The 833,861-nt window shown below is 59.0% G+C and carries 729 protein-coding genes, 8 tRNA genes, 2 pseudogenes and 3 riboswitches; of the genes and pseudogenes, 373 read left to right on the plus strand and 366 right to left on the minus strand.

The window, feature by feature from the left end:
• The 3 genes from EOI86_RS17075 to EOI86_RS17085 all read right to left on the minus strand — a co-directional run.
• Window positions 1–122, minus strand: a 122-nt coding sequence (locus EOI86_RS17075) for a GTP-binding protein (RefSeq protein ID WP_240035757.1), incomplete at its 3' end; no start/stop codon positions are given.
• A gap of 143 nt (window positions 123–265) precedes the next feature.
• Window positions 266–339 (minus strand) — tRNA-Gly (locus EOI86_RS17080).
• Between the two features lie 91 nt (window positions 340–430).
• A tRNA-Tyr gene (locus EOI86_RS17085) sits at window positions 431–515 on the minus strand.
• Between the two features lie 190 nt (window positions 516–705).
• On the opposite strand from EOI86_RS17085, the gene rlmB reads away from it, so the two are divergent.
• Window positions 706–1,644, plus strand: coding sequence for a 23S rRNA (guanosine(2251)-2'-O)-methyltransferase RlmB (gene rlmB, locus EOI86_RS17090; RefSeq protein ID WP_205032246.1), 939 nt, complete (start codon window positions 706–708; stop codon window positions 1,642–1,644).
• Here the strand turns inward: rlmB and EOI86_RS17095 are convergent.
• Entirely contained in the window at window positions 1,627–2,325 is a 699-nt protein-coding gene (locus EOI86_RS17095; protein WP_127766542.1) for a hypothetical protein, read from the minus strand. The genes rlmB and EOI86_RS17095 overlap by 18 nt on opposite strands.
• Window positions 2,326–2,513: 188 nt before the next feature.
• Here EOI86_RS17095 and EOI86_RS17100 point away from each other — a divergent pair.
• A tRNA-Thr gene (locus EOI86_RS17100) sits at window positions 2,514–2,589 on the plus strand.
• Between the two features lie 54 nt (window positions 2,590–2,643).
• The gene (locus EOI86_RS17105) at window positions 2,644–4,242 is read left to right on the plus strand and encodes a bifunctional aminoglycoside phosphotransferase/ATP-binding protein (RefSeq protein WP_127766544.1); all 1,599 of its coding nucleotides are present in this window, start codon (window positions 2,644–2,646) and stop codon (window positions 4,240–4,242) included.
• A 3-nt stretch (window positions 4,243–4,245) separates the two neighbouring features.
• Here EOI86_RS17105 and EOI86_RS17110 read toward each other — a convergent pair whose 3' ends face one another.
• On the minus strand, window positions 4,246–5,040 hold the full coding sequence (locus tag EOI86_RS17110) for a substrate-binding periplasmic protein (protein ID WP_127766546.1): 795 nt from the start codon (window positions 5,038–5,040) through the stop codon (window positions 4,246–4,248).
• Window positions 5,041–5,361: 321 nt separating this feature from the next.
• On the opposite strand from EOI86_RS17110, the gene EOI86_RS17115 reads away from it, so the two are divergent.
• The 3 genes from EOI86_RS17115 to EOI86_RS17125 are packed head-to-tail and all read left to right on the plus strand — an operon-like array spanning window position 5,362 to window position 9,606.
• On the plus strand, window positions 5,362–6,762 hold the full coding sequence (locus EOI86_RS17115; RefSeq protein ID WP_161973878.1) for a sensor histidine kinase: 1,401 nt from the start codon (window positions 5,362–5,364) through the stop codon (window positions 6,760–6,762).
• Window positions 6,763–6,792: 30 nt separating this feature from the next.
• A complete protein-coding gene (locus EOI86_RS17120; protein WP_127766550.1) occupies window positions 6,793–7,950 on the plus strand; it encodes an ABC transporter substrate-binding protein in 1,158 nt (385 codons plus the stop codon).
• Window positions 7,951–7,953: 3 nt separating this feature from the next.
• Entirely contained in the window at window positions 7,954–9,606 is a 1,653-nt protein-coding gene (locus tag EOI86_RS17125; protein ID WP_127766552.1) for a sensor histidine kinase, read from the plus strand.
• Between the two features lie 147 nt (window positions 9,607–9,753).
• Here the strand turns inward: EOI86_RS17125 and EOI86_RS17130 are convergent, their stop codons facing one another.
• The gene (locus EOI86_RS17130) at window positions 9,754–10,224 is read right to left on the minus strand and encodes an anti-virulence regulator CigR family protein (protein WP_127766554.1); all 471 of its coding nucleotides are present in this window, start codon (window positions 10,222–10,224) and stop codon (window positions 9,754–9,756) included.
• 348 nt (window positions 10,225–10,572) lie between these two features.
• Here EOI86_RS17130 and EOI86_RS17135 point away from each other — a divergent pair, with 348 nt between their 5' ends.
• A complete protein-coding gene (locus EOI86_RS17135; RefSeq protein ID WP_127766556.1) occupies window positions 10,573–12,099 on the plus strand; it encodes a sensor histidine kinase in 1,527 nt (508 codons plus the stop codon).
• Window positions 12,100–12,141: 42 nt separating this feature from the next.
• Here EOI86_RS17135 and EOI86_RS17140 read toward each other — a convergent pair whose 3' ends face one another.
• The 4 genes from EOI86_RS17140 to radA all read right to left on the minus strand — a co-directional run bounded on the left by EOI86_RS17140 (window position 12,142) and on the right by radA (window position 16,571).
• Complete coding sequence (locus tag EOI86_RS17140; protein WP_127766558.1) at window positions 12,142–12,900, minus strand: SDR family NAD(P)-dependent oxidoreductase; 759 nt, start codon at window positions 12,898–12,900, stop codon at window positions 12,142–12,144.
• A complete protein-coding gene (gene purF, locus EOI86_RS17145) occupies window positions 12,900–14,363 on the minus strand; it encodes an amidophosphoribosyltransferase (RefSeq protein WP_127766559.1) in 1,464 nt (487 codons plus the stop codon). Before purF ends, EOI86_RS17140 begins: the two co-directional genes overlap by 1 nt.
• 90 nt (window positions 14,364–14,453) lie before the next feature.
• Window positions 14,454–15,131, minus strand: coding sequence for a CvpA family protein (locus EOI86_RS17150; protein WP_161973879.1), 678 nt, complete (start codon window positions 15,129–15,131; stop codon window positions 14,454–14,456).
• Window positions 15,132–15,161: 30 nt separating this feature from the next.
• On the minus strand, window positions 15,162–16,571 hold the full coding sequence (gene radA / locus EOI86_RS17155; RefSeq protein ID WP_127766563.1) for a DNA repair protein RadA: 1,410 nt from the start codon (window positions 16,569–16,571) through the stop codon (window positions 15,162–15,164).
• A gap of 277 nt (window positions 16,572–16,848) precedes the next feature.
• Here radA and EOI86_RS17160 point away from each other — a divergent pair, with 277 nt between their 5' ends.
• Window positions 16,849–17,685, plus strand: a complete 837-nt coding sequence (locus tag EOI86_RS17160) for a pirin family protein (RefSeq protein WP_127766565.1) — start codon at window positions 16,849–16,851, stop codon at window positions 17,683–17,685.
• Window positions 17,686–17,727: 42 nt separating this feature from the next.
• Window positions 17,728–18,213 (plus strand): flavodoxin family protein, encoded by a 486-nt coding sequence (locus EOI86_RS17165; RefSeq protein ID WP_240035714.1) that lies wholly within the window; start codon window positions 17,728–17,730, stop codon window positions 18,211–18,213.
• 36 nt (window positions 18,214–18,249) lie between these two features.
• On the opposite strand, the gene EOI86_RS17170 is transcribed toward EOI86_RS17165, so the two are convergent.
• A complete protein-coding gene (locus tag EOI86_RS17170) occupies window positions 18,250–18,702 on the minus strand; it encodes a tetratricopeptide repeat protein (protein WP_127766567.1) in 453 nt (150 codons plus the stop codon).
• A gap of 227 nt (window positions 18,703–18,929) precedes the next feature.
• Between EOI86_RS17170 and EOI86_RS17175 the strand changes: the two genes are divergently transcribed.
• On the plus strand, window positions 18,930–19,430 hold the full coding sequence (locus EOI86_RS17175; protein WP_127766569.1) for a cupin domain-containing protein: 501 nt from the start codon (window positions 18,930–18,932) through the stop codon (window positions 19,428–19,430).
• A gap of 75 nt (window positions 19,431–19,505) precedes the next feature.
• On the opposite strand, the gene EOI86_RS17180 is transcribed toward EOI86_RS17175, so the two are convergent.
• Window positions 19,506–20,261 carry an SDR family oxidoreductase gene (locus EOI86_RS17180; RefSeq protein ID WP_127766570.1) on the minus strand — a complete coding sequence of 252 codons (756 nt, stop codon included), beginning with the start codon at window positions 20,259–20,261 and terminating at the stop codon, window positions 19,506–19,508.
• Window positions 20,262–20,341: 80 nt separating this feature from the next.
• Complete coding sequence (locus EOI86_RS17185; protein WP_127766572.1) at window positions 20,342–21,421, minus strand: Zn-dependent alcohol dehydrogenase; 1,080 nt, start codon at window positions 21,419–21,421, stop codon at window positions 20,342–20,344.
• Window positions 21,422–21,615: 194 nt separating this feature from the next.
• Between EOI86_RS17185 and EOI86_RS17190 the strand changes: the two genes are divergently transcribed.
• The 3 genes from EOI86_RS17190 (at window position 21,616) to EOI86_RS17200 (ending at window position 24,500) form a co-directional block, all read left to right on the plus strand.
• Window positions 21,616–22,818: a mandelate racemase/muconate lactonizing enzyme family protein gene (locus EOI86_RS17190; protein ID WP_127766574.1), complete on the plus strand. Its 1,203-nt coding sequence runs from the start codon at window positions 21,616–21,618 to the stop codon at window positions 22,816–22,818.
• 77 nt (window positions 22,819–22,895) lie between these two features.
• Entirely contained in the window at window positions 22,896–23,642 is a 747-nt protein-coding gene (locus EOI86_RS17195) for a DUF4197 domain-containing protein (RefSeq protein ID WP_161973880.1), read from the plus strand.
• Between the two features lie 63 nt (window positions 23,643–23,705).
• A complete protein-coding gene (locus EOI86_RS17200; RefSeq protein ID WP_127766578.1) occupies window positions 23,706–24,500 on the plus strand; it encodes a class II aldolase/adducin family protein in 795 nt (264 codons plus the stop codon).
• A 29-nt stretch (window positions 24,501–24,529) separates the two neighbouring features.
• On the opposite strand, the gene EOI86_RS17205 is transcribed toward EOI86_RS17200, so the two are convergent.
• A complete protein-coding gene (locus EOI86_RS17205; RefSeq protein WP_127766580.1) occupies window positions 24,530–26,551 on the minus strand; it encodes a PAS domain-containing sensor histidine kinase in 2,022 nt (673 codons plus the stop codon).
• Window positions 26,552–26,827: 276 nt separating this feature from the next.
• Here EOI86_RS17205 and EOI86_RS17210 point away from each other — a divergent pair, with 276 nt between their 5' ends.
• Window positions 26,828–27,517: an MBL fold metallo-hydrolase gene (locus EOI86_RS17210; protein WP_275668597.1), complete on the plus strand. Its 690-nt coding sequence runs from the start codon at window positions 26,828–26,830 to the stop codon at window positions 27,515–27,517.
• Window positions 27,518–27,585: 68 nt separating this feature from the next.
• On the opposite strand, the gene EOI86_RS17215 is transcribed toward EOI86_RS17210, so the two are convergent.
• The 5 genes from EOI86_RS17215 to mtnA all read right to left on the minus strand — a co-directional run bounded on the left by EOI86_RS17215 (window position 27,586) and on the right by mtnA (window position 34,015).
• A complete protein-coding gene (locus tag EOI86_RS17215) occupies window positions 27,586–27,975 on the minus strand; it encodes a c-type cytochrome (RefSeq protein WP_127766582.1) in 390 nt (129 codons plus the stop codon).
• Between the two features lie 260 nt (window positions 27,976–28,235).
• Entirely contained in the window at window positions 28,236–30,041 is a 1,806-nt protein-coding gene (locus tag EOI86_RS17220) for an adenylate/guanylate cyclase domain-containing protein (protein WP_161973881.1), read from the minus strand.
• A gap of 90 nt (window positions 30,042–30,131) precedes the next feature.
• A complete protein-coding gene (locus tag EOI86_RS17225; protein ID WP_127766586.1) occupies window positions 30,132–31,109 on the minus strand; it encodes a S1C family serine protease in 978 nt (325 codons plus the stop codon).
• Between the two features lie 95 nt (window positions 31,110–31,204).
• Window positions 31,205–32,749, minus strand: coding sequence for a trimethylamine methyltransferase family protein (locus EOI86_RS17230; RefSeq protein WP_127766587.1), 1,545 nt, complete (start codon window positions 32,747–32,749; stop codon window positions 31,205–31,207).
• A gap of 186 nt (window positions 32,750–32,935) precedes the next feature.
• On the minus strand, window positions 32,936–34,015 hold the full coding sequence (gene mtnA, locus EOI86_RS17235) for an S-methyl-5-thioribose-1-phosphate isomerase (protein WP_127767571.1): 1,080 nt from the start codon (window positions 34,013–34,015) through the stop codon (window positions 32,936–32,938).
• A 182-nt stretch (window positions 34,016–34,197) separates the two neighbouring features.
• Here mtnA and EOI86_RS17240 point away from each other — a divergent pair, with 182 nt between their 5' ends.
• The 25 genes and pseudogenes from EOI86_RS17240 to EOI86_RS17355 all read left to right on the plus strand — a co-directional run bounded on the left by EOI86_RS17240 (window position 34,198) and on the right by EOI86_RS17355 (window position 63,300).
• Entirely contained in the window at window positions 34,198–34,665 is a 468-nt protein-coding gene (locus EOI86_RS17240; protein ID WP_127766589.1) for a MarR family winged helix-turn-helix transcriptional regulator, read from the plus strand.
• A gap of 30 nt (window positions 34,666–34,695) precedes the next feature.
• On the plus strand, window positions 34,696–35,976 hold the full coding sequence (locus EOI86_RS17245; protein ID WP_205032247.1) for an MFS transporter: 1,281 nt from the start codon (window positions 34,696–34,698) through the stop codon (window positions 35,974–35,976).
• A 472-nt stretch (window positions 35,977–36,448) separates the two neighbouring features.
• Window positions 36,449–36,502, plus strand: a pseudogene (locus tag EOI86_RS24975) (hypothetical protein); the annotation flags it as partial.
• Between the two features lie 123 nt (window positions 36,503–36,625).
• Complete coding sequence (locus EOI86_RS24800) at window positions 36,626–36,925, plus strand: division/cell wall cluster transcriptional repressor MraZ (RefSeq protein ID WP_240035715.1); 300 nt, start codon at window positions 36,626–36,628, stop codon at window positions 36,923–36,925.
• Window positions 36,922–37,899 (plus strand): 16S rRNA (cytosine(1402)-N(4))-methyltransferase RsmH, encoded by a 978-nt coding sequence (gene rsmH / locus EOI86_RS17255; RefSeq protein ID WP_127766591.1) that lies wholly within the window; start codon window positions 36,922–36,924, stop codon window positions 37,897–37,899. Before EOI86_RS24800 ends, rsmH begins: the two co-directional genes overlap by 4 nt.
• Window positions 37,896–38,318, plus strand: a complete 423-nt coding sequence (gene ftsL / locus EOI86_RS17260) for a cell division protein FtsL (protein ID WP_127766593.1) — start codon at window positions 37,896–37,898, stop codon at window positions 38,316–38,318. Before rsmH ends, ftsL begins: the two co-directional genes overlap by 4 nt.
• Window positions 38,315–40,345, plus strand: a complete 2,031-nt coding sequence (locus tag EOI86_RS17265) for a penicillin-binding transpeptidase domain-containing protein (protein WP_240035716.1) — start codon at window positions 38,315–38,317, stop codon at window positions 40,343–40,345. The genes ftsL and EOI86_RS17265 overlap by 4 nt, the downstream gene beginning before the upstream one ends.
• Window positions 40,346–40,357: 12 nt before the next feature.
• Window positions 40,358–41,821 carry a UDP-N-acetylmuramoyl-L-alanyl-D-glutamate--2,6-diaminopimelate ligase gene (locus tag EOI86_RS17270; RefSeq protein ID WP_127766595.1) on the plus strand — a complete coding sequence of 488 codons (1,464 nt, stop codon included), beginning with the start codon at window positions 40,358–40,360 and terminating at the stop codon, window positions 41,819–41,821.
• A complete protein-coding gene (gene murF / locus EOI86_RS17275) occupies window positions 41,818–43,239 on the plus strand; it encodes a UDP-N-acetylmuramoyl-tripeptide--D-alanyl-D-alanine ligase (protein WP_127766597.1) in 1,422 nt (473 codons plus the stop codon). Before EOI86_RS17270 ends, murF begins: the two co-directional genes overlap by 4 nt.
• 15 nt (window positions 43,240–43,254) lie before the next feature.
• Window positions 43,255–44,340: a phospho-N-acetylmuramoyl-pentapeptide-transferase gene (mraY, locus tag EOI86_RS17280; protein WP_127766599.1), complete on the plus strand. Its 1,086-nt coding sequence runs from the start codon at window positions 43,255–43,257 to the stop codon at window positions 44,338–44,340.
• Between the two features lie 58 nt (window positions 44,341–44,398).
• Complete coding sequence (gene murD, locus EOI86_RS17285; protein WP_240035717.1) at window positions 44,399–45,802, plus strand: UDP-N-acetylmuramoyl-L-alanine--D-glutamate ligase; 1,404 nt, start codon at window positions 44,399–44,401, stop codon at window positions 45,800–45,802.
• A complete protein-coding gene (gene ftsW, locus EOI86_RS17290; RefSeq protein ID WP_127766600.1) occupies window positions 45,799–46,926 on the plus strand; it encodes a putative lipid II flippase FtsW in 1,128 nt (375 codons plus the stop codon). Before murD ends, ftsW begins: the two co-directional genes overlap by 4 nt.
• Window positions 46,914–48,092 (plus strand): undecaprenyldiphospho-muramoylpentapeptide beta-N-acetylglucosaminyltransferase, encoded by a 1,179-nt coding sequence (gene murG, locus EOI86_RS17295; protein ID WP_127766602.1) that lies wholly within the window; start codon window positions 46,914–46,916, stop codon window positions 48,090–48,092. Before ftsW ends, murG begins: the two co-directional genes overlap by 13 nt.
• Window positions 48,089–49,513 (plus strand): UDP-N-acetylmuramate--L-alanine ligase, encoded by a 1,425-nt coding sequence (gene murC / locus EOI86_RS17300; protein ID WP_127766604.1) that lies wholly within the window; start codon window positions 48,089–48,091, stop codon window positions 49,511–49,513. Before murG ends, murC begins: the two co-directional genes overlap by 4 nt.
• Before the next feature lie 2 nt (window positions 49,514–49,515).
• On the plus strand, window positions 49,516–50,457 hold the full coding sequence (gene murB, locus EOI86_RS17305) for a UDP-N-acetylmuramate dehydrogenase (protein ID WP_240035718.1): 942 nt from the start codon (window positions 49,516–49,518) through the stop codon (window positions 50,455–50,457).
• Window positions 50,450–51,385, plus strand: a complete 936-nt coding sequence (locus EOI86_RS17310) for a D-alanine--D-alanine ligase (RefSeq protein ID WP_127766606.1) — start codon at window positions 50,450–50,452, stop codon at window positions 51,383–51,385. The genes murB and EOI86_RS17310 overlap by 8 nt, the downstream gene beginning before the upstream one ends.
• A complete protein-coding gene (locus EOI86_RS17315; protein ID WP_127766608.1) occupies window positions 51,376–52,284 on the plus strand; it encodes a cell division protein FtsQ/DivIB in 909 nt (302 codons plus the stop codon). The genes EOI86_RS17310 and EOI86_RS17315 overlap by 10 nt, the downstream gene beginning before the upstream one ends.
• Before the next feature lie 73 nt (window positions 52,285–52,357).
• Complete coding sequence (gene ftsA, locus EOI86_RS17320; protein WP_127766610.1) at window positions 52,358–53,596, plus strand: cell division protein FtsA; 1,239 nt, start codon at window positions 52,358–52,360, stop codon at window positions 53,594–53,596.
• Window positions 53,583–53,798, plus strand: coding sequence for a hypothetical protein (locus EOI86_RS17325; RefSeq protein ID WP_127766612.1), 216 nt, complete (start codon window positions 53,583–53,585; stop codon window positions 53,796–53,798). Before ftsA ends, EOI86_RS17325 begins: the two co-directional genes overlap by 14 nt.
• Window positions 53,799–53,833: 35 nt before the next feature.
• Window positions 53,834–55,681 (plus strand): cell division protein FtsZ, encoded by a 1,848-nt coding sequence (ftsZ, locus tag EOI86_RS17330; protein WP_127766614.1) that lies wholly within the window; start codon window positions 53,834–53,836, stop codon window positions 55,679–55,681.
• Between the two features lie 368 nt (window positions 55,682–56,049).
• The gene (gene lpxC, locus EOI86_RS17335) at window positions 56,050–57,018 is read left to right on the plus strand and encodes a UDP-3-O-acyl-N-acetylglucosamine deacetylase (protein WP_420810099.1); all 969 of its coding nucleotides are present in this window, start codon (window positions 56,050–56,052) and stop codon (window positions 57,016–57,018) included.
• 134 nt (window positions 57,019–57,152) lie between these two features.
• Window positions 57,153–57,968, plus strand: a complete 816-nt coding sequence (locus EOI86_RS17340) for an outer membrane protein assembly factor BamD (RefSeq protein ID WP_127766616.1) — start codon at window positions 57,153–57,155, stop codon at window positions 57,966–57,968.
• A 16-nt stretch (window positions 57,969–57,984) separates the two neighbouring features.
• Window positions 57,985–59,658 carry a DNA repair protein RecN gene (gene recN / locus EOI86_RS17345; protein ID WP_127766618.1) on the plus strand — a complete coding sequence of 558 codons (1,674 nt, stop codon included), beginning with the start codon at window positions 57,985–57,987 and terminating at the stop codon, window positions 59,656–59,658.
• Window positions 59,655–61,769 carry an NAD-dependent DNA ligase LigA gene (gene ligA, locus EOI86_RS17350; protein WP_127766620.1) on the plus strand — a complete coding sequence of 705 codons (2,115 nt, stop codon included), beginning with the start codon at window positions 59,655–59,657 and terminating at the stop codon, window positions 61,767–61,769. Before recN ends, ligA begins: the two co-directional genes overlap by 4 nt.
• 196 nt (window positions 61,770–61,965) lie before the next feature.
• The gene (locus EOI86_RS17355; protein ID WP_127766622.1) at window positions 61,966–63,300 is read left to right on the plus strand and encodes a S8 family serine peptidase; all 1,335 of its coding nucleotides are present in this window, start codon (window positions 61,966–61,968) and stop codon (window positions 63,298–63,300) included.
• Window positions 63,301–63,321: 21 nt separating this feature from the next.
• On the opposite strand, the gene EOI86_RS17360 is transcribed toward EOI86_RS17355, so the two are convergent.
• Window positions 63,322–65,334, minus strand: coding sequence for an aminopeptidase P family protein (locus tag EOI86_RS17360; RefSeq protein WP_127766624.1), 2,013 nt, complete (start codon window positions 65,332–65,334; stop codon window positions 63,322–63,324).
• A gap of 278 nt (window positions 65,335–65,612) precedes the next feature.
• Between EOI86_RS17360 and EOI86_RS17365 the strand changes: the two genes are divergently transcribed.
• Window positions 65,613–65,819, plus strand: a complete 207-nt coding sequence (locus EOI86_RS17365; protein ID WP_127766626.1) for a DUF1127 domain-containing protein — start codon at window positions 65,613–65,615, stop codon at window positions 65,817–65,819.
• Between the two features lie 133 nt (window positions 65,820–65,952).
• Here the strand turns inward: EOI86_RS17365 and EOI86_RS17370 are convergent, their stop codons facing one another.
• The 4 genes from EOI86_RS17370 to alaS form a co-directional block, all read right to left on the minus strand.
• Window positions 65,953–66,834: a 50S ribosomal protein L11 methyltransferase gene (locus EOI86_RS17370; protein ID WP_127766628.1), complete on the minus strand. Its 882-nt coding sequence runs from the start codon at window positions 66,832–66,834 to the stop codon at window positions 65,953–65,955.
• Window positions 66,831–69,242, minus strand: a complete 2,412-nt coding sequence (locus tag EOI86_RS17375; protein ID WP_127766630.1) for an ATP-dependent helicase — start codon at window positions 69,240–69,242, stop codon at window positions 66,831–66,833. The genes EOI86_RS17370 and EOI86_RS17375 overlap by 4 nt, the downstream gene beginning before the upstream one ends.
• Before the next feature lie 99 nt (window positions 69,243–69,341).
• Window positions 69,342–71,096, minus strand: coding sequence for a chloride channel protein (locus EOI86_RS17380; RefSeq protein WP_127766632.1), 1,755 nt, complete (start codon window positions 71,094–71,096; stop codon window positions 69,342–69,344).
• Window positions 71,097–71,291: 195 nt separating this feature from the next.
• Entirely contained in the window at window positions 71,292–73,946 is a 2,655-nt protein-coding gene (alaS, locus tag EOI86_RS17385) for an alanine--tRNA ligase (protein WP_127766634.1), read from the minus strand.
• A 236-nt stretch (window positions 73,947–74,182) separates the two neighbouring features.
• On the opposite strand from alaS, the gene EOI86_RS17390 reads away from it, so the two are divergent.
• Window positions 74,183–74,716: a PAS domain-containing protein gene (locus tag EOI86_RS17390; protein WP_127766636.1), complete on the plus strand. Its 534-nt coding sequence runs from the start codon at window positions 74,183–74,185 to the stop codon at window positions 74,714–74,716.
• Window positions 74,717–74,821: 105 nt separating this feature from the next.
• On the opposite strand, the gene recA is transcribed toward EOI86_RS17390, so the two are convergent.
• The 8 genes from recA to flgB form a co-directional block, all read right to left on the minus strand.
• Window positions 74,822–75,922 (minus strand): recombinase RecA, encoded by a 1,101-nt coding sequence (gene recA, locus EOI86_RS17395; protein ID WP_127766638.1) that lies wholly within the window; start codon window positions 75,920–75,922, stop codon window positions 74,822–74,824.
• 246 nt (window positions 75,923–76,168) lie between these two features.
• The gene (locus EOI86_RS17400; RefSeq protein ID WP_127766640.1) at window positions 76,169–78,304 is read right to left on the minus strand and encodes a response regulator; all 2,136 of its coding nucleotides are present in this window, start codon (window positions 78,302–78,304) and stop codon (window positions 76,169–76,171) included.
• A gap of 47 nt (window positions 78,305–78,351) precedes the next feature.
• The gene (gene flhB, locus EOI86_RS17405) at window positions 78,352–79,434 is read right to left on the minus strand and encodes a flagellar biosynthesis protein FlhB (protein WP_127766642.1); all 1,083 of its coding nucleotides are present in this window, start codon (window positions 79,432–79,434) and stop codon (window positions 78,352–78,354) included.
• 104 nt (window positions 79,435–79,538) lie between these two features.
• Window positions 79,539–80,306 carry a flagellar biosynthetic protein FliR gene (locus EOI86_RS17410; protein ID WP_127766644.1) on the minus strand — a complete coding sequence of 256 codons (768 nt, stop codon included), beginning with the start codon at window positions 80,304–80,306 and terminating at the stop codon, window positions 79,539–79,541.
• 20 nt (window positions 80,307–80,326) lie between these two features.
• Window positions 80,327–80,593, minus strand: a complete 267-nt coding sequence (fliQ, locus tag EOI86_RS17415; RefSeq protein WP_127766646.1) for a flagellar biosynthesis protein FliQ — start codon at window positions 80,591–80,593, stop codon at window positions 80,327–80,329.
• A gap of 135 nt (window positions 80,594–80,728) precedes the next feature.
• Window positions 80,729–81,043 carry a flagellar hook-basal body complex protein FliE gene (gene fliE, locus EOI86_RS17420; protein ID WP_127766648.1) on the minus strand — a complete coding sequence of 105 codons (315 nt, stop codon included), beginning with the start codon at window positions 81,041–81,043 and terminating at the stop codon, window positions 80,729–80,731.
• A 113-nt stretch (window positions 81,044–81,156) separates the two neighbouring features.
• A complete protein-coding gene (gene flgC / locus EOI86_RS17425; RefSeq protein WP_127766650.1) occupies window positions 81,157–81,570 on the minus strand; it encodes a flagellar basal body rod protein FlgC in 414 nt (137 codons plus the stop codon).
• Between the two features lie 27 nt (window positions 81,571–81,597).
• Window positions 81,598–82,005: a flagellar basal body rod protein FlgB gene (flgB, locus tag EOI86_RS17430; RefSeq protein ID WP_127766652.1), complete on the minus strand. Its 408-nt coding sequence runs from the start codon at window positions 82,003–82,005 to the stop codon at window positions 81,598–81,600.
• 335 nt (window positions 82,006–82,340) lie between these two features.
• Between flgB and EOI86_RS17435 the strand changes: the two genes are divergently transcribed.
• The 4 genes from EOI86_RS17435 to fliP all read left to right on the plus strand — a co-directional run bounded on the left by EOI86_RS17435 (window position 82,341) and on the right by fliP (window position 84,421).
• Window positions 82,341–82,706 (plus strand): EscU/YscU/HrcU family type III secretion system export apparatus switch protein, encoded by a 366-nt coding sequence (locus EOI86_RS17435; RefSeq protein ID WP_127766654.1) that lies wholly within the window; start codon window positions 82,341–82,343, stop codon window positions 82,704–82,706.
• Between the two features lie 15 nt (window positions 82,707–82,721).
• Window positions 82,722–83,036, plus strand: a complete 315-nt coding sequence (locus EOI86_RS17440; RefSeq protein WP_127766656.1) for a hypothetical protein — start codon at window positions 82,722–82,724, stop codon at window positions 83,034–83,036.
• A 144-nt stretch (window positions 83,037–83,180) separates the two neighbouring features.
• Window positions 83,181–83,612 (plus strand): flagellar biosynthetic protein FliO, encoded by a 432-nt coding sequence (locus EOI86_RS17445; protein WP_127766658.1) that lies wholly within the window; start codon window positions 83,181–83,183, stop codon window positions 83,610–83,612.
• Window positions 83,609–84,421, plus strand: a complete 813-nt coding sequence (fliP, locus tag EOI86_RS17450; protein WP_127766660.1) for a flagellar type III secretion system pore protein FliP — start codon at window positions 83,609–83,611, stop codon at window positions 84,419–84,421. Before EOI86_RS17445 ends, fliP begins: the two co-directional genes overlap by 4 nt.
• A gap of 36 nt (window positions 84,422–84,457) precedes the next feature.
• On the opposite strand, the gene EOI86_RS17455 is transcribed toward fliP, so the two are convergent.
• From EOI86_RS17455 to flgF, 6 genes are all read right to left on the minus strand, one after another.
• Window positions 84,458–84,796, minus strand: a complete 339-nt coding sequence (locus EOI86_RS17455) for a hypothetical protein (protein ID WP_127766662.1) — start codon at window positions 84,794–84,796, stop codon at window positions 84,458–84,460.
• Window positions 84,797–84,911: 115 nt separating this feature from the next.
• Window positions 84,912–85,418 carry a PAS domain-containing protein gene (locus EOI86_RS17460; protein ID WP_127766664.1) on the minus strand — a complete coding sequence of 169 codons (507 nt, stop codon included), beginning with the start codon at window positions 85,416–85,418 and terminating at the stop codon, window positions 84,912–84,914.
• 490 nt (window positions 85,419–85,908) lie between these two features.
• Window positions 85,909–86,685, minus strand: coding sequence for a flagellar basal body L-ring protein FlgH (flgH, locus tag EOI86_RS17465; RefSeq protein ID WP_127766666.1), 777 nt, complete (start codon window positions 86,683–86,685; stop codon window positions 85,909–85,911).
• 55 nt (window positions 86,686–86,740) lie between these two features.
• Window positions 86,741–87,790: a flagellar basal body P-ring formation chaperone FlgA gene (gene flgA, locus EOI86_RS17470; protein ID WP_127766668.1), complete on the minus strand. Its 1,050-nt coding sequence runs from the start codon at window positions 87,788–87,790 to the stop codon at window positions 86,741–86,743.
• Between the two features lie 37 nt (window positions 87,791–87,827).
• A complete protein-coding gene (gene flgG / locus EOI86_RS17475) occupies window positions 87,828–88,613 on the minus strand; it encodes a flagellar basal-body rod protein FlgG (protein WP_127766670.1) in 786 nt (261 codons plus the stop codon).
• An 81-nt stretch (window positions 88,614–88,694) separates the two neighbouring features.
• Window positions 88,695–89,417: a flagellar basal-body rod protein FlgF gene (flgF, locus tag EOI86_RS17480; protein WP_127766672.1), complete on the minus strand. Its 723-nt coding sequence runs from the start codon at window positions 89,415–89,417 to the stop codon at window positions 88,695–88,697.
• A 556-nt stretch (window positions 89,418–89,973) separates the two neighbouring features.
• On the opposite strand from flgF, the gene EOI86_RS17485 reads away from it, so the two are divergent.
• The 8 genes from EOI86_RS17485 to EOI86_RS17520 all read left to right on the plus strand — a co-directional run bounded on the left by EOI86_RS17485 (window position 89,974) and on the right by EOI86_RS17520 (window position 99,469).
• Window positions 89,974–90,501 (plus strand): flagellar basal body-associated FliL family protein, encoded by a 528-nt coding sequence (locus EOI86_RS17485; protein WP_127766674.1) that lies wholly within the window; start codon window positions 89,974–89,976, stop codon window positions 90,499–90,501.
• A gap of 132 nt (window positions 90,502–90,633) precedes the next feature.
• Window positions 90,634–91,692 carry a flagellar motor switch protein FliM gene (fliM, locus tag EOI86_RS17490; RefSeq protein WP_420810100.1) on the plus strand — a complete coding sequence of 353 codons (1,059 nt, stop codon included), beginning with the start codon at window positions 90,634–90,636 and terminating at the stop codon, window positions 91,690–91,692.
• Window positions 91,689–92,291: a DUF6468 domain-containing protein gene (locus EOI86_RS17495; RefSeq protein ID WP_127766678.1), complete on the plus strand. Its 603-nt coding sequence runs from the start codon at window positions 91,689–91,691 to the stop codon at window positions 92,289–92,291. The genes fliM and EOI86_RS17495 overlap by 4 nt, the downstream gene beginning before the upstream one ends.
• Window positions 92,292–92,336: 45 nt before the next feature.
• The gene (locus EOI86_RS17500) at window positions 92,337–93,029 is read left to right on the plus strand and encodes a MotE family protein (RefSeq protein ID WP_127766680.1); all 693 of its coding nucleotides are present in this window, start codon (window positions 92,337–92,339) and stop codon (window positions 93,027–93,029) included.
• Window positions 93,030–93,289: 260 nt separating this feature from the next.
• Window positions 93,290–93,676: a chemotaxis response regulator CheY gene (locus tag EOI86_RS17505; protein ID WP_127766682.1), complete on the plus strand. Its 387-nt coding sequence runs from the start codon at window positions 93,290–93,292 to the stop codon at window positions 93,674–93,676.
• Window positions 93,677–94,025: 349 nt separating this feature from the next.
• Window positions 94,026–95,009, plus strand: a complete 984-nt coding sequence (locus tag EOI86_RS17510; protein ID WP_127766685.1) for a hypothetical protein — start codon at window positions 94,026–94,028, stop codon at window positions 95,007–95,009.
• Window positions 95,006–95,722, plus strand: coding sequence for an OmpA/MotB family protein (locus EOI86_RS17515; protein ID WP_127766687.1), 717 nt, complete (start codon window positions 95,006–95,008; stop codon window positions 95,720–95,722). Before EOI86_RS17510 ends, EOI86_RS17515 begins: the two co-directional genes overlap by 4 nt.
• Window positions 95,723–99,469: a tetratricopeptide repeat protein gene (locus tag EOI86_RS17520; protein ID WP_127766689.1), complete on the plus strand. Its 3,747-nt coding sequence runs from the start codon at window positions 95,723–95,725 to the stop codon at window positions 99,467–99,469.
• Here EOI86_RS17520 and EOI86_RS17525 read toward each other — a convergent pair.
• Entirely contained in the window at window positions 99,466–100,746 is a 1,281-nt protein-coding gene (locus EOI86_RS17525; protein ID WP_127766691.1) for an acetylornithine deacetylase/succinyl-diaminopimelate desuccinylase family protein, read from the minus strand. The genes EOI86_RS17520 and EOI86_RS17525 overlap by 4 nt on opposite strands.
• Window positions 100,747–100,813: 67 nt before the next feature.
• On the opposite strand from EOI86_RS17525, the gene EOI86_RS17530 reads away from it, so the two are divergent.
• Together EOI86_RS17530 and EOI86_RS17535 are read left to right on the plus strand one after the other, a co-directional pair.
• Window positions 100,814–101,536, plus strand: coding sequence for a Rossmann-like domain-containing protein (locus EOI86_RS17530; protein ID WP_127766693.1), 723 nt, complete (start codon window positions 100,814–100,816; stop codon window positions 101,534–101,536).
• A 78-nt stretch (window positions 101,537–101,614) separates the two neighbouring features.
• Complete coding sequence (locus EOI86_RS17535) at window positions 101,615–102,847, plus strand: MFS transporter (protein WP_127767578.1); 1,233 nt, start codon at window positions 101,615–101,617, stop codon at window positions 102,845–102,847.
• On the opposite strand, the gene mgtE is transcribed toward EOI86_RS17535, so the two are convergent.
• A complete protein-coding gene (gene mgtE / locus EOI86_RS17540; protein ID WP_127766695.1) occupies window positions 102,844–104,259 on the minus strand; it encodes a magnesium transporter in 1,416 nt (471 codons plus the stop codon). The two genes, EOI86_RS17535 and mgtE, sit on opposite strands and share 4 nt — an antisense overlap.
• Before the next feature lie 55 nt (window positions 104,260–104,314).
• On the minus strand, window positions 104,315–106,591 hold the full coding sequence (locus EOI86_RS17545) for an NADP-dependent malic enzyme (RefSeq protein WP_127766697.1): 2,277 nt from the start codon (window positions 106,589–106,591) through the stop codon (window positions 104,315–104,317).
• Between the two features lie 429 nt (window positions 106,592–107,020).
• Here EOI86_RS17545 and EOI86_RS17550 point away from each other — a divergent pair, with 429 nt between their 5' ends.
• Together EOI86_RS17550 and EOI86_RS17555 are read left to right on the plus strand one after the other, a co-directional pair.
• Complete coding sequence (locus tag EOI86_RS17550; RefSeq protein ID WP_127766699.1) at window positions 107,021–108,874, plus strand: type I secretion system permease/ATPase; 1,854 nt, start codon at window positions 107,021–107,023, stop codon at window positions 108,872–108,874.
• Window positions 108,875–108,879: 5 nt separating this feature from the next.
• Entirely contained in the window at window positions 108,880–110,250 is a 1,371-nt protein-coding gene (locus EOI86_RS17555) for an HlyD family type I secretion periplasmic adaptor subunit (RefSeq protein ID WP_127766701.1), read from the plus strand.
• Window positions 110,251–110,324: 74 nt separating this feature from the next.
• Here EOI86_RS17555 and EOI86_RS17560 read toward each other — a convergent pair whose 3' ends face one another.
• Window positions 110,325–111,704, minus strand: coding sequence for a CoA transferase (locus EOI86_RS17560; protein WP_240035719.1), 1,380 nt, complete (start codon window positions 111,702–111,704; stop codon window positions 110,325–110,327).
• A 134-nt stretch (window positions 111,705–111,838) separates the two neighbouring features.
• A complete protein-coding gene (locus EOI86_RS17565) occupies window positions 111,839–113,866 on the minus strand; it encodes an autotransporter outer membrane beta-barrel domain-containing protein (RefSeq protein ID WP_127766705.1) in 2,028 nt (675 codons plus the stop codon).
• 772 nt (window positions 113,867–114,638) lie between these two features.
• On the opposite strand from EOI86_RS17565, the gene EOI86_RS17570 reads away from it, so the two are divergent.
• The gene (locus EOI86_RS17570) at window positions 114,639–114,965 is read left to right on the plus strand and encodes a hypothetical protein (protein WP_150132805.1); all 327 of its coding nucleotides are present in this window, start codon (window positions 114,639–114,641) and stop codon (window positions 114,963–114,965) included.
• Window positions 114,966–115,255: 290 nt separating this feature from the next.
• On the opposite strand, the gene EOI86_RS17575 is transcribed toward EOI86_RS17570, so the two are convergent.
• A tRNA-Leu gene (locus EOI86_RS17575) sits at window positions 115,256–115,342 on the minus strand.
• Window positions 115,343–115,526: 184 nt separating this feature from the next.
• Here EOI86_RS17575 and lipB point away from each other — a divergent pair.
• Both lipB and EOI86_RS17585 read left to right on the plus strand, forming a co-directional pair.
• Complete coding sequence (gene lipB / locus EOI86_RS17580) at window positions 115,527–116,216, plus strand: lipoyl(octanoyl) transferase LipB (protein WP_127766709.1); 690 nt, start codon at window positions 115,527–115,529, stop codon at window positions 116,214–116,216.
• A 72-nt stretch (window positions 116,217–116,288) separates the two neighbouring features.
• Window positions 116,289–116,939, plus strand: coding sequence for a glutathione S-transferase family protein (locus tag EOI86_RS17585; protein WP_127766711.1), 651 nt, complete (start codon window positions 116,289–116,291; stop codon window positions 116,937–116,939).
• A gap of 71 nt (window positions 116,940–117,010) precedes the next feature.
• Here EOI86_RS17585 and EOI86_RS24635 read toward each other — a convergent pair whose 3' ends face one another.
• The 11 genes from EOI86_RS24635 to crcB form a co-directional block, all read right to left on the minus strand.
• On the minus strand, window positions 117,011–117,289 hold the full coding sequence (locus tag EOI86_RS24635; RefSeq protein WP_127766713.1) for a hypothetical protein: 279 nt from the start codon (window positions 117,287–117,289) through the stop codon (window positions 117,011–117,013).
• Complete coding sequence (locus EOI86_RS17595) at window positions 117,264–117,536, minus strand: acylphosphatase (RefSeq protein WP_127766715.1); 273 nt, start codon at window positions 117,534–117,536, stop codon at window positions 117,264–117,266. Before EOI86_RS17595 ends, EOI86_RS24635 begins: the two co-directional genes overlap by 26 nt.
• On the minus strand, window positions 117,533–118,012 hold the full coding sequence (locus EOI86_RS17600) for a GNAT family N-acetyltransferase (RefSeq protein ID WP_127766717.1): 480 nt from the start codon (window positions 118,010–118,012) through the stop codon (window positions 117,533–117,535). The genes EOI86_RS17595 and EOI86_RS17600 overlap by 4 nt, the downstream gene beginning before the upstream one ends.
• A gap of 10 nt (window positions 118,013–118,022) precedes the next feature.
• On the minus strand, window positions 118,023–119,999 hold the full coding sequence (locus EOI86_RS17605; RefSeq protein WP_127766719.1) for an acetyl-CoA carboxylase biotin carboxylase subunit: 1,977 nt from the start codon (window positions 119,997–119,999) through the stop codon (window positions 118,023–118,025).
• A gap of 142 nt (window positions 120,000–120,141) precedes the next feature.
• A complete protein-coding gene (locus tag EOI86_RS17610; protein WP_127766721.1) occupies window positions 120,142–120,678 on the minus strand; it encodes a class I SAM-dependent methyltransferase in 537 nt (178 codons plus the stop codon).
• Window positions 120,679–120,707: 29 nt separating this feature from the next.
• Window positions 120,708–122,240, minus strand: coding sequence for an acyl-CoA carboxylase subunit beta (locus EOI86_RS17615; protein WP_127766723.1), 1,533 nt, complete (start codon window positions 122,238–122,240; stop codon window positions 120,708–120,710).
• 100 nt (window positions 122,241–122,340) lie between these two features.
• The gene (locus EOI86_RS17620; protein WP_127766725.1) at window positions 122,341–123,048 is read right to left on the minus strand and encodes an ATP12 family chaperone protein; all 708 of its coding nucleotides are present in this window, start codon (window positions 123,046–123,048) and stop codon (window positions 122,341–122,343) included.
• 53 nt (window positions 123,049–123,101) lie between these two features.
• Window positions 123,102–126,644, minus strand: a complete 3,543-nt coding sequence (locus EOI86_RS17625) for an AsmA family protein (RefSeq protein ID WP_127766727.1) — start codon at window positions 126,642–126,644, stop codon at window positions 123,102–123,104.
• Between the two features lie 3 nt (window positions 126,645–126,647).
• On the minus strand, window positions 126,648–127,319 hold the full coding sequence (locus EOI86_RS17630; protein ID WP_193555797.1) for an HAD-IA family hydrolase: 672 nt from the start codon (window positions 127,317–127,319) through the stop codon (window positions 126,648–126,650).
• A gap of 25 nt (window positions 127,320–127,344) precedes the next feature.
• Window positions 127,345–128,607, minus strand: coding sequence for an RluA family pseudouridine synthase (locus tag EOI86_RS17635; RefSeq protein ID WP_127766728.1), 1,263 nt, complete (start codon window positions 128,605–128,607; stop codon window positions 127,345–127,347).
• Entirely contained in the window at window positions 128,604–128,984 is a 381-nt protein-coding gene (crcB, locus tag EOI86_RS17640) for a fluoride efflux transporter CrcB (protein ID WP_127766730.1), read from the minus strand. Before crcB ends, EOI86_RS17635 begins: the two co-directional genes overlap by 4 nt.
• Window positions 128,985–129,144: 160 nt before the next feature.
• Between crcB and EOI86_RS17645 the strand changes: the two genes are divergently transcribed.
• Window positions 129,145–130,134 (plus strand): cyclase family protein, encoded by a 990-nt coding sequence (locus tag EOI86_RS17645; RefSeq protein ID WP_127766732.1) that lies wholly within the window; start codon window positions 129,145–129,147, stop codon window positions 130,132–130,134.
• 74 nt (window positions 130,135–130,208) lie between these two features.
• Here EOI86_RS17645 and EOI86_RS17650 read toward each other — a convergent pair whose 3' ends face one another.
• Together EOI86_RS17650 and EOI86_RS17655 are read right to left on the minus strand one after the other, a co-directional pair.
• Window positions 130,209–131,459: an MFS transporter gene (locus tag EOI86_RS17650; RefSeq protein WP_240035720.1), complete on the minus strand. Its 1,251-nt coding sequence runs from the start codon at window positions 131,457–131,459 to the stop codon at window positions 130,209–130,211.
• A gap of 52 nt (window positions 131,460–131,511) precedes the next feature.
• Complete coding sequence (locus EOI86_RS17655) at window positions 131,512–132,747, minus strand: metal-dependent hydrolase family protein (RefSeq protein ID WP_127766734.1); 1,236 nt, start codon at window positions 132,745–132,747, stop codon at window positions 131,512–131,514.
• A 239-nt stretch (window positions 132,748–132,986) separates the two neighbouring features.
• Between EOI86_RS17655 and EOI86_RS17660 the strand changes: the two genes are divergently transcribed.
• Window positions 132,987–133,451 carry a DUF805 domain-containing protein gene (locus EOI86_RS17660; protein WP_127766736.1) on the plus strand — a complete coding sequence of 155 codons (465 nt, stop codon included), beginning with the start codon at window positions 132,987–132,989 and terminating at the stop codon, window positions 133,449–133,451.
• 107 nt (window positions 133,452–133,558) lie between these two features.
• Here the strand turns inward: EOI86_RS17660 and EOI86_RS17665 are convergent, their stop codons facing one another.
• The 6 genes from EOI86_RS17665 to sdhC form a co-directional block, all read right to left on the minus strand.
• Window positions 133,559–134,194 (minus strand): LysE/ArgO family amino acid transporter, encoded by a 636-nt coding sequence (locus EOI86_RS17665; RefSeq protein WP_127766738.1) that lies wholly within the window; start codon window positions 134,192–134,194, stop codon window positions 133,559–133,561.
• Window positions 134,195–134,197: 3 nt separating this feature from the next.
• The gene (locus EOI86_RS17670) at window positions 134,198–135,115 is read right to left on the minus strand and encodes a fatty acid desaturase family protein (RefSeq protein ID WP_127766740.1); all 918 of its coding nucleotides are present in this window, start codon (window positions 135,113–135,115) and stop codon (window positions 134,198–134,200) included.
• A 297-nt stretch (window positions 135,116–135,412) separates the two neighbouring features.
• The gene (locus tag EOI86_RS17675) at window positions 135,413–136,195 is read right to left on the minus strand and encodes a succinate dehydrogenase iron-sulfur subunit (RefSeq protein ID WP_127766742.1); all 783 of its coding nucleotides are present in this window, start codon (window positions 136,193–136,195) and stop codon (window positions 135,413–135,415) included.
• A gap of 23 nt (window positions 136,196–136,218) precedes the next feature.
• Window positions 136,219–138,012 (minus strand): succinate dehydrogenase flavoprotein subunit, encoded by a 1,794-nt coding sequence (gene sdhA / locus EOI86_RS17680; protein ID WP_127766744.1) that lies wholly within the window; start codon window positions 138,010–138,012, stop codon window positions 136,219–136,221.
• Between the two features lie 6 nt (window positions 138,013–138,018).
• The gene (sdhD, locus tag EOI86_RS17685) at window positions 138,019–138,402 is read right to left on the minus strand and encodes a succinate dehydrogenase, hydrophobic membrane anchor protein (RefSeq protein ID WP_127766746.1); all 384 of its coding nucleotides are present in this window, start codon (window positions 138,400–138,402) and stop codon (window positions 138,019–138,021) included.
• 15 nt (window positions 138,403–138,417) lie between these two features.
• Window positions 138,418–138,804, minus strand: coding sequence for a succinate dehydrogenase, cytochrome b556 subunit (gene sdhC / locus EOI86_RS17690; protein ID WP_127766748.1), 387 nt, complete (start codon window positions 138,802–138,804; stop codon window positions 138,418–138,420).
• A 1,819-nt stretch (window positions 138,805–140,623) separates the two neighbouring features.
• On the opposite strand from sdhC, the gene EOI86_RS17695 reads away from it, so the two are divergent.
• On the plus strand, window positions 140,624–141,376 hold the full coding sequence (locus tag EOI86_RS17695; RefSeq protein ID WP_127766750.1) for a class I SAM-dependent methyltransferase: 753 nt from the start codon (window positions 140,624–140,626) through the stop codon (window positions 141,374–141,376).
• 57 nt (window positions 141,377–141,433) lie between these two features.
• Here EOI86_RS17695 and EOI86_RS17700 read toward each other — a convergent pair whose 3' ends face one another.
• Complete coding sequence (locus EOI86_RS17700) at window positions 141,434–141,772, minus strand: HlyU family transcriptional regulator (protein ID WP_127766752.1); 339 nt, start codon at window positions 141,770–141,772, stop codon at window positions 141,434–141,436.
• Window positions 141,773–141,987: 215 nt separating this feature from the next.
• Between EOI86_RS17700 and EOI86_RS17705 the strand changes: the two genes are divergently transcribed.
• A complete protein-coding gene (locus tag EOI86_RS17705; RefSeq protein WP_205032250.1) occupies window positions 141,988–142,374 on the plus strand; it encodes a cupin domain-containing protein in 387 nt (128 codons plus the stop codon).
• Window positions 142,375–142,381: 7 nt separating this feature from the next.
• On the opposite strand, the gene EOI86_RS17710 is transcribed toward EOI86_RS17705, so the two are convergent.
• The 5 genes from EOI86_RS17710 to EOI86_RS17730 form a co-directional block, all read right to left on the minus strand.
• A complete protein-coding gene (locus EOI86_RS17710; protein ID WP_127766754.1) occupies window positions 142,382–142,915 on the minus strand; it encodes a DinB family protein in 534 nt (177 codons plus the stop codon).
• A gap of 10 nt (window positions 142,916–142,925) precedes the next feature.
• Window positions 142,926–144,155, minus strand: a complete 1,230-nt coding sequence (locus EOI86_RS17715) for an APC family permease (RefSeq protein ID WP_127766756.1) — start codon at window positions 144,153–144,155, stop codon at window positions 142,926–142,928.
• Window positions 144,156–144,295: 140 nt separating this feature from the next.
• Entirely contained in the window at window positions 144,296–145,840 is a 1,545-nt protein-coding gene (locus tag EOI86_RS17720; RefSeq protein ID WP_127766758.1) for an acetolactate synthase large subunit, read from the minus strand.
• A gap of 153 nt (window positions 145,841–145,993) precedes the next feature.
• A complete protein-coding gene (locus EOI86_RS17725) occupies window positions 145,994–146,431 on the minus strand; it encodes a CBS domain-containing protein (protein ID WP_127766760.1) in 438 nt (145 codons plus the stop codon).
• 316 nt (window positions 146,432–146,747) lie between these two features.
• The gene (locus tag EOI86_RS17730) at window positions 146,748–147,290 is read right to left on the minus strand and encodes a DUF924 family protein (RefSeq protein ID WP_127766762.1); all 543 of its coding nucleotides are present in this window, start codon (window positions 147,288–147,290) and stop codon (window positions 146,748–146,750) included.
• Window positions 147,291–147,583: 293 nt separating this feature from the next.
• On the opposite strand from EOI86_RS17730, the gene EOI86_RS17735 reads away from it, so the two are divergent.
• A tRNA-Pro gene (locus tag EOI86_RS17735) sits at window positions 147,584–147,660 on the plus strand.
• A 54-nt stretch (window positions 147,661–147,714) separates the two neighbouring features.
• Here EOI86_RS17735 and EOI86_RS17740 read toward each other — a convergent pair.
• The 3 genes from EOI86_RS17740 to EOI86_RS17750 all read right to left on the minus strand — a co-directional run bounded on the left by EOI86_RS17740 (window position 147,715) and on the right by EOI86_RS17750 (window position 150,962).
• A complete protein-coding gene (locus EOI86_RS17740) occupies window positions 147,715–149,373 on the minus strand; it encodes a diguanylate cyclase domain-containing protein (protein WP_127766764.1) in 1,659 nt (552 codons plus the stop codon).
• A 333-nt stretch (window positions 149,374–149,706) separates the two neighbouring features.
• Entirely contained in the window at window positions 149,707–150,522 is an 816-nt protein-coding gene (locus EOI86_RS17745; RefSeq protein ID WP_127766766.1) for a ribonuclease T2 family protein, read from the minus strand.
• 80 nt (window positions 150,523–150,602) lie between these two features.
• Entirely contained in the window at window positions 150,603–150,962 is a 360-nt protein-coding gene (locus EOI86_RS17750; protein ID WP_127766768.1) for a hypothetical protein, read from the minus strand.
• A 430-nt stretch (window positions 150,963–151,392) separates the two neighbouring features.
• Here EOI86_RS17750 and EOI86_RS17755 point away from each other — a divergent pair, with 430 nt between their 5' ends.
• Window positions 151,393–154,275 carry a pentapeptide repeat-containing protein gene (locus tag EOI86_RS17755; protein ID WP_127766770.1) on the plus strand — a complete coding sequence of 961 codons (2,883 nt, stop codon included), beginning with the start codon at window positions 151,393–151,395 and terminating at the stop codon, window positions 154,273–154,275.
• Window positions 154,276–154,293: 18 nt separating this feature from the next.
• On the opposite strand, the gene EOI86_RS17760 is transcribed toward EOI86_RS17755, so the two are convergent.
• The 9 genes from EOI86_RS17760 to EOI86_RS17800 all read right to left on the minus strand — a co-directional run bounded on the left by EOI86_RS17760 (window position 154,294) and on the right by EOI86_RS17800 (window position 163,899).
• A complete protein-coding gene (locus EOI86_RS17760) occupies window positions 154,294–155,214 on the minus strand; it encodes an SDR family NAD(P)-dependent oxidoreductase (RefSeq protein ID WP_127766772.1) in 921 nt (306 codons plus the stop codon).
• Window positions 155,215–155,245: 31 nt separating this feature from the next.
• Entirely contained in the window at window positions 155,246–156,097 is an 852-nt protein-coding gene (locus EOI86_RS17765; RefSeq protein WP_127766774.1) for a MaoC/PaaZ C-terminal domain-containing protein, read from the minus strand.
• Window positions 156,087–158,219: an acetate--CoA ligase family protein gene (locus EOI86_RS17770; protein ID WP_127766776.1), complete on the minus strand. Its 2,133-nt coding sequence runs from the start codon at window positions 158,217–158,219 to the stop codon at window positions 156,087–156,089. The genes EOI86_RS17765 and EOI86_RS17770 overlap by 11 nt, the downstream gene beginning before the upstream one ends.
• Before the next feature lie 21 nt (window positions 158,220–158,240).
• Complete coding sequence (locus EOI86_RS17775; protein ID WP_127766778.1) at window positions 158,241–159,389, minus strand: thiolase; 1,149 nt, start codon at window positions 159,387–159,389, stop codon at window positions 158,241–158,243.
• The gene (locus tag EOI86_RS17780; RefSeq protein WP_127766780.1) at window positions 159,386–159,772 is read right to left on the minus strand and encodes a Zn-ribbon domain-containing OB-fold protein; all 387 of its coding nucleotides are present in this window, start codon (window positions 159,770–159,772) and stop codon (window positions 159,386–159,388) included. The genes EOI86_RS17775 and EOI86_RS17780 overlap by 4 nt, the downstream gene beginning before the upstream one ends.
• A gap of 123 nt (window positions 159,773–159,895) precedes the next feature.
• Window positions 159,896–160,255, minus strand: coding sequence for a hypothetical protein (locus tag EOI86_RS17785; RefSeq protein WP_127766782.1), 360 nt, complete (start codon window positions 160,253–160,255; stop codon window positions 159,896–159,898).
• Between the two features lie 407 nt (window positions 160,256–160,662).
• Window positions 160,663–161,523 carry a CDP-alcohol phosphatidyltransferase family protein gene (locus EOI86_RS17790; protein WP_240035721.1) on the minus strand — a complete coding sequence of 287 codons (861 nt, stop codon included), beginning with the start codon at window positions 161,521–161,523 and terminating at the stop codon, window positions 160,663–160,665.
• Between the two features lie 181 nt (window positions 161,524–161,704).
• On the minus strand, window positions 161,705–162,412 hold the full coding sequence (locus EOI86_RS17795; protein ID WP_127766784.1) for a phosphatidylserine decarboxylase: 708 nt from the start codon (window positions 162,410–162,412) through the stop codon (window positions 161,705–161,707).
• A 191-nt stretch (window positions 162,413–162,603) separates the two neighbouring features.
• Entirely contained in the window at window positions 162,604–163,899 is a 1,296-nt protein-coding gene (locus EOI86_RS17800; RefSeq protein ID WP_127766786.1) for a LysM peptidoglycan-binding domain-containing protein, read from the minus strand.
• Between the two features lie 360 nt (window positions 163,900–164,259).
• Between EOI86_RS17800 and EOI86_RS17805 the strand changes: the two genes are divergently transcribed.
• Window positions 164,260–164,928 carry a cytochrome b/b6 domain-containing protein gene (locus tag EOI86_RS17805; protein ID WP_161973883.1) on the plus strand — a complete coding sequence of 223 codons (669 nt, stop codon included), beginning with the start codon at window positions 164,260–164,262 and terminating at the stop codon, window positions 164,926–164,928.
• Between the two features lie 92 nt (window positions 164,929–165,020).
• Here EOI86_RS17805 and EOI86_RS17810 read toward each other — a convergent pair whose 3' ends face one another.
• Window positions 165,021–165,497 (minus strand): c-type cytochrome, encoded by a 477-nt coding sequence (locus EOI86_RS17810; RefSeq protein ID WP_127766790.1) that lies wholly within the window; start codon window positions 165,495–165,497, stop codon window positions 165,021–165,023.
• 285 nt (window positions 165,498–165,782) lie between these two features.
• Here EOI86_RS17810 and EOI86_RS17815 point away from each other — a divergent pair, with 285 nt between their 5' ends.
• Together EOI86_RS17815 and EOI86_RS17820 are read left to right on the plus strand one after the other, a co-directional pair.
• The gene (locus EOI86_RS17815; RefSeq protein ID WP_127766792.1) at window positions 165,783–166,367 is read left to right on the plus strand and encodes an LOG family protein; all 585 of its coding nucleotides are present in this window, start codon (window positions 165,783–165,785) and stop codon (window positions 166,365–166,367) included.
• A gap of 186 nt (window positions 166,368–166,553) precedes the next feature.
• The gene (locus EOI86_RS17820) at window positions 166,554–167,132 is read left to right on the plus strand and encodes a hypothetical protein (protein WP_127766794.1); all 579 of its coding nucleotides are present in this window, start codon (window positions 166,554–166,556) and stop codon (window positions 167,130–167,132) included.
• A gap of 36 nt (window positions 167,133–167,168) precedes the next feature.
• Here EOI86_RS17820 and EOI86_RS17825 read toward each other — a convergent pair whose 3' ends face one another.
• The 7 genes from EOI86_RS17825 to EOI86_RS17855 form a co-directional block, all read right to left on the minus strand.
• Window positions 167,169–170,528, minus strand: coding sequence for an efflux RND transporter permease subunit (locus EOI86_RS17825; protein WP_127766796.1), 3,360 nt, complete (start codon window positions 170,526–170,528; stop codon window positions 167,169–167,171).
• Between the two features lie 58 nt (window positions 170,529–170,586).
• Window positions 170,587–171,831, minus strand: coding sequence for an efflux RND transporter periplasmic adaptor subunit (locus EOI86_RS17830; protein ID WP_161973884.1), 1,245 nt, complete (start codon window positions 171,829–171,831; stop codon window positions 170,587–170,589).
• 4 nt (window positions 171,832–171,835) lie between these two features.
• Window positions 171,836–172,387, minus strand: coding sequence for a PadR family transcriptional regulator (locus EOI86_RS17835; protein ID WP_127766800.1), 552 nt, complete (start codon window positions 172,385–172,387; stop codon window positions 171,836–171,838).
• 225 nt (window positions 172,388–172,612) lie between these two features.
• Window positions 172,613–173,164 carry a cold-shock protein gene (locus tag EOI86_RS24900; protein WP_127766801.1) on the minus strand — a complete coding sequence of 184 codons (552 nt, stop codon included), beginning with the start codon at window positions 173,162–173,164 and terminating at the stop codon, window positions 172,613–172,615.
• A 383-nt stretch (window positions 173,165–173,547) separates the two neighbouring features.
• Window positions 173,548–174,249 carry a glutathione S-transferase family protein gene (locus EOI86_RS17845; RefSeq protein WP_193555798.1) on the minus strand — a complete coding sequence of 234 codons (702 nt, stop codon included), beginning with the start codon at window positions 174,247–174,249 and terminating at the stop codon, window positions 173,548–173,550.
• Window positions 174,250–174,615: 366 nt separating this feature from the next.
• Complete coding sequence (locus EOI86_RS17850) at window positions 174,616–175,623, minus strand: Ldh family oxidoreductase (RefSeq protein ID WP_127766805.1); 1,008 nt, start codon at window positions 175,621–175,623, stop codon at window positions 174,616–174,618.
• A 53-nt stretch (window positions 175,624–175,676) separates the two neighbouring features.
• Window positions 175,677–178,103 (minus strand): GcvT family protein, encoded by a 2,427-nt coding sequence (locus tag EOI86_RS17855; RefSeq protein WP_127766807.1) that lies wholly within the window; start codon window positions 178,101–178,103, stop codon window positions 175,677–175,679.
• Window positions 178,104–178,343: 240 nt separating this feature from the next.
• On the opposite strand from EOI86_RS17855, the gene EOI86_RS17860 reads away from it, so the two are divergent.
• The 4 genes from EOI86_RS17860 (at window position 178,344) to gloA (ending at window position 182,222) form a co-directional block, all read left to right on the plus strand.
• Entirely contained in the window at window positions 178,344–179,705 is a 1,362-nt protein-coding gene (locus tag EOI86_RS17860; RefSeq protein ID WP_161973885.1) for a DUF1800 domain-containing protein, read from the plus strand.
• Entirely contained in the window at window positions 179,702–180,922 is a 1,221-nt protein-coding gene (locus EOI86_RS17865) for a DUF1501 domain-containing protein (protein ID WP_127766811.1), read from the plus strand. Before EOI86_RS17860 ends, EOI86_RS17865 begins: the two co-directional genes overlap by 4 nt.
• A 151-nt stretch (window positions 180,923–181,073) precedes the next feature.
• A complete protein-coding gene (locus tag EOI86_RS17870; RefSeq protein WP_127766813.1) occupies window positions 181,074–181,676 on the plus strand; it encodes a TetR/AcrR family transcriptional regulator in 603 nt (200 codons plus the stop codon).
• Between the two features lie 99 nt (window positions 181,677–181,775).
• Window positions 181,776–182,222 (plus strand): lactoylglutathione lyase, encoded by a 447-nt coding sequence (gene gloA / locus EOI86_RS17875; RefSeq protein ID WP_127766815.1) that lies wholly within the window; start codon window positions 181,776–181,778, stop codon window positions 182,220–182,222.
• Between the two features lie 104 nt (window positions 182,223–182,326).
• Here gloA and EOI86_RS17880 read toward each other — a convergent pair whose 3' ends face one another.
• The 7 genes from EOI86_RS17880 to EOI86_RS17910 form a co-directional block, all read right to left on the minus strand.
• Window positions 182,327–183,310: a succinylglutamate desuccinylase/aspartoacylase family protein gene (locus EOI86_RS17880; RefSeq protein ID WP_127766817.1), complete on the minus strand. Its 984-nt coding sequence runs from the start codon at window positions 183,308–183,310 to the stop codon at window positions 182,327–182,329.
• Window positions 183,311–183,386: 76 nt separating this feature from the next.
• Window positions 183,387–184,949, minus strand: coding sequence for a trimethylamine methyltransferase family protein (locus tag EOI86_RS17885; protein ID WP_127766819.1), 1,563 nt, complete (start codon window positions 184,947–184,949; stop codon window positions 183,387–183,389).
• 118 nt (window positions 184,950–185,067) lie between these two features.
• Window positions 185,068–185,910: a DMT family transporter gene (locus tag EOI86_RS17890; protein ID WP_161973886.1), complete on the minus strand. Its 843-nt coding sequence runs from the start codon at window positions 185,908–185,910 to the stop codon at window positions 185,068–185,070.
• 79 nt (window positions 185,911–185,989) lie between these two features.
• The gene (gene chrA, locus EOI86_RS17895) at window positions 185,990–187,201 is read right to left on the minus strand and encodes a chromate efflux transporter (RefSeq protein ID WP_127766823.1); all 1,212 of its coding nucleotides are present in this window, start codon (window positions 187,199–187,201) and stop codon (window positions 185,990–185,992) included.
• Window positions 187,202–187,302: 101 nt separating this feature from the next.
• On the minus strand, window positions 187,303–188,607 hold the full coding sequence (locus EOI86_RS17900) for a TRAP transporter large permease (protein WP_127766825.1): 1,305 nt from the start codon (window positions 188,605–188,607) through the stop codon (window positions 187,303–187,305).
• A 12-nt stretch (window positions 188,608–188,619) separates the two neighbouring features.
• Entirely contained in the window at window positions 188,620–189,168 is a 549-nt protein-coding gene (locus EOI86_RS17905; RefSeq protein ID WP_127766827.1) for a TRAP transporter small permease, read from the minus strand.
• Window positions 189,169–189,263: 95 nt separating this feature from the next.
• Entirely contained in the window at window positions 189,264–190,259 is a 996-nt protein-coding gene (locus EOI86_RS17910) for a TRAP transporter substrate-binding protein (RefSeq protein ID WP_127766829.1), read from the minus strand.
• Window positions 190,260–190,653: 394 nt separating this feature from the next.
• Between EOI86_RS17910 and EOI86_RS17915 the strand changes: the two genes are divergently transcribed.
• From EOI86_RS17915 to EOI86_RS17925, 3 genes are all read left to right on the plus strand, one after another.
• Window positions 190,654–191,913 carry an NAD(P)/FAD-dependent oxidoreductase gene (locus EOI86_RS17915; RefSeq protein ID WP_127766831.1) on the plus strand — a complete coding sequence of 420 codons (1,260 nt, stop codon included), beginning with the start codon at window positions 190,654–190,656 and terminating at the stop codon, window positions 191,911–191,913.
• 181 nt (window positions 191,914–192,094) lie between these two features.
• Complete coding sequence (locus tag EOI86_RS17920) at window positions 192,095–194,659, plus strand: FAD-dependent oxidoreductase (protein WP_127766833.1); 2,565 nt, start codon at window positions 192,095–192,097, stop codon at window positions 194,657–194,659.
• Window positions 194,660–194,840: 181 nt separating this feature from the next.
• A complete protein-coding gene (locus EOI86_RS17925; protein ID WP_127766835.1) occupies window positions 194,841–195,266 on the plus strand; it encodes an acyl-CoA thioesterase in 426 nt (141 codons plus the stop codon).
• Window positions 195,267–195,590: 324 nt separating this feature from the next.
• Here the strand turns inward: EOI86_RS17925 and EOI86_RS17930 are convergent, their stop codons facing one another.
• The 6 genes from EOI86_RS17930 to EOI86_RS17955 all read right to left on the minus strand — a co-directional run bounded on the left by EOI86_RS17930 (window position 195,591) and on the right by EOI86_RS17955 (window position 200,654).
• Window positions 195,591–196,094, minus strand: a complete 504-nt coding sequence (locus tag EOI86_RS17930) for a toxin-activating lysine-acyltransferase (protein ID WP_127766837.1) — start codon at window positions 196,092–196,094, stop codon at window positions 195,591–195,593.
• Between the two features lie 104 nt (window positions 196,095–196,198).
• Window positions 196,199–196,963 (minus strand): TlyA family RNA methyltransferase, encoded by a 765-nt coding sequence (locus EOI86_RS17935; RefSeq protein ID WP_127766839.1) that lies wholly within the window; start codon window positions 196,961–196,963, stop codon window positions 196,199–196,201.
• Window positions 196,964–196,968: 5 nt separating this feature from the next.
• On the minus strand, window positions 196,969–197,424 hold the full coding sequence (locus EOI86_RS17940) for a YbaN family protein (RefSeq protein WP_205032251.1): 456 nt from the start codon (window positions 197,422–197,424) through the stop codon (window positions 196,969–196,971).
• The gene (gene dxs / locus EOI86_RS17945; RefSeq protein ID WP_127766841.1) at window positions 197,417–199,333 is read right to left on the minus strand and encodes a 1-deoxy-D-xylulose-5-phosphate synthase; all 1,917 of its coding nucleotides are present in this window, start codon (window positions 199,331–199,333) and stop codon (window positions 197,417–197,419) included. Before dxs ends, EOI86_RS17940 begins: the two co-directional genes overlap by 8 nt.
• A gap of 104 nt (window positions 199,334–199,437) precedes the next feature.
• The gene (locus tag EOI86_RS17950) at window positions 199,438–200,325 is read right to left on the minus strand and encodes a polyprenyl synthetase family protein (protein ID WP_127766843.1); all 888 of its coding nucleotides are present in this window, start codon (window positions 200,323–200,325) and stop codon (window positions 199,438–199,440) included.
• An 83-nt stretch (window positions 200,326–200,408) separates the two neighbouring features.
• Window positions 200,409–200,654, minus strand: a complete 246-nt coding sequence (locus EOI86_RS17955; protein WP_127766845.1) for an exodeoxyribonuclease VII small subunit — start codon at window positions 200,652–200,654, stop codon at window positions 200,409–200,411.
• A 259-nt stretch (window positions 200,655–200,913) separates the two neighbouring features.
• On the opposite strand from EOI86_RS17955, the gene EOI86_RS17960 reads away from it, so the two are divergent.
• From EOI86_RS17960 to spbR, 5 genes are all read left to right on the plus strand, one after another.
• Window positions 200,914–201,843 (plus strand): histone deacetylase family protein, encoded by a 930-nt coding sequence (locus EOI86_RS17960; protein WP_127766847.1) that lies wholly within the window; start codon window positions 200,914–200,916, stop codon window positions 201,841–201,843.
• Window positions 201,844–202,097: 254 nt separating this feature from the next.
• Window positions 202,098–203,255 carry an efflux RND transporter periplasmic adaptor subunit gene (locus tag EOI86_RS17965; protein WP_127766849.1) on the plus strand — a complete coding sequence of 386 codons (1,158 nt, stop codon included), beginning with the start codon at window positions 202,098–202,100 and terminating at the stop codon, window positions 203,253–203,255.
• A gap of 38 nt (window positions 203,256–203,293) precedes the next feature.
• A complete protein-coding gene (locus tag EOI86_RS17970; RefSeq protein WP_127766851.1) occupies window positions 203,294–206,575 on the plus strand; it encodes an efflux RND transporter permease subunit in 3,282 nt (1,093 codons plus the stop codon).
• A 317-nt stretch (window positions 206,576–206,892) separates the two neighbouring features.
• Complete coding sequence (locus EOI86_RS17975; RefSeq protein ID WP_127766853.1) at window positions 206,893–207,246, plus strand: ArsR/SmtB family transcription factor; 354 nt, start codon at window positions 206,893–206,895, stop codon at window positions 207,244–207,246.
• Between the two features lie 357 nt (window positions 207,247–207,603).
• Window positions 207,604–208,740 (plus strand): SpbR family protein, encoded by a 1,137-nt coding sequence (gene spbR / locus EOI86_RS17980; protein ID WP_127766855.1) that lies wholly within the window; start codon window positions 207,604–207,606, stop codon window positions 208,738–208,740.
• An 83-nt stretch (window positions 208,741–208,823) separates the two neighbouring features.
• Here spbR and EOI86_RS17985 read toward each other — a convergent pair whose 3' ends face one another.
• A complete protein-coding gene (locus EOI86_RS17985; protein ID WP_127766857.1) occupies window positions 208,824–209,519 on the minus strand; it encodes an HAD family hydrolase in 696 nt (231 codons plus the stop codon).
• A complete protein-coding gene (locus EOI86_RS17990) occupies window positions 209,512–210,483 on the minus strand; it encodes a sugar kinase (protein ID WP_240035722.1) in 972 nt (323 codons plus the stop codon). Before EOI86_RS17990 ends, EOI86_RS17985 begins: the two co-directional genes overlap by 8 nt.
• 147 nt (window positions 210,484–210,630) lie before the next feature.
• Here EOI86_RS17990 and EOI86_RS17995 point away from each other — a divergent pair, with 147 nt between their 5' ends.
• Window positions 210,631–211,071 carry a methylglyoxal synthase gene (locus EOI86_RS17995; protein WP_127766859.1) on the plus strand — a complete coding sequence of 147 codons (441 nt, stop codon included), beginning with the start codon at window positions 210,631–210,633 and terminating at the stop codon, window positions 211,069–211,071.
• 57 nt (window positions 211,072–211,128) lie between these two features.
• Window positions 211,129–211,758 carry a bifunctional 4-hydroxy-2-oxoglutarate aldolase/2-dehydro-3-deoxy-phosphogluconate aldolase gene (eda, locus tag EOI86_RS18000; protein ID WP_127766861.1) on the plus strand — a complete coding sequence of 210 codons (630 nt, stop codon included), beginning with the start codon at window positions 211,129–211,131 and terminating at the stop codon, window positions 211,756–211,758.
• A gap of 164 nt (window positions 211,759–211,922) precedes the next feature.
• Here eda and EOI86_RS18005 read toward each other — a convergent pair whose 3' ends face one another.
• The 3 genes from EOI86_RS18005 to ygfZ all read right to left on the minus strand — a co-directional run bounded on the left by EOI86_RS18005 (window position 211,923) and on the right by ygfZ (window position 216,432).
• Entirely contained in the window at window positions 211,923–213,089 is a 1,167-nt protein-coding gene (locus tag EOI86_RS18005; RefSeq protein ID WP_127766863.1) for an acetyl-CoA acetyltransferase, read from the minus strand.
• Between the two features lie 151 nt (window positions 213,090–213,240).
• Entirely contained in the window at window positions 213,241–215,181 is a 1,941-nt protein-coding gene (locus tag EOI86_RS18010) for an adenylate/guanylate cyclase domain-containing protein (RefSeq protein ID WP_127766865.1), read from the minus strand.
• Between the two features lie 363 nt (window positions 215,182–215,544).
• Entirely contained in the window at window positions 215,545–216,432 is an 888-nt protein-coding gene (gene ygfZ, locus EOI86_RS18015; protein WP_127766867.1) for a CAF17-like 4Fe-4S cluster assembly/insertion protein YgfZ, read from the minus strand.
• A gap of 218 nt (window positions 216,433–216,650) precedes the next feature.
• On the opposite strand from ygfZ, the gene EOI86_RS18020 reads away from it, so the two are divergent.
• The gene (locus EOI86_RS18020) at window positions 216,651–217,607 is read left to right on the plus strand and encodes a glycosyltransferase family 9 protein (RefSeq protein ID WP_127766869.1); all 957 of its coding nucleotides are present in this window, start codon (window positions 216,651–216,653) and stop codon (window positions 217,605–217,607) included.
• Here EOI86_RS18020 and EOI86_RS18025 read toward each other — a convergent pair.
• Window positions 217,604–218,464, minus strand: coding sequence for a glycosyltransferase family 2 protein (locus EOI86_RS18025; protein WP_240035723.1), 861 nt, complete (start codon window positions 218,462–218,464; stop codon window positions 217,604–217,606). The genes EOI86_RS18020 and EOI86_RS18025 overlap by 4 nt on opposite strands.
• Window positions 218,465–218,656: 192 nt before the next feature.
• Here EOI86_RS18025 and EOI86_RS18030 point away from each other — a divergent pair, with 192 nt between their 5' ends.
• Together EOI86_RS18030 and asnB (EOI86_RS18035) are read left to right on the plus strand one after the other, a co-directional pair.
• Window positions 218,657–219,694, plus strand: coding sequence for a glycosyltransferase (locus EOI86_RS18030; RefSeq protein ID WP_127766871.1), 1,038 nt, complete (start codon window positions 218,657–218,659; stop codon window positions 219,692–219,694).
• On the plus strand, window positions 219,694–221,457 hold the full coding sequence (gene asnB, locus EOI86_RS18035) for an asparagine synthase (glutamine-hydrolyzing) (protein WP_127766873.1): 1,764 nt from the start codon (window positions 219,694–219,696) through the stop codon (window positions 221,455–221,457). Before EOI86_RS18030 ends, asnB (EOI86_RS18035) begins: the two co-directional genes overlap by 1 nt.
• 18 nt (window positions 221,458–221,475) lie before the next feature.
• On the opposite strand, the gene EOI86_RS18040 is transcribed toward asnB (EOI86_RS18035), so the two are convergent.
• The 4 genes from EOI86_RS18040 to EOI86_RS18055 all read right to left on the minus strand — a co-directional run bounded on the left by EOI86_RS18040 (window position 221,476) and on the right by EOI86_RS18055 (window position 228,235).
• Window positions 221,476–222,444, minus strand: a complete 969-nt coding sequence (locus EOI86_RS18040; RefSeq protein ID WP_127766875.1) for a response regulator transcription factor — start codon at window positions 222,442–222,444, stop codon at window positions 221,476–221,478.
• A 128-nt stretch (window positions 222,445–222,572) separates the two neighbouring features.
• On the minus strand, window positions 222,573–225,245 hold the full coding sequence (gene ppdK / locus EOI86_RS18045) for a pyruvate, phosphate dikinase (protein ID WP_127766877.1): 2,673 nt from the start codon (window positions 225,243–225,245) through the stop codon (window positions 222,573–222,575).
• A gap of 51 nt (window positions 225,246–225,296) precedes the next feature.
• Complete coding sequence (gene glyS / locus EOI86_RS18050; protein ID WP_127766879.1) at window positions 225,297–227,402, minus strand: glycine--tRNA ligase subunit beta; 2,106 nt, start codon at window positions 227,400–227,402, stop codon at window positions 225,297–225,299.
• Window positions 227,402–228,235, minus strand: a complete 834-nt coding sequence (locus EOI86_RS18055) for a glycine--tRNA ligase subunit alpha (RefSeq protein ID WP_127767586.1) — start codon at window positions 228,233–228,235, stop codon at window positions 227,402–227,404. The genes glyS and EOI86_RS18055 overlap by 1 nt, the downstream gene beginning before the upstream one ends.
• A gap of 356 nt (window positions 228,236–228,591) precedes the next feature.
• Between EOI86_RS18055 and hemB the strand changes: the two genes are divergently transcribed.
• Window positions 228,592–229,563, plus strand: a complete 972-nt coding sequence (gene hemB, locus EOI86_RS18060) for a porphobilinogen synthase (protein ID WP_240035724.1) — start codon at window positions 228,592–228,594, stop codon at window positions 229,561–229,563.
• Here hemB and EOI86_RS18065 read toward each other — a convergent pair.
• From EOI86_RS18065 to gcvA (EOI86_RS18080), 4 genes are read right to left on the minus strand one after another with little or no spacing between them, the layout of a single operon-like run.
• The gene (locus tag EOI86_RS18065; RefSeq protein WP_205032252.1) at window positions 229,560–230,165 is read right to left on the minus strand and encodes a dimethylsulfonioproprionate lyase family protein; all 606 of its coding nucleotides are present in this window, start codon (window positions 230,163–230,165) and stop codon (window positions 229,560–229,562) included. The genes hemB and EOI86_RS18065 overlap by 4 nt on opposite strands.
• Before the next feature lie 21 nt (window positions 230,166–230,186).
• Entirely contained in the window at window positions 230,187–230,459 is a 273-nt protein-coding gene (locus EOI86_RS18070) for a hypothetical protein (protein ID WP_127766883.1), read from the minus strand.
• Between the two features lie 52 nt (window positions 230,460–230,511).
• Window positions 230,512–231,468 carry a S49 family peptidase gene (locus EOI86_RS18075; protein WP_127766885.1) on the minus strand — a complete coding sequence of 319 codons (957 nt, stop codon included), beginning with the start codon at window positions 231,466–231,468 and terminating at the stop codon, window positions 230,512–230,514.
• 53 nt (window positions 231,469–231,521) lie between these two features.
• Window positions 231,522–232,421 (minus strand): transcriptional regulator GcvA, encoded by a 900-nt coding sequence (gene gcvA / locus EOI86_RS18080; RefSeq protein WP_127766887.1) that lies wholly within the window; start codon window positions 232,419–232,421, stop codon window positions 231,522–231,524.
• 153 nt (window positions 232,422–232,574) lie between these two features.
• On the opposite strand from gcvA (EOI86_RS18080), the gene EOI86_RS18085 reads away from it, so the two are divergent.
• Window positions 232,575–232,805, plus strand: coding sequence for a hypothetical protein (locus tag EOI86_RS18085; RefSeq protein WP_127766889.1), 231 nt, complete (start codon window positions 232,575–232,577; stop codon window positions 232,803–232,805).
• Window positions 232,806–233,094: 289 nt separating this feature from the next.
• Here EOI86_RS18085 and EOI86_RS18090 read toward each other — a convergent pair whose 3' ends face one another.
• From EOI86_RS18090 to EOI86_RS18100, 3 genes are all read right to left on the minus strand, one after another.
• Complete coding sequence (locus EOI86_RS18090) at window positions 233,095–234,231, minus strand: hypothetical protein (protein ID WP_127766891.1); 1,137 nt, start codon at window positions 234,229–234,231, stop codon at window positions 233,095–233,097.
• A 118-nt stretch (window positions 234,232–234,349) separates the two neighbouring features.
• Window positions 234,350–235,087, minus strand: a complete 738-nt coding sequence (locus tag EOI86_RS18095; protein ID WP_240035725.1) for a tRNA1(Val) (adenine(37)-N6)-methyltransferase — start codon at window positions 235,085–235,087, stop codon at window positions 234,350–234,352.
• Between the two features lie 22 nt (window positions 235,088–235,109).
• Window positions 235,110–235,319: a putative signal transducing protein gene (locus tag EOI86_RS18100; RefSeq protein ID WP_127767588.1), complete on the minus strand. Its 210-nt coding sequence runs from the start codon at window positions 235,317–235,319 to the stop codon at window positions 235,110–235,112.
• A 270-nt stretch (window positions 235,320–235,589) separates the two neighbouring features.
• Between EOI86_RS18100 and EOI86_RS18105 the strand changes: the two genes are divergently transcribed.
• Both EOI86_RS18105 and EOI86_RS18110 read left to right on the plus strand, forming a co-directional pair.
• Window positions 235,590–236,612, plus strand: a complete 1,023-nt coding sequence (locus tag EOI86_RS18105) for a polyprenyl synthetase family protein (RefSeq protein ID WP_127766895.1) — start codon at window positions 235,590–235,592, stop codon at window positions 236,610–236,612.
• Between the two features lie 11 nt (window positions 236,613–236,623).
• Complete coding sequence (locus EOI86_RS18110; protein WP_127766897.1) at window positions 236,624–237,070, plus strand: GNAT family N-acetyltransferase; 447 nt, start codon at window positions 236,624–236,626, stop codon at window positions 237,068–237,070.
• A gap of 27 nt (window positions 237,071–237,097) precedes the next feature.
• Here EOI86_RS18110 and speE read toward each other — a convergent pair whose 3' ends face one another.
• Window positions 237,098–237,967, minus strand: a complete 870-nt coding sequence (gene speE / locus EOI86_RS18115; protein WP_240035726.1) for a polyamine aminopropyltransferase — start codon at window positions 237,965–237,967, stop codon at window positions 237,098–237,100.
• A 2-nt stretch (window positions 237,968–237,969) separates the two neighbouring features.
• Complete coding sequence (locus EOI86_RS18120) at window positions 237,970–239,178, minus strand: type III PLP-dependent enzyme domain-containing protein (protein ID WP_127766899.1); 1,209 nt, start codon at window positions 239,176–239,178, stop codon at window positions 237,970–237,972.
• 273 nt (window positions 239,179–239,451) lie between these two features.
• Between EOI86_RS18120 and EOI86_RS18125 the strand changes: the two genes are divergently transcribed.
• Window positions 239,452–240,102 (plus strand): LysE family translocator, encoded by a 651-nt coding sequence (locus EOI86_RS18125; RefSeq protein WP_161973888.1) that lies wholly within the window; start codon window positions 239,452–239,454, stop codon window positions 240,100–240,102.
• Window positions 240,103–240,410: 308 nt separating this feature from the next.
• Here EOI86_RS18125 and EOI86_RS18130 read toward each other — a convergent pair whose 3' ends face one another.
• The 4 genes from EOI86_RS18130 to EOI86_RS18145 all read right to left on the minus strand — a co-directional run bounded on the left by EOI86_RS18130 (window position 240,411) and on the right by EOI86_RS18145 (window position 244,728).
• Complete coding sequence (locus EOI86_RS18130; protein ID WP_127766903.1) at window positions 240,411–240,989, minus strand: PAS domain-containing protein; 579 nt, start codon at window positions 240,987–240,989, stop codon at window positions 240,411–240,413.
• 106 nt (window positions 240,990–241,095) lie between these two features.
• Window positions 241,096–241,650: a PAS domain-containing protein gene (locus EOI86_RS18135; protein WP_127766905.1), complete on the minus strand. Its 555-nt coding sequence runs from the start codon at window positions 241,648–241,650 to the stop codon at window positions 241,096–241,098.
• A 74-nt stretch (window positions 241,651–241,724) separates the two neighbouring features.
• The gene (locus tag EOI86_RS18140; protein WP_161973889.1) at window positions 241,725–242,231 is read right to left on the minus strand and encodes a PAS domain-containing protein; all 507 of its coding nucleotides are present in this window, start codon (window positions 242,229–242,231) and stop codon (window positions 241,725–241,727) included.
• 106 nt (window positions 242,232–242,337) lie between these two features.
• On the minus strand, window positions 242,338–244,728 hold the full coding sequence (locus tag EOI86_RS18145) for a transketolase (RefSeq protein WP_240035727.1): 2,391 nt from the start codon (window positions 244,726–244,728) through the stop codon (window positions 242,338–242,340).
• A 168-nt stretch (window positions 244,729–244,896) separates the two neighbouring features.
• Between EOI86_RS18145 and EOI86_RS18150 the strand changes: the two genes are divergently transcribed.
• From EOI86_RS18150 to EOI86_RS18190, 9 genes are all read left to right on the plus strand, one after another.
• Window positions 244,897–247,038 (plus strand): 4Fe-4S dicluster domain-containing protein, encoded by a 2,142-nt coding sequence (locus EOI86_RS18150; protein WP_127766909.1) that lies wholly within the window; start codon window positions 244,897–244,899, stop codon window positions 247,036–247,038.
• A gap of 1 nt (window position 247,039) precedes the next feature.
• Complete coding sequence (locus EOI86_RS18155; RefSeq protein ID WP_161973890.1) at window positions 247,040–249,694, plus strand: intermembrane phospholipid transport protein YdbH family protein; 2,655 nt, start codon at window positions 247,040–247,042, stop codon at window positions 249,692–249,694.
• Window positions 249,695–249,808: 114 nt separating this feature from the next.
• Window positions 249,809–250,000: a YnbE family lipoprotein gene (locus tag EOI86_RS18160; protein ID WP_127766913.1), complete on the plus strand. Its 192-nt coding sequence runs from the start codon at window positions 249,809–249,811 to the stop codon at window positions 249,998–250,000.
• A 91-nt stretch (window positions 250,001–250,091) separates the two neighbouring features.
• A complete protein-coding gene (locus EOI86_RS18165) occupies window positions 250,092–250,367 on the plus strand; it encodes a YdbL family probable chaperone protein (RefSeq protein WP_161973891.1) in 276 nt (91 codons plus the stop codon).
• Between the two features lie 259 nt (window positions 250,368–250,626).
• Window positions 250,627–251,550: an AAA family ATPase gene (locus tag EOI86_RS18170; protein WP_127766917.1), complete on the plus strand. Its 924-nt coding sequence runs from the start codon at window positions 250,627–250,629 to the stop codon at window positions 251,548–251,550.
• A complete protein-coding gene (locus EOI86_RS18175) occupies window positions 251,547–252,875 on the plus strand; it encodes a vWA domain-containing protein (protein ID WP_127766919.1) in 1,329 nt (442 codons plus the stop codon). Before EOI86_RS18170 ends, EOI86_RS18175 begins: the two co-directional genes overlap by 4 nt.
• Before the next feature lie 40 nt (window positions 252,876–252,915).
• Entirely contained in the window at window positions 252,916–253,260 is a 345-nt protein-coding gene (locus EOI86_RS18180) for an XdhC family protein (RefSeq protein WP_127766921.1), read from the plus strand.
• Between the two features lie 3 nt (window positions 253,261–253,263).
• Window positions 253,264–253,971 (plus strand): XdhC family protein, encoded by a 708-nt coding sequence (locus EOI86_RS18185; RefSeq protein WP_127766923.1) that lies wholly within the window; start codon window positions 253,264–253,266, stop codon window positions 253,969–253,971.
• Window positions 253,972–253,983: 12 nt separating this feature from the next.
• Complete coding sequence (locus EOI86_RS18190; RefSeq protein WP_127766925.1) at window positions 253,984–255,654, plus strand: NTP transferase domain-containing protein; 1,671 nt, start codon at window positions 253,984–253,986, stop codon at window positions 255,652–255,654.
• On the opposite strand, the gene EOI86_RS18195 is transcribed toward EOI86_RS18190, so the two are convergent.
• On the minus strand, window positions 255,641–256,426 hold the full coding sequence (locus EOI86_RS18195; protein WP_127766927.1) for an alpha/beta hydrolase: 786 nt from the start codon (window positions 256,424–256,426) through the stop codon (window positions 255,641–255,643). The two genes, EOI86_RS18190 and EOI86_RS18195, sit on opposite strands and share 14 nt — an antisense overlap.
• A gap of 197 nt (window positions 256,427–256,623) precedes the next feature.
• Here EOI86_RS18195 and EOI86_RS18200 point away from each other — a divergent pair, with 197 nt between their 5' ends.
• Window positions 256,624–257,406: a DUF1194 domain-containing protein gene (locus EOI86_RS18200; RefSeq protein ID WP_161973892.1), complete on the plus strand. Its 783-nt coding sequence runs from the start codon at window positions 256,624–256,626 to the stop codon at window positions 257,404–257,406.
• A 204-nt stretch (window positions 257,407–257,610) separates the two neighbouring features.
• Window positions 257,611–258,039: a hypothetical protein gene (locus tag EOI86_RS18205; RefSeq protein ID WP_127766930.1), complete on the plus strand. Its 429-nt coding sequence runs from the start codon at window positions 257,611–257,613 to the stop codon at window positions 258,037–258,039.
• 40 nt (window positions 258,040–258,079) lie between these two features.
• Here the strand turns inward: EOI86_RS18205 and EOI86_RS18210 are convergent, their stop codons facing one another.
• Window positions 258,080–259,366 (minus strand): SPOR domain-containing protein, encoded by a 1,287-nt coding sequence (locus tag EOI86_RS18210; protein WP_127766932.1) that lies wholly within the window; start codon window positions 259,364–259,366, stop codon window positions 258,080–258,082.
• A 143-nt stretch (window positions 259,367–259,509) separates the two neighbouring features.
• On the opposite strand from EOI86_RS18210, the gene EOI86_RS18215 reads away from it, so the two are divergent.
• Window positions 259,510–261,936: a CHASE2 domain-containing protein gene (locus EOI86_RS18215; protein WP_127766934.1), complete on the plus strand. Its 2,427-nt coding sequence runs from the start codon at window positions 259,510–259,512 to the stop codon at window positions 261,934–261,936.
• A 94-nt stretch (window positions 261,937–262,030) separates the two neighbouring features.
• The gene (locus EOI86_RS18220) at window positions 262,031–262,825 is read left to right on the plus strand and encodes an enoyl-CoA hydratase/isomerase family protein (protein ID WP_127766936.1); all 795 of its coding nucleotides are present in this window, start codon (window positions 262,031–262,033) and stop codon (window positions 262,823–262,825) included.
• Here EOI86_RS18220 and EOI86_RS18225 read toward each other — a convergent pair.
• On the minus strand, window positions 262,812–264,785 hold the full coding sequence (locus tag EOI86_RS18225) for a motility associated factor glycosyltransferase family protein (protein ID WP_127766938.1): 1,974 nt from the start codon (window positions 264,783–264,785) through the stop codon (window positions 262,812–262,814). The two genes, EOI86_RS18220 and EOI86_RS18225, sit on opposite strands and share 14 nt — an antisense overlap.
• Before the next feature lie 15 nt (window positions 264,786–264,800).
• Between EOI86_RS18225 and EOI86_RS18230 the strand changes: the two genes are divergently transcribed.
• Both EOI86_RS18230 and EOI86_RS18235 read left to right on the plus strand, forming a co-directional pair.
• Window positions 264,801–265,574, plus strand: a complete 774-nt coding sequence (locus EOI86_RS18230; protein WP_205032253.1) for a DUF1194 domain-containing protein — start codon at window positions 264,801–264,803, stop codon at window positions 265,572–265,574.
• Window positions 265,575–265,606: 32 nt separating this feature from the next.
• Window positions 265,607–267,022, plus strand: coding sequence for an amidase (locus EOI86_RS18235; RefSeq protein ID WP_127766940.1), 1,416 nt, complete (start codon window positions 265,607–265,609; stop codon window positions 267,020–267,022).
• Between the two features lie 58 nt (window positions 267,023–267,080).
• Here EOI86_RS18235 and EOI86_RS18240 read toward each other — a convergent pair whose 3' ends face one another.
• Both EOI86_RS18240 and EOI86_RS18245 read right to left on the minus strand, forming a co-directional pair.
• Window positions 267,081–268,010: a DMT family transporter gene (locus tag EOI86_RS18240; protein WP_127766942.1), complete on the minus strand. Its 930-nt coding sequence runs from the start codon at window positions 268,008–268,010 to the stop codon at window positions 267,081–267,083.
• A gap of 94 nt (window positions 268,011–268,104) precedes the next feature.
• Complete coding sequence (locus EOI86_RS18245; RefSeq protein ID WP_127766944.1) at window positions 268,105–269,919, minus strand: caspase family protein; 1,815 nt, start codon at window positions 269,917–269,919, stop codon at window positions 268,105–268,107.
• Between the two features lie 164 nt (window positions 269,920–270,083).
• On the opposite strand from EOI86_RS18245, the gene EOI86_RS18250 reads away from it, so the two are divergent.
• Window positions 270,084–271,667 carry a peptide chain release factor 3 gene (locus EOI86_RS18250; RefSeq protein ID WP_127766946.1) on the plus strand — a complete coding sequence of 528 codons (1,584 nt, stop codon included), beginning with the start codon at window positions 270,084–270,086 and terminating at the stop codon, window positions 271,665–271,667.
• A 26-nt stretch (window positions 271,668–271,693) separates the two neighbouring features.
• Here EOI86_RS18250 and EOI86_RS18255 read toward each other — a convergent pair whose 3' ends face one another.
• A complete protein-coding gene (locus tag EOI86_RS18255) occupies window positions 271,694–272,377 on the minus strand; it encodes a GNAT family N-acetyltransferase (RefSeq protein ID WP_161973893.1) in 684 nt (227 codons plus the stop codon).
• 163 nt (window positions 272,378–272,540) lie between these two features.
• Between EOI86_RS18255 and EOI86_RS18260 the strand changes: the two genes are divergently transcribed.
• The gene (locus EOI86_RS18260; RefSeq protein WP_127766950.1) at window positions 272,541–276,188 is read left to right on the plus strand and encodes a PAS domain-containing protein; all 3,648 of its coding nucleotides are present in this window, start codon (window positions 272,541–272,543) and stop codon (window positions 276,186–276,188) included.
• A gap of 187 nt (window positions 276,189–276,375) precedes the next feature.
• On the plus strand, window positions 276,376–277,554 hold the full coding sequence (locus EOI86_RS18265) for a YeeE/YedE family protein (RefSeq protein ID WP_127766952.1): 1,179 nt from the start codon (window positions 276,376–276,378) through the stop codon (window positions 277,552–277,554).
• Here the strand turns inward: EOI86_RS18265 and EOI86_RS18270 are convergent.
• From EOI86_RS18270 to EOI86_RS18295, 6 genes are all read right to left on the minus strand, one after another.
• Window positions 277,551–278,669, minus strand: coding sequence for an NAD(P)/FAD-dependent oxidoreductase (locus tag EOI86_RS18270; protein WP_127766954.1), 1,119 nt, complete (start codon window positions 278,667–278,669; stop codon window positions 277,551–277,553). The two genes, EOI86_RS18265 and EOI86_RS18270, sit on opposite strands and share 4 nt — an antisense overlap.
• 78 nt (window positions 278,670–278,747) lie before the next feature.
• On the minus strand, window positions 278,748–279,680 hold the full coding sequence (kce, locus tag EOI86_RS18275; RefSeq protein WP_127766956.1) for a 3,5-dioxohexanoate:acetyl-CoA acetone transferase: 933 nt from the start codon (window positions 279,678–279,680) through the stop codon (window positions 278,748–278,750).
• A gap of 106 nt (window positions 279,681–279,786) precedes the next feature.
• The gene (locus EOI86_RS18280; protein WP_127766958.1) at window positions 279,787–281,091 is read right to left on the minus strand and encodes a TRAP transporter large permease; all 1,305 of its coding nucleotides are present in this window, start codon (window positions 281,089–281,091) and stop codon (window positions 279,787–279,789) included.
• A complete protein-coding gene (locus tag EOI86_RS18285) occupies window positions 281,078–281,602 on the minus strand; it encodes a TRAP transporter small permease (protein WP_127766960.1) in 525 nt (174 codons plus the stop codon). Before EOI86_RS18285 ends, EOI86_RS18280 begins: the two co-directional genes overlap by 14 nt.
• Window positions 281,603–281,678: 76 nt before the next feature.
• On the minus strand, window positions 281,679–282,662 hold the full coding sequence (locus tag EOI86_RS18290; RefSeq protein ID WP_127766962.1) for a TRAP transporter substrate-binding protein: 984 nt from the start codon (window positions 282,660–282,662) through the stop codon (window positions 281,679–281,681).
• 126 nt (window positions 282,663–282,788) lie between these two features.
• Entirely contained in the window at window positions 282,789–283,715 is a 927-nt protein-coding gene (locus tag EOI86_RS18295; protein WP_127766964.1) for a DMT family transporter, read from the minus strand.
• Window positions 283,716–283,915: 200 nt separating this feature from the next.
• On the opposite strand from EOI86_RS18295, the gene EOI86_RS18300 reads away from it, so the two are divergent.
• Window positions 283,916–285,253, plus strand: coding sequence for an amidase (locus EOI86_RS18300; protein WP_127766966.1), 1,338 nt, complete (start codon window positions 283,916–283,918; stop codon window positions 285,251–285,253).
• A 109-nt stretch (window positions 285,254–285,362) separates the two neighbouring features.
• Window positions 285,363–286,334 carry an aldo/keto reductase gene (locus EOI86_RS18305; RefSeq protein WP_127766968.1) on the plus strand — a complete coding sequence of 324 codons (972 nt, stop codon included), beginning with the start codon at window positions 285,363–285,365 and terminating at the stop codon, window positions 286,332–286,334.
• Window positions 286,335–286,372: 38 nt separating this feature from the next.
• Here EOI86_RS18305 and EOI86_RS18310 read toward each other — a convergent pair whose 3' ends face one another.
• Window positions 286,373–287,608 (minus strand): alpha/beta hydrolase, encoded by a 1,236-nt coding sequence (locus EOI86_RS18310; RefSeq protein ID WP_127766970.1) that lies wholly within the window; start codon window positions 287,606–287,608, stop codon window positions 286,373–286,375.
• Window positions 287,609–287,825: 217 nt separating this feature from the next.
• Between EOI86_RS18310 and EOI86_RS18315 the strand changes: the two genes are divergently transcribed.
• From EOI86_RS18315 to EOI86_RS18325, 3 genes are all read left to right on the plus strand, one after another.
• On the plus strand, window positions 287,826–289,085 hold the full coding sequence (locus EOI86_RS18315) for a Zn-dependent hydrolase (RefSeq protein WP_127766972.1): 1,260 nt from the start codon (window positions 287,826–287,828) through the stop codon (window positions 289,083–289,085).
• 27 nt (window positions 289,086–289,112) lie between these two features.
• Entirely contained in the window at window positions 289,113–289,724 is a 612-nt protein-coding gene (locus EOI86_RS18320) for a pyridoxamine 5'-phosphate oxidase family protein (protein WP_127766974.1), read from the plus strand.
• Between the two features lie 93 nt (window positions 289,725–289,817).
• The gene (locus tag EOI86_RS18325) at window positions 289,818–291,350 is read left to right on the plus strand and encodes a PAS domain-containing sensor histidine kinase (protein ID WP_127766976.1); all 1,533 of its coding nucleotides are present in this window, start codon (window positions 289,818–289,820) and stop codon (window positions 291,348–291,350) included.
• Between the two features lie 96 nt (window positions 291,351–291,446).
• Here EOI86_RS18325 and EOI86_RS24905 read toward each other — a convergent pair whose 3' ends face one another.
• A complete protein-coding gene (locus EOI86_RS24905; RefSeq protein WP_127766978.1) occupies window positions 291,447–292,064 on the minus strand; it encodes a TetR/AcrR family transcriptional regulator in 618 nt (205 codons plus the stop codon).
• Window positions 292,065–292,186: 122 nt separating this feature from the next.
• Between EOI86_RS24905 and EOI86_RS18335 the strand changes: the two genes are divergently transcribed.
• From EOI86_RS18335 to EOI86_RS18355, 5 genes are read left to right on the plus strand one after another with little or no spacing between them, the layout of a single operon-like run.
• On the plus strand, window positions 292,187–293,275 hold the full coding sequence (locus EOI86_RS18335) for an ABC transporter substrate-binding protein (protein ID WP_127766980.1): 1,089 nt from the start codon (window positions 292,187–292,189) through the stop codon (window positions 293,273–293,275).
• A 38-nt stretch (window positions 293,276–293,313) separates the two neighbouring features.
• Entirely contained in the window at window positions 293,314–294,210 is an 897-nt protein-coding gene (locus EOI86_RS18340) for an ABC transporter permease (RefSeq protein ID WP_127766981.1), read from the plus strand.
• A gap of 9 nt (window positions 294,211–294,219) precedes the next feature.
• Complete coding sequence (locus tag EOI86_RS18345; protein ID WP_127766983.1) at window positions 294,220–294,993, plus strand: ABC transporter permease; 774 nt, start codon at window positions 294,220–294,222, stop codon at window positions 294,991–294,993.
• Entirely contained in the window at window positions 294,990–296,063 is a 1,074-nt protein-coding gene (locus tag EOI86_RS18350) for an ABC transporter ATP-binding protein (protein ID WP_127766985.1), read from the plus strand. The genes EOI86_RS18345 and EOI86_RS18350 overlap by 4 nt, the downstream gene beginning before the upstream one ends.
• A gap of 31 nt (window positions 296,064–296,094) precedes the next feature.
• Complete coding sequence (locus tag EOI86_RS18355) at window positions 296,095–296,823, plus strand: MBL fold metallo-hydrolase (protein ID WP_127766987.1); 729 nt, start codon at window positions 296,095–296,097, stop codon at window positions 296,821–296,823.
• Here the strand turns inward: EOI86_RS18355 and EOI86_RS18360 are convergent.
• From EOI86_RS18360 to EOI86_RS18395, 8 genes are all read right to left on the minus strand, one after another.
• Window positions 296,820–297,503: a glutathione S-transferase family protein gene (locus EOI86_RS18360; protein WP_127766989.1), complete on the minus strand. Its 684-nt coding sequence runs from the start codon at window positions 297,501–297,503 to the stop codon at window positions 296,820–296,822. The two genes, EOI86_RS18355 and EOI86_RS18360, sit on opposite strands and share 4 nt — an antisense overlap.
• An 83-nt stretch (window positions 297,504–297,586) precedes the next feature.
• Window positions 297,587–298,216: a hypothetical protein gene (locus tag EOI86_RS18365; protein ID WP_127766991.1), complete on the minus strand. Its 630-nt coding sequence runs from the start codon at window positions 298,214–298,216 to the stop codon at window positions 297,587–297,589.
• 413 nt (window positions 298,217–298,629) lie between these two features.
• On the minus strand, window positions 298,630–299,220 hold the full coding sequence (locus tag EOI86_RS18370; RefSeq protein ID WP_205032255.1) for a T6SS immunity protein Tdi1 domain-containing protein: 591 nt from the start codon (window positions 299,218–299,220) through the stop codon (window positions 298,630–298,632).
• A 14-nt stretch (window positions 299,221–299,234) separates the two neighbouring features.
• The gene (locus EOI86_RS18375) at window positions 299,235–301,583 is read right to left on the minus strand and encodes an HNH endonuclease signature motif containing protein (RefSeq protein ID WP_127766993.1); all 2,349 of its coding nucleotides are present in this window, start codon (window positions 301,581–301,583) and stop codon (window positions 299,235–299,237) included.
• A gap of 563 nt (window positions 301,584–302,146) precedes the next feature.
• Window positions 302,147–303,229, minus strand: a complete 1,083-nt coding sequence (gene tdh, locus EOI86_RS18380) for an L-threonine 3-dehydrogenase (RefSeq protein WP_240035728.1) — start codon at window positions 303,227–303,229, stop codon at window positions 302,147–302,149.
• A 13-nt stretch (window positions 303,230–303,242) separates the two neighbouring features.
• On the minus strand, window positions 303,243–304,460 hold the full coding sequence (locus EOI86_RS18385; protein WP_127766995.1) for a glycine C-acetyltransferase: 1,218 nt from the start codon (window positions 304,458–304,460) through the stop codon (window positions 303,243–303,245).
• Window positions 304,461–304,643: 183 nt separating this feature from the next.
• On the minus strand, window positions 304,644–305,213 hold the full coding sequence (locus tag EOI86_RS18390; protein WP_127766997.1) for a helix-turn-helix domain-containing protein: 570 nt from the start codon (window positions 305,211–305,213) through the stop codon (window positions 304,644–304,646).
• A gap of 31 nt (window positions 305,214–305,244) precedes the next feature.
• The gene (locus EOI86_RS18395) at window positions 305,245–305,613 is read right to left on the minus strand and encodes a nuclear transport factor 2 family protein (RefSeq protein WP_127766999.1); all 369 of its coding nucleotides are present in this window, start codon (window positions 305,611–305,613) and stop codon (window positions 305,245–305,247) included.
• 173 nt (window positions 305,614–305,786) lie between these two features.
• Between EOI86_RS18395 and betC the strand changes: the two genes are divergently transcribed.
• Both betC and EOI86_RS18405 read left to right on the plus strand, forming a co-directional pair.
• Entirely contained in the window at window positions 305,787–307,331 is a 1,545-nt protein-coding gene (gene betC, locus EOI86_RS18400) for a choline-sulfatase (RefSeq protein WP_127767001.1), read from the plus strand.
• A 179-nt stretch (window positions 307,332–307,510) separates the two neighbouring features.
• On the plus strand, window positions 307,511–308,038 hold the full coding sequence (locus tag EOI86_RS18405; protein WP_127767003.1) for a PAS domain-containing protein: 528 nt from the start codon (window positions 307,511–307,513) through the stop codon (window positions 308,036–308,038).
• 51 nt (window positions 308,039–308,089) lie between these two features.
• Here the strand turns inward: EOI86_RS18405 and EOI86_RS18410 are convergent, their stop codons facing one another.
• On the minus strand, window positions 308,090–309,112 hold the full coding sequence (locus EOI86_RS18410; protein WP_127767005.1) for a hypothetical protein: 1,023 nt from the start codon (window positions 309,110–309,112) through the stop codon (window positions 308,090–308,092).
• A 208-nt stretch (window positions 309,113–309,320) separates the two neighbouring features.
• Complete coding sequence (locus tag EOI86_RS18415; protein ID WP_127767007.1) at window positions 309,321–311,039, minus strand: methyl-accepting chemotaxis protein; 1,719 nt, start codon at window positions 311,037–311,039, stop codon at window positions 309,321–309,323.
• 296 nt (window positions 311,040–311,335) lie between these two features.
• Here EOI86_RS18415 and EOI86_RS18420 point away from each other — a divergent pair, with 296 nt between their 5' ends.
• A complete protein-coding gene (locus tag EOI86_RS18420; protein ID WP_127767009.1) occupies window positions 311,336–311,818 on the plus strand; it encodes a type II 3-dehydroquinate dehydratase in 483 nt (160 codons plus the stop codon).
• Between the two features lie 26 nt (window positions 311,819–311,844).
• Here EOI86_RS18420 and EOI86_RS18425 read toward each other — a convergent pair whose 3' ends face one another.
• The 5 genes from EOI86_RS18425 to EOI86_RS18445 form a co-directional block, all read right to left on the minus strand.
• Window positions 311,845–312,990 carry a methyl-accepting chemotaxis protein gene (locus EOI86_RS18425; RefSeq protein ID WP_127767010.1) on the minus strand — a complete coding sequence of 382 codons (1,146 nt, stop codon included), beginning with the start codon at window positions 312,988–312,990 and terminating at the stop codon, window positions 311,845–311,847.
• Window positions 312,991–313,034: 44 nt separating this feature from the next.
• Window positions 313,035–313,571: a PAS domain-containing protein gene (locus EOI86_RS18430; protein ID WP_127767012.1), complete on the minus strand. Its 537-nt coding sequence runs from the start codon at window positions 313,569–313,571 to the stop codon at window positions 313,035–313,037.
• A gap of 194 nt (window positions 313,572–313,765) precedes the next feature.
• Window positions 313,766–314,680 carry a ketopantoate reductase family protein gene (locus EOI86_RS18435; protein ID WP_127767014.1) on the minus strand — a complete coding sequence of 305 codons (915 nt, stop codon included), beginning with the start codon at window positions 314,678–314,680 and terminating at the stop codon, window positions 313,766–313,768.
• A 45-nt stretch (window positions 314,681–314,725) separates the two neighbouring features.
• Window positions 314,726–315,682 (minus strand): PLP-dependent cysteine synthase family protein, encoded by a 957-nt coding sequence (locus tag EOI86_RS18440; RefSeq protein WP_127767016.1) that lies wholly within the window; start codon window positions 315,680–315,682, stop codon window positions 314,726–314,728.
• 43 nt (window positions 315,683–315,725) lie between these two features.
• Complete coding sequence (locus tag EOI86_RS18445; protein ID WP_127767018.1) at window positions 315,726–316,325, minus strand: RBBP9/YdeN family alpha/beta hydrolase; 600 nt, start codon at window positions 316,323–316,325, stop codon at window positions 315,726–315,728.
• Window positions 316,326–316,409: 84 nt separating this feature from the next.
• Here EOI86_RS18445 and EOI86_RS18450 point away from each other — a divergent pair, with 84 nt between their 5' ends.
• Complete coding sequence (locus tag EOI86_RS18450; RefSeq protein ID WP_127767020.1) at window positions 316,410–317,342, plus strand: LysR family transcriptional regulator; 933 nt, start codon at window positions 316,410–316,412, stop codon at window positions 317,340–317,342.
• A 13-nt stretch (window positions 317,343–317,355) separates the two neighbouring features.
• On the opposite strand, the gene EOI86_RS18455 is transcribed toward EOI86_RS18450, so the two are convergent.
• Together EOI86_RS18455 and EOI86_RS18460 are read right to left on the minus strand one after the other, a co-directional pair.
• On the minus strand, window positions 317,356–317,679 hold the full coding sequence (locus EOI86_RS18455; RefSeq protein WP_127767021.1) for an AzlD family protein: 324 nt from the start codon (window positions 317,677–317,679) through the stop codon (window positions 317,356–317,358).
• Entirely contained in the window at window positions 317,672–318,415 is a 744-nt protein-coding gene (locus tag EOI86_RS18460; RefSeq protein ID WP_127767023.1) for an AzlC family ABC transporter permease, read from the minus strand. The genes EOI86_RS18455 and EOI86_RS18460 overlap by 8 nt, the downstream gene beginning before the upstream one ends.
• A gap of 339 nt (window positions 318,416–318,754) precedes the next feature.
• Here EOI86_RS18460 and EOI86_RS18465 point away from each other — a divergent pair, with 339 nt between their 5' ends.
• The 3 genes from EOI86_RS18465 to EOI86_RS18475 all read left to right on the plus strand — a co-directional run bounded on the left by EOI86_RS18465 (window position 318,755) and on the right by EOI86_RS18475 (window position 320,220).
• Window positions 318,755–319,444 (plus strand): PEP-CTERM sorting domain-containing protein, encoded by a 690-nt coding sequence (locus EOI86_RS18465; RefSeq protein WP_161973894.1) that lies wholly within the window; start codon window positions 318,755–318,757, stop codon window positions 319,442–319,444.
• A gap of 171 nt (window positions 319,445–319,615) precedes the next feature.
• Window positions 319,616–319,831 (plus strand): helix-turn-helix transcriptional regulator, encoded by a 216-nt coding sequence (locus EOI86_RS24575; RefSeq protein ID WP_205032256.1) that lies wholly within the window; start codon window positions 319,616–319,618, stop codon window positions 319,829–319,831.
• A 92-nt stretch (window positions 319,832–319,923) separates the two neighbouring features.
• Window positions 319,924–320,220, plus strand: a complete 297-nt coding sequence (locus tag EOI86_RS18475; protein ID WP_127767025.1) for a hypothetical protein — start codon at window positions 319,924–319,926, stop codon at window positions 320,218–320,220.
• Between the two features lie 779 nt (window positions 320,221–320,999).
• Here EOI86_RS18475 and EOI86_RS25010 read toward each other — a convergent pair.
• Window positions 321,000–321,557 (minus strand): antibiotic biosynthesis monooxygenase, encoded by a 558-nt coding sequence (locus EOI86_RS25010; protein WP_127767027.1) that lies wholly within the window; start codon window positions 321,555–321,557, stop codon window positions 321,000–321,002.
• Between the two features lie 26 nt (window positions 321,558–321,583).
• The gene (locus EOI86_RS18485) at window positions 321,584–321,889 is read right to left on the minus strand and encodes a cupin domain-containing protein (RefSeq protein ID WP_127767029.1); all 306 of its coding nucleotides are present in this window, start codon (window positions 321,887–321,889) and stop codon (window positions 321,584–321,586) included.
• Between the two features lie 299 nt (window positions 321,890–322,188).
• On the opposite strand from EOI86_RS18485, the gene EOI86_RS18490 reads away from it, so the two are divergent.
• From EOI86_RS18490 to EOI86_RS18510, 5 genes are all read left to right on the plus strand, one after another.
• Complete coding sequence (locus EOI86_RS18490; RefSeq protein ID WP_127767031.1) at window positions 322,189–324,672, plus strand: GcvT family protein; 2,484 nt, start codon at window positions 322,189–322,191, stop codon at window positions 324,670–324,672.
• A 157-nt stretch (window positions 324,673–324,829) separates the two neighbouring features.
• Complete coding sequence (locus EOI86_RS18495) at window positions 324,830–325,798, plus strand: TAXI family TRAP transporter solute-binding subunit (protein ID WP_240035729.1); 969 nt, start codon at window positions 324,830–324,832, stop codon at window positions 325,796–325,798.
• Between the two features lie 101 nt (window positions 325,799–325,899).
• Window positions 325,900–327,690 carry a TRAP transporter permease gene (locus EOI86_RS18500; protein ID WP_127767033.1) on the plus strand — a complete coding sequence of 597 codons (1,791 nt, stop codon included), beginning with the start codon at window positions 325,900–325,902 and terminating at the stop codon, window positions 327,688–327,690.
• 170 nt (window positions 327,691–327,860) lie between these two features.
• Window positions 327,861–329,555: a methyl-accepting chemotaxis protein gene (locus EOI86_RS18505; protein WP_127767036.1), complete on the plus strand. Its 1,695-nt coding sequence runs from the start codon at window positions 327,861–327,863 to the stop codon at window positions 329,553–329,555.
• A 242-nt stretch (window positions 329,556–329,797) separates the two neighbouring features.
• Window positions 329,798–331,492 (plus strand): methyl-accepting chemotaxis protein, encoded by a 1,695-nt coding sequence (locus EOI86_RS18510; protein ID WP_127767037.1) that lies wholly within the window; start codon window positions 329,798–329,800, stop codon window positions 331,490–331,492.
• A gap of 107 nt (window positions 331,493–331,599) precedes the next feature.
• On the opposite strand, the gene EOI86_RS18515 is transcribed toward EOI86_RS18510, so the two are convergent.
• On the minus strand, window positions 331,600–332,703 hold the full coding sequence (locus EOI86_RS18515) for an aminotransferase class I/II-fold pyridoxal phosphate-dependent enzyme (protein WP_127767039.1): 1,104 nt from the start codon (window positions 332,701–332,703) through the stop codon (window positions 331,600–331,602).
• A gap of 69 nt (window positions 332,704–332,772) precedes the next feature.
• A complete protein-coding gene (locus EOI86_RS18520; protein ID WP_127767041.1) occupies window positions 332,773–333,699 on the minus strand; it encodes a cation diffusion facilitator family transporter in 927 nt (308 codons plus the stop codon).
• A 73-nt stretch (window positions 333,700–333,772) separates the two neighbouring features.
• Between EOI86_RS18520 and EOI86_RS18525 the strand changes: the two genes are divergently transcribed.
• Window positions 333,773–334,393, plus strand: a complete 621-nt coding sequence (locus EOI86_RS18525; RefSeq protein WP_127767042.1) for a hypothetical protein — start codon at window positions 333,773–333,775, stop codon at window positions 334,391–334,393.
• An 8-nt stretch (window positions 334,394–334,401) separates the two neighbouring features.
• A complete protein-coding gene (locus tag EOI86_RS18530) occupies window positions 334,402–335,379 on the plus strand; it encodes a dimethylarginine dimethylaminohydrolase family protein (RefSeq protein WP_127767044.1) in 978 nt (325 codons plus the stop codon).
• Between the two features lie 37 nt (window positions 335,380–335,416).
• Here the strand turns inward: EOI86_RS18530 and EOI86_RS18535 are convergent, their stop codons facing one another.
• Window positions 335,417–336,493 (minus strand): Ldh family oxidoreductase, encoded by a 1,077-nt coding sequence (locus EOI86_RS18535; RefSeq protein WP_127767046.1) that lies wholly within the window; start codon window positions 336,491–336,493, stop codon window positions 335,417–335,419.
• A 135-nt stretch (window positions 336,494–336,628) separates the two neighbouring features.
• On the minus strand, window positions 336,629–337,429 hold the full coding sequence (locus EOI86_RS18540; RefSeq protein ID WP_127767048.1) for a DODA-type extradiol aromatic ring-opening family dioxygenase: 801 nt from the start codon (window positions 337,427–337,429) through the stop codon (window positions 336,629–336,631).
• Window positions 337,430–337,542: 113 nt separating this feature from the next.
• On the opposite strand from EOI86_RS18540, the gene EOI86_RS18545 reads away from it, so the two are divergent.
• Window positions 337,543–338,391 carry a phytanoyl-CoA dioxygenase family protein gene (locus EOI86_RS18545; protein WP_161973895.1) on the plus strand — a complete coding sequence of 283 codons (849 nt, stop codon included), beginning with the start codon at window positions 337,543–337,545 and terminating at the stop codon, window positions 338,389–338,391.
• Between the two features lie 13 nt (window positions 338,392–338,404).
• On the opposite strand, the gene smpB is transcribed toward EOI86_RS18545, so the two are convergent.
• From smpB to EOI86_RS18580, 7 genes are all read right to left on the minus strand, one after another.
• The gene (smpB, locus tag EOI86_RS18550) at window positions 338,405–338,896 is read right to left on the minus strand and encodes an SsrA-binding protein SmpB (RefSeq protein ID WP_127767052.1); all 492 of its coding nucleotides are present in this window, start codon (window positions 338,894–338,896) and stop codon (window positions 338,405–338,407) included.
• Between the two features lie 83 nt (window positions 338,897–338,979).
• Entirely contained in the window at window positions 338,980–339,858 is an 879-nt protein-coding gene (dapA, locus tag EOI86_RS18555; RefSeq protein ID WP_127767597.1) for a 4-hydroxy-tetrahydrodipicolinate synthase, read from the minus strand.
• A 179-nt stretch (window positions 339,859–340,037) separates the two neighbouring features.
• The gene (locus EOI86_RS18560) at window positions 340,038–340,700 is read right to left on the minus strand and encodes a DUF1826 domain-containing protein (protein WP_161973896.1); all 663 of its coding nucleotides are present in this window, start codon (window positions 340,698–340,700) and stop codon (window positions 340,038–340,040) included.
• Complete coding sequence (zigA, locus tag EOI86_RS18565) at window positions 340,700–341,926, minus strand: zinc metallochaperone GTPase ZigA (protein WP_127767598.1); 1,227 nt, start codon at window positions 341,924–341,926, stop codon at window positions 340,700–340,702. The genes EOI86_RS18560 and zigA overlap by 1 nt, the downstream gene beginning before the upstream one ends.
• Before the next feature lie 137 nt (window positions 341,927–342,063).
• Window positions 342,064–342,702 carry a GTP cyclohydrolase I FolE gene (gene folE, locus EOI86_RS18570; protein ID WP_127767056.1) on the minus strand — a complete coding sequence of 213 codons (639 nt, stop codon included), beginning with the start codon at window positions 342,700–342,702 and terminating at the stop codon, window positions 342,064–342,066.
• Window positions 342,703–342,992: 290 nt separating this feature from the next.
• Complete coding sequence (locus EOI86_RS18575; protein ID WP_127767059.1) at window positions 342,993–344,213, minus strand: NADH:flavin oxidoreductase/NADH oxidase family protein; 1,221 nt, start codon at window positions 344,211–344,213, stop codon at window positions 342,993–342,995.
• Complete coding sequence (locus EOI86_RS18580; protein ID WP_127767061.1) at window positions 344,210–344,512, minus strand: ArsR/SmtB family transcription factor; 303 nt, start codon at window positions 344,510–344,512, stop codon at window positions 344,210–344,212. Before EOI86_RS18580 ends, EOI86_RS18575 begins: the two co-directional genes overlap by 4 nt.
• A 136-nt stretch (window positions 344,513–344,648) precedes the next feature.
• Here EOI86_RS18580 and EOI86_RS18585 point away from each other — a divergent pair, with 136 nt between their 5' ends.
• From EOI86_RS18585 to EOI86_RS18615, 7 genes are all read left to right on the plus strand, one after another.
• Window positions 344,649–345,422: an SDR family NAD(P)-dependent oxidoreductase gene (locus EOI86_RS18585; RefSeq protein ID WP_161973897.1), complete on the plus strand. Its 774-nt coding sequence runs from the start codon at window positions 344,649–344,651 to the stop codon at window positions 345,420–345,422.
• Between the two features lie 182 nt (window positions 345,423–345,604).
• Window positions 345,605–346,171, plus strand: coding sequence for an NADPH-dependent FMN reductase (locus EOI86_RS18590; protein WP_127767064.1), 567 nt, complete (start codon window positions 345,605–345,607; stop codon window positions 346,169–346,171).
• A gap of 96 nt (window positions 346,172–346,267) precedes the next feature.
• Complete coding sequence (locus EOI86_RS18595) at window positions 346,268–348,286, plus strand: lytic transglycosylase domain-containing protein (RefSeq protein WP_127767066.1); 2,019 nt, start codon at window positions 346,268–346,270, stop codon at window positions 348,284–348,286.
• Window positions 348,287–348,463: 177 nt separating this feature from the next.
• Complete coding sequence (locus tag EOI86_RS18600) at window positions 348,464–349,228, plus strand: PEP-CTERM sorting domain-containing protein (protein ID WP_127767068.1); 765 nt, start codon at window positions 348,464–348,466, stop codon at window positions 349,226–349,228.
• Window positions 349,229–349,449: 221 nt separating this feature from the next.
• Window positions 349,450–350,133 (plus strand): haloacid dehalogenase type II, encoded by a 684-nt coding sequence (locus EOI86_RS18605; protein ID WP_127767070.1) that lies wholly within the window; start codon window positions 349,450–349,452, stop codon window positions 350,131–350,133.
• A gap of 3 nt (window positions 350,134–350,136) precedes the next feature.
• Window positions 350,137–351,003 carry an alpha/beta fold hydrolase gene (locus tag EOI86_RS18610; RefSeq protein WP_127767072.1) on the plus strand — a complete coding sequence of 289 codons (867 nt, stop codon included), beginning with the start codon at window positions 350,137–350,139 and terminating at the stop codon, window positions 351,001–351,003.
• Window positions 350,972–352,006 carry a threonine ammonia-lyase gene (locus EOI86_RS18615; protein ID WP_127767074.1) on the plus strand — a complete coding sequence of 345 codons (1,035 nt, stop codon included), beginning with the start codon at window positions 350,972–350,974 and terminating at the stop codon, window positions 352,004–352,006. The genes EOI86_RS18610 and EOI86_RS18615 overlap by 32 nt, the downstream gene beginning before the upstream one ends.
• Before the next feature lie 30 nt (window positions 352,007–352,036).
• On the opposite strand, the gene EOI86_RS18620 is transcribed toward EOI86_RS18615, so the two are convergent.
• The gene (locus tag EOI86_RS18620; RefSeq protein ID WP_127767076.1) at window positions 352,037–352,570 is read right to left on the minus strand and encodes a bactofilin family protein; all 534 of its coding nucleotides are present in this window, start codon (window positions 352,568–352,570) and stop codon (window positions 352,037–352,039) included.
• 57 nt (window positions 352,571–352,627) lie between these two features.
• Window positions 352,628–354,631, minus strand: coding sequence for a peptidoglycan DD-metalloendopeptidase family protein (locus EOI86_RS24820; protein ID WP_161973898.1), 2,004 nt, complete (start codon window positions 354,629–354,631; stop codon window positions 352,628–352,630).
• A 366-nt stretch (window positions 354,632–354,997) separates the two neighbouring features.
• On the opposite strand from EOI86_RS24820, the gene EOI86_RS18630 reads away from it, so the two are divergent.
• From EOI86_RS18630 to EOI86_RS18645, 3 genes are read left to right on the plus strand one after another with little or no spacing between them, the layout of a single operon-like run.
• Window positions 354,998–355,336 carry a hypothetical protein gene (locus tag EOI86_RS18630; protein ID WP_127767080.1) on the plus strand — a complete coding sequence of 113 codons (339 nt, stop codon included), beginning with the start codon at window positions 354,998–355,000 and terminating at the stop codon, window positions 355,334–355,336.
• Between the two features lie 45 nt (window positions 355,337–355,381).
• Window positions 355,382–356,407, plus strand: a complete 1,026-nt coding sequence (locus EOI86_RS18640; protein ID WP_153811696.1) for an RHS repeat-associated core domain-containing protein — start codon at window positions 355,382–355,384, stop codon at window positions 356,405–356,407.
• 8 nt (window positions 356,408–356,415) lie between these two features.
• Window positions 356,416–356,739, plus strand: a complete 324-nt coding sequence (locus tag EOI86_RS18645) for a hypothetical protein (RefSeq protein WP_127767085.1) — start codon at window positions 356,416–356,418, stop codon at window positions 356,737–356,739.
• 65 nt (window positions 356,740–356,804) lie between these two features.
• On the opposite strand, the gene EOI86_RS18650 is transcribed toward EOI86_RS18645, so the two are convergent.
• Window positions 356,805–357,065: an integrase core domain-containing protein gene (locus EOI86_RS18650; RefSeq protein WP_161973899.1), complete on the minus strand. Its 261-nt coding sequence runs from the start codon at window positions 357,063–357,065 to the stop codon at window positions 356,805–356,807.
• A 111-nt stretch (window positions 357,066–357,176) separates the two neighbouring features.
• Between EOI86_RS18650 and EOI86_RS18655 the strand changes: the two genes are divergently transcribed.
• Both EOI86_RS18655 and EOI86_RS18660 read left to right on the plus strand, forming a co-directional pair.
• The gene (locus EOI86_RS18655; protein WP_127767089.1) at window positions 357,177–357,779 is read left to right on the plus strand and encodes a DUF416 family protein; all 603 of its coding nucleotides are present in this window, start codon (window positions 357,177–357,179) and stop codon (window positions 357,777–357,779) included.
• Window positions 357,780–357,899: 120 nt separating this feature from the next.
• Window positions 357,900–358,019, plus strand: a pseudogene (locus EOI86_RS18660) (transposase domain-containing protein); the annotation flags it as partial.
• Window positions 358,020–358,291: 272 nt separating this feature from the next.
• Here the strand turns inward: EOI86_RS18660 and EOI86_RS18665 are convergent.
• Window positions 358,292–358,888: a hypothetical protein gene (locus EOI86_RS18665; protein ID WP_127767091.1), complete on the minus strand. Its 597-nt coding sequence runs from the start codon at window positions 358,886–358,888 to the stop codon at window positions 358,292–358,294.
• Window positions 358,889–359,089: 201 nt separating this feature from the next.
• On the opposite strand from EOI86_RS18665, the gene EOI86_RS18670 reads away from it, so the two are divergent.
• The 3 genes from EOI86_RS18670 to EOI86_RS18680 all read left to right on the plus strand — a co-directional run bounded on the left by EOI86_RS18670 (window position 359,090) and on the right by EOI86_RS18680 (window position 361,293).
• Window positions 359,090–359,491, plus strand: coding sequence for a hypothetical protein (locus EOI86_RS18670; RefSeq protein ID WP_127767093.1), 402 nt, complete (start codon window positions 359,090–359,092; stop codon window positions 359,489–359,491).
• Window positions 359,492–359,605: 114 nt separating this feature from the next.
• Entirely contained in the window at window positions 359,606–360,709 is a 1,104-nt protein-coding gene (locus EOI86_RS18675; protein ID WP_127767095.1) for an RHS repeat-associated core domain-containing protein, read from the plus strand.
• 2 nt (window positions 360,710–360,711) lie between these two features.
• Complete coding sequence (locus EOI86_RS18680) at window positions 360,712–361,293, plus strand: SMI1/KNR4 family protein (protein WP_127767097.1); 582 nt, start codon at window positions 360,712–360,714, stop codon at window positions 361,291–361,293.
• Window positions 361,294–361,652: 359 nt separating this feature from the next.
• Here the strand turns inward: EOI86_RS18680 and EOI86_RS18685 are convergent, their stop codons facing one another.
• Window positions 361,653–361,841: a hypothetical protein gene (locus EOI86_RS18685; protein ID WP_127767099.1), complete on the minus strand. Its 189-nt coding sequence runs from the start codon at window positions 361,839–361,841 to the stop codon at window positions 361,653–361,655.
• Between the two features lie 162 nt (window positions 361,842–362,003).
• Here EOI86_RS18685 and EOI86_RS18690 point away from each other — a divergent pair, with 162 nt between their 5' ends.
• From EOI86_RS18690 to EOI86_RS18700, 3 genes are all read left to right on the plus strand, one after another.
• Complete coding sequence (locus EOI86_RS18690; protein WP_127767101.1) at window positions 362,004–363,056, plus strand: RHS repeat-associated core domain-containing protein; 1,053 nt, start codon at window positions 362,004–362,006, stop codon at window positions 363,054–363,056.
• Window positions 363,057–363,069: 13 nt separating this feature from the next.
• Window positions 363,070–363,375: a hypothetical protein gene (locus tag EOI86_RS18695; RefSeq protein WP_127767103.1), complete on the plus strand. Its 306-nt coding sequence runs from the start codon at window positions 363,070–363,072 to the stop codon at window positions 363,373–363,375.
• 950 nt (window positions 363,376–364,325) lie between these two features.
• A complete protein-coding gene (locus EOI86_RS18700) occupies window positions 364,326–364,628 on the plus strand; it encodes a hypothetical protein (protein WP_127767105.1) in 303 nt (100 codons plus the stop codon).
• A gap of 697 nt (window positions 364,629–365,325) precedes the next feature.
• Here EOI86_RS18700 and gcvA (EOI86_RS18705) read toward each other — a convergent pair.
• Entirely contained in the window at window positions 365,326–366,234 is a 909-nt protein-coding gene (gene gcvA / locus EOI86_RS18705) for a transcriptional regulator GcvA (protein ID WP_127767107.1), read from the minus strand.
• A 190-nt stretch (window positions 366,235–366,424) separates the two neighbouring features.
• On the opposite strand from gcvA (EOI86_RS18705), the gene EOI86_RS18710 reads away from it, so the two are divergent.
• Window positions 366,425–368,044, plus strand: coding sequence for a trimethylamine methyltransferase family protein (locus EOI86_RS18710; RefSeq protein ID WP_205032258.1), 1,620 nt, complete (start codon window positions 366,425–366,427; stop codon window positions 368,042–368,044).
• A gap of 44 nt (window positions 368,045–368,088) precedes the next feature.
• A complete protein-coding gene (locus EOI86_RS18715) occupies window positions 368,089–370,515 on the plus strand; it encodes a GcvT family protein (RefSeq protein WP_127767109.1) in 2,427 nt (808 codons plus the stop codon).
• 75 nt (window positions 370,516–370,590) lie between these two features.
• Here EOI86_RS18715 and EOI86_RS18720 read toward each other — a convergent pair whose 3' ends face one another.
• The 3 genes from EOI86_RS18720 to EOI86_RS18730 form a co-directional block, all read right to left on the minus strand.
• A complete protein-coding gene (locus tag EOI86_RS18720) occupies window positions 370,591–373,566 on the minus strand; it encodes a pentapeptide repeat-containing protein (RefSeq protein ID WP_127767111.1) in 2,976 nt (991 codons plus the stop codon).
• A gap of 316 nt (window positions 373,567–373,882) precedes the next feature.
• Entirely contained in the window at window positions 373,883–374,494 is a 612-nt protein-coding gene (locus EOI86_RS18725; protein WP_127767113.1) for a PAS domain-containing protein, read from the minus strand.
• A complete protein-coding gene (locus tag EOI86_RS18730; RefSeq protein WP_205032259.1) occupies window positions 374,484–374,669 on the minus strand; it encodes a hypothetical protein in 186 nt (61 codons plus the stop codon). Before EOI86_RS18730 ends, EOI86_RS18725 begins: the two co-directional genes overlap by 11 nt.
• A 139-nt stretch (window positions 374,670–374,808) precedes the next feature.
• Between EOI86_RS18730 and EOI86_RS18735 the strand changes: the two genes are divergently transcribed.
• Window positions 374,809–375,654, plus strand: coding sequence for a PEP-CTERM sorting domain-containing protein (locus EOI86_RS18735; protein WP_127767115.1), 846 nt, complete (start codon window positions 374,809–374,811; stop codon window positions 375,652–375,654).
• 89 nt (window positions 375,655–375,743) lie between these two features.
• Here EOI86_RS18735 and cuyA read toward each other — a convergent pair whose 3' ends face one another.
• A complete protein-coding gene (cuyA, locus tag EOI86_RS18740) occupies window positions 375,744–376,814 on the minus strand; it encodes a D-cysteate sulfo-lyase (protein WP_127767116.1) in 1,071 nt (356 codons plus the stop codon).
• Between the two features lie 272 nt (window positions 376,815–377,086).
• Between cuyA and EOI86_RS18745 the strand changes: the two genes are divergently transcribed.
• Together EOI86_RS18745 and EOI86_RS18750 are read left to right on the plus strand one after the other, a co-directional pair.
• Window positions 377,087–377,677 carry a hypothetical protein gene (locus tag EOI86_RS18745; protein WP_127767118.1) on the plus strand — a complete coding sequence of 197 codons (591 nt, stop codon included), beginning with the start codon at window positions 377,087–377,089 and terminating at the stop codon, window positions 377,675–377,677.
• Window positions 377,678–377,688: 11 nt separating this feature from the next.
• The gene (locus EOI86_RS18750; RefSeq protein WP_127767120.1) at window positions 377,689–378,195 is read left to right on the plus strand and encodes a PAS domain-containing protein; all 507 of its coding nucleotides are present in this window, start codon (window positions 377,689–377,691) and stop codon (window positions 378,193–378,195) included.
• 17 nt (window positions 378,196–378,212) lie between these two features.
• Here EOI86_RS18750 and EOI86_RS18755 read toward each other — a convergent pair whose 3' ends face one another.
• A complete protein-coding gene (locus EOI86_RS18755) occupies window positions 378,213–379,175 on the minus strand; it encodes an EamA family transporter (RefSeq protein WP_161973900.1) in 963 nt (320 codons plus the stop codon).
• A gap of 118 nt (window positions 379,176–379,293) precedes the next feature.
• Between EOI86_RS18755 and EOI86_RS18760 the strand changes: the two genes are divergently transcribed.
• Window positions 379,294–380,772 carry a VPLPA-CTERM sorting domain-containing protein gene (locus EOI86_RS18760; protein ID WP_127767124.1) on the plus strand — a complete coding sequence of 493 codons (1,479 nt, stop codon included), beginning with the start codon at window positions 379,294–379,296 and terminating at the stop codon, window positions 380,770–380,772.
• A 108-nt stretch (window positions 380,773–380,880) separates the two neighbouring features.
• On the opposite strand, the gene EOI86_RS18765 is transcribed toward EOI86_RS18760, so the two are convergent.
• A complete protein-coding gene (locus EOI86_RS18765) occupies window positions 380,881–381,549 on the minus strand; it encodes a hypothetical protein (RefSeq protein WP_127767126.1) in 669 nt (222 codons plus the stop codon).
• A 205-nt stretch (window positions 381,550–381,754) separates the two neighbouring features.
• Here EOI86_RS18765 and EOI86_RS18770 point away from each other — a divergent pair, with 205 nt between their 5' ends.
• Complete coding sequence (locus EOI86_RS18770; protein ID WP_127767128.1) at window positions 381,755–382,891, plus strand: endonuclease/exonuclease/phosphatase family protein; 1,137 nt, start codon at window positions 381,755–381,757, stop codon at window positions 382,889–382,891.
• A gap of 13 nt (window positions 382,892–382,904) precedes the next feature.
• Here EOI86_RS18770 and EOI86_RS18775 read toward each other — a convergent pair whose 3' ends face one another.
• Window positions 382,905–383,690 (minus strand): SDR family NAD(P)-dependent oxidoreductase, encoded by a 786-nt coding sequence (locus tag EOI86_RS18775; protein ID WP_127767130.1) that lies wholly within the window; start codon window positions 383,688–383,690, stop codon window positions 382,905–382,907.
• A gap of 144 nt (window positions 383,691–383,834) precedes the next feature.
• On the opposite strand from EOI86_RS18775, the gene EOI86_RS18780 reads away from it, so the two are divergent.
• The 4 genes from EOI86_RS18780 (at window position 383,835) to EOI86_RS18795 (ending at window position 387,744) form a co-directional block, all read left to right on the plus strand.
• A complete protein-coding gene (locus tag EOI86_RS18780; protein WP_127767132.1) occupies window positions 383,835–384,515 on the plus strand; it encodes a DUF4286 family protein in 681 nt (226 codons plus the stop codon).
• On the plus strand, window positions 384,512–385,648 hold the full coding sequence (locus tag EOI86_RS18785; RefSeq protein ID WP_127767134.1) for a CaiB/BaiF CoA transferase family protein: 1,137 nt from the start codon (window positions 384,512–384,514) through the stop codon (window positions 385,646–385,648). Before EOI86_RS18780 ends, EOI86_RS18785 begins: the two co-directional genes overlap by 4 nt.
• 58 nt (window positions 385,649–385,706) lie before the next feature.
• Window positions 385,707–386,843, plus strand: a complete 1,137-nt coding sequence (locus EOI86_RS18790) for an NADH:flavin oxidoreductase/NADH oxidase (RefSeq protein ID WP_127767136.1) — start codon at window positions 385,707–385,709, stop codon at window positions 386,841–386,843.
• 67 nt (window positions 386,844–386,910) lie between these two features.
• A complete protein-coding gene (locus EOI86_RS18795) occupies window positions 386,911–387,744 on the plus strand; it encodes a sulfite exporter TauE/SafE family protein (RefSeq protein ID WP_127767138.1) in 834 nt (277 codons plus the stop codon).
• Between the two features lie 9 nt (window positions 387,745–387,753).
• On the opposite strand, the gene EOI86_RS18800 is transcribed toward EOI86_RS18795, so the two are convergent.
• From EOI86_RS18800 to EOI86_RS18825, 6 genes are all read right to left on the minus strand, one after another.
• Window positions 387,754–388,716, minus strand: a complete 963-nt coding sequence (locus EOI86_RS18800; protein WP_127767140.1) for an alpha/beta hydrolase — start codon at window positions 388,714–388,716, stop codon at window positions 387,754–387,756.
• 57 nt (window positions 388,717–388,773) lie between these two features.
• A complete protein-coding gene (locus tag EOI86_RS18805; protein ID WP_127767142.1) occupies window positions 388,774–389,520 on the minus strand; it encodes a creatininase family protein in 747 nt (248 codons plus the stop codon).
• Window positions 389,521–389,564: 44 nt separating this feature from the next.
• A complete protein-coding gene (locus tag EOI86_RS18810) occupies window positions 389,565–391,295 on the minus strand; it encodes an ABC transporter ATP-binding protein (RefSeq protein ID WP_127767144.1) in 1,731 nt (576 codons plus the stop codon).
• Between the two features lie 40 nt (window positions 391,296–391,335).
• Entirely contained in the window at window positions 391,336–392,304 is a 969-nt protein-coding gene (locus tag EOI86_RS18815) for an ABC transporter permease (RefSeq protein ID WP_127767146.1), read from the minus strand.
• Window positions 392,305–392,330: 26 nt separating this feature from the next.
• Window positions 392,331–393,314, minus strand: a complete 984-nt coding sequence (locus EOI86_RS18820; protein WP_127767148.1) for an ABC transporter permease — start codon at window positions 393,312–393,314, stop codon at window positions 392,331–392,333.
• A gap of 244 nt (window positions 393,315–393,558) precedes the next feature.
• Window positions 393,559–395,151, minus strand: coding sequence for an ABC transporter substrate-binding protein (locus EOI86_RS18825; protein WP_127767150.1), 1,593 nt, complete (start codon window positions 395,149–395,151; stop codon window positions 393,559–393,561).
• Between the two features lie 349 nt (window positions 395,152–395,500).
• Between EOI86_RS18825 and EOI86_RS18830 the strand changes: the two genes are divergently transcribed.
• Window positions 395,501–396,268: an SDR family oxidoreductase gene (locus tag EOI86_RS18830; protein ID WP_127767152.1), complete on the plus strand. Its 768-nt coding sequence runs from the start codon at window positions 395,501–395,503 to the stop codon at window positions 396,266–396,268.
• A gap of 45 nt (window positions 396,269–396,313) precedes the next feature.
• Window positions 396,314–396,946, plus strand: a complete 633-nt coding sequence (locus tag EOI86_RS18835; protein WP_127767153.1) for a LysE family translocator — start codon at window positions 396,314–396,316, stop codon at window positions 396,944–396,946.
• Window positions 396,947–397,015: 69 nt separating this feature from the next.
• Here EOI86_RS18835 and EOI86_RS18840 read toward each other — a convergent pair whose 3' ends face one another.
• Both EOI86_RS18840 and EOI86_RS18845 read right to left on the minus strand, forming a co-directional pair.
• Window positions 397,016–398,515, minus strand: a complete 1,500-nt coding sequence (locus tag EOI86_RS18840; RefSeq protein WP_127767155.1) for a CoA-acylating methylmalonate-semialdehyde dehydrogenase — start codon at window positions 398,513–398,515, stop codon at window positions 397,016–397,018.
• A gap of 111 nt (window positions 398,516–398,626) precedes the next feature.
• On the minus strand, window positions 398,627–399,685 hold the full coding sequence (locus EOI86_RS18845; RefSeq protein ID WP_240035731.1) for a GlxA family transcriptional regulator: 1,059 nt from the start codon (window positions 399,683–399,685) through the stop codon (window positions 398,627–398,629).
• A 304-nt stretch (window positions 399,686–399,989) separates the two neighbouring features.
• Between EOI86_RS18845 and EOI86_RS18850 the strand changes: the two genes are divergently transcribed.
• Genes EOI86_RS18850 through EOI86_RS18865 form a run of 4 tightly spaced genes read left to right on the plus strand, consistent with a single transcriptional unit; the run spans window position 399,990 to window position 405,177 of the window.
• The gene (locus EOI86_RS18850; protein ID WP_127767157.1) at window positions 399,990–401,234 is read left to right on the plus strand and encodes a sarcosine oxidase subunit beta family protein; all 1,245 of its coding nucleotides are present in this window, start codon (window positions 399,990–399,992) and stop codon (window positions 401,232–401,234) included.
• 19 nt (window positions 401,235–401,253) lie between these two features.
• Window positions 401,254–401,592 (plus strand): sarcosine oxidase subunit delta, encoded by a 339-nt coding sequence (locus tag EOI86_RS18855; protein WP_127767159.1) that lies wholly within the window; start codon window positions 401,254–401,256, stop codon window positions 401,590–401,592.
• A gap of 2 nt (window positions 401,593–401,594) precedes the next feature.
• Window positions 401,595–404,609, plus strand: a complete 3,015-nt coding sequence (locus EOI86_RS18860; protein WP_127767161.1) for a sarcosine oxidase subunit alpha family protein — start codon at window positions 401,595–401,597, stop codon at window positions 404,607–404,609.
• The gene (locus tag EOI86_RS18865) at window positions 404,602–405,177 is read left to right on the plus strand and encodes a sarcosine oxidase subunit gamma (protein WP_127767162.1); all 576 of its coding nucleotides are present in this window, start codon (window positions 404,602–404,604) and stop codon (window positions 405,175–405,177) included. The genes EOI86_RS18860 and EOI86_RS18865 overlap by 8 nt, the downstream gene beginning before the upstream one ends.
• A 34-nt stretch (window positions 405,178–405,211) precedes the next feature.
• Here EOI86_RS18865 and EOI86_RS18870 read toward each other — a convergent pair whose 3' ends face one another.
• Complete coding sequence (locus tag EOI86_RS18870) at window positions 405,212–405,811, minus strand: hypothetical protein (protein ID WP_127767164.1); 600 nt, start codon at window positions 405,809–405,811, stop codon at window positions 405,212–405,214.
• 319 nt (window positions 405,812–406,130) lie between these two features.
• Between EOI86_RS18870 and EOI86_RS18875 the strand changes: the two genes are divergently transcribed.
• From EOI86_RS18875 to EOI86_RS18885, 3 genes are all read left to right on the plus strand, one after another.
• On the plus strand, window positions 406,131–406,637 hold the full coding sequence (locus EOI86_RS18875; RefSeq protein WP_240035764.1) for a peptidylprolyl isomerase: 507 nt from the start codon (window positions 406,131–406,133) through the stop codon (window positions 406,635–406,637).
• Window positions 406,638–406,978: 341 nt separating this feature from the next.
• A complete protein-coding gene (locus EOI86_RS18880) occupies window positions 406,979–409,087 on the plus strand; it encodes a methyl-accepting chemotaxis protein (RefSeq protein WP_127767166.1) in 2,109 nt (702 codons plus the stop codon).
• 111 nt (window positions 409,088–409,198) lie between these two features.
• On the plus strand, window positions 409,199–409,381 hold the full coding sequence (locus tag EOI86_RS18885) for a hypothetical protein (RefSeq protein WP_127767168.1): 183 nt from the start codon (window positions 409,199–409,201) through the stop codon (window positions 409,379–409,381).
• 286 nt (window positions 409,382–409,667) lie between these two features.
• Here EOI86_RS18885 and EOI86_RS18890 read toward each other — a convergent pair whose 3' ends face one another.
• Window positions 409,668–409,994: a DUF1476 domain-containing protein gene (locus EOI86_RS18890; protein ID WP_127767170.1), complete on the minus strand. Its 327-nt coding sequence runs from the start codon at window positions 409,992–409,994 to the stop codon at window positions 409,668–409,670.
• A gap of 358 nt (window positions 409,995–410,352) precedes the next feature.
• On the opposite strand from EOI86_RS18890, the gene purC reads away from it, so the two are divergent.
• The 13 genes from purC to EOI86_RS18955 all read left to right on the plus strand — a co-directional run bounded on the left by purC (window position 410,353) and on the right by EOI86_RS18955 (window position 425,334).
• Entirely contained in the window at window positions 410,353–411,120 is a 768-nt protein-coding gene (gene purC, locus EOI86_RS18895; RefSeq protein ID WP_127767172.1) for a phosphoribosylaminoimidazolesuccinocarboxamide synthase, read from the plus strand.
• An 83-nt stretch (window positions 411,121–411,203) separates the two neighbouring features.
• The gene (gene purS, locus EOI86_RS18900; RefSeq protein WP_127767174.1) at window positions 411,204–411,446 is read left to right on the plus strand and encodes a phosphoribosylformylglycinamidine synthase subunit PurS; all 243 of its coding nucleotides are present in this window, start codon (window positions 411,204–411,206) and stop codon (window positions 411,444–411,446) included.
• 61 nt (window positions 411,447–411,507) lie between these two features.
• Window positions 411,508–412,197, plus strand: coding sequence for a phosphoribosylformylglycinamidine synthase subunit PurQ (gene purQ, locus EOI86_RS18905; RefSeq protein ID WP_127767176.1), 690 nt, complete (start codon window positions 411,508–411,510; stop codon window positions 412,195–412,197).
• A complete protein-coding gene (gene purL / locus EOI86_RS18910) occupies window positions 412,194–414,404 on the plus strand; it encodes a phosphoribosylformylglycinamidine synthase subunit PurL (protein ID WP_127767178.1) in 2,211 nt (736 codons plus the stop codon). The genes purQ and purL overlap by 4 nt, the downstream gene beginning before the upstream one ends.
• A 31-nt stretch (window positions 414,405–414,435) precedes the next feature.
• The gene (locus EOI86_RS18915) at window positions 414,436–414,675 is read left to right on the plus strand and encodes a BolA family protein (protein WP_127767180.1); all 240 of its coding nucleotides are present in this window, start codon (window positions 414,436–414,438) and stop codon (window positions 414,673–414,675) included.
• A gap of 90 nt (window positions 414,676–414,765) precedes the next feature.
• Window positions 414,766–415,107, plus strand: a complete 342-nt coding sequence (gene grxD, locus EOI86_RS18920; protein WP_127767182.1) for a Grx4 family monothiol glutaredoxin — start codon at window positions 414,766–414,768, stop codon at window positions 415,105–415,107.
• Between the two features lie 311 nt (window positions 415,108–415,418).
• A complete protein-coding gene (locus EOI86_RS18925; protein ID WP_127767184.1) occupies window positions 415,419–417,428 on the plus strand; it encodes a CocE/NonD family hydrolase in 2,010 nt (669 codons plus the stop codon).
• Between the two features lie 198 nt (window positions 417,429–417,626).
• Complete coding sequence (locus EOI86_RS18930) at window positions 417,627–419,225, plus strand: ABC transporter substrate-binding protein (protein WP_205032260.1); 1,599 nt, start codon at window positions 417,627–417,629, stop codon at window positions 419,223–419,225.
• 361 nt (window positions 419,226–419,586) lie between these two features.
• Window positions 419,587–420,525 carry an ABC transporter permease gene (locus EOI86_RS18935; protein WP_240035732.1) on the plus strand — a complete coding sequence of 313 codons (939 nt, stop codon included), beginning with the start codon at window positions 419,587–419,589 and terminating at the stop codon, window positions 420,523–420,525.
• Between the two features lie 18 nt (window positions 420,526–420,543).
• Window positions 420,544–421,371: an ABC transporter permease gene (locus tag EOI86_RS18940; RefSeq protein ID WP_127767187.1), complete on the plus strand. Its 828-nt coding sequence runs from the start codon at window positions 420,544–420,546 to the stop codon at window positions 421,369–421,371.
• A gap of 4 nt (window positions 421,372–421,375) precedes the next feature.
• A complete protein-coding gene (locus tag EOI86_RS18945; RefSeq protein ID WP_127767189.1) occupies window positions 421,376–423,061 on the plus strand; it encodes an ABC transporter ATP-binding protein in 1,686 nt (561 codons plus the stop codon).
• A 107-nt stretch (window positions 423,062–423,168) separates the two neighbouring features.
• Complete coding sequence (locus tag EOI86_RS18950; RefSeq protein ID WP_127767191.1) at window positions 423,169–424,548, plus strand: MFS transporter; 1,380 nt, start codon at window positions 423,169–423,171, stop codon at window positions 424,546–424,548.
• A gap of 114 nt (window positions 424,549–424,662) precedes the next feature.
• Entirely contained in the window at window positions 424,663–425,334 is a 672-nt protein-coding gene (locus EOI86_RS18955) for a c-type cytochrome (protein ID WP_127767193.1), read from the plus strand.
• Between the two features lie 78 nt (window positions 425,335–425,412).
• Here the strand turns inward: EOI86_RS18955 and rpsD are convergent, their stop codons facing one another.
• Both rpsD and EOI86_RS18965 read right to left on the minus strand, forming a co-directional pair.
• Window positions 425,413–426,027 (minus strand): 30S ribosomal protein S4, encoded by a 615-nt coding sequence (rpsD, locus tag EOI86_RS18960; RefSeq protein ID WP_127767194.1) that lies wholly within the window; start codon window positions 426,025–426,027, stop codon window positions 425,413–425,415.
• A 226-nt stretch (window positions 426,028–426,253) separates the two neighbouring features.
• Window positions 426,254–427,024: an RNA methyltransferase gene (locus EOI86_RS18965; protein ID WP_127767196.1), complete on the minus strand. Its 771-nt coding sequence runs from the start codon at window positions 427,022–427,024 to the stop codon at window positions 426,254–426,256.
• 178 nt (window positions 427,025–427,202) lie between these two features.
• Between EOI86_RS18965 and EOI86_RS18970 the strand changes: the two genes are divergently transcribed.
• The 4 genes from EOI86_RS18970 (at window position 427,203) to EOI86_RS18985 (ending at window position 429,939) form a co-directional block, all read left to right on the plus strand.
• The gene (locus tag EOI86_RS18970; protein WP_127767198.1) at window positions 427,203–428,078 is read left to right on the plus strand and encodes an S-methyl-5'-thioadenosine phosphorylase; all 876 of its coding nucleotides are present in this window, start codon (window positions 427,203–427,205) and stop codon (window positions 428,076–428,078) included.
• Between the two features lie 114 nt (window positions 428,079–428,192).
• Complete coding sequence (locus EOI86_RS18975) at window positions 428,193–428,456, plus strand: hypothetical protein (protein WP_127767200.1); 264 nt, start codon at window positions 428,193–428,195, stop codon at window positions 428,454–428,456.
• A 77-nt stretch (window positions 428,457–428,533) separates the two neighbouring features.
• Window positions 428,534–429,157, plus strand: coding sequence for a glutathione S-transferase family protein (locus tag EOI86_RS18980; protein ID WP_127767202.1), 624 nt, complete (start codon window positions 428,534–428,536; stop codon window positions 429,155–429,157).
• Window positions 429,154–429,939, plus strand: a complete 786-nt coding sequence (locus tag EOI86_RS18985; RefSeq protein ID WP_205032261.1) for a polysaccharide lyase family 20 protein — start codon at window positions 429,154–429,156, stop codon at window positions 429,937–429,939. The genes EOI86_RS18980 and EOI86_RS18985 overlap by 4 nt, the downstream gene beginning before the upstream one ends.
• Before the next feature lie 140 nt (window positions 429,940–430,079).
• Here EOI86_RS18985 and EOI86_RS18990 read toward each other — a convergent pair whose 3' ends face one another.
• The gene (locus EOI86_RS18990) at window positions 430,080–430,535 is read right to left on the minus strand and encodes a DUF1330 domain-containing protein (RefSeq protein ID WP_127767204.1); all 456 of its coding nucleotides are present in this window, start codon (window positions 430,533–430,535) and stop codon (window positions 430,080–430,082) included.
• 51 nt (window positions 430,536–430,586) lie between these two features.
• Between EOI86_RS18990 and EOI86_RS18995 the strand changes: the two genes are divergently transcribed.
• Entirely contained in the window at window positions 430,587–431,183 is a 597-nt protein-coding gene (locus EOI86_RS18995; RefSeq protein WP_127767206.1) for a TetR/AcrR family transcriptional regulator, read from the plus strand.
• 75 nt (window positions 431,184–431,258) lie between these two features.
• Here the strand turns inward: EOI86_RS18995 and EOI86_RS19000 are convergent, their stop codons facing one another.
• From EOI86_RS19000 to cysS, 3 genes are read right to left on the minus strand one after another with little or no spacing between them, the layout of a single operon-like run.
• Window positions 431,259–432,353: a DmpA family aminopeptidase gene (locus EOI86_RS19000; RefSeq protein WP_127767208.1), complete on the minus strand. Its 1,095-nt coding sequence runs from the start codon at window positions 432,351–432,353 to the stop codon at window positions 431,259–431,261.
• Window positions 432,354–432,377: 24 nt separating this feature from the next.
• Entirely contained in the window at window positions 432,378–433,970 is a 1,593-nt protein-coding gene (cimA, locus tag EOI86_RS19005; RefSeq protein WP_127767210.1) for a citramalate synthase, read from the minus strand.
• A 14-nt stretch (window positions 433,971–433,984) separates the two neighbouring features.
• On the minus strand, window positions 433,985–435,442 hold the full coding sequence (cysS, locus tag EOI86_RS19010) for a cysteine--tRNA ligase (protein ID WP_127767212.1): 1,458 nt from the start codon (window positions 435,440–435,442) through the stop codon (window positions 433,985–433,987).
• Between the two features lie 468 nt (window positions 435,443–435,910).
• On the opposite strand from cysS, the gene EOI86_RS24705 reads away from it, so the two are divergent.
• Complete coding sequence (locus tag EOI86_RS24705) at window positions 435,911–436,648, plus strand: hypothetical protein (RefSeq protein ID WP_205032262.1); 738 nt, start codon at window positions 435,911–435,913, stop codon at window positions 436,646–436,648.
• A gap of 70 nt (window positions 436,649–436,718) precedes the next feature.
• Here the strand turns inward: EOI86_RS24705 and gltX are convergent, their stop codons facing one another.
• Window positions 436,719–438,065, minus strand: a complete 1,347-nt coding sequence (gene gltX / locus EOI86_RS19020; protein WP_127767214.1) for a glutamate--tRNA ligase — start codon at window positions 438,063–438,065, stop codon at window positions 436,719–436,721.
• A gap of 23 nt (window positions 438,066–438,088) precedes the next feature.
• Window positions 438,089–439,762, minus strand: a complete 1,674-nt coding sequence (locus tag EOI86_RS19025; RefSeq protein ID WP_127767216.1) for an NAD+ synthase — start codon at window positions 439,760–439,762, stop codon at window positions 438,089–438,091.
• Between the two features lie 476 nt (window positions 439,763–440,238).
• On the opposite strand from EOI86_RS19025, the gene EOI86_RS19030 reads away from it, so the two are divergent.
• Window positions 440,239–443,331, plus strand: a complete 3,093-nt coding sequence (locus tag EOI86_RS19030; protein ID WP_127767218.1) for a hybrid sensor histidine kinase/response regulator — start codon at window positions 440,239–440,241, stop codon at window positions 443,329–443,331.
• A gap of 57 nt (window positions 443,332–443,388) precedes the next feature.
• Here the strand turns inward: EOI86_RS19030 and EOI86_RS19035 are convergent, their stop codons facing one another.
• Complete coding sequence (locus EOI86_RS19035) at window positions 443,389–444,552, minus strand: beta/alpha barrel domain-containing protein (protein ID WP_127767220.1); 1,164 nt, start codon at window positions 444,550–444,552, stop codon at window positions 443,389–443,391.
• A gap of 75 nt (window positions 444,553–444,627) precedes the next feature.
• Window positions 444,628–446,010: a class II 3-deoxy-7-phosphoheptulonate synthase gene (locus tag EOI86_RS19040; protein WP_127767222.1), complete on the minus strand. Its 1,383-nt coding sequence runs from the start codon at window positions 446,008–446,010 to the stop codon at window positions 444,628–444,630.
• A 376-nt stretch (window positions 446,011–446,386) separates the two neighbouring features.
• Here EOI86_RS19040 and EOI86_RS19045 point away from each other — a divergent pair, with 376 nt between their 5' ends.
• Window positions 446,387–448,006, plus strand: a complete 1,620-nt coding sequence (locus EOI86_RS19045; RefSeq protein ID WP_127767224.1) for an ABC transporter substrate-binding protein — start codon at window positions 446,387–446,389, stop codon at window positions 448,004–448,006.
• Between the two features lie 89 nt (window positions 448,007–448,095).
• Here EOI86_RS19045 and EOI86_RS19050 read toward each other — a convergent pair whose 3' ends face one another.
• The gene (locus EOI86_RS19050; RefSeq protein ID WP_127767226.1) at window positions 448,096–450,213 is read right to left on the minus strand and encodes an oxidoreductase; all 2,118 of its coding nucleotides are present in this window, start codon (window positions 450,211–450,213) and stop codon (window positions 448,096–448,098) included.
• Window positions 450,214–450,323: 110 nt separating this feature from the next.
• On the opposite strand from EOI86_RS19050, the gene EOI86_RS19055 reads away from it, so the two are divergent.
• The 6 genes from EOI86_RS19055 to EOI86_RS19080 all read left to right on the plus strand — a co-directional run bounded on the left by EOI86_RS19055 (window position 450,324) and on the right by EOI86_RS19080 (window position 455,496).
• Window positions 450,324–450,956 (plus strand): TetR/AcrR family transcriptional regulator, encoded by a 633-nt coding sequence (locus EOI86_RS19055; RefSeq protein ID WP_127767228.1) that lies wholly within the window; start codon window positions 450,324–450,326, stop codon window positions 450,954–450,956.
• Window positions 450,957–451,069: 113 nt separating this feature from the next.
• Window positions 451,070–452,611, plus strand: coding sequence for a trimethylamine methyltransferase family protein (locus EOI86_RS19060; RefSeq protein WP_127767230.1), 1,542 nt, complete (start codon window positions 451,070–451,072; stop codon window positions 452,609–452,611).
• A 192-nt stretch (window positions 452,612–452,803) separates the two neighbouring features.
• Window positions 452,804–453,136: an accessory factor UbiK family protein gene (locus EOI86_RS19065; protein WP_127767232.1), complete on the plus strand. Its 333-nt coding sequence runs from the start codon at window positions 452,804–452,806 to the stop codon at window positions 453,134–453,136.
• A gap of 323 nt (window positions 453,137–453,459) precedes the next feature.
• On the plus strand, window positions 453,460–453,963 hold the full coding sequence (locus EOI86_RS19070) for a type III secretion system chaperone family protein (RefSeq protein WP_127767234.1): 504 nt from the start codon (window positions 453,460–453,462) through the stop codon (window positions 453,961–453,963).
• A gap of 92 nt (window positions 453,964–454,055) precedes the next feature.
• Window positions 454,056–454,877: a pyrroline-5-carboxylate reductase gene (gene proC, locus EOI86_RS19075; protein ID WP_127767236.1), complete on the plus strand. Its 822-nt coding sequence runs from the start codon at window positions 454,056–454,058 to the stop codon at window positions 454,875–454,877.
• Window positions 454,878–454,935: 58 nt separating this feature from the next.
• Entirely contained in the window at window positions 454,936–455,496 is a 561-nt protein-coding gene (locus EOI86_RS19080) for an MltR family transcriptional regulator (RefSeq protein ID WP_127767238.1), read from the plus strand.
• A 3-nt stretch (window positions 455,497–455,499) separates the two neighbouring features.
• Here EOI86_RS19080 and EOI86_RS19085 read toward each other — a convergent pair whose 3' ends face one another.
• On the minus strand, window positions 455,500–456,360 hold the full coding sequence (locus EOI86_RS19085; RefSeq protein ID WP_127767240.1) for a hypothetical protein: 861 nt from the start codon (window positions 456,358–456,360) through the stop codon (window positions 455,500–455,502).
• A 100-nt stretch (window positions 456,361–456,460) separates the two neighbouring features.
• On the opposite strand from EOI86_RS19085, the gene EOI86_RS19090 reads away from it, so the two are divergent.
• The 3 genes from EOI86_RS19090 (at window position 456,461) to EOI86_RS19100 (ending at window position 458,333) form a co-directional block, all read left to right on the plus strand.
• The gene (locus tag EOI86_RS19090) at window positions 456,461–457,075 is read left to right on the plus strand and encodes a TetR family transcriptional regulator (protein WP_161973901.1); all 615 of its coding nucleotides are present in this window, start codon (window positions 456,461–456,463) and stop codon (window positions 457,073–457,075) included.
• A 214-nt stretch (window positions 457,076–457,289) separates the two neighbouring features.
• Window positions 457,290–457,796 (plus strand): phasin family protein, encoded by a 507-nt coding sequence (locus tag EOI86_RS19095; protein ID WP_127767244.1) that lies wholly within the window; start codon window positions 457,290–457,292, stop codon window positions 457,794–457,796.
• 201 nt (window positions 457,797–457,997) lie between these two features.
• The gene (locus EOI86_RS19100) at window positions 457,998–458,333 is read left to right on the plus strand and encodes a tRNA-binding protein (RefSeq protein WP_127767246.1); all 336 of its coding nucleotides are present in this window, start codon (window positions 457,998–458,000) and stop codon (window positions 458,331–458,333) included.
• Here the strand turns inward: EOI86_RS19100 and EOI86_RS19105 are convergent.
• The 3 genes from EOI86_RS19105 to EOI86_RS19115 are packed head-to-tail and all read right to left on the minus strand — an operon-like array spanning window position 458,330 to window position 460,955.
• Complete coding sequence (locus EOI86_RS19105) at window positions 458,330–459,652, minus strand: ATP-binding protein (protein WP_127767248.1); 1,323 nt, start codon at window positions 459,650–459,652, stop codon at window positions 458,330–458,332. The two genes, EOI86_RS19100 and EOI86_RS19105, sit on opposite strands and share 4 nt — an antisense overlap.
• Window positions 459,653–459,658: 6 nt before the next feature.
• Entirely contained in the window at window positions 459,659–460,354 is a 696-nt protein-coding gene (locus EOI86_RS19110; protein WP_127767250.1) for a response regulator, read from the minus strand.
• A gap of 55 nt (window positions 460,355–460,409) precedes the next feature.
• Window positions 460,410–460,955, minus strand: coding sequence for a MarR family winged helix-turn-helix transcriptional regulator (locus EOI86_RS19115; RefSeq protein ID WP_127767252.1), 546 nt, complete (start codon window positions 460,953–460,955; stop codon window positions 460,410–460,412).
• Window positions 460,956–461,189: 234 nt separating this feature from the next.
• Between EOI86_RS19115 and EOI86_RS19120 the strand changes: the two genes are divergently transcribed.
• The 3 genes from EOI86_RS19120 (at window position 461,190) to EOI86_RS19130 (ending at window position 463,868) form a co-directional block, all read left to right on the plus strand.
• Window positions 461,190–462,098 (plus strand): branched-chain amino acid aminotransferase, encoded by a 909-nt coding sequence (locus EOI86_RS19120; protein ID WP_127767254.1) that lies wholly within the window; start codon window positions 461,190–461,192, stop codon window positions 462,096–462,098.
• Window positions 462,099–462,127: 29 nt separating this feature from the next.
• The gene (locus EOI86_RS19125) at window positions 462,128–462,901 is read left to right on the plus strand and encodes an MBL fold metallo-hydrolase (RefSeq protein WP_127767256.1); all 774 of its coding nucleotides are present in this window, start codon (window positions 462,128–462,130) and stop codon (window positions 462,899–462,901) included.
• Window positions 462,902–462,998: 97 nt separating this feature from the next.
• Window positions 462,999–463,868: an NAD(P)-dependent oxidoreductase gene (locus EOI86_RS19130; RefSeq protein WP_127767258.1), complete on the plus strand. Its 870-nt coding sequence runs from the start codon at window positions 462,999–463,001 to the stop codon at window positions 463,866–463,868.
• Window positions 463,869–463,897: 29 nt separating this feature from the next.
• Here EOI86_RS19130 and EOI86_RS19135 read toward each other — a convergent pair whose 3' ends face one another.
• Entirely contained in the window at window positions 463,898–465,658 is a 1,761-nt protein-coding gene (locus tag EOI86_RS19135) for a cobalamin B12-binding domain-containing protein (RefSeq protein WP_127767259.1), read from the minus strand.
• A gap of 110 nt (window positions 465,659–465,768) precedes the next feature.
• Between EOI86_RS19135 and EOI86_RS19140 the strand changes: the two genes are divergently transcribed.
• Both EOI86_RS19140 and bluB read left to right on the plus strand, forming a co-directional pair.
• Entirely contained in the window at window positions 465,769–466,539 is a 771-nt protein-coding gene (locus tag EOI86_RS19140) for a pyrroline-5-carboxylate reductase family protein (RefSeq protein ID WP_127767261.1), read from the plus strand.
• Window positions 466,540–466,569: 30 nt separating this feature from the next.
• A riboswitch (cobalamin riboswitch) is annotated at window positions 466,570–466,786 on the plus strand.
• Between the two features lie 45 nt (window positions 466,787–466,831).
• Complete coding sequence (gene bluB, locus EOI86_RS19145; RefSeq protein ID WP_127767263.1) at window positions 466,832–467,575, plus strand: 5,6-dimethylbenzimidazole synthase; 744 nt, start codon at window positions 466,832–466,834, stop codon at window positions 467,573–467,575.
• On the opposite strand, the gene EOI86_RS19150 is transcribed toward bluB, so the two are convergent.
• The 6 genes from EOI86_RS19150 to gstA form a co-directional block, all read right to left on the minus strand.
• Entirely contained in the window at window positions 467,550–468,686 is a 1,137-nt protein-coding gene (locus EOI86_RS19150) for an ABC transporter permease (RefSeq protein WP_127767265.1), read from the minus strand. The genes bluB and EOI86_RS19150 overlap by 26 nt on opposite strands.
• A complete protein-coding gene (locus tag EOI86_RS19155) occupies window positions 468,683–469,660 on the minus strand; it encodes an ABC transporter ATP-binding protein (protein ID WP_127767267.1) in 978 nt (325 codons plus the stop codon). Before EOI86_RS19155 ends, EOI86_RS19150 begins: the two co-directional genes overlap by 4 nt.
• The gene (locus EOI86_RS19160; RefSeq protein ID WP_127767269.1) at window positions 469,657–470,616 is read right to left on the minus strand and encodes an HlyD family secretion protein; all 960 of its coding nucleotides are present in this window, start codon (window positions 470,614–470,616) and stop codon (window positions 469,657–469,659) included. The genes EOI86_RS19155 and EOI86_RS19160 overlap by 4 nt, the downstream gene beginning before the upstream one ends.
• Complete coding sequence (locus EOI86_RS19165; RefSeq protein ID WP_127767271.1) at window positions 470,613–471,260, minus strand: TetR/AcrR family transcriptional regulator; 648 nt, start codon at window positions 471,258–471,260, stop codon at window positions 470,613–470,615. The genes EOI86_RS19160 and EOI86_RS19165 overlap by 4 nt, the downstream gene beginning before the upstream one ends.
• 86 nt (window positions 471,261–471,346) lie before the next feature.
• Window positions 471,347–471,718 (minus strand): nuclear transport factor 2 family protein, encoded by a 372-nt coding sequence (locus EOI86_RS19170; protein ID WP_127767273.1) that lies wholly within the window; start codon window positions 471,716–471,718, stop codon window positions 471,347–471,349.
• 91 nt (window positions 471,719–471,809) lie between these two features.
• Window positions 471,810–472,421, minus strand: a complete 612-nt coding sequence (gstA, locus tag EOI86_RS19175) for a glutathione transferase GstA (RefSeq protein WP_127767275.1) — start codon at window positions 472,419–472,421, stop codon at window positions 471,810–471,812.
• A 223-nt stretch (window positions 472,422–472,644) separates the two neighbouring features.
• On the opposite strand from gstA, the gene EOI86_RS19180 reads away from it, so the two are divergent.
• The 3 genes from EOI86_RS19180 to EOI86_RS19190 all read left to right on the plus strand — a co-directional run bounded on the left by EOI86_RS19180 (window position 472,645) and on the right by EOI86_RS19190 (window position 474,486).
• Window positions 472,645–472,920, plus strand: coding sequence for a winged helix-turn-helix transcriptional regulator (locus EOI86_RS19180; RefSeq protein ID WP_240035733.1), 276 nt, complete (start codon window positions 472,645–472,647; stop codon window positions 472,918–472,920).
• Between the two features lie 68 nt (window positions 472,921–472,988).
• Window positions 472,989–473,891 carry an L-threonate dehydrogenase gene (ltnD, locus tag EOI86_RS19185; protein WP_127767279.1) on the plus strand — a complete coding sequence of 301 codons (903 nt, stop codon included), beginning with the start codon at window positions 472,989–472,991 and terminating at the stop codon, window positions 473,889–473,891.
• A gap of 4 nt (window positions 473,892–473,895) precedes the next feature.
• Window positions 473,896–474,486 carry a hypothetical protein gene (locus EOI86_RS19190; RefSeq protein ID WP_127767281.1) on the plus strand — a complete coding sequence of 197 codons (591 nt, stop codon included), beginning with the start codon at window positions 473,896–473,898 and terminating at the stop codon, window positions 474,484–474,486.
• Between the two features lie 10 nt (window positions 474,487–474,496).
• Here EOI86_RS19190 and EOI86_RS19195 read toward each other — a convergent pair whose 3' ends face one another.
• From EOI86_RS19195 to pgsA, 6 genes are read right to left on the minus strand one after another with little or no spacing between them, the layout of a single operon-like run.
• Window positions 474,497–475,768, minus strand: coding sequence for a D-alanyl-D-alanine carboxypeptidase (locus EOI86_RS19195; RefSeq protein WP_205032263.1), 1,272 nt, complete (start codon window positions 475,766–475,768; stop codon window positions 474,497–474,499).
• Window positions 475,769–475,773: 5 nt separating this feature from the next.
• Entirely contained in the window at window positions 475,774–476,226 is a 453-nt protein-coding gene (locus EOI86_RS19200) for a molybdenum cofactor biosynthesis protein MoaE (RefSeq protein ID WP_127767284.1), read from the minus strand.
• A gap of 4 nt (window positions 476,227–476,230) precedes the next feature.
• Window positions 476,231–476,482 (minus strand): molybdopterin converting factor subunit 1, encoded by a 252-nt coding sequence (moaD, locus tag EOI86_RS19205; RefSeq protein WP_127767285.1) that lies wholly within the window; start codon window positions 476,480–476,482, stop codon window positions 476,231–476,233.
• A 7-nt stretch (window positions 476,483–476,489) separates the two neighbouring features.
• Window positions 476,490–477,776 (minus strand): molybdopterin molybdotransferase MoeA, encoded by a 1,287-nt coding sequence (locus EOI86_RS19210; RefSeq protein WP_127767286.1) that lies wholly within the window; start codon window positions 477,774–477,776, stop codon window positions 476,490–476,492.
• Between the two features lie 13 nt (window positions 477,777–477,789).
• Window positions 477,790–478,296, minus strand: a complete 507-nt coding sequence (gene mobB / locus EOI86_RS19215; protein ID WP_127767287.1) for a molybdopterin-guanine dinucleotide biosynthesis protein B — start codon at window positions 478,294–478,296, stop codon at window positions 477,790–477,792.
• A gap of 58 nt (window positions 478,297–478,354) precedes the next feature.
• Window positions 478,355–478,924, minus strand: coding sequence for a CDP-diacylglycerol--glycerol-3-phosphate 3-phosphatidyltransferase (pgsA, locus tag EOI86_RS19220; protein ID WP_127767288.1), 570 nt, complete (start codon window positions 478,922–478,924; stop codon window positions 478,355–478,357).
• A gap of 193 nt (window positions 478,925–479,117) precedes the next feature.
• On the opposite strand from pgsA, the gene EOI86_RS19225 reads away from it, so the two are divergent.
• The 3 genes from EOI86_RS19225 (at window position 479,118) to EOI86_RS19235 (ending at window position 481,996) form a co-directional block, all read left to right on the plus strand.
• On the plus strand, window positions 479,118–479,888 hold the full coding sequence (locus EOI86_RS19225; RefSeq protein WP_127767289.1) for a class I SAM-dependent methyltransferase: 771 nt from the start codon (window positions 479,118–479,120) through the stop codon (window positions 479,886–479,888).
• A 29-nt stretch (window positions 479,889–479,917) separates the two neighbouring features.
• A complete protein-coding gene (locus EOI86_RS19230) occupies window positions 479,918–481,072 on the plus strand; it encodes a M24 family metallopeptidase (RefSeq protein ID WP_127767290.1) in 1,155 nt (384 codons plus the stop codon).
• A gap of 132 nt (window positions 481,073–481,204) precedes the next feature.
• Window positions 481,205–481,996 (plus strand): VPLPA-CTERM sorting domain-containing protein, encoded by a 792-nt coding sequence (locus EOI86_RS19235; protein ID WP_127767291.1) that lies wholly within the window; start codon window positions 481,205–481,207, stop codon window positions 481,994–481,996.
• A gap of 118 nt (window positions 481,997–482,114) precedes the next feature.
• Here EOI86_RS19235 and uvrC read toward each other — a convergent pair whose 3' ends face one another.
• From uvrC to EOI86_RS19265, 6 genes are all read right to left on the minus strand, one after another.
• Window positions 482,115–484,058 carry an excinuclease ABC subunit UvrC gene (gene uvrC, locus EOI86_RS19240; RefSeq protein WP_127767292.1) on the minus strand — a complete coding sequence of 648 codons (1,944 nt, stop codon included), beginning with the start codon at window positions 484,056–484,058 and terminating at the stop codon, window positions 482,115–482,117.
• A gap of 552 nt (window positions 484,059–484,610) precedes the next feature.
• The gene (locus EOI86_RS19245) at window positions 484,611–485,027 is read right to left on the minus strand and encodes a dihydroneopterin aldolase (RefSeq protein ID WP_205032264.1); all 417 of its coding nucleotides are present in this window, start codon (window positions 485,025–485,027) and stop codon (window positions 484,611–484,613) included.
• A 78-nt stretch (window positions 485,028–485,105) separates the two neighbouring features.
• Window positions 485,106–485,924, minus strand: a complete 819-nt coding sequence (locus tag EOI86_RS19250; RefSeq protein ID WP_127767294.1) for an SDR family oxidoreductase — start codon at window positions 485,922–485,924, stop codon at window positions 485,106–485,108.
• A gap of 48 nt (window positions 485,925–485,972) precedes the next feature.
• Complete coding sequence (gene uvrB / locus EOI86_RS19255; protein ID WP_240035734.1) at window positions 485,973–488,117, minus strand: excinuclease ABC subunit UvrB; 2,145 nt, start codon at window positions 488,115–488,117, stop codon at window positions 485,973–485,975.
• A gap of 151 nt (window positions 488,118–488,268) precedes the next feature.
• A complete protein-coding gene (locus EOI86_RS19260) occupies window positions 488,269–488,898 on the minus strand; it encodes a sortase domain-containing protein (RefSeq protein ID WP_161973903.1) in 630 nt (209 codons plus the stop codon).
• Entirely contained in the window at window positions 488,895–491,024 is a 2,130-nt protein-coding gene (locus tag EOI86_RS19265; RefSeq protein ID WP_161973904.1) for a marine proteobacterial sortase target protein, read from the minus strand. The genes EOI86_RS19260 and EOI86_RS19265 overlap by 4 nt, the downstream gene beginning before the upstream one ends.
• 338 nt (window positions 491,025–491,362) lie before the next feature.
• Here EOI86_RS19265 and EOI86_RS19270 point away from each other — a divergent pair, with 338 nt between their 5' ends.
• From EOI86_RS19270 to EOI86_RS19295, 6 genes are all read left to right on the plus strand, one after another.
• Complete coding sequence (locus tag EOI86_RS19270) at window positions 491,363–492,565, plus strand: pyridoxal phosphate-dependent aminotransferase (protein WP_127767298.1); 1,203 nt, start codon at window positions 491,363–491,365, stop codon at window positions 492,563–492,565.
• 46 nt (window positions 492,566–492,611) lie between these two features.
• Window positions 492,612–493,385: a 2-keto-4-pentenoate hydratase gene (locus EOI86_RS19275; protein ID WP_127767299.1), complete on the plus strand. Its 774-nt coding sequence runs from the start codon at window positions 492,612–492,614 to the stop codon at window positions 493,383–493,385.
• Between the two features lie 209 nt (window positions 493,386–493,594).
• Window positions 493,595–494,062, plus strand: a complete 468-nt coding sequence (locus tag EOI86_RS19280) for a Dps family protein (RefSeq protein ID WP_127767300.1) — start codon at window positions 493,595–493,597, stop codon at window positions 494,060–494,062.
• A gap of 210 nt (window positions 494,063–494,272) precedes the next feature.
• Window positions 494,273–495,247, plus strand: coding sequence for a protein-methionine-sulfoxide reductase catalytic subunit MsrP (gene msrP, locus EOI86_RS19285; protein WP_127767301.1), 975 nt, complete (start codon window positions 494,273–494,275; stop codon window positions 495,245–495,247).
• Window positions 495,248–495,399: 152 nt separating this feature from the next.
• On the plus strand, window positions 495,400–497,304 hold the full coding sequence (locus EOI86_RS19290) for a cyclic nucleotide-binding domain-containing protein (protein WP_127767302.1): 1,905 nt from the start codon (window positions 495,400–495,402) through the stop codon (window positions 497,302–497,304).
• Window positions 497,305–497,433: 129 nt separating this feature from the next.
• Window positions 497,434–499,278: a cyclic nucleotide-binding domain-containing protein gene (locus EOI86_RS19295; RefSeq protein WP_127767303.1), complete on the plus strand. Its 1,845-nt coding sequence runs from the start codon at window positions 497,434–497,436 to the stop codon at window positions 499,276–499,278.
• 341 nt (window positions 499,279–499,619) lie between these two features.
• On the opposite strand, the gene EOI86_RS19300 is transcribed toward EOI86_RS19295, so the two are convergent.
• Complete coding sequence (locus EOI86_RS19300) at window positions 499,620–500,024, minus strand: tellurite resistance TerB family protein (RefSeq protein WP_127767304.1); 405 nt, start codon at window positions 500,022–500,024, stop codon at window positions 499,620–499,622.
• Window positions 500,025–500,298: 274 nt separating this feature from the next.
• Between EOI86_RS19300 and EOI86_RS19305 the strand changes: the two genes are divergently transcribed.
• Window positions 500,299–501,246 carry an AEC family transporter gene (locus tag EOI86_RS19305; RefSeq protein WP_127767305.1) on the plus strand — a complete coding sequence of 316 codons (948 nt, stop codon included), beginning with the start codon at window positions 500,299–500,301 and terminating at the stop codon, window positions 501,244–501,246.
• Here the strand turns inward: EOI86_RS19305 and EOI86_RS19310 are convergent.
• Window positions 501,220–504,000, minus strand: a complete 2,781-nt coding sequence (locus EOI86_RS19310; RefSeq protein WP_127767306.1) for an ATP-dependent DNA helicase — start codon at window positions 503,998–504,000, stop codon at window positions 501,220–501,222. The two genes, EOI86_RS19305 and EOI86_RS19310, sit on opposite strands and share 27 nt — an antisense overlap.
• Before the next feature lie 94 nt (window positions 504,001–504,094).
• Window positions 504,095–504,649 carry a cupin domain-containing protein gene (locus EOI86_RS19315; protein WP_127767307.1) on the minus strand — a complete coding sequence of 185 codons (555 nt, stop codon included), beginning with the start codon at window positions 504,647–504,649 and terminating at the stop codon, window positions 504,095–504,097.
• A 195-nt stretch (window positions 504,650–504,844) separates the two neighbouring features.
• Between EOI86_RS19315 and EOI86_RS19320 the strand changes: the two genes are divergently transcribed.
• Window positions 504,845–506,431, plus strand: coding sequence for a lysine--tRNA ligase (locus EOI86_RS19320; protein WP_127767308.1), 1,587 nt, complete (start codon window positions 504,845–504,847; stop codon window positions 506,429–506,431).
• Window positions 506,432–506,517: 86 nt separating this feature from the next.
• On the opposite strand, the gene EOI86_RS19325 is transcribed toward EOI86_RS19320, so the two are convergent.
• Window positions 506,518–507,363 (minus strand): branched-chain amino acid aminotransferase, encoded by an 846-nt coding sequence (locus EOI86_RS19325; RefSeq protein ID WP_127767309.1) that lies wholly within the window; start codon window positions 507,361–507,363, stop codon window positions 506,518–506,520.
• 273 nt (window positions 507,364–507,636) lie between these two features.
• Here EOI86_RS19325 and EOI86_RS19330 point away from each other — a divergent pair, with 273 nt between their 5' ends.
• Both EOI86_RS19330 and asnB (EOI86_RS19335) read left to right on the plus strand, forming a co-directional pair.
• On the plus strand, window positions 507,637–509,577 hold the full coding sequence (locus tag EOI86_RS19330) for a motility associated factor glycosyltransferase family protein (protein WP_205032266.1): 1,941 nt from the start codon (window positions 507,637–507,639) through the stop codon (window positions 509,575–509,577).
• 26 nt (window positions 509,578–509,603) lie between these two features.
• Window positions 509,604–511,430 (plus strand): asparagine synthase (glutamine-hydrolyzing), encoded by a 1,827-nt coding sequence (gene asnB / locus EOI86_RS19335; protein WP_127767311.1) that lies wholly within the window; start codon window positions 509,604–509,606, stop codon window positions 511,428–511,430.
• A 1-nt stretch (window position 511,431) separates the two neighbouring features.
• On the opposite strand, the gene EOI86_RS19340 is transcribed toward asnB (EOI86_RS19335), so the two are convergent.
• The gene (locus EOI86_RS19340) at window positions 511,432–511,815 is read right to left on the minus strand and encodes a DUF1491 family protein (RefSeq protein ID WP_127767312.1); all 384 of its coding nucleotides are present in this window, start codon (window positions 511,813–511,815) and stop codon (window positions 511,432–511,434) included.
• Window positions 511,812–512,966, minus strand: coding sequence for a CaiB/BaiF CoA transferase family protein (locus EOI86_RS19345; RefSeq protein WP_127767313.1), 1,155 nt, complete (start codon window positions 512,964–512,966; stop codon window positions 511,812–511,814). The genes EOI86_RS19340 and EOI86_RS19345 overlap by 4 nt, the downstream gene beginning before the upstream one ends.
• A 146-nt stretch (window positions 512,967–513,112) precedes the next feature.
• Between EOI86_RS19345 and EOI86_RS19350 the strand changes: the two genes are divergently transcribed.
• From EOI86_RS19350 to EOI86_RS19360, 3 genes are all read left to right on the plus strand, one after another.
• A complete protein-coding gene (locus tag EOI86_RS19350) occupies window positions 513,113–514,522 on the plus strand; it encodes a malonyl-CoA decarboxylase (RefSeq protein WP_127767314.1) in 1,410 nt (469 codons plus the stop codon).
• Between the two features lie 191 nt (window positions 514,523–514,713).
• On the plus strand, window positions 514,714–516,519 hold the full coding sequence (locus EOI86_RS19355) for a gamma-glutamyltransferase family protein (protein ID WP_127767315.1): 1,806 nt from the start codon (window positions 514,714–514,716) through the stop codon (window positions 516,517–516,519).
• An 18-nt stretch (window positions 516,520–516,537) separates the two neighbouring features.
• The gene (locus tag EOI86_RS19360) at window positions 516,538–517,710 is read left to right on the plus strand and encodes an MFS transporter (RefSeq protein ID WP_127767316.1); all 1,173 of its coding nucleotides are present in this window, start codon (window positions 516,538–516,540) and stop codon (window positions 517,708–517,710) included.
• A 20-nt stretch (window positions 517,711–517,730) separates the two neighbouring features.
• On the opposite strand, the gene EOI86_RS19365 is transcribed toward EOI86_RS19360, so the two are convergent.
• Window positions 517,731–518,618, minus strand: coding sequence for a LysR family transcriptional regulator (locus EOI86_RS19365; RefSeq protein WP_127767317.1), 888 nt, complete (start codon window positions 518,616–518,618; stop codon window positions 517,731–517,733).
• Between the two features lie 132 nt (window positions 518,619–518,750).
• Here EOI86_RS19365 and wrbA point away from each other — a divergent pair, with 132 nt between their 5' ends.
• The 8 genes from wrbA to EOI86_RS19405 all read left to right on the plus strand — a co-directional run bounded on the left by wrbA (window position 518,751) and on the right by EOI86_RS19405 (window position 526,785).
• The gene (wrbA, locus tag EOI86_RS19370; RefSeq protein ID WP_127767318.1) at window positions 518,751–519,350 is read left to right on the plus strand and encodes an NAD(P)H:quinone oxidoreductase; all 600 of its coding nucleotides are present in this window, start codon (window positions 518,751–518,753) and stop codon (window positions 519,348–519,350) included.
• A gap of 79 nt (window positions 519,351–519,429) precedes the next feature.
• Window positions 519,430–520,431: a glutathione S-transferase family protein gene (locus EOI86_RS19375; RefSeq protein WP_127767319.1), complete on the plus strand. Its 1,002-nt coding sequence runs from the start codon at window positions 519,430–519,432 to the stop codon at window positions 520,429–520,431.
• An 85-nt stretch (window positions 520,432–520,516) separates the two neighbouring features.
• Window positions 520,517–521,200, plus strand: coding sequence for a gamma-glutamylcyclotransferase (locus tag EOI86_RS19380; protein WP_127767320.1), 684 nt, complete (start codon window positions 520,517–520,519; stop codon window positions 521,198–521,200).
• A gap of 227 nt (window positions 521,201–521,427) precedes the next feature.
• On the plus strand, window positions 521,428–521,976 hold the full coding sequence (locus tag EOI86_RS19385) for a TetR/AcrR family transcriptional regulator (protein WP_275668599.1): 549 nt from the start codon (window positions 521,428–521,430) through the stop codon (window positions 521,974–521,976).
• A 93-nt stretch (window positions 521,977–522,069) separates the two neighbouring features.
• The gene (gene msrB / locus EOI86_RS19390; protein ID WP_205032267.1) at window positions 522,070–522,519 is read left to right on the plus strand and encodes a peptide-methionine (R)-S-oxide reductase MsrB; all 450 of its coding nucleotides are present in this window, start codon (window positions 522,070–522,072) and stop codon (window positions 522,517–522,519) included.
• Window positions 522,520–522,578: 59 nt separating this feature from the next.
• A complete protein-coding gene (locus tag EOI86_RS19395; RefSeq protein ID WP_127767323.1) occupies window positions 522,579–524,555 on the plus strand; it encodes a tetratricopeptide repeat protein in 1,977 nt (658 codons plus the stop codon).
• 81 nt (window positions 524,556–524,636) lie between these two features.
• Entirely contained in the window at window positions 524,637–525,200 is a 564-nt protein-coding gene (locus tag EOI86_RS19400; protein WP_127767324.1) for an NUDIX hydrolase, read from the plus strand.
• 67 nt (window positions 525,201–525,267) lie between these two features.
• Window positions 525,268–526,785 carry an inorganic phosphate transporter gene (locus EOI86_RS19405; protein ID WP_127767325.1) on the plus strand — a complete coding sequence of 506 codons (1,518 nt, stop codon included), beginning with the start codon at window positions 525,268–525,270 and terminating at the stop codon, window positions 526,783–526,785.
• A gap of 22 nt (window positions 526,786–526,807) precedes the next feature.
• Here EOI86_RS19405 and EOI86_RS19410 read toward each other — a convergent pair whose 3' ends face one another.
• Entirely contained in the window at window positions 526,808–527,176 is a 369-nt protein-coding gene (locus EOI86_RS19410; protein ID WP_240035735.1) for a DOPA 4,5-dioxygenase family protein, read from the minus strand.
• A 143-nt stretch (window positions 527,177–527,319) separates the two neighbouring features.
• On the opposite strand from EOI86_RS19410, the gene EOI86_RS19415 reads away from it, so the two are divergent.
• Window positions 527,320–528,693, plus strand: coding sequence for a pyridoxal-phosphate dependent enzyme (locus tag EOI86_RS19415; protein WP_127767327.1), 1,374 nt, complete (start codon window positions 527,320–527,322; stop codon window positions 528,691–528,693).
• Window positions 528,694–528,763: 70 nt separating this feature from the next.
• Window positions 528,764–529,942: a trans-sulfuration enzyme family protein gene (locus tag EOI86_RS19420; protein WP_127767328.1), complete on the plus strand. Its 1,179-nt coding sequence runs from the start codon at window positions 528,764–528,766 to the stop codon at window positions 529,940–529,942.
• A 63-nt stretch (window positions 529,943–530,005) separates the two neighbouring features.
• Here the strand turns inward: EOI86_RS19420 and EOI86_RS19425 are convergent, their stop codons facing one another.
• From EOI86_RS19425 to EOI86_RS19440, 4 genes are all read right to left on the minus strand, one after another.
• Window positions 530,006–530,539, minus strand: coding sequence for an SRPBCC family protein (locus EOI86_RS19425; RefSeq protein WP_127767329.1), 534 nt, complete (start codon window positions 530,537–530,539; stop codon window positions 530,006–530,008).
• Window positions 530,536–530,901, minus strand: a complete 366-nt coding sequence (locus tag EOI86_RS19430) for an ArsR/SmtB family transcription factor (RefSeq protein WP_127767330.1) — start codon at window positions 530,899–530,901, stop codon at window positions 530,536–530,538. Before EOI86_RS19430 ends, EOI86_RS19425 begins: the two co-directional genes overlap by 4 nt.
• 76 nt (window positions 530,902–530,977) lie before the next feature.
• Window positions 530,978–531,811, minus strand: coding sequence for a hypothetical protein (locus EOI86_RS19435; protein ID WP_127767331.1), 834 nt, complete (start codon window positions 531,809–531,811; stop codon window positions 530,978–530,980).
• Window positions 531,812–531,815: 4 nt separating this feature from the next.
• Window positions 531,816–533,087, minus strand: coding sequence for an MFS transporter (locus EOI86_RS19440; protein ID WP_127767332.1), 1,272 nt, complete (start codon window positions 533,085–533,087; stop codon window positions 531,816–531,818).
• 265 nt (window positions 533,088–533,352) lie between these two features.
• Between EOI86_RS19440 and EOI86_RS19445 the strand changes: the two genes are divergently transcribed.
• Entirely contained in the window at window positions 533,353–534,525 is a 1,173-nt protein-coding gene (locus EOI86_RS19445) for a MalY/PatB family protein (RefSeq protein WP_127767333.1), read from the plus strand.
• A gap of 60 nt (window positions 534,526–534,585) precedes the next feature.
• Here EOI86_RS19445 and EOI86_RS19450 read toward each other — a convergent pair whose 3' ends face one another.
• The 4 genes from EOI86_RS19450 to EOI86_RS19465 all read right to left on the minus strand — a co-directional run bounded on the left by EOI86_RS19450 (window position 534,586) and on the right by EOI86_RS19465 (window position 538,980).
• The gene (locus EOI86_RS19450; RefSeq protein WP_127767334.1) at window positions 534,586–535,860 is read right to left on the minus strand and encodes a metal-dependent hydrolase family protein; all 1,275 of its coding nucleotides are present in this window, start codon (window positions 535,858–535,860) and stop codon (window positions 534,586–534,588) included.
• 265 nt (window positions 535,861–536,125) lie between these two features.
• Window positions 536,126–536,200 (minus strand) — tRNA-Gln (locus EOI86_RS19455).
• Window positions 536,201–536,311: 111 nt separating this feature from the next.
• The gene (locus EOI86_RS19460; protein ID WP_161973907.1) at window positions 536,312–537,187 is read right to left on the minus strand and encodes a 4-(cytidine 5'-diphospho)-2-C-methyl-D-erythritol kinase; all 876 of its coding nucleotides are present in this window, start codon (window positions 537,185–537,187) and stop codon (window positions 536,312–536,314) included.
• Window positions 537,188–537,234: 47 nt separating this feature from the next.
• A complete protein-coding gene (locus EOI86_RS19465; RefSeq protein ID WP_127767336.1) occupies window positions 537,235–538,980 on the minus strand; it encodes a tetratricopeptide repeat protein in 1,746 nt (581 codons plus the stop codon).
• 271 nt (window positions 538,981–539,251) lie between these two features.
• Between EOI86_RS19465 and EOI86_RS19470 the strand changes: the two genes are divergently transcribed.
• Entirely contained in the window at window positions 539,252–539,905 is a 654-nt protein-coding gene (locus EOI86_RS19470; protein ID WP_205032268.1) for a pyridoxamine 5'-phosphate oxidase family protein, read from the plus strand.
• Here EOI86_RS19470 and EOI86_RS19475 read toward each other — a convergent pair.
• From EOI86_RS19475 to EOI86_RS19485, 3 genes are all read right to left on the minus strand, one after another.
• The gene (locus tag EOI86_RS19475) at window positions 539,902–540,390 is read right to left on the minus strand and encodes a cache domain-containing protein (RefSeq protein ID WP_127767337.1); all 489 of its coding nucleotides are present in this window, start codon (window positions 540,388–540,390) and stop codon (window positions 539,902–539,904) included. The two genes, EOI86_RS19470 and EOI86_RS19475, sit on opposite strands and share 4 nt — an antisense overlap.
• A 98-nt stretch (window positions 540,391–540,488) precedes the next feature.
• Window positions 540,489–540,962, minus strand: a complete 474-nt coding sequence (locus EOI86_RS19480; RefSeq protein WP_127767338.1) for a DUF3565 domain-containing protein — start codon at window positions 540,960–540,962, stop codon at window positions 540,489–540,491.
• A 14-nt stretch (window positions 540,963–540,976) separates the two neighbouring features.
• Window positions 540,977–541,417 carry an RrF2 family transcriptional regulator gene (locus tag EOI86_RS19485; RefSeq protein ID WP_127767339.1) on the minus strand — a complete coding sequence of 147 codons (441 nt, stop codon included), beginning with the start codon at window positions 541,415–541,417 and terminating at the stop codon, window positions 540,977–540,979.
• A gap of 107 nt (window positions 541,418–541,524) precedes the next feature.
• Here EOI86_RS19485 and EOI86_RS19490 point away from each other — a divergent pair, with 107 nt between their 5' ends.
• The gene (locus tag EOI86_RS19490) at window positions 541,525–542,001 is read left to right on the plus strand and encodes a group III truncated hemoglobin (RefSeq protein ID WP_127767340.1); all 477 of its coding nucleotides are present in this window, start codon (window positions 541,525–541,527) and stop codon (window positions 541,999–542,001) included.
• Between the two features lie 51 nt (window positions 542,002–542,052).
• Here the strand turns inward: EOI86_RS19490 and EOI86_RS19495 are convergent, their stop codons facing one another.
• A complete protein-coding gene (locus EOI86_RS19495; RefSeq protein WP_127767341.1) occupies window positions 542,053–543,708 on the minus strand; it encodes an electron transfer flavoprotein-ubiquinone oxidoreductase in 1,656 nt (551 codons plus the stop codon).
• Between the two features lie 123 nt (window positions 543,709–543,831).
• Here EOI86_RS19495 and EOI86_RS19500 point away from each other — a divergent pair, with 123 nt between their 5' ends.
• From EOI86_RS19500 to EOI86_RS19540, 9 genes are all read left to right on the plus strand, one after another.
• Window positions 543,832–544,755, plus strand: a complete 924-nt coding sequence (locus EOI86_RS19500) for a uracil-DNA glycosylase (RefSeq protein ID WP_193555799.1) — start codon at window positions 543,832–543,834, stop codon at window positions 544,753–544,755.
• Window positions 544,756–544,951: 196 nt separating this feature from the next.
• The gene (locus tag EOI86_RS19505; RefSeq protein ID WP_127767342.1) at window positions 544,952–546,856 is read left to right on the plus strand and encodes a lytic transglycosylase domain-containing protein; all 1,905 of its coding nucleotides are present in this window, start codon (window positions 544,952–544,954) and stop codon (window positions 546,854–546,856) included.
• A 99-nt stretch (window positions 546,857–546,955) separates the two neighbouring features.
• A complete protein-coding gene (gene moaB, locus EOI86_RS19510; protein ID WP_127767606.1) occupies window positions 546,956–547,495 on the plus strand; it encodes a molybdenum cofactor biosynthesis protein B in 540 nt (179 codons plus the stop codon).
• An 82-nt stretch (window positions 547,496–547,577) separates the two neighbouring features.
• Window positions 547,578–548,498, plus strand: a complete 921-nt coding sequence (locus EOI86_RS19515; RefSeq protein WP_127767343.1) for a hypothetical protein — start codon at window positions 547,578–547,580, stop codon at window positions 548,496–548,498.
• Window positions 548,499–548,518: 20 nt separating this feature from the next.
• Window positions 548,519–549,832, plus strand: coding sequence for an NAD(P)/FAD-dependent oxidoreductase (locus tag EOI86_RS19520; RefSeq protein ID WP_127767344.1), 1,314 nt, complete (start codon window positions 548,519–548,521; stop codon window positions 549,830–549,832).
• A gap of 80 nt (window positions 549,833–549,912) precedes the next feature.
• Window positions 549,913–551,004 (plus strand): PA0069 family radical SAM protein, encoded by a 1,092-nt coding sequence (locus EOI86_RS19525; RefSeq protein WP_127767345.1) that lies wholly within the window; start codon window positions 549,913–549,915, stop codon window positions 551,002–551,004.
• A 141-nt stretch (window positions 551,005–551,145) separates the two neighbouring features.
• Window positions 551,146–552,651, plus strand: coding sequence for a cation:proton antiporter (locus EOI86_RS19530; RefSeq protein ID WP_127767346.1), 1,506 nt, complete (start codon window positions 551,146–551,148; stop codon window positions 552,649–552,651).
• A 3-nt stretch (window positions 552,652–552,654) separates the two neighbouring features.
• On the plus strand, window positions 552,655–553,287 hold the full coding sequence (locus EOI86_RS19535) for a ribonuclease HII (RefSeq protein WP_127767347.1): 633 nt from the start codon (window positions 552,655–552,657) through the stop codon (window positions 553,285–553,287).
• Between the two features lie 193 nt (window positions 553,288–553,480).
• Complete coding sequence (locus EOI86_RS19540) at window positions 553,481–554,575, plus strand: site-specific DNA-methyltransferase (protein WP_127767348.1); 1,095 nt, start codon at window positions 553,481–553,483, stop codon at window positions 554,573–554,575.
• A gap of 21 nt (window positions 554,576–554,596) precedes the next feature.
• Here EOI86_RS19540 and EOI86_RS19545 read toward each other — a convergent pair whose 3' ends face one another.
• Both EOI86_RS19545 and mutY read right to left on the minus strand, forming a co-directional pair.
• Entirely contained in the window at window positions 554,597–555,625 is a 1,029-nt protein-coding gene (locus EOI86_RS19545) for a trans-3-hydroxy-L-proline dehydratase (protein ID WP_127767349.1), read from the minus strand.
• Window positions 555,626–555,641: 16 nt separating this feature from the next.
• A complete protein-coding gene (gene mutY / locus EOI86_RS19550) occupies window positions 555,642–556,712 on the minus strand; it encodes an A/G-specific adenine glycosylase (RefSeq protein WP_127767607.1) in 1,071 nt (356 codons plus the stop codon).
• An 86-nt stretch (window positions 556,713–556,798) separates the two neighbouring features.
• On the opposite strand from mutY, the gene EOI86_RS19555 reads away from it, so the two are divergent.
• From EOI86_RS19555 to tenA, 16 genes are all read left to right on the plus strand, one after another.
• Window positions 556,799–557,335, plus strand: coding sequence for a DUF721 domain-containing protein (locus tag EOI86_RS19555; protein WP_127767350.1), 537 nt, complete (start codon window positions 556,799–556,801; stop codon window positions 557,333–557,335).
• Between the two features lie 153 nt (window positions 557,336–557,488).
• On the plus strand, window positions 557,489–558,109 hold the full coding sequence (locus tag EOI86_RS19560; RefSeq protein ID WP_127767351.1) for a DsbA family protein: 621 nt from the start codon (window positions 557,489–557,491) through the stop codon (window positions 558,107–558,109).
• A gap of 66 nt (window positions 558,110–558,175) precedes the next feature.
• Complete coding sequence (locus EOI86_RS19565) at window positions 558,176–561,844, plus strand: AAA family ATPase (RefSeq protein WP_127767352.1); 3,669 nt, start codon at window positions 558,176–558,178, stop codon at window positions 561,842–561,844.
• A gap of 140 nt (window positions 561,845–561,984) precedes the next feature.
• Entirely contained in the window at window positions 561,985–562,317 is a 333-nt protein-coding gene (locus EOI86_RS19570; RefSeq protein ID WP_205032269.1) for an AtpZ/AtpI family protein, read from the plus strand.
• Window positions 562,318–562,439: 122 nt separating this feature from the next.
• Entirely contained in the window at window positions 562,440–563,165 is a 726-nt protein-coding gene (locus EOI86_RS19575; protein WP_127767354.1) for a F0F1 ATP synthase subunit A, read from the plus strand.
• A gap of 126 nt (window positions 563,166–563,291) precedes the next feature.
• On the plus strand, window positions 563,292–563,516 hold the full coding sequence (locus tag EOI86_RS19580; protein ID WP_127767355.1) for an ATP synthase subunit C family protein: 225 nt from the start codon (window positions 563,292–563,294) through the stop codon (window positions 563,514–563,516).
• Between the two features lie 259 nt (window positions 563,517–563,775).
• Complete coding sequence (locus EOI86_RS19585) at window positions 563,776–564,267, plus strand: F0F1 ATP synthase subunit B family protein (RefSeq protein WP_127767356.1); 492 nt, start codon at window positions 563,776–563,778, stop codon at window positions 564,265–564,267.
• Complete coding sequence (locus EOI86_RS19590; protein WP_127767608.1) at window positions 564,267–564,758, plus strand: F0F1 ATP synthase subunit B family protein; 492 nt, start codon at window positions 564,267–564,269, stop codon at window positions 564,756–564,758. The genes EOI86_RS19585 and EOI86_RS19590 overlap by 1 nt, the downstream gene beginning before the upstream one ends.
• Before the next feature lie 102 nt (window positions 564,759–564,860).
• Complete coding sequence (locus EOI86_RS19595) at window positions 564,861–565,196, plus strand: hypothetical protein (protein ID WP_127767357.1); 336 nt, start codon at window positions 564,861–564,863, stop codon at window positions 565,194–565,196.
• 72 nt (window positions 565,197–565,268) lie between these two features.
• A riboswitch (TPP riboswitch) is annotated at window positions 565,269–565,402 on the plus strand.
• A gap of 70 nt (window positions 565,403–565,472) precedes the next feature.
• Window positions 565,473–566,210 (plus strand): hydroxyethylthiazole kinase, encoded by a 738-nt coding sequence (locus EOI86_RS19600; protein ID WP_127767358.1) that lies wholly within the window; start codon window positions 565,473–565,475, stop codon window positions 566,208–566,210.
• A complete protein-coding gene (thiD, locus tag EOI86_RS19605) occupies window positions 566,207–567,037 on the plus strand; it encodes a bifunctional hydroxymethylpyrimidine kinase/phosphomethylpyrimidine kinase (RefSeq protein WP_127767359.1) in 831 nt (276 codons plus the stop codon). Before EOI86_RS19600 ends, thiD begins: the two co-directional genes overlap by 4 nt.
• Before the next feature lie 5 nt (window positions 567,038–567,042).
• Window positions 567,043–568,134, plus strand: a complete 1,092-nt coding sequence (locus EOI86_RS19610; protein WP_127767360.1) for a TRAP transporter substrate-binding protein — start codon at window positions 567,043–567,045, stop codon at window positions 568,132–568,134.
• A gap of 6 nt (window positions 568,135–568,140) precedes the next feature.
• The gene (locus tag EOI86_RS19615; protein ID WP_127767361.1) at window positions 568,141–568,911 is read left to right on the plus strand and encodes an ABC transporter ATP-binding protein; all 771 of its coding nucleotides are present in this window, start codon (window positions 568,141–568,143) and stop codon (window positions 568,909–568,911) included.
• Window positions 568,908–569,663 carry an ABC transporter permease gene (locus EOI86_RS19620; protein WP_127767362.1) on the plus strand — a complete coding sequence of 252 codons (756 nt, stop codon included), beginning with the start codon at window positions 568,908–568,910 and terminating at the stop codon, window positions 569,661–569,663. Before EOI86_RS19615 ends, EOI86_RS19620 begins: the two co-directional genes overlap by 4 nt.
• Window positions 569,664–569,689: 26 nt before the next feature.
• The gene (locus EOI86_RS19625; RefSeq protein ID WP_127767363.1) at window positions 569,690–570,637 is read left to right on the plus strand and encodes an ABC transporter substrate-binding protein; all 948 of its coding nucleotides are present in this window, start codon (window positions 569,690–569,692) and stop codon (window positions 570,635–570,637) included.
• A gap of 13 nt (window positions 570,638–570,650) precedes the next feature.
• Window positions 570,651–571,307, plus strand: a complete 657-nt coding sequence (tenA, locus tag EOI86_RS19630) for a thiaminase II (protein WP_127767364.1) — start codon at window positions 570,651–570,653, stop codon at window positions 571,305–571,307.
• A 28-nt stretch (window positions 571,308–571,335) separates the two neighbouring features.
• Here tenA and gcvP read toward each other — a convergent pair whose 3' ends face one another.
• From gcvP to EOI86_RS19655, 5 genes are all read right to left on the minus strand, one after another.
• The gene (gene gcvP / locus EOI86_RS19635; protein ID WP_127767365.1) at window positions 571,336–574,212 is read right to left on the minus strand and encodes an aminomethyl-transferring glycine dehydrogenase; all 2,877 of its coding nucleotides are present in this window, start codon (window positions 574,210–574,212) and stop codon (window positions 571,336–571,338) included.
• A 52-nt stretch (window positions 574,213–574,264) separates the two neighbouring features.
• On the minus strand, window positions 574,265–574,642 hold the full coding sequence (gcvH, locus tag EOI86_RS19640; RefSeq protein WP_127767366.1) for a glycine cleavage system protein GcvH: 378 nt from the start codon (window positions 574,640–574,642) through the stop codon (window positions 574,265–574,267).
• A 42-nt stretch (window positions 574,643–574,684) separates the two neighbouring features.
• The gene (gene gcvT / locus EOI86_RS19645) at window positions 574,685–575,824 is read right to left on the minus strand and encodes a glycine cleavage system aminomethyltransferase GcvT (RefSeq protein ID WP_127767367.1); all 1,140 of its coding nucleotides are present in this window, start codon (window positions 575,822–575,824) and stop codon (window positions 574,685–574,687) included.
• Between the two features lie 227 nt (window positions 575,825–576,051).
• Window positions 576,052–576,140: riboswitch (glycine riboswitch) on the minus strand.
• Window positions 576,141–576,272: 132 nt separating this feature from the next.
• Window positions 576,273–576,785 (minus strand): hypothetical protein, encoded by a 513-nt coding sequence (locus tag EOI86_RS19650; protein ID WP_127767368.1) that lies wholly within the window; start codon window positions 576,783–576,785, stop codon window positions 576,273–576,275.
• An 18-nt stretch (window positions 576,786–576,803) separates the two neighbouring features.
• Window positions 576,804–577,043 carry a CDGSH iron-sulfur domain-containing protein gene (locus EOI86_RS19655; RefSeq protein ID WP_127767369.1) on the minus strand — a complete coding sequence of 80 codons (240 nt, stop codon included), beginning with the start codon at window positions 577,041–577,043 and terminating at the stop codon, window positions 576,804–576,806.
• 150 nt (window positions 577,044–577,193) lie between these two features.
• Between EOI86_RS19655 and ispH the strand changes: the two genes are divergently transcribed.
• The 3 genes from ispH to rnhA are packed head-to-tail and all read left to right on the plus strand — an operon-like array spanning window position 577,194 to window position 579,603.
• Complete coding sequence (gene ispH / locus EOI86_RS19660; RefSeq protein WP_127767370.1) at window positions 577,194–578,153, plus strand: 4-hydroxy-3-methylbut-2-enyl diphosphate reductase; 960 nt, start codon at window positions 577,194–577,196, stop codon at window positions 578,151–578,153.
• 21 nt (window positions 578,154–578,174) lie between these two features.
• Window positions 578,175–579,155, plus strand: coding sequence for a homoserine kinase (locus EOI86_RS19665; protein ID WP_127767371.1), 981 nt, complete (start codon window positions 578,175–578,177; stop codon window positions 579,153–579,155).
• The gene (gene rnhA / locus EOI86_RS19670; protein WP_127767372.1) at window positions 579,148–579,603 is read left to right on the plus strand and encodes a ribonuclease HI; all 456 of its coding nucleotides are present in this window, start codon (window positions 579,148–579,150) and stop codon (window positions 579,601–579,603) included. The genes EOI86_RS19665 and rnhA overlap by 8 nt, the downstream gene beginning before the upstream one ends.
• Before the next feature lie 92 nt (window positions 579,604–579,695).
• On the opposite strand, the gene EOI86_RS19675 is transcribed toward rnhA, so the two are convergent.
• Complete coding sequence (locus EOI86_RS19675; protein ID WP_193555800.1) at window positions 579,696–580,175, minus strand: peroxiredoxin; 480 nt, start codon at window positions 580,173–580,175, stop codon at window positions 579,696–579,698.
• Window positions 580,176–580,334: 159 nt separating this feature from the next.
• Window positions 580,335–582,470 carry a protein-disulfide reductase DsbD family protein gene (locus EOI86_RS19680; protein WP_127767373.1) on the minus strand — a complete coding sequence of 712 codons (2,136 nt, stop codon included), beginning with the start codon at window positions 582,468–582,470 and terminating at the stop codon, window positions 580,335–580,337.
• Window positions 582,471–582,747: 277 nt separating this feature from the next.
• Between EOI86_RS19680 and EOI86_RS19685 the strand changes: the two genes are divergently transcribed.
• A complete protein-coding gene (locus tag EOI86_RS19685) occupies window positions 582,748–583,323 on the plus strand; it encodes a YqgE/AlgH family protein (RefSeq protein ID WP_127767374.1) in 576 nt (191 codons plus the stop codon).
• A 34-nt stretch (window positions 583,324–583,357) separates the two neighbouring features.
• Here EOI86_RS19685 and EOI86_RS19690 read toward each other — a convergent pair whose 3' ends face one another.
• The 13 genes from EOI86_RS19690 to EOI86_RS19745 form a co-directional block, all read right to left on the minus strand.
• A complete protein-coding gene (locus EOI86_RS19690; RefSeq protein ID WP_127767375.1) occupies window positions 583,358–583,960 on the minus strand; it encodes a GNAT family N-acetyltransferase in 603 nt (200 codons plus the stop codon).
• A 7-nt stretch (window positions 583,961–583,967) separates the two neighbouring features.
• Window positions 583,968–585,230 carry a M16 family metallopeptidase gene (locus EOI86_RS19695; RefSeq protein WP_127767376.1) on the minus strand — a complete coding sequence of 421 codons (1,263 nt, stop codon included), beginning with the start codon at window positions 585,228–585,230 and terminating at the stop codon, window positions 583,968–583,970.
• Entirely contained in the window at window positions 585,227–586,636 is a 1,410-nt protein-coding gene (gene thrC, locus EOI86_RS19700; protein ID WP_127767377.1) for a threonine synthase, read from the minus strand. The genes EOI86_RS19695 and thrC overlap by 4 nt, the downstream gene beginning before the upstream one ends.
• A 168-nt stretch (window positions 586,637–586,804) precedes the next feature.
• On the minus strand, window positions 586,805–588,298 hold the full coding sequence (locus EOI86_RS19705; protein ID WP_240035737.1) for a carboxypeptidase M32: 1,494 nt from the start codon (window positions 588,296–588,298) through the stop codon (window positions 586,805–586,807).
• Entirely contained in the window at window positions 588,295–589,017 is a 723-nt protein-coding gene (locus tag EOI86_RS19710) for an SURF1 family protein (RefSeq protein WP_127767378.1), read from the minus strand. Before EOI86_RS19710 ends, EOI86_RS19705 begins: the two co-directional genes overlap by 4 nt.
• A gap of 70 nt (window positions 589,018–589,087) precedes the next feature.
• Window positions 589,088–589,396: a DUF983 domain-containing protein gene (locus EOI86_RS19715; RefSeq protein ID WP_161973908.1), complete on the minus strand. Its 309-nt coding sequence runs from the start codon at window positions 589,394–589,396 to the stop codon at window positions 589,088–589,090.
• A gap of 110 nt (window positions 589,397–589,506) precedes the next feature.
• A complete protein-coding gene (locus tag EOI86_RS19720) occupies window positions 589,507–590,349 on the minus strand; it encodes a cytochrome c oxidase subunit 3 (protein ID WP_127767380.1) in 843 nt (280 codons plus the stop codon).
• A 73-nt stretch (window positions 590,350–590,422) separates the two neighbouring features.
• On the minus strand, window positions 590,423–591,001 hold the full coding sequence (locus EOI86_RS19725) for a cytochrome c oxidase assembly protein (protein ID WP_240035738.1): 579 nt from the start codon (window positions 590,999–591,001) through the stop codon (window positions 590,423–590,425).
• Between the two features lie 2 nt (window positions 591,002–591,003).
• Complete coding sequence (locus EOI86_RS24495; protein ID WP_153811697.1) at window positions 591,004–591,168, minus strand: hypothetical protein; 165 nt, start codon at window positions 591,166–591,168, stop codon at window positions 591,004–591,006.
• Between the two features lie 24 nt (window positions 591,169–591,192).
• Window positions 591,193–592,095 carry a heme o synthase gene (gene cyoE, locus EOI86_RS19730; protein ID WP_127767611.1) on the minus strand — a complete coding sequence of 301 codons (903 nt, stop codon included), beginning with the start codon at window positions 592,093–592,095 and terminating at the stop codon, window positions 591,193–591,195.
• Window positions 592,096–592,225: 130 nt separating this feature from the next.
• Window positions 592,226–593,824: a cytochrome c oxidase subunit I gene (gene ctaD, locus EOI86_RS19735; protein WP_127767382.1), complete on the minus strand. Its 1,599-nt coding sequence runs from the start codon at window positions 593,822–593,824 to the stop codon at window positions 592,226–592,228.
• Window positions 593,825–593,850: 26 nt separating this feature from the next.
• Complete coding sequence (coxB, locus tag EOI86_RS19740; RefSeq protein WP_127767383.1) at window positions 593,851–594,717, minus strand: cytochrome c oxidase subunit II; 867 nt, start codon at window positions 594,715–594,717, stop codon at window positions 593,851–593,853.
• Window positions 594,718–594,989: 272 nt separating this feature from the next.
• Window positions 594,990–596,309: a DUF3422 family protein gene (locus tag EOI86_RS19745; RefSeq protein WP_127767384.1), complete on the minus strand. Its 1,320-nt coding sequence runs from the start codon at window positions 596,307–596,309 to the stop codon at window positions 594,990–594,992.
• Between the two features lie 158 nt (window positions 596,310–596,467).
• On the opposite strand from EOI86_RS19745, the gene tldD reads away from it, so the two are divergent.
• The 3 genes from tldD to EOI86_RS19760 are packed head-to-tail and all read left to right on the plus strand — an operon-like array spanning window position 596,468 to window position 599,216.
• Window positions 596,468–597,901 (plus strand): metalloprotease TldD, encoded by a 1,434-nt coding sequence (gene tldD, locus EOI86_RS19750; RefSeq protein ID WP_127767385.1) that lies wholly within the window; start codon window positions 596,468–596,470, stop codon window positions 597,899–597,901.
• Window positions 597,898–598,413, plus strand: a complete 516-nt coding sequence (locus tag EOI86_RS19755) for a hypothetical protein (protein WP_127767386.1) — start codon at window positions 597,898–597,900, stop codon at window positions 598,411–598,413. The genes tldD and EOI86_RS19755 overlap by 4 nt, the downstream gene beginning before the upstream one ends.
• Window positions 598,414–598,457: 44 nt before the next feature.
• Window positions 598,458–599,216 carry an SDR family NAD(P)-dependent oxidoreductase gene (locus EOI86_RS19760; RefSeq protein WP_127767387.1) on the plus strand — a complete coding sequence of 253 codons (759 nt, stop codon included), beginning with the start codon at window positions 598,458–598,460 and terminating at the stop codon, window positions 599,214–599,216.
• 10 nt (window positions 599,217–599,226) lie between these two features.
• Here EOI86_RS19760 and EOI86_RS19765 read toward each other — a convergent pair whose 3' ends face one another.
• The 3 genes from EOI86_RS19765 to EOI86_RS19775 all read right to left on the minus strand — a co-directional run bounded on the left by EOI86_RS19765 (window position 599,227) and on the right by EOI86_RS19775 (window position 602,331).
• Window positions 599,227–599,964: a polyphosphate kinase 2 family protein gene (locus EOI86_RS19765; RefSeq protein WP_240035739.1), complete on the minus strand. Its 738-nt coding sequence runs from the start codon at window positions 599,962–599,964 to the stop codon at window positions 599,227–599,229.
• 89 nt (window positions 599,965–600,053) lie between these two features.
• Window positions 600,054–601,424, minus strand: coding sequence for a glutamate--cysteine ligase (locus EOI86_RS19770; protein ID WP_127767388.1), 1,371 nt, complete (start codon window positions 601,422–601,424; stop codon window positions 600,054–600,056).
• 148 nt (window positions 601,425–601,572) lie between these two features.
• Window positions 601,573–602,331 carry a 16S rRNA (uracil(1498)-N(3))-methyltransferase gene (locus EOI86_RS19775; RefSeq protein WP_127767389.1) on the minus strand — a complete coding sequence of 253 codons (759 nt, stop codon included), beginning with the start codon at window positions 602,329–602,331 and terminating at the stop codon, window positions 601,573–601,575.
• Window positions 602,332–602,466: 135 nt separating this feature from the next.
• Here EOI86_RS19775 and ubiA point away from each other — a divergent pair, with 135 nt between their 5' ends.
• From ubiA to EOI86_RS19795, 4 genes are all read left to right on the plus strand, one after another.
• Entirely contained in the window at window positions 602,467–603,408 is a 942-nt protein-coding gene (gene ubiA, locus EOI86_RS19780; RefSeq protein WP_127767390.1) for a 4-hydroxybenzoate octaprenyltransferase, read from the plus strand.
• A gap of 6 nt (window positions 603,409–603,414) precedes the next feature.
• Window positions 603,415–604,062 carry a class I SAM-dependent methyltransferase gene (locus EOI86_RS19785; protein ID WP_240035740.1) on the plus strand — a complete coding sequence of 216 codons (648 nt, stop codon included), beginning with the start codon at window positions 603,415–603,417 and terminating at the stop codon, window positions 604,060–604,062.
• A 130-nt stretch (window positions 604,063–604,192) separates the two neighbouring features.
• Window positions 604,193–605,365, plus strand: coding sequence for an Acg family FMN-binding oxidoreductase (locus EOI86_RS19790; RefSeq protein WP_127767391.1), 1,173 nt, complete (start codon window positions 604,193–604,195; stop codon window positions 605,363–605,365).
• Between the two features lie 13 nt (window positions 605,366–605,378).
• Window positions 605,379–605,864 carry a MarR family winged helix-turn-helix transcriptional regulator gene (locus EOI86_RS19795; RefSeq protein WP_161973909.1) on the plus strand — a complete coding sequence of 162 codons (486 nt, stop codon included), beginning with the start codon at window positions 605,379–605,381 and terminating at the stop codon, window positions 605,862–605,864.
• Window positions 605,865–605,883: 19 nt separating this feature from the next.
• On the opposite strand, the gene EOI86_RS19800 is transcribed toward EOI86_RS19795, so the two are convergent.
• Both EOI86_RS19800 and EOI86_RS19805 read right to left on the minus strand, forming a co-directional pair.
• Window positions 605,884–606,624, minus strand: a complete 741-nt coding sequence (locus EOI86_RS19800; protein ID WP_127767393.1) for a hypothetical protein — start codon at window positions 606,622–606,624, stop codon at window positions 605,884–605,886.
• Between the two features lie 5 nt (window positions 606,625–606,629).
• Window positions 606,630–607,001: a DUF4170 domain-containing protein gene (locus tag EOI86_RS19805; protein WP_127767394.1), complete on the minus strand. Its 372-nt coding sequence runs from the start codon at window positions 606,999–607,001 to the stop codon at window positions 606,630–606,632.
• 189 nt (window positions 607,002–607,190) lie between these two features.
• Here EOI86_RS19805 and EOI86_RS19810 point away from each other — a divergent pair, with 189 nt between their 5' ends.
• From EOI86_RS19810 to msrA, 3 genes are all read left to right on the plus strand, one after another.
• Window positions 607,191–608,702, plus strand: a complete 1,512-nt coding sequence (locus tag EOI86_RS19810) for a UbiD family decarboxylase (RefSeq protein WP_127767395.1) — start codon at window positions 607,191–607,193, stop codon at window positions 608,700–608,702.
• A 147-nt stretch (window positions 608,703–608,849) separates the two neighbouring features.
• Entirely contained in the window at window positions 608,850–610,052 is a 1,203-nt protein-coding gene (locus tag EOI86_RS19815) for an MFS transporter (protein WP_127767396.1), read from the plus strand.
• Between the two features lie 61 nt (window positions 610,053–610,113).
• Window positions 610,114–610,782 (plus strand): peptide-methionine (S)-S-oxide reductase MsrA, encoded by a 669-nt coding sequence (msrA, locus tag EOI86_RS19820; protein ID WP_127767397.1) that lies wholly within the window; start codon window positions 610,114–610,116, stop codon window positions 610,780–610,782.
• A 57-nt stretch (window positions 610,783–610,839) separates the two neighbouring features.
• On the opposite strand, the gene EOI86_RS19825 is transcribed toward msrA, so the two are convergent.
• Complete coding sequence (locus tag EOI86_RS19825) at window positions 610,840–611,115, minus strand: helix-turn-helix domain-containing protein (RefSeq protein ID WP_127767398.1); 276 nt, start codon at window positions 611,113–611,115, stop codon at window positions 610,840–610,842.
• Window positions 611,116–611,369: 254 nt separating this feature from the next.
• Between EOI86_RS19825 and EOI86_RS19830 the strand changes: the two genes are divergently transcribed.
• Entirely contained in the window at window positions 611,370–611,615 is a 246-nt protein-coding gene (locus EOI86_RS19830) for a hypothetical protein (RefSeq protein WP_127767399.1), read from the plus strand.
• A 491-nt stretch (window positions 611,616–612,106) separates the two neighbouring features.
• Window positions 612,107–613,792, plus strand: coding sequence for a 2-isopropylmalate synthase (gene leuA / locus EOI86_RS19835; RefSeq protein ID WP_127767400.1), 1,686 nt, complete (start codon window positions 612,107–612,109; stop codon window positions 613,790–613,792).
• 88 nt (window positions 613,793–613,880) lie between these two features.
• Here the strand turns inward: leuA and EOI86_RS19840 are convergent, their stop codons facing one another.
• The 11 genes from EOI86_RS19840 to apbC form a co-directional block, all read right to left on the minus strand.
• Window positions 613,881–614,273 carry a c-type cytochrome gene (locus EOI86_RS19840; protein WP_240035742.1) on the minus strand — a complete coding sequence of 131 codons (393 nt, stop codon included), beginning with the start codon at window positions 614,271–614,273 and terminating at the stop codon, window positions 613,881–613,883.
• Window positions 614,274–614,369: 96 nt separating this feature from the next.
• Window positions 614,370–615,269 (minus strand): NAD(P)-dependent oxidoreductase, encoded by a 900-nt coding sequence (locus tag EOI86_RS19845; RefSeq protein ID WP_127767401.1) that lies wholly within the window; start codon window positions 615,267–615,269, stop codon window positions 614,370–614,372.
• 115 nt (window positions 615,270–615,384) lie between these two features.
• A complete protein-coding gene (locus EOI86_RS19850; protein ID WP_127767402.1) occupies window positions 615,385–616,818 on the minus strand; it encodes a dihydrolipoyl dehydrogenase family protein in 1,434 nt (477 codons plus the stop codon).
• A gap of 104 nt (window positions 616,819–616,922) precedes the next feature.
• Window positions 616,923–619,556: an aminopeptidase N gene (gene pepN, locus EOI86_RS19855; protein ID WP_127767403.1), complete on the minus strand. Its 2,634-nt coding sequence runs from the start codon at window positions 619,554–619,556 to the stop codon at window positions 616,923–616,925.
• A gap of 155 nt (window positions 619,557–619,711) precedes the next feature.
• Window positions 619,712–620,518 (minus strand): GGDEF domain-containing protein, encoded by an 807-nt coding sequence (locus tag EOI86_RS19860; protein ID WP_161973911.1) that lies wholly within the window; start codon window positions 620,516–620,518, stop codon window positions 619,712–619,714.
• Between the two features lie 193 nt (window positions 620,519–620,711).
• Window positions 620,712–621,374, minus strand: coding sequence for a glutathione S-transferase family protein (locus EOI86_RS19865; protein WP_127767405.1), 663 nt, complete (start codon window positions 621,372–621,374; stop codon window positions 620,712–620,714).
• A gap of 36 nt (window positions 621,375–621,410) precedes the next feature.
• The gene (locus EOI86_RS19870; RefSeq protein ID WP_127767406.1) at window positions 621,411–622,253 is read right to left on the minus strand and encodes a sugar phosphate isomerase/epimerase family protein; all 843 of its coding nucleotides are present in this window, start codon (window positions 622,251–622,253) and stop codon (window positions 621,411–621,413) included.
• Window positions 622,253–623,260 carry a fatty acid desaturase gene (locus EOI86_RS19875; protein ID WP_127767407.1) on the minus strand — a complete coding sequence of 336 codons (1,008 nt, stop codon included), beginning with the start codon at window positions 623,258–623,260 and terminating at the stop codon, window positions 622,253–622,255. Before EOI86_RS19875 ends, EOI86_RS19870 begins: the two co-directional genes overlap by 1 nt.
• 88 nt (window positions 623,261–623,348) lie before the next feature.
• On the minus strand, window positions 623,349–624,170 hold the full coding sequence (locus tag EOI86_RS19880; protein ID WP_127767408.1) for an HpcH/HpaI aldolase family protein: 822 nt from the start codon (window positions 624,168–624,170) through the stop codon (window positions 623,349–623,351).
• A gap of 120 nt (window positions 624,171–624,290) precedes the next feature.
• Window positions 624,291–625,157, minus strand: coding sequence for a CAP domain-containing protein (locus tag EOI86_RS19885; RefSeq protein ID WP_127767409.1), 867 nt, complete (start codon window positions 625,155–625,157; stop codon window positions 624,291–624,293).
• Between the two features lie 76 nt (window positions 625,158–625,233).
• Complete coding sequence (gene apbC / locus EOI86_RS19890; protein WP_127767410.1) at window positions 625,234–626,364, minus strand: iron-sulfur cluster carrier protein ApbC; 1,131 nt, start codon at window positions 626,362–626,364, stop codon at window positions 625,234–625,236.
• A 269-nt stretch (window positions 626,365–626,633) separates the two neighbouring features.
• Here apbC and hflK point away from each other — a divergent pair, with 269 nt between their 5' ends.
• The 4 genes from hflK to EOI86_RS19910 all read left to right on the plus strand — a co-directional run bounded on the left by hflK (window position 626,634) and on the right by EOI86_RS19910 (window position 630,748).
• Window positions 626,634–627,827 (plus strand): FtsH protease activity modulator HflK, encoded by a 1,194-nt coding sequence (hflK, locus tag EOI86_RS19895; RefSeq protein WP_127767411.1) that lies wholly within the window; start codon window positions 626,634–626,636, stop codon window positions 627,825–627,827.
• 14 nt (window positions 627,828–627,841) lie between these two features.
• Complete coding sequence (gene hflC, locus EOI86_RS19900; protein ID WP_127767412.1) at window positions 627,842–628,729, plus strand: protease modulator HflC; 888 nt, start codon at window positions 627,842–627,844, stop codon at window positions 628,727–628,729.
• Window positions 628,730–628,747: 18 nt separating this feature from the next.
• The gene (locus EOI86_RS19905) at window positions 628,748–628,945 is read left to right on the plus strand and encodes a DUF2065 family protein (protein ID WP_127767413.1); all 198 of its coding nucleotides are present in this window, start codon (window positions 628,748–628,750) and stop codon (window positions 628,943–628,945) included.
• 369 nt (window positions 628,946–629,314) lie between these two features.
• On the plus strand, window positions 629,315–630,748 hold the full coding sequence (locus tag EOI86_RS19910; protein ID WP_127767414.1) for a DegQ family serine endoprotease: 1,434 nt from the start codon (window positions 629,315–629,317) through the stop codon (window positions 630,746–630,748).
• Between the two features lie 88 nt (window positions 630,749–630,836).
• On the opposite strand, the gene pcaD is transcribed toward EOI86_RS19910, so the two are convergent.
• Together pcaD and serB are read right to left on the minus strand one after the other, a co-directional pair.
• Entirely contained in the window at window positions 630,837–631,637 is an 801-nt protein-coding gene (gene pcaD, locus EOI86_RS19915; protein WP_161973917.1) for a 3-oxoadipate enol-lactonase, read from the minus strand.
• 88 nt (window positions 631,638–631,725) lie between these two features.
• A complete protein-coding gene (serB, locus tag EOI86_RS19920) occupies window positions 631,726–632,661 on the minus strand; it encodes a phosphoserine phosphatase SerB (protein WP_240035743.1) in 936 nt (311 codons plus the stop codon).
• 120 nt (window positions 632,662–632,781) lie between these two features.
• Here serB and EOI86_RS19925 point away from each other — a divergent pair, with 120 nt between their 5' ends.
• The 11 genes from EOI86_RS19925 to EOI86_RS19975 all read left to right on the plus strand — a co-directional run bounded on the left by EOI86_RS19925 (window position 632,782) and on the right by EOI86_RS19975 (window position 644,705).
• Window positions 632,782–633,255 (plus strand): YtoQ family protein, encoded by a 474-nt coding sequence (locus tag EOI86_RS19925; RefSeq protein ID WP_127767416.1) that lies wholly within the window; start codon window positions 632,782–632,784, stop codon window positions 633,253–633,255.
• Between the two features lie 29 nt (window positions 633,256–633,284).
• A complete protein-coding gene (gene miaA / locus EOI86_RS19930; RefSeq protein ID WP_127767417.1) occupies window positions 633,285–634,235 on the plus strand; it encodes a tRNA (adenosine(37)-N6)-dimethylallyltransferase MiaA in 951 nt (316 codons plus the stop codon).
• Window positions 634,236–634,380: 145 nt separating this feature from the next.
• Entirely contained in the window at window positions 634,381–636,132 is a 1,752-nt protein-coding gene (locus EOI86_RS19935; RefSeq protein WP_127767418.1) for an acetolactate synthase 3 large subunit, read from the plus strand.
• 86 nt (window positions 636,133–636,218) lie between these two features.
• A complete protein-coding gene (gene ilvN, locus EOI86_RS19940; RefSeq protein WP_127767419.1) occupies window positions 636,219–636,791 on the plus strand; it encodes an acetolactate synthase small subunit in 573 nt (190 codons plus the stop codon).
• A 326-nt stretch (window positions 636,792–637,117) separates the two neighbouring features.
• A complete protein-coding gene (gene ilvC, locus EOI86_RS19945) occupies window positions 637,118–638,137 on the plus strand; it encodes a ketol-acid reductoisomerase (RefSeq protein WP_127767420.1) in 1,020 nt (339 codons plus the stop codon).
• 687 nt (window positions 638,138–638,824) lie between these two features.
• Window positions 638,825–639,865 carry a rod shape-determining protein gene (locus EOI86_RS19950; protein ID WP_127767421.1) on the plus strand — a complete coding sequence of 347 codons (1,041 nt, stop codon included), beginning with the start codon at window positions 638,825–638,827 and terminating at the stop codon, window positions 639,863–639,865.
• Between the two features lie 99 nt (window positions 639,866–639,964).
• On the plus strand, window positions 639,965–640,813 hold the full coding sequence (gene mreC / locus EOI86_RS19955; RefSeq protein WP_240035744.1) for a rod shape-determining protein MreC: 849 nt from the start codon (window positions 639,965–639,967) through the stop codon (window positions 640,811–640,813).
• Between the two features lie 63 nt (window positions 640,814–640,876).
• On the plus strand, window positions 640,877–641,395 hold the full coding sequence (mreD, locus tag EOI86_RS19960) for a rod shape-determining protein MreD (protein WP_127767423.1): 519 nt from the start codon (window positions 640,877–640,879) through the stop codon (window positions 641,393–641,395).
• A 4-nt stretch (window positions 641,396–641,399) separates the two neighbouring features.
• A complete protein-coding gene (gene mrdA, locus EOI86_RS19965) occupies window positions 641,400–643,292 on the plus strand; it encodes a penicillin-binding protein 2 (RefSeq protein ID WP_127767424.1) in 1,893 nt (630 codons plus the stop codon).
• Window positions 643,292–644,446, plus strand: a complete 1,155-nt coding sequence (rodA, locus tag EOI86_RS19970; RefSeq protein ID WP_240035745.1) for a rod shape-determining protein RodA — start codon at window positions 643,292–643,294, stop codon at window positions 644,444–644,446. The genes mrdA and rodA overlap by 1 nt, the downstream gene beginning before the upstream one ends.
• A 183-nt stretch (window positions 644,447–644,629) precedes the next feature.
• Window positions 644,630–644,705: transfer RNA gene (locus EOI86_RS19975), tRNA-Lys, on the plus strand.
• A 276-nt stretch (window positions 644,706–644,981) separates the two neighbouring features.
• On the opposite strand, the gene EOI86_RS19980 is transcribed toward EOI86_RS19975, so the two are convergent.
• The 5 genes from EOI86_RS19980 to EOI86_RS20000 form a co-directional block, all read right to left on the minus strand.
• Window positions 644,982–646,823, minus strand: coding sequence for an HlyD family type I secretion periplasmic adaptor subunit (locus tag EOI86_RS19980; protein WP_127767425.1), 1,842 nt, complete (start codon window positions 646,821–646,823; stop codon window positions 644,982–644,984).
• 5 nt (window positions 646,824–646,828) lie between these two features.
• Entirely contained in the window at window positions 646,829–648,904 is a 2,076-nt protein-coding gene (locus tag EOI86_RS19985; protein ID WP_240035746.1) for a peptidase domain-containing ABC transporter, read from the minus strand.
• Between the two features lie 131 nt (window positions 648,905–649,035).
• On the minus strand, window positions 649,036–649,284 hold the full coding sequence (locus EOI86_RS19990) for a hypothetical protein (RefSeq protein ID WP_127767427.1): 249 nt from the start codon (window positions 649,282–649,284) through the stop codon (window positions 649,036–649,038).
• Window positions 649,285–649,327: 43 nt separating this feature from the next.
• Window positions 649,328–649,690 carry a hypothetical protein gene (locus EOI86_RS19995; RefSeq protein ID WP_127767428.1) on the minus strand — a complete coding sequence of 121 codons (363 nt, stop codon included), beginning with the start codon at window positions 649,688–649,690 and terminating at the stop codon, window positions 649,328–649,330.
• A 29-nt stretch (window positions 649,691–649,719) separates the two neighbouring features.
• Complete coding sequence (locus EOI86_RS20000) at window positions 649,720–654,588, minus strand: calcium-binding protein (RefSeq protein ID WP_127767429.1); 4,869 nt, start codon at window positions 654,586–654,588, stop codon at window positions 649,720–649,722.
• Between the two features lie 365 nt (window positions 654,589–654,953).
• Between EOI86_RS20000 and EOI86_RS20005 the strand changes: the two genes are divergently transcribed.
• Entirely contained in the window at window positions 654,954–656,735 is a 1,782-nt protein-coding gene (locus tag EOI86_RS20005; protein WP_127767430.1) for a helix-turn-helix domain-containing protein, read from the plus strand.
• A gap of 268 nt (window positions 656,736–657,003) precedes the next feature.
• Here the strand turns inward: EOI86_RS20005 and EOI86_RS20010 are convergent, their stop codons facing one another.
• Entirely contained in the window at window positions 657,004–659,214 is a 2,211-nt protein-coding gene (locus EOI86_RS20010) for a malate synthase G (protein WP_127767431.1), read from the minus strand.
• A gap of 157 nt (window positions 659,215–659,371) precedes the next feature.
• Window positions 659,372–660,634 carry an amidohydrolase/deacetylase family metallohydrolase gene (locus EOI86_RS20015; protein WP_127767432.1) on the minus strand — a complete coding sequence of 421 codons (1,263 nt, stop codon included), beginning with the start codon at window positions 660,632–660,634 and terminating at the stop codon, window positions 659,372–659,374.
• A gap of 214 nt (window positions 660,635–660,848) precedes the next feature.
• On the opposite strand from EOI86_RS20015, the gene EOI86_RS20020 reads away from it, so the two are divergent.
• The 5 genes from EOI86_RS20020 (at window position 660,849) to EOI86_RS20040 (ending at window position 667,017) form a co-directional block, all read left to right on the plus strand.
• Entirely contained in the window at window positions 660,849–663,215 is a 2,367-nt protein-coding gene (locus EOI86_RS20020; RefSeq protein WP_127767433.1) for a xanthine dehydrogenase family protein molybdopterin-binding subunit, read from the plus strand.
• The gene (locus EOI86_RS20025; RefSeq protein ID WP_127767434.1) at window positions 663,212–664,021 is read left to right on the plus strand and encodes an FAD binding domain-containing protein; all 810 of its coding nucleotides are present in this window, start codon (window positions 663,212–663,214) and stop codon (window positions 664,019–664,021) included. Before EOI86_RS20020 ends, EOI86_RS20025 begins: the two co-directional genes overlap by 4 nt.
• Before the next feature lie 47 nt (window positions 664,022–664,068).
• Window positions 664,069–665,247 (plus strand): 2Fe-2S iron-sulfur cluster-binding protein, encoded by a 1,179-nt coding sequence (locus tag EOI86_RS20030; RefSeq protein ID WP_161973919.1) that lies wholly within the window; start codon window positions 664,069–664,071, stop codon window positions 665,245–665,247.
• Between the two features lie 47 nt (window positions 665,248–665,294).
• Window positions 665,295–665,789 (plus strand): MarR family winged helix-turn-helix transcriptional regulator, encoded by a 495-nt coding sequence (locus EOI86_RS20035; RefSeq protein WP_127767436.1) that lies wholly within the window; start codon window positions 665,295–665,297, stop codon window positions 665,787–665,789.
• Between the two features lie 67 nt (window positions 665,790–665,856).
• The gene (locus EOI86_RS20040) at window positions 665,857–667,017 is read left to right on the plus strand and encodes an oxamate carbamoyltransferase subunit AllG family protein (protein WP_161973921.1); all 1,161 of its coding nucleotides are present in this window, start codon (window positions 665,857–665,859) and stop codon (window positions 667,015–667,017) included.
• A gap of 38 nt (window positions 667,018–667,055) precedes the next feature.
• Here the strand turns inward: EOI86_RS20040 and EOI86_RS20045 are convergent, their stop codons facing one another.
• Window positions 667,056–667,397, minus strand: coding sequence for a Rieske (2Fe-2S) protein (locus tag EOI86_RS20045; protein ID WP_127767438.1), 342 nt, complete (start codon window positions 667,395–667,397; stop codon window positions 667,056–667,058).
• Window positions 667,398–667,429: 32 nt separating this feature from the next.
• On the opposite strand from EOI86_RS20045, the gene EOI86_RS20050 reads away from it, so the two are divergent.
• Complete coding sequence (locus EOI86_RS20050; RefSeq protein ID WP_127767439.1) at window positions 667,430–668,170, plus strand: phosphoribosyltransferase; 741 nt, start codon at window positions 667,430–667,432, stop codon at window positions 668,168–668,170.
• 19 nt (window positions 668,171–668,189) lie between these two features.
• Here EOI86_RS20050 and EOI86_RS20055 read toward each other — a convergent pair whose 3' ends face one another.
• The 6 genes from EOI86_RS20055 to EOI86_RS20080 form a co-directional block, all read right to left on the minus strand.
• Window positions 668,190–668,906, minus strand: a complete 717-nt coding sequence (locus EOI86_RS20055; RefSeq protein WP_127767440.1) for an ABC transporter ATP-binding protein — start codon at window positions 668,904–668,906, stop codon at window positions 668,190–668,192.
• Window positions 668,907–669,656, minus strand: a complete 750-nt coding sequence (locus EOI86_RS20060) for an ABC transporter ATP-binding protein (protein ID WP_127767441.1) — start codon at window positions 669,654–669,656, stop codon at window positions 668,907–668,909.
• The gene (locus EOI86_RS20065; protein WP_240035747.1) at window positions 669,653–670,645 is read right to left on the minus strand and encodes a branched-chain amino acid ABC transporter permease; all 993 of its coding nucleotides are present in this window, start codon (window positions 670,643–670,645) and stop codon (window positions 669,653–669,655) included. The genes EOI86_RS20060 and EOI86_RS20065 overlap by 4 nt, the downstream gene beginning before the upstream one ends.
• A complete protein-coding gene (locus EOI86_RS20070) occupies window positions 670,645–671,505 on the minus strand; it encodes a branched-chain amino acid ABC transporter permease (RefSeq protein WP_127767442.1) in 861 nt (286 codons plus the stop codon). The genes EOI86_RS20065 and EOI86_RS20070 overlap by 1 nt, the downstream gene beginning before the upstream one ends.
• A gap of 114 nt (window positions 671,506–671,619) precedes the next feature.
• On the minus strand, window positions 671,620–672,837 hold the full coding sequence (locus EOI86_RS20075; protein WP_127767443.1) for an amino acid ABC transporter substrate-binding protein: 1,218 nt from the start codon (window positions 672,835–672,837) through the stop codon (window positions 671,620–671,622).
• Window positions 672,838–673,209: 372 nt separating this feature from the next.
• Window positions 673,210–674,112 (minus strand): LysR family transcriptional regulator, encoded by a 903-nt coding sequence (locus tag EOI86_RS20080; RefSeq protein WP_127767444.1) that lies wholly within the window; start codon window positions 674,110–674,112, stop codon window positions 673,210–673,212.
• 246 nt (window positions 674,113–674,358) lie between these two features.
• On the opposite strand from EOI86_RS20080, the gene atzF reads away from it, so the two are divergent.
• Genes atzF through EOI86_RS20130 form a run of 10 tightly spaced genes read left to right on the plus strand, consistent with a single transcriptional unit; the run spans window position 674,359 to window position 685,760 of the window.
• Complete coding sequence (gene atzF / locus EOI86_RS20085) at window positions 674,359–676,209, plus strand: allophanate hydrolase (protein WP_127767445.1); 1,851 nt, start codon at window positions 674,359–674,361, stop codon at window positions 676,207–676,209.
• On the plus strand, window positions 676,196–677,800 hold the full coding sequence (locus tag EOI86_RS20090) for an ABC transporter substrate-binding protein (protein WP_127767446.1): 1,605 nt from the start codon (window positions 676,196–676,198) through the stop codon (window positions 677,798–677,800). The genes atzF and EOI86_RS20090 overlap by 14 nt, the downstream gene beginning before the upstream one ends.
• 5 nt (window positions 677,801–677,805) lie before the next feature.
• Window positions 677,806–678,825 carry an ABC transporter permease gene (locus EOI86_RS20095; protein WP_127767447.1) on the plus strand — a complete coding sequence of 340 codons (1,020 nt, stop codon included), beginning with the start codon at window positions 677,806–677,808 and terminating at the stop codon, window positions 678,823–678,825.
• A 2-nt stretch (window positions 678,826–678,827) separates the two neighbouring features.
• Complete coding sequence (locus tag EOI86_RS20100) at window positions 678,828–679,709, plus strand: ABC transporter permease (protein WP_127767448.1); 882 nt, start codon at window positions 678,828–678,830, stop codon at window positions 679,707–679,709.
• 3 nt (window positions 679,710–679,712) lie between these two features.
• Window positions 679,713–681,371, plus strand: coding sequence for a dipeptide ABC transporter ATP-binding protein (locus tag EOI86_RS20105; RefSeq protein ID WP_127767449.1), 1,659 nt, complete (start codon window positions 679,713–679,715; stop codon window positions 681,369–681,371).
• Between the two features lie 15 nt (window positions 681,372–681,386).
• Window positions 681,387–681,761 carry an oxalurate catabolism protein HpxZ gene (gene hpxZ / locus EOI86_RS20110; RefSeq protein WP_127767450.1) on the plus strand — a complete coding sequence of 125 codons (375 nt, stop codon included), beginning with the start codon at window positions 681,387–681,389 and terminating at the stop codon, window positions 681,759–681,761.
• 38 nt (window positions 681,762–681,799) lie between these two features.
• Window positions 681,800–682,486 carry a cysteine hydrolase family protein gene (locus EOI86_RS20115; protein ID WP_127767451.1) on the plus strand — a complete coding sequence of 229 codons (687 nt, stop codon included), beginning with the start codon at window positions 681,800–681,802 and terminating at the stop codon, window positions 682,484–682,486.
• 45 nt (window positions 682,487–682,531) lie between these two features.
• Window positions 682,532–684,115 (plus strand): AIR synthase family protein, encoded by a 1,584-nt coding sequence (locus tag EOI86_RS20120; protein ID WP_127767452.1) that lies wholly within the window; start codon window positions 682,532–682,534, stop codon window positions 684,113–684,115.
• Window positions 684,116–684,126: 11 nt separating this feature from the next.
• Window positions 684,127–684,354, plus strand: a complete 228-nt coding sequence (locus EOI86_RS20125; RefSeq protein ID WP_127767453.1) for a DUF4089 domain-containing protein — start codon at window positions 684,127–684,129, stop codon at window positions 684,352–684,354.
• A gap of 8 nt (window positions 684,355–684,362) precedes the next feature.
• Window positions 684,363–685,760 carry an AtzE family amidohydrolase gene (locus EOI86_RS20130; RefSeq protein ID WP_127767454.1) on the plus strand — a complete coding sequence of 466 codons (1,398 nt, stop codon included), beginning with the start codon at window positions 684,363–684,365 and terminating at the stop codon, window positions 685,758–685,760.
• A 386-nt stretch (window positions 685,761–686,146) separates the two neighbouring features.
• On the opposite strand, the gene EOI86_RS20135 is transcribed toward EOI86_RS20130, so the two are convergent.
• Both EOI86_RS20135 and EOI86_RS20140 read right to left on the minus strand, forming a co-directional pair.
• The gene (locus EOI86_RS20135) at window positions 686,147–686,377 is read right to left on the minus strand and encodes a DUF1127 domain-containing protein (protein WP_127767455.1); all 231 of its coding nucleotides are present in this window, start codon (window positions 686,375–686,377) and stop codon (window positions 686,147–686,149) included.
• An 81-nt stretch (window positions 686,378–686,458) separates the two neighbouring features.
• On the minus strand, window positions 686,459–687,670 hold the full coding sequence (locus EOI86_RS20140; protein ID WP_127767456.1) for a cytochrome P450: 1,212 nt from the start codon (window positions 687,668–687,670) through the stop codon (window positions 686,459–686,461).
• 197 nt (window positions 687,671–687,867) lie between these two features.
• Here EOI86_RS20140 and EOI86_RS20145 point away from each other — a divergent pair, with 197 nt between their 5' ends.
• The gene (locus EOI86_RS20145) at window positions 687,868–689,442 is read left to right on the plus strand and encodes a bifunctional AfsR/SARP family transcriptional regulator/alpha/beta hydrolase (RefSeq protein WP_127767457.1); all 1,575 of its coding nucleotides are present in this window, start codon (window positions 687,868–687,870) and stop codon (window positions 689,440–689,442) included.
• A gap of 9 nt (window positions 689,443–689,451) precedes the next feature.
• Here EOI86_RS20145 and EOI86_RS20150 read toward each other — a convergent pair whose 3' ends face one another.
• The 6 genes from EOI86_RS20150 to EOI86_RS20175 all read right to left on the minus strand — a co-directional run bounded on the left by EOI86_RS20150 (window position 689,452) and on the right by EOI86_RS20175 (window position 698,316).
• Entirely contained in the window at window positions 689,452–690,831 is a 1,380-nt protein-coding gene (locus EOI86_RS20150; protein ID WP_127767458.1) for an aldehyde dehydrogenase family protein, read from the minus strand.
• A gap of 44 nt (window positions 690,832–690,875) precedes the next feature.
• Window positions 690,876–693,320: a GcvT family protein gene (locus tag EOI86_RS20155; RefSeq protein ID WP_127767459.1), complete on the minus strand. Its 2,445-nt coding sequence runs from the start codon at window positions 693,318–693,320 to the stop codon at window positions 690,876–690,878.
• On the minus strand, window positions 693,317–694,213 hold the full coding sequence (locus EOI86_RS20160; protein WP_127767460.1) for a choline/ethanolamine kinase family protein: 897 nt from the start codon (window positions 694,211–694,213) through the stop codon (window positions 693,317–693,319). The genes EOI86_RS20155 and EOI86_RS20160 overlap by 4 nt, the downstream gene beginning before the upstream one ends.
• On the minus strand, window positions 694,210–696,213 hold the full coding sequence (locus EOI86_RS20165; protein ID WP_127767461.1) for an ABC transporter permease: 2,004 nt from the start codon (window positions 696,211–696,213) through the stop codon (window positions 694,210–694,212). Before EOI86_RS20165 ends, EOI86_RS20160 begins: the two co-directional genes overlap by 4 nt.
• On the minus strand, window positions 696,213–697,238 hold the full coding sequence (locus EOI86_RS20170) for a quaternary amine ABC transporter ATP-binding protein (protein WP_127767462.1): 1,026 nt from the start codon (window positions 697,236–697,238) through the stop codon (window positions 696,213–696,215). The genes EOI86_RS20165 and EOI86_RS20170 overlap by 1 nt, the downstream gene beginning before the upstream one ends.
• Before the next feature lie 136 nt (window positions 697,239–697,374).
• Window positions 697,375–698,316, minus strand: a complete 942-nt coding sequence (locus EOI86_RS20175) for an ABC transporter substrate-binding protein (RefSeq protein WP_127767463.1) — start codon at window positions 698,314–698,316, stop codon at window positions 697,375–697,377.
• Window positions 698,317–698,569: 253 nt separating this feature from the next.
• Between EOI86_RS20175 and EOI86_RS20180 the strand changes: the two genes are divergently transcribed.
• Window positions 698,570–699,349 (plus strand): DeoR/GlpR family DNA-binding transcription regulator, encoded by a 780-nt coding sequence (locus EOI86_RS20180; RefSeq protein ID WP_127767464.1) that lies wholly within the window; start codon window positions 698,570–698,572, stop codon window positions 699,347–699,349.
• Window positions 699,349–700,125, plus strand: coding sequence for an inositol monophosphatase family protein (locus tag EOI86_RS20185; protein WP_127767465.1), 777 nt, complete (start codon window positions 699,349–699,351; stop codon window positions 700,123–700,125). The genes EOI86_RS20180 and EOI86_RS20185 overlap by 1 nt, the downstream gene beginning before the upstream one ends.
• A gap of 6 nt (window positions 700,126–700,131) precedes the next feature.
• On the opposite strand, the gene EOI86_RS20190 is transcribed toward EOI86_RS20185, so the two are convergent.
• The 3 genes from EOI86_RS20190 to EOI86_RS20200 all read right to left on the minus strand — a co-directional run bounded on the left by EOI86_RS20190 (window position 700,132) and on the right by EOI86_RS20200 (window position 704,203).
• On the minus strand, window positions 700,132–701,061 hold the full coding sequence (locus EOI86_RS20190) for a choline kinase family protein (RefSeq protein ID WP_127767466.1): 930 nt from the start codon (window positions 701,059–701,061) through the stop codon (window positions 700,132–700,134).
• A gap of 18 nt (window positions 701,062–701,079) precedes the next feature.
• Window positions 701,080–703,503, minus strand: a complete 2,424-nt coding sequence (locus EOI86_RS20195) for a GcvT family protein (RefSeq protein WP_127767467.1) — start codon at window positions 703,501–703,503, stop codon at window positions 701,080–701,082.
• 196 nt (window positions 703,504–703,699) lie between these two features.
• Window positions 703,700–704,203, minus strand: coding sequence for a hypothetical protein (locus EOI86_RS20200; protein WP_205032270.1), 504 nt, complete (start codon window positions 704,201–704,203; stop codon window positions 703,700–703,702).
• Between the two features lie 286 nt (window positions 704,204–704,489).
• On the opposite strand from EOI86_RS20200, the gene EOI86_RS20205 reads away from it, so the two are divergent.
• A complete protein-coding gene (locus EOI86_RS20205) occupies window positions 704,490–706,088 on the plus strand; it encodes an MBL fold metallo-hydrolase RNA specificity domain-containing protein (RefSeq protein WP_127767468.1) in 1,599 nt (532 codons plus the stop codon).
• Between the two features lie 3 nt (window positions 706,089–706,091).
• On the opposite strand, the gene EOI86_RS20210 is transcribed toward EOI86_RS20205, so the two are convergent.
• Window positions 706,092–706,862, minus strand: a complete 771-nt coding sequence (locus tag EOI86_RS20210; RefSeq protein ID WP_127767469.1) for an LOG family protein — start codon at window positions 706,860–706,862, stop codon at window positions 706,092–706,094.
• Window positions 706,863–707,044: 182 nt separating this feature from the next.
• Here EOI86_RS20210 and ftsH point away from each other — a divergent pair, with 182 nt between their 5' ends.
• On the plus strand, window positions 707,045–708,895 hold the full coding sequence (gene ftsH, locus EOI86_RS20215) for an ATP-dependent zinc metalloprotease FtsH (RefSeq protein WP_127767470.1): 1,851 nt from the start codon (window positions 707,045–707,047) through the stop codon (window positions 708,893–708,895).
• Between the two features lie 25 nt (window positions 708,896–708,920).
• Here ftsH and EOI86_RS20220 read toward each other — a convergent pair whose 3' ends face one another.
• The 6 genes from EOI86_RS20220 to phnF form a co-directional block, all read right to left on the minus strand.
• Window positions 708,921–710,090, minus strand: a complete 1,170-nt coding sequence (locus EOI86_RS20220; RefSeq protein WP_127767471.1) for a pyridoxal phosphate-dependent aminotransferase — start codon at window positions 710,088–710,090, stop codon at window positions 708,921–708,923.
• 146 nt (window positions 710,091–710,236) lie between these two features.
• On the minus strand, window positions 710,237–711,250 hold the full coding sequence (locus EOI86_RS20225) for a nickel/cobalt transporter (RefSeq protein ID WP_161973923.1): 1,014 nt from the start codon (window positions 711,248–711,250) through the stop codon (window positions 710,237–710,239).
• Window positions 711,243–711,899, minus strand: coding sequence for a DUF1007 family protein (locus EOI86_RS24825; protein WP_240035766.1), 657 nt, complete (start codon window positions 711,897–711,899; stop codon window positions 711,243–711,245). Before EOI86_RS24825 ends, EOI86_RS20225 begins: the two co-directional genes overlap by 8 nt.
• Window positions 711,900–711,902: 3 nt before the next feature.
• A complete protein-coding gene (locus EOI86_RS20235) occupies window positions 711,903–712,298 on the minus strand; it encodes a cupin domain-containing protein (protein WP_127767474.1) in 396 nt (131 codons plus the stop codon).
• A 30-nt stretch (window positions 712,299–712,328) separates the two neighbouring features.
• On the minus strand, window positions 712,329–713,135 hold the full coding sequence (locus EOI86_RS20240; protein WP_127767619.1) for a sulfite exporter TauE/SafE family protein: 807 nt from the start codon (window positions 713,133–713,135) through the stop codon (window positions 712,329–712,331).
• Between the two features lie 134 nt (window positions 713,136–713,269).
• The gene (gene phnF / locus EOI86_RS20245; protein WP_127767475.1) at window positions 713,270–713,986 is read right to left on the minus strand and encodes a phosphonate metabolism transcriptional regulator PhnF; all 717 of its coding nucleotides are present in this window, start codon (window positions 713,984–713,986) and stop codon (window positions 713,270–713,272) included.
• Window positions 713,987–714,194: 208 nt separating this feature from the next.
• Between phnF and phnG the strand changes: the two genes are divergently transcribed.
• From phnG to EOI86_RS20290, 9 genes are all read left to right on the plus strand, one after another.
• Complete coding sequence (gene phnG, locus EOI86_RS20250) at window positions 714,195–714,722, plus strand: phosphonate C-P lyase system protein PhnG (RefSeq protein WP_127767476.1); 528 nt, start codon at window positions 714,195–714,197, stop codon at window positions 714,720–714,722.
• Window positions 714,723–714,725: 3 nt separating this feature from the next.
• The gene (phnH, locus tag EOI86_RS20255) at window positions 714,726–715,367 is read left to right on the plus strand and encodes a phosphonate C-P lyase system protein PhnH (protein WP_127767477.1); all 642 of its coding nucleotides are present in this window, start codon (window positions 714,726–714,728) and stop codon (window positions 715,365–715,367) included.
• Window positions 715,368–715,370: 3 nt separating this feature from the next.
• Window positions 715,371–716,498 carry a carbon-phosphorus lyase complex subunit gene (locus EOI86_RS20260; protein WP_127767478.1) on the plus strand — a complete coding sequence of 376 codons (1,128 nt, stop codon included), beginning with the start codon at window positions 715,371–715,373 and terminating at the stop codon, window positions 716,496–716,498.
• Window positions 716,495–717,400 (plus strand): alpha-D-ribose 1-methylphosphonate 5-phosphate C-P-lyase PhnJ, encoded by a 906-nt coding sequence (locus tag EOI86_RS20265; protein WP_127767479.1) that lies wholly within the window; start codon window positions 716,495–716,497, stop codon window positions 717,398–717,400. Before EOI86_RS20260 ends, EOI86_RS20265 begins: the two co-directional genes overlap by 4 nt.
• Window positions 717,397–718,167, plus strand: a complete 771-nt coding sequence (gene phnK / locus EOI86_RS20270; protein ID WP_127767480.1) for a phosphonate C-P lyase system protein PhnK — start codon at window positions 717,397–717,399, stop codon at window positions 718,165–718,167. The genes EOI86_RS20265 and phnK overlap by 4 nt, the downstream gene beginning before the upstream one ends.
• Before the next feature lie 31 nt (window positions 718,168–718,198).
• Window positions 718,199–718,924, plus strand: coding sequence for a phosphonate C-P lyase system protein PhnL (gene phnL / locus EOI86_RS20275; RefSeq protein WP_240035748.1), 726 nt, complete (start codon window positions 718,199–718,201; stop codon window positions 718,922–718,924).
• 58 nt (window positions 718,925–718,982) lie between these two features.
• Window positions 718,983–720,125, plus strand: coding sequence for an alpha-D-ribose 1-methylphosphonate 5-triphosphate diphosphatase (locus EOI86_RS20280; RefSeq protein ID WP_127767481.1), 1,143 nt, complete (start codon window positions 718,983–718,985; stop codon window positions 720,123–720,125).
• Complete coding sequence (phnN, locus tag EOI86_RS20285; protein WP_127767482.1) at window positions 720,122–720,712, plus strand: phosphonate metabolism protein/1,5-bisphosphokinase (PRPP-forming) PhnN; 591 nt, start codon at window positions 720,122–720,124, stop codon at window positions 720,710–720,712. The genes EOI86_RS20280 and phnN overlap by 4 nt, the downstream gene beginning before the upstream one ends.
• Before the next feature lie 73 nt (window positions 720,713–720,785).
• Window positions 720,786–721,214 carry a DUF2379 family protein gene (locus EOI86_RS20290; protein WP_127767483.1) on the plus strand — a complete coding sequence of 143 codons (429 nt, stop codon included), beginning with the start codon at window positions 720,786–720,788 and terminating at the stop codon, window positions 721,212–721,214.
• Here the strand turns inward: EOI86_RS20290 and EOI86_RS20295 are convergent.
• The 4 genes from EOI86_RS20295 to EOI86_RS20310 form a co-directional block, all read right to left on the minus strand.
• Entirely contained in the window at window positions 721,211–721,903 is a 693-nt protein-coding gene (locus tag EOI86_RS20295) for a DUF1045 domain-containing protein (RefSeq protein ID WP_127767484.1), read from the minus strand. The genes EOI86_RS20290 and EOI86_RS20295 overlap by 4 nt on opposite strands.
• Window positions 721,904–721,912: 9 nt before the next feature.
• Window positions 721,913–722,911: a N(2)-acetyl-L-2,4-diaminobutanoate deacetylase DoeB gene (doeB, locus tag EOI86_RS20300; RefSeq protein ID WP_127767485.1), complete on the minus strand. Its 999-nt coding sequence runs from the start codon at window positions 722,909–722,911 to the stop codon at window positions 721,913–721,915.
• 4 nt (window positions 722,912–722,915) lie between these two features.
• Window positions 722,916–724,097 (minus strand): ectoine hydrolase DoeA, encoded by a 1,182-nt coding sequence (doeA, locus tag EOI86_RS20305; protein WP_127767486.1) that lies wholly within the window; start codon window positions 724,095–724,097, stop codon window positions 722,916–722,918.
• 124 nt (window positions 724,098–724,221) lie between these two features.
• Window positions 724,222–726,717 (minus strand): mechanosensitive ion channel family protein, encoded by a 2,496-nt coding sequence (locus EOI86_RS20310; protein ID WP_127767487.1) that lies wholly within the window; start codon window positions 726,715–726,717, stop codon window positions 724,222–724,224.
• Between the two features lie 316 nt (window positions 726,718–727,033).
• Between EOI86_RS20310 and EOI86_RS20315 the strand changes: the two genes are divergently transcribed.
• A complete protein-coding gene (locus EOI86_RS20315; RefSeq protein WP_127767488.1) occupies window positions 727,034–729,229 on the plus strand; it encodes a putative bifunctional diguanylate cyclase/phosphodiesterase in 2,196 nt (731 codons plus the stop codon).
• Window positions 729,230–729,323: 94 nt separating this feature from the next.
• Here the strand turns inward: EOI86_RS20315 and EOI86_RS20320 are convergent, their stop codons facing one another.
• The 4 genes from EOI86_RS20320 to EOI86_RS20335 all read right to left on the minus strand — a co-directional run bounded on the left by EOI86_RS20320 (window position 729,324) and on the right by EOI86_RS20335 (window position 734,196).
• The gene (locus EOI86_RS20320; protein WP_127767489.1) at window positions 729,324–730,439 is read right to left on the minus strand and encodes a BMP family ABC transporter substrate-binding protein; all 1,116 of its coding nucleotides are present in this window, start codon (window positions 730,437–730,439) and stop codon (window positions 729,324–729,326) included.
• Between the two features lie 199 nt (window positions 730,440–730,638).
• Entirely contained in the window at window positions 730,639–731,559 is a 921-nt protein-coding gene (locus EOI86_RS20325; protein ID WP_127767490.1) for an ABC transporter permease, read from the minus strand.
• 10 nt (window positions 731,560–731,569) lie between these two features.
• Window positions 731,570–732,640, minus strand: a complete 1,071-nt coding sequence (locus EOI86_RS20330; RefSeq protein WP_127767491.1) for an ABC transporter permease — start codon at window positions 732,638–732,640, stop codon at window positions 731,570–731,572.
• Complete coding sequence (locus EOI86_RS20335; RefSeq protein WP_240035749.1) at window positions 732,637–734,196, minus strand: ABC transporter ATP-binding protein; 1,560 nt, start codon at window positions 734,194–734,196, stop codon at window positions 732,637–732,639. The genes EOI86_RS20330 and EOI86_RS20335 overlap by 4 nt, the downstream gene beginning before the upstream one ends.
• 183 nt (window positions 734,197–734,379) lie before the next feature.
• Between EOI86_RS20335 and bioB the strand changes: the two genes are divergently transcribed.
• The gene (bioB, locus tag EOI86_RS20340; protein WP_127767492.1) at window positions 734,380–735,378 is read left to right on the plus strand and encodes a biotin synthase BioB; all 999 of its coding nucleotides are present in this window, start codon (window positions 734,380–734,382) and stop codon (window positions 735,376–735,378) included.
• Here the strand turns inward: bioB and EOI86_RS20345 are convergent.
• The 4 genes from EOI86_RS20345 to EOI86_RS20360 form a co-directional block, all read right to left on the minus strand.
• Window positions 735,375–736,679, minus strand: a complete 1,305-nt coding sequence (locus tag EOI86_RS20345; RefSeq protein WP_127767493.1) for a TRAP transporter large permease — start codon at window positions 736,677–736,679, stop codon at window positions 735,375–735,377. The two genes, bioB and EOI86_RS20345, sit on opposite strands and share 4 nt — an antisense overlap.
• 4 nt (window positions 736,680–736,683) lie before the next feature.
• Complete coding sequence (locus EOI86_RS20350; protein ID WP_127767494.1) at window positions 736,684–737,265, minus strand: TRAP transporter small permease; 582 nt, start codon at window positions 737,263–737,265, stop codon at window positions 736,684–736,686.
• A gap of 92 nt (window positions 737,266–737,357) precedes the next feature.
• A complete protein-coding gene (locus tag EOI86_RS20355; RefSeq protein ID WP_240035750.1) occupies window positions 737,358–738,404 on the minus strand; it encodes a TRAP transporter substrate-binding protein in 1,047 nt (348 codons plus the stop codon).
• Between the two features lie 156 nt (window positions 738,405–738,560).
• The gene (locus tag EOI86_RS20360; protein WP_127767495.1) at window positions 738,561–739,040 is read right to left on the minus strand and encodes a MarR family winged helix-turn-helix transcriptional regulator; all 480 of its coding nucleotides are present in this window, start codon (window positions 739,038–739,040) and stop codon (window positions 738,561–738,563) included.
• 179 nt (window positions 739,041–739,219) lie between these two features.
• Between EOI86_RS20360 and EOI86_RS20365 the strand changes: the two genes are divergently transcribed.
• The 8 genes from EOI86_RS20365 to EOI86_RS20405 all read left to right on the plus strand — a co-directional run bounded on the left by EOI86_RS20365 (window position 739,220) and on the right by EOI86_RS20405 (window position 746,715).
• The gene (locus tag EOI86_RS20365; protein WP_127767496.1) at window positions 739,220–740,182 is read left to right on the plus strand and encodes an MBL fold metallo-hydrolase; all 963 of its coding nucleotides are present in this window, start codon (window positions 739,220–739,222) and stop codon (window positions 740,180–740,182) included.
• A 55-nt stretch (window positions 740,183–740,237) separates the two neighbouring features.
• Window positions 740,238–741,881 (plus strand): FAD-dependent oxidoreductase, encoded by a 1,644-nt coding sequence (locus tag EOI86_RS20370; protein WP_127767497.1) that lies wholly within the window; start codon window positions 740,238–740,240, stop codon window positions 741,879–741,881.
• A gap of 4 nt (window positions 741,882–741,885) precedes the next feature.
• Window positions 741,886–742,098, plus strand: a complete 213-nt coding sequence (locus EOI86_RS20375; protein ID WP_240035751.1) for a DUF2783 domain-containing protein — start codon at window positions 741,886–741,888, stop codon at window positions 742,096–742,098.
• 91 nt (window positions 742,099–742,189) lie between these two features.
• Window positions 742,190–743,092 (plus strand): LysR family transcriptional regulator, encoded by a 903-nt coding sequence (locus tag EOI86_RS20380; RefSeq protein WP_127767498.1) that lies wholly within the window; start codon window positions 742,190–742,192, stop codon window positions 743,090–743,092.
• Between the two features lie 185 nt (window positions 743,093–743,277).
• Entirely contained in the window at window positions 743,278–744,141 is an 864-nt protein-coding gene (locus EOI86_RS20385; protein WP_127767499.1) for a VPLPA-CTERM sorting domain-containing protein, read from the plus strand.
• Between the two features lie 359 nt (window positions 744,142–744,500).
• Complete coding sequence (locus tag EOI86_RS20395) at window positions 744,501–744,974, plus strand: VPLPA-CTERM sorting domain-containing protein (protein ID WP_127767500.1); 474 nt, start codon at window positions 744,501–744,503, stop codon at window positions 744,972–744,974.
• Window positions 744,975–745,062: 88 nt separating this feature from the next.
• The gene (locus tag EOI86_RS20400) at window positions 745,063–746,004 is read left to right on the plus strand and encodes an N-carbamoyl-D-amino-acid hydrolase (RefSeq protein ID WP_127767501.1); all 942 of its coding nucleotides are present in this window, start codon (window positions 745,063–745,065) and stop codon (window positions 746,002–746,004) included.
• A gap of 27 nt (window positions 746,005–746,031) precedes the next feature.
• Window positions 746,032–746,715 carry an aspartate/glutamate racemase family protein gene (locus tag EOI86_RS20405; RefSeq protein WP_127767502.1) on the plus strand — a complete coding sequence of 228 codons (684 nt, stop codon included), beginning with the start codon at window positions 746,032–746,034 and terminating at the stop codon, window positions 746,713–746,715.
• A gap of 4 nt (window positions 746,716–746,719) precedes the next feature.
• On the opposite strand, the gene EOI86_RS20410 is transcribed toward EOI86_RS20405, so the two are convergent.
• Window positions 746,720–748,141 carry an amidase gene (locus tag EOI86_RS20410; protein ID WP_127767503.1) on the minus strand — a complete coding sequence of 474 codons (1,422 nt, stop codon included), beginning with the start codon at window positions 748,139–748,141 and terminating at the stop codon, window positions 746,720–746,722.
• Between the two features lie 107 nt (window positions 748,142–748,248).
• On the opposite strand from EOI86_RS20410, the gene hydA reads away from it, so the two are divergent.
• Window positions 748,249–749,712, plus strand: coding sequence for a dihydropyrimidinase (gene hydA, locus EOI86_RS20415; RefSeq protein ID WP_127767504.1), 1,464 nt, complete (start codon window positions 748,249–748,251; stop codon window positions 749,710–749,712).
• Window positions 749,713–749,755: 43 nt separating this feature from the next.
• Here the strand turns inward: hydA and EOI86_RS20420 are convergent, their stop codons facing one another.
• A complete protein-coding gene (locus EOI86_RS20420) occupies window positions 749,756–750,643 on the minus strand; it encodes a LysR family transcriptional regulator (protein WP_127767505.1) in 888 nt (295 codons plus the stop codon).
• A gap of 123 nt (window positions 750,644–750,766) precedes the next feature.
• On the opposite strand from EOI86_RS20420, the gene EOI86_RS20425 reads away from it, so the two are divergent.
• From EOI86_RS20425 to EOI86_RS20435, 3 genes are all read left to right on the plus strand, one after another.
• On the plus strand, window positions 750,767–751,657 hold the full coding sequence (locus tag EOI86_RS20425) for a DMT family transporter (protein WP_161973925.1): 891 nt from the start codon (window positions 750,767–750,769) through the stop codon (window positions 751,655–751,657).
• A gap of 99 nt (window positions 751,658–751,756) precedes the next feature.
• Entirely contained in the window at window positions 751,757–752,707 is a 951-nt protein-coding gene (locus EOI86_RS20430; protein WP_127767507.1) for a 3-hydroxyacyl-CoA dehydrogenase NAD-binding domain-containing protein, read from the plus strand.
• A 13-nt stretch (window positions 752,708–752,720) separates the two neighbouring features.
• Window positions 752,721–753,473, plus strand: coding sequence for an SDR family oxidoreductase (locus EOI86_RS20435; RefSeq protein WP_127767508.1), 753 nt, complete (start codon window positions 752,721–752,723; stop codon window positions 753,471–753,473).
• Between the two features lie 40 nt (window positions 753,474–753,513).
• On the opposite strand, the gene EOI86_RS20440 is transcribed toward EOI86_RS20435, so the two are convergent.
• Both EOI86_RS20440 and EOI86_RS20445 read right to left on the minus strand, forming a co-directional pair.
• Window positions 753,514–753,936, minus strand: coding sequence for a GNAT family N-acetyltransferase (locus EOI86_RS20440; RefSeq protein WP_205032271.1), 423 nt, complete (start codon window positions 753,934–753,936; stop codon window positions 753,514–753,516).
• A 13-nt stretch (window positions 753,937–753,949) separates the two neighbouring features.
• Entirely contained in the window at window positions 753,950–754,900 is a 951-nt protein-coding gene (locus tag EOI86_RS20445; protein WP_127767509.1) for a 2-hydroxyacid dehydrogenase, read from the minus strand.
• A 375-nt stretch (window positions 754,901–755,275) separates the two neighbouring features.
• On the opposite strand from EOI86_RS20445, the gene EOI86_RS20450 reads away from it, so the two are divergent.
• From EOI86_RS20450 to EOI86_RS20490, 9 genes are all read left to right on the plus strand, one after another.
• Window positions 755,276–755,473 carry a Flp family type IVb pilin gene (locus EOI86_RS20450; protein ID WP_127767510.1) on the plus strand — a complete coding sequence of 66 codons (198 nt, stop codon included), beginning with the start codon at window positions 755,276–755,278 and terminating at the stop codon, window positions 755,471–755,473.
• A 138-nt stretch (window positions 755,474–755,611) separates the two neighbouring features.
• Window positions 755,612–756,103 (plus strand): A24 family peptidase, encoded by a 492-nt coding sequence (locus EOI86_RS20455; protein ID WP_127767511.1) that lies wholly within the window; start codon window positions 755,612–755,614, stop codon window positions 756,101–756,103.
• Window positions 756,104–756,119: 16 nt separating this feature from the next.
• A complete protein-coding gene (cpaB, locus tag EOI86_RS20460; RefSeq protein WP_127767512.1) occupies window positions 756,120–757,001 on the plus strand; it encodes a Flp pilus assembly protein CpaB in 882 nt (293 codons plus the stop codon).
• A complete protein-coding gene (locus EOI86_RS20465; protein ID WP_127767513.1) occupies window positions 757,001–758,533 on the plus strand; it encodes a type II and III secretion system protein family protein in 1,533 nt (510 codons plus the stop codon). Before cpaB ends, EOI86_RS20465 begins: the two co-directional genes overlap by 1 nt.
• Window positions 758,534–758,544: 11 nt before the next feature.
• The gene (locus EOI86_RS20470) at window positions 758,545–759,159 is read left to right on the plus strand and encodes a CpaD family pilus assembly lipoprotein (RefSeq protein WP_127767514.1); all 615 of its coding nucleotides are present in this window, start codon (window positions 758,545–758,547) and stop codon (window positions 759,157–759,159) included.
• Between the two features lie 20 nt (window positions 759,160–759,179).
• Window positions 759,180–760,358: a CpaE/TadZ family protein gene (locus EOI86_RS20475; protein ID WP_127767515.1), complete on the plus strand. Its 1,179-nt coding sequence runs from the start codon at window positions 759,180–759,182 to the stop codon at window positions 760,356–760,358.
• Window positions 760,346–762,130, plus strand: coding sequence for a TadA family conjugal transfer-associated ATPase (locus EOI86_RS20480; protein WP_240035752.1), 1,785 nt, complete (start codon window positions 760,346–760,348; stop codon window positions 762,128–762,130). The genes EOI86_RS20475 and EOI86_RS20480 overlap by 13 nt, the downstream gene beginning before the upstream one ends.
• Complete coding sequence (locus EOI86_RS20485) at window positions 762,127–763,128, plus strand: type II secretion system F family protein (RefSeq protein ID WP_127767516.1); 1,002 nt, start codon at window positions 762,127–762,129, stop codon at window positions 763,126–763,128. Before EOI86_RS20480 ends, EOI86_RS20485 begins: the two co-directional genes overlap by 4 nt.
• 1 nt (window position 763,129) lies before the next feature.
• Window positions 763,130–764,104: a type II secretion system F family protein gene (locus EOI86_RS20490; RefSeq protein ID WP_127767517.1), complete on the plus strand. Its 975-nt coding sequence runs from the start codon at window positions 763,130–763,132 to the stop codon at window positions 764,102–764,104.
• Window positions 764,105–764,168: 64 nt separating this feature from the next.
• Here EOI86_RS20490 and EOI86_RS20495 read toward each other — a convergent pair whose 3' ends face one another.
• A complete protein-coding gene (locus tag EOI86_RS20495; protein ID WP_127767518.1) occupies window positions 764,169–765,020 on the minus strand; it encodes a tetratricopeptide repeat protein in 852 nt (283 codons plus the stop codon).
• A gap of 234 nt (window positions 765,021–765,254) precedes the next feature.
• Here EOI86_RS20495 and EOI86_RS20500 point away from each other — a divergent pair, with 234 nt between their 5' ends.
• Window positions 765,255–765,734 carry a PAS domain-containing protein gene (locus EOI86_RS20500; RefSeq protein ID WP_127767519.1) on the plus strand — a complete coding sequence of 160 codons (480 nt, stop codon included), beginning with the start codon at window positions 765,255–765,257 and terminating at the stop codon, window positions 765,732–765,734.
• A 13-nt stretch (window positions 765,735–765,747) separates the two neighbouring features.
• On the opposite strand, the gene EOI86_RS20505 is transcribed toward EOI86_RS20500, so the two are convergent.
• From EOI86_RS20505 to acdA, 3 genes are all read right to left on the minus strand, one after another.
• Window positions 765,748–766,980, minus strand: coding sequence for a CaiB/BaiF CoA transferase family protein (locus EOI86_RS20505; RefSeq protein WP_127767520.1), 1,233 nt, complete (start codon window positions 766,978–766,980; stop codon window positions 765,748–765,750).
• A gap of 78 nt (window positions 766,981–767,058) precedes the next feature.
• Window positions 767,059–768,690, minus strand: a complete 1,632-nt coding sequence (locus tag EOI86_RS20510) for a thiamine pyrophosphate-binding protein (RefSeq protein WP_127767521.1) — start codon at window positions 768,688–768,690, stop codon at window positions 767,059–767,061.
• 53 nt (window positions 768,691–768,743) lie between these two features.
• Entirely contained in the window at window positions 768,744–769,985 is a 1,242-nt protein-coding gene (gene acdA / locus EOI86_RS20515; protein ID WP_127767522.1) for a 3-sulfinopropanoyl-CoA desulfinase, read from the minus strand.
• Between the two features lie 109 nt (window positions 769,986–770,094).
• Here acdA and EOI86_RS20520 point away from each other — a divergent pair, with 109 nt between their 5' ends.
• From EOI86_RS20520 to EOI86_RS20540, 5 genes are all read left to right on the plus strand, one after another.
• Complete coding sequence (locus tag EOI86_RS20520; protein ID WP_161973927.1) at window positions 770,095–770,976, plus strand: LysR family transcriptional regulator; 882 nt, start codon at window positions 770,095–770,097, stop codon at window positions 770,974–770,976.
• A 125-nt stretch (window positions 770,977–771,101) separates the two neighbouring features.
• A complete protein-coding gene (locus EOI86_RS20525; RefSeq protein WP_127767524.1) occupies window positions 771,102–772,229 on the plus strand; it encodes an alanine racemase in 1,128 nt (375 codons plus the stop codon).
• A 102-nt stretch (window positions 772,230–772,331) separates the two neighbouring features.
• Window positions 772,332–774,494 carry a methylmalonyl-CoA mutase gene (scpA, locus tag EOI86_RS20530; protein WP_127767525.1) on the plus strand — a complete coding sequence of 721 codons (2,163 nt, stop codon included), beginning with the start codon at window positions 772,332–772,334 and terminating at the stop codon, window positions 774,492–774,494.
• Window positions 774,495–774,748: 254 nt separating this feature from the next.
• Window positions 774,749–775,444, plus strand: coding sequence for a hypothetical protein (locus EOI86_RS20535; RefSeq protein WP_127767526.1), 696 nt, complete (start codon window positions 774,749–774,751; stop codon window positions 775,442–775,444).
• Between the two features lie 237 nt (window positions 775,445–775,681).
• On the plus strand, window positions 775,682–776,137 hold the full coding sequence (locus EOI86_RS20540; RefSeq protein ID WP_127767527.1) for a YHS domain-containing (seleno)protein: 456 nt from the start codon (window positions 775,682–775,684) through the stop codon (window positions 776,135–776,137).
• 58 nt (window positions 776,138–776,195) lie between these two features.
• Here EOI86_RS20540 and EOI86_RS20545 read toward each other — a convergent pair whose 3' ends face one another.
• A complete protein-coding gene (locus EOI86_RS20545; protein ID WP_127767528.1) occupies window positions 776,196–776,837 on the minus strand; it encodes a hypothetical protein in 642 nt (213 codons plus the stop codon).
• 219 nt (window positions 776,838–777,056) lie between these two features.
• Between EOI86_RS20545 and EOI86_RS20550 the strand changes: the two genes are divergently transcribed.
• Genes EOI86_RS20550 through queG form a run of 4 tightly spaced genes read left to right on the plus strand, consistent with a single transcriptional unit; the run spans window position 777,057 to window position 780,893 of the window.
• Window positions 777,057–777,629, plus strand: coding sequence for a queuosine precursor transporter (locus EOI86_RS20550; RefSeq protein ID WP_127767529.1), 573 nt, complete (start codon window positions 777,057–777,059; stop codon window positions 777,627–777,629).
• A 13-nt stretch (window positions 777,630–777,642) separates the two neighbouring features.
• Window positions 777,643–778,692, plus strand: coding sequence for a tRNA preQ1(34) S-adenosylmethionine ribosyltransferase-isomerase QueA (gene queA, locus EOI86_RS20555; RefSeq protein WP_127767530.1), 1,050 nt, complete (start codon window positions 777,643–777,645; stop codon window positions 778,690–778,692).
• Complete coding sequence (gene tgt, locus EOI86_RS20560) at window positions 778,689–779,816, plus strand: tRNA guanosine(34) transglycosylase Tgt (protein WP_127767531.1); 1,128 nt, start codon at window positions 778,689–778,691, stop codon at window positions 779,814–779,816. The genes queA and tgt overlap by 4 nt, the downstream gene beginning before the upstream one ends.
• A 24-nt stretch (window positions 779,817–779,840) precedes the next feature.
• Window positions 779,841–780,893, plus strand: coding sequence for a tRNA epoxyqueuosine(34) reductase QueG (gene queG, locus EOI86_RS20565; protein ID WP_127767532.1), 1,053 nt, complete (start codon window positions 779,841–779,843; stop codon window positions 780,891–780,893).
• 948 nt (window positions 780,894–781,841) lie between these two features.
• Here the strand turns inward: queG and EOI86_RS20570 are convergent.
• From EOI86_RS20570 to EOI86_RS20580, 3 genes are read right to left on the minus strand one after another with little or no spacing between them, the layout of a single operon-like run.
• Complete coding sequence (locus tag EOI86_RS20570; protein ID WP_127767533.1) at window positions 781,842–782,354, minus strand: hypothetical protein; 513 nt, start codon at window positions 782,352–782,354, stop codon at window positions 781,842–781,844.
• Window positions 782,348–783,208 (minus strand): hypothetical protein, encoded by an 861-nt coding sequence (locus EOI86_RS20575; RefSeq protein ID WP_127767534.1) that lies wholly within the window; start codon window positions 783,206–783,208, stop codon window positions 782,348–782,350. Before EOI86_RS20575 ends, EOI86_RS20570 begins: the two co-directional genes overlap by 7 nt.
• Before the next feature lie 60 nt (window positions 783,209–783,268).
• Window positions 783,269–783,580: a hypothetical protein gene (locus tag EOI86_RS20580; protein ID WP_127767535.1), complete on the minus strand. Its 312-nt coding sequence runs from the start codon at window positions 783,578–783,580 to the stop codon at window positions 783,269–783,271.
• A gap of 57 nt (window positions 783,581–783,637) precedes the next feature.
• Here EOI86_RS20580 and EOI86_RS20585 point away from each other — a divergent pair, with 57 nt between their 5' ends.
• Window positions 783,638–785,257: an amidohydrolase gene (locus EOI86_RS20585; protein WP_127767536.1), complete on the plus strand. Its 1,620-nt coding sequence runs from the start codon at window positions 783,638–783,640 to the stop codon at window positions 785,255–785,257.
• Between the two features lie 67 nt (window positions 785,258–785,324).
• Here EOI86_RS20585 and EOI86_RS20590 read toward each other — a convergent pair whose 3' ends face one another.
• Entirely contained in the window at window positions 785,325–786,092 is a 768-nt protein-coding gene (locus EOI86_RS20590; protein WP_127767537.1) for a class I SAM-dependent methyltransferase, read from the minus strand.
• Window positions 786,093–786,344: 252 nt separating this feature from the next.
• On the opposite strand from EOI86_RS20590, the gene EOI86_RS20595 reads away from it, so the two are divergent.
• Window positions 786,345–786,674: a DHCW motif cupin fold protein gene (locus EOI86_RS20595; RefSeq protein WP_127767538.1), complete on the plus strand. Its 330-nt coding sequence runs from the start codon at window positions 786,345–786,347 to the stop codon at window positions 786,672–786,674.
• Window positions 786,675–786,722: 48 nt separating this feature from the next.
• On the opposite strand, the gene EOI86_RS20600 is transcribed toward EOI86_RS20595, so the two are convergent.
• The 3 genes from EOI86_RS20600 to rpmB all read right to left on the minus strand — a co-directional run bounded on the left by EOI86_RS20600 (window position 786,723) and on the right by rpmB (window position 788,605).
• On the minus strand, window positions 786,723–787,568 hold the full coding sequence (locus tag EOI86_RS20600) for an SDR family NAD(P)-dependent oxidoreductase (protein ID WP_127767539.1): 846 nt from the start codon (window positions 787,566–787,568) through the stop codon (window positions 786,723–786,725).
• Window positions 787,565–788,101, minus strand: a complete 537-nt coding sequence (locus tag EOI86_RS20605; protein ID WP_127767540.1) for a carboxymuconolactone decarboxylase family protein — start codon at window positions 788,099–788,101, stop codon at window positions 787,565–787,567. Before EOI86_RS20605 ends, EOI86_RS20600 begins: the two co-directional genes overlap by 4 nt.
• Before the next feature lie 210 nt (window positions 788,102–788,311).
• Window positions 788,312–788,605 carry a 50S ribosomal protein L28 gene (rpmB, locus tag EOI86_RS20610; RefSeq protein WP_127767541.1) on the minus strand — a complete coding sequence of 98 codons (294 nt, stop codon included), beginning with the start codon at window positions 788,603–788,605 and terminating at the stop codon, window positions 788,312–788,314.
• A 395-nt stretch (window positions 788,606–789,000) separates the two neighbouring features.
• Here rpmB and EOI86_RS20615 point away from each other — a divergent pair, with 395 nt between their 5' ends.
• The 3 genes from EOI86_RS20615 (at window position 789,001) to EOI86_RS20625 (ending at window position 791,151) form a co-directional block, all read left to right on the plus strand.
• On the plus strand, window positions 789,001–789,513 hold the full coding sequence (locus tag EOI86_RS20615; protein ID WP_127767542.1) for an acyloxyacyl hydrolase: 513 nt from the start codon (window positions 789,001–789,003) through the stop codon (window positions 789,511–789,513).
• A gap of 116 nt (window positions 789,514–789,629) precedes the next feature.
• A complete protein-coding gene (locus tag EOI86_RS20620; RefSeq protein WP_127767543.1) occupies window positions 789,630–790,952 on the plus strand; it encodes a nucleoside recognition domain-containing protein in 1,323 nt (440 codons plus the stop codon).
• Between the two features lie 122 nt (window positions 790,953–791,074).
• Window positions 791,075–791,151 (plus strand) — tRNA-Arg (locus EOI86_RS20625).
• A gap of 109 nt (window positions 791,152–791,260) precedes the next feature.
• Here the strand turns inward: EOI86_RS20625 and rtcA are convergent.
• The 4 genes from rtcA to EOI86_RS20650 form a co-directional block, all read right to left on the minus strand.
• Window positions 791,261–792,280, minus strand: a complete 1,020-nt coding sequence (gene rtcA / locus EOI86_RS20630) for an RNA 3'-terminal phosphate cyclase (protein ID WP_127767544.1) — start codon at window positions 792,278–792,280, stop codon at window positions 791,261–791,263.
• The gene (locus tag EOI86_RS20635; RefSeq protein ID WP_127767545.1) at window positions 792,277–793,071 is read right to left on the minus strand and encodes a nucleotidyltransferase domain-containing protein; all 795 of its coding nucleotides are present in this window, start codon (window positions 793,069–793,071) and stop codon (window positions 792,277–792,279) included. Before EOI86_RS20635 ends, rtcA begins: the two co-directional genes overlap by 4 nt.
• Before the next feature lie 42 nt (window positions 793,072–793,113).
• On the minus strand, window positions 793,114–794,337 hold the full coding sequence (locus tag EOI86_RS20640) for an RtcB family protein (RefSeq protein ID WP_127767546.1): 1,224 nt from the start codon (window positions 794,335–794,337) through the stop codon (window positions 793,114–793,116).
• An 825-nt stretch (window positions 794,338–795,162) separates the two neighbouring features.
• The gene (locus EOI86_RS20650; protein WP_127767547.1) at window positions 795,163–796,722 is read right to left on the minus strand and encodes a vWA domain-containing protein; all 1,560 of its coding nucleotides are present in this window, start codon (window positions 796,720–796,722) and stop codon (window positions 795,163–795,165) included.
• A 255-nt stretch (window positions 796,723–796,977) separates the two neighbouring features.
• Between EOI86_RS20650 and rtcR the strand changes: the two genes are divergently transcribed.
• Both rtcR and EOI86_RS20660 read left to right on the plus strand, forming a co-directional pair.
• Window positions 796,978–798,570, plus strand: a complete 1,593-nt coding sequence (gene rtcR, locus EOI86_RS20655) for an RNA repair transcriptional activator RtcR (protein ID WP_127767548.1) — start codon at window positions 796,978–796,980, stop codon at window positions 798,568–798,570.
• Between the two features lie 1,264 nt (window positions 798,571–799,834).
• The gene (locus EOI86_RS20660; protein WP_127767549.1) at window positions 799,835–802,126 is read left to right on the plus strand and encodes an FAD-dependent oxidoreductase; all 2,292 of its coding nucleotides are present in this window, start codon (window positions 799,835–799,837) and stop codon (window positions 802,124–802,126) included.
• Window positions 802,127–802,536: 410 nt separating this feature from the next.
• Here EOI86_RS20660 and EOI86_RS20665 read toward each other — a convergent pair whose 3' ends face one another.
• From EOI86_RS20665 to EOI86_RS20685, 5 genes are read right to left on the minus strand one after another with little or no spacing between them, the layout of a single operon-like run.
• Window positions 802,537–803,862, minus strand: coding sequence for an NAD(P)/FAD-dependent oxidoreductase (locus EOI86_RS20665; protein ID WP_127767550.1), 1,326 nt, complete (start codon window positions 803,860–803,862; stop codon window positions 802,537–802,539).
• Window positions 803,863–803,889: 27 nt separating this feature from the next.
• Window positions 803,890–805,344, minus strand: coding sequence for an aldehyde dehydrogenase family protein (locus tag EOI86_RS20670; protein ID WP_127767551.1), 1,455 nt, complete (start codon window positions 805,342–805,344; stop codon window positions 803,890–803,892).
• Window positions 805,341–806,630, minus strand: a complete 1,290-nt coding sequence (locus tag EOI86_RS20675) for an NAD(P)/FAD-dependent oxidoreductase (protein ID WP_240035753.1) — start codon at window positions 806,628–806,630, stop codon at window positions 805,341–805,343. The genes EOI86_RS20670 and EOI86_RS20675 overlap by 4 nt, the downstream gene beginning before the upstream one ends.
• Complete coding sequence (locus tag EOI86_RS20680; RefSeq protein ID WP_127767552.1) at window positions 806,620–807,789, minus strand: alanine racemase; 1,170 nt, start codon at window positions 807,787–807,789, stop codon at window positions 806,620–806,622. The genes EOI86_RS20675 and EOI86_RS20680 overlap by 11 nt, the downstream gene beginning before the upstream one ends.
• A gap of 19 nt (window positions 807,790–807,808) precedes the next feature.
• Entirely contained in the window at window positions 807,809–808,675 is an 867-nt protein-coding gene (locus EOI86_RS20685; RefSeq protein WP_127767553.1) for a GNAT family N-acetyltransferase, read from the minus strand.
• Between the two features lie 308 nt (window positions 808,676–808,983).
• On the opposite strand from EOI86_RS20685, the gene EOI86_RS20690 reads away from it, so the two are divergent.
• The gene (locus EOI86_RS20690; protein ID WP_127767554.1) at window positions 808,984–809,931 is read left to right on the plus strand and encodes an ornithine cyclodeaminase family protein; all 948 of its coding nucleotides are present in this window, start codon (window positions 808,984–808,986) and stop codon (window positions 809,929–809,931) included.
• 70 nt (window positions 809,932–810,001) lie between these two features.
• Here the strand turns inward: EOI86_RS20690 and EOI86_RS20695 are convergent, their stop codons facing one another.
• The 5 genes from EOI86_RS20695 to EOI86_RS20715 all read right to left on the minus strand — a co-directional run bounded on the left by EOI86_RS20695 (window position 810,002) and on the right by EOI86_RS20715 (window position 816,205).
• Complete coding sequence (locus EOI86_RS20695) at window positions 810,002–810,670, minus strand: haloacid dehalogenase type II (protein ID WP_127767555.1); 669 nt, start codon at window positions 810,668–810,670, stop codon at window positions 810,002–810,004.
• A gap of 223 nt (window positions 810,671–810,893) precedes the next feature.
• Window positions 810,894–811,772 (minus strand): ABC transporter permease, encoded by an 879-nt coding sequence (locus EOI86_RS20700; protein ID WP_127767556.1) that lies wholly within the window; start codon window positions 811,770–811,772, stop codon window positions 810,894–810,896.
• Between the two features lie 32 nt (window positions 811,773–811,804).
• Window positions 811,805–812,755 (minus strand): ABC transporter permease, encoded by a 951-nt coding sequence (locus EOI86_RS20705; RefSeq protein ID WP_127767557.1) that lies wholly within the window; start codon window positions 812,753–812,755, stop codon window positions 811,805–811,807.
• A gap of 78 nt (window positions 812,756–812,833) precedes the next feature.
• On the minus strand, window positions 812,834–814,501 hold the full coding sequence (locus EOI86_RS20710) for a peptide ABC transporter substrate-binding protein (protein ID WP_127767558.1): 1,668 nt from the start codon (window positions 814,499–814,501) through the stop codon (window positions 812,834–812,836).
• A 36-nt stretch (window positions 814,502–814,537) separates the two neighbouring features.
• Complete coding sequence (locus tag EOI86_RS20715; protein WP_240035754.1) at window positions 814,538–816,205, minus strand: ABC transporter ATP-binding protein; 1,668 nt, start codon at window positions 816,203–816,205, stop codon at window positions 814,538–814,540.
• A 487-nt stretch (window positions 816,206–816,692) separates the two neighbouring features.
• Between EOI86_RS20715 and EOI86_RS20720 the strand changes: the two genes are divergently transcribed.
• The gene (locus EOI86_RS20720) at window positions 816,693–817,172 is read left to right on the plus strand and encodes an Lrp/AsnC family transcriptional regulator (RefSeq protein ID WP_127767559.1); all 480 of its coding nucleotides are present in this window, start codon (window positions 816,693–816,695) and stop codon (window positions 817,170–817,172) included.
• Window positions 817,173–817,208: 36 nt separating this feature from the next.
• Here EOI86_RS20720 and EOI86_RS20725 read toward each other — a convergent pair whose 3' ends face one another.
• Window positions 817,209–818,585: an aspartate aminotransferase family protein gene (locus EOI86_RS20725; protein WP_127767560.1), complete on the minus strand. Its 1,377-nt coding sequence runs from the start codon at window positions 818,583–818,585 to the stop codon at window positions 817,209–817,211.
• 477 nt (window positions 818,586–819,062) lie between these two features.
• Here EOI86_RS20725 and EOI86_RS20730 point away from each other — a divergent pair, with 477 nt between their 5' ends.
• The 4 genes from EOI86_RS20730 (at window position 819,063) to EOI86_RS20745 (ending at window position 823,050) form a co-directional block, all read left to right on the plus strand.
• Window positions 819,063–820,541, plus strand: a complete 1,479-nt coding sequence (locus EOI86_RS20730; RefSeq protein WP_127767561.1) for an NAD-dependent succinate-semialdehyde dehydrogenase — start codon at window positions 819,063–819,065, stop codon at window positions 820,539–820,541.
• Window positions 820,542–820,620: 79 nt separating this feature from the next.
• The gene (locus EOI86_RS20735; protein WP_127767562.1) at window positions 820,621–821,544 is read left to right on the plus strand and encodes a 2-hydroxyacid dehydrogenase; all 924 of its coding nucleotides are present in this window, start codon (window positions 820,621–820,623) and stop codon (window positions 821,542–821,544) included.
• Between the two features lie 12 nt (window positions 821,545–821,556).
• A complete protein-coding gene (locus tag EOI86_RS20740; protein ID WP_127767563.1) occupies window positions 821,557–821,913 on the plus strand; it encodes a cupin domain-containing protein in 357 nt (118 codons plus the stop codon).
• A gap of 54 nt (window positions 821,914–821,967) precedes the next feature.
• Window positions 821,968–823,050 (plus strand): tartrate dehydrogenase, encoded by a 1,083-nt coding sequence (locus EOI86_RS20745; RefSeq protein WP_240035756.1) that lies wholly within the window; start codon window positions 821,968–821,970, stop codon window positions 823,048–823,050.
• An 86-nt stretch (window positions 823,051–823,136) separates the two neighbouring features.
• Here the strand turns inward: EOI86_RS20745 and EOI86_RS20750 are convergent, their stop codons facing one another.
• On the minus strand, window positions 823,137–824,012 hold the full coding sequence (locus tag EOI86_RS20750; protein ID WP_127767564.1) for a GNAT family N-acetyltransferase: 876 nt from the start codon (window positions 824,010–824,012) through the stop codon (window positions 823,137–823,139).
• 221 nt (window positions 824,013–824,233) lie between these two features.
• Here EOI86_RS20750 and argE point away from each other — a divergent pair, with 221 nt between their 5' ends.
• The gene (argE, locus tag EOI86_RS20755; RefSeq protein ID WP_127767565.1) at window positions 824,234–825,358 is read left to right on the plus strand and encodes an acetylornithine deacetylase; all 1,125 of its coding nucleotides are present in this window, start codon (window positions 824,234–824,236) and stop codon (window positions 825,356–825,358) included.
• 841 nt (window positions 825,359–826,199) lie between these two features.
• Here argE and EOI86_RS20760 read toward each other — a convergent pair.
• From EOI86_RS20760 to EOI86_RS24640, 3 genes are all read right to left on the minus strand, one after another.
• Window positions 826,200–827,621 (minus strand): HlyD family type I secretion periplasmic adaptor subunit, encoded by a 1,422-nt coding sequence (locus tag EOI86_RS20760; protein WP_127767566.1) that lies wholly within the window; start codon window positions 827,619–827,621, stop codon window positions 826,200–826,202.
• A complete protein-coding gene (locus EOI86_RS20765; protein ID WP_127767567.1) occupies window positions 827,608–829,803 on the minus strand; it encodes a type I secretion system permease/ATPase in 2,196 nt (731 codons plus the stop codon). The genes EOI86_RS20760 and EOI86_RS20765 overlap by 14 nt, the downstream gene beginning before the upstream one ends.
• A gap of 365 nt (window positions 829,804–830,168) precedes the next feature.
• Complete coding sequence (locus tag EOI86_RS24640) at window positions 830,169–833,666, minus strand: LamG-like jellyroll fold domain-containing protein (protein ID WP_205032272.1); 3,498 nt, start codon at window positions 833,664–833,666, stop codon at window positions 830,169–830,171.
• Window positions 833,667–833,861: the final 195 nt, after the last annotated feature.

The following is an 833,861-nucleotide window of genomic DNA, read 5'->3' on the forward strand; positions in this document are numbered from 1 at the left end:
CCGTACGTGTCCGACATAACCTTCGTAATCGCAGCCGTCAGCGTCGTCTTGCCATGGTCAACGTGACCAATCGTGCCGATGTTGCAGTGCGGCTTATTACGCTCAAACTTCTCTTTCGCCATCTCTACACGTTCCCTGGGTCTACCAGTTAATCTTTCAAGTTCATGCACCGCGCACGGCACACCGCTTCCGACACTTCCAGACCGCGGCCCTTTTACCCGGCTGCGTTGTTGGGCAGCCAAGGCACCGGACAAATCCGGCTGACTGGAGCGGGCAGCGGGAATCGAACCCGCACCAAGAGCTTGGAAGGCTCATGTGATACCATTTCACCATGCCCGCACAAAAATCGACGACAGAACGGCCGATACGGTCTTGTCCCGTACCAGCCCTTGTACCGTCGGCCCCATGCAAACCCGCAGGGCACATCGCATGGTGGAGGGAGTTGGATTCGAACCAACGTAGGCTAAGCCAACGGGTTTACAGCCCGTCCCCTTTAACCACTCGGGCATCCCTCCAGAATGCGTGCCCAAACCGAACCTGGAACTCTTGTCGGCGGCGTGCGGTGTATGACTTGCTACAGGGGATGTCAACTCCATTACCGGCACCAATTGGCCGATGTCGTGCTTGGTTTGCTCTTGCAGCATCGCGCTGCTTGCGGCGCTGCCTTTCCGGACCTACAGCTATCTTCCCGAAGGGAAGGAAGAGATGACGAAACGCAATCCAAGAAAATCAGGCCTCGGCAAGCCCCCCAGCAAATCCCCCGGTAAATCCCAGGGCAAGCCCCAAGGAAAACCCCAGGGTAATTCCCCGAGCAAATCCCCAGGCAATTCCCCAGGCAATTCCCCAGGCAATTCCAAGGGGCGGAACACGGGCCGGGCAAGGTCCGAAACGCGCGGAAAAGCGCCCCGCGACAAGCGTGTCTGGCTGTTTGGCCAGCATCCGGTGACCGCTGCCTTGGGCAACCCCAATCGCTGGGTCCAGCGACTATTGGCAACGCGGCAGGGATTGGAGCGCTTGGCCGAGGCAAAAAACCTGCACGATATCTCGGTGGAAGAAACCGACGGTCGAACCCTGGAAACACTGCTGCCGGAAGGCGCGGTTCATCAAGGCCTTGCCGCCCTCTGTGACCCGCTCGATCCGGTATTCGTCGAGGATATCATTTCCGATGAAAGCGAATCGAAGCCTGTCCTGATCCTCGATCAAGTCACCGACCCCCATAACGTCGGCGCTATCTTGCGGTCCGCCGCGATTTTCGGCGCCGCTGCCGTGATCATACAGGATCGCAACGCCCCGCCGGAAAGCGGTACCCTGGCCAAATCGGCAAGCGGCGCGCTCGAATCGGTCCCTCTGGTCCGCGCCGGCAATCTCAGCCAAACGATCGGAATTTTGCAGACCGCCGGATACTGGGTCGTCGGCCTTGCCGGCGAAGCGGAGGGTATGCTTCAGCAGGCAAAACTGAATCGGAAAACGGCGATCGTGCTGGGTGCCGAAGGGGCGGGCCTGAGACGGCTGACGGCGGAACGATGCGACCAATTGGTGCGTATTCCCATGGCGCCGAACCAGATCGGCAGCTTGAATGTGTCGAATGCCGCCGCCGTCGCCCTTTACGAATTGTGGCGTGCGGCGTCATCCGCGGATGCGTGACAGAGATTGAGGCACCGATTGCGGGAACAGTGAGAACAGAAGGACCGGTTCCTGCAGCAGGTAAAATTCATCGCGCGGCGTCATGTCGGTAATGATGAAGTGAAACTGAACGGCGCCCCCGCTATTCACATGGCCATTCTTGAACCGGACGCGGTCATGCGGCTCAGATATCCGTTCACCCACCAGGAAACGGTCGGAATGGAAGGCACTGCGATCTACGGCGCGGGTCTGATCGAACGAAAGACCGTCCCAATAGTCGCTGGGGCGGCGTAGCTCCTCCTGCAATTCAACATCGAAGCCAACCCAAACGCCTGCTGCGACATTCCGAACACGGCAGACGACCCACAGCCTGAGAATCGGTGCCGCGGCGACCGAACCGGCCAGACGCGCATTGCGGATGGTGATCACGAAGGGCCCAAGCCCGTTCAGGTCTTGATCGATCACGATCGGATCATCGACCGTCCCCGCCCCGGTTACCGATAGAATGTGGAACCCGCCGAGCCTGTCGCTGAATTCAAAGCCACCCGCCCGATGCCATGCGGGTTCGGCCGCGGTTGCGGTAGACGGCATAAAGGCCATGGCGAGCAGAAACACAGCAACAGCGCAGCTAATGCCGAAACTGATTGGCCCCACAGCCTTACGCCATGCCTTTCGGGACCATAGCGTCAAACGTGCCTTCATGATGATTAAGGATACACCATTATCGGCCCGGCAGCTATCGGTGCCCTTTTCACGGTTTCGTTGACGGCAGGTTGACGGCCCATCGCAATAGGCATTACGTCATCGCCGCCTTCCCAGTTGCCTCCAAACGCGCAAAGCGCTAGAGAGTGCCCGTCAAGCCTGGGCTGGCCTAAAACAGGCCATTTGGCGCCCCTATAGCTCAGTTGGTAGAGCATCTGATTTGTAATCAGAGGGTCGGGAGTTCGAGTCTCTCTGGGGGCACCATCTTCCTTCGAGGTGTTCTGGACGACCGTTGGCCCAGGATATGTGAGGCGGAAGATGAGCAGCCCGGTTCGGGAAAATCAGGAAGACGCCTTTGCCTGTTTGTACGCCCTTGCCACGACCGGCGACGCCGAGGCAAAGCGGATCGATACCCACGCCAACGTCATATTCATCGGTCAGGACCGCGTCTACAAAGTAAAGCGGGCCGTCTATTACCCCTTCCTGGACTATTCGACAGTCGCGCTGCGCTACCGGTACTGTGCATCCGAAGTGATGCTGAATCGGCGCACCGCCCCGGACCTGTATCTCGGTATCATCCCCTTGATCCGGACGCCCGACGGGTCGCTTGCCTCGGGCGACATGATCGACGATCCCGACCCGGTCACCCCTCCGCAGATACATCAACAAGCATCCGATTGGGCGGTGGTGATGCGGCGCTTCGACGAGAACGCCTTGTTCGACAAATTGGCCGAACGGGAAGAACTCACCAACGACCATCTGCATGATTTGGGCGAAAGCATCGCGAGTTTCCACGCAAAGACCTCGCCCGTGCGGAACGATTGGGACCGGATAAATCGGGAGGTCCTGACCGACAACCTGGCCGAAATCGCCGACGCGCCGTGGCTGCCTGCTGACGCCGTCGCGGATCACCGCAGGCAATGCGAGGCATTGTTCGAAACGCTTGCGCCCCGACTGGCCCAGAGAGCGGCAGACGGGTTCATCCGGCAATGCCACGGTGATATCCACCTGCGGAACATCGTCCTCATCGATGGGCGCGCAACACTGTTCGACTGCATCGAATTCAGCGACGACTTTTCCCAAATCGATTGCCTCTACGATCTGGCCTTCCTGCTGATGGACCTTGAGCATCGGGCAATGCCGGGGGCCGCGTGCCGGGTTCTGAACCGATATCTCGAAGAAACCGGGGATTATGCAGGCATCGGTCTGTTGCCTTTCTACACAGCCCTGCGCGCCCAGGTTCGGGCGAAAATTGAAATCGCGACCGTCGGTTTCGCGGAAACGCAGGAACAGGCCGACCAACACCGCCGCGAAGCGATGCAATATTTCAACCTAGCCTGCAGGGCGATCAATCGCCCTCCTGCTCGCCTAATCGCGGTCGGCGGCCCATCCGGGTCAGGCAAGTCGACACTCGCCATGGCGGTCGCGGAACGCATGTCACGGCATTATGGCCCGGCGGTCATGGTCCTACGCAGCGATGGGATCCGGAAATCCCTATTCGGTGTTGCCGAAACCACCAAATTACCGCCTGAGGCGTACAAGACCGAGGTCAGCAAGCGTGTTTACCGACATATGCATGAGGCCGCAGCGCTCGCCCTGACGCAAGGTGCTCCGGTCTTGTTGGACGCCACACATACCCACCCGGACTCCCGACAAGCGGCATCAGACCTTGCGGCCTCCCAAAGCGTGCCGTTTCAGGGGCTTTGGGCTACGGCCCCGCGGGACGTTCTGGTCGATCGAGTCTCCGCGCGGACGCAGGATGCTTCCGACGCCGATGCCGCGATTGTTCGGATGCAGTTGAAGCAGGATTGGGGAGTGCTCGACTGGGCGGAAATAGACACTTCCAAAAGGTCCAGTGGCTTGGATGAACAGGCCGCCTCGGAAGCGAAAGCCGCCGAAATTCTCAATCTGGCCTGACGATCAACTGGAACCGCCGATCCAATACGGGGCTGGTTGGCCCGCACCCACTCCTGAGCTCAACCATTCTTCCCAAGTTGTCTCGATCGACCCGTAGACGCCGTTCCCGCGAATCCTCGAAAGCCCGACGTCCAGCGCCTGCGCCAGCCAAACGGACCTGGCGTTGTCTGCTCTCGAAAAAGACACGAAAAGATCGAAATTGGCCAATTCCGCAACGGGCCTAGGCACCGGAGACATCTTTTCTGCATTGTTGCCGATATGGAACTGGGCAACCTTCTCGTAAACCACGGCAAAATTCGCCCGCCCGCGCGATACGAGGGCCAGCGTCTGCAGATCCGTATCGACCTCGATCTTCCGTATACGGGGGTTCCCGTCGAAGACATCTGTATAGGTGTAACCGCGGACCACTGAAAAAGTCGCCGTTTCGAATTGTTGTTTGGTAAAGACTTCCTGAAATGACGGCGGGCCATAAACCAAAACCCGGCCGCGAAACAACGGCATCTTGTGGAAAAGGTACCTCTGCAAATTTTCCTCGGAATCCGTGGTGTTGAAACAGCCGTCTATCCTTCCGGCCTGCACCTCCCGAAGACAGCGGCTATACGGCATCTGAACCAAATCCAACGCACAGCCGACCGCCTCAAACGCAGCCGAGACGATATCCAGCGAGAACCCGCGAAGCTGTTCCTCGTAAACACCAGTATAAGGGAAGAAGCTGTCCTCTGCCGCCAACACGACCTTCTCGTCAGGGCTACAGCGCGGCGAGACAGCGTCCGTCGCGTGCCCCGCGGTCGTCGCCATCACTAGGAATAATGCAATCGCTATTCTAATCAAACCCAAGCCCCGGCACCCAAGACAGTCCCCACAAAAAGCTATTCTACACAAAATCCATCAAAAATAACGACCAAGTTAATATTTAGAATAGGCTGAAGTTACATGCCGACACAAAGATAAGAGATAACTAAATCTTTTTTCATTATTGCGAGGATATACTTTTTGTTGTTTTGATCAGAGAGATTTTGGGATTCATTATTTAGTTCGTACTTTGAAAACGTCGAAACAACTGCAGTGGAAAGAATGCCGTTCCAACCTTCGTCAATCCCATTTCGGCGCCGACTATCGGTGCGGCAAGCCCAGCTTGCCGTCGTGATCGCGCTCGGCATCGGGACGGTATCCGCTTTGGCCCAGATCTTGGCCGATGCGTCCAACGAGCGCGAAAGTTTGGAAACTCATGCCTCATTCGTATTGGATTACGCCAGCCTTCCAGCAGCGCGGGCGTCATATCGTCTAGACGGTGTCGGTGCACAGGAATTGGCGCAAAGCTTGTTGAGCGATCCCGCGTTAATAGAGACGACTATCCTCGATGATTTCGGAGACCTCCTCGCGAAAGCCACGCGGCATGCGTCCATGCAACATGGGGTCGTTACGGATTTCCTCCTCGGTTCCAAACCGATCGGTTTTGAGCGCGACTTGTTCATCAACGCGACCACCTATGTGGGGAAACTAAAGATCGAGATCGACCCCATCGCAGCCGCACCCGGTTTCGAACAACGCACGATAAACTCAATAGTGTCCGAATTGGTTAAGAGCTTGCTGCTGTCGGTCCTGCTGCTGGTCATCTACCAGTTTATGGTCACAAAGCGGGTCACGCGCTTGGCCGAGCAGGTTGCGCTGTCAGGCAATGCTAATGACGGCGAGGTGGACGGGGACGAACTCGACCAACTCGAACAGCGCTTCAGGGATTGGACGATGGCCTTGAAAAACACCGCCCGGAAAGCCGAGCATGCAAACAATGCGAAGACGGTTTTCCTGGCCAGTATGAGCCATGAGATGCGCACCCCGTTAAACGCGATCATCGGATACGCCGAAATGCTGGAAATGGGCATTGGAATCGATGATCCGTCCAAACGAGCACAATACCTAAAAAGTATCGTCTCATCGGGACGCCACCTCAACAAACTGCTCGCCGACATCCTTGACTTCTCGAAGATCGAGGCCGGCGCTTTGGACTTCCACCTAGAAGAACTTTCTCCAGCCGAAGTCATCCAGGAGAATGTCAGCCTCTTTCAAGACATGGTGGGGGAAAACGGTCTAAAATTCGAAACCGACATGACGGCATGCTCAACGACAGTCATCGCCGACCGTTCCAGATTGCGTCAGGTACTCCTCAACCTGGTTTCCAATGCGGTCAAATACAACAAGCCGGGCGGTATCGTTCGGATAGGCTGTATTTGCACGGACCCGCGCCTCATCCGCCTGTATGTAGAAGATACTGGAATCGGCATCCCCGAGGATCAACGCGAGGTCCTTTTTTCCGATTTCGTGAGAGGCCGCCATCACCAGGCGGACATTCCCGGCGCCGGATTGGGTTTGGCGATTTCGAAACTGCTCACCGAAGGCATGGGCGGAATCATGGGCTGTGACAGCAAACTAGGGGATGGATCTTCTTTCTGGATAGAATTACCGGCCAAGACGAGCGCGCCTTCAGGGATCAATACAAAAATCCCGGAAATTCGGACATGACGATTGCTGAACCAGGGAGGGCTCGCAGCAATGAGCTGTAGGGGGGGTGAATTCTCAAACTTTGCGGCTGCCCTGCGACGTGGCTCATTGTATGCCCTTGTTCTGTCCGTGTGCTTGGCGGCCGCATCACCAACACCTGGCTTTACCAGCGAACCGCCGAAGCGCGTGCTATTCGTGAATCCCGGCTTCGCTGACAAAGGCTTCTGGAAAGCCGTCAGCGAAACGATGGAGGCCGCAGCCACAGCGTTGGGCTTCGAGTTGACGATCGTCAGCGGGGACAGAAAATGGCCCCTGATGGTGTCGCGCGGCCTTGCCGCACTAAACGACTTGAAACCGGATTATGCCATTCTGGTGAACGAACATCAGCAGGTTCCTCAGTTAATGGAAGCCGCCGAAGCAGATGGTATCAAGACAATCCTGCTTCTGAACGGGCTAACGGCGGACCAAGAGGCGCGCATGAATGGCCCGCGTCAGACCCTGTCTAACTGGTTGGGAACGATCACACCGGACAATGAGATCGCCGGTTACGAAATGGCCCAATCACTTTTGACAGCTGGCGGCGCGCTAGGACTGGATAAGGACGGCTTGTCGATCCTTACACTCGCTGGGGACTTCAAGACGCCTGCCTCTATCGTCCGGCTCCAAGGGTTAGACCGGGCTTTGCAGGAATTCAGACCGTTGTCCGAGGCCCGACGAATAACCGTGAATTGGTCGGAACGACAAGCATATGAGCGGACAAAAATTTTCCTGAAGACCTCACGTGTCGATGGTATTTGGGCTGCTAACGATCCCATTGCGATTGGCGCGATCAAGGCATCGCGCGAAGCCGGTAAGGAGCCGGGTCGGGATATTGTCGTCACCGGCCTCAATTGGTCGCGCGAAGCCGTCGACCTTGTGCGCGATGGGAAAATGACGCTGACCCATGGCGGTCATTTCCTGGCCGGGGCATGGGTCATCGTTCTGCTTTACGACTATGAAAACGGTAAGGACTTCGCGGAGATTTCATCGCACCTATCCTTCCCCATGAGCTCGATCCACGCCGGGAACGCCGACGCCTATGTCGACGCCTTTGGCGATGGGGACTGGTCCAAGATCAACTTCAAACATTTCAGCCGCGCCGAGAATCCAAGCCTCAAAAAGTACCCGTTCAACTTGACCGCCCTGCTCTCATCCCGACGCGTGGACTGACAAATGGCAACCATGACACACGGCATACGGCAAGACATCACAGGACATCCGAAACGGATTCCTTTCCGCAAGCGGTTGGCCGTCCGCCAAGCTGCATTCGTCGTGACGGTCGCCTGCCTGCTGGGATTGTTGAGCAGCGTTGTCCAGATCTATTTGGATTTCGGCGATCAGGTCCGTAACAGGGACCGCGATATCGACCACTATATTTCGACCGTTTACGAACCAGCCGCCAACGCGCTTTGGGAACTGAACGGCAATATGGCGGATGCAATCGTTGGAGGATTGCTCGGCTACGACCTTTTCGTTGAGGCAACCTTGACCACGGGCAACGGTTTTCCGCTCGCTCAAAAGGAACGGCCGATCATGGACAGCGGCGCCATCAAAATGGCGGAGTGGTTGTTTGGGGGTCGACAAGAATATGCGGTCGACATCAACTACAACGATGACGGCCAGCCTTTCCGCGTTGGAACCCTGACCGTCATCTCACATCCCTACAAAATGGGTAGTCAATTCATACAGCGCGCCGCCGTGACTTTTGTTGGCGGTTTCCTGAAAAGTTTAGTCCTCGCCGGGGTCCTGTTGATTGCTTTCTATCTGACCCTGACCAAGCCACTTGAATCTCTGTCACGTCAGGTCGATGCGCTGGACCCGACCGATGTCGATGGAGAAAAAGTCGTGATCGACACATCGGCAAAGGACGATGAACTCGACCGGATCGTCCAAGCGATCAACAACCAAATCGACCTGACTCATAACCATCTCCGAGAACTCGATGCGGCACATCAGGCCTTGGAACAGGTCAACAAAGACCTCGAGACCGCTGTCGATGTGCGGACGAAGGAATTGACGGACGAGATCGAAGCCAAGGTCAAAGTCGAACGGCAATTGAGGATCGCGGCGGCCCAAGCCGAGGAAAGTGCCTTGGCACGAACGCAGTTCCTGGCAAACATGAGCCACGAATTGCGCACGCCGCTTAACGCCATCATCGGATATAGCGAATTCGCCAAAATCAACTTGGACCACGTCCCACCCGAAAAATTGCACGAATATCTGGGCCATGTGCATGGCGCGGGAACGCACCTGCTGGATCTGGTAAACTCTATCCTGGATCTGTCTCGGATGCATGCTGGCCGTATGCCGGTCGATTATGAAGAAGTGGACCTCAACGAGCTGGTCGCCGATGTTGCGCAAAGCCTTGAATCCGCCTGCACCAAGAACAGAGTTGACCTTACCCTCGATCTCGATCGCGACCAGTGCCGGATCGTTACTGATCGTTTGAAAATAAAACAGGTTCTGTTCAATTTGCTCGGGAATGCGGTGAAATTTACAACCGATGGCTCGGTCAGGGTGGAGAGCCGCTGGGACAGCCCGGAAGAAGACTTGCTCACCATTTCGGTCCATGACACCGGGATCGGCATCGACCCTTTGGCGCTGCCCACAATTTTCGAAAATTTTACCCAAGCGGAAACGCATCTCAGTCGGCGTTTCGACGGTTCAGGCCTCGGTTTGTCAATCGTCCGCGAGACCTGCGAATTATTGGGCTGGACGGTTTCCGTAAAGAGCGAAGTCGGATCGGGTAGCTGTTTCACGCTCGTCCTGCCGCTCGGTTCGGCAACCAGGATCGACCAGAGCGACAGGAGCGGGGAAACAGCATGAAGACCCGTTGCCCGGCCCCACAGAGATAGGTGAGGTAGGGTCTTCGGCCTAGCGCAAAATTCAGAGCGAACGATTGGAAACGCCCTATTGGCGGCCACCACAAGGGTTCTTGGTTTCCGGCAACGGCGCGGGCGATCTTGAATCGGGCTATTGTCTTCGGAGGACATCCCGGAGGATGTCGACGACGATGCGCGTTCCTTCTTCGACGATGGTCACATCATCCCCCACGATGATCCGTTCCAGGCCTTCCCGAAGCTTCGGCAGGCGCCCCTCCAAATCCGTCGGCAATCCCCGTTTTGCGATGCCCGGCGGTAGAGGCTTTCCGCGCGCGAGGTTCTTGGCGATGCCCGGCGGCAGGGACTTCGTCCCGATCCCCTTTTCCCGGACGTAGCGCTCAATGATCGTCCTGTCATTCTCGCCAAAAATCCCGTCCAGAACTTCGTCTATCACCTCGTCTTCGAGCCGATTCTCCTGCTGAGTGCTATTTTTAACCTGGGCATTGCCTTGCCCATGTCCTTTCGCCTTGTCGTTCTTGGCCATACTTTCCGATGGGAAACCAACCGCAAGTACCACCGTGAGAAGTCCCGTTGCTGCAGCGGAAGCGATGGTTTTGAACATTTTACTTACCTCCGTAATGGGGCGTCCCCTACCCGCGATATTGCTGTACCGGCAGAGACGCTTTTACATTAGGTAAGGTGCAAGCACGACTTCCGCAAATGGCATAGTCGATTATTGTAGTTCCCCGGTGGGTCGGAATTGTCACAAACCTGAAAATTCGGTTGTGCGAGCCCTGAGATTTTTGAGTATTAATCCCACCAATCCACTATAGTTCCGCAGGTTTTATACTGGAATCGACCAAATTGGGTATTAACAGGCGTAGGGTTCAGGGAAGCCAAAGTGCGTTTCTTTTCTTTTTCCGACAACTCGTCCTTTCACCCAGCGCGACGGTGGCTCTATTGGCAACCGGTGTTTTTTTGTTTCCTGTTCGTCCTCGTGGCGGCCGGCGCCATCGGCTTTTTTCTGAACGACTTGGCTGAACGCGCAAACCAGGACGCAGCGAAAACCTCGCGCCTGCTGGTGACTACGGCAATCGGCGTTATCGAAAAGGATCTTGTCGGCAGGATGGTCGATTATTCCTGGTGGAACGACATGAACGACCAGGTGACCGGCAACCTCGACCCGGATTGGGCGGACGATAATATCGGTTCATATCTGCAGGAAACGTTCTCATACTCCGGCACCTATGTCCTTTCCGCCGATGGCGAGGTGATTTTTGCAAGCCTTGGGACCGATCCGCTGCCGGACTCCCCTATAGAGCTTCTTGGAGAAGCCAGTGACGTCTTCCTGGCCAGCCTACAGGAAACGCTCATGGACGAGTCGGTCCCGAGATCGACCGCTGCCGTGTACAACGACAAGATCTACCTGCTCGCAGCAGCTGCTGTAACGCCAGAGGATCCAACCGAAGAACAATTGACGTTTCATGTTCGCCCTACTCTTTTTTTCGTGCGAGAGCTTGACGATGCCATGATGTCCGACATCGCTGAAAACTACGGTGTCGGCAATCCGGTCATTGTTCTAGGACAGTCGTCTACCGGCGTCCCCCTGACAAATGCGGCCGGCACGGTCTTGGCCAGCGTCGTCTGGGATCAAGCCAGGCCCGGCGATGCAATCCTGGTGGACCTAATCCCGAAACTGGCGATTGTATCCGCAATGCTGTTGATCGCCGCTTTGACAATTTACTTTTTCTGGATCAGGGCAGCCTTGTCGGCCAGTGAGGCAAAATCACAACTGCTGGCCAAGATGAGCCATGAATTGCGCACCCCGTTGAACCCCATCCTGGGATTCTCGCAAATGATGATCGGTGAGACCGTCGGCCCGATCGCCCCGATCTATAAAGGGTACGCAAAAGACATCCACCGAAGTGCGTCGCATCTGCGGAACATCATCGAAGGGTTGTTGGACTTCTCGAAGATCGAGGCAGGGAAGGTGGTCTTGCGCGAAGACGTGCTGGACCTCGATGGTTTGATCGAAAGCGTCATTCAGATCGTGACACCGGTTGTCCAAACCGATCCGTCGAGTCCAGCCGGAGAGACTCCGGAGATCCGGCACGAAGTGGCAGAAGATGTGCCGAAAATTCGTGGTGATGAACTTCGAATCCGACAGGTTCTAATCAACATGCTCTCGAACGCCATCAAATTTTCAGATGGCAAACCGGTAACGATCCGCGCGTTCAAGCATGGTAACAGCGCCCAAATCACCGTCGAAGATAATGGCATCGGCATATCCAAACTCGATCAGCGCAAGCTGTTCGAGCCATTCGTCCAGGCCAGCCCCAAGAACGGCACGATTGCTACACCTGGAACCGGACTTGGATTGGTGATTTCACGGGAATTGATGCGCCTTCACGGTGGGTCACTCGACCTGAAAAGTGTGCTGGGCGAAGGGACCACGGTCACCTTGACCTTTCCAAACAACAGAACCCTGAACGGCTAACCAATCAGGCCGGATAGTGATCAAGGACCGGCAGACTGCGGGTCACTGGTCGCCGAAGCGGACGATCTCACCATGTTTGGTACAAGAGGGTTCCGACAAGCTGACGAAAAGCTCGGCAACCTGTTCCGGTTGGGTGATTGTTTCCGGTTTCTCACCCGGAAACGCCTGGGCACGCATACCAGTCGCAACCGGCCCCGGGCTTAACAAATTGACCCGAAGATTGGTCTTCCTGGTCTCCTCCGCATAGGTCTTCACCAAGGCATCCAGCGCCGCCTTGGAGGCCCCGTAAGAAGCCCAATAGGGTTTCGTACCTTGCGCTGCGCCGGAGGTAACGAAGACGGCCCTGCCGGCGTCGCTTTGCCGTAACACCGCATCACAGGCACGGATCAGGCGTTGGTTGGCATGAACATTCAGGGCAAAAACGCGCTGCCATTCCTTGGGATCCGCATGCGCCATCGGTGTCAGCTTACCAAGCATGCCAGCATTGCCGATCAGGATATCCAATTTCTTGAAGCGCTGATAGATCGAGGCACATAGAACATCGATCTGGTCCAGTTGCAGCAAGTCGACCGGCGCCAAGGTAATCGTGTTACCGTCCGCTTGAACCAGGTCATCCAACTCTTCCAAGCCGCCGACCGTCCGCGCGGTGGCAATCACATGCGCACCTTCTGCCGCGAAGCGACGCGCAACGGCGAAACCGATTCCTCGGCTGGCACCCGTGACCAGAGCCACCCTGCCGGCCAGACGCCCTTCGCCCGCGCCGGAGGTTTCCGACGCGGTACTCGTCGATATATCGGTCATCAGCTAGCGTCCCGCAGCAGCGACAGTTGCCGTTGCCCCCGGGAAACATCCTCATGGTCCTTCAGACGGATCGGATACTCGCCGGAGAAGCAGGCATCGCAATATTGCGGCATCTCGTTGTTCCGCCCTTCCTTGCCCATCGCGCGGTAAAGACCGTCCATGGTCAAGAAGTCCAAACTGTCGCAACCGATAAGATGACGCATTTCCTCAATCGTGTGCTGCGCAGCCAGCAGTTTCGAGCGTTCCGGCGTATCGACACCATAGAAGCAGGAATGCGTGGTCGGCGGACTGGCGATCCGCATATGGACTTCGGTTGCACCCGCAGCACGAACCATTTCCACAATTTTGCGGGATGTGGTTCCGCGAACGATCGAATCGTCCACCAAGACGACACGCTTGCCTTCCAGCATCGCCCTGTTCGCATTGTGCTTCAATTTCACGCCCAAGTGACGGATCTCGTCGGTAGGCTCAATGAAGGTCCGGCCGACATAGTGATTGCGGATGATCCCGTATTCGAACGGAAAGCCCGATTCCTCGGCATATCCGATGGCGCTGGGCACTCCGGAATCGGGAATCGGGACGACAAGGTCCACCTCAACTGGGTTTTCCCGCGCCAATTCCATGCCGATCCGCTTACGTGCCTCGTACACGGAACTGTCTTCGATGACGCTGTCCGGCCGGGAAAAATAGATGAATTCGAAGATGCAGAGCTTCGAGGGGGCGCTTTCGAAGGGGAAATAAGAATGCAGCCCTTCTTCGTCGATGACGATGACCTCCCCGGGGGAGACATCGCGCACCTTGTCAGCACCGATGATATCAAGGCCGACGGTTTCCGACGCCAGGATGTAGGAAGGGCCAAGCTTACCCAGAACCAACGGCCGCACGCCCATCGGGTCTCGCACGCCGATCAGTTTCTTCCGCGTCAGGCATACCAGCGAATAGGCCCCTTCGACCTCACGCAATGTCGAGATCAGGCGGTCGACGACAGAACCGGACATCGTCGCCATCAGATGAAGAATGACTTCCGTATCCGTCGTAGATTGAAAAATGGAACCTCGGCGAACAAGATCTTCCCGCACGTTGATCGCATTGGTGAGATTGCCATTGTGAGCAACGGCCAGACCACCGAATTCCAGATCACCGAAAAGCGGCTGAACGTTGCGACGCATGGTATCGCCGGTCGTCGAATACCGGTTGTGGCCGATCCCCGAATTGCCGACCAGTTGTTCCATCACGGCCGGGTCGCCGAACACGTCCCCAACATGGCCGTTTTCCCGATGTGCGTGGAACTGATCGTCACGATCGTCATACGTGACGATCCCGGTACCCTCCTGGCCACGGTGCTGCAGGGCGTGCAGCCCCAAGGCTAGATGCGCAGCGGCATCCGGCGTACCGTAGATACCGAATATCGCGCATTCCTCGCGCAGTTTATCGTCATCAAAAGGGTTGGTCGTGGTGCGCATGCGGCGGCACTCCCTATTTCCGCGACGGTTCCGTCCAGGTTCCGTGCTTCGGCAAACTGTATATCACAGAGCCCCCAATATCGGGCCTGTTCATTCCACTGTCTTCATCAAAGAGTCAAACTGTTGACGTTGCTTATCGTCATAGGCCGGTTGCTCGGTTCCGTCCTTTTCACCCTCGCCCTGCGATTTTGTGTCGCTCAGCATCTCGGTCATTTTTTGTGCGTCGTCTATGGCTTTCTGGGCTTTACGGGCTTCGTCGGCCGCCAGATTCGCCTTTTTCCGAATGTCTTCCGGAAGCACCTTCATAACGAAATCCGCGCCGACCCGGGCGAAAAGCAGGGACCGGCTATCCTGGACGAATTCAGGCATGTCCTCTTCCTTCTGCTTCATCCATTGTGTCGCAACCAGATAGACAATACTCAAAATCAACACGCCTCGGAGCAGTCCAAAAAGGAAGCCCAAGGCTCTGTCCACAGATCCGGCATGACTGTCCTGCACCATGCTCGAGGCTTTGCTGGCCAGAACGCTGAGCACGATAAGCGTAACGAAACCAACGCCGACGCCCGCAGTAACGTCCGCGACGGCGGGTTCATCAATGTAGTTCAACAGGTATTTCGACAGGAAGCCATATCCATAGAACCCGGCAAGGACTGCGCCGACCCAGGCGGCAATCGACAGCAATTCGCGGATGAAGCCGCGGAAATAGGCCAGCAAGCCGGACATGACCACAAGCGCGATCACAATCAAGTCGAAAATGCCTATAGGCAATTCTTCCATCCAGGTTAGACCTTTGCCCTACTAAATCTCTGCGACCCGCGGTTGGCTATCCGCACTTCGCCCGAAAAATGTTTCCAGACCATGCAAATCCGAAATCTCCATGACCCGAAGCGCGCCGGAATCCGTACGGCTTCGTCGCTTCGGCGTCAACGCGGCGGCGAAGCCCAGTTTCGCGGCTTCCTTAAGTCGCCCTTCCGACTGACTGACCGCGCGAACCTCGCCGCTCAACCCGATTTCCCCGAAGACAACCATGTCCGCGGGTATCGGCTCCCCCGTCAGGGAGGAAACCAGCGCGGCTGCGACCGCGAGGTCCGCCGCCGGCTCGGATATACGCATCCCGCCCGCAACATTCAAATAGACGTCGTTGCCGCTCAATCGATAACCGGCCCGGCCTTCAAGAACGGCAAGAACCATAGCAAGACGCCCGGAATCCCAGCCAACCACGGCGCGCCGCGGTGTTCCCAAGGGCGACGGGGCGACCAAAGCCTGTATTTCGACCAGCATCGGCCGCGTGCCCTCGATTCCCGCGAAAACCGCCGCACCGGCGACATCCCGCTGTCGGTCGCTGAGGAAAAGCTCAGACGGATTGCCCACTTCCATCAGGCCTTCGCCCGTCATGTCGAAGACGCCGATCTCATCCGTCGGTCCAAACCGGTTCTTCACGCCGCGCAAAATTCTGAAAGGATGCCCGCGCTCACCTTCGAAATAGAGCACCGTGTCGACCATATGCTCCAGGACCCGCGGACCGGCAATCGCGCCTTCCTTGGTGACGTGGCCGACGATAAGAAGCGCTGTGCCGCGCCGTTTGGCGACACGGATCAACTCCTGAGCACAGGCACGAACCTGGCCCACCGTTCCGGGCGCGGAATCCAGCGAGTCGACATACATGGTCTGGATCGAGTCGACGACGATGACGGCGGGGCCATCCGCGGCATCCATGGCCGCCGCGATATCCCTGACATTCGATGCCGCGGCGAGTTCTACCGGTGCTTCCGCCACGCCCAGACGTTCCGCCCGCATGCGGATTTGGTCGACAGCTTCTTCACCGGACACATAGGCGCATTTCGCATGTTTCGACAGCGCCGCGACCGCCTGAAGCAACAAGGTGGATTTTCCGATTCCCGGGTCACCGCCGATCAAGGTCGCGGATCCCTCGACCAAACCGCCGCCCAGAACACGGTCGAATTCACCGATATCCGTGGCAAGACGGGGTGCACGCTCGCTTACCCCGGTCAACGGCACGAAAGCGATGCGGCCAGCGCGATTCTTGGCAGATTCGCCCTTCCCCGAGGCTTTTCCGCCGACCGGTGGCGCGTCGACAATCTCTTCGACAACGGTGTTCCATTCGCCACAGCCGTCGCACTGGCCGGCCCATCTCACATGGACCGTTCCGCAAGACTGACAGACAAAACTGGATTTGGATCGCGCCATGGTCAGATCGGCATTCGCATCGTTCGGACTTGTGGCCTGTCATAGGCGACAATCGCCCGGAGTTCAAACGAGCGTATGCTGCCTTCGAAAAGCATAGCCACGCTCCGCCGATTCCTGCGCCGGTGCAAATCTGCTACCGAAAAAAACGAGCGATACAAACCAGCAGTCTTCTTCCGCTGGACACTTATTGTTTCCATTCGTCACCAAACAGCCTCTGGATAGACCGTAGCCGAGACACAATCTTCTGTGTCGAACGCTTTTTTAAGGAGCTTGAGACATGCATATCGCCAAATTGGTCCCCGGTATGGAGACATCAGACGGGGCAGGCGTGCGGCTGACTCGAATGATCGGGACACCGCAGGTCGATATGGTCGACCCTTTCCTGATGTTGGACCGCTTCGACAATGACGATCCCGGTGCCTATGTCGGCGGCTTTCCCGACCACCCCCACCGTGGATTTGAGACGGTAACGATCATGCTGGACGGCAAGATGCGTCATCGCGACTCGACCGGCGGCGAAGGCGTGATCGGACCGGGTGACGTTCAATGGATGACGGCCGGTCGCGGCATCATACATTCGGAAATGCCGGAACAGATCGAAGGCCGGATGCGCGGGTTTCAGCTTTGGGTAAATCTCCCTGCATCCGAGAAGATGAACCCACCCGCCTATCAGGACATTACGGTCGATACGATCCCCGTGGTGGAAGATGCCGGCGTGCGTGTCCATGTCGTCGCTGGAACCTATGGCGCCGCGGAGGGCCCGGCTAAATCACACACCCCAATTCGTCTCCTTCGTGTGGAGTTGGCACCGGAAACCGCTTGGACGGTCAAGACGGAACCGGGCCGGAACACATTCTTCTGCCTATACGAAGGCAGCGTCACGGGAGCGGACAATCAGGGCAGCGACAAGGAAGCGATTGCCCCTTCCCTAGCCGTCCTGGCGGGAACCGGCGAAACCACGCTGACGGCTGGTTCGAAAGGCGCGGCTCTGTTCCTCGGCGAAGGGGTTCCAATCGGTGAGCCGGTTGCGCGGTACGGGCCTTTCGTCATGAACTCGAAGGATGAACTGATCCAGGCGTTCCAGGATTTCGAGAGCGGACGGCTCGGAACCTGACGGGATAAATACAGGATCGGTATTGCCGCGCCGGACGGCGTCGTGAAGACTGAAGCAATGAGCGGCGAGAAAACACTACTGGCGGTCATACACGCCCCGTCACCCAATACAAAACGGCTGCGGGACGCGGTCGCCAAGGGCGCGAGCCATCCCGATGTTTCCGGAATAGCCGTCACGTGCCTGTCTCCCTTCGAGACGACGCCCGACCATGTCATGGCCGCCGACGCGATCATCTTGGGAACGACGGAAAACCTTGGGTATATGTCTGGCGCGCTGAAGGACTTCTTCGATCGGTGTTACTATCCCGTCTTGGAGGCAAAGCAAGGCACGCCGTACTGCCTGTTCATCCGCGCGGGACACGACGGCACAGGGACCCGCAAGGGCGTCGAGACCATCGTTACCGGATTGCGTTGGAAAGCTGTGATGGACCCATTGATATGCCGCGGCGACTGGGATGAGGGGTTTGTCCCGCAGTGTGAGGAATTGGGCCTGACGATGGCTGCCGGCTTGGAAGCCGGTGTGTTTTAGCCGATCGCCAGGCTCAACATTGCAAAAAAACCGTAATTACGACCCTGCCTTGTCGGCGATAGCTTTCGCCAGCATGTCCCGCTCCTTACAGCCGGACGGGCACAGAGCGTCGAGCTTCGCCAGTTGCTCCTTCGCCAAATCCATCTGACCCTGCTGCAGATACAACTCGCCAAGATACTCGTTGGCGTCGATATGATCGGGGTCCAATGTGAGCGCGCGCTCATACGCGTCCCACGCCAAATCAAACTTCTCTGCGCCCTGCATACGATAACTGAATCCCAACATGTTCCATATGTCCGGGTTTTGCCGATCCAGCTTCAACGCATCCTTCAACTGATACACGGCGTATCGGTAATTCTCTTTCTTGATGGCAGCCGTGGCTCGGCGCATGAAGTCTTCCGGCTTGTCCGGGGCATCGGCCCAGCTTTGACCGGAGCATAGAATTCCGAGGGAAATGGTCGACGCTGCAAGAATTCGAAAAAATGGCATGAGGGATTCTCCTCCATCAAATGTCTCCGGCTCGGTTCCCGAAGCCCAACCAGGACGGTTTATCGATACACCCCCAACACGCGTATCATTATACCAAGGCGAATTGATTGCGATCAAAGATTTTTACCGAGAATGCCTGACAATTAGCGCCTTTCCTGCTGATCCCCCATTGGATAGGGTTTTAGCCAATCGAGGAAACGCTCCCACAACAATTGAAAGACAAAACAATGTCGACGACTTTGGAAAGCTTTGCCGCATCCTGCAAAACAGTGCTGACGGAACAGCCGGGAAAACCCGGTTGGGAAGCCGTGTGCGGACTGGTCCGGGAAGCCTTGGCGGACAAGGAATTCGTTTCGACTTACATCCTTAGCTCTACTGAGAAACGGAAGATCGCCTATGAAGACCCCGATCTAGGTTTCTGCGTCTGTATCCACACCTATGACGGTGCCGCCAAGGGCGCCCCGCATGATCATGGTCCCACCTGGGCGATATACGGACAGGCGGAAGGCGAAACGGAGATGACGGATTGGGAGATGATAACCCCACCGTCGGACGGAAAACCGGGCAAAGTGCGGCAAACCAGGAGCTACGTCATGAAACCGGGTGATGCGCACCTTTATGAACCGGGCGACATACACGCCCCCTTGCGGGAACATCCCACGCGGCTGTTGCGAATCGAAGGGGCCAATACCGACAAGATTGACCGCACGCCGATGGAGCCCGCTTAAAAGCCGCATCTGGCATGAAAAACGCCGCGGCCAGAGCCGCGGCGTTTTTTGTTCCGGATAGCCGGCAATGTTGGCTTAGCCGCGCCCCATGAAGGGCATCAAGTTCGCCATGATCGTCATGGTCTGGATCGACGTATCCAAGGGCAAAGACGCCATTTGAACCACAGCGTCACCGACATGGGCGACATCCATCCGAGGTTCGACTTTCGTTGTGCCGTCAGGCTGCGGAACACCTTCGGTCATGCGTTCGGTCATCGGCGTCGCTGCATTTCCGATATCGATCTGATTGCAGCAGATATTGTACCGACGGCCGTCCAACGCGGTCGTCTTGGTGATGCCGGTCACCCCGTGTTTCGTCGCCGTATAAGCTATTGAGAACGGCCGCGGCACATGCGCGGAAATCGACCCGTTGTTGATAATGCGGCCACCCTGCGGATCCTGGTTCTTCATGATGCCGAAAGCAGCACGCGTGCACAGGAAAACACCGGTTAAATTCACATCGACAACCGCTTTCCACTGATCGACGGAAAGTTCATCCATGTCGATGGCAGGCGCCCCCATGCCTGCGTTGTTGAACGTAACGTCCAACCGGCCAAAGGTCGCGACGGTCTTGTCAAACAGCGCTTGCACCGCATCCGCGTCGGCCACATCGGTCGGCACCACAAGGGCGCGGTCGCCGGCGCCCGACATGCTCGCCGTCTCCTCCAGGACATCTGCCCGCCGCCCGGCAAGTGCCACCGAATACCCATCCTTCAACAGCGCCAGGGCGGCCGCGCGTCCGACCCCCGTTCCCGCGCCCGTAACCACTGCAACCTTGCCATTTCCTGACATACCAAATTCCTCCCTAATTGTATCCGCCACGTGACACCGCGGCGCCCCCCCGGACAGGCCGGGAAACAGTGCCGTTCAGACTAGAATAGAATGACGTTCCTCAGGGCTTCGCCCCGTTTTGTCGAGGCGAGCGCCTCGTTTATGCCATCTAGGGGATACCGGTTCGTGATCAACTCGTCCAGTTTCAAGCGCCCTTGCCGGTAAAGCGAGATGAGGTTCGGAATATCGACGCCGATCCGACTGGTTCCCATTTTCGATCCCAATATACGTTGGTTCGATGCGGCAACGGTTCCGGGATCGACTTCCGCCATAACGCCGCTTGGCGGCATGCCGACCAAGACAATCGCCCCACCGCGCGCCGCCATCGGGAAGGCCTGTTGAAAAGCCGGTTTGGCGCCGACGGTCACGAAGACATAATCCGCGCCGCGCCCGCCGGTCAGGCCGCGCACCTTCTCGATCGCATCATCCCCGGCGGCCTGAACCGCGTGGGTCGCACCGAACCGCAGGGCGGTCTCTAGCTTCACATCGCTGATATCCAGGGCAACGATTGTCCGCGCCCCGGCGATCGCCGCCCCCTGTACGGTGTTCAACCCGACCCCGCCGGCGCCGATCACCACGACTGTGGCCCCCGGCGGCACCTTGGCAGTGTTCGCGACGGCGCCATAACCCGTGATCACGCCGCATGCCAGCAACGAGCCCACATCGAACCCCATATCTGTGGGCATGGCGACAATCTGCGATTCGTGAACGGTGACCGCCTCGGCAAAAGCGCCGGTTTCCATTCCCTGGACCAAACGCTCACCGCTTTTACTCGTAAGGACAGAGGCGCTGTCCAGGGGCACCTCCCCTTCACAAGAAACCGGAACACCCTGCATGCAGGAAATGCAATGACCGCAAGAACGGATCAGCGTCACCACAACCGGCTGCCCCGGCTTTACCGCGGTAACACCCGCACCGACAGAGCGGACGACACCGGCGGCTTCGTGCCCATAGACGGCCGGCAGCGTTCCGCCCCAAGCGCCATCGATAAAGAAGATGTCGCTGTGACATATCGCACAGGCTTTGATGTCGACGGTGACTTCCCCGGGACCTGCGGGCAGAAGATCTATGTCCTCAAGGGAGAGGGGTTTTCCGAACTCGCGGCAAACGGCTGCCTTCATATTTACTCACTCCCCATAGTTGCGCATCCTGCGCAGATCGTCGCTGGCGGTTTCCGAAGTCAGTTTCTAACGCAGGAATTTTGTTGCAGGGGGTGAAGAAGTTTCATCCCCTGCGCGACAGAAATCACGCTAACAAAGCCGCAACCGAGTCCGAGCCCCATAAAGTAAATCTGAAAGTAAATCAGGACGCAAAAATGAAAATCGCAGACGCCAAGACTTTCGTCGTTGGAAATCCGCCACCGCATTTCGGCGGTCGATATTTTCTATTCGTCAAACTCGTCACCGATACGGGCATCATCGGATATGGAGAGATTTATTGCGCCACCTTCGGGCCCCATACGGTCGCCCAGATGGCGCAGGATGTCATCGACCGCCATTTCATTGGAGCCGATCCCTTCAAAATTGAAACCCTGTGGCGTCGCACCTATGGCAGCGGCTATACGCTGCGCCCCGATGCCAGTTTGATGGGTGTATTGAGCGGGATAGAGACCGCCTGCTGGGACATCATCGGCAAGGCGGTGGACAAGCCCGTCTACGATCTGTTGGGCGGGAAGGTGCATGAGCGGATCCGCTCCTACACCTACATTTATCCCAAGGCCGACGATGACGCGCATGTTTACAGCGACCCCGACGCGGCGGCACAGCGCGCGGCGGAATATGTCGCCCAAGGCTTTACTGCGGTCAAATTCGACCCGGCGGGGCCCTACACGGTGTTCGATCCGCGCCAGCCCTCGCTAGAAGCATTGGAGCGCTCAGAACTTTTCGTGAAAAAAATCCGCGAGGCGGTCGGCACGAAAGCTGACATGTTGTTCGGAACCCATGGCCAATTCACCACCGCCGGCGCCATCCGCCTGGCGCGCCGGCTTGAAGCCTACGATCCCTTATGGTTCGAGGAACCAACCCCGCCCGAGGTGCCGGAAGAAATGGCACGCGTCGCCCGGCAGACGACAATCCCCATCGCAACCGGCGAGCGACTGACAACGAAATACGAATTCGCCCGTGTGCTCCAGCTTCAGGCGGCATCCATTCTGCAAATGGCACTCGGCCGCGTCGGCGGCATCCTGGAAGCGAAGAAAATCGCAGGGATGGCGGAAACGCACTACGCGCAGATCGCGCCACATCTGTATTGCGGCCCGATCGAAGGCGCCGCCAATGCCCAATTGGCGACCTGCACACCCAACTTCCTAATTCTGGAAGGTATCCAGACTTGGGGCGGCTTCCATGCCGACATCCTGAAGAAGCCGGTGCAATGGGAGGACGGTTACGTCATTCCGTCGACTGAACCGGGAATCGGCGTGGAGCTAAATGAAGAGGTTGCGGAAGCACACCCCTATACGGATACGCCGCTGCATTTGGAAATGGGCGCCAATCCGGTCAATCCGGGCGAGGACATTTAGGGATTTTGCATGTAAAAGGACGGGACAAGGTGCACAAGCACTATCGCATTTTCGTTTGAGAGATGGAGACCCCTTCCATGCTGCGTTACATCGCCCCCTTGATCATTGGCGCCGGTCTTTTAGCCGCTCCCGCTTCCGCCGCCGGCCTGTTCGACAAAGCCAAGGATCTGCTGCAGTCCGGGACTGGTGGCAGCGATAGCGGCGGCGCAGCCGGCGCGTTGCTTAGTTCCGCCGAAGTATCCGACGGGCTGAAAGAAGCCCTACGCGTCGGCGCGGAACACGTAACGGCCGACCTGGGGGCCACCAACGGCTTCTTCAAGGACCCGGTCGCCTTCATCCCCCTGCCCGACAGCTTGAAGAAGGCACGCGACCTGATGAAACCGTTGGGCCTGTCTTCCCTGGGGGATGAGGTCGAGTTGCGTATGAACCGGGGGGCGGAAGCAGCCATGCCCGCCGCCAAGGAAGTACTGGTCAATGCCATCAGCAACATGACGCTTGATGACGCCAAAGGCATTTTGAACGGACCGGACGACGCCGCGACCCAATACCTGAAACGCGTCGGCGGCGGCGATATCGAAAGCCGGTTACGGCCCATCATCGACAGCACGCTGAGAGACGTCGGCGCTATCCAGGCGATGGACGCCATGCTGAGCAAGTACAAGAACATCCCCTTTGCGCCGGACGTCACGGCCTCCCTCACCGACCATGCGACGGAAGCCGCAATGGGCGGCCTGTTCCACTATATCGCCCAGGAAGAAGCGGCGATCCGTGAGAACCCGGCGAAGCGGACTACGGACCTGCTGCAAAAAGTGTTTGCGCAATAGCGCTGTTGGTGGCGGCAGCGGACCGTCCTACACTTCACAAAAAGCAGATACTGGAGGAAGCCCATGTCCATTCATGCCGTTGAGGACGCCACGCGCCCGTCACAATATTCCGAAGCCGAGTGGGATGCGCGGGTCCAACTGGCCTGCTGTTACCGATTGATCGACCATTTCGGCCTGACCGATCTGGTCTACAATCACATCACGGTTCGCCTGCCGGACGACTCTCACGATTTCGGTAAGGAAATCTTCCTGATCAACGGGTTCGGCCTGCATTATTCGGAAATCACCGCCTCCAATCTGATCCGCGTCGACATGGACGGCGTCGCACAGGATGAATCGGACTACCCGGTGAACGGCCCCGGCTACGTGATTCATTCTGCGATCCACGGCGCCCGGCACGATGTCGCGTGCATCATTCATACCCATAGCCTCGCTGGCTGTGCGGTATCGTCCATGAAGCAGGGTTTGGTTCCCTTGGACCAACAGTCGATGATGTTCCACAACCGGGTCACCTACCACGACCTGGAAGGCATCGCGACGGATCTGGACGAACAGTCGCGCCTGATCGAAGATCTGGGCGAAAAAAACGCCATGATCCTGCGCAATCACGGCCTGCTCACCGTCGGCCGGTCGGTTGGCGAGGCGTTCCGGCGGCTCTACTACCTGGAACGCGCCTGCAAGCTGCAAGTCCAGGCCATGCAGTCAGGCGCGGAACTATTGATCCCATCGGACAAGGTCGCCGAGCATACCGCCCACCAATGGGATCACGGCCTGGCCCAGCAAGGCACGATCAACCCGATCGAATGGCCGGCCCTAATGCGCCTTATGCAGCGCAAGGACCCCAGTTTCATGTCGTGACGGTTTGAGGGGGAGACGCGGTTTTTGGACTAACCGCTGGCGGCGGAGGCTAGCGCGACATTCGGCATGATCGTCCGTTCCGACGGGAAGGATACGCGGACCGTCGTGCCGGCCCCCGGCTTGCTCTTCACAACCACATCGCCGTCATGCAACAAGGTCAGCTTTCGGACGAGGGAAAGACCTAGGCCCGTCCCTTCATATTCCCGCGTCAGTGAATCTTCACCGCGGCTGAACGGTTCGAAGAGGCGCGGCAAAATCTTTTCGTCGATACCGACGCCCGTATCGATGACCTCCAAAATGACGCACTCGCTTTCCAGGCTCCATACTACCGTGATCGAGCCACCCGACGGTGTGAATTTCACCGAATTGGAAAGCAAATTGATCAGGATCTGTTTCACCCGCCGCCCATCGGCATAGAGACGGAGGCCAACAGGGTCGACCTTCGTTTCAATGGTCAAGTTCGCCTTCGTCGCGCGCCCACCGACTAGCTTCAGGCAGGTGGCGTTGATGCCCTTCAGATCCAGTTCGTATTCTTCCAGGTCCATCGACCCGGCTTCGATCCTGGCAACGTCGAGGATATCGTTGATCAGGTCCAAAAGATGTTGGCCCGACGCGCAGATATCTTCGGCATATTCCTGATATCGGGAATCGCTGTGAACGCCATAGACCTCTTGTGAAAGAAGGGAGCCGAAGCCGATAACGGCATTTAGCGGCGTCCGCAATTCGTGGCTCATATTCGCCAGGAATTCCGACTTCGCACGGTTGGCGTACTCGGCCTCTTCCTTTGCGCGCCGCAAGCTCTCCTCGGCCTGTTTCAGCTTGGTCACGTCGACTGTAGACCCTTTGACGCTGATCACATCGCCGGCGGCATTCAATTCCGGCTCTGCGTGTTGATGCAGCCAGCGTCGTCCGCCATCCGGCGTCTGGAACCTGTGCACCAGATCAAAAGCCAGACCGCGGCGGAGGCAATGATCCAGCGCGATTTCAACGCTGAGTCTGTCTTCCTCATGCACGCGCGCCAGGAACTGATCGGTCGTGATTTCCTGACCGTGGAGATCGCCGAACAAGGTACCGGCGGATTCCTGCCATTCCATGATCGCATCACCCGGATAGGCAACCCAACTGCCGACGCCGGCCATGCGGTGCGCTTCCGACAAACGACGTTTACTTTCGCGAAGCTGCACTTCCGCGCGCTTGCGGTCTTCAATCTCAGTCAGGATACCGGCGAAACGCGTCGGTTTTCCGTCGTCACCCACCATGCTTTGGCCGCGGGCATGGAACCAGCGATGGCCATGACGTGCGGTCAACAACCGTAATTCGGCGTTGTAGGGCTGCGCGGGTTCTTCGAAATGCGCTTTCAGTCCGGCCTGATACTCGTCGCGTTGCTCCTCATGCACCAGATGCAGCAGGAATCGGCGTGCTAGTTTGTCGAAATTCGGCCGGTCAAAGCCCAGCATCTCGCTAAAGCGGGGTGAGAAATAGACCGTGTCGTTCACCAGGTCCCAATCCCAAACGCCGGCTTGGCTGACCGCAAGGTCATAGCGACGCTGATTGATCTGAAGCCTCTGTTGCGCCCGCATCCGGACGTATTCTGCGCCGACGCGTTGGCTGACCAGACGGAAAAAGGCTTCATCGTCCGGTGAATCCTCGACAGCCGAGCGGCTTACCGCGAAAACATGACCGACGGGTTTGCCATTTTCATCGTAGAAAACTTGTCCACGGAAACTGCATGCGCTCAACAGGCTGACCGTGTCCGAGTCCGGAAAGGCTTCCGCTAACCCATCCGGCACGAAGCCGTACGACTCCTCCGGCGGCCGCTGAAACAAGTCGGCGCAGGGTGACGAAGCCAGTTTGTAGGATTTGGGAAGTTCGACCCCGTCCGAACTGAACTGGGCCAACAGGACGATGTCCGAACCGTCCTTGCTCAACAGGCCGATGCCCACGAATTCGCAGCCGAACCCGATGCAAACTGCCTCAGCCGCTGTCGAGAAAAAATCGGTTCCCGAATGAGAACCGGCCAATAGGGCCAATGCTTGTTCCCTATTACCCATACCGTATTTCGCCCCAAACAGTCAGAGACTGTCCCCCAATATACCCACAAGCGCCAATTGTAACACTTCTGTGCTTTCTAGATTTTTGACGCTTGCATCGATCATCCGATCCAATTTGGATAGAGATGCCGTTGAAAACACGTTGCAGACCGTTGCCCCCCGGAACACGGAATCCGAACGCACCACACAATACACTAATTTTCGGCCCAAACGATAAGGCCGTACGAGCAAAACACCAAGACAATAATGATCAAGTAACAATCGGAATAGACCGCAATGCCCACGAATATGGACAAGTTACATCCCGAGATACCGCCACTGAACGCTTTGTTGTGTCCAGTAACACCGTTTCAGCAGAACTGTACGTTACTTTGGTGCACCAAGACGAAGCAGGCCGCTTTTGTCGATCCAGGCGGGGAAGTCGATCGTTTATTGGCAGCCGTCGAGGCACAGGGTGTCACACTGGAAAAAATTCTGATCACGCACGGTCATATCGACCATGCCGGCGGGGCCGCGGAACTGTCCGAGCGTGCGGGCATTCCGATTGAAGGGCCGCACAAGGACGACGCCTTCTGGATCGATACGATTGAGAAGGACGGACCGCAATGGGGGTTGCCAGACGCACGGTGCTTCGCGCCGAACCGTTGGCTTGCGGATGGCGATACGGTCACGGTCGGCGACGTGAGCTTCGATGTCTATCACTGTCCGGGCCATACACCCGGTCACGTGATCTTCTACAATGATGCGGTTTCACTCGCGTCCGTTGGCGACGTGCTATTTCAAGGCTCCATCGGGCGAACGGACTTTCCGCGCGGTGACCACGCGACCCTGATCAAGTCTATCACCACGAAGCTCTGGCCTTTGGGTGATGATGTCACCTTCATTCCGGGCCATGGTCCTGCCGGGACCTTTGGACACGAACGGCAAACGAATCCTTTCGTCGGCGACCATGCCCTCGCCCGCTAGAAAAACAGAAAACCGGGCGCCTAAAGCGCCCGGCTCTTCTGATTTCCACGCCTATAACGGCAGAATCGCTATTCGACAGACTTCAGATACGCGATCACGTCCGCGCGCTGTTCGGGCTTACGCAGGCCTGGAAACGCCATCTTCGTCCCTTTGACAAGTCCCTTCGGCTTTTCGAGGAAACTGTTCAACAGGTCCTCATCCCAGGTTTTACCTTCACCAAACGCCTTCATCGCCTTGGAATACTTAGTAAAGCCATCCGCGGTGGCAACTTCACGCCCAACGATGTTGTGCAGCGACGGCCCAACACCGTGCTTGCCGGCTTCCAACTTGTGGCAAGCGCGACACTTCGCGAAGACCTTTTTGCCCGCCGCGGCGTCGCCATCCGCCATCGCGGGCGCGCCCAGGCCAAAAACAAACAGCGCCCCAAGACCTGCAATCACCGTATTCCTTACCTTCATGATCTCTTCCCTATTTTGTCCAACCCGGTTCAGGTACGTTCTTTCGCGAATTTATCGCGCTGATACTCTGATTAACAGTCCTGTACCTGCGACCAAATACCTACCTTAGTGCACGCTGGCGTTTTTTCAGATCGCACACGGCAGTACTCCGCACAGTTCATTCCGCCTAACATAGGTGGTTTGGGAACAGCCCATCATATCGAGTCACAAACATGTCAGCCCACGACCCACGATCGGACCGGATATGCCGCCGCTGAGGACTATTTGTGATCCAGTGTCCAGACACCGTCCCAATCCTCCGGGGGTGAATCGACACGCAAATGCTCCAACCGCTTCAGGAACATCGTGGAAACGGCATCATCCGGCCAAATCGACAGACAATGCCTGAATGCTGTTTCAGCGGCACTGAATTCACGGGCACGATAGGCGGCTAGGCCATCTTCAAAGGCTTTCACGACGGATTGCATCGTCGCGCGTTTTTCCGGCTGCTCATCCAACAATGCAAAGGTCGTCAGCGGCTGGAAGATACGCACCGGCATTTTCCGGCCTTTCACGCGCAGAGAGTCGATTTCACGGAACAGCACACCATCGGTCCGCCGCCAGGTCTCCTCGTCGACGAGGAAATGCAAATCGTAATTCTTGCAGGCCCCTTCAAGCCGGGACGCAAGGTTCACGATGTCGCCCATCACCGTATAGTTCCGGTGCGCCCGCGACCCGACCGTTCCGACAACCGCCGGCCCGGTGGCGATACCGATCCGCATGTCGATATCGAGGTTGTCCAAATGGACGCCCAGGATTTCCGGAACCTTTTCCCGGAATTCATGGATCAGACGGCGTTGCATCAGGCCTGCCTGTACCGCGTTCGTCGCTTGGGCCGTTTCCTCCACAAATGGCTGGCCCCAATAGGCCATGATCGCGTCGCCGATGAACTTGTCGATGACGCCGTCCTCATGCCGGATCGGCTCGGACATGGTCGAGAAGTACTCATTGAGCAACCGAACCAGGACATCTGGCGTCAGCATTTCCGACAGGCTGGTGAAACCGGCCAGATCGGTGAAAAACACAGTCATCGTCCGGCGATCGCCGCCCGGCCGCGTCATCGCCGGATTTCCGATTAAGCCCTGCACGACACGCGCATCGACATATTTACCGAAGGTTTCCGTAATTCGATCCTTTGCCCGCAGGCCCGCAACCATTTCGTTGAAGCCGTTGGCGAGCCAAGCCAACTCATCCTTGGTGCTGGCCTTTGCCTCGATATCGAGATTGCCTGTCTGTACGTCATGCATTCGATCGACAAGGTCATGAACCGGTTGGACGATCCGGCGTGAAATAACCCAGGCAAGCAAAAGACCGAGCGATGCGGCCGCCGCGGTCAGAACACCGATCAGCCAATTCAAAACGTTCTGAAGGCGCAGTACCTTTTGGAGCGACTGGGTCACGTAAGACTGGATTTCAGCGCGTATCAGTTCCAGTGTGTAGTAGATTTCACGCTCTTCACGGGACATGATATCGTTGAAGGCACGTGCCAGTTTCATATCGCCTTGGCGAATGTTTTCGGTCATCTTCTCCATGGCCGAGTGATACGCTTCATGGTTGCGGTCCACCGCTTCCAGACGCGCCGTGATGGTCGCGACGACGACCTTTGAATCACTGTCGAGAACATTCTCCTGATGATCGTTCAGCAAATCCCTGACGTGGAGAATTTCGTCTTCAATCTCGTCATGAAGGGCGACCGTTTCCCGGGCAACCGCCGCGGCCATATCGGGATCAAGACTGTTTTCGATCATGTCGATCCGCAGGCGCTCGACCAAAACCTCCGCCTCAAGCACGGCGGTCTCGATATCCGCGATGTCATCGGCGAGCGGTTGGAAGACAAGCGCCTCGACCTGCAATTCATGCCGGACCTGCCCCACCATGACGATGGAGGCTGCCGAAACCAGGATCATCAAGACGACAAGGACGAGGGACGCCCCGAAAATCTTCAACCCGAGAGACATGCCCGGAACGCGGGTCGGTCGTTCCCAGGTTGCCTCGTCATCCTGCGGAATGCTCTGTATTTCGGCCACGCCGTCCCCCGACCCCATTGATGTCATGAATAGCGGGCCAAGCATCGACCCGATTTCGTTAAATAAACTTAAACGAAATCCACTGCCTGGTCAGTGCAACCGAGGCGACTTTAGAAAGTCATTCCTGTCAGCCGACGGCACTTTCACCGTGACGCGCGCACCATCCCGAACCAGGGTCAAGGGGACGGTCACACCGGCATCGCCCAAGGACCAGATCGTCCGAAACAAATCCGCAAGATCCCCAACCGGCGAACCTGCAATCTCAAGCACGACGTCGCCTGTCTCCACGCCCGCCTTTTCCGCCGGGCCGTTAGGTGCGATTCCCGCGATGATAAGATGGTTTTCCGCTTCCGCCGTGTAGAATCCCAACCATGGTCGCGACTGAATGCTGACACGGCCCTCGTTCGCGATTTCTTCCAACAACGGCTTAGCCAAATCGATCGGTACGATCATATTTCCTTCGGACGGCATGCCATGGCCGCGCGCATCGCCGACATAGAGAGAGCCGATTCCGACCAGTTCACCCTTGTCGTTCAGCATCGCGCCGCCGCCCCAAAACGGGTGCGCCGGCGTCGTGAACATCGCCTCGTCGAGCACGTATTCCCAGTAGCCCGCGAATTCACGCTTTGAAACGACCTGCGCGGCCAAGGCGTGGTCCAGGCCGCCCGCGCTCGCGAACACCACTCTGTCGCCGACATGGACGGCAGACGAGTTCCCCAGTGTCAGGGGCGGGTGAGACAGTTTTCCAAGTGCCTGCACCAGTCCAAACCCGGTGGTGAAGTCATAGGCGATGGGATGGCCTTCGACTGCGGCCCCATCCTGCCCGATGATCCAAAGTTTTTCCGCTTCAGCGACAAGATAGCCAATGGTCAGCAACAACCCTTGGGCATTCACCAGCACAGCTGTCCCGGCACGCTCGGTCCCAAGCGCATGCGCCGTAAAGGCGTCTTCCGGAATTTCCGACCGAAGCGTGAACAGAGATCCCAGAGCCACCGTCAAATCATAGTCCAGATTCTCCGGACGGGGTTGGTTGTCCTCTGCAATCGCCCAATCTTGTTCATCAGCCATTCTGACGTGCCTTTCCCGAAACTCTTCGGTTCCGATTCAAATAACATTCTGGCACGACCGGCGCCCAAAACGCCATGGCGTATCGGTCAAAAGCGTCACTGCATCGGCGCGCCGCCCTCTTCCCTTCGCTTGGAAACGAATGCGCCGAGCTCTTCCGCTACCGCAACATCCATTGACGGCGCCCGGAAATCGGCCAGAACTTTCTTGTAAATCTGGTGTGCTCGCGTTGTCGCATCAAGCGAGCCGGCATCCTGCCATGTTTCATAGTTGCGCCAATCGGACAGGAACGGTGCATAGAACGCCGTCTCGTACCGTTCAAGGGTGTGTTGCGCCGCGAAGAAATGCCCACCTGGGCCGACTTCTCGGATCGCATCGAGGCCCAGTGTCGCGTCGTCGATGACAAGCGGCTCCATGAATTGTGCCATCATCTGCATGATTTCCACGTCGATGATGAACTTTTCAAACGAAGCGCTCAGCCCGCCCTCCAGCCAACCAAGACCATGCATCACGATATTCGTGTGCCCCATCACGACTGACCAGGCGGAATTTACGGATTCATAGGTCGCCTGCGCATCCGGCGCGTTGGAAGCATTCACGTTCGACGCCCGGAAGGGAAAATTGTACCGACGCGCCAACTGTGCGCCCAACAATGTCGCCTTCGCGTATTCGGGCGTACCGAATGCAGGCGACCCTGTCTTCATGTCTACATTCGAGGTGAACCCGCCATAGACGGCCGGCGCCCCCGGATTGACGATCTGAAGGAAGGCGATACCGGCCAGCGCCTCCGCATTCTGCTGCACCACCGCGCCCGGCATCGTCACCGGCGCCATCGCGCCCGCCAGGGTGAATGGTGTCACGCAGACGGGCTGATTGCGCTTCGCCATTTCAATCATTCCCCACAACATCGGTATATCCAATTGCAGGGGCGAGTTCGTATTGACGATGGTCCAGATACTCGGCTCCCGCAGCAATTGTTCCTCGCTGATACCGCGCGCTATGCGCGCCATTTCGATGACGTCGAGGATACGATCCCGCCCAAGCGAATAGCCGAAAACGACCTTGTCGGTCAGTTCCAGCATCATCTGCATTGCTTCAAGATGCCGCATCGGAACCGGCATATCAGTCGGTTCGACCGGATAGCCGCCCAACATATGACAAATGTTGAAGTACTGGCTTAGGCGCAGAAAGTTCCCGAAATCTGTCCTGTTGCCGGGCCGGCGGCCACCGGACATGTCTATGGCGTTCGGCGGGCTGGCGATGCTGGTCACATTGATCGCGTTTCCACCGATTTCCCGGGCCCTTTCCGGATTGCGCGAATGCAGCGTGAAGACGGGCGGGACCGTTGCGATCGCCTGCTCTATCAAACCGCGGTCGAAACGCACACGGTCGCTGTTCGGGTCGACATCCGCGCCGGCCTTTTTGAGGATTTCCTTGGCTTCCGGCAGCAGGAAATTCATCCCGATTTCTTCCAACACCTGCAGCGATGCCAGATGAACCGCTTCCAATTGATCGGCCGACACGACCTCAATCGGCGCATAGGGGTTCCGGTATGTGCTAAATGGCAGTTGTTTCAAACTACCGGCAGGCGATGTCCGCTCTCTCGCTCTAGCCTTGCCTTCCGCCCGTGGCCGCCGTGCCATACGCACTCTCCCTTTGTCGGACTTTTCAGTCGATCATATTCGAATTTCGGGAATACCGGCTTGCGTTGAAGATTGTGTCCCCAACCGTCCGATCGCATCACCGGAACACGCCCCACCCCAATCCGGCAATACGAAAAAAGATGCACCAGAGGCAAATATTGTTTGGTCGGAATGCGACGCAAACTATCAAGCTTGTTCAGGAAACATACTCTTCAGCCCGTCGCGCGTGGCCGGTGCCACACCGCGTTCGGTGATCAGGCCCGTCACCAGCCGCGCCGGTGTTACATCGAAAGCATAATTCGCGGCGCATGTCGTTACAGGCGGTACCGTCACGGTCTGGATCGTGCCATCCGCCGTTAGGCCGCGAACCTGGGTTACTTCCTCGCCCGCGCGTTCCTCAATTGGAATTTCTTTAACCCCGTCATTGACCGTCCAATCGATGGTGGTGGACGGAAGCGCGACATAGAAAGGCACCCCGTTGTCATGCGCCGCCAAGGCTTTCAGATACGTGCCGATTTTGTTGCAAACGTCACCGGACGCCGTCGTCCGGTCCGTTCCAACAATGCACATGTCCACCATGCCGTGCTGCATAAGATGACCGCCGGTATTGTCGGTGATCAAGGAATGCTCGATACCCGAACGGCCGAGTTCCCAGGCCGTCAGCGCAGCGCCCTGATTGCGGGGACGGGTTTCGTCGACCCAGACATGAACGGGAATGTGATCAATTTTCGCAAGATAGATGGGGGCCGTCGCCGTGCCCAGGCCACAGGTGGCAAGCGCACCCGCGTTGCAATGGGTCAGGATGTTAACCGGCGCATTGCCGCCTTTCTTCTGATAGATATCACGGATCAGCTTCAGCCCATGCTCGCCAATGCCGAAGCAGATTGAATTGTCTTCCAACACGACATGGGCGGCCCTGTCATAGGCCGCCGATTCACGGTCAGCCTCCGCACAATTCTTCAACACAGCCTTCATGTCATCCAACGCCCAGCGCAGATTGACCGCTGTCGGCCGTGTTTCCAGCAATCGATCATAGGCGTCCTGCAGGTTTGCGTCGCTCGGGTCCTGTCGCATTGCCAACGCCATGCCGTAGGCCGCCGTCGCACCGATCAAAGGGGCGCCACGCACCAGCATGTCCCGAATCGACACCGCCGCTTCGGCCATCGTGGTCAAGCGAACCGTCTTGAATTCATGCGGAAGCAGCGTTTGATCCAAAATATCGACTGACCACCCGTCCTCGGACAGATGAATCGTCGAAAACCCCATATCCGATTGCGTCGGTGCAGCAGTCATTTTTTCCCCCAAAAAAGGCAGGCCAGCCTGCGTGACCAGCCTCATGAGACTGTGGGTGCGCTGTTTTGTTGCGCCCGCAACAGTCTTGCCTCTTCATCATGTTTCGGCCAAAGCCTATACCTGTATCGGGCCGTATTCTATAGGAGCCGTTCGACTTGCCGAGACCGTCCCAATATCGCGACTTCCGATATGAAGATTTCATACCGGCGAAAGTCCAGTCTCTTTCGGCCGCGATAACGCAGTTGGTCAGTAAGGAGTTGGAAGACGCGCATTCGCTTTCGTTGAACGAATGGCGGATCCTGGCCCATATCGCAGCCGTAGAAGGCGCCACGGCGCAATCGGTCGCGGATACAAGCGGCGTCGACAAAGGTTGGGTCAGCCGATCGCTGAACGCCCTCTTGGAAAGAGGGTTGGTTGTCCGAAGCACGGACCGGAACGACCGTAGGAAACGTCCCCTGGAACTGACGGAGGACGGCGTCGCGACTTTCGAGAAAGCGGCCGGCGATATCCGTTCCCTGCAAAACCGACTGCTCGACGCATTCTCTGCAGAAGACCACGAAGCCTTCGTGCGGTTGATGACACGGCTGCAACGCGCCGCGGAAACCGTGCGCACGGAAGGTTGAGGCGAAACAGTTGGGAGCCTGACAGGCGCAATGGTTTTCCATCTGCCACAACACAAGAGAAAGGTCGCGGTCATTGCCGGCGTTATCGGCAATGTCATGGAGTGGTACGATTTCGCGCTCTACGGATACATGGCGGCAATCCTGGCGCATTTGTTCTTCCCCGGTGACAGCAAGGTCGCCTCTCTCCTGGCCGTTTACGGAACCTTCGCCGCCGGTTTCATCATGCGGCCAATAGGATCGGCGCTGTTCGGATGGCTGGGCGATACGACCGGGCGCAGCGCGACGATGATGATTTCCGTATCGATGATGGTCGTACCCACGGTCGCGCTCGGCCTATTGCCCACTTATGCGACCATCGGAATCGCCGCGCCCATCTTCCTAGTGATCATCAGGCTGGCGCAGGGCCTTTCGGTCGGTGGCGAGTTTTCCAGTTCCGTCACCTATCTGGTGGAGACATCTCCGCCCGGGCAACGAGGCCTATCGGGTAGCTTTGCCAATGTCGGCAGCCTTATGGGTTCCCTGCTTGGGTCAGGCATGGCCGCAGCCGTCACCTGGTTTCTGAATCCGGCCGATCTTCACGAATGGGGATGGCGCCTGCCGTTCCTGTTCGGTGGCGTTCTTGGCGTCAGCGCCATCTACCTGCGTCGTCACCTGCCGAAGTCGGAACATTTCGCCAAGCATGTCGCCGAGCGCGGCAAAACCTCACCCCTGGCGGAAGCATTTTTGAACAATCGTCGACAGATGATGCAAGGGACCCTGTTCGCCGCTTCCTATGGGTCACTCTATTACCTAATCCTTGTGTATCTTCCGACATGGCTATCGCACTACACGCCCCTTGCGCTGAAGGACGCGATGCCTTGGAACACGCTGGCAACCGCGTTGCTGATTCCGATCATCCCATTAGCCGGCTGGATTTCCGACCGGTATTTCCGGCGTACGCATGTCTTGGTGGCGGTCATGCTGACGCTGGCCGGACTGGCTATTCCGATGTTCCACTTCATCAAGACGGGTGATCCGATTGTAGCCGGGGTCGCGCAGATTGTTTTCGCACTGCTCATCGCCTTTCCCTGCGGCATCGGTCCGGCCCTGTTTACGGAGTTATTTCCGACCAGGGACCGCCTCTCGGGTTATTCCGTGTCATTCAATGTCGGCATGGGTCTCGTCGGCGGCGCTACGCCCGCCCTTGTTACTTGGTTGATATCGGTCACCGGGTACGACGCCTTGCCTGGGCTGTTCATGGTCGTCGCCGGGTTGATCGCCGCCGTCAGTCTAATCTGGATGCGTGATCGCAGCCGGGAACCGCTGGAATAGCAGCCGTCCCGGCACGGCGATAGAATGCCCTGCCCCTGGTATAGCCAACTCCGCTCCTCTTCCTGATCGGCATTCCCCGAATTGGGCAAGCGTGCCCATGCTGTAATTGTTTTCTATTTGTTCCGGATAAAATCGGATATTTCGCCGACATCACGCCTAAAATAGAACAAAAAGAGATCAAACAGAAAGCCCTGAAAGCCGCAGAATTCCCAGGCTTTTACACTGCTTTCCATTGACGAGACGTAAATTCCCATGATATCCCATCAATACCCAAATCACACCACTCTGGGGGCAGGTGCGACCGGTTTGGGCACGGCGCGACGGCGCCGGCCGCATTTGCCGAGAGCAAATCGACCTTCGTCGTCAGCCGGCGGACACGGAGTTTTAACGGATCCCGGCCAATGGCCGGCCCCAGAAAAATCCGCCGTTTATCGTTTTTTTGGTTTTCATGCATTCAGGGGTGACGCGGAAAATGCCGCTGTTCACAGGGACATACGAGAACAAGGTCGACAGCAAGGGGAGAGTCTCTTTGCCGGCGCCGTTCCGTGACCGCTTGTCCCAAGCCGCCGGAGGGTCCGGCTCCGAACGGTCCTTTTACATTTTTCCGTCCCCGAACTCTCCGGGCCTGGAGGCCGCAGATGAGAGTTTCATGGACATGGTTGCCGAAAGTATCGAAGCGCAAGCGGAGCTGTTCTCGGAAGAAGAAGAGGCGTTGAGTCAAATCGTGGCCGATGCCCTTCCTGTTTCTTATGACAGCACCGGCCGCTTCATCCTGCCGCCCCGCTTCCAGTCCCACGCCGATATCGGTGGCAAGGCGCTGTTCGTGGGCAAGTCCAAACGCTTTCAAATCTGGGACCCCTCAACGTATGAAAGCTATGCCAATAAGGCGCGCGAACGCGCCAAGGGACTTACCCTGAAATTGCGTTCGGGACCGGGAGGCGGGGCATGACCGAACAGCATATCCCCGTCCTGTTGAACGAAATGATCGATGCGCTCGCCCCGCGCGACGGCGGTATTTACCTGGACGGCACGTTCGGCCGCGGCGGATACAGCCGCGCTATCCTTCGGGCGGCCGACTGCCGTGTGTGGGCCATCGACCGCGACCCGAGTGCGATTGAACAAGCCCAGAAGGTGGATGCGGAGTTTCCAGGCCGCTTCACCATCCTCTGCGGCAAATTCGGCGACATGGAAGACCTGCTGGCCGGTGCCGGCGTCGACAGCCTGGACGGTGTCGTCCTCGACATCGGCGTATCTTCCCCCCAAATCGACACGGCAGAGCGCGGCTTTTCCTTCCGCATGCCGGGCCCTTTGGACATGCGTATGGGCAATGAAGGCCCGACCGCCGCGGATATCGTGAACAGCTGGGGCGAAGACGAACTGGCCCGCTTGATCCGCGATTTCGGCGAGGAACACCGGGCGCGCCAAGTTGCGCGTGCCATCGTCCGGGCCCGCGATATCGAACCGATCGCTACGACGACGCAATTGGCCGACATCGTCCGGTCTGTGGTCCGCAAGGCCAAGGACGGCCTGGACCCGGCAACGCGGACGTTTCAGGCATTGCGTATTCAAGTGAATGACGAGCTGGGGCAGTTGGACCGCGCCTTGGCCGCCGCCGAGCGGCTTTTGCGCCCGGATGGTCGCCTTGTCGTCGTTGCTTTCCACAGTTTGGAAGACAAACGGGTGAAAGCCTTCTTGAGCGCGCGTTCCGGTGCGAAAGGAATCTCACGACATCTTCCCGGTCCCGCCCCGGACGCCCCCAAGCCCACCTTCACGCTGGCCAAGCGCGGCACGATCAAGCCGAGTGAAGCAGAAATGCGCGCCAATCCGCGCTGCCGGTCTTCCCGTTTGCGTGTTGCCGTGCGGACCGATGCGCCCGCCTGGGCCGCCGACCGCCCGAAAAGCGTCAGAGGGAAACGGGCATGAAGATTACCGCCGCACTCGTCTGGATCACACTTTGCGTCGCCAGCGGTTTCGCCCTGTTCAGCATCGCCTTCGCGGTGGAGGACCTGGAGTCCGAACTGGCTGCCATCAACAGCAATATCGAGCGTGAGCGGGAAGCCCAGCACGTGCTGGAGGCAGAATGGACTTACCTCAACCGGCCTGATCGGATCGAGGATTTGGCCCGTCAATTTCTGCCGCACCTGGCCCCGCCGACCATCGAGCAGTTGGTCGCGATGGAGGACATCCCCTTTCCTTCGGAAATCCCGCCATCAGCGGCGCTGGATATCCCCCTGACCGAAACGACCGGCCTGACCACACAGGGCGCAGAAGCGCCCGCTGTCATCGCCCCCCGTCGGAGCGGCTTGCGCACCGGCGCGATGACCTTGGGAGGACAAGAATGATCCTTCGTGCCACAAAAAACGACGGAACCGATGCGGAAGAACGTGTCGCCCGCAGCATCGGAGCACCCGAAACGCGGGTCGAGCCCCGGCTGACCAAGAAGGATCGAACGAGTGACGATGCCTCGCAGGCGCAGCCTCCTCGGAAGAAATTGATCATCGAGCGCCGCGAACCGGAACAGGCCGCTCAGACCGAAGTCCGCAGCGACAAGAGGCCCGAGCGCGCCCGCGCGGAGCGCAAAGGCTTTTCGGTGCGGGCCAAGATTGCGCCGGCACGGTCTAAATCCGCACCCACGGAGCGGAAGACCCCGGTCGCCGCCGACACCCGTCGCCCCTCCTTCGGGAAGGACGGCGCGCAACGCGACGGCGTATTTCGATCGGCTATGGAAACCGGTCGCACCCGTCTTTTGATTACCGGCACCGTCATCACCCTGGCCTTCGCGGTGATCGGGGCGCGTTTGGTGGATGTCACCGCCATGCGCGCTCCGACGGAGCCGGCTTCCAAGGTTGCGGCGACCGTCCCGGCCCCGAAGAGCGAGCGGGCAGGCATCGTCGACCGCAATGGCGTGCTTCTGGCCACGAACCTGTCCACCGTTTCCCTGATCGCGGACCCCAAATACGTCCAGAACCCAAGGGAAACGGCCTATAAGCTGGCCGCAGTCCTCCCCACGCTGGACCCGAAGGCAACCGAAGACAAACTGCGCAAAAAATCCCGCTTTGTGCCGTTGATGCGGACTCTGACACCGCAACAGCAATACGACGTCAATGCCCTAGGCTTGCCTGGGATCGATTTCGACAGAAAACAGACACGGATTTATCCGCATGGCCCGCTTTTTGGCCATATCCTTGGGCAGACGGACACGGACAATAACGGTATCGCCGGGTTGGAACTGCGCTTCGACACGGACCTGCAGGAGGGCACGGAGCCCCTGCAATTGTCGCTCGATGTGCGCGTACAACACATGCTGCGGGAAGAACTGGGCGCGGCGATTTCGAAGTTCAGTGCCGTCGGCGGCGCGGCGATCGTCATGGATGTCCATAACGGGGAAGTTTTAGGCATGGTTTCCTTGCCGGACTTCGACCCGAACGAGCCTATCGCCCTGGATGACGAGTCCTTGTTCAACCGGGCGACCAAAGGGGTCTACGAACTTGGCTCCACCTTCAAGATCTTTAATACGGCGCTCGGCCTCGAGTCCGGCTCCGTCTCTCTCACCAGCAGCTATGACGCGACCAAACCGATCCGCGTCGGCCGGTTCAATATCACCGATTATCATGCCAAGAACCGTTGGCTCTCGGTGCCGGAAATATTCATCTATTCCTCGAATATCGGGTCCGCGAAAATGGCCCTGGATGTCGGCGGACCGGAACAGAAACGCTTCTTCGACAAGATCGGCTTCCTGAAGCCGCTCGACGTGGAAGTTCCGGAAGTCGGATACCCGCAAAGCCCTGCGGTCTGGCGTCCCGTAAACACGATGACGATTTCCTTCGGGCACGGGCTTGCGGTCAGCCCCTTGCATCTGGCGACCGGTGTTTCGGCAATGGTAAACGGTGGGACGCTATATCGTCCGACTGTTCTGAAGGCGACGGAAGCGCCGCATGGCAAGCGTGTCATATCGGAAAAAACCAGCAACGCGATCCGCGCCTTGATGCATTTGAATGGGATCGAAGGGTCGGGCAAGAACGCGCAGGCGGAAGGATATGTCGTTGGCGGCAAGACCGGCACCGCGGAAAAGGCGGTGTCAGGCGGTTATCGCGGCAAGTCGCTGATTTCCAGTTTCGTCGGGGCCTTCCCGATGCATGCGCCACGCTACACCGTCTACGTTGTTCTGGACGAGCCGCACGGCATTAAAGAGACTTATGGTTACGCCACCGGCGGTTGGGTTGCGGCCCCGGTTGTCGGCAATGTCGTGCGCCGCCTTGCGCCGATGATGGGTATCAAGCCGACCGATGCGGACGCGCCTGAGGTTCGCCAACACTTCGCCATTCTGCCGCCACAAATGGGTGCCAGCTTGGCCTCCCTCAGACAATAGAGGGAGCGATAGATGAACGGCGAAGGCATCCTGCCCAATATTCCAATCACCGGCCTGACGGCAGATAGCCGCAAGGTACAGCCCGGCTTTCTGTTCGCGGCCATCCCGGGCCTTGCCCTGGACGGCCGGAACTTTATTTCCGACGCCATTAAGAAAGGTGCCGTGGCCATCCTGACCACACCCGACGTCACGTCGGACAGCCCTCTGCTGGGTGAACAGGGCAAGACCGCCGTGACCTTGGTCCACGACGCCAATCCGCGGCGGCGCCTGGCAAAGATGGCGGCCGCATACTTCTCCCCTCAGCCGGAAATCATGGTCGCGGTCACCGGCACGAACGGTAAAACCTCGGTTGCCAACTTCACCCGTCAACTTTGGCAGGCAATAGGCAGTGAGGCGGGCGCGATCGGAACTTTGGGCGTGAGAGCCAACGGGTTCGATACCGACCACGGACTGACCACACCGGACCCGGTCGATCTGCACAGCCTGCTCGGCGCCATGAAGCAGGCGGGCATCGACCATGTCGCTATGGAAGCGTCCAGCCACGGCCTCGACCAATACCGCCTGGACGGTGCACGTTTCTCCGCAGCCGCCTTCACCAATCTCAGCCGCGATCATCTGGATTATCATCACAACATGGATGCCTATCGCGCGTCCAAGATGCGTCTGTTCGAGGAGTTGCTGGCACCGGGCGGCGTTGCCGTCGTGAACTCAGCCTCGGCAGAGCATGACCGCATCGCGAATATTGCGGCCGAGCGGAAACAACGCCTGTATTCCTATGGGCTTCGAAACGGTCAGATCCGCTGTGTGAAAATGGAGCCGCGGGCCAACGGTTTCGATCTGGAAATCGACATCTTCGGGGAGAGGTTGTCGGTCGATTTCCCCCTTCCCGGTGCGTTTCAGGTCGAGAACGCCCTTGCGGCCTTGGGCTTGGTGCTTGCGACCGGGTCCGACCTGCGCCATGCGGCTCCGAACCTGTCGCGTCTGACGGGCGTTCGCGGGCGAATGGAACGCGCGGCCGTTCTACCGAACGGTGCGGCAGTCTATGTCGATTATTCACACACGCCGGATTCAATTGCGACCGTCCTGAAAGCCCTGCGCAGTCACGTTGGCAATCGCCTTCGTATCGTCTTCGGTTGCGGCGGGGACCGGGATCCCGGAAAGCGGATTCTAATGGGTCAGGCGGCCGCGCAATATGCCGATATGGTCACCGTGACCGACGATAACCCGCGCAGCGAGGATCCTGCCGAAATCCGCATCCAGGCCATGGAAGGATGCCCGGGCGCCGCCAATATCGGCGACCGCCGTGAAGCGATCTTCGCCGCTATGCGGGCACTCGAACCTGGGGACGTACTTTGCGTGGCGGGCAAAGGCCACGAACAAGGTCAGACCATCGCCGGCCGCGTCATCCCCTTCGATGACGCAAGTGTCGTGCGCGAATGCGCTGAAGAACTGGCCGGGGGTGTGGAACCGGCATGACGGCGCTGTGGACAGAAACAACGGTAGAGGAGGCGACGAACGGACGTTCGACGGCGCCCTTTTCCGCGTCCGGCGTTCAGATCGACAGTCGGTTCGTTCAACCAGGCGATCTTTTCATCGCCATTCGCGGCGCCAAGCAGGATGGCCACGCCTTTATCGACAATGCGGCCGAAGCCGGCGCTGCCGCTGCCGTGGTTGCCAAGGATTGGGCAGACAAATATGCCGACCGCGCGACCCTGACGCCGCTTCATGTCGTCGACGACACATTCGACGCTTTGTACGACCTTGCCCGCAGCGCAAGGGCACGCACCCACGCAAAACTCGCGGCCGTGACGGGCAGCATGGGAAAGACCGGCACCAAGGACGGGTTGGCGACGGCATTGGCCGTCGACGGCCCCGTTCATGCAACATCCGGCAACCAGAACAACATGTACGGGCTGCCGCTTACGCTGGCGCGCCTGCCCGAGGATGCTGCATTCGGCGTTTTTGAAATAGGCATGGACCATGCCGGAGAAATCGAACCGTTGAGTGCGTTGCTACGACCGCACCTCGCCATCATTACGACCGTCGCCCCCGTGCATCTGGAATTCTTCGAGTCCGTCGAAGGCATTGCCGATGCAAAGGCGGAAATCTTCGCTGGGCTTTCACCGGACGGCGTCGCGGTACTGCCTCGCGACAACGCACATTTTCCGAGACTCAAAGCCAAAGCCGCCGAACAGGGTATTCGTACCATCATCACCTTCGGCACCCATGCGGAAGCCGACTTCCGACTTATCGACGCCATGACGACCGCTTCCGGCACAGAGATCATGGCATCGATCTTTGGCAAGCGGTTCCTGTATCGCCACGGTATACCCGGCATTCAATGGGCGACGAACAGCTTGGCGATCCTGGCGGCCGTGCACGGGCTGGGCGGCGACTATCGCCGCGCAAGCGATACGTTCATGAGCATGCAAGCCGGCGCCGGCCGGGGAAAGCAAACCGCCATTGCCTTGCCCGCAGGCGGCAACGCAACGCTGATCGACGAAAGCTACAACGCCAACCCCGACGCGGTTCGCGCGGCACTGGCCGTGCTCGACATGGCCGCCGGCAGTGCCGGCGGCAGACGCCTCGCCGTCCTTGGCGACATGCGCGAGTTAGGGCCGAATGCGCCCCAAATGCATGCGGGCCTGGCCGACGCGGTGATCTCCCACAAAGTGGACCGCCTGTTCTGCTGCGGTCCGCATATGGAGCATCTGGCCCAAGCACTAGAAGGCCGGGTCGACACGATGCATGCGGCAAAAAGCACCGGTCTCATCCAAGCCCTGACCGACACTGTCGGCCCCGGCGACGTGGTGATGGTTAAAGGCTCTCTTGGTACCAACATGAAGCCGATCGTCGAGGCGATGCTCGACCTCGACGCTGCGGCTCGAGAATAAAGGGGAGCGCACAGAATGTTATACGCCCTTCTCGCGCCCCTGGCGGACGAGTATCAGGTCTTCAACCTCTTCCGGTATCTGACTTTCCGAACCGGCGGCGCCATGATGACCGCCCTGGTAATCAGCTTTCTGATGGGCCCGACAGTCATCAATTGGCTGCGACAACAGCAGCGCGGCGCCAGCAATATCCGCGAAGACGTGCCTGAACAGCATTTGGCCAAGGCCGGGACACCGACAATGGGCGGCTTCCTGATCCTGATCGCGCTGATCTGCAGCACCCTGCTGTGGATGGATCTTAAGAACGCCTATATCTGGATCGTGCTTCTGGTGACGGCGGGTTTCGGATTGATCGGCTTCGCGGACGATTTTCTGAAGCTGACCAAAAGAAATTCAAAGGGGCTGTCCGGCAAACTGAAACTCGTTGGCCAGATCACCATCAGCTTGGGGGCCGCCTATTGGGTTACAGCCGTCACGCCGGACACGCTGTCCTCCAGCCTCGCCCTTCCCTTCTTGAAGGATGTGTTGCTGAACCTGGGCTGGTTCTTCCTGCCCTTCGCTGTCTTCGTCATCGTCGGTGCGTCCAATGCGGTCAACCTCACGGACGGGTTGGATGGCCTTGCCATTGTCCCGGTGATGATCGCGGCAGGGTGTTTCGGGTTCATTTCTTATCTGGTCGGGAACGCAATCTATTCCGACTATCTTCAGCTCCATTTCGTCGCGGGCTCTGGTGAGTTGGCGGTCTTCTGCGGTGCTATTGTCGGCGCCGCATTGGGTTTCCTGTGGTTCAACGCACCGCCTGCCATGGTTTTCATGGGCGATACCGGCTCGCTGTCGCTTGGCGGCGCGCTGGGGGCGATCAGCATCGTCACGAAACATGAAATCGTGCTGGCAATCATCGGCGGGTTGTTCGTTCTGGAAACCGTTTCGGTGATCGTCCAAGTGACCAGCTTCAAGCTGACGGGCAAGCGCGTCTTCGCGATGGCCCCGTTGCACCATCATTTCGAAAAGAAAGGGTGGGCCGAACCCACCATCGTCATCCGCTTTTGGATCATTGCGATGATCCTGGCGATGATCGGCCTGTCGACGCTGAAGCTTCGGTAAGTCGTTTTTTGTTTTCGCCGGCAATTACATGCGCCGGTCGAATTAAGGGTTTTGAAAAGTGAGTGTCGTGGTGACCATGTACAAGGACAACACCGTCGCGGTTGTCGGGCTCGGGAAATCGGGTCTGTCGGCGGCGCGCGCGCTGAAAGAAGGCGGTGCGGATGTCCTGGTATGGGATGACCGCGCGGATGCACGCGACGATGCACAAAAGGCCGGCTATCAGCTGGCCGCACCGGATACGTATGACTGGTCGGGCGACGCCCCCGCAGCACTGGTCTTGAGCCCCGGCATTCCATTGACCCACCCGCAACCGCATCCCGCGGCAACCGCGGCCGGCATCCATGGTATTCCGGTTCTTGGCGATGTCGAATTGCTATACCGCGCCTGCCCAAGGGCCCGGTATATCGGCATCACCGGAACCAACGGGAAGTCGACCACCACGGCCCTGATCGGCCACATCCTGACATCGACAAATCGCACGGTTGAGGTTGGCGGTAACCTAGGCACGCCGGCACTCGATTTGGCGCCCTTGGATGCCGATGGGATCTATGTGTTGGAAATGTCGTCCTACCAATTGGACCTGACTCATTCGGTCGCCTTCGACAGCGCAATACTCTTGAACGTTACCGCGGACCATCTGGACAGACACGGCGGGATGGACGGCTATATCGCCGCGAAGAAACGGATATTCCGCAACCAGGGCGGTGAGACCGCCGCCATCGTCGGGGTGGACGACAACCATTGCGACGCGGTGGCAACAGCGCTGGAGGATAACGGGCACACGGTGATCCGTCTCTCCGTGACGCAACCGGTTGAGTATGGCGTCTACATTGCCGACGGAAAGCTGATCGATGCGATGACGGACGACCCAATCGCGGTCCTCGACCTGAACGATGCACCCGCCCTGCCCGGTCTGCACAATGCCCAAAACATCGCGGCCGCCTATGCCGCAACACGCCGCGAAGGTCTGTCCCCGGCGGAGATCCGCGACGGCATTCTCACCTTCCCCGGCCTGGCCCATCGGTTGGAGACTGTCGCAGTCGAGGACGGTATCCGTTTCGTCAACGACAGCAAAGCGACGAACGCTGAAGCGACTGCCCGGGCGCTTGCCAGCTTCGAGCGAATCTACTGGATTGCGGGCGGTCGGGAGAAAGAAGGCGGCTACGATGTTCTTCGCCCCTACCTGCCGGCTGTTCGAAAAGCATTTCTTATCGGCGAAGCGGCCGACAACATGGCCGCGGCGCTTTCAAAGTCATTAGAGGTCGAGATTTGCGGCACGCTGCAGCGCGCCGTGGAACAGGCTACAGCCCTGGCAATGGCGGAAGGGGTGCGTGGGTCGGCGGTATTACTGTCGCCTGCCTGCGCCTCCTTCGACCAATTCCCGAATTTTGAGATCAGAGGCACGGCCTTCACCGAGGCGGTGGCTGACACTCTTCGCCACCGGAGGGAGCATCGGTCATGATGCATTTCGCCCGAAACGACACATCCATTCTGGGTAACTGGTGGTGGACCGTGGACAGGTGGCTGCTGGGGGCGGTCGTTCTATTGGGGGCGCTCGGCCTCCTGCTGACGACGACGGCCAGTCCGCCCGTGGCGGAACGCATCAATGTCGACTCCTTCCATTTCGTGAAGAAGCAGGCATTCATGCTGGCGCCGGCCTTGTTCACAATCATCGGGGTTTCCCTACTGAACCTGAAACAGATCCGCCGCCTGGCGTTGGTGGTCTTTGTCGGTGCATTGGTGCTGATGGTCGCGGCCATTTTGTTCGGAACCGAGATCAAGGGCGCCACCCGATGGATTTCCCTCGGTGGATTAACCATCCAACCTTCTGAATTCGCGAAACCCGCTTTCGCCGTTCTGGCGGGATGGATATTAGCCGCTCGGCGGATGGGCGAAGACGTCCCCGGCTATGCGATTTCAGCCGCCCTCTGCGTGTTGGTGGTCGGTCTGCTGGCTTTGCAACCGGATATTGGCCAAGCCTTCGTTGTCTGTTCCATCTGGTTCACCCAGCTGTTCATCGCAGGTCTGTCGATGAGCTTCGTCATCTTCGCGGTGCTCGGCGGCCTCGCCGCACTGGTCGCCGCGTATTACATATTTCCGCATGTCGCGACCCGGATAGACCGATTTCTCGACCCGCAGGCGCATGACAGCTATCAGATCGACAAGGCGATGGAAGCCTTCCAATCCGGCGGCATTATGGGCCGCGGTCCCGGTGAAGGGATCGTGAAACAAAGCCTGCCCGACGGCCATGCGGACTTTATCTTCGCGGTCGCGGGTGAGGAGTTCGGCCTGTTCGCCTGTATGTTCATCGTGGCAATTTTCGTGTTCGTGGTGGTGCGTGGCTTGTCGCGCCTGCTGCAAGACAACGACATGTTCGTCGTCCTGGCAGCGACCGGCCTGATCGTGCAATTCGCACTGCAAGCCCTGGTCAACATGGCCTCGACCTTGAGCCTCATCCCCACAAAGGGAATGACCTTGCCGTTCATTTCCTATGGTGGGTCCAGCCTGCTGGCCCTTGCACTGGGTATGGGCATGCTTTTGGCGCTTACCCGCCGCCGACCGGAGATCGCGTCATGGCGGGATTGAGCGCGACCAACACCGACAACGGCCTGATCGCCCTGGCGACCGGCGGCACGGGCGGGCATGTCTTCCCGGCCGAGGCACTGGCGCGGGAATTGGAATCCCGCGGCTACCGCCTCGCCTTGATCACCGACCGGCGCGGCGACGCCTTCGGCGGCACCTTGGACCGGATCGACCTGCATACGATTTCCGCCGCTGCGGTAAGCGGGCGTGGCATCCTGGGCAAGGTTGGCGCGGCATTCAGCCTCGCGCTCGGCTATATCCAAGCCAGCAACCTATTGAAACAGCTACGGCCCTTGGCGGTTGTCGGGTTTGGCGGATATCCCTCGGTCCCGACCATGCTGGCGGCCAGCCGGAACCGCCGCATCAAATCAGCCATCCATGAACAGAACGCAGTTCTGGGACGAGCCAATCGCCTGTTGGCCCCGCGTATGGATAGAATTGCGACATCCTTTGCCGAAACCAGCGGCTTGCGGCAGTCGGACCGGAATAAAGCTGTCTGGACAGGGAACCCCGTTCGTCCCGACATCATGCAAATGGCGAATACACCTTATGCCCCGCCGCGCCAGGAGGATCCATTTCAGTTGCTCGTCGTTGGCGGCAGCCAAGGCGCACGCGTATTCGGCGACGTTATTCCAGCGGCGATCGCGCTGCTGCGTGACGATCAGCGCAATCGCCTGCGCATCGTGCAGCAGGCACGGGAACCGCAAGTGCAGGATGTCTCACAACACTATCGGCGCATCGGCGTCGACGCAGAAGTCCGCAGCTTCTTCGGCGACATGCCGCTGCAACTGACCAAGGCGCATCTAGTGATCAGCCGCGCCGGCGCATCGACCATCGCGGAACTGACGACGACCGGGCGCCCTTCCGTCCTGGTGCCGTACCGATATGCCATCGACGACCACCAAACCGAAAACGCAGCGCGGATCTGCGATTCAGCCGGCGCTTGGATGATGCCGGAAGCGGATATGGATGCGGCGGTCTTGGCCCAGCGCCTCGGCGATTTGATGGACCAGCCGCATACGCTTGCCAGCGCGGCCGCCGCAGCGCGCCGAATTGGCACGCCTGAGGCAACGCGCAAGCTTGCCGACATTGTCGTCGACTTGGTCGGCGGAACCGTGACCTCGCCCAATACCCAGAAAAACGAAAAAGCCCGGGAGGCCCTCGCCTGATGCAAGTACCCCTTTCCATCGGCCCGTTGCATTTTGTCGGTATCGGCGGGATCGGCATGTCCGGCATCGCCGAGGTGATGAAGAATCTGGGCTATACGGTCGGCGGGTCTGATATTGCGGAAACCGCCAATGTGAAGCGGCTGCGCGAACTGGGAATTCCGGTCACCGTGGGTCATGCGGCTGAAAACATCAAAGACGCCTCGGTTGTCGTTGTCAGTTCCGCGATCCGTCCGGAAAATCCTGAGCTGCTCGCCGCGCGGGAACGCTTGATTCCCGTCGTCCGGCGCGCCGAAATGCTGGCGGAACTGATGCGGTTGAAATGGTCTGTCGCCGTTGGCGGCACCCATGGCAAGACGACCACGACATCCCTGGTCGCCGCGCTGCTGGACGGGGGCGACCTGGACCCAACCGTCATCAATGGCGGCATCATCAACGCCTACGGCACCAATGCCCGCCTCGGCCAGGGTGATTGGATGGTCGTCGAAGCGGATGAATCCGACGGGTCTTTTACCAAGTTACCGGCCACTATCGCCATCGTCACGAACATCGACCCCGAGCATATGGAACATTACGGTTCCTTCGAAAAGCTGCGGGACGCCTTCCGGATATTCGTCCAGAACATCCCCTTCTACGGTTTCGCGGTGATGTGCATCGATCATGCCGAAGTGCAGGCCATGATCGGGAAGATCGAGGACCGGCGTGTCATTACATATGGCTTCAACCCGCAAGCGGAGATCCGAGCCTCGAACGCGGCGGCCTCGCCGGGCGGATACACGTTCGATGTCACCGTCGCGCTTCGCGGCGATGAACCCTGGGCCATTGAAGGCCTGCATCTGCCGATGTATGGCGAGCACAATGTTCAGAATGCCCTCGCTGCGATCTCTGTGGCGTTGGAAATGGGCATCGAGGTTGACGATATCCGCAATGCACTGGCGCGCTTCTCGGGCGTCAAACGGCGTTTCACGAAGACCGGCGAAGCCGGCGGCGTGACCGTCATCGACGATTACGGTCACCACCCGGTTGAAATCACCGCCGTCTTGAAAGCGGCACGCGACGCCACGCGACGGAACGTAATCGCCGTGGTGCAGCCTCACCGTTACACGCGTTTGCGGGACCTTTTCGAAGAGTTCTGCGCCTGCTTCAACGATGCGGACAAGGTCATCATCGCGCCGGTCTATGCGGCCGGTGAAGAACCCATGGAAGGCGTCGACCGTGACGCCCTTGCGCAGGGCTTAAGGACACGGGGCCACCGTGGTGTGGTCACCATTGACGGTCAGGATGACCTGGCCGAAGCGGTTGCTGACGTGGCGCGGGAAGGCGATCTCGTCGTCTGCTTAGGGGCCGGGACGATCACGAATTGGGCGCAAGCCCTGCCGGATGAGCTGAAACTACGCTTTGGCAGGAGCCGCGCCGGAAAATAGACATGATGAGCAACGCCCAGACGACATCCGACACACCTTTCGACCTGCCGCCTGTCCGCGGCCGCGTCACGTTCGACGCCCCCTTGTCGAAGGTCACGTGGTTCCGCGTCGGCGGGCCGGCGGATGTGGTCTTCCGCCCGGAGGACCAGGAAGATCTAAGTGCTTTTCTTGCCTCCCTGCCGGACGATGTCGACGTCATGGTCATCGGCATCGGTTCGAACCTGTTGGTCCGCGACGGTGGCGTGCGCGGCGTGGTTATCAGGCTGCTGGGACCTTTCGCCGGGATCGAAGTCGATGGAGAGATCGTGCGCGCAGGTGCCGGCGCCCTGGATCAAAATGTCGCCAAGGTAGCGGCCCGGCACGGATTGACCGGCCTTGAATTCCTTAGTGGCATCCCCGGATCGATCGGTGGGGCTTTGCGCATGAACGCCGGAGCCTATGGGGCAGAGACGAAGGATGTCCTGATCAGCGCCACGGCTGTCGACCGCCAGGGCAATGCCCACGAAGTGACGGCCGCGGAGATGGGCTTTGGTTACCGCAAATCGTCGGTGCCCGCGGATTGGATTTTCACCGAAGCCGTTTTTCGTGCAGCCCCGGGGAACCGGGAAGAGATCGAGGCAAAGATGGCCGAGATCGCCGAAAAACGGGCCGACAGCCAACCGATCAGAAGCCGCACGGGCGGGTCGACTTTCAAAAATCCGGGCGCCCTGGACCCGGATGGACCGAAGGCTTGGAAGCTAATCGACTCGGTTGGTGGACGAGGATTGACGATTGGCGGCGCCCAAGTAAGCAATCAGCACTGTAATTTCTTAATAAATACTGGCGAAGCAACCGCAGAAGATTTAGAAAGACTAGGGGAAGTGTTACGTGCGAAAGTCAAAGAGAAAACTGGTATAAATCTTGAGTGGGAAATAAAACGCGTAGGCGAGACAAAAGATGAGTAAGGAAAACACACCCCAGCGCAGCAAGAAAAGGGTGGCCGTCCTATTGGGCGGCTGGTCGGCTGAGCGTGAGGTTTCCTTGGTCTCGGGCCGGGATTGCGCCGACGCTCTCGAGAAAGCCGGCTACGACGTTACGCGGATCGATGTGACGCGGGATCTGAAGGCGTTGGTCAATGCCCTGACCCCAGCGCCCGATGCCGTTTTCAATGCGTTGCACGGTCGTGGCGGCGAGGACGGCACCATTCAGGCCGTACTCGACATTCTTGGTATTCCCTACACCCATTCCGGCATGCGCAGCTCGGCCATTGCGATGGACAAGCCAACAGCGATTGCGGCCTTCCGGGCCGCCGGGCTTCCCTGCCCGAAAGGCGTCGTTGTAGCGGAAGAAGATCTGGGCAAAGGCGATCCCCTACCTCGACCCTATGTGGTGAAACCCACCCATGAAGGTTCCAGCGTCGGGGTTTACATCGTTCTGCCGGGCGACAACGGACCGGACTTTTCCGGTTGGCATTTCGGCGATGCCTTGGTTGAGGAATATGTCGCCGGGCGGGAACTGACGGTGACGGTCATGGGCGACAAACCGCTTTGCGTGACCGAACTGCGCCCCAATGACGGCTTTTATGACTACGAAGCCAAATATACCGAAGGCAAAACAGTGCATATCTGCCCGGCGGATATCCCGGAAGACATCGCGGAGCAGTGCAAGGACTACGCTTTGCGTGCGCACAATGCCCTGGGCTGTCGCGGTGTCACACGGTCCGATTTCCGTTGGGACGACAGCGCCCATAACGGATCGCGCCTGTTCCTTCTGGAAGTGAACACCCAACCCGGCATGGCGCCTTTGAGCCTCGCCCCGGAACAGGCCGCGCATGCCGGCCTGTCCTTCCCGGAGCTGGTCAGCTGGATGGTGGAGGAGGCGCAATGCGACTGACCCTCCCCTTCCTGAACAAGGATGCGAAGAAAAAGACCGCCAAGAAGGGCGCAACGAAGAAAAGCCGGATTGCCGCTGAAGGTCGGCGGGCCGCGCGTCGCCGCGCCCGCGCCCGGTGGATGAAACCTGCGCTGAAAATCGGCGCGCCGGTGGCAATCGCCGGCGCCTTGTCGGCTGCCGGGTTCGTGCTGTGGTCGAACGGCACGATCCAGCGCACTTATGACAACGCCGTCGCGGCAACCATGAAAACCTCGGCCGAAATGGGGCTTGCGGTGTATCAGGTTTCCGTCTCGGGCCGCCGCGAAACCAACAAGGACCGCTTGCTGAAAGCGGTTGGTGTCCGGGTCGGCGACCCGATCCTGGCGGTCGACATTCAAGACATTCTAGATCGCGTAAACTCCATTGGTTGGGTGGAATCCGCGGTTGTGGAACGGCGGCTGCCGGACCATCTGCATATCCAGATCGAGGAACGCAAAGCCGCCGCAATCTGGCAGAAAGATCATGAATTTGTTCTGGTCGATATAGACGGCAACGTCATCGGCACCGATGGGCTTGAGCGCTACCGCCATTTGAAAGTGGTGGTGGGCGACGGCGCGCCGGACAGAACCGCCGAACTGGTGTCGCTGCTGGAGCGCGAACCGATGCTGAACAGCCGCATCGTGGCTGCGGTCTGGGTCGCGGGTCGGCGATGGAACCTGCGTTTGGACAATGGCATCGACATCCGCCTGCCGGAAGAAAACCCAGGCGACGCACTACAGCGTTTGGCGCAGCTTGAGCGCGACCACCGGCTTTTGGCCCGGGACATCGCGGCAATCGATCTGCGTCAATCGGACCGTCTTATCGTTCGGATGACGGAAGAAGCCGCCGAACGGAAACGAGCCCACAAGGATGAAACCTAAAGCGCGACGGCAACCAAAGAGAAAAACGGAACGCCCCGACCGCCAACGACCGATAGAATGAACGAAACGAAGAATGTCCAGTCACCGTACCATTGCCGCCCTGGATGTAGGGTCCTTTAAGATCTGCTGCTTCATTGCCGAAGCCCGCGGACCCGGAAAGGTGCGCGTGACAGGCATGAGCCACCAGGCAAGCGCGGGAATCCGCCAAGGCATGGTGGTGGACATGGATGCCGCGCAACAGGCAATTTCCTCGGCCGTTCACAGCGCCGAGCAGATGGCGGGATCGCAGGTTCACGAGGTCGTCGTCAGCCTGACCGGCGGGCAGCCCCGCAGCCAGGTGCTGCGTCGGGAAATGACCATCGGCGGCGGCGCCATCAAGGACATGGATGTCCGCCGCCTGCTGCACGATTGCCGCGGCTCGGCAAGCTTGACTGACAGCATGCTGATCCATGCCGTCCCGGTCGGGTATTCGATCGACGGTTCGCCGTTGACGCCGGATCCGCGCGGTATGCATGGTCAGACACTGGGCGTTCGCATGACGGTCGTCAGCGCAGCGGAAAGCGCGGTTCGAAACCTTTTGACCTGCGTCGCGCGTTGCCATCTGGAGGCCCGGGACCTGGTGGTATCCCCCTATGCGGCCGGCCTGGCGGCCTTGGTTGAGGACGAACGCGACCTTGGCACGACCATCGTGGAAATGGGGGCCGGCACGACGTCCTTGGCCGTCTTCTACGAAGGGGCGGCGATCCATACCGACGTCATCCCGATCGGCGGCCGGCATGTGACCAACGATATCAGCCAAGGCCTGCACACCCGCATCGACCATGCGGAGCGGTTGAAGACGCTGTATGGAAACGCGATCCGTTCTTCCAACGAAGACCGAGAGATGATCGACGTCGTGCAGATCGGTGAAGACCCCGATGCGACGCCGCAGCAGGTTCCGCGCAGCCATCTGAATGGAATTATTGCGCCGCGCGTCGAAGAAACATTGGAACTGGTGCGCCAGCGCTTGGACAAGTCCGGGGTTTCCGGCCTTGCCGGCCAGCGTGTCGTCCTGACCGGCGGCGCGGCGCAATTGCCCGGCCTTAGAGAATTGGCGGGCCAGATCCTGGACAAACAAGTACGCATCGGCCGTCCCCTGCGCATTTCGGGGCTGGCTGAGGCAACCGGTGGACCGGCATTTGCAACCTGTGCCGGCCTGCTCATGTTCGCCGTTGACGATCGGGGGGAGGCAAGGTCCGCCCAAGCCCACAAACCGCCGGCCAACGGTTCACTGTTCGGACGACTAGGAGGGTGGTTTCGTGAAAACTTTTAAAAGTTACTTCGCCACAACCGCCGGCGCGGCAGGTTTTTGCAACCTGCCGGAGACTGGCGGCGAATCCAGTACCAAGGAGCACCACCCTACTCAAAAAGAAGGCAGCACAGCTCATGTTAAAGAGTGGAAGCCGCACCCGAAAAGTACCGCAAAACCCGACTTTTCAAGCTGGCCCGCATTGCGGACCGGCACGTCGGGATAACAGTCTGACCAAAAACGCACGTACGGAGGCGTACCATGACCATTAAATTCACGCCCCCCGGACCGGATCCGGAAATGAAGCCGAGGATAGTTGTCGTCGGCGTCGGCGGAGCCGGGGGAAATGCCGTCAACAATATGATCGCTTCCAATCTGGAAGGGGTCGAATTTGTCGTTGCCAACACCGACGCGCAAGCGCTCACCCAGTCGAGCGCGGAACGCTGCATCCAACTCGGTTCCGGCATCACCAAGGGGTTGGGCGCCGGCGCACAGCCCGAAGTCGGCCGCGCCGCGGCTGAAGAAGCCATGCCTGAATTGATGGAGCATTTGGCTGGCGCCAACATGCTGTTCATCACCGCCGGCATGGGCGGCGGCACCGGTACCGGTGCAGCCCCCGTCATCGCCGAAGCGGCCCGTGAAAAGGGGATGCTGACGGTCGGTGTCATCACCAAGCCCTTCCACTTCGAAGGCCGGCACCGCATGAAACTTGCGGAACAGGGCATCGAGGAGCTGCAAGGCTTGGTCGATACCCTGATTATCATTCCGAACCAGAACCTGTTCCGGGTCGCGAATGAAAAGACGACCTTTGCCGATGCCTTCAAGCTGGCTGATGACGTCCTGTATTCGGGCGTCCGCGGCGTTACGGACCTGATGGTCATGCCGGGCCTGATCAACCTCGACTTCGCCGATATTCGCACGGTGATGAGCGAAATGGGCAAAGCCATGATGGGGACCGGCGAAGCGGAAGGCGAAGACCGCGCCCGCGCGGCAGCCGAAGCCGCCATTTCCAACCCGCTGCTGGAAGATGTGACGATGAAGGGCGCGCTTGGCGTTCTGATCAACATCACCGGTGGACCGGACATGACGCTGTTCGAAGTGGACGAAGCGGCGAACCGCATCCGCGAGGAAGTGGACGAAAACGCCAATATCATCTTCGGTTCCACTTTCGAAGAAGCCCTGGAAGGCAAGATGCGGGTTTCCGTCGTGGCGACCGGCATTGAAGCTGAAGCCCAGACTCAACCGCGCCCGGCATCGACCCGTTCGATCAGCCTGACCCGTCCGAAACGCCCGGCCGCCGCCCCTTCCGAGACGGAAGAATCCGGCGATACCGAAGCGGCGGCCCCCGCGGTTACCGCAACGGTCGGTGAGCCGGCCGCAGAGACACCCGCCACACCGATTGCGGCCGGTTTCGAAGTGCATACCGTGAACGAAGAAAAGCCGGTGGAAAACAACAACGGCCAGCAGGAAAACGGCGAAAGCGATGCTTTGGCTGCTTCCCAACCGGTCGAGCCTTCACCGGCGATGACAGGCGCCGCGGAAACCGACGGAACCGTTCAGAGGGATCAGCAGGAAGCGGTTCAGGAACCGCACCTGTTCGACGAGCTGAACCAACCGACCGCGGAAGAACAGGAAGCACCGGAAGCGCCGGTTGCCCGTCCGGCCCCGGAAGCTGCGGCACCTCAACCCCGCCGACCGGACGTGACGGCACCGCGTGATGCGTTTATCCCGCCGCCGCCGATCACCGTTAAGCCGGCCAAGGATAGCCAATCGGATCTGGGCGGCGACCCCTTTGCCGAGGCCGACCTGGCCAATGGCCGGAGCGATGCGCCGAAGAAACGGTCAAACCTGTTTCGTCGGGTAACGAATGTCCTGGGCACGAAACAGGACCGATCCGAAGAGGACGCCGCGTCGGTTGAACAGCATCCCGCTGCACGGACCGGTACCGGTGAACCATTGCGCCGCACCACCGCACAAACCACGCAAGGCGCGGCGCCGGCGCAAAGCAGCTTGGACACGCAACCGTCCGAAGAGCGGATGGAACCCGCGTCACCGGCCGATTCGGAACTGCTGGAAATTCCGGCATTCCTGCGTCGCCAGGCAAACTAGCGGCCACCTTACTGCGTTTTAAGTCAGACACATTCCTGCCGGCATGATCGCATTTCTAACGAAAGACGATCATGCCGGTTTCTTTTGGCCCTTTTCTTGAGAAATTGATTCTTTGTTAACTTATTGAATATTAGAAACAAAACATCACCGATCCCTGGTTCGAAGGATTGCCGTTCTTGGGGATGCCGAAGTAACAATTCGAAACAATGTTTGATTTGAGGGTGCACAGCCCAGTTGGTACACAGAAGCTGAGAGAACTAAGCGGATTTATTTATTTGACTACGTTCTTGGTAAATTTTCCGGGTTGGCCCGGGTTTAGTTGATTTGTCTTGGAACTACTTTGAGAGATACTTCCAGTGCGGGGCGATATGCTTGACGGTCTTAGTGAAAACGTCGGTACGGTAGGAAAGTCATCCGGGCATTCCAGTATCGGAATATCGTTCCAGCAAACGATAAAATCATCGATTTCCTGCCGCGGTGTCGGCCTTCATTCGGGAGCGCCCGTTTCGATGGTCCTGCACCCCGCACCGGCAGGTCATGGCGTGGTTTTTCGCCGCACCGACTTGGAAGATGGCAGCAATGAGATCCCGGCGCGCTACGACGCGGTCACAAACACCACCCTCTGCAGCACGATCGCGAACGATGCGGGCGCGTCGGTTGCAACGATTGAGCATTTGATGTCCGCCATCGCCGGTTTGGGCGTGGACAACCTGTTGGTCGAACTCGACGGCCCGGAAGTTCCGGTCATGGATGGCAGCGCAGAGCCGTTCGCGTTCCTGCTGGAATGCGCGGGTATCGCCGGGCAGGAAACGCCCCGTAAGGCGGTCCGTATCCTGCGTGACGTGACAGTCACCCATGGCGGCAGCACCGTGACGATATCTCCGGCCGACGAATTCATCGTTGAAATGGTCATCGATTTCGATTCTGCGGCAATCGGGCGTCAAAACCTTGCCGTACAGGTTTCGCCGGAATTGTTCCGCAACGATATCGCCAAGGCGCGCACATTTGGCTTCCTGCACGAAGTCGAAGCGATGCGCAAAGCCGGGCTGGGCCGCGGCGGCAGTCTGGAAAATGCTGTTGTGATCGATGGTGATCGCGTCATGAATGACGAAGGGCTGCGCTTCACGGACGAATTCGTACGTCACAAGATCCTGGATTGCATCGGTGACCTGGCGCTGGCCGGTTATCCGATCATGGGTCATGTGGTCGCCGAAAAGGCCGGACATGCCCTGAACAACAAGCTGTTGCGCGCGGTTTTCGCCGACCCCGCGAATTGGGAAGTCGTTGATGTCGATATCCTGCCGGTTGGCGGTGCCTTTCTGACCGCGGCTGAGTAATCTTCCCCTAAATCCCTCCACTTGGATTTATGCCGAATTCCGCTTATACCGTTCGCGGTATAAGGCGCGCTTGACCGTGAGTGTTGACGGCAGGGGTGTGACCGTATCTATCTTTTCAGATGCAGATGTGCAGCATGAAACTTTCCGGACGCTTTGGGATTGTCGCAGCCACAGGCCTTTTGGTTTTGGGCATTCTTTCCGGCTGTTCCGACGACGAAGCCATCCCCTATGTGGAGCGCCCGCCGGAAGAGCTTTATAATACGGCGCTTGATGCGCTCGCAGCGGAAGACTTTGAAGTCGCGTCGCAGAACTTCGAGGAAGTCGACCGGCAGCATCCCTACTCTATCTGGGCGACGAAGGCGCAGCTAATGGCGGCCTATGTCTATTACCTGGATGACGAGTACGACGAAGCGGTCATTGCGCTGGAACGCTTCATTGACCTGCATCCGGGCAGTCCCGACGCAGCCTACGCATATTATCTGCGCGCCATCAGTTACTACGAGCAAATCGTCGACGTCGGCCGCGATCAAAAGATCACGCGCCTCGCGCTGGATTCGCTGCGGGAAGTCGCCCGGCGCTTCCCAGGAACCGCGTATTCGCGCGACGCCGAGTTGAAGATCGACCTGACGCTGGACCATCTGGCCGGCAAGGAAATGGAAATCGGCCGTTTCTATCAGAACAGGGGTGAACTGCTGGCCGCGATCAACCGCTACAAGGTGGTGATAGACCAATTCCAGACGACAACCCATGTGCCCGAAGCCCTGCACCGGGTCGTCGAATGCTATCTGATGCTCGGCGTTACCGATGAGGCACAAACCGCGGGTGCCGTTCTCGGCTATAACTATCCGGGCAGTGAGTGGTACGCTGATAGCTTCACCCTTCTGGAGGGGCGTTCGCTCGCCCAGTCAGATAAAGGCTGGTTCTCCTCCCTATGGTCATGGGCATTCTGACCGCTCGAAGGCACCCATGCTGACGGACCTCTCCATCCGTGACGTTGTCCTGATTGAACGGTTGGATCTTTCGTTCTCCGCCGGGCTTGCCGTCCTGACCGGGGAAACCGGCGCCGGCAAGTCCATCCTGCTCGATGCTCTGGGCCTTGCCATCGGCGCCAGAGCGGAATCCCGCCTCGTTCGTCACGGAAGCCAGCAGGCCGTCGTCACCGCGGTTTTCGAACCGCGTGATCCCGGCGCGTTCGCGTCAATGTTCGAAGAGCATGGGATCGAGCCAGCGGACCAAATCATTTTGCGCCGGACATTAGGCGCCGATGGGCGCAGCCGTGCCTATCTGAACGACGAACCTATTAGTGTGGGTTTGATGCGGCTTGTCGGCACCGCGTTGGTGGAAATCCAAGGGCAATTCGACCAACAAGGTCTGATGGATGCCGCGACCCATCGAGAGGTTTTGGACGCCTATGCCGGCCTCGGCAGCGGCGAACCCGGCTGCGCCGTTGAATATGCAGCTTGGCGGGAGGCGGAAAAAGCCGTCGTCACCGCCCGGGAAAAGGCAAAAAAAAGCCGGGAAAACGAAGCCTTTCTGCGCTTCTCCCTTGAGGAATTGGAAACACTCGGCCCTGAAAAGGGTGAAGAGGATGCCCTTTCGGACGAGCGCGCCCTGCTGCGGAACGCGGAACAGATCGTGGCTGCAACAAATACCGCGGACGATCTTCTCAATGGTTCCGAGGGTGCCGACCTTCAGTTGCGGCAGGCGGCCAGGACCCTTGAGGCCGTTGCTGAACAGGTCGGCGGAGACCTTGCCGATGCCCTGGCTGCCATCGACCGGGCCGCCATAGAATTACAGGAAGCATCCGGAGCACTTGCTAGGGCCGTCGCCGGTATCGATGCCTCCGAAGGGCGATTGGAGACGGTGGAGGAGCGCTTGTTCACCTTGCGGGAAACCGCGCGCAAACATGGCGGCGATCCGGACGACCTGCCGGAGGTTATCACCGCCCTTAAGGATCAACTCGCAATGATCGACGGCGGCGAGGAACGCCTAGCCGAACTGGAAAAAGCGGCCGAGGCAAAAAAGCAGAAATTCATCGATACCGCCAAGGCCTTGTCCGCGAAACGCCGTAAGGCGGCCGGCAAGCTCGACGGCGGTGTAAACGGGGAACTGCCCCCGTTGAAGCTGGAGAAAGCCACCTTCCAAACCGAAATTGCGGATCTGCCGGAAACGGAATGGGGGCCGCATGGGCTGGACCGCATCCAGTTCCTGGTCGCCACGAACCCCGGCGCCCCCCCCGGGCCAATCGGCAAGATCGCCTCCGGCGGGGAATTGAGCCGCTTCCTGCTCGCGCTGAAAGTAACCCTTGCTGAACGTGGCGGTGCGCCGACCATGATCTTCGACGAAGTCGACAGCGGGGTCGGCGGTGCCACGGCGGCCGCGGTTGGGGAGAGGCTGGGGCAACTCGCGCAATCACGCCAGGTTCTCGTCGTTACCCATTCACCGCAAGTCGCCGCCCTCGGTCGATCCCATTGGCGCGTCGCCAAGGGTGAATCCGCCGGTGCCATGATTACCGCCGTGGATGCCTTGGATGATGCAGACCGTTTGGAGGAAATTGCCCGTATGCTGTCGGGCGCCAATGTGACGGAGGAAGCGCGTGCCGCCGCCCGCCGTCTTTTGCAGGGGAGCGACGCCGCATGAGCGAAACCGGCAGCCCGAACCTTAAGCCCGTTGCGGACTTAAATGAAAACGAAGCCCGTCGCGAACTGGCCCAACTGGCCATGGACATCGCCTATCATGATGCGCGTTATCACAAGGAAGACGCGCCGGAAATCACGGACGCAGAATACGACAGGCTTCGACACCGGAACGAGGAAATCGAGGCACGCTTCCCCGACCTTGTCCGAAAGGACAGTCCGACATTCCGTGTGGGCGGCGGATTGAAGTCCGGCTTTGGCAAGATCAAACACGTGCGCCCGATGCTGTCGCTGGGCAATGCATTTTCCGACGAAGACGTTGCGGAATTCGTTGCCCGCGTGCGCCGTTTCCTGGGATTGGAAGGCTCGGAGGATGTAGAAATTCTGGCGGAACCGAAAATCGACGGTCTGTCCGCATCCCTGCGCTATGAGAATGGCCGACTGGTCTATGCCGCAACGCGGGGTGACGGCACGGAGGGCGAGGACATTACCGCCAACATGAAGACGTTGAAGGACGTACCGCATGTCCTGAAAGGCGCACCGGAAGTCCTCGAGGTTCGTGGCGAGGTTTACATGCGCAAGGACGAATTCCTTGCCCTGAACGAACGTCAGGAAAGCGCCGGCAACAAAGTATTCGCAAATCCGCGAAACGCCGCCGCGGGGTCACTGCGGCAGTTGGACCCAAACATTACCGCTTCCCGCCCGCTGCATTTCTTCGGCTATGCCTGGGGCGATGTCTCCGCGCCGTTGGGCGCGACCCAGGCGGAAGCAAGGGAACGTCTGGCGGAGTTGGGCTTCTCACTCAACCACCCGGCCAAACTCTGCGTCAGCGTTGAGGAAGTAATCGAGTATTACCGCATGGTCGATCACCAGCGCGCGACACTCGAATTCGATATTGACGGTGTTGTCTACAAGGTAAACCGGCTGGATTGGCAAGAACGTTTGGGCCAAGTCAGCCGCGCCCCGCGTTGGGCGATTGCCCATAAATTCGCCGCGGAAAAGGCCGAAACCATCATTGAGGCCATCACCGTCCAAGTCGGCCGGACGGGCAAGCTGACGCCGGTCGCGAATTTGAAGCCTGTGACGGTCGGCGGGGTTACTGTGTCGCGCGCGACGCTGCATAACGAAGACGAAATCGCGCGGCTTGGCGTTAAGGAAGGCGATACGGTTCGAATCCAGCGGGCCGGTGATGTCATCCCCCAGGTATTGGAGGTAGTGACCGATGGTGGCGGCGCGCCTTACGCCTTTCCTTCGGCCTGTCCGGAATGCGGCAGCGACGTGGAGCGGGCGGAAGGCGAGGTCGACTGGCGTTGCACAGGCGGCTTGATTTGTCGCGCCCAAGCAGTGGAACGCTTGAAGCACTTTGTCAGCCGCGATGCTTTCGACATCGAAGGGCTGGGCACAAAAAGCATCGAAGAATTCTGGCATGACGGGTTGATCCGGCATCCGGCCGATATCTTCGCGCTGAAGGCGGAAAACCTGAACGGCAAGGAAGGCTGGAAGGACAAGTCGATCACCAACCTGCTGGATGCCATACGGGACAGGACGGAAATTCCGCTCGACCGATTCATCTACGCGCTCGGAATCCGCCATATTGGGCAAACGACGGCCAAGCTTCTAGCCCGCAGCTATGGCTCCTACACGGCATGGGAAAACGCCATGCATGCCGTTTCGGCGGAACGTAAAGCTAATCCAGACGAACACAAAAAGCCGGAACTGATCGGCACGCACTATGCGGAACTTGTCGGCATCGACACGGTCGGCATGACCGCCGCCGATAGTTTGGCAGCCTTTTTCGGTGAAGAGCATAATATCGATGTGCTGGCGTCGCTGGCTGCCGTCCTCACTGTGACCGACGTCGAGACACCCAGTACCGAAGGCTCTCCTGTGGCCGGAAAAACAGTCGTCTTCACCGGTACGCTTGAAAAAATGAGCCGAGGAGAAGCCAAGGCCCGTGCAGAATCTCTCGGCGCGAAGGTCTCCGGTTCGGTGTCGAAAAAAACCGACTATGTGGTTGTGGGCGCGGATGCCGGGTCAAAGGCAAAGAAGGCGGCTGAGCTAGGTGTTGCCATGTTGAGCGAGGATGACTGGCTCGCCATGATCCAGGCTTCGTGACCCGCTAGGGTACATTTAGGCCTTCCCAAAGAAACAAACCCGGCAAAGCTGGGCACAGAACGGGGATTAACCCGGGATTAACCAAGTTTAGGTGAGAGTCCCCCAGAGGTTCTTCTGACAACCGAAAAACACCCGTGATGCGTGTATGCTATGCGAGTGTATCTGTTGTGATGTCTTGTGGAGGGGATGAATAGCGATGTCGGACTGGGGGCGATACGTGTTTCGCGCGGTCACGGCGGCGGTATTCGTTTTCACTCTGGCATTGTCCTCGTTCGCCTCGTCTGCATGGGCGCAAGACAATCTGGGGGATCCTCCGTCTCCATCCTGGCGAATTCTGAAACGCGACGCTGAGGGCAGGCCCATCATTCTGGATAAGGGGACCGGTCGGGAACTGGAGGTCGAAAAGACCGAAACGCCGGATGCGACGCCCCCCAGCGAAAGCGAAATAAACAAAATCAGTCCCAGCAATCTGATGCGGGGACAATTGCTTCTGGTGAATCCGGCCCGAAACATCCGGGCACAACTTGAAAACGACGGCTTCAGGATCCTGGAAGAAATGCGGCTGCACGCAATGGGCGCTGAAGTATGGCGCGTCAGCATCCCGCCAAGCATGAGCGAAAAAGGCGCCCTCCGAAAACTTAAGAAGGACTTCCCGGACCTACTCGTCGATACGAACCAGACATTCGACCTGTCCGCCGGGCGTTTCGGCCCGGATTTTTCCCGGGGTTTTGTCGGCTGGGGTCCCGTCTCGCCGGGCTGCGGCGCGGGTATGAGGATCGGTATGATCGACGGCGCCGTCGATATCAATACGCCTCCACTTCGCAAACAACGTGTCTCTTACGAAGGTTTCAACGCCAAGGATCGCAAGCCCGCTGGGGAGGCGCATGGAACCGCGGTCGCTTCGATGTTGGTCGGACGGCCAGCCGATGCTGATAAGAATATAGGCGGCTTGTTACCCGGTGCCTCCCTCTACGCAGCCGGTATTTTCGAGATGCGCGGCGGCAAGGAGGTCGGAAACCTCGGCAATATGCTGAAAGCGGCGGATTGGCTGCTCAAGAACCGCATCAGCGTCATCAACATGTCCATCGCCGGTGGCGGCAATGGCGTGATGACCTTCGTATTGAACAAGTTGCTGGAAGAGGGTGTCGTCGTGGTCGCCGCCGCGGGAAACAATGGCCCCCGTGCCGAACCTGCCTGGCCGGCCGCCCACCCGAAGGTGATCGCGGTGACCGCCATCGACAATCAGTTGAACATCTACGAACAGGCGAACCAAGGGGCTTATGTGGACTTTTCCGCGCCGGGCGTGAACCTTGTAACCACGGTACCGGATGGGTTGAAGCTGCAGAGCGGCACATCATTCGCGTCGCCCTTCATCACAGCCATGGTCGCCATTCATCTTGATGCGGGTTTCCCGACCGACCCCGATCAATTGCGCGCCAGCCTTAGACGGTACACAAAGGATCTTGGCCAAAGCGGCAAGGACGATGCTTTCGGATGGGGCTTGGTCCGATTGAAACCGACCTGCCGGTAAGACGGCACCATCGGTTCGGCGTCAGATCGGCCGGGTGGCATTCTCCAACCAAGCCACCGCCTTGGCGTCATCCATCAATTGGGGAGCGACCTTGCGGCGAACCTCCGCATGATAGTCATTCAACCAAGCCCGTTCGCTTTCCGTCATCAACGAGACCTCGACCAAATTCAAATCTATCGGTGCGAATGTGATCGTCTCAAAACCGAGTAACGGTTTTTCTCCCAACCCCTGCCCTTCCAACTCCGTCACCACGACGAGATTCTCGATCCGGATCCCGTATTCCCCGGTCTTATAGAAACCGGGTTCGTTCGACAGGATCATCCCGGGCTGGAGGGATACGCCGCCGACGCCCTTCGATATCCGTTGCGGTCCTTCATGAACATTCAAATAACTGCCGACGCCATGGCCCGTTCCGTGATCAAAATCCAGGCCCACCGACCATAGGAACTGCCGTGCGAAACCATCCAACTGACCGCCATTAACGCCCGCCGGAAAGCGCGCCGTTGCGATGGCGATATGGCCTTTCAGCACACGCGTGAATCGATCCTTCATCTCAGCGGTCGGCTCGCCGATTGCTATTGTGCGCGTGATATCCGTCGTGCCGTCCAGATACTGCCCACCGGAATCAACGAGATAGAGTTCTCCCGGACGCAACGGGCGGTCGGTTTCCTCCGTCACGCGGTAATGCACAATCGCCCCATCCGGTCCGGCACCGGAAATAGTGTCGAAGCTAAGGTCCCTGATCAACGGATCACGAAACCGAAAAGCCTGAAGTTGGTCGGCGGCGGACAACTCCGTGACGCCGCCCGCCTCAACGGCTGCTGGCAGCCAAGACAGGAAGCGGGTGACCGCCGCACCGTCTCGTCCATGCGCCGCCCGCGTACCGGCCAGTTCGACATCGTTCTTGCACGCTTTCGGCAACAGGCAGGGATCACTGTCCTCAACCACCTTGGCGCCACCTTCCAGCAGTTTATCGAAGACAACGGAAGCTGCCGTCGCCGGATCCGCCCGAACCGCGGCGCCGTCCGCCCCCAAACCAGCCAGGGCATTCGCGAAATCATCGAACGGGCGAACCGCAACACCATTGCCGAGATGATCGGTCAGACCTGGAAGCAACTTCCTGTCATCAATGAACCAATCGACGGTGGAATCGTCATGAAGGATGGCAAATGACAAAGGCAGCGGACAGCGGCTGACATCCCCGCCACGAACATTCAGCAACCATGCTATGGAATCACTGGCCGTTATTACGGCCGCTTTCAAGCCATCCTTCTTCAAAACCTCAGACAAGCGTTCGCGTTTACTGGCGGACGCTTCGCCCGCATAGGCCATGTCGTGCGGCCGCACCGGTGTCAGCGGTGCCGCGGGTTGTGTTTTCCAAACCGCATCGATCGGATTGTCGTCCAAAGGCACCAATGTGAAACCGGCCTTTTTCGCGGCGCGCTGCAATCCCAACAAGCCGTTGCGCGTATGAAGCCACGGATCAAAGCCAATTTTTTGATCAGGTCCGAAGACCTGTTCAAGATAGTCGGGAACCGGTTCCGATACCAAATGACGAACCGTGAACCTTTCCGTGTCGACCTGGTCTTCAACCTGAAGCGTGTAGCGCCCGTCCACGAAGATCGCTGCCTTGGTTTGCCCAACGACCGCGGCGCCGGCGGAACCGTTGAATCCGGTCAGCCATTCCAACCGGTCGGCCCTGGCCGGTATATATTCGCCTTGAAACTCGTCGGTGCGGGGTATGACCAAACCGTCCAAACCACGCTCCGCCAGTTCCTTGCGCAATTGATCCAACCGTTCCGCTGGCGCGGGGCCCGGTCCCAGCCCGGTATCAAGCGACTGCTCCAGTTCGGCCCGGCATTGGTCGAGAGCGTCGCGCGCAGCAGGAGAAAGCCCACCGCCCAGCAAGTCCATCCATGCCGTATCCAGCTGTCTGGGCCCGGCCACCACCCCTTTCAGGAAGCTTGTCAGGTCCGCGTCGTGAATATCGACGCCGGATTCACGCAACAAGTTTACGGCTTCGCTGACCGTCATGGCACCCGCTCCAATTACTTCGTGAGGACTATCTATATCTTCCGGAAAGCTATGGAAGTCCCGGCCGGGAGGCAAGCCGGCCGCTGCCAACCAATGGCCGGCGCCACGGGCAGAAGGTGTGATCTATGTCACTTATCGGTGATGCCATACCAAAAACGCATTGCAGCACTGCGATCTAAGCCCTGGTCATTGGCGCTCCGGCCAGCCATATCACCGTCATTGAAACCGCTGGCGCGTTATGCGCTGAAATTTAAACCTTATAAGAATTGAGGTAGATCATGGCTCATGTCATTTCTGCCGGTACCGCGCCGGCGAAAAATTCGAATTTCTTCTCCGCTTTCATCGGAAGAATTGTTGAAGCTTATCAGGATCGTAAAGCGTTTGCCGCGCTTGAATCCCTGGATGACCGCCTGCTGGAAGACGTCGGCCTTAGCCGCGGCGACCTGATCGAATGGCAGTCCTCCGGCAAGGTTCCGGCCCGCTAATCGATCTTTATAAAGGGACAACAACAGTCCCTTTGCGGTGACTTAGTACCACGCCCCGCAGCCCGCCGAATTCCTCCCTCGGCATGGTTGCGGGGCGTTTCCGTTTTCAAGGCAACATTCCCGCCGGGATTTTTCAGGCCTTGCGGCTCAAGAGCAACGTGGACCAACCGTCCAGGCGCTTTCGTCCGCGAAGGTAAAGGCCCTGGCGACGGTATGCGGCCAAAACCGCCGTTTCCTGATCTTCAAGCAATCCGGATAGAATCACATCACCGCCCGGCGCCACGACTCGTGCGATGCCAGGAGCCAGCCTCTGAAGCGGGCCTGCCAGGATATTTGCGATGACCAGATCATAGGCGCCTGGCCGGTTAAGCTCACGCCTGTCCAGGCCATCGCTGACAACCGGCCGGACGCGGGTTTGCAAACGGTTGATGCGGCAATTTTCGATCGACACCGCAACTGCGTCCGGATCGATGTCACTGGCGGTCAACTGCGTCGCCTTGGACGCCAAAGCCGTCGCGATCGCCAAAATTCCCGTGCCGCAACCGAGATCGAGTGCCGTAGCCACCCGCCGACGTTTCAGCACCGCTTCGATCATCAGAAGGCACCCTTTCGTGGTGCCATGCTCACCGGTGCCGAAAGCCATCCCGGCATCCATGCAGATCGACAAGCTACCAGCAGGAACCTTGCCGTCGAAATGGGAGGGATAGACGAAAAAGCGCCCGGCCCGTATCGGTGTGAAGCTCTTCTGGTTTTCTGAAACCCAATCGATCTGCGGTACAGGCCCCGCCACGAATTCCGGTGCGGGTATACCGGCAATCCGCGCGCCATCTGAAATGGCCTTTTCGACCAAATCGTAGGGCGGCAGTTCCGTGCAATAGGCCTCCAAGCGCCAGGTATCGCTGCCCGGTGTTTCGAAGCACGTCACCACAGCGGCGAAGGGTTCCAAGACCAGTTCCATCGGACCGGAGGATTCAGCCGAGGGCAGTAGGAATTCGATCTTGTACAAGTCGGTCACGTGCGTTCCACGAAACCGGCGACCACACGTTTCGTCCCGGCCTTATCGAATTCGATGGTCAAATTGTCCCCGTCGATCTTCATGATCGTACCGGGACCGAATTTTTGGTGGAAGCAGCGTTCACCCTCACCGAAATCATGGCTTTCGACAATCCTGCTTTCAGCCCGCCCTTCAATAACCGGCGGTTTGGTCCCGCCCACGCCGCGTTGGCGCAGCCGTTGCCATCCCGGCCCCCCGCCGGCGCTGCGATAGGCCTGTGGATCGGGGCCATCGGACCGCAAGCTGACATCCGAACCCGCGGACCGGCCCGCACCGTAGCCGCCGGAATAGCCCCCACCATAGATGAAGTCGGCACGGTCTTCCGCACTGCCGCCGCCGATACCGGCATAGACGCCCCGGTCGCTTTCGACCTCGACAAAGTCCTGCGGCAATTCGTCTATGAAACGCGACGGAATGGCGCTGGTCCATTGGCCGTGAATGCGCCGGTTGGCCGCGAAGGAGATAAAGGCGCGTTTCCGTGCCCGGGTAAGACCGACATAGGCCAAGCGTCGCTCTTCTTCCAAGCCCGCCATGCCATTTTCGTCCATCGTCCGTTGACTGGGGAACAAACCTTCTTCCCAGCCGGGCAGGAAAATGACATCGAACTCAAGACCCTTCGCCGCGTGCAGGGTCATCAAGCTGACCTGCTCTTCATCGCTTCTGTCCTCGTTATCCATCACCAAACTGACATGTTCCAGAAATTCGCCCAGCGTCGCGAATTCCTCCATCGCGACGGTCAGTTCCTTCAGGTTTTCAAGCTTGCCCGGTGCCTCCGGCTTCTTCGATTGCTGCCACATCAGCGTATAGCCGGACTCGTCCAGGATCGTTTCGGTGAGTTCGACCTGACCGATTCCGTCAGCCATGGAACGCCAGCGGTCGAAGTCATTCAAAATGCCGGTAAGCGCATTCCGCGCCTGTGGCTTCAATTCGTCGGTCTGGACCAATTGTCGTGCCGCGAAATACATCGGATCTCCGGTACGCCGTTGCAGGTCATGTATCGCCTGCTCGGTCGCCTTGCCGATCTTGCGGGCGGGCTTGTTGATGATGCGTTCCAGCGCAAGGTCGTCCGCCGGTTGAGCGACAACGCGCAGGTAGGCGATCGCATCCCGGATTTCCTCACGTTCATAAAACCGCGCCCCCCCGATCACTTTATAGGGAATACCGAGGGTGATCAGGCGTTCTTCGAATTCGCGGGTCTGGAAACCGGCCCGCACCAGGATGGCCATTTCATCCAAGCTGACGCGTTTACGATGTTGGGTCTCGATCTCGTCGCCGACCTGTCGGGCCTCTTCTTCGCCATCCCAGACGCCCCGCACACGGACAGGCTCGCCATCCTCCTCGTCGGTCCACAGGGTCTTACCCAAACGGCCTTCATTCTTGGCGATCAAGCCCGATGCAGCACCGAGGATATGCGGCGTCGAACGGTAGTTCCGTTCCAACCGAACCACGGCCGCGCCGGGAAAATCCTTTTCGAACCGCAGGATGTTGCCCACTTCCGCGCCGCGCCAGCCATAGATGGACTGATCGTCATCACCGACGCAGCAGATGTTCTTGTTCTTCTGCGCCAACAGGCGGAGCCACAGATACTGGGACACGTTGGTGTCTTGATATTCATCGACCAGACAATACCGGAACATCCGCTGATACTGTTCCAGCACATCGGGATGCTTGGTGAAGATCGTCAAGTTGTGCAGCATGAGGTCACCGAAATCAGCTGCATTCAGCGTGATGAGGCGTTCCTGATACTGGCGATAGATGTCGACGGCCTTGCCGTTGACAAGGTCACCAGCCTCACCGGCGCCAACGCGGTCCGGCGCCAATCCCTTATCCTTCCAACGCTGGATGACATGAATCAGCATCCGGGCCGGCCATCGCTTTTCGTCCACGTGTTCCGCTTGAAGGATCTGCTTCAGCAGACGGATCTGGTCGTCCGTATCCAAAATGGTGAAGCTGGGCTTCAAGCTCACCAATTCGGCGTGCCGGCGTAATATGCGCGCTGCCAGGGCATGGAAGGTGCCAAGCCACATGCCTTCGGTCGTCCCGCCCACCAATTCGGCCACGCGTTCGCGCATTTCGCGCGCGGCCTTGTTGGTGAAGGTGACGCATAGAATTTGATACGGCCTGGCCTTACCCTGATGAATCAAATGGGCCAGACGCGTCGTGAGCACCCGTGTCTTGCCCGTTCCGGCACCGGCCAGCACCAACAGGGGTCCGTCAAGCGTATCGACCGCCTTGCGCTGCGCTTCGTTCAAACGCTCCAGCCAGGGCGGCGGGCCCGCACGCGGATGTGCAGGCGCAGGGCCTTGCGGCGCGCCGGGCACACCCAAATCGTCATAAGCCAAGGGGTCGTCAGAAAAGCTGTCGGACATGTCCGTTTCTATATAGCGAGTCGGACAGGATCCATCCAGCCGAAGCCGTCGAACTTCCCGTCATTCTTCGCAGGAAAAATCTGCAGAAGGGCCGGCCCGTCAGGTTCGGGTTTCCTGAACGGCGCGGTGATAAGCGCTGAGGACATCACGTTCGTGCAAGACGCCCAATAGCTTCTTTGCACCGGCTTCCTGAATCACCGCGACATGTTCTTCACCGCATTTCTCCAATAGATCCATCGCGCGTCCCAAATCGTCACCGATTTTCACATAGGGCGCGCCGCGGCGTGCGACATCGACCGCAGTCATCGCCTCGTCATTGCTGCTGTCGAAAGCGTATTCCTTCATATCACGGAGCATGACGGTACCGACCAAGCCGCCTTCCTTGTCGATAACGAAAAGCTCTCCATAAGGGACCGCGCCCAATTTCTTCCTGACTTCGGCCAAGCTGGCGGTATCCAAAATGGCGTGGTGGTCCTTCCGCATGATGTTCGCAACCCGGTAGGACCGCATGACCAGCGCCTCACGCCCGCCGATTAAACTGACGCCGCGTTGCGCCAATTGCCAGGTGAAGAAGGAATAACCGAAGGTCAGCTGCGTGACTTGTGAGGATATGACCGTCGCGATCATCACACCGATTGTAAGCTCGTAATCCCCGGTCAATTCGAAGACCATCAGGATGGTGCTCATCGGCGCGCCAAGCACGGCCCCCGCTACCGCCCCCATGCCGACCAAGGTATAAGCCCCATGCCCGGATGAAAGTTGCGGAAGAACAATCGTTGCGATCACCCCGAACGCACCACCGACCATCGCTCCGATGAATAGTGAGGGAGAAAACACACCACCGCCCGCACCGCTGCCAATGGTTACCGCGGTAGCCGCCGTTTTCAGAACCGCCAAGGTGATCAGCATCTGAAGAGGCAAAACCTGATTCAAAGCCTCATCCGTCGCCTCATAGCCGACGCCCAGCACCTGCGGAAAAAAGATCGCTATCGCGCCGACAACCAGCCCGCCAACTGCCGGGCGCCCCCATGTCGGTATCGGTGATTTTTCGCCGATCCGGCGGACGACGCCGATTGACCAAGTGAAGCTGGTCGCCGCGACCGCACTGACCAAGCCAAGAAGTGCGAAGGCTGGAAATTCCCAAAACGACACAATTTCGTGCGACGGAATGATGAAGGCTGGAAAGTCACCAAAATAAATGCGGCACACGATGGTACCTGTAACAGACGCGATCACGACCGGGGCAAATGCGGTCAGGGCGTAGTTTCCCATGACCACTTCCAGCGCAAAGAACACCCCTGCAATCGGGGCATTGAAAGACGCCGCCACGCCAGCGGCCACACCACACCCCAAAATGGTCTGTCGCTGCGTTCGGTCCAAATGCAAGATATTGGAAAACAAGGCGCTCAAACACGCCGCCAAATGGACAACGGGCCCTTCCCGCCCCGCGGACCCGCCACTGCCAATCGTAATCGCGCTGACCAAGGCGGCCGTAAAACCGGTCTTATACTGTAACTCACCGCCTTTCAGGGCTTCCGCTTCGATGACATCGGCGACGCCTTGATTCTGACGGTTAGGCTGCAGCCAATAGATGATCAGACCGACCGCAAGGCCACCGCCCGTGGTGACCCCCAGGATGTGCCACCAAGCTATGCCCGCCATATGGCTATGCACCATTTCGGACGAAAAGCCATAAAACAACAATTGGAAGAACGCGATTGCCTCACGGAACACGATAGCCGCACCGCCGCCGATCAAACCGACCGCCACTGCCAAGGCAGACAGCACCAGTTGCTCGTGGCGGCCAACCCGTCCGAGTCTTTCAAGAACCTCTCCCGGGCGCAGTAGCGTCACCGGTCACCTCCGACAGAGCCATACGGCGCGAAGAGACGCGCATGGCTAATTTCCGGCACGGTTTCAAGCGTGCAGAGCCCCGCCTGCACAGGATGCACAAGCATTCCAAGACTACAGCATAGGGACGTTAAGGCCGCAAACTCTCTATTCGATTTCATATAGAAACCAATGGAGTATCCGGTGCACGGGAAGTGCTCAGGCGCCCGCTGCCAAGGCCCCTTCTATCGCCTCAATCGCTTTCGCTGCCGAGGCCCCGTCAGGACCGCCCGCCTGCGCCATATCGGGACGGCCACCACCACCCTTGCCGCCGATTGCCTGTGACCCGACACGGACCAGGTCGACCGCGTTCTGCGTAGCGGTCAGGTCGTCGGTGACGCCAACGACCAGCGAGGCCTTGCCGTCGTTTACAGCCACGATCGCAACGACACCGGACCCTACCTGCTGCTTCAATTGGTCGACCAGCGGTTTCAGTTCCTTGGGCGGCACCCCTTCCAACACGCGGGATGCGAACTTCGTTCCAGCCACGTCCTTTGCTTCCGGCCCGCCCGATGCGCCGCCACCGGCGGCAAGCTTGCGGCGCAGATCGGAGACTTCACGTTCCAGTTTCCGGCGTTCTTCCAACAGGCTGACCACACGCTCCGGCGCATCCGACGGCGCCGTCTTCAATGCCCCGGCGATATCCTGCAATTTGCGATCTCGTGCCCTGGCATAGTCGAGCGCTGCTTCCCCAGTCAGACATTCGACACGGCGGACACCGGCGGCAACTGCCGCCTCGCCGATAATGCGGAACGCGCCGATATCACCGGTTCGATTAACATGCGTACCACCGCAAAGTTCCGTCGAATAAACGCGGTTCTCCGATTCCGGCGCCCCCATGGAAACCACGCGGACCTCTTCGCCATACTTTTCGCCGAACAAGGCCAGTGCACCTGCTTCGACAGCCGCGTCCGGTGTCATTAGCCGGGTGGTAACGGGACTGTTTTCGCGAATCTGCGCATTGACGATCTTCTCGACCGCTTCGATCTCCTCCGCCGTCATAGGCTTGGGATGCGCGAAGTCGAACCGCATCGTATTGGGCGCGACGAGTGACCCTTTCTGCGTGACATGGTCACCCAGAACCCGGCGGAGCGCTTCATGCATAAGATGTGTGACGGAATGGTTTGCGCGCAGTTTCAAACGGCGGGTTCCATCGACTTTCATGTCCAGCGCATCGCCGACCTTGAAATCACCCTTCGTAGAACGGCCGACATGGAGGACCATGTCCTCAACTTTCTTCTGCGCATCGGTGACGGTGAAGGTCTGGCCATCCGGACCGATCAACTCGCCGGTATCACCCATCTGCCCACCGGACTCGCCATAGAACGGCGTTTGGTTGGCGATGATAACACCTTCCTCGCCTTCCTTCAGTTCTTGGACCGCGGCCCCATCTTTTACAATGGCGGTGACAACACCTTCCGCGCGCTCCGTCTCATACCCGAAGAACTCGGTGGCACCGACCTCCTCTTTCAATTCGAACCAGACCGCTTCGGTCGCCGCGTCGCCGGAACCGGCCCATGCCGCGCGCGCCTTGGCGCGTTGTTGTTCCATCGCCGTGTCGAATCCGTCCGTATCGACCGAACGGCCTTGGCCGCGCAGGATGTCCTGGGTCAGGTCGAGCGGGAACCCATAGGTATCGTAAAGCGTGAACGCGACGCCGCCGTTCAAAGCCTCCCCTTCACCCAGCTTCGTCGTCTCATCTTCCAACAAACGCAAGCCACGATCCAAGGTCGCCTTAAAGCGTTCTTCTTCAAGCTTCAGCGTTTCGGTGATAAGGGATTCCGCGCGGGTAAGCTCGGGATAATGTTGCCCCATCATCGACGTCAGCGACGGAACAAGCTTGTAAACCACCGGGTCGGCCGCGCCCAGCATATGGGCATGGCGCATCGCGCGCCGCATGATCCGGCGCAGCACATAGCCGCGCCCTTCATTGGACGGCAGGACACCATCGGCAATCAGGAAAGAACAGGCCCGGACATGGTCGGCGATAACCTTGTGGCTGGCTGTTTGGGGCCCGTCCACATCGGTATTCGTCAAATCCGCCGAGGCTTCCATAATCACCCGCAGCAGGTCGACTTCATAATTGTCGTGTTTGCCCTGAAGGACAGCGGTGATGCGTTCCAAGCCCATGCCCGTATCGATCGACGGCTTCGGCAAAGAGACCCGGTTCCCCGGTTCAATCTGCTCGAACTGCATGAAGACGAGATTCCAGATTTCGATGAACCGGTCACCGTCTTCATCCGGTGAACCCGGCGGGCCACCCGGGATAGACGGGCCGTGATCATAAAAAATTTCGGAACACGGGCCGCAAGGGCCGGTATCGCCCATCTGCCAGAAATTATCTGAGGTCGGTATCCGGATGATCTTTTCGTCGGTCAGTCCGGCGATCTTCTTCCACAGATCGGCAGCTTGTTCATCTTCCGAATAGACCGTGACCAGCAGGCGTTCCTTGTCGATGCCGAATTCCTTCGTGACCAGGTTCCAGGCCAGTTCGATGGCGAGGTCTTTGAAATAATCGCCGAAGGAGAAGTTCCCGAGCATTTCGAAAAACGTATGATGACGTGCCGTATAGCCGACATTCTCCAGATCATTGTGCTTACCGCCGGCTCGCACACATTTCTGGGACGTTGTGGCACGGTTATAGTCGCGCTCTTCCTGACCCGTGAATACGTTCTTGAACTGAACCATCCCTGCATTGGTGAACATCAGGGTCGGGTCGTTCCGGGGGACAAGCGGCGATGACGAAACGACCTGATGGCCGTTCTTCTCAAAATACCGCAAAAATTCTGTGCGAATGTCGTTCGCGCTGATCATGATCCGTACCCTGTCAAATCCCTGTGTCGCCTGCCCCGCCGGTTGGAAGTCCTTTGCGGCCCGGAGCGGGCCGCATTTACTAGCTTGCAGCAGCCACCGTGTCCAGGAAGTCAGGGACTTCCATGGCCCACAGATTAACCAATATGGCGCCTGGAAACCTTTTGTTTAGGATTTCATGATTTAACACCCACATAGGAAGGAACTTTTTAGCCCAGCACTTTTTTTGGAAAATTGATATGAATATGCCACTTGCCTCCCTGAACGAGCAGCCCTTTACGGTTCTCGACGGGTTTTCGAAAATCAAGGATCAGGAACTAACCGATTCCAGCGTTATCGTTAGAACCGGCGCACGGAAGCTTTTCACGTGGTGGTCCGATTATGTCGCCCGGCACGACGCCCTGCCGACACGGAACGCCTTTGATATTCTGACAATGCTACCCCATGCCGCCCATATGTTTCTCGTCGTGCGTACGGCCAGTGGCGCTTGGAGTTATCAGTTGCAGGGCGAAGAGTTCAAACGCCTGTATAACGGCGGTTTCCAAAGCGATGTCGAAGTCCAGCGGTCCTTTGCCGCGTTTTCCATGCCGGTTTCGACGTATTTGGATACTGTTGCCGAAGGACGGGTCTGTCATCACAGTTACGGGACGATCAACGGCAACAACCGCAACAGGAACACCTTTGAGTCGATCGACTGTCCCCTGATCGATCTGACTGGACGCGTGTCCCATATCATCGGGATCGCCGAATTGTTCCGCGGCCCAGAGGCCTGAGCGGACGTTTCACCGGAACCTTCGCCGGAAACAGGATAAGAAAAAAACGGCCCGCCGGGAACATTCCAGGCGGGCCGTCTTGTTGGCGAATGAACGTTCTTGTTACTAGGCCTGCGGATCGTCTTCCGGTGTCAACGCTGCTTCCGCAGCCTCTTTCTCGGCGGGGCCTTCCAACATGGCGCTGTCCAGGACGCCGGCATTCTCGCGGATCTTCCGTTCGATTTCCGACGCCATGTCGGTGTTTTCCGTCAGGAACCGTTTGGCGTTTTCACGGCCTTGGCCGATGCGCTGTCCGGAATAAGAGAACCACGCCCCCGATTTCTCGATGATGCTGGCATTGACGCCAAGGTCGAGCAGTTCACCGGTTTTCGAAATGCCTTCGCCATACATGATGTCGAATTCAACCTGACGGAACGGCGGGGCCACCTTGTTCTTCACCACCTTGACCCGGGTCTGGTTGCCGACAACCTCATCCCGATCCTTGATCTGGCCGATCCGGCGGATATCCAACCGAACACTGGCATAAAATTTCAGCGCGTTGCCGCCGGTGGTCGTCTCAGGACTGCCGAACATCACACCAATCTTCATGCGGATCTGGTTGATGAAGATCACCATGCAATTCGTACGGTTGATCGACCCAGTAAGCTTACGCAGTGCCTGGCTCATCAAACGGGCCTGAAGACCGACATGGCTGTCGCCCATTTCGCCTTCCAGTTCCGCCCGGGGCACCAGCGCGGCGACGGAATCGATGACGAGCACGTCAACCGCACCGGACCGAACCAGCGTATCGGCGATTTCTAGGGCCTGTTCCCCCGCGTCGGGCTGGGAAATCAACAATTCATCGACATTGACCCCCAGTTTTTTCGCGTAGACAGGGTCAAGCGCGTGTTCCGCATCGACGAAGGCGCAGGTGCCGCCGCGCTTCTGAGCTTCGGCCACCACATGCAATGCCAACGTCGTCTTACCCGAACTTTCCGGGCCGTATACTTCGATGACGCGCCCTTTCGGCAGACCGCCAATCCCGAGCGCGATATCCAAACCGATCGATCCAGACGAAATCGCTTCGATATCGAGCGCCTTCTGTTGGCCGAGTTTCATGATCGAGCCTTTACCGTATGCTCGCTCGATTTGCCCCAGGGCCGCTTCCAAAGCCTTGTTTTTGTCCATGTCGTCCTTGCCTACTAGGCGCAATGCCGTCTGACTCATGTGATCGTCCCCGTTTCTGTCATAGGCGCTATCGGCGCGCAACGGGCTCAATGTACATATTTTGTTCTCGTTCTCAAGTTCTTTTTTTGTTCCTTTTTTCCCCGCATTGCAAGACCTTGTTTTATTTATGTTCTCAATAAGACTCTCGACGGTCCAGGGTGTTCTAGTTTGCGGAACATCGGTCGGCGCGAATCGGCCAATTGGATCCTGCCGACTCCCCGGGGCGTCAGACGGCGGGTTTTAGGGTCAACCCTGCCCTTCGGGTTGAAGGGCGGCCTTCACTTTGCCGGCTAGCTGTTTCAGGCTGAACGGCTTCGGCAGGAAATAGACCTTCGGAAGTGCGGTAATTTCCTTGGCAACGGCTTCCTGGGTGTATCCCGAAATACAGACAACCGGCAGGTCCGGCATATCTTTCCGCGCCGTCTTGATCAGCGTTGCCCCGTCAACTTCCGGCATCATCATGTCGGTGACAAGCAAATCGAATTTATTCTCCGCCAGGATTTCCAATGCCGCCGCGCCAGTGCGCGCCTCCGTCACGACATAGCCCTTGCTGCGCAGGGCGCGGGCACTGAAAAGCCGCACCGGGTCTTCGTCCTCTACCAGCAGGATTTCTCCGCCGCCGGTCACATCGCTTTCCGGCCCCGCCGCGCTCAAGTCATCCTGTATTTCCGTCCCGTGCGGCGCTGCTTCCGGAATATAGAGCCGGAAGGTCGTTCCGGTTTCCCCTTCGGTCCTGCTGTCGACCGTAATGAACCCGCCCATTTGCTGGAGGCTTCCATACACCATGGAAAGGCCCAGACCCGTTCCCTCGCCAATGCCTTTGGTCGTGAAGAACGGGTCGAAGATCCGGCTGCGAACTTGGTCTGGAATGCCCGCACCGGTATCGATCACGGCAATCACCAGATACCGACCCGGAGGCGCTGTCTCGCCGCTCAACGGTGTCGGCGCGGTAAATTCGACCATGCTGGTTTCAATGTTCAATTCACCGAAGCCGTCGATCGCGTCACGCGCGTTGACCGCCAGATTGATGACGACCTGTTCCAGCTGACTGTGGTCGGCCTTGATCAAGCCCAGGTCCCGACCATGCGTCATCTTCAAGGTAACCCGTTCCCCAAGCACACGGCGCAGGAGGGACGAAATCTCCGCCAGAATGTCGGTCACATTGGTCAACCGCGGCTGTAACGGTTGCTGGCGGGAAAAAGCCAACAATTGGCGCACAAGACGTGCAGCACGCTTGGCGTTCTGGGTGATCTGCATGACATCGGCGAAAGTCTGCTCACCCTGATGGTGGCGCTGCAGAACGAGGTCGCAGAAACCGATGATGGCGGTCAGCATATTGTTGAAGTCATGCGCCACCCCGCCGGCCAATTGGCCCAGGGCCTGCATTTTCTGCGACTGGGCAAATTGCATTTCCAGACGCTTGCGTTCCGTCGCATCGAGCACATAGACCAACATGCCGCCATTGCCACCGCGGGTTTCAGCGGAACGCGAGACATGAAGCGTCAGCGAAACCTCCTGCCCCGACTCCGGTGAGACATCGAGCGGCCCCGCGGCACGCCGGTTTTCCAATTCGTCCAGCATCGCCGTGATGGCGGGCCTGTCCTCTTCCTTGAAAAGGTCTAAGAAAGACGCGCCATTCAGGGAATCCCGGCCGATTAATTGACGGAAGCTGGCGTTCACTTCGCGGACCAGTCGGTCCCTGTCCAACAAGAGCAAGCCGAAGGGCGCATTTTCGAGCGCCCGCGAGAGAACCGCCAGGCGGTCGCGAGCTTTATCCTCCGACCGCCTCACATCGGTGACGTCGCGCACTCGCCAAACGCGGAGGCCCTCACCGACCGGCACGATCTGAATCTGATAGCGTTTCGCGTCGTTGCGCGGTCCGGGGCCGCTTACCTCAAGACTACGCGCCTCATTAAGGGCCGCCTTGGCCGCTGCTTCGATTCCGCTGGGCACCGATCCGCCATCGGGCATTTCCGATATTCCGGCATCAGAGAACGCTTTGGCGAGCAGCGCGGGAACAGCCTCGGTCGGCTCTTCGCCCGGTTCGAGACCGCATAGCTGCAGGAACAGAGGGTCGAGATATCGCGGTTTGCCCGACAGACCGTCCCCGGACACTTCTTCGACGCCAACAGCTTCGTCCAAGTGTTCCAAGGCCTGGCGCAGAGCCGCCGTATTCGCCGCAGCGCGGGCGGCACCGGCACCGGCCCCAATGGGCCCGCCGCCCAAGCTTCCACCAGTAAACAAAACGAAGAGACCTAGGGCAGTCATCACGGCAAGCGTGACCGCAAGGGCGATTGTATTCGTACCCGCGCCATAAAGAACGCCGCCGACGGCGGCCATCCCCGTAACCCAAAGCGCGATCAGGATTGCGTTGCGCCGCACGTTGCTTGCCGCTCCCTATTTTGGTCCGAAAGATTAAGCCAGACTGGCTATTTCTGGGCGCCGGACATCTTGCCCTTTAGGCGCCAGACGAAGCTTATCACCTCGGCAACAGCCTTGTAATGTTCTTCCGGAATTTGCTGATCCAGGTCGCAGGTGGCGTGAAGTGCACGCGCCAACGGCGGGTTTTCTATTATTGGAATGTCGTGTTCTTCAGCCAGGTCGCGTATCCGCTTCGCCACAAGGTCCTGCCCCTTCGCGACCAAGACGGGGGCTTCCATTTCATCCGGGTTGTACGACAGGGCACAGGCGAAGTGTGTCGGGTTGGTCACCACAACATCCGCGTCCGGCACCGCTTGCATCATGCGCGTCCGCGCCCGTTCCATTCGGATCTGCCGCAGCCGGCTCTTGATCTGCGGGTCCCCTTCCTGATTCTTGAATTCTTCCTTTATTTCCTGCTTCGTCATGCGCAGTTGTTTGCGGTGCTGCATACGCTGGAAGAAGATATCGAAAACCATGATCGCAAACAGGATCGACAAGACGCCGGCGAGAATCCTGAGGATCAGGATCAGAATTTCCTGGAGATGATCTTCCGAGGTCAAACTGGGCAGCAGGTCCAGCCGGTTGAATTCCGGAATCACCAGCACGATGCCGACCGCTGCCACCACCGCGAGCTTCAGGAAGTTTTTCAGGAACTCAACATAGGTCTTGGCCTGGAAATACTTCTTCGCACCGGTAATGGGATTAATCTTACTCAGTTTGGGTTTCATCGGCTCGGTCACGATGACCCAACCGTTTTGAAGCACGTAACCCGACGCCGCCAAAACGGCGAACATGATCAAAGGCCAGGCCATGACGCCGAGGACCTCAAGCAACATATTGGTCATTGACGCGCCAAGTTCCGCAGGCCCGTACAGGAAAGAATGCGGCCGGGCGACGAAGGCCACCAAAATTTCTTTCAGCCGGCTGGCGACGAAAGGCGCCATCAATGCCAACATGATGGCCGTGCCGAAAAGCATGATCCATGTCGGCACTTCGCGGCTGGTCGGCAGTTGCCCTTTCTGCCGGGCATCCGCCAACCGTTTGCCGGTCGGTTCTTCTGTTTTGGAGTCGGCGTCGTCGTTGCTGGCCAACGGCCCGTCCGTCCTCTACACCACCGCCTGCCCGCCGCTCTTCGCGTTTGACCGGGCTTTCTACCTGGGCACCGATTTCGGACGGGGACCCGGCTTGGCGGCTGTCAGTTGAAACTGATGAACCTGGCCAATCCGTCCGAGAATTCGCCCAGGAAAGTCGTCATAATAGCCTGAATAGTGATTAACAGTACGATAAGACCCAATAGAATTTGCAGCGGCATGGCCAGGAAAAAGACTTGCAGCTGCGGCATCAGCCGAGCCAACAGGCCGAGCAGCGCATAGAAGGTCGTTCCGATCACCAGAAACGGTGAGGCGAGCTTCATCGCCAGGATGAAACTGTCGGCCACTGCGCGCGCTACCATTTGAGAAAAATCGCCGATTTCGGGCATCACGCCCGGCTGGAAAACCTGATAACTCTCAACAACGCCCGCCAGCATCACATGGTGCAAATCCGTTTCGAAGATCAGGAACGTGCCAAGCATGGTCAAAAGCACCGATTGCAGCGACCCTTGGTCGTCGAGCCCCGGGTTGAACAACAGCGCGTTGGCGAAGCCCGTGATGACGGAAATGATCATGCCCGCGGTCGACAAGGCGGCGACCATGATCCGAACCATAGCCCCCAGAAACACTCCCACCAGAATTTCCGCTGCGATCAACAGGGCAATCGCCATGATGCCAGCGGTCGGGATCGCCGGCACCTGGTCCTGAACGATTGGGGTGACGATGATGCTGAAAGACATCGCAAGCAGCAGGCGCACCTGCGGCGAAATATAGGCTTCGCCGATTGTCGGCAGAATCATGAATGTCGCGCCGACGCGCACGAATACCATCATCAACGCAAAAACTTGTATCGCGAGAAGGTCGGCCAACATGCGCCGCGAAACCTTTCGGGTCAGCCGAGCGAAATAGCCTTGTCCATGACGTAATTCATCAAGTCGGTCAAAACGCTCAACATGAAGGGAAGTAGCACCAGCAGGGACGCGAAAACGACCAGGATACGGGGGACGAAGGTCAGGGTCGCTTCCTGGATCTGCGTCAAGGCCTGGAACACCGCAATGATCAAGCCTACGACCAGCCCGACAATCATAATCGGCGCCGAAACGAGCAATGTCGCGCGAATGGCTTCAAAAGCGATATCGAGAGCTACTGATTCATCCATGATCGCAACGCGTCTAGGCCACCTGTTCAAACCTGATCGGACCCAACCTACGCCGATTCAGCGCCAGTCGACTATTACCGCCAACAACTGTCTCGAAACCCGCAGATCCGAAATGGTTGAAAGCGGGCTTCCCGGTTAAATCGGCATACGAAGAATTTGTTGATAAGCGCTGATCATGCGATCCCGAACCCGGACAACCGTGCTCAAGGTCGCCTCGGCATGCGAAATGGCGGTCACGACTTCAGTCAGGTCGGCCTTTCCGGCAATCGCATCGATCGACAGTTTTTCCGCCGCACGATTTGCGCTGACAGCGTCGTTGACGCCGGACTTAACCAGATCAAGGAAAGAGCCGCCCGCGGGCGTATCGCCCTTGCCCGCCGGCGAGGGACTCGGAAGCGGGGTGGCGTTGGCGCGGTACGCCGCTGCTGCGTCTGCGGGGTTGATTGCCATTTATCTAAAATCCAATCTATTTCCCAACTTACCCATCGAACCCTTAATCAAGCGTTAACGGGCATTGGCGGGCGACGATCCGCTGAAACAGCGAAGGCGACCAGCCTACGCGATTAGCGCAACAGGTCCAAGGTGGTTGAGACCATCCGCTTCGTGTTCTCAATCACACTGACATTAGCCTGATAGGTGCGCTGGGCCTCTAGCATGTCCATCGTTTCGATCAACCCGGTTACGTTCGGCATTTTATAATAGCCGTTCTCATCCGCGGCCGGATGGTTCGGGTCGAATTGCAGTTTGAAGGCGGACGGATCTTCGGTCACCCGGCGAACCCGGACCGTATCCAGATCGAGCTGGCGGTCCAGGGCATTCTGAAAAGTGACGACTTTCCGGCGATATGGATCACCCCCGGGGGTATCCGCCGTCGATGTCTGGTTCGCGATGTTTTCTGCGATCACGCGGATCCGCGTGCCTTGGGCCCGCATGCCTGAACCTGCTACGAACAAGGCGCCTTTAAGACTGTCGGTCATGAGTTTGTCCTTTCCCTGTCCGTCCGGTTACTGGCCGTTGCTGCCAAGCGCGGTTTTATACAGGTCGGTATATTTCCGGAATATCCTGGTCGCCAGCTGATAGTCGGCCTGTGTCTGGCCCAGCTTCATGACCTGCTCTTCCATGATCACCGCATTGTCGTCCGGCGTCACTTCATAGGGATAGCGATTGTCCTGAACCTTGTACGCGTTAGCGCTGGTCTTGGCCGCAAAGCTGGCGCCCTGGGCCGTTTCCAAAGGCAGGTTCGATTGCGTTTCGCGAAGGGCTTGCCGGAAATCCAAGGCGCGAAGATCCTGCGCCTGGTAACCTGGTGTGTTCGCGTTGGCGATGTTTTGGGCCAGGACGCGCTGACGTTGGGTCAACCAGCGCATCCGATCTCCTGTCATCGTGAACAGGGCCGTATCTTTTAACGGCATGTCTCTCTCCTCTACTCACACGGGCCTCTCCAAACCCGTGAACAACCAAGCAAGCACCGTGCCAGAACAATTTGCCGACCGGGCCACCTCATTCAGGCGGCCAACATCACTTGAATGCTGAAGTTATCGTGGCGTGATTTGAAAAAAATAACAAATAAAGTTCCGTATTCAGCAAACATAGAAACGCATAAACGATCATATTTGCTTTAGGTACCCTTTATTCATATTTGATACCTGACACTTTGAACCTCTCAAAACACAGAAATTGGCCATCTGTCCGGTTCATGCTGTAGTCTTGGCGGTGATCGAATCTCGAGATTGGCGGCTGATCGAAAATGTCCGACGACTTGGAATCAGGCAAAATCATCGACCACAAGACGGGTGCTGCCGGCAACAAGGCTGTCGCCTTGTCCCGTGGCGCGGAACGCGAGGACAAGGGCCCAACCGTCTTGGCGAGTGGAACGGGTTTCCTGGCGGACCGAATCGTTGAAGAAGCATTCAAGGCAGGCGTTGCGGTCCGCACCGACGCCGACCTTGTCGAAATCCTCTCAGCCACGGAAGTGGGCGAGGAAATACCAATTGAAGCCTTTATCGCCGTGGCTGAAATCCTGCGTTACGTGTACGAACGCAACCAGCGGACGTCCCGAGCGGAGAGCGCCGCCAGAGATGAAGACGTAGCAGCCGTCATCGGCCAAGTGTAAATGTGAGGGGGAGCCATGAACAAAGAACAAGTCGAACTCGAACTGAGGCTCCTGATTGATGAAGTAACGAAGGGCCACGAAAAGCTTCTCGCCGGGGAAGACTTCGGATTGCAGGGTATCAATCGTCGGATCGAAGCCGCCTGTCAGGCGGCTTTGGCCCTGCCCAATGAAGAAGTCGTCGAAATGCATCCCTTGATGCAGGAATTGAGGACACAGCTTCAGGACTTTTCCGCAAACCTCAATGAAGCCATGGACCGCGCCGGCATGTCTGACGCCCCTGCTTCCACCGAGGAAACCCCCGACGGTAGCGACGACAAGACGGGCGGCTGACACCATACGAATCGGATACACTGGCGTGTCTTAGGTTGCCGGGCCGCCAAACGGCACGGCGATCTCCACGGTTCGGGCCGAGATATCCCCTATTCTTATCTCCGGACCCGCCCCGCGTTTAGCCTTCAATCGGGGTCTACGCCAATGGGCGACGTTATCGATTTCGCGAGTTATCTGCGGTTCGTCGCAGCCTTGGTCTTTGTTCTCGGCCTCATCCTCGTTGCCGCCCATATTACAAAGAAGGTCATGACCGGCAGGACCTATGCCGGCGCGCGCAGCCAGGGCCGGCGCCTCGGCGTTGTTGAGGTTCTTACACTCGACGCGCGGCATCGTGTGTTCCTCATCCGCCGGGACGGGAAAGAGCATCTGATCATGACCGGACCATCCGGCGATCTTTTGATCGAAGGTGGCATCGAGGAAAGCCAGCGCCTCGTCCAGCAGACCGACGCGCAAGTAACCCCCCTACATGCCGGTACCGAAACCATGGCCGGGGAACTAAGGGCTAAGGGACAGGTATCGGCACAACAAACGGTGATGCAAAAGATGGCCGGTCTTTTCGGGGACCGAACGGCATGAAACGACTCCACTTTGGATCGTCGGGGCATGAAACCTCCACCTTGCCCCTTTTCCGCCCTCATTACCGACGTGCCCTGATATGGGGTTCGTCCATTTCCGCTGCCCTCGCCGTGGGGCTTTGGGCTGTTCCGTCGCTAGCCCAATCGCTCAATATCGATATCGGCGAAGGCGGATCGGTTACCGGCAGGCTGATCCAACTTGTCGTTCTGATGACGGTGATATCGTTGGCGCCTTCGGCGCTGGTCATGGTCACGTCATTTACCCGCCTCGTTATCGTCTTATCCTTGCTGCGGACGGCCATCGGCACCCAGCAAAGTCCACCGAATACGGTGATGATCAGTTTGGCGCTGTTCTTGACCTTCTTCATCATGCAGCCCGCATTCGATCAGGCCTATAGGACGGGGATAGAGCCCCTGATCGCGGAGGAAATTTCCGAGGAAGTCGCCTTTGAACGAACCATGGAACCTTTTCATGCCTTCATGATGCGGCACGTGCGCGAAAAGGATCTGGCCTTGATGATGGATATCGGTCAGATCAGCGCGGTTGAGTCGCCGGAGGAAACGCCGCTGCGCGCATTGGTGCCGGCTTTCATGATTTCCGAGTTGAGACGAGCTTTCGAGATCGGGTTTCTCGTCTTCGTCCCCTTCCTGGTCATCGACATGGTCGTCGCCTCGGTGCTGATGTCGATGGGGATGATGATGCTGCCGCCCGTGATGATCGCCTTGCCGTTCAAGTTGATCTTCTTCGTGTTGGTGGACGGCTGGTATCTTGTTGTCGGCAGTTTGGTTCAAAGCTTCCAGCCGGTATGACGGCAACAAGACGAATCCGTCTTTAGTGGTCGCCCTTTAGTGGTCGCTGGGGGCGACGAACTGCTCTGACAACCCCGTGTCATAGGCCAACCCTTCAGCCGTGATCGTCACCGGCGGACCGCCCCGTGCCAAGCCTTTGCGGGCAAGCGCGGCCCAAACCCCCTTGTTCGAAAACCCACTGATCTCCCTCGCCGAAACGACATAGGGGCCGATATGAACATGGTCGCCATGCGGCGCAGGCAATGACGGCAATATGACGTCGCCTGTTTCAGGGTCGCGCATTCCTTGGCCAGCCTCGTTGATCAACACCTGAACCAAAGCCAGGGTACGGAGTTGAAGCTTGTTGAGTTTTAGGGGATTGATACGCGGCGCCATGTCGAAAGCCGAACCTTATCTGTTGTCTGACCGCAACATCGCTAACGCAGATTGTCCGGTTCGGCAAATACAGCATCGGAATCAGCGTTTTGCGGAGACCGTCGCACGGCAAAATTCATCGCACATTCGTGGCAACACTTCCGGCGGCAGCCGGAATATCGTTGTAGCCGTTTAGGATGAGCAGCGTATCCACCTTCCGCCCGTCCTTCGCCAACGGAAAGTAGACCCTTTCGCTATCGACAAAGCTCTTATCCGGATGCGGCATGGGAAAACGGTCATAGATCGGCTGGCCGGTTTCGACCGCTGTCACCATGTTCGTCCTGATACGGTCGACGAAGTCAGGCATGACCGCGTCCTCAATATACTGGCCGGCTATGAAACGGCCCGCCCTGCGGTTCTGCTCGCCGCCAACAAGGCGGAACTTAAAACGGATTTCGTCGTCATGAAGAACATCAACCAAGTTCACGAACGGCATGTGTTCGGGGAAAACGGTCGGATCCACGTCCTTTTTCGACGCCAAACCTTGCGGGTTAAGCGAGCGCAAGTAGTTCCGCATCCAAAGATACTTCGGATCGAGGCCAGCAAGAACTGTATCGTCTGCAATCGTAGGATAATGCTTCACGGCTCCCGAAACTCCCTGCCAGCGGCTCCCGGTTCTGCCAGACGCCTTTTCGGTTCGGAACAAACGCTTCGACCTTCCTTTTCGGCATTATGTTAGATAAATCTAATTTGTTCTACAAGAAATCAAACCTCCGTCCAGAACCCTTTCAGCTACGGCCCTTGAACGACACGGGTGGTCCTGCGCCAAAAAATGAAGAACGCCCCCCGGAAACCGGGGAGCGCCCTTCAACGGATCTGCGCCAGCGAGAGGAGAGACGAGAGAGAGGAGAGTGCGGACGCAAATCCAAACCGGATTCGTATTTCCAAAATGCGCTGCGGCCCTGTCGGCAACGGCGCAAATACTGCCTTTCGGTCTCTCCTCCGGTTTGGGGTACGCATTTGTCGTGCGCCTCGTCCCTCCTTACCGTTTCTGCCGAAAGGCTGGATTGGTTATATCTTCGTAGCGGCGTTCCTTTCGGTGATCTCCGCGATCCGGTTAAAGCCAAGCCGCATTAGAACGGCAGGATGATATCGACGATTTGCGAGCCGTAGCGCGGCTGCTGCACGTCGGTGATATGTCCACGACCGCCATAGGACAGCCGTGCTTCCGCGATCTGGTCGTAGCTCACGGTGTTGTTGTTGGTAACGTCCTGCGGCCTGATGACACCGGCAATCTGCAACTCGCGCACTTCATAGTTCACGCGGGTTTCTTGCCGGCCATGCACGACCAGATTGCCGTTCGGCAAAATCTGAGTAACCACCGCGGCAATCCGCAATTCGATAATTTCCTCGCGGTCGATCGACCCGGTGCCCTGGTTGCTGGTGCTGCTGTCCGTCGCAAAGATGTCCGGCGGGTTCACCGCCTCCGGCAGGATACTGTCCAAAGCAGCTTCGTATCCAAGCAGCGAGTCGATATCGAGGTTTTCGTTATTCGTGCGCGCCCGCGTCGTTGTATTCTGCAACTCGGCATTGTCGTCGATATCGATCAGGATCGTGACAATGTCGCCAACCTGGTTCGCGCGTAGATCTTTGAAAAAGGCTCGCGATCCGGGGCGCCAAAGAGAATTTGGGCGCGGTGTCGCGACCGTCGGCTGCGGCATCGGCATACTGACCGGCTGATATTCCGGTGTATGCGTCGGGTTCTCGATTTCCGACAAACGCGGCTCATCGCCTACCTGCGCCAGCCGATTCAGTGCGTTGCAGCCGGTCAACATGGTTCCCGCCAACAGCACAGCGCAAAGCCGCATGCCGTATTTCTGTCTTCGTTTCCGCTCGACCTGTTTCATCATGGCCATTCTCCTTGAGGCGTTCTGCCCCGAAACCTTTCTTCCGGTTGTCCGCGCCTTATTGCAGGGCGACCTGGCTGGGCAGCGATACGGACGCTTCGCCAATCCCCGTCACCACCGCTTCGAAAACGCGGTTGCTCTGTAAATTCTGAATACGTATCACGTCGTCCAATCCACCCGATTCCACCGCGCGGCCGCGGGCAGTAAGCACCATGTTCGGCACCTCGAGCTTGACGGAGACGAGCCCGCCTTTCTTGATCAAGACGGGGGGCTGGACGGAATTGGCCCCGACCGCGCGTCCCATTGCAAGCGTCTGCTTGGCGCTTAACCCAATCAGATCAGCCGGATCCACAATCGTGTTGGCCGCAAGCCCGCCGCGCCGCATTTCAACCATTTCCACATCGCGCTCACCAATGATGTCGCCACGCAGAATCCGGCGTGCCGGGACCGGCACCTCAACCAATCGGTGGATCTGGCCCGAAACGGCAATCCGAACAGCATGGGGATTTTCCGCGGGGGCCACGACAAAGGCCGTGAAGCGGTCGGTTCGCGGATCCAACTGCAATTGGGTGATTGCGACCGTAGCCGGCTTGTCCTTCGGCACCTTCAAAGAAAGTACGCGATTGTCCAATTGCAAATCGAGCCGCTCTTCCGCGAGCTCCGCATTTCGGTGAACGATCGCGCTCAGCAATTCCGACCGTATTGCTTCCGACGGGATCACATGGGCCAGACGGGTAACAGTCGCCATATCGTAGCGCGATGTCGGACGCCAATCCAAACCAAAGGCACGGGCCACACGGCCGAGCCAACGGGCTTCAAGCGTCGAGGATTGCCCCGGTGACGGCGCCCGCGCGATCACGCGATCCGCATAAGGGCCGGCATTCTCGAACACGTCGCCAAGCATGACCCCGTCCCCAACAATGCGAATATCAGTGATAAGCCGCGCCGGCTGGGAGATTGTCGTCTCTGTTTCCGCAGCGTCCGCATCCCAGGCAGTGGCCGCGACCGCAATGGAAAATCCCGCCAGACCGAAAACCGCCGCGCGCAAGCTTGCCTGCCAGGCCTGTTTCCACCGGGGCGCATGTTCCGTTCTGATCATCATCGACATCACTGTCACCGTTTCCCTTTGGGTCCGATCAATCCGACTAGCGGATGTTGGACACCGTCTGCATCATCTGGTCGGAGGTCTCGATCACCTTCGAATTCATTTCGTAGGCGCGCTGAGCGGAAATCAGGTTGGTGATTTCCTCCACCACATTGACGTTTGAAGTTTCGAGAAACCCTTGCTGCAGGGTTCCGAAGCCGGTCGAACCGGGCGTCCCGGAAACCGGTGTGCCCGAAGCTGGGGTTTCCAGAAAAAGGTTGTCGCCAACAGCAATCAAGCCGGCCTCGTTCGGGAAGGTTGCCAGTTGGAACTGCCCGATATTCTGCGGCGCTGTCTGTCCGTCCAGGCTAACCAGGACTTCACCGCTGGCATTGATCGAGATATCGATTGCGTTCTGCGGAACAGTCAGCCCGGGATCCACCGAGAACCCATCCACCGTGACGATCTGTCCGTCGGCGTCGAGCTGCATCGATCCTGCCCGTGTATAGGCCGTATCGCCATTCGGCAGATCCACCTGAAAATAGCCGTTGCCGTTGATCGCAACATCGAGCGGGTTTTCCGTCAGCGTCAGGTTGCCCTGCTCGGTGATGCGGTAGACCGCCGCCGTGCGAACACCGAGACCGACTTGCACACCGGCTGGAACGATCGTTCCCGCATCGGAGGAATTCGACCCGACGCGCCGCAGGTTCTGATACAGCAGATCCTGAAATTCCGGCCGCCGCCGCTGGAAGGCGGTCGTGTTCAAGTTGGCGATGTTGTGGGAGATCACTTCGACATTGAGCTGCTGTGCCAGCATCCCAGTCGCACCGATTGATAGAGATCTCATTGTTCCAACTCCTACCTATGTTTTCTTCGCGGCGCCCAGGCCGGCCCGTTTCGGTTCCGTTTCAAGAACCGCGCCGGACCGTTACGCCGTCGCCCGCGTCAATTTGTCGATCATGTCGCGCATTCGGCGGTCTTCCTGATCCAGGAATGTCTTCACCCGCTTATGATCGCGCGAAATCCGCATCATCTTCGTCAGTTCGACGACCGCCTCGACATTCGAGTCTTCGAGGCTGCCTTGAACGAGCTTCGGGTTCCCGACATCGACCGGCTCTTCCTGAGCGGTGAACATCCCGTTGGCGGCGCGCCGCAACTCTCCGGTATTTTCGAAGCGCACGACCCTCAATTGTCCCAATTGACCGTTGGCGCCCGAAATCACGCCGTCCGCGGCGATGCTGATATCCGACTCACCCGGCGGAATTACAATGGGGCCCGCCTCGCCTTGAACCGCTTCGCCTGTCCCTGTGACCAGGGTGCCATCCGCATCCAACTGGAAACGGCCGTGCCGCGTGTAACGGTCGCCAAGTTCGGTATCGACGACGAAGAAACCGTCACCGCTGATAGCCACATCCAAAGGGTTTCCGGTTTGCCGGATCGGCCCTTCGTCCATTACTCGGTACTGCCCAAGATCCTGAACATAGGAAAGGCCGGGCGCCCGTCGTTGCGTATCCACCAGGAATTCCCGGAAGACCAATTTTTCGGCCTTGTAAGAGGGGGTATTCACATTGGCGAGGTTGTTCGCCGTGATATCCATTTCCCGTTCCAAGGCCGCTTGGCGCGACATCGCAATGTAGACGGAGTTCTCCATAACTCTATCCTCTCTACTCAACCCCCATGCCGGGTTACGGCACTCTCATTGGGGGATGTACTCTGCACTTCTCTCTCGCCGGACTAGGGAGCAAGGGGCGTGCCAAAAGCAAAAAGGTCAGGGTTTTTGCGGCTTTCATGAAAAAGCTACCCGCACGGCAACCCTTTGCGGCATTGGATCCGGCAGGCAATCGGCGCTGCGTTTGGATGGAACCGGGCACAAATTGCCCGCACGGCCTGTCAAATATCCCGGCTTGTGGGGGTTTCGGGTCAAGTCAGGTAAATCCAGCCCAGCCGCCTACGGTATTACAGGGTGATCTCTTTACATGGCCTGATAATTATTTGCCTTGATTGTAGATTTGCACGATTTCCTTTAGTCTTACTGGGTAAATCATGGTGGGGTGCAAATTGCCGAGCGGTCGGCATACGACAGGTGGACGGGATGTATTCTTGCCGCGTGTGATTGTGCATCCACTTTTTCCAGCCGCGGTCATGGTTGCGCCCATGACAGGTTCGGCGTTCAGGTTTTGGCGAATATCGGGCGGAAATTTTAGGCCATGAGCGAAGAAGTCGAAGACGGCGAAGGCGAAGAGGGCGGCAAAAAGAAGGTCGGCGGAAAGAAGCTGGTCCTTTTCATCGTACTGCCGATTCTGATCCTGGTGGGCGCCGGCGCCGGACTGTATTTCAGCGGCATGCTGGATTCACTGCTCGGTGGCGAGGAACAGCACGAAGGCGAAGAACACGGCGAGGAGCATGTGGAAGAACCGGCGGTCGCGACACCGGGTTTCTATCTGGAAGTGCCGGAAATGCTGGTATCTCTGCGCTCTTCGGGACGAAAGCAGCAAATCCTGAAACTGCGGATCAGCCTCGAACTGGCCGGCCCTGAAGACCAGGCCGCGATTGAGGCATTCATGCCCAAAATCGTCGACAATTTCCAAGTTTTCCTCCGTGAATTGCGAGTCGAGGAATTGGAAGGCAGCCAAGGCCTATACCGGATAAAGGAAGAGATGCTGGCGCGCGTGAATCAGGCCGCCCATCCTGTTAAGATCAAGGATGTTCTTATCGGCGACATGCTGATTCAATAAGGCCGCAATGCGAGCAACACGCGCCAAAGTCTTGAATTGGCCCGTTTGTTGCGGGGAATCCGGTACACTGGACCGGAATGATTTGAACCGAGTGGTTTGAAGATGAGTGACGAAGAAGATATCGCCCGCGACATGGAAGCCCCAGCCGAGGACGGCGAAGATGGCGAGGATGATGCGCTTGCCGAAGAATGGGCGGCGATGGCCGACGACGATGACGATATGGGCGGCGGCGGCTCAGCGCGTGTTCTAAACCAAGACGAAATCGACAGTCTTCTGGGATTCCAGGAAGGTGACGACGACGGCGCGCAATCCGGTATCGAGGCAATCATCGATAGCGGCATGGTGTCCTACGAACGCCTGCCGATGCTCGAAATCGTGTATGACCGTCTGGTCCGCATGATGTCGACCAGCCTGCGCAACTTCACCTCGGACAACGTAGAAGTCAGCCTGGACAACATCACCTCGATCCGGTTCGGCGACTACCTCAACTCCATTCCGCTTCCGGCCATGTTGACCGTCTTCAAGGCGGAGGAATGGGACAATTATGGCCTGATCACTGTCGATAGCTCGCTGATCTATTCCATCGTCGACGTGCTGCTCGGCGGACGCCGTGGAACGGCGGCAATGCGGATTGAAGGCCGGCCCTACACCACGATCGAACGCAATCTGGTAGAGCGGATGATCAATGTCGTTCTGGCGGATCTCTCCGCCGCGTTCGACCCGCTCTCTTCCGTCACCATGCGGTTCGACCGCCTAGAGACGAACCCCCGTTTCGCGACCATTGCACGGCCCGCGAACGCCGCAATCCTGGCCCGTTTGCGGATCGACATGGAAGACCGTGGCGGCAGGCTTGAATTGATGCTTCCCTATGCGACTCTGGAGCCGGTGCGCGAGTTGCTGCTGCAGATGTTCATGGGCGAAAAGTTCGGCCGTGACTCGATTTGGGAAAACCACTTGGCGACGGAACTTTGGTTCACCGACGTGCCGATTGAGGTTGTTCTCGACGAAATGCAGTCCACTTTGGGCCATGTCCTGGAGTGGGAAAGAGGCACTTTCCTGCCGCTTTCAGCCACGCCGCGGTCGGAAGTGACGCTGCGTTGCGGCGCTATACCGATGTTCACCGGGCATATGGGGCAAAAATCGGGTAACATAGCGGTCAAGATTGAAGGAAAGGCGGAGGCCGATTCATGATCCTACCCGAACTGTCGCTGGTCCTGGACATATTGATTGCGTGTCTGCTGGTGGCGGTAATCGTCTATGCCCTGCGCTTGAACAAAAGCCTGTCCGTGCTTCAGCAAAGCAAAAGCGAGCTGGAGAAGATGCTGAAAAGCTTCGGCGACTCTACCGAGAAGGCCGAACAGGCGATCCAACGGGTCAAAGAGGCATCGACGCAGAACCGCGATTCCCTGAACAAATTGTTGAGCGAAGCGGAAACCTTGCGCGAAGATTTGGCGTATATGATTGAACGCGGCAATAGCCTGGCCGACAAGTTGGAAGGCGGTATTGCGCAGCATCGGCCTGGAACCGAACGGGACGGATCCGCTGTCGGCGAACAGGATGGTGACATCGAAACCGCCATGCGTGCGGCCCGCCAGGCCGCATCCGCACCAGGTAAGGAGTCGCGGAAGGCATTAGCGGTGAAGCCCGAAGACCGGGCGCGCGGCGGCACCGCAAAGTCGACCCTGCCGGCTACAACCGGGGCCGAAGGCGGCACGGAACAAGGCAAGGACAATACCGGCAAGGCAAAGTCAAAATCCGCGTTGTTGCGGGCGTTGCAAGGAATGCGGTAGCGACCCCATATATAGAGGGGATCGCAATGCGCAGAGCATGGGACAATGAGATTAGGTTTTAGAATCCTGCCGGTAACGATTTTCGTGGCGGCAATTATGCTCACGGTGAAGGTCGGGACCATTTGGCAGGCAGTCAGCGAAGGGCGCCCCTTGGCCGGCGCACCGGTCGAGGCGCAGAAAGCGCTTGCCCAAAACGAGAGTGAGACACCGCCGTCGGAAAACGGGACCAGCGGCTTCGATACGTTCAACGACGAACTGCCGGAAGGCTCTGTTGCCGCCGAAACGACGGAAGAAGACGACAAACTGGCCGATCTCACGTCCTTGTCGCCCGGCGAGATACGCCTGCTGTACGATCTGTCCAACCGACGCGACGATATTGCAGTCAAAGAACGCGAGATCTCTGAGCGCGAGGCCCTTCTGAGGGCGGCTGAAGAGCAATTGCTGGTCAAACAGCAGCAATTGGAGCGAATCCGCGAGGAAATCCGTGGCCTGGTCCAAGAATACGATCAGGAGCAGGACGCCGACCAGGAGCGACTGCGCAACATCTACTCGGCCATGAAACCAAAATCAGCCGCTGCGATCTTCAATGAATTGGAGTTGGAGACACTTGTCGGTGTCCTGCGCGGGATGAGCGCACGGAAGGTTGCGCCGATCATCGCGGCCATGACCCCGGACCGCGCCCGAATCCTCACGCGCGAATTGGCGGAAAGAACCGACCTGCCGCAACTACCGAATTGACAATAATAGCTCTCGAATCCGGTTAAAGTGGAAATAGTTAGGCCAAATGGGCCAATCAGGAATTGACCCATCATTTAGAGAGTCTTAACTAAATCCTGCGATAGTCTGGGGAGGAACACGGGGCTGGGCTCGCATTTTGTTCTGAATGGTATAGGGATCCCGGCACAGTAAGCGTAGAAAATGTCCACTTCCGAGACACGGCTGTGGGTTTTCGTCTAAGCTTATGGAACAAACGGGACACGAACGGACGGAGTGATTGCATGGCTGTCGATCTGAACATGCAGGTCTTGATTGTCGATGACTACAAGACGATGCTGAGGATTATTCGAAATCTCCTCAAACAGCTTGGCTTCAACAACGTCGATGAAGCGATGGACGGAAGTGAAGCGCTGCAGAAATTGCGCGCGAAAGACTATGGATTGGTCATTTCCGACTGGAACATGGAGCCGATGACGGGCATCCAGTTGCTGCGTGAAGTCCGGGCGGACAAACGGATGCAAGATCTGCCGTTCATCATGATCACCGCGGAAAGCAAGACGGAAAACGTCATCGCTGCGAAGCAGGCCGGTGTAAGCAACTACATCGTGAAGCCCTTCAACGCCGCGACCTTGAAGCAAAAACTGACCAGCGTGCTCGGTCCGTTCTAATTAACATTGCCACTGTGCAGCGGGCTCGCGGGCATTTCCTACGCCTGTGGTCCGCGCTGATTCATCATCGATACATCCACGATGAGTTTCGGCGGCCACAGCCCGGCAAAGGTTGATGCGGGATTACGCCGGGCAGACACCGAACAGAATCCGGGCAGCTTGGATAGGCTGTGGATTTTGACCCGGAATCAACGCTAGAATCAGTCCGTTAGACGGCGCGTAACCGCCATGCGGCAGGCGCGCCGGAAAATCCGTGCCGGACACAAGCTTTCGAAGAGCTTCCGGCGGCGGACTTTTTGCATTGCCGAACCGGTGTAGTTCGAAACCGGCCCGGAACGAGGCGGAACGCGTGGCACAGCAAGACCAGTACATTGATGAGCAACGGCCGGTACCCGATACCGGACCGATCATGTTTCTGAGCTTGTTTCTTCTGCTTCTGGCCTTCTTCATCCTGCTGACGGCGATATCCACGTTGGAAGAAACCAAGTCGCGGCGCGTGTTGACCTCGGTCGCGGCCACCTTCAAGTCGCGGATCATCCCGGATAACACCGCCCAAATCCTGATTTCAACCATCGGTCCGGTGCCTGAACCCGAAGAGGTCATCGACGATGTCGAGCGCCTTTGGATCACGGCCATCCCGATCGCCCGTGTCGAATCCCTCACCCGTGGCAGAACCCTGCAATTGACCATTCCCGCGACGGAGATATTCGTCGGCGGAGAAGCGACCTTGCGGGCAGATCGCAAGGACCTGCTGCGCGCCACGGGATACGCCTTGGCCGCACGCCTGGAAGGATTTACCGCCCAACTGCGTTTCACCATCCCCGTCGACGGCCTTGAAGCGGTCACCCCGGCAACCGCGGCCGACATTGGTCGCTTGGAGGAGGAACGGGTCGGCGCGGTGATATTGAACCCCGACGATACCTCGGAACCGACGGCGGATCCGACGACGGACGAGACCTCGCCAAACCGAAATATGCTTCCCTTCGCCCGCGCCACTGCCTTTGCACGGGCCCTGGTCGATGCCGGTGCCCCGCCCGACGGGATCGCCGTTGGCGTTGCCGAACGGCGCAGTTCGCGCATCCGTTTGCGCTTCGACATCATTGAAAACGGCCGGGCAAACATTTCCTTCGCCGAAGACGGCAATGCCGCCGAGCCTAGAAGCCAGCTGTTGCCGCCGGCGGACACGGAACTCATTGAGCCGGTCGGCGGCGCCGAGCAGCAGCAACCCGAAGCCGCGGAATCGGGCACAACCGAAACAGACGCGCCACCCGAAGCCGTGTTACGGGATGCCTTGGAAGGCGCACCGGTTCTATTTGAAGGAACCGCCCAATGATCGATCCGGGCTTCAACGCCGAACAGAAAGATACTGTCGAAAAATCACCCGCTTGGCTGGTCAGCATGGGCGACGTCACGGCCCTGATGCTGACCTTCTTTGTCATGCTGTTCTCGATGTCCTATGTGAAATCGGAGCGATGGGATGAAATCATCAGCCTGTTGAACCGGACTACGGAGCCGTCGGAAATCCAGAAACCAATTCCGACAAGTGATCGAGCCATCCCCTCGGTGGAGGTTCTCGCGGGGCTGTCGACAGACTATCTGCATCGTATTCTTCAGGAAAAACTGTCCCGCGACCCGATCTTGGCCAGCGCGCGGATAACGCCCTTGGAAGACCAAGTCGTGATTTCCCTACCCAGCGACGCCTTGTTCGCGTCGGGATCCGACGAACTGGGGGAAGAAGCGAAATTGGCCGTTCGGGAATTGGCGGGCGTGCTGTCACAGGTCGGCAATCAGGCGGAGATCGTCGGTCATACGGACCCATTGCCACCTGCAGAGGGGTCCTATCCGTCGAATTGGGACCTTTCGCTGGCCCGCGCCTTGCGCGTGGCGAACGCGTTGACCGAAGCCGGCTATAAAGGAAACTTCGCGGCGATCGGGATGGGCGATTCCCGGTTCAGGCATTTGGACCCAGGCCTGACAGAAGAACGTCGGTATGAATTGGCACGACGGGTCGATGTCGTGCTTCGTTCGGAAGCCGGGGGGCAATAAGTGAGCAGGCGCTTCCCCTATTACGCCACGTCATCCAATTTCGCTGTGATAAGCCGAAGGTTTTCCAAAAACCTTCTTATGTCCGGTGTGTTTGCGGCCGCTTTGATCGGATCGGCTCTACCTGCCCTTTCCCAAGAGACCATCGGAACGCGGGCAGGCGTCCATCCGAACTTCGGTCGGATCGTATTCGATTGGCCCCGTCAGGTCGGATACGAGACATCCGTGGCAGGCAATGAACTCGTCATCCGGTTCGACACACCGCTGCAGACCGATTTCACGCCCGTTCTGACCAATCTGGGCGATTACGTACAAGGGGCGGTGATTGAACCAGATGGACGAACGGTCCGCCTAACGCTTGCCCGCCCGGTTACCGTAAACGGGTTTCGCAGTGGCACCGCCATTGCCATCGACATGCGCACCACGGCAGATACAGAAACCGCCGCGCAAACGGCGACTGCGCCGGATATCTCAGTCCGTGTCGGCGAACACCCAACCTATACCCGCATCGTTTTCGATTGGACGGAACCTACCGACTATACAGTTTCGAACGAAAACGACTCCATCACGGTCCGCTTCCAACGCCCGGCCACTATTGATACGGCCTCCGTCGCAAGCCGCCTGCCCCAAGGATTCGGCCGTCCACGCAGCGGCACCCGCGGCGGAGAGACTGTGTTCATTCTGCCCATGCCGCAGGGGACTACCGTCCGCGACTTGGTATCGGATTTCAAAGTGGTCATCGACCTGACGCCGGGCGATGGACCGTTGCCCACCGAGGTCGCTCAGCCAAACGACCTGTTGCCGGAACCCGCCAAAGCCGAGGCACCGGAGGATCAACAAGCATCGCAAACAGCGGAATCGGCAGACGAACCTTCCACCGTGGAAAACCCCGGTGCGACCACCGAAGTGCCGGCGGACCAGGAAACGACTGCGGCCGAGGCCCCGGCAAATGCAGAGGTTGCCACAGCGGAACAGCAAACCGGGACATCCCCCGAACCGGTGCCCGATGAAGCACAAGAGGAAACCGCCGAGGCACCGGCGGGACCGGTAAACCTCGCCCCGCCCGCCGATCAAGCGGAGGCAGTGGCGGAAGAAGAAGCCCGCAAGATACTGGAAGCCGAAGACGCGCGGGCCGCCGAGGAAGCAGCAGCGGAAGCCGCCGCTTCAAACGGCCCTCCACCCGATGAGACGCAGCAAGCAGCCACGGAAGAGGCAGCGGAACCGGAACTGCAGACCAGGGTAAAAACCCCCGAACCGGCGCAGCAAGGCCCTGTGACCGCTGAACAATTGGCGACACAGCAGGCGTTGGAAGAAGGAACGATCCAATTCCTGCGTGACGGGTCCGGCCGCCAAGTCACGCCGGACGGACCAGCGCCGGTCAGTTTCTCCTTCGACTGGCCAGATGAAGTGGGTGCTGCGGTTTACCGGCGCGGCGAAAATATTTGGGTGGTGTTCGACCGACATGCGCAATTGGACCTGATCCCTCTGCGTGAACAAGGGGCGCCCTTGCTCGACCGGGTAGAGCAATTGCCGATTTCGGGCGCGACCGTTCTGCGCATGCGCGCCGACCCAAGCGTGAACCCGGTGGTAAAACTGGAAGGGTTCACCTGGGTCGTCGACTTCCGCCTGCAACCCTTCCCCCCCCGCGTTCAGGCTGAAATCCGGGCTGAAGCAGACCCGGATATCGGGCCGAAGCTTTTGTTCCCAACGGCAAATCCCGGAAGCCTCATCACCGTTCCGGACCCCGATGTTGGCGATACGCTTCTGGTCGCCACCTATCGCGACCCCGGCGTCGGCGTGAACGGCACGCGGACATATCCCGAATTCAGGGTGCTTTCCTCCGCGCAGGGTGTGGTGGTCGAACCGCAAGGCGACGATGTGCTGTTCGAGCGCAGTTTCGACGGCTTTACTGTTTCGGGCACCGACGGCCTGCATATTTCCGCCGTTTCCCCGGAAGCGCCTGTCAGCACGGCGCAGAGTTTCTCGGCCCGTCGGTTGTTCAATTTTCAGGACTGGGTGCGCGGCGGCCCCGGCGACTATCTTGCCGGGGAATACGCATTGCTGACCTCGGTAACTGAAGTACCGGAAGAAAAGCGGAACGACGCGCGGCTCGACTTGGTTCGCTTCTACGCGGCGCGGGATCGCGGCGCGGAAGCAACTGGGGTGATGGCTGTCGTCGAGTCGGAAGAGGAGTCCTATTTCAAGAAAGCCGATGCCCGAGCCCTTCGTGGGGCGGTCCGTGCGCTGAACAACGATCTTGAGGAAGCCCGTACGGATTTGAGCGATCCGCGCCTGGACGGGTTTGCCGAGGCCGCCCTTTGGCGAGGCGCCGTCTTAGCAAAACTTGGGGATTGGAAACAGGCAGCGGACCAATTCAAGGTCGCCGATTCCATCCTGCGCGACTATCCCTACCCCTTGAAGGCGAAGCTTGGGCTCCTGCGGGTCGAGACTGCCTTATCGACACGCGATTTGCGCACCGCCAGCAGCTGGCTCGACGAATTGGATGTGGCCGTTGATGAATTGAGCCGCGGCCAATACGCGGAATTGCGGTTCCATCAGGGCCGCGTGGCGCATGCGAATGACGACTTGGACCTTGCGAAAGACTTTTGGAACGAATTGATAGAAGGCGACGATCTGAAATACGCCGCCCGCGCCGAATATCTGATGATCAATGTGGAACAGCGCCAGGGCGACATCACCGACGACGAGGTGATCGATCGGTTGGAACGGCTGCGGTTCAAGTGGCGCGGTGACGGTTTCGAGTTCAACGTGCTGCGCCGCCTGGGTCAGGTCTATATCGACAAGGGCGATTATTTCAACGGGTTGAATACCTGGCGCCTCGCGGTGACCTATTTCGCCGAAGATCCGGCGGCCAAGGAACTGGCCCAGGATATGACCGACCTGTTCCGCCGTCTCTATATCGACGGCGAAGCGGACAAGATGCCGCCACTGCGCGCCTTGGCATTGTATGACGAGTTCAGGGAATTGACGCCTTCCGGCGCCGAAGGCGATCTGTTGATTGAGCTTTTGGCCGCCCGATTGGTCGATGTGGACCTTCTTGAGCGCGCGGCCAATTTGCTGGAGCAGCAGGTCGAATTCCGGCTTCAAGGCGAAGAGCGCGCGCGGGTCGGCGCGAAACTCGCCTTCATCAAAATCCTCGACAACGACCCACTGGGTGCCGTCGAAGCCCTGACCAAGACTGAATTCCCGCAAATCACGCGGGAGCTGGAGGACGACCGCCGCCGGCTGCAAGCAAAAGCCAATTACGAGTTGGACCGCGACGATGAAGCGGTCAAATTGCTCGCTGGCGATACCAGCATGGATGCGGACATTCTGCGCCAGGACATTTACCGCAAGGCAGAAAACTGGACGGAAGCGGCGAAAGTCCTGCAACGCCTGTCTGGTGATCCGCCGGAAGAGGGCGAGGAGATTCCCGAGCGGAACGCTCGCCATGTGGTCAATTGGGCCGTCGCCCTGAAACTGGATAAAGATGAAGCGGGTCTGGCCCAGATCCGGGATCTCTACGGACCGGCCATGAACATTTCGCCGTTCCGGGACGTCTTCAACTATATCGTCGCGCCGAATGATCAGGGCGGCGCCAGTCTGCAGACCAGTCTTCAGCAACTGGCCGGCGGTGACGGTTTCAACGCCTTCATGGAAAACTACCGCGACCGGCTGTTGACCCCGTCCTTGAACGCCGAGGAACAGCCCCCGGTCACAAGCGGCCAGAACAATCTGAACCCTGCCTAGGCATTTTCGTTCAAGAGTTTCAGCGTGGCGGAGGCCATGACTTTCATTGACGTCACCATGGCATCGACCTCGATATACTCATCGGGCTGGTGCGCAAGGTCGAGGATCCCTGGTCCATAGGCGATGCAGTCTTTCAATTGGCCGATCCGGAAAATGTGCTTTTGATCGTAGGTACCGGGCGAGCAGATTGTTTCCGCGGGACGGCCGAATTGACGCTCTATCTCTTCAGCGACGGCGCGGACGACCGGGGCATTCTCATCGGTCAAGGTCGGTTCGAATTCCATGATATCCCGCACGTCATATCTGAAGCCATCACGGGTTTTCGTTAGGCGGTCGAGGATGGCCAAGATCTCACCCTTCACCTGGTCGAGGGGTTCCTCGATCAGAAAACGCCGGTCCAGAATCATCGAACAGAGATCGGGCACAAGCGAGCTGGGCAGCCCATTGAAATTGTCCGGCAGGCCGCCATGCATCGAAGCGATATTCAACGTGGACTGCTTGGCCCCTTCGGGCACGACAGGCATCTCCGTATGGCGGTTCTCCAAAGCCGGATAAAGTTCGGTTTCAAGGGCATTGAGAAACGCGCCCATATGGCGCACGGCACAATCCCCCAGGAAAGGCATCGAGCCATGGGCGATATGCCCATGCGTCTTCACTTCGGCCCACCAGACCCCGCGGTGACCAATGCAAACCCGATCCACATTCAGCGGTTCCGGAATGATGACATGATCGACGCGTGGGCGGCTGAAGAACCCTTTTTCCGCAAGGTAGGCGACGCCGCCATAGCCGCCCGTTTCCTCGTCGACAGTCCCGGAAATCTCTATCGCGCCCGGGAAATCCAACCCTTCCTGCAGGATCGCTTCCACCGCGACCATTGCCGAGGCGATACCGCCTTTCATGTCGCAGGTCCCGCGTCCGTAGATTTTGCCGTCTTCCAATTCGGCACCGTATGGGTCTTTCGTCCAGCCCTCCCCGGGCTCGACCACGTCTATATGGCCATTGAAATGGACACAGGGGCCCGGGCGGCTTCCTTGAATCCGCGCGACGATATTTGTGCGGGGGTGCTTGTCCGAATCGCCGGGCGTGCCGACACCACGTTCATAGACGACATCGAAGCCGGCCTTTCGCAGCCGCTCGCCCATCAATTCCGCGCAGGGCGTATAGGCATCCCCCGGCGGATTGACCGTCGGGATGCGGACCAAGTCCTGCGTCAGCGATACGACATCGTCGCGCAAATCATCTATGCGTTTGAACAGGCTTTCCAAAGCGAACCTCATGCTATTCCTTCAACCATGGTCGCGATAACTGAACGGGCTGACAAGCCTGCCAAAACGGATTTCGATCATGAACCAGCAAGAACTCGTCGCATCGCTCATCCCCAACCGTGCGCCGGAACCGGCAACACGGGTTGTCATCGGCGTTAACTGGACCCTGGTGGACAGTGCCACGGGCACCGGCCTTGTCCACACCCCTGTCAAATCGCAACAAGGATGCGTCCCGATCCCGGAAGCCGGGACACTGACAGGGCGCCCCCTGCGGGAGTTGATGGATCTCACCACCGACCCAAACCCCATCGCGCGTGCCGTCGGGTTCGCCGCCCTGAACGCCTATTGGAACCGTCGCGACATGACTGGCGTATCGGCCAACGGCCTGGACCTTGTCGAAGATCGCGGCCACAAGACGGTCATCATCGGCCGCTTTCCTAGACTGGATCAACGGGTACCGGGCGCTGCGGTGATCGAACGCAATCCCGGTCCGAACGATTTCCCTGAAGAAGCGGCAAAGACGTTGATTCCGGGCGCGGAGTTCCTGGTCATCACCGCATCGACTTTGTCCAATGGGGCGCTCGCCGGTTTGCTGGCCCTGCGGCGAAACGCCTTTACAATACTCGTCGGTCCCGGAACCCCTCTATCCCCAGCCTTGTTCGACAAAGGCATCGACGTCTTGGCAGGCTTGCGCGTTGATGATCCCGAACAAGCGGCGCGCGCCGTCATGGAAGGCGGCGCGGAAAAGGCGATTCGCCCGTCCGGTCAGATGATCAGTCTGACACGCAATCAACGCGCATAGTTCGATGCATGACGAAGCATTCATGGTGCTCAGCCGGCTAGATATGCGGCCTGATCCGGATGGGGGCGCGTGTTTAGAATGAAATATTTCTTCGGTTGGCGGGTTGTCGTTTCCGCCTCAACAGTGGCCATGTTCGGCTGGGGATTCGGACTCTACGGGCCGCCTATCTACCTGCAATCGGTCATTGAGCGAACGGGCTGGCCCGTCGCCCTGGTTTCGGCAGCAGTTACGGTGCATTTCCTCGTCGGCGCCATCACTGTCGCGAGCATGCCGGCACTGTATGGCCGTTTCGGCGCCACGCGGACGACCGCATTTGGCGTGGTCGCATTAGCCGCGGGCGTTCTGGGATGGTCGGTAAGCAGCCATCCTGCATTCCTGTTTCTGTCAGCCTGCGTAACCGGGTGCGGATGGGCGACGATGGGGGCCGTCGCCTTGAATGGCTTCGTGTCGCCCTGGTTCGTCCGACGGCGGCCATTCGCCCTATCGCTTGCTTATAACGGCGCGACCTTGGGCGGTGTGGTGATGACCCCGGCTTGGGTGCTGACGATCAATGCCCTCGATTTCGCTGGCGCGGCGCTCGTCATCGGCAGCATCATGATCGCCGTCGTTTTCACCCTCCTCGCCGTTGTTTTGTCGAAACGCCCGCACGATGTCGGCCAATGTCCGGATGGTGATCCGGCGGAAGTTGCCGCGCCGCGCCAAGACACGGACCGGCCTATGCCGAAGCTGCGCCGCAATCGCGCTTTCCTGACGCTTGCCGCCGGCATGTCGATCGGCCTTTTCGGGCAAGTCGGGCTTTTGGCCCATCTCTATTCCCTGTTGCGTCCGATCCTGGGAGAGATCAATTCCGGCTACCTATTGTCCGGCGCGACCGCTTCGGCGGTTCTTGGCCGCAGCCTGTTTGGCTGGCTGATGCCGCCGGGGGCGGATCGTCGGACCATGGCGGCGCTAAGCTACGGCGTACAAATCATAGGCTGTCTATGTCTGATCGCCGGCCTGAATGGCAGCGATTTACTGGCCATCGCGGGCGTGATGCTGTTCGGTTTCGGAATCGGAAACGCCACCTCCCTGCCGCCCTTGATCGTTCAGGTCGAATTTCCGGAAGTCCAAGTGCAGAAAGTCGTCTCGCTGGTTGTCTCCGCCTCCCAGGGCACGTTCGCCTTTGCTCCGGCGATATTCGGGCTGTTGCGTGAGACAGGAAACTCCCTGTCCTTCGCCGAAGGTCCCGTACTGGCTGCCGACACGGCCGCCATTTTCGCGGTGGCTATCTGCTGTTTCCTGTCAGGACGCGGAAAGCCGTCAGACGGTTAGAGCAATACAGTCGCCGCAAGGCCCAAGAAGGCAAAGAAGCCGACCACATCCGTGACCGTGGTCAAGACGACCGTCGATGCGACGGCCGGATCGATCTTCAACCGGTCGAGTGCCAGGGGAATCATCGTTCCCGCAAACCCCGCAATCAACAGATTGACGACCATGGCCACGGCAATGACGACCCCAATCATTGGATCGCCGAACCAAAGCCAGACGATGACGCCCATGATCAACGCGAATACGATGCCATTGACGCCGCCAACCAGGATTTCCTTCAACACGATCCGCATGGCATTCGCGGTCGTCAGTTCATTCACCGCCAAGGCGCGCACCGCGACCGTCAGTGTCTGGGTTCCCGCATTTCCACCCATGGAAGCCACAATCGGCATCAGCACCGCCAAAGCCACAATCTGCTCGATCGTCGCCTCAAAAGCCGAAATAACAAGGCTGGCAAGGATGGCTGTCACCAAATTTACCAATAGCCAGGAAAAACGCAGCCGTGTTGTTTCGGCCACGTCGGAATAGAAGTCATCCTCGTGCACCCCGCCGAGTTTCAGCATGTCGTCTTCATGCTCTTCATCCAGAACATCGACGATATCGTCGATGGTGATGGAGCCCAAAAGACGGCCGCTGTCGTCGACAACCGGTGCCTCAACCAACCCGTACTGACGGAAGAAGAAGGCGACGTCTTCCTGATCCATGGCGAGTGGGATTAACTTCGGGTCCGGTTCCATGATTTCGCTAAGCGCGACCGGACGGCGCGTGCTGAGAAGCTTGGAAAGCTGAAGTGTGCCGACCGGCTTCCGGCCCGGGTCGATCACGATCAGGTTGTAGAAATCGTCAGGCAGGTCGCTTTCGTCCGACCGCATGTAGTCAATGGTTTGCCCGACGCTCCAGAACTCCGGCACCGTGACCGCTTCGTGCCGCATCAAACGGCCGGCACTGTCTTCCGGGTAGGAAAGCCCCTGTTCGTAAATCAGCCGGTCGTCGGCCGGCAATGCATCGAGCAGTTCCTGCTGATCCGCCGCGTCCAGGTCTTCCAGAAGATCGATCGCGTCGTCGGTCTCCATATCGGTGACCAGACTGGCGAGGTGATCCGTATCCAGATAATCGACGATATCCTCGCGGACCGAATAGTCCATATAGGCGAGGATTTCCGGGTCCATGTCCTTGCCGAGGGAATCGACAATCGTCTCACGCTCACCGCTGGTGAGGCGTTCCATGAGGTCCGCAATATCGGCGGCATGGAGCGGTTCCAGAAGATCCCGGATCCGCCCCTGGTCATTCGCGGACAGGGCCTCATCGACCGCGTCCGCGACTTCTTCGGTCAGGCCGTAGAGGTCGTCGAACGCGTCGTCCGCTTCTGTACCGGGCGATTTCTCATCGACCGGCTTATCCTCCACCTCAGCCATAAATGACCGCCTTCCATCGCTTCAGCTCCGGTAACTATGCCAACCGCCGCGACGGTCAACCAGCTGCTTCGCGTTCCTGCGCATCCACCACAGCCAGCGCCGTCATATTGACGATCCCGCGGGCGGTGACGGAGTTGGTGATAACATGCGCAGGCAGTTCTGCGCCGATCAGCATCGGTCCGACCGTCAGGCCATTCGCCAACTTCTTCAAGAGATTGTAAGCGATATTGGCGGCGTCGATCGACGGCATGATCAGGATATTCGCTTCCCCTTCCAGCTTGCTGCCCGGCAGCAAATAGTCCCGCAATGCAGGATCAAGGGCCGTGTCCCCATGCATTTCACCATCGACCATCAAAGTCGGATGGTCGTTATGCAGGATGGCCACCGCATCGCGGACGCGTTTCGCACTCTCCTGGTCCGAGGAACCGAAGTTCGAATGGGACAACATCGCCACACGCGGTTCGACGCCGAAACGTTCGGCCTCCTCCGATGCCAGGACGGCCATCTCGGCCAATTCCTCTGATGTAGGTTCAGGCGTGACATGGGTGTCGGCCAGGAAATAGACGCCTTTTTCCAAGATCATCATCGTCAATGCCGACAAGTCTTTGATGCCCTTACGCGTGCCGATGATGTCTCTTACATTCTTCACATGTGCACGATGCCGCCCGGTGACGCCGCACAGCATGGCATCGGCTTCCCCGCGTTTCAGCATCAGCGCGCCGATCACGGTTGTATCCGTACGCACGATGGTGCCGGCATTCCCCATGGAAACACCCTTGCGGCCCATTATCTCATGATACATGGCGCGATAGTCATGGAACCGCGGATCATCCTCTGGATCGCATAGTTCGAAGTCACGATCCATTTTCAGGCGCAGCCCCAGTTTCTCGATCCGCCGCAACAGGACTTCTCGGCGTGCGACCAGGATCGGTCGCGCGATGCCGTCGTCGACAACGATTTGAACCGCCCGCAAAACACGGTCGTCTTCGGCTTCGCAATAGACGACACGTTTCGGGTTCTCGATGGCTTGGTCGAAGACCGGCTTCATGACCGTGCCCGACCGGAAGACAAACTCACTCAATTGCTGAATATAGACATCGAAATCTTCGATCGGACGGGTTGCTACGCCGCTGTCCATCGCCGCCTTGGCAATGGCCGGTGCGATTTCCAGCATCAGGCGCGGGTCAAAAGGTTTCGGAATGACGGAGTCGCGGCCGAAACCGCCGGCGCCTTCGCCATAAGCCTTCGCCACGACTTCCGAGACTTCCTTGCGCGCCAATGACGCGATCGCCTTTACGCAGGCAATCTTCATTTCCTCGTTGATCGTGGTCGCGCCGACATCCAGTGCGCCGCGGAAAATGAACGGGAAACAAAGCACGTTGTTGACCTGGTTTGGGAAATCCGAACGCCCCGTGCAAATGATCGCATCCGGGCGCGCTTCCTTGGCCAGGGCCGGGTCGATTTCAGGCGTCGGGTTTGCGAGCGCCAGGATAACCGGCGATTCACCCATTTTCTTAACCATTTCCGGTTTCAGGACGCCAGGACCGGACAGCCCCAGGAAAACATCCGCACCCTCGACCACTTGATCCAGCGTCCGAAGATCGGTCTTCTGCGCGAAGGCGCCCTTGTATTCGTCCATCTCTTCATTGCGGTCGACATGGACCACACCGCTGCGGTCGCAGACGAAGATATTTTCGCGCTGCGCGCCCATGGACAGCATCATGTTCAAACAGGCGAGCGCGGCAGCCCCGGCCCCGCTGCAAACGATCTTGATGTCCTTGAAGTTCTTTCCAACCAATTCCAACGCATTGTAAACCGCTGCGGCCGCGATGATCGCGGTACCGTGCTGGTCGTCATGGAAGACCGGAATATTCATCCGTTCGCGCAGACGGCGTTCGATCTCGAAACATTCCGGCGCCTTGATATCTTCCAGGTTAATGCCGCCAAAGGTCGGTTCCAGCGCCGCCACCACGTCGCAGAACTTTTCTATATCGTATTCGTCCACTTCGATGTCGAAGACGTCGACATTGGCGAACTTCTTGAACAGGACGGCCTTGCCCTCCATCACCGGCTTGGACGCCAGCGGGCCAATATTGCCAAGGCCCAGGACCGCGGTCCCGTTACTGATAACCCCAACCAGGTTGCCGCGCGCAGTGACGCTTGCCGCTTCCTGGGGATCATCCACAATGACCATGCATGCGGCGGCGACGCCCGGCGAATAGGCCAAACTAAGGTCTCGTTGGTTCGCCATCGGTTTTGTCGCAACGATGGCCAGTTTCCCAGCCGGCGCCATGCGATGGTAAATCAAGGCATGTTGATCAAGGTCTTCCATCGTTTTCCCCCTGTGCGACGCGTTGTCGCGATCACAGTTTGACTTTGTTCGTTACGACAATCCGCGCGATCTTGAAGCCAGGATCGCGCACTTGTTGTTCCAACCGATTGGCCAGCAATGGGATTTTGGCCGCAAATCAGAAAAAACAAAAGGGCGGTAGAAGAATATTAACCGTAGAAGAGGCGCCACTATAGAAAATCCTCATAGAATCCGCAGAGAATAAGGGTCCTCGTTGACGGTTGGTTAATTTTATCACTGACGTTTTAGACAACCTTTTAGTAACAATTCTTCCTTATAGTTGGATTTCGTTGCATTACTATGGTGCGACTGAGGTCATTGGGAGATTGACCTTGCGGAGCCGCCGGCGTTTCAGCCGGAAATGTACTCGGTTCCGCGGAACATTCACGGGCAGGACATTTAAGCAGAACCATGACAGAGAAATCGACGAAGAAGGGGCGCGCAGCGAACCTGGCGCGCGCCATGACACGGGTCAAAGGCGCATTCTTGATTATCGCCGTGGTCAGTGCAGGAATTAACCTGTCGATGCTGGCAGCGCCGATCTACATGACGCAGGTTTACGACCGGGTTCTATCCACGCGGAACATGGACACGCTGCTCCTGCTGACATTGATCATCGGCAGCGCCGTCCTGGTCATGGGCATCCTGGAAGCGCTTCGGAAATCGATGCTGTCGCGTGTTGGGTCCTGGCTCGATCGGGAAATCACAGGCGATGCACTGGCCAGCGGCGTAACCTCCGCGCTGCAGGGCAAAGGCGCTACGATTCAACCGCTGCGCGATCTGGCCTCTGTCCGTGGGTATTTGAGCGGCGGTGCCGTGACCCCCCTGTTCGATATTCCGTTCACGCCGGTCTTCATGGTCCTGGTCTTCTTCATCCATCCGATGCTCGGCGTTACCGCCATGATCGGCGGTGCGATCCTGCTTGTGATCGGCATCCTGAACGAAATCGGGACCCGCAAGGTCACCCAGGAAGCCAGTGCGCAGCAGATCAAGACCATGAGCCTCGCCGACGCCGCTGTCCGAAATTCGGATGTCGTTACGGCAATGGGCATGGGGGCCGTGGTCTCAGACCGCTTGCGCAACGATTTTAGCGAAGCGACGCAGTTGAACGAGCGCAGTTCGGACCTCGGCGGCATCTTCTCCGCCGCCGCGAAGTGCATTCGCATGGCATTGCAGATCGCGATGCTCGCCGTGGGCGCCATTCTCGTGCTGAAGCAGGAAATCTCACCCGGCGTCATGATCGCCTCTTCCATTCTGATGTCCCGCGCCCTTGCCCCGATTGAGCAGTCCGTCCAGGGATGGAAAGCGCTGATAAGCGCGCGCGACGCCTATTCCCGGCTGAAGGAATCGCTCGCCAAGGCCGCGCCAGAAATGGCAGGCATGGCGTTGCCCCGCCCGGTCGGCCGACTGGATGTGGAAGGCGTTACCTTCCAGCCTGAAGGCGCGCACGCACCGATCCTGCACGACGTGAACTTTTCCCTGGAGCCCGGCGAGGCCGTAGCCCTGATCGGTCCAACAGGGTCCGGCAAATCGACATTGGCGCGTTTGCTTGTCGGCAGTACTCATGCGAACGAGGGCAGTGTTCGCCTGGACGCCGCCGATGTCGCCGATTGGGACCCGAATGATCGCGGACGCCATTTCGGCTATCTACCGCAAGACATCGAACTGTTCCCCGGTACGGTGAAGGAAAACATCGCCCGAATGCAGGACGCCACCGATGAAGAGATTATCGAAGCCGCCAAATTAGCCGATGTTCATGAGATGGTCCTGCGCTTGCCGAACGGCTATGACACGAAAGTCGGTCCCGGCGGCCTGGCGCTTTCCGGCGGCCAGCGACAGCGCATCGCCCTTGCCCGAGCCGTTTTCCGGAACCCGCGTTTCCTGGTTCTCGACGAACCGAACTCAAACCTTGATCAGAACGGTGATCAGGCCCTCAGCAATGCAATTGCGAAGCTTAAGGATGCAGGGTCCACGGTTGTCCTGATCGCGCACCGGATGAATATACTGTCCCAGATGGACAAGATTCTGGTCCTGAAAGACGGGACGGTTCAGAAATTTGGACCGCGCGCCGACGTGCTGGCCGCCTTGCGCACGCCCGCTGCCAGCCAAGACAACAAGAAACGGGTCATCTCGCAAAGCGGTCGCCCGCAAATCGCCGTGCCGGCCGCCAATGGCGCCGAAGCCCCCAATGACGGACCGAACCGTGTAGTTCGCCGCCCCAACCTACTTGCCAAGCGCCGCGCTAAGCTGGCCGCTGCGGAGTGAATGAAATGAGCAGACAAAGTGTATTGGACCGTCGGATCGAAGGCCCAGGGCAAACGCCCAAACCTTCCCCGGTTGCCGCTCGTCCGCGTAATTCCATGCGGCTCGGCCCCTATATTCTCATGAGCATGCTTGTGGCCGGGGCATTTTTCGGCGGGCTGGTTGCCTGGTCGATCTTGGCCCCCCTGCAAAGTGCGACCATCGCGGCCGGCTCAATCACCGTGGACGGCAACCGCAAGAGCGTGCAGCACCTGGAAGGCGGTATCGTCAAGCGGATCGCGGTCCGCGACGGCAGCCTGGTCAAGGCCGGCGACACGCTGATTGTGCTGGACGATGTCCGGACCCGTGCGGAACGGGACGCGGTGCGCGGTCAATTGGCGGCATTCGTTGCCGAAACCGCCCGGCTGCGGGCCGAGCGCGACCGGGCAGACGCTTTGACAATCCCGGTCGAGCTTTCCAACCTGATCGAAAACAAATCCGAATTGGCTTTTCTGATGGATAGCCAGCGCCGCATCTTCGAAACGCGGATGAACCTGCTGACGACCCAGGAGCAGATTACTGCGGAAAAGACCAACCAGCTGGAAGCGGAGATCAGTGGGCTGCGCGGCGAAATTAGCGCGCAGGACGACCAGTTGAAGCTGATCCATGAGGAAGCCGCAGACGTCCAGGCCCTTCTGGAAAAAGGCTATGCGCGGAAACCGCGGTTGCTCGCCCTGCAGCGTGAGATTGCGAATATCGAAGGCCGCCGCGCCCAAAACCTATCCAAGGTCGCCAGCCTGAAAAAGGCGATCAGCGAAGCGGAATACGGCTTGGTCGATACCCGCACGCGGATGCTGAACGACGTCGTCAGCCGCATTCAGGAAACCGAGAATGAAATCGCCAATCTGCGCGAACGCCTGCGCGAGGCGGAAGATATGTTGGCGCGCGGCGTGGTCCGTGCCCCGGTCGGCGGCGTTGTCGTTAATTTGTCGGTCTTCACCGATGGTGGCGTCATCGCCGCCGGCGATACCTTGATGGATATAGTCCCGGCTGATGAAAAGCTTGTTGTCGACGCCCGCGTTCAGGTCACCGATGTGGAAAACGTCAAACCCGGCATGAAAGCGGAGATCCGCCTTTCCGGTTTCCGCCAGGACGAAGTGCCGATCCTGTTCGGAACGGTGCAGACGGTTTCCGCCGACAGCCAGACGGACGAACGCACCGGCGAGTCCTTCTACACGGCCCGCGTCGCTTTCGGCGAACTGACGGGAATGCCGGCGGACAAACAATTGCAGCCCGGCATGCCCGCGGAAGCGCTGATCCTGACCGGCGAACGCACCGTGCTTTCCTATTTGATGGAACCGCTGACCCGCAGCTTCTCCCGCGCCCTGCGTGAAGGCTGAACACCGGCACCCGCTTGCTTCGAATCCTTGGTCCGGCTCGGTTGAGCCCGGCCAGAATCTAGTCCGGCCAGAGTCTAATCGGGCCAAACGGGGGCATGCGTCCCGATCGGGACAGCGGGCAGGTCCCATCGCGGTGGCGTCTGGGACAACTGACCCGCATGGGTCACATGGGTTAATGCCCCGAACCCGGAATCCGACACGGTGAGAAAAGGCCGGATCTGATCTTCAGACGGTTCCGGACAGGAGAACCCGTCTTCCAACCGGCCCAGTTCCCGCAACCATTGGCCGGTCCGCGCCAGGGAGATTTTCACATGCCAACTACCACCTTCCCGGGCCCGTCGCATCAGCGCCGCCATGGCCCCGAAAGCGACGAAATAGCCTGACGCATGGTCGAGTGCCTGACAGGGCAGCGCCTTCGGTTGGGTTGACCCGACTGCCGTGGCTTCCGCCGCATTGATACCTGTCGCCGTTTGCACCAGGGAATCGAAACCGCGCTTGCCGCCCCACGGTCCGTCCTCCCCATAGGCGGAAAGGGAAACATAGACGATACCGGGTTTCCGTTCCGCCACCTGCGCCGACGCGAACCCGCGGTCGGCGAGACCGCCCGGCCGGTACCCCTGAATGAAAACATCCGCATCGCCCAGCAACCGATCGAGGCCCGCCTTCCCCGCACTGGTATCCAGATCGAGATTGGCGGCCAACTTGCCGCGCCCCGTTTCCATCACCAGAACCGGCACGACCGGCAGGTTGGGCGAGCCGATCCGCATCACCGTCGCGCCATGGGCGGCCAGCGCACGCCCGCCCGTGGGCCCGGCGATGATCCGCGTCAGGTCCAAGACGCGCAATCCCGACAACGGCCTGTCCCCTGAACCGGCCGGCGGTACAGGCGTCGGGCCGGCCTCGCCAATCTTTTCAATGGAGATCACCGACTGGCCCGCCAAAACAGCGGCATGGGGATGGGCCGCCCATTCCTCAGGGCTTCGCATCATGGCAACGACCATGTTCTTGGCGGTCGCCTCAGTCTCGAAACCCTCCGCCGTCCAGGCCTTCAAGGCAGCGGCCACCGCCTCCCGGTCATTGGGACAGTTCAGAATTTTCAGGACGCCATCCCGGTGATGTTCGAAATTGGTGTGGATCCGCACCCAGCGACCATCGCCGCACTGGTAAACACCGGCAATCGGGTCCCAAAGTTCCGGCGCGTCGCCGCCATCGATACGAAGCAGCCGCTCGCTTCGGAATTCCAACGCGGCATGCAGCATGTCGACGGAAACCGTCTGTTCGCGTCCCGATCTAAGCCGGTCGATCTCGCTCGCCGCCAAGCCGGTCAACGCGATCGAGGCCTGCGCCGCGGCGCCGACCCGAAAACTCGACGGCAGAACCGGCTCCCCACCCGTCAGCCGAACCCGCTCCAACGCCCTGGAAGACAGCCCCGCTGCCCTCCATAGGTCATGCATGACATCCAATGTTTCCATAGCTGGGATTTGGCACAGGCATGCCCCGCCGATCAAGCGGGGCATGCTTCGGAAACTGTGTTTTTTAGACGCTGTCACTGCCTGTCGGCGGAACGGGGCTACCATCCCCCAGTGTATTAGAACCGGTAGCTGGCAGTCGCCCTTACGCGTGCTTCCGTCGGGTCCGCCGTCGTGAGACTGTCGGATCGGTCGAGCGCATGCAGCGCATCCAAATCCAAATTCACACTGAGGCGACCCGTGTCATTGAGATAGCCGACACCGATACCCGACTGTGCGTTCTCGCCCGACAACCCAAAAGAAAAACGCGGGGTTACGGCCCCTAGAAGCGCCTCGCTTTCGAAACCCTTCACCAAAAGGCCCCGGATGTTCCATTGTTCGAAATCGTCCCGCCCGATCACGGTTGTCATCTCCAACATTGCGGTCAGGTCGAGATTCTGGGCCTTCCAGGTCGCGCCACCGCCAACTTCCGCCGCAACAGGATCGTCATTGGTCAGGTCCTGAAATTCGAACGTTCCTTCAGCCGTAACATACGGTTTAATGACGTTGTCCTCGTCCAAGCGAATGAAGTAACCGGCTTCGGCACCGCTACGTACCATGCTTGTATTCGATGTCATCGAATCCGTGAAGTTGCCCAGCGTGTCCGTGAAGGAATCGACACGACGGTGTGACCGCACATATCCAAGCGACCCTGCCACAACGAGGTCACCGCTACGATAGGTGCCTTTGGCGGCGATATTCGCGTAGTATGTCGATGCGTCTGGGGTGGACTCGGCAATGGTCGTGCTTCTGTTCTGGGATTGCTCAATCCGGCTTAGCGTGTAGCCGACACTTGCATTCACGGATAGCCAGTCGAGCGGGGTGTATAGAATGTAGGGAGCGACCGTATAGCCGTCTTCGTCATAACGACCGTCATTGAAGTCTGTATCAAGTTTGACGGAGGAATAGGAGAAACTGACGCCGGCAAGCAGTTTCGGTTTGAGCCAATGGTCGATCCCACCGGTCACGTTCAAGATATCGCCGTCAAATCGCTGATCGTCTCCGGGTAGGTTTCGGTCGTTCTTGACGTTCGAATAACCACCATAGAGCCACATATTCGTGTTCGTATCGGCACGTTCCAGCCGCTCCGGCGGACCGGGTTCGGGACGGTCGGTTTGACTGTCTGTCTGGTTCAACCGTTTTCCGGCCCCCAAGAAACCGGTAATCGTATCGCCGCGCGCCGTATCGAAACTGAGTTTCGGCAGTAGGAAACGCGCTGCATCCCGCGAACTGTCGGCTTCGAAACCGTCGCGTTTGGTTTCCGCTTCCCAATTGTCCTCCGATAGCCCGCCGACAAGGTTCACCAACGACGCTGCGTTTACCGGGCCCGACACATTGAAATTGGACGTTAGCTCGGATGACGGTTCAATCGCGCCCCCCGTCTGCGGCCCTTCGGGAACCCCGTCGCCCCCCCCCGTCGGCGCACCCGGATCAATACTACCGGCAACACCGCCACCGGTCAGAAGGTCGACATGGCGCTGTATATTCTGAGTTGAGAACTTCGTTTGAGTCTTCGCCACTGTTGCCACAAGCACAGGCGCAGCAGAGGAAGGTTTCGCATCGGGCTCAACCGCATCGATTTCGGTCAAACTGGCGAAAGCGGCCGTCAAAGTCGCGCTGTCCGTCCCGTTGGCCGATACGGTGAACCGGACCTGATTAAGTGCCCCCGTGTCCGGGTTCCGATTGCCAAGGGTCACTGTTCCGTCGAACGGAAACCCGCCACCACCCGTAAATGCGCGGCAATCGGTCACGGAAGCGCTCGTCCCCGGTATGTCGCAGGTTTCCAGCGCGGTCGTTGATGCCGACGTACCATTGCCGACCATGCCAATCAGTTCGTCCGCATCGGTGGAGAAGGTGATGACGTTCGCGTTCGAAGACGTCGCTGCGGTGGTCTGGCCAGATCCCAACACAGAGACGGTGCAGGACGACGTCGCCGGGTCGAAAACCAAGGCAATGTTGTTTGTGGCATCCGTCGTCGCTGGCAGACCTACACAGTTGATTTGTTGCGCCTTTGCGGGATTGGGGCCACCACAAAGCGCAAGAACAAAGACAAACAGAACCACACCGGCGTACGCCACATGCGCCGCACGACGACCAAAAACCCCCATTTCACCCCCTAAGCCCACGTAAAACTATTCTAAAGTACTACAATTGGGTGTCCGCGTACTCGGCCACCCCTGTCGAAGGATGATCGTATATACCGCAGACGGGGTAAAAAAAATGTTAAATATCAATACGTTCCATGATACCACATAAGTCAATAAGGTAATATTCGCACTCTCTTCGGAAGCCCGGAAAAGTGCGGGTCAGGTGAAATTTCTAATTATTTGGTGTATAATATTTGCATTTGCTTCAGACGACGGAAGCCGTCGCCCGGTCAGGTGAACCGGACGAGATTCAAACGGATTTAACTGAATGCTTGAAGATTGGTGCGGTCGAGACGACCAGATGATTTGTTGTTTTTCAATCCGTTACGGAGGATTTGTTCACAACCAGACCACAAATTTCTGCACAAATTTTCAGCACTTACACACTCTTTGTAATAGTACGTCTCGCAAGAGGATTGAGCAGCAGAGATTGGCCGCCCCCTAAGCACTGTGCTTGTTGCAATTAATCGCTGCTAAACTTGTCGAAATTTCGTATTTTTGCACGAACGAGAATTTTTTCTCTTGTGGGAAAAATGGGCGGGATGGTTCACTTTCACGAGCGCGGAATGAACTGCGATCAAGCAAATCGGCGGGCATGGTGAAAAGGGACGCTCAAGGTTGTCTGGTGAGTTGTCATGTTTCACGGGCGCATGAACAAAGCTTTATGGTCCAGCCATCTTCCATGGAGCCTTCTGCGACATCGTTTGCATGGCTATTCCAGTAGCACGATTGAATGACTGAGTTACGCACATACACGACCCTGCTTACCTTTGAACGAACGAGCTGTGTGTCTGAGATTTTGCCGGACCACGTACAAGGTGCATGCGGGTATGTGGCTGTGGCTGCGGCTGATGAAGACGAAGTCATCGAGATCCTTCAGCGCGGTTTGGAATACGTAGGGCTCAGATTTCTCGAGACCGATCAGATTTCTGAGTACTTCGACGACGATAGCGTTCAGGAACTAGACGAGCATTTGTTTGAGAATCTTAAGGTCTGGGAACCTGGTAAGCGTTGGGTTTGGGGTACCATCTTCTGCTACCTCGCCGACGGCGAAGCGTGACGGCGATAAACTTCAGTTTTCCTCAAATTGGTCGCTAGCTTCGGGAACGAAGCTAAGAAAGTCGAGGATTTAAGAGACATGACGTCAGGGCATATGCTGCAAGGTACTAGAAAGGGACATTGGGCGAGTATGGAGAACTAAGAAGTCCGACCTTTGAGCCGTTCTTCTGCTTACAAAGTGTTAACATACGACTCGAGGAAATGGCCGTAATGCGCAAATTTCGGAAATTTCGGAAATTTCTCTCAGGAAAACCCTGAAAATTCAATCAGCTATCAAATACAACTAAAAGTTGGTGCGGTCGAGAAGACTCGAACTTCCACTCCGGTTAAGGAACAGCGACCTCAACGCTGCGCGTCTACCAATTCCGCCACGACCGCACGGGGCTTCTTGTGTGAGACCCGGCATGTAGCAAAAGCCCCACCACCAATCAAGCCTAGCTTTCACAGCCGAGACAGGAATCTTTCCACGCGGATCAAGGATTTGTGCGGCCCGGACGACCCGGTTGCACCGGCGGGCGTTTGGCGGTTTAAAAACAGGACAGGAACCTGACGGGCCAAAACCATGACGACGTCTGCTGCCGAAACAGAAACTGCGGTCGCCAAAACCGGGAACACGAAACCGGAATGGCGTCAATCCGCCGATTTGGTGCCGTACTTGGAAGCCGTTGCAGACATGGAAGCACGGGCGGCAGCGATCCGCGACGATGGCGCGCCTGAGCTGATCTGGCTGTTGGAGCATCCGCCGCTTTATACCGCGGGCACCAGCGCCAAGGAGGGCGACCTCATAACCCCTTCCCGATTCCCTGTCCATCAGACCGGCCGTGGCGGCCAATATACCTATCACGGGCCCGGACAGCGGATCGGTTATGTCATGCTGGATTTGAAACGGCGCGGGCCTGATGTGCGAAAATTTGTCTGTAACCTGGAAGAATGGGTGATCCGGGCGCTTGCCAGCTTCAACGTAACCGGCGAGCGCCGTGAAGGCCGGGTCGGTATTTGGGTCGACCGCGGGGCGGGCAAAGAAGACAAAATCGCCGCCATCGGCGTGCGGGTCCGCAGATGGGTGACCTTCCATGGCATATCGATCAACGTTGAGCCGGACCTCAGCCATTTCGGCGGCATCGTGCCCTGTGGCATTGGCGATCCTCAATTCGGGGTCACTTCTTTGGTGGATCTCGGGCTGCCGGTGACGATGGAGGACCTGGACGTCGCCTTGATGCACAGCTTCGAAGACGTGTTTGGCGACGCTTAGGTTCAAATTTGTTTTTGGGTATTATTGGGTAGATATTCCACGATTTTTGAGAACCAATAGAGATCGAGAGCGATGCTTACGATTTGGGGGCGTGCCAATTCCTTCAATGTTCAGAAGGTGATGTGGCTGATTGGAGAGTTGGAGCTGCCGCATCTGCATGTTGAGGCCGGCGGCAAACATGGCGGGTTGGATGAACCCGAATTCCTCGCCATGAACCCACATGGAAAGATCCCCCTCATCAAGGATGGCGAGGTGGCTGTGTGGGAATCTCACGCAATCCTTCGATATCTGGCCGCATCCTATGAGCGCCCCTTATTCTGGCCGGCGGCACCGGCGGACCGTGCACGAATCGACGCTTGGATGGACTGGGCGCATACGGCTCTTCAGCCGGATTTCCTGAACGGGGTCTTTTGGGGGTATTTCCGCACACCGGCGCCGAAGCGCGATATGCCGAAGGTGGAAGCGGCCTTGGCCCAGTGCACCCAACACTTCTCACTGCTGGACGGAATGTACGATGACGGAAGGCATTTTCTGCTGGGTGATCACATGTCGCTCGCCGATATCGCGATCGGCACCCACCTCTACCGGTACTTCGAAATGGAAATCGACCGCCCCGAGTTGCCGCACCTGGCAGAATATTATCAGCGGCTTCAAAACCGCCCGGCCTATCGCCACGGAGTTATGATCCCCTTCGATGATCTGTACGGCCGCTTGGACTTTTAATTCCAAGCGGCTACAGGCGTGACAGAAACGATAGGCCCGGGACGGGGACTTGTTTGGTCGTAGCCAGCCGGTCAGCCGGCGGTGCCAAATCCCACGACCGCAACGGCGATAACGGCCAGCGCTAAGGACGCTGCCAAAACATATCGGACGACGCCCGATTTTTCACCCTGACGGGCTTCTTCTGAATTAATTTTCTGCACCATAGCGACAAATCCTTTCTGTTGCTGTGACACAGCCAGCACGTAAGTGCTTAAGACGATTTGTCCAGGGTGGGACGCGCGAAACACCCCATCAACTAACTGAAATAAAACAAATTTTTCTGCCTCAAAGAATAGTGAAACCCTTGTCACGAGGCAGATCCGACGGTGTTTCAGAGATGGCGTCGACATGGGCCAGCGGCGGGCCGGATCGGCACCGTCCGATCATATCGCGCACCGCGGATTCAGGCCCGGAAAACAAAGCCTCGACCGATCCATCGGGCAAATTTCGGACCCAGCCGTCAAGGCCTAGGCCAGCCGCTTCCTTTTCGGTCCAGGCGCGGTACCACACACCCTGCACCCGGCCGGTGATGATGCAATGGACGGCAACGTCGCTCATAGGCCCGCTCCTTCCCGCTCCAGGGTTTTCTCCATAAAGACGCTCAACGGATCGGGATCGTAGTCGCCGAAAGGTGCGATCTCGACGTAACCGGCCCTCCGATAAAGCCCAAGCGCTTCGGGCTGGCGTATACCCGTTTCAAGGCGAAGGATGGTTAGTCCCTTCGCCGCCACTTTTTGCTCAATGGCCTGGAGAAGTTTGTTGCCAAGTTTGAGTCCGCGGGCCGTGTCGGCGACGAACACGCGCTTCATTTCGGCGTAACCGCCCTTTTCAACGAAAGCCCCAGTCCCGACGACCGTTTCGTCGAGTCGCGCCACCAGAAAAGTGACATGCGGCTGAAGCAATTCATCCAGGTCCGAGCCATGATTGCTTTCGGCCGGATAGAGTGACGCCGCATAGGCGTCACCCGCCTTCAGCAAGGCAATGACGGCCGGTTGATTTGGGCTTTCTTCTGCGATGGAAACGGCGCCGGCCATGCCGCCAAGCCTATTCGAATTCGATGATTTTCTGGTCGACCGCCAGGCTGTCGCCGGCGGCGGCATGCAGAACCGTGACGACGCCGTCGCTGACGGCGCGCATGACGTTTTCCATCTTCATCGCCTCGACGACGGCCAGTTCCTCGCCTGCCTTCACGGTCTGCCCTTCCTCCACGGAAACACGGACCAGAAGGCCCGGCATCGGTGACAGCAGGAATTTGGACATATCGGGCGGCGGCTTATAGGGCATCAACCGCTGCAACGCGGCCAAGCGCGCCTCCACCACACGGACAAGTGCCCGGGTCCCGGCATGGGACAAGACATAACCGGAATCCGTCAGATCGATCTGGACGATGGCGACACGGCCACCGACCGTCGCCTCGAACAATGGCATTCCCGCCGTCCAGTTCGACTTGATTTCAAGGGTCTCACCACCATCGAAGGTCACGATGTCGGCGTCTTTTCCGATTTCCACCGTCAGCGACAATTCGGTCGGGTCTTCCTCACCGATGAAAACGCTGTAGTTCATGATGCCGCCACGGGTCGCCTTGTCGCGGTTCACCGAGCAGAATTCGATGATGGCGCCCGCCGCCGCCAGCAGTTTCGGGTCTGTGGGCAGCATGTGCTCCGGTGTCAGACCGTCTGGATACTCCTCCGCAATGAAGTTGGTGGTCATTTGTCCCTCGCGGAAACGGGGATGCGCGACCAGATGCGACAGGAAAGCCAGGTTATGGTTCAAGCCGCGGACGTAATAGTCGTCCAGCGCCTCACGCATCGTGTCGATGGCGGCGTTGCGGTCTTCCCCATAGGTGATCAGCTTGGCGATCATGGGATCGTAGAACATTGAGATCTCGCCCCCTTCCCGTACGCCGGTATCGACGCGAACGCGACCGTCGCGCTCCTTCGGGGGGCTATAGCGGACAAGACGGCCTGTGGAGGGCAGGAAGCCACGCTCCGGGTCTTCTGCGTAGAACCGGGCTTCCAGGGCCCAGCCCGTCAGTTTTACGTCCTTCTGGGTCAGCGGCAGCTTTTCACCATAGGCAACGCGAAGCATCAGTTCCACCAGGTCCAGACCGGTCACCAGTTCCGTCACCGGATGCTCAACCTGCAGACGGGTGTTCATTTCCAGGAAATAGAAGTTGCGGTCCTTGTCGACGATGAATTCGACGGTTCCGGCCGAGCAGTAATCGACTTCCTTCGCAAGGGCGACGGCTTGTTCGCCCATTGCCTTGCGCGTCGCTTCATCCAGGAAGGGCGAAGGCGCTTCTTCCAGAACTTTCTGGTGCCGACGCTGAATGGAACACTCGCGTTCGCCCAAATAAATGACGTTGCCGTGCTTGTCGCCCAGGACCTGAATTTCGATATGGCGCGGTTCCTGGATGAACTTTTCGACAAAGACGCGGTCGTCCCCGAAGGAGGACCTGCCTTCGTTCATCGCGGAAACGAGGCCTTCGCGGGCTTCGTCATCGTTCCAGGCAAGCCGCATACCTTTACCGCCGCCCCCGGCAGAGGCCTTCAGCATCACCGGATAGCCGATACCGTTGGCGATTTTCACCGCTTCTTCCGGGTCGGTGATGGCTTCCAGATGCCCTGGCACCGTGCTGACGCCGGCTTCCTGGGCAAGCTTCTTGGACTCGATCTTGTCGCCCATCGCCTTGATGGCGCCGACCGGCGGGCCGATGAAGGCGATACCCGCGGCGTCCAATGCCGTCGCAAAGGCAGCATTCTCGGACAGGAAGCCGTATCCCGGATGAACCGCTTCCGCACCTGTCTGCTTGCACGCTTCTATGATCTTGTCGATGACCAGATAGCTCTCAGAACTCGCGGCGGGACCGACGGCCACCGCTTCGTCCGCCATTTCCACGTGCAACGCGTCCGCATCCGCTTCGGAATAGACCGCCACGGTCTTGATGCCCATGGCTCTAGCGGACTTGATGACACGGCAAGCGATCTCACCCCGGTTGGCGATCAAGATCTTGGAAAACATCGGCTCTCCCCGTCGGTTTTATGGCACTTCGGTAAGCCATAAGCGCGGTCTTATCAAGCACCAGACGGCCATATTAGGGCCTGGCAGGTTTCAGGTTCCGCGCGCCTGATGATCGTTTCTGGCCGCGGACGAAAGTGACGCTTCAGGACACCTCTTTCACGGCAACGACATTCAAACTGACAGGCACGTCGCCGACGGTCAGGTTACTGGTGTCATCGAATAGATCAAAACTGTCTACGCGCCGGACTTCATCGAACCCGGCATTACCGAGAAAACCGGCCAACAACTCCGCCGTGAACCCTGTTTTGTGATAGTCCCATTCATCGGTCTGCCCACCGAACAGCATGCGCATCAACTGGTACTGAACCTGAACCGTCGCGGCATCGTGGATCATGAGGCGGCATATGCGGTCGAGGTCCGGCACCGACAGCATCAGTGTTCCGCCCGGCACCAGGATGCGGTGACAGCCCTTCAAGGCCGGCAAAACTTCATCGGAATAGGCGAGATGTTCCAACACATGGCTGGCATAGATCTGCGTGACGCTCGCATCCTCGAAAAGCGAGAGGTCCCGCAGGTCGCCGACGATATCCACACCGGGACCGGGTTGCGCGTTGAGGACGGTCCACCCCTGCTTCGCCTCCCTACCGCCGATATGCAGGTGGAACGGCATGTCAGCCATACCCGTCGCCTATCTGCCGGAAGAACAGATCACAGCGGAATATTGCCGTGTTTCTTCCATGGGTTTTCCAGCTTCTTGTTCCGCAGCAGGCGCAGGCTGCCGGAAATCCGCTTGCGTGTATTGTGCGGCATGATCACGTCGTCCAGGAAACCAAGCGAGCCGGCGACGAACGGGTTCGCGAATTTCTCGCGGTATTCCTGTTCTTTTTCGGCAAGTTTGTCGGGATCGTCCTTGTCCGCCCGGAAGATGATCTCCACCGCGCCTTTCGGGCCCATGACCGCGATTTCAGCGGTCGGCCAAGCATAGTTCACGTCACCGCGCAGATGTTTGGATGCCATGACGTCATAGGCGCCGCCATAGGCCTTGCGGGTGATGACCGTAACCTTGGGTACCGTCGCTTCCGCATAGGCATAGAGAAGCTTCGCGCCATGCTTGATAATGCCGCCATATTCCTGCGCCGTTCCGGGCAGGAAGCCCGGGACGTCGACGAACGTAACGATCGGGATGTTGAAAGCATCGCAGAAACGCACGAACCGGCCTGCCTTGATCGCCGAGGCGATATCCAGGCACCCGGCCAGGACCATCGGCTGGTTTGCGACAATGCCGACCGGATGGCCTTCGAACCGCCCGAAACCGGTAATGATATTACCGGCATAGTTCGGTTGGGTTTCAAAGAACTCGCCCTCGTCCACGACCTTCTGAATCAGTTCCTTCATGTCGTAGGGCTTGTTCGGGTTCGGCGGCACAAGGTTATCGAGCGATGGCTCGGCCCGATCCCAAGGATCGTCCGTCGCCTGAACCGGCGGCTGTTCGCGGTTGCTGGACGGCAGGAAGCCCAGGAAACGGCGCAGTTGGCGCATCGCTTCCATATCGTTTTCAAACGCCTTGTCGGCAACGCCCGATTTGGTCGTATGCGTGATGGCGCCGCCCAGTTCCTCGGCCGTCACCACCTCGTTCGTGACTGTCTTCACCACTTCGGGACCGGTCACGAACATGTAGGACGAGTCCTGCACCATGAAGATGAAATCCGTCATAGACGGCGAATAGACCGCGCCGCCCGCGCAAGGCCCCATGATCGTGGAAATTTGCGGGATAACACCGCTTGCCATGACATTGCGTTGAAACACATCCGCATAGCCGGCCAGCGAGGCGACCCCTTCCTGGATCCGCGCGCCCCCGGAATCGTTCAGGCCGATCACCGGTGCCCCGACCTTCATGGCCTGGTCCATGATCTTGCAGATCTTCCGCGCATGGGCGGCGGAGAGGGAACCGCCGAAAACCGTAAAGTCCTGAGAGAAAATGAAAACCGGCCGGCCCTTGACCAAGCCATGCCCCGTAACGACCCCGTCGCCGGGAATCTTCTGATCCTGCATCCCGAAGTCGCTGCAGTCATGTTCGACGAACATATCGTATTCTTCGAACGATCCTTCATCGACAAGGGCTTCGATCCGCTCACGGGCGGAAAGCTTGCCCTTGGCATGTTGCGAGGCGATCCGCTTTTCACCGCCGCCCACGCGGGCATGGGCCCGTTTCTCTTCGAGTTGCCGGATGATATTTTGCATTCAAGCGTTCCCCTCAACGCCCCGGGATGGGACCAATCTCGATCAGTATTTTCTGATTGAATACCGCAGGATTCCGGGCTTTACCAGACCCGACAGACCTTCACGCCGTGCCTAGCAGGGAAATCAACCGCTGGGCCGAACGGACTTCCTCCTTCAGGCGGGCGCGACGGGCTTCGGCTTCCTCATCCCGCCCCCAAAGGTCAGCCTGGTGATCTTCATCGATAAGGGAAAGCTCAAACGCTTCATCGGGCGTCTTGTGCGCGTCGAATACACTGAAACCGAGGATCAACGAGCCCATCGCGGTCGTCATCGTATGCAGGGCGGTCAATTGGAAACTGTCCAGCCGCCCCACCTCGCGCGCCACGAGCATCAGGGTCGTATTCGGTTGCGCGACCGGCATGATGCCATTGGTAACCGTGAAAGATCCGCCAAAACGGTTCTCTGCCCATTGCAGCATCGGCGTCCAGGCCGCTTCCTGCTTCTCGACCAAATCCGGCTGTCGGTCGGCGCGGTAGCACAGCAGGTCAGACGCCGCGAAAGACGCGATTTCCGCCGCCACGGCCTCACGCTGCGGTTCAACCCGATCGACCGCCGTGGAGACATAGGTCATCAACGGCATGGCGGCGGGCTGGATCTTTTCCCCCTGCGCCTCCCACTCATCGGCGACGGCCTCCGCCAACGCTTTTCCGGGAAGGATCAGATCGGCCTTTGCAGGGGATTTGATCGGTCTGCCGTCGAGGACAACCTGATAAAGGCCATCCATCCCAGCAACCGGTTCGGCCGCTGCTTTCTTGTAGAAACGTTTCATCGCGAAGGTTCAAACACCAAAGTTGAAGTGGTCGGCGGCAAATCACCCCAGAATCAGTTGCCGAACAAGCCTTTCAAGCCCTTCTGCAACGCGCCTTTCAGGGCATCTTCGGGCGATGCCGGCTTTTCTTCCACCGGCTGTACCGGCGCCGCGGACGGCGTGGCCGGCTGTGCGCCCGTGCTGCCGGACGCGCCACCCGTCTTGATGTTGGCGCAGGGATGGTCATCCGAGAACCCTTGGGCCAGCAAACCACCCACCGCCGGGGCGACACCACCGGTCAACAGGCCGAGCCCGACGCCGAGCGCTGCCTTACCCGCCTGCAAGCCAAAGGATGGAGACGCGAACGTACCGCCCACATGAACCGGAATCCCGATATTCACGGCACCCGCAATGCTTCCCTGTGGCGTGACGTCCAGATCCAAAGCTTCCTTACCCAGATTGATATCGCCATCAACCGTGACCGTGGAAATCTCGGTTTCCAGAATACCGGTCTTGGTATCCCCTATTCCGCCCTTGAAGGCATAGTCAGCGAATAGGCATTCGACCACGACGTTCTCTTTATTGGCGAAGAGTATCTCAGTCACCAAGGTCGCGCCCTTGCCGAATTCCCGGATCATCGCGCTTTTGTTCATCCTACCGTTGGCGACGACCAATTTCGCATTGCCGCCCAAGGTGCTGGCCAAGGTGCGCGGGGAATCGCCGAGTGCAGCCACGGAAACATCGATGGTCAGCGGGCCATTGATAACGCCGTTGATACCGGCCAATTGCATGATGCCGCCGATATCGAGGTTCGAGCCGTCTAATCGGAAGCCGAGTTCAGGAATCTCCTTGGAGGCATTGTACCGCACTTCGGCATCCACAGCCCCACCGGCGGCATTGGCTTTGAAGGGCGTTATCTGCAGATCCCCGTTCTTCAGGGAAATCGCGACATCCGCATTGGTCATTTCCGTAACCGCAAGGGTCAGTCTTGCGACTTTGACGGAGATATCCGCGTCCACCGACTTCATCGCTGCCAATGGGAACGGATCGTTCGGGATGACGCGACCGTCGCTGGGTTTAGCGGTTTGCGACGCGCCGCCGGACCCGCTTGCGCCGCCGGATGCACCGGTGCCGCCGCCCGAGCCGCCGCTCTTGCCTTGCTGCTGGAAAACCGACAGGTCCAGAAGGTTGGAGGTCAGCGCCACGTTCACATATGGCCGCTCACCTGCCGTCTTGGCTGTCAAACTGCCGGAAATGTCGCTCTTGCCCATCTGAATCGCCAAGCCATTCACGCGAACTTCGTCCGACATGCTGCCTTGGGCACGGCCGCGTACCGTCAGCGGCCCCACATCCGGCAAAGGATTCCCAGGTGTGGAAAGCTTGGCCAGGCTTGGACTATCAACTGAAACGGCGACATCCACGCCCGTCACCGCAACCGCATCGGCAATCGCGCCTTGGACGATCAGCAAAGCGGTTTCCTTGGTTCCGACAGAAACATTGAGATCGTTGACGGCAAATGTCTCGGAAAGACCACCTTTCACGGCGGCACCCAGTTTGAAGGGTCCAAGCGCAGGGACGGATTGACCGGCGAAATCCTGGGCGACTGGACTTAGATTACCCGTCTCAACGCCTTCCGCAGCGATTTTCAAGTCGATCCCAGCCTGATTCAACAAATCCGCTATCCCGCCCTGGACGGCAACCTTCACAACCTGCGGGTCGCCCAGATCGACGTTCACGCCCTGCAAGGCAAGCGTTCCGGATGGGTCGCCTGTTATTTTCGCTGTAACGGAGAGGGGGCCGAGAGCCGGCACTTTTTGACCGGCAAAATCCTGCGCGATCGGCGACAAGGCCCCGATCTGGCGGCTATCCGCATTGATGTCGAGCGTCAAACCCTTTTGCCCGATCACGTCTTCCATGCCACCAACAGCGGTGACGGAAATGAGGTCAGGCGTCCCAAGTGAGAAATCGATGTCATCGACGCGCACGACCTTGTCCAGATCTCCTGCGACCTTCGCCGTCAAGGCAAGCGGGCCGAGGGCCGGCACTTTTTGATCGGCGAATTGCTGCGCGATCGGCGTCAGGGCGCCGATCTGGTTGCTCCTCACGTCGATTGAAATTCCGATGCCCCGTTGTTTCAACAGGCTGGCAATACCGCCAGTCGCCTTGACCGCCAACAGCGATTCCTTGCCCAAGGTCATATCGAGGTCGGAAAGCTGAATATCGCTTTCCAACCCACCGGTGACCACACCCTGCACGATCAATTGCCCAAGCGCCGGCACCGGCTGCCCGGTAAAGGGTTCGACGATCGGGCTCAATTTTCCAACTTCAGGCGCCTGCACTGCGAAACCAAGGCTGATACCGTCAACGGTCATCGCATCGGCGATCGACCCCTGCGCATTGACGACCAACAGGTCGGCACGCCCTAGGGCGAAATTGATGTCGCGCACGCCAAGGCCGGCGGCCTGTCCGCCTTTCACAGCAGCGGTCAGCCGATAGGGTCCAAGGGCCGGCACGTCCTGACCGGCAAATTCGCGCGTAATCGGGGAGAGACTGGCCGTCTCACGGCCCTCAACCAATAACGAAAGATCCACACCCTCTACAGTCGTCAGCGACTGAACGGTGCCCGTCAGTTCGACCCGTACGAAATCGGGCTTGCCGATAAGAACCTTCAGCGCAGGGATGGAAAGGTCGGCATCCGCGTCGCCCTGGACGGTCACCTGTACGTCAAACGCGCCAATCGTGGGCACCGCTATACCAGCGACTTGCGCTGCCTGCGCCAATTCGTCCCCCGCCAGGGCGACGACGATATCGATGCCGCGCCCGGCCGTCGGGTCCTGAATTTGTCCGTCGACCTGCAAGCCGATGCCCGCGACCTCGCCGGCCAGTTGCACCGGCCAAGTTTGGGCCGCATCCAGCATGGCTTGCGGCGACCCCAATTGCCCTTCGATCGCAATAGGCAGAGAGGTGGCTTGCCCGTTGACGCCGACCGTCGCCTCACCAGCAACCTTCACATCCAATGGGCTGGCCTGATCGGAACCACGCACGGAGACTGTATCCAGACGAACCGTGTTCGTTTGCCCGGTGCCCTGATCAATCATCGTCACCAGGACATCGGAAATGTCGACCAGCCTCAAGATCGGCAGAATACCGCCACCTTCACCATCATCGCTGCTGGAGTCGGACGACGCGGAGACCGTCTCGGTTTCGCCTGCCTCACCTTGTGATTCACCGGGTTTCGAGAAATCGGCACTGCTGCGGCCCGACGCGTCGGTTTCCAAGGCGATCTGGGCATCGCTCAATTCAATCTTGGTTACATCCAGGATGCCGGATAGCAGCGGCATCAATTCTATCTGAGCGTCAAACCGGGCGATTTTCGCCAGTTCGGGCGTTTTCGCCCAATCGGCGTTCTGGAAAGTGAGATCGCGCACCGAAACCGATGGCGATGTTGTGATCAGATTCAGATCCAATGACCCGATGGTCAGTTTCCGGCCTGTCGCCTCGAAAGCCTGTTCTTCCACATAACTCTTGTCGATGGAGGAGACGAAGGCGAGGACCCCACCAACCGCCACGACCAGCAGAACGACCAAACCCAGAACGACACGCAGCACCCATTTCATGGCTTAGAGACTCCAAATCCGATGCAAATTACCCGGCAGATCGGCATAGCGGTCTATCACCGTCGCCGCCCCAGCCTTTTTCAACTCATCGACCGGGTGATATCCCCAGGAAACACCGATCGCGTGTGTGCGCGCAGCCCGCGCCATTGAAATATCGAATACCGTATCCCCAATCATAGCGGTCGTGTCGAATTCCGCACCTGCTTCTTTTACAGCATCGCATAATATTGTCGGGTCCGGTTTGCTCGGCCCGTCATCCGCGGTCTTCAGAATCGCAAAACGACCGGTAAGGCCGTGCCGATCAAGCGTGGCATTCAAGCCCCGTCGGCTTTTTCCCGTGGCGATGGCCAGCAAGATCCCGTCTGCCTCCAACCTGTCCAGCACCTCCAAGGTGCCGGGATAGAGCGGTTCCTCGTGCCCGGGCTGCTGCCGGATCTCAAAAAAAGCCTGCTTGTATCGCTCGATCAACCGGTCATGAACCTCACGCGGACTGTCTGGAACCAAGCGCGGAATGGCAAAATCAAGCCGCAAGCCGACTCCTGTCCGGATAAATTCGTCGCTCGGCGGCTCCAGGCCTTCGGCAAGCCAAGCATGCCGCACCGATTCAATGATCGAACGCTGACTATCGACAAGAGTGCCGTCGCAGTCGAAGACCGCCAATCTCACAATAGACATAAATTCCTCGCTACTGACGTCAACTCTAACGGCGCTTGGATCCGCCGTCCTTGCCGCGTGTCCCTTTGGGTTTTCCCCGGGAAGGTTTTGCTTGGGCGCTCTTACCCTTGGCTGCTTTGCCGAGGGAGGAACGGGTCGGGCGCGGCTTTGCAGGTCCCGATTTCCTCGGCCCTGACCTGTTTGAGCCAGCCGCCTCAGCCGGTGACTTCCGCGCACCGGATTTTTTGGCGCCTGAACGCTGGCCACCCGACCGCTGGGTGTTGGTGCCTTGGGAGGATGACTTGCGGGTTGGCGGTTTCGGTGCTGCCCATTCCTCAAACGGGTCTTCGATCAAATCTTCCGTATCCAGGCCGAGCATCTCAAGCGTCTGCAGCATGTGTTCCGGCAACGCCGCCGCAATCCGTGTTCCTGAACCCGGAATATCGATTTCGCGCGCATGCAGGTGTACTTGCGCCGGGAAGTCCCCGCCGGTCAGGAAGGCTTCTTTACCGCCGTACTTGCCGTCACCGACAATCGGGGCTTCCAAAGCCGCCATATGGGCGCGAAGCTGATGCGTACGCCCCGTACGTGGCCAAAGCGCGACAAGGGCGGCGCGGCTACCCGCGGTGTCGATAACCTTGTACCAGGTGATCGCGGATTTCCCTTCCTCGGGATCGGCGACCATCCGTTCCTGCCCGGGACCGCCGGCCTTGCCAAGCGGCATACTGATTTCCCCTTCCCGGGGATCGGGCACGCCGGCGGTGATCGCCCAATAGATTTTGCGGGTTTCCTTGTGCTTGAACGCATCGCCCAAACGGGTCGCGGCGGCCCGTGTCTTGGCCAGCATCATGACACCACTGGTATCGCGGTCCAGCCTGTGCACAAGACGGGGACGCTCCCCCCCTTTGTCAGCCAAGGCGGACAGCATGCCGTCCAGGTGCCGCTCGGTCTTCGTGCCCCCCTGCACAGCAAGACCGGCCGGTTTATTAATGACCAAAACGTCATCATCGCCATAGACGACCAAGGACTTCACGAATTTCGCGTCTTCCGCCGATAGGGAACCGCGCCAATCCTTGTCACCTTTTTCGGCGGGTTCCTGTGCCTCGCCAAGGGGCGGAATTCGAACGACCTGCCCCGCTTCCAGGCGCTGGCTGGTCTTGGCCCGACCACCATCGACCCGTATTTGACCCGTCCGCAACAGCTTTTGCAGCCGGGAGAAGGCCAGATCCGGGAAATGCGTCTTGAACCAGCGGTCCAGGCGCATATCCGCCTCCGCTCTGCCAACCGTCTGGTTTCTTACGTTACTCATGCCATCACCGCCCGGATCAGGTGCAACCCCGCGAACAACCCAATGACGCCGCAGAGCACCGATGCGGTCACATATAAGCCTGCCTTCACCATGTCGCCACGTTCCAATAACAGGACCACATCCAGGGAAAACGTGGAAAAAGTGGTAAATGCCCCCAATACCCCGACTGCGATAAAGGCACGCAACTCAGCGCTGGGCGACCAGAACATGGCGGACGCTTCCACCAACACACCCATCGCGAAGGAACCCAGAACGTTGCAGACGAATATGCCCCAAGGGAATCCGGGCCCGATCAAGGCGTTGACGTGATACGCCAGGAAATGCCGGCCCAGGGCACCCAAAGCCCCGCCGGCCGCGATGGCCAAGATTGTTTTCATGCGGCGCACGCTATGCTTTTGACCATTCCCGTGCAAGCAGGACGAGGGCTGTTTCCCCATCTACCCCTATGAAGAACTCGCCTACTGTTTTACCGTTCCCGATATGCCACTAATATGAGTGTCCATTCGGCACCGATGACAGCTGGGAGAGGAATATACCATGGCTATCCGAAATGCATTTCTGGCGGCAACCGCCGCATTGGCCCTGACGGCTTCCGCCGCGACCGCTCAAGACACGCCGATCGGCGCGAAATGGTGGCCGTCCGTCCATGGGGCCGACGATCAAGCGGGAAGCAGCAACTACGTTACTCCCGACAAGGTCATTGGCGCGGCGTCGCTGATCAAGGAAGGCAAGGCGATCAAGCTTGGCCGCGACTATGAGCCCGCCATGCCGCTTTTCGGCAACCGTGTGTTCGCTTTGCGCATTCCCGGATCACCGACCGGCGGAACGTTTGGCGAGAACAAGGTCGTCTGGAACGACGAGTTTCTGGCAACTGAAATCGGCCAGGTCGGGACGCAGTTCGATGGTCTGGGCCATATCGGCGTCCGCGTCAGCGGCGAGGCCGACGGATCCGGAATTCGCTACTACAATGGCGTGACCGGCGCGGAGATTGCCGGCAGCTATGGACTGAAGAAGCTGGGCGTGGAGCATGTGAAGCCGTTCTTCACCACCGCCCATCTGGTCAATGTGGCCGCGATCAAGGACGCACCGATGGAAGCCGGCCAGGAAATTACGATGGCCGATGTTGAAGCAGCCTTGGCTAAGGACGGCAAAAGCGGTGCGGATATCAAGCAAGGCGACGTCGTGCTGTTCCATACCGGTTGGGGCAGGCATTGGATCAAGGATAATGACACGTTCAACAGCGGCGAGCCGGGCATCGGAATCGAGGTTGCCGAATGGTTGGTTGAGAAGAAAATCGCGCTGGTCGGCGCCGACACTTGGGCGACGGAAGTCGTGCCGAACCCCGACTCGACCTTAGCCTTTCCGGTTCACCAGATTCTGCTGACGAAGAACGGCATCTACAATCATGAAAACCTGGCGACGGAGCGGCTGGTCGAGGCCGGCGTGAATACCTTCGCCTATATCTATGTGCCGATGCCGATCGTCGGTGCGACAGGTTCCGCCGGCTCGCCCATCGCAGCTTGGTAAGCGGCGATTGAATGTAGTGAAAAGCCGCGGCCCCGAAAGGACCGCGGCTTTTTCTTTCCCCGTCGGCCGAACGGCTAGGCCGGTGCCGTTCTAGCGCGTCCGCTGCGCAGCAGTATCAACACCATCACCAGAATATTGACCAGGTTCCAGCCGATGCCGTTTAGGAAGGCCGCGGTATAAGAGCCGGTAACCTCATAGACGGCGCCCGACAGCCAACCGCCCAGCGCCATGCCAAGAACGGTCGACATGATGATCACACCGATGGCGCGGCCGGCGTAGGAAACCGGCAGGTATTCGCGGACAATGACGGCATAGCAGGGCACGATCCCGCCCTGGGCCAAGCCGAACAACAGCGAGACGACATACAGCGACGCCAAGCCGTCGAACGGCAGATACAGGAAGAGCGCCACGCATTGCAGGACCGACCCCAACAGCAAGGTCCTCACACCGCCAATCTTGTCCGCGAGCCAACCGGAACTGAGCCGGCAGATCACACCGGCCGCGAGCATGAGGGAAAGCATCTCCGCGCCGCGGGCCGCTTCATAACCCAAATCGACACAATAGGCGACGATATGCACCTGCGGCATCGACATGGCGACGCAACAGCCCAGCCCGGCGATCACCAGTAGAATCTGCAGCGCGCGCGGGGACAGGCCGATGGCTTGAACGTGTTCCTCATGCGCGACACCGCCATTGGCCGCGCGTTGCTGGGCCTCGTTCGGCGGCGCGGACCGCAGCATCAATGCAAGCGGGGTCATCGCAACGAGGCAGAAAACGCCAATTCCGGCATAGGCAAAGCGCCACCCTTCCGCTTCCACGACATATTGGATAATGGGCGGCCAAATGGCGCCCGCCAGATAATTCCCGCTGGCGACCGCCGCCATGGCAAGGCCACGGCGCTTGCGAAACCATTTCGATATATCCGCGATCAGGGGCCCGAATCCAGCGGCTGTCGAAATTCCGATGAACAGACCTTGATACAGGTTCAGGACATAAAAATTGTCAGTCTGCGAAACCCCAAGATAACCCAGACATAGCCCCACAATGGCGACCAGGGCCGGACGGGACACGCCGTACCGGTCGACCATTCGGCCGACCGCCATATTTCCGAATGCGAAGCCCAGCATCGTCATCGTGTAGGGAAAGGATGCGTCTCCCCGACCGACGGAAAACTCTTCTTCGATCAGCGGAAGAATAACGACATAGGACCACAGCCCCACACTGCCGATTGCCGCCATGGTCAGCGAGACCCCGACGCGAAACCACGCATAGGCCCCATCTAGAGTGGGGTCGTACCGGCATGCCGACATAATCCTGGAGATCATGACTGGTCCTAGGAGATGCTTGTTAATAGACCCGGAAGGTCGGAAAAAGCCGTCAGCCGGCCTGGCGCAGGATCTTCCCGCCTTTCATCACCATTTTCAGGTAGCGGTCCGGCTGCGTCATGATGGAGATATCCTCAACCGGGTCGCCGTCGATCACAATCAGGTCGGCAAGAAAACCTTCTGAGACCTGACCGATCTGATCTTTCATACCGAAAAGGTCCGCGGCATAGATCGTCGCTTGCCGTATCACTTCGATGGGCGGGCAGACTTCGGAGCGTATATTGAACTCGTTGAGCTGATGGCGGTGCATGATCCCCAACAAGTCCGTGCCATAGGCGATCTTCACCCCGCCCCAATAAGCCATTTCCAGGGCTTTGATGCCGGCATCCAGAACCTCATAGGTCTTCTGAACCAGGTCGGCTGCCATACCTGCGGCCTCGCCTTCCTTTACAAGTGCCTGATAGGTGGAAAGCGTCGGCACCAGCCAGGCGTCGTATTCCTTGAAAATCCCGACGGACTCCTCGTCGATCAGGTTCCCATGCTCGATAGAGGTCACACCCAGCTTGATCGCGCGGTTTACGGCCCGCGCCGTATAGGCATGCGCAATGACAGGGATATTGGCTGCGTTGGCTTCTTCAACGATCGCCAGGATTTCCTCATCGGAAAACTGTGTGGAAGTGATCCGGTCGGTCGGTGAGGATACACCGCCCGATGCCATGATCTTAATATGGGTAGCGCCGCGACGGATTTCTTCGCGCGCGGCTTGCCGCACCGCGCTGACACCGTCGCAGACATGCCCCATGCCGGCGCAACAGAAACACTGCTCCAACCCGTTTTGCCCCGGTGAGCGCATGTCGCCATGCCCACCGGTCTGGCTCAAGGCATGGCCGCAATACAGCAAACGGGGGCCTTCGAGGAATTCCTCCTCGACCGCAGAGGCAAGGCCCCAATCCGCACCGCCGGCATCCCGCACGGTCGTGAAGCCCCGGTCCAGCATACCGGACATGACTTCTGAAGCCTGGGCCGTAACGTAAGACGGCGACATGGCCAACAAGGCGGGGAAATTCGCGGTAACGGCAATGACATGGACATGTGCGTCACACAGGCCGGGCATCACCGTCTTGCCGCCCAGATCTATTTCCGTGCATCCCTCGGGAGCCAGGGGCTCATCGGCGATTTCAACGATCTTCCCGTCACGGATGCGAAGATGGCGCCCTGCGTTGCGATCACCCGAAACCACGTCCAGGATCGTCGCATTCGACAGCACTATTCCATTTTCCGACGTCATCGCATCCTCCCATTAACTGAATTGGGGCCGAGATTACGCGCACCACAGGAAAAGGAAAAGCACGCCCGCAACGAGGATAGCAGCGCATATGCGGAGCCGGATACCGAAAGCTTTCCTAAAATCCCGTATAAAAAATTCACCAAAGCGTTGCAGGACTATTCAACCCGCCCCATTTTTCCGTGACTAGGACATGGCGAGGGGACCCACAATTGGGAGCGCCTTGGTCCGGCGGCAGACTGATGTCGAAACCTGTTTTCAGTGACCCATTCGTGTTTCGCGGCGTGCGCCGCAATCGTCAATCTTTCTTACAATCCCTTGCGTTCCAAGCCTTGTGTTGGATTTGCATGGCTATGACCGCATACAGGCTCGTCGACGGTGATTGGTCTTCGATTGGCACCGGCGGAATCGTTTTCGCGGAACTCACCGCAGCCGAGTTGATGCTGGTCGCCTTCATGGCATTCGCCACTGTTCCACTAGTATTGTCTTATCTGGCCGCCGGGACCCAAAGATGCCGGGATTGCGGCATATCGGGTTGGGCAGCGCTTGCCCTGCTCGTCCCGCCGTTGAATGTACCGATGCTCATCGCCCTGGCCCTTTGCAAAGGCCAGGAAGGCGCCAACAAGTATGGCGAAACCCCTCTCAAACGCGTTGAACTCTCCACGCGTTTCGATGCTTTGCTGGATGTGAAACCGATCGAAGAATAGTCGTCTCGAAAGCAGGAGCGGCAATGTTGTTGAGAACGAAAAAAGCCGACCCAAAGGGTCGGCTTTTCCGTGTCATGGTACGGAAGAAAGGAACTACGTTGTCACTTCTAGGCGAAGAAGGAGCCGATTGAGGCGATCGCGATCTCCGCCGTGTCCTTCAGGATCACGCCGGAAAGCGCAATCATCAGAGCGCCGATAACCAGATCCAGGACCCGCCATACCTTGTCGCTGGTCACATAGTACCCGACATAGAACGACAAGGCCGCGATAGCCGAGAACCACATCAGCGAGGCGGTCGCAGCCCCGGCGGAGAAAACCAACCGGTCCGCCAGCAGGTCGTATTGACCCGCGAGCCCGCCGACCAGAACCACCGTGTCGAACAAGACACCAGGATTGGCGATCGAAACCAGAATGGCTGTCGAATAACGGGACTTGCCTGTCTCCATATCGACCGCCGGCACGTGTTTCCGGAACGCTTTCCGAATGTTCATGATGCCGTAGACGAAGAAGAACATCGCGGCCAAAATCGAAAACACCAGACGCAGGTCCGGCGAGTCTCCGATCACGGCACCCACGCCGAGCGCACCGAGAGCAATGAGCGCGACATCGATCGCCACATAGATCGCGGCGATCCGAAGAACGACGCTTTGGCGCAGCAACCCATGCTTGATCAGATATGCATTCTGCGGCCCCAGGGCGACGATCATACTCGCGGTCATGCCTAAACCAGTGAAGAATGGCATGGCTTAACTCCAATCCTGCACGAGAATTCCGGAGGGACCGGCTTGAACAGTCGGCTCCTTGGAATTGACCCGACGATAGGCCGGTTCTTGCATCAGCACCGCATGGCAATCCTCGAAATGTTGTGATGGAACATTCGGGAACATGTGATGAATCAGGTGATAGCAGTCGTTCCGCGGGAAAAGCAGCCAGCGCGCCCAACCCGGCACGATCCAATTGCGTGAGCTTTCCAGCGGGTCTTCGCGGCCAAGGATGCCCGCATGATCGATGCAGTCGGCCCAGTAGTTGAGGCCCGGATAGACCCAAAGTACCGGGACAAGAACCACGACAATCGCCGTGACCGGATCGATGAACGCCAGGGCAAGGGTCGCCAGGATCATCGCTATCTTGAAAAAGGCGTATGCGAGACCGTCCCGGCGGGAAATATCGACACGGAAGTAGTTCGGCAGATGCATGCCCAGGATCGGCGTCAGCACATGGCGCGCGATCGTCCTCGCGGTGAGGTCGCTTTCCAGCTTGAAGGGTTTCAGGGACTTAATGTCCTGATCCTTTTCGTAATCGCCAAGGTAGGCATGATGCGTCATATGCTCCGTCCGATAAGCGGTAAAGGACGACAGTAGAACCGTGGCGGCGATCCGTCCGAACAGTATATTATCACCTTTGTTCTCCGTATAGGAGTAGTGACTACATTCGTGAACGATATTATTCAGGCCACGCATTCGTGTGCCGATGAATAACAGAGCGAACGCGACACCGGCATAGCCTGCTGCGCCACCGCGCTCCAACAAGGCCGCCGCAATCAACCCGGCCAAAACGATTTGCAGGATATAGGACGCTAAGGCCAGTCCGGCCGCGACCCTGCCGCTCCGCTCCAGTCCTTTGAACACTCTATTGTACTTTCGACGTAGCTCCGTACCAGACATTTCACTCACCCTTGGTTGAATAATGCTTCATTGTATCCAGAGATACCGCAGTGACCATAGCTCGCATAGGTATTTTGTTGAGGATTTTCGGTAGAATTAATGAGACTTTAATCATTCAAACACCGTGCCACGTTCATTTTACCCAACTATGCAGACGCCAGACGAAGGGTCTCGCTTGCAGGCAAACGGAGCTCGTGCGCGACGAAATTGGCCGAAAAATTAATTCTATTTGCCCATCTCAAACGAAAACGGCCGCCCCGAAGGGCGGCCGTTTCCAAAATCGCCGAAGCGAATTCCCTAGAACTGGCGCTGTATCATCAGCTTTTTGATTTCCGCGATCGCCCGGGCCGGATTTAGGCCTTTCGGGCAGGTCTTGGAGCAGTTCATGATCGTATGGCAGCGATACAGCCGGAAAGGATCTTCCAGAGCATCAAGCCGGTCGCCGGTATATTCATCACGGCTATCTACAATCCAGCGGTAGGCCTGCAGCAAGACCGCCGGACCAAGATACCGTTCGCCGTTCCACCAATAACTGGGACAGCTGGTGGAGCAGCAGAAGCACAGAATGCACTCATACAAACCGTCCAGCTTGCGTCGGTCTTCAGGCGACTGCAGACGTTCCTTGTCCGGCGGCGGCGGCGATTGCGTCTTCATCCACGGTTCAATCGCCGAAAGTTGCGCATAAACCGTGTTCACGTCCGGCACCAGGTCCTTCACCACGCTCATATGCGGCAGGGGATAGACGTTCACTTCCCCTTTCACTTCATCAATGAACTTGGTGCAAGCCAGTGTGTTGGTGCCATCGATATTCATCGCGCAGGAACCACAAATTCCTTCACGGCAGGATCGACGGAAAGTCAGCGTCTGATCGATCTCGTTCTTGATCTTGATCAGCGCGTCCAGAACCATCGGACCGCACTGGTCCATGTCGACCTCATAGGTATCGACCTGTGGGTTTTTTCCGTCGTCTCCGTTCCAACGATAGATGTTGAAACGTTTGACATTCGTCGCCCCGTCCGCCTTCGGCCAAGTCTTACCTTTGCCGATCTTGGAGTTCGCGGGAAGTGTAAATTCAACCATCGATTATCCCCTTAACCAGCCAATCAGTAGACCCGCGCCTTCGGCGGGAAACTTTGGACCTCGTTGCTCATCGGCTGCAGGTTAACCGGACGTTTGTCCAGTTTCACCGCCCCCGCCTCGTCGATCCAGGCCAGGGTGTGATGCATCCAATTGACGTCGTCCCGGTCCGGATAATCGTCGCGAGCCTGGGCGCCGCGGGATTCCTTCCGGTCCTCCGCACCGACGATGGTAAGCATCGCCTGTTCGACCAGGTTCTCGAATTCCAGTGTTTCCACCAGGTCCGAGTTCCAAACCAGGGTCCGGTCGCTGACGCGGATGTCGTCCTTGCCGGACCAAACATCCTTCATCTTCTTGATGCCTTCCTGCAGGCTGTCTTCCGTCCGGAAGACCGCGCAATGGTTCTGCATGGCGCGCTGCATGTCCGCGCGCAGTGCCGCCGTCGGCGTACCACCGCTGGCATTGCGGGCCTTGTCCAAGCGGGCCAAGGCATAGTCCCCGGCATCCTTCGGCCAGGCCCGGTGCGGTCCTTCGCGGTCGACAACCTCCGCACAACGGAGCGCGGTGGCACGCCCGAAGACAACCAGATCCAGCAGTGAGTTCGAACCCAGACGGTTCGCACCGTGGACCGAGACACAGGCTGCTTCGCCCGCGGCCATCAACCCCGGTACGATCACATTCGGGTCGCCATCCTTCTTGGTCAGCACCTCACCATGATAATTGGTCGGGATGCCGCCCATATTGTAGTGGCAGGTCGGCACCACCGGAATCGGATCCTTGGTCACGTCGACGCCGGCGAAAATCTTCGCGGATTCCGCGATACCGGGCAGGCGCTCGTTGATGATATTCGGATCCAGATGTTCGATATGCAGGAAGATGTGATCCTTCTCCGGACCGACACCTCGGCCTTCAAGGATTTCCATGGTCATCGACCGGCTGACGACATCGCGAGACGCCAGATCTTTCGCCGACGGGGCGTAGCGTTCCATGAACCGCTCGCCTTCGGAGTTCCTAAGGATGCCACCTTCCCCACGCACGCCTTCGGTGATCAAACAGCCTGCGCCATAAATCCCCGTCGGGTGGAACTGCACAAATTCCATGTCCTGAAGCGGCAAGCCCGCGCGCACCACCATACCACCGCCATCGCCGGTGCAGGTATGCGCTGAAGTCGCCGAGAAATAGACACGGCCATACCCACCGGTCGCCAGAATGACCATCTTCGCGCGGAAGCGATGAATGGTGCCGTCGTCCAGATTCCAAGCCATGACGCCGACGCATTCGCCTTCGTCATTCATGATCAGGTCTAGCGCGAAATACTCGATATAGAACTCGGCCTGATGTTTCAGGGATTGTTGATACAACGTGTGCAATATGGCGTGACCGGTGCGATCGGCCGCCGCGCAGGTGCGCTGCGCCGCCGGACCTTCGCCGAATTCCGTGGTCATCCCGCCGAAGGGGCGCTGATAAATCTTGCCCTCTTCCGTCCGGCTGAACGGCACACCGTAATGTTCAAGTTCAATAATCGCGGGAACCGCTTCGCGCACCATGTATTCGATGGCGTCCTGGTCGCCCAGCCAGTCCGACCCTTTTACAGTGTCGTACATGTGCCAGCGCCAATCGTCCGGCCCCATATTGCCCAGCGAGGCGGAAATACCGCCCTGGGCCGCCACGGTGTGACTGCGGGTCGGAAAGACCTTCGTGATGCAGGCCGTCTTCAAGCCCTGTTCGGCCAAACCGAAGGTCGCGCGCAGCCCGGCACCGCCGGCGCCGACCACGACAACATCATAAGTATGGTCGATGACTTCATATGCTTTGGTCATCCGTTTCTAGCCTCCAACAAATGCGACGCGCAGAACGGCGTAGCCTGAGGCCACGGCCAGGATCGCGCAGGCGAATTTCACGAACATCAAGGCGGCGATCTTCGCCCCTTCGCCATGAACGTAGTCTTCCAGCACGACTTGTATACCGAGCTGCACGTGATGAAATGTCGCGGCGATCAGCAACAGCAGCAGGACTGTATTGATCGGCGAACCGACCCAGGCCACGGCTTCGGCGTAATTGCCGCCGGTCATGCCGGCGACACTTACAGCGAACCATATCGTTAACGGGACGAGCGCCACGGCGGTAAGCCGCTGCGCCCACCAATGATGCGTGCCGTCCTTTGCGGAACCGAGGCCACGCACGCGGGCAAGTCTTGTTTCCAAGCTCATATTTCTCTCCCCCATCTACGCGGCCGCGTAGGCGATTGCCCACAAGGCCAGTGTGGCGACGACGGAAAAGGCGACGTTGATATGGCCGGACATGGCCGCCGTATCCAACTCAAAGCCCTTACCCGCATCCCAAAACAGGTGCCGGATGCCGTTCCCCAAGTGGTAGAACAAGGCCCAGGTCCAACCGAACAGCAGTAGCCGTCCGATAATACCGCCCGAAAATTCCGATACCGTGGCAAAGGATTCCGCGCCTCCGGCGAGGGCCAAGAGCCACCAAGCCAGATACAAGGTTCCTACGGCCAGTCCAACGCCGGTCGCCCGGTGCAGGATCGAGTAGGCCATTGTCCATTGCCACCGATAGACCTGGAGATGCGGCGATAGTGGTCGATCTTGCGTGCTCATGATCCCCCTCGCTGTGAGTTATGGTTATCCGCCTTGTGCGAACCCATCGTAATTCCTTTACGTCTGTCCCCGACCGGCCGGACCATTCTGAAGAGATGGCCGGTCCTGCCTTTTCCCGGTTCACCAACAAGCGGCCCGGTACGCCCACATGCCGAAACGGCGCGACGATCGCGCGGCCAAGCATTTGAGTTTCCTAAAGAAGGTCATTGCTTGCAGGCACGCACTGTATTCCGTGCGCCGCCCAATCTAGCAACTCCTAAGCCGGTAAAAAGCCGAAATCGAAACGACACCGTGCGGACGCCGCCGTACGGATCATTCCTTAAATCCGGTGAATCGCAAAACCGTGAAACGCAACACACCGTTCCGCCGGAACGATGTCTGCCGGTAGCTTATGCCGTTTACCGGACGTCTTCGAGCTAAGCCGGCTAAGGCTCCTTCCCTATGTAAATACCCTATCGCGTCACTGGCCGGTGTCAAAACGGTTTTTGCCGCTTTCGCGCAAAACAGTCGCAATTCTGCTAATATTGGTGCCACGCCGTGCCGTCACATCATCTTGTGGGTGCAGCACCACGCCAAACACCGAATCTGGCGGATGTGCGTAACTCTGGGGATAAGATGTGGATGAAATGTGCCTTAAACTGTTGTTAATACACAACAAATTTTGCAACGCCATCACTTTTCAATAGACAGCGGATCGGGATGAGCGGACACTGATTATGCGCGATACATCGTTCTGTCCGATCACGCGATGTTGGTGCCGGCTTGCCGGTGACCGGGTCGAGATGGAGGCGGAGCGGACGCGGCGGACAAAGTGCCAATCGGGGCGACTCGGCTGGTGTTTCGGTCCGGCGCGGGGCGCGGAGCCGGTCCTGCGGCTGACGGCGCAAGCTGTTCATTCCAATAGGCCGGTTTCGTGGGAGTAATGTGTTGAAGCGCAAGCGGTTGGGGGCTTCCCCTTCCGCAGGTGGTTCGCCCGAGGACGGTTATGCGGAAACTCCGCTGATCGGGCCGAGGGGCCGGGCCGGACGGCGGAACGCCGACGGGACTCGTCCCGTGTTGCGTTTCGGACGGCGGTTGCACAGCGGCGGGCTAACACCTGTCACTGTACAGCAGTTGTCCCAGGGTGATGTCTTCGGGCATCGATCCGAACCGGACGGTCGGCATTTGCGAAGCCGTGTCGGCTTATTCGCGGTTCCATGGCTCAAAGGCGCCTGCGTCTGAAAGCTTTGGATTGCGGGGCGCGCGGGCAGCGATTGAGAACCGGCGGTTCAGCCAAAGGCCTTTCTCCGGCGACGTCTTGCGGGGCGTCTTCGGGCGGAAAGTCGGGAACGCATTGGTCCTCGCAGCGTGCGGCCTTTGGCCGGCCTCGGGTTCGCCCGTCGGTTCGGTCTTACGGGCGGCATGTGGGCAAGTTTCGGCATCAAGGTGCTTTGCCAGGGTGACCGAGACACCGGACTTGCCGGATTGCGATCTGTTTCGTGCGGGAGGCCGCGAGGCCTCGGCGGCGTTCCGCGCCGATGCGTTGGTCGGGGAAACCTGGCTTGCCGTTGATGCGGGTTCGCGACCGCCGGGTCGACAGGTCTTTTGAGGCGCCGGGCGCGCCGCCACCGTCTAGCGAACTCCCGCGGACGGATGCGGCCGAGGCTGCGGGCCGGGGATTTTCCCACGGGCTGACCGGGCAACCGGACGGAACGTGTGGAAGGTCAAACCGGATAACCGCGCCGCCCGACGCCTCTTTCCTTTTTCGCCCATTCCTTTCCCGCCCAAATGCCGCGTATTCCCCAAACGGCAGCATTCCGGGCCTAAATCAGTACAAAACATGACAACGCAAAGAAACGAACAGACCGACAGCGCGGATGCAATCTATGACGACCCGGCCCTGATCCCGCTTTATGACATTCTGAACAGTGCAGACCACGACCACGTCTTCTACCGACAGGAAATCCCGGCGGATGCGCGAAAAGTCATCGACCTGGGATGCGGCACCGGCCGGTTTGCGATCGACCTGGCACGCCGCGGCTATGAGGTGACTGCGTTGGACCCAGCCCCGGCGATGATCGACTTCGCCCGCCGGCAGGACGGAGCCGACGCGGTCAACTGGTTCGTCGGCACGGCATCGGATATCCCTGCAGGACTGGCCGCCGACGCCGCGGTGATGATGGGACATGCATTCCAATGCCTGACGACCGATCAGGCCATCGACAGTACACTGCTCGCTATTCGGAATACATTGCGCCCCGGCGGGCGTTTTCTGTTCGAAAGCCGCAATCCCCAGACGGGGCCTTGGCGGCATTGGAACAAGCGGCAAGAGATCTCATCCGACAGCGTTGGTTTTCCGGTAGCGATCGATCGGCAGGTTGTGGAGGTCAACGGGGATCTCGTTTCCTTCGAGGAACATTTTTCCTTCTCTGAAAAGGTCGTCACAAGCCGCAGCACCCTGCGTTTCCTGGGGGAAGCGGAAATCGTGGCGCACCTTCAAAAGACCGGGTTCAAAGACATTACTGTGTTTGGCTTCTGGGATCGCCGCCCCTTCTCGGACGACAGCCCCGAAATGATCTTCGCCGCCGCCTGAGCCCGGACGCGGCAGATACCGCTTACATCAGGCAGCAGGACAAAGTCTGCGCTTTGGTCAGGCGCGCCCGGTCGGCTGGCCGTCCGCAAACAAGCGGTCGCCCTGTTCATCAATGATCTGCTGTCCCTTGCGGATAGCGAAAGTCTCCGCCTCCTCGCGCGACGTGTAGAGGTCCGCGCGAATAAAAGTCCGTTCAAGCGGCGCTTGTCCTTCTTCGCCACTCTCGCCGGCGGACTTTAGAATGACACCGCAAAGCCGCCACTGCTCGCCATCCCGTATCGGGCTCGCGGTAATGGAAAACGCTTTATACGTCACGGCCTCTCCGCGTGCCGGAGCCTTATCGTCGTTCGCCTCGGGCTTTCCGCCGCCGAAGAGTTTGGAAAGAAATGACGCCATGCCGGTGCCCCCATCTGCCATAAGGTGTGCGTTTCTGATTACCTTTATGCCATTCCGGCCACGACACCCCAACCCCCGGATGCCGAATGGGATACCGGCGACAGGAGAGGACCAACATGCCTTAGGACGGCGTAGCATTTCCGCGCCGATAACCATAGGATTTCTATATTACAAAGAAGAAAGTCCCCAAAAAACCGGGGCATACCAGGGGGAACATGATGAGCACGACAACGCCAGATGCAGCGAACCACAAGGGCTTGGCTGAACTTGCGTCCAGATATGTCGACGTGGAAAGCCTGCCTTGGAAGAAGACCCGTTTCGACGGCGTCGAGACGAAGATCTTGATGGAAGACAAGGAGTCCGGTCTGCTGACGGCCTTGTTCAAATGGGCGCCCGGCGCGGAACTGCCCTTTCACGAACATGTGGATATCGAACAGACCTATGTCCTGGAAGGGCGCGTGGTCGACGAAGAGGGGGAAGTGACGGCGGGCAATTTCGTCTGGCGACCCGCAGGCAGCCGGCATGTTGCCCGCGCACCCGAAGGTGCTCTGCTGATCGGGTTTTTCCTGCAACCGAACCTATTTCTGGACCGGCCAAAATAATCACCTGCTATTCGCCGCGTCCGGCGCGGTCCATCGCCAAATAGAATTCGTCCAATTGCGGCGGCGCCACCGGTGTGGCGGAAAGCATGTCGTGGACCTGCCCCCTGTGATGGATTTGATGCTGGAACAGATGAAGCAACAGATCACCGATCGACTCCCGCCAAATCACACCGCCTTCCCGTAGGGTATCGACCTGGCGGGAAAGATCCGTTTCCGAAAGTTCTTCGCAAAACGCAATCAAGTCCGCGTCGGACTGGGCCTGAGCCACGATCAACGCAGCCATATCGGCGAAGGGGTCGGGCGCGCCATCACGGAATTTATCCCGGATTTCAGCGGCTTTCCCAGCCTCCCGCATCGCATCGATATAGTACCAGTCCACAACCAGAATATGGTTCAACGCAGCCAGAATGGTTCCGAAGAAACTCAGCCTTTGTTTGGTCAACTCGCTTTCGGGCAGTTCTCCACAAGATGAGAGGAGCCGATTGTTGGCCCAGCGGTTGTTGCGCGCCTGAAGCACCATTTGGCGAACGGCTATACTCATGAGATCGTCCTTATTGTCCTAAGACCGATACCGCGTTGACGACCACCATCGCCGCACTCGATGCCGCCCCCACGGCCGGAACCCATATCGGAACATGCCAAAGGCCGACAGTGTCGCCGCGGAAACGGATCCAAAGCAAGGCCGTGTTCACCAAGGTGAAAACGGTAAGCGTGATATAGGACGTCGCCGCCGCCAAACCGACCAAAGGAAACAACAACGCCAGCGCCAACACGGCAACCGCTATCACGATGGTTGCGATCACCGGAGTCTGCCGCCCGGGATGCACCAAGCCCAGGAACTTCGGCATCCATCCCTGCCGTGCCAAGCCGAACAGAATGCGTGATCCCATGATCATCTGGATAAGGGCGCCGTTTAGGACCGCAAAGACGGCAACACCGCTCAGGATTTTTCCATCCATCCCGGAAGTCCGTTCGAAAACAAGCGCCAGCGGCGCATCGCTTGCAATCAATTCCGCCTGGGGTATGGCCGTAACGGATATAGCGGATACCAGAAGATAGAGCGTCGTCGTGATGACCAGGGTCGCAACGATTGCTCGAGGAATCGTACGAACGGGGTCGCGAACCTCCTCGGCGACGTTCACCATATCCTCGAAGCCGATGAATGCGAAAAAGGCCAATAGGGCACCGGACATCACACCGGACCAGATCCCGATTTCCAAGGGTGGCAACAGCATTCGACCCGAATCGGGCGACGCCACCATTTCATCCACCCCGAATAGGATCACCAGCAGAAGCCCACCAATTTCCACCAGGGTGATGATGCCAGACAAAAAGACCGACTCGGTAATGCCCCAGATTGCCAATCCGGCAAGCAGGGCAACGATGAAGCAGAGCGTCAGGACCTCTGGCGTCTCGACAAACGCGCTCAGATATCCAACGAAACCCAGGGTAATGACCGCCGCACTGACCAGCCCCGTCAAAGCGACCATAAGGCCGATGATGGTTCCCAGCACCCGGCTGTGGAAGGCTTCGTTCAGGTAAACCGCTTCCCCGGCGCTGACGGGGTACCGGCCGGAAAGCTCGCCATAGGAAAGCGCGGTCAACCCCGCGACGAAGGCGGCGATCAGAAAGGCCACTGGGCCATAGATACCGGCCTCCGCCGAAACCTTTCCTACCAACACATAGATGCCCGCGCCAACCGTCACGCCGACCCCGTACAAGGTCAACAAGACGAAGCCGAGCCCGCGCTTCAGGGCCGGTTCCCCGGCACGTTTCAGCATCAATTCCTCCCAACCGCCTGCGGGCCGGTCTGCGGCCTGCTGGTTTTTAAATATTGATCTCTATTGCATAACTCTATGCCTCAAAGGCGGCATCGCGAATGCGCCAGATCAACACACCGATTGAAAGGAGCATTCGACGTCTAAAGGGATACTTCGACCAAATATGGTCCCGGTTCGGCCAGGCCACGGCCAAACTGGTCGCACAATTCTTCCATTGTCGTGGCACGGGATGCCTGCACCCCATAACTCTTGGCCAAGTGCACCCAATCGATTTTCGGCCGGTCCAAAGACAACATGTCGACAGCGTTCCGGCCCGGATTCTGAACACCGACCTTGCGCATTTCACCCTGCAGGATTGCGTAGGAATGGTTGGCGAAAACCAGGGTGGTGACGTCCAACCCCTCCCGCGCCTGAGTCCAAAGGGCTTGGGCCGAATAGAGGCCCGCCCCGTCGGCCTGCAGCGAGACGACCTTGCGGCCCGGCGCCCCGATCGCCGCCCCGGCGGCAAGCGGCGGACCGATCCCGATAGCGCCGCCGGTAATCTGAAGCCAATCGTGTTCCGCCGCGGCATTGGTCATTGGAAAGAACTGCCGCCCGGTCGTGATCGACTCGTCCGCCACGACGGCATTGTCCGGCAACATGGCCGTCAGCATCACCGCGATCTTGTCCTGATCAATGGCGCCGGTCGGCAATGCCGGACGGTTCAATTCGTTAACAACAGGGGCGGAGCCGCGTGCACCGACCGCATCCACCAAAGCATCCAAGGTACCGACCAGGTCGTAATGCGCCTCCGCCAGCAGATGAACCGCGCAATCGTCCGGAACCAAGCGGCTGGGCGTATTGGGGTAACCGAAAAAAGCGACCGGCTCCTTCGCGCCGACCAGCACCAAGTGCTTGTAGGCGGACAGCATCGCCTGCGCCTGTTCAACCACGTAGGGGACTCGATTGACCGGCACCCGTCCGGCACCGCGCGCCACCCGTTTATTGGACAACGGCGCGAAAAGCACCGCCCCGGTTTTCGCGGCAATTCGTCCAGCGAGGTCTAGACCGTCTTCGCGCAATGCGCGGTCACCGATCATCAGCGCCACCGGCTCATCCGATTTCAGCAGCTCGGCAATCCTGTCGATCGCCTTGCCCGACGCAACAGGCGCATCCGGGATATCCGGCGCGGGTGCAGGGCCATTTGATTCGGTCCAGGCAATGTCAGCGGGCAAGATCAAGGTCGAAATCTGTCCCGGCGCGGTTTGTGCCGCCCGGATTGCATCCGCCGTATCGCGCCCGACCGTGTCTGCCGACGCGAAGGTCCGCACCCAATCGGAAACCGGCCAGGCGATTCCTTCGATATCGGTGGTGAGCGGTGCGTTATAGGCCAGATGCTCGGTCTTGTGTTCACCGACCACGTTGATCATCGGCGTCCGCGCACGGCGCGCATTGTGAATATTGGCAAGCCCGTTGCCCAATCCTGGTCCCAGATGCAGCAGTGTCGCCGCCGGTTTGTCCGCCATGCGGGCATAGCCGTCGGCCGCCCCCGTGACGACGGTTTCATGCAGGCCCAGGATGCAACGCATTTCAGGATGCTGGTCCAGGGCCGCGACAAAATGCATTTCGGATGTGCCCGGATTTGCAAAACAGACATCAACGCCCCCGGCCAGCAGCGTCTTCACCAAACTTTCCGCCCCGTTCATTACCCACTCCGTAAAAAGTTATTGCGGGCTGAACAGGGTAGCGACCCATCCCGGCCCGCCCGTTAAGGCCGGGCGGCGAGAGTGCCATGGGGGCAAGGCAAGTCCCAGTGCTTTGTTGGAAGTTTTGTTTGGACGCGTCGTCCCAAAAGCGCCTTATGCGTGACCGGAAATATAATCGCGCATCGCTTCAGTCTCATGTTCCAACTGACTGATGCGGCGTTTCACGACGTCGCCGATGGATATGACGCCGACCAACTTTTCGCCGTCATCAAGCACGGGCATGTGCCGGAATCGCCCTTCCGTCATCCGCTGCATCAGGCCGTCGGCCGTGTCATGGATTGTGCAGGTTTTCACATTTGCGGTCATAAGACTGTCGACCGTGTGGCCCATCACGTCCGTTCCATGCTCACCCAAGCCGCGAACGATATCGCGTTCGGAGAGGATGCCGACCAGATCACCGCCGGCGTCACAAACCACCACGGCACCAATCTTCATTTTCGCCAATAGGGCGACGGCCGAGGCAATCGTATCACTTGGTGAGGCCGAGACGATGTCCGGGCCTTTGAACTTCAGCATTGCAGCGACTGTCATACTCGTTTCCTTCCTGTGCTAGCAGGTCACGAATTGATACGCCGGCCCCCCGATTTCACGTCCGCATCCCAGATACGCGCTCAATGGTCCAATACTGAAAAACTGCGTCTGGTTCGCTCGTGACCTTCCCTCACCCGTCCCACTTGTTATCGATCCGTTTTCGGATCCTTTCTCCCCCGGGCGGCCGCATCGTGGCGGAGCAATCACCGGTTCGGTATCCACATAGTATCACCCGAAACCCGTTTAGCCGCAATTGCATCCCCACGGCATTCTACTTATTGACGGCACGGGACCGTTTTGTTTCCAAAGATCTGCTCTAAAAGGATGAGCCGGGCGTTTTGAGAAACGCAATCTCCTCCGCTGTCGATTCGCGGCCCATCACGTCATTCCTGTGAGGAAAGCGCCCGAAACGCGCGATTATGTCCCTATGGGCGATGGCATAGCGCAGGTATTCCGGGTTCGACAGCGACTCAAAATAGGGGAGGCTCTCTTCCTGATCGGCCAAATCCTCGCTGTGTTCGAACGGGACATAGAAAAAGACCCGCCGCTCCTCCGAAACCTCTTTGTCTTGTCCCTTTGAAATCGCCTCTCTTGCAAGCGAAAGCGCCTTACCGTCCTGCGCAAAGGCACGCGGGTCGTCCCGGAACAAATTGCGGGAGAATTGGTCCAGCACGAGGATCAGCGCCAGGGCGCCGTTCGCGGACTTCGCCCAGTCGTCGTGACCGCCGTTGGACGCCTCCTGATGGAGATCGCCAAACCGTTCTTCAATGACCCGGTCGAAATCGGCGTTCTTCTCGAACCATTGCTGGGGCGTGCTTTCCTCGAACCAGAACCGCAGAACCGACGCGCAGTCTTCCATAACTTCGTTTCCCCTTTTGTTTTTTGCGGCAATTGGCCTCGGGCCCAAGAAAGTCTCGTTTCCGCGCTCCAGTTCAATCCCGCATTGGCCAGAATTGGCCCGATTCGGCCCAATTTAACCCAAATCGCCATACTGCGCCGCCAATCCCGGGCCCAGGTGACAGAGATGGGGCCGCATGCCGCGGAATTTTTCCCAAGAAGGCGTCTTGCACCGCCCAGTTTGCAGAGCTATATAGCCGCACCGCGCCGCCCTACGGAAACGAACCGTGAGCCGGCCGGACACATGCTTGGTCGCGGAGTGTAGCTCAGCCTGGTAGAGCACTGTCTTCGGGAGGCAGGGGCCGCAAGTTCAAATCTTGCCACTCCGACCAGCAAATTTCCCCAAAAAATTGGACTTCCCGCCAGAAAGAGGTGGGCTGGTTTTCCTATTTTCTGGTCGAATGCGACCCCAGCATGACGACTTTCTCACTCGCCGCGAATACCGCTCGGTTCTTGCCACCCCGCTTGGCGGCATACAGCGCCTTGTCGCTTTTCGCCAAGAGCGTTTCCAACGTGTCGCCGTCATACGGGTAGCGGGCGATCCCAATGCTGCCGGCCATCTGGGCCTGCCCTTCCGACAGCACATACGGCTCGGCCAAACGAGCGAGGACGCGTCTCGCGACTTGGCTCGCGGTTTTTTCCCAATCCGCCGCATCCGCGAAAATCAACATCAAGAACTCGTCTCCGCCCAAGCGAACGGCCAACTCGCCGCCACGGCTGCAGGATTTCAGCCGGGCCGCCACTTCCTTCAGGGCTTCATCCCCCGCGCCATGCCCCATCGTGTCGTTGACAGCCTTGAAGCCGTCGAGATCGATATAAAAGGCAATGATCGAGAGACCTTCCCGCTTGGCGCGCGCGACGGCAACGTCAAAGAAACTCACCATGCCCAACCGGTTTGGAAGGCCGGTCAGCCTGTCTTGACGGGCAACCGCCGACATCCGGTCGAGCGCTTGCTCAGAATGGGTCAATTCAACAACAAGGTTCCGCAAGGCGTGGCTCAAATCCGCGACTTCACGGGGACTGTCATACAAAGGCATGTCCACCTGCTGCCCGGCCCGGATTTCCCGGGCGACATCGGCGATATGCGCCAAACGGTTCGTAACGCCCCCCAAGGCGAACCAGCCCAAAACCGCTATCGAGATCACCAGTCCGGTGCTGACAAGCGCCGTGAGTTGCCAGAACTCCTCGATCGGCGCAAAGGCCATCTCTGCAGGTTCCCGCGTCAAGACAACCCATCCAAGCCCGGGATAGTTCAAATGACCGTCGGCCCGCGCGAAACCGGTCAGATAGGTCTGGCCATCAGGCCATTGCTCCACGGTCCAACCGACTTCCTCTCCGTTCTTGGCACGCTGCATCGCCTTAAGGCGCAAATTGTGCCCCAGCAGGTCGTTCCCGCGGGAAAGCAGGACATCCCCGCCCGCCGAGGCAACATATAGCGAAATGCCGCGATGCGAATACGCTTCACGCAGGATCGAACGCCGAACCTCTTCCGCCCATGTCCAACTTAGATGCGCCGCCAACACCCTAGGCCCCCGGTCGTCCTTTTTCGGCAGTGAAATTGCAATATCGACAAACTTCATCGGCTCGCCGGATGGATTCGGAAGAAGCGAGGCCAGAAGCACCGCATCATGGACATCGCCGATGAAGATTCCTTTTGACCCTTCGATGAAGACGGGCCGATGAGAAATATCTTCGCCCAACAGAATGCCTTCCGACGCCGCAATCACGACCCCTGCCGGATCAAGCAGGCCAATCCAGGAAAAGGCCGGGATGGTGTTGTGCAAGGTATCGACCAGACGCTGAGCTTCAGCCACGTCGTTGCGCTGCAGAGCCTCGAGCGAGGTCAACAATTCAACCTCACCCGTACGGGAGGCCATTTCACGGTCGAGCTTATCGCTCATCTGGTAGGCGGTTTCAGCAAGCTCCGAACCGATGTTGTTTCGAAGCCGGTCGCCGATCGCCGCGGCAACCCAATACCCGATACCAAGCGCAGTCGCAGCAACGAGCAGGGCCGCCGATAAGGCTATGCGCAGACGTAGACTCATGAAGAACAACCCTCTCCGCCGGTGAGGTCACCGCTATAGCTCCTCAAGAGCCAGGCGACCGCTCAGTCTCACCGCACGAAGGATTTTAGTGGAGTTCCTGTCATCCTACTACATGCATCAGACCACATATATGGTATTATTAATGTTTTTCAGGCGGTGTTTTGTTTTTTGTCACCCCTCCGAAGGGGTTCTTTTCCGGACGCAAACTTTGTGAAGGTTTGGGATTTGGAGGCCCAATCTTTGGCATGCATTTCGTGCTTAGAGGTACTTCCTGAGATTTCCTGGCCACCGCGTTATCCATTCTGCGGGCTTCGCCCCGGTAAAATCTGCCCTTTATTGCAAACCGGCGGGGTCCACGATCCCTCTGCGGCAACCAATCGGGACGGGGTCCGCGGCGCGGATCAAGTCACCGACAGGTCGGTCAGGCGCGACCGCACCGCGCAGGCCTATTCTAATCTCCCGGAACAGCGTGCGGAGGCCGTCGGCCTTACAGACGAACGCGACCCGCGCACCGGCATCGTCACCAAAGGCCTCGTCAAACCGCGCGCGGATGTCCCAGGCATCGACACTCTTCCCAATATGACCCGCAAGGAAATCCACCACAGGGGAATTGTTGATCGCATCCGTCAGGGAAAGGGCGTCGTCGAAATAGACATCGGCCGCATCGCTCGGCGCAGCGGTCTCGGCACCGCCCTGGTCGGGCACTTGGTAACAGGTACCATGCTTAACCCATTCATGCCGGTGCAGATGACTTTCAACACCGGGCATCACCACCGCCAATCTTCCCCGCGTGTGCTCATCCACCGGCGGTTCAGGCAAGGATGACCAGCGCCCTTTTTTGTCGTGGTACAGAACCTTCTGCGGAACACCGCAATAATCGTTCCCACGCGGCTGCGGCCATAGGCCGTGCAGGGAAAGGCGCCGCGCAGCCACAGGCAATTGGCCTGCGTTCAGCCGAACACATTCAGGCTTGCCCGCACGGTATTCGCAGAATGCGGGCTGCCAGGTCAGCGCCAGAAGATTGTTTTCGGATTTCTGGGCCTGGGCGGATGCCCCGACAACCGTCACCGCCACGGCGATGAACGCCGACATTGCCGTTACGGCAACCCGCACGGCATTCACGGAGACGTTGATTGGCGACGTGAACATGGCCCTCCCGCTATGACGTACCGAGACGCGCCGGCTATGGCATCATAGTCGACGGAAAAGCAGGATACCGGCAAGGGGCATCAACGCCGGGCGGTTTTTGCGTCACCCGCGGGCTTGTTCGCCGTATTCTGTTTGATCCATTCCCGGGCTTCATGGACGCGCGAGAAAACACGGCGATTTGCCACATCTAACGACTTGCCGACGGTAATCCAATCTTGAACGACGTCCTTGCGTCCGGACTCTTCATCCACTTCCGTGACCGCAGCGATACGGAGGTTCGCGACAATCGTTTCCGGCAAGGGGTTCCCCCGCAACCCTGCGGTCAATGCCGCCGCATCCAGCTTTGTGATATCAGCCGACCGCAGATCCCAAATAATACCGCGCAGCCCATGGTTTTGCGGACTGGCGTTTAACAGGGCAAAACCATCTACTATGACCATCGGCGTCAAAGGTCCCGTAACACGGAACTCAACGACGCCGTTGGCCCAATCAATTTCCATCTTTATCGACACACGCCACCTAAAAAAAATCTGAGTGTTTATGAAAATAGGCATTTAAAAATACAAGCCGCGAAAGGACGCAGTGAACGTCCATCGCCAATGACCGGCACTGTGCCGTGAAACAATTTAAGAAGTTACTAATTTCCGGAAAATAACGCGGCGCGCCGCAGCAAGTCCAGGCACCGATCCAGCCGCCCGAAATTCACAAAATAAGCGTGAAGCGCGAAAGGTCCCGACAACGCGCAGCGTCATTTTCTATCGGATCGACATCGGATTTCGACGCGGCGATGGTTGAACAATAAAGGAATAACCTGTTCGATACTGATGACACAGAATTTCTATCATAGATAAAAGACGGGCCGGGATCATCATGGGACTCGCATATGAAAAGCCTGAGGTACAACAGGACATCCCAGGGGCCGTCAGCAAGGCGGTCCTGCTTGCCTTGGACGCCGCCTCTTCGACCACCCCCATCGGCTATGCGAAATTCGCGGCGGGATCGTTCGGCAAGATCCAGAGCATATTCAAAGACCTGAAAGGCAAGCAAAGCACAAACCCGGAAAACCTAGCCTGGATTTGGCTGTCCATGACCGTTGCCGGCGCCACGGAAGAATTCCTAAATCACCTGCGGCGACATTATCGGTTGGAAGGGGCAAAACGAGGCGCAGCGGTCGCCACCTTTACGAAGGCAGCGCTCAACCTGCCGCCCGATGCGGGGTTCGATGCCGCAGCCATTACGGTGCCCGGCACGCATGCCGCATTCCAACCGGCACGGGGCGCGCTGCAGCAATTGATCCAAGACGTTACCCGCGCGACCCAATTCGACATGCCATATTGGCTGGCTGACTTCGAACGGTGCCTGTCCTGCGCCGCCGTTTATGCGATGGTCCAGGATGCGGAACTCTTCACCCCCCTGGACCGCTATGCGGATGGCGCATGCGTAAAAGCGGCAAGCTGGATCGCGGCCTGGGACCGTCACTCCAAATGGATTCAAGACAGATTTTTGCAGGATCCAGTCTTCTCCCCGGACGGGTCTGTCACGACCCCATTGAGCGATTTGTATCTGCGCCTGCGTTGCTATTGGCATGAAGAACTGCACAGCGAGGATGAGGATACGCGCCTGAAAACACATTTGGGCGATCTTCATGAAACGGTAGAGGCGTGGCTCTATGCGCCAGGCGAGCGGCGCGACACGATCAAAACCATCGCGGGTGGACCCGGCTGCGGCAAGTCTTCCTTCGCCAAGGCCTTGGCGTCGGAAACCACCGCACGACGGCGGTTCAATGTCGTCTTCATTGAGCTTCAAAACTTCCGGTTCACCGGCGATCTCTATGACGACATCGTTACACATCTGTCACGACTCAGCCGGGTTTCTGGTGACGGCGGCTCCCCCGGTTTTCCCGAAGACCCGATAAAGCGCGCGCGGGAAACCTTCAGCCCTTTGCTGTTGATCTTCGACGGGCTGGACGAGTTGACGCATGACTCCGACAAGGCTGCGGACATTACCCGAAAATTCATCGCCAATATCCGGGACCTGTTGAACCAACAGCGGAGCGCACGATCCGATGTTCGCGCCATCGTTCTCGGCCGCAACCTTGCCGTTCAGGAAGCACTCACTGAGGCTGGCCTTCCCCGCAAGAACCTTCTGAACGTGGCCCCGATCCGCTCTTTGGATTGGAATGACTTGAGCCCTCACAATATGTACAATTCGCGGCACGATGATGATCTCGACCTCTCAGACTTCCCTGAAGATCTGATAGGAGACATGCGTCCAGCCTATTGGCAGAAATGGGCGGACTCCCAAAAATTGGAAGACAAGAGCCAACCGGACTCCATCACCCATCGGAGCCTGTCCGACTTGAATGTCGAGCCATTGCTTTTGCATCTTCTTATCCTGTCCGACTATTGCCGGGAACGGTGGCAGGAGGCTGCGGAGAACCGCAATCTTGTCTATGAGGACATTCTGAAGAAGGTTCGCCAACGCAATGAGGGAAAAGGCGCCGGTGTCCCAACACCGAACGAACGTGATTTTTTTGTATTGATGGAGTGCTTGGGCCTCGCCGCCTGGCGCGGCAATGCGCGCAGTGGCGATGAGGACACATATAATTCAATCCGTGCCGCCCATGCCAGGGGCGTGGACCAAGCCACACCCGCCGACATGAAAAGTGTGCTGCTTTTGACGCATACGCGGAAGATCGACGGCGCGAAACGCGGTTTTGAGTTCATCCATAAAAGCTTCGGAGAGTACCTTGCGGCACATGGATTGATCGCGGCAGCACGACGCAGCCACAAACGGATGACAGATAGCGATTATCCTGCGACTCGTGAGGAGATTTCAAAAAACTGGGCCGAAATCGTTGGCGCATCCGAACTTACCTATGAAGTCCTGGATTTCCTGCAGGATGAAGCCCGGCTGCTCGAAGCAAAAGACCGCGATATGGCCATACAGATCAAGGACAGCCTGCAATCCATCCTATCCTGGGTTATCCAAAACGGCATCCCTATGGCACAGGACGGAGAGAATTTCCGGGAGCTGGAGGCCCGCCAGCGCTGCGCTACCGCGGCGTTGCTGGCAACCGGCACGTCCCTTGCCGCCGCCCTTGTCTCAGCGGCCGAAAATGCCAGGCCGGAACAGGAAGATGCCTGGCGGCTGACCCTGGACTGGGGCAACATCCCCGCGATTCGCGTACTCCACACTCTCCATGCCACCACCCGACATCCCATCAGCCGGGCGCTGTATGCCTTGGGTCTCGAGCACCAAGAGCTACATTACGCGAACCTAGAAGGCGCGAACCTATTTGGCGCGAACCTATTTGGCGCGATCCTAATTGGCGCGAACCTATTTGGCGCGAACCTAGAAGGCGCGAACCTATTTGGCGCGATCCTAATTGGCGCGAACCTAGAAGGCGCGAACCTAATTGGCGCGAACCTATTTGGCGCGATCCTAATTGGCGCGAACCTAGAAGGCGCGAACCTAATTGGCGCGAACCTTAAAAAAGCCGATCTGACGGATGGCAAATTTTCGCGCGCATCCGTCAGATCGGCCGATTTTACCGACTGTATCAACCTGACTCAGCAGAAGGTCAATGACATGTTCGGTGTAAAGGCAGGGTATGGGAAAACGATCTTGCCGTCGGGCCTACACTACCCCGATTATTGGCATGAGGCATCTGACGCGGAAGAAGACAATGTGGGACTCATCAACCAATACTTCACAGCCTACCGGATTTGGATCAATCAGTTAGACGACTAAAGCCGCCCTGCCCTTGGTCTAAACCGGATCCCAGGAGAACACATCGCCACTGCGGCCCAACGGTGTCAGGCTGGCCTTGAAGGCCGGCAGGGCGCGCTCGGCGATGGCTTCGGGGGTCCAGCCTTCGGCCTTGTGGACGCTGCGGATCGGCCGTGTCTGGTTGAACAGGAACAGCTCGTTCAGACGGGCGGCGAAGATCTGGCCGGTGACCTCCTTGGCCGCGTCTGACGCCAGGAAGACCGCCAGCGGCGCATTGGTTTCGGGCGTCATCTGTTTCAGGCGTTCGATGCGTTCGGCTTCCTCCGGCGTCTTCGCCTGGATCGAACCGGTCATGCGGCTCCAAGCGAAAGGCGCGATACAATTCGACCGCACGCCGAACCGTTCCATATCCAGCGCGATCGATTTGGACAGGCCGACGATGCCGAGCTTGGCGGCGGAATAGTTCGCTTGCCCGAAATTGCCGATCAGGCCGGATGTGCTGGTCATATGGACGAAGGCGCCGCTCATCTGTTGGCGGAAGGGTTCGGCGGCCGCGCGGCTGACATAGAAACTGCCGTTCAGATGAACGTCGACGACCGCGCGCCAATCGGCCGGGTCCATCTTGTGAAAAATGGTGTCACGCAGGATGCCCGCATTGTTCACCACCACATCGACCTGGCCGAAGGTATCCAGCGCGCATTGCACGATTTTCTGGGCGCTTTCCCAATCGGACACGCTGTCGGTGCTGATCGCGGCCTGCCCGCCGCCGGCTTCGATCATCGCCTTGGTTTCCTCGGCCGGACTGGCGGAGCCGCCCTCACCGCCCAGGGAAACACCGATATCGTTGATCACGACCTTCGCGCCTGCCTTGGCCATTTCAAGCGCGATGCCGCGGCCGATCCCGCCGCCCGCACCGGTGACGATCGCAACCTTGCCTTCCAATCCCAGAATATCGGACATGTTCTTCTCCCTGCCCTTAAATGAAAATGCGTCACGCGTAATCGAGGATACCGTTGTCGATGACGACCTTGTCCCTTTCCAGCACCCGCGTGCGAAAGGAACCGTCGCGCCAGATCTCGGTCCTCAAGGTTTCGCCCGGGAAAACCACCGCGCTGAAGCGCAGGTCGATCCCCCGGAACCGGGACGCGTCGTAGTCGCACAGCGTTGCCAACAGAGCATGGGACGCCATGCCGAAGGTGCACAGCCCGTGCAGGATCGGCCTTTCGAAACCGGCCTTGGCCGCGACCGACGGCGTACGATGTAATGGGTTGTCGTCGCCCTGCCAGCGATAGAGCAGCGCTTGCTCCGGCCTGACGGCGCCATCAAAGGTGAAATCGGGTTCCGTTTCCGGCATCGAGTGAGGCGTTTTCACCGGACCGGCCGAGCCGCCAAAACCACCATCCCCGCGCAGGAAGACCGTGCTGCGGGTCGTCGCCAGCAGCGTCCCGGTATCACCGTCCCGCAGTTCCTTTTCCCAATAGAGCAGCGCGCCGCGCCCTTCCCCCTTGTCGACAAGCCCGGTCACGCGGGTCTTGCCGACAACCGTACCGGAGGCCGGACAGGGGGCGTGGATGGTCATCCCCTGTTCGCCATGAACAAGGCGGACGGCGTCGACGCCGGTCTTGGGATCCGAGAGCCAGAAACCGGGATGGCCGAGTACGACTGGAATAGACGGAAAGGGATCGACGGATTCGAAACCGCCGACATAACGCAATTGCCGCTCGTCCATCGGGTCCTGCCCAAGACCAACGGATAAAGCATAGAGGGCATATTCCTGCGGTCCGACCGGTTGGCGGACTTCCGGCAGGTCGATGTTCAGCAGATAATCGGGATCAATCGCCATGGCTGTCCCCTTCCAGTCCCGTATCGGTTTCAACAACGGCATCCAGCATGAAGGCGCCGCCTGACCCCGGCATGGCCATGACCGGATTGATATCGATCGATTTCAGGCGCGGGCCGGCCGCCGCCGCGAAGGCGGACAGCTTGGACAGCATCGCCGCAAGGGCATCGATATCCACCGGTTCGCGCCCGCGCGCGCCGGTCAGGATCGGACTGCCCTTGATCGATAGAATCATCTTCCGCGCTGTGGCTTCGTCGAAGGGGCATCGGTGTATGACGACGTCGTTCAGGATTTCGACGAAAATACCGCCCAGGCCAAAGGCCGCGACCGGGCCGAAAGCGGGGTCGCGGTTGACGCCCAGGAAGCATTCGGTCCCGCCATCCAACTGTTTGGCAACCAGAACGCCGGTCACCCGCGCCTTGGGCGCATGGGTCTTGGCCGCGTCGAGCAGCGCGTCATAGGCCACCGCCACATCCTCGGCGGATCCGATGTTCAGGCGTACCCCGCCAATCTCGGACTTGTGCAGGATATCCGGCGACAGGACTTTCATGACCACCGGGAAACCGATTTCCTCTGCTGCGGAAACCGCTTCTTCCTTCGTCTTGGCCGCGACTTCCGGCGCGGCGGCAATGCCCGCGGCGGCCAACAAAGCCTTGGACTGAAATTCGTCCGGTGTGTCTTTCGGCAGATCGACCACGGGCAGCGCCTGTTGCGGCGCTTTGCCCGCGGCCGCGGCAGCGAAGTTGTCGCCGACGATACCCATGGCATGGATGGCGCGTACCGCACGACTACCGTCCTCGAAGACCAGAAAGCCCGCCTCTTCATATTGTTTGACGATATCGGGCGGGGCGACGACGCACAGCACCATCAACCGGTCGGGATATTCCTGACGGATCGGCTTCAAGGCCTCGATCACGCTGGGCACCAGGACCGGCGCGCCGCCGACGCTGGTGAAGAACCCGCAGATCGACGTGTATCCCCCCTTGTCCAACGCGGCGCGGGTAAACTTTTCCATCAGGCTCGGTTCATTGATCGCCTGGGCCGTCGCATCCAGCGGGTTGACCGGCGAACTGATCGGCAGCAGCTCCTTCAATTCCTTCTGCGCGTCTTCCGGCATCGGCGGCATGGACAGGCCAAGGGTTTCCGCCTCGTCGCTGGCGACGATCCCGCCGCCGCCGCTGATCGTGATGAAGCCCATAGTGTTGTTGCTGGGATAGATCCGCTGATGGGCGCAATAGGCGAAGTCCAGCATGTCCTCTGTCTGGTCGACACGGATTGCGCCGTATTCCGCAAGCACCGCATCCGCCACGGCGTCGTCGCCGGTCAGGGTCGCGGTGTGCGACTGCGCCGCCGCCGCGCCCAAGGTGCTGCGCCCCACCTTCATGACGAAGACAGGCTTTCGCGCCTCACGCGCAAGTTCCAGCGCTTCCAGCAGTCGGTCCGGTTCGTTGAACCCTTCCAGATAGGCGCAGATGACTTCCACTTCGTCGCTCTGCGCCATCCACCCTATAGCGTCGCCGACGGTAATATCGGCCTCGTTCCCCGTGGCGACCAGGACTGAGGCGCCAAGCCCCCGATTCCGCGCAACCGCGAAAAGATGCGTGCCATAGGCGCCGGACTGACTGGCGATTCCGATATTACCCGGAATCGGATAACCGCTATCCAGAGAAGAGCTGAAAGTCCCATAATACCCATTCAGCGCATTGAAGGCGCCCAATGTGTTCGGCCCCAGCAATCGAATGCCGTAGCGCTTCACGGTTTCGATCAATTTCACTTGAAGGTCTCGACCCTGATCGCCCAGTTCCGCGAAGCCTGCAGAGAACAGGGTAACGCAACCGCATCCCTTCTTGCCGAGCTCTTCGATAACCGGAATGACGTCTACCGCCGGAACGGCGACGATCGCGGAATCCGGATTGCCCGGAAGGTCCGCAACGGACTTGTAGCATGGCAGGCCCTGGATCTCGTCACGGTTCGGATTGACCGGCAGGATCGTTCCCTTGAACCCCGCCTTGAGCATCGACGAAATCGGCCGACCACCGATCCGGATCGGGTTGGCCGATGCACCGACCACAGCCACCGTTTCGGGCGCCAGCAGTTTGCTCAGAGAAGAAAAATCATACGCCACGAAGGTATCCTCACCCTGTTTTTATATTGTATTCCCGGAACCCAGCAATGACGTAACTTGGCTGGATAGCGTTCCCCCATTGCCATGCAGAAGGGCTACGTCGCAATCGGCCACCTGGCGCTCACCCGCGTCGCCGCGTATTTGCGTTACGGCTTCGGCGATCAGGAACATGCCGTACATGCCGGGATGCACGCAGGACAGCCCGCCGCCATTCGTGTTCACCGCCAAACCGCCACCGGGCGCGATACGGCCGTCTTGGACGAAACGGCCGCCTTCCCCTTTCGGGCAAAAGCCGAGATCCTCCAAAAACAGGATCGTATTGATGGTGAAGGCGTCATAGAGCATGGCCAGGTCGATGTCGGAATGGGTCACGCCGGCCATGTCGAAGGCACGCGGCCCGCTGTCCGACGCCGCGGTTACGGTCAGGTCAGGCATGGCGACGATGGACCGGTGCCAATTCGCGCCCGCCCCGCCCAGGAAATAAACAGGCTTTTGTTTCAGGTCCCGCGCCCGGTCCGCGCGTGTCAGGATACACGCGGCCGCGCCATCGGTGACAAGGCAGCAGTCGAGCTTGGATAGGGGATCGCTGATCATCCGGCTGTTAAGAACGTCTTCCCGTGTCAGGGGGCCGCGCGCGAAGGCATCCGGGTTCATATTCGCCCAGGCGCGGGCGGATACCGCGACATCGGCCAACATTTCCCGCGTCGTGCCGAATTCATGCATATGCCGGCTGGCCGCCAGCGCATAAGCGGTGATCGGGTGCCGAGGCTGGTAGGCGACTTCATGCCAATTCGGCTCAGCGGCCGAGACCAGCTTTCCGCTGGCCGTCCGCTGGTTCGACCCGTAACAGATCAAGGCAGTGTCGCAGAGCCCCGCTTCCAGGGCCAATGTCGCCTGCAGCAAATGCATCTCGAAACTGGATCCGCCAACATTGGTGCTGTCGAAGAACTTCGGTTTGATGCCCAGATATTCCACCACATTCATGGAGGCCAAGGCATGTTGGCTCATCGCAGTGAAAACGGAATCGATGTCCGCCAATTTCAGCCCGGCATCCTCGATCGCCGCCAAGGAGGCCTGCGCCATAAGATCAAGGGCGGAGAAGCCCGGAGCCTCGCCCATGCCGGCGGTTCCGAGACCGACGATGGCTGTTTTTCCACGCAGGGAAGTCATTGGGCGCCCTCCTTGTCCTGGGCGGGATCGAACACGACACGGGCTTGTTCACCCGTTCCCTCCACCCGCGCGGCAACCTTAGTCCCAATCGGAAGGTCGATGTCGCCGGCGATGGTCGACATCATGCGCGGACCTTCTTCCAGGTCTATTAGGACGATACTGGTATCGCCCTCGCGCCCGCGCTTCATGGTCGCGGCGTAAACGGTGCCCCGGCCGGTAGCTTCCACCCATTCCAGGTCCTGCGCGCCGGATGGGGCACAGACCCGCGGGTAGAACACATATTCGCCTGTGGATTTGGATCTCTGAATCATGAAGCGTCCCTGTTTCAGGAACGCTTCATAGGCCGCTTGCGGGCCCAATGCGCCATCCGCTTTGTTATTCAATGCTTCCTCCCTTGGACGGCGTAACTTCAACGGAAATTACTGTCGAAAGCCAACCCCAAATCCGGAAAACTACTGTTCCCCTTCGGCATAAACCTTCGACCGTGACCGCACCAGCCCTGACGTCTATCGGGCTTTCCTGAAGACAAGGACAAACAAGGCAAGCACGGCCATTTGACCGAATACGACCGAAGGCCAAATCAGTGCGAATTGCGGATCCAGATATTTCTGCGGCCCATAGGACAACAACGCGAGCAGCCCGGCCAGAACGCTCAAACTTTTGCCGAACATCGTTTCAAGCGGGCCGACGACAATTGCCGCCATGGCTAGGGAGAGTGAAACCGCGATGAAAGGCGCAATGCCGAACAGCGGAATTGCGGCGGGGGGATGCGGCGCCACGCCGGCAAACAGCGCAGTCAGCATCACCAGTTGCAGAACAATCAAGGCGGCAAGCATCGCCACTGCAAGGCGGTTCATCGGGTTCATCTCAGAGCTCCTTTTCCTGAATCAAAACCGTATTAATATGTACGATTATGGTTAACCGTAATTACATGTACGGTTATAAGTCAAGGGTGACTGGAGTCAGAAATGAAGGAAACGGCGCGGACACACCTGAGGCCAACTTGCCCGAGGATCAGCCCCGACAAAGGCGCTTGAGGCTTTGCGGCCGTTATTCCTCAGCCTTTCGATCGGACCCACGCCATTGTCTTGCACCGGGCGACGGGGGATGAGGCGACTAACTTTACGTCACCCTGCTTGTCGGGAATCTTCAGAACCGCCGCGCGGCGGTATTGACGAAAGAACAAATCGTCGCGCGGGCGCGACAGGTGCTGACCCAATTGTACAAATTGCTGGATAAAAAGTGACCGGGCCGCGAATTGCGGACCAAGTATCTAGGTGACGGGGCGCAGCGGGACCGGGCCGGAGCTGTCTTCGGAATCCGGTGTATCGTCCTCGTCGTCATCTTCATCGTCCTGCAACCGATCCGCTTCCTCGCGAAGGCGCTTATAACTCCGATAAGACACGGGGAAGGTCGCCATATAGACCGCGAGCACGACAAACAGGGTCACCCAAGGTTGACCCGCGAGACCGGCGACGGCCAAACCGACGAGCGCCATCACCGGCAAAAGGAAACGGCGCGGCACCTTGATGCGTTTGAAGGAATATGTCGGCAACTCGCTGACCATCAGCAAGCCGCCACCAACCATCCACGCTGCGATCACCGGCGCGGGCAACTGACCCAGTTCCGGAAAGGCCAGAAAGAAAATCAGCGGCAACATGCCCAACCCGGCCCCTGCCGGCGCGGGAACGCCCTGAAAATAGTTATAGGCATAGGACGGCAGGCTATCGATCCGGCTGTTGAAACGGGCCAACCGCAAACCGGCACACACGGCAAAAAACAGCGCCACCACCCAACCAAAGCCACCTAGACCGTTCAACGACCAGAAATACATGATCATGGCGGGCGACACGCCAAAGGCCACGAAGTCGGACAATGAATCCATTTGTGCGCCAAAATCGCTTGTCGCATTCAGCAACCGGGCCATACGGCCGTCCAACGCGTCCAACATAGCGGCGAGCAGGATGGCGCCGACAGCAAATTCCCAGCGTTGCTCCAAGGCGAAGCGGACACCAGTCAGCGCGGCGCATGTGGCGGAAACGGTGATCGCGTTCGGGATCAATCCATGGACGGAAAGCCCTTTTAGCCGCGGCGACCTGCGGGTTCTGCGTTTGTTTCGCTTTTCAGACATCATTTATCCGGCCCGGGTTCGTTCGCTGGGCTCCCGTTCGACGGGCTGGGCCCAACCAAGACTTCGTTCAACAGGGCTGCTTCGCGGTGGACACTACTATTTTGGCCGGCACGCCTCAAGCCGACGGCAGCGGCCCCACTTGCGCGGGCACGTATAGACGGAAATGGCGCTTGGACCACGCGGTTCAGCGGGTCGTGCCCGTCAGCGATTCTTTCGGCCGTTTGCCGAGATCCGCGAGGATCGTTTCACCAGCCACGCATCTTTGGCCTTCGCAGACGAGAATCGGGGTCCGATCGGGCACATAAACGTCTACACGGCTGCCGAACCGGATCATACCGAACCGTTCGCCGGTATGGATATCCTGTCCCGGTTCGAGGTCGCAGAGGATACGGCGGGCAACCAAGCCGGCAATCTGAACGAAGGCGATTTGCTTGCCGTCCGGCGTTTCCATCAGGATCGATTGACGTTCGTTATCTTCACTGGCCTTGTCCAGCGACGCATTCAGGAACGCGCCCGGGCGGTAGTGCAGCTTGGTCACCTGACCGTCGATCGGGATACGATTCACATGCACGTCGAAAACGTTCATGAAAACACTGATACGAAGCATCTGTTTGCCGGCATATTCCAGTTCCGGTGGCGGATCCGCCTTGCGGATCATCTGAACGACACCATCGGCCGGGCTGACCACAAGTCCTTCCTTAATCGGCGTTGTTCGCGCCGGGTCGCGAAAGAAATAAACACACCAAGCAGTTAAGAGCAGACCAATGACAAGAAGCGAGTCACCGACAAGCAGCCACCCGACCAAAGTCGCGATCAGGAAAAGGGTTATGAAAGGATACCCTTCCTTGTTGATCGGGGTAAGCACCGGCTTGATGGTATCAACTAGGGACATGGATGCTGCCTCGCCTTCTGCGTCACCTGAGGAAGACCTAATAATAGGCCAATCATAAGCCCAGGTCTCTCTTCGTAAAAAGAGGCCCTGTTTCTACCGATCCCGCCACAAGGAGCAACGGTCGAATTGCACCCCCGCCGCTTTTCGGCCCCAAAGGCGGCATCAATGCAACAGGTGGGCCCATGGCTGCGTCAATTAACGGCACCTTTCGGGACCTGGAATATCTGTCCGGGATAGATCAAGTCGGGATCGCGGATCTGGTTTCTGTTCGCATCATAAATCACCGTATAGGACATACCTTCACCAAGCGTGCGCCGGGCGATACGCCACAGGCTATTGCCCGGTTGGACGATGATGAGCTGTTCATCCTTCAATGCCGTGATCGGGCCGGATCGGCTGAACGGCAGTTCCAAACGGGAAACAACCGTCTCCTCCACCACCTGATCCACCCGCAAATCGTAAACGCCGGGATCGACGTTTTCGGGCGGCTTCGCCTGCCAGCGACCTTCGTCATCAACCGGCGCTTCACCGACGAAATCGTTGTTCAGGTAAACCCTGACCGATGCATTGGGCTTGCCGCGGCCGGACAGGGCCAAATCGCCCTTGTCGTCATAGTCGACCGAATCCAAGGCCAGATCGCCGGATTCGGTTTCCACCCCACCCGGCACGGATTTCGGCTTCTGAAGAATGGTGGTGGTCCCGTCACCGCCTTCGCTGGGTACGAGCAGAGCCAAAGGCTGGCTGTCTTCTTCCGTCTTACGACCGGCAATGTCCTCGCCCTTCTTCGGCACGACAAGGACGACGACGTGGTCGGAGCTGAATTCATCGCCCTCCGCGCCCTTGGCCCGAAGGGACAATTCATGATTACCCGGCGGCAGCGGTTCTGTGGGCAAAAACACCCATTCACCACGTTCATCCGCGGTCACCGTCCCAATCGCTTTATCACCGGCGAGGATTTCCACGGTCGACCCCGGCTTGGCGCGGCCGGCCATGACCGAGTCGCCCTGCTGGCTGAGCCGGACGACATCGAATGAAGGCTTGTTCGGATCAGTGGCCTTGTCCGCTTGCGCAGAATCACCGGACGGCGGCGCAACGCCCGTTTCCGACGTCGATGCGGATTGGGACTGCGCTGACGGCTGCACGGATTGTTGGCCGTCGCCGCCTGAGGCGACATCGGACGACGCCGATGATCCCGCGGGCACTGTCGAGGGGGATGTCTCTGTCTGGGAAGGCGTCGGCTGCACCCCTTCCCCGGTCCCGGACTGCCCCCCGCTCCCGGCCGCCTTTGTCCCTGCGGATTGCGCTTGCTCTTCGGAATTGGGTGCCGTGGATTCGTCCACGCCTTCCGGCTCAGCAACCACGCGCGGCGTATCGGCCGGTCCGGTCACCGTTTCCAGGGCAGAATCCCTGTTCAACCAGAAATTCAAGCCAAGCGCCGCAACGATAATCGCGACGCCCGCGATGCCGACAAGGACAATTCGATTCACAGCCGCCTCATACTAACACAGCCGAAAGCCGGGCGATGAGCGCACCAAACAGGCTGAGATGACACAATAGACGCCCTGCGGCATCCCCGTCCCGCCAAATGCCCGTTCCGCCGATACACTCAGGGCGAACCGGCCCCAGGCTGACCTTTTCCCAAGTTCTCTGATATCTACCGTCAGAGAACATTTCCAAATACATTGATTCTCATGCACCAGAGATTCGTGTTTAAAATGTAGTACTTTCGCCGTCCCGACGCAATTCGGCGCGGTCCTTGCTGTCAGATTAGCACAATGAGAATCTCAATCGGTGACACGCCAGCAGTATTGCCGGAAAAGGACCTAGAGAAACCAACGGAGGCACGCATGCGAGAAATCAAGATTTGGGATTTGCCGACGCGGTTGTTCCACTGGTGCCTGGTGGCGTTATTCGCTACATCCTGGGCCAGCGCAGAATTCGACTATTTCACGGTCCATTACTACTCCGGCTATGGGATACTCACGCTGGTCCTATTCCGGTTGGTCTGGGGGTTTGCAGGCAGTGACACTTCCAAGCTGATTAGTTATGTGAAGTCGCCCTTTACCGTATTGCGCTACATGAAGTCCCTGCGCGAACGTAAACCCGGCGACGAGATCGGGCACAACCCTATGGGCGGCTATGCAGTATTGGCGCTGCTTGGGTTCCTGACGGCGCAGGTTGGTACCGGGCTATTCGCCCAGGACGTCGACTTCATCAATTCGGGGCCGCTAAGCGATATGGTTTCGTTCGAATTGGGCAACCAGGCATCGGATCTGCACCATATTCTGTTCGACTTCCTTCTGATCATGGTGGGAATACATCTGACCGCAATCGCATTCCATGAAGGGTATAAACGGGAAGGGCTTGTGCGCGCCATGATCACCGGATGGCGTGGTTATGGGGACAAAGGGCCTACGACGCCGCCGACATTGGTCCCGACCAGCCGCGCCCTATTCGTTTTCATTTTGGCCGTCCTTGCCATGGCATTCATCGTTTGGATATTGCCGACGCTTTAGACCTCGCAGGCCTGCGGCCGTGCCGCAAAAAAACGGGCGCCCCAAGGCGCCCGTTTCTTCTTTCGGCTGGTTTCCGCGGATGGTTGCGAAACCTATTTCTTCACGCGATAGACCTTATGGCAGCCACCGCAGCCATTCTTTGCCATCGCGCCAAACTGAGCGCCGATCGCCGCTGGATCGTCCGTAGCGGCCACTTCCTCAAGCTTCGCGGATTCCGCCTCAAGAACGGAAACCGCCTTGGCGAACCCTTCAGGATCTTCCCAAATCTTGGGGAGGGCTTCCGTCTCGACTGTCACGCCGCTCGCACCGGGTGCCGTACTCTCCGGAAAGAGTCCGCCTGCCGACTTGATCGATGCATTGATCTTGGCTGCGCTGGCGGCGACATCTTCCGCCGAGCCGCTGCCGCCGAGATAGCCTTTGATGATTTTCATCTGGGCGCCAATATCCTTCATCGCCTGCTGCCGCTGCTTGATCGTATCATCCTGCGACGAGGCATGCGCCAACATGGCGGTACTGCCAATGATCGCCAAAGCAGCGACGGCGGCGGTAAGGCTATTCCTAAACGTCATCGATTTCTCCCGGAGCAAATTTTAGATGAGGACAGGATAATACTGGCAAATATGGACATTAATATGGCAACGCGTTCACTTGCCCGTGATTACAGTCCCACGACTTCAGTTCCTTCGCCATGCCCACCCCTGTGGTTCGAGACAGGGCCAGCCAAGGGGATTTGAACCTACAGGCATTCTATCGATTGGTTGCGCTGGATGTGAAGGGTCGTTATCTCGTATCCCACATATTGATCGCTCGGCAGGGCCGGGCATTTCATCAAAGTCTATACTCTAGGAAATGCCATGCGAGACATAAAAAGCGTCTGTGTATATTGCGGGTCTTCTTCCCGTGTCCGGCAGTCCTACAAGGACGCGGCCGTGGAACTGGGTTTGATCTTGGCCCGCGAGGGCATCCGTCTGGTCTATGGTGGGGGCCAAGTGGGCATCATGGGTATCATCGCCGATACCGTCCTGCAGAATGGTGGCGAAGTGACAGGCATCATCCCCCATTTCCTGAACGAGTCGGAAATCGGAAAAGCGGACGTAACGGAACTCATTGCCGTGGACTCCATGCATGTCCGGAAGCAGATCATGGCTGAGAAGTCGGACGGTTTCATCGTCCTACCCGGCGGCTTTGGTACCTTGGACGAGTTCTTCGAGATCCTGACCTGGCGTCAGCTAAAACTGCACGACAAACCGATCGTCATTGCTGATATCGATGGCTATTGGGCGCCATTGGTCGGTGCGATCGACCATATCGTGGATGAAGGCTTTGCCCATCAACGCAACAGGGACCTGTTCAAGGTTATTCCTTCCGTCGCGGAAATCCTGCCCACATTGCAGGACGAACCGATGGGCGACACAAGTATTCAAACCGCGCGGACATAACCCGGCACGAGTTTTCCTCATCGCCGATTAAAGCATCCACGGTTTGGGAACAAAGACTGAGCCGCCCGGTAGCACGCGGCCCAGATCGGCTGCCTTGCTTAAAGCAAGGTCGTATTTTTCTTTGAAAATTCTGGATAAGTCTTACAGTTATTGTGATTCGATTGCCATTTTGGCCGGGGAAGGTCGTTGTCAGATCAGTTCAAGTTTAGGCGCACGTTTCGAAAGTTGGTCGAGAATACCACGATCAATTCAGAAACCTTGTTGTCCACGGACTACCTGAACCACTTCAACGAATTGGTCATGATGCTCGACCTCATCCCGGACATGCCGGAAATGCTGGACGAGACCAAGGAGTGGCGCCCCAAGACCTATGCCGAACATTTCCAGGATTCTTCCTTCACGCATAAAGACTTGGCAATCGCCGCCTACGAGCAAGTCTTGGAAGAGGATCGCAAGGCACTTGAAATGACCGTCGGGCGCATGGATCAAACGGTCGAGGAAACATTTACGGCGCTCGACGATGCCGTCGCCGCGGAAGATGCGGACCGCACGCGCTTGATTTGCAATACCGCCAGCAAGGCGCTGCAAAAAATGATCGACCGGTGCAGCGGCATCATCAACGGTGTCGAAGGCGCCGCCGCGACCGCTTTCGCCGCGATGGACGAAAGCATTCCGGTGCTGGATGTTCCAAGCCACAAAGAAGGGGAAGACGAGGAAGAGAAAGTCGTCATGGACCAATCGGCCATCGACGCCCTGTTCGACTAGGGCCGCCTCTGCTTTCCGCTTTCCCCCGTAAATCCCCTACTCCGCCGGCGCCTGGAGAGGCGTCCCACCATCGACATCGGCATGCTCTTGCTTCTCGGCCTTGTCACGGCGCCGCATGATGACCCTGGCGCGCAACATCAGCAGGCTGGGCGTAACGACAAGCGTTAGGACCGTGGCGAAGGCAAGGCCGAAGACAATCGCTGTCGACAGTTGTACCCACCACTGCGTCGATGGCGCACCGGTGGAAACCTGCCGGGTGATGAAGTCGATATTCGTCTGCAACACCATCGGCATCAGGCCCAGGACGGTCGTCACTGTCGTGAGCATCACCGGCCGCAGACGTTGCGCGCCTGTCTTCAAAATTGCCAGTTTCAGGTCCTTTTCGATCGTCGCAAGGTGATCGTAGGTATCGATCAGGACGATGTTGTTGTTCACCACGATTCCGGCAAGCGCGATCACACCGATACCGCTCATCACAATCCCGAACGGCTCTTGAATAACCATCAAGCCGAGCAGCACACCCACTGTGGACATAACGACCGCGGACAGAATGAGTACCCCGGAATAGAAACTGTTGAACTGCGTTACCAGGATGATGCCCATGATGAACAAGGCGACGGTGAAGGCCTTCATCAAAAAGGCCTGGGCCGCAGCCTGCTCCTCATCCTCACCCTTGAAGGTGACGTCGATCTGGTTCGACAACCCAGCCGTTTCCAGCCATTCCCGGATTTCCTTAACCTTGTCGTTGGGCAGCACACCGTCTTCGACATCGGCCCGCACGAAGACAATCCGTTTGGTATCCACACGACGTAGAAGGCCGGTTTTCGGTTCAGGCGAACGATCCACGAAATTCCCGATCGGAATCGATCCCTGCGCCGTCACGATGCGAATTCGGTCAAGCTGTTCAAGCGTCCTGAATTCCTCCGGGAAACGGACCAGGATATCAATCTCGTCATCCGCATCGTCGGGACGGTAGTCGCTGACCTTCAGCCCTTTTGTGACCAGTTGAAGGAAGTTCCCGATCAAAGAGACATCGGCACCGAATTTGGACGCCTGTGCGCGATCGACAGTCAATTCCCATTCGATTCCTGGGATTGGACTGGAGTCTTCCACATCGCGGAGGCCCGGCAAACTGTCCATGAAAGCCCGAACCTTCTTGCCCGCATCGGCGAGCAGGGACGGATCCCGCGAGGACAGTTGGACATGAACCGGTTTGCCTACAGGCGGACCGGCTTCCGGCTGGCGGGCCTCAACGAAGATTCCGGCAAGATGTGCGGTCCGCTCACGAATTTCCGCCTTGATTGTATTGGCGGGGCGCCGCTCTTCCCAATCCACGAATTCAAGCTGAATCTTGCCGATAATATCTTCGGCCTCCTCGTCGCGCGCCTCGAACTGACCGCTGGAGGTATAGATGGTCTTGAACTCACCATGCTCTTCCTGGATGTCGAGCACTTCCTGCTCGACCTCGGCAACAAGGGTATCGCGTTCGAAAACCGACATGTTCCCGCGCCCGTGGATATTTACGATAAGCTGGTCGGGCTCAACCTCGGGAAAGAATTCTACGCCTTTGCCGTAAATGCCATAGCTGACATAGGTCGCCCCCATCGCGCCGACGGCCAGGAACAGGACGACCAAGGGACGGGCCAAAGCGACTTTCAAGATCGATACGTAAAAGCCGGTAAAACCCCCGACATTGTCCAAGTCTTCCGCATCAGCATCGCCGGACAATGTCTTCGCACTGTCGGCGTTTCCGCCCGTGCCTTCCATTGCGTGGCCGATCCAGCCCCCCAGCTTCCATCCCGGGTATAGACCGACAAAGAAACCGATGGCGCCGGGCAGCACGGGCGGCACATCCGGGGCAAAGGTCTGAACGATATTAGCGGCAATGCCGGCCAGGGCAGCCGACATCACCACGGCGAAAAAGGCCTTGGTGACCGCCAAAAGGTTTGCCCCCAGGACCGGCACAAAGATCAACGCCATGGCGAGCGAGGCCGCCAAGGTGGCGATCAGCGTAATGGGCAGGAACTTCATGAATTCACCGACCACCCCCGGCCAGAACAGCAAAGGCATGAAAGCGGCAAGCGTGGTCGCCGTGGATGCGATAATCGGCCAGGCCATCCGTTTCGCGGCGAGGCCATAGGCCTCCCGCTTGTCGAGTCCTTCCGCCAATTTCCGGTCGGCGTATTCAGTGACGACAATAGCGCCGTCAACCAGCATACCGACCGCCAGGATAAGGCTGAACAGCACAACGATGTTCACCGTGAGACCGATCGAGTACAGAACCAGAATACCGGCCAGAAATGAGCCGGGAATCGCGATACCAACCAGCAATCCGCCACGGACGCCGAGCGCGCCGACGATGACGATCATGACCAGCAGGATTGCCGACATGACGTTGTTCTGAAGGTCCGTCAGCATCTGTCGGATATTCTTGGACTGGTCCTGGCTGTATCCGACCACCACACCGTCCGGCCAGCCTTGGCTGGTAGCCGTTACCGCCGCGCGCACTTTCGCAATCGTTTCGATGATGTTTTCGCCGGTTCGCTTGGACACCTCCAGCACCAGGGCGCGCTCGCCGTCGATGCGGGCAAATGTGGCAGGGTCTTTGAAGGTCCGCTTGACGCTGGTGATATCCCGCGCCCTGACGACCGCATCTCCCTGTTGTTTAATCGGCATGTCCAAAATGTCGGTGACATCTTCGAACAACCCGGGAAGTTTGATCCCAAACCGACCCTGTCCGGTATCCAAGGTGCCGGCCGCGATCAACACATTCGAGCGCGAGATCGCCTGCAGCAATTCATCCGCGCGGATTTCGTAACTGTCGAGAAGAACGGGATCGATGACGAGTTCCACCGACTCGTCCCGGTCGCCGACAATCTTGGCTTCCAAGACTTCTGGAATACCTTCGACTTCATCTTTCAAATCACGCGCCAGCCGCAGCAATGTCCGTTCCGACACATCTCCCGACAACGTAACATTCAGGACCGGGAAAAGGCTCAAATTAACTTCGTGGACCTCCGGTTCGTCCGTGTCGCCAGGCAGTTCCGGCTTCGCCAGATCCACACTTTCCCGAACATCCGTAACGGCAGCGTCCGCGTCGAAACCGGCTTCGAATTCCAATATGACGTTGGCGCCGCCCTGATAGGCGGTGGCCCGCAATTCCTTCACGCCTTCTATTGAGCGCAGTTCCTTTTCCATCGGCCGCACAAGCAGGCGTTCGGCATCTTCAGGTGAAATACCTTCATGATGCATAGATACATAGACGATCGGAATATTGATATCCGGGTCCGCTTCCTTCGGAATCGCCTGATAGGCGACGAAGCCCGCCACCAGAATGAAAAGCAGCAGACTCAACACCGTTCGGGAACGGCTCAATGCGGCATCGATCAAAGACATGTGCTTCCTGCTCCCCGCTGCCGGGTCCGTCTAAAGAATATCCAAGCGCGCGGCCCGATCAGGATCGGCCATTCGTCTCCGGCACGAAAACCGTATCGGGAACGGGGCTGACCTTTTCGCCATCGGCGGCATATTCCTGCCCGACGCTTATCAGCGTTGCCCGGCGCGGCAATCCTTGGATCCATACGCCGTCCGGCGTGTCTTCCAAGATTTGGACCGGCACGAACCTGGCAATGTCACCTTCTTCGACCAGTTTCACCCCGACCTGCCCCGCATCATCCAAAGTCAGAAGCGCGGGAGAGATCAGGTGAGCCTCGGACTCAGACAGCGGCAGTAACAGTTCCGCCGTTATACCGGCCTTGTATCGATTGGCCGTATCTGGAACCTCAACCTCTACTCGGAAAGTCCGCGTCGACGTTTCCGCCTGTGGTGAGATGTAACTGACTATCCCTTCCACCGTTTCGCCCGTAATCAGTTTTGCGCGGGCCAAGGCCCCTTCCGTCACGGCCGCGACCTCGCGTTCCGAAACGTTGGCGACGATCAGGAGCGGATCCAAATCCACAACGGTTGCAATAATGTCGCCGACCTTCACCAAATCACCCTGCTCCACGTTCTTTGTCCAAATGACACCGTCGAACGGGATTGATAGCCGGGTCTTGGCCAAATCGATCCGGGCCCGGTCAAGGGCGGCCTTCGCCGCCTCCATCTCAGCAAGGGAGGTCGCTTTGCTTATTTCGGACTGAAAGCCTTTGCTCGCCAGTTTCGCTGCGGCCGAATATTCGATTTCCCGCTGTTTCAACAGCGCCTCGGCTTCACGGACCACCGCGTTCCGTTCGTCTTCCTTGATCGTTCCGATCCGCTGCCCGGCGGCAACCGTATCGCCCTCCTCGACGTTGAGGGTCCGGATTGCGCCCTCCGTCTCCGCCATCAAGCGGCCTTCGCGTGAGGCTTCGGTTCGCCCGGCTATTCGCAATGTCGTGCTACGTGTTTGGGCCACACTCTCATAGACGCGAACGGACTGGACCTTTTTTTCCTTGTGCTGCGGCGCCACGTCGGCCGCCGCCACGGGCGCAGAAGCGCCTTCCGTTCCGGCGGCGCCCTGCCCTTCCAGGGAAGGAAGGCTTCCGGACAGGATCCATCCTGTTGCAACGACCGCCAGCAAAACAGCGATCACAATCGACGGCTTCACTCGACGTCGTTTCGGCGTGGCCTGCTGTTTTGGCCTCGGGTCACTCTCCGTAGCCGGGCCGCTCGGCACCCGTTCGGCGTTCGGCCCATCAATCTTGCTTAAATGTTCGGTCATGCTTTCAATCCGCGGCGTCGGCGGCGGGTCTGTTGTCATCCGCCAGTTTGATGAAGTCTTGGCGATGGTCCTGAAGGTATGACATCGCCGCGCTATACACTGTGACACCAAATCCTCTGACCAAATCCGGTGCGCTGCCTTCGCCGGCGCCACCGCATTCGCTCAAATGATCCAGCTTTGCCTGATAGAATGCGATACGGTCGTCTATGACATTCCGGATGCGGTCAGCAGGTAATTGACCCGCAAAAAACAGAATAAAAAGTAGATCCGATTTGTACTTGTCATCGTCCGGCGCCTTTTCGCAGAGTTTCTCCACGAGGGTCGCGCGGCCCGCATCTGTGATTTGATAGATCTTCTTGTCCGGGCGTTTTTCTTGGGCTTCCACTTCGAAAGTGACCAGCCCTTCCCCGGTCAGTTTGCTAAGCGCAGGGTAAATAGAACCGAACCCGCCTTCAGCAAAATGACTGAACGGACCTTCTTCAAACGCTTTCCGTATTTCGTAGCCACTGGCTGGCCGAAGCGCCAATACGCCGAGGCAACTGGTCTTGATATCCATTGGACCCCCTATATCGGGCTGATATAGGGTTACAAAACTTCGCTTTCAAGAAAATTATATCGATCCGATACAACCCTTTGGCCATGACAGCCCACGCCTGGGTTGCGCCACACGAAACGCTCACAAAAACGTGATAGTGCAAATAGGCACGTCCCGCCGCTCCAATTGACCGTTCAATACAGGTCAATCAGCGCAGCGGAGAAGCGCAAAGAACGCCGCAACCGGTCAGATCAATTCGACGCTTTCCGCCATCGGGCCCTTCTGACCCATGCGGGCAGTCACACGGACACGTTGTTCCGGCTCAACCGACATAAGGCCATTCCGCTCCAGCGTACGGGCGGAAACGAACACGTCGCGGCTTCCGTCGTCCATCACAATGAAGCCATAGCCTTTACCGGAGTCGAAGAACTTTATCGTTCCTTCGATTGGCGGCCCAACAGGCGCATCCCGATCATCCATATCGCTTGGCCCCCGGCCGCGCGGTTCGCTTGGAGCGAAGCCGCCACCGCGGGAAACCGGCGCTTGCGCGGTCGACATGTCCACCGAATGAATTTTAGCGACTTGCTTGCCCCTGGTGGTTTCCATCACGTCAACGACAAGCGTCGCGCCCTCCGGAAGTTCCGAATTTCCAGTCTCAGCAATCACCGAAGCATGAATGAAAATGTCCCGGCCACCGGATTCAGGAATGATAAAACCAAAACCCTTCGTAGCGTTGAACCATTTTACAGTTGCCGTCACGTTCTCATCACTAACGGCAGGAGGAAGTCTACGATCCATCTTATCTTTTAACCTTCAGCCCCCAAACACACCGGCAGCCCTGCACTACACGGTTACATTCACAGCATAGAGCGGAATAGGCTACCGCCGCAACGGTATCTCCCTAGTCTTCGTATTCCGCGCGGCAATAGCGTGATTGTGTAGCATCCTTGCAACGGTGCTAATATGCCTGGGCTAAAAAATTGGGGGATGCCGCCGCTATCGGGACGACAACCGCCGATGGTTGCCCAGCGGAACATGCCATTTCCTTCGGCCGGGCGTCTCAAAGCGCCCTCAATGGTGTAACCGAAAGAAAAAATGGCACTCAAAATTTACGGAATCCCCCCTTTTACCGGTCCTGACCGGATCATTTTGGACCAGTCCCCTGATTATACGGATTAAAATCAGGTGTCATAGCCGGGGGACAATCTGGCGTAACCGTCATACAGATCGAGCATCCGCTCCCGCCACGCATAAATCGGATCTTCTTCTTCCAGCAGTTTCCTTGCGGAAATCGCACGCGCCCAGGCAAAAGGTCCGAAAGCGATGTGATCCGCGAAAGCCGGACTATCTCCACCCAGGAAGTCGAAACGCTCGAAAACGGCCCGCATCGGCGCCAAGGAGGCCCGGAATTCCGGCAAGATCTCATCCGCCGGGGCCACGACGTCCTCGAGCCCCATACCGAACACCTTTTCACGGGAGGTTCGAAAGTAGTCTTTATCTTTTTCATGCAGGTGGTTGTAGATATCGACCAATACCTGTTTCACGACGCCCGGATGCACAATGCGCTCAACCCAGCATTTCAGGAAATATGTCGCCGCCTTTCCGGACTGTTCCGTGAACAAAAGCTTTTCCGGATAGGCTTCATCCAGATACTCGGCGATCGCCCAAGAATCCCATATCGCCTTGCCGCCATTGCCGTCATCCACGATCACCGGAACGCGCCCCTGTTCCGTAAACCCAATCGCTTCCTTCTCGGTAAACCGCCACGGAACTTCTTTTACCGGCAGCGACTTGTGAGCCAGAGCCATCTTGATGCGCCAGCAATACGGACTGAAACGCCGATCATCCTCGGCACCGGCAAGATCGTATAGGGTAATCGTCATCAAAATAACTCCTCAGAACCAACGGCAATTTGTAAAATGAGGCTGGCGCATCGGATCCGACATCGCCAGCCTCCCCCCATCAAGCCTCATAAGCGCAAGTATAATGGAACGTTCATTCCATTATCAACCTAAGCTTATTGAGATCACAACTTGGTGTTTTCGACCTGTGTCATCACGGGGTCATCACGGGGTCATCGACGACCATATTTATTCGAACGATTGGCTGTCACCGTCCAGATATTGGAAGTGCCCGTCTCGCAGCGCGCCGCGGGAAAACAATCATGTGGTCCAGTGGGTGCGTTGAGAATGAAAAGCCCGGCAAAGGCCGGGCTTTTTCGCCTCTTTTTTGCGCCGGTCCTCGTGGCCTCAGGCCTCCAAGCCACAGACGGTGTCGTATAATGACTTAGGCAAGAATATCCCCTCCGACGGTGTCTTCAGGCGATTTTGGTGGCGCCTTTCCCCGGGCAGCCGCAAACCTTCCTGCGCCTTCATCGCGTCGAAAAGTTTTTCCCCATGCGCAAGCCAGCCATCGGGATCGCCGAAACGGTTGGGATCGATCGCGATGATCAACTCCCCGCCCGGAGGCGGCCCGCCGTCCTTGATATCCGCTTCACCCGCTTCGAAGCTTAACTTGTCACCGATCAGCGCGCCGACCAGCAATTCGATCATCATCGAAATCGCCGATCCCTTATATCCGCCGAAAGGCAATTGCGCCCCGGCCAGAATTGCATTCGGATCGGTCGTCGGATTGCCTTCCGCATCGATCCCGGCACCTGGAGGTGCCTGTTTCCCATCGCGCGCCATGATCATGATTTCGCCGCGCGCGGTGGCAGCCGTTGCCATATCGAATGCCATGGAAGATCCGTCTTTTCGCGGCCAGGCGAAGGCCATCGGGTTCGTCCCGAAAAGCGGTTTGGTCCCGCCCGCCGGCGCAACCATCGGCGTGGCTGCGGTCCAAGCAAAGGCAGCAAGGCCAGCTTCGGCAATTGGCTCAACCTCCACCCACAATGCCGCGAAGTGATGCATATCCCTGACCGCGAGCGCGGCGATTCCCTGCTCCCGCGCCAGATCGATCAAGGGCTGCCGTCCGCGTTCAAGGGCCAGGGGCGCAAAACCGCGATCGGCATCGACTTGAAGCGCGCCCGGGGCAATCTGCTTGACCGTCGGCGCCGCCTTGCCGTTGACCTTGCCGCTTCTCAACGAGGCGACATAGCCGGGGATCCGGAATATCCCGTGCGAATGGCAAATATCGCGTTCCGCCGCCATTACGGTGTCGGCGACCGCCCGTGCGTTCGCCTCGTCGCACCCATTTGTGCGCAACACGCGCATTACCAAAGCGTCGGCGTCTTCTAGCGTCAGATTTACGTCGGTCATGATCCCCCTCGTCCGATACGGCAACAAATACGGCGAACCGCTCGGCCCGGCGATCACCCCCGCATACGCTCTCCCTTCGGATCGAAGGGCGGGTCGGGGAGGATGGATGCTGGACGGCGTTCACCCATAACTTCGATTTCAAACCCGCCGCCATTCCCGGCCAGCGCCGTCGGCACATAGCCGAGCGCCACGGATTTATCGACGTGGTGAGCGTAACCGCCGGAAGTCACATAGCCAACTATCGCGCCATCATGCAGGATCGGCTCGTTGCTGATGACATCAGCGTCCTTCACATCGACATCGAAAAGAACCAGGCTTTTCGCCGGTCCGTCCTGCTGTTCCTTCATTGCGGCATCCCGCCCGATGAAGTCGTTTTTCTTCAAATCCACAAACCGGGAAAGATTGGCTTCAAAGGGGCCGTAGATGGGCCGGTATTCCGTCGCCCAGGAACCGAAGGCCTTTTCCAGACTAAGGGATCGCATGGCGCGTGTTCCGAACAGCGTCAGCCCGAATGCCTCGCCTGCCTCCATCAATGTATCGAACAGGCGGGCTTGAAACTCCGGCTTAACCCACAATTCGTAGCCAAGGTCGCCGGTAAAACTGACCCGTCCGGCCAAGACGGGAACCATGCCGACTTCGATCGACCGGAAATCCATGAACTTGAAACCGTCGTTCGACAGGTCCGTATCGGTCAGCTCCGCCAAAACATCCCGGCTTTTCGGACCGGCGAGCGAAAGGCCGCAAAGCCCCAGATCGTGCGAACGGATGTAAACACCGGACTCCGGCAAATGCTGTTCGAACCAGCGCATATGATACTGTTGCGCCAGACCGGAGCCAAAGACGAAGAAACGGTCATCCGCCAGTTTCCCAACGGTGAAATCGCCGATCAATTTGCCCTGATGGTTCAACATCGGCGCCAGTGTCAGACGTCCGGTCTTCGGCATTTTGTTCGCCAGCATATGGCTAAGCCAGCTTTCCGCATCCGGACCGGTCACTTCGTATTTTGCGAAACTCGAGGTTTCCGTCAGGCCGACGCCGTTGCGGACGGACTGACATTCGGCCTTGATCCGCTCAAACGCGTTGGACCGGTAATAGGTCACTTTTTCCACCGGCTCTTCGCCCTCAGCCGCGAACCACAGCGGGACCTCCAGACCGTAAGACGCCCCGAAAACAGCGTTGCGGGCCTTCAATCGATCGTAGATCGGGGTCATCTTCAATTGCCGTGCAGCCGGCAATTCCTCATTCGGGAAGGTGACCTTGAAGCGGCGGGAATAGTTCTCGCGCACCTTGGCGTTCGTATAGGCCATCGTGGTCCAATCGCCGAACCGGGCGATATCCATGCCCCAAACATCGAACCCCGGATCACCGTCCACCATCCAGTTGGAAAGCGCCAATCCGACCCCGCCTCCCTGACTGAACCCCGCCATGACACCGCAGGCGCACCAGTAATTCTTCAATCCGCGGACCGGGCCGATCAGCGGGTTGCCGTCCGGCGCAAAGGTAAAAGGACCGTTGATGATCTGTTTGATGCCCGCGCGCTGAAAGGCCGGGAAATGCGCAAAGCCCACTTCCAAGGACGGCGCGATACGGTCGAGGTCGGGGGCCAGCAATTCATGCCCGAAATCCAATGGTGTGGATTTGGTCGACCACGGAACGCCGGCACGCTCATAGGTTCCCATCAGCATGCCGCCGCGTTCCTGGCGCATATAGATCTCGCCATCCGGATCGATCACATGCAGGACCTCGGCACCGGTCGATTCGTTGATTTCAGCGACTTCCGGCATGTCCTCGGTCAGCAGGTACATATGTTCCATCGCCAGGACGGGCAGCTCGAGTCCGACCATCCGGCCGACCTCCCGCGCCCATAGACCACCGGCATTCACCACGTGATCCGCATGGATCGTGCCGTCCTTGGTGACGACGTCCCAAGTGCCATCCTGCCGCTGCACAAGTTCGGTGACCGGGTTCCGCAAATAGACTTCAGCGCCGTTGATCCGCGCGGCCTTTGCATAGGCATGGGTCGTACCCGACGGATCGAGATGGCCGTGAAGCGGCGTATAGAGAGCGCCAAGAAACTGGTCAGGGTCCATGATCGGCAGGCGGCGTTGTGCCTCCCTCGCGTCCAACAGCTCCGTCTCGATCCCCAGCAATCGTTCTTTCGATTGCATGATCTTCAGCGCCTCCATCCGTTCCGGTGTGCAGGCCATGAACATGCCGCCGGTCAGATGGAAGGACGTGGACTGCCCGCTGATCTCCTCGATCTCCTTGTACAGGTCGATCGTATAGCTTTGCAGTTTGGCCATGTTCGGATCGCCGTTCAGCGTATGAAACCCACCCGCGGCATGCCAGGTGGAGCCCGAGGTCAGTTCCGACCGCTCGATCAGCACGACGTCCCGCCACCCTTTTTTGGTCAGATGGTAAAGTACGCTGGCACCGACGACACCGCCGCCGATGACGGCGACCTGAACATGAGATTTCATGCGGAGGGACCTCCCTGGACCGAGGAAACATTGTACGACCGGTGCAAGGCCCGGCAGATTTCCGATAAGGCCAGTTCATTTCGACCGTGCCTTACCCGGTGGAATCATGTGACTGAACTGTGGGAAGAACAAAGGTCAAAAGGCGACGGTTCGTAGCGTCGGTTCGACGTGCATGCGTCGTATCTGGAACAGTTTGTGCAGCACATGATGTCGAACGACGGTTCGGGATCGGGACAAAAAATGGTTCGGGAATTTCCGGAAGCTTTCGAAGACCATGAAGTAGGTGCAGCCATTGCTGCCACCCGCTTCGGCTATGGCGCCCGTCCGCAGGAATTGCTGCAGATCGGCAACCAACCCCGGGAATGGTTGCTTAGCCAAATGATCTCGGACCCGCTGCCCGAAGCCCTGAAGAGCTTGCCGGACAGCAAGGATTTGTTGAGCGACATGCTCGCCGCCCGCCAAAAGGGGCGCTCCTCCATGCGCGTCTACCGGCAGGAAGCCCGCAAGCGCGCCCTGAACGAAGCAGCGACCCATCTAGCCGTTTCCTTGAACAGTCCAACGCCTTTCATCGAACGCCTGGTCCGTTTCTGGACAAACCATTTCACCGTATCGATGGTCAAACCCGCGGTGATGCCGCTGGTTGCGGCGTTTGAGCGCGAAGCCATCCGCCCCAACATATTCAACAGCTTCTACACCATGCTGCATGCGGTCGTGTCTCATCCCGCAATGCTGATTTATCTGGACAATGTGAACTCGCTCGGACCGAATTCGGTGGCGGGGCGGGGCCGCAAGAATCCGTTGAACGACCGCCTTGCCCGGCAATTGCTGGAGCATTTTACCCTTGGCGAAGGGTCCGGATACACACAATTGGATGTGCGCGCGCTTGCCCACATGCTGACCGGATGGACCGTCGGCGTGAACAACCCGGCGACGCGTGGTGAGTTCGCGTTTCGCGACAGCTGGCATGAAGGCAATTTCAAGGAATTCCTCAGGCGCACATTCCCAAGTGCCGGGGTTCTGGAAGGCGAAGCGGCGCTCGATCATCTGGCTCGGTCCGCGGCAACGGGCAAGAACCTGTCCCATAAGATGGCGCAGGCCTTCGTTGTGGACGAACCCGACCCGGGATTGGCGAGCGGGATTTTTGCCGGTTTCGTCGTTGGTGGCGGACGCGCCGACGGCATGGCGCGCGGTCTTGTCGAGGCGCCGGAATCTTGGGTTTCCGAGCAACGGAAGGTCAAATCGCCGACGGATCTGGTTCTGTCGGTCTTGAGGTCGCTGGATGTCAGGTCACGATCCGGCCGCCGAATCCTGAACGCCATCCGTATGCTGGGCCAGCCGCCATACCAGGCGCCAACCCCGGATGGCTGGCCCTACTCCTCGCTTTCTTGGATTACGCCGGAACTGCTGTTGGAACGCGTTGAATGGTGCGCCGAAATCGCGGGGATCACGCGCCCGCCGGATGGCAAATCCGTCCCGGACCTTGCCTTGGACGTCCTTGGCCCACTGCTGAAGCCGGCGACACATAGGCGCCTTAGAGTCGCCCGGGATGAGGTCGAAGCCTTGGCCCTGCTTTATGCCAGCCCGGAGTTTCAACGCCGATGACCGCACATACGCCCTACATTCCCAACAGGCGGACGGTTCTGGCCGGCGCGGCCGCCGCAACAGTCATCGCAGCGCAAGGTGTGAAATTCAGCGTTGCCGCAACGCCGGGAAACAAGCGGTTGGTCGTCGTTCTTCTGCGCGGCGGGCTGGATGGCCTGGCGTTGTTCCCGCCATTCGGCGACAGCGACTATTCAAAAATGCGGGCGGGCTTGGCCCTTCCGCGCGCGAATACGGATGGCGGTGTACTGGACTTGGATGGGTCCTTTGGGCTGCACCCCGCGGCGGAGGACCTTCTGGCATTTTGGTCGGCAGGCGAACTCGTCATCGCACCGGCGGCGGTGACCGACTATCGCGGCGGGTCGCATTTCGCTGCCCAGGACGCCTTGGAAACCGGGTCGGCCGGCGGCGGATCGAAAACCGGCTGGCTGAACCGTGCCGTCGGCGCCCTTGGCAGCGCAACAGGCAAAGGGGTCACCGTTTCCGATGACGTCCCCTTGATTTTGCGGGGGCCGGGTAATGCCTCAGCCGCAACGCCGCCACCGCGCCCCTATCGCAATCCCGGATTCTTCCGGCAGGTGCAACTTCTCTATGGTGACGACACTCTATTCAGCAGCATGATCGTGCAGGGTGAACGCGACCGCCAGCGCACCACCGACACCGTGACGGCGGAAGACGTTCAGTCAGGCCGTGGGGCGGACAGGGCACAGTTTCTGCCGATCGCCGCCGCCATGGCCGGGAAACTGCTCGCCTCGGACGACGGGCCGCGCGTTGCCGTGCTGGAGGCGGACGGTTGGGACACCCATTGGGATCAAGGGGCGATGGACGGTCGTCTCGCCCGCAGTTTTAGCGGCCTGGCATCCGGCTTGTCCGTGCTGGCAAGCGCATTGGGTCCGGCCTGGAAAGAAACCGTTGTTGTGGTTGCAAGCGAGTTCGGCCGAACCGTCAAACCCAATGCCCATGGCGGCACCGATCATGGCTTCGCCACATCGGCGATGATGCTGGGCGGAGCCGTCGCCGGAGGAAAAATAGTCGGGCAATGGCCCGGGCTTTCGGACGGCAAGCTGGATAAAACCGGCGGGATCGCTTCTGGCTTCGATACCCGCAGCCTGTTTAAGACGGCCTTGTTTCACCACATGGGCATCAACGGCAATACAGTCGCGACGACAGTATTGCCAGGAACCGCGTCGGCGCCCGGCATACCAGGCCTGATACGGTAGGAATACGTCCACAGGCCAGCGGAACGTCCAGAAACGAGACAATCTGTCACTTGGCAGTGACTACGATATGCGTTTACAGTGCCGCGTGTTTGTATTTTAGGGGTATCGATAGAGTCGCCCGGCAAAGAGGCGGCATGTCGAGGGAGGGAAAATGGCATCCCGTGACAAAGAGGCCACAAAGGCCAAACTGATAAAAGCCGCCGGCCAGGTCATGGCGCGTGACGGTTTCGCAAAAATGGGCGTCAACGCCGTCGCCCGCGAAGCGACTGTCGACAAGGTCCTGATCTATCGGTACTTCGGCGGCCTGGAAGGCCTGATCAAGGCCTATGCCGAAGATGGCGATTTTTGGCCGGGGGTCGAGGAATTGATCGCCGAACCGGAAGCCATCTATCGGGCCCGCCCGGCGGCCGAGCAGATGGCCCGCGTCTTCCGCAACCTGATTTCCGCGCTGCGCCGCCGACCGGTAACCTTGGAAATCCTGGCCTGGGAAATGGCGGACGGCAACGAGTTGACGAAGCACCTGGACGAGGTCCGTGAGACTTTGGGACGGGAGTTCACCCGCCGCTTTGGCCATGCCGGTCCGGCGGAAGTCGATTTGATGGCTTTTTCCGCGCTGATGGCGGCATCGGTCAATTACCTGACCGCACGGTCCCGCCACAACAAGAGCTTCAATGGTATGGATATCAGCAAGGAAGATGGCTGGAAGCGGCTCGAAGAAACGATCAGCACCGTTTGCCTGAAGGTTTTGTCATAGGTGATTTTTTCGCACCCACCCTTGGTTTGGGCGCGGGTGAAAGCTATGTCATTGCCCTGACGCATTTAATCACCGGCTAAGAAAAGGAAGAGTTCCAGAATGGGTATGCAGTATATGCACACGATGGTTCGGGTGAAGGACCTGGACGAATCACTCGACTTCTACTGCAACAAGCTGGGCCTTGTTGAAGTGGAACGCATGGATAACGAGAAAGGCCGGTTCACACTGGTCTTCCTGGCGGCGCCGGATGATGTCGACGTTGCAAAGTCCGAACGGACCGCAATGCTCGAATTGACCTACAATTGGGATCCGGAAGACTATGACGGCGGCCGGAATTTCGGCCACCTTGCGTATCGCGTCGACGATATCTACGCGACTTGCCAGCACTTGATGGACAACGGCGTGACGATCAACCGGCCGCCGCGGGACGGCCACATGGCCTTCGTTCGCTCACCCGACGGGATCTCCTTCGAACTGCTGCAGCGCGGCAATTCGCGGGAGCCGGCGGAACCTTGGGCATCAATGGAAAACACCGGCAGCTGGTAATTTATCGGTAGTTGGTAATTACGGGGTCGATCTCCGCCACGTAAAAGAAAAACGCCCCGACCGATCCGGCGGGGCGTTTTGCTTTTCAGACAGCTGAAACAGCGTTAGTCGCAGCCGATGTGGAACAGGCAGTCGCCCCGTTCCGACCGGGCCGGAACGCGCTTGGCGAGAATAATGCCGTGAACATCGAATTCGATCCTGACCGGGTCACGGCCCGGCGATTCCGGATAATGCAGCAAGGCCGCCGGATCACCGGGTTTCACCGCATCGCCCGGCTCAGCCAAGGGTTCGAACAAACCCGGTTCCGGTGCATAGACCAGATTGTCGTTGAGGAAAATCCGGGTTTCGGTCTGGGGCGCTTCAACCACACGGTCGAGCGCGCCGAGGCGCACCAGCGCCCGTTCCAGACCAGTCTTGGCCAGTTGCGCATAGGCCCGATTCACCATGCCCGCGCCCCCCAGTTCAGTCGCAAATGTCACGACGTCCTGCCGAAAGCCCGCCGCAGAGGAATAGCCGGCCTCGTCATCACGACCATACACCGTCGCATAGGGCAGGCCGAAATCGCGAGCAATCTGTTCCTTCAATTCAGCCGCAGGATCATCGCCGTGACGCGGCAGCATCACGGTCGGCACATAGAGCAGCGAACTGCCGCCGGAATGCAGGTCGAACAAAAAGTCGGCATCGGGCAACAGGACCGACTCGATAAAATGCGCGATGACTTGGGTCGGATTCCCTTTCGGGTTGCCGGGGAAGCTGCGGTTCAGGTTGCCCGCATCGATGGGCGATGTCCGCAGCCCAGCCATGGCGGCCGGAAAGTTCGCCATCGGCAGGAAAATCAAGCGCCCACGGATGTCGGAGGGCTCCAACTCCCGGATCAGGGTGGAGAGGATGACTTGCCCCTCGTACTCGTCCCCATGATTGCCGGACATCAGCAGGATCGTCGGCCCGTCGCCATTAGCGATGGTCGCGATGGGATAGGGTAGGAAACCGTATGCCGACCGATGAACCGAATGCGGCAGGCGCAGAAAACCCGTCTGCTTACCGGATGCGGTCAGATCGACTTCACAATGAATAGGGTTGGACACCATTTGCCCCTCTGGGTTTGAAAAGTGAGGACGGGGCCCGCGTATGCGCGCGGCCCCGTATTCTTCACCACAGGGTAGGCTATATGTTGCTGTCCGGGAAAGCTTCCTTTCGCTGCTTCACGAAATCCTTCAGCGCTTCGGCCGTTCCCGCGTCCATATCCGGTTTTTCGTAATTCTTCAGCAAACGATCGACCCGCATCGCGGCGCGTTGCGTCATATCCATCGAGCCTTCCGATTCCCACTGCTCGAACGAATTGTTGTCCGCCAAGGGGGAGCGATAGAAAGCAGTCTCGAAATTCGCCTGGGTATGCGCACAGCCTAGATAATGGCTGCCCGGCCCCACTTCGCGGATCGCGGATAGGCCCTGGCCGTTCTCGCTCATGTCCGGGCCGACCAAAAGGCGCTGGATCATGGCGCATTGGTCCGCGTCCATGACGAATTTCTCGTATCCCATGACCAAGCCGCCTTCCAGCCACCCCGCCGAATGCAGCATGAAGTTGACCCCGGCGAGGGCAGCGTTCTGAAGCGTGTTCGCGGATTCATACGCCGCCTGAGCATCGGAAATCTTAGACCCGCACAAACCACCGCCGGAGCGGAAGGGAACGCCCAACCGCCGTGCCAATTGCGCCGCACCATACAGAACCAGGGTCGGCTCGGGCGTGCCAAAGGTCGGCGCACCGGACTGCATGGATATGGATGAGGCGAAGGTGCCGAAGACGACCGGCGCACCGGGGCGCACCAGTTGCGTCAGGGCAATCCCGCTCATGGCTTCGGCCAAGATTTGCGACAGCGTACCTGCCACTGTCACCGGGCTCATCGCGCCGGCCAGGATGAACGGCGAGATGACCGTCGCCTGATTGTTCCGTGCGTAGACCTTCAACGCGCCCAACATGGTGTCGTCCCACACCATCGGCGAGTTGGCATTTATCAAATTGATGACCACACAGTTCTGATCGACGAAGTCCTCGCCGAACAGAATCTTGCACATCTCGACCGTATCCTCGGCACGTTCCGGCGCAGTGACGGACCCCATGAACGGCTTGTCCGAATAGGTCATATGAGTCAGCACCATATCCAGGTGGCGCTTGTTCACCGGCAGGTCCACAGGCTCGCACAAGGTACCGCCGGCATGATGAATACCGTCGATAGAATAGGCGAGCTTGGCGAAGTTCCGGAAATCCTCGATCGTCGCATATCGACGACCGCCTTCCAGGGACCGCACGAAGGGGGGACCGTAGGCCGGAACCAGGACGGTGTTCTTGCCACCGATCTGGACGGACTTTTCACGATTGCGGGCATATTGCGTAAATTCGGCCGGCGCCGATTTCTGAATAATCTCGCGCAGCATCCCTTTTTCGAAGCGCACGCGTTCGCCATCGACCGACGCACCGGCTTTGCGCCAGATGTCCAGCGTTTCAGGATCGCCGCGGAAATCGAGGCCGATTTCGGCAAGGATGGCATCCGCATTGTCCTCGACGATCGTCAATTGATCGTCGCTGAACGGGTCGAATGTCGGGATCCCCCGCTTGATATAGGGGATACGAACAGCGCCGCCCGCCGCCCGCGCCGCCTGACGACCTGCGCGGCCACCGCCGCCGCGCCTTGACTTTCTGCCTTCCGAACCGCCTTCAGCGTCACTCATGTCCCGATTTCCGTATGCAAGGAGTTGTCCCATAGGGGAATGCTAAAGGACACACTATCCGTGCAGTAACGGCCGCCCGCCCGCGAATTCGCGACGCGGTTTTAGAGTCTGTGCGTCATTACCCCTGACGCCTGGGGATGACGACGAGAAATACTGCTAAAACAACAAGACATAAGGCGGAAAATTCATAAACGCCGGGTTGTTCATCCAGCAAGACCATGCCGGAGAAAACACCCAGGACAGGGATCATCAAAGTGGACACGGTGGACACGACAATGGGGATCTGCCCGGCAATGCGATACCACGCGTAATAACAAAAAACCCCTGCAACCGTGCTGTTGTAGACAAGCGATGCCCACGACGCCCAACCTATATTCACCCAGTCCGTTTCAACGGTCATATAGGCGATAACGATGATCGGTACCACGCCCAACCCTTGGAGCCAGGCCGTCATTGCGGAAGTTGCCAGGGAAAACTGGTAGTGGCGGATAAATACCGTCCCAGCCCCCCAGCTGAAGGCCGCCAGAATACAGCTCGCCGTACCCATCGGGTTCTGCCCGATTAGTTTATAGTCCTGAACCAGCAGCAACAGCATCGCGCACATCCCGGCGGCGAGGCCGAAAATCTGCCGTGCCGTAAGCCGCTCCTTGATCACAATGATGGTGATCAAGGTCGCCCAGATCGGCATCGTGAAACCGAGGATCGCGGCGCGGCCGGACGCCATTTGGCCAATTCCCCACAAAATCAGAGAGTTCCATGCGGTGATGTTCAGAAACGCCGCGGGAATCAATCCGATCCAATCGCGCTTGGTTGGAATCAGATTCCTTTTCTTCACCAGCGCGATGATCAGGAATCCGAGCGCGCTGGCACTGATATTGACGGCACGAAAATCCATGACCTGGATATCCGCCAGGCCGATTTTCATGAACGGCCAGTTGATACCCCAGAAAAAGGTCAGCATGGGAAGAAGGATCAACACTTCTTTGGGAAGGCTAATCCGCGACGCTAAGGACATGAAGAAGGCACTCTCGCAACGATTATCAAATCATTGTCAAAAGTATACCCGCTGCCGCCCCTAAAACCACCACTAGAATGGGATGGACCCGTCCGACCTGAAGCAGCGCCAATCCGGCGGCGGCAAGTGCGAAGTCATGCGGCTGATGGACGATTGATACGAAGATCGGGTCGTACAGTGCTGCGCCCAACAGGCCCACGACTGCCGCGTTTACCCCCGCCACCCCCGACCGTGCCGATTGCGCCGTGCGTATCCGGGCCCACATGGAAAGCCCCGCCGGCACCAGAAAGACACTCGGCAGAAAAATCGCAACCAATGCCAACGCGCCCCCCGCCAGACCATTGGGCGATTGATCCCCCGCGGCGCCCAGATAGGCAGCAAGCGTGAAGAGAGGCCCCGGCACCGCCTGCGCAGCGCCATAGCCGGACAGGAAGGTGTCGCTGTTCATCCAGCCTTTTCCGACAACGGCGTTTTCCAACAAGGGCAGAATCACATGACCGCCGCCGAAAACCAGCGCGCCCGCCCGATAGAAAGCCTCGAACAAAGACAGCGCTTCGCTCGGCCAAAAGGTAAGCGCTAGGGGCAGCCCGAACAGGAATCCCAGGAATAGCACACTTGCGGCACCGCCGACTGCATTGGATACGCAGAAACCGGGATCTGCATCCCCTGCCGCCCTGTCCGCGATCCGATCCTTGCGCAGCAGGACCAAGCCGAGAACCGCGCCCGCCACGATAACCGCGATTTGCGCCAGCGCACCGCCGATCAAGCTCAAGAAGACAAGGGCGGCGAAAGCGATACCGGCCGTCGCCCGGTCCGGGCAGAGAGAACGGGCCATGCCGATCACCGCCTGGGCGACGATCGCGACTGCCACCAGTTTCAAACCATGAACCAAGCCGACGACCAGGGGATCCGCGGATCCACCCAATCCATAGGCGACCGCGATCATCACAGCGGCGGAAGGCAGAGTGAACCCGACCCAAGCCGCCAAGGCCCCAAGATAGCCGCCCCGCATCAGGCCGAGCGCCAAGCCGACCTGGCTGCTGGCCGGCCCCGGCAGGAACTGGCATAGGGCGACCACTTCACCGTAATGGGAATCGGTCAGCCATTTCCGCCGTTCGACGAACTCGGTGCGGAAATACCCCAGATGCGCGACTGGCCCGCCGAAAGAAGTCAGCCCGAGCCGTAGAAAAATCACCAGAATTTCGAAAACGCCGGAGGAAGCCTTCCGTTCAGGCATGTGTGTCCCTTGTATCCTGTCGGCCCACTAAGACGACCTTACTACCGGAACAATGTTACCATCGCGCGTCAAATCCGTCGTGCCGCGAGATGGCGAACGTCTTATCGATCGCTCAATTGTCCCGGAAGCCAGGTGGCGATCTCAGGAAACAACACGATCAGCGCGACCGCGACGATCATGAGCAGGAAGAACGGCAGAGCGGCATAGGCGATCCAAAAAATGTTCCGGCCCGTGAGCCCCTGAATGACGAACAGGTTGAATCCGACAGGCGGCGTGATCTGGCTCATCTCGACAACCAGGACGACATAGATGCCGAACCACAGCAGGTCGATACCGGCGGCTTCCACCATCGGCAACAGGATCGCTGTGGTCAGAACCACCACCGAGATGCCGTCGAGGAAGCAACCGAGAACGGCGAACACCAAGGTCAGAACCGCCAGCAGCGCATAGGGCGGCAGGTTCATTTCTTGGATCAGCTGGGTCAGCGTTCGCGGAATGCCGGTGAAGCCCATCGCGACCGACAGGAAGCTGGCCCCGGCGACAATGAAGATGATCATGCATGAGGTTCGCGTCGCGCCCATGAGACTATCGATGAAACTCTTCCAGCTCAGTGACCCGGTAACCGCGGAGATGATCAGCGCTCCGGCCACTCCGCAGGCAGCGGCTTCGGTCGCCGTCGCCCACCCCTGATAGATCGAAGCGATGACGAAGACGATCAAGGACAGCACCGGGACAAGCCGCCCCGACGCCCGGATTTTTTCAAGCAACGACATTTTAATGTCGAAGGCAGGGGTGCGGCTTGGGTTCAACAATGACCATCCGGCCGTATAAGCCATGAACAGCCCGCACAACATCAGGCCCGGCAGGATGCCGGCGATGAACAGCCGAACGATCGAGACTTCCGCCGACACGCCGTAGACGATCAGGATGATCGAGGGTGGGATCAGCAGCCCAAGCGTGCCGGATCCGGCGAGTGAACCGAGAATCAGCTTCTCGTCATAGCCGCGGCGGGACAGTTCCGGAATCGACATCTTTCCGATGGTCGCCGCCGTCGCCGCCGAACTGCCGCTGACCGCCGCGAAAACCGCACAGCCGAGAATGTTCACATGGATCAGTCGGCCCGGCAGCCGGCCCATCCAGGGTGCGAGGCCTGAGAACATGTCCTCCGACAGCCGCGTGCGAAACAGGATTTCACCCATCCAGACGAAAAGCGGCAGCGCGGCGAGTGTCCAAGTCGCGGTCGACCCCCAGACCGTGGTCGCCATGATGAGGCCCGGCGGCGCGCTGGAACTCAATGTGATACTGACCAGACCGACCGCGGCCAACGCCATCGCCACCCAAAGCCCGCCAGCCAGGAACACGAACAGAATACCGGTGAGGATGAGTGCTTGTGTTAATAGATCCATGACGCCCGAGCCCTAAACCAGATCCGCCGAAGAATCGTCGCGCTTTTCCAACACCACGTCCTGGCTGTCGTCGAAAGACGGTGTGCCGCCGAACAGGATGTTGAAAAACTCCTCCACAAGCGCGACCGCCAGGACAATAAGCCCGGCCAGCATTGCGCCTTGCGGGATGGCAAGCGGAATGGCCAACAGGCCATCCGACACTTCTTGGAACTTCATTGAATCCTGCACCAGCTTCCATGTGTACCAGGCGAAGTAGCCGATCAATGCGGTCGCGACGGCAACACTAAGAAGGTCGGCAATGTGGCGCAGGCGCGGCGGCAGATAATGCAGCACCACCGACACCCGGATATGACTGCCGGCGCGGAAGGAATAGGCCAAGGCCAGGAAGGTCGTGGCGGCAAGCAGGAATGCGGACGCCTCGTTCACGCCGGGGACCAGGACACCGAAAAGCCGGCCGATGATTTGGGCCAGAATCAGGACGCCGATCATCGCCAGCGCGATCGCCGCCAGGACACCACAGAACTTGTAGACGAAATCAAGCGCGACGCGGACTCGGCGCATTGTTCCCGGCCTCCTTTTACTGAAAAAGAGGGATTACTGGGCAAAAGAAACCGCGGCGCGCCATCACAACGAGCGCGCCGCGGCCTCAGTTGGAATTACATCGCGTTGTAGGCGCCGATGATTTCCTGACCCTTTTCGCCGGCCTTTTCCAGCCATTCGCCGGTCATCGTCTTACCAATTTCACCGAATTCGGTCTTGAGCTGATCGCCCGGTGCGCCGACGGTCATGCCATTCTTCGCCAGCGTGGCAGCGGCTTCATCGCCAGCCTTCCGCGCCGTTTCCCAGCCGCGCGTTTCCGCGTTCTTCGCAGCGGTCAGAACGGCGTTCTGCTGTGCTTCGGGCAGGGCATCAAAGGCCGCCTTGTTCACAAACACGGCGTTCTTCGGATGCATGGCGTCGGTTGTGTAGAAATAGTCCAGGAAGTCCCAGGACTGCACATCGACACCGGTCGTCGCCGAGGTAAGCATGGCGCTGACCACGCCCGTCGAGAAGGCTTGCGGGACTTCCGCATACTGGACCGTGGTCGGGGTCGCGCCCATCAGTTCCGCCAATCGCGACGTCGCGGCGTTATACGCGCGGAACTTCACGCCTGACATATCGCTCATCGAGCTTACAGCCGTCTTGCTGTAGAGGCCCTGGCCCGGCCAAGCGACGGTGTAGAGCAGCATCAGCCCCTCTTCCGCGAGCACTTCCTCAAGCACCGGCTTCTGCGCCTGGTAGAGCTTCCAGGCATTGTCGAACCCAGCTGCGAGGAAGGGGATGCCGTCAGCCTCGAAGACCGCGTTCTCGTTGCCATAGGCCGACAACAGAATTTCACCGATCGGGGCTTGGAATGTCCGAACAGCGCGTTTGATCTCCGGCATTTTAAACAGCGACGCACCGCTGTGGACCGTAATGGTCAGGCCGCCGTCGGTCAGGTCGGCAACTTCCTTGGCGAAGGCTTGGACGTTCTGGGTGTGGTAGTTGCCTTCCGGATACGGTGTGGGCATGTCCCAATTTTCGGCGTTTGCCGATGTCGATCCAACGGCCATGGTCAAGGCAGCAAAGGCCAAGGACGCGGACATTACAGAAGCTGTAAGAAGTTTTCTCATAAGTCGATCTCCCAAGTGAAAAGCCCTCGTTCCGCCGCCCCCCAGTTCTGGTGTGTTTCCTTCGCGGATTTTCTTCGACGGAAGTCTGGAAGAAATCCTAGACTGTGATTAGGACGTGGCAACCCGAAAAGCTAAATGAGATGCCGGAGGCGTCTTCGCGAGGCGCCGGACCGGCACTCGTCACAGCATAAATTCCCTGCAGGCAATGACTTCCGACACCCAAAAGGTATCGCGGGGATCGCCGTTAAAATCAAAAATCCCTATCCGCAACCGAAGAACTCCACGGACCGTTCACGCCACAACCCTGGACAATCCGTCCATTCCTTCCTAAGCAGCCGTAAGGGGAGTGCGAGCCCCATGGATTTCCATTATCTAATGTGGGACTGACAAAGTCATGACCGGCGAAGAACAGACAGGCACCGCCATCGTCCTTGGCGCAGGCATGGTTGGTATTTCCTGCGCCATCCACCTGCGCAAACGCGGCTGGGACGTCACCTTGCTGGAGAAGACGAAGCCCGGCGCCGAAACATCCTATGGGAATGCGGGGGTGCTCAGCCGTGGGTCGGTCCTGCCCATGAGCTATCCCGGCATGGTCTTCGACATCCCCAAAATCCTGACCGGTGGAACAGATGCTGTTCGGTTCGACTTCTCCGCACTGACCCGCGTTTTCGGCTGGGCGCCATCCTTCCTGAAGAACGGGACAAAAGCCCGAAACCGCGCTTTGTCCGTAGGATTAAGCGCGCTGGTCGAACACTGCGTTCAGGAACATGAAGCCCTGATGGAAGAGGCAGGCGCCACCAGCCATTTGAGCAAACGTGGGTGGATCAAGGTCTATCGCAGTGAGGCAAGCTTCGAAAAGACTGCCTTCGAGCGCGAGATGCTGGACCACTACGGGGTCCGTTATGCAGTGCTGGACCCCAAAGACTTGGCCGAATTGGAACCGAATTTGGAGCCGATCTATGCCAAGGGTCTTCATATTCTGGATACAGCCAGCGTCGACGACCCGGGCGCGTTGTGCGCCGCCTATGCCGCATTGTTCGAGAAACTTGGCGGCAAAATAGAGATCGGCGCAGCGAAAGCCGTCGGCGAAGCCGGCGACAGCGCAACCGTCCAACTGGATGATGGCAGGGCGCTGGCCGCCGAACATATCGTCGTCGCGTTGGGCCCCTGGTCCGGCGGCTTACTCGAATCCGCCGGCGCCAATTTGCCCGCCTTCGAGGAGCGCGGTTATCACCGGCACTACCGTGCCGAGGGCAATGCCACGCTCAACCGGCCGATCAACGATGTGGATGGGTCTTTCGTGTTGGCGCCAATGGCGGCCGGAATTCGCCTTACCTGCGGTGTCGAGATTGCATCTTTCGATCATCCCAAGACGCCGAAACAGTTGGAAGCCGTGCTGCCGAAAGCGCGGCAAGCCTTCCCCCTGGGCGACACGACGGAAGACGAACCCTGGCTGGGCCGCCGACCGAGCCTGCCCGACAGCCTGCCCGCCATCGGAAAAGCCCCCAAGCACGACCGGGTCTGGACCTGTTTCGGACACCACCATATTGGCCTGACGACAGGCCCGATCAGCGGACGATTGTTGGCGGAGATGATGTCCGGCGAAGAAACGATTATCGACCCCGCCCCCTATAATCCGTCTCGTTTCGCCTAGCAGAAGGTATTTCCCCGCATCCCGCGCAAGGCTGCGACGCGAAATCGCCGTATCCCTGTCGCACAGGCGAAAGCCTAGAAAACACGGAAATCCCACAACGCTTGATAGGTTGCCGTTCCCACGGCGGCGGTTTCATGCCGTGGGGAGGGACAAAAACTCTTCTATGACGGAGACGGTTTTAATGGCGCAGTTCCAAAAGAGCGCGGATGTCGTGATTATCGGCCTGGGCGGTATCGTCGGGGCTTCCGTGGCCCACCACCTGATTGAACGGGGCTGGGAAAACATCATCGGCATCGACAAATCGGGCATCCCGACCGATATCGGCTCGACCGGCCATGCATCGGACTTCTGTTTCAACACGATGCACGATCAGATGACGATCTTCACGACCAAATACTCGATCGACTTTTTCGAGAAACGAGGTCGTTACGCGCGGATCGGCGGCATCGAAGTTGCCCGAAAGGGTGATGATGAACGGATGCTCGAATTGGAGCGTCGCGTGACCTCCGGCCGCGCATTCGGCAGTCGGGTTGAGATGATCACCGCTAAAAAGGCGAAGGAACTGATGCCGCTGGTCGAGGAAGACCAGATCCAGGGCGCTCTTTGGGATCCCGACGCAGGGTTGGTCATCCCCCGGTCCCAAGTCGTCGCCGGCGAAATGATCCGCGACGCCGAGGAAACCGGCAAGCTTCAGATCATGCCCAACACGCCGTGCACCGGTCTGGACATCGCAGACGGCAAGATTAAAGGCGTGCACACCCCGCGCGGTTATATTGAAACGTCCAAAGTGGTCGTTTGCGCCGGGCTTTGGGGCCGCCTTATCGCCGAGATGGCTGGCGAGGATCTGCCGGTCATGCCGGTCGATCACCCGTTGACCTTCTTTGGCCCCTATAACGAGTTCGAAGGCACCGGCAAGGAAATCGGCTTCCCACTGCTGCGCGACCAGGGAAACTCAGCCTATCTGCGCGACACCGGCGACCCGAAAAGCACCGAGGGCGGCCAGATCGAATGGGGTTACTATGAGGAAAAGGAACCCCGCCTGGTCCATCCGCGCGACCTGCTGGAAAAGGAACAAGCCCGGCTTTCCCCGTCACAGCGCGACCTGGATATGGAGCAGATCATAGAGCCGCTGGAACGCGCCATGGAACTGACTCCGGTCCTGGGGGAACTTGGCTACAACGAGAAACACTCCTTCAATGGATTGCTGCAGGTGACCGCCGACGGTGGCCCGTCCATCGGTGAGTCCCCGGATGTTCGCGGCTTGTGGTACGGCGTTTCCGTCTGGGTTAAGGATGGCCCCGGCACCGGCAAGATCATTGCCGATTGGATGACCGACGGACGCACCCATATCGACCATGCCAGCATCGATTACGCGCGTTACTACCCGATCCAGAAGTCGGAGAAATTCATCCAGGACCGCTGTTTCGAATCGGCTTTCAAGATCTACAATCCGCCGGTCCATAACCGTGAACCCTATTCCAAGGGCCGCAACCTGCGCTCTGCCCCCTACTATCTGCGGGAAAAGGAACTGGGCGGGTATTTCATGGAAATCGCCGGATGGGAACGCGCCCACGGCTATGCCAGCAACGAACCGCTGTTGGAGAAATACGCGGACCGTGTTCCGGAACGTCTGCACGAGTGGGACAACCGCCATTTCTGGCGCGTCTCGAACGCGGAACATCTGGAGCTTTCCGAAAATGTGGGCATGGTCAACCTGTCCCATTTCGCGATCTACGACATCACCGGCCGCGATGCGGCGACGCTGATGGAGTATGTCTCCTCCTCCAAGGTCGCCGGCGACACCGCCGTCGGCAAGGGCGTCTACACCAACTTCCTGGACGACCAGGGCGGGGTGATGGCCGACCTGACCCTGCTGCGCCTGGGTGAGAACCGCTTCCAGATGATCGACGGCGGCGACGCGGGTAACCGGGACGCCACCTATCTGCGCCGCATGACGCAAGACAAGGGCTGGGATGTCTTTGTCGAAGATCGCACCGACCACTACGGCTGCATCGGTGTCTGGGGCCCCAACGCCCGCGAGACCCTGAAGAAACTGGCTGATGACCCGGCCGGCCTGGACCCGGAAAACTTCGCTTTCGGCGCCTGCAAGGACTTCACCCTGCGCGGCGTTCCGGTCAAAGGTTTCCGCATCTCCTATGTCGGTGAGCAGGGCTGGGAGCTTCATTTCTCCATGTCCTACGGCCTCGCCTTGTGGGATATGTTCCGAGAGGTCGGCATCACACCGGTGGGCGTCGAGACCTATGCCAACAGCCGCCGGCTGGAGAAAAGCCTGCGGCTGCAGAACGCGGACCTGCTGACCGAGTACAATCTGCTGGAAGCCGGGCTTGCCCGCCCGAAGGTCAAGGCCGCCGATTTCCGCGGCAAGGAGGCGAACCTCAAGCAGCGGGACTTGGCCCATCAGGTGGCCATGCTCTGCACATTGACGGTGACCGACAATGTCGACCAGGACGGCGTTGCCCGCTTCATGATGGGCAATTGCCCGATCGTCGACCCGAAGACCAACGAGGTTCTGATCGACGCTCAAGGTCGGCGTTCCTACACCACCTCGCTCGCCTACGGCCCGTCCATCGGCAAGAATATCGCCTTGGGTTACCTGCCCCAGGATTATTGCGAGGAAGGCCGTGCGTTGGAGATCGAATACTTCAACCAGAAATTCCCGGTTCAGGTGGAGGCCGTCGGCATGAAGGCGCTGTACGACCCGACCAATGCGCGGATGAAGTCCTAACCGCCTGATTGAGACCGTGAATCCCAAACCGCCGGGACCTTCGGGTTCCGGCGGTTTTATTTTGATCGGTTGGCGGGCATAGCGCGATGTTGCGGCCCTGGGGACCACGGTACATTCTGCTGCCAATCGATATTGAGGCCGACAAACGGGCCTTGCACCAGCCGTGGAGGGGCCCGAAAAGATGTCCGAAACCGACGTAAAAAGCGAATATCCGTCCTGGGTCGTCGAAAAACTGCGCTACAACGATACGGACCGACAAGGCCATGTGAACAACGCTGTCTTTGCAACGATGCTTGAGGCCGGCCGCGTCAGTTTTCTCTACAACCCCGATAACCCGATCGTCGAACCCGGCGGCTCCTTCGTCATCGCGCGACTTGAACTGGACTTCAAGGCCGAGATGAACTGGCCGGGCATTGTCGATGTCGGCACGCGTGTGAAAAAGGTCGGATCCAGTTCCTGCGTGCTTGAACAGATTATCGTTCAGAATGGCGTAGTCTGCGGCCACGCCGTCACCATCATGGTCCAAATGGATGACGAAACGCGAAAGTCAAAACCGTTATCGGATACCATGAAGGCACGGTTAGAGGCCCTGAAGCAGCCTGAGTGACCCTAGCGACTTGCGCGCCAAGTCAACCGTTGTTGACATTGCACGGAGGATGCGCGGCCATCCTGCTTTCGGGCTAACGTTGTCAACGCCAGTTCACCATGCCGATAGGTCTGTTGGCGTTCGGCGTTCGGAACCGTGCTACCAAACCGTCACTAGGGGTTGTGCTGGATGGGGTCTCCGGTACGGCCAGCGGCTTGGGGGAAATTCTGGGGCTCCCAAGCCCAACGGGTACAATTTTGTACCGGTGTCGCAGGCAGCGGCCGTCGCCCAAGCGGCGATGGCCGCGCCAGCGGGCCAAACAGGCCAATACCCTATTTTCCGCTGTTACACACTATCTGCTGAAGTTTCCGCAGCGGGCTCGACCGTTTGCACGGTGCGTTTTCCGTCCTTGTCGGTCGCGTGGAATTTAAAGCGCCGCCCCTTGAAAACGTTGTTCCGCATGTCTTCGATCATCGCCGCGGCTTTACCGCGCGGCGCGATCACATCGATGATCCATAGATTTTCGCCGCTGGTCCAATCGGCCGGTGCAAGGCGGGAAGCCCCGGATTCGACACGTTTTTCGACCTCGTCCGATAGTGATGCCCACAACACACATCCGGCGGGTCCGCCTTTTTCGTCGCGGTACATGCGGAACCGCGCCCTGGCGACTGGCGCGAAGATCAGCCATTCCGCATCGGCCATGAAAAAGTGCCGGTGGCTCGCTGTCTGGGTCATCAGCCAAAGGATTTCCGAGGAGGCCTGCCCCAGCGTCAACGACCGCTGCCCGGTCGCATTGCCGGCTGCATCCGGCTCTACCGCAAGGGCATTTTCACTCTCTGACTCGGACATTTTTCTCACCGCCTAAATCGTTACCAAGTGGCCGGAATTGGAATGCTTCAAACCGTACCACAGTTCCCGAACGGGACAAATTTCAACGGGCATGCCCGACACGTCTAACCCGGTTTCCGCGCCCCGATCAGGAATTCGACATTGCCTTGCGGGCCGGTGATGGGGCTTTCGGCGATGCCCTCGACCTGCCAGCCGGCTTCTCCGCTCAACCAAGCCGCGACTTCGTCACAGACCCGCCCGTGCAGGTCAGGATCGCGCACAACGCCGCCCTTGCCGACTTCACCTTTGCCGACCTGAAACTGCGGTTTGATCAACGCGACCAGCCACGCGCCCGGCCGCGCCAAATCGAGCGCCGCCGGCAAGACTTTCTCCAGTCCGATGAAGCTGGCGTCGCAGACCACGATATCGATTGGGTCCGGCACCAGTTCCGGCCTCAGGTGTCTGGCATTCGTTGACTCAAGAACCACCACCCGTTCATCGGTGCGCAATTTCCAATGCAACTGACCACGGCCGACATCGACCGCATAGACGCGCGCCGCACCGTTCTGCAGCAACACATCGGTGAAGCCGCCGGTCGATGCGCCGACATCCAGGGCGACCATCCCCGCCGGGTCGACCGAGAAAGCAGTCAATCCTTTCTCCAGCTTCAGGCCACCCCGGCTGACCCAGGGGTGATCCTGCCCCCGAACCTCCAGCGGTGTTTCCTCGGTTATCTGCTGTCCAGGCTTGTCGATCCTCTTTTCCTCGGAAAAGACGACCCCGGCCATGATCAAGGCCTGGGCCTTGGACCGTGTTTCCACCAACCCGCGATCGACAAGCGCCTGATCCGCCCGGATTTTCCTAACGCGTCCCTTACCGCTGGCAGCCATACCCGTCACCCTCGGTCCGTTGATGGCTTCCGGCCCGGCTTGCTCACCACATAGGCGGCAACGGACAACAAAACCACGCCGGTCACGGCCAGCAGCCATGGCGGCATATCGCGGTAGAGAGCCATATACAGGAAACTCGCCGTCATTGCGGAAACAGCACAGACCTTCCCCCAGACCGGGATGACACGATGGGAGTCCCAGTCGCGCAACAGCGTACCGAAGCGCGGGTGATCGTAGAGCCAGTCGTGAAGCTTTTGGCTGGACCGCGCGAAGCCCCAGGCAGCGACGATCAGGAAAGGCGTCGTCGGCAGAAGCGGCAGAAACACCCCCAGCAACCCCAACCCCAGGGCCACGAGGCCGAGGCACAAAAAGATCACGCGATGCGTGACCTTTGGATGAACTTTCGATTGGGGCCGGATATCGGGCATGGCGGTCGGCACCGTCGCCGCCGCGCTAGGCACGGACCGGCGTCTCCACTTCCGAATCTCCGCCGAGCGCCGCAACGGCCGTGGCGACGATATGCGGCGCGGTCAAACCGGCCTGCTCGTATTGCACCTCAGGCTTATCCTGGTCCAGGAAGGCATCGGGCATGAACATCGGCCGCACCTTCACCTGTTGCGTCAAATCCTCACGCACCAGAAGGTCCAGAACCTGGGTCGCGAAGCCACCGATGGAGCCTTCCTCAATCGTGATCAAGACGTCATGTCCGCGTGCCAATTTCCGCACAAGGTCGGCGTCGATCGGCTTGGCGAAACGGGCGTCAGCGACCGTCGTGGAATAGCCTTTCGCTTGCAGCAGGTCTGCGGCTTGCAGGGATTCCTGCAACCGCGCGCCCAGCGACAGGATGGCGACCGTTTTGCCTTCGCGCACCACCCGGCCCTTGCCGATTTCCAGCACTTCCGGCCGTTCGGGCATGTCGACGCCGACGCCCTCGCCCCGCGGATACCGGAAAGCAGACGGGCGGTCATCGATCGACGCGGCGGTTGCGACCATATGAACAAGTTCCGCTTCGTCCGACGCGGCCATGACAATGAAGTCCGGCAAGCTGGCGAGATAGGCGATGTCGAAGGCGCCGCAATGCGTTTGCCCATCCGCGCCGACATAACCGGCCCGGTCGATCGCAAAGCGGACCGGCAGTTTCTGGATGGCGACGTCGTGCACCACCTGGTCGTAACCGCGCTGCAGGAAGGTGGAATAGATCGCCGCGAACGGCTTATAGCCTTCCGTCGCCAGCCCCGCACAGAAGGTCACGGCATGCTGTTCGGCAATGCCGACATCGAAGCTGCGGTCGGGATGCTTTTCCTGAAAAATATTCACCCCTGTCCCATCCGGCATGGCGGCCGTGACGGCGACGATCTTGTCATCCTCATCCGCCAGTTTCGTCAGGGTCTGACCGAATACCTTGGTGTAGCTGGGCGCATTCGGCTTCGCCTTCACCTGGGTTCCGGTGACAATGTCGAACTTGGAAACGCCGTGATACTTGTCCGCCGACTCTTCCGCCGGGGCATAGCCCTTGCCCTTTTGCGTAACCACGTGGATCAGGACCGGCCCCGCACCCTCGGCATCGCGGACATTCTTCAAGACCGGCAGCAAATGTTCCAGGTTGTGGCCGTCGATCGGGCCGACATAGTAAAAGCCCATCTCCTCGAACAGGGTTCCGCCCGTAACGAAACCGCGGGCGAATTCCTCCGCCCGTTCAGCCGCTTTTTCCAACTGTTTCGGGAACCGCTCAGCAATGTGTTTGCCGAGGCTTCGTAGCGACATATACGACTTCGACGACAGCAGCCGAGACAAATAGGCGCTCATCGCGCCGACCGGCGGGGCGATGGACATGTCGTTGTCGTTCAGGATCACGATCAGCCGGGAATTCATCGAACCGGCATTGTTCAGCGCTTCAAAGGCCATACCGGCGCTCATCGCACCGTCGCCGATCACGGCGATGACCGAATTGTCCTTGTCACCCAGGTCGCGCGCGACCGCCATGCCGAGACCGGCGGAAATGGAGGTCGAGGAATGCGCGGTGCCGAACGGGTCATAGACACTTTCCGACCGCTTCGTGAAGCCGGACAGTCCCGCGCCCTGACGCAGGGTCCGGATGCGGTCGCGGCGTTCGGTCAGAATCTTATGCGGGTAGCACTGATGGCCGACATCCCAGATCAACCGATCCGACGGGGTATCGAAAATATAATGCAAGGCCACGGTCAATTCGATGACCCCAAGCCCCGCGCCCAGATGGCCACCGGTCTGGCTGACGGCGCTGATGGTTTCCGTGCGCAATTCGTCCGCTAGCTGACGCAGCTCGCTTTCGGCCAAGCTGCGCAACGCGGCCGGTGAATTGACCTTGTCCAGCAAGGGGGTCGACGTGTTCACCGTGAAACTCCAGACCTTATTGATTCCAAGAACAAAAATACGCGCACCGGATACCCTGGCCGGTCAAAACGACCCTGTCTGCGTCGGCCGAAATACCTTGACCGTTAGTGCCGACGTTCCACAACGAATTTGGCTGCGGACCTTAGAAGATCGGCTTTATCGTCGAAAATCGCAAGATGTTCAATAGCTTGGTCGGTCAGCAACGCCGCCTGATCGCGCGCTCGTTCAGGTCCCAGGATGGAGACGAAAGTCGCCTTTCCGTGCCCGGCATCCTTGCCAACCGCCTTGCCCGCTTCTTCGGCCGAGCCTTCCACGTCCAGCAAGTCGTCGGCGATTTGGAACGCGAGGCCCAAATCGTGAGCATAACCTCGCAAGGCCTCACGTGCCTTTGAGGGGGCATTCCCCAAAACCGCACCGGCGATGCAGGCGAATTCGATCAATGCCCCGGTCTTCAAGCGCTGCAGACGCGTGATCGACCCGATGTCGAGGTTCGTCCCCGGCGCGCTGAGGTCGATCATCTGGCCACCCACCATGCCGTGCCCGCCGGCGGCTTTCGCCAAGCGCGTGACAAGGTCCGCCCGGATCGCCGGATTGCCGTGTGTTTCCGGATTGGCCAGCACCCCAAATGCCAGGGTCAGAAGGGCATCGCCCGCCAGGATCGCCGTTGCCTCGTCGAACTGCTTGTGTGTGGTCGGTTTACCGCGACGCAGATCATCGTCGTCCATCGCGGGCAGGTCGTCGTGAACCAGGGAATAGCAGTGCACCAATTCGATCGTCGCAGCGGCCCGCAGGGCGGATCGTTCCGACACGCCGAACAGCCGGGACGTCTGCAGGGTCAAAAACGGGCGCAATCGTTTGCCCCCACCCAGTACGCTGTACCGCATCGCGTCGATCAAACGCTGCTCGGGCGCGATATCGGTCGTCAGGATCCGGTCCAATTCCCCTTCAACGCGGTCTGCTGCGCCGCGCAAGGCGAGTTCAAAATCTTCCATCGCATCACATTCCAAGAAAGGCCAAGATCGGGCCGGGAAAGAAGGCCAACAGGCGGAAAGGTCTATTCCGGGGCTGGGTGAGGTTATTCCATATCAGCCGGTTCGGTTGCGACGGATCCGTCGGCCGATACGGTGATCTTGTCGACGCGCGCCTTTGCTTCGTCGAGCTTCTTCTGGCAGTGCCGCTTCAACAAGGCGCCGCGCTCATACGCTTCGATGGCGCCGTCCAGACTGGCGTCGCCTTCCTCCAGCTTCCGCACAAGCTGCTCCAATTCGGCAAGCGCCTGCTCAAATGTGAGATCTTCGATCTTCGGCTTTTGACCCGCCATTCAGTCACTCTCCAGTCGCGTTCGCACAAGCATCGCAGCACGATTCCGTCCATCGGCGCGACGCGTTTTGGATGGGGGTTATAATCCTCCGGCAAGGATCGGCGCAATCATTGTCACCGTATCCGGCATAAGCAACGGGCCGCCCGGACAATCCGAACAGCCCGCGAAACGCCCCAACAAGCGCAATGAACGCAATACCGGTCATATTGGGGATATCCGTTCTTGCCCCCGCCCTCGGTTTAGGTTGAAACTCGGCGCCATGACCACAGCACTCTTCTGGCATCCGTCCTGCCGCGAACACAATATGGGGGCCGGCCATCCCGAGCAGCCGGCGCGGTTGGATTCCGTTCTCGTCGCCCTGGAAGCGGATGCATTCGAGGACCTGGAACGTGTTGAAGCCCCGCGCGCGACGCGCGAGCAGATCCTGCGGTGCCATCCCGCATCCCATCTGGATGACATTCTGGGGTCGGTGCCCGAAAACGGCATTGTGCAATTGGATGCCGACACCTCCCTTTCACCGGGATCTGGCGAAGCCGCGCTGCGCGCTGCCGGCGCCGCTGTTGCGGCGGTCGACGCGGTGATGACCGGCAAATACCAGAATGCCTTTTGCGCCGTGCGCCCACCCGGGCACCATGCCGAACCGCAGCACCCGATGGGTTTTTGCCTGTTCAACAACATCGCTATCGGTGCCGAACATGCTGTCGCCGCCCACAAGGCGGACCGGGTCGCGGTCGTCGATTTCGACGTTCACCATGGCAACGGGACGCAGGCCATGTTCGCCCGCAAACCGAACATGTTCTTCGCGTCATCGCATCAAATGCCGCTCTATCCGGGAACCGGTCAGGAATCGGAACGCGGCGTGGCGGGGAATATCGTCAATGTTGCTTTGCCACCGAATGCGGGCGGCGAGGAATTCCGTATCGCATTCGAGGTCCGCATTCTTCCGGCGCTTCGTGATTTTAAACCGAATTTGCTGATGATCTCCGCCGGTTTCGACGCGCATCGCGACGATCCTTTGGCGAACCTGAACCTTGTGGAAGACGACTATCATTGGGCAACATCGGAACTCGCGGCGCTGGCCGACGAGCTCTGTGAGGGCCGCATCGTTTCCACTTTGGAAGGCGGCTACGACCTGGGCGCGCTGGGTCGTTCAGCGGCAGCGCATGTCCGGGCCTTGATGGAGGCCTGACTCTGCCTGGAACGGTGCTGCCCCCAATGATGCCGCGCGGAATTTCTCCCCTTCCTTTGACCTTGGATTCCTCTACCCTATTTCAGTCTTCCTGGGTAACCGCGTAGGTGGTATTAGCCGGGTAGCGACAGTGGGGCGGGACGGTTGCGGATTTGGCTGGCGTGCGGAAGCCCCCGTTTTGCAGTTTTGCGTAGGTGGCGGCTTTCCAGTGAACGGACGCTTGGGTGGTCGCGAATAGAGTACCGGGAGATCACATGAACTGCGCAGCGAAAACAGTTTTGGGGCTGATTCTGGGCTTTTTTCTTGGCTTTCCGGCCCTTTTTGCATCGGCGGTCCCCGCCCACGCGCAGGGCGGGCCGTCGACGGTATTCGTCGATTTGGTGATCGATGAGCCCCTGACCCAGACCTCGCCGGTCCTTGGACGGTTGGTGGCGCGTCAGCGCGGCGTCGTTGCGGCATTGACCCGCGGCCCTGTCAATGAAGTGACCGTCGATGCCGGCGACAGGGTCGCGGCCGGGGACATCATCTTGCGGATCGCGATGGATCGCATCAGCCAGACCCGCAACCTTGCCGCCGCCCAAGTCCAGCTGGCCCGCGCGCAGGTAACCACCGCCAAAGCGGAACTGGATTTGGCCAACCAGGAACTCGCGCGCCTGGAACGCCTTCGTCAATCATCCGCGTTTTCGCCGGCCCGTTACGACGACCAGGCAAATACGGTCCAGACCAAAATCAGTGAGGTTGGCGAAGCGGAAGCTTCCGTCGCCGCCGCGATCGCCGATTTACGCATTGCCGAGATCGACGTGCGGTTGGCCGAGGTGCGCGCGCCCTATGACGGCGTCATTATAGAACGGCACACGCAGCGCGGAGCGTATTTGAATGTTGGCGATCCTGTCGTGACCATGATCAACGATCAGGATTTGGAAATCGCCGCGGAGGTCCCATCGAATCGGACAGCCGGCTTGCTTCCGGGTCGATCCGTTCAGGTTTCCTTGGGGCCGGGTCACACTGTGGATGCATTCGTTCGCGCGGTGATTCCGGAGGAAAACGCCCTGACCCGCACCAGGGCCGTCCGGTTCACCCCGGCGCTCGACGAATTGCTGAGCAAGGGCGACGTCCCCCTTGCCGCCAATCAGACCGTCACGGTGAACGTACCGGTCAGCACCATCCGGGATGTGATCTCCGTTCACAAGGACGCCGTCATCCCGCGCGGCGACGCCAACATGGTTTTCGTCGTCGAGGACGGCAAGGCGCAGCCCCGTCCCGTCAAACTGGACGGCGCCATCGGCAACCGCTTCATCGTGTTGGAAGGGTTGAAGGTCGGCGATATGACCGTCATTCGCGGCAATGAGCGCCTGCGCCCGGGAGAGGACGTTACCGTCGGCAACGCCCCAGACAACGGAAAAGCGAGCTAAAACCTTGCCGCGACGGCGGCGTAGAATAAGGCACCGCCATGGATCTGATCCGCATCTCCATTGAACGGCCTGTCGCGATTATCGCGGCCGTCCTGATGGCCGTGATGTTCGGCATCGTCGCGGCGAACACGATCCCCATCCAATTGGCGCCAGATGTGCGGAATCCAGTTCTCAGCATCCGCACCTCTTGGTTCGGCGCCGCCCCGGCGGAGATCGAACGGGAAGTCCTGAACGAACAGGAAGAAGTGCTTCAGGGGCTGGAAGGCCTGGACAGGATGACCAGTCAGGTTCAGGACGGACGGGCGGATATCACGCTGGAATTCGCCGTCGGCACGGATATGAGCCGCGCCCTACTTCTGACCGCCAACCAGTTGGACCGCGTCCCGGGATACCCTGAGGAAGTGGACGAACCGGTGTTGAGCACATCGGGCAGCGACGACAATCCTATCGCTTGGTTCCGGGTCATTCCCGCCCCTGGCAACGACAACAATATCCACACCTATGGCGATTTCGTCGAAGACGTCATCAAGGACCGCCTGGAGCGCGTTCCCGGCGTCGCGGACGTGAATTTCTTCGGCGGCGGCCCTCGGGAAATGCACATCATCGTCGACCCGGAATACATGTCCCAATACGGTCTGACGGTATCGGATGTGGTGGCGACCCTGCAGCGCGCGAACGCGTCGGTTTCAGGGGGCGATGTCGAGGAAGGCAAAAGGCGCTACGTCGTTCGAACCGACAATGATTTCTCCACCCCAGAAGATGTCGCGAAAGTCGTTCTGCGCAGTTGGAGCAATGCTGAGACCGGTCGCGTCAGCCGCGTCACCGTCGGCGACATCGCCCAAGTCGAATTCGGATACCGGAAAGCCACGGCCACCATTCGCGCGAACGGCGAGTACGCCATCGCCATGAACGCCACCCGGGAAACCGGCGCAAACGTCATCGAGACGATGAAAGGCATCCAGGCCGCCGTGGCGGATTTGAACAAATTCGCCCTGCCGAACCAGAAGCTGGAGATGTTCCAGGTCTATGACGAGACGGTCTATATCAACTCGGCCATCGACCTCGTGACCCAGAACATCTGGGTTGGCGGTTTGTTGGCCGCGGCGATCCTGATGATCTTCCTGCGCTCGGTCCGCGCGACCCTTGTGATCGCGCTGGCCATTCCCGTTTCAGTCATCGCCTCCTTCGTCGCGATGGCTGCGCTTGGGCGGTCGCTCAACGTGGTCAGCCTGGCCGGGATCGCCTTTGCCGTCGGCATGGTCGTCGACGCGGCGATCGTGGTGTTGGAAAATATCTACCGGCTGCGGCAATCGGGCATGCCGGCCTCGGAAGCAGCCTATAAGGGCGCGCAGCAAGTCTGGGGCGCAATTTTTGTATCCGCCCTGACAACCGTGATGGTCTTTATTCCAATCCTGACGATGGAACAGGAAATCGGACAGCTGTTCCGGGACATCGCCGTTGCGATCTCCGTTTCGGTGATGCTGTCGCTGCTCGTCTCGATAACGGTCATTCCGGCCCTATCCAACAAATTGCTGGGCGGGCAGATGACCGGCAAAGGCAGGAAAGTCGCCGACCTTCCGGGATTCAACGTCATCGCATGGCTTTTCAGTCATACGCTAGGCCCGCTGCTGGATGCATTCGGCAAGGGATTCGCCGCGGCGACAGTCGGGTTGACCAAAGCCGTTGTCACCAGCCGGAAGCTGGCCTTCATCCTGGTCGTCGGGATCACCGCGGGCGCCGGTGCCGTCTCCTGGGCGTTTCTGCCGGACCTGGATTACCTTCCCGATGGGAACCGAAACCTGATGTTCGGGTTCGTCCTGCCGCCACCGGGCTACAATCTGGAAACGATGCGGGGCATCGGACAAGCCGTCGAAGACAGCGTCAGCCCTTTGTTTCCCGGCAAGTCGGGCCCCGGACCGAGTCCCGACGGATTGCCGAAAATCGAGAACTTTTTCTTCGTCGCCACGGAAAGCCGTACATTCGTGGGCGCCAGCACGATCGATCCCACCGAAGTATCCAAACTGAAAGGCGTATTGTCGGAAGCCGTCGACCAGGAACCGGGCACCTTCAGCTTTTTCCGTCAGGCCTCGCTGTTCGGGCGCGGGGTCGGCGGATCCAGGTCGGTCGACATCGATATCTCGGGCCCCGATCTGCCGCAGATCATCGATACCGCGCAGCGAACTTTCGGCTTGATCGTCAAAGCATTTCCGTTCCGTGAAGGGAACCAGGTACGTCCGATACCGGGCCTTACGCTGGGGGCCCCGGAAGTCCGCGTCATTCCCGACCCCGTCGCTCTTTCCGATAACGGCCTGACAGCGACGGAGCTGGGCCTGACGATCGACACCTTTAACGACGGCTTGCGCGTCGACGAAATCACAGTCGGCAGCGATTTGATGGACCTGATGCTGAAGGGACCGGAAATCAACGTAACGGAAACGCAAGGCATCGGGGATCTACCGGTGGTGACGCGATCCGGAACCATCGTACCCGTTTCGTCCCTGGCGACCGTCTCGGTGACCGCCGGCCCGACGCAAATCCGCCATGTGGAAAGCCGACGGACCGTCACCTTGCAGGTCAGCCCCAGGAACGACATCGCACTGGGCGGCGCGCTGGAGACGTTGCAGACCGAAGTCGTCGCCCCCCTCAGAGAACAGGGCTTGCCCGCGGGTGTCTCCATCCGCCTTTCCGGCACTGCCGACAAGCTTTCCGAAGCGGTTGAGATCATGCGATTGGACCTTGTCCTGGCCCTGGTCATTGTCTTCCTGGTGATGGCTGTCCTGTTCGAGAGCTTCCTGTTCCCAATGGTCATCGTCTTTTCGGTGCCATTGGCGACCGCCGGCGGCCTGATAGGCCTGAAGATCCTGAATCTATTTACTTTCCAGGCCCTGGATACACTCACCATGCTGGGCTTCGTCATCCTGATCGGGATCGTGGTCAATAATGCTATCCTGATCGTGCATCAGACGCTCTATCACATTCGGCAAGAAGAGCTGTCACCCCAGAACGCTATCGTCGAAGCGACCCGTAACCGTATCCGGCCGATCTTCATGTCTACGCTGACCAGTGTGTTCGGCATGTTGCCGCTGGTGACATTCCCGGGCGCAGGATCGGAAATATACAAAGGCTTGGGTTCGGTCGTCGTCGGCGGACTTTCCCTATCAGCGGTGGTGACATTGGGTGTCGTTCCGCCCCTTTTGTCCCTGATTTCCGGATTCATGAGCACGCCCACCGAACGGGATATCCCAGGTCAGACAGAGGTCGGTAATCCTGCAATTGCTGATGAAATCTCCACGGGCAAGATTGACCAACCTGCGGAGTGATGATCGGAGCGGTATTCGACTCCCCCAGAGCACTAATATATATTCGTAATATTATAATGTTGTCGGATTTTTAAAGATATGATTTATTTTTCGTAAATTTTTTTGCGCAGTCGCGTATTCCCTAGTACGAATAAAGAGCGGCACCGTTTGACGCTTTCTTATATTCAGCTGCTCACGAATCCGTGATACGGTTGTTTGTAGGTAGACGTAAATCGGGTCTGCCGTTTGGTGATAAGTCGCGCCAAGGTTGTCGCGGCTTAGTTAATTTGCGCTATTTCGATTTACGGCGAGGGGTCGCCTAGGCGCGGGAGGCATACATGTCAGATACAACTTTGTCGGCACATTTGGTCGATATCGTTACCTTGTTGAAAGCTATGGGGAACGAACGCTGGTTCGAAATTCTCCACTACCTCTCTGAAGAGGAAAAGGCCGTCGGAGAGCTGGAGGAACTGGTTGGCTTGAGCCAATCCGCTCTTTCCCAGCATCTGGCTCGTCTTAGAAGAGACGGGATGGTCAAGACGCGGCGAGATGCTCAGAAGATCTATTACTCGCTCTCCGATCCACGTGTTTCACATTTGTTGACCTGTCTCGCTTCGATGCATGGCATCGGAACGGATGGTAAAGATGCGGTCGTCGGCGGAGATTCCGTCACGGTTCTTCGCACCGCATAGACATTTTCCCAATCATGATCCGGGCGCATCGCACCCGGGTCATGGTTGGAAATGGTCTTTTTTGCCGGATCTTGCCCGCCTATCGCGGCCGCGAGGTGACCGGATCATGGTTACAAACATATGCATTTTGTTCTAAATCGCTCCGTTCTCGGTTGCGTGCGGCGACGGTATTCGCCAATCTGTTATCGGGCGGGTCGGTAGGTGGAAGTGTTTGTGCAAGCAACGGCGTAAGCAAATACCGTTGCGGACTTTTCACGGTATCCGCCAAGCCGAGCCACATAACAGATGAGGCCCAGACGCCGGATCTACACCCTCACAACGGTGTTCCAAAGCGGCGAAGCCTCCAAGAGAGTGCGTATGGCAGGAAATCTCAATCACGATGATGTAGCACGCCTCATGTCGGATCCGTCGCCGGAAAACCGGGCGTCGACGGCCGAGAAGGTCGCGCAACAATTCGGGGACGGCACCTTATCGGAATCGGAAGGCAAACTCGCCGAAGAGATCTTCAACATCATGGTCAAGGATGCGGAAGAACGTGTTCGCGTGGCCTTGGCGAAGAATCTGCAATCCGCCCCTAACTTGCCGCATGATCTGGCTTCCAAGCTTGCAAGCGACACCAGTGACAGTGTGGCCTTGCCGATCATCCGTTACTCCGACGTTCTGACGGAAGACGACCTTTTGGAAATCGTCCGGACGCAGCCAGGTGCGCGTCAGGTCGCGGTCGCGGAGCGGCCCGCGGTTTCCGAATCCGTTTCCGAAGCCATTGTCGAACATGGAACCGAAGACGCCGTCGTCAGCTTGGTATCCAATGAAGGTGCGGCGATATCCGACACCGCATTGGAAAGAGTTGTCGAGAAGCATGGCGAGATCGAACGAGTCCAGAAGCCATTGGTCCACCGCGAGCGTCTGCCGGTGTCAGTGGCCGAGAAACTCGTATCCAAGATCTCGGATGAATTGAAAACCTATCTTGTTGCCAATCACGATCTGCCTGAGCAAATGGCCGCGGACCTGATCCTGCAAACCCGGGAACGGGCGACAATCGGTTTGGTTTCCGAAGGCGCGAGCGAAGAGGACCTTGTGGTCCTGGTCAAACAGATGCGCGATAAGGGACGGCTGACGCCGTCGATCATTCTACGCGCCCTATGTGTCGGCGACATGCCGTTTTTCGAGACCGCGATCTCACTTCTGGCCGACGTACCGATCAGTAATGCGCGGGTTTTGATTCATGACGAGGGCGATTTGGGCCTACGCTCGCTCTATGACAAGGCAGGACTGCCGCGTGCGCTTTACGTGGCTTTCCGGTCCGCGGTCGACTTGAATGTCGGGGCCGAGGCGGAGCGTACCGACGATGATCCCGAACAGCTGATGCGCAAGATGCTGGAGCGGGTTCTGACGGTTCCCGATGATGAGGCCGAGGTCTATGCCGATGCGGATGTCGAATATCTGCTGGCCAAATTCAACAAGATCGAAAAGCGGCCCGGCCCGGCCTTCTAACTAGGCTGTCCAACCCATTTTGTTGATCGTCGTCACCGTTCGTACCAGACGGCCGTTAGGGCATCGGTTAGGACGTCTACAACCTATTCGTGGCCGATCTCACGCGCCAAGGGCACGAGGTTCGGAATAATCCGCGTTCCATCCGGAAAAAAATGCGGAATATCCGGCGGGGCAATCCCGACGAAGCCGATTCCTGTCGCAACGGCGGCGTCGTAGTCGGTGATCGCATCCCCGATCATGACGGCCCGGTCCCGGGAAAACGGCCCGTCGGCCAGGAATTCTTCGATCCCCTCTTCCTTCGACATCGGGGACCCACGTAGCCGCCGGAAGTATTTTGAAACACCCCTTCGTTCTGCGATCCGATTCAATTCCGCCTCCGGTGTACCGGAAATGACATAGAAGGGGATGCGGCCGGAAAACCTCTCCAGAAATGCTTCCGCCCCCTCTATCAATGGGCAGGTACAAACCTTTTCCTCGACCAAGGCGGAATAGGCCGCGCAAAGGGCGTCGATCCTGGTTTGGTCCACAGGGCGGCCGATCAATTCCGCTTCGAAATACGCAAATTTCTTCATGCGGGACATGCCGCCGTGGTAACGCGTATACGCTTCAACCGCATTCATCACCTCGGCACCATGGTCACGATACATGTCCCGGAAGGCGTCGACCTTCAGTTCGACCGAGTCCACGACCACCCCGTCAAAATCGAATATCACGACATCTACCGGTCCGGTCAGCACGGCGGGGCGGGACGCGCCGTTCGCCGCTGTCACATCATCCATGCCTGCCTCCGTTCATTTGTGAATCCGCCAACGGCATCGGGGGGACAATCGCCCCACGGTGACCGACAACCCATGCCGCCATCGCCCGCCCGTGCCGGGCGGACGAAACAGGGTCTTCACCCATAAGCCGATGCGCCAGATAGGCGCCGTTGAAACTGTCCCCGGCGGCTGTCGTGTCGACCGGCTTGGCCACGACATTGCCCTCGACGAAGACATCCGGCTGACCGGGCAGGGAAACCAAACAAGGCCCAGCCCCATCCTTGACGACGATTTCCTCCACGCCCCAAGACTTGCACTTCTCGGCCACGGCGGCCGGCGCGGTCCCAAAACCGAGCGCCCGAGCATCTTCCAAGCTCGGTAGACCGATGGTGCAGCATTCGAACGCTTTTGCCATCCAGGTAGCCGCAGAAGCCTTATCCGGCCACAAGGCGGGGCGATGGTTGGTATCGAACGCGGCATGTCCGCCCGCTTCCCGGATCGACGAAGCGATCGACAGCAAAGCTTCGCGCCCGGCATCGTCCAAGATCGCCAAACTGATCCCGGAGAAATACAGCAAATCGGCCTGCATCATGGCACCGGCCCATTCCCCGCCGGACGGATGGTCGAAAACCTCGCGTGCCGGCGCATTGGACCGCCAGTAGAGGAAACTGCGCTCGCCGGCCTGGTCGGTCTTGATGGCATACAGGCCCGGAAGACGTCCCGGGAATCGCAGAACCAGGTCGGTCGCAAGACCTTCCGATTGCCATGCGGCCAGCATTTCATCGGAAAACGGATCGTCCCCGAGACCGGTGGCATAGTGAACCCGGCCATTGCCGCCCAAGGTCCTCGCGGCATAGACCGCCGTGTTCAAGCTGTCTCCACCAAAGGTGCGGGCCATCAACGAGCCGCCGCCGAGGGTCGAAACCTTGTCGCCGGTCTCACTCAATTCAATCATGCATTCGCCGATGCAGATCAGGGTCTTCACGCGCTTCGCCTTCTTTTCCCGTCAAACCTGTGCTGTTCGTCCAGGACTACACCGATTAACATCATGGATAAAGGACGGCGCTTCGATTCCCGGCGCGCAGGCAGCCGTCACACAAAAATCGGCCGGCGGGAGGGAGAAACCCTGACCATGGCGCAAAAACTGACCATAGCCCTTGTCGCACACGACGCCCGAAAGCCGGACCTGGCATCCTGGGTCCGCGGCCATGAATCTTCGCTGGCACCGCACAGCCTTGTCGCGACCGGGACGACCGGGGCCATGATCCAAGCAGCCTGCCCCAGCCTGGACATCCGGTGCCTGAACAGCGGGCCACTGGGCGGGGACCAGCAATTGGGCGCCATGATCGCGGAAGGTCGGCTGGATATCCTGTTCTTCTTTACCGACCCCATGACACCGATGCCACATGACGTCGACGTTAAGGCGCTGACAAGAATGTCGGTGCTGTACGACATCCCCATGGCTTGCAACAGAGCCACGGCGGAATTCCTGATCACAAGCCCGCATTTCAGGGAAGGATATGATCGTCAGCCAACCGACGCCGTTTTATCGACGCAAGTCCCAGCCCGGTGAAGTTCGGACCGTTGAGATCGAACTCGGTTTAGCGACATTCGAAAAGAAGGTGCAGAAATGTTAGACAAAATAGACAGGGTCATCGCGGCGGCGCCGGTCATTCCCGTCGTGACGGTCCGCGGCGCGGAAGACGCAGTCCCCCTCGCCCGGGCCCTGGCCGCCGGCGGCTTGCCCGCGGTGGAGGTGACCCTGCGAACGCCAGGGGCCTTGGCCGCCTTGGAGGCCATCGCCAAAAACGTCCCGGAAGCGATTGCGGGGGCCGGAACGGTTCTGTCCACGGGACAGGCGAAAGCGGCCGCAGATGCCGGAGCGGCCTTTCTTGTCAGTCCGGGGGCAACGGATGATCTGATCGCCGGAATCCGGGCTGTGGACATCCCGTGGCTGCCCGGCGCGGCAACGGCCAGCGAAGTCATGCGACTGCGCGAAGCCGGCTTCTTCCGACAAAAATTCTTTCCGGCGGAACAGGCAGGCGGTGCCGCGATGTTAAAGGGGTGGGGCGCGCCCTTACCCGATATCGTCTTTTGCCCAACGGGCGGCATTACCGCGGCCAATGCCCAAGACTATCTATCGCTGCCGAATGTCGGCTGCGTCGGCGGGTCCTGGGTGGCGCCGGCAAAATTGATCGCGGAAAAGGATTGGGCCGCTATCGAGAAACTGGCAAAGGCCGCTGCAGCCCTGCGTCGGTAGAGAACCGGCGGTAGGTCAAAGGTGGCGGATCAAAACCGGCCCGGGTTGCTTCATCCGACGCAAAAAGGGCCCCGTTTGCGTGTGAACGCCATTTAACGGGACCCTCATGCAAGTCGTTAACGCCCAGGCCCTTAGATGGACCTCGGGCACCGGGATAGTCCGCGTTAGCGGATCGCCTCAAGGATCGAACAGTAATTGGCGACAGCCGCGCCGCCCATGTTGAAGACACCGCCGACCTTGGCGCCGTCAACCTGGATGCCGCCGGCTTCGCCGCGCACCTGCATGGCCGTCAGGACGTGCATGGAAACGCCGGTCGCGCCGATCGGATGCCCCTTTGCCTTGAGACCGCCGGACGCGTTGACCGGCAACTTGCCGTCCTTCTGGGTCCAGCCTTCCAGCGCTGCCTTCGACCCCTCGCCCGGCGCCGTCAGGCCCATGGCTTCGTACTGCATCAATTCGGCGATGGTGAAGCAATCATGCGTTTCGACAAGATCGAGATCGTCCAGGGTCATGCCGGCCTTCTCGAACGCCCCTTCCCAGGCCTTCTGACAGCCTGTCAGATAGGTCATGTCCCGCTTCGACATCGGAAGATAGTCATTGACCTGATTACGGGCCCGGAACACGACCGCCTTTTTCTTGGACATCGCCGTTTCCACATCCGTCAGGACGAGCGCCGCGGCGCCATCGGACACCAGCGAGCAATCGGTCCGTTTCAACGGACCGGCGACAACCGGATTCTTTTCCGAAACATTGCGGCAGAAGTCGTAGCCAAGGTCTTTCTGCATCTGCGCCATCGGGTTTACGGCGCCATTCTTGTGGTTCTTCGCGGCGATGGTAGCCAGCGCATCGGACTGGTCGCCGTATTTCTGGAAATAGGTGCTGGCGATTTGGCCGAACACACCGGCGAACCCGCCTTCGGTTTCCGCTTCCTCCTTCACATAGGAGGCGCTCAAAAGGATCTCGCCCACCCGAGGACCTTTGGTATCGGTCATTTTTTCAACACCGACGACCAACACATTGCGGCCCTGCTTGGCTTCGATGAAGTTGACCCCCTGATGCACGGCCGCGGACCCGGTGGCACACGCGTTCTCAACCCGCGTGGAAGGCTTCCAGCGCAGTCCTTCAATGCCGTTCATGACCAGCGAGGATCCAAAATCCTGCGCCGAGAATCCACCATTGTAGAAACCGAGATAGATGGCATCGATGTCGCGCGGATCCATTTCCGCATCCTTCAGCGCTTTCGCCGCCACATCCACAATCAGGGACTCGACGGAATCGTCTTCCAGCTTGCCGAATTTGGAATGATGCCAACCGATAATGCATGCCGTCATAACACCAATATCCTTCCAATCTTCTGCCGGCACAGGTCATCCGTGCGGCTGTTGTTATATCTGTTGGCGGATTTTTATCAGGCGATAGGCGTCAGACCAAGTCCAAGCCGCCGCAAGATGCCGTGACCGGGAGGAAACATACCCAGATGCTCTAGGCGGCCACACGGGGCCGCGCGCCGGCACCGGGCGCTTTCGCCTCAACCGTTGGCGGGGCGGGCACAAGCGGCACTGTATCGGGCACGGTGTAGGATAGCCGATAGATGACCTGCGCTTCCGGGAACCCCTTCAATTCAAAGGTCCCATGCGGTGTGAAGCTGTAGTCTTTACCTTGGCAAAGGTCCTTAACAATGGAGGATACGCAGATCTGGTTCGGATCGGTCTTTGAGAGAACCCGGGCCGCCAGGTTGACCGGCGTTCCGAAAATGTCGCCGCTTTCATGGATCGGTTCACCCGCGCTGATCCCGACGCGTACTTCGAATTCACGGTCGGGCATCACGCTGGAAAAACGCTTGAACCCCCGTTGCATCAAGACCGCGGCTTCAATCGCGTTCTGGGCGGCCGGGAAAGTGGCCATGATCCCATCGCCGGTATGTTTGATCTCGCGGCCGCTGTGTTTCTTGATACCTTCCCGGACGATTTCATTATGGGCGCGGATCACATCCATCATCCAATGATCGCCGTTCTTTTGCTGTTTGGCCGTGCTGTCCACGATATCGGTAAAAAAGACCGCGACGAATTTCTCCCCTGTTTGGTGCTTCTCGGGCTTGTCAGCCGCATTGGACGGCCCCTTTTCACCCGCATCATCTAACGGCTTTGTCGGTTTCCGCCATTCGACAAGCGCTTCGTCCAAGCCCAGCGGTGCGTTCGGGTCGACGATACGGCGGTAGGCGGCGGACCGGCCCTGGCGATACATGCCGAAATAGCGGTCCTCCAAAAGATATTCTTCAATATTCGCGATGAAGCCACGCGCCAGCTTTTCCGTATTTCCCAACGACATCACGCGCTTCACCATGACGTCCAACGCGGCTTTGCCAATAATCTTGAACTTCCGGGACAACGCTTCCCCGGCCCCGGCCAAGAACAGGGTCAGCCCGAACTTGGTGTAATCGTCCACATCGGGACCGACGACGCGGCGCGCCTCGAGTTCCATTCGCTCCAACTCGTTCGACATCGCTTCCGGGTCGCCGTCTTCGTTTCCGTGCACGGGCGTGATCGCCAACTCGCTGGCGACCTGTGCCTCTTCCGGCGGCAGGTCCGGGTCAGCCTCATAAACAACTGCCGGCGGCTCGGTCTGCAAGGGAGGCGCCGGGATTGCCGCGGCCATATCCTCGAGCGATACGGTCTCGTCCAGCGCGACGGAGGGTTCCAATCCGTCCAGATCGCGGACGGGGACGAATGTGTCGATGAACGTATTCTGGGTGCCGAATGTCACATATTTGCGAAGCATCGGAACGAAAAAGGCGGCGAAAGAAAGAATGAACACAGCAATCAGCGTGAATTGCGCCGCTTTGACGCTGATGCCGATTTCCTGCTCACGCGCCCAGGCGATCGAGTGGAACGACGCGTATGATATCAACAGCGCGGGGATCAAGGATATAAAGCAGACCAGGATGACCTTGAAAATGATCTCGCCGATTGCGGCGCGCTCCATTGGCTCCGGGTCCGGCACACGGGCTTTCTTGGGTGGTGGGGCCTTTTTCTTTTCCCGCGCCGCTGCTTCCGCCTTTTGTTTCTTGTTGAAAGCCTTTTCGCGCTTCTTGGCATCCTTCATCGCGTTGGCGGCAGCCGACCCATCGGGCGGCGCATCCCCGGACCAACCGCGCTTGCCGGCCCCGCTGTTATTGGTGATCTGGCCGACCGGCGGGCGGGATTTCATCGTCGGGGTATGGTAGACGACCGATTCCTCGGACTCGTTTGTCGCCTGGTCGAAAGTTTCGCGGATGACGCAACTGGCTTCAAAACCGCCAGTGTCCAGCCGTTTCGCCTCTTCAGTCGCTTTCTCACGGTCGTTCGGGCCGAAACGCGCATGGATCTGCCAGCGTCCGCCTTGCAGGTAGTAGACCTCGAAAGAGACTAGCTTTTGACCGCTCATAAGCTTCCTTGAAGCATGCTCAATCCGTGGCTGCGACCGTCAAACCGGTCGCTCACCCAAAATGCCGCAAATTTCCGTTTGTTTCCGTCCCTAAACCAAATTTTATCACGGACCGGTCCAACGCGCGGCAATACTTTATACCGCCGTGGAAACTCAACCGGCTTGAAAATCGATCCAAATTCTCTCGATTTTTAGACGAGTCCCCCCAGCGCCAAGTCATCTAAACCGAATTCTATCGTCTATAAGAAAAAAATGCACGGTATTCCAGTAACGAATACGCCATTACCTGCGTATCACTGTGCGGACACTTCAATTCGATTATTTTTGACTTCAGTCGGGAATGGCCGATCTGTCGGGCCGGCCTCAGGAACGCGAAGCGTTGCGGCTGAGGTCGAGCCAGGCGGGGGCGGCAACCTGCACGGCGATGCCACCGGCGGTCATCGGTTGTCCCGCAACCGCCGCCTTCTCAATCGCTTCAAGTCGCAACAACGCCAGGCCGACGCCATCCGTTACACTTCTGATTTCACCCGCATCCCGGTCATCGAACAAAACCTGCGTTCCGGGTTCAGGCAATTCGCCGCCCTCCCCGGGGATGAACCGGACTGGCAGCAAGCGTTTCTTAACCAGACCACGATACTTGGTGCGTGCGGTCAATTCCTGGCCCATGAAACAGCCTTTGTTCCAATCGACACCGCTGAGTTCGTCGAAACCGTTTTCGAGCAGGATCGCTTTGTCGGGCAGCATATCGCGCGACCCGTCCGGCAGCCCCAGCGGTATTCTGACCGCATCGTAATCTGCCCTGGACCGAAGGTCGCAGCCTGTTTCGTCCGCCAAGACCTCTGGGGACTTCGGACTCAAAACACGCCAACCCATTTCCGAGTGCCGCGGGTCCGCGAAGACAACCCCATCATCGACCGCTGGCGCACCACCCAAGGCGGCAAGGACGGACCATCCTTCCGAAATGCCGAGCACCACGTCGCTGCGAAGCTTGTACTTGTGCAGGGTCCGGCCCAGATCCATCAGGCGATCGCCCCCCTCACAATCGATCAGGATCGTATCTCCATCGGCGACCAGGAAGAAATCGTGCCGGAACTTGCCCTGCGGAGTCAGCAATGCCGCCCAAACGGCTAGGCCATCCCTCACCTGTTCAACATCGTTGCTGACCAATCCTTGCAGAAAGTCGACACGATCGGGTCCACCGACCGAAATCACACCACGGTCGGTCAAGGGAATCAGAACATTATCGGTCATATGCCACCGGTACCACGCCACTTATCAATGGTTTCCGCGGTTGTCCCGCCGAGCCGTTCCCGGTGAGCGTTCCGCGCACCCCTAGGAAGTATGTTGTACCCCATGCGTTGGCAAGGCGAGCCCCTGCTTGTATATCGGCACTTCAGCCCGGACGGGCATCATGCTGCCGCGGGCGCGTTCGTCCAACCTTATTCACGCGGCCATCCGGCAAGGACGCCATGCGCATTCTTTTTGTGTCATCCAACCGCATCGGGGACGCTGTTCTGTCATCCGGCGTCTTGGCGGCGCTCTATGACCGCTATCCAGACGCGCGTTTCACCATCGCCGCCGGTGCCGCGAGCGCGCCGCTGTTCGAAGACTTTCCCGGCCTGGAAAAGCTGATCGTTTTCCAAAAACAAAGATCGCGCGGTTTGCACTGGTTTCATCTTTGGAAACAAACGGCATTCACCTGGTGGCCGATCGTCGTCGACATGCGGCGCAGCGCGATCGGGTGGATCGTCCCGCGGCACCGGTTGTACCGGGTGCCTAAGGCGGACGGCCCGATCCATCGTGTCGCTTTGGCAGGCGCCGTAATCGGGCGGGCCTTGGACCCGCCAGCCCCAAAACTTTGGGTGTCTGACGACAGGGAAGCCAAGGCGCGGAAGGTCATCGGCGGAGACGCCCCTGTCATAGCAATCGGCCCGACCGCGAACTGGCAAGGCAAGATCTGGCCCGCCGACCGCTTTGTCCAACTTGTCGGGCGGTTGCTGGACAACCAAGGGCCGCTTCCCGGTGCCCGGATCGCGGTGATCGCCGCCCCGTCGGAACGTGAATTGGCCGATCCCGTGTTGCAATCCATTCCGGCGGACCGGCGCATCGCCCTGATGGATATGGCGCTGCCCGATATTGTCGCCGCCCTGAAGCAATGCCGTGCCTATATCGGCAACGATTCCGGGTTGATGCATATCGCGGCGGCCGTGGGGACGCCGACTCTGGGCCTCTATGGACCGTCGAAGACGGAATTGTATGGTCCTTGGGGACCGCACACGGATTTCGTCAGGACCAGGGAAAGCTATGAGGAACTGATCGGCCGACCCGGATATGACCGCCACACGACAGGCAGCCTAATGACCAGCATCACCGTCGATCAAGTGTATGACGCCTTGGTGGGTTTGCTGAAACGGGTGGAGCGCTAGCGCAGCTTACCAGCCTGAGCGCGGCGGATTTCCTTGCATTTCAGATAGATCTGCAAGGTGTAGGTTCCGGCGCACAAAGCGAGCGCAAGGCCATAGATCCCTTCCTTATATCCGCCGCGATGGACGAACAATTTCCAGGACCGGGAAAAAATGTGCCTGAACGCCTTGAACAGGCTGGGATCGTTATTGTCCGCGACCGCATCCCGCGCTGCCAACGTCGTATAGCGGTTCACCCGCGCAAAGGTCTCCGCCAAGTCGCGGTCGACGAGATGGATTAAACCGTGCTTCAAGCGCCCGGAGGCGCCGGATAGCTCAATACTGGGATGGACCCGCTGCATGCCCCAGCGCTTTTCGCCGGGCGTGAACAAGCGGTTCGCACTGTTGACACCGATATAGGCGCCCCAACCGTGGACAACTTCCTTATCGCCAATGAAGTTCCGGACCGGAATGGCGTAAACCCCGGCTGCGGCAGTCTCGATGTGGGTACGGATTTCAGCGGCAAGGCCATCGGTAACGCGTTCGTCCGCGTCGACCTCCACAATCCAATCGCCCTTACAGGCCTGGATACCGAGATTGCGTCGTTCGCCTTCGATTTCCCAGGCGCCTTCGATCACATTAACACCCGCCCGTTCGGCGATTTCCTTGGATCGGTCCGTGCAGCGGTCAAGCACGACGACGACATCGTCGGCGAAGGCCAGACTGGCAAGACAGTCTTCGAGGTAATCTTCCTCATTATGCGCAACGACCAGCGCCGACAGTTTCTTCGTGCCCATGTTCATGTCGCGGAAACTACTGGTCGTCCCGGCCAGCGGCAAGCCGGACGGTGCCCCTGGTCGACATTCTTTCTCAATCCGCACCACCGGGACACCCCTTGCGGGGGGCTTCCTTGCTTTTCCAAAGAACGCCATGTAAGCCGACCCAAGGCTGACGCGGCTTGCACAGCCCCACACATCATAAGCGACCGGTTGAGGCGATAGGTTGGTTCGACTTGCCAGCAGGAGCGTACGGGTGATGGCTCGTCCGGCCGCCCGTTGAAGATTCTTCAAATAATGGCCGGCGCCAAGATCGGCGGCGCCGAAGGATTCTTCGAACGCTTATGCGTGGCTTTAGCCAATGCCGGAACCGAGCAGCACGCCGCCATACGAACCCATGACAGACGCGCCCGCCTGCTGGCTGAAGCCGGCATCCCCGTTACCGAAATGCGGTTTGGCGGGAAGCTGGACATCCTGACGGGTCGTCGCCTGAACACCTTGGCCCGATCCTTCCAACCCGACGTGGCGCTCGCTTGGATGAGCCGCGGCGCGTCGTTCATGCCCTCAGGCCCCTTCGTGAAAACGGCCCGGCTCGGCGGGTATTACGACCTGAAATATTTCCGCCGCTGCGACCACTTGATCGGCAATACGCCGGATTTGCGCGACTATTTGATCCAACAAGGCTGGCCGACTGAAAAATCGTGGTATCTGCCCAATTTTGTCGACGACCGCGCCCTGCCGGCGCAGGACCGCGCCGCCTTGGACACCCCCGAGGATGCGCCGCTGATCCTTTGCCTGGGCAGGCTGCACCGAAACAAGGGTTTCGACACTGCCTTGCATTCCTTGGCAGACCTGCCCGGCGCCTATCTATGGATCGCCGGTGAAGGACCTGAACGGGACGCGTTGACGCGCCAAGCGGAAGACCTCGGTCTTGCGCCGCGGGTTCGGTTTCTCGGCTGGCGAAACGACGTGCCCGCACTGTTGGCTGCGGCGGATATCTTCCTGTGCTCATCTCGCCACGAACCGTTGGGGAATATGGTGATCGAAGCCTGGGCGCATGGTGTCCCCGTCGCCGCCGCCGCCTCACAGGGGCCATCGCAACTGATTCAGGACGGCATCAACGGATTGCTTGCGCCGATCGACGACGCGGCGGCCTTGGCGAAAGCCGCCGACTCGCTCATCAAGGATGGGGCATTGGCTCAGGAATTGGCCGGCGCCGGGAACGCCGCCTATCGGGGGCAATACACGGAAGGACATGTGGTGCAGCAGTACCAGGACTTCTTCGATCAGATCTCCACAGGCGGGGCGTCCTCCGACAGAAGGGGGAATAGCTGATGTGCGGCATTGCCGGTGTGATGATGCGGCACGGCGCTGCCGTCGCCCCGAAGACCCTCGACGCCCTAGCCTCCGCGCTGCAGCATCGCGGACCCGACGGATCCGGCCGTCATTTGGCCGGCGATGTAGGGCTGGTGCAGACACGATTGGCAATCATCGATCTGCAGACAGGCGACCAACCCCTGTACGAACCGGGCGGCGCCGCCTTGGTTGCGAATGGTGAGATCTACAATTACGTGGAACTCCGCCAGGAAATGACGGACACGCCGTTCCGGACGCATTCCGATTGTGAAGTCCCGCTTTGGCTTTATCGGCGTGACGGGACCGATTTCGCCCGTGACCTGCGGGGTATGTACGCGATCGCCATTCACGACCCGTCGGAAGCACGGCTCGTTCTGGCCCGCGACCCTTTCGGCATAAAGCCGCTTTATTACGTCGAACGCGACGACCTGTTCGCCTTTGCTTCCGAACCACAGGCTTTGATCGCAGCAGGCATGGTCGCGCCGGAGGTCGAAGATCGGCAGCGGGAAGAATTGCTGCAACTGCAATTCACCACGGGCGGCCAAACCATTTTCAGTGGAATCAAGAGAGTCCTTCCCGGCGAAACCGTTGTGATCCGCGGCGGCCGGATTGTCGAGCGGCGGCAACGGCATGCCTTGCCAACGGGCGGCCCCGAGCACATCGGCATGGACGATGCCGTCCAGCGGTTGGATCACGCTCTCACCGATAGTGTTCTGGTTCATCAGCGTTCCGACGTACCCTACGGCCTGTTCCTATCCGGCGGCATCGACAGCACCGCGATCCTTGCCTTGATGGCCAAGCTGAACGATCAGCCTGTCGTCGCCTTCACCGCCGGTTTCAGCGGCGGCAAAACACACGACGAGCGCGACCACGCCCGCATGCTGGCGAAGAAGGTCAATGCGGAACACCACGAAGTCGATTTCGGGCAGGAGGATTTCTGGGCACTGCTGCCCCGTGTCGCCGCCTCAGTCGACGATCCCGCTGCAGATTATGCAATTCTGCCGACGTGGAAACTGGCGCAGACCGCCGCGCAGGGATTGAAGGTTATCCTCTCCGGCGAAGGCGGTGATGAGATATTCGCAGGTTATGGCCGTTACCGCAGTGTGCTTCGCCCGTGGTTTCTGGGCGGACGAACGATACGCCATCGCGGCAACTTCCAAGGATTAGACGTGCTGCGGGAGAACAGCACGGATTGGCGTGACGGCATCGCGACGACGGAGGCGGTTTCGCACGCGCAAGGCCGAAGCAAACTGCAAGCCGCCCAGGCTGTCGACGCCGCGGATTGGTTGTCGAACGACCTTCTGACAAAGCTGGATCGATGCCTCATGGCGCATGGTTTGGAGGGGCGCACCCCCTTCTTGGATCCGGTCGTCGCCGATGCGGCTTTCCGGCTGCCCGATGGCCTTAAAATCAAGAAAGGGCTTGGCAAATACGTTCTGCGGCAATGGCTGCAAAACGTCATGCCCGAGGCTGAGCCTTTTTCCAGAAAGCGGGGCTTTACGGTTCCGGTAGGCGATTGGATAGCATCGCAAAGCGGCCGCCTGGGTAGCTTGATAGAAGAGCAGGAAGCAATTCAGCAAATTTGCAAACCGGGAAGAGCCAAGGATCTGTTCACCGCGGGCGGCAAGCACAAAGGTTTCGCGGCGTGGATACTGCTGTTCTATGCGCTGTGGGCGAAGCAGCATATCGAAGGTGTGGATATAAGGCAGGCAACTGTCTTCGAGGCGCTGGCGCAGCGTTAACGTTGCGAGATCCCTCGATCAATCATGCTTCTTCTGCCGCTTGTCATAGGCGCTGAGCGCGCTGTTGATTTCACCGGCCATGGTTGCCGCGTCGCTGGTGGGATGGAATCCCAGCAGGATAGCGTCGGAAACGGGTTTCAGCAGGCTAACATCCTTGGTGCTGGGCGCCATCAGGTTGTCCAGTAGACGCTCCACCACATCGATCATGTTGTTGCAGAGATTGCTGACATGTTCGTATTCCGTACCCAGCATCCGCTCCGCGGTGTCGCGGCTGGTTGTCAGCACGCTGCGCAGATGTTCTTCCAGCTCCGGGTCGTCCAGCCGGTCTTCCGCCAACGCCGGAAGAATGAGGCCGACCAGGAAGCAGATCTGAAAGGCATTCCGTTTCAAGCGCTGATCATTGATGGTGTTTTGCGCCCGCTTGACCAAAGCGGAAAGCTTGGTCGGATCCATCTTCTCGCCGCTGATCTTCACACTCAACGTGTTCGGCACCTCGATCAGCGGGATATCCGATCCCCGCGATACATCCTTGCGGCGATCCGGACCGATATAATCACTGGTTACGACAAAAGGTTTCCGGTTTTCGGTCAGAACCTTGATCCTGTCGACCAATTGCTGCGGCGAGACCGGTTTCACAAGCAGATCGTCGGTTCCGGAATTGGCGACGTCCTGAACCAGCACCTCCGTCGGTCGCCACATCGTTACGATGAATGGGACGAAAGGGTTTTCCCCGATATGCCCATGCCTGACGTCGTAGATCAGTTCCGATACGCTGCCGCCCTTGGTTTCCGCATCGATGATGATCAGGTCCGGCGCACGGGTCGCCAGCAATTGGCGCACGTGTCCCACATTCTCGACGTCGATGACGTTTTCGAATTTCTCATTGCGCATTGCCAAGCGGATGTTCGAGCGGAGTTGTCGTTCCGGCTCACCGAACAAAATCTCAACATTCTTGCGCGTCTCCGGTCGTCGACCGAGATCAACCATCGCTACCAACTACGTCCCAAATGCTCCCGTGAGTTGGACAATCTCACACTGTCGTCGGGCTGTCCAACTGACGCAACATCGTGCAATTCCGGAGACTTACCGTATCCGAGCGATCCGACGTGACCGAGCTATGACGAGCGGGGATGCTTGATCGCCGCCTGGGCGGCTGCGAGACGCGCGATCGGCACCCGGAAGGGGGAGCAGGAAATATAGTCCAACCCAACTGTCTGGCAGAAGTCGATCGACTTTGGATCCCCACCATGTTCGCCGCAGATTCCAACCTTCAGGTCCGGACGGGTAGCCCGGCCACGCTCCTTGGCAATCGAAATCAACTCACCAACTCCATCCACATCCAGGGTCTGGAAGGGGTCCTGCTCGATGATGCCGCGTTTTTCATAGGCACCAAGGAAGGCGCCCGCGTCGTCCCGGCTGATCCCCAAAGTCGTCTGGGTCAGGTCATTGGTGCCGAAACTGAAGAAAGCAGCGCTTTCCGCGATGACACCGGCCTGCAGGGCTGCCCGCGGCAGCTCGATCATGGTGCCGACGGTATAGACGGGTTCGACGCCCTTCTCCTGGCCAACCTGTTTGGCGACACGGTCGATAACGTCCTTCAGCAGATCCAGTTCCTTGCGGATACCGACAAGCGGAACCATGACTTCGACATGCGTCGGCTCACCCGTCGTTTCGGCAGCCTCGATTGCCGCTTCGAAGATCGCACGAGCCTGCATTTCACAGATCTCGGGATAGGAATTCAGCAGCCGACAGCCCCGATGTCCCAGCATCGGGTTGGATTCGTGCAATTGCGCCGCGCGGCGCCGTACCTTTTCCACGCTGACGCCAATAGCGGCAGCCACTTCGTCGAATTCCACCGTTTCGCGGGGCAAGAATTCGTGCAGCGGCGGATCCAAAAGACGTACTGTGACCGGAAGCCCCTTCATGATGGTGAACAGTTCGACGAAGTCCGCCTTCTGCATCGGCAAGATCTTCTTCAAGGCGGCACGCCGGCCTTCTTCCGTTTCGGCGAGGATCATTTCGCGCACGGCGGTAATCCGGTCCCCGTCGAAAAACATATGTTCGGTCCGCGCAAGCCCGATGCCTTCCGCACCGAAATCACGGGCGGTACGCACATCGTCCGGCGTTTCCGCGTTGGCGCGAACACCAAGATCGCGGATTTCATCCGCCCATTCCATGATACGGCCAAAATCACCGCTCAATTCAGGTTGAACGGTCGGTACACGCCCTTCGATCACCTGGCCTGCGGCACCGTCGATGGTGATCCAGTCGCCTTCCGTGATCGTCACGCCCCCGACGGTGAAAGTGCCCGCCTTGTAATCGATGGCGATATCCCCAGCACCGGCGACGCAGGGACGGCCCATGCCACGCGCGACAACCGCCGCGTGGGAGGTCATACCGCCCCGGGTCGTCAAGATGCCTTCAGCAGCGTGCATGCCGTGAATGTCTTCCGGCGAAGTTTCAATGCGAACCAGCATGACCCGATCGCCGTTCTGCGCGCGCTTTTCCGCTTCGTCCGCGCTGAAGACAACCTGTCCGCTCGCTGCACCGGGACTGGCCGGCAGACCGGTGCCGATGACCTTACGGTCGGCGTCCGGGTCCAGCATGGGATGGAGGATCTGATCCAGCGATTGCGGCTCAATCCGGGAAACAGCGGTCTGCTTGTCGATCAAACCTTCGTCCACCATGTCGCAGGCGATCTTGATCGCTGCCTTCCCGGTGCGTTTGCCCGACCGCGTCTGCAGCATGAACAACTTGTCCTTCTGCACCGTGAACTCGATGTCCTGCATATCGCGATAATGCTTTTCCAGCGTCTCGCGCACCTCGTCGAGCTGCTTGAAAACAACCGGCATGACTTCTTCCATCGCGGGAAGCGTGGAATGCTGCATGTCCTTGCCGACGATCGTCAGGTTCTGTGGCGTGCGGATCCCGGCCACCACATCTTCGCCCTGCGCGTTCACCAGATATTCGCCGTAGAACCGGTTGTCGCCGGTCGACGGGTCACGGGTGAAGGCAACGCCGGTCGCGCAGTCCGAGCCCATATTGCCGAACACCATGGCCTGAACGTTGACGGCTGTTCCCCATTCTTCAGGGATATCGTGCAGTTTCCGGTAAACCACGGCGCGATGCGTTTGCCAGCTGCTGAATACCGCGCCCACGGCGCCCCAGAGCTGATCCTGGACATCCTGCGGGAAGGGTTTGCCCAGCGCGTCCTCAACCGTCTTCTTGTACTCGCCGATCAGTTCCTTCAGGTCGTCAGCCGTCAGTTCCGTGTCCTGAGAAACGCCGCGCAGATCCTTTTTCAACTCCAGAAGATCTTCGAAATCGTGGTGATCGACGCCGAGCACCACGTCGGAATACATCTGGATGAAGCGCCGGTAACTGTCATAAGCGAAACGGGCATCGCCGCTTGCCTTGGCCAGCCCCTCGACCGTTTCATCGTTGAGGCCCAAGTTGAGAACCGTATCCATCATGCCCGGCATAGAGACGCGCGCACCGGACCGGACCGAAACCAGAAGCGGGTTCACGGCGTCGCCCAGCTTGGTTCCGACAATGGCCTCCACGGCCTTCAAGCCCTCGGCAACCTCAGCGGCCAATTCCGGCGGGTAGGTTTCCCCGTTCTGGTAATAGTAGGTGCAGACTTCGGTGGTGATCGTGAAGCCCGGCGGAACCGGAAGCCCGATACTGGACATTTCCGCGAGGTTCGCACCCTTGCCGCCCAACAGGTTGCGCATCTTGGCGCCCCCCTCGGCAATACCTTTACCGAAGCTGTAGACCCACTTGGTCATCGATCAATACCCTTTCCCGATCCACGCCACGCCCGCCGATTTCGGCAGGACCTATTTGTCACCCTCAATTTGTCCAAAATCCGCAACCAGCCCCATCGTAGCCCGGATGCGGGACAAAAGTTTCAACCTGTTGACGCGCAAGGCGTCATTGTCCGCGTTTACCGTCACCTTCTCGAAGAAGGCATCCACGGGACTACGCAAACCGGCAAGCGCCGCCATCGCGCCGGCGAAATCTTCCGCCTCGCGGGCCGCGTTCGCATCTTCCGCCGCATCGCCCAGCGCAGAGGCCAGGGCCTTTTCCTCAGCAAGTTCGAAGATGGCGTCGTCCGGCTCCCCATCAAAGGAGGTTCCGTCTTTCTTCTCTTCGATCCGCAAGATATTCGCGGCACGGCGATAGGCCGTCAGCAGGTTCGATCCATCCTCGGAGTCGAGGAAGGTTTTCAATGCCTCTACCCGGGCAACCAAACGAACCAGATCGTCTTCATCACCAAGCGAGAAGAGCGCCGTGATCAGATCGTGGCCGACCCCTTCCTCACGCAAATGCACTTTCAAGCGGTCGGCAAGGAAGGCCAGCAAATCCAGCGCCGTATCGGTCGCCTTTTCCACCGGGACATCGACCAGCTTCTGTTCCGCGTATAGGCCGAACTGTTCCGCGAAGACATGCCCAAGCGGCAGGCGCAGCCCGTTTTCCAAGATGAGCCGGATCACCCCCAGGGCGGCCCGGCGCAGCGCGAACGGGTCCTTCGATCCTGTCGGTTTTTCGTCGATCAGCCAGAAGCCGGCCAAGGTATCGATCTTTTCCGCCAAGGAGACGGCGACCGAGGTCGGCGCGGTCGGGCAATCGTCCGCCGGGCCGGCCGGCGAATAGTGTTCCGCGATGGCATTCGCCACCAGGTCTTCTTCATCCTGGTCGAGCGCATAATAGCGCCCCATGATACCCTGCAGCTCCGGGAATTCGCCGACCATTTCGGTCACGAGGTCCGCCTTGGCCAGTTGCGCCGCGCGGCGCGCCAAGGTGCTGTCGCCACCGGGAACGTGTTCCGCCAAGGCATCGGCCAAGGCCGCGATCCGGTCGACCCGTTCCGCGACACTGCCGAGTTTGGCGTGGAAAATAATCTTGGCGAGGTCGTCGAGCCGCTCTTCCAACGGTGTCGAACGGTCCTGGTCCCAGAAGAACTTGGCGTCGGACAATCGTGCGCGCAGGACACGCTCGTTCCCATCCACGATGGCCTTGCCACCGTCGCCCGCCACCATGTTCGCGACCACCGCGAAACGCGGCGCCATCAGGCCATCGACGGTTTCCAGCGCAAAATACTTCTGATGGGTCCGCATAGAGGTAGTCAGAACCTCCGGCGGAACTTCCATAAAGGCCTCGTCGATCTTGCCGATCAGGACAACCGGCCATTCGACCAGCCCGGAAACCTCGTCCAACAGGGCCGGATCCGGCTTCAGGACCAGGCCCTCGGCGGCGGCCCGCTCCTCAAGCTGCTTCAGGATGATCGCCTTGCGCTCATCATGTTCCAGGATGACATACCGCTCGCGCAGTTTGGCGCGGTAATCCGCGAAATTCTCAACGGCGAAAACACCCGGACCGAGGAAACGGTGACCATGGGTCTCGTTGCCGAACACGCGCTTGCCCGGATTGAGGTCAATCTCGCCAGCCAGGACCGTCCCGTCGAACAGGGCCAGGATCGAATGCAGCGGACGCACCCATCGGAAGGTCGAATCGGCGAAACGCATGCTTTTCGGCCAGGGAAGCTGACGCACGGCGTCGCGGACGATTTCCGACAGAACTTGCGCCGAGGGACGTCCCTTGCGCTCAATCACCGCAAAATACACCGCACCTTTCGGCGTATCGCGCTGTTCGCATTCGTCGATCGAGGAGAGGCCGACGCTTTTCAGGAAGCCTTCCACAGCCTTGTCCGGCGCACCGACCTTCGGGCCCTTTCGCTCTTCCGACAGGTCCGGCTGGCTTAACGGCAGGCCGTCGACAACAACCGTCAGGCGGCGCGGCGTGGAATAGGAGGCGATCTCGGAAAATTCCAAATTGGCGGCCTTCAAGCCGTCGGCAATCAGCTTTTCCAGGTCTTTCGACGCCCGCACCTGCATGCGCGCCGGGATTTCCTCAGAGAAGATTTCAACAAGCAGTTCGGCCATCAGAGGTGCCCCCTGCTTTTCAGGAACGCTTCCGCGCAAGCTTTGGCCAGCGTTCGGACGCGTCCGATATAGGCCTGCCGTTCGGTCACCGAAATCACCCCGCGGGCATCCAGAAGATTGAACAGATGGCTCGCCTTCAGACATTGGTCATAGGCCGGCAACGCCACACCGCCGTCGATCAAGGCACCGCATTCCTTCTCAGCATCCTCGAAATGGCGCAGGATCATCGACGTGTCCGCCAATTCGAAATTGTGTTTGGAATATTCGACCTCGGATTGATGGTAGACTTCGCCATAGGTCATATCGGCGCTGAATTGCAGATCGTAGACGTTTTCCACGCCCTGGACGTACATCGCCAAACGTTCCAACCCATAGGTCAGTTCAGTGGAGACAGGATTACAGTCAAAGCCGCCGACCTGCTGAAAATAGGTGAACTGGCTGACTTCCATCCCGTCGCACCAGACTTCCCAGCCCAGGCCCCAGGCGCCCAAAGTCGGGCTTTCCCAATCGTCCTCGACGAATCGAATGTCATGATTCGCAGGGTCGATGCCGATTTCGCGCAGACTGCCCAGGTAGAGCTCCTGGCTGTCCTCCGGCGAGGGCTTCAAGATGACCTGATACTGATAATAATGCTGTAGACGGTTCGGATTTTCCCCATAACGCCCATCCGTCGGCCGCCGCGACGGCTGGACATAGGCCGCCTTCCACGGTTCCGGGCCAAGGCTGCGCAAGGTCGTCGCCCAATGAAAGGTCCCGGCCCCGACTTCCATGTCATAGGGCTGCAGGATCACGCATCCCTGCGCCGACCAGTATCGGTGCAGGGCAAGGATCATATCCTGGAAAGTACTCACGACATTGCGCCTGTGTTGACCAAACCCACCCCCGGCCGGTTGATAGGGGCATTGACTGCCCCTTGATTTGACTGCCCCTTGAATTGAAGGCGTTCCAACCGGCTAAGTGCGGCGCAACATAACGGCGGGTGGGGCGGGAATCAACGCGCGCGTGCCCTTGGCGTGCCTTGAGACTTTCGTTGGTGCCGCAAGGGTCCGCTTTCGCCACGCCGATCGCTGTAGCCAGGCACCCTAACCGGGCGCGGCAAGACGGTTTTGCCAGGGCTGACCGAGTAGGTTAAGAAACCACGACCCGGGACCGAGGGCGGGATATGAGCCCCGGAAATGAGGACAAAGCAATGTTTCCGACCAAAAGGTTGCGCCGCCTGCGCCGTACACCGGCCCTCCGCGCGCTGATGAACGAAACCCAAGTGACCCTGGACGACCTGATCTACCCGATCTTCGTCGAGGAGGAGCTGGACGCGCCTGCACCGATTGAGAGCATGCCCGGCGTTTTCCGGATTCCCGAATCCGGTCTGACGGCGGAAGTCCAGCGTATCGCCGATCTCGGCATCCGCGCGATCCTTCTGTTCGGCGTTTCCCGGCACAAGGATGCGACCGGGTCGGATTCGATGAAAGACGAAGGTTTGGTCGGCCGCATGGTCCGAACCGCCAAGGACGCCGCGCCGGATATCCTTGTCATCGCCGATGTCTGCTTCTGCGAGTTTACCGACCACGGCCATTGCGGCGTCATCCACGACGGTGACGTCGACAATGACGCAACGCTGGACAACCTTATCGAACAGACTTTGGTCGCGGCGCGCGCCGGCGTCGATATCATTGCGCCGAGCGGCATGATGGACGGCACCATCGCAACCCTGCGCGACGCATTGGACGGCGAAGGCTTCACCAACACCCCGATCATGGCCTATTCCACGAAATTTGCATCAGCCTTCTATGGACCCTTCCGGGAAGCCGCGGGCACGACGCTGAAAGGCGACCGCAAGACCTATCAGATGCAGCCGGGCAATCGGCGTGAAGGTCTGCTGGAATCTATTGAGGATGAGGCGGAAGGCGCGGATATCCTGATGGTGAAGCCGGGCATGCCCTATCTGGACATATTGGCCGATATTCGCCGTGAAACCCTTTTGCCGCTTTGCGTTTATCAAGTCAGCGGCGAGTATTCGATGATCAAATTTGCCGGCCAGGCCGGGGCGCTGGACGAAGATGCGGTGATGTTGGAAAGTCTGACCGCGTTCAAGCGCGCGGGTGCGGACCTTATCATTACATATTTTGCGCCAAAGTTCGCGGAGCTATCGCAAAAAGCCTAGTCCGCGGCGGGAACGAGCATCCAGACAGCCAGCAGCGGGTCGTCCCCCGACCGCATCGCATGGACGATGCCGGGTGGGTTGTGGAACAAGCCGCCAACACCCGGCGCCCGCCACTGCGTTTCAGCGTTTCGAAAGTCACCCGGCGACAAGACCAGATACAATTCTTCCGGCGGATGGGTGTGGTCCGGGTAACGCACACCCGGCGCCAACAGTGAAACACCAATCCACAATTCCGAACTGACGGCCAAGCCGTCGGGGCCGACGATAATCGCATTGCCGTGGCCGTCGGGAAAATTCGGGCTGCCCGTGCCCGTCGCATCGGGCCTGGTGAACCAGGAAAGGTGCGGCGCCAAGGCCTTCAACCCGTTCGTGACTTCGTTGAGCGTATCGCTGGGCATTTGAGCGTCCAAGGCCGGCTGAAGCCAGGAACAGACGGCAATTTGGCGTCCTTCCGCACTTTCCGCGACCGGCAAATGCTCGCTGGCGGCCCGTGCCTCAACGAAGACGCGTTCGAGTCCCGGCCCGTCCAGTGCCGGTTCAACAGCGGCGAACAGGCTACCCAAGAAACGATGCAATTTTGCGTCGAGGTCGGTCTTCGTCACGCCCTCACCTGGCTTTGTGGATCAATAAGGGCAGTCCTTGCGGCCGCAATCCGAGCCGCCGACCGGAACATAGGCCCCGCAGACGGGGCATTTTTCGGTATCTTCAACAGAAGGGTCGGTGCGGCCCGTCTTTTCGCGCATGGATTTGCGCAGGCGCTCGCCCATCGTGCGCTCGCCCGGGCGGCGGTCGCCGTCCTGAACCCGCTGCGTCCGCGCGTAGAGTTTGAACCCCTGCCAGACGATCACGATGACCGCGACGAGGACCAGAAGTTTTCCGAGCGACAATCCTAACATGATCAATCCCTACGCGGCGGTTCCGGGCAGGTCAATTGCCCGGCACCCTCGCCTACAATCCCAAACGCGACCACCAGAAACGGCGATCGGCGGCGTTCACGAGAGCATCCGGCAGGGCAGAGGCAAGATCGGCACCGATACTGCCGCCGAAACCGGAATCGCCCCGCAGCCCAACCATGCGTTGGACCCAGCCCTTGCGCGGAGTCATTATCGGCAGCTTCACATTCTCGCCGAACTTGCCGCGGCAGATGGTGCGGATTTCGCCCAAACCATCCACCAAGCCAAGCTCCAGCGCCTGCTGACCGGTCCAGAACTCACCACTGAATAGTTTCTTCTCAGGTGCTTTCAAACGGTCGCCCCGGCGCTCCTTGACCCAACCGGTGAACTGTTCGTGGATATTTTTCTGCAGAGCCTTCAGGCGTTTGATGTCATCCTGGTTTTCCGGCTGGAAAGGGTCCAACTGCGCCTTTGCTTCGCCCGCGGTATAAACGCGGCGCTCGATCCCGGCTTTCTCCAAGAGTGCCGGGAACCCGAAGCCCGCCGAAATCACGCCGATGGACCCGACGACGGATGCATCCGCCGCATAGATTTCATCAGCCGCGCAGGCCAGCCAATAGCCGCCGGACGCCGCGGCATCCTCGAGGAACGCGATAACCTTGCGATCTTTTTGCGCCGCCAGCAGGCGTATGCGCTTGGCGATAAGATCGGATTGCACTGGCGATCCGCCAGGCGAATTCACAATGATGGCGACGGCGACTGCCTTGTCGTTTTCGAAGGCCTTGTCGATCGGTTCCGCTAGATCAGCCAGGGTTAGTCCGCTTTGGCGGAAACGCCCGGCATCGCCGACAACGCCCGTCAGGCGTATCACCGGGATGACCGGCCCCGCCTCCATCCGGTCGGCAAGCCGCTGGCCAATGAATGGGATCTTCCGGACGAACGGATACGGTTTTCCGGGTTTTCCCTGCGTCCCGCCGGCCGATTTCCCGCCGGTTTGGTCCTTCTCAGTCATACCGTCCCCATATGTCTTTTCGAAAATTCAGGCTGATAGTCCAACCGACGGTTTTAATCTTCTTCAGGCGGACGGCAAGCCTCCTCCAGAATCCATTCCCGGAATTGCTGGGCCGGCGTGCGCAGAGGAACGTCCTCGCGGGTCACCAAATAGTAGTCCAGCGGCACTTCATCGCCCGGCCCCAAGGGCAGAACGAGACGCCCGGCCTTCAGGTCCGATTCCATCAGCGAAACCACGCCCATGAAAACGCCTTGGCCTTCGACGGCGGCCTGATGGCCGAGATGTTTGATCGTGAAAAAGGAACGGCTGTCCAAATGGACGTCGGGAACGCCCATGATGCGCAGCCATTCGCTCCATTCGTCCGGTCCGCTGTCATCGATCAGATTGTGTTTCAAAAGATCGCTTGGTTTCTCCAAGGGCGGCGCCTTGGCAAGATAGGCGGGCGAACAGACCGGGGCGAGCGTGCCGCCGATTATCCGTTCCGCCACAAGGCCCGGCCATTCGCCCGACCCATAGCGTACGCCCATATCGACATCTTCCCGCGCCAAGTCGACGAGTTCCGTCTCAGGCGAAATGCGCACCGCGACATCGGGATATTCCGCTCGGAACCGGTTCAGGCGCGGCACCATCCAGCGAGAGGCAAATGTCGGTGTCGTCGTCACATTGACCGGCCCCGTATCATTATAGGCCTTCACCTGTTTGGTGGCGTCCAGAATTCCCTCGAAAGCATTCAACAGTCCGGCGGCATACATCGCGCCGCTTTCCGTTAAGGCAATCGATCGCCCAACCCGTTTCATCAGCTTAACCCCGAGCCACTCTTCCAGCGCTCGGATTTGCTGGCTCACGGCCGCATGAGTGACATTCAGCTCGGCCGCAGCCTGGCTGACGCTCAGGTGTCTGGCCGTCGTCTCGAAGGCGCGTATGGCAGTCAACGAAGGTAGTTTGGGATGCATGAGTTTAATGTAAGGTAAACTTACATATTTGCAAGAATTCTTGACTGGAAATTTTTCTTCGCAAGGCGCAACTAATCGTTAACACATTGAGCGTAGAAAGCGTCCCGACGGACACTGGCTCGACAGACACTATAGCGGTTAAGGAGATTTGAAATGAAGACCTTTGCTTTGGACTACATGATGGTTGCAACCCTGGCCGACACCCGTGTCGATGACGAGCGTCAGGCCCAGTATTACCGTGAACTTCGCCGGGAAGCGGAAATGCAGGAGCGGAACCGCCAGGCGTGGAACGCGCGCTGGAAAGCCGTTCGTTCCCTGTTCGCCTCGACTGCGAAGCCGACGGTCCAGACCGGCAACGCCGGCCCGATCGCAGCTGCGTCCTAAGGACAGATTAAGCAGCGTGACGACAGCCTAGCGTATTGTAATGTCAGCTAATCGGTTTGGGTGTTTTGAAATTTTATTACCCTGTCGCCGGTTCTTGAAATTATCTTATTTCAATAAGCTTATGTTACAGTGCACATGACGATTAAACGGCCGGCAGCGGAATGGGATTTCCCATCTGCGCCGGCCGTTTCAATTTGTCGATATTTTGCACCGGGAGAAGCTGCGAAAGCGTCTCGGTAACCGCGTCGAAAGTTTGCAACCCCGAGGCTCAGTTCCGTACGGTTCGGCCTTAGCCCAAGGTGACTTTGATGTCGGTAATCTCGATCGTCGGGTCCAGAAGCTTTACATTCACGACCACGCCATCGACGGGCGGCGAACTGCCGAACGAAACATCCAAGCTGTTGCCGCTGGACTGTTGCAGCAAGTTCGTTCCCGTATTGTCGGTATTGCCGACCTGATTGACCGTTATCTGGATCAGCCCGGCATTGATATCCGACAGGGCGTCCCCATTGATGAACGTTCCGCCCAATTCCACCGAAACCCGCGGGATCGCGACATTTGCTTCGGTATTGGCAATGAATTCATACCGCTCCAACCCGTCGCGGATAAACCGTTCGACGCCTGTGCTGGAGGTGGTGATGGCGGTCGTGACAAGTTCGCCGCGGGTCCCGCTAGCGGTATCCACGCCCACGACGCTTAGATAGTCCAGGTTTTCGAACTCATCAGCCTCGTATTGCAGGCTTTGGAATTCCGCCAAGGTCAATTCATGGACCTGCCCACCGGCCAGTTCAGACCCGTTCAGGAAAAGACGACCGGTCGGATCCACCAAATCGTTGTCCTCACCGGTCCGGACACTGCCGCTAAGCCGGACCAATACTTTGTCGGGTGCTGTCGCAGAGTCGCTGATGACCAGATCGCTGATATTCAAGCTCGCATCGCCGGCAATGGCGACACGACTGCTCAAGAGCTGGGTCAATTTATTGTCCAGCGTTAAACCCGCGGTTTCGGTCGCAAATGTCTCGTTCAATTTAGGCCGGTTGGAAACGCTCTCGAAAGGCGTGCGCGGTCCATCGGAACTGATCCCGAACCGCGCCTGCAAATCCCGCAGGACCTTGTCAGGCGATCGGCGCAGGAACTCGTTTTCAGGGCGATCGCGGAATCTCAGTCGGTTTTGAACCGATCGAGCGTCAACGCGTTCCGGCTCTTCCTTCAGACGGTCAAAGATCCTCTGTTCCAGCAGAATATTTTGCTGGTCGATCACATTGGCAATCGGTTGGAACAGAAAATCGGCCGTCGACGAGGAAAATCCTGGGATAAGGGTCTGCTCGTTCCGACCAATCTGCGAGAATCCGGTCGGACTCCGCAATCGGCTCAGGGACGCGGCGAGGACGACGTTATTTTGGTTACGCGAAACGGATTCAACCATTTCCTTAGCCTTTCTGGCTCTCTATCAGCCATGCCGTTTTCGGCATGCAAAGACCGTTCCACATTCCTTCTGGAGGGTACACGGACTTTGGAAGGGGTCGTATAGCACGAAATGCGGCTTAAGGGAAAGATTCTCCGCGCTGCAGAACCGCGTCAGCCTGCGCGGTATAGGCCTGCCCATTGCCGTGCAAAACCAAGCCCGGCAACAAGGTCGCACCACCCCGCACACCCTTGCGCGCCCGCACGATGACGCGCTTCGCGGCAACCCCGGCGCGCGGCCAGAGGGGAATGATCTCGACATCGCCCGCCTTGCCGTGAAGCGCCGCCAAAATCGCATCCAGCCGGTCCGCCCGGTGAATGACCGTGAAGCCCCCCTTATGACGCAGCAGTGCCAAACCCGCCCCAATCCACTCGGCAATCGTTGCCGCGCTTTCGACATTCGACCGCGCCTTGTCGGCGATGGGGGATTTGTCCGCGGACAGCGCCTCCATATACGGCGGATTGGTGAAAACCTGGTCGAAGGGCGGCATTTCGCCCGGTAAAGCGGCTAAATTCCGAATATCCGCCTCACTGACCGTCATTCGGTCGGCGAAACCGTTCAATTCCGCATTGGTCCGGGCAATCGCGGCAGCATCGACGTCAATCTCAACCCCCAGACCGGATGCGTCGCGTACACGGTGCAGGTAACACAGCAGCGCCGCGCCGGTTCCGGTTCCAAGATCGAGCACCCGGCCGCTCGGCCGGGCGAGTGGGACCGCGGCGGCCAGCAGAACAGAATCGATGGCGACCCTGTATCCGTCGCGCTTCTGACGCAGACGTACCGACCCGTTCAGCAAACTGTCGTCAGTAAGGTCCACTTTCCCGTTTCCCATAGCCGACTCACCAATTTTCCCTCGCTTCGTCGAGTATCCGAACCGCGCGGTCGTAGTCCTCTCCATCGACCATCAGACGTTTGGGGAAAGCGCCGATCGACCCTTCGATCGCGCTGACATAGACATCCATCATCAAGATTTCGATATCGGCGTCGCGCAACAAGGCTGTCAGGAAGGAGAGCCTGACCGGGTCCGTCGTCCGCAACAGTTCGCGCATCCCCACCTGCTATGCTCCCGGGCTTGAAATGGTACGCTTTCGCCGTCCAGCGACGGACGGTCTATTTATCGTGGCAAAGCCTCATCAGGATACCGTGAATCGGCCGAAAAACCGCCTATATTCAATAAACTGACGCCAAGTGCGCCTTGACCAGCCTCGCCCCCTGTCTATGTTGCGGAGTATCGGCTGTAAAGCGGCCGAACGGCAGTTGGGCCCATTGGACGGGACCGCGATTGAATTTGCCGGCCGATACGGTCGGCAGGAGGGGACATGGGGATCGTCGTTGACATCAACAAGGATCGCGAAGGCGGCCAAAAGCCGTCCATCGACGCCTTGCAACGCCTTGTCGGTGAAGATCTGCAAAGGGTCAATCAACATATCCTGACCAACATGCAGAGCCCGGTCGCCCTAATCCCGCAACTTGCGAGTCACCTGATCGCCGCCGGCGGCAAGCGCTTACGCCCGATGCTGACCCTGGCTTCGGCAAACCTTTGCGGTTACACCGGCACGCGCCATATCGGCTTGTCGGCCTGTGTCGAATTCATTCACACCGCGACCCTGTTGCATGACGATGTCGTCGACGAATCCGAGCTGCGCCGCGGCCAAGAAAGCGCCAATGCGGTCTGGGGCAACCAGGCCTCGGTCCTTGTTGGGGATTTCCTGTTTTCCCGCGCCTTCCAGTTGATGGTGGCCGACGGGTCGTTGCAGGTTTTGAAAATTCTGTCCGACGCATCCGCCATCATCGCCGAAGGCGAAGTTCTTCAATTGATGACCGCGAATGATCCACAGGCCTCCGAGGAAGCCTATCTGGAAGTTATCCGGTCCAAGACCGCGACGCTGTTCGCCGCGGCAAGCCGGGTCGGTGCGGTCGTTGCGGACCGGCCGAACATCCAGGAAGAAGCGCTGGAATCCTTCGGGATGAATCTGGGCATCGCTTTCCAGCTGATCGACGACGTCCTGGATTATTCCGCCAAGCAAGCGCAATTGGGCAAGACCGTGGGCGACGACTTCCGCGAAGGGAAGGTCACACTGCCGGTCATCCTGGCCTGGCGCCGCGGCAGCGAGGAAGAACGCGATTTCTGGCGCCGGACGATCGAGCGCCTGGACCAAACCGAAGACGATATCGAAACCGCCATCGGGCTGATGACCAAGCACCGCTCCTTGAACGACACGGTGGAACGCGCCCGCCATTACGCGGCGATCGCCAAGGATTCATTGGGCATCTTCCCGGACGGCGACATGAAGGCCGCCATGCTGGAAGTTGTCGATTTCTGCGTCGAACGCGCCTACTGATTCGACACGCTATGATACGCCGCGCCACCGCGCAGGACGTTCCGACCCTCGCCAACCTTTACGCCCGCTTCTATGCCGAAGACGCGATCGACGTTTCCGTTGACCGCATCCGGAAGAATCTGGGCGCCATGGTGTTGGACGAACGCGCGGCCATCTGGGTGGTGGAACACGACGGCAATATTGTCGGTTTTTCGTCCGCCAGCTTGACGCTCGGCATCGAGTTCGGATGGGCGTCCGAGATCGAGGACCTTTACGTTTTGCCGGAGCATCGTGGCAAAGGTCTGGCGAAACGCCTTTTCCAAACCGCGATCGATTGGTCGGAGACGTGCGGAGCGTCGGAAATTCTGCTGGTCGTGACGCCCGAAGCGGAATCCGACCAGGGGCTTATCGCCTTCTACGAGAAACTGGGATTCAGCAGGTCCGACCGCATCGTAATGTACAAAAGCGGAAATCAATAGCGGGCGCCCCAATGACTGCCGCCGTATTTAGGGGATCAAGTCTTCCATGAAGGGCGGAAGGGCAAAGGCGGCCATATGGACCGACGGGCTGTAATACTTGGTCCGCACCTTTGCATCGGCAAACCGCCGCGAAAGATCTTCTACACCGGCCGCCGCCTCCAAATCCGTCGCCTTGCTAGCCCAGGTCAACGCCATCTGCCCGCCGATATAGGTGGGGGTGACCGTCAAATAAGTGCCGATATTCGGGAACAACCCGCCCAGCAACGTCAGCGTATCGGTAAATTCCTGCGGCTGATAGATCGGGACGCCTGTTTGGAAGACCGCGACTCCGCGGTCCGTCATCGCGTCTTTCAGCCGGCCATAGAATGTCTCGCCGAACAGAATTTCGGCCGGGCCGACGGGATCGGGACGGTCCGCGATGATCAGGTCATAGCGGCCTTTCGCTTCCGGCGCGGCCAGAAAATCAAACGCATCCACCGCATGCACGTTCAGGCGCGGATCGTCGAAGACACCGTTATGCACCTTTGGCAAATGCTGCTTCGACAATTCGATGACGCGCCCGTCGATATCGACGAGGTCGACCGACTTCACACCGGAATGTTTCAGGATTTCTTCCGCCACCGCGCCATCGCCACCACCGACGATCATCGCGTGTTCGATTCCGTCGAGAGCAAAGATCGCCGGCTGCGCAAGCATCTCGGAGTAAGTGAACTCGTCCAACTCGGTCAGTTGGATGATGCCGTCCAACACCAGAACCCGGCCATGCATGACGCTGTCGAAAATCAACAGGTCCTGGAAAGCCGTCTTTTCCTCAGCCACGACGGCGGTCGCACCGAATTGCTGCGCGTATCCATCGTAGAGAGTTTCGGAAACGGTCCTGGTACCAGTCATGGTCATCGTCAAGCAGCCTCGCTCACCTTCTTGGATTTCATCGGAATGACCGTCGCTTCGGCCCAGAACGGATAGCCCGCCACTTCGACATACAAGTCGGAATGGAAGCCGTTGAAATGGGTGCGATAAGCGTTTGAATAGGCGCCCATCTTGCCGATCTCCAGCCAATCGCCGGTCTTCACATCGTTCGGAATATAGAACGGACCGGGGCAGGAATCGACACTGTCACAGGTCGGACCGAAGATCTGGAACCCGGCCTCGTCGCCATCGATGGTTTCCGTTTCACCGAAACCATCCGGACGCAGTGTCTGAATCGGGAAAACCGGTCCAAGATATTTCAGTTCCGACAGGCCGCCGAACACGCCGTCATTCACGAACAGGTCGTGCCGGCGGCGAAGGTCGACACGGACCAGCATCGACTGGCCGACACCGACCAGGCCGCGGCCCGGTTCGCACCGCAGCGCGACCTCGCCTTCGAAGGCCAAATCATCGACCGCGCGCGCAATTTCATCGACATAGGACCGGAAGTTGCCTTCGGAGCCGGTATAGATCGCTGGGAAACCACCGCCGACGTCGAGGACATCCAAGGGCACATTCGCCAACGCCTGAACACGGCGGCAGATCTCCAGAGCCTGCCGGAACGCCAGCGGATTGGTGCAGTATGAACCGACATGGAAAGTCAGCCCGGTCTGGAAACCGCGGCGATGCACTTCGCCCAGAAGTTCCGCGGCTTCTTCGATCGGGGCGCCGAACTTGCCGGTCAGATCCATCGCGGCCTGGCCGCGCGGCATTTCCACGCGCACGACAAGGGTCGTGTCCGCGGTGTTGTTCGCGCCGACTGCGGCAACGATCTTTTCAAGTTCATCGATATGATCGAGCGCGAAAGCCTTCACGCCGTGGACGCGGTATGCGGCTTCGATCGCGTGCACCGGCTTGACCGGGTGCATGAAATGGCATTCCGCATCCGGGAACATACCGCGGATTAGTTCGATCTCGGCAATGGACGCCGTATCGAAATGGCGGACACCACCCGCATACAGGGCGCGCAGGACAAGCGGGTTGTCGTTGCATTTTACCGCATACAGGACATCACCCGGAAAATCCGCGACGGCCGTGCGGGCAGTGTCCGCCAAAACTTCTGGATAGACGACGTGAACAGGCGCTTCCGGAGAAAACGCAGAGACAAAAGAGTATACGTCGCGATGGGTTTCGCGCATTGTTCGACCCTCCCAATTAAGACCGTTGTCGGTCAACCGGGGAATCGAGCCTCTGCGCGCTCAACCGAACTCACCCGCGGCTCTACCCGCAGTCGCAAGCCCACGTTGGCTCTCATCCGTTGCAGCGCCCATATCGGGCCAAACGCCTTACATGTCCAGTGTTAAATTCAGAAATTTTTATGACCCGTCATCAAGGCCGCCATGCAATTATTGCATGGCCTTCAAATCCGGCTCGATTGTGCGAAAACGCAGGGCCTTATGGACGGCAGGAAAATGGCTTTATCGGACATACTGATATCGGTTGCGGCAATCGTTGCGGTGAACTTCGCCGCCTGGATAACGCCCGGGCCGAACATGATTGCCGTGATCAGCGCTGCCGTCTCCGCAGGCCGGCCTGCCGGCCTCGCAACAGGGCTGGGCCTGGCACTGGGAACCGTCATATGGGCGGGCCTAGCACTTGCCGGCGTCACCGTTTTGTTTGACGTATTTCCCGATGTCGCCTTTGCCTTACGCCTGTTGGGCGCGGGCTATCTTTTCTGGCTTGGTATGAAGGCTTTGCGGGCTGCGGCCGAGGACGATTGCAGCCTCTTGCCTGGCAAGAAGACATCGCCAGGTCATACTGTTTTGAAGGGCGCCTTCATTACCGGCCTATCCGTCAGCCTGACCAATCCGAAAGCCGCCTTGTTCTTCGGGTCTATCCTGACCGCTTTCGTTCCACGGGCAGCGACCGATGCCTATCTGATCGGTGTCGTGGCACTATGCGGCCTATTGGCCGTGTGCTTTCACTCGACGACGGCTTTCGTGTTTTCGACGCCTTTTGCGATCCGAAAATTCAATGATGGTCGACGGCGCATCACGGCGGGTTTCGGCGTGGTTTTTTCCGGGATGGCTCTGGCAGTCGCCTATGATGCGTTGAGACGCTAAACGGACTCTTTCCCGCAATTTAAGGCAATCGTAAAACTTCGGACATTGGTGCATGAGCGCGCACGGCACGCCCCACGGCAAAGGCAGACCGGCAAAGAAACGCAAGGCCGCATGAGGACGGATCAGACTAACGACGCGATTGGGGTGGCCGGATTCGGCCGCCCCTCACCGGTTTGTCGTGTGCCATCGGAATTGAGCCGCTCAAAATCCCTAGAGGGCCGACCGTAAAACTCGGCGTCCGCACCGCGCTCTTAAAGTCAGACACCTGCACGGCTCTATAGGCGGTTGGCCAGGCGATTGCCGGCGCCTTATCGTCCGAGTCTCGGATAGTCCTCTTCCAGGCCTTTAGGATAAATCCGCTGAAGGTCCGGAATTGTGTAGAAAGCAACGTGCAGCGGAAGCTCCATGATTATCTCGCTTTCGCGCGCCATTGGAACCACGTCGTAGTAATCGGTCACCCCCATGTTGAATCTTGGGTTTCCCTCTGCATCTGAAAGGGGCAGACACATACGCTCGACAACGCGCCGCGCCGGCGAGTTTGTCGTGTTCCCGTGAAAAATTGCCGGCGTATCCAGAATGTAGGCCCAGCGCTTACTCAGGATCTGGTCGAATTTCGGACCGATAATTTCCCGGGCCGTGAGGCCCTGGATCGATCGGCCATTGGCGGTGTTTATTTCCTCCCCCGCCAAACGGCACCGGAATACGCCGTCATCCGCCCGTTCGTATATCCATATGCATGGCAAAGCCGAGCGAATTTCCATTGGATCAATGTCCGAGCGTGCCGGCATCTGCCGATCGCCGCGGATGTCATTCCAGTGGCGGAACACAGACTTGAATCTGTCACTCAGCAAATGCTCCGGAAATACATCCGTTTCAAATTTCGACATAAATAAAATTACCCACAATCCGTGATTATCTTAGAAGCATACAGATAGGGCCATGTTACCCTCGCTTGCCGGCCGGTGTCCCGCGCCCCGGCGCCACGCTCACGGTCTACGGCGCTTTATCGGAAGCAATGCGCTGGAAGTCCGGCAAACTGAACACCACAACAGTGTCGGCGCGGCCGACAAGTACCGCGTCACGATCAATATACCGGTCCGGATCGAGATATTCCGAAGCCCCGAAGGTGAAGGTCGGCCGGCCGGCCGGATCGCTGAGCGGCAGACTGATCCGCGTTACAGTCCGATCATCCGCCGGAGCGGCCGTACTGGCGAAAAGGACGGCCGGTGTGTCGAGAACGAAATTCATGCGTTGGCGGATCGGATAATCATAGTCAGGTCCGAGGATTTCGCGCGCGGGACGTTTCATAATCGACTGACTGTGCGCGCGGTTGATCAACTCACCCGACAGTCGGCATGAAAACTCATCGTCCGGGCCACGTTCGTAAAGCCAGACATTCGACAATGCTCGCCCCAAGCGATAGGGATCGATGTCATTGCGCGATGGCATCACACGGTCACCGCGCGCCTCGTTCCAATGGCGAAAAACAATACGCAGAATCTCGCTGCCGAAATATGCCTCGAACCGCTCTGTGCCATCTGTTGGCATTATTGCAGTATTCCATATTTGTTGTGTGCCGAAGCACCTAATTACCGCTCACCGCCCACGACCGCGCAAATAGGTCAGGCGGGCACATCTTCGAAAAGCCGCTGAAACGTCGGAATCTCATAAAAGTTCACATCCAAGGATATGAAGTTAAATGAGTTCTGATCAAGTTTAGGCGCTGCTGAGTCGAAATATTGCGACACGCCGAATACGAACCGCGGCGTGCCGTCACTGTCAGCCAAGGGAACGCACAAGCGCTCGATGGTCGGGCCCACCGCGGAGCTTTTGGAAAACCCGTGATAAACTGCGCCCCGGTCCAGGGCATAATCCCAACGAAGCCTCACGACCGCATCGAACTTCGGCCCAATCACATCGCGCGCCAACCGACTTTGTATCGGTCGGCCGTAAGCGCTGTTGATTTCCTCACCTGCCAAACGGCAGCGATAGGTCATGTCGTCCTCGCGCTCATAGAGCCAGGTGCGCGTCAATGTGCGGCGCAATTCCAACGGATCTATTTCACGCCGCTCCGGCATGACGCGGTCACCGCGAACTTCGTTCCAGTGCCGGAACGCTATGCGCAGCATTTCACTTAGTTGTTCCTCTCGGAACTGGTCGTTTACTGTATCTGACATCGGCGCATATGGACATGTTCGCTCTGGGACGTACAGCGCTTTTCAGCCATCATATGGGTCAGTGTTTGGGAACCCTCAATGCGGCGGCCTCGATGCTTTTGGCATCGATGGCAAAATGATCGTACAGGTCTCTCGGCGTGCCGGTTTGGCCGAAATTGTCGACACCCAGCGGCGCCACGGAATGGCCTCGAACCGATCCCATCCAGGCCAGCGACGCCGGATGTCCGTCAATCACGGTACAGAAGCGCGCTTTCTCGGCGAGTGGTTCCAACAGGTCTTCGATATGCGCCATCTCACCGCCATCGGTCCCTTTCAGCCGGGCGCGTTCAACGCGCTGCCAATCGTTGTAAAGGCGGGCGGCGGAAGTGACGGCCAACAGGCCTGCCCCCGGGAATCGGTCCGCCAGGGCTTCGTGCGCGGAAATCGCCTGCGGTGCGACAGCGCCGGTATAGACGATAGCGAGCGATGCATCAGGGTCCGGTTTCTTCAACCAGTATCCGCCAAGCGTTATTTGGCGCTTGGTCTCGTCGTCCAACTCACGCTTTGGCTGATCTATCGGCCGGGTCGAGAGACGAAGGTAGATCGCCCCGCCGTCTTCGTCCTGCATGTAATTGAAGCCGTAGCGCATGATCTCCGCCAGTTCGTCGGCGAAGGAAGGTTCGTATCCCAGCAACCCGGGCTGCCCCATGCCGATCAGCGGCGTTGAAATGGATTGGTGCGCCCCACCTTCCGGCGCCAATGTCACGCCGCTCGGCGTCGCTACAAGCATGAAACGCGCGCCCATGTAGCAGGCGTAATTCAGCGCATCGAGGCCTCGGGAAATGAATGGATCATAGAGCGTGCCGATCGGCAGCAAACGTCCGCCGAACAGGCTTTCCGACAACCCCAGCGCCGCCAGGTTCAAGAACAGATCGTTTTCGGCGATGCCGAGTTCGATATGCTGGCCTTTCGGCGAGCGGGTCCATTTCTGGGCAGACGGCACCTTACGTTCGCGGAAAGTGTCCTCTTTTTCATAGCGTCCGAACAAACCGCGTTGGTTCACCCAAGGCCCGAGATTCGTGGAAACCGTTACATCCGGTGAGGTCGTAACGATCCGGTCCGCCAGCATGCCGCCCGCGCGTGCGATTTCGTTCAGGATGCGGCCGAAGGCTTCCTGGGTCGAGGTACGTTCCTGCCGCGATTGGGTAAGCGCCTCGGGGATCGGAACGCGCTGATCGGCCAGGCGGTACGTCTTGCGCTTTGCATAAGGCGCCTTCGCCATCTGTGAGGCCAATTCCGCTTCCGGCACCTTGATGCCTTCGAACTTGTCCCATTCATGGCCTTCGCGGACATTTTGCGCCTTGCGGAAAGCGTCCATTTGTTCCGGCGTCATCAGGCCGGCATGATTGTCCTTATGGCCCATCAGCGGCAGGCCGTAGCCCTTGATCGTATAGAAAATGAAACAGGTCGGCCGGTCGTCCTTCACCTGGTCGAAGGCGTGCAGCACCGCTTCCATGCTGTGCCCGCCCAGATTGGACATGACCGCGTGCAACTCGTCGTCGGAATAACTGTTCAACAGATCGTGCAGTTCGCCGATATCCGGTTCGTCGGCGCGGGTATCTTCCAGGATCTGCCGGCGCCAGGCCGGACCGCCCTGGAACGCCAGCGCCGAATAGACATCGTTCGGGCATTCGTTGATGAACTTCTTCAACAATCGCCCGCCCGGCTTCTTGAAGGCGTCCATCTGAAGCCGCCCGTATTTGACGGTGATGACATTCCAGCCGACGGACCGGAACATGCGCCCGATGACGCGGAACAGATGTTCGTTCACCACGCCGTCCAGGCTCTGCCGGTTGTAATCGATCACCCACCAGCAGTTCCGGATATCGTGCTTCCAGGTGTCCATCAGGCATTCGTAGACATTGCCTTCGTCCAGTTCGGCATCGCCGACAATGGCAATCATCCGGCCCGGATCATGATCCTGCGGCGTGATCCCCTTCATGCGCAAATAGTCCTGGGTCAGGGCGGCGAAATTGGTCACGGCCGCGCCCAGACCGACTGAGCCGGTAGAAAAATCGACTGTGTCATTGTCTTTGGTGCGGGACGGGTAGGACTGCGCCCCGCCGAAACCGCGGAAGGCTTCCAGCTTCTCCCGGCTTTGATTACCGAGCAGATATTGAATCGCGTGCATCACAGGACTGCCATGCGGTTTCACGGCGATCCGGTCGTGTTCATTCATCACATGGAAATAAAGCGCGGTCAGGATCGTGTTGATCGAGGCACAGGAAGACTGATGCCCGCCGACCTTCACCCCGTCCGGATTGTCCCGCAGATGGTTCGCGTTGTGGATCGTCCATGTGCTCAGCCACCGAACGCGCCGCTCAAGTTCCTCGAGAACCCGTATATCGTCTGCCGAATAGCTGGGTGCCGGGCCAGAGCCCGCGTCAATCATGGAACCGTCAGCCGCCATCGTTTCTTCCCATCGAACCATTCTATTTATCCGAACCGGGCCACCCCGTTCGGTCAGGCCTTAATATAGCCTTCCCGCGGGGTTTTCCCCCTTGGGGATGGAATAACAGTCATGCCCGCACTTCGAAATAGATCAGTTTCCCCGGTACGTGACTAGAGATCGGTGGCGGTGAGCGTTATCCGTGTTCAAAACCCGCCGCTATTGGTCTACCGTTCAGCCATGCGATTTTTCTCACATGCCGACAGGCCGGTGCATTTGGGCCGTTATCCGATGGAACGCCTGCCGCGCCTTGCGGCGGGAAGCGATGCGATTGGCAGGGTCCCGCCGCAAAGTGTCGCCGCGAAAAGCCCCGAGCAGACCCTGCCCCACGTCTTTGCACCCTATATCGATCTGTATCGTCAAAACCGAGACGGTGAGGTCGCGCCCGCCACCGCCCCTATCCCGGAGGATCGCCAGATCCGCACCGACAATCTGAAGGCAGGCTGTTATTTCCTGGATGCAGCCGGGGCCGGCACCTGCGTGATCCCGGCAAAGGCGCGGCAAGCGGGCCTGCCGGCAGAACACGACCACGCCCTTGTCATCCTGGTCGAACATGGACCGATGCCCGACCCGAACGAGGCCGCCTTTCCCTGGTTGGAAGGATCGGCCGACGCGGTGGCGGACCTGCGCGCGGCCGAAATTGCCGTCTGCCTCGCAGGGTATTTGCGCAATATGGGGTATTCGGCGCGGGTGCATTTCTCCTTCCCCGATTGCGCGGAGGTAAATCTGTCCGCGCTGGGCCTCCAATGCGGGCTGACCGAGATGGTAAAAGGGGTGGCGACTCATCCTTATATCGGCAACGGCTTCCGCCTTGCCGCCGTCACCACGGATTTCGCGATTGCCGATGAGGCGCCACTCGCCAAGCGTAGCGCGACCGAGACGTTCCTGGCGAAAGGTCCGGCCTGGTCGCTGGGCTTGGGCGCCGCCGCAACGCCGTTCACCAAGACGGGCAGCCGCGCCTTGCACCTGGGCCCCTATCCGATGGAGACGATCAAACGAGTGGATAGGCCGACGACTCTGGTGCACGAGGCGAAGATCAAGCGGGTCGCCAAACGGGCCGAATTCTTTCAGCGCGCCTTGATGGGCGACCTGGGGGAAAAGGCCCAGCGGGAGCGGAACCGCTTCGCGGTGAAAAATCCCTATGCCTTCGCCATGGTTCCCCTCATTCGCGGCATGGTGCCGTTTCAACACGGGCCCCGGCATAAGGATGCCGCGGCCGCGCTATCGCCCGGAACCGAAGACGCAGAACGGAACGCCCGCGCGGTGAAGGGGCTCGCCTATCATCTGGGCGCGGATATGGTCGGAATTTGCGAGGCCAAGGATTACGCCTGGTACACCCATGACGCGGAAGGAAAGCCGGTTCCTGTCCGCCATAAATATGCCGTTGTCATGCTGATCGACCAGGGATTCGAAACCATGGAGGGATCCAGCGGCGACGACTGGATATCCGGCGCGCAATCCATGCGGTCCTATATGCGCGGCGCACAGATCGCCGGCGTCATGGCGGCCTATCTGCGCCGCTTGGGCCATGATGCACGGTCGCAAACAAATGCGGATTCGGAAGTGCTGCATATCCCCTTGATCCTGTGGGCCGGGTTGGGGGAGATGAGCCGGATCGGCGAACTTGTCCTGAACCCCTTTGTCGGGCCGCGTTTCAAATCGGTGGTGCTGACCACCGACATGCCGCTCGCCATCGACAAGCCAATCGATTTCGGCCTGCTGGACTTCTGCGAAAAATGTACGAAATGCGCCCGGGAATGTCCCTGTTCGGCCATCCCGCTCGGCCCGCGCATCGAATACAACGGATATGAAATCTGGAAGCCCGACGTGGAACGCTGCACCCGCTACCGGGTAACCAACCCCAAGGGCTCGGCCTGCGGTCGCTGTATGAAGACCTGCCCCTACAATACCGAGGGATTGCTGTCGCACCGCGCCGTTCTGTGGGCCGCCATCAACGTTCCCGGAAGCCGCAGGGCAATCGCCAAGTGGGATGACAAGGCCGGCAACGGGTCGATCAACCGAGTAAAGAAATGGTGGTTCGACTTGGAACAGGTGGGCGGCGTAGCAATCACCCCTCGCGCGGGCGCGAACGAACGCCAATTGAACCTGGACGGGAATATCGATCCCGCCGGCCAGAAAATCGCGCTCTATCCGCCGGAAGAACATCCGCCGGGCGACATGCTGGATCCACGCCCGATAGACCGGAAACAGGCCCTGGAGAGAGGGGCCAACACACCCGCCTATCGACCGAATGTCGGAGAGACGCAATAAGATGCGCCGTCTTGGAATCGCCCTGGCCGCTTTCTTCCTGCTTGCCCTCGGGGCGACGGTTCTGGCTTGGGTCAATCGAATCCCTTTAGCGGAATGGGCGATCGACACCTATCAGTCGGAAACGCCGCTCGGCCCCGTTTCCGTTCGGATCAGCGATATCTCGTTGTCTTCGGTGACCATTGCCGAAATCCGGGCCCGGTATCGCGGACCGATCGCGATGCAGGACATCACGGCAGATTTCGAAATCGGCCGGGATTGGAATCTGAACCTGCCGTCGGTTCGGATTGGGTCGTTGAACGCCGCGCTCTCGTTCGCCGATTGGTTTGACCTGCTCGATACAATCGGGTCCGGTGACCCGGGGGCCGGCGAAACAGGCCTACCGACATTTTCGGTTTCCGTGGGCGCGGTTTCAGTAGAGACCATCGACCTCTATGCGGAAACGCCCAAGGGATATGCTCTGCTGAACGGCGATTTAGCGTTCGACGGGCCAATTGATTTCTCGCAACCGACCGCGCTTGCCCAACTGGCAGATGGTTTGGACGGCACGCTGCTGCTGAGTGCGGGCGCAGCGGGCTTTCCGGTTAAGACGGGCGCGATGGGGGGCGGTTCCCTGGTCCTGACCGCGACCTTCGCCGACAATCTTGCCAAGGTCGAAGCCATCGCGCCGCTTAGGCTCAACCTTGAGGTTTCGGAACCCCTGCCGACGCTGCCCAATTTGCCGGTGGGCACCTACCGCGCAGATATCGGGTCGGATGAATTGCCATTTCGGATGTCTGTGGGATACGGGGTCGATCCGGCCCCGGCCTTGCGCACGTTGATCCTGGCGCCCTTTCCCTTCGCGCTCGACACGCCCTTCGGGACAGCCTCTGCCAATGCGACGACCGCCCCCATGCAAGTGGATGAAGCCCAGGCGGACCCGACGGCGTTGCATCTCGGCATGAAAGGCGAACTCAAACTCTCGGGCCTGCCGCTGCCGTCTGGGATGAAGGCGGACATTTCGGGTGGGTTCGAATTCGACAAGGGCAATCGAACAAGCATCGCGCTTGCGAAAGGGTTTAAGGTATCGCTCGATGTGTCGGCCTCCCCCACCCTGGCCGATCTTCCCCAAGCCGCGCAGGACATGCTCGGCGACACCCTGTCCTTGGCGACCCAAAGCAAGGTCGAAGCCGTGCTTGCGGAAAGCGAAGACGCAATCGTCGGCGAAGGGGCCATGACGCTGAGCAGCGGCGCGGTGACCGCAGGCCTGCCATCCGGTTTCGCGCTGGAACTGACGCCAAAGAACGAAATGAAAGCGAGCACGGAAGCCTTCACACTCGCCCTATCCCAAAGCAAGGCGCCCATCGCGGTAACCGCCGATCTCAACACGCTTTCCATGACAGTCGCCGCGGACGGCACCATGCGGGCACAGGCCGGTTATCGGATCGAGACCGATCAAGGCCAGTCGTCTGGGTCCTTTTCCGTGGCAAGAACGGATGACGAAACGACGGTCGACATCACGGACGCCGAAATAGCTTTGCCGGGATCGGACATGACGATCCCCTCCTTCCGCGCCACGGGCCGCATGGCCGGCGATGGTGTCGAGCTGTCCGCAACCGTTGATGAAATTCGTCAGGGAGAATTACGGGCCTTGAAACGCCCCTTGTCCCTGACCGGAAAGATGAAACTTGAGGATCCGGGTTTCGATTTCAACATGTCGGGCGCGGTCGACGAGATCATTTCCGTGTCCGCGAAGGGCACCTATGCCGACGGCGACATTGTCATGACGTTCGGATCGAAGGACATCCCCCTTGGCCCTGACGGCTTGGATCTGAGCGAGTTGACCGACCTGGTCGACCTGGGCCGATCCGACCCCAACGGATCAATCCGCGTCGAAGGTGAATTGACCTATCAACATGACGCGATCAGCGGCTATGCGGACCTGCATATCGCGGAGATCGGCTCCGTCCTCACCGACGGAACGGAAGTGTCCATTCTGGGCACTGTGACCTTCGACCTTTCCCGGTTGCCGGCAACCATGAGCCCGGCAACCCTGACCGGGACGCTTTCCTCCGACATCCTGGGCAATATCCCGTTTGAGGAGACCTTCACACTGCGTGAAACGGGGGAAATGGTCGTTCAGTCGCTGGAGGCGCAATTCCTGGGCGGCACCATCACCCTCAGTGAGGGCCTTGCCAGCGCTTCGGCAGGAACATTGGATGGACTTATCCATGCTTCGGCGATCGACCTTAACGCCCTTGCCGTCATGATGAATATCGAAGGGCTCGGCGGGACAGGCCGCTTGACCGGCGATCTGAAATTCAAGGTGAAAGAAGACGCCGTCATCGTAGAGGGCGGAGAGTTGAGCGCCGAAGAGCCCGGCATGTTGCGCTATAAGGGCGAAGCATTAAGCGCCGCCGCCAACGGCAACGAAAACCTCGCCCTGCTCGTCCAGGCCCTGGAGAATTTCCACTACAAGGTCCTGACCCTGGGCATCGATATCCCGGAATATGGTGAAGGGGTCGTGACCCTCCATCTGGAAGGCAACAACCCGGATGTCCTGGAAGGGTATCCCTTCGACGTCACGATCAACTTGGAAAGCGAATATGGACGGCTGATCAAGACCTTCCTGAACCTGTACAACGAAATGGACGTCATTCTGCAAGGGGCGCTTCGCTAAGCCTTCGAGAAAAATCAACATCGCCATAATTTCGCCGTCTTTGCCTGTTCCTATCGGACGGTTCCGGCTAAGCTACCACCGGTACGGATTGATGGATCAGCCAAGGACGGCAGAATGAAAGCCTATCGGCTAGTGTTATTTGGGATCGTGGCGCCCCTGGTGATGGCGGGGTGCACACCGACCGTTAAGGTCGAGGCACCGTCGGAGCCGATCACCATCAATCTCAACGTCAAGCTGGACGCGGAAGTCCGTGTGAAACTAGAGGAGAAGGCACAGGAAGATGTTGCTAAAAACCCAATCTTCTAGCCCGCGACCGGCTTTTCTTTTGGCGCTGCGTGCCCCGCTATTCCTTTTTGCGATGGTGTGCGCCGTTCTTTTAGCAAGCGGTCAGTCGGCAGTGGCGGACCCCCTCGACGCCCCGCGGGAGGCGGGCCTGGTCGGCGAGCGCTATGACGGATATGCCGAAATTCGCGATTCTGCCGCGCCCGCGGATGTCGCCGCGCTTGTCCGGTCAATCAACCGGCAACGACGGGACTATTACGATCAGTTGGCGAAGAAAGAGAATGTCAGCCCCGCAGAGGTCGGCAAGCTCTACGCCAACAAGATATTTCAGTCGGCGCCGCGCGGCTATTGGTTCAAGGACCAATCCGGCCAATGGAAGCGCAAATTCTAGAACCCTGTTCATAAAGCCCAACGCACCCGGCGCTGGATTTTCATCCGTTGGGCCGGGATGATGTTCCCGGAATGGCCCTTGTTCCATACCGGCTGGGACGTAATATCTTAACCAAACCTTGGCCGTCCTCCCCACGGATCTTACCTGTGGGGTCTGTTTTCCTTTTCGAACCTGGCAATCGTCTCTTCACGCCTGCGAAAACAAGAAACGGGATCGGTCGGGTAAACATGTTCGGATTCAGAAACACGGTGATGAAACAATGACCAATAGCCTGCCCAAGAATGTCGACGACACCATGACCCTTCTGGGCGAAGGCAATTACGTGGCCGACCGCAGTCTGGCGACGGCGCTTTTTCTTTCCTTGGAACTGAAGCGCCCCCTTTTCCTGGAAGGCGAAGCCGGCGTCGGGAAAACGGAAATCGCGAAGGTGTTGAGCAACACGCTCGGCCGGGATCTGATCCGCCTGCAATGCTATGAAGGGCTCGATGTCTCCGCGGCGGTCTATGAATGGAACTATGCCCGGCAAATGCTGGAAATCCGGATGGCCGAGGCTTCCGGCGGCGCCGACCGGCAGACGCTGGAATCGGAACTTTTTTCCGAACGCTTTCTGACGAAACGCCCGATCCTGCGCGCATTGGAACCCCATGCGGGTGGCCCGCCGGTCTTGCTGATCGACGAGTTGGACCGGACCGACGAACCCTTCGAAGCCTTTCTGCTGGAAGTCTTGTCGGACTATCAGGTAACCGTGCCGGAAATGGGCACCGTCAAGGCGGAAACGCCGCCGCTGGTCATCATCACGTCGAACCGTACGCGTGAAATCCATGACGCTATCAAACGCCGCTGCTTCTATTATTGGGTCGATTACCCGAACGCGGAACGCGAATTCGAGATCCTGAAGATCAAGGCGCCCAACGCGTCGGAAGACCTGTCACGACAGATCGTGGCCTTCGTTCAAAAGATCCGCAGTCTGGATCTGTTCAAGCTGCCCGGCGTCGCGGAGACCATCGACTGGGCCCAGGCGCTGACGCAATTGGACCGCCTGACGCTTGACCCGGATACCATCAACGACACGCTGGGCACCTTGCTGAAGTACCAGGACGATATCGCGAAAATTCAGGGGTCCGAGGCGGCCCGCATCCTGGACGAAGTCAAGGCGGAGATGAGCCAGAAGGAAAGCGTATGACGGCGGGGCCTTCCGACGACAAACGGGATGAAAACACGCTCGCCGAAGGTGATGTAAAAACGGACGAGCAGCATGTCGCCCCCAACTTTTTCGTGGGCGAAGCGGATGGCGGCCGTCTGGCCGACAATATCATGCATTTTGCGCGGGTGCTGCGCCGGGCGGGACTGCCTGTCGGCCCCGGAAAAGTGCTAGAGGCGGTGAAGGCCGTCTCGGCCGTCGGCGTTTCATCCCGCAAGGATTTCTATTGGACTTTGCATGCGGTCTTCGTGAACCGTCGCGACCAACGCGAAGTGTTCGATCAAGCTTTTCACTTTTTCTGGCGAAACCCCAACCTGCTGGAAAAAATGATGGGAATGATGCTGCCATCGACCAAGATGGACGAGGCCGCCGCCCCCCCGAAGGACGAAATGTCCAGGCGGGTCGCCGACGCCCTGGCCGGCGACAAGCCCGGCGACGAACAGGACGAGGCCAGCGAGCCCGACGAAGACTTGATCGAGATGGACGCGACGCTCACCTTCTCCCGCGATGAGGTGTTGAGTGAGAAGGACTTCGAAAAGATGTCCTCGGCCGAACTGGCCGAAGCGCGGTCCGCGATTCAGAAACTGACCTTGCCGATCCGACAGGTGCCGAACCGCCGTTTTCAACCCCACCCCCAAGGCCGCCGCGTCGACATGCGCGCCACGCTGCGGGAAGCCGCCCGCTTCGGCGGGGACTTGGCCGCCCTGAAACGGCGAAAGCACACGCGCCGCCCGCCTCCCTTGGTGGTCCTCTGCGACATTTCCGGTTCGATGGACCGTTACGCCCGGATGCTGCTGCATTTCATGCATGCCCTGACCAACGACCGGGACCGGGTTCACACTTTTCTGTTCGGCACACGACTGACGAACATCACGCGCTATCTGCGCTACAAAGACCCCGATGCCGCGGTGGATACGATTTCCGAGGCGGTGGAGGATTGGTCGGGCGGTACCCGCATCGGTCATGCGCTGCACGACTTCAACGTCAATTGGTCGCGCCGCGTCCTGGGCCAGGGCGCCGTCGTCATTCTGATCACCGATGGGTTGGACCGAGAGGGCGCGGAGGGCGTCGCCGAAGAGATGGAGCGTCTTCACAAATCGTGCAGACGTTTGATTTGGCTGAACCCGCTTCTTAGATATGACGCCTATGAGCCGCGGGCCGCAGGTGCCCGCGCGATGATGCCGCATGTGGACGAGTTTCGCGCCGTGCACAATTTGGGCAGCTTGGCTGAATTAGCGGAAGCGCTGGGCAAGGACGCATCCTTGAGCCGCCGGGAAATGGCCCGGTGGCGCGCCGCCGCCGCTTGATCGACCCGGCCCCGTGGCCGGTACAGGAGAGGATCCCTTCATGACGACTGATATCTTGCCCGAAAGCAGCCAAGACGACGTCCTGGCACAGGCGGATGCATGGCTCGACGCCGGCGACAAAGTCGCCCTGGCGACCGTGGTGCGGACCTGGGGGTCTTCGCCCCGCCCGATCGGCAGCCAATTGGCGATCAATGCCGATGGCCGTTTCGCGGGTTCCGTTTCCGGCGGCTGTATCGAAGGCGCGGTGATTACCGAAGCCTTGGAGACGATGGAGGACGGCAAACCACGCAAGCTGGAATTCGGCGTTTCCGATGCGATGGCCTGGGAAGTCGGCCTTGCTTGCGGTGGCGAGATCGAGGTTTTCGTCGAAAAGCTGGATGCCTAGAAAATGAAACGCATCGTTCTGAAGGAATTGCGCCGGGCCCGGGATAGCAGGGTCCCGGCAACCCTGGTGACCGACCTCTCGACCGGCGCGCAAACGCTTATCGTCGGTGAAGCTTTCTATGGCGACCCCCTGCCCGACGCGTCTGAGTTGGAACAAGTGATCGACCAGGTAATGGTCAAGGACAAGGGGCGCACGATCGAAGCGGGCGACAGCCGGATTTTCATCCAGCCCTTCAATCCGCCGCTACGCATGATGATCATTGGCGCGGTGCATATCTCACAGGCCTTGGCACCGATGGCCAAGATTACCGGTTATGACGTGACGGTGATTGATCCCCGCACCGCCTGGGCGACCGAAGAAAGGTTTCCCGGTGTGGTGCTTGATCAGCGCTGGCCGGACGAGGTGATGGAAGAAACACCACCCGACCGCGGCACGGCCGTTGTGACCCTGACCCACGACCCAAAGATCGACGACCCCGCCTTGGAAGTCGCCCTGCGTAGCGATGCCTTTTATATCGGCGCCTTGGGCGGCAGTAAGACAAATGCCAAGCGCGAGGAGCGGCTGAAGGAATCCGGTTTGACCGCGGAACAGATCGCCCGCCTGCACGCGCCCGTTGGGCTCGACCTCGGTTCCGTCTCACCCGCCGAGATCGCCGTGGCGACCCTGGCCCAGGCGACACTCGCCTTGCGCGGGCCACGCCGGAAAGGGTGATCGGAACCAGCCATGCGGTTTGGCGATATTTCCATCGATAAGGCTTTGGGCAGCATCCTGGTCCATTCGACGCGGGCCGGGTCCAAACGCCTAAAGAAGGGGCGCATCCTGGCCCAGTCCGATCTGGATGCCCTGCGGGAAGCGGGTATCGCGTCGGTCATCGTCGTGACCTTGGATGCGGACGACGTTCACGAAGACTTGGCCGCAAAGCGTATCGCCGAGGCAGCCGCGGGTCCTGGCGGTTTCGAAGCAGGTTCAGCGCAATCGATCAGCGCGCCTTTCACAGGGCGGGTCAATTTGATCGCGGAAGCCGCCGGGATCGCTAAAATCGATACCACTGCCGTCGACATGTTGAACCTCGTAGACGAAGCGATCACCATCGCGACCGTGCCGCCCTTCGCCGTCGTTCAGCCCGGTCAGATGGTTGCCACCATCAAAATCATCCCCTTCGCCGCACCGGAAGACCTGGTCGCGCGCTGCGAGGATATTGCACGCCAGGCAAGCCCAATGATTGCCGTCGCCCCATTCGCGGCGAAACGCACCGCCTTCATCCAAACCCGGCTGAAGGACACGAAGGAAAGCGTGCTGGACAAGACAACGGCCGTGATGACGGCCCGGCTGGAAAAGGTCGGTGCGTCCTTGGCAGGGGAAGTTCGGGTTCCACATGAGGTTTCCGTGCTGGCTCAGGCGATCACTGATTTGGCAGCCAAGGAGACCCCTGACCTGATCTTCATCGCCGGGGCCTCGGCGATCACCGATCGCCGGGACGTCATTCCGTCGGCCATAGAACAGGCCGGCGGCACAGTCGATCATTTCGGCATGCCGGTCGACCCAGGCAACCTGTTGCTGTTCGGCAATCTGTCCGGCGTTCCGGTCGTGGGTATGCCGGGCTGTGCGCGGTCTCCCAAGCTGAACGGCTTCGACTGGGTATTGGAGCGGCTGGCGGCGGATATCCCCGTTACCCGGGCCGATATCATGAAAATGGGGGCCGGCGGGCTTTTGAAGGAAATCGAGACCAGACCACAGCCCCGTTCGGCGCCAAGCGCCCCTCAATCGCCCGCGCCGCAGGTTCCGCGCGCGCCCCGCATCGCCGCGATCCTGTTGGCAGCAGGGCGGTCTACCCGGATGGGGGACCGGAACAAGCTTTTGGCCGATGTGGACGGCCGCCCCATGGTGCGCCGCGTCGCCGAAACGCTTGCGGCTTCGAAGGTCATCGGTATCACCGCCGTCCTTGGTCATGAAGCGGACACGGTCCGGGGCGCTTTGGGCGACCTGTCGGTAAACTTCGTCGACAACCCCGATTTTGCCCAGGGGCTGTCGACCTCGGTCAAGGCGGGGGTTTCGATGCTGCCGGAGGACTGCGACGGTTTCATCGTCTGCTTGGGCGACATGCCAACCGTGCGGACGGCGGATATCGACCGGTTGATCGCCGCTTTCAATCCGGTGGAAGGCCGGGCCATCTGCATGCCGGTGCATCACGGCAAACGCGGCAACCCGGTTCTGTTTGCCCGCCGCCTTGCGGCCGAAATGGCGGCGTTGGAGGGCGATACCGGGGCCAAGCGCTTGATCGGTGCCCATGAGGACGAGGTTTGCGAAGTCGAGACGGATAGCGGCGTCCTGTTGGACATAGACACGCCCGACGCTTTATCCCGTTTCACATCGTCCCAATTCAAGGACGCCTAGCGGGCAAATCCGACAGGAAATCCAAAACCAGCTTTCCCATTCCATAGTCATAGAGGTTGGTGTGGTGCGCCTCGTCGATCAGCAGGAACTGCTTCGGCTCCACTGCCGCCGCGAACAGGCGGTCGGCGAAACGGACCGGGATGACGCGGTCCCGCGTGCCGTGAACGATCAACAGCGGCGCCTGGATATCCTTGATTATCGCAGTCGTATCGTAGCGATCCTTCAGAAGATACCGAACCGGCACGTACCAATAAATCGACGCGGCAACATCGGCCACGGATGAATAAGGGGCTTCCAACACAACAGCCCGATATCGTTGCTCCGTCGCCAGTTTCACGACAAGCCCCGTCCCGAGCGACTCGCCATATAGCACAATGCTGTCATCCGACACGCCCTGCGCCTTGAGGAAGGCAAGCGCGGTCCGGCCGTCTTCCGTCAAACCCGCTTCGCTTGGCGTACCGCCTGCCCCGGCATTGTATCGGTAGGTCACCAGCAACACGCCGAAACCAGCATCAAGATAGGGACGCACCTTTTCCGCCCGGTCCCCCAGATGCCCGGCATTGCCGTGCAGATACAACAGAACCGGCGCGTCAGCCGTCGTCGGCGGCCTCCACCAGGCAAGCAATGGAAACCCATCCGGTGTCGGCAGACGTTCCGCCTTCATTTCAGGGACGCCGAAAGATTGCGGTGTCGCGATCGTTTGATTTGGGTGATACATCAAGTTGCGCTGGAAGACGTATAATCCGCCGACCACCGACAAGTATCCCGCCAACAATATTCCCACGAAATAGATCATGCGTTTGATTAACGCGGCTCGGTGTTTTGCGAAAGCGGGTTTCGGCTGACGCGGATGCTTGAATTCGACAATACCGCTGGATTTCTTAGGGTTTCACCGGAATTTTCTGGGAATTTTCTGGGAGTATTCATGGGGTTTTCATGGGCTCTCGATGCGGTTTCCCGCGAGTATTCTTGGGGATTGCTATTGAACCCCCCCTCAATACCGCGTCTAATCCCGTGATGCTCAGCCCGACACGACGGACTTTCCTTGCATCCGCCCTTGCCGGCGCAGGTTCCGCCCTTCTTCCCCGTTCCGCGATGGCGTTGCAGGTTGTGGACCTGCAGCTAATCCTGGCGATCGACTGCTCTTACAGCGTGGATCAACGGGAGTACAACCTTCAGGTCGGCGCGATCGGCGATGCCTTGGGCCAGCCTGAGATACGGCAAGCGATCGGCGAAGGCCCAAGCGGATCGATCGCCCTGTCGCTGGTTCAATGGTCCAGCGAATACAGTCAGATCATGGCCCTGCCATGGACCCTGGTGACAGAAGGCAATGCCGCCGCTGTCGGCCAGCGCATCTCTAAACTGCCCCGTATGACCGCCGACGGCGCGACCTCTATGGCTGCGGCGGTCTATACCTCGATGGATTATTTCAATCAGTCCGCCTATCAGTCGGCCCGCCGGACCATCGATATTTCCGCCGATGGCCGGAACAATAACGGACCCTATATGCCCCAGGCCAGGGACGTTGCCACGGCGAACGGCATCACCATCAACGGCTTGCCCATCCTGTTGGAAGATCCGACCCTGGATTATTACTTCAAACACAATGTCGTCGGAGGACCGGGTTCATTCGTTGAAAAAGCGATCGATTACGAAGACTTTCGACGCGCAATCCGACGCAAGTTGCTGCGTGAAATCCAATTCGTTCCGGTGGCTTTGCTTGACGATCCGAACGGACACTACTTCCGTTAATAGCATGTCAAATAGCTATTCAGCCGGCTTTTACTTGGACCAGGACAGGTAATACTTACGGCGGGCCGCCTCAAATTTTGTTGAAGTCGGTTCGTCTTTTTGCTTTTCTCGCCTATGAGTACGGCTTCCTGCCGTGGGAAAAGGCGGCCAATCCGCAAGTGACGGTCCGGACATACGGGCTGGGCGAAAAGGGTTTTTGAATAGATGTCCGATCTGTCCCGTGAAGAGCTTCGCGCTCATCTGTCGGCCGTGGAAGCGCAAGTTCGCGCTGCCCTTCGGATCATCGCCGCCGAATCCAAATCGGTTCAGCAAGCGCATGGCGCTTTGCGGGCCGACCTTTCAGCCGCCCTGATCCGGCTGCAATCGGAAATGAGTGAGGGGCAGAGCGAGATCCAGACGAAACTGGACCGAAGCTTGGCCGAAATCGACGCCCTGCACCGAAACCGGAAGCTGACGACCGCGATCATGGCGGCGCTTGTCCTGGTCTTCGGCGTTACGGTCGGCGTTCTCGCCGGCGGAAGTTGGTTCTTCCTGCAGCAATCGTCAGGGAACACAACGGCCATGACCGCCCCGAATCAATCATCGGCCGATGCCGGCGACTCTGACCAGGGCTTTATCGTCAATTCCCAATAGGGAAAGCCGGAAATTTGGTTTTAAGCGGCGGTGCCTGGCTTCAAGGCTTGGATGGCATGCAATAGACGCCGCGCTGCTTGAATGCTGCGCATAGTTTTTTCGCGTCTTCCGCATTCGCCACAGGACCGGCATAGAGCCTGTGGAAAATCCCTTTCGTGCCCAAATCGGCACGCATGACCGTCGGCGACAGGCCTGAAAGCAGGTTGGGGAAACGACCTTTCAGGTTCGCCCAGCCGCTATCCGCGTTCTTGGGATTCTTGTATGACGCCAAGTGAACCAGATAGCTGCCCGTTGCGGGCGCGGCGGCGACTTGTTTTGGCGCAGCAGTGGCAGCCTGGGAAGCGGCCGGCGCGGCAGATGTACCCGCCGTTTCCTGCTTTGGCGCCCCTGTGTTTTGCGCCGCCGACAGGTTCGTCGGCGCTGACTGCTGACCCCCTGCTTTCTGGCCATTTTTCAAATCAGCCATGGCGTCGGAAACCTGAACCGGCAGCGGTTGAACACCGGCATAGGGTTCGGCGGGCGGCGGCGGTGTCTCGGGATCTGTTTGTTTGAACCCGGGTTGGTAGTCTTCCCCGCCGGAGGAAACGATGCGCGTGCCGTCCTGCAGGTAGGCCACCCGCTCGAAAGACAACAGGTCCCGCCTGATGATGCCGCTGCCTTTTGTATTCGCAGCATCAAGCCGCACATAATTGCCGACGCGCGGCGCGTAATAGAACGTGACCTCGTCCGGCCGCTGCCGGCCACAGGGAACTTCATAGGTGTTATAGGTTCCCGCCGGCCCAACGACCTGGGTCTCCGATGAAATCTCGCAAACCCATTGGAATTCCCAGGCGTAGGGTGGTTTGTCGGTGCTGACGGTCGATTTGAAGGTCATCCGTTGCCCGACCTGGAGCGGGAACAGCGCGCCATTCACGTCGCTGATCAGGCGGCGGCCGCTCCCACGGCCTTCGCTCGCCCAGGCCAATGCGGGCATTAAAGGGTTATGGCCTGTTGTCTGGGTTTCCCCACTATCGGCGACCCAGTCGACCTCATCGCCGCGCACCGCGACGACACGCCAGGTCACTGCCGGATTGTCATAGCGGAACCAATCGCCGACTTGAAATTTCGGCGCCGTTTGCGCCAGCAACCGTTCTTCCGGCGAGAAGCCAACTTGTTTTTCTGCCTTAGGCTTGCTTTCGAAAAGCCCCCCGTCAGCCCCATTCTGCCCCCCTTGAGAGCAAGCGGCCAACAGCATGACGGCGGCGGAAACCGCCGCGATGCGGACTGGGATCGCATTTCTATTGGCCCTCAGGCCTGGGTTTTCGGCTGCCGGTACGTTTTTAAGCATGGAGTAACCGTAATTGAGTCGCGGTTTTTCGCCAGTCAAATTCGTTAAAATACTACGGTCACACAAGTATCTGGCTACCAGTTCCCCAAAATCGCCAGTAAATTTCGCAAGACGAGCGCGAAAACTGCCGCTACACTGCCGCCATGGTCGACGCTACTCTAGAACGGAGGGATGCTTCGAACGGCACCGGAAGCGGTGGGCTGTTCGCACGCCTACGCGGCGTTTTCAGCCGCGGCTCCGACAAAAAGAAATCGAAAAAATCCCGCGGTCCTTGGTGGAAGCTGACCCGTGTGACGCTGCTCGGTCTTGCCGTGCTTGCCAGCATGGTGACCTTGCGGGTACTGGACCCGGAACCCGTCGAAGCGCTGCGGCTGAAGACTTTCGACGCTTTTAACCGGATTAAACCGCGCGTCCCGGCAGAACAAAGCCCGGTCGTCATTATCGACATTGATGAGCGCACCTTGAACGAATTGGGGCTATGGCCCTGGCCCCGGACGCTTGTCGCGGACCTTATTGCCGCCACGCGTGACTACGGTATGGCCGTGATCGGTTTTGACGCCGTCTTCTCCGAAGTCGACAAGACAAGTCCGTCCGCGCTGGTGAAAACCATGCGGGGCGCGGATCCGGAGCTGCTTTCCCGGATTGAGACCCTACCCAACAACGAAACCATCATGGCCGATACCATGCGCACGATGCGGACCGTTGTGGGGCAGGCCGGCACGCGCAACAAGCCGCTTTCGACACCGCCGCCGGAAGCGCAGCAGACCTCTGTGAAAGCCTTCCTGAAGGACAAGACAGCCCGGCATTTCCAGCCGCAGCTGGATGGCGAGATCATATCCGACGAAGCATTCGCCAGAAGCTTTATGCTGAACTTCTCTGAATTGATCTCAAACGTGCCGGAGCTTGAGGCGGCGGCTTCAGGCCGGGCGTTCTTCTCGGTCGATGAAGAGTTCGACGGCATTGTCCGCCGGGTGCCGGTCATGAAGATCATTCAGGACGTCGTTAAACCCACATTGGCGCTGGAGATGCTGCGCGTCGGGTTCAACGGCAATTCGATTCTCGCCCGGGTAGATCCGGGCGGACTGAAGGATGTCGTGCTGCAGGTGAAGGGCACCCCCGGCTTTGCCATTCCAACCGACGAAAAAGGCCGCGTCTGGGTTTATTTCGCCGAAGAGGATCGGTTCAACACGGAGGACAATGCCGGGCGCCTGTATGTATCCGCGACGGATGTTATCAACAAACGCGTCCCGCCCGAGCGGCTGGCCGGCAGGCTTGCCCTGGTCGGCACCTCCGCCGTCGGCCTTCTCGATATTCGGTCGACCCCGATCAGCCCACGCTTGCCGGGGGTCGAGGTCCACGCGAACCTGATAGAAACGATCATACAGGGCTCGATTTTGAAGCATCCCGTGCAGATGCATATTTTCGAGATCCTGGTCTTCGCGATCGCCGGGTTGATCCTGATCGTCAGCGTGCCGCGCTTGGGGCCGTTCGTATCTCTGGCCTTTGTCGCCGTCGTTTGCGGCGGGTTGGTCTGGACAAGTTGGCATCTGTTTTCCGAGGAACTCACCTTCCTGGATCCCGCCTATCCCAGTGCCGCGACGATCCTGCTCTATGCGGTGCTCGCCTTCTCCAACTACGCCCGTGACGCACAGGAGAAGAAGCAGGTTCGCGGCGCTTTCGCGCAATATCTCTCCCCGGATCTGGTCGAGCAGTTGGCGGAGAACCCGGACCAACTTGTGCTTGGCGGTGAAACGAAGAAGATGACGATGCTGTTCTGCGATGTCCGCGGCTTCACATCGATCTCCGAACTCTACAAGGCCGATCCGCAGGGCCTGACCATCCTGATCAACCGATTGCTGACGCCCCTGACCGACTCGATCCTGAAAAAGGGCGGCACGATCGACAAATATATGGGCGACTGCATCATGGCGTTCTGGAATGCGCCGCTTGATGTACCCCAACAGGAAATCGATTCCTGCGAATCTGCGCTCGACATGTATGACCAGTTGGATGCGCTCAACACGGTTCGCAAAAAGGAAGCCGAAGAAAGCGGTATGAAATACCTGCCGCTGAATATCGGGATTGGAATCAATACCGGCGACGTCGTGGTCGGGAATATGGGTTCGGAACAGCGCTTCGACTATTCGGTCCTGGGCGACGCCGTGAACCTTGCCGCCCGCCTGGAAGGGCAATCGAAGAGTTATGGCGTCAAGACCGTCATCGGCGACACGACGAACGAATACGCGAAAGAACAATTCGCAACGCTGGAATTGGACCTGATCGCGGTGAAGGGTAAATCCGAAGCCGTTCGCATCTTCACCCTGCTGGGCCGGAAAGACATGCTGGACAGCGAAGAATTCAAGACGCTGCGCCATTATCACGTAGACTTCCTGAAAGCCTACCGGTCCCAGGAATGGGAGCACGCCGAGGAAATCGCGGAAACGGCCAAGGGGCATTTGAACGGTTTGATGGACGAGTTCTATTCCATCTACCGCGACCGCATCACCGAATTCCGCGAAAACCCGCCGCCTGCGGATTGGGACGGCGTCTACGTGGCGACCACCAAGTAAACTCTCTCCTGTCCCCACAAAGCGGACACCTTGGCATTTCCCCCCGAGTCTTGAACACTCCACCCCAGTTGAGACTGTTTAACGGGAGCGGACGATGGGTGACGGCGACTACCGAATGATCAAGGTTGAGGCCCCGGCGGAGCATGTGCTGCTGGTGACCCTGAACCGGCCCGAGGTCGCAAACGCCTTCAACACCCGCATGGCCGAAGAACTGCTGGATGTCTGGACAGGCATCGCCGCCGCCCCCGAAACCCGCTGCGCCGTGCTGACCGGTGCGGGCGACCGCGCCTTTTGCGCCGGGGCGGATTTGAAAGAACGCAACGGTATGTCGCCGGCGGACTGGCACAAGCAGCACGACCTTTTCGAACGGATGGCCTATGCCCTGATGGACTGCCCCAATCCCATCATCGCCGCGGTGAACGGGGCGGCCTATGCTGGTGGTTTCGAATTGGTCCTGGGCGCGGATTTTGCTTATGGCGCGCCGTCGTCGCGCTTCGCCCTGACGGAAGTGACGCTGGGCCTAATCCCAGGCGTCGGCGGCACACAGAACTTGCCCCGCGCCATCGGGCTTCGACGCGCGAAGGAACTTCTGCTCTGCGGCCGCCCGTTCAGTTCGGAACAAGCCCTGGATTGGGGTGTCCTCAACCGGATTTGCGACCGCGAGACCTTGTTGGCCGATGCCTTGGCGACCGCCCGGCAGATTGCCGGCAACGCCCCCTTGGCGGTCCGCCAGGCCATGGCCGCAATGGACGAGGGCATCGACCAGCCCCTGCCCCAAGCCCGCCGGACCGAGATCGAGCGCTATACCCCGCTGATCGACACGGAAGACCGGCGCGAAGGCATCGCGGCCTTCAATGAAAAGCGCAAACCGGATTTCAAGGGGCGCTGACCCCACCGCCTTCGGCGTCGCGTATCGCTGCATCGGTAAGCGCGCCCATCCAAGCGATGCTATCCCGCAGCGCCGCACGGCAAAAGCCGTCGAAAGCCTCCCGCTCATCCCCGGCCAGCCTGCGATAATGCGCGAAGGCATAATGCAGCATCAACGATGTGGTTCCGCCGTAACACGCACTTGCGGCCCGGCTGTTACCGGCGTCCGGCCCGTCGCCTTGAAGAACAAGTTCTTGAAACCGCTCGATTGCCACATCAAGGCCGTAACTCTGTTCCAACACGGACAGCGCCTCATGGCGCCACGCGGCAAGGTCCTGCGCATAGGCAGACAAGCCCGATTTCCGGGTCGACGCGGGTAGGACTTTCCCGGTCGCCGGAAGAGCATCGATCAGCGATTCGATCACCGCGCGTGGGTCACCGCCTGCCGGTTCGAGCACCAGTTCCCCCGGTGGGCATGTAATCGTACCGTCGATCCGCGCGCCGTCGCTGCAATTGGAAACCGCAATCCCCGGATGCGCCGCCGCGAAGGTACTGAAGAAGGCTTTGTTGAACAGGAAGGTCTTGTTGGTGAAAACCTTATCCCGGAAATTGCCGGGCACGGCGATGTCGAAGCGATCCATATTCGCGCCGGAACGCCAATAGGCGTCGTCACCGGAACCGGCTTCCCATGCGTAGAACGACGCATCGGAATGATGTTTTTCCTTTTCCGCCGTCCCCATATCCACGCCGAACAGATAGACCCGGCGTGCCCCGGCCCAGGCGGCCGCGCGCATCGCCAGGTTCGTCACCGTCGGGCCGGCATGGTTCCATGGCCCCACATCGCCGCCGAACAGCAAAGTGGGCGTGAGCCCTTCCCGGAAAAAACCCACCACGCGCCGGAAATAGGGCGGGATGCGCGGGTCCACGGTCAACGGACACAGCAGAGGGATATCGCTGATATCATAGCGTTCCGCGACACCGGCGATAACCGTGTGGATATCCTCGACATTCTCGATCTCGCAATGAAGGTCGGGTTTCAACCCATATCCCAACAGGGCGCTCAATGCCGTACCACCGCTGATCAGCAGCGCGCGGTCGCGCAGCCGGCGGATTTCTTCGATGGAGCCATCCAGCGACGGTCCACTGCCGACGACAATGGCCGGAATGGCATGGGGGGCGAAATCCTGCGGCGGCGCGACTTTGATGCTGTCTTGGCGCATTACCCCCACGGCGTTACGCAGCATCAGGCATTCATCCTCGACGAACCCGTGGGAACTGCCCAGGGTCGGCAGCATTTCCGAAAATTGCCGATGCGCGTCGTCCAGCACGGGACTGGCATAGTGGCGAAGCCCATAGGACCCATCCATTGTCAGGGCACAATGGCGCCGCATACCCTCAAAGACACGGGCCGCAAGGACGATCGGGCTGGCATCCAGGTAAAGGTGCAGGCGCCCGCCTGCGGCTTCCAACCCGTCGATCACCGCGGCCCAATCCGTGACCCGCAGGCTGAGCGAGACGAATTCGGGAAATTGTTCAGCCAGAAAGACGTCACGCACCGATATCGATTTCAGCAGCAGCGGAATATGCAATCCCAGGCCGACGCCAAAACTGATTAGCGCCCCCGGACGCACACCGGGGCTCACGCCGGGTTCACCACTTTCCGGGTCAGGTAGCGGGCCGAAGCGCTCGATGAGCGCCTCGTAAAAAGGCTTTTCCCCCTTCACCCAATCGGAGTCGAGAGGCGGCGGGTTGACGAAAAGGCGGCTGGGCTTTGCCAAATATCGGGCGACCTGCCCGGCCGCATAAGCCGCCGCGCCGCCCGCATAAAGCCTTGTATGGCCAAGGTCGATATTGATGTCGCCGCCACCCTCTTCCGCCACAAGGGCTGGAAACGCCACCGGACGGTCTATCTTTTCAACAGTAGCGGGCGGCAGATGCCGCCTCAGCGCGTCGATATTCCTGTGATATAGTTCGACAGACATCAGTGGAGACGGCGAATGATTGGAAGACAGTGCATTGTTTTACCGATTCTAGCGCTCGCGGCCATGCTGACCGTTGGAATGACCCCTCCCGGACCGGCCAATGCCCAAGAAAAAGTGGATCTGGAACTGGTTATAGCGGCCGACGGGTCCGGTTCCATCGATGACGAAGAACTGGCCCTGCAACGGCGCGGCTATGCCAATGCGGTCACCGACCCCACATTGCTCAGCCTGATGACCGGCGGCCTCTATGGCAAGACGGCCATTCTTTACGTGGAATGGGGCGCCGCGGATTCGGTCCATACGATTGTCGACTGGACGATCATCGCAAACAAGGAGGATGCGGAAGGCTTCGCCCAGCGCCTGCAGACCGCCCCCCGGAAAGCATTCGGCTACAACGCCATCAGCGCCGCCATCGACTATGCCGTCCTACAGTTCGAGGTGAATGGCATAGAGGGGTTGCGGCGGATCATCGACGTATCCGGCGACGGGCCGAACATGAACGCCCGCCCGGTGACGATGGCGCGCGACGAAGCCGTCGCGCAAGGAATCACGATCAACGCCCTTGTGGTGAAGACCCGCGGCGGCGGATATAGAGGCCCCGGCGGGATGCCGCTGGACGAACATTACAGGCAACATGTCATCGGCGGTATCGGTGCTTTCGTGAGGATCGCGGACAAGGACACGAGTTTCGCCGAAGCGGTACGGAACAAGATGCTTCTGGAGGTAGCCCGGGGCGTTCCACAGACCGCCGCGGGACCCGCGGACGAGAATCGGACGATCATCGACTGACGGCGTATTCTAGATTGGAAAGGTTGTCCGAAATGACCGGCAAGACAGATCTGGCCCTGGCATCGGCCACCGAGCTCATGGACCTTTATCGCAGCGGCGGCGCCTCCCCGGTTGAGGCGGTACAAGCGGCTGTCGACCGGTACGAACGGTTTGAGGAATCCGTCAACGCCTTCGTCCACTTCGATGCGGAGGGCGCCCTGAGCGCCGCCAAGGCATCGGAGGAACGATGGCGGAAAGGCGAGCCGCTGGGACTGGTCGACGGCGTTCCAGCCACCATCAAGGACCTTGTCCTGATGAAGGGCGTGCCGACACGGCGCGGCTCGCTCACCAGCGACACCGCACCGGCAGTCGAAGATGCCCCGGTCACCGCCCGCCTGCGCGAACACGGTGCGGTCCTTCTGGGCAAGACAACAACGCCGGAATTCGGCTGGAAGCCGCTGACGGACTCGCCCTTGACCGGCATCACCCGCAACCCGTGGAATACCAGCCGAACACCCGGCGGCAGCAGCGGTGGCGCTGCATCGGCCTGTGCACTCGGGATCGGGGCCTTGCATATCGGAACCGACGGCGGCGGATCGATCCGCATCCCAGCGGCTTTCAGCGGCATTTTCGGAATCAAGCAGACCTTCGGTCTGGTCCCGGCATATCCCTTGTCCCCAATGGGAACGGTTGCCCATGTCGGCCCAATGACCCGCACAGTCACGGATTCAGCCTTGATGCTGAACGTCATCACTCAGCCGGATATCCGAGATTGGTATGCGGTTACCGACGGCGCGGAAGATTACACCGAAACATTGGGAGCCGGTGTCGCGCAAATGCGGATCGCCTTCAGCATGGACCTGGGTTACGCGAAGGTCATGCCGGACGTCCAAGCCAAGGTCAGGGCGGCGGTGAAAGTCTTCGAGGATCTGGGCGCCACGGTGGAAGAAGTCGATCCCGGCTTCGCCTGTCCGGATGTCACCTTCAACACGCATTGGTACGCCGGTGCGGCTTCCATCTCCCGCAATTTTACCGACAAGCAGATGGCGATGATCGATCCCGGCCTGCGGGAAGTCATGTATACCGGCCGTACCTATCCGCTGTTTCACTACATGGACGTCACAAAACAGCGGGAGGACCTCGCCTATCATATGGCGAAATTCCACGAGACCTATGACCTGCTTCTTACGCCGATGATGCCGGTGACGGCGGTCTCGGTGGACAACGTCCTGCCGGCCCCGGACATGTCCAACTGGCTGGACTGGACGCCGTTCAGCTATCCGTTCAACCTGACCCAGCAGCCTGCCGCGACGGTTCCCTGCGGCTTCGGTGATGATGGATTGCCTGTCGGTTTGCAAATCGTCGGGCCGAAATTCGCCGACAATCTGGTGCTGACCGCAGCCAAGGCTTTTGAAAACGTCTGCCCGTTCGTAATGCCGGACGCACCGAACGTCACGCATGGGTCCTAGCAATTAACCGCGCCAGGAAGCCCCACTATGCATGACGGCGTTGGGGCGGGGCCTCGCCCTATTTGCCCACGGTCTGGCCGGGAACGACGGGGGCCGTCACACGCCGGCCGACAATTTGTTCGCGGTAGAGCATATACAGGCCGCTCGCCACGATGATCGACGCGCCGATCACCGTCGGCAGATCGGGAATGTCGCCGAAGAAGACAAAGCCGAAAATCGCCGCCCATACCAGGATCGTGTACTGGTAGGGCTGCAGCACCGCGGCGGGCGCTTCCTTCAACGCCATCACGAAAAGCACATGACCGGTGATCGACGTGCAAGCCAAGGCGAACAGCATGAGCCAGCCTTCGAGGTCTGGCCATGTCCAAAAGAACGGACCGACCGTCACACTGAAAGCAAAGCCGACCCAAGCCATATAAAAAAGAGATGTCTCGGAACTGTCGCTTCTGCTGACCAGTCGGGTGAGAACCACGTAGAGCGCGAACATCAACGCGCCAAGCAGCACCAGCATGGCAACCGGCTGAACGGCCGTGATTCCGGGCCGCAGAATAATCAGGACACCGACAAAACCGACCCCGACCGCCGTCCACCGGCGGATCCCGACCACCTCGCCCAACAAGACAACCGATAGAGCGGTGATCATCAAAGGGGCGGAAGAAAACAATGCATGCACGTCCGCCAGAGGCATGTAGTGCACGATCCAGGCAAACAGACCGATCTCAACCGCGATCAAAAGGCAGCGGACGACCTGCAAGACCGGCCGTTTGGTTGCCGCCGCTTTCTTGACCCCGCCCCGTTTGGCGACCCAGGCAGTTACGAATAGGGCAAAGGCCGCGAAACGAACCAGCAGGATCTGCGGCGCCTCGTATTGGCCGATTAGCGTTTTAGTGATCCCGTCCTGACTGGCGAAAATAAACACGGCCAGAAGCATCAAAACGATGCCCCGAACGGAGGACGTATCGGCGTTGGCGGATGCTGTGTTTGTCATCGGACATCGCTATCCCAGTGCCGGATCGGGTGCAATCGCCTACGCGGCACAGCTCCCATGCAGAATATGCAAGGGATCGACAATTCCTCACCGATTACTCTGGGGCCAGCTCAAACGCGCCTCGGCACATGCCAATAGTCAAAGGGTTCCAGAACTTGCCGGTGATCTTTCCGTCCTTAACATAGCCGCTGACAGACCAGGCGCTCAGGTAAAACATCTTCCCGTGAAAGCGTCCCGATGGCTGAACGGTCGCCCGTATTGAGACCGAACCCAGTTCGGGTGAGGTGATTGCTCCGTTCAACGCGCCGCCCGCCACCTGCATTTTAATCGTGTGGGACGCTTCGTTGTTACATAGCAAGGACGGCTGCCCACCAGAATCCAACTGCCAGGTTTTACCAGCCCAGTTCAACGCCCGCGATGCCCCCGCACCAGATGTCGAGGACGACGTGACCGCCGGTGCCGCGGCCACTTGCTGCGGCGGAGATTGGGGTGTCGTCACGGACGGCGCTTGGGTGGGAGCTGGGGCCGGCGCTTGGGCGGAATGCCCGGCTTGCGCGACCTTATTGCTGTCCAAATCGGCCAGCCGTGCCCTGGCGAGCGTGACGAATTGCCCGTTAGGGAATTTCTGCAGATAGGCTAGGTAGTCGCCGCGACGATTGCTGTTTCCGATGGCTTCCCAGAATCGAAGATCAACTTCGATTTGATCCTGGTCGGGGGATTGCCGGGATATCACGGCAGGCGGCTGCGATTGCGCCGTCGCTTGCGCGGAGGCCGCGCCCAACTGGTCCAGCCGTGCCCTAGCCAACCGTGCGTAAAAGCCATCCGGGAATTCAGCAAGGAAAGCCTGGAAAATGGTGGGATCGTCGCTGTTCTTGATCGTCTCCCAAAGCGGGCCCGGGGATTGCCCGCCCAAGGTCTGTTGAGGCTGCGCATTGCCCAAACCGGCGCCGTTGAGAGCAGCGATGCGTTTTTCGGCGATCGAGGCGAAGAGACCGTTCGGAAAGGCGCTGAGGTAGCTTTGAAACAAATCGGGATTGTCGCTGCTGGAAATTGATTTCCAGTATTCAATTTCCACGGCTTGGTCGGTTGACGTCCGGCCTTGGGATTCCGCCGTTGGGATTGCTACCTGACCGCCCTGCCCGTCATCGACAAAATAAAAGTCGCCGGTCAGCGATGAAGACTCCCAGGGAACCTGCCTGTTGTTCGTCCTTTCCATCACCGCGACGCGGACCCGTTTGAAGACGTCTTCGACCTTCGCACCCTGCGTCCGCATGGATTGAGCAAGCGCCTGTGTATAGGGACTGTTCCGGCCGGTGCCGTCCTCAGCCACATTGCCGGGCGAAGTGGAATAGGCGAGCAGCGTGCCGCTGGGCGCGTCCATCCTGGCCAAGCCGCCGCGAACCGCCCGGGTGCCAGACTGGAAAGGATTGTTCCGGCACGCGTCGAGAATGACGATGTTCAGGCTGTTCCCGGCCCGTTCCAAGGCGGACAATACGATCGAAGCGCGAACGCCTTCGATATCCACATCCAATTCGTCGCGGATATGCGCGCCGATGGGGATAAGGTAGTTTTCGCCGTTAACCTGCACGCCATGGCCGGCATAATAGAACAGGCCGACCGCGTCTTTCCCGCCTTGTTCCAACTTTCGGCCGAAATCGACCACCGCGCGCTTCAAGTCCCGCTGCGGGACATCCTGATACAAGGAAACGTCGAACCCCAAGACCCGCAAGGTCGCCGCCATCAGGGACGCGTCCTGGGCCGGATTGCGAAGCGGCGCGAAAGAATAGTTGCTGTTGCCGATCACCAACGCATAACGCCCCGCCGCATGGGCCTTTTCGGAAAGGACTGCGGCGAAGGCAAGGGTGATCGCCAATATGGCGGCCGTCAGGAATTGTTTTTTGTTGACCATGATGCCCACCTGACTACCTGAATATGAACATTAGCAGACTTTATAAGTCTTTGACCATACTGCCTGTGCTTGCCCTCACACCTGGGGACCGGTAGAAACGCGCCGAATTTCCTTGTTTTCCCGCCATCGGGCCGGAACGAACAACCGACCGTCAGGTTCTCAACATGAACGCGCTTACCCCCGCCGCCGCCGCCGCAAACCGGCGCACCTTCGCGATAATCAGCCACCCGGACGCCGGTAAGACGACGTTGACGGAAAAACTGCTGTTGCTGGGTGGCGCCATTCACCTTGCGGGTGAGGTCAAGGCGAAGGGCGAGCGCCGGCGCGCCCGGTCTGACTGGATGAAGATCGAACAGGAACGCGGCATTTCGGTCACAACCTCGGTCATGACCTTCGAACGGCAGGGGATTACCTATAACCTGCTGGACACGCCGGGCCACGAAGACTTCTCGGAAGATACCTATCGGACGCTTACGGCGGTCGACAGTGCGGTGATGGTCATCGATGCCGCACGCGGTATCGAAACCCAGACCCTTAAGCTTTTTGAGGTCTGCCGGCTTCGCGACATCCCAATCACGACCTTCGTCAACAAGATGGACCGTGAAGCCCGCGACCCGTTCGAGATCATGGACGAAGTCGCCGAGACGCTTGCGCTGGATGTCACACCGCTATCCTGGCCGATCGGCATGGGACGCGAATTTCTGGGGTGCTACGACCTAGTCCGCGACCGGTTGATCCTGATGAAGAAGGATGGCGGCGGCGAGATCATCGACGTAACGGGCCTGGACGATCCCGCGCTTGAAAAACATCTGCCCGCGGAACGGGTCGAAGCCCTGCGGGACGAAGCAGGACTGGCCAAGGAAGCCTGCCCGCCCTTCGACATGGAATCCTATCGCGCCGGCCATTTGACGCCCGTTTTCTTCGGCAGCGCGTTGCGCAATTTCGGTGTCGCGGAACTGCTGCAAGGCATCGGCGACAACGCGCCGCCGCCGCGGACGCAGTCAACGGACAAACGCGAAATCGCACCCGGTGAAGACAAGGTCACCGGCTTCGTCTTCAAGGTGCAGGCGAATATGGACCCGAAACACCGCGACCGGATCGCCTTCATGCGGATTTGCTCCGGCCGGTTCAATCGGGGCATGAAGATGAACCATATCCGCTCGGGAAAGCAGATGGCGATCCACAACCCCATCCTTTTCTTCGCCGAAGACCGGGAGTTGGCCGACGAGGCTTGGCCGGGCGATATCATTGGCGTCCCGAACCACGGAACCTTGCGTGTAGGCGATACCTTGAGCGAGTCCGAGGATATCCGCTTCACCGGCATTCCGAACTTCGCGCCGGAAATCCTCCGCCGCGTTCGCCTGGACGATCCGATGAAGTCCAAACATCTCGGTCGGGCTTTGATCAGTCTGGCGGAGGAAGGCGTCACCCAGGTGTTCAAACGCACCATGGGCGGGGACTGGATCGTCGGCGTGGTCGGCCAGCTTCAGTTGGACGTTCTCGTCACCCGGGTCGAGCAGGAATACGGGGTGAAGATCAGCCTTGAGCCGGCCCCCTTCCAAACCGCGCGCTGGGTCTATGCCGACGACAAGGCAACGCTCGACAAACTGATCAAGGCGAACACCACCGCGATGGCGGAAGACGGTGACGGTCAGCCGGTATTCCTGGCCCGGAACAGCTGGGAGCTGAACTATCAGCAGGAACAGAACCCCAAGGTCCAATTCAGCGCCACGAAGGAGCGCGCCTAGGCGCGCCCCTTACGCTTGGCCCGCCCTTACCAGAGCGCGCGGGTCAAGGTGCTGAGCGCGGTCTTCTGCCCGCCCCCCTCGTCGAAATTGCCGTCCTCCAGCCACGTCTGGAAGGCCTCCCGGACCGCCGGCCATTCTTCCGCGGTGATAGAATACCAAGCCGTATCGCGGTTCCGCCCCCTGATGATGTAGTGGTTCAGGAACACCCCTTCGAAACGGAACCCGAACCGCAAGGCGGCCGCGCGCGACGGTGCGTTCATGGCATCGCATTTCCATTCAACGCGGCGATAGCCGAGCTTGTCGAATGCATGGACCATCATCAGAAAGATGGCTTCGGTGGTTCGGACAGATCCGCGCCATGCGGGCCTGAACCAGATATGCCCCAATTCGACGGTCCCGTTCTGGGGAACGATATTCAGGTAGCTGACCATGCCGCCGGCTTCGTCGCCTTCGGGTGTCAGCAACGCATAGAAGGACGGTTCCGCGGAACCCGCACATTGCTTCAGCCAAGCCATGGTCCCAGCCTCGTCGCCTGAGGGCATCAGGGGCATGAAACGCCATGATGTCTCCACCGTCAGCGAATCCACAACCGCTTCCTGCAGCAGGGCGCCGTGCTCTATGGGGTTCAGCGGCGCCAGGACCACATGGTCGCCCCGCAACGCCGTACGACCGGGATGAACGCCCGACGGCAGGGTCGTCAGATCGTCCATTTGCGGTCCCCTGCGGTTCCGGCAGCTGGCTGTGTCTTCCGGGGTCATCGATTTCATCCGCCTATCCTTCCAGGTATCAGGACGCGTCCATGCATCCCATTAGCGTTTTGCGACATAAGTTGGTACATATTCCGAGGGGGACTGATCTGATACAGTGACCAGCATGTCCAAGGTTGAAACATTCCACGGTATCGACGCGTCGCTAAGGTCCATTTTGGCCGGAACGACAGATCCGTCTTGCGTCATCCGGATTGAAACCGATGGCGATGCCGCCGTGGTTTGGTTCAACGATGGTTTCGCATCGCTGCCGCTTGCCATACCGCCGGAGCCAGGTGTCAGCCTGCGGGACCTGATCCCGGACGGGCACACGGAAACGACCGTGCGCCTGTGTATCGAGACGGGACATTCCCACACCTTCAAGCAGCCGCTGCAGACCACCGGCAAGCCCGGTATTTCCCATAGTCTGCATGCCATTCGCCTGAACGACAGCTTTGGGCCGATCGCCTTGCTGACGGCGTCGCCTTCCGAACCGGACAATACGGTCCATGCCCAGGGCAGGGTCTCTGAGCGCAATATCGTTCTGAAACAGGCCATGGACGCGTCGCCGGCGATGATCGCCGTGTTCGACCGACGGCACCGTTTTATCGACGCCAACCGGGCCTACCGGAACCGTTGGCAAATCCCGCATGACCAGGATATCGCGGGAATAAGCCTGGAAACCATCATTGGCCGCGACCGGTATTTCATCGTGAAACCCATGCTGGATTCGGCTCGTTCCGACGGTGCCGTGACTTTCGAGGTAAACTTCGAAGTTGATGGCAAAAGACCGCTGTTGCGTTCCACCGCCATGCCGCTTCGGCTGGGTCAGGACGACGCGGCCGGCATCATCGTCGCGGCCGAGGACATCACGGAAAATACCGCGACAAGCGCCGCGCTGGCGGGCACGGAAGACCTGCTGCGCCTGGTTACCGATTCCACGCCGAACCTGCTGACCTATCTCGACACGGATTTGATCTTCAAGTTCTGCAGCCGGGCCTATGCCGAATTCTTCGGCGGCACGCAGGAAGAACTTGAAGGCAAGCATATTTCCGACGTTATTCCGCGTGAGCGGTATGAAGCCGTCATCCCGGACCTGAAGCGGGCCTTTTCCGGCCAAACCAGGATCAATATCGGCAGGCATGCGCACAAGGATGGCGGGGAGGAATTGGTTGAATGGACATGGACACCCCATCACGATGCGTCCGGCAAGGTCGTCGGTCTGATCGCCTCAGGCCACGTGATTACGTCACGGTTAAAAACTGAAAACGCGCTGCGCGAAAGCGAGGGGCTGCTGCGCACCGTGACTGAGGCGACCCCCACCCTGATCGCCTATATCGACGATCAGCAATCGCTGACCTTTGCCAACCGAGCCTTCCTGGACAGCACCGGAAACCTGTATTCGGGCGTTATCGGTAAGAAGATTGAGGACGTCATCCCCCCTGCGCAGTATGACGTTCTAAAAGCTCGGCTTTTGCGCGCCTTCGTCAGCGGGTCGCTGGAAAGACTTCGGGTCGATTGGACGGATAGCAACGGAACTCTGCGATGCGAGGATTGGTCTATGGCCCCGCATCTCGGGTCGGATGGCAACGTTGCCGGTGTGGTTCTGGTCGGCTTGGACGTAGTCGACAGCGTCAGGAGCGAAGCGGCAGTCCGCGAGAGCGAAGCGACTTTGAGCCTAGTGCTCGATACGGCACCGACCTTGATCGCCAGCATCGATTCCGATCTGCGCTACCGTTTCGTGAACCCCGCATTCACGGAATTCTCAGGCATTTCCCAAGCAGATCTACGGGGCCAGGAAATCTCGGTGACGATGACTCCGGAACGATTCAACATCGTAAAGAAGATCGCGGAACGGGCGCTTGCGGGAGAGACCTTCAACTACACCGTCGGAATCATGAACGATCAAGGTGTGATGAAGGCGGTGGAATGGACGAGCAAGCCACAATTCTATCGAAACGGCACCAAGATCAAATACGTCGACTGGACCTATACGCCGCAGTATGACGAAACAGGCAAGGTCATCGGATATGTGACGTCCGGCGTCGACATTACCGATCGCCTGGAAAAAGAGCAGGCCCTGCGCGAGAGCGAGGAACGGTTCGAGCTCGCCACCGCCGGGTCCGCCGCGGGACTGTGGATATGGAATATCGGGGAGGACATGGTGTTTACCTCCCCCCGGTTCCGGGAAATCCTTGAGATTGAATCCAACAGTTCGGTCCATCCTTCCAACCTTGCCCTGGACAGGCTTTGTCGCGAAGACATGGAACGCCTGGACCGAGCAACCCGTGACCATATCGTCGACAACAAACCGCTGAACCTGGAAGCGCTTGCGCGAATGGAAAATGGGCGGGAGGTTTGGATTCATATCCGGGCATCTGCCGAACGCAAGCCGGACGGCAAGGCAACCAGGCTGGCAGGGTCCATCCACGATATCTCCGACCGCAAGGCAGCGGAGCAGAAGCTGGAAGAATCCATTCGCGACTTGGCCGCTGCCAATATGGAACTGGAACGTCAGGCCGAACAGATGGCCAAACTGGCGGCGGACTATGCGGCGGAACGCGACCGCGCGGAAGCGGCCAACAAGGCCAAGTCCGATTTCCTGGCGAATATGAGTCATGAGATACGCACACCGATGAACGGCGTGATCGGCGGCGCACAACTTCTTGCCACGACGGGTCTGCGCACTGAACAGGCAGGATACCTGGATGCAATTACCACATCGTCGGAAACACTTCTGTCGCTGATCGACGACCTGTTGGACCTGGCCAAGATCGAAGCGGGACATGTCGACATAGAAGAAGTCGATTTCGACCTCGCCGAATTGCTGCAAAGCATGAAAAAGATCTTTGGCCCGCGCGCTGCGGCGAAAGGTCTGGAATTCGCCCAACGACCAATCGAAAACAACCCCGGCATCGTGCATGGCGACCCGACTCGATTGCGCCAGATCATCATCAACCTGCTGGGCAATGCGGTGAAGTTTACGAAGACCGGTTCCGTCACGCTGTCCGCCAAGGTGGTCGAACAGACGGATGGCGGGCTGAGCGTGACGTTCGATGTCGTGGATACCGGTCTGGGTGTTCCGAAAAATCAACAGCACCGCCTGTTCGAGAAATTCTCGCAAGCAGACAGCTCCACGACCCGGCAGTTCGGCGGAACCGGCCTGGGCCTTGCAATTTGCCGCGAACTTGTCGCGCTGATGGATGGGGAAATCGGCTTCAAGAGCGAGTACGGGAAAGGAAGCCGCTTCTGGTTCACCGTTCCCTTGCAACCTGGCAAGGCCGGTCCCGCCGAAAAAGAAAAAGGCGCCGACGCGCCTTACCTGCGCCTTCCCGCCAGAACGCTGCGAGTCCTGATCGCAGAGGATCGGGAAATCAACCAGCACCTGATCAAGGCGTTCCTAGTGAAGGCGGGGCATGAAACCACCTTGGTCGGCAATGGCCGGGATGCTCTGAAGGCGTGTCGTGAAAGCAATTTCGACATCATCCTGATGGATGTTCAAATGCCCGATATCGACGGTTTGACCGCAACCAAACTGATCCGCGAGACCGAGTGGGAATCTGGGCGTCACACCCCCATCATCGGCGTCACGGCGAACGCCATGCGCGGCAGCCGGGAACAATACCTTCAATGCGGGATGGACGACTTCGTATCGAAACCCGTATTGCCGGACCTTCTGTTCGATGCCATCGGCCGCTGCACGGGGTTTCGCGGGCCCAACCAGGACGGCCGCAGCCGCGGCGGCGACAAAAGCCGCCCGACGGCGGCCGAATAACGCATAGCCGGAGCCGCCGGTCATTTCCGAGCCCCCAGGTCGAACTGCGCCGGATCCAGCCGTACTGCGCCACCGTCTCTCGCGAATGTGACATGAATTCAGCCCCTGCCGCATCGACACAACCCGACACATGGTACAGTAGGAGACCGAGGGTCACGATGCTTTGCCCGATCGGAAAGGAATATTGATGGCCGTATCGGCCGAGACCTCCCGCAGTCATGCGAAAAACCGGTTCGCGATCGTATTGGCGGTTCTGATGGCGGCGCTGATCCTTTTGGATGTCGGTCTTGACCAGGGCGCTCGCAAGGCAGCCCTGTTCAGCATCGGCCTGGCAATGGGGATTACCCTCTACGCATCCAGCTTTGGGTTCTCGGGAAGCTGGCGCGCTTTCCTGTCCGAGGGACACGGCGCCGGGCTGCGCGGTCAGATGTTGATGCTGGCCATCGCCTGTCTGCTGTTCTTCCCCGCGATCGAAGCCCGTGAATTGTTCGGACACAGGGTCGGCGGATTCGTCGCCCCCGTGGGCCTGTCGGTCGCCGTTGGCGCCTTTCTGTTCGGCATCGGCATGCAGCTGGGCGGCGCCTGCGCCAGCGGAACCTTGTTCACGGTCGGCGGCGGCAACAGCCGTATGGCGATTACCTTGCTGTTCTTTGTCATAGGTTCAGTCGCGGCAACGCATCATCTGGGCTGGTGGCTGGCGCTGCCTTCCTTCGGTCCGGTTTCCGTCATCCGAATTTTCGGCGCGTGGCCGGCCTTGGTGATGGCCCTGGCCTTGTTCGGCGGTATCGCCGCCTTGTCGGTCTGGATCGAACATCGGAAACACGGGCGGCTCATATCCCACCAACGCGATGGCGATGCGCTACGCCACCCGCTATGGCGCGGCGCCTGGCCTTGGATATGGGGCGCCATTGCGCTCGCCCTGTTGAACTACGCGACCCTGGCGCTCGCCGGGCGGCCCTGGGGCATTACATCCGCCTTCGCCCTATGGGGCGCGCAAGGGGCGGATACATTGGGTATTCCCGTTGGGGATTGGGACTATTGGCAAAGGCGAACGGGAGCCCTCTCGCAAAACCTGCTGGCGGATACGACCTCGCTGATGAATTTCGGCATCATGATCGGCGCATTGGCCGCCGCCGGTATCGCCGGCAAATTTTCCCCCGGATTCAGGATAGGTGTCCGGCCCGCCGCTGCGGCCGTCATCGGCGGCCTGCTGTTGGGTTACGGTGCGCGCCTCGCCTTCGGCTGCAATATCGGCAGTTTCTTCAGCGGCACCGCTTCGGGCAGCCTTCACGGCATCTTGTGGTTGGCATGCGCCGGTGTCGGCAATCTTCTGGCCTTGCGGCTGCGCCCCCTGTTCGGGCTTTAGACTCTGAAACGCGAAGGCGAAACCTCGGCTGCGATCACACCGGCCGCGGCATGACCTTCCGGCAAGGGCTCACCCCTGATCGTCGTCGCGGCGAATTCAGCCATCGCGGGAGCGGATTGAATACCGTATCCCCCCTGACCGACCAGCCAGTAGAAGCCTTCCGCATCCGGGTCGAAGCCGTTTACCAGAACGCCATCGGGCGCAAAGGTCCGCAGGCCTGCCCAGGTATTCTCGACACGGGTCACCTCAAGCTCAGTGAAGGTCTGCATCCGGTCGATGCCGACCGCCACGTCGAAATCCTCGGCGAAGGCGTCGCAGGGATCGGACGGTGTTTCATCTGCCGGCGATACCATCAACCGGCCACCATCCGGACGGATATAGAAACTCATATCCACCGCCGCGCAGAGCGGCCAGTCCCGGACATCGGGGTTGCCCGCTAGCGTCACCATGGCCGCCGATCGGCGTTTCGGTACCAGCCCGACCGGGGCGACCCCCGCCAGTTCTGCAACCACATCGCCCCAAGCACCGGCCGCGTTGACCACGATCCCGGCCTGATAATCGACGCCGCCGGCGCTGACCGTCCACCCCTTGTCCTGCTTGGCAATGCCGGTCACGCGCGCGTCGCAGACAAGCTGTCCGTCCCGCCGCTTGAACAGCCGCAAATAGCCCTGATGCAGCATGTCCACATCGATATCCTGGGCATCCGGGTCATAGGCGGCCCCGTCGATCATATCCGTTTTCAAAGCGGGAATCAGCGCCTTGGCCTGTTCCGGTGACAGCCATTGCATGCCGGGCGCATTGGCGATTTCCTCCTTCAGAAGATCCGCCTGTCCCTTCGCGCCAATCAACATTTCGCCACGCCGTTTCAACAACGGTCCGTCGCAGAAGCCTTCCGGCGGCGTATCCAGAAAAGTCCAGCTCGCCTTGGTCATCGCCCGGACCGGCTGTGGCCCATAATACTGAATCCAGGTCGCCGCCGAACGTCCCGTCGTGTGGTATCCGGGGCGGTCCTCCGCTTCGAGTAGAATTACGGTGGCCTCCTCCGCCAGCAGCCCGGCCGCGGAAGCGCCGGCGATGCCGGCACCGATGACGAGAATATCTGCCGTTTCGGCCATGTACCCACCTCTACATAAAACACAAAAAGAAACGGCGCCCATCCCGAGCCAGCAGGCCCTGGACGGACGCCGTCAGCATCAAAATTTGACGGTGTCGCCGCCCTTCAGGCTTAGGATTTCACGCGCCTCGTCCGGTTCCGCGACTTCCAGCGAAAGGCTCTCGATAATGCTGCGGACCTTTTTCACCTGTTCCGCGTTCGAGACGGCCAGTTTCCCGCGGCTGATCAGAAGACTGTCTTCAAGTCCGACGCGCACATTGCCGCCCATGCCCGCGGCGACCGCCGCCAAGGGCATCTGCATGCGGCCGGCACCCAGGATCGACCAACGGTATTGATCGCCAAACAGCTTGTCCGCCGTCTTTTTCATGAAGACCAGATTTTCCGTATCGGCCCCGATACCGCCCAGGATACCCATGACGAACTGGATGAACACCGGCGCCTTTACCAGGCCACGGTCGAAGAAGTGGCGCAGTGTATAGAGATGACCGACATCGTAGCATTCGAATTCGAAACGCGTTCCCTTGTCGCCCATCCGGGTCAGGATGCTCTCAATATCGCGGAACGTATTCTTGAAGATGAAATCCTTGGTGTTTTCCAAGTATTCCGGTTCCCAATCGTACTTCCATTCGTCGTATTTCTCGAGCATCGGGAAGATCCCGAAATTCATCGACCCCATATTGAGGGAGCAGACCTCAGGCTCGGCAACGAGGGAGGGCGCGAGCCGCTCTTCCACCGACATGCCCAGCCCGCCGCCGGTCGTGATGTTCACCACGGCGTTGGTCGACTGTTTGATGCGCGGCAGGAACTTCATATAGACGTCCGGGTCCTGGGTCGGACGGCCGTCTTCCGGCATGCGGGCATGCAGATGCAGAATCGACGCGCCGGCTTCCGCCGCTTCGATTGCCTGCGTCGCGATTTCGTCCGGTGTGATCGGCAGATGTTCCGACATCGTCGGCGTGTGGATGGACCCTGTGACGGCACAGGTGATGATCACTTTGTTACGGCTGGCCATGGTTTCCCCCTGGGATACTGTTTTTGTCGATACGCGGATTTCGTTGGTGCGCAGAACGTTGGTGCGCAGAATAGGCGGCGGCGCACCCGCTCGGCAAGGGGAGCGCCTAGTTCACGTATTTCGGCATTATCAGGCGGGGAATGGCCATAACGACATCGGGAAAAACAATGATGACTCCAAGAACCAGAAGCATGGGGAATAGAATGACGCACACATCCCTCAACGCATCGATGAGACGGATCTTGCCGATCGCGGCTGAGATCAACAGGCAAATGCCATAGGGCGGCGTCACCAAGCCGAAGGCAAGGCTGATCACCCCGATTATGGCGAAATGAATCGGGTGCATGCCGACATGCTGTGTCACCGGATAGAGCACAGTGCCGAGAATGATGATCGCCGGAATCGCGTCGATGAACATGCCGATCAGCAGGAAGGCAAGGGCGCACATTACCCCTGTCCCGATGATGCCCAGGCCCATCATCTCAATCTGCGCGACAAGGGCAGCCGGGATTTTGAAATAGGCGAGGCACCACCCGAAGGCCGAGGCCGTTCCGATGCAGAAGAGCGAAATCGCCGCGAAGCGTGCACTGTCGTAAAGGATTTTCGGCAACCGCTTCAGTTCGACGGAACGATAGACCATGACCCCCAAGATCAGCGAGTAGATGACGGCGACGACGGATGCTTCCGTCGGCGTGAAGAAGCCGCCAACGATACCGCCGACGATGATCAACGGGGTCATCAGCGCCAATGAAGCGCTGGCCGTCGCCACCATCAATTCCTTGAAAGTGGAGCGATCGTAAACCGGATATCCGCGGCGTTTGGCATAGACATAGACGGTCAGCATCTGCGACCCGGCGATCAAGACGCCCGGCACGACACCGGCCAGGAACAGGCCGCCGATCGAAACCGACATCAACCCACCCCAGACGACCATAAGAATAGACGGCGGAATGATAACGCCCATGACGCTGGAACAGGCCGTGATCGCGACCGCGAACGAAGTGTCATACCCCTGCTTTTTCATTTGCGGGATCAAAAGGGAACCGATACCGGCCGCATCCGCCGTCGAACTGCCGGAAATGCCGGCGAACAACATGCTGACGACAACGTTCACATGCCCCAACCCGCCCGGCAAATGGCCGACAAGGGCGCGGGCGAGGCGGATCAAACGGTCGGTGATGCCCGCGGAATTCATCAGATTGGCCGCCAGCAAAAAGAACGGCACGGCCAGAAGAACGAAAGCATTGTAGCTCTTGAACATTTCCCGCAGCAGAAGAACCGGCGTCAACCGTTCCTCAATGAAGAAGACGGGCACGACCGCCAGGGCCAAAGCGAATGCCACCGGTACGCGAACCAAAACAAGAATACCGAACAAACCGAACAATACAGCGGCGACTTCACCCGGCCCCATGATCTTCCCCTGCGATGTACTGAATAGGGCTCTGTTTGCCGGTCCGGAATTCGACGGTGGCGTCGTAGACCTTCTCTATCAGGAAGATCGTCCAGGTAAAGCCGGCCACGGGCCAGGCAATGTAGATCGTCAACATCGGCAAGCCTGAAATCTCGGACAACTGGCGGGACCCTAAGATCGCGAAGTCACGCCCGTAATAGATAAACGTCATCGCCACGACGAACATGGCGACGTAGCAGAGTATCTTGAACAGGAACTCAACCGCCGGATTGCGACTGTGTGGAAGGACATCAACATCGAAATGCGTTCCATCCCGCACGGCAATCATGGCGCCAATCAGGATGATCCAGACGAAACAGAATCGTGCGATCTCCTCGGTCCAGATGAACCGTGGAATCAGCCCCGTATACCGGCTGAGAATCTGCATGCCGACCGGAACGATCAACACGCCCATCAGTACGGTCAGAATGACTTTAAGCAGCCTATAATATGCGTTTAAAACGCTGCGCATGAACTCGGTCCAAACGATTGGGTAAAAGAAGTCCGGCAGGATGCTTCAACATCCTGCCGGACTTGCGGGACGTTGACTATTTGACCGCTTCGATGGCCTTCAGGACATCGGTTGCGCCAAGTTCCGCCGCGTAGGCTTCCTTGACCGGTCCAGCCAATTCCAGAAGCTTTTCGCGTTCAGTGAAGGCATGGGTGGTCAACCAGCCCTTTTCCTCCATGGCCTTGAGTTTGGCGGAATCCTGACCGGATTCGATATCCCGGCCGAGTTTCCCGCCCATCTTGCCGGCTTTCAGGACACATTCCTGTTCCGCGGGCGTCAGACGCTCGAAGGTCGCGTTCGAGAAGGCGATCGGGCGAACGGTGATCGCATGCGCGGTCAACGCGATATGCGGCCCGACTTCGTAGAACTTCATCTGCTCAATACCGGCGGCTTCGTTTTCCGCGGCATCGATAACGCCGGTCTGGATGGCGTTATAGACCTCGGAATAGGCAATAACGGACGGTTGCGCCTGGATCGCCTCGAAAATCCGGGTTTGGATCGGGGCCCCCATGACACGCATGGGCAATCCTTCCAACTCCGACATGTTGGTGACCGGGCGGTTCACGATGAGCTGCCGCGTTCCGCCACCGGCATAGCCGATCAGCCGCACGTTCGCGGTTTTCAACACATCCGCGGCGAGCGGCGCCAGCGCATCGACTTCCATGACCTTGTTCCAATGATCCAGGTCACGGAACAGGAACGGCATGTCCATCAACGGCGCCTTCTGGGAAAAGGTCGACATATGCGACGGGCTGACGATCGCATAATCGACCGCGATGCCCTGGCTCATGTTTTCGAAATAGTCCTTTTCCAGGCCAAGCTCGGAATTCAGGTGCAGATCGAACTTGAGAGATCCGCCCGAACAGGAAGCGGCTTCTTCCTCGAACTTACGCAATGCCTTGGTAAATGCATGGGTTTCGTCGAACTGCACAGCGCCGACGAGGGTGGTTTCCGCATTGGCCGGTAGGGCCGCGAACACAGTAAGGGCACACCCCAAACCCAGGGTTTTCAGTACGTTCATATTTTCCTCCCGTCTAACCAGCGGCTTTTTGACTTACGGTTATTTAAGGATGCCGCGGTAGCTCAATAGTAACTGTTCGGCAAAAACCGCCGCGAGTCCACAGGAGAAATGTTAGCGAGTTAACACTTATTGATCAGGCTGTTGTGACTTGGGCACAACCAAAGGAACTTTTCGCCGCCAACTGATCAAGAAGATCCCCGCGCCGACCATCACCAGCGCCAGCACAATCGATAGTGACAATTTTTCGTCCAGTATGACCCAGCTTGCCAAGACACCGAACACGGGTGCGAGGAAACTGAAAGACGTCATGTCGGAGGCGGGGTAGATCCGCAAAATCGCGAACCAGCACAAAAACCCGATACTGACGACGACAAGGACCTGAAAGGCGAACAACCCAAGGATCACCGCGGTCGGTTCGCGGATGGGGTTGCCGATATACAAGGCGGCAGCCAGCAATATGGGCGCGGAAACGACTAGTTGATAGGTCAATTGCATCTCGGGTGAGGATTTCGACAGTTTCGTCGTTCGCGCGGTGAGCGCGATTCCCGCCCAGCACATCGCGCCGGCGATACACATCATGTCGCCCAACAAGGCGTTCGGTGTCCAACTCGGCGGTTCGTCCAGCATCGCAACACCGACGCCGAGGACCGCCAGGACAAGGCCCAGCGCCCGTCGCGGTGTCAGATGTTCGCCCGGAATCAGGAAATGGGCGCCGATGGCGACCCAAACCGGCATCGTATACATGAAGATAGAGGCCCTGGAGACCGCAGTGTATTCCAGCGCCGTGAAAAGCAGCATGAATTCTACGGCAAACAGACTTCCGCTGAATAGCCCCGGCAGCAAGGAGCCGTCTCGCACGGAGAGTTTTCTGCGCATGATGAGCGCGAAAAGGACGACCGGAATCAAGGCGCAAGCGGACCGCAAACCGGCCTGAAACACCGGCGAGAAGCCGGCATTCACCAGCTTGATCATCACCTGATTGAGTCCCATCAGCATGGAAAAGCCAAGAAGCACGGCGGCGCCGAACGCATCAATCCGGTCTTTCTTCTCCATCGCTGCAATCCTTTCGGGGATACGGGAAAATCTTGGATCCGTACATGCCAGACGTCACCCAAACATGCACTACCGGCTTATGCAAAAACACCTATGCAGGGAATGGACTTCAAGCCTGCGGTCGTGACCGATACCCTGGCAGCCATGGGTCAAGATGATGCCTTGGGTTTGGCGGGAATTGGATTGAAGGAAAAGGCGAGATGGGGAAGCTCAACGAATTGACTGCGGTCGACGCAGCCGCCGGCATCGCAGCCGGCGATTTCACCGCGGAAGACTTGATGGCCGATTGCCTCGACCGTGTCGCCGCACGGGACAATGAGGTGGAAGCCTGGGCCTATCTCAACCCCAATTATGCGATTCGTCAGGCGCGGGATGCCGATGCGGCCCTGAAAGTCCAAAAGGCGCGGGGCGAGAAACCTGCGCCGCTTCACGGCGTGCCGGTCGGAATCAAGGATGTCATCGACACCGTGGATATGCCGACGGAAAACGGCTCGCCGGCCTATCAGGGCCGACGGCCGCAGGCGGACGCCGCTTGTGTCGCCGCCCTGCGCGCCGCCGGCGCGGTCATCATGGGAAAGACGGTCACGACAGAACTGGCCAATATCGCACCATCGAAAACCCGAAACCCGCATGACCTGGACCGTTCCCCTGGTGGGTCTTCAGCGGGGTCCGGTGCTGGGGTCGCCGACGGCCAAGTGACACTGGCCCTTGGAACGCAAACCGGGGGATCGGTCATCAGGCCAGCTTCCTTCAACGGTATCCACGGCTTCAAGCCGACGCTTGGGATGATCCCGCGTTCGGGTGTTTTGATGCAGTCCCACACGCTGGATACCGTCGGGGTTTACGGGCGGAGCCTGGAAGATCTTGCACTGATCGCCGACGTGCTCTCCTTGCCCGATCCCGGCGATGCCCACAGCTATCGCGGCAGCCGGGCGCCCTTGATGCCGGGCCTGCGGGCCGAGCGGGAAGAACCGCCGCGGCTGGCTTTCATCAAGACGCCGGCATGGCCCCAAGCGGATGACGAGGCACAGAAGGCGATTTCGGCTTTCGTCGCATCCTTGGGCGAAACCTGCGTGGAAACGGAAATGCCCGCCCCCTTCGACGACATCCTGTCCCTGCACGCGACCGTCATGGCCGTTGAAGACCTGGCGCATTACGGACCGCTCCTGGAAAACAGCCCGGAATTGGTCAGCGATATGCTGAAATCCAGAATGGCGGAGGCAGAAAAGATCCGTGGTGACGATTATGTCAAAGCACTGCTGGCACGGGAAAAGCTGCAGCAGGACTTCGCCGCCCTGTTCGAAAACATCGACGCCGTCATCGCTTTATCGGCTGCCGGGACTGCCCCGCGCGGTTTCGAGACGACAGGAAACCCAGCCTTCAACGGACCTTGGACCTATCTGGGTCTGCCCTGCGTGTCCCTGCCGTTATTGACCGTAAGCGACATGCCGCTTGGCGTGCAGGTCATCGGACCCTTCGGGGCGGATGCGGCGACACTCAATACGGCGCGCTGGGTCGAACGGAACGGCACATCCTGACCCATCGGGATGTGCCGGAACCGACATGACGATGAAGACTGCGTGCATGACGGGGCCAATGCGATAACATCGGGAAAACACGCGCATTCAGACGGGGAGGATTGCAGCAATGGACTATAAACTTCTGGGACGGACCGGCCTTAACGTGTCCAAACTCTGCTTCGGCACAATGTCTTTCGGCGGCGACGCCGACGAAGCGCAATCGGCGCGGATGTACACGGCCTGCCGGGATGCCGGGATCAATTTCTTCGACTGCGCCGACGTCTATTCCAAGGGTGCCGCGGAAAAGATCCTAGGCAAGTTCATGGCGGGGCATCGCGACGAGTTGGTGATCACCTCAAAATGCTGGGGCAAGATGGCGGACGACGTTAACGGCGGTGGGTCCAATCGCCGGCACATCGTCCGCGCGGTCGAAGACAGCCTGAAGCGTCTCGGCACGGACCGTTTGGACATTCTTTTTATGCATCGCTGGGATCCGCGCGTGCCGTTGGAAGAAACCCTGCGCGCGCTGGATTCCCTCGTTTCCAGCGGCAAGGTCGTCCATATCGGCGCCAGCAACTATGCGGCCTGGCAGGTTGCCAAGGGGCTCGGCATTTCCGAACGACGCGGCTGGCCCCGGTTCGACGTGATCCAGCCGATGTATTCTCTGGTAAAGCGGCAGGTGGAATCAGAAATCCTGCCACTGGCAATGGAAGAAGGCCTGGGCGTGATCTCGTATTCGCCGATCGGCGGCGGATTGTTAAGCGGCAAATACACCAAGGAAAACCGTCCCGCCGGCGGCCGCCTTGTCACCAACAAGGAATACACCGCCCGCTATGGCGAGGACTGGGTCTTCGAAACGGCGGAGGCGTTTTCAGCCTTCGCGGGAAAGAAGAACATTCATCCCGTATCGCTCGCGGTGGCCTGGGTCGCGGCCAATCCGGCGATCACTTGCCCGATCATCGGTGGGCGCAGCCTGGAACAGCTTGAGCCTTCGTTGAAGTCGGTCGAGGTCGAAATGACGCCGGAACTCTACGCGGAAATGTGCGCGCTTACGCGCACGCCCCCGCCCGCAACCGATCGCCTGGAGGAACGGCGCTGAGCCTTCCTCCGGCGGCCGGATGCTAGCGTCGTTTCACTCTAGCTGTTCTTCGCAAGATCAATGATCGCTGCGGTCAAGGGCACCGCAGGATCTGTCAGTGCCTCGACGATCGAGAAGTGGTGGTGCCCCTCCATCACCGCTTCCGAGACGGGGCAACCATGGGCGCGCATATGGTCGGCGAATAGCGCGCTTTGCCGGTGAAATTCCGGGCTTTCCAAGCTGCCCACGGACAATACGACCGGGATCGCGGTAACCGGCTTCATGTTGATGGGACTCAAACCGGCGATATCGTCCGCCGTGAACCGGAAGACAGGCTGCATTCCGGTCTTCGACAGGGGTTCCAAGTCGAACAGGCCTGAAATCGGCACCGCCCCTTTCAGTAGATCGGCCGGCAGGTCGTCCCGGAAATCCGCCCAATCCGTGCAGGCCAGCGCGCCGGAAAGGTGACCGCCCGCGCTGTGGCCGGAAACCGTCAACCGGTCACGGTCATAGCCGTAATCCGCAGCCACGTCATAGGCACGCGCGACCGCGGCACGACATTGACGCAGGATTTCCGAAAGATCGACATCGGGCATCAGATCGTAGTTCACCATCGCGACAGCGATCCCGGCCTTCAACATCGCGTCCGCCATATGGGCGTGATTGCGTTTGTCGAGCGCCTGCCAATAACCGCCGTGAATGAACAGATGCAGCGGCGGGTTTTCCACCCCGTCCGGGAGGAACAGGTCGAAACTCTGCCCTGGAGTTTCCCCGAACCAAACCTCCGCCACGCGGTTTTTCTGATAGGCCGGGCCCGAGAGTCGCCACAGCTCAAAATATTTATCGTGATCGGGCGCCTGCGCCCGCGGGCTGTATTGGAAATTGATCTCGGCCTGCGTGAAATCCCCATAAACTTTCGCATCCGGGTCGCCAGCCGGCGGCACCACGGCGGAAAGGGCGATTTTCGGACCTGTCAGATCCCTGTCTTCAACCACGGTGATTGCAGGAAAATTCCCCGCCAGCGTTTCACGGAACGCCAGGTCATAATCTATCAGCCGATCCTGCAGGACGCCGATATCCGGCAGCCACAGCACCATCCGGCTTAAATGCGGCGGCATGGCGCCTTGCGCCATCACCGCCCCCGCGGCCCGCGTCAGGGCCAAGCGATACGCCGTTACCGGATCGTCCGGCATGTCAGCGCCGGCATCGAAAACATCCGTCACGACCAACCGGCCGCCCGCGGGAGTATCCTGTTCTTTCAGGTTTGGCGCGTCCGTCGCCTGAGTAAAATGCATTCCTTCCCCCTTGCACCATGCGGAAGGCCAACATGTGCCCACCGAAAACCTCTGTCACCCGTCTTTGCGGGTGGACCGAAACCGGTATAGTGACGCCATCAACGGACGTCAGAGTCCAGCAATTGTTCCGGTAGGGGTATCCGGTTCCGCCGCCGCCTGCATGCAAGACCCGCATGGAATACAAAGGGGCGTGCGACCGGCAATAGGGGATGACAAAATGAGTGCACCGACAGTCAACGGCGATCGTCTTTGGCAAAGCCTTATGGATATGGCGCAACACGGCGCGACGCCGAAGGGCGGCGTCTGCCGCCTGGCCTTGACGGATATCGACAAGGCGGGCCGTGACCTGTTCGTCGAATGGTGCCGTCAGGCCGGCATGACGACCCGGGTCGACAAGGTCGGCAACATCTTCGCCCGCCGTCCCGGACGCGATCCGAAGGCCGATCCTGTGGTCACCGGCAGCCATCTGGACAGCCAGCCGACGGGCGGACGGTTCGACGGCGTCTATGGCGTGCTGGCGGGACTGGAAGTGGTCCGCAGTCTGAACGATCAAGCGATCGAAACCGATGCCCCGATCGAGGTCGCGGTTTGGACCAATGAGGAAGGCAGCCGGTTTTCCCCCGCCATGATGGGGTCGGGTGTCTATGGCGGTGCTTTCACGCTTGAGGAAATCCTGGACAAGCAAGACATCGACGGCAAACGATTCGGCGATGAGCTTGAGCGGATCGGCTATGCCGGCGAAGACGACCCGACGGACCATCCGATGAGAGCCTATTTCGAGGCGCATATTGAACAGGGACCGATTCTGGAGGCTGCCGGACTGCCGGTCGGGGTGGTCACCGGCGCCCAGGGCCAGCGCTGGCATGAAATAACCGTGACCGGGATGGAAGCGCATGCCGGGCCGACCCCGATGGCGATCCGCAAGGACGCGCTTGTGGCCGCGGCAAAGATCATCCAGTGCGTCAACGAAATCGGCCATGAACATCAGCCGGGCGCCTGCGCCACCGTCGGCTTCATCCAGTCCAAACCGAATTCCAGGAATGTCATTCCGGGTGAGGTTTTCCTCACCACCGACTTGCGCCATCCCGACGACGCCCAATTGACCAAGATGGACGCGGCGCTGAAGGAATGCTGCGCGAACGTTGCCGAGGAATCCGGCGTCACGGTGGACGTTGTCGATTTTTGGTATTTCGCGCCCACCCCCTTCGACGAAAAGCTGGTAACGCTGGTGCGCCACGGGGCGGATCTTCACGGTTATCAAACCCAACCGATCGTTTCCGGTGCCGGGCATGACGCGGTCTATGTGGCACGGCGCGCGCCGACGGCTATGATCTTCACGCCATGCGAGGACGGTATCAGTCATAACGAGGTGGAGAACGCAAAGCCGGAGGACCTGGAAGCCGGCTGCAACGTCCTGTATCACGCGATGCTGGAAGCGGCCGGATGGCATCGCGGCGGGCATAACGAAGCGGAATAGCAGTCGTTCTCTGAAGGAGGGCAAGACGTGTCCAAGATCGAAACAATCGAACAGTTGCGTACGCTCTATCCGCCGGCCAAAGGTCTTGCGGTCGACAAGCAATTGACCCGGCTGGACCCGCATTGCCGCCGTTTCATCTCGCTTTCTCCGTTCGCTGTATTGGCGACGAAAGGACAGGATGGCCTGGTCGATATTTCCCCGCGCGGCGGGGATCCGGGCTTCATCCTGATCGAGGACGACGAAACCCTGCTGCTTCCCGATTGGCCGGGCAACAACCGCCTGGACAATTTGGAGAACATTCTGGCCGACCCTGCGATCAGCCTGATATTCCTGATCCCCGGCGTGGACGAGACTTTGCGGGTTCACGGGTTGGCCGAAATCAACACGGACGAGGCTTTGATCCAACAATTCGCGATCGGTCCCAAACTGCCGAAAACGGTTCTTCGTATCTCGGTCAAGGAAGCCTATCTGCACTGCGCCAAAGCGTTGATGCGGTCGCGCCTATGGGATGCTGACGCCCAGATCGAGCGCGGGGATCTTCCATCGATCGCAAAAATGATTCAGGATCAGGCGGGGCTTGGCGGACCGGCAGAATCGCAGCCCGACATGGTGGCCAGATATCGCAAATTGCTATACTGACAGATGGTCGAAATGGCCCCTCGGCAGCAAAGTTGCATTTGGGTCAGCGCGAATACTCTGACAGTGTTTGATTAACCCCTGACCGGATACGGAATGGTGGCGAGCAGCGAAACCTCCGCATCGGTGATCTTTGCCGGCATCGATTCAAGATTGCGCGACATGGTCGAACATGCCGGCGTGGGTCTTTATGCGATCGACATCCAGGGTCGGTATCTTTTCGTGAACCGCCATTTCGCCGAGATGCTGGGCTATGCATCGCCACAGGACTGTCTGCAGGCGGACCTACAGGTTCTGGACATTTTCGAGGATCCGAACGACCGGGAAATCTCGCGGGAGCGCTGCCTGCGCGAACAGCATATCGTCGACTTTCTTTTCAAGGCCAAGCGGCAAGACGGATCCAACCTGTGGGTCAGCGAAAATTGCTCGGTCATTCGCGAGGCAAACGGCGAAGTGTCGGGCTTCGTCGGGTCGATCGCGGACGTGACGTCCTATGTCGAAGCAACGGAGAAGCTGCAGGCTGCCGAGCTGGACTTTCGCCGCTTCGTCGAGCGTGCGCCCGAGGGGATCTATCGGTCTTCTTTGGACGGCAAACAGTTGATGGCGAACCCGGCCCTGGTAAAGCTGAACGGCTATGACTCCGAAGAAGAACAGCTTAAAGCCGTCAAGGATATCAGCCTCGAGTGGTATGTGGACCCGAAGCGGCGCGAACAGTTTATCGAACGGCTTGAGAAAGACGGCTTCGTCGAAAACTTCGAATCGGAAATCTACGCGCATAAAACACGCGAACGGATTTGGATTTCTGAAAACGCCTATATCGTCCGCGACGACGACGGGAAGCCTTTATTTTACGAAGGCACCGTGCGTGACATCACAGAGAAGAAATTGTCGGAACGGCAGTTACGGAAGGCGTTGCATACGGCCGAGGAAGCGGATCGCGCCAAGGCCCGTTTCCTGGCACATATGAGCCACGAGCTCCGCACACCCTTGAATGCCATCCTGGGCTTTTCGGACCTTATCCGAAAACTGGTCACCGATGGCATGCCGCCCGAGAAAATTGTCGAATACTCGACCGATATCCACGAAAGCGGCAAGCACCTGCTGGACCTGATCAACGACGTGCTCGACCTGTCGCGTATCGAGAGCGATGCGATGAAGGTGGAGATCGAGCCCGTAGATACCAAGCGCGCGATGGAAACGGCCATCGAAGTCGTACGGCCCATGGCGCTGCAAAAGTCGATCGACCTGGTGTTGGAAACGCGTGGCGCGGCATTCGTGGTGGCCGACCCCAGGCGTCTTCATCAATGTCTGCTCAATCTGTTGTCCAACGCCATCAAATTTTCTCATGAAGCAGGCAAGGTCACCCTGAAAGCCGAAGCGACGGACATAGATGTCAGTTTGGGCGTGGCGGATGAAGGCATGGGGATTCCGAAGGAATTGCTGCCCACCATCGGCCAGCCCTTCGTCACGCTGGACGATCCGACAGACAAGGCCCAGAAGGGCACCGGCCTTGGCCTGACGATCACGCATTCATTGGCCAAGCTGATGAACGGAAGCATGGTTGTGGAAAGCACGTTTGGCGAGGGGACATGCGTGACGATCACCCTACCCCGCTTCATCCGCGATTGAATCGGGGTCGCGCATCCACATCCCGGCCAGTTTACCGGGCATGTGTACCGGGCCAGTTTTCCGGGCCAGTTTACCGGGTCAGATTACCGTGCGGATTTATGTCGCGGCATAGGGTTTCAGAACGAAATCCATATCCGACCGAACGGCCGCCTGATATTCCGCAAATGTCATCCGCTCGCTTGAGGCCAATTCGATGTAGTGCATAGTCTCGATCCGGAAGAGGATGCCGCCCAATTTTTCCGTATCGCAATCGACGCGCAGCACGCCTTGTTCCTGAAGAACATTCAGCATCCGTATCACGCGGGTGCGCAGCCGGTCATTGAACGTCGCAAAACGGTTTCCCAGGACGGTCTGGCGTTGCACGATGGAAAGGCCGAAGAGGTGCCGCCAATTTTCCTTCCCCAGATGGTTCAGGGAATGGGAGGTCATGGCAAAAAAGACGCCGCAGACCCCGTCGACAAGGTTCGTCGGCGGATTGCCGATCAATTCCTCGATCTCGCGCTCGACGAAACGGTCATGCAGCGTCACCAGCGTCAACAACAGGTCGGACTTGTTCTGGAAATAGTTATAGACGGTTCCGACGGATACCTCAGCCGCGCGCGCGATGATTTCCATCTTGGCTTCTTCATAGCCCACCGTGCGAAACTGTTCAGCAGCCGCTTCGATGATCCGGCGTTCCCTGTCGGCTTTTTTTCGTTCTCTCAATCCAGTCATGACGATCAGTTTGACTCATTTCGGGATCAGAGTCATAAAAAAATGAACTGGTTCATTTTTTAGAATGAAACCATAAAAATAAGGGTGGGCTAAAATCGATTGGTACAACGTGGGAGACCGAGATGAAGAATAGTCGAATTCTGAGAACCCTTTCCACCGCGCTTCGGCGCGCCGCATATGGCCTTCCCCTTGCGATGACGCTAACCGCGACGAGCGGCCAGGCCGCGGACGAATTGAATGCCCTGGTGTGGTGCGATCATACGGACCCGGCCCTGATCCAACCCTTCGAAGAGAAGTTCGGCGTTAAGGTGAACCTGAAGGAATACGAAGGTACCGGCGCGGCGCTTGCCATCATCGAACAGTCGCAGCCAGGCGATTGGGATGTCTTGGTGCTGGACGGCGTTGACGTTCCGCGCGTCGCCGAAACGGGTCTGCTGGCCGAATTGCCGCAGGACCAGATGCCCTTGGACGATGTCTTCGACGCCGTTCAGATGCGCGATATGACGTTCAAGGATGGCAAGATGTACGCCATCATGGAAAAGTTTGGCTACAACGTCATCAGCTACAACAAGGAAAAGGTCGACCCGGCGGATATGCGGGACCTCTCGATGTTGTGGTCGGATAAATACAAGGGACGTATCGCCGTCTACGATTATTACATTCCGCTGATGGATCTTGTCGCCCTTAAGATGGGTGTGAAGCCGTCGGACATTACCGCCGATATTCTTCCGGAGATGAAGAAAGAGCTGTTCAAGCTGAAGGAAAACTCGGTCATGGTCGGCGACGTCGTCGCCTCCTCCACCGCTTTGGCTGTCGGCGAAGCCGATATCTTGGTCGGCGGCGGCGAATGGGCGGTCTCTGTCCTGTCGGCCGAGCAGCCGGAACTTGATTGGGTTCTTCCGGAACAGGGCGGCATGCTGTGGAGCCAGGCGCTGGCCGTGTTCGACTCTTCCGAAAAGAAAGACCTGGCGGTCGAGTTCGTTAAATACATCATGAGCCCGGAAGGACAGGCGCGCCTGGCAACGTCTTCCTGTTTCTGGGGCATGCCGGCCAACGCCAAGGCGCGGGACGCTTTGACGGAACAACAACGCACGGCCCTACGCTGGGACGAACAGGAAGGATTCCTGGCCAATTCCCATCGTTATTTCATTCCCGATGCGGATTTGGACGGCCAGATGCTGGACACCTGGACCGAGTTCCTACAGCACTAAGCCGGTCTGAAGACCGAACAGGCGGCGTGTAGAACACGATGCAACGGCAACTCCCCAGGCACGCCAATTCAAGGCCGGCCCGTTCCCGCTTCGGTGGCGACGGGCTGCGTGCCTGGGGATTTCTGTTGCCGGCACTGTGCTGGACCCTTGCCTTCTTCGTTCTGCCCTTGGCGATCATGGCGGTCTATTCGCTGTGGCAGCGGGTCGGCTACAAGGTGGTCACCGACATTTCGGTGCAGAACTACACGGCCTTTTTTGAGAAATCCTTCCTGTACGAGTCGTTGATCAACTCGCTTGAAGTGACTGTCATGGTCACTTTGATCAGCATCCTGCTTGCCTATCCGTTGGCCTATATTCTGGCGGAAAAGGTGCCCCCGCGCTGGCAGCGAATCGCCTTGATCCTGGCAATCCTGCCGTTCTGGACATCCTATGTAGTGCGGTCCTACAGCTGGATTCTGGTGCTGTCGGAAGGGGGCATCCTGTCCAATTTCCTGCTCGATATCGGATTGACGAGCGAGCCCGTCTCTTTCGCCAACAGCCGGGGCGCGACCGTCATCGGCTTTGTGCATTTCTTCGTCATGCTGCTGACGCTGACCATTTTCGCCAATCTGGTCCAACTGCCGAAGAACTACCGGCGGGCCGCCGCCGATCTGGGTGCCGGGCCGATCCGAACCTTTATTCATATCATCCTGCCCCTGACCCTGCCCGGCATCATGGTCGGCGCTTTCCTGACCTTCGTGCTGTGCATCGGGGACTACATCACACCCGCCATCCTGGGCGGAAAGCGGGAATTACTGCTGCCGCAGACGATCATGCTGCAGATCGAACGGCGGTCCGATTTCCCGACGGCCTCGGCCCTTGCCATGATCCTGATGGCTGTGGTCAGCGTGGTTTATGCCGCCTGCGCGCGTTGGCTGAAATTGGACCGGATGTAGGGGATGGCGATGCGCAATATACCCGCCCTTATCTATAGCTTGGCCATCTACGGCTTCATCTATCTGCCGGTCGCCGTCCTGGTCCTGTTCTCGTTCCAGGAATCGCGCGTACCGATCCCCCCCTTCAACGGGCCCAGCCTGAAATGGTACGCGGCGCTGATGGCCGATACACGGGTGACCGACGCGCTTTTGAACTCCGTCATCGTGGCCTTCGCTTCCTCCGCCGTCTCCGTCGTGCTGGGGTTCCTCGCCGCCTATGCCCTGGCGCGACACAAGGTTCGCTTCGGCGGCGTGTTGCAGGCCTTGCTGACCGCGCCCTTAACCGTCAGCTATCTGATCATCGCCATGGGGTTGCTGATCACCTTCAACAATCTCGGCATTCCCAAATCCCTGTTGACCATCGGCATCGGCCATGTGGTGATCAACATGCCGCTATGCTTCGCCATCATCTTCAGCCAGATGGGCGCGCATCAGGCCAATATGGAACGCGCGGCGCGCGACTTGGGCGCGGCGGAATGGCAGGTCATCCTGATGGTCAGCGTGCCGCTGCTTTGGCCGGCGCTGTTCGCCGCCTTCTTCCTATCCGTCACCTTTTCCTGGGATGAGTTCATCATCGCCTTCCTGGTCAGCCGGTTCGACGTGACCCTGCCGGTGGAAATCTGGAGCATGCTGCGCACCGGGCTGAACCCAAAGACCAACGCGGTCGGCAGCTTCGTCTTCCTGGTTTCCGTCGTGGTCGTGCTGGCGGCCGACCTGATCCTGTTCCGAAAGAAGAAAGCATGAGCGTTCCGGCAGTAGAGTTCCGCGGCATCGGTATGAATTTCGGTGAGAAGCAGGCCGTCAGCGATATCGACCTGACGATCGGCAAGGGCGAATTCGTCGTGTTGCTGGGCCCATCCGGCGGCGGCAAGACCACTCTGCTGAATATCCTGGGCGGCTTTCTGACGCCGACCGCGGGCGCGGTTTTCATCGACGGCGCGGATGTCACAGAGATCCCGCCCGCCAAACGCCCGACCACGACCGTCTTTCAGGACTATGCCCTGTTCCCGCATATGTCCGTCGGCGGCAATGTCGGTTTCGGGCTGAAGATGCGGAAGTTTCCCAAATCCGAACACGCGAAACGGACCGCCGGCGCGTTGGAGATGGTCGGCCTGGCCCATCTTTCCGAACGGCGAATCCACGAACTGTCCGGCGGCCAGCGGCAGCGCATCGCACTGGCCCGGGCCTTGGCGGTCGAGCCCTCCGTATTACTGCTCGACGAGCCGCTCGGTGCGCTGGACATGAAACTGCGCCGCCAGATGCAGGAGGAACTGAAAGCGATCCAACGCCGCGTCGGCACCACCTTCGTGCATGTGACCCATGATCAGGAAGAGGCGATGGCCATCGCGGACCGGATCGTGGTGATGAACGAGGGCAGTATCGAGGACCAGGGCCCGCCGGAGCGGATTTATCTGCGGCCGGCCTCCCGCTTCACCGCCGCCTTCATGGGCGAAAGCAATCTGTTCGACGGGCGCATAGCGGGGTCAGACGGTGACACCGCCACGGTGGAGACGAGCCTGGGCGCTTTTTCGGTTTCCTGCCCCGCTTCCGGCGCACCTAATCCCGGTGACGTAGCCGGCCTGGTTATCCGCCCCGAACATATGCATATCGAAGCGGGCGAGAACCGCCTGCCCCTCGGCGCGGCCACGGTGTCGGAAACCGGCTTCTTCGGCACGCATCATCAATGCCTGGCCAAACTACCGGGGCATGAAGGCCCGCTTCGCATTCGGCTGCCGCAGCGCTTTTCGCCCGAAGCGGGCACGGTACTGCCCCTGTTCGCCGACCCGGCGGATATGGTGCTGGTGACGCGCTAGGCGCCCCGTGAAACAGGAGAAGGATAGAGCGATGGAAACCGCATCCGCCGATCAATGGTACCGGACCCGCACGGTCGGCGAAGGCGTGACCTGGATCGATGAGCCCTTCATTCAAGAATTCTATCGCTGCAACATCTGGCATGTGCGCGGACGCGACCGGGACATGCTGGTGGATAGCGGGATGGGCGTCGTCAGCCTGCGCGAACAGATTCCACTGGTGACCGAAAAGCCCTGCGCAGCCATCGCAAGCCATACCCATTTCGACCATATCGGCTGTCATCATGAATTCGAGGACCGCCGCGTTCATGCCGACGAGGCCGCGATCCTGGCCGAGCCGACGCGCGCCAATACGCTGGCCCATCCCTATGTGGAAGACGGCATCTTCACCAAACTACCGCCCGCCCCCTATGCTTCCACGGAATACGCGGTGCGCGCCGCGCCGGCGACGACCGTGCTGCGGGCGGGTGACGTGATAGACCTGGGCGACCGGGTGTTCGAGGTGATGCACACGCCCGGCCATTCACCCGGCGGCATCATGCTGTTCGAAAAGGCAAGCGGCATCCTGTTTTCCGGCGACACGGTCTATGACGGGCCGTTGATCGACGATGCCTATCATTCCGATCTGGCGGACTATATCGCCTCCATGAAACGGATTCTGGATCTGCCGGTTCGGGTCATCCATGGCGGGCATTTCCCCAGCTTCGACGGGGAGAAATACCGTGATCTGATCCGCGCCTTCCTGGCGGAGAAGGACCGCTAGGCTGCTCCTTGGTTTTTCTCGCGCGGTTCGACCGTGAATTTCGGGGTGTAGTTCTTGAACGGGTCCTGGTCGGGATCGACCGCCTGGCATCGCTTGAACCCGTCGCGCGCCCGTAGCCGTTCCAGATAAGCGGTGACTTGCGGTGAGAAATGCTCGGCCATACCGACGATATCCGCAAGATGAAGCGCATAGCCGACCGCGATATCGGCGATGGTGAAGCGCCCGGCGCAAAGAAAATCGCGGCCGTCGATATGCCGGTCCAGCCAGCGCAGCCGGCCCAGGAACCATTTGGCGTAGTCCTGCACCACTTGCGGCTGGCGCCGTTCCCTCGGCTCCATGGCCGAATAGCGCAGCGCGATCGCGGTCGGGAAGGTCAGCGTCGCGTCGCTTTGAAACAGCCAGTTCAGGTAATCGCCATAGTCGGGATGGTCCGACGCCAGGCCGAAGTCCGGCTTGCCGTGTGCCTCAACCAGATAGAGGCAGATGGCCGTCGACTCCGTCATCGCGACGTCGCCATCGACGAAATAGGGCACGGTTCCCAGCGGGTTCACATCCAGGAAGTCTTTCTGGAAGACGCGCGGCGGAAAGGGGATCGTTTCCACCTCATAGTCGAAGCCCATTTCTTCGAGCGCCCAGAGCACCCGAACCGACCGGCTGTTGTAACAATGCCAAAGTTTCATGGCTCTCCCCGTTAGTCTTTTGCCGACAGGGTAGACTGTTCGTGAGATAGGGGAAGCTTGTTTTCAGGTGACACTGGCCAACGTCACTCAACAAGATCATCCATGTAGTCTTTGAGAATTTCCTTTTCCAAGAACCTCAGGCGGCTATCCAATTGTTCGGCCCATTCAAGCGTGGGCGGCACATTGATGGGATAAAGGCCGACAACGGGCTTCCCTTCTTTCACCGCATCGACCCACTCTTTGGCCAAGCCAATGTAGAGGTTCAGTGCCCAAGCGGCATTCGGCGCGTAGTCCGTCACCAGGTATCCTGGCGGCACGTCGCCGACCACAATCCACAGCCACTCATCGACAAAATCCTCGGTATGGTCGATCCGAAACAGAAAGACGGAAACGATCCGCGGCACGAACATTCCGATACGGGATTCGACAATGTCCGTGCACCATCGATGCCCCATTAGGAAACTTCTTGCGTGTTCCAGCACCTCGTCAAACGCATTCATCTCATCGGCGTCTTCACTAGTCTCAACTACAGCCCGTCGTGCGATCGATACGTCAGGTGCTTTTTCGAATTGCAATCGGGTTGCTCCCAATGCGGCTTCATCCTGATCATCACTGAGACCGTCACTGTGGTTTGGCAAATTTTCTGCCTGCATCACCTCAACGGAAGAATTCCGGCTCCCCAAAAGCGTATTGAAAAGTTTTTTTAACACCATCCGCTGCTTCCCCAGAGGTGACCGCCTAAACGTTCTGCTGAACCATTGACTGTCGGCGACGCATGCGGTTGCCAATCCTTATCGGCCAACGTGCCAAAACCTGGATGCGCGTTCCGGTACCAATTGGAAGAACGCAATTATCCAACCTGCCAACAACCGCACGGAGACGTCTGCCCCCACGCCCTCCCTTTTGGCGAGTATTTTAGTTGATTTAGTGCATGAATGATTGCGCAAATAAAGAACAAAAGAGGACCATGCAGGTTTTTGGCTACTGTGGGCCGCGTATGGCTCTGCATAAGCGCCAAAACTGCGAACTATCGCAAAGCGGGTATCGCTGCCAGTATTCGAGAAACATGTGGTGGGGCTAGGCCATTTCCGTCCGGACATAACAATCAGCGAGCAGCCAGTTCCGCCTAAGACTTCCCTTTGACCTGTTGCAGCACTTGCCCAAGGACGACCCAGTAAACTTCCATGTCGGACAGCTCGAGATTTTCAATGGTGTCTTTTCCACTGAGAAACAGAGGCACTATATACCCAGCACATTTATCATGCGAAATAGGTTCATTCCCAGCGTTGAGCCATTCGTTGTAAAATCCCACTGCTAAACATTCGTCCTTGTGGATTTCGACCTCTGACTCATGAAATTCGACAAAGTTTACCTCAATATCCAACGCGTACCCTGTTCCGGGTTCGAACATCAGCACCGAAGGCTCGCTCGACTTGCCTCGACGGAGATCCAGCGCGAATTGCCGGCCGAGCCAATCGTACCCGAAGCACATGATGCGATTGGAAAACTCCGGGAACGCGATACACACAATGTCGTTCCATTCTTGGATCGCGCCCGCGCTATGGGTCCGATACAGCCCATTGTTGAACGAGCGCCCGGAAAACTCCGCGAAGAATTCGTTCCATCCCGTCGCGTTGATGCCCATCGACACGATAGTCTCTTCATTTTCGGATCGAGTTTCGTCTAATACGAAGTTTTTTCTGAATTCTTCGAACATTGCCTGTTACCCACCTATTCTATCGTGACTTTGTTGATAATAGTGCCTTGAGGCAAATCCTTAATCTGGTGCCATATTTGCGCGCCGAGGCTTCGGTTAACGCTTGCATCAAGGGTTGCCAGGTTGTCGAGCGTGGTTGTCCCGCCTAGCTGCAAATCCTTAATATGATCTACATCATGTCCTTCTGGAACTATGTGGCCAGCATCTTTGTATACCTTCGCACCTGATGACCCAGATCGATCCGACTTTGCGACAAAGGTGTCAAGATCGCATAGGGCCTTGCATTTCGCGTCAGCGGCCATTCGCTGCGTTTGATCCCATTTTTTCATATACTTTAGCTGTAAATTTACTCCATTTTCTTCATTACTTTTTTCCGGCACAGGTTTACCGGCGATTTTCTCTACTTGAGTTTCATTGGCCTCCCATTCCTCTTGGGTCCCCCCCTCACGAAGAGTACTAGTCGGCTTTTTTGCGGCCTTTGTGTTTCGAACCGTCTGTCCTTGACGCGTAGCACGGGCGAAACTCTGTGCCGCACGCCCCGCACCGCCCCGCCCAAAACTCGGTCCGCCGCTGAGCCCGGCGAGTACGATGTGCTTGTAGTCCCCGAGCCGGACTTTCGCGTAATTGTCGAAGGCTTCGATCCCGTCGTGAAACAAGGCCGTGTGGGAGCCGGTGCGTTTCGACGTTTCCAGGGAATGCCAATAGTAGTTTCCGTCCGCCCCCAAAAAAGCCGAGTGACCCCTGTTCAGTCGGTAGTCGGACGGCTTGGCGCCTGGGTTCTCCCTTTGCCAAGCTTCGAACGCTTCCAGTTCCGCACCGGCGATCAGTTGATCGCGTGGGGGATTGAGATAAGCCTCCAACGAGACTTTTTGGTCCATGGCGCGGACCACATCGGCGTTCTCCGGCTTGTACAGCTCACCGAAATACCGTCGGCTGATTTCCAAGGATGCGTCGGGCCTGTCCTCCCGCGCGGCATCCAAGGCTTCATAGATCCGACGCCCCCACTGGTTCCACGTCTCGTCCTCTCGTTTGGCCAGATCCTCACGCGGCAGGGTTTCCGGCGCGAGTTCCGTTTCGGCGGATCGGCGCCTCTCCTTGATCCAAGCGCGCTCATCCTCCTCGTCTGTTTCAGTTGGGTCTGCGTTCGTTCCGGCGACGCCGCGTTGGTCGGCAACCCCATCCGTCTCGGCAGTATCAGGAATTGTCGGCGCAGGCCTGTCGATTTGCCCGTCGGCCAGGTGACTGTCCTTCTGTTCGAAGACCTCGGGACTGGATTTGCGAAAAGCAACGACCTGATCGGGTGACGCGCCCGCGCCCACAAGGGAGAGCGCTTTCTTCAAACCGGGGGCATCAACAGCCTGTCCGACCTGTGTTCGCATCGCATCTGCGATGGCGAGTGCTTCGGTTCTATCGCGGTCGCTGCCCGCTTCCCATTGCGCGGCTATACGATTTTCCAGCATCGGTGGAATTGCGGCGGCGGCACGGGCATATTCAACGATGTCCGGCGTGGATGGCCAACCGGTCAAGACGTGCCGACAGCCCCCGTAGGGGTTGCTAGGTTGCGGCGGCAGATAGGAAGTGGACTTCAGGATACCTGCGGTCTTTGCCCCTCGCTTTTTCAACCACCATTCGAAATGGCAATCGAGCCAGGGATACTCCTCCGCCCAAGGCCGATCGCCCTCCACAATGCCCTGTCCGGTTGCCAGACCGTGTTGGCCGAAACCCCCACCGGCAATAACCTCATCGATCCTGGCCAGCGCCGCGTCACGTTCTCGTTCGAAGGAAAGCCGGCCCTCCAGGTCCCGGTCCAACCGGTCCAAAACCGCAGCGTCGAGCGTTTCGGAAGCCCGAGCGGTGTCCAAAACCTCTCGGGCATCGGCAGGCGTTTCTTCGCCGTCCAGCACATAGGAACGAAGTTTCGCCACGCGCTCGGCCCGGACAGCCCGTTCATCAGATGCCCGGCGGACGCGTTCGACGTCGTCCTGCCGTCGCCGATCCTGCAACCGACCCAGCAAGCGCGCTTGAACAGGCATGCGGCGCGATACCGCTTCCGATTCCGACGAGCCGGAAAAACTCTCATCCAGACCAGTCAGAAAGGCTTCCATTCCCGGGATTCCGGCGCGTTCCCCCGCCGCATCGAAGCCGGCGAGCAGAACCTCGTTCGTTGCGTCCTCTCGTAACCGCTCCACTTCGCGGGAACGGCCTTCCTCGTCCAGGTCGTCTCTGTCGGCCAAGACGCCTTCGAATTGGGAGAGCCCCGCTTCCAGGTCGAAATTCGGTTCGTCGGCAGAGCCGCCGATCGACGAAACATCTTCCCCGCCACGCCCATGGCGGATCGCTGCATCCAAGAGACGGGCGCGCATGCGCTCCGCATTTTCGACTGCTTGAGCGTTTCGATCTTCGCTTGTCGGAAGGGAGAAAGAGTTAGACCCCCGCCTGCGGTGCAATGCGGAGGCTAGCGCCTTGCCGACTAAGTTTTCCGCAAACGGCCGCCGGCGGGGGCCCGCAGCAAAGCCAATAGAAGATGGACCGGGCGTACCGTTTCCACGCATCCCAAGACGCTCCTATGATTTTTCTGATCGAAGGGAGACGGCGGGCGCGGCGCGCTCGGAGGGGGAAACCACTACAGGAAAGGGAGCCTTATATCGCGGCACCCGCCGATGTGGAATTTATATACACTCTTTCTTTGAGTGTCAATGTTTTTCCATTAATTGGAATATTGAATTCCACTCACTGGCTGCTATTAACGTGATTGTGCCGACAGGGATAGACACATGGAAGCGCACTAATGAATGCAAAACGGCCGATGGAAACCCACCGGCCGCAGTAAAAAGAATTTCAGAACAGGATATGTATTTTTTATACCTAATCGCTGTGGAAGCTGATCGCTTTTATCGCACCACGCCGACCGGTGGATGAGCAGGTCCTACCCCCAATCCAAAACCACCTTGCCGCTTTTGCCCGACAGCATCGCCTCGAACCCCTTTTCGAAATCGTCGACCTTGAAGCGGTGGGTGATGATGCGGGTTATGTCCAGGCCGTTTTCCAGCATGGCGATCATCTTGTACCAGGTTTCGAACATCTCCCGCCCATAGACGCCCTTGATGGTGATCGCCTTGAAGACGATGCGGGACCAGTCGACGGCGGACTTGCCGGGGCTGAAGCCCAGCATGGCAATGCGGCCGCCCATGACGAGCGCTTCCACCATTTGGTCCAGGGCGGGTTGCGCGCCGCTCATCTCCAGCCCGATGTCGAAGCCTTCCCGCATGCCGAGCCCGTGCATGACGGATTTCAAATCGGTCTCAGCCACGTTCACCGGCATCACATCGGCGACGTGACCGGCGAGGTCGAGGCGGTCCTGGTTCATATCGGTGATCACCACATGGCGCGCGCCCACATGGCGGGCGACGGCGGCGGCCATGATGCCGATGGGCCCGGCGCCGGTGATCAGCACGTCCTCCCCGATCAAATCGAAGGAGAGCGCGGTGTGGACCGCATTGCCGAGCGGGTCGAGGATGGCGCCGATATCGTCTTCAATCACATCCGGCAAGGGGATGGCGTTGAAGGCGGGCAGGCGCAGATAGTCCGCGAAGGCGCCGGCCACGTTGACGCCGATGCCCTTGGTTTCCGGGTCCAGATGGAAACGCCCGGCGCGGCTCTGCCGGCTGTGGCGGCCGATCAGATGGCCTTCGCCGGAGACACGCTGGCCGATGGTGAAATCGGTGACGTCCCGGCCCATCTCCACAATCTCACCGGCGAATTCATGGCCGGTGATGAGCGGCACGGGCACGGTCTTCTGCGCCCAGTCGTCCCAGTTCCAGATATGCACGTCCGTGCCGCAGATGCCGGTCTTGTGAATCTTGATCAGGACGTCGTCCGGGCCGATGTCCGGCACCGGCTCGCTTTGCATCCACAAGCCCCGTTCCTGTTTGGATTTGACGAGCGCCTTCATCGCCGGCGGGAAATTCGGCTTCAACGGGGCGGTGGCGGCGAGTTCGATATCGGTCATGTCTTGTCCCTGCCTAAATCGCGCCGACGGCTTTGCCGGCGCGTTCGAAAGCGGTGAGGGCGAAGTCCAGGTCCGCGTCGGTCAGCGCGGCGTTCATCTGGGTGCGGATGCGGGCCTGTCCCTTGGGCACGACGGGGAAGAAGAAGCCCGCGACATAGACGCCTTCGTCATAGAGTTTGGCGGCCATGTCCTGCGCCAGGCGCGCATCGCCCAACATCACCGGCACGATCGGGTGTTCGCCCGGCAATAGGTCGAAGCCCAGCGCGTCCAGGCCCGCGCGCCATTTGGCGGTGTTGCGGAACAGTCCCGCGCGCAGATCGTCCCCCTGTTCGACAAGGTCGATGGCGGCCAGCCCCGCGGCGACGATGGCCGGCGGCAGGGAGTTGGAAAACAGATAGGGCCGCGCGCGCTGGCGCAACAGGTCGATGACCGGCTGCGGGCCGGCGATATACCCGCCGATGCTGCCGCCCAGCGCCTTGCCCAAAGTGCCGGTCAGAATGTGGATGCCGTCAGAGACGCCGGCATGGGCGGGCGTGCCGCGCCCTTGCGGCCCCATGAAGCCGGTGGCGTGGCAATCGTCGACCATTACCGTCGCGTCGTATTGCTTTGCCAGGGCGGAGATTTCCGTCAGTTTGGCGAGGTACCCATCCATGGAGAATACGCCGTCACTGGCGATCATGATGAACCGCGCGCCGTCGGCCCTGGCCTGTTTCAACTGGGCTTCCAGGTCATTCATGTCGGAATTGGCATAGCGGTAGCGCTTGGCCTTGCACAGGCGGATGCCGTCGATGATCGACGCATGGTTGAGCGCGTCGGAAATCACCGCGTCTTCCGGCCCCAGCAGGGGTTCGAACAAGCCGCCATTGGCGTCGAAGCAAGCAGCGAAGAGGATTGCGTCATCCTTGCCCAGGAAGCTTGCCAGCCTTTGTTCCAATTCCCGATGCAGGTCCTGCGTCCCGCAGATGAAGCGCACGCTGGCCATGCCGAAGCCGCGCGTGTCGAAGGCCTGCTTGGCGGCTTCAATCAGTTTCGGGTTGTCGGCCAGGCCCAGATAATTGTTGGCGCAGAGATTGACGACACCGTCCCGGCTGGCGCCCCCCGGCTTGCCGTCCAGGTCGACGCCGATCCGCCCGGATTGAGGGGAGGTGATCAAGCGTTCCCGCTTGTACAGGCCTTCCGCCTCGATCCCGTTCAGGGTTTCGGTGATATGATCCAAAAAGCCGGTCGACATGGGTTCCGTCCTTCCCGGGTCCCCCGAAACCCGGGGAAACCGCCGCTGTTCGATAAATCAGACAATAATCCGCTATAACGGATTTATCGATATAGTGGAAGTTTTTCTTTTATAGCGGATTTATTTTTTCGGGCTTGCCGCCGCACGATGCACCACGGCACCCGTACCGTAGCCGGCCGCAGTCTAGCTGTTTTCAACGATCAACAGTACCCGCGCCGCGCCGGTCTTGGCGCGGATGGCGTGCGACCGGTCGGCGGCATAGCGCGCCGTGTCGCCGGCGGCGAGGTCGACGGGCACCCCGTCGGACTCGGCGCAGACCGCGCCGTCGAGCACGGTGAGGTGTTCCCGGCAGCCGGGCCGGTGCGGATCGCTGATCAGCGCGCCACCCTTTTTGAAAGCGATGTCATAGACCTCATGCCGGCCGGCCTGATCGGGCGGGCTGAGGATACGAATGCGGCAGCCGTCGCCCTGGCTGTCGATGGTCGGCGTCCGGTCCGACCGCATCACTTCCGCGATCGGGCTTTCCGACCCGGCGGAACTGTCCAGCAGGCCCGCGAAATCCACCTGCAGCGCGCGGGTCAGGTTCCACAAAGTGGCGACCGTGGGGCTCGATTCCCCGCGCTCGATCTGCGACAGCATCGAGCGTGAAACACCGGAAAGCTTGGCCACCTGGTCCAGGCTGAGCCCCTTGGACTTGCGCGCGTCTTTCAGGCGCGGGGCCAGTTGGCTCATGATGTCGTTCTGTTGGTTCATGGTCCTGGTTCGAGCCCCGGTTCACGCAATTTCAGAGAGCAGGCAAATCGCCGAAGAAACCAACGATCTGACGCAGTCGGCCGTCATCCGCCAGGGTTCCGAAATCCACCCCTTTCAGGACGACCTTTCCGTCGCCCGCAGCCAAATGCCAGGAGAAATATATATGATCATGATGCCGGTTGACGCCGCTGGTATAGGCCAGGCTCGCGCCCGGCATGCGTTCATGTACCGTGCCGATATAATCCGACAGCGCGGCACGCCCCTCGGCTTCCATCTGCGGGTCCTTGTAGACGCCGTCCTCATGCCACGACTGGGCCAGCAATTGGGTCCGCCTTTCGGGTTCAGGCTCGCACCAAGCCTCGATATAGGCGGTCAAAACTTCCTGCAGCACTGCCGCCATCGTCCCATTCCAGTAGTGTTTTCCAAGTCCGACGCTATCCGAATTGCCGGTTTTCGACCAGCCGGAACGTCAGATCCACGTCACGCGTTCGTCGCTCAGATGAAAGACAGGCCGCCCGATCTTTGATAGCCACGAACATCCCGCCTGCAACTCTATTATATGAGGAGTCCCACATGTCTTCCCCCGCCGCATCGAAAACCGGCCGCCCCAATATCCTGCTGATCATGGCCGACCAGCTCGCTGCTCAGTGTCTACCTTGCTACGGGCATCCCCTGGTGCAGGCGCCGGCTTTGTCGAAGCTGGCGGATGAAGGCGTGGTGTTCGACGCGGCCTATACCAATTCACCGCTTTGCGCGCCGAGCCGCTTCGTGATGATGTCAGGCCGGCTGCCGACCAAGATAGCATCCTGGGACAATGCGGTGGAATTTTCGTCGGAAGTGCCGACCTTCGCCCATTACCTGGAAGCCCTGGGCTATCGCACCTGCCTCAGCGGCAAGATGCATTTCGTCGGGCCGGACCAATTGCATGGCTATCGCGACCGGCTGACGACGGATGTCTATCCGTCCGACTTTACATGGCACCCGGAATGGGACCGTCCGACGGCGCGCCTGGACTGGTTCCACAATATGGAAGTGGTGACGAAGGCTGGCCCCTGCATGCGGTCCATGTATCTGGACTATGACGACGAGGCGGTCTTCAAGGCCAAGCGCTATATCTTCGACCGGGCGCGCGATGCGGGCACAGGCGATGCCGAACCCTTCATGCTGACTGTTTCCATGATCCAGCCACACGACCCCTATCTATGCCGACAGGACAAATGGGACCTGTATCCGGCAGAGGATATCGACCTGCCGAAAGTGCCGCTGGGTTCCCACAAGGCACATCCGATGGAGGAACGCCTGCGGCACGGCTACGGCGCGACCGACATTGACCTGGACGAAGCGACCCTGCGCAATGCGCGCCGCGCCTATTACGGCAGCATTTCCGATATCGACGACAAGGTGGCGGACCTGATGCAGACGCTCAAGGAAGCGGGCGTCGCGGACAACACCATCGTCATCTTCACCGGCGACCACGGCGACATGCTGGGCGAGCGCGGCATGTGGTTCAAAATGAGCTATCTGGAAAACTCGGCCCGCGTGCCGATGATCGTCCATGCACCCACAATGTTCTCCCCGGCCCGGGTAAAGGAAGCGGTTTCCCTTGTCGACCTTCTGCCGACCTTCGTGGAAGCCGCGCGCGATGGAAAAGAAGGCGACTATGCCAGCCCGATCGAAGGCCGTTCCCTGTTGCCGCATCTGTCGGGCGGCACCGGTCATGACGAGGTCATCGGGGAATATTTCGGCGAAGGCACGGATACGCCGGTCTTCATGATCCGCCGGGGCGATATGAAACTGATCGATTCAGGCCCGAACGACCCGCTGCAATACTACAACGTCGCCGCCGATCCGACCGAGGTGAACAACCTTGCCGACGACCCCGCGCACCAGGATAACGTCCAGCGCTTGGTCCAGGAAATCGCCGCCAAATACGATCGCCCGGGTCTGACGGAAAAAGTGCTGGAAAGCCAACGCCGCCGGAAGTTCCTGAAAGGCGTGATGCGCAAGCAGAATCTGGATTGGGATCACAACCCGGCCCAGGACGCCGCCCAGGAATACATCCGCAATTCCCTACCGATCTATGAGCTGGAAAAACGCGGGCGGTTTCCGGCGGTGTAATCCCGACAAGGTATCTGCATATGTCTGTTTTTTAACAGAATTTACACCTATACATGCGAATGTATTTACATTCGAAAATGAGCATGCAAAGCCGCGGCACTTGGTGCCGCGGCTCGACCATTAACGTGCACGGTCGCAGAACAAAGCGCCCAAACAGACCTTTATTAGAATGGTATTAAATGAATAGTATTAAACCGAAATCCGAGCGTCTGCGGAGAATCCTGACACTTTGGAATACGCGACGGGGCGACAGAATACTGCCCGAACGCGCCGACTTGCCGCCAACGGATTTCGACCCCAAAGACCTGCCCTATCTGGTTTTACTCGATGTCTCCAACGAAGGGCAGGATTTTGCCTATCGGCTGGTCGGCACGGGCGTCGTCGGATTTGTCGGCCAGGAAATCACGGGCCTTAGCGTGTCCGCTTATCAGCGCAGGCATGAAGAACCTGAGATGGTCGAAGCCTATGCCGTTGCCGCAAAGCAAAATCGGCCTACCCTGTACGACGGTACCCTGAAGCGTTTCGACAAGGAATTCGTGGTCTACGAACGGCTCGCCCTGCCCCTGCAGGGCCGGCATAGGGACGGCGAAACCCACCAAATCCTGGCGGCCTTCGATTTCCAATATGCCAAAGCGCACCTCACCGGCAGCAAGACCAGCGTATGGCCCCATGGGCCGCAAAGGCTGCCAGCCGTCAATTTCACTTAGGCGCTATCCGGGGATCCGTATCGCCAGTGATGGGCGCGGGGCTCGCCCCGCCTATGCCACCACGTTAACCAAGCCGGTGGCGGCGGTGATACCGGCGAGACTGTTCGTCGAGATTTCCGAAAGCTCCCCGTCGATTTCCTTCAAGGCTTTTTCCGCGTCCTCAATCTCTTTGTCGAGGCTTGGATCAGAGTTCTTCTTCGCTTCCAGAGCCTTCTTCGCGGCCTCAATGATGCCTTTCAATGCGGTCTTGATCTGGCGGACTTCGTTGACGAATTCCTGATCGGCCTTGGCTGCGCCAAAGGCTTCCGCACCTTTCTGCAACTGCGCCTGCACCCGTTCACGAATGCTGTTTCCCTGACCGTCCCGGCCGCTCCCGTCGTCCTTGGCAAAAACGGGCTGGCTCTGTTCTTTCTCACTGCCCCCTTTCTGCTCACTAAATGGCGTGCCGTCGGCCTTTTCCCCCGGTTTCTGACCCGCCCCGGCTTTCGATTGGTTCCCCTGCGCCGCAACCGCCTTCGCCTGGGCTTCCGCTTGATTGGCGGATTGCACGACCGTGGCGTCTGCACCTTGGGTGCCTTGGGCAGCCCCTTCGGCCCCGGCCGTAACACCGCCAGCAGCAGCATCGGCACTCGGTTGCGCGGAGGGCGATACGGACGTGCCCCCAGCGCCGCCAATGCTGCCGGCATTCTGACCGCCGGCCGCTGCATAGGCTTTCACCGCGGAGGCAAGTTCTCTGGCCAGCCGGGCGGCAAGGCGGGCAGCGGCTTCGGGATTGGCCGAGGCCAATAGTTGGAGGGCCTTGATCTGCGCCTTGATGCGCGCGATTTTCTCCGCGGCGGCCGCTTTGCGTTGGTCCGAAGCGCTTTTCTTGACGGAGTCGAGATGCGCCTGCGCCTCCTTCGCTTCTTCCAACTTTTCTTTGAGGGTTTCGGCCTTTTCCGGATCCAGCTTATTCAGGATTCCCAAAAGAGAACTGTCTTCTCCGTCGTTCCGCTTTTCCCGCGCATCGGTTTGCGCGGTGATCGATTTCAGCAGTTGCAAGGAACCGTTTTGTCCCGTTATCGAACTCACCATATCCGCCCCACCTTTCGGTTTCTTCGGCCGACCTACTCGTTTTAGCCCCTCATCCATTGGGGGTACTAAACCAAAATAGGTTAACAAAAATTCATCCGAAAGAAGGTATTCAATATCCATGCCTGACGGGCGGAAACAGTGAATTTCCGCACATGGCCTCAACGGGAATGCACCGCCGAACGGTCGGCGTGTCGAACAGACGGGTGTCCTACGCCTCCCGCATTTGCGCGAAGAACGTCGCAACACTGTCGCGCAGTACGCGGGACCGGTCGCTCAATCCGTCGGCCGTGGCGTTGATCTGGGACGACGCCGTGCTGGTTTCCTTCGCCGCGGAAGACACCGTGGTGATGTTGCTCGTCACTTCGGAAGTCGCCTGGGACGCCTGGTCGATGTTTCGTGCGATCTCTCCCGTGGCGGCAGTTTGTTCCTCCACCGCCGCCGCGATGGATTCGCTGATTTCGTTCAGGTTGGAAACCGCATCCCCGATCTGCCGCACAGCATCGACGGCTGATTTGGCGTCATTCTGAACCGCCGCGATTTGGGCGGAAATACGCTCTGTCGCCTGTTGTGTCTGCCCGGCCAATTCCTTGACCTCATGCGCAACCACGGCAAAGCCTTTGCCTGCGTCCCCGGCCCGGGCGGATTCGATCGTCGCATTCAACGCAAGAAGGTTTGTCCGTTCAGCAATCTCCTGGATCAACAGCGCGACCTCACCGATTTCCTGGGTCGATTGGGCCAGTTTCTCGATCTGCGCCGTGCTGATCTGAACTTTCTCGGAGGCGCCCACCGCCGAGCGGTGCGTCTCAGACGCCTGTGACGAAATCTCACCGATCGCAGCGGACAGTTCATCCGCCGCGGCGGAAACGGATTCAATATTTGCGGACAGCTCCTCCGACGCGGCCGCAACGGTATCGGCTTTCATATCGGCGTCCGCGGCAATCTGGGACATGGAGTCCGATGACGTCTTGAGTTGGGCCGCGCCGCTCGACACATTCTCAACGACATCGCTGATGACCGCATCGAACTCGGCAATCGCCTTTTCCCGTTGTTCGGCCCGCCGCGCTTTTTCCTCGGACTCGGCCAAACGTTCCGCCGTCATCTGATCGGCTTCCCGCAAGCCGTCCTGAAAGGTCGAAACCGAGCGCGCCATGGAGCCAATTTCATCCTTGAGGCCGGTCCAGGTAATTTTTTCCTGTCGCGAGCCCTGGCCCATGCGGTCCATGACGCCGGCAAGCCCAATGATAGGCTGGCTGATGCCGCGCCCGATAAAGACTCCCGCGCCGATCCCGGCCGCACTGCCGACAACCGCGATCGCAATCATTAGCCACAGGCCTGTCTGCTCATGATCGATCGCGCGCGTATTCGCATCGTCGGTGAACTTCTCCAATTCGCTCAAGAGACCCGCCAACTCGTGGTCAAGCGCCGCTCCTTTTGCCTCAATTGTCGCGACCATGCTCCTTGCCTGTTCCATGTTGCCGGCTTCGGCGGCCCGAATCAGGTCTGCCGCATAACTATCGAAATCGCTGTGTTGCTTTTGCACATCGGCGAGGACGATGGAGACCTTTTCGAACTCAGCCCGCGCGGCATCGTCCACTGCGCCGCCTCCCGCCAGGACAACGAGGGCTTCGCCTTCCTGAACTTCACGGTCCACTTTGCTCGCAAGCGCCATGAATGCATCCGAGTCGCGGCGGAGGTCTGTTTCCTCCGACAAGCCCGCCGAACGCAGGATCCGCTCCAACAGAATGGCTTGGTGCGCCTGGTCGACCGAGATTGCCATCACCTTTTCAAGCAATGGGATGTTGTTATGCGCGATCGCGCCCATTTCTTTGCCAACCTGGCGCATCGACAAGGCGCCGGTCACGGCGACAGCGCCCGCCGTCAAAACAATCAACGACACAATCGAATATAGACGCACGGAAATAGACATTGCCTGTCCCTCGAAGTCTGCCGCGACGCTGAAATGGGTTGATGCGTCGCCGGAAGCGCCCTGCCGTAGCAGGACACCGCATAGGTGTAGTGGCTACATAACTACCTACCTTATATTACTAAAGAACTTATTAATATTAATGCTAGAATACACACCAATTCACGCATGCCGCGATATGCGCGGCATGAGCCACGGCCTTCGGTCAAAACAGTTCTTCGAAACCGTCGCTTGCGGCCGCGTTCCGCCGGGAGCATCGTTTCCGCCAACAATGGCGACAAGGACTGGGAGGTCCCAAAATGCACAATCGGTTCATGATCTTGAACGGCTCGAACCTGAACCTGCTGGGCGAGCGCGAACCGGAGCACTATGGCTATACGACGCTGGCGGCCATCGAACAGAGTTGTAAGGACTACGGCAAAATTCTGGGCGTCGAGGTCGACTTCCGCCAAACAAATCATGAAGGCGTGCTGGTCGATTCCATCCACGAGGCCCGCAAGACCTGTGACGTCATCGTCATCAACCCGGCCGGCTTTTCCTTCAAGTCGATCCCGGTGCTGGATGCCCTGAAGACCTACGACAATCCGATCTTCGAGGTCCATATCTCGAACATTCACGCGCGGGACAAACATCACCAGCATTCTATCCTGTCGGAAGTGTCGACCGGTGTGATCTGCGGTTTGGGACCCTATGGCTACATGGTCGGCATGCAGGCCGCCGCCCAGAAGCTGGGCATCCTTCCCGACAGTCTGCCGGACCCGATTCGCATCGGCCCGCAATAACGGCGGTCGACCCCGCCCAACAGGGCCTAAGCGACGGCGCGGGCGGCGGCCAGGAATTTTTCCACGGCCGTCCGCAGGTCCGCCGATTGTTCGGATAGTTGATGCGCGGCGTCGAACACACCCGACGCCGTGCGCTCGGTCTGGTCTGAGGAGGACGCGACATCGACGATGCTGCGGCTGACCTCCTTCGTTCCTTCCGAGGCCTGTTCGATGTTTCGCGAAATCTCGTTCGTCGCGGCGCTCTGTTGTTCGACGGCCGCGGATACCGCGGTGTTTGCCTGCGAGATCTCGGACACCTTGGTCGAAATATTGCCGATCCCCTCAACCGTCATGTTCGTGGCCGACTGTATATTGTCGACATAGCTGCCGATCTGGCTTGTCGCGTCGGCGGTCTGCTGCGCCAGGTTCTTCACCTCATTGGCGACGACCGCGAACCCCCTGCCGGCTTCTCCGGCTCGGGCAGCCTCGATCGTGGCGTTCAGCGCCAGAAGGTTGGTCTGGCTGGCGATATCGTTGATCAGTTTCACCACGGTGGTGATCTGATCGGCGGCGTCCTTCAACTGCAACACGCGTTCCGATACATCGGTCGAAATCGTCGATGCTTCATTCGCCACCGTCGAGGCGAGGCTGACCTGTTGACTGATTTCCGTAATCGAAGAGGATAGTTGCTCCGCCGAGGACGCAACCGTCTGCAGATTGACCGAGGCTTCCTCCGCCGCGGCGGAAACCGTGGTCGCGTTCTCGCTGGTGCTGCGCGCCAGTTTACGCAAGGTCTCCGAGGACTGCGAAAGCTCCGACGACGCAGTGCTTACGGTTCCGACCACACTGCCGACGGAATCCTCGAAATTGATCGTCAGCTCGGAAAAATCGTCCACCCGTTTCTGAATATCCGTCAAAGCGGAATTCACGGTACGGCTGGCGCTGAGGAACGCGCCAAGCATGCCTGTCTCTACAATTTTCCGGTAATATTTGTTCTCGCTAACGTGCTGCATGGTCGCGGAAGACTCGCGGACATAGGCATCGCAGCGATCGATCATATCGTTGATGCCGTGCAGCAACTCGCCAAGGTCGCCGCCGATCTCGATATGCGTGATACGCGCCTCGAAGTCGCCTTTGCCGACGCGCTTCATCACTTCCAAAGCAGAGGCGATGGCATCGCTTTTCTTAGACATGGCAGTGCTCCCAGTCCGTTTGTGCCTGCATTAGCATGACGGCCTTACGTTCCCAGTGAAAACATCAATTCGTTGAAACTGACCTTGTGTTCCGCCAGAAGCCTTGCGACCGCATCATTCCCGGCGGCCAGACCGCGGGACGGTGATTCGGCCGATTTCTCGAGCTGCAACAGTGTTTTGTAGAGCGGCACGATATGGTCATCGACGGTCTTGCGGTTTGGGACTCGCCGCGTCGAATGATAGCCAACCGTTTTCCCGGCTGCGTCATAGCTAGGCGTTACATGGGCGAATACCCAGTAATGATCGCCATTCTTTGACCGGTTGATGACATAGGCAAAGACTTCTTCGCCCGCCGACAGGTTCTTCCACAAGAAGTCAAAGACGCAGCGCGGCATATCCGGGTGACGGATAAGGTTGTGCTGAACGCCCAAACATTCGTTTTCGGTATAGCCGGCGATTTTGAAGAAGGTGCGGTTGCCATAGGTCATCTTGCCCACGGTATCGGTCTTCGAGACGATGATATCGTCCCGATCGAAGGTCCGCTCCACGCCGGTTACATGTGTATTGCCGTACAATGCCATTCTCTATGGCCCCCTCCGGTATCGGTTTTCTCTGATTTCCGTGCCGTAGGGCTTCGTTCTTACGACAAGAACGCTAACATATCGTTACTTAAACAAACGAATAATTCAGAAATTTCCCTTTGCAGCCCAGCTTGCTTCACTCGGCCGAAACCGGGGCCGCAAGACAATGAGCAGATGGAATACTGTTGCTGGGGTCAGGCGCTTAATACGTCCACGACACCGGCATTCGCAGGGGCCGGAACACCCAGTTCACGGGCCATCCGGACGACCGCGCCACTCAGCCAATCAAGCTCCAAACGGTTGCCGGCAATCAGGTCATGGGCCATGGAGGCGCGCATCGCATGGGGAAGTCCTTCGGCGAAGGTGACGACTTGCGCGGGCGTTTCGGGCGCCAGACCAATCGCCTTCGCCTGAGACAGGGCGTGAGTTTCCTTAACCAGCGCTTCGAAAAGGGCGCGGTCTTCCGTGTTGCTCAGAACCTCGCCGATCGGCTTGCCTGTCACGGCGGTCGCCCCGCTCAAGGCAACCAGGAAAATGAACTTCCGCCATAACTCCGCCTGGATATCCGTGCTGTGCTTTGTTTCGATCCCTGCTTGGGTAAAAGCCTCGACCAGCGCCGCCGTGCGATCCGGCTGGGCTTGGCCGAGTTCGCCGAAGACGATCCGGGCAAAGCCGCTATGTTTGGCGATGGTGCCGGGCGCGCTGATGGTGGCGGATATCTGCGCCACGCCGCCGAAGACGCGATCCTGCCCATAGCGCGCGGCAAAGGCGGGTTCCGCACCGATTCCGTTCTGCAGGGAAATCACCGTGGTTTCCGGCCCGACCATGGGGCTGATCGCTTCCACCGCCGTTTCCGTATCCCACAGCTTCACAGCGACGAGGACCACGTCGCAGGGGCCTGCTTGGGCCGGATCGTCGGTTGCCGTAACCGGCGCTGAGAACGCGCCTTCCGCTGTTTCGACGCGAAGACCCGCTTCCTGAATCTTCGCCAGATGCGCATTACGGGCGATCATCACCACATCGGCGCCTGACTTGGCCAAGGACGCCCCGAAATATCCGCCGACGCCACCCGCGCCCATGATGCCGAACCGCAATCCTTTTCCCGACATCTCGTTATCCTTCCCTAGAAATATCTCAGGCCAGCTTTGCAAAGCTTACCGGCCATATAAGGCGGTCGAAAGGTACTTCACACCGGAATCGCACATCACGGTAACAACGGTTGCATCCGGTCCCATCTCGCGGCCAACCGCAATGGCCGCCGCCAGGTTTCCACCCGTCGAGGTCCCGGCAAAAATACCTTCCAACCGGGCCAGGTCCCGGGCCATCTGCATCGCCGCCTCGGTGGAAACCACCTCTATACGGTCGATGACGGACGGTTCCCACAACGGCACCACGAAACCGGCGCCGACCCCTTCGATCTTATGGACCCCGCTGGGGCCGCCGGAAAGGACCGCGGATTCGGTCGGCTCCACCGCGACCGTCATGATGCGCGCATCGTGCGATTTCAGCGCCTCTGCATTTCCGCGCGCGGATGCCGCGGTCCCGGTCGATTGCACGAAAGCGTCGATCCTTCCCCCGGTCTGCGCCCAGATCTCCTCCCCCATGCGATGATACGCGATCAATTGATCCGCATTCTTCAGCTGGTCGGTCCAATAGGCCCCGGTTGCCTCGGTTATCTTGTGGGCCTCCTCGATCATGTTGCGGGTCAGCGCCTCATCCATGCCGCCATCCTTGCTTTTCACGATGGTGAGCTTTGCGCCGAACGCGGCCATGTGGCTGCGTTTTTCCTGGCTGAAAGCGTCGGAGGTAACGATGGAGATCGGATAACCCTTCACCGCGCAGATCATGGCGAGAGAGACGCCGGTACTGCCGCCCGTATATTCGACGACCTGCCCGCCTGGCTTCAACCGCCCGTCCGCCTCCGCCGCTTCGATCATCGCCAGGGCCATCCTGTCCTTCATCGAGCCGGTCGGGTTTTCGGATTCGATTTTCATCAGGATCCGGGCGCAGCCCTCGGGCACGATCCGTTTCAGTTCGATTATCGGGGTGTTCCCGATCCGGTCCAGGATGGAGGTGCCGATGACGGAGCCGGGGCTGGGTTCGTTTGTCATAACTGCTCGTCCATTCCAAAATACTTGTTTTTCTGAGAACATATCAAGCTACGGCCGCGATCAGGTCGTCCAGAATAGCGCGGCCCTGGGCCCAGGCACCGATACCGGATTGGCCGTTCAAATGGCCAAGCTTGCCGAGCGGATGATACACCGCCCCCCAAGCCCAGGCGAAAGCGGCCGCGCGGTCCTGGTCGATATACGGATCGTCGGCGGAGGCGACGACAGCGCTCAGGCAGGGTAGCTTCTCCATCGGCATCGGCGCGAAACCGCGCACCACCTCCGGCGTATGGTCGGCGCTGTCCACATCCGCGGGCGCCACAAGCATCATGGCGGCGGGCGGGATCTCGGCGCACAACGCCCAGCGTACGGCGAGCGCGCAACCCAGGCTGTGCGCCACCAGCACGAACCGGTCGCTACCCCGCTGGCCGCCCCGCCGGTCGCCCCGCCGGTCGCCCCGTTGGTCGCCCCGTTGGCCAACCGTGGCGGTCAGTCGCGCCTGCCAGGCGACAGGGTCGGGCCGGTCCCAGTCAAGCTGTTCGACGATCCGGACGGCCGGGTCCCGGTCCGCCCAGATCGCCTGCCAGTGGTCCCGGCCGGAACCGCCCAAACCGGGGAGGAGGAAAATATCCGGCGTTCCCGCCATGCCGCGCTCCATTGTCTTGTTTCATACCGGGTGGGCATTGGATAAGCGGTTTATTTCTTCTCCGGAAGGAGTTATTTTTTCGCCATGCCGGATCGTTTTTCATCCACTGACTTGGTCAACAGGGCCACCTCCACGCTGAATTGGGACGACCTGCGGGTGGTGACCGCCATCCATCAGGCTGGCAGCCTGCGCGGCGCGGCGCGGTCGATGGGCGTGAATCACGCCACGGTGAACCGCCGGCTGACCCATCTGGAAGCGGCGCTCGGCGCGCGGCTGTTCGACCGGCGGCCGGAGGGCTATGTCCTGTCCCAGGCGGGGGAGGATGTTCTGGCGGTCGCGGAAAAGACGGCGGCCGAGCTGCTGGCCGTCGAACGGCGTATCGGCGGACGGGACGATGCACCCTACGGCACGGTGCGGCTGAACATTCCGCCGGCCTTGCTGACGTCGTTCCTGCCCGAAGTGCTGGCCGATTTCGCGCGCGCCCATCCCGAGATCGAACTGGATGTCGATGCGTCCCACAGTTTCACCGACCTGGCGCGGCGGGAAGCCGATGTGACCTTGCGGATGGACGCCGTGATTTCCGACGATGTCGTGGCGCGCAAGGTGATCGACTATGCCAAGGCGGTCTATGCCGCGCCCGAGCTGGCCGAGGAGATCGGCCGGAACGGCATCGACCCCGCACGCCATTTCTGGATCGGTTGGGGAAAGGACATGCCCCATCGCGGTTTTCCCGCCGGTACGCCGTTTCCGGATATTCCCTGCCGCCACGCGCTGTTTTCCAACACATTGCAGATGCAGACCGCGAAGGTCGGGCTGGGCCTTACCCTGCTGCCCTGTTTCCTGGGCGACCCCGATCTGGGCCTCGCCCGCGTGCCCGGCACGGAATTGCAGCCGGGCAAGAGCTTGTGGCTGCTGTTCCACGGCGACCTGCGGCGCACCGCTCGCATCCGCGCTTTGGTCGATTTCCTGGTCCCCGCGATCAAATCACACCGGCGGTTGATCGAGGGCGCAGCCTAGCGATCGACCGGCGTCAGCCGGGCAGGAAATGCGACCAACCGGCGGCCAGCGCGACGCCGGCGATCATCGCCCAGAAGACACTGCGGGTGGTGAGCATCACGGTGGCGGCAAGCGCGACGGCCACGGCCTCCCGCGGCCCCGCCTTGGCCAGTGCGGTCGCAACCATGGCCACGATCACGGAAATGGCCAACCCATCCAGGAACCGCGTCACGCGGGGGGAGAAGGCAGCCTTGGCCATCAGAACCGGGCCCAGCGCGCGGGTCGCGAAAACGATCCCGGCGACGAGAGGCACGATCAGCCAAATGGGCAAAGAGGACGGAAAAGAAGCGTCAGGCATCGCGGCGCATCACCGTGGCGACCCCACCGGCCAAGGCGGCGGCGATGATGTTCCAGCCCGACGGCAGCAGCGGCAGGGTGACGACAGCGACCAGGGCCGCGACCGCGATCGGGACAAAGGCCTTGTATCCCGTCGTCTTGGCCAGTCTTCCGGCTTCGCCGACGACCAGCGCGGTGAAGAAACAGACCATGACCACATCGAACCCATAGGCGGAGACATCGCCGATCACATTCCCGCCCAAAACACCGATCACCGTGCCGACGACCCAAAGCGACCATAGCGCCAGACCCGCGCCCAACAACGTGCCCGCATCCCGCTCGCCCGCGCGCCAGTCGGGCTGACTTTTGGCAAAATTCGGGTCGCTCATCCAGGCCAGCGTCAGGAAGCGTCGGCCGGCCGGCAAGGCGTTCATCCAAGGCGCCAGCACCGCGCCCATCACCACCATCCGCGCGCTGGCCGCCAGAACGACAAAAGCCAGCATGCCCCAGGCCACCGGCGTCTCCCAAAATTCCAGCGCCGCGAATTGAGCAACGCCGGAAAAGGTGAAGACGCTCATCAAGATCGCCTCCAGCGGCGGCACCCCGGCTTCCGTCGCCGCCGTTCCGAAAGCGATGCCGAAGGGAATGGAAAACAACGCCACCGCGAACATATCGCGGCCGCCGCGCCAAACGCCGTTCAGCGTCAGCCGGATCGTATCGTCGCTGGGACTGGTTCTTGGGGTATCGTTTTTGACCATCCCCCATATACGGTCGCGTCGCGGCCGCTGTCACTCAGCAGGCGTCAAAACAGTCTTTTGACCCCCGCCACCAGAATAACGGGATAAAAATCGACGAGGACCGCACGACCGGGAAAGCCCGCTTTTACACGAGACTAAACCTTTCCGACCAACATTCCCCATCAAGTATGACCTGCCGGAATCTTCGATCCTGCCGCGGTTTTGCTCGGGTTTCGCGTTCTGCGTCCGGCGCGCCGCTATTGATATTGTCAACATACGTTCAAAACATCTGTCGCGCCATCTACAGACTTTTCCGGGAAGGTCCGGCATAAACCGCTCAATGATTAATCGATGAGGTTCATGATGTTCAAAGGTATTATCAAAGCAGCGCTTGCTGGCACCCTTCTCCTGGGCTTGGCCGGTACAGCACAATCCGCGACCATTGAATGGTTCAGCACCGGCGTCGACGACAGCAGCAATGCTTTGTCCGGCGGTGCTACCGACACGCACTATACCGTTGCTTTCAATGGCGGGTCCGCGCAGAGCGCCGTTGTCGTCGACCCCGGCCATCCGAACTGGATTGCACCGCCGGCCAACTCCCGTTGGATCGGTGTATCCCCGTCCAACACGACGGACTCGGTCGGTACCTACACGTTCTCGACAAGCTTCGACCTGACCGGCTTTAACCTGTCCACGGCGGAATTCAGCTTCAACTGGTCCTCGGACAACGAATCGGTCGTCAAGCTGAACGGCACCACGATCACCTCGCTCGCCCATTTTGAGAACGGGCTCAATGCCTGGGCTCAGTTGAAGAGCTACGTTTACGACTCCGATCTCGACTTGCTGGTGGATGGTGTGAACACCCTCACCTTCGAAGTTGAAAATGCTGTTTGCGGTGGAAAATGCCTCAACCCGACAGGCCTGCTGGTCTCGGGCCTGGGCGGAACCATCTCGGCTGTTCCCGTTCCCGCGGCGCTTCCGCTGCTGGCCGCGGCCCTCGGCGGTCTCGGCTTCCTGTCGGCACGCCGCCGCCGGGCCTCAGCCGCCTAACAAACACGAACCTTCGTGAACCTGTCTTAGAGCCCCGCTTCGTGCGGGGCTCTTGGTTTTTGGGTCCTCGATTTTGGGGCTCATCGACTCTTGGGGGTGCCGCTTGTTTTCACCTGCGGGATGATGCCGCGCCGAAGGCAATCGACGGCCCCACCCGGCGCGACACCACGGTTGTCATCCCCGAGGCGCTCCTGCCCACACCGCCGGCAGCGCCCCACAGGCCAAACCGTCACGCTCTCGCCCGGCACGGTCGCCCATCACATCAAGTCGATCTACCGCAAGCTCGGCATATCCTCCCGCGCCGAAGCCTCATGGCACGCCGCCCGGCTGGGTCTGACCCCAGGGGAAAAGGGCGGCAAAGCGGGCAAGGAAAACAAGGGCAAGTGAGCCCTCGTCCCCGAGGGCGCCGTCTTCCAACCTCAAAAAAAGGCCTGCCGGTCACCTATGCGGTGCCGGTCTGGGATGCCTAGCGCGGGCGATTGGCCGATAAGATGGTGGCGATGCTGCGGGATGGGGCGCAAATGGCACCCAGCACGCCATTCAGAGGCCTGGCTACGGCAATCGGCAATCGGCAATCGGCAATAGATAGAAGGCAGTTTTCAACAAACAACAAAAAATACGATCAAAGGGAACCCAAACAATCTTTTCAAAGTAATAAGATTTTTCTAGGTAAAAACCTCAAAAAGAAAATGCCCTACCGATCTAATTTCCACATGCGAAAACAGGATTATATGGGATTTTATCAAGAAAAAAATTGGAAGAAAAAAGTCAATTAGTATCAACCGTCCAATTGCGAACCGTCTTCTAACAATCTCGGATATCTTTATTTCTGATCGACGTGTTACCTGTATTCCATCAATTTGGCAGACTTGTAACACAGGCCTAGCATTTTGCCTCCTAAGTACATAATCTTTTCCGCGAAAAGAGATTTTCTTCTCTGTTGGATGGAAAAAAATTCAAATTCGAAAACATGACATGAGGCACAACCGAAAACTCAAAAAATGTCTGCTGCAGCCACACATAAACTTGCCCTATACTCAAATAAAGGAAAACGAAAGAATTCCAGAAAAGTATTACCGTAAGCGCAATCCAAATTGACCTTTCCGAAACCTTAATCCCAAACAAGCCAGCGTTGGTAGTATCAACCTCAAGATAATGCAGCGTAAAAACTACGAATGAAAGCAATATAAGATTTCTCCCATACCTGAGAGAACGGTCGTCTAAGATTGCGTTGCTAGTATCTGCCATTGGATCACTACGTATATGGCATTCCTTGTTGATTGATGCGGCTACTATCAGTCCTTCAAAGCCAATTATCTATTTATGTTTCAGTTTATACGCACAACCGAGGCCCCACACTCTTTTTCCTTGGTGAAGTAAAAACAACGACAAAGAAACGACGTTTGTAGGTGTTGCCGTCAACGACGGCATTTATGACGCCCACCTCCTAGATGCAGGGCGCGCCACTCTGAGTTTCCGCCTCGCTGAACGTGTCCCCGGGTAGGTAGGTCGTTCAGCGCGGTCGAACGGCGGGCCTATGCCGCTAGTGCGGAGGTTACTTAAACAACCAATGTCGGACCAGTTTCGTATAGTTCGGCATGATCAGGGTGACCATCAACACGACGATGACGGCGCTGACGATCAATGTATCCGTGTAGCGGTTTTCCACCATGCCTAACCCGCGCAATGCGGGGAGTATGGCGAGCGGGACGAAAAGCGCCAGCGGGTAAATCGCCGACCAGGTGACGAGGAACTGTTTCCAGCGCACCGGCACCCGGGCCTTGGTCCCGTCGGGGACGAACCAGAAATCAAGGCCGGACTGGATATAAAACTCATCGTCCTTGGCCGGCAGCGGGCGCACCTTTTCGACCAATTTCCGTCTGACAACCGACCCCATCCAGGCTTCCAGATGGTCGCGGGTATCGAAGCGGATGACCACGGTGAAGGTCCCGGTCAGGCCCGCGACCGGCCGGATGATCTGCGAACCCACGAAGCCGGGATAGCGGCTGCAACAGGGGCTGACTTCCTCAAGCCAGGTTTCGTATCCTGCCTGGTGTCCGTCTTCCACCCGGTGGGTGATGACGACAGTGGCGCCGCCTTCACCCCCCGCCAATCGCGACCCTTACGGCGCGGCGACGCTCATTTAAGGAATTCAACTTCCACGAAGGCGCATTCGAAATCGTTGCCGTTGAGGACGTCATGTTCCACGCCGGTCTCGCGGAAATAGGGGACGCCGTTTTTCATTTCCGCCTTGGTGCGGGTGCCGTCGGGCAGGTCGATTTCCAGGAAGCCGTCGAACAGGGGGACCACCACGTAATCGTATTCATGCCGGTGCCAGCCCGTATTGTCGCCCTTCTGCTTGAACCGCCATTCGGTGACACGGGTGCGGGGATTGTCGATGAAAACGGTGGGGATGGCGGTACCGGGTTTGTTGTCGCTGCACATGATGGGAAAACTCCAAAAAAGACACGGAAACTCAGGCGATACTACAGGGCGCGCGCCCGTCCCCGCATATCCAATCCGCGCCCATCCGCCCGGGCCATTTATCGGCCCACTCCCCGCCCCCCGGTCAATCGGCGCGACCGCGGTGTGAGGAAATCTCTTCCCCCTCTCCCGATAGGGACGGGTAGGTTGGTTTGGCCCCTAGGTTGCTCTAGCCGGGGGCTTTGCGGCTGGCTATCCTGCATGCTGTCTTTTCATTCAGGGCCCGCAGCCGCGGGCTCTTTAATCCGGGGGTTGTTTCCATGGCTGCTGCCTTGCCGTCGCAAGCGGATGTCGTCATCGTCGGCGGGGGGATCGCCGGCTGTTCCATCGCCTATCACCTGACCAAGATCGGCATCACCGACGTGGTCCTGCTGGAGCGCAAGCAATTGACCAGCGGCACCACCTGGCACGCCGCCGGACTGATGGGGCAGTTGCGCGCCAACCGGAACATGACCGAACTGGCCCGCTATACGACGGAGCTGATGTTCGACCTCGAAAAGGAAACCGGGCAGTCGACCGGCTTCAAGCAGAACGGCTCCCTGAGCACCGCGCTGACCGAGGCGCGGTTCGAGGAGTTGAAACGCGGCGCCTCCATGGCGATGAGTTTCGGGCTGGACTGCCATGTGCTCACCCCCGACGCCTTGAAGGAAATGCACCCGCTGCTGAATACCGACGGCGTGGTCGGCGGCGTCCACCTGCCGGGAGACGGCCAGACCAACCCGATCGACACGACCCAGGCCTTCGCCAAGGGCGCGCGAATGGGCGGCGCGAAGATTTTCGAGGAAACCAAGGTCGAGCGCATCCTGGTGGAGAACGGCCGGGCGGTCGGCGTCGTTACGGCGAAAGGCGAGATCAGGGCGTCCACCGTCGTCATCGCCGGCGGCATGTGGTCGCGCGATTTGGGCGGCATGGTCGGCGTCAATATCCCCCTCCACGCGGCCGAACATTTCTACATCGTCACCGAACCGCTCGACGGGTTGCCCGGCGATCTGCCGGTGCTGCGGGTGACCGACGAGCATGCCTATTACAAGGAAGACGCGGGCAAGATCCTGCTCGGCTGTTTCGAACCCGTCGCCAAGCCCTGGGGCATGGAGGGGATCGCGGAGGACCACGCTTTCGAAACCCTGCCGGAGGATTTCGACCATTTCGAGCCGATCCTGGAAATGGCGATGAACCGCCTGCCTATCCTGCAGGAAGCGGGGATCGCGCTGTTCTTCAACGGGCCGGAGAGCTTCACGCCGGATGACCGTTATATATTGGGCGAAGCCCCGGAAGTGGCGGACCTTTTCCTGGCCTGCGGGTTCAACTCCATCGGCATCCAGTCGTCCGGCGGCGTCGGCAAGGTGCTGGCGGACTGGATCCGCGACCGGCACCCGCCGATGGACCTGATCGATGTGGATTGCCGGCGTATGATGCCGTTCCAATCCAACAGGAACTATCTGCACGACCGGACGACGGAGACGCTGGGCCTGCTCTATGCCATGCATTGGCCGAATTATCAGCCGGTCACCGCGCGCGGCGCCCGGCGCACGCCCCTGCATGACAAGATGCTGAATGCGGGCGCCGCGATGGGCGAAACGGCGGGCTGGGAAAGGCCGATGTTCTTTGCCGATACCGCCGAGGGCCGAGACTTCGGCTACAGCTACGGCCGGCCGTCCTGGTTCGATGCGGTCGGCCGCGAATGCCGGGCGATGGCCGACGGCGTCGGGCTGTTCGATCAATCCTCCTTCCCGAAATTCCTGGTAGAGGGGCGTGACGCCTGCGCCGTCCTGAACCGGATTTCAGCCAATCAGGTGGATGTGGAACCGGGCCGCACCGTCTATACCCAATGGCTCAACGAGCGCGGCGGTATCGAGGCGGACCTGACCGTCACGCGGTTTTCGGAAACCCAATTCTGGGTCGTCACCGCCGGCGGCGCGCAGACCCGCGACTTCGCCTGGCTGAAGAAACACATCCCCGCAGATGCCCATTGCGTCGCGGTCGATATCACCAGCGGGTTGCCGATGATCGGCTTGATGGGCCCACAAAGCCGGGCCTTGCTGGAAAAGCTGACCGGCGCGGACCTGTCGAACGACTCCTTCCCCTTCGGCGCCTCACGGGAATTGGAAATCGGCTATGCCAAAATTCGCGCCAACCGGCTGACCTATGTCGGCGAGTTGGGATGGGAAATCTACATCCCCGCCGACTTCGCGCAGAACGTCTATGAGGCGATTTTGGAAGCGGGACCCGAATTCGGCCTGACCCATTGCGGCTATTTCGCCATGGGCGCCTGCCGGACCGAAAAAGGCTATCGCCATTGGGGCCACGATATCGGCGATGAGGACAACCCGCTGGAGGCCGGATTGGGCTTCGCGATCGCCTGGGACAAGGCGGATGGATTCATCGGCCGCGATGCGCTTTTGAAGGCGCGCGCCGACCGCGACGCCAAGGGGGCGCTCGACCGCAGACTGGTGCAAATCATGATACGGGAAACCGGCGAATCCGCCCCGATGCTGTATCACGAAGAACCGGTGCTGCGGGACGGCAAGGTGGTCGGGTCGATCACCTCGGGCGCCTGGGGGCACCGCCTGCATGACGGCAAGGGCGCGTCAATCGGGATGGGCTATGTGAGCGATGCCGACGGCGTCACCCTGGACTGGATTTCGACCGGCGATTGGGAAGTCGAGGTGGCCTGGAAACGCTATCCCATCGACCTGCAGTTCAAGCCCTGGTACGACCCGAAATCGGAGCGTGTAAAAGCCTGATCGCCGCGCCGTCCACGTCCATGCATCTTTTCTGAACAAGCCACGTTTTCACAACCGCCCGGCATTGCCACGGGGCGCGTTCTCTATAGAGTCGGCGATCCAATAACCGCGCGAAGCGCACCCAGATCACACGCATCCGAACAAGGGGAGGATGAGAATGCATTTCCGGTTCACGAAAACCATGGGGGCCGCGATCGGTCTCGCCGCCGCCATCGGCATCGCCGCGACGGCATCCGCCGAAACCCGCGTCACCTACAAATCCGCCAAATCGACCTCCTCTTACTATCAAATGGCGGTGCAAATCGCCGAGGCGATGAAGGCCGGCACGAATGGCGAGGTGATCGTCACCGTCGAGGAAAGCCAGGGGTCCGTCCAGAACGTGATGGAAGCCAAGGCGCGTGGCGGCGATTACGTCTTCACGACCCCGCCCGTCCTGGTGAAACTGGCCAAGGCCGGCAAAGCCATGTTCGAGGGCAAGGGCGATCCGAAATTCGACGAAATCCGCGCCCTGTTCCCGATCCCCTCGCTGACCATGCATTTCGTCATGTCCGACGATAGCGGCGTCACCGATTTCGCCGGCATGGAAGGCAAGACCATCCTGCTCGGCAAGGGCTCGTTCGGGGCAAAAGAAGGCGCGAAATATCTGGGCCTCTTCGGCTTGGAAGGAAAAGTGGACTTGGCCGAGATCGAATTGTCCAACGCGGTCCCGGCGCTGAAGAACGGCCAGATCGACGGCTTCGTCACGGCCGGTTCCTGGCCCGCGCCGAATGTCATCGAGGCGGCGGCGACCACCGGCGTCACGGTGCTGTCGCTGACCGACGATCAGATCGCCAAGACCAAGCGCACCAAGCTCACCATCCCGGCCGGCACCTATGCGGGCCAGGACAGCGACATCACCACGACCTCGCTGCCCGTCGTCGCCTATACGACTACCGCGATGGACGATGACACCGCCTATCAGCTGACCAAGACCTATTGGGAACAGAAGTCCAAGATGGGTGCGGCCGCGGCCTGGTGGAACGGCGTCGACGAAGGCCTGATGGCGAATATCATCGGCAAGATCCATCCGGGCGCCGCGAAGTACTACAAGGAAGCCGGCATGGCCCTAACCGAAAGCCAAATGTGACCGTCGCGCAGATGTAATCGACCGGCATATTCACCTTTGGACCCGGGTACAGGCGCGCGCTTGGCCCGGGTTTTCTCTAACATTTCAGCAGTAGCCGCAGGATGCAGGATCAACGCCCCCTCAACGGATTGTCCCGGATTTTCTGGCTGGGCTTTGGTATCTGCCTGGTCGTGTTTCATTTGGGGCTGATTTTCTACGGGCTTGTCCCGAATCTGATCAGCCGGCCGATCCATATGGCCTTCGCCCTGCCCTGGATACTCGTCCTGGCCGCGCGGCCGGGCTGGGAGCGGATCAGCGGCACGATGCTGGCGGCACTCGGCGTCGCAGCCTGTCTATGGATCGCGCTGAACCGCGACATGCTGGGCAACCAATACGGTTTCCTGGAAGGGACGTTTCAGATCGGCATCGCCGCCGTCCTGATCCTGGTCGTGCTGGAAGCCGCCCGCCGCGCCATCGGCTGGCCGTTGCCGACGGTCGCGGCCGCCGCGCTTCTTTACGGATTGTTCGGCCAGCACATCCCGGGCGAGTTCGGGCATTCGGGCACCCCACTCGCCAGTTTCCTGGGCACGCTGACCATCGCGGAAGGCGGGTTGTGGGGCAGCCTGACCAGCGTTTCAGTGAATGTGGTCGCGCTCTTCGTCATCTTCGGGGCGTTTCTAAACGCGGGTGAGGCCGGCCAAGGCTTCATGAACATCGCGGCTGCCGCCGCCGGGCGGCTGAACGGCGGGGCGGCCAAGGTTTCGGTGCTTTCCTCGGCGTTGTTCGGGTCGATTTCCGGCTCGGCATCCGCCAATGTCGCGTCGACCGGCGCGATCACCCTGCCGGCCATGACCAAACTGGGCTATCCCAAGCGGCTAGCCGGGGCGGTTGAAGCGGTCGCTTCTTCCGGCGGGCAGATCATGCCGCCGCTGATGGGGGCCGGCGCTTTCGTCATGGTCGAGCTGACGGGCGTTCCCTATACCAGCGTCATGGCCGCCGCCCTGCCGCCCGCCCTGCTCTATTTCTTCGCGGTCTGGATCGGCATCAACGCCTATGCGCGCCGTTTCGAGCTGGCCCCCATCGCGGCGGAGGACAAGCCGGCCACACGTGATGTCGTGATCACCGCCGCTTTCTTCCTGGTGCCTTTCGCGGTGCTGATGTGGGGCATGTTCGTCTCAAACGTGACCCCGCAATATGCTGCCTGTCTTGCCACCTTGGTGGGCGCGGCGATGCTGATCGTCGACGGCAGGCTTAAGATCGATCTGCGCGTCATGGCGGTGCGCCTGGAGGGTGCCTTCCTAGGCGCCGGCCGTCAGGTCGCGATGATCGCGTCCATCATCCTTTGCGCCTCGCTGATCATCGGCGTGCTGTCGATCACCGGGCTGGGGGTGAAGATAACCTCCCTCATCCTAAGCGGTTCCGGCGGGCTGCTGTGGCCCTCACTGCTGCTGACGGCGGTTGCCTGCCTGGTCCTGGGCATGGAAGTCCCGACCACGGCGGCATATGTGATCTGCATATCCGTCGCCGGGCCGGCCTTGATCGAGCTGGGCTTGCAGCCCCTGCAGGCGCATCTTTTCGTCTTCTGGTTCGCGCTTTTGTCGACCATCACGCCGCCGGTTTGCGGTGCGGTCTTCATCGCCGCCGGGATGGTCGGAGAGAATTGGCTGAAAGTCGCGGTCACCGCCATGGCCTTGGGTGTCGGGCTGTACGTCATTCCGCTCGGTATGATCGCAAACCCCGCCGTCATTGCCTTGGAAGCCAACCCCTTAGCCAGCGTCCTGGCAAGCGTGAAGCTAGCAATCGGATTGGCGCTGCTTTCCTACGGCCTTATCGGCACCAAAAAACTTGTGCCCAGTCTTGCTCTCATCGGGGTCGGTATCGCCGTCGTAATCCTGGATTTCAGCGCTATCTAGAAGCCGGAGAACTTGTATGAAAGTGCTATTTTTAAGCAAATCCCCTAAAAAATACTAAGATTCTTTTTACCCTTTTCCCCTAGCTTGGCGGCAATTCGCAGTGGCAAGAATATGCCAGCCCATCCGCGCCGCCGCATCAGCGACGGTCATCCATTTTCGGGGAAATTTATATGCTTCACTTTTCTAACTGGCCCGTCGGCCGGAAAATGTTTGCAGCCTCCATTATCACGACCATCGGAATAGCCGTTCTTGCCGCCATCAGCCTTCAGGCCATGCGGAGCCAAATGATGGACGACCGTCGTGCCTTGTTGAAAGAACATGTGACCGCAATCGTCAGTGCGGTAGACGCCCTGGCCGACCGCGCCAAGAAAGGCGAACTTACGAAAGATGAAGCGCAAGAGCGCGCCAAATCCCTGATCCGAACTTCCTGGTACGCCAAGGATGGGTACTTCTTTGCCAACAGTGCAGAGGGGATAAGCCTAGTCCATGCCGCCAAGCCGAGCCTGGAGGGCAAGGATCTGAGCGGACTGGTGGACAAAAACGGTGTCGAAATCACCAAGGGTCTTGTCGCTGCGGCGAAAAACGGCGGCGGCTATACTGCTTATGGCTGGCCGCGCAGCGCCGATGAAGCCCCGTCCCCGAAGCTTGCTTATTCGGTTTGGCAAAAGGATTTCAATTGGGCCATTGGAACCGGCATCTATATCGATGATGTCGACGCCATCTTCATGAATCAGGCTTTGGAACTCGGCGGGATCGCCATCGTAATCCTGATCCTGACCTTCGGTTTCTCGATCGTCATTTCCCGGTCCGTCACCGTTCCGCTAAAAGACGTTCAGGGCGCGATCAACAAGATCGCCGAGGGTGACCACACCGTCGAGATTAAATACACGGAACAGACCAACGAGATCGGTGAGATCAGTTCGGCGTTGAACAAGCTGAAGCAGGACGTGAAGGAGCGCGACGATTTGCGTGCCTCCGCCCTGGCGCAGGAAGAAGAGGAAAACCGCCGCCGCCAGGAAGAGCGCGTCCGGCTGGCCAATACTTTCGAACAAAGCGTCGGCGCCGTCGTCTCCGCCCTGACCGGGGCCGCGGGTGACATCCAGCAGAACGCCCAGACGGTGAACACCGCCATTCGGTCCACCAGCACCCAGGCAAGCACCATGGCGGCCAGCGCCGACCAGGCGTCGGGCAATGTGCAGACCGTTTCCGCCGCCGCCGAAGAACTCAGCGCATCGATCCGCGAGATCAGTTCCCAAGTCGCGCAAGGCAGTGCCATCAGCCGTGAAGCGGTCGAACAGGCGGACAGCACGAACAAGGAAGTGCAGCGCCTGAACGAAGCCGCCCAGCGCATCGGGGACGTCGTCTCGCTGATCCAGGACATCGCGGAACAGACCAATCTGCTGGCGCTGAATGCGACCATCGAAGCCGCCCGCGCCGGGGAAGCCGGCAAGGGCTTCGCGGTTGTGGCCAACGAGGTGAAGAGCCTGGCCAGCCAGACCGCCAAGGCGACGGAAGAGATCAGCGAACAGATCGCGGGCATGCAGGCCGCCACCGCAAATTCAGCGAAGGCCATCGCCGGTATCTCCGACACGATCAGCCAGATCGACTCCATATCCGCCGCCATCGCATCGGCGGTCGAGGAACAGGGCGCGGCGACGGAAGAAATCGCCCGCAACATTCAGCAGGCATCCACCGGCACCTCGCAGGTCACGGAGATCGTCGGCAGCGTCGCCAAGTCGGCCGAGGATTCCGGCGCGACGGTGGAAGGCATGGTTTCTTCCGTTCATACGATGGAGACACAGACCAAGAAACTGAACCAGGAAGTGGCACAGTTTCTGGGTACGATCCGGGGAGACGCGGCATAGCCCAAGGATAGAATTCGGTTAGGCGGAAGGCGCGGCGTAGAAATTCGCCGCGCCTTTTTCTTTGCCTAGCGAAATTCATTGCCCACCCCGGACCATGAGCGTTCGGGAAGCATTAGGTATGAATAACCTTTTATTTACCATTGACTAATACCATGCCCGCAAACAGGAGCGGTATCCATGAACCGCCCCGTCCTGGTCGACGCGCCAGCACTGGTCGCGATTTCTTTTCGAGGAACTAGAAAATGTTAATTTTTTCAAACTGGCCTGTCGGCAGGAAAATGATTGCCGCCTCACTCATAACCGCTATCGGCATTCTGATTTTATCGGCGATCAGCCTGCAGTCGGTGCGAGACCAGATGTTGCAGGACCGCCGGACGACCCTGAAGGAACATATCTCGGCCGTCATCAGCGCCATGGATGCCCTGGCCGAGCGCGCGAAGAAAGGCGAGATCACGCAGGAAGAGGCCATCGAGCGCTCAAAACAGGTCGCCCGCGATTCTTGGTTTGCGGCAGATGGATATTTCTTCGCCTATACGGATGACGGCATAAACATGGTCCATGCCGCAAAGCCAAGCCTTGAAGGCAAGGATATGAGCGGTGTGAAGGACAGCAACGGCGTCCTTATCGTCCAAGACTTGATCCAAAAGGCGAAAGCCGGCGGCGGATATATCGAGTACCACTGGCCGCGTGCGAACAGCGATGTCGAAGCCCCCAAACTCAGTTACGCGGAATGGCAGAAGGATTGGGGCTGGATGGTCGGTACCGGCGTGTATATCGATGATGTCGATGCCATCTTCATGGAACAAGCGATAAAACTCGGTGGGATCGCCATCGTAATCCTGATCCTGACCTTCGGTTTCTCGATCGTCATTTCCCGGTCCGTCACCGTTCCGCTAAAAGACGTTCAGGGCGCGATCAACAAGATCGCCGAGGGTGACCACACCGTCGAGATCAAATACACGGAACAGACCAATGAGATTGGTGAGATCAGTTCGGCGTTGAGCAAACTGAAGCAGGACGTGAAAGAGCGCGACGAATTGCGTGCCTCCGCCCTGGCGCAGGAAGAAGAGGAAAGCCGCCGCCGCCAGGAAGAGCGCGTCCGGCTGGCCAATACTTTCGAACAAAGCGTCGGCGCCGTCGTCTCCGCCCTGACAGGGGCCGCGGGTGACATCCAGCAGAACGCCCAGACGGTGAACACCGCCATTCGATCCACCAGCACCCAGGCAAGCACCATGGCGGCCAGCGCCGACCAGGCGTCGGGCAATGTGCAGACCGTTTCCGCCGCGGCCGAGGAACTCAGCGCATCGATCCGCGAGATCAGTTCCCAAGTCGCGCAAGGCAGCGCCATCAGCCGTGAAGCGGTCGAACAGGCGGACAGCACGAACAAGGAAGTTCAGCGCCTGAACGAAGCCGCCCAGCGCATCGGGGACGTCGTCTCGCTGATCCAGGACATCGCGGAACAGACCAATCTGCTGGCGCTGAATGCGACCATCGAAGCCGCCCGCGCCGGGGAAGCCGGCAAGGGCTTCGCGGTTGTGGCCAACGAGGTGAAGAGCCTGGCCAGCCAGACCGCCAAGGCGACGGAAGAGATCAGTGAACAGATCGCCGGCATGCAGGCGGCCACCGCAAATTCAGCGAAGGCCATCGCCGGTATCTCTGACACGATCAGTCAGATCGACTCCATTTCCGCCGCCATCGCATCGGCGGTCGAGGAACAGGGCGCGGCGACGGAAGAAATCGCCCGCAACATTCAGCAGGCATCCACCGGCACCTCGCAGGTCACGGAGATCGTCGGCAGCGTCGCCAAGTCGGCCGAGGATTCCGGCGCGACGGTGGAAGGCATGGTTTCTTCCGTTCATACGATGGAGACACAGACCAAGAAACTGAACCAGGAAGTCGCACAGTTCCTGGATACAATCCGGGGGAACGCCGTTTAAACGGTAGTCGCTCTCGACAATGAACAAGGGCGCCGGAACCGGTTGGTTCGGGCGCCCTTTTTTGTTCCCTTTGGCCCCGTGCAGCCGGGCCGAGAGAAGTCTACGCCTTAAAGTTCGGCGATAACCTTGTCGAATGCCTCGGTAAACAAAGCGCGGTCTTGCTTGGTCCCGACGGTCACCCGGATGCAGCGATCCAACACCGGCACCCCCGGCATGCGGATGAAGACGCCTTCCGCATCCAGCGCTTTCAGGATGGCCCGCGCCTTGTCGCCATTCCCGACATCGACGGCTACAAAATTGGTGGCGGACGGCAGGGCAATGAAGTTGTGCCGGTCGGCAAGGGTATTGATTTCCGCCTTTCCCGCCTCGACCTCGGTCACGACGTGCCGGACAAAGTCGGGATCATGCAGAGAGGCGAGCGCCGCGACCTGTGAAAGGCGGGTGACTTCGAATTGGTTGCGGATCTTGTTCATCCCGGTGATCAGGTCTTTGTGCCCAATCGCGTAACCGATACGCATTCCGGCCATGCCATGGGCCTTGGAGAAGGTCCGCGTGCGAATAACATTCGGGTTGCTCGTATCCAGTGGCGGGGCCGTACCTTCGGGTGCAAATTCGATATAGGCTTCATCCAACACGAGCAGCTTGCCGGGGGTCACCCCGTCGATCATGCGCTGGATCGTATCGGCGTCGTGCCAAGTTCCCATCGGGTTATCGGGATTGGCGATAAAAATCAGCGGCGCGCCTTCGTTCCGGGCGGCGGCCAGCAGAGCCTCAGGATCTTCCATGTCCCGATGATAGGGAACCGTCTTCAGGACGCCGCCATTACCGTTGACCTGATAATTGAACGTCGGATAGGCACCCAGCGAGGTGACCACCGGAACACCGGGCGAAACCACCATGCGCACGACGACGCTGAAAATATTGTCGATGCCCGCGCAGACGCAGATCTCGTCCATGGAAACGCCGTGATGCGCGGCCAGCGCTTCGCGCAATTCATAGTTTTCCGGGTCGCCGTACCAGGAAGCCCTTTCGATTTCGGCCACGATCGCCGCTTTCGCCTTGGGCGACATGCCGAACGCGCTTTCATTCGCGCCGATGCGCGCATCGAATTTGGCGCCTCGGATTCGTTCAAGCGCTTCCGGGCCGACAAACGGGGTCGAAGCAGGCAAAGCGCGGACAACCCCGGTGAAGGGTATATGGGTCTCGGTCATGGCGTCCTCCCACAAGGATCGAAACGGATGGCCCTGCTTTTCTTGCCGTTTGCGCAGGCCGGGCGCCGTTTATAGAGCCCGGCGGTGCGCCTGCCAATTCTGCGCTTCGATGAAAATGCGGGTCACGGCGGGATAGGCCTTCTTGATCTTAGATTCGATCTCGCTCACCGCGCGTTCGACCTCCGCGCTGTCGGCGGAATCCTTGAAGTCCAGACTGACGGTGATCAACACATCGGTCGGGCCGATATGGGTGGTCAAAATCTCGTTGGTCCGTATGACGGAAGGCTGCATGGCGATGATCCGTTCCAGCGCCGAGGTGACTTCCGGATGGGCTGCTTCACCGATCAGCAGACCTTTGGTTTCCACTGCAAGGAAAATGGCGGCCAGTGCCAGTATTCCGCCGATGACGATGGACGCCACGCCGTCATAAATCGGGTTGCCCGTGACTTGGCCCAGCCAAATCCCGACAAGAGCGGCAATCAGGCCCAACATCGCCGCACTGTCTTCCAACAGAACGGTAATGATGGACGGGTCCTTGGCTTCCAACACCGTCTTGAAGATGGGACGGCCCTTGCGGGTCTTATTGAACTCCCGCGCCGCGACGATCCAGGCGCCCGCTTCGAAAAGAATGGCGCCACCCAGAACGAAATAGTTGACCATGACGTTCTCGATCGGGTGCGGATCCATCACCTTGTGGACCCCTTCGTAGAGCGAAAACCCCGACCCTACGGCGAACAGAAGGATCGCCACCACGAAGGACCAGAAGTAAACTTCACGCCCATAGCCGAAGGGAAACTTGGCGTCCGGCGGCCGGTTCGCACGGTGCAGCCCGAACAGAAGAAGGCCTTGGTTGCCCGTGTCGACCAGGGAGTGGATTGCCTCCGAAAACATGGCCGACGACCCGGTATAGGCGGCGGCGGAGAATTTGGTCAGCGCAATCAAGGAGTTCCCAGCCAGCGCGGCATAGATTACAAGTTTTGATCCATGGGCGGCCATTGGCGCGTCTCCGTTTGTATGAACTTTGCAGCGGACCCTAGCAGGGAGGTTCCGACGCGGCTAGGATATCGGTATGAAATCACTCTTTCTTAATTTTACTGCGGCTTGCGCTCTGACGGCTTCCCTATCGGCTTGTTCCCTATGGGAGGATGAACCGCCCGCGCCCTTGCCGCCGCCGCCCGTGGGCGTGACGCCGGGACAGCCCGGGATTACCGGCGTGGTTACCGCACCGGCACCGCAAACGCCAGCGCAGCCCCCCGCGCAAACAGCGCCCCAGCCTTCACTGCAAACGGCCCCGGTCGGGTCGGTGACCACCGGGTCTATCCCGCAATCGACCGATCCCCGCAACTTCGCGCCGCCCTATCCGGTCCGAATGGCTTTCATCTGGTATGACCTGCCGGGACTGAACGGGCAGGATTTCTTCGAGACGCGCGTGCTGCTGCGGGCGTCCGGAAATACAACGCAGATGAGTTTCCCGCTGGCCTATCTGGGCCTGAATTGCGACGGGCTTATCCAATATGACGCCAACAGGGACCCGAATATGATCGGCGGCGATTTTAGAATCGCCTGTTCGGACGGATCCTCCATCGAGGGCGTGATCGTGCCGGTTTCCGGTCAACCGGCGATCAACGGCCAAGGGGTCGACCAATACGGCCGCAGCGTCATCTTCGCCATTCAGATGGATGAGGGCTAGGCGGTCCCGTGGCGGATGATATCTTCGTTGAGTCCGAATGGGCCCCGTTGAAGGAATGCGTCTATGGATCGCCCGACCATTGGGTGCTGCCGGTTTTCCATGCGGACGCGAAACTGCGCGCCCAGGGTGAGTTCGGAAAACTCTGGGAGGAAAACCAAGGCCGCGCGGTGAAGGACGTCGCCCCCGCCCTGTTCGAGGAGTTCAGCAGCCAGATTCAGGGCGCCATCGACCTGTTGCGGTCGCTTGGCATCACCGTTCACGTCGCCGGTGAGATCAGCGCGGCCAACCGCGCCTTTCCCCGGGGCGAGGATCACGGCGTCGAGACGGGCTGGATGCGTGATCCCTTCGTTACCATCGGCAACAACGTCATCGAACTGGCCCCGCGCAGTCTGTTCCACCGCCGCCAGCGCTTCGCCATTCGCGAAATCCTGGCGGGCACGATGGCGCGCGGCGCGCGTTACTTCGCCCAACCGGACTGTGGCGCGGATGATGAGCGGGAGGGGCCCGGCTGGGGCTATCTTGAGGGCGGCGACGTCTTCGTCCTGGGAAAGAAAATCCTGGTCGGCCATTCCGGTGGCTGCAGCAATCCGGAAGGCGCGCGGTGGCTGCAGCACATGCTGGGGCCCGACTATGTGGTCGACATCGTCCCCATCGACCCGATGTTCCCGCATCTGGATTGCGTGCTGATGACGCCGCGCGAGGGGGTCGCCTTCGCCTGCCTGGATGCCCTGCCCCAGGGCTTGCCCGAATTCATGCGGGACTGGGATGTGGTGGACATTCCCAAACCCCTGGCAAAGGCCCATATGGGGTGCAACAATCTGGTCTTGAACGACCGCACGGTCATCGTCCCGTCGGAAGAGCCGCTCGACATCGTGGCGACGGAATTGAAGGACCGGCGGTTCGAGGTAATCCGGATTCCCTATCGTGTGCCCTGCATGGCCGGTGGGTCCTTCCGCTGCGCCCACCAGCCCTTAATCCGCCGATAAATAATCCTCCGTTCAAAAGACCGGGCAGCCTTCCACCTCAAATCGGTTGCGGCATCGCCACGCCCAGCTCTTGGGCGATGGGTTCCAGGCTTGGCAGGATACCGGGGTAGAGCGGCACGCCCTCGGCCAAGGCCGCGCGTTTCCGCGCCAGCGCGCCGTCGCCCGGCAGGCGAACCGGCGGCTTGCCGTCCGGCACACGAGCGTTTCGGCAGGCATTCGCGGTATGGGAGACTTCACGCAGGAATGCCTCCTTGCCGCCGAAGGCGTCGGGATCGGTCACCTGCACGAAGACCGAGGCACCGGTACTGGTCGCGTTGTCGGCCCGGCCGAACCCGCCGATACCGGACGTCATCGCTTCGACCATCAAAGCCAGGCCGAACCCCTTGTGCCCGGCATCCATGCCGCCCAGCGTCAGCAAGGCGCCCGGCGGGTCGTCCTTCAGGACCGCAGGGTCGTTGCTTGGGTTGCCCTTGTTGTCGATGAACCATTCACCGGCCATCGGCTGGCCCAGGCCGATCATCCGATGGGACATGCCCAGCGTGGTGATCGATGCGCTGATATCGACCAGGATCGGATCGCCGCCCGCGTCCTCACCGGTCGGAATGCCATAGGCCATTGGGTTCGGTGTGAAGACCTGTTCCACGGCGCCATAGGGGGCGACGCCGCTGGCCGCAGGATCGGAACTGAGCAGTGAGATGACACAGCCTTCATCGGTCGCCAAGGGCAGGAAGGCCGCGAGGCAGGCGATGTGATGGGACCGCCGGATCGAGATCGCGCCCATGCCGAATTGCTTGGCGCGCGCCGTCGCTTCCTTAACCGCCTTATAGGTCAGCCAAACGCCGGACATGTAGTTGCCGTCCCAGGTCAGGCAGGGGCCCTTGTCCTGCAGAACCTGCGGCTCGCCCAGCGGCGGCATCTCACCGCTCATGGTATGGCGCAGGTAACGGGGGGATTGCGCGAAGCCGTGCGTGTCGTGGCCCATCAGATCCGCTTCCAGCAGATATTTGGAAACGATCGCAGCCCGGTCTTCCGGCATGCCTGCCTTGGAAAACAGATCCGTTCCGAATTCCTTCAAGCCTGCGGCGTCATAGCGCGCGCGATCGTCCGTCCCCATCCCGAATTCTCCCAGTTGTCTGACAATTAGGGAGCCATCGTATTCACTGTGCCGGGAATGCCAATCCGCCGTTTGCCCCCAAGACCAATTTCAAGACCAATTTTAGGGCCAAAAGGGTGATGTGCCCGGCGCGATTTAATCGAAACGATAGGCGTCCATGGCCAGTATGGAATGGGTATAGCTGTGATGCAGCAGCGCGCCCGGCCCGCCCGATCCCGCGCCCATGGCGGCGAAAAGCGGCATGATGTGATCTTCGGTCGGGTGATTGACCGCGGCATCGGGATGCCGGGACCGATAGGCGAGCAGATCGTCCCATTGCCCCTGCGTCACCGCATCGGCCACCCAATCGCGGAAACCCACCACCCAGGGCTGGGGCGCAGCATCGACGGGCTGGCCGCGGAAGGCGCGCAGGTTGTGGGTCACCGCGCCCGATCCGACGATAAGGACGCCTTCCTCCCGCAGCGGGCGCAGCGCTTCGCCCAAACGATGATGATAGGCCGTGTCGCGCCCGGATCCGATGGCGAGTTGGAGGACCGGGATATCGCCGTCCGGATACATCAGTTTCAGCGGCACCCAGGCCCCGTGGTCGATGCCGCGCGCCGGGTCGATGCTGGTTTCGATCCCGGCCCGGACCAGCGCCGCCGCGACCGCATCCGCCAGGGCAGGGTCGCCCGGCACGTCATAGCGCTCAGCATAGAGCGCGGGCGGAAAGCCGTAGAAATCGTGGATCGTCTCAAGCCGTGCCGCGCCGGAAACCGCCGCCGCAGCGTCTTCCCAATGGGCGGAAATGCAGAGCACGGCTTTGGGCCGGCCGATCTCACGCTCGATTTCCCGGCCCAGGCCGGAAAGGAAGTCCCGCGCCGGGCAATCGGTCAGGATCAGCATCGGCGAACCGTGCGAGACGAACAGGGACGGCATGGTTGCAAACTCAGTCATCGGGGGACCCTTCCGGATTACCGTTGTTTCAGGAAACAGATATGCGCAAGGCTTCCCTCTCACAATGTTCGGGATCCGTTGATATACTGTGCGGAAAAACACAGGAGGAAACCATGCCCGACGGATCTTGGCGGGACCGGACAGATACCGGCAAAAGCGGCGCGCGCCTGACACAGGCGGAGATCGAGCAATACAATCGCGACGGCTATGTCATTCCCGATTTCCGCATCCCCGACGATATGCTGACGGAAATGCGCAACGCGCTGGACGCCTTGATGGAGGCGAACCCGACATTGGCCGCCGACAACATGCTGTGTCCGCATCTGTTGAACGCGGGCGTGCAGGGGTTGAAGGGAGACCGGGTTTGGCTCGATTTCGCCGCCTATCCCGAAATTCTGGATATGGTCGAACAGTTGATCGGGCCGGACTTCCTGCTTTGGGGCACGACGGTTTTCGGCAAGCCCGCCTTTTCCGGCAAGGAAGTGCCCTGGCATCAGGACGGGGAATATTGGCCGATCAGGCCGCTGGCGACCTGTTCCGCCTGGGTCGCGCTGGACGACACGACGCCGGAAAACGGCTGCCTGCGCGTCATTCCCGGATCGCACAAGGATAAGCGGCTGCGCAAACACCATACCGACGATGGCGATCATCTGGCCCTGAACCAGGCGCTGGACGAGAGCGAATACCGGGAGGAGGACGCGGTCGACTTCGTGCTGAAAGCCGGCCAGGTTTCCTTCCACGATGTCTATATCGTGCACGGGTCCAAGCCCAACCGCTCACCCAATCGGCGCGCCGGCTATGTCTGCCGCTATATGCCGACGACCAGTCATTTCGATCACGATTACGGCGCCGAATTGCAGCAGAAGTCGGGTATCGTCGATTTCAGCGGACGGCGGGTGATTTTGATGCGCGGCAAGGATGCCTGCGGCAAGAACGATTTTTCCCGCGGCGCGGATACGTGAGGAGGATAAAGGCCTAGCCCGCTTCCCGCAGCAGCTGGCCTTTGCGGCGGTTCCAGTCGCGTTCCTTGATGGTTTCGCGCTTGTCGTGGGCCTTCTTACCCTTCGCAAGGCCCAGCGAAAGCTTGCAGAGGCCCCGGTGGTTGAAGAACAGGCTGACCGGCACAAGGGTCATGCCGTCACGCTTGATCGCCCCGATCAGCTTGTCGCGCTGTTTCTTGTGCACCAGCAGCTTCCGCAGCCGTTTCGGTTCGTGCTGAAAGGCCACCGGCGCGTTCGGGTATTCCGGGATATGGACGTTGAACAGGTAAAGCTCGCCATCCTTGATGCCGGCATAGGCCTCGTTCAGGCTGGCGCCGCTGATGCGCAGCGCTTTCACCTCGGTCCCCGTCAGGACGAGACCCGCCTCGATCGTTTCCAGAATCTCATAGTCGAAGCGCGCACGGCGGTTCATCGCCACCGTGCCGCTTGAGAGAGCCCTGCCTTTGCCTTTGTTTTTACCAGCCATGATGCATCACATATGGGGCAGAAGGGGCGCTGGTGCAAACCCGGCGCCCGCGTCCACGTGCAATTCGTGCCCGAAAAGAAGGGTCAGAGCAGGCCCGCGCCCTGCATCGCGGCCTTGACCCGATCCTTGCTGGACTGGGCGATTTCGACCATCGGCAGGCGCGCGAAGGCATTGGATTTGCCGAGCAGGCTGGCGCCGTATTTCACCGGCCCCGGGCTGCTTTCACAGAACATCGACCCATGCACCGGCATCAACCGGTCGCGGACCTCAGCGAAAGCGGCATAGTCCTTTGCCCGCCAAGCAGCATGCAGCTTGGCGCAGAGCCCCGGCGCGATGTTCGAGGTGACGGAAATGCAGCCATGCCCGCCCTGTCCCAAGAAGGCGCCGATCGTGCCGTCTTCCCCCGAAAGCTGGGAGAAATCGTCGCCGATGGCCAGGCGCGTGAGCACCGGCCGGTTCAAATCGTTGGTCGCGTCCTTCACGCCCACGATGTTCGGGAAATCCTTGGCCAGCTTCGCCATGGTCTCGACCGACATATCGATGATGGAGCGGCCCGGAATGTTGTAGATGATGATCGGGATATCGACCGCCTTGGCGATGGCCGCGTAATGGCCGTAGAGTCCCGCCTGGGTCGGCTTATTATAATACGGCGTGACGACCAGGGCCGCAGAAGCGCCGGCCTGCTTGGCATGCTTGGTCAGGTGGATCGCTTCTTCGGTATTGTTCGAGCCCGAGCCCGCGATGACCGGCGCACGGCCGCCGGCGGCTTCGATGCACAGATCGACGACGCGTTCATGCTCCGCATGGCTCAGCGTCGGCGATTCACCGGTGGTGCCGACCGGGATCAGCCCTTCGGTCCCTTCCGCCAGCTGCCATTCGACGAAGGCCTGGAACGCTTTTTCATCGATGGCGCCTGTATCGGTCATCGGTGTGATCAAGGCCGTCATCGACCCTTGGAACATGGCAGCCATGGTAGATCCCTCCCGCTTATGCGCCCAGTTCGATATTTGGGCGGTTCCCCACCCTATTTCGCGCGGACATTAACCGCAGGATCGGCTGAAAAACAAGATATCTGTGAGGGATAGAGCGTTGACGGGGAGGCCGGGAAAGGGACGCTAACCCGGCCGGGCCACCGGGCGCGTCAGCTGCCCGTCCACGCCTCGGGCGAGATATCCGATGGCGTATTCAGGCATAGAAGCAGACGCGTTTCACCGAGTTTGGAAACGGGTGGCGAGCGGTGAACCACCCCGTATCCGGTCCCAGTTTCGACCCCTTTGCCGTTTGACCCTTTGAAGATTGCGACGTCATGTCGGTCGAGCGTTTCCACCGGCCCGGAATATTCGCGTTGATCGTCAATCGCCGTTTCCGCCCATTCGGGCCGCACCCATTCCGTCCCCGGCCCCCGATAGGTGGTGAGCAGCCGGACGGAAACATTGTCGCGATGGAATTTCCAGCAGGCGTCGTGGCGGATCCGCTCCAACCGGATATCGACCAATTCTTCCTCGGTGATATCGCTGAAGAGACCGGCGATGACGTGGATGTCGTCGATCAGCAGGTCACGCATTTCACCGCTCGGCATGCCGCAGTCGTCCAACAGCTTCGCCAAGGCGGCCGGGACGTCCGCGGGGCGCACGAGAATTCTGAGCGACGGCAACAGCGAGAAAGGAACGCGGTCTATCCAGTCGGTGAAAGCAGCCGGCAAGGAACGTCGCCAAATCGCCAGCCCGGTTTCCGGATCGGCGATCCGTTCCAGCCCGCCCGGCGCATCGCAGTATGCGACCGGAATCACTTGCGCCCCGTCCATCAGGATTCCGCCCGTTTCCAGACAGGGAACGGGTCCTTCAACATCTTCCACGATCCTGGCCGCATCGTCTGGTCGTCCCTGTCCCCGACGAGACAGGCATCCAGCTGCTCGCGGATCGCGGCCTCGTCCATACCGGCGCCGATGAAAACGATTTCCTGCCGCCGGTCGCCATAGACGGGATCCCACAGCCCATCCATATGTTGACGCCAATCCGGATGGTCGGGCCAGCGTTCCTTGGGGATGGCGGACCACCAAATCCCCATCGCTTCATGCCGTGTGATCGCACCGGCCTGGCTCAACTCCCCGACCCAATCCGGGCGCGTCGCCAGCCAAAAATGGCCTTTCGTCCGGATGACCCCCGGCCAGGAGCCGTTGATGAAGTCGTAGAATTTCTCCGGATGGAAGGGCCGGCGTTCCCGGTAGACGAAACTGCCGACGCCGTATTCCTCTGTTTCGGGCGTATGCTCCTCGTGTCCGTAGAGCTCCTTGAACCAAAGCGGGTGCGCCTGCGCCTTTTCGAAGTCGAACAATCCTGTGTCGAGAACGGCTTCAGTCGATACCTTCGACATGCTCGTCTCCAACAGCCGCGCATCCGGGTTCAGCGATCGGATTATCTTCCGCGCCGAGTCGACCTGACTTTCAGAGGCGGCGTCGACTTTGTTGAGAATGACGACATCCGCGAATTCGATCTGATCGACGAGTAGATCGACCAAGGTCCGGTTGTCTTCTTCACCCAGGGACTCGCCCCGGTCTCCGATGAAGTCCGTCGATGCGTAGTCCTTCAGAAGGTTCGCCGCATCCACCACGGTCACCATCGTGTCCAGACGGGCGATATCCGACAGGCTTTCGCCGTCTTCGTCGCGGAAATCGAAGGTCGCGGCCACGGGCAGGGGCTCGGCAATGCCCGTCGATTCGATAAGCAGATAATCGAACCGCCCTTCCCCCGCCAGCCGCCTGACTTCCGTCAACAGGTCGTCCCGCAGCGTGCAGCAAATGCAGCCGTTGGTCATTTCCACGAGGTTTTCCTCGGTACGGCTGAAATCGGCGCCCCCCTCTCTGATCAGGTCAGCGTCGATATTCACCTCGCTCATGTCATTGACGATCACCGCCACACGCTTTCCGTCCCGGTTGTTCAATATGTGGTTCATCAGCGTGGTCTTTCCGGCCCCTAGGAAGCCGGACAGGACGGTAACGGGGAGTTTCGGGCCTTGGGCCGAGTGAGTCATCTGCACAACACGTGATCCCTAATTTGACTGTTGAAAGAGTTGTTCTAAGCCGCCCTTGGATGGGTTTGGCACGCGCTAGGCACGGGCCGGGCGCGCGCAAACGCCACTGCAGCGCGGCATCAGACAGGCTGAAAGGATCAGGCGGAATCGAGCCGCCCTTGCCCCTGTCCAATCATCGCCAGGTAGTCCCGCCGCATCTGCGGATCCTCCCGAAAAGCGCCCAGAAGGCGGCTCGTGACCATACTGACCCCGGGCTTTCTTACGCCGCGTGTCGTCATGCATTGATGCGCCGCCTCGATCACCACCGCGACGCCCTTGGGTTCCAGCACGGTCTGGATCGCATCGGCGATCTGGGCCGTCAGCGATTCCTGGATCTGCATCCGCTTGGCGAAGACCTCGACGACACGGACCAACTTTGAGATCCCGACGACCCGGCCGGAGGGAAGATATCCGACATGCACCTTGCCCAGAATGGGGACGATATGATGCTCGCAATGCGTCTCCAGCCGGATGTCACGCAGGACGATCATCTCGTCGTAGGAATTTTCTTCATAGGTCGTGGCCAGCAGCTCGACCGGATCCTCACGGTAGCCCGCGAAGAACTCCTCATACGCCCGAACAACGCGTGCCGGCGTGCCGACCAAGCCCTCCCGATCGGGATCTTCCCCCGCCCATTCGATCAAGGTCCGAACGGCCTTTTCGGCCCGCTCACGGCTTGCGCCGCTCCGCGAAACGCCCCCCGATTGTTCCGGCGTCAATTGCCCAATCCTTGCCATGATTGCACTCACCTATCGATTTTCTGCGGTTCCATCGCCGGACGGGTGATGCCGGCTCCGTTTGGCGAATAGATAGTCATGTTATATCATAACGTTTCTTTTCAGCAATACACCAAAACGCCTTGCCGGGAAGCAGGGTTTGCCCCTGCTTCGGTCGGCGATGGTCCCGATGTTGAATAACCAAAAGGGAACAAACGAGCGCGTGTTCGGGGTTTTGACCATTGACGCGCTGCGCGGAAAATGTGGCTTACCGTCCCCCACCCCAAGATGAGCATGGCCCCTAATAGGGTCTAAGACCTAGCCGCCAATAACCTTTCCGTCGCGACGTCGATCCGGTTCAGATAGGCCTCGTGCCCTTCCAGAACGGGCAGGGAGAGGTCCGGCTTTCCCGTTTCACCGACAAGGGCCAGTTGGGTGCAGAACCAGTTGAGGACGGCGCCGCGCGGCAGGGTGTCGGCGGGCGGGAAGTCCTGTTCGACGGCGGGGGCCTTGTCGATTTCGCCGGAGAGCAGTTTTGCCGCGAAACGCGGGTCGGCGATGAAGGGCCGCCCCATGCCGATCAGATCGGTCTTTCCCGCCGAGATCGCCGCGTTCATCACGCTTGCCGAGCGGAACCCGCCGGTGACCATCAAAGGAATGGTCAGAGCCGCTTTGATCGCGGCGGCGTAGTCCAGAAAATACGCTTCCCGCGCCACGGTCGATTGGCTTTTGGCACTGTGCTGATAGGCGGTCGGCGCTTCGAAGGTGCCGCCGGAGATCTCGATGAAATCGACGCCTTCCGCTTCAAGCATCACCGCCACCTTCACCGATTCCTCAGGACCGAAACCGCCTTTCTGAAAATCGGATGAATTCAGTTTAACCGCCACGATAAAACCCGGTGAAACGGCAGCGCGCACCGAGCGCACAACGTCCAGTGCCAGCCGCGCACGGTTTTCGAGCGGACCACCCCATCGATCATCCCGCGTGTTGATCCGGGGCGACAGGGCCGAGCTGAGCAGATAGCCATGGGCGGCGTGGATCTCCACGCCGTCGAAACCGGCGGCTTCCGCGCATTGGGCCGACTGCGTAAATTTCGCGATGACATCAGCCAACTGTTCTTCCGTCGCGGCGTCCGGCTTGCCGTAGCCCGGCAGATCCAATCTGATATCGGAAATCGAGACTGGCCGGGGGTTTACCGCTTCCGGCGCTTGCCGCCCCGCATGGGCCAATTGAGCGAGGATTTTCGCGCCGCCGCTTTGGCCCGCCGCGACAAGCGCCGATACCTTTTCCCTGTCTGTCGCCGGGTCGAGCACGAAATTGCCGGCATGTTCCAGATGCATCCGGTCCACCGGCGTGTTGCCGGTGATCAGCAGGCCGGCGCCGCCCGCGCTCCAATTCGCAAACAGGTCGATCTGCGCCTGGGTCGGGTTGTTGTTTTGATCGCCGAGCGCCTCCGACATCGCGGACTTCACGATGCGGTTCTTCAAGGTCACGCCATTAGGCAGGGTCAGGGCCTCACCGATCATGCTCATTGCAGATCCTCCGAAAGCTTCTTGAGGGTCGCGGCGATGGCCTCTTCGTTTCGGCGGTAGAATGTCCATTGTCCGTGCCGGGCCGACAGGACCAGTCCGGCATCTTTCAGCAGGCTCATGTAGGTGGATATGGTGGACTGGGACAGGGCCGCCTTTTCCTGGATATAGGCGACGCAGACGCCGTCCAGATCCGCGTGTTCCGGCAAGGCGGGCGGGAAATTTGAACGATCCTTCAGCCAGATAAGGATCTGCCGGCGGATCGGATTGTTTAGAGCCGATATGGCTTTATCGATATCCATAAATCGAGATATCGCGATATACCGCCCCAATGTCAACCCGCAGGGTGAAATTTTGTGCCGGTTGGCAGGGGCGAAAAAATGGGTTCAGGTCACCGGAATATCGATCACGCATCGAACCAAAGGGAGGAAAGACAAAATGAGCGCGAATTTCGGATTGGAAGGCAGGACCGCCTTGATCATCGGTGGGTCGAGCGGCATCGGCCGCGAAATCGCACTGGGCTATCACGACGCCGGGGCGACGGTGCTGATCGCCGGACGCTCGCAGGAGAAATTGAATGCCGTCGCGGCCGAATTGGGCCAACAGGGCGACAAGACCGTCGCCTATGCGGTCGAGGCCCGCGACATCGAGCAACTTCGCACCCTGCGTGAAAACGTCGGGCAGGACCATGGCGGCGTGGACATTCTGGTGAATTGCCAGGGCACGACCGCGATCAAGCCCGCGCTGGAGCTGACGGAAAGCGAATATGACGACATTCTGGATACCAATCTGAAAAGCCTGTTTTTCGCCTGCACCCTGTTCGGCGAGGATATGATGGCGCGCGGCGGCGATGGCGGCTGCAGCATCATCAACATCGCCTCGCTGGCCTCCCATAACGGCTGGTCCCGCGCTGCCGCTTATAGTGCCAGCAAGTGGGGCGTCGTCGGCATCACCAAAAGCTTCGCCGCCGAATGGGGCATGGCGGGCGTGCGGGTCAACGCCATCGCGCCAGGCTTTTTCATGACCGACCTGAACCGCGCTAAAATGCCGGAGGAACGCAAAGCCGAAGCTCGACGCCGTGCGGCAATGAATCGAATGGGCGAGTTGAAGGAACTGGTCGGCGCAGCTGTCTATCTGGCTTCTTCGGCGTCCGGCTTCGTGACAGGTTCGGTCCTGAACGTCGATGGCGGTTACCTGGCGTCGGGCATTTGATGCCTGACACTGCGCCTTGCAAAAATCGACGCGATGCGGACGGCTTGCCTGCCGCCCGCGGCAACTTATCTGATCGAATACACGCCACACTCGCGATAGTGTAAAGTCGGTCCCGTGACCTGCGCCCTGAACGGCGAATCCACAATATTACCCATCCGCATTATCCATTGAAGGAGACCCGCATGCCTCTCACCCTGAAAATCGTCATCGGCTCGACCCGTCCCGGCCGCAAAGGCCCGGCGGTGGGCGCTTGGGCGACAAAGGCGGCGGCAGCGCATGGTGGGTTCGAGACCGAACTGGTCGATCTGGCTGATTTCGACCTGCCGCTTCTGGACGAGACGGCGCATCCCGCGCAACAGAATTACGAACACGACCATACCAAGCGCTGGAGCGCGGCGATGGCCCCGTCGGACGCCGTCGTTTTCGTGACACCGGAATACGACTATTTTCCGCCCGCCGGGCTGGTCAACGCGGTGCAGTGCCTGCACCGGGAATGGCGCTATAAACCGGCCGGCGTCGTCAGTTACGGCGGGATCACCGGCGGCATGCGGTCTTCGGGCCAGTTAAAGCTGCTGCTGGGCGGATTGGGCATGGCGGCCATCCCGCAAGGCGTTTCACTGCCCTTCTTCGGCGAGCATATCGGCGACGACGGCATCTTCGACCCGCCGGAAGGGGCCGGTAACCAGGCGACCGCGATGCTGGACGAATTGGTGAAATGGGCCGACGCCCTGAAATCCCTGCGGGCTTGAGTGCGGACGATCACTTTCACCCAACATCTCAAAATTAGATCAACTGTGACGGCCATCAGTTGTGGTCAAAGGGCAGAGTCCGCTAATATCCGCGCCATGATCGCACGGATCGCCTTTATTCTTGTGCTCGCCGTGCTCTGGCCCTTGCAGGCCGGCGCGGCCGCGCCGCTTTCGGACAAGGACCGAAAGGAATACGCCGCGGCCTTCCAAGCCGCCCTGAACGGTCAATGGAGCGCCGCCTGGCGCCATGCCGACCGAACCAGCGACCCGTTGCCGCGCAAGGCGTTGGACTGGTTGTCGTTGATGGACAGCAAAACCGGCCGCAGCTTTCAGGAAATCGTGAAATTCGCGACCGCCAATCCGCATTGGCCAAGCCTTTGGCGGCTGGAAGTCCGCGCCGAGGACGAGATGTCCGAAGCGATCCCGGCAACCGACATCCTGGCCTGGTACGAATACCGGGACCCCAGGACCCTGAACGGTATCCGCCAGTTCGCGCGCGCGTTGACCGAAGGGGGTGAGTTCGCACGGTTGGAAGCCATGCTGCGCAAGGCCTGGGTCGAACTGGACTTCAGCGCCCGGGAAGAACACGATTTCCGCAAGGTTTTCCGGAAGTTTCTGACGGTCGAGGACAATGTGGCCCGGCTGGACCGGTTGCTCTGGCAAGGCAAGACCAGCGCCGCGACCCGGCAGGCCCGGCGCCTGCCGGAGGATCTGCGTCACCTGGCCGAGGCACGGATCGCGCTGCGCCAATTGTCCGGCGGCGTCGATCGGGCGATCGCAAAAGTTCCCGCCAATCTGCAGGACCATCCCGGCCTGATATACGAACGCGTCCGCTGGCGCCGGCGCAAAGGCCGTGACGACGAGGCCGCCGACCTGCTGCTGCAGAACAAGATCGACCCGGGTGAATGGTCCAGCACCTGGTGGCGCGAACGCGGCATCCTCGCCCGGAACGCCCTGGAAGAAGGCAAGATCTCCATCGCCTACAGATTGGCGGCGGGACATGGCGCAACGGAAGGCTACCCCTTTGCCGAAGGTGAATGGTTGGCCGGCTGGATCAAGCTGCGCTTCCTGCGGGAGCCGGTCGAGGCTTTCGACCATTTCCGGACGATGTACGGCAATGTCTCCTACCCCGTATCGCTCAGCCGGGCCGCCTATTGGGCCGGGCGGGCCGCCGCAGCGGCGGGCCAGCAAAAGATCGCCGCGCAATGGTATCTGACCGCCGCCCGGCACGGTTCCTCCTTCTATGGCCAGATGGCCGCGGCCCACCTGCCCGCCGACGCCCGGCCGCCGCTGGCGACGGAACCGAAGCCGATCAAGGCTGAGCGCGAGGCGTTCGAAAACCATGATCTGGTGCGGCTGACACGCATTCTGTCGGTGATGAACGTGGACCACCTTGTCCGCCGCTTGATCCGCCATATGGCGCAGGAAATGGACAGCCCGGTAGGCTTTTCCCTTCTGGCAAAGATGGCCCTGGATTTAGGCCGGCCGCAGGACGCCGTCTATGTTTCCCGTCAGGCGATCAAGAAGGGCGTCATACTGACCGAAACGGGATACCCGATGCTGCGCCTGGAAAAGGGGTTGGGCATCGGGCCGGATATCGTCTTCGGGCTGATCCGACAGGAAAGCGGCTTCGAACGGACGGTTGTCAGCTCTGCCGGCGCCCGCGGCTTCATGCAGTTGATGCCCGCTACCGCCAAGGCGGTCGCCGCCCGGCACAATGTGCAATACCGCAAGGAACGGCTGACCGGCGATTATCACTATAACGTCGCGCTGGGCAGTGCTTACCTGAAAGGGCTGATCGACCGGTTCGACGGGTCGTTGATCCTGTCTTTGGCAGGCTATAACGCAGGGCCCTATCGGGCGCGCCAATGGATCAAGGAATACGGCGACCCCAGGAAAGGTGTTGAAGAGGCGCTCGATTGGATCGAGATGATCCCCTTCAACGAAACACGGAATTATGTCCAGCGTGTGTTGGAGAACATCACCGTCTACCGCACCCGCCTGACCGGGAAGCCGACCTTGCTGTCCTTCAACAGCCTTACCGCGCCGGTGGTGGCCAGCAATGTCTTCATCGGCCCGCCCCGCGCGCCCCGCCGCCCAAACCCAGAAGGCTGAAAAACCGGAACTTCCCGGAATATAAGGATCCGCTTAGTTAATGGCGGTTCGCAATGCCAACGGCCCCTGAATTCAACAACGCTCATATTGACATACCCAACGACGACTTGAGTTACGGTGCCAGGGTAGGTGTCCGCTCATTGGGCGCGAACAGTTCGAAACCGGGGAGTTTTGGCGATGCGAATTGGATTGGAAAAATTTCTGGCGCCTTTGCTGGCCGCCGGAATGATGGTTACGGGATCGACGGCATTCGCCGCCAATTGGACGCTGAACGCGACTGACATCGCAACTGGTGTGAATTCGACGAACATCAATATTTCCGGCGGCCCCTCTGTTGAGGTTTCGGTTCAGTCCGGACGCACGATCCAGCCGAAGACCACCCCTGCAAACACGCAGACACGTGGGACCAGCGGTGGCGTTAACGGCGAAATTGACGTATCCCCCGATTTCTTCGATCTGGATTTCAGCGAGGACGTGTTCCTGTCGAAACTGACGGTTGCTTGGCTGTTCCCGGATGGCGAATACAGCGATGTGGGCAACGAAGTCGCGGTCTTCGAGACGTATGATGCCGGCGGCAATCTGATCGCCGATTTCTTCCTGGAAGCACAATCCCCGACTGACGCACAGATCTTTACCGACGCCAGCTTATCCACCTTGGTTGCCGGCGTAACAGTCAACAATATTGAACTCGCCCAGGACTCGAACCCCAAAAGCGGCGGTGTTTGGGAATTGATCGGTGCATCAATCTTCGGCGATTTCGATACGCTGCGGTTGGTCGGTGGCGACAAGGACAAGATTGAAGGCAGCCGCGATTCCGACTTCTCCTTCGTCGGTGCCGAAGGGGCCGTCGTCGTGCCCGTTCCCGCGGCTCTGCCGTTGATGGCCGCCGGCCTGGGTCTTCTAGGATTGGCGCGCAGCCGCCGGAAACGCATCGCGGCCTAACGGATCGGCACCACACCCGATCAATCGAATTTCGAGCGGCCGGTGGCATTGTTCCACCGGCCGTTTCATTTTCGGCACTATCGGCGAGAAGGCCTGCTCGCAATTCTGTGTACGTCAAAATAGCCGTCCCGGAATGGACTTTCCCCCTTGTTCGTGAAGGAATGCCGCAAGCAGCCCCTGCGGTCCAAATGGGGCGGGTCACATCCATTAGGGGGGATTCCATGACTGAAATTACCGGTATCAAAGCCTGTGTCTTCGACGCCTATGGCACGCTTTTCGACGTCAACGCGGCGGCTGCCCACCTGAAGGACGAATTGGGCGGCAAGGACGCCAAGCTGGCGGAAATCTGGCGGTTGAAGCAATTGCAGTATTCCTGGCTGCGCAGCTTGATGGGCGATTGCTATGTGGAATTCTGGCAAGTCACGCAGGATGGTTTGGATTTCGCCATGGAAGCCGTCGGCCTGAAGGACGATGCGCTGCGCAAAAAACTGCTCGACCTGTATTGGAAACTCGACAGCTATCCGGAAGTGCCGGCCATGCTGCAGGCATTGAAGGACGGCGGCCTGGCGACGGCCATCCTGTCCAACGGCTCACCGGCCATGTTGGACGGGGCGGTTCAGTCCTCCGGTATCGGGGACCGGCTGGATGCGGTGCTATCGGTCGACGAGCACGGTTTCTACAAGCCCCGGCCCGAGATTTATGAGATGGTGACCGAGTATTTCGCCATCGCCCCGCAGGAGGTCTGCTTCATGTCTTCAAACGGATGGGATGCCGCCGCCGCCGCCCATTTCGGCTTCCAGGTCTGCTGGGTCAACCGGACCGGTCAGCCGCAGGAACGCCTGCCCGGTGAGCCGAAGAAAGTATTGAACGACCTGAGTGAATTGCCGGCTTTGCTGGGTTTGTGACGCATGGCTGAGGAGACCGGATTCACCGAAAGACGATTTCGCGCGCAAGACGGCTTGTCGCTTTATTACCGTGACTATGGGCCGCGTAACGCGGCGGACCTGCCTATCCTGTGTTTGACCGGGCTTGCCCGGAATTCGAAAGATTTCGCCCCCTTTGCTGCCCGCCTGTCAGCGCAGGGACGGCGCGTTCTGTGCCTGGATTATCGCGGCCGCGGCCGGTCGGCCCATGACCCCGACCCGATGAACTATCAACCGGCCACCTATCTGAACGACATCCGCCACCTGCTGGCGGCGTTGGGCCTGCATAAGGTCATCGTGATGGGGTCCTCGCTCGGCGGTATTTTGGGGATGGGGATGGGGGCCGCGATGCCGACCGCCATTGCCGGGTTGATGTTGAACGATGTCGGCCCGGAAATCGACACGGCCGGTTTCGCGCGGATCCAGGATTATCTGAAAACGGACCGCCCGCACCGGACATGGGACGACGCGATAGCGGATCTGAAGACCATTTTCACCAATAACAGTTTTACCGAGGAAGAATGGCGGGAGGTCGCCGAGGGCACCTTCGCGGAAGGCCCGGACGGCCTGCTTCATTTCGATTGGGACGTGAACCTGTACAAACCGATTGAGAAGTCATCGGACATTCCCGACCTTTGGCCATATTTCAACAGTGTCCGTCACATCCCCCTGCTGGTCTTACGCGGTGAAAAGTCGGATATTCTGCATGCTGAAACGGTGGCGCGGATGGTGGAAAGCCATCCGTCGATCCGGGCCGTCACCGTTCCGGGCGCCGGCCATATTCCGACTTTAAAAGAACCCGAAGCGATAGAGGCCGTCGATGACTTCCTTGGCAGGATCCCAACCCCCTAATCAAGATGCCGACCCGCGGCCGGACGAATTGCCGACCGTGGACGACGTCAAAAAGGCCCGGCAGCGCATTCAAGGCGCGGCGGTGCGAACGCCCCTGCTGGAGTCTATCCTGCTGAACCAGCGCTTGGGCGGGCGCCTGTTGGTCAAACCGGAATGCCTGCAGAAAACCGGCTCGTTTAAATTCCGGGGCGCCTATAACAAGCTGTCCTCGCTGACCGACGCGGAAAAGGCCTGCGGCGTCGTTGCCTATTCATCGGGAAACCATGCCCAGGGTGTCGCAGCCGCCGCGCAGATGCTGGGAATCGACGCGACCATCGTGATGCCGGCAGACGCACCGGCAATCAAACTCGCCAATACCCGCGCCTATGGCGCCAATGTCATCACCTATGACCGCTTCACGGAAAACCGGGAAGAAATCGGCAATGCCGTCGCCGCGGAAAAGGGCGCCGTTCTGGTGGCACCCTATGACGATCCCTATGTGATGGCCGGACAGGGTACAATCGGGTTCGAAATCGCCGAGCAAGTGGCGGAACTGGGGGCGTCGCCGGAAGCCGTACTGGTCAATTGCGGCGGCGGCGGTTTGATCTCCGGGACCGCGTTGGCCTTGTCCGACGCGGCGCCGGGCCTGCCGGTCTATGCGGTCGAACCGGCACTGTTCGACGACACCAAACGCTCGCTGGAAAGCGGCACGCGCGAGGCCGTGCCGGCGGACGCACGATCGATCTGCGATGCGCTTCTGGCGCCGAAACCGGGCCGATTGACCTTTGCGCTGAACAAGCAGTTGTTGGCGGGCGGCTTCGGGGTGAGCGACGATGAGGTGCGCGACGCGATGCGCGTGGCCTTCACCGAATTGAAGCTGGTGGTGGAGCCCGGCGGCGCGGTATCGCTAGCGGCGATCCTTTCCGGAAAGATCGATATCAAGGGCAAAACCCTTGTCGCCGTTGTTTCCGGCGGCAATGTGGACCCCGCGCAATTCGCGCAGATCCTTGCCGACGGCCCTTAGTTCTTCGGCGTTTCCGGGAATTCTTGGGCTTCAGCCTTTTTGCGCGAGCGCGGCGGGTTTAATGACATTGTCGTCCCCGTCCTTCGCGTCGTCAGCCGTGTCGCCTTCCATGGCGGCATTCTCGACACCGACGGGCTTTACGTCGGCGACTTCCTTCTTCGCGTCCTTGCCGGCCTGGGTCTTCGGCGTCAGGTCGACGCGTTTGCACAGGCCCTGGATGAAGGCGCCGGCCTCTATCGCCAAGGCCTCATGAACGATATCGCCCGTCACTTTGGCGGAGTTGTAGAGCTTGACCAGGGAAGCCTGGATGGACCCGTTCACGGTTCCGGAGACCATCACCTCATCCGCATAGATCGCGCCGTTCACGGCCGCATCGGGGCCGATCGTCAGCTTGCTGGTTCTGATATCCCCATCCACATGACCGTCGACTTGAATGTCGCCGTCACTTTCCAGGTCGCCGGTAATCCGAAGGTTCGCGGAAACGATGGACGGGGCGAAAGTCTTTTTCTCGGCCACCGGCGCAGCGCCGGCTTTCTCTGCCTTTGATTTCGAACCACCGAACATTGACCGGATCCTCCACCTGTAGGGCTGCGGCGGCGCAATGCCAAACCGCTTTGGTCCCTAACCTTTATACGCCAACCGTCCCGCTTCGAAGAACGGGGCCGGATCAACCGGCTTGTTGTTGATCACGATTTCATAGTGGACATGCGGGCCCGTACTGCGGCCGGTGCTGCCCATTTTCGCGATCTCGAAGCGGTGCGGCACCATATCGCCCTTCTTCACCAAAATCGTGTGAAGATGCGCATAGCGCGTGGTGACGCCGCAACCGTGATCGATCACGATTGACTTGCCGTATTTGCCGTTTCGGCCGGCATAGATCACCTCGCCCGGTGCCGTTGCGTAAATCGGCGTCTTCGGCCAACCGGCCAAATCCACGCCTTCATGCACGGCCATTTTTCCGTTGATCGGGTCACGCCTTTTGCCGAAACCGCTGGTGAACTGGTAATTGTCCACCGGCGGGATGAGGGGCATGCACGCCATGACTTCCTCATAGGCTTCCCATTGTTCCGCCTTCTCCGAAAGGGTCGCGACGTTGATCTCAAGGTCCTGCGCCGATCCGCCTTCGAAATCGAGCGCGAAGAACGGTCCGCCCTGCCCTTCATTGGTCGGAATGCCCAGCGCCGCCATTTCCACCGGCCCCAGACCGGCAAGGCCAAGGATGCGCTCAGCGCGTTTGATTTGCCGGTCGGTCTTGTCGATCAATGCGACGACGACCTGTTCCTGACTTTCATGCAATTCGCGAATTGTCGCCAACAGCTTGCGCGTCGCTTTCACGGGATCTTCCGTTGCGATCTGCTTTTTCGTATCGACGCCGGCGACCACGCCCAGTTCCGCCACCACGTCATCAAGCGTCCGCTCGGCTTCGGCCTTCGCGTCCCGGGTCTTGGCTATATCGTTCAGCACGGCGCTGACAGCGAGTTCCAACGCCGCGACCTCGTCATGCGATTGCGTCAACTGGTCATCGCCGCGAACCTGACTGTCGGTAACGGCTTCGATTTCGGTTACCAAGGCCACCAGCCTGTTTTCGATTCCTGCTTGGCGATTGCGCGTACCCTCCAGCAACCGGCCGACCTGGGCCAGTTTGCGCGCGGTATCTTCCTTGACCAATTCGCTATTGGTCTTGGCTTCACGGGCTTCGTCCAAACGGCGTTCCAAGGCGGTAAGATTGACCGCCAGCCCATCGCCGCGGTTGCGGGCGTCCAGTAAGGATTTTTCCAGCACCGAAACGCGGGAGATCAGACCAAGGCGCTCCTGTTCGATCGTATCGCGACCGGCCATGACGGTCCGCAATTCCGTGCGCGTCTGCCGCAGATCGCGGGACAGATCACCAACGCGCGTGCGGCTTTCCAGCAACTGCGAATCCAACTCCGCCAAGCGCGCTTCCAGTTTGTTGCGCTCCGCCGCCACGGCGTGTTTCTGCTTTGAAAGCGTATCCACCCGGGACGTCATTTGCTTGACGTTGACCGCCAGGTCGGTTTCGCGTTCGCGCGTCTCGCTCAAGGTCCGCCGCAACAGGTCTATCCGGTCATGCAACACTTGGCGCGAGGCGATGATCCTGGCGCGTTCCGGATCGTCGGCATCGACATCCACATTGATCTGTTCGACCAGACTGCTGAGCTTGATGTTCAGATCGTCGATGGCGCCAAGCTCGTTGCGGAATTCCTGCAGATCATGCGCCGATATCGTGGTGCCGTCGCCATGCTTGCTCGCGCGGGCGGAAAGCGACTTGGTCGCGGTGGCGATCTGCTGCTGATAGGTGGTCATATCGTCGCGCAGATCTTCGATGGCCAATTTTGCTTCGCCGATCTCGCGGTGTTTGTCGTCGATGACCGTCTTCTGCCAATAGGCCGCGCCGCTGACCGCGCCGGCCCAAAGGACCACAGCCAGGCAGGCGCCCGCGACGCCCATCTGCAACCGGCTGGACAGACGCAAATAACTGACCTGACCTTCGGATCGAAGAATCAGTTCCCGTTCCCGAAAAACCCTGCGGAAAAAGGCGCCGACGCGATTGCGCCCCGCCTCATCTTCATTGTCGAATGAAGATTGTCCGAAAGAAGAACCCAAGACTTTGCCCCTCAAAGCCGCCGTTCCGCATCGCCCCATCCGCGCTTCGGAACCGCGTTCCCTCAAAAACTATTTTAACACCTGCAACGATGTCTGCGTGACATCTTTTCAGCATCCGACTCAATAACAATCACCCTGGCCCCGACACATTGTCGCGGCGAGCGATCCCCATTCTGTCGAATCCGGACCTCTTTCTGGACCCGGAATAGGGTGAAACTAACGGAATTTGCGGTGGATGGCTAGTTTTTAGGCAATCCGATTCCCTGGCCCGACCGCCCGCGCCACGCTAACGATTCGTAGGGTTTCTTTGAATTTTTCGCCCCTCTCCCGTCTTGCCCGTCTGACAACCTCTCCCGCCGCGCTTCCGTGACACTCGGCAACGGGACCTCCACCACCTTCGCCTATGAGGCCGATGACGACCTTGCCGCGCTTGACCATATCGACATCGCGGCCCAGCCCTTCTTGGAATACGGCTTCACCTACAACAATGTAGGCCAGCGCGCCTCCATGACCGTCTCCGACACCGCCAATCTCTTCCGGCCGGCCAATGACAGCGCGGCCCTCTACACCGTCAACGCGCTCAACCAATACACCGCGGTCCCATCTGTTCCTGAGGGGGCTTCGGGGCCATCACCTATGACCGAAACGGATCCCTCACCTCGGATGGGTTCAACGCCTATACCTACGATACAGAGAACCGCCTGACTTCCGTCACCATGATCACCAGCGACCAGGTCCTCTTCGCCCCCGTTGCAACTCCGGGATCCCGCCGGCAGGCGCCATGCCAAGGAAATCAACGGCACGTCGGTCATCCAATACCTTTCTGACGGGTCGGAGGAGATCGCCGAATACGGCGACGGCGTGCTGCTGCGCCGCTACGTCTATGGGCCCGGCGTGGACGAGCCCGTCGCCATGGTCGACGCCTCCACAGGCAATCGCCAATACTATCACACCGACGCCCAAGGCTCCGTCGTCGCCATGACGAACGATGCCGGAACAATCGTCGAGCAATACGCCTACGCCCCCTATGGGCAGAGCCCCGCGACGCAGGCCGCGACCGGCAACCCCTATCGCTACACCGGCCGCAGGCTCGATCCCGAAACAGGGCTCTACTACTACCGCGCCAGGTACTATCACCCCACCCTCGGTCGCTTCCTTCAGACCGATCCCATCGGATATGGCGACGGGATGAACCTCTACGCTTACGTCGGGAATGATCCAGTCAACTTCACGGATCCGACGGGGTTGGCGAAAAATGCAGGGGGCGGAAACAACGCGCTGAATGTTTGGAGCACTCAATATTCAAATCAATCCATATGTAAGGGTAGTTGCCACGGATACGATGGAACCCCCGGACGGCCAATGACGTCCGGTGAGGCATTCGCTCTTGACGCAATCACCTTCGCTTTAACACTACCAATTGGTGGCGGTACGGTTTCGACTTTGAAGGCAGCCGGAAAAGGAACAGTGTCGTTATTTCGTGCCGTAGGCGTTCGCGAATTTGACGATATCGCGCGAACAGCGACATTCAATTTGGGGCCGAATGCCATGCCGAAACAGTTCGCAATGAACTTTGAAGAAACTATGAAACTCGCGGACAAGCTCCCAAATACCGTGGCAGTAGTGAAAGCTGAAATTCCGAGAGATGTTTTTCGACTACTAGATCGTACTCCGGTCGACGAGGTAATACTACGTAGTGGTTCTGCAACAGTCCCTAACGAGGTTCTAGATATTTTTAACAAATCCCTCGTTGGTTCAATTAAACATGTATATTAGGTTGAAAAATGATTGCGCTAAGAGCAAACGTGACTTTCTTTACTCAATCACAAGGAGGTCTGGCTCCGCAGTATGTCGAGCCTGTCACCCCATCTATCAACTTAAAGGGAAAACTTACATCAGCAAGAATTTTTCGGGCGGGCAATGAGTCAATTTTTGAACTTGGAAAGGAATATCTGGCATTTATTGAGCTACCTCTAGGAGAATACTATGAGGAAAGCTTAGAAGTTGGTTATGAGTTCAAGCTCCAAGCAGCTTCCCGCGTCATTGGACAAGGGAGAATCCTTGATATAATCCGGAAAAACAACACCACATCAGAGGAATACTATTAGATTTTTCCAGCAATTCCGTTGACATATGAGCTACTCCCCGATCATTGGACAGATTTCGTCGTAAATTAAGCTACTCTCTGCACCTGCTGATCGGGTTGGTTTTGATCGATTGCCTGCCAGTAGATCACGGCAGGCGGCTTGCCGCCAAGGGAGGTGTGTGGGCGCTTCTGATTGTAGAAGTCCATCCACTTGCGGATACCGGCCCGGGCCTGTGATCCGGTCTCCCAGGCATGCAGGTAGACGCACTCGTATTTGAGCGTGCGCCACAGGCGCTCTACGAAGATGTTGTCGAGGAACCGCCACTTGCCGTCCATCGAGATACGCACAACCATCCTCCGCAACCGGTCCGTCCATGCAAAGGACGTGAACTGCGTATGCGCCCGTGAGCAAAATACTCAAGGCGGGCAACTGAGCCGTTAAAGTGATGAGACCCTAGAATGGAAAATGAATTCGATGAAAACGCTCTGTTTAAGCTGCTAAAAGGTCTCATCTATTGGAAGCAGCTGGCATTTCTCTTAGCGGCATGCCAGAGACTGATACCTAGTTTCCAAGCATTTTCGAAAGAAAATGGCGTAGCTGGCGAAGAAACACTACAAGAAATTCTTGCTCAAGCATGGGCAGCTCTCGAAAATAGGGAAACCAATATCGATTTTTCATACAATGCGGAATTGGCCGAGTCTGTCGCTCCAAGTTCCGAAAAGTATGATTCTATTTTCGTTTCTTCCGCAATGGATGCAGCCATTGCAGTGAGCTTGCTCATGCGAGCGTTTGAAAGAAACCAGACAGAAACGATTGTCGAAGCGGTAACACTGGCTAGAGATTCTGTAGATATGTACGTACAAGAACTAGAATCTATTTCGCCTACGGATCCTGAGCTCGAAGAAAAAATTTTGTCGCATGAGTTAATGCAAAACGAACTTTGTCGACAACGCAAAGACCTTTCGTTCTTGTATGCTTTAAGTGATGACATACTTGAAGCTATGCCAGAAGTCCATGAACGTTGGTCCAACAACACTGATAGTTGCCTTGGTTTACGCTGATGCGCAACTGAAGGCTTTAGTAATAGCGTGTTACGGTGACAGTTTACTTATTTTCTATCCGTACACCGCGCCAGAACACAGTGCCTTCAATTGAAATAATTAAGTAAACTGTCACCGTCTTCAGCGAAGCTGAACAGCTTCGATCCGCAGGCCTGGCTGACAGATGTGCTTGGACGCATCGCGGATCACAAGATCACCCGTATCGACGAACTCCTGCCATGGCGTTACGCTCAGACCTGAGCGTATCCGACCCGATCCGGCCGCGGTAGGGCGGGCTCACCGGACGGCTACTGAAAATCTTCAGCTCTTGAATTGTTCAAAAAGATGCCAAAAGGCCATCATTGTCCCACCCACTATGGAAATCATAACAATGTCCGAGAGTGTCAAACTCAATGAATCATAGACCAGGAGCGCCCCAAAATACCCTACAACTGCAATCAGCAGCGCGATCACATTGTCCTTCACGAGGTGAAATAGAACATGGTGCCAATTCCTAGTCAAAAAACTCCACATCATCGACATCCACGTTTTGCACTACACGATGAGGTTGTCCCAGTCGAATCTGGTCCTTTCAAGTCGTACAAAGACCCAGCACTAGAGAGCGCAGATGATGCTGCCGTGCCAAAGGCCGTATACGAAGGGCTAGGTGCATCACCGTAATTAATGCCAATTTGTTTGTTGTTCTTGGCAAAACTCTCCGCGAAGAGTTTCTGAGATGTCGATAGAGAATTGTAGTCTCTACTAGCCACAGCCCTACCCGCTGCTCTAAAGCCCTCACCTGCCGCAGTCGCAACACCACCAGTCAACAATCCGATAAAAGCACCACGGGCGACTTCGTCTTTGGTAACCTGCCCCTGATTTATATACTGTTGAACAACGGCACTTGTACCTCCAATTGCCGAACTTCCGCCGACATTCAAGGCGGAACGGGCGACTATGCCAAGACCTGCGGTGGAAAACCCCAAGCCGCCACCAAGTGCGCCTGCACCTGCGGAAGTTAGAATTCTGAGAGCTGCTTTACCATTGAACCCATTGTCGAATGAACCGTTGCTCACTTCTACAAATGTTTGCACGGCTGCGCCAATCACCCCTCCAACAAACGCTGTCAAACCAAATCATCGATACTACGAAGCTAAACAAATTATGCGCGGTTTGTGACAATCCAAAAACAGGCCATGTGTCTATTCAACCCAAAGATATGTCACAAATGCAGGGCTGGATAAACAGCAGAGGGAGTGGAACTCCCCACCCTCTAACACAAGAACTCACTGATGCTATAGTCGGACAGGTAAAAAAGTAGGTAAACACCAATGGATAAGCTTGTCAGTGCCTTTAAGGCAAAATTGGAACCTGTATTGTATTCCCTCCGAGACCAGTTGTTGGAATGCCATGAAGGACTTACCGCGAGTGTCGGTTTCAGCTCGAACAGCGCGTTTCTTTTGCGTGCATATGTAAGCGTACTCAAGGACACTGACGGCGAAGAAATTGCTATTACCGCCGATGTAAGAACGGTCGGAGACACCATTGTTATTGAATCGGACGTTGTTCATGAAGATGGTCTGATTATTGCCGACGGGCCTTCAACCATTTTGAATAAGGATATTTCCCCTCCCAAGTCACAGGAAAAAATTGACGTGTGGCTTCGAGACTTCGAGAAACTTTTCTCCGACCAAGCAACATTAATAGACAGTGCCATAAGGGATCTGAAGTAAAACGCGGAAACGGGTCCCTCACCTCCGACGGGTTCAACGCCTATACCTACGATACCGAGAACCGCCTGACCTCCGTCACCACCATGACAAGCGACCAGGTCCTCTTCGCCCCCGTTGCAACTCCGGGATCCCGCCGGCAGGCGCCATGCCAAGGAAATCAACGGCACGTCGGGCATCCAATACCTTTCTGACGGGTCGGAGGAGATCGCCGAATACGGCGACGGCGTGCTGCTGCGCCGCTACGTCTATGGGCCCGGCATCGACGAGCCCGTCGCCATGGTCGAGGCCTCAACAGGCGACCGTCAGTACTATCACACCGACGCCCAAGGCTCCGTCGTCGCCATGACGAACGATGCCGGAACCGTCGTCGAGCAATACGCCTACGACCCCTACGGGCAGAGCCCCGCGACGCAGGCCACGACCGGGAACCCCTATCGATATACAGGACGCAGGCTCGATCCCAAGACCGGGCTCTACTACTACCGCGCCAGGTACTACCACCCCACCCTCGGACGGTTCCTTCAGACCGATCCCATCGGATACGGCGATGGCATGAACCTCTATGCCTATGTGGGGAACGATCCGGTTAACTTCTCGGATCCGACAGGGTTGGCGAAGTCCGCTGTAGGTGGCGGGAATCGTGGGTCAAAGGTTCCTGGGTTCGGCGGATCAAATGCACTCGACGTCGTGCAGTCCGGGCTTTCCCTTGCAGGACAGATTCCTGGGCTCGGGATATTCGCCGACCTCACAAATGCTGCAATATCGTTGGGCCGAGGAAACTATGCGGATGCCGCACTAGATCTGGCAGCGGCAGTACCTATAGTAGGAAACGCTGTTGGCGCTGCTCGGTTTGCAAAAACAGGTGTGAAAATAGCGAACACCCCAGTATTTCAGGTGAGTAAATCGACGACACCGGGAATCGCTCGCAACATAGAAAACGCCCTTTCGAAAGGGGCACCATCAACGTTAAATCGAGTAACTTCCAAGAGTCAGATACGACAAAACAGAAGAAATGCCCTGCGTGGCCAAGAAGCGCCAGGACCCAATCGGTCACTAGATGAGTACCCTTTCGCGTCAACAAAGCAAGGCGGTTCAGGGGCTTGCGTTGCCGCAGCATGCGCCCCTGAGCAAAATATTCAAGGTGGGCAACTCAGCCAATTCTATAGTAAAAATAATATCAAAGATGGAGATGCCTTTAGCGTGAGGATTGCAGACTAATTATGCAAAAAAATATCTCTGAACATCTAAACAACATGCTGCTGCATTTACACAACTGGAATTTTCCAGTTTGCAAGTTGCTAAACGATCCAATTGATAAAGACGAAATTTCGAAAATGTTTCAGAAAATAGGGTTATCTCCACCTGAAGAACTGATTGACTTATATCAATGGAGAAATGGTACGGATGTAAAACTGGGAACAGTACTTGATAATATACATATTATACCAGGTTACTATTTTCTTAGCCTTGAAGATGCCATCACTTGCTTTCTCTCTTTCAAAGATGACGATAGGTGGAAGCCGTATTGGTTTCCAATATTCTCCAATGGTGGTGGCGATTTCTATGCCTTGGATTTTTCCAAAGCAAATGGCAGGCACGCGCCTGTAATCGGCTTTCTGTTGGGTGAGCCAAATCAAGATACAGAATATTTGAGCCTAGCTTCTATGTTGCAGACATTCAGTGAATGTTACGACAAGGGGATAGTGTTTATAACCGCCGAAGGTTATCTGGAAATGGACGACGAAGCGCAAGCTGATATCGCACAGCGCTATAATCCAGGCCTCGATTTTTGGACAAGTTAAGGACGGCGACATATGTGGATGGCCCCATTTGGGCAAGGATTGGATGAAGGTTTGGCGGTCATTGAGTGTAGATCTCGGCGACAGTACATTTTTCTTATTGAAGATGTCTCGCGCGCGTCCATGTGTTTTCGATCAGAAGCTCAGATCGAGCAGTATTGCTCCATACAGCCATGTCACCCAAACCCCTAACGCAAGCCCCGGCCCAAATGGCAGTCGCACCCGGGCCCTCATCGCGCTCCAAAGAAGAAAGATTGAACCGGAATTACGGTGACAGGAATTACGGTGACAGTGCACTTTATTGAGTAACACCACTCCCCGCTGTATGCTGGGCCATGCTAATTGCGGTGACAGTGCATTAATTATTTGCGCTTGAGCTTGACCTCGCCGCGCTCGACCATATCGACACCGCGGCCCAGCCCTTCCTGGAATACGGCTTCACCTACAACAATGTGGGCCAGCGGGCCTCCATGACCGTCTCCGACACCGCCAATCTCTTCCGGCCGGCCAATGACAGCGCGGCGCTCTACACCGTCAACGCGCTCAACCAATACACCGCGGTCCCATCTGTTCCTGAGGGGGCTTCGGGGCTATCACATATGACCGCAACGGTTCCCTAACCTCGGACGGGTTCAACGCCTATACCTACGATACCGAGAACCGCCTGCCTTCCGTCACCACGATCACCAGCGATCAGGTTCTCTTCGCCCCCGTTGCAACTCCGGGATCCCGCCGGCAGGCGCCATGCCAAGGAAATCAACGGCACGTCGGTCATCCAATACCTTTCTGACGGGTCGGAGGAGATCGCCGAATACGACGCGACGGGGGCCGGATCCCCTGCCCTCATCCGCCGCTACGTCTATGGGCCCGGCATCGACGAGCCCGTCGCCATGGTCGACGCCTCGACAGGCAATCGCCAATACTATCACACCGACGCCCAAGGCTCCGTCGTCGCCATGACGAACGACACCGGAACCGTCGTCGAGAAATACGCATACGACCCCTACGGCCAGAGCCCGGCGACGCAGGCCGCGACCGGCAACCCCTATCGCTACACAGGACGCAGGCTCGATCCCGAGACCGGGCTCTATTATTACCGCGCACGCTACTATCACCCCACGCTCGGTCGCTTCCTTCAGACCGATCCCATCGGATATGGCGACGGCATGAACCTCTATGCCTATGTGGGGAACGATCCAGTCAACTTCACAGATCCGACGGGGTTGGCGAAGAACGCAGGGAGCAGCAGCAATGCGAACACTGTCATGCGGTCGAGCTCTGTCAAAGCGAGGCAAGAGCAGCGACAAAGAATGCACGATACAGCGCCGCTTCGGGCTCCCCCCCCCGCGACACCAGCACAAAGACGGCTTTTGCTAGACTTGGCGAATGGAATGAAGCGATTGGGGCAGGCCTTCGATTCCGCAGGCGACAAAGCGTTGATCGGAGCGGGCGCTCTTGCTGTAGGAGGCGCCGTTTTAGCCGGGACTGGTATAGGACTTCCTGCTGGAATCTCATTCGAAGCTGCTGCCGGTGGACTAGCAACGACTGGAGTCCTTAGTAAAGGCATTGGATCCACCCTTCGGTTCGCCTCCCATGTATTAGCTGCCGTAGCTACTGACGATCCAGGGTATTTAGGGCCGGCCCTTTTCGACTTCACGGCTGGAGTTGCGCCATTTAAATTAGGGCATATTGCATCCTATTTTCAGGATAAGATTGCCGGGGCTGCCTCTGAAAGCATCGGCTACGGTAGTATTCCGGAAGAATAAAGGAAAATCGGCCATGTCTGCTGTATTTTTGAGCTACGTCCTAATTGCAATACTTTGGGCGATAGTTTTGCTGCGAGACAAAATAATTTTTGTAGTTGGTTTTATTGTTGGGAAGCGAATCTTGCATCAGAAGTCCCGAAAAACAGACATTGGGTTTACAGTTATATTTGGATCTGTAGCCGCCTTACTTGCAGCAGTATTGCTTGTCCCCACATTACCCTACCACTTCACAATGCTCGTCTTCCTTATTGCTCTGCTTTGTGGTGCGATTACGGCTGGAATTGGTGGAACGGAAGAATGGCGGCAAAATCGATCATAATCGAAATTACGGTGATCGGCATTACGCCAATGACGGTGATGGTGGGGTCGAGTGCCGGAGGGGGCAGGATCCTACGCTAAGCTCTTTTCGGCCATCTGTATTCGCCGGTTAGCAGGATATGGCATTTACGGTGACAGTTTACTTATTTTTTTATTTCTTCAAGTCCAACCAGCGAACAGTTCCACACGTCCAATTAATTAAGTAAACTGTCACCGTAACACTGTCACGGTAACACTAAGTCCAACCAGCGAACAGTTCCAACAGTCCAACTAATTAAGTAAACTGTCACAGTAACATCCGGACCCCAAAAATGAAAAGGGGATCGTGATTGAAACTATTCGAACTATCCTTGATGTATTTGGCAATTAGGGAGGTGGTCAGTGAAACTAATTAGGGATGCCTACAACGCTGTAAAAGTCGGCACTATGGCTACAAATGCATGGGAAGCTGTATCTAGGTCAGATCTGGAGAAAGCCAACAACCTAATCAATTATCTGCCTATTCGAGACGAAAGCCTCCCTCCAAATGTTTTGTTAATTAAAGCTTGTATAAAGCATAGAGTGAGAGCTTTTCAGGACGCCAAAACGATTTTCGAATTGTGCTGGCAAAAGATCGAATCGGATAAAAAACTAACAGACTACGACAAGATATATCTCAAATGCTATTTGTGGTTCAGTGCGGAAATGACTTTGAAAGCCCTAAAGTCTCGCAACCCAAATGAAGAGTATGAAAACGTCGTACCAATCGATTTTTCCCTGGCGGACCTTCGAAAAGTCAACCCACGATGGAAGAGAAACTTTCCACTGCGGTCACATAAAGATTGGCAGCTATGCGGAGAAACGTAAGGTGGATTCACAAGGTCTTCACCGAAGCGCGCAGTGCGGAATTACGGTGACAGTTAACTTATTACTCTTTTAGCCGCTGGTGGTTTGGCTGTGGCAGGAGCTGTCTTGGCGGGAACTGGGGTCGGGCTGCCAGCTGGAATTACATTTGAAGCTGCAGCAGGAACTGCCGCTTTTGCCGGTGGTCTAAGCAAGGGGATCGGCGCGGGATTTACCACCGCAGCCCATCTGGCCGCGTCATATGCTACTGGTGACCCTGGTCACATCGGTCCAGCGATATTCAGTGGGGTGGCAGGTCTCGTCCCGACGGTCTTGAGAAAACCACTAAAAGGAATAGCTGCCTATTTCCAAGATAAGATTGCGGGCCATGCTTCGGAAACAGTCGGATATGGCAACATTCCAGAAAAATGAAGGAACTAAAAATGTCTGTCTCAATATTGGGGTATGTAGCTCTACTTTTTCTCTGGCTCATATGGTTAGGTAGATACAAGATAGTTTCGTTGTTTGGTTTTCTTTTTCGGAAAAAACGTACCTATCGGAAATCACTAAAGGCTGACATTGGAATAACAGTTACACTTTCGACTATTGCATCTATACACACGATTGCTGTCTTCGAAGTGCCGGTCTCGGCGGACATAATCGTAGGGATGACTGTAGTTGGCATAATACTTGGCTGTATCATTACCGGCTTAGGTGTACGTGAAGAGTGGGAACTCAATGAGCCTTAAGAAGTAACCTTTACAGTGATGGTGTAGAGTGTCGGTGGCAGTGCATTAAATAGCAACACCTGAGCTCAACCTAGACACGCTCGACCATATCGAAATACGGTGACAGTTAACTTATTACTCTTTCTTCAAGTCCAACCAGCGAACAATTCCAACAGTCCAACTAATTAGTAATTACAGCGACAGTTTACTTATTTTTCTATCCGCACATCGCGCCAGACAACGGTAGCTTCAGTCGAAATAGTTAAGTAAACCGCCACCGGAATACTCACCGGAATACTGCGGAATAATCCACCGGCCCGCGCCACCGCGATGATTCCGGCGGAATCCTTGGATTTTCGATCCCGAGGGACCCCGGCTTCCGGGTCAGAAGCCTTGCCGCGTCACGCGACTTTGGCGGGCGCGGTGCCGGCGGCCTCACGAAGCCAGTTTCGGAAAGCGCGGACGGCGGGGCGGTCCAGGCGTTCGGGACGGCAGACCAGCAGCCAGGAATCGGGGCGTTCGGCGACAATGCCAAAGGGCGCCACCAGCCGGCGTTCCACCTTCAAATCCGGCATGGCGAAGGGGCGCAAGCCCATGGCGACCCCCTGCCCTTCCATCGCCGCCTCATACGCCAGGATATAGCTGTCGACCGTGATCGCTTCGCTTTCCACCGCCGCTTCCACCCCGGCCTTCTTGAACCAGGTCGGCCAGTCCTGCGGCGAGGTATAGATTTTCAGCAGCGGGAAACGGTGCAGATCCTCCGGCCGGCTGATGCCGTTCTTGCCGCCCAGCAGTTTCGGACTGCATAGCGGCGTGACCGCGGCACGGGCGAGCACTTCCCGGTGGACGCTGGGGTCACTTGGGGTTTGCAGGACGATGCCGAGATCGGCATGTTCCGCATCGAAATCCCAGGAAACGCGCGAGGTTTCCAACCGCACCTTGATATCCGGGAAACGTTGCTGGAAATCGTAGAGCCGCGGGATCAGCCAGTTCACCGCCATGGTGATATAGACCTGGACGGTCAGTTCCTTGGGGCTTTCCATCGCCCGGACCAGTTCCGTCCCTTCCGCGATCCGGTCCAGCGCGTCCCGCAGGACGGGGAAATAGAGCCGGCCGGCTTCGGTCAACGAAACCGATTGCGGACCGCGCTTGAACAGCAGAACGCCCAATTGAGCCTCAAGCGATTTCACCTGATGGCTGATGGCCGAATGGGTGACGGAGAGCTCCTCCGCCGCAGCGCGGAAACTCAAAAGCCGGGCGGCCGCCTCGAAGGCTTTCGCAGCGCTGAGCGATGGCAGTTTGCGGGGCATGGGCCGTTAGCTCCCCTCACATTAGATGTCCATGAAACACCCGGAAATGCCTGCAAATGCTGCGACGCAACATTCCACACATTCGGATAAGGTTAGTTGAATTCAAGTCGAAGTGAGAATCAATCGTTTGCTGAAAAATCGCGATCGGGAGGACGTTTCGGGAAATAAAAATATAGGGTGGGATGTTCAAATGGCCGACCTGTTGATGCCTGACGATGCCGATTCTTCCGCTGATTCTTCCGCCGATTCCAGCGCTGGAAAAAGGCCGGCGAGACGGTTGGGCGGCCGCGCCGCCCGCAAGGCGATCCGATCCGCGCCGCTGGCGGCGGATAAACGCGCGATCCGGCCCGGCCTGGAAGGCGGCCGCTATCAACCGTTGACCGGTCATGACATCGAAAAAATTCACCATGCTGCCCTGGACGTCCTTGAACAGATCGGGCTCGCCGATGCGATTCCCAGTTGCCGCGATCTTGTTCTCGCCGCCGGCGGTTCTCTATCCCCACAGGGACGCCTTCTGTTCCCCAGGGCCCTGGTCGAAGACACGATCGCCAGCGCCGCGCGAAATTTCCCGCTTTACGCCCGCGACCCGCGCCACGACATGGAACCGTGGGGCGACAAGGTCTATTTCGGCACGGCGGGCGCGGCGGTTCATATGATCGACGCCAGGACAGGCGCCTATCGGGAATCGACCAGCGCCGATCTCTATGATCTGGCCCGCATGGCCGACGCGTTGGACAACATTCATTTCTTCCAGCGCATGGTCGTCTGCCGCGACCTGCCCGACCCGTTGGAGATGGATTTCAACACCTGTTACGCCGCGGTCAGCGGGACGTCAAAACATGTGGGCGCAAGCTGGGTGCATCCGGACCATCTGGCGGTCAGCATGGAAATGCTGCACGCCATCGCGGGCGGGGAGAAGCAATGGCGCGACCGGCCCTTCGTCAGCATGTCCTGCTGTTTCGTGGTGCCGCCGCTGAAATTCGCGGAAGACGCCTGCAGTACGATGGAACTGGGCGTGCGCGAGGGCATGCCGATCCTGCTGCTGGCGGCGGGCCAGGCGGGCGCGACCAGCCCGGCGGCGCTGGCCGGCGCGGTGGTTCAGGAAGTGGCGGAGGTCCTGGCCGGCCTGGTCTATGTCAATCTGATCAAACCCAGCCATCCCTGCATCTTCGGCACCTGGCCCTTCGTCAGCGACCTGCGGACCGGCGCCATGTCGGGCGGCAGCGGGGAACAGGCGTTGTTGATGTCGGCCTGCGCCCAGATGGCCCGGTTCTATGACCTGACCGGCGGCGTCTGTGCCGGGATGAGCGACGCCAAGATGCCCGACGCCCAGGCGGGATACGAGAAAGGCTACAACCACGCGCTGGTCGGCAATTCCGGCGCCAACCTTGTTTACGAATCCGCCGGGATGCATGCCAGCCTGCTAGGCGCCTGCCTGGAAAGCATGGTGATCGACAATGACAGTATCGGCGGGGCGTTGCGCACGGTGGCGGGAATCCGGGTCGACGATGAGAGCATTTCGGTCGAGGCGATGCGCGATGTCTGCACCACGGGGCCGGGCCATTACCTGGGTCACGCCCAGACCCTGGACCTGATGCAATCGGAATACGCCTATCCGGTGATCGGCTGCCGGGCCAGCCCGAAGGAATGGGTCGAACAGGGATCGCCCACCATCATCGACCGGGCGGAAAAGAAAGTGGCGGAAATTCTCACCACGCATTTCCCCCGGCATATTTCCGATGAGTTGGACGCGGACCTGCGCGACCGCTTCCCGGTCCGCCTTGACCGTGCCAGGATGATGCCGACCTAACACCAATTTTCAGAGTGCGATTGCGTAAGCAGGGGGAGAATTTCATGCGGGATCATGCGCGGGTCGTCATCGTCGGCGGGGGCATCATGGGCTGCGGCCTGCTCTATCACCTGGCGGAGGAAGGCTGGACCGACTCCCTGCTGATCGAGAAGGGCGAACTGACCTCAGGCTCCACCTGGCACGCGGCGGGTCAGTGCCCCAACTTCGTCGCCGATTATTCCATGGCGATGATCCACCATTACAGCAACACGCTTTATCCCACGCTTGAGGAAAAGACCGGGCAATACGTTTCCTGGCACGGCTGCGGCGGCATCCGCTTCGCGACGAACGAGGCCGAACTGGACTGGTTCAAACATGTGGAAGGCGTCAGCAAGATGATCGGCTTCCGCATGCAGATCGTCGGGCCGGACGAGATCAATCGCATCAACCCCTTCGTCGACACGACCGGCGTGCTGGCCGGGGCCTGGACCCTGGATGACGGCCATGTGGACCCGGCCGGCTGCTGCAACGCGCTGGCCAAGGGCGCGCGCGACATGGGCGCGGAAATCATCCGCAACAACCGGGTGCTGGAGATCAACCAGTTGCCGAGCGGCGAATGGCAAGTGGTGACCGAACAGGGCACCGTCACTTGCGAGCATGTGGTGAACGCCGCCGGCTGCTATGCCCGCAAGGTGGCGGAGATGGCGGGCGTGGATGTGCCGATCACCAATATGACGCACCATTACATCGTCACCGACCCGATCCAGGAATTCCTCGACCGCGATGAGGAAATGGTGGTGATGCGCGACCCCTATCCCTCCTCCTATTACCGGCAGGAACAGAAGGCCGGCCTGATCGGGATTTACGAGACTGAAAACGCCAAGGAAGCCTGGGCCGAACGCGGCGGCTTCCCGGAATGGGAGTCGGAAAACGAGCTGTTCACCGAGGAGCTGGACCGCATCATGCCCTGGATCGAGCGCGTCATGGAACGCATGCCGATCTTCGCCAATGCGGGCATCAAGCGCATCGTCAACGGCGCCATCCCGCATACGCCGGACGCCAACCCGCTGCTGGGCCCGGCGGGCGGCTTGAAGAATTACTGGATGTGCAACGGGGCCTCCATCGGCATCGCCCAGGGGGCCGGTTGCGGCAAGTATCTGGCGCAATGGATGGTGCATGGGGAGGCGGATATCAACATGGCCGGCCTCGACCCGCGCCGCTTCGGCCCCTATGCGAACGAGGTCCATGTGCGGGAGCGGTCTTTCGAGGACTACACCCATATGTACGCCCTGCACCTGCCCGGTGAGGAACGGCCCGCCGGGCGCGGCGCGCGCACCTCCAGCCTCTACACCATCCTCAAGCAAAAAGGCGCGCTCTATGCCCCCACCTTCGGCTGGGAACGCCCGAAATATTTCTCCCCCGACGGGCGGGAGGAGGAAATCACCTTCAAGCACAACAACGGTTTCGACGCGGTGGCGGCGGAATGCAAGGGCGTGATGGACGCGGCCGGGGTCTGCGACCTCTCAGGCTTCGCGAAATTCGATGTAACCGGGGCAGGCGCGGAAGCGTTTCTCGACCGGCTCGTCGCCAACAAAATCCCGAAACGCAAAGGCGGGATCGGCCTCTGCCATTTTCTGAACGAGCATGGGCGGATCGAAGGCGAATGCACCATCACGCGACTTGCCGACGACCGGTTCTATCTGCTGTCCGGCGCCGCGGCGGAAATCCGCGATTTCGATTGGCTGACCCAGCATGTCCTCCCCCGTGAGGACGTGACGATCGCCAACATCACCGACGATTGGGGCAACCTCGTCCTCGCCGGGCCGAAGGCGCGCGACATCCTGGCGAGCCTTACCGACGCGGACCTGTCCAACGAAAGCTTCAAATGGCTGACCGGGCAGGAGGTCGTGATAGCGGGCGTCGCCTTGCGCGCGCTGCGCGTCAACTATGTCGGCGAATTGGGGTGGGAGCTTCACGCGCCCATGGCCGACCTGCCGAAACTCTATATGGCGATCGAGGAAGCGGGCCGCCCCTTGGGCCTCGTTGATTTCGGCACCTATGCGGTCAACGCCATGCGGATCGAAAAAGCCTATAAGGGCTACGCGGCGGAAATGACGAACGAGATAACCATGATCGAAGCCGACATGCTCCGCTTCTGCCGTTTCGACAAGGAAGACTTCATCGGCAAAGCCGCCACCCAACAGCGCAAGCAGGATGGTGTGGCCCAACAACTTGTCTATTGCGAATTGGAACCGGGCGACAGCGACGCACGCGGCGGCGAAGCCGTCATGGCGGGCGACCAAAACATCGGCATCACCACCTCAGGCGGTTTCGGCCACCGGACAGGCAAGAGCCTCGTCTTCGCCTATGTGAAACCGGACTTCGTTGCGCCGGGAACGACATTCGATGTGCTGGTGCTGGGGCAGGCGCGCAAGGCGACCGTGTTGGCGGAACCGGTTTATGATAAGGGGAATCAGCGGTTGAAACAGTAGCTTTCGCTATCGACAAGAAAACAACTTTTGCTCCATCTCCGGCTACAAGGGCAAGGGCCAAGACGATAGGTCTTCTTACTCCGCTTTGGGACCCAACCATTCATGATACGCAGCAAAAAAATCATCCCATAGCGCCAAGGCTTTTCTTCCTCTTTCCGCTTCGGTGTGCCAAAAGTCCGGATACTCCAGATGGTCTGGAATCTCCGTTCTCCCTGCACCTTCTTTTACGCCAAACATATGATTCAACTGCTTTTGCGTCATAGATGTGCAACCGGTAAAATCAGTTAGACGTGCAGCCACACCTGCAAAACTAGCACCTTCCAAATTAACATCTCTAAAATCGGAGCGATTTAGATTTGCGTTTTCAAAATTTGCCATCCGTACATCGGCAGAGCTGAAATTGCAGCCAACAAAACTTGATTCTTGAAACTCACCAAAATTGATTGCTGCGCTTGAGAAATCGGATTCGCCCGCCATAGTCTCACGGAAATTGGCTCGCACTAGTATTGCATGAGACAAATTTGCTCCTGACAGCTTTGCATCACCAAAGTTAGAATACGGCATTATCGAATTAACCAAGTTTACGTGTTCAAGTTCCTCCGAACTTATATCAAGTGCAGCCAATGCTCTTTTTGCGGGATGGCCTACTGTTACCCCTATGCGGTGGAACATCACAGCCGCCTCGCCCATACTCCAATCAACTTTCACACGCCGACTTTGGAGGTAATCTTCATTTATATCTCCTTGGTGCAACGTGATCAGGGTTTCCGAGAGTATACTAGTTAGTGCAAAAAGAGACGCCTCTGCGCAGCGCTGTCTTGTTTCAAGGTGTCGAAAAGTTTCACGTGTTTCAGGCACTAGGGAAACACCGTTCGTGTGAATCCAATTCACTAACTTCTCGAGACACTCCTTTAATTTTTCTGCTGCGGCATGGGAATTTTGACAAAGCAATCGAATTTGATCTCTCAAGAAACGAATTAACTCTCTAGACAGTTCAGCGTCATTGATGACTTGAGCCCACATTGACGCCACTCTTTCCTCATCAAACGGGTCCTCGTCTCTCGTCATTCGCGTCGCAGCCAACTCGGCCTGTGTGAGCATGCCTCGCGCCGCCAAATACTCACCAAAGCTCTTGTGAATAAATTCGAAACCCCTCATGGAGCCTTCGATTTGCCGCGTATGAGTTAACAACAAAACACTTTCTAGATCTGTTGCTGCGACCTTTTCCAGAGATTTTGCATGTAGGCGTCGGATCTCGTTGTAAGTTTCTTCGTCTCCTGCCCTGACATTTCCTCTCCAGGCACTTAGTCCCAGGCATTCCATTAGCAGAAAGAAGTCAGACTCCCTCGGAGTAGCGGCCCCCAATGCTTTAAGTTCATTTCGCTGCCGCACCTTTCGTAATATATCCTCATAAACTAGATTTCTGTTGTCCGCGGCTTCCTGCCAACGATCACCGCAATAATCTGAAAGTATTAGAAGATGCAGTAAAAGCGGTTCTACATTCAAATCTGATAGGTCTTCATGCGTGATCGCCTCTGGCTGAACATTTGGGTCCATGCCCTGAGATATCGCCCAACGTCTCCAATAATCCGGCCTTTGATCTTTGGTCAGTTCTTTCGACAAATCGGGATAAATAACCTCAAGATGATGCCAATTGTCGGCCCGCATATGTGGACGCAAGTCATCGTTACTTAAGTCGCGAATTGGCGCTACATTTAGAAGCGTAACTAGTGACAGCCCTGCTTCCTTCATACCTTCTTGCGCGGCAAGATTTCGGCCAAGTATGAGACCTCTGATTTTATCTCCACCTTGATTTTGCATAACGAGCAGCTGTAACGCACTGGCAATAAACTTTCGCGCTAAATCACCTGCCTTCTCTGCATCATGAGTTAACTCGTCGAGACCATCAAAAATTATTAGTGTAGGTTTAGTGTCGTCCTTTAAACGATCAAGTGGATTAGCTGCAAAGCCGGGCGATCCCTCATCACCGGTCAAACGGTTGCTGCGTGACAGGTACGAACCAATATCCAAATGGAGATCGCCTGAAAAGCTGAGGTGCTGAAGCTCTATGAAGAGTACTCTTGCTATGCCACGATCGAGCAACTCGGACGCAAATGCTTTCGCAAATGAGGATTTCCCTGACCCTGGCCCACCAGCTACAATCCGGATGACATCTCTTCCTTTTGTTTTTCGACCAAGCCACTCCTCTACCGTACGGTGCAAATCTCCTAAGTTTGCCTCACATTTTATTACTGTTTTCTTGGATTTTTCATTTGGGAATTCTTGATCTGTTTCATGCCAATAACATCGCAACCTTAAATATATTTCGGATAGGGGCGTTAATACAGATTCGTCGGGAGAGAAAACTGGAGCGGCGCGAAAACGTTGATGTATCCATTCACCATGCCTAGCCCACGCAATTTCCCAAGCTGCAGCCTCTGAAAACGTACTGGTTGCAATTTTGATAAGCGGTTCGAAAATAGAGAAATGGGCTGACAGGACGTAACTCGCAGTATTTGCCAAGCACGTATCAAAAACATGCTGCCAACGTTCCAGATCAATATCTATCCATGGGGTAACATCAACAATGAACTGTGGTATCGCTTGTCGGGCTGGTGAAAAGGCGGCATGGGCACTTGGAAACTGAAGTATCGAAGCGTCAAAGTTTGCATCTGATGGTACAGATAGAGCTTTCTCTAAGAATTTTTTTAGACCGATCTCCCGTTCCGCTACTGTACGACCCGTGCGAATAGGGAGTTGAGAATTAAAATTCGCTTCCCGATTAAGCTGTTTTAGGAATTCTTCGGTAGCTCCAGACACTGTCATTGTAAACCAAACCCAAGCAAGGTTTTCGGGGCTTGAGGTGTCTCTACCTTTAAGGTCCTCAACTATTGACTTGATCTTACCAATAGAACCAGCAGCAAACCGGCCATATGCAATTGGATTCCCAGTTGCGTAGGATAGAATTCCACTCAGAAAAAGAGAAATCGACGTTACGGACGCGTTTAGTACCTCACGATGCCTTGTTGGCTTCTCAAATGCGATCTCCATCACCCCCACCTTTATGATTATGGCGTTGGTTGATACAGTAGATCATAAAGCACTTTTTAGTCGATAATAATGCCGGTGGGAGTTCCTAGTTTTTTTGTGAAAATATGTCAGTCATTCCGGTGACATATGTGGACGGCCCCCTCTTGGGCAAGGGCTTGATGAAGGTATAGCCGTCGTTGCGTGCAGTCATATGTCCGGGTTACAGTGACAGTTTACTAAATAATTCAAAAGTCGATTGTTACGTTCCAAGAGAACATCCCTTGCGGTACAACCTCCGTGGATCCAGCCTAGCTATGGAACGTGGTCGCGTGCATCGTCACGATGCCGCTAAGCGCGACGCGCGGAAGGTGGTGAATTCTTCTAAAAGGTCTTCGTATTCGTCTCGCTGGAAGGATTCCTTTAGTTCGAAACTCCAAAGCCCGATCATCAGATCACTGGCGACGTCCTTGCCGGTTGGGCCGGGTTGCCGGCCGAGAGGCAGAAACATGGTGTAAATTCCGCGCGGCCTACCTTCCATGGAGGCATAGGTGAGCCGCAGAACCTTTGGCTCGATAGTTCTGCCTGTTGACATGAATAGTTCATGGACAAGATCTGTTTTTGTTTTTTGAATGCGCATCGCATCGCTGGACCGGCTGCCGGGCCGCAGCCGAGGCGCAACCGCGTTCAATTCGGAACTGATGAGGTCGTACCGATAGTCCGTGCATCCATCGATCAGCGCGCCAAGGCTGACATGGGGGATCAGCCGCGCGCCGAGTGTTAAAGGATCAACGGCACGTCTTGGCTTGTCCCCAGGCAATGCTACCCAGTAATCAAACAGCTCAACCATCTTCTCAAAATAAAAGGCCGACTCGGCCGGGCCGCTGCTGATCATTTCGTTCATGGTGTGTCTCGCGTTACTGTGCGTCACAGCATCATGACTATTGCCCATACCCCGGCAGATCGAAAATCTCCGGGTAGCCGAAGAGCGCGGCGCTGCCGCCGGTGTGGAGGAAGACGACGTTGTCCATGACGTCGAAAGTGACTTTGCGGGTTTGGTCGATCAGGCCTTGCAGGTCCTTGCCGGAATAGATCGGGTCGAAAAGCAGGCCTTCCAAGCGAAACATTAACAATCGTTTATAAAGTCCACCGCCGTTGTCCTCCAGACCCGCATAAGGGTCTGAAATGATTTGGATTAAACGTCCGCGACCCGCACAATCAATGCATCCTAATATGAATGTTCCATGTGATTTTGGGGAGAATGTTATGCGTTTTGCGGGCAGAGATTTTCTTAAGGGCGCGGTCACCGCATCGGCCTTGATGGTCCTGGGGTCGGGCGCGGCCCAGGCGGCAACGGTGTTCGACCAAGGGTTTGAAACGGATACGGCGGGCTGGTTCGACGAGAATTCCGGCTGGACCGGCAGCGTGACGCGCCAGGCCAGCGGCACCGACGGCATCGCGGCCCATGAAGGGAATTTCTACGCGAACTTCCAGCAAACGGATACGCAGGGGATCGGAGTGTCCGGGGCCTTCACGCGGTTCGACGGATTTCGCGACACCTTCCCCGGCACCTACTCCGCCAGCGCCGCGATCTATCTGGACACGAGCTGGGCCGCCGGCGAAGGGTTCGACTATTCGGTCGCATCCAGCGGGTCCGACGGGGGCCACCAACGCGACTTCATCTTCCATGTGGCGAAAGACACCTCCACCGGCTCGCTTCTGGTGGGCGGCAGCAACAATACCAATTTCGATCCGCGCCAGGACCTGGAAAACCTGAACCATTTCGAGGTCACGGAAACGGGCTGGTATATCTTCGAGCATCTGTTCCGCGAAGACGGCGGCCAACTCGCCGTGGACCTGAACCTTTACAATGCGGCGAGCGTCCTTCTGTTCACGGAGACCCGCACCAACGCGGCGGACACCATTCCCGGCGAAGTCGGCGGCAACCGCTATGGCTGGTTCACCAATATCGACATCGACGGCGGCATCGCGGTGGACGCGACGCAGTTGAACATCTCTGCCGTCCCGGTTCCGGCGGCCCTGCCCCTTCTGTTGAGCGGTCTGGGCCTGTTCGGCATCGTCGGGCGGTTCAGGCGCCGGGCGAAAGTCTAAGCGACGACGTAGCGCTTTGGAGCACCATACGGGCGGCCGGAAACATCCCGGCCGCCCGTTTTCTTTTGATATCGCGGTCCAGCGTACGCCTATGCCCGATACCCCGGCAGATCGAAGATATCCGGGTAGCCGAAGAGCGCAGCGCTGCCGCCGGTGTGGAGGAAGACGACGTTGTCCATGCCGTCGAAATAGCCTTTGCGGGTTTGGTCGATCAGGCCGTCCAGGCCCTTGCCGCTATAGACCGGGTCGAAGAGCAGGCCTTCCAGCCGGGCGAGGGTTTTGAGGGCTTCTTTCATGCCTTCCGTCGGCATGCCGTAGCCGGGGCCGACATAGTCGCAATTGGCGCGGACCGCGGCCCGGTCGATTTCTTCACCCGTCCCGAGATAATCGAGCGTCTTACAGGCCAGGTCATGGACCATGCTCTCCTGTTTTTCCTTCCGCGCGCGCACGCCGATGCCGAGCAGGTGGATGTCGCTTTCCAGCGCCGCCAAGCCGGCGACGAGGCCTGCCTGCGTGCCCGAACTGCCGGTGGCGTGAACGAGCGCGTCGATCTTCAAGTCCATTGCGGCGGCCTGTTCCACCAGTTCCGCCGCGCAATTCACATAGCCCAGCGCGCCGATCCGGTTGGAGCCGCCGCCGGGGATGACGTAGGGCTTTTTGCCTTGAGTTTTCAGATCCTCGGCGAGCGCTTCCATTTCCGCCTGCATGTCTGCCCCGCCGGGGCGTTTGGCGATGGTGCTGCCGTGCAATTGGTCCAACAGCACATTGCCGTTGAGGGTATAGGCCGGGTCGTTGGAGCCGGTCCGATCCTCCAGCAGGATATGGCATTCCAGGCCGAGCTTGGCGCAGGCCGCCGCCGTCTGGCGCGCATGGTTGGATTGGGTGGCGCCCTGGGTGATGACGGTATCGGCACCCCCTTCCAGCGCGTCGGCCATCAGGAATTCCAACTTGCGCGTCTTGTTGCCGCCGGACGAAAGGCCGGTGCAATCGTCCCGCTTCACCCAGATGCGCGGGCCGCCGAGCCACTCGCTCAACCGGTCCATCGGCTCCAGCGGCGTGGGGAAATGCCCCAGCGACAGGCGCGGGAATTTCCCAATGGCCTTTTTAACCAAGGGAAGGGTCGTTTCGGTCTTGCCGCCGGTTATGTCCGTCGCGTTCATCGGGGTCTCTCTCCTTTGCCATCATTCGGCCTAGGCTACCGCGTTACAGCCGGTTTGAATAACGCCAATATCGCCGGGCCGCCGTATTTTTCATATGGCCTGGGAACGGAGACGCAACGTCTCGACACGCAATGATTTCACCGCGCTGGCAAATCGGCACGCCTCCTCCTATGGTATATACGTAAATGCTAATGGTTTTGCTTACGGATCGACCTTGGCTCCAGATCGACTTTTTTGGGGGGCGGTTCGCGGCATAGCGGATGGAGGTTCCGATGAGACGGCGCGGGCCTGTTGCATTGCTTCCCGTTATTCTCAGCCTGTTTGCCCTGACCGGCTGTTTCGAGTCGGAAGACCGCTTCTATACCGAGGCCGACCTTTGGGCGGACATGCCCGAGGCGCTTGCCCAAACCATCGTCACGGCCCCCTATTTCGAGGAAGCCGGCATCACCCTTTCCGCAACCGGCGGCGGATCGTTCACGGCGCGGGCGGAGGGCGCGGATTGTCCCTTCGGGGTGGTCCGGATGGCCGGCGCGGAGCCCGAGGATACGGCCCCGACGGCGGCGATCCCTATCGCGGTCTTCAACCTGGAACCGGGATGCCATTTCGACATGGCGGAGAGCCCTTGGCTGGTCTATGCCGCGCGGCTCTATCCGCCGGGCCATGACAAGCACGCGGCCGGCATCGCCTTCGGCGTTCCGGGGGATAGCGGAAAGATCGTCGCCTTTGCCCAAGCGCGGGAGGTCACCCTGACGCCGTACCGGACCAATGCCGAAGACCGTTACAAGGCAGTGGCGGATACGGCGCGGTTCAAGGCCTTTCTGCCCGCTTACATGCAGTCGGACCTGGTCGCGTATATCGAATAGACACGGCGCGGATGATAACAGAAGCGGACCCTTCCGGCGTGACGAGCCCCATTCTCCGCGCCTTTCGCGACCATTGGCTGGCGCTGAAGGGAAAGCGGGCGATGCCGGCACGCGCCGATATTGACCCGGCGCATATTCCGGCGCTGTTGCCCCATATCATACTGGTCGACGTCATCGGCGCGCCGCCCCGCTTTCGCTACCGCCTGATCGGCACCGCGGTCACCAAGATCGCGAACCGGGACGCCACAGGCCGTGTCCTGGACGAAAGCCTCTATGGCGCGAATACGGACAGGGTGTTGCGGACCTACCGTGAAACGGTCGCGGACAAGAGCCCTAAGGCCGTTCGGGAGATCGTCCAGTTCGTCGCCAAGGATTGGATCAAGACCGAGGTTCTGTTGATGCCGCTGTCGAGCGATGGCGGGACTGTCGACATGATCGTCGGCGCCGTCGACATCGTCGACCAGGACCCCAATCCCCGCGACCTTGACCGACGCGAAAATCTAGATTGGACCAAGTAGGCGGAAAGCGCCGGCCCTTACCCGCGCCCACCGTGCATCTCAGACAAGGTAATCCCCGCCGCGGCGGCGGTGACGCAGGCGACCGCGATGGAGGTGGTGAGCGTGATGCCCTGGCCCAACAGGAGCGCGCCGACCATGACCGCGATGGCGGGCTCCAGCGTCAGGAGGATGCCATAGGCGCGGGCCGACATGCGTTGCAAGGCTTGATATTCAAGCCCCAGCGGCAGGACGGTCGTCAAAAGGCCGACCGCGAAGGCGCTGGCGAGGCCGGATGCGGAGGCCTGGAACAGGCTGCCTTCCATCACCGCGAAGGGCAGTGCCATGAAGGCGGCGGCCCACATGCCGAGCGTCAATCCCTTCAAGCCGCCGAAGACCTTGCCCGCCTTCTGGCTGGCGGGCGCGAAACAGGCCCAGCCGATGGCGGCCAAACCGGCCAACCCCACGCCCCGCATATCGAGCGCGGAGTGGTTCCCGAACAACGCCCCCTCCCCCAAATTCAGGGGCGTCAGCAGGGCGATGCCGATCAACGCAATGCCGATGCACAGGAAATGGATGAGGCGCCGGGACATGATCGTCGCAATGGCCAGCGGGCCGAGGAAGGCGATGGTCGCCGTGATCCCCAGCGGGATGTATTGCATGGCCAGGAAGAAGGGCAGCTCCATAAAGGCCAGCACGAAACCGAAGGCGAGAACGAGGGTGAAGGCGCGCCGGTCCGCGAAAGCATCCGACAGTTTCGGGCGGCTCCACAAGGTGAGCATGACGGCGGCGGAAATGAAGATGCAAAAGACCGTACCGACCGGCCCCAATGCCGAGAACAACATGGTCGCCAAGGCCGCACCGACCTGCACGGAGACAAGGGAGAACAGCATCAGCGCCGTCGGCGGCAATCGCCCGAAACCGGCAGCCGCCGCTCCGACCGCGTGCCCGATACCCCGGCCGTCCGCCGGGCCGGACAATGTTGCCGTTCCGTAAACGGTCATGCGCATCCCCTGCTTTCCGGCGCGCATCAACAGCGGTTAACCCCTGCCCCGGCGCCTGTCACATTCTCGCAACGTTATCTGTCTACACAAGCCCATTACTTGGCTTTTGGGGGTAACCATGAAACGTCTTTTGATGACGACCGCGATTGCGGTTGTCTCGTTTTCCTTTCCGAATTTGGCTCTTGCCGATTGCGACGATCTTTCGCCGGGCGGCGGCGATACGGTGACCTGTACAGCGACCGATGTGTTCGACGGGCCGGACGCCGTGGAAACGCGGTTCCTGGACGACGGCAGCAAGGACGTGATCGTCGACGTGCTGTCCGGCGCGGTGATCGACACGACCGCTTCCGGCGAAGACGCGATCAAGCTGAAAGACGACAACAACAGGGTAAACAACGCCGGCACCATAAACGGCGGTGACGAAGCCATTGTCGGTGGCGACGGCCTGACGGTCGAGAATAACGGCACGATTACGGCGGTGGACCAGGGCATCGTCGGCGAGAACGAAGCAGACGAGGATGCCGACGGCGTGCGGGTCCTGAACAATGGCAGCATCATCACCGAAGACCGCGCCATCAATGTCGGCGGCGGTGCGGGCCTGTTCGTGGAGAACAACGCCGGCGCGCTGATCCAGGCCGGGGATGAAGGCATTCAGGGTGGCGACGGGTTGACCGTTGAAAACGCCGGCACCATTACTGCCGTCAAGAAAACGATCGACGCCAATGGCGAGTTTGTCAGCATCACAAACGAGGCGACGGGCATCATCCGCTCCACGACGAATGAGGGGATCGAGGCCGAGGACAACGCCACGATCATCAATCGCGGCGTGATCGAGGGCTTCGACGATGCGGTCCAGGTCGGCGAAGGCGCGTATATCGAAAACTACGGCACCATCGAGAACACCCAGACCCAGGCGGACCTGGATGCCGACCCGGGGCTTGAGGCGCAGGACTCCATCGATATCGACAGCGGCACGATCTATAACGAAGGGACCATCCGCTCCACCACCAACTCCGCCATCGACTACGATCCGGGCGCAGCGACCTCCACGATCCAGAACCGCGGCCTGATCACCGGCACCATCGCGGTGAATACCGATGACGGCGACATGGCGGGCCAGGAGATCTTCAATGCGGGTACACTGGTCGGCACAGAGGGTTTGGCGCTTTACCTCGGCCAAGGCACGGACAAGCTGGTCAACCTGAAGGGCGGCGAGATCGTCGGGGGCGCCGATTTCGGCACGGCGGCGGATGAACTCGTCTTCGAGGTCGACTACTTCGACGACAATATCGGACTGTTCGCCGGCGGCGCGCTGTTCGATGGCGGGGACGGGCTCGACACTGTCTCCTTCCTGGGGCTGCTGAGCACCGACATCGTCGATGTTTCCCTGAACAACGGCGAATTGCTGTTGAGCGTGCTGGGCAATGGCGGCGAAGCGGTCTTGCGGCTGCTCTCCTGGGAAAGCTTCCGGTTCGCGGACAGGACGCTCGATCTCGACGGGTTGGTCGCGGCGGTACCGCTTCCGGCGGGGATGCTTCTGTTCGGAACGGCGCTTGTGGGGCTCGGCGTCGCTTCGCGGCAACGTAACCAAGCGTAAACGCATCGGCGCTACACCGAAGAGATCTGATGGGACCGGGTGCAGGACTGTCTGCACCCGGCTTTTTCCTTCCCGATATCAGGGCTTTTTTTTATTGGTGCCTCAGCCTCACCACGTCTGCAAAGGACCGGACAGCGGAGCCTGCTTATGGACGGTTTCATAAGACCCCTGACCGGTCTGCGGCACGGTAATCATGTTCGGCGGATCGCCCACTGTCTTGCGTAGCTCATGGGCTGTGCCGCGCTGACATGTGACGTAGACGACTTTCAGCTTCTGCGGCCGCGTATAGGTGCGGTCGGAGCTGAGGAAGACGATATTGTCCTCAGGCGCCAAGCCGTTTCCCGGCAGGGGCGGGCCGAAAAAGGCGGTCAGAATGTCGTTCAGGTCCAGATAGGTCTTAACATAACGGGCAGCCGCGACACGGCCCAAGCCGGAATCCGGACAATAATGCGCGTCGACGATTTCCCGCACGATGGGCAGGACGATACGCTCATCATCGCCTTCTTCCTTGGTGGGGAATTCCTCCCCATCCGCGCGGTGAAGGGTAATCACCCGAACCATTTCGTCGGTTCCCCGCCCGGAGATAAGAGAGGTGCCGACTTTCACAGTTCCAAGTTCGGGCATGGATTCCGGCTGCCAGGTAAAGCGTTGAACCTCCCCCAGCGACAGAAGCGGTTGGCGGGCCGGGTCGTCGGGGCTGGCGCAGCCGGTCAGTTGCACGATCAGGCCCACACTGATGCAGGCGGCCAGAACGGCCGAGGACAGTCTTGAACGCATTCCCCCGGTACTCCCCCAAAACGCTCCGAATGCCGGTATTGCTGCCGAACCGGAAAACTACCGGAACCCACTGAATTTGGCCACTATAAGCTGCAGGCGGGTGCTTGGCGCAAATGCTTGTTCCGAACACTTGCTTAAACGCTTACCCCCAACGCCTGCCCCTAACGCTTGCCTTGCCACGCGCCCGCTTCCACATTGAACTGTCATGACCATTGCCATTGCCCTCTTAACCGTTCTTTTCGCCACCCTCACCCTGCTGCCACTTTGGCGGCATCCGCATTGGTTGGTGCGGGGGTTGGATTTCCCGCGCCTGCAATTGGCCGTCGCCGGCGCATTGCTGCTGTTGGCGCAGGTCTTCCTGTTGCCCATGGGCGCGCTGAAACTTGGGGCCATTGCCGTCACACTGCCCTGTCTGATCTGGCTGCTGTGGTGGCTTTTGCCCTATACAAGGCTTTGGCCGGTGGAGGTCAAACAAGCCGAGGATGACGCGGAAGGGGGCGCTGACGGGGCCGATGATGGAAGCCGGATCAGTATCCTGACCGCCAATGTTCTACAGTCGAACCGGAAGGCCGACGCCCTCATCGCGCTGGTGCGTCAGCATCGGCCGGACGTTCTGGTCGCGCTGGAAACGAACGCTTGGTGGGAAGAACAACTGGACCCGCTGCAGGACGAAATGCCGTTTGCGGTCAAATGCCCGCAGGACAATCTGTACGGCATGCATGTCTATTCCCGGCTGCCGATCACCGCGCATAAGGTTGACTTCATTGTCGAAGACGATGTGCCGTCCATCCATGGACAGATCACACTGCGCAACGGGGCCGCTGTGTGTTTCCATTTTCTGCACCCGGCCCCACCCGGCCCGACAGAAAACCAGGAATCGGCCGAACGGGACGCGGAGCTTGTCGTCGTCGCCCGCAGCATTGCCAAGGGCGACCGTCTTCCTACCATCGTCACCGGTGACCTGAACGACGTCGCCTGGTCGACCACGACACGGCTGTTTCGGAAAATCAGCGGCCTTCTGGATCCGCGCATCGGTCGCGGCATGTTCAACACGTTCCACGCGGACTATCCGCTGATGCGCTGGCCGCTGGACCATCTGTTCCACAGCGATGATTTCACCCTGCGGTCAATCACCCGGCTGCCGCCAATCGGGTCCGATCATCTGCCCCTGTTGACCCGGCTGACCTATGCACCGGGGCGCAGCGCCGAACAGGAAGGGCCGGTGACCGACCGGGACGATCGGGCCCAGGCTGACGACATCGCCGACGCAAAGGGTGCCGATCACACCGACGTCCCGAATCCGGGTGCCTCCAAAACAGGTCCCTCGACGAATAGAAGTTGAGGAAGCTGGCCCCTTACGCGTCAGGAACGGCCGGATAGGTGTTGTAGGTTGTCGCCGTCAGCCAACCGGCATCGATCGGCAGCAAGACGCCGGTGATGGCTTTCGCCGCGTCCGAGCATAGGAAGTGGATACCGTCGGCAATGTCGCCCGGTTGGATGAAATAGTCCAAGGCCTGCATGTCCAGAATGGCCTGGGGGTCGCGCTTTCCGCTGTCGATGCGGGACTGGATCGCCGGCGTCATCGTATAGCCGGGGGCGACGCCGTTGACGCGCACCTTGTGGGGACCGAGTTCCGCGGCCATCACTTCCATCAAACCCTTGATTGCCACCTTGCCGGGGTTGTAGGCGGCCAGCGGCATCGGGCGGTAGGAATTGATCGACCCGATCATGATGATGCTGCCGCCCTTGTTTTCCTTCATCTGCCGGCCCGCCGCGCGGGAACATTGCAGCGTGCCGCGATAGTTCACGGCCCAGATCCGGTCGTTCTGTTCCATATCCATGTTGATGACGGTTTCGGCGTTTTGGACCAGGCCCGCGGAATTCACCAAGACGCTGACGGCCCCGTGGTCCTTGGCGATCCGGGCGAAGACCTCTTCGATCGCGGCGTCGTCCGAAACGTCGAGCGTTTTGGCCAAGGCCTCCCCCCCGGCGGCGGAAATCCGCGCCACAACGTCTTCGGCGGCCTGCCTGTTGACGTCCGCGACAAACACCTTATCCCCGGCAGCGCCCAGTTTCAGGGCGGTTGCCTCCCCTATGCCACTTGCCCCGCCCGTAACGACCGTTATCCTTTTTCCCGACATACCGATGCCTCCCGCAGTTTGATATTAATCCAATTTGTTGATGGGGATTTTGGCGCGGTGCCGGTGTATGGACAACCAGTCCCGACAAAGACAAAGATCTGAACGGTTGGATAAAGTGGGACAAACCGGAAACGGGAGGGGTGAATGCAAGGAATGTTGGCGACCTGGGTCGATTTCGACCAGGCAGGCGAGGCGGACTTCAACGAGTGGTACAATACCGAACACCTATTGGAACGCGCCATGGTGCCGGGCTTCTACAATGCGCGGCGTTATGTGGCCATTCACGGTTCACCGAAATATTTCGCGCTTTACGACACCGAAAGCCCGGAGGTTCTGACCAGCCCGTCCTATAAGCACATTCTGGAAAACCCGACGGAATGGTCGATGCAGATCATGCCGCAGTTCCGGAACTTTGACCGCTGCGTCGCCGAACAGATCTATCAATACGGTCAAGGCTGGGCCCAGATCGCGATTTCGATGCGGATTTCCATTCCGGCCGAGGAAGTGAACAGAGTCGCCGACCGGCTGATCGAAACGGTGCTGCCGGTCGCGTCGGAAGCGGCGGGAACGGTCGGCCTGTTCCTGATGAAACCGCTGGCGCCCACGGGCGGCCCGAAACCGGCGGAGACCAAGGGCCCGCCGATCACCCTGTTCCTCAACGCTGCCTGTTTGGATGAGCAAGCCGCAAACGAAGCGCTGCACGGCGCGCTTGGGCCCCATGCCCTGGAAAGCGCCGACATTCCGCCCCGTTTCGTGAATACCGGCATGTACCGTTTCGTCTGTGGCGTCGACCGGTCGGTCGTGGACCGGAACAAACCGGCATGACCGCGCGCCAGCCCCTTGCCGGTGTGCGGGTACTGGACTTCTCCACCCTGCTGCCCGGGCCCATGGCGGGTTTGATCCTGGCCGATGCAGGGGCGGAGGTCATCAAGGTCGAGCGTCCCGGCAAGGGCGAGGAAATGCGCAGCTATGTGCCCCGCTTCGGGGAAACATCGGCGAATTACGCAATCCTGAACCGGGGCAAGCGCTGCATCGCCGTCGATCTGAAGGCGGATGAGGCGGTGGAAAAGCTGCGCCCCCTGATCAAAAGCGCGCACGTCATCATCGAACAGTTCCGCCCCGGTGTGATGGACAGGCTGGGTCTGGGCTATGACGCGATGGCGAAGATCAACCCGGCGATCGTCTATTGCTCGATCACCGGCTACGGCCAGAACGGCCCATTGCGGGACGAGGCCGGGCACGACCAGAACTATCTGGCAAATGCCGGACTGCTGATGCTGGGGGGCGACGATACGGGCAAACCGGTCCTGGCGCCGGGGCTGATCGCCGACATCGGTGGCGGCACCCTGCCAGCGGTGATCAACATTCTGCTCGCCCTGCGGCAGGCCGAAGCGACCGGCGAAGGCGCCTATCTTGATATCGCCATGACCGACGGGCTTCTCGCCTGGAACTGGTGGGCGCAGGCGATGCTGGGCACGACAGGCAAAGTCGCGCGGCCGGGAGGTGAGCTGCTTTCCGGCGGATCACCGCGCTATCAGATCTATGAGACCGCAGACGCGCGCTATGTCTCAGCCGGGCCGATCGAACAGAAGTTCTGGGAAAATTTCTGCGCCATCATCGACCTGCCTCGGGAATTGTGGGACGACAGCCGCGACCCCGCCGCCGTGATTGAGGCCGTCGCCACGTGCATCCGCGCCAAGGACTCCGACCATTGGCGGCAAGCCTTCACCGGACAGGACGTCTGCGCCACCATCGCACTGACCTTGGACGAGGCGATGGACCACCCGCAATTCAAAAAGCGCGAGTTGTTCACACGGAGCGTGGTGGACGGCGCGGCGGAAATGCCGGCGCTTGCCACTCCGCTTGCCCCAGCCTTTCGCAATGCCGGGCCTAGGGCAGCATCCGCCCCGGCACTAGGCGAAGGCAATCACGAATTCCTGGGCGAAGAGGCGGACTGACGCCCCGCCGGACAGGCCTGATACAAACCCTTAACAACAGTTTTAGGAATAGCCCAAGATGAGCAAATTGTTCAGCCCGATTACCCTTCGCGGGGAAACCTTCAACAATCGCGCCGTCGTCTCCCCCATGTGCCAATATGCCTGCGACGCGGAAGACGGCGTCATGGGCGACTGGCATCTGATGAATATGGGTCAATACGCGATGGGCGCGGCCGGTCTGATTTTCACCGAGGCGACCGGCGTTTCCGCACAGGGACGAATTTCCAAACTCTGCACCGGGTTGTGGAACGACGAACAGGAAGCGTCCATGAAACGCGTCGTCGACTTCTGCCACAAATACGGCGTCGCGAAACTGGGCATTCAGCTTGGTCATGCGGGACGCAAGGCCAGCACGCGTCCGCCCGGCGAAGGCGGCACGCCGCTGACGGCCGAGGAAGGCGCTTGGCAGACCGTCGCGCCATCGGCCCTTCCCTATGCGCCAGACTGGCACGTACCGCAGGAACTGGATCATGCGGGCCTTGCCCAGGTGAAACAGGAATTCGCGGACGCGACCGTTCGCGCCGCCCGCGCCGGTTTCGATGTGGTGGAGATGCATGGCGGCCACGGTTATCTGTTGAGCCAATTCTTCTCCCCCCTCTCGAACCAACGCACGGACGAATACGGCGGCAGCGTCGAAAACCGCATTCGCTTCCCGCTGGAAGTTTTCGACGCGATGCGCGCCGTTTGGCCCGAAGACAAGCCGCTGGGCATCCGCATCAGCGCGGTCGATTGGGTCGAAGGCGGATCGACCGTCGAGGACACGATCGTCTATGCCAAGGCGTTGCAGGACCGGGGCTGCGATTTCATCGACATCACGACAGCCGGTGTCGACCCGCGCCAGAAGATTACCGTCGGCAAGGCCTATCAGGTGCCGATGGCGGCTGCGGTGAAGGCGGCGATCGACATCCCCGTCATGGCGGTCGGCATGCTGAACGATCCGCATCTGGCCGAATCCGTCATCGCCGAAGGCAAGGCCGATTTCGTCATGCTGGCCCGCGGCGTGATGTATGATCCCCGCTGGGCTTGGCACGCCGCTTTCGAATTGGGCGCCGATGCGGACTATCCGCCGCAATTCGCACGCTGCAAGCCGCAAGCCTGGCCGGAAGCCTTTGGCCTGACTCGCGAACCGCGGGTTACAACCGACCAACGGTCATAACGGCCGCCCGGTTCATATGCGGCCCTGTTTATGGATAATCGGGCCGCTTCTGGAGATGTAAGCCCCTATGGAAATCACCGCTTCGCCAGATGAAATCGTATTGCTTGTCGCCGCCCTTTTGGGCGGCGGCGTCGCCACAGGCTTCCTGGCGGGATTGTTCGGGATCGGCGGCGGCGGCATCGCGGTCATCGTCCTGTTCGAGCTTTTCTCCGCGCTCGACGTGCCGGATTCGGTCCGGATGCATGTTTCGGTCGGCACCGCTTTGGTGGTCATGCTGCTGACGGCGCTGCGGTCCTTCTCAGCGCATAAGAAGCGCGGCGCGGTCGACATGGAGGTGATCAAATCCATGGGCATCTATGTCGTCCTGGGCGTGATGGCCGGGTCGACATTGGCCCGGCATGCGGACGGCGACGTGATGAAGGGCGTTTGGGTCTGCATCGCGCCGATCATGGCCTTCCAGATGTTCTTCGGCCACAAGGGCTGGAAACTCGGTGAGGACATTCCGCGCGGATTGTTCCGCCCAATCTATGGCGCTGTGGTCGGCTTCGCCTCCACCTTGATGAGTATCGGCGGCGGCGTCTTCGTGTCCTCCATGATGAAATTGTTCAACCGGCCGATCCATCAGGCCATCGGCACGGCGTCGGGCTTCGGTCCGTTAATCGGTATTCCCGGCGTGGCCGGATTCATCTGGGCCGGGTGGGACGCGGTCGGCACCCCGCCGCTTTCCGTCGGCTATATCAATCTGCCAGGGGCCGCGATCGTTTCCGTCGCCAGCATCCTTGCAGCCCCCTTCGGCGTGAAGGTCGCGCATGCCCTATCGCGCCGCGCGTTGGAAATCGCCTTCGGCTGCCTGTTGATGTTCATGAGCATCCGGTTTCTGGTCAGCATCCTCACCACATAGATAAGCCGACTATGCGGTTCCGAAAGCCTTTCTCAGTGCCTCTGCGGAATCGTCCTGCGCCCGATGCGCATCGTCGACCATATGGGTGAAGGTATAGAAGGCGTGAATCTGGCCTTTGTATTCCTTCACTTCCACCGGCACGCCCGCTTCCCGTAGTTTTTCGGCATAGAGAACACCTTCGTCGTGCAGCACGTCCAATTCCGCGAGTTGGATGATCGCCGGCGGCAGTCCTTCGAAGCTGGAAGCCAGAATGGGTGACACGCGCCAGTCTTCCAGTTGCGCCATATCGGCGAGATAGCCGCGGCGGAAATAGTCGACCGTCTCTTCCTCCAGAATACCGAAGCCCTTGCCGTATTCCTTATAAGAAGGATACCCGCCCCGGTAATCAACGACGGGATAGACCAACAGCTGAAAGATGATCTTCGGGCCGCCTTGGTCCCGCGCCATCAAGGCAACCACGGTAGCAAGATTGCCGCCCGCACTGTCGCCGCCGACCGCGACCCGGTCCGCGTCAATGCCATAGCGTTCCGCCCGGTCGACAAAATATTTGGTCGCGAAGAAACAATCCTCGACCGCACCGGGAAAGCGGTTTTCAGGCCCTTTCCGGTAGTCCACGGATATGGCCAGGCAGTTGGCCTTCTTGGCCAAGGCGCGAACCGCCCGATCATGCGTATCCAAATCCCCGATCACATGCCCCCCGCCATGGAAGTAAAACAGCACGGGCAGCGGTCCGGCATCCTCGAAACCGGGCGGGTGATACATCCGGACCGGAATACGACGGCCCGGCGCATCGATGGCGAAGGTTTCGATCAGGCCCAGTTCGATTTCCGGCTCGACCCGCGCCCGGGCCATGCGGCGATGCTGATGCCTCGCCATTTCCGGGGTCAAGGACTCGACGCGTTGCACGCCGGCGGCCTTCATCGCTTCGAACACCTGAACGATTTGAGGATGCAAACGGGGATCGTAGCTCATGAGGTTATCTCTATTTTTTCAAACTTATTTCAGAACTTCTTCCGGAACAGGGCCGGATCAGGGCTGCGCCACGAAGCCGTTGAAATCCTCGATGATTTCCTTGGCGCATTCCTTCACCAGGCGCTCGCCCACCTCGGGCGAGGCAAGGAAACTGTCCGCGCCGATCCGGCCATCGGGATACAGCGCGCGATAGTCGTCCGCATCTGTGAAATGGCGAACAGGTTTTTCCGCGCGGTCTTCCGGCATGGATTTGATGGCGTCCGGATAGGCATACTGGGTGATCGAGATTTCCGACGGCGTCGCATGCGACCCTTCCCGGTCGCCGAAACATTCCTTGGAGATCCGGCGCGCGGCCGGAAAGGCGAACCAGTCCTTGTGACGGCAGCGCAGGCCCGGCTGGTTCGATCCGCGCTGCATGCTGCGTTCCGCGTAAATTTCATCGAAGGCAGCGTTCAACGTGGCTATATTTCCACCATGGCCGTTCAGGAAATAGAACCTCTCAAACCCGTTTCGTGACAGGGACAGGACATAATCCCTGATCATGGCAATAAGGGTTGTCGGGCGCAGCGTGACACTGCCGGAAAAGCCAAGGTGATGCTGCGCCATGCCGATACTGATGGTCGGACCGACCAGAATGCCGGCCTCCGCCGAGACATGGTCGGCAATCACTTCCGGGCACAGGGCGTCGGTGCCGATCAAACCCATAGGGCCGTGCTGTTCCGTGGACCCGATGGGAATGATGATGCCGTTGCACTCCTTCAGATAGGCATCCACCTCCTGCCATGTCGCCAATTGCAACCGCATCGTTTATCCCTTCCCTAGAGTATCACCGGCTGTATTTCCCGGTCTTATTTGGTCTGCTCGACCTCCAGCCCTTCATGCGACAATACGTCCAGCTTCGGCATCAGATCGAGCAGGTGTTTCGAGTATTCGTGCTGCGGATTTTCGAACAATTCTTCGGTTTCCGCCACCTCGCAAAGCTGCCCGTGCCGCATCACGCCAACGCGGTCGCACATCTGCCGGATTACCGGCAAGTCATGGCTGATGAACATCATGGTCAGGCCCAGCTCTTGCTGCAGATCTTTGAGCAGATTCAGGATTTGGGCCTGGATGGAAACATCCAACGCCGAGGTGGGCTCGTCGCAGATCAGGAAGCGCGGCCGGGTCGCGAGTGCGCGGGCGATGGAGATGCGCTGACGCTGCCCTCCTGAGAATTCATGCGGGTACTTCACTGCCGCCGCGGCACCCAAACCGACATGTTCCAACAAATCGAGCACGATGGTTTCCGTTTCTTTGCGGTCGTCGGCAAGGTTATGGAACCGGATCGGTTCCGCGACGATGTCGAGCACGCGCATGCGCGGGTTCAAGGACGAGTACGGATCCTGGAAGATCATCTGCATCTGCCGCCGATAGCGGTCTTTTTCCCGCTCGGTCCGCAGGGCCGTCAATTCACCCCCGGCAAAGAAGATATTGCCGCCGGTCGGTTTGTAGAGCCCTGCGATCATCCGCGCCACGGTGGACTTGCCGCTGCCGCTTTCGCCGACGAGTCCGAAGACTTCGCCCTGCTTGATATCGAAGGAAACATCTTTCACAGCATCGAGGTAACGCCGGTCCCGCGGCAAGATGGCGTTCCGCGTGACAAACCGCATATGCAGCTTTTCAAGCGTCAGCAGCGGCCCATCCATGGCTTCGAAATCACGGGCCTTCCCAAGCCAATGATTGGCGACATCCAATTCCTTGCGGGCCTCGCCGGCGCTTTCGATATATTCGACCAAGGGGAAGCGTTTAAGCCGCACATCCGGGCGCGGCACGGCACTGATCAAACTTTGCGTATAGGGATGGTCCGGATTGCCGAGGATCTTCTGCGTCGGCCCTTCTTCCACCACCTTGCCGTGATACATCACCGCCACACGGTCAGTGATGTCGGCGATGACGCCCATATCGTGGGTGATGATGATCATCCCCACTTGCCGTTCGCGACACAGTTCGCGCATCAGGTCCAGGATCTGCGCCTGGATCGATACGTCCAGCGCGGTGGTCGGTTCATCCGCGATGATCACTTCCGGATCGGCGCATAGCGCCAGCGCGATGACGACACGCTGCCGCATGCCGCCGGAGAATTGATGCGGATACTGCCCGATGCGAATATCCGCCTCGGGTATGCCGACGCGGTCGAGCAGGTCGACGGCCTTTTGCCGTGCTTCGCCCTCGTTCAAAGGCAGATGGGTGGTGATCGTCTCCACCAACTGCCGTTCGATCGTCTGCAGCGGGTTCAGGGATGTCAGCGGATCCTGAAAAATCATCCCGATGCGTCGACCGCGGATCTTGCGGATCGCCTCATAGGGCAGATTGTCGATCCGTTTCCCGTCCAGATCGATCTCGCCTTCCGACATACGGCCCGGCGGTTCCAGCAGGCCGATCACGGTATTCCCAATGGTCGACTTCCCCGCCCCCGACTCGCCGACGCATCCCAGGATTTCGCCCGGATTCACCGAAAGCGTCACATTTTCCACCGCGGTGAACACGCCGCGACGTGTCGGGAAATCGACCCGGATATTTTTGATGTCCAGCAGGGCCATACTCTAAAACCTTCCGCTCAACAGACGCAGCACGGCTTCGTCACCGAAGCTTCGGATTGAGGGCGTCCCGCAACCAATCCCCAACCATATTAATAGCCAAAACCAAGATGATCAGCGCCACACCCGGCATGATCGTGATCCACCAGACGCCGGAGAACAGGAAATCGTATCCGACGCGAATGAGCGTTCCCAATGACGGCGAGGTCACCGGCACACCGACGCCAAGGAAGCTCAACGTCGCTTCCGTGATGATGGCGAGCGCAAGGTGGATCGTCGCAATCACAAGAACCGGCCCCAGCACATTAGGCAGGATATGCCGCACCAGGATCGTCCCACGGCGGATACCGATGACACGGGCCGCCTGGACGTATTCCTTGTTCTTCTCGACCATGGTGGAACCGCGCACTGTGCGCGCATATTGCACCCAGCCCGATATCCCGATCGCGAAAACCAGGACGTAAAGCGCCATCTCGTCATGCACGGCACGCGGCAACACCCCGCGCGCCACGCCATCGATCAGAAAGGCGATCAGGATCGCCGGAAAGCTAAGCTGCACATCGGCGATCCGCATAATGACGGCATCGACATAACCGCCGTAATAGCCGGAGATCAGCCCCAATGGGATGCCGATTGCCATGGCAAAGACGACGGAAGCGAAACCGACGAGAAGCGAAACCCGAGACCCGTAGAGAATGGTGGAAAAGATATCCCGCCCCTGGTCGTCGGTCCCCAACAGAAACCGGCTGTCGCCATCCGGCAGCCAGACCGGCGGAATTTCCGAATCCAGCAAATCGATCTGCGCCAGATCGAATGGGTTCGTTGGGGCGATCCAATGGGCGAAGATGGCCGAAAAAACGATGAGGATAGAGACTGCCATGGAGATGATCGCAACCGGCGAATGGCGGAAACTGAACCACAAGTCGCTGTCGAAGAACCGTCGAAGCACGTCGGCCAGTCCGGTCCGCTCCTTGGCGGCGACTTCGTAAGTTTGGTTTGACTTTGAATTCATATCGGTCGGCCCCGGCACACCAAGCGTCAATGACCGGAACCCGCGCGGTCGGCGCGCAGGCGGGGATCAACGACGAAATAAAGAATATCAACGATGAAGTTGATGAAGACGAAGACGAAGCCGATCACGACCAAATAGGCCGCCATGACCGGAATATCGACTTCCAGCACCGCTTGGATGAAAAGCAACCCCATGCCCGGCCATTGAAACACCGTCTCCGTGATAATCGCGAAGGCGATGATAGAGCCCAATTGCAAACCGGTAATGGTGATCACCGGCACCAGGGAGTTCTTCAAGGCGTGGCTGAAATGGATGGACCGGGTCAGAATTCCCCGCGCCTTGGCGAATTTAATAAAGTCGGTCCGCAGGACCTCCAGCATCTCCGCGCGCACAAGGCGCATGATCAAGGTCAATTGGAAAAGCGCCAGCGTGACGGAAGGCAGGATCAAGGACTTCAAACCGCTGGCGGTCAGAAAACCGGTGGTCCACCAGCCGAGATCCACCACATCGCCCCGACCGAATGTCGGCAGAACCCGCCAGACCACACCGAAAACCAGAATCAGGATGATACCGATCAGGAAAGTGGGGATTGAAACACCGAGCAGCGAGCCGGACATGATCAGATTGGACAGAATTCCATTGCGATTCAGGGCGGTGTAGACACCGGCCGGCACCCCCACGACAAGTGCCAGCACCGCCCCGATCAAGGACAGTTCCAGGGTCGCCGGCATGCGTTCCACCAACAGTTCGGAAACCGGGCGGCGGTGAAAATAGGATTGTCCGAATTCACCCTGCACCGCATTCAACGCAAAACGGGCATACTGGACATAGAAGGGATCATTCAAGCCAAGGCGTTCCCGCAGCTGCTCGCGCTGTTCGGCGGTCGTGTCCTGGCCAACCATGTTGTTGATCGGGTCGCCGACGAAGCGGAACATCGCGAAGGCGATCAATCCGACGGTCAACATGACGACTATCGATTGGGCGAAACGCCCGGCAATAAAAGAGATCATTGTGTCCACGAACTCTGCTTGCGCGATCGTACCGTATATTACGGCTTCTGTTCGGCCGACCGGTTCATCCACAAGGCTTGAATGCCCGCCAAAGGCTAAGAACGACAATCTCCATCCCTGGTCACGATACTAAGGGGACATATCCGCCTAGGAAAGCGCACTAGTCCCAAAAAGCGTCGCGGAGGCACGGAAGGCGTAGAAAAAAGGCCGCCCCGTTCGACCGGGACGGCCCTTCTCAATGGTCTTACGGCAGGACGACGTTGCGGAAGTCCAGCACGTTGTCGCCACGCTGGGCCAGGTCGACGCCTTCGCGAATACCCCATGACAGCGGCTGCTGATGCAGCGGCAGATGACCGTATTCATCCTTATGGATCTTGAAGGCTTCGTCGATATAGGCCTGACGCTTCGCCTGATCGGTTTCTTTTTCGACCTGCTTGGTCAATTCGTCGACCTTCGCGTTGCAGTAGTTGCCCAGGTTGAAGAGGCCGACCTTAGCGTCGACATTCTGGCAGCTCATGATGTTCGACAGAACATTGTGGCTGTCGATCGAACCCGGCGTCCAGCCCAGCAGATAGAAGGACGTGTCATAGCCGTTCTGCTGCAAGACCTTGCCGAAATACTTCGACTTGGTTTGGGCGAAGACTTCGACCTTCACACCAACCTTGGCCAGCATGCTGGCAACGGCCTGACAGATCCGCTCGTCATTAACATAGCGGTCGTTCGGGCAATCCATGGTGACGGTGAAACCATCCGCATATCCGGCTTCGGCCAGCAGCTTCTTGGACATTTCCGGATCGTATTTGTACGGCTCGTTCAGGGCTTCATTGAAGCCATTGATCTGCGGCGCGACCATCAGGCCCGTCGGGGTCGACGCACCGCGCATCACACGCTTCTTGATGGTTTCCAAATCGATCGCATGGGCAAAGGCCGCGCGGACACGCTTGTCCTTGAACGGGTTCTTGCCCTTGATGTCGGAATACAGCAACTCGTCGCGGAACTGATCCATGCCGAGGAAGATGGTCCGTGCTTCGGGACCGGTCAGCGGTTCAACGCCTTCCGCCTCCTCAAGACGCTTCCAATCCTGCACCGGAACCGGGAAAACCAGGTCCAACTCACCCGACAGCAGCGCCGCGACGCGGGTCGCGTCCTGCGCGATCGGGGTCATGATGGCCTCAGTCACGTTGGACTTAATGTCTTTCCAATACCCGTCGTACCGCTTGAAGACCGTGCGCACGTCCTGTGTGTTCTCGGTTATCATGAACGGGCCGGTGCCGTTGGTGTGCATGTTGGCATAGTTGCCTTCATCGCCACCCTTCACGTTCGTCGCCTCGACACTGCCGTGCTCTTCAGACCATTCCTTGTCCATGATCTTCAGGAAGACCAGATCCTGCGCCATCAACGGGTTCGGCGCCGGGGTCGTGACTTCGATCGTGTGGTCGTCGATCTTCTTGATATCGGCAATCAGGGCATAACGGACCTTCTGATCGGATCCTTCCGTGCCGGAACGCTTCCAGGAAAAGATCACGTCATCAGCCGTAAAATCCTGACCGTCATGGAATTTCACGCCTTTGCGCAGCTTGAAAACCCATTTCGTCGGCTCGACGATTTCCCAGCTTTCCGCCAATGCGGGGATCAACTGCAAGTCGGCGTCATAATCGACCAGACCTTCATAGACATTGCCCAGCGTGCCGAGCAGGAACGTCTCGTTCAGCCCATGCGGATCCAGCGTGCTTAGGCTGCCCTGAAAGGCCCATTTGAACGTCTTGGCCATCGCCGGCGTGGCGAAGGCGATAGCCGCGACGGCAACAGCCGCCAATAGCTTCTTACGGTTTAGCATAAATATAGTCTCCCAAACTTCGCAGCGACTGGCCTGTTCTCCAAACGCTTGCATGCGAACCTTTGACCAAGGGATGCCGGGTCTGTTCAAGACCGCGTTTCGAAGCCCCCCTCGATCAGCCTGTGCGAAGCATCATCACTCCTGCCCGGCAAGGCAAGAGAGAATTGCCTCACGATCATAACAACAGGGGATTTGCCGTCACCGATCCGTGATTTACTTCAACCGGGAACGGTATGGATACCGGATGGGCGAGACTGTTGACGCAAGTGACGGGCTTCACCGTAATGCCGGTCACGGGTCAAAAACAAAGCCGCGCGCCCTGCGCGGCGATTTTTTAAGGGAGAGAACAATGGATTTGGGAATCAAAGGCCGGAAAGCCATCGTCTGTGCGGCAAGCAAGGGCCTCGGCAAGGCATCCGCCATGTCGTTGGCGCGCGACGGGGTCGATCTGGTGATCACCGGACGCACCGCGGAAACGCTGGACGCCACCGCCAAGGAAATCGCCGACGAAACGGGCGTTTCCGTCACGACGGTGATCGGCGACATTAAAACGCCGGAAGGCCGCGCCGCCGCCTTGGCCGCCTGCCCCAACCCAGACATCCTGATCAACAATGCCGGCGGCCCGCCGCGCGGTAATTTCCGCGACTTCACCCCCGAAGATTGGCAGGAAGCGGTGAACGGCAACATGATCACCGCCATCGAGCTGATCAAGGCGACCGTGGACGGTATGATAGAGCGGAAGTTCGGCCGAATCGTGAACATCACCTCGGCCGCCGTGCGCCAGCCGATTCCGGAACTCTGCCTCTCCAACGCGGCGCGGGCTGGTTTGACCGGTTTCGTTGCGGGCTTAAGCCGGGAGACGGTGCAGCACAACGTTACCATCAACAATATTCTGCCCGGCCCCTTCGCCACCGACCGCCTTTTGAGCGGCGCCAAGGATGCCGGCATGGAGGTCGATGTCTACCTGGCCAAGGTCGGTTCCTCGAACCCCGCCAAACGCGTCGGCCAGCCGGACGAATTCGGCGATGCCTGCGCCTTTCTGTGCAGCGCCAAAGCCGGCTTCATTACCGGCCAGAATCTGCTGCTGGACGGCGGCAACTATAAAGGCACGATGTAGGTCGTCCGTCGTCGAGGACAGGAAAAGCCGCGGGAATGAAATGGCATGTTTGACGAAATCCACCTACCCCTTGTTCTCGCGGCCGCCTTTGCCGCCGTGGCCAGCCCGGGCCCGGCCACGCTCGCCCTGGCCGGCACGTCGATGGCACATGGCCGGAAAGCGGGCCTGGCGCTTGCGTCGGGCATCACGACCGGGTCGTTGACTTGGTCGACCGCGGCGGCCTGCGGATTGGGGGCCTTGATGCTGGCGAATGGCTGGGTCACCGAGATCATTCGCTATCTGGGCGCCGCCTATCTTCTATTCCTGGCTTTCAAATCGGCGCGTTCCGCCCTGTCGTCCAAAGTGCTCCAGCCGAAAGCATCGTCCGGGTCTTCACGGAGCCTCTTCGCGAAGGGCCTTGCCTTGCACCTGACCAATCCGAAGGCGATCTTCTTTTTCGGGTCGCTCTACGGCATCGGCCTGCCGGCGACCGCGTCGGTGGAACAATTGGCGACGGTCGTGATGACGGTCGGCGCCCTCAGCGCCACGGTCTTTCACAGCTATGCGCTGCTGTTCTCGCTTCCGCCGGTGGTGCGTTTCTATACGCGGATCCGCCGGTGGTTCGAAGCGGCTTTCGCCGTTGGATTTGGACTGGCGGGCCTGAAAATACTGACGGTACCGCTGCGCCAGGGAAGTTGATCGGATCAATGCTTGAAACGAAAAAGGCCCCCGCCGAGGTGGGGGCCTTTTGCTGTCCAACGGGACGGATCAGTCGTTGGTCGGGAAGGCGAGCTGGGCGCCTTCCTTGATGCCCGACGGCCAGCGCGCGGAGATCGTCTTCATCTTGGTGAAGAAGCGGATCGATTCCGGCCCGTGCATCTGGGTATCGCCGAATTTGGACCGCTTGGCGCCGCCGAAATTGTGGAAGGCCATCGGAACCGGGATCGGAACGTTGACGCCGACCATGCCGATATCGACCGAATTGGCGAAGTGGCGGGCGGTGTCGCCGTCACGGGTGAAGACCGCGACGCCGTTGCCGTATTCGTGGTCGTTGACCATGGTAACCGCGTCTTCATAGGTCGACGGCGTCATGACGCTGAGGACCGGGCCGAAGATTTCGGTCTTGTAGATATCCATGTCGGTGGTGACGTTGTTGAAAAGCGTGCTGCCAACGAAATAACCGTTCTCGTAGCCCTGCATGCGGGCGCCGCGGCCGTCGACCAACAGGTCCGCGCCTTCCTCGACACCCCGGGTGATGAGGTTTTCAACGCGCTGCTGGGCCTGGGCCGTGATCAGCGGGTTGATGTCTGCGCCCGGATCGTCGAACGGGCCGATCTTCAGGGCTTCTACACGCGGTGTCAGCTTTTCGATCAACGCATCCGCCGTGCCCTGCCCGACCGGAACGGCGACCGAAATCGCCATGCAGCGTTCGCCCGCGGACCCGTAACCGGCGCCGATCAGCGCATCGACGGCCTGGTCCATATCCGCATCCGGCATGATGACCATGTGGTTCTTGGCGCCGCAGAAGGCCTGAACCCGTTTATTGTTCGCGCAACCGGTTTGATAGACGTATTCACCGACGCCGGTGGACCCGACGAAGCTGATCGCCGGAACGTCTTCGTGATGCAGCAGTGAATCGACCGCTTCCTTGTCGCCATGCACGACGTTCCAGACGCCGTCCGGCAGGCCCGCTTCTTTCCACAATTCAGCCAGGAACATCGGTGCGGCCGGGTCGCGTTCGGAGCATTTGTTGATATAGGCGTTGCCGCAGGCAATGGCCGGCGCGCCCATCCATAACGGGATCATGACCGGGAAGTTGAACGGCGTGATGCCGCCGACGACGCCGATCGGCTCACGGATCGAGAACAGGTCGATTTCGCCGCCGATATTGGAGTTGAACTCGCCCTTGATCAGATGCGGGATACCGCAGGCGAATTCTGTCACATCGATACCGCGGGAAATTTCACCCTTGGCGTCCGCGATCGTCTTGCCGTGTTCGCGGCCGACCAATTCAGCCAGCTTATCCGTGTTCGCGACCAGCAATTCGCGGAACTTGAACAGGACCGCCGCGCGTTTGGGAACTGCCGTCTTGCCCCAGATCTCGGCCGCTTCCTGCGCGACCTTCACCGCTTCGTCCATATCCGCCTTCGAGGCGTAGGGAAGCTTGCCGATGACCTCGCCCGTCGCCGGGTTGAAGACATCGCCGAACCGGCCGCTGGTGCCTTCGACGCGTTTTCCGCCAATCCAATGGTGTAGCTGTTCCGCCATGATATACGCCGCGCCTTTGGCGCGCCCCTCCTGCAGTTGATGTTTTTTCGACAGTTGACCGCGTTTTAGGGCATCCCCTTAAACGCGGCAAGACAGGGGCGGCGTTTCGACCTAATCCTCGCCGTCCTCTTCACCGAAATCGGCGTCATCGAAGTCTTCTTCGTCCTGCCCCGGTTCGACAATGCCGGCGCCGCGCCGTTCCGCCCGCGGGGTGCGGCCGAACATGTCACGGTAACATTTGGAAAAGTGCGATGCGCTGGTGAACCCACTGGCGAATGCAACCTCGGTCACCGGCATGGTCGTCTGTGTCAGAAGCGTACGGGCGCGGTTTAGGCGCAGTTTCAGGTAATAGCGCGCCGGGCTGGTGTTCAGATAACGCCGGAACAGGCGTTCCAACTGACGCCGGGACAGGCCGACACGATCGGCGATTTCGTCCCGCGACAGCGCCTCCTCCGTATTTTTCTCCATTTCGGAGATCGCCTTGATCAACTTCGGGTGAGAAATCCGAAGGCGCGCCTGCAGCGGCAGGCGTTGATCGTCGTCGCCTTCGCGAATCCGCTCATGCATGAACTGCTCGGAAACGCTGGCCGCCAATTCCGGGCCGGCGACGCGCGTGATCTCGCGCATCATCATGTCCAAGCTGGCGACACCGCCGGCACAGGTAAACCGGTCGCGATCCACTTCGAACAATTCGGCGCGGACGTCGAGATCCGGGAATTCTTCAGCGAAACTGTCCAGGCTGTGCCAATGGATTGTGCAGCGATAGCCGCCCAACAACCCGGCCCGCGCCAAGACATGCGCGCCGGTACAGATCGCACCGACATGGCCGCCTTCGCGCGCCCAGCGGCGCAGCCAGGCAAAGGTCGGGGCATCGTGGTAAAGATGCGCGTCCATGCCGCTGCAAACCATGACATTGGCGGGACGCGTGATGTCGTGCATCGCCGTATCCGCAGTCACGGAAAGACCGTTGGAGGCGACGACCGGCTGCCCGTCGCGGCTGATCGTATACCATTCGAACAGGGTTTCGCCCGACAGCCAATTGGCGAGCCGCATGGGTTCGACGACGCAGGTAAATGCAATCATCGAAAAATTAGGCACCAAAAAAAGACCGATCCGTGCCGGGCCTTTCGAATCCTGGCGCTTGAACATCATCGCGTCGTTCGACTGCATATGAGCCAACTCCACCCCGCCGGTTTACCCTGTTCTTACCCGGCGGATACCGCAATCGGGTTGCATTAATTGATCCATTTCCAAGGCTATAGCGGGGTTGTCAAGCATATTGCCATCAACGCAAATGCGATGTCGCCGCACCGCGCATTCCTGTCGCCATGAAGGAAGGGAGAAACACCCGCTTGCATACATGGTGCGCGCTGCGACGGTTCATCCGCTTGCGCGACGGCATGCGTGCCGCCACCATTCGGTTCCGGCCTGGTCGGTCGGCCCTACTCACCACCATCGCGTCGGGAGCGCGTCGATGTCGAAATACTCCATATTCAGTTTGATCAGGAATGCCGGTTCCTATCACGAGAACTGGCAGCGCGCTTGGCGCAGCCCCGATCCCCAACCGGAATATGAGGTCGTCATTATCGGCGGCGGCGGACATGGTTTGGCGACCGCCTATTATCTGGCCAAGGAATGCGGCATCCGCCGCGTGGCCGTCATCGAAAAAGGGTGGCTCGGCGGCGGCAATACCGGCCGGAACACGACCATCGTGCGGTCCAACTATCTGTTGGACGAATCAGCCGGGATCTACGAGCATTCCGTGAAGCTTTGGGAAGGGTTGAGCCAGGAGCTCAACTTCAACGTCATGTTTTCCCAGCGCGGGCTGCTGCACCTTGCCCATAACGTCCACGACATGCAGGAAATCGGTCGGCGCGGCAACGCGATCTGGCTGAACGGGATCGACAGCGAATTCCTGACCCCTGAACAGGTCAAGGAAATGGTGCCGCTGATGAATATCAACGGCCGCTATCCGGTCCTCGGCGCACTGCTGCAGCGACGCGGCGGCACGGCCCGCCACGACGCCGTCGCCTGGGGTTATGCCCGCGCGGCGGATGCGCTTGGCGTGGATATCATCCAGAATTGCGAAGTAACCGGTTTCGACATCAAGAACGGTGTCGTCCAGGGCGTGCGTACGACCCGCGGGGACATCAAGGCAAAGCGGGTCGGCGTGGTGACCGCCGGGCACTCCACCGTCATGGCGGATATGGCCGGCTTCCGCATGCCGCTGGAAAGCCTGCCGCTTCAGGCGATGGTTTCGGAACCGATCAAGCCCTGCATCGACACGGTCATCATGTCGAACGCGGTGCATGTCTATGTCAGCCAGTCCGACAAGGGCGAACTGGTCGTCGGCGCCGGAACGGACGCTTATATCTCCTACGCACAGCGCGGCGGTTTCGACATGATGGAACATATCATGGGGCCGCTGGTGGAACTGTTCCCCTTCACCTCTCGGCTGCGGATGCTGCGGCAATGGGGCGGGATCGTCGATGTCACCGTCGACCGGTCCCCGATTCTGTCGAAGACGCCCGTCGAAGGACTGTACTTCAACTGCGGCTGGGGGACAGGCGGGTTCAAATGCACGCCCGGGTCCGGCCATGTTTTCGCCCATTCCATCGCGAATGGGGAAATGCACCCTATCGCGGCGCCGTTTTCCATCGACCGGTTCAACACCGGCGCCCTCATCGACGAAGCGGCCGCCGCCGCCGTCGCCCACTGATCAGGTAAGGAAAGAGAGCATGTTGCAGATCACCTGTCCTTGGTGCGGCGAACGCGAAGGCATCGAATTTCATTGTCACGGCGAAGCGCATATCGCCCGGCCCGAGAACTCAGCCGAGATGAGCGACGCGGAATGGGGCGATTACGTCTTCTTCCGCAAGAATCCGAAAGGCGTTCACTACGAGCGCTGGACGCATGACGCCGGTTGTCGACGATGGTTCAACGCCATCCGCCACACGGTCTCGGACGAATTCATCGCCGTCTACAAGCCGGGCGAAGCGATACCCGAACTGCCTGAAAAATACCGCGACCCAGCCTCGAATCGGACCGGCGCACCCCAAAGCAAAGAGACCAAGTGACGATGGCGCAGAAAAACAGATTGCCGGACGGCGGCCGCATCGACCGAACGAAGCCGGTTCGCTTCCAGTTCAACGGCAAACGCTATGATGGGTTCTCGGGCGACACCTTGGCCGCAGCCTTGCTGGCGAACGGTGTTTCGCTGGTCGGGCGCAGCTTCAAATATCACCGGCCGCGCGGCATCATGACCGCCGGTTCCGAAGAGCCGAACGCATTGGTCCAACTGGGCACAGGCGCGCGGACGGAACCGAATATCCGCGCTACCCAAGCCGAACTATTCGACGGGCTTTCCGCCGACAGCCAGAACTGCTGGCCATCCGTCGGTTTCGACATCGGCGCGATCAATTCGGTGATGTCGAAATATCTGCCGGCCGGTTTCTACTACAAGACCTTCATGTGGCCGGCCTCGCTTTGGATGACCTATGAGCATGTCATTCGGAATGCCGCCGGTCTGGGTAAGGGGCCGACGGAATCCGATCCGGATCGGTATGCCCAGCACCACACAGCCTGCGACGTGCTGATCGTCGGCGGGGGCCCGTCCGGCCTGGCCGCCGCGCTGGCAGCCGGCCGCAGCGGCGCCCGAACCATCCTGGTCGACGAACAGAGTGAATTCGGCGGCTGGCTGTTGACCGACGACACGGAAATCGACGGCATGGCGCCGACCGACTGGGTCGCCAACACGGTCAAGGAATTGGCCGGACTGGACAACGTCACCCTGCTGCCGCGCACGACGGTTTCCGCCTATTTCGACCACAATTTCCTGACCGCCGCCCAACGCGTCACGGACCATCTGGGCCCGCAGGAAAACACGAAGACGCCGCGTCAGCGGTTCTGGAAGATCCGCGCCAAGCAGGTTGTGCTGGCCCAGGGGTCGCTGGAACGGCCGATCGTCTTCGCGGATAACGACCGTCCCGGCGTAATGCTGGCCGGGGCGCTGCGCACCTATATCAACCGTTACGGCGTGCTGCCGGGGCGTGAGATCGTAGTCTTCACGAACAATGACAGCGCCTATCGGACAGCGATCGACGCGAAGAACGCCGGTGCCGTGGTCCACCTTGTCGATTTGCGTCCGGACCCGGACAACCCGGTGGTCCATCAGGCACGCCAGGCCGGCATCCAGATTCACGAAGGATCGGCGGTTGTCGGCATCAAGGGCGCGAAAAGCATTCACGGCGTTGAAATCGCCCCGCTTTCCGAGGACGGCAAGTCCCTTGCCGGTCCTACCTTCGTCGTGTCCGCCTCCCTCGTCGCGATGTCGAGCGGCTGGAACCCATCGGTCCATCTGTTCAGCCAGTCGCGCGGGAAGCTACGCTTCGACGACGCGCTGACCACGTTCGTTCCCGACCATACACCACAAAAGACGCGGTCCGCAGGCGCCTGCAACGGCACCTTCACGCTGGCGGGTTGTCTGGCGGAAGGCATGGAAGCCGGGGCCGCCGCGGCGAAGGACGCGGGCTTCGATAGCGCGATTGCAGGGCCGTCCCATGTGGTGAAGGAAGATGCGCCGGGTTCGATGCGCCAAGTCTGGACAGTCCCGACCGTCCACCCGCTGGGCAAGGGCACGCGCAAGCATTTCCTGGATCATCAGAACGATGTCACTGCTGCCGACGTACATTTGGCTGCGCGGGAAGGATATCTCTCAGTCGAGCACCTGAAACGCTACACCACGACCGGCATGGGTACCGACCAGGGCAAGACCTCCAACGTCAACGCACTGGCGATCATGTCGGAAATCCGGTCCGCCTCCATCCCCGAGGTCGGCACAACGACTTTTCGTCCGCCCTATACGCCAACGACCTATGGCGCGATGGCGGGCCAAGGCGTGCAGGAACTGTTCGAACAGTATCGCGGCACGGCCATGCATGATTGGCACGTGAACAACGGCGCGGTGTTCGAGGATGTCGGCGACTGGAAACGCGCGCGATATTACCCCAAACCCGGCGAAGATATGGATGAAGCGGTCCGCCGGGAGTGCAAACAGGCGCGCGAAACGGTCGGCATCATGGACGCTTCCACATTGGGGAAGATCGACATCCAGGGCCCGGACGCGGCTAAGCTGTTGAATATGGTCTACACCAACGCCTGGAGCGCGCTGAAGCCGGGACGCGCCCGCTATGGCTTGATGCTGAACGAACACGGCATGGTTTTCGATGACGGGGTGACCACCTGCATCGGCGAAAACCATTATCACATGACGACCACCACCGGCGGTGCGGCCCGCGTGCTGAACTGGCTGGAAGAATGGCTGCAAACCGAATGGCCTGATATGGAGGTCTATTGCACCTCGGTCACCGAGGAATGGGCGGTCGCGACCCTGTCGGGCCCCAAGGCGCGTGAGGTAATGGAAGCGGTCGCGCCGAAAATGGCGCTCGATCCGCAAACCTTCCCCTTCATGGCGATGCAAGAAGGCGAAGTCGCGGGCCTGCCGGCACGGGTCTTCCGGATCAGCTTCACGGGCGACCTTTCATACGAAATCAACGTGCCGGCCCGTTATGGCATGGCCCTGTGGGAAGCCCTGATGGAAGCAGGCCGCCCGCATGGAATCGTGCCCTACGGCACGGAAACCATGCATGTGCTGCGCGCGGAAAAGGGATTCATCATCGTCGGCCAGGACTCGGACGGCACGGTGACACCCTATGACCTGGACATGGACTGGATCGTTTCCAAGAAGAAGGACGACTTCTTGGGTAAACGGTCCCTGACGCGCACAGATACAGCGCGTCCCGGCCGCAAGCAGTTGGTCGGCCTTCTGACGGAGGACCCGAATTTCGTCCTGCCGGAAGGTGCCCATCTGGTCAAAGAGGTGAAGCCGAAGCCGCCGATGGACACGATCGGCCATGTGACATCGAGCTATTTCAGTCCGAATGCGGGACGGTCGATCGCCTTGGCGCTGGTCAAGGACGGGCTGAACCTGAAAGGCAGTTCCTTCCAAGTGCCCCTGATGTCGGGTCATGTGGAAACGGTGACGATCACCGATACGATATTCTTCGATAAGGAAGGGGAGCGGGCCCGTGGCTAACATCACCGCATTGGCGCGTTCGCCGCTGCATGGGCGCATGCCGTTCCAGGGGTCCCAGACGCAGATCGCCGAACGGCCCTTCATTGGAAAATTGACCCTGCGGGGCAATGCCGAAGATACCGGTTTCGCGGCCGGTGTCGGTTCGATCCTTGGCGTCTCGCTTCCGACCGAACCCAATACGGTGACCGAAACGGGGGTTTGCCAGATATCCTGGGTCGGCCCGGACGAATGGCTGATTTATACCGCGGACGGGGCCCAAAAGCCGTTGCAGGAACGGCTTAAAACGGCCTTGGAAGGTATTCATTCCGCCGTCGTCGATGTCAGCGATTATTACACGATCATCCGGATCAGCGGCACGCGCGCCCGCGACGTGCTGGCCAAGGGATGCCCACTGGACCTGCATCCACGGGTCTTCAGACCCGGCCGATGCGCTGGAAGCCTGTTCCTGAAGGCGGCGATTCGCATCATTCAGATCGATGACACGCCGATCTATGACCTTCAGGTCCGTTGGACCTTCGCGGAATATCTGTTCCAGCACCTCGTCCGTGGCGCGGAGGAATGGAATTAAGCTGAACGGCCCTGGAAAGCGGGTAATTCGGCTTTTATTCCGCGGGCAGCGGCTTCGGCGTGTTGTAACAGGCCGACAATTCCGAGATGTAGTCCTTCATACCCAGAAGGATGAAGCTGTAATAGTGGTTCTGCTTCCGCGTGTCGCGAATGCGGACCAAGGCGACCTTGCCGTTCAGAAAGTCGTGCACCACGGTCAGATAGATGTTCCGGTCCCAGTCCAGATAGTCTGGATTGATCGCGTTCGACCCGGGGGAAAAAGGCGGTGGTTGCGGTCCGAACCGCTCCTCATAGTCGTCGGGATACCGGACGAAGAATGACCCGGTCTTTCCGCTTCCTTTGGCCAAAAACCAGTGGACCTGTTCGTCGCCGTCATCGACCAGATAGGTGACCCTGAACGGTTCAGTCGCCTTGCCGATGACCTCTTTATGCGCGATCAGAATCTGCGGCGCGGCCTTGTCGGAATCGCATAGAAAAAACAGGCGGGCCTTGCCGTCATCGGAGGTCAGCGCGATGCCCTTTAGTTGACTGCCGTCTTCCTTGTCCTTGCCGCCGACCTTGGACCAGCCTGCCGAGGCATCCGCTGCAAAGCCGGCCAGCAATAGAAACAAACCCAAGACGGTGAGAATTCTCATCGGCCTTCGTTCCATCGTTTCGAGTGTTCCCCCCGGAAATCGACAATCAATCTCCGTAAAGCAATGCCGGCCTGTGTTCAATTCCAACCCGTTCGGGTCCCTGGCCTGCCGACATATGCAAGAACCCCGATTGACGCACCGTTCACGGCGTTTATGGTGCCGCCCCACGCCGAGCCCGCACACGGCCGCGGCATCGAAAACCATCGCCCAAAAGGGCAGATGAACGTCAGACCGGAGAACAGACATGACGCACACCCCCCGCTTCCGAACCGTTACCCGTCGCCTGATGGCTTCCGTATGTCTCGGCCTGGGGCTGGTCATGTCCGCGGATGGCGGCACGGCGCAGACGCTCGACCCGGAAAACACCCTCTACATGGACCTTGAATATGGCCGCGTGGTGATCGAATTGCGGCCCGATTTGGCGCCGAACCACGTCGCGCGGATCAAGGAACTGACCCGTGAAGGCTTTTACGATGGCGTCGTCTTCCACCGCGTCATCGAAGGCTTCATGGCGCAGACCGGCGATCCGACCGGCACCGGCGCCGGTGGGTCCGGTCAGAAACTGGACGCGGAGTTCAGCCTGGAACCGCATGTCCGCGGCACGGTTTCCATGGCACGCGCACAAAGCCCGAACAGCGCCGACAGCCAGTTCTTCATTGTCTTCAAGGAATCCGAATGGCTGAACGGCCAGTATACGGTCTGGGGCAATGTCGTCGAAGGCATGGAATATATCGACCAGATCAAAAAGGGCCCGCTGCCGTCGGGCATGGTCGACGAGCCCGACACGCTTATCCGCATGCAGGTTGCCGCCGACGCCAAGGAATAACGGAGCACCGCCAGCCCGTTAACGGGCCGGTTGATCCGCTGATCCAATCTAAAAGGCGCATCCCTGGAAACGGGGATGCGCCTTTTCTATTCCGGCCGGCCCAGGGCAATGCCTGAACGGTCGGCGACACCGGGGCGTGGCAGACCGGGGCGTGGCGTGACCTGGCCCTAGTGCAAGGCGTGAGCAGGGCCGCGCGGGCGCCGCTTAAATATCAGTATATTTTTATATTAGCTCATGGTTTTATTTCATGCACCGTCCGGTTTATCCGGAATTTCGGTTTTGCCCAACAGGTTGCAGGTAGGTCAAATCACTCGCCCGCGCCGTTTAGAAACGAGGGAAAGATGCTGCTACGCCACAAGATAACCCTGCTCGTTGCATCGATCAGTTTGGTTATGATCGTCCTTTCGGTGTTCGAAGCCTATTCCAGCTATCGCCAACTGGAACAACAGGAAGCGTCGCGGAGGGTGAACCTGATCGCCGACCATCTGTTAACCGCGGCAGGGTCCTGGGCTGTCGAACGCGGCACCACGGCCGGCGTCCTAGGCGGCGGCGGCAACCCGACGGCTGCGCAGTTGGAAACGATCCGGACCCGACGCGAAAGCGCGGATACCGCAATGGATGCGGCCCTCAACGGGCTTGAGAGCTGGGATGGGGCGGGAAAACTCGCCGAAAGCATCCATCAATTGGAGGACGCGCACGAAACCCTCAAACAATTGCGGATACGGGTCGACAAGATGTTCGCGGCGCAGTCGGTCGAGAGCGACCCCACCCTGAGGGCCGACTGGTTCCCGGGAATAACGGGTGTGATCATGTCATCGGCCGCCTTGTGGGACCGCGCTGAGATCGGCTTGTTGGGCGGGCTTCCCGCGTCGACGATCCTGGCGGTTGAGATGCGACAGAAAACCTGGCAATGGGCCGAATTTGCCGGCCGCGAACGAGGTCGCATGGCCGGCATCATCTCTTCGGGGAACTGGATGACTGCGGAACAGGTGTCGGCCATCCGCGACCTTGCGCGGACAATGGACGCCGCAATCGTCGAATTGCAGACCCTGTCCATGGAAATGCCGCCAGAGGTCGTCCAACGGGTCGAGGACGCCCAGAAACTCTACGTCACCGAGATCGAACCCCTGCGGGAGAAGGTGATAAAGGCCGGTTTGTCGGGCCAACCCTATCCGGTCTCCGGACAAGAATGGTTCGACACCGCGACCAAAAGCATTTCGGGCGTCCTGGCCGCAAGCAAAGCCTTGCGCGACTACATCACAGGCCAAATTGATAGTGAGATCGAGGATTCATGGACCCGGACAGGCATTGCGCTTGCGGTGGTGATCTTCTCCTTCTTGATTCTGGGTGCCTCCTGGTGGATGGCGAAATACCGCATTTCCCGACCGGTCGAGGAAATGGTCGATGTCATGAAAGAACTCGCGGGCGGCAATCTGGACGTCTTCGTACCCGAAGCCCTGAACAATGACGAAATCGGCCAAATGGCGAAGTCGGTCTATCACTTCAAACAGGAAATGCGCGCCAACGAGCGATACCGCAATGAGCAAGAGGCGTTCCGCAACAAGGTTATGGAAGAACAGACCGCATTGTTATTGCGGGTCGCGGACGGGTTCGAGGCCGCAGTCGTCAGCGTTGCGAACCAGCTCGTCTCCGGCACGTCGGAACTAGCGCAAAACGCAAGCCGCGTGCGAACGACCGCGGAAGATTCCGCCAATCGCGGGGCGACGGTGCGGGACCAGGCCGCCCACGCGGCCAGCGAAACGCTGATCGTGACTTCCGCCGCGCAGGAATTGGACGCAGCCATTCAGGAAGTATCCCGACAGGTCAGTTCCGCCGCGTCCCTGACCCAGGAAGCCAATACCTTGGCGGCGACGGCGGCCGAGCGGGTCCAACAATTGAACGAACGGTCCGCGGCGATCCGGGATGTCGTTTCCCTGATCGCGGACATCGCCGAACAGACCAACCTTCTGGCGCTGAACGCAACGATCGAGGCTGCCCGCGCGGGCGAGCACGGCAAAGGTTTCGCCGTTGTCGCGAACGAGGTGAAAACCCTGGCCAGCCAAACGCAGAAGGCGACCGACGAGATCACCACGCAAATCACCACCATGCTTACCGAAATCGGCACGACCACCGATGCCGTCAGCGCCATTGCCGAAAAATCGACGCTGGTCCAGGAAACCGTCCAGGCGATTGCCGCATCGACAGAGGAGCAAAGCGCGACCACGCGGGAGATCGCCTCCTCCATGCAAACGACTTCCTCAACCGTCGAGCAAGTGCGCAGCGAGACCGAGACGATGGCGAAACTGGCGGCGGAAACCGGCACAGCCGTCAACCAGGTGGCCAGTTCGGCCACTGAGCTATCAGCCTCCGGGGAGACATTGAAGCAGGAATCCTCGAAGTTCCTGCACCGGATCAGGACCCAGGAGGAGGATGAACCGCGGGCGGCCTAAGAACGACTGGAAATTCCGCCGTCCGGGTGCTATATTGGTGGTGTCGTGGGAGAAGCCTGCGAACGCAAGGGTGCGCGCAGCGCCCGGAAAAGAGACAGAAGGTCTTTTGGTATGAGCCTGGAAGGCGTGGCCCTCGCATCGACTATTTTGCAAGGTCGCCAGCAAATCTCCATAGCCGCCGTAAAGCAGACTGCGAAGGCCCAGCAGGCGATCGTGAATATGATCGCCCAGACCGCGGGTACGCAAGCGCCGAACGCGTCCGGCCGCGGTAGCACGGTGAACGTGCTCGCCTAACGGATTTCCGTTTCGGCTGAAGCTGCATCACGCATAATGCTTTCTGCGTGTTCAGGGGCGGAGTATTCTCCCCCCATTATCACCCACCCCAATCACCTACCCCATCGGGTCCACAGAGCGCTGTGCGGCCATGGTTTTTGGCAGCCCATGGGCCTGAAAGCCGCCATGCGATCTGCCAACGAATAGCCGGCGGACATGAAAAAAGGGCGGATCATTGCCGCCCCTTCTCATCACTTCAGCGCCGCCCGCAGGTTAGCCCCGCGGGGCGGCCGAACAGCAGAGTCGCCTATTCCTTCGAGACGACCTGCTCGCGGGCGACGGCCGTCAATTTCAACAATTCCGTCTCAATCAGGTGTTTGGAGATGTCGATGCCTTTTTCGGTGAAGTCGGCCAGCACCTTGCGGACGACATCGTCATGCCCGACTTCCTCGAAATCCGCTTTAACGACTTCCTGCGCATAGGCATCCGCCTCGTCATCCGACAGGCCCAGCTTGCCTGCGGCCCAGAGCCCGAGGAGCTTGTTGCGGCGCGCGTTGATCTTGAAGTCAGTTTCCTGATCGTGGCTGAACTTCGATTCGAAAGCCTTTTCACGGTCGTTGAAACTGTTGCTCATAACCTTCTCCCATCCTCAAGATCGTGCCGGTCCGCCTGTGTTCGGCCGGTCAATGGTCCGTTGACCCGTTAGATAATCCCTGAAGGCTGTTAGCGCAATGCGAAGTCGGCCCCCAGATCGGTTCTATAGTGCCTTTTCCGCCGATTTCAGGGCGGAGAGAGGCTCGTAAATGCGTGTTCCCGCCCCCAACGCTGCCTCCCCCGCTGCGTTCTCCTGTACGTCCAGCCAAAAAAACGGTTCGGATTCCGTTGAAAGTAGCCACAGGCCATGTGACAGCCGGGGTCAGTTGGTATATGAAGCGCCGATTGGTGCCGCCTGCCCAGGCGCGCTTACCCTATTCCATGCCAATGAGGACCCGATGGCCAGAGGCAGAAAGCTTTATGAAGGCAAGGCGAAGGTTTTGTTCGCCGGCCCCGAACCCGGAACAATCATCCAATACTTCAAGGACGACGCGACCGCCTTCAATAATGTGAAGAAGGGGACGATCACGGGTAAGGGTGTCCTGAACAACCGGATTTCCGAATATCTGATGACGAAACTGATGGAGATTGGGATTCCGACCCATTTCCTGAAACGCATCAACATGCGCGAACAGCTGATCCGCGAGGTTGAGATCATTCCGGTCGAGATCATCGTCCGGAACATCGCCGCCGGATCGATGTCCAAGCGTCTTGGTATTCCGGAAGGAACGCAGCTGCCGCGCTCGATCGTGGAGTATTGCTACAAGTCCGATGAGTTGGGCGACCCGCTGATCGCCGAAGAGCACATCACCGCTTTCGGCTGGGCCAGCCCGCAGGATTTGGACGACATCCTGGCCATGTCGCTTCGCGTCAACGATTTCCTAAGCGGCCTGTTCGCGGGAATCGGTATCAAATTGGTCGACTTCAAGCTGGAATACGGGCGGATCTTCGACGAGAACGGGGAAATGCGGATCGTTCTTGCTGATGAGATCAGCCCCGACAACTGCCGTCTTTGGGACACCACGACCAACGAAAAGATGGACAAGGACCGCTTCCGCCGGGACCTGGGCAATGTCGCCGAGGCCTATCAGGAAGTGGCGCGCCGGCTGGGCATCTTGCCCGAGGGCGGCCTTCAGGATCTTCAGGGGTCCGACACCCTGCAGTAATCGCTGGGACAGGCCCGTGATGAACGGGCCCGGACCGCGGATTAGGAACCATCGGCCAGAAACCACACGGAGACGGGCGCAGGATGAAAGCCACGGTAACCATCACCTTGAAAAGCGGTGTCCTGGACCCGCAAGGTAAAGCGATCGAACACGCGCTGGGGGCCCTCGGCTTCCAGGGCGTCAACGACGTCCGGCAGGGCAAGGTCATCGAAATCGACCTGGACGCCGCAGACCCGACCACGGCGGAAGCCTTGGTCAAGGATATGTGCGGCAAGCTGCTGGCGAATCCGGTAATCGAAGACTACAGCATCGAAATTTCCGCCTGACCGGACGACGCCCGGCCAGCTTTCGAAAACTGTTTTCCACTAGTGAGTGAGGACGAGGCCCATGCGCGCCGCCGTTATCGTCTTTCCCGGCACCAACCGCGAAAAGGACATTGCCGAGGCGCTTGAACGCGCCAGCGGTAAAAAGGCCCAATTCGTTTGGCATGGCGATTCCGATTTGCCGGATGTCGACTTGATCGTCGTACCCGGCGGGTTTTCCTATGGTGACTATCTGCGCTGCGGCGCCATGGCGGGCAATTCGCCGGTGATGCGCGCGGTAAAGCAGAAGGCGGATGCGGGCGTCCGGGTCCTGGGCGTCTGTAACGGCTTCCAGATCCTGACCGAGACCGGATTGCTACCCGGCGTCTTGATGCGGAACGCGCAACTCAAGTTCATTTGCAAAAAGGCGACGCTGACGGTGCAGAACAGCGACAGCGACTTTTCCAGCGCATATTCCGAGGGCCAAAGGGTCGTCTTCCCCGTCGCCCATAATGAAGGCAACTATTTTGCGGACGACGCGACGCTGGACCGCCTGGAAGGGGAAGACAGGGTCGTCTTCCGCTATGCGGATGCCGACGGCACGGTCAACAAGGCCGGCAATATCAACGGATCGCAACGGAACATCGCCGGAATCCTGAACGAGAAGCGCAACGTGCTTGGCATGATGCCGCATCCGGAAAACGCGACGGACCCTGCCCAGGGCGGGACGGACGGCCTTGGCCTGTTCAAAAGTCTGGCGGAGGTGCTTCAATGAGCGGGGTAAAGATGACGCCGGAACTGGTCGCCGAACACGGCCTGACCGGGGACGAATACAACACCGTGCTGTCGATCATGGGGCGCGAACCGAACATCACGGAATTGGGTATCTTTTCCGTCATGTGGTCGGAACATTGTTCCTATAAATCCTCCCGCTTCTGGTTGAAGACCCTGCCGACCACCGGCCCGCAGGTCATTCAGGGGCCCGGCGAGAATGCCGGCGTGGTTGATATCGGGGAAGGCCAGGCGGCGGTCTTCAAGATCGAAAGCCACAACCACCCGAGCTATATCGAGCCCTATCAGGGCGCCGCGACGGGCGTTGGCGGCATTCTGCGCGACGTCTTCACCATGGGCGCGCGGCCGATCGCCAACCTGAACGCCCTGCGTTTCGGCGACCCCGGCAACGCGAAGACGCGGCACCTGGTCGACGGCGTGGTCGCCGGTATCGGCGGATACGGCAATTGCATCGGCGTTCCGACCGTCGCGGGTGAGGTCAACTTCCATCCCGCCTATAACGGCAATTGCCTGGTCAATGCCATGACGGTCGGCCTGGCCGACAGTGACAACATTTTCTATTCGAAGGCCTCCGGCATCGGAAACCCTGTCGTCTATGTCGGGTCCAAGACCGGCCGGGACGGCATCCATGGCGCGACCATGGCGTCGGCCGAATTTTCCGACCAGACGGAAGAAAAACGCCCGACCGTTCAAGTCGGCGATCCCTTCACGGAAAAACTGCTGCTGGAAGCCTGCTTGGAGCTGATGTCCACCGACGCGATCGTGTCGATCCAGGATATGGGCGCGGCCGGCCTGACCTCCTCCTCCGTCGAGATGGCGGATAAGGGTGGTGTGGGCATCCGTCTGGACCTGGACAAGGTGCCGATGCGCGAAGAGGGCATGACGCCTTATGAATTGATGTTGTCCGAATCCCAGGAACGGATGCTGATGGTGCTGAAGCCCGGCCGCGAGGACGAGGCACGCGCGATCTTCGAGAAATGGGAACTGGATTTCGCCGTGATCGGCGAAGTGACCACAAGCGGCAACCTGGAACTGTTCTGGTACGGCGAGACTGTTGGCGACATTCCGGTGAAGCCGCTGGTCGAGGCCAGCCCGATGTATGAGCGGCCATGGGAACCGACCCCCGCCCAAGCGGAAATCGACCCTGACTCGCTGCCCGATGCGGGCAAGATGACGAATTGCCTGAAAGATATCCTGTCCTCGCCCGACATGTGCTCACGCCGATGGATCTGGGAACAGTACGACCATCTGATCCGCGGCGAGACGCTTCAGATCCCAGGCGGCGATGCCGCGGTCGTGCGCATCCCGGAAACCAGCAAGGCCCTGGCGACCACGGTCGACTGTACGCCGCGCTATTGCCTGGCGGACCCGGAACAGGGCGGCCGTCAGGCGGTCGCGGAATGTTGGCGAAACATGGTGGCGACCGGCGCGAAGCCGCTGGCACTGACCAACAACATGAATTTCGGCAACCCGGAACGCCCGAAAATCATGGGCCAGTTCGTCGGTGCGATCAAAGGCATGGCCGCGGCGGCCAAAACACTCGATTTCCCGGTCGTTAGCGGCAACGTCTCGCTCTACAACGAGACGGAAGGCAAGGCGATCCTACCGACCCCGGTGATCGGCGGCGTGGGCCTGCTGAAGGACCACACCAAAATGGCGACGCTGGCCTTCAAGGCCGAAGATGAAACCATTCTGCTATTGGGCGAGTCCAAGGGATGGGTCGGCCAATCCATCTTCCTGCGTGAAATCCACGGTCGGGAAGAAGGGGCACCACCGCCTGTGGACCTGGAGGCCGAGGCCCGCAATGGCGCACTCGTCTTGGATTTGATCGACAAAGGCCTTGTCACCGCCTGTCACGACCTGTCGGATGGCGGCCTTGCCGTCGGTCTGGCGGAAATGGCGATGGCCGGCAATATCGGCGCCACTGTGGCCGAGCAGAGCGATGAAACACCGGCACATGCATTTTTCTTCGGTGAGGATCAGGCCCGTTATGTGGTAACCTCGACACAAGCCGATGCGGTGATACATCTTGCCGAACAAGCCGGCGTTCCGGTTCAGGTTATCGGGCGAACCGGTGGCGAAGCGTTGACGCTGACGCCGGAGGATACCATATCCCTGGAACTCCTGCGCCATGCGCACGAGGACTGGCTTCCCGCCTATATGTCGGGCGAGGAAGCGGCGGAGCAATAACAAAGGCAGCAAGCGAAAGGGTTCCCGCACCATGCCGATGAATGCAAACGACATCGAGCGTTTCATCAAGGAAGCACTTCCCGACGCGGAAGTGCAGATCAACGATTTGCGGGGTGACGGCGACCATTACGCGGCATTTGTCCGGTCTTCCGCCTTCAAGGGCAAGAACCGCGTCCAGCAGCACCAAATGGTCTATAATGCGCTACAGGGCCGCATGGGCAACGAACTTCACGCGCTGGCACTGCAGACCGCTGTGCCCGAAGACGCCTGATAACAGCTAGCCAGACTTGAAATAAATCGAGAGATTTTCGCCGCGGTTTTCCAACAAGCCTGCGGCGCACAAAACGAAAGGAATTCCGCGATGAGTGAAAATCCGGCTTTGGAAGCCATCGAAAGCGAAGTCAAAAGCAACGATGTTGTCCTGTTCATGAAGGGCACACCCGTCTTCCCACAATGTGGCTTTTCGGCCGCGGTCGTTCAGGTCCTGAACCATATCGGCGTCAAATTCAAAGGCGTGAACGTTCTGGAAGACGACGGTATCCGCCAGGGCATCAAGGAATATTCCAACTGGCCGACCATCCCGCAGCTCTACGTGAAGGGCGAATTCCTGGGCGGCTGCGACATCATCCGTGAAATGTTCGAAACGGGTGAGTTGATGGAAGAGCTTTCGACCAAGGGGGTCGACGTCCAGATCCAGGCCTAATCGGTCTGCCTTGCGTTTCCTGGCGCCGCGCCGATCCAAACGGGTTGGCGCGGCGCTTTCGTTTCCCAGGACGGCCCCGTTTCGCTGAAAGTCGCATTGCCGGCCGGCGCGGCCGCATTGCCTTCCTCAATGGGGGGGCGACATGCGCGCAAGGAACGATCATTCCAAGGACGGCATTTGAGAGACTTCGCCTTGAAACTTCCTTCTATGGCGCGGATGATCCGGGCGCTTACGGGGCAACCCAATGGCATGAACCAGCGGACAATATCGGGCGGCACCAGCGAAAGCCCGGCTAGGCGGGAGGCAGATTGATGACGGGCCAAGGACGGAACGACATCCTGGAGGAGGCGAACGTCTGGATAACCCTGTCGGACGAAACGCAATTGGCGGCCCGCATCTGGCGCCCGGCGGATTCGGACGGAAACCCGGTCCCGGCAATCCTGGAATACCTGCCTTACCGCAAACGCGACGGCACAGCCGTTCGCGACGAAAAGAATCACCCCTACTTCGCCCGGCATGGCTATGCCTGTATTCGCGTCGACATGCGCGGCAGCGGCGAGTCCGACGGGTTGATGTATGACGAATACGACAAACAGGAACAGGACGACGCGCTGGAAGTGATCGACTGGATCACGGCGCAGCCCTGGTGTAGCGGCGCGGTCGGTATGATCGGCATATCGTGGGGTGGCTTTAACGGCTTGCAGGTCGCTTACCGCCAACCGGAAGCCTTGAAGGCGGTGGTTTCCATCGCTTCGTCCACGGACCGCTATGCCGACGATATTCACTACAAGGGCGGTTGCATCCTGGTCGAGAATTTCGGCTGGTCGCAGCAGATGCTGTCTTACATGTCCCGCCCGCCCGACCCCGACCTTGTCGGTGACAGATGGCGGGAGCTATGGCTGCGCCGGCTGGAAAACATGCCCCATTTCGCCGAAACCTGGATGGGACACCAGCAGCGTGACGACTACTGGAAGCACGGCTCGATCTGCGAGGACTGGAGCGCGGTGAAGGCGCCCGTGCTGATCGTCGGCGGACTGGCCGACGGCTACATCAATGCGGTCATGAACATTCTCGAGAACCTGGAAGCGCCACGGAAAGGAATTTTGGGCCCCTGGGTCCACCTCTATCCGAATTTCGGCGTCCCCGGCCCGCAAATCGGTTTCCTGCAGGAAGCACTGCGCTGGTGGGACCGGTGGCTGAAAGGCATCGATACCGGCGTAGAGAACGACCCCGACTTGCGCGTCTTCCGGCGCGAGGGGCTGACGCCTTCCGCCATGCTATCGATGGCCAAGGGCGATTGGGTCTCCGAACCTGTCTGGCCATCCCCTAATATAGGCACGCATGAACTTTTCCTTGCCGGTCGGCGCCTGGTGCCGGAAGGAACCGCGGACCGCCGGGAATTGGAAATCGATATTCAGTCACCGCAGGATGTCGGCGCCTTCGGCGGCGAGTATTTCGCCTGGATCGGCCCGGACCAGCCTGACGACCAACGCAGCGACGATGCGAAATCCGTCGTCTGGGACACGGTGCCGTTGGACGACACGGTCGATATTCTGGGCCGCCCGGTCGTCAAGCTGCGCCTGAAGGCCGACGCGCCGCAGGCCTCCCTCGCCCTGCGCCTGTGCGACGTCACGCCCGACGGGCCCGTCATGCGCGTGTCCTACACGGTCTTCAACCTGTCCCAGCGGAATGGCGCGGATGCTCCCGAAGCCATGCCCGTCGGCGAATGGGTGGAGGTCGATATTCCGTTGGACAATACCTGTCATCGGTTCCAGCCGGGCCACCGGATCAGATTGTCCGTCTCGACCGCCTATTGGCCCCTGATCTGGCCGTCCCCCACCCCCGTCACGGTGACGGTCGATAACGGCCGGTCCTCCCTGGCCCTGCCAACGCGGCAGGAAGCCGGCCAACCGCCGGTAGACTTCGCCGAGGCCGAAATGGCGGAACCGGTAACGCGGGTGGAACACCGCGCCTCCAGCCTGCAGCGGAACGTCACATACGACCTGAAGGCCGGCACCACGCATATGGAGATCGAATACGACAATGGCGATGTCGAAGACTGTACCCACGGCCTGCGCACAAGTTCCGTTCACCGGGAACGCTATGACATTTCGCCCGCCGATCCCTTGTCGGCGCGGATGGATGTGCATTGGACACAAACCTCCGCCCGCGACTATTGGGACACACGAACGGAAACGGGCGGCGTCTGCGAGGCAACGGCGGAAAGTTTCGAACTATCCGCTTTCGTCGTCGCCTATGAGGGCGACGAGGTCATGTTCGAACGGCGCTGGCATCGCAGTCTTCCCCGGAAGCTCATATAACGCTCGGATGACCCCGGTACGATAGTAATGGCCGCGCAGAGACCTTTGCCTGTGCCGCGCCTTTCTGTTTGAATACCGCAATTACGTCCTAAGGATACAATCGATGCATCCCGCTGATTCCTGTTGGCGGCGAACGACTATCAAGACGTAACTGGGGTCATAGAGCGAAATCCGCTCACCATATTTGGGAGAACATAAGTGACTGATCCACGTAAAAAAACTGAACTGGAAAGCTTGTTTCGAAACGGCAAGATCGGCCGCCGCGCCTTTATGCAAGGCGTCTCGGCGCTGGGCCTTTCGACTGCTTTCGCAAGCTCCGTCATTTCCGACGTTCAGGCCGCGACACCTAAATCGGGCGGCAGCGCGCGTCTTGGCCTCGGCCACGGCGGCACGACCGACTCGCTCGACCCGGCGACCTTTGAAGACGGTTTCATGCTGATGATGGGTTATGCCCTTCGGAACCACCTGACGGAAATCGACGAAAACGGCAAGCTGGTTGGCGAATTGGCTGAAAGCTGGGAAGCCTCCGACGACGCCACTGAATGGTCCTTCAATCTGCGTAAAGGCGTTGAATTTCACAACGGCAAGACGATGGATTCGGAAGACATCATTGCGTCTATCAACCATCACCGTGGCGAAGCCTCCAAATCGGCGGCGAAGCCGATCGTGGCCCCGATCCAGGATATCAAAGCCGACGGCAAGGATCGCGTCATTTTTACCCTGGAAGGCGGCAATGCCGACTTCCCGCTGCTGATGAGCGACTACCACCTGGCCATCATGCCGGCCAAGGACGGCAAAGCCGACTGGCAATCAGGCGTAGGAACCGGCGGTTACACGCTTGAGAATTTCGAGCCGGGCGTGCGGTCTTCCGGCAAGAAGTTCGGCAACTATTGGAAGGAAGGCAAAGCGCATTTCGATGAAGTCACGATCCTGTCGATCAAGGACTTGAACGCGAAACAAAGTGCGCTTGCCACAGGCGACATCCACATGATGGACCGTCCCGACCTGAAGACAGCCGGCCTGCTGAAGCGGAACCCGCAGATGGAGCTGGAACAAACCACAGGTACGCGCCATTACACCTTCCCGATGCGCACGGACACGAAGCCGTTCGACGACAACAATGTCCGCATGGCCCTGAAGCACGGCGTCGACCGTGAGCTTCTGGTGAAAACCATCCTGAAGGGCTACGGCTCGGTCGGGAACGACCATCCGATCGCCCCGTCGAACCCATATTACGACAAAAGCCTTGAGCAGCGCAGTTACGATCCGGACAAGGCGAAATATTACCTTAAGCAGGCCGGGTTGACCTCGCTTTCCGTCGATCTGAGCGCGGCGGACTCGGCGTTTTCCGGCGCTGTCGACGCCGCGGTTCTGTACAAGGAGCAAGCGTCCAAGGCCGGCATCGACATCAATGTCGTGCGTGAGCCAAATGACGGCTACTGGTCAAACGTCTGGATGAAAAAGGCCTGGTGCGCCTGTTATTGGGGCGGCCGGCCGACCGAAGACTGGATGTTCAGCACGGCCTATGCGGCGGGTGCGGAATGGAACGACACCTTCTGGAAGAACGACCGTTTCAACAAGCTGCTGCTTGAAGGCCGTTCCGAGCTCGACACCAAGAAACGTGCCGAGATCTACGCCGAAATGCAGCGCATTGTCCGGGACGAAGGCGGCGTGGTCATTCCGATGTTCGCCTCCTATGTCTGGGTTCGCGACAAGAAGGTGGCCCACGGCGCGAACATTGCGTCGAACTGGGACATGGACGGCGGTAAGCCACTGGAGCGTTGGTGGTTCGCCTAATATTCACGCCAATCACTTGAATCTGAAGAGGTCCCGGAGACATCCGGGACCTTTTTCTTTCAAGCCCAAAAACCGCCACAGGCGCGGAAACCATGCGTTCCGGCCTGTACATCTGCGCGGCATCGTCGCAAACGCAGCAAAAAGTGGCCGTATTGCACTTCCTTTTACGGGTCTTATCCTGTTTCATGTTTGTTAAGGAAAAGCAGTCGGTTGAATACAAGCTGCAAAGAATGTCCGTTGGCTGGCGAATACCAGGGACGGGTCGAACAGGAACTGAGGTTGAGAACGAGGGGGATTTGCCGGTGCACGGGCTTACGTTCGTGGCATTGCGGCTAAGAAAACCATGCATGCGATCTTAACTATGATAATTCAGCGTCTCGGCTTGGGGCTGATTACGCTGATTGCCGTTTCATTCATCATGTCTGTTGCAATCGAGTTTCTGCCGGGCGACTTGGCCCAGGAAGTACTAGGGCAGTCCGCAACCCCCGAAACCGTCGCGGCATTTCGCGCGGAATTGGGATTGGACCGGGCTTTCCACACCAGATACTTCGAATGGCTCGGCAATGTTTTGACTGGAGACCTGGGCACATCCCTGGCCAACCAACGTGAAATTTCGGAGCTTCTCGGCACCCGGCTTTACAACACGTTGTTCCTGGCTTCGATCGCCGCGGCGATTTCCGTCCCAATCGCCATAACACTGGGTGTCCTGGCCGCGCTTTACCGCAACAGCCTGTACGACCGCTTGGTCAATATCTTCACCCTGTCGACCATCTCGACCCCGGAATTCTTCGTCGCCTATATCCTGATCCTGTGGTTCTCCGTGACGGTGCGGATTTTCCCCAGTATCTCCGATATCGGGCCTGACCTGGGCTTCTGGGAGCACGTGTACCGATCGATGCTGCCGGCCTTGACGCTGACACTGGTCGTGATCGCACACATGATGCGCATGACACGGGCGGCCATCATCAACCTGCTGGCAAGCCCCTATATCGAGATGGCCACCCTCAAAGGTGTACCGCGCCGGGACGTGATCATTCGCCACGCCTTGCCGAACGCCTTGGCGCCGATCATCAACGTCGTGGTGCTGAACCTTGCTTATCTCATCGTGGGCGTCGTGGTCGTCGAAGTCGTCTTCGTCTATCCGGGGCTGGGGCAATTGCTCGTCGACAGTGTCTCGAAACGGGACATGCCTGTCGTCCAAGCCTGCTGCCTCGTCTTCGCCATCACCTACATATTGCTCAATCTGACGGCGGACATTTTGTCCATTCTGAGCAATCCGCGGCTGCTGCATCCGCGATAATCCGGTGGGGGAAAGACTATGAACGAATTCATCAAGCTGCTCAAAAAGGCCCCGCCGACCGCAATCTTCGGCATGGTGGTCATTACCATTTATGTCATTGTCGCGATCTTCGCGCCGTTCGTCGCACCATTCAGCGAAACGGAAATTGTCGGCGATCAGTTCGAACTCTGGGGCGATCCATATATCCTGGGGACCGACAATCTGGGCCGCGATATGTTGAGCCGCCTTATCTTCGGTGCCCGAAACACGGTCGGGATCGCACTGATCACGACGGCCTTTGCCTTCCTGGTCGGCTGCTTCTTTGGTTTGCTGGCGGCAACGCTCGGCGGTTGGGTCGATCAGCTGCTGGGCCGCATCGTCGACGTGATGATGGCCATTCCGACACTGGTTTTCGCCCTTCTGCTCCTGACCATCTTCGGCACCTCGGTGACCACTCTGGTTCTTGTAATCGGTATCCTCTATTCCACCTCGGTCTTCCGGTTGGCGCGTGCGGTGTCGATGAACGTCGTGGTCCTGGATTTCGTCGAGGTCGCGAAACTGCGCGGCGAAGGTTTGCTCTATATCATCCGGCACGAAATTCTGCCGAACATCCTGCCGCCGCTTGTGGCGGAATTCGGCCTGCGTTTCTGCTTCGTCTTCCTGTTCATCAGCGCCCTGAGCTTCCTGGGCCTGGGTCTGCAGCCGCCGACGGCGGACTGGGGAAGCATGGTGCGTGAAAACGCGACCCTCATCACCTTTGGGGATATCACGCCCCTGGTCCCAGCGGCCGCAATTGCCCTGTTGACCGTGGCGGTGAACTTCGTCGTCGACTGGTTCCTGCACCTCACCAGCGGATTGAAGGACTAAGCAAATGGCGGATAACACGAACACACAACGTGGCACCAAGGGCGATGTCCTTCTGGAAATGAAGGGCCTGAAGATCGCCGCAATGGTGGAAGAGGAAGAAATCGAGATCGTCCATGGCGTCGATGTCACGCTAAAGCGTGGCGAGGTCCTGGGCCTGATCGGTGAATCCGGGGCGGGCAAGTCGACGATCGGCCTGGCCGCGATGGCCTATACCCGTGGCGGGTGCTGGATCAGCGGCGGGTCCATCAATTTCGATGGTATCGACATGCTGAATGCATCGGCGGAACAGCTTCGCGACCTGCGCGGCAAGCGCATTGCCTATGTGGCGCAAAGCGCGGCGGCGAACTTCAACCCGGCGCACAAACTTATCGATCAGTTCACCGAAGCGCCCGTCCTGCACGGCTATTCCAACCGAAGCGCGGCGGAAGCCGACGCGAAGGAACTGTTCGGCAGATTGCGCCTGCCCAACGCGGACACGATCGGTTTCCGCTATCCGCATCAGGTTTCAGGTGGCCAATTGCAGCGTGCCATGACGGCGATGGCGATGTCCTGCCGGCCGGACCTGATCGTCTTCGACGAGCCAACAACCGCCTTGGACGTGACGACGCAGATCGAGGTTCTGGCCGCGATCCGCGATGTCGTGGAACAGTTCAACACTGCGGCCATCTATGTGACCCACGACCTTGCCGTCGTGGCGCAAATGGCGGATCGAATCATGGTCCTGCGCCACGGCAATCTGGTCGAGGAAGGCAATACGCGCGAGATGTTGGCCGCCCCGAAAGAGGAGTATACCAGTCAGCTGCTTGCGGTCCGGACCTTCAAGAAAGAACACCAACTTGAAGTAACCGAAACCACGCCGCTGCTGCGCGTCAACAATGTCAGTGCGTCCTATGGCACGACGCCGGTTCTGTTCGGGGTGAACTTCGATGTTCATAAAGGACAGACAGTGGCCGTCGTCGGCGAATCCGGAAGCGGCAAGAGTACGACGGCCCGGGTGATCACCGGCCTTCTGCCACCGAGCGAAGGCACGATCGAGTTCAAGGGACAGGCGCTGCCGCCGGATTATCGGAATCGGTCCAAGGATGAGCTGCGGCAAGTCCAAATGATCTATCAGATGGCCGATACCGCCTTGAACCCGCGGCAACGCATTCGTGAAGTGATCGGTCGGCCGCTTACCTTCTACCTGGGCATGACCGGCAAGCAGCGGGAAGACAGAACCCGCGAATTGCTGACCATGATCGAAATGAACCCGGACGAATATATCGACCGGTACCCGACCGAGCTTTCGGGCGGGCAGAAGCAGCGTATCTGTATCGCGCGCGCCCTGGCGGCCGAACCGGAACTGATCATTTGCGATGAGGTTACATCCGCACTCGACCAGTTGGTTGCCGAAGAAATCCTGAAACTGCTCGACCGGCTGCAAAGTGAACTCAACCTGGCCTATATGTTCATTACCCACGATCTGGCGACGGTTCGCGCCATTGCCGACGAGGTCGTCGTGATGCTGCGGGGCGAGGTCAACGATTCCGGGCCAAAGGACGAAATGTTCACGCCGCCGCATACGGACTACACGGACCTGTTGTTGTCCTCCGTCCCGGAAATGGATCCGGATTGGCTGGACAACCTGTTGGAAGAACGCAAACGCTTGGCCGAAGAAGAAGGTCGAGTGTTAAAAGCGGCGGACAACTAAGCGCACCCCTTCGGGGGGAGTTATCTTGCATAAGGCCGCGTCATGCGGCCTTATTTTTAGCTCAGGCAGAGTTTTGTCCATATCGGTAACTGTAAGGGGTGTCGCGGATGGTCTTTCTTAGAAAGCCATCGATATTCATTGTCGGCGCCGTGGTGCTGAGCGCAATTCTGCTGCAGGGCGGCAATGGGATCCTGACGATCCTTGTTCCCTTGCGAATGACCGATAGCGGTCTTCCCGCCACCAGTGTCGGTTTCGTGGGAACAGGATACGCCATCGGCTTCCTGATCGGTTGTATCTTCGCGACAGGACTTGTACGCACGGTCGGCCATATCCGCGCCTATGCCGCCCTGGCGGCGGTAATGGGCACCGGCATTCTTGCCCTGACGATCGACACCAACGTCTTTCTGTATGCCGGCGTGCGGGCGGCGACCGGCTTCTGCATGGCCGGGCTGACAACCGTGATCGAAAGCTGGATCAACGAACGCACCCCATCGGAAAGCCGTGGCAACGTTTTGTCGATCTATATGGTCGTGACCAAGGGCGCGATGGCGATGGGCCCCTTGATGCTGGGATATGGCGACGTCAACGGGCCGGGTTTCCTGATGATCATCTGCGCATTCTGCTCGATGTCGCTCGTCCCCATGGCGCTGACCCGCGGTCCTAGCCCCAATATCCCATCCCTTAAGCGGATGGGGGTAACCACATTGTACAAGATCGCGCCCGCCGCAATCGTCGGCTGTGTCGCCATCGGCCTGGTCAATGGTGCGGTCATCAGCCTGGTGCCGACCTACGCCACCTCTATCGACCTGTCCCCGACCACGATCGCCTTCATCATGGCGGGCATGCAGCTGGGTGGGCTTGCCTTCCAATGGCCGCTGGGCTGGATGTCAGACCGAATGGACCGGCGCTTGGTGATCGCCTTCTGCGCCCTGGCCGTGACCGTTCTATCGCTTACCATCGTCTTGTTGGCGGGCATGCCAGCCATCGTTCAAGTCGCCCTGTTCTGGGCATGGGGCGGTGTTTCTTTTTCGATCTATGCCATCTGTGTTTCGCACGCGGCGGACCGCGCGCCGTTGGATTTGATGGTTGCGATGAGTTCCAGCCTTTTGCTTGCCTGGGCGGCGGGCGCGGTGGTCGGCCCCACCGCCGCCAGTTTCATGATGACCGCCATTGGTCCCGTCGGCCTGTTTTACTACTCAGCCACCGTGATGACGTGCCTGTTGGCCTTCGTACTGATCCGTACACGCCTGCGCCAGGCGGAACCGAGTGCATCGAAAACAGATTTCGTCGGCCTTCCCGCCTCCAGCCCTGTTATTCAACAGATGGATCCGCGAATGCACGACGCGATTCATGCGTCCAGCATCTATGAAGGACAAGCGACGGCACGGTCGCCGGCGGATGATTCCGTTGCGGCGGACTATGATGACGGCGGATACAATGACAGCCCCAGCCTGAACCCGGAAACGGACGATCCTGAAAAGCCCTAACCCTACGGCTTTTGCCGCGGACCAAGTGCCGCACCCGATGAGCCGCGGATTTGCATTTCCAGCAACGGGCAGCATGATGGCAGCATCATGAGAATGCCCTCATAGGGAGCTGCGATGCGTACTGCCAGAGTTTTGGTTTCGGATTCGCGCCACGCGCTTTCTGCGCTGGCCGCCATCGCCGTTCTACTTGCCGCCTTGATCGTTTTCCCGCGGCCGGCCTTCCCGGCTCCTGAAAAGATCCCGAAAGTGGTCGGCATCTATGGATGTATTCAATGCCACAGTCTGGACGGCAAGATCACCATGCCCGGCGTCCCCCGTTTGGCAGGCCAGCGGAGGACTTATCTCTCCCGCCAGTTGAATCATTTCAAGCTGGGCGAAGTGATCTATGACGGCGAGGTGGTGTCGGCCCGGCGGCATGCTGTCATGAACGATTTGGCGAAACGGCTTTCCACGTCACAGTTGCGGACCATCGCGCATTTTTATTCCATCAAATCCTGCCAAACCAATACCGCCGCCGCCCCAGCGCCGCCGGCCGGCGTGGAGCGGTGCGAGGTCTGTCACGGCGGGGTCCGTGCGAATCCTTGGCGCGACACGCCGTCGTTGAACGCCCAGGACGTGACCTATCTGAAGCGCACCATCCACAACCTGTGGCAGGCGCGGCAAGGCTACAAAGCCGGTGCGCGCCGACACCACCGGATGGCGGAGGTGATGTTCATCGACGCGGATGAACCGAACCTGGACGCCTATGCGGAATATTTCGCGGCCCTGCCTTGCGGCGGGAAATAGGACCGCGGCTATCGGCCATAAAAAAGGCCGGGCAGCCCGCGGGCGCCCGGCCTTTAAAACTCTGGCTACCAGTCTGGATTAACGTGAGTAGAACTCGATGACCAGGTTCGGTTCCATCGTCGCCGGATAAGGAACGTCTTCCAGCTTGGGCGTCCGGTTCAACGAGGCCGTCAGCTTGTTGTGGTCGACATCGATGTAATCCGGAATATCGCGTTCCGTGCTGCTGGTTCCTTCCAGAACCAGGTTCATGTTCTTGCTCTTGTCGCGGACGGAAACGACGTCGCCGAGCTTCAGCGCGAAGGACGGAACATTGACGCGCTTGCCGTTCACCTGGACATGGCCATGGTTGATGAACTGGCGTGCGGCGAAGACCGTCGGCACGAGCTTGGCGCGATAGACGACCGCGTCCAGGCGATGCTCCAGCAGGCCGATCAGGTTTTCACCCGTATCGCCTTTGCGGCGGGAGGCTTCTTCGTAATATTTGCGGAATTTCTTCTCGCCGATATTGCCGTAGTAGCCCTTCAGCTTCTGCTTCGCCATCAGCTGGGTGCCGAAGTCGGAGGGCTTGCGGCGGCGCTGGCCGTGTTGGCCGGGACCGTATTCGCGGTTGTTGAAGGGGCTCTTCGGGCGACCCCAAAGGTTGACGCCCAAACGGCGGTCAATCTTGTACTTCGCAGAAATGCGCTTACTCATGGTTCAATTTTCCCGTCTTTAACGTCGGTTGGTCTTAATGTCCCGGTAGTCCGACCCCCGCCCTAAGCCATTGAAACAATTGCTTCAATGGCCGTTGGGCAAGGCGGCGTGCGAAATGCCCTCAATGTCGAGGCAATCCCGCCACATTCCCGGAAAGCGGCCGCACTATAGGGATCGGTGACCCTTTGTCAAACCCCGGGGACGTCTGAAACCGAGGCAAGCCGCCCTATTCCAAGCGCCCAGCCCGCCGCAACGCCTCGGCGATGCCATGCAGGGTCCGTACCTCCTGGCTGGTAAGGCTTGCCCGCTGGAACATGTTTCGGATGTTGCGCACCGTCACCGGGCGCAGATTCGGCGATTTGAAAAAGCCGCCTTTGTCCAATGAAGCTTCCAGCCGGGTCAGGAAATTCAGCAACTCGTCCTTACCGGCAAGATCGGAATCGCCGACCTGGAAGCGCTCTTCCGGTACCTCGATCCGGTTTTGATACCATTCATAAGATATCAGCAGAACCGCCTGGGCCAGGTTGAGCGACCGGAATGACGGGTTCAGCGGTGCTTCGATGATATTGTCCGCCAGGGTCACGTCTTCGTTGTCCAGGCCCGCCCGTTCACCGCCGAACAGAACACCGTACCGATTGCCTGCCTTATGGACCTCCAGAAATTCCCTGCCCGCGGTGCGGGGCGTGAGCACGCGGCCCACCATGTCCCGCGGCCGTGCCGTCGTAGCATAGACCCGTTGCAGGTCCGCGACCGCGTCGGCTGTCGTTTCAAAGACCTGGGCATTGTCGATCACACGGTCCGCACCGGCGGCCGAGGCGACCGCTTCCGGGTTGGGCCAGCCGTCACGCGGCGCCACCAGGCGCAATTCCGCCAAGCCGTTGTTCAGCATCGCGCGGGCAACCATGCCGATGTTCTGACCCAGTTGCGGCTTCACCAGTATGATAACGGGCCCGCCGTCGGGCAGGCCATCCAATTGGGTCGAATCCGTTCCGGCCATGTCCGGTCCCGCAGCTTTCCATGCAAAGTGTTCGAAATCGGGCGATTGTTTGACCCCAAGCCTCGGTCTTGTCAATGAAGCCGGATCGAGGCGGCGGGCACCGGCGAACCGATTCCTGTTTGACGAGGCGCTATACTGCCCGTTACCTGATTGCCGTAGCGGAAAAGGGAGAACTGGAATGGCTGAGAAGGTCTTGGGCGTGGTCGGCGGCAGCGGACTGTATGCGATCGACGGGTTGGAAGACGCCGCCTGGCGCACGGTCGAAGGGCCCTGGGGCAAACCGTCTGACCAGATTCTGGAAGGGCGGATAGGCGACACCAAGGTCTGCTTCCTGCCCCGGCATGGGCGCGGCCATGTGGAATCGCCGACGACCATCAATTACCGCGCCAATATCGACGCGCTGAAACGCTGCGGCGTCACCGACATCATCTCGCTTTCCGCCGTGGGCTCGCTGCGCGAAGACCTGCCGCCCGGCACCTTCGTTATCGTCGACCAGTTCATCGACCGCACCTTCGCGCGGGAGAAAAGCTTTTTCGGTAAAGGCATGGTTGCCCATGTGCCGCTGTCTCACCCGGTCTCAAGCTGGATCGGCAATATCGCCCAGGCCGGTATGGAACAGATCGGCATTCCGCATCACCGGGGCGGCACCTATGTGGTGATGGAAGGCCCGCAATTCTCGACCCTGGCGGAATCGGAACTCTACCGCAGCTGGGGCGCCTCGGTGATCGGCATGACGAACATGCCGGAAGCCAAATTGGCGCGGGAGGCGGAAATCCGTTACGCGACCGTCGCCATGGTCACCGATTTCGACTGCTGGCATCCGGACCACGATACGGTGGATGTCGCGCTGGTGGTGAAGACGCTGCACGACAACGCGGACAAGGCCCGCGCGCTGACCAAGTTCATGGTGGAGAACATCAACAGCTGGGGTACCGAGCCGACTTGCGGCACGGACACGATCCTGGACGCTGCCCTGATCACCCAACCCGACGCCCGCGACCCCGCCATGGTCGCCAAACTGGATGCGGTCGCGGGGCGGGTGCTGGGCGGCTGACAAGTCATGCGCGGAACGCACGGCGCGGTCGGTCGCCATGCGATAATTCCGCTACTCGCATATTCCACGGCAACCCATATGCCGCACGCATTAATCCGAGGGAGGATAACCCCAATGCGTGCGCTTCTCATTGCAACAGTCGCGGCAATCGCGATTTCCGCCTGGCCCGCGTCGGCCCAGGTCGTTCAAAACAAAAAAACATGCTTCCAGGCCGTGGAAGACGCCAAACAGGCGAACCAAGAGTCCGCGATTTCCGAAAAGGCGCATGCCGATGTCGCAGAATTGATCCGTGTTTCGGAGCATCTCTGCACCCAGGCTAATTTCGTCTATGCGGAGAGTTTGCTGGCAATCGCGCGCGGCATGACTGCACAGGAGTAAAGTCACACGCGTTGCGCCTTGCGCCGATTAACGGTTTGAGTGATCCTCCCCCCGCATTCATTTCGCGGGGGGAAGTCATGTACAAATTGTATTGGTGCGCGCAGACGGCGGCTTTCGGACCGCACGCGGTGTTGGAAGAAATCGGCGTCGAGTATGAGATCGTGCCGGTCGATATCTACAAGGACGAACACCTGACGCCCGAATACCTCTCGATGAATCCGGCCGGCAAGGTCCCGGCGTTGAAATTATCGGACGGGCGGGTCATGCATGAAGCCGCCGCGATCATGCTCTATCTGGCGGAGACGCATCAACGCTCCGACCTGGCCCCCGGCCCGGACGACCCGATCTTGGGTGAATTCCTGAGCACCTATTTCTATCTGACTTCGGTGGTGCAGAATGCGCACAAACAGTTCTACTACCCGCATCGTTTCACGACGGACCAGGCGAACACCGACGCGGTGAAGAACCAGGCTCGGCTGAACATCACCGAAGAATGGAAGGTGATTGAGAAACGCTTGAACGCCGGCGGCCCCTTCGTCTTCGGGGACCGTTACACCTTGTGCGACATGTTCGCGGTCATGCTGATCACCTGGAACCCGGACACCGAGCAACTGCTGACTGAGTTTCCGGGCCTGAAACGTTGTTTCGACGCGGCCCTGGAGCACCCCGCCATGGCGAAAGTGATGGAGTTGCATAATTGAGCCTTAGGCATATTGCCGGGCTTCTTGCGGCAATTGTTTTCCTTACCACCCCGGCACTGGCGCAGCAGGCTGTGTCCCCGTCGCTGGAGAGAGGTGATTTTGGACCGTTCGTTCGATCACTGAACGAAAAGCCCTATGGCTATATGCTGGTTCCCGATCCCACGGGGAACGCACCGACGGCCGTGGTCGAGCGATTCGAACTGCGTGACGGCGACTGCGGCGTCAATGGTGCGTGGAGCGATTGCGAGAAAGACAGAGAGCGGTCTGAACTTCGCGAAATGGGCGCGCGCAGCCCTGAAGGGACGGAAGCGTGGTACGGCTGGTCATTCTACTTGCCGCAAGACTGGCCGGACGTCTGGCCGACCAAGACCGTGTTGGGCCAGTTCCACCAAATCCGGTCCCACCCCATATGGATGTTCCTGCTAAAGAACGGCGGTCTGGTCCTGGACGATCAATCGACGGGCCGCACGACCCGAACCGTCGAATTGATCCCGAAAGATGATCTGCGCGACCGCTGGCACAGGGTCGAGATCAATGCGAACTGGCGGAACGACGACCAAGGCTTCTTCCGCGTTTGGATAGACGGTGAGACGAAAATCGCTTGGACCGGCCCAACGATGGATGCCGAGACCGTCTATTTCCGCTACGGGGTCTACAGAAGCTTCGTCTCTCGATTTAAAAACGCGACGGGTGCGGACACGATGCCGACACAAACCGCCTATTTCGCCAATGTCCGCCGTGCTGCGGCACGTGAAGGTCTTGCCGCTCCGGGCGACCGATAGGATCCACTCCCGGCTCTTCGACACCGATGGCATACGGGGCGATACTTCTATCAACTTGCCGCGGGGTCGAGGTTGAAGGCATGGACAGAGGGGGTTCCGTGGCGGGTGCGGCTGCTTGTTTGATCCTTGCGACGCGCGCTTCATCCATCGCATATCGTGACCTGTTGCTTTTCGCAGGCGGCCACGCGGTGGATATAGCAGTCCCGATAGGCCTCGATATCGAACAGGCTCAACAGCGCCTTGGTGTTCGGATAGCGTCCGATGGCCGCGATGTCCCAATCGTCCTGTGCGCCCATGAACCTGCCTTCGACCGGGCCGACGAACAGGAATTCACCGCCCGTGCTTTGCATCGACGGCACGCTGACCGTGGCATACCGGTCGAACGCATCCTTGCCGGACCCGCCGAAATCCATACCCGCCGGGTAGAGGGCCGTTTCCCGAAGTTTGAACAGGTTGATCAAGGTGACCGGCCGTTCCACTTCCCTTTCCAACATGCGCCGCCAATCGGCCGCTGTCGGCGCGGCGCCGTCCAATCCGTTTCCGTACATGCCAAGCAGTCGGTCTATCCTGTCATCCATATTCTGTTTTGCAGTCATCACGACTCTCCGTATAATTTGACATGCGACAAATTAGTGTGAATTTTACGTATGTCAAAAAATAAAAAATCCGATCGGACCAAGGCTGAGATCTTGGACGCCGCCTGGGATTTGATGGCCCAGCGCGGGTCATCCGTTTCCATGGCTGAAATTGCACAGGCAGCGGGTGTGACAAGGCAACTGGTGCATCACTATTTCGGATCGCGCGGCGCATTGCTGACCGCCTTGGTGCGCCGGGCGGACGACCGATTCGAGATATGGGAGGGGTTCGCCACCGGCATGGCGGAAAAGGACCCAAAGGCCAGGCTAGAAGCCTGCCTGGACGCCTGGCTCGCCTTCATCCCCAAGATCCACCCCGTGGCGACGGACCTGATCCGCATGCGCGCGACCGACCCGGATGCGGCGGATGCCTGGAAGGACCGGATGGGCGAATTGCGCACCTTTTTCGTTACCCTGACGAAATCGATACAGCGCGACGGCGCCCTGGCGGATGGATGGACGGCGCGCAAGGCGGCGGAATACATCTGGTCTTCCTGCCATGTCCTTTATTGGGACCTGTTGGTCCGGGAATGCGGATGGCGCCCAGCCGATGCCGACCGTGCGATCCATGACACCATCAAAAGGGCAATTCTTAAACCGCGTTCCTGAGCAGCGGCACGACCACGTCCTGGCTCACCCCTTCGCGAAACAGCAGATAGGCGTCGGCACCGCGGAATGGGATGTTCAGGCAGTCGGATTCAATCGACCGTATTGTTGCATCACCGCTTTCAGCGCATCGGTGTCGATGGCCGCGCAGGTCAGCCCCGGGGGTTTAAAGGTTGGACAGGTCTCCGCCGCGACCAGGGCATTGATGACGGCTTCGTCCACGGCCTGAACGGCGGCCAGATACAGCGGGTCAAGACGGTCGATGTTCAACTCACTCCGCTCGATCAGAAGCGGCGCGGTTTCCGGCTGGTCCTGAACATTCGCCGTCGAGAAGGCGAGGAAGATATCCCCGGAACTGTTCCCGCCCGGCGTGCCGGAACGGCCGATGCCGATGGCGGCGCGTTTCGCCAATTGGCGCAAGCTGGTGCGGCTCAACGGGGCGTCGGTTCCCAGGATAACGATGATCGATCCCATTTCCTGGGCCCGCAGACGGTCGTCTTTCAGGTGTTCGCCGACCGGCACGCCGCAGATCGTCAACCAAGGACGGATACCGTGATTGGCCTGGACCAGCGCACCGACGGTAAAATCATTGCCGCCGCCGTAGGAGACCTTCCGTGAAGCGCTGCCGGTTCCCCCTTTGAACTCGTAGCAGATCATGCCGTTCCCGCCGCCGACATTGCCTTCCGCGACGGGGCCGGATTGCGCAGCATTCAGCGCATCGATGGCGTCCTGATCGGTGACGTATTGCGCGTTGATATCGTTCAACACGCCGTCATAGGTTTCCGCCACGACCGGCATCGCCCAGGAATGTTCTGAGGCGTACCATTCCGGCCACCGCTGCATCATCCACCGTGTGGCGCCATGATGGACCATGCCGATACCGTGCGTGTTGGTAATGCAGACCGGCCCGATGAAATAGCCTGCATCGTCGATCCAATGGGTGCCCGTCATCTCCCCATTCCCATTCAGCGAGTAATGACCGGCCCAGATTGGGCGCGGCTCACCCTCGTCATCGCGGGGTATGATCGCCGTGACGCCGGTGCGCATGTTCTTCGCGTCATCGGTGAGCGTCGTGTAGCCGACCTTCACCCCCGGAACATCCGTAATGGCATTCCACGCACCGGTTTCGCCCGGAAAGGGCAAGCCAAGGTCTCTGGCACGGGGTTTGGTCATGGACACCCTCCTGATTTTACGGCGCTACCTTACACCTTCGCGGAACAGCAGATAGGCATAGGCGTCGCGGAGCGCGATGTAGGATGAGTCGATGACGTTGGGGGAGACGCCGACGGTGGCCCAGCGGTGGCCGTTGTGATCGGCGCTTTCGATGACGGTGCGGGTCACCGCGTCCGTCCCGGTACTGTCGTGGCGGGGCGGCATGATGCGCACCTTATAGTCCACCAACTGCATCTGGCCGAGCTGCGGATAGACCGAGGACAGTGCCTCCCGCAGGGCCGTGTCGAGCGCGTTGACCGGGCCGTTGCCCATGGCGACGCGCATGATCTGTTCGCCTTTCACCTGGACGGTTACCGTGGCTTCGGATTCCGTCACCAATTCGCCCTTGGCGTTGCGGCGGCGATCATCCATGACGCGAAACCGATCGGTGGTGAAATAGCGCGGTACTTCGCCGAGCGCCTGACGGGCGAGCAGTTCGAAACTGGCTTCCGCCCCGTCATAGGCATAGCCCGCATATTCCTTTTCCTTCACCACTTCCAGCAGGCGGCGGATCTTGTCCTCGTCCGTTACCTCGATGCCGATCTCAGACAAGCGCGCCAGAACGTTCGCCCGTCCGGCCTGGTCGGAAACGACGATGGTGCGGTGATTGCCGACAAGCGTCGGGTCGATATGTTCGTAAGTGCGCGGATCCTTGGCGACGGCGGAGACATGCAGCCCGCCCTTATGCGCGAAGGCGGCTTCCCCGACATAAGCTTGATGCCGGTTCGCCGGGCGGTTGAGACGTTCGTCGAGCAAGCGCGACAGCTCCGTCAGCTTCGCCAAGCCCCCTTCGGTCAATCCGGTCTCGTACCCCATCTTCAGGGTCAGCGACGGAATCAGGGAAATGATATTGGCATTACCGCAGCGTTCACCCAACCCGTTGAGCGTGCCCTGGACCTGGCGTGCGCCCGCGCGCACGGCGGCGAGCGAATTGGCAACCGCGTTTTCCGTATCGTTATGGGCGTGGATGCCGATATGGGAACCCGGAACGACCTTCACGACCTCGCCCACGATCTGTTCGATTTCGTGCGGCAAGGTGCCGCCATTGGTGTCGCAAAGCACGACCCAGCGTGCCCCGGCTTCGTACGCCGCGGTCACGCATGCCATCGCGTAATCGGGATTGGCCTTGTAGCCATCGAAGAAATGTTCCGCGTCATACAGCGCCTCGCCCTTCTTTTCTTTGGAAAGGGCGATACTGTCCCGGATCATGGCGACATTTTCCTCACGCGGGATTTCCAGCGCGACATCGACATGAAAGTCCCAGCTTTTGCCGACCAAACAGGCGGCCGCGGCCTTGGAATTCAAGATCGGCGCAAGGCCCGGGTCGTTATCCGCGCTGCGGCCCGGCCGGCGGGTCATGCCGAAAGCGACAAGGGTCGCGTGTTTCAGCACCGGCGGGGTTTCGAAGAAACTGCTGTCGGTCGGGTTCGCGCCCGGCCAGCCGCCCTCGATATAGTCGATGCCGATGTCGTCCAATGCCGCCGCGATCGCGGCTTTGTCCGCCACGGTGAAATCGACGCCCTGTGTCTGTGCGCCATCTCGCAATGTGGTGTCGAACAGATAGACCCTGTCAGCCATCGTCTTTTCCTTCCCTATCCGCGCCGCCATTCAGTGGCACCGCCGGGCTTGTCTTCCAGCACGACGCCCTGCGCCTTCAACCCATCGCGGATTTCGTCCGCGCGGGCGAAGTTCTTTTCTGTCTTCGCCGCGATCCGCTCGGCGATCAATGCTTCGATTTCTTCAGCCGACGGGCCGCCCGCGGCACTCGCCGACCCTTCGCCTTTGAGCCATTGATCGGGGTCCACCGCCAGCAGGCCCAGTGCCTCAGTGCAGTGCAGAAGCCGATCCAGATCGCCGATCGCCGCAATGCGCGCGCTCACCTGTGTGCCCTGCTTGGGCGCGTTTTCTACTTTCATCAGACTCATATTCAACTGCCGCGCGATACCAAATACGACAGCAAGCGCTTCGGCCGTATTGAGATCGTCCTCCAACGCGCCATAGAAGCTTCGAATGGTTTCGTCCGACGGATCGACGCCGGGGAGTTCCTCCATCAGGGGTTCGGCCTTTCTCAGCGTCCCGTACAGACGGTCGAGGGTCGCCTTCGCTTCTCGGCATTTCTCTTTCGAGAAGTCGAGCGGCTGGCGGTAATGGGTCTGCAGCAGGACGAGGCGCAGGGCCTCACCCGGAAACTCCTCCAGTAATTCGGCGACGGTGTAGAAGTTGCCGAGGGATTTCGACATCTTCTCGCCTTCGCTGAGCAGATAGCCGTTATGCATCCAGTAGCGGGCGTAGTCCGAGCCCTTGTGACCGCAGCAGCTTTGCGCAACTTCGTTCTGATGGTGGGGGAATATCAGATCCTGCCCGCCGCCATGAATGTCGAAGGTCTCGCCCAGATACTTGCTACTCATGGCCGAGCATTCGATATGCCAACCCGGCCGGCCATAGCCCCAGGGACTTTCCCAGCCTGGTTCGTCGCCGGAAGACGGTTTCCACAGCACGAAATCGGCCGGGTCTTTCTTGTAGGGGGCGACTTCGACCCGCGCGCCGGCCACCTGCTCGTCCCGGTCGCGGCCTGAAAACTTGCCGTAATCCGGCCAGGACGGCACGTCGAACAGCACATGCCCGTCCTTTTCATAGGCATGGCCGTTTGCCACCAGCTTTTCGATAATATCGATCATCTCGGCGATATGGTCGGTCGCGCGCGGCTCCACATCCGGGGCGACGCATCCCAGCGCAGCGGCGTCCTGGTGGAAGGTCTCTATCGTCGCGTCGGTGAGCTCGCGGATGGTAATCCCGCGCTCGGCAGCGCGATTGTTGATCTTGTCGTCAACGTCCGTGATGTTCCGAACATAGGTGACCTTCCCGTCGAATTCGTGGCGCAACAGCCGGGCGAAGACATCGAACACCACAAGCGGCCGGGCGTTGCCGATATGGATCCGGTCGTAGACCGTCGGTCCGCAGACATACATGCCGACGCCCTTCCCCGCGGGATCGATCGGTGTGAATTCTTCTTTCTGCCGTGTCGCCGTATTATGAATCCGAATGGTCATGACCTGCTGCCTCTGAGCATCCGCGCGGCGGAGCCCTCAAAAATATTCAATTTGGGAAGTTAAGCGGCTTCTTTGTTCCGTCGGCCACCGAAACGCTGTCGAAGGATCAACAGCACCGACAGCCGCAAATAATGCGGCAGGGGGAGATAATGATGATTGCGGTGGGGGACATGCCCTAACGCCTCGCCTCGGATCGAAACCGGGCGCACTATAGGGAAAACGACCCAGTCTTGGCAATCCGCCAAAAGCGGCGGGAATTTGAAGTCTTCCAGGCGGCGCATGCACAAAACTCGACCAATCATCCTCAATGTCAACGGCCATTGAATACATTGGTTCCACCATCCACACAGGGCCCGCCGTAACCTGCTAAGGATTGCGACATAACGGCTAGGGCAATGGCTATCCTGCCTTTCCCGACGATGCCAGTTTACGCGAAGGGGCACAGCCCCGGAATGGATCGAGGTTAAGATGAGTGTTGTTTCAGTCATGGCGCGGACCGGTATCGCAGCCTGCGCAATTTTTCTGGGTGTTTCCGCTGCGAACGCCGCGACGACCAGCTTCGACTTCAGCGGTGGTGCGAATACCGCCTTCGCGAACGGCACGCTTTCCATTCCCTCGGTCGAGGGTGGCGTGACCTTCTACGGTTTCGATTTCGACAAGACCAACAACACCTGGGGAAACTCACCGACACCGGTGGCGCATACCACGGACGGCGTCGGCGTCTGGTCGCGTGAAGAATACGCGAACGACCAGAACCATCCGCTCGCGCCGTATACGGACAGCTACACCTCGCTGGAATATCTGGTGATGAAACTGCCGACGGCCGGGAATTGGACGCCGGTCTCCGCCACGTTCAACTTCCTGAACCAACAGAACTTCTCGATCTTCGGGTATAACGACACGACCGGCGGCGGCTTCCTGGCCACCGGCGCGGCCTTCAGCGGTGTCCTCGCGGACTTGGAACTGATCGGCCAGCAGCCGACGACCTCGGGCGACACGTTCGAATTCGCCGGCGGCCTGAGCCCCTTCGAATACATCGTCTTCACGACCAGCTCGACCAACAATAACGACAACCGTTTCTTCGTCAGCGGTTTCGAAGGTCAGACCGGCGTTGTACCGCTTCCGGCCGCCCTGCCGCTGTTGCTGAGCGGGCTTGGCGGGTTCGGCTTGATCGGCTTCATGCGTCGCCGCCGCGCCGCTGCCTGAAGTCTCAGACACTAGAATACAAAAAGGCCCCGGTTTCCGGGGCCTTTTTTTAAGATGACCGCGCCGAGCCTTACCCTCGCAAGCGCGTTTCCGCCCGCTCTTTTCCGATCAGCGGCAGCAGGTCGCGCAGTTCCGGCCCGTTGTCGCGGCCGGTGAGCGCGCGCCGCAGCGGCAAGAACAGCTGTTTGCCCTTGCGGCCGGTGCTGTCCTTCAAGGCGCCGGTCCAAGTCTTCCAAGTGGTTTCGTCATAGGGCGTGTCCGGCAAGGCTTCGGCGGCCTGGGCCAGGAAATCGCGGTCCTCGTCTTCGATCGCCGGGTCGATCTTCCCGTTACAGACCTCCCACCAATAGGTGGCGTCGGAAATTCTGGCGATATTGCCGTGGATGACGGTCCAGAAGGCCTCGTCCGCCTCCGTCAGTCCCGCTTCGGCAAGGCGGCCCTTCACCGTGTCGAAGGACATGTGATGGATAACCTTGGCGTTCAGCGTATCCAGTTCCGCCGGATCGTATCGCGGGCCCGCGCGCCCGAAACCGGAAATATCGAAATTCCGGGCCAGATCGGCCATGCCTTCGGACCCGTCCGGCGCAATCGCCGTGCCCAAATGGGCGAGATAGGCGGCAAGCGCGACGGCCTCCGTCCCTTCCGCCCGAATTTCAGCCAAGCCGAGACTGCCGATCCGCTTGGAAAGCGCCTTGCCATCGGCACCGACCATCAACGGCATATGCGCAAAAGCCGGCACGTCGTAGCCCAATGCCTGGAACAACTGAACCTGAACGGCCGTGTTCACCACATGGTCCTCGCCGCGCATGACATGGGTGATGAACATCTCCCCGTCGTCGACGACGGAGCTCAAGGTATAGAGCGGCCGGCCGTCCTCGCGGACCAATACCGGGTCGGACAGATGGCCCGGCTCGAAATGCACATGCCCGCGACCCAAATCGTCCCATTCCACCGGCTCATCCAGCAGGCGGAAGCGCCAATGGGGCGTACGGCCCTGTTGCACGAAAGCGGCCTGTTCGTCCGCACTCAGGTCCAAGGCGGCGCGGTCATAGACCGGCGGCTTGCCCTGCCCCAACAAGATCTTCCGCTTCAGGTCGAGTTCTTCCTGCGTCTCGTAACAGGGATAGAGGCGGCCTGACGCCTTCAAGCGCTCCGTCGCAGCGTCATAGCGTTCCTGACGGGTGGATTGGCGGGCAAAGTCATCCCAGTCCAGGCCGAACCATTTCAGGTCCTCGATGATCCCCAGTTCGAATTCCTTTGTCGAGCGTTCCGCATCGGTATCGTCCATGCGCAACAGCATCTCGCCACCGTGGTGACGGGCGTAAAGCCAATTGATTAGCGCGGTGCGCGCATTGCCGACATGCAGGGAGCCTGTCGGGCTGGGCGCGAAACGGACGCGGACGGTCTTGCCGGTCATAAGAACAACTTCCTTGAAAGAGCTTAAAGAATTTTCCGAAACGCGTTGGTAATCGGATAACGGCGGTCCTTGCCGAAGGCGCGCGACGTGACTTTCACACCGGGCGGCGCCTGGCGGCGTTTATACTCCGCCAAGTCCAGCATGCGCCAGACCCGCTGGACCGTTTCCGGATCATGCCCGCGGGCGACAATTTCGTCGACGGACTGTTCACCTTCGATCAGGCCCGCCAGGATATCGTCCAGCACCTCGTAGGGCGGCAGGGAGTCCTGATCGGTCTGGTCCGGTTTCAGTTCGGCGCTGGGCGGCTTGGTGATGATGCGTTCCGGCATCACCGCACCGTCGGGACCCAGCACGCCTGACGGCTTATTTTCATTCCGCCAGCGGCACAGCGCGAAGACATCCATTTTATAGACATCCTTCAGCACGGAGTAGCCGCCGCACATGTCGCCATAGAGCGTTGCATAGCCGACGGACATTTCCGACTTGTTGCCGGTCGTCAGCAGCATGTAACCGAGCTTGTTGGACATGGACATCAGAACCAACCCGCGCGATCGCGCTTGGATATTCTCTTCCGTCGTATCCGCGGCGAGCCCCTCGAACAAAGGCGCCAGCATACCCTCGAAGGCCTTCATGGCGGGCTCGATCCCAACCTCGTCCAGCTTTGCGCCCAACAGGCGCGCGGCTTCCGCGGCATCCTCCAGGCTTTCCCGGCTGGTATAGGGCGACGGCATCATCAGGCAATGCACCTTGTCCGCCCCCAAGGCGTCAACCGCGACCGCCGCGGACAAGGCGGAATCGATCCCGCCCGACATGCCAAGCACGACGCCCGGGAAACCGTTCTTCTCGACATAGTCGCGCAAGCCGAGAACCAGGGCTTTGTACATGCCCGCCAGCCGGTCCGGCGGCGGCACTTTCGTACCCGGTTCGCAGTACCAGCCATCCGGCCCGCGCACCCAATCGGTCATCAGGATCGCTTCCTCGAAAGCCGGCCCCTGGACAGGAAGGCTGCGGTCACCGTTCAGCACGAAGGAGGCCCCGTCAAAGACCAGTTCGTCCTGGCCGCCGACCTGGTTCAAATAGGCCAATGCCAGACCACTTTCGACCACCCGGTTGGTCACCAGTTGAATCCGGAAATCAGGTTTATCGACCTCAAACGGCGATCCGTTCGGGACCAAAAAGAACTCCGCTCCAGATTCTTCCAGGCATTCGATTACGTCCGGCGTCCATATATCTTCGCAAATGGGCACGCCGATGCGAACGCCCTTGAAACTGATCGGCCCCGGCATGTCGCCCGGAATGAAAACACGTTTTTCGTCGAAGACACCGTAATTGGGCAGGTCCACCTTGTGCCGGACGGCGACGATCTCTCCCCCCGCCAGCAACAGAACCGCGTTATGGGCCTTGGCATGGGTCTGCTTTTCGCCGCGCCACGGCGCCGTCACCAGCATTGCCGGGCCGTCATCGGCGGTATCGTGGGCAAGATCGCGCACCGCCGCTTCGATCTTGTCCAGGAAGAAGGGTTTCAGAACCAAATCTTCCGGCGGGTAGCCGCTGATCACCAATTCGGTGAACAGCATCAGGTCCGCATTGGCCGCCGCCGCTTCGGCCCGGGCCGCGCGAACCTTTTCAACATTCGCCGCAATAGCCCCGACGGTCGGGTTCGCCTGGCACAGCGCTATCCGCAATCTATCCGTCATCGAAGATCTCTACTTCCCTCGTCCGGCGAAACACTCGCATCGGGCGTCGTGGGTCCGCAGTTCGGAAACTCCGGTCTGCCCCTCAAACGCCAGCATCGCGACTATGGCCAACGTTACTGGATAATCAAGGCAGTATAATCAAGCTTCACGGTGCTTCTTGCCATGATATCGCCTGTAAAATCGGGCGATAACCCCAACGAATAGCCGCCCGACGGCATGGTCGGCGCCGACTGCCGCAGGTCACCAGCATTAATATATTCTTTACTGCTTCTATGCTGTTCTCCTCATGCCTTTCCGGGCGATCCGTCTGCGCTAACCAAGCAGGAGGATTTGTGGATCGGCAAGGGTGGGCGGAAGCCGGTTACAGTTCACCCAGGCGCTGGGGGGCGGCCTCTCGATCTGCTGCGGTGAAGCGATGGAGCTGGGTATGGCAGGCATTTTTCGTTTAACCAGACCGCACGGATTCGCAAACCCATATGTTATTGTCCGAGGGCATAAAAGCTGAGCTTGGCTGGCGGGACCTAGTGGGTTCCCGCCTGGGTCGGCGCCTTGCGGGCATCATTTTTCTCAGCATCATAGCCATTGAAGGCATTGTGCTCGTTCCATCCTATTTCAACCAGCACGCCATTTATCGCACAGAAGCCATCAGGATCGGTCAAGTTGCGAGTGACGCGCTTGCCAATTTGGCCGCTGTGGATAGCGGTGGATGGACCGTCGTGCAGCCCGGCCAGAAATTCTCTTCGGCCGAGGAAATCGTCGGTGGGGCGATTTGCAAACCCGGAGGCGATTGCACGGTTCAATTCGGTGAAAGTATCGGCGATACCGAAGCGATTCCCGAAAAGGATGGCAACTATGCACAGCCGGAAGCTGACAGGTTGAAAACCGTCCGTACCGTTGAAACAAGCAGCGGCACCTACCGCATCGTCGTTGTCGTTGATACGGCCTGGACGACGGAAGCATTGCTGAAAGATCTTCTACACGTCGCCATCCTTGTTGCTTGTATTGGGATTATTTTCGCTTTGATCGCCGTGGTCTGCGTCGGCAAGATCGTACTCTTTCCGCTAATGCAGTTGAGCAGAAACCTTTCCGCTGCACTGGAACATCCAGACAGGCCGAACGACTTCGTCATTTCCCACGACCGGAATGATGAGATCGGGCGGTTGCTGGATCGTTACAACACTATTCTGCAAGACAATGCCATGCGGGAGGCGAACCGGAGGGAAGCGGAGAGCCACGCGCTTTGGCTGGCACGCTTTCCCGAGGAAGACCCGTCGCCGATCATCCGTCTTTCCGACACGGGGCGGGTCCTCTACGCGAACGAAACCGCGGAAAAACTGGTTCAGGCCCTCGTCGTCGGCGATGCACGCAGGTCGCTATTGGCTTCGATCGAAATGGCGCAGGAAAAACAGGGACCTATAACCCTGACACGTCAAGTCGGCACCACCGTTTACCGGCTCTTGCTCGTGCCGATCAAGGGCGAGAAGTATCTGAACATCTATGCATCCGACATAACCGAAATGGTTCGGGCGCGGGACGACTTGGCAAAATCCAAAACCGCCCTCGAAGATGCCGTCGTCCAACGCACCGCGGAACTGCAGACCATCCAGCAACGTCTCACCGATGCGATCGAATCCATGGATGACGGCTTTGCCTATTTTGGGCCGGATGGCAGGTTGGCCCTGTATAATCAGCGCTACGCACAAGTCTATGAAGGGTCGGAACAGATTATCAAAACCGGATCCACCCTTGAAGAAATTCTGCGATACGGGATGGAGCATGGCTGGTATCCCGGATCCGAGAAAGACCCGGAAGCGTGGCTGCAGAACCGCCTGGCAATTCGCCGCGAGGCCACCGGTCAACCTTGGATAACGCGGGCGAAGTCCGGACGGTATTATCGTATTCGCGATTACCGCACCAAGGATGGCGGAAGCGTTACGGTCCGCGTCGATGTCACCGACCAGATGCGTCAAGCCGAAGAATTTGCGTTGGCGAAGGAAGCCGCCGAAGGAGCATCGCGCGCAAAATCGGAATTCTTGGCCACCATGAGCCACGAGATCCGGACGCCTATGAATGGTGTAATGGGCATGGCCAACTTGCTGCTCGACAGCAATCTAAACCCACAGCAAAAGTCGATGACGCGGACCATCCTGGACTCCGCCAATGGTCTGTTGACCGTCATCAACGACATTCTCGACTTCTCGAAAATCGAATCCGGCAAGATCGAACTGGAAGACGCAGAGTTTCGTCTGGCTGACAGCATTGAGAGCGCCGTCGAGCTGCTCCAATCGCGTGCCCTCGAAAAAAACCTCGTCCTTGGCTCAATCATCGATCCGGCCATGCCTGAACGCCTTATGGGGGATGAGGGTCGGCTTCGCCAAGTGATCATCAACCTTGCCGGTAACGGTGTTAAGTTCACGCAATACGGTTCCGTGACGATCGAGGCACGCGTGGTCGGCCAAGAAAACGATAAGACCCGTATCCGCGTTTCCGTCCACGACACGGGCCCGGGCATTCCGGAAGACATGTTCGATAAGTTGTTCTCGGACTTCTCCCAGCTCGACGCGTCGCGTAGCCGTGCCCATGAAGGGACCGGCCTGGGGCTAGCGATCAGCCGGCGCCTGATCGAGTTCATGGGCGGGGAGATCGGCGTCGACAGCGCCGATGAAGAAGGCAGCACATTCTGGTTCGAGGTCCCTCTGGCCGTACTGGAAGGTCCGAAATATGCCGAGAACGAAGCGATCCCTGCGCTCAATATTCTGATCCATGCCGGTGACGTGCGGACGGGCGAAGTCCTGCAGAGGCAAATCACGGCTTGGGGCGCAACGGCTGAGATCTTGGGCGAAAAACATCGCCTGGATGCCGGACTGCCTCGGGGCTTCGATGCTGTCATCGTCGATGCCGAATACCTGGAAGCGTTCAGAACGGCCCGGGAATTCGCTCTTCTGCAGGCTCATGGCACCGCGGTCATCGTCCTTTCGTCGAACGAATTCTCGTCGCCTGACATCCGCCCCGATGCAACTGTCCTGAAACCGGTCCGTCAATCCGACCTGCTCAATGCAATCATGCATCTGCATGACGATAAGTCCGGCAACCGGCGTGAGGCGAGATCGGAACATCGGCGTGAAGAAGAACAATCCATCCGCGAGAAATCGCAAGGTATCGCGCCGTCCCGCATATTGGTCGCAGAAGACAACCCGGTGAACCAGCAAGTGATCCGCATGATGTTGACGAAGATGGGACACACCATCGATGTCGCCGGAAATGGGGTGGAAGCCGTTTCGCTGGCACGGCAAGCGCCCTACGATTTAATTCTGATGGACGTGCACATGCCGGAACAGGACGGTTTCTCGGCCACGCAGGAAATCAGAAGCTTGGGCGGAAAACTGGAAACGATTCCGATCATTGCCCTGACCGCGAATGTCGAGGCCGGTGTTGAACAGCAATGCTTTGATTCGGGAATGACCGGTTATGTTACGAAACCGGTTCGCGTTCAATCCCTCGCCGATATCCTGCGGGAACAGATCCCGCAGGGGGACAACACGTCACACCGGGAGCGCTTCGTAACCTGATCCATGCAGGTTTCAAAACAGGCCCGCCGCGCCCAACCGACGTCATGACACTACGGGCTATTTCCTAAGAAGGAATTCACGGCCAACCTTGACGCGTGCCTCGCCGTTATAGTCGACAATGTCCGCCGTCGCATAGGTCTCGCGCCAAACATCGGGCAGGTAGCTGCCACTGCCGACAATATCGATGGGCGTGTCGGCCAGGGCCATGACCTTGCATTTTTCAGGACCGAACCCACTCGACCCGACAATCTTCACATTGCCATAACCTTTCCGGTCCAGCGACTCGCGCATATGCCAAATCGCGGCGGCGGAAACGCCCGGCCCGATAAGATGGCGCAATTCGTCTTCGGTCCGATATCCGCGGATGGCCCGTGGCGCGTTGCGGTCAAGCACCGCATAGCTCCCCGCCGGGTCCAACCCTTCGCAAAAGCGCCCGCCGGGCGTGTCCAACCGAACCGCCAACTTGCCGCTTTCCGCCAAATCCGGGAACCGGTCGCAGACAGCCATTGAATCGGTGATCTCATGACCGAAGTAGTCGACCAATACGGTCAGGTTCTGATCAGGAAAAGTCTCGTGATACATTTCAGCCGCGCGCACGGTAGACCCAGCATATCCGATCAAGGCATGCGGCATCGTACCCAGACCTTTTTCCTGACCGAAATAATGGGATGTGGCATCGGTCGCATTGCCAATGAACCCGATTGCGCCGCCTTTGCGCTTCGCCCGCGCCGACCCCACCGATGCGGCATAGGCCATCAGTTCCGCCATTTCGGTCCCGGCGCAATGGCGCGCATCCATCGCCAGGAAGGACACGTTCGGCAATTCCATGCACATGGAAAAGGCATTGTAGGCGGCAACACAGGCCGGGCCGATTTTTTGCAGCAACAACGTTTCCAGATCGACCAGATTGTAGAACGAGCCATGGACATACATCAGCGGCTCACCGGCGCCGACCCAGCGACCTTCGTCGTACATCACATCGATTTTGACTTCGAAACCGCGTTGTTCCGCGACCGACTTCAACCATTCGACCGCCAGACGCGGCGCGGCGACGACCGGTCGGCGCATGAAGATCGCATATGTGACCTTCGTGTCGCCGAACTTGCCGATCGTCTGTTTGGTCCGATTGAAATAAGCGTCGGTCCAGCGGCTCACGCCATCATCGGCCGCCGCCGACCGCTGCTCTTCATCCAACGGAACGCATTTTTGAGCGTCGGACATGCCCCTCTCCCGGGATAGGTCTCGGCCTGATCTGAACGCAGTCTAGGCCGATAAAACGGATCGTTACGACGCCAGTTACGACGCTTGCGCCAATGCCCCGGCCGAACCCGACCGTTCCAGTTTCAGGGCCTCAGCCAGTTGGAACGCCAGTTCCAATGCCTGCGACGCGTTCAACCGCGGATCACAATGCGTATGGTACCGGTGCGACAAGTCTTCGTCTGAAATCGCCTGGGCGCCGCCAAGGCATTCCGTCACGTCCTGCCCGGTCATTTCGAAATGAACGCCGCCGGCATGAGTGCCTTCCGCTGCGTGGACTTCGAAGAAGGCTTTCACCTCAGCCAGGATCCGATCGAAAGGACGGGTCTTGAAACCGCTCGGCGACTTGATCGTGTTGCCGTGCATGGGATCACAAGACCAGACGACCTTGCGGCCTTCCTTCTCCACGGCACGGATCAGCGCGGGCAGATGCTGATGCACCTTGTCGTGTCCCATCCGGGCAATAAGGGTCAGGCGGCCCGGTTCGTTCGCCGGATTCAGCGTATCGATCAGGCGAAGAAGATCGTCCGGCGCAAGCGACGGTCCGCATTTCATCCCGATCGGATTTTTGACGCCGCGCAGGAACTCAACATGCGCGCCGTCCAACTGACGGGTCCGGTCGCCGATCCACACCATATGGGCGGAGCAATCGTACCAGTCGCCGCTCAAGCTGTCCTGACGGGTAAGCGCCTGTTCGTACCACAGCAACAAAGCTTCGTGGCTGGTGTAGAACTCCGTTTCCGCGATCTGCGGAACGAGTTCCGCCGTAAGGCCGCAAGCCGCCATGAAGTCGAGCGTTTCGGAAAGCCGGCCGGCCATTTCCTGATACCGGTCGCCCTGCTTGCTTCCCTTCACGAAGTCCAGGTTCCAACGCTGCACCTGATGTAGATCAGCGAAGCCACCCTGGGCGAAAGCGCGCAACAGATTGAGCGTCGCCGAGGCTTGGTTATAAGCGCTCAACATCCGGTTGGGATCAGGCACACGGGATGCTTCGGTGAAATCGATCCCGTTGATGATATCACCGCGATAGCTGGGCAGTTCCACACCGTCGATGTTTTCCGTCGGCGCGGAACGCGGCTTGGCGAATTGGCCCGCCATGCGGCCGACTTTGACGACCGGAAGCGACGCACCAAATGTCAGCACCACGGCCATCTGCAGCATGACTTTGAAAGTGTCACGGATGTTATTGGCGTGGAATTCCGCAAAACTTTCCGCGCAGTCGCCACCCTGAAGAAGAAAAGCATCGCCATTGGCGACCTTTGCCAAGTCTTCCTTCAAACGACGGGCTTCACCCGCAAAAACCAAGGGAGGATAATTGGCCAGCGTCGCCTCGACGGTATCGAGCGTGCCCGAATTCGGATAATCCGGAACCTGCTGAATTTCTTTGTCGCGCCAAGTATTCGGGCTCCATGCGGCAACCATAGCCCTGTCCTCCAATTTGCAATTATTCCCGCCTTTTAGAGGCTGGGACCGGTTTCTATACGCGGATCAACACAGGTTTTCCACAGTAAAGGTCGGCTTTTGCGCCCTTTGTCGCCGGATTTCCATAACCCAACCGCCATATACTGGATATATCGCGCCGAGCCCGGGCACAAAGTTCATTCACAAAAACTTATACGCCACACCGATCACGACAATAAGGGTAGCAGGCCTAACAGACTGGTCTAATACGCTCTACCTGAAAGCTTTTCCCGTGGATTTCACCAGCCGAGCCGCCTAATGTTTTTCAATAGGGAGACTACAAATCCAAACTGAAAAATCCGACGGCATATTGCTAACACGAACTGGGAGCATCTTTATGGACAAGACAAAACTGAACGAACTGAGCAGGTTGGAACGACAGTTCCGGGCGGCGCAAATCGACCGCCGTTCTTTCATGATGGGGGCATTGGCCCTGGGTCTGACGGTTCCGGCCGCCAGCGCCATGGTGTCGAAGGCGAAAGCGGCGACACCGAAGAAGGGCGGCGTTTGGCGCCAGGGGCTAACAGGCGCCGGCACCGGCGACTCGCTGGATCCCGCACAAATCCTCGATTCCTACATGATCAATGTCAGCTTCGGTCAGTTGCGCAACTGCCTCACCGAAATCGGGCCGGAAAACCAGCTTATTCCGGAACTGGCATCCGGGTGGGAAGCCTCCGACGATGCTTCGCAATGGGTCTTCAAGATCCGCCAAGGCGTTGAATTCCACAATGGCAAGACGCTCGACTCGACAGACGTGGTCGAGTCCTTCCGTCATCACATGGGCGAAAACAGCAAGTCCGCCGCAAAGGGTATCATTGCTGCCATTCAGGACGTGAAAGCAGACGGCAAAGATACGGTGGTCTTCACTCTGTCCGGCGGCAGCGCCGATTTCCCGTATCTTGTGAGTGACTATCACCTTGGCATTTGTCCGGCGAAGCCCGAGGGCGGCATCGATTGGGAATCCGGCGTTGGGACGGGCGGTTATGCTCTGAAGTCCTTCGATCCGGGCGTCCGCACGGTAACCACGCGGAACCCGAACTACTGGAAGGAAGGCGCCGGACATTTCGACGAAATCGTCACACTCTTCATCTCCGATGTCGGCGCCCGTACCAGCGCCCTTCTGACCGGTGAGATTGACGGCATGCAAAACGTCGATCTGAAGACGATGGGCCGGATGAAGAAAATGCCGAACGTGGTTGCCTTCCCAACTACAGGCAATCAGCACATCACCCTGCCGATGCTGTCCAAGTCGGCACCCTTCGACAATGTCGACCTGCAATTGGCGCTTAAATACGCCATCGACCGGGAAGAATGGTTGCAGAAAATTCTGCAGGGATACGGTGAAGTCGGAAACGATTTCCCGATCGGTCCCGTCAATCAGTACCGCGCAACGGAAGAAGAAATTCCGCAACGCGGCTACGATGCGGACAAAGCGAAGTTCCACCTGAAGAAAGCCGGATACGACAGCATCGATCTGAAACTGTCCATGGCCGCGACCGCCTTTGAAGGCGCAGTTGATGCGGGTCAGCTTTATTCCGAAACCGCCAAGAAAGCGGGGATCAATATTTCGATCACGCGCGAAGCGGATGATGGATACTGGTCCAATGTCTGGCTCAAAAAACCCTGGTGCGCCAGTTACTGGGGCGGCCGCCCGACGGAAGACTGGATGTTCAGCCAAGTCTATGCGTCCGGTGCGGAGTGGAACGAAAGCCAATTCGACAACGAGCGCTTCATGAAGCTGTTGATCGAAGGCCGCGCAGAATTGGATCCGGCGAGGCGGCGTGAGATCTATGTGGATATGCAGCGCATCGTCCACGATGAATGCGGTTGCGTCATCCCGATGTTCTCTGCGTTTACCCAGGCGGTTTCCGCCAAGACCGGCCTGCCGGAAAACATCGCCAGTAACTGGGGCTTCGACGGAGAAAAAGCCGGCGAGCGCTGGTGGTACAAAGAATAGGACTTCTCCGCCCCAAAGGCGGCTATCGATATGGAAAAGCCCGGCGGTTGCGCCGGGCTTTTTCTTTGGCCATCAACTGGCCGGGGCACTCAATCCACCATGGCGGCAATCATTGCATTCCCATTGCGTTCCGGCGGCGTATGAAAGGCGCCGTCACGTTTGAAGGTCAGAAATTTGGGGCCGTCCATCGCTTCCGCTGTTGCACGACCGTAAAAAACCGCATGCGCGATCGCGCCGGGCGATAGGGCATCGCCGGTACGCTCCACCGTCCGGATCCCGGCATCCCCCCAGTCCGCCGTGCGTTCCATCAAGGCGTCATGAAGGTCGCTGTTCTGTCGTCGCAGCCCCACGATCACCAGGGACTTGCACGGCAGTTGCGTTTCACGATCGGTCAACATATCGGCAACCGTCGCTGTCGCCCCGTCGAAACCATTGACCCGTTCCAGCGTGCGGATCGGGACACCCAAGTCATGCAGGCGCTGGTGGACAAAAATTTGTTCGTTGGCATTGATCGTCCAGGCGGAAGCCCCGCCCGCCGGGCTGACATAGGTTACAGCCTGGCCGCTCAACGCGATCTTTTCCGCCAAAACACCGCCCATGACATGGAAGTCGCAGTCCAGCACGATCACCGGGCCCTCGGGTTTAGCGCCGGCTGCCAAGTCGCTGGGGGTATAGACGTTAGGGTGGTCCAGTTCCTCACCCGCAATTTCCATTTTTGTGAACAGGGCCGGCGTCCAAGTCGCGCCGGTCGCCAGCACCACACGTTCAAAGCCGAATTCGAGGATTTGTTCCGCATCCAACGCGCTTTCGGAATAGAGTTCCACATTCGGCATGACCTTAAGCTGGCCCAAACGATAGTCGATCACCCGGCGCCAGGCGGATAAGCCCGGCAGCCCAGATTCGAACAGGACCCGCCCGCCCATTTCCGACCCGGCATCGGCGATCGCGACATCATAGCCCCGCCGGCCGAGCGTCAATGCGCATTCCAACCCCGCCGGCCCGCCGCCGACGATCAGAACCCGGTCCGTGGACCCGGCCGGCTTCACTTTTTCCGGATGCCAACCTCGGCGCCACTCTTCGCCGAAGCTGGGATTTTGCGTGCAACGTACAAGGACGCCTTCATGCCAACTGGCGATGCACATATTGCAGCCGATGCACTCCCGGATCTCGTCCTCGCGTCCCTCCCGAATCTTGTTCGGCAGAAAGGGGTCAGCAATGGACGGGCGCGCCGCACCGATGAAGTCCAACACACCGCGGCGAACCTGGGAGACCATGGTGTCCGGCGATGTGAAACGACCCACACCAACGACCGGCTTGTCCGTACAGCTTTTCACAAAACCGGCCATCCGCTCGTGGGATGCTTCCGGCACGAAGCGGGACGGTCCGCAATCGGTCGGACTGGAGTCCATCTTTACATCGAACAGATCCGTATAGGGGCTCAACAGGCTGACTGCTTCATGGGCCTCGGTTTCCATCACCGTGCCGGGCCGTGTCAGCAATTCCTCAAGGCTGATGCGCAAAGCCACGGCAATGCCGTCGCCGACCGCGTCCCGCGTGGCTTCCAACATTTCGCGGATGATACGGACACGGTTTTCCATCGACCCGCCATAGCCGTCCGTGCGCTCGTTATAGTCCGGCAGCATGAATTCGTGCGGCAGATACCCCATGCCGGCATAGACATAGATAATGTCGAAACCGGCTTGCTTCGCGCGCTTCGCGGCCGCGGCCTGCCAGTGGACGAGATCCTTGAGGTCGGCCGCATCCATCGCCCGGGGCCGGCCGGGAGACATGAAAACGGAATGGTTGGAAGACCACCCCTTGCCGGACGGCGTCAGCGCCGGCAGGCGTGTTTGACGGTTCAGGACCCCACCCCCGCCATGGAAAAGTTCGACCCCGGCGAGTGCGCCATGTTCATGCACGGCGTCCGTCATCAAGGCATGGGCACGGATGTCGTCGTCGTCCCACATTGTCGCGAATGGCAACGGTGCGTCGTCACATGACGGATGGATTGAACACGCGCCCGTGCAGATCACCCCCCAGCCGCCCTCTGCCTTGACGGCCCGAAGGCCCGCCCGCACCCTGGGGCTGGCATTTGTCGCGCCGCTTGCGTGGGGAACCTGATAGAACCGGTTTGGCGCCGTCACCGGACCGATCGCAACCGGTTCGAAAAGGGTTTTGAACCGGGCATCGCAATGGTCGATTGTCATGAGGATCACACTCCGGATCAGGAACGGGATTTTTGGCAACTCAGGTTTATTGAACAAATGTACAGTATCACGGGCATATTCGGCCCGCCAACTGAAAACAGGTAAAGAAAATGACCCAGAAAGTGGCCACCGAAACGCAGGCCGGGCGCCGCCTTTCGCCGGAGCGGCGCCGTCACGAGATCATCCAGGGAACGATAAAAGCCCTGGCGGATCACGGCCCACAAAAATGCAGTTTGCGCCAGGTCGCCCGTGACATGGGCATCGCGCCCAGTCTGCTGACCTATTTCTTCAACAGCTGGGCGGAGCTGTTGTTGGAGACCTATCGTTGGCTCGCGGATATGACCGAGAAGGACTATAGCGACTTGGCTGGCCGGCTGGGGCCGGACCCCAAACAGAATTTGCAGGATTATCTCGACCTCTACTTCTCGGACAAATGGACATCTGACGACATTGCGGGCGCCTATATCTCTTTCTGGGCACTCTCCCGCGGCGAAGTGGATCTAAAAACCGAAATGCTCGCGTTCTCCGAAAAAGAACGCGCACGCACACGTCCTTTTCTGGAGGCCTATTTGACCTCGCGCGGCATCACGGAAAACATCGATGCATTGAACGAGGCGTTCTGCGTTATGCTATCCGGTATTTGGTACGAAAACGCCGTGAACCCACTCGCCATGCCCCGTGAAAAGGGGCTGAAAAATGCTTGGACGTTTCTGAACGCAGTTGCGCCCGCCGATACCTGTTAAGCCAAGCCCACTAGCTGAACTTTTCCGCGGGCCCCCACCGCCCTTATCCAATTGCTGAATTCGAGCACTTATTGTACAGTTGTTCAGTAAGGAAGTGCTATGAGGATACGACGGTGAGAAAGAGACAGTCGAACAGGCGGAATAGAAGCGACCGACCGGTCCGCGTCGCCGGGTCGATCACACAAAGCGCATGGTCGCCGGTAACCTACGCCACACCGCCGACAGCCTTCCTCAGCGCGGATGCGGTTGAGGCGATCCACGACACCGCGCTGCATATCCTTGAAGAAATCGGTATGAAAGTGCTGAGCACCGATGCGCGAACCCGATTCAAGGCCGCCGGATTCACGGTGAACGACTCCACTGAAATGGTGCGTTTCGACCGCCAAGGGATCGAACAGGCAATCGCAACCGCCCCGTCATCCTTCCCCCTTCACGCCCGCAACCCGGAACGGAACCTCGAAATCGGCGGCAACAATGCTGTCTTTTCGGCCACCGGCGGCCCGGTCTATTGCATGGATCTGGAAAATGGCCGACGCCGCGGCACCTATGACGAGATGTGCAACTTCATCCGATTGGTGCAAAGCCTGAACATCCTGCATCAAGAGGGCGGCGGCGGGTTCGAGGCATTGGACCTACCCGCGGAAACGCGTCATTTGGACCTGCTCTATGCACAAGCCACCTTGTTGGACAAAAACTGGATGCCCTGGAACATCGGGGCACGGCAGACCATGGATTGCCTGGAAATGGCCGCCATCATGCTGGAGACGGACCTTGAGGGCCTTCGGGAAAAACCGATCTTCACCGGCGTGATCAACACCAATTCCCCCCTGCAATTGGATATTCCGATGGCGGAGGGATTGATCACTTTGGCCGAGTACGGCCAAGCGGCTGTCATCACGCCCTTCACCCTGTCGGGCGCGATGGCGCCCGTCACCCTGGCCGGGGCGCTCGCCCAACAACATGCCGAAGCCATGGCCAGCATCGCCTTGACGCAGATCGTCCGGCCCGGCGCGCCGGTCGTCTATGGTGGGTTCACGTCGAACGTGGATATGAAGACAGGCTCACCGGCTTTCGGGACTCCGGAATATGTTCAGGCCGCGCAGGCCTCCGGCCAATTGGCGCGCCACCTGAATCTGCCGTTCCGGTCCAGTAACGTGACCACCGCGAACACGAGCGATGCGCAGGCTGCCTATGAAAGCATGATGTCGCTTTGGGGCGCGATGAGCGGCGGCGCCAATCTGATCATGCATGCAGCCGGATGGCTCGGTGGCGGTCTGACAGCATCCTTCGAGAAACTGATCCTGGACGCCGAGATGCTGCAAATGATGGCGGCCTATAACAAACCAATGGAAGTTGACCGGGAAGCCCTGGCGATGGACGCGGTGCGCGATGTCGGTCCGGCGGGCCACTATTTCGGCACGGCGCATACTTTGGCCCGCTACGAGTCCGCCTTCTATTCGCCGCTGGTGTCGAACTGGGACAATTTCGATGCTTGGCAGCAGGCCGGCTCGACAACGGCGGAGCAAAGGGCAAATACGATTTGGAAGCAGTTGCTCGCCGAATACGAACAACCCCCTATCGATCCCGGCCTGGATGAAGCATTGCGGGCCTATCGGGACAGGCGGAAGATCGAAATCCCCGGTCGCACGGCCTGACCTAATCTCGGCTTACTTCCGCATTGTCAAAAACAAGGTTGCCCGCGTCCCTCTGTCCCCTGGACCGCGCCCGTCGGTCCCGGCATAGTGCGCCCGCTTGATACGGACCGCCTGGGAAACCATCTTGGGGGAACCATCGTACAGGATGGAAGAACCGTTCAGGTTCCATTGCCCATGTTCCAGGAGGGACCCATGCAGACCACCGGTAGACTTTTCGACGATATCGCGCGCGTCGCCAGCGGGGCGGCCGGTGCGCTTTCGGGCGTCCGGGACGAGGTGGAAGCCTTGGTCAAACACCGAATGGAACGCATTCTGGCCGATATGGACCTTGTTCCGCGGGACGAATTCGAAGCGGTGAAAGAAGTCGCCGCAACGGCGCGGGCGGAACAGGAAAAGCTGGAAAAGCGCGTTACTGCCTTGGAGGCAGCGCTCGCCGGCGAAACCACGCCCCGCAAGCCTGCCAAAAAGGCGACGGCCCGCAAATCGGCGTCCAAGTCCGCCAAGGAAAGCCAGCAGGACGGTTAGACAAAACGGGTCCAGCCTGTGGATAAGATCTGCCGGAACCCTCTGACTCCACAGCGTTTTTTCCGTCCCCAAAAAGGGGCCGCAAATCACTTTGTTAAAATAGCGCCAAGCTCGATTCCCAGCTTTGAGTCTCTAGGAATCGAAAAGGCTTTTATTACACAGGCTTAGCGAAGACGAATTCAGCGCCCTTGCGGCGCTGGAATCGCACATGGCACTCTAACCGTGGTGTCGGGGCCAGCAAGCGATCACAAGATCTGGCGCTTCCACCAACATGTTGGGCAGCTATGCTGCGGCTTTTTTTGCGTCGAGGGGGACGTCCAAATATGGATACAGCGCTTGTTTTTGGCGAAGTCGGTTTCCCCAATCCCTTGGACATCCTGGAAGCGATGTTCACTGAGAATGAGTGGCCCTTCGAACGTCCCGGCGAGGACGAAATCCTTGTCGAAACGACCGGCGGCTGGTGCGACTACCGGCTGTTCTTCGTTTGGCGCGAAGATATGCACGCCCTTTATTTCACCTGCTCGTTCGACATGAAGATCCCGCAGGAAAACCGTGGCCGGATCAACGATTTGCTGGCCATGATCAATCAGCGCATGTGGATGGGTCATTTCGATCTGTGCAGCGAAGACGGCTCACCGACATATCGCCACACGATCCCGACCCGGGGATTGAGCCATGTTTCCGTGGAAACGCTGGAAGATATGATGGACATCGCCCTGGCCGAATGCGAGCGGTTCTTCCCCGCATTTCAGTTCATGATTTGGGGCGGACATTCGCCGGAAGAAGCCGTCAGCGCCGCCCTGTTGGACTGCCAGGGCGAGGCATAAACTTTTATTCCAAACCGTTATATGCTTGCGCGTCAGCCGGCTGGACCTAGAGTCCGACCGCTGGGTAAGTATTGTTGTGTAGGGAGGGGTATATGGCAGAAAAACTGAAGCGCCCGCTGCTGCTTGTCGGCTGTGGGAAAATGGGCGGTGCGATGCTCGAAGGCTGGCTCGCCAGTGGGATTGCAGCCGCCGGAGCCTACGTCGTGGAACCGTTCGGCGCCGATGCTTTCGCGAACCGGCGCGACGTCACCGTCGTCTCCTCTGTTGAAGAATTGCCCGCCGATCTTTCGCCGCAAGTCATAATCCTAGCAGTCAAGCCGCAAGCGATGTCCGCGGTCGTCGGCGCCTATGCGAAGTTCGCGACCCCGGATTGCCTGTTCGTGTCCGTCGCCGCCGGCACGACCATTTCATTTTTCGAAGCGGAACTGGGACCGCAGGCCGCAATCGTTCGCGCCATGCCCAATACGCCCGCTGCCGTCGGGCAAGGCATTACGGTAATCTGCCCCAACGCAAAGGCAACCGCCCAGCAGGTCGCGGATGCCGATATCTTGCTTCAAGCGGTCGGTGAAACGGCCAGGATCGAAGACGAAGCGTTGATGGACGCCGTCACCGGCGTTTCCGGCAGCGGTCCCGCCTATGTGTTTTTCATGATCGAGTGCATGGCGAAAGCCGGTGTGGACGCAGGCCTGCCGGAAGACCTTGCGGCACGCCTGGCATTGCAGACCGTCGCCGGGGCAGGCCACCTGGCCCGGCAGAGCGACGACACACCGGACCAACTGCGCCGCAATGTCACCAGCCCGAACGGTACGACCCAAGCGGCCCTCGACGTTCTGATGGCCGATGATGGGTTGCAGCCCTTGATGACCAAGGCGGTTGCGGCCGCCGCGAACCGAGGACGCGAACTGGCCGGCTGACCGACTGGACGGATCGGATGGGCGGGACCGGCTGGGTGGACCGACTGGAAGCGACACCATGACCTGGCTATTGACCTGCGACGCCCACAGGAAGGCGCTTGCCGAGATAGAGCAAACCAAGTCCGACCGTGCCTCGGCCATTGTCGCCACATCCGTCATCGAAAGAGATTTGGTCAAGGCAATCGCCGCACGGATGGTCGACGACGAGCGCGAGACCAGCATGCTGTTCAAGCATTCCGGCCCGCTGGGACCATTCGAGGCGAAGGTCCACCTCGCTTACTTGATGGGATTGATCGACGGTTCGTTGCGCGACGACCTGACATGCGTCGCCGATATCCGAAACCGGTTCGCGCATCAGGTTGAGCCCCTGCACTTCAATTCGCACACGATCCATGCCTTGTGCGACACGTTCACCATCGTCGACGCGCCGACCTACCCGGAAATTCCCGATCCTACCCTGCCGATAGAATACAGAAGCCCCGCCCGTTTACCCGCGGATGCCACGCCGCGCGCACGGTTCATTCAAACGACAAAACTGTTCCTGATCGCCCTATGGCGTATCAATCACGAGAAGTCGGCCGGAACCTTTGCGGATGGTGCTTGGTCGCCGGCGCCGTAGCCCCTATCCGGCTGCTTTTTCTTCCGGGGCACCGGGTTCATCATCGGAAACACTGTCCGGTGTTCCGGCTTTCGGATCGGGGTTTCCTTCCCCGGTCAAACGGCTCAAATCATCGCGGCCGCGCGCCATCAATAGCAACAGGTCTTCGAAACCGACCTTGCCGGTGGGGCTTCGTTCTTCCGCGATTTTCATGACGTCCTGCTGCGGAATTGTCGCGGCGGAGCCCGTGGCCCCGACCGACGGTGACGGCCCCTGCTGGCTGACGGTCTGCGTGCCATCCGCGACAGCGCCGCCCTGCGCGTCGGTCGTAGTACCCGACGATGCCGCCTTCTTCTCTATCTTCTCGCGGATCTCTTCCTTGATTTCCGCGATGATCTTCTCGCGCTCCTCCGGCGGAAGCGCATCCAACTCTTCTTGCGTCAGACCCCGTTTTTTCAGCAGGAGTTCAAAGAGGCGCTCTTCCGGCGTCATATCCATGATTTTACGGAAAGCGTCTATCGCGGCTTGGCCGGGATCAGCCTCGGCCGACGCCGTTTCCGTGGTATCACCGGCAAGTTTTGCCTGCGCCTCACCCGGAATATTTTCTTGTGCGTTTTCTTGGGCGACCTGCTGGGCAAGAAACGCCGTCCGGGCCAGCCTCAACGCTTGCAGTCGTTCCAACGCCGCCTGCGCCTGGGCGGTCTGGTCGCCGGAAAGATCGCCACCTTCCCCGTAAAGGGTCCGGATACTCTGTTCCTGCGCCTGAACAATCCGGCGGTATTGCTGTTCCGGCAATTCGGCAACCGGCGTATTTGACCGGCGCGATCCCGCCAGGAATAAGGTCGCTGCACCGGCTGCGCCATTCCGCCCATCAATTATCGTCATGGATGCCCCCCGCATCACGAACACAATGATATTGCGAAATCGAGTCGCAAGAAGTGTGCCTATCCCTTGTCATGCGGCCTTTCCGTGCCACATTAGAGGTATGGTCAAAGCAACGAAGAAGTCGCCCAGAGCAAAGAAAAAGAAGCCCGATGCGGTCACAGCCTTCATGGCGTTGGTGGCCGAACGTGGCTGGCGCGGCACCAGCCTGCCGGATGTCGCCGAAGCGGCAGGCATTCCGCTCGACGAGTTCAGCCGGCAGTATTGGACTAAGACGGATTTGCTGATCGCCTTTCAACGCCGCATCGATGAACAGGTTCTTGCCGATACTGGTCCACCGGATGAGGAAGAAAGTCCCCGTGACCGCCTGTTCGATATCTTGATGCGCCGCTTTGACGCGCTGCTTCCCTACAAGGAAGCGCTCGGCAGGTTGGGCAGGGATCTTCCCCGCGACCCGCTCGCTGCCTTGGTTTGGGCCCGTGGCATGAAACAAGCCATGACTTGGATACTGGCCGCCGCAGACACCGGCGGAAACGGCATTTGCAGACATTTCTCCACAAAAGGCTTAATTGTGGTATGGTTATTCGCGGTGCGGGCATGGATGTCGGATGATAGCCCCGACATGTCAAAGACGATGGCCGCGTTGGACAAGGCCCTTGCCCGTGCAGAATCGGTCGCGGAAATTTTTCAACGATCAGAAACAACCGTTGCGGGCTAAGTTCAAGTTGGGAATAACCCCAAAGTAACAAGGGCTTAAATCCAAACACGCCCAAATTCGATGACCGACGCGCGGAAATGCGCTTTATTGCAGTGCACAATTTTTCTTGACGTGACGCGGTATCTACCTATATGAGCCGTATTGTGCGATGCAAAATTAGCATCGCCGATTAGGCAAAATAGAAAACGACATCTCACACGCCCGGAGAATGACGATGACCCAAACCTCTTTTTTTGATTTCAGCAGCAACCCGTTCTTCGACCCGAAGAACAACCCGTTCCTGGACCCGACGAAAAATCCGTTCCTGAACAAGGACCTTGCGGATGTCTTCACGAATATGAAGACGCCCGGCTTTGATGTGCAGGAAATGGTTGCCGCCCAGCGTAAGAACATGGAAGCCATCGCGGCCGCCAACAAAACCGCCGTCGAAGGTGTCCAGGCGATCATCAAGCGCCAGGGTGAAATCCTGAAGGAAATCGTCGACGAGACAAATGCGCTGGCTCAGGAAGCCGGTTCAAATGTCGGGTCCGCTCCGGAAGATCAGGCCGCCCGCAACCTCGATGCGGTCAAGACCTCCATCGAAGAAGCCGTCGGCAACATGAAGGAATTGAGCGAGATGCTCGCAAAGTCCCAAGGCGAAGCGTTCGAAATTCTGAACCATCGCCTGACCGAAAGCCTTGAGGAAGTGAAGTCGACCATCGCCAAAGCGAAGAAGAAGTAAACTTCATTCCGAAAGGCCTCGTGCCGCAGTATTAGGCTAAGCTTTCCGAAACCGCCCCGGTTAACCGACCAGGGCGGTTTTGTTTTGCGCCCTCAAAACCTTCCGCGACGCGCACCTGGATTTTGTATCCCGGTCTTTTCACAGCAAGTTCCGCCTGCTACCCAACCGGACACACAGGACGACATAGTTAGGGACGCATCGATGACCATTTCCTTCGACGACTTTTTGAAGGTCGATATCCGGGTCGGCACCGTTATCAAGGCGGAGCCCTATCCAGAAGCGCGCAAGCCCGCGATCAAAATGTGGATCGATTTCGGACCGGAGGTCGGGGAACGCAAAACCTCTGCCCAGGTCACGGCTCACTACACGCCGGAAACCCTGACGGGCCGCCAAGTGGCCGCCGTCGTCAATTTCCCCGCCAAGCAAATCGGCAAGTTCATGTCGGAATGTCTGGTTCTGGGTTTCGCGGACGAGGCGGGCGAGGTCGTCCTGATCGCGCCGGACCAAAAAGTCCCCAACGGCCAGCGGCTACACTAAAGCGGCAAACGAATTCTGGCGCGCAAACCGCCATGCGGCGAGTCTTCCAGGAAGAGTTCGCCGCCATGGACGCGGGCGATATCGCGTGCGATCGATAATCCCAGCCCCGTGCCGCCGGTTAGCGGATTGCGCGATCGGTCCAACCGGACGAAAGGACGAAACGCGTCTTCGCGTTGATCTTCGGATATGCCCGGACCGTCATCGTCGATCGTCACCTCGATTGCATCGCCGCGCCGGCCGGCCCGAACCCAGATATTGTCCGCATACCGGTTCGCATTGGCGATAAGGTTATCGATGCAGCGTTTAAAGGCATCCGGTTTCACCCAGGTGACGATATGCCCCTCCACATGCGTATCGATCGACGCCCCGTCCCGCTTCCACTGATCCCCGATGTCTGAAACCAATTCGGTCAGATCCGTTTCCAAGGACTGCTCGCCCCCCTCGCCCCGCGCGAAGGTCAGATACCCTTCGATCATCTTCTCCATCTCGGAGACGTTTTCCTTCAATTCGGCGATCTCAGGATCTTTCCCCAGCATGGCCAGCTGAAGCTTCATGCGGGTCAACGGGGTGCGCAAATCGTGACTAACCCCGGACAACATGTCGGTTCGCTGCCGGACCTGCCGGCGGATACGTTCACTCATCAAATTAAAAGCCTGGGTGGCCTGACGAACTTCCAACGCGCCTTCGGGCTTCACATCCGCATCCGCTTCCCGCCCCTTGCCGAAACTGTCCACCGCCGTCGCAAGACGCCGGATCGGCCGTACCTGGTTACGCATGAAAACCGACGCAACCGCAAACAGGACGAGCGAGGTTCCCACCATCCACATGATGAAGATGTAGGTCGTCGAACTGAAAACGCGGTTGCCCGGAACGATGACCCGCAACACGCCTTCGGCCAACTGCACGTCGACAACCACTTCCTGTCGGAAAGACCTGCTATCGATACGAAACGGACGCTTCACCCGCTCGCCCAGCGCCTTGGCCAACAAGCTGTGAATAAGACCGTTGGCATCGTCGGCCGGTTCGTTTGGCAGGATCTCTCCCGGACGCAGGATCAGTTCCAGCCCCATATTCGCCTGCGCGCTTTCAAAAAGATCCTCCGTCTTCTCCGGCGCGTCATACATGCGGTCGAGCACCATGGCGATATCACCGGAAATCCCGCTGACCAGCCGCCAAGTGATGGAATCCCAGTGGCGATCATAGAAAATCCAGGTGGAAACGATCTGAAGCAGAATCAAGGGTGAGATGATGATCAGCAGCGCGCGGCCGTACAGCGTTCGCGGCAGGAAATTTTTCAGATGGAACCGTCCCAACGCCACGCCCCGTCAATCCGGCCGAAGAACATAACCGCGGCCCCGCACCGTGTGCAGATATCTGGGGATGCGGGTGTCTGGTTCTATTTTGCGCCGCAGACGCGTCACCTGAACGTCGATGGTCCGGTCGCCACCGTTGATATCGCACAGGGAGCACAATTCCTCCCGGCTCATGATCCGCCCCGGCTCACGCGCAAGGGCGGTCAGCAATTGCGCTTCGGTAGAGGTGAGGCGCATCGGCTTGTCCGATCGGGTCAGGATTTGGCGCCCGACATCGAACAGAACCTCGCCCATGGTGACCATCATGGGGCCAGCCGGCACCTGCGCCGTGGGTGTCCGCCGCAGGATAGACTGGATACGCAGCACCAATTCGCGCGGTTCGAAGGGTTTCGACAAATAGTCGTCGGCGCCGGCTTCCAAGCCGTCGATGCGGGCCTCCGTCTCGCCCATCGCAGTGAGCATCAGGATCGGTATCTGGTCCGCGGTTCGGACATAGCGGGTAAATTCCAGGCCGCTTTCCCCCGGCAACATCACGTCGACGATCAGCAAGTCGAACTGGAACGATGCCAGCTTTGAACGTGCTTCATCCGTATCCGCGGCAGAGGTGACGCGAAACCCCTCTTCGGTCAGGAACCGCTGCAGCAGGTCGCGCAACCTTGTGTCGTCGTCGACAACCAGGATATGCGCCGCGTCCACCATGTTGTTCATGCCGCACCAACTGCCTTATGCGCCGGCATGCCGGCGCTCCAACCTCAGGCCACCCTCAGGGACGCCGCTTTGTCGCGCCGAACCGGGACCTGTCTTCATCATCGGACATAATGCCGAGCATGACTTTTCGGAACCCTTCCACCGCCTCCGCACCGGCCTGGCGATAGGCCCGCGCCAGTCTTTGGCGCTGGGTTTCCGTTAATTGTTCTTCAAGCGCGCGGCCCTTTTCGGTCAAGGTCAACAACCGCTGGCGCCGATCCGACGCTCCTTGCCGCTGCACAATGTAGCCCTCTTCGACCAACTGGCTCAACACGCGGCTCAGACTCTGCTTGGTAATCTGAAGGATCGACAGCAAGGACGACACGGTCGCTCCGGGATAGCGCCCGACGAAATAGATCACCCTGTGATGGGCCCGCCCCAATCCGCGATCGGCCAAGATGCGATCCGGCTCGGAGATAAAGTCCCGATATCCGAAAAAGAGCATTTCGATGCCCTGACGCAATTCCTCTTCCCGCAGGAAAAGGGGGTTCGCGCCGGGCTTGGCGGAGGACGGCCCCGATGAAGGGAGTGAAGACCGGTTGGGAGAATTTATGTCAGCCATGTTGACTTATATGCATGACGCTGATACACCGCGCAACCACTTCGATTGTTACTTTGTGACTTTCTGAAGCACATCGAAGAAAGGTTCTTATCACAGAATCAGGTTCTTGGGTTAGGTCCTTTCGTTTGAAAACTATCCGTGGATACCACGTTTCGGTATCCCGAACGGGCGGGAAACGGGTCCCCAACCGGCGTAGACAATCACCGGCGGGACAAAAAGATTTTGGAGCACAACATGTCGGCGACATTCGACGATCGCGATGGATACATCTGGTTCAACGGTGAAATGAAGCCGTGGCGCGAGAGCAACGTTCATATTCTGTCCCACGCGATGCATTACGCGTCCGCCGTGTTCGAGGGCGAGCGCGTTTATGGCGGCAACATTTTCAAGCTGACCGAACATTCGCAACGCCTGGCCCGGTCCGGCGAATTGCTGGATTTCCAGATTCCCTACACCGTTGAAGAAATCGACGCCGCCTGCAACGCGGTCGTAAAGGCGAACAATATCGTCGACGGCTATGTCCGCCCGATCGCTTGGCGCGGGTCGGAAATGATGGGCGTGTCGGCGCAGAGCACGCGCATCAATGTCGCCATCGCGGCTTGGGAATGGCCGTCCTATTTCTCACCCGAAGCACGCATGAAGGGCTTGCGGATGCAGATTTCCGATTGGCAGCGCCCGGCCCCGACCACCGCGCCGACCGCCAGCAAGGCAGCGGGTCTGTACATGATCTGCACGCTTTCAAAGCACAAAGCGGAAGCAGCCGGTTATAACGACGCCCTTATGATGGATTACCGCGGCCTGGTTGCGGAAGCCACAGGCGCCAACATCTTCTTCCTGATGGACGGCAAACTGCACACACCGACGCCCGATTGCTTCCTGGACGGCATCACCCGCCGCACGGTCATCGACCTTGCGAAACGCGAGGGGATCGACGTCGTCGAGCGGCATATCCAGCCGGAAGAACTGTCGAACGCGACGGAAGCCTTCCTGACCGGCACAGCCGTCGAGGTTACGCCGATTTCGGAAATCGGGCCCTACAAGTTCACGCCCGGCCAGTTGAGCCAGACATTGATGGGCGCCTATGACCACGAAGTCCGCCGGACCGACGATCGCGCAGCCCTCGTCAGCACAAGCGCCGCTTAAACAATCGCCTTCGGGCAGGGGTTATCGCCATGCCGTTTGAAGTCGCCGACCGCTGGTTCGATTTCAAACGCATGGACGATGGCATCACCCATATTTGGGAACCGTATGTCATACCGCTTATGCGGTGCAATATCTGGCATGTTCGCGGCCGTGACCGGGACATGATCGTGGATACGGGGATGGGCGTCGTATCGCTCCGCGACGCCACCCGTCATCTGCTGGACAAGCCTGTCATGGCGGCGGCGACCCACGCCCATATCGACCATGTCGGCTCACATCACGAATTCGACGAATGCCTGGTCCACCGGCTGGAAGAAAAAGATCTGGCCGAGCCCTATTGGGAAAAAAGCCTTTATCTCGAAAACGAAGACCTTGTCCGTCAGCTTGCGGAGTCCGGCTATCATTGCGACATGGGCCAATGCTATATCGACGCCCTGCCGCATGAAGGCTACGACCCCGGCGCCTATGCCCTGCAGGGCAGCAAGGCGACCCGCGTGGTCGAGGACGGCGATATCGTCGATCTGGGTGATCGCCAATTTCAAGTGATCCACATTCCCGGCCATTCGCCGGGATCGATAGGGTTATGGGAAGAAGCCACCGGCATCTTCTTTTCCGGCGACTGCATTTATGACGGCCCGCTTCTGGACGGATTCTCGGACTCGAACATCACCGATTACATCGCCAGCATGAAACGCCTGCGCGACCTGCCCGTCCGCGTCGTCCATGCGGGGCATGACCCCAGCTTCGGGCGCGAACGCCTGCTGGAATTGATCGACGCGTATTTGGACCTGCGGGACAACTGATCCCGCCCACAGCGGCATTGCCTTGTCTTCCAAAGATCGTTTTTCCAATCTATCGTCAGGCAAAACAGCATATACCTGAAATGGGGGAGGATTTTCCATGGAAGTCGGGATTATCGGCGTCGGCCTGATGGGGCACGGGATCGCCCGAAACGTCATGTTGAAGGGCGAGCACAAGCTGACCTTCCTCAACCATCCGGGTAATCAACCGGTTGACGAATTACTCTCCCTGGGCGCGACGGCGAAAGACAAACCGGCTGATGTGGCCTCGTCGGCGGATATTCTCATCCTCTGCGTCACCGGCTCCCCTCAGGTTGAGGCAATCCTGACCGGAGAGGACAATATTTTACCGGGCTTGCGTCCGAATGCGATTGTGGTGGATTGCTCAACCGCTCTTCCCGAGTCGACGGTGCGGATGGCGGAAATTGTGACGGGGGCCGGTGCGCGTTTCCTTGACGCACCGATGACGCGCCTGCCGCAGCACGCCCATGCGGGTACGCTGAACCTGCTGGTCGGCGGCGACCCCGCCGTGTTGGCGGAAGTCTCGCCCATCCTCGATTGCTTTGCCGAGAATGTGACCCATGTCGGACCGGTGGGAACGGGCCATCGGATGAAGCTGCTTCACAACTATGTCTCAATCGGCTTCATGACCCTGCTGGCGGAAGCGGCGGCACAGTCGAACGATGCCGGCGTCGATCCCAAGACTTTCATCCATGTGCTTGAGACCGGCGGCGGCGGCGGTGCCGCGCTCGACCGCCTGGGCCCCGCCATCCTGGAAGAGGCAAGGGACTCCGTCCCCTTCTTCGTCGGCAACGGTGTGAAGGATATCAGCTACTACCTCTCCATGTCCGAAACCGCCGGTGCCCAAGCGACCGTCGCCGACGGCGTCCTCACCGCCTTAAAGTCCATCGCGGACCAAGGCCACGGTCAGGACTTCATGTCCGACCTCGTCGCGCATTTTCGGAAGTGATGTCCCAGGCTGTTTGGCCCAGTTTCATCCTAGCCTTCGGTCTTTTCCGAAAGACCGGATAAGACCGCGACGACGTCGTCCAACCCGTTGCAGGGGATTGCGCCCAATTCCCTCAACTCCCGCGTCACGTCCACCGGCAGGTCGGAATTGGTTTCTTTGGGAACCTCGTTCAAACGCCCTCCAACAATGACCGGCAATCGAAGGCCACGCGCCGCGACGGATGCCAGAACCTTTTCCGTATAGCTGCGCGCGACGCCGTTATAGGTCGACACTGCGATCAGGTCCGCGCCGCCCGTGACCGCCCGGTCGACAAGGATGTCCGGATCGACCGATACGCCGCCGTCGACGATCTGCACACCCAGGCCCGCCAGGGATTGCTCGACCAGATATTTTCCGTGTTCGTGAACGTCGCTTGTCCCGACGCATGCTGTCAGGCCGCGCGGTGAGATGCGCTTTGCGTCATCGGCATGTATGGCGACCCACTCGGCGGCTTTTTCATCCAGTTCCCGCGCCCATTCGGCCAGGATCATCGGCGCCCTGCGGTCGTCGGTTGTTGGACCAGGACCAAACGCGGCTTCCAACCGTTTCGGGCCCATGCGCCGGATCGCCAAAAGCATTTCGGCCGGATCCTGGATATCGATCCCGATTTCGCCCAACCCAGCAAGAACATTCGCCGCGAAGACACGCCCACCCGCGACCATGCGATCGGCCATTACCTCAATCTGCGACCAATCGATCAGCGCCTCATAGGCAGGTGCATGGTCGGCGAGGCGGTGAGCGAAAGTTTGCGCGTCGATGATTTCCTGAACATCGGGAATGCGCTGGTTCTCGGTCACCGGTACGGGATTGATCGCATGCCCGGACGGCCAACGTCTTTGGGCCGCGATATCAGCGAGGAGGTAGTTGGCGAGGCTAGCGTAGTTCCCAGCCTCCGTCGATTGGTAGGAGACCGTATTGCCGAAAATCATCGTGCCCGGCGTATCCGTCACCTGGACGAGCGCCGCGTGAAAGGCCATTCGCGACAGCGGGTCCGAGAAATGATGCCCATAGCAATGGGACAGACGCGCCCCGATCAGGTCTTCCACGATGTGCTTTTCCACCAGAACCATGCCCAGGCTGCAGCACATATCCAGGAACAAACCTGCGAAGCCGTCATCCAAGTTGGAGTGAACCAGGATGTCCGCATCAAATTCCTCTTTTTGGGCGGCGATCAGGCCCAGCGCCGTGACGGTCGCTTCGGTCGTCGCCACGTCGTCGTCCCAACCGGGCAGGCGGAAGGTGAAGTACTGACCAAGATTGCCGAGCGCGGTCGCGCCCGCTTCCAGCGCCGCCCGCGTATTTTCCAGGGCCCCAGGCAAGCCCAGCATGAAATCGCCGAAATGGGTCGCGGCTGGGACCGCTTCGGTGATGCGCCTGAAATCGCCCGGATCGGTCAGAACGATACCCGTGCCGCGCGGCGCGTCGGCGCGCATGGCTTGCGGGTAACCCATCGACCAATCCAGCGTGATGCCGAAACGGTCCACGGTCACACCCAAATCCCGGCACCGTCCATGAACCTGCGCCATCGCTTCCAACGTCCGGTCCAGGCTTCTGAATCCGATATGGGCGTGCTGCATGATCCGGCCGGTGGTTGCCGTTTTATAGACGACCTCAGACGGAACCTCGGCTTCTCGCAGAAAGCGGCTGGGCTTGAAGGACGTATTGCCCGCAAGCGCTTTCCCGCGCGCCAGCAACTCGGCGCCCGGCGACAATGTTTCGGGGATTAGATCCTTGCGGGTTGGAAAAGTCATCGCATCAGTATTCAGCCGACCGCGCCAAAAGCAACCGACAAGCGTTCGACAAAAATGCGCCCGCGCTCTAGTGTCCCGCACCCCAAACTAACGAAAATTCGGTATCAGCGATGAATGACACCACCCAACGCATCGGCTTCCTCGGGGTCGGCCATTTGGCCCGCTGCCTGATCGCCGGATTCCTGAAATCAGGCCTGCCCGCCGACCGGTTGATGCTGTCGCCGCGGGGACAGGCCCCAGCCATTGCCGCCGAGCAAGGCTTGGTGTTGGCAGAGTCGAACGAAGCCTTGGTGGAGGCTTGCGAAATCGTCATCCTCGCCGTCCGTCCCGCCGATGCAGCCAAGGCGGTTGCAGGGCTTCCCTGGCGAGACGACCAGGTGCTGATCTCCGCCTGCGCGGGCGTTCCCATCGCAGCGCTCGCGGAACAGGCCGCCAGACCCCGGATCGTGCGGATCATGCCCGTGACTGCCGCTGAGATCTGCGCCAGCCCGACCGTCTGTTATCCGGCCTCCCCCGATATCACGGACCTCATCGCCAGGCTGGGCTCGGTCATCCCACTTTCAGGGGAAGCTGATTTCGAAACGGCAACGGTCAGCGCTGCGGTCTACGGATGGGTTCAGAAGCTGATACAAATTTCCGCCGACTGGTCCGCCGAACAGGGGCTGTCCCGCGAGGCGGCACGGCAACTTTCAGCAGGCATCTTCATCGCCGCCGGCCAAACCGTCGCGGCCAGCGAGGAACCCATGGAAGACTTGCTGGCGCATCTGGCCACCCCCGGCGGGATCACGGAACTGGGGTTGAAACATCTGGAAGCCCAAATGGTTGACCAAGCCTGGGCCGGCGCTTGCGACGCTGTGCTGGACCGGTTGACGAAAGACTGACCGAAACGCTTGCGGCGGCGCCCTGTAAATCGTTAGCTTGATCTGTCTGGTGCCCAAGCCGGCAGTACGGAATGCCGGGGCGGGAGAATCGGGAACGCGGTGCAATTCCGCGACGTGCCCAACGCTGTTAGGGGGGAGGCGCGGCAAGGCCACTGGCCAAGGACCCAGACAAGGTCCAAGGGCTGGGAAGGCGCCGTCAGCCGTTGAACCCGAAGTCAGAAGACCGGCCGGACGTCATCATCTTCATCGCGCGGACGGCGATGCGGAAGCTTTGCATCGAAGGGGAAAAAAGATGCAGCCGAAATCCGTGTCCACCGATCAAACCCATCCCTATGTGCTCGATTCCAATTTGGTATCAGCCGGCCCGTTTTCCGAAGATGAGCGGCATGCCGTCTATCGCGCGATCTTTACCCGGCGCGATGTGCGCGGCCAGTTCTTGCCCGACCCAATCGATGAAGCAGTCCTGCATAGAATTTTGCTGGCGGCGCATCACGCGCCTTCAGTCGGCTTCATGCAGCCTTGGAATTTCATTGTCATCCGCGACGGAGACGTGAAGGCGCGGGCCAAATCCGCCTTCGAACGCGCCAACGAGGAAGCCGTCGCCCTGTTCGATGATGACCGCGCCACGCTTTATTCCCGGTTGAAGCTGGAGGGGATCACCGACGCGCCCGTCAACCTGTGCATCACCTGCGACCGCAGCCGAGGCGGCAAGGTGGTGTTGGGACGGACGCATAACCGGGACACGGACCTCTACAGCACCGTCTGCGCGGTTCAGAACCTGATGCTGGCCGCGCGTGCGGAAGGGATCGGTGCCGGTTGGGTCAGCATCTTCAACGAGGCCGACATCCGCGACCTGCTCGCCTTGCCCGATCATGTCGTTCCTGTCGCCTATCTATGCGTGGGCCATGTAAAGGAATTGTACGAGTCCCCCGAATTGGAAGCGCGCGGCTGGCGTAAGCGATTGGACCTGCAGAGCTTGATCTTCGAGGATCGCTGGGGTGAAGCACCGGCTAGTCCAAGGTCTGGCGATACCTGAACAAGGCGACGGCGGTCACCACCGCCATGATGGCGGTGAGTGCGACCATGTCCGGCCACAGATCCGGAAGTGTCGCGCCCTTCAGCATGACTTTTCGGATGATGCGGATGAAATGGGTCGCCGGGATCGCTGTACCAAGCGTCTGCGCCCAACCCGGCATGCCGGCGAAGGGGAATAGAAATCCGGAAAGCAGGATAGACGGCATGATGAAGAAGAAGGACATCTGCATCGCCTGCATCTGGTTCCGCGCCACGGTCGAAAACAGAAAGCCGAGCGCCAGATTGACCACGATGAACAGGTTCAGACCGATGATGAAACCTCCCAACCCGCCGTCGAAAGGAACATTGAACAGCAGGCGTGCGACGATGAAAAAAACAGCTGTTTGAACGAAGCCGACCAGCACATAGGGAAGGATCTTGCCCGCCATGACCTCCGCCGGACGCACCGGCGTCGCGATCAGCGTTTCAAGGGTTCCGCGTTCCCGTTCCCGCACGATGGCGATGGCGGTCACCATGATCATGGTCATCGACAGAATGATGGCGAGCAAACCGGGCACGATATTGTAGGTGGTTATACCAGCCGGGTTGTAATGACGATGAACAATCACGCCGAATGGATCCGGCCCCGCCGCCAAATCCGCAACAGCCCCCGGTAAGGCTTGACCGATCGCAGACGAAACGATCCCGGAAAGCGCCGCCACCGCACCGCCGGTCGCAGTTGGATCCGATGCATCGGCCTCTATCAAGATCTTCGGCCTGTCGCCGCGTATCACGTCGCGTTCGAAATTCGGCGGGATGGTTACCACAAATGTAGCATCACCATGGCGAAACGCTTTTTCGGCCGCCGACGCACCCGCAATCGGTCTTTGGATGTCGAAATAAGTCGAATTGGACAGGGCCGAAACCATGGCCCGCGACACCGGCCCGGTATCGTTCATTTCGATCAGTGTCGGCATATGGCGCGGGTCGGAATTGATCGCGTAACCGAACAACAGAAGTTGAACGATAGGCAAGGCGATCATCATTGCGAAGGTCATCCGGTCCCGCCGCATCTGGAGGAATTCCTTCACCAGCACGGCCACGAAACGGTTGATGGAAAGAAAACCGTTCATGATGGGACTTTTCGAGACGGGTCCGCGGCATAATTGTCCGACGCGCCGGTCATCAAATGGATGAACGCTTCTTCCAAACCCGTTGACCGTTCCGAAACGTGTACACCGTCCTGCCCGTCCAACGCCTTCACGGCGGCCGCCAATTGTGCCTTGTCGGTCCCGGATGCATGCAGAACCGACCCAAAGCGAGCAACCTGTTCGACACCCGGCGCATCTTCCAAGGCTTCTTCCAGCGCGCGCAGATCGGGACCCGATATTTCGAAAGTAGAAAGCCCGACGATGGACGGGATTTCACGCGACGCCCCGTCGATCAGCTTTCGACCGTAGGCGATGTAGGCGATGTGATCGCACTGCACAGCCTCGTCCATGTAATGGGTCGAGACCAACACAGTGACGCCGTTATCCGCCAGCGATCGGATCTCGCGCCAAAAATCCCGCCGCGCCTTCGGGTCGACACCCGCCGTCGGTTCATCCAACAACAGCAGTTCGGGGTCGTGAATCATGCAAGCGGCAAGCGCCAGGCGTTGTTTCCAACCACCGGACAAAGTCCCCGCCAATTGCTTCGCCCGGTCGGCGAGGCCTAGATCCTCCAACGCTAGGGTGACGCGTTGGCGGCGCTTCGGCATGCGGTACATCCGCGCCATGAAATCCAGGTTCTCGCGAATGGAAAGATCTTCATACAGAGAGAAACGCTGCGTCATATAGCCGACACGCGCCTTGATCTCACTCGCCTGGCGGACAATGTCGTATCCCAGGCATTTGCCGGTTCCACCATCCGGTGTCAGCAATCCGCACATCATCCGGATCGTCGTTGTCTTTCCGCTGCCGTTCGGCCCCAGGAAGCCGTATATCGCGCCGCGCGGCACAGACATGTCGAACCCGTCGACAACAAGTTTGTCGCCGAAACGCTTTGTCAGGTTCCTTACGTCGATAACAGGTGGGGCGCCTGCCCCTTCAGGGCCGGCCGATGTCATTGCGGTTCGGCTTCCACCGTAATCGGCTGACCGGGCAGAAGATTTTTCATCTCCCGCTCCAAGGGAATTGCCTTGGTCATATAGACCAACCTATGGCGTTCTTCCCGGCTGTAGATCACCGGCGGGGTAAATTCCGATTCCGAGGCGACGCTGACGATCTTCGCCTCAAACGGCGCGCCACAGCCGTCGCAGTCGACCCGCACGATACGCCCCACATTGAATTCTCCGCGCCGTTCTTCCGGCACGAAGAAGCGTATTTCCAACGATTTCGGCGGCTGTATCGACAGAACCGGCTTCGACGGACCGCTCACCTCCCCAGGGTCGAGATACCGGCGTTCGACCCGGCCTGCCACCGGCGCATCGACGCTGTACTTTTCCAAGGTGATCACCGCCCGTTCCACGGCGGCCTTCGCTGCGGCCAAATCCGCGTTGGCGGCAACGACTTGCTGCGCCCGAGCGGGCAGGCGCGCCACGGCAAGTTCCGCTTCGAGCTGCGAGACATGCGCCTCCGCCGTCTCATACGCCGTCTTGTCGTTTTCCAACGCGGTTTCGGATGCGACCCCTGAAATCGTCAGCCGTGCGGTTCGATCATAGTCGCGCTTCGCCTTGTCGCGGGTTATCCGCGCCTCAGCCACATTCGCTTCGATCACCCGCAGTTCTTCCGGCCTGCTGCCGGTTTGCAGATTTGCGAGTTGGGCCGCCACCGCCCGTTCTTCCGCCTGCGCGGCGGTCAAGGCCGACAAGGCATCCGCCTGATCCAGGTTGAACAGAATATCGCCTTCCTCGACCATGTCCCCTTCTCCTACGGATATGGAAACAATTCGCTGGGTCACCACCGGTGCGACATAGATGACGTTCGCCTCGATATAACCATGCAGGACCGGGTCCATCGGGGGATTAAAGAATGCAGCGACCATCGCGAAGAAACCTGCGAATGCGGCGATAATGTCGCTCATGCCGCGTCCTTTCGCGCCCTCAACCCATTCATCACTATATCGATATGCTGGGCCACGAAATCCGCCTCGCTGACGCCCGGCGGCAGCCCGATGCCGAAGATCCGTCCCATAATGATATTGGCAATGATCGGCCCCATGACGCAGCGCATGGCGACCGCATTGTGGACCGGTCGCAATTGTCCGCAGGCGACCCCTTCCTCGAACAAAGCGGAAAAGGAGCCGACCGCCCGCGCGATGACTTCCTTGCGGTAGAATTCGGCCAGTTCCGGGAAGGACGCAGCCTCCGCGATAACAAGCAGGGGGATCGCTGCCCGTGTCGGGTCCTTCAACCGTGCCGCAATGGCCTGGACAAGGCCAGCGATCACCTTGGCGGGGTCACCCGATCGTGATGCCGCGGCGGTCGCCGCCTCATCCACCAGCGGGCCGACCGCGCGGCGAACCAACGCTTCGAAGATGGTCTGCTTTGTCGGGAAATATTGATAAACCGCCCCTTTGGAGATACCCGCCGCGGCGGCGATATCGTCCACCCGCGTGGCGGCGAAACCGCGTTCCATAAACAACCCGACAGCGGCATCCAGAACCTCGTCGGGGCGGTCGGCGGCCCGACGTCGAAACTTCGGGCCAGATTTGACGTTCGTGCTCATATTGAACAAATAACTGACCGGTCGGTTAGTTACAAGTTCGAAAGCACATCCCGGCGGGTGGCCACATGCCCGAGTGAGAAGGTTCCCTAGACGATGTCGTAGTGAAAGACCTTGGCGATAATCCGCCAGCCATCATCCGTCCGGATCAGGGAAAGAAAGTCCGTGAAGTATCGTTCCCCGATGGCGCAATTGACCCGCGCGACCGCCGTATTCGGCCCGGCAAAGTCGATGGATTGGATCGCGTCCTGCCGCTTTTCACCACGGGCCGCCGGCGGCTCCCGCTTGTCGACGACCGGGAAGTATTCATCCATGCCCAGGTTCACCAGGTCCGGCGCGGTTGCGCAGACATACCGCGCTTGGGGATGAAAGACGCGGCCGAGAATTTCCGTATCGCTGTGATACAGGCCGTCGAAATAGTTATTGAGGGTTTCCGTTACGCCGTCGAAATCCGGGCTCATCTTCTTCTCCTGCACAAGGGGTCCACTATAAGGTAAATTTGAAGGCCGTCTCGGCGAACAATCGGGTACCACCGAAACGGCCCTCTCCGAACTAGCCAGTCAGACCTTCCGCCTGCATCGCCTTCATGACGGCGGGGCGCTGCGAAACGCGCTCGACAAAAGCCGCGACGTTCGGCCATCGGTCCAAACCGATCCCGGTCGGCACTGCCCAGGACGCGACCACGAAGTTATACGCGTCCGCGACCGTGAAATCCTTGCCCATGATGAATTCCCGTCCATCGGCAAGAACCCGTTCCAGATGCGCGAACTTCTTGAACAGTTTCGCAAGGGCAGCTTCCTTGACTTCACCTTCCGGCGGCGTATCCGCGAAGAAGGGTGCGAAACTTTTGTGCAATTCCGACGCGGTGAAGTTCAATTGCTGTTGAAGGCGCACACGGTCAATCGAACCCGCCGCCGGCGCCAAACGGCTTTCCGGCGCTGTGTCGGCCAAGTATTGCAGAATCGCGGGCGCCTCGGTGAAAACATCGCCGTCCACGGACAGGGCCGGCACATAACCATCCGGATTGATACCGGCATAGTCAGCTCCGGTTTCCGTGACCCCTTTTTTGGCATCAACCTTTTCCATATCGAAACGCGCGCCGATTTCGTTCAGCGTAATATGGACGGCGAGAGAACAAGACCCAGGAATGTAGTAAAGCTTCATTGTTTCAGTCTCCATTGATGAGGACGGGACAACCCATCCGGTTGAATACGGCGTGTCGGCCGTTGAAGAACAAAGTACCGTTTCGATTTCTATTGTAAATGAAGTATCCTTTTGATACCCCACTTTGTAGTTTCCAAACGGTAACCAGGCGGTACGCATGGCCCTGAAGGTTCGAAAAAATAAAAGTCCCGACCCGCCCACAGCCTGTCCCTTGACGAGATGCATGGCCGTGATCGGTGGCGCGTGGACAGTGAATGTCATCTGGTATCTACGCGCGGGTCCGCGCCGGTTCAGCGAATTGCGCTTGGATATCCCGCCGATCTCACCAAAAGTGCTGACGACGCGCCTGCGGGAACTTGAAGACCGCGGCGTCGTAAGCCGGGCGGTCAAACCCACCTCACCGCCCTCGGTGGAATACTCGCTAACCGAATTGGGGCAAGAACTGATCCCAGCCATCGACGGTATCGTAAGGGTCGGGCAAAAAATGAAGGCCCCCTGAACGAACATTCGGTAGGCTTGTTGGGTACACACCGTGTTGGATGCACACTAGGGAAAAGGAAACGAAACATGGCGGACAGCATGACAGCGGCGGTAATCGGCCTCGGCTCAATGGGATGGGGCGCGGCGGTATCGCTGCTGCGCGCCGGCATCCCGACGACGGGCGTCGATCTGCGGGAAGACGTGCTGGCGAAGTTCTCGAAAGAAAGCGGCATGATCGCCAAAACCCCATCGGCGGCGGCGGCCGCGGCGGATGTGGTCTTCGTCTTCGTCGTCAATGCGTCTCAGGCCGAAGAGGTTCTGTTTGGGGAAAACGGCGCGGCCGCGACCGCCAGGCCCGGCACCGTCTTCGCGCTATGCGTGACCATGCCGCCCAGCGCCACCATCGATCTGGCCAAGCGCCTGCAGGATGCGGGCATGCTTGTGATCGACGCGCCCGTTTCCGGCGGGTCCGCCAAGGCATTGACCGGAGAGATGAGCATCATGGGGTCCGGCGCCTCGGCGGCATTCGACAAGGCGGCGCCCGCGCTGGATGCAATCGCCGCCAAAATCTTCCGACTAGGCGAGGACATCGGCACCGGCAGCCAAGTGAAAATGATCAACCAATTGCTGGCTGGCGTGCATATCGCCGCCACTGCCGAGGCAATGACCTTGGCCAAAGCCGTTGGGCTGGACCTGCAAACGGTCTTCGAGGTGATTTCCGAAAGCGCCGGAAATTCATGGATGTTCGGCAATCGCGGTCCGCATATCGTCCAGGGCGACTACACGCCGCATTCCGCCGTCGATATTTTTGTGAAGGATCTGGGCGTTGTCTCGTCCGAGGCTGGCGCGACGGCCTGCCCCACGCCACTGACCGAAACCGCTTTGGCGCTGTTCAAGGAAGCCAGCGCAAAGGGTTTGGGCCGGGAAGACGACGCGGCGGTTGCCAAACTGCTGGCCGAACGTGCGGGAATCAAACTTCCGGGAATGTAAGTCTGTGCCAACCCCCATCACCCTTAAACACCTGTTCTCACACCACCCGAAGCGGGAAGGCTTGTACAAGTTCCTGCTGCTGTTGGCCGTGCTGGTCGGCTATTTCGGTTATCTAAGCTGGGAATACGACTTGAAGACGGGCGGCATTGTTGCGGCGCTGACCTGGAGCTTCTTCGTCCTTTGCACGCCGGTTGCCGATGCGGGTTTTCTGCTCGACTTCCCGGTTCGGCTGATTACCGGCATGCGGATGTTCCTGACAGAAATACTGGTCTGGGTCATCGCCATCGGAATCAATCTGATCGGGGTTTTCCTGATGCCCGGATCGTACGACAAGACCTTTCTGACCTCGTTGTTCTACAAAATCCTGACCCATCCCTGGCCCTATTGGAGCATCATTCTGCTCTGTGCTGCGGGGACATTCCTGTCCGTCAAATTCGGTGATGAGATGATGGACGTTGTTGCGCACCGTGACCGGGATATTTTTCACCGGCACGGCTTCCTGCACAAGGTCATGCTGATGATCGCGCTCTTCGTTCTGATCCTCTGGGCCTACTACCATTTGATCGAAAAGCTGGGTGTCGAATTTCCCGCCTGAGGGCACGCCGCTATTCCGCAGACAGCGCGCGATAGATCTTAAGCACCGTCCTGTCGATTTCGGCACGGGCTAGCATGCGCCAGTTTCTTGCAGCGACCTCCACCTCTTCCGGCGGATTCCGCACCACCGCGTCATACGCGGCACGCGCTTCTTCATCGAAGGCATAGACAGCAATCGCGAACATACCCTTGCCCGGCACCAGCATATATCCCGCCAAGCCCGCGCCGTAATGCATCGTTCCTGTCTTGGCCCATACGTTCAGTGCCAGCGGCGGTTCCAACATCCGCCGCTTCAACCCGCCATCCCACCCGGCCGGGGTCAGCATTGCCGGAAACGGAACGCCCGCGACGGCAAGATCCGCATTTGCCGCCAGCAGTCGGGCCATGGCGCGGGGCGTCAGGCGCGCCTCCGCGTCCAAGCCGGAGAAATTGGTTAGGGCAAAACCATCGATGTCAGGATGTCTTGACGCAAGCCAAGCGCCCGGCGCCTCAGCCTGCAATGCCATCCGCCCCAACAGTTCCGCCATGGGATTGCTGGAGGTCCACAGCATTTCCCGCACCAAGTCGAACACCGGTGCGCTTTCATGACGCGCAATTTCAGCGTCGCATCGCGCCTCGCCCGGTTCAGGCGCTGGAAGGTCTACCCCCATTCCCGCCGCATAGGCACGGAACAGGTCGGCCGCCTGGCGCGGCGGATCGGGATGGGCATACCAATCGGTCCCGGTCTCGCTAGGAACCGACGCGCCCGGCGGAACGGTCCAGCCATGGCCGTCCTCGGACCCATGCCCGCGATAGGCCCCTTCCGCGACCATCAAATCGGCAAGACGAGGGTTATAAGCGGCATCCCCCGGCTGCTTAGGTTGGATCGGTCCTGATACCTCAGCCGGCGCATATGTCAGCGCCGTGGCACCGGCCATGGCGTCCTTCGCCGTCAGGGCGAGGCCGAGCAGATCCTCCACATCGAAAGCTGGATCCCCCCCGCCAATCAGCGCTACCGCGTCGCCGTTCCGGCAAACACGCGTGGTGAAGATCAGATCCGGCGGCACGGTATCAAGCACCGCCAAAGCCGTGACGAGCTTGGTAGTGGAAGCGGGCAGCATGGAGCTGGACGACCGTTCGCCAATTTCCTGGCCGGTTTCCGCGTGGACGGCACGCCAGGCGATTGGGATTGCAGACGGTTTAAGGACCGTTGGCGTCTCGGATTCGGACGTTTGCGCACAAGATGACAGCACAAGGGCAGAGAGCAGAAAAACCAAAGCCCGAGCCGAGACGATCGTTTTCAAACGCCTCAATCCTTCCAACGCTCCCGCGCGGCTTGGTCGCTGTCGCGGCTATCGACCCAACGGGTCCCGTCGCCGGTGTCTTCGACCTTCCAGAACGGGGCTTCGGTTTTCAGATAATCCATCATAAATTGGCAGGCGGCGAAGGCGTCGCCGCGATGGCTGCTGGCCGCTGCCGTCAGGACGATGACCTCTTCCGGGTTCATGGTGCCGTAGCGGTGGATGATCAGGCTGGCTTCCAGGTCCCAGCGTTTGTTCGCTTCGGCCTCGATCCGTTCCAGCATCTTTTCGGTCATGCCGGGATAGTGTTCGAGGGTGAGGGTTGAGACCGACGCACCGTCATTCACATCACGGACGAGTCCGGTGAAGGCGCATAATCCCCCAATTTGCGGATTACCCTTGGTCAGCGCCTTCAGTTCAGCGCCCACATCAAACTCGCCCCGTTGGACGCGTACCGCCATCGCCCTATCCGCCCGTGACCGGCGGGAAGAAGGCGACCTCGTCACCCTTCCCAATCGGCGCGTCGTAATCCGCGAATTCCTGGTTGATCGCAACCTTGATGGCGGATGTATCGGCAAAGGCTTTTTCATAGCCCCCGCCCTTCGCCACCAACCAATCGACGAGCGCGCGCGGCGTCGTCACATCGGCGGGCGGGTCAACCGCTTCTTCCCCGATGCCGATGCGCTGGCGTAGCCAAGCGAAGTACAGAACCTTCATGACGTTTCTATCCCATCAACTCACTGAATGGCAGATAGGCAACCGATTGTCCTTTTTCCAGCCGTTCGACATCTTCGCCCAATTCCACGAAACCGTCAGCGCCGACCAGCGATGTCAGAATGGCCGCCCCGCTGCGCCCGAATTTTTCGACAATAGGCATGCCCGCATCATCATAGCCTGAAATCCGCGCCCGCACGAATTCGCGGCGGTCGCGTTTTTTCTTGTAGTCGAAACCGGCGACGGCCCGCATCCGGTGCGGCGCGCGCACAGCCTGACCGGCAAGGCCTTGCAGCAAAGGGCGCCCGACAAGCGCGAAAGTGGTGAAGGCGGCGACCGGATTGCCCGGCAGGCCGACGATGGGCACCGAACGGCCGTCCCCCGCCGACACTTGCCCAAGCCCGACCGGCCGGCCCGGCTTGATCGCAAGGCGCCAGAAATCGACCCGGCCCTGTGCCTCGATCGCAGCCTTAATGTGGTCTTCCTCCCCCATAGACATGCCGCCGGAGGTCACGACCGCATCCGCACCGGCCACAGCGCGCTCAAGCGCATCGGTAATGCCGGCCCGGTCATCTTGTTGGATCCCGAGATCCATGACCTCACCCCCCATCGACGACAATAATGCCCGCAGCATCAAACGGTTTGAATCATAGAGCCTTCCCGGCGGCAGGGGCTGGCCCGGCTCCACAATCTCATCCCCGGTCGACAGCAGCGCGACCCGCAGGCGCGCAAAACATTGAACCGTCAACAACCCCTGGGTCGCCAACAAACCGATATCGGCCGGCGTCAGCCGGTGTCCCGCCTTCAGCAGGATATCCCCGGCGGCCACGTCTTCGCCTGCATCGCGCAAGTTGGCCCCGCATTTGATACCGGGTTGCAGCGTGACGATGCCGGCCCGCTCCACGCAGTCCTCCTGCATCATCACCGTATCGGGGCCGCCATTCTCACCATCGGGGACCGGTGCGCCTGTAAAAATTCGCACCGCCTTGCCGCGCGGCGCTGGCCCGTCCAGCGGATGGCCGGCCGCGACACGGCCGATAACGGGTAAATCCGTCGGCTGATCGGTAGAGAGATCGTCGAAATAGACCGCATAGCCATCGACGGCGGAATTGCGATAAGGCGGCACGTTTTGAGCCGCTGCAATATCCCGGGCCAGGACGCGGCCGACGGCATCGGTCAACGACACTGCCGCCTCCCCGACGACCGGACGCACCCGTTCCGCCAATTGGGCGAGCGCGTCATCCAAGGGCAAAAGCGGCCCGTCAAAGGCGAAGCAATCGTCGCTTAGCTGAGCCATCTGCCCCGCCCTTTTAAGACGCCCCGGCCAAGCCGGACTGCGCGATGATGAAATCACCGATCGACGGAATGTCGGAAAGATCCAAACGCGGCAGGGCAAGCCCCGGAACATCGGCATCGCTGGCGACTGCGACAATCCGCGGGTCATCCTTCCACAGCATCGTTTTGCCTATTGCCGCCCTGTAGACTTCCAGTTTCGTATGCGCTTCGGTCTTGAAGCCTTCGACCAGCAGCAGGTCGACCGGCGTCATGCGCGCGATCAAGTCGTCCAGGCGCGGTTCCGGGTCATCCCGCAATTCATGCATCAACGCCCACCGGTTGGCGGACCCGATCATCACTTCCGTCGCGCCGGCGGCGCGGTGCTCATAAGAATCCTTGCCCGGTTTGTCGACATCGAAACGATGATGGGCGTGCTTGATGGTAGAGACCCGCAAGCCACGTGCCGTGAGGTTGGGGATCAACGCCTTCATCAAGGTCGTCTTGCCGGACCCGCTCCACCCCGTGATACCGAAAACTTTCATCCCCGAACCGCCCAACGCGCAATGATTTCTTTGTTTTCCGACCTTGTACTGCCGGTTCTCACTCAGCCGGACTGTCCTGCACCATATGGCGCAGGCCCGCCCGCAGATAGTCGAAACCGGTGATCAAGGTTAGAATCGCCGCGATCCAAATCAAGACCAGACCGATCAGTTCGGAGGGGATCGATTCCGGGCTCGCCTCGCCGACCACCAGGAAGCCCAGCGCCAGCATCTGGATACTGGTTTTCCATTTCGCCAATCCGCTAACCGGCACACCGACCCGAAGCTCGGCCAGGAACTCGCGCAATCCACTGACTGTGATTTCCCGAATCAGGATGACAAGGCCCGGCAACACGTCGATGCCGGTCAAATCACCCCGTGCAGCCAGCATCAGGATGATGGACGCGATCAGAAGCTTGTCGGCGACCGGATCGAGAAAACGCCCCAGTTTGGAAACCTGACCCATCTGGCGGGCGGCGTAACCGTCGAAGAAGTCGGTGACACAGGCCAGGGCATAGAGACCGAAGGCGGTCCAACGCACGGCATCGCCGTCAAAAAACAGCAAGGCGATGATCGCGGGAATCACCACGATCCGCGACATGGTCAGCACATTTGGAATACTGAAAATCATACGCTTGCCGCCCCAGCCACCCCGGCACCCCGCCAGTTCCGTTCTTAATAGCAGTTAAAGCCGCCATTCCTCAATGGCCGCGAATCCTGAATGGGATGGGCCTGGGAGGACGCATTCAACAAGAAACCGATTGTGCGATTTGCCGGACACATGGTGGTGTGACTGGATCGCTTGAGGAAGGAAGGAGTTTTTTATGGCCGATGTCCATCGCATGGCCGAGCAGGGCTATCAAAATGCCGCAGCGACGTACAGCGCCGGCCGCCCCGATTATCCCGATACGCTGGACCCGATATTGCGCGACGAACTGGGAATTACGCCGGGGAAGACGGTGCTCGATCTGGGTGCCGGAACCGGGAAATTCACCGCGCGCCTGGCGGCGACAGGGGCGGCGGTCATTGCGGTCGAACCGGTTGACGCCATGCGCAACGAACTGGCCGCAGCCCTGCCGATGGTGGATCTGCGCGCGGGTAACGCAACAGCGATACCCGCCGACACCGCCAGTATCGACGCCGTATTTTGTGCCCAAGCCTTTCATTGGTTCGCCACAGCCGAAGCCCTTGCGGAGATCCGGCGCGTTTTAAAGCCGGACGGATTGCTCGGCCTGGTCTGGAATGTGCGGGATGAGACGGTCGATTGGGTCGCCGGCCTGACGGATCTGATCACCCCCTACGAAGACGACACCCCGAGGTACCGCCACATGGTTTGGCGAGCCTTATTTCCGGCCGCCGACTTCTCTGAATTGGAAGAGACGGTCTGCCCCTATGCCCATGAGGGCCCGGCCGAGCAGGTGGTTTTGGACCGTTTCATGTCGATCAGCTTTATCGCCTCTCAGCCGCTGGCGGTGCGAAACAAGATCGAGGCGGATATCCGACGCCTGATCGGCCAAACCCCGGCCCTCTCCGGACCTGCCCCCGCCGCCTTTCCGTATGTCACCCGCCTCTACACCTGTCGAAAAACACAATAACTCACCCTTCGGTGACTTGGAGGTTTGGAATGCCCCTTCATTTTGACCTGGACGAATACGAAACCCGAAAATCCAAGGCGACAAAGGCCCTGAAACAGGCCGGTTTCGACGGATTGCTGATCTTCGCACCGGAGAGCCAGTATTGGATCTGCGGATACGACACGTTCGGCTTCGCGTTGTTCCAATGCCTGGTCCTGACGGCGGACGGTGCATTGCACCTACTCACCCGCGCGCCTGACCTGCGACAAGCACAGCAAACCTCCACATTGTCGGATGACCATATTCATATATGGCGGGACGTCGAAGGTGTCCGGCCCGCGGACCAATTGAAGAACTTGCTGTTTGATCTGGGCCTCGCCGGAAGGCGCCTGGGAATCGAGACCAAAACCGCCGGATTGACCGCTTTCAACGGGCAGATGGTGCGCGACGCGCTGAAAGCCGAAACCCTGGTTGAGGCAAGCGATCTGATTGCCGCGCTTCGCCGTGTCAAAAGCCCGGCCGAACTGGATTGTATTCGCCATGCGGCCAAGCTGTCCGACGACGCACTGGACGCAGCGCTTGGATCAACGCGGGCCGGCGCATCCGAAGGGGACATATTGGCCGACATGCAAGGGGCGGTTTTCCGCGGCGGTGGGGATTATGCCGGCAATGAATTCATCATCGGGTCCGGGGAAGCCGCCTTGTTGTGCCGGTATCAATCGGGTCGCCGCGTTCTTGAGCCGTCGGATCAGTTGACGCTTGAATGGTCTGGGGCCTGGCACCGCTATCATGCCGCCATGATGCGCACCCTTGTCATCGGCAAAGCCAATGATGTCCAACGCCGCATGCACGCCGCTGCGGCCGAAGCACTGGAAGCCTGCGAGCAGGCAATTCGGCCCGGCGCGCCAATGGGTGATGTGTTCGACGCTCATGCCCGCGTTTTCGATGCCCACCGGCTGCGCCACGCGCGACTCAACGCCTGTGGCTATGGGATGGGGATTGCCTATAACCCGATCTGGGTCGAGTTCCCCATGTTCTACGAGGGGAACCCCTTGATCATGGTACCCGGCAACGCCTTCTTTCTGCATATGATTTTGATGGATTCCGAGAGTGGATTGGCCATGTGCTGGGGGCATAGCGCAATTTTGTCACCGACCGGTGTCGAACGGCTTAGCCGACACCCGCTCGATCTGGTCGAGCTATAGTCGAAACCAGGCACTTTGAATAAATAATCCCAACCCGGTGACTTTTTTGTCACCGTGTGACAACGCGCACTTCGCCACCCCTTCCACACTGGTATCTCTCACACAGCCAGAAGGCGCCAATGGAGAGATGAAATGACGTTTGCAGATACTTTCAAGGGAACGATCCTGGCCGCTGCGGTGGCGTTTGGCTTTGCCGGCGCCGCGAATGCGACCTCGATCACCGAATTCGATTTTACCGGGACGCCCGTGTCGCAGTCCGAAGGGACCGCGTTCGGCAGCCCGTTGAGTGCCACATTCTCCGGTGTCACGGAGGGCGTAGAAACGTCCGGCGTGACTGCGTTCGGTTTCAGCGAGCGCTTTTATCAGTCCAGTTCCAAAGGAAAAAAGGGCAAGAAAGGCAAGAACGAGCATACCGCGTACAGCGCCTCTGGCGTTAACTGGAATGCTACCGGGCTTGGCCTGTCTTCCGACCAGGATAACGGCAAATGGTGGCACGGCGGCGCCGTGGAAGACCAAAATGGCCGTGACTACCTCGTCCTGGAATTAGGCTCAGCTGACTGGACCCCCGTCGATTTGAGCTTTGGATATCTTTCCGGCGGGAAGAACTATGAAATCTTCGGCTTCAACGGCGACCTTTCAGTCGGTGACGTGGCCGGGTTCTTTGCCAGTATCAATACCTTCACCCGCCTGGCGGGCGATAATGCTGCCAATGTTGTTTTCGATACGATCGAAAAGTTTCAGTACCTGGTTTTGACGACCAAGAATGATCACAAGAAAGATTATTTCCGGGTTTCGGGTTTCAGCGGTGATCTGGTTGCGGCGGTCCCAGTGCCCGGCGCGCTTCCCCTGCTGCTGACGGGTCTGGGCATTTTCGGTGCCGTACGGCTTGGCCGTAAGAACAAGCCGAGTGACGCTCCGGCCTGATAGCCCTCAACCGGATTTTCGCCCCATCGGGCACCCTGTTCTACAAAATTCTTTCTAGTCTGGCCGGTTCTCTTCCAAGCGCGGTGCGCCGGAGAGAGCCGGCCAATTATTTTGCCTGTCAGCTTTGCTGAAAATGGTCGTAGATCTTCTTGGCGACGGCGGAGGATATCCCTTCAACAGCTTCCAAGTCCTTCAATCCCGCCCGCGACACGGCCCGGGCAGACCCGAACCGCAGCAGAAGCGCCTTTTTACGCTTCGCGCCGATGCCGGGTACCTCGTCCAGCGGCGAGGCGCCAAACCCCTTCGCCCGTTTTTGCCGATGGGTGCCGATAGCGAAGCGATGCGCTTCATCCCGCAGGCGCTGAACGAAATACAGCACTGGGTCACGCGGCGGCAGCAGGAAGGACTGCTTGTCGGGCTGGTGGAAGCGTTCGCGGCCAGCCTCACGCTCAGGTCCCTTCGCCACACCGAGCAGCGCGACATCGTCGATCCCCAGTTCAGCGAAAACATCTTGTGCGCTGCTCAATTGCCCCTTGCCGCCATCGACTATTACAAGGTCGGGCCATTGCCCGCGGTCCCTGTCCGGGTCCTCCTTCATGGCGCGGTTGAAGCGGCGGGTCAGCACTTCCCGCATCATGGCATAGTCGTCACCTGCGCTTGATCCTTCCCCATCCTCGGCGGTTTTCACCGCCGTCTTGATGTTGAATTTGCGATAGGCGTTCTTCATGAAGCCTTCCGGTCCGGCCACGATCATGCCACCGATCGCGTTCGTCCCGCCGGTATGGCTATTGTCATAGACCTCAACCCGTTCCAGCTGGTTCTCCAGACCAAGTTTCTCCGCCAATCCGTCCAACAGACGTCTTTGCGTCGCGCTTTCGGACATGCGCCGACCGAGCGCTTCCCGCGCATTGTCCAGCGCATGGGCGATCAGTTGCCGCTTCCCCCCCCGTTGCGGCATGAGGATCGTCACCTTCCGGTCGGCGCGGATACAAAAGGCTTCCGCCAAAAGATCCGCTTCATCGGGCTCGATGTTGACCAGAATTTCCTTCGGCGGCACGCGGCCGTCATAAAATTGGCCGAGGAAGGCGGCCAGAATAGCGGATGGTTCCTGGTCCTTGTCGTGGCTTGGGAAGTAGGACCTGGTGCCGTTGTTCCGCCCGCCGCGGAAAAAGAACACTTGCACGCAGGTCTGCCCGCCTTCCGTCTGAAGGGCGACGATATCGGCATCGCTGACACCTTCGACATTGATGTCCTGGTGCGTCTGTACCGAGGCCATCGCGCGGATCCGATCGCGCAGCGATGCGGCGCGCTCGAAATCGAGTGCCTCCGCGGCAGTCTCCATTTGGGCGGCAAGGTCCTTCTGCACCGCCTGGCTGTTGCCGGTCAGAAAGCTCTTGGCCTGGTCGACCGAGGCCGCATAGTCCTGTTCCGACACCTTGCCCACGCAGGGCGCGCTGCAGCGCTTGATCTGATACTGCAGACAGGGTCGGGATCTGGTTGAGAAAATATTGTCGGAGCAATTCCGCAGCAAGAAAGCCTTTTGAAGCGCCGTCAGGGTCCGGTTCACCGCCCCCGCCGAGGCATAGGGCCCAAAATATTCGCCCGGTCTGGTGCGCGCCCCCCGGTGCTTTACGATTTGGGGAAAATCGTGATCCCCGCGGATCAGGATGTCCGGAAAACTTTTGTCGTCCCGCAGCAGAATATTGTAGCGGGGGCGGAGTTGCTTGATCAGATTGGATTCAAGAAGCAGCGCCTCCACTTCCGTGTGGGTGGTGACGAACTCCATCGACGCGGTTTCGGAAACCATGCGCTGCAGGCGGATCGGCAAGCGCTGCGGATGGGCATAGGTCTGCACCCGCTTTTTCAGGCTTCGCGCCTTGCCGACATAAAGCACGTCGCCACGCCCATTGAACATCCGGTAAACGCCCGGGCCCAACCCAAGTTGCGGCAAGTAACCGGCAACGATACTTGCACCCGTTCTCAAACTCGGGCGGGCATCGTCGACCGTGACGGCCGCATCGGTTTCGGTGTGGTTGTCGGTATCGTTGTCGGAAGGTATCATCGCGCCGTATCATTCCCCATACCGCCCGCCGCCCGCAATAGACGGGTGGCGCCCAGTACGCTAACTTCCTGAAAAATCACGGCCTTCATGGATCGATTCGTCTATCCACCAAACCTGTGGATAACTTTGTTGGTAAATAGCGGATGCAAGGCCATCGGCCCCAGATTCCATGGGTTTCAACCAGTTTGCCTATTTTTTAGGCATGACCTGTAAGTTATTGAAAACAAACAACCCGAAGCCACTGAAATATGACTTTGATGTGACACAAAGGTGTATTGTCTACAAGCGTTGAAGAAAATCAGTGGCTTACCGGGGCTGTGCAAAAGATATTGCGAGTCAACAGCAAAAAACCGGAAATCGACATATTTCTCGCCCTCGGGTCCTCACCATGATCTGCCAGGAATTCGTCCTTAATCGTGAAGTACCGAGATAGGAAACCGGCAAGCGAAACATTGGAAAAGACCGCGTTCTCTTGCGTCTACTGCCGCACTTGTCCGGCGAGTACTTGGATCGTCGCTTCCATCGACACAACGACGCTCTATCCGCGAGCGGTTACTTCTTCACCCGAACGATTTCATACCCCACCGCTGTACAGTCGAGGTAGACGTCCAGTTTGCTCGTCGCAACCCTAACCCCGATAACTTGGTCTCGATTTAGGCAGGTGTCTGCAATCGCCTCGGCCAAGGTTTCCTGAAGGTTGATATGGCCCTTCTCGACAATCTCCTTGATCTCCGCACGAACGAAATCGTAGTCGAGGACATTGTCGATATGGTCGTCGATCGGCCCGTTGAAAGGGCGTAGATAAAGATCGACGTCGATATTGACGCGCTGCGTCCGCCCGATTTCGTGGTCGAAGATGCCGATATTCGCATCGACCACGAAACCACGCAGGAACAGGCGGCGGCATTCCCCTTCCGTCCGAAGACGGTCGTTCAGAGAACGCGAGAGGAAATCAATATCGTCGGGCACGGCCCATCCTCCACAAAAAACCCGGCAAAACTGCAGCGGGACCATTTATATATAGTACGCGACTATATAAATGGCGTTTTAGTCATCATTCCCCGGGTTTTCCTCACCCGGGCCGTCATCTGCGGGGCGAGCCCGCTCCGGACTGTCTGTGTCCAGGAACATGACATCGCGATCCATCGCGCTAAGGCGCTGGCCGCAATCAACCGGCAGGACAGCCCCCGTCACCGCCGTCGCGCGCACCAGATAGCGCACAGCATCCGCAATGTCATCAATCCTCGTACCACGGCCCATGGGGGTCATGGCATGCACCTGAGCGAACTGTTCTTGCGATTGATCGCCACTTTGCAGCGTTAAACCCGGCGCTACGGCATTGACGCGACACTTCGGCGCGACCGCCTGGGCCAGCATTTCCGTCGCCCCCTTCAGCCCCAGCTTGCTGAGCGTGTAGGTATAGAAATCGGGATTCAGGTTGAACAGTTTCTGGTCCAGCAAGTTGATGACGCAGCCTTGAACCCCGTCCGGCAGATCTTCGATCAAGCGCTGGGCAAGATGCAGCGGCGCACGCAGATTGACCGCCATATGTCGGTCGAAGGTCTCTACCGTCCAATTGTCGGCAAGGTCATAGTCGAAAAGGGACGCGCTGTTGATCAAGCATTGCGCCGGTCCCAGCCGGGTTCGGATATTCGCCATCATGGCTTCGATATCGCCCGCGACCCCCAGATCCGCGCGGAACGGCATGGCCTTGCCGCCCATGGCTTCGACATCGCGAACCGTTTCTTCCGCCTCGGACTTTGAACTGCGGTAGTGAACGGCGATGTCGTACCCGTCTTCGGCCATCGCCAAGGCTAGACCGCGGCCGATCCGTTTCCCCGCGCCGGTTACGATTGCAACAGGCATCTAAAGGCCTCCCCAAAATCCACTGATCGATCCGCTGGCCGCCGACGGTTAGCGTCTGCCGCGCCGCTTTTTCGTGCCGCCCTTCGCGCCCTTTTTGCCTTTCGGCAGCACATCGCGGGAAACGTTCTTGATGCTGGCGGCAATCTCGCTGTTCAGGGGCGCGGCATGCGCCGGCATTTCCAGATCGTAAGCTTCCAGGCGTTTGATTTCATCGCGAACGCGCGCAGCGGTTTCGAATTCCAGATCCGCCGCGGCCGCCCTCATCTGGTTTTCCAATTGTTCGATATAGGCTTGCAGCGAAAGGCCGACGAGGTTGTTGTCGACCCCTTCCCCGGCTTCAACGGTCATGTGATCACGTTCGTAAACACTGTCGAGGATCTTCGAAATATCCTTGCGAATGCTTTCCGGCGTGATTCCATGTTCCACGTTGTAGGCCTGCTGTTTTTCGCGCCGTCGATTGGTTTCATCGATGGCGTATTGCAGGCTGTCAGTCATCTTATCCGCATAGAGCAGCACCCAGCCGTCCACATTCCGGGCCGCGCGGCCGATCGTTTGGACGAGTGAGGTACGGGACCTCAGGAACCCTTCCTTGTCCGCATCTAAAATAGCGACCAGGCCGCATTCAGGGATATCGAGCCCCTCACGCAGCAGGTTGATGCCAACCAGGATGTCGAAAGCGCCCAGGCGCAGGTCCCGGATAATTTCAATCCGTTCCAGCGTATCGATATCGGAATGCAGATAGCGCACCTTCAGGCCCGCTTCCGACATATAGTCCGTCAGATCCTCGGCCATCCTTTTCGTCAGAACCGTCACCAGCACCCGCTGATTCTTTTCCGTGCAGATCCGGCATTCCGCCAAAAGGTCATCCACCTGGGTTTCCGTCGGGCGGATGACGCAGACCGGGTCGATCAGGCCGGTCGGGCGCACCACCTGTTCCACGAAGACGCCCGCGGTACGGTCCAACTCCCACGGTCCCGGCGTTGCCGAGACATAAACCGTCTGCGGCCGCATCGCGTCCCATTCCTCGAAGCGCAGCGGCCGGTTGTCGACGCAGGACGGCAGGCGGAACCCAAATTCCGCCAAGGTCGATTTGCGCGCATAGTCACCCCGGAACATGCCGCCAATCTGCGGCACGGTGACGTGGCTCTCATCGACAAACAAAAGCGCATTGTCGGGAAGATACTCGAACAATGTGGGGGGCGGCTCACCAGGCTTGCGGCCTGTGAGATAACGGGAATAGTTCTCAATCCCGGCACAAGACCCGGTCGCATCCATCATTTCCAAATCGAAGGTCGTTCGCTGCTCAAGCCGCTGCGCTTCCAGCAGCCTGCCATTCCGGTGCATTTCATCCAGCCGTTCCTTCAGCTCTTCCTTGATATGCTTCGCGGCCTGATTCAGCGTCGGGCGCGGCGTCACATAGTGGCTGTTGGCGTAAATGCGCACGCCTTCAAGATTGCCGGACTTCTCACCGGTCAACGGATCGAATTCCTGGATCGCCTCCACCTCGTCCCCGAAGAAGGAAATGCGCCAAGCCCTGTCTTCCTGATGGACGGGAAAGACCTCGAAACTATCGCCCCGTACGCGGAAAGTACCGCGGATGAAATTGTTGTCGTTGCGACGATACTGCAATTCGACGAGACGCCGTTGCAGGTCGCGCACATCCAGCCGCTGCCCTGCCTTCACCTCGGCGACCATCTGGCTATAGCTTTCGACGGAGCCAATACCGTAAATGCACGACACGGACGCAACGATGATCACATCATCGCGTTCCAACAGGGACCGGGTCGCCGCGTGACGCATTCGGTCGATCTGTTCGTTCCGAGATGATTCCTTTTCGATATAGGTATCCGACCGCGGCACGTAGGCTTCCGGTTGATAATAATCATAGTAGGAAACGAAATATTCGACGGCATTGTGGGGGAAGAAGCTTTTCATCTCCCCATACAATTGCGCGGCAAGTGTCTTGTTCGGCGCCAGCACCAAGGCCGGTCGCTGCAGACGCTGGATCGTATGGGCAACCGTGAAGGTCTTGCCTGAACCGGTCACGCCCAGCAGGACCTGGTCCCGTTCGCCCGCCCCCAAACCGTCGACGAGTTCGTTGATCGCCTGGGGCTGGTCACCCGCCGGTTCGAAATCGGACTCGATTTTGAACGCAATGCCACCCTCCGTCAGCGGGCGTTCCGCCCGGCTCATGGAAGAAGGGAGCACCCCCGTCGTCAGGGGATGGCTTGCCATTGAATCCGATAGGCCCATTGTCTCGATCTGCCGCTGTTGAAATGCCGGGCGTGGCCGCCGCGTCCTTGCCTTCGAATATAGGGCTAAAGCACGCGCTTACAAACGCGACTTACCGTGCCAGCGCCAAGCCTGCCGGCCCGCCATGTTCCCGCGCTGCCAGCAGGACGTAACGCAACCGTCCAGTTGGGTCGAGCGCATGGAAGGGATAGCACGTCACCAGCACCAGGGGTGCGTCCCCGCCATTGGACACAATGGCGATATCGTCCTCATCCCGGACTGCAATTTCATGTACCCGGTATGGTACCGGCGGCCCGTTAACGGTTTGCACCAAGAGGCGATCGCCAAGGCGTATCGATTCCAGAAAGGCGAAATGTGTGTCGCGATGTCCATAAATCACATGGACACCGCCCGGATTGGACAACACCGGGCCGAAAGCGAGCGCCCGCCCATTGGCACCGTCCAAGATATACCGGTCCACATGAAGCCGCGGCACCGACAGGCGCAGTACCGGACGCGTATCCGCCCAGGGCCAGGGCGGCGGCGGCATGCCGCCCGCTTCGACGGCACTGGCCCAGGCACGCTTGATCAGGACCGGGGCCAACCAAGCCTTGCCCACTTGTAGGGCTGCACCGCCACCCAGCCAGACAGCCAGGCCCAGGGCAACAGCCCCGCAGACCATGAAAAATCCGCGGAACCGTGACACCTGCAATCGACCCAAGAAGGTCCAGCGGCGTTTCATGCCGGGCTTCCCTGCCGCCGCAACGCCGCCCAGAGGCAGAATGCCGCCGCGAGACCGGCCGCAAGCGCGACCAGCAGATCGCGCAACCATCCGGCCGCCGTCACAGGGCCGCTCAGTTGAACCGAGGCCAGCGTTCGCATCGCTGATTTGGCCGAGGCCTTACGCAACTGTTCCTGCTGGTCTGCACCGGTGCCGTTGCCCTCTCCATCGCCGATAGGTTCAGCGGGCTCCCGCGGCAATTCCTTCTCGACCGCGACAAAGCTTGTGTACTTACCGGCAATGCCATGGGCCAAGGCGATCTCGATCGACTCTGTTCGGATCCGATCCGCATCGGCACCCATCCGGCGTAGGTCATCCAGATCCTCAAGTTTTTCACGCGCCCAAAGCCGCGCCAAACCCGGTGCCTCACGCGCGCCGTCGGCATCAATGGACGTTGCCCAGGTTTCCCCGTTCAGCATCCCACCCAGAGTCAATTCCTCTGCCTCGACGTCGGACCGCAGAACGAAGTAAAGCGGCTCACCGGCATAAAGGTCGGGCAAGTTCCGGGGATAGATTTCGGTCTTCGGCCCACCGGAAAGCGACGCGGCTTGGACGCCGACATCCAGGTCGGTCAATTGGACGGATTGCAGCTTGCGGTACAGCGCGTCGATTTTCTCCCCGGCTTCCTCGACCCGGTCGATATTCAGGAACACCCCGCGGCCGGCTTCGGCCGCCTTACGCATGAACCAGCTATTCGGCGCTGGGCCCAACCCGATGGTAAAAAGCCTTGCATCGCCGATATTCGCCGCGGTCATCCCGAACAGCGCGGTTTCGTTCGACACCGCCCCATCGGTCAGGAAGACGACCTGCCGAAGTGTTTCACCATGCTGACCGCCCGGCCCAGGCAGGGCCGCACGCAGGGCCGGCGCCATGTTGGTGCCCCCGTCGGAAACCAGATTCGCGACATAACCCCGCGCCAAGCGCAGTGTCTTGTCGGATACCGGCACAGCCTCCCCGAACAGGCTGTGCATGTCCGAGTTGAATTGGATGATCTCAAACCGGTCCTCCAAACGAAGGCCATCCAACGCGCTCGCCAGCGCGGCTTTCGCTTGATCAAGCGCGACGCCGTGCATGGAGCCTGACGTATCAACGATGAAACGAACATCGCGTGCCGGTGCCTTGGTTGTTGCGGATTTCGGCGGTGCAAGTACAGCCATGTAGTAATGCTCACCGCTTTTCTCTTCATGAAACAGCATCGCAGCGGGTTCGGCGGTTTCCCGCAGCCGCCAACGTAAGACAAAGTCCTTGTCCGCCGGCACATAGCGGTCCCGTAATGCGATGTCTGCGGCGTCTTCGTCGTCGCGACGGACGGTCAGGTCATGGCTTGGACTTTCGATGGTCGCGATCTCGCCCCCGGCTTTCAGGCGAACCACGAAGGCCGCCGGAAAACCATACGGCGCGTTGGGATTGTTCGTTTCAAGAACAGCGCCGTTATCGGCAAGTTCAGCCATCAGCGTGTCCCACTCCTTGATGTCGGCGGAAACCAAATGTTGCTGCGGCATGAAACGCGGTGTGATGACCTGGGGCAGACGCAGTTCGAAGACCCCGTCCTTGGGCTTCACAGTCATCTGATATTCAAGATCAACCGACACCAATTCTCCGCCGGCGATGTTCGCCAGGTCGGTCGAAAAAATGTTCGGGCGCAGCGACTCGACAAGCCCCGCACGCTTCCCGGCGGCGCGCGCCCGTTCGAAAGTTTGACGGGCTTCGGCTTTCTCTTTCAGCAGCCCTTCGATCCAGCGGTCCCCAAATCGGATATTCAGTTTGTCGACCGCCGCATCATCCGGCAGGGGAAACAAGTAACGCGCGTCGACCTCAGCGGGCGCCTCGTTCACGAAAACCTGCCGTATACGGGCCCGGGCAACGGCGCCGGAAATCTCAACAGCGGCATAACTGGCCAGAAGGCGCGCTTGCCACGCCTGCGCCGCTTCCGACTGATCCATCAGCATCAGGCCGAAGCCCGTCTCTTCCTGTAGTTCCAGGACGCCAGGACTGCGATCCTGGCCCTGGCCTTGGGCAAATGCGGCGCCGATGTCGCAGAATCCGACCGTCGTCAGAATACCGAACAAGGCCAAGCCCATAGACATGTGCGGTTGTCGCGAAGCGCCGTAACGCGGCCGCCTAATGCGGCATTGGATGGCACCCCAAACCGAAATTTTCCCGATACTCATTGTCGTCTCCCTTGTTCCGGCGGGTCAGTCCGCTTGCTGGTAGGGCAAAGAAACAACGGCGATGCGGCGATATCAGGGCCGGAATATGGCCAAGTCGGGGCAATTTGGCGGCGCGGGAGGCCTATTTTGGCCGTTTCGGAACAGCTGTAAGGGGCTAGGATTAGTTTGATCGAAACCGCCCAGGGGGCTACCGTTCTGCGCAAGACAATCGAGGCGCCGGGGGTGGCGCCTAAGATATTTGGGGGAACTCCGCGATGTCCTTTCTCGCCGACCGTCTGGATTTAATAAAACCGTCACCGACCGTGGCCGTGAACACCAAGGCAAATGAGTTGAAGGCCGAGGGCCGCGACGTGATTGGTCTGGGCGCGGGCGAACCGGATTTCGACACGCCCAAGCACATCAAGGAAGGCGCCTATCAGGCTATCCGCGACGGCAAGACGAAGTATGCCCCGCCCGCCGGGATCATCGAGCTGCGCAAGGCCATCTGCGACAAGCTGAAACGGGACAACGGCCTGACCTACACGCCTGACCAGATTCAAGTCGGCTGCGGCGGCAAGCAGACAATCTACAACGCCTTCATGGCGACGGTGAATCCCGGGGACGAAGTCATCATTCCCGCGCCCTACTGGGTCACCTATCCTGACCTCACCCTGCTTTGCGAAGGCAAACCCGTTGTCATCAACTGCACGCAGGACAGCAATTTCAAACTGACACCGGACCAATTGCGCGCCGCGATTACGCCGAAGACGAAATGGCTGGTCCTGAACAGCCCGTCCAACCCGACCGGGTCCGGCTATTCCAAGGACGACCTGCGCGCCCTTGCCGACGTGTTGCTGGAACATGACCATGTCTGGATCATGACCGACGACATGTACGAGTTCCTGGTCTATGACGGTTTCGAGTTCGCGACCATTGCGCAGGTCGAACCGAAACTGTATCCGCGAACCTTGACGCTGAACGGGTTGTCGAAAGCCTATTGCATGACCGGTTGGCGCGTGGGTTACGCGGCGGGCGACAAGGACCTGATCAAGGCGATGAACAAGCTGCAATCGCAGTCGACCACATCGACCTCGACCATCAGCCAATGGGCCAGCGTCACCGCGCTGAACGGCGATCACGGATTTATCGAAAAGCACAACAAGGTCTTTGTCGAGCGACGGGATCTTGTGGTTTCCATGCTGAACCAGGCCGACGGGATCAGTTGTTTGACGCCGCAAGGCGCTTTCTACGTCTATCCGTCGATCGCCGGCTTGATCGGCAAGAAGACACCCGACGGCAAGGTGATTGAGACGGATGAAGACTTCGTCACCTATCTGTTGGAAACCGAGGGCGTAGCGGCGGTACACGGCGAGGCCTTCGGTCTGTCGCCGCATTTCCGCATATCTTACGCCACGGCGACGGATTTGCTGGAAGAGGCATGCATCCGGATTCAGCGTGCCTGTGCGTCCCTGACGTAAAACCGGCCTTTTCAAAGATACCCCAAAATTGAGTGAGACAGTGCACATGAACTGGAGCGCAAGCGCGAAAACCCTGGCCGAAGCGCGGCTGAACGACGTCCGTCTGGACGACCCACCACGACCCGACCCGCAAAACACCGAAGAGGCCTATGCGCTTCAGGATGCAGTCACCCAGGAATTGGGGTTTGAGGTCATCGGCTGGAAGGTCGGCGCCACAAATCCCGCCGCCCAGTCAGCCTTAGGCGCAAACGAACCCTTTATTGGCCCGGTCTTCAAGGAACGGACATTCGAAGGTACGGCGGAACTGAAAACCGCCGCAGATGCCTTGCGCATTCCCGAAGCGGAATTCGCCTTAATGCTGAAGGCGGACCTCCCGCCCCGCAGCGCAGCCTATGGCGCGAGCGAAGTCGCGGCGGCGGTCGGCAGCATCCATCCCGCGATCGAAGTTGTGAACAAACGGCTAGCCGGCAGTTTCGGCGACCATGTGAACCGGGTCATTGCCGATGGCGGTGCGAACCATGCCTTCATCTACGGCAAGGGGACCGAGACCTTCGATCCAATCGAATTGGCGAGCCATGCGATTTCCGTGACCGTGAACGGCATGAACAAAGCGGCCGGCGGCGGCGGCAATGTTATGGGAAGCCCATTGAACGTTCTGGCTTGGCTGGCGAACCATATGAGCAAACGTGGCATCGGCCTGAAGGCCGGCCAATGGGTCAGCACGGGCCTGACGACTGAGGTCTTCCAAGTCCGCCGGGGCGACACAGTTGTCGCGGATTTCGGTACTTTCGGCTCGGTCTCCGTCACTTTTCTGGAATAGCGGGCAACCATTTCAATCATACGGACGTTGATCAGGACGGGGCCTTTTCGGGCCCCGTCTTTTCTTTGTTTTCTGCAGAAAGTTTCCTTGATTTTTCCAATACTTTTACCATATCTACCTCACTGTTTAGAATATTTCTAAATTACAGATCCGGTCGGAAACGATGATCCCGGAAAGCCGCAATTTGACGAAACCAAAGGAGGTCAAAGATGGAAATCAACATCGGAATCAATCAGGCCGACCGCAAGGAAATCGCTGACGGTTTGTCACGTCTGCTCGCCGACAGCTACACGGTGTATCTGAAGACGCATAACTTCCACTGGAATGTTACGGGGCCGATGTTCAATACGCTGCACACGATGTTCGAAGGCCAGTATACGGAGCTCGCAATGGCGGTCGATGAAATCGCCGAACGGATTCGCGCCCTCGGCGAACCGGCGCCGGGCAGCTATGCCCAATTTGCCGAACTGACGGTCATTTCTGAAGAAACCGGCACACCGAAAGCCGAAGAGATGATCCGCCAACTGGTCGAAGGTCAGGAAGCGATTGCGCGCACCGCCCGGTCTGTCTTCCCGGCCGCCGAGAAAGCCGGCGACGAACCGACGGCCGACCTTCTGACCCAACGCATTCAATTGCATGAGAAAAACGCCTGGATGCTCCGCAGTATGCTGGCCTAAGCCGCACTATATCCTTGCTTGCTATGCACCCCGCCGGTCAATTGTAACCGGCGGGGTGATTTTTTAGCATCCCCCCAAACACGAAAGGAATTGATGGGTCTCACGCCTCTGTGACTGGGCCGGAGCGGAATGCCCCTCTAAGTTTTATAATGATAAGCCTGTGCGCCGACGAATAAGGCTGCATTGGCATTGCATTGAGAGGAAAGTGACATGCTGATCAAAAGGAAACGCGGATGGGAACTGCCGGAGCAGGCGGCGACACCGGAAGCGGCCTTCCTGAACCGCCGTCAATTGGCCAAAGGTCTGGCGGCCGGGTCTATCCTATTTGCAGGCGGGGCGCTGTTCTCGTCCCGCGCGAAGGCTGCGGCGGCGTCTGCGGACCCGACAGCGGACCTTTACCCTGTCAAAACCAATGACAGCTACAAGATTGACCGGGCGCTGACGGACAAAAAACACGCACTGACCTATAATAACTATTACGAGTTCGGGACCCATAAGGGCATTTCGCAACTTGCCCAGAAGCTTGAGACTCGTCCCTGGACCGTGTTGCTGGACGGTATGGTCGAAAAAGAACAGATCGTCGATGTCGACACCCTGATCCGTGCCATGCCCTTGGAGGAACGCCTCTATCGGCACCGTTGCGTGGAAGCCTGGTCGATGACCGTCCCTTGGAGCGGCTTCCCCCTAGCCGCGCTTGTGGACTATGCCAAACCGTTGTCCGGCGCGAAGTTCGTCCGCATGGAAACGGTGGTGCAGGAAGAAACCATGCCCGGCTTGCGGTCGAGCTGGTACCCCTGGCCCTATGTGGAAGGGCTGACCATGGCGGAGGCGACGAACGAATTGACCTTTATCGCCACCGGTCTTTACGGCGAACCCATCGCGAAGCAGAACGGCGCGCCGCTGCGCCTGGTGACGCCCTGGAAGTACGGGTTCAAATCCATCAAATCGCTTGTCCGCTTCACCTTCACAGATCAACGGCCTGTCGGCTTCTGGGAGGAAATCCAGGGGTCCGAATACGGGTTCTGGGCGAATGTTAACCCGGAAGTCTCGCACCCGCGATGGAGCCAAGCCTACGAAACCGTCCTGGGTTCGAACGAACGCGTGCCGACCTTACTGTTCAACGGGTATGGCGACTACGTAGCCGATCTCTACAAAGGGATGGAAGGCGAGCAACTCTATTTGTGATCCCGGCCCTGCCGGGTCAGGCAACCATCCAACCGCGCGGGCGTCCGGCCCGCGCGGCACAAAGCGATTGAACCGTCATCTAAGTTCTTTCCCTCTCCCCGCGCATCTTGCTAGAATCCTAATAAATTAGGCGCGACAGGGAGATTCCGCCTTTGTCTTACAGTTACGATGTGCAGACCCGCCATGGGAAAGATTGGCGGGGGGTGCAGAGCTTCCAGAGCCGCACCAGCGCATTGGTGCGCGCGAACGGCTTAATCGACTCCAAGGAATCCAAGGCGGTTCGCGTCGTTCATATCCGCCGGCGTCCCAACGATACAATCAAAGAGAAGACGATCTTCGAGCAGATCGTTCCGGAACAAAAAGAGAAGCCGATTGCGGCGCAATCGGTCGACGAGGCAGCCTATTGCGAAGAAGCGGGCGATGTTTTCCGGCTGGATGCACGCATCACGATCTCCAAAGTGATGAGCAAGTATTTCGAGCGCAAGCTGATCACGGCGTGTGAGCTTGTCACCGATCCCGGCAATCTGATGATGCTGGCCGGCGACAAACCATTGCTGAACCAGGCATTCGCTTTCGTCGGTGTCGTCCAAGCAAAATCCCGCGGCGAGGACCAGCAGGCGCGGATCGCCGAGCTGGGCAACCTGTACAAGGCGGTGCTCAAACTGTCCGAAGCGGTTGCTGAGGGGCTAGAACCTTTCGTCGAGATTCGCGAAGCGAAAGGCCTTGATGCCGCCCTGGAAGCCATCGACGCCTTGGAGGAACCGAAGCGCCGCGGCACCATGCTTGCCCTGATCGGCGACCGGCTGCGGGACGAAGGCGACCCCGCGCTGAAAGTGAAATCGGTGCTGGCTTTCCTGTCCGGCGACAACCCGGCGACGTCGGCGACCGCACTGGAACTGATCGACAACGTCATTGCCGAAATGCTGGGCAGTACGGATACGCTGCGGGTCCTGCTGGGTCGGCGAACCGATTTGGGCGAAGCGCTTTTCACGGCGGCATCGATCGCATCGGGGAAATGGCAGCCGGACAAGAGCGCTTCAGCCGCCCTGATCGAGCTTAGCGACGCATTAGCCAAGCACCGGTTCCAGCTTTCCAAACAAGCGTTGAACCGATGGGTGGCGAAGGGATTGGATTCGACCACCCAGCTTACAAGGGAAGGTCAACCGGCCGACCGGCAAACCTTCACGCGTCTGCTGAACGGCATGCTAGGCAATGCAGGCATCTATGGCGGGATCGAAAGCGCGAAGTGCCTGACGCAGCGGGCGCGCAGCGCCTTGGCCGCCAACCCCGACGACCAGATGCTGGAGCCGGCGATCGAACGCGTTTCTGATATGATCGAGGAACCCTCGGCAAAGATCGGCTATCTACTCGACCTGTCGGCCAGTTCCATTATCAATCAAGGCAATGCGGTCACGGTCCTGCGGAAGCTGGCCAAGGTACTCGGCAGCATGCGCACCCTGGACGACTTCGTACCCAGCGCAACCGACGAAGACGAAGCGGAACAGGTTCGCGGTCTGGTCCTGCGGAAAATCGGCGCATCGACCTTGCCGGCAGAAGTCCTGCAAGGTTTGGAATCGCGCATCTCCTCCTTGAAGCAAAGCGCCGGTGCTCCAGCCGCGGTCGCACAGGATACAACTGCAAAACAGTCGAAGGATACGGAAGAGGCCGTCACCGAGGTTCAAGAAGCAGCGGCGCCCGCCGAACAAAAACCGAAATCCAACCTCCGCGCCTTTTCCACCGGCGATATCATCTACACGCCGAATGATGATGCGAACGAGGCCTATATTATCCGGACCGGCTTGGTGAAAATCGTCCAACCGGGCCCCGCCGGCGAACAACACGAGAGGACACTCGGCCCGTCGGAGGTTTTGGGCGAATTGTGTCTGGCCGGCGTACCGACCAGAAAGGCCACCGCAATTGCCGCGAAGGACACGGAGCTGGTTGCCGTGCCGAAGTCCGCTTTCGCCAAACGTCTGAAAGGCATTGCCGACAATGACCGCATGATGGCCATCCTGTTGAATGCCGTTCTGAAAGAAATGCGTAGAATGGGGGAGTGAACGCACGCCGTCCTGCATCACTTCAACTCGCATTCCCCGACAATTCGGATAAAGTCCCCCTCACGCTGATGGCCGTCTGACGTGGGGGGCCGTGGTCGTTCCGGCTGGAAAAAGGAAAGTTCGGGCCCGATGAGTTCTAGTTTTGAAGTACAGGTACAGTTGGAAGGGCGTTGGCAGACCCGTGAGATCGCCGATGAAAAGGAGTTTGCCCTGGACCGTGGCACCGCCTTGGCGGAGGAAGCGCAATGTGACGCGGTCCGGGTTATAGAATCGGCGCCGAAACCGGACGGAACCATCGTCGAAAAAACGGTTTTCGAGAAAAAAGTCGCACGAAAGAAAGCCACGCCGGTGACAGCGCAGCAGGTCGACTCCGCGCCATTGTGCGAAACCGTGGAGCAGGTGTTCCAGTTGGAAGCACGTCTGACCGCGGGCCGCATCCTGCGCGGATATCTGGACGAGGAAGGCCTGACAGTGTCGGAACTGATGACCGACCCTGGTCTGCTCGGCCTGCTCGCCCGGCATGAGACAATATTGACGCAATCGGTCGGCGTTGCCTCGTCGGTCCAAGCAAAGCTTTACGATCTTCCCCAGCGCCAGCGCGCCGATGTGCTCTATGCGCTTTTCGACGATGTGAAGAACATGGCGGCCGCCTTAGCCGGGACGCTGCCCGCCTTCAAAACCGTTTTGGCCGAGGAAGGTATAGACGGTCTCGTCAGCGGTGTCGCCGCCCTGCCGGAAGAACAACGATACGCCATGTCCATCGCCGCGCTCGCTTCCCTGACACGGGAGGAGGGAGAACCGGCATCGAAAATGGAAAAGCTTCTGGACCTGATTCCGCCGAAGCAACCATTGCCGACGCCCGCGCATAAATTGCTCGACGAAATGCTGTCGGAGATATTGGACAGCGGTGACGGAGTCCGGGCAGTCCTGGGCCACCAATCGGATCTGGCATCGGCGGTGATGGTTGTCTCCGGCTTGGTTTCCGGGAAACTGAACCCTTCGGCGAAGGCGCCCACCGTTCAGGGGCGTTTGCATTCCGTGTTCCGGATACATCCCTTCCCGGCCTGCCGTGGCGCCCTGAATCGCTGGATCAGCCTGGCGCTTAATTCGCTCGCGCCCTTGACCCGTGAAGGGGGGGAGCAGGAGCAATCCGCCCTCGTGGACGTCTTGGCATCGATGTTGATGGATGACGGTCTGACGGGGGGCCCCACGACCAGCGCGGCCATCACCCAGCGGGCACGAAGCGTGCTGATTTCCGACCCGAGCAACCAGCGGGTCGAGGACGCCATCGATGCCCTGTTGCAGCTTATCCCCGCCAAGTCCGCGAAAGTCGGATACCTCGCCGATGTCTCGACAACGGAAGACGTCGGCGCGGTCACCTCATCCGCGATTCTGGAGAAACTGGCGGATATCATGCGGGACATTCGTTCACTGGGGGATCTCGCCCCGCCCGGCGCGACCCGGCGGGAAGCGGAAGACATTCAGCAGCGGCTGATCAGCAAGATCGACGCAGCGCCATTGCCGGACGAAATCAAACAGGGTTTCTCAGCGAAAATAGAAACGTTGCGTCCCGGCGGCGGGCGATCGATCGCCATGTCGCCTTCCACGCCGAAGCCGGGGGACAAGCAGCGCAAGGTCAAGGCAGGCGACGTCATTTTCAAGGAAGGAATGCCCGGCGAAGAAGCCTTCATGATCCGCAAGGGCGCGGTCGATATCACGGTCAGTTTCGAGGGCAAGACAATCACGATCGCAAGCCTGGGGCCTGGTGAAATTTTCGGCGAAATGGCGTTGATCGACAATTTGCCGCGCGCCGCCGGTGCGGTGGCGGCGGTGGATTCGGAATTGCTGGTCGTGCGAAGCCCCCCTTTCCGCCGCCGTTTGGACGCACTCAGCGAAAACGACCCCATCCTACGTCATTTGATCGACATCTATGTCAGTCGACTGCGCACGACGATCCGCAAACTCAATGAGTGATCGGTTTCTTGTGTTCTGCGACGTGATGAGGGAATGCCACGGCAAATAGCCGGCCAAAAAAAAACTGCCGGTAGGACGATGCCCTACCGGCAAGTTGAACAGGGAGGCTTCACGTCTGGGAGACGTAAATTCCGAGGGCTGGTGTATTAACCAGCGTCGGAGTGTTGTTGCAGTGCAACAACTGAAGCAACTGTTATGTATGCCCGTCTGGACTCGATTTCCAGCATCGGAATTACAACGCAGCCATGCGAATTCCGCATAGCTAGACAGCAAAGCTCTACCAAAGTTTCATTTGCTTTTGACCAAGATCTGATTCTTCGGCGCGCGCTGGCCCTAAAGGATCATCCGGCGCGATATCTTGCCCGGGCGCCGCGTTCGATTGCGGCGGCCGTCAGCCGATCGATCTCGAGGTGGTAACGCAGCATTTCCAGAATGCGCAATTCTTCCTGAGCCGCATGCAAATCGGCGGCGGCCACGTCGACGGCCAAGGCATAGGCTGTTTCCCGCAAGGATTCGGGCAGCGCGGCATGCACCTGGTTCAGGACAGACTCAAGTCCGTCTTCCTCCGTCAGCATCTCCGCGCATTGCGCAGAAACAGTCGGCAAGGTCTGAACGTCAAAATCGCGGAAGGCCGGAAGATGGCGCACGACATCCCCGATGGTCTGCAACTCCGCGTCCGTCATCTCCTGATCCGCTGCCGAGGTGATAACCATAGTATAGATCAAGGCGTCGTGCTTGCTGATCATTCGCTTCTTGTCCTTCTCAAGGATGTTTGGATGGGATGAAGGCGGCGGAAAGGAAGCTTGCGCCTTACCCGGATTTCATTCGTCATAAGCCCCTCTGGTATGGTCACGCACCCCGCGAACGTCAAGGTAGGCGCACATATTACGGGTTTCCCAAGTCGGCGGACGGCGATGTTTTCGTTCCTGCCCGGACATATTCCATTGAATTACCATTTCCCTGCTACAACTTGGAAACAATCGGCTCGACTAAGCCTGTGACACCAAGTAAGGCATCTTCATGCTCGCCGTTGCCGATCCCTCCATGCTGGATGTCTCCCTGCCGGTTTTCGCCATCATTGTGATGGGATACCTGTGCGGCCGTTTCCGCTTATTGGGCGAGGGCGCGGCAACCGCGGTGAACGGGTTCACCTATTACGCCGCAATGCCGGCGCTTTTTCTAGGGGCGATCACCTCAGCCGGTTTTTCGCTGACCGACAATCTGGCCTATATCTCCGTACTGGTCGGCGCACAGCTTGCCGTCTTCGGGATATCGATGCTCTGCGCGACGATTTTGTTTCCCGGCAGCTTGGGCGCACATTCCCTGCATTCGCTTTCCGCCACGCTGACGAATAGCGGCTATATCGGCATCCCGATGATGGCGCTTGCCTATGGCGAGCCAGGCGTCTTGCTGGCGATCATCGCGACCCTGGTCAACGGCGTTATTTTCCTCACCATCGGCTCCGTCCTGCTGGAGCTGGACAAGGCCGAACACAACAACGCCGCGGGTATCGCGCTGGTTACGCTAACCGGTGTCCTGAAAAGCCCGTTGGTCCTTGGCGCATTGGCGGGTGTCATCTTGTCGGCGTTTGACCTGGAATTGCCCGGCCCGGCGCGTTCTGTCGTCGACATGCTTGGCGCCACAGCCGGTCCCTGCGCCCTGTTCGCAATCGGTCTGTTCCTGGTCGGACAAAGGATCACCACCGGCGCTGCAGAGGTTTCCTGGGTCACCTTCGTGAAACTGATATTGCTGCCGCTGGTCACTTGGGTGATCGTTCTTTTTCTAATTCCGCTACCGCCGATGGAAACGGCCGCAGCCGTGCTGATGGCCGCGATGCCGACGGGAAGCTTGGTTTTCGTGCTGAGCGAGCGCCACGGCGTTTTCGCCGCCCGGTCGGTCGCCATCGTGCTGGTTACGACGGTATTGTCCTGCCTGACCGTGTCAGGGTTGCTGACCGTCTTCCTTTAAGTCGCCGTCCGCCAGGAATTCGCGGGTAGCCGCAACCGCTTCCGCCAGACCGACCCGTTCGACGGATACGCCTTCGGGAAAAGCGCCAAGCAGCCTTGTCGGTGTCATCGGATCCAGCAGAACGAAAACACCGCGATCGTCCCCACGCCGCACCAACCGCCCGAAGGCCTGTTTCAGGCGCAGCCGCGTGACCGCGTCATCATAGCTTTTCGCGCCGAACATGCCGCGCCGTGCCTTGTGCAAGATGGTTGGGCGCGGCCACGGCACCCGGTCGAAGACAAGCAGGCGCAGGGACCGGCCCGGCACATCGACCCCATCGCGCATCGCATCGGTCCCCAGCAGGCTGGAATCCTCCTCCGACCGGAAAATTTCGGTCAGGCTGCTGAGATTCAGATTGTCGATATGCTGGGCATAGAGGGGCAACCCGCCTTCCTCCAGCGGCTGGACGATCCGGTTATAGACGGCGCGCAACCGGCTGATCGCCGTGAAGAGCCCCAACGCGCCGCCGCCCGACGCACGGAACAATTCGCGATATGCACCCGCCACCTGGTCCAGGCTGTCCTTGCGCACATCGGTAACGATCAGCACTCGGGTTTGTTTCGGATAGTCGAAAGGTGAGGAAACCCGCACCCGCAAAGCCGGATAGTCGAGATGGACCGCACCGGTCCGCGCTTCCGCGCTATGCCAGTCCGCATCCACATCGCCGGACCCATCGGTCAGCGTCGCCGATGTGATCAGCACCCCATGGGCCGGGCGGGCGACGATATCCGAAAAAGGCGTCATCGGGTCCACCCAATGACGGTACATGCCTACATCGACGTCACGCCCATCCATACGGCTGACGGCGAACCAATCGACGAAAGCGTCCGGCGTGCCTTCGCCAAGGGCCGTCAGCATGTCCATCCAGGCCTGCACAGTCGCGAGGCAACGGTGTTCCAAAGACCTCACCGCCGCTTCGATCCGGCTGCGCGAGGCGGTGTCCAATTCCTCGGATTCTTCGTCCATCCGGGCGGCCAGGGCCTTGGTCAGCCGTTTCGCGGGCAGAAGAATCCGGTTCAACGCTTCATGAAGGTCGCCTGCGGCTTCGAGCAGTCCAGGCACGGGTTCGCCCGTCTCGACTTCCAGATCATAAGGGCCGTCCGCGCCACGCGCCCGGGCATAGACCTGCTGACGGATGCGATGAAGCAAGGCTTCGGCGGGGCCGGTCGGCCGCCCTTCCGTCGTGCGTTGCCGCCACCCTTCAGACGGCAGGGATGCCGCGGCCGCCAGAATATCCTCCAGCGCTTCCCGCGATGCGCCTTCGGTCGCCAAATCCTCGATCCGTTTCTTCAGCCCTCGGGCGCGACCCCGGCCCTGGGCTTCCGTCCCGCGCAGCCAGCGCCGCAGTTCCGCAGTTTCCTGGCCCGACAGATGGGCGGAAAAGGCCCCATCGGCAGCATCGAAAACGTGATGCCCTTCGTCAAAGACGTACCGATTGACCCGCCCGGCGGGATCGACACCGCCACGGGCCGCCTGCACCATGACCAGGGCATGGTTCGCCACCACAAGGTCCGCGCGCCGGGCACGACGGATACCGTGTTCGATGAAACATCGTGAGAAATGACTGCAGGCGGAATAGATGCATTCGCCACGGCGGTCGGTCAGACCGAGCGTCGCCCGTGTCCCGAGGATATCGCTAAGCCAGGATGGGAAATCGCCGCCGGTCATGTCGCCGCTGCGCGTCGCCGAAATCCAGCGCGCGATCAGCCCCAGTGGAATAGCACCGGCGCGGTTTACGGCAACGGTCCGGGTCGCCTCCTCAAAGTTCAGCAGACAGATATAGTTTTCCCGCCCTTTGCGGATGACAACGCGTTCCGACTTCAGACGCGGGTCGGGCACAAGGCGCGAGAGTTCCTCGTCGATCTGCTGCTGCAGGTTCCGTGTATACGTGGAAAGCCAGATCGGCGCTTCGTTCTTTTCCGCCCAGATGCTCGCCGGAGCGATATAGCCGAGCGTCTTGCCGACACCGGTTCCCGCCTCCGCCATCACGAAATTTGGGGCGCCTTCGTGGTCCCGCGGCGCGAAGGCATGGCAGACGGCCGACGCATAGTCCGATTGGGCCCGGCGCTCCTCCGCCCCTTCGCCCAGCAATGTCGCGAGGCGGAACCGTGCCTCATCCGGTTGGACCGGTCGGTCGCCGGGCGGCGGTGGCGGCGCCTGTTCCCGCCACTCCGCGAGCCGCTTCCAGGCGTCGAGGCCGGAGGTCGGGGCGCGGAGGCCATCATCCTGTTCCTGCCCCAGCGCAGCCAGCACGGACGGGCCCCACGCCCATCCCGCCCGCGCCATTGCCATCGCAATTCGTGGAACGTCGGCGCCGTGGACACGGTCCTTCAGGTCGGACAGCATGCGAGTCATGCACCGGAACAGAACGGCGGGCGCGTCCTCCACCCCCGCCGGTGTCGGCAGCCCCAGTTCCTGCGCCAATCCGCCCGGTGTCGGAATGCAGAACCGCGCGGGATAGACGAATGCGAACAATTCCAAAAGGTCGAGCGCCGGGAATGGATCGATCCTGATCCGCCGCGCGACCGATGGGCCGTGGCAGAGGATCGGCAATGTCGTTCGGATTTTTTGCGCTAGGTCCTGTGGCGCCCGACGGTCCAGTAAGCGAAACGTTTCCAACTCCCCATCTTCCGACAGCCACACGGCCTCCATCGGCGACGCGGCAAGGACCGGCGCGGTAGGCAGTTTTAGGGATGAAGCGGCAACAGCAGGCATGACGGCGCGATCATAACCGTGGATTCGCGCCCATACACGCCTTCAAAACCGTAAATGCCACTGTAAATTCCCCCGTAAATTCGGCTGGGGAGGGCTATGCGGCTTTATTCCGGTAACGCTCGTTCATTTCCTGGAACTGGCGCAAGCTGGTCTCAAAATCAAACGGCCTTTCAGTCAGTGATTCCGGGTCCCACTCACTGCGCCCGTCATTGAAGAAGTCACCGCCATAAATATGCAATGCCGCGGTCAGTTTGGTGGTCGGGTTGATGACCGAATGGATGATGTCCTTACCCAGGGGCTCGGCATCCTTAACCATCAGGGAGGACGCGCCCGCCGCCTCGATACGGTCGCCGGTACGGCGCCAGAAGATATTGTCCTCCCGCCCGCCATAAACACCGATAACGGCCCAAATGTGGTTGTGATTGTGAGGGCGCAGGACGATTTCAGCCGGCCAGATCACATTGAGGACGGTCAGGTCGTCCCCATGATACAGCTTCTGAATGGACCCTTCGGTCGGTTCGCCCAGTGCTTGCAGCAGCGCTGCCGGGTCCGAAACCGCCCTGGCCGTCACATCGCGGACCGCTTTGTGGCTGTCATCCTCGGCCACGGCAGCGCGGCAATCCTCAATAAAGCGATCGATATCGAACATCTTGCAACTCCCCGGTAAACAACGGCGAAAACAGTATCGCAGTTCTGCAACCACGGCCAGGAAACGCTTCGCTGACCCTGACGCAAACCCGCACGCCAGTTGACCTGAAAGCCGCCCGCGCCTAGTTTCCGCGCCTTATCAAGGCGGCCATAGTCGGCGTGACGGCGGCCGCTGAAACACCTAAGGAATAAGGACATGTCGGAGTTCAGCGAACTTACCCAGAATGCGAAAGCTTGGCCGTTTGAAGAGGCCCGCAAGCTTGTTAAACGCATCGGGGGTAAAGCGCCGAAAAAAGGCTATGTCCTGTTTGAAACGGGCTATGGCCCGTCGGGCCTGCCGCATATCGGAACATTCGGCGAAGTAGCGCGCACCACCATGGTGCGGCACGCCTTCGAAACCATGTGTGACGTGCCGACCCGTCTGTTTGCCTTTTCGGACGACATGGACGGATTGCGCAAAGTGCCGGACAACGTTCCCAACAAGGAAATGCTGGCCAAACACCTTCACAAGCCGCTGACGGAAGTGCCCGACCCGTTCGGCACGCATGACAGTTTCGGCGCCCATAACAACGCGCGCCTGCAAGCGTTCCTGAATCAATTCGGGTTCGAGTTCGAGTTCAAGAGCTCCACCGACTTTTATAAGAGCGGCAAGTTCGACGAAGCGCTGCTGACCGTGTTGCGCCATTACGAACAGGTTCAGGCAATCATGCTGCCCAGCCTGCGCCAGGAACGGCGGGAGACTTACAGTCCCTTCCTGCCCATTTGCCCGGAAACGCGGCATGTGCTGCAGGTACCGGTCGTCGCAACCGACGCAGAGGCGGGCACGATCGTTTACCGGCGCGAAGACGGCAAGGAAGTCGAAACCAAGGTTACCGGCGGCCTGTGCAAGCTGCAATGGAAGCCGGACTGGGCAATGCGCTGGTTCGCGCTGGACGTCGACTATGAGATGGCCGGCAAGGATCTGATCGATTCCGTCAAATTGTCGGGCCGCATCACGCAGGAACTCGGCGGCCGTGCGCCGGACGGTTTCAATTATGAGCTTTTCCTGGATGAGAACGGTGAGAAAATTTCGAAGTCGAAGGGCAACGGCCTGTCGATGGAAGATTGGCTGACCTATGCGCCGGAAGAAAGTCTGGCCTTGTACATGTACAACAAGCCCAAGACCGCGAAGCGCCTGTTCTTTGATGTCATCCCCCGCCATGTGGACGACTACCTGACCTTTGTCGGGAAATATCACACTGAGGAACCCGCGCGTCAGATCGAAAACCCGGCCTGGCACATCCATAGCGGCAACCCGCCGGAACACACCTCGCCCTTGACCTTCGGCCTGCTGCTGAACTTGGCGAGCGTGTGCAACAGCCACGACAAGTCGATCCTGTGGGGATTCATTTCGCGCTACGTGCCCGAAGCGTCGCCGGAGACCGAGCCCTTCCTGGATAAACTTGTCGGGTTCGCGATCCGCTATTACGAGGACTTCGTAAAGCCGAACAAGAACTATCGAGCGCCGAGCGCCCAAGAACGCGCGGCGATTGAAGAATTGTATCAGGGCTTGGGTGAACTGCCGGCGGACAGCAAAGCGGAGGATATCCAGAACCAGGTCTACGCGGTCGGCAAGAACCACGAGTTCGAAAACCTTCGCGACTGGTTCAAGGCGCTCTACGAAGTGCTGTTGGGGCAGGAACAAGGGCCGCGCATGGGATCCTTCATCGCCCTCTACGGCATCGGTGAAACCCGCAAGTTGATCGAAAAGGCACTGGCGGGCGAGGACCTGAGCGCCGCGTAACCGCTTGAAATCACAGCACCAGAACGAGAAAGGCCGGCGCTAAGCCGGCCTTTTTCATGATCCCTGCAAGGGAACGCAAACCCCTGTCAGCGGTGACCGTGTTTATGGGAATATTCCCAATACATTTCACGGGCGCGCTGATACATGGGGCCCGGCTGAAGGTCGCGTCCCTCGAACCGATTGACGTGCATCACCTTGCCCCAATTGCCGGTATTGAAAATCTCGTCCGCCTCGAGAAGGTCATCCGTCGTGACGCGGCCTTCCTGGACCTCGACGCCATTCTCATGGAACAGCTTGATGACACGTTGGCGCGTCACGCCATTCAGGAAGGTCCCGTTCACGGCAGGCGTGCGGACCATGCCGTCCTTGACCATGAAAAGGTTCGCCGTCGCGAATTCCGCGACATTGCCAATCGGGTCGAGCACGACCGCATTGTCGAACCCTTTGCCGCGCGCCTCGGTCAAGGCGCGTCCGGCATTAGGATAGAGGCCAGCTGACTTGGTGTCGGTCGGGGCTGCGTCCGGCATCGGCCGCCGGCGGGTCGAAATACAAGCGGAAAAACCGCCGTCACCCGGCATTGGGTTTTCCGTCACCGTCAGGGCGAAGCGGGTCGTTTCAGGGTCGGGCGCAACCCAGCCTTCCTCAGCCCAGAACATTGGGCGGATATACAGCGCGGTATCGGAAGAGAATTTGCCGACGCCTTCCCACGCCAGTTCCATGATCTCTTCCATGGATTTGGTCGCTTTCAGGCCAAGATTATTGGCCGAGCGAATGGCGCGGGCGCAATGCAGGTCCAAATCGGGCATGACGCCTTCGAAAGCACGCGCCCCGTCGAAAATGAAGGAGGACAACCATACGCCCTGCGAATTGACGCTAATCATCGGGGCCTTGTCGTCTATCCATTCCCCATCGAACCAGGTCAAACCTGCCATGTCGCTCGCGCCTCCTGCGCCGGAAAATTGTAGTCTGTGGAACGCCGCGACGGTCGCGCTTCAAAGGGCATAAGTCAAGCCGCGCGGCCCACCCGAAAACAGCGCTGACACTGCGGCAAAAGCGCCGATGACACCCCCGGAAGACGCGTTCGGCACGCGTGCCCGCGCGGCCTTGATCCTTGTCCCCGAAACCGAACTATGGCCTAACCGAAGGGAACCGGATCGGAAACGGCCTTGGGCGCAATGGCGGCAACGCGGGAAAATTCTTTGTTTTTGGCCAATTTGGATTTGTTGAAATCCATCGGTCTTTCAGGTCCGGCGACCGCCGTTCTGGGGGTCGCCAGTCCAGCATTGACGCGCCGAAGCACAGACGCACCCGGCGGCCCTAATCTGCTGCGGGGCGACGCGCCCCTGTATAGTCCGGACGCAGCACAGGCCGCGGCGGCCCAGGTAGAGAGCTATCTGAAAAGGCCGATGCGGCATCTATCCACCTTCACCGGCGTGCCGGAAAAGACAGACCTTTTGAGCCACAGCGCCATCCGCACCGTGCTGGCGGAATTGCAGGGCCAGGAGCTGAACTCGGCACCCGACCCGGATACCGGCTATCTGATCTGCTTCGGCCTGGGCCTGGGCCTGCATTTGCCGCTTCTGCAAGCGGCCCTGCCCTTCCGAACCTTGGTTATCGTCGAGGACAATCCAGAATTTCTGCTGCACAGTCTCCATGTTGTCGATTGGACCGCGCTCAACGAGACCTGCAAGGCGCGCGGCGGGCGGTTATATGTGATCCTGACGACGGAGGCCCAAAACGTCGCCGACACATTGCTGCGTGAGATGCGCGGACCTGAATTTCCGATGATCGACGGCAGCTATATCTATCAGCACTACAAATCGCCCTTCTTAGACAAGGCGATCGACGCTTTGCGGGACGCCATGCCGATCATCGAGGCCAATGACGGCTTCTTCGAGGACGAGCAGCTCATGCTGGCGCAGGCCTGCCGCACCTTCCTGCGAAACGACTTTCATCTGCTGACCGAAGCGCCCACGCCGCGCCCACTTAAGCCCATGCCGGTCTTCGTCGTTGGATCCGGACCGTCCCTTGACCAGAACATCGACGATATCCGCCGCAACCGGGAAAACGTCATACTGATGTCCTGCGGCACTAGTCTGCGGCCGATGCTGGAAGCGGGAATGGTGCCGGACTTTCACTGCGAGATCGAAAATGTAGAGGATATCGGGACCATCATCGGCATGCTGTCGGAAGAGCATGATTTGAGCGGTATCCCGCTGATCGCCGCCAACACGGTCAAACAATCGGTCTTGGACAAGTTTGACCGGAAAATCCTGTTCTGGCGCGATACGGTGGTGCCGACCCGCTTGCTCGCCCGGCAGGAAGATACGCTGGCCATGACCGGGCCGACCGTCACCAATCTGGCGATCCGCGCCGCGATCTCCCTGGGGTTTTACGAATTCTATCTGTTCGGCATTGATCTGGGTTCACCTGACCCGGACAAGCATCACGCCAAGGGATCGATCTACAACGCCTCGGATGACGAGTATTGGAAGAGCGGGGCTGCGATGGAGCCCTTCGTGATAAAGCAGCCCGGCAATATGGGCGGAACGATCTATACCAACCGCCCCTTCCTGCTGACCAAATTCTTTTTCGAAACTTTGTTCAGCCGGTTCCCCAACCATCACTTTTTCAACTGTTCCAACGGGGTGCGGTTCGAACATGCGACGCCGATCGTTTCATCAACTTTGGAGGCTATGCCGGCCGAAATACCCGGCCCGGAAATCGTCACCCAATGCCTGCGTGAATTGACCGATGTGAAAGCCGGCATCCTGGTACAGGCCGATCGGCTGGTGGAATACCGGGCCGCCCTTGTCGACCGTTTCGGCAAGCTAGCCTTGCTGTGCACGGACGACGCCATCGCCGATTTCGATAACCTGCTGGAGGCGATCCGCCCGCTGGTTGCGCCTGTCTCCTACCGCACCGAATTTTCCGCCAAAAGCGCGGTGGACACATTGATATCGGGTACCATCACGACGATCCTGCATTTCGGTTATTTCATGGTCCGCCGAATACCGAAGGACGACCGCGCCCGATTCATGTCACTCTTTATGAAAGCCTTGGGTGAGAGCGTCGCAGTGATGGAACGCGATGCGCTCGCCCTGACGGATGAGTTGATCGAGGAACGCCGCGCACTGCCGGACTGACGCGTAATGAAAGGCACCGAAACCCAATGTGCGGTATAGCCGGATTCATAGGCAAATCGCCGCCCACGCGCAGCGACGCGGAAGACACGCTGGCGATGATGCGCCAGCGCGGGCCCGACGGTTTGGGCTTGTTTCAGGACGACGTCGGCGCGAACAGGGTAATGCTGCTTCATTCCCGACTTGCCATCATTGATCTGCAGACCCGTTCCAACCAACCCTTTATCGACGACGGCTGCGTCCTGATCTTCAATGGGGAAATCTACAACTACGTCGAAGTGCGTGACGAGTTGAAGGCTTTGGGGCAGACGTTTCGCACCGATTCCGATACCGAGGTAATCCTGCGCGCCTATCGCCAATGGGGCGAAGGGCTTGTCGACCGGCTGCAGGGCATGTGGGCCTTTGCCCTATTGGACAGCCGAGCTGGGAAACTGACCCTGAGCCGCGACCCGTTCGGCGAGAAACCGCTCTATTGCATGGAAACGCCGGACGGTTTGTTTTTCGGGTCCGAGATCAAGTTCATCAAACAATTGAGCGCCCGGACGCCCGCTATCCGCCATGAAAAGGTCCACCGTTTTCTGGCTCACGGTTACCGGGACGTCTTCAAAAAGAAGGACTCGTTTTTCGAAGGCATCAACCCCCTGCCCGCTGCCAGCATCGTCACGTTAACCGGCGGGGACATGCCAGAGCCGCGGATTTATTGGACCCCCCACTTCAACCCGCAGCCGATGAGCGAGGGAGAAGCGATCGAAGGCGTTCGGGACCGCCTGTTCGACGCGGTGAAGATCCGCCTGCGCGCGGATGTGCCCATCGCGCTGACCCTGAGCGGAGGGATCGATTCAAATGTGGTCGCAGGGATCGCCGTTCATCACTTCCAGCAGAACCTGCATACCTTTTCGATGCTGGAAAGTCGGGAAGACTACGATGAGCGACAGTTCATCGCCGCGGCGGTCCGGGGGTTGGGTGCGCCCCACCGGGAACGCCCCGTGCAAAGCCGTGGTTTCCTGGAACGTTTAGGCCGAATGGCGCATCATTATGAGGCACCGGTCCTCAGCGTTGGTATGTTCCTGGAAGGATTCCTGACCGAGACGGTATCCGCCGAAGGCTTCAAACTGGCGATCAACGGCAATGGTTCGGATGAAATCTTCGCCGGTTATTACGATCACTATCTCTATTGGCTGGCCGGTTTACACGGCACGGCCGAATTCGAACCGGAAGTCGCCCGATGGCGGGAATCGATGGGCAAATATGTGCGCAATCCTTTGTTCAAGGACCCGATGCGTTTCGTCGACACGCCGGACGAACGCCGTCATCTGCATCACAACGCGCCGGATATCGACAGCGTCATGCATCTGCCGAGCGCCGATCCGTTCGAGGAAGAGGATTTCTGCGACGATCTGTTGCGAAAACGAATGCTGAACGAATTGACCCGCGAATCCGTCCCGGCAACGCTGTTCTGCGGCGACCTGAATTGGATGTACCATTCGATCGAGAACCGGACCGCCTATCTGGACCGGTCTTTGATTTCGTTTCTGCTAACGGTGCCGAGCAACCTTCTGATCCGCGAAGGGTACAGCAAATACCTTCTGCGCAAGGCGGCCGAAGGCTATGTGCCGGACGAGATATTGTTCTCCCGCCAGAAATTCGGCTTCAATGCGCCAATCACATCCCTTCTAAACCGCGAAGATCCCGACGTGATCGACTTCATGATGATGGACAGTCCGGTCTTCGACCTGGTTCGGCGCGACAAGGTCGAGGCTATGATGCGGCCGGACGCGGACCTTGCGGGATTGGACAACTTCCTGTTCTGCGTCGCCTCGGCAAAAATGTTCTACGCGACGCAAGCAGGCTGGTAGGTCACCTAAACTCCTTGCCTTCGAACGGGTTTTTTCCCTCCCGCGTTTCGATCTCCACCACCCAGATATCGGGGTCGCGGTCTATGCTGCGTGTGACATAGGCGTCAGCCTTTTCGTCCGGGATCGGATCGGCCCCCAAGGGCGGAAGCCAACCGAGATTACCGTCCAAATCGCGGGTTTCGGTCAGAATTCGGCTGGTCCCGTCGAGCAGATTTAGCCGCAGGACGAGCGATCCACTCTCCCGCTCACCCTTGTTGATCACCGCGCCGAAACCGCCCTGGGTATTCACGCTGCGCAGCGTGGCGGATACCCACATGGCACTGGGAAGGCGGTCACGGGGCATGGCGGAAAAAGCCTCTTCCGGAAAGGTATGGACTGCGATCACGCAAACCCGAGTTCCTTCAGAATCGCTTCGCGGCTTTCGTCCAAGTCAGGAACATGGCCGCGCGTGGCGGGGTCCGCATGGGCGGACATCTTGATCGGGTTGCCCGCCATGCGGAAATGGCCTTCCTGCGGATCTTCGATCGAGACGACCATATTGCGCGACAGGATTTGCGGATCGTTCATCACCTGCCCGACATCATTGATCGGGCCACAAGGCACGCCGGCCTTCTCAAGCTCGTGCATCCAATGGTCCGTCGGCTGGGTTTTCAGAACCAGCTCCATCTCGACTTTCAGGTCATCCACATGCTCAGCCCGGTCCTTGTTGGTAAGGAAACGCGGATCGGTCACCCATTCCGGCTTGCCCAAAGCGGACGCCAAGCTTTCGAACAATTTGTTGTTTCCCGCTGCGATGATGATATGGCCATCGCCGGATTCATAGGCCTCGAACGGCGTGATCGATGGATGTCTGGCACCCAACGGGCCGGGCACCTCGCCGGAGGTGACATAACGGGCGACAGCGTTTTCCAGAATCGCCAACTGACAATCCAGCATCGACACGTCAATCATCATGCCTTTGCCGGTGCGATTGCGTTCCACCAATGCGGCATTGATACCGACCGTCGTGAACAAGCCGGCGGTGATGTCGCCGACCGAGGTCCCAACACGGGTGGGCGGGCCGCCCGGGTGGCCCGTAATCGACATGATGCCACCCATCCCCTGGACCACCATGTCATAGGCCGCACGGTTGGCGTAGGGGCCGGTTTGACCAAAGCCGGAAGCCGCGGCGTAGATCAACTGCGGATAATTCTTTTCCAGCATTTCCCAGCCATAGCCCAGTTTTTCCATCGTGCCGGCGCGGTAATTTTCGACCAGGATGTCCGCTTTGCCCAACAAGGCTTCGAAGATTTTGCGATCTTCCGCGTCCTTCAGGTTCAGCGCGATGCTTTCCTTACCCCGGTTCAAAGACATGAAATAGGCCGATTTTCCATGCTTGGCCCAAGGGCCGAAATGGCGCGCGTCGTCCCCGTGACCGGGCGTTTCAACCTTGATGACGCGGGCGCCCAGGTCGTGCAGCAACATTGTGCAATACGGCCCGGCAAGCACGCGCGTCATGTCTATGACGGTGATACCATCCAGCGGTCCCTTGGACATACATCCTCCTTAAACTAACGCTAGCCCCGGAAACATTGTCGCGCCGGAGTCTTTATTCCGTGATGTTGCGCATGCTACGCACGTACACAACATAGTCTGAAGCAGATAATCCAGGACGCAGCGAAAGTCACGGTCAGGTCATCGAAATGAGCGATATTGCAGCCCAACCCCAGGAAACACTCTGGACACGCACGGTAAACAGTGTTCGCCGCGTCTGGCTGGACCTGGGCGCAACATTGGACAGCGACGCCATCCCCGCGAAGCTGGAAGGCAAGGCCGCCGACCAGCTTTTGGAGCGGATGCGGGCCTGCATTGCCTCGGAAGGGGGCGAGGTTTCCGCCCGCGCCCGCGCCGCCCAGTTGGGCCAGTACTATATGGGCCTGGACGCGCCCGGTCGGAAAAGGTTCCTGGAGATACTGGCCAGCAATTTCGGACCGGACAAAGAAAAGGTCGAAACCGCGATCGAGGCCTATCATCACGCCGCGCCGGAAAAGAAGGCCCGGGCCCGGCAGGACCTGCAGGCGGTGCTGACCCCGCCGCGGCAATCGCTGCTGACCCAGTTCAATGCCCTACCCGACGGAGTAAAATTCCTGGTCGATCTGCGCGCGGAACTTTTGCGTTACACCAAGGAGTCCCCGGAACTGGCCGATCTGGACAAGGATCTGGAGCGGTTGCTGGTCAGTTGGTTCGATATCGGCTTCCTGGAATTGCAGCGGATAACCTGGAACAGCCCCGCCGCCTTGCTGGAAAAACTGATCAGCTATGAAGCGGTGCATGAGATCAGGTCCTGGACCGATCTGCGCAACCGGTTGGATTCCGACCGGCGGCTCTTTGCCTTTTTCCATCCCCGTATGCCGATGGAGCCGTTGATCTTTGTAGAAGTGGCGCTGGTCAACGGTATTGCTGGTTCGATTCAGACCCTTTTGGACGAAGACGCACCGATCGTCGATCCGAACGCGGCGGATACGGCCATTTTCTATTCGATTTCGAACACCCAGCGCGGCTTACGCGGTATCAGCTTCGGCAACTTCCTGATCAAGCGCGTGGTCGAGGAATTGAAGGCCGAGTTTCCTAATCTGAAGGCGTTCTCCACCCTGTCGCCGATCCCGATGTTCCGCCAATGGCTGGAAAGTAACATCGCGGAAGGCGACCCGAACCTTTTGACGGCGGAAGACCGTAAGCGCCTGAAGAAAGTTACCGGCAACAAATTTGGCAAGGGCGACCTGTTGCGTTCCGTGACCACGGGCGACTGGGTGAAGGACGCCGAACTCTCGGAAGCCCTACGCCCTGCTTTGCTGCGGTTATGCGCACGTTATCTGGTGCAGGAAAAACGCAAGGAACGCCCGCTCGACCCGGTCGCACGATTCCATTTGAGCAACGGGGCACAAGTCGAAAGAGTCAATTGGCTCGGTGACATATCCGACAAGGGAATGCGTGAATCCGCCGGGATGATGGTGAACTATCTATACCGGCTTAACGACATCGAAAAGAATCACGAACGTTTCGCGAAGAGCGGATTCGTGGCGACCTCCTCTGGCGTCAGGGGCCTTCTGTAGACTTGCGTCGTCCTGACATTGGAAATGGACATCTCAGACAAGAGGCTGTTTCCAACGATTTTCGCATGAATGATTGAACGCCTACCGCATCGGCCTAAACTACGCCCCTGCGGGCTGAGTCATGGACCGGCCGCGCGACGCAAGAGGCTGGCGGCAGACCCGGCCCGCAAATAACGCGAGGAAATTCCCGGATGTTCACCACACGTCCCGAGATTGTCGGAACTTTTGGCGCCGTCGCCTCCACCCATTGGCTTGCCAGCCAATCGGCGATGCGGATCCTGGAACTGGGCGGGAACGCCTTCGATGCGGCCTTCTGTGGCGGCATGGTGCTGCAACTGGTCGAACCCCATCTGAACGGCCCGGGCGGCGACGTCCCGATCATCTTCCACGATGCCTCCAGCGGGTCGACCCATGTGGTCTGCGGCCAAGCCCCCTTCCCGGCAGCGGCGACCATTGGCGCGTACCGGGATTTGGGTATCGATATTGTTCCCGCGACAGGCCTGCTGGCAGCCACCATCCCCGGCGCTTTCGACGGTTGGATGCAAATGCTGCGCGACCAGGGAACCATGAGCTTCGGCGATTTAATGAAAGTGCCTATCCGATACGCGAAGAAGGGCTTTCCAATCGTCAAAGGCGCGACGGACGTCATCGCGTCGGTCGAACCGATGATGCGGGAGCACTGGCATTCGACTGCCGAAATCTATTTACCGGACGGCGAGATCCCCAAACCGGGAACGCTGTTCAGGAACAAACGCCTGGCGAAAACCTGGAAACGGCTCGTAGCCGAGGCGGAGGCTGCCAGTTCGGACCGCGCGGAACAGATCGAGGCGGCGCGGGATGCCTTCTACAAGGGGTTTGTCGCCGAGGAAATCGATCGCTTCTGCCGGGAGGAATCGGCAATGGATGCGACGGGCCGCGAGAACAAGGCCTTTCTGCGTGGCGACGACATGGCGAATTGGACGGCAGGTTACGATACCCCGCTGACCTACGACTATCACGGATACACCGTCTGTAAATGCGGACCATGGAGCCAAGGGCCGACCTTGTTGCAGAACCTTGCCGTGTTGAAGGGCATCGACATCGCCGGCATGGATCCCCTGGGGCCCGAGTTCGTCCACACGGTTACCGAGGTGATCAAACTCGGATTCGCCGACCGGGAGATGTTCTACGGCGACCCGAATTTCGTCGACGTTCCCATGGATACATTGTTGAGCGACGATTACGCGGCCGAGCGGCGCGGCTTGATCGGCGCTGATGCCAGCCGGGATTTCCGGCCCGGCGAGATCGATGGGCATGGTTGGGCGTTTGACTATGCCGCAGCCGTCGCCCGGCAACCGACCCCCGGCAACACATTGGCCGGTTCCGGCGGCGGCGAACCGACGGTCGGCGTGGGCGGTTTCAAGGCGAAGCTGCATGCCGGCGACACCTGTCATATCGACGTGGTCGATAAGCACGGCAATATGGTGTCCGCAACGCCAAGCGGCGGCTGGCTTCAATCCTCGCCGACCATTCCGGCCTTGGGCTTCTGCCTGGGCAGCCGCGCCCAGATGTCATGGCTGGACGAAACCAGCCCATCCGCCCTTGGCCCGAACCGTCGTCCGCGCACGACGTTGACGCCGTCCTTCGTGCTGCGTGACGGCAAACCCTATATGGCCTTTGGGACACCGGGCGGCGACCAGCAGGACCAATGGCAACTGATCATGTTGTTGCGGCACATCCACCACGGCATGAACCTGCAGGAGGCGATCGACGCACCGTCTTTCCATACGGAACACCAGCCGTCTTCCTTCTACCCGCGTCACGCGTCGCCGGGCCGGCTAATGGCCGAGGGCCGGTTTTCCCAAGACACATTTGACGTATTGAAGTCCAAAGGCCACGATCTGATTGTGGGCGAAGACTGGTCGGAAGGCCGGTTATCCGCGGTAACTTGGGAAGATGGCGTTGTGAAAGCGGGTGCCAATCCGCGGGGGATGCAAGGATATGCAGTCGGTCGGTAGCGCACTGCCAAGACGGCAATGACCACTGCAACCGAGGTTGTTCAGAATCGGCGCCTCGGCTTCGGAATTGGCTGTGCGCTGGTGAACAATCTGCTGGTCGGCATGGGGACCGGTATATACCTGCCGCTTTTCCCCCTTCGCCTGGATATGATGGGTGAGAGCCCTTCTTCCATCGGCCTTCACGCCATATCAAGCTCCATCGGCGTTCTGCTCGTCGCACCTTATATGAGCACGTGGCTGTCCCGTATCGGCGCCCCCTTCATTATCGCGATCGGATGCGCCGCCGCCGTCATCGCGGGGTCGATGATGCTGCTGGCGGACGACTACTGGCTTTGGTTCGCCTTGCGTCTGATCATGGGATGCGGGTTAGCAACCCATTGGGTCGGATCGGATGCCTGGCTGAATCAGGCCGCGACGGAAAAAATCCGCGGCCGCATTCTCTCTTTCTACGTGGTTTCCTATATCGGCGGCGTCTCAGCCGGATCAGCGTTACTGAACCAGTTGGACCTCGCAGGCAATGCGCCTTTCATTGCCATGGTCGTGTGTTTTTCCGTTGCCCTGCTGCCGTTGATCCTTGCCTGGCGGTCCGGACCTGTATTCCTACCCTCCTCCCGCGAGGCGTCGTTGCGGATGTTCCGGATCGCCCCGGTCCTAATGACCGTCGGCGTCCTCATCGGTCTCGCAGACGGGGCGGCTTTCGCCCTAATCCCACTTTTCGCCGTTCTGGCCGGCATGACGGAATATCACGCAGTGTGGGTGATGACGTCTTTCCTGCTTGGCGGGTCGTTGATGCAATTTCCGATCGGCTGGCTATCGGATGTGATGGACAGGCGTCATGTCCTGGTCCTGCTATCCGTCTTGGCGGTCGGCATCGCGCCGATCCTGCCTTTCGTGATGAATGGCGGCCCATTGACCTGGATCTTGTCAGGCCTGTTCGGCGCCGCCGTCATTGGGATGTACGCCGTCTCACTCGGCATCATCGGTCGGCGTTTCACCGGCGGGGATATGGCTGCGGCGAACGCCGTCTTCGTTCTATGTTTCGAGTTCGGCGCCCTGACCGGCGCACCCGTTGGCGGAGGGGCGATGGATATTATCGGCGCCCCGGGCCTGCCCATCGTGATGGGCGTGGCATCCGCCCTGGTCCTCGCGGCAGCATTGTTCCGCGGCCAGCGATGGATTTCGAAAGAGTAAGCGAAAGCCGGTACTGGCTTTCAAACGTTGAAGCGTTCCACCAGGAAATCCACAAAGACCCTGACTTTCGTCGACAGGTTCCGCGCATGCGGAAAGACCGCGTGAAGGCCGACAGGCTCGAACCCAAAATCCTGCAACGCCGGTACAAGCCGGCCATCGGCGATGGCTTGGTCACAGATGAAGCTAGGCGATTGAATGACGCCCAGGCCGTCTTCCGCGGCGCGCATCAGGATTTCCCCGTTATTGGCGTTCAGGCTGCCCCCGACGCGGACCGCGATCTCACCGCCCTCGGGCGCGTTCAGATGCCATGTCCGGCCACTGGCGAAATAGGCATAGGTCAGACAATTATGATTGCTCAAATCAGACGGATGTTTCGGCATACCGTGTTTCCGCCAATAGTCGGGCGAGGCGGCAACTACGCGATCATACTCTCGGATACGCCGCGCAATCAGACTCGTATCCGTCAACGCCCCGATGCGAATTGCAACATCGATTCCTTCGTCGACAAGATCGACCTGATGGTCCGTCAGTGAAATATCGACATGAAGGTCGGGATAGCGGCGCATGAAGTCAGGCAATACTGGCGCAACATGGGATATTCCGAAACTCACCGGCGCGGAGACCCGCAAAGTTCCCCGCGGGGTCGCCTGAAGTTGGGATACCGCGACCCGTGCCTCCTCCACTTCCTCCACGACACGGCGGACACGCTCATAAAAGATTACACCGGCTTCGGTCAGGCTCATCCGGCGGGTCGTCCGATTCAGCAACCGCGTTCCAAGGCTGTCTTCGAGGCGCCCGATCTGCTTGCTGACCGCCGATTTGGATTCCCCAAGGCGTTCAGACGCAGCGGTGAAACTGCCCTCTTCCACCACCCGGGCGAAGACCAGGTAGGCGTTGATGTCCTCCATCACGCACATCCTATTGTCGAAAAATAGAAACAATCAGGTTCCATTTACCCCAATTGTTATCTCCAGTCCATTTATTACATGACGTCCAGAGGTTAATCAGGCCCGACCGGGCCGCTGTTAGGAGTAAATTAAATGACCAAGGTTTTGGTGCTTTATTATTCAATGTACGGCCACATAGAGACTATGGCCAAAGCCGTGGCCGAAGGAGCTGAATCCGTCGACGGCGTCGAGGTGACGATCAAGCGCGTGCCTGAATTAATGTCCGACGAACAACTGGCGCAGGCCGGCGGAAAGACAGACCAGACCGCGGAGGTCGCCTCACCCTCCGAACTGGCCGACTACGATGGCATTATTTTCGGGGCGCCGACACGCTTCGGCAACGTACCCGGACAAATGCGCAACTTCATGGACCAGACAGGCGGACTTTGGGCTAATGGCGCATTGGTCGGCAAGGTGGGCAGCGTCTTCACCTCCACCGGTACCGGCGGCGGCAATGAAAGCACCATTCTCTCATTTTGGCCGACCCTGGCGCATCAGGGCATGGTCATCACCGGTGTGCCCTATACGATTGATGAAATGACCCAACTTGGCGACGCACGCGGCGGCTCACCCTACGGCGCCGGCACCATCGCCGGACCCGACGGGTCACGCAGCCCGAGTGAGACAGAACTGACCATCGCCAAACATCAAGGCGCTCATGTCGCAAAGCTTGCGAAGAAGTTGACCGCCTGATCACCGAAGCACGTACGCATGGCGCGCGTACACATGGTACGCGCGCACAAGGACAGTCGAAGGAGATAGGAGCGAGACAATGGGACTATTGGTAGAAGGCAAATGGGTGGACAAATGGTACGATACCGAATCCACCGGCGGCCGCTTCGTCAGGAAGGAATCCGCTTTTCGCAGCTGGGTCACGGCGGATGGATCCGCCGGCCCGACAGGCGATTCCGGTTTTAAGGCGGAACCGGGCCGATACCATCTCTATGTCTCCCTCGCCTGCCCCTGGGCGCATCGAACGCTGATCTTCCGCACGCTGAAAGGGTTGGAGGAGATGATCGATGTGTCGATCGTCAGCCCGTTGATGTTGGAAAACGGCTGGACGTTCCGCGACGAATTTCCAGGGGTTGTGGCCGATCCGATAAATGGTGCGGAATTCGCCCATCAGATCTACACCGCGGCAGATCCGGAATATACCGGCCGGGTTACGGTGCCGATCCTGTGGGATAAAAAGACCGGCACAATCGTCAGCAACGAATCCGCAGAGATCATTCGCATGTTCAACAGCGCCTTCGACGCTGTCGGCGCGAAACCGGGCGACTATTATCCAACAGCTTTGCGACAGGAAATCGACGCCGTGAACGAGCGCGTTTACGACACCGTCAACAACGGTGTCTACAAAGCCGGGTTCGCTACCTCCCAAGACGCCTATGAAGAGGCTGTCACGACCTTGTTCGAGTCCCTGGACTGGCTTGAAGACAAGCTGTCGCGCCAGCGGTATTTGGCCGGCGGTACGATCACCGAAGCCGATTGGCGTTTGTTCACAACGATGGTGCGTTTCGATCCGGTCTATGTCGGGCATTTCAAATGCAATATTCGGAGGATTGCGGACTATCCGAATTTGTTCTCATACGTGCGGGAACTGTTTCAAATCCCGGGGATTGCCGACACGGTGAATTTGGCCCATATCAAAAATCACTATTATCGCAGCCACGCCAATATCAATCCGACGGGTATTGTTCCGGCGGGGCCTGAAATGGACCTAGATGCACCGCACGATCGCCACCGCATTGTAGGTACCGCCATGGCCTCGTAAAGTGCCGGAACAGGTCGCCCTGACAGGGTCAGCCTGACGAGGGGGACGCTTGGTCGGACACCAAATGTGACGAGGAAGCTAAGCATTGGTTCTGAACAGGGATTCCATCAAGAACGGCATTGTCCAAAAGCTGTTACACGAAGGGTCACGAAAGGGCCTGATAGACCCCTGGACCCCCGAACAAAGGCTGGAATCCCGCAAGGCGATGTTGGCGCGACGACCCAGCGACGATATCTGGGTCTTCGGATATGGGTCCCTGATCTGGAACCCGGCCTTTCATTTCGAGAAATCGGCACACGCGCTGCTTTACGGGTATCACCGCGCCTTTTGTCTTTGGACCCCTTTGGGGCGCGGATCACCCGAGAATCCGGGATTGATCCTGGGGCTTGAGCGCGGCGGAAGCTGTCACGGGATGGCCTTCAAGCTGCACAAGGACCAGATTGAGGAAGAGTTGGATGTGGTTTGGGCGCGCGAAATGCCGACCGGTTCCTATGAACCAACTTGGGTGAGACTGCACAGTGGCGGAGACGTGGTCCACGCCATTGCCTTCGTCATCAAAAGGGACCAACCGCGTTACGCCTGCAAGATCCCGATCGAGACGGTCGCCCAAAGCATCGCGACGGCCGAAGGTCCGTTGGGGACCTGTTCCGAATACCTGTTCAATACAGTTGAGGCGTTAGACAAGATGAATGTGCCGGACAGGTATCTGCACGCTGTCCGGAAAAAGGTGGTCGCCCTCCAACACGAGAAAAGTGGAATTGCGCCGTAAAAAACGGACAAATTCTGCAGGAAACTGCGACTTTCTAGCGCTTCCAGATGCTCTGCACCCAAGAAAGTGTTGCGAGTGTTGCAGGCTACCCAATCATTCTTTATGAGCATGATACAAAGGGTATGTGACCAAATGGTCACATTAGCCATATAACGAGTGCGTTTGGGAGTGTAGTGGTTATGCCGCGGCCTCGCAGTTTTGACGAGATGGCCGTTCTTAGGACTGTCATGTTTTTGTTTTGGCAGGGAGGGTTCTGTGCAACCTCCATGGACGAAATAGAGAACAAGACGGGTGTCCTGAAGCCAAGCCTTTATCGTTGTTTCGGGAAGAAGGAGGACCTCTTCCTGAAATCCTATGACCTCTACGAAACCGAATTGCTCGGCCCCCTTTTGGCGCGTTTGGACGAAGGCGACGGGCTGACCGGTCTGAAGAACTTCTACCAGCATTTGGTTGCCCGCCTGAACGACGACGCTTACCCGAAATCGTGCTTTTCAGTGCGGATCGCCAGTGAATCGCCGCCAGTCGAGAGTATTCGTCGGCGCGTTGCCGCAACCGCGGCGGTGGTCGAGGATCAATTGTACAAGACGGTCCGCCGCGGTCAGCTGGACGGCTCGATCACAGATGGGCTTGATCCGCGCGCAACCGCCAGAATGCTGATGAGTGCCCTTTTTGGCATCACGACACTTGATTCCGTCTCCGACGACGGCGGCATGCTGCGGGACGCCAGCATGATGCTAACGGCAATTTTAAGTGCCGGTGAGACGAAGGCGGCGTAAAAGAGAAAAAATACCGGTCTAGGCCCGGGCTTTCGGCCCGGAGAGCAATCGACGGCAGACCGGCGATCCTCACGTCTTGCGATGGAGAGCCACATGTTCAGTAGTTTCAAGAAATCGGCTTCGGAAAACGAAACAAGCGACGGCCGGAAGGACAAGGTCGTCAAAAGCGACGCCGAATGGCGCGAACAGCTTACCCCGGAACAATACAAGGTCACGCGAAAGCACGGGACCGAACGCGCCTTCACGGGCGAGTATTGGGACAACAAGGATGCGGGCACCTATCACTGTATCTGTTGCGGCCAACCGCTTTTCAGCTCTGATACGAAGTTCGAATCCGGGACCGGCTGGCCCAGTTTCTATGCGCCGGTAGACGAAAGTGCCGTGACGGATAAGGACGATTTCAGTTTTCTCATGCGCCGAACCGAAACATTGTGCAGCGGGTGCGACGCTCATTTGGGCCACGTGTTTCCCGATGGGCCGGAGCCGACCGGCTTGCGGTACTGCATGAATTCGGCCGCGCTGGACTTTAAGAAAGACGAATAGGGCGGGCCCTGCGCAGGATTGGCCGGACTTCACCGCCCCGAAAAGACCGAGGGAGTGTCATGGCCCTGAATCGCCAGCAACGGCGTGCGAACGCCAAAGGGAAGCAGCAACACAGCAACCCGCAGATCCAGGCGGTTCTGAACGCGGCCCTCGCCCATCAGCAGAAGGGCGAATACGCGGATTCCGAACGCATGATCCGACGCGTTCTGGAAGCGTCGCCGGGTAATCCCGATGCTTTGCACCTGCGCGGCGCCCTGGCCTATCAGACAGGCAATATTCAACTTGCATTGGACAGCCTGACCGAAGCGGCGGCGCGGGCACCGAAAGCCGGCAACATTCTGGCGACACTGGCGCTTGCGCAGGACGCGGCCGGGCTGAAAGACGTTGCAGAGAGGACCTACCGCAAGGCTCAACGCCTGGAACCACGCAATGCGGAAATCCGCAACAATCTTGGCGCTCTTCTGAAATCGCAGGGAAACGTGAAAGAAGCTGTACGCCAATTCCGTGACGCCCTGAAAATCGACCCCAATTACACTCAGGCGGTGATCAACTTGGGTGGCACACTGTTCCGGCAAGGCGAAGCGGAGGAAGCTGAGGGCCTGTTTCGCCGCGCCCTTGTCCTGGAACCTGAAAACCCGGATGTCGCTACGGATCTTGCCGTCATCCTGCAGCACAACAAAAAAACCGAAGAGGCGGAAGGCCTTTTCACCAGCGCGCTGGCGGCACAGCCGGACAATGTGCCGGCATTGATCAATCTAGCCTCGCTGCATTTTCAGAACGCGAACTATGTCGAGGGCGAGGCCATCGCACGCGAGGCTGTGCGCCTGATGCCCGGCCACCACGCCGCTCACAACAACCTGGGCAACAACCTGCTGGGTCAGCACAAATACGCAGAAGCCGAAGCTGCCTTCCTTAAGGCGCGCAGTCTTTTGCCCAACGGGTCGGAGGCGGCCGGCAATCTGGGACATTTGAAATTACGGACAGGGCAACCGGATGAGGCGGAAGGCCTTTACCGCCAGGCGCTGGACGTCGCCAAGGACAACCCACGCCACAGGTTCGGCCTGTCACTCGCCCTCTTTGCCCAGGCTGCGGCCAAAGGCGGTGATCTGACCGAAGCCTGGGACCATTACGAGGCCGGGTTCGATTGTGGAGAAAGAAACCCCGACCGGCGCAGGTCCGCCAAACCCTGGAACGGGGAGCCCCTGGCCGAAAAGACATTGCTACTGTGGCCGGAACAAGGGATCGGGGATGAAATCCGCTTCTCCGAAAGCCTGCCGGATTTCCTGGACGCCTTGGACGATGGACCATTGGCGGGCGGAAAGGTCTTCATTGAATGCGATCCGCGTCTGGTGCCGGCCTTCTCCCGCTCGTTCGAAGCAAATGATCAGATCAGCGTCGCCCCGGCAATGTCGACGGCGATCAGCGGTATCGATTTCCAGTTATCGCTTGGCCAAGTCGCCGCGAGGATGCGTCCGACTGTTGGGGCATTTCCGAGCCGGCCGGGTTTTCTGGCCGCCAACGATGGTTTGCGGCAGAAATGGCGGCAGCGCCTGGACGCCCTTGGCCGAAAGCCGAAAATCGGCATTTCCTGGCGCAGCGGACTGAAAACCGCCCGCCGGGCCGAGAACGTGTCGGACCTCGAGCAATGGTACGACTTTCTGGACACCATCCCGGCAGATTTCATCGCCCTGCAATACGGCGAGATCGACGCGGAATTGAGGCAGCTTGAACAGGCTACCTACATAAAGCTCCACCGATGGGACGACATGGACCTGCGGGACGACGTTGACGACCTGCTGGCGATGATGTGCGAGTTGGATTTTGTGGTCACGGTGCCAACATCCTTAATGGATATGGCTGGCTCGGTCGGTGCAAGGACCATTACCGCGATGCTTGAAAATGAATGGGTCCTGCTGGGAACCGAACGCCATCCCTGGTATCCATCGGTCCAAGTCGCCACCAGGGCTTTGGAGGAGAATTGGCGGGCACCTCTCGCGCAGGCGAGCGCCTCACTGCGGGACTCGCTTAACAATTAAATGGCTCCAAACACATAGACCTTGAGCTCGATCTGCTTGTTACAGATTTGTGAATTTACGCAAATCTGCTTATGAAGACTCATGATTTCGAGAAATGATCTTGGAAACCTGATCTTTCCGGCGAAGACCGTGAAACAGGTGGCCGTCCTGCCATTTGTGGTTATCGGGGATGAAGCAAAAGTATTGCTTCTGACGTCGCGCCGCCGTGGCCGATGGATATTGCCGAAGGGCTGGCCGGAAAAGAACCTTCCGTTGAACGCGACCGCCATGACCGAAGCGATGGAGGAAGCCGGCCTTGCCGGACAAGTCGCAGACCGCGCCATTGGCACCTACACCTACAAGAAAAGAATGAAGGGCGGTTACGAGGTGACCTCCCATGTGTCCGTTTTCCCCATGCTGGTCAGCCACCATTTCCTGGACTGGCCCGAAAAAGACGAGCGTAAGTTCCAGTGGTGTTCGCTGAAGAAAGCGCAAAAGCGGTTGGACGACCCGGGTGCGGCAAAGCTGATCGGATCACTCCGGACACAATCACTGGATTATCTGTACGCTTTTTTCGAGGATAGCTCGGAAAAACCCGTTGCCTCCAACGCGCCCGCAACATCCCCGTCCTTCGTTCGGACCTTGGCCAATATGGTCGGACTCTAGGGACTGGTCGCAGTGCATTCCCCTATTTTGAAGCCGGTTCTCCGGCACTCCCAACGCAAGAGCAGATATGTCCCGGGAAACTGAGCAAACTTCCAGCGCAGGCAAGGCGGAGTCCGGACCGCGCAAGGGCTCCCTCGACAAGGATCTCGAAAAGCTCACGCATATCGAGGCCGCCTCAAGGACCCTGAGTTCAGGAATGGCCCCGCCCGTTCTGGCCGGACTGTTCCTGGCGCTGTCAGGTACATTGGCGCTTTTCTATACCGGTGCAGGCACGAACAATGTCCTGATCGTGATCGCCGCCGTCATCGGCGGATATATGGCGCTGAATATCGGCGCGAACGATGTCGCGAACAATGTGGGCCCCGCCGTAGGTGCGCGGGCGCTCTCACTGGTGGGGGCGCTCGTCATCGCCGCGGTCTTCGAATCCGCGGGGGCATTGCTTGCGGGCGGCGACGTGGTTTCCACGATATCCAAGGGCATCATCGATCCCGCGCAGGTTCCGGACAGCGAGACTTTCATCTGGGCGATGATGGCCGCCCTTACCGCATCGGCACTTTGGGTAAATCTGGCAACCGTCCTGGGGGCGCCGGTTTCGACGACACATTCGGTCGTGGGCGGTGTCATGGGTGCGGGTATCGCCGCTGTCGGTTTCAGCCTTGTCAATTGGCCGACCATGGGCGCGATTGCCGCAAGCTGGGTGATCTCGCCGCTTCTCGGCGGTGTCATCGCCGCCATCTTCTTGGCATTTATCAAGCTGAACCTGATCTATGTTCCGGACAAGATCGCCGCTGCCCGGCGCTGGATCCCCCTATTGGTTGCGATCATGGCAGGGGCCTTTGCCTGCTACCTGTCGATCAAGGGCTTTAAGCGAATTTGGAAGCCCGACGGCCTGACCATCGGGGCAATCACCGCCACTGCATTTGCCGTAACCTGGTTGATCATGAAGCCCGTGATACACCGCCAGTCTGTGGGCATGGAGAACCGGAACCAATCCCTGCGCCGGCTGTTCCGCATTCCCCTCATCTGCGCCGCGGCCCTGCTTTCGTTCGCTCATGGCGCCAACGATGTCGCCAACGCCATCGGGCCCTTGGCCGCAATCATGCATTCCGCGCAGTTCGGCGACGTCGCGGCCAAGGTCGACATTCCGTTATGGGTCATGCTGATCGGCGCATTCGGTATCAGCCTGGGTCTGTTCCTGTACGGCCCGCGCTTGATCCGTATGGTTGGCGTCCGCATCACCAAGATGAACCCGATGCGGGCCTATTGCGTCGCGCTTTCCGCCGCCCTTACCGTCATCGTAGCCTCCTGGCTCGGCCTGCCGGTGAGTTCAACGCATATCGCTGTCGGCGCGATCTTCGGCATTGGCTTTTTCCGCGAATATTTTACCGGGACAAGCAGCCGCCGAAAGGAATTGGTGCGACGCTCATCGGCGGACGACGAGTTCGTTTCCAACGCGGAGATGACCCGCCGGAAACTGGTCCGGCGTTCGCATTTCATGACAATCGTCGCCGCCTGGGTCGTCACAGTCCCGGCAACGGCCCTGATTTCGGGCCTGATCTTCCTGGCGATTTCATTCGCCTTGTAGGGGGGGCGGCTGTTCGGCAGCACTAGCGCCGGAACATCTCCAGGTTCAAATCCAGCATTTCACCCATCCAGATCGTGTGCGCGGTGTGGTCGATCAAATCGTCACCCGTTTCCGGATGGATGAAAACGGTGAGCCCCGACCGGTTCAGAGCCAACCAGGAAATCACATCCGCGAATTGTTCCGGGGAAAAGCCGATCTGGTAGCTCCACCGAGGGTGAGGACCGACCAGTTTTTCATGCCAACGACCCATGCGGATGTCGAACCTCTCGGAAACTTGATCCCGAACCCGTTGCGCCACCGGCGCGGATTCCCCATCAAAATAGACATGGGCGTGCCAACCTTGGATATCTCCCACGACCGTTACGGCCTTCCTTTCATCATCTGCGGTCAAGTCAGCAATTCCTTTCCATTTCATCGGTGTTCACCCACCTTAAGCAAGGGTACACTCCGCCCCCCGCAAAGGGAAACCGCTTGCCCCAAGGGGCGAAGGCCCGCGACGGCAATGACTTTCAATTCTTCGTACGGATGGTCGCTATGACAGTTTACGGCAATGTTCTGCAAATGATCGGCAACACGCCGATGGTCGAAGTCACCAACATCGACACCGGGCCATGCCGGCTGTTCCTGAAACTGGAGAGTCAAAACCCGGGCGGGTCTATCAAGGACCGCATCGCGCTGTCGATGATCGAAGCGGCGGAACAAGATGGACGGCTGAAACCCGGCGGCACGATCATCGAGGCGACCGCCGGTAATACCGGCCTGGGCCTTGCCCTGGTCGCCGCGCAAAAAGGCTACAAGCTTATCCTGATCATTCCGGACAAGATGAGCCTGGACAAAATCTATCACCTGAAGGCACTGGGTACCCAAATCGTGATGACCCGGTCCGACGTCGGCAAGGGACATCCCGAATACTATCAGGACATGGCCGAAAGAATGGCGGAAGAGATCCCCGGTTCCTTCTGGGTCAATCAATTCGCGAACCCCGCAAACCCGAAGGCCCATATCGAGACCACCGGCCCTGAAATCTGGGAACAGATGGATCATGACGTCGATGCGGTGGTGGCCGGCGTCGGTTCCGGCGGTACGATCAGCGGGTTGGGCCGATACCTGAAATCGGTGCAGCCCGATCTGCGCATGGTGATTGCCGACCCAGTCGGCTCCATCGTCGGACATGCCGTGCAAACCGGTGAGATTTCGACCGATGTCGGGTCCTGGCTGGTTGAAGGTATTGGAGAAGACTTCATTCCACCGAACTGCGACCTGTCGATCATCGACGACGCGGTCTATGCCTCTGACAAGGAGGCCTTCGCGGCGGCGCGGGAATTGCTAGCCAAGGAGGGGATTCTGGGCGGGACCTCAACCGGGACGCTGGTTGCCAGCGCGTTGAAATGGTGCCGTGCCCAGACCGAGCCGAAACGCGTCGTCACCTTGGTTTGCGATACCGGCAACAAGTATCTCGCCAAGGCCTATAACGATGCCTGGCTGATCGACAACGGATTGCTCGACCGCGAGCAGCATCATGACCTGCGCGACATGATCACGCGCCGCGCAGATAAGGGAGACGTCGTTAGCGTCCGCCCGGAAGAAACCTTGAATGTCGCCTATGGACGGATGCGGATGTTCGATGTGTCCCAGTTGCCGATCCTGAACGAAAACGGAAAAATAGAAGGGCTAGTCGACGAATCCGATCTGCTCTTCGCCGTTCAGGAAGACCCGAGCTTGTTCAAGCAACCGGTCAAATCGATCATGACCGTGAACCTGGAAACGGTATCGCCCGACACGCCGATTGAATCGCTGGTGCCGCTGTTCAAGCAGGACAAGGTCGCGCTTGTGGTCGGCGATGGCACCTTCTATGGACTGATCACCAAAATCGACTACATCAATGCCATGCGCCGGCGCGCATCCTAACGCACCCCGCTGGTAGCACGCATTCCGACCCATTACCGATCACGTATTCTACGCATAAGAGGAGCCCGCCATGCAGCGCCCCCTTCCCCGGAACCGTCAGGGTCTGTCGACCCGCGCCATTCATGCCGGGCAGGCGCCGGACCCGACAACCGGTGCCATTATGACGCCGATCTACGCGACATCGACCTATGTTCAGGACAGCCCCGGCGTTCATAAAGGGTATGAATATTCGCGCAGTCAGAACCCGACCCGCATGGCCTTCGAGCGCTGCGTCGCGGATTTGGAGAACGGGTCCAGCGGCTATGCCTTCGCCAGCGGCCTGGCCGGAATGGGAACAATCCTGGAATGCCTGGACAGCGGCGCCCATGTGGTCGCCATGGACGACCTTTACGGCGGCAGCTATCGGCTTTTCGAGAATGTCCGCAAACGGTCTTCGGGCCTGGACTTCACCTTCACCGACCTGAGTGACCCTGCAAAACTGGAAGCCGCGATCACGCCCGAAACCAAGATGGTCTGGGTAGAGTCGCCGACCAACCCGTTGCTGAAACTGGTGGACCTTGCGGCTGTTGCCGAAGTCGCCAAGAAGCACGGATTGATCGCCGTCTGCGACAACACGTTCGCCTCACCCATGGTTCAGAACCCATTGGACCATGGTTTCGATATCGTGCTGCATAGCGCTACCAAATACCTCAACGGTCATTCGGATATGGTCGGCGGTGTCGTTGTTCTGGCCGAGAACCCAGAGTTGGAACAGAAGATGGCCTATCTTCAGAATGCCGTCGGCAGCATTCTAGGCCCATTCGACAGCTTCCTGGCGCTGCGGGGATTGAAGACACTCGGCATCCGAATGGAACGCCATTGCGAAAGCGCGTTGACCGTCGCGAAATTCCTGGAGGCCCACGACAAAGTTGAACGGGTGATCTATCCCGGTCTGGAAAGCCATCCGCAGCACGAACTGGCAAAGCGCCAGATGACCGGTGGTTTCGGCGGCATTGTGACCGCGATCCTGAAGGGCGGGTTGGATGAATCCCGCCGCTTCCTTGAGCATACCGACCTCTTTGCCTTGGCTGAAAGCTTGGGCGGTGTTGAAAGCCTGATTGAGCATCCGGCGATCATGACCCACGCTTCCATCCCGCCGGAAATTCGGGCGGAACTGGGGATTAGCGACAGCTTGGTCCGCATTTCCGTGGGCGTAGAGAATATCGAAGACCTGTTGGCCGAGCTGGAAACGGCCTTGGCCGCGATTTAGGGATTTTCGGCTTGGTCAAAGTGAAAGGGCCTTCCCGGCTGGTTCGGGAAGGCCCTGACTTTTTCAGGCTGAAAAACGCCGCGCATAGTCCCCGCGCAGCCTGGTCCAGCAATCCCAGAACGGTTCCGGCTCAAGCCCCCGCAAGCGACCGGCCAGCAGGTCCAGATGCGCGTGCCATCCCGGTCCGATGGCCAACTGCGCCGTCTTCTCCGCGATGCGGCGGTGTGTCACCGTCAGCAGAATTTCATCGCCCATCGGCTCCATTTCAAATGTGACGTCACCCGTGCCGTTCCAGCTGAACGTCAGTTTTTTCGGTGGATCGACCTCAACGATTCGGCACTCCATGATGTTCTCACCCGTGCTGCCCTCGGGCGGCGTACCTGGCGGGTCGGTCAATTCGCTGTTGCGCCAGGTGAAGGTGAAGGGCGCGTCGGCAACGAGGTCCATTTCACCGGCGGCCAACCATTGCCGCCGCAAATCGCTATCGGTCAGATACGACCAAATCCGGTCGATCGGGCCGGGTAAAAGCCGCCGGATGGTCAATGTCGCGTCTTCCGCAAGTGTGCCGTATAGGTCGATCGTATCGGCGTTGCTCATTTCTTTTCTCCGTCCTTCTTAGGTCGTGCCGCATCGTCCTCTGCGCGCAGAATACGTTCCAACGCGTCAAGACGACCGGTCCAGAAGTGTTCGTAGTGGGTAAGCCATTGCTGCGCGCTGGCGAGTGGGCCCGGTTCCAGCCGGCAAAAATGGGTGCGGCCCTGAACCTCCCGGCTAACAAGACCGGCCTTTTCCAGAACCTTGATGTGCTTGGAGGCCGCCGCGAGCGATATCGCGTATGGCTCCGCAAGTTGGCCCACCGTCTTTTGGCCTTCAGAGAGGTCCTGCAGCATTTCCCGACGCGTTGAATCGCCAAGGGCATGAAAGACTGCATTGAGCCGTGATGTTTTTAATTCAACCATGTGGTTGAATATATCGACGCAAATCAGAACTGTCAACCGATTGGTTGAATATTAAAAAGCGCCGTTTGTGGAAAATTCAGGCCGCCAGGTCGGACCGGTGTTTCGCGGCCGCCCGCACCTTGGCGCGATGACCGAACAGCGCCAGCCCTGCGGAGGTGAACATCGGCGCAATGATCGCAATCGTCCAAGCCTGCATCGATGTTAGATGCTGCGCGCTGATATAGAGCACCGCGCAGAACGTAATGTAGTTGATCATGGTCAGGCGCGCGGACTGAATGGTCGCCGCAGCGAAGGTCGCGCCGAACAGCCGCGTCATCATCCACATCGTGGCGCAAATCGTTGTCGGGAAAGCGAATGCCATCCCAGCAATATAGGGACCCACGATATTGGCCAACGTCGCCGCCAAGGCGACGATCGTCCCACCAACGATGGCGCGAAGGACCATGAAGCGAAAAGGAACCCGGGTGAATTTTGGAACACTGTGGAAGTCAAATTTCCGCGAAAAGATAACCGCGATCGCAGCGCCCCCCGCCGTCAGTACAAAGGCCCAAGGCATTGTCAGGTCAATCTGCGCAATCACCCACGCCCCGACCGACCAAGATGCGATGCCGGCCAGCATCGGCAACACGAAACCGCCCCACCGGCTGGCCACATGAACATAAGCCGGAATAAACATGAAGACCGCCCCCGTCCCGGCCAGGCTGGGCAAGGCGCCCGCCGCCATGAACTGCGGTTCCTCCGTCATCGCCAGGAAGAAATAACCGGGACCGGCATTCATCGGAAAAGCCATGACGATACTGGCCATGAACGGTCCCAATCGCTCCCCGACCTTGGAGACGAGCAGAAGCACGACCGCGGTCACCGACGCTTTCCAGGCGACACCAAATAGGATCGGCCCCAGGTCCTCCATCACGTCAATCCTTCCGGCGTGGCGCAAGGTGGAACCAAAGGTAAGCCACCAGCTGAATAGTCAGGAAAAACCCAAATGCCGCTTGATAGGCCTGCGGCGCGTAACCGCCCAGCTCAGTCACAGGCCATTGATCAATAATCACACCGATACCGTATTGGGTAAGGAAGACGGAAGAAAAGGTCATCAAGTTCAAGGCGGAATTGGCGCGCCCCGCAAGCTCGATCGGAAAATGCCGGGACATATGCGCATAGGCCAGATTACAGACATTGCCGGTTAAGCCGAAAAGCAACCACGGCAGGATCGACTGGGGCATCAATTCCAAAACGACACAAAACTGCGAAACGAACAGGACCGGAACGATCACCGTGAGCACCTGAACGGTGGTTATGCCCCATCGGCGAAGGAAGTCCACGATGGTACCGGTCAGGAAAAAGCCCGCCGTCATCGCCATGGTAAGGCCCAGCAACCCTTCCGCCACCGCACCCCGGTCGAACCCGGCAACATCCCGCAACCAAGGACCGGCCCAGAGACTTTGGATTGCCATGCTGTTCGAAAGGCTGGCGGCTGCGACAGGCGCAATGCGCCAGAAAAGCGGATCACGATAGACCTGCCCCAGTCCGCGCAACTGATCCTTGATCGTCTGAGTCGACACTTCCGTCGCGCGTTCCGGCACGATGACCGCGATTACCCCGGCGGAAAGAACGGTTACCCCGGCAAGCATCAGAAAAATGCCCCGCCAGTCCATGTATTGAAGCAGGGCCTCGGTCGGAACCGTGGCGGCAATTGCGCCTAATCCGCCCATACCCAGGAAACACCCGTTTACCATGGCCCAGCTTTCCCGCGGGAACCACAAGGTAATCGCCTTGAAAGACGACATCAGCCCACCTGCCAGGCCGAATCCGATCAACGCGCGCCCAACCAGAAGAAGTTCTATGGATTGCCCAAAAGAGAACACAACCGCCCCGGCAGCCGCGCTGACCAGCAATACAGACTGTACGCGGCGCGGACCGAAGCGGTCGAGGAGCAAGCCGAGCGGTATTTGGAAGGCCGCAAAGGTCAGAAAAAAGGCGGATGTCAGCAGCCCCAAATCCGCAGCGGTCAGCCCAACCTCGGACACTAATTGTGGCGCGATTACCGCATTGATGGATCGGAATAGATAGGAAAGAAAGAACGCCCCCGCAAACGGGACAAACACCGTCAAAACCGCGCGCAATATCGTAACGTTCCCGGACGGTCCGGCAGTGCCAAACCGTTCAGAAACCGTTTTCTTGGACATTTCTTCCCACCACGCTTTTCGGCGTGCTTACGCCTTATGTCGGCCCCGGGCAATCGATCAGGCAGGAAAGGTTCAGTTCCCAGCAATGGACAATCCATGGGAACCCGCGGAAATCCACACTCATCCGGTTCCGGCGCACGGGAACGTGTCAACTTACCCCTTTTCAACAACACAATGCCTGATAGCTTTCACTCCCCAATGAAATACCGCGCCGGCATCAGATCCTGGGCCAGCCCATCCGCGACCGACACAGAACGAGAAAACCATGCCTTTTGATTTTGACGAACCAATAGACCGCCGAGGAACTCATTCAACGAAATGGGATGCCGTTGGCCGGGTCTTGAGCGACCCCGCCCCCGATACGATCCCCATGTGGGTGGCGGATATGGACTTCCGCGCATCGCCGGCCGTTAACGAGGCGGTCCGCGCCTTGGCCGATCACGGGGTCCACGGATATTTCGGGGATGATAGCGGTTATAAGAAGGCTGTGGCCGCTTGGTTGGAAAAACGTCACGGCTGGGCCCCCGATCCCGACTGGATGGTACAAACCCATGGCATTGTCTCTGCGCTCGGCCTCGCCATTCAGGCTTATTCCGAACCGGGCGACGGCGTCGTCGTGTTCTCCCCCGTGTATCATATGTTCGCGAATATGGTCCTGGCCAACGGCCGCCGCTTGATCGAGAGCCCCTTGAAACAAATCCAGGGCCGATACGAAATGGATCTGGATGGGCTCAAAGGCCTGATCGACAAACAGACGAAACTCGTCCTGCTCTGCTCACCGCACAATCCGGGCGGCCGTGTCTGGACGGCGGACGAACTGATCGGCTTGGCCGATTTTTGTCTGGCGAACGAGCTGACCCTGGTTTCGGATGAAATCCACCAGGATTTGGTCTTCGACAATGCCGAACATCACGTGACAGCCAAGGTCGCACCGCAGATTGCGGACCGACTCGTGACCTGTGTTGCCGGCACGAAAACCTTCAACATCGCCGGCGCCCTGACTGGAACGGCCATTATTCCCAACCCGGAAATGCGCGATGCCTTCAACGCCAGGAAGATGGCCGCGGGGCTTGCTGCGAACAACCGGTTCGGCATGGTCGTTTGCGAAGCGGCTTATGAGAACGGAGAGGCTTGGTTAGACGCTTTGCTTCCGTATTTGCAGGCAAACCGGGACCGGTTCGACGCCGCCGTGGCGGAAAATATGCCGGGCGTCCGGTCCATGCCTTTGGAAGCGACATATCTGGCCTGGCTGGATTTCAGCGGCACAGGCCTGCCACAGGATGAGATCTATGAGCGGATCGAACGCAAGGCGCGGATCGCGATCAACCGGGGCGACCGTTTCGGTACCGGTGGCGAAAACTGGGTGCGGTTCAACTTTGCTTGTCCGCGCGCGCGGTTGGATGACGCCCTGTCACGCCTGATCGCGGCTTTCGCCTAGGGCGGTCACAACGGACGGCGGCCGCCGGCTTTGCACCGGCGGCTGCGCATCTGCTTCCTGTTATTCCGCGGCCTGCCGCCCGAGCGCGGCGCCCAGATTGCGCTTGTGGAAGTCGCCATCTTTCATGATGACCAATAGGCGGTCCTTGTCCTGCAGAATTTTCACATCCTTGGTGGGGTCGCCGTCGACCAACAGCAAGTCGGCCAGATAGCCTTCGCGGACCAGACCCAACTCGTTGCCCATCATCATGATCTGCCCCCCAAGCTTGGTTGCAGTGGCGAGTGCCTCACTAGGAGTGTAATCCAAGTGCTCGACGAAATATTCCAGGTCGCGGGCATTGGTGCCGATCGGATTCCAGGCGAACCCGTAATCGCCGCCCGGCAGGATGCGCACACCGCGCTTTTTCAATTCCTTCATCACCGGTATCGCTCTGTCCCATTCCTGTGGAAGGCCCAGAGACTCCGCGATCTCATAGGTGATCCCCCAATCGCCGGCTTCATGCATCGTGGTCCAGGTAACGCCAAGCGTCGGTGAAACGAAGACCCGGTCTTTCGCATCCTCCAACATGTCCATGGCTTCCTCGTCGCAGAGGGTCGCGTGATAGATGATTTCAACCCCATGCTTCACACACAGCTTCACCGACTCCGCGCTTCGGCAATGGCCGGCAACGCGTTTGTCCCGGGACCGGGCGACCTCACATACAGCCGCGATCTCAGCCTCGTTCATGACCGTTTGATGGGCGCGGGCGAAGGGAACGAACTCGTCACCCGACGGGTTGATCTTCAGCGTGTCCACGCCTTCACGGCACATCTCGCGGGAAACCTGTCGGAATTGGTCCGGTCCATCGCAGACGATGGCGAATGTTTCGCGATGCAGGTGATGCAACCGGACATCGCCCAGGCCGCCGGTGACGGTCATTTCCGGCGAGGCAGCCAGCATGCGCGGCCCCGGAAAAGTGCCGTCGTTTATTGCGTTTCGCACGACGATATCCAGCCGCGGCTTGGCCGCCGCCGCGCTGTTCATGCTGGTGAAACCCGCATCCAGGAACTTTTTGGCGTTCTTCATTGCCAGAAGGGTGTGCTCTTCGGGCGGCACTTCTCCGAGCGCCTCCAGATTGGAGGTATCGAGAAATGTGACATGGGAGTGCGACTCGATCAGCCCCGGCATCAGGGTCCCGCCCCCGCCGTCGATCACTTCAGCACCGGGCGCTGCTATCGATTCACCGTCGCGGGCGATCTGCTCAATTCTATTGCCGCTGACCAGGACTTCACCGCTATAGGACTCCCCGCCTTCGCCATCGAAGACGCGGACATTCTTGAACAATACGTCACCCATCGTTTCCTCCCCGGGTTTATGCCGCCTGCTTTAAGCCAAGCCTTTTTTGGCGATTCACGCTTGCTGTTGACGATATTTTCGCGCGACGCCGATGCTTGAGCATAGCATAATGCACACTAGAGTATGATTTCTATAGTCAGGAGAAATCCTGAATACCGGAACAGCGATCGCGCGGCGGGAAATAGGGGCGCGCAACGGCGGCACATGCCAAAGGCGCGGCGCTGAAGGCCGGACCAATGCCGGCAGATTTTTTTGAAAGGAGAGGTGGCTGGGGCGGCTGGATTCGAACCAGCGCATGCCGATACCAAAAACCGGTGCCTTACCGCTTGGCTACGCCCCAACGACGGGCCGCAATTTAGGGATTTCACCCGACGGCGGCAAGTCTTTTGATCCGTTTTGTAACCCCAGTCCGTTTAGTCTTCGTCGCCCCGTCCAGCGGGGCGTGAAACAATCAGACCCGTTCCGGCATGGCCAGGGCCATCGGCTGCATCCACCAATGGTCCGGTGCTTCGAATTCACTCGCCGCAAGGTCGGCGGCAGCGCGATCGTCGAATATGCCGAAACAGGTTGCCCCACTGCCAGACATTCGCGCCAGCCTGCAGCCTGGCAATTGCTCCAAGGCGTAAAGGGCATCTTCGACCGCCGGGCACAACTTCACCGCGGCATCGGTCAGGTCGTTTGCCCGGTTCTTCAGGAAACTGACCAGCAGCGACACTTTTTCCAGGTTGGCTTCGATATTCGACCCGTCCGGCGTGAACCCGCCTTTGCGCGCCTTGAAGACCGAGGCCGTCGCGAGTTTAACCCCCGGATTGACCAGAATGACCCCTGCTTCCGGCAAGACCGGAGCGGAAATCAGGTCATGCCCGACGCCCGACGCGAAACAGGGCCTGCGGAACAGGCAAGCCGGCACATCCGATCCCAAGCCGCTGCCGATTTCAAACAGATCGACTTTTTCCTTCGTATCGACATCGTACAGACGTGCAACTGCCCACATAGCCGCCGCGGCATCGGCGGATCCCCCGCCAATCCCGGCAGCGATAGGAATATTCTTCGACAGGGTGATCTTTGCGCCACCGACAAACCCTGCCGCATCCCGCAATGCCCTGACGGCATGGATTACAAGGTTTCCTTCCTTGTCCGGCAGATCTGCCGCAAATGGTCCTTCGGTCACGATCTCGAATCGGTCCGCCGGTTCGACGGTGATCGAATCGCCATAGTCGGTGAAGGCAATCAGCGTATCCACCTCGTGGTACCCGTCGCCTTTGCGACCCACCACATGGAGATACAGATTCAACTTCACCGGCGCCTGAATGGTTACTTGTGTCACGGAGGCCCCTCCCGCTGACAGTGCCAACCGGCTGTCATTGTGATTTTCTAATTGGAGATCTCGATAATCTCAGGCTCACCCATACCGTTCTTCAGTTTTTCACGGATCTGCGGGATCACGTCCTCCTCAGGTTCCAGGTTCAAGGCGCGGTCCCACTGGAACCGTGCTTCATTACGACGTCCTACTCGCCAATAGGCGTCACCCAGGTGATCGTTGATGATCGGATCTTGCGGGCGCAACTGCACCGCGCGTTCAAGATAACCGACCGCCTCGTCGAAAGACCCGGTTCGGTAAAGGACCCAACCCAGGCTGTCGACGATGTAACCATCCGTTTGACGCTGTTCCAAGGCCTTGCGGATCATCTGCTTGGCCTGCGGAATATTCACACCCTTCTCAACCCAGGAATACCCGAGGTAATTCAGCACGAAGGGATCGTCGGGTTTCAGTTCCAGCGCCTTCAGGAAGTCAGGTTCCGCCTTGTCCCACTGCTTCGACCGCTCGAATGCAATGCCCCGGTTATAGAAGAGAATCCAATGCCGCCCCTGCGGCTCTCCATCCACCCGCGAGATCGCGCGATTGTAAATATCAACTTCGTCCAGATACCGTTCATCCGCCCGCAGAATATAGCCGATCTTGATCAAAGGATCGGTACTGTCGGGGCGTTCGTCCGCCATCCCTTCCAGAAGCTCGACGGCTTGCTTCTTCTTGCCGAGGTCCACGAAATTATCGGCAATGCTAAGCCGTGCATCCCAATAATAGGGCGAGTCGGGGAGGATATTCTCAAGCGTCGCCACGGCATCGCCGAATCGGTCCCGGTCTTCCAGGATATTGCCGACCAGCAACAAAGGCAGATCGTGCGACGGATCCAGCATTGAGGACAGTCGGCCAAAGACCAACGCGAATTCCTCAGACTGTTGCTGAACACCGGAAGCAAGGTGATAGAACCCGTCCGACACCCCTTCCGCCGGACCGATCTTCTGATCAATCTGCCCGCCGCCCTTAACGGCGGAAATATCCTGTTCGATGACCACGGTTCCCGGGAACCGGTCCAGATATGCGCTCAACAGGTCTTCCGCTTCCTGTTGACGTCCTTGCAGGACATAGACTTTCGCAACCGTCCGCACTTTCCGTAGGGGTGCGGACGTAACGTCTTCCTCTTCATCGACCAGGGAAGCAATGGCATCGTCGAACCGCCCGGCACGGGCGTAGATCATTCCCTCATGCAAAGTGCGTAAGCGCCGAAAACCGGTTTCGTCGCTCAACTCGCGGAGGGCGGCGATGGCCTCATCGGTCTTGTCCAAGCCGGCAAGCGCCCACGCCTTGACCATCGGCTTCGCATAGCGCGCCAAACTATTGTCCGGAACCTGATCCGCGACCGTAATCGCCTCTTCCCAGGCGCCACTACGCAAATGTCCTGCAATGACAGTGAACTGGGCCGTCATCGGTACGTTCAATTCTTCCGTGGAAATGGCCGTGGCCAATTCCAATGCGCGATCGAAGAGCCCTGCGCGCAGGTTCGCATAAAAGGCGCGTACCTTCAGTTCAGGGTCATCGGGGCTGTCTTCCAACAGACGGTCCAACAGATAGGCCGCCGTGGAGAAATCGCTCTGCTGCTCGGCGAACCATCCGGCGAGATAAGCGCCGGCATGCGAATGCGCCACCAGCGGCTTCGACAGAGCGTCGCCTTCCGCTTGCGCTTGCCCTGCACCGGACACGGCACCCGCCCAACCGGCGAATGCCAGGATTCCAGCCGTGGCAACGAGTGATCGGAAAGAAGGAACGATGACAGTCATATATGCTCCGTGCCGATATTTCAGGCCGTCGTTTCGAATAACCTTAGTTATGCAGGCCAGCAGTCAGTGTAAACCAACGATCTCAGCCTTGCTATGTGCGATAATGGTACAGTACGGCAAGAACGCCCCGTCGAATGCTAACATTCCGGCCTCACAAGAGAGTAAAATATCAGTGATACCGCGAATTATTAAACATCTGGACATAATATTCTCAAAAGCCATCGCCATATCCTGCATCCACGTTTCTTAAGCTCACGAATAGGAGGACGGCGTGCCCGGCACAGAAGAAACCGTGCAAAACACGGAAAAACAGGCGCCGATCAGCGACATCGCCTTTACGCCAGCCGTCAAACGGCAGCAGGAATCCCGCGGTTCGCGCCGCGGATACGCCCGGATGGAAAACGAACAGGGTTGGTCGAATCGGATCGACGGCAATGTGAAAGCTTTCGTCGAAAGCCGGACTTCGTTCTACATGGCGACCGCCAATGGCGAAGGGCAGCCCTATATCCAGCATCGCGGCGGACCGGAAGGCTTCCTGCAGGTTTTGGATCCGCGCACGCTTGCCTTCGCGGATTACGCAGGCAATCGCCAGTATATTTCCACCGGAAACCTGACCGAGAACGACAAGGTTTTCCTGTTTCTGATGGATTATCAGAACCGGCAAAGAATAAAGATATGGGGCACCGCCAAGGTGATCGAAGATGATCGGGACCTTCTGGACCGCCTGATGCCGGACGGCTACCGTGCCCGCCCGGAACGAGCCTTCGTCATCCGTGTCGAAGCCTGGGATGCCAATTGCCCGCAGCACATTCCCGTGATGTATCCCGAAGCCCAAGTGGTTGAGGCCATCGGCGTCCTACAGGAGCGTATCAAGGGGCTTGAGGCGGAATTGGCGGCAATCAGAGGCGATGTCCCGGAAGGCTAGACGTTTTCCACATAGACACCGCAGGCAACGAGCAAATTACCAATGCGGCGCGCATAGGTCCGTTTCAGTTTTATTTCCCCGTCCGAAGGACGCGACCAATAGTATTCGACAAGGCCGGTCGCCCCGTCCGAATTAAGCTGGGTCATCAAATCCTGCATATAGGCATAGCCGTCCGGATCCCGTGCGCCCGCCACGTTTACGCCAATAGCGCGGCTGTTTGGATGAAAAACGATGAATCCATCAGTGTTTACGATGAAGACATAGAGGTCTTCTTCCAAGCGCGCCCAGGTTTCCGGCGGCACAGCAGAAAGCGCGCCCGGCCAGCCATTTTCGTCAATCGCGGCGACCGCCCCGTCGACCATGTCCTTGGCGCCGGCAACACCATCCTGCGCTTGGGTGGGGTTGGATAGGAAAATTGCCGCCATCAAAAAGACGGTAACCGCTATGGCCTGAATTTCCTGCAGCCGTGGGAATGCGTATCTCATGGCGCCAGACTAACACGAACAAGCGTTGGGGATACCCATCCTGCCCGCATCGGCGTTCAAAATTCGGCCTATGGCAGGCTCTGGCCCCGCCCTCCTTCTTAATCGTCGATGGCGGGTATTTTGAGGAAATCGACCTGGAAGATCACATTCCGGATCTTCTCAACCCGATGCGGGACTTCCGGCACAATGAAAGCGGTGGAATTGCGGTCCAAGGTGAAGGTCTGAAGTGTCGGTTGCAAAATTTCATAGAGCAGCTTGCCGTCCAGCACCCGGATCTTCCCCCAGACACCGGGTTTCGTCGTATGTTCCCGGCGGAGCGCCTTTGGGATCGTGATATCCGTGAAGATGGGGGTGGACTTATAGCGCACGGCGCCTTCCGGCAGTTCCATCCGGTCGCACAGGGAACAGTCCAACATTTGGCCCAACGCATCTTCCCGCCCGGCATCCGTTTGCGTCCAGCCCCGATCGACAAAGGGCGGTTGGTGCCGCACATGCTGGCGATGCCCACAGGACAGCAAAGCCACCCAATGGTCTTCTGCGTCCCGGTCGAAACCGGTAATCGGACGTTCCATGGACTTTCCTTCACTTAGCGATCCGGCAAAAGGACCGATGCAAGGTCTTGCCGGGAATTCATCAGATCGGCCAGGGTGAAACGGTCGAGAACCGCGAAGAAAGCGGCAAGCGCTTCATCCAGCACTTTGGGAAGCACACAGCAGGAAGCAATTCGGCAGGAATTGGTCACCGGATCGAAGCATTCGACAAGCCGCATATCCTCTTCGCAGCGCCGCACCACGTCGCCGATGCCGATTTCACCAGGCGGGCAGCCAAGCCGGATGCCCCCCTGCCGTCCGCGAACCGTTTCAATCAAACCATTTTGCCCAAGGCGGTGAACAACCTTCATCAAATGGTTTTCAGATATTCCGTACCGATCCGAGATCTCTTTGATTGTCGCCAATTCACCTTGCGTTTTGAGCCCCAGAAACATCAAGACGCGCAAGGCGTAGTCGGTATGACGGGTGAAGCGCATGCTCTCGGTCCATGCCGTTGGATAAAAAGATGTATTTTATATATTGCTTTTTGCGATAGCGGCCAAATATAAAATGCGACCGGCCTACATCATCAAGGTGACGTGCGATGACCGACATATCGAAACCAGAACCCGATCAGTTCGACGATGATCGCGGACCGGCGTCGCGACGGCGGCCCCTGCATCCCGAAATCGACGAGGCCGTCATCGAGAGCCTGGTTCGGGATTTCTATGGAAAGATCCAGCAGGACGAAACACTTAGTCCAATTTTCGGCGCCAGGATTGAGGATTGGGAGCCGCATTTGCGGACCATGATGGATTTCTGGTCCTCGGTGACGCTGATGACCGGCCGCTACAAAGGCCAACCCATGCAAAAGCACCGGCTGATGACCGATGTCGAACCGGCGCATTTCGACCGCTGGCTAGCCCTGTTCCGGGAAAGCGCCAGAGCCGTCGCCGCGCCGGAAGCCGCCGAGGTTTTTATCACCTGCGCGGAACGGATCGCCGGCAGCTTCAAATTGGGCATGTTCGGGGTCCCGGGGTTGGGACCGATCACGTGGGGACCGGCCGCCAAGGCACCTTGAGCCCCTTTGCAAAAGACAACGCCGGGGAAATCCCCGGCGCCGCATTCACATTTACATGTTCGGGTAGTTCGGCCCGCCGCCGCCTTCCGGGGTCACCCAGTTGATATTCTGGGTCGGGTCCTTGATGTCGCAGGTCTTACAATGGACGCAGTTCTGCGCATTGATCTGAAGGCGCGGGTTAGACCCGTCATCTTCCCTGACGATTTCATACACGCCCGCCGGGCAGTAGCGCTGTTCAGGCGCGTCATATTTTTCAAGATTCACCTGAATCGGCACGCTGTCGTCCTTCAGCGTCAAATGCGCCGGCTGATCTTCTTCATGGTTGGTGAAGGAGAAGGAGACATTGGTCAGACGGTCAAAGCTGATTTCCCCATCCGGCTTCGGATAGTCGATCGGTTTGAAGGCTGATTTCGGTTTTAGCGATTCGTGGTCGGACCCGTGATGTTTCAAGGTCCACGGGGCACTGCCCTGCAGCAGAACGGTATCCAAGGCGCTATAGAAGAAACCGCCCCAGAAACCATATTTAAAGGACGGCCGAATGTTGCGAACCTTATAGAGTTCCTTCCAGAGCCAAGTGTCCTTCAAACGATCGGCGTAGTCGGTGATTTCGCGCGGCGCTTCGCCTTCTGCGGTCAACACGTCGAAGACTGCTTCCGCCGCCGTCATGCCCGACTTCATGGCCAAATGCGTGCCTTTGATCTTCGGCACGTTGAGGAAGCCGGCCTCACAACCGACCAGCATGCCGCCTGGGAAGGTCAGTTTCGGGATCGACTGAAAACCACCCTCGTTCAAAGCGCGCGCGCCATAGGATACGCGGCGGCCGCCCTCAAGGGTCGGCTTGATCGACGGATGATGCTTGAAGCGTTGGAATTCCTGATACGGCGACAAGTAGGGATTTTCGTAATCAAGGCCGACGACGAAACCGATTGCGACCTGATTGCCGTTCAGGTGGTACATGAACGACCCGCCATAGGTCTTGCTGTCCAGCGGCCAGCCGGCCGTGTGAACGATCTTGCCCGGCTGGGATTTAGCCGGGTCGATGTCCCAAAGTTCCTTGATGCCGATCCCATAGGTCTGCACATCGCTATTGGCGCGCAGGTCAAACTTCTCCATCAGCATCTTGCCAAGCGACCCGCGGCAGCCTTCCGCGAAAATCGTCTGCGTCGCGCGCAATTCCATGCCGGGCTGATAGTTCGGGCCTTTCTCACCGGCCTTGGTGATGCCCATATCGCCGGTCGCGACCCCTTTGACGGATCCGTCGTCGTGGTACAGCACTTCGGCGGCGGCAAAACCGGGATAGATCTCCACCCCCATGGCTTCGGCCTGCTCGCCCAACCAGCGCGTGAAGTTGCCCAGGCTAATGATGTAATTGCCGTGATTGTTCATCTGCGGCGGAGTCGGAAAGCGAATGTGGTTGGCTTCGGTCAGATAAAGGAAGGAATCATCCTTCGCCGGCGTATCCAGCGGCGCGCCCAGATCAGCCCAATTCGGCAGCAACTCGTTAAGCGCGCGCGGTTCAAGCACGGCGCCGGACAGGATATGCGCACCGACTTCCGATCCTTTTTCAAGGACGCAGACACTCAGCTCTTTCCCTTGTTCAGCAGCCAATTGGCGAATGCGGATTGCCGCACTCAAGCCAGACGGACCGGCCCCCACGACCAGTACGTCATATTCCATGAATTCCCGTTCGACCACTTCGTCTGACATGACCATCCACCTTCCTGCCTGACTTTACTTGACGACTTACGTCCCGCCCGTCCCCAGGCCCGGCTTGTACCGCGCCGCACCTGTGCTAGACATTATTGACTACTCTGACAAGACAGCGGCCCCATGAACACAGACGACCAAAAGCCGGATGGAAGCGACCTGGACGCCGCGGCGGCCCTGGCTGCACTGTCATGGCAGGTCGCCATGGGCGCGGAAGAGTCCATCGCCGATCTGCCGGTAGACCGCTATGCGGCCACCGCCGCGGCGTTAGCATCAGGCACGGCGAAACCTACCGAACAGCAAAAACCGCCGCTTCGGGAAAGACTGCGCGACGCGCCGTCACCGCAAGCATCAATGGCCGGCCCGGTCGCCGGCAACGCCAAGGTCATCGGCGCGGAAGAAGCCGTCGCAGACGCCAAACAACTTGCTGCGGCCTGCAACACGCTTGATGAACTGCGTGCCGCCCTTGAGAAATTCGAAGGCTGCCCGCTGAAAAAGACAGCCACGAACCTCGTCTTCGGGGACGGGAACCCGGACTCGAAGATCATGTTCATCGGCGAGGCGCCGGGCGCAGATGAAGACCGCCAAGGACGCCCCTTCGTCGGCGTAAGCGGACAGATGCTGGACCGGATGCTTTCTTTCATCAATCTCGACCGCAGCCGATTCTACATCACCAACATGCTCTATTGGCGCCCTCCAGGGAACCGGACGCCGACGGATGCGGAAGTTGCGACCTGCCTGCCTTTCCTTGAGCGGCATATCCAGCTGATCGACCCGAAAGTCCTGGTGCTGGTCGGCAACCGGTCGGCGAAAAGCCTTCTGCAAACCACCCAGGGCATCACCAAGTTGCGCGGCAAGTGGGACATGGTTTCAATCGGCACAATCGACCCGCCGATTCCAGCCCTGCCGACGCTTCATCCCGCCTACCTGCTGCGCAATTCCGCGCAAAAGCGCTTCGCCTGGCGAGATGCCTTAATTCTGCGGGAACGACTCAACGAATTGGGCTTTGCAACGAACGCGCTGGAATCGCAGACTGAATCCAAGTAGTTGCCGGCACAACCGATCCGTTTTCAACATCTCGACCAATCGCTTTCGCTGGGTATAATACGGGATTAAGCCCTTGGGCCGCGTCGTATCCGACAATGCGTGGCAACTGGGGAGGGGAGGCCAAGTCAGGGCATACAGTGCACCAGCTTGGCTATTTGAACGAGGGCGGTCTTCCGCCAAATGCGCGAGGGTTTCGATGCGACGTTCCTTTAACGCCGCAATGATTGGCGTTGGACTTGGTCTGGCGCTGGTCACAGGTGGTATGGCGTCCGCTCAGGACGCGGTGAAGGCAGGTGTTGCCCCATCCGCCGCCGGTTCGGCCCTTTCCGACTCGCTTTCCACTGAAACGGCGGCTCTGGCACCAGGTCCTTTCCAGGACAGTCGGGGCACAAAAACGCCTGGCGGCCCTACCACCCCAAGCCCGCTGTCGCAAAAAGATGCGGATATCTATGCCAAGGTCTTTGCGCTTCAGGCACAAGGCGATTGGCGCGCCGCCGACAAACTGATTGCCGATTTGGACGACCGCCTGTTGATGGGCCATGTCCGGTATCAGCGCCTGATGCATCCGACGGCCTATCGCGCGACCTACAAGGAATTGAAGGCCTGGATGGCGCAATATGCCGATCATCCCGACGCCGACAAAATCTACCATCTTGCCCTGCGCCGGCGGCCCAGCAATTGGCGCTATCCGATTCAGCCGCAAAACCCGGTCCCGGACGATTTCACATTGACCGACGAGGGGAAGCGGAAAAGCCCGGCAGGAAAGACCACATTCCGCCCGCGCCGTTCGGCGGAAGTCCGCAAAGTGATGCGTCGAATCCGGTATTGGGTTCAGCGTGGCAGCGTTACAAAGTCGCTTGAATATCTTTCAGAACCGCGGAACCGGCAGATCTTCGATGCGGTCAGCTATGGCGAAAGCCTAGGCGTCATCGCCCGCGGCTATTTCCGGTATCACAAGGATGCAGACGCGATTGACGTGACGCGCGAAGCGATCAAGCGCGCTGGCGACAAGGCCTCAAACGCAGCCTGGTGGGGCGGGCTGGCCGCCTTCCGGGCGGGCGACCACAAGACCGCCGCCAAATTCTTCACGATCCTGGCGGATAGCCCCATGGCGGATGTCGACGATAAGGCGGCGGGTGCCTTTTGGGCCTCGCGGTCATATCTGATCGGCGGCGAACCGGACAAAGTGACGCAGATGCTGATCAAAGCGGCGGAGGAGCCGCGCAGCTTCTACGGGCTGCTGTCGATCCGAGCGCTCGGGTTGGAGCCGAATTTCGACTGGTCCCTGCCGGTTCTGGGACCGGAACATGCAGATATTCTGCGTCGTATCCCAGCCGCGAAACGGGCCATGGCGCTGGTGCAGGTAGGTGAGACGACGCGGGCCGAATCCGAACTGCGCCGCTTCGCCCATGTCCTGCCCACGCAGGTCGCCCAGGTTTTGGTGGCCATGGCGGACCGTGCGGGATTGGCAGACCTGGCCTACCGACTCGGCGCCAGTCTGGAACGGAACCAGGGGATGCGCCTGGACGCGGCCATGTATCCGGTTCCAGGTTTTGCACCGGATGACGGCCTAACCATCGACCGCGCCATGCTGTACGCCTTCATCCGCCGGGAAAGCCGGTTCCGTGCCAATGCGAAAAGTCCGGCCGGGGCGCGGGGTCTGATGCAGGTTATGCCGGCGACCGCCGGTTTCGTTGCGGGCCGCCCCTTCAACGGGAACCTTCGTGACGACCTGTTGGACCCGGGGCTAAACCTGCAGATCGGGCAAAAATACATCAAGATGCTGATGGACGATCCGAAAGCGGGCGAGAACCTTTTCTACACCGTCGCCGCCTATAATGGGGGGCCGGGCAATCTGCAGAAATGGCGCGCCAAGGTGGATTATGCAGACGACCCGCTGCTGTTCATCGAAAGCCTGCCGTCGCGCGAAACACGGAATTATGTAGAGAACGTGCTGGCCGATATGTGGATCTACCGTCATCGCTTCGGACAGACCACGCCGACTTTGGATAGCCTGCTGGCCGGCGATTGGCCGGTTTACGCCGCACTGGACGGGGACGCGAACGCGATCCGCACCGCACAATCAAACAGCGCGCAGTAACCCACCCTATTCGGGGAACCGGCAAACACCCTGGCACGGCCTTGCGGAAGCACCGGCGCGGACATAGGTGTGACTCATATTCCATTCGCAGGTGACGCCATGGCGATCGACGAGAAAATTCCCTTCAAACCGGTTCATATCGCGGTGCTGACAGTTTCCGACACGCGGACAATAGAGGACGACCGTTCCGGTCAGACATTGGTGGACCGATTGCAGGCGGCCGGCCATGTCCTGGCCGACCGCACCATTGTCACCGATGACACCGACAAGATCGCGGCAAAGCTCAATGAATGGGTCGACGACCCCGGGATTGACTGCATCATCACCACTGGGGGAACCGGCGTTACCGGCCGGGATGTGACGCCGGAAGCCTTCGACATGGTTTGCGAAAAAGATATTCCAGGCTTTGGAGAACTGTTCCGGATGCTGAGCTATCAGAAGATCGGCACCTCCACGATCCAAAGCCGTGCCTTGGCGGGTGTTGCGCGCGGCACCTATCTGTTCGGTCTTCCCGGATCGACCGGCGCCTGCAAGGACGGTTGGGATGACATCCTTTCAACACAATTGGATATTCGTTGGCGTCCCTGCAATTTCGTCGAACTGATGCCGCGCCTTCGAGAGCACGAAAAGGCGCTTTGATCGGCGCATTCAAAACCGCGGCCTTCCATCAAAATTATTGCTTTTCGACGGCAATCCATCGCATCCTTTCGCCATGTCGATAATGAGGATCGATCAAGCCAATCTGGGTTTTGTCGTACTGGCCTGCCTGGTCGCGCATGCGGTGCCGGTAGAGGTTCTGCTGTTCAGCTACGCAATATTCGGCCCGGCCCACTACCTGACCGAAATGTCCTGGCTGCACGACCGGCAATATTTCACGAAACGCCAGTACGATTTCGTGCCGCTGGCCGTTCTCGGCTTGGGAACGATCTTCGCTCACAATGTTCTGAATATGGAAATCGGACAGGCCTATATCGGCCTAGTCCTCGCCTTCTTCCTGGCGATAACCATGGCATTCGTCACCGATTGGCGGTATCGCCTGCCAATCGCGATCGGGGCAACGGTTGTAGGCTTGGTTCTGTTTATGTTCACGCCGGCTGTTTGGTTCTTCATCTTGCTGGCGAACATGGTGCATCTGGTGCTGTTCACATCGGTTTTCATCACGTTGGGCGCGCTCCGGAATAACAGTCCCTATGCCTTCGCGACCCTCGGCGCATTGATCGTTTTCAGCGCAACCTTTTTCATTCCGGGTCTTCCCAGCATTCCCGCCAGCGACTTCGCGATGGGATTCGGCTATGATCTGGCACCGGCCTATCAAGGGTTCTTCTCGCTGATTGGTGTCGAGGCGGATAATCCGAATATCGAGAAGCTGCTGGGTTTCGTCGCCTTCTGGCACATCTATCATAACCTCAACTGGTTCAGTAAAACCGGTGTCATCCGGTGGCATGAGATTTCCCGCAAGCGAACCATCTTTCTGATCGCTTCCTATATGTGCTACATCGGCCTCTACGCCTATGACTACAGGCTGGGCTTCCAGGCATTGATTTTCCTCGGCTTCCTTCACGTCGTCCTGGAATTCCCGCTCAACGGGCTCAGCTTCGCCAATACCGGCCGGCTTTTAGTGGGACGATTGCGTAGTGCCTGAGTTTTCCTTCCGTGCCTGATATGACCATAGACATTCAGGGTTTTGACCAATCGCTTTGGAGCGCTACCGCCATTACACCGGTAGAGTTCCCTTCGCTGCAGGGTGAACACCGCACAGATGTCGCCATCGTCGGCGGCGGTTTCACGGGCCTTTCAACCGCTTTGCATTTAGCGGAACGCGGCATCTCCGTCACCGTGCTAGAGGCGAAGACGCCTGGTTTCGGTGCTTCCGGGCGGAACGGCGGGCAGGTGATCGCCGGCTTCAAACACAACGAGGTTCCGACAGGCCCAGGCATCGATGGGGATCTTGCCGCCCGGATGGACCGGTTTGGGGACGGCACCGCCCAATTCACCTTCGATCTGATCGCCAGGCTGGGCATCGATTGCGGCGCAAAGCAAGGCGGATGGGCGCAAGGCGCGCATGGCGATGTTGCGCTGCAGGCGATTGAACGCAAGGCGGCGGTCTTGGGCAAACGAGGGGTATCGCTTGAAATCCTCTCCGCGGCGGAAACGGAACGGCGCCTGGGTACGAACTGGTATCCCGGGTCACTTTGGGATCCGCGCGGCGGCACCCTGCAACCCTTAAGCTATGCGCGCGGTTTGGCCGCCGCAGCAAGCCATGCCGGTGCGTCCATCTTCACCGAAAGCCCCGTCACGGCCGTTGCCCGCGACGGCAAGGGCTGGAAGCTGACCACCGCATCCGGCGCGTCGGTCACGGCCGAAAAAGCGCTTTTCTGCACCAACGGTTATTCCGACCGGTTCAACCCGATCCCGTCGTTGTCAAAGACGGTCATTCCATTCTTCAGCTATCAGATCGCAACTGCCCCCCTGTCCGACAATATTCTGAAGACCTTGCTTGCGGACGGTGTCGGTGTTTCCGAATTCAGGCGGTTGCTGGCTTATTTCCGTGTCGATAGCGAGGGCCGTTTCATTATGGGAGCCCGGGGCGCATCGGACGGATCGATGGAAGATCCGTCCTTCGATTTTGCCCGCGCACGGATCAAACAACTCTTTCCCGCCCTGGCTGATCAGAAGATGGAGTATTTCTGGAACGGGAAGGTCGCGATTACCATGGATTACCTGCCGCGGCTGATTGAACAGGAGTATGGGTTATATGCCGCCGTAGGCTGGAACGGACGCGGCGTTGCGGTCACCACGGCTTCCGGCCCGGTGCTCGCGGATTGGATGACCGGCACCGCCCCGAAGGACTTGCCTTTGCCGGTTACGCCGCCCCGGCCGATCGGCTTCCATGGTTTCAAGCGCAAGGTCTCATCCGTCGTCGCTTTGTGGTACGACCACCTCGACAAAAAGGAACGGACGCCGTCCGCCGCGTGATCGCAGAAGGCGCGCCTGCCAAAACCTCTTCCATTTTTTCCTCTTTTGTTCTATTTAAAGCGAACGAAAGGGAACAAAACATGAATATCAATGCCGTTGAACTGGGGCCCCGAAAAGGCAGGGGCGCCGTTACAAACAAGGTTGGTCGGTTTGAAAGGCAAGACCGGGTCCTTACCGATGATGGCTGGGACATCCATGACCCACGGCGGGACGAACCACCGCCCAAGCTTCGCACAGTCTTAGGTATAGACACAGCCAAGACGGTCATTGCCCGGAACAAATCGCCGGATGTTCCCTTCGACCAGTCGATCAACCCCTATCGGGGTTGCGAGCATGGTTGCGTTTATTGTTTCGCTCGACCGACCCATGCCTATTACGGCCTGTCCTCAGGGCTCGATTTCGAAACGCGACTGTTCCATAAGCCGGACGCCGCGCAAGTTCTACGGCGGGAATTGAGTAACCCGAAATACGTCCCGAAACCGATCGCGCTGGGCACGAATACGGACCCATACCAGCCGATCGAGAAAGCCGAAGAAACAACGCGGCAAGTTCTCCAGGTCCTGGCCGAGTTTAACCACCCTTTCACGATCGTTACGAAAGGCGCGCTCGTCACCCGCGACTTGGACATCATTGGTCCGATGGCGGAAAAGGGAATGGCAGCTGTCTGGCTGTCCGTCACCACACTGGACCGCAAACTGGCCAATGTCATGGAACCGCGCGCTTCAACCCCCACCAAACGACTGGATGCCGTGCGCGCCCTGTCCAAAGCGGGCGTCCCGACCGGCATCCTGATGGCCCCGATCATCCCGGCCATCAACGATTGGGAAATTGAACGCGTCCTTGAGGCGAGCAAAGAAGCCGGCGCGGACCGGGCCGGCTATGTCCTGCTGCGCCTGCCGCATGAGATCAAAGACCTGTTCACCGAATGGTTGGAAGCGCATTTTCCGGACCGAGCAACCCGGGTCCTCTCGCTCGTAAAGCAGACCCGAGGCGGCAAACTTTACGATTCAACTTGGGGAAAGCGGCAACGGGGTGAAGGCCCTGTGGCCGATCTGATCGCCAAGCGTTTCGGCGTTGGGGTCCGCAAATTGAGACTGGATGGCGCCCGCCCCGATCTGGACCTGTCCCGCTTTACTGTGCCGGGCAGAGCTGAGCAATTGTCCCTGCTATAAGGTCCGTGCTGCTTGCGCACCCTGAACGATTTCCAAGTCTTTGTAGGCATGGACTTTTAATCGGGTGCGAATGCCTCATATCCTATATCATGGTTTCCTGCCGAAAGGCCGGCAGGAAAGACTAGGGATGAAGGGGTTCCAATGCATGAAGCCGCAGACCTGACAGGCGTAGCGGTCGTTGTCGTAGCGGCGACCCTGTGCGGCATGCTGTTCGTGCGCCTGCGCCAACCGGCCATCGTCGGTTATATTATCGCCGGCGTGATTTTAGGGCCGTCCGGCCTGGCGCTGGTAGCCAATCGCGAAGCGATTTCTTTCTTCGCGGAACTTGGCGTCATCCTGCTTCTGTACTTCATCGGCATGGAACTGTCGCTGCGCAGTTTCCGGCATATCTGGCGCGTCGCCGTCGTCACCACCGCCTTCCAGATCGGAATCAGTGTCGGCGCAACAGCACTAATTGGCCAATTCTTCGACCTTCCCACCTCCCATATTGTGCTGTTCGGCTTCGCGCTCGCGTTATCCTCGACCGCCGTCGCCGTAAAGATCCTGGACGATATCGGGGAATTGCGGAACAGGTCCGGGCGCGTCGCCATCGGCATTCTGATCGCCCAGGATCTGGCCGTCGCCCCGATGCTGCTATTTGTGACCTCGTTCGCAGGTGACGGTTTCAACCCCATTGTCCTGGTAGAGGTCGCGGCCTCCATCGGCGTGCTGGTCTCCGTGATCCTGTTCATGTCCAGACGCCAACGAGTCAATCTACCCTTCCACCAGATCCTGGAAGCGAAAAAGGAAATCGGCACGATGGGGTCGCTGGCCCTATGTTTCCTTTTCGCGACCCTGGCGGGCCTGTTCGGCATGTCACCTGCCTTCGGTGCGTTCCTGGCCGGACTTATCGTCGGCAACAGCGGCCAGCGGCAGGTGATGCATGAAAATGCCGAACCGGTTCAAGCCGTTTTGTTGATGGTTTTCTTCCTGTCCATCGGCTTGTTGATCAATCTGCAATTCATCTGGGAGAACATCGGACTGGTCCTGGCGATCGGCATATTCGTCATGTTCTTCAAGACAATGATCAATATCATCGCCCTTCGGATTCAGGGAGAGACGATGCAGACCGCCTTCCTGGCCAGCCTGACAATCGGGCAGATGGGTGAATTCACTTTCGTCCTGGGCGGCGCCGCTGCGGGCGCGGATGTGATTGATAACGAGGTTTATCGTCTGCTCGTGGGTGTAACCGTACTATCCCTGATAACCAGCCCGATTTATGTGGACCTGGCGCGGCGGCTATCGCACCGGTCGGTTCGAAACGCGACCTCGCTGCGCAAGGTCTTCCGTCTGGTCTATCGGCAGGAATGGCGCTTCACCAAGGCAACCAGCCTGTGGTTCTGGCATATCGCCAACGACGCTGTCGAAGTCTTTGAGAATATGACGAGCGGCATGCGGACCAAGGCAAAGGCGCGGATCGACGAAATCAAGATGACGAAGGAAGCGGCGGAAAAAGCCAAAGAGCAAACGGCGCCGCAGCCCCCCGTTGAGGCCGATCCCGACGCCACGCGGCAAGAAGGCGAAGACCATCCCGCACCGAAAAGTGAGAAACAGCCGTCACGGTTCAGCCGTTTGAAGAAAACGGATCCGGACCTCACCGACGATTGAGCCATGCCCGACTTTTCCTTTGAGAATGCGGTGCGCGAAAGACTCGGCCTCGGCCTGACCGCCGCCGCGCGAATAGCAGGCGTTGACGAAGTAGGCCGCGGCCCCTGGGCGGGCCCGGTTGTCGCCTGCGCCGCCGTTCTGAACCCGGCGACTTTCCCACCCGACCTTGCCGGCGTGCTTGACGATTCCAAGAAGCTTTCGCCAAAAAAACGTGCCGCCCTTCTGCCCCGGATCATTGCGGAAGCGGAGTTTTCGGTTGCGGAGGCGAGCGTTGAGGAGATCGACCGCCTCAACATCCTGCAGGCAAGCTTGCTTGCCATGCGGCGGGCCGTTGATACCCTGCCCAAACCGCCCGATGCCGCCCTTGTGGACGGAAACCGCGACCCCGGTCTGTCCTGCCCGGTGGAATTAGTCGTGAAAGGGGATAGCCGGTCCCTCTCCATTGCCGCGGCATCGATTATTGCCAAGGAATATCGTGACAAGATGATGGCGGCATTGTCGGCTGATTATCCGGAATACGGTTGGGAGAGGAATGCCGGCTATGGTGTGAAGCGCCATCAAGACGCCCTGGCCCAATACGGCCCAACCCCCCATCACAGGCGCAGTTTTGCGCCGATTTCGCGTCTTTTGGGATAGATTTTGCCAATTTTTGCGGTATTCAGGTGTTTTATCTAGAAACACCACATCTGGCGTCTACCGCCAGTAAATGACTCAATATTTTGAATAATGAGCAAGTAGTTCTTTCTTTTATTGACGTTGAATCCCCCATGAATCATGATTCACCTCAATAAAGCGACAAATAGATCGCTTAGCTTACACAGAGGACACCATGGCAAAACTTCCGCTCGACAGAATTGTCGAGGGTGATTGCATTGACCTAATGCGATCTTGGCCCGAAGAATCGGTCGATTTGGTCTTTGCAGATCCCCCCTACAATCTGCAGCTATCCGGTGAATTGCACCGCCCCAACAACACGCGCGTCAGCGGTGTTGAAGAGGCGTGGGACCGGTTCGATGACTTTTCGGCCTATGACCGTTTTACATTCGATTGGTTGACTGCGGCGCACCGCTTGTTGAAGCCGGATGGGACGCTGTGGGTGATCGGCAGCTATCACAATATTTTCCGGGTCGGGAAGACGCTTCAGGATATCGGTTTCTGGATCCTCAATGACGTGATTTGGGTAAAAACGAACCCGATGCCGAATTTCCGCGGCAAACGGTTTACCAATGCCCATGAAACCATGATTTGGTGTTCCAAGTCGCCGACCAGCAAATACACGTTCAACTACGACAGCATGAAGGCGTTGAACGACGACCTGCAAATGCGGTCCGACTGGACGATGCCGATCTGCAGCGGCGGCGAGCGTATCAAAGGCGCCGATGGCGCCAAGGCGCATCCGACGCAGAAGCCGGAAGGTCTGCTGCACCGCGTGGTCATGGCCTCCAGCAATCCGGGGGATGTGGTCGTGGATCCCTTCGCGGGTACCGGTACGACCGCGGCCGTGTCCAAACGCCTGGGCAGGCGTTTCATCGGCATCGACCGGGAAAAGGATTATCTGGCGGTGGCGCGCGAACGCGTGCGGCAAACGCCGGAAGCCGGGGACGCGGAAGCGATCTCTCCCGCCCCGTCGAAACGCAAGGAACCTCGCGTGCCCTTCGGGTCGCTCGTGGAACGCGGATTGTTGTCGCCAGGCGAAATCCTGGAAAGTCCGTGCCGTCGCTTTACCGCCAAGGTTCGCGCCGACGGCACGATCATCTCAAGCGCCCATCGCGGGTCGATCCATCAGGTCGGCGCGGCGGTCCAGGGCGCGCCGAGCTGCAATGGCTGGACCTATTGGATGCTGAAGACCGATGGTGGAAAGAAAGTCCCGATCGACGTGCTGCGCCAGAAACTGCGGTCGGAAGCGATGCCTGCAACGGCCTGACCGGCCAATGACTGAATCGTATCAGGCACCTGGCCAAGTATCCGCCAGGCGATAGCCTTCCGGCCAAGGGTCGCCGGGATCCAGCATATGCTGATGGGTCCCGGTCACCCAGGCCCTGCCGGTGATCGATGGCACGATGGCTTTTACGTTACCTAGCGTGGTTTCGCCCTCGATCTTTCCAAAGAATTCGGAATCGATGATCGAGACACCGTGCAGGATATCCCCGACCTGCATCTGCCCCTTCGCGTGCAGCAGTGCCATACGGGCGGAGACTCCTGTCCCCGTCGGCGATCGGTCAAGTTTGCCGGGCTCGATCGCAACCGTGTTCCGACCGATCAACCTTCCATCTTTCCCGGCAACCGGACAGGCAAACTGACAGAAAGAGATGTGCGACCAGTCGGGGTTCTCCGGGTGGTGAAACCCTAGCTGTTCATTTGCCGCGCGCGTTATCTTCATGCCCAATTCCGTCAGCGCCGCGGCCTCGCTCGGCTCAACTTTGAAGCCCAGGGCATGGGCATCGACGATGACGAAACTGTCACCGCCATAGGCGGTATCGACCGTCATGGTCCCGTGTCCCGGCACTTCCAACGGCGCGTCCAACTTGTCCGCGAAGGAAGGCACATTCGTGACGGTGATGCGCTCCGCCTTGCCGTCCTTGCAATGGGCGCGGACCTTAACAAGTCCACCCGGTGCTTCCAGGACAATATCCGTGACAGGTTCACTCATCGGCAGAATGCCGCTATCCAGCAAAGCGGTCGACACGCAGATCGAATTCGACCCCGACATCGGCGGCGTATGCATTGGTTCCATGATGATGAAGCCCATATCGGCGCTTGGATCCTTTGGCGGCACCAACAGGTTCACATGCCGGAAAACGCCGCCGCGCGGTTCGTTCAGCATGAAATTCCGCAACGTGTCGTCCTTGGCGATCCAACGGGACTGTTCCCACAGGGTTTCCCCCGGCGGTGGCGCAACACCGCCGACGATGACGTCCCCGACTTCCCCTTCCGCATGGACAGAGACTGTGTGTATCACTTTCGTAGTCCGCATCGCGGTCAGTGCCCTTTCATCCTGCCTTCATGGCATGTCGAACGATCTTCTTCATGACGGTCGGCAAGGCAAGGTCGCCAAACCGGTCCGGCATCACCCAGCGCGCATCCTGAGGCGCCTCGGTGTCCCCCTCGACCCGGCAATGATGAATGGCGAGTTCCAGATGGAAATGCGTGAATGTATGGCGAACTGTCCCTACCAGCGGCGTTTGGTCGATCGTCTCGACAGGCGGTGCTGTTTCCGGTTCAGCATCCGCCACCCAATCGCTCGATGGCGGCTCCATCATACCACCCAACAAACCGCTTTCCGTCCGGCGCCGGAACAGGACCGCGCCGTCGGGTCGGACAATCCAGAAGGCAACCCCGCGCCGGGTCGGTTTCTGGGGTTTCGGCTTTCGGGCAGGTAATGTTTCGGCGATATCCCTGCCTGCGCAGAGATCGACGATCGGACATATCGTGCATTTCGGCCGTTTGGGCGTGCAGATCGTCGCCCCGACATCCATGACGGCCTGGGCGTAGTCGCCCGCACGTGCCGTCGGCGTGCATTTGTCGGCCAACGCGGTCAGCGCAGGCTTGCTGTCCGGCAATGGCTCACCGACACGGAACAGGCGTGCCATGACCCTTTCCACATTCCCATCGACCACCACCGCGCGGCGGCCAAAGGCAATCGCCGCCACTGCGGCGGCGGTGTACCGGCCAATCCCGGGAAGGGTCAGCAGCGCATCCTCAGTATCGGGAAAGACACCGTTATGCGACGACGCGACGGTTCGCGCACATTTGTGAAGGTTCCGGGCCCGCGCGTAATAGCCAAGACCGGCCCAGGCATGCAGGACATCGTCCAACGGCGCCGCGGCCAAGGCTTCGACTGTCGGCCACTTCTCCAAAAAACGCTGAAAATAGGGCCCGACCGTGGCCACGGTGGTTTGCTGCAGCATAATCTCGGAAAGCCAAACATGATATGGATCGGCGCATTCCCCGGGGTCGGACCGCCACGGCAAACGCCGCCGTGACCTGTCGTACCAGGCCAGCAGACGATCGGCCGCCGACCCAGGAGAATCCGGATCGGCAAGCTCTTGGGCTTTTGGCATCGCTTCGTGCGGGGCAGTTGACGGGTCGATTGCGGTCGTGTCCATGACAGTTACTATAGAAAGCCCCTCACAGCGGGAAAGCCCGAATGCCAAACTATAAGCCCAGCAAACCCGATTTGGATGGCACCAGGGATAAACGCCGCGGCAGCATGCGTGTCGCGGGAAGTCTGGTGGGCGCTCTGACCAAGAAAGCTTTGGGCAAGCGTGGTTTCGCCAGTGCCGCCATCATCACCGATTGGGCGACCATCGTCGGGCCGGACCTTGCCAAGCATACGCGACCGCAAAAACTGACCTTTCCAAAGGGCAAGCGCGACAGCGGCACCGTGCATATTCTGACCAGCGGCCCGATGGCACTTCAGCTTCAGCATCTGGCCCCAATGGTCATTGACCGAATCAACAGCTTTTTCGGCTACGGGGCGGTGGCGGAAATCCGTCTGGTTCAGGGCGCTCTGACCCAGAGTGAAATGCCGAAGAAACGCCATCCCACTCGGCCCCTGACGGAAGCCGATGAAAGCCATTTGAGTGCGCTTACCGCAGGTATCGAAGACGATGCGGTCCGGGAAAGAGTCCGCCGATTAGGGATCGCCGTACTGCGCCACAGTTCCGCCACAAAACCCGATTAGGCATTGAGTCAAGATGCTGACCGTTAAACAAAGCTGTGGATAACCTCGGAAACGTGATTGCACCGCCGGGTCGTTTCCGCTTGATTCCGCGCTCTTGATTGCCAGGTCAGAATCGCTCGTATAGTCGAAACAACCTCTGAAGGAGGCGCTTTCATGCGGATTTCCGCCCTTTTCGCCGCTGTTGCCCTGGCACTCGGTGTGTCCTTTACCCCCGTCCTAGGCCCACAGGCCCAGGCCGAACCCTTGTCCACGGAAGATGCCTTGGCAGAACGCGTGATGGGTGACGTCACCGCGCCAGTCGAGATGATCGAATATTCGTCCCTGACCTGCCCCCATTGTGCCGCCTTCCATGCGGAAAAGCTGCCCGAGTTGAAGAAGAAGTATGTCGAAACGGGCAAGCTGCGGATAATCCAGCGCGACTTTCCGTTCGACCGTCTGGGTGCGATGGGCGCGATGATGGCCCGGTGCGCGAACCCGATGCGGTATCACCAATTCATCGACGTGCTGTTCAAGCAGCAGGACCAATGGGCCCATTCGCAGGACCCCGTTGGGGCACTGGTTCAGATCGGTAAACTGGGTGGATTGTCCGAAAAGGACTTCCAAGCCTGCATGAAGAACGAAGATTTGCTGAACGGTATCCTGAAAATGCGTCAGGACGGCGTAGCCGAGTACGACATCTCCTCGACCCCGACCTTCGTCATCAATGGTGAAGTCATTGTCGGGAACCAGTCATTGGAAACCTTCGAAGAAGCCATTGAAAAACATCTGAATTGATCGCGACAGCCGGTCGTCAGCGATTGATGACCGGCCGCCAATCCACCGGGCCGGAGCATAGCCAGAGTGCATTTCTCCAGAATGAAATTGAGCGGCTTCAAGTCCTTCGTCGATCCGGCGGAACTCGTCATCGACGGTGGAATTACGGGTGTGGTGGGCCCGAACGGCTGCGGCAAGTCCAACGTTATTGAAGCGCTGCGCTGGGTTATGGGGGAAACCTCGGCCAAGCGCATGCGCGGCAGTGAGATGGACGATGTGATTTTCGGCGGCTCCTCCCAGCGTCCAGCGCGGAACATCGCCGAAGTCTCGCTTTTTCTCGATAATTCGAACAAGGATGCCCCCGCCCCTTACGACACGTTGGAGGAATTGGAGATTACCCGCCGTATCGAACGCGGCGCAGGGTCCAATTACCGGATCAACGGCAAGGAAGTCCGGGCGCGGGACGTTCAATTGCTGTTCGCCGATATGGCGACGGGTGCAAATTCCACAGCGATCGTCAGCCAAGGCCGGATCGGCGCCATCATCGGCGCGAAACCGACCGAAAGACGTACCCTGCTGGAGGAAGCTGCCGGTATCCGCGGCCTGCATTCCAGGCGGCATGAGGCGGAGCTGCGCCTGAAAGCCGCTGAATCCAACCTGGAGCGGCTGGATGACGTTATCGGCGCGCTGGAAACGCAGCACCAGGGACTGCAGCGCCAAGCCCGCCAAACAAACCGGTACCGCCGGTTGTCCGACCATATACGGCGACATGAGGCGATTCTGCTTCACCTGCGCTGGCAGGATGCCAAGCGGGCTATGGACATCGCCCGCCAACGCCTGAACGAAGCTGAGGCACTCGTCCACGAAAAGGCTCAAAACGCGGCTTTCGCAGCGCGTGAACAGGCCGATGCCGCCGCGTCGCTACCGACATTGCGGCAGGCCGACGCGGAAGCGGCGGCGGGACTGCAACACCTGCAACTCGCCGTGCGTGAGCTAGAGAACGAACAGGAGCGAATCCTGGCGGCGCGGGATGCCCTGGCGCAACGGCTTGCCCAAATTACGTCCGACCGCGAACGCGAAGACTCGCTTTTCGACGATGCCAAACAGGCGGTTGAACGATTGACTGCGGAAGCCGCAACGATCGAGGAAGCCCGCGCAGCCGAAACCGAAACACTGGAACAGGCCCGCACAGAAGCCGAAGCCGCATCGAAAGCGGTCGAAGAAAAAGAAGCGGAACTGTCCGAACTGACGGAACAGGCCGCCGGCGTCGAAGCGCAGCGGAATGCCTTGCAGCGGCAATTGGCGGAAAGCGGACAGCGCCTGACCGTCCTGGAAAACCGCCTGCGCGGTCTGGACGATCAAGAAGCGAAGCTGAAGCAGGAAACGGAAAGCCTTGCTGAGATCGAAACGGCAGAGGCACGTGTCGCCGAATGCGAAGCCGCCGTATCCACCGCGCGGGAAGCCGCCGCAGCCGCTGAGGCTGTCCTGGCCGAATGCCGCGAGAAAGAATCCGCCGCGCGCAGCGCATTGCAGGAATCGGACCGTCTGGCGCGCGAACATCTTGCGGAAGTTCAAGCCGATGCCCGCGAAACCGTGGAAACGGCGGAACGCGCGGCACGTGAGGCTGTCGATGCGCTGGAACAGCGGTTCCGCGCTCTCGATGCCGAAATTCGGGCCCTCGCCGATTTGGTCGAAACCCAAGACGACACACTCGACCCCGCTTTCCGGCCGCTGATCGATTCTCTTTCCGTCCAACAGGGCTACGAAGCGGCCTTGGGTGCTGCATTCGGTGAGGAACTCGACGCGTCGACGGACGGCAAGGCGCAGATCCATTGGACCGAGTTGCCGCCGCTTACCGGCTCGACCGGTTTTCCCGCCGGTGTTGAGCCATTGTCGAAATTCGTCGACGGACCAAAGGCTTTGTCCCGCCGCCTGTCCTATATCGGCGTGGTGCCGGACGGTACCGCCGGCGATGCCCTGCAAAAAGACTTGGCTGCCGGTCAACGCCTGGTTTCACGGGACGGCGGCCTGTGGCGCTGGGACGGCTACAGCATGGCGGCCGGCGCGCCGACGGCTGCGGCGAAGCGCCTGGAACAACGCAACCGCTTGGCTGAAATCCGCGAAGAGTTCGCCAAGGTCGAAAAAGACCTGACGGAAGAACGGCAGGCCGCCGACAAACGGTTGGAAGAAGCCCGTTTGAAGGCGGAAGCCAAGGTCCAGGAAGCCAACCGGTCGACGGAAGCGAATCTGACCGAGTTACGCGCGCAGGCCGAATCCGCGGAAGCCGAGGCAGCCGAAAAGGCTGCCTCCCAGAAAGCCGCCTCACAGGCCTTACAAGAGGCCTTTTCCGCCCTGAACCAGGCGCAGCAGGCGCAATCGGCGCTTGCCGGCAAGGCGGCGGATCTGCGCAGCCGTTTGCAAGGTATCTCTGAAAACCGCGAACGCCTGCAGGCAGACGCGGCGGAAGCGCGCGACCAGACGGAGAGCGCCAAGAAGGCGATGGACGTCCTGGAAGACCCGCTGGCGACGCGCGAACGCATCAACGCCTTGCGCGCGACCGTTGCGGAACTTCGCTCCGCCCTGATTGATAAGCGCGGCGCGGTAGAACGATTCCAGAGAGAATCCCAGGCGCGCGAAGCCCGTTTGGAAGCGATTGCCCAGGAACAAGCCTCTTGGCAACAGCGTATGTCGGGCGCGGATGGGCGGATGAAATCCCTCGCCGACCGGGCCCAGCAAGCGGAAGAGGAAAACGCTGCACTGGAAAGCCGGCCGGCCGAGATTCAGGCCCAGCACCATGCCCTGAACGACAAGATCGTCGTCGCGGAAGCAAAACGGAACACGGCGGCGGATGCCCTTTCGGAAGGGGAAAAGAAGCAGCAGGAAACAGATAAGGCGCTGCGGGATTCCGAAGCGGCAATGGCGTCGGCACGCGAGGACCGCGTTCGGCGCGAATCAGAGGTGGAGCAGGCGGATCAGGCCGCCCAGACAATACGCGAGCGAATTTCGGAATCGTTGGACTGCGCACCGGACGCGGTCTTGCAGGCCGGCGGTGTCGAGCCGGATGAAGAATTGCCGCCACGTGACGATATCGAACGCAAATTGGAACGCCTGACCCGGGAACGCGAGAATATGGGCGCGGTGAATCTGCGCGCCGAGCAGGAAGCGACCGAGCTGGAAGAACAAATCACCTCCATGCATACCGAGCGCGATGACCTGCTGGCGGCGATCAGCCGCCTGCGCCAGGGCATCAATGCGTTGAACCGTGAGGGCCGGGAACGGCTTCTGGCCGCCTTTGAGCAAGTCAACGCGCATTTCAAAGATCTTTTCGTGCGGCTTTTCGGGGGGGGCGAGGCGCATCTGACACTGACAGAGGCAGACGACCCGCTGGAAGCCGGTCTTGAGATCATGGCGAGCCCGCCCGGCAAGCGCATGCAGATCATGTCCCTGCTGTCGGGTGGAGAGCAGGCCCTGACAGCGCTGTCCTTGTTGTTCGGCGTGTTCTTGACCAATCCGGCGCCGATTTGCGTGCTCGATGAGGTCGACGCCCCTCTGGATGACAGTAACGTCGACCGTTTCTGCACTCTGCTGGACGAAATCGCCCATACCGGGAAGACTCGCTTCCTGGTGGTTACCCACCATCGCATGACAATGGCCCGAATGGACCGTCTTTTCGGGGTTACCATGGCGGAACGCGGCATTAGCCAATTGGTGTCGGTGGACCTTCGCGAAGCGGCGCGCCTGCGGGATTCCGCATAGCCTTGAGTTTTCAGGCTCATTTGCGTCCTTTCAGGGCCCGATTCGGCCCGAATCCGGCTTGACGGTCCGAGGCCGTCCCCCTATTTTCCCCGCGACTTCGGCAAGGGTGGTGAATGGACTCCCCAGACTCTGGTTCCTCGATGCAGGATCTTGATCGACGCTTACAAGCGGCGAAAAAGAAGCACGAGCCCAAGAGATCGGCGGATGACTCGCCACGCGATATGTCCGGGGTCGGCGTGGGTCTTCGGATCGCGGTCGATTTGGTTGCCGGCGTGGCCGTCGGTGTCGGGATCGGCTGGGGTTTAGACAACTGGTTGGAAACCAAACCATGGTTTCTATTGTTGTTTACGATCCTGGGGTTTTGCGCGGGCATGCTGAACGTTTATCGGACGGCACGCCAACTGGAAGATAAGAAGTCGCAGGCGGATGCGACCACCGGCCCAGACGGCGACACCGACAATGGTGGCGCGTGATGGGCCTTGAGTATTCGCCAGGGGTTTGAGAGTAAGCCGGTAACCGTGGTAACCATACGGCACCGGTTTGGAAGCCAAACGGCAAATGCCGCGCGGCGACGGATATTTTTGGGGGATTGAACGTGGCAGCTGATCCACTTCACCAGTTCCGGATCAATAAGATCGCGGAAATCGATGTCGCCGGCGTCGATATTTCGTTCACCAACTCCTCCCTGTGGATGGTCATCGCCGTTGTCGTGGCGACCCTGTTCCTGACACTGACCATGCGCCAGCGGGGCACGATCCCCTCGCGCGGTCAAATGATTGCGGAAATGCTGTATGGCGCCGTGGCCAATATGGTCAGGGACAACGTCGGAAGCGGCGGCCAGGCTTATTTCCCCTTCATCTTCACGCTGTTCGTTTTCGTGCTTTTCGGCAATCTGCTGGGTATGGTCCCCGGCAGCTTTACCTTCACCAGCCACATCGCGGTGACCTTCGGCATGGCGGCGATCATCTTCGTCGCGGTGACGCTGATCGGTATTGCCAAGCACGGCTTCAAGTTCTGCTCCCTGTTCTTCCCGCACGGAGCGCCGCTATGGACGGCGGTCATTCTTATTCCGATCGAGCTGGTATCGTATCTGTCACGCCCGATCAGCTTGTCCGTTCGTCTTTTCGCCAACATGACGGTCGGACACGTCATCTTGAAAGTTATCGGCGGCTTCGTCGTGGCGCTTGGCGTCTTCGGCATTGTTCCGCTGGCCGGTCTGGTCGCGATTACGGCTCTCGAGTTCATGATCGCCGTCATTCAGGCCTACGTCTTCGCCATCCTGTCGTGCATCTATCTGCATGACGCGCTGCATCTGCACTAAGAAGAGGCAGATACGGCATCGGGATGCGAAATAGTTTCGGCTATACGGAAATCCTTCCGGCAGTCGAATTGGTATCAACTTTTGTACGCATTGTTTTTGCGAACGTAACAAAGAGGGTGAGAAACCATGGAAGCTGATGCAGCCAAATTGATTGGTGCAGGCCTTGCGGCAATCGGCATGATCGGGGCCGGTATCGGTGTCGGTAACGTCTGGGCGAGCTACATTTCGGCCATTTCCCGGAACCCGGCCTCCAAGGGCGAAATTGGCGCCAACATCTGGATCGGCTTTGCCGTTACCGAGGCGATCGCGCTTTTCGCGCTCATCGTCGCCCTGATGGCGCTGTTCAGCTAAGCCTGAGTTCGGACGGGTTTGGGGTGTGGATGCCGCGACAGCGGTGCCCGCCCCTGATCCAACCGTAGTGCCGGATAGGGCTCGGTCGGTGTAAAGCCGTCACGGGAAACGCGGGATGTACCCGGCAATTTCCGTCCTTCATTCGGTATCCTGCTCCGGACCGCGGGCATGGCTTGTCGGCTGCTGCGCAGTTCGGGTCATGGCTCACGCCGGACTAAGGCTCACAAGGCCTGACAAAAAGGGCCTATGGGGAAGCTAAATGCCTCAATTTGAACAGCTCGATACATTCGCCAGTCAGATCTTCTGGCTGATCGTCACCTTCTCGGTGCTGTACATCATTCTGTCACGGATGGTGCTGCCCCGTATCGGAACGGTGGTGACCACGCGCCAGAAGAAGATCGACGATGATTTGGGCCGTGCGGAAAGCCTGAAGCAAAAAGCCGCCACCGTGCAGGAAGCCTACGAGGAATCCCTCGCCAAGGCTGCCGAAGACGCACGTGCGGTCCATAGGCAGGCGGCCGAGGAAATCGCTGCGAAAAGCGAGAAGGCGCACGCCAAGCTCGGTGCATCGCTGGCCGATGACGCCAAGCAGGCGGATGACCGTATCGCGGAGTCCAAAACGGCAACGCTTGAAGAGCTTCAAGCCGGCGCCGTTGAGGTCGTCCAGGCCGCAACCGAGCGGCTGATCGGCGTTTCGGTTGATGAAAGCGCGGCGCGCGCCGCGCTCGAAACCGCCGGAGGATCGAAGTGATGGAAGAAGCCCTGCATAATCCGGCCTTCTGGGTTGGCGTTTCCTTCTTCATTTTCCTGGCCATTGCCTTCAAGCCTGCCAAGAAAGCCATTCTAGGCGCCTTGGACGGTAAGATCGCGGAAATCAAGGATCAGGTCGAAGAAGCCGCTCGCCTGCGAGACGAAGCCCAAGCACTGCTTGCCGAATACGAACGCAAACAGCAGCAGGCTTCAAAGCACGCCGAGGAAATGGTCGACGCCGCCCGCAAGGAGGCAGAAGAGTCCAAATCGCGCGCCGAAGCAGATCTGAACGCCAGTCTGGACCGTCAACGCAAATTGGCGCTGGAACGGATTTCCATGGCCGAAGAAAAAGCGCTTCGCGAGGTTCGCGCCGCCGCCGCCGAAATGGCCATCGCGGCGACCGAGAAACTGGTCACGGATCGTGTTGCCGGCGAAGACGGCGATAAGCTGATCGATCGCGCTATCAAGGAATTGGGTTCCAAGCTTCATTAAGACGGCTTTTATCCAAATACCTTTTGAATTTAAGGGTCGGGACTTTCCCGGCCCTTTTCTTTTTTGCTAGAGATTCCACAGGATTAAAGGGATCATCGACTCATGCCTTATGTATCGCGTGACGAAAACGGCCGGATCAACGGAATCAGCGAACGTCAGTCCCGGACGGCAGCAGAATTTTTGCCGGCGAACGACGCGGATGTGCAAGCCTTTGTCCGTGGGGCCTCGCCGGATACGATGCGCCAGCGGCTCTCGGGCACGGACACGGAAATGGCCCGCATTACGGAGGATTTGATCGACGTTCTGATCACCCGGAACATCATCAATTTCACGGACTTGCCGATTCAGGCTCAAAAGAAACTGGTGGCTCGGCAAAAGATCCGCCGGAACCTCTCCGCCCTGTCGAATCTTGTCGCCGATTCGGATGATATTTTCTGATATCCAGACCGCCGCACAAAAATTTCTTTCCAGCCTCCCCTTGCCCTCCGCAAATCAGTCACCTAGGTTCGTGTCATCTCAACGGGGTGCTTCCCCGGTGTCGTCAGCGAAAGTTGGCGAAATCGAGCGAAGCTGAGAGGCGCAGGGCCGACCCGTCGAACCTGATCCGGTTAGGACCGGCGTAGGAAATTGAGATGCCAGCGCAGAAGAACCATTCTCGCCGACAGACCGATACTCCCCACGCCACCTGAAGGATCCCGATGCGAACGGGATACCATGGCACGCGACCTACATATTTCGGCGAATGATTGCCTCACCAGCCTGGACCGGCTTCGGACCGAAAGGCCGCGCATTCATTGCATCACCAATGCCGTTGCGGTGAACATCGCCGCGAACACCTTGCTGGCTGTCGGCGCCCATCCATCCGTCACCCATGACCCGCGTGAGGTCGAAGCCTTTACCGAAGGCGCGGCGGCGCTTGCCGTCAATATCGGCACGCTCGACGCGGACCGGCGCGACGCGATCCCAAAAGCCGTCCAAACCGCCACCCGACTGGAAATTCCCTGGGTGCTGGACCCGGTCATGGCGACACGGTCGCCCGCGCGTCGAGAATTCGCGGAATTCCTGCTCGACCAGAAACCAACGGCAATCCGTGGGAATGCTGCTGAGATCGACGGTTTGGATATCCGTGGCAACACCGGAACCGTCGTCGCCTGCACTGGACCGACGGACGCTGTTTCGGACGGGGACGCGATAATCCGAATCCGAAACGGCCACCCCTTGATGGACCGCGTAACGGCGATGGGGTGCGCTGAAACAGCGCTGGTCGGCGCCTTTCTCGCAGTAGCGCCGACCCCATTCGCCGCTGTCGCTCAATCCATCCTGGTTTTCAACATCGCCGGGGAGACCGCCGCGGCGAAATGCGACGGCCCCGGCAGTTTCCAAGCCGCCTTGCTGGACGCGCTCTACACTCTCAGCGCAACGGATATCGAAGAACGGAGTAAGGTCGAATGAGCGGAAAAATTTTCAACGCCCTGACCATCGCGGGATCCGATAGCGGCGGCGGCGCCGGTACCCAGGCCGACCTGAAGGCGTTTTCTGCGCAAGGCGTGTACGGGGCCAGCGTCATTGCCGCGCTTACCGCCCAAAACACGCGTGAAGTTCGCGGGATCCACGACGTGCCGCCGGAATTCGTCCGTCAGCAAATCGATACGGTTTTCGACGATATCGAAATCCACGCGGTCAAAATCGGCATGCTGAGCCGCCCGGACGTCATCGTCCAGGTCGCGGAGGGATTGGCAGAGAAAGCCACCTGCCCAATCGTACTGGACCCGGTGATGGTCGCCAAAAGCGGGCACAAACTGCTGAGCGACGACGCTGTCGAGACGTTGCGGACCCGTTTACTGCCCTTGGCAGACCTGGTCACCCCCAACCTGCCGGAGGCCGGCGTTCTTCTGGACCGCCAGCCGCCGACGAATGAAGCGGAGATGGCGGAGGCGGCCAAGTTGCTGCTGCAGCAGGGCGCGAAGGGGGTGCTGATGAAGGGCGGTCATCTCGATACAGCGAGTTTGAAAGACGGACAGTTGGTGGACCTGTTGGTGACAGCCGACGGCGTCTTCCGCTTCACCTCCAACCATATCACCACCAAAAACACGCATGGGACCGGCTGCACGCTCTCCTCCGCCATCGCAGCAAGACTGGCCAAGGGCGACACGATGGAAAAGGCGGTCGACATGGCACGCCGCTACCTGAACCGCGCCATCGGTGCGGCAGACGAGCTTTCTGTCGGCAGTGGTCATGGGCCGGTTCACCATTTCCATGCCTTGTGGGGAAAGGACTGATCACTATGAACTCCGGAACGAGCAATCGAAGAACTTTCCTGACCACCGGCGCCGGCATCGCAATCGGCACTCTGGCCGCACCTGCCATCGTCAAAGCACAATCCGGCTTGAATTGGCGTCTGGTGACATCCTGGCCGCGCAACTCGCCCGGTCCCGGTTGGACCGCCCAACGCCTTGCCGACAAGATCACACGCATGAGCGGCGGCGAGTTGACGATCACCCTGCATGCAGCCGGCGAAATGGTGCCGCCCTTGGAAGTCTTTGACGCAGTCGGTCTCGGCACGGCGGAAATGGCGCACACCGCCTCCCTCTTCTGGAGCGGCAAAGCCCCCGCAGCCGCGCTTTTCACGGCGGGTCCGTTCGGCCTTACAGCGGTAGAACACCATGCCTGGATTTACCATGGCGGGGGGCAGGCTTTGTGGGACCGGCTTTACGAGCCCTACGGTCTCAAACCACTGATGGCCGGTAATACCGGCATGCAGATGGGCGGTTGGTTCAAAAAAGAGATCAAGAACCTCACCGATTTGGCCGGTTTGAAACAACGCATTCCAGGGCTTGGCGGCGCCATCCTTGAGAAACTGGGTGGTACGCCCGTTACCCTGCCTCCAGGCGACATCTTCGCCGCCTTACAATCGGGTTTGGTGGACGGGGCAGAGTTTCTGGGACCGTGGAGCGACAGCGCCTTCGGTTTTCATAAAGTAGCCCCATACTATTACTGGCCGGGATATCACGAGCCGAACGGCACAGGCGAATGCCTGGTCAATGCCGAACGCTTCGCTGCGCTGCCCGAAAACTTGCAGGAGATCGTCGCCACCGCCTGCGCGGCGGAGAACTCGATCTCCCTCGCCGAATCCGAGTGGCACAATGCCCAGGCATTGAAGTCCCTGGTCGGGGACCGTGGCGTCACCCTACGCGCTTGGCCGGAGGACGTCCTGGTCGCGGCGCGCAAGTCCGCAGGCGAGGTTCTGGACGATCTGGCGGGCACGGATGCATTGAGCGGCGAGATCGTCGCCTCCTTCCGCGCTGCCCGAGACCAGGCGGTGTCCTGGGGTCGGGTCGGCTACGAGTCTTTCTACAAAGCGCGCGGCGCGGCCTAGGACAGCATGCATAGCCCGTTTCCCGACAAACCACAGACCGCGCCGTCGATCGTCTTGACCGGTGGACATTTGCGCTTTGCCGGAAAGGAGGTCTTCCACAACCTGCATTTGACCCTTCCAGCGGCAAAGTGGAGTTGCCTGTTGGGGCCCAGCGGCGTCGGGAAAACCAGCCTGCTGCGCCAGTTGGCCGGTTTGCGCGCGGAAGATGGGGAAATGGAAGGCACGGTTGCCGCCGGCGACGGGGCGCCCTTGCCGGAACGCATTGCCTATATGGCGCAGCAAGACCTGCTGCTGCCCTGGGCAACAGTCTTGGAAAACGTACTGATCGGTCGGAAGCTGCGGGGCGAACCAATCCGCCCGCAGGATCGTGACAAGGCCATGGCGATTCTGGCCGATGTCGACGTCGCACGGGAAGCGGACGCCCTGCCGGCAGCTTTGTCCGGCGGTATGCGGCAAAGGGTTGCCCTTGCCCGCACCCTGTTCGAGGACCGGCCGGTCATTCTGATGGACGAACCCTTTTCCTCATTGGATGCAATAACCCGCCGTCGTTTGCAGGACCTGGCCGTGCGCCTGCTGGCCGGCCGCACGGTCCTGTTGGTGACGCACGACCCCATGGAAGCCCTTCGGGTCGGGGACGACATATTGCTTCTCAAAGGGAGTCCCGCGCGTATTCAAGCCCCGATGAGCCCCACCGGAAGTGCCCCACGGCAGGAAGACAGAGACGGCCTTTGGCCGCTCTATGCCGAGCTCTTGAAGCAATTGGGGGCAGCGGCATGAGAGCGATCCGCCTTTGCATAACTTTCGCGGGCCTGCTCGTCTTGTGGCAATTGATCGTCACCGCGACCGCGGCTCCAACGTATATATTGCCCGCCCCCTTGGATGTTGCCATCGCGATGGCGGAGCGCCCGGGGCTTCTGCTTCAACATGCCTGGGTCACCTTTGCGGAGATTCTGCTGGGCCTTCTCTTCGGCACGATCCTGGGCATCGTCAGCGCCCTTGTCATCGCACTCTTCCGGCCTGCGAAACGCTGGCTGCTTCCTGTGTTGGTTATCAGCCAGGCCCTGCCTGTCTTCGCCCTTGCCCCTTTGCTCGTCCTGTGGCTCGGCTACGGCATGCCGTCCAAGGTCGCGATGGCGGTGTTGATCATCTATTTCCCTGTCACGGCCGCGTTCTATGATGGGCTGCGCCGCACGGAAGGCGGCTGGCTAGACCTTGCCCGCACCATGGGCGCGACGCGGGGCGCCATGCTGCGCCATATCCGCATCCCTGCCGCCCTGCCGGCCTTCGGTAGTGGCCTGCGCGTCGGCGCGGCGATTGCGCCGATCGGCGCCGTCGTCGGTGAATGGGTCGGGTCCAGCGCCGGGCTTGGCTATCTGATGCTGCATGCCAATGCACGGATGCAGGTGGATTTCATGTTTGCCGCACTGGCCCTGTTGGCCAGCTTCGGCCTTGCGCTTTATTTCACTGTCGATTTCGGGCTTCGCCGCCTGACCTATTGGCAGCGCGAACAATCCCCCTTCGACGATTGATCGAATACCCGAGGAGACCCAATGATATGAAAAAACTGATCGCGATACTGGGCCTTGCCGCCGCGCTCGCCGTTCCGGGCACCGCCCTTGCACAGGAGAAGCTGACCCTGTTGCTGGACTGGTTCATCAACCCGGACCATGGACCGATCATCATTGCGCGGGAGAAAGGCTTCTTCGCCGAGCAAGGATTGGACGTGGAGATCGTCGAACCTGCCGACCCCAGCGCCCCACCGAAGCTCGTCGCAGCCGGACAGGCGGACCTCGCCGTATCGTATCAGCCCCAGACCCATGTTCAGGTCGCCGAGGGTCTTCCCCTGATGCGCATCGCGACAATCGTCGCAACGCCGCTCAACACCCTGGTCGTCCTGCAAGACGGCGACATCAAGACGATCTCCGATCTGAAGGGCAAAAAGGTGGGCGTATCCCTTGGGGGGTTCGAAGACATCCTTCTGGGCACCATGCTGCGCAAGCACGGCATGGATCTGTCGGATGTGGAATTGGTCAACGTGAACTTCAGCCTGTCGCCCTCGCTGATCTCCGGCCAGGTCGATGCCGTGATCGGCGCATACCGGAATTTTGAACTGAACCAGATGGATATCGTCGGCCATCCCGGACGCGCCTTCTATGTGGAAGAGGAAGGCGTGCCGCTTTATGACGAATTGATCATCGTCGCCAAAGCCGGAACAGAAGGCAATCCCAACTATCGGAAATTCATTAACGCGCTGGAAAAGGCGACAAGCTATATCATCAATCACCCGGATGAGAGCTGGAAGGCATTCACGTCGACAGATCCCAAACTGGACGACGAGTTGAACAGCCGCGCCTGGCGCGACACCATTCCCCGGTTCGCCCTGCGCCCCGGTGCGCTCGACACCGCGCGCTACACCGCGTTCGCGCGTTTTCTTAAAGACACCGGCTTGATAGATACCGTTCCCGAACTGTCGACCTACGCCGTCGAACTGCCGGCGCAATAAGGAGGCACCCTTCATGTACGACCGATTGAAAGCCGCGTGCCAAAAAGACTGGGACGCCTATACACAGCACGATTTCGTCAAGGGTATCGCCAGGGGAGATCTTCCCAAGGAGTGTTTCCAACACTACTTGAAGCAGGACTATCTGTTCCTGATCCACTTTGCCCGAGCCTACGCCTTAAGCATCTACAAGGCGGATACCATTGAAGATATGCGGTACGGTATGGAAGGCGTGACCGCCATCCTGGATAAGGAGCTGGAACTCCACGTCGCGTATTCCAACGAATGGGGCATTAATCCGAAGGAAATGGAGAACCTGGAAGAATCCAAGGCGACCATGGCCTATACGCGCTACGTACTGGAACGCGGCATGGCAGGCACCATCGTCGACTTGCATGTGGCATTGTCGCCCTGCGTGGTTGGCTATGCGGAGATCGCGCGATGGATTCTGGAGCAGGATTTCACGGTCTTGGAAGGCAATCCCTACCGTAGCTGGATCGACACATATGGCGGGGCCGAATACCAGGACCACGCCGGCGCCGCGATCGAGCGGCTTAGCGCGGCAGCAGCGCGCGGGTCGGCCAGCGATTTCGATCGCTATGCGAAGACTTTCCGCGATGCGACTCGTCTGGAAATTGGATTCTGGCAGATGGGGCTGGACCTTTCCGAGTAATCGGAAAGGCCCAAGCCAAATCTCATACCTATTCCGCCGCTTCCATATAGGCTTCCAACGGCGGGCAGGAACAGCTGAGGTTCCGGTCGCCATAGACGTTGTCGACGCGGTTTACCGGAGACCAATACTTCCTTAGCCGAAGGCCGGGTACCGGATAGACGGCTTGTTCTCTGCTATAGGGATGCGCCCATTCCGCGTCGGTCAAATCGTCGATCGTATGCGGAGAATTGCGCAACACATTGTTCTCCGCATCGGCCTTACCTGCTTCGATCTCAGCGATTTCCTGCCTGATCGAAATCATCGCATCGCAGAACCGATCCAACTCCGCTTTCGACTCGCTCTCCGTCGGCTCGATCATCAAGGTTCCAGCCACCGGCCATGACATGGTCGGCGCGTGGAAGCCGTAGTCGATCAGACGCTTTGCGACGTCCTCGTTCGAAATGCCTGTGGCATCATCGTAGGGACGAATATCGACGATGCATTCATGAGCGACCATGCCGTTCGGCCCGGTATAGAGGATCGGAAAATGATCCTTCAGCCGCGCCGCGATATAGTTGGCGTTCAGAACCGCTGCCTCGGTCGCGTGACGCAAGCCGGCATCGCCCATCATTTCAATATAAGCCCAGCTGATCGGCAGGATCGCGGCACTGCCGAACGGTGCGGCACTGACCGCGCCTATCCGACTGTCTCCATCCTTCAATTCCCTGTGGCCGGGCAGGAAAGGCGCCAAATGCGCGCCGACACCGATCGGCCCCACGCCGGGGCCGCCCCCGCCATGCGGAATGCAGAATGTCTTGTGCAGGTTCAGATGAGATACGTCAGACCCGAACTTGCCCGGATAACAGACACCAACCATCGCGTTCAGGTTTGCACCATCTAGGTAAACCTGGCCGCCATGCTGATGGATGATATCGCAGATCTCGCGGATCGTTTCCTCGAACACGCCATGCGTCGACGGATACGTGACCATCAACGCGCCGAGATTGTCCGAATGTTCCGCGGCCTTGGCTTTCAAGTCCTCAATATCGATATTGCCTTCGTCGTCACAAGCGACGACGACCACCTGCATGCCCGCCATATGGGCGGAAGCCGGGTTCGTACCATGGGCCGAACTGGGGATAAGACAAATCTCCCGATGCGCCTCCCCCCGGGATTCGTGATAGGCGCGGATGACCAAAAGACCCGCATACTCACCTTGAGATCCGGCATTCGGCTGCAGGGAAACAGCCGCATAGCCGGTAATCGTCGCCAGTTTCTGTTCCAGGTCGGAAATCATCTCCCGGTATCCTGTCGCCTGATCCGCCGGCGCAAAGGGGTGAATATTCGCGAATTCCGGCCAAGTGATGGGTATCATCTCCGTCGTCGCATTCAGCTTCATGGTGCAGGAACCCAATGGGATCATCGCCTTGTCGAGCGCGAGGTCCTTGTCCATCAACGACCGCATATAGCGGAGCATTTCGGTTTCCGAGCGATAATTGGCGAAAACCGGATGGGTCAGGTAGTCGCTGCTCCGCACCAGATCAGACGGCAGCCCACTTTCAGCCGCCGCATCCAATGCCTCGACATCCACATTCTCCGCACCGAAAACGGCAAGCAGGCCCGCAACGTCTTCCCGCGTCGTCGTTTCGTCGAGTGAAATGCCCAGGCGTGTATCGTCGATCTTTCGAAGGTTCATCCCCCGTTCAAGCGCCGCGGCATAGATCTTGGCTGTGTCGCCACCGGTGTTCAGGGTCAACGTGTCGAAAAAGGTATCGTTGGCGATCTCAACGCCCTGCGCCTTCAACCCGGACGCCAAGGCGGCCGTCAACCGCGCTACACGTGTCGCGATTGCCTTCAAACCCTCCGGCCCATGATAAACGGCATACATCCCCGCGATCACCGCCAGCAGGACCTGCGCGGTGCAGATATTGCTGGTCGCCTTTTCGCGTCGGATATGTTGTTCGCGTGTTTGCAAAGCCAGGCGATAAGCGGCGCGTTCCCGGCTGTCGACGGAAACGCCAACCAACCGGCCAGGGATCGATCGTTTGTGCTTGTCGGACGTAGCGAAGAAAGCGGCATGCGGACCGCCATAGCCCATCGGCACGCCGAAGCGTTGACTGGATCCGACGACGACATCGGCCCCCAGTTCCCCCGGCGGGGTCAACAGGCACAGCGCTAGCAGGTCGCTCGCGACCGCTACCATCGCCCCACTTCCCTTCATCGTCTCGATCAGCTTACCGATGTCGCGGATCCGGCCGTCGGTTGACGGATACTGGATCAACGCCCCGAAGCATTCGATGCCGTCGAAACCGGTTTCCGGGTCGCCGACGACAATTTCATAGTCCAGAGCCGCCGCCCTGGTCTGAATGACGTCGATGGTTTGCGGATGGCAATCGTCTGCGACGAAAAAGGTCATGCTCTTGGATTTTCCGGCGCGCTTGGCGAATGTCATCGCCTCGGCGGCTGCCGTTCCTTCATCAAGCAAAGAAGCGTTGGCGAATTCCATTCCGGTCAGATCGGCGATCATGGTCTGGAAATTGATCAAAGCTTCCAGTCGCCCCTGGGATACCTCCGGCTGGTAGGGCGTATAAGCCGTGTACCAACCCGGATTTTCCAGAAGGTTGCGGAGAATGACCGTCGGCAGGTGGGTCCCATAATATCCCTGGCCGATATAAGAACGGTGTATCGCGTTCTTCCCCGCCATACCTTTCAGCTTTTCCAGAACCTCAACTTCCGTACAGCCGCCGCCGATCCCAAGCGGCTCGTCCTCGCGGATAGCCTTGGGCACGACTTTGTCGATCAATGCCGACATTGACGACAGCCCCAAGGCCGCCAACATTTCCACCTGTTCGTCAGGCCCCGGCCCAACGTGACGGCGAATAAAGTCGCCTTTCCGCTCAAGATCGCTCAACGGCTCACGGTCCATGGTCGCTTCACCTTTTCTGGATAACACTCAATGCTATTCGACAGTAATAATATCAGCCGTGCTCGTCACAGAACTTCTTGTAAGCAGCGGCATCCATCAGGTCGTCGAGCTCCGCCGTATCGTCCATACGCAGCTTGAAGAACCATCCATCGCCTTCAGGGTCGGTATTGACAAGATCCGGCGCGGATTCGAGGTCTTCGTTCACTTCGACGATCTCACCCGATAGCGGCGTATAGACTTCACTGGCCGCCTTCACGGATTCGACGACGCCGGCATCGCCGCCTTGGCTGACTTGCCCACCCACTTCCGGCAGGTCGACGAAAACCACGTCGCCCAACTGTTCCTGCGCGAAATTGGTAATGCCGATCGTGGCGATATCGCCATCAACCGAGACCCACTCATGCTCTTCACTGAATTTCATGTCGCTCATTTAACGTAATCCCCTGTTTCCAAGTCGTCCTGCGAAGTTCCCTCAACCCCGATAGTAGCGCTGCTCCACAAAGGGCAGCTTTTTCACGGCTGCGGGCAGAAGTTTGCCACGCACCGAAAGCTGAATCGGCGTGCCGGCAGCGGCAAAATCCACTGCGACATAGCCCATGGCGACCGGGCCGCCGACCGTCGGACCGAACCCGCCGCTGGTCACCGTGCCGATCGAAGCTCCATCGGCCGATAGAATTTCCGTTCCCTCCCGGGCCGGGGCCCGTCCTTCCGGCAATATGCCGACGCGTTTTCGGGAAACCCCCTCCCTGATCTGCGCCTGGACGATTTCCGCACCGGGGAAGCCCCCGTCAGCCCGGCGGCGCTTGCCGATGGACCACAGCAACCCGGCTTCAATCGGGGTCGTTCCTTCATCGATGTCGTGCCCATAGAGGCACAAGCCCGCTTCAAGACGAAGGCTGTCGCGCGCGCCGAGACCAATGGCTTCAACTTCAGCGCAACCCAGCAGCGTTTCCGTCAAACCCAACGCATCTGATTCGGGAATCGAAACCTCGTACCCGTCTTCACCGCTATATCCCGACCGGCTCACAAGACAGTCGACGCCGGCCACTGCGACGCGTTTGGCGGTCATGAACGGCATGGTATCGACCCCGTCCGCGAAACGCGCCAGGACCGACGCAGCCGCGGGCCCCTGCAAGGCGACGAGGGCACGGTCTTCAATCCGCTCCAATTTCGCATCTCCGGCGAGCGCCGTTTCCATGCGCGCGAAATCCGCGTCCTTGCAGGCCGCATTCACAACGACGAAAAGCCCGTCATGATCCAAGGGCTTTACAGCACGGGTCACCATCAGATCGTCGAGGATCCCACCTTTGTCGTTCAGGAATTGCGTGTATCGCTGCTGACCTGGAGCGAGGCCCTGCAGGTCGCCCGGCACCATGTTTTCCATCGCCGCGGCCGGGTCAGCCCCGGTCAGCCATGCCTGGCCCATATGCGACACGTCAAACAGACCTGCGGCAGCGCGGGTATGCAGATGTTCCTTCATGATGCCGAGTCCGTATTGGATCGGCATGTCATAGCCGGCAAAGCCGGCCATTTTCGCTCCTAGCCGCTGATGCAGCGCATGGAGAGGGGTTTTCTTGAGATTTTGTGCTTCGTTTTCGGTTTCGGCGCTCACGGGTCTTTTTCCAACAGCTAGAGACAGTACAGCGCCGCTCCCTGCGAAGCGGCAATGACTACCCCCTCTGTCATCAGACCGTGCCGACGGATCCGCGCGGATTCGTCACTTAGTTACGGTCAAACCTGAGAGTGTGACCAGCCGGGTCTTCCGGCCAGCTTACCCCTTCGGTGAGGCACCAAATCCTGCCATTTCCGGCAAGTATCAGTCCCTGCTTTCCAGAGCGCCCTTCATCCGCGGTCCTTTTGCCTGAGAGATTTCGAGGCGATTGCTCCTTCGGCGCCGGCCAGGGACCGGTCTCTCCCACGGGTTTCACGAGGCATTTTTACTCGACGCAAAGGCTAGTGAATTCACCTTCGTTGTCAACAAAAGCAGTAGCCGATTCGCCGGTCTAGAACACTGCGGCCGTTCAACCGGCCGCGCGGCGCGGTTTTCGGCTATCCGTCCGTCAGGACCCTTGGGCCCGGTTGAAGTCAACTTCGTCGCGCGACAAATCGAACCCCATGAAGATCAGGAATTCATTGCCTTCCTGACTCTCGGTCTTCGGAATGTCGACTTTCAGCCGCTCGAAAAAGGTGACGCGGGACCGGTTGCCGGAAAAATCGACGGTGCCCGCAACGCTGCGCCGGCTCAAAATATTCCGCTTTCGATCGGTGACGGCGACGAAAAACGAGAATTTCCCCTGCTGAACATTAGAGGCGGGCCCTTGGCGGGCGGTAATCTTCACCAATGCCGCGACCTGGACCTCGTCATCACTGACGGAACATTCGCCGCGCACTTCCTCGAACTGCGCCTCCATCACCACATCGGTGATGTCGCGTCCGTCGCCCGGGCCGAACCGGGTCAAGTTCCCGGTTTCGGACGGCACACGCACATCCGGACACCGGACAATTTCCTGTGTGGAACCGCAGGCCGAAAGCAGCAGCAAGCCAGCCACGGCAATGAAGAAACGCATTTTCATGTTGTTCAGCAGCCGATCCTAAAGCTTCGCATGGGCGCCGTCACAGAGCGGCTGCCGTGCTGTATGCTTACAACCGCAAAAAAAGACAGTCCGGTCCTTTTCGGCGGTGTATTTGACGGGTGAAAACTCCGTCCCGGCGTGGCTTCCGTCGCAAAACGGCTGTTTGCCGGACTTTCCGCACGCACACCAGTAGTATGATTTCCCTTCCTTCACGTCCGTTGAGAAGGGTTGCTTGGCGGCAATGACAGGTTCACTCATTTCCTTGGTTCCTCTACCTGCCTTCGGACCGGGTTTCGTCCCTTTGTCCTGCACAGGCCCCCGGTTGTAAAGGATTTGAGCGCAGTCTAAAGAATGGCCAGCAGAGGAACAAGAACGGGCTTGCGGGTTACGCCGGTCCGGTTGGACCGAATGGAGAATGCAGTGGCCACGCCACGGGAATTGAGGATATTGCTGGCCGGCCCGCGCGGTTTTTGCGCTGGCGTCGACCGTGCGGTGCTGATCGTCGAAAAGGCGTTGGAGCGGTTCGGCGCCCCCGTTTTCGTGCGCCACGAGATTGTCCACAACCGGTTCGTCGTAGAATCCCTGGAAGCCAAGGGCGCCGTCTTCGTCGATGAACTGGACCAAGCGCCGGACGACCGCCCGATCGTCTTCTCGGCGCATGGTGTTCCCAAATCCGTTCCCAGCGAAGCACAGCGCCGCAACATGATCTATGTGGACGCCACCTGCCCCCTGGTTTCGAAAGTTCATCGGGAAGCTGAGCGCCACCATCGCGAAGGCCGTCACGTGGTGTTGATCGGCCATGAAGGCCACCCGGAAGTCGTGGGCACCATGGGCCAATTGCCGGAAGGCGCGATGACCCTGGTCGAAACCGTATCGGATGTCGCGAAACTGGATTTCGACGATACCACAACACTGGCCCATGCCACGCAGACGACCCTATCGGTCGACGAGACCGCCGGGATTCTGGCGGCTTTGCGCGACCGTTATCCGGACATCCAGGGCCCCAAGAAAGAGGATATCTGCTACGCCACCACCAATCGCCAGGCCGCCGCCAAGAAGGTTGCCCAGCAGGCCGACGCGGTTTTCGTGATCGGGGCGCCGAATTCCTCTAACTCCAAACGTCTCGTCGATGTCGCTCACCAAGCCGGCTGCCCGAAAGCGCAGTTGATTCAGCGTGCCAATGACATCGATTGGAGCTATCTCGACGGGGTTGGAACCTTGGGGATTACGGCGGGCGCATCCGCACCGGAAGTCCTGGTAACCGAAGTCATCGAGGCCTGCGGCAAGCATTTCGACGTTACCGTCGAAGAGGTGGTAACGGCCGTCGAAGACGTGGAGTTCAAGCTCCCCCGCGTCCTGGTCGCATAACCGGGAAAGGCGGCACTCTTTATGGCGGTTTATACGGAAGTCAGCGACGAGGACCTGGTCGAGTTCATTGCCCAGTACGATATTGGCGAAGTCGTGTCCTGCAAGGGCATCGCAGAGGGTGTAGAGAATTCGAATTATCTGCTGCACACCACCAAAAGCGCCTACATTCTGACCCTTTATGAGAAGCGGGTCCGTGAAGAAGACCTGCCTTTCTTCTTGGGCCTGATGGAACACCTTGCCAACAAAGGCATCCCCTGTCCGCAGCCTCTGACGGCCATGGATGGCAAAGCCCTGCGCCAGCTATGCGGCCGCCCGGCGGCCCTGACAACATTTCTGGAAGGCATGTGGCCGCGGAAGATCCAACCATTCCATTGCGAGCAGCTGGGGCGGGCCCTGGCCAACTTTCATCGCGCCGGCAGTGACTACGACCTGTTCCGGGCCAACAGCCTGTCCCTGGACAGCTGGCGGCCGCAATTCGAGCAATGCCGGGCCCGGGCCCATGAAGTGCATCCGCAATTAACCGACACGCTGGCGCGAGAAGTCGATTTTCTGGAAACCAATTGGCCGCGCGACCTGCCTTTCGGCGTCTGTCATGCGGATCTATTCCCGGACAACGTCTTCTTCATCGGCAAAGAGCTTTCCGGCTTGATCGATTTCTACTTCGCCTGCAACGACGCCTTGGCCTATGACCTGATCGTCTGCATGAACGCCTGGTGTTTCGAACGGGACGGCAGCTTCAACGTTACCAAGGCCCGGATGCTTCTATCCGCTTACGCAAAAGAACGGCCCTTGTCGCAGGAAGAGTTGAATGCCCTTCCCATCCTGGCGCGCGGAGCGGCTGTCCGCTTCCTGTTGACGCGCCTGTATGACTGGCTGAACCACCCGGAAGGGGCTTTCGTGAAACCGAAAGACCCGCTGGAGTACCTGACGATTTTAAGTTTCCATCAGTCGGTCGGCGATGTCGGCGCCTATGGTTTGGATAAAGGGGCGCTGCATGGCTGACGAACAAGATAACGGCAGCGGAAATGTCGTTGAAATCTTCACCGACGGTGCGTGCTCGGGCAATCCGGGGCCGGGCGGCTGGGGGGTGGTGATGCGCTGGCGCGGCAAGGAACGGGAATTGTCCGGCGGTGAGAAGGAAACCACCAATAACCGCATGGAACTGATGGCCGCGATCGTGGCGCTGGAAACGCTGAAGCGCCCGATGGATGTGGTGCTGACGACCGACAGCACCTATGTCCGTGACGGAATCACCAAATGGATTCACGGCTGGCGCCGAAACGGATGGAAGACCGCGGCCAAGAAACCCGTGAAGAACGCGGACCTGTGGCAACGCCTGGAACAAGCGATCAAATCGCATACGATCGAATGGAAATGGGTCAAGGGCCATGCCGGGCATGACGAAAACGAGCGGGCGGACGCCTTGGCCCGGGACGGCATCCCCTTCTGACCGGTTTGCGACCGTTGGATCAAACGCGGATTTCACAAACAAAAAAACCCCCGCCGAAGCGGGGGTTTGTTCTTTAGCGGCTAACAAGTCCCTTAAAGGGCCTTGATGATCGCCTCGGCTGAAGAGACTTCGAACGCGCCCGGCTCTTCGATCGCCAGATGCGTGACGACGCCGTCATCCGCGATGATCGCGAACCGCTGGCCACGGGTTCCAAGACCGGCCGCCTCGAGATCCAGAGACAGACCGAGAGCCTTCGTATAAGCCGCACTGCCATCAGCCAGCATGGTCACATTATCGCCGACATTCTGGTCCTTGCCCCAAGCACCCATAACGAAAGCATCGTTGACGGCAAGGCACATCACTTCATCGACGCCCTTCGCCTTGATTTCATCGATCTTGTCGACGAAGCCCGGCAGATGCTTTGCAGAACAGGTCGGGGTGAAAGCACCGGGAACGGAGAAGATCACAACCTTCTTGCCCGCCAGCTTGCTTGCCATATCGACCGCTTCCGGACCATCCGCACCCATCGTCTTGAGACCTTCGGTCGGCAGTTTTTCGCCTACTGCAATCATGATATTTTCCCTCTCCCAGTTTGCTGAAGTCCCCGGCAGCGACGTAAGCCCACCGGAAACCAATGCGCGGATTGACTATCACGGTCCTATGTAAAGCGTTCCGCTAAGGTTTCCAGTGTTTTGTGTCGAAAGAGCCCAACGAGGGGGCCGACACAGGATCTAACGGCGGGCCAGAACCGACCCCTGTGCCGCTGTTTCCACCGCAGCTAGGACGTCAGATTCGCTCAGCAGTTCGGGTAACGGGATTCCCTGCTCGGCACCTGGGCCATAAACCACGTTGAAGGGAATGCCGTACCGCCCGAAACTTGCCAGAAAATCCGCAATTGCGGAGTTGGGACGCGTCCAATCGGCCCGCATCGCCACCATCCCGTCGGCCCCGAGGAGTTCCGAAACCGCACCTGCCTGAAGCACGCGTTTCTTGTTGAACTGACAGGTGATGCACCAGTCAGCGGTGACATCGACGAAGACGACCTTTCCTTCAGACACATGCCGTGCAATCGCCGACGTGTCGAATTGCGCCCAACCGATATCGACCGCGGTTTTCTGCGCCGTCGGTCCACTGTCACGGACCACTGGCGCGATGACGGCCGCAATCCCCAGAAAAACGGAGAGCGGCATGGCCATGCGGCCTAATCGGGAGGTTTCCAGTCGCTTGGTCGCCGGGATAACCGCCGCCAGAACGGCGAGCGCGACGACGACGGCCACGGTTTCGCCGCCGGCAATCGCGCTCATCACGTAGGCAAGCCACACGGCGGTTCCCGCCAGGGCGAAGCCCAGAACCCATTTGAGCTTTATCATCCAGGCACCCGGCCGCGGCAGAGACGTCGCCAAACCAGGAAATGCGGCGACGACCAGATAAGGCCCCGCCAAACCGACACCCAGGGCAGCAAATACCGCCAGAATCTCGAAACTGCCCCGGCTCAGGGCAAATCCGACGGCCGTTCCCAAGAAGGGCGCAGAACAGGGCGTGGCCAGCATTGCAGCGAAAGCGCCGGTTAAGAAATGACCGAGCACGCCCTTGTGCTCCCCGGCCGAATATCCGGCATCGGCAACGAAACGCGGTAGCGAGAATTCGAACAGGCCCCACATATTCGCGGCGAAAAGCGTCAGTATGACGATCATGAAGGCCAGAAAAGCAGGTTGCTGGAACTGAATGCCCCAACCGATCGTCTCGCCCGCAGATTTCAGCGCAATCAAGACCGCCGCCAAAGCCAGGAACATGGTCAGAATGCCGAGGGAGGCCGCGACGAATCCCCGGCGCACATCACGTTTTTCACCCCCGCCATGACTAGCGACAGACAGGAGCTTGATGGACAGAACCGGCAGGACGCAGGGCATAAGGTTCAGGATAAGCCCGCCTAGCAGGGCAAGAAGCAGCACCGGCAGCAAGGCGGAAAAGGAAACCCCGCCCCCCGCAAACAATCCGGTCCCTATAGTGGGCGTGACCGTGACTTCCGCGCTTCGCTGGCCATCGACAACGGTCAAGGTCAGGGCTTGCCGCGACAGCGCGTCGGGCGCCGCCCCGCCGCCTTTCAAGGTCAGGTGGGCCAGTTTACCGCCGTCCGACAAGGAAACTTCAGGCTTGCCGAAGAATACCCCGATCGGTCCTTCCACGAACAGGTCCGGCGAATTCATAGCCTCGGACCCAGCCAGGTCCACCTGAAGCGAAAGGTCGTCCTCAGTCCCCGAAACCGCCGCCCGTTCGATCGTAAGTCCCGCGGCTTCGGGCGCTCCCGGTACCAGGGAGGCATATTTGCCAATGGCGTGCACTTTCGCAGACGGCTTGGCAGGGCCTGCCGGCACGTCGATGGAAACCAGCGCTTCGCCGGGAATGCAGATATCGCTGCAAACGAGATAGTCGACCTTGCCGGACAAACCGATCGGTTCGCCAGGGTTCACTGCGCTGACCTGTAGTGGAAAGATCACTTCCCCAGAATAGCCATAGGTCTGCAGACCGAAAATTTCGAAACGGTGCGGCGCCGGCCACTGCATGTCGACCGAAGCGACGTTCTTGGACCCGGCCCAGTCGGGTTTCGGCGGGAAACCGGCATCGCCGGGCGAACGCCAGTAGATTTTCCAGCCCTCTTTCATCTGGAATTCCAGGCCCAGGGCGACGGTTCCATCGTCACCCGTACCCGTCACGGCGGAGACGAGCCGGACGGAAGAATGATCCGTATCCGACCATGCGCCGGTCATCGCATTCGCATTGCCGCCAATGCCAAGTCCGGTGAGCACCAAAATACAAGCCACAAGGGCGAACATCGTCTGTTTCGACAGAAAAGAAGGCACCGTCATTTAACCTTATCGCCCGCACAAAGCACCGCGCAGGCAGTTGAATCCGTATCTGGCCACCATGGGCCCGCATTCCATGAAACATAGCTATTTTGCGGGATATTAACAGCGGATGCGGCCCTACGTCCCATCAAGGAATGTCACATGTTTGTGGCTGTTGAAGGACGGCGATATGCCTGATAGGCCTTGGCCGACCCCTTCGGGATGGGGAACGCGCTCTGGCTTCTATCGAGAAGTTGCTGATACACTCATCCTATTGGCTTTATTGGACCCGTTGCCCATGCTGCGAGAACGTAATTTTTCAGGATACCTTAGCGGTCAATTGCTGGTCGCCATGCCGTCGATGACCGATCCCCGTTTCGAGCGCAGCGTTATCTATATGTGCATCCACAATGAAGATGGCGCGATGGGGCTGGTTCTGAACAAATTGATGGATTCGCTGACATTCGGCGAATTGCTGGAACAATTGAACATCACAACAAGCCGTGCCGATGACAATCTGCGGATTCATTTCGGTGGACCGGTGGAAACCGGACGCGGTTTCGTCCTCCATTCTTCGGACTATGCCGGCGAGGGAACCGTGACGATGGAAAACGGCGTGGGTCTGACCGCGACGGTGGATATCCTGCGGGACATTGCGGAAGGCCAAGGGCCGCGGGAAAGTATGTTGGCGTTGGGATATGCCGGTTGGGGCCCGGGACAGTTGGATGACGAGATCCACCAGAATGCCTGGCTTAATGTGCCCGCGGACGACGAACTTGTTTTCGACGACCTGCTGGATACCAAGTGGGAACGTTCGATTGCAAAGCTTGGGATCGACCTAAGCCTTCTGTCTGGTGATGCCGGTCACGCCTGATTGGCGGGCAACCTGACCTTCCAGGAACTCTGCTTTACGATTTCGGCCGCGGCAGTATGGGGCGCACGTCCTGCCGCAAAATCGCGAACGTATCGTGATCCTGCCATTTGCCGGCGATACAAAGATACTGGCGAGCCCGCCCTTCGCCCCTGAACCCGCTTTTTTCCAGAAGCCGCTTGCTGGGGATATTATCGACGAGGCAAGCCGCTTCCACCCGATGCAAGTCAAGGTTCCGGAAACAAAAGTCCAAGCAAAGCTGGACCCCCTCGAACATATAGCCGTTCCGTTGATGCGGCTCGCCGATCCAATAGCCGATATTCCCCGCTTGGATGACACCGCGCCTGACATTCGTCACGGTAATCCCGCCAAGCAGGGAATCGTCCCGCCGCGAAAAGATGAAAAAGGCATAGCCGATATTCGCCTGCCAATCCGCATGCGCGCGGCGTATCCGCCTGCGATAAGCGGCGGGCGTCAGTGCGTCCCGCGGCCAGGCTGGTTCATAGGGCTCCAGGAAGCTTCGGCTGACCCGGCGCAGGTCCAACCACGCCCGCTGATCCGACGTCGCGGGCGGCCGGATATAGACCCGTGGTCCCATCAATTTCAAAGAAGGGAATTTCGGCCGGAAAAAATCGAACATGACGCCCTCAGGCAGCGAGCCGCCCGCGAACCCCGTCGTAGGATTCCAGGTATCCGACGGGCCCAATTCCCGCCAAAGTCAACGGTCCGGAGAATATTTTGCGTGCTAAGGCCGCCATGTCGTCCACCGTCAAGTCATCGATCCGGGCGATCTGTTCCTCCACCGGGACCGGGTGGCCGACCAACAGCATTTGGTTCCCCAATTGCTCCGCGCGCGCCGCAGTGCTTTCCAGCGCCATGACCGTACTGGATTTGATCTGCGCCTTGGCCCGTCTCAACTCCTCCTCCGAAATCGTCCCCGGCAGCTTGAGAATTTCCTCGCAGATGACGGGAACCAGTTCCGCCGTTTCCTTTTCCCCCGTGCCGGCATAGATGCCGAACAGGCCAGCGTCGGAGAACACGGAAGAAAAGGAATAGATTGAATAGACCAATCCACGCTTTTCCCTCACTTCCTGGAAAAGCCGTGAGGACATCCCCCCGCCGAACAATGTCGAGAGGACAGATGCCGCATAATGCTCGTCATCGGCGATGCTGACACCGGGAAACCCCATCAAAAGATGGACCTGTTCGGACTGTCGGTTCTCGACGAAGCGGCCGCCGGTATAGTTGGCATTCTTCCTCTTCGCGGGTTCGCCCGCCGGCAGGGAGCCGAAATATTCCCCCGCAAGCTCCATCATTTCCGCATGTGTGATCCGGCCGGCCCCTACAAGGGTCATGTTACCGCCGTAATAACCGCTTTTCATGAAATCGGTCAGTTGATCGCGCGTCATCGCAGTTACGGTGTCCGGCCGCCCCAGTGTGGGATAGCCCATCGACTGATCGCCGAACGCGGTTTCCTGGAAATGGTCGAAAAGGATATCGTCCGGCGTGTCTTGCACCTGCCCTATTTCCTGCAGGATGACAGAGCGTTCCCGCTCCAACTCCTCATCATCGAAGCTGGGATTCTGAAGGATGTCAGAAAGCACATCCACCGCAAGCCGCGCATCCTCTTTCAAAAGCTTCAGATAATAGGCGGTGCTCTCGCGGCTGGTATAGGCATTCATATGCCCGCCCACCGCCTCGACTTCCTCGGCAATCTGAATGGCCGATCGACGCTCGGTACCTTTGAAAGCCATATGCTCCAGGAAATGCGCCACGCCATTGTTGGCCAGGGTTTCGGACCGCGTTCCCGTGCCGACCCAAACACCTATCGAAACCGTCTCAACCGATTGGACCGTATCGGTAACGACCCGCAGGCCGTTGGGCAGGGTTCCAACTGACGGCACCGTCATGCCTTCCCCCCAGCGATACGACTGTTCTCGCGGACATATTGTTCGACGGTCTGCAAGCTCGGGCCAATCTTGTCGAACCGTTCGTCCCGTTCAAACAAATCCGCCATATGCGTGGGTAGCGGCGGGCGCTTCCCGGTCGCTTTCTCCACGGCATCCGGGAATTTCGCAGGATGAGCGGTAGCAAGACAGACAAGCGGCACATCAGCCCGTCGGCGCGCTTCCATGCCCGCCACGATCCCGATTGCCGAATGCGGATCGATCAGTTCGCCGGTCGATTTGTGCAAGGCGCCAATCGCAGCCAATGTTTCGGCGTCGTCCAAACGGCGCGCATCGAAGGATTCGCAGGCCAAGCTCCACCGTTCCGCGCCGACGGCAAGTTCGCCAGTCCTTCGGAATTCCTGCATTACGGCAGACAGCGCGGCCCCGTCGCGGTCATACAGGTCGAACAGGAAACGTTCGAAATTGCTTGAAATCTGGATATCCATGCTGGGCGACATGCTGGGGACAACGTCCCGCGCCGACATCGTACCGGTTTCGAAAAACCGTGTCAGAATATCGTTGCTGTTGGACCCGATGATCAACTGATCGATGGGAAGGCCCATCTTGCGGGCCCCATAGGCGGCAAAAACATTGCCGAAATTACCTGTGGGAACGGAGAACGAGACCGGCCTGTCGGGCGCGCCGAGTGAGAGAGCGCCGTGGAAATAATAGACGATCTGCGCCATGACGCGGGCCCAGTTGATCGAGTTTACCGCACTCAAATGCATCGCATCCCGGAAGGGTTCGTCGGCGAACATCCCTTTCACCAGGTCCTGGCAATCATCGAACGTTCCCTCAACCGCCAGATTGTGCACATTCGACGACAGCACCGTGGTCATCTGGCGTTGCTGCACCGGGCTGACACGGCCTTCGGGAAACATGACGAAAATGTCGATCGCTTCCCGGTCCCGGCACGCCTCAATCGCCGCCGACCCGGTATCCCCGCTGGTTGCCCCGACGATCGTTACACGTTCGCCACGTCGCGTCAGGAAATGATCGAACAACAGACCGACCAGTTGCAGGGCATAGTCCTTGAAGGCGATGGTCGGTCCGTGAAACAGTTCCATCAGCCAAAAATCATGGCTCAACTGCTTCAGCGGGGCGACCGCATCATGGTCGAAGCCGGCATAGGCCCGTGCCACCAAACGCTCGAAATCTTCATCCGAAATGGAATCGCCGACAAAGGGTTTCATCACGCGAACGGCGAGTTCCGGATAACTCAAACCCCGCATCGCACGCAGGTCTTCGGCCGAGAATTTCGGCCAATACGCGGGCACGTAAAGCCCGCCATCCCGCGCCAGGCCGGCAAGCAAGACATCCTCAAAATCGAGAACCGGGGCATTCCCCCGCGTACTGACGTAATCCATGTCTTACCGCCTTCTCCCGCCTAATTCCGTGGCACTCGGGAGGACCTCGGTTGGCCCCCCAATCGACTATAACGATATGCAGTCTTAGAAGCGGTCAAAGGGAAGGGCAAGGGGTGGGGAACGTGTTACCGCCGCCGCCCGCCGAACGTCCGGCCAAATCGAAAGGACCTATTTCGGCAGATAGCGCTGCTTCAAATGGGACTCAAAGGCTTTCGGTTCCAGGCGCCGCCCAGTCGCATGGGCGACGATCTCGTCGCTGCTTACGGAAGAGGCCAGGCCGTGGACGTTCCGTTTCAGCCAATCCCGCAAAATCGAGAAATCGCCCTTGGCCAAACCGGGCAAAATGTCCGGCTCGGCTTCCGTCGCGGCCGCGAACAATTGGGCTGCGGTCATTGCGCCGAGCGTATAGGTGGGAAAATAGCCGAAGGATCCGGCATACCAATGGATATCCTGCAGGCATCCCAGTCTGTCATTGGGGGGCGTGATGCCCAAAAGGCCCTGCATGCCCTCGTTCCAGGCATAAGGCAGGTCCGCGAGCGGCAGATCGCCCGAAAGCAAGGCCTGCTCCAGACGGAACCGCAGGATCACATGGGCCGGATAAGTCACTTCATCGGCCATCACACGAATGAAACCGGGTTCAACCCAATGATAGAGACGCAAAAGGTTTTCATCCCGGAACGCATCCTGTTCACCGAAAGCCTCCCGGAACAAGGGGGCGAGGAAGCTGACGAATTCCGGCGTGCGGCACGCCTGCATCTCGATCAACAGGGATTGGCTTTCATGAATAGCCATCCCCCGTGCTTGTCCGACCGGTTGGCCGCTCCACTCGGTGGGCAGGTTCTGTTCGTACAGGGAGTGCCCGGTTTCGTGCAACGCGGCCATCAGCGCCAGGATCGGATCGTCGGGATTGTAGCTGACCGTTATCCGTCGATCGCCGGCATAGCCTGTAGAGAACGGGTGGGCGCTGACATCCATCCGACCGGCGGAGAAATCGAAACCGACCGTCTCCGCAAGATGCCTTGCGAGCGCTTCCTGCTTGTCGATCGCGAACGGCCCTTCGGGAATCGGTTTTTCTCCCGCGCGTTTTTGTTTCTCCAACACATCGTCCAGAAAACTGGGGAGGAATGCAGCATAGTCTTCGAAAATTTGACCAATGGCCGATGCCGAGGCACCCGGTTCATAGGTGTCTATCAGTGCATCGTATAGCGACATGTCCAGGGTTTCGCCGAGGATTCCGCCTTCTTCCAAGGTCAGATCCAGAACCTTCTGTAGCAACGGCTGGACCCTGGCGAAATCGGCATCTTGCTTGGCGGTGCGCCAAGAATGCTCACAAGCGGATGTCGCCTGGGACAGGGCCTCCACCAATTTCTGCGGCACCGCCGAGGCGCGCAGATAGGATCGGCGTATTTCATGGAGATTGGCGGCCTGCCACGGATCAAGGTCCGCATTTTCCGCCGTGCCGATCAAATCACCGACCTTAGGGTCGGTGAGCAATTCATGACTGATCCCCCGCAGGGTCGCCAATTGATCGCTGCGCGCCAGGGATCCCCCGACAGGCATCATCACGGATGCATCCCAGTGTAGGACGGATAGCGCGTCGCCGAGGGTGTTCAGTTTCTTAAAATGGGTTTCCAGGTCACGGTAGGCATCGATGCTCTTCACGACTTTTCCTCCGCCGCAGCCTTCCGATGGTAGATCACATAGATCACCAATAGCCCCAGAGCCAGGCAGTACCAGGTGATGGCGTATTGTAGATGATCGTTCCGGACATCCAACGACCACTGCCGCCCCTGCGGAAGGTTCCCCCGCGCGCTCTGGTCGGAAGCAAGAATGTAGTATTCCGGCAGGCTCGGTAACCCTGCCTGTCTGGCCATCGCCTCGGGATCGATATTGAACCAGGCATTGTTCTCCGGCTCGTTCTCGGGGACCACCCAGTTCTCGATCATCGATCGGGGTTTTACGAACCGCAACAATCCCGTGACTGTCTGTTCGCCGGACAAAAGGCCTTCGGGACGGAGCTCTTTGTCCCGCATTTCGAAAGGCACCCATCCGCGATTTACCAGGACCGTCTTTCCGTCATCCATCTTTAGCGGCGTGACGACATTGATGCCTGCCTCACCGTTGAGGGAACGGTTCACCAAATGGAATTCATGATCATGATCGTAAACGCCTTTAACCTGCACCGGCGTGAACTCATAATCCTCTTCGTTCACGGGCGCATCGGGAATTGCGCCCGGCGCCTGCGCGGCCCGCTCCTGCAGCTTTTCGATCAGGTCCTGTTTCCATTCCAGCCGCTGTACCTGCCAAGTGCCCAGGAAAAGCATCGCGATGAAAACGGGCAGTGAAAACAGCGTCGGGATGAGTTTCGGACGAAACCCCATTGGCTTACTCCAGAAAATCGGATTTGCAGCGACCGGGCCGGCCCCTGCGCCGGGAAACGGACCGGCTTTTTTATGTGTCGTTGTCGAAAGTATTCCCACCGGTATCGCCGGCCTTGTTCAGATACTGCAATGCGATCAGCAGTCCTTTTACCTTCGGCAGCAGGAATAGGACCACCGCGGCAACGACCGGGAAAGCAACGGCAATAGGCGCCCATACCCCGGTATTGAACGTGAACATGACCCATACACCGATACCGACACCAAGGGTCCCGGCAATGATGATAATGAATGGAACCGCTCCGTCGCCGGCATCTTCCTGGCTTAAATCCAGACCGCAGACGTTGCATTTGTCCGTCACTTTGAGGAAAGCGCTATACAACGCCCCTTCCCCGCAACGGGGGCATTTACCACGAAACCCGGTCTGCCAAGCAGACCGGGTTTGATGAGAATGTGTGGACATGATGCCGACTAACTATCGATGCGCGGCCATCAACTGCCCCACCAATAGACGCAGACGAACAGGAACAGCCAAACGACGTCAACGAAGTGCCAATACCAAGCCGCGGCTTCGAAGCCGAAATGCTGGGACGGAGTGAAGTCACCCTTTGTCGCACGGACAAGGCAAACCGCCAGGAAGATCGTCCCTACCAACACATGGAATCCGTGGAATCCGGTCGCCATGTAAAAGGTCGAACTGTAGATTCCATCGGTAAATCCGAAAGCGGCATGGCTGTATTCATAGGCCTGCAGGCTTGAGAACAGGAAACCCAAAATAACCGTCAGGGCCAAACCGTGGATGACCTGCTGGCGCTTTCCTTCACGCAGGGCATGATGGGCCCAGGTGACCGTGCAGCCTGACAACAACAGGATCAGCGTGTTCATGAACGGCAGATCGAAAGGATCAAACGTCTCGACCCCAGCCGGCGGCCAAACACCCCCTGTATGCTCAACGCGGGCGAACAGTATTTCCTGGTCGGTGAACAAGCTCGCATCGAAATAGGCCCAGAAGAAGGCCACGAAGAACATCACTTCCGAAGCGATGAACAGTGACATGCCATAGCGCAGGCCAAGCTGAACGACCGGCTTATGGTCGCCGTGATGCGCTTCCTTGATGACGTCCTTCCACCACACGAACATGGTGAACAGAACCATCAGGAAACCGGGAATAATCGTCCATGGGCCCAATTCTTCTGCCCCGACGACATCGGGATGCATATAGGCCACAGCCCCGAAAGCCAAAACGAAACCGGACAAGGCGCCAAGCGCCGGCCACGGGCTCGGATCCACCAAATGGTAATCGTGGTTGGGTGCGTGATGTTCAGCCGCGCTCATACCCTTTTCCCCCTTCGTCACGGGTTCCCGTACCCTACGGGAGACCCAAGAATTAACCTACCCAGCCGCCGTCCTACTTCAGGGACGCCAGTGATCCATTATCATTGTCCCGGTCCGCCGTCTCCGCAGGGAAGAACGTATAGGACAGGGTGAGTGTCCGCACCTCATCGAGGTTCGGATCCTCATCAAGTTCCGGGTCGACGTAATACACCACAGGCATATCAACGGTTTCACCGGGTTTCAGCGTCTGCTCCGTGAAACAGAAGCAATCTATCTTCGTGAAATACAGGCCCGCCTTCAGCGGCGTGACGTTAAAGGTCGCCGTGCCTGTTATTGTCTTGTCGGAATTGTTCGTCGCGCGATAGTAGGCGATTGCATCTTCGCCGATGCGAAGGGTGACTTCGCGCTGTTCGGGTTCGAACGTCCAGGGCAGGTTGGGCGATGTCGTCGCGTCGAACCGGACCGCCATTTCACGGTCCAGAATCTTGCCCGCGCCTTGTTCGGCAACCTGTGTCGTTCCGCCGTATCCGGTGACCCGGCAGAAAATCTCGTAAAGGGGCACAGACGCATAAGCCAAGCCGACCATGCCGCAAACGACGCCGGCGATCGCCAGCATCGTTTTTTTATTCCGGCTGTCGACGTTACGACTCACGATCAACCACCACTCATCCGGACGATTGAGACCACATAAACCAAAACACAAAACCCGACGATGGCCAAAGCCAAGGCGATGTTCTTCTTGCGTTGGCGCGTGTGCATGTCGTTTTCGCCCGACACCGCCTTGCCTTCTTTTTGTTTGTCTTCAGCCATAACCGCCATTGTCTTTTCCATTCCCCCGGCGCGCTAGAAACTAACACCGCCGAACAGAGCCAGGCTGTTCGAATCGGCAATCAGCATCGCGAAAAGGGCGAACAAATAGAATATAGAAAACCCGAATAGGCGCCGGGCCGCCTTGTCCGACGCATCGAACCAGACTGCGACCGCGCCGGCCAGGAACAACAATCCGAGGACGACAGCGGTAGCCGCATAAGCCAAGCCCGCGATACCCACCCACCAGGGCGCCACGGCCAGGGGCAACAATAAAACGGTATAGATCAAGATCTGCTTCTTGGTTTCCCGCGCGCCGGAAACCACCGGCAGCATCGGCACTCCGGCCTTCGCGTAATCGCCGCAACGATACAGCGCCAGGGCCCAGAAATGCGGCGGCGTCCAAAAGAAGATCAACGCAAACAGCAGGATCGGCTCGATCGTCACATCGCCGGTAACGGCGGTCCAACCGATCATCGGTGGAAAGGCGCCGGCGGCCCCGCCGATGACAATGTTCTGCGGCGTGCGGCGCTTCAACCACATCGTATAGACGAAAACATAAAACAGCGTCGCGACGGCAAGCAGGGCCGCCGCGGCCCAATTCACCGCAAGCCCCATCAGGGCGACAGCGAATACGGCGAGAACGACGCCAAAGCTCAACGCTTCCGCCGGCGGCATCTTGCCCATGGGAATGGGACGGCCCCGGGTCCGCGTCATCACGGCATCAATATCGCGGTCGTACCACATGTTGATGGCGCCCGACGCGCCCGCGCCGACGGCAATGCAGAACACCGCCACCGCCCCCAACACGGGGTGGATGGAACCCGGCGCGACCAGAAGGCCGGCCAGTCCTGAAAACACAACAAGCGACATCACGCGCGGCTTGAGCAGCGCAATAAAATCGCGGACCTCACCCGACGAGGTGAGGTCGCGTTCCATCGCAGTGTTGGTGTAGCTCAAGTCCGACACAGTATCTCTTTTCCTACAGACCTATCAGTCGTCACTTCTTTCGATCCCCCGGGGCGGACGACCGCAACATGCCGCCAATCCGCCCTTCGGGGACCGCAGATTAGCGAACCTGCGGCAGATCGTTAAAGGTGTGGAACGGCGGCGGTGAACTCACCGTCCATTCCAGGGTCGTGGCCCCTTCGCCCCAATAGTTGTCGCCGACCTTCTGACCCGCACGCAGCGTGTAGATCATCATCACGACAAAGAAGAGCGTGGACGCGAATGAGATATACGCCCCCCAGGAACTGACCGCATTGAAGATTGCGAACCCGTCCGCATAGTCGATGTAACGACGCGGCATACCAGCCAGCCCCAGGAAGTGCTGCGGGAAGAAGGTCAGGTTCACGCCGATGAAAGTGGTCCAGAAGTGCAGCTTCCCTGCCCAGCTTGGGATCTGGCGGCCGGACATCTTGCCCATCCAGTAATAGATCCCGGCGAAGATCGAGAAGACCGCGCCCAAGGACAGAACATAGTGGAAATGCGCAACCACGTAGTACGTATCGTGCAACATCAGATCCATGCCGCCATTGGCCAGGACCACACCGGTCACGCCACCCACGGTGAACAGGAAGATAAAGCCGATTGCCCACAACATCGGAACTTCGAAACGGATGGAACCGCCCCACATCGTTGCGATCCAGCTGAAGATTTTGATGCCTGTCGGAACCGCGATCACCATCGTGGCGGCCGTGAAGTAGGCCCGCGTATCAACGTCCAAACCAACCGTATACATGTGGTGGGCCCAAACGATGAAGCCGACGAAACCGATCGCGACCATCGCGTAGGCCATCCCGAGATAACCGAAGATCGGCTTGCGCGAGAAGGTCGACACGATGTGGCTGATGATACCGAAGCCCGGCAGGATCATGATGTAGACTTCCGGGTGACCGAAGAACCAGAACAGATGCTGGAACAGGATCGGATCCCCGCCGCCTTCCGGCTTGAAGAAGGAGGTGCCGAAGTTGCGGTCGGTCAGCAGCATGGTGATGGCGCCGCCCAGTACCGGCAGCGACAGGACCAGCAGAAAGGCCGTGATCAACATGGCCCAAGCGAACAGCGGCATCTTGTGCAGCGTCATGCCCGGAGCACGCATGTTAAAGATCGTGGTGATGAAGTTGATCGCCCCCAGGATCGAGGACGCCCCGGCAAGATGGAGCGAGAAGATCGCCATATCGACAGCCGCGCCCGGATGCCCCAATACGGAACTCAAGGGCGGGTAGATGGTCCAACCCGTACCGGCGCCGCCGCCGATCAAGGCAGAGAGGATCAACAGCAGGAAGGCCGGCACGATCAGCCAGAACGAAATGTTGTTCATCCGCGGAAAGGCCATGTCCGGCGCGCCGATCATCAGTGGCGCGAACCAGTTGCCGAAACCGCCGATCAAAGCCGGCATGACGACAAAGAAGACCATGATCAGGCCATGCGCCGTCACGATGACGTTCCATTCGTGCCCGTCTTCCATGAACTGCACACCCGGTTGGTGCAGTTCCAATCGCATATAGACGGAGAACGCGCCCCCGATCAGCCCCGCGATAACGGAGAAGATCAGGTACATCGTTCCGATGTCTTTGTGGTTGGTCGAACAGACCCAACGGGTGAAGAAACTGGACGGGGCGCCGTGATCGTCGTGATGCGCGCCAGCAGCCGTTCCACTTGCCATGGTTCGTCTCCTACTCTCTGCGCCCGTTAGCGGGTCAGAACGTTGTCATTATCGGCCGGAGTCGCGCTTTTGGCAGCGACTTTGACCGGGGCACTCACGGGAAGATCAGCAAACTTTTCCTGAGCTTCCGTTACCCATTTCTCAAACTCGGCTTTCGACACGATCTTAACCGCGATCGGCATAAAGGCGTGGTCGATCCCGCAAAGTTCCGAGCAGAACCCGTAAAAGGTTCCTTCCCGGGTAGCCTGCATCCAGGTTTCGTTCAGACGGCCCGGAACGGTATCGAGACGCACGCCAAAATCGGAGATCGACCAGTTATGGAGGACGTCGTTGGAGGTCATGATCAGGCGAATCTTCGTATCGACCGGCAGAACGACCATATTGTCCGTGTCCATCAGACGCGCGACGCCAAGTTCCTTGGCCTCATCCGCCGTCCGCGCCGCAACATAGGCGTCGAAGGTGAAGTTGCCATGGTCTGGATATTCGTAGGACCAATACCATTGGTTACCGATGATCTTCAGCGTCATGTCCGCATCTTCAACCCGGTCCGAAGCATAGAGCAGCTTCATGGAGGGGAAGACGATGGCCACCAAGATCAACACCGGAATGCCGGTCCACAGGACTTCCAGCAACGAGTTGTGCGTGGTGCGCGACGGCGTCGGATTGGCCGACTCCCGAAAGCGGACGCAGACGTAGACCAGCAAAGCAGCCACGAAGATCGTGATGATGGTGATGATCCACAGCAGAATTGTGTGAAAATCGTATGCCAGCTCGGCAACCGGCGATGCCGGATGCGGCAAATTCAACTGCCAAGGCTTCGGCTCGGCGGCAAGCGCCGGCGTAGAGACAAGGGCTAGCCAGCCCGTGGCTAGAGCCACAATACGGTTGAACACCGCTTTTCTCCCGTTCCCAAATTCCCCGCGGCGCCCCACATATCGAAGGTGCGAAACCGCTTCGTCCCAACCGGCCCCGGAAATCCGGAGCCGACATCTTGTTTGCGAAGGTACGACCTACCAACACCATCCCCAGGCGAATGGTGGCCGGACCTCCCACGATTGGCACGCATTCTACCGCGACCACCAACCCAATCAAGCGGCTCGGATGCGCTTTACTGTCGCATGAGTCAAGTAATTTGCAGGAAAAACCAAGACTAAGGTCTTAAAATTCAATCGGAATGTTGCGCTTTATCCAACTTGAGGCGGTAGCGATGCAAGCCGTACCAGACAACCCCCACCACCACCGGTGTCGCCACAGCCGTTACAACGGTAGTGCTGACCTGCACGCCGAGCGACGGCAGGCCTTTGACAAGATACGAGATCAACCCCACGGCATAGTAGCTGATCGCCGCCACGGAGAGCCCCTCGACCGTCTCCTGGAGCCGCAGTTGAAGGCGCGCCCGCCGATTCATGCTGGCAAGAAGGTCTTGATTCTGTGCCTGGATCGTCACATCCACCCTGGTTCGCATCAAATTGGCGGTTCGCGTCGCCCGACGGGATAGATCCGATATCCGCCCAGCCACCGATTCACAGGTTCGCATCGCCGGCGCCAAGCGGCGTTCCAGGAATTCGTCGATCGTCTGGTATCCTTCGACCCTGTCCTCGCGCAATTCCCGCACCCGCGCCTTGACCAATGCGTAATAGGCATCCGCCGCCCCGAACCGAAATGCCGTCATCGTCGAAAGCGCCTCGATATCGGTCGACAGCTTCGTCAAACGCCGCAATAAATCCGCTTCGTGTTCCACGCCCAGGCTCTTGTCGCCATGATCCACAAGTTGGCCCATCCCCAGGGTCAAATGCGCCAAAGATCCGTCGATCGTCTTTAGTCGGCCCGAAACCTCCCGGGCAATCGGCAGGGCAGTCAGGGAAAACAGGTAATAGGTCCCGATCTCGATCAATCGCTGGATCAACCGCCCCGCCTGATGCGCGCTCATGCTCGTATTTTGAACAAGTATTCGGGCGTGCCCGTCCTCATGCAGGCGGAAATCGGTCCATACTTGCCCGGCACCACGGGCAATATGGCTGACCACCAGGCCTTCAGGATAGAAAAGGCGCTCTATGTCACCCTGCCCCCGAGCCGGCGAGTCGCCAGCCTCGTAAGCGATGTTCAATGCAACAACGAGCGTGCCGGAAATCGCCTGTAACCAATCACGGGGCAATTTCGTGCCGGGCGCTTCGGCAAAAGGCTGCTCGAAGCCCCCTCTGGCAAAGAACGTGTAACTGGAAAATTCCGTATGCAGTTCCCATTTCACGCGGAGGTTTCCCAGATCCGCGGTGTGGTGGCTGGCATCACTCGGCGGCGGCGTCGCGCCAAAGCGACGGCACAGATCAGCCGCATGTTCGCGCGCCTTTATTCCGTCGCCGTCCCCGTCGGCATTCTGAAACGCATAATGCGTTACCTGCATCGGACCTTCGCAGGGCTGGAACGGGCGGGCATGTAGCTCGTTTACGAGCTCATAGCGCTTCGCATTGTCGCCGATTGCAAACATCTCTACTCCCTGCCAGATTTCTCAGAATAGCAGAACAAAAAAACAAAACCGGGGAAATACGGGAATCGCCAATACATCCCCCTATATTAGTCGTAAGAGCCTGACGGTGGCCCTGCCGCCGCCATCCTAATTCGATACGAGGAAGCAGATATAATACCATGTCAAAGATTGCCGAAACCGATGAACTTTTCTTCCAACGCGCCGGACTGGATCTTTCTAAGACACAGGCCATTGTTGATGACGGCCTGACCGGCGCCGACGACGGCGAACTGTTCCTCGAATACAGGCAATCCGAGGCGGTCACCTATGACGATGGCCGGATTCGCAACGCGAGCTATGACACGGCGCAAGGCTTCGGACTTCGTTCCGTCGCCGGTGAAGTCAGCGGCTATGCCCATGCGACGGACCTGTCCGAAGCCGCCATTAAACGGGCGGCGGATACCGTCCGCGCCGTCCATTCCGGTCATGGCGGCACATTCGCCGACGCACCGCGCGGCACGAATACGGATCTGTATGGGGACAGCAACCCGCTGGCCTCATTGCCTTTCGAGGACAAGGTCGGCCTGCTGGAAGAAATGAACGCCTACGCCCGCGCCAAGGATAACCGCGTCCGCCAGGTGACGGCCTCCATTGTCGGTGAATGGCAGGCGGTCCAGATCATTCGCCCTGGCGGTGAGCGGGCGGCAGACATCCGCCCCTTGGTCCGGGTCAACGTTGCGGTGGTCGTCGAGCAGGACGGCCGCATGGAAACCGGCAGCCATGGTGCCGGTGGCCGCGCCGATTTTACAGAATTCGTGCAGCCCGCATCCTGGAAGGCGCAAATCGACGAAGCGCTTCGGCAAGCCTTGCTGAATTTGGAAGCCGTAGACGCGCCGGCCGGCGAAATGGCCGTGGTCCTGGGCGCAGGATGGCCCGGAATCCTGCTGCATGAAGCAATCGGTCACGGGTTGGAAGGCGACTTCAACCGCAAGAAGACCTCTGCCTTTGCCGGCCTGATGGGGCAACGCGTCGCGTCCCCCGGCGTGACCGTCGTTGACGATGGAACGATCGGTGGCCGGCGTGGATCGCTGACCATCGATGACGAAGGAACACCGACTTCAAGCACGACGCTGATCGAAGACGGCATCCTCGTCGGCTATATGCAGGACCGGATGAATGCCAGGCTGATGGGCATGGAACCCACCGGAAACGGGCGCCGTCAGAGTTTTGCGCATCACCCGATGCCCAGAATGACGAACACCTATATGCTCGGCGGCGACAAAGACCCGGCGGAAATTCTCGAATCCGTCCAGAATGGTCTTTACGCAGTGAATTTCGGAGGGGGTCAGGTGGATATCACGAATGGCAAGTTCGTCTTCTCCTGCACGGAGGCCTACCGTATCGAGAACGGCAAAGTCGGCGCCCCCGTTAAAGGGGCGACGCTAATCGGCAACGGGCCGGACGCCCTGACGAAGGTCTCCATGATCGGCAACGATATGCAATTGGACCCGGGCATCGGCACCTGCGGTAAGGACGGCCAGGGCGTGCCTGTCGGGGTCGGTCAACCGACCCTGCGCCTAGACGGTCTAACGGTCGGAGGAACGGCCGCTTGACGGGTTTCCGCATATCCAAGGGACTGGTTGCTGCAATAGCAGCCGGTTTCCTTTCCATTGTCGCGCTGGCTGGGTGCGACGATGCCCCGAACGAGCCGGAAAGTACCGCGGCGCAGAAAACGCCTGAACTATCGCCGGGCGCCAGTGCGGAATCCCTCAAGGCAAAGAAACAAGCTCAGCTTGCTCTTGAGATCGAACCACACGGATATCTTTTCATCGAAGGCCGGCACCGCTTCACGCAAACCCGGCATTTCACCGAATCCGCCGGGGTTGGCGTGACACTGACCAGGGGCAAGGTATGCGTCAGTTCCGGTAAGGAATGTGTCGAGGCCGAGGTCACTTATCGTGTCGACGCCGGAAAAAAACTGTCGCTGCAACAACACTATGTCGCGACGGAAGCGCTGCCCGATGACGCCGTGGTCGAATATTGGGGTGTCGACGACAACGGAAATCCGGTTTCGGTGAAGACGGACATCCACCTGGAGATCCCCAAGCAAGACATCCGCGAATAGTCGGACATCAGCAAAACAAAAAATCGTTCTATGGGGAGAAGACTATGAACGCAGCGCCTCCGTTGGCGGGAAAGGTCGCCATTGTCACCGGCGCCGGCAAAAATATTGGCCGGACCATCGCGCTGGCGCTTGCGGAAGATGGCGCGGACGTTGTCGTCAACGGACGATCAGACACCGCTTTGCTGGAAGGCGTCGCAGGGGAAATCGAAGCCCTGGGGCGGCGTGCCTTGCCCGTCCTCGCGGACGTTTCCAATGAAGACCAGGTCAAAGCGTTGGTGGCGAAAGCCGTCGATCATTTCGGTGGTATCGATATCGTCATCAGCAATGCGGGCCTAAGGCGGCAGACGCCGCTTGTCGACATGGATTTTGCTGAGTGGCGCGAGATCATGTCGGTCGCGCTGGATGGCGCCTTTCTACTGGCGCGCCATACGGTGCCGGAGATGATCAAGCGGGGCGGCGGCCGGTTCGTGGGGCTAAGCGGTGTGTCCCATCATGCAGGCGTGCCGAATCGGGTGCATGTCAACGCTTCCAAAGCCGGACTTGAAGGCCTGATCCACGGCATGGCCGGCGAATTGGGCGAATACGGGATCACGGCCAACGCCATCGCCCCCGGCGCCATTGATACGGCCCGCGGCGTATCCGCCGGGGCCATGCCCGCCGCACTTGCCCTTGACGGCATTCCCCTCGGTCGGCTGGGCATGCCGGACGAGATTGCCGCGGCCGTCCGCTATCTGGTGGGACCGGGGGGCGGATACGTCACCGGACAGACAATCCACGTCAACGGCGGGAAAGTGGTCAGCTGACGGTAAAGGCCTATTCCGCTTTATGCTTCGTCAGATAATTGACTGCCTGGACGGGCGGTTCCGGGAAAGCGAGCTTAAAGCCACGCGATAGCCCCTGATAGATCTCCTCCAGCGCCTCCAACCTGGACCGGCGTTTTTCATTGGCGTCGATCCGAATCCATTTGGCGTGCCGCTGGGACGTCTTGTCGATCATATCCGAATAAGCCGCCTCGTAGTCTCGCCACCGATGCCGGTTGCGGATATCGTCTTCCGTCAATTTCCAGCGCTTATAGGGGTGGTTCAGGCGCGATTGCAGGCGCTTCAGCTGGGTCTCGGGCGTGATGTCGAGGAACAGTTTCACGATCCGGAAATCTTCCGCCAGCAACTGTTGCTCAAATTCGTTGATTTCGCGGTAGGCGCGTTTCCACGCGCTCTCATCCGCAAAGCCCTCTACGCGCTCCACCAGGACACGGCCATACCAGGACCTGTCGAATACGGCGATCTCGCCCGCGACCGGCACGCGGTTCCAGAACCGTTGCAGCCAATGTTCCTTCTGTTCGTGTGCATCGGGCGCGCCGATCGGATAGACCCGCACCGTCCTGGGATCCGTCGCCCACGCCAAACGCCGGATAAGGCCGCCTTTGCCGGCGGCGTCCCATCCTTCCAGCACAACGACACCGCGTTGCCCTTGGGTGTTGTAGCTGGTTTGCAGCAGCATCAGGCGATGCTGCATCTCGTCATATTTCTCTTGGTATTCTTTTCGTTTCACGTCGACCTGCGCTTTCTGCGTTCGTCACCTTGGATCGAACGCCCTGCCGCGCCGGTTGACAAGCCCGCCTTGCGAACAGCGAAAACCGTTTAATACCGACAGGCATCGTAGATCGGATCGATCTTGCGGCCCCATTTGGTCTCGTAGTCTTCCAAAAGATCCTGGGCAAAGGTCGTGCCGGAGGCGACGATCGATTCCAGAGGTTCAATGTATTGCTGTTCGTCCAAACCGCTCTTCGGACTTATCCGGCCACGCCGTTTCAAACCGTTGCGGGAAATTTCGACAGCCTTGCGCGCAACATCCATCGCCGTTCCGTTTCGGAAAGGAACGTCTAGCGCATTGCGTGGAACGGAATCGCGCAAAGCTGACATTTCCTCGACCGACCACCCCTCGATCAACGCTTCTGCTTCGTCCAATGCGGTCTCGTCATAGAGCAGTCCGACCCAGAAGGCAGGCAGGGCGCACAGATTGCCCCACGGGCCCGCATCGGCGCCGCGCATTTCGATGTATTTCTTAAGGCGTACTTCCGGGAAAGCCGTCGTCATGTGGTCTTCCCAGTCACCCATGGTCGGCAATTGGCCTTCGAAACCTTCCAATTTGCCCACCATAAAGTCCCGAAAACTCTTACCGGCAACGTTGTGATAGGTGTCGCCCCGGTGCACGAAATACATCGGCACATCCAGGATGTAGTCCACCCAACGTTCAAATCCGAAATCCGAATCGAAGACGAAAGGCAGCATGCCACAGCGGTCCGGATCAGTGTCGGCCCAGCACGCGCTGCGCATACTCAAATACCCGTTCGGCTTACCCTCGGTGAAGGGAGAATTCGCAAACAGGGCCGTCGCGATCGGCTGCAGGGCGACGGACACCCGCATCTTGCGGATCATGTCCTGTTCCGAGCCGAAATCCAGGTTTACCTGCACCGTGCAGGTCCGGATCATCATGTCGATGCCATGGGACCCGCGCGTCGGCATATAGTCGCGCATGATCTTATACCGGCCTTTAGGCATCCAGGTGATGTCTTCGCGCCGCCACTCCGGGTCGAAGCCAAGCCCGACCATGTCGGCATTCATCGGCTCGCAAACCTGCTTCACTTGATGCAAGTGGGTATGCACCTCGCTACAGGTTTCGTGGATCGTGCTAAGCGGCGCGCCTGAAAGTTCAAATTGCCCGCCCGGTTCCAGCGTGACCGATCCGCCCTTTCCGTCCAGCAAGGCGATGATATTTCCGTTTTCATACACCCCTTCCCATCCGAACTGCAGGAGCCCTTCGAGCACCGCCCGGATTCCCGGCGTGCCCTCATAGGGAAGGCGCTGATGCGTCTTCGTATTGTAGGCGAATTTCTCATGCTCGGTTCCGATCCGCCAATTGGCGGCCGGTTTACAAGCGGACTCGATATAGGAAACAAGTTGTTCTTTCGATTCGACCAAGTCGCTCGATGAACCCGAAGGGCTGCTCATTGGCACGCATCCTCACTCACTGGCACTCTCTGATGGCCCGGTGACCCGCGCCGGCTGAAATTTTCGCTACAAGACGTGGTTTCGTTTTTTAATGCAAGCGACGCCCTGGAAAAAGCCGCCCGCGGGTCCGTCAAAAGTTCGCTACCATTCAGTAGCGTTTGGGCGGCGCCTCGGCCCAATCGCCTGCAAGCGCCTGCCAGACGGTCAAAGCCGCCAACCCCGCGGTCTCCGCACGTAGGATACGCGGTCCCAGCCCCGCGAAGCGCACATTTTCGCGGGTTTCCAAAAGGGTCCGTTCTTCAGGCGTGAAACCGCCCTCGGGCCCGATCAACAGGGTCACCGGCGCCCCGGCCGGAAGGGTCGACACAACCTCCACGACCGGTCTGGCATCCCCGAATTCAACGCATGCGACTAATGTCCTATCCGCCGGATGATCCGCCAATGCCTTGTCCAACCGCATCGGATCGCCAATCTCAGGCAGGTCGAGCCGCTCGCATTGCTCGGACGCTTCAATCACATTTGCTGAGAGACGCTCGCCTTTGACCCGTTCGACAATTGTCCGCTGGGTCACCACCGGCTGGATTCGTCCAACGCCCAGTTCCGTGGCTTTTTGAACAAGGAAATCCAACCGTGCGCGTTTAATCGGTGCGAAATAGAGCCAAACATCAGGGCTTGCGGACTGTTCGCGCAATCGCGTCCCAACGGCAAGAGAGGCCCAGCCCTTGCCGATACCGTCAATCCGGGCAGACCACTCCCCATCCCTGCCATTGAACAAGGTTACCCAGCGACCCGGCTCCAGGCGCAAGACCGATCGCAGGAAATGGGCATGGTCGGGTGACAGACCGACAACGGCCCCATCGGCGAGATCGCTTTCGATATACAGACGCGTGGCCGGTTTTTCCGACATGAAGCATGCCCCGATACAGGTGGTTTCGAAGAAGGTCCTACAATGTTATCAGCGTGGATGCTACGCATCCGCAGTTGATGCGAAAACAGATTTCAAAAGGGTCCGGCCCCAAGACCGGACAATGGATTCCCTGTCATGGCCAAGACCAATTCCACTATCGATGCGACGGACATCGTCCAAGACAGTCCGGTACTGCGTGCCTTGCCGGAGCCTCTGCGCCCCTATGCGCGCCTGGCACGGTTGGACCGGGCGATCGGCACCTGGTTGCTGTTGCTGCCCACCTGGTGGGGATTGAGTCTGGCCTGGATCGGTCATCCCGCCCTGCCCCTGCCGTCGCCATGGTATTTTCTGTTGTTTGGGGTCGGCGCGCTGGTGATGCGTGGCGCAGGCTGCACTTGGAACGACATTACCGACCGCGACTATGATGGCAAAGTCGCCCGCACGGCGACGCGCCCGATTCCGGCCGGCGAAGTCTCTGTCAAAATGGCCGTCCTTTTCATGGTTACCCAAGCCCTGATCGGACTCGCGATCCTGCTTCAGTTCAACCGGGAAACCGTGATCGTCGGTGTCGCCTCTCTGCTGCTGGTGGCCGCCTATCCCTTTATGAAACGGATAACATATTGGCCGCAGGCCTGGCTGGGCCTGACCTTCAACTGGGGGGCGCTGGTAGGCTGGTCGTCGATGCAGCCCGGTATCGCCACCCCGGCGCTGGTCCTGTATGCGGCTGGGTTTTTCTGGACCTTGGGTTACGACACGATCTACGCCCATCAGGACAAGGAAGACGATGCCCTGATCGGCGTAAAGTCCACCGCCCTGAAGCTTGGCGACAGCACCAAGCAATGGCTCTGGGGTTTCTATGGCATCGCCATACTACTGATCGGTGTCGCCGGATGGCTTGCATCGGCGGGGTGGGCATTTTGGCCGATATTAGCGGTTGCCGCCGCCCATCTGGTCCGGCAAATCCTGACGGCGAAGTTGGACGATCCGGCGAACTGCCTTGCCCATTTCAAGTCCAATCGAGACTTCGGTTTCATCATTCTCGCCGCGATCCTTGCCGGCGGCATAACCACGGGGTAACGGGCCATGATGGCTTCCGATGTCGATATCATCCTTGAAAACACACGGGTGATGGCACCCCGCCTGGTGCCCGAGATTCAATTGCACCTGGCCGACGAGGACCGCGCCTTGTATCGGGCGGGAGAGGACGAGTTGGATTCGCTCGGTCTCGACACACCCTATTGGGCCTTCGCCTGGGCAGGCGGTCAGGCCTTGGCCCGGTATATCCTGGACAATCCCAAATCCGTCGCCGGCCGCCGCGTTCTCGATTTCGGTGCAGGATCGGGCCTGGTCGCCATCGCGGCCGCCATGTCCAACGCCTTCGACGTGACCGCCGCGGATATCGACCCCGTCGCCGGTCAGGCGATGGACCTGAACATGAAACTGAACGATGTGTGGTTCGACATCGAATTGGAAGATGTTGTCGGGACCGCCGGCGATTGGGAAGTTCTGTTGGTCGGCGACGTTTGCTACGACAAGGCAATGGCCGACCGGATGCTTCCCTGGCTGCACGATCAGCATCGAAAGGGCCGGTCGGTCCTGCTCGGCGATCCGGGGCGCTTTTACCTTCCCAGCATGGGTCTGGAACCACTCGCCTCCTACCACGCGGAAACCACCGGCGTCATGGAAGACAGCGACCTGCGCAATGCACGGGTCTGGCGCTTCGCCGCTTAGGGGATTTTCAGTCACATCTTAGATACCGGCGGCCAGCCAAAAAAATCCGCCACACTGGCACTAGAAATATTCCGCAGAATGTTTATATTAATCCTATAACATTCCTTGGAATATGATTGGGAGCTTGGATATGGTTATATCGCGTCGTGGATTTATCCGGACAATCGGGGGAACAGGTGTGGTGTTCGCGGCTACCGGCATCGGTCTGACGCAGTGCGACCAAATGCCGTCCTCCGCAATCGAAGCCTGGGCCACGCCCGGGGCGGACCGCAGGGACATCCGTGAATGGGCGTTGGCCCATGCACTGCTGGCGCCGAATCCGCACAATATGCAGCCCTGGATAGCCGATCTTCGGGAAGAAGGCGCGATCACCCTGCATGTCGACCCGGATCGCCTTCTGCCGGAGACGGACCCTTATGGGCGGCAGATCCTAATCGGTCATGGCACTTTTCTGGAATTACTGGACCTCGCGGCCCAGCAGGCGGGCTATCGGGCGAGAATAGATCTATTCCCGAACGGAAGTGCGTCGGCGACGAGCGATGCGGCATCTATCGCGCAGTATCCGGTCGCACGCATCGGCCTGATAAAAGACGGATCATTGCAGCCTGACCCGCTGTTCGCAGCCATCCAAGCACGTCGATCCTGCAAAGAGCCGTTTGATGTGGAACGGGACTTGTCCGAGGGACACGCCGCAGACCTGCGCGCGTCAAATATCGACCCTGCCATAGGCCTCACCCTGACCCTTACAGGATCGCTGCCCGCAACACTGCGGGACCTGACACGGGATGCAATGACCCTGGAAATGAAAACGCCGCGGACTTTGCGGGAGAGCATCGATGTGATGCGGATCGGCGCAGACGAGATCGCCGAGAACCCGGACGGGATCGATCTGAACGGTCCGATGTTCTGGTGGCTGAAGAAATTTGGTTTGATGACACGGGAAAAGGCCATGACTCCGGGCACCATGGCCTATCAGGGCGGGATCGATTATGCGCTTGGATGGGCCGACGCGACGCCATCCTTCGGATGGATCACCACAGAGCATAACGACCGGCCGACGCAGGTCGCAGCTGGTCGAGCCTATGTTCGCCTGAACCTGCAGGCGACCGCGTCGGGGGTCGCCATGCATCCGGTCAGCCAGTTGCTGCAGGAATATCCCGAGATGACCGACTTGCAGCGCCGGTTCTATGGGGTGACCGAAACGCCGAGCGGCCATACTGTTCAGATGCTGTTCCGGCTGGGCTATGCGGAAAGCCCGGGTCCGACGCCGCGACGCCCCCTCGACGCCCTGCTGCGAACCTGATCTGATCCCGGCCATGAGTCAGTCTCCACAAAACCATGCCGCCCCCCGGGAAGACGCATTCGATCCCGCCCTGGGCTTCAAAATCGTCACATGGATCGGGATAATCGAGCAGTTGGCCCGGACCAAGGCCAACCGCGAATTGACTGAGACCGGCCTGCCCTGGAACCAATTCGTGCTGTTGAACCATTTCAGCCACAGGCCGGCCGAGGGCAAAACGGTCACGGGAGTTGCCCGCGCCATGCAGCAACAGCAACCGGGCGTCACCAAGACCATGAAATCGATGGTCGATGCCGGATTGTTGCGGATCGAACCGGATGCGAAGGACGGGCGCATAAAGCGGCATTTCATTACCGACATCGGCCAAAAAAGCCATGCGGAAGCCGTGCAGCGTCTGCTTCCCGAGATCAGCCAGATGTTCCAGAACTGGACCGGTGACGAGATGGCGGATCTGTTCGGGCTGTTGGACCGGTTGAAAATCTGGCTGGACGACAATCGGTGACGGCCAACCGTTTTCGGCTTCAGGACAAACGGCGCGCCGAATATCCGAAGGGCACAGCCGTCGGCGCGAGAATTTCCTGAAGCGCCGTCCGCCTTTCCGCATTCGCCACCATCGCGTGGATGAAGTCGTCCGGCCCATGGTCGGCCGCATGCCGTCTTCGGACCACCTCCAATGCCTCGGCTGTACTCATCGACAGGAAACGCCGGCCTTCGCACGGCACGGCGGAAAGCGCGATCGCGCCCCCCTCATCATGCTCAAGATGACCGCGGGTTCCGACATAAGCGAAAGCGGTTGTGTGGACCTCCTCCCCCGACAGACGCAGCTTCACGTCATCCAATGCGGCAAAAAAATAGTTCGCCGCCCGGATTTCGCTGTGATGCATGATCTCCAACTGCCGGTCGTCCAACCAGGTCACGGCCAATTCCACAGACGCCCCTTCCGACACCTGGAGCATGGCTGGGACCGCGCCGTAGGAAGTGATATGGGCGGAATAGACGACATCGAAATTCTGCAACCGCCCACGCTCCACCGGGATCATATGCCCGTCGCGATCCCCGAATTTCTGACGCAGCCGTTCAGGCGACTGGTTCGACCCGAAAGCCAGTACCGGTGTCCGCCCTTGCTTCAAGGACGGGTCGAACGCCTCCTCCCGGCCGTCGCGATACAGGAAGTTCCTACGCGGAAAGGCATAGGGATAGTTTCGGGCGCGCGACAAGACTGCGCCAGGGTCTGGTTCAGAAAGCGGTGGGATCGCCGTCATATCGCTTAGAGATGGTCGATCCGGAAACGGGCATAGGCGTCGTCCACATTGGCGGACGATTTTTGCCACCAGACTTTCCGGGCTTCTTCATAAGTCTGGAACGGACCAATCTTTTCCTCTTCGCCCTTAGCGATGGTCTTGAAATCGGTGCCCGTGTAAATGCCGCCGACGACCCACCATTCGTCATGCTCTTCCTTCTCGATATGGAAGCGGGCATAGGCCTCGTCGACATTTTCCATGCTCTTGGCGCGCCAGACGGCCTTCGCTTCGTCATAGGTGTCGAACGGTCCCAGGCGGGACAGGTTGGATCCCGGGGCAACGGTATTGAACTCGGTGCTCGTGTAAACGCCACCGACGACCCAGTATTGTTCCGACATGATTTGCTCCTGTTTGATCCAAGGGCTTCAAATCGCGGGCACTTGGTATGATGCATGCGGCGTATAACGGCTTGCGTGATTTGCCTCAAGCCCCGCATGGGGGTAGTGCCTAGTCCAAAGCGCGCGAATTTGACGTAGACACATTTAGCACGATTTTCCGACCCGGCCTTTCTGTATGGGAACCTTTCAATGCCTTATGCCTCCCTTCGTGACTTCATGGACCGCCTGGAGCGGGAAGGAAGACTTGTCCGAACACGGGAACCGGTCTCTCCCTATTTGGAGATGACTGAGGTCCAGACACGTCTGTTGGCCGAACGCGGACCGGCGGTTCTGTTCGAGAACCCGGTTCGCGCGGACGGAACGCCTTATGACATGCCGGTCCTGACCAACCTGTTCGGGTCGGTGGAACGCGTGGCCTGGGGCATGGACCGTACACCCGACCAACTTCGCGAGGTGGGCGAGACGCTGGCATTCCTGCGTCAACCGGAGCCACCCGGCGGCTTCCGCGAAGCACTCGACATGCTGCCCTTGGTGAAAACCGTGCTGTCCATGAAACCGCGCACGGTCGGCAAGGCCCTGTGCCAGGAAGTGGTCCTCCAAGGCGACGATATCGACCTGAACCGCCTGCCAATTCAGACGTGTTGGCCGGGGGAACCCGCGCCGCTGATCACCTGGCCGCTTGTCGTCACCCAAGGGCCGAACCCGAAAGGCGATAAGACAGACGTCTTCAATCTGGGCATCTACCGAATGCAGGTCACCGGGCGTGACAGCACGTTGATGCGATGGTTGAAGCACCGCGGCGGGGCGCAGCATTACCGGAAATGGAAACAAGAGCGGCCGGACCCCTTGCCTGCCGCGGCCGTATTGGGCGCCGATCCGGGCACGATCCTGGCTGCCGTTACCCCGGTTCCTGATACCTTGAGCGAGTATCAGTTCGCCGGCCTGCTGCGCGGAAAGAAAGTCGACCTCGTCGATTGCAAGACCATCCCGCTCAAAGTGCCGGCGGAAGCCGAAATCGTCCTGGAAGGGCATGTCATGCTGGACGAATTCGGAGACGAAGGCCCCTATGGGGACCATACCGGCTATTACAATTCGGTTGAGCAATTCCCGGTTTTCAAGATTTCCGCGATCACGATGCGGAAGAAACCGATTTACCTATCGACCTTTACTGGGCGCCCGCCGGACGAACCGTCAATTCTGGGCGAAGGGTTGAACGAAGTATTCATTCCACTGCTGCAACAGCAATTTCCCGAAATCGTCGATTTCTGGCTGCCGCCGGAAGGGTGCAGCTATCGTATCGCCGTGATTTCCATGAAAAAGGCTTATCCGGGCCACGCCAAACGGGTGATGCTCGGCGCATGGTCCTATCTGCGTCAGTTCATGTATACGAAATGGGTAATCGTGGTTGATGACGATATCGACGCCCGGGACTGGAAGGATGTGATGTGGGCGCTTTCGACCCGCATGGATCCCGCCCGAGACATCACGATGATCGAGAATACGCCCATCGACTATCTGGACTTTGCCTCGCCCGTCAGTGGGCTGGGGTCCAAGGTCGGCCTGGACGCAACCAATAAATGGCCGCCGGAGACCAGCCGCGAATGGGGCGAGCAGATCCGCATGGACCAGGACGTCATCGACAAGATCGACCGGCTGTGGCCGGACTTGGGTCTTCCCGGCGCGGGTAAGAGCATTTGGTAGACTTGGCGACGCATACAGACAATTCCGCATAGTGGTTTAAGATATTGAAAGCCCCCTATACGTTTTTGTCGGTGTAATTGCGAATTCTTCGCATGTTAGGGTGAAGACATAATAAAAAACCCCTTAGACCCCTGTTCGACTGAAAATATGACCGCAATCACAACGGATACCGATGCCGGTTCAAACCGGCTGCCATACTGGTTCAGCGCCGGCCATCTCTGCATCGATTGGCCCTTCGGCGCCATGTACTTGCTGGTGCCGGCCGCTGGCGTTTACTTCGGCTGGTCGCCAGCCCAGGTCGGCCTGATCCTGACGCTTCAGAGTGTCGGCGCGGCCTTCGCCTATTTGCCGGCGGGCTTGATGATGGATCGGTTGTCGGAACGCGGCCGATGGCTGGCGGCGACCTTCTTCTGGGTCGTGCTCGGCTATTTGCTGGCAAGCTATGCCGGCAGTTTCTGGCCGTTGGCAATGCTGATGGCTTTCGCGTCCCTCGGCGATGCGGCCTGGCATCCCATGGCGACCGGCATTCTGGTCAAGATGCACCCACACCAGCGCGGTCGCGTTCTAGGCATCCACGCGATCGGCGGAACATTGACCGGCGTCTTTTCCCCGTTGGTCGCGGGTAGTTTGCTGGAATTCATGGATTGGCGCGGCGCGATGCAATTGGTGGTCATACCGACGGCCATCATGGGATTCGTCTTTCTGTTATACGTCGCCAAACGTATTCCGCGTGTTGAAGTCGCCCATGCGGACAGGCCCAACCTGAAGCTATTGCTGCGGCAATGGGGCACGCCCATCGGTGCAACGATCGCGGTCACCATGATGCTCTACAATCTGGGCTTGATTGGCGCGACGGCGATGGCACCCTTGTATCTGCGCGATGCCGTCGGTTTGGACATCTTTCATGTCGGTCTGGCCTTTTCCGGGGCAGTTTTGGTCGGCGCCCTGATCCAACCCTATGTCGGACGCCTTTCCGACGATATCGGCCGCTGGCCGGTCATCGTCATCGGGGCCTTGCTGGGTGCCGGTGGAGCCATGATGCTGATCCAGTCCAGCGATCTGATTTTTGCCCTGATCGGCTTGGCCGGGTGCATCGGCGCGCTGAATGCCGTGCGGTCCTGTGTCCTGGCCTGTGCGGTCGATATGTCGGGCAAGAGCGAAGCAACGACATTGGGCATCGCCTTCGCCGTGCTGGACGGTGTCGGTGCCTTCGGCGCCGTGATGGCGGGCTGGCTCGGGACGGAAGATATCAGCCGCGCCTTCATCCTTACCCTTGGCTGCAGTTCAGCCGCGGCGATACTCTCCCTCATCCTGGCGCGGATATCTCACAAGGCCGCGATAGGCCGTTGATGCCGGACATTGCGGGACCTACCTTGTTCTCAGAAAACAACAGCTGGGAGCAGGTACCGCCATGTTCTTCATGACGCCGAAACACAAACTGGAGATTCCAAGCCCGCAGGACGCCCTGCCGGGGCGGGATCAGCCTCTTCCGACTTCTGAAAAGCATTTTGTCTCCGGTGCGCCGATCAAGCCGCCTTTCCCCGATGGCATGCAGACCATTATTTTCGGCCTGGGATGCTTTTGGGGCGCTGAACGGATTTTCTGGCAGATTCCCGGCGTCTACACGACCGCGGTGGGATATGCCGCGGGCCATACGCCGAACCCCACCTACGAAGAAGTCTGCAGCGGCCGGACCGGACATAACGAGGTTGTCCTTGTCGTCTATGACCCAGCCAAGGTCGATGTTGCGGAAATCCTGAAGACTTTCTGGGAGGCGCATGACCCAACTCAAGGCATGCGCCAAGGGAACGATACCGGCACGCAATACCGTTCCGGCATCTACGTTTCCACGGAAGAGCAACGCCTGTTGGCCGAAACGTCGAAACGCGACTACGAAGCCGCCCTGGGCAAGCACCGCATGGGTGCCATCACCACAGAAATCATGGATGCACCGCCGTTTTATTATGCGGAGGACTATCACCAGCAATACCTGGTGAAAAATCCGAACGGCTATTGCGGCTTAGGCGGCACCGGCATCAGTTGCCCGATGCCGAAAGCGGTCAACACCGCCGCTGAGTGACCAATCGGGCGTCGCATCGGCGCCCCAGCCGGCCCCTTTAGGACTTCGAGGCGGCGGTCAATCGACATTGGCGATAGTGATCGCCATTTCCTTGGCCGCCGCTTTTTCCAATGCCACATTCTTTTTCGCGGTCACACCGTCGAAATCCTCGACCCCCTGGCTCAACGCATAGCATGCCAAGCTGATGGAACGGGGGATCTGCACCTTTTTCCCGTCACGTTCGCCTTTTTCGTAATACTGCAGAACCCGGCGCTTCAAACCCAGCGCATCCGCCGCATCCTTCTGCGACAAGCCCATTTGTTTTCGCCAACGCTTGAACTGCCCCGGTAACACTTTTTACCTCGATTTTTCTAATGTGCGGCACCGCAACAAGTGGTTGAGCCGCCAGGGAAAATGGTCGGCGAACTGTACAAAGAGCTGATTTGTGCATCAAGAAAAAGCGCACCACGTGCACATTATTCTCTTGCGAAGCGCACAATGTGCGCATATCTATTATCCGAAAGCGCACGAGGTGCGCAAGACGGAACATGGAACGGCCCGACACGGGGTAAGCGTGATATCCGTCCGACCAATAGGAGGACCGCAAAATGACACATACGCTCTATGTCTGGCACGAAAAGGCCTATGACGGCGAGATCGCTTTGGCGCGTAAGGGTCGTCTGCTCAACTCCGCTGGGGCACGGAAGACCAATACCTTGGAAATCAAGCCGAAGCTTGTCTACCGGGTACGCCATGACGACGCGGAAGAGCTGGTGACGGATCCGGTGGAAGTCTACCACCTGACCCACAAATACCCTAAAAGCACGGTCGATATTCTGCCTGTCATCGTCTGATATCACAGGCGCCGTTTTCCTGGGCGCATTCCCCCTTGACCCCATCAATCCGCGCCAGTACCGTCCCGGCCATGAACCTGAAGGCCAATCATAGGCGCGATGGGCTACTCCTAGCCCTACGACTTATCGGCCCGGCGTCCTAACGCCGGGGGCCGCAAGGCCGTGCTTTGCCTAGCAAAGCCACCTTCAGAAGGGTAACCCTTCCGCTTCAGTTACGATAAGCCAGGTTCCAACGATGAACGCGTCTCATTCTGATGGCCCCTGCATGACCGGGTCAGGCAGCGACACCAAGACACAACTTTTCCCGAGAATGTTTTCCCGCGACCTAATCGATCACGGATTCCTTCCGCGACTTATTTGCGGTCGCCGAATGACGACGGCCCGTCGGCGACCGTAGCAAGAGCCCCTACCCCATCGCTGAGATGCGGACATACGAGGAAAAAAATACCCACGCCGGAGCGGAAATCGCACGGCGGACAAGGAGAGAAACCATGGCAACCACGATGCCGTTCGAGAAATACCGACCGTTCCAACCGATCGACCTGCCGGACAGGACCTGGCCGGGTAAAACCATCACCAAAGCACCGGTCTGGTGCAGCGTCGACCTGCGGGACGGCAACCAAGCCCTGATCGAACCGATGGGCCCCGAGCGCAAGATGCGCATGTTCGAGACTTTGGTGAATATGGGGTTCAAGGAAATCGAAGTCGGTTTCCCAAGTGCGTCACAAACCGACTTCGATTTCGTCCGCAAACTGATCGACGAAAACCGGATTCCCGATGATGTCACGATCCAGGTTCTGACCCAGGCCCGCGACCACCTGATCGCCCGGACTTTCGAATCAGTGCAGGGCGCCAAGCGCGTCATCCTGCATCTGTACAACTCCACTTCCACTCTGCAGCGCCGTGTCGTCTTCAAGGAAGACCGCGAAGGGGTCCGCAAGATAGCGGAAGAAGGCGCGAAGTTGGTGATGCAGCACGCACGGAACCAGACCGATACGGAATGGGTCTTCCAGTATTCACCGGAAAGCTTCACCCAGACCGAATTGGATTATGCCATGGAGGTCTGCGAAACCGTCATGGACATCTTCGAGGCCACACCGGACAACAAGGTCATCATTAATCTGCCGGCCACTGTGGAAGTCGCGACCCCAAACATCTATGCGGACCAGATCGAATGGATGGCCAGGAACTTCAAGGACCGGGACCGTGTGATCCTTTCGCTGCATCCGCATAACGACCGGGGCACTGGCGTCGCCGCCGCTGAATTCGGCGTGATGGCCGGCGCGGATCGCATTGAAGGGACCTTGTTCGGCAACGGCGAACGGACTGGAAATGTGGACATCGTCACGCTGGGCATGAACATGTTCAGCCAAGGCGTCGACCCGACGCTGAATTTTTCCAATATGCGGGACCTGGTTGGCATTGCCGAATACTGCAACCAACTGCCCGTCCACCCGCGGCATCCCTATGCGGGAGACTTAGTCTTCACCGCCTTTTCCGGCAGCCATCAGGACGCCATCAACAAAGGGCTGAAGGCGATGGAACAATCGAACAGTGGTTTGTGGGAGGTCCCCTATCTGCCGATCGATCCGGGTGATGTCGGCGCAACCTATGAAGCAGTGATCCGGATCAACAGTCAGTCCGGCAAGGGTGGCGTTTCCTATGTCATGGAAGCCGACCATGGGTACAAGCTGCCGCGCCGCCTGCAGATGGAATTTTCGCAAGCCGTACAGCGTTTGGCCGACGAAACCGGTCAGGAATTGAGCTCCAACCTCATTTTCAACGCCTTCGACGAACAATACCTGTCGAACCAAACACCGTATTCCTTTGTCACGCATACGACCGTGCCGGACACGCATGCTTCCGAACTGCGCCGCATCGAAGCGACGGTGAAACGCAACGGGGAAGAGACCATCGTCCATGGCAAGGGCAACGGGCCGATCGACGCATTCGTCAACGCGCTGAAACAGGAAGCCGGTATCGACATCAAGGTCATCGATTATTCCGAACATGCGATTGGCGAAGGGTCCGATGCCCAGGCTGTCGCATATTTGGAAGCGGAGACCGGTGACGGAAAACGCCTGTTCGGTGTCGGCCGCGACCCGAACATCGTCCGAGCATCCCTGAAAGCGATCTGCAGCGCGGTTAACCGGGCCGTAGACATGGTCCAGGGTTAATCATGCCGATCAAGGTCGAAAAAGTGCCGTTATGAAAAAGGGGGAGGCTGAACGCCTCCCCCTTTTTGTTTCGTTTTGTCCGAAACCGCTATTGGGACATCCGTTTCAAATATGCCAGAAGATCCGCGCGATCCGCATCGTCCCGAAGGCCTAGATAGGCCATCTTGTTGCCTTTGACGACCGAGCGTGGCCGGCGAAGGAATTTATCCAGATTTTCTTCCGTCCAAATCAATTCGTCCGCGGCGGCGCCCTTGAAAGCAGCCGAATAGTCGAAACCCTCAGCCTTTCCGGCCGGGTGCCCCCAGATTTTGTGGAGAGAGGGCCCTGTTCGATGGCTGTCCGGCTCTATGGAGTGACATGCGGCACAGATTGTCTTGAAAAGGTACTCGCCGTTCTCCGCGTCGGCGGCACCGGCCTGTCCCGACATGCCACCCGCCGCGAAAGCAAGGACCGTCAATCCTGCCTTGAAACCACGCTTCATTCGTCTACTCCTTCAGCCCAGCCCTTCCTGATACGTCTTGAACGGCAAGTCCGATCATCCGCCAAACTATACAGGGCTACGCAGCGAAGACGACCGTCACTTCTTGTCGATGCCGTTCAGACTGGACATCGCATCCAACAAATGAGGGACATACGAATCACCGAAGCCAAGCGCAACCGCTTGGGCAAAAGCCTGATTAACACCACTGCCGACCGGCGAGGTGACACCAAGGCTCTGAGTCAGGTTTTGGTAGTAACCCACATCTTTCCTGGCATTCGCCAAGGCGAATTTCAGTCCGGAACCGTCCCCTTCCAAGGGATACCGCATGACCGCTTGAAACATCCCGCTGTTCAGAATGCCCGCCGAAACCAGTTCGTGAAGCTTGGAGACATCGACACCGGCCTTACGGGCCGTCGTCACCGCTTCGCAAGTCGCGGACGCAATAGTCATGCCCAAGAAATTGTTCAGAAGCTTGATGGTATGCCCGGCCCCCAAGGCGCCGACATGGAAAATATTCTCGCAATAGGTTTCCAACACCGGCTTAACATCGGCGAACAGATCGGCATCCCCGCCAACCATCGTGTTGAGGCGGCCTTCCTCGGCTTCCACAGGCGTGCGCGCCAAGGGCGCATCCAACAGACGGACGCCCTTAGCGGCGAGCGCTTCGGCAATTTTCAAGGTCGACGACGGATCGGCGGTACTGGTATCGACCAAAACCATCCCGTTCCGCGCCCCTTCCGCAACGCCATCAGCGCCCAGGACAAGTTTCTCAATGGTCGGGGAGTTGGGAAGGCAAAGAAACACGATATCCGAGGCTTCGGCGACCGCCTTCGCCGACGTGACTTCAACAGCCCCCTTTGACACCAAATCGTCGACAGGCTCCCGGTTCCTGTTGCCGAGGATCGTCAGCGGGTGACCTTTCAGCATCAGGTTTTTGGCCATGCCATGGCCCATCAGGCCCACCCCGATAAAACCCACCTTCCGTTTGTCGGACATCTGCGTTCTCCCTAATTCCGGTTGTTTTCGGCCGAATGGCCTAATTCCGATTGATTTCCGGCCCAGCCTACCCTGCGGGCCAGCCGGTATCCAGATAGGGATGGCGTCTGCGATACTAAAATTTTAGCAGGAACTGCACTATTTTTCGGGTGCGCTCGGAGAACAGGGCCGGCGTGAAATAACTACCTGCCGCGCGTTTGGAAACTTCGCTTAAAGTCGGATACGGGAAGGTCAGTCCGGCAACAGTGCCGATCTTTTGCTTGCCCGCGATGGCCTGAACCCAGGGCATGATCAACTCGCCGGCATGGGGCCCTGCAATTGTGGCGCCCTTGATCCGGCCTTTCTTATCCGTGACCACCTTGATCAAGCCATGGGTGGTGCGCTCCGCCTGGGCGCGGTCGTTTTCCGCGAAGCTCCAACGCAATAAACGGAACCCGCCCTCTCCCAACGTCTCTACCGCCTGTGCCTCCGTCATACCGACATGCGCCAGTTCGGGATCGGTATAAGTAACCCAGGGAAAGGCGGATTGGTCTGCCTTCGCCCAGAACATTTTGAACAGTGTTTGGCGAATGATCAGGCCCGCATGGTAATTCGCCATATGGGTGAACTGCAGTCCGCCGGCCACGTCGCCAATGGCGAAAACATGCTTGTTCGTGGTGCGCATGCCGCCGTCGACGGTAATTCCCTTCGGCGTGTGATCGATACCCGCCGCGGAAAGGTCCAGGTCTTCCACATTCGGACGGCGCCCGGCCGCGATGAGGAGATGCGTGCCCGTCAATTCCGACCGAACACCGTCCTGCTCCACCGTGACTGATACACCGGAACCCGCCTGCGCCACTGAAAGAACCTTGGTGCCTTCCATCAATGTCAGGCCTTCTGCCCGCAGTCGCTGTTTGACGATCCCCGCGCATTCGGGATCGTCCCGGCCAAGGACATCGAACATTTCGACGACCGTGACCGCCGCGCCCAATCGTCGATGCGCCTGCGCCAGTTCCACACCGATCGGTCCCCCGCCGACAACGATGAGATGCCCGATGGGGTCCGCATTGTCGAATACGGTTTCATTGGTGAAATACGGTGTGTCCGACAGCCCCGGCACCGGCGGCACCAAAGCACGTGAGCCCGTGGCGACGACGAAGTATTTGGCGCGAACGACCTGGCCTTTGTCAGTCGTAACTTCCCGTGGGCCGGTGAACCGCGCAGAAGCCTGCAGCACCGTGACGCCCATACCTTCGAACCTTTCAACCGAATCCATCGGCGCGATCGAGGCTATGACGCCCTTCACGTGGTCTCGCACATGCGCCCAATCGATTTCCGGCACCGAAGCCTGGATACCGAATTGACCGGCTGAGCGGATCGTATGGGCCGCCTGGCCGGCGGCGATCAGGGCCTTGGACGGGACACAGCCCGTGTTCAGGCAATCGCCGCCCATTTCCGCGCGCTCGATCAGAACGACGCGTGCGCCCATTTGGGATGCCCCGGCTGCGACAGACAATCCGCCCGATCCACCACCGATCACACAGATATCCGCTTGAAAATTCTCAGACACGCTTTGCTCTTCCTATGACAGGGTCATTCCGTCATGTTCACCTAGGCCGAGGGAAAGCGTGACTCCACGCACATCGCCTCACAAAACCGTTAGCCTGCGAACGGTCACAGGGATTTCGAAGCGATCTCATAGCTGTCCTTGCTGAGCACCGGCACCGCAACGATACGCTCCAACGCAGAACGCATAAGAGCTTGGCGGTCGGCGTCGTATCGCCGCCAGCTTCCCAAGGTGCCGAGCATCCGGGCTGCAACCTGAGGGTTCAGCGAATCCAATTCAATTACGCTGTCGGCCAGGAAGGTATAGCCGCTGCCGTCCTTGGCATGGAACCTGACCGGGTTTGCCATGGCGAAGGCGCCCACAAGCGAACGGACCTTGTTCGGATTGCGAATATCGAAACAGGGATGCTTGGTCAGTGCTTTGACATGGGAAAGCGTATCCGGTCGGGATGCCACTGCTTGCAGGGCGAACCATTTGTCCATTACCTGCGCATTGTCCTTCCAACGGGTTTCGAATGCCTCCAGAGCTGCGCTGCGCTCAGGCCCGTCCACCTCGGTCAGGATCGACAAGGCCGCAATCGTGTCGGTCATATTGTCCGCCCGATCGAAGGATTCTTTCGCAAGCTTGGCCGCCTCAGGCCCATAATCCGCCGTCAGATAGGCCAGCGCCGCATTCCGCAAGGCGCGACGCCCGGCCTGCTCGGCCGTCGGTGCGAAGGGTTCACGAACCTCGTTCGCGGCCATGGCGGCACGAAACTCCGCCTGCAGATCAGCACCGATCTTCCGGCGCAGAGCTGCCCGAACGGCGTGAATTTCGTCCACATGCACGACGGGAAGCTGTTCGCCCACGAATTCCTCAGTCGGCAAAGTAATCGCCAAGGCCTTGAAAGCGGGATCGAGGCTGTTGTCTTCCAAGATGTTCTTGACCGCAGCGACGAAAGCATCCTGCCCTTTCGGATCGCCAGCCTCACCGGAGGCCATCGCCGTGACGGCCGCTTTCATCAACCGCGTCGCATATTGCTGACCGGCTTCCCAGCGCGCGAAGGGATCGCTGTCATGCGCCATCAGGAAAGCGAGATCCGCGTCGGTCTGGTCGGTGTTCAAGGCAATCGGCGCCCCGAAACCGCGATTGACGGAAAGAACGGGCCGGTCGGGTATATTCGTGAAGGTGACGGTTTGGCGTTCTTCCGTCAGGTGGACCAAGCCGCCGTCCAACGCACCCGAATCGCTGACCAGGTCGAGGTCGCCGCCATTCGCCCCCAAAAGACCAATGCGCAGCGGAATATGCAGGGGCTGTTTCTCACTCTGCCCCGGCGTCGGCCGGGTCATTTGTTCCAGCGTTAACGTATAGGCCTTTTTGCCCGCGTCGTATGCCGATGTGACGGTGACCTCAGGCGTGCCGGATTGAGAGTACCAACGCTTGAAATGCGACAAATCCTTGCCGTTCGCATCCGCCATCGCCGCGACGAAATCGTCGCATGTCACGGCCTGCCCGTCATGACGCTCAAAATACAGGCGCAGCCCATCATTAAAGCCGTCCTGGCCGAGCAGGGTCTGCATCATACCGATGACTTCCGCGCCCTTCTCATAGACGGTCGCGGTGTAGAAATTGTTGATCTCGATATAAGCATCGGGCCGAACGGGATGGGACAGCGGCCCGGAATCCTCCGGGAATTGGCGGGCCCGTAATGCGCGGACATCCTGAATCCGCTTCACAGGCCGCGAACGCTGATCGGAAGAAAACTCCTGATCTCTGAAAACCGTGAGGCCTTCCTTCAAACTCAATTGAAACCAGTCGCGGCAGGTAACCCGGTTGCCCGTCCAATTGTGGAAATATTCATGCGCGACGATGGATTCGATATTGGCGAAATCGGCGTCGGTCGCCGTGCTTGCATCGGCCAGGATATACTTCGCATTGAAGACATTAAGGCTCTTATTCTCCATCGCGCCCATATTGAAATCGCTGACGGCAACGATGTTGAAAATATCCAGGTCGTATTCCAAGCCGAACCGTTCTTCGTCCCACCGCATGGATCGGATCAGCGAGTCCATCGCATAGTCGCACCGGTCCTCGTTTCCATGTTCGACGAAAATACGCAGGGTCACATCACGGCCGGACTGCGTCTTGAAACGGTCCTCGACCATGGCAAGGTCGCCGGCCACCAACGCAAACAGATAGGAGGGTTTCGGAAACGGATCTTCCCAAACCGCTTCATGCCGCCCGCCACCAAGGTCCGTATTGGACACATTATTCCCGTTGGACAGCATCACGGGATAGGCTGCCTTGTCCCCACGCAGCGTCACCCGATATGTGGCCATCACATCCGGACGATCCGGGAAATAAGTGATACGGCGAAAGCCTTCCGCCTCACACTGCGTGCAGAACATCGTGTTCGACACGTACAGCCCTTCTAACCGGGTATTGGCCTTTGGGTTGATCGCAACGCGGGTTTCCAGCGTCAGCGCTTCAGGCGGGTCGAATACGGTCAGCGCGTCTTCGGATGTTTCGTAGGCGGGCGGTGAAAGCTTCTTCCCGTTTACGAGAACTTCCAACAGATCCAGGTTTTCCCCATCCAACACCAAAGGCCCACCGGGCGCGCCGCCGGTCCGCCGCAATTGCAGTACGGCGGTTACCACCGTTCTCTGCGGTTCCAAATCGAATGTCAGGTCGACAGCGTCGACGGAGAATGCGGGCGGTTCGTAATCTGCTAAGCGAACGGTTTGCGGAAGATCGGTCTTCATGGGGGTGCGTTGCTCCTGGAATAGAAAACCAGGAAACTAGCGCATTTTCCCGCCTTCGACACGCGCGCAATCTGCCTCATTCCAGAAATCAGCTCAGATAGACCGCCGAGCACGCCAATACTGATGCCGGCAGCCCATTGGGGGCCTCGATCGGCCTAGTTCGATTCCTGTTTGTTAGGCGGCCGGGCTTCCACGGCGCCGGGACCGTTCTTCCGTGCGATTTCCAGATACCATTCCGCATCGGCCACAAGCGCAGCAAAGTCCTGCTTCTGATCGTCGTATTCGACCGCGCTGACGCAGATATTCACATCTATCATCTGCCCCGCATGCTGCAATCCGCTATTGCCGAGACGATCGCAGATCCGGTGCGCCGCCGGCATGGCTTGGTCCAGGTTGGTTTCCGGTAGGACGGCGATAAAGCGGCCATCTTGTATCCGCGCCAATGTATCGACCACGCGAAGGGAGTGGCGCGCAATCTCACTAACGAACTTGATCACCGCATCGCGGTTCTCTCGGCGTTCCTGGGCCAACAAATCCAGAATATCGAAACGCAGGATAGAAAAAGGCCGTTTGTAACGGCGTGCCATCTCAACCGCTTCGGTGCCGCGAAGCTCCGCATGCGACCAATTGCTGCTGCTCGTCAGCGGGTCCATGTGACTGAGGCGCGTCAGGTCGTCTTCGACCTTCCGTGTTTCCGTCACATCGCGCACGACAGTCAGCCTTCCGCCGCCATCCATCTCGTATTGGGCGACGATGATGACTTGCCCACTGGGCAATGCTTTTTCCAACCCGTTGCTGGTCACATGCTCGTGCGAGAGAATGTTCCGAGCCTCGAAACGCAACGAGTCGAAAACAATCGTTCCATCGGCCGCTTCGATCCGAACACCGTCGGATGCAATCTGCAAGGCACGTTCCAAAGCATGGACGCGCGTCGCCAAATTTTCCTGTTCACGGTCAGTCACTGGGGTAGTTCCACTTTCCGCTTTCTGGAGTCTTTGTGCAGAAACTAACATTTTTGTCACGATTCATCACATCCGAAAAGCTGCTAATCCAAATGCTCATGACAACAATTTCTATCGAAGCTTGCCCGTATTCGCTGTGACCAACGGCACGATTCACTAGAATTTGGTTAAAATGCCAGACGATGAATTCCGTCTACAGCAGCGTGTGCGGCGGCAGGTCCGATATGAAATCAGATGGCTCGGTATCCAAAACCGAAGAGCGTTCCCGCAAATGATTCCAAAGCCCCCGCAAGCGGGGATAAGGCATGGCCGCATCGGCGGCGGCTTCAACGCGCAGGCCGTAGTCCAATATCGGTGCGAGGTAGAGATCCGATAGGGTCACACCATCGGATCCAACCTCGGGCAGGAGCGTCTCAATGACGGAAAATGCCGTATCGGTCATTTTGAGGGATGCACCCACTACACCCGGGTCCGTCTCTCCCCCCTCGACAGGCTTGCGCAGGATCTCCACGAACAATCCCCAGACCAAAGCCTTATAGAGATAACTGTCGCAGATCCCGATAATCTGGTTTTGCCGCGCCCGGCCCAGGGCGTCCGACGGCTGCAGCGGCGGGCCGTCGAAGGCTTCGTCGACATATCGGATTATGGCCTGGGTTTCGATAATCCGTGCCTTGCCGTGCATGAAAACCGGCATCTTGCCAAAAGGGTGCAGATCGCGGTTCGGATCGGGTGGATCCTCGGCAAAGGGGTTCAGCGGGACTAGGCTATACCCGACCCCTTTTTCCGCCAGTGTGAGGCGCGCAATCCGCACATAGACACTGAAATACATGCCGTGCAGTTCAACCGGCTCAGCCAACGGCTTCTCCCCACGGATCGCGGCCCACGATTTTCGTCAGGCCTTTCCCAACGTGTCCCAAATGCCCTCGACCCGCTCCTTGATTGTCAGGGCCTCTTCCCACCGGTCGGACAGCTCATAACCGTCCGGACCCGTGATCGCGTATTCGGGTGGCCCCAATTCACAGAGGAAATTCACCACCGCATCCTCGGCCGCCCTGTCCCGCCAGGAACGCAGACCATCGGTCCACCAAGACGCAAACTGATCGAACCACTTCTGGTGCTGTGGAAATGAAATCTGGACCTGAACCTGCTCCCGATTTGCCACGCGGCCCTGGAACGCTTCCGAACGCTGCAGTATCCGCTGTATCAGCGCATCGTCTTCGTCTGAGATCGGGTACCAGAACTCCCTGTCCACCAAATAGTGGGAAAGATCGGCGCAGAGCTCCATTTCGGGGATCGCATCGATCAGTTGCAGCGTTGCAAACAGGTCGTTGGTGACGCAGTTGCGATGGGTTTCGAACAGGATCGGAACCCCTTCCTCACCGGCCATGTCGATCCATGCCCGGATGACCGGCATCATGTCTTCGACCTTGATCGGCATGACTTGGCCGATGATGTTCACATAACGGGTGTCGAACTGTTTCGACATCTGCAGGACGGGACGCAGATCTTCGATCGTTTTCGGAAACGCGTTGATCAAACAACCAAGACCGTGGCGTTCGAAATAGGGCCGCGTCGCCAGGGCCTCGTCATTGTTCATAACGCCGAGATCGATCGCCATGCCGGCATAACCGGCATCGGCCACCATCTGAAAATTCTCTGCTACCGGCCGTTCAAATCCGTCCGGCCGACGCAGTTCCATCGCCCAAAGCGACTGGAAAACCTCCAACTGTTGCATCAGGCGTGCTGCGTGTCGGCAGGGAGTTCATCGGGCAGCCCGTCGGCAATCCAGACCTGGTCCATCGGGTAATCCATTTCCGTCCGGCCGTTCATGAGCCGGCGTATCGCCTGCGCCTGAAACCCGAAATAGGTCATCGAATAGGGTTCACGCCCCCATTTCTCGACGATGTCCTTGTGCAGTTCCGGCAAAAGATGGAAGGGCACGGACGGGAAGGTGTGGTGTGCTGTGTGATACTGCATGTTCCAAGCCATCCAGCGCATGAAGGCGTTCGTGCGCAAGGTGCGGGTATTTTCCAGCGTATTCGGGTTATGGCTGAGGCCGAGATGCTCGCTTGAATTCTGCAACTGATGGACGCATTTCGTCAGCATCATCGGGGCCAGCCAGAAGATGACCGCCGCCCAGCTTTCGAAGACCACCGACGCAACCGCGATCGCACAGTACAGAAGGAAATGAACCCGTCCTTCGAAAATGACCGTCGCGTGTTCCTTTTCCCTGATATACGGCTCGACGACGGTACCCCGCGTGAAACGCAGAATCCGCGCAATCCGTGTCTGCCAATAAACGATGCCCGACATCCAAAGAAGATAGCTGCCCAGGGTGAAGGGGCCGCGCGCCAACTCTCCGTCCATCTCCCAGTCCTGGGTATGACGGTGATGGGCAAAGTGCTGAATTTGGTCGAAATCACGCGGATACAGCTCGATGAAACCGACGATACGACCAAACCATTCGTTCAACCATCTGGTCTGGAAAACAGTGTTGTGGCTCAACTCATGCTGCGCGGCATAGAGGAAGTTCAATAAAACCCCATGCAGGATGAAGACCGGGATCGCCCAATAGGTGCCCCATGTCTGCCATAGCAGTACGCCGGTTGCGCATATTGCACCCAGATGGGTCGCCATCTGCACCCCACCTTTGACATCCGACTTGGCGCTGAGCGCCTTCAGCCGTTGTGGATCGATCAGCCCGCGCTTCCCGACAAAATCGTCGACAGTCCGTTTCACCATGTATCAGCCTCCTAAATCCGTGTGTCTTGACGACAACTCCCCCCCGAGGCGGTTCTTGTTCTTGGTTTCATACAGCATTTACCACGCGCTATTCGTTCAGCGCGGTCAGATTTTCTCGCGCTTTCGTAACCATGGCCACGAAATCTGTATAGACGGTCACGAATTGGAAACCTTTGCCGATCCAATCCTTCGCCATCTCGACCGACCCGCAGTGAATCCCGGCCACGACACCGCAATCGCGGGCGCGGCGGACAATTTCCTCGATCGCACCGACCACTTCCGCATTCGTCGGCACGCCGGCCGGAAGATGCCCAAGGCTCAACGCCAAGTCGCTCGGACCGACATAGATCCCGTCGATGCCGTCTGTCTTGCAGATCGTTTCCAGATTGCTCATCGCTTCACGGGTTTCGATCATCGCCATGTTGATGATGGTTTCGTTGGCCTTCGCCGCATAGTCCGCGCCGCCATAGAGCAGGCCGCGTTGTGGGCCGTAACTGCGCTCGCCCTGCGGGGGAAATTTGCTGTTCTTCACCAGCATCGCGGCATCTTCGGGCGTGTTTACCATCGGGCAGATAATACCGTAACAGCCGTCATCCAGAACGCGCATGATCTTGGCCGGGTCGTTCCAGGCGACGCGGGCCATCGGGGTGCAATCGAACCGCCCAATGGTCTGGAACAGCTGCCGCGCCGAGAGTTCATCGGCAAACCCGTGTTGCAGATCGACGGTGCAGGAATCCCAACCCACACTGGCCATGCCTTCGGCCGCCATTGTCGATTCCAATGCCAGCCAACCGTTCTTGACCACACCCCCGGAAGCCCAAATTTCCCTTACCTTGTTCGGCCGCACAGCCCATCCCCTTAAAACGAATGATTGTTCTTTGTTGGGGTCAGCGCCCCGCGGCGGCAGCATCGCCCGGAAGGGACCCCGCTTCAAGGATTATGCGCGGCGGAAAGGGCCGGAATATGCGGGTCAACGGTGCTGTTCCATAATACCCATGATCGCGGGCCTGAATACGGTGGCCGGGGCACATCAACTGTTGCCGCGCCGTCCCATGCTCATGGCCCAGTAATGGGTGTAGACCGCCTTGCCCCGGTCCAGCGACAGAAACCGATAGCCGATACCGACATCGCGGATATCGCGGTTCAGCATGGCTTCGCGATGGCCTGTCTTTGAGTTGATCCATCCCTCCACCGCTGCCGCCGGACTGCCCATGCCGGCCGCCAAATTCTCCAGGACCAACCCGCGATAGCCAACGGCGGCGGCCCGGTCGCCCGGCCCCGTCCCGTTCGGCGTCTTGTGGGCGAAATAGTCACGGTAAGCCATGTCGTCGGCATGTCGTTGCGCCGCTTCGTTCAAGACCGGAACCAAGCGCAGCGGCTGCAACCCATGCCGGGCGCGAAAGGCATTCACTTCCCGCAGCACGTCGTGGCGCCAGTTTCTGGCGGCGGGCTTGGGCGGATTGCCAAGGACCAGAACCCAATATTCCAACGGCCCGAATCTCGGGTCGTCAACCTTCTCGACACCGACACCGGCTTTCCCGAAACGGTTTGTTGCGATGGTCGGTTGGGTCCGCCCGTCGCTGAACCAACCCGCCGCGACATCGACGATGGGGGCTTTGGTTCCGGCGGAAGAAACCACCCCGATATCGGCACACGGGATTCCGGCATCCTCGATAAGGCGGCAGTAGTCGACATCCCGCCCAGGCTTAGCGGTGTATCGCGCGATCAACGCGGCGGCCTTGGCCAACCGCTTGTCGAAAAGCAGCGGGGACAGAACGCGCTTCTCACGGGCCTCGTTGACCGCCTTCAACAGTTCGCCCTCCCGGTTCTCCGCCGCCAGAGCCGGCACCGAGAGAACCGCGAGGAGAATAGGGAGAAAAGCGAGAATTCTAGCCATGGCGCCATTCTAAGTGAAAATACTCGCGGAACGAATATTTTAACGTCCCGTCCACGGGCCTCGCTCTTCCCGGTTACTATTCAATGACGATCTTTGGGGCTGCCCGGGAAGCATCGAGCGTTTGCCCGGAGAGTTTTTCCCAGACGGCCGTCGCGATCTTGTTGTAGACCGCGGCATGCACACCGTCGGGTTCCGCTTCGACAATCGGGTTCCCGCTATCGGCATGGGTCCGGATTTCGATATCCAACGGTATCTCGCCCAGGAAATCGACGCCCAGCTTGTCGGCTTCCGTCCGTGCGCCGCCATGGCCGAAGATATGCGCCTCGTGACCGCAATTCGGACAGATATAGAGGCTCATATTCTCGATAATGCCGAGCACCGGCACATCGACCTTGCGGAACATGTTCAGGCCCTTGCGCGCATCGATCAACGCGATGTCCTGCGGGGTAGAGACAATCACCGCGCCGGCCAGCGGCACGTTTTGCGCCATGGTCAACTGCGCGTCACCGGTGCCCGGCGGCATGTCGACGACAAGCACGTCCAACTCGCCCCAATTTACGTCGGAAAGCATCTGCTGCAGCGCGCCCATCACCATGGGACCACGCCAGACGACCGGCTGGTCTTCCGCGACCAGGAAGCCGATGGACATCGCCTTGATGCCGAAATTCTCCATCGGCTCCAGAATCTTGCCATCGGCGCTTTCCGGCCGACCGGAAATACCAAGCATGCGGGGCTGGCTGGGGCCGAACACGTCGGCATCCAACATGCCAATCTTCAAACCCAATTGTTTCAGGGCCAGGGCCAAGTTGACCGCGGTCGTCGATTTCCCGACACCGCCTTTGCCACTGGCCACGGCGATAATGTGCGTGATCCCGGCCGGTCCCGATTTCCGTCCCGGGCGCGGCGGCGCCCCTGCACCCGGCGCATTGCTTGGCGGGGCGCCCGATTGCCCGGACTTGCTTTCCGCTGTGAGGATGGCCGTCACCGACAAGACATCCGGCACGGCATTTACCGCGGTTTCGGCAGCAATGCGCACCTTTTCCATTTCTTCGGCACGGGCCGGGTCGATTTCAATCGAGAACTGAACATTCCGGTCCTTGACGGCCACGCCCGATATCATCCCGAGCGCGATCAAGCTTTCCCCGTCACCTGGCACAATCACCGTCGCCAGTGCTTCCCGTACCTGCTGTTCCGTCACATCCGCCATGCTTTTATCCTCCCACGCGTGCTTCACGCTACTCAACTTGGCCCCAATCCGGTCGAAAGCCAGCTTAAACCAAGATTTTTGCCGACTTTCCCGGTGCGCGCCCTTTGCTATTCAGGATGACTGCACATATATGTTGCCCGCACAGCACGCAAAGAATTTGCGGGCCGTCATGATGCTTTTGCCCGAAAGCGGAGATTAAATCTGCTTCGTGGCGAATGGGTCTGTCGGCTTAGACAATCGATAAAGAACGACAAGGGAAGCAAGACGGTATGCCTTGGCAGAACAATTCCGGTGGTGGTGGACCTTGGGGCGGCGGCGGTGGTGGCCGCGGTTCCGGCGGTGGTGGCGGACAAAGCCCTTGGGGACGGCCATCCGGTAGTGGTGGCGGCGGCGGAGGCGGCAATCGGCCCCCGCCCGATGTCGAGGAAATGGTCCGCAAAGGCCAGGAACGGCTGAAAAGCATGCTTCCCGGTGGCATGGGTACAAAAGGCATCTTCCTTCTCGGCGCCGTTGTTGTTGCCGGTTGGCTGTTGACCGGTTTCTACCAGGTGGAACCCAACGAACAGGGCGTTGAACTTGTTTTCGGGAAGCTTTCCGAAACGAGGGGCCCGGGCCTGAACTACAATTATCCCGCCCCGATCGGTACGGTGCTGAAACCGCGCGTTACCGACGTCAATCAGGAACAAATCGGCTTCCGCGCCAGCGGTTCCGGCACACGGGCCAGCAGTGTCCGTGACGTCCCCGCCGAAAGTCTGATGCTGACGGGCGACGAAAACATAATCGACATCCAAGCGGCCGTATTCTGGCAGATCGGCGATGCGGGTGCCTTCTTGTTCAATATCGCCAGCCCGCAGGAAACGGTCCGAAATGCAGCGGAAGCCGCCATCCGGGAAGTGATCGGGAAGACCGGGTTCGAATTCGCCCGTACGTCAGGCCGTGGCAGCGTTGCCGCGCAGGTGCAGGAGCTGATCCAGTCGATCTTGGATGAATACAAGTCGGGTATCATCGTATCGAACGTCCAGCTGCAGAAAGTTGACCCGCCCGGTTCGGTCATCAACGCGTTCCGTGACGTTCAAGCGGCGCGCGCCGATGCGGAAAAGGTGATCAACGAAGCGAATGCCTACAGCAAGGAAATAACCCAACGCGCTGAAGGCCAGTCGCAGCAGATCAAACAGGCCGCGGAAGCCTACAAGGAAGAACGTACGGCCGCCGCGACCGGTGACGCACAACGCTTCCTGTCGATCTACAACGAGTACGTCAACGCCAAGGACATCACGAAACGGCGGATCTACTTGCAAACCATGGAGGAGATCCTGCGCAACATGGACAAGGTTCTGATCGAGAGCCAAGACGACGGCGCAGGCGTCCTTCCGTATCTTCCCCTCGACAAGCTGACCGGTGATCGGGAACGGCGCGTGGTTCCGCGCAATCCTAATACAGCCGACGGCTTAGACACTCAGTAAGGGAGGATAAAACAATGAAGAATGTAGGACTGGTTGTAATCCTCGTCATTATCGCGGCCGTTTTCCTGGTCGGCTCCGCGGCGTTTTTTACCGTGAGCGAGACAGAACAGGTTCTGGTGCGGCGTTTCGGTGAACCGACCCGCGTCATTAAGGAACCCGGCCTCAACGTCAAAGTGCCTTTCGTCGAAACAGCGACCTATTTCGACAAACGCCTTTTGAATTTCGACGGCGATTCTCAGGAAATTCCGACGGAAGACCAGAAGCAGCTGATCGTGGATGCCTTCGCCCGCTACCGCATTACCGATCCGCTGAAGTTTTTCCAAACGGTTGGTACGGTCGCAGGCATGGAAGCGCGGCTTCCCAACATCATCAACTCCGCCCTGCGGCAAACGCTGGGTGAAGTGCCGATGTCCCGCATCCTGACCGAGGAACGCGCCAACCTGATGCGGAAGAGCACCGAGGTTGCTACGCAGAACTCGCAGGAATTCGGGATCGAAATCGCCGATGTCCGCATGAAACGCGTGGACCTGCCTGAAGAGAACAGTCAGGCCGTCTTCCGCCGCATGCAGACGAAGCGTGAAGAGGAAGCGCGCGAAATCCGTGCCGGTGGCGATCGTGAATCCCGTACCATTCGGGCAAAAGCCGATCGCGATCAGCGCGTTATCATCGCCGAGGCCCGCAAGACCGCGGAAATCCTGCGCGGTGAAGGCGATGCCCAGGCCCAGGCCATCTACAACGACGCCTATACCAAGGACCGCGAGTTCTTCGATTTCTGGCGTTCCATGCAAGCCATGGAGCGTGGCTTAGGGTCGGAGTCGACAACCTATGTCGGTCCGCCACGTGGCGATTTCTTCCGCTATTTCAGCAATGAGAGCGGCACGCGCGAACTTAGCCAGGACTAATCCTGGAACCGGGGCGGTATGGAGGACTTTTATACGGCATTGCTGACAGCCGTCGGCTTGGTCCTTGTCCTCGAAGGCCTGCTCTACGCCGCCGCCCCGGATTCCATGCGGCAAGCCATGCAAAAACTTCTGGAGTCGGACCCTGCGCTTCTGCGCAGGGCCGGCGCCATTGCCATCGGCATCGGCGTTTTCCTGGTCTGGTTGGCACGAGGCTGATCAATTTCCGCACCAGGATTCGATTTCCGGTGTGACGCCATGGCCGCCCCACCCCTTGGGGAAATCAAACCAACCATTTCTTTTAAGCCATATTTTTGCCACAGTTAGGGCAACATTATGGAATCTCTCAATCCGGCATTGTGTTCCTCGCGTAGAACCCCACATCGGATCATGAACCTTATTCCAAGGAGTTTTTCGTGGACCGGCGTGTCAGTTCCCCTTCTAGGACAGGTCTGTCCACCGGGTCGTGATTTCAACAGATCGCGGAAAACCGGTAGGTTGTCCGCTCGATCTCTCATAAGGAGGACAACCGTGTACTCGGCCAAAGTGAAACAAATTCTAGTTCCGGCAAGGAGAAAGGCCGTCTCGATGGCGGTCGGCATGTTCGCCGTCACCTTTGTGGCGGTGGGATTGGCGTTTACCAGCGCGGGCACAGCCGCCGCGCGCGGGGCACCTGATAGCTTTGCTGACCTTGCAGAGCAATTGCTGCCGTCCGTCGTGAACATCCGCACGACGTCAACAGTACAGGCGGGCGTCCATTCCGGTCCGGAGTTCAATCTGCCCCCTGGGCTTGAGGACTTCTTCGAGCGCTTCCGGGAAGGACAGCCCGAACAACGCCGCAAGGCGACGTCGCTCGGCTCTGGCTTCATCGTTGACGAATCCGGCTACATCATAACAAACAACCACGTGGTTAAGGACGCCGAGGAAATTTTCGTCGTCCTGCATGACGATTCGGAATTGGAAGCGGAAGTCGTCGGCATCGACGACAAAACCGATATCGCTGTTCTGAAGGTTGATCCGAAGACGCCCCTTCCGGCGGTCTCCTTCGGGGATTCGGACGCGGAACGCGTCGGCGACTGGGTGATCGCCATCGGGAACCCGCTTGGGTTCGGCGGTACAGTGACCGCGGGGATCGTCTCGGCGCGTGGTCGGGATATCAATTCCGGTCCCTATGACAACTACATCCAGACCGATGCCCCCATCAATAAAGGCAATTCCGGCGGACCGCTGTTCAACATGGAAGGCGAAGTGATCGGCATCAATACGGCGATCTTCTCCCCCAACGGCGGCTCCATCGGGATCGGCTTTGCCATTCCGTCCAACTTGGCCAGCAAGGTCGTCTCCCAGCTTCGCGAATACGGTACGACCCGCCGCGGTTGGCTTGGCGTCACCATCCAGCAGGTCACCGACGAAATCGCTGAGACCATGGGTCTGCCGGAAGCCTCCGGCGCGCTGGTCTCGACCGTCCATGACGACAGCCCTGCCGCAGCTGCCGGCATCCAGTCGGGCGACGTGATCGCCACCTTTAACGGCCAGAAAGTTCCGAACTCCCGCCGGCTGCCGCGGATGGTCGCAGACGCATCGGTTGGCGATACCGTTCCGGTCGAAGTTTGGCGCGGAGGCAAGAAAGTGGACCTCGACGTCAAACTGGGTCAGTTGGAGAAAGTTGATCTGGCGTCGCTGCGCGGTGCGCCCCAGCAGGACCAGGAGAGCCCGCGAGCCTTGGACTCTCTCGGCCTAGCCCTTGCACCAATCGGCAATGCGGTCCGCCAGGAATTCGGCCTGAGTGCTGATATCGAAGGCGTCGTCATCACCAAGGTCGACCCGTCCAGCGATGCGGCGGAAAAACAGCTCCGCCCGGGAAACATCATCGTTGAGGTCAACCAGGAGAAGGTTACTTCCCCGGACGATGTCGCGAAACAGATCGAAGCTGCCAAAGCGGAAGGCAAGAAATCAGTTCTGATGCTGATCAATCAAGGCGGTTCGCTCCGTTTTGAGGCGGTCAGGTTCAAAGAAGGCTGATCCGGCCAACCACCGATACCAGCTCTAAAACAGAAAAGCCCCGGCCTAGGCCGGGGCTTTTTCTTTAGGTGTCCGGATACACCCAGCATTATGCAGATTGCTCATCCAACCAGCGTCGCAGGATATCGTTGAACTGATCAGGGGCCTGGACGTTGCAGAGATGTGCGGCACCCTTCACCGTCTCCAAACGCGATCCCGGCAGATTCTCGTGGATGACGTCCGACATCGCTGGCGGCAAGGCGGGATCGACTTCGCCTGGTATGATAATGGTCGGCGTCTTGATGCTGCCCAACTGGCTTGTGTAGTCGAGACGCGAGATCGCCTCGCAGCAGCGGGAATAACCGATAATAGAGGTATTCACGATCATCGACCTCACCTCGGCGACCCGGCTCGGATTGGCGGAAATCCAGTCCTCGGTGAACCAACGCTGCACTGTTGTGTCACCCATCGCCTCCATTCCGTTTTCCTTTACGGTCGCGACACGGTCGATCCAAGTCTGGTGCATTTCCTTCGGGATCGCGCTTGTGGTCGCGCAGAGGGCCAAGGATTTGAAAACACCCGGATGATAGAGTCCGAGCGCCTGACCGGTCATCCCGCCGATGGACAGACCGCAGAAATGCGCGCCCTTGAACCCCAGTGCCTCGGCAAGCGCAACGACATCGTCGGCAAGGGTCTTGATTTCGATCGGCTCGTCTTTGGCTTCGCTTTGCCCATGCCCCCGCCGGTCGTAGCGCAGGATTCGGTATTTGTCGGCCAGCGCCGCAATCTGTTCGTTCCACATGTTCAGATCTGTGGCGAGCGAGTTGCAGAAGACCAAGGGTATCCCCTCATCCGGCCCGTCGATCTTGTAATGCAGCCGCACCCCGTTTGCCGTTACATCGCCTTCCATCTCTGAATCCCCCTGGGTCATTGTTTCTTGGCCAAGTTAGAATTGACCGGTGGGGAGAGTAGACAGAAGGCGGCGGGCGGGGAAGGGGTCAGGCCCCGATAAACTCGTCCCGACTGTATCCCTGGTAGAAAAGCAGTGTGGAAAGATCGGTGTGGTCGATCCTGAAGGACGCTTCGGCCCGCACGATGGGTTTCCCATAATAGGCCACGCCCAGCCCGGTCGCCCGCAGCATGTCCAAATCATTAGCCCCGTCACCGACCGTGCAGGCGTCTTCCAGCTCGACGCCCTGCTTCACGCATAGTTCACGAACCGTGGTCAGTTTCGTATCCCGGGCCACAATCGGTTCAGCCACCTTACCGGTCAGTCGGCCGTCGTTGATCTCTAAAACATTGGCGCGGTGTTCGTGGAACCCGAGCTCGGCATAAACCGTCTCAGTCGTGAAGGTGAAGCCGCCCGATACAAGGGCGCAATAGGATCCATAAGCCCGCATGGTTGCAATCGCGACCTTGCCACCGGGCGTATAGGTCACCCGGTCCATCACGGTCTGCATCGCCTGTTCCGCCGGATATCCCTCCAGCATCGCCACGCGCTCCCGCAGCGCCGCCGCAAAGTCCAACTCGCCATTCATCGACCGTCTGGTGATTTCCGCGATCGCTTCGCCCAACCCCAGTTCCGCCGCGAGCGTATCCAAGGTCTCAATCTCGATCATGGTGGAATCCATGTCCGCGACGAGGACAGCTTTTCGGCGCTTTCCCAGGAAAGTAATCGCCCAATCCAGCCCTTCAAAGTTCAGGACGGACCGAAAACGTCCGGGGTCCACCGCATCGAAGCGGATTTCCGCGGCTTTCCCCGCTTGAAGCCAATTGGGAATAGCCGGCGTGGCGCCGAGGTTTTCCAACGCGGTTTGCGCCTCGGAGAGATCGGATTCCGTCAGCGGCCTGGATGGCGGGGCAACAAGGATCAGAAAAGCGGTCATAGCGGTCCTGTAGCGACGCTCCCCGTTTCCTGCAAGCGCGAAGCTCATTTTCCAATACATCTTTAATCGAATTGCAACTGTCCAGGCCTTTACCCAGGTTGGCCAAGCGGGGTCCGCTCGGCTATGACCTTAGCGGAACATCAAACAGCACTTAAGGGAGGACCGACCATGTCCGGCCTAGAATGGACCGTTTACCTTTCCGGGGAAATCCACACAGACTGGCGCGAACAGATCGAAGAAGGCACCAAAGCCTTGGGTTTGCCGATCCATTTCGTTTCCCCGGTCACGATCCACGAGGATAGCGATGATTGCGGCGTCGCCATCATGGGCGATGCACCTAGCGATTTTTGGAAGGACCAGATGGGCAGTCGGATGAATGCTATCCGGACGCGCACCCTGATCGAACAGGCAGATGCGGCTGTCATCCGCTTCGGCGACAAATACAAACAGTGGAACGCGGCCTATGATGCGGGTATCTGTTCGGCCCTCGGCACGCCATACATCACGTTGCATGACGAGGCGATCAACCACGCCCTGAAGGAAGTGGACGGCGGCGCGCAAGCGGTGGCGCGAACGCCTGAACAAGTGGTCCGCACGCTGCAATACGTGACGACCGGCGTCCTCAATCGGGCCGCGGGTTAACCGCCGCGCCCGCGCTCAGGGATCACGCCGTGCCAACGACCGGGCCGCGTCCCATTCTCGTCATCGCCGGTCCGACCGCGTCAGGTAAATCAGCCTTGGCGCTTCGGGCGGCGCAAGAATGCAACGGGACCGTTATCAATGCGGACTCGATGCAGATCTATGCCGATCTGCGGATCATTACGGCACGCCCAAGCGAAGAAGACGAGGCCACCGCCCCGCATCGCCTTTACGGGATACTTGATGCGGCGGAGGTTTGCTCCGCCGCACGTTGGCGCGACCTGGCCCTGACGGAGATCGAGACCGCCCACGAAGCCGGACGCCTGCCGATCCTTTGCGGTGGAACGGGCCTGTATCTGAAAGCCTTGATCGAAGGGCTTTCCCCGACACCGGACATTCCTGACGACATTCGATCGGCGGTAAGAGAAAGATGCGACCGCGAGGGGCCGGTGGCGATGCATGCGCTTCTCGCCGAACAGGACCCTGAAATGGCATCCCGCCTGAACCCGACCGACAGCCAGCGCATCTGCCGCGCGCTTGAAGTCGTGACCGCGACGGGCCGCAGCCTTGCCGATTGGCAGAATGACGCGCCGGATGGCCCGCCCGCGGATCTGCATTTCCATACCGTCGCGCTTCTGCCGCCGCGGGACGTGCTTTATGAAGGGATCAACAAACGGTTCGACCAAATGGTCGAACTGGGCGCGTTGGACGAAGTTCGCCGACTGGACGAGCGCCATTTGGACCCGAAGCTGCCGGCCATGAAAGCACTCGGTGTGCCCGAATTGCGGGCCTTTCTGCACGGCGAAATGACATTGCCGGAAGCCGTCACATCGGCCGCGACAAAGAGCCGCCGCTACGCAAAAAGGCAAAATACCTGGCTGAAAAGTCAGATTATTATAAATTTTTCTATCAATGCGAAATTTTCAGAAAGTTTAACGACCTCTTTTTTTGCATTTATTCGTGAAAACGGGTTGACCAGCTAATACACGGCCCATATTGTGCGCCCGCGCGGGCCGGGAGGCCCGTGTTTCACATCTCGGCTGCATTTTTTTGAAGCGGTCGGCGCCATTCCGGCGCCGGGCTTGGTATCGCCGCCGGGGAGACTGAAAAGACACAAGGAACCTAGTCATGAGTACGATATCGATGAGCGGCGCCCAGATCATCATCAAGTCTTTGGTGGATCAGGGTGTAGATGTCGTATTCGGCTATCCGGGCGGTGCGGTCCTTCCGATTTATGACGAGCTGTTCAAGCAGAACAAGATCCGCCACGTCTTGGTCCGGCACGAGCAAGGCGCGGTGCATGCCGCGGAAGGCTATGCGAGATCCACCGGTAAGGTGGGCGTGGTGCTGGTGACCAGCGGTCCAGGCGCCACCAACGCGGTGACCGGCCTGACCGACGCCCTTATGGATTCCATTCCGATCGTTTGCCTGACCGGCCAGGTGCCAACCCATCTGATTGGCAACGACGCCTTCCAGGAATGCGACACGACCGGCATTACGCGCCCCTGCACCAAGCACAATTATCTGGTGAAAAGCGTCAACGATCTGTCGAAAACGATGCATGAAGCTTTCTATGTGTCGCGCAGCGGACGGCCGGGGCCCGTTGTTATCGATATTCCGAAGGACGTGCAGTTCGCTGCCGGCCCCTATTCCGGCCCGGAAAATGTGCAGCACAAGACGTATCGACCGAAGGTGAAACCGGACCGCGAAAAGGTGGAACGGACCGTGGACCTGCTTCTGTCCGCGAAACGTCCGGTGATCTACGCGGGCGGTGGCATCATCAATGCGGGCCCCGCCGCCAGCACATTGCTGACTGAATTTGTCAGGATGACCAATTTCCCGACCACCTTGACCCTGATGGGGTTGGGTGCGCTGCCGGCAAGTTCACCCCAATTCCTGGGCATGCTGGGAATGCACGGCACTTATGAGGCCAACTGGACCATGCATGACTGCGACGTCATGCTTTGCCTGGGCGCGCGTTTCGACGACCGGATCACCGGGCGGCTCGATGCCTTTTCGCCGAATTCCAAGAAAATCCACGTCGATATCGACGCGTCCTCGATCAACAAAAACGTCCAGGTGGATCTCGGCATCGTTGGCGATGTCGGCCATTTCCTGGAAGACATGATTAAGGTTTATAAGAGCCGTCAGCGCCAACCAGACCAGGACGCTTTGGCCGCTTGGTGGCGCAAGATCGACGAGTGGCGCAGCATTAAGTGCCTCGACTTCACGACGAATGACGAGCAGATCAAGCCGCAGCAGGCTATCCGCCGCTTGTTCGAAATGACCAAGGACCGCGATCCCTATATCACGACCGAGGTCGGGCAGCACCAGATGTGGGCCGCTCAGCACTTCAATTTCTACGGTCCGAACAAATGGATGACATCCGGTGGTTTGGGTACGATGGGCTACGGCCTGCCGGCAGCCGTTGGCGCCCAGATCGCGCATCCGGACGACCTTGTCATCGACATCGCCGGCGAAGCGTCGATCCTGATGAACATTCAGGAAATGTCCACGGCGGTCCAATACCGCCTGCCGGTCAAGGTCTTTATCCTGAACAACAAATATATGGGTATGGTTCGCCAGTGGCAGGAACTGCTGCATGGGGGCCGGTATTCGGAAAGCTATTCCGAAGCGCTGCCCGACTTCGTCAAATTGGCCGATGCCTATGGCGGCAAGGGCCTTCGGGCGACCAAGCCGTCCGAGTTGGACGCAACGATTCAGGAGATGCTGGACTATCCGGGCCCGGTCATCGCCGATATTGCGGTCGACGCGGCGGAAAACTGCTTCCCGATGATTCCGTCGGGAGCAGCCCACAACGACATGCTTTTGGCAGCTGACGCGAATGCGATCGACGACAAGGGCAAGGTTCTCGTTTGATAGCGTCCCGCTTGCTCTTCTTTCCATAAAACTGGCGCCGCCGCGTCCCACACGCGGCGGCAGCCTGAAAACCTGAGGATTTTCCCATGGCTTCCAATGCGACAGCGAGCCCGCAGCAACCGGGCGCCGCCTATACCTTCCAGGACCCGGACAAAGAAGTCCGCCGCCACACATTCGCGGTGATCGTTGACAACGAGCCCGGCGTTCTGGCCCGTGTGATCGGCTTGTTCGCCGGCCGGGGCTACAACATCGAGAGCCTTACCGTTTCGACCGTCACCGAAGATGAATCCGTCAGCCGGATCAACATCGTCACCACGGGCACGGCAATGATCATCGAACAGATCAAGGCGCAGTTGAACCGACTCGTCCCGGTTCACAACGTCCACGATCTGACGATCGAAGGCCCTTCGGTGGAGAAGGAACTGGCTTTGGTCAAAGTGCGCGCCACGGAGCATCAACGCCGCGAAAGCCTGCGGATTGCCGACATTTTCGGGGCAACGGTTGCGGACACAACCTTGGAGTCGTTCATCTTTCAGATCGGCGGTTCGCCGGACAAGGTGGATAGTTTCATCGAATTGATGCGGGCACTGGGTGAGACGGAAATCGCACGGTCGGGGATTGTCGCCGTTTCACGCGGGGCGTCCATCACCTCGGTCTGATGCCGTGACCAAATCGCCGGACGAAAGCCCGGTGACGGTTCGCGTGAATTTGCCCCACTGAGAACAGTGAAGTCCGATACGTTTCCTCGACCACGGGACGGCGCATCCGATCGATAAAACTGCCCTCGTTTTCGTGGGACCGTGATCGGGTAAAGGGACGATCCAAAAATGTCGGGAAAATTGCACGGGCCGCACAACAGTAATGCTTGAAATCCAACGCGTTCAGCCGTTTCAAGCGTTGCCCTTGCGGCGCAAGATCGCTAGAAACACGCGAGCTTTCAAGATCGAATGTTACCCAAACGTACTGTGAGGAAGGGGACGCCGAAATGCGCGTTTATTATGACCGCGATGCGGATGTAAATCTAATCAAAACCAAAAAAGTCGTGATCGTCGGGTATGGTAGCCAAGGCCACGCCCATGCCATGAACCTGCGCGATAGCGGTGTCGCTGATATTCGCGTCGCCCTGCGCGAAGGCTCCGCCACCCGTGCCAAGGTCGAAGCCGCCGGATTTACCTGCATGACGCCGACCGAAGCCGCCGGCTGGGCCGATGTCGTCATGATGCTGACGCCGGACGAATTGCAGGCCGATATCTACCGTGACGAACTGCACGAAAACATGAAGGAAGGCGCGGCACTTTGCTTCGCCCACGGCCTGAACGTGCATTTCAACCTGATTGAAGCCCGTAAAGACCTGGATGTCTTCATGATCGCGCCGAAGGGTCCGGGTCATACGGTCCGTTCCGAATATCTGCGTGGCGGCGGTGTGCCGACCCTGGTCGCTGTTGACCAGGACGCGTCCGGCAATGCGCTGGAAATCGCGCTGTCATACGCCTGCGCCAATGGCGGCGGCCGGGCCGGCATTATCGAGACGACCTTCAAGGAAGAATGCGAAACCGATCTGTTCGGTGAGCAGGTCGTCCTTTGCGGGGGGCTTGTCGAACTGATCCGTGCTGGTTTCGAAACCCTGGTTGAAGCCGGCTATGCCCCGGAAATGGCGTATTTCGAATGCCTGCACGAAGTGAAGCTGATCGTCGATCTGATCTACGAAGGCGGCATCGCCAACATGAACTACTCCATCTCCAACACCGCGGAGTATGGTGAGTATGTCACCGGCCCGCGGATCATCACGTCAGAAACCAAGGCTGAGATGAAGCGCGTTCTGACCGATATTCAATCCGGTAAATTTACCCGCGACTGGATGTTGGAAAACAAGGTCAACCAAACCAGCTTCAAAGCCACCCGTCGCCTGAACGACGCGCACCCGATCGAAGAGGTCGGCGAAAAGCTGCGTGGTATGATGCCGTGGATTTCGGAAAAGGCCCTGGTCGACAAGACCAAGAACTAAGACCCAGCGCCCGCGGCGACGCGGGCTGCAATTTCCTGAACGGGCGTCATCCATGGGTGGCGCCCGTTTTCTTTGTCATTCCCCTCAACACTCAGGCAGAACACTAACTTATTGTTTAACAACCATCTTCCAATTTCGTTGCGCCAACAACCTTTGAAGACTAAACGGTTTCTTGGTTCACAAGTAAGTTTTTACTTGGACATTACATAATTCTTATCGAACGCCACGGTGCAGGCTTCCAAAACATTGGAAAATTCCCCAGAAAACAGCCAATTTAAGCCATTCGTTGCCGCAACAACTAAATACTTCGCTCTTTTACCGAATTTTAAGATTTCTGGGACAAACATCATTGCTTACGAGACTAAATGCCAGTAACTTCCGTCGAAGTTAGATGGGACTATTGGTGCACTACTTCAATTATTGCCGATTTGTCGTTTTTTGACCTTTTGACTCCTGACGACCTTTTGAGAGGGTCCATGGGGCATTCGGAACCGAACGGCGATCATCGGCAAGCGGGGGATGGCCCGCGATGGGGCTGACAGTAGAAATCTACCGGCATGTTTCGGCGGCCGAGCAACGGGTCCTGGGGAAAGATTTCCCCACCAGGATCGCTGCAAACGACCGTGATGCCGCGACCGATGCCCACAACGCCAGCGCCCCCCACCAACGAGAAGGTTACTGACGACAATGTTCTCCCGACTCCTCGGCTTTCTGTCCGCTGATATGGCGATCGATCTTGGGACCGCAAACACGCTGGTCTATGTAAAGGGCCGTGGGATCGTTCTGAACGAACCGTCGGTCGTTGCCATCGCCGAAGTTAAAGGCAAGAAACAGGTTCTGGCTGTCGGCGACGAGGCAAAAATGATGCTGGGCCGCACGCCCGGAAATATTCAAGCCATCCGCCCGCTGCGGGACGGCGTTATCGCCGACTTCGAAGTCGCCGAGGAAATGATCAAGCACTTCATTCGCAAAGTGCATAACCGTCGCAGCTTCGCCAGCCCGCAAGTCATCGTCTGCGTCCCGTCGGGATCGACGGCGGTGGAACGGCGCGCGATCCAGGAATCAGCGGAAAGCGCCGGCGCCCGTCGCGTCTTCCTGATCGAGGAACCCATGGCGGCTGCTATCGGGGCCAATCTGCCGGTGACGGAGCCGACAGGGTCCATGGTGGTCGATATCGGCGGCGGTACGACCGAAGTCGCGGTCCTCTCACTTGGCGGCATCGTGTATTCCCGTTCCGTCCGCGTCGGCGGCGATAAGATGGATGAGGCGATCATCGCCTATATCCGCCGGAACCATAACCTGCTGGTTGGTGAGGGATCTGCGGAACGGATCAAAAAGGAAATCGGATCAGCCTGCCAACCCACGGACGGTGACGGCAAGCTGATGGAAATAAAGGGTCGCGACTTGATGAACGGCGTTCCGAAGGAACTCGTCATCTCGGAACGTCAGATCGCGGAAAGCCTGGCCGAACCGGTCGGTGCGATCGTCGAAGCGGTGAAGGTCGCCCTGGAACAGACCCCGCCCGAACTGGCGGCGGATATCGTCGACAAGGGGATCGTACTCACGGGCGGCGGCGGCATGCTGTCGAACCTGGATTTCGTCCTGCGGCACGCCACAGGACTGCCCGTCTCCATCGCCGATGACGCGCTTTCCTGCGTCGCATTGGGCACCGGACGTTGCCTGGAAGAAATGCGGACTTTGCGTAACGTTCTGATAAGCATGTATTAACCTTTGGATGATAAAACTGCGGCAATCGGGGACGCGGTAGTCGCGTAGCCGGAACTGCAAAGGGCCAATTTAGCAATGGCGCCACGGTCGGGAACAACAATGATGAGGATAGCGGTACCCTTGCGCTCTTTCGCGCAAAGGTTCGCATTCGTCCTGCTTCTCGCCTGCGCCGTCGCGATCATGCTTGTCGGCAAGGCCGATCCCCTAACCTTTGAACGCGCCCGCACCGAAGTGACCGATCTGGTTACGCCGTTGTTGGACGCTATTGCACAACCTGTTGCGACGGCCGCCCGTGTCGTAGACGAAGCGGAGCAGCTTTTTGCGCTTCGTGACGAAAACGCACGCCTTCGCGAGGAAAACGCACGCCTCAAACAATGGCAGTCCGCCGCGCTGAATTTGCAAAGCGAAAACGACCAGCTGCGTGAATTGCTGGCCTACCAGCCCAAAGACGCCGTCCGCTATATTACCGCCCGCGTCGTGGGTGACCGGGGTGGCGCCTTCGTCCGCAGCATCCTGATCAACGAAGGGTCCGATGGCGGTGTCAAAAAGGGCCAAGCCGCGCTGGTCAGCGACGGTCTGCTGGGCCGGGTCGCGTCTGTCGGCGAAAACTCCGCCCGGGTCCTTTTGATTACCGATTTGAACAGCCGTATTCCGGTGATGGTTCAGGAAACACGAATTCGCGCCGTCCTCGCAGGCGACAATTCGCAAACCCCTCGTCTGGTCTTCCTGTCCGCCAATGCGACGGTTAAAAAAGGTCAGCGCATCGTAACGTCCGGCCATGGGGATGCATTCCCCCCGGGCCTGCCGGTTGGTGAGATCACCGAGGTTGGCGAAGCCGGCGTACGCGTACGAGCCTTTGCCAGCGAAGACCGTTTGCGCTTTATTCGGTTGGTCGACTTTGGACGAGACGGAATTCTGACGCCCCCCAGCGCCGGTGTCAGCGAGTAGTAACGGCGCAGGTTTTCTTTGGCTGCGGCCTCACGAGGTCATGATTTGACCCAAGGTTTTGCAATGCAGATGACACTCCTGCAACGGCTGGACTTGTACCTGCGGTTCTCTCTGCCGGTTGCCCTGACGATTCTGCTCGCCATTCTGGGTGTTGTTCCCCTGCACGCACCGAGCTACGCGCCAGTCGCCCCCATGCTTGTCCTCGCGTCCCTTTACTATTGGGCGATCTATCGGCCACAAATGATGCCGTTGATCCTGGTTTTCCTGGTCGGCCTGTTCCACGACATACTGATCGGCGGACCGCTGGGCGTGAATGCCCTGGCCTATCTTGCCGCCTATGGTCTCGTCGCGGGTCAGCGGCGGGTCTTTCTGGGCAAATCGTTCGGTGTCGTTTGGTGGGGTTTCATGCTGGTTGCCGGTGCGGTGGAAGCGCTGCGCTGGATTCTCATCTCCGCGCTGGGCGGCACGGTTCTCGATCCCCTGCCCGGCTTTTTCACCTATGTCTCTTCGGTCGGTGTTTATCCATTGTTGTCCCTGCTCTTCTCGTCAGTGCACAAACTGATCCCCATGCCGGAGCACTGACGTCATGAAGCCGGAACGCACCCGTTCGAAAACATTTACCCGGCGCGCCGCCCTGCTTACCGGTGCGAAGATGGCTTTACTGGGCGGCCTGACAGCGCGGATGTATTACCTGCAAGTCGTTGAATCCGAGCGCTATAAAATGCTGGCGGAAGACAACCGGATAAATTTCCGGCTTCTGGCGCCGCCGCGCGGCTTCATCGTCGATCGCAACGGCGACTATCTGGCCATCAATATCCAGAATTATCAGGTCACCCTCGTGCGCGAACAGGCCAAGGATGTCGAGGAAGTCCTCGCCAGATTGGCCCAGGTCATTGACTTGGAAGAACATGAAATTGCGAAAGTCCTGCGGGAAACTCAGCGTCGCCGCAGCTTCGTGCCGATCACCGTCCGCGATAATCTGACCTGGGAAGAAGTAAGCCGCATCGGCGTCAACGCACCGGACCTGCCCGGCATCAGCATTGATGTCGGCCAATCGCGCCACTACCCCTATGGGCCGGATATGGCGCATGTGGTCGGCTATGTTTCATCGGTTTCTCAAGAAGATCTCTCCGGCGATCCGTTGCTGGAACTGCCTGGCTTCCGGATCGGCAAGAACGGGATCGAAAAGCGCTATGATCTGGCGCTGCGCGGACAGGGCGGCACCAGTCAGGTGGAGGTCAACGCACTTGGCCGCGTAATCAAGGAAATCGATCGGCAGGAGGGGCAACCCGGCCGAGAGTTGAAACTGACCCTGGACATGCGCCTGCAGCAGATGATCGCCGAACGGATCAAGGATGAAAAATCCGCGGCCGTCGTGGTGATGGACGCCAAGACCGGGGCCGTGCGGGCGCTTACCTCCATTCCCGCCTATGACCCGAATACGTTCAGCGAAGGGCTCAGCACCAAGCAGTGGAACGACTTGGTCAACAATCCGTATTCCCCGCTGACCAACAAGGCGGTCGCCGGGCAATATGCCCCTGGATCCACCTTCAAGGCCGCAGTCGCCCTGGCGGCACTGGAAAACGGCATTTCGCCGGATCATAGTGTTTTCTGCCCCGGCCACATGCGGCTGGGGGACCGCCGGTTCCATTGCTGGAAACGGTATGGCCACGGCCATATGGAACTGGTCGACGCCCTGCGGGAATCTTGCGACGTCTGGTTCTATGACGTCGCCCGCCGGATCGGCGTCGACGCGATTGCAAAGGCGGCCAACAAGCTGGGCCTGGGCGCACCAACCGGCATCGATCTATTGGGCGAACGGGGCGGCTTGATCCCCACCAAACAATGGAAACGGGACAAGCGGGGCCAGCCCTGGCATGCCGGCGAAACGCTGATCGTTGGGATCGGACAGGGTTATGTTCTGACCACACCGCTGCAACTTGCCGTCATGACCGCGCGGATCGTCAATGGCGGGAAAGCCGTGTCCCCCTTCCTTTCCGTTGATCAGATCGACGGCAGGGACGCGCATGAGCGGACGGAACAGGAAATACCGTCCTTGAACATCAATCCGGACCATTTGCGGATCATCATGCAAGGGATGGACGAGGTGGTGAACAGCCCGCGGGGTACAGCCCGCCGATCAGCTATCAAGGAACCTGACAGGGCGATGGGGGGCAAGACCGGAACGGCCCAGGTTCGCCGCATCAGCAAGGCAGAACGCGATACAGGTGTTCGAAAATCGGAAGAAATGGAATGGCGCCTGCGGGACCATGCCCTGTTTGTCGGATATGCCCCGGTTCACGACCCCCGTTTCGTCGTGTCCGTTATCGTGGAACACGGCGGCGGTGGTTCTAGCGTAGCGGCGCCGATTGCAAGCGACGTATTGAAAGAAACCCAACGTCTTTTCTTCGATGAAGATGAAAATGCCGTCACGCCCACTGAAACCGGTGAGAACGACGCGAACCGGAGGACCGGCTGATGCGGTCAGGTATGAGCGAATTCGGCGTTCCCGAACTGACGTTGCAGCAGAAGGTTTTTCAGATCAATTGGCTGTTGGTGCTGCTCGTCACCAGCATTGCCTGCATCGGTTTCGCTATGTTGTATTCCGCGGCCAATGGCAGTTGGTCGCCTTGGGCGATCCGGCAGGCTTCAATCTTTGGCGGCGGCGTGGTGCTGATGCTGTTTATTGCGCTCGTCGATATACGCCTGTGGCTGCGCTACGCCTATGTGCTTTATTTCCTCGCCCTGCTCGCCTTGGTCGCTGTAGAACTCTTTGGTGAAGAAAGAAAAGGCGCACAGCGTTGGATCAGCCTTTGGGTGCTCGACCTGCAGCCGTCCGAACCGATGAAAATCATGCTCGTGCTGGCCCTGGCGCGATACTTCCACGGGATTTCAATTGAGGACATCGGCCGGCCCACCGTCTTAATCGTTCCCCTATTGCTCGTTGCCGCGCCGGCCCTGCTCATACTGCGTCAGCCAGACCTCGGCACCACCGTGATGCTGATCGCCGGCGGGGGCATCATGTTCTATCTCGCCGGTGTTCGGATTTGGAAATTCCTGGCCGTCATTGCATCGGTCCTGGCCGCCGTCCCATTCTTGTGGAGTTCGCTTCACGACTATCAAAAACAACGGGTTTTCACATTCCTGGACCCTGAACGGGACCCACTCGGTGCCGGCTACAACATCATGCAGTCCAAAATCGCCATCGGATCCGGCGGATTTTCCGGCAAAGGTTTTCTACAGGGCACGCAAAGCCATCTGAACTTCTTGCCCGAGAAACAGACAGATTTCATCTTTACTATGCTGACCGAAGAATTCGGATTGATGGGCGGCGGGATCGTCCTCGCGCTTTATGGCGCGATCATGCTCTACGGTCTGATCATCGCCATGCGGGCGCGCACGCAATTCAGCCGGCTGCTGGCGATGGGCGTTGTTTCGACCTTGGCGCTCTATGTCTTCGTCAATGTTTCCATGGTGCTCGGCTTGATCCCGGTTGTCGGCGCGCCCTTGCCGCTGATTTCTTTCGGCGGAACGGCCATGCTGACGGTGATGATCGGTTTCGGTTGGCTGATGAATGTGTATATCCATCGGGAAACACGGATCGGCCGGCGCTGGGACGAATCCGCGCCCTAGCTTCCTCGTATTACGGGTCGGCGATGTCAGAGCCCGAAATACCGCCAGATGCCCCGACCAAGCGATAGCGCCGGCAGAGCATGAATACAGGCTTGGCAAGCCAAACCGCATTTGGTATTACCCGCGCCTGCCCGGAACGGCTTTATCAAAAGCCGCCCTCCGGGCCTTTGCCGCCAAGGCAATGGGTGCATAGCTCAGATGGTAGAGCAGCTGACTCTTAATCAGCGGGTCGCAGGTTCGAGCCCTGCTGCACCCACCAACAACCAAATGGCCCAACCCGGACATTTAGGTTACGGAACGCCCCTAAGACAGGGGTAACGCACGCCCGCAAAAGGGTGCGCCGATTGTCCGAAAAGTTCTCTGTTCCAAATCGATTTTTCCCAAATCGTAGAGTACGAAGATGACGAGACATATCCTCTCGTCGACTTCCTAGAATCCTACTCTCTGCACTGCCACCACTGTGGAGGAGGCTCTTCTTTCAATACATTCAGATGTGGCCGCAAACGGTGCGCATGAGGGCGGTGAAAAGAGAGCTTCACGGTTCCTTGAAACTGTTGTCCAAGGCGCGCGCGATCGGATAGACGAAGTAAGAGATCACCTTGCGTTTGCCGACGGTGATCTCGGCCGTTCCCGTCATGCCTGGAATCAATCGGAAATTCGCGGGCACGCTGCGTAAATCATGGTCGGTGATCTCAACCTTGGTCCGGTAGGTGGGTTCGGATTTTCCATCCTCGGCCTTGACCGTGTCCTCGCTGATCAAAAGGACCGTTCCTTGAAGGCTGCCGAATTTTTGGAAAGGCAAAGCGTCCAACTTTATCCGCACCGGATCGCCAACCTTAATCTGGCCGACGTCTTTCGGCGCAACACTCGCTTCCATCTGCAACTCGACATCCAATGGCACGATCGTAAAGAAAGGTTCGGCCTGCTGCACCACGGACCCGGCAGAGCGATCCGCAATGTCCAACACGATTCCACGGGCGGGCGCCGTCAGTGAAACAAGACTTTCGCGCCGTTCGGACTTCTTCAGTCTCTCTTCCATCTCCTGACGTTGACGACGTGTCGCGGCAAGTTGTTGCGCGATCTGGGATCGATGGTTGCTGGTATAGGCTTCACGGTCCTGCCGTGCGGCTTCCCGTTCATGAATGAGGCGCTGACGAACGCTCAACAGGCGGCGCTGCTCGCGCTCGACGGACAATCGCTGATTCTTGGCCACCAGGAACTGAACGCGCGACCCATATCCGTCGTTCATCAGCTTGATGCGCATGCCTTCGATCTCTCTCAGCACCTCAACCTGCTCAGCCATGTCTGCCGCGTCCTGCCGGTTGATGACGAGGTCCGCCTCAAGCTGGGAAATTCGTTCGTTCCAGGATGACAGGGTCGCGACATATTCGGCGCGCCGCCGGTCGAAAATCTCCCTCTGCAAAAGATCAATCGCTGGAACGGGTGAAAAACTTTCCGGATCGCTTGCGGCAAGCTCCGCGGTCAACCGCCGCTCCTCAGCCGCAATGCTGATCAGGCTGGATCGGCTTGCCTGGAGGTCTGCTTCAGCAAAAGTCGCATCCAAAGTCGCCAACAACTGCCCTTCTTCGACGATGTCCCCTTCCTTCACCTCGATACCCAGGACCACCGCGGTTTCGACCGGCTGAACCAGGATATTGGGAACGGCCGGCGCGACCCGGCCCGGGGCGATGACCGCCGTATCAATTTCCGCAAAGGAAGCCCAGGTGAGTACCGAGAGAAAGAACCCGACGATCAGATACAAAGTGACCTTGGCGATCATCGGAAAACGGCTTTGTTCCAGTTCCACGGCATCCGGTCGGAACTCGGACAAATCGTCGGACGAGGAAAAGAACCGGCGCATCGCACCGATAGGCGAGAGCCGTTTTCGCAGGGGAGTGGGTGTCTCCCCCATATCACCGCCGCGCACCTTGTTCTCCAACTGGGATTTCAAGAAATACTGATGCGCCATTCGGTCATTGGTTTCCCGCAAATTGCCGATCAGGCGATTCACGAGGTCGAGGGCGAATTGCGGGTCCTGTTCCATCCGGGCCAGGAATTCGGAAACGGCAAACCGCTCCACCACGACATCCGTTTCCGCGTAAGCGGAGGCACTGCGCGGCTTCCCGTCAATGATTCCCATTTCGCCGAACAATTCGCCCGCGTGGATGCGGCGCAGATGAACCTCGCCTTTCCCGGTATCCTTCGTCAGCCAGACCGTGCCGGAACGGATCAGATAGGCGACGTCGCTGTCCTCGCCTTCGAAGAAAAGATACTCTCCGGCGCCGAAGTGAACGCTGTTGTCCTTGCGTGGTCCTTGGACAGGTTGCAGATTGCCGCCTAGCGGGGTGATCTTCGCGGCGGGTTGTGTCGATGCCATACCGCCTACTCCGCCGCCTGGTGGCGGTGGTAATCCACACTCTGCTGCTGCCAAAGGTGTCGGTACAGATCACAACCGGCCAGCAGATCTTCATGCGTCCCCGCACCCACGATCCTCCCTTCATCAACGACAATGATCTTGTCCATATTCATAAGGGCGGAAAGACGGTGGGATACGGTGATTACCGTTCGTCCCTCGGCAATACGGGCCATGTTCGCTTGAACGATGGCCTCGCTCTCCGGGTCCAGGGCGCTGGTTGCTTCGTCGAGGATCAAGATACGCGGTTGCTTCAGTAGGGCCCGGGCAATGGCCAGCCGCTGCTTCTGGCCGCCGGAAAGGTTGGTCGCGCCCTCTTCCAGCGGCGTATCGTAGCCCTGCGGCAAGCGTTGAATGAATTCGTCGGCGCCGGCGAGACGCGCGGCAGCGACAATTTCAAAGAAGCTAGCCTCTGGACGGGTCGCGGCGATGTTCTCCTTGACTGTCCCTTTGAACAGGAAGCTTTCCTGCAGCACGACCCCGGTATTCATCCGAAGATGTGCCAAATCAATTTCGCGCATGTCGGTACCGTCGATACAGATCATCCCAGTCTGCGGCGCGTAGAGCCCCTGCAACAGACGGATCATGGTGCTCTTACCCGAGCCCGACCTGCCGACGACACCAAGCGACTGATCCACGGACAATGTGAAGGAAACCCGGTCCAATGCGGGGGCGGCGGAATTGGGATACTTGAACCCGACCTCTTCGAAATCGATGCGGCCGTCGATTTCCGGGGTCAGTCCGCCGGACTTCGACTGCTCGGGGTTCTGGTTCATGACCTGACCGAGCATCCGGACGGAGAGAGCCGCCTGCTGATATTCATTTATCAAACCGACGGCAGCAATCAACGGACCGCTGACGCGCTGGGCCAGCATGTTGAAGGCAATGATCGCGCCAATCGTAAGGTCGCCCTGGAACACAAGCTGAACACCTACGAAAAGGATCGCGATCGACATCAAGGTTCCGAGGTATTTGGTAATGCCGCTGACCAATTGCGACAGCCTGCCGACGCCGATATGCATGGCAATGGTCCGCGCGGCGCGGCGATCCCATTCCGCACGACGGACCGGTTCAATCGCCAAGGCCTTGACGGTTTCCATCCCCGCGATCGTCTCTACAAGCATCGATTGGCGATCGCCTTCCGCCCTGTAGAGCGCCGATAGCCGGTCCTTGTAGCTGCCTTTGATCAGGAAACTGATGCCGGCGATCAATCCGGAAAACCCCAGAACGACCATGGTCAGGGCCGGGGAATAGAAGGTAAGGATCGGTATGTAGACCAGAAGCGCCAGACAATCGAGGAAGGTCAGAAACAGCCGACCAGTGAGGAATTCGCGCACCGTCGAGGTCTGCTGCATGTGTTTGGTCAGCGCCCCGGCGGAGGTCTTGCGAAAGAAATCGATCGGCAGCGATAACAGTTTTCCGAAGGTTCGTGTCGAAATGCGAATATCGATCTTGCTGGTTGCGTGAAGCAACAGCATGCCCCGCAGATACTCGATCACGGCGTTGAAGGTCACAGCCGCCACCACGGCGACGGCCAGAACATAAAGCGTGTCCAAGCTGTGATTGCCAATGACCTTGTCGAACGTGATCTGGAAGAAGATCGGCTGCGACAATGCAAAGAGATGCAGCAGCAAAGCGACGAAACCGACTTCCAGGAATACCGACTTGTGGCGCAGCATCTCCGGAATGAACCAGCGGAACCCGAAGGGCTGGTCCTCCTCGGTCAAACGCGCAGCCTGTTTCAGGAAAATAACCTGTCCGAGCCAGGCGTTTTCCAGTGTCATCTGATCGATGGGAATGACCTGGCCGGATTCCGCCAACGGATCGATGATCCTCACAACAGGGTCATCACCGGACGCGTCATAGCCGGCCAGGATAACCCATTTGCCGTTCGTAAGTGGGCAGAGAACAGGATACGCGTCCCCGATATCCGCAAGGTTTCGCCACGACACGGACCGGAGACGGCCTTTCAATCCCAGGTCCTGGGCGATGCGAAGCAGTCTTTCGGGGGCAGGTTCCTCCGTCAGGGCGAAGTCATGCGTCAATCGTTCCGGCGTGACGTCTACGCCATGCCGCCGGGCCAGAAGCGCAAGGCATTGGATGGCCGTCTGCAGTTTGTCGCCTCCCCCTCCGAGAAAAACCGGCCGGCACGTTTCCGCACAAGCCGGCTGACAGGTTATTCAGCGGCCTGTTGTTCCGTCCGCGAGATCAGCCCCTTTTCCTCCATACCTTGCAACGTCTGGCTTAGGGCTCCGACAAGACGCATGAAGGCCCGGGGACTCATGACAAGCTGTTCGACAAATTCAGGCACCGGATTCCCTTCCTTGTCGCGGGTGGTCGGCGACATGGCGAGCAGGTCCATGCGAATGACGCCTTCGGACAAGCGGACTTCGCCAACACCGTCGATAAAGGTTTGATTAGCCATGGTTCACTCCGTTCGTTTGGTTGTTCTCGTAAATAGGACGGGCTTAGAAGTTTGGTGAGCCGGACAAGACCTTGCGCTTTGGTCGGTCCTGCACGTCCGGGTCCGCAGGCTTCACGGCCAGATCCGCAGTCGTCGCGACACCGGGATCGACTTCGTCCCTGTGACCGTCAATATCCTGTGTGAAATAGCCCTTGTCCTGCATCGCCTTCATCGTATTGCGCATGGTTTTCACCATGCGGATGAAACCGACCGGGGTCATGACGAGCTGCTGCACGAATTCCGTCGTCGGCACCCCATCTTCGTTCCTTAGCGTCGGGGACATGGCCAGCAGATCCATCCGGATCGCACCGTCCTGCATTCGGGTTTCCCCGACCCCATCGATAAAAATACGTTTATCCTTTGCCATCACGTACCCCTGGTATTGTGCATCGCCCGTTATGCATTTCCTTGAACGTTGAAAATATCGTCCGTTTGATCGTCTTGGACGGATTGGATGAACGCCACATCGACCGGCGCCGCATTGGCGATGCTTTCCGCTGACCCGTCGGACGCCACAACGGCGTCTTCCAACGCACTGGCCAAAGCTTCGAATGTTGCGTTCGAATCCGCTTGCAGGAGGTCCGCCAAGCTTGCGGACTTATCATCGGTTTCTGCAACGCGCTGAAAGATATCGGTTAGATCGAATTCGATGGTCTGATCCCCAAAGTCGATCTTCAGGTTTTCTATCGCGAAGTCCTCGCCGTCGAACATGTCGTTGATCAAGATGTTGCTGGTCGACCCTTCGCGACCGGTACTGATCGCGAAATTGTCGTCGCCAAAAAGGAAACCCTCATCCACGGTGAAGAGGATATCACCCAGGTCGAGTGCCGGTTCGGCCCCAAACTGATTGATGTTGAACAGGATCGTGTCTGTCCCGGTCTCCCCGGTATCGGTGATGATGTCCATCCCTTCGCCTTGGTAGAAGACATAGGTGTCGGACCCGTCACCGCCTGAGATGTTATCGACACCGAAGCCGGAAACGAAGATATCGTCTCCATCGCCGCCACGCGTTTCCGCCGCGCCGGCGGAGCCGAAGAAGCCGCCAAAGTCCTCTACGTCGAAGCCTTTGACCAGGGCGTCGAACTCCTCATCGTTCGGAAGGAAACCTTCGAACAGTCCGGTTGAGAATTCGTCCAACAAGTCGTTGAAGGCGTCGGTGATATAAGTCCCGGCATCGTCGAAACTGCCCTCCACGGCCTTGCCCGCGTTGGCGAGATCTCCGTCCGGATCAAGGAATGTATCCTGCAGCTTGCTGTCGATGCTGGCGAACATTTCAGAGATCTCGTCGCCCAACCCGGAAATCGTATCCGTGATTGTGTCGTTGAAGGCGTCCAGGAATGTGTCGATCGCCCCCTCGAACGTCTCGAAGGCAACGGTCAAATAGTCAGCGAACTCGGTGAAGATCCCGTAACCGATTTCCAGGAACAAGTCGTTCCCGGCATCGCCATCCGACGACGCCGTACCGCCGAGGTTGACGAGCACATCATCCCCTTCACCACCAAGCAGGACAGCTCCGCCCGCCATGTTGACCAGAAAATCATCGCCATCGCCGGCATAGACGAAACTGCCAAGCCCACCGGTGTAGACATTATCATTGCCGTGCCCGGTGAAGATCAAACTGGCCGCGCCGGTCGCAACAACCGTATCGTTCCCGGCATCCTTGCTGGTATTCAGCAGATCATCCAACTGTTGCAGGTAGCCGCCGTCGGCGGACTGATCCGTGAACAGTTCCGTATAGAGATCCTGCGCCGCCGTCGCGACGCCGGTAACGGTGTCACCCACGAGGCTGGCCAGCGTTTTAACAGCCGCGCTCCTTATGCCGCCGGAGAAATCCGTGCTGACGATGCTGCCGAGTCCCGCGGAAATCACCGTGTCGTCTCCGGCCCCGCCCATCATCCAGTTAGCGGCGCCGAAACCGACAAGCACGTCGTTTCCATAGTCGCCGTTGATAATGTTCATCGCGCCGATACCGACGACGAGGTCGGCCCCCGACCCACCGCTGAGGTTGTTCTGCACCCCAACGGCGACGATTTGATCGTCCCCTTGCATACCGAGCACTGTGGACGATTTCCCTACGGTGACGATGGTGTCGTCCCGTATTTCAAAGTCATTACGCGTGTATTCGATACCGGCAGCTTCAGCCTGTGCGCGCCGCTCATCGGATTCGTCATAGGTACCCGCAAAACGGCCCAGGTCTTTCGAAGGGTCGCCGCCATCTGCGCCGAATAGGTTGCCCAACGTGTTTTTTGCGAAATCACCCAAGGCAACCAAGTCGAATTGATCGCCCAGGATGATGTTTTTCGCCCCAACGGCGACGATCGTATCGTCGCCCTGTCCGCCGGAAACGATGTTCATTTCACCGACGGTCAGGACCACGTCGTTGCCATCGCCCGCAAGCGAGATATTCATCGACGGGATTGTGGTCTCACCACCCGAAAACGGTAGACCCAGGACATACATCGACTTTTGAAATGTGGACTTGTCTGCCCATGATTTCTCAGTGGATAGAACCGACCCTTTCAAACCGACATTCAGGTTTGTGATGAAATCGTCACCCGCGCCGGTAACCGCTAGATTGGCTCCGAGTAATTGGGCGAGCCCGCCCGCCGATGTGAACAACCCGCCAAGGCCGTTGAGGTTCGGCGACAGGATCGACGCCGGGGTGGAGAGAATCCCCCCGATCATGAAGACACTGTCGTTGCCCGCGTCGGTGATCGCCACATTTGTTTGACCGACCGCCAGGATGTCGTCGTTACCGGCGCCGGTCGCAAGGACGTTCGCGCCCCCGGCCACCATGACGAGGTCGTCGCCTTCTTCCGCCACAACCACGTTCGCGCCGCCAAGCCCGATTACGACGTTGTCGCCGCCGCCGGCATGAATGAACTGCCCCGCGGCCGCGGAGTAGACCTGGTCGTCGCCGGCGCCAGTCGAAACCCCGCTGGCCAAGCCAACCAGATAGAGCGTGTCGTTGCCCTCACCGGAATCGATATAGGAGCCGGCCGCCGCCGCGTGGATTGTGTCATTGCCGTCGCCGGTATCGATGCGCGCGCCGAAATTGGCGGCATAAACCACATCATCCCCGCTGCCGGCCACGATATTCGCACCGGCAGCCAGGACATGGATTGTGTCGTTGCCGCTGCCGCCCAGGACATTCGCGCCGGTCGCGGTCAGATTAATGATGTCGTCGCCGCTACCAGCGTCCAAATGCACGCCGACGGCACCGATCCATGCCGTATCGTTGCCGGAGCCCAATTTGACGTTTGCACCGACCGCCCCCACGGTGACGGTGTCGTTGCCGGCACCGGAATCCACATCGGCACCCAGGGAATAGACGTCGATTTCGTCGTCACCGCCATACGTGTAGACGGACGCGTACGCGCCGTACGTTGAGACCTTGTCCCGGGAGGAGCCGTAGATATCAATATCCACATTCGCGCCATCCGCATCGACGTTGGTTCTACCGCCAACCCCGCCGTGTATCTGAACGCTTGTATCAAAGGAAAAACCGGCATCAACATTGATTCTGCTGTCATCGCCCGCCGTGATGGCGATATCCGACGTTCCGCCACCGGACGTATCGACATCGATCGTGCTGCGGGCCCCGGAGACGACTTCGATGTCGTTCCCCTCGATTCCTAAGACGTCGGAGTCGATCTGAATGGTGTTGTCTGCGCCTGAAAGCTTGACCGTCGCGTCCTCGACGGAATCGTCACCCCAGCCCAGTTGAACGATGTTGTTGCCCTGTCGGTCCGCGTTGTAGGCCGTTCCGTCGATATAGACATCATCTGCATCCTCGATCCAAATCCGGCTGTCTTCCAGATTGGACATGTTCAGGGAGACATCGAAGGCATCGTCTATGTTGACGTTCTGATAGCGGGATTGCCCGCGGACGGTCAGGGAAACATCGTCTGCGTCGTCTATATCGAATGTATTGTACCAGCCCGCCGTCGCGATCGAGACGTCGTCTATATCTTCCAGGCGGAAGGTGTTGGCGCCTTCGGACGTGTTGATACGAACATCGTCCGCATCCGTAACCGTTACGTCATTGTGGAAGGAGTAGGCCTTGTCCCCCAATTCAAGACGCACGTCGTCGGCGTCGTTGATATCGATCTTGTTGTCACCGCCATAGATATTGAGGTCGATATCATCGGTGTCATCCAAGGTCAGGGTATTGCCGCCGGCGTCGATGTCGATCCAGGTATAGTCGGAATCGACGATGCGGATATCGTTGCCGCCCTCTGCCCCGTTGAAGTTCAGGCGGACGGACTCCTCTGAGAAGTCGTCTCCCTCCAACGTCTTCTGGTTCATGTCGATATTGACGCGGTTGTTGCCGTCATGGATCGTCGCATCGACGCTGTCGGCATCCCAGACCTTCAGATAATTGCCGCCGTCACCACCGAAATTTACCCGCACGTCGTCCGCGTACCAAATGTCGACGTGGTTTTCACCCCAGCTGAAATCCACCTCCACGTTATCGTTATGGCCCGCATAGAGCGTGTTACCGGAGCCGGTGGCGTACACACTGACATCCAGGGAATCATATACTTCGATCTTGTTATTCGAATTGCCGTACTGGTCCATCTGGACCCGTACATCGTCGGAGTTCTTTACGTAAAAACGTCCGTTCCCCGCATCGGTATCGATCCAGACGTCGTCGGCATCGCGGACCTCGACATCGTCATACCCGCGTCCGCCCTGGAAATTGAGATTGACCGAGTTCTCGCGGGTATAGTCGCCATCCCAAAAATCCTGCTGCATATCGATGCGGACCGTGTTCCCACCGCCCCAAATTTCGGCGTTGACCGTATCCGCGCCTTTGATATCGACCCAGTTGTCGCCGGACCCGCCCAGATGGAGCGCCCCTATATCGTCGGCATCGTAGATATTGACGGAATTTGCGCCCCAATCGGTCCAGATATCGACATCGTCGACATCCTGGAACCGCATCCAATTGCCGCCGCCAGTGGCATAGAAGCTGATATCGTCAGCGTCATAGACCTGGACGCTATTGTTGGAATTACCGTACTGATCAAAATTGAACCGGACGTCATAGGCATCCTCTACCTTGAACCATGAGCCGCCGGCATCGGTGTCGATCCAAACGTCACTGACATCGGTGATTTGGGCGCTCACGCCGCGGGAATTGTTGAAGTTGACCGAGACATTGCCCCAGTCCTTGATGCTGGCCCAGCTTGTGTTCCCCAGGGTCTCGTTGAAGTCCGCACCCCAAAAGCGGTCCCAGGAATCCGCGTGGTAGTTTGTCACCTTATGTCTCCTGCGCGTGTCGTCACGGGCGTTTGATCCGTACTAGGCGACGATGCACGGGATCGGTGGCCCGGCTCTTCGTGATATACGTCAACCTTTTGCGACAGAATTCAGACCCGAACAGTCACATCCCTTGCCCGTGTTCCGCAGCAGATGCGGAACAAAAGATGCGACCGCCCTCCTTCGGCGAAAACTTCGGGCCGGAGATTACTCAAATAGCCGGAATAACGAACATATTTCCGACAAGTTGACCGATATGCGCGCAAAGTTGTCCCCTTCGTGACCGCTTTCGCCTTTCTCGATCTGGGCAAGCCGGTACACTCACAGCAGGAAACAGCCGCACAATTCGACTCGGGTTGAGGCATATGAATAGCGTCATGTTGCGCCCCATCCCGGTCGCGATCGCCGTAAGCTTGCTGGTTTTGATCGGCTTTTGGGCCGTTGAAGGAAAAAGTGAGCAGTCACCCCCACTGTGCGGGCAGTCTATTGCCGAAACACCGACGGCGACTGTCTTCGACCATAACTCGGTACAGGAGTTGCTTTTCCTCCGTGCCGACTTTCTGCTTGATACGAGCGGGGCGGAACGGCCCGACGACCTTGACGGCAAAGATTTCCTTAAGTCACCCTGCCTCGACCGTTATCCGGCCCCGGCACCGGGAGCAGCGCTTTGGCTCCGATTCAGTATCCAAAACGACACGAACACGGCGCGCGACTGGCGGATCGGCTTCAGCGAATATCTTTACGGTTCGACAATTCTTTACCGTGACGATCCGCAATCCGAACCGCTAGCGGCTGCGGGCCGAAGCGTTCCACGGCAGGAACGGACATTCATCAGCCTCCGCCCTCAGCTTCCCCTCTCACTCGCGGCGGGTGAAAAACGGACCTACTATCTGCGGATCGCCGAAACCTGGGATGTGGCCGTTACTCCCTACGTCATGAGTCCGGCCACAGCATATACCCAGAACGAATTCGCCAGCCTGGTATCTGCTCTTTTCCTAGGGTTTCTGGCAGCTACGCTCGTCATCAGCCTGGTGCTGTTCCGGCATGCGGACGTTACCAACTACCAATTCTATTCCCTTTACGTCATCAGCATGCTGGTTTCCTCCCTGCTCTACGATGGATGGTTCCACCATTTGACGGAGTCCGGCTTGGATTTTGTTCTGATGGTGCGGGCGATCGAGGCGCTCTTTGCGCTTTGCGCTGTCGGATATGTTCTGTTCTGCCAAAACATCCTGACCTTGACCACGGATCGGCCCAAATGGCCGCGATTTTTCTCGTTAGGCCTTGGTGCCCTCACGGTCAGCGCGGTCTTTGCCGTCCTCGATCCTTGGATTTTCGACCTGCCACTCACTCTCGTCATCCTGTTCCTGCAACTCGGGGTACTGGTAGCGGCCGTCATGCGCATCAAGGACGGTATTCCGGAAGCTAAACCCGTCGCCGCTTCAGCGGCTTCCCTGTTTATCCTGATCACAATTGGGCACATTCCTTATATATTGACGTTCCACCTGGACACAGCGGACGCGTCCACAAAACTCGCTTTTGAACAAATGAGCGAAGTGGCCTTTTATGCAGCCGTGTTGGGTGAAGCTATTTTCATGGGGATCGCGATCGCGGTGCGGGTCAACTCCCTGCAAGCGCAACGGCTTGCCGCAACGGCTGAGGCAAACGCGCTCAAGCACGAAGCCCAGGCAATAAGAGCAACCCTCGACGAGGCCAGAAGAGTGTCCGGAAGCCGTATCGCGGCATTGGAAACACGCTTGATAGAAACCGCGAACGATACGGAAAAAGTGTCGTTGGCCCCGGCGGATAGCCGCTTCCTCGACTGGGCCAAGGAGCTGGTGCAAGCAAATATCGGCGATCCCGCCTTCGGAGTCCGTCAGCTTTCGGCCGCCTTGGGTACCAGTGAGAAGACATTGGGGCGGCGGTTGAAACAGTCCCTCGGTCTGACCCCGGTCGCCTTTATCCGGCAAGAGCGCCTGAACCGTGCGCGGGACATGCTCTTGATCCGGCAATTCAATACAGTGGCAGAGACCGCACATGCGGTCGGCTTTTCCAGCACGGGCCATTTCGCAAAACTATATCGCGAGGCATTTGGTGAGACGCCAAATGCGACGCTTCGCGCGGCAATACGGGACCATCAAGACTAAGACGTCGCCCCGAAACGACCAAGTGATTGTGCTGAGGGCGTTCGTTCAGCTTGTTTCAGTGCTATGTGGCGGGAAGTGACCGCCTATATACGCGATCCACCATCCTCGTGCGGGCCATCCGGGGATCCTTCGGCCTGGAACAGCGTGCGGTCCATTGAGTAGCGCCGTGGGATTTTCGCGCGCCGCCAGCGGGGACCTTCAGAAATCCCTGAAACGAAAACGGCGGCGCTCATTAGCGCCGCCGCCAGTTTTCGTACTGGCCGTTCGATCAGCCGGCCGCCTTCACCTCGCGGCGGCGGCGGTGCAGGATCGGTTCGGTATAACCGCTTGGCTGGTTGATGCCTTCGAAGACCAGCTCGCGCGCGGACTGAAAAGCAATGCTGGCGTCATAGTCCGGCGCCATATTGCGATAACCCGGGTCGCCCGCATTTTGTCCGTCGACCGCAACAGCCATGCGGCGGAAGGATTGATCGATCTGATCGGCGGTACATATGCCGTGCAGCAGCCAATTTGCCAGATGCTGCGCAGAGATACGCAGGGTCGCACGGTCTTCCATCAGGCCGACATCGTTGATGTCCGGCACCTTGGAACAGCCGACGCCCTGATCGACCCAGCGCACCACGTAACCCAGGATTGACTGGCATGAATTGTCCAGCTCCCGCGTGACTTCCTCGTCCGACAGGTTGCGCCCTTCCAACATCGGCGGCACCAGCAGGTCCGACAACGCAGCAGGCGTGCGTTGGGCGATTTCCTTCTGCCGTTCATGCACGTCTACTTCGTGGTAGTGCAGGGCGTGCAGCGTAGCGGCCGTCGGAGACGGTACCCAGGCTGTGTTAGCGCCCGCCATAGGATGGCCCGATTTGACTTCCAGCATCTCGGCCATGGCATCGGGCTTGGCCCACATGCCCTTGCCGATCTGAGCATGCCCGGCGAGCCCCGCCGCCAGACCTATATCGACATTGTTGTTCTCGTAGGTGCCGAGCCAGACGGCAGATTTCATGTCATTCTTCGGCAGGACCGGCCCGGCCTGCATGGAGGTATGGATCTCATCCCCCGTGCGGTCCAAGAATCCGGTGTTGATGAAGACCAAACGGTCTTTCACGGCACGAATGCATTCCTTGAGGTTGGCGCTCGTCCGCCGTTCCTCATCCATTACCCCAACCTTCAGCGTATTCCGCTCAAGACCGAGCACATCTTCCACCCGGTCGAAGAGCGTGTTGGTGAAGGCAGCTTCCTCAGGTCCGTGCATCTTCGGTTTGACGATATAAACGCTTCCCGCACGAGAGTTCCGCATGCCAGTGGATTTCTTCAAGTCATGCACTGCACAAAGCGAAGTGATCATGCCGTCCAGGATACCTTCAGGCGTTTCCTTACCATCTTCACCCAGTACGGCGTCCGTCGTCATCAGATGGCCAACGTTGCGCACAAGCAGCAGGCTGCGCCCCGGCACGGAATAAGTTTCTCCGTCCGGCCCCGTGAAGTCTCGGTCTGGATTGAGGCGACGGGTCATAGTCTGACCGTTCTTTTCGAAGCTCTCTTCCAGGTCACCCTTCATCAAGCCCAGCCAGTTCGCATAGACGAGGACCTTGTCCTCGGCATCAACCGCTGCGACCGAATCCTCACAGTCCTGGATTGCCGTCAGGGCCGATTCCAGCACGACGTCTTCCAGATTTGACGGGCTCTCCGCGCCGATCGGGCTGTCCGGGTTGAACTTCAACTCCACATGCAGACCGTTGTGGCGGAACAGAAGCGACTTCGTCGCTCCCTCACCCGCATGGCCGACGAACTGGGTGGTATCGGCAAGGCCGGTTTCCGTCCCATCGGCAAGCGTGACGACAACACCGTCCGCGCCCGCAACATAGGATTTCGCACCGGCATGCGACCCGCTGCCCAGCGGCACCGCCGTGTCGAGATAGGATGCGGCGCGCGCCACGACTTCCGCGCCACGCTTCGCATTGAAGCCCTTGCCCGGCGCCAGGTCACCATCCTGCGGCACGGCGTCGGTCCCATAGAGCGCGTCGTAAAGACTGCCCCAGCGCGCATTCGCGGCATTGAGGGCAAACCGCGCGTTCATGACCGGCACAACAAGCTGCGGTCCCGCCACAGTCGCGATTTCCGGGTCGACATTCGTTGTACCGACCTTGAAATCAGGCCCTTCGGGGACGAGATATCCGATTTCGCGCAGAAAAGCCTGATAGGCTGCACCGTCGATCGCTTGGCCCTTGCGTGCCTTGTGCCAATCGTCGATCTGCGCCTGCAGGCTGTCGCGCTTTGCGAGCAGCGCCCTGTTGATCGGGGCGAGATCCGCGAGAATGGCCGCATATCCGGACCAGAAACCGTCCGCATCGACGCCGGTGTCCGGCAAGGCCTGTTCCTCGATAAAGGCCGCCAAGCCTGAATCAACCTGCAAGTTCGCTCTCGTGACTCGACTATCCACGCGTTCTTCCCCTCTGACTATTTTTCCAGCAACGCAGCTCATTGCATATTAAGTATGCCGCACGAGCGAGAGGAATCCACGTCGGGCACGGGTTTTCAAACCGAATTTTTCATTTTGCGCCTAATTCGACCATTGCTGACACTTTACGTCACCTTCCGGCGGGCGAGGCTGTGCGGGCCGATTGGTCCGTCAGCCCCAATTAAGCTGCAATGGCGTCGGGAATGAAGACGGAATCCGCCTCATAAGTGATTCCGGCACGCAGACAGAAGGCCGGGCGAATCAATTGGTCACTGGCGACCTTGGTGCCGCTGTTGTCCGAAAGCTGGAATTTGCCGGTTTCAACCTTGAGAACGCTTATGTCGGCGTCAAAGCCCGGTTGCAGGGACCCGATCCGATCTTCCATCCGGATCAGCTTCGCCGGGTGCGAGGTTACCATCGCAATAACTTCCGGCAATGACAGGCCGAGATACAACAATTCCGTCATCGCGATCGTCAGGTTGAAGGGCGCGACGCCAAAGAACGGACTCGACGTGCGCACCGCATCTGACTGACCGTCGGGAACGGTGACGTTATAACCGTGCATGTCCGCGCCCAGCGTGTAGGGGGTAATCCCCGCTTCCAGGACACGTTTCGCCGCATCGAAACTGAAATGCGAACCATGTCCCACATCGACGAGAATCTGCTTCTCGTGAACCGCTTCCAACAGGATGGGATGAACTTCGCCCGTGTCGGAAACGAACCCGCCCGGATGGCGTGTGAACGGATGGGCTAGAATATCGCCAGGTTTCATGATCGGAACCAATTCCGTGATCAGTTCCTCAGCGTCCGGGATTCGACCACTCTCATCGGTCGGCCAAAGCTGCCCCAGATGTATATACAGGGGCAAATCGGTCTCCCGAGCGATTTGCGCGCCGATCTTGATGACATCAAGGCCCCAGCGCGATTGGCCGCCGATTTCGGCATGCGCCTTGATCCCTTTGATCAGATCCTTGTTTTCATTGGCAACGCGGATCGTGTGTTCGGCATTCACACCGTTCGGGCCGTAAAGTTCCGGGTAGAGATGCCCTTCCAATCCGCCGACCAAATAGCAGGAAATGAAGGCAAGAACCCGGCTGGCAGACGGTTCGGAAATGAAATGGCGGAAGCCGCCCAAGGTCATGCAACTTGGTCCGCCTTGATCGATCAGCGTTGTAACGCCCGACCGCACACCGACCAGATCCGGTTCCAATCCGAAACGCCCGGTCACATGCCGATATACATGGGCATGGGTGTCGATCATGCCCGGCACGACGACATGACCGTCGGCATCGATTCTGTTGAGCGCGCGGCTGTCCCGCAGGCTGGGCTCCACGGCGGCAATTTTTCCGTCGTTGATGGCAATGTCGAACTTGCCGTCCCGCCCGATCATCGGATCAATCACCCGACCATTTTCAACGATCGTTTCATACACCGCTGTCGTCATCTCAACCGCTTCCATACGTTTCAAGTTTCAGAAACACTCACCGTCATATCCCTATAGATTAAACGGGAACTGGGATCAGAAAAGAAAAAAGTTGTAAATACGACCATTCACATGACACATTTTGCACTGCAACCAAATCACAACACCGCGACCCGCCGCGATGGTACCTTCGGGGCGGGTGTGCATTAGGAACGGCGCGAGTACGGGGCAAGCGATGGCAGGCGACACAGGCACCAAGGAACGCAGCAATTCCGGCGTGGGCGCGCGGCAGATCCGCCGCGAAGACGACCGCCTATTGCGCGGAAAGGGACGCTTCGTCGCCGACATTAAAATGTCCGGCATGCAGGAACTCGCTTTTCTACGAAGTCCGCTGGCACATGCTCGTATCAAGTCGATCACCGTCCCGGATGCTCTTCGCGACACAGTTTATCTGGCGGCGGACCTGACCGGTGTAATCGGTATTCGCGCCGATTCCGGTTTGCCCGGTTTCCGCAGTTCCGTTCAGCCGATCCTGGCGGATACGAAGGTCCGTCATGTCGGCGAGTTGATCGCCGCTTGCCTGTCGGATACCCGTGCCGGTGCGGAAGACATCGCGGAAGAAATACAGACTGAGTTCGATGAATTGCCGGCGGTGTGGGACATGACGGCGGCTCAATCGCCGGACGCCCCGCTGATCCATGAAAATTGGGACAAGAACGCGTTTCTCGAAACGCAAACCGAGGTCGATTTCGACGGCGCTACCGCCGACGCCGCCGTTGTCGTCAACAAGACCTTCCGCACTGCGCGGCAATGCATGGCGCCTATCGAAGGGCGCGGGCTAGTGGCGGTCTGGGATCGCACACTTGAGGTCTTGACGCTTCATTCCGCAACGCAAATGCCGCATATCGTACGGACGGGATTGGCCGAATGCCTGGGCCTGGACCACGGGCAGGTCCGCGTCATCTCACCCGATGTCGGCGGCGGTTTCGGCTATAAGGGGATATTGCTGGCTGAGGAAGTCTGCGCCTGTTATCTGGCGATTAAGCTGGACCGCCCCATTCGCTGGATTGAAGATCGTCGCGAACACCTGACCGCCGGTGCGAATTGCCGTGAGCATTTCTATGACATTACCGGCTATGCTGCGGCTGACGGCACGCTTCTGGCCGTTGATTGCAACGCATTGGTCGATTCAGGGGCGTATTCCAGCTATCCGTTTTCCGCCTGTTTGGAAGCCGCCCAAGTCACCAGCATCCTGCCAGGCCCGTACAAGATGCGCGGATACCGGTGTTCCGCTACGTCGGTAACCACCAACAAACCGCCGATCCTGCCGTTTCGCGGTGTCGCCCGCACGGGCGTTTGTTTCGCGATCGAACTTCTGCTGGACGCCATCGCCAGGGAACTCAGCATCGCGCCGGAAGAAATCCGCGCACGAAACCTTGTGACGCCGCAGGAAATGCCTTTCACGAATATCACCAACAAATACTTCGACAGCGGCGACTATCCCGAAGCGTTGCGGCGCGCGATAGAAGCAATAGATCTGCCGTCAATTCGAAGCGAACAGAAATCCCAGACCGGACGGGAAAGGATCGGTGTCGGCTTATCCATTTTCTGTGAACAAGGCGCCCACGGCACATCCGTCTATCACGGATGGGGAATACCGATGGTCCCGGGTTTCGAACAGGCGACCGCCAGGCTGACACCGGATGGCGGCCTGGAACTTCGGGTCGGTGTGCATAGCCACGGCCAGGGTTTGGAAACAACCCTGGCGCAGATCGCCCATGAGCGTTTGGGCATCACCATCGAAAAGATAAAGGTGGTCCACGGCGATACTGCCTATACGCCCTATTCGACAGGCACTTGGGGGTCGCGATGCATCGTCATGGCCGGCGGCGCTGTTGCGACGGCTTGCGACGCACTCGGCCAGCGCATCCGCAACATTGCCGGGCATCTGCTTCAATCGGAGAACGACGATGTCGCATTGGAAGACGGCGTGGCACGGGCCGGGACGGCTTCGGTCAGCATCGAGGAAGTCGCGAAGACCTGGTATTTGAAGCCGCAACTATTGCCCGACGGCGTAGACCCCAGAGGTCTTGAGGCGACGGAAGGATACAAGACTGTCCAGGATACCGGGACGTTTTCCTATGCCTGCCACGCGGTGAAAGTGAGCGTCGATCTGGACCTGGGTCACGTCAAATTGCTGGATTATGTGATCGCCGAAGATGCCGGGACCATGATCAATCCGATGATCGTGGATGGGCAGGTTCTAGGCGGCGCCGTGCAGGGAATCGGCACCGCCTTGTTCGAAGAAATGCCTTTCAGCGAAACCGGGCAACCGATGGCATCCACCTTGGCGGATTATCATCTGCCCGTCGCCGCGGACATACCCGACATTCGCATTATCCATATGGAAACGCCGTCGCCCCTGAGTTATTTCGGCCAAAAGGGAATCGGTGAAAGCGGGGCGATCGGACCACCCGCCGCCATCGCGAATGCGGTTAACGATGCGTTGTCATCCCTGGGCGCCGAGGTCGCGCAGGTCCCTATGACGCCGGAAAGAATTTTGGCGGCGCTCGATCAAGCGGAAAAGGGCGACAAGGCATGAAACCCGTCGATTTTTCCTACCTCAATGCCATGAACCTGGAACAGGCAGAGAACGCTCTCGCCGGTCAGTCTTGTTCGATCGTTTCGGGAAACCAGTCACTGGGCCCGATGATGAATCTGAGGCTTGCGCGACCGGGTGTTCTGCTCGACGTCTCCCGTGTTGAGGAACTGCGCCGGGCAGAGGAAACGGATACGGAAGTCCGGTTCGGTGCCGCCGTCACCCATGCAGAAATCGAAGACGGGACCGTCCCGGACCCGACCGGCGGTTGGATGCGGGCGGCCGCTTCCAATATTGCGCATCGGGCCGTTCGCAACCGCGGCACAATCGGGGGCAGTCTGTGCCATGCAGACCCCGCCGCAGACTGGGTCACAGTCTTACCGGCATTGTCCGCGCAGATTTCCATCGCCGGCCCCGACGGTGTTCGAAAGGTCGACGCCATCGATTTCGTAGTAGGGCCCTATGCCACCGTTCTCGCCCCCGGTGAGATCGTCGTTTCCGTTGCGGTCCCCAAACCTTCCGCCGCCGCGCGGTGGGGGTACTGGAAATTCGTTCGGCAAGTTGGTGAGTTTTCGAAAGCAAGCGCCGCGATCCTTGACGATCCCGACACCGGCCGGTCGCGCGTGATCGTCGGCGCATTGGGCAGGCAACCGCTGTTGATCGACAAGCCCGATGACGTCATCGCCGGCCGGATAGACGGAAAGGCAGCCCTCTCGCACGCATTGCCGGATATGCCCGCATGCGCTGTCCGGATGCACGCAGTGGCCATCGACCGTGCGATCGAACAAATGGCTGGGTCGCCAGAATAGGAACCCGGGCGCGTCCCAATCATAGGAACTGGAGTTTCACTTTCCCCATGCAGACCGACGTTGAATTCCTTTTGAACGGAAAGAAGGTCACGGGCGCCGCTGAACCGCGCACCCATCTGGCCGATTTCATCCGCGAGGATGCGCTGGCCAGCGGCACCCATATCGGCTGCGAACAGGGTGTTTGTGGCGCTTGCACGGTTTTCGTCGACGGCCGCCCCACGCGATCTTGTATTACCCTTGCCGCAGCCTGCAACGGCGCCGACATTCGCACAGTGGAAGGTTTCGATACCGACCCCTTGATGGAAGCCATCCGGGACAGTTTCAAACGTCATCACGGCCTTCAATGCGGGTTCTGCACGCCCGGCATGCTGACGACGGCATATGATATCATCCGCCGCATCCCGGATGCTGACCGGGAAACCATCCGCAAGGAATTGTCGGGCAATCTGTGCCGGTGCACGGGCTATGCCGGCATCGTCGACGCGATAGAAGATGTTTTGAAAGAGGCCCCGGCAGCGGCGTTACAGCCCACTGAGCGGCCGCGCTCGGCGATAAGCGCAACGTCTGCAGCGCCAAAGGCCGCGGAGATTTCCGATTCCAAGCAAGCGCCTTCGCCCGAAACGGTCATTGTGGCCGACATGGCATTGCCCGCGGCCGACTCTTTCGAAACGGCAACTGTGCTAAGGAAAACAATGCACCTTTCGGCCGGCCCCGAAGAAGCGTGGCGGCTGATTTCGTCCCCAGAGGCAATCGTGTCCTGCATCCCCGGCGCCACTCTATCCGGCCCAGTCACCAATGGTATCGCCAACGGCGCCTGCAATGTATCGGCGGGCCCGATCAAGGCGCAATTCCGCGGCACCGCCAGCATCACCTATCTACCGGAAACGAAATCCGGCCAGTTGCTGGGACGCGGAAAAGACGGTTTGAGCAGAAGCGGCCTGGAAGGCCGCCTGGATTTCCAATTGGTTCCGAACGACAATGCCAGCGACATCAACCTGGAAATGCGGTACCGGTTGAACGGTCCCTTGTCGCAATTCGGCAGACCGGCCTTGGTTGAAGAGATCGCCAACGGCCTTCTTGCAGATATAGCCCAAGCCATCGACGCAACATTGTCCGGCAATGATGCAACGGCCGGCCGGACACAGCCGCAACGCTCTCTCAGCGGTTTTCGGCTGCTGTTCAACGCGTTCAAAGGCCTGATCAGGCGCACCTTGTCGACTCGCTAGGGAATCCCCTACCTTGCAAACAATAATTCTAGCAGGTTTGGGATTCCATGACGAAAGTACGCATGGCTGCGGATATGAGCCGCGCCGACGAAGACGATCTGTGGCGCAGCGGCGACGTTTCGTTGCGACCCGGGTTTCTGATCCGCCGGCTGCATCAAATCCATACAGGCTTATTCCTGGAATCCTGCGGCGAGGAGAACATAACGCCGGTCATGTATTCCGTTCTGTCCTGTTTGTCACAGAACGGACCTTTGGATCAGACGACACTGGCCAAAGCGGTTGCGATCGACAAGACGAACATGACCGACATCCTGAAACGCCTGATGAACCGGGGCTACGTCATCCGCGAGGTCGCGGATACGGACCGACGCATGCGGCTGACCACCCTGACGGCCGCGGGGAAAGCGGTTCTGGAACGCACCGACCCATTTGCCCGGGACGCGCATCGCAGAACACTGGATGCCTTGTCGCCGCAGGACCGGGTCCGGTTCACCGAAATGATGATGACAATCGTCGCAGCGGCGGAGAACGACGCCGTTTGACCAAATGGGGCAACCGGCGCGGCACTGTCCGACCGGACGACTGCCTCCAACCGTCTGGAGGCACACCATGACGTCACCCAAGCCCGCCACCCTGCAATCCTATCGCCAAATGTTGGCGGTCGACCCCGTTTTGAAGCGAATTGCGCGCTTGTCCGACCTGTTGGACAACCTGCCCGACCGAACGCTGTTTCACGCCGGTCCTCCTTTTAAGTCGCTCAAAAATTTGCCCGCGCCGATCCTGAATGCGTCATCCGCGGCGGCCGTCCAAGAAGGATTCGCCGATACCCTCGATGCGGCGCGGAGCGCGGTCAAATCCGGCGACATCCATCTGTGTCCCGCCCAGGATTTCGGAATCGTAACCCCTTTGGCCTTCGTCGCGGGGCCTAGCATGTACGCAGTTGCCGTAGAGGACCGCGCCGCACCGGGTCAGATTGTTGTGTCACCGCTTAACGATGGTCCACCGTCCGGGTGTTTGCGGTTCGGCACAGCCAACGACGCGGGACGCGGGCTGCTGGACGCACTGTGCGGGGAGGTCGGTGCCGACCTGGCAAGAGGCTTCTCCAGCAGTCCCGCGAACCCGCTGGCGCTCTTGCCGCTGATGTCGGCGGCAATCGGGAAAGGCGACGACCTTCACGGGCAGGTCGCGGCTGCCAACGCCCTGTTGCGTCCTGCCTTGGGGTCTGACTTGTCCGATGCAAGCGAAGACTATTTGGATCAAGCCGGACAGTTCGTGCTGAACGTGATAATGGCTGCCTGCGGCCTTATGCTAAAAGCAGGGAACGGCGTCGCAGGAAGCGAGATGGTAACGGCGAGCGGCGGAAACGGGCAAGAGATCGGTTATCAGATCGCAAACGCCCCAGGCGATTGGATTACCCTGCCGGCCACCAGACCGGTGGGGCCGGCCCTTCCCGGCAAAGAAAAATCCACGGCCCTGCCAGCTATCGGCGACAGCGCTGTGATCGATGCCTTGGGTTTCGGCGCGGCCTGCCTACGTTTCGCGCCCACCCTTCACGACCCATTGAAGCCGCATATCCCGGATATCTATGCGAACGCGGCGGCGCATGACGCTTATATCGGACCCCATCCCAAATTCTCCTATCCTGGCCTGAAACTGGGCCTGGACCTGTCACAACCAAGGCAATGTTTGGGTATTATGCTGGGCATGGTTGAGGAAACGGGCACCGAAGGATTGATCGGGCGGGGAGTCGCGCCATGGCCGGATGCATGACGTCGGGTACAGGCTTTCAACCCAAAGGGATTTTGCCCCTAGTCGTCGACGATGGCCTGCAAGCAGATATGAACCATGCCCCCGTCTTCCTTCACTGTATAACGACGCAGAGGTGGAAGCGCCCAGCCCGGCCCGCAAATACCGTCCGACAAACGGAACTTCGCCATATGGCGCGGGCAATTGATATGCCCGTCAGCGACGCGACCTTCCACCAGTCGCGCAAACTGATGCGGGCACTGACCTTGATAGGCACCGATGGTTTCTCCATGCCGGATCAATACGAAGATGTTCTCCCCAATCAGGACTTCATGCGGCTTGTCAGGCAGAAGTTCCACGGACGGAACAACCGCAATCCATTGAAGGTCTTCGGGACTCGACATCGGGCTTTCTCTACTCGTTTGGAATTTACGTCATGAAGCCAGTTACAGACGCCGCCCCGCACTTCACCCGACCGACAACCGATTGCTGGCAGGCTCTGTTGCCCGGTAGTGACGAGCGAACGACGCAGGGGCCGCCGTTTCAATATACCTATCCCGCCCCTCTGCCCAATGGACAAGTCCTGGAACTGCCTATCCGCGCCATTCCCGGAACCGACCGCGCGGTTGCATCCCTGATCGCCAATCACGCGAGTTTCTCGGTCATCGAAACGCTTGTATCCCTGATGGCGCCGATGGCCGCGGCCGAGAAGCCAGACTGTATCGTGGGCCTGCCGACACTGGGTCTTGCCTTCGCACCCAACGTCGCCGAGCGACTGGGTCATCAAAATTTCGCGCCACTCGGTTATTCGAAGAAATTCTGGTACAGCGCGGACCTATCCGTGCCGGTGCAGTCGATTACCAGCCCTGGCGGGAACAAATCGCTCTATATCGACCCAAACATCGTTCCGCGCATATCGGGCAAACGGGTCATTCTTGTTGACGATGCCATATCGTCCGGCACCACGGCCGTCGCCGCCTTCGCACTGCTTGGGCAGTTGGATTGCAAAATTTGCGGTTTCGTCTGCGCCATGCGGCAAGGCGTAACTTGGCGTGAGAAACTGAATGCTATCGGGCCCGACTATGCTTCCCTCGTGAAAAGCCCTCTAGCAGGGCCGATATTCGAAAAAGTCGATGACGGTTGGGTGCCCCTTCCCGGCACGCTCGACAGGGCATGACACGGGTTTTCCGGAATCCTCAAATGCCCATATAGGCTTCGCGTACCCGTGGGTCTTCCCCCAATACGCTTGTTTCGCCGGACATGCTGACCCGCCCGGTTTCGATCACGAAAGCGCGGCTTGCAACGTCGAAGGCCGTCATGACGTCCTGTTCTACGAGCAGGATCGTCAATCCCGTTCCGTTGATTTCGATCAGGGCCTCACTCAATCTCTCCACAAGCCGCGGCGCCAGCCCAAGCGACAATTCGTCGATCACCAGCAAACGGGGCCGCGACATGATTCCACGGCCAATCGCACACATCTGCTGCTCTCCACCCGACATCGTCGTTGCGTCCTGCAGCCGCCGTTCTTTCAGGATCGGGAACAAGTCCAAGACAAAGTCCATGTCGTCCCGCACCGCGCTCTTGTCACGCCGAAGATAGGCGCCCAGCAACAAATTGTCCTCGACCGTCAGGCCCTTGAACAAACGTCGTCCTTCCGGAACATGGGCGATCCCGCGCGTCAGAACCTCATCCGGTCGCGCACCTGCTATTTCTTCGCCGTCGAAGACAATGGAGCCGGCTTTCGGCTCAATCAGCCCGGAAATTGTCCGAAGCAATGTGGTTTTCCCGGCGCCGTTCGACCCGACGACACAGGCAATTTCACCTTCGTTCACGGACAGTCCAATGTCCCATAGCACTTGGACATCGCCGTAGCCGGCCTGAAGGCCATCAATTTCAAGGATCGGTTTCGCCATTTAGCCAGCCACCTTGTATCTTTCAGCAAATTTGGCACCCAGATAGGCTTCGATGACCCGCTGGTCCTCGACTACCTGTTTCGGCGTTCCGTCGGCGATCAACTCACCATGGTGCAGAACCAGAAGCCGTTCCGACACGGACAAAACAACTTTCATCAGATGCTCGATGATAAGGATGGTGACGCCGCGGCCGGAAATTTGTTCGATCAGCTTCAACGCATCGTCGATTTCAGAAGCGTTCAGGCCGGCATTCACTTCATCGAGAAGCAGGACACTCGGCTTCATCGCCAAACTCTTCGCGAGTTCCAACCGTTTCCGGTTCGGGAGCGACAGGGACGATGCCGGCTCGTTTGCCACATGTCCCAGACCGACGAAGTCTAACTCCGCCTGGGCAGCTTCTTGACCCGCCGCGATACCGCCTGCGGCCCCGCCAAAGACAGCACCGGCGGAGACGTTTTCCAGCACGGTCATTTCCGGAAAGGGCTGAACGATCTGGAACGTGCGGGCCAAGCCCCGGCGCGCGGCCTGGAACGGTTTCTGGCTGCCGACATCCTCACCCTTGAAAATGACCTGCCCATCGGAAAGGGAATGGACGCCCGTCACCAGGTTGACCAAGGTCGTCTTTCCCGCGCCGTTCGGCCCGATCAACCCAACGATTTCACCTTGCTTCAAACCGAATGAGACATTTGAAACAGCGCTGACGCCGCCGAAGTTTTTGCTGACATTCTTAAGTTCGAGGATAGCGGTCATCCCTTAGCTTCCCCTTCAGATACAGTGTTCGATCGATCAGCGGACCGATTGGCCGAGAGCTTCTTCAGCAGATTTTTGTAACGGATCTTCAAAAGCCCTCCCGGCAAGAAGAAGATCAGGAATACGATGATGATGCCAAGAATTGCCCTGTTCCATTGCAGGAAGTTGGCCCAGAAGAATTCCTCAAGCAGGACGAACACACCTGCCCCAACGATCGGACCCGCCAAGGTTCCCGCCCCGCCTAGCAAGGCCATCACCGGTACCTTTACGGTCAGCAGAATGGAGAAGCTGTCCGTCGGATCGATGTAACCAACCCAGGAGGCATAGACCGCGCCAACGAGACCGCAGAACAAGGCAGAGAGCACAAAGGCCGCGATCTTGAACCGGGTGGTATCGACACCGACCATATCGGCAGCGTCTTCATTCTGATGAATGCAGCGCAGGCCGAAACCCAATCGGGAACGGTCCACGATAACAGTGGCCACGAAGGCGCCCCCCATCACGGCAAGCATGATATAGAGGATACGCGCAGCCACGACATCGGGCGTGCCCGTCATAAGCGGCACGTTCAGGCCGTCACCACCGCCGGTAACCGACCCCCAAGACGATATGATCAGCCGCGTTACTTCAACGATGGCAATCGAACCGATCGCGAAATAATGGCCTTTGAGCCGCAGGATGATTGCGCCAAGCGCCGCGGCAAATGCGGCGACGCCGACGGTTGCGATCATCCAGGCCGCTTCTGCCGGCAATCCCGCACGTTGGGACAGCGCCCCTATATAGCAACCCAGGCCGAAGAAGGCCGCGGTGGAAAACGAAGGATATCCCGTGAACCCGCCGATGAAATTCCATGACAGAGCAAGGGCTGAAAACATGGCGACGGATATCGCGATACGCGTCTCGTAGTTTCCGGCGAATTGAGGGATCAAGGCCAGTGCGATCGTATAGGCGACAACGGCGGCGATGCTCATTACTACCTGGCGGTTCATCACTCGTACCCCTTCACGCCGATAAGGCCTGTCGGGCGTACCACCAACAGGAAGAGCATCAGAAGGAAGCCGACCGTAATCGCGTTTTGCGGACCGATCGTGTAACCGGCGACGCTTTCGATCAGTCCAAGCGCTAAGCCGCCGACCAAGGCGCCGGGCACACTGCCCAAACCGCCGATGACACAAACAACAAACGCCTTCCCCAGGAAAACGCCCGTCAGATTGGTGGTGACCGGAAAGACCATCGCAAAAATAGCACCAGCGGCGCCGGCCATAAGCGCACCGATCCCGAAAGTGATGGAATAAACTTGGTTGACTCGGATACCCATCAGCGCGGCCGCCTGCCGGTCCATTCTAACCGCGACAATCGCCCGTCCGATCCTGGACCCACGCATGACAAGATACAGCAGCGCCGTCAGCACCAACGCCAACGCCATGCCCAACAACCGATCAATCGGCAGATACACATCGCCGAAGGACAGTGTACCAAGGTCAAGCGTTACGCGGCGCGGCGTCGCCGTGAAGAATACCGTCATCAGGTTATAGAGGATCATATCCAACCCGAAGGTCAGGGTCAGTGTAGTGAGAACCGGCGCCGTGACGACTTTATTGATGAACAGATGTTGAAGAACGTAGCCCAAGGCGAACAGAGCCAGGGCGACGAAAGGCAACAGAATGATCGGGTAGATACCTGTGTAGTGCCACGCAAAATAGGTGAGGTATCCACCCAGGATAATGAAAGAACCGTGCAGCATGTTGATTACGTTCAGCACCCCCCAAACCAGGGAGAACCCAATCGCGATGCAGGCGTAGAGAGCGCCGAGCACAATGCCATTTAGAAGTATTTGGAAAACGTCCACGGTCTTTGGGACCCCGATGAAGTTGAGCGTGGGAGAAGTTGGCCTTCAAACATCACCGCCATGGGCACCGTGATCCTGGCACCCATGGCTGTGTGATTATAGAACCGTCGGGCTTTACTTGATCATCGTCATTTCGGCGTCGGCGATAGCGGCCGGATAAAGGACTTTGATCGCCTCGCCCTGGACCTGGATGATCGGCATCTCACGGCCCTGATTCATGCCGTTGTCGCCGAAATCGATGGGACCGTAGAAGGTCAGGACTTCAGTGGCGGCAAGGGCGTCGCGCACTGCTGTCTTGTCGGTGGACCCGGCCGTCTGCACGGCGTTGACCAACACATCTGCCGCCGCAGCGCATGACCCGTGGACGTAATCGGGATCGCCGCCGAACTTGGCGACGAAGTCCTTGTAGAAATCGGCCGTGCTGCTCCAGGCACCGATCGTGTCGGTGTAAGAGGTCGCATGATGCCACCAGGTTGAGCTGGTCACACCATCGGCGAGCTCACCGAGCCCTTCCGTGAATTCCGCATAGGCCGGACCGGTCACCATGGTGATGATGGGCGCATCAATGCCCAGATCCGACATCTGCTTGCGGCCCAGGATCAAATCCTGCGTATAGCCGGTCATGTAAATCCAGTCAGGCGATGCCGATTTGATAGCGGAAACGGCCGCCGAATGATCCATCGTGCCGACTGCGTAAAGTTCGTTATAGACGACATCGAGCCCGGCATTTCCGGCCGAGGCCGCCAGAGCTGTGGCCATCGCCTTCGGGAACACGTCGTCCCGGCCGTAGACCGCGACTTTACTCAAACCCGGCATTTTTTCCTTGAAGTAAGCGACCATCGACTCAGTCATGCCGGTGTTCGGTGCCAAGGTTCCGAAGAGATACTTGAAGCCCTGGTCATAAACCGAAACGGAAGAGGCCACACAAGCAACCAACGGCGTCTGATACCGTTCGGCAACCGCCGCCACGATCTTGGTGTGCCCCGAACCGAAGGGCGCCATCAGCACATCGACACCGTCATCGGTAATCAGTTTTTCGGCCAACTGCCCCGCGCGCTTACCATCCGTCTGGTAATCATAATAGACGAGTTCGACCGGCATCTTCTTGCCGTCAACCTCAATCCCGCCATTCGCGGTGACCTTGTCGAGCCACAATTGCCAAACGGCTTCCTGCTTTTTGCCTTCGTCGGCAAGCCCACCGGTCAGCGCCAAGGGCGCGCCGATTTTTAGCACGCCGTCTTCGTCCGCCAGTGCCGGACCAGCCAAGAAAGCAGATGCCAGAACCGTTGCAGAAACGGTTAGCTTTGCCAGGTGTCGAATAGTGTTACGCATGATCGCCCCTTTTTGTTCAGTAGAGCCCCGTGCAGCGCCGTCATCCCGAACGGCCCGGCCGTGATCTCCGTTGTTCTGGGTTTGCAGCGCAGCAAAGGTCATGCCATTTGTCGTAACTACCAACAATTCTGTCATATCGGTTCTGAACGTGAACTGCATCGGCCCGCGCCTGTGGTTAGAAAATGGGCAATTGATAATCAGTACCGATTAATTCTTGAGCAGGCAGCTCAGCTACTCCGGTAAAACACATGCGTTTTGAAAGTGGAAAAACGTCTACCGCCGCTGCGTGGAATGTAACGACTGAGGCCCGCGCGTGCCGAGACTCTCCTCAATCCATGTGCGGCGTTTGTCGGCAAGCATACATCAAGCCGTCTATCCGAAACGCGCTTCAAGCACCTTGGTTACCTGATCGATGAACCGCGTAGCGGCAATGGGAAGCGTCCGGTTCTTTAACTGCCCCATATAGATTGTCCCGCTCGGCATATCACGCGGGTCGATCATCGCCGACGCCATGCCGGGAACAGTGCCGTCGGTCGGCAAGCCGATCGGAATCTGGAACGAAACAATGTTCTCCGTGGTCGCCTGGAAGCGAAGAAACTCGAAACTGTCGGATTCAATAACCAAATTCATCGTAAGCGTGGAATCGATCAAAATCGTCTCCAGCAAAGAACGGACACCGGATGACTTGGTAGGCAGCGCGACAGGGTAGCTCAGGCAATCCGCGAGGCGGACCGTGCTTTGTCCCGACAGAGGGTGATCAGCGGAAAAGACGGCATGGACAGGTTGGCGAATGGTCCGGATCGTCTGGAACTCGGCCAGGCGAACAGGCTCGAAGACCAGAGCGATATCGGCTGTGAAATCGACGAGCGCCTCTTCCGCGGCAGCCCGGTCGCGCAAGAAAACGCCGAAGCTGACACCCGGATGTTCCCGCCGATAGGTGGCAATCTGTTCAGGAAGGAAATACGGCAGCAGCGCCTGGCTGCACGCGATTGAGACATGGCCCCGCCGCACCCCAGACAGATCCGCGATCTGGGATCGGACGCGGTCCAGGTCGGAAAACTGCTTCCGAATGTGATCAACCAGTATTTCACCGGCACTGTTCAGCCGCACTCCCCGCGGCAACCGTTCGAAGACAGGCACGCCCAGGTCTTCCTCAATCGCCAATATTCGACGGTTTAGTGCCGTCGACGTAATCGATAACTCCTCCGCCGCCTTCCGGATGGACCCAGCGCGGGCCACCGCGTCGACGTAACGCAAGGTCGTGATGTGCTTCATTCAGGCCTCTGACATTCTACTGCTGCAATTTTTGCATCGCATTGCTGCGTTTATAGCAGAAGACAGAAGCGGTCAGATACACCCAAAATGCTGCTGGGCATACGCAACAGGCTGAAAAAGGGGTTGGCATCAACAAACCCCGGCCAAGCGAAACCCTACCGGGGGAAACGGTCACGACGCTGAGCATTCGATGGCGAATGCTGAAGAGCGCAATTAACCGTACCGTTGGGGGCATCGTCGGCATCCATGCACGACCAATCATTCGATATCATCAGTCTACACAGTGCCTACGCATCGGGCGCCAAGCCGGAAGACGTCATCGCCGAATGCTATCGCCGCATCCGTGCCAATGGCGATCCTGGGATTTTCCTGCATCTAATCGATGAAGAAGCCGCCCTGGCTGAAGCACATGCGCTGGGTGTCTTCGATCCGGAAGCCAAGCCGCTTTGGGGGATCCCCTTCGCCATTAAGGACAATATCGACGTCGCAGGCGCGCCGACAACGGCTGCCTGCCCCGCTTTCACTTATAGGCCGGGCGCGGATTCCTATGTCGTAGCGAAACTGCGTGAAGCGGGCGCCATTCCGATCGGTAAAACCAATCTGGATCAATTCGCGACGGGGCTGGTCGGCGTGCGCACCCCGCATCCGGTTCCCAAAAACGCTATCGACCCGGAAATCGTGCCCGGTGGGTCGAGCGCGGGCTCGGCAGTTTCGGTCGCACTGGGTCTGGTCGGCTTCTCGTTGGGGACCGACACCGCCGGATCCGGCCGGGTGCCGGCGGCACTCAACAATATCGTCGGCGTCAAGCCGAGCCTTGGGTTGCTGTCGGCTACCGGGTCGGTACCCGCCTGCCGCACTCTCGACACCATCTCGATTTTCGCGCTAACCGCGGAAGACGGTCACAGAGTCCTTCAAGCCGCAGCAGGTTATGACCCGAAGGATGCCTATTCGCGCGATATGCCCGTATCGCCACTCGCACCCCCGCCGGAACATCTGCGCATCGGGGTGCCCGATGCCAATTCCCGCAAATTCTTCGGCGACAGCGCCCAGGCCGAATCTTTCGAAGCGGCAATCGAACAGATAAAAGCCTTTGGCGCACAAATCGAACACATCGACCTAACACCCTTCTACCAAATCGCGGAAATGCTCTACGAAGGCGTATGGGTGGCGGAACGGAACACCGTCGTCGAACCCCTATTGAAAACGAAGCCCGATGCCGTTCATCCGGTCATTCGGACCATTGTGTCCAAGGCGGAGGGGTTCTCGGCGACCGATACCTTCCGCTCGTTTTACCGGATGGAGGAATTGCGGCGGATGGCCCGGACGGCAATGGAAGGGCTTGAGGTTCTTCTGGTCCCGACCATTCCTTCCTTCTGCACGGTCAAGGAAATCAGCGAAGACCCGATTGGTCCGAACAGCCGGCTTGGCACCTACACCAACTTCGTCAATCTGCTGGATCTCTGTGGAGTCGCGGTCCCGACGCCGACACGCACCGATGGCCGCCCCGGCAATGTCACTTTGTTGGCCAAAGCAGGCGCCGACGCCTTACTGGCCGGATTGGCGGCTAAAATTCACAGGGCCGCAGACGTCAAATTGGGTGCCACGGATTGGGCCTATCCGGCGACCGAACCGCTGGCACCCGCCGCCGGTGCACGCGAGATAACCATCGCCGCCGTTGGCGCCCATATGTCGGGCTTGCCGCTCAACACTGAACTTACGCGCCTCGGCGCCCGCTACCTGAAGACAACACGGACGGACGCCGGATACCGGCTTTACAGACTGGCCGGCGGCCCACCTGCACGCCCCGGCCTGGTTCGCGACGAGAAGGGCGCCTCTATCGAAGTCGAACTTTGGGCAATGCCCGAGGAAAACTTCGGCGCCTTTATGCGCGGCATTCCGTCTCCACTTGGTATCGGCACAGTGACCCTTGAATGCGGGGAAACGACGAACGGCTTTATCTGCGAAAGCGCCGGGCTGGATGGCGCCAGCGACATTACGGAATACGGCGGTTGGCGGAACTTCCTCGCCTCGCTGACGACAACGAATAACCACAAACCAATAACCAGCATGCAAGGAGAGCAACATGCAGAGGCGTGATTTTCTAAAAAGTGCAGCGGTACTAGGGGCCAGTACGCTTCCCTTTATCCGCTCCCTGCCCGCAAGCGCGGCCACCGACGGTGTGGTTGTCGTCGCGATGGGACAAACGATCAACAGTCTGGATATCCACCGCACCGGCACGAACCGGCCGAGCTACCAGGTAGCCGTCAATGTCTACGACCGCCTGGTCAGCTTCGGCACCAAGAGCACGCCCGATGGCGGCCTGTCCTATGACTATTCGACTATTGTACCGGAAGTGGCGGAAAGCTGGACCGTTTCGGACGACGGCACCCACATGACCTTCAACCTGCGCAAGAACGGCGTCTTCCACGACGGATCGCCGATCACCGCGCAGGATGTGAAATGGTCCTTTGACCGTGCTGTCACCGTCGGCGGCTTCCCGACAGTTCAGATGAAAGCCGGTTCCCTGGAGAAGCCGGAACAGTTCGAAGTGATCGACGACTACACATTCAAGATCAACCTGTTGCGTCCGTCCAAGCTGACACTGCCGGATCTGGCCGTGCCGGTTCCGATGATCATCAATTCAAAGGTCGCGATGGAACACGCGACCACGGACGATCCCTGGGCCACAGAGTATCTGCACAAGACGCCAGCCGGGTCGGGCGCATACAAGGTCGCCCGGTGGGAACCGGGCCAACAGTTGGTTTACGAACGGAACGACAATTGGACGTCCGGTCCGGTGCCGGCGGTCAAACGCGTAATCGTCCGTGAAGTGCCGAGCCAAGCGACACGGCGCGCGTTGTTGGAGCGCGGCGACATCCAGATGTCCTTCAACATGCCGAACAAGGATGCGAAGGAACTATCGGATAAGGAAGGCATCGACATTTTTTCGACCCCGGTCGAAAACGCGATCTACTGTCTTTGCCCGAACCTTGCGTTCGAGCCGTTCAAGAACAAGCTGGTGCGTCAGGCCGTCGCCTATTCAGTGCCTTATGAAGATGTTTTCCAGACCGCGGCCTATGGCCGGGGTGTGAAAATGTGGGGCGGGGCCTCCGCGACGCCGTCGGATATCGCCTGGCCGCAGCCGTTCCCCTACAGCACGGACCTGGACAAGGCGAAGGACCTTCTGGACCAGACCGAATTCAAGGGTGGCTTCGAAGTGCCGTTGTCGATCTCCCTCAGCCAGACCGATTGGATGGAACCGACCGCGCTTCTTATACAAGAGAACCTGGCCAAAATCGGCATCAAGGCGACCATCGACAAGATCCCCGGCGCGAACTGGCGCACGGCATCACTGGTCGAGAAGCGTCTGCCGCTGGCGTTGGAAACCTTCGGCGGCTGGCTAAACTATCCCTGCTACTATTTTTTCTGGGCCTATCTGGAAGGGCACCTCTTCAACTCCTCCAACTATCGGAACGAAGAGATCGAGAAACTGACGCCCTTCGCCTTGCACAAGGAAGTCGACGATCCGGAATACGCACCAGCCATCAAGCGGATGATCGAAATCGCGTGGGACGAGGTTCCCAGGATCGCCCTGTTCCAACCGGCCCTTAATGTCGGCACCAATGGCATGGAAGGGTATGAGTATTGGTTCCACCGCCAGCTCGACGCCCGCGGGTTCAAGGTCTAATTCCCATGACCCCCAGGACGAGGCTGATCCTTTTCCGTGTGCTTCAGGCGATCCCGGCGCTTGCCGGGGTCATCCTGGTCAGCTTCATCCTGACAAGAATGTTGCCGGGCGATCCGGCCGCATATTTTGCCGGCCCGGCAGCGACAACCGAGTCCATCGCGGAGATACGCGCCGCGATGGGCCTGGACCGGTCGCTGCCGGTCCAATTTCTTCATTATGTATTGGATCTGTTTTCCGGCGATTTGGGTAACAGCCTATCGACAGGCCAGCCGGTGCTGGAGGAACTCGCCCGCAGGTTACCCGCCTCACTGGAACTTACCTTTACCGCCTTGCTACTTTCTTGCGGCATCGCCCTGCCTTTGGGCATCGCCGCCGCGGTCAACCAAGGTAGTTGGATCGACCATGTGTGTCGGGCCGTCGTAACGGCCGGCGTCTCCCTGCCGACTTTCTTCACCGGAATCGTCCTTGTTTATGTCTTTTACTATCTGCTGGGTTGGGCGCCTTCGCCGCTGGGAAGACTCGATTTCGTCTATCTGTCACCGCCGGACGTTACCGGTTTCTATGTCATCGATGCCCTGCTTGCCGGGGATATGGAAACCGCTTGGGGCGCGGCACGGCAATTGATCCTGCCTGCGACCACTTTGGCACTTTTCACCTTGGCGCCGCTTGCGCGCATGGCGCGCGCATCGATGCTGCAGGCGTTGTCTTCCGACTACATACGGACCGCGCGCGCCGCCGGTCTTCGAGAAGGTCAGGTTATCTTCGGCTATGCCTTTCAAAACGCAATGCTTCCCGTCATCACGACACTGGGCATGGTCTTTTCCTTCATGTTGGGCGCCAATGTCCTGGTCGAGAAAGTCTTCGCCTGGCCCGGCATCGGGTCCTACGCAGTCGAGGCGCTCGTCGTTTCCGACTATGCCGCCGTGCAGGGCTTCGTGCTCGCCATGGCGATCCTCTTCGTGTTGCTCAACTTGGTGATCGACATCCTCTACACGGTTGTCGATCCACGAACGCGGGAGGGCTGAACATGGCTCTGGCGGAAAATTCGGCATCGGAAAAAGCACATCGCGGTTTCGGTGGTCACGTCCTCTACGTGCTCAGCGAAAACCCCATTACCGCCGTCGCATTCGGCCTGTTTGCCCTGATTGTGATCGTGGCGATCCTGGGTCCGCTGATCACGCCTTACGATCCCCTGGAATCGAATGCGGCACGTGCCCTGCAGGCCCCCAGTGCCGATCATTGGTTCGGGACCGACAGTGTGGGACGGGACGTCTTCTCCCGCGTGATTATCGCCACCCGACTGGACATGATGATCTCCGTCGCCGCGGTGGCTTTGTCTTTCGTCGTCGGCTCCATCGTCGGTTCGATCGCCGGATACTGGGGCGGCTGGATGGACGCGGTCACCGGGCGCTTCGTCGATACCATCATGGCCTTTCCGCTTTTCGTGCTCGCCATGGGAATTGTCGCCGCGATGGGCAATACGGTGGAGAACATCATTTACGCCACCGCCATCATTAACCTGCCCTTCTATGCGCGCGTCGCCCGAGCTGAGGTCCGCATCCGCCGTGAAGCCGGATTCGCCCAAGCTGCCCGGCTGGCGGGCAATACAGACATCCAGGTCCTGGCCCTCCATATTTTTCCGAACGCCTTGCCGCCAATGATGGTGCAGATCTCACTCAATATGGGTTGGGCAATCCTGAACGCAGCCGGTCTTTCCTTTATTGGGCTCGGCGTGCGGCCGCCGACGGCCGAATGGGGGATCATGGTGGCGGAGGGCGCCAATTTCGTCGTATCCGGCGAATGGTGGCTGGCCTTCTTCCCTGGTCTCGCCTTAATGATTGCGGTCTTCGCTTTCAATCTTTTGGGCGACGGACTTCGCGACATCGTCGACCCGCGTCAGAGGACCTGAACCATGTTCCTCGATGTCGAAAACCTGAACGTCACATTCAAAACACGCCGGGGGCTTGTCTCCGCCGTCCGCGACGTGAGTTTCACTCTGGAAAAGGGGGAGACCCTGGGCATTGTCGGCGAGAGCGGGTCGGGGAAATCGGTCAGCTCTTACGCCATTATGCGCATCCTTGATCGCAACGGCAGAATTGCAAACGGTCGCGTCTCTTTCGACGACATGGATCTGACCGCCTTTTCAAACCGCGAAATGCGGGAGTTGCGCGGCCGCGAAATTTCCATGGTGTTCCAGAACCCGCGTGCAGCGCTGAACCCGATCCGCAAGGTTGGCCATCAGATCGAGGATGTCCTGCGACGGCATTCGCGCGCCACGAAATACACGGCGCGGAAGAAAGCGATCAAAGCGCTCGAAGCGGTGCGTATCAGCGATCCGGAAAAACGCTACGACGCCTATCCCTTCGAACTGTCCGGCGGGATGTGTCAGCGCATCGTGATCGCGATCGCCTTGGCGTGTGACCCGCGTCTTCTTATTGCCGACGAACCGACCACAGGTCTGGACGTGACGACTCAGAAAGTGGTGATGGACCTTTTAGCGGAGTTGACCACACGGCGCGGCATGAGTTCGATCTTGATCACCCATGACCTGGGTCTGGCAGCGGAATACTGCGACCGCATCGTTGTTATGAAAGACGGGGAGATCGTCGAACAGGGCAAACCCGATGCCCTGTTTGCGCGACCGGCGAATGCCTATACGCGACGGTTGATCAGCGCCACGCCGCGCCCCGGCGCGGAGATCGGCGATCTTGTCGACCCACCCCTGCCATCGCCACCGCGACCTGAATTGGGAGCGCCGCTTCTTCAGGTGAAGAATCTATCCAAGGTGTTCGGTCACGGTGACGACGCCGTGACAGCGGTCGACGACATTTCGTTCGACATCCGCGAAGGGGAAACCCTGGGTCTGGTTGGCGAATCCGGCTGCGGCAAGTCAACCACATCTTCCATGGTCATGCGGCTGATGGACCCGTCCAACGGGGAAATCCTGCTTAACGGAAAACCCATGACCGATGTTCCCGCGGCAAAGTTCGCCCGAGACCCCCGACGAGCAAGCCTGCAAATGGTCTTCCAGGACGCAACGGACAGCATCAATCCGCGCTTTACCGCGCGCCAAGCGATAGCAGACCCAATCAGGCGGTTGACCGACGAAAAACCCAATGGCCGTGTCGAGGAACTGGCAACGCAAGTCGGGCTGCCCCTCACCCTGTTGGACCGCTTTCCGCATCAGCTATCCGGCGGGCAGAAGGCGCGTGTTGGGATTGCACGGGCCCTCGCATCGCGCCCCAAACTGTTGATCCTTGACGAACCGACCGCCGCCCTCGACGTATCGATCCAAGCGGTCGTGCTGAACTTGTTGGCCGAACTGCGCGCGTCGCTTGGCGTCAGCTACCTGTTCGTCAGTCACGACTTACACGTGGTGCGACTGCTGTGCGACCGCATCATCGTGATGCGCAAAGGTCGGATCGTCGAGGAAGGCGACACGGCCAGCATCATGGACAACCCTACCGACGATTACACGAAGACACTATTGGCTGCGACGCCGATGGCGCCACGGGCGGACCGCGATGAGGTCGACATTGCAATAACGGCGAAGCAGGCAATTGCCGAATAGAAAGGGCTGAACGGTATGACAATCAACGACCCCCAGGTGGTCAAGGAAGTGACGGGACAGTTCTTCCGGTATGAAAAGGCCCTGATGGAGAACGATGTCGAGACACTGAACATTCTTTTTTGGGAATCGCCTCACACCGTTCGGTACGGTCCCAAGGAGGCCCTCTACGGCTATGAGGAAATTGCTGGGTTCCGCGCGGCACGGGATACATCCGACATCGCCCGCGAACTGACGCGAACGGTGATCACGACCTATGGCCAGGACTTCGCAACGGCCTTCACCGAATACCGGCGGTTGGGAAGCGGACGCGAGGGACGTCAAACCCAGACATGGATGCGGATGCCGGAGGGATGGCGGATCGTCGCCGCGCACGTAAGCCTTCTTCCCTGATTTGAAACCGCGATCATGAGCGAAGGGATGTGACCAAGATGACCACGATTTCCATCGAAGCAGACCCGGCGCCCATCGAGATCGATTTGGCGAAAACCGCCTTCGTCATTATCGACATGCAACGCGATTTTCTGGAACCCGATGGCTTCGGTGAAAGTCTTGGCAACGATGTCTCGCTGCTGAGAACGGCCATTGCACCCTGTGCAACCATGCTGAATTGGTGCCGTGGTAACAACGCGCTGGTCATCCATACGCGCGAAGGCCACCGACCGGACATGACCGACGCCCCGCTTGCCAAGGTGCAACGCGGATCCCCCAGCATGCGGATCGGCGATACCGGCCCAATGGGGAGGATATTGATTCGAGGCGAGGCAGGCCACGGTATCGTGGACGAACTGGCGCCGGTCGACGGCGAACCGGTCCTGGACAAGCCCGGCAAGGGCGCCTTTTACCAGACCGACCTGGAACTGATTCTACGCAACCGCGGCATCGATGCCTTGTTGGTTGCCGGCGTCACGACGGAAGTTTGCGTCCACACGACTGTTCGGGAAGCGAATGACCGCGGTTTCCGCTGCATCGTGCTGGGCGATTGTTGCGGTTCCTATTTTCCCGATTTCCATACGACCGGCTTGAAGATGATCGCCGCACAGGGCGGCATTTTCGGTTGGGTTTCCGATTCGACCCGTTTCCTGTCCGCGGCGGCGGGAGGGCCCGCAGTCGCGTAATCAACGACGCATTTTCGGCGTATTCCCCTTGAAGGAGGAAAGCCAATGACCACGACCAAACCCGCACTTTGGACTCCAGGCGATTGGAACGCCTTGTTCGGCCTCGGCACCAACGTTCTGGTGAACCTGCTCGTCATGACGGGTCTGTTGAAGTTCGTACTGCAGATGCCGGATGAGATCACATTCGGCCGAATCATCCCGGCCGTTGGAATGATGCTGTTTCTGGGCAATGCGTACTACGCCTATATGGCTTGGAAACTGGCCCGGAAGACGGGTCGTACAGATGTCTGCGCGCTGCCCTCCGGGCCCAGCGTGCCGCATATGTTCATCGTCGTTTTTGTGATCATGCTTCCGATCCTGGGCCAAACCGGCGACCCGGTTAAGGCCTGGGAGGCCGGCCTTGCCTGGGTCTTTCTACAAGGTTTCATTCTGATCGGCGGCGGCTTCATCGCCCCGATTATCCGCCGGATCACGCCTCGCGCCGCTCTTCTCGGCACGCTGGCAGGGGTTTCTATAGCGTTCATCTCCATGCGTCCGGCCATGGAGATGTACATGACGCCGATTATCGGCCTGACCAGCTTGGCGATCATTCTGGTCAGTTGGTATGGCGGCGTGCGGTATCCGCGCGGCATTCCGGCCGGCTTGGTCGCGATTGCGGTCGGCGCGTTGATCGCCTGGGGCAGTACCTTTCTGGGCCTCGATATCGGTGGAATGAGCGTCGATAAGGTCGTCGCCTCCCTGACCAGCGTCGGCTTCTCCGTTCCAATTCCGGCTTTCGACCATGTCTTCTCGGGCTTTGAATTTCTGGGCTTCATCCTGGTGACGGCGATTCCATTCGGGGTCTACGACCTGGTCGAGGCGATGGACAATGTGGAAAGCGCGGAAGCGGCCGGCGACACATACAACACGACCGAAGCCCTCGCCGCGGAAGGGACAATCAGTCTTGTCGGCACGCTTATGGGCAGTCCCTTCGCAAACGCCGTCTATATCGGCCATCCCGGCTGGAAAGGTATGGGCGGGCGCATCGGCTATTCGCTTGGAACCGGCGCGATGGTGTTGGTCCTGGCTTGGCTTGGGATTCTGTCCCTATTGCTGGACGTTATACCCGTCGTCGCGATCTCTCCCATCCTGCTCTATATCGGCATGCTGATCGGCGCGCAGGCATTCCAGACCACGCCATCCAGCCATGCGCCGGCCATTGTCTTTGCGCTGACACCGCATCTGGCTGCTTGGGCCAAGGTTCTGATCGATGGGGCCTTGGGAGCCGCGGGCACGAATGCGGCTGAGGTCGGCTTCGACAAGATGGCGAATATGGGCGTCCTCTATGAAGGTCTTTCCATCATGGGCAACGGCGCGATCTTGTCGGGCCTGGTTCTGGGCGCGATCGCGGTCTTTGTGATCGAACGGAAGTTCATCTATGCCGCCGGCTTTGCCTTGGCCGGGGCCGTACTGACCTATTTCGGGTTCATGCACGGTCCTGCGGTCGGCATCGGTGAGAACGGACTTGGGGTCACTCCGTCGGTGGCGCTCAGCTATGCAGTTGTCGCGGGTTTCTTGTGGTTCTGCGGAAAGTCCTCACTGTTCGCTTTTGAACCGCCGGCGGAAGCCCAACCCGGTTTGAGCGACTAGGAGAAAACGCCATGACCATGTCAGACGACGATTTCGATTCGGAGGCATTCATCCGAACCATGGCCCCCAGTTTGGGGTTGTCGTTAGACGAAGAGCGCGTTGCAGGGGTGTCGGTGTTCCTTTCCATCGCGAAGGGAATGGCCGATATCCTAGACGCGGCGCCGGTCCCGGAAAATTCTCTAGAGCTCGCTTCGGTCTTCGATGCCGGCCAGACAGCACAACAGGCGAAAGCGGAATAGGCGGCACAATGACGAAACCGAATGAGTTCGCACCGGCTTGGCAGGTCGCGGAGGCGATCAGGTCGGGCGATGTTCCAGCCGAGGATGTGACCCGTGCCGCATTGGACCGGATCGCGGCCCTGGACCCAAAGGTAAATGCCTTCACCGACGTCACGGCGGAGAGGGCCTTGACCGAAGCTCGGCAGGTCGACGCGGATCGTGCCGCGGGCAAGACCCTCGGCCCACTTGCCGGTGTGCCGATGGCGGCCAAGAACCTTTTTGATATCACAGGGATCAGCACCCGCGCCGGGTCAAAGATCAACCGGGAACTGCCGCCGGCCGAAGAGGACGGAGAGCTGTTGAAAAGGCTTTCGGCCGCGGGAGCGATACTGCTGGGCGGCCTGAATATGGGTGAATACGCCTACGATTTCACCGGCGAGAACGACCATGACGGCGCTTGCCGCAATCCGCACGACACGGCCCGCATGGCCGGCGGCTCCTCATCCGGCAGCGGGGCGGCCGTCGCCGCCGGCCTTGTGTCTTTGGCCTTGGGGTCGGACACCAATGGATCGATCCGCGTACCGTCGTCTTTCTGCGGCACGTTCGGGCTGAAACCGACCTACGGGCGCCTGACCCGCTATGGCACTTTTCCCTTTTGCGACAGTCTTGACCATCTGGGTCCCTTCGCCCGGTCGGTGCGGGACTTGGCTTTGGCCTATGACGTCATGCAGGGGCCGGACCCCCGCGACCATGCCTGCGCCAACCGTCCGGCGGAGCCCGCTTTGCCGTCTTTGAATGAGGGGATTTCCGATCTTAGAATTGCCGTCCTTGGCGGATATTTTTCGACCGACGGTATGCCCGAAGCGGCGGCCGCACTTGCCCCCGTCGCCAAGGCCCTGGATGCCGACAAAACAATCGATGCGGACGGCATAGACGCAGGACGGGCCGCCGCCTTCATCATCACCAATTGTGAAAGCTCACGCCTACATCTCCCGAACCTGCGGGCGCGGGCGGATGACTTCGACCAGGATACGCGAGACCGGTTTCTCGCCGGCGCAATGCTGCCCGCATCCTGGTATGTGCGGGCCCTGCAGGTTCGGCATTGGTATCGGGAGATGTTTGCGAAGCTTTTTGAGACGGTCGATATACTGCTCGCACCGGCCACACCTTTCCCCGCTCCCCTCATTGGGCAGCGCACGATCGAAATTCGGGGAAAGGAAATGCTGACGCGGCCGAATATTGGCCTCTTCACGCAGCCGATCTCGGCGATCGGTCTACCGGTCTGCGCGGTTCCGGTTTTCAGCGGTGAGATGCCCTTGGGTGTCCAGGTAATTGGTGCCCCATGGCGGGAAGACCTATGCCTTCGCGTCGCGGGCCATTTGGAAAAAGAGGGAGTTGCCGTGGCCCAAGCGCCTAGCGGCTTCTAACCAAGTTCCAATCGTCAATTCACCGGATAGTTTGTCCGACGCTCACAGTGCAAACTAGGAAAGTGGTAGCGAGATTCCGTTTCAATGAAATCTCGCCACGATCATTTCCACCCATCCCGACAAGCAATGGTCAAACCGGAAACCTGTCTAGGATCCGAAAGTCATGGCAACCGCCAGAAAGAGATCATTCCCTTTTCTGCCGAATGGTCTGCTGACGACTTCATGGCGGTGGACCGGCTACAGGCCACCTTCATGGGCATTGGCCGGAACCGGCAAGGCAGCGTTCACCGGAACGGGTCCCGCAGTTGGTTTTCTGTTCGTGAGATTCTCCATAACCATCGAGTATTTTTGGCGACGATCCTCCCCGAACCAACATGCCACCCCACTTAGAGCGCGTTGCGCCGTGCGGCTGCTTTGATCTCGCCACGTGTGATGCCGATGTCATCCAACAGAAAGTCTGGCAGTTCTTCCAAACGCTCGTAATCCCGCCTGCACCGATTTGCTTCGACGACCCGCTCCGCGACTCCACAAACACTCTGCCACAACGCAACGGATAACCTCTCCAAACCGGCGAAGGCATAACTCGGGGAACTAAATACAACGTGTTTTATATACATGGTCTTTTTACCTCCATTATTACTTTCCTTGTGTGTTTTATAAATTTGGTTTGAATACGATTTGGCCCTTGGGTGTTCCGGTTATCCAATACGTGTGATCATCGGCGTGATCTGACGAATCCCGCCAAAACCGATCATCGTAGGCATCGATTCTAATTGAATGTCGGGGGCAGCAGCGATCAACGCCGACAACCCTTCCTGCATCTCCATCCGTGCGAGAATCTCACCCAGACAGCGATGCGGCCCCAGCCCAAAGGCTGGGTTGAGCTTGGGATGGTCTGTACGGCAAATGTCGAATCGATCCGGGTTCGCATAGAGTTCTGGGTCGCGCATGATCGAGATCGTGCTGATCCGAACCATAGCACCCGCCGGCACCGTCACCCCGCCGATCTCAACAGCTTCGGTGGCGAAACGCCCGACTGAGCCGACGGAAGGCTCGAAACGAATGCCTTCGGCAACCGCTCCGGGGAGCAACGACGTATCTGCCTTCAATGCGGCCCATTGCTCTTGATGCCCCAGCAACAAAGCGACAAGTATGGCAAAAGCTGTGCGGGTTGTGTCGGCCCCGGCGACGATCAAGCCTAGCACCTGATGGACCAGGCTCTGGAAACTCATTTCCCGGTTCTTCCACCAGTCATAGACCAGGGTTGAGAGCAAGTCGTCCTTCGGCGTGGCGAATCGGGCGCGCAGCTCCGATTCGACATAGTCGTAAAGATCGGCGGCCGCCGCCTCAATCCGATCATGGTGGTGGTGCGGGTAAAGCGGCTCAACGATTCGGGACAAGTCGTATACGCGCGGTCGGAAGAAATCCGCATGCGAAGCGGGAAGCCCAAGGATCGCAGCAATCATTTCAGCGGGCAGTCGCGCGGCGATGGCATCTACGAAATCGAAACTTTGCCCGCGCGGAAGCTCTGCGACGATCCTGTCTGCGGTCGCGCGGATCCGGGGCTGCATATCCCGGACGCGGCCATGCGAAAATGTCCGGGAGAATAGCCCGCGCTTGGTCCTGTGGGTATCGCCGTTCGAGAACAGGAAAAAGTCGGTCAACAGGCGCGATGCGACACCATTTGGGACGCCCATCAGCCTGACAAAGTCCGACCCGTCAACTTGCCGCATCCTCGGATCAGAGAGCAAAGCGACCGCGTCAACGGCCCGCAGCGCCATAAACTGGCTGTCCGCGAGTTGAATAACAGGTGTTCTAGCGCGAAGCGCGCCAAATTGTTCGTGCGGGTTTTTGATTAAAGTGGTCGGGTCGATGTAGGGGGCGACATCGGCGGTATTTTGTTCATACATTTTGGAGTCCAATGTGTTTTGGGGCACAGTTAAGAACCACGGATTGCTGCGCCGCTTTCTTTCCAAAAAGGGGCGCTGAGGGGTCTAGCGGTTCATCGTGTGCCCCCTAAATGGTGCATGGCCGTTGTTGCCAGCGTTGTAAGCGTGGTGGTAGTGGGGAGAGATCGACGTTGTTTTTTGAATTTTCGAGGTAGTTTGTGTCTCAAAATCTCAAGATTTCTCTCTTGGGTGAGGTGAAAGTCGTTTCCGAAGGGAGTGAGATTCCCCTTCCCGCGTCCCGAAAGGCGCGCGCGCTGCTGGCTTTCCTAGCCGCCACAGGCCGGCCGCACAGGCGGGAACGGCTTTGTGAATTGTTGTGGGACCTGCCGGACGACCCGAAAGCATCTCTGCGCTGGGCATTGAGCAAGCTGCGCCGGGCGGTAGATGACGAGGACCGCCACCGGATCGTTGCCGATCGGGAGCGAGTCCATTTCGACACGCACGGCGTAGACATAGACATCCGCGATATCCACGCTCGGCTTCGCGACAACGCCTCAGACGTCGGCGTGCAAGAGCTAGACGCAATGTCGCAGCAATTGAGTCTTCCGCTGATGGACGGTCTGGACGGGGCCGGCGACGATGCCTTCGCCTCGTGGCTTACCGCCGAGCGCGAGGATGCACAGTTGGCCTATATCGACGTGCTGCGCCGCCTGTCCACGCATCCCGATGTCAGTCCCGCCGCGGCACAGAAATGGATTCGACTTTGGCAGGAAGCCGACCCATACGATACGGAAGAACAAAAGCGCGCTGCGGAAGCCGCAACCGCGCGAGGCCGGTCGACCAAGGTGCGGGAAAAGAAACAACAAATGTCACCCGGAATGGAACGACAGACGGTTCGTTCCCCAGCCAACGAACCAAACCCGCAGGATGCCCACAAGCGCGCTCTTCGGGCACAGTCCATAGGGTTCTGCGACGTCAAGGACGGCATCAAGATAGCCTATGCGACCATCGGTTCGGGCCCACCGCTTCTCAAAGCGGCGAATTGGCTCAACCATTTGGAGTTCGACTGGAGCAGTCCCATTTGGGGGAAAAGTTTTGCGGAAATAGCAAAGTACCGAACTTTCATCCGCTATGACGAACGCGGTTGCGGCCTCTCGGACTGGGATGTTGCGGATCTGAGCTTCGAGGCTTTCGTGGAAGACCTGGAAGCTGTTGCCGATAAAATGGGATTGGACCGTTTCCCACTCCTAGGAATTTCACAAGGAGCCGCCGTCAGTATCGAATACGCTGTGCGCCACCCGGACCGCGTTTCCGGATTAGTTCTGATGGGCGGTTATGCCGCCGGCTGGCGCCATCTGGCGTCCCCGGAAGAGCAGGCCCGTCGTGAGGCCGTCATGACGCTTACCGAGCTGGGTTGGGGAACGGACAATCCCGCATACAGGCACATTTTCTCACAAACCTTCATGCCGGAAGCGACTGCGGAGGATCTTGCCTGGTTCGATGAGTTTCAGCGGCTAACCACATCTCCGCGGAACGCCGCCCGATTCCAGGATGCTTTCGGTTATATCGACGTCCGCGACCGGCTGAAAGACGTCAAGGCGCCTACAATCGTGCTGCACTCGAAAGACGATCAGCGGATTCCGCTTTCCACAGGCCGGGCGCTAGCGTCCAGCATCCCTAACGCCAGCTTCGTTCCCCTCGACAGCCGAAATCACATTCTGGTCGACCACGAACCGGCCTGGCGCGACTCTTTCACAGCCGTGGGCCGGTTCATGGTCGAAAAAGGAATCTGACGGCCGCCCCTATTTCTGTTTTTTCAAGTGGTAGGATTTCGGCCGGGTCAGGTTGTGGAATCCAATAACCGACAATCCGCCGCCTCGGCCCGTGTCCTTGCATCCGGTCCAACACAAGCCGGGATCGAGATAGTCAGCCCGGTTCATGAAGACGGTGCCCGTCTCAATCTGTTGCCCGATCCTCTCGGCGCGCCCGACATCGGCCGTCCAGAGGGAAGCGGTTAGTCCGAAATCGCTGTCATTCATCAGCCGGATCGCTTCCGCGTCGTCCTTGACCGACATGATACCAACGACCGGCCCGAAGCTTTCATCCCGCATCACGCGCATGTCGTGTGTGACATCAACCAGGATCTGCGGCATCAGGTAAGCGCCGTCGTCCTGCGGAAACAGTGACGGGTCAATCAGCGCCCTGGCCCCCTTGGCGATCGCATCCGCGGTCTGCGCGCGCACCTCTTCCGCGAAGCGGGTCTGAGCCATCGGGCCAAGCGTCGTTTCGGGGTCCATCGGATTGCCCAGCTTGTAACCGCTGACAATGGCAACGGCCTTGTCGACAAAGGCGTCGAACAGGCTTTCAGCGACATAGATCCGTTCGATACCGCAGCAGCACTGACCGGAATTGAACATAGCCCCGTCGATCAGGGTATCGACAGCCGCGTCCAAGTCCGCATCTTCCATGACATAGCCGGGATCCTTCCCGCCCAGTTCCAAACCGACGCCGGTGAAGGTGCCGGCCGCCGCACGTTCAATGGCACGCCCGGCACCAACCGAACCCGTGAAGTTAACGAAGCCGAAGGCCTTCGCTGCGATCAGGTCCGCTGTCGTTTGGTGATCCAGAAAGACGTTGATGAAAACATCTTCGGGCACGCCGGCATCGTGGAAGGCCTTGGCCATCCGTTCACCCACAAGCATGGTCTGGGTGGCATGCTTCAGCAGCACCGTGTTCCCGGCGATCAAGGCCGGCGCGACCGTATTGATCGCCGTCATATAGGGATAGTTCCACGGCGCGACGACCAGAACCACGCCGACAGGTTCGCGGGCGATATAACGCTTGAAGCTATCGCTGTCCTCGACCGCGATCGGGGCCAGGGCCTGTTCCGCGATGCCGGCCATATAGGTCGCGCGTTCGTTGAAGCCGCCGAATTCACCGCCATAGCGGATCGGCCGGCCCATCTGCCAGGCCAGTTCGGGCACGACCTCATCATTCATCTCGCCGACATTCTCGACACCTTGTGTGACGAGGGCGATGCGTTCCGCCAAGGGCCGGGCGGCCCAAGCCTTTTGTGCGGCCCTGGCACGGGCCGCTGTTTCTTTTGCTTCAGGCGGCGTCAGAACCGGGCGTTCCGCAACGGTGGACCCGTCAATCGGGGATATGCATTTCAACGTTGTCATTCTTTGTGTTCCTTCGAAACGGGCCGCAATTCCGCGGCTATCCGCTAAGCTTTCACGCGTTCCATCTTGGGATCATACAGGGGCGCAAGGGTGACGGTGCACGGGACCCGAACGGTGGCGACTTCAAGTTCGTAGTCGCCATCCTTGACGTAATCCGCCGTGACCCCGTCTTTGTTGCGCACATAGCCCATCCCGATGGACTTTCCAACCGTGTGCCCATAACCAGCGGACGAAAGATAGCCCACCCTTTCGCCATTGCGGTAAATGGTTTCGCGGCCCGAAAGAATGACGTCGCCATTGGCCACGAAAGTGGCCAGCATTTTCTGCACACCGCCCGACCTTTGAGCTTCAACCGCAGCACGCCCTTTGAAGTCGATGTTTTTCTTCAGCTTGACGGCCCAACCCAGGCCAGCTTCGTCCGGGGTGTAATCGGGACCGATATCCGACCCCCAGGCGCGATAGCCTTTTTCCAAACGCAGGGTTTCGATCGCGCGATAGCCGGCGTTCTTCAAACCGAACTCGGCCCCCGCTTCATGCAGGGCTTTGTAAACCGTCGTAGCGTATTCAACCGGCAAGTGGAGTTCCCAGCCCAGTTCACCAACATAGGTCACACGCAAGGCATGCACCGGGCAACCTGCAATGCCGATGGTCCGCGCCTTGCCGAATTTGAAAGCGTCATTGGAGACATCGTCGCGTGTTGCTTTTTGCAGGATGTCGCGCGCCTTGGGGCCCATGAGGGACAGAACCGAATAGGCCGACGTCACGTCGACCAACTGGGCGTTCATGCCGTCAGGAATGTTGCGGGAAATCCAGTCGAAATCATGCGTCGCAAAGCCTGTCCCGGTGACGATGTAGTACTCATCCTCCGCCACACGGACACAAGTCAGGTCGCATTCGATGCCGGCATTGTCATTCAGCATCTGGGTATAGATCAGAGAGCCGACCGGCTTGGCGACGTCATTGGACGCGATCCAGCTAAGCGCCGCTTCCGCATCCGGCCCTTTCAAGCAGAACTTTGCAAAAGAGGTCTGATCGAACATCACAGCCGCCTCGCGCGCGGCCTTGTGCTCACGACCGACCGGTGCGTGCCAATTCGGCCGTTCGAATGTGTAGATGTCCTTCGGTTCCTCACCCGCCGACAGATCGGCATACCAGTTCGGGCGTTCCCAGCCGAGCTTCTCGCCAAATACCGCGCCATCCGCCTTCAGCACATCGTAGAGCGGAGATTTCCGGCACGGTCTTCCGCTGTCATGTTCTTCCGACGGCCAGGCCATGGTGTAGTGCTTGCCATACGCCTCGACCGTGCGGGTGCGGACCCAGTCCGTATCGAAATGCGGTCGGCCGAAACGACGGATATCCACCGGCCACAGATCGAAAGGCGGCTCTCCCTTCGCAACCCATTCCGCCAAGGCCATGCCGGCCCCGCCGCCCGCGGCGATGCCATAGGCGTTGAACCCTGCGCCAACGAAGAAGTTTTTCAATTCAGGCGCTTCGCCCAGAATGAAGTTTCCGTCCGGCGTGAAGCTTTCCGGCCCATTGACCAATTCCTTGATACCGGCGGTTTGCAGCGCGGGCACGCGGCCAAGCGACAGTTCCATCAACTGTTCGAAGTGATCGTAGTCGCTATCCAGAAGCGTGTAGTGGAAGCCCTGCGGGATGCCGTCGACAGCCCAGGGTTTCGGGTTCGGTTCGTACCCCCCCATGACAAGGCCGCCGACTTCTTCCTTGTAATAGGTCAGACGGTCGGGGTCGCGCAGGGTCGGCAGGTTGGAGGGCACCCCTTCGATCTGTTCGGTGACCATGTATTGGTGTTCCATCGACGCCAACGGCACATTAACGCCGACCGATTTGGCGAAGGCCCGGGTCCATTGCCCGCAACAGGCGATAACGATGGGGGTGTCGATCCGCCCCTTTTCCGTCTCGACGCCCTTGATCACGCCCTTGTCGATATCGATAGACAGCACCTTTGTGTCTTCGAAAATCCGGGCGCCAGCCATGCGCGCGCCCTTGGCAAGCGAACCGGTGATGTCCGACGGATTGGCCTGACCGTCCGTCGGCAGGAAAGCCGCCCCGACAAGATCGTCGATATCCATCAAGGGCCAAAGATCCAGCGCCTCTTTCGGAGTCAGCAACTGCATGTCCAGTCCGAAGGAATGCGCGGTTGTGGCCTGGCGTTTCACTTCCGTCCAACGTTCCTGATTGCAGGCAAGACGCAGACCGCCATTCATCTTCCATCCGGTTGCCTGACCTGTTTCCTCTTCAAGAGTATTGTAGAGATCCACTGAGTAGCCGAGCAATTGGGTGATATTCGCGCTGGAGCGCAATTGCCCGACCAGGCCCGCCGCATGAAAAGTCGTGCCGGAAGTCAGCTTTTTGCGCTCAAGCAGGACGACGTCCCAACCAAGCTTCGCCAGGTGATAAGCGGTCGAACAGCCGACGATACCGCCGCCGACGATGACGGCTTGCGCAGATTTGGGGAAATCGCTCATTTGGTGCCTCTTTGGGGAAGGATGTTCGTTATTGCCCGTTCGTAACGGGAGAGGTTCTCGGCGGTGTATGCGCCATAGTCGAAATCGATTTCCGACGTGATCTCGGAAACCATGCTCCACATCGTCTCGCGTAGCAGCGATCCGCATTTCATCGCGTTGTAGCTTTGCAGCAGGGCCTCATCAGGCTCGGTTCCATAGTAGGTCCGCAGCAAAAGACGTTCCGCTTCAACAGGTAGGCTGCAATTCGTCGCAACACCGCCCAGATCAAACAGCGGGGAGTTGAACCCGCCATATTCCCAATCCACCAGCCACAGCCGGTCTTCCGCCTGAAGAATATTGGCCGGCAACAGGTCGTTATGGCCAAGGACAAGGTTAACTTTGCCCACAGCGCCTTCCAGAGCCGCCGCATCTTCGACCAATTGCTGAAGTTTCGGGATATGGGCAGACCCATTTTCCTTCAGGAAGGCGGCATAGTCGCGAACCACGTGGAAGACCCAGAATGTGACGATGGGGCCACGGACAAGGTCTGTGACCTTGGTATGTACATCGCGGATCAACCCGGCGACTTGCACCAACGTCGCTTCATCGTGGAGGTCGTTCTCCTCCATCGGGCGGGAGTCGACGTAGTCCAAGACAAGAGCGCCAGGTTCGGCATAGTGAATTCCGGGGGAAATGCCCGCCTCTTCGGCAGCACGACTGATCGCCAGTTCGTTGAATCGCATAACGCTGTGTTCGGGAATGTCCTGACCCAGGCGCACGACATATTTCTTGCCGCCATCGGTCAGCGTGATGTTGATATTGGTAATGCCGCCGCCCAAGGGGGCCGCACCCTTCGGGTCTGTCCAGCATGGCAGTGAACATGCTTTGGTAATGGCTTGGTCGATTGCGCTCATTTCAATCCCAACCTTTCCCGCGAAGATCTGGCTAGTGCCGTCACGATCCGGTCCGCGATGATCGCGATGAAGGCCACCGCCAGGCCGGCGACGATGCCCTGGCCGGTATTGGCTTTGGTCAAGGCGATATAGACCTCCTGCCCAAGGTCCCGCGTACCGACCAGGGCGGTGATCACAAGCATCGAAATCGCCAGCATGATGGTTTGATTCAGGCCGAGCAGCAGGGATGGCGCGGCCAAGGGCAATTTAATCCGCCACAGGATCTGCCGTTCCGTACACCCGAAGACCTTGCCAGCCTCGATCAGTTCAGCGTCGATAGATCGTATGCCATGCGCGGCGTAGCGCACCGCGGGCGCAAGTGCGTAGAGAACGACCGCGATCATCGCGGAAAAATCGCCAACCCGGAACAGCATCACGACCGGAATCAGATAGACAAAACTGGGCAGGGTTTGAAGCGTGTCGATGAACGCGCCGATCACCGAATTGGCCCGGGCACTCTGCCCCGCCCAAATTCCCAATGGTATGCCAATGATGCTGGCGATCAGCACCGACGTTGCGCAAAGATACACCGTCGTCATCGCCTTGCCCCAAAGGCCGGACGCCGCCACGAACAGGGTTAAGCCCGCCGCAAGCAGGCCCAATTTCCAGCCACCGACACGTCCCGCAGCCAACCCGATCACGAGGATGCCCCATATCCAGGGAATGCCGCCGAAGAACTTCTTGATCGGAACCAGAAGGAATGTGAGCAGCTGTGTCTTGATGAATTCCAACGTGTTAAAGAAGTTCACGTTGATCCATTCGATCGCAGCAGTCCAGAAAGACCCGGTGGTGATTGTGAGGTCTTCCGGATAGAGGTGAACCGGCGGGACGAACAACCCAGCCACCGTGGTCACGGCGACCAACAAGAGAATTCCGGTCAGCAAGGGCCGCCGTTTATGGAATGGCAGCGACGGGTTCAGCGGGGCATCGAAACGGCGAACCGCGAATGCCTGACTCAACCGGTCCAATGCGATCGCCATCACTACGATGGCTAATCCCGCTTCCACACCGCCGCCGATGTCCAGCCGCCTCAACGCGGTCAGCACATCGTAACCCAGACCACCGGCCCCGATCATGGACGCAATGATCACCATATTCAGCGTCAGCATGATAACTTGGTTCACACCAACCATCAGGGATGGTTTCGCCGTCGGGATCAGGACCTTCCACATCATCTGCCGCTGCGTGCAGCCGACCATGCGGCCCGCTTCGATGAGTTCCTGCGGGACGCTTTGCAATGCCACTGTCGAAACGCGCACCATCGGCGGCATGGCATAGACGACCGTCGCCACAAGGGCGGAAACCGGACCGAAACCAAACAAGAAAAGAATCGGAACCAGATAGGCAAAGACGGGCACCGTCTGCATCAAGTCCAAGACCGGCCGCATCATACGTTCCGCCAGGGGAACACGATAAGCGAAAATACCGAGCGCCAGCCCGCCCGCCACACCGATGGGCACGGCGATCAAGACCGAGGCCAGCGTGATCATCGCGCTATCCCATTGCCCGAACATCGCCAGATATACGAAACAGATGCCGACCAGCAGAACCAGGTTCCGGCGGCGCGCATGGTAGGCAAGCGCCAGGATAATCCCGATCACCGCGATCCAACTGAGCGACGGCGCCACTTGGACCGCCTGTTGGCCCTGACCGACGGCGAAACCATCGATCAGCAAGGAGCGCACAATGTCATAGGGGGCTTCGATCAACGCCGAGATAAACCGTGTCACATCGCGGAAGGTGAAAAGCCCGAACGTCGCATCTTCCACCAGCCAGGACATCGCGTCGGATATCCATTTGTCCAATGGCAGTTCAAACTTTTTGGGAAAACGAATGATCCAACGCGCGTCGAGCGCTTTGTACAAGTCGAACGACCAAGTCGATAGCGCCCACGTAATGGCAAAGAGCCCCAACCAAAATAGGGATGCCCAGCGCGTCAGACGTGACAGTGCCTCGCTCATCAGGATCTGCGGCCAATCATGACATCGACGACCGTTCGACCATCAATCGTTCCCACAGCCACCCCATCCTCGTCCAACACCTTGAAAGGGTGGGGGGCTGCTTCGACTTGGTCGACGGCTTCGGCGACGGTAAGGCTGCCCGGAAGCTCACCGGCATAGGGTCCTTCAGGCACACCCTGCGCCATGACGGAACGCAGTTTGACCACCTTCGCCCTGGGGATGTGCTGGGTGAAATCCTCGACATAGGAGGTTGCAGGATTCCGGACCAACTCCTCCGGTGTCGCGATTTGTTCGATGACGCCGTCTTTCATGACCGCGATGCGATCGGCGAGGCGGATCGCTTCATCGAAGTCATGGGTGATGAAAACAATTGTTTTATGCAACATCGCCTGCAGGCGCATAAACTCGTCCTGCATTTCACGTCGTATCAGTGGGTCCAAGGCAGAGAAGGGCTCATCCAGAAACCAAAGATCCGGATCCGCGACCAATGAACGCGCGATTCCGACGCGCTGCTGCTGGCCACCGGAAAGTTGCCGGGGGAAATGGTCTTCCCGACCAACGAGGCCGACGATCTCGATCATCTGCCGCGCGCGGTCTTCCCGCGTCTTCTTATCGACGCCCTGCACTTCCAGCGGGAAGGCGGCGTTCTGCAAAACGGTTAGATGCGGCAACAGGGCGAAGTGCTGAAACACCATCCCCATTTTCTTGCGGCGAACCTCAATCAGTTCGGCTTCATTCATGGAAAGAAGGTTGCGGCCTTCGAACTGGATTTCGCCGGCCGTTGGTTCGATCAGGCGCGACAAGCATCGCACCAATGTGGACTTCCCCGACCCGGACAGTCCCATGATGACGAATATCTCACCTTCGCAAATCTGGACGCTCGCGTCTCGGACCGCACCGGTCATGCGTTCCGCGGCCAGATCCTCGGCGGTAGGGGCGCCGCCGTGGCGCGCCAGGAAGGCCTTGGGATCGGAACCGTAAATCTTCCAAACACCGCGGCAATCGAGTTTTACGGGACGTTCCATCGCGGTCTCATATGTCGTCGTTAAGAGCTGCGGCGGTCGAATATAACCGCCCGAGGCATGCGGAGGCGCCTGAAACGGCGCCTCCGTGGGGTCCCGCAGGGGTCAAAATACCCCTAAGCGAAGAATGCCGGCCGCCTTATTTAGTCCAGGTGGACCATTCGGCTTCGTTGGCCTTCAGCCATTCAGCAACGACATCTTCGATTTTTGCACCGTCAAGATCGACCTTACCAACCATGTCACCCATGTCGGCATTGCTGACCGTGAAGGCCTTGATGGCTTTGGCAGCGCCAGGCCATTTCTTCTCGACACCTTCCCAGGAAACCTTCCAGATCGGGCCGGTTGGCTTTCCGCAGTCATAAGCAGCGTCCGGATTGCTGCCCCAAGCGGGGTCGTTGTAGCATTCGGGCGTATAAGCCGGGAACTTGACGAAACTACCCTTGTACTTAGCTGGCGCCCAATGCGGCGAATAAAGCCACAGCACGATCGGCGCTTTCCGCTGATAGGCGGATTCAAGTTCGGCGAAGAGCGCGGCGTCGGTACCTGCATGGACGACTTCAAAATCCATGCCCAGCGCTTCAACACGCTCGTCGTCATAGCCGCCCCAAGTCACGGGACCGCCAAGGTAGCGACCGAGCGGTTCGGTTTCCGGCGTGGAGAATTCCTGCGCGCAATCGTTTAGCGCCTTCCAGTCCGGAAGGCCCGGGCAGACTTCTTCCATATAGGCCGGGTACCACCACTCCTCGATGGCTTCCATGCCGGTCTCACCCATGTTGACGACCTTGCCGGTGGCAAAGGCTTCGTCCATGGCGTCACGGCCGGTCGTTTCCCAGATTTCCATGGCGACGTGCAGGTCACCGGTCTTCAAACCGGCAAATTGCGCGATATAGTCGGCTTGAACGTATTCGACGTTGTATCCGGCCTTCTTCAAGACTTCGCCCATGATGGTGGTCGTGATGATTTGACCGGTCCAATCGTGGGTGGTGAGTTTGATCGGATCCTGCGATTCAACGCCGGCAAACGCGCCGGTCGAGACAAAGGCAGTCAGTACCCCTGCAAGAACAGTCTTCATTGGTTTCATATTCAGCCTCCGAGCTGCTGCGGTTTCACGCGTCTATCTCAAGCCGCGGCGACCTGACCTGCGCGCTACCCTCAAATGTCTTGGAAAAACCCACAAAACGCAACGCCAAAATTGGTATTTTCGCAGTTTTATGTGGCTTTTTGCTGCATTTGATGCACTATTACCGATGCTGGTATGAACACAAGAAACAGCTCCTCCGGTCAGCACATCCCGCAATACAAAATGGGATGAAAAAGGGGGACGGAGAAGAAAAATGGAGCCGCGTTCCAACCATCGCCAAAACGAAATTCTGGATCAGCTGCGCCGATCCGGTGGGTCCATGCGCGTCCACGCCATCGCGCAAGCCTTGCAGGTAACCGAAGAAACCGTGCGCCGAAACGTTAAGGCGCTGGTCAACGACGGCTTGGCGGAAAAGACCCATGGCGGCGTTCGTTTGATCAGCCTGGAAGAAGAAGTCGACTTCCACCAACGCTACCGGGAGAATCCTGAAGCCAAACGGCGGATCGCACAGCACGTAGCCGGTCTCATTACGGACGGCACATCCCTATTCCTGGATATTGGCAGCACAACGGCGCATATCGCCGACGCCTTGCGGGACCACAAGCGGCTGCTTGTGGTTACCAATTCCGTCTATGTCGCCTATCGGTTGGCGACACGGAACGAGAACCGGGTTTTCATGGCGGGCGGGGAATTGCGCAGCCATGACGGCGGCGCTTTCGGTGCGGACGCGATGGCATTCGCCGCCAATTTCAGCACCGACTATGCAATCCTTTCCGCCGCCGGGATCACTGCGGCCAACGGCTTCATGCTGTTCGATCTGGAAGAAGCACAATTCTCACGCCTGATCATGGGGCAGGCGACAACCCGTATCGTCGCCGCGGATTCGAGCAAATTCGGACGAGAGGCGCCGATTACGGTGGGCGATCCCTCCCTCGTCGATATACTGGTATGTGACCGGCAGCCGCCAGAGGATATCTCTGCCGCGGCGACGGAATGGAACACTGAAATTCAAGTCGCCACCCAGGAGAGTTGATGTCTACGCCTATCGATCAAATCCGTGATGCGGCCATCCGCATTGCCGAGGAAGCCAGTGCCGTTCCCATGTCCTATTTCCGTGCATCCTTCACGGTCGATTCAAAAGCGGACGAAAGCCCCGTGACGATCGCCGATCGGGAAACGGAAGCCTTTATCCGGAAAGCGCTGGGCGAAAGTTTCCCCGATCATGGCATTCTTGGGGAGGAGTTCGGCATTTCAGGCTCGCTCGACGGCGAAACCTGGATCGTTGATCCCATCGACGGAACGAAGTCCTTCATTACAGGATATCCGTTGTTCGGCATGTTGATGGGGTATCTGGACGGCGGCGAGCCAAGACTGGGGCTGGTGCGCATGCCGGCTTTGAACGAAACTTATGTCGGCATTCCCGGCCAAGGCGCAACGCTGAACGGAAAACCGATCCAGACCGCAAAGACGACCGAGCTTGGCGAGGCATCGGTCTATATCAACGAACCTGATGGCATCCGCAGGAACCATCCCGATCTGTTCGAGCGAATTTGGAGCACCGGCGGCACACGCCGGGCGGCCTATGACTGCTACCCCCATGCGTTGGTCGCAAGCGGGCAGATCGATATCTGCATCGATTTCGGTCTGCAGCCCTATGACTACCTACCTTTGATCGGATTGATCGAAGCGGCGGGCGGCATCATGACGGATTGGGACGGCAACAAGCTGACCATGGAGTCGGAAGGCCATGTCGTCGCCGCGGCAACGCCGGAACTCCATGCCGCTATACTGCCCTCCCTGAAACGGTAGGCCGGATCAGCGCGCTTTAACAGCAGCCACATGCCCTGGGAATGCCGGGTCCTGCATGAGCGCCTTGCAACGCTCGAAGCGCTCGGTGGCATAGGCCCAGAAATCCTCGACTGGGTTGCCGTCGGCGAATTGGATCAATCCCCAAAGCGTCCACAAAAGGTCGCACATCGCCTTATAGATAACGACCCGGCCTCTCTCCTCAGGTGTCGGTTCCCGGCCGAAATAACCGCGCAGCAATTCCGCTTCTTCCACATCGGTCATGCCGGCCTCGACGGAAAGGTCGCCCAGGTCCCATAAGGGATCATTCATGCCGGAATATTCCCAATCGACAATCCACATGACATCCCCGTCATCGAGAAAATTCTCGCATAGCGGATCGCAATGACACGGCGCCAATGGCGCCGGGTTTGCTTGCAGGGCTGTCTTCACAGGATCGGCGGCCTTGACGATGTCATGATATCCATCCGGCAGCGCCACGTCCTTGGTCGACAATACCTTCAGATAATCCTCGATCATGGAAAACAGTTCGAATCGGAAATCGAATTCCTCGCCGGAGTTATGCAGCTTCGCAAGCGCCTTGCCCGCGCGTCCCGGTGACCCCGCCCTTTCGGAGAAAAGCGCCGGCGTCATCGTCACGATGTCGTCAATGGCCCTTGTGATCATAACACCCGTCGCCGGGTCGCCCCACAGAACCTCCGCGGAAACCCCGGCCTTCCAGGCCGCGACGGCATTGGTCAGTTCCACCTTGCGGTCGATATATTCTTCCGTTCCGTCGCCCGGGATACGGACGATCACCCGGTCGGTTCCGGTGTCGACGAGATGGACCAAGTTGGTCAGGCCGCCCAGTCGGGAAACGGAACATTCTTCCGCCGTTACCGCCTCAAACCCCGGTGCGCTCTTCAACGCCGCGATTGCAGCTTCGATATTCTCCTGCATATCGACCCCTTTTGTCTCTTAAGCCTTCAGCCTTTTGTTCTCTGCATCATAAAGCGGTCCGTCCACCTTGGCGATTGGGTGCCTGTCCCCGAAAACCTCGATTTCGAAACCATCTTCGTCCCAAAGGGGTTTGTCGAGATAGCCGAAGACGATGGTTTTGCCGACCGAATGGCCAAAGCCGGCTGCCGACGCCAATGAAACCGTATTCCCCTTGAACAGAATTGTCTCCCCGCCATAGAGGGGAAGCTTGGCATCAGTCGCGAAGGTACACAGCTTTCGGCCCGGCCCTTCCCCCTTCTGCTTTTCCAGGACGCGCCGGCCGATAAAGTCTCCACCCGATTTCAAATGCACACGGAAGCCCAGTCCCGCTTCGATCGGCGTATAGTCCGGCGTGATATCGCCCGACCAATAGAGATAACCTTTCTCCAGACGCAAACTGTCGATGGCCCGATAGCCGACATCCTTGATGCCGTAAGGTTCGCCCGCCGCTGACAGAGCATTATAGACATGCGCGCCGAATTCCGTCGGAACGTGCAATTCCCAGCCCAGTTCCCCAACGAAGCCGATCCGGACCGCGCGAACAGGCGCGGCGCCGATGACAATGTCCCGCGCCGTTCCAAAGGGAAAGGCATCGTTCGACACGTCGTTCTCGCAGACCGATTGCAGAACATCCCGGGCCTTGGGCCCGCAGATATTGATCACCGCGCGCGCGGACGTCATCTCGATCAAATGAACCGACCCGTCTTTCGGCATGTGCCGGCGGATCCAATCCGCGTCATGGGTCCCGAAGCCGGACCCGGTGACGATGTAGAAATGATCCTTGGCCAAGCGGGTGATGGTCAGGTCGGCTTCGATCCCGCCGGTCTCATTACAGAGCTGGGCATAAATGACCGTGCCGTCAGGCTTGTCCATATTGCAGGCAGCCAAGCGCTGCAGCAGGTCCAAGGACCCGGGGCCGACCATTTCAAACTTTGCGAAACTGGATTGGTCGATCAGGGCGACGCCCTCGCGGACCGCTTTGTGCTCCTCCGCGGCAAATTTGTGCCAGCCCGGCTCCAGGAAATCGAGCTGATCGATTGGTTCGACGCCTTCCGGCGCGAACCATAGCGGCCGTTCCCAGCCATTCTTGGACCCGTATACCGCGCCCTTGTCTTTCAGGATTTCGTAAAGCGGCGACAGGCGCAATTGCCGGGCCGTTTCATGTTCCTGCCCGGGATAACGCATCTTGTAGTGATGCGCATAGTGCTCGACGGCGCGGGGATACATGAAAGCCTTCGTACCGTGATGCGGACCGAAACGACGGCAATCGAGCGGCCAGAGATCCAGGCTCGGGCGGCCCTCGGTGATCCATTCCGCGATCATCTCCCCGGCCCCACCGCCGGCGGCAATCCCATAAAGGAAACCCGTCGCCATCATCAGGTTGTCGAATCCCGGCATCCAGCCCATCACGAAATCACCGTCCGCCGAATAAGGAATCGGGCCGTTGATGACCTGGCGAATTCCCACCTCTTCCAGGATGGGCGTGACCTGCGTCGCCAGTTCCGCCAACGGTCCGAACCGATCCAAGTTGTCCGGCAGCAACTGACGCACGAATTCGCCCGGAATGCCCGCGTCCCCGAAAGGCAACGTGTCCTCTTCGTAGCCGCCGATAACCATCCGTCCGCCGGCATCCGGCTTGTAATAGACCAGACGCTCCGGGTCCCGCAGCGTCGGCAGGCCCTTGACCAAATCCACATCCGGCAGCGGTTCGGTCACGATGTATTGGTGTTCGACCGCACAGGCGGGCACCCGAATGCCCAGCTTGGCGCCAAGTTCACGGCTCCACATGCCGGCGGCGAAGACAACGGTTTCGGCTTCGTAATCGCCGTCCGAGGTCAATACCTTGGCGATCCGGCCATCGGTGACTTCGAAATCGTCAACCTTCAACCCTTGGCGAATCTGCACACCATGCTTGCGCGCACCGGCGGCGATCGCCTGACACAGGCTGGCCGGGTCCACATGCCCATCCGAGGGAATGAAGGCCGCACCTTCCAATCCGCTGGCGTCGATATAGGGAAAAAGGTTCTTCGCCTCTTCGGCGGTGATCATCTCCATTTCCAAATCGAAACTGCGGGCCATTGTTGTAAGTCGCTGGGCTTCGAGGAGGCGTTCGCGCGTCGACGCGAGGCGAAGACTGCCGACCTTCTTCCAGTCGAACGCCATGCCTGTTTCCGCTTCCAGGGTGTCATACATAGCAACTGAGCGTTTCAGCATCCGCGTCGTGTTGCGGGAGGACCGCAACTGCCCGACCAGCCCCGCAGCGTGCCACGTGGCGCCTTCTGTCAGGGACGCTTTTTCAAGCAGGACGACGTCCTTTTCCCCATTCTTGGCCAGATGATAGGCAATGGAGCAGCCGATGATTCCGCCGCCGATAATGAGGTGCTTTGCCGAATGGGTCGCCATATCCACATCCTTTTAGAAAATCGGAGGCAGATTGGCACGAATACCACAAAAAACAACAATGAATGTTGGGTTATGCGGTTTTCATGCGATCAATTTGGGCAATTTCTAGCCTTATTCCAACAAAACGCCACAACTCGGGCTAGGAGAATTGTGCCGCACGGGGCGCTCAAAAGCGCCCTGCACCACACAATTTCTATCATTCGTCTCCGCGGCTTTCCCGCCACCGAACCACGGCGGCCGTGACTAAACCGAAAAGCATATGGCCAACCAGCGACGCCCAAGTCAGTTGAATGAACCCCAGGAACGGCGGAAATCCGGCGAAAATATGGGCCATCACATAAAGGGCGAAAACCCATAGGCCGACCCCAAAACCAAGACCGACAACCCACCAGGGAAGGAATGGCGTGACCGTTCTGGCAATGGGGCGCGCGATGAAAAGATATCCCAACGGATAAAACACTACGCCGACGACACCATGGATCACTTCAGCCAAAACGAGGTTCTGGAAACCGAAAACCGACTGCACCAAGCCCGCGGGCTGCAAAGGGCCACCGACCCATAGCGGCGTGATCGCTCTGGCCCAGAACTCCCAAGTGATATCTGCAATCAGACCGGCCAGCAAAGCTGTAACAAGCACACCCACGGAGATTCGCGGGAACAGTGGGCGGTCGGAACTATTCGTGCTTAGCACTCCAATCATGGTTCTTCTCCTTTCCGAAGCCATACGCAACGGTGCGGATGCGCCGTTAAACCAGCGTCCAGAGTGGAGAGAAGCAATCGGACATTCCAATACCCGTTACTCAATGAATCGATAACCCGTCGTTATTGATTGATCACAGCGACACCGAGCACGCTGCGTCAAAAGACACACTGCGCCCCTCTGCCTTGTTGCCGGACCGAACCGGCGATAGCGTGTCAACAAAGACGATCAGGCAGCCTGTGGTACGCCAAACCTGCCTGTCACAAAACAATTTCGCGGGTGCACCATGCGTATAACTTTCTGCGGCGCGGCGGGAACGGTTACCGGTTCCTGCTATTGGATGAAAACCGACCAATGCCAGTTCTTGGTCGATTGCGGGATGTTTCAGGGAACCAAGACCCTGAAAGAATTGAATTATGGGACATTTCCCTTCGACCCCAAGAAAATCGACTTCGTTCTGCTGACGCATGCGCATATCGACCATTCGGGCCTTATTCCCAAACTGGTCAAGCAGGGGTTCAAGGGACCCGTCTTCAGCACGCAGGGAACCTTCGATCTGCTTGGATACATGCTGCCGGACAGCGGTTTCATTCAAGAAATGGAAGTTGAAAGGTTGAACCGGCGTAACGCGCATCGCGGACGTCCGACCGTCGAGCCGATCTATGGACGGGATGACGCCCTTGCCGCCTTAAAGAACTTCTCGACCGTCGATTATGAGAGCTGGCGCGAGGTCGGCCGCGGCGTTCGTGCGCGTTTTTGGAATGCCGGCCACATTCTGGGCGCCGCCTCTATCGAAGTGGAAGTCGCCACGAACCGACGCGACAAACGCGTCGAACGCATTCTCTTTTCCGGCGACATTGGACCGGAGCACAAGCTGTTCCACCCGGACCCGGATGCCCCGGAAAACTGGGACTACATCTGCTGCGAAGCGACCTATGGCGGTCGCGAAAGGCAGGATGTGACGCCGGAACAACGTCGGGCGATTCTGGAGAAGGAAGTGAACAACGCCCTGAAAAAGGGCGGCAACCTCTTGATTCCCTCATTCGCTGTGGAGCGCACGCAGGAACTCTTGCTTGACCTGATCGTACTCTTCAACGAGGGCCGAATACGTGATGTTCCGGTCTTTCTCGATTCTCCGCTGGCCATTCACGCGACCGACGTCTTTACGAAGAACGCCGGAGAACTGGAAGACATCAAGTCGGTGCCTAACCTTTTCAAGCGGGCCAACATCCGGTTCACCGAGTCCGTCGAGGAAAGCAAGATGATTGCCCGTGTGACCGGCGGCGCAATTATCATGGCCGGTAGTGGGATGTGCGAAGCGGGCCGCATTCGTCATCACCTGAAACATAACCTGTGGCGGTCGGAAGCCACCGTCATGCTGGTTGGTTATCAAGCGCGCGGCACGCTGGGCTCTTTGCTGTCACAGGGGGCGGAAACAGTAAAAATAATGGGGGAATCGATCAAAGTCGCCGCGGCAATCCGACAGATCGATGTTTACTCCGGTCATGCGGACGGGTCCGAATTGGTCAAATGGGTGCAGGCAAGGCTGCCGGTCAAATCGGCGATATTCCTCACCCATGGGGAAGAAGCGGGTTTGACAGCGCTGCGGGAAGGCCTTGAAGAAGTAGGCGTGCCAGTGGAACGGATCGTCATTCCCCAACTGGACGATGTCGTCGACCTAACCGATGGGGAGGGCAAGGTCCAGTTCAGGCGCAAGCCACACAGGCTGCCGCGCGAAGTTGTACGGGAACTGGATTGGCACAACGACCTGGCGGATTTCACCTTGCGGCTGCGGGAGCAGTTGGACGCCGCGGCCGACGACAAACGGCGGAAAGCCATTCTTCGCCGCGTCACCCGCGCCTTGGATGCCGGCGACCGGCGCTGAATATCAGACTCCTTTCGCCGCGTAGAATTCGGAAATGACCCGCCATGCTTCCTCCGGCGTCTGCACATAAGTGAAAATGTCGAGATCTTCAGGCGAGATCACCCCTTCTTCCACCATACGCTCGAAATTGATGATGCTCTTCCAGTAGCTTTCCCCGAACAGAAGCACGGGGATGGGCTCAATCTTTTTCGTCTGGATCAGGGTCAACGTTTCGAACAACTCGTCCAAAGTGCCGAACCCGCCCGGGAATATCACCAAGGCCCTCGCCCGCAACAGAAAGTGCATCTTGCGCAGGGCAAAATAGTGAAACTGAAAGCAAAGTTCCGGCGAGATGTAGGGGTTTGGGGTTTGTTCATGCGGCAATGAAATGTTCAACCCGACACTGACCGCGCCCGTATCGAAGGCCCCCCGGTTCGCGGCCTCCATAATGCCCGGGCCGCCACCCGTCATCACCACATAGTGTCGCGCGCTTTCCTTCTGCCCCGCTTCCGAGACGATCTGTGCGAAGCGCCGGGCCTGTTCATAGTAGAGTTCATGCCGCGGACTTGTTGGCTTGTCGGAACGAGCCGATGCCGAGCGGGCCTCGTCGGGCGCACCTGTCCGGGAACTGCCGAACACAACAATGGTTGAATGGACATTATGCTCCTGCAGCCCCAGTTCGGGTTTCATCAGCTCAAGCTCAAGACGAACGGCCCGAAGTTCATCTCGGTTCAGGAAATCCGTGTCTTCATAGGCCAACCTATAACAAGGGTGGCTGGTTTGGTCGTTCGCCATCGTTCCCCAGACCTATAGTCGGTGTTTGTTTCAAGCCGGCCCATCCACTATTGCGAAGCATAGGGAACGAAGCCACTATTTCTTATAGGGTTATTATACTAAGGCGCCGATTGATCGCATCCAAGATTGGGGATCAGTCGGAAAAACATAGTCTCGAATCGCATTTGATTGGACCAGCCTCGATGGACAAGAAAGCGCATATCAACATCTGGTACTTCGTCGGGGCGATGCTATTCGTGCTGGCTTTCCAGTGGTGGATTGGCCAGAAGCAGGTCGAAACTGTTCCCTACAGCGAGTTCCAGAACCTTCTGAAAAGCGGGAAAATCGCGGAAATTGCGATTGCGCAGGACAGTATCCGAGGCGAGCTTCGCCAACCCTTGCCGGACGGGCGAAAGTATATCTACACCGTGAGGGTCGAGCCGGACTTCGCCGACGACCTTGCCAAATACGACGTAGAATTCACCGGCGTCGTCGAAAGCAACTTCATCAGCAATCTGCTGTCTTGGATCCTGCCGGCCGTGATGTTTTTCGGCCTCTGGTATTTTTTGATCCGCAAGGTTGCGGAAAAGCAAGGGTTCGGCGGCGGCTTTATGACGGTCGGCAAAAACAAGGCGAAGATTGCTGTCGAGAAAGATATCCAGGTCACCTTCGACGACGTCGCCGGCGTCGATGAAGCCAAACAGGAATTGCAGGAAGTCGTCACATTTCTGAAAGACCCGGATCAGTACGGCAGACTGGGCGCGCATATCCCGAAAGGGGTGCTGCTGGTGGGGCCGCCAGGAACGGGAAAGACCTTGCTGGCCAGGGCTGTCGCAGGGGAAGCGGGCGTTCCGTTCTTTTCCATCAATGGATCGGAATTCGTCGAGATGTTCGTCGGTGTCGGCGCCGCGCGGGTACGCGACCTGTTCGACCAGGCCCGCAAGAACGCCCCTTGCATCATTTTCGTGGACGAGATGGACGCGCTGGGCCGGGCCCGCGGCATCAACAGTATGGGCGGCGGCGCCGACGAGAAGGAGCAGACGCTGAACCAGTTGCTCGCCGAATTGGACGGTTTCGACCCGTCCACGGGCGTCGTGCTGTTGGCGGCGACAAACCGCCCGGAAGTGCTGGACCCGGCCTTGCTTCGCGCCGGCCGTTTCGATCGGCAGATTTTGGTCGATCGGCCCGACAAGACCGGCCGCGCTAAGATCCTGAAAGTGCATATGCGGAAGATCAAACCGGGCACGGATGTGAGCATCGACGAGATCGCCGCCCTGACCGCAGGGTTCAGCGGCGCTGACCTGGCCAATCTGGTGAACGAGGCGGCGATCATGGCGACGCGCCGGGACGCGGAGTCGGTGTCGATGGACGACTTCACCCGCGCGCTGGAACGAATCATTGCCGGCCTTGAAAAGAGAAGCCGTGTCCTAAGCCCCCAAGAACGAAAGACCGTCGCCTATCACGAAACCGGGCACGCGTTGGTGACCCTCGCCCTGCCCGGTACGGATACGGTCCACAAGATCTCCATTATTCCGCGGGGGATAGGCTCGCTTGGCTACAATATTCAACGCCCGACCGAAGACCGCTATTTGATGACGCGGACTGAACTGGAAAACAAAATGGCCTGTCTTCTCGGCGGACGGGCGGCCGAAGTTCTGGTCTTCGGCAAAATTTCCACCGGCGCGTCCAATGATTTGGACAAGGCGACGGACATCGCCCGCAGCATGGTTATGCGTTACGGCATGGATGACGAACTGGGCTTGGCCACCTATGACGAAGAACGCCCTCTCTTCCTGGGCGGAACCACAATGCAGCCCCCCCAAACCCGCCGCTATAGCGAACAGACCGCAGCGCAAATAGACGATGCTGTCAGACGGCTTCTGAACACGGCGTTCGAGCGGGCCACCGCAATTCTGAAAAAGAATCGGACAATGTTGGACCAGACCGCCGCGACACTAATGGAAAAGGAAACCCTTACGGCAGCGGAATTGCCAACACCGCAAGGGGAGTCTATCGCCGTCCCCGGCGCAACGCAGAGTGACGCCAACGAGTGACGGTTATCGCCCGCTCTCGACTGTGTTACATGCCGCGAACAAAAGCCGCGATTCTTTCCGCCCCTTCGCCCAGGACATCTTCCGGCTGGCAAAATGCGATGCGGACATGATGTTCAAGGCTGGGGTCGAAGGCCCCGCCGTCCAGGACGGAAACCTGCTGAGCCGCTAACAGGTCTTCTGAAAATTTCTTGCCGGTGACGCCAAGCGCGGACAGGTCCATCAGGCAAAAGATCCCCGCATCGGGCCGCAGAATAGAGATGCCCGAGATGCCTGAAAGATGCTGCAGGAATATGTCTCGCCGTCGACGATAGGCTTCCCGCATTTCTGCTTCGGCCGCCCCCTCGTTGTTCAGCGCATGGGCCGCCGCATGCTGGACGAAAGCGGAACCACCGTATTGCATGCTGTTCAGCAGGTTCCGCGCATGAACGCAAAGCTGATCCGGCCCCACGATCCAGCCGACGCGCCATCCGCTCATCGCGTGGGATTTGGACATGCTGCGGATCAATACCGTGCGGTCCGGTCCGCCTTCCATTGTATAGGGTGATGTGTAGGGCTGCTCGTAACAAAGGTCGGCATAGACCTCATCCGAATAGAGCCACAGGTCGTTTTCGCGGCAGATAGTCAGAACCGCTTCGACGCTTTCCGGGCTGGCAACAGCGCCGGTCGGGTTATGGGGAGAATTCAGAAGGACGGCCTTCGTCTGCGGCGTAATCGCTTGCCGCAACCCTTCCAGGTCGACCGCGAAACCATTCGCCGCATCCAGAGGCACCGTCACCGGCACCGCGCCACATGCCCGGATCACACCTTCGAACATGATATAGGGCGGCGCCAGAATGATCACTTCGTCGCCCGCTTCCAGCGTGCAGCGCATAGTGACATAAAGCGCGTTCTGCGCCCCCGCCGTGACAACGATGTTCTTCTGCGGAACCGGAACGCCAAGCCGTTCTTCCTCCCGCATCGAAATTGCCTCAAGCATTACGGGGATGCCGCCCGCACCGGAATATTTCGTGGCGCCAGCCTCCATGGCGCGCGTGCATGCCTCAATCACGCCGGGCGGAGTCGCGAAGTCCGGGTCGCCGACACTCAGCACGATAACCGGTTCGCCTTGCGCTTTCATCTGAAGCGCACGGGTATGAACAGCCCAGGCATCGGTCCCCGATGCGGCAAGACTATCGACGAAACCGGCATATTTCATGGCAAAGTATCCGAAATCATGAGGAAAAATAGGCTTCGGCGGTTCTAGATCGAAAAGCCGGACCGCAGCAAGACGCCGTCAGATGAAATTTTCCGATGCCTCGGATCAGTAAAGTCAGCCCGGAAGGCGGCGCTTGGAACCGACACTCAAAGCAGAGGATGCGAGGCTGCGTTCATCGTCCCATAGAGCAATCCGGCACCGATCGCGGTAACGACGCCACCGCCCAGCAGCGCCGCGCCCGCAGCCAATGGCGCCATTGGAATGCCCCCGCCTTCCGCCAGGCGCATCAAGGGAAACTTCATTCCATGCGCCGCCATCGCCAACCCGGCTACCGTCAATCCCGTGCCGACAGACATGGCGAGGACCGCCGCCACCCCGGCCATCAACATGCCGGTGCTATAGGTCAGGACAAGAACGAGGATCGCGCCTGAACACGGGCGAATTCCAACTGAAAGAGCAACCATTGCCGCCTGGGTCAGCGAATCCGCCTTGGCGACCTGGTCAGGACTCGGCCCATGACTATGGCCACAACAAGCATCGTCGTGATCGTGATGATGGTGGTGGTTTTGGTGGTCGTGGGCCTCGTGAGAATGAGAATGGTGGTCATGCCGATGCTGACGTTGGTGTGACAGACCGCCGACCATACGAAGGAACTGACGCCCGCCTTTCACGATCAGATAAAGCCCAACCATCGTTACAGCGGCATAACTAATCGGTTCCAGGTAATCGTCTGCCGCCAAAGCGGCCCGACGCATACTGCCTTCCACCAGCATGGCGATCCCAACGACCGCGGCAATTGCCGTCATGCCTTGCACCATGGCCGAGGCGAAGGCGATGGCCGCGGTTCGTCGGATATGGGTTTCATGCGTCAGCGCGTAAGTGGATATGATCGCCTTGCCGTGCCCGGGTCCGACAGCGTGAAAAATTCCATAGGCAAAGCCTAGTCCGACAAGGGCCAGAAAAGGCCCGATGTCCCGTGCGTCGGAGAGTTTGGTAACGCTTTCGCCAAAGTCGCGTGTGAAGGCGCGTTGCTTTTCCTGCGCGTAGACCAGAACGGAATCGTACCAGGAACCGGGTTCCATCGCCGTGACGATCAGAAACAGCGCAGCCAGAACAACCAACCCGCTGACAACCAGCAAACCTGTTTTGGGGTTATTCATCGGCGCAGGTAACGGCAACGACTTCAGCGAAAAGCCGGCCGATTCCGGATGGCCCTTGTTCGTTCTTGCCAAGACTGGCGGCAAGACCAGCAGCCTCTGCGTCAGGGGCGGGTGCATTGATCGTCGCAAGGCATTCCCCTGCGCCTGGCCCCGCGACAGTCACCAAATCATTCTCCACATGCAGGATCTCGACATAGTAGGACGGATCGTAAACTGCGTATTCGAATTCATGGGTCTTCGGATCTACCGGTTCCGCCAAGGTCACGACAAAACGCATGACCAACCGCTTGTCCTTTTCCACCATTGTGCCGTCGCGAGCATCACCCAACGCGACGGGCTTGCCGTCATATTGCGCTTCGACGAAGTAGTTATAGTCGCGCAGCGACACCATGTTTTCCTGGACGAGCGTTTCAAGGGCCTCGTCCGTCACTTCACCCGCCCGTGCGATGTCTTCCAGGACGAAGGCGGAGTAGAATTCGTCGAACCGCCATTCCAGGGTCAGGGCCTCGACCTTTCCCTCGGCGTTTAGAATGACGCCGCTGCGCAGGTCTATCCAGGCATGAGGATGAGCGTACACCGTATGCGAAGCCATGACGGCCGCGAACAATCCAAGCAGAATGGACGCAAACGCGTCGCGGGCCCGGGTCATCACTTACTCGTCCTTCGAGGGGAGGTCGGACGTTGAGTGATCGGTCGGCTGCGGCGTCATCGTCATCACGGTGACACCGTTCGGGGCGTTGAACTTGTGCCAGCACCCTTGCGGAACGATCGTTAGCATGCCTGCTGACATTTCAAGTTCCACGCGGCCTTCTTCGGTCAGCACGGATACCGTCGCATGCCCGCCCAAAATCTGAACCAGTTCGTCGCCGTTGCGATGGCGTTCCCAAGCGCTTTCGCCTTCGAAACTGCCCGCGAAAACGCCGGTTTTGCCGGTGTCCGCCAAAGTTGCAAAGACCGGCCCAAATTCATCCGGTGCGGTGAACGGGGTCCGGCCTTTCAGGACTGGGCGTCCTTCCAAGGCCTTCTCGATACTGACAGCTTTCGTCATACCCCCACGCCTTTCGTATCCGTGTCGCAATCACATGATCATCTTGAAGCCTGTGATAGCGAGAAACAATGCGAAGCAGCGCCGCAGGGTCAACTTCGGCATCGCATGGGCGAATTTTGCCCCCATCGGCGCTGCGAAGACGGTGACCGCGGCGATGATCAGTCCGGCCGGCCAATTAACGTATCCGAATGAACCGTCCGGCAATCCTTCTAGGTTCCAGCCGGCCCAGACATAAAAGCCCACCGCTGACGCGGCGATCGCCACACCGAAGGAAGAAGCGGTGCCGACAGCGTTATGGATGGGAAACCCGAACATGGAGAGAACGGGGACCGACAGTGTTCCCCCGCCGATCCCCATCAAGGCGGAGAACCCGCCGACCACATAGGAAATCACCCCGTTGACGGCACGGCTTTTCGGCAAGGAATCGGAAATGACCCACATTTCCTTTCGGACCATCGTGACCGATACGATGAGCGCGATAACCCCGAAAATCAGACGCAGCGCATCACCGTTGAGGAACTTCGCAACCAAGCCGCCACTGGCCGCCCCGATCGCGATACCGGGTAGCCACAGGCGCAAAAGAGCAAGGTCGACCACCCCTTTCCGATAGTGCGCCCGCGCAGAGGATATGGACGTCGCCACGATCGTCGCCAGGGATGTTGCCACCGCAATATGCATGGACAACATCGGGTCGACTTTGAAGAAGGGCGCCAACCAAAACAGCACCGGCACGATGACAATTCCGCCGCCAACGCCCAGCAACCCGGCCAGCACACCGGCCGCGGCGCCCGTGAACAACAACAGCACGACGGTCAGAACAATAAACTGAAGATCCATTTCCACGCGTGGGTACTCCCCTGATTTGGTTCTGAATTACAGGGAAGTTGCCGATTAGTCGACAGAATGTCCGATCAAAAGATCGGTGATCAAATTTAGGCACGGTAGTGCGGGAGTGGTGCGCCGTTGCGATGTCATCCCGCCGGTTCCACAAGAAGCTGGATACGGTCACCGGCGAACTGGCTGACATTGAGTGAGATCGGGTCGCCGTTCGCATCGACATCAACCCCTTCGGTCTGAAGGATAGGCCGCCCATACGGGATCTGCAGATGGCGGCTTAGTTCCGCGGTCGGTGCTATCGCCGAAATTCGGGTCGAGGCCCGCGTATAGTCCGATACGCCGAGCCGTGCCAAAGCCGCAGTGATCGATTTCGTGTCTTTGACGTGCGGGATTAGCGAGGCGAAACGGTCGGCCGGGAATTGACTGATCGCATAGCTGAGTGGCTTGCCGTCCATCACACCGAGTGACTGTATCTCAACGACCTTGCTGCCGAGTGCGATCTTCAAAGCGTCAGCCGTTTCCTGGTCACATCGAACGATTTCCGCGCGAAGGATTTCCCGATTCGGCATGCGATGCGCCGCCGAAACGCTTTGCGTAAAACGGACCCGTCGGCCGACGGGATATTCCACCGTCTGTTCGCGCACGAAAGTGCCTCGACCCTGATCGACCCGCAGTCGCCCCTGATCCACGAGCGATGAAATGGCACGCCGCACCGTGTGTCGGTTGACGCCGAAGCGCGTCGCCAATTGATGCTCCGTCGGCAACTGGTCGCCGGGCTCATACGTTCCAGCCGTAATGTCTTTGAGCAGCGCCTGTTCGATCTGTTTCCAGATCGCAATCCCTTTAACCATATTAGCAGTCCACCGTACCCGTTTGCCCGTTCTCGTTTGCCTGTGCTGGTTTGCCAATGCCGCAAGCTGGAAAATCGAAAAGCGTCACGAAACTTTCATCCTGTTCCGCTTTCTTTGTTTCACGTTCCGATCTACGTTAAGCACATGATAGATATAGACGTCTATACAATTTCTGAAATTGTTTAGCCCCGACGTGAGGATGTCACGAATGACTGTTGAAACGCAGCCAGCGGCCCCAGCCAAAACGGATGGTGGACCCGACGCTAGCAACCCGGCTAGCGCAGCCCAGCGGGAGCGCCAAGCTTGGATGTCGATACTCGCCAAAGCCGAGTCGAAAGACCTAGCCGACAGGATCGGGCGCCTTCAGAACCTGCCAGCTTATTCGGTGATCCGGCCCGCTGAGTGCGGATCGGTCATGGTCCGCGGGCGGGCGGGCGGCATGGGGGCTGCTTTCAACTTGGGCGAAATGTCCGTTACCCGTTGCGTCATACAACTGACTGGAACCGCGGAAGCAGCTGTCATCGGCCATGCCTATGTGGCTGGCCGAGACAAGCAGCATGCGGAAAGCGCCGCCCTGATGGATGCATTGCTTCAGACCGAACAGTGGCATGCGGCGGTAAAGGAAATGGTCATCACCCCCTTGGCCAACGTGGCGGCTGATGCTCGACGGGAACGCAGCGGAAAGGTTGCTGCCACAAAGGTCAATTTTTTCACCATGGTCCGCGGGGAGAACTAGACAATGGAAAGCGCTTTGCAATCCCGCGCGATACAGGAGGCATCTGCCCTGTGCCGACCGTTCGAAGACCCGGTCGGCGATGCCTCACGAATGTTCCGCGCTTTTCTGACCGCGATGTCGCATCCGGGGCGTGTCGTTGCCGCCTTCGGCCCCGGCGACTATCCGGAACCGCTTGGAACAACCGGCTTCGGCGCGGCGCTCACACTGTTGGATGCAGACACGCCAGTCTATCTATCCCCACAGATCGGGACCGCGCGAACATTGGCGAACCTGCGCTTTCACTGCGGTTGCCCAATTGTCGACGAGCCGGCGGCAGCAAGTTTCGCCTTCATGACGATGGCGGAAGCAGAAACTGTCTTACCGAAATTATCTGTTGGAACGCCCGACTATCCCGACCGTTCCGCGACAGCGTTGATTTTGGGAGGCGGATTTACGAATAACGATACTGTGCGCCTGACTGGCCCCGGCATTTATAAATACAAAACCCTGGGCATGAATGCGCCGCAAGGGTTCTGGACTCACCTTCAATGCAATGCCGACCGCTATCCCTTGGGGTTCGACACCGTCTTCATCGCCGAAGGGGAGATTGTCGGCCTGCCGCGCAGCACCAGGATCGACCCAACCATCACCGCGGAAGAGTGCTAGACCATGTATGTCGCCGTAAAAGGGGGCGAAAAAGCCATAGACAATGCCCACCGCCTTTTGGCGGAGGACCGGCGTGGCAACCCCGACGTCCCGGAACTCACGATTGACCAGATCCGGGAACAATTGAAACTGTCCATCGACCGCGTGATGACGGAAGGGTCGCTTTATGACCGCGACCTTGCCGCCCTAGCGATCAAACAGGCGCGCGGCGATTTGATCGAAGCGATATTCCTGATCCGCGCCTATCGGACGACCTTACCGCGTTTCGGGTACTCGCAGCCGGTCGAGACATCGGACATGGTTCTGGATCGGCGCATTTCAGCAACGTTTAAAGATTTACCGGGCGGTCAGGTGCTTGGCCCGACATTCGACTACACTCACCGCCTTTTGGATTTCATGCTGGCCGCGGAAGGGAAGGAAATCGACGCCCCTGAAACGGTCGAAACGGATACTGACGAGACGCCGCGCGTTCTTGAAATTCTTGCCCGCAACGGATTGATGGAACCGCCGGACGGTATCGAGACCGACGGCAGGTCGGAAGCCGAAAAAGCGGATGTTGGCGACCTGACCCGCGACCCCCTTTCTTTCCCTACCAACCGGGACCTGCGCCTTCAGAACCTTGCCCGCGGTGACGAGGGTTTCCTGCTGGCTATGGGCTATTCGACCCAACGAGGGTATGGCCGAAACCATCCCTTCGCGGGTGAAATCAGGTTCGGCACAGTAAGCGTCGAGTTCGTTCCCGAGGAACTCGGTTTCCCGATCGAGATCGGGGAGATCGAAATGACCGAATGCGACATGGTCAACGCCTTTGCGGGATCCGCCGAAGCGGCCCCGCAGTTCACCCGCGGCTATGGCCTGACTTTCGGACATTGCGAGCGCAAGGCGATGTCCATGGCCTTGGTAGACCGGGCGCTGCGGTCGAAAGAACTTGGCGAGCCCGCCGACGCGCCTGCACAGGACGAGGAATTCGTCCTCTCGCATAGCGACAACATCCAGGCGACCGGATTCGTCGAGCATTTGAAACTGCCCCACTACGTCGACTTCCAGTCGGAACTGGCGATGGTCCGCCGAATGCGTGCGGAATTCTTCGGTGAAGACGACGACGCAAGCACAGCGGAGGCCGCGGAATGAGAGACGAGACGATAACGGGGGAAACGGTGCCCGTGCCCGAAAGTGGTTACAATTTCGCCTATCTGGATGAGGGGGCGAAGCGGATGATCCGCCGCGCCATTTTGAAGGCCGTAGCCGTACCGGGATATCAGGTTCCCTTTGCCAGCCGGGAAATGCCCATGCCCTATGGCTGGGGCACGGGCGGCATTCAGGTGACAGCGTCGATCCTGAAACCGGAAGACACCCTGAAAGTGATCGACCAGGGGTCGGACGACACGACGAATGCGGTTTCCATCCGCCGATTCTTCGCAAAAACGGCAGGCGTAGCGACGACGGAAAAGACCGAAGAAGCCAACATCATCCAGACCCGACACCGCATTCCGGAAAAACCCCTGAGCGAAGACCAGATCATTGTCTTGCAGGTCCCGATACCGGAGCCATTGCGTTGGTTGGAACCGCGTGAAGTGGAAACCCGCCGGATGCATGCGCTTTCCGACTACGGCGTCATGCATGTGAAGCTCTATGAAGACATCTCCCGCCATGGTCGGATCACCACAAACTACGATTATCCGGTGATGGTGAACGGACGGCATATCATGGCCCCGTCGCCGACGCCAAAATTCGACAACCCGAAAATGGGCAACATGCCCGCCTTACAGTTGTTCGGCGCCGGGCGCGAAAAACGGATCTATGCGATCCCGCCCCACACGGAAGTGAAAAGTCTGGATTTCGAGGATCATCCATTCTCCATCCAGGCCTGGGACGAACCCTGTGCGCTCTGCGGTGCAGAAGAGGTCTTCATGGACGAAGTCATTCTGGATGACCAAGGCGGCAGCATGTTCGTCTGTTCCGATAGCGATTTCTGTCAACGCCGCCGGGATGCCGGGCATAAAGGTCCTGCGGTCGAAGGGGATGACACATGAGCGAGCTTCTTCGTGTCGAGAATCTGACCAAAAGTTATGGCCGGCAACGGGGGTGCACCGATGTCTCCTTCGAATTGTGGCCCGGTGAAGTTCTGGCGATCGTCGGTGAAAGCGGATCCGGCAAGACGACTTTGCTGAATTGCTGTGCGGGCCGGTTGGCGCCGACCGGCGGCAGCGTGGTGTACGAAACACGCCATAAAGGTCTGATCGATATCCATGGGATGAGCGAGCCGGAACGGCGCTTTTTGATGCGCACGGATTGGGCTTTCGTACATCAGAATCCGCGCGATGGTTTGCGGATGAATGTTTCGGCGGGCGCCAATGTCGGTGAGCGTCTGATGGCCGTCGGTGCCCGGAACTACGGCAACATTCGCAACGCGGCGCTCGATTGGCTGTCGCGCACTGAAGTGGACCCAGATCGGATCGACGACCTTCCGACTACGTTTTCCGGCGGCATGCAGCAGCGCCTGCAGATTGCACGGAATTTGGTCAGCGGTCCGAGGCTGGTCTTTATGGACGAACCGACGGGGGGATTGGATGTCTCCGTACAGGCGCGCCTTCTGGACATGTTGCGCGACTTGGTCGACCGGCTGGGTCTGTCGGCAGTCGTCGTCACGCATGACTTGGCGGTTGCCCGAATGCTCTCCACACGGTTGATGGTGATGCAGCAGGGCCGCGTCGTGGAAACCGGCCTGACCGACCGTGTCTTGGACGATCCACAGCACGCCTATACACAGCTTCTCGTCTCATCGGTGCTGCAGCCATGACGTATGAGACACTCAGGAAGGGAGCTCCGCAATGAACGAGCCAAGATTAGACGCAGATGGGGAAATGCTGTGCCTGAACGGCGTCACCAAGACCTTCAACTTGCATAATCAGGGCGAACGGACCATTCCCGTCGTTACCGGCGTGAACCTCAAACTCAATGCCGGCGAATGCATGGCGCTGATGGGGTCCTCCGGTTCCGGCAAGAGCACTCTGATCCGCATGATCTATGGCAATTACGGATGCGCCGCGGGTGAGATCCTGATCCGCGAGGAAGATGGAAGCTGGACAGACCTGGCGCAAGCCGATCCGCGCGAAGTGATCCGGCTGCGCCGTCATCGCCTTGGCTATGTCAGCCAGTTTCTGCGCGTCATTCCCCGCGTTGCCACCATTGACGTCGTGTCCGAACCTATGCGGCTTGCCGGCGCGTCGGATAGCGAAAGCCGCAACCGCGCTGCCGAACTGTTGACGCGCCTGAACCTTCCCGAGGCCTTATGGGATCTGTCGCCGACCACATTTTCCGGCGGGGAACAGCAACGGGTGAACATCGCGCGTGGCTTCGTCCATCCCTATCCTGCCCTGCTGTTGGACGAACCGACTGCGTCGCTTGACAAGGTAAACCGCCAGGTTGTCCTGGACCTGATCCTGGAGGCACGAGACCGCGGTGCGGCCATCTTGGGTATTTTCCACGACCACGAAGCACGGGAAGCCGTCTGCAACCGCTTCCTGGACGTAGAGGAATTCAAGGCCGCCGCCTAGTGCCCGACTGAAGCCGACGACAAAACGCTTTTTTTACATCATTTTGGAAAACAACATCATGCAAGAGCATGTCTTTACCAACTGCCGCCTCGTTCTTGCCGAGGAAGTCTTGGAAGGGTCCCTCGTTGTCCGCGACGGAAAGATTGCGCAAATCGACAGCGGACCATCAGCCGTGGCCGCAGCAACCGACCTTGAGGGCGACTTGCTGATCCCCGGTCTTGTCGAACTTCACACCGACAACCTGGAACGCCACCTTTTGCCGCGCCCGAAAGCGCATTGGCCGGCCATTGCCGCCGTTATTGCCCATGACTCGCAAATTGCTTCTTCCGGCATCACTACGGTCTATGACGCAATGTCGATTGGCGACATCCAATCGGGCAGCATGCGAAAGAAACGGCTTGAAGACATGACGGCGGCGCTTCGCGAAGCAAAAGAACACGGTGTCCTGAAGGTAGATCATATCCTTCACTTTCGGTGCGAGGTCAGCGACCCGGCCATGCAGGATATGCTGGAACCGCTGCTGCAATCACCGGACCTTGGCCTGCTGTCGGTGATGGATCACACCCCGGGCCAGCGGCAATTCGTGTCGGAACAGACCTATCGGAATTATTATCAGGCCAAATTCAACCTGACCGATAGCGAGATGGAGGCCTTCATCACTGCCCGGCGGGAAGATCAGAAGATCCATTCCAAACCGAACCGGGACTTTGTCGTCGAACAGGCGCGGCAGCGGAACGTCCATTTGGCCAGCCACGACGATGCCACATTGGACCATGTCGGGGAAGCCGTGGCCGACGGCATAACGATCGCTGAATTCCCCACTACCGTCGTTGCGGCCAAGGCTTCTCATGAGGCAGGGCTTGCAGTGATGATGGGTGGGCCGAATTTGGTGCGCGGCGGATCGCATTCGGGGAACGTTTCCGCCCGTGACTTGGCGGAACAAGGCGTCTTGGACGTGATTTCCAGCGACTACGCGCCAGCCAGCCTGTTGCACGCGGCAATGCTTCTGGCGGACACCGTCGATGGTTATGACCTGCCCCGTGCCGTGGCGACGGTGACGAAAACCCCCGCCGAAGCATCGGGCCTGACCGATCGCGGAGAGATCGCGCAAGGCAAGAAGGCGGATCTCTTGCGGGTATGGGGTTCGGCCCTGCACCCGATCATCACCGGCGTCTGGCGCGGCGGCGAACGCGTGGCATGAGCAAAGCGTTGAAAGACGAAAGAGGCCAAGCGCCCATCGGCCACCTTGCCGCCGGACGGTTGGTTCTGGTCGTCGGTCCAAGCGGCGTGGGTGTGGATACATTGATCGACGCCGCGCGCCTGGAATTCGGCAACGACCCTAGCTTCCATTTTGTTCGCCGTACGATCACGCGGCCAGCCGGTTCCGTCGGGGAGGAACATGACCCCATCGATATCGAGACCTTCAGAAAACGCCGCGACGAGGCGGATTTCGCGCTCGCCTGGGAAGCACACGGGCTGGGCTATGGCATCCCGCTGTCGATCGAGGATCAGCTTCGCCAAGGTCGAACGGTTGTCGTCAACGCGTCGCGCACGGTCATCGAAGAAGCGCGCGGACGGTATCCCAACCTCACTGTCGCCTCGGTCACGGCGTCACCCGTCACCCTCGCGCAACGGCTCGCGGGACGGAACCGCGAAACCGCCGAGGAAATAGAACGGCGATTGGGCCGGGCCGGCCTTGGTTTCCCCGATGGCGACGATGTCGTCACCATCAATAACGACGACGCGCTGGAGACCAGTGTGAAGACCTTCCTGGGCCTATTGCGCTGACAAGGCCCGCTTGGCTTGCGTCAACGGGTGAGCGTCCCAATATGAGGTCACACGCAGCAGCAAAGGGACCTCAATGTTTCACCGTATGCCGACCGCTATTCTGACCGCCGCCGCCTTCTCCGTCCTGTTGGGGACCGCGGCCTATTCCGCCGACGAGAGCTTGAGCGACAAAGCCGCCGATTGGTGGCAAAGCGTCAAGGAATACTCAGCGGAAAAAGCGGATGAGATTTCTGAAGCCACGAGCGCCTTGATGGACGACATGGCGGCGGAGGTCGCCGAACTGAAGGAGTCTTCAGCCGAAACGGCCGACGAGACTTCGGAGGCCGCGAATGAGGAATTGGAAGAGCTGCTGAAGAACGCGGAAGAGGCTTCCGAGAAACTGAGCAATGCCAGCGGCGAAGCCTGGGAAGACGCCAAGGAAGAATTCGACGATGCCTATAAGGCATTGGAAGAGGCGGTCGAAAACCGCAAGGAAGCCGTCACCCGCGAGGGACGGTCCTAGGCCCCCCCGACCGATATCCGCTGGACGATCCTGCAGGACTGCCCGTCGCCCGGATCACCGAAAATACAAAGATCGGATAGGCTTACCGTTTCCCTGAGGATCGGATCGAGCACCCCGGCCAAGTGATCCTCCACACGCGCAAGGTCGGATTCTTCCAAGGACCCGGTCAGCGTCAGATGGAACCGGAACTCTTCCAGCACATAGGGGTAACCCCATTTCAGAAGATAGTCGTCCTGCCGGGGCGACAATCCTCGTTTCCGGCGGCGTGCCGTCTCATCCGGCGGCGCGGGCGCCCGGAAATGGTCGAGTTCTGTGACGCAGCGCGCGGCCAGGCCCTGCAGCTCGACCGACTTCTCCTGCGGCACAAGTGCCAGAAAACCCCCCAGGCGCTTCATCCTGAACCGGCCCATATCCACCGGGCTCAACCGGTGGGCCAATTGGACGGCCGCGGCCTGAAGATCTTCAAAAGACGTTCCCTCCGCCAAACGGAATGGCGGCTTCAATGTGCCGTGGAAACCGTAGCGGCGTGGCGCTTGGGTGAACCGGTCCAGTTCCTCCGCGGCGATCCCCGGCACAGGATTACGGGTGACCGATTGCCCAACCTCCGCATCCCAGCCAAGCCAGTTTGCGCCGAATTCGGCAAGCGCACTGCCAGCCTGCGGCGCGAAATAGATGGCGTAACGTTCCATGATGTTCGTTCAGTCGACCGTGACCCCGATGACGCCCAGCGTATCGCCAAACTGAACAATGCCCGGAAAATGCCGACCCATGAACAACCCATCGACGCCGGCGACATGGTCGACCGGCACCGTGCCGGTGCGCTCTACATCGTGCACGCGCGCGATAACCTCACCCGCTTTCACCTCATCTCCCAGATCTTTCATCCACTCCACGAGGCCAGGTGCCTGCGCGGGTGTGTAGCAACGCCCGTCCGGCATATCCAACCGCTGACTTTGTGGCCCTTCCACAGCGCCCGGCAACACGCCTGCATGACGCAGCAAATTCGTCACACCCCGCTTGGCGATACGCGCGGTTTCGGCCGACGAGGTTCCCCCGCCGCTTAACTCCGTCGTCACGAAAATCTTGCCCAGGGATTCCGCCGCCGTGTCGTAGGTGCTGACTGCGTCCAGTTCCAACAGCATCACGGCATAGGGCGCGCAAAAGGCCATCATCGCCTCGACACAGGCTTTTTCCTGGGCCTGATTGGGCAGAATATGGGCTGCCGCGAAGGGCAGGAAATCGAGGGTGCGTCCGCCGGAATGAAGATCGACGACGATATCCGCCAATGGCAGCAGCGCCGACATGAAGTAATGCGCGATTTTGGCCGTCGGACCACCATCCGAATTTCCTGGGAAGGATCGGTTCATGTTGCCGCCATCGATTGGCGAGGTCCGGCGGCCCGCCCGGAAGGCCGGATAGTTCATGGCCGGAACGATGATGACGCGGCCCGAAACCTGTTTCGGATCAATCGTCCTGGCCAAGTCCCAAAGCGCCACGGGGCCTTCATACTCGTCGCCATGATTGGCACCGGTCATGAGCACCGTCGGCCCTGAACCGTTCTTCACCACACAGACGGGAATCATGATCGATCCCCAAGCGGACTCGTCATGGGAGTGCGGCAGCACGAGATGGCCGTGCTGGATGCCTTCCTTGTCGAAATCGACCGTTGCGCTGATTGGTGTGATTGACGCCGTCATTCTGCTAATCCTTGACGATCAATTCCCGGGGAACATTCGCAAGACATTCCACACCGGTCTCAGTAATAATAATGCTTTCTGTGATTTCCATTCCCCAATCCTGCAGCCACAAGCCGGTCATGAAATGGAAGGTCATGCCGGGCAGCAATTCCGTCTTGTCGCCGGGTCGCAGACTCATCGTCCGCTCGCCCCAATCCGGCGGATAGCTGACACCGATGGGATAGCCCGTGCGGTTGTTCTTTTCGATCCCATGCTTTTTCAACACGTCGAAGAAAGCGTTGGCAATGTCTTCACAGGTATTGCCCGGCTTCGCAGCTTCCAAACCGGCATCCATGCCTTCCAAAACGGCCTTTTCGGCGTCCAGGAAATGCTGCGGCGGCTTCCCCAGAAACACCGTGCGGGAAAGCGGGCATTGATAGCGTTTGCGACAGCCGGCGATCTCGAAAAACGTTCCTTCACCCGACAACATGGGTTTGTCGTCCCAGGTCAGGTGCGGGGCGGCGGCGTCGGACCCCGACGGCAGCAGCGGCACGATCGCGGGGTAGTCGCCACCGGCATCCGGGGTCCCCAGAACCCCCGTCCGGAAGATTTCCGCGACCAGCTCGTTTTTCCGCATACCGGGTTCGACCAGTTCGATGATCCGCGCATGCATGTTTTCGACGATCCGGGCCGCCGTCCGCATATAGGACAATTCGGTTTCGGACTTCACCGCGCGCTGCCAATTCACCAAGCCCGTCGCATCGACGAACTGGGCGTTCGGCATGTATTTTTGCAGCGAGGCGTAGGCAGCGGCGGAAAAGTAGTAGTTGTCCATTTCCACACCGACCGTCGAGGTCCGATAGCCTTTATCACTCAAGATCGACGACAAAAGGTCCATCGGGTGCCGTTCGGTGGACTGAACGTAGATGTCGGGATAACCGAGGATGTTTTCATCATCCATATAGACAGTACGGACCGCGCCATTCGCATCCTGTTCGCGACCGTACCAAATCGGCTCGCCGGATAGCGGCACCAGAACGCATTGATGGACGTAGAAGGACCAGCCGTCATACCCGGTCAGCCAGTTCATGTTCGACGGATCGGTCACCAGCATCAGATCGATGCCGCGCGCCGACATGGCCTTGCGGGTTTTGTCTAACCGCTGGGCAAATTCGTCACGAGTGAAATTCAAGGCAACATCAGGCATTGGAGACTCCCCACCGTATTGCCGATCCTAACCACATCCGGTGGCCCGTTGCGAGCCGTTCATCACCCATTTTTTGCGATTTGTAATGTAGCGACACAAATTGTCGCCAGAGCGCGACGGGCGCCTAATCCTGGTCTGGAAGGTCCTGCCCGCCTTCCGGCAATTCCGTTTGCTTGGCGTCGGATGTCTCCTCCGGTTTCGTGGCCGGCGGCGCCATATGGACAACCCGCTGAGGGAAGGGAATCTCGATCTCTGCCTCCTTAAACCGCTTGTCGATTTCATGACGCATATCGCTTGCGATAAGAACCTGCCACAAGACGTCGCCGGTATAAGCGCGCAGTTCGAAATCGAGCGAACTGTCCCCGAAGTTCTGGAAGACCACGAAGGGGGCCGGATAGCTCAAAACACGCTCATGTTGCTTGGCAACTTCCAGGAGGATTTCCTCGACCTTGCGCGTGTCGGTGCCATAGGCGACCCCGATCGGCAGATCGATACGCCCGTAGCGGTCTTTATGCGTCCAATTCGTGACAGAATTGGAAATCAAATCCGCGTTTGGAATGATGACCGAGGCGCGGCGGAAAGTTTCGATTTCCGTGGAACGCACGTTGATCTGCTTTACCATCCCTTCGGTCGACCCTACGACCACCCAGTCACCGACCTTGATCGGCCGTTCGATCAACAAGATCAGGCCGGAGACGAAGTTGTTCACCACGTTCTGCAAGCCGAAACCGATACCGACCGACAATGCACCGGCGACGATCGCGATACCGGACAGATCAACGCCCATAACCAGGACGGCAATCGCGGCGGCCGCGACGAACCCAACATATCCGATACCTTTGGATATTGAATGCTGCAGGCCTGGATCGATCCGTGTTTGCGACAAGACCCGCGTCGACAAGGCGCTTCTGAACGCTCGGACAACGGCCAAAATGATGAAAAAGACGAGGATCCCGAGCAGTATATCGGCTGGCGACAGGCGCACGCCGCCCACTTCGAAGCCTTGGAAAGCAACGGAAATCCACAGCCACAATGTTTCGGACGGTAGCCCCCATGCCGGTAAAACAGCGGCTGCGAGGCCGGGCAACAACAGGATATCCAACAGGATTCGCAGCGATATCTTGATCTTGCTGCGCAGCCCATAATCCCACCCGACCGTTTCTCGCATCAGATGGCTGCCTAGGAAAAGACCGATGAGTTCCCTCAACAAGCCGCGCAAAATATACATCACGCCGACCAGGAAGCCCGTAGAAACCAAATTGCCGATCAAATAGTTCGACAAACCGCCATAACCGGCGAAAGGCGCAAAAATCGCAACCACAGTCAGCAGCACGAGGACGATGCGTAATCCTTTCCAAAATCCGTTGCGCCCGACTGCCGCGGGTGTGGGCTTGGCCTCCGTGTCCGTGTCGGCGTTCGCTTCCTCTTTGGGTTCTTCAAACTGCCAACGGTTGGGCCGCAAGAAAAACAGGATCAACAGGCCCAGCGGAACGGCAACCAGCACATTGAAGACGGAAACCACGGCCGGCGTTACCAGGTCAGGTGAAACGGCAAAGGCCGCACCGATGCAGAAGTCCGACGCGGCGAACACCGCTGCCAGGACACGGATTTGCCGGACGAGCGCGGCAGACGATGCAGCGGTCAGTCGCGTCAATCGCCAATTTGGATTATCCGGGGACAAAGCAGCGCGCGGGATTTGCACCCCGAGTAGGTAACCGATCAGAGCCTTGCAGAGATTTGCGATCACCTCGGCAAAGGGGCCGGTGATGAGCGCGTCGGACGAAACCGCCCGAAAATAGATAACGCCCAGAATCGCCGCCGGTACGATTCCCCGGCTTACCCCTTCCGCAACGGCCGCCAAAAGCCGCCGCGAATAACTCGGATCCTCGATCTCAGGCCTTACACCGAAGCGCGTTAACAGAACGCGTCGAACCGTCCAAGCGATCAGGATCGTCAGAAACAAAACCCCGATGAATGTCAGAACCGTCTGAATGTTCTTCCGGTTTTCCGGAAGCGCGCTCCACCATGCCGGCCCGGTTGCCAATACTGCATGGGCCGCGGCGAAAATATTCTCGAACCCCTCGGACAGCACTTCCGTATCGAAAGGAAGGGGATATGTCTTGAAAATTTTCTGGACGAAACGTTCGCGGTCCAAGGTCGTCAGTTCAAGCTGTACGGTATCCACCCGGGCAAGCGTCACGTCGGCCAAGGATTGGCGGGCACGGTGAACGGAAATCTGTTCGTTCAACCGTTTGCGTTCATCCGCGATTTCCTCCGACTCCGGCGGCTCGCCCTCTTCCGGTTTCGGACCCAAGGCGTCCAGACGAGGCTCAAGCCCCTTCAACGCTTCAGCGGCGTTTTGCGACACATCCAGCGCTCTTTCCCGAATCTTCGAAACCTCGTCGCGGAATTCCGAGGTTTTTTCCGGGCTGTGCGGGCCGCGTTCGATATAGTGCTCAACCGCATTTAAAGTGCGGTTCCAGTTGGCCGCCGCCAAACCGGATGTACTTCCATCCAACGTATTTTGCGCGGTTGCTTCGACCGGCAGCAGAGATACCGCACCAATCGGCAGCAAGACCGCAAAGACGCGCAGGATGAGTAGCAGGCCAGCCCAGTTCATAGCGTTGAACCCTAAAAAATTTTACTCAGCAGAAAACGTTTCTCAGACCGCAATAATGCTGGTCCGCAGAGAGAACACTACACAAGACCGCCCCGGCCTGAAACGGCGATTTCGAGATCGAATACGAAAAACAACCTGTCCGATATTTGAAGGCATGCACAGAACACCCATACAATACTTCAAACAACGAATGATTATTTATACGTTTGTTTATGTTCTATTAATTATTGTGCATTATTATTTCGTGCTGGCTAGGCAACCACCTTGCCGCCAATGAGATATAGCGAAGGCCGACTTGGATAAGGAAGCCAGAAACGTGCCGAGTGAAACCGCCCTGCGGGATGGTCCCGATTTGAATTTGTCGGGAGAAGAAGGGGAAAAACGTTGGGGCGGCGAGGATCGCCGCACACGCCCCCGTCTGCGCACGCTCGTGCTCATCAGCCTTCTCGGCACATATTTTTGCAGCCTGCTCCTGATCTATATTGAGTTTACAGTTATTCAGGCTGGGGAATACGCGACCATTCTTTTGCCAATGGGCCTCGTTGCTGTCGGGTTGGGCGCGGTCTTCTGCCTGGGGTACATCTATATAAGCCGCCGTTTCATCAGCCCGCTTGAAGAAATGGTCGTACGCCTGCGATCCGCACCACCGGACGTGATCGCGCCTAATCTGGGGCTCGACGAAGATTGCGCGGGTGAAATTGGTGCCGTCGGTCAATTCATCAATGCCCGCTCGCGCGCGGTCCGCCAGGCGCAAACCGCCCTGGAAAATGAGATCGCGGAACGTCGGCGAGCGGAAGTTCAACTCAGGACGTCCCGGGAACAACTTCGGGCCATCTCGGACACTGCGCCCGACGCTATCGCCTGCATGGATTCCGATGGGACGGTCATTACTTGGAACCCCGCCGCCGAGGATGTCTTCGGGTGTCGTCAGGATGAGATTTACGGGAAACCATTGGCGGATTTGTTCAAAGACGACGCTTTGTCGACAGAGCTATATCGAGCCAACCAATTCCTGAACGGCAAGCTAAGTCGATACCATGGTGAATTGCAGACCGTAACAGCAAAGCGCCATGAAGGCGGCGATTTCACCGCTTCGGTTTCCCTTACAGGATGGGCATCGCCGGACGGACGGTTCGTCATCGCTTTCATCCGCGATGTTTCGGAAAAGCGGATAACGGAAGAGCGGATCCGTTTCCTTGCCCATCATGACCCCCTGACGGAATTGCCGAACCGAACACTTTTCAACGACCGACTCTCACAAGCGATGGCCATGGCCCGCCGTGACGGTGGCAGAGTCGCTCTGATGCTGCTTGATCTGGACAACTTCAAGGACATCAACGATACGCTTGGCCATGGCGTCGGCGACCGTTTGTTGCAGACCGTTGCCGACCGACTGAATGTTCACAAGCGGGATACGGATACGGTCGCCCGGCTGGGCGGTGATGAATTCGCCATCGTCCTGCCGCAGTTCCGGTCTGCTAGCGACACCCTCTCTTACGCAAAACGCATCATTGAGATCGTGGGAGAGCCGATGACGATCCAGGGTCAGGAAGTCCAGGTCGGCACCAGCATCGGTGTCGCGCTTTACCCTGACGATGGCCACGACATCGAACACATGGTTTCCCATGCGGACATGGCGATGTATCAGGCCAAGGCCGATGGCCGGAATACCTTCCGCCTGTTTGCCGAACAGATGAACGCGGAAGTCAAAGACCGCAAAGAGATGCTGGCCGACATGCGAGAGGCTCTGGACAATAACGGGTTCCAACTCGCCTTCCAGCCGCAGGTTCAATTGGCTGACCAGAGCATTGTCGGGTCCGAGGCATTGCTGCGGTGGCACCATAACGATCGGGGCCAGGTTTCTCCCAGCCGTTTTATTCCGGTTGCCGAACAGGGCGGATTGATCGTCGATTTAGGCGAATGGGTCGTCGGCGCGGCTTGCGACCAGATCGGCCTTTTCGACAAAATGGGCCTCCCGCCAATCCGGATCGCGGTCAACATTTCCTCCGTCCAATTCCGCCGCGGAAATTTAGTCGAATGCACGAAAAGCATCTTAGACCGAACCGGTGTCAGCCCCGACCGTCTTGAATTCGAAATCACGGAAAGCGTCGTGATGACCGATGTCGACAAAGCAATCAAAACGATGCAGGAGTTGGACACAATCGGCGTTCGGCTTTCGATGGACGACTTCGGGACCGGCTATTCGTCGCTTAGCTATCTGCGACAATTCCCGATCCAGAAGATCAAGATCGACAAGAGCTTCGTTCAGAATATCGAGATCGAAGAAAACAGTATGGAAATCGTCAACGCGATCATCGGGCTAAGCCGGTCGATGAACATCACCGTGGTGGCCGAAGGTGTCGAAACCGAAGGCCAGTTGGCGAAACTGAAGGAAGCCGGTTGCGAAGTGGTTCAAGGTTTCTATTTCGGCCGGCCGATGGCTGCGCAGGATTTCGAAAGCTGGATGGGCGACTGGCACAAAGAGCCGGCATTGGTGGCCACAAGAGCCTGACGGGTTGGCACCTGGCGGATTAGTCTGATGCGCAAAAGCGAGCGGGCGTGCCTTGATGGACACGCCCGCCCCAAACTGCAATTCCGAAAGGGATTTATTTCGGCAAGCTGCCTTCGACACCTTCGACATAGTAGTTCATGCCAAGCAATACGCCGTCATCCAGCACCGTGCCTTCTTCGGCTACGACTTCGCCAGCCTGATTGACGACCGGCCCCTGGAAGGGATGCAACGCACCGCTCTTGATCATGTCGAGCGTTTCTTGCGCCTTCGCGGCGACGTCATCCGGCATATTGGTGAAGGGCGCCATTGCAACCATGCCTTCCTTCAAGCCGGCCCAAGTGTCCATGCTTTCCCAGGTTCCGTCCAAAACGGCCTTCGCCTGCTGAATATAGTAAGGACCCCAGTCATCGACGATCGCGGTCAGCTGCGCCTTTGGCGCGAACTTGATCATGTCGGACGCCTGACCGAAGCCGAGCACGCCACGGTTTTCCGCCGTCTGAAGCGGGGCAGGACTGTCGGTATGCTGGGAGATTATGTCCGCGCCTTGGTCGATCAGCGCCTTGGCGGCATCGCCTTCCTTGCCGGGATCGTACCAAGAGTTCACCCACACGACCTTCACGGTCGCGTCCGGGTTCACGGACCGCATACCGCGAATGAACGAGTTGATGCCCCGAACGACTTCTGGGATTGGGAAGGACGCGACATAGCCCGCGACATTCGTCTTGGTCATCATGCCGGCGATCACACCCTGCACATAGCGGCCTTCATAAAAACGGCCCGAATAGGTGCTTAGGTTATCCACACGCTTATAGCCTGTGGCGTGTTCGAACTTAACGTTCGGGAATTTCTTGGCGACCTTCAGCGTCGGGTTCATATAACCGAAGGACGTCGTAAAGATCAGGTTATGACCGCTGCTCGCCAATTGGGTGATGACGCGCTCGGCATCGGCCCCTTCGGACACGCTTTCGACATAGCTGGTCGCGACCTTGTCACCCAGCGCCTTTTCAATGGAAAGGCGACCTTCGTTGTGGCGGTAGCTCCATCCGTGATCGCCGATCGGACCGACATAAATGAAACCGACTTTCAAATCTTGTGCTTGGGCGGTGCTCGCTCCATCAACGCCAAAGGGGGCGCCGAAAACGGCGGCGACGGCAGCCGCGCCGGCGATCAGTCCGGTCGCGAAGCGACGGCTTATCGGGAATTGTCTCATGCGTGAACTCTCCTCGACTATTCTATTTCGAATTTTCTTATTAAGGGATTCTCTTTGTCCCGAAACATCTCTGTTCCGAAAGCAAACCGATATAAAGCCGCCCGCGCGCCACCCTGCCGCGTTGTTGGCGTCACGCCCCATTCCGTTTCCATACGACACAGGGAGCATGCCAAAAGGGGGACCGGCCTGTCCTGACGGATCATTGTGCCGGATGGAAAACCTTGCCAAGGCAGGCAGGCGCATTCAACCGAATCTTCGCGCGATCACCGGAAATGATGACAAGAACAAGGATTGTCGCCAGATAGGGCAGCATCGACATGATCTGCGAGGGCACACCCCAGCCGGCACTTTGGGCATGAAGCTGTAGAATCGTGATCCCGCCGAACAGATAGGCGCCGGCCAGCAAACGCCCCGGTCGCCACGTGGAGAAAACCACCAGCGCCAATGCGATCCAGCCCCGACCGGCGGTCATGTTCTCGGCCCAAAGCGGGGTATAGGCGAGAGACAGATATGCCCCGGCCAAGCCCGCCATCGCCCCGCCGAAAAGAACGGCTAGATACCGGATACGGATTACCGAATAACCAATCGCATGGGCTGCTTCGTGACTGTCCCCGACTGCCCGCAGCACCAACCCCGCCCGGGTGCGCTTCATGAACCAGTAGACCGCCAGAACCGACAGCAGCGACAGGTAGACCAGCGCATCCTGCCCGAACAAGATTGGCCCCAGCAAAGGAATGTCGCTCAAGAGCGGAATGTGCAGCTTGGCCAGCGGCGCAACGGCGATTCCCACATAGCCCTTGCCGATCAAGGCACTCAATCCGATCCCGAAGATCGTCAATGCCAGACCCGTTGCCACCTGATTGGCGAGCATCGTGAGGGTGAGAAATCCGAAGATCAAGGCCATGGCCGCCCCCGCCACGGCACCGGCCGCGATCCCCGCGGCGGCATTCCCGGTGGAGACGGAAACTGCGAAGGCACAGACAGCACCGACGATCATCATGCCCTCGACACCGAGGTTGAGGACTCCGGATTTCTCGGTAATCAATTCGCCCAGCGCCGCCAGCAGCAATGGCGTGGCGGCGGTCATCACGGAGAGCAGTAGAAGGGTCAGGGCATCCATCCGTCTCGCCTCACCCGATTGCCAGGCGGCGCCCGAAGCGCAGCCGATAATTGATCAACACGTCGCAGGCGAGCAGATAGAACAGCAACACGCCCTGAAACAGACCAGTCACGGCCGCCGGAAGGCCAATCTCGATCTGGGCCGTTTCACCGCCGATATAGGTGAGCGCCATGGTCAGCCCGCCGATCACCACGCCCACCGGATGCAGCCGCCCCAGAAACGCCACGATGATGGCCGTGAAACCGTAGCCGGGCGAAATCGTCGGTATCAATTGCCCGACCGTGCCCGACACTTCCAGGGCGCCCGCCAACCCGGCTAAACCGCCGCTAAGCAGCAAGCTGAACCAAACGAGTTTCGGCTCGCGATATCCCGCGAACCGGGCGGCGCGCGGCGCATCGCCCAAAATCTTTAACTGAAAACCCAACATCGACCGCGACAACATCAGCCAGATCGCACCAGCCGCCAACACGGCGAGCACTGCGCCCCAATGTAGCCGCGTACCGGAAATCAGCGTCGGCATCGTCGCGGAGTCATGAAACAGCCGCGATTCCGGAAAATTGAACCCGTCGGGGTCGCGCAGCGGCCCATGCACCAGATAGCTCAACAGCAGCAGAGCCACATAAGTCAGCATCAGGCTGACAAGAATTTCATTCGCGTTGAACTTCACGCGCAAAAAAGCGGGAATCGCGGCCCAAGCCATGCCGCCCAACACACCTGCGATCATCATTGCGGGCAGCAGCAACGGTGTTTCGACCTCATAAAAGGCAAGTGCCAGCGCCCCGCCGGCGATAGCGCCAAGGGTCAGTTGCCCTTCCGCCCCAATGTTCCAAACATTCGCACGGAAACCGACGGAGAGGCCTAGACCGATCAGAATCAGCGGTGTCGCCTTCACGCCCAGTTCGGATGCCCCGTAAAGGGTCGTGAAAGGCTGGATGAAATAGGCGTAGAGCGACGGCCCGGCCGGCTTGCCCATCAATTCGAATAGCAACGCACCGGTGCCGACTGTGAGAACCATCGCCAGAACCGGCGAAAGATAGGAAAACAGACGGGACGGTTCGCCTTTCGATTCCAAACGGATCATACGGTGGCCCCCGTTTTTTCGCCTTGGATGCCACCCATCAAGAGGCCGATTTCCTCGATCGTGACCTCCCCGATCGGTTTGGGGCGCGAGAGCTTGCCCTCCGACATCACGGCAATCCGGTCCGCGATCGCGAACAATTCGTCGAGGTCCTGCGAAATGACGACGACCGCCGCCCCTTCCGCCGCCAACGCCAGGATCGCTTCCTGGATCGCCGCGGCGGATCCCGCATCCACGCCCCAGGTCGGCTGGTTGATAACAAGGACACCTGGGTTTTGCGCAATTTCACGGCCGACCGAGAACTTCTGCAAATTGCCGCCCGACAGGCTTTTCGCCGCCGCGCCTATACCGCTTGCCTTGACCGAGAAGCGCTGGATCACCTCACCGGCGAAACGGTCCCGGGCCCGGGACAGAATCCATCCACCACGTGTCAAACCCATGCGCCGGTCGGCGCTGAGCAAACCGTTGTCGGCCAACGGCATGTCAGGTGCGGTTGCGTGGCCGTTCCGCTCTTCCGGGACGAAGCATGCACCGGCTTCCCTGCGTCGGCGGGGGCCAAGCCGGCCGACCGGCTGGCCATCAATCCGAACCGCTTCCGGATAAGTCAAAACCTCGCCGATCAGCGCGGTCATCAATTCCGGCTGACCATTCCCAGCGACGCCCGCAAGGCCAAGGACCTCGCCACCGCGGACGGAGAAACTGATATCCTTCAACGCCGTGCCAAAGGCCTTCTGAGCCGGGAGCGACAAGCCGCGCACTTCCAACCGGTTGCTCTTTTCCAAAACCCTGCCCGCCGGCCGTTCCGGCTTCAGCGGCGTTTCACCAATCATCATATTGGCCAGGCTCTGCACCGATTGCTGCCGCGGGTCACAAGTCGCCACGACTTTGCCGCCACGCAGGATCGTGGCGGTTTCGCAAAGGTCGCGGATTTCCTGCAGCTTGTGACTGATATATAGGATCGCACACCCTTCGGACGCCAACCGCCGCAACGTCTCGAACAACCGGCCGACTTCCTGCGGCGTCAGCACCGATGTCGGCTCGTCCATGATCAAAAGCTTCGGGTCCTGAAGCAGGCACCGGACGATTTCGATCCGCTGCCTTTCGCCAACCGACAGGTCGAGCACGGTCCGACGCGGGTCGAGCGGCAATCCATACTGCGCCGAGACTTCCGATATCCGGTCCGGCAATTCAGCGCGGTCGAAACCGCCCTCACCCTTCGACGGTAGCGCCAGTTCGATATTCTCCGCGACACTGAGTGCCTCGAACAGCGAGAAATGCTGAAACACCATGCCAATGCCGAGGTCCCTAGCCGCGGACGGCCCGGCGAGGTCTACCGGCTTTCCCTGCCACAGCAGGTCGCCCTGATCCGGACGCAGGACCCCGTAGATGATTTTGACCAGGGTCGATTTGCCGGCCCCGTTTTCACCCAGAAGGGCATGAATTTCCGAATGTTTGATAGAAAGGGACACGTCGTCGTTGGCGACGACGCCGGGAAACGCCTTCCTGATACCGCGCAATTCAAGCAACGGTGTCGACGGGTCGTTGTGATTGTCGTTCACGGCAGGCTCGACCGATTGATCCCCATACCATCGTTATTGGCGCATGCGGCCCAATCCGGCAAGCCCTGCCCTGAAGCCTGTCCGTCAGTTTTTTGTGCAAAGCAGCAAAATTTCCTAGCAGCATTCGGTAGAACGACATACATCCTTTGCACTCTTCAACCAGTCCGAAGGTGGTCGCAGACAATGATTTCCCCCGTGTGCCGACACGATTGGAGCCTTTCCGAGGTTCAGGAACTCTTCGCCCTTCCCTTCATGGACTTGATCCATCAAGCCCAGGCCGTACACCGGGCAGCTTTCGATCCAAACGAAGTGCAATTGAGCTCCCTAATGTCGATCAAGACAGGCGGATGCCCCGAAGATTGCGCCTACTGCCCGCAAAGCGCCCACTACGAGACGGGTCTGGAGAAGGAGCGCCTAGCCGAACTGGACCGGGTTTTGAACGAGGCCCGCGCCGCCAAAGAGCGTGGCGCATCACGGTTTTGCATGGGGGCGGCCTGGAAACGGCCAAACGCCAGAGATTTCCCACTGGTCCTGGAAATGGTCCGTGGCGTCAAGGAACTCGGCATGGAATCCTGCGTCACTCTCGGGGCGTTGGATCGGGATCAGGTCGCCGCACTGAAGGAGGTCGGGCTCGACTACTACAATCACAACCTCGACACCTCCCGCGAACACTACGAAAAGATCATCACGACGCGCAGTTTTCAGGACCGCTTGGACACGCTGACGCTGGTTCGTGATTCCGGCATCAACGTCTGTTGCGGCGGCATTCTGGGACTTGGCGAGGAAGAGGAAGACCGTGCCAAGCTGCTGATGGAACTAGCGAATCTGCCCCACCACCCGGAAAGCGTTCCGATTAACCTTCTGGTCAAAGCGCAAGGCACACCGCTGGAAGGGGCTGCGGATGTCGACCCGTTCGACTTCGTCCGCGCCGTCGCTGTCGCCCGAATCCTGATGCCGAAATCTTATGTCCGGCTCTCGGCAGGTCGAAGCGGGATGGATGACGCCTTACAGGCATTGTGTTTCCTCGCCGGGGCGAATTCGATTTTCTTTGGTGAGAAACTGTTGACCACCCCTAATGCCGGGGCCGAGCACGATAAGGAACTGCTGGAGCGACTAGGGATGAAATCCCAGACACTCGAAGAGATCGCTGACAGCGACGGCCGCATGGCCGCCGCGCGCTAGAAACCGACCAACCGAGGCAACCAAAGCACGATCGCGGGAAAGGCGATGAGAATCGCCAAACGGACAATATCAGCCGCCAGGAATGGCACGACGCCCTTGACGATGGTCTGAATGCGCAGATCGCTCGCGACGCCCTGGATGACGAACAAGTTCATGCCCACGGGCGGGGTTATCAGGCCAAGCTCGGCGACCGTCACGATAATGACGCCGAACCAGACAAGGTCGAACCCCAAGGTGGCGACCATGGGCACCACGAAGGGGACGGTCAGCAGGATCATGCTCAAGGCGTCCATGAAACAGCCGAGCACGATGTAGAACACCATGATCAGCAGCATGACCGCCAAGGGCGGCAGGCCGAGCGCCTCGACCTGACCGACCAGCAACTGCGGCAGGCCCGCGGTTTCGATGAAATAGTTGAAGACAGCGGAACCAATCAGGATCAGGAAGATCATGCCGGTGATTTCCGCCGTTTCCTGGAAGCACTGGCGCAGCACCCCGCGCGTGAGTGCCCCGCGCCCCCAAGCCAGGACCAAGGCTCCGAACGCACCGACTGCGGCGGCTTCGGTCGGCGAGAAGAAACCGAGATAAATACCACCGATTACGACCACGAACAGGAGTATGACCGGCCAGATCGCGCGCAATGTGGTGAAACGCTCGCCCCAGCTATGGCGTTTTCCCGCAGGGCCGAGTGTCGGATTGCGCCGCACCTGAAACCAAACCGCCGCCATATACAGCAAAGTGCCGACAACGCCGGGAATCAGCGCCGCCGCGAACAGGGCACCGATCGATTGTTCCGTCAGCAGTGCATAGATCACCAGCAGGATCGACGGCGGAATCAAGACGCCCAGTGTCCCGCCCGCCGCGATGGAGGCCGCGGCCAAACTGTCGTCATAGCCATGACGGCGCATCTCCGGCAGCGCGACGCGGCACATCGTTGCCGCTGTCGCCAGGCTGGACCCACAGATCGCCCCAAATCCGGCGCAAGCCCCGATGGACGCCATCGCCAACCCGCCGCGCATATGGCCCACGAAGGCATTCACCCCCTGGTACAGGCTGCCGGACAAACCGGCATGGGCGGCGAAGACGCCCATCATCAAGAACAGAGGCACAACGGAAAGCGTGTAGGGGAAAGTCGCTTCAAAGGGCGCGCCGCCCATGATGAAGCCCACCGCGTCCCATCCGTTCAGGATGCCGAACCCGACGGCCCCCACGACCCCCATGGCAATGGCGACCGGCACACCGAACGCGATCAAGCCCAGCGTCGCCAAAAACCCGAGGAGGCCGATAACAGGATCAGACATGGCGTTACTCGACCGGCGCGGAGTGATGCGGCGTCAACAGATCGCCACCGCGACCGGTCACCGCGTATGCCGCGTTCGCCAGGACCAGCAATACGGTCGCCGCAATCGACATGAATATCCCCGTCAAAAGGGGCGCCCAGAACCAGGAATAAGGAATGGCCAAAGTCATGGAGACATCGCCGTATTCAATCTGGTTCAACATCTGCTCCCACCCATGACGGAAGATCAGCACCAGGAACCACACGGCGATGACAGCCGAAACCACCCGTAGAAAGGATTGAACCCGCGCGGAGAGTTTCGCGGTGACGAGGTCGACCGAAACATGGCTGGCTTGCATGAAAGCAAATGGCAGAACGGCGAAGGCGACGCCCATGATGAATAATTGCACCAGTTCGACAACGCCTTGAATCGCCCAACCGACAGGTTCGATCCCAATCGTATCGGCCACCAGATTGACGGCGCGGGACGCGGTCCTGAGCACAATGTCCACGATGGTGATGCCCATCGCGATCATTAGACTGATCACCCCGGCATAAGCAAGCCAACGGGTAACCGAATGAAATGCCCGATAAACGGTCGCGCCCATGTCGCCTTCCACAAGAAGCCCAAAAAGTCAGCCGCCCTCCCCACGCCCGACTTTCCGGCAGTTGAGGAAGGCGGCGATACCGGCTGTTAAACTTAGTTGCCTTCGACCTTCGCGATTTCCGCTTTCATGGCGTCATAAATCTCGCGGGCGTCAGAAATGCCGTTGGCTTCCATATTGGCGAGCCATTCCTCGACGATCGGTGTGGTCGCCTCTTTCCAACGGGCGGCTTCTTCCGGGCCGAGCTTGGTGATGGTCGATCCCTTGGCTTTCACCTTTTCGATGCCCCAGCTATCCCATTTGTCCCACCAGGGACCGAACTTACCGACCAGATTGTCACCTGAAATATCGTCGATGGCTTGGCGGACATCGGCGGGAAGGCTGTTGTATTTCTTCTCGTTCATCGCGAACCAGAACGAGACCGTGTAAATCCCGCCCATGTCCAGGTGGTGGTTCATCACTTCCGACAGCTTGAAGGAATTCATCGGATCCCATGGGAAGACGGTCCCGTCGATCACACCCTTCTGCGTGTTCTCGTATACCTTGCCCGGCGGCAGCCCCTGCGGCACGGCACCGAGGCTCTCCAACATCGACTTGATCGGCGCACTGGGGAAGCGAATACGGAGCCCTTTCAAGTCGCCCATCGTCACGACCTGCTTGTCGCGGGTGTGGATCAGACCACCGTTATGGGCGTGCAGACCCAGAACCTTCACGCCAGGATATTCATCCTTCAAATATTTCGGATACACCGCCCAAAGGGCGCGACTGGCCGCATCGGCGCTGCCCGTCATGAACGGCAATTCGATGATTTCCGTGCGCGGGAAACGGCCGCGCGGAATGCCGCGCAGGCCATGGGCGATGTCGACCACGCCCGAGCGCACACTGTCATAGAGTTTAGCGATATTGCCGAGCTGGGTGCCCGCCGGATAGATCGTAACCTTGACCTTACCGTTGGTGCGCTTTTCCAATTCCCGCGCCCAAGGCTCCAGGAAGTCTGAATGCATCCCATTGATGGTCGGCAAGAAATGAGCGAGCTTCAGCTCAATCGTCTGGGCGCCGGCTGTTGCCAGTCCACCCGTCATACCCAATGTCATACCAGCGGCAAAAACAGCCCCCGCCAGGGCGCTTTTCATGAAGCGCATCTGCTTCTCCTCCCAGTCTCGGCGGCGCGTTTTTTTGGTCACCGCTCATTTAGTTTCATTTGCAACTATTTTTCAAACCAGCGCCGCCGTCAAGCATTTCCCTACTTGAAAGCGCGACATGCAGGCCCAAGGTGCGCCTAAACCATTGGCGCACGATCAAGCGCCGGCGTCATCCAGCACGGTTTGGATCTTGTTCATGATGTCGTTCAGCGTTCGGCGTTCTTCTCCAGACAGCGGCGCAAGCAGGTCCGCCTCCCAGCCAAGCGCCAGAGGAGCGATCTCTTCGAACACATCCTCGCCCGCCTTGCTCAACCGAAGCTGCCCGCGGCGCTTGTCCGTCACATCCGTATCCCGCGCGATCAAACCTGCTTTCAGCAGTCTGGAAATCGCACGGCTGACCTTCACCTTGTCCATGCTGCTCTTATCCGCGACGTCGCTGGCGGTCATCGGCGCGAAGCGCGCCAGGTTCGCGATGACCCGCCATTCGGGAATGGTGATGCCGAACTGCTTTTCGTAAGCCTTGGCGAGGTGCCGGCTGATCCGGTTGGTCAAAACGGAAAACCGATATGGCAGAAATTCTTCCAGACACAGGGCGTCCGATTGCGCACTATCGCGCAATTTCTTTCTGACCGACATTCAGCAATCCCCTTCTGGACATTAGTTTCAGATGAAACTATTAACTTTGGTCAAGGTCAAGCGCATCAGCGCCCAAGGGCGGTTCGGTCGGGGGCGGGTCCATTCCCGCCTCAACGACACGCTCGGACAGCCAGGGTCCACACAATCAGGGCCCGCACAATCAGGGAAGGACACAAGCCATGGCCAATTTCGCCTCCACTGCCGACCTCGAAGAAAAGAAGATCACTTTCGAGGAAATCGCCGAAAACGTCTATGCCTACACTGCCGAAGGCGATCCGAATTCGGGCGTGATCGTCGGCGACGACGGTGTGCTGGTCATGGACGCGCAAGCGACGCCGATCCAGGCGCAGAAGCTGATCGACTGCATACGGGGCGTTACCGACAAGCCGATCAAATATGTTGTGTTGAGCCACTATCATGCCGTTCGTGTGATGGGCGCATCCGCCTACGGCGCCGAGGCGATCATCGCCAGCCAACTGACCTACGACAACGTGGTTGAGCGCGGCCAACAGGACTTCGACAGTGAGGTCGGCCGTTTTCCCCGCCTGTTCGATCAGGTCGAGACGGTGCCGGGCCTGACCTGGCCGACCATTACATTCGAGAAGAAGATGTCGCTCTGGATGGGCAAGCGCGAGGTGCAGTTGCTGCATCTTGGCCGCAGCCACACCAAGGGCGATATCGTCGCCTGGATTCCCGACTGCAAGGTCTGCTTCGCCGGCGACATGGTCGAATACGGCGCAACGCCCTATACCGGCGACGCTTATTTGAGCGATTGGCCGACCACGCTGGACAACCTGATGGCGCTGGGTGCGGAGAAGATGATCCCCGGCCGCGGCGAAGCGCTGAAGACCGCGGATGAAGTCAAAGCCGGCGTCGGCGGTACGCGCGACTTCCTCAGCGATTTGTTCGAAACGGTTAAGAAATGTGTCGCCGACGGCAAGGACCTGACCGCGACCTATAAGGAAACGATGGACATCATGCGGCCGAAATACGGCCAGTGGGTGATTTTCGATCACTGCATGCCGTTCGACGTTACCCGCGCCTATCAGGAAGCGAGCGGCCAGGAACATCCGCAAATCTGGACCGCCGATCGTGATCGGGAAATGTGGCTGGCTCTGGAGCGGGATCAGTCGGCGGCATAAGCCGCCGGCACCGCCGACCTAGCCCTTCCACACCCCGAAAATCGGGTGGTGCGCCGTGCTGAAAAGTTTCGACTATCCACAATACCCGTTCCGGACTATCCCCGATCTGACGGCGGATACGCCCACCAAGCATGAAATCGTTATCGTGGGGGGTGGTCCGGTCGGCCTTTGCGCCGCCCTGGACTTGGCGAAGCACGGGCGGAAATGCGTTGTGTTGAACGCGGCGAATACCGTTTCCGTAGGGTCGCGCGCAATCTGCTGGTCAAAACGAACTCTCGAAATCTGCGACCGCCTCGGCATCGGGGCCCCGGTTCTTGAAAAGGGTATCACCTGGAAGAATGGACGTGTCTTCGCCGGCGATGAGAACCTGTACAATTTCGACTTGCTGCCTGAAGCGGGGCATCAATACCCCGCTTTTGTAAATTTGCAGCAATACTATTTCGAGCTGTTCGCTGTGAAAGCGGCGGAGGCTTCGGAGATGATCGACCTGCGTTGGCAGAGCAAGGCCGTCGCAATCGAAGACAAGGGCAACAGTGTTGTCCTGGACGTCGAAACGCCGGAGGGAACCTATAAACTCGAAGCGGATTACGTGCTGGCAGCGGACGGCGCGCGCAGTGGCATCCGCCGGCAGATGGGGCTGGACTTCAAAGGGCAGGTTTTCGAGGACCGCTTCCTGATCGCGGATGTGATCATGCGGGCGAATTTCCCAACGGAACGATGGTTCTGGTTCGACCCCCCGTTCAATCCCGGTCAATCGGCCCTACTGCACAAGCAGGCGGACGATGTATGGCGCATCGACCTGCAATTGGGCTGGGACGCCGATCCGGAAGAGGAAAAGAAACCCGAAAAAGTCATCCCGCGCCTGAAACGCATGTTGGGGGAGGACGCGGATTTCGATCTGGAGTGGGTCAGCGTCTATACCTTCCAATGTCGCCGGTTGGAAAAGTTCCGGCACAACCGCGTGCTCTTCGTCGGTGACAGCGCCCATCAAGTTTCCCCTTTCGGCGCGCGCGGGGGCAATGGCGGTATTCAGGACACAGACAATCTGATTTGGAAACTGGACCTCGTCCTGGCGGGCAAGGCGCCGGAATCCCTGCTCGACACGTATGATACCGAACGTGTTCATGCGGGGGACGAAAACATCCTCAACTCAACCCGATCCACCGACTTCATCACACCGAAGAACACGGCCAGCCGCCGGTTCCGCGATGCCGCATTGACCCTGGCCCGCAAGCATCCCTTCGCCCGCCAAATGGTGAACAGCGGACGTTTGTCGCTGCCGGCGGTGCTGACCGGTTCCCCACTCAACACGCCCGACAACGACGGTTTTTCCGGCGGACCGCCCCCTGGTGCGCCCTGCCCGGACGCACCAGTCGTGATGGGTGAGCAGCCCGATTGGCTGCTGCACCGCCTGGGGGGGAAGTTCACTCTGCTTATTTTCGACCCTTCAGCCGATATGGCGGCCCTGGCGAAAGACGCCCGCATGCTCGACCCGTCGGTCAACTGTCTTGCCGTCGGCGGAAATCGGATTGATGGCTTCGAAACCCTGTCGGATCCCGACGGCCTTGTCGGAAAACGTTTCGACCGCGAACCCGGCACAGCATACCTTATCCGCCCGGATCAGCATGTCGCGGCGCGTTGGCGGCAAGCGACATCTGAAAAAATCGAGGCCGCCCTGAATCGCGCGATTGGGAAGTAACGCCATGACAACAGACATGCCCGGCAAATCCCGACTGATCACAGAGCCGAACATTCCCGACCCGGACGGTTTCTACGAGCGTCTGATCGCCGCCCATCGCAACCTGGACGACGAACAAAGTGCCGCGCTGAACAGCCGGCTAATCCTTCTTTTGGCGAACCATATCGGCGATCAAGCCGTTTTGATCGAGGCGATCGACGAAGCGGCCAATGGATAGATCACATTTAGCTGAATGGCTCCCCGAGCCCCGTTGACTGTTGAATGGCGAGCGGTAACGTTCCCCCGCATCGACCACTTGGGGGTGTGCTTTGGAATTCAACGAGATCCGGTATTTTTTGGCGGCGTGCGAAACCTTGAACTTTACCCGCGCGGCGGAAGTCTGTGGCGTCACCACCCCGGCGCTGACGCGCGCCATCAAGAAATTGGAAGACGAACTCGGCGGTCAGTTGTTCCGTCGGGAAAGACGGTTGACCCACTTGACCGACCTGGGCCGCCTCATGCAAGGGCATTTGAGCCATGTCCAGGCCGCGGCTGAGGCCGCGCAAGAAGAAGCCGACCGTTACTCGACCGGCGAAACCCAGTTGAAGATGGGCGTGATTGCCACCATGTCGGCGCCCCGCCTCGTTGCCTATCTGAAGGCGCTCAGGAAGGCAGCGCCGGACCTCGACCTGGAGATCTGGGAAAGCCACTGTGCGGATATCGGGGAGGCGCTGAATCGCGGCGACATCGACATCGCGATTATGACGCTGCCCGACTATCCGGACCTGTTCAGGGCGAAGCCCCTCTATGTCGAACCCTACCTCGTCGCCTTTCCGATAGGCCACCGCTATGGCGAAATGAATGCCGTCCCGCTGCGGGAACTGGAGGGGGAGGATTATGTGAAACGGATGCATTGCGAATTTCCGTCCAATTTCATGAAACTGGGAATCGCCAAACCATATCAGAAGGTGAAGGTCCGCTATGCGACGGAGCGGGAGGATTGGGTCCAGACCATGGTGGCCGCGGGCCTCGGCATGACCCTGCTGCCGGAACACCTGGCGCTGATCCCGGGGATCGAGACGCGACCCATCGTGGAGCCGGAAGTGACCCGCACGGTTAGTATCGTCACCAAGGCAGGCCGCCGGCATTCCGGCCCGGTATCGCTGGCGCTGGAGACGGCCGCCACGCTCGACTGGGACCACATCCCGCCGATCACGGGGGCGTCGCGGTAACATCCCGGTGAAGCAGGGCGGCCCACCCGCCGTGAGGCCGCCGCAAACCTCCCCCCCAATCCAACGGTTTGGGATCGACATTGCCCATAAGTATCGATGTCGTTGCCCGGCGCTAAATGGCCTGGGGACGGTTGCCCTGCTAGAGAGTCGTCCATCGGATGGTTGGGGCCTAGCGGAGGAATCACATGGTCAAATCGACATCGTCGATCAAATTCACCCTCGGGCTCGTCCTGGGTTTCCTGCTTACGTTCCACACGGCGGCGGATGCCGCAATCTTCCGGATCGAGGCGACGTCAAAGATCGTCGCCTTTTCCATGGCCGCTGTCTGGCTGTATCTGGCGGGTGTTCTGGGGCTCGGCTTTTTGCGACGACGTTCTGTGGCACATGTCTGTCTGGGGGAAAAATTGAGAACTAAGCAGATATTCGCCGCCGCCATTCTCGGTCTGGCGATGCTCCTGTCGGGCAAGGCTGCCCTCGCCGCGACCATCAACCTCACTACTTTCAGTTTCGCAGATGGCGGGCAGGACGATTTTTTCGAAAATGGCTTTCTGGAAAACGGCGAAGTCGTCTTTGACAACGAGGGCGGCCCGGTCTCGATCACGTTCAGCAATCTTCAGACTTCCAATAATCTCGGGGGCGGCATTGTTGACAGGAACGGCGTTTTTTTTGGGGACGATCCCCTGACCAATATCGTCTTTTCGGTCGATCTGACCTTTTCGGTCCCGGTCATAATCACCTCCTTCAGGGTCACAAACCTTGATGACGACGTGACCGGTTCGTTCTTGCAGCTTTCGGGTGTGAACGGCACATCCGGCCCGGTCAACCTCGAGGGGTTTGGCGAGATGCCCGTCGACATGGGAACGATCCCGGTGTTCCTACCGGACACGCCCTATACACTTACCCACACTGTCAGCGGGATCAGGCAGTTCGTTCAGATCGGCAGAATCGATTTGCAAGAGGTAACCGCCGTGCCGCTGCCCGCGACGGCGTTCTTCCTGATCGGGGCGGTCGCAGGCCTGTGCCTTTTGCGCGGCCGCCGCGCCGCCTGATCCGCGCGCCTTCGTCGATGCAGTGTCGAAGGGCAAGCCGACGGGCGCCATCTAGAAGTTGGAAGACGAACTCGGCGGTCAGCTGTTCCGTCGGGAAAGACGGTTGACCCACTTGACCGACCTGGGCCGCCTCATGCAAGGGCATTTAAGTCAGGTCCAGGCCGCGGCGGAGGCCGCGCAGGGTTTGGGCTGGGAACATATTCCGAGCCAGAAACGGCCGACCTGGCTCCCCGAACACAAGCCGAAAACGCGTTGATTAACCGTGCGGCAACGACTCGTTGCCCTGCGTCATCTATCTGAAAACGTGGCGATTTGGTATCTCGTGGCTATTGCGACAATGTTCCGAATGGAGGCCACGAATGTTCAAAAACCTATCAGTGATCGCGCTGGTCTGCGCCATACTCGTTCCCGCATCGGCACAGGCGGCGCTGTTCAGGATCGAGGCGACGTCCGTCGTCCCGGCCTACACCGATTTCGTTTTGGAATTCGACGATCTGGACGGTGACAATCTCTATTCCACGAACGAACAGACTTTCTTCTCCGGCGTGACGCTCATCCAGCCGACATTCACGTTTTTCTTCGACGAACTCAGACGGTTCGAGCCGACGGACGGTGTCTCGGACGACGTGGGAACCGGGATCCTCTTTTTCGTTGTCGAAGACGGTTCTTCCGCAGGAACCAACGCGCCAGTTTCGGCATTTTCATTCGAATTGAGTGCCGTCGGCGGCGATGGTCCCGTCTCGACCGTGCCTTTGCCGGCAGCGGCTTGGATGTACATCGCCGGGATCCTCGGCCTTGGATACCTGCACCGCGCTCATAAACGGAAGCACTGAATCGTCTGACCTGCAGCGACGCGCACTTCGGCTTGGCGGCACGTCTCAGCCTGCCTAAACTTCCCTCCGACAATAGGGAGGGAAGAGAGTGCCGAGAAAAATCACCGTCGGCGGGGCGCAACTGGGGCCGATTCAACGTGCGGAGTCACGCACGGACGTCGTCCGCCGGTTGATCGACCTGCTGGAAAAAGCGCATCGCCGCGGTTGCTCGCTCGTCGTCTTTCCCGAACTGGCGCTGACGACCTTTTTCCCGCGCTGGTATGCCGACGACATCGCGGAAATGGATGTCTATTTCGAGCGGGAAATGCCGTCAGCGGAGACGCAGCCCCTGTTCGACCGCGCCCGCGAACTGGGGGTCGGCTTCTATCTGGGATACGCGGAATTGGACGATCAGGGCGGCACGCTGCATCGCTACAATACGGCGGTCCTGGTCGACCAGACGGGCAGCATCGTGGGCAAATACCGGAAGGTGCATCTGCCGGGTCACAAGGAATTCGACGACAGCCTGACCCGGCAGCATTTGGAAAAACGGTATTTCGAGCCCGGCGATCTGGGCTTTCCCGTCTGGCGGTCCATGGATGGCGTCATGGGCATGTGCATCTGCAACGACCGGCGCTGGCCGGAGACCTGGCGCAGCCTGGGGATGCGGGGCGTCGAACTGGTCATGTTGGGCTACAACACGCCGACCGGAAACCAACATGGCGGTATGGAGCCGCCGCATCAGCGCATGTTCCACAATCACTTGAGTATCCAGGCCGGTGCGTACCAGAACGCCACCTGGGCAGTCGCCGTTGCGAAGGCGGGTGTGGAAGACGGGCATGAATTGATGGGTGGGTCCTGCATCGTTTCCCCGCAGGGTGAGATCGTCGCCCTGGCCAGCACCGTGGAAGACGAGTTGATTGTCGCCGATTGCGATCTCGACCTCTGCAATTTCGGTAAAAGCACCATCTTCAATTTCGCCGCCCACCGCCGTCCGGAACACTATAAGATCATCACCGAACAGGCCGGCGTCACGCCGCCCAAAGAGTGACAAGAGAGTGATGAGAAAGATCAATCGATGAACGCCCGCATTCTGATCATCAATCCGAACAGCACGCAGGCCGTCACCGACGGCATCGCCACAGCCGTGGCGGGACTGACTGTCCCGGGCGGCCCGCGGATCGATTGCGTAACCCTGGCCGAAGGGCCACCCGGGATCGAAAGCCAGCAACATGTCGATGGCGTCATCGGTCCGCTATGCAACCTGATAAAACGCGAACCCGCCGATGCTTATGTCATCGCCTGTTATAGCGACCCCGGCATGCATTCCGCGCGGGAGGTGACGGACAAACCGGTGCTCGGCATTTCCGAATGCGGGCTGCTGACCGCCTGCACTATGGGCGAACGCTTCGGTGTCGTCTCCATCCTGCCCGGCTCCATCCCGCGCCATCTGCGGGCAGTGCGCCAAATGGGCTTGTGGGACCGGATGGCTGGCGACCGTGCCTTGGGCCTGGGCGTCGTCGAGTTGGCCGACCGGGCGCGGGTCTTCGAGCGCATGGTCGCCGTCGCCAGGGACCTCCGCGATAAAGACGGCGCCGATGTTCTGGTTTTGGGCTGCGCCGGGATGGCTTACCTGCGGGCGGACCTGGAACGGGAAGCTGGCATCCCCGTCGTCGATCCGACACAGGCCGCCGCGAGCATGGCGCTGGGCCGGGTGCTGCTGGCACAGTCTGAAACCGTCTCCCGCCAAGCGGCGGAGTAAGGGCTCAGGCCCGAATCGGCGGGCGTTTGCCGGCCCAGGGGCGGGCCTCCTCCAGCTGAGCGGCCAAACGGAACAGCAATGCGTCATTGCCATATGCCGCCGCAAACTGGGTTCCCTGCGGCAGGCCATCCGCCGACCAGTGCAACGGCACCGACATCGCGGGATTGCCGAGAGCGTTGTAAAAGGCTGTATAGCCGACGGATTGCGCGATCGGTTTCAAATAGTTTTCGGCCGGCTGCATCATGTCCAGGACGCCCAATTTCGGCGTTTCAATCCCCTGGGTCGGTGACAGGATGACATCAATGTCGTTGAACAGCTGGCCAATTTTCCGTCCCAGCGCGTGGAGGCTTTCAATCGCATTCTGAAAGTCGACAGCGGTCGTTGCACGCCCCATATCGGCGAAGACAAGGGTACAGGTCTCAAGATCGTCCGGCCCGGCCTTGCGGCCGTGCAAGTCTTCCAACCAATCGACCATTGCCGCGGTGTGAACATTGATGATGGTTATGACCGCGTTTGTGAATTCCTCACCATCGATATCCAAGGCGAAGGGAACGACTTTGTGCCCCAGCGTTTCACAAAGGCGGGCGGCATCTTCAACATTCTGCGACAGAAGCGTGTTCTTCGCGGTTCCGCTGAACGGTTGATCCGTCATCGCGATTTTCAGCGCCCCCGGCGATTTTCCCACTTCCGCCAAGAATGGCCTGGCGCGCGTCGGTGCGCCATAGGGATCCCCCGGCGCAGGGCCTTGAAGGATATCGAGCAGCGCGGCGCTGTCCCGAACGGAGCGGGAGAGGACACCGTTGGTCGCGAAACCGCTCCATCCATCGCCAGAATAGGGACCGGAACTGACCCGGCCTCGCGAGGGTTTGAGACCGAAAAGGCCACAGTTCGAGGCCGGCACCCGGATCGACCCACCGCCGTCGCTGCCATGGGCCGCAGGCACAATGCCCGACGCAATCGCCGCCGCGGCGCCGCCGCTGGACCCGCCGGGAGAATAGTCCGGGTTCCAAGGATTTAGGGTTGGCCCATTGCGCACGGGCTCGGTCGTGGTCGTCAGCCCCCATTCGGGCGAGTTGGTCCGCCCCGCGATGACAAGACCGGCGGCCTTGAACCGGCGCACAACCTCATCATCCACCGGCGGTTCTCCGGGCGGATTGAACCGTGTGCCGTTCGTCACGGGCAGGCCAGGACAGACAGCGCCAAGGTCCTTCAACAGGAAAGGGACACCGGTAAAGGGACCATCGGGCAGACCGTCGGCAATGGCTTTGCGCCCAAAGTCGATGCCATCCACGGTCACCGCATTGATCGTGGGGTTCACGGCGGCGATCCGCCGAGCCGCCTCGTCAAGCAATTCTGCTGCCGTGACCTCGCCCGACTTGACGCGCTGCGCCAGTCCCAATGCATCCTCGGTATCGTAGAAATCCATTCATACCCCCCAACGTCATCCCGTATCTTCGCAGCCCTTGCCGCTGGCGCGATGCTCCTGCACTCTTCGCAAGACTAGCCGCAGGGCGGCGCTATGGGGAGGGTGCGATGGCGGAAAACTTCGATCTTGTGGTTCGGAACGGTACCATCGCCACCGCAAGCGACATCATCCACTGCGATGTGGGGGTGCGCGACGGACGCATCGTCGCCATGGCCGAAGACCTGGGCACCGGCAAACGCGAATTGGACGCATCGGGCAAGCTGGTCCTGCCCGGCGGCGTCGACAGCCACTGCCATATCGAACAAGCTTCTTCCAGCGGCGTCATGACCGCGGACGATTTCTACACCGGCACGGTGTCGGCCTGTTTCGGCGGCACGACGACGGTGATCCCCTTCGCGGCGCAAGCCCGCGGCCAGTCCCTGCGTGAGGTCGTCGACGCTTATCACCTCTGCGCAGGCCCCAAGGCCGTCATCGACTATGCCTTCCACCTGATCATTTCCGACCCGACACCGGAGGTCATGGGCCAGGAACTGCCCGCTTTGATCGAGGACGGCATCACATCCTTCAAGGTCTACATGACCTATGACGCCTTGAAGCTCGACGACTATCAGATGATGACAGTGCTTGAGGAAGCCCGCCGTCTGGGGGCGCTGGTCATGGTTCATGCGGAAAATCACGACGTCATCCGCTGGCTGGCGGATCGTTTGTTGGAGCAGGGCCATCGCGCACCGAAATACCATGCTGTCGCCCATGCCCGGATTGCCGAAGGTGAAGCAACCAGCCGCGCCATACAACTGGCGAAACTGATCGACGCTCCCCTGTTGATCGTTCATGTCTCGGCCCAGGAAGCGACTGACGCGATCCGTAAAGCCCAGACCGAAGGGTTGAAGATCTACGGCGAGACCTGTCCGCAATATCTATTCCTGACGGCGCAGGATTTGGACCGAGACGGGATGGACGGGGCCATGTTCTGCTGCAGTCCGCCGCCACGAGATGCACAAGCGCAGGAAGCCATATGGCGCGGATTGAAGAACGGAACCTTCCAGGTTTTCTCTTCGGACCACGCCCCCTATCGCTTCGATGAGACGGCGAAACTGAAACATGGCCCCAACGCACATTTCAAACAAATCGCCAACGGCGTGCCCGGGTTGGAACTGCGTTTGCCGCTGTTGTTCTCCGAAGGGGTGAAGAAAGGACGGATTACGCTGAATGAATTCGTCGCGCTGACCGCCGCCAATGCCGCCAAGCTCTATGGTCTGTTCCCACGCAAGGGGACGATCGCTGTCGGCGCCGATGCGGATTTCGCCATCTGGGACCCGGACCGGGAAGTGACCGTGACCTATGACATGCTGCACGATGCGGTCGGTTATACCCCCTATGAAGGCCGGACCATTACCGGTTGGCCGGAACTGGTTGTCAGCCGCGGACGCATTGTCGTCGAAGATGGATCGCTGCACGCGGAAATGGGCAGCGGTGTTTTCCTGGAATGCGAGAAACCGGATTCCGCCCGACCGCTGCAACGGCTGGAACCGGAAATCGACCCGGCGCGGAACTGGGGTTTTCGGCTTTAAAGCCTGCACGGCTATCGGGCAGTCTTCTTACTCCGCGCGCCCCTCATTCCGCCGCTTGGGCGACCGGCGTTCCGAGCAGTTGCGCCGAGTTCTCCTGAAAGACCGCGACGATCGCATCGACCGCGGCACGCACGGCCGGTTCGCGAAGCACATCGCGATGAATCAGAAGGTATTCCATTTCACTGAGCGCCGGGTCCGCATCCTGTATGCGCTGCAGGTCAGGGTCGGCATCACCCAGGGCACAGGGCAGCAAACCCTGGCCCACACCTTGACGGATAGCGGCCTGCATGGAGGCCATGTCGTTGACGGACAGGATGGGATCGGCTGGGAAATGCTTTTCCAACCAGGCCTTCTGGCGCGGATACCAAAGGCGGTGCTCAGTCAATCCGATCCAGCTTTCGGTGTGTATTCCTACCCGTGCCGGACGATCAGCGGCACCGTATAACCCATAGGCGATGGACCCGAGTTTGCGGGCGATCAAATGCTGTTCCCGCGGCAAGCAGGACCTGATCAGCAGTTCCACTTCCCGCTTTGTCAGATTGGCGAAGTCATGCGCGGCCAGCAATTCCAATTGAACGCCGGGTGCGCGGGCACGAATTTCGGGAAGCCAGGCAATGACCAGCTGCGCGGCCACCTCGTCCAGCGAGATGCGGACACGCCCTGTGACGGGACCACCGACTGACGGCGTCACCCGGCCCACAGCAGCGGCGGCGCTATCCATTTCAGACAGAAGGGGCAGAAACCGCTTTCCCGCTTCCGTCGGTTCCAAGCCCGACGGCAGCCGGTCGAAAAGGCGCGCGCCCAATGAATCCTCAATCGCGCGCAGGCGACGGCTTGCGGTCGGTTGGCTGATGCCAAGGGACCGCGCGGCCGTGGACATGCTGCCGCTTTGGCTCAGCGCATGCAGTATCTGAAGATCACCCCAATTCATTTTCGAATGATAATTTTCGATATCACAATTCACAAGTGGATAGCGGCTATAGCCTTTTGCCAACTCGCCTCACCGCTTCCAGGGGGTTACATCCCCTGTGAATGTCAGCGTTGGAACTTGTACATGGACAGACGCAGTATTTTGATCGGGGCCGCTTTGTTCGTCCTGGGCGCGGCCGTCTATACGCCGGTTTTTGCCTCGGCCAAAATCCTGGACGGTCAATACTCTCCAATCCAAATCCTTTTCGTCCGATATGTAAGCGCCCTGGTGATTCTCGGAACGCTCCGCGCCATGAATCTGTCCTTCACGCGGCATTGGCGCAGCCCAAAGCCTTCCTCACATTTGGTCCGTGCTGCTTTCGGATCTTCGGGCGGGTTGTTGGCGATCTATGCGCCCGCGCTGATGCCCGTCGCCGCCGCGACCGCCTTGAGCCTGACAGAAATCGTATTCCTGATGGTTCTCGCCGCGCCCCTCCTGGGCGAACGCGTCACGCGTCGGGGTTGGACCGGGGCCGGCATCTGCCTGACCGGTGCATTGATCATCGTACTTGCGCCCGGCGATGGCACATCGGACCTTTCCGGTCTGTTTGCCTTCTCTCCCTGGGGCATGGCCGCCGCCTTAGGCGGGGCGGTCTTGATCGCCGGGGAGGCGGTAATGATCAAACGCCTGTCGGTGCGGGAAAAAGCTTATGGCGTCCTGCTCTATGTCAGCGCATTCTCTGGGCTGATTTGGATGGTTCCGGCCGTGCTCCTATGGGAAGCGAGCCCGTGGTCGGATCTGGCCTTGATGTTCGCACTGGGGCCCTTGGCGATGACCGGCCAGCTTTGCTTCATCTTGAGCTACCGGCTGGCCGATGCGGCCTTTCTGGCGCCCTTCACCTATACATGGCTGATCTTCGCCAGTGGGTTGGGTTTCCTGGCCTTTGGCGAAGTCCCGAGCGAGCAGACCATAATCGGTGCCGTGATCATCGTTGGTGGCGGGTTGGTTTTGCTGGGCCGGAAGGCACCAGCTTGAGACGGGAAACAGATCTATTCTAACCGTCGATCTGGCGCTGTTCGAAGGCTCTGCTATTCTCTCGCCCGAAATTCAAAAAAAACCGCTATGGGGAGTGAGATGATCGGGTCATCCGCAGACGATATCAAAACAATCGGCATTATCGGCGCAGGCACCATCGGCGCCAGTTGGGCCGCCTATTTCCTGGCAACCGGCCGCGCCGTCCATGCCTGGGATCCGGCTGATGGGGCGGACAAGAAGATCCGCACTTTCGTGGAGAATGCCTGGCCGGCCCTAGAAGCCTTGGGCGTTGTCGTCGATGGCGCGTCCCCCGACAAGCTGACGGTGGAAAGCACCGCCGCTGCTGCCGCCGAACCCGCCGATTTCATTCAGGAAAGCGCCCCGGAACGTCTGGACGTCAAATTGGCGCTGTATAAGGATTTCGAACCGGCGGTCCGGCCCGAGGTCGTGATCTCCACATCGACCTCCGGCCTGTTGATGAGCGACCTGCAAAAAGACACGCAGCATCCGGAACGGTTCGTCCTTGGTCATCCCTTCAACCCGCCGCATCTGATCCCCTTGGTGGAAGTTCTTGGCGGTGCCAAGACCGACCCGGCGGTTGTCGACTGGACTGTCGATTTCTACAACGCCATCGGCAAGAAGGCGATCAAGCTGTTCAAGGAAGTGCCCGGCCATGTGGCCAACCGGATGCAGGCCGCGATTTGGCGCGAGGCGATACACCTTGCCCTGGAAGGCGTCGCCAGCGTCGCGGATGTCGATGCGGCCATCGCCTATGGACCCGGTATCCGCTGGGCCCTGATGGGGCCGAATCTGACATTCCATCTGGCCGGCGGCGAAGGCGGCATGGAGAATTTCGTCGAACATCTGGGGCCGCCGACCGCCAGTTGGTGGGCCGATCTGGGCTCGCCCAGTTTCAATGACGAGGTAAAAAAGCTGTTGATCGCGGGGGTCGCCGAGGAAACCGGCGGCAAGACCGTCAAGGAACTGGCATCGATCCGCGACAAACGCCTGCTGGCAGTGCTGAAGGCATTGACCGAAACCGCAGAATAAGGGGGAGAGAACAATGGGCGACAGACCTGTCATTATCGTCACAGGCGCCGGACGCGGCATCGGCGCCGCCATCGCGATCAAGGCCGCAGAGGCCGGATACGATGTTGTCATAAACTATGCCGGCAATGCGGAGGCCGCAAAGCAGACCTCCGCCACATGCGAAGCCGCCGGGGCCAAGGCCATTACGGTTCAAGCCGACGTCGCGAAACAGGAAGGCGTTGAAACCGTGTTCAAGGCCAGTGACGAAGCCTTCGGCCGTCTGGACGCGGTCGTGACCAATGCCGGCATCACAGGTGTTTCGAGCAAGCTGGTCGATGCGGACCCGGAGATGATCGAACGCGTCATCGACCTCAACGTCACAGGCGCCTTGTTGACCGCACGCGAAGGCGCAGCCCGGATGATGACCAGCCGGGGCGGCAAGGGCGGCAATATCGTCAACCTTTCCTCGGCCTCCGTATGGATCGGTAGCCCCAACGACTTTGTCTGGTACGCGACAAGTAAAGGGTCGATCGATGTACTGACCCTGGGCCTTTCCCGCGAGTTGGCGGGCGAAGGTATCCGCGTCAACGCAGTGGCGCCCGGTCTGATCGATACGGAAATCCATGCTTCTGCCGGCATCCCGGACAGAATCGCGCGCTTGGGATCGTCCGTTCCCATCGGCCGTGCGGGAACCGCCGAGGAAGTGGCCGACGCCGTCTTGTACCTGATGTCCGAACAGGCATCCTATGTGACAGGCACGGTGTTGAAGGTCGCCGGAGGACGTTAGATAGGCAACCTGCCGCGAAAAGGTACGGGGCGCGTGTGGCTCAGCCCGCCCCGTCCGCCGCGCGGTCGTAGATCCACATCGGTTTCGTGCCGTCCGCGAAGGTGAAGCCCAGCTTCCGGTAAAACGGTTCCGCATGATCGTCGGCGATCAGGACCTGCTGGTGGATATCCCCGTAGCGCTGCATGATTCTTTCCATCAGCGCTTTACCCACGCCCTTGCCCTGATAGTCGGGATGGACGATCAGATGCGGGTAGTAGACGACCAGATGGCCGTCCGACAGGGCATATACGAGGCCGATCAGCTGCCCCCGATGGCGCGCCAAGACCAGACCGTCGCTGTTCTCCAAAGCCTTGCGCACCAGATCCGGCTTCTGCCCGGAACTCCATCCATTCGCCAGGTACAGGGCGGCGATTTCCTGACTATCCGGAACCGGCTCGGTACTGAATTCGATTCCGGACATCATCGGCGGCCCAATGTCACAGCGCGTTCACTTGGGTGGCGAGCGGCTTCCCGGCGAAATGAAGCGCCAGGTTCTCAATCACGAGGTTCCCCATCGCCGCGCGCGTTTCTTCCGTCGCGCTACCCACATGAGGCAACAGCAGGGTACGCTCAGAGTCGATCAAGGCCGCCGGAACCTGGGGTTCGTTGGCGAAAACATCCAGGCCGGCCCAACCGATTGTCCCTGCGGCCATCGCGGCGACGACAGCATCCTCGTCCACGCAGGACCCGCGAGAGATATTGATCAGCGACCCTTCCGGGCCCAATGCCTTCAACACGTCCGCATTGACGATGTGATGGGTGGATTCCCCACCCGGGCAAGCGACGACCAGATAATCCGCATCAGCGGCCATTTGGACCACATCTTCGTAATACCGGTAGGAAACGCCGGGTTTCGGGCGCGGACCGTGCCAGACAACAGTCACCCCGAAGACATCCAGCTTGCGGGCGATATCCGCCCCGATCCGGCCAAGACCGATGATTCCCACTGTCTTGCCCCTAACCGCACGGGTCAGCGGCATATTGCCGTCGCTGACCCATTTGCCGGCGCGGACATAACGGTCGGCCTGGACAAGGTCTCGAGAGACGGCAAGCAGCATCATGACGGCGGTATTCGCGACATCGTCGGTCAAAACATCGGGGGTATTGGTCACCGGCACACCCCGTTCCGTGGCCGCAGGAATGTCGATCGCATCCGTCCCAACCCCAAAACTTGAGATGATTTCCAGGTTCCGAAGGGCAAATATCATCTCCCTCGACGCACCATAATGGCCGGTTGTCGCGATCCCGCGGATCGAATCCGCAACCGCCGCGAGTCCTTTTTTCTTGTCCTCGAAGGTCCAGTAGCGGTGTAAAACATAGGCGTCTTCCAACGCTTGCATGATTTTTGGCGGCAACTGGCCCACCACCAAAACGGCAGGTTTCCTCATCCCGGACTCCAGATTATTGGTTGATTTTGTCGGATAGCCGATGACGGCATCTAGATACGCATATCCCTACAATGATAAAAAAGACAAGTCTGGACAAGCGCTTATCCGATTTGCGCTACCGCGTTACGCGCGCCGCAGTATTTAGGTCGAATTTTAGGCGCTTTCGCGTTGCTTTTGACACAGGTCCAATCGGTGGAAGATTCTTTCAACCGTTTGGTTTTTATCGATAATTTTAGTTTCCTCAATTTTGCGGAATTGCAGCGATAATCCCGAACGATACTCATTGAGGGAAAACTAATTTGGCCGTTCTCTGCAGCCATCACGACGGGGCACAGCACAGCTTCGTCGCAGCGCTAGCAAGAGGAGGTCACCACAATGATCACGCGCAACAAGTTGATTTCGTTTTTCAAAGATGAATCCGGCGCCACCGCCATCGAGTATGGCCTTATCGCCGCGCTCGTTTCCGTCGCCGCCATCGGTGCACTGGGCCTGATGGGCGACTCGCTCGAGGCGATTTTCACAAACGTCTCCAACACGCTCGACACGGCTGTAAACCCGCCGGCGACCGAATAAGGCCAACGCGCAATAATCCGGTTGCTGCGCTCCAGCGTTGCAGGGATTGAGAAAGCGGACTTCTCCCCTCGCCATCCGCACCTCACCTTGCAGCCTGGAGCGCCGGTCGGCCGGCTAGAAAGTTTCAAGACGAAGACCATGAACATCCAGGCGGCACATCCGGAAATCTTCTTCCTCGGCACCTTTGCCATTATGGTCGCCGCCGCCGCCTTCACTGATATTAAACACCGCCTGATCCCCAATACTCTATGTCTGATCATCGCAGCCCTTTGGGTCCCTTATGCGATCTTCATGACCGGGGATTTTCTTTATCCCTTTATAACGGCTTTCATCATCCTGGTCCTAGGCATTGCCGCCTTTTCCCGCGGCTTTCTGGGCGGCGGCGACGCGAAGCTCCTCGCTGTCTGCGCCCTTTGGATGGGATCGGAACAAATCCTGCCCTTCCTGTTTCAAACCGCTTTGGCAGGTGGCGCCATGGCCATCCTGTGGCGCTTCGAAGCCCCGGTGCGGCTCGCCCTGGCACGCGGCGGCCTGGATGTTCAGGTCGTCGTCACCCGCGAACTTCCCTATGGACTGGCCATCGCCGTCGGCGCGTTACTCGCTGCCGCGCGTATGGCCGGCATTTCCTGACCGAAAGGAATAACCGATGCGCGTAAAAACAATAGTCCTGGCAGCAGTCGCAGTTGGTGCGGCGTTCGGCGCCGCGACCTTGGCGCGCGACTGGCTCGAAACCCAGCAGCAGGCCTTGCAGGCGCAGCTCGCCGCGAACAAGCCGGAGCCGGTGAAGGTGGAAACCGCGAAGGTGCTGGTCGCACGCGACAACATGCCGGCAGGCACTTTCCTGAAGGAAGATAATGTCCGTTGGGCTGACTGGCCAAAGGACGGTGTTGCCGCGACCTATTTCGTCGAAGAAGACGCCGCCACGGAAGACATGACCGGCGCCGTCGTTCGAACCGGCCTGACAGCCGGTGAACCGCTGACTGCCGGCCGGATCGTCCGCCCGGGCGATCGCGGCTTCCTTGCCGCAGTGTTGCGCCCCGGTATGCGGGCGATTTCCGTCCCGATCAACGCGACAACGGGGATATCCGGCTTCATCTTCCCGGGCGACTTTGTCGATCTACTGCTGACCCAATCGCTGAAACGGGGCGAAATCACCCGTCACGCCAGCGAGACGGTGCTGCGGGAAGTCCGCGTGCTGGCCGTCGACCAGAGGGTCAGCGACCAGGAAGGCACGCCGACAATCGCCAAGACCGCGACTTTGGAAGTGACACCGAAACAGGCCGAGGAAATCGCGGTGGTAATGGAAATTGGCCGCCTGTCACTTGCTCTGCGCAGTCTGCCGCAGGAAACCGAAGCCGGCGACGAGATCATCGAACCGTTCGGGCCGACGCTGACCTGGGACAGCCAGGTAAGCCGCGTCCTGCAGGCCCCGCCTTCCGTCAGTAGTGACGGCAAACCCGCGACCACTGAAGTGAAGGTCGTGCGTGGGTCCGAATCCCAGACACTCGCCTTCCGGAGGGTCCAGTAATGACGGTAATTCATGTCATGGGCCGCGCATATGACGCACCGATGAGCAACCATTCCCTGACGATGCGCCGCGCACCCTATAAGCGCCGCCTTTTCCGCCGGAGCTCCACCATGTCCCCGCTGAAATGTCTGGCGCTCTTCATCTTTCTGTTCGCGGCCGGTGCTGCCGGCGCTGTTCCGGTCTTGGCAGCAAGCCTGGAAATGGCCGCCGTGACCGAGCAGCCGATGCCCTATGCAGCGACCGAAGGCCCGACCTCGGCCATTGCGCTGGATATCAATGCCGGGACCATGCTGCGTCTGCCGGCGTCCGCCAACGCCGTCTTTGTGGCAAATCCGGAAATCGCCGATGTTCAGTTGAAGTCGCCGAAGTTGATGTTCGTACATGCGCGTCAGCCAGGAGAGACGACGATTTATGCCGTCGACGCGAAAGATAACATCATCCTCAGCCACCGGGTCACGGTCGGGCACAACCTGACGCGTTTGGGCGAGGTAATGCGCCAAGTCCGCCCTGATTCGAACATCCAGGTGGCCTCGCTGGGCGATTCAATCGTCCTCACCGGCAATGTCGGCAGTGCGCAGGAATCCGACGATCTGCGTGGGCTCGCGACCCAACTGCTGGGTAAGAACGGACAGATCATAAACCGGCTGAAGATTTCGAAGCCGCAACAGGTAAACCTGCGGGTTCGCATCGCGGAAGTCAGTCGTGACATCACCAAACAGTTCAACATCAATCTCGGCCTGACCCAGACCATCGGTAATCTTGCGTTGAGCGGCGCGACCGGATTGTTCGTCAACGGCGGCGCCGCGGCCGGAACTCAGGTTATTCAAGGGGCGTTCAATTCCGGTGACACCAGCATCGACTTTCTGCTCGACGCCTTGGACCAGAACGGTTTGATCACCCTGCTGGCGGAACCGAACCTAACCGCCCAGAACGGCAGTGAAGCCAACTTCCTGGTCGGCGGTGAGTTCCCTATTCCGATCCGGGACAGCGACGGCGACCTGGCCATCATCTTCAAACAATTCGGCGTCAGCCTGGGCTTTATTCCGATCGTCCTCGACGACGGGCAGATTTCGATCAAGATCCTGACCGAAGTGAGCGAACTATCGGCCGCTGGCGCTATCACAATCGATTCCTTGACCATCCCAGCCTTGTCGACCCGCCGCGCGGAAACGACGGTCAATCTGGGAAGCGGCCAAAGCTTCGCTATCGCCGGCCTGCTTCAGAATACCACCAACAACGCGTTGGACCGCTTCCCCGGCCTTGGCGAATTGCCGATCCTGGGCAGCCTGTTTCGCTCCACCGACTTCCAACGGTCGGAAAGCGAGTTGCTCGTCATCGTAACGCCGTATCTGGTCCGCCCCGTCTCCAACCGGATCGCCGACCCGACGGAGCGCTATCAGCCGTCGAAAGAATCCGACCGGATCCTGATGGGTGACCTGAACAAGACCATCCCCGCCAATGTGAGCACGGCCGCCTTCGATGGCCAGGGCCGCCGCGGTTATACCGGCAATGCCGGCTTCATTCTGCGCTGAGGAAACGGACAATGTTGAAAAAAGCGACGCTTTCCACATTCATTGCCCTTGGCCTATGCGGCCCCCTTTCCGGCTGTTTCACCGGTCAGGAAATGGCGAGCATCGAACGGCGCCCGCAGGCACAAGTCGAGTTTACCCAATTCACGCATGTCGTGCCGGACTCCAACCAAGCCGACATCGTCGCCGGTGCCGACGGGTTTCTGCGCGCCTTCCGAGCCCGCTACGGCGATGTGATTTTCGTCAGCGGCGGCGCTACCGAGCGGCGCGGTGAATTGGTCACCTATCTGACACGGTCCCATCCGGCCCTGCGCGTCGTTGCACGGGACGGGGCGGACCCGAAACCGCTGACGCTTGTTCTGGAGCGGGCCGTCGCCTTCACGGCGGAATGCGATTACTTCTCCCGCCCGGTAACCGACGGTGCGGATCAGGCGCCGTTGACGGGCTTTGGATGTGCAAGCGACATGAGTCTTGCCCAAATGGTCGCTGACCCACGAGACCTTGTGACCGGGAAGCCCGGCGGCCCAATGGATGCCGAGGTCCCGACCGATGTCATTCAGGCAGTCCGGGAAGAGCGCTTCTCGATCACCGTCGAAGAAACCACCACAACCGGAACATCCGAGAACTGATCGGAAGCAGGCGAGCCAATATGAACACCCCGCAGGAACGCACCCTCAGCCTAATCGCCGTCAGTGATGACGCGATGCTGACCGACGTGCTAGCGCGTATGGTCGACGGCGGCTTTAACGCCGCTGCCGAAGTGCTGCCACGAGCGACACTGCCTGAACAATTGTCCGACTGGCAGGCCGATCTAATCCTGTTGGACGTCACCAATGACGTGGACCCGCTGGATACCATTCATCGCACGGCCAACGCATCACAGGGCCGGGTCGTCGCAATTGGCGACATCAACGACGTTTCCATGTACCGGGCGGCCGTCCAGGCCGGCGCCGAAGACTATTTGATCATGCCGCTGGACGAAGCAACTTTGACCGAGGTTATCTCGCGGGCTCGGATCCCGTCCGCCCGGGCACCGGTTGTCGAAGAAGAACCGGAAGGCACCAGCCTTCATCTTGTCATCGGCGCCCGAGGCGGGGTCGGTGCGACAAGCTTCGCCGTTTCTACCGCATGGCTAGCGGCCGAGACTTACGAGCGTGAAACCGCACTGATCGACCTGGATCTTCATTTCGGCAGTTGTGCCCTGGCGCTCGACTTATTGCCGGGTTCGGGCCTGCGCGACGCGTTGCAGCACCCGGAGCGGATCGATTCACTGTTCGTCGGTAGTGCCATGATCAACGCGACGGACAAGCTTTTCGTTTTGGGCGCGGAAGAATCCCTGAACCACCATGTCGACCCCTCACCGGCGGCGATTGCGACGCTTTACGAAGCCGTGGCCTCCACCTTCAAGACTGTGATTATCGATATTCCCCGGCATGCGCTGCACTATGCCAGCGCGCTGATTGAACTGGCGGACAGCATCACTATCGTCACCGACTCCTCAATTGCTGGTTTGCGCGACACGGTCCGGCTTCAGGAGGTTCTCGCCGACGGCATGAAATCTCGGAATATTCAAATTGCGGTGGTCGAACGGCCCAAACCCCAACAACAAGTCACGCGCAAGGAAATGGAACAAGGCCTGGGCGGCCAGGTCCATGTTTGGATCCCCCATGACGCGAAATCGGCGTCGGCAGCGGCAACGCAAGGCAAGTCCCTGCCGGAAGTCGCAGGCCCCCGCGGCCTAGTGACAAAGGCCCTTTCGACGGTCGCGCGCGACTATGCTGGCCTTTCAGACGAGCGGGCGAAAGGGAAGAAGCTATGGCGCTGGTAGACAGTCTGCGGGCACGTCGGGGCGACAAGTCGGGAGTCGAAAACGCAACCATCGCGCTTCGCCGTTTTCGCGATAGCCTGGCGCCCGTGATCGCCGAGACCCTTTCCGCACACGACCCTCGCTTCGCCAAGCGGGCGGACCTGAGCCGGATCATCAAAGAGACGATCAACAACGAATCGGCCAAGCAGCAATTCACACTAAGCCTGCTGCAGGAACGCAATCTGATCACCGATTTGCTGAATGAGTGGATTTCGACCGGCGGCAAACCCGATGCGACATTCACCGAAGACCCACCGGCCACATCGGACGAACCCGTGCGTCCGACGATCCGTATCGGGGGGCAACAAATCCCGGCAAAGCCGGCTGCGCAAGTTCAAGCGGCCCCGCTGCGAACCGAACAATCGTTGGCACCGGCCCCGACAGACGGTGAAACGTTACCGGGAACACGCTTGTCGGACCTGATGTGGGATGCGGAACCGGAAGCAGCACCGGCCAAACCCGAAGACTTGGGCCGCGCGTCGGTGGAAGCGGCTGCCGAAGTCATTCGCGGGCCGCTCACAGAGCAGATCGATGTCAGCGCAGCCGCGAAATTGTCGCGCGGTGAATTGGCGAAGCAGATCACGGAAATCCTGTCCGACATCTTGCGGTCGAAGCAGATCCAGTTGAACTCCATGGAGCAACGGGACCTGGTCACCCTGTTGATCAACGACATGCTGGGCCTCGGCCCACTCGAAGCGCTTCTGGCCGACGAGAGCATCACAGACATCATGATCAACGGGCCCTATCAGATTTATGTGGAGCGCAAGGGCAAGCTGACGCTGACCGACATCCGGTTCCGTGACAACCAGCACTTGATGGGCGTCTGCACTCGTATTGTGAACCGTATCGGACGGCGTGTGGACGAAAGTTCGCCGATGTGCGACGCGCGCCTTGAAGACGGCAGCCGCGTTAACATCATCATCCCGCCGCTGGCCCTGGACGGGGCGTCGGTCTCCATCCGCAAATTCTCGGAAAAGAAGATCACGCTGGAAGTGATGACTTCCCAGAACAACATCTCCAAATCGATGGAGACGGTCCTGAAAATCGCCGGGCGCAGCCGTTTGAATATCCTGATCAGCGGCGGCACCGGGTCGGGTAAGACGACGCTTTTGAACGCGATGAGCCGGATGGTCGATACCGGCGAGCGCGTGGTCACGATCGAAGACGCGGCGGAACTGCAATTGCAGCAACCCCATGTCGTGCGGTTGGAAACGCGTCCGCCAAACCTGGAGGGACGCGGTGAAATCACCATGCGCGACCTTGTGAAGAACGCGCTGCGTATGCGCCCGGACCGGATCATCCTTGGGGAAATTCGCGGCGGCGAAGCGATCGACATGCTTCAAGCCATGAATACCGGCCATGACGGATCGATGTGTACCATCCATGCGAACAATCCGCGTGAAGCCCTCACCCGTCTTGAAAACATGGTTTCCATGGCAGGCTTCAACCTGCCCGCAAAGGCAATGCGGCAACAAATTGCGTCCGCCGTCGATCTTATTGTTCAGGTTAGCCGCATGCGCGACGGCAAGCGCCGGATTACCAGCGTGACGGAGGTCGTGGGCATGGAAGGCGAGGTTATCACAACGCAGGAATTGTTTGCCTTCCGCTTCAAAGGCGAGGACCAGGACGGCAACCTAATCGGAGATTTCGAACCCGCCGGTCTGCGTCCGCATTTCTCCGAAAAAGCTTCGTATTTCGGTCTCGAGCGCCCATTGGTGGAGGCGATGTCGTGAGCGATATCTTCAAACACCTAACACCGGACGTGATGTTCGCCGCAATCGCCATTCTGGTTGCGATTGCGGTGCTTGCCGGGGTCTACGTTCTTGCTTCCATGAACTTGCGGGAACGGGGCCATCGTCGCAGTCGGCTTGAGCGCGCGGTGTCCCGCCGCCTCGGAACCAAGCAAGCGGACGAAGTCGTTTCCCTGCGCCGTCTCGATCCGACCAGCCGGTTCGACAAATTCTTCGGCCCACTGCTGCCGAAACCGGAAAAGCTGCGCGTCCGCCTACGGCAAACCGGCCGAACGATTTCACCGGGGCAATTCGGACTAGGTATCCTTTTGACCGCTATCGTGACCTTCGCGTTGATGTGGCGCCTTGGCGGCTTGCCACCGATGACGTCCGTGATCATAGGTGCCGCAGCCGGTTTGTTGCTGCCGAATTTTTTCGTTTCCAATTTGATCCGCCGTCGGCGCGACACTTTCGTCGACAAACTGGCCGACGGCATCGACGTCATGGTTCGCGGCTTGAAGGCGGGCCTGCCGATTTCGGAAACGGTCATCGCTGTCGCAAACGAAGCCAAGTCACCGGTAAAAGAAATTTTCTCCGAAGTAGCGGACCGGGTTCGCGTCGGCGCACAAGTGGACGAGGCCTTCGCCCAAGCCGCCGACAATATCGACGCCCCGGAACTGAAGTTCTTGTCGATAACGCTATCGGTGCAGAAAGAAACCGGGGGCAATCTGGCCGAGACGTTGGAAAACCTCTCGGAAATTCTCCGCAAAAGACGCCAGATGAAACTGAAAATCAAAGCTGTCTCTTCAGAAGCGCGCGCCAGCGCTAGCATTCTGGGGTCCCTGCCTTTCGTGATGTTCGGCATCCTGCTGCTGGTGAACCCGGGCTATGCGACGGAACTCTTCCACGATCCGCGTGGCCATATGCTGCTTGCGGTTGGGTTAGGCAGTATGGCGGTCGGCATTGGTGTGATGATAAAGATGGTGAGGTTCGAGATCTGACATGACATTTGACGATCTTCTCCCCAGCGGGTGGACCGCCGCAGACGCCGTTTTCGCGCTTGCATGGGCCGCGACCTTCTTTGCCATCGTTGCCATCTGGGTTCCGCTTCTTGAGCGCCGACCGAGCAGCCGACGTGCGGCCGCCATACGGCAACGCCGATCCGACCTTTTGACCAAGGCGCGGGAACCAAAGCGGCGCGGCCTGGGCAACCAGGGCATCGGTTTCGCGAAGAAGGTTGTTCAACGCTTAGAACTGCTCGGCAGCGGCCAGCACGAAACCGCAAAACTAAAGATGCTGCGGGCCGGCAAACGATCAAAGGACGCGGTCGTTCTTTTCCTCTTCATGAAATTGACGATGCCGATCATCCTTGGCGGCATCACGGCGCTCCTGCTGTATGGCACCGGCTTTTATCCAATGCCGCCGATCATCAAACTGGTCGTGTGCGTCACTATGATCATGGTCGGTTTCTACGCTCCGGAAATCTATGCCCGGAACGCCGCGGATAAGCGCAAGGCGGCATTGGAAAAAGCCATGCCCGACGTCATGGACCTTCTGGTCATTTCCGTGGAAGCTGGATTGAACCTGGATTCTGCCCTGGTCCGCGTAGCGCGTGAAATCCGCCTATCCTGTCCTGAACTTGCCGACGAGCTGGAACTGACCGCCGTCGAACTAGGCTTCCTCCAGGAACGGCGCGAGGCGTTGAAAAACCTGGAAATTCGAACAGACCTCCCCTCTGTAACCGCTCTGGTCGGCACGCTCGGTCAGGCCGAAAAATATGGTACGCCCTTGGCCCAAAGCCTGCGCGTCCTGGCCGCCGAGATGCGGAGCGACCGGCTGATGAAGGCGGAAGAAAAGGCGGCTAAACTGCCGGCCACGCTGACAGTACCGATGGTGATTTTTATCATGCCGTCCCTGTTCATCGTGCTGATCGGCCCGGGCATCCTGCGCACCGTGGACGCGCTGGGTAACCTTTAGCCGACGAGGCTAAGGCAGTCAGGCGATTTCCGGCCAAGCGGAATACAACCTTCTTGAAGAATCATCAGGATTGCGGCGGACGGCCGTTCGCCATGAAGGCGCGGATCGAATCCAGCCGTCGCTTCGGATCCTGAAGTCCCCGGATCGTCCGGAAATACTCCAGATTCCGCTCTACAGAAGCCGGGTCCATATCGAAGGAAGCGATCTCACGCGCCTCGTCTTCCTGCCCGGCCAAGGCCAGCACCATGACAAGGGTTTGCCGGTGTTGGGGCGACGCCCCGGTTGACCCGACGACCGTGCGTAGGCGCGCGATACCGGCCTCTTCCGAGCCCGCCAGGAACTCGCTTAGGCCCAGATTGTGTTGAAGATCGAGGCTGTCCCCGCCCTGCGCCAACCCAGCGCGATAGGTCGACTGCGCGGCGAGATGATCGCCGGTCATGTCATAGGCGGCGCCGAGGCCGAGATAAGCGCGGTAATCCGTCGGCGCGGCCTCAACCGCGGCGAGATAATGGGGGATCGCCAAGGCCGGTTCCCCAATAGACAGCAGCGCATTGGCGAGGCCACGGCGCGCTTCCACATCTTTCGGCGCCCGGTTCAAGGCAGCGCGAAAGGCCTCGGTCGCTTCTTCCGGTGCGCCCCCGAGCGACAGAGCCATGCCCAGTTTCGTAAGCGGTTCCGGCGCCTCCAAGTTGACCGAATGCGCGTTTCGGAACAGAGACGCAGCGGCGGCGAAATCGCCCTCCTGCATCTTCTCTTCCCCAGCGTTCATGACAGCTTCGAAAGTCGCGGTCGACGGCGCAGAACCGGCCAGTTTGGCCTGTTCACCCGTTAGCATGCAGCCCGGCAAAGCCAAGCAGGCCATGACGGTGCCCACCTTCAAATGCCAGCGCAAACGCCTGCCCAATCGCGTGCGCATAATATGACCCTTAAATTACCATTTCGTGTGCCGAGCCTAACCGATGGCCGTATCGCAAGCACCAAAAAAAACTCTGCATTTCAATTGATTGCAAGATTTCCACCATGTTTGACGTGGTGCCAAGGCATCAACATCCCCCTAGCCCAGTACCGGAAACAGGCCAATATCGTCTTTGGCTATTGGTTTGTTCGAGTATAATTCGCCAGAATAGATAATCCGAAAGAACGTAGTTCTATGGGCGAGGTGAACGTCAAGGAAGAGGGCCTAGACGGCCCGGATGAGGCTTGCGATCCGGCATTGGGCAAGCTCCTTGCCCTCTGGATGAGCATGGTCTGCGACAACGAACCGCCGCTTCGGCAAACGCTGGACCCTTTTACCTTGAAGCCTTGGCTGGGCCATATCAGCATTTTCGAAGCGCTTGACGGCAACGACTTCGTGATCCGGCTCGACGGTTCGGCTATCGTCGAGCTTACCGGTGAGAATTGGACTGCCCATCGCGCCAGCGACGTAGACCGAAAATACGGCTCACACCTGGTAGATCACTTGTCCGACGTCACGCAGACGAAACGCCCGGTATTTCATCGCATGATGATTTTCCAGAAACGGCATTTCTTAGCGTCGCGTCTGCTTTTGCCAATTCGCAAATCTATGGACGGCCCGGCAAACCAAGTCTTTCTGGCCTTGTATATGGATATCGTTCAACCCGAGGAATGACGGACAAGTGTGGTCAGCCTTTGACCGTTGTCGCGCCGGAATTGGCGAGGGCTTCGACCTCTTCCGCATCAATACCGAGCAAATCCCGCAAGACCTCGTCCGTATGCTGACCCAGCGTGGGCGGTGCATGACGGTACTGAACCGGGGTACCGGACATTTTCACGGGATTGGCGATCAGCGGCACGGTACCCTCACCGGCGGCGTCGTGCGGCACGTCGATGCGCATGCCGCGGGCCTTAACCTGCGGATCATCGAAAACCTGGGCGATGTTGTTGACCGGGCTGCACGGCACCCCCCGACTGGCGAGGCCGTCCACCCATTCCGCCACCGTTTTCTGTGTCATATAGGCCGGCATCAACGCATAAAGTTCTTCCCGATTGCGAACCCGTTTTGAATTCGTCTCAAACCGGGGGTCGGAGGCGAGTTCTTCCGCGCCCGCGAAGGTGCACCATTTCTGGTATTGTCCATCATTGCCGACGGCAAGAATGACATGCCCATCGGCGCATTCGAAAACCTTGTAGGGGACGATATTGGGATGTTCGTTGCCGCGCGGCTTCGGAACTTCTCCGGAAACCAGGTAATTGACCCCTTCATTGATCAGCCAGGCAACCTGGGTATCGAGCAGGCAGCAATCGATATGCTGCCCCTCGCCCGTCCGGTCACGGTGACGCAAGGCAGCGAGTATAGCGGTCGACGCGTACATACCGCACATGACATCGGCAATCCCGACGCCCACTTTTACAGGTTCCACGCCCGGCGTCCCGGTGATCGACATGATCCCGCCCAATCCTTGGGCCAGGAAATCGTAGCCCGCGCGCGGGGCATAAGGCCCGGTCTGCCCGAAACCGGTAATGGAGCAATAGATCAGGGACGGGTTTTCCGCCTTGAGGTCATCGTAGGAAAGGCCGTAGGCCTTCAATCCCCCAACTTTGAAATTTTCGACGAGAATGTCGCATTCCTTGATCATCCGGCGGGCGAGTTGCTGCCCTTCCTCACTCGCCAGGTTGATGGTCACGGACCGTTTATTGCGGTTGGCACACAGATAATACGCGCTTTCCGTCGTATCTTCCCCATCATGCCCCTTCACATAGGGCGGTCCCCATTTCCGCGTATCGTCGCCCTGGTCCGGCCGTTCGACCTTGATCACATCGGCGCCAAAGTCGCCCAGATACTGGGTGCAGGTCGGCCCGGCCAAAATGCGGGTGAGGTCGAAGATGCGGATACCTTCCAGCGGCATGCCTGTCATGATTTTCCCCTTGCCGGCAGCCCCGGCGACAATCGGATAACGGTTTGGATTAATCGGCTCATTCAGTAGCTCTGCGGATCAGAGCCGCCCGTCATATGCCTTGCGATCGAATGTGCATGCAAGCACCGTGAACGTATCCGCCGCCAGCGCATCTTGCATGGCAGCCGCCAGTTTTTCCCGCGAATCCACGGTGACACCCCGACCGCCCAGCGCCTGCCCGACGGCGGCGAAATCGGTACCGTCGAAGTCGACGGCCAGGTTCTTCATACCGACGCCGCGTTGCTTCAATTCGATCAGCGCAAGCGACCGATCGACGAAAACAATGACCGGCACCGCGAGTTTCAAATCCCGTAAGGTCGCCAATTCACCAAGGATCATTTCCAACCCCGCATCGCCGGTGAAGCACACAACCGGTTTTTCGGGATCGGCTGCTTTCGCGCCGATGGCGAGCGGCAAGGCGCAGCCCATGGTGCAAAGCCCGGTGGATTGCAGCAACTGACGTTCATGAAAACAGGACCAGACCTGGCTTAACAAAATCCGGTGCGCACCGCTGTCGACTGTGGCAACACCGTCGCGCGGCAAAGCGGCACGAACCGTCTCGACGATAGCGGCGGGGCCCCAGGCTTCGTTCTGTCCATAGGCGCCGGCCAGGGTTTCCTTGGCTGCCGCAGGTTCGCCACCCGGCCAAGTTTCGCGTGGCTCGACGCCCTCGCCCAGCGTGCGGAGACCTGCCGCGATATCGCACACGAAGCTGACGCTGGACTGATGCATATAATGATCATTGGTCGCCGCCGCGATCTCAACGACGTTCTGATCGCGCGGGTCCCAAACATTCCGCCAACCAGTCCGCATTTCGATCGGATCGTAACCGGCCAGTAGGATGAGGTCGGCATCCTTCACCAACGGCAAAAGGGATTTGTCCGCGGTCGGCGACAAACCTGCGCCGCCAAGGGCAATCGCGGCGTCTTCAGGCACGATGCCTTTGGCCTTGTAGCTGGTGATCAGTGGAACGTTGTGACGGCCGCAGAAATCGGCAACCCGTGCCGCACCGCCGGGGCTGTTCAACACATCCAATCCAGCAATCATAATCGGCCGTTCCGCCGCCGCGAGCCATTCTTGCGCCTGGTCGAGGTCGGGACCCGCGGCCGGAGCGGTGGCGCTGTTGACCGCGCGCGGCGCAGCACCGACACAGGCGGCCGGCTTGGTCTGACGCGACATGGGCAAGTCGATATGCACAGGCCCCGGACGGTCGTCGAGCGCGAGACGGACGGCCCGGTCGGCCAGGACATCCACCGCCCCGTCACCCAGCGAAAAACCGCCTTTGGTAACGGGCGCCAGGACGGCCATATGATCGAAGACCTGATGGTTGTAAGTCAGCGCCTCTTCGGGGTCGACCGACCCGGTCAGCACGATCAGCGGGACGCGGTCCTGTTCCGCATTGGCGATCACGTTGAACCCATTGGCCAGCCCAGGTCCGACCGTTGTCACCAGGATGCCCGGCGCACCGGTCATGTGATAGACGCCTTCGGCCATGAAACCGGCGTTGTTTTCGTGTTTTGTCAGGATGAACCGGATGCCCGCGCGGTCGAGCGCGTCAATCATGGCGATCACCTCGCCGCCCGGTATCCCGAATGCGAAACGGCACCCGGCGTCATAAAGACGCCGCGCGATGATATCCACGGCAAGTGTGCCGGCACTGCTTTCAGCCATACTATCCTAAACCGGTTTGGCGGCGTCGACCGACGCCGGTTTCGTGTTCGCGGTTATTCCGCAGCCGCTTTCGCGGCCCGCTGCGCAAGACGGTCATAGCCGTCCCGTGTTTGCGGCAATTTACGGTCCAGCAGCCGGCTGGCAACCACCGTCCGCAAAATCTGCGCGGTTCCGCCGCCAATTGTGAACATGCGTGCGTCACGAACCATGCGTTCCAGCGGCAGATTGCGGGAATAACCCCGCGCGCCGAACAGCTGCAAAGCATCGTTGGTGACCTTGATCGACATTTCAGAAGCGAAAACCTTCGCCTGGGCAGCCAATTGCACATCCGGGAAGGGCGCGGCACTGGCCGCGGCCCGCCAAATCAGCATCCGGGCGGCGTCCAACTGGGTCGACATATCCGCCAGCATCCATTGTAGGCCCTGAAATTCAGCAATTGGGCGGCCGAACTGTTCGCGGGTTTGAACGAAATTCAACGCATGCTCATACGCACCCGCGGCGATGCCCATAGCGACCGTGGCGGCGCCGACGCGTTGGGAGTTATAGGCATCCATCAATTCGGCAAAACCGCGCCTGAACCCGCCCGGCGGGACCAAGACCATGTGTTCGGGCACTTCCATATCCTCGAAATGCACTTCTGTCTCCGGAATGCCGCGAAGGCCCATGGTCGGTTCGCGCTTGCCGATGCGCAGGCCCTTGGTTTCATCCCTGACGGCGAGAAACCCGCCAATGCCTTGGTCCTCCCCCTTTTCGTCAAAGACGCGGGCGAAGACCAGATGCAGGCGTGAAACGCCGCCGCCGGTGATCCAATGTTTCTTGCCGTTCAATACATAGGTATTGCCGCGCTTATCCGCGCGGGTCGTCATTTCCGTCGCCGCCGAACCCGCCTCAGGCTCGGTGATGCAGATGGCCGGCTTGTCTCCGCTCAACACAAAGGGCGCGGCGAATTTCTTCTGTTCCTCGGTGCCGTAACGCAGGATGGCGGAGATCCCGCCCATATTGGCTTCGACTACGATGCGTCCAGTCACACCGCAAACCTGGGCGAATTGCTCGATGACAATGGCCGCGTTCAGGAAGCAGTGCCCCTGTCCGCCATAGGCTTGCGGCACCGTCATTCCCATGAAGCCGTTCTCCCTGAGGGCTTCGGTGACCTCCCACGGATATTGCTCCGTCCGGTCGGTTTCTGCCGCCCTCGGCTGAACGAAGTTCTGCGCCAAGTCTCGCGCCCGCGCCTGCAGTGCTTTTTGCTCGGGGGACAAATCGAACTGGATGGCCGCCTGGATACCGGTCGTCATTTGGATCGCCTCGTTTCCTACATGTTCTTCCGTTCACAAGTTTGTGATGGTTTCGTTCTTCAAACAAACGAATTATATTGAATATTATCTTCAATTTTTTTGGTGTTATATGAATCTAAAACACCTGCGAACCTTCGTGACGATCGCCGAGACGGGCAGCTTCCAGGCTGCGGCCGAGCGGCTTTTCCTGACCCAATCGGCTGTCAGCATGCAGATGAAGGCGCTCGAGGCGACCCTGCAGGCAGAGCTTTTCGACCGTGGCAAGCGCCCGCCGGTCTTGAGTGCACTGGGACGGACCTTGCTGGACCGCGCGCGCGACCTTGTGGATCAGGTCGAGAATTTCCGCCACGCCGCTGCCGGGGGTGACGATTTGCTTGGCGCCCTCACCCTGGGCGTCATTCCAAGCGCGACGACATCCATTCTACCCGGCGCCTTGGCGCGGCTTCGGGATGAACATCCCCGCATGCAGGTGAGGATCGAGGGGGGATTGTCCGCCGGCCTCGAAGATCTTGTCGCCGGGGGCGTGATCGACGCCGCAGTCGTTACGGAGCCGTCACGATTGCCGCCCGGCCTGCGCTGCCTGACCATCTTTTCCGAACCGCTGCTGATCGCAGCCCCGATGGGGACGGAAGTCGACAACGGGGCTGTGCTTCTGGAAACACTTCCCTTCATCCGCTTCAACCGGGGCACCGGCGTGGGGCGCATCATCGAAACGACCCTGCAATCCCGCGGTATTCGGGTGGATGAGACCATGGAGCTGGATTCCATCGAAGCGATACTGATGATGGTGTCTCGGGGGCTTGGGGTGGCGGTCGTTCCGCAAAGGAGCCTAACCGAGCAATTCGCCCATACAGTCAGAACGGTTCCGTTCGATGCCCCGGGCGTGACCCGGAATGTCGGTCTGGTGGTCCGCCGGCGTCAGTCGGAAACGCCGCTGGTCACGGCCCTGTTCGGCGCATTATGCTTCGCCGCCCAAGATGAATTGGGGTGAGACGGGATCGGTTCGGAAATCCGCAACGGTCCGGCAATGAAACCGCGCCCATGGGCGATTTAACAGTCACATTTGTAGTTGGCCCCGCCCCCCGGGTCGCTACATAAGATGAAATGAAGGCCAAAATGCACGTTACCGACCTGCCGACACCAAGCCTGCTGCTGGACAAAGCCCGCCTGACTGCGAATGTAGATCGCATGCTGAAAAAGGCAGAAAGCCTGGGCGTCGCGCTGCGCCCGCATTTAAAGACGGCCAAATCCGCGGCGGTGGGCACGCTTGCCACCGACAAGCTGCGCTACGGCATCACGGTGTCGACCCTGAAGGAAGCCAGCTACTTTGCCGATCACGGGTTTCTGGACATCACCTATGCTGTCGGCATCGTGCCCGCCAAACTGGACGAGGCCGCCCACCTGATGGACCGGGGCGTCGAGTTGAAGATCATCACCGACAGCCCGGACGTCGCCCGCGCGGTTGCCGCCCATGGCGCGCCTTTCGACCTGCTGGCGGAAATCGATTGCGGCGACCATCGCGGCGGCGTGCCGGCCGACGGTGAGGAATTGATGGAGATCGCCGCCGCGTTCCGGACCGATGCGGAACCGGGACAGGCGCCGCGACTGGCCGGCGTCCTGACCCATGCGGGCCATTCCTATGGCGTGAATTCCATTGCCGAGATCGAGAAGATCGCCGAGGAAGAGCGCCTTGCTGTCGTCGGCGCGGCGGAACGTTTGCGCGCGGCGGGACACCAGATCGATATCGTCAGCGCCGGATCAACGCCGACCGCGTTGTTTTCAAAAGATGCCACCGGCCTGACCGAATACCGCCCCGGCGTTTTCGTCTTCTTCGACCTGGACCAACAGTCTCGCGGGGTTTGCGACCGCAGTGACATCGCCGTCAGCGTCTTGGCCAGCGTCATCGGGCACAACAAGGCGGCCGGCAAGATCCTGCTGGACAGCGGTGGATTGGCCCTTTCCAAGGACCGGGGCGCCAACGCCTTCCGGCCGGAAGTCGGCTATGGCGAGGTCTGCGATGCAGAAACGGCGGAACCGGTCGGCGGCCTCTATGTCAGCGGCGTCAGCCAGGAACACGGCCATGTGGCGGTCACCGACCCGGCCGCCTACGAAAAACTACCGGTCGGGTCCAAAGTCCGCATTCTGCCGAACCATGCCTGCATGACGGCGGCGGCCTATGATGCATACGGTATTCTGGAAGGGACCGAGGTGGTCGGAACCTGGGATCGCGTGAACGGCTGGTAACACGCCGCGCCAGCAATATCTCATGAGGTAAGCCCTATGAGATTGGACACCCCATATCCACAAGCGGTATAAGGGCATCGCGTTCAGGTGAGGAGACTTCGAATGGCCGATTTCGAGAAGAAGACGTTCAGCGACTGGGAAGCCATGGTCGAAAAAGAGACCAAGGGCAAGTCCGCCGCGGACCTTACCTGGACCAGCCCGGAAGGCATCGCCGTCAAACCGCTCTACACGGCCGACGATTTGGACGGCCTTGCCCATATGGAAGGCCTGGTGCCGGGCGCCGCGCCCTTCGTGCGGGGGCCGCGCGCATCGATGTATACGCAGCGCCCCTGGACGGTCCGGCAATATTCCGGCTTCTCCACGGCGGAGGAATCCAACGCTTTCTATCGGCGCAACCTGGAAGCCGGGCAGATGGGCCTGTCCATCGCCTTCGACCTGGCGACCCATCGCGGCTATGACAGCGACCATCCCCGCGTCATCGGCGATGTCGGCAAGGCGGGCGTCGCCATCGACTCCGTCGAAGACATGAAAATCCTGTTCGACGGCATCCCCCTCGACAAGATGTCCGTTTCCATGACCATGAACGGTGCGGTGCTGCCGGTGCTGGCCATGTATGTCGTGGCGGGCGAGGAGCAGGGCGCGTCCCAGGCGCAGCTTTCCGGGACCATTCAGAACGACATCCTGAAAGAGTTCATGGTCCGCAATACCTATATCTATCCACCGCAGCCCTCGATGCGGATCGTGGCCGACATCATCGAGCACACGGCCAAGCACATGCCGCGCTTCAACTCGATTTCGATTTCCGGCTATCACATGCAGGAAGCGGGCGCGACCCTTGTTCAGGAACTGGCTTTCACCATCGCCGACGGGGTGGAATATGTCCGCGCCGCGGTCTCCAAGGGGTTGGACGTCGACAGTTTCGCCCCGCGCCTTTCCTTTTTCTTCTGCCTGGGCATGAACTTCTTCATGGAGGTCGCGAAGCTGCGCGCGGCGCGCTTCCTGTGGGCCAACCTGATCAAGGACAAGTTCGACGCCAAGGATCCGAAAAGCCTGATGCTGCGCACCCATTGCCAGACATCAGGTGTCTCGCTTGCGGAACAAGATCCCTATAACAACGTCATCCGCACGACGATCGAAGCGATGGCCGGCGCCCTGGGCGGCACCCAGTCGCTGCACACCAATTCCTTCGACGAGGCGCTCGGCCTGCCGACCGATTTTTCCATGCGGATTGCGCGGAACACGCAGCTGATCCTGCAGGAGGAAACCTATATCACCAAGACGGTCGACCCGCTGGCCGGCTCCTATTACGTCGAAAGTCTGACCGCCAGCCTGATCAAGGAAGCGGGCAAGCTGATCGACGACGTCGAAGCCATGGGCGGCATGTCCAAGGCGGTCGGCGAAGGCATGCCCAAGATGAAGATCGAGGAAGCCGCGGCCCAGCGCCAGGCCCGGATCGACAAGGGCGAAGAGGTGATCGTCGGCGTCAACAAATACCGGCCGACCAACCCGGAAAAGGTCGACGTGCTGGATATCGACAATACCAAGGTGCTGAAGGCCCAGGTCGAACGCCTGCACAGCATTCGCAAGACGCGGGATGAGAACGCCTGCCGCGCGGCGCTCGACGAAATTTCGAAAGCGGCCGAATCCGGCGAAGGCAATCTGCTGACCCTCAGCATTGAAGCCGCGCGTCACCGCGCCACGGTGGGCGAAATCTCCGACGCCATGGAGAAAGTCTTCACCCGTCACCGTGCCGTCGTGCGCTCGATTTCCGGTGTCTATGGCGCGGCATACGAGGATGATGAAGGCTATCAGGCGATCAAGGCGGAAATCGAAGGCTTTGCCGAGGCCCAGGGCCGCCGCCCGCGTATGCTGGTGGTGAAAATGGGCCAGGACGGCCATGACCGCGGCGCCAAGGTGATCGCGACGGCCTTCGCCGATATCGGCTTCGACGTCGATGTCGGCCCGCTGTTCCAAACGCCGGAGGAAGCCGCCACCCAGGCCATCGAGTCAGACGTTCATGTCATCGGCGTTTCCAGCCAGGCGGCGGGCCACAAGACCCTCGTCCCCTCGCTGATCGAAGCGCTGAAGGCCGAAGGGGCCGGCGACATCCTGGTCGTCTGCGGCGGCGTCATCCCGCCCCAGGACTACGACTTCCTGCTGAAGGCCGGCGTCGCGGCCATCTACGGCCCCGGCACCAACATCCCGAAAGCGGCCTCGGAAGTGCTGAAGCTTATTCAGGGGCAGACGGCCCAGGCGGCGGAGTGATTATAATATGCGATGCATTGGCGCTGGCGAAGGCTCAGTTGGCCTGTTGAATACTTCTCTTGAATGCGGTCTGAGAGAAACTCGAGAAAGGCTGTTTGAAGGCACTATCCACGCATAGAACAACAAAATATCTTTTATGATGTTAATAAATTCCAACAACCTGAAAGATGACATTTTTCGTCGTGATCTTCCAACTTTCTGGAATCAATCTCTCTTAGCTCGACGTCACTCGCGTCTAGTCCAGGACAATAAGAATGTCAGCAAATATAGGATCCGATAATGACGATCAAAATTCGGAACTATTGCCGCCTCGAATTCGACTATTAGGGTCGGTTGCTACCGGTTTCGTCTCGCTGGCAATTATTGCGTATTTTCTGGCGCATATTTTCTGCAAATTTGGCCCGGCACCGAAGGACCTGGATCTCTCCACGATCTTAGTTCTTACAACAGTAGGCTTCCTGTTTTTCTCAATTCCCTGGCGACAACTGGGGTTTTCCTTAACCAAGTTTGGCCCATTGGAATTCGAACGAAAACTTGAAGGACAGTCTGAGGAGCACATACAGGTCATAAGTCTTCTGGAGGAACGTATAGATGATTTGGAAACTCTCGTTCAGGCAGTCGGAGGCCAAACACAACAGTCCGAAAACTCGGATGCTGCGAATGATGCGCTTTCTGTAGAGAAACCAGCCGGAGCACCAATTTCACGGAACACCGAGAAAATAGGCGAAGCTGAGTTACGCGAATTGGTCGTGTCCTTTCTGACCCAGTATTCAAAGTGGGCCTTTTCGCCCTCGCGGATTGAGAACTGGGGGAGCACAAAACCTGGGTTCGAGAATCTTAGTAACGATGGAAAGTTGCTGCGAAAAACGCTCCGAAAACTAGTGGCTGACGGCGTCGCCGACACCAAGATCAGCCAAAAAGGCCTCACGCTTTACAAAATATCAAGCTGATCTCGTGTTACAGGTTCAGTCTTCAATCTCACTGCCTAGTTGTTACAATTCTTCTACGAGACGTACGCCTGAAATTGGTTCGACGATTAGTTCGGGCGTCCAATGTCACACCCGGTAAAGTCTGGGTGAGAGTCGCGCACGGGCTCTAGGCTTGGCCGCGGTGTTCGACTACCTGTTAGGTCAACAGAGGGAGGTATCAGGCCTCCCGCCAAACCTGACTGACAGGAGACAAGACCCATGCGGAAATTCTTCGCCCCCCTCTTCGCCGCGATGATCGGCGTTAGCCTTTTCGCCAGCGCCCCGGCGCAAGCGGCGGAAGATCCTGTTTTCCAATCCTTCTTGGGCACCGCGATCAACGGGTATGACCCGGTCGCCTATTTCACCGAAGACAAGCCGGTCGAAGGTTCGTCAGACCATGCCTATCATTGGAACGGTGCCGAATGGCACTTCGCCAGCGCAGAGAACCTGGAAACCTTCAAGGCCGACCCGGAAAAATACGCCCCGCAATACGGCGGTTATTGCGCCTATGCGGTGTCCGAAGGCTATACGGCCAAGACCGAGCCGGATGCCTGGAAGATCGTCGATGGGAAGCTCTACCTGAACTACAACAAGGACGTTCAGGAGAAGTGGGCGCAGGACATTTCCGGCCGCATCGCCAATGCCGACAAGAACTGGCCGAAGGTTTTGGAATAAGCCAGTTCCGCAATCTTGCTCTGCCGCGCGTGCCGCTTTGGCCGCGCGGCACTACTGTTTAGACCGCATCCTGAAGGCTAACCAAGTCTTCATCAATAACGACAACAACCCAGTTCACGAAATTCTCGAAAGCCTGCTTCGCCGCCTTCCTGTGTAACGGGTCGAATGAATTCGGAAGCCATAGATATCCGCCCTCCGTCGCTGTGGAATGTCCCACAATCTTCTCCGGTTCTGCGCTCCGAACACCTTGGCTGACTTTTACCAAGGCATCAAATTGGACGCCTTGGCTGCAGTCCGAAGTACTTCCCCACGTCGTGGAACAGGAGCCGCTTGCATATAGTCTTTCGAATTCTACGACGACCCTCGGTACAAAACGATCCGGGGGAACAATGTCGTAGTAGCGAGACAACGCCTCCACTGTAACGGCGACGATATTCGGATCGTAGTTGTAGTGGGCTGAATAGTTATCTGTGTCGTCGAACTGAAGAGTAATGTCCATCGAGTGCGGTTTTCGAACCTCCAGACTGATGGCAGGTCGGACAGACCGTCCCTCCAGCTTTCCTTCGCCGATCAGATCTTGCCGACCGGGGACCCGGTCAGCAACTGTCACACATGCGGTAAGGGCAAGGGCCGTCCCCAGCCAAAGTGCTCGAACAACGAGCTTGGTTACATTTCGGCGCAACAAAAAACAGGCACTCATACGCAATCCCCCCAATTCAATTGCCGCGCCTCTATCTAGCAAACCCTGACAATAGTGTCTCGCAACACGGCACCAGAATTTGACACCGCCTTCCTTTCCGGCGTATCAACCGCGCCGCCGGGCGGGCTTTTCGCCACGGCATAACGGTTATCGGGGGCGGGGCTATTACTCCGCTTATGACCATGATGGTCTATTCGCCCGTAACGAAAGGAAATCGAGATGTCATTCTCCGCGCAGGACGCAAAGCGTCTGCTGCTGCCCGTGGTTGCCATGGGCCTTGTCATTCTTCTGTCCAACATCGCCGTCGGCTATCCGGTCCAGTATGTGCTGGGCGGGGTGGATCTTGCCGAACTGCTGACCTGGGGGGCTTTCACCTACCCCATCTGTTTCCTGGTGACCGACACCACGAACCGCCTGTTCGGTGCGGCCGATGCCCGCAAGGTCGTCTATGTCGGCTTCGCCCTGGGCGTGGTTCTGTCCCTCATCCTGGCCGATCCGCGCATTGCCGCCGCGTCGGGCGCCGCCTTCCTGATCGCCCAATTGCTGGACGTGCTGATCTTCGACAAGCTGCGCCGGGGCGCCTGGTGGCAGGCCCCGACGGTTTCCAGCTTTTTCGGGTCGGCCGTCGACACCGCGATCTTCTTTTCCATCGCCTTTGCCGGCACGGGCCTGCCCTGGATGAGCTGGGCCGCGGGCGATTTCGTCGCCAAGCTGGCGATGATCGCCGTGCTGCTCTATCCGTTCAAACTGCTGGTCGCGCTGTTTCCGGCGCAACAGCGGGTAGCCGGCTGATCGTGCTCGCCTCATGAAAGTCGACCTTTTCGATTTCGACCTGCCGGCCGAATTGATCGCGCAGCACCCGGTGGAGCCGCGCGACGCCGCCCGCATGCTGGACCTGACCTCGGGGTCGCCGGTGGATCGGATCGTCTCCGCCCTGCCCGACCTGCTGCGGCCGGATGATGTGATGGTGGTGAACGACACCAAGGTCATCCCCGCCCGGCTGATCGGGCGGCGCGGGCAGGCGAAGGTCGAGGTCACCCTGCACCGCCGCGTCGACGGCAACCGCTGGCGCGCCTTCGCCAAGCCCGCGAAGAAATTGAAAATCGGCGACGATTTCGTCTGCGAGTTGGGCCTTGTCGGTGAGGTGGTCGAAAAGTTCGACGGCGGCGAAGTGGAATTGCTCTTCCCCTATTCGGGCGAGGCCCTGCTGGATCAGATCCGCATGCAGGGCGTCATGCCCCTGCCGCCTTATATAAAGAGGCAGGATATCGCAGAGGACGCGGAAGCCCAGCAGCAGGACCGCGAGGATTATCAGCCGATCTTCGCGAAACATGAAGGCGCGGTTGCCGCCCCCACTGCCTCCCTCCACTTCACCGACCGGCTGCTGGCGGCGCTGGAGGCGAAGGGCGTGACGCGGGAGACGCTGACCCTTCATGTCGGCGCGGGCACCTTTCTGCCGGTCAAGGTCAGCGATACCGACGACCATGTGATGCATGAGGAAATCGGCATCCTCACCCCAGAGGTGGCGGAACGCCTGAACGCGGCAAAAGCCGAAGGCCGCCGCATCGTCGCCGTCGGCACCACGGCCCTGCGCCTGCTGGAAAGCGCGGCGGATGAGGGTGGAAAAATCCATCCCTTCGACGCGACGACGGACCTGTTCATCACGCCGGGCTATCGGTTCAAGGCGGTCGATCTGTTGCTGACGAATTTCCACCTGCCGAAATCGACCCTGTTCATGCTGGTCAGCGCCTTTGCCGGGCTGGAGCGCATGAAAGCGGCCTATGAACACGCCAAGGCGGAAGGCTACCGCTTCTATTCCTATGGCGATTGCTGCCTGTTGGAGAGAACGGAATGAGTGAGTTCGGTTTCGACCTGATCGCGACGGACGGTGCGGCGCGGCGCGGGCGCGTGACGACGGCGCATGGCCAGATCGACACACCCGCCTTCATGCCGGTCGGCACGGCGGGCACGGTGAAGGCGATGCTGCCGCAATCGGTCGCAGGGACCGGCGCGCAGATCGTGCTGGGCAATACCTATCACCTGATGCTGCGGCCGGGCGCGGAACGCGTCCAAAAACTGGGGGGCCTACACAAATTCATGGATTGGCCGGGACCGATCCTGACCGACTCGGGCGGGTTCCAGGTCATGTCCCTGGCGGAGATCCGCAAGATCACCGAGGACGGCGTGCGCTTCCGATCCCATATCGACGGCAGCTACCATACGCTGACGCCGGAACGGTCGATCGAAATCCAGAACCTGCTGGATGCGGACATCACCATGGCCTTCGACGAATGCACGCCCTATCCGGCGACGGAGAAACAGGCGCGCGACTCCATGGAACTTTCCATGCGCTGGGCCAAGCGCTCGAAAGAAGCGTTCGAGGACCGGCCCGGTTATGGATTGTTCGGCATCGTCCAAGGCAGCACCTTCGAGAACCAGCGCCTTGAATCCGCGCAGGCGCTGCAAGACATCGGCTTCCACGGCTATGCGGTCGGCGGGCTGGCCGTTGGCGAGGGCCAGCAATTGATGTTCGACACGCTGGACTATACCTGCCCGGCACTGCCGGCGGACAAGCCGCATTACCTGATGGGGGTCGGCAAGCCCGGCGATATCGTCGGCGCGGTCGCGCGCGGGATCGACATGTTCGACTGCGTGCTACCCACCCGGTCGGGCCGCAACGGCCAGGCCTGGACCCGGCGCGGGCCGGTCAACGTGAAGAACGCCCGCCACGCGGAAGACCCGCGTCCACTGGACGCGGAATGCCCCTGCCCGGCCTGCACTCAGTTCAGCCGCGCCTATCTCAACCACCTTGTAAAGGCGGGGGAGATCCTCGCCATGATGCTGGTGACATGGCATAACCTGACCTATTATCAGCAATTGATGGCGGACTTGCGGTCGGCGATCGAGGGCGGAACGTTTGAGGCCTACGTCGCCCAGTTCAACGCCCTGCAGGCGGAAGGCGATATCGAGCCGCTATAGCGCCACGGGCCAGGGAAGGATGCCGTGACCAACCTTCGACAGGCAATCGAGGACAAGGCCCGCGAGATCGGATTCGACGCGGTCGGCTTCGCCCCTGTGCACCTTGCGGAACGGGAAGGCGCGCGCCTCAAGCAATTTGTCGCGAACGGCGAAAACGGCGATATGGGCTGGATGGCCGAAAGGCTGGAACACCGGTCCTCCCCGCAAGGCCTGTGGCCTGAAGTGAAATCCGTCATCGTGCTGGGCACCAATTACGGCCCGGCCCATGACCCGCTGACCGATCTTGAGAACAAGGACCGGGCCGTCATCTCCGTCTATGCCCGCAACCGGGACTATCACGACCTGGTCAAGAAACGCCTGAAGCAGCTTGCGCGCTGGCTGGTGGAAACGAACCCCCAATCAGACAAGACGGAGGTGAAGGTTTTCGTCGACACCGCCCCGGTGATGGAAAAACCCGTCGCGGCGAAAACAGCGGTGGGTTGGCAGGGGAAGCACACGAACCTCGTCAGCAGCAAATACGGCTCCTGGCTCTTCCTGGGCGAAGTCTTCACCACACTCGACCTCACCCCCGACGCGCCCCACAAGGACCAATGCGGGTCCTGCACCGCCTGCCAGGACATCTGCCCAACGAACGCCTTCCCTGCGCCCTATACGCTCGACGCGCGGCGCTGCATCTCCTACCTCACCATCGAGCATAAGGGGCATATCCCGGAAGAATTCCGGGAAGCCATCGGCAACCGCATCTATGGATGCGACGATTGCCTGGCCGTCTGTCCCTGGAACAAGTTCGCGCAACGCACCGAAGAACACGCCTTCCTCCCCCGCGCCGAACTCACCGCCCCCCGCCTCGCCGACTTTTTGGACCTCGACGACGCCGGCTTCCGCGCCCTCTTCACCGCCAGCCCGATAAAACGCATCGGCCGTGACCGGTTTCTTCGGAACGTGCTGATCGGGATCGGGAACAGTGGTGACGCCTCGGTCCTGCCGAAGGTTGTTCCGTTGCTTGAGGACGAATCGGAGCTGGTGCGGGCGATGGCGGTTTGGGCGGCGGGAAAGTTGGGTAGCGCGTCGCAGTAGTTCCAGGTAACGTGTTCTTGCCTACGCACCTGCAATTGAGGATCATAACAAAGCAACAGCCTGAGGTGATCTGATGCTGCGAACTACTTTGTTAATCTCACTTTCCGTGTCACTAGTCTCGGCGTTGGTGGTTGTACTTTCCAAGGTGATCAATTTTCCCTTTTTGGAACTTATCAGCGGCATCTCAATGTTCGCCGGATTTATAGTGTTATTCATCGTGATGTTCTTCGCCGCATGCGAATTTATTGAAACGCAATTTGACCCATTCGGTTACAAAAAGGACCGCAAGGAAAAGTAACCGGAGAGTATGGCTTCCGAGCAAATCGCCCCGGCATCGCCGCCGCCAGTCCGCCGTCGACGATCAGTTCCGTGCCCAGGACGAGACCGGCCTATTTCGAGACGAGGATTGCGTTGGCTTCGCCGCTGAAATCCGCGAGGTCGTCGCGGCGATGCTGTATGGAATTGTTGCAACCAACAACGCAGACTGTTTGAGCATGCGCATCGACGCCGATACCGTATCCGCATGACGGCGTCGGGCTGAAACGAATGGAGCGACCATGGCTGATAAGTGCGTTTTGATAACGAACTACGGTGACAGTTTATTTTATTATTTTGACGCGCCACGTCACCCCGACATCGCCGCTGCCGAGCCGCCGTCGACGATCAGTTTCGTGCCGGTGACGTGACCCGCCTCTTTAGAGACGAGGGTGAGGATGGCGTTGGCGTCGTCGATCATCTTTCTCTTCTTGAGCAAGCTGCGCCAAACCTTTGGGATGTATTCTGTATCGAGTGTCCTGTGCTTTGACAAAGCCGCCATCGACGATCAATTCCGTGCCCCTGACACGCCTCGTTTTTTTGGAAACGAGGTAGAGGATGGCGTTGGCGACGTCCCAGCCGGTGTCGGCTTGTTTCGGGGCGACTGAGACCTTCAACGAAAAAAGCGCATTTTCACATAAGCACCGGATTCTGACAGTTAGTTAGCGGCGAAGGCTCCATCATATATTCACTCATCTCGTCCGGATGGAAGTCGTCGATATCGTCCGGGTCGATCTTCTTGGAGCGCAGGTCAGCGTCGAACGCGGCGTAACTGGTGAATGTTTCGGTGAGGTAGTCTCTTTCCTCCGCGTTCCTTACCGTTACAACGAAAAACTCGTAACGGTCCGTGACCTCTGCCGTCCCATTATTGTCATCGCAATCGTACCAATTCACCACCTGACGGAACCCAAACACATAGGGGTCTTCATAGTCATAAGAGAGGACGGACGGTTGGACGACATCTTGCAGTCCGGTCGCGGGGTCATGCCATTGTATGACCATGTTAATCGGGCTGGTGTCGGCGTATTGCAGACCTGTTTCCCCGATGTCTTCTATGTAATCGAAAACGCCGGGCCCACAACTCACCAAGCCCAAGGAAGCAACAGCCCCGCACAATAACGACCGATAGCGTGTTCGCATCACCATATTGGGTCCACCACTGTTGGGCTTCCACGGAATTTCATCCGATACTTCGTCCCGTCGCCGGCAATCGCCTCCCCAACGACGGTTGCGACGTTCCGTGGAAGATTCTCGATACCATATTTCCACTCAAAGTCGTATTCTTCATCTTGGATTGTAGCAACACCATCTGCAATCCGCAGGCTCACCGTCCCATGGACAAGATAGTCATTGGGGCCGATGACTATCGCATTTACTTGACCGTTTTTCGGAACCTCCCCAAGTGGCAAGACCTTAAGCTGTGTCGCATCGACGGTCACCTCAAACGATGGCGCTTTCGTTGCGCGATACAGCGCGTTCGCGTCGCCTAGGCTCAAATGACCATCCGCCACAGCCTTCTTGCGGATTTCACCTGCGGAAATACGGTTGCGCGCCCTTTCCCAACGCCTTGAAACGACAGAGTTCGACTTTCCGAGGGTATCGCCGTCGTCTTTCCCTTCTCGCGCGTCCAGCCCAGTGCTGATTGGCTTGTTGGAATTCTGCGAAACAACTGTGGCCGAATTTTGGCGGTCGCTGGGAATTTCATGCTTCGCTCTTTGTCGAACATCCTCCAAGCGCCTCGATGCCACATCGATCTCATCCTGCTCTCCCTTGTGGCGGGCAAGGATAAGAGCCGTTTCCGCAGCTTCTTCTTCGTTCTCGTCCCGATCGGCCGCAAGGCCGTACCGAAACCAGTTCTCCCAAAACTCGGCAGGCAAGTGCGAACCACGATAGAGCTTTTCGAACTCATTTTGCTGATTGGGTGTCAGCCTTTTGCGTCTGATACGTCCGTTCGGCTCCACGCGTCGAAAAAGGATGCCGTCGGCGCGATTGTCTCGCATGCATATTACTCCGGGGGGATTTTTGGGGATCTGAGATATTAGGTCATTTTAGCGATAAAGTCAATTTATTGTATTTTTTTTCCATTTCTCGTCGGTCAGTTTGTGCTGAGTTGTCGATGCAGAAAAAGTCCCGCCGTAAGGCAAGTCTTTCAAAGAGTTGGGTCGATACTCCACCGGTCTGAGAGAAACTTGGCCCGGCATCGCCGCCGCCAATTCGATGCCGACGATGAGTTCCGTGCCGGCGACGTGGTCGGCCTCTTTAGAGACGAGGGTGAGGATTGCTTTGCCGTCGTCACTAAAGTCCGCGCGGTCGTCGTAGCGATGCCGTAGGTAATTGTTGCAACCAATACCGCAGACTGATTGAGCAGGCACATCGAAGCCGGTACCTTTCCCGCATGACGGCGTCGGGCTGAAACAGGTGGAGCGACCATGGCTGAAAAGTGCGTTTTGATAACCGGTGCGCGGGTTTTCACGGCCGACCCGGAAGCCCCATGGGCGGAAGCGATCGCGATTCGGGACGGCCGCATCGTCCATGTCGGGGATGCGGACGAGGCTGCGTCGGCGGCGGGCCGGGACCCCGAACGGATTGATGCCGCGGGCGGCTTGATCGTACCGGGTTTCGTGGACGGTCATGTCCATATCGCGATGACCGGCGCGGCGATGCGCAAGGCGCAATTGCGCGGCGCCGGCAGCGTCGATGAAATCCGTCGCCGGGTGCAGCAATGGGCCGACGAAAACCCCGACGCCCCGCGCGTCCTCGGCACCGCTTGGGTTCATGGCGATGTGCCGAACGGCCAACCGGACAAGACGATGCTCGACGATATCGTGCCCGACCGGCCGGTTTATCTGGATGCGTTCGACTTTCATTCGACCTGGGTGAACTCGGCGGCGCTGAAGGAACTGGGCATCACCGCAGAGACGCCCGATCCCGTCGGCGGTGAAATCGTGCGCGACCCGGCAACCGGGGAGGCAACCGGCTGGCTGCAGGAGACGGCGACGACCAACATGGTTTGGCCCCTGTTGAGCAACGTGTCGGACGACGAGCTCGATTTGCAGGTCACCGCGGCGCTTGAGGCTTTTGCAAGGGCCGGAATCACCTCGGTCGTTGAAATGGCTCTTGAAGAACCGGCGCTCGCATCCATCGCCCGATTGCAGGCGGCGGGCAAGCTGTCGGCGCGCGTCGTCGGCCATGTCATCATGTGGCGAACCGGCGACCTTGAGCAGGAGTTGGCGCAGGTCGCACGCGCGGCGGAACTGGCGAAGCAGTATCGGGGCGACATGTTGCGGGTTTCCGGCATCAAGTTCATCGGCGACGGCACGATCGACGGCTGCACCGCTGCGTTGAGCCAACCCTATACCGACGGCAGCAACTGCGACCCGATTTGGCCGAGCGACGCGCTGACGCCGATGGTCGCGGCGGCCGACAAGGCCGGCCTGCAGGTCGCCATCCACGCAATTGGCGATGCCACCATCGACGATGCCATCGATGCGATAGAGAATGCCGCCAAGGTGAATGGAACCACCGGCCGGCGACACCGGATAGAGCATCTGGAATATGCCCGCGAAGACCAGATCGACCGGATCGGCCGGATCGGGATCACCGCGTCGATGCAGCCCGTTCATGTCGACCCGGCCTATCTTGCGAACTGGCTGGAGAAGCTCGGCGAAGAGCGCGGGGCCAATGGATTTGCCTGGCCGCTCTACCTGAAGGTCGGTGCGCCGCTGGCCTTTGGCACCGATACGCCGACCGCGCCCTATGAGGCGCTGCCGAATATGTATATTGCCTCGACGCGGAAATCGCCGAGCGACGAGACGATCGAGCCGCATCGCCCGGACTGGGCCCTGCCGATGGAGGATGCGATACGCCACGGCACGCGGGAATCCGCCTGGGCTGCGCATCTCGACACCATCACGGGGTCGTTAAAGGCGGGGATGGCCGCCGACATCGTCATCCTCGACCGCGACTTTTTCGCGGAAGGCCCGACCTCGCTCCTCAAGACCGACGTTCGGCTGACAATGATCGACGGGAAGGTCGTCTATTCGGCTTAAGGGTCCGGCGCGCCCGAGTGACGGCTACGGTGACCGATTGCGTTGTTGGTTTACTTTATCAAACCAATCACGGCAATTCTTGGTCGAACAGCGCGAGCGTATCCATGTTCTGGCGGACCGTGTGGCGGTAGCGTTGGAAGAAGTTGGTGTCGTCGCTGAAGACCGCGAGGTAGTCGCGGCAGTCGGCGGGAAGGGCCGGGGAATAGGCCATCGCCATGCCGGATGGCGTGCGGGTCAAGACGCAGCCTTCCAACCCGCTATCGGCCAGCAGTGCCTTGAAGCCCGACAGCATGTTCCAGTTGATGACATCGTGAAACAAGTAGACGCAATCCTCTGTGGCGTGTTCCCGGATGGCGTGGAAGTCGGCCTGGATGGCATCGTTTTCATGCAGGGCGTCGATCAAAACGAAGTCCACCTTCCCGTCGAACTCGGCACCGACGATGCGGCCGATATCCTTCGGGGACTCGCCCAGGACCGCGCCGCCTTTCAACCCGAGCGATTTGAACGCCGCATTGGTGAAGTCGATGCCGGTCTTCGCCGCATTGTCGACGCCGACTGTCTTCGCCTTGGGAAAGGTCAGCGCCGTCGCAAGCGTGCTCCACCCCATCGCATTGCCGATGACCAGGCAGTTGGCGGGCGTGAGGTAGCTTCCCAGATGTTCCAGGAACATGACCTCCTGCAAAGCGAGGCCGGGACACCCCACGAAACCCGACCCGTCCAGAAAAACGGTGAAGGGCGCGTCCCGCCAATTGAAGAAATGGTGGCTGTTATACCCGGTCACCGGATGCAGCCCCGCATTCTTGTAGATTTTGCACAAAGTCGTGACGATCGACATGGTCCGCTTCCCAATTTCGCGCCCCCGTTTGCACCCTATCGATCCGCATTCTTTGTCTGGTCAGTATAGGGTGAGGCACTGCGCCTTCGAGTGACATTCAGACTATAGCCCGTGATTCTGTTGGGAGGCGATACAGCCCCGCCCACGCATGTTTCAGGCGGGGCCGATTTCAGGCGCCAATGCCTTGTCATTTACAAGCGGCGCCGTAGCGTGCGACCGTGTCGGCCCTTCCTTCCCCAGGAGTCTATATCGATGCAACTTTCCGGCATTCCCTTTGGCCTGACCGACTGGTCGGCGGTGGAGCGGACAGAACACAAAGGCGAGACGGGTACCGCATTCTGGCGCACCTGCACTTTCGGCGACATCCGCGTCCGCATGGTTGAATACAGCCCCGGCTATCTGGCCGACCATTGGTGCAGCAAGGGGCATATTCTGCTGTGCCTGGAAGGCGAATTGACCACGGAATTAGAAGACGGCCGTATCCTGACCCTAACACCCGGCGTCAGTTATCAGGTCGCCGACAATGCGGAGGCCCATCGCTCATCCACCAAGACAGGCGCCAAGCTGTTCGTGGTGGACTAGCCCCCGTCTTCGGACCTGCGCCCTTTATATTTCGGTCCCGTCACCCCATCAGCTTGGCATCGCCGCCGCCAGGCCGCCATCGACGACCAGCTCCGTCGCGGTCACATGCCCCGCTTCCTTGGAAACGAGATAAAGCACGGCATTGGCGACGTCCCATCCGGTGCCCGCCTGTTTCATGGGGATCTGTTGGTTGCGCTTTTCGATGAGGGTCTGGGCGTCGGCCGCGCCGAGTTGGCCGAGGAGGCGCGCCTCGACCAGCGGTGTGTGCAGCAGGCCCGGGATGACGGTGTTGCAACGCAGGCCCTTGGCCGCGTGTTCGATGGCGATGGAGCGGCTGAGCGCGATGACGGCGCTTTTGGTCGCCGTATAGGCGCTATGCACACGCCCTTCCCCCATGCGGATCGCGACGATGGAGGAGAGGTTCACGATCGCCCCGCCGCCCCGTTTCAGAATCTGGGGAATGGTGTATTTGCAGCCGAGATAGGCGCTACTGAGGTTGAGGGCGACCTGCTTGTCCCAGACATCCTCGTCCAGATCCGTAACACCGCCAGGGACGGAGCCGCCGACATTGTTGACCGTGATGTCGATGCCGCCAAAGACCTGGACGCAGGTGTTGACCGCGTCCTGCACGCTTTTGCTGTCGGTCGCGTCCATCACGAAACCCTGCGCCGTGCCGCCTTCCGACAAAATAATCTCCACCGTTTCCTCGACCGCAGCCGCGGTGATATCGGTACAGAAGACCTTCGCCCCGCGCCGGGCTAGCAGGACGGCCGTCGCCTTGCCGTTGCCCCACCCGGGGCCCACGCTGCCCGCACCGCCGACAAAGGCGACCTTGCCGTCCAGACGGAAGAAATCATTCGCATCCGGCGCTCCGTCCAGCTTAGCGGCACTCATACCCAGCCGCCCCTGTCGTCGCCCGCATCAATGTGGAGCGCTTCCAACACGCGGGAGACCATGTTGTAGCCGGCGATGGTGACAGTCAGTTCCAGGATCAGTTTTTCGGTGAAGTGCTGGCGCATCTCGGCGAAGACGTCGTCATCCACATGCACCTTGCGGGTCATTTGGTCACAATAGGCGAGCACGGCGCGTTCCTTCGGGCCATAGGCATCGGAGTTTTGCCAATCGGCGAGGTCGTCGACCTGGGCTTCGGTCAGCCCTTCCTTGAGCGCGATCGGGCGGTGCTGTTGCGCCTCGTACGGGGCGCCGTTGATCAATGCGACCTGCATGATCACCAACTCGCGGATATCGCCCGGCAGGGTGCCTTTCTGGCGAACGGCGGTGAAGAGTTTCAGCCAGCCGTCGGTGATGTCCTCGCTATGCAGCAGCATGGCGTAGAGGTGTAGCACCTCACCGCGTTGGGCCTTGACCCGATCGATAAGGGCGTCGTCCTTGACCGCGTCCGGGGATGCATAGGGAATGCGCGCCATTTCTTCTTCCTCCACTTTCTCTTTTTCAAAGCTTGCACCGAACCGCCATGGGGAGGGGAGTCATTTAGGCATGGGCCCCCGGAACAACGGCATGCACGCAGGGGAACAACAGGGGGCTGGCAGGGTTGGAACCCTGACAATGAAAAAGGCCCGCCGAACGGCAGGCCTTGATCAAAACATAAGAACCCTCGAAAGGGTCAGGCTGTGCCCTTAGGCGGCAACCTTGGCCATCCGGCGCGAAATGCGCTTTTTCAGGCGCTGCGCTTCTTCCGGCAGTTTCCGGTTCGGCGTCTTCAACAGGAACGCATCCAAGCCGCCGTTCTTTTCGATGGTGCGGATCGCGTTCGTCGTCAGGCGCAGGCGAACCTGTTCGTTCAGCGCATCGCTCATCAACCGCGTCGACTGCAGGTTCGGCAGGAACCGGCGACGTGAGTGATTCATGGCGTGCGACACGTTGTTGCCGGTCATGACGCCTTTACCGGTGATCGTGCAACGTCTGGACATGATACAAATCCTTTTTCGGCGCTTGATTACGAGCGCCGGCTTTTTAGAAACTGGCTTTCCCAACAGTCTTCTGCGCGTCGGCCCAATCACTTGCCGCCATCTGGGAAGACCCAGGGAAACAATGCGATCCACCGCCCGACCGGTTTGAACCCGTGCGCGAAGCGCTGTCTTCTAGTGCACGGTGCAGGACCCGTCAAGCGCGGATAACCCAGATTCGTGCAGGAAACGCGCTGGAAACGTGCAGGATAACGACGAAAAACCGCCAAGCTTCCGCAACCGTCGCATTCGGGCCACATTGCCTAACCAAATTGCGCCAAGGGCTTGTCCCTCAACGGTCTTTCGCTATCATGCGCCAACTTGATTGCCAATATTGCTCGCCAGGGGGAGGTCGCTTGATGATCAAGCGTTTAGCAGCCGTCTTTTTGTCCGTTCTGATTCTCGGAACCGGGCTTGCTTCCACCGCCCAGGCAGGCGGTGACCCAGCCTTTATTCGGTTCGGTGGCGGATATTACGACATCAATGACGACCAGGATGCTGGCGAATTCCATCTGGAATACATAACCGATCTGGATTGGTGGATCTTCACCCCCATGGTCGGCGTGATGGCGACGACCGACGCCGCGGCCTATGTCTATGCGGGCATTCGCGCGGATATCTATTTGGGCCGGCGCTGGGTGATCACCCCGCAATTCGCCCCGGGGCTGTATCACGACGGCGACGGCAAGGATCTGGGCCATGTCATCGAATTCCGGTCGGGGCTTGAGGTCGCCTACCGGTTCGACGACCGCAGCCGCTTGGGCCTGACGCTGTATCACCTGTCGAATGCCAGCCTGGATGACAACAATCCGGGCACCGAAGTGGTGACGCTGCACTACTCACTGCCGATGACCAGTCTGTTCAACGACTGACCTGAACGGCATTTCCAAGCACGAATCGCATGTGAACCGGCCCAGGCCGGTTGCGTAACTGCGCCCGAATCGCGGCAAACTGATCCCCTTACTCCGCCATAGGATCGGGCTGCGCCATGAACGCCATTTTCTTCGCCATCGTCCTGATCGCCTTTTCGGTCGCGGCCTTCCGCCAAGTCACTTGGGTCGCCGAAACGCCGGAAGATGTCAGCCCGATGGACGCACTGGGCATCGGCATGATCGACACGGCGGAAGCCTCGGTCACGCTGGCGATCGGTCTGGTCGGTGTGATGGCCTTGTTCCTGGGCCTGATGAAAGTCGCCGAGCACGGCGGTTTGCTGGTCATCATCGCCAAGCTACTGCGCCCACTGATGAAGCGCCTGTTTCCCGAAGTCCCCGCCGACCATCCGGCGATGGGGGCGATGATCCTGAACATCTCGGCCAATGTCATGGGACTCGGCAACGCCGCAACGCCTTTCGGCATCCGCGCGATGCAGGAATTGGACAAGCTGAACCCGGAAAAGGGCACGGCGACCAATGCGATGGCGTTGTTCCTGGCGATCAACACGTCCAGTGTCACCTTGTTGCCGACCGGCGTGATTGCGCTGCGTGCCGCGGCGGGGTCGAACGATCCGGCCGGGATCGTACCGACCACACTGGTCGCCACGATCTGTTCCACCACCGTCGCCATCGTGATGGCGAAACTGTTGCAGCGCTATTGGGCTTCTTCCTCCCCCATCCCATCGTCCGGCACAGCCACGACATCCGCGCCGGAGGGAGAGGGCGAGACCGTGCCCGAAGACGCGCGGGACCTGTCGAAAGCGGATCAAGCCTATCCGGCCGCCGCCTCCATCATCGCGTTGCTCTGCCTGTTCGCCTTGGTGCCGCTGACCGTCATTTACGGGAAGGAAATCGCGCCCTGGATCATTCCAGGCCTGATGATGGCGCTGCTCGCCTTTGGCGTCGCCAAGAAAGTGCCGGTCTATGAAAGCTTCGTGGAAGGGGCGAAGGACGGGTTCAACGTAGCCCTGCGCATCATCCCCTATCTGGTGGCGATTCTGGTCGCGGTCGGCATGTTCCGGAACAGTGGGGCGATGGAATTGTTGATCGTGCCACTTTCCGCCGTGACCGGGCCGCTGGGGCTACCGGCCGAAGCCCTGCCGATGGCGCTGCTACGGCCGCTTTCCGGCTCCGGCGCCTATGGCATACTCGCCTCGATCATCAATGACCAAGCGATCGGGCCGGACAGCTATACGGGCTATCTGGTGAGCACCTTCCAGGGCTCGACGGAAACGACCTTTTATGTGCTCGCGGTCTATTTCGGCGCGGTGCAGATCCGCCGCATCCGCCATGCGCTGGTTACCGCGCTCAGCGCCGACCTGGCCGGCATCATCGCCGCGGTTGTCATTTGTTCCATCCTATATGGCAGCTTGGCCTAGGCCGGGGTGCCGAGGGGGTGCACAATCGAGACTTTGCCACAGGCGAAAGGTCTGCTATTTCACCCCTCGCCCGGATGGTCGGACAACCGTTCCTGCTGGCCGGGTTCGCCGTTTGTGGCGACGCGCCCGTAGCTCAGTAGGATAGAGCACCAGATTCCTAATCTGGGGGCCACAGGTTCGAATCCTGTCGGGCGCACCAATTATTTCAATGGGTTAGAGAGAGTGGAGCAGGCGGTTTTACAATCGGGTTTTGCACCATCCTGTGCTCTGCAACTTTCCTTCAATCAACTCCCGGCCCTAAAGCGACGTTAGCCAACGATCTCGACCAACTTTGTTCTTTTTCCCTGATCAGAGAATCGGAACTTGATACCCGTGAATCGCTCAATGAGTTTTGCCGCAGTCCTTGTATGCTCGCTTTGTCTGACTGTCGTAAACGCACCGCCTTTCGCCAGTGCAAAGGGCAACAGCAACTGGTCCTGAAGATAAGGTCCGGCAAAAGCTTCCAATGCCAGATAACCGGCCATGCTTCTTGCTGCAGACTTCGCAAGTTTTTCAGCAGGCACACCGAGCTTCCCGAAGCTGGATACGACTTCTGTGATGTTCTCGAACTCTGCTTCGACCAATAGAGCGTTGCCCGGTCCATGTTCGCCAGGCAACTGACGAATAGTAAAGGCATCATCCGGCCATTCCGACAGGACCTTGCGTGCCGCAGTCAACTCACGTTCGGCAATATCTCGCGGAATACCCGCAAGCACGGCTTCTACCCGCCCTTGCATGAAAGCCCCTCTCTCGAGGCACTCGATCGAGCGCAGTGCGGACGGTTCTATCTCAACAACAATGCGGCCGCCGCCACGTGGAAAGAATCCGTGCCTTTCCAATTGGATGGAGACCTTCGGACCCATTCGACTGAGGATCGGCAATAGGGCCTTCTGCATGAATTCGAAGGGCGGCGCGGCCATGGCATGCGTTCCCCCCTCAATCACAAGGTGCGAAGGACCGTTTGCCAACAACAGCGGCATCAACACAGTCTGCAATACAAGACTCGTGCTACCCGCCGTGCCAATTGCGAAATTGTAGTTGCCCGGCTTCACTCGACCAGGTTGGAATGAGAGCGAGCTTGATCCAACGGCCAAGCCAGAGCATTTCGCATCACCGATAGTACATGCTGCCTCAAGCGCGGTGACGTGCTGCCGCATCAACCCCGGCTTGGCGCGCCCACCCCTGATGTTCTCAATTGTGAAAGGTTCGCCGGTCAGCAATGACAGGGCTGCCGCATAGCGCAACACCTGACCGCCTCCTTCTCCTTCTGAACCGTCAATAGTAATCATTCTTCATTTACCAGTTGCAGGAAGAGCGCTTCGGCTTCGTCCATGAATTGATCGTCTCTCGGGCGCTCCGGCACTTCGCTTACCCGTTGCAGTTCGTCCTCGATCAAACGCTCCACGCTGGGAAGTTGGATTGTGTTTCCAGCTTCACGGGTCTGGGCCTTGCGGGCGATCAACTCGTGAATCTGATCCACCACGGCCTGCTCGACCTGCGCCGCCTCCATCAAAGGCAGTATGTTCATCGGCGGACGGCGTCCAGGATCCAGCCGCAAAGCCCGCACCGAAAGCGCGGGCCGCAATGCGTAGAAGTAACGCTTTGCCGAAACGGTCCCGTCGTCGTTGAACCACCGACTGACCGCACCCCTCCCCAGGTTTGCGTAATGCTTCGCATACCCGCGCGGATTGAAGTGCCGAGTCGCCAGGTCGGACAACTTTCCGATCACGGGGTCGTCCACAACGTACCGAACAGGGCTGTCCATCCATTCGGACAACACGGCGTTGTGTTTAAGCAGCAGTGCAAGCGCTTTGCGAATGTCCCAACCGTTCAAGTCGATTTCATCGACAATAGGACGCTCGATTACGTCCCGTGGCGGCATCAAAGACAAATAGGCGTTACGAGGCCTGACGTAGAGGAACCGCACATCGTAGTCGCTGTCGGGTGACGGGAACCCCCAGGCTCGCGAACCGGACTCGACAGCCATTAACAAGCGTGCGCCTTCCTCACTCGCCAGATTGGCAAGCCGGGTTTCGATCTCGGCACGAACCGCTGCCGGTATGACGACTTTCTCCTGCATGGGATGCTCCCGACTGGGTGAAGGCGGTGAACGTGAAGGGGATCACCCCTTCACGCACACTACCTGCTTCAAGGTATGTACGATCTCGACAAGATCGGCCTGTGCGGCCATCACCGCCTCGATCGGCTTGTAGGCCTTGGGCGTTTCATCGATCACGCCTTCATCCTTACGGCATTCGATGCCGATGGTGTCGGCGATATGCTCGTCGAGCGTCACAAGCTTCTTCGCTTGTGTCCGGCTCATAACGCGGCCAGCTCCATGCGAGCAGCTATCGAAGCTCTCGGCATTGCCAAGTCCGCGCACGATGAAGCTCTTCGCCCCCATCGATCCGGGGATAATGCCCATCGTACCCTTAGCGGCACGTACCGCCCCTTTACGGGTGACGAGCACGTTTTCGCCGAAATGGCTTTCCCGCGTCACATAGTTGTGGTGGCAGTTAACCGCCTCGCATTCAGCCTCAAACGGCTTTGCGATTTCACTGCGCAAAGCATCCAGCACATGTGTCATCATTACCCGCCGGTTCAACTTGGCGAAGTCCTGCGCCCATTCAACCGCTTCGACATAGTCATCGAAATGATCGGTCCCTTCCGGGAAATAGGCGAGGTCCTCGTCCGGCAGATTGATATGCCATGTCCGCATGTCCTTCTTTGCCAGTTCGATGAAGAACCGCCCGATCGCGTTGCCGATTCCCCGGCTACCCGAATGGAGCATCACCCACACGCGCTGGTCCTGATCCAGGCACAGCTCGATGAAATGGTTCCCAGTCCCGAGCGTCCCTAGATGTACCAATTGGTTGGTATTCTTCAAACACGGGTATTTCTCGCAAAGCGCATCGAAACGTATTTTCAGCAAAGACCAGGCATCGATCACCGACTGCGGGGGATCGCCCCACGCACCCTTGTCCCGCCCACGCCCGGTCGACCGACCGTGCGGCACCGCCGCCTCGATCGCCATCCGGATCGCAGCAAGATTGTCGGGAAGGTCGCTCGCAACAAGCGAGGTCCGCGCCGCCATCATGCCGCACCCAATATCGACACCTACGGCCGCCGGGATGACGGCGCCTTTGGTCGGAATCACCGAACCCACAGTAGCACCGATTCCAACATGCACGTCGGGCATCGCCGCGACATGCTTGAAGATGAACGGCATCCGCGCTGCCTTGGCGAGCTGCTCCCGGGCCTTTTCGTCTACCGGAACACCGCGGGTCCACATCTTGATCGGAGACCCGCCTCCCACGTCCTGGTATTCATAAGTCGTTTCGGTCATTTTGACCTCCTTAATTTACCATCATAAGTACTAGCGACGAGGTTTGGCGAGACAGTCCAGATAGAAATCTGGCGGTGGCTTCGAAACACCTCGGCCATAGGGCCTTACCATGTAGTCCCGCCGGCATTCGCCAGCTTCCATCGCACTTGCGCGCAATTGCCTATCTGCATTTGCGCAAGCACCGGCGGCGAGTTGGTGGCGAGACGGCTTTCCTGAGCTACTCCGGTTCCCCGGGGGCGGACTTGAACCGCCGACCTCCTGCTCGCGCAGGTGCTCTATCCATGTAGTCCCGCCGGCATCCGCCAGCTTTGAAAAACGGTCACGGCGACGAGGTTTGGGAAAGACATTGCCCCAAAGGGCGCCGCTCTATCCGCTGAGCTACGGGCCCCCATTTTATGGACCCGGCGGGATTCGAACCCGCGACCTGCATCGTGGAAGGATGTAGTCCTTACCCGGCATTCGCCGTGACTTTAACTTCTGAACTCTGGCGACGAGAAATGGTGAAACATCGGTCCTTAAGCTACGCTCCTACGGCGGGATTCGAACCCGCATCTCCCCTTCCGTACTCCCATTCGGGAAGACGTAACGGGCGCTTTACGCATCGGACCTCAGGTTTGAGGATGTAGTTCCACCGGCATTCGCCACGGTCTGTTTTTGTCTTCAAGCTATGAAGGTCACGGCGACGAGGGTTGAGAAAGACTTGCCCTTTCGGGCTGGTGCTCTACCAGGCTGAGCTACCGCCGGTTTCCCGACAGGCAGGATTCGAACCTGCGACATCCACATTGGCAGTGTAGTCCTTCCCGGCATTCGCCGTGACCTTCTTATTCAGATCTCCACTTCGTTTACAATTTTGACCCAATCACGCGATCCGCCGGAAGCGAAGCGAGCCATTGCGTCGAACACGGCATCGGTGAAACCACCGACATTCATGATGTCATCGCGATCCTTGGCTTGCGTTGAACCGTATGGCTGGATGTCGATGCAGACCATCTTTGCGCCCCGGTTGCGGGCCTTAAGCTTGTTCCACTCCGTCATCGTCGCCGTTGCGTCTCCGCACGACCAGGGCCGCTCGGTATCGAACCAGGACTGATTGTCCGAAACGATGATCACCGTACCGACCTTCGCTTTTTCACGGTTCAGCTTGGCCAACGGAGCCGAGACATTTGTCCCGCCTCCCCCAACCGACGCCAGCTTTGCGGCGTTAACCGCAACGCGAGCATTGGGATCGAGAGCCAGATCGATCACACACGTTTCGAACGGCAGCACACGCGTCCGCGGATTGCTCCGCAACATCGCGGCTGCCACCAATGCGGCGATATCGATGCAGCGCACGACCGAGGTCGCTCCTTTTCGATATCCGGTCGCCGGCGAGCCCATAGAGCCCGACACGTCCGGGCAAACCACGACGTTGCCTTCCAGCATCGGAACATTCATGAGCGACTGTTCCATTGCCTTTTCGAGCGAAGCCTGGACCTCCAGCGGGACCCCGTCCCCCACTTGGGCCAACGCGGTCATCAACTGATAGGGCGCAGGACGAACCTTCGCCATCGCCTGGCTATCCGCCAGCCGGGCCGCGACCATTTCGGTCACGCCGTCGACGCGAAAGGCGCCTTGGCGCGCAAGCGTGTTAAGGTTCATCCTCAATGCCTGCCAACCCATACGGCCAGCCAGCACACCCCATTGCTTCGCGGTCAATTCGAAAGCGGTCAGCCACTCGAGGGGCACGTCGGGCAGGGGCCGCGAACGGTCCGCCTTCCACACCTCGTATGCAGCGATCTCTTTCGGCAACGCTTCGACATCGTACGGCTTGCCGATCAACCAACCATACAGAGCACGCCGCTCGACATTGGACGGGGCCGGGTGGACCATCTTCACGATATCCGCCAAGCTCGGCGCCGAGCCCGTCGCCGCCCGCATCAGCTGGTGGATCGAGGCCTGTTCCAGCCATTCCCGCACCAACCGCTTCGGACGGGACCCGAGCGATGCCCGCCCGGCCTGACCCGAACGCATGATCTGCACGAAGTTGCGCAGCATGCGGCCGTTATCGATCACCCGCTTGAACACCTGAACCGAGAGATCCGGGTCGGACGAGGTCAACAATGCCGTAAGCAAAGCAGGCATGTCCTTCATCGCACCAGATTGCCGAGCATAGATCGCGCATTTCGCCACCCATTCCGCATCCACCGCATAGGCGGCCTTCAGTGCTTCGGCGAGTTGCACCTGGGCATCCGAATAGAAACCGTCGGACAGCGTGCCGGTCGCGGCGAGCTGCGCCAATTTCGCTTCGGGGCCGTAGGCATAGGCGCTGCCGCCTGCCCGATTCACTTTGTCGGTGCGCGGCAGGATTTTTGCCATAGCCGAGGAAAACAAAGTCTTGTTGGCCATCGTCCTACTCCATCTTTCCGGATTTCGGGCGGCCGGCCCATTCCGGCCGCCCATATTCCCGTTTCCGCCGGGTGTTCACCTACCCGACACGCCATAGATAGCAGGCGACGTGCCAGATCCGAAAAGCATGAGAAAAAATCTGTTAAGTTATTGAATTTTCGTTATTTATTTCTTTTCCCGTCTCAATTTGCTCGTTGACGATTTGGGATTTTTATATCCTGTTGTATACACTCTTATAAAATTATATCGTTCCTTATGAAATCAAATACTGTCATCGGCTTTCTCGGCTCGACTCTCGACGCGGCCAAATTTGGACCGACCCGCTGGAACAAGTGGCGGCCGACGGTGAGCATTTGCATGCAGGAAGATCTGCGGGTCGATCGCTTCGTTCTGATCCATGGGAGCTTCCACAAACGTCTCGCCAACTTTGTGGCGCAGGACATTCGGGAAGTTTCTCCCGAAACTGAAATATTGCTACAGGTGATGGATTTTGAGGACGCCTGGGATTTCGAAGAGGTCTACGGGAAGCTACTCGACTTTGCGCGTGGCTTTCCGTTTGATCCCGACAGCCATGATTACCTCGTTCATATCACGACAGGAACGCATGTTGGGCAGATCTGCCTCTTCCTGCTAACCGAAGCCCGTTATCTACCCGGCAAGCTCCTGCAGACTCAGCCGCAGAAGGGAGCGCCGCAGCCGATCGGGACGTGGAACGTCATCGACCTCGATCTTTCGCGCTACGACTCCATTGCCACTCGCTTCGCGGAAGCAAAAGCGGAAAGTACGAGTGTTCTGAAGAGCGGAATCGAAACACGCAATGCCGCCTTCAACCATATGATCGACGAGATTGAGCAGGTCGCCGTACGAAGCCGGTCGCCAATCCTGTTAATGGGTCCCACAGGGGCTGGAAAAAGCCAACTCGCACGCAAGGTTTACGATCTCAAGAGACTGCGTCACCAAGTTAGCGGGCCATATGTGGAAGTGAATTGCGCCACGTTAAAGGGCGATAGCGCTATGTCAGCGCTGTTCGGTCACAAGAAAGGGGCATTCACAGGCGCAGTGCAGGATCGTCCGGGCCTCCTCAAAAGCGCCGACAAGGGTCTCCTATTCTTGGACGAGATTGGCGAACTCGGCCTCGATGAGCAGGCGATGATTTTGCGCGCTGTCGAAGAAGGGCGATTCCTGCCGGTTGGTTCGGACAATGAAGTGAAAAGTTCTTTCCAGCTTATCGCCGGCACAAATCGCAATCTGATGGAAGAAGTCGCTGCCGGGAACTTCCGGGAAGATCTCTTTGCTCGACTGAACCTCTGGACATTTACGCTGCCGGGTCTGGCAGATCGACGGGAAGATATAGAGCCAAATCTTGACTACGAACTTGAACGCTTCGCAGAGCGGGAAGGCGCACGGGTCACCTTCAACAAAGAGGCGCGCGAGCGTTATGTCTCCTTTGCCGAAAGCCCATCGGCGTCATGGCAGGGCAATTTCCGCGACCTGGCGGCCAGTGTCACACGCATGGCGACGCTCTGTCCCGGTGGTAGAATCGATCGCGATGTGGTGGAGTCTGAAGTGAGTCGCCTTAAACGACTCTGGTCGGGGGAGAACCGATATGATGATCAGTTGGAAGAATTACTCGGACCCGAACAACTTTCTGCCATTGATCCATTCGACCTTGTACAACTCGAATTCGTCATAAGAGCCTGCCAACGCAGCAGAAGCATTTCCGAAGCCGGGCGCGGCCTTTTCAATGTATCGCGCGAACAGCGAAAATCGACCAACGATGCAGATCGTCTGCGCAAGTATCTAGCTAAGTTTGGGCTGACTTGGTCCTCAATCAACAACGTTGCCTGAGCTAAAAGGTCAGTGAGCATGGTGTAAATTTTGTTGCTCGACTGAGATCCGCATCAAGTTTGGGCAGGCGGCCGGGCGATTGCGGAAAAAAATGCCTTGTGTAGACGGTTGTAAACAGCGCGCAAATGACATCAGCGTATCCGGTATATTTTCGTGATTTTTCTCTAACCGGTTTTACAATTGGTTTCCTGCTTTGTTGAGTTTCAATGGGTTAGAAAACGGCAAACAAAGGCGGAACTTTGCAATACGCCATTGAAATTATTCAAAAACCCCACAACTCCTAATCTGGGGGCCACAGGTTCGAATCCTGTCGGGCGCACCAAACCGTTCTACAAATCATAGAGGACGCTGCTCATCCGGCGGCATTTGATTGGTGAACGCTGCATCCGAAGTTACTTACTTTTGTGTGAAACGACTTTTGGGGCGAGTAGCCCCAAGATTCGTAGACGCCTTCTTCGGCAAAATTGGTGCGCGGAGACCGATAGGGGCAATGCCATTTTCACAGATGATTTCGCTTCGCGGACCTTCGATTAAAGCGGGGGAGGCAGTCTCACACCTCACCAAGCGGGGCTCTTCGGTAGCGGAGTTTCTGCCCGACAGGGTGCTCGCCAGTATTCACTCTATGTATGGTTACCGCCATTCGCACCGTCTTTCGACGGTGCGGACAAGGGTGCGGGGATTCGGCGCTTGAACCGCGAGTAGATACGGGTGACCGAGGAGCACGACATCTTAAAAATGGGCACCGCGTCTTTCGCCATGAATTCGGCATGAGCGCGCCATTGTTCTGAGGGGTATGCCGAAAAAAGTGACATCCGCATTCGCCGCGCATGATCGCTTGCTCTATTCGGATCCGGCGATGTGCCTCTGCTTTCGTATCCATCCGGTTGACCTCTATGCCTGCCTGTAGCCCGCCCCTAGCAAGCGGGCCTGAAAGGACTCCCGGCAGACCGCGATGCTACTGAAGGGCTGGACCGTGGGTGGCCAGGATCAAAATCGAGATCGGCTACAAACAGCGACCGAAGCCCAATTCGGGCGCACCACTTCCTTCATGTAAAAAAAGCGCGTTAAGGAACGCACCATCAAACACCACCGCTTGAACCATCAGCGGCAAGCCGCGTAACATCATCCGAGTTGAGCCAATAATTGTGTACGATCGCACAACCAACTGGCCCATATATCCTGACGACGAACACCAATCATCTCCGCAAATTGCTCGCACCAAAGCTAGTGCGCACGCTTGCATTTCAGAACGATCGGAAAAGAAATGACCACTGAGGCAATCGCAACAGTAAAAGCGCTTTGGCGCTATCCATTGAGCTCCGCTGGCGGCGAGCGTCTAGAAACATTGCAAATTGCTTCTTCGGGTCCGGTTGGCGATCGTATGTTCGGTCTGTTTGATGACGCGACCGGCGAAATCGTTTTCCCCGCCAAGCAACGGCACTGGAACGGCGTTGCGACGATTTCGGCAAAACTCATCGATGATGTACTGATGATATCAACGGATGAAACGTCATGGCACAAACCCGCCGACCCCGCGGCGAAAACGGCGACCAAGGAGATTTTTGGCCGTGAGGTATCAGCGGTCAAATATGGCGCCGATCTAGGCAATTCCCCGGCATCTCCGAGATACGCGCATAGCCCTATTCATTTGTTAAGTACACAGGCGCTAAATGCATTGAAACGGTTGCTTCCGGATAGCGTCATCGATGAGCGGCGCTTTCGGCCCAACATTCTTGCTGATTTTGGGCTAGAGGAAATTGCCGGCGAACCTCCTGAATACCAGTTACTGGGCAAAGAGTTTCGAATTGGCGATGTCACTCTAAGAGGCACTCGGCCTTGCGGACGATGCGGCTTTACGACGTTGAAGCAGATCGGCCTACCGGAAGATCGCGACGTTCTTCGAACGTTGATGAGCAGCTTTGACCAGGATTTCGGTATTTATTGCGAGGTTGTGGAGCCTGGCGAGATTCATATCAGCGACCGCCTCGCCCGCCAGAGTGTGGACACGGCCAAGGCAAAAATCATCATTGTCGGGGCGGGACAAGCGGGCGCCATGGCGGCGCGCAGCCTTCGGGAGTTGGGACATACAGGCCCAATCACGATTTTTGGTGACGAGCGACATATGCCATATGAGCGGCCGCCATTGACGAAGCCACGCAGTGGCACTGCAGCGCAATCCAAGTTGGACACCATTTTATCTGGAGATCAGGCCGAGGCGCTTGATATCAAAGTTGGCCTCTGTGAGACAGTGGTTTCAATTGACCGCAGTTCAGGTTCGGTCGAAACCGCAAGCGGTGCAAAGCATCCCTATGATCGTCTCATAATTTCAACCGGAGGAAACCCGCGCCATTTGCCTGGCCTGAGCCGCGGTTATAGTCATATCCATGCGATCCGCACGATAGACGACGCACGCAACCTAGGTTTTTCGCTTCAAACCGCCAAGCGCATTTTCGTTTTAGGTGCTGGCTGGCTGGGTCTTGAAATTGCAGCGATGGCTCGCGGGTCGGGCATTGACGTCGATGTTTTTGATCGTGAAACCTATCCCTGCTCAAGAGTCTTGCCGGAGGACGTCGGTGACTTCATTGCTGCGGTTCACGTGGAGCACGGTGTCAATTTCCATTTGGGGAGCGAGCCAAACTTCGTCGAATGTCCCGATGGAGTGGAAGCGACAATCGACGGCAACTCAAAGCGCGCCGATCTCCTCGTGTCGTGTATCGGCATTTATGCTAACGATCATTTGGCGCGGCTCGCTGGCCTCGACTGTGACAATGGTATCCTTACCGATCGCAACGGCGCGACGTCGGATCCGAAGATCTTTGCCATCGGCGATGTCTCTAGACAACGCGATGCACGCCATCCGCAAGGTCTTCGCTTGGAGAGTTGGCAAAACGCCAACGAACAGGCAGGCCGGGCCGCGCGGGCTATCATGGGCTTGGAGCAGGCACCTGTCGCAGCGCCCAGCTTTTGGTCAGATCAATATGATTTGAGAATCCAGATTGCGGGCCTGCCCGACCCGCACGCCATTCTGAAATCGGTCGACGGCGATGCGAAGCCTCTCTGGCGGTTCGAGGATTTCATAGTGGGCATCAATCGGCCCAAGGAAGTTCGGCAGTATTCACTTAAATCAGAGTCACAACAGGTCGAAACAACACCGACCGCCGAACCGGTAGCCGGCACGTCAGGTGTTGCCGGCACCACAGAAACGTACGCCACCGAAAACAGGAGGATCACACGGCTCGTCTTGGGAGGGCGCGATATGCTGGAAGACGGCGAGATCAGACGTGTTGCCATCGACTCTGTCGGTACGCTGGCGCTCGTTAGGCAGGGTGAAAACTATTACGCAATTGAGGACCGATGCCCACACGCGGATGCTTCCTTGTCGGAAGGCTTCATTGAAGAAGAAAGAATTGTTTGCCCCGTTCACTTTGCTGAGTTCGACTTGGTTACCGGGAACACAACAAACGCACCGAAAGGATGCCCGAACGCTAAAACATACCATGTTGAGCCAGAGGGTGATCTCCTTTTTCTTCACGTCCCAAGTTCGGGTAATGACTAGTTTCTCCGACTGTTATGTGAAGAGTCTTCCCCGTTCGCACTCATGGAACATGCTTGAGGTAACCGCGTAACAACGGATTTGCGGCTTATGATATAGACCGGCAGGGGAACGGAGATAATGCAGATATCCGTGACCGAGACGCCGACAGCCGAACAATCGGCCCTTGGCATCCAACGCAAGATGCGGATGCCGCGCAAACCAACCGTCCCGGGTAAAGCCGTCAAATTTTGTCGCGCGCCGCGTCGATCTGCAGCCACGTGGAGCACAAAGGCCCCATCGTTTAGGACAAAATTGACGGCATTGGCGCCTCGATATCCGTATGGGTCCGCTAGCCTGAGCGCCTTTGCTCACCCAAGCGACGAGTCGGGACTTTCATTCCTCCACGACCATCGCTAGCAGCAAAGACAACATTAGAATTCAGAAACCTCGATCCGTTCACCCCGCGTAAAGCGTGAAAGCCGGTAGGGCTGTGGATCGACGATGGGTTCTTGCCCCGTGGCGATATCGGCGACCAAATGAGCCGCGCCAGGACCAATGCCAAAGCCGTGCCCGCTAAATCCCGCGGCCAGGATAAGTCCTGACATTTTTGGAACTTCCCCGATCACCGGCACACCGTCGGGCGTGCTGTCGACAAAACCGGCCCAACTGGCGACGGTCGGCAGTGATTTCAGCGCCGGGATAAGCGCGGCGGCGCGTTTCAAAGTAAGCCTCACGGTCTTCGAGTCCGGGGTCGGATCAAGAATGCGCATCTCCTCCATCGGCGTTGGCCGGTCTAGCCGCCATCGTGACAGCCCCTCGTGTCCGGATCGCAGGCCCTGCAACCCACCCGGCGACAGATTGCGCCACCGCCGCATGAACATCGGCAGGAATTGAAACTGAAATCTCAGGAACTGCGCTGTCGGATCAACCTTGGCGCGGCCGCTGATCGCCAATGTGTGACAACCGCTGCCGCGGTGCGTGATAGAAATGGATTTGCTGTAGAAGGCATCCGGCAGTTTTAGTGGACCGGTTCCGACCGCAAGTATGGTCTGGCGGACTGACGCCTGCGGGAAGCGGATGCCAAGCTGCCTACAGAAAGACGACGCCCAGGCGCCCCCCGCCTGTACAACCATCGGCGTGCGTATGGTGCCCCTCTCCGTTACGACAGCGCTCACCGCGCCCCCTGTCGTCTCAATGCCTCGTGCCGCGCAAGCCTGATGAACAGTCCCGCCAAGCGCCATCAGCGCCTTGGCCACCGCGGGGACTGCCAGCCCCGGATTGGCGATTCCATCCATCTGCGACAGAACCCCGCCCTTCCAGCCTTGGCCAGTGAAGCTGCCTCGTTGCGTGGCTTCTTCACCGGTCAGCATCTGCGTCTTGACGCCAACTGAGCGCGCGAACTCGCCCCAGCGCGCCCAGGTATCGAGTTCCTCCTCATTATTGCTGACGTAAAAGAGACCGCATCGGCGAAAGCCGGTATCCTCACCACTCTCGTTTCCGAACTGTTCCCAAAGGTCGAGAGCCTTCGTCGCAAGCGGCAGTTCGCGGGCGTCGCGGTTCTGCTGTCGACACCAACCCCAGTTTCGGCTCGATTGTTCGCCACCGACAACGCCCTTTTCCAGCAACGCAACCTTTAGCCCGCGCTTGGCCAGATAGTAGGCCGTGAAGGCACCGATGACGCCGCCGCCGATTACAACGGCATCGGCCTCGTCCGGCAATGTTGGTGTGGAAGCGATGAAACTCAATGGGGCGGGCATGATACTGATCTCCTGTGAACGGAAGTGTCAGGCAAAGCCGAGGATGGATTTGACCTCGAGGTACTCCAACATACCCTTGAGGCCGTATTCGCGACCGTTACCTGACTGCTTGAAACCGCCGAACGGCGCGTGGGGATCCCAAGCGGGATAATTGAGATGCACTTGGCCTGCGCGGATTTGTGACGCCACGTCTTTGACAATTTCCATGTCGTTGCCTTGCACATGCGCACCAAGGCCATAGACGGTGTCGTTGGCGATAGTGATGGCCTCCTCCACAGTCTCGTAAGGGATGATGCAGAGGACCGGGCCGAAAATTTCCTCCTGGGCAATACGCATATCTGAGCGGACTTCCGAAAAAATCGTCGGTTTGACGTAGAAGCCGGTGCTCATACCCTCAGGCCGTCCCGGACCACCAGTGACGAGTTTGGCGCCTTCGGAAATACCAACGCCGATCATGGTCTGAACGCGGTCGAATTGCGCTCCGTTGGCAATGGCGCCATGGGTGCTTGTCTCCGACAAAGGATCGCCGACAACGACCTCCGCGGCAGCTCGTTTTGCGAACTCCTCGACACCGGAAAGAAGCGCGTGTGGCACAATCATGCGCGTCGGTGCGCTGCAGGACTGGCCGAGATTGCGGAAGGCAGCAGCGACCCCCAGGGAGACGGCACGGTCTAAATCGGCATCTGGTAGGATCACGTTCGGCGACTTACCGCCCAGTTCCTGTGCGACGCGTTTCACCGTCGGCGCCGCTGCCTGGGCCACGGCAATGCCCGCGCGGGTGGAGCCGGTAATGGAAATCATGTCGACGTCACGATGGGAGGCAAGACCACTACCCACACCTGTTCCGTCACCATTTACCAGGTTAAAGACACCGGCCGGAAAGCCGGCGTCTTCGATCGCCTCGGCAAACAACAAGGCGCTCAAGGGCGATAGTTCACTTGGCTTCAACACCATCGTGCAACCTGCGGCAAGCGCCGGCGCCACCTTTGCGGTGATCTGGTAGAGCGGCCAATTCCACGGCGTAATCAACGCACAAACGCCAATCGCTTCGTGGGTGATTGCGGTATGACCATGTTGCCTGACAAACGAAAACGCCGCGACGACATCCCGGGCAGCGTTCACATGGGCAATCGCCAATGGCACCTGCGTGCTTCGTGCATATTCTAAGGCCGCGCCCATTTCGAGGGTCAGGCACTGGGCAAAACGCTCACTGCGAGCATCGATCAGCGCCGCAAGGCGTTCAAGCAGCTCTGCGCGATTGTCCGGCGAGGTGCGGCTCCAGCCGGGGAAGGCCCTACGTGCTGCGGAGACAGCCGCGTCTACGTCCTCACCGTTTCCAAGCGGAAAACGGCAAACCTCCTCCTCCGTCGCCGGATTGACCACAGTGCCGTGGGTCGTACCCTTCGGCTCTCGCCATTCGCCGTCGATGAAGAACCTGTTCAGATGGCCGTTCCGGATCAGGTGTTCGAGAGGAGCGGTCATGTCACCAAATCCTTCATTCGATAGTAGGCGCCGAGGACCGGCAGGAACCAGGGTCGGCCGAAATAGCCCGGGATCGCGGGCCAATCGAAATCCTTCCAAGGGTTCAGATACGGGCGGCCGTCCATGACATCCGCCATGACACCGCCCATCAGTGTCGCCATTTGGGTGCCATGCCCGCTATAGCCCATTGAGTAATATATGCCGTTTCGTTCTCCGGCTCTGGGAAGACGGTCACGGGTCATATCCACCAATCCACCCCAGCAGTAATCAACCCGTGTGTTGGCGAGCTCCGGGAATACATCCGCCATAGCCGCTTTCAGGATCCGACCGCTCTTCTCATCTGATTGAGGATTGCTTCCTGCAAACCTGGCACGTCCCCCGAACAGCAAGCGATTGTCCGGCGTCAACCGCCAATAGACGACGAGGTTGCGTGTATCGACGACGTTGCGGCCTGTTGGCATGAGGCGGGCGACCTGCGCGGGTGACAACGGCTCCGTCACAATCAGGAAGGCACCGATCGGCACGATGCGACGCCGGATCCATCCAAGTGGACCGACCTGAGAGATACCGCTCGCCAGCAAGACCTGACGCGCGTGGATCCTGCCCTTGGGTGTCTCAACCGCATGGCCACGGTCAACCTCTCGCAGAGCCATGGCGGGGGCATATTCATATACATCGGCACCACGCCGTGCGGCCGCGGTTGCCAGCCCCCGGACATAACGGCCAACATGCATGTTGGCGCTCTTTGGAAAGAGCAGCCCGCCGTAATATCGGTCCGTCCCTACTTCGCTGTGCAGATCGGCCCGGTCGATCAATCGTGTTTCGGGATCGACGTTCGCCGCCAAAAGTTCCTGGCTGCGCGCCAGCATGTCGTAGTGCTCGGGTTTGGCAGCAAGCTTAAGCTTGCCGACGCGCGCGAAGCTGCAGTCGATCCCTTCCTCCTGCACCAATCGCTCAACCATATCGACGCCGGCGTCAAAGGCTTTGTATATAGCATTCGCTTTTTCCTGACCGAACCTGTCGGTCATGACAGCATAATTCTGCGCAAAGCCGTTGTTGCACATGCCGCCATTGCGCCCGGATGCCGCATTGCCGATCGTTGTGGCTTCGAGCAGCGCGACACGGGCGCCTTTCTTTGCAAGGGCCAGCGCAGCGGAAGATCCGGTCAGACCGCCGCCTATCACGGCCACGTCATAGCGGCCTTCGAGAGGGGTGGAAGCGCTTTGATTGAACGGCTCGGACGTGTCCAGCCAATAAGAGGCAAGTTTCATTTCTTCACCAACCACGAATCCTCTCCCAGCGAGCCTCAATCCTGGGTCTCTCGCCATCGACGACGCTATAGAAATCATGTTGGCCGGCCATTGCGCAGGCGTGATTGGGTAGGATCCGGACCCGCGTGCCGACCGGAAGATCAGGCATACTCTTGCCGGAACCGCAGCGCATCGAGAGGATGCCATGCTCCTGGCTGGCCTGGGATACGATTACGTCTTCAAGCACACGCCCCTTTTCGTCGCAAACCAGGCCGTAACCCTGGTCGACCTTCTGACTTGCGGTTCCGCGATCGCGGGAAAGCGCCATCCAGCCCGCATCGATCAACACCCATCCCTTTTCCGGTTTCACACCAACCACCGTGGCCAGGGTAGTGATCGCGATATCATCGACCGTGCAGACGCCGACCCCGTGCTGGACGAGGTCGAAGAACATGTAAACGCCAGCGCGAAGTTCCGTGATACCTTCCAGACTCTTCGCGAAATGCGCTGTCGGGGTCGATCCGATGCTCACGATGGGGCAAGCATGACCGCGGGCGCGTAGGGTCTCGGCGGCAGCCACGGCGGCCTGACGCTCGTTCTCGGCTGCTTTCACCAACGCATCAGGCGAACTTAAACTATAGGACTCGCCAGCATGAGCGAGGATCCCGACCAGATTAGCGCCTGCGGCAACGATCCTGTCCGCCACCTCAAGCAACTTGGGATCGTCCGGCTTCAGGCCTCCACGATGATCATCGCAATCCAACTCAATAAAGGCAGAAGGCGTAACGCCGGTGGCCTCGCGCACATCAGCCAGGGCATCCGCCTGCTCGACCGTGTCGAGCAACAGCTTTAGATCGACGCCCGTGCGTCGGCAAATCTCCATGGCACGCAGAGCCGAAGCCGGCGACATACCGACAGCATAGGTGATGTCACGATAGCCGTGGTCAGCGAAATATTCCGCCTCGGCGATGGTTGAAACCGTGATCGGGCCGGGTCCGTCGGGGAAAACATGCCGGCCGACATCGACGCTTTTCGCTGTCTTCATATGCGGCCGCAACACCACGCCGAGGTCTTCTGCGCGGGCGGCCAAGCGCCGGACATTACGTTCCAACCTTTCCCGGTCGAGAAGCAGCGTCGGGGTGATCAGATCATCGAGCATGGTGGCCGTTTTGCGCTCGTCTGCGTTCGTCTTCATCTGCCGATAATCCTTATCCCTAGCCAAACGACTGGCTCGCCAAAGCGAACATGCTCGCGGGTCCCTCCGGGACCGGCTGCCGTCCCTTGACCATGGCTGTCACCGGGCTGACACGCGTCAGGCCCAGGCTTTCCAGCCAATCACTCAGGCCATGCCTCGCATGGACATCAATGCGCACAAATTTCCCATGGAGCGTCGAGAGCTGGCTTAGAATCAGGCGCTTGGCATCATCACCACACTCGGCAGCAACCGGCCCCACCACATAGCCCCGCCCAAACCTGCGGGTAATGACGTAACCAACGATGCGCCCAGCGCGTTCCATCAGCGTAAGGCGCCCCTCCCGGGCCAACGCGTTCACCAGCGGCACCCGGTCTAAGCCGGTAGCTTGGCGGTCGAAGGTATGGATAAGAGGAAGGTCCGCCGGCATCGCCGACCGAATTCCGTCACTGCTGTCCGAAGGAACGGCCGTTTCAAACAGACCCTGGTGCTGCACAATGGGTCCTACCTTCATGAACCCGCGCCGCTCATATAGCGCCAGTCCTTCTTCGGTAGCACTGAGCAAGACATCTCGTCCCTCCGTCGCCTGCAGCAGGCTATCGAGCAACAATGCGCCGTAGCCACGACCCTGTTCGGCGGCCGTGACAATGATCATCCCGGCGCAGGCATGGGTTTGCCCATACGTCCACCACATGGCCGTGCCGATAACTTCGGCCCCCCGTTCCAGCACCAAGCCATGCCCCATCGCGGAGGCAAATTCCCAATCCTCGAGCCGGTAAGGCCAACCCATTTCCTGCGACAGTGCCAGGGCGCCGGGCAGGTGCCGCGCCTCCAACGCTGTCACGTTCGGTTCAGAGCCATTTGCCTCTTGCTCAGTTTTTCTTCCCATTGCCGAGGTGCCTTTCGCTGATCCGTGGTCACATCTTGTTTGGCTGCAAGAATGGCGTCCGGCGGGCCACGTTCGATGCTGTTTTGCCCGTCGAACTCGGCAGGATCATTCGTTCTGTTCTTTCTCTCGGCATAAAAAATTGCGCTATTTGGGTAAAAAATTAACCCCGCCTCGAAACACCGGCCGCCATGACCGGCTACCGGTTCGAAAGTAATTGCCAAGACCTGTCGCAACGCTGGACCCCACCTGCGGGAAACATCGAACACGTGAAAAAGAGCGTCGGACATAGGATGCAGAAGGATGAAACCATGATCTACATCAGCGAAGAGGAATCTGCGGACCTGGTCACACATGACCTTGCCTACGAGGCGGTGCAGCAAGCGCTGGCCGCTGCAGCCTCCGAACACTGCGGAGTCTTTCCCGCGGTCCTTGGACGGTCAATCGTGCCGACGAACACTTTTTCAATTAAATCCGGCTGGTCGAACAATCTTACCGGTGTAAAGGTGGGCTCGTTCTGGTCCGGCAATCCAGCCCGTGGCCTGCCCCGTCATAACTCGACCATCATGCTGCTTGATCAGGAGACGGGTCGGCTGCGCGCGGTGATCGAGGCCGGACAGGTCAATGCCTTCAGGACCGCCGCAGCGGATGCGGTCGCCGCCGACCTCCTCGCCCCCAAGCAGGCCAGAACTTTAGCTATATTCGGCGCCGGCAATCAGGCGCGCTATGAAGTGGCCGCGCTGGCGCGTATCCGCCCGATCGACACCGTGTTGGTCGTAGCCCGCCCTTCGACGGGCCGCGAAGCATTCGTCGACCTGATCAATGGAATGGGCCAAATCGCGCGTGCCGTGCCGGCCGAGGACGCCGTCCGCGCAGCCGACATCGTGGTAACGGCAACCCCGTCACGCGAGCCACTCTTCGACGCCGCTTGGGTTGGACCGGGAACCCATTTGGTCAGCATGGGGTCGGACGCGCCGGGTAAGCATGAACTGCCAAGCGACTTGTTGCCGAAGGCTAGATTGTTCTGCGACCTGCCGTCGCAATCCACTCAGATCGGCGACTTCCAGCATTCGAGAGAGCTGATTGAAGCCGGCACGCTGAAGGTAACGCCAATTGGCGATGTTATCGAAAAACGCGCACCGGGCCGCCGCACTGATGAAGAAATCACCGTCTTCGACAGTTCCGGGATTTCACTGCAGGATCTCTATATGGCGGACGCGCTTATCCAGGCAAAGGCGCGGCGGGACGCGAAAGGCTAGCCCCGCCGCCCTGGCCTGCTTCAATCGCTACCGGAATTCCGGGCGCAGACGATTCAAAAGCCCCTCACCCTCAAATCCCGAACACGCCGGGAAGCTGCGAAATATCGCGAATTTCAGTATATTCGTAGTAAGGGTTTTCCGGCTCATGGCCACGGTTGACCCAGACCTTGCTTTTAATCCCCAGGTCATAGGCAGAGATCAGATCGTGTCGGAAGGACGAGGACACGTGAGTAATGTCCTCCGGCCCGCATCCCAGCATGTCGAACATATACTCGAATGCTTTGAAATGGGGCTTGTAGGCTCCCGCCTCTTCAGCCGTATAGACAGCATGAAACGGGGCGCCGAGTTTGGCGACGTTTGAGGGAATTTGCGCCTTCATCGAATTGGTGATGGTAACCAACGGAATTTCCTGTGCGAGCTTAGCCAGACCAGCGGGAACGTCGGCATGCGGTCCCCAGGTTGGAATGCGGTTGTAGATCGTTTCCGCGTTTTCGGCATCAAAGGCGATGTTGTTGCGGCGGCACGTGCGCTCCAGCGCGTTGTGAACGACATCCGCATAAGGCTTCCAGTCCTGCATCACCTCGTCAAACCGATATCCCTGGAAATTCTTGATGAATTCGTTCATGCGCGGCTCATCCAAAAGATGGCCGTACAAATCCCGGGCGGCTTCTGCCATTTGAAAATTGATCAATGTTCCATGGCAATCAAAGGTTACATATTTCGGCCGGAAGCGTTCCATGTCAGTGTTTCCTATTAAGCTATTGATTGGGCTGAGCATATGCGCAACCGTTTAGCAGAATTTGCTGTAATGAATGGTCTATCAGCAGACCGCGCTCCGAACTGCCGATCACACAGCACGACATTTCTTAGGTTGCCGTGGCAGGAGCGCGTCGAGCACGAAAGCCCACCGCAAAGGCGCCGCCGAGTCAGCCAGTCGGGAATGGTTGGCCAGATCGACCGCTTTAGAAACTATCGTTGCGAACGTCGAACGCATCACGCAGTCCGTCGCCAATGAAGTTGAAGCTCGACACGGCAATGGTAATCGCGACGCCGGGAATGATCGCCAGCCAGGGCGCGCTATCCAGGTATTGCTGGGCACCGTTCAACATATTCCCCCAACTGGGTAGAGGCGGCTGAATGCCGAAACCGAGGAAACTGATGTATGCCTCGAGCAGGATCGCACGGGCAACCGTAAGCGTCGCGGCAACAATGATCGGCCCCATGACATTGGGCAAGATTTCGCGGAACATGATATGTGCCCCACTCAAGCCCAGCATACGCCCCGCCAGCACGAACTCACGTTCCTTCAACGACCGGACCTCGGCCTCAACGATTCGGGCGACTTCCATCCAACTGGTCACCGCAATGATGACGGTGATCATCACCGGACTAGGTTGCAGCGCCGCTGCAAGCGCCAGAAGCAGGAAGATGGTTGGAAAGGACAGAAAACCGTCAACCGTGCGCATCAAAACGGTATTGACCCATCCGCCCCGATAGCCCCCCACGACGCCAACAAGCATGCCGACAAGAATCGAAAGCACCATGGCGAAGAACCCAACTAGAAGCGAGATTCGTCCGGCCATCAGGAGGCGCACGGCAAGGTCACGCCCCAATGGGTCGGTGCCCAGATAGTGATCGCCTGTAAAGGGCGCGGCAAACCGGGCCCGCAGGTCGATAAAGAGAGAGTCGTAGGGCAGTAGATAGGGGCCGACCACGCAGGCAAGCGTCAGCAGGCCGATCATCAACAGCCCAAGCAGTGCCAAACGATGGCTCAAGAATCGTTTCACTACGCGGCTTTGCCACCAATGAGTGGGGGATTGGGATGCGGAAAGGGCGGTCATGTCGATAGCCTTCTGTACTTTTTGTTCCGGCATCAGGCCAGACGAATGCGCGGATCGATCAGCGCGACTGCGATATCGGCAATGAGATTGCCGACGATGGTGAGGATGGCGGAGAACATCAAAAGGCCCATCACGACCGGGTAGTCGCTGTAACCGAGACTATCGAGGAACAGTCGTCCCATTCCCGGCCAGGTGAAGACGGTTTCCGTCACGAGCGCACCCGTCAGGAGTGAAGGAAGCTGCACCCCGGCCAAAGTGATCATTGGCAGCAACGCGCAGCCGACGACGTGCTTCATCAACACGCGCCGCTCGGTCACGCCCTTGGCCCGCGCAGTCTTCACAAATTCCTGGCTGATCGCGTCCAGCGTCGCGGTGCGCATGTAGCGGCTCCAGATCGCGATATGAACCAGCGCAAGCACGACCGACGGCATAATCAAGTGATGCAGATAGTCTAGCACCGAGCCGTCACCGATCGTGTACATGTTGCCCGCCGGCAACCAGCCCAATCTCAGCGCGAAGACGTAGATGCCGATCAGGCCGAACCAGAAGGTCGGGATAGACAAAGCGACCATTGCCCCAACGGTCGCGGCATAATCGAAAATCGAATAGCGATGGGTGGCTCCGCGGATACCAATCCAGGTGCCGATCCCGATCGCGATGGCGGTAGAAGACCCCATCAACAGGAAGGTGGCCAGGACATGCCGGCCGATCACGGATAGAACGGAATTGCCGTCGCGGAACGATGTTCCCCAGTCACCCTGCAAAAGCCGCCAAGCCCAGTCGAAATACTGCACCAAAATGGGGCGGTTAAGTCCAAGTTGCTCGGCCAGCCGTGCCTTGTCTGCTTCGGTCATACCCGGATCGAGCGCATATTGAGCCAAGGGCCCGCCCGGAATGAGGTTGAGCACCACAAATCCAATGATCGAGACGATCACAAGCAGCACGATGCTCTGCATGAAGCGTTTGAGCAAGAATGCGGGCATTTATCCTCCTTCCGGAACAGGTCGTACAATACAGCGTTCACCGCCCGGAGCATTCAGCCCCGGGCGGTGAATTCTCGGTCAGGCCCAGTACCAAGCAGCGGCGTGCCAGGATTCCGTCCGCGTGTTGGTATTGACTTCGAAGCCCTCGATGCCTGCCTTACGGCCGTAGACGTTCGTATAGGCGAACATCGGCAAGAATGGCAGGTCATGCCGGATGATTTCCTGCACCTTGAAGTAGATTTCCCGACGCTTTTCAGGATCAAAGGTCCGGCTACCTTCCACAAGCAGGGCATCTACCTCAGGGTTGGAATACTGGGCATTGTTCGACCCGTTGCCGCCCTTGGCCGCGATTGCGTCGGTGTGGAACCGATAGGTCACATCGGGATCGCCGCCGACAAGATAGGTGATACCGACCATGGCCGATTCGAACTGCGATAGTCCCCAATACTCACCCCACATTACGGCCGGGGGCAGGTTTGCAATCGTCATCTCGACACCAATCTCGCCGAAAGTCTGCTGGAGAAACTGCTGGGTCTGCTCACGCAGGTGATTACCGACAGTCGTCGAGTTCGAGAAGGACAGGCGGACCCCGTCTTTTTCCCGGATACCATCGGCGCCCGGCACCCAGCCAGCCTCGTCCAGAATCTTGCGAGCGCGATCGAGGTTGAACTCTTGCTTCGGCAGATTCGGATTGAAGTAATAGGATTGCGGCGGCATGAAGGTTTCGGTTGGACTGGGTACACCGTAGTACAGAGCGTCGATAATCGCCGTCCGGTCCATCGCGAGATAAAGCGCCTCACGCACGGCCCGATCTTGGAGCTGGGGCAGTTCCTGGTTCAGGTAGATCGATTCGACGGATCCCTTGGGCTCCGCTGTCACGACCCGATCAGGCAGGTTCTTGGCTTCTTGGTAATGGTCAGGCGAGATATAGGCCTGCCCGACAAGGTCGACATCACCGCTCTTGAACTGGGCGTAGAGCACCGTCATGTCCGGGATGTACTTGAAGATGAGTTGTTCGATATAGGGGCCTTCGCCGAAATAGTCCGGGTTGGCCACAAGTTCGAGCCGATCACCGGCAAGACGCTGTCCCCATTTAAACGCTCCTGTCCCGATCGGCGCCTGATTGAACGCGGCTTGGTTGGGGTCGGCTTCTTTTTCCAGAATGTGCTTGGGCACCATGAAAGTTTCTGTCAGGAAGGACAAATAAGGTGCGAAGGCTTCTTCCATGCGCCAAGTGATTTCAGTCGGCGAGACCACAGTAATGTCACGAACCAACGAGTGACCTGTGGTGCGCCAGGCGCGGAAATCGGGGTTGACGATCAGCTGGAGGGTGTACTTCACATCTTCAGCTGTGAAGGGTGTGCCATCGTGCCAGGTCACGTCATCGCGCAACCGAATGCGCCAATTCAGTCCGTCCGCAGAGATGCCTCCATTGGCCTGACTCGGTACCTCGGTGGCGAGGTTCGGTATGATGACGCCATCGGCATTGATGCGGAACAGCGCGTCGAACACAGAGAAATCGAACGCGTCATCCACCTCGATATGCGGCATCAGCGGGTTGAACACAGTCGGTTCCTGCGACAGACCGACGACAATTCGGCCGGTCGGCGTTGCAGGCGGAGTGCTGGCAAAAGCTGGTTTGCCCAACAGATTGGGCGCAATCAGGCCCGCGGCACCGCCCGCGGCCATCATCCGCAGCGCAGAGCGCCGCGAAAAGCCGGTCTTGGAATTGTTTTGACTAGTCATTTTATATTCTCCCTTGGTTGAGTTCAGAACCTGGACTTAAAAATCAACGGCCACTGGACCACTGCTTGCGGGTTGTTCCCCGGGAATGGCGGCGACCAGTTCACGTGTGTAGGCGGATTGGGGATCTAAGAAGATTTGGCTTGGCGGTCCTTGCTCCACGACCTGCCCTTTCTGCATCACCGCGATACGGTCACAGATTTGGCTGGCGACGCGCAGATCATGGGTAATGAAAATCATCGACACCCCCGTCTCGCGCTGGATCCGGTCCAGTAGCTGCAGAATCTGCGCCTGGATCGATACGTCCAGTGCCGAGACCGCTTCGTCCGCTATCAGCAGTTTGGGTTTGAACATAAGCGCCCGGGCAATGCCGATGCGTTGCCGTTGGCCACCGGAAAACTCGTGCGGGTAGCGGTCGAACGCCCTCGAGTCGAGCCCAACATGGTCGAGAAGCGCGCGTGCCTCATCGCGCGCTTTGGCGACAGCCATTCCGTGGGCCACCGGCCCGACGGTCAGTATTCGTCCTATCGTCATTCGCGGGTTGAGCGAGGCGAAGGGGTCCTGGAAAATCATCTGGACCTTCTGGCGCAGCGGCCGAAATTTCGCCTCATGCAAAGGCGCAATATCAGTGCCGTCGAACAGAATTTTTCCACCGTCGGCGTCCATTAGCTTGACCAACAGACGTCCCAGCGACGACTTGCCCGAACCGCTTTCGCCCACGACCCCAAGCGTCTGCCCCGGCGCAAGTTCCAAGGAAACATTCCTCACCGCGGGAACGACCCGGTGGGTTCCGAAAATCCTGCTTCCACTGTGATAGGTCTTTACCAGTCCCTCGACCTTGAGGATTGGATCGGTATTTTCTGTCTGCAACGCTACCCGATCTACCCCAGTCAGATGAGGAACAGCAGCGATTAGCCGTTGTGTGTAAGGATGCGTTGGCTCGGTCAGAACCGCACTGGCGCTGCCCTGCTCGACAACATGGCCCTTTTCCATCACCACGACTTCGTCGGCGATCTCGGCCACGACACCGAAATCATGGGTGATGAACAACACGCTCATGCCTTTACGACGCTGAATCTCGCGGATGAGTTCAAGGATCTGCGCTTGGGTGGTCACATCGAGCGCGGTAGTCGGTTCGTCGGCAATCAGAATCGTGGGTTCCAGCGCCAACGCCATGGCGATCATCACCCGCTGGCGTTGCCCTCCCGACAAACGGAACGGGTATTGATGATACATCAATTCCGGATCCGGCAAGCCCACCTCGGTCAGCAGTTCGATGCCTCTCTCGCGACGCGATGTGGAGGTGCCGACGCCATGGGCCTGCATTGCCTCGTCGATCTGCGCACCAACGGTCATTAAGGGATTGAGTGCGGAGAGCGGGTCCTGAAAGATCATCGACACCACCCGACCACGCAAACTGCGCAGCGCTTCGGGGCCCATGCCGACGATCTCGCGCCCTTCCAACTGGATCGATCCGCCGGTGATATCAATTGCCTTAGGCAGAATCCCCATGATCGTATTAGCCGTCACCGATTTGCCGGAACCAGACTCGCCGATCACACACAGAATTTGACCACGGTGGAGATCGAACGAGATATTCTCGACCGCATGCGCGCGTTCCATGCCCTTCGGAAGCTTCACTGTTAACCCGCGTACCGAAAGCGCCACATCGGGCTTGTCTACCGTCTGGATCTTTGCGGTCATCATGCCTCCTAGTTGTTGCGCTGGTTCGGAAAACCGGGATCGCGCCGCGTCTCGTCAATGTTGGCCTGCTATTGACAGTAGAGTCGTTCAAATCTTCTGCCTGCCCGGCACGATCATCTGCTGTCTCTGACCGGAAAGGCATTTTATTCTGTTTCTGCTTCAATCGGCTGTCTTGGCGGATCGACCTGTCGTTCCGACAAGAATGTGATACGGACGCCGGCTATCGCATCCATGCCAATCACTGTCCCGGTGGGATGGCTTTGGGCATGACCCATTTGCAAAGACCCGACGTTTCGGCTCAATTTCGGTTTCCGGATTTCTTTTTCTGAATACATTTGCCGGATGCATTTTTTGAACACAGGTCGGCAGAGTGTGGGAATGCAGTATCGAGACAAATCCGGTGGAATTCGACGCCCACTCCGTGACGAACTCGGTGACGGATAGGGACGGCAGGTGTATTCATGGTTTGGGCAATGACTGGGCAACGGACATGAAGCTTGACAAGATCGACATCAGAATTCTGTCAGAACTGCAGAAAAACGGTCGGATCACCAATGTCGAATTGGCAGAATTGGTGTATTTATCGCCAAGCCCCTGCCTGATGCGCGTCAAGAAACTTCAGGCCGAAGGATATATCACGGGTTATTCGGCGCAGATCGATATAGCCAAGCTAGGCCAAAGCCTGACGGTCTTCACCGAAATCACACTGCGGAACCACCGGCAAATCGACTTTGCGCGGTTTCTTTCAGCCGTCGAGAAGATCGACTCTGTGATCGAATGCCACCTTGTGTCGGGAGGTTACGATTATCTTGTAAAGTTCATGACCTCGGGAATCACCGAGTACCAAGCAATCATGGAACATCTCATCGAGATGGAGATCGGAATCGACAAATATTTCAGTTTCGTCATCCTGAAATCACCGATCGTGAAGACGCATCATCCCTTGGATTCGATTGCCGAAGTCGATTGACACCGACGCCCGCCGGCGGCGGGCGCCGGGAATTGATCAATCTTTCAACGCGCCCCGCACGTCCTTGTCTTCAAGCGTCTGATCAAGTGTCATCCGGGTACGGTCGATGATCGTATCAATCTCTTCTTCAGTGCAGCACAGCGGCGGCGCATAGCCCAGAATGCCCTGGTTGAAGGCGCGGATGATCAATCCATTCGCCCACGCACGGTCGAAGATGCGGCGTCCGGCATCCGCTTCGGCCGGTAGTGGAGTCTTCCGCTCCTTGTCGGTGACCAGTTCGATCGCAGCCAGCATACCGCGACCGCGTACATCCCCCACCAAGGGGTGATCGGCCAGTGAATACAAACCTTCCAATAACCTGTTACCGGCCATGCGGCCGTTGTCCAACAGGCCATTTTCATAGAGATCCAGGCAGGCAAGCCCTACCGCTGCGCTTACCGGATGGCCGGAGTATGTCTGGCCGTGACCGATAGGGGCGTCGCCGGCCCCATCGGCGATGGTGTCGTAGATGCGGTCCGACAAGAAGACCGCGCCCATCGGCACATAGCCCGAGGTCATGCCCTTGGCGGCGGTGATGAAGTCCGGCACGATTCCGTCCTCGGCACTGGCGAAAAGCGGCCCTGTTCGGCCAAAGCCTGTGATAACCTCATCGGCGACGAACAGGATGTCATGCTCCTTACAGACCGCATGCATCGCCTTCATCCACCCCGCAGGCGGCACGAGAACCCCGCCCGATCCCTGAATCGGTTCAGCATAGAAGGCGGCAACGCGTTCGGCGCCCAACTCGGCAATCTTGGCACGCAGGCTGGCAACCGAGGCCGCAATAATTGTCTCGCCGTCGCTGCCGACCGGATTGCGATAAGCGTAGTGTGATGGAATCTTGTGCTGCCAGTCATGCGGTACACCGAAGCCGGTATGAAAGACCGGTAGCGCCGTCAGCCCCGCCCCGGATGTCGAGGACCCGTGGTATCCACTTTCGACAGAGATAAACTGGTCCTTTTCCGGTTTTCCGATGGCATGATGGTAATAGCGGATGAACCGGATCGTGCTGTCGACCGCATCCGATCCGCCGAGGGTGAAATAGACGTGGTTCAGATCCCCCGGTGCATGTTCGGCAAGCCGCGCCGCAAGACGAATGGCAGGTTCCGAACCCAAACCGAAATAGCCGGTTGCATAGGCCAGTTGGGACAACTGCTTAGTCGCCGCGTCGATCAAACTCTGTTGGGCGTACCCGGCGTTGACACACCAAAGGCCCGCGAATCCGTCCAGTAATTCCCGCCCTTCAGCATCGGTGACTGTCGCGCCCTTGGCGGATGAGAGGACCCGGACGCCGGCCGCTTCGTGCCCCCGATAAGATGCCAGCGGGTGCACCAGATGGGCGCGGTCGAGTTCGACAAGTGAATTGGCACGCATTTCAAGCTCCTTCATCCTGCGGCCGGGCCGGGCAGCCAGCCCGCATCGGTTCACGACGCATGCAGCTGGTCCACATCAACCTGGAATTTGTCCTGCGCGACCAAAACAAAGGACGTCACGGGAACAGATATAGCCATGAGCACGCTCACATTACTGAGCGGAGCGACGATGAGATTCCCGTGGCAAATACGATCATCGTCGCAACCCTTATGTGGCGCCTTCAGAAAGACAATGACGCCTGGGTACCGGCAGAAATTGCTGCATTTGAGAAGATCTTTCGAATCTTCTGCCAAACTTCAGCCCCATTCCGCAGGGAACTCTCTCAACTGACGGCTATCTTGCCGATGACGCGTTGCCGCGCAACTGGGGTGCTCCAAGATCGAGCAGGGAGCCCGCATCGATTCCTAAGCCGGCCTCGCTTGAACCAGATCGGTCACGTCTGCACCGAAGACGCACCCAATGCGGAGGAACGACCCAATGGACGCCATCACGACAATCGGAGGCCTCAACGATGCCGGACTGCTGCGTCAGCAGGCACTGATCGGAGGCGTTTGGCAGGACGCCGCTAGCGGCAATACCATCGGCGTCATCGACCCGGCCAACCAATCAATAATAGGAACCGTTCCCGATATGGGCGGGTCCGAAACCCGTGCCGCGATTGAGGCGGCCCAGACGGCATTCAAGAGCTGGAAGGCCCGCACGAATGCCGAGCGTGCTGAAATACTGGAACGCTGGCATGACCTAATAATTGTTAACCTGGAGGATTTGGCACTGCTCCTCACCCTCGAACAGGGTAAGCCGCTGGTGGAGTCGCGCGGCGAGATCCGCTATGGCGCATCGTTCGTCAAATGGTTCGCCGAAGAAGCGCGCCGGATCGGGGGAGCGACCGTCCCGTCGCCGGCAGCCGACCGCCGCATTCTAGTTTTGAAGGAAGCCGTCGGTGTCTGCGCCATCATCACACCCTGGAACTTTCCCAATGCGATGATTACCCGCAAAGTTGCTCCGGCGCTGGCGGCCGGCTGTACCGTTGTGATTAAACCGTCTGAGTTCACTCCCTTCTCGGCCCTGGCGCTTGGCGTTCTGGCGGAACGCGCCGGCATCCCCGCCGGTGTGATCAACATAATCACCGGCATGCCGACCGAGATTGGCGACGAGTTGATGGCGAACGAAACCGTACGCAAGATCTCTTTCACCGGTTCGACCCGGGTCGGCGCGCTCTTGATGCGCGGGGCATCCGACAGCATCAAGCGGCTGAGCCTGGAACTGGGCGGTAACGCACCCTTTATCGTATTCGACGACGCCGACATGGAGAAAGCAATCGAAGGCGTTCTCGCGTCGAAATATCGCAATGGCGGCCAGACCTGTGTTTGCGCCAACCGTATCCTGGTTCAGGCTGGCATCTACGATGCTTTTGCCGAAAGGTTGAGCCAGCGTGTGGCGCAGTTGAAGGTGGGCCCGGGCATCGACGAGGGCACCGATATCGGTCCGATGATTAACGAAGCCGCAATCTCCAAAATCGACAGACATGTCGCGGATGCGCAGGCAAAGGGCGCGCGGATCGTCGGGCAGGCGGAGTCTATGCCGGAAGGTCGCCAATACGCACACCCCATGGTGCTGGCGGAGGCGAAAACCGATATGATGCTGGCCTCGGAAGAAACCTTTGGGCCGGTCGCACCGCTCTTCCGTTTCGAGACCGAGGACGAGGCGCTGACGATCGCCAATAGCACGCCCTATGGACTTGCCGCCTATTTCTACACCGAGAACCTCAAGCGGTCCTGGCGTGTTGCGGAGGCGCTGGAATTCGGGATGGTTGGACTCAACACTGGTTTGATTTCCACCGAAGTCGCGCCATTCGGCGGCGTCAAACAATCCGGCCTGGGCCGAGAAGGATCGTCTCTTGGGATCGAGGAATATCTCGAAACCAAGGCCTTCCATGTCGGCGGACTGTCCGGATAGTGCGGCACTTACCGGATATCGCAGCGTCGAACGCAGACGCCAACACGCGACCTTTTGCCTGACCTTAGGGGTGGATTCCATGGCATTTCTGTTTAATTCCGATGCGGCGCGCGGCGCAATCTTCCAAGAGATCCTCACGCGCGAGTTTCCGGACCTGGAGTTTTACCAGCCGGGTGACGATGTTGACGCCGAGAAGGTCCGCTACCTCATCACATGGACGGTGCCGGAGGACATCTCGCGGTACCGTAACCTGGAGGTGCTGTTTTCTATCGGCGCAGGTGTCGATCAGTTCAATGCGGATATCGTGCCTCCCCATGTGAACCTAGTGCGCATGGTTGAGGACGGCATCATCCGCATGATGCAGGAATACGTAGCCCTTGGTGTGTTGGCGCTTTTCAGGGAAATCCCAGCCTATCTCGAGCAGCAGAGGCGTCACGACTGGAAGGCTCTTGCCTCCCGGCAGGCCCATGAGTGCCGGATCGGCTTTCTCGGTCTTGGCGTGTTGGCCCAAGCAGCAATTGAGCGCTTGAAACCGTTTCAATTTCCTCTCGCCGGATGGAGTCGCAGCAGAAAACAGATCGAAGATGTCGACTGTTTTCATGGGGCGGACCAACTTGCCGGTTTTCTGAACCGGACGGACATTCTTGTCTGCCTGCTGCCGTTGACCGAGCAGACGCGTGGGATGCTGGACAATACGCTTTTCGCCCAGCTTCCCGCCGGGGCGCGGCTATTGCACGTCGGTCGTGGACCACAGCTCGACCAAATGGCCTTGATCGAGGCGCTGGACAACGACCGGTTGGCTGCGGCAATGCTGGACGTCACCGACCCCGAGCCGCTGCCGGAGAACCATCCGCTGTGGTCTCATCCTAAGGTGATGATCACCCCGCATATCGCATCTGTGACCCAACCGCATACGGCGGCACGGTCCGTTGTTGAAAATATCCGACGCCACCGCGCCGGTGAAAAAATGATCGGCCTCATCGATCGAAACATTGGCTACTAAAAGGAAATAAAAATGTCTCTTCTACTCTCAATCGATACGACCCCTGCCTCCACGCCGAAGGAGTCTCTGCCCCTGCCGGAGCGGCTGATTTCCGGCGATCCCTCTTTCAAAACTTGGGCGCAGGACGCCTCGAAAGACGAAAAGGTCCAGACCGGCGTCTGGGAGGCGACCCCTGGTGTGACGCATTCGATCAAGGGGACGACTTTCGAGTTCTGCCACATCCTGTCGGGCGTCGTGGAAATCGAAGAGCAAGGCGGCGAAACAAAGACCTACCGCGCTGGAGACAACTTCGTGATGAAGCCGGGATTTGTCGGCGTCTGGCGTTCCATCGAAACGGTGCGTAAGATCTATGTCGTTGTGAAGGACTGAGCCCGTCCCGTCGACCCCAAGCATGACTAACCCCAGGGATGACTCCCCCTGGGCATGACCAAACCCAGGCATGACCAACCCAAGGAGAGCCTTGTGAAGAGCTATAAGATTGCGTTGATCCCCGGCGACGGGATCGGCAGGGACGTGACCGATGCGGCCTGGCAGGTTCTGAAAAAGGCAGCCGATGCGGGCGGTTTTCTACTGGAAGGTACGGAGTTTCCTTGGTCCTGCGAATATTACAAAGAGACGGGGGAAATGATGCCCGCCGACGGGATAGAGATACTGTCGGGGTATGACGCTATCCTGCTCGGTGCCGTCGGTTGGCCGGTCGACGTGCCCGACTCGGTCTCCCTGCATGGGCTTTTGCTGCCAATCCGTAAGCGCTTTGCCCAATATGCCAACATTCGCCCACACAGACTCTTGCCGGGGGTTCAGGGACCGCTCCGTTCGGACGGCTTCGACATACTTTGCATCCGCGAGAACACCGAAGGCGAGTACTCCGGTGCCGGGGGGCGAATCCATTCGGGCACCGCAAACGAAGTCGCAACCGAAACCGCAATCTTCACCCGGACCGGTGTCGAACGCATCCTTCGGTTCGGCTTCGAGCAGGCGCGAACGCGAAAAAAGAAACTCGCCTCAGTCACCAAGTCCAATGCCCAGAAACATTCCATGGTGTTTTGGGATGAGGTCACGCAAGAGGTGGCGAAGGACTATGACGACGTAGAAGTTTCACATTACCATGTCGACGCAATCGCGGCCCGCATGGTCATTGCGCCGGAAAGCCTCGATGTCGTTGTCGCCTCGAACCTGTTCGGCGACATACTCACCGACCTCGGCGCAGCGATACAGGGCGGCCTGGGATATGCCGCTTCGGCCAACATCAACCCCGATCACAGTGTGCCGTCCATGTTCGAGCCGGTCCATGGCTCCGCGCCCGATATCGCCCATCTGGGCACGGCCAACCCGATTGCAGCGATCTGGTCCGGGGCGATGATGCTCGAACATCTGGGCGAGGAGCAGGCGGCACGCACAGTCATGCAGGGGATCGAGACCGCAACCGGACAGGGCGTGGGTACGATTCCCGGTAAGGATCGTACCGAAACGATCACGCAGGCAGTGTTGTCGGCGGTGGGCTGACCGGCACGCGGAAACCATTTCCCCGGTCTAGTTGTGCGTTCGCCGCCTAGATCTTGAACATGCGGAAAGCATAGCTTGCGCTCATCTCAGCCCAGCGCATGGCCGGCCAATCCGTAGATCCAAGGCGCCGATTCTCGTCGATTCAAGAACTTGCGTCCCTTGGACATCGTGCTCACGGCCTCCCCTTGCGTCAGACTGAACTGATCCAAGAACTTGGCAAACGGTCCGTCGTCCTCCCGCGTGTCGATACGGACGAATTGTCCGCGCAGTTTCCTTAAATGCCAGGATGTGAGGGCGATCGCATCCGTGTCATTCCGCGCGACAATGGGGCCGATCACGCGACCGCGCCCAAATTCTCGGCACATGGCGTAGCCGACCATTTCGCCGTCGCGCCACATCGCGCAGAGAGATGCCTGCTCGGACAAGACGGTCAGCATTTTCCCTCGATCGGCGCCGAAAGCTTGGAAATCCAGCGGCAAAATCTCAGCGGCCTTTTCGACCGATAGCGTGCCGATGGTACCTTCCGGCGCGGCCGTTTCCGGAAAATCGGCGATACGTCCCTGGAGCAAATTGACCGTTGCTTCCCGCTTGAAACCCAGCGAGACGTACAATGGAAATGCCGCTTTGGTCGCATTGAGGCTCAAGTCGCGACCTTTGCAGTTCGCCAGAACCTGTTCCATCAGCCAGCGGCCCGTGCCTTGGGCCTGGGCGCGTGGTGTTGTAATCACCAGACCGATAACCGCAAAGTCCGGTCCATATGGGTACCACATCGCGCTTCCAAATACGCGGCCGATACCGTCGACGGCGACAATGCCTTTTCCGACTCGCCGCAGAATCTCCCAGTCCGCAGGTCGATGGGGCCAACCAACGCCAATCGACAGTGCATGCAAGAGGTTCACGTCGACGTCCGCGATGTCCTGCGCAACCAGTTCAAAGGACTTCACACGTACAGATCTTGCCATTTATACATTTCTCTCCCACTTGACGATACCAGCTCCGCAATTACCGCCGCAAAAATCCAGCACCGCCTGTTTTATTGTGCCGGCACCCGCCAGCAGTATTGGCCGCATTTACACCGGCCTTCGGAATCTTCTGCTAAACTTTTGCTCCTTTCCGCAAAGAAACCTCCCGTATCGCCGCTATTCTGACGGCGACTGGTAACAGAACAATCCGGGTGGTCCCAATGACTGTCGAAGACATTCTCGCAAATTTGGTTGGCTTTCAATCGGTAGTTGGCACGCCGAATGGTGAGATCGTCGAGTGGATTCACACTTACTGCAAGGCCCATGGGGCGGAAACGAGCGTCCATATCGGCCCCGAAGGCGACCGTGCCAATCTCTTCGTCACAATCGGTCCACGCGACGGTCACGGCTATATTTTGTCAGGTCATATGGATGTCGTGCCGGCGAATGAACCGGAATGGAACAGCGATCCCTTCACCATGCGGCGGGAGGGAGAACGGCTCTATGGGCGCGGCACCTCTGACATGAAGGGCTTCATAGCCTGCGCCCTGGCAGCCTTGCCGCGCCTCTCATCGATGGGGCTCAAGCACCCAATCCACCTGGCCCTTTCTTACGATGAGGAAGCGGGTGCCCGCGGTGTGCCGCATCTTATCGCCGAATTGCCAAAACTCTGCGAACAACCACGCGGTGCGATCATCGGCGAACCAAGCGGTATGCAGGCCGTTCGCGCACACAAGGGGAAGGCCGCTGCGCGGATCGAAGTGATCGGATGCCCGGGCCATTCCTCAAGGCCCGACCTGGGACGCAATGCCATCCACGCCATGGCTGAGATCGTAACAGGCGCGGTGGCATATGATTTAGCGCTCGCTGAAACCCCAGGCGACGCCGATTTCGAGCCATCCTATTCTACATTGCAGATAGGCACCATTGCAGGCGGGCAGGCAGTGAATATCATTCCAGACCGATGCCATGCCGAAATAGAGTTGCGCGCGGTCCCCGGCTTGTCGCCGACGGAGCTTCTTGAGCCGGTCAAAGCGTGCGCACTGGCACTGCGCGAGCGCGGGTTCGATGTGGACTGGCAGGAAATGAGCACCTATCCGGGACTTTCCCTCGCGAAAGAAAGCGACTTAGCCGCGCTGCTGGCGGACCTAACCGGCAAAGAGGTACGCGCTGCCGTGAGTTACGGCACCGAGGCCGGCCTCTTTCAAGCGGCCGGCATTGACGCGGTCATATGTGGTCCCGGCGAAATCGACCGCGCACACCGGCCAAATGAGTATGTCGAAATCGCCGAACTCGCCGACTGCCAAAGGATGATCGAAGAACTGGCCCGTCGACTGGCAGCCTAGGAAGAGACGGATTGATTGATCCGTTTTGAGTCTCCGCGCATCATCCACTTGGCCACCATGGAATGATGCTTTCCGGTACAAGGATTGAAAGGCTGTGTTCCGTTTCTTGAAACGAACAATAAAACGCTATGGCATCCCCTTAGAACTTGTTCCAGATCGACTCCCATTATTTCGAGCGGCATTGAGGATTCTCGGCAATGCCGAGCCCCAAACCTTTGGCAAGAGTCACTGGCAGGAGGCTCAACGATTGAGCCGAAAACTCACATCAGCCCTTTCCAAAAAGGGAGGAAGCGATGGCGACGTTCAAAGACAACAAGACTCTACAGACAAGGCCGCCAACTTTGCACGGAGTCCTGTGATCGGTTTGGTCTACTCTGCCTTTTTTGGGCCATCCGGCTGGACGATTTTCCGAAATTATTCCCCTGAGGCAGACAGCATAGCGTCAGGCCCCTAAAAACCTGATTTACGACTCAAGAGTTTTACGGTTGGTTTCATGCTTTGTTGTGTTGCAATGGATTAGAAACAGACAAACGAAGGTGAAACTATGTAAAACGCCGTTAAATTCGTTGAATACGCCCACAATTCCAAATCTGGGGGCCACAGGTTCGAATCCGGGCGCGCCAAAAAAGTCTTACAAAGCATAGAGGATATAGCTCGACGAAGAACGTCTGAGTTGAGAACAGTTTACTACGACAACCGTCTCAGCTCCACAACGAAGCAAGTCTATGGTCTCGAACAAACATCTGCTCCCACCGCAGACATGTGGGCTGCGTACTGGGGCCGGCAGCAAAGAGAACCAGGGCAAATTACCGACGCACCCTACCTTCTGCCCAATCCAACATCACCGTTCTCGCAGGGCTTCGTCCTTGTAGCGCAACAGAGGTGAAATTAGGTACTCGATAATCTTGCGGTCGCCTGTCTTCACCTCGACCGTCACGTTCATGCCAGGAGTTAACGGAACCTCCTCGCCATCGGCGCGAATGCTTGTCGCAAGCATGTCGACACGCGTTTCATAGACAAGTCCTTGATCCTCATCCTGGATCGCGTCGCCTGACAGGTGGCGAACCCTTCCCGGGATCGTACCGTATTTGGTGAAAGGAAAACTCTCTATCTTTATCTCCGCTTCCTGACCGGGTCGAACAAACCCCTTGTCCTTGTTCAGCACCATCGCAGAAATTTCCAAAGGTGCATCGTCCGGCACCAATACCATCACCGCCTGTGCGGGCTGGACGACACCGCCAACCGTGTGAAGCTGCAGCTGTTGGACAACGCCGCTGACCGGGGCCCGCAACGTCCGCAACTCCTCTTTCACCGACGCTTTGCGAAGCGCTAGGCTGGCTTGGTCAAACTTTCGCCGCGCTTCGAGTGTTTCCTCCAGCGCCAACTTCTTGGCTTCGGCGTTAACACGATTCTGCTCCTTTACCGCGGCCTCCATTCCCGCCTCGGCTTCCAGCATTTTGTGGCGTTGAATGACGATGTCCTGCCGAGTTTGAATAAGCAGAGTCTTCACTTCCAACCAATTTGGCTTGGGGCTAATTCCCTTTTTGACCAAGGTCGCAAGGCTTTGCTCCCTCTCCTCAATCAAAGGCAGCGTTTCCTTCAGCTTCTGGATTTCCGCTTTGGTGGACTCACGTTCGGCGATTCTGCGTGAGAGTTCCGCATTCATAGACGCGATTTGCGCCTCATGCGCCGCAAAGTCTGTTTCCAGCCTTTGCTCGTGCAAGCGGACCAAGACAGGGTCGGCTCCCCTTGGCGCGGTCAACATGGCATCGACCTGCCCATCAAGCCGGCGCACCATCGCGTGCAACCGCGCAAGCTCGGTTGTGCTGGTCATCAATTCCTGGGTCAATTGTCCACGGTCGACTTCGCTTTCCGTGGGGTCAATTTCGATCAATATGTCACCCTTTGTGACACGCTGACCGTCTTTCACATGGATGGCACGGACAACGCCGATTTCCAGAGGCTGGATCTGTTTCACTCCACCCGCCGGCACGATGCGCCCTTGAGCAACCGCAACGACGTCGATCGTACCAACAATCGACCAAGTTATCGCAATGGAGAAAAACGCAGCGAGGGCAATCGCAGTCCAACGCGCCGCGGGTGACGCCGGCGTTTCCATGACCTCCAAGGCCGCAGGCAGAAACTCGCGCTCGTTCGCCGCCCAACCAGACCGGTTGCCGGCTTTCTTAGAACGATCGACCTGCGTTTCCTTTTGGGAACCCGTCTCTATCGTGCTCGCACTGCTGGCATCATTCGGCGGCATCGGCCGCCTCCCCGGATTGAAGGTGGTACAGCTTGGAGTATCGACCCCCTGAACTCAGCAATTCCTCGTGCGTTCCGTCCTCCACGATCTCACCGGCTTCAATCGTTATGATCCGGTCAGCTGTTCGGACCGTGGAAAGCCGGTGAGCAATTATTAGAACCGTCCGCCCCTTGCAGATTATCCGCATGTTTTCCTGGATGATACGCTCCGATTCATAGTCGAGCGCACTTGTCGCTTCATCGAAGATCAAGATTCGAGGGTTTGTGACCAAGGCGCGGGCGATGGCTATTCGCTGCCGTTGCCCACCCGAAAGATTATGCCCACGTTCTTCGACTTCAGTATCGTATCCTTCAGACAACTCGAGGATAAAATCGTGCGCGCCCGCCATTTTCGCAGCTTCCACGACCCTTTCCATCGCCATCCCCGGGTCAGACAAGGCGATGTTGTCGCGGATAGAGCGATTGAAGAGCAGGTTCTCTTGCAGAACGACGCCGACCTGATGGCGCAGCCACGCCGTATCGACCATCGAAAGATCTATACCGTCGATCAAGACACGGCCCGATTCCGGGACATACATGCGCTGCACGAGTTTCGCCAAGGTACTTTTGCCGGACCCCGACGGCCCGACAATGCCGACTATCTGCCCGGCAGGGACATGCAGAGAAACCCTGCGGAGTACTTCTTTGCCATCCGGGCGATACCGGAAGGTTACGCTGTCGAAGTCTACCGCTCCCTCAATCCTCTGAAGCGTGGATCGATTGGCATTATAGGCGGGCTCGGTCGGTGCATTGAGAATATCGCCCAACCGCTTCAATGATATCCGCGCTTGTTGAAAATCGTTCCATAGCTGAGCCAAACGGAGGATCGGTCCCGAAACACGCCCGGACAACATGTTGAAGGCAACCAACTGTCCCACCGTCAGGTCGCCGTTAAGCACTGCCTTCGCACCCACATACAGTGTCAGGGCCATGGTAATTTTGCTTACGGCCTGGGTGGCCTGCCCGGCAATGTTCCCGAGATTGGCCGCGCGAAACGATGATCGGACATAGCCTGCGAGTTGGTCTTCCCAACGCCTTTGCGACTGCGGCTCAACAGCCATCGCCTTCAGCGTTTCCACGCCCGTAACGGATTCAACCAGGAAAGCCTGGTTCTCGGCGCCTCTCTGAAATTTCTCTTCCAACCGAGCGCGCAGAATTGGCGTCACGATTACCGCCAAGCCGACGTAGAACGGAACGGAAGCCAAAACAATGAGGGTTAGGATCGGGCTGAACTGCCACATTACGATAAAGAAAACGAAGGTAAATGCGATGTCGATAACCAGGGTCAGAGCCGATCCGGTCAAGAAGTTCCGAATATTTTCCAACTCACGGACCCTGGCCACGCTTTCCCCAACGCGCCGGGACTGAAAATAGGACATCGGCAAAGACAGAAGATGGTTGAACAGCTTCGCGCCGAGTTCGACATCAATTCGGTTCGTCGTATGTGCGAATACAAAGGTGCGCAAAGCGCCGAGGATCACCTCAAAAGCCGAAACGACGATCAGCCCAAAGACCAAGACATCAAGCGTTGTAAGACCTCGATGAACCAGAACTTTATCGACTACGACTTGAAAAAAGAGAGGGGTAACCAAAGCGAAGAGCTGTAGGAAAAACGAAGCGATAAGCACTTCCGCGAATAGTTTTTTGTATTTCAGTACCGGCGGGATGAACCACGTAACATCAAAGCTGCCACCCTTCCCAAGAACTTTCGTACGTTTCGACAAAAGCAGCAGTCTTCCGGACCAGCGCCCCTCGAACGCCCCCTCATCAAGCGATTCAGGACGACCGATTGCCGGATCCTGGATCAGAACCTTGCCGTCTTTCACAGAGCCAAGAACCACGAAACCGCCGTCTTTTGTCTCTGCCAAAGCCGGCAGTGGCGTCTTTGAAAGCCTTGCAAAATCAGACGAAACCAACCGGGCCTTTAATCCCAAGCGTTTTGCCGCCCTGAGAAGGTCTTCCGCCGTCGCCTGTTCCCCTGGTCGGCCGAATTGATGTCTGATTTGTTCCGGATCCCCAGGCATTCCGAAGAAACGCAGCAACAAAACCAGACCAAAGATCCCGCTATCGATGTCGTCTGATTCGATTGCTACAGGCTCTACGCTTTCAGTGCCTGTTTCAGGCTCATTTGCCGTATCAGGCATTGCCAAGACCGTTGCCCCCATCTCACCAACAGACGCGCGCCCACTGCCCCGCTAAATTCAGCTAATTTTAAAGGGTTAGGGACGGTTTCCACTGGGCAAATCAGAATTCCGAGGATCCCCCACCCCAGACCGACGGAGTTCCTCACCGAGAAATCCGTCTACACCCTGTGATGCCGTCTGGGGGAGAAGCTTACAACCCTATATCGCTGAAAAATTGTTGAAGGCCGGGCTGTTTTCGGCATTGCCTGTCAACTCTTCAACGTCAACCGGGTCGCGCCGCCAAGGAGACGGGAAGCCCAGGCACCTGTTTATTGCTCGGACCATCAACAAGGCGTTCCGAACCTATGCCTCGGCTGCCCTCCCCGCTAAATTGTTGACCACGCTGCACTCATCGCCGTTTGCAAGCCACTGTCCGTATCCGGCACATCCGTCAGGCTGTCATGATCGTTTCCGGGCTGGGACTCCCACGATGCCATCGCGGACACCAATTGGTTAACCTGCGAGGCGACCATGGAACTACCGCCGGCCTGAATCTCGTCGACCTGATGCGCCGCATCGACGTACCAGTCGTCAATCGTGATGCTACCGCCATCGCCAAGAACTTCGATCAACAAGTCGTCACCGGATTGGCTGAACCAAAGCTGATCTTCGGCGACGTCAGCCCCGAACAGAATGCGATCGTTATCCCCTGCGGCGTTCGAGTCGGTGTCGACAGTGTCGACACCGTCACCGCGGTTAAACAGTATGTCGTCTGCCCCGCTGCCGCCATCCAACACGTCATTTCCAGTTCCGCCTGCGAGAGTGTCATCACCGGCCCCTCCGTCAAGAACATCGTTCCCGCTGCCACCGATCAGAACGTCGTCCCCAGCGCCCGCTTCGATCGTCATCGGCGCAAATATGGGACCGCCATCTGTGCTGTGCGTGAGATTTACCGATGTCAGGTCGTTGGAACCGGACGCATCAGCACCAGGGTTCAACGGATCCGCAAAATCAAGATGGAAACCCGCGCTGCCATGACCGCCTGAATACGGTAGAACACCACCCTCCGCGCCTCGGAATGCCGTATGGTCGAGGGATTGATCGCTGACAAAATGGACCTCTGCTATGTCCGCATCGTAACCCAAATTATTGTTGAAATAATGACCGACATAATGCGTCGTGTTGCTGCCAATCGCCCCGTTCACGGCGGTCGGCGTGGTTCCCGTCAAGGTCAGCTCTTCACCGTCCAACCACGCACGGACCGTCCCACCGTCCACCGACACGACCAAGTTCGACCACACCGTCAGATCCAGCGGAACCGTTTCGGTGCTCGTCAGAATGTTGTTACCGACACTCAAGCGAAGTTGGTTCGTATCGCTCAGTTCAACGAACTCGTTGTAACTGCCGTTATTCGCGGAAAACAACGCGCGGTATGTCGTCGTGCTTGTCTCACCCCGCAGCCACGCGCTGAACGTCCATTGCGTCCGATCCGTCTCGGGCGAGGCGGGCACGAACGAAAGCTTGTCGGACAAAGCGTCAAAACTCACATACGATAAAGCCGTATCAGCACCAGGACCCAACTCAAGGACATCATTCCCCGCGTCGCCAGAAACCACCGCTTCCGCAGTACCACCAATGGAAACTTCGACGGTCGCCTGTGCGGAGAGCGAGGTATGCCGCCCCTCCAATTCTCTCAGGGCGGCGATCCTTGCCGCCTGCTCAGCGAGCGTATCCGACACAATCGATGAGAGGGTTGATCTTACATAGCTCTCTATATTGAATTGGCGGGAAATAAGCGCATCCGAAACAGCGGTTGCAGCTGTGGCAATATCGGCCGCGGTTTCTCCGTCGACACCCTCGCTGATCTCATCACCAATATCATCGATGTCAGACCAGAAATCAGCCTCTGTGATGACGTAGTCGAAACTCACTTCCGTGCCTGGCGCAACCGCCCCGCCGGCGGTATGGCTGATTTCATATGCCCCAGTCGAAGTATCCGTCAGCGTAACAACGATGTCGTTTCCGAGTTCGAGTTCACCGTTCTCATCCGCCCCCACCAACCTGAAGACAATGTCGCCTTCCAGATCGGAACCGGACAGAAACCCTGCCAAAGGAGAGCCGTTCACCAAATCATTCAGGACGATACGCCCGTCCGCAGCCAAGGGAGCCGAATTGGCCGGGTTGAACGAAACACGCTCATCCGTATCAACAATCCCGTCGGAATTCGCATCGAAATGAATGTTCTCAATATTGCGAATTATATCCGTGCCGTCGGGTGCGGTGGACCGCTCATCGACCTCGATAACTCGGTAGCTTCCGTCGCCATTCGAAACGATAGCAAAGTCCGTTCTTTCTCCACTGAAGACAGCCGTATCGTCTCCGTCGCCGCCATCCAGAATGTCATCGCCACTACCGCCGATCAGAACGTCGTCACCGGCATCCCCATCGATCACATCAACCGTATCGACGCCCATAAGAAGGTCGTTGCCGGCTGAACCTGTCAGGGTGTGGTCCTTCACCACCGCTCCTGTACCAATAGGACTGAAGTCCGACGGTATTGCGTTCGCGAACCCATCCGCACCGAAGTTAAATGCTGTCGAGTCGGCATACGACCCTTGGATATTCGCTGCCGCAAAGAGCGGTACATTGGACGGTACAGTCAGCGTTCGCGTTGGCGCCAATGTCGAGGGATCTTCGCCGGCCGCTGCACCGGACCAGACACCGTTCTGCCCGAACCAAAGTTTTACCGTGTCACCGTCGCGCTCCATTGCGATCATACCGACGGAGGTCGTCCCAATCGACAATCCGGGTATGGCAGAATTCTCGAAAAACGATCCCTGGCTATCATCGCGGCCGTAGAGCGTTTCACCCTTGTAAATCCCGAAGGCATAACCAGACGTCAGATTGTTCCAAGAGTTCGAGTCCGTGCTCAGCGCGGCCGACGCAAAACCGATAATTTGTCGTCCGCCAGGACCAACGGAAACGGTCTCAGGCGTGTACTCGAAGTAAACCTTTCCGCCGTCAAGAATGGACGTGGTCGTACGGATCGTCTGATAACCGGAACCGGATGCATCGACCGTAGGCGTCGCCCCACTGTTGTCGATGCTGTAGTTCGACGCGTTCGGATCGTTGACATCAAACAAGTTATACGTCTCAGGAACGACAGATGCCGACGACACGTCTACAGTCACCACGCTATCCGCACTGATGCCGCTGGCATCGGTCGCGCGGATCGTAAAGCTGTCGTTGTGCCAAAAATGAGTTCGCGGCAGTTCTCCACCCAACTGCGCGGAGAACGGCACATATTCATAGGTGCCCGTTGCTGCATCGATCGTAATGACCGACCCTGACGCCAAGGTGAAGCTGCCATCCTGATTGTCGGTGATGCTTTCACCTACAACTTTGTATGTCAGAACTTCGCCGTTCGCCGGATCGGCAAGATCCGCATCGGTCACCCCAATGACCCCGCTGACCGTCCCCACATAGTCGGCAGGAAGGACGATCTTTCCATCTGTTCCGACAGGTGCGGAACTGGCCGAAGCGAGATCAAGTATCTCGCCCGCGTCGACAACGCCATCGCCATTCGCGTCGAAGTGTATCCGTTCGATATTGCTGATCGTGTCCGTCCCGTCCGGCGCGCCAGAGCGGGTATCGACGATATCGAACGTACCATCGCCGTTCGCAGCGATCGCATAATCGGACCCCGAACCGGAATAGACCGCTGTATCGTCACCCTCGCCACCGTCAAGAACATCGTTCCCAATGCCGCCAATCAGAACGTCGTCGCCGGCACCTGTCGACAAGACATCCGCTGTGTCGAGCCCGACAGCAATATCATTGCCAGCACTGCTTTCCAGCGCTTCATAACCCGTTGGCGTCTCCAACGAGATGAACCCTTCGGGTTCAGCATAGTTCCATGAGGCCGCATCAGATAGAAGCGTGGCTTCTCCCGAGTCGACAGTTTCATTTGCTGGATGAACAAAGCCCGCCAAATATACCGCCGATGGCAATCCCGTAAAAGTCGGGTTTAGCCCTTGTGAAGGATCACCTGTCGTATTGCCGGCACTGTCGTACCAAAC

Origin of the sequence: Hwanghaeella grinnelliae, from assembly GCF_004005845.1 — a bacterium.
In the GTDB taxonomy this organism is placed as follows: Bacteria; Pseudomonadota; Alphaproteobacteria; order UBA8366; family Aestuariispiraceae; genus Hwanghaeella; species Hwanghaeella grinnelliae.

Excerpts from the sequence above, each read along its gene's own strand:
- rlmB (WP_205032246.1), top strand. The coding sequence starts at position 706 with ATGACGAAACGCAATCCAAGAAAATCAGGCCTCGGCAAGCCCCCCAGC.
- EOI86_RS17095 (WP_127766542.1), bottom strand. The coding sequence starts at position 2,325 with ATGAAGGCACGTTTGACGCTATGGTCCCGAAAGGCATGGCGTAAGGCT.
- EOI86_RS17105 (WP_127766544.1), top strand. The coding sequence starts at position 2,644 with ATGAGCAGCCCGGTTCGGGAAAATCAGGAAGACGCCTTTGCCTGTTTG.
- EOI86_RS17110 (WP_127766546.1), bottom strand. The coding sequence starts at position 5,040 with ATGGCGACGACCGCGGGGCACGCGACGGACGCTGTCTCGCCGCGCTGT.
- EOI86_RS17120 (WP_127766550.1), top strand. The coding sequence starts at position 6,793 with ATGAGCTGTAGGGGGGGTGAATTCTCAAACTTTGCGGCTGCCCTGCGA.
- EOI86_RS17125 (WP_127766552.1), top strand. The coding sequence starts at position 7,954 with ATGGCAACCATGACACACGGCATACGGCAAGACATCACAGGACATCCG.
- EOI86_RS17130 (WP_127766554.1), bottom strand. The coding sequence starts at position 10,224 with ATGTTCAAAACCATCGCTTCCGCTGCAGCAACGGGACTTCTCACGGTG.
- EOI86_RS17140 (WP_127766558.1), bottom strand. The coding sequence starts at position 12,900 with ATGACCGATATATCGACGAGTACCGCGTCGGAAACCTCCGGCGCGGGC.
- purF (WP_127766559.1), bottom strand. The coding sequence starts at position 14,363 with ATGCGCACCACGACCAACCCTTTTGATGACGATAAACTGCGCGAGGAA.
- radA (WP_127766563.1), bottom strand. The coding sequence starts at position 16,571 with ATGGCGCGATCCAAATCCAGTTTTGTCTGTCAGTCTTGCGGAACGGTC.
- EOI86_RS17160 (WP_127766565.1), top strand. The coding sequence starts at position 16,849 with ATGCATATCGCCAAATTGGTCCCCGGTATGGAGACATCAGACGGGGCA.
- EOI86_RS17170 (WP_127766567.1), bottom strand. The coding sequence starts at position 18,702 with ATGCCATTTTTTCGAATTCTTGCAGCGTCGACCATTTCCCTCGGAATT.
- EOI86_RS17175 (WP_127766569.1), top strand. The coding sequence starts at position 18,930 with ATGTCGACGACTTTGGAAAGCTTTGCCGCATCCTGCAAAACAGTGCTG.
- EOI86_RS17180 (WP_127766570.1), bottom strand. The coding sequence starts at position 20,261 with ATGTCAGGAAATGGCAAGGTTGCAGTGGTTACGGGCGCGGGAACGGGG.
- EOI86_RS17185 (WP_127766572.1), bottom strand. The coding sequence starts at position 21,421 with ATGAAGGCAGCCGTTTGCCGCGAGTTCGGAAAACCCCTCTCCCTTGAG.
- EOI86_RS17190 (WP_127766574.1), top strand. The coding sequence starts at position 21,616 with ATGAAAATCGCAGACGCCAAGACTTTCGTCGTTGGAAATCCGCCACCG.
- EOI86_RS17195 (WP_161973880.1), top strand. The coding sequence starts at position 22,896 with ATGCTGCGTTACATCGCCCCCTTGATCATTGGCGCCGGTCTTTTAGCC.
- EOI86_RS17200 (WP_127766578.1), top strand. The coding sequence starts at position 23,706 with ATGTCCATTCATGCCGTTGAGGACGCCACGCGCCCGTCACAATATTCC.
- EOI86_RS17205 (WP_127766580.1), bottom strand. The coding sequence starts at position 26,551 with ATGGGTAATAGGGAACAAGCATTGGCCCTATTGGCCGGTTCTCATTCG.
- EOI86_RS17210 (WP_275668597.1), top strand. The coding sequence starts at position 26,828 with ATGCCCACGAATATGGACAAGTTACATCCCGAGATACCGCCACTGAAC.
- EOI86_RS17215 (WP_127766582.1), bottom strand. The coding sequence starts at position 27,975 with ATGAAGGTAAGGAATACGGTGATTGCAGGTCTTGGGGCGCTGTTTGTT.
- EOI86_RS17225 (WP_127766586.1), bottom strand. The coding sequence starts at position 31,109 with ATGGCTGATGAACAAGATTGGGCGATTGCAGAGGACAACCAACCCCGT.
- EOI86_RS17230 (WP_127766587.1), bottom strand. The coding sequence starts at position 32,749 with ATGGCACGGCGGCCACGGGCGGAAGGCAAGGCTAGAGCGAGAGAGCGG.
- mtnA (WP_127767571.1), bottom strand. The coding sequence starts at position 34,015 with ATGGGGTTTTCGACGATTCATCTGTCCGAGGACGGGTGGTCAGTCGAT.
- EOI86_RS17245 (WP_205032247.1), top strand. The coding sequence starts at position 34,696 with ATGGTTTTCCATCTGCCACAACACAAGAGAAAGGTCGCGGTCATTGCC.
- EOI86_RS24800 (WP_240035715.1), top strand. The coding sequence starts at position 36,626 with ATGGACATGGTTGCCGAAAGTATCGAAGCGCAAGCGGAGCTGTTCTCG.
- rsmH (WP_127766591.1), top strand. The coding sequence starts at position 36,922 with ATGACCGAACAGCATATCCCCGTCCTGTTGAACGAAATGATCGATGCG.
- ftsL (WP_127766593.1), top strand. The coding sequence starts at position 37,896 with ATGAAGATTACCGCCGCACTCGTCTGGATCACACTTTGCGTCGCCAGC.
- EOI86_RS17265 (WP_240035716.1), top strand. The coding sequence starts at position 38,315 with ATGATCCTTCGTGCCACAAAAAACGACGGAACCGATGCGGAAGAACGT.
- EOI86_RS17270 (WP_127766595.1), top strand. The coding sequence starts at position 40,358 with ATGAACGGCGAAGGCATCCTGCCCAATATTCCAATCACCGGCCTGACG.
- murF (WP_127766597.1), top strand. The coding sequence starts at position 41,818 with ATGACGGCGCTGTGGACAGAAACAACGGTAGAGGAGGCGACGAACGGA.
- mraY (WP_127766599.1), top strand. The coding sequence starts at position 43,255 with ATGTTATACGCCCTTCTCGCGCCCCTGGCGGACGAGTATCAGGTCTTC.
- ftsW (WP_127766600.1), top strand. The coding sequence starts at position 45,799 with ATGATGCATTTCGCCCGAAACGACACATCCATTCTGGGTAACTGGTGG.
- murG (WP_127766602.1), top strand. The coding sequence starts at position 46,914 with ATGGCGGGATTGAGCGCGACCAACACCGACAACGGCCTGATCGCCCTG.
- murB (WP_240035718.1), top strand. The coding sequence starts at position 49,516 with ATGATGAGCAACGCCCAGACGACATCCGACACACCTTTCGACCTGCCG.
- EOI86_RS17310 (WP_127766606.1), top strand. The coding sequence starts at position 50,450 with ATGAGTAAGGAAAACACACCCCAGCGCAGCAAGAAAAGGGTGGCCGTC.
- EOI86_RS17315 (WP_127766608.1), top strand. The coding sequence starts at position 51,376 with ATGCGACTGACCCTCCCCTTCCTGAACAAGGATGCGAAGAAAAAGACC.
- ftsA (WP_127766610.1), top strand. The coding sequence starts at position 52,358 with ATGTCCAGTCACCGTACCATTGCCGCCCTGGATGTAGGGTCCTTTAAG.
- ftsZ (WP_127766614.1), top strand. The coding sequence starts at position 53,834 with ATGACCATTAAATTCACGCCCCCCGGACCGGATCCGGAAATGAAGCCG.
- lpxC (WP_420810099.1), top strand. The coding sequence starts at position 56,050 with ATGCTTGACGGTCTTAGTGAAAACGTCGGTACGGTAGGAAAGTCATCC.
- EOI86_RS17340 (WP_127766616.1), top strand. The coding sequence starts at position 57,153 with ATGAAACTTTCCGGACGCTTTGGGATTGTCGCAGCCACAGGCCTTTTG.
- recN (WP_127766618.1), top strand. The coding sequence starts at position 57,985 with ATGCTGACGGACCTCTCCATCCGTGACGTTGTCCTGATTGAACGGTTG.
- ligA (WP_127766620.1), top strand. The coding sequence starts at position 59,655 with ATGAGCGAAACCGGCAGCCCGAACCTTAAGCCCGTTGCGGACTTAAAT.
- EOI86_RS17355 (WP_127766622.1), top strand. The coding sequence starts at position 61,966 with ATGTCGGACTGGGGGCGATACGTGTTTCGCGCGGTCACGGCGGCGGTA.
- EOI86_RS17360 (WP_127766624.1), bottom strand. The coding sequence starts at position 65,334 with ATGACGGTCAGCGAAGCCGTAAACTTGTTGCGTGAATCCGGCGTCGAT.
- EOI86_RS17365 (WP_127766626.1), top strand. The coding sequence starts at position 65,613 with ATGGCTCATGTCATTTCTGCCGGTACCGCGCCGGCGAAAAATTCGAAT.
- EOI86_RS17375 (WP_127766630.1), bottom strand. The coding sequence starts at position 69,242 with ATGTCCGACAGCTTTTCTGACGACCCCTTGGCTTATGACGATTTGGGT.
- alaS (WP_127766634.1), bottom strand. The coding sequence starts at position 73,946 with ATGATCAGCGCGAACGACATTCGCACAGAATTTTTGCGGTATTTTGAG.
- EOI86_RS17390 (WP_127766636.1), top strand. The coding sequence starts at position 74,183 with ATGAATATGCCACTTGCCTCCCTGAACGAGCAGCCCTTTACGGTTCTC.
- recA (WP_127766638.1), bottom strand. The coding sequence starts at position 75,922 with ATGAGTCAGACGGCATTGCGCCTAGTAGGCAAGGACGACATGGACAAA.
- EOI86_RS17410 (WP_127766644.1), bottom strand. The coding sequence starts at position 80,306 with ATGTTGGCCGACCTTCTCGCGATACAAGTTTTTGCGTTGATGATGGTA.
- fliQ (WP_127766646.1), bottom strand. The coding sequence starts at position 80,593 with ATGGATGAATCAGTAGCTCTCGATATCGCTTTTGAAGCCATTCGCGCG.
- fliE (WP_127766648.1), bottom strand. The coding sequence starts at position 81,043 with ATGGCAATCAACCCCGCAGACGCAGCAGCGGCGTACCGCGCCAACGCC.
- flgC (WP_127766650.1), bottom strand. The coding sequence starts at position 81,570 with ATGACCGACAGTCTTAAAGGCGCCTTGTTCGTAGCAGGTTCAGGCATG.
- flgB (WP_127766652.1), bottom strand. The coding sequence starts at position 82,005 with ATGCCGTTAAAAGATACGGCCCTGTTCACGATGACAGGAGATCGGATG.
- EOI86_RS17435 (WP_127766654.1), top strand. The coding sequence starts at position 82,341 with ATGTCCGACGACTTGGAATCAGGCAAAATCATCGACCACAAGACGGGT.
- EOI86_RS17440 (WP_127766656.1), top strand. The coding sequence starts at position 82,722 with ATGAACAAAGAACAAGTCGAACTCGAACTGAGGCTCCTGATTGATGAA.
- EOI86_RS17445 (WP_127766658.1), top strand. The coding sequence starts at position 83,181 with ATGGGCGACGTTATCGATTTCGCGAGTTATCTGCGGTTCGTCGCAGCC.
- fliP (WP_127766660.1), top strand. The coding sequence starts at position 83,609 with ATGAAACGACTCCACTTTGGATCGTCGGGGCATGAAACCTCCACCTTG.
- EOI86_RS17455 (WP_127766662.1), bottom strand. The coding sequence starts at position 84,796 with ATGGCGCCGCGTATCAATCCCCTAAAACTCAACAAGCTTCAACTCCGT.
- flgH (WP_127766666.1), bottom strand. The coding sequence starts at position 86,685 with ATGATGAAACAGGTCGAGCGGAAACGAAGACAGAAATACGGCATGCGG.
- flgA (WP_127766668.1), bottom strand. The coding sequence starts at position 87,790 with ATGTCGATGATGATCAGAACGGAACATGCGCCCCGGTGGAAACAGGCC.
- flgG (WP_127766670.1), bottom strand. The coding sequence starts at position 88,613 with ATGAGATCTCTATCAATCGGTGCGACTGGGATGCTGGCACAGCAGCTC.
- flgF (WP_127766672.1), bottom strand. The coding sequence starts at position 89,417 with ATGGAGAACTCCGTCTACATTGCGATGTCGCGCCAAGCGGCCTTGGAA.
- EOI86_RS17485 (WP_127766674.1), top strand. The coding sequence starts at position 89,974 with ATGAGCGAAGAAGTCGAAGACGGCGAAGGCGAAGAGGGCGGCAAAAAG.
- fliM (WP_420810100.1), top strand. The coding sequence starts at position 90,634 with ATGGAAGCCCCAGCCGAGGACGGCGAAGATGGCGAGGATGATGCGCTT.
- EOI86_RS17495 (WP_127766678.1), top strand. The coding sequence starts at position 91,689 with ATGATCCTACCCGAACTGTCGCTGGTCCTGGACATATTGATTGCGTGT.
- EOI86_RS17500 (WP_127766680.1), top strand. The coding sequence starts at position 92,337 with ATGAGATTAGGTTTTAGAATCCTGCCGGTAACGATTTTCGTGGCGGCA.
- EOI86_RS17505 (WP_127766682.1), top strand. The coding sequence starts at position 93,290 with ATGGCTGTCGATCTGAACATGCAGGTCTTGATTGTCGATGACTACAAG.
- EOI86_RS17515 (WP_127766687.1), top strand. The coding sequence starts at position 95,006 with ATGATCGATCCGGGCTTCAACGCCGAACAGAAAGATACTGTCGAAAAA.
- EOI86_RS17525 (WP_127766691.1), bottom strand. The coding sequence starts at position 100,746 with ATGAGGTTCGCTTTGGAAAGCCTGTTCAAACGCATAGATGATTTGCGC.
- EOI86_RS17530 (WP_127766693.1), top strand. The coding sequence starts at position 100,814 with ATGAACCAGCAAGAACTCGTCGCATCGCTCATCCCCAACCGTGCGCCG.
- EOI86_RS17535 (WP_127767578.1), top strand. The coding sequence starts at position 101,615 with ATGAAATATTTCTTCGGTTGGCGGGTTGTCGTTTCCGCCTCAACAGTG.
- mgtE (WP_127766695.1), bottom strand. The coding sequence starts at position 104,259 with ATGGCTGAGGTGGAGGATAAGCCGGTCGATGAGAAATCGCCCGGTACA.
- EOI86_RS17545 (WP_127766697.1), bottom strand. The coding sequence starts at position 106,591 with ATGGAAGACCTTGATCAACATGCCTTGATTTACCATCGCATGGCGCCG.
- EOI86_RS17550 (WP_127766699.1), top strand. The coding sequence starts at position 107,021 with ATGACAGAGAAATCGACGAAGAAGGGGCGCGCAGCGAACCTGGCGCGC.
- EOI86_RS17555 (WP_127766701.1), top strand. The coding sequence starts at position 108,880 with ATGAGCAGACAAAGTGTATTGGACCGTCGGATCGAAGGCCCAGGGCAA.
- EOI86_RS17560 (WP_240035719.1), bottom strand. The coding sequence starts at position 111,704 with ATGCATGACCTATGGAGGGCAGCGGGGCTGTCTTCCAGGGCGTTGGAG.
- EOI86_RS17565 (WP_127766705.1), bottom strand. The coding sequence starts at position 113,866 with ATGGGGGTTTTTGGTCGTCGTGCGGCGCATGTGGCGTACGCCGGTGTG.
- EOI86_RS17570 (WP_150132805.1), top strand. The coding sequence starts at position 114,639 with ATGACTGAGTTACGCACATACACGACCCTGCTTACCTTTGAACGAACG.
- lipB (WP_127766709.1), top strand. The coding sequence starts at position 115,527 with ATGACGACGTCTGCTGCCGAAACAGAAACTGCGGTCGCCAAAACCGGG.
- EOI86_RS17585 (WP_127766711.1), top strand. The coding sequence starts at position 116,289 with ATGCTTACGATTTGGGGGCGTGCCAATTCCTTCAATGTTCAGAAGGTG.
- EOI86_RS17595 (WP_127766715.1), bottom strand. The coding sequence starts at position 117,536 with ATGAGCGACGTTGCCGTCCATTGCATCATCACCGGCCGGGTGCAGGGT.
- EOI86_RS17600 (WP_127766717.1), bottom strand. The coding sequence starts at position 118,012 with ATGGCCGGCGCCGTTTCCATCGCAGAAGAAAGCCCAAATCAACCGGCC.
- EOI86_RS17605 (WP_127766719.1), bottom strand. The coding sequence starts at position 119,999 with ATGTTTTCCAAGATCTTGATCGCCAACCGGGGTGAGATCGCTTGCCGT.
- EOI86_RS17610 (WP_127766721.1), bottom strand. The coding sequence starts at position 120,678 with ATGGCTGACATGCCGTTCCACCTGCATATCGGCGGTAGGGAGGCGAAG.
- EOI86_RS17615 (WP_127766723.1), bottom strand. The coding sequence starts at position 122,240 with ATGCAAAATATCATCCGGCAACTCGAAGAGAAACGGGCCCATGCCCGC.
- EOI86_RS17620 (WP_127766725.1), bottom strand. The coding sequence starts at position 123,048 with ATGAAACGTTTCTACAAGAAAGCAGCGGCCGAACCGGTTGCTGGGATG.
- EOI86_RS17625 (WP_127766727.1), bottom strand. The coding sequence starts at position 126,644 with ATGAAATGGGTGCTGCGTGTCGTTCTGGGTTTGGTCGTTCTGCTGGTC.
- EOI86_RS17630 (WP_193555797.1), bottom strand. The coding sequence starts at position 127,319 with ATGTCTATTGTGAGATTGGCGGTCTTCGACTGCGACGGCACTCTTGTC.
- EOI86_RS17635 (WP_127766728.1), bottom strand. The coding sequence starts at position 128,607 with ATGAGTAACGTAAGAAACCAGACGGTTGGCAGAGCGGAGGCGGATATG.
- crcB (WP_127766730.1), bottom strand. The coding sequence starts at position 128,984 with ATGAAAACAATCTTGGCCATCGCGGCCGGCGGGGCTTTGGGTGCCCTG.
- EOI86_RS17645 (WP_127766732.1), top strand. The coding sequence starts at position 129,145 with ATGGCTATCCGAAATGCATTTCTGGCGGCAACCGCCGCATTGGCCCTG.
- EOI86_RS17650 (WP_240035720.1), bottom strand. The coding sequence starts at position 131,459 with ATGATCTCCAGGATTATGTCGGCATGCCGGTACGACCCCACTCTAGAT.
- EOI86_RS17655 (WP_127766734.1), bottom strand. The coding sequence starts at position 132,747 with ATGACGTCGGAAAATGGAATAGTGCTGTCGAATGCGACGATCCTGGAC.
- EOI86_RS17660 (WP_127766736.1), top strand. The coding sequence starts at position 132,987 with ATGTCGAAACCTGTTTTCAGTGACCCATTCGTGTTTCGCGGCGTGCGC.
- EOI86_RS17665 (WP_127766738.1), bottom strand. The coding sequence starts at position 134,194 with ATGCCATTCTTCACTGGTTTAGGCATGACCGCGAGTATGATCGTCGCC.
- EOI86_RS17670 (WP_127766740.1), bottom strand. The coding sequence starts at position 135,115 with ATGTCTGGTACGGAGCTACGTCGAAAGTACAATAGAGTGTTCAAAGGA.
- EOI86_RS17675 (WP_127766742.1), bottom strand. The coding sequence starts at position 136,195 with ATGGTTGAATTTACACTTCCCGCGAACTCCAAGATCGGCAAAGGTAAG.
- sdhA (WP_127766744.1), bottom strand. The coding sequence starts at position 138,012 with ATGACCAAAGCATATGAAGTCATCGACCATACTTATGATGTTGTCGTG.
- sdhD (WP_127766746.1), bottom strand. The coding sequence starts at position 138,402 with ATGAGCTTGGAAACAAGACTTGCCCGCGTGCGTGGCCTCGGTTCCGCA.
- sdhC (WP_127766748.1), bottom strand. The coding sequence starts at position 138,804 with ATGAGCACGCAAGATCGACCACTATCGCCGCATCTCCAGGTCTATCGG.
- EOI86_RS17695 (WP_127766750.1), top strand. The coding sequence starts at position 140,624 with ATGACAACGCAAAGAAACGAACAGACCGACAGCGCGGATGCAATCTAT.
- EOI86_RS17700 (WP_127766752.1), bottom strand. The coding sequence starts at position 141,772 with ATGGCGTCATTTCTTTCCAAACTCTTCGGCGGCGGAAAGCCCGAGGCG.
- EOI86_RS17705 (WP_205032250.1), top strand. The coding sequence starts at position 141,988 with ATGATGAGCACGACAACGCCAGATGCAGCGAACCACAAGGGCTTGGCT.
- EOI86_RS17710 (WP_127766754.1), bottom strand. The coding sequence starts at position 142,915 with ATGAGTATAGCCGTTCGCCAAATGGTGCTTCAGGCGCGCAACAACCGC.
- EOI86_RS17715 (WP_127766756.1), bottom strand. The coding sequence starts at position 144,155 with ATGCTGAAACGTGCCGGGGAACCGGCCCTGAAGCGCGGGCTCGGCTTC.
- EOI86_RS17720 (WP_127766758.1), bottom strand. The coding sequence starts at position 145,840 with ATGAACGGGGCGGAAAGTTTGGTGAAGACGCTGCTGGCCGGGGGCGTT.
- EOI86_RS17725 (WP_127766760.1), bottom strand. The coding sequence starts at position 146,431 with ATGACAGTCGCTGCAATGCTGAAGTTCAAAGGCCCGGACATCGTCTCG.
- EOI86_RS17730 (WP_127766762.1), bottom strand. The coding sequence starts at position 147,290 with ATGGAAGACTGCGCGTCGGTTCTGCGGTTCTGGTTCGAGGAAAGCACG.
- EOI86_RS17740 (WP_127766764.1), bottom strand. The coding sequence starts at position 149,373 with ATGAGTCTACGTCTGCGCATAGCCTTATCGGCGGCCCTGCTCGTTGCT.
- EOI86_RS17745 (WP_127766766.1), bottom strand. The coding sequence starts at position 150,522 with ATGTTCACGTCGCCAATCAACGTCTCCGTGAATGCCGTGCGGGTTGCC.
- EOI86_RS17750 (WP_127766768.1), bottom strand. The coding sequence starts at position 150,962 with ATGGTCATAGTAGATGGTTTTGCCCTGTTAAACGCCAGTCCGCAAAAC.
- EOI86_RS17755 (WP_127766770.1), top strand. The coding sequence starts at position 151,393 with ATGGGACTCGCATATGAAAAGCCTGAGGTACAACAGGACATCCCAGGG.
- EOI86_RS17760 (WP_127766772.1), bottom strand. The coding sequence starts at position 155,214 with ATGTCCGATATTCTGGGATTGGAAGGCAAGGTTGCGATCGTCACCGGT.
- EOI86_RS17765 (WP_127766774.1), bottom strand. The coding sequence starts at position 156,097 with ATGGCGATTGATCCCGATTATCTGCTGAACATCGACCTGCCGGAAGTC.
- EOI86_RS17775 (WP_127766778.1), bottom strand. The coding sequence starts at position 159,389 with ATGACTTCCCTGCGTGGAAAAACAGCCATCGTCGGTCTCGGAACCGCC.
- EOI86_RS17785 (WP_127766782.1), bottom strand. The coding sequence starts at position 160,255 with ATGAACCCGATGAACCGCCTTGCAGTGGCGATGCTTGCCGCCTTGATT.
- EOI86_RS17790 (WP_240035721.1), bottom strand. The coding sequence starts at position 161,523 with ATGATGTCTGAAAAGCGAAACAAACGCAGAACCCGCAGGTCGCCGCGG.
- EOI86_RS17795 (WP_127766784.1), bottom strand. The coding sequence starts at position 162,412 with ATGTCCCTAGTTGATACCATCAAGCCGGTGCTTACCCCGATCAACAAG.
- EOI86_RS17805 (WP_161973883.1), top strand. The coding sequence starts at position 164,260 with ATGCGAGAAATCAAGATTTGGGATTTGCCGACGCGGTTGTTCCACTGG.
- EOI86_RS17810 (WP_127766790.1), bottom strand. The coding sequence starts at position 165,497 with ATGACGTTTAGGAATAGCCTTACCGCCGCCGTCGCTGCTTTGGCGATC.
- EOI86_RS17815 (WP_127766792.1), top strand. The coding sequence starts at position 165,783 with ATGCGAGACATAAAAAGCGTCTGTGTATATTGCGGGTCTTCTTCCCGT.
- EOI86_RS17825 (WP_127766796.1), bottom strand. The coding sequence starts at position 170,528 with ATGTCTTTGATCGATGCCGCATTGAGCCGTTCCCGAACGGTGTTGAGT.
- EOI86_RS17830 (WP_161973884.1), bottom strand. The coding sequence starts at position 171,831 with ATGACCGAACATTTAAGCAAGATTGATGGGCCGAACGCCGAACGGGTG.
- EOI86_RS17835 (WP_127766800.1), bottom strand. The coding sequence starts at position 172,387 with ATGGATATCAAGACCAGTTGCCTCGGCGTATTGGCGCTTCGGCCAGCC.
- EOI86_RS24900 (WP_127766801.1), bottom strand. The coding sequence starts at position 173,164 with ATGGATCGTAGACTTCCTCCTGCCGTTAGTGATGAGAACGTGACGGCA.
- EOI86_RS17845 (WP_193555798.1), bottom strand. The coding sequence starts at position 174,249 with ATGACGATTACCCTATACGATCTTGCCGGTGCCGAGGATGATCGGCGT.
- EOI86_RS17850 (WP_127766805.1), bottom strand. The coding sequence starts at position 175,623 with ATGACCGACGTAAATCTGACGCTAGAAGACGCCGACGCTTTGGTAATG.
- EOI86_RS17855 (WP_127766807.1), bottom strand. The coding sequence starts at position 178,103 with ATGAAATCTCATGTTCAGGTCGCCGTCATCGGCGGCGGTGTCGTCGGT.
- EOI86_RS17860 (WP_161973885.1), top strand. The coding sequence starts at position 178,344 with ATGGTTCGGGAATTTCCGGAAGCTTTCGAAGACCATGAAGTAGGTGCA.
- EOI86_RS17865 (WP_127766811.1), top strand. The coding sequence starts at position 179,702 with ATGACCGCACATACGCCCTACATTCCCAACAGGCGGACGGTTCTGGCC.
- EOI86_RS17870 (WP_127766813.1), top strand. The coding sequence starts at position 181,074 with ATGGCATCCCGTGACAAAGAGGCCACAAAGGCCAAACTGATAAAAGCC.
- gloA (WP_127766815.1), top strand. The coding sequence starts at position 181,776 with ATGGGTATGCAGTATATGCACACGATGGTTCGGGTGAAGGACCTGGAC.
- EOI86_RS17880 (WP_127766817.1), bottom strand. The coding sequence starts at position 183,310 with ATGGTGTCCAACCCTATTCATTGTGAAGTCGATCTGACCGCATCCGGT.
- EOI86_RS17885 (WP_127766819.1), bottom strand. The coding sequence starts at position 184,949 with ATGAGTGACGCTGAAGGCGGTTCGGAAGGCAGAAAGTCAAGGCGCGGC.
- EOI86_RS17890 (WP_161973886.1), bottom strand. The coding sequence starts at position 185,910 with ATGCTGACCTTTTTCTGGGGTATCAACTGGCCGTTCATGAAAATCGGC.
- chrA (WP_127766823.1), bottom strand. The coding sequence starts at position 187,201 with ATGCCTGAACGGAAGGCTTCCTCCGGCGTTTTCGAAATTCTGGTGATT.
- EOI86_RS17900 (WP_127766825.1), bottom strand. The coding sequence starts at position 188,607 with ATGGATCTATTAACACAAGCACTCATCCTCACCGGTATTCTGTTCGTG.
- EOI86_RS17905 (WP_127766827.1), bottom strand. The coding sequence starts at position 189,168 with ATGCGCCGAGTCCGCGTCGCGCTTGATTTCGTCTACAAGTTCTGTGGT.
- EOI86_RS17910 (WP_127766829.1), bottom strand. The coding sequence starts at position 190,259 with ATGAGAAAACTTCTTACAGCTTCTGTAATGTCCGCGTCCTTGGCCTTT.
- EOI86_RS17915 (WP_127766831.1), top strand. The coding sequence starts at position 190,654 with ATGACCGGCGAAGAACAGACAGGCACCGCCATCGTCCTTGGCGCAGGC.
- EOI86_RS17920 (WP_127766833.1), top strand. The coding sequence starts at position 192,095 with ATGGCGCAGTTCCAAAAGAGCGCGGATGTCGTGATTATCGGCCTGGGC.
- EOI86_RS17925 (WP_127766835.1), top strand. The coding sequence starts at position 194,841 with ATGTCCGAAACCGACGTAAAAAGCGAATATCCGTCCTGGGTCGTCGAA.
- EOI86_RS17930 (WP_127766837.1), bottom strand. The coding sequence starts at position 196,094 with ATGTCCGAGTCAGAGAGTGAAAATGCCCTTGCGGTAGAGCCGGATGCA.
- EOI86_RS17935 (WP_127766839.1), bottom strand. The coding sequence starts at position 196,963 with ATGGCTGCCAGCGGTAAGGGACGCGTTAGGAAAATCCGGGCGGATCAG.
- EOI86_RS17950 (WP_127766843.1), bottom strand. The coding sequence starts at position 200,325 with ATGGAAGATTTTGAACTCGCCTTGCGCGGCGCAGCAGACCGCGTTGAA.
- EOI86_RS17955 (WP_127766845.1), bottom strand. The coding sequence starts at position 200,654 with ATGGCGGGTCAAAAGCCGAAGATCGAAGATCTCACATTTGAGCAGGCG.
- EOI86_RS17960 (WP_127766847.1), top strand. The coding sequence starts at position 200,914 with ATGACCACAGCACTCTTCTGGCATCCGTCCTGCCGCGAACACAATATG.
- EOI86_RS17965 (WP_127766849.1), top strand. The coding sequence starts at position 202,098 with ATGAACTGCGCAGCGAAAACAGTTTTGGGGCTGATTCTGGGCTTTTTT.
- EOI86_RS17970 (WP_127766851.1), top strand. The coding sequence starts at position 203,294 with ATGGATCTGATCCGCATCTCCATTGAACGGCCTGTCGCGATTATCGCG.
- EOI86_RS17975 (WP_127766853.1), top strand. The coding sequence starts at position 206,893 with ATGTCAGATACAACTTTGTCGGCACATTTGGTCGATATCGTTACCTTG.
- spbR (WP_127766855.1), top strand. The coding sequence starts at position 207,604 with ATGGCAGGAAATCTCAATCACGATGATGTAGCACGCCTCATGTCGGAT.
- EOI86_RS17985 (WP_127766857.1), bottom strand. The coding sequence starts at position 209,519 with ATGGATGATGTGACAGCGGCGAACGGCGCGTCCCGCCCCGCCGTGCTG.
- EOI86_RS17995 (WP_127766859.1), top strand. The coding sequence starts at position 210,631 with ATGGCGCAAAAACTGACCATAGCCCTTGTCGCACACGACGCCCGAAAG.
- eda (WP_127766861.1), top strand. The coding sequence starts at position 211,129 with ATGTTAGACAAAATAGACAGGGTCATCGCGGCGGCGCCGGTCATTCCC.
- EOI86_RS18005 (WP_127766863.1), bottom strand. The coding sequence starts at position 213,089 with ATGACGGCATGCATTATCGGTTGGCATCATTCCAAATTCGGCAAGCTG.
- EOI86_RS18010 (WP_127766865.1), bottom strand. The coding sequence starts at position 215,181 with ATGAGCGGTCAAAAGCTAGTCTCTTTCGAGGTCTACTACCTGCAAGGC.
- ygfZ (WP_127766867.1), bottom strand. The coding sequence starts at position 216,432 with ATGACCGATAATGTTCTGATTCCCTTGACCGACCGTGGTGTGATTTCG.
- EOI86_RS18020 (WP_127766869.1), top strand. The coding sequence starts at position 216,651 with ATGCGCATTCTTTTTGTGTCATCCAACCGCATCGGGGACGCTGTTCTG.
- EOI86_RS18030 (WP_127766871.1), top strand. The coding sequence starts at position 218,657 with ATGGCCGGCGCCAAGATCGGCGGCGCCGAAGGATTCTTCGAACGCTTA.
- asnB (WP_127766873.1), top strand. The coding sequence starts at position 219,694 with ATGTGCGGCATTGCCGGTGTGATGATGCGGCACGGCGCTGCCGTCGCC.
- EOI86_RS18040 (WP_127766875.1), bottom strand. The coding sequence starts at position 222,444 with ATGGTTGATCTCGGTCGACGACCGGAGACGCGCAAGAATGTTGAGATT.
- ppdK (WP_127766877.1), bottom strand. The coding sequence starts at position 225,245 with ATGACCAAGTGGGTCTACAGCTTCGGTAAAGGTATTGCCGAGGGGGGC.
- glyS (WP_127766879.1), bottom strand. The coding sequence starts at position 227,402 with ATGGCCGAACTGCTTGTTGAAATCTTCTCTGAGGAAATCCCGGCGCGC.
- EOI86_RS18055 (WP_127767586.1), bottom strand. The coding sequence starts at position 228,235 with ATGATCCTTGCCCTGCACCGATACTGGTCGGCGCAGGGATGCGTGATC.
- hemB (WP_240035724.1), top strand. The coding sequence starts at position 228,592 with ATGTTTCCGACCAAAAGGTTGCGCCGCCTGCGCCGTACACCGGCCCTC.
- EOI86_RS18070 (WP_127766883.1), bottom strand. The coding sequence starts at position 230,459 with ATGTTAGGATTGTCGCTCGGAAAACTTCTGGTCCTCGTCGCGGTCATC.
- EOI86_RS18075 (WP_127766885.1), bottom strand. The coding sequence starts at position 231,468 with ATGACTGAGAAGGACCAAACCGGCGGGAAATCGGCCGGCGGGACGCAG.
- gcvA (WP_127766887.1), bottom strand. The coding sequence starts at position 232,421 with ATGCATCCCAAACTACCTTCGTTGACTGCCATACGCGCCTTCGAGACG.
- EOI86_RS18085 (WP_127766889.1), top strand. The coding sequence starts at position 232,575 with ATGAAGACCTTTGCTTTGGACTACATGATGGTTGCAACCCTGGCCGAC.
- EOI86_RS18090 (WP_127766891.1), bottom strand. The coding sequence starts at position 234,231 with ATGGTTGAATCCGTTTCGCGTAACCAAAATAACGTCGTCCTCGCCGCG.
- EOI86_RS18100 (WP_127767588.1), bottom strand. The coding sequence starts at position 235,319 with ATGCGCGAACTGTTGCGGACGACGGACCCGGTCAGGCTCTCCTTCCTG.
- EOI86_RS18105 (WP_127766895.1), top strand. The coding sequence starts at position 235,590 with ATGGGGATCGTCGTTGACATCAACAAGGATCGCGAAGGCGGCCAAAAG.
- EOI86_RS18110 (WP_127766897.1), top strand. The coding sequence starts at position 236,624 with ATGATACGCCGCGCCACCGCGCAGGACGTTCCGACCCTCGCCAACCTT.
- speE (WP_240035726.1), bottom strand. The coding sequence starts at position 237,967 with ATGACCATGACTGGTACCAGGACCGTTTCCGAAACTCTCTACGATGGA.
- EOI86_RS18120 (WP_127766899.1), bottom strand. The coding sequence starts at position 239,178 with ATGCGCGAAACCCATCGCGACGTATACTCTTTTGTCTCTGCGTTTTCT.
- EOI86_RS18125 (WP_161973888.1), top strand. The coding sequence starts at position 239,452 with ATGGCTTTATCGGACATACTGATATCGGTTGCGGCAATCGTTGCGGTG.
- EOI86_RS18130 (WP_127766903.1), bottom strand. The coding sequence starts at position 240,989 with ATGTCGAAATTTGAAACGGATGTATTTCCGGAGCATTTGCTGAGTGAC.
- EOI86_RS18135 (WP_127766905.1), bottom strand. The coding sequence starts at position 241,650 with ATGCCAACAGATGGCACAGAGCGGTTCGAGGCATATTTCGGCAGCGAG.
- EOI86_RS18140 (WP_161973889.1), bottom strand. The coding sequence starts at position 242,231 with ATGCTGCGCATAGCGTTCCGGCACTGGAACGAAGTTCGCGGTGACCGC.
- EOI86_RS18145 (WP_240035727.1), bottom strand. The coding sequence starts at position 244,728 with ATGGCGGCTGACGGTTCCATGATTGACGCGGGCTCTGGCCCGGCACCC.
- EOI86_RS18155 (WP_161973890.1), top strand. The coding sequence starts at position 247,040 with ATGCGCCGTCTTGGAATCGCCCTGGCCGCTTTCTTCCTGCTTGCCCTC.
- EOI86_RS18160 (WP_127766913.1), top strand. The coding sequence starts at position 249,809 with ATGAAAGCCTATCGGCTAGTGTTATTTGGGATCGTGGCGCCCCTGGTG.
- EOI86_RS18170 (WP_127766917.1), top strand. The coding sequence starts at position 250,627 with ATGACCAATAGCCTGCCCAAGAATGTCGACGACACCATGACCCTTCTG.
- EOI86_RS18175 (WP_127766919.1), top strand. The coding sequence starts at position 251,547 with ATGACGGCGGGGCCTTCCGACGACAAACGGGATGAAAACACGCTCGCC.
- EOI86_RS18180 (WP_127766921.1), top strand. The coding sequence starts at position 252,916 with ATGACGACTGATATCTTGCCCGAAAGCAGCCAAGACGACGTCCTGGCA.
- EOI86_RS18185 (WP_127766923.1), top strand. The coding sequence starts at position 253,264 with ATGAAACGCATCGTTCTGAAGGAATTGCGCCGGGCCCGGGATAGCAGG.
- EOI86_RS18190 (WP_127766925.1), top strand. The coding sequence starts at position 253,984 with ATGCGGTTTGGCGATATTTCCATCGATAAGGCTTTGGGCAGCATCCTG.
- EOI86_RS18205 (WP_127766930.1), top strand. The coding sequence starts at position 257,611 with ATGTCCGATCTGTCCCGTGAAGAGCTTCGCGCTCATCTGTCGGCCGTG.
- EOI86_RS18210 (WP_127766932.1), bottom strand. The coding sequence starts at position 259,366 with ATGCTTAAAAACGTACCGGCAGCCGAAAACCCAGGCCTGAGGGCCAAT.
- EOI86_RS18215 (WP_127766934.1), top strand. The coding sequence starts at position 259,510 with ATGGTCGACGCTACTCTAGAACGGAGGGATGCTTCGAACGGCACCGGA.
- EOI86_RS18220 (WP_127766936.1), top strand. The coding sequence starts at position 262,031 with ATGGGTGACGGCGACTACCGAATGATCAAGGTTGAGGCCCCGGCGGAG.
- EOI86_RS18225 (WP_127766938.1), bottom strand. The coding sequence starts at position 264,785 with ATGTCTGTCGAACTATATCACAGGAATATCGACGCGCTGAGGCGGCAT.
- EOI86_RS18230 (WP_205032253.1), top strand. The coding sequence starts at position 264,801 with ATGATTGGAAGACAGTGCATTGTTTTACCGATTCTAGCGCTCGCGGCC.
- EOI86_RS18235 (WP_127766940.1), top strand. The coding sequence starts at position 265,607 with ATGACCGGCAAGACAGATCTGGCCCTGGCATCGGCCACCGAGCTCATG.
- EOI86_RS18240 (WP_127766942.1), bottom strand. The coding sequence starts at position 268,010 with ATGACAAACACAGCATCCGCCAACGCCGATACGTCCTCCGTTCGGGGC.
- EOI86_RS18245 (WP_127766944.1), bottom strand. The coding sequence starts at position 269,919 with ATGGTCAACAAAAAACAATTCCTGACGGCCGCCATATTGGCGATCACC.
- EOI86_RS18250 (WP_127766946.1), top strand. The coding sequence starts at position 270,084 with ATGAACGCGCTTACCCCCGCCGCCGCCGCCGCAAACCGGCGCACCTTC.
- EOI86_RS18255 (WP_161973893.1), bottom strand. The coding sequence starts at position 272,377 with ATGGACGATCTGACGACCCTGCCGTCGGGCGTTCATCCCGGTCGTACG.
- EOI86_RS18260 (WP_127766950.1), top strand. The coding sequence starts at position 272,541 with ATGTCCAAGGTTGAAACATTCCACGGTATCGACGCGTCGCTAAGGTCC.
- EOI86_RS18265 (WP_127766952.1), top strand. The coding sequence starts at position 276,376 with ATGGCCGTATCGGCCGAGACCTCCCGCAGTCATGCGAAAAACCGGTTC.
- EOI86_RS18270 (WP_127766954.1), bottom strand. The coding sequence starts at position 278,669 with ATGGCCGAAACGGCAGATATTCTCGTCATCGGTGCCGGCATCGCCGGC.
- kce (WP_127766956.1), bottom strand. The coding sequence starts at position 279,680 with ATGGCCAGCCGTAACAAAGTGATCATCACCTGTGCCGTCACAGGGTCC.
- EOI86_RS18280 (WP_127766958.1), bottom strand. The coding sequence starts at position 281,091 with ATGGGGCCGGGTGAAGTCGCCGCTGTATTGTTCGGTTTGTTCGGTATT.
- EOI86_RS18285 (WP_127766960.1), bottom strand. The coding sequence starts at position 281,602 with ATGCGCAGCGTTTTAAACGCATATTATAGGCTGCTTAAAGTCATTCTG.
- EOI86_RS18290 (WP_127766962.1), bottom strand. The coding sequence starts at position 282,662 with ATGAACGTACTGAAAACCCTGGGTTTGGGGTGTGCCCTTACTGTGTTC.
- EOI86_RS18295 (WP_127766964.1), bottom strand. The coding sequence starts at position 283,715 with ATGGAGAAGAAAGACCGGATTGATGCGTTCGGCGCCGCCGTGCTTCTT.
- EOI86_RS18300 (WP_127766966.1), top strand. The coding sequence starts at position 283,916 with ATGGGGAAGCTCAACGAATTGACTGCGGTCGACGCAGCCGCCGGCATC.
- EOI86_RS18305 (WP_127766968.1), top strand. The coding sequence starts at position 285,363 with ATGGACTATAAACTTCTGGGACGGACCGGCCTTAACGTGTCCAAACTC.
- EOI86_RS18310 (WP_127766970.1), bottom strand. The coding sequence starts at position 287,608 with ATGCATTTTACTCAGGCGACGGACGCGCCAAACCTGAAAGAACAGGAT.
- EOI86_RS18315 (WP_127766972.1), top strand. The coding sequence starts at position 287,826 with ATGAGTGCACCGACAGTCAACGGCGATCGTCTTTGGCAAAGCCTTATG.
- EOI86_RS18325 (WP_127766976.1), top strand. The coding sequence starts at position 289,818 with ATGGTGGCGAGCAGCGAAACCTCCGCATCGGTGATCTTTGCCGGCATC.
- EOI86_RS24905 (WP_127766978.1), bottom strand. The coding sequence starts at position 292,064 with ATGACTGGATTGAGAGAACGAAAAAAAGCCGACAGGGAACGCCGGATC.
- EOI86_RS18335 (WP_127766980.1), top strand. The coding sequence starts at position 292,187 with ATGAAGAATAGTCGAATTCTGAGAACCCTTTCCACCGCGCTTCGGCGC.
- EOI86_RS18340 (WP_127766981.1), top strand. The coding sequence starts at position 293,314 with ATGCAACGGCAACTCCCCAGGCACGCCAATTCAAGGCCGGCCCGTTCC.
- EOI86_RS18345 (WP_127766983.1), top strand. The coding sequence starts at position 294,220 with ATGCGCAATATACCCGCCCTTATCTATAGCTTGGCCATCTACGGCTTC.
- EOI86_RS18350 (WP_127766985.1), top strand. The coding sequence starts at position 294,990 with ATGAGCGTTCCGGCAGTAGAGTTCCGCGGCATCGGTATGAATTTCGGT.
- EOI86_RS18355 (WP_127766987.1), top strand. The coding sequence starts at position 296,095 with ATGGAAACCGCATCCGCCGATCAATGGTACCGGACCCGCACGGTCGGC.
- EOI86_RS18360 (WP_127766989.1), bottom strand. The coding sequence starts at position 297,503 with ATGAAACTTTGGCATTGTTACAACAGCCGGTCGGTTCGGGTGCTCTGG.
- EOI86_RS18365 (WP_127766991.1), bottom strand. The coding sequence starts at position 298,216 with ATGGTGTTAAAAAAACTTTTCAATACGCTTTTGGGGAGCCGGAATTCT.
- EOI86_RS18370 (WP_205032255.1), bottom strand. The coding sequence starts at position 299,220 with ATGTTCGAAGAATTCAGAAAAAACTTCGTATTAGACGAAACTCGATCC.
- EOI86_RS18375 (WP_127766993.1), bottom strand. The coding sequence starts at position 301,583 with ATGCGCGCCCGTCTCTTGGATGCAGCGATCCGCCATGGGCGTGGCGGG.
- tdh (WP_240035728.1), bottom strand. The coding sequence starts at position 303,229 with ATGACCGATATCGAACTCGCCGCCACCGCCCCGTTGAAGCCGAATTTC.
- EOI86_RS18385 (WP_127766995.1), bottom strand. The coding sequence starts at position 304,460 with ATGTCGACCGGCTTTTTGGATCATATCACCGAAACCCTGAACGGGATC.
- EOI86_RS18390 (WP_127766997.1), bottom strand. The coding sequence starts at position 305,213 with ATGAACCAACAGAACGACATCATGAGCCAACTGGCCCCGCGCCTGAAA.
- EOI86_RS18395 (WP_127766999.1), bottom strand. The coding sequence starts at position 305,613 with ATGGCGGCAGTGCTGCAGGAAGTTTTGACCGCCTATATCGAGGCTTGG.
- betC (WP_127767001.1), top strand. The coding sequence starts at position 305,787 with ATGTCTTCCCCCGCCGCATCGAAAACCGGCCGCCCCAATATCCTGCTG.
- EOI86_RS18405 (WP_127767003.1), top strand. The coding sequence starts at position 307,511 with ATGAATAGTATTAAACCGAAATCCGAGCGTCTGCGGAGAATCCTGACA.
- EOI86_RS18410 (WP_127767005.1), bottom strand. The coding sequence starts at position 309,112 with ATGGTGAGTTCGATAACGGGACAAAACGGTTCCTTGCAACTGCTGAAA.
- EOI86_RS18415 (WP_127767007.1), bottom strand. The coding sequence starts at position 311,039 with ATGTCTATTTCCGTGCGTCTATATTCGATTGTGTCGTTGATTGTTTTG.
- EOI86_RS18420 (WP_127767009.1), top strand. The coding sequence starts at position 311,336 with ATGCACAATCGGTTCATGATCTTGAACGGCTCGAACCTGAACCTGCTG.
- EOI86_RS18425 (WP_127767010.1), bottom strand. The coding sequence starts at position 312,990 with ATGTCTAAGAAAAGCGATGCCATCGCCTCTGCTTTGGAAGTGATGAAG.
- EOI86_RS18430 (WP_127767012.1), bottom strand. The coding sequence starts at position 313,571 with ATGGCATTGTACGGCAATACACATGTAACCGGCGTGGAGCGGACCTTC.
- EOI86_RS18435 (WP_127767014.1), bottom strand. The coding sequence starts at position 314,680 with ATGTCGGGAAAAGGATTGCGGTTCGGCATCATGGGCGCGGGTGGCGTC.
- EOI86_RS18440 (WP_127767016.1), bottom strand. The coding sequence starts at position 315,682 with ATGACAAACGAACCCAGCCCCGGCTCCGTCATCGGCACCTCCATCCTG.
- EOI86_RS18445 (WP_127767018.1), bottom strand. The coding sequence starts at position 316,325 with ATGGCGGGAACGCCGGATATTTTCCTCCTCCCCGGTTTGGGCGGTTCC.
- EOI86_RS18450 (WP_127767020.1), top strand. The coding sequence starts at position 316,410 with ATGCCGGATCGTTTTTCATCCACTGACTTGGTCAACAGGGCCACCTCC.
- EOI86_RS18455 (WP_127767021.1), bottom strand. The coding sequence starts at position 317,679 with ATGCCTGACGCTTCTTTTCCGTCCTCTTTGCCCATTTGGCTGATCGTG.
- EOI86_RS18460 (WP_127767023.1), bottom strand. The coding sequence starts at position 318,415 with ATGGTCAAAAACGATACCCCAAGAACCAGTCCCAGCGACGATACGATC.
- EOI86_RS18465 (WP_161973894.1), top strand. The coding sequence starts at position 318,755 with ATGATGTTCAAAGGTATTATCAAAGCAGCGCTTGCTGGCACCCTTCTC.
- EOI86_RS18485 (WP_127767029.1), bottom strand. The coding sequence starts at position 321,889 with ATGTGCAGCGACAACAAACCCGGTACCGCCATCCCCACCGTTTTCATC.
- EOI86_RS18490 (WP_127767031.1), top strand. The coding sequence starts at position 322,189 with ATGGCTGCTGCCTTGCCGTCGCAAGCGGATGTCGTCATCGTCGGCGGG.
- EOI86_RS18495 (WP_240035729.1), top strand. The coding sequence starts at position 324,830 with ATGCATTTCCGGTTCACGAAAACCATGGGGGCCGCGATCGGTCTCGCC.
- EOI86_RS18500 (WP_127767033.1), top strand. The coding sequence starts at position 325,900 with ATGCAGGATCAACGCCCCCTCAACGGATTGTCCCGGATTTTCTGGCTG.
- EOI86_RS18505 (WP_127767036.1), top strand. The coding sequence starts at position 327,861 with ATGCTTCACTTTTCTAACTGGCCCGTCGGCCGGAAAATGTTTGCAGCC.
- EOI86_RS18510 (WP_127767037.1), top strand. The coding sequence starts at position 329,798 with ATGTTAATTTTTTCAAACTGGCCTGTCGGCAGGAAAATGATTGCCGCC.
- EOI86_RS18515 (WP_127767039.1), bottom strand. The coding sequence starts at position 332,703 with ATGACCGAGACCCATATACCCTTCACCGGGGTTGTCCGCGCTTTGCCT.
- EOI86_RS18520 (WP_127767041.1), bottom strand. The coding sequence starts at position 333,699 with ATGGCCGCCCATGGATCAAAACTTGTAATCTATGCCGCGCTGGCTGGG.
- EOI86_RS18525 (WP_127767042.1), top strand. The coding sequence starts at position 333,773 with ATGAAATCACTCTTTCTTAATTTTACTGCGGCTTGCGCTCTGACGGCT.
- EOI86_RS18535 (WP_127767046.1), bottom strand. The coding sequence starts at position 336,493 with ATGGGGACGGACGATCGCGCGCGCTATGACGCCGCAGGCTTGAAGGAA.
- EOI86_RS18540 (WP_127767048.1), bottom strand. The coding sequence starts at position 337,429 with ATGACTGAGTTTGCAACCATGCCGTCCCTGTTCGTCTCGCACGGTTCG.
- EOI86_RS18545 (WP_161973895.1), top strand. The coding sequence starts at position 337,543 with ATGCCCGACGGATCTTGGCGGGACCGGACAGATACCGGCAAAAGCGGC.
- smpB (WP_127767052.1), bottom strand. The coding sequence starts at position 338,896 with ATGGCTGGTAAAAACAAAGGCAAAGGCAGGGCTCTCTCAAGCGGCACG.
- dapA (WP_127767597.1), bottom strand. The coding sequence starts at position 339,858 with ATGTTCCAAGGGTCGATGACGGCCTTGATCACACCGATGACCGATACA.
- EOI86_RS18560 (WP_161973896.1), bottom strand. The coding sequence starts at position 340,700 with ATGGACGGGGCGCAAGTGATTCCGGTCGCATACTGCGATGCGCCGGGC.
- zigA (WP_127767598.1), bottom strand. The coding sequence starts at position 341,926 with ATGACTCACTCGGCCCAAGGCCCGAAACTCCCCGTTACCGTCCTGTCC.
- folE (WP_127767056.1), bottom strand. The coding sequence starts at position 342,702 with ATGGCAAGGATTGGGCAATTGACGCCGGAACAATCGGGGGGCGTTTCG.
- EOI86_RS18575 (WP_127767059.1), bottom strand. The coding sequence starts at position 344,213 with ATGAGCATGATCGGTGAGGCCCTGACCCTGCCTAATGGCGTGACCTTG.
- EOI86_RS18580 (WP_127767061.1), bottom strand. The coding sequence starts at position 344,512 with ATGGATATCGATAAAGCCATATCGGCTCTAAACAATCCGATCCGCCGG.
- EOI86_RS18585 (WP_161973897.1), top strand. The coding sequence starts at position 344,649 with ATGAGCGCGAATTTCGGATTGGAAGGCAGGACCGCCTTGATCATCGGT.
- EOI86_RS18590 (WP_127767064.1), top strand. The coding sequence starts at position 345,605 with ATGCCTCTCACCCTGAAAATCGTCATCGGCTCGACCCGTCCCGGCCGC.
- EOI86_RS18595 (WP_127767066.1), top strand. The coding sequence starts at position 346,268 with ATGATCGCACGGATCGCCTTTATTCTTGTGCTCGCCGTGCTCTGGCCC.
- EOI86_RS18600 (WP_127767068.1), top strand. The coding sequence starts at position 348,464 with ATGCGAATTGGATTGGAAAAATTTCTGGCGCCTTTGCTGGCCGCCGGA.
- EOI86_RS18605 (WP_127767070.1), top strand. The coding sequence starts at position 349,450 with ATGACTGAAATTACCGGTATCAAAGCCTGTGTCTTCGACGCCTATGGC.
- EOI86_RS18610 (WP_127767072.1), top strand. The coding sequence starts at position 350,137 with ATGGCTGAGGAGACCGGATTCACCGAAAGACGATTTCGCGCGCAAGAC.
- EOI86_RS18615 (WP_127767074.1), top strand. The coding sequence starts at position 350,972 with ATGACTTCCTTGGCAGGATCCCAACCCCCTAATCAAGATGCCGACCCG.
- EOI86_RS18620 (WP_127767076.1), bottom strand. The coding sequence starts at position 352,570 with ATGTTCGGTGGTTCGAAATCAAAGGCAGAGAAAGCCGGCGCTGCGCCG.
- EOI86_RS18645 (WP_127767085.1), top strand. The coding sequence starts at position 356,416 with ATGATTGCGCTAAGAGCAAACGTGACTTTCTTTACTCAATCACAAGGA.
- EOI86_RS18655 (WP_127767089.1), top strand. The coding sequence starts at position 357,177 with ATGGAAAATGAATTCGATGAAAACGCTCTGTTTAAGCTGCTAAAAGGT.
- EOI86_RS18670 (WP_127767093.1), top strand. The coding sequence starts at position 359,090 with ATGGATAAGCTTGTCAGTGCCTTTAAGGCAAAATTGGAACCTGTATTG.
- EOI86_RS18680 (WP_127767097.1), top strand. The coding sequence starts at position 360,712 with ATGCAAAAAAATATCTCTGAACATCTAAACAACATGCTGCTGCATTTA.
- EOI86_RS18695 (WP_127767103.1), top strand. The coding sequence starts at position 363,070 with ATGTCTGCTGTATTTTTGAGCTACGTCCTAATTGCAATACTTTGGGCG.
- gcvA (WP_127767107.1), bottom strand. The coding sequence starts at position 366,234 with ATGCCCCGCAAACTGCCATCGCTCAGCGCTGCGAAAGCCTTCGAGGCG.
- EOI86_RS18710 (WP_205032258.1), top strand. The coding sequence starts at position 366,425 with ATGGCCGACCTGTTGATGCCTGACGATGCCGATTCTTCCGCTGATTCT.
- EOI86_RS18715 (WP_127767109.1), top strand. The coding sequence starts at position 368,089 with ATGCGGGATCATGCGCGGGTCGTCATCGTCGGCGGGGGCATCATGGGC.
- EOI86_RS18720 (WP_127767111.1), bottom strand. The coding sequence starts at position 373,566 with ATGGAGATCGCATTTGAGAAGCCAACAAGGCATCGTGAGGTACTAAAC.
- EOI86_RS18725 (WP_127767113.1), bottom strand. The coding sequence starts at position 374,494 with ATGGGCAATAGTCATGATGCTGTGACGCACAGTAACGCGAGACACACC.
- EOI86_RS18730 (WP_205032259.1), bottom strand. The coding sequence starts at position 374,669 with ATGTTTCGCTTGGAAGGCCTGCTTTTCGACCCGATCTATTCCGGCAAG.
- EOI86_RS18735 (WP_127767115.1), top strand. The coding sequence starts at position 374,809 with ATGCGTTTTGCGGGCAGAGATTTTCTTAAGGGCGCGGTCACCGCATCG.
- cuyA (WP_127767116.1), bottom strand. The coding sequence starts at position 376,814 with ATGAACGCGACGGACATAACCGGCGGCAAGACCGAAACGACCCTTCCC.
- EOI86_RS18745 (WP_127767118.1), top strand. The coding sequence starts at position 377,087 with ATGAGACGGCGCGGGCCTGTTGCATTGCTTCCCGTTATTCTCAGCCTG.
- EOI86_RS18750 (WP_127767120.1), top strand. The coding sequence starts at position 377,689 with ATGATAACAGAAGCGGACCCTTCCGGCGTGACGAGCCCCATTCTCCGC.
- EOI86_RS18755 (WP_161973900.1), bottom strand. The coding sequence starts at position 379,175 with ATGACCGTTTACGGAACGGCAACATTGTCCGGCCCGGCGGACGGCCGG.
- EOI86_RS18760 (WP_127767124.1), top strand. The coding sequence starts at position 379,294 with ATGAAACGTCTTTTGATGACGACCGCGATTGCGGTTGTCTCGTTTTCC.
- EOI86_RS18765 (WP_127767126.1), bottom strand. The coding sequence starts at position 381,549 with ATGCGTTCAAGACTGTCCTCGGCCGTTCTGGCCGCCTGCATCAGTGTG.
- EOI86_RS18770 (WP_127767128.1), top strand. The coding sequence starts at position 381,755 with ATGACCATTGCCATTGCCCTCTTAACCGTTCTTTTCGCCACCCTCACC.
- EOI86_RS18775 (WP_127767130.1), bottom strand. The coding sequence starts at position 383,690 with ATGTCGGGAAAAAGGATAACGGTCGTTACGGGCGGGGCAAGTGGCATA.
- EOI86_RS18780 (WP_127767132.1), top strand. The coding sequence starts at position 383,835 with ATGCAAGGAATGTTGGCGACCTGGGTCGATTTCGACCAGGCAGGCGAG.
- EOI86_RS18785 (WP_127767134.1), top strand. The coding sequence starts at position 384,512 with ATGACCGCGCGCCAGCCCCTTGCCGGTGTGCGGGTACTGGACTTCTCC.
- EOI86_RS18790 (WP_127767136.1), top strand. The coding sequence starts at position 385,707 with ATGAGCAAATTGTTCAGCCCGATTACCCTTCGCGGGGAAACCTTCAAC.
- EOI86_RS18795 (WP_127767138.1), top strand. The coding sequence starts at position 386,911 with ATGGAAATCACCGCTTCGCCAGATGAAATCGTATTGCTTGTCGCCGCC.
- EOI86_RS18800 (WP_127767140.1), bottom strand. The coding sequence starts at position 388,716 with ATGAGCTACGATCCCCGTTTGCATCCTCAAATCGTTCAGGTGTTCGAA.
- EOI86_RS18805 (WP_127767142.1), bottom strand. The coding sequence starts at position 389,520 with ATGCGGTTGCAATTGGCGACATGGCAGGAGGTGGATGCCTATCTGAAG.
- EOI86_RS18810 (WP_127767144.1), bottom strand. The coding sequence starts at position 391,295 with ATGGCCCTGCTGGACATCAAAAATATCCGGGTCGATTTCCCGACACGT.
- EOI86_RS18815 (WP_127767146.1), bottom strand. The coding sequence starts at position 392,304 with ATGAATTCAAAGTCAAACCAAACTTACGAAGTCGCCGCCAAGGAGCGG.
- EOI86_RS18820 (WP_127767148.1), bottom strand. The coding sequence starts at position 393,314 with ATGATCTCTTTTATTGCCGGGCGTTTCGCCCAATCGATAGTCGTCATG.
- EOI86_RS18825 (WP_127767150.1), bottom strand. The coding sequence starts at position 395,151 with ATGCTAAACCGTAAGAAGCTATTGGCGGCTGTTGCCGTCGCGGCTATC.
- EOI86_RS18830 (WP_127767152.1), top strand. The coding sequence starts at position 395,501 with ATGGATTTGGGAATCAAAGGCCGGAAAGCCATCGTCTGTGCGGCAAGC.
- EOI86_RS18835 (WP_127767153.1), top strand. The coding sequence starts at position 396,314 with ATGTTTGACGAAATCCACCTACCCCTTGTTCTCGCGGCCGCCTTTGCC.
- EOI86_RS18840 (WP_127767155.1), bottom strand. The coding sequence starts at position 398,515 with ATGGCGGAACAGCTACACCATTGGATTGGCGGAAAACGCGTCGAAGGC.
- EOI86_RS18845 (WP_240035731.1), bottom strand. The coding sequence starts at position 399,685 with ATGCAGTCGAACGACGCGATGATGTTCAAGCGCCAGGATTCGAAAGGC.
- EOI86_RS18850 (WP_127767157.1), top strand. The coding sequence starts at position 399,990 with ATGTCGAAATACTCCATATTCAGTTTGATCAGGAATGCCGGTTCCTAT.
- EOI86_RS18855 (WP_127767159.1), top strand. The coding sequence starts at position 401,254 with ATGTTGCAGATCACCTGTCCTTGGTGCGGCGAACGCGAAGGCATCGAA.
- EOI86_RS18860 (WP_127767161.1), top strand. The coding sequence starts at position 401,595 with ATGGCGCAGAAAAACAGATTGCCGGACGGCGGCCGCATCGACCGAACG.
- EOI86_RS18870 (WP_127767164.1), bottom strand. The coding sequence starts at position 405,811 with ATGAGAATTCTCACCGTCTTGGGTTTGTTTCTATTGCTGGCCGGCTTT.
- EOI86_RS18875 (WP_240035764.1), top strand. The coding sequence starts at position 406,131 with ATGTCCGCGGATGGCGGCACGGCGCAGACGCTCGACCCGGAAAACACC.
- EOI86_RS18880 (WP_127767166.1), top strand. The coding sequence starts at position 406,979 with ATGCTGCTACGCCACAAGATAACCCTGCTCGTTGCATCGATCAGTTTG.
- EOI86_RS18885 (WP_127767168.1), top strand. The coding sequence starts at position 409,199 with ATGAGCCTGGAAGGCGTGGCCCTCGCATCGACTATTTTGCAAGGTCGC.
- EOI86_RS18890 (WP_127767170.1), bottom strand. The coding sequence starts at position 409,994 with ATGAGCAACAGTTTCAACGACCGTGAAAAGGCTTTCGAATCGAAGTTC.
- purC (WP_127767172.1), top strand. The coding sequence starts at position 410,353 with ATGGCCAGAGGCAGAAAGCTTTATGAAGGCAAGGCGAAGGTTTTGTTC.
- purS (WP_127767174.1), top strand. The coding sequence starts at position 411,204 with ATGAAAGCCACGGTAACCATCACCTTGAAAAGCGGTGTCCTGGACCCG.
- purQ (WP_127767176.1), top strand. The coding sequence starts at position 411,508 with ATGCGCGCCGCCGTTATCGTCTTTCCCGGCACCAACCGCGAAAAGGAC.
- purL (WP_127767178.1), top strand. The coding sequence starts at position 412,194 with ATGAGCGGGGTAAAGATGACGCCGGAACTGGTCGCCGAACACGGCCTG.
- EOI86_RS18915 (WP_127767180.1), top strand. The coding sequence starts at position 414,436 with ATGCCGATGAATGCAAACGACATCGAGCGTTTCATCAAGGAAGCACTT.
- grxD (WP_127767182.1), top strand. The coding sequence starts at position 414,766 with ATGAGTGAAAATCCGGCTTTGGAAGCCATCGAAAGCGAAGTCAAAAGC.
- EOI86_RS18925 (WP_127767184.1), top strand. The coding sequence starts at position 415,419 with ATGACGGGCCAAGGACGGAACGACATCCTGGAGGAGGCGAACGTCTGG.
- EOI86_RS18935 (WP_240035732.1), top strand. The coding sequence starts at position 419,587 with ATGATAATTCAGCGTCTCGGCTTGGGGCTGATTACGCTGATTGCCGTT.
- EOI86_RS18940 (WP_127767187.1), top strand. The coding sequence starts at position 420,544 with ATGAACGAATTCATCAAGCTGCTCAAAAAGGCCCCGCCGACCGCAATC.
- EOI86_RS18945 (WP_127767189.1), top strand. The coding sequence starts at position 421,376 with ATGGCGGATAACACGAACACACAACGTGGCACCAAGGGCGATGTCCTT.
- EOI86_RS18950 (WP_127767191.1), top strand. The coding sequence starts at position 423,169 with ATGGTCTTTCTTAGAAAGCCATCGATATTCATTGTCGGCGCCGTGGTG.
- EOI86_RS18955 (WP_127767193.1), top strand. The coding sequence starts at position 424,663 with ATGCGTACTGCCAGAGTTTTGGTTTCGGATTCGCGCCACGCGCTTTCT.
- rpsD (WP_127767194.1), bottom strand. The coding sequence starts at position 426,027 with ATGAGTAAGCGCATTTCTGCGAAGTACAAGATTGACCGCCGTTTGGGC.
- EOI86_RS18965 (WP_127767196.1), bottom strand. The coding sequence starts at position 427,024 with ATGGCCGGAACGGATTCGACCCAATTGGATGGCCTGCCCGACGGCGGG.
- EOI86_RS18970 (WP_127767198.1), top strand. The coding sequence starts at position 427,203 with ATGGCTGAGAAGGTCTTGGGCGTGGTCGGCGGCAGCGGACTGTATGCG.
- EOI86_RS18975 (WP_127767200.1), top strand. The coding sequence starts at position 428,193 with ATGCGTGCGCTTCTCATTGCAACAGTCGCGGCAATCGCGATTTCCGCC.
- EOI86_RS18980 (WP_127767202.1), top strand. The coding sequence starts at position 428,534 with ATGTACAAATTGTATTGGTGCGCGCAGACGGCGGCTTTCGGACCGCAC.
- EOI86_RS18990 (WP_127767204.1), bottom strand. The coding sequence starts at position 430,535 with ATGACTGCAAAACAGAATATGGATGACAGGATAGACCGACTGCTTGGC.
- EOI86_RS18995 (WP_127767206.1), top strand. The coding sequence starts at position 430,587 with ATGTCAAAAAATAAAAAATCCGATCGGACCAAGGCTGAGATCTTGGAC.
- EOI86_RS19000 (WP_127767208.1), bottom strand. The coding sequence starts at position 432,353 with ATGACCAAACCCCGTGCCAGAGACCTTGGCTTGCCCTTTCCGGGCGAA.
- cimA (WP_127767210.1), bottom strand. The coding sequence starts at position 433,970 with ATGGCTGACAGGGTCTATCTGTTCGACACCACATTGCGAGATGGCGCA.
- cysS (WP_127767212.1), bottom strand. The coding sequence starts at position 435,442 with ATGACCATTCGGATTCATAATACGGCGACACGGCAGAAAGAAGAATTC.
- EOI86_RS24705 (WP_205032262.1), top strand. The coding sequence starts at position 435,911 with ATGAGTGTTGTTTCAGTCATGGCGCGGACCGGTATCGCAGCCTGCGCA.
- gltX (WP_127767214.1), bottom strand. The coding sequence starts at position 438,065 with ATGACCGGCAAGACCGTCCGCGTCCGTTTCGCGCCCAGCCCGACAGGC.
- EOI86_RS19025 (WP_127767216.1), bottom strand. The coding sequence starts at position 439,762 with ATGACGGATAGATTGCGGATAGCGCTGTGCCAGGCGAACCCGACCGTC.
- EOI86_RS19030 (WP_127767218.1), top strand. The coding sequence starts at position 440,239 with ATGTTATTGTCCGAGGGCATAAAAGCTGAGCTTGGCTGGCGGGACCTA.
- EOI86_RS19035 (WP_127767220.1), bottom strand. The coding sequence starts at position 444,552 with ATGTCCGACGCTCAAAAATGCGTTCCGTTGGATGAAGAGCAGCGGTCG.
- EOI86_RS19040 (WP_127767222.1), bottom strand. The coding sequence starts at position 446,010 with ATGGTTGCCGCATGGAGCCCGAATACTTGGCGCGACAAAGAAATTCAG.
- EOI86_RS19045 (WP_127767224.1), top strand. The coding sequence starts at position 446,387 with ATGGACAAGACAAAACTGAACGAACTGAGCAGGTTGGAACGACAGTTC.
- EOI86_RS19050 (WP_127767226.1), bottom strand. The coding sequence starts at position 450,213 with ATGACAATCGACCATTGCGATGCCCGGTTCAAAACCCTTTTCGAACCG.
- EOI86_RS19055 (WP_127767228.1), top strand. The coding sequence starts at position 450,324 with ATGACCCAGAAAGTGGCCACCGAAACGCAGGCCGGGCGCCGCCTTTCG.
- EOI86_RS19065 (WP_127767232.1), top strand. The coding sequence starts at position 452,804 with ATGCAGACCACCGGTAGACTTTTCGACGATATCGCGCGCGTCGCCAGC.
- EOI86_RS19070 (WP_127767234.1), top strand. The coding sequence starts at position 453,460 with ATGGATACAGCGCTTGTTTTTGGCGAAGTCGGTTTCCCCAATCCCTTG.
- proC (WP_127767236.1), top strand. The coding sequence starts at position 454,056 with ATGGCAGAAAAACTGAAGCGCCCGCTGCTGCTTGTCGGCTGTGGGAAA.
- EOI86_RS19080 (WP_127767238.1), top strand. The coding sequence starts at position 454,936 with ATGACCTGGCTATTGACCTGCGACGCCCACAGGAAGGCGCTTGCCGAG.
- EOI86_RS19085 (WP_127767240.1), bottom strand. The coding sequence starts at position 456,360 with ATGACGATAATTGATGGGCGGAATGGCGCAGCCGGTGCAGCGACCTTA.
- EOI86_RS19090 (WP_161973901.1), top strand. The coding sequence starts at position 456,461 with ATGGTCAAAGCAACGAAGAAGTCGCCCAGAGCAAAGAAAAAGAAGCCC.
- EOI86_RS19095 (WP_127767244.1), top strand. The coding sequence starts at position 457,290 with ATGACCCAAACCTCTTTTTTTGATTTCAGCAGCAACCCGTTCTTCGAC.
- EOI86_RS19100 (WP_127767246.1), top strand. The coding sequence starts at position 457,998 with ATGACCATTTCCTTCGACGACTTTTTGAAGGTCGATATCCGGGTCGGC.
- EOI86_RS19110 (WP_127767250.1), bottom strand. The coding sequence starts at position 460,354 with ATGAACAACATGGTGGACGCGGCGCATATCCTGGTTGTCGACGACGAC.
- EOI86_RS19115 (WP_127767252.1), bottom strand. The coding sequence starts at position 460,955 with ATGGCTGACATAAATTCTCCCAACCGGTCTTCACTCCCTTCATCGGGG.
- EOI86_RS19120 (WP_127767254.1), top strand. The coding sequence starts at position 461,190 with ATGTCGGCGACATTCGACGATCGCGATGGATACATCTGGTTCAACGGT.
- EOI86_RS19125 (WP_127767256.1), top strand. The coding sequence starts at position 462,128 with ATGCCGTTTGAAGTCGCCGACCGCTGGTTCGATTTCAAACGCATGGAC.
- EOI86_RS19130 (WP_127767258.1), top strand. The coding sequence starts at position 462,999 with ATGGAAGTCGGGATTATCGGCGTCGGCCTGATGGGGCACGGGATCGCC.
- EOI86_RS19135 (WP_127767259.1), bottom strand. The coding sequence starts at position 465,658 with ATGACTTTTCCAACCCGCAAGGATCTAATCCCCGAAACATTGTCGCCG.
- EOI86_RS19140 (WP_127767261.1), top strand. The coding sequence starts at position 465,769 with ATGAATGACACCACCCAACGCATCGGCTTCCTCGGGGTCGGCCATTTG.
- bluB (WP_127767263.1), top strand. The coding sequence starts at position 466,832 with ATGCAGCCGAAATCCGTGTCCACCGATCAAACCCATCCCTATGTGCTC.
- EOI86_RS19150 (WP_127767265.1), bottom strand. The coding sequence starts at position 468,686 with ATGAACGGTTTTCTTTCCATCAACCGTTTCGTGGCCGTGCTGGTGAAG.
- EOI86_RS19155 (WP_127767267.1), bottom strand. The coding sequence starts at position 469,660 with ATGACATCGGCCGGCCCTGAAGGGGCAGGCGCCCCACCTGTTATCGAC.
- EOI86_RS19160 (WP_127767269.1), bottom strand. The coding sequence starts at position 470,616 with ATGAGCGACATTATCGCCGCATTCGCAGGTTTCTTCGCGATGGTCGCT.
- EOI86_RS19165 (WP_127767271.1), bottom strand. The coding sequence starts at position 471,260 with ATGAGCACGAACGTCAAATCTGGCCCGAAGTTTCGACGTCGGGCCGCC.
- EOI86_RS19170 (WP_127767273.1), bottom strand. The coding sequence starts at position 471,718 with ATGAGCCCGGATTTCGACGGCGTAACGGAAACCCTCAATAACTATTTC.
- gstA (WP_127767275.1), bottom strand. The coding sequence starts at position 472,421 with ATGAAGCTTTACTACATTCCTGGGTCTTGTTCTCTCGCCGTCCATATT.
- EOI86_RS19180 (WP_240035733.1), top strand. The coding sequence starts at position 472,645 with ATGGCCGTGATCGGTGGCGCGTGGACAGTGAATGTCATCTGGTATCTA.
- ltnD (WP_127767279.1), top strand. The coding sequence starts at position 472,989 with ATGGCGGACAGCATGACAGCGGCGGTAATCGGCCTCGGCTCAATGGGA.
- EOI86_RS19200 (WP_127767284.1), bottom strand. The coding sequence starts at position 476,226 with ATGGCGGTACGCGTCCAACGGGGCGAGTTTGATGTGGGCGCTGAACTG.
- moaD (WP_127767285.1), bottom strand. The coding sequence starts at position 476,482 with ATGAAGGTTCTGTACTTCGCTTGGCTACGCCAGCGCATCGGCATCGGG.
- EOI86_RS19210 (WP_127767286.1), bottom strand. The coding sequence starts at position 477,776 with ATGGCTCAGCTAAGCGACGATTGCTTCGCCTTTGACGGGCCGCTTTTG.
- mobB (WP_127767287.1), bottom strand. The coding sequence starts at position 478,296 with ATGAAAGTTTTCGGTATCACGGGGTGGAGCGGGTCCGGCAAGACGACC.
- pgsA (WP_127767288.1), bottom strand. The coding sequence starts at position 478,924 with ATGATTTTCAGTATTCCAAATGTGCTGACCATGTCGCGGATCGTGGTG.
- EOI86_RS19225 (WP_127767289.1), top strand. The coding sequence starts at position 479,118 with ATGGCCGATGTCCATCGCATGGCCGAGCAGGGCTATCAAAATGCCGCA.
- EOI86_RS19230 (WP_127767290.1), top strand. The coding sequence starts at position 479,918 with ATGCCCCTTCATTTTGACCTGGACGAATACGAAACCCGAAAATCCAAG.
- EOI86_RS19235 (WP_127767291.1), top strand. The coding sequence starts at position 481,205 with ATGACGTTTGCAGATACTTTCAAGGGAACGATCCTGGCCGCTGCGGTG.
- uvrC (WP_127767292.1), bottom strand. The coding sequence starts at position 484,058 with ATGATACCTTCCGACAACGATACCGACAACCACACCGAAACCGATGCG.
- EOI86_RS19250 (WP_127767294.1), bottom strand. The coding sequence starts at position 485,924 with ATGCCTGTTGCAATCGTAACCGGCGCGGGGAAACGGATCGGCCGCGGT.
- uvrB (WP_240035734.1), bottom strand. The coding sequence starts at position 488,117 with ATGAGCCGGGCGGAACGCCCGCTGACGGAGGGTGGCATTGCGTTCAAA.
- EOI86_RS19260 (WP_161973903.1), bottom strand. The coding sequence starts at position 488,898 with ATGAAACGCCGCTGGACCTTCTTGGGTCGATTGCAGGTGTCACGGTTC.
- EOI86_RS19265 (WP_161973904.1), bottom strand. The coding sequence starts at position 491,024 with ATGTCTATGGGCTTGGCCTTGTTCGGTATTCTGACGACGGTCGGATTC.
- EOI86_RS19270 (WP_127767298.1), top strand. The coding sequence starts at position 491,363 with ATGTCCTTTCTCGCCGACCGTCTGGATTTAATAAAACCGTCACCGACC.
- EOI86_RS19275 (WP_127767299.1), top strand. The coding sequence starts at position 492,612 with ATGAACTGGAGCGCAAGCGCGAAAACCCTGGCCGAAGCGCGGCTGAAC.
- EOI86_RS19280 (WP_127767300.1), top strand. The coding sequence starts at position 493,595 with ATGGAAATCAACATCGGAATCAATCAGGCCGACCGCAAGGAAATCGCT.
- msrP (WP_127767301.1), top strand. The coding sequence starts at position 494,273 with ATGCTGATCAAAAGGAAACGCGGATGGGAACTGCCGGAGCAGGCGGCG.
- EOI86_RS19295 (WP_127767303.1), top strand. The coding sequence starts at position 497,434 with ATGAGTTCTAGTTTTGAAGTACAGGTACAGTTGGAAGGGCGTTGGCAG.
- EOI86_RS19300 (WP_127767304.1), bottom strand. The coding sequence starts at position 500,024 with ATGATCAGCAAGCACGACGCCTTGATCTATACTATGGTTATCACCTCG.
- EOI86_RS19305 (WP_127767305.1), top strand. The coding sequence starts at position 500,299 with ATGCTCGCCGTTGCCGATCCCTCCATGCTGGATGTCTCCCTGCCGGTT.
- EOI86_RS19310 (WP_127767306.1), bottom strand. The coding sequence starts at position 504,000 with ATGCCTGCTGTTGCCGCTTCATCCCTAAAACTGCCTACCGCGCCGGTC.
- EOI86_RS19315 (WP_127767307.1), bottom strand. The coding sequence starts at position 504,649 with ATGTTCGATATCGATCGCTTTATTGAGGATTGCCGCGCTGCCGTGGCC.
- EOI86_RS19320 (WP_127767308.1), top strand. The coding sequence starts at position 504,845 with ATGTCGGAGTTCAGCGAACTTACCCAGAATGCGAAAGCTTGGCCGTTT.
- EOI86_RS19325 (WP_127767309.1), bottom strand. The coding sequence starts at position 507,363 with ATGGCAGGTTTGACCTGGTTCGATGGGGAATGGATAGACGACAAGGCC.
- asnB (WP_127767311.1), top strand. The coding sequence starts at position 509,604 with ATGTGCGGTATAGCCGGATTCATAGGCAAATCGCCGCCCACGCGCAGC.
- EOI86_RS19345 (WP_127767313.1), bottom strand. The coding sequence starts at position 512,966 with ATGTCCAAGGGACCGCTGGATGGTATCACCGTCATAGACATGACGCGC.
- EOI86_RS19350 (WP_127767314.1), top strand. The coding sequence starts at position 513,113 with ATGAGCGATATTGCAGCCCAACCCCAGGAAACACTCTGGACACGCACG.
- EOI86_RS19355 (WP_127767315.1), top strand. The coding sequence starts at position 514,714 with ATGTTCACCACACGTCCCGAGATTGTCGGAACTTTTGGCGCCGTCGCC.
- EOI86_RS19360 (WP_127767316.1), top strand. The coding sequence starts at position 516,538 with ATGACCACTGCAACCGAGGTTGTTCAGAATCGGCGCCTCGGCTTCGGA.
- EOI86_RS19365 (WP_127767317.1), bottom strand. The coding sequence starts at position 518,618 with ATGGAGGACATCAACGCCTACCTGGTCTTCGCCCGGGTGGTGGAAGAG.
- wrbA (WP_127767318.1), top strand. The coding sequence starts at position 518,751 with ATGACCAAGGTTTTGGTGCTTTATTATTCAATGTACGGCCACATAGAG.
- EOI86_RS19375 (WP_127767319.1), top strand. The coding sequence starts at position 519,430 with ATGGGACTATTGGTAGAAGGCAAATGGGTGGACAAATGGTACGATACC.
- EOI86_RS19385 (WP_275668599.1), top strand. The coding sequence starts at position 521,428 with ATGTTTTTGTTTTGGCAGGGAGGGTTCTGTGCAACCTCCATGGACGAA.
- msrB (WP_205032267.1), top strand. The coding sequence starts at position 522,070 with ATGTTCAGTAGTTTCAAGAAATCGGCTTCGGAAAACGAAACAAGCGAC.
- EOI86_RS19395 (WP_127767323.1), top strand. The coding sequence starts at position 522,579 with ATGGCCCTGAATCGCCAGCAACGGCGTGCGAACGCCAAAGGGAAGCAG.
- EOI86_RS19400 (WP_127767324.1), top strand. The coding sequence starts at position 524,637 with ATGATTTCGAGAAATGATCTTGGAAACCTGATCTTTCCGGCGAAGACC.
- EOI86_RS19405 (WP_127767325.1), top strand. The coding sequence starts at position 525,268 with ATGTCCCGGGAAACTGAGCAAACTTCCAGCGCAGGCAAGGCGGAGTCC.
- EOI86_RS19415 (WP_127767327.1), top strand. The coding sequence starts at position 527,320 with ATGACAGTTTACGGCAATGTTCTGCAAATGATCGGCAACACGCCGATG.
- EOI86_RS19420 (WP_127767328.1), top strand. The coding sequence starts at position 528,764 with ATGCAGCGCCCCCTTCCCCGGAACCGTCAGGGTCTGTCGACCCGCGCC.
- EOI86_RS19425 (WP_127767329.1), bottom strand. The coding sequence starts at position 530,539 with ATGAGCAACGCCGATACGATCGACCTATACGGCACACTTGCGGAAGAC.
- EOI86_RS19430 (WP_127767330.1), bottom strand. The coding sequence starts at position 530,901 with ATGGTTGAATTAAAAACATCACGGCTCAATGCAGTCTTTCATGCCCTT.
- EOI86_RS19435 (WP_127767331.1), bottom strand. The coding sequence starts at position 531,811 with ATGGAGGACCTGGGGCCGATCCTATTTGGTGTCGCCTGGAAAGCGTCG.
- EOI86_RS19440 (WP_127767332.1), bottom strand. The coding sequence starts at position 533,087 with ATGTCCAAGAAAACGGTTTCTGAACGGTTTGGCACTGCCGGACCGTCC.
- EOI86_RS19445 (WP_127767333.1), top strand. The coding sequence starts at position 533,353 with ATGCCTTTTGATTTTGACGAACCAATAGACCGCCGAGGAACTCATTCA.
- EOI86_RS19450 (WP_127767334.1), bottom strand. The coding sequence starts at position 535,860 with ATGGGTGACGTATTGTTCAAGAATGTCCGCGTCTTCGATGGCGAAGGC.
- EOI86_RS19465 (WP_127767336.1), bottom strand. The coding sequence starts at position 538,980 with ATGACTGTCATCGTTCCTTCTTTCCGATCACTCGTTGCCACGGCTGGA.
- EOI86_RS19475 (WP_127767337.1), bottom strand. The coding sequence starts at position 540,390 with ATGAGATACGCATTCCCACGGCTGCAGGAAATTCAGGCCATAGCGGTT.
- EOI86_RS19480 (WP_127767338.1), bottom strand. The coding sequence starts at position 540,962 with ATGGAACGTCCGATTACCGGTTTCGACCGGGACGCAGAAGACCATTGG.
- EOI86_RS19485 (WP_127767339.1), bottom strand. The coding sequence starts at position 541,417 with ATGCGCTTCACCCGTCATACCGACTACGCCTTGCGCGTCTTGATGTTT.
- EOI86_RS19490 (WP_127767340.1), top strand. The coding sequence starts at position 541,525 with ATGACCGACATATCGAAACCAGAACCCGATCAGTTCGACGATGATCGC.
- EOI86_RS19495 (WP_127767341.1), bottom strand. The coding sequence starts at position 543,708 with ATGTCAGACGAAGTGGTCGAACGGGAATTCATGGAATATGACGTACTG.
- EOI86_RS19500 (WP_193555799.1), top strand. The coding sequence starts at position 543,832 with ATGAACACAGACGACCAAAAGCCGGATGGAAGCGACCTGGACGCCGCG.
- EOI86_RS19505 (WP_127767342.1), top strand. The coding sequence starts at position 544,952 with ATGCGACGTTCCTTTAACGCCGCAATGATTGGCGTTGGACTTGGTCTG.
- moaB (WP_127767606.1), top strand. The coding sequence starts at position 546,956 with ATGGCGATCGACGAGAAAATTCCCTTCAAACCGGTTCATATCGCGGTG.
- EOI86_RS19515 (WP_127767343.1), top strand. The coding sequence starts at position 547,578 with ATGAGGATCGATCAAGCCAATCTGGGTTTTGTCGTACTGGCCTGCCTG.
- EOI86_RS19520 (WP_127767344.1), top strand. The coding sequence starts at position 548,519 with ATGACCATAGACATTCAGGGTTTTGACCAATCGCTTTGGAGCGCTACC.
- EOI86_RS19525 (WP_127767345.1), top strand. The coding sequence starts at position 549,913 with ATGAATATCAATGCCGTTGAACTGGGGCCCCGAAAAGGCAGGGGCGCC.
- EOI86_RS19530 (WP_127767346.1), top strand. The coding sequence starts at position 551,146 with ATGCATGAAGCCGCAGACCTGACAGGCGTAGCGGTCGTTGTCGTAGCG.
- EOI86_RS19535 (WP_127767347.1), top strand. The coding sequence starts at position 552,655 with ATGCCCGACTTTTCCTTTGAGAATGCGGTGCGCGAAAGACTCGGCCTC.
- EOI86_RS19540 (WP_127767348.1), top strand. The coding sequence starts at position 553,481 with ATGGCAAAACTTCCGCTCGACAGAATTGTCGAGGGTGATTGCATTGAC.
- EOI86_RS19545 (WP_127767349.1), bottom strand. The coding sequence starts at position 555,625 with ATGCGGACTACGAAAGTGATACACACAGTCTCTGTCCATGCGGAAGGG.
- mutY (WP_127767607.1), bottom strand. The coding sequence starts at position 556,712 with ATGCCAAAAGCCCAAGAGCTTGCCGATCCGGATTCTCCTGGGTCGGCG.
- EOI86_RS19555 (WP_127767350.1), top strand. The coding sequence starts at position 556,799 with ATGCCAAACTATAAGCCCAGCAAACCCGATTTGGATGGCACCAGGGAT.
- EOI86_RS19560 (WP_127767351.1), top strand. The coding sequence starts at position 557,489 with ATGCGGATTTCCGCCCTTTTCGCCGCTGTTGCCCTGGCACTCGGTGTG.
- EOI86_RS19570 (WP_205032269.1), top strand. The coding sequence starts at position 561,985 with ATGCAGGATCTTGATCGACGCTTACAAGCGGCGAAAAAGAAGCACGAG.
- EOI86_RS19580 (WP_127767355.1), top strand. The coding sequence starts at position 563,292 with ATGGAAGCTGATGCAGCCAAATTGATTGGTGCAGGCCTTGCGGCAATC.
- EOI86_RS19585 (WP_127767356.1), top strand. The coding sequence starts at position 563,776 with ATGCCTCAATTTGAACAGCTCGATACATTCGCCAGTCAGATCTTCTGG.
- EOI86_RS19590 (WP_127767608.1), top strand. The coding sequence starts at position 564,267 with ATGGAAGAAGCCCTGCATAATCCGGCCTTCTGGGTTGGCGTTTCCTTC.
- EOI86_RS19595 (WP_127767357.1), top strand. The coding sequence starts at position 564,861 with ATGCCTTATGTATCGCGTGACGAAAACGGCCGGATCAACGGAATCAGC.
- EOI86_RS19600 (WP_127767358.1), top strand. The coding sequence starts at position 565,473 with ATGGCACGCGACCTACATATTTCGGCGAATGATTGCCTCACCAGCCTG.
- thiD (WP_127767359.1), top strand. The coding sequence starts at position 566,207 with ATGAGCGGAAAAATTTTCAACGCCCTGACCATCGCGGGATCCGATAGC.
- EOI86_RS19610 (WP_127767360.1), top strand. The coding sequence starts at position 567,043 with ATGAACTCCGGAACGAGCAATCGAAGAACTTTCCTGACCACCGGCGCC.
- EOI86_RS19615 (WP_127767361.1), top strand. The coding sequence starts at position 568,141 with ATGCATAGCCCGTTTCCCGACAAACCACAGACCGCGCCGTCGATCGTC.
- EOI86_RS19620 (WP_127767362.1), top strand. The coding sequence starts at position 568,908 with ATGAGAGCGATCCGCCTTTGCATAACTTTCGCGGGCCTGCTCGTCTTG.
- EOI86_RS19625 (WP_127767363.1), top strand. The coding sequence starts at position 569,690 with ATGAAAAAACTGATCGCGATACTGGGCCTTGCCGCCGCGCTCGCCGTT.
- tenA (WP_127767364.1), top strand. The coding sequence starts at position 570,651 with ATGTACGACCGATTGAAAGCCGCGTGCCAAAAAGACTGGGACGCCTAT.
- gcvP (WP_127767365.1), bottom strand. The coding sequence starts at position 574,212 with ATGGACCGTGAGCCGTTGAGCGATCTTGAGCGGAAAGGCGACTTTATT.
- gcvH (WP_127767366.1), bottom strand. The coding sequence starts at position 574,642 with ATGAGCGACATGAAATTCAGTGAAGAGCATGAGTGGGTCTCGGTTGAT.
- EOI86_RS19650 (WP_127767368.1), bottom strand. The coding sequence starts at position 576,785 with ATGAAAATGCGTTTCTTCATTGCCGTGGCTGGCTTGCTGCTGCTTTCG.
- EOI86_RS19655 (WP_127767369.1), bottom strand. The coding sequence starts at position 577,043 with ATGAGTGAACCTGTCATTGCCGCCAAGCAACCCTTCTCAACGGACGTG.
- ispH (WP_127767370.1), top strand. The coding sequence starts at position 577,194 with ATGGAGAATGCAGTGGCCACGCCACGGGAATTGAGGATATTGCTGGCC.
- EOI86_RS19665 (WP_127767371.1), top strand. The coding sequence starts at position 578,175 with ATGGCGGTTTATACGGAAGTCAGCGACGAGGACCTGGTCGAGTTCATT.
- rnhA (WP_127767372.1), top strand. The coding sequence starts at position 579,148 with ATGGCTGACGAACAAGATAACGGCAGCGGAAATGTCGTTGAAATCTTC.
- EOI86_RS19675 (WP_193555800.1), bottom strand. The coding sequence starts at position 580,175 with ATGATTGCAGTAGGCGAAAAACTGCCGACCGAAGGTCTCAAGACGATG.
- EOI86_RS19680 (WP_127767373.1), bottom strand. The coding sequence starts at position 582,470 with ATGACGGTGCCTTCTTTTCTGTCGAAACAGACGATGTTCGCCCTTGTG.
- EOI86_RS19685 (WP_127767374.1), top strand. The coding sequence starts at position 582,748 with ATGCTGCGAGAACGTAATTTTTCAGGATACCTTAGCGGTCAATTGCTG.
- EOI86_RS19690 (WP_127767375.1), bottom strand. The coding sequence starts at position 583,960 with ATGTTCGATTTTTTCCGGCCGAAATTCCCTTCTTTGAAATTGATGGGA.
- EOI86_RS19695 (WP_127767376.1), bottom strand. The coding sequence starts at position 585,230 with ATGACGGTGCCGTCAGTTGGAACCCTGCCCAACGGCCTGCGGGTCGTT.
- thrC (WP_127767377.1), bottom strand. The coding sequence starts at position 586,636 with ATGGATTACGTCAGTACGCGGGGGAATGCCCCGGTTCTCGATTTTGAG.
- EOI86_RS19710 (WP_127767378.1), bottom strand. The coding sequence starts at position 589,017 with ATGGGGTTTCGTCCGAAACTCATCCCGACGCTGTTTTCACTGCCCGTT.
- EOI86_RS19720 (WP_127767380.1), bottom strand. The coding sequence starts at position 590,349 with ATGAGCGCGGCTGAACATCACGCACCCAACCACGATTACCATTTGGTG.
- EOI86_RS24495 (WP_153811697.1), bottom strand. The coding sequence starts at position 591,168 with ATGGCGGTTATGGCTGAAGACAAACAAAAAGAAGGCAAGGCGGTGTCG.
- cyoE (WP_127767611.1), bottom strand. The coding sequence starts at position 592,095 with ATGGAACGCGACCTCACCTCGTCGGGTGAGGTCCGCGATTTTATTGCG.
- ctaD (WP_127767382.1), bottom strand. The coding sequence starts at position 593,824 with ATGGCAAGTGGAACGGCTGCTGGCGCGCATCACGACGATCACGGCGCC.
- EOI86_RS19745 (WP_127767384.1), bottom strand. The coding sequence starts at position 596,309 with ATGTTTGCAATCGGCGACAATGCGAAGCGCTATGAGCTCGTAAACGAG.
- tldD (WP_127767385.1), top strand. The coding sequence starts at position 596,468 with ATGTCAAAGATTGCCGAAACCGATGAACTTTTCTTCCAACGCGCCGGA.
- EOI86_RS19760 (WP_127767387.1), top strand. The coding sequence starts at position 598,458 with ATGAACGCAGCGCCTCCGTTGGCGGGAAAGGTCGCCATTGTCACCGGC.
- EOI86_RS19770 (WP_127767388.1), bottom strand. The coding sequence starts at position 601,424 with ATGAGCAGCCCTTCGGGTTCATCGAGCGACTTGGTCGAATCGAAAGAA.
- EOI86_RS19775 (WP_127767389.1), bottom strand. The coding sequence starts at position 602,331 with ATGTCGGAAAAACCGGCCACGCGTCTGTATATCGAAAGCGATCTCGCC.
- ubiA (WP_127767390.1), top strand. The coding sequence starts at position 602,467 with ATGGCCAAGACCAATTCCACTATCGATGCGACGGACATCGTCCAAGAC.
- EOI86_RS19785 (WP_240035740.1), top strand. The coding sequence starts at position 603,415 with ATGATGGCTTCCGATGTCGATATCATCCTTGAAAACACACGGGTGATG.
- EOI86_RS19790 (WP_127767391.1), top strand. The coding sequence starts at position 604,193 with ATGGTTATATCGCGTCGTGGATTTATCCGGACAATCGGGGGAACAGGT.
- EOI86_RS19795 (WP_161973909.1), top strand. The coding sequence starts at position 605,379 with ATGAGTCAGTCTCCACAAAACCATGCCGCCCCCCGGGAAGACGCATTC.
- EOI86_RS19800 (WP_127767393.1), bottom strand. The coding sequence starts at position 606,624 with ATGACGGCGATCCCACCGCTTTCTGAACCAGACCCTGGCGCAGTCTTG.
- EOI86_RS19805 (WP_127767394.1), bottom strand. The coding sequence starts at position 607,001 with ATGTCGGAACAATACTGGGTCGTCGGTGGCGTTTACACGAGCACCGAG.
- EOI86_RS19810 (WP_127767395.1), top strand. The coding sequence starts at position 607,191 with ATGCCTTATGCCTCCCTTCGTGACTTCATGGACCGCCTGGAGCGGGAA.
- EOI86_RS19815 (WP_127767396.1), top strand. The coding sequence starts at position 608,850 with ATGACCGCAATCACAACGGATACCGATGCCGGTTCAAACCGGCTGCCA.
- msrA (WP_127767397.1), top strand. The coding sequence starts at position 610,114 with ATGTTCTTCATGACGCCGAAACACAAACTGGAGATTCCAAGCCCGCAG.
- EOI86_RS19830 (WP_127767399.1), top strand. The coding sequence starts at position 611,370 with ATGACACATACGCTCTATGTCTGGCACGAAAAGGCCTATGACGGCGAG.
- leuA (WP_127767400.1), top strand. The coding sequence starts at position 612,107 with ATGGCAACCACGATGCCGTTCGAGAAATACCGACCGTTCCAACCGATC.
- EOI86_RS19840 (WP_240035742.1), bottom strand. The coding sequence starts at position 614,273 with ATGAAGCGTGGTTTCAAGGCAGGATTGACGGTCCTTGCTTTCGCGGCG.
- EOI86_RS19845 (WP_127767401.1), bottom strand. The coding sequence starts at position 615,269 with ATGTCCGACAAACGGAAGGTGGGTTTTATCGGGGTGGGCCTGATGGGC.
- pepN (WP_127767403.1), bottom strand. The coding sequence starts at position 619,556 with ATGAAGACCGATCTTCCGCAAACCGTTCGCTTAGCAGATTACGAACCG.
- EOI86_RS19870 (WP_127767406.1), bottom strand. The coding sequence starts at position 622,253 with ATGCAACAGTTGGAGGTTTTCCAGTCGCTTTGGGCGATGGAACTGCGT.
- EOI86_RS19875 (WP_127767407.1), bottom strand. The coding sequence starts at position 623,260 with ATGGTGAAACGGACTGTCGACGATTTTGTCGGGAAGCGCGGGCTGATC.
- EOI86_RS19880 (WP_127767408.1), bottom strand. The coding sequence starts at position 624,170 with ATGCTGCCGCCGCGGGGCGCTGACCCCAACAAAGAACAATCATTCGTT.
- EOI86_RS19885 (WP_127767409.1), bottom strand. The coding sequence starts at position 625,157 with ATGGCTAGAATTCTCGCTTTTCTCCCTATTCTCCTCGCGGTTCTCTCG.
- apbC (WP_127767410.1), bottom strand. The coding sequence starts at position 626,364 with ATGGCGGATGTGACGGAACAGCAGGTACGGGAAGCACTGGCGACGGTG.
- hflK (WP_127767411.1), top strand. The coding sequence starts at position 626,634 with ATGCCTTGGCAGAACAATTCCGGTGGTGGTGGACCTTGGGGCGGCGGC.
- hflC (WP_127767412.1), top strand. The coding sequence starts at position 627,842 with ATGAAGAATGTAGGACTGGTTGTAATCCTCGTCATTATCGCGGCCGTT.
- EOI86_RS19905 (WP_127767413.1), top strand. The coding sequence starts at position 628,748 with ATGGAGGACTTTTATACGGCATTGCTGACAGCCGTCGGCTTGGTCCTT.
- EOI86_RS19910 (WP_127767414.1), top strand. The coding sequence starts at position 629,315 with ATGGCGGTCGGCATGTTCGCCGTCACCTTTGTGGCGGTGGGATTGGCG.
- pcaD (WP_161973917.1), bottom strand. The coding sequence starts at position 631,637 with ATGGAAGGCGATGTAACGGCAAACGGGGTGCGGCTGCATTACAAGATC.
- serB (WP_240035743.1), bottom strand. The coding sequence starts at position 632,661 with ATGAGCTTCGCGCTTGCAGGAAACGGGGAGCGTCGCTACAGGACCGCT.
- EOI86_RS19925 (WP_127767416.1), top strand. The coding sequence starts at position 632,782 with ATGTCCGGCCTAGAATGGACCGTTTACCTTTCCGGGGAAATCCACACA.
- EOI86_RS19935 (WP_127767418.1), top strand. The coding sequence starts at position 634,381 with ATGAGTACGATATCGATGAGCGGCGCCCAGATCATCATCAAGTCTTTG.
- ilvN (WP_127767419.1), top strand. The coding sequence starts at position 636,219 with ATGGCTTCCAATGCGACAGCGAGCCCGCAGCAACCGGGCGCCGCCTAT.
- ilvC (WP_127767420.1), top strand. The coding sequence starts at position 637,118 with ATGCGCGTTTATTATGACCGCGATGCGGATGTAAATCTAATCAAAACC.
- EOI86_RS19950 (WP_127767421.1), top strand. The coding sequence starts at position 638,825 with ATGTTCTCCCGACTCCTCGGCTTTCTGTCCGCTGATATGGCGATCGAT.
- mreC (WP_240035744.1), top strand. The coding sequence starts at position 639,965 with ATGATGAGGATAGCGGTACCCTTGCGCTCTTTCGCGCAAAGGTTCGCA.
- mreD (WP_127767423.1), top strand. The coding sequence starts at position 640,877 with ATGCAGATGACACTCCTGCAACGGCTGGACTTGTACCTGCGGTTCTCT.
- mrdA (WP_127767424.1), top strand. The coding sequence starts at position 641,400 with ATGAAGCCGGAACGCACCCGTTCGAAAACATTTACCCGGCGCGCCGCC.
- rodA (WP_240035745.1), top strand. The coding sequence starts at position 643,292 with ATGCGGTCAGGTATGAGCGAATTCGGCGTTCCCGAACTGACGTTGCAG.
- EOI86_RS19980 (WP_127767425.1), bottom strand. The coding sequence starts at position 646,823 with ATGGCATCGACACAACCCGCCGCGAAGATCACCCCGCTAGGCGGCAAT.
- EOI86_RS19990 (WP_127767427.1), bottom strand. The coding sequence starts at position 649,284 with ATGGCTAATCAAACCTTTATCGACGGTGTTGGCGAAGTCCGCTTGTCC.
- EOI86_RS19995 (WP_127767428.1), bottom strand. The coding sequence starts at position 649,690 with ATGGCAAAGGATAAACGTATTTTTATCGATGGGGTCGGGGAAACCCGA.
- EOI86_RS20005 (WP_127767430.1), top strand. The coding sequence starts at position 654,954 with ATGAATAGCGTCATGTTGCGCCCCATCCCGGTCGCGATCGCCGTAAGC.
- EOI86_RS20010 (WP_127767431.1), bottom strand. The coding sequence starts at position 659,214 with ATGAGCTGCGTTGCTGGAAAAATAGTCAGAGGGGAAGAACGCGTGGAT.
- EOI86_RS20015 (WP_127767432.1), bottom strand. The coding sequence starts at position 660,634 with ATGACGACAGCGGTGTATGAAACGATCGTTGAAAATGGTCGGGTGATT.
- EOI86_RS20020 (WP_127767433.1), top strand. The coding sequence starts at position 660,849 with ATGGCAGGCGACACAGGCACCAAGGAACGCAGCAATTCCGGCGTGGGC.
- EOI86_RS20025 (WP_127767434.1), top strand. The coding sequence starts at position 663,212 with ATGAAACCCGTCGATTTTTCCTACCTCAATGCCATGAACCTGGAACAG.
- EOI86_RS20030 (WP_161973919.1), top strand. The coding sequence starts at position 664,069 with ATGCAGACCGACGTTGAATTCCTTTTGAACGGAAAGAAGGTCACGGGC.
- EOI86_RS20035 (WP_127767436.1), top strand. The coding sequence starts at position 665,295 with ATGACGAAAGTACGCATGGCTGCGGATATGAGCCGCGCCGACGAAGAC.
- EOI86_RS20040 (WP_161973921.1), top strand. The coding sequence starts at position 665,857 with ATGACGTCACCCAAGCCCGCCACCCTGCAATCCTATCGCCAAATGTTG.
- EOI86_RS20045 (WP_127767438.1), bottom strand. The coding sequence starts at position 667,397 with ATGTCGAGTCCCGAAGACCTTCAATGGATTGCGGTTGTTCCGTCCGTG.
- EOI86_RS20050 (WP_127767439.1), top strand. The coding sequence starts at position 667,430 with ATGAAGCCAGTTACAGACGCCGCCCCGCACTTCACCCGACCGACAACC.
- EOI86_RS20055 (WP_127767440.1), bottom strand. The coding sequence starts at position 668,906 with ATGGCGAAACCGATCCTTGAAATTGATGGCCTTCAGGCCGGCTACGGC.
- EOI86_RS20060 (WP_127767441.1), bottom strand. The coding sequence starts at position 669,656 with ATGACCGCTATCCTCGAACTTAAGAATGTCAGCAAAAACTTCGGCGGC.
- EOI86_RS20065 (WP_240035747.1), bottom strand. The coding sequence starts at position 670,645 with ATGAACCGCCAGGTAGTAATGAGCATCGCCGCCGTTGTCGCCTATACG.
- EOI86_RS20075 (WP_127767443.1), bottom strand. The coding sequence starts at position 672,837 with ATGCGTAACACTATTCGACACCTGGCAAAGCTAACCGTTTCTGCAACG.
- EOI86_RS20080 (WP_127767444.1), bottom strand. The coding sequence starts at position 674,112 with ATGAAGCACATCACGACCTTGCGTTACGTCGACGCGGTGGCCCGCGCT.
- atzF (WP_127767445.1), top strand. The coding sequence starts at position 674,359 with ATGCACGACCAATCATTCGATATCATCAGTCTACACAGTGCCTACGCA.
- EOI86_RS20090 (WP_127767446.1), top strand. The coding sequence starts at position 676,196 with ATGCAGAGGCGTGATTTTCTAAAAAGTGCAGCGGTACTAGGGGCCAGT.
- EOI86_RS20095 (WP_127767447.1), top strand. The coding sequence starts at position 677,806 with ATGACCCCCAGGACGAGGCTGATCCTTTTCCGTGTGCTTCAGGCGATC.
- EOI86_RS20100 (WP_127767448.1), top strand. The coding sequence starts at position 678,828 with ATGGCTCTGGCGGAAAATTCGGCATCGGAAAAAGCACATCGCGGTTTC.
- EOI86_RS20105 (WP_127767449.1), top strand. The coding sequence starts at position 679,713 with ATGTTCCTCGATGTCGAAAACCTGAACGTCACATTCAAAACACGCCGG.
- hpxZ (WP_127767450.1), top strand. The coding sequence starts at position 681,387 with ATGACAATCAACGACCCCCAGGTGGTCAAGGAAGTGACGGGACAGTTC.
- EOI86_RS20115 (WP_127767451.1), top strand. The coding sequence starts at position 681,800 with ATGACCACGATTTCCATCGAAGCAGACCCGGCGCCCATCGAGATCGAT.
- EOI86_RS20120 (WP_127767452.1), top strand. The coding sequence starts at position 682,532 with ATGACCACGACCAAACCCGCACTTTGGACTCCAGGCGATTGGAACGCC.
- EOI86_RS20125 (WP_127767453.1), top strand. The coding sequence starts at position 684,127 with ATGACCATGTCAGACGACGATTTCGATTCGGAGGCATTCATCCGAACC.
- EOI86_RS20130 (WP_127767454.1), top strand. The coding sequence starts at position 684,363 with ATGACGAAACCGAATGAGTTCGCACCGGCTTGGCAGGTCGCGGAGGCG.
- EOI86_RS20135 (WP_127767455.1), bottom strand. The coding sequence starts at position 686,377 with ATGTATATAAAACACGTTGTATTTAGTTCCCCGAGTTATGCCTTCGCC.
- EOI86_RS20140 (WP_127767456.1), bottom strand. The coding sequence starts at position 687,670 with ATGTATGAACAAAATACCGCCGATGTCGCCCCCTACATCGACCCGACC.
- EOI86_RS20150 (WP_127767458.1), bottom strand. The coding sequence starts at position 690,831 with ATGACAACGTTGAAATGCATATCCCCGATTGACGGGTCCACCGTTGCG.
- EOI86_RS20155 (WP_127767459.1), bottom strand. The coding sequence starts at position 693,320 with ATGAGCGATTTCCCCAAATCTGCGCAAGCCGTCATCGTCGGCGGCGGT.
- EOI86_RS20160 (WP_127767460.1), bottom strand. The coding sequence starts at position 694,213 with ATGAGCGCAATCGACCAAGCCATTACCAAAGCATGTTCACTGCCATGC.
- EOI86_RS20165 (WP_127767461.1), bottom strand. The coding sequence starts at position 696,213 with ATGAGCGAGGCACTGTCACGTCTGACGCGCTGGGCATCCCTATTTTGG.
- EOI86_RS20170 (WP_127767462.1), bottom strand. The coding sequence starts at position 697,238 with ATGGAACGTCCCGTAAAACTCGATTGCCGCGGTGTTTGGAAGATTTAC.
- EOI86_RS20175 (WP_127767463.1), bottom strand. The coding sequence starts at position 698,316 with ATGAAACCAATGAAGACTGTTCTTGCAGGGGTACTGACTGCCTTTGTC.
- EOI86_RS20180 (WP_127767464.1), top strand. The coding sequence starts at position 698,570 with ATGGAGCCGCGTTCCAACCATCGCCAAAACGAAATTCTGGATCAGCTG.
- EOI86_RS20185 (WP_127767465.1), top strand. The coding sequence starts at position 699,349 with ATGTCTACGCCTATCGATCAAATCCGTGATGCGGCCATCCGCATTGCC.
- EOI86_RS20190 (WP_127767466.1), bottom strand. The coding sequence starts at position 701,061 with ATGCAGGAGAATATCGAAGCTGCAATCGCGGCGTTGAAGAGCGCACCG.
- EOI86_RS20195 (WP_127767467.1), bottom strand. The coding sequence starts at position 703,503 with ATGGCGACCCATTCGGCAAAGCACCTCATTATCGGCGGCGGAATCATC.
- EOI86_RS20200 (WP_205032270.1), bottom strand. The coding sequence starts at position 704,203 with ATGATTGGAGTGCTAAGCACGAATAGTTCCGACCGCCCACTGTTCCCG.
- EOI86_RS20205 (WP_127767468.1), top strand. The coding sequence starts at position 704,490 with ATGCGTATAACTTTCTGCGGCGCGGCGGGAACGGTTACCGGTTCCTGC.
- EOI86_RS20210 (WP_127767469.1), bottom strand. The coding sequence starts at position 706,862 with ATGGCGAACGACCAAACCAGCCACCCTTGTTATAGGTTGGCCTATGAA.
- ftsH (WP_127767470.1), top strand. The coding sequence starts at position 707,045 with ATGGACAAGAAAGCGCATATCAACATCTGGTACTTCGTCGGGGCGATG.
- EOI86_RS20220 (WP_127767471.1), bottom strand. The coding sequence starts at position 710,090 with ATGAAATATGCCGGTTTCGTCGATAGTCTTGCCGCATCGGGGACCGAT.
- EOI86_RS20225 (WP_161973923.1), bottom strand. The coding sequence starts at position 711,250 with ATGAATAACCCCAAAACAGGTTTGCTGGTTGTCAGCGGGTTGGTTGTT.
- EOI86_RS24825 (WP_240035766.1), bottom strand. The coding sequence starts at position 711,899 with ATGACCCGGGCCCGCGACGCGTTTGCGTCCATTCTGCTTGGATTGTTC.
- EOI86_RS20235 (WP_127767474.1), bottom strand. The coding sequence starts at position 712,298 with ATGACGAAAGCTGTCAGTATCGAGAAGGCCTTGGAAGGACGCCCAGTC.
- EOI86_RS20240 (WP_127767619.1), bottom strand. The coding sequence starts at position 713,135 with ATGGATCTTCAGTTTATTGTTCTGACCGTCGTGCTGTTGTTGTTCACG.
- phnF (WP_127767475.1), bottom strand. The coding sequence starts at position 713,986 with ATGGTTAAAGGGATTGCGATCTGGAAACAGATCGAACAGGCGCTGCTC.
- phnG (WP_127767476.1), top strand. The coding sequence starts at position 714,195 with ATGACTGTTGAAACGCAGCCAGCGGCCCCAGCCAAAACGGATGGTGGA.
- phnH (WP_127767477.1), top strand. The coding sequence starts at position 714,726 with ATGGAAAGCGCTTTGCAATCCCGCGCGATACAGGAGGCATCTGCCCTG.
- EOI86_RS20260 (WP_127767478.1), top strand. The coding sequence starts at position 715,371 with ATGTATGTCGCCGTAAAAGGGGGCGAAAAAGCCATAGACAATGCCCAC.
- EOI86_RS20265 (WP_127767479.1), top strand. The coding sequence starts at position 716,495 with ATGAGAGACGAGACGATAACGGGGGAAACGGTGCCCGTGCCCGAAAGT.
- phnK (WP_127767480.1), top strand. The coding sequence starts at position 717,397 with ATGAGCGAGCTTCTTCGTGTCGAGAATCTGACCAAAAGTTATGGCCGG.
- phnL (WP_240035748.1), top strand. The coding sequence starts at position 718,199 with ATGAACGAGCCAAGATTAGACGCAGATGGGGAAATGCTGTGCCTGAAC.
- EOI86_RS20280 (WP_127767481.1), top strand. The coding sequence starts at position 718,983 with ATGCAAGAGCATGTCTTTACCAACTGCCGCCTCGTTCTTGCCGAGGAA.
- phnN (WP_127767482.1), top strand. The coding sequence starts at position 720,122 with ATGAGCAAAGCGTTGAAAGACGAAAGAGGCCAAGCGCCCATCGGCCAC.
- EOI86_RS20290 (WP_127767483.1), top strand. The coding sequence starts at position 720,786 with ATGTTTCACCGTATGCCGACCGCTATTCTGACCGCCGCCGCCTTCTCC.
- EOI86_RS20295 (WP_127767484.1), bottom strand. The coding sequence starts at position 721,903 with ATGGAACGTTACGCCATCTATTTCGCGCCGCAGGCTGGCAGTGCGCTT.
- doeB (WP_127767485.1), bottom strand. The coding sequence starts at position 722,911 with ATGACGGCGTCAATCACACCAATCAGCGCAACGGTCGATTTCGACAAG.
- doeA (WP_127767486.1), bottom strand. The coding sequence starts at position 724,097 with ATGCCTGATGTTGCCTTGAATTTCACTCGTGACGAATTTGCCCAGCGG.
- EOI86_RS20310 (WP_127767487.1), bottom strand. The coding sequence starts at position 726,717 with ATGAACTGGGCTGGCCTGCTACTCATCCTGCGCGTCTTTGCGGTCTTG.
- EOI86_RS20320 (WP_127767489.1), bottom strand. The coding sequence starts at position 730,439 with ATGAGACAATTCCCGATAAGCCGTCGCTTCGCGACCGGACTGATCGCC.
- EOI86_RS20325 (WP_127767490.1), bottom strand. The coding sequence starts at position 731,559 with ATGGATGCCCTGACCCTTCTACTGCTCTCCGTGATGACCGCCGCCACG.
- EOI86_RS20330 (WP_127767491.1), bottom strand. The coding sequence starts at position 732,640 with ATGATCCGTTTGGAATCGAAAGGCGAACCGTCCCGTCTGTTTTCCTAT.
- bioB (WP_127767492.1), top strand. The coding sequence starts at position 734,380 with ATGATTTCCCCCGTGTGCCGACACGATTGGAGCCTTTCCGAGGTTCAG.
- EOI86_RS20345 (WP_127767493.1), bottom strand. The coding sequence starts at position 736,679 with ATGTCTGATCCTGTTATCGGCCTCCTCGGGTTTTTGGCGACGCTGGGC.
- EOI86_RS20350 (WP_127767494.1), bottom strand. The coding sequence starts at position 737,265 with ATGGGCGCGACCGTTTATCGGGCATTTCATTCGGTTACCCGTTGGCTT.
- EOI86_RS20355 (WP_240035750.1), bottom strand. The coding sequence starts at position 738,404 with ATGCGCTTCATGAAAAGCGCCCTGGCGGGGGCTGTTTTTGCCGCTGGT.
- EOI86_RS20360 (WP_127767495.1), bottom strand. The coding sequence starts at position 739,040 with ATGTCGGTCAGAAAGAAATTGCGCGATAGTGCGCAATCGGACGCCCTG.
- EOI86_RS20365 (WP_127767496.1), top strand. The coding sequence starts at position 739,220 with ATGGCCAATTTCGCCTCCACTGCCGACCTCGAAGAAAAGAAGATCACT.
- EOI86_RS20375 (WP_240035751.1), top strand. The coding sequence starts at position 741,886 with ATGACAACAGACATGCCCGGCAAATCCCGACTGATCACAGAGCCGAAC.
- EOI86_RS20385 (WP_127767499.1), top strand. The coding sequence starts at position 743,278 with ATGGTCAAATCGACATCGTCGATCAAATTCACCCTCGGGCTCGTCCTG.
- EOI86_RS20395 (WP_127767500.1), top strand. The coding sequence starts at position 744,501 with ATGTTCAAAAACCTATCAGTGATCGCGCTGGTCTGCGCCATACTCGTT.
- EOI86_RS20405 (WP_127767502.1), top strand. The coding sequence starts at position 746,032 with ATGAACGCCCGCATTCTGATCATCAATCCGAACAGCACGCAGGCCGTC.
- EOI86_RS20410 (WP_127767503.1), bottom strand. The coding sequence starts at position 748,141 with ATGGATTTCTACGATACCGAGGATGCATTGGGACTGGCGCAGCGCGTC.
- hydA (WP_127767504.1), top strand. The coding sequence starts at position 748,249 with ATGGCGGAAAACTTCGATCTTGTGGTTCGGAACGGTACCATCGCCACC.
- EOI86_RS20420 (WP_127767505.1), bottom strand. The coding sequence starts at position 750,643 with ATGAATTGGGGTGATCTTCAGATACTGCATGCGCTGAGCCAAAGCGGC.
- EOI86_RS20425 (WP_161973925.1), top strand. The coding sequence starts at position 750,767 with ATGGACAGACGCAGTATTTTGATCGGGGCCGCTTTGTTCGTCCTGGGC.
- EOI86_RS20430 (WP_127767507.1), top strand. The coding sequence starts at position 751,757 with ATGATCGGGTCATCCGCAGACGATATCAAAACAATCGGCATTATCGGC.
- EOI86_RS20435 (WP_127767508.1), top strand. The coding sequence starts at position 752,721 with ATGGGCGACAGACCTGTCATTATCGTCACAGGCGCCGGACGCGGCATC.
- EOI86_RS20440 (WP_205032271.1), bottom strand. The coding sequence starts at position 753,936 with ATGATGTCCGGAATCGAATTCAGTACCGAGCCGGTTCCGGATAGTCAG.
- EOI86_RS20445 (WP_127767509.1), bottom strand. The coding sequence starts at position 754,900 with ATGAGGAAACCTGCCGTTTTGGTGGTGGGCCAGTTGCCGCCAAAAATC.
- EOI86_RS20450 (WP_127767510.1), top strand. The coding sequence starts at position 755,276 with ATGATCACGCGCAACAAGTTGATTTCGTTTTTCAAAGATGAATCCGGC.
- EOI86_RS20455 (WP_127767511.1), top strand. The coding sequence starts at position 755,612 with ATGAACATCCAGGCGGCACATCCGGAAATCTTCTTCCTCGGCACCTTT.
- cpaB (WP_127767512.1), top strand. The coding sequence starts at position 756,120 with ATGCGCGTAAAAACAATAGTCCTGGCAGCAGTCGCAGTTGGTGCGGCG.
- EOI86_RS20465 (WP_127767513.1), top strand. The coding sequence starts at position 757,001 with ATGACGGTAATTCATGTCATGGGCCGCGCATATGACGCACCGATGAGC.
- EOI86_RS20470 (WP_127767514.1), top strand. The coding sequence starts at position 758,545 with ATGTTGAAAAAAGCGACGCTTTCCACATTCATTGCCCTTGGCCTATGC.
- EOI86_RS20475 (WP_127767515.1), top strand. The coding sequence starts at position 759,180 with ATGAACACCCCGCAGGAACGCACCCTCAGCCTAATCGCCGTCAGTGAT.
- EOI86_RS20480 (WP_240035752.1), top strand. The coding sequence starts at position 760,346 with ATGGCGCTGGTAGACAGTCTGCGGGCACGTCGGGGCGACAAGTCGGGA.
- EOI86_RS20490 (WP_127767517.1), top strand. The coding sequence starts at position 763,130 with ATGACATTTGACGATCTTCTCCCCAGCGGGTGGACCGCCGCAGACGCC.
- EOI86_RS20495 (WP_127767518.1), bottom strand. The coding sequence starts at position 765,020 with ATGCGCACGCGATTGGGCAGGCGTTTGCGCTGGCATTTGAAGGTGGGC.
- EOI86_RS20500 (WP_127767519.1), top strand. The coding sequence starts at position 765,255 with ATGGGCGAGGTGAACGTCAAGGAAGAGGGCCTAGACGGCCCGGATGAG.
- EOI86_RS20505 (WP_127767520.1), bottom strand. The coding sequence starts at position 766,980 with ATGACAGGCATGCCGCTGGAAGGTATCCGCATCTTCGACCTCACCCGC.
- EOI86_RS20510 (WP_127767521.1), bottom strand. The coding sequence starts at position 768,690 with ATGGCTGAAAGCAGTGCCGGCACACTTGCCGTGGATATCATCGCGCGG.
- acdA (WP_127767522.1), bottom strand. The coding sequence starts at position 769,985 with ATGACGACCGGTATCCAGGCGGCCATCCAGTTCGATTTGTCCCCCGAG.
- EOI86_RS20520 (WP_161973927.1), top strand. The coding sequence starts at position 770,095 with ATGAATCTAAAACACCTGCGAACCTTCGTGACGATCGCCGAGACGGGC.
- EOI86_RS20525 (WP_127767524.1), top strand. The coding sequence starts at position 771,102 with ATGCACGTTACCGACCTGCCGACACCAAGCCTGCTGCTGGACAAAGCC.
- scpA (WP_127767525.1), top strand. The coding sequence starts at position 772,332 with ATGGCCGATTTCGAGAAGAAGACGTTCAGCGACTGGGAAGCCATGGTC.
- EOI86_RS20535 (WP_127767526.1), top strand. The coding sequence starts at position 774,749 with ATGTCAGCAAATATAGGATCCGATAATGACGATCAAAATTCGGAACTA.
- EOI86_RS20540 (WP_127767527.1), top strand. The coding sequence starts at position 775,682 with ATGCGGAAATTCTTCGCCCCCCTCTTCGCCGCGATGATCGGCGTTAGC.
- EOI86_RS20545 (WP_127767528.1), bottom strand. The coding sequence starts at position 776,837 with ATGAGTGCCTGTTTTTTGTTGCGCCGAAATGTAACCAAGCTCGTTGTT.
- EOI86_RS20550 (WP_127767529.1), top strand. The coding sequence starts at position 777,057 with ATGTCATTCTCCGCGCAGGACGCAAAGCGTCTGCTGCTGCCCGTGGTT.
- queA (WP_127767530.1), top strand. The coding sequence starts at position 777,643 with ATGAAAGTCGACCTTTTCGATTTCGACCTGCCGGCCGAATTGATCGCG.
- tgt (WP_127767531.1), top strand. The coding sequence starts at position 778,689 with ATGAGTGAGTTCGGTTTCGACCTGATCGCGACGGACGGTGCGGCGCGG.
- EOI86_RS20570 (WP_127767533.1), bottom strand. The coding sequence starts at position 782,354 with ATGGTGATGCGAACACGCTATCGGTCGTTATTGTGCGGGGCTGTTGCT.
- EOI86_RS20575 (WP_127767534.1), bottom strand. The coding sequence starts at position 783,208 with ATGCGAGACAATCGCGCCGACGGCATCCTTTTTCGACGCGTGGAGCCG.
- EOI86_RS20585 (WP_127767536.1), top strand. The coding sequence starts at position 783,638 with ATGGCTGAAAAGTGCGTTTTGATAACCGGTGCGCGGGTTTTCACGGCC.
- EOI86_RS20590 (WP_127767537.1), bottom strand. The coding sequence starts at position 786,092 with ATGTCGATCGTCACGACTTTGTGCAAAATCTACAAGAATGCGGGGCTG.
- EOI86_RS20595 (WP_127767538.1), top strand. The coding sequence starts at position 786,345 with ATGCAACTTTCCGGCATTCCCTTTGGCCTGACCGACTGGTCGGCGGTG.
- EOI86_RS20600 (WP_127767539.1), bottom strand. The coding sequence starts at position 787,568 with ATGAGTGCCGCTAAGCTGGACGGAGCGCCGGATGCGAATGATTTCTTC.
- EOI86_RS20605 (WP_127767540.1), bottom strand. The coding sequence starts at position 788,101 with ATGGCGCGCATTCCCTATGCATCCCCGGACGCGGTCAAGGACGACGCC.
- rpmB (WP_127767541.1), bottom strand. The coding sequence starts at position 788,605 with ATGTCCAGACGTTGCACGATCACCGGTAAAGGCGTCATGACCGGCAAC.
- EOI86_RS20615 (WP_127767542.1), top strand. The coding sequence starts at position 789,001 with ATGATCAAGCGTTTAGCAGCCGTCTTTTTGTCCGTTCTGATTCTCGGA.
- EOI86_RS20620 (WP_127767543.1), top strand. The coding sequence starts at position 789,630 with ATGAACGCCATTTTCTTCGCCATCGTCCTGATCGCCTTTTCGGTCGCG.
- rtcA (WP_127767544.1), bottom strand. The coding sequence starts at position 792,280 with ATGATTACTATTGACGGTTCAGAAGGAGAAGGAGGCGGTCAGGTGTTG.
- EOI86_RS20635 (WP_127767545.1), bottom strand. The coding sequence starts at position 793,071 with ATGCAGGAGAAAGTCGTCATACCGGCAGCGGTTCGTGCCGAGATCGAA.
- EOI86_RS20640 (WP_127767546.1), bottom strand. The coding sequence starts at position 794,337 with ATGACCGAAACGACTTATGAATACCAGGACGTGGGAGGCGGGTCTCCG.
- EOI86_RS20650 (WP_127767547.1), bottom strand. The coding sequence starts at position 796,722 with ATGGCCAACAAGACTTTGTTTTCCTCGGCTATGGCAAAAATCCTGCCG.
- rtcR (WP_127767548.1), top strand. The coding sequence starts at position 796,978 with ATGAAATCAAATACTGTCATCGGCTTTCTCGGCTCGACTCTCGACGCG.
- EOI86_RS20660 (WP_127767549.1), top strand. The coding sequence starts at position 799,835 with ATGACCACTGAGGCAATCGCAACAGTAAAAGCGCTTTGGCGCTATCCA.
- EOI86_RS20665 (WP_127767550.1), bottom strand. The coding sequence starts at position 803,862 with ATGCCCGCCCCATTGAGTTTCATCGCTTCCACACCAACATTGCCGGAC.
- EOI86_RS20670 (WP_127767551.1), bottom strand. The coding sequence starts at position 805,344 with ATGACCGCTCCTCTCGAACACCTGATCCGGAACGGCCATCTGAACAGG.
- EOI86_RS20680 (WP_127767552.1), bottom strand. The coding sequence starts at position 807,789 with ATGAAGACGAACGCAGACGAGCGCAAAACGGCCACCATGCTCGATGAT.
- EOI86_RS20685 (WP_127767553.1), bottom strand. The coding sequence starts at position 808,675 with ATGGGAAGAAAAACTGAGCAAGAGGCAAATGGCTCTGAACCGAACGTG.
- EOI86_RS20690 (WP_127767554.1), top strand. The coding sequence starts at position 808,984 with ATGATCTACATCAGCGAAGAGGAATCTGCGGACCTGGTCACACATGAC.
- EOI86_RS20695 (WP_127767555.1), bottom strand. The coding sequence starts at position 810,670 with ATGGAACGCTTCCGGCCGAAATATGTAACCTTTGATTGCCATGGAACA.
- EOI86_RS20700 (WP_127767556.1), bottom strand. The coding sequence starts at position 811,772 with ATGACCGCCCTTTCCGCATCCCAATCCCCCACTCATTGGTGGCAAAGC.
- EOI86_RS20705 (WP_127767557.1), bottom strand. The coding sequence starts at position 812,755 with ATGCCCGCATTCTTGCTCAAACGCTTCATGCAGAGCATCGTGCTGCTT.
- EOI86_RS20710 (WP_127767558.1), bottom strand. The coding sequence starts at position 814,501 with ATGACTAGTCAAAACAATTCCAAGACCGGCTTTTCGCGGCGCTCTGCG.
- EOI86_RS20715 (WP_240035754.1), bottom strand. The coding sequence starts at position 816,205 with ATGATGACCGCAAAGATCCAGACGGTAGACAAGCCCGATGTGGCGCTT.
- EOI86_RS20720 (WP_127767559.1), top strand. The coding sequence starts at position 816,693 with ATGAAGCTTGACAAGATCGACATCAGAATTCTGTCAGAACTGCAGAAA.
- EOI86_RS20725 (WP_127767560.1), bottom strand. The coding sequence starts at position 818,585 with ATGCGTGCCAATTCACTTGTCGAACTCGACCGCGCCCATCTGGTGCAC.
- EOI86_RS20730 (WP_127767561.1), top strand. The coding sequence starts at position 819,063 with ATGGACGCCATCACGACAATCGGAGGCCTCAACGATGCCGGACTGCTG.
- EOI86_RS20735 (WP_127767562.1), top strand. The coding sequence starts at position 820,621 with ATGGCATTTCTGTTTAATTCCGATGCGGCGCGCGGCGCAATCTTCCAA.
- EOI86_RS20740 (WP_127767563.1), top strand. The coding sequence starts at position 821,557 with ATGTCTCTTCTACTCTCAATCGATACGACCCCTGCCTCCACGCCGAAG.
- EOI86_RS20745 (WP_240035756.1), top strand. The coding sequence starts at position 821,968 with ATGACCAAACCCAGGCATGACCAACCCAAGGAGAGCCTTGTGAAGAGC.
- EOI86_RS20750 (WP_127767564.1), bottom strand. The coding sequence starts at position 824,012 with ATGGCAAGATCTGTACGTGTGAAGTCCTTTGAACTGGTTGCGCAGGAC.
- argE (WP_127767565.1), top strand. The coding sequence starts at position 824,234 with ATGACTGTCGAAGACATTCTCGCAAATTTGGTTGGCTTTCAATCGGTA.
- EOI86_RS20760 (WP_127767566.1), bottom strand. The coding sequence starts at position 827,621 with ATGCCGCCGAATGATGCCAGCAGTGCGAGCACGATAGAGACGGGTTCC.
- EOI86_RS20765 (WP_127767567.1), bottom strand. The coding sequence starts at position 829,803 with ATGCCTGATACGGCAAATGAGCCTGAAACAGGCACTGAAAGCGTAGAG.